The sequence below is a fragment of the Mycolicibacterium fluoranthenivorans genome (genome assembly GCF_011758805.1).
Lineage (GTDB): Bacteria > Actinomycetota > Actinomycetes > Mycobacteriales > Mycobacteriaceae > Mycobacterium > Mycobacterium fluoranthenivorans.
Genome location: NZ_JAANOW010000001.1, coordinates 56870 through 973336, shown reverse-complemented (window position 1 = coordinate 973336; position 916467 = coordinate 56870). Strand labels below are relative to the sequence as shown.

The window sequence follows — 916467 nt, the reverse complement described above, 5'->3', positions numbered from 1 at the left end:
CAGCCGGCGAAGACCCTCGCGATCCAGGCTCAGGCGAGTGGCCTCGGGGGTCGGGAAGACCATCGGGACGTGCTGCACACCGTCGGTGGCGACAGCCAGCGCGTCGGTGGCGACCACACCCGATTCGACCACCACGAAATGCGGCTGTTCCTTGGCGATCACCGCGGCCAGCGCGTCCCGATCGTTCATCTTGACCACCAGGGCACGGTCGGCGACCAGGTGCGCGGGTGCGTCCGCGTACCGATCCACCGCGACCACCGAGGCGCCCAGCCGCTGAAAAGCCAGCGCCAGTTCGCGACTCGTTTCACCCGAGCCGAGCAGCATCACGATGGGTGCCGGGCCGGGAACCGGGGCGTTCTTCGCGTCAGTCATTGCCCACCCAGCCTGCCAGATCGTCAGCCCAACCGGATATCGATGTAGCACCAACGCCAGGATTCACCCGGTTCGGCCGAGCGCATCACGGCATGTCCGGTCTGGTGGAAATGCGCCGAGGCGTGCTGGAGCGGGCTGGAATCACAGCAGCCGACATGACCACAGGTCAGACACATCCGCAGATGCGCCCACGCGTGCTCGCCATCGGCTTCGCATTCCTGGCAACGTCCCGGGGTGACGGGCTCCGGCTCTACGATGCCCACCGCGGCCTGAAGATGCTCACACGAGCGGGAGGCAGTGGCTCCGGCGGCCGCAGGAGTTCCCGCCGCGCGCCGACGTGATCTCTTCAGCATATTGATCAAGGATACGGGCGGGCGAACACGCGCACCGTCCGGCAAGGGGGGTTCGCGGTATGGAAGGCACACTGCTGGCGGTGCTGGCGGCGGCGGTGCTGCTGGCGGGTGTCAGCCGCCGCTTCGACGTGTCGGCCCCGCTGGCCCTGGTGGTGGCCGGGCTGGCGGCCAGCGCCATCCCGGGCTTCGGCTCCGTCGAGCTGGACCCCGAGCTGGTGCTCAACGTCATCCTGCCGCCGTTGTTGTGGTCGGCCGGTTTGGAGAGCAGCTACGTCACCATGCGCCAGCACATCCGGCCGATCGGCTTGCTGGCCGTGGGCCTGCCGCTGGCGACGACGCTGGCCGTCGGGTTCGTCGCGTTCCATACCGTGCCGGAGCTGACCGTCGCCGCGGCGCTGACCTTGGGGGCGATCGTGGCGCCGCCCGACGCGGTGTCGGCGACGGCGGTCGGCCGCCGGCTCGGGCTGCCCCGGCAGATCATGACGCTGCTCGGCGGGGAGAGCCTGCTCAACGACGCCACCGCCCTGACCGCCTACAAGGTGGCGCTGGCGGCGGCGATCGGGGCGTCGGCGACCTGGGGCTCGGGGCTGGCCACGTTCGGGCTGGCGGTGGCCGGCGGACTCGTGGTCGGGCTGGCCGTGGGTTGGGTGATCGCGTTCATCCGGCACCGGCTGGACGACCCGCTGGTGGAGAGCGCCATCGGGCTCATCGCCCCGTTCGTCATCTATCTGCTGGCCGAGGAGATCCACGGCTCCGGTGTGCTGGCGGTCGTGGTCGCCGCCCTCATCCTCGGGCAGCGCTCGACGGAGGCCGGTTACGCCACCCGACTGCAGGATGACGCCGTGTGGAAGGCGCTGCAGCTCATCCTGGAATCGTTCGCCTTCCTGCTGATCGGGCTGCAACTGCCCGAGGTGGTGCACGAGCTCACCGGCATCTCGTTCGTCACGATCGCCGTGTCCTCGGTCTCGGTGCTGGCGACGGTGATCGCGGTGCGCATCGCCTGGGTGTTCGTGTTCGCCTACACGCCGCGGCTGCTGATCAAACGGGTCCGCGAGAACGAACCGCGCCCCGGGCCCGCCGAGGTCTTCGTCCTGGCGTGGGCCGGGATGCGCGGCGTGGTGTCACTGGCCGCGGCGTTCGGTGTGCCGCTCACGACACTCAGCGGGGACCCGTTCCCGGGCCGCCCGCAACTGGTGTTCCTCACGTTCGTGGTGGTGGTCGGCACCCTGCTGCTGCACGGCCTGACCCTGCCCTGGGTGATCCGGCACTTCTGCGTGCGCGGTGATGACGAACAGCAGGACGCCCTCGCCGAGGCCGCCGCACAGGACAAGGCGGCCAGGGCGGCCGCCGAGCGGCTCGACGAACTCCTCGAAGAGCAGCGCGCCGGCGGTAACGCCATGCGCGACGGTGCCGCGGCGGTCCTGCACAAATGGAACACCGCCCGGCGCAACTCGGCCTGGGAGCGATTGGGACGCAGTGAGGAAGAGCTCGGCGAGAGCCCGGCCTCGGCGTTCCGTCGGCTGCGGCTGGAGATGCTGGCCGCCGAACGCGCGACGTTCATCGCCGAGCGCGACGCCGGGAACATCGACGACGAGGTGCTGCGCTCGGTGTTGCGCGGGCTGGACCTGGAAGAGGCGACGCTCAACCGCCGCTGAACTCCTGCATGGCGCCGACGAGCGCGGTGAGCACCCGATGAGCCGCCTCCAGGTCCGCATCGGGCAGGTCGGCCAGGGCACGTGAGTTGAGCTGGGCCAGCGGGGCGAAGAACTTCCGGCCGACGGTCAGGCCGTGCTCGTCGTGGCGCAGGATCACCTTTCGCCGGTCGGCGGGATCGATATCGCGGCGCAGGTGCCCGGAGGCGATCATCCGCTCCACCAGGTAGGTGATGGCCGCACCCGAGGTCCCGAGCAGCTTGCGCAGATCCCCGGCGGTCAGCGGGGTTCCCGCGGATTCGGCCACCATGATGTGCAGGAGCGCCCGAAAGTCATTGGCGCCCAGGTCGTGCTGACTCGCGAAGGAACGGCCGATCTGTTCGGACTCGGCGGTCAGTGCCCGCGCGTCCGCCGCGATCTGGGCTTCCAGATCGGCGCGGTGGCGCTGCGGTGGCATGCGCGGATCATACAGTTGATTAATAGTTAAGTATCTGAAATATTTTGTGTATGTCTGCTCGCCTCTCGTGGGCCCTGGCCCTGATCGTCGTGGTCACCTCCGGTGCCCTGATGGCCCTGCTCGGTGCGGGCGATTCCGCATCGCAGTCACCGGTGTCCGTCCCGGCCGCCGCCGAATCGGCCCGCGCAGACGCACTGCGGGCCGACTTCCCGGGCGGTGATCGCGTTCCGGCGATCATCGTGGTGACGCGCACGGACGGGGCGGTGCTGTCCGCGGCCGATATCACCGCCGCCGGCGCCGGGGCACGCGTCTCCGAGGACGGTAAGGCTGCCGTGGTGGTCGCGCCGCTGCCCGCGGACTTGTCCGGCTTCGCACTCAACGACGCGGTGCGCGACCTGCGCGCCGAGACCGCCAAGCGCTTGCCGCCAGGTCTGCAGGCACAGGTCACCGGCGGCCCCGCGTTCGGCGCCGATATCGCCAATTCCTTTGCCGGAGCCAATATCACGCTCCTGGCCGTGACCGCGACGGTGGTGGCGTTGCTGCTCATCATCACCTACCGCTCGCCGGTGCTGTGGCTGGTACCGCTGCTGGTCATCGCCTTCGCCGACCGGGTGGGCAGCGTCGTGGGGTCGGCGGTGGCCTCGGGCGTGGGGCTCAGCCCGGACGGATCCACCGGCGGTATCACCAGCGTGCTGGTCTTCGGCGCGGGCACCAACTATGCGCTGCTGCTGATCTCGCGCTATCGCGAGGAACTGCACGTACGCGAAGACCACCGCGACGCGCTGCGCGTGGCACTGCGCGCCGCCGCCCCGGCCATCCTGGCCAGTAACGCCACCGTGGTGCTGGCCCTGCTGACCCTGCTGTTCGCGTCGGCGCCGAGCAACCGCAGCCTCGGTGTGCAGTCCGCCGCCGGTTTGGTGGTCGCAGCAGTCTTCGTGCTGCTGGTGCTGCCCCCACTGCTGGGGTTGTGCGGGCGCAAGCTGTTCTGGCCGTTCGTCCCGACGACCGGGTCGCATGCCAAACCGCTTACCGAGAGCGGTATCTGGCACCGCATCGCCGCCGGGGTGGCCCGCCGACCGGCCGTGGTCGCGACGGTGGCCCTGGCCGGCCTGGCCGCCCTGTGCGCCGGGCTGTTCACCACCCCGGTCGGGTTGTCCCAGACCCAGCAGTTCCGGGTGCAGGCCGAATCGGTGGCCGGGTACGACACCCTGGCCGCCCATTTCCCCGGTGGACTGACCGATCCCACCCGCGTCATCGGCCCCAGCGCCTCGGCCGACGCGATCCAGCGCGCCATCGCGGGCACCCCGGGCGTGACGTCGGTCCTCCCTGCGGGACAGTCGAACACGGGGTTGACACAATGGTCGGTGGTGCTCGACGCCGCGCCCGCCTCCTCGAAGGCGTTCACCATCGTTGACGCCCTTCGCGATTCGGTGCACCGCGTGGACGGCGCCGCAGTGGTGGGCGGCTCGGATGCCCAGGCCCGCGACACCGCCGCGGCGGCCCAGCGAGACCGACTGGTGGTGATCCCGGCGATCCTGGCCGTGGTGCTGGCGGTGCTGTTCGTCCTGCTGCGCTCGATGCTGGCGCCGGTGCTCCTGGTGGCGGTGACGGTGCTCAGTGCGTTGGCGGCGCTGGGCCTCGGCGGCTGGGCCAGCGTGCACCTGTTCGGATTCCCCGCGCTGGACAACGGAACCCCGCTGTTCGCCTTCCTGTTCCTGGTGGCGCTGGGTGTGGACTACACCATCTTCCTGGTCACCCGCGCACACGAGGAGACCCCGGCCTTCGGCAACCGGCAGGGCATCGTGCGGGCGGTGTCGGCGACCGGTGCCGTGATCACCAGCGCGGGCATCGTGCTGGCCGCGGTGTTCTGCGTGCTCGGGGTCCTGCCGCTGATCGTGCTGACCCAGCTGGGCATCATCGTCGGCCTGGGCATCCTGCTGGACACGTTCGTGGTGCGCACCGTCATCATCCCGGCGCTGTTCACCCTGATCGGGCCGCGCATCTGGTGGCCGGGACTGCACGCCGACCGATAGCGTGGCGGTATGACGATTGGCGTGTTGTGCGCGATCCCGGACGAGCTGGCCAGTTTCGCCGAACTCATGGGGGACGTCGTGCACACCGAGATGGCGCAGTGGACGTTCGCCGCCGGATCCATCGACGGGCATCGCGTGGTGGCCGCCGAGTCCGGGATGGGCAAGGTGAACGCCGCGACCGCGACCACCCTGTTGATCAACAGGTTCGGCTGCGACGCCGTCATCTTCACCGGTGTCGCAGGCGGACTCAGCCCGGAACTGGCCATCGGCGATATCGTCGTCGCCGAGAAGATCGTGGCCATGGACTCCGGAATCATTGAAGAGGAACAGCTTTCGCTGTATCAGCCCGGACACGTACGGTTCTTCAACCCGACCGACGAACTCGGTTTCAGCGTGGACGAAAACCTGCTGGGCCGGGTGCAGCGCAAACTGTCCTCGGTCCTGCTTCCGTTTCTCGACGCCGAAGCCGGCGGACAAGACCGTGCACCGCTGATCACGTTCGGCACCATCGTGTCCGGCGATGCCTACCTGCACTGCGATGCCACCCGGATGCGCCTGCACCGTGATCTGGGCGGGTCGGCCATCGAGATGGAAGGCGCCGCGGTGGCCCAGGTCTGCGCCGCGTTCGGTGTGCCCTGGCTGGTGATACGCGCCCTGTCGGACCTCGCCGGACACGACCCAGATATCGACTTCACCCTGTACACCACCCAGGTTGCCCACGCTGCGGTGCACATCGTGCACTCCTTGCTGCCGATCCTCGCCTGACGGCCGTCGTCAACGCGCTGATCAAGGACTTTGTGTTCGGCGGGTAACGTCTGGTCATGACCCTCACCGAGGAGCCGAGACTGCCGGTGCACATGCGGCGCAACGGCTTCGACCCAACACCAGAACTGGCCGCCCTCCGGGATTCGGCGGGCGTGCAGTCCGTCACCGGCCCGCTGGGCAACCGGGCTTACCTGATCACCCGGCACGACGACGTCAAGGCCGTCCTCGCTGATCACGAGCACTTCTCCAACAGCCGACCGCCCGGTTTCACCCTGCCCGGGGCACCGGAGGTCTCGGTGGAGGAGCAGGCCAGTGCGCGGGCGGGCAATCTGCTGGCGCAGGATCCGCCGGAGCATCAACGGCTGCGCCGATTCCTCACCCCGGAGTTCACCATCCGCCGGATGAAGCGGCTGGAGCCGCGGATCACCGAGATCGTCGACCAGCGGTTGGACGCGATGGCTGCGGCAGCGGCGCCAGTCGGGGGCGAGCGAAGCGACGGGGGATCAAGCACAGATCTGATCTCCGAATTCGCGCTGCCCATACCGTCGCTGGTGATCTGCGAGCTGCTCGGCGTGCCGTACGAGGACCGCGCCGACTTCCAGGAACGCTCGGGGCGCCAGCTCGACCTGTCGCTGCCGATCGCGCAGCGGATGACGTTGCAGCGCGAAAGCCGCGATTACATGCGGGGGCTGGTACTCACCGCTCGACGCACTCCCGGCGAGGACATCCTCGGCATGCTGATCCGCGAGCACGGCACCGAACTGACCGACGACGAACTGGTCGGCATCGCCGGTCTGCTGTTGCTGGCCGGCCACGAGACCACGTCGAACATGCTGGGGCTGGGCACGCTGGCGTTGCTGCGCCACCCTGACCAACTGGCGTTGATCCGCGACGATCCCGACGCCGTCGCACCCGCCATCGAGGAACTGCTGCGCTGGCTGTCGGTGGTACAGCACGCGATTCCGCGGTTCACCACCGCCGATGTCGAGGTGGCCGGGACAGTGATTCCGGCGGGCAACCTGGTGTTCGCCTCGCTGCCGTCGGGCAATCGGGACCCCGGGTTCGTCGCCGACCCCGATGTTCTCGACGTGCGCCGCGGCGCGCCGGGGCACCTCGCCTTCGGCCACGGCGTGCACCACTGCCTGGGTGCGCCGCTGGCCCGGATGGAGATGCGTATCGCGTTCCCGGCGTTGTTCCGCCGGTTTCCCGGACTGGAGCTGGCCGAGGATTTCGCCGATGTCGAATTCCGGTCGTTCCACTTCATCTACGGACTACGTTCGTTGGCAGTGACGTGGAGGGATGAGAAGGGGTGAGATGACCATGCATATCGATGCCGACCGCGACGCGTGTATCTCCGCGGGCAACTGCGTGATGGTGGCCGAGGCCGTGTTCGACCAGGACGAGGACGGCATCGTGGTGCTGCTCAATGACGAGGTGCCCGCCGGCGAAGAGGATCACGCCCGCGAGGCCGTCAAGCTCTGCCCGGCCGGCGCACTGCGCGAAGCGCCGTAGCTCTGGACAGTCGGTCCATCCTCGGCTCCGGCACGAATCGCACGAGAAGGATTGCACCACTTATTGTTTCGGCCACGGCGCGGTGGCGCAACTCGCCGATGCGTTCGACGAGAGACCGCTGCGGGCCCGACTGCCCGGAATCGAATCCTGGTGCGGGCGTGGAGTTGTGGATAACTTCGGGTCTGTGGATAACTTCCGTGCCGTGTCGGCGGGTCGTTGTAGTGTGAACATATGTTCGACTTGGGTGGCGTGGGGGATGCGGCGCTGATCGAGGCGTTGCGCGCCGCGACCCGGGCTGAGGCAGTGGCCGCGGCGCGGCGGTGGGCGATCATCGCCGCTCTGGTCGACTGGCACTGCAAGGACGAAGACGAAGCGCGGGCGTCTGCGGCGTTGGATGGGTGGGAGTACGCCGCCGCGGAAATATCGGCCGGCTGTGGGTTGTCCCGGGAGAGTGCGGCCGGGCAGATGCGCATCGCCCTCGCGTTGCGGGATCGGCTCCCGAAAGTGGGGGCCCTGCTCGAGCACGGGGAGATCTCGGCCAAAACCGCCGCCGCGATCACCTGGCGGACCCGGCTGGTCACCGATACCGGAGGCGTTGGCGTTGATCGACGCCGCGCTGGCCGGGGTTGCCCCGACGTTGGGGGTGCTCTCGCAGAAGAACACCGAGACCGCCATCGATGTGTGGATCGAGAAATTCGATCCGGTCGCGGTGCACTGCGCCCGCACCGCGGCCCGATCCCGGTGCATCGAGTTCGGGGCCCAGGAGGATCCCGCCGGCACCGTCGCGGTGTGGGGGCGGCTGCTGGCCACCGACGCCGCGGTGCTGCGGGCCCGGCTCACCGCCCTCGCCGCCACAGTCTGCGAGGGTGATCCGCGGACGGTCGGGCAGCGCCGCGCCGACGCCATGGGATTACTGGCCGTCGACCCGAACGCCGAGCGGCTGACGTGTCTGTGTGGGGAGCCCGGCTGCCCGGCCGCCGGGGTGGATCCCCGCTCAGCCGCGGTGACGGTCTACGTACTCACCGAGACAGTGCCGGGTGCGGCAACGGGTGTGGTTCCCGGTAATCCCGCGCCGGGGCCCGAGGATCCGCAACCAGGCCCCGATCCTGAGCCTGAACCCGACACCCCGGCGCGTGATCCCGGCGTGCACGGTGACGGCCTGCAGGGCCTGCGCGGCCCGGCCGCGGTGACCGGCACCCCGGGGGTCATCCCCGGTGGCGGTGTCGTGCCCGCCCCGCTGGTCGCTGAACTCGTCGCCACCGGCGCCCGGGTCACCACCCTCGCCGACACCAACGACCTCACCGCTGAGCCGCGGTACCGGCCCTCGGCGAAGCTGGCGGCCTGGGTCCGCACCCGCGACCTGACCTGTACTTTCCCCGGCTGTCACCGTGGCGCCCAGTACTGCGACCTCGACCACAGCGTGCCGTGGCCGGGTGGGGCCACCCACCCCGGAAATCTCGCCGCGCTGTGCCGTACCCATCACCTACTCAAAACCTTCGCCGGCTGGAGCACCGTCCAGCATCCCGACGGGACACACACCTGGACCAACTCCGCCGGGCATACCTACACCACGGTGCCGCTGACCCGGATCCTGTTCCCCGACAAACCCATTCACACCCCGGCGCCACCACCGACACCAGCCGCCACCGGCAGCGGCGTCGGGGGTCGGGGGCTGGCCATGCCCCGCCGCCGCCGCACCCGCGCCCACACCCACGCCGCCCGGATCAACGCCGAACGCCGCCTCAACCAACACACCCTCGAACAGAACGCGAAACCACCACCGTTCTGAGCGAACTCGTCACTCGATGGCGTCGGGCAGATGGATCACCCCGGAGCGTCCGAGCAGCATGACGCTGACCAACAGCACCCATACCGGGAAGACAAGCATCAGCCAGACGGACGTATCGGCGGCCACCAGAACGACCACCGCCGTGATGTAGGTGGTCCACACCAGCCAGTGGGGCATCACACCCGATTTGAGCCAGATCGTCGCCAACGAGATCATGAACACCGCGGCCATCCGCAGTGCGTAGGTCTTGCCGAGCGCGGTCAGCGCCATGGTGGCAAAGGCCACCACTTCCGCGCGCGCACCCGGATCTGTCACGTCAGTACTGCTGTGCGCCAAGCCGATTCCCACCGAGGTGGTGGCGAACACCATGGCCAGGAACAGCAGGCCCGCGCCCAGGAACACCGTGGAGAAGAACTTGTCCTCCACACCGGCGAACCCGTCACGCACCACCCCGATGAACCAGAGGAACGCGATCCCGGCGAACGGCATCAGCGCCGCCGCCGTTTTGAGGTGACCGCTGCCCGCCACCGTCCACTGGCTGCCGTGCGCACCGCCTTCCGGCACGGTGGTCCACAACAGCACCAAAGAGGCGGTGAACAGCACGGAGAACAGCACACCCGCGGCGGCCGCGGCCCGCGGGGTGGTCAGGCGGTGAAATTGAAGTGGCGTGCTCACCGCGTCATGTTCGCATCCCGCGGTGTGCGCTGCGGGCGAATCTACTTCTGCCGCAGACTCGCGAAATGCCGGGCGATGCCGTGGTGGCCGCAATGGCGGGTCCCGGCGACGGGCGCGGCGGTGCAGCCCGGGCTTCGGCACGCGCGATTCATATGAATCAAATTCAAGTAAGTCATCGATTTCCAGTCTTCACAATTCCATCGGCGGATACGCGTCGGTGGCGTGAATCGTCGATGACCATCAGGCAAGCGAGAAGGGCCGGCGCGGTCTCACCGCGCCGGCCCTCAGAAGCTCTGATTCTCGCTCAGATGAGCGAGACGCCTACCGCCTGCGGGCCTTTCGCGCCCTGCTCGACCTCGAACTGAACGCGAGCGTTCTCCTCGAGCGAGCGGTAACCGTTTCCGGTGATCTCGGAGTAGTGAACGAAAACGTCGGCAGCCCCACCATCGGGAGCGATGAAGCCGAAGCCTTTTTCACTGTTGAACCATTTCACAGTGCCCTGTGCCATTGAACTTACTTCCCTCATTTACAAGCGCGTCAACCAAAATGCGCGCAACTGACGGTAGCACGTCTGCGGGCTAGGGTTGACCCGGCAGCAGCCTGATCATCAAACCGTTGCTCTCGGCGAGCACATTCTCCGCACGGTCGAGCAGTTGGGCCTCGACGAATGCCTTGCGCCCTTCGGCCTCGGTGACCCGTCCGCGGGCGATCAGCGGGGTGTCGATCGGAGTCACCTTGCGGTACTCGACGTGCAGGTAGGCGGTCCGGCTGATCGGCCGGCCGGCCGCGTGGATCACCATGCCGAACACCGAATCGAACAGCAGCGGCAGCACGCCACCGTGCACCGCGTAGTTCCCGCCGACGTGATAGCGGCTGAACTGCACCTCCAATTCGACACCGTCGGGATCGAACTTGGTGACCAGCCACGGCGGCATCAGCAGACTGCCCGCACCGGGCAGACTCGGCATCCGGCTGGCCGGGCCGACGCCCTCATCGGCCTGATACGGCTCCAGCAGCGCGACGAGTGCCTCCACGCGGTCCGCTGCCTCGTCCCAGGTGGCACTGTCGGGGTCCGCCGACACCGCGAGGTCCTGAGCCCGGCGCATCGCGGTGAGGAACCGCGCGAAGCCGGGGCCCGGGTCGGCAGGGGTGAAGACCGGGAAGCCGCCGTGCTGTTCGAAAACCGACTCCGGCCGGTCCCCTGTCACCTCGCGCCAAGCACGTCGCGGCGCACGATCGTCTGTTCCCGGCCCGGGCCGACACCGATGCACGACACGTGCGCGCCGGCCAGCTCCTCCAGCCGCAGCACGTAGTCACGTGCCTTGGCGGGCAGCTCGTCGAACTCGCGCGCGGTGGAGATGTCCTCCCACCAGCCGGGCAGTTCCTCGTAGATCGGCTCGGCGCGGGCGATATCGGCCTGCGTCATCGGCATCTCGTCGGTGCGCTTGCCGTCGACGGTGTAGCCCACGCACACCGGCACCGTCTCCAGGCTGGAGAGCACGTCGAGCTTGGTCAGGAAGTAGTCGGTGATGCCGTTGACCCGCGTCGCGTACCGGGCGATGACGGCATCGAACCAGCCACAGCGACGCGGCCGGCCGGTGGTCACCCCGACCTCACCGCCCGTTTTGGCCAGGTAGGCGCCATGCTCGTCGAACAGTTCGGTGGGGAATGGGCCCGAGCCCACCCGGGTGGTGTAGGCCTTCAGGATGCCGAGCACCGTGGTGATGCGGGTGGGCCCGATACCGGAGCCCACCGCCGCGCCGCCGGCGGTCGGGTTGGACGACGTCACGAACGGATACGTGCCGTGATCGACGTCGAGCAGCGTCCCCTGCGAGCCCTCGAGCAGCACGGTCTCGCCGGCCTCCAGCGCCTGGTTGAGCAGCAGCCGGGCGTCGGCGATGCGGTGCTTGAAGCCCTCGGCCTGCTCCAACAGGTTCTCCACCACTTCGGCCGGGTCCAGCGCCTTGCGGTTGTAGATCTTGACCAGCACCTGGTTCTTGAAGTCCAGGGCGGCCTCGATCTTGTTGGACAGCTGTTCCTCGTCGAGCACATCGGCCACCCGGATGCCGATGCGGGCGATCTTGTCCTGATAGCAGGGACCGATCCCGCGGCCGGTGGTGCCGATCTTCTTGCTGCCCATGTAGCGCTCGGTCACCTTGTCGATGGCGACGTGATACGGCATGAGCAGGTGGGCGTCGGCAGAGATCAGCAGGCCGGACGTGTCGACGCCGCGCTCCTCCAGCCCCGACAGCTCCTTGAGCAGCACCCCTGGGTCCACCACGACACCGTTGCCGATGACGTTGGTGACGCCTGGGGTGAGGATGCCCGAGGGGATGAGGTGCAACGCGAAGTTCTCGCCCGTGGGCAGCACCACGGTGTGACCCGCGTTGTTACCGCCCTGGTAGCGCACAACCCATTGCACGCGTCCACCGAGAAGATCGGTGGCCTTACCTTTGCCCTCGTCACCCCACTGGGCCCCGATGAGCACGATTGCCGGCATGGCATTTCTCCCGCTTAAAGTGATGCAGCCGGTGACCCACCATATCCGAGCGGAGCCACAGGAGCGGCGTTGACCACCACAGACAGCGGCCAAGAGATCAGCGTGCTGCTCTTCGGTGACCGTCGCATCCCCCGCACATTGGCCGACTGTCCTGCGGTGATGATCGTAGAGCCGGCCGATGTCGACGCTGCATTCACGGCGGGCCGACTTGCCGTGGCGGGCTCGGATGCCGACGTCGCGACGGTGCTGAGCAGGCTGCTGCGGGCCGATCGACTCGATATCGAGGTCGCCGTGGTGCCGCCGTTCCGGTCCGGTCGGCGGGCACGCACCGGGCGGGCCCGCCGGGTCCCGCTGATCCGGGACGAGACCGGCGCGGTTCTCGTCGGCGCCGGATACTGGCTGCCGCCGGACGACTCCGCTCGACAGATCGAGGGCGAGGCGGTCGTGGACGACACCGTGCTCTTCGACGGCACGGCCACCGCGGTCCGGATCGAGCCGACCGACGCGCCACCAGGGCTACGGGCCAGCGTGCTCAGCCCGCGTATGCGGGCCCGCCGCTGGGTCGCCGGCCGCGCGGTGCAGCTGGGCACCACCGGAGCCATGGTGGTGCGCGACGGGGTCCAGGTGCCGCGCCCGGTCCGGCGGTCGACGTTCTACCGGCACACGCAGGGGTGGCTGCGGGTGGACTGACACGAGCGCAGCGCGCAGAGGAACCGGGCCGGTAGCTTTCGTGGGGTGAACATCCGGCCCCTGCATCAATCGGTGCGTCCCAGCCCGGTCTTCCTGGCGATCGTTGCGCTCACGGCGGCAGGTGGGGGCCTGGCCTGGTTCTGCCAGGACACCGTGCGCCCGCTCTCGTACGTGGCGGTGTTCATCTTCGTCGTCGCGGGCTGGCTGGTGTCGTTGTGCCTGCACGAGTTCGGCCATGCCTATACCGCGTGGCGGTTCGGCGACCGCGATGTCGAGATCCGCGGCTACCTGACCCTGAACCCGCTGAAGTACTCCAGCCCACTGCTGTCGATCGCGCTGCCCCTGGCGATCATCGCCATCGGCGGGATCGGCCTGCCGGGTGGTGCCGTGTACGTGCGGACGTCCTGGATGACCCCCAGGCAGCGCACGCAGGTCAGCCTGGCCGGTCCGTTGGCCAATGCGGTCCTGGCGGTGCTGCTGCTAGCCGTCACGGCCCTGTTCTTCGACTCCGCCCATGGCGTGTTCTGGTCCGGCGTGGCCTTCCTGGGCTTCCTGCAGGTGACGGCGCTGCTGCTGAATCTGCTTCCGGTCCCCGGCCTGGACGGCTACGGCGCACTGGAACCGCATCTGAGTGCCGACACCCGCCGGGCACTGGAACCGGCCAAGCAGTGGGGATTCATCATCCTGTTCATCCTGCTGATGGTCCCCCAGCTCAACCGGGTGTTCTTCGACGTGGTGTTCTGGTTCGTCGACCTGTCCGGGGTGCCCCAGCAGCTGGTGGCCATCGGCGGACAGCTGACCCGGTTCTGGTCCGCCTGGGTCTGACCCTTGCGACATATGCGAGTTTGCGCATATATTCACGGGCATGGGTGCAGGACATGACCACAGCCACGGCAGCGAGACCCGCGTCAGCCGGATGATCCTCGGCGCGGCGATCCTGTCGGTGTTCTTCGTCGTCGAGCTCGTGACCGCGCTGACGATCAACTCGATCGCCCTGCTCGCCGACGCCGGCCACATGCTCACCGACCTGGTCGCCATGTTCATGGGCCTGACGGCGGTGCTGTTGGCCCGGCGCGGCTCGACCTCCGCCGCGCGCACCTACGGCTGGCATCGCGCCGAGGTCTTCACCGCGGTCGCCAACGCCGTCCTGCTGCTCGGAGTCGCCGGATTCATCCTGTACGAGGCGTTCGAACGGCTCGGCGACGCACCCGAGGTGCCCGGCATGCCGATGATCGTCGTCGCGCTGGTGGGCCTGCTCGCCAACGCGGTGGTCGTGCTGCTACTGCGGTCGCAGTCCGAGGCGAGCCTGGCGGTCAAGGGCGCCTACATGGAGGTCGTCGCAGACACCGTCGGCAGCATCGGTGTGCTGATCGCCGGCATCGTCACCGTCACCACCGCCTGGCCCTACGCCGATGTGGTGGTCGCCGTCCTGGTCGCGCTGTGGGTGCTGCCCCGCGCCTTCGCGCTGGCCCGGGCCGCGCTGCGGATCCTGTCCGAATCGTCACCGCACCACATCGACGTCGATGAACTGCGCACCGCGCTGGCGGCCGTCGACGGGGTCACCGGGGTACACGATCTGCACGTGTGGACGCTGGTGCCGGGCAAGGACATGGCCACCGCACACGTCACCTGCCGCGGCAACTCGGCCCAGGTGCTGGAGGACACCCGCGCGGTGCTGGCCGCCCGTGGGCTGGAGCACGCGACCGTGCAGGTCGAACCGCCCGAGGGCGCGGGCGACTGTGAGCAGTCCACCCACTGCTAGCGGACGAACCAGGCGAACCAGTCGCGGCTGGACGGCCGCAGGTAGTGCCCGGCGTCCACCTTCTCGGCCGGGAACAACTTGTGCCCCGACAGGGAACCGTCGGGCTGTCTCTGGAAGTACGCGCCACTGACCCAGTCCGGGTTGATGTCGAGTTCCATCCCGCGCACCACACCCGCATCGGTCAACAGGTGCCCGAGGGTGCACACCGACAGTGCCGGACCGGCGACGTACACCTCGGCACCCGTGTTGGTGATCCCGAATCCGGAGCGATGAATATAGGCCGTCTGCCCGACCGTCTTGCCCCACTCCCGTGGCCCTCCGGTGGCACAGGACGGGTTGACCTGTCCGTCGTCCACCAAGGGCACCAGGTTCTGCCGGACGCTGGCGACCGTCGGCCCCATCCGCACCTCGCGGTTCCACGCGCCGACATCGGCGGTGCCGTCGGTGTGCAACACCAGGCTGGCATCACCGTCGATCAGTGGCACGACGGTGCGGCCCTCGCTGTAGTAGCCGCCATAGCTGTGGTCGTTCAGCCGGAAACCGGCATTGAACGCCACCGCCGTGCCCGCCCGCTCCGTTGCGGTCAATGCTGCCGACGCCTGCCATGAACCGCCGGGATCGATGGTGCCCGGCCGCAACTGGCCGCGCACCAGGGCCGGATCCATCCGCATCACCCCGGCCACGAACGAGGTGTGCGAGGCGTCCGGACGCAGCGCGGCCACCTGTACCGCGGGGCGCCCACCGACGGCGACGACGGTGCGCCACATCCCCTCACCGGGTAGCGGGGCGCCGCCGGCCAGCGGTGGCAGCGGCGCCGGGGGCAGGGTCGCCGACGTGGCGGCCTGCACCACCCCCTCCGGGGTCGGGATGCCACCCGCGGGCGCACCACCCACCGCGGGCTGGTCCAGCCGATACTGCCAGCGCTCCAGCCAGGTGACCTCATCGCCCAGCCCGTGGTCACGCGCCCATTCGGCGACCTTGGCGACCGGGCTGTCGGCACCCGGGCGGTGCAGGGCCTCGGCGACGACGCCCCCCGCACCGGCACCCACCACCGCAGCGACGCCGAGAACGGCGATCAACGATGTCCGCAGCCTGCCCATTCACTGAGCCTGGCAGCGGTTCCTGGGAACTAGCCGAGACCCAGCTGCGAACGTGCGGCCGGGTCGCAGTCGTCGAGCAGATCGAGGCAGCGCGCGTACTCGGGTGTCTCGCCGATGGCGTCGGCGGCTTTCGCCAGCGCCGCCACACAGCGCAGGAAGCCGCGATTGGGCTCGTGGCTGTAGGGCACCGGCCCGAAACCCTTCCAACCGTTGCGGCGCAACTGGTCCAGGCCGCGGTGGTAACCGGTGCGGGCGTAGGCGTAGGCGGTGATCGCCTTGTCGTCGGCCAGCGCTTCCTCGGCCAGCGCGGCCCAGGCCACCGACGCGCTGGGATGCGCGGCTGCGACGATCGCCGGGTTCTCCCCCGCGTCGAGCTCCTCCTCCGCCTCGACATCACCCGGCAAGAACACCGGGTCCGGCCCAAGCAGATCACCCATGCGTGTCATAAGGCCATTGTGCCGTGCCGACATTTACAGGCAATCGCTAGGCTTGCGCAGTAGCGTCGGCAAGGGAGGACCGCAGCAGGAATGTCGAACCCAACAGGGCCGGACGAAGAGCAGGAATCCGCCAGCCGAACAGGAGAAGAGACACCGGACGGCGACGGGCTCGAGCGTCGGTTCACGGCGCCGTCGGGATTCGACGGCTCCACGCAGATCATCGATGCGGTGCCCGAACCCCCGACCGAGATCTTCTCCGCCGAGGACACCACCGAGCTCATCGCGGCACAGCACAGTGGTGTCACCAAGAACGTTGCACCGCAAGTCATTCCACCGCGAGGCGAGGCAGCCAGGCCGGTCCGGACGCGGCGCAGCTGGGGCTGGGTCATCGCGGTGGTGCTGGTCATCGCGGCCCTGGTGGCCCTGGCGGTGCTGGGCACCGTGCTGCTGACCCGCAAGAGCACTGCCGCGGTGTCACAGGAGCAGCTGGTCCGCACCACGATCGGTAGTTTCGACGGGGCCATCCAGAAGGGTGATCTGGCGACACTGCGCAGCATCACCTGCGGCGCGACCCGCGACAGCTACGCGCAGTACAACGACAAGGCCTGGGCCGAGACGCACGCCAGGGTCGCCGCCGCCAAGCAGTATCCGGTGGTGGCCAGCATCGACCAGGTGATCGTGCACGACGATCACGCCGAGGCCAATGTCACGACCTTCATGGCCTACGCCCCGCAGATCCGCTCCACCCGCAGTTTCGATCTGCAGCTCCGCGACGCCCAGTGGAAGATCTGCCAGAACTCCTAGAGACGACTTCGGCGTGTTTCGCTGCGTGCACCGCAACGAAACACGCCGAAATCGCGAGCGGCTCAGCCCGCGGAGACACTCCGGCCGGCGCTGTGCAGGTCGTTGCACGCCTCGATGACACGCTCGGTCATCGACGCCTCAGCCTTCTTCAGGTAGCTGCGCGGGTCGTAGACCTTCTTGTTGCCGACTTCACCGTCGACCTTGAGCACACCGTCGTAGTTGGTGAACATGTGCCCGACGATCGGCCGGGTGAACGCGTACTGGGTGTCGGTGTCGACGTTCATCTTGACCACGCCGTACTTCAGCGAATCCTCGATCTCGGACTTCAGCGAGCCCGAACCGCCGTGGAAGACGAAGTCGAAAGGCTTGCTGCCGGCGGGCAGGCCGAGCTTGGCCGCGGCCACCTCCTGGCCTTCCTTGAGCACCTCGGGCTTGAGCTTGACGTTGCCCGGCTTGTACACGCCGTGCACGTTGCCGAACGTCGCGGCCAGCAGGTACTTACCGTGCTCGCCGGCGCCGAGCGCCTCGATCGTCTTCTCGAAATCGGCGGCCGTGGTGTAGAGCTTGTCGTTGATCTCGGCCTCGACACCGTCCTCTTCACCACCGACGACGCCGATCTCGACCTCGAGGATGATCTTGGCCGCGGCGGCCAGCTTCAGCAGTTCCTGGCCGATCTGCAGGTTCTCGTCGATCGGCACCGCCGACCCGTCCCACATGTGCGACTGGAACAGCGGGTCCTGGCCCTTGGCCACCCGCTCGGCGGAGATCGCCAGCAGCGGACGCACGTAGGTGTCGAGCTTGTCCTTGGGGCAGTGATCGGTGTGCAGCGCAACGGTGATGTCGTACTTCGCGGCGACGACGTGGGCGAACTCGGCCAGCGCGACGGCGCCGGTCACCATATCCTTGACGCCGAGACCGGAGCCGAATTCTGCTCCGCCCGTGGAGAACTGGATGATGCCGTCGCTGCCCGCGTCGGCGAAGCCCTTGATTGCGGCGTTGATGCTCTCCGAGCCGACACAGTTGATGGCCGGGAAAGCGAAGGAGTGCTCCTTGGCACGGCCCAGCATCTCGGCGTAGACCTCGGGCGTGGCGATGGGCATTTCGATCTTCCTCTCGGCAGTCCGGCTGACCAGGTCAGTATGACAAGAAGCCGGTGGGCCGGCACTGGGGCCCTTCGTTCTCGGGCGAACCCTGACCGAAGCGACCGTCTCGGTTAGCGTTGCGCGGGTGCGCACCCGTCCGGCACTCGCTTTCCTCACCTCGGGTGCCCTGCTGCTGGTGGCCGGATGTGCCCCGCAGCCGGCACCCGCACCGACGTCGACCACCCCGCCGCCCGCCGCTCCGCCTCCGCCGGTGCTGGCCACCACCGTGCCCGCGGGGCAGGCGCAGCTGATCGTCAACGGCCGCGACGTCGGGCCCATCGGCCCGGTGGTCTGCTCGGCCGCCGACGGATTCGCCCGGTACACCATCGGCCAGACCTCGTTCGGGGTGACGGTGGTGATCACCGATGACGACATGCCGTCGGTACGGTCGGTGACCATCGGGGATGCCGGCGGGATCTCGATCGGTTACGCCGCCGACGTCTCCGAGGACGCGCCGCAGGCCTTCCGCCACGGCGACACCCTCACGGTCACCGGGAGCGGCGCCGGCACCGATTCGACGAATCCGGCGCGCGTCGTCCCGACCACCTACCAGCTCGCCGTCGCCTGCCCTTGACGATTTCCCCGGTATCTTGGGGCCTCATGACCACCACCCATCTGGCCCTGATGCCGGATTTCCTCGACCCGCTGAAGCTGATCGAGCAGTTCGGCACCTGGGCCCTGGTGGGCATCCTGGTCGTCGTCTTCATCGAATCCGGCGTGCTGTTCCCCATCCTTCCCGGTGACACGCTGCTGTTCGTGGCGGGCATGCTGGCCGCCGGCACGGCCGCCCAGAGCGCCCAGGTGGACACCAATTTCCAGCTGTGGCAGCTGCTGGTGTTCATCCCGATCGCGGCGATCCTCGGCGGCCAGGTCGGCTATTTCGTCGGCCGCTACCTGGGCACCGCGATGTTCACACCGGATGCCAAGGTGCTCAAGCAGAAATACCTCGATGAGGCCCACGCCTTCTTCGAGCAGCGCGGCCCGTTCGCCATCGTGCTGGCCCGGTTCATCCCGATCGTGCGGACCCTCGCGCCGATCACCGCGGGTGCTGCCAAGATGCGGTACACGGTGTTCACGCTCTACAACATCATCGGCGCGGTGCTCTGGGGCGTCGGCCTGACGCTGCTCGGCTACGGGCTGGGCCAGTTCGAGGTCATCCAGAAACTGCTGGAGCCGATCTTCATCCTGATCGCCGTCGCATCCCTGGCTCCGATGATCTGGGAGTGGTACAAGCGCCGCAAGGCCGCCAAGAACTCCACCGACAGCGTCTGAGCCTGGGCGGCCTGACCCCGCCCCAGAGGCGGGCCGCGGTCATTCCGGTGCCGGTGTCTCGACGGTGAGGGTGTGTGCCGCCTCCATCAACATCCAGCCCGACAACTGCACCGACAGATCGCGTTCGGGGATCTCGGACGCGTTCACCGCCCCCTCGACGAACTGCGCCTCGGCGCCGCCCGCGGTGGGCAGTTCGGCCGCGCGGTCCCAGAACGCACCGAACAACGGCAGCCCGTCGACGGTCTGGCGGTAGTCCCACGCCGACTGCGCGGAGGTGAGCACCACCTCCCGCGCCGTCGCCCGCGCCGCGTCGTCCTGCGGGGTGTCCCCGGGAAGGTCGGTGACCACGAATGCCAGATACCGGGCCAGGATCGCGTTGAACAGCCCGCCGTCGCCACCGCCGGCGCCCTGGATGACGCCGTCGGTGGTCATGTGTTCCCGCACGGCGGCCACCAGCCGGTGCACCCGGGGCGCGTGTTCCGGGTCCTGCGTGCGGGCGGCGAGTTCGGTTTCCAGGCCCAGCACCACGCCCTGGCAGTAGGTGTACTGGGCCCGCACCAACGAGCCGGCCTTGATGCCGTCGAACACCAGATGGGTCTCCGGGTCGATGAGGGTTTCGTCGATCCAGTCCGCCATCTGCTGCGCGCGGCGTTGCCGGTCCTCGTAACGGGCCAGGAAGATGCCGGCCGGGCCGTTGGCCGGCGCGTTGAAGAACTGGTCCTGTTTGCGCCATGGGATGCCGCCGCCGTCCTCGGGAACCCAGGCGTTGAGGAACTGTTCGGACAGTGTCTTGAGCGCGCCTTCCCGGTGGACCCCGGCCAGCCGTCCGGCCCGTTCGAGGGCCAGCGCCAGCCACGCCATATCGTCGTAGTAATCGTTGGTCCACCTGAGGTTGCGCAGGTGATGTCCGCGGATCTGCCGGGTGATCTTCGCGATCCGGACCGGGTCGGGATCGCGCAGCTGGGCGTCGACCAGGCAGTCCAGCAGGTGGGCCTGCCACCAGTAGTGCCAGGTCCCGAAGGATTTCTGCTTGCGGGCCGCGGGCCAGGCCACGACACCGAGCTGGGTGCCCGGCAGACCCCACAGTCGCTTCAGGTGCCGTGTGGCGACGGCGGCTTCGGAACTGGCTGCACGGTTGGCCCACACCTGATCCATGCGTCGATACTGCCCTACTCAGGGCTTACGAGGACCTACCATGCGCCTGTTACGTCGGCATGGGTGCGGATCCATGCGTGCATGGCGATGCCGGCGGCCACCCCGGCGTTGATGCTGCGGGTCGAGCCGAATTGGGCGATCGACACGGTCAGTTCGGCGCCGGCGCTGATCTCCGGGGTGATCCCCGGTCCCTCCTGCCCGAACACCAGCAGGCAATCGCGGGGCAGGACGGTGGTTTCCAGTGGGACCGAGCCCGGCACGTTGTCCACCGCAACGACGCTCAGCCCCGCCCCGCGGGCGAAGTCCAGCAGTTCGGCGGTGCTGTCGTGGTGCTGCAGCCGCTGGTAGCGGTCGGTGACCATGGCCCCGCGCCGGTTCCAGCGACGCCGGCCCACGATGTGCACGGTGTGCACGGCGAAGGCGTTGGCGGTGCGTACGACGGTGCCGATATTGGCATCGCTGCCGAAGTTCTCGATCGCGATGTGCAGCGCGTGTCGGCGTTGGTCGATGTCCGCGATGATCGCCTCACGGGTCCAATACCGGTAGGCGTCGACGACATTGCGGGTATCGCCGTCGCGCAACAACTCCGGGTCATAGCGCGGATCATCCGGCAGCGATCCCGCCCAGGGACCCACGCCGGGCGTCTCGCCCCACTCGGTCGGACCGGGGCCCAGGCTCACGCCGTGGTCCACAGCGCCGCGTGGGTGCCCACCACCGAGACCGTGGGGTAGAGCAGTGCGGCGTTGATCTCACCCTGCGTGCACATCGAGGCGCGGATGGCCACCGCGTCCAGGGAAGCCTCGGGGAGGACCAGCAGCGACGCCCCGTACGCCGAACAGGCATGGGACAGACCGTTTCCCGGCAGGGTCGGACCGGTGAGCACCATGAGCGGGCCGCCGCGTTTGGCCGAGTCGTCGCGGTATCGCTGCGCCGTGCCGTCGATGGACAGCCCGATCAGCATGTAACCGTTACCGGAGAAGGCCGTCGGATCGCCGAGCGCGGACGGCGCGAGTTGGGCGCCGTCGGCACGGAACGCGTCCACGCTGGTGGACTGCAGCACCAGACCCGCCTCGCTGTCCCCGGTGGGCATCAGCCCGACGGGGAAGGCCGCGGGCCAGGCCACCGTGGTCTTCGGGATGCGCTCCTCGGGTGAGTACAGGTACACCCCACGCACCTGACTCTGGTCCCGCAACGGTCCCAGACAGACTGTGCCGCTGAGATGTTCGGGGCCGGCGGTTTGCATGGCGGCAGGCTGCAGGCCGAGGTTGGCCGCGTCGGCGCAACCGCCGATCGCGTTCGACTCGATCGGATGGGCCAACGCACCGTACAGGCCGAGGCGCAGGCTCTCGGGTTTGACGTGCGCTCCGCCGGTCTGGGCCGGCGCGGCGTCGATATCGACGAGCACCCGGTCGGCGTCGAAACGCAGATTGGCCACCGACACGTTCCAGCCCGCAACGGTCAGCGATTCACCGATGCGCGCCTGCTGCGCGCCGTACGGCCCACTCGAGGTGTCACCGCCAGAACACGCCGCGAGCATCAGCACCAGCGCTGCCGCCAACACGGTCCTCATCCGCATTTCAGGTCCGCCCGCGACCCTTACCCACGCGTTTGGTCACGCCGCGCACCAGGCTCCGAGGTACCAGCCGGCTCACCGTGGTCAGCGCCTTGTACTGCACGCCGGGGATGATCACCACCTCGCCCTTGGCCACCGCGGTCAAGCAGTCGCGCACGACGTCGGGCACCTCCAGCCAGAACCATGACGGCGTGCCCGACATCTCGATGCCGGCCCGGTCGTGGAACTCGGTGTGCACGAAGCCCGGGCACAGCGCGTGCACACTCACCCCCGTGCCGCTCAGCCCGTTGGCCAGTCCCTCGGAAAACGCGATGACCCAGGCCTTGGATGCCGAATAGGTGGAGCCGCGGCCCGGCATCAGCCCGGCCACGCTGGCGACGTTGATGACGGTGCCCTGCCCGGCTGCCAGCATGGCGGGCAGCGCGGCGTGGGTCAGCGCCATGACGGCGGTGACATTGACGTCGAGCTGGGACTGCAGCGTGGCGTAGTCCGCTTTCCAGAACTCGCCCGAGGTGCCGAAGCCGGCGTTGTTGACCAGTACCTGCACCCCGGCGGCCAGCCGGTCGCAGACCCGACGGCGGTCGGCCTCGACCGCCAGATCGGCGGGCAGCACCTCGACGGCGACGCCGGCATGATCACGCAGTTCGTCGGCCAGCTGTTCCAGCCGGGTGGCGTCACGGGCCACCAGGACCAGGTCGTAGCCGTCGGCGGCGTAGCGCCGGGCGAAGCCCGCACCGATACCCGAGGTGGGCCCGGTGATCAGCGCTACGGGTGTGGCAGGTCGGGTCACCGCTGGTAGTGCGGCGATTGCCGGCCATTGCGCACCGGGGTGCGCTGGTCGACGTAGCGACTCACATCCGCACGGCTGGGCGGCAGGTCACCACGCCCGGCGGGCAGTTCGGCCGGCCGGGGCAGCAACGGGCGGCTCGGCGAACCGCTGCGGCGAGCGAGGGCGGGCTGACCGGCGTGCACGCCGACGCCGTTGCGGCCGGGCTGAGGAATGGGCGGCAGGACGCGCAGCAGATCGTTGAACTGCCGCACCGTACGCAGGCCTTCGTCCCACTGGGCGCGGCTGCTGCTGATCGGCATGGCCACCAGCGTCCAGTTCTGCTCGTTCCACATGATCTCGGCACAGTCGGGCGCGGTGTGGGCGAACGTCACCATCCGACGGTCGCAGGCACGGCGGGCGGCATCGAGGTTGGTGGAGTACACCATCCTCGGGCCGATCGCGCCGAGCAGCCAGATATCGCTCTCGCGGGGTTCCTTGATGTCCTTGAGCCGCAGATCGACCACGACGTTCGTGCCGATCTTGCGGTGCAGGGCGATCACCGTGGCCACATCGTCGAGATCGAAGATGAACACGGCCTCGCCCCGGATCTGACCGAGCACCACATTGCGGGCGGTGACGTGCTCACCGACGGTGGACATCACGCCACGCTTCCAGCGATCCAGGATTTCGCTGGATTCGTGCTCGTAGTCGAAGCCATGCGACTTCGCCCACGACTTACGCCGCCGGCCCAACCCGCGCCGACGGTCGATATCGACATACAACAACACTGCCGCCCCTGTGAAACAGAGTGCGGAGAGCGTGAACCAGAGAGGGACCATTGGGGCCTAGCCTACTTGCTGGGACCCGGTTGTCTCGAACTCGTTAAGGTCACAACCCGGTTACTTGCACAAACACCGAACCCAATGGCCACTTGTTGCACAGGTGGGGAACGAAACCGTGCAACAAGTGGCCACTGGGCATCAGCAGGGTCAGCCGAGGCTGAGTCCCTCGCCGTCGGCACTCAGGTTGACCGGCACCACGTCGCCGTCGTGCACCTCACCGGCCAGCAGCAGCTTGGCCAGCTGGTCGCCGATGGCCTGCTGGATCAGCCTGCGCAGCGGACGGGCGCCGTAGAGCGGGTCGAACCCGCGCTCGGCCAGCCACTGCTTGGCGGGCAGCGACACCTCGAGGGTGAGCCGGCGCTGCGCCAACCGCTTCTGCAGCTGAGCCAGCTGGATGTCGACGATCGACACCAACTCGTCCGGCCGGAGGCTGTCGAAGACGATCACATCGTCGAGCCGGTTGATGAACTCGGGCTTGAACGCCGAGCGCACCGCCGCCATCACCTGCTCCTCGGTGCCACCGGCGCCGAGATTGCTCGTCAGGATCAGGATCGTGTTGCGGAAGTCGACCGTGCGGCCCTGACCGTCGGTCAGCCGGCCCTCGTCGAGCACGGCGAGCAGCACGTCGAACACGTCCGGATGAGCCTTTTCGACCTCGTCGAACAGCACCACCGAGTACGGCCGGCGACGGACCGCTTCGGTCAGCTGACCGCCCTGGTCGTAGCCGATGTATCCGGGAGGTGCACCGACCAGCCGGGCGACGGAGTGCTTCTCGCCGTACTCACTCATGTCGATGCGGATCATCGCCCGCTCGTCGTCGAACAGGAACTCCGCCAACGCCTTGGCGAGCTCGGTCTTACCGACGCCCGTCGGCCCGAGGAACATGAACGAGCCGGTCGGCCGGTTGGGATCGGCGACCCCGGCGCGAGTCCGGCGCACCGCGTCCGACACCGCCTGCACGGCCTTCGTCTGTCCGACGACCCGCTTGCCCAGCTCGGTTTCCATCCGCAGCAGCTTGGCGGTCTCACCTTCGAGCATCCGCCCCGCCGGGATCCCGGTCCACGCCGACACCACGTCGGCGATGTCATCGGGTCCGACCTCCTCCTTGAGCATCACGTTCTCGCGAGCCTCGGCCACGGGCCGCGCCGCCTCGAGCTTCTTCTCGAGCTCGGGGATCCGGCCGTAGCGCAGCTCGGAGGCCTTGGCGAGATCGCCGTCGCGCTCGGCGCGGTCGGCCTCGCCACGCAACCGGTCCAGCTGTTCGGTGAAGTCGCGGACGATGTCGATGGCGCCCTTCTCGTTCTGCCAGCGGGTCGTCAGCTCGGCGAGCTGTTCCTTCTTATCGGCCAGCTCGGCGCGCAACTTCGCCAACCGGTCGACGGACGCGTCGTCCGTCTCCTTGGCCAGTGCCATCTCCTCGATCTCGAGGCGCCGGACGATGCGCTCCACCTCGTCGACCTCGACGGGGCGGGAGTCGATCTCCATCCGCAGCCGCGACGCGGACTCATCGACCAGGTCGATGGCCTTGTCCGGCAGGAAGCGCGAGGTGATGTAGCGGTCCGACAGCGTGGCCGCGGCGACCAGGGCCGAGTCGGTGATACGGACGCCGTGATGCACCTCGTAGCGATCCTTGAGCCCGCGCAGGATGCCGACGGTGTCCTCCACCGACGGTTCGCCGACGAGCACCTGCTGGAACCGGCGCTCCAGGGCGGCATCCTTCTCGATGTACTTGCGGTACTCGTCGAGCGTGGTCGCGCCGACCAGCCGCAGCTCGCCGCGGGCCAACATGGGCTTGATCATGTTGCCGGCGTCCATCGCCGACTCACCGGTGGCACCGGCGCCGACGATGGTGTGCAACTCGTCGATGAACGTGATGACCTGGCCGGCCGAGTTCTTGATGTCGTCGAGGACGGCCTTGAGCCGTTCCTCGAATTCACCGCGGTACTTGGCACCGGCCACCATCGATCCCAGATCCAGCGAGACGACGGTCTTGTCGCGCAGACTCTCCGGCACGTCGCCGGCGATGATGCGCTGCGCCAGGCCTTCCACGATGGCGGTCTTGCCGACACCGGGTTCACCGATGAGCACCGGGTTGTTCTTGGTGCGCCGGCTCAGCACCTGCACGACCCGGCGAATCTCGTTGTCGCGCCCGATGACCGGGTCGAGCTTGCCCTCGCGGGCGGCCGCGGTCAGGTCGGTGGAGTACTTCTCCAGCGCCTGATACGTGCCCTCGGGGTCGGCACTGGTGACGCGGGCACTGCCGCGCACCTTCACGAACGCCTCACGCAAGGCCTGCGGGGACGCGCCGTGATTGGTGAGCACCTTGGCGACCTCGGACTGGCCGGTGGCCAGGCCGACGAGCAGGTGCTCGGTGGAGACGTATTCGTCGTCCATCTCGGTCGCGAGGTGCTGCGCGGTGGTGATCGCCGAGATCGCCTCCGGTGAAAGCTGCGGTTGCGAGCTGGAACCGCTCGCGCTGGGCAGCCGGCCGATGAGACGCTCGGCCTCGGCGCGGATGGTCGCGGGCTCGACTCCGACCGCTTCGAGCAGCGGCGCGGCGATACCGTCGTTCTGGGTCAGCAGCGCCATCAACAGATGAGCGGGGGTGATCTGCGGGTTGCCTGCGGCGGTGGCCGCCTGCAGCGCCGAGGTCAGTGCCGCCTGGGTCTTCGTGGTCGGATTGAACGAGTCCACGACACCTCTCCTTCTTGGGTGGGACAGCCTTCCAAGGGGCTGCCGAAAATGCTTGTCGCCTTGAACAACGCCGACAATCTTGAGTCTGTTCCGCTCAACTCTAGAGAATTTTGTCGGATTTGTCCGCTGATTCCGGATACCGAATCCACCACATCCCCAATCACGGCATCCGTCATCACGGCATTCGGCCAGGTACCGGTCTAACGTCGGGATATGTCCGGCTACGGTGATTTCGAGTTCGAGCGGAAGTTCGTCGTCCATGAACTGCCCGCCCTCGCCGCCTCGGATCCGAGCCCCGCCCTGATCGTGCAGGCCTATGTGTTCGCCGCCGACGGGTACGCGGTGCGCATCCGGGTCCAGGGTCCGGCCCCCGCCGAGCCGGACCGCACTCCCGGCGAACTGGTGGAGGCGCTGGGCGACGAGTCGATCGGCACCATGACCGCCAAGGGCCCCGCGGCCGGCGGCACCCGCTACGAGGCCGAGCGCGAGCTCGATCCGATGGTCGCGGGACAGATCGTGCGCCGGGCCGCTCATGTGGTCGCCAAGATCCGCTACTCGGTCTGGCTGGGCGAGGACGGCTGGGTGCTCGACCGGTTCCTGGGCACCAACGCCCCACTGGTGCTGGCCGAGGTCGAACGCGGCGGGCCCGTGGTCGACCTGACGATCCCCGAGTTCTGCGCCACCGAGGTGTCCGAGGACGACCGGTTCCGCAACGAGTACCTGGCACACCATCCGTTCAGCGGCTGGGCGGACGCCTACCGGAGCCAGCTCACCCGGCAGGGACCGAGCTTTGTCGACACGTTGGGCCACAACCGATTCGAAGGGACCTGATATGTGGCTGGCCGGCCTTCTCGTTCCTGCACTGATCGGCTCGGCCATCGCGCTGACCGGCTGCACCCGGGAGACGCCGGGTACGGCGATGGCGCCCTCGGGGGTCACCGCGCTGCCCCAATCCGACGAGGACCAGATCACCGACCTGGTCGAGCGCTTCGAGCAGGCCTGGAACGACCGCCGGTTCGGCGCACTGCGCGACCTCATGTGCGCGGAGATGCGCGGTCAGAGCGAGTTCGACGAGGACGCGTTGCAGGAGGCGCGCAGCGGGTCCGGCCTGCTGGACCTTGCGATCACCGAACTGGCGATCACCGGTGACACCGCCGAGGCCGTCATCGAGAACGACGGCGACGACCCCGATGACATCGCGTTCGTGCGTGAGGACGACGAGTGGACGTGGTGTGAGTTCTGAACGTCGCTCACGCCGCCGAGATGCGGGCCCGCACCTCGAACTCCAGATCGATCGCCTCTGCTACGTAGACGTCCTGTGACATCTGGTTCCCGCACATGGTGACCTCGCCACGCGGGCTGATATAGGTCAGGTTCGCCGCGGCTGCGGTCATGGCGGCGATATCGAGCGATCCGGCCCGCGATGCCAGCGCCACGAACAGTGTCAGCGCCTCATAACAGGACTCGCCGATACTGTTCAGCGCGGGCGCGGCCGGCCCGTACCGGCGGTAGTAGTGCGCCGCGAAGTCCATCGACGCGGTGGTGTTGAGGGCTTCGAAATAGCCTGCGGCGGCGAATAATCCGTGGTTGCTGTCGCTACCGCTGGCCATCAGCATGTTCTCCTCGACATGCGGGCTGAGCCTGGGCACCGCGCTGTCGAGTCCGGTCGCGGCGAACTGTCGATTGAACGCGACGCCGTCACCGCCCACCAGTAGTAACAGCACACCGGTGGCCGACGTGAGTTCGACATCGCGGATCGCCGCCGAGAAATCCTGGGTGCCCAGCGGCACGTAGATCTCCGCGACCAACGGCACACCGTTGCCCCTGGCGTGCGAGGCCGCCGCCGCTCCGGTCTGTCGCGGCCAGATGTAGTCGTTGCCGATCACGATCCAGCGGTCGATGCCGTACTCGGCCTTCATCCAGTCCATCGCGGGCAGCAGCTGCCGCGACGGGGTCTCCCCCGTCAGGAACAAGCCGGGGGTGCGTTCACCGCCCTCGTACAGGGGGCCGTACACATAGGGCACCCGACCGGCGGTGACCCTGGCGATCGCCTTGCGCACCGGAGAGATGTGCCAGCCGGTGACCGCGTCGATCGCGCCGTGGTCGATCATCCGGGCGATATCGGCGGCGACGGCGGCCGGGGTGCGACTGCCGTCGACGGGCACCAGGCGGACCTGGCGGCCGAACAGTCCACTGGTGTCGTTGAGATCGCTGATGGCCAGTTCGGCGCACGCCTCGCAGGAGGGCCCGTAGATACCGGCCGACCCGCTGCGCGGGATCACCAGGGCGACGTTGACCGTGGGGGCATCGGATCGGCTCAGCTTCACCGTTGTGTCTCCGTCCACCCGTTGTCCTGGCGTGTCTGGCTATCGTGACGGATCCCGGTTACCTGCGCATTGCGCAACTGTTCGTATCCGGAAAAGTTGCGTCGTGCCCGCGTTCGGCGGTCCTAGAGCGACAGATCGCCGACGCGGGCCAGCGTCTGCAGGAAGTGCACGGCGGCGTCCTCGCCGAGCTCCTCGATGAGCGCACCCTTGACGACGGACTCCTGTTTGGTCAGCCGCCGCACCTTGGTCTTCCCTCTTGCCGAGAGGTAGATCAACACCCGGCGCCGATCGGTCGCATCGACCCGGCGCAGGACGAACCCACCGTCGACGAGCTTGTCCACGATCCGCGTCAGCGTGGGCGGTGGGATCGCCATCGTCGTCGCCATATCGCTCATCGTGAAACCATCGCCGCTGCGCAACGCGCCCAGCACCCGCCAGCCTTCGATACTGCTCACGTCCGCATCCAGCAGACCGCGCAACAACGCATCGGTCCAGCTGCGTTCGGCTCGAAAGAACACTTCCGCAACACTTTCGATGCTGGTGGAGATCTGCACGACGCTCCCGGGGGCTTCGGTGGCAATTGATTTCATCATGAACTATTGCAGATAGAGGGTATCTCAACCGGTGATGCGCCGCAGCCCTAGACGGGCTGCGGCGCTTCACTATTGCGTGCGCCGGCCACCCGCTCGATCACCGCGGCCCCGTACTCGGAGGCCACCCCGAAACAGGCACCGACCAGTGCCGTCACCCCGGCGACCAACGCCGGATGGGACAGACCGACCGACGTGATCCCGTTGCCGGTCGCCGCGATGGTGCCGACCGTCATGGCGAATCCGAACACGATGGCCGGTGTCGCCGATATCCAGCGCAGGCGCGAAACCTGCACCATGGCAAAGCTTCCGATACCGACCGCGATGGACAACCACACCGCACCCGCGGTCCCGCTGACCGCCAGCAGCGTCACCGTGGCGATCACGATGCCGGTCCAGTTACAGGCGACCGACTTGACCAGCCCGGACGGGCCGGACCCGACGAAGAAGAAGGACGCCCAGGCCAGGAACAGCACCCACACGGGGAGATTCCACACCGTCGCCGTCATCAACGTCGACAGCATCCCGAACACGCCGACGCTGATCGACAGCGCCGTGGCTTTCGACATGGTCACGCTGTCTCCCGTTCAGTGGCCGTGGTGGTGGTCATGGCCGTGATCATGGTCATGGTCGTGGTCATGGTCATGGTCATCGTGCGACAGCCGCTGCGCCTCCAGCACCGTCCGCTGCTCGAATGCCTGCGCGTCGAAGAAGTCCTTCTCCGCGGCGAGGCGACAGAAGGCCTCCCCGAACTGCCGGTAATACACTGCGGGATCGCATGTTTCGTCGATTCCCGAATCGTCGATGGCCGCGATCAGATGAGCCTTGAACTCATCCCATTCGAACGCACCCGCCCTGCAGAGATGCACCACGAGCCCGAAAAGCCGCCCCTGCCAAGGCGCATCGAACACCAACTCGCCGTTGGACCGCGGGAGCGCCGCGACACCCTCGGGGTCGTCGAACCCGGCCAGGTCGATCACCGGCGCGCTCATCACGCTGCTCCCGCAGCCGTCACGAGCGCTGTCCCCACCATCGAGTCCCGGCTGATCAGCGGGATCAGTTCGTCGACGGTCAGATCTTCGGTGCCCGCAGGGCGTTGCGGGATCACCAGGTACCGGATCTCGGCACTGCTGTCCCATACGTCGATTGCCACCCCGTCCGGCAGGGTCACCCCGAATTCGGCGAGCACGCTGCGCGGCTCTTTCACCACCCGGGCCCGGTACTGCGGATACTTGAACCACGCCGGCGGGATGCCCAGCAGGGTCCACGGGTAGCACGAGCACAGCGTGCACACGACGACATTGTGCCGCTCCGCGGTGTTCTCCACCGCCACCATGTGTTCGGTCTGCAAGCCGGTGAAGCCCATATCCGCGATCGCCGCGGTGGCATCGTCGAGCAGCCATTGCCGGTACGCCGGGTCGGTCCAGGCCCGGGCCACCACCCTGGCCCCGTTGACCGGGCCCATATCGTTCTCGAACGACGCCACCACGGCGTCGACGGCCTCATGCTCGGCCAAGCCCTTCTCGACCATCAACGACTCCAGCGCGTTGACCCGCGCCTCGACGTCGGACAGTGAAAGCCAATCCATTTCAGTGTTCTCCTTGGTTCAGGCCGGCTCGAGGTAGGTCTCGAACAGGTCGGCGTACAGATCGAATTCCTCGGCGGCTTCCGCACCCCACAACTCCGTGGAGGTGAACCGCACCATGTAGAGCTGGTTGGCCTCGTCGACCTGTCGGTGCGCACTTGCCGCGGGGTCGTGGAACGCGCCGTACTGCTTGACGACGACCCCCTTGGCCTTGGGTAGGTAGCCCGGCAACCGGTTGTGCGTGGCCTCGCGCAGGTTGCGGACCATCACCTCGGCGCCCACCTCGTAGGCGGGCGGCGCCTCCGCGGGCACATCGTGTGGCGTCCCCTTCCACAGCACGTCGATCATCTGTTCGGCGAACGGCGACAACGTGTCCGGCTTCTGCGGGTGCGGCGTCATCGACGGTGCGCCGAGCTCGCGCATCCGGTCGTCGACCTCCTCGTGGGAGATGTAGCCCTTGTCGTTGAGCAGCTTCTCCACGGAGAACAACCAGTGCGCGTAGTACGTCGAATCCAGGTAGTCGCTCCATTTCATGAGCTCGATACCGTGTCGTTGCTCGTCGAGGTTGAACGCACCCTTGGCGATCGCCATCGCGGTGATGGCATGCATCCGGCCCTCGAACGGGTAACGCCAGTCCGGGATGCCGGGTTTGAGGAACTCCGGATCGACGGGGCCGAGGCCCTCGCGACCACCGAGGTCATGTGGACCGTGCATATCGGCACATCTCCCATCATTAGTTCTCGTTCTTAATACTTCCATCTGGAACTATGCTCGCCATCTCCGCAGGTAAGCAAACCGTAAACCCGATGCGTAACAGAGCATTTACAAGAGACCACTTCTCGTTACCTGGAGATTTCCCTCCGTTGATGTCGTGTTGCACCGGTTGACCGGCGGCCCCACATAGGCGTAACTAGTTCATACGCAATATTTGCGTTTTGGAAGTAATTACACAGAACCAGGAGTACTTCAGATGTCCTCAGGCACACCACGGTCCGCAATCGAGCAGGCACCCGCCATCGCCCTACCCGATGCCACCACGGCCGCAACGGCGCTCTGGCTGACCGCCACGACGGCGCTCGCACTGATCGCCTTCTACTTCGTCGGGTTCGACCAGGGTGCGGTATCGGTGTTCGGCGCCGACACCCACGTCCACGAGTTCCTCCACGACGCCCGGCACGTCCTGGGCTTCCCCTGCCACTGAGCGCGCGGACATGAACAAGATCGTCGGCTGCGGGCTGGCTTCCGGGCTCATCGCGGGTCTTGCCACCTTCGCCTACACGAGGTGGCAGATCGCTCCACTGGTCGACCAGGCCGTCGGGTTCGAGGAGGCGCGTTCGCACGCCGAACAGACACTGACCGGTGAGCACGCACATGAGCACGAGGTGTTCACCAGGGTCGTCCAGGAGAACGTCGGAGCGGGCACGGGCATCGTGGCGTACGGCCTGATCGTCGGCGCGCTGTTCGCGGTCGCCTTCTGGATGCTGACCACCTTCCTGGCCCGGCACCGGATCGCCGCCGATCCGCGCTGGGTGTCGATGACACTGGCCGCCGCCGGTTTCGTCGCCGTCACACTCGTCCCGTTCATGGTCTTCCCCGCCAATCCCCCCGGGGTCGGTCACGAGGACTCCGCGGGCGCGCGCACGGCCGGCTATCTGGCAGCCCTGGTGGCGTCGGTGCTGCTGGCCGCGGTGGCGACCGTCGTCGCTGCCAGGCTGATACCGCGGATCGGGCGCTGGTCCTCGGTGATGCTGGCCGGGTGGGGTTATGTGCTGGCGGTCTGCCTGATCACCGCGGCACTGCCGCGGTTCGACGAGGTCCCGACGCCGCTGGTCGACACCTCCGGGGCCGTGGTGTTCCCGGGTTTCCCCGCGGCGCTGCTGGCCGACTTCCGAGCCGACTCGCTCACCGCGGCGGCACTCATGTGGGTGGTGCTCGGCACCGCTTTCTCGATGCTGCTGCATCGCACGTCCGACAGAAAGGTTGCATATGCAGATCGTTGAGTTCACGCCGACCCGGGACCAGTACGTATGGACATTCGGCGGCGCCGAGCCGGCGCTGGAGGTGGCACCGGGCACGGTGCTGCGGCTGTGGACCGAGGATGCCTTCGCGGGCCGGGTCACCTCGCGCGAGGACAAGCCCAGCCAGGTGCTCAATCCCAAGGAGCTCAATCCGCAGACCGGCCCCTTCTATGTGACCGGGGCCGAACCGGGTGACACGCTGGCGCTGCACTTCGTGTCGATCGAACCGGCCAGAGATTGGGCGGCGTCCACCACGATCCCGTTGTTCGGCGCGCTCACGGGCACCGACCGGACCGCCACGCTGCAGGCGCCGCTGCCCGAACTGACGTGGATCTACCAGGTGGATGCGGCTCGCGGCACCGCCACGTTCGTCGCGCACGAGAGCGATTTCACCGTCGACCTGCCGCTGGCCCCGATGCTCGGCACGGTGGGTGTGGCGCCCGCGCTGCGCGAGGTGCGCACCACGCTGGTGCCCGACTACTTCGGCGGGAACATGGACACCCCTGAGCTGCGTGCCGGGACCACCGTCTATCTCGGTGTCAATGTCGAGGGTGCACTGTTCTCGGTCGGTGACGGGCACTACCGCCAGGGCGAGGGCGAGACCTGTGGAACCGCGCTCGAGGGCGCCATGCACGTCACGCTCATCGTGGAGCTCATCAAGGGCGGCGCGCCCGCCTGGCCACGTTTCGAACACGACGACGCCCTGCTGACCGTCGGATCGGCGCGACCGCTGGAGGACGCCTGGCGGTGCAGCCAGGTGGAGATGGTGCGCTGGCTGGCGGACCTGCACGGTATCGGCGAGATCGACGCGTATCAGCTGTGCAGCCAGCTGTGTCTGTCACCGCTGGCCAACGTCGTCGATGTCAACTACAGCGCGGTCACCAAGATCCCGACCGGTCTGTTGCCGGCCGTGAGCCCCTACGGCGGTATGCACCGGCGGCTGCGTGCCGCGGCGGCGACACTGCCGGATCGGTCCGGGTAGTTGGTGGATCAGCGCTCGAGTCGCGCAGGGCGCGACCTCAGATCGAACCTCGGTCGGTCGTCGGTCACCATCGAGAACAACGTGCGCTGCAGATACTTGTAGGCACTCGTGGCGAGCGCCGATGGGGTTTCGAGGACCAACCTGAGCCTGTTCGCCTCGGGCACCGGGGACCCGGTGGGAGGCCGCGAGGGTATGCCGTAGGTCTGTTGCATCGTCGGCGACAGCGTTCTGGCCCACCCGCCCAGCGTGCCGCCGGAGTGGTTCTCACCGGTGTCCACGTGGTGCACCGCGCCCCGGAACCGCAGTGGGGCAAGGGGATAGCCATGTCGCCTCGCCCACTGCACCACCCGCATATGGGACCCGATGATCGTCGCCAGCCGGTCACCGAAGACATCGAGAACCTGCGCTTGACTGAAGGCGACCGACGCATCGGCCGGCACGCCGTACGCGGCGAAGGGCAGGATGTAGGACGAGCCGCATTGGAGATGGAACGCGCGCAGACTGCGGTACACGTTGCGCGCGCGGGAATAGCGCCAGCCGCGCGAGATGTACCACCCCGGCGCGCCGGCATGCGCGGAGGTGAACGCCACGAGATCGCGATGAACGAAATCATCGGCGTCGATGATCATCACGTAATCGGGCGTGAAATCACGGGCGGCGATCAGTCCGATCCCCAGTTTCGTGCCCTTGTCCCACACGACGTCGAGATACGACGTCGCAGCGCCGGGCGCGACCGGTGGCGGAAAATCCACGACGACCGACACGACACGGTCGGGCAGCGGAAAAGACAACGGCACGTTGCCGACGACGATGACGACGTAGTCATCCGACGTCTGCAGCGCAATGGAGTCCAGGGTGTCCTTGAGAAGACGCTCGTTATGCGCGTAGTCCCGCGCAGTGTCCGGATGACGCAGCGAGGTGATGAAAGCCAACAATGCAACCCCCATCGTCCCAAGCCGATGCCCCCGGCTCGGACCCTACAAGACGAATCCGGGGACTGCGACCCCCAGTTTCGGGCGCGGGGCACCAACGGGTTCCAGATCAACCGATCGGACGACACCCGGGTCGGCCGAGGAACCGACCCACCACATCGGTACGGGTCAGTGCGGGTAGTCCCAGAACTGCAGCCAGGTGATACTCGCGAACACCACCAACGTGACGGCGTAGACCCCGAATATCACCACGGTTCCGCGCACGGTGACCGTCCCGCTCCTGCCTTCCACGGGGTCCAGCCAGCGTCGCATCCGCGCGACCGCGAACGGCATCAGCACCCACTGGAGCAGGGACACACTGGCCACCTGGCTGAGCCACATCGCCAGCCAGGGCTCCGCACCGAACCGGTCCAGCACCGGGCCCACGAACCGGGCCAGCAGCATCACCGTCGGGTAGAGCACCATCAGCACGAGCATCGCCGTCTTCCAGCTCGGCGTCATCTCGGTCTCACCGTTCTCGAACCGGACCGTGGTACCCAACGGGGTGGTGTGCGAGAACGTGGAGAAATCGCCGTCCAGCGCCGACCGCAACGACGGCAGCGCGTCCAGGCGCTGCGGTGATTTGAGCCAGCCCGACAGCAGCCTCTCGGTGCGGAACCGGATCAGCGTCATCCACTGCTCCCCCGCGCCGGCCGGGAACACCACGGTGCCCTCATACCCGGAGAACCGTGAGCTCGCCTCCGTCAGATCGCCCTGCGCCGTGATGAAGTCGGTCTCGCGGCCCGCGGACACGCGATGCCGGAACACCGCGATACCCGGCGGGGTGATCTGTCCTTCCACCACCACCAGATCGGAGGAGGCCTGGTGCACACCGCGCAACCGCCCGGCGCGCAGGAGCTCCGCGCGCTGCGCACCGTCCAGCCAGGCATGCAACTGGCCCTCGCCGGCGAAGGTCGCCGAGATCGCCGGTTCCAGGCGCGGGTCGTCATATACCGAAACCACCGCATCGATGAATCCGGGTGCGGTGCGCGCCGCGGCGAGCAGCTCGCCGGCCCAGGTATCGAAGGCCGGCCGGTCGACGGGGCGGTGGAAGATGGTGACAGCGATGGCACTCATGGCATCCTCCCTACGCCGGATTCAACTTCCGGCCCTGCACGTAAACCTGCGCGATCGACGATTCCCGCAGACCCATCAGCAACGCGAAAAGTGTTTGTTCGCACGCCAAATCGGGATCCGCTGAGCGCACCCCGTGGGTCAGCGCCGCGGCCAGCGCCGGGGTCCGGGCCGGGTCGACGACCACGAAGTCGGCCTCCTTGCCGATATCGAAATTGCCGAACCGGCTCTCCATGTCCAGTGCCCTGGCCCCGCCGAGGGTGCCCAGGAACAGCATCTCGGCCGGGTGCAGTGACGTTCCCGCGCTGCCCTCCTCGGAGATGTGCACCTTGAACGCATCGCCCAGCACGCGGGGGATCAGCCATTCGTCGCCGCCGCCGAAATCCGTTCCGGCCGAGAGGTTCACCCCTGCCGCCACGGTACGTCGCCAGGGCATGGTGCCCGACCCGAGGAACAGCTGCGATACCGGGCAGTGCGAGATGGACGTGCCGGTCTCGGCCATCCGGGCCAGCTCCTCGTCGGTGCAGTGCACGCCGTGCGCCAAGATGGTCCGCCGGCCCAACAGGCTCGATCCGCCCACCGCGGATCCCGGCAGGAACTTGCCGTCATAGGTGTCCAGATACGACTTCACCTGGTAGGTCGACTTCGTCACGTCGATCTCTCCGGTACCCGGGCGGTTGTTCTCGTTGAGGTGGGTGTGCACATACACACCCCTGTCGCGGACCGAATCATAGAGTTCGCCAAGGTTTTTCAAGGTCTCGGTGGTGACCGACAGGGAGAACCGCGGCACCACGGCGACGTGCAGCAGGGCCGTGTCCACATCACCGGTGTCGGCGGCGTGCCACTTGTCGATCTCCTCCCGGGTGAGCCGGATGGCGTCGGCCTCCGACGTCAGCAATGGGCCCGCCGATTCCGGGCCGACGGTCTGGATACCGCGACCACTGACGATCCGCAGCCCGCGCCGTCGTGTCTCGGCGAACAGCGCGTCCTGCGCGTGCGGGAACGCCGAGCCGAACACCATGGCCGCCGTCGTACCCGCGGCGATCCGCCGATCGCAGAACTCGACGGCGGCCCGGGTGGCGAAGTCGGGATCGGCGAACCGCGACTCCGACGGGAAGATGCACTGGGTGAGCCATTCCAGTAGCTGCCCGCCGCCGTAGGAGTCTCCGGCGTAGGTCTGCGGGAAGTGGATGTGGGTGTCCACGAAGCCGGGCAGCAGGTACCCGTGCCGGTGATCGTGCACCACCGAGGCCGCGTACTCGGACGGGATATCGGTTCGGCTGCCGCAGAATGCGATCCGGCCGCGGCCGTCGAGTACCAGCGCACCGTCGGGGATCGACGTCAGGGCACCGGGCGCGTCGGTGATCGCTGGGCTGCCCGAGACGTGGAAGATGTGTCCGAAGTGGATTTGACTCACGGTGTCTAGGGGACCACGGCCAACGGCGGATCGCCGGGCAAGTGGGTAAAACCCGTGCCCAGCGGGCCGGCAGGCTTTAATGTCAGCGACACACCAGGGGGCACTCAGCCGAAGGAGCCCGGCTTGGATCTCAACACCGTCACCGAGGTCATCCGGCGACCCACCGAACCTCCCGGCGCACTGTGGCGTCCAGGTGACGCCTGGCTGGCCGGCGGCACGTGGCTGTTCTCCGATCCGCAGCCGAAGCTGCGCCGGCTCATCGATCTGGTCCCGTTGGGCTGGAGCGAACTCGATACGTCGCAGGCCGGGCTGCACATCGGCGCCATGTGCACCATCGGCGGCCTGTACGCGTTCGCCCCACCCGCGCAGTGGCCGGCAGCCCGGCTGATCCCGATCAGTTGCGAGGCCTTTCTGTCCTCGTTCAAGGTCTGGAACGCGGCCACCGTCGGCGGCAACATCTGCATGTCCCTGCCCGCGGGTCCGATGATCACGCTCACCGTGGCACTGGAGGCCGAATACCGCCTCCAGGCCGTCGACGGGACCGAACGCAGTTTTCCCGCAGCCGATTTCGTGACGGGTGACCATCGCAACGTGCTGGCCCCCGGCGAACTGCTGCGCGGTATCGACATTCCCGACCGCGCGCTGCGCAAGCGGGTCGCCTATCGCGTATTCACGCTCACCGCACTGGGCCGCTCCACCGTGTTCCTGGTGGGCACCAAAGGCCGTGACGGCGCGACGCTGATCACCCTCACCGCGGGCACCACTCGCCCGGTTCAACTGGCCTTCGCCGGCGACCCCGACCCGGCGGCGCTGCGGGACCGTATCGACGGACTCCCCGAGGATGTCTGGTTCGACGACGCGAACGGCACCCCCGGCCACCGGCGGCACCTGACCAAGCACTTCGCCGACGAGATCGCCCAGGAGCTGCGCGCATGACCTACACCGTCAACGGCCGATCGTTCGACGCCGCACCGCAACCCGGTCAGTGCCTGCGCACCTTCGTGCGTTCGCTCGGCTGGCACGGGGTGAAAAAGGGTTGCGATGCCGGTGACTGCGGCGCCTGCACGGTGTGGCTGGACGGCAACCCGGTGCACAGTTGTATCACCCCGGCGTTCCGGGCCGACGGTCGTGCGGTCACCACCATCGAAGGGCTGGGCACCCCGGACGATCTACACCCGATGCAGCGCCAGTTCCTCGACGCCCCGGGATTTCAGTGCGGATTCTGCACCGCCGGGATGATCATGACCTCGGCCGCACTCACCGAGGAACAGTGCCAGGATCTGCCCCGCGCGCTGAAGGGGAATCTGTGCCGCTGCACCGGTTACCGGGCCATCGAAGACGCGGTGCACGGGCGGGTGGGAGTCGAGGAGGCCGCACCCGGCGACGCGGTGGGTGCCAGCGTGGGCGCCCCCGCGGGCCGGGACGTGGTGACGGGACGGGCCGAGTTCACCATGGACACCGCCATCGACGGACTGCTGCACCTGAAGGTGCTGCACTCGCCACACGCGCACGCCCGCCTCGTGTCCATCGACACCACCGCCGCGCTGGCGGTACCCGGAGTGCACCGGGTCTACACCTGGAAAGACGTGCCGCGCAAACGGTTCACCACCGCCATCCACACCGATCATCTGGTCGACCCCGATGACACCTACATCCTGGACAACGTGATGCGGTTCGTCGGGCAGCGGGTGGTCGCGGTGCTGGCCGATTCCGTCGCCGCCGCCGAGGAGGGCTGCCGCCGGGTGGCCGTCGAATACGAGGTGCTGCCCGCGGTGTTCGACCCGGAGCAGGCGATGGCGGACGGGGCACCGCAGCTGCACGGCTCCGACGATCCGTTCGTGCGCGACCCGGAGCGCAACGTCCTGCTCGAGCTGCACGGCCAGATCGGCGATGTGGACGCCGGTTTCGCCGAGGCCGACGTGATCCACGAGGCCACCTACTTCTCCCCGCGCGTGGCGCATGTGCACCTGGAGACGCACGGGTCCATCGCCTGGGTCGAGCGCAGCGACGGGGAAGACGTCAGGGGCGAGCGAAGCGACGGGGAAGACCTCAGGGGCGAGCGAAGCGACGGGAAGAACATCAGGGGCGAGCGAAGCGACGGGAAGAACATCAGGCTGGTGGTGCGCACCGCCTCCCAGTCGCCGTCGATCGCGAAGGTGAAACTGTCACACCTGTTCGACCTGCGCCCCGACCAAGTACGGGTGTTCTGCATGCGGGTCGGCGGTGGCTTCGGCGGCAAGCAGGAAGTGATCTCCGAGGATCTGGCCGCGTTGGCCGCGCTCGATACCGGCCGGCCGGTGAGTTTCGAGTACACCCGTGAGGAGGAGTTCACCACCGCCTCCCCCCGGCATCCGATGAAGGTGACGGTGAAACTCGGCGCGAAGGCCGACGGCACCCTGACCGCATTCCAGTTCCGCAACCTGTCCAATACCGGCGCCTACGGCAACCACGGCGGGGAGACGTTGTTCGCCGCGGCCGCCGCCATCGCGTTGTACCGTTGTGCCAACAAGAAATTCGATGCCTACTCGGTGTACACCAACACGGTGCCCAGCGGTGCCCTACGCGGCTACGGTATGACACAGCCGGCGTTCGCCGTGGAGTCCGCGATCCACGAACTGGCCGTGAAGCTGCGCCTCGACCCACTGGAGCTGCGCCGCCGCAACATCGTGCGGCCGGGGGATGCGTTGCTGGCCCTGGACGACCATCCCGACGACGTCGAGTTCACCGAGGACGGCATCGCCGCGTGCATCGACCTGGTGGACGCGGCACTGACCCGCAACGCAGACGGTCCGCCGATGGGCCCGGACTGGCTGGTCGGGGTCGGCACCGCGACATCGCTGCACGAGACCGCCCCGCCCACCGAGCACATCTCGGAGGCCTGGGCCACCTTGGGTGACGACGGCAGCTACCAGATCGCGGTCGGCACCGTCGAATTCGGTGAGGGCACCTCCACCGCGCACGTGCAGATCGCCGCCACCCGGCTGGGCACCACACCGTCGCGCATCCACCTGGTGCAGTCCGATACGGACCGGACCGGCTTCGACACCGGGGCGTTCGCCAGCGCCGGGCTTTTCGTCGCCGGTAACGCGGTGGACCGGGCCGCCCTCGCCCTGCGGGACCGGCTGCGGGGCTTCGCCGCGTCGCATACCGGGGTGCCGGTCGCCGACTGTGTCCTGCTCGACGACGGGGTGGACTGCGCGGGTACCCGGCTGCTCCTGACCGAGATTCTGGCGGCCGGCCGCGAGCGGGGTATCCGGTTCACCGAGGCCCGCAAGGCGTACGGGTCGCCGCGCAGCGTCACGTCCAACACCCACGGGTTCCGCATCGCGGTGCACCGGGTCACCGGGGAGATCCGCATCCTGTACAGCGTGCAGGCCACCGACGCCGGGGTGGTGATCAATCCGGCTCAGGTCCGTGGACAGGTGGAAGGCGGTGTGGCGCAGGGTATCGGCTTCGTGCTGACGGAGAACCACCATGTCGACGCCGACGGTGTGATGACCAATCCGAACCTGCGCAACTACCGCATTCCCACCTATGCCGACGCACCACGCACCGAGGTGCTACTGGTCCCCTCCACCGATTCCGTCGGACCGATGCGGTCCAAGGGGATGGCCGAATGCTGTATCAACCCGGTGGCGCCGGCGCTGGCCAACGCCCTGTACGACGCGACCGGGATACGGTTTCGCGAGCTGCCGTTGACTCCCGAGCGCATCTTCCGGCGGCTCAACGAACCCGTTCCGGTCCCCTGAGCCATGGATGCGAAGAGGAACACCGACATGGCGGCCACCGTCATCATCGGCCAGCGGGTGCGCGCCGGCCAGGAGCGTGAATTCGAAGCGTGGCAACTGGATCTGAACCGGGCGGCCTCGGAGTACCCCGGCTTCCTGGCCGCCGAGGTCAGTCCGCCCACCGCGGTACAACCCGACTGGGTGGTGGTGTACCGGTTCGATTCGGTGGCCCACGTGCAGGCCTGGATCAACAGCGCCACCCGGCAGGACCGCCTCGCCGCGGGTGCGGACTATCTCGACGGCCCCGGCACGCAGCAGGTCATCGGCGGCGGCGCCCGCCGGACCGACCCGCTGGTGACGGTGGTGGTCAGTCACCGGGTGAGCCCGGAGCACGTCGAGGATTTCCTGGCCTGGCAGCAGCGGCTTCGGTTGGCGGAGAGCACGTTCCGCGGGTTCCGCGGCGCCGAACTGTTCCGCCCGGTCGCCGGGGTGCAGGATGAGTGGACAGCGCTGTACCGCTACGAGAACGCCGACGATCTGGATGCCTGGCTGATCTCCCCCGAACGCCGCGCACTCCTCGCCGAGGGCGAGCGGTTCTCCGACTTCCACGCCCGCACCATCGACAACTCATTCGGCAGCTGGTTCGCCTTCGACGAGCACGGCGCACCCGCGGCGCCGCCGTCGGATGTCAAGACCTCCCTGGCCGTCTGGGTCGGCCTCTACCCGACGGTGGTACTGCTGTCGCTGGCGCTGTCGCCGTTGAAGATGCCGTTGTGGTTGGGCATGCTGGTCGGAAATCTGTTGTCCAGCTTCGCCATGAGCTTCATCACCATGCCCTATTACGTCAACCCGCTGCTCAAACACTGGCTGCGTCCGCCACCGGATGCTCCTGTGGCCAAGACGAACTGGCGGGGCATCGGCACCGTGGCCGCGGTCATGGCAGCCACCACCGCGGCGGTATATCTCGGGACCAGGGTGTTCTGGCACCTGCCCTAGCGACCGCCCAGCGGCACCACACCCGCCGCCCCGGCGATCGGCGGTAACGAGGTGATCAGCTTGGGCGTCAGGGATTTCGCGTCGGGTGCGGACCGCGCGAGTCCGTACTTGCGTACCTCGCCGTTGCCGCCGGCCACCAGCAGGTCGGCGCCGTAGACGGTGCTGCTGGTGGCGACGGTGGCGCCCCCTGCCGGAAATGGTGCGAATGACGAGATCTGCTGGTATGTGACGTCGCCCTCGTGGTGGTTGGGGTTGTCCAGGTATATGGCCGGCTGACCGTCGAGCAGCGACCCGCTGGACCACACCACCACCGTGCCCGCACCACCGAGCTGGCTGGTGATGATGCTCTTGGAGCCGCCCTCAGCCCCGGCAACCCAGCCGGTGGACAGCGCGACACCATCTTGGTAGGTCTCGTCGTAGGCCAGGAACTGCGCGGTCATCTTCGGGTCCGACGGCTTGCCCGCGTGTTGCGGGGTGGCCGTGCCATTCGCCTGCGCCCTGGCCGTGGGGGTGTACAGGTCCCATCGGAAGGACTTGATCAGCGGCGGCTCACCGGGACCGGGTGCCGTCACGACGCTCTCCCGGCCCGACCCGGATTCGACCATGCCGGTGGCCAGGGTGACACCGGACTGGGAGCCGGGATAGGGCGTGAAGGCGGAGAACACCTCCGGGGCTTTTCCGATGTCGGGCAGGGTGGACGAGAACACCTTGATCTGCGACTCCATCCCCGGACCCGATCCGACGATGATGTTGTCCGCCAGTGCATTCCCGTCGATATCGGTGGCCGCCACGGACACCCCGCCGGTGAAGTCCGCGTCGAAGGGCGCGAACCGGGCGAGCTCGGTCTTGAACAGTCCGTCCCGAGTGTTGTTGCCGTCGTATGCGACCACCTCGGGCGCCACGCCCTTTCCGGTGCCGGCCACCAGATCCAGGATGCCGTCGCCGTTCACGTCGGCCATCGCCACCGACGGGGTGCCCTCGAAATCGGGGAACGGATAGACGGTCTGCAACACCCTGTCGCCGGCCCCGTTCTCGCCACCGTCCCGGACCTGGATCGAGGCCGGTCTGCCGTGACCGCCGGGAACCGCGACGGCATACGACGAGACCTCCGGGATGACGTTGATGGTGGCCATCAACCCGTTGTCCTCGTGGTTGAGCCGGTGACAGTGGATGACGTAGGTGCCCACGAACTCCAGGAACTCCTGCCGCAGGGTCAGCGTCGCCGGTGTGCTCACGACGTGCATATCGTTGAACACCGGTGCGGGCACATTGACGTTGTCCAGTCCCCACGGCTGCACACCCGTCTTCCCCCGGTTCGGGTCGTCGATCGCCATCACCTGAAAGTCGTTGACGTGGATGTGCATCGGATGCGCATCGTTGTTGAAGTTGGTGATCTTCCACTCCTCCACCGAGTTCAGTCTCGGCTGGATCAGCGGGACGTTCGGGAACCCGGCCGGTTCGAACATGTAGATGACGGCCTTGGGATCGTTGTTGCTGGCCTTGTCGCCACCGATGGTGTCGGTGATCGTCATCGCCCGGTTGACCGCGGGCGTCATCACCGAGGTGTCCACGAATGACGTGTAGGCGTCCAGGTTCTGGCCCGGCGCGAAGACCGTGGTCTGGCCCGGCCCGCTGGTATCCGGGGTGGCGCGGATCAGGGTTTGGGTGGGGAAGACGAAGAATCCGTCGGCGAAGCTCATGTACTTCGGATCCACGGTGAGCGTGCCGAGTACCGCCGGGGTGTGCTCGGTGCCGTTGTTGGTGTACACCACACCGGGCAGTACCAGCGGCTTGGCCTCCGGGTTCGGTGGGAACTCCAGGACGAGGTCGCCCTCCTTGGGCATCGTGACCGCGATGGCGTACCGAGAACCCGGCGGGACGCTCAGCGTGGTGCCGTCGCCGTAGACGGGCCGCTGTACCTGGGTGTAGGGATTGCCGTCCTGCCCGACGATGGTGAACTTCGGATGGTTTCCGGTCGCGGTCTCGGTCAAGCGGACGGTCATGTAGCCGATATCGCTGATATTGGCCACCGCCCAGATCTCGGTCTGGCCAGGTTTGATCTTCAGCTCCGGCTGGAATTGGCCGTTCACCGTGAACTGCACGTCGCGTTCGTTCTCCGGGAGCCGGTCGTTCTCGGGGATCTTCACCGTCGGGCTGTCGAAGCTCATCAGGTTCTGCGGGATGAACTGCGTCTGGCCGCGGTTGTTGTGCGGCGACAGCGGTCCGGCCCACCACGGGGTGAGGTATTGGGCGCCCATGCTGGTGTCGGCGATGTTCACCGGCGCCAGGCTGGGCCGGTAGGTGCCGTCGGCGAGTTGATTGCCCTGCGGCGGCGTGAGCGTGCTGACGAACTGCGGCCAGCTGTAGTTGTTCAGCTGGTGACCCTTACCCTTGCGGTCGAACACATAGTTGTACTGAAACGCCATGTCGCGCACGGGAATGTTGTGCTGGGTGACCAGCGGGAGATTACCGTCCGGACGGCCGATCTCCAGCAGACCGGCCAGACCGAGGTAGGTCTGCTGGGTGGTCATGGTGTGACGGTGACTGTGGTACCAGTACAGCCCGTTGGGCATGTTCTTCGGGACGTCGTAGGTGTAGGTGTTGCCCATCCCCGCGGGGATGCTCAACAGCACGTTGTCGGCATTGCCGGACGGGCTGACGTGCAGGCCGTGGGTGTGCAGATTGAGCGGCGCCTCGGTGAGCGTCGGCGGGTAGATGGGCACCTCACCGCCCTTGGGGGTGAACGCCGGATCGTAGAAGTCCTTGATCGTCAGACCCGCCAGATCGTTGTCGTAATGCACGACCAGCTTCTCGCCGGGGTCCACGCGCAGGGTCGGTGCCGGATAGAGGTTGTCGCCCTTGGTGGAGCCGTCGGAGGCGGTGCCCTTGATCAGGTCGTAGCCGAACACCAGGAAGTTGGTGACCGGCTCGGGGACGGTGTCGAGGTTGACGGTGCCCTGGTGCGCCGACAGCCGCACCTCCAGCACGCCGTCCTTGGACTTGAGCCGGACCGGTTCACGGAAGGGCGCAGGTTTGCCATCCGGCCCGGCGTTCACACCGGCCGCCGGCGCGGGCGCCACCTTCGGCCCAGCGCAGGCGGCGGTCGGTGCCGCGATCAGGGCGATGCTGGCGACTACTGCGGTCAACCGCCGTCGACCGGTGCGAATCTTCACGCGGTCCCCGTTCCCAGGACATCATGTCCACGCGACGGTGGACCGCATCGCAGACTACCGAGTGAGGGCACGCCCAGCCGGTTTTTTACCGGATTGTCAGTTTGCCGCCACCGCAGGTGCCGGTACATGTCACGCGAGCACGCGGCCGTGCCCCGCCAGGTGTTAGGTTCTGCGCTATGTCCGGGAACTTCGGCTCCACCCTCACCGAACTCATCCCGCTGGCCCTGGTGATCGCGCTCTCCCCCCTCACCATCATCCCGGCGGTCCTGGCCCTGCACACCGCGCGGCCGCGCCAGACCGGGTTGGCGTTCCTGCTCGGCTGGATTCTGGGCACCGGTGCGCTGACGGCGATCTTCGTCGAAGTCGCCGATCTGCTGGGCAATCTGGACAAGCCGCCGGCATGGGCGTCCTGGCTGCGGATCGTGGTGGGCGCCCTGCTCATCGTGTTCGGCGGGTATCGGTGGTTCACCCGCAAGCAGTCGGTGCATTCGCCGGGGTGGATGCGCAAGATGGCCGATCTGACCCCCGGCCGGGCCCTGGTGACGGCGATGGTGCTGGCGGTGGTCAACCCCAAGGTGCTGTTCATCTGCGCCGCAGCGGGGTTGGCGATCGGCACCGCCGGTATCGGGACGATGCACGCGTGGATCGCACTGGCCTGCTTCGTCGCGGTCTCGGCCTCCACCGCAGCGATCCCGATCCTGGGCTACGCCGTCTCGGGCGACCGGCTGGCCCAGCCGCTGGAGCGACTGAAGGAGTGGATGGAACGCCAGCACGCCGCCCTGGTGGCCGCCATCCTGCTGGTCATCGGTCTTCTCGTGCTGTACAAGGGGATTCACGCCCTGTAGCGCCCCCGGTGCGACGATAACTAGACTCGTCGCACGTGGGACTCGACGACCGTGACGCGCTGCAGACGTTGCGCGCCGCCGTCGACGCCGACATGGTCGGCCGGCTCTACACCCGCTGGTTCGCCACTGATATGTCGGCGCGTGATCTGTTCCCGCCCGACCTGGCCCACCAGCGCGACAACTTCGCCCACGCGCTGACCTGGCTGCTGTCGGAGCTGATCGCGCAACACGCCGACGAGCCGGTCGCATTTCTGGCCCAGCTCGGGCGCGACCACCGCAAGTACGGCGTCACCGCCGCGCACTACCAGAGCCTGGCCACGGCCTTACTCGGTACGCTGCGCGCCGAATTGCCCGGCAGCTGGGACGCCCGGGTGGCCGAAGCGGCCGCGGATGTCGTGCAACTCCTGACCGGCGTGATGGGCGGCGCCGCCGAGGCAGAACCCGGTCTTCCGTATCACGACGGCACCGTCGTCGACCACATCCGCGTCACCCGGGACGTCTCGATGATCCGGTTGCAGCTCGACCATCCGCTGGACTATCACCCCGGCCAGTACCTGACCGTGCAGGTGCCGCAATGGCCGCGGCGCTGGCGCTACCTGTCACCGTCCATCCCCGCCGATCCCGGCGGGGCCATCGAGTTCCACGTCCGATCGGTCAGCGGCGGCATGGTGAGCACCGCGATCGTCGGCGAAACCAGGCCGGGTGACCGCTGGCGGTTGTCGAATCCGCACGGCGCGCTGCATGTCGACCGCGACGACGGTGACGTGTTGATGGTCGCCGGCAGCACCGGGCTGGCGCCGTTGCGCGCGCTGATCATGGACCTGTGCCGGTACGGGGTGAATCCGCGGGTGCACCTGTTCTTCGGCGGCCGGTTCCCCTGCGATCTCTACGATCTGCGCACCCTGTGGGAGATCGCCTCGACCAATCCGTGGTTGTCCGTCACCCCGGTGTCGGAGTTCGCCACCGACCCGCCATGGGCCGCCGACTACCCGGACGTCCAGCCGCCGCGCGGACTGCACGTTCGCCAGAACGGCCTGCTCCCCGCTGTCGTGACGCGTTACGGCGGCTGGGGCGACCGGCAGATCCTGGTGTGCGGGGGTCCCGGTATGGTCACCGCGACCACGACCGCCCTGATCGCCAAAGGCGCACCCCCCGAACGTATCCAGCACGATCCGCTGCACTGAGAGAGGATGCACCGGTGGCTCAGTCCGATCCGGCGTTCCAGAACGTCACCCTGCACGATCCGTCGTCCGCGCTGACCGCCACCTTCGTGCCGGGTGCGGGCATGATCGGCACCTCACTCGCCGCGGACGGTATCGAATACCTGGGCCAGCGGCGCGGCCTGACCGCCTACGTGGCCGACGGGAAGACGATGGGTATCCCGCTGCTGTACCCGTGGGCGAACCGGTTGAGCGCCAACAGCTATGACGTCGACGGGGCGGTGGTGACACTGACCCCGGGCGCCGGCGGGGTGCGCGCCGACGCGAACGGCCTGCCCATCCACGGTGTGTTGGCCGCCTACCCGGGCTGGCTGGTCACCGCCCGCACCGACAACCGGCTGACGGCCACCCTCGACTACAGCGGTAACCCGCGGCTGCTGGCCGCGTTCCCGTTTCCCCATGTGCTGACCCAGGACATCACCCTGGCCGATCGCACCCTGACCATCGCCACCACGGTCACCCCGACCACCGCGGCACCGGTGCCACTGTGTTTCGGCTACCACCCCTATCTGCAGATCCCGGGGGTACCGCGGGCCGAATGGGTGTTGGAGACCCCTGCGTTACGGCACCTGCCGGTGGACGAGGCCGGCATCCCGACCGGTGCGCAGCAGGAGTGGCCCGCCTCGGCCGAACCTCTCGGGACACGCACCCTCGACGATGGCTTCACCGGGGTGCAAGACGGTGCGGTGTTCGCCCTGTCCGGTGGTGGACGTCGCCTGGAAGTCATCTACGAGCAGGGCTATCCGGCGGCGCAGCTGTTCGCGCCCGCGGGCGACGAGCTGGTGGCCGTCGAACCGATGGCCGCCACCACCGACGCGCTGCGCCGCGGCGACTACGCGGTGGCCGCCGGTGGCCCGGTGACGGCGCGGTTCGCCATCAGGGTCAGCTGACCTCGGCCGCCCAGTCCTGCTCAGCGGCCAGGTGCACCAGCCCGGACGCCACCGCGTAGCGGGGTCCGTGCACCCCGTCGATATGGGCCCGGCCCACCACCACTTCACCGCGCAGCGCCTCGCCGACGGTGCGGATCAGTTCGTCGTCCAGCGCCCCGCCGCCGGCCAACACGAGCACCGCGGGCAACCGGTCGAACACGCGCAGGCAGCGCACGATGTTCGAGGCCACCGTCGCCTCCTTGACCGCCAGCCGCAGGCTGCGCCACTCCTCGGCGGCCAGCGTGCGGGAAAACGGCACCAGACCCGCGCTACCGCGGGTGCACAACCGCCCGATCGCATCCGCGGTGGCCGGGGTGTCCAGGAACACCCGCCGGCCGTCCTCTTCGTGCGCGAGATGCGGTCCCTCGACACGCAGCGCGGGGCTGCGTTTGACGCGTTCGGCCAGTGCCCGCGGGATGGACAGCACCCGGGCCACCGCCGAGGTGATGGTCTCCCCCGCGCCCGCCGCGGTGACCGTACGGTCTGCACCGACCAGATCGACTGTGCCACCGCCGATATCGCAGACGATGACATCGTCGGGCAGCCCCGGCGTGGTCAGGGCGCCCCGCGCGGCCGCCTCGGGTTCTGCGGCCAGTGTGTGCGCGGGCCGGCCGGTCAGCTCGGTCATCGTCTCAGCGGCGTCGGCGACGTGGTCGGCAGCCAACAACGCCACCACGGCACCCCGGGTGTCGGCGACGCCACGCCGCAGCCAGGCCCCGTTGTCGATGGCCGCCAGATCGGTGAAATAGGCGTCGTCGACGGGGACCCCGTCCTCGGCGTGCTTACACGACCGCAACCGCACCCGCACGGCGGTGCCCGGTGGTTCGGTCCGCAACAGCGGGTAGGCCTGTTCGGGTGAGAACCGAACCGTCTCACCCCGCACGACGCAGTCGACGTAATCGTCCTCGCTCGCCGGCGGTTCGGGTGCCCGGGTGCGGCGGGTCACCGCGATGGCGGGCGCATCGGCGAGCTCCCTGGTGAACTCGGCGACCCACGGCAGTTCGTCGGGGCCGATCTGCAGGGCGGCGGCCAGCGCGACGGGATCGGCGAGCAGGCGGTAGGCGCTGCCGTCGGCGACCACCTCGACGGCGACCAGCACATCGGGGTCCAGCAGGTGGGTATCGGCCTCGTCGACCACGGGCACCCGGATCGGGATCCGGTTGGCGATCAGCACCGCGTCGTCCTCGGCGGCGAGCACCCCGGCGATGGTCCACCCGGCGGCCACCGCATCGCAGAGGTGGTGCGCGGCTTCCTCGTAGTCGATCGACGGACCGATCGAGACCACCACCGGATCCGGCGCGACGGGTCCGGTCAGGGCGTGTACCGGCACGTGCCGGCCGACCCCGTAGCCGGTGCCGGCCGGGGTGCTGGCGTCGGGGCGGCGCAGGCTGATCACCGGTGAGCGCGGTGAGGCGGCCGGCGGCAGCGGGGCGGTTGCGGTGTCCACCGGCCGGATCGCCGAGAGCACCACCCGGTCGGCGGCCACCCCGGCGTCCACCTCGATCCGGGTCAGCAGTGCCGCCGCCCCCGCCAGCGAATCTCGGGACCCCTTACGGCCGCGCGTCGGGGCCTGACCGTGTGCGAGGGGTTCGGCGCGACCGGATCCCACCCGGGCCAGCACGATCTCGGTGGTGTGGTTGCCGATATCGATCCCGGCGACAATGCTGACCGGGCCGGTCACCGCAGCAGGCCTCGCCGGGCGTAGACGACGGCGGCCTGCTCGACGAGTGCACCGCAGCGCGTGGCGCCGCGGGTGTGCAGCGACACCCGCAGCGCCTCCAGTTCGGCGGCGGTCGAGCGGTACGGGCGCAGCGCCTCGTAGAGCGCCATCACCTCTTCGCCGTCCATGAGCGCCAATTCGGCTGCGCGCAGGAAGTTCTCGGCGAGCTGGGGATTGCCGTGTTCTTCGGCGACGACGGCCTGATGCGCCAGGGTGGCCGGGTCCATCTGCAGATCCGACAACGTCAACCGTCCCTCGACGGCGGCGGCAACGGTGTACTTGTCGGGGAGTTCGCCGGTCATGCCCGCGTCACCGCCACCGTGACGGGAGCGGCGCCGGGTTCACTGGCCTCGCGCTCCAGGGCGACCAGTGCGACGGCCCGGGCGTGGTACCGCGCCGAGATCGATTCATCGGTGCCTCCGGTGAGAATGGGGACGGGAGCCATGCCCTTGGCGTGCCGGGCGGCGTTGCGGCCGAGTTCGCGGTAGTTGCGCGCGGTGAGCAGCGGGGCCACGCTGAACAGTTCCAGGTTGGCCAGCGGGGCCAGATCACGGCGGTGTATGAGCGCAGTTCCTTTGCCCTGCAAGCCTATTCCGATACCGGAGCCGGACAGTTTGGCGGCCGTCAGGCCGATCAGCCCGACGTCGATGGTGGAGCGGACCTGGACGAAGCGGGGCACGCAGCCCTCCTCCTCCAGCCCGGCGGTGAGCTGCCGGATCGCCTCACCGACGGTCAGCCCGCACAGCGTCAGCCAGACGGTGCGGCCCAGCGCCGGGGAGAGCCCGATACAGACCTCGCGGGGGTTGGCGCCCTGGCGGGCCTCTTCGATCTCGGTGAGCACCAGGTGGCCCTGATGGTCGGCCTGGTCGGCGGTGAGTTCGGCGGTGGTGCGGGCCTGCCGGATATCGTCGATCTCGGCCCGGCGCGCCTCGGTGAGGGTGTATCCCGTTCCGGGACCGCGGTAGTCGTTGGGGTCGGTGACCTTGGACAGCACCCGCATCTGTTCGTCGAAAATGGCTGAGGTCTGCAACTGATCTCCGCGCAACCGTTCGGCGGTCAGGGCCATGATGGCCTCGGCCTCCTCGGTGTAGCCGGTCCGGTGCAACGCGGCCACCACGTCGAACACCGTCAACTGGCGGGCCTCGATGGACGCCGCGGCTTCGGCGACGGCCTTCGGGTCACCGGGCGGCAGGTCGCGGGAGTCGTTGGCGAGGACGGCGGCGGTGACGCGGTCATCGTCGTAGTCGGCCAGGCCGAGATCGCGGTACACCGCCTGCACCGCGGTGGCAGCCCGCCGCCGCACCCGGGCCAGGTGTTCCTGACTGACCGTGCGCAGCCCACCGTCGGCGCCCCAGTCCCGTTGCAGGACAAGGAAGTCGTCCATATCGTCGGCGTTGAAGTTGGACAGCGCGAAGGCGTTGTCGTAGCGCGGGATGGAACCGAAGCCGGAGAAGATGAAATCGGCGCCGCCCAGCAGCACCGGCAGGGTGTGCGCGCTGCGGCGCACATCGGATTCCGAGATCAGATTGTCGTTACCCGCACAGGATTCCAGATCGCGCATCATCACCATGAGGTTCTCGGCAAGCAGCTCCTTCATGCCCTCGGGCACCGAGGACACCACACCGACCCCGTCGATACCGCCGTTCTGCACACCCTGCGAACCCAGAGCCCGCGCCAGTGACACGCAGCGCGACTCGAGATAGAGGATGGAGCACTTCTCGGCCGCGCCCATCAGCACCTCGGCCCCGCCGCCACTGGTGACCCGCATCTTCAGGCCCCGGGAGGCGTAGGCCGAGGTGAGTATCGCCTTGGAGAACGGGGTGTCGTCACCGTCGGTGAAGACCTGTTCGGTGCCGTACAGCGAGATGGTCTCGGCGTAACTGGTCAGGCCGCGCAATCCCAATCGGAGTTCCAGCGCCTCCTCGATGGAGCACTGGGCCATGGCCCCGGGTAACCCGACCTGTGAGCCGATCAGCAGCGCGACCGCATTCGAGGGGGCATCGCCGAGCACCGGCACGGTGGTCTCGACCTCGCGGAAGCCGTAGGCCACCGCGCTGGCCGCGTCCGCGGCGATCAGCAGGGGGTCGTCGAGCTGGTTGGTGACGTGCGCCTGGTTGCTCGGGGTGCGCCGGGCCCGCATCTTGTGCATCGCGACCTGCATCTCGGCCGGGCTGAGCACTGCCACGACGCGCGCGAGCTTGGCCGGCGTGGTGCCGCCGATGAGGCGCACCACCTCGGCGCGGGGCACGTTGATATCGACGGTCATCCGTGCCAGCGTGACCTCGTCGAGCGCCATGGCCTCCTCCGCCACGGACAGGTCGATACCGTACTGCGCGATGAATTCGTCGATCACGTCGAAGGATTCGGCCGGCTTCCCGTCCAGTTCGACGACCCTGCCGGCGCGGACGACCAGCGAGGGCTCGGGGTCGAACGGGCTGTGCATGGCGGCCAGCCCGAGTTCGGGCGCGGTGACGCTGAACCCGTCGAGGTTGACGGGTTTGGCGTCGAGCACACGAAAACGGCCCAGTTGGGGAGAGGATTCGGCCATGTACCAAATCCTGCCCTGACTGGACCGTTTTCGTAAAGGGTTAGTCCATTTATCGGGTTACCCCAACCAAAAGACTGGGTGCGCGAGCGCCTCGGCTATCAGGCCTGATGTCGGCGCCGCGCGGCTGCGGGCTGCCACAGCACCACCGCCGTGCTCGGCTTGCGCACCCGGTCGAGCTCGGCGGACAGCTCGGCGACTCGCGCCTGCAACGCCTCGACCTGGTTGGTCAGCTCGATGATGCGCTTGATCCCGGCCAGGTTGACACCCTCGTCCTGGGACAGCCGCTGGACTTCGCGCAGCAGATCGACATCGTGCTGCGAGTAGCGGCGGCCACCCCCGGAGGTGCGCTGCGGGCTGACCAGACCGAGCCGGTCGTAGGTGCGCAGGGTCTGCGCATGCATACCGGCCAGCTCGGCGGCCACCGAGATGAGGAAGGTGCGAGCATCGTTCTGCTTGCTCATCGGGACTCCATGTTCATCACAGATTCCCCGCCCATCCCGCCCTCGGATCGAACCCGCTGGCGCGTTCGGCCTTGGCATAGGCCTCCAGCGCCTCGGCCGCTTCGCCTTCCAGGCTCGGCGGCACCGCGACCTTCACCGTGACCAACAGGTCGCCGTGGCCACCGGACCGCTTGGGCACGCCACGACCCCGGACCCGCAGGATCCGGCCGTCCGAGGTGCCCTTCGGCACCCGCACGCCCACTTTCCCCTCCAGAGTCGGAATGGAAAGCGTTGCGCCCAGCGCCAACTCGTGGAAGCTCACCGGAACGGTGACCGTCAGATCGTCACCGTCGCGACCGAACACCTTGTCGGGACGCACATGCACGGTGACGTACAGGTCGCCCGACGGTGCGCCGCGCAGCCCCGCCTCACCCTGGCCGGCCAACCGGATCCGCTGGCCGTCCTCGACGCCCGGCGGAATCCGGACGTTGATGGTGCGGGTCCGGGTGGTCACCCCGGTGCCCTTGCACTCGTCGCAGGGGTGCTCGATGATCGAGCCGCTGCCGCGGCACTCGGTGCACGGCTCGGAGAATCCGAACGCGCCCTGGTTGCGGTTGATCACTCCGGCACCGTTGCAGTTCGGGCACACCTTCGGGCTGGTACCCGGACGCGCCCCGCTGCCATGGCAATTCGTGCACGGAGCCGGGCTGGTGAGCCGCAACGGCATCGCCACGCCCTTGGTGGCCTCCATGAACGAGAGCTCGGTTTCGGTTTCCAGGTCGTTGCCCCGCCGGGGCCGGCTCGGCCTGGGCTGCTGTGCGCCCCGGCCGAACAGGCCACCGAAGAGGTCACCGATGTTCGCCCCGCCGGCCTGGCCGGCTTGGTCGAACAGGTCACCCAGATTGAACTCGGCGCCATCAGAACTGAACCCACCGGGGCCGAAATTGCCCGCACCGCCGCCGCCACTGAACCGCCGGCCGAATCCGCCGCTGGCGAAGAGCCGACGGGTCTCGTCGTACTCCTTGCGCTTGGCGTCGTCGGTCAGCACCTCTTTGGCTTCCGAGGCCGCCTTGTAGCGGTCCTCGGCGGCGGTGTCACCGGGGTTACGGTCGGGGTGGTTCTCGGCCAGGATCTTGCGCGCGGCGCGCTTGATCTCGTCCTTGGTGGCGTCGGAGGAGACGCCGAGCTCCTTGTAGAAGTCCTTCTCGACCCATTCACGCTGGGCCATGCGTCACCTCCTTACGGTGCCTAGTCTTCTGATTCTGCGGGTTGTTCGGTGCTGGGCGCGGCATTGCCGACCGTGTCGACCACACCGACCATGGCGTGTCGCACCACCTGGTCTCCAACCTTGTAGCCCTGGCGCATCACGGTGCCCAGCACCGGGTTGGAACCGTCACCCTCGTGCTGCACGGCCTCGTGCAGCGACGGATCGAACGGATCCCCCTCGGCGCCGAACGCCGAAAGCCCAAGGCTCTCAAGAGCGGTCACCAGTTTCTCGGCGACGGACTTGAGCGGCCCGGAATCCAGGTCACCGTGGCTTCTGGCCCGTTCCAGGTCGTCGAGCACGCCCAGCAACTGGGTGAGCACGGCGACCTTGGCACGGTCGGCGGTGACCTGTTGGTCGCGCAGCGCCCGCTTGCGGTAGTTGGCGAACTCGGCGTGGACCCGTTGCAGGTCCGCGGTCAGTTCGGCGACCTTCTCATCGCTTGGCGCGGTGTCCGCGGGAGCCGCCTCCCCAGATCCCTCTGGGGAGGTCGACTCCTGCTCGCGAACTTCACCGGTGACCGGATCGACGCGCCGTTTGTCGGTGATGGTCACCGGCTCGTGCGAATCGCTCTCGCTCACTTGCGCTCCTGATCCTCATCGACGACCTCGGCGTCCACCACGTTGTCGTCCGAGCCGGCCGAACCGGACTCGCCGGACGCCTGCTCGGCCTGGGTGGCCTCGTAGATGGCCTGGCCCAGGGCCTGGCTCTCGGTGCCCAGCTTCTCCATCGCCGACTTGATGGCGGCGATATCGGTGCCGGCCAGCGCCGTCTTAGCCTCGGCGATCGCGGAATCCACCTTGGTCAAGGTGTCCTCGGGGACCTTGGAGCCACCCTCGGCGCTGCGCTGTTCGGCGACGAACTTCTCCGTCTGGTAGACCAGCGACTCGGCCTGGTTGCGGACGTCGGCCTCTTCGCGACGCTGACGATCCTCCTCGGCGTGCGCCTCGGCGTCCTTGATCATCCGGTCGATCTCCTCCTTGGAAAGGCCGGAGCCCTCCTGGATCTTGATCGTGTTCTCCTTACCGGTGCCCTTGTCCTTCGCGGTGACGTGCACGATGCCGTTGGCGTCGATGTCGAAGGTGACCTCGATCTGCGGGACACCACGCGGGGCCGGCGGGATACCGGTCAGCTCGAAGGAGCCCAGCAGCTTGTTGTGCGAAGCGATTTCGCGCTCGCCCTGGAACACCTGGATCTGCACCGACGGCTGATTGTCGTCGGCCGTGGTGAAGGTCTCCGACCGCTTGGTGGGGATGGTGGTGTTGCGCTCGATCAGCTTGGTCATCACGCCACCCTTGGTTTCGATACCGAGGGACAGCGGGGTGACGTCAAGCAGCAGAACGTCTTTCACCTCGCCCTTGAGGACACCGGCCTGCAGGGCAGCACCCACGGCCACGACCTCGTCGGGGTTGACACCCTTGTTGGGTTCCTTGCCGCCGGTCAGTTCCTTGACCAGATCGGTGACGGCGGGCATCCGGGTCGAACCACCCACCAGCACGACGTGGTCGATCTCGGAGACCGAGATGCCGGCGTCCTTGATGACCGACTGGAACGGCTTGCGGGTGCGGTCCAGCAGGTCCTGGGTGATGCGCTGGAACTCCGACCGGGTCAGCTGCTCGTCGAGGAACAGCGGGTTCTTGTCGGCGTCGACGGTGATGTAGGGCAGGTTGATCGAGGTGCTCTGGCTGGAGCTGAGCTCGATCTTTGCCTTCTCGGCCGCTTCCCGCAGCCGCTGCATGGCCATCTTGTCCTTGGTCAGGTCGATGCCGCTGGTGCCCTTGAACTTCTCCACCAGCCATTCGACGATCCGGTCGTCCCAGTCGTCGCCACCGAGGTGGTTGTCGCCGGACGTGGCGCGGACCTCGACGACACCGTCGCCGATTTCCAGCAGCGAGACGTCGAACGTGCCGCCACCGAGGTCGAAGACCAGGATGGTCTGTTCCTTCTCGCCCTTGTCCAGGCCGTAGGCCAGCGCGGCCGCGGTCGGCTCGTTGACGATGCGGAGCACGTTGAGGCCGGCGATCTGGCCGGCTTCCTTGGTGGCCTGGCGCTGAGCGTCGTTGAAGTACGCGGGCACGGTGATGACCGCATCGGCGATGTCCTCGCCGAGGTAGGCCTCCGCGTCACGCTTCAGCTTCTGCAGGATGCGGGCGCTGATCTCCTGCGGCGTGTAGTTCTTACCGTCGATCTCCACGGTCCAGTCGGTGCCGATCTCACGCTTGACCGAACGGATGGTCCGGTCGACGTTGGTGACCGCCTGGTTCTTGGCGGGCTGTCCGACCAGCACCTCGCCGTTGCGCGCGAACGCGACGACCGACGGGGTGGTCCGGGAGCCCTCGGAGTTGGCGACGACGACGGGGTCGCCACCTTCCAGCACTGAGACGACGGAGTTGGTGGTCCCGAGGTCGATACCGACCGCACGAGCCATAGTTGGTTCCTCCTGAATGATTGCTGTTCAATGACACTGTTTCGGATCTGAGCGAACCTCGCTCAAGCCTGCACCTGCGGGCGGCTGCCTGTCAAGCCAGAGTTGAGTCCGATGCACTCAAGTTGTCGATAGGGTCAACGGGGCTCCTCGCCGTTTTGTTCCCGGCCCCGATATCCCGAAGTCGGCCGGCACCTCCGCGCACTCGGCCGTCGCGCCCCTTAAGGTTTCAGACCATGCAGACGACCGTGAAGCGCGCGGCCCGGAGGTTGTCCGCGGCCGCCGCCGTAGCTTTCCTCCCCCTCGCGTTCACCGCCGCGGTGAACCCGGCCATCGGCTACGCCGACTGCGAGGGCGGGCAGTGGTGGGACCCCGTGGCCAACACCTGTCAGGCGCCGCTGGTGCCCAACTGTGAGAACGGTTGGTGGGATCCGGCGGCCAGCACCTGTCGCCCCGCGCTCGCCACCGTGCCGCTGGCGTGCGATGACGGCTGGTGGTGGGATCCGGTGGGCAACGTGTGCCGCCCACCGCTGCTGCCGCCGCAATAGGCGGCCGCACTAGGCAAAGCCCACCCAGCCCGTCGCGCGGCTCCACCGGGTACCGTGCCCGTAATCACCAACCGTCGGTCGCGTTCGACCACGGCTGACCTCGGCGCACCTGGGGAGTTCGATGGCGCAAGACATCTCGAAGCACGTACCGGACGTCGACCCCGACGTCGGTGCGGATATCACCGTGGACCAGCCACAGAACCGGGACGGTCATGAGCGTCGCGCCTTCAAGCTGGCCACCCCCGTCGGCGATCTCGCGGTGATCATCCGCACCCCCCGCAGGCGCCCGCTGGTCCCGAAGCGATTCGACCCGTTCGGTATCGCCGACCGTGCCCTGGACGCCGCGAAGGTGGGGTTCAAACTCGCCACCTGGGGTGAGGAACAGCTGGCCACGATGGTGAAGAACAGGCTGGAGCAACTCGATTCCGCGCCCCGCACCGCACCGTCGGCCGACCCGGATGCGCCGGAGTCCCTGAACACCAAGATGGGCAAATTGCTCGACCGGGCGTTGGATCAGAGCACCGCCGGCAGCCAGGTGGAACTGTTCCACCGGTTGCTGGATCAGCTGGTGGCCGACGAGGCGCGCATCGTCGGCGCGTTGTCCGACGGTTCGGCCTCACCGCTGGTGCACGTCTATTCCCGGTCCCGCAACACCGGCCAGCCGGTGCTGGAGAACGCCTGCTTGATCGGCCGCACGGCCAATGTGGCTTTGCCGAATATGGTCCCGCAATACGTCGGTCATCTGCTATCACTTGGTCTGGTTGAGATCGGCCCGGAGGATCCGGCCAAGAAGGCCGACTACGAGATCCTCATGGCCGAGCCGATGGTGTTGCGGGCCATCAAGGGCGCGTCCCGCGGACCACTCACCGCGCGGGTGGAGAAGCAGACCCTGGGCCTGTCCGGTCTGGGTCGCGGGTTGTGGGAGGCAGCAATGCAACAGGACGGTCCGTGACGTTCCAGCGAGAAGCCCAGGGCGGATCGCCGAGATTGAGCACCAGCGAGCAGCTTGCGGATCGCGTATGAGCACCAGCGAGCAGCTTACGGATCGCGTATGAGCACCAGCGAGACGATTCTCGCAATCCAGACTTGGCGGGAGATCAAGGCCGACTTCAGCGTCAACTGGCTGATCTATCTGTCCATGCCGTTCGTGGCCGCCTTCGTCGGCTGGAGCACGAAGATCGTCGCGCTGGAGATGCTGTACCGGCCGCTCGAGTTCAAGGGCATCGGGCCCTTCGGCTGGCAGGGCATCGTGCCGCGCCGCGCCGGCAAGGTCGGCTCCAAGACCATCGAGCTGCTCACCCAGAATCTGCTCAAACCCGAGGAGATGTTGGAGAAGGTCGACGCCGCCGAGGCCGTCGAGGCACTACGGGAACCGCTGATCCGGGCCGCCGACGAGATCTCCCGGGACATCGCCGAACAGATTCGGCCGGGATTGTGGGACTCCCTGCCCGAGGCGGGCCGCAAAGCGATCCAGTCCCGCATCAACACCACGATCCCCCAGGTCATCGAGAACATGCTCGACGAGATGCGCGCCGACCTGCCGCGTTATATCGATGTGCAGTACCTGGCCATCACGACCCTGGTGAAGAACAAGGACAAACTCAACAAGCTGATGCGTGGGCTCGGCGACGACGCCATGGCCTTCGTCCGGCGCAGCGGCATCTACTTCGGGCTCGTCATCGGTCTGGTGCAGATGGTGGCCTGGGCCTTGTTCCAGAACCCCTGGATTATGCCCGCGTTCGGCTTCGGCGTCGGGTTCATCAGCGACTACATCGCGCTCAACATGCTGTTCCGGCCGGTCAAACCGACAAAGATCCTGGGCTTCATCCCGTTCCAGGGGCTGCTGCACGCCCAACGCGAGACCGTCACCGCGGATTACGCACGAATCCTGTCCGAGGATCTGTTCTCCCCCGAGATCCTCTTCGACGGGGTTCTGCGCGGCCCGGGGTCGGACAAGGTGTTCTCGTTGATCGCCAAGGAGGTCGACGCGGCCATCGACGCCCAGACCGGGATCGCCACCCCGCTGGTGAAGTTCGCGGTGGGCACCGAGCGGTACAACGCACTGAAGAACACGCTGGTGGAGATGGTGCTGCAGCGGCTCCCCGAGACCCTGCAATACGCCCAGGACTACGCCGTCGGCGCCATGGACCTGGAGGGCACCATCATCGACAAGATGGGCCAGCTCTCCAATGAGGAGTACGAGTCCATCCTGCGCCCGGTGTTCAAGGACGACGAGCCGACGATGATCGCCGTCGGCGCTGTCCTGGGTGGTGTCGTCGGCGAGATCCAGGTGCAGCTGATCGAGAATTTCGGCAACGAGCCACCGCATACCGCGCTGTCCGAGCTGACCCGGGTCATCCTGAGGCAGTGACCCGCGCAGCGTCCGCCGAACGGGGTGCTGCCAGCCGGCGCAGGAGCGCGCCGCACACCAGGGCGGCCAGCACCAGCGCCAGACAACCCGCATCGAGGACCGCACCGAGCACCCAGCCGGCCACCGCCGTACCGAGCAGGAATGGGGGTACCCATGCGACCAGCCGAACCCGCGACGGCACCTCGGGGTGGCCGTGGGCCCTGGCCCGCGCGTAGTCCGGATAGAAATCGTTGAACGCCACCGCGAACAGCAGCGCCGCCAGCTGCAGAACCCAGCCGGTCCAGAAGTTGTCCGTGTCGTGCACCGCCGCGTCGCCGATGAAGCCTACGGCCGCGGCAAACCCGAACGCACCGGCCCACACACCGGTGACCACCAGGTGGACCCGCACGAAAAGTGATGTGCCCCAACGCTCGGGGCGCACCTTGTGCCGCGCGTAGACCATCGTGTACGGCCGCCGCAGGACCAGCGTGACGGTCGCGTACAGCGCCAGCAGCGCGTTGGTGATGTCACCGGACCACAATTCCAGCCATGCCTTCGTGCCGCTCGAGGCGTGTAACCCGATGATCGCCAGCACCACGAAGTAGGACACCCCGAGAAACTCGATGACGTGCACCGGGATCCCGCGTTGCCAGCACATCGTCAGGACCAGCACGGACACCGCCAACGCGCCGGACACGGCCACCTCGAACCGGCCCGGCCCGGCCAGCATCGCCATCCACACCCACGGCGCGAGGCCGGAGAACGGCGAATCCAGAAACTGGGCCCACAGGCGGGCACCGTGTCTGGCGCCTTTCATCCCGAGCATTTCGCCGACCCTAGGTCGGCATGCTGTGAAGTTACGCAGATGCGACCAAACGTTCCCGAAGCAGCGACACTCCAGCCGGTAGCCTCGACGTGTGACGGGCAGGGGGATACGAGCAGCGGTGTGCGCGGCCGCGATCGTGGTGACCCTGGGCGGTTGTTCTGACCTGATCCACGGAAAACCCACCGGATCGCCCGACAACAACGGTGTCGAGCCGACGGTGCAGACCCCGCGCCCCAGTCGCAGTACGGCCGCACCATCGAGCCCGTCCGGTCCGGCCCCCACCGCTCCGACGGCCTCCGCCGCACCTCCCGGCGCCGACACCCTCGCCCCGCAGAACGGGTACGTCTTCATCGAGACGAAGTCCGGGTTGACCCGCTGTCAGATCTCCACGTCCGACGTGGGCTGCGAATCCCAGTTCCAGAACGCCCCTGTGGTGGACGGCACCCCCGCCAATGGCGTGCGGCTCACCGCCGACGGCCAGGTCCAGTGGATCCTCGGCAATCTCGGCGATATCCCGACCGTCCCCCTGGACTACAAGACGTATCGGGCGTTGGGCTGGACCATTGCCGCGTCCGCGGACGGGACCCGGTTCACCAACGACGCCACCGGACACGGCATGTTGGTGCGCACCGAGGGCGTGCAGACCTTCTAGACGGGAGACGAACAGATGTCGGTGGCACGACGCGAACGCGCGGCGCTGGTCGCGACGATGCGCGGGACCGGGCCCGACGCCCCCACCCTGTGTGAGGGCTGGAGCACCCGCGATCTGGCCGCGCACCTGGTCGTCCGGGAACGCCGGATCGATGCCGCGCCCGGCATCCTGATACCCGCGTTGGCCGGCTACACCGCCAAGGTGCAGGAGCAGGTGACCGCCGGCAACGACTGGGCCGAACTGATCGACAAGGTGGCCTCAGGTCCGCCGGCCTATTCTCCGTTCGCCGTCCTGGACCCCTTGGTGAACGTCGCCGAGATGTTCATCCACCACGAGGATGTCCGTCGTGCTGGAACAAATTGGGAGCCAAGGGTTCTCGATGACGAAACAGTGAAGGCCCTGACTCGCCAGGTCGCTCAGTTCGCCCGGATGACGCTGTCGAAATCACCGGCGAGGGTCAGTCTTGCCACCCCAGACGGCAAGGTGCTGGCCACCGCCGGCAAGGGCGCCCCGGTGACGGTCACCGGCGAACCGGGCGAGCTGCTGCTGTTCGCCGCGGGACGCGAACCCGCACAGGTGACGTTGCGTGGCGACGACGACGCCGTCGCCGCGCTGCGCGCTGCCCGTCGCGGGCTCTAGTGTTGTTGACATGGGAACAACCGACTTCCGCGTCTTCGTCGAACCGCAACAGGGTGCCACCTACGGTGATCAGCTCGCCGTGGCGCAGGCCGCCGAGAAGTTGGCATTCTCCGCGTTTTTTCGATCGGACCACTACCTGGCCATGAGCGGTGACGGGCTGCCCGGCCCCACCGATTCGTGGGTGACTCTCGGCGGGATCGCCCGCGAGACCTCGACCATCCGGCTGGGCACCATGGTGACCTCGGCCACCTTCCGCCACCCCGGCCCGCTGGCCATCGCCGTTGCCCAGGTCGACGAGATGAGCGGTGGCCGAGTCGAATTGGGGATCGGCGCCGGCTGGTTCGAGGAAGAGCACCAGGCCTACGCCATTCCGTTCCCGCCGCTGGGCGAGCGGTTCGACCGGCTCACCGAACAACTGGAGATCCTCACCGGGTTGTGGGGTACGCCCGCCGGCGAGACCTTCGACTTCACCGGCACGCACTACGCCGTCAAGAATTCGCCCGGGCTGCCCAAGCCCGTGCAGGCGCCGCTGCCGATCATCATCGGCGGCAAGGGACCCAAACGCACCCCGGCGCTGACCGCCCGGTTCGCCACGGAGTTCAACATTCCGTTCGACTCCCTCGAGGCGACCGCGACCCAGTTCGAGCGGGTGGCCGCAGCCGTCGACGCGGCCGGCCGCGCACCCGAGTCGGTGACCTACTCCGCGGCGTTCGTGCTGTGCGCGGGTCGCGATGAGGCCGAGCTGACCCGCCGCGCCGCCGCCATCGGGCGCGAACTGGACGAGATGCGCGGAAACTCCCCGACCGTCGGCACCCCGGCGGAGATCGTGGACAAGCTGGGCGCTTTCACCGCGGCCGGTGTGCAACGCGTTTACCTGCAGGTTCTGGATATGTCAGATCTCGATCACCTGGAGTTCTTCGCATCCGAGGTCATCGGCCAACTCGGTTGACCCAGCAGGATGCCGCACGGCGTGGTTACTATCGGTGCCCGTGACGGACGAGCGTAAGTGGCATGAACGCACGTCCACGCTGGCCGCCGCCAGCCTCGCCGCGTTGACCGCCATCGCGCTGATCGTCTGGGGGGCGTTGTTCGTGTCCCGCCAGTTCAACCAGCCCGAACAGGCGCCGACGGAATTCGTCACCCCCAGCTTCTCCGACGATTCGGGACGGTCGACCTCGGCCGCCACGACCACCACCGAGACGATCACCAGCACCAGCCCGCCGGCCACCACCGATATCAACGATCCGGACGCCACCACGTCGTCGACGACGTCCTCGACCACCACCACGACGACCCGCCGCACGACGAGCCAGTCCCGCGACGACGAGACCACCACGAGCCGCCGCCGGCCTCGATTCAACGAGACCAGGACGCTGTCCCCGTAGCGCGACTACCTGCCCTGCGCGTGGTACTCCGCGACCAGCCCCTCCGCGCTGCGCACCGCCGCCCGGCACGCCCTGGTGGTGAACGGATCGTTGAGCGGATGGTCGGCGCGGCGGCGCCAGCGTTGCGCGGCCGCGAAGGCCGCCCGCGGGCCGTCGTAGGGATCGGCCGATCCCAACCCCAACCGGCTGGCCGCGTCGGTGCCGGACCCGCCGATCAACCGGCGCAGCGACGCCATCTCATCGTCGTTCAACGTGGTTGGCCGGGAACGCAATTGACTCAGCAGCCGGAGTTCCTCGAACGCGTGCGCATCGGCCAGCAGCGGGTCGATATCGGCCAGGATCTGCCTGCTGGCGTAGATCGGGTGGACCTGGACGAACCGCCTCAGGGCCAGCAGTGCGGTATGCGCCTTGAGCAGATCGGAGCGCTGCGCGAACTGCTGGTCGATGACATCGCGCAGGGCGATCAGCCCGCTGCGTTCCAGCAGTTCGTCGGCCAGCGCCACCGAATCGCTGATCCCCGCACGCAGCACCGCGATCGAGATCCGGATCCCGAACATCCCGAACCGGTCGAGCAGGGCGGCCCGGGTCGCGGCGTCCACCGGCAGCGAGCTGTCTTCCCGGACGAACCGGTCCACGCTGAGCATCGCCTTGGTCAGCTCGGCCGGTTCGACGGCCGCCAGCTTCTCCAACGCGACGAACTCGCTCTGCCGCAGGGTGCGTGCCGTGAGCGCCAGCAGCCCCGACACCGGGACGACCGCCTGGCAGATCCCGGTCTTCTCCATCTCGGCGGTGAACCGGGTCGCCACATCCCGGGCCGACAGCATGGCATCGATTCGGCCCGCGCCGATCTCGTCGGCCCTCGACGCCACCCCGATCACACCCAACGCACTGGACGCGCCCGCCTCACCGCCGACCAGTTCACCGATCTGGGTGAGCAGCGCGATATCGGCGGCGTTGAGGGTGCGCAGCAGGAACACCACCGCGTCCACCCGCGGCACACCGTCTTCGGGGATCAGCAGCCGCAACGTACGGGCGGACACGTCGCGCGACAGCGACGAGGTGCCGGGGGTGTCGATGATGGTGGTGTCGATGAGTTCGGCGGCCGGCCACTGCACGTCCAGGTCCTCGATGTCACCTTCGTCCAGGCCGTCGAAGCTGAACGTCAGGCTTCGCCGATCCGGGCGGTCGCCCGGAACCCGCACGATCGGCACGTTCGAGCGCCGGCCGCCGCGGTGGTTGGCCGTGACTTTCGGCGTGGGACCGTGCCGGAACCGGGTGACCAGGCGGGTCGCCTCGGTGGCGTCGGTCGGGGCGATGTCCTCCCCCACCAAGGCGTTGACCAGGGTCGATTTACCCGCCTTGAGGGTGCCGGCCAGAGCGATGCGCATCGGCTCGTTGAGCCGGTTGCCGATCCGCAGCAGTTCGTTGTGCACGTCGGGCCGGTCCCGGTATGCCGGATCGGCCTGATACGCGCGGATGGTGCCGCCCAGAATCGCGCGCACATTGTCACTGGTGCTCATACGGGCGACCAGTTTAAGGGGGTCAGCCAGCCGCGGACAGTTTGTCCGCGTTGTCGATGACCTGCCGCAGGATATTGAGCTCGCGCTCCAGCTCGTTGATGCGGGTGTTGCGCTCGTTCTCTTCCAGCTTGGCCGATGTCAGGGTGGCCTGCAGCGACTCGTTGAGCGAACGCGACGCCTGGTTGGCGATGCCCCGGTAGTGGTCGCGCAGCTGACGCTGGATGGCGCGCAGCCGATCTCGAGACTCCTTGTTGACCACGAACGACACGTCGTCGATGAACCGGCGCATGCTGGTCTTGGCTTCGTTGCGCACCCGCGACATCCGGTTCTCCATATCCTCCTTGTAGGCCTTGCGCCCCAACAGAAGTCCCGCACCCAGCGACAACGGGTTGAACATGCCCAGGCCCGCGAACGAGGTCAGCATGCCGAACATCAACACACCGCCGTAGGACCCGCGCATGCCGGTGACCACCTTATGGCCGGCTTTGATCGGTTTGGCGTCCAACCGCGCAAGTGCCTTGAACTCGCCCAGACTGGCGCCCATCTCACGCGCGCTGACGTGCGGCGCCTCGATGACATCCAGGCCCGCCTCGATGAAGGTGCGGGCCACCTCGGCGGCCAGCGCCTCGGCACGCTGGAAGGCCCAGACGAAGTTGTCGCCCACGGCGGTGGCGATGGCGTTCTCCAGTTCGGCGCCGATCTCGGCCCAGTGCTGGGTGGGGTCACAGCCGTCGATCACACCTTCGGTGTGGGCGGTGATGTGCCGGAACCTGTTCCGCAGATCGTGATCGATATCGGCGGTCAGATCGGCGATCCCGTCGTTGAGCACCTGCTGCCACAACGCGGTCTGCGCCAGCGCGTCCTGGGCTTCCCGCTTGCGCCGTTCGAGGTCGGCGGTGAGCTTCTCGCGGGTGTCGGGGTCGTTGAGCGCTGACAGTTCGGCTTCGGCGACGAGTGCGAGATGATCTGCTGCGGCACGGATCTCGTCGATCACGTGATCGCGGACGCGATCGGTCTCACGGGACAACACCTTGTCGCCGAGGAAGGTGACCAGCGCCGGGAAGTTGGACTCCTCGTTGAGGTCCTTGTCGTTGAGCGTGATGGCATGGCTGCGCAGCACCGAGCTCACCGGAGTGATCGGTGTGCTGAGGCCGGCGCGCTGCAGATGGGCGGCGTTCGCCGCGACGATCTCCCGCCAGTGCGGGTACAGGTCGATCTTGGTGGCCAGAATTGTTGTCAGCGGGCAGATTTCGACGGCCTGCCGGATGAAGGTCAGTTCGGGCTCGGTGAATTCCTGGCTGGTGTCGCTCACCATCAGCAGCGCATCCGCCTCGGGTAGCAGCCCCAGGGTCGCCGACAGGTGCGGTTGCCCGTGGCCACCGACGCCGGGGGTGTCGATGAAGGTCAGACCGTTCTTGAGCATCGGGCTGGGCACCCCGACCTCGACGCGCAACACCTCACGGCCCTGCGCCGCCGGGGTCTGGCGCAGATCGTTGCGCAGCTCCGACATGTCGATATCGACGAATTCCGGTTCGCCGTCGGGGCCGGCGACCGCCAGCCGGGCCGACGCGGTCTCGGCGTAGTGCACCACGGTGGCCAGCACCGTGCTCTCGTCATCGCCGACCCGCGCCACCGGCATGTTCAGCAGTGAGTTGAGCAGCTGGCTCTTGCCCTGCTTGAGCTGGCCGGCGATGACCACCCGGATCTGTGGGTCGGTGATCCTGTCCTTGGCGATGCCGAGTCGCTCCACCAGGTCGGCGCGGTCGTGCGCGCCGGCGATCCGGGAGCTGTGGTCGATGAGTTCGACGATCACTTCGACAGGCCTGGCCGGCCTGCCGGCCGCGACCTTGTGATCCTGCGGTGCTGTCATCTCGTCCTCTCCAGACCATCAAACTCCCATGCGCGCCGATTGGCGGGGACCTTGTGGTCCCCGCCAATCGGGTGTCGATCAGAACGCGTGGAAATCGGTGTGCGGCTCGATGTTCGTGGTGTTGTGCAGGTCGGTATCGGCGTAGGTGTTGATACCGCCGGCCTGGTGCACCGACTCGTCGGTCACCGTGGTGTGCACGGAGCTGTCCTCGTGGACCGAGCTGTCGGCGTGTACCGAGCTGTCGATCGTCGAGTGTCCGCTGACCGTGGTGGTGGTCGTCGTGTGGCTCGAGGTGTCGACCACGCTGGTGTTCCCGCTGCCCAGGTCGTGTCCGACCGTGGTCTGACTGCCGCCGACGGAGGTGGTGTTGGTCGAGCCGTGGCTGTCGTTGATGACGATGCTGCCACCGCTGCCGCCGCTACCGCCGCTGGCGTGCCCGCCGCCCAGGATGCCGCCGCCGGCACTGGCGCCGCCACCGCTGCCGCCGCTGGTGTCGACGTCCTTGATGACGGGCCCGCTGTTGTGCGAGATGACGTCGCCGCCGGCGGTCTGCGAGCTGTCGTGGACCTGGTTGCCGGCCCCGACGATCACCGGCGAGTGGCTTCCGGTGAGCACGTCGTGGACGTTGGTGTTGCCGTCGCCGATGGTGTTGTCGTGGCCGGTGGTGACGGTGCCCTTGTTCTCGCCGTCGACCACCACACCGCCGTGGGTGGCGGTGGTCGTCGTGGTGGTCTTGCTGCCGAACAGGGTGATGTCACCGAAGCCGAGGTTGAACGCGCCCTGCTGGGCGTTGGCACCGGCGTCCTGGTTCGGGCTGAGCACCGGCACGTTGTTGTGGCTGGCGAAATCGGTGCTGTTGTGGCTGGCGAAATCGGTCTGCGGCGCGAATGTCGGCTGCGAGGTGTAGGAGGTCTGCGGCGAGAACGGGGAGGCGAAGTTGTGGTAGCTGGACACCGCGTTCTGCAGCCCGTACACCGGGTCGCCGTTGCCGAGTGCGACGCCGGCCGGTGCCACGCTGGCGGCGACCGACGCGAGCTGGGCGGCGCTGACGTTCGGCAGGCCCGCGTCCCGCATCGCCTGGTCGGGGTCGGCGACGAAGGCGGCCGCGATGTCGGGGCTGCGGAACAGGTCGAGGATGTAGTCGATGATCGTGGTCATGGGAGTGCCTTTCTGGGTGGCGCTTGGGGGTGGCGCTTGGGTTGGTGCTTCTGGTCTGTTTCCGGGTGGTCCGGCGAACTGAAGACAACGTTATGGGCGGCGAGCGACAGCGGAAACGGGGTCGAAACCCCTGCCTTCACAACCCCCATCAGGGGTATAGGGGGTAGGCCCGTTAGGGGGTTAGGGGATCGCGGGGGACGCCCGATCCCGGACACGAAAAAGCCCGCTCCCTTCCAGGTGAGCGGGCTTTTTCGGGCAGGTCAGCCGAAGATGTCGAACCCACCGTCATCGACCGGCAGGTGGTGATCGCTGTCGGTGGCCTGGTCCCAGTGAGTGTCCAGGCCGGTGTCGACGACTGGCACATCGTCGATCGGGTGCGGATCCGCAGCAAAGGTCGGGACGTCGGCGGCGTAGTCATCGGCCACGGTGGGCACACTGTGCTCGAAGGCATCCGGCAGCGAGTTCACCGCCGCGTGCAGATCGTCGGTGACCACCACGGGCAGGTGATCGCTCACGCCACCGAAGTCACCGAAGGAGTCGAAGGCCGCGGTCGCGGCTCCACTGGTCCAGACGTTGCCGCCGTGGTCGAATCCCAGGTCGGTCCCGCCGGTCGGCCCAGGCGAGGACAGCGACTCGCTGACCACCGGGATCAGGTGGTTCACATCGGCGGTGGTGACATCGGTCAGGTGCGCGTCGGCGATGGCCTGATTCGGATCCGCGGCGTAGCGCGCGGCCGCGTCGGGATCCCGCACCAGCGACATGACGAAGTCCAGCAGTTCATTGGCCATCGTGCCACCGTCCTTTCTGTAAGTTTCCTCGATGTTATCGGTGCACGTCGAGGCGCAAATCGGTGTCGAACCCACCGCGACGACGCCCGGGTTAGGGGATGCCCCATTAGGGGTTTCGACACGTTAGGGGGATTGACGCGCACCGGTCTCGGCTACCACTAAGGTGAGGGCGTCACGGCTGTCGACAGGAGATCACATGGGCGACTCGCTCGGGTTGTCGATAGGGACAACCAATCTGGTGGCGGCCCGCGAAGGCCGGCCGCCGGTCGTGCGGCGCGCGGTGCTGACGCTGTTCCCCGACCGCGCACCCGAGGTCGGGCTGCCCTCCGAATACACCGGGGCAAACACCGGGGTGAACCAGCCGGGTCTGGTGCTGGGTGGGTTCGTGGACCGCGTGGGCGATCCCATCCCCCTGGTGGCCTCCGACGGTTCATCACACCCCGGCGACCAGGTGCTCGCCGAGGCGCTGGACGCGATGGCCCATACCGTCGGCGGTGGCCGGCCCATCACCATCGCCGTGCCCGCGCACTGGAGCCCGGCCGCGGTATCCGCCCTGCAGATCGCCCTGCGCGCCAAGCCCGGCCTGTCGTCGGCGACCCTGGTGCCGGATTCGCTCGCGGCCCTGGCCGGCCTGCGCAGCGGCCCCGGTCTGCCCGCCCAGGGTGTTGTTGCCCTGATCGATCTCGGCGGCAGCGGCACCAGCATCACGCTGGCCGACGCGGGCGGGAATCTGGCGCCCATCGGCGCCACCCAGCGCTATCCGGACTTCTCCGGGGACCAGATCGACCAGGCGCTGCTGAACCACGTCCTGGCCGGCATCGCCGAGGCCAACAACACCGACCCGGGCAGCACCGCGGCGGTCGGTTCGCTCGGCAGGCTGCGCGATGAGTGCCGCCGGGCCAAGGAGCGGCTGTCCGCCGAGACCACCGCGGTGGTGCGCGCCGAGTTACCCGGCTACACCTCCGACATCCGGGTCACCCGCGCCGAGCTGGATCAGGTGATCGAAGCCCCGCTGGCCGGCCTGCTCGGTGCCATCGAAGAAGTCTTGCAGCACAACAGAATTCCCGTCTCCAGCGTGTCGGCCATCGCCACTGTCGGTGGGGGCGCGGCGATCCCGCTGGTGACGCAGCGGCTGTCCGAGCGGTTGCAGGCGCCGGTGATCACCACCCCCTACGCCCAGGTCAACACGGCCGTGGGCGCGGCCCTGGTGGCCGGTCTAGCCTCCGAAGCCGCTGCCGCAACGGGTTTGGCGCCGGCGGCAAGCCCGGATGCCGCGCCGACCGGCCTGGCCCCGACCATGGGGTGGGCCGGCGCCGCGCCGCCGACGGCGGCGGCACCGGGATTGGCGTGGTCGGAGGACAACCCGCTTCCGACCGGTGAACCCCTGCCCTATGAGGGCCCGGATTACGACACCGGGTTCAGCAGCGCCCGTCCCGAAGTGGCGTTCACCCCACAGGAGGAGGAACTCCAGGACCAGGCGGCACCCCTGCCCTGGTACAAGCGCCCGCCGCTGCTGTTCGGCGCGGCTGCCGCGGCGGTACTGCTGGCCGGCGGTGGCCTCGCGGTCACCCTGACCGGCACCAGCGGTCCCGGCGGCACGGTGATCGAGACGGCGACGAGTTTCTCCACCCGGCCCGGTGAGAGCACCGCAGCCCCGCTGACGACGGAGACGGTGACGGTCACCGGTTCCGACGGCATCGTCACCACCTCCGAGGTACCGCCGCCGCCCCCGGCGAGCACCACCACCACGACGACGACACCGTCGACCACCAGCTCGACCACGACCACCACCACGACGACCACCACCACCACGACCACCACGACCACCACCACGACGACGACTCCGCCCACCACGACGACGACCACCACCACTCAGCCCCCGACCACCACCACGACGAAACCGCCGACCACCTCGGCCGCGCCACCGACGACGACCAAAGCGCCGGAGCCCGTCACCACGACGGCCGAAGCGGCGGTCACCGTCACCCAGGCGCCGCAGACGACGGTCGTCGTGTCCGGTAGCGAATAGCGCACGCCCGTGGGCGAGCGCAGCGACTGGGGCCATCCGGGTGACCCGCTCGCCACCCTGATCGACACACCGACCGAACCGGCCAAGGTCCTGGTATCCGGGGGTATCGGCACCGGCAAGACCACCCGGATCAACGACGTGCGCACCGCCCTGCGCGGAGCCGGCCGCCCGGTGTTCTCGTCGGTACCCACCGAGTCCGAGATCGGCAGTGCCGCCATCGTCATCGACGACGCCCAGCTGCTCGACGACGCAGACCTGGTCCGGCTCACCGCGCTGGTCGCCCGGCCCGAGCTCACCGTGGTGGTCGCCGCCGAACCGCTGGCACACCGCCCCGCCCTGGGCGGCCTGTTCACCGCCCTGGCCCGGGAGAATCCGGTGCTCACCCTCGGTGTCCTGCCGCCCACTGAATTTGCCGGTGTCCCACACGAATTGGTGCGCACCGTGCAGGCGGCCACCTCCGGTCTGCCGTTTCTGCTGGGCCCGGCAGCCCGGGCCCTCGCGGAGGCCATCGGCACGCCCGACGGGGAATCCGCGGTCACGGTCATCGGTACCGCTACCCGGGTCGCGCTCGTGGAGCGACTGCACCGTCTCGACCGCGCGGTGCTGGACGCCTTGTTGCTCTGCTCCCTGAGCCCCGGATTGGGCGCCGACGATATCGCCGCCGCACTGCGGGTCGACGCCGACAGCGCACAGGATCTGACGGACCGCGCGCGGGCCACCGGGCTCCTCGACGCCGCCCACCGCCGGCCGTTCCTCGGCATCCTGCACCGCGCGGTCGCCGAGATCCTCGGGGCCGCCCGGCATCACGACACCGAGCTCGCCCTGCTCCGATCGCAAAACGAAACCGACTTGCTCTCAGCCGATCTCGCACTCAGGATGGCCGAGCACGGAATGCGGGACGCCCTGCTCGCCGACACGCTGATCACCCTGGCCACGCAGAACCGCACCCAGCCCGCACGCGCGGCCCGGCTGTACCGGGCGGCCGCCGACGCCGGCGCGGGACCGGGCGCGCACAGTGCCGGATTGGCCGACGCCCTGGCGATGACGGGTGACTGCGCGACGGCGGCCCGGTTGGCCGACGGGCTGCTCGGTTCGACAGATCCGGCCGAGCGCGCGGCCGCGGTCCGGATCGCCGCCAGTATCGCCGTCCACGACGGCGCCGCGGGGCAGGCCGCCGATCTGTTCGCCTGGCTGGGGCCCTACCCCGATGCCTTCGTCGGATCGGCCGCGGCGATCGTGGCCATCGGGGCCGGCAATGCCGAGGCGGCCCGCGCCGCACTCGCCGTGCCGGATTCCGGGCCGCCCACCTCGACAGCGCGCGCGGCACGCAACCTGGCCGACGGTCTGCTGCAGACCCTGGAGCAGCCGTTCGCCACCGCGATCGGGCGGTTGAGCCAGTCGATCACCGCCGAACGCACCGATACCGGCGTCGCCCCGGACAGTCCCGCCGCGCTCGTCACGCTGGCCGCCCTGCACGGGGGTGACGCGGTCCGGGCCCGCAGCATCATCGGACGAGCCGTCGGTGCCGACGCGTCCGACGATCACGGCTTCACCGGGCCCCGGCACCGACTGCTGCTGGGCTGGGTGCGCATGCTCGACGGTCAGCTGAGTGCGGCGAGCGCGGATGCCGCGGCGGTGCCGTCCTCGCTGCACCGCCGCGACGCACTGTGGTCGGCGGCGCTGCGCGCGGCGATCGCCCGCCGCGGAGGTGACGGCGGGGCGACGCAGAAGTACTGGTACGCCGCCATGGACGTGCTGGCCGAATACTCGCTCGACATCTATTGCACACTGCCACTCGGGGAACTCTGGGTGGCGGCAGCCCGGCTGCGCCAGGTCGACCGGGTCCAGCACCGTATCGACGAGGCGTTCGCCCTGTTGAGCGCGCTCGGCGACCCGGTGCTCTGGTCGGTGCCACTGCATTGGGCCGGCGTGCACGCCGGGATCCTGGCCAACTCCCCCGAGGCCGTCGCCCCGCACGGTCAGGCGCTGGCCGCTGCGGCCGGGCAGAGTCCGTTCGCCCGCAGCCTGGCCACCGCGGGCCGCACCTGGTTGCGCGTGCTGGCCCATCAGGTCGATCCCGACGAGGTGGCCGTCGCGGCGCGCGGACTCACCCGGTTCGGCCTGACCTGGGATGCCACCCGACTCGCGAGCCAGGCCGCGCTGCACACCCCGGACGGGAAGGTGTCCGGTGCCATGCTGGCGCTGGCCCGCGATCTCAAGTCCGATATCCAGAATGCCGAGACAGCCGAACGGGACGTGCCGAGTGCACCGGCGCGCGCCGCCGCCGAGTCGGCCACGTCGGTGCCGACCTGGGCCCGGTTGTCCGACCGGGAACGTGAGGTCGCCGAGCTGGTGCTGCAGGGGATGCCCTACCGCGATATCGGCAATCAGCTGCTGATCTCCGCCAAGACCGTCGAACACCACGTCGCCCGTATCCGCCGCCGGCTGGGCGCCGAATCACGGTCGGAGATGTTGTCCATGTTGCGGGCGCTGGTGGGCTCGCCGGCCTGAGACGTAACTGTGGTGACCACCACATCTGGCGTTTGCCGGATACCGAGGGCGGCGCCTTTACACAGCCATCGGCCAGTGTCACCAACACTTTTCCGGTACCGGCGGACCCAGGTCGCCGGTACCGGTCACGGAGCTCCGCCGGGTGACAAAGAGTGAGTTAGGTCAGCCTTGCTAGCGGCGCTTCCCAGCCGGATGTAACTATGAGCAGGCATCTAGCCTAAGTTACTGGCGAGTAACACACCTTAAGTTACCAGTGAGTAACTTAAATTACGGGAGGCCCGCGGTGGAAGACAGCCTGGAGCACATGCTCACGACAGGGCGGTTGATCCTTGGTTTGTTGATGACCGCGATCGTCTTGGTGTTCGCCGCCAAGCGCGTGCTGTGGCTGACGAAACTGATCAGCTCGGGCCAGAAGGTCGGCGACGAGCGCGGCCGCAAAGACCATCTGGTCCAGCGCTTCCTCAACCAGAACAAGGAAGTCTTCGCCCAGTCGAAGCTGCTGAAGTGGTCGATCCCCGGTATCGCGCACTTCTTCACCATGTGGGGCTTCTTCGTCCTCGCCTCGGTGTACCTCGAGGCCTACGGCGTCCTGTTCGACCCCGAATTCCACATCCCGATCGTCGGCCGCTGGGCGGTGCTGGGCTTCCTGCAGGACTTCTTCGCCCTCGCCGTGCTGGCCGGCATCATCGTCTTCGCCATCATCCGGGTGACCCGCGAACCCAAGAAGCTCGGTCGCGAATCCCGCTTCTACGGCTCGCACACCGGTGGTGCGTGGGAGATCCTCTTCATGATCTTCCTGGTCATCCTGACCTACGCCATCTTCCGCGGTGCCGCGGTCAACGTGCTCGGCGAGGACTTCCCGTACCAGTTCGGCGCGTTCTTCTCCGACGGCATGGCGGCGCTGCTGGCCCCGCTGGGACACACCGCGAACGCCTGGATCGAGACCATCGCACTGATGGGCCATATCGGCGTCATGCTGGTGTTCCTGCTGATCGTGCTGCACTCCAAGCACCTGCACATCGGCCTGGCCCCGATCAACGTCACCTTCAAGCGCCTGCCCGACGGTCTGGGTCCGCTGCTGCCCATGGAGCACAAGGGCGAATTGATCGACTTCGACGATCCCGCCGAGGACGCCGTGTTCGGTCGCGGCAAGATCGAGGACTTCACCTGGAAGGGCTACCTCGACTTCACCACCTGTACCGAGTGCGGCCGCTGCCAGTCCCAGTGCCCGGCCTGGAACACCGGTAAACCGCTGTCGCCCAAGCTCGTGATCATGAACCTGCGCGACCACATGTTCGCCAAGGCGCCCTACCTGATCGAAGGCAAGCCGATGCCCGAGGCGGGTTCGGTCGATTTCGCCGCGCTGGGCGACAGTCTGCACGGGCACGGTGTGCCCGAGGACGGCTTCGCACGCATCGAGGGCCACGGCCCCGAGCAGGCACTGCGCCCGCTGGTCGGCACCGCCGAACAGGGCGGTGTCATCGATCCCGACGTGCTGTGGTCCTGCACCAACTGCGGTGCCTGCGTCGAGCAGTGCCCGGTCGATATCGAGCACATCGACCACATCGTCGATATGCGCCGCTACCAGGTGATGGTCGAGTCGGAGTTCCCCGGTGAGCTCGGCGTGCTGTTCAAGAACCTGGAGAACAAGGGCAACCCCTGGGGCCAGAACGCCAAGGACCGCACCAACTGGATCGACGAGGTCGACTTCGACGTCCCCGTCTACGGCCAGGACGTGGACTCCTTCGAGGGCTTCGAGTACCTGTTCTGGGTCGGCTGCGCCGGCGCCTACGAGGACCGCGCGAAGAAGACCACCAAGGCCGTCGCCGAACTGCTCGCCACCGCGGGCGTCAAGTACCTGGTGCTCGGCACCGGCGAGACCTGCACCGGCGACTCGGCACGGCGCGCCGGTAACGAATTCCTGTTCCAGCAGCTCGCGGCGCAGAACGTCGAGACCATCAACGAGCTGTTCGAGGGTGTCGAGACGGCCAAGCGCAAGGTCGTGGTGACCTGCCCGCACTGCTACAACACGATCAACCGCGAGTACCCGCAGCTCGGTTCCGACTACACCGTCGTGCACCACACCCAGCTGCTCAACCGCCTGGTCCGGGACAAGAAGCTGATCCCGGTGACCTCGGTCGACCAAGAGGTCACCTACCACGACCCGTGCTTCCTGGGTCGGCACAACAAGGAGTACGAGGCACCGCGTGAGCTGGTCGGTGCCGCCGGCGCGAAGCTCACCGAGATGCCCCGGCACGCCGATCGTGGCCTGTGCTGTGGTGCCGGTGGTGCCCGGATGTGGATGGAAGAGCACATCGGCAAGCGCGTGAACACCGAGCGCACCGAGGAAGCCATCGACACCGGCGCCTCGGCGATCGCCACCGGTTGCCCGTTCTGCCGCGTGATGATGACCGACGGTGTCGACGACGTCGCCGCGTCCCGGGACATCGAAAAGGTCGAGGTGCTCGACGTCGCTCAGCTGCTGCTGAACTCGTTGGACACCAGCATCTACACGCTGCCCGAGAAGGGCACGGCCGCCGCGGCGTCCGCCGCCCGCGCCGAGGCACGAGCCGAGGCCGAGGCGAAGGCCGAAGCCACCGCCGCAGCCGCTGCTCCCGCGGTGGAACAGGCCGAGCCAGAAGCCGCCACCGCATCCGCATCGACCGCGGCCGCCGACGTCAAGCCGGTCACCGGGCTGGGTATGGCCGGTGGGGCCAAACGTCCCGGTGCGAAGAAGGCCGCTCCGGCTGCCGCTGCCGCTGCGCCCGCTGCCGAGGCGGCACCCGCCGCACCGGTCAAGGGTCTGGGTATCGCGGGTGGGGCCAAACGTCCCGGCGCCAAGAAGGCCGCTCCCGCTGCTGCCGCCCCGTCCGCCGAGGCACCCGCTGCCGAAGCCGCAGCTCCCGCTGCCCCGGTGAAGGGTCTGGGTATCGCGGGTGGGGCCAAGCGACCCGGTGCCAAGAAGGCGGCACCTGCGGCCGCACCGGCCGCGGCACCTGAGCCCGTGGCCGAAGCCCCGGCGGCGCCCGCCGAGCCGGCAACGCCGGAGCCCCCGGTCGTCGGTCTCGGTATCGCTGCCGGCGCCCGCCGTCCCGGTGCCAAGAAGGCAGCTCCGGCCGCTGCTCCGGCCGCGCCCGCTGCGGCGGCAGAGCCCGAGCCAGTCGCCGAAGCCCCCGCGGCCCCGTCGTCCAATGGTGCGACCGGCGACGACGACCGCGTGGTGGGCGACGAGGCCCCGGTGAAGGGCCTCGGCATCGCCAAGGGCGCGCGCCGCCCCGGGAAGCGCTAAATCTCAAGCGATTTGTGCACGTTTAGCGGCGGTTACCGCCGCTAAACGTGCACAAATCGCGTCAGACCTGACGTAATTGGAATGGCGTCTGGCTCAGAATGCCGCCCGGGCAGGCGCCATTCGAGTCGGCGGAAACCACCCCGCCCAGTGTTGCCGGATCGACCGATATCGAAATGACGGCCGGCTGGTAACTACCGTCATCGCAAATGAAGCCGTCAGGCTTGGTGACCGAGAAATTCCAGCGGCCGTCCGTCAAGGTCATGGGGCTGGTCCAGCCCTGGTTGCTCGCGACCGAGCCGGTACAGCCGATCACACCGCAGGTGCTGGCGATGGTCCAGACATTCTCGGCGTCGCCGCCCGCGTAAGTCCCGTTGAGCAGGAGCGGGTCGGCCTGCGCCGACGCAGCAAATGCGAGCGCAGCGGCAGCGGTGATCCCGAATGCCGTGCCCATCAAACGTGTCATCGACGTCATAGTGGTTCAGGAACTTAACACCGATCACGCAGAAAACTTCGACCCCGACGTCAAATTGCAACCTTGTCCGGAAAATCGGTTTGCGGGCCCGTGGGAGAATTAGCCGCGTGAGCACCAATCAGCTGTCGTGGCAGAACACCGGCCAGCATCCGCGGCCGCGGACGTTCGCGCAGTCCACCAAACTGCAGGACGTTCTCTACGAGATCCGCGGGCCGATCCACGAACACGCCTCACGACTGGAGGCCGAAGGCCACCGCATCCTCAAGCTCAACATCGGCAACCCGGCCCCGTTCGGTTTCGAGGCACCCGATGTGATCATGCGTGACATGATCCAGGCCCTGCCGAATGCGCAGGGTTACTCCGACTCCAAGGGCATCCCCAGTGCGCGGCGCGCGGTGTTCACCCGCTACGAACTGGTCGACGGCTTCCCGAAGTTCGACGTCGATGACGTCTTCCTGGGCAATGGTGTCTCCGAGCTCATCACCATGACGCTGCAGGCCCTGCTGGACAACGGCGATCAGGTGCTCATCCCCGCGCCGGACTACCCGCTGTGGACGGCGTCCACCTCACTGGCCGGCGGTACCCCGGTGCACTACCTGTGCGACGAGACGCAGGGCTGGAATCCCGATATCGCCGATCTGGAATCCAAGATCACCGACCGCACCAAGGCGATCGTGGTGATCAACCCGAACAACCCGACCGGCGCGGTGTATACCCGCGAAACCCTCACGCAGATCGCCGATCTCGCCCGCAAGCACCAGTTGCTGCTGCTGGCCGACGAGATCTACGACAAGATCCTCTACGACGACGCCAAGCACATCGCGATGGCGTCCGTGGCGCCCGACCTGCTGTGCTTGACGTTCAACGGGCTGTCCAAGGCCTACCGGGTCGCCGGTTACCGGTCGGGCTGGCTCGTCATCACCGGCCCCAAGGAACACGCCACCAGCTTCATCGAGGGCATCAGCCTGCTGGCCAATATGCGCCTGTGCCCGAATGTGCCTGCGCAGCATGCCATTCAGGTTGCCCTCGGCGGACACCAGAGCATCGACGACCTGGTGCTGCCGGGCGGACGCCTGCTGGAACAGCGCGACGTCGCATGGACCAAGCTCAACGAGATCCCCGGGGTGTCCTGCGTCAAACCCCAGGGCGCCCTCTACGCGTTCCCGCGGCTGGATCCCGAGGTCTACGACATCCACGACGACGAGCAGCTGGTCTTGGACCTGCTGCTGCAGGAGAAGATCCTGATCACCCAGGGCACCGGATTCAACTGGCCCACACCGGATCACCTGCGCATCGTCACACTGCCCTGGGCCCGCGACCTGTCCAAGGCCATCGAGCGGCTGGGTAACTTCCTGGTGAGCTACCGCCAGTAGCGGCTCAGCCGGACCGCCTACCCTTGGGCGGGTGACGCACTCGCACGGGCATTCGCACTCACTGGACGGCCCCTCCCCCCTGGGGCCGCTGGCCGCCCGGATCGTGGTCGGCCTGCTGGTGGCCATCGGTATCGCGACCGCCATCGGCGCGGTGTGGCTGTGGCCGACCCAGCAGCGGGTCGATATCCCGCTGCCATTCCAGAACTCGACCGGCGGCGCGGTCACCACCGAAGCCGGCCGCGTGCTGTCCACGCAGATGGCCAACTGCGGCAGCCCGTCCACCGGCGCCGTGCTCACCGGCACCCCGCAGGAGGCCCCCGACGGCGGCGGCCGGTGCGTGCACTCGCTGGTGTCCATCGAGTCCGGACCCAATGCCGGTGCCGACACCCTGCTGGAGTTCAGCCCCGGTCCGGGCCAGCCGCAGCTGGCCGCGGGCGATCACGTACGGCTGAGCCGCCAGGTCGACGACGCCGGCGCCACCACCTATGCCTTCTTCGACTTCGAGCGGACCTGGGCGCTGATCGGCCTGGCCGCGGCGTTCGCCATCGTGGTCGTCGCGGTGGCGCGCTGGCGCGGCCTGCGGGCACTGATCGGCATCGTGGTCGCGTTCGCCGTGCTGGTGGTGTTCCTGCTGCCGGCCCTGCGCGACGGGGCCTCGGCCGTTCCGGTCGCCCTGGTCGCGTCCTCGGCCATCCTGTACGCGGTCATCTATCTGGCCCACGGCGTCAGCCTGCGTACCAGCGCGGCCCTGCTGGGGACCTTGACCGCACTCCTCGTGGCCGCTGTGTTGTCTTGGGGTGCAATCGAACTGGCCCAGTTGACCGGGCTCTCGGAGGACCAGAACAACGAGGTCGCGGCGTATCTGGGACATGTGTCGATCACCGGCCTGCTGCTCGCCGGGTTCGTCATCGGTTCCCTCGGTGTGCTCAATGACGTCACCGTCACCCAGGCGTCGACGGCCTTCGAACTGGCCGAGCACGCGACCTCACGGCGGGCTATCTTCACCGGCGCCATGCGGGTGGGCCGCGATCACATCGCCAGCACCGTCTACACCCTGGTGCTGGCCTACGCCGGCAGCGCGTTGCCCCTGCTGCTGCTGTTCAGCGTGGCCAACCGTTCGCTGGGCGACGTGCTGACCAGTGAGAGCGTGGCCATCGAGATCGCCCGGTCCGCGGTGGGTGGGATCGCGCTGGCGCTGTCGGTGCCGTTGACGACGGGCATCGCGGCGGTGCTGGCGACGCCCGGACCGACGCACCAGAAGCCGAGCGGCTAGACCAGATCGTCGTCGGAGAGTTCCGTCGCCGCCAGCGCCGCGTCCAGGCTGTCATGCCGGAACACCGACGTGACGTGATCGTGTACCACCCGGAAGGCCGAGCCGAAGGTGTCGGCGTCCGCGCCGTCATCGCCGGTGACGGTCTGCTCGGCCACCACCACGCCGTCGTGCACATACAGCCGGCCGACGGTCACCGTATCGCCCAGAGTCTGCGCCCAGTCCCGTAACGCGGTGCGTCCCTGCGCGGCGCCACCGGCATCGCCGAACTCGATGTCATCGCTGCACAACTGATCCAGCGTGTCGAAATCCCGGGCGTTCAGGGCGTCATGCCAGGCGAGGACGGTCGCGATCTCGGAAGTACTCATGCGCCAACTCTAGAACGGCGTGTTGGCCAGCCAGTCATCCCATACGGCGATGTCACCGAGGACTTCGACACCGTCGGTGCGGCGGCGGGTGATGGCCAGCAGCAGGTTCAGTGCGGGACCCCGCACGGCGGCATCACCTTTGGCGTGGGCATGCGACCAGGCCAGGCCGTCTTCGTCGTTGACCACCAGCCACTCCCCCGTCGGGCCCAGCCCGTCGTCGGTGGCGTGCAGGTGTAGTCGCTGCCCCGGGGCGAGCCCGTGTCCGCGTGCCGTGCTCAGCTCGATCCACTCGCTCACGCCGTCCGCGGCCAGTCCGACGGGCAGGGTGAATTCCGCGCCGACGGCGAGGTCCGCATCGGCGCGGTGCACGGTCTGCTCGTGCACGCGACGGCGCACCCACCAGCCGGCCGGGCGCGGCCCCAGGAACGTCCACACCTTCTGCGAACCTACGTGGTCCACGGCATCGAGGACCAGCTGGGCGCCGGCGTTCAACCAGTCGATGGCGGCGTCAACATCCTCGGGGGGTTTACCGTTCGGAACGTCGCGCGGATCGGGCGGTTCGGTCAACCGTTCGCTGATGATCGTTGCGCACCAACGGTTTCCGCGACCCACATGGCGGAACAACTTGTTCAGCGTCCAGCCCGGACAGGTGCCGACGGGTGTCGAGGGATCCGCCTGGCGGATCACCTCGCCGAAGAGTTCGGTCTGCTCGAGCAGCACCGCCCGGAAGTCCACACCTACGACCGTAGCGCGGGACGGGCTTCGCCGAGGGCGATCGGCAGGGTCGACCACCCGCGCAGCACCCGGGTGTCCCGCCGGACGCCGGTCCCGGCCAGCCGTGCGTGGGGATAGCGGGCGAAGAACGTCTGCAGTCCGACCTCACCCTCGGCCCGCGCCAGCGCCGCACCCAGACAGAAGTGCCTGCCCGCGGAGAATGACAGGTGCCGTCCGGCGTTCTCGCGTTCGATGTCGAAGCGGTGCGGATCGGCGAATACCGCGGGGTCGCGGTTGGCGCCGGCCAGGTGGAGGATGATCAGCTCACCGCGCTGCACGGCGGTGCCGGCCAGATCGACGTCGCGGCTGGCGATCCGGGCGCTCATCTGCACCGGCGAATCCAACCGGAGGATCTCCTCGACGGCGGTGGGCCACAGTTCGGGCCGCGCGGCCAGGGTCTCCAGGTGCTCGGGGTGGTCCAGCAGCATCCTGATGCCGTTGCCCAAGAGGTTCACCGTGGTCTCGAAGCCCGCGGCCAGCACCAGCCCGGCCAGTGCCTTCAGCTCGCGTTCGGTCAGCGGTTCACCGGCTGCGCCGCCGTCGGAGGCCGCGATGATCTGGCTCAGCAGATCCTCACCGGGGTTGCGGCGCAGCTTGCGCAGGTGGCCGCCCAGCCAGTTGTCGAACCCGGCGATGCCCTCGTCGACCTGCTGCGATTGCGCCCAGGTCAACCCGATGTCCAAGCTGGGTGCGGCCAATTCGCCGAAGTGCAGAATGTTGGGGCGGTCCGGTTCCGGGACCCCGAGGATGTCGCCGATGACCGCGACGGGCAGCTGTGAGCAGTACCGGTCGACGACATCGATGGTGTCACCGCCGAGTTCGTCGAGCAGTTGATCGGCGCGTTCCTGGACGCGTTCGCGCAGCCGGGCGACGGCTCGGGTGGTGAACACCGAGGAGACGAGCTTGCGCATCCGGGTGTGTTCGGGCGGTTCAATGGACAGCAGTGACGGCGGCTCGATCGGGTGCAGCAGGTCGTTGGAGGTGTGCTCGACGATCCAGCGCAGCGGCTTGGGCAGGTTGCTGCCCAGCGAGCTGACCCGCCAGTCCTCGGACCGCAGCACCTCGTGCGCGACGGCGTGGTCGAAGGTGAGCAGTACCGCGCGGCCCCGGATGACCGGGCCCATCGCGCGCATCTCATCGGCGAAGGCGCCCGGGTCTGCGCGGGCCTGCGGGTCGGCGATCAGCCGACCCTGAGGGTCGCCCCGTCGCGCCGCCACCGCGGAAAGTCCGCGCACCACCCCGTGTAGAGCAAGCCAACGAATTCGTTGCCGCATGGGTGCGAGCTTACGGCTGTCAGCGGGGCGCGCAGAAGATCAGGAAGCAGGGGCCGCTCTTCTTCGGCCCGTCGCCGTGATCGCCCCGGCCACTGCCGTTGCCATTGCCGTTGGCGTTCCCATTGCCGTAGCCGCCCTGGTTGCCCGAGCCGGGGTACCCGCCGTTGGAGCTTCCGGGGTACTGACCCGGGTAGCCGCCGTTGGAGCTTCCGGGGTACTGACCCGGGTAGCCGCCGTTGGAGCTTCCGGGGTACTGGCCGGGATAGCCACCGTTCGCCCCGCCCGGGTATTGATCCGGGTAGTCGTTGTCGGGGTACTGCTGTTTGGGCGGATCCCATGGGGCGCGGAACACCGGGTGCGGCCACTGGAAAACCGGCGCCGGTGCCGGCGGGGGGACGTAGACCGGGACCGGGTCAGGCACCGGTGCCGCGGGTGCCGGTGCCGGTGGGACAGCGGCGGGTTCGGGGGCTGGCGCCGCCGGAGCGGGCGCCTGCTCGACGTAGACCTTGCGTGGTTGCGGGGCTTCCTGCACCACCGGGATCGGGGCCTTGATGGTCTCCGCCGGAGGTGGCGGTGCCGCCGGCTGTACGGGCGCGGCCTCGGGCACCGGTGCGGGCGCGGCCGGCTGTGCGCTGGGCGCGACGGCGTTCTGCGCCGGCGAGGGGCGCTGATCGGCGGTGGGCCGGATGCTCACGGCCAAGGACACGGCAAGCGCCACCACACCGACGACGAAGATCGACGTCAACGCGCTGCCGACCAGGAGGAACGGCTTGCGGTCCTCCTCCACCGGTGCGGGTGTTTCGGCGAACGCTGCGTCGACGTCGCCGGTGAACAGCGGTGCCGCTGCCGACGACATCGCCAGTTGGGTGTCGGCGGAAGCCAGGGCGAATGCCGAGCCGGCGGTGGGGCCGTCGGGATCCTGTGAGTACGCCAGGCCGACGGTGGACGCCTCGAAGGTGGGGGCGTTGGCGGCGGCCAGTGCGGCGCCGCGGGCGAGCGCCAGCTCGGATTCCTCCGGTGCGCTGACCGGGATGTCGACCAGGTGCTCCAGGTGCTCCTTCACCGAGGACACGTCGACGCCGGAGCCGACGACGAACATGCCTTGCGGTGCGGATTCCCGGCCGGCGACGGCGGCGGCCATATCGGCCAGTACGGCCATGGCGTCGGTGCTGTGCAGGCCGCGGCTGAGCACCTTGACCACGGATCCGTCGTCGCCGTTGACGACCGACAGGGTGGCGGTGTCGCGGTCCAGGAACAGCAGCGCGGTCGAGTGGTAACCCACCGCGGCGCCGGCCGCCTGGGCCAGCGCGCTGGCGGCGTGTAATTCGGAGACCAGCATGACGTCGGCGATGCCGTGCGCAGCGAGTGCGTCGCGCAGTGTCGCGGCTTCGGTGTGGTCGGTCCAGGTGACACCGATGTGGGCCAGATGATGCCCACCGGCTTGCGCGCTCTCCTGCGTTCCGAGCACCGCTGCGACCACTTGATCGGCCGCGCTCGGAGTTGCCGGGTCATTCGACGGCGACACTGGGAAGACATCGTGATCGACGGTGGCTCCGTCGGCCTTCGCCCCCTCAACCAGCACCATTCGCACCGTCGTAGGTGTCAATGACACACCTAATACGATGTCCACTTAACCCCTCCAAAGTGTTTGCCGCACTATCCAGGTCGCCGAGCCCGCCCCCTGCGGCACAAAGCGCCGACTAGATAGTTCATCGCCCTCGACAGCGGCGTCGTTACCCACCGACGGCGTTAGCTAGACCACTTAACCGACCCTACTCGGGTGTCGGTCAGAAGGCTCGGCCGTCTCCGATGCACACCATGCCAGCACAGCCTGTGCAGGAGCTATGGCTTGATGAAGTTCTGGTAGGAACGCGAGGGTGTGGGGCCGCGCTGGCCTTGATATTTGGAACCCGCCGCGGCGCTGCCGTAGGGGTGCTCCGCGGGACTGGTCAGCCGCAGCAGGCACAGCTGGCCGATCTTCATGCCGGGCCACAAGGTGATCGGAAGGTTCGCCACATTCGACAGCTCCAGCGTGATGTGGCCGGTGAAGCCGGGGTCGATGAAACCCGCGGTCGAGTGTGTCAGCAAGCCCAGCCGGCCGAGTGACGATTTGCCCTCCAGCCGCCCCGCCAGATCGTCGGGCAGGCTGCAGCGTTCCAGCGTCGCCCCGAGCACGAACTCGCCGGGGTGCAGCACGAACGGCTCGCCCTCCTTGGGTTCGACCAGGGAGGTCAGATCGTCCTGGCGCTGCGCGGGGTCGATATGGGTGTAGCGGGTGTTGTTGAACACCCGGAACAGGTTGTCGAGGCGGACATCGACGCTGGACGGCTGGATCAAGGAGTCGTCGAACGGGTCGATTGCCAGACGCCCGGCGGAGATCTCGGCCCGGATATCACGATCGGAGAGCAGCACGGGACGAGCCTAACCAGACCGCGGTGTTCGCGACGCGCTGCCCGGGGACTGTCTCGTGAAAGTTGTCATCATCTGATGACGGACGTCGGTTGGGGTGCCCGAGGGACGCGGTGCTAATCTTCCTGATCACCGGCCTCGCCGGTACGCCGATGTAGTTCAATGGCAGAACATCAGCTTCCCAAGCTGAATACGCGGGTTCGATTCCCGTCATCGGCTCCACACGAAAAAGCCCTACCTGAGGTCAGCGCCAGGGATCACGCTCAGTGCGGCGGCATCGGCGTGACCTGCGGCGACCACAACGGCGCCGACGAGCGCGAGCCAGCCCACCGTCGGCACGATCAACAGCCACATCGGCGAGGTGCGGCGCAGATAGACCACCACGATCTCGAGGGCCACGATGATCGACACCGCGATGGCCGCGAAGTGGAACCCCGCGCGTTGCGCGGCATACCAGCCCGCGGCAGACACCAGCGTGTGCTCTGACCGGAACCCGACGGTGGTGTTAGGCGGAATGCTGTGCTGATCAGCACGCCCGGCGAGATACCACAAGGAGGCCGCCATGGCGATCAGAAGTACACAGTTGACCATCGCGTAGAACCGAAGCCCCTTGTTGGAAGACGTGTTTGACGATTGAACGATGCTCATCGCGGGACTTTCTTCTCGTTGAGGCGGCCTGCATATCGGAGGGGAATCAATCGATCTGGATTGCGTGGGTGCGCAATCCCGTTCGGCGTACCGATCAGTGACCCCACGGCCACCATCACCAGCGAGAAGCTGAACAGTCCCATGCTCAGGAAGATCAAGGCGTGCAGACCGAGACCCAGCCAGAACGCGATGATCCGCCAGCGCGCATCGAGGACCATGCACACCGCGATCGCCAGTTCGATGACAATCGCGCCCCAGGTGATGGTCAATGTGGTGACGCTGCTGTCGGACAACCACATCCAGATCGGGGCGAGTGGGCCTGCGGCACCGAACATCTTGTCACGAACGAAGTAGTAGAACGCAGATCCGTTCTGCCAGTCCGTGACGCCGATCTTGGCGATCGCACTGTCCGCGTAGAGGTACGCGATCTGTAAGCGCAAGGCCCAGAAGCTCAGATAGGCGACGAGGCGTCCGTTGCGGTCCATGTGACGACGCGGCCGGGCCCATTGCCATCGACGTTCGTCGGCCAAGCACATCGGGGTGATGAGTATCGTCGCGATGAGCGCGATCGAATCACCCCCATCGGGCAGGGTGACCGAGGTGGCGACCGAAAAGGTCAGCCATAGATGCAGAAGGCTGAGATACCTGGGCCGGTAGCCGGTGGCGACGAGCAACAAACCGCCGATGGTCAGCCACCACCGCAATTCGACGAGTCCACTGGGATCCCCGAGACAGAAGATCGATACCGCGGGCTGGGCCGTGCAGAAAGGTCCCGGGACGCCGCCCACAGGTGTGAACAGGGCACCGGCGTCGGTGAAGAGCAATTCGGAGGCGGTGGCCAGCGCCAGCGCACTGCGACCTGCCGCGAACCATGTTGTGCGGTAGTCGAATCTGAGCGCACGGGCGACAGTTGCCCGGACCGCCGGGTTCACGACGCGGACCCCGTATGATCGCCGCAGTCGACGTGAACCACCGCGAGCTTCTTGATCGTGTGGACCTCGTCGGTGAGATGGCGGTAGGACCACTTCACCGTGTCCTCGACGGTGATCGCAGCATCGCCACACACGGTGGGCACCGAACTGTCATTGCCCAGAGCTTGCGGTGGTGTGCGCTGTGCTGCCTCGATGCAGCGCCACCGGTCCAAGTGCTCACAGTTGATCCATCCGTCAGCCCAAACGCGCTTGGCCAGGCTGGCCAATTCCGGGCCCTGCGCGCGCTGGGACCGGGAGAGCCCGAACAGATTGCCCGGCTTACCTTGTGGTGTCAGCAGGAAGCTGACGCCGAGGTGACCGTCGCTCTGAAGGCGATACGCGTCGATCTGGTCGGTTTCGGGTGAGCGGGTGAAGAAGGCGAAGTTCTGTGAAGCGACGGCGTTGACTGCGGCACGAATTGCGGGGATCTGATTGCGGTTCCAGACGATGTTCGACGGCATGGTGGCGGCCAGGCTCGCCAGCCATCCGCCGGCCAGTACGAGTGCGTACACGACGCCGACGACGGTGGTCTGCCGCATGGTGCGGCGACGTCGCAGCGCCGGCCACCGTTGCCGCAATCGCACACCAAGGTTCATGAGCGAAGTGCTGATGCGATTTTCGCGATGGCGTTCTGGCGATCCAGATCGGTGGGCTGGGATTCGAATTGGTAGGTAATGAAGACCGGCACCAGAATCACGGTGGCGGCGACGATCGCTGCGACCGCCACCAGGCCGGCGACGTTGATCGCCAAGGCGGCGGTGACCGTCACCACCGCCGCCGCGGTATTTGCCAGCGCCGCCACGTGCCATGCGGCCACCAATCCGGTGACCTTGAACCACGCAGATCCGGAGTCGGTTGGGGGCGTGGTGGGTGGCGCGGGCGGCGTCGGGCAGGGCGCGCCCTGCGCGGGAGGGGTGGTGAGCCAGCGGTTCGCGGCGACGTCGAAGCGGCGCAAAGCGCTGTCGAGCCGAACCGGATCAGCGGTGTCGAACGCATCGATCAGGGCGGGTCCTGCCGCGCCGTCGATGCTGTCGATGCACCCGGCGATTCGCTCAGCGGCGGTGTGCGCGGGTGCGGCGGTCAGTGTGGTACCCGTGCCGTTCAGGCCGGGATGGTCTCCGACCACGGGTCCGGTGGCGAATGCGAGATACTCGATGACATCCGCGGCGGTATAAGAACGGTGTGCCGTCGGGTTGGCCGGCTCGGGTCCAGCGTGGTCACCATGCGTCGCGGCATAACTGAGTACCGCGCTCACCACCAGAATGCTCAGAATGCGGATCCTCATTGGTCATCGCCGGTGGATCTCGCGGCACGCCCAGCAATGATGACGGCGTACACGCTGATGACCGTGAAGGTCACGAATGCCAGGATTCCGACCAGGATTTCATGGCCGACCGACCATCCGCGCAGGACACCGAGCACCAGAACCGCAGATGCCGCAGCGGAGTTCAGCACGTACAGCGGTGTCAGCCGCCGCGCGGCCCGATGTCCGGCGATCCATGCTGCCTCGCCACGCATCGTGGCCGGGGTACGAATTCCCACCCACTGATTGCGGGGCAGCCGACCGGCGGCGGCCCGTGCCGTGACGGTGGCCATCAGCACCGCCAGGCCGAGGTGCGTGATCACGAGGACGACCGCGACGATCAACATCGCGGAGTGTTCAGGAACCATTCGTTCTCCTGTCGGCGGGCTCATTGCCCGGAATGGTGCAGATGGCGAAATGCCTTACCGGATGCGGAATGCCACCGCTACGGCAATACGACACGTCAACAGCTCCGATGATCGCCCCGTCCGGTCGAACGGATGCACTATCTGCACAATCGGATTTCGCCGCGGTATCGGGCGTGATGAGCATGCACTGGCCGGGTGTCCAGTCGTAGTCAAGACACACTGCCCCGGAGAGCATCTGCGACGACCAGGTGTAGATCAAGTCGGCGTCACCGACACACTGCGACGACTCGCCGACCCTGCCGATCACCCGGAACGTGCTTGCCGATGAACCACAGGCTTGTTCGACCAGTTCCTTCGAGTCACCGACCTGATGGATGGAGGCGCACCCATCCGTGGCAGCAGGGAGATGGGTGAAGTCGGCGCTGGCGTACACGGCGACTGCGGGGCCACGGGTGCCCAGCACGGCACACCCGAGCGCGAGAACTGTGAGCACGACCAGCAGGACAAGCCAACGCGGTGCGCGGTCGGTGCGACTCATGGTGCCAGGCACGGTGGTTTGACGACCTGAGCGGGCTGCGTGACGCTCCCCTTCGGCGGAGGTTGCTGGGGCACGGTCGGCTGCACCGGCGGCGTGGAGGTGGGCACGGAGGTAGGCACCGTCGTCGTCGGGTGCGGGGTCGGCTGAATCACAGTGCTGGGTTGCTGAATCTGGGGCTGTTGACTGACCGGCGGACTGGCTGACTGCGGCGGCGCCGGACGGATCGGTTGGTCGTAATCCGGTGGCTGGGTGCCGTGCGCAGGCTGCTGCTGTTGCGGATAGGACTGCTGCGGGTATTGCGGCGCCTGGCTGTACTCGGGAGGTTGGGCCGCCGGTGAGTTGATATCGACGCCGTAATCGGATTGGCCGGGTGCTGGATACGAGCCACCGTTGTATCCGCCGTTGTAGCCGCCAGGCGGCCCCGGCATTCCGGGCGGCTGGAATTGGCCACCGTTGAACCCGCCGTCACCGCCGGGTCCACCCGTCGGACCCGTCGGATCGGCCGTGGCATCGGGCAACGCCGCCACCCCCGCCAGCTCGCTGTCGTGACGGGTGACGATCACTGCCGCCATCAGAATCGCGAGCACCGCCAACGCCGTCGTCACGCGGCTCAGCCAGCGCACCGACGGACGGCCCCTGCCCACGATTCGCCACCCCCCGATAGCGCCGCCATTGTCATCGCTCACGATCACATATAGTCGATCGACGTGTCAATCGCATAAGGGCTACGCGCCTCCTCGAGAGGCGGTGCTGAATCTTCCTGATCACATGCGTCGCCGGTACGCCGATGTAGTTCAATGGCAGAACATCAGCTTCCCAAGCTGAATACCCGGGTTCGATTCCCGTCATCGGCTCCACACGAAAAAGCCCTGACCCCACGTCCGTGGGATCAGGGCTTTTCCTGTCGGCCTCTATGAACTCAACGCCTCCGGCACCCGGCGCTCCGCGAGCATCGACGCGTAGCCGGACTCCTCGAGCTCGCGGCAATAGTGCTGGTACACCTGCCCGCCACCCATGTAGACCAGGAACGCCTCCGGCTTACCGGGCACGTTCTCGCCGAGGAACCATGCCTTGGCCTTCTTGCCCTCGGTGTACATCACCGTCGCCTTGCCGGTGCGCGCGGTCTCCTCGGCCCACCAGTCCTCGGACTCGAGACTGGCCTCGAAGACGTCCACGTCGTTCTCGCGTGCCCAGCGCAGGGCGCGCTGCAGCCACTGGGCCCCGAGCTGGATCGGCACCACCAGGTTCGAGTACGGGGTCTGCGGCCCCAACGACATGAAGAAGTTGGGGAAGCCGTGCACCCCGATGCCCAGGTGGGAGCGCAACCCGTCCCGTTCCCACCTGTCGCGCAACGTGATTCCTTCCCGACCGACGATGTCGATGTTGGTCAGCGTGCCGGTCATCGCATCGAAGCCGGTGGCGAAGATCAGCACGTCGAGCTCGTACTCGGTATCACCCACACGCACCCCGGTCGGGGTGATCGCCGTGATGGGCGTGGTCGCGGTGTCGACCAGCCGCACATGGTCGAGGTTGAACGCCTCGTAGTAACCATGGCCGGTCGGGACGCGTTTCCCGTTGAACGAGTATGTCTTCGGGCTCAGCAGATCCGCGGTGGCCGGATCTCTCACGATCTCGCGGATCTTGGCTCGGATGAACTCCGAGGCAAGTTCGCTGGCCGCGTGGTTGGTGGCCAGATCGTTGAAGCACTCATTGGCGAAGTGGAACCCGCCCTCGTTCCACTTGCCCTCGAAGATCTCCCGACGCCGTTCGTCGGACACCTCCAGGGCGCTGAACTGCGCGGGCTCCATCGCCACCCCGAAGGGGTGGTTGGCCGCCTTCTCGTAGATCGCGTCGTAGTTGTCGCGCAGCCACGCCATGTCCTCGGCGGTCACCGCGTCGTTCGTCGACTCCACGATGAAGTTCGGCGTGCGCTGAAACACCACGAATTCGCCCACCTGCGGCCCGATCTCGGGCACCAGCTGAATACCCGAGGCGCCGAGTCCGATCAGGCCCACCCGCTTGCCGGCCAGGTCGACACCGTCGCGCGGCCAGTGGGCGGTGTGGTGCTTCTCGCCCGCGAAGCTGTCGATACCGGGGATATCCGGGTAGATCGCCTGCGACAGCACGCCCATCCCGCTGATGAGGTACTTGGCGACCAGCGGGGCACCCCCGTCGACGTACACCGTCCAGGTGTTGGCGGCTTCGTCGTACACCGCCGACTCGACCCGGGTCTCCAGCCGGATATCCCGACGCAGATCGAGACGATCGGCGACGAAGTTGAGGTACGCCAGCACCTCTGCCCCGGCGGGGTACCGCTGAGTCCAGGTCCACTCCTCGCGCACCTCCTTGGAGAACGAGAAGGAGTAGTAGCTGTACTCGCTGTCGGTGCGGACTCCCGGATAGCGGTTGGCCAGCCAGGTACCCCCGACTCCGTCCTGGGCGTCGAGAACGACGGTGTCCAAGCCGATCTCGCGAAGGTGGTGCAGGATCGCGAGACCGGAGAAGCCGGCCCCGATCACGATGGCGTCATGCGTTTCAGTCATGGTCAGGTCCTTCTCAGGCGGTCGCGGGTTGGGTGGCGGTGCGGTGGGCGTTGGCGGCGCGGCGGGTGTGGTACCACTGCGCGATCGTGGCGATGGCGGCATCCGCGGCGGCGAGTTGCCCGGCCTGCAGCGGGAACACGTGTTGCTGGCCGGCCGCCACATCGAAGGTGACATCGACACCCGCGTCCTGCGCGAGTGCGTGCAACCGGGTGGCGTCGGCGTAGAGGGACTCGATATCGGAGGCGGTGATGTACAGCGCGGGGAATCCGGTGAAGTCGGCATACAGCGGATTGACCAGCGGGTCGGTCGGATCGGCCCCACCGGACAGGTAGCGGTCGATGTTGCCCTGCAGCCCTTCTCGGGCGATGAGGAAGTCGGTGTCGTCGTTGGACACCAGCGTCTCCCCGGTGTTCTCCATGTCGAGCCACGGTGACACCGTGATGACCAGTCCGGGAGTCGGCCGGCCGGCCTGTAGCAGGCGCAAGGTCGTGGCGATCGCGATGCTGGCGCCCGCGCTGTCCCCGACGAAGGTGATGTCGGCCGGGTCGGTACCGTCGGCCACGAGCGCCTCGAACACGGCGGTGGCGTCGTCGAGCTGAGCCGGGTACGGATGTTCCGGTGCGCGCCGGAAGTCCGCGACGAACGCGTGGGTGCCGCAGGCGACGGCGATGTGCCCGGCCAGCTTGCGGTGGCTCGCCGAGGAGCCCAGGGCGAACCCTCCACCGTGCAGGAACACCAGCACCTGCGACGGGTCGGCGGTCAGTGGGGTGACGAGAATGCCGGGGACGCCGCCGATCTCGGTCGACTTGTACGTCACGCCTTCGGGTTCGGTGGTGACGCGCTGCCAATCCTCGAACAGCCAGCGCATCAGCCGCAGCGACATGTCGGGGTTGGCGATGAACTCCTCGGTCCACTCGGCGTAGATGCGCCCCAGCGGATCCGTCGGTCGCGCGGTCATAGGAACTCCTGAACTCTCGGTGGCAGCGGCTGTGATCTGCCGCACTGAGGTCAGTGTGGGATTGCGTCACAAGCACATTCGAAAGGTGTCGCAAATTGATGCAGTGCTGTCTCAGCGTGACGCAGCTCACCGCCGCGGCCGACCGCCGCGCCACGCTTGCGGCACCCACTCATAGGAGAAGCCGCCATGAATCGTTTGAACGACAAGGTCGCACTGGTCACCGGATCGTGCCGGGGTATCGGCCACGCCATCGCCGAGGCCTTCGCCCGCGAGGGCGCCACCACCATCGCCACCGGTCGGTCCAAGACCGACGAGTCGTTCGGCCCGCGCCATCCGGATATCCACTACCGCCAGCTCGACGTGTCGCAGGAAGAGGACTGGGCCGCGGTGATCGAGGAGATACTCGACCGCTTCGGTCGCATCGACGTGCTCGCCAACAACGCGGGGATCATCGCCTACCAGGGCTTACACGAGCTGAGCGTGGCCGAATGGGAGCGTGTCATCGCCACCAACCAGACCGGCACCTTCCTGGGCATGCGTTCGGTGATCCCCCACATGGTGAGCCGGCGCAGCGGCTCGATCATCAACGTCTCATCGATCTGGGGTAACGCCGCGGTCGCCGGCGCGCACGCCTATCACGCCACCAAGGGCGCGGTGCGCAACATGTCCAAGAGCGCGGCCATCAGCTACGCCAAAGACAATGTCCGGGTGAACTCGGTGCACCCGGGTTTCATCAAGACACCGCTGACCGATGCGCAGGAAGTGGAGATCAACGAGTTCGTCGTCGCGCAGACGCCGATGGGCCGCGCCGGCCGACCCGAGGAGATCGCCAACGGCGTGGTGTTCCTGGCCTCCGACGAGGCCAGTTTCGTCACCGGCTCGGAACTGGTGATCGACGGCGGCTACCTGGCCCAGTGATTCAGCCGGAGAGGTTGTAGGTCTTGAGCTTTCGATGGATCGTCGCGCGGGAGACGCCGAGCAGCTCGGCCGCCTTGGAGCGGTTGCCGCCGGCCTCCTGCAGGGCCCGGCGGATCGTCTCCATCTCGGTCCGCTCGATCATCGACCAGGAGCGGTGAGCGCGCAGCGAGTCGGGCAGCTGGTCGGCGTGCACCACACCGCGCACCCCGTCGGTCACCAGTTGCGCGACCAGGGTGCGCAGTTCGGCGAGGTTGCCCGGCCAGCCCGCCGCCTCCAGTGCTTGGCGCGCCCCGTCGCTCAGCGCCAGTCGTAGGCCCGGAGCACGTTGTGCGACAAGTGCATTCCACAGCGCCGGGATGTCTGCGGCCCGCTCGCGCAGCGGGGGCACCCACACCATCGCGACACCGAGCCTGGTCGCAGCGGCCTCGGCCTCGGCCTGCGTGGCCGCACTCACCGTCAGCAGTAGCGAACCCCGGCCCGCATACGCATCGGCCAGTGCACGCAGGGCGGACGACGACTGCGAGTCGAGATGCTCCACGCCGCGGACGACCACCCGCGCCGCGCCTGCCACGGCATCGGAGAGATCCTGCAACCAGACCTGATCACCGACGATCTGGCGCTGGGCGGTGTGCAGCACCGTGACGTCGGACTGCGCCGAGCCGGGCCGATACGGACGGCCCAGCGCCAGCGAGGTTTTGCCACTGCCCGGTTCACCGGCGATCAACAGCGCGGTGCGGGCCGCGATGTGCCGGCTGACGTGGTGTGCGGCGGACAGCCACGACTTCGTCTGTCCCACCAGCCCATCCGACGACGGCTTACCGTGCCCGGACATGACACGCGGCGCGGGCCGCAGGGCTGCCACCACCCCGGCGTCGCCGTCGAGCACACGGGCCTCGATCGCCGTGTGCCCGGTGGACAGGTCGGCGGTCACCCGCGAGTCGTGCCGCAGACCCGCGCACAGGTGTCCGATCAGGTCGACATCGGTCTGGGTCAACTCCCCCGCACGTCGGCTGCGCATCGTCAGCCCGTCGGGACCGAACGCCACCACCGGCCCGTCGTGACGTTTCGAGGCGTCCAGGAAGGCCGCGAGCATCGCCCGTGCCCCGGGCTGGGCGACATCGAGTACATGCTGTTGCAGTTGGGCGGCAAGCGAATTCGTCAGTGGTAGCAGCAGGCCGCTGCGCTCGTCGATCTTGGTCGACATCGTCACCGCGGCCAGGAGTTTGCCGGTGATCGGGTGCCACACCGGCGCCCCGGTGCACAACGCGTCGCGGTAGACGTCGGCGAAGTGCTCGGCGCCCTCGATCAGCACGCTCTTGCCCGAGGCGATCGCGGTACCCACGCCGTTGGTACCGACCGCATCCTCGGCCAGCACCGCGCCGCGCACGGTACCGATGCGATCCAGCTGCGTCATCGCCGAAGAGTCCAGGGACCACCGCTGCACGATCCGGCCCTGGGCGTCGGCCAGCAGCAGGCCCATCCCCGACCCGGCCAGGTCCTCCGCGGCGCGGGCCATCGGCGCCTGGAACATCTCCAGGAGATGGTTGTCCAGCAGGTCCTCGTCGACGCGCGGCACATCGCGGACGTTGGCCGGGGCGCCCAGCGCACTCTTAGAACGCAACCACGATTCGAGCAGGTCCGGCGGCACCGCCAGGTCCGGGTCGGAGGCGGTGAGGAATTGCGCGCGCAGTTCTTCCAGCCGCGAACCGCTGGGCCGTATCGACACCGACCACTCCTCAAGTGAGAGCTGAATCACACAGCCTACCGTAGGAGGGCCGGCCCACCGGATCCTGCGACTGTCTCAAAAAGACGCAGTCGTCTCCGGCGTCACCATCCCGTCCTAGCGTCACTGGGCATGACGACGACGCTGGCCACACCCCTCGACACGGCCGTGGTGCACGGCCGACGTATCCCCACCGGCCTGTTCATCGGAGGTGAATGGCGCTCGGCGGACTCGACGTTCGCGGTCGTCGATCCCGCCACCGGCGAGCAGATCGCGACCGTGGCCGACGGCGGCGCGCACGAGGCGATCGCGGCGCTCGATGCGGCGGCCGACGTGCAGGACCGGTGGCGCCATATCGCGCCCCGCGAGCGCGCCGACCTGTTCACCCGGACCCACCGCCTGCTGCTGGCACGGGCCGACGTCTTCGCCGACGTGATGACCGCCGAGAGCGGCAAGCCGCTCACGGAATCCCGCGCGGAGTTCGCGCTCTCCGCAGAGTTCTTCCTCTGGTACACCGAGCAGATCGCGCATCTGCACGGCACCTGGGCACCCGCGTCGCACGGCGGCTACCGCGTGATCACCACACATCAGCCCGTGGGTCCGGCGCTGCTCATCACACCGTGGAACTTCCCCATGCTGATGATCGCGCGCAAGGCGGGCGCAGCGCTGGCCGCCGGCTGCCCGGTAATCGTCAAGTCCGCCAAGGAAACTCCGCTGACGTGTGCGCTGTTCGTCGAAACACTGCGCGAGGCGGGCTTTCCCGCCGGTGTGGTGAACCTCATCCACACCACGGCGTCGGCCCCGGTGTCCGCTGCCCTGATGGCCGACGAGCGACTGCGCAAGATCAGCTTCACCGGATCCACCGGCGTGGGCGCCACCCTGCTGGAGCAGGCCGCACCCGGGATCATCAACACCTCCATGGAACTCGGCGGCGACGGACCGTTCATCGTGCTCGACGACGCCGACGTCGAACTCGCCGCCCAGCAGGCGGTCGTCTGCAAGTTCCGCAACGCGGGTCAGGCCTGTGTGGCGGCCAACCGGATCATCGTGCACAGCGCGGTGGCCGCCGAGTTCACCGCGCGCTTCGTCGAGCTCGCTCGGGCACTGAACGTCGGCAACGGATTCGAGCCCGGCGTGGACGTCGGGCCGATCATCTCGGAGCGCCAGCGTGACACCGTTGTCGAGCTGGTCGAGACACTGCGCGCGACGGGCGCCGAGCTCCTCATCGGTGGCTCCGCACGTCCCGGTCCCGGATTCTTCTTCGAACCCACTGTCTTTCGCGTCACCGGCCGGCCCGCCGAATTGTGCAGCCGCGAGCTGTTCGCTCCCGTCGCCACCATCTACCAGGTCGAGTCGACGGCGGACGCGGTCGCCTTCGCCAACGACACCAGGTACGGCCTGGCCGCCTACGTGTTCACCAAGAACCTCTCGCGAGCGGTCGCCGTCGGTGAGCGCCTGGACTTCGGCATGGTCGGGATCAATCGCGGGATCATGGCCGACCCCGCGGCGGCCTTCGGCGGTGTGAAGGCTTCCGGTCTCGGTCGCGAGGGCGGGCACGACGCCATCTACGACTATCTCGAGGCCAAATACCTCGCCGTCACCGTCGACGAGGAAGAAGGCCTGTCATGACCGCCACCATCGGCTCGCCGTCGCACACCGCCAACCAGCTGGGCCTGGGGTTGCTCCGCCAACCGGCCATGGTGCTGTTCGGGCCGGGCCAGCGCCGGCAGATCGCTCGCGTCGTCAGTGAGATCGCCCAGCGCGTCCTGATCGTCACCGACGCCAGGATGGCAACCAGCGCCGAGTTCGGCGCCGTCGTCGAAACGCTGGTACGGCAGGGTGTTTCGGTGTCCGTGTACGACGGCACCGAACCGGATCTGCCGCGCCGCAACGTCGTCGACATCGCCGAGCGGTTCGGCGGCGACTCGATCCAGGCCATCGTGGGGATCGGCGGCGGGTCGTGCATGGACCTGGCCAAGGTCGCCTCGGTGGTGCTCACCCACGGCGGTGACGTCCGCGACTACTACGGACAGTTCCTGGTACCCGGGCCGGGGATACCGGTCATCACGGTCCCCACCACCGGGGGCACCGGCGCCGAGGTCACCTGCATCTCGGTGGTCTTCGACGAGGATCAGGGCATGAAGGTCGGGGTCGCGAGCCCACACCTGGAGGCCTACGCGGCGATCATCGATCCCGAACTGACGCTCACCTGCCCGCCGGGGTTGACCGCCGCATCGGGCGCGGACGCGCTGTCTCACCTCATCGAGTCGTTCACGGGGCGGGCGAAGAATCCCGACGCCGACCAACTGGCGACCACCCTGTACGCGGGCAAGAACGTGTTGGCCGACGTCTACGCCCGCACCGGGCTCGGACTGCTGAACACGTCACTGCCGGCGGTGGCCGCGGATCCGGCCGATCTCGCCGCGCGGTCCGACACGCTGTTCGGCGCGTACTGCGCGGGCATGGCCATCAACACCGCGGGAACGGCGGGCGCGCATGCCATCCAGTCCCCGATCGGCAACCTGACCCACACCCCACACGGGTTCGGGATCAGCGCGCTGCTGCCGTACGTGATGCGCTACAACCTGCCCGCCCGCATCCCGGAGTTCGCCGAGATCGGCCGTATCCTCGGGGTAGCTGACCCGTCGGATTCCGAAGAGCGGCAGGCACAGTCGGCGATCGAGCGGATCGAAACCATTCTGGAGACACTCGGCGCGCCCCTGGACCTGCGCACGCTCGGCCTCACGCCGCAGGACTTCGACTTCGTCGCCAAGCAGGCGATGCTGGCCACCCGGTTGACCGCCAACAACCCGCGTGAGCTCACCACCGGATCGGTGGTGGCGATCCTGGAGCGTGGCTACGACGGTGACCGGAGTTGGTGGCAGCTGTGAACCGGCCACCCGTGGCGGTCCTCGGGGCGGGCTCCATCGGGGTGTCGTTCGCGATCCTGTTCGCCTGCAGCGGCGTCGACGTCGCCGTCTACGATCCCGTCGCCGCGGCCCTGCCCCGGGCTGCCGCGGACCTGCGGGAGCGGCTCAAGCCACTGGGCATCACCGACCCCGCCGATACCGAGGCGCGGGTTCGGTTCACCTCCGACCTGGACACCGCGCTGCTGGGCGTCGGGTTCGTCCAGGAATGTGCACCCGAACGGCTCGACGTGAAGCAGAAATTGCTGCGCCAAACGGCAATTCGGACCGCCGAGGAGGTGCCGCTGGCCAGCTCGAGTTCGGCGATCGTGGCGAGCCGGCTCGCCGAGGGGCTCGACACCGCCATCGCAGCACGCATCCTGGTCGGCCACCCGGGAAACCCGCCCTACCTGTTGCCCGTCATCGAGGTGGTGCCGTCACCGTCGACCGCCGGGCCCATCACCGAGCGCGCGGTCGCGATGTACCGCGCCGCGGGGTTGCGGCCCGTACTGGTACGCCGCGAGGTCGAGGGTTTTGTGTTCAATCGGCTGCAGGGTGCGCTCCTGCGCGAGGCCTACTGCCTGGTGCGCGACGGGGTGGCGAGCGTGGACGATATCGATGAAGTGGTGCGCAGCGGACTGGGGCGCCGCTGGAGCGTCATCGGCCCGTTCGAGACCGCCGACCTGAACACCCGGGGTGGCATCGAATCGCATGCGGACAAGATGGGGCCGGCCTACCAACGGATGGGGGCCGAGCGCGGGCAGTCCGATCCGTGGACACCCGAGTTGGTCGCCGAGGTCACCGCGCAGCGCAGGGCGCTCCTGGACCTCGACGACTGGGACGAGCGTGTGCGGTGGCGCGATCGGCAGCTGATCCGATTGCGCGAGGCGAGCACGACGGTGTGATGTCCGTCGCCGGGGTCGCCGTTCGACTGGCAGCCCGCCCGCGGCGGTGCCAGGCTGTAAGCAATGTTTGCGCCAAACGACAAAAGCACCGCTAATAGCGACGTAACGCGCCTCACATTGTTTGCTGGACGTATCGGCTGGTACCTGCGCGCACTCGGACTCAACCCACTGGTTCGCGCCGTCGACCGTATCGAGGCCCTGGCGGTTCTCGGCATCGTGGTCACCGCACTCATGGCCATCCCGGTGGCGGTATCGGCAGGCGCCCTCGTTCGCGGTTGGGGTATGCAGACGGCCGAGCAGGAGGCGGACAACCGGCATCCGGTGCAGGCAACGGTCGTCGAGGGCGTCGGCCTGCCGACAGACTTCGAAACGCCGGCATTCGTCGACGCGCAGTGGCACGAGGGCACGCGGACGCGGACCGAGTCCGTGGCCGGCACCGCGACGGTCAGAGTCGGGGACCGCATGACGATCTGGCTCGACCACGACGGCAAGGTGGTCGCCGCGCCGCTGACGCCGGCCGATGCCGAGCTGAACGCGGTCGCCATCGCGGTGACCTTCTGGATCGGCATGGTGTTGTGCAGTGCGCTCGGCAGCCACATGATCCGGCGCGGCCTGGACCGGGCCCGCGACCGCGCCTGGGAACGCGAGATTCGCCTGTTGACGCACAACGACGGTGGTTGGGCCAACAGGCAGGGCTAGAGGTGATGCTCGGGGAATCCTCGCCTCACACCGTCTGCTCTTTCTTGTCGCAGTGGGCTTCGGCCGTCGATGATGCGGTCTCCGTCGGCTTCGGTCCCAGGAGCCTGGCTCGGGAGCAGTCGACGCAGACGGAAGCCAAGACCTTCCTCGGTGCCATCCATGACGATCCGCAGGTGATGCACACCATCGCGGCACCGGCGGACGCGGCTCTCGCGGACGGCACGGGGCCGCCCGATTCAAGGGCGCGCGCGAACTCGGAGAACGAGCATATGGGGACGCCCAGTTCACGGGCTCTGCGCGCGTTGGCCGAGCGCGAGTCGCCGTCGGCGGCGACGACGAGGTCTGGCCGGTTCTTGGTGACCGACGTGACGACCACCAGGCCGTGCTTCTGCGCCATGCCCTCCTGGGTCTTCCGGTCGATCACGACACCGCCGAGTTCGCCCTGTCCGGTGAAGCACACCGACATACCCGGGATGAGATCCATATCGCCGGTGACGGCACGGAAGGGTTCGATCCGGACCATGACCGCGTCGATCTCGACGCCGAGCAGAGCTGCAGCGCGACAGATATCGCCATGTTCGTCATCGGTGACGACGCCATCCTCGACGGCGGCATCGATGAGCCCATTGACGAACTCGCGGTGCGCTCGCGCGATCTCCCACTCGTCGAGACCGAGTTCTTGGGCGAGTGATCGCAGTGCGGCGCGTTCGTCGGCCGTCAATCGCAGATCGGCGATCGCGGTGGCGAGCAATTGCACATACGGGGCAACGTCGGGACTGCTGTGCAGACCGCCGGCGAGCGCCGCCAGATAGGGCGCCGGCGGCAACACGTCGATGTGCCCCTCACGCGCGCATACCCGTACCGGTGTCACCCGCAGCGGCCGGGCGACGGCCGGCCGGCAGGTCTCGAGGTAGCGGTCGCTCGTTGCGAACAGCAGACCCGCTGTCGCGCGCGCGTCGGCGATAGCACGGTGGGCGACCTCCAACACCACACCGTGTTCTGAGCACGCCTGGTCGAGCGTGCAGCCCGTCGCGCGCAATGTGTCGATCGCCGAACCCCAGTCGATGTCGATTCCCGCCGCCGACAGCTGGTTGCCGATCATGCGCATATCGAACCTGACGTTATGGCCCACGATGACCGCGCCGTCCAGCCTCGACGCGATATGGTGCGCCACCTCGGCAAAGGCCGGCGCGCCCCGAAGCATGGCCGCATCGATGCCGTGCAGCCACGTGGGGCCGACGTCTCTCATCGGCTGGATGAGGGTCTCGAACTCGTCGTGAACGCGTCCGTCGCAGTCGAGCGTCACGATGGCGATCTCGACGACTCGATCGGTGTTGTAGACGCCCGTGGTCTCCACGTCGACAACCGCGATGCGGCCGTCGCGACCGATCAGGTGTCCGATACCCGCGTTGGCAGATGGCGCCTGAGCGCGCGTCACACCGGCTTCTGACCCCGTCGTCGCCGCGTGGCCCGTCCACTCGCGGCCATCCCACCACCGCAGATCCGACTCATCCCACGGATCGCGGTACCACCCCGCACCTGCCCCCAATGTTGTGATCCCCCTTCACTCCAAGAAATTCGGGTCAGCATTCACACCCGAGGCCGTCCCCGTCGCGGTCGAGCTTCGACTGGTACTTGTCCGAGCTCGACGGGATGTTGCAGGCGCCGTCCGCCTTCGCCTCCGTGCAGTTCTTGTAGGGAGCGGCCGCGGCGATGGGGGCGAATACCGAGCCGGCCATGGCGATACAGGCAGCGGCGAAGAGAACCCGAACAACCATGAACAGCTCCCCTTTCAATATTGACGCCCATTTAAATGCGGCGCCAGCGTAGCCGAACCCCGACGCCACCGGATCGCCGTTGGGCCAACGTCCGCCGTTCGACGGACACGACACGTCGCGCGGCGTCATCATGTGTTGACACTGCACAGAAGAGAGTCGACTCAGAACGGAGGACTCCCGAAAGCGGCTGACAGCTAGTCGATCTCAGGCAACGACACCCCGGTCGCCAACTCCGCGTACTGCCGCATCAACCGCAGCGCAACGGCCCGGCTCAACCCGGGATCGCGCGCGACGATCCGGTAACCGAAGTAGTCCTCCATGGACATCAGCGTCATGGCGATATCGCGCGCCGGCTGCTGCAGCCGGAACACCTCACCCTTCGCCCCCGCCAGCAGCAGGTCCGTGTACAGGTCGACCTGGCGGTGGTAGATGCCCTGCACATCCCTGCGTTGATCGAGCTCGAATCCGGCGGACAGCACGGCCCGCCAGATCGCCCGCCACTCGGCATCGTCGGGACCGGTGGGCAGACCGGCGGCGATGGTCAGCACCAGCTGCTCGCGCGTGTCACCCGACGGGCTCTGCAGTTTGAGCCGCTCGTCGTAGAACCGGACGTCGGAGCGCAGCGCCAGCTCCGAGAGCAGCTGCGTCATGTCCTTGAAGTAGTAGCGCACCGCATTGGTGGTCAGTCCGAGCTGTTCGGCGACGTCAGCAAGCTTCAGGGTGGCCAGATCATGGCGCTCGATCAGCGCGATCGCCGCATCCATGATGTCGTGACGCCGTTCCACCTGCTTGTTCGGCCGTGCCATGGGACCAATTTTGCCCTTTCTGTTGCGCGGCGCGGCACCCGGGCGCATAGTTCTTTTCCAATCAGGAAAAAAACTCTCGATGAATCGGGCGGAACCAATGCGTGCCAGAGACCTCGGCGTGGTCATCGGGGAACACCCCACCGGACCGAAGAACGCCATCACCGATGTCGCAGGGGTGCGGGTGGGACACACCACCTTGCAGAGCGCAGGCGTCAACACCGGTGTCACGGTGGTCGTCCCCCATGACGGCATCTGGACCGAACCGGTGTTCGCCGGCTCGCATCGCCTCAACGGCAGCGGCGAACTGACCGGCCTGGAATGGATCCGGGAATCCGGTGAACTCACCACGGCGATCGGGCTCACCAACACCCACAGCGTCGGCGTGGTCCGCGATGAGTTGGTGGCAGCGCAGGTGCGCGCCCGGGGTGAGGGCATCTACTGGTCCCTGCCCGTCGTCGGCGAGACCTATGACGGCCTGCTCAACGACATCAACGGCTTCCATGTCCGGCCCGAGCATGCCCGGGCCGCGCTCGAGAATGCCTCCTCCGCCGCGCCGGCCGAGGGCAATGTCGGCGGCGGCACCGGCATGATCTGCCACGGCTTCAAGGGTGGCATCGGCACCTCGTCACGCGTCACCGACACGGTCTCCGGCCAGTACACGATCGGCGTCCTGGTTCAGGCCAATCACGGTCGGCGCGAACGACTCCGGATCAACGGTGTCCCCGTCGGGCAGCTGATCGGACCGGACCGAGTTCCGTTGCCCGACCTGCCGAGACAGTACGAACCGGGCTCTGGCTCCATCATCGTCATCGTCGCCACCGACGCCCCGCTGCTCCCCCATCAGTGCACCCGGCTGGCTCAGCGCAGCGCGCTCGCGGTGAGCCGGATCGGCGGCACCGGCGAGCAGTACAGCGGGGACCTGATGCTGGCCTTCTCCACCGGCAACCGTGGCATCCCCCCGTACGCATGGGACGAGGACGCGTCGACGCCACGTCCCGAGATCCCCCTGCGGATGGTCGCACCGCAGTTGATGACCCGGCTGTTCGATCTGACGATCGAGGCCACCGAGGAGGCCATCGTCAACGCCATGGTCGCCGCCACCACCCTGACCGGCCACCGCGGTTTCACCGCGCACGCCCTGGACCACAACCTGTTGCGCCAGGCCATGCGCACCAATACCTCTGACGCTCAGGAGATCTCATGACCACCACACCGGAGAAGACCGTCCCGGACGGCACGGGCAAGCGCCTCACCGGGCATCTCGGCCCCATCGGAATCGTGTTCATGGTCGTCGCCGCGGCCGCCCCGCTGACCGTGATCGGTGGCAACATGCCACTGGCCATGGGGCTCGGCAACGGCGCCGGTGCACCCATGGGTTTCGTCATCGCGGCCCTGGTGTTGCTGGTCTTCAGCATCGGCTTCGTGACGATGACGCCTCACGTCCCCGAGGCCGGCGCCTTCTTCTCCTATGTCACCGTCGGCCTGGGTGAACGCATGGGCAAAGGTATCGCCGTCGTCGCACTGATCGCCTACACCGCCATCCAGATCGGTATCTACGGGTACATCGGCTGGGCCATCAACGACACGGTGACGCACTACGGCGGACCCGTGATCCCCTGGCCTGTCTATGCTTTCGCGGTCCTGCTGATCGTGGCGGTGCTCGGCTACCGGCATATCGAGCTCAGCGCGAAGGTCCTGGGCGTGGCGCTGGCGTGCGAGATCGGCATCGTCGTGGTGCTCGACGTGGTGATGGTGGCCAAGCCCGGCCCGGCCGGCCTCACCTTCACCTCCTTCGACCCCGCCACCTTCACCCAGGGCACCATCGGCATCGCGATCCTGTTCGCCCTCACCGGTTTCATCGGCTTCGAGGCCACCGCCGTGTTCCGCGACGAAGCGCGCGACCCCGAGCGCACCATTCCGCGGGCCACCTACGCCGCGGTCATCATCATCGGCGCGTTCTACGCGATCACCGTGTGGGCGTTCGTGGTGGCCATCGGGCCCGACCAGGTCGGTGCCGTGGCACAGAAAACCCTCGACGGCGAGGGCAACATGCTGCTGGACACCACCGGTGACATGCTGGGCACCGTCGGCCGCGACATCGTGAACGTGCTCCTGCTGACCAGCCTGTTCGCCTGCGTGCTGTCCTTCCACAACGTGATCGCTCGCTACCAGTTCGTGCTGGCCGGCAAGGGCCTGCTACCCGCCCGACTCGCCCAGGTCCACGACACTCATGCGGCGCCGTCGTTCTCGTCGGTGGTGCAGACGGTGACCGCCGCAGTCATCGTCGGCGTGCTGGCGATTCTGGGCATCGATCCGCTGGTCGGGGTGTTCGGTTCGATGGCGGGCGTCGCCACGGTCGGCATGGTCGTACTGATGCTGACCACCTCGATCGCCGTGCTGGTGTTCTTCCTGCGCAATCGGGACCGGGTGCCAGGGCACCTGTGGACGACACGGATCGCGCCCGCGCTGGCCGTCCTCGGACTGCTCGCCGGCCTGTGGCTGGTGCTCTCGAACTTCACCCTGGTCACGGGCGGCAGCACGACGCTGAGCACGATCCTGGCCGCGATCCCGTTCCTGGGGCTCGTCATCGGTTTTGCTGCCTGGCGGCCGTCACGGTCGATTACCGGCCAGCTGCAATCGCCTAGGAGATCATCGTGAAGACCCCGATCGCCTTGGCGACACCCCTGCTGGCCGTCGGCCTCGCGGCGGGTTTGGTGGCTCTGGCACCCGCCGGCTCGACCGGGTTCGTCAACCGCAATCACGACGAGGGCATCACGACGAACGGGGAAGTAGACCTGCCGTTCTGACGCGCAGGCGCCGGCCGGCAGCTCCTGCAGGTCCGCGCGACGATCGGAATCCAGCGCCTGCCTACTCCACATCTCCCAGCAGCGTCGCCACGAAATTGTCGACGTACGTCGACGATTCCCGGGGCGGCCGCTGGTAGCCACCGCTGACGGCGGGCCGCTCACGCAGAGTGACCTCCGGCTTCTCCACGTCGTGATAGTCGATGGTCGAAAGCAGATGGCTCATCATATTCAGTCGCGCGTGCTTCTTGATATCGGACTCCACCACGAACCACGGGCTCAGCGCGGTGTCGGTGTGCACCATCATCTCGTCCTTGGCGCGCGAGTAGTCCTCCCACCGGTACACCGACTCCATATCCATCGGCGACAGCTTCCATTGGCGCACAGGGTCATTCAAACGCGACCGGAAGCGGCGCAGCTGCTCCTCATCGGACACCGAGAACCAGTACTTGCGTAGCAGGATGCCGTCTTCGATCAGCATCTGCTCGAACCGGGGAGTCTGGTGCAGGAACAGGGCGTGTTCCTCCGGGGTGCAGAAACCCATCACCTTCTCGACGCCCGCACGGTTGTACCAGGACCGGTCGAACAGCACGATCTCGCCTTTGGCGGGCAGCTGCGAAATATAGCGCTGGTAGTACCACTGGCCGCGCTCGCGGTCGCTCGGCGCGGGCAGCGCCTCGATCCGCGCGATACGCGGGCTCATGTATTCGGTGATCCGCTTGATGGTCCCGCCCTTACCCGCGGCGTCACGTCCTTCGAACACCACCACGACGCGCGCCCCGGTGTGTTTCACCCACTCCTGAAGTTTGACGAATTCGGTTTGGAGACGGAATAACTCAGCTTCATACACGCGGTTGGACAGTTTGCCGGCGGAATCGCGCTTCTTGGCCTTCTTCTCCGCCTTGCCCTTCTTCGACTCTTTGGTCATCGACGAATGGTAATCCGTCCTGCCGATCGGCTCGTGTCAGAAACGGCCGACTGCCTTCATATGCATTGCCTATGAGGGCGTTTCCGTGTCAGCCCGGCGCGGGTAGACAGGATGTCAAGCATCCACGCCGAGAAGGGAACAACCATGCGGTTCACGATCATCGCCGTCCCGTTCATCACCGCGGCAGGTATGGCCGCCGCCTCCGTACGGCTCATGGGGTTCGGTCCCGCCGCTCGGCTGAAGGCCGAGCGGACGTGATCACCGGGCACCGACGGTGTGCTGTTCGGCGAGACACTCCGCCTCGGCCGCCCGGCCCCAGCGGCCGGCCAGCGTCGCGCAGGTGATCAGCTGAATCTGGTGAAAGATCATCAACGGCAACACGATCAGGCCCACCGGGTGCCCGGCGAACAGCACCGTCGCCATGGGCAGCCCGGTGGCCAGGCTCTTCTTGGAGCCACAGAAGATCACCACGATGCGGTCGGCCCGGTTGAAGCCCATCAGCCTGGCCGCCCCCGCCGTCACGCCCAGCACCACGGCCAGCAGCAGCACGCACACCCCGACGACGGCCAGCAGGTGGGTCACCGTCATATCGGCCCAGATATGTTCGGTCATCCCCGCACTGAAGGCCGCATACACCACCAGGTACACCGAGCCGCGGTCGACGATCTTGGTCAAGGTGGTGTGCGACAACACCCGATGCAGTTTGGGCCGCAGCAGTTGTCCGGCGACGAACGGCAGCAGAAGCTGGACGACGATCTCCAGGATCGACCGCGCCGACACGGTCGCGTCGCCGGTGGTCTGCATCAGCAGGGTCACCAGCAGCGGGGTCATGAAGATCCCCAGCATGTTCGACGCAGACGCACTGACGACCGCGGCCGCGACATTGCCGCGGGCTATCGAGGTGAACGCGATCGACGACTGCACGGTGGACGGCAGCAGACACAGATAGAGCACGCCGGTGTAGAGGTCATTGGTCAGCACCGAGGGCACCAGCAGTTTGAGCGCCAGACCCAGCAGAGGGAACAGCACATAGGTCGCGGCCAGGACAGTGGTGTGCAGACGCCAGTGCCGCAGACCCTGCAACGCCTCACGCGGCTCCAGCCTGGTCCCGTACAACAGGAACAGCACCGCGATCGCGACCTTGGTGGCCCAGCCGAGTACACCGGCGGCACCACCGCTTGCGGGCAGCAACAGCCCGGTCGCCATGGCGGCGAACAACCCGAGCAGGAATCCATCGATGCGGAGTTTGGCCAGAAGTCTCACCGGTTCACCGTAGAAGCCGGCAGACTCATTGCGAAAGGCGATTAACGAGATAAATCGCAACGAGTATCGTGATGAATGTGTTGGATCCGGAGCAGCTGCGCACCTTCCTGGCCGTCGAACGCGCGGGCGGATTCACCGCCGCCGGCCGCGTACTCGGCCTGCGGCAGTCGACCGTGAGCGGGCACATCGCCCGCCTCGAACAGGCGGTCGGCCGCGAGCTGTTCCGCCGGGACACCCGCAACCTGGCCCTGACCGCCGACGGGGCGGCCATGGTCGGCTTCGCACGCAGCATCCTGGACGCCCAGGCGCAGGCCGACCGGTACTTCTCCGAATCCCGGCTGACCGGGTTCATCCGGCTCGGCGCATCCGACGACCTGGTCACCCGAGACCTACCGGACGTGCTGGTCGAATTCCAGCGCTCCTATCCAGCCGTGGACCTCGAACTCGTCGTCGGACTCAGCGAGAACCTCAAGATCCGGATGGCCGCCGGGGAGTTGGACATGATGGTCGCCAAACGCCTGCCCGGTGAGCAGCACGGCGAACTGCTGTGGCAGGACCGGCTGGTGTGGGCGGGGCGCGCCGGAACGACCGATGTCGGCGACCCGGTCCCCATCGTCACCTATCCCCCGCCGAGCCTGACCCGCCACGTGGCACTGCGAGCCCTGGAACGCGAACACCGCACCTGGCGCATCGCGTGCGTCAGCGACAGCCAGCTGGGTCTGCAGGCTGCCGTGCTGGCCGGACTCGGGATCGTCCCGCATGCCGAAACCCTTCTGCCCCAAGGTCTTCACCGAGTCAATGACGACCGGCTACCACAGCTGGGCGAGCTGGAGTTCGTCCTGGTGTGCCGGCGCAGCACCCTGTCCGAGCCCGAACAGGCCCTGCACGACGCCATCGTCGCGGGCGCCCGCCGGATGCACCAGTGACCCACTCATCTTGACGGGATCCGCACCGTCGAATTAAATGACTGAGGTATCAGTTTGCAATGTGACCGGCGAGCTCCCGGGGAGGGGAGCGTCGACGGTACCGAGGGGGAGCCCCATGGACACCGTCACCACGACCCCGGTTGCCCTCGCGCCGGCCGGGCGGCGCCCGCGCTGGGTCACCCCGGCTCTGGCATTGCTCGTGATCAGTGCCGCGGCGCTGCCGGCCTGGGTCATCAGCCGAACCGGCACCGACGAATGCCACACCGCCGACATTGCCATCACGTATGTCGCCGACAACGGCACGCTGCTCAACCCGTGGCTGATCACCTCGACCGGGCCCAGTCTGGCGACCTATCGAGGATGGTCAGATCAACTTCACGACTACGCCGCGCGACGTGGCGAACCCGAGATCGTCAACGCGCTGCGGCAGATAGCCGACCTGTCCACCCGAGCCGTGACCATCGTCGAACAGGTCCGCCGGCAACCGGCGCCGGACGACATCATCTTCGGCCACATCACCGCCTATGACGACGTCACCCACCAACTCGTCGGTGCCGAACATCCGCTCATCGCACGCTGTGGGTTCTCCCCCGTGTGAGGGGTGAGATCAGAAGACGCGGATCCAGTCGATCAGCATCTCGGCCGGGTAGTTACCCCCGCCGGGCTCACGCCCACCGGAACCGCCGACGGCGACGTTGAACACCGGGGCCAGCGTGTATCCGGGGTCGTTGAACGGCCAGTCGTCCAGCGAATTGGCCGGGACGCTGAAGTAGGGCTCCATCCCGGGCGCGTAGTCCTTCCAGAAATACATGCCGGTGGGTAGCCAGGTCATCCGCCAGGTGTGCCAGCCACTGTCGATCGGGTGCGAGTCGGTGGCGAACGAGGTGCCGTCCAGCCGGGCGTGCACCGTGGTGCCCGAGGGCCAGTCCCGGTTGCCGTACCACTCGACCAGATCCACCTCACCGCCACGCACCGGATCGTCGTTCAGCAGCCAGAACGCGGGCCAGGCGCCGTCGGTCAGGCAGTTCAGCTTGACCCGGGCCTCCCAGGTGGTGCCGATCCCGCCACGCCAGTTGCCGATGATCTTGGCGCCGGCGTAGCGCTCCTGGATGTTGTTGCCCGGTCCACGGGTCGCCCGGATGACGAGGTTGCCCTTACCGTCCTGGAACACGTGCTCCTGGTCGGTGACGTAACGGCCCATGTTGTAGGGCTTGTCCCACTCGACCGGGTTCCTGATGACCTCGCGAGCCGGCACGACGAACCACGCCGCCGGGTCCGGCGGCGCACCGGCCGGACCGTTGAACTCGTCTTGGAACAGGAACGTGGGACCGGCGACCGCGGCAGCCGGTGCAGGCGCACCCGGGGCCGCCGGACCGGGTCCTGGAACGGGTCCCAGATCAGCGGGAAGCGGCTCTGCGTGGGCGGTCTGGGTGGGCAGCACGGCTGCAGCAGCGCCGAGGCCCATCATCATCATCACCTTGCGGCGATCCATCTCAGGCACAGCAGAACCTTAGACGATCCACGTGACCGTGGTCGTTCAACCTCTGTTCGGGTCCTGTTAACTGACCTGCCGATCTTCAGCCCACCTCGGCGTTCTGCGCCTCGTAGAGCCGCTTGTAGAGGCCACCCTGCGCGATCAGCGAACGGTGATCGCCCGACTGGGCGATCCGGCCGTTTTCGAGCACCAGGATCCGGTCGGCGACGGCGGCGATGAAGTCCATATCGTGGCTGATCACCAGGCAGGTACGGGCCCGGGCGTAGCCCCGGATCACACCGGTCAACCGGGCCCGCTGGTCGGCGTCCAGATTCTCGGTCGGCTCGTCCAGCAGGAGCACCTCGGGCCTGCGCAGCAGGCAGCGTGCCAGTGCGATGAGCCGTTTCTGTCCGCCGGAGGGCACCTGGACGTCGATCACCGTGTCGTAGCCGTCGAACATCTTCACCGGGTCGGTGATGACGGAATGGATACCCGCCTGGGTGCAGGCTGCCTCGATCTCGGCATCGCTGGCCTCCGGACGAGCCAGCCGCAGGTTCGCCCGGATGGTGTCCTTGGTGAAGAACGGGAACTGGGCGAGCTTGGACACCTGCTCGCGCAACGAGTCGACGGTGACGGCCGCGATGTCGTGTCCGTCGAGAAGGATGCGTCCGGCTTGTGGATCCAGGAACCGCAGCAGCAGGTTGAACACGGTCGACTTGCCCGAACCGATACCGCCGACCAAGGCGACGGTCTCCCCGTCGGCGACGGTGAACGAGAGTCCGTCCAGCACCGCATGATCGGGCGTATAGCCGAAGGTGACCTCATCGAACACCAGATTGCCCCGTACCGCCCCGAGCGCGGTGGCGCCGGGGATCTCCACCACCGACGGGCGGGTGTCGAGCAGTTCGTAGGTCGAGGTCGCGTTGGGCGCCACAGATTTGTAGGTCGTGTACGCACCCATCACCCGTTGCGCCGCGCCGAACATCGTCGGCACCATGCCCGCGAACACCAGCAGCCCGGCGAAGGTCAACCCGAAGTCGTCGCTGAAACTCACCCCGACGAGCAGCACCACCACCGTGCTGAGCGCGACGAAGATCTGAGAACCGTTGGCAGTGGCCTGCATCCACGCCACCGAGGACGCGCCCGCCTTTGCCGCATTCTCGGAAACCTCGTGAAAGCGCTTGCTGCGCAACGGCTGTGCATTGAACATCTGGATCTCGGAGATACCGCTGACCGTCTGCTCCAGATCCGTGGACATGGCACGGTCGGCGGTCATCTCGTGGTGCACCGCCGACTGGACACGCGCACCCGCGAACCGGAGCGTGAACAGCGCCAACGGGGTGAGCACCAGCGAGGCCACCGTCATCTGCCAGCAGATGATCATCAGGTACGCGATGGCCGACAGCAGCACGAGGCTGTCGATGAGCGGCGGGATGAGACATCCGGTCAACAACCTCTGCACACCCGAGGATTCCGCGGTGACCCGCTGGATCAATTCACCGGTGCGTGAGCGGGCGAAGAAATCCATCGACAGCGTCTGCAGGTGGTCGTGCACCCGCTGCCGAATGTCGACCACCAGGATCTGTTCGACCTTCGCACCCACCCAGCCGTTGACGAAGTACATCAACTGGGTCAGCACCAGCGACACCGCCCAGGTGGCCAACAGCACCGCGAACGGCACCGAACCGGCCACCGAATGCAGCAACCCGTCCTCGCGGGCCACCAGCGGCCCCCGCAGATCCCACACCCCGCTCAGGTTGCCGCCCTGTCCAGCATCGGCGACCACCTGCATCATCGGTCCGAACGCCGCCGCCGAGACGTACGGCAGCGACGAGGCGATGACGCCGATCACCAGGGAGATCACGATGAGTCCCCGCACCGCACGGAGCATGCCCAGGCTGCGCCAGATCAGTCGCGGCGCAGCGGCAATGGATTGGGCCAATGGGTGCCACCTTCTCTCGCAATATCGAGATCAGGATGCGGTATGGCGGCAGCGCCAGCGCGGCGAAACCCGCATTCAGCGGGGATAGACCTCGCTGCCGCTGGGGTAGCCGCCACCGGTGGTGGTGATGTGGACGTGGTCGTAATGTCCGTAGCCACCGCTCTGCGCGCCGCCCGGCGTGTAGTAGACGCCGCGCCAGATGGCGTCCTGGATACCGAACCGGACCGCGTTCTTCAGGACGAAGGACACGATCTCGTTGCCCAGCGCGATCCCGGTGGCGGAACTGGGGTTCGGGATCATGACATCGAGGGCCAGACCGTCCGGATGCCAGCGCAGCGCGTCCGGACGCACGCCGCCGATGCTGTGGATCTCCGGAAACGTCGCGCTGATGGTCCGGGACACCAGGATGGTGCGGACCTGCAGGCCCCGCTCGGGGGCCAGGCCGACGGGCAGCAGCAGTGGCCGGGTGTCCAGTCGCCAGCGCGACGCGGTACCGGTCTGGGCTGCGGCGAAGCTGACCTGGGGTGGCACCGCCGTGGGCGCCGACGAGAAGGCTGCGGGCGCGGCAACGATCTCCAGGCCGTAGGGCACGTCATCGGCGACCGTGACGACGCGCTCGACCACGGGTTCGGCCGCTCGGCCGGCGGCCAATGGCTGCACATCGCCTGCGGCCGCGGCCAGCATCGCCGCTGGTACGAGCGCAGCCAGAGCCAGCGACGACGGCCTGGGGGCACGCCTGCGGGCTAATGCGTGTCGGCTCACCGACTGCACATTACGACCGAGACGGGGCATACGCAGCAACTTCCGATATCTGACCGTGCACTGGTTGTTACAGTTTCGTGATCATAACCGGGCGTGTCGGCGGCGCTCAAATTCAGCGGGAATGCTGTGACGCGGGCAGATGCTGCTGGCAGGAGTCCTCAGTCGAGATGTCGCGGGTGGTGACAGGCCGCGACATGCCCGGATTCGGCCGACGCGGTGTGGTCGACCAGCGCGGGCTCGTCGCTCTCGCACACCCCCGTCGACCACGGGCAACGGGTGTGGAATCGACACCCCCCGGGTGGGTCGATGGGGCTGGGGACATCACCCTCGAGCACCAGCCGTTCCCGGGCGGCGTTGCGCCGCGGATCCGGGACAGGCACCGCCGACAGCAGGGCGGTGGAGTACGGGTGCATCGGGTGGTCGTACAGGTTCGAGGCCCACGCACTCTCCACGACCTTGCCCAGGTACATGACCGCAACCCGGTTCGACACGTGCCGGACGACACCGAGATCGTGCGCGACGAACAGATAGGACAACCCGAACTCGTCCTGCAGGTCTTTGAGCAGGTTGACGATCTGCGCCTGGACCGATACGTCGAGCGCCGAGACGGGTTCGTCGGCGATGATCAGCTTCGGCCGCAGCGCCAGCGCCCGGGCGATCCCGATGCGCTGTCGCTGACCACCGGAGAACTCGTGCGGGAAGCGGTCGGCGTGTTCGGGCCGCAATCCGACCCGGTCCAGCAGGTCACGGACCTTCGTCGTGACGTCCCGCCCGCTGGCCAGGCCGTGCAGCTCCATCGGCGCACCGATGATCTGGCCGACCCGCTTACGCGGATTCAGCGAGGCGTAGGGGTCCTGGAAGATCATCTGCATCTGGCGGCGCACGGCGCGCAGTTCACCGGGGCTCTTGCCCACCAGCTCCTCGCCGGCGAAACGCACCGATCCCGAGGTCGGTGTGGTCAGCTGCATGATCAGCCGGCACAGCGTCGACTTTCCACAACCGGATTCGCCCACCAGCCCGAGGGTCTCCCCCTCGTCCAGGGTCAGGCTGACGCCGTCGACCGCTCGGACCCGCCCGATCTCCCGGTCGATGACGACACCGGATTTGATCGGGAAGTGTTTCACCAGGTCGGTGACCTCCAGGAGGGGACTCATGTGGTCACCGGCTTACGCAGTCCGATTCCGCCGTTCACCACCCGCAGGGTGCGCTTCTGCTCGGCATCGAGCCAGCACCGATCCCGGTGCAGCGGCGGTGGTTCGGCGCATTTGTCGAAGACGTGCGGGCAGCGGGGCGCGAACCGGCAGCCGGGCGGCAGGTCGGTCAACGACGGTGGCGCCCCGGCGATCTGAGCCAGCCGCTCCGGGTTGGGCTGGTCGAGTCTGGGCAGTGACCCCAGCAGGCCCCAGGTGTAGGGATGCTGCGGGTCGTAGAACAGCTCGTCCAGGCTCGCCTCTTCGACGATCTGACCGGCATACATCACCGCCACCCGGTCGGCGACCTCGGCGACCACACCCAGATCGTGGGTGATCAACACGACGGCCAGGCCACGTTCGGAGTTCAGCCGGGCCAACAGCCGCAGGATCTGCGCCTGCACCGTCACGTCGAGGGCGGTGGTCGGTTCGTCGGCGATCAGCACGTCGGGATCCAGCGACAGCGCCATCGCGATCATCACCCGCTGCCGCATGCCGCCGGAGAACTCGTGTGGGTAATCCCGTACGCGCCGTTCGGGATTCGGGATGCCCACCGAGCGCAACAGCTCCACGGCACGGTCCCGCGCCTCCGCCTTGGACACGTCACGGTGCGCCCGGATCATCTCGATCAGCTGATCGCCGACGCGATAGACCGGGTTCAACGAGGTCATCGGGTCCTGGAAGATCATCGCGATCCGCTCACCGCGCACCGCGCGCCAGCCGTTGTCGTCCAGTTCGTTCAGATCGGTGCCGTCGAAGTGCACCGCGCCGCCGATGGTGGCGTTCGGCGCCCGGGTCAGACCGAGCAGAGTCTGTGCGGTCACGCTCTTGCCCGAGCCCGATTCGCCGACGATGGCCAAGATCTCGCCGGCATCGAGCCCGAACGACACCCCGTCCACGGCACGTACCTCCCCGCCGTCGGTGGCGAAACTGACGGTCAGTCCGTCGACTTGCAGCATCATGCCGGTGCCGCCTCTCCGAGCCGGATCCGTGGGTCGAGGAAGGCGTACAGGATGTCGACGATGGTGTTGAACAACACGATGAAGAACGCACCGAACATGGTGACGCCCATCAGCGGCGGCAGGTCCAGACTGCCGATCGCCTGCCCGGCGTACAACCCGACCCCGTTGAGGTTGAACACCGTCTCGGTGAGGATCGCGCCGCCACCGACCACCACCCCGAAATCGAGCCCGAACATCGTCACGATCGGAATCATCGAGTTACGCAACACATGCCGCAACCGCACCTGCCTCTCACCGATTCCCTTGGCCCGCGCGGTGCGGACGTAATCCTCGTTCATCACGTCGAGCATGTTGGCGCGCAGCACCCGGCTGTAGAAGCCCACGTAGAGCACCGCCAGGGTGATCCACGGCAGCACCAGGTGGTATGCCCATTGTGCCGGGTTCTTGGTCAGTGGGACATAACTGCTCGTCGGGAACAACTGGGCCTTGAAACTCAAGTAGTACAACAGGATTGCCGCGAGCCAGAACACCGGCATGGAGATCCCGGTCAATGCCAGGATGGACAGCAGCCGGTCGGTGAACTTCCCCGAGTGCACCGCCGACAGATATCCGAAGACGATCGCCAGGGTCATCCACAGCACCGCCGCACCGATGCACAGTGAGAACGTGGCGGGCAGGCCCTTCCAGATCTGCTCGACGACATTCTGCGAGCTGGCATACGAGGTGAGTTCGCCGGTGAAGATCTGCTTCATCATGGTCAGGTACTGCACCGGAAGTGGTTGATCCAGACCGAGGTCGGCACTCACCCGCGCGATCAGCGCCGGGTCGGCGTTCTTGCCGGCGATGCGCACCGCCGGGTCGGAGTTGGGAATCACGTTGAAGATGACGAAGATCAGCACGGTGATCGCGAACAACACGGCGATCATGCCCAGCACACGGCGCGCGGCGAATCGGAGCATGTCTCAGTGCTCCATCCGGATCTTGGCCCGCGGATCCAGCGCATCGCGCAGGCCGTCACCGAACACGTTCAGCGACAGCACGGTCAGCACGATCATCGCGCCTGGAACGATCGTCAGGTGCGGCGCGGTGTAGATGGTCTGATAGCCATCGGCGATCATCGTGCCCCAGGAGGCGTTCGGCGCCCGCACGCCGGCCCCCAGGAAGGACAGCGCGGATTCCAGCAGCATGTTGTTCGCGATGTTCAGCGTGAAGAACACGATGACGGTGGACACCGTATTGGGCAGCAGTTCGGAGAACATGATCCGCCACGGCCCCATGCCCTGGGAGACCGCGGCTTCGACGAACTCCTTCTCCCGCAGCGCGAGCACCTCGCCACGGATGGGTCGCGCCATATAGGGCACATACACCAGGCCGATGATCAGGACCGGGATCCACAGTGAGTCCCCGGCGATCGTCAGGGAGCCGATCTTCAAGCCACCCAGCGCGAGTGCCGTACCCAGGGCGATACCCAGCAGCAACACCGGGAAGGCCCACACCACATCCATCACCCGGGAGAGCACCGCGTCGATCCAGCCTCGGTAGAAACCGCACAGCAGTCCCACCACCACGGCGAGCACCGTGGTCACCACGGCCGCGGCCACGCCGATGAAGATCGAGGTGCGCCCGCCGTACAGCAGTCGGACCATGACATCGCGGCCGTTCTGATCGGCGCCGAGCAGGTAGCGCCCGCGCAGTCCCGGACCGATCGGCGTGCCGTCGGCCGACACCACGTCGGTCTGGTGACCGTCGACCAGGATCTTGTCGGTGATGTGGTTCTCGTTGGGACTGGTATGGGCGACATGCTCGGACCACAGCGGTGCCGCCAGACACGTCAGCACGATCAGCAGGAACAGCACACCGAATGCGAGCGCCGTCCGGTTGCGGCGCAACCGGATCCACGCCAGATACCAGGGGCTGCGGCCACGGATCTGTTCCGGCGGGACGCCGACGGGTAGAACAGGCTCACCCGGCGCTACGACGTCCCCGACAGGGGCGCCCATCTACTTGAGCGCCAGCGCGGACCAGTCCTGGTTGAACAGGAGATGCGGAATCGTCTTGTCGAAGTCGATGCGCTCCGAGACGAAGGTGGCGAACTCCTCGTTTCCGTAGGGCGCCCACACCGCCTGTTCCATGTACTTGCGGTCCAGCTCGGCATACTGCTTCTTGACCTCGTCGGACATCTGCTGGGTGCGCAGCTCATTGGCCTTCGCATCCAGTTCGGGGATGCTCACCCGGGAGAAGTTGTTGCTGTTGGTCGGCAGGATGCTCGCACCGTTGAGCAGCGGACGGAAGAAGTCGTCCGGATGCGGGAAGTCCTGGAACCAGTCGGCGAATCCGGTGTCGACATCGGGGGTGGACTGGTTGCCGATGGTGGCCCAGTAGACGTCTCCGGCGATCACCTTGAGCGTGGCGTTGAAGCCCAACTGGGTGAGTACGTCGTGGTAGTACTCGCCGATCCGCTTGCGGTCCGGTTCGTCGTCGGTCCACACCGTGATGTCCTTGTCGGCCGGATTCGCCTCGGCGATCAGAGCTTTCGCCTTGTTCAGGTCGGGTCCGGGGTAGAGCTTGTACTCTTCGTAGCCCGGCATCCCCGGCGGCAGGATCTGCTGGGTCGGATGCAAGCGGCCGCCGAACACCCGATTGAGCGCCTCCGGGTCGATCGCATAGTTGATGGCCTGGCGTACCCGGATGTCGTTGAACGGGGCCGTCTTGTTGTTCATCCAGAAGTAGTAGGTGTTGATCGAATCCTCCAACCGGAACCGGTTGCCGAACTTCGACTTCACCTCGGGGAGGCGGTCGGCGTCGGGCGGGTCGACCATGAAGTCGATGGTGTTCTGCTCGACGCCGGTGACCTGGGCCGAGTTGCTCTTGTTCTGGGTGACGGTGATCTTGTCGACCTTCGCGTCGGCCACCTCGGTGGCTCCGGCGTCCTTGACGGTCTTGAAGTTCGGGTTGCGTTCCATGGTGAGCGTCTGCGGCGCTTCGACTTTGGTGATCCGGAACGGCCCGCTGGCCGGCGGCGGGTTGTTGGTGGCGTCCTCGGTCAACGGCGCGCTCGGCGGTACCGGGGCGGCGAACGGCAGCGCCAGGACGTTGTCGAAGGTGCCGTTGGCCTCGGTCAGCGTGATGGTGATATCGCCGGTGGCGTCATCGGTGGTGATACCGCTGATCTTGTCGGCCTTACCCGCCGCATACTCCTCGGCGCCGACGATCGGCTTGTAGAACACCGACCCACCCGAATCCGCCTTGAACAGGCGCTGGATGGCGTAGGCGAAGTCCGAGGCCTTGATGGGGGTACCGTCGGAGTACTTCATATTGGGCCGCAACGTCAATTTGTAGGTTTTACCGTCGGCCGAGACCTCCGGCATCGCCTTGGCCAGCCCGGGAACGACCGTGGTGCCGTCGGTGCCCTTCGCGTGCTTGTAGGTCAGCAGCGGCGTGTAGACGTTGTAGAGCACTTCCCACCCCTCGACGGTGTAGGACAGCTGGGGATCCACGTAGTCGGGGAACGACGTCATCGAGATGTTGATCTCGCCCCCACCCCCGGCGTTCTCCGACGAATCGCCACCGCACGCCGCGACCGCTGACGCGGTCAGCGTGACCACGACGGCCATGGTCCCGAAAATCCGCGCTCTGCGCAGCCTGCTCATCCGCTCCCCCTTGATTGCCTCGGCTGTCCACCCGATGTCCATAAGCTGTACGCCACCCCAACGGGCTGTGGACCATCTTTGAGGAAAACTCGCAGTCGGCAACTCGAGATTTCAGAATGAGGTTCGCGGTACGACGAAAAGCCCACGATGACAGTGACAATCGCGACTGTTTGTCACCCCCCGCGTCCCCGGGGGGTCAGCCGCCCAGCGCGCCCACCGGGATATCGCCGCCTGTCTCATCGGGCGCATCCTCCGGCGGTGCGGACGACGGCGCGCCACCGGACGTCGACCGGCGCCTGAGCACCAGGACAGCCTCCACGGCGAGTACCACCAGAACCGATACGCCGAACACCGGGAAGAGCACTCCCAGGAGCACCGCGGCGACCGAGACGGTGAGTACCGCCTTCTTCGGTGTGGCCGCCCGGGTCGCGGGGCTGGCCGGCCCGGGCACACCGGTACGTCCCGACGGTCGTCGCTTCCACCACATCAGCAGTCCGGTCAGCACACTGGTGAGGACGGCCAGGCAGGCAAGCGTCGCCGTGATCCGGGTCAGCACCCCGAGTTGATTGCCCATGTGCATGGCGATGCCGAAGCTGGTCAGCCGTGACAGTGCGCCGTCTTGAGCCGCGGTGGCGTTGGTGATCGTCTGCCCGGTGAACTGGTTGAGGTACAGGGTGCGCTGTTCGGAGGTCTTCTGCGGCCAGCGGTTCACGACTGTGTAACTGCCATAGACGGTTTCACCGTTCACAGTCGAATCGGCAGGCGGGATGATGGCATAGCCGGGGACCATGTGTTCTTCTTTGGCGATCGTGTCGACATCGGAGAACGACAACGGAGCCGGAGCGGGACCGTCGTGCTGGGAGGCGTACACCGGGTCGTCGGTGGCAGCCCAGGCGATGCGCCGGCCCAGCCGGTCGTAGTCGCCCATCTTCGCGGGTGTCGAGGGCGCGTCGACTGAGGTCGATGGTGCGACGGTGGCCGAAAAGGCGCGCCAGTTCTCACCCCAGTAGCGCGACCAGGTCAGCCCGGACAGGACGTAGCAGATCAGAATGGCTGCGATCACCACGCCGGTGAGGGCGTGCAGGTCTCGCCATCTGATCCGGCCGCCTTTGCGCAGGCGGATCGTCAGCAGTGGTTTCGTGCTCTCGATCGCCCGCGGCCACCACAGATAGATGCCGCTGGCCAACAGCACCAGAATCCAGACTGCGGTGAGCTCCATCCACAGGTTGCCCACGCCGACGGGGATCGTGGCGTCCGGGTAGGCCGCCGAGTCCATCAGATGCCACAAGGACGGCAGCTGGATCTGTGGACCGTCATTGCCGAACATGCGGTGCACGTTGTTGGCGAACCCGACCAGTCCGGACAGTTGGCTGCGCTGACCGAGGTATCGGCCGGTGTGGGGATCGACGAACACCTGGGTCATGTCCGTCTCCCCCGCCGGGTATGCAGGCGCGTCCGGTGCCAGGAAGTCCACCCTCGTCGAGTGGTTCGGCGCATCGGGTGGCGTCACCGCATCGAATGAATACCCCTCTCCCACATGCTGTTTGGCGGTGGCGATCTGCGCGTCCAACGGGACCGTCTCCGGCCCCTGCGCCACCACGAACAGGTGACCGTTGAGCCAGTTGTCCAGGGGTTGGCTGTAGAGGATCACCAGTCCGGACAGCGCCAGGACGACGAGTACCGGTGCGGCGAAGAGTCCGACCCAGAAATGCAGACGCCAGATCCGGCGAAGGACGGCGGCCTCCCCACGGCGCGCCGGAGTCACTGTCGAGGTCATGGCATCCCTTCAGGCTGCGCGCGGGCTGGGCAAGGCTGAAACCGCGCTTTCAGGGCATTTAGTCGGACGGTCTTCCTGAATAGTTCCCATGAGGTTGGCGGGAACATTCGCCGCGGCATCAGCGACTATAGAGACGTGGAATGTGATGTCGCGCGCGAAGCGCTGTCGGCTCGAATCGACGGTGAGCGCGAGCCGGTGCCGTCGGCACGGGTGGACGAGCACCTCGACACGTGCGCCGACTGCCGCGGTTGGCTTCAGCAGGTGACGACGCAGTCGGCTCGCCTTCGGATGCTCGCAGCAGAGCCGCCCCTGGCCGCCGTTTCCCACGAGCCGCACGCGCGGACGCACAGAACGCGCCGGCCGCTGCGGGACTGGCGCAGAACCGCACTGCTGGCGGTGGGCGTGACGCAGGTGGCCGTCGCCGCCGCACAGGGCGTGGGCCTGAACCTCGGCCTGGCCCAACACCACGGCATGGCCGTGTCGGGACATCTGCTCAATGAGTCGACCGCGTGGTCATTGGCGCTCGGTGTCGTGATGATCGTGGCCGCCATCCGTCCGGCCGCAGCAGCCGGGCTGGCCGGGGTGTTGTCGGTGTTCGCGGGCGTGCTGGGCGCGTACGTGGTCATCGACGCGATGGACGGCGCGGTCACCGCGGCCCGGGTGCTCACACATCTGCCCGTCGTGCTGGGCGCCATCCTCGCGGTACTGGTGTGGAGGCGCACCGTGACCCCGGGCCCCGAGCAGCGGGCCGCCGAATCGGAACCCGATATCGTGTTGCCGCACAACGCCTCACGCGGCAGGCGTCGAGGCCATCTGTGGCCCACCGACGGTTCGGCCGCCTGAGCGGGCGTTCAGACGAGCACGGCGAACATCACTGCCATGCCCGCCGCCATCATCGCTTGGGCGGCCAGGCCGACCAGGTGCCGCGCCGATGCAGCCGGATCGGCTCGCCATCGCATCGCGAGCCGGATCGACCACCAGACCGCGGCCACCGTGAATCCGACGGCACACACCCAATTCAGCCCGACGACGAAGGGCGGAGGTCCCTGCATGGCACCGGGGTCGACGCCGGGCATCTCCATGCCGGGCATGCCCGGCATGGAGCCGTGGTGCGCACCTGCGCTTGCCCCCTGATCGAGACCTTCGCTGGGCGCCGGCGACAGATCGCCACTCATCTCGGCGTACATCCACGCCATCGCCAGCATCATCGCGGCGTGATACACATTGACCCCGCGGTGCCCGGCGTGCGCCAAGGCGATCAGGATGAACCACAGTGTCGCGGCCAAGAAGACCAGCATCGGCCCGGTCGTCGGCAATGCCGCGCCGGCCGGCCACGCCATCACGATCATCGCCACGGCCATCAGCACGTGCAGCCCCTGGCTCACCACCTGTGTCCAGGTACGTCGACCTCTCAGCAACGTGTAGAGACACTCTGCTGCACTGATGACGAACAGCGCGGTGACAACCCAGCGCAGAGACACATCGAGGATCACATGCATTGGTCGATGCGCCGGCCGGGAAAGTTCCCGCCGACGAACAGGATCTACGACACACGGTCGTAGACTTGGCCAGATCAGGACATCCCCGCTGGAAGGCCCCACAACGATGACGTCGAGTCAGAGACGATCGCGACCAGGCTGGGTCGCGATGCGTCCTGCCTGGACCCTCACCGTCGGCTTTCTCGGCTGTGTCGCCGCGCTGGCGGGCTACGTGCTGGTCTCCGGCGCGAACACCTACCGCGCCACGGGCGACACCTATCCCGGGCTGCTGACGGCGGTGGCCGAGCCGGTCGGTTTCTTCATGGCCACCTTGGCGGGCGCCGTGACGGTGGGTGGACTGGCCTATGTCGCGCTGACCGCCAGACCGTCCGATGCGGGCGTGATCGACGCGCTCGCCTATCCGGCGCACCTGCTCGTCGAGCGAGCGGCACTGGTGTGGGCCCTGATGGCGGCCGCCATGGTCGTCGTTCAGGCATCCCACAGCGCAGGCGTGCCGGTGGGCGACGTGCTCACCAGTGCCGCCCTCCCCCAGACCATCGTCGCCTCGGAGATGGCGCGGGCGTGGGTGGTGGTGACGCTGATGGCTGCGATTGCCGCTGTGACGGTTCGACTCTCGGTGCGCTGGATCACGCACGTCGTGCTGCTGATCCCGGTGTTGGTCGGAGTCGTCGCGCTGCCGGTCACTGGCAACGCCGGCCAGGGGCCGGACCACGACTACGCGACCAGCACGGCGATTGTCTTCGCTGCGGCGTTCGCCGCCACGGTCGGCCTCAAAGTCGTTGCGGCGGTTACCGGATCATCGGGGATGCCCGCGCGCCGCGCGCTCACCGCGCAGGTGGTCACCGGGGCGATCGCCCTCACCTATGGCGCGGCGTTGTTCGCGATCCTGACCGCGGGCACCAGTCCGGTGGGCACCGCGTACGGCAGGGCGGGGATTGCTGCACTCGCGTTGTGGACGGTGGTCTGGTTCGGCGATGTGCGCGCCTTCCGGCGCCGCACCGCCGAACCGGCGCGATGGATCCCGGGCGCCCTGGCCGTCATCGCGGTGACCGCGCTGTATGCCTCGATGGCTGTTCAGCCCGCCCCACGGTTTCTCACCCACCAGTTCACCACCTGGGATGTGTTCCTCGGATACGCGTTGCCGAAACCGCCGAGCGTGTCAGCAATCCTGTGGAGTTGGCGGTTCGACACATTCCTGGGTACCGCGTCGATTGTGCTGGCCGGGCTGTATCTCGTCGGATGTGTGCGGCTGCGCCGACGCGGCGATCACTGGCCGGCCGGGCGGCTGGCTGCCTGGCTGGCCGGCTGCGCGGTGTTGCTGTTCACCACGAGTTCCGGGGTGAAGGCCTACGGTTCGGCGATGTTCAGCGTGCACATGGCCGAACACATGACCCTGAACATGTTCGTCCCCGTCCTCCTGGTGCTGGGTGGGCCGGTGACGCTGGCCTTGCGGGTCCTGCCTGCTGCCGGTGGTGGCCGGCCACCCGGTCCGCGCGAATGGCTGCTGTGGCTGATTCATTCGAGGTTCACCGCGTTTCTGAGCAACCCGATCACGGCGTTCGTCTTGTTCGTCGCCTCGCTGTATGCGGTGTACTTCACGCCGATCTTCGACACCCTGGTGCGCTACCACTGGGGACACGAGTTCATGAGCGTGCACTTCCTGCTGGTGGGCTATCTGTTCTTCTGGGCCATCATCGGAATCGACCCCGGTCCGCGCCGGTTGCCGTTTCTGGGCCGGCTTGGAATGTTGTTCGCCGTCATGCCGTTTCATGCCTTCTTCGGTATCGCGACCATGAGCATGGCATCGACGATGGGTGGCCAGTTCTACCGACTGGTGGATCTGCCCTGGCTGGCCAGCATCAGTAGCGACCAGCACCTCGGCGGTGCGATCGCCTGGGGATCAAGTGAACTGCCGGTGATCCTGGTGGTGGTGGCCTTGGTCGCGCAGTGGGCACGTCAAGATCGGCGGGCGGCGGCGAGGTCTGACCGGCATGCCGATGCCGACTATGCCGATGACGATTTCGATGCGTACAACGCCATGCTGCACGAGCTGGCGCGCAAGCGGCAGTAGAGCGGTCAGTCCTCACCCGCGGCGGTGCGCTGCCAACCTTGATCGATGCCGCTCAGGCGCCAGTAGGCGACGGCGACGATCCAGGTGAGCAGGAACAGCCCTACGATGACGAAGCCGAAGTTGTTCAGGTCGATGGCACTGATCCAGTCGGTGACCGGCTCACTCCAGCCGAGGTCGTCGTGGATGACGGTGATCAACTCGATGGTGCCGATCAGCAGGGCGACCGCGACCGACAGCCCGGTGACGGTCATGTTGTAGTACACCTTGCGCACGGGATGGGCGAAGGCCCAGTCGTAGGCGACGGTCATGAACAGGCCGTCGGCGGTGTCCATCACACTCATTCCCGCGGCGAACAGGATCGGCAGCGTGAGGACGGCGAACCAGGGCAGACCGGCGGCCGCGCCGGTGCCGGCCAGTGCCAGCAGGGCCACTTCGGTGGCCGTGTCGAATCCCAGGCCGAACAGGAGCCCGACCGGGAACATCTGTATCGGATGCTTGATCCGCTTCATCACCGGTCGCAGGATACGGGCGAGCACCCCGCGGCCGTCGAGGTGACTTTCCAGCTCGGCCTCGTCGAATCGTCCCTGCCGCAACCCGGTGAACACACGCCAGATGCCGATGAGGGCAACAACATTGATGATCCCGATCAGCCACAGGAACAGCCCGGACGCGAGCGTCCCCACGATGCCCAGCGTGTGACGGACGGGCGAGTCGTCGCTGATCAGTTCACCGGCCACCCGAGTCGCCGCGACGACGAGGACCGCCAGGGCCAGCACCATCATCGAGTGCCCCATGGCGAACCAGAAGCCCACCGATTTGGGTTTGGCGCCGTCGGCGGTCAGCTTGCGGGTGGTGTTGTCGATCGCGGCGATGTGATCGGCGTCGAACGCGTGGCGCAGCCCGAAGGTGTACGCGGTCAGGCCGAGACCGACGCCGAAGATCTGCGTGCCGACGTGGTAGTGGTGTGGGGCCACCAGCAGGATGAGTGAGCCGAAGCCGACGATATGCAGGAGCGCGATGGCTCCGGCGAGGGCGCCGAACTCCCACCAGTCGCGTCGGTCCCACGCTCGGATGAGGCGCGTGACTGCGCCGCCCGACGATGCCCCTGAACTGGGAGTCGACATGTGAACCTCCTCGGGGATGCTGCGCCCCTGTGTGGCTGCCGTGAGCGTGCGAGTCTGGCTTCCGCTCGGCTGAAGCAGGGCACTGCCGAGTGGTTACAGTGGCGCGACCGCACCGGAGTTTCACCGGTTTTCGCGTCGTTCACGATGACCGCGCGAGATTAGCAGCACAGCCTGTCAACGGGCTGCCGATCACGCTCGGTTCACTGTGAGAAACACTGCGGGGAAACATGTCCGCGGTCGGGAACTATCGGCACCACCGAACCGACTACTGGTCCAGATCCGCTGGGGATCGGCGTTGAGGGAAGGACGCACGCAATGAGGAGAACCGTCGCCATCACCCCGGCCCGGATGGGTGCCACCTTGGGTGGTGCCGCATTGGTGGCGGCCGCCCTGGTCAATCCCGCTGTGGCGTCTGCACACTCGTTCGTGGTCACCACCGCACCGCATCGCGATGCCGCCACGACGGCACCGGCACAAGTCACGACGACGTGGAATGAGGCGGTGACCAACGTCAAGGAGTCGGTCACCGGCCCCGACAAAGCGACGTGGTCGACCGGGCCGGTCAACGGTTCCGGGGCGGTCTACAGCGTCGCACTGCGCCCATCTCCGCCTCCCGGCGCGTACACCGTCAACTGGGAGGCCACCTCCGACGACGGTGATGAGATCCGCGGTTCGTGGGGCTTCACCGTCAGTCCGAGCTAGTCACCCCCCCCGGTCAAGGCGTTGTCATCGGTTGCAGCGCCGTTCGTGGCGTGAGTTTCGATCGTTCGCGCGGCGACATGCCGCCCCAGATGCCGAATCTCTCACCCACATTCAGCGCGTGCTCCCGGCATTGACGGATGACGGGGCACTGGGCGCACAGGGCTTTGGCGCGAGCTTCGCGAGCGCGGCGGCGCTGACGATCCTCACCCTCACTGCCGAAGAACACCGCCGATTCCAGGCCGCGGCAATGTGCGACCGTCTGCCACTGCCATGCCTCGGCACGCGGTTCCAGGCGCATCGCGGGCCGCAACAATGGGTTGCCACCTCTTGGGCCACCGGCTCGCTTTTCCCTTGTTTCGTATGCCATGCCCATTCGTCGTCACACTTGCCGAAGGAGTTCCGTCGACCGAGGCGAAGTGAGATTGATCCACCGCGGGAACTGAACCCCTGAGAATTTCGACGCGCGATGGGCAGGGAACCGACCCGGCTCTCGGTGCGACCAATCGAACGACCAACTGTGCAGGCAACAAAGGGGGTAGCCCGGGTGTCGGATTCCTACGGAAGTGCCATGGTGCGCGCACTCGCAGCTATCGAGCACCGCGTCCTCGACGATATCTGGATCGGGCGCCGGCGCACGGCGATCCACGTGGCGATGACCGCCATATTGGCAGCGGCCACGGTGGCCTGGTGGGGTGACGCTGCGGGCGAGCACTCGACGCACGGGGCGAACCGGATACCGGCGGTGACGGTGGGGATCTTGGTCTTCGCCGCACTGGCGTCCTTGGCGGCGTTGGCATTTCGCCGCTTCCGGATCTGCTGTACGGCGGCATATGCGTGCGGGTTGGCCGCCGTACTCGGGATCGGCGCGTTCTGGTGGCTTCACACCGGCCGGCCCGGCGCGGCGTTGACCTGGCTGGCCGTCGCCGACGTCATGGCCGTACTGCTGACCGTCGGTTGGGTCGCGGTGGCGACGACGCCTATCGAACGGTCACAACCCGAGATGCGGGCACACCACGCCGGGTGAGGGTAAGGCCGTCACCTTGATCATCCGCCACATCGCACCCCCTGGAGGTCACAAGTCTGCTGAGCCATCGGCGATCTCCCTTGCCCGGCGCGAAGAACGCTTGGTGGCGGCGAAGTTTCGCAACCGCAAGCTGTTCGTGACGACGAAGAATGACGAGAAGGCCATGGCCGCGCCGGAGATCAGCGGATTCAGCAGCCCGGCGGCGGCGATCGGGATGGCCGCGATGTTGTATCCGAAAGCCCAGATCATGTTCACCTTGATGGTGCGCATCGTGGCTGACGCGAGATCGAGGGCCAACGGGATCACCACCAGGTCGTCGCGGACCAGGATGATGTCGGCGGCGCCGATCGCCACGTCGGTGCCGCGGCCGATCGCCATCCCCAGATCGGCGCATGCCAGCGCGGGCCCGTCGTTGATGCCGTCACCCACCATCGCCACGACCCGCCCGCGGTCGCGGAGCTGTTCGATGACATCCACCTTGCCGTCGGGCAGCACGTCGGCGATCACGTCGTCGATACCGACCTGCGCGGCCACCGCGGCGGCCGCGGCGGCGTTGTCGCCGGTCAGGAGCACGGTGCGCAAGCCCCGGGCGTGCAGGGCTGCCACGGCGCGGGCGGCGGAGTCCTTGACTCCGTCGGACACCGCGATCGCACCGCACACGTGCCCGTCGATCTCGACGAAGACGACTGTTTCACCGCGGGCTTCGGCCTGCCTGCGGGCGGCGGCCACCGCGGGCACGGCGCGGCCGGCAGCGATCCAGGACGGCTTGCCCACCCGCACCGACCGGTCGCCCACCCTCCCGCTGACACCGCGGCCGGGCGCAGCGACGAAGTCCTCGACAGCCGGGACGTGCGGGCACGCCGAGGTGATCGCCAGCCCGACGGCATGCTCGGATGCCGATTCGACTCCCGCTGCGTGGGCGAGCAGGTCGTCTGCTTCCCATCCCGGTGCGGCGGTGATGGCGCTGATCGACAAGCGACCGGTGGTCAGCGTGCCGGTCTTGTCGAAAACCACGGTGTCCACCGCCTTGGTGGCCTCCAACGATCGGTGTCCCTTGAGAAAGATGCCCAGCTGAGCGCCCCGCCCCGAGGCCACCATCATCGCGGTCGGGGTGGCCAGCCCCAGTGCGCAGGGGCAGGCGATCACCAGGACGGCGAGCGCGGCGGAGAATGCCTGCGCCGACCCACCGCCGGCCAGCAGCCACCCAGTCGCGGTCAGTGCGGCGATGACGAAAACGACGGGGACGAAAACCGAGGCGATGCGATCTGCCAGCCGCTGGGTGTCGGCCTTCTGCGCCTGGGCCTCTTCCACCAGTCGCACCATCCCGGCGAATCGGGTGTCGGCGCCGACGGCAGCCGCCTCCACGATGAGCCGGCCGTCCAGCACCACGGTGCCGCCGATGACGCTGTCGCCGGCGTCGACGCGGTGCGGCTTGGCTTCGCCCGTCATCGCGCTCATATCGACCGAGGCGGACCCCTCCAGGACCAACCCGTCGGCGGCGATGGTCTGGCCGGGCCGGACCACGAAGCGGTGTTGTTCGGCGAGTTCGTCGGCGGGAATGACCAGCTCTGTCCCGTCCCGCAGCAGAAGGGTGACGTCCTTGGCGCTCAGCGCCGCCAGCGCGCGGAGGGCACCGCCGGCTCTCGATTTGGCGCGGGCCTCGAAATATCGGCCGGCCAGTACGAAGACGGTCACGCCGGCGGCCACCTCGAAGTAGATGGCGTCACTGCCGACGATCGCCTGCCAGATGCCGATGCCCTCGCGGGCGTGCTGGTGGCCGAAGACGGTGTACAGCGACCACGCGGTCGCGGCGGTGATGCCGACCGAGATCAGCGTCTCCATCGTGGCTCCGCCGTGACGGGCCTGCCGCAACGCCACTCGGTGGAACGGCCACGCCGCCCAGATCACCACCGGCATGGCCAGGGCGGTCAGCAGCCATTGCCATCCGGTGAAGCGGGTGCTGGGCACGACGGCGAACATCACCGACAGATCGGCCAGTGGCACGAACAGGACAGCGGCGACGGCCAGCCGGACCATCAGGTAGCGGGCGTGATCGGCGTCGGGATCGTCATCACGTTCGGCGCCGGCGTCGCGCACCCGCGCCTCGTAACCCGCGCGTTCGATGACTCCGCAGAGGTCGGTGGCCTCGGCGTCCCGGTCGGCTTCGATGGTGGCGACTCGAGTGGCGAAGTTCACTGAGGCTCGGACACCGGGCTGCTTGTTCAGCACGGATTCGACGCGGCCCGCGCACGCTGCGCACGACATCCCGGAGATGGTCAGCTGAAGTCGCTGAACTTCGTCGACCACGTCATCTGCCGTCGTCGGTGCTGCGGTCATCGCGAAACCTCACCTCCCTCTCCATCTGCGTGGGCCCTGGCCCCGCTATCAACAGTCGTCCCGACACCGCAAAGAGTTCCCGGCGCCGATGGCTTACGCTCTGGAATCGTGGCGGACTGTGGCGACGATGACCAAGTTACCCAGCTCGCCAAATCTGCCGGGCGGGGTGACCAGGCGGCTCTCAGCCGTTTCGTCGAAGCCACCCAGCGCGACGTCTGGCGCACCGTGGCCTACCTGGCCGACCCTGCCAGCGCTGATGACCTGACGCAGGAGACGTTTCTCCGCGCAATCAAATCACTGCCCCGGTTCAGCGGGCGGTCCACGGCCCGAACCTGGCTGCTGTCCATTGCCCGCCGGGTGGTGGTCGACCAGATCAGGTACAACACCAGCCGCCCGCGCCCGGCCCACGTCGTCGACCTGGATGACGTCCTCGGTGGTCTCGGCGGCGGCAGCCGGATCGAGAACATGGTCGAAATCCGGATCCTGCTCGACGGACTGGAACCGGAACGACGCGAAGCCTTGGTGCTCACCCAGGTACTCGGGATGAGTTACGCCGAGGCCGCAGAAGTCGCCGGCTGCCCGATCGGCACCATCCGGTCCCGCGTGGCGCGCGCCCGCGACGATCTACTGCGCGCCGCTCATCAGGACGACCGCACGGGCTGATTGTCCGCGATACAGAGACGTCTCATGGACATCGAGCAGCATCGCCGGTGACGGTGGTGCTGCAAGAGGGAACCCGGTGGGAATCCGGGACTGTCCCGCAGCGGTGAGCAGGAACGAACGCCGTCATGAGCACTGGTGTGGTACGGCGATGAGTTCCGTTCAGGTGGTACGACGTTCGTCCTGAATGAGGAACAGCGTGGCGCGATCGGTCTCTGACATACCGCCCCAGATTCCGAAATCCTCGCCGCTGTCGAGCGCGAAGCCCGCGCACTCCCACTTCACCGGACACGTCGCGCAGATCTCCTGAGCCAGTGCCAGTCGTCGGCGTCTGGCTTGCGAACGTTCGCCGTCGGGGTGGAAGAACAGGTCGGGGTCGCTGTCCCGACACCGAGCCCGGTTGCGCCAATCGCCGGTTCCCGACGGATCAAGCCCATCGGCGCACTGAGACTTCGACATCCGCCTTCGTGGTGCCGGGTTCGCGACCAGAATTCCGGTACTCACGTGAGGGCGCGCTGCGGATGTCCGCGGTACTCACTGAGCGGGCGGATGAGGGCATTGGACGCGGCCTGCTCCATGATGTGCGCGGTCCACCCGGTGATCCGGCTCATCACGAAGATAGGGGTGAAGCTGGCGATGTCGAAACCCATCAGGTAGTACGCCGGGCCGGTAGGGAAATCCAGATTCGGTTTGATCGCGGTGGCCGCGAACATGTCCTGCTCCAGCCGGTGGTAGATATCCACCCAGCGACGCCCGTCTCGCGCCATCGCGACGCGTTCGAACGCGGCCTTCATGGTCGGCACCCGCGAGTCACCGTTGCGGTAGACCCGGTGCCCGAACCCCATCACCTTCTCTTTGCGGGACAGCTTGTCGTGTAACCACTCCGAAGCCCGCTCGGCTGAGCCGATTTCGAGCATGTCGTGCATGACGGCCTCGTTCGCACCGCCGTGCAGGGAACCCTTGAGAGCACCGATGGCCGCGGTCACGGCGCTGTAGATATCGGACTGCGTCGAGGTGACGACGCGGGCCGCGAAGGTCGACGCGTTGAAGCTGTGCTCGGCGTAGAGCACCATGGACTGCTCGAAGGCCGCCACGATCACCTTGTCGGGCACTTCCCCCAGCGCCATCCGCAGAAAGTTCTGTGAGTAGCTGAGATGACTGTGCGGTGCGATCGGATCCAGGCCGCGCCGGCGGCGCATATCTGCGGCGACGATCGTGGGCAGCGCCGCGAACATCCGAAGGGATTTCTCGTAGTTCGCCGATTCGGAGGCATCGTCTTCCTCGGGGTCCTCGGCGCCCAGGTAGCTGATCGCGGTGCGCACCACGTCCATCGGGTGGCAGGTATCGGGCAGCTTGGCCAGCAGCGACTGCAGGGAGCGGTCGATGCGCCGCGAGGCCCGTTCCCGCTGGGTGAACTGGGCCAGTTCCGCATCGGTCGGCAGCTCCCCGTGCCACAGCAGGTAGGCGACCTGCTCGAAGCTGCAGTGGGTGGCCAGATCTTGGACCGGATATCCGCGGTAGGTCAACGAGTTCGTCTCCGGGACCACCTTGGAGATGGCCGTGGTGTCGACCACGACTCCGGCCAGTCCCTTGTAGATCTGCGGCTTGTCCTCGACAACGCTCATCGCTGCGCCCCCTGAAGGCTGAAGTTGAAGATGTCGGAATCGAATTGGTTGTACTCGGCGTACCGCAGCAGTTCGTAGAGCCGACTGCGGTGTTGCATGTGATCGACCAGCCCGGATTGTGTTCCGGTGCTCTCGATTTCACGGAGTCCGGCCTCGACCGCGTGCATGGCCAGCCGCAGCGTGGTGACCGGGTAGAGGACGGCGTTGTAGCCGATCTCGGCGAGCTGACTCGCCGTGAGCAGCGGCGATTTCCCGAACTCGGTCATATTGGCCAGCAGTGGGGTTGCCACGGCCGCGCGAAACTGCTCGAAATCGGCCGGCGTGTGCAGCGCCTCGGTGAAGATCAGGTCGGCACCGGCATCGGCATAGGCCTTGGCGCGCTCGATCGCTGCGGGGATCCCCTCGATACCCGCGGCGTCGGTGCGGGCGCAGATGACGAAGTGGGGATCGCGGCGGGCGGCCACCGCGGCTCGCAGCCGTTTCACCATCGTCGCGATGTCGACCACGGCCTTGCCGTCGAGATGCCCGCACCGTTTCGGGTTGACCTGATCTTCCAGGTGCAACCCGGCCAGGCCCGCCTCTTCGACCAGCGTGACGGTGCGCGCCACATTCATCGGTTCGCCGAATCCGGTGTCGGCATCGACGAGGGTCGGCAGGTCAGTCGCGGAGGCGATCTGCGCGCCCCGGCCGGTCACCTCGGTCAGCGTGGTCAGCCCGATATCGGGCAGGCCGAGGTCGGCGGAGAGCACCGCGCCGGACACATACACGCCGTCGAAGCCGATATCCGCGACCAGTTTGGCGACCAGCGGCGAGAAGGCACCCGGGAAGCGTTGCAGTCGACCGGAGTTCAGTGCGTCGCGAAACCTCGTGCGTTTGTCGGCCGCCGAGGTGGCCGCGCCCAGAAGGCCGGTCACCGGAAGATCCCGGACGGGATCGTCGGCGCCTTGTCCAGCACCCGCGGGTCGACCCGGACGTTCAGCGCATCCAGCCCGCCGGGTCTGATCGCGGCGACACCGTCGACGAGATCCAGGAAGCGTTGCCGCTCTGCGGATTCCACCACGCCGTCGGCGAGTTCGGTGAATTTGGCGATGTACTGCGCGCGGGCGAACGGGCGGGCGCCCAGCGGATGCGCGTCGGCGACGGCGAGTTCGTCGACGATCGTCTCGCCACTCTTCAACGTCACCACCGCCCTGGCGCCGAACGCCTTCTCGGCGGGGTCATTCGAGTGGTAGCGCCGGGTCCATGCGGGATCCTCGACGGTGCAGATCTTGCTCCACAGCTCGATGGTGTCGGCGCGGTGCGCGCGCTCTGGCGCATAGGACCGCTCGTGATGCCAGGTGCCGTCCTGCAGGGCGACCGCGAAGATGTAGGGCACCGAGTGGTCCAGCGTCTCGCGGGTGGCGTCCGGGTCGAACTTCTGGGGATCACCGGAGCCGGTGCCGATCACCACGTGGGTGTGATGGCTGGTGTGCAGCACGATCGAGGCGATCTGGTCCAGGTCGGCTCCCGAACCGATCAAGCGCTCGCGCAGGCGCCGCGCCAGGTCGATCGGCGCCTGGCTCTGGTATTCGGCGGAGTGTTCCTTGGTGTAGGTGTCCAGGATCGCGCACTTGGGTTCACCCGGTTCCGGAAGCGGCACGTGGTAGGTGCGCTCGGGTCCGCCCAGCAGCCAGGCGATCACGCCGTCCTCGCCCTCCCAGATCGGGGCCGGCGCCCCCTCGCCGCGCATCGCCCGGTCGACCGCCTCGATGGCCACCTTGCCGGCCCATGCCGGCGCGAAGGCCTTCCAGCTGGAGATCGAGCCCTTGCGGGACTGCCGGGTCGCGGTCGTCAGGTGCAGCGCCTGCCCGACGGCCGCATAGATGGTCTCCGGATCCAGACGCAACATGGTGCCGAGCCCGGCGGCGACCGACGGGCCGAGATGGGCGACGTGGTCGATCTTGTGCTCGTGCAGGCAGATTCCCTTGACGAGATCGACCTGAACCTCGTAAGCGGTGACGATGCCACGGATCAGGTCGGACCCGCGGACGCCGAGCTGCTGTGCGACGGCGACCAGGGCCGGGATGTTGTCCCCCGGGTGCGAATACTCGGCGGCCAGGAAGGTGTCATGGAAGTCGAGCTCACGCACCGCCACCCCGTTGGCCCACGCCGCCCACTCGGCCGACACCCGGCCCTCGACGCCGAACACAGCCGCGCCCTTGCGGCACGGGTGGGCCAGGGCCTGGGTCCGGGCCACGGTGACGGGACGGCGAATCACCGATGCCGCTGAGACCGCCGCGTTGTCGATGAGCCGGTTGATCACCATCGCCTCGGTCTCCGGCAGGACTGCGACGGGGTCCGCCGCCACCTCGGCGATCTTCCAGGCGAGGTGCTCGGTGCGGGGGAATTCGTCGGCGCTGCGCCGGGTCCTGACGTCATGTTCACGCATGTTTCGCACGCTACGCAGGGCGCCGAGCCGCGGAAAGTGCCTGTAAGTGCGTAATTTTGTGTCCTTTCCTCACTCATTTTGCGAATGTTGCGAACTCCGTGGGCGGTAGCCTTGACCCGGTGGCGAAGATGTTCGCGGGCGCCCGGCTGAGACGGTTGCGCGACGAGAGGGGCCTGACCCAGGTCGCACTGGCGCGCGCCCTCGGTCTGTCCACCAGTTACGTCAATCAGTTGGAGAACGACCAGCGGCCGATCACCGTCTCCGTACTGCTCGCCCTGGCCGACCGCTTCGATCTCCCCACCCACTACTTCACCGCCGATGCCGACGCCCGGCTGGTGACCGACCTGCGCGAGATCCTCTCCGACGGACCCGCCACGACGGCGCAGATCGAGGAACTCGTGGCGCGCATGCCCGAGGTCGGGCAGACCATGGTCAACCTGCATCGGCGCCTGCACGACGCCACCGCCGAACTCGAATCGGTGCACGGGCGCGCCAATCTGGACAGTCAGTCCGGGGCCCAGCAGCCGATGCCGTTCGAGGAGGTGCGGGACTTCTTCTACGACCGGCGCAACTACATCGACGCACTCGACCGCGCGGCCGAGGAGCTTCGGAGCACCCACCGGCTACGGGTCGGCGGGCTGGACGGCCAGCTGGCCACCCTGCTGGCCGACACGTTCGGGATCACGGTGCTGGTGGACGACGGTGATGCGTTGGGCGCCAACGTCAAGCGGCGCTACCAGCCCGAGGCCAAGGTGCTCCACCTGGCGCGCTGGCTGCTGCCCGGCCAGCGGGCCTTCCAGCTGGCCACCCAACTCGCCCTGCTGCTGCATTCCGAGCTCATCGCCGCGATCGTGGCGACCGACAGCCAACTCAGTGCCGAGGCTCGGGATGTGGCGCATATCGGGCTGGCCAACTATTTCGCCGGCGCTCTCCTGCTGCCGTACCGGGAATTCCTCGGTGCCGCTGAGCAATTACGCTATGACATCGACCAGTTGGCCCGCCGGTTCGAGGTCAGTTTCGAGACCATCTGCCACCGGTTGTCCACCCTTCAGCGACCGGATGCGCGGGGTGTGCCGTTCATCTTCGTCCGTACCGACAGCGCCGGGAACATCTCGAAGCGCCAGTCTGCCACGGCATTCCACTTCTCGCGGGTGGGTGGCAACTGTCCGCTGTGGGTGGTCCACCATGCGTTCTCACGCCCCGGAGAGTTCCTCACCCAGGTGGCACAGATGCCCGACGGGCGCAATTACTTCTGGCTCGCCAAGACATCGGCGTCGACCCCGAGCCGGTATCTCGGTACACCCAAACGCTTCGCCATCGGCCTGGGCTGCGATCTGGCACACGCCGACAAACTCGTCTACTCGGTGGGTATCGATCTCACCGACCCGAATGCCACCGTGCCGATCGGCGCGGGCTGCCGGATCTGCGACCGGTCGGCGTGCCCGCAGCGGGCCTTCCCGTACGTGGGCCGTCCCGTCCAGGTCGATCCGCAGACCAGCAGCAATCTGCCGTATCCGCCGGCGGGCTGACGCTCACGCCAGCATCTGCAGATAGCCTGCAATCCCTCGTGTTACGGCGTCCGCAAGACGTGCGCGCGTGCCCGCGTCCGTCAGCACTGCCGCGTCGTCGGGGTTCCTCATGTTGCCCATCTCGACCAGGATCGCCGGATACTGAGCCAGATTGAGACCGGCGAGATCGGCTCGCCCGTAGAGCCCATCCGTGCCACGGTAGGTCGACGGCTGCATACCGCACGCGACCAACTCGTCGCGCATCGCCTGGGCCAGCCGCCGAGCCGGACCGGCCTGCGCCGCGTTCAGTGGTGGATCCGAGTAGTTCACGTGAAACCCGCGGCCCTGCCGGGGTCCGCCGTCGGCGTGGATGCTGACGATCGCATCGGGGCGAACCGAATTCGCCATGGCCGCACGCTGATCGACGCACGGGCCCAGCGCATCGTCATTGGTCCGGGACAGCGCCGTCCGCACGCCCAGTTGGCTCAGCCCCGCCCGGATCCGCACCACGGTGTCCCAGTTGAAGGTGTGCTCCGGATAACCCGCGTCGGTGGTGGTGCCGGTCGTCTGGCACTCCTTGGTCGCGCCGCGTCCGTCCGTCACCTGCCGGACGATCGAGGAGTCGTTGGCACCGTTGTGCCCGGGATCGAGAAACACGATCCGGCCTGCCACGTTCGAGGCGGCATGTGCCACAGGCATTTCGGAGAGCACCGCCGACGCGGCGCCCAGGACGACGGGGGCGGCCACCGCGTAGCGCAGCAGCTCACGACGGGTGGACAGTCGGGGTGTCGAAGAGGAGCCGCAGCACACCTTTTCACCGTAGAAGCCGCACCACCGGATCAGAACGGATCACAGCACCTCGGCAGGGAATCGATGCGTTCGGGTGACCTGCCGCCCGGCTGACTACCTACTGACCACCCGAGTCCGGGGATGCCTGCGCGGACGCCTTCGCCGCCGCCGATTCTTCGGCAGCCTTGGCGGCCCGGCCTTCCGGGCTGCCCATCGAGTAGCCCGCCGACTTGTTCGACGCCGCGCCGGAATCGCAGTTCAGCGAGACGACCATCTCCTTGGTGGCCGACCCGGAGCTGTTCTCCGGCGCCGCTACCGTCCGCGGTACCGCGTTGACGACGACACAGTCGTCGCGGCCCTGCTCGTCGCCGAAGGTGGTGCCCACGATCACCGTGTACCCGGCACCGCTGAGCGTCGACGATGCGTCACTGTACTTCTGGCCGGTCACGTCGGTACCTGCCGCGGCGGCACTTCCGGTGCTGATCGCCACCACCACACCGGCGGTGACGGCGGCAAGTCCGACGCCCAGGGCGAGCCGTTTCATCAGTGTCCAGCCTTCACCGCGGGTACCGCCATCGTGGTGGCCTCGACATTCGACGGCGCCTCCCACGTGGCCGTCGCGCCCATGTCGGCGGCCTTCACGACCGGGGAGGAGTAGGTCGTGTTGGCGGGTGCATCGCCCGAGCCCGCCAGCATGCTGGCCGAGCCCCCACCGTCGTGCGTGGCGCTGAGCGCCCCGAGCGTGATCATCGCGCCGGCCCCGATTACGCCGAGAACCGCGCGCCGCGAATGCCATGACGTTTGAGTATTCATGGCCCTGATCGTGCTGCCAGGAACCGCAAGCTGGCTGAACCCGACCTGTGACATTGCTGGCGCAATCGTTAATGGCCGGTTACCGCAAGCCGGGCACTTACGGGTAGGTCGGCTGGTTCGGATACTGCGGCGCGTACGGGTAGGTGGTCTGAGTGGTCTCACCCCGGTTGGGCACCTGGATCGGGATCGGCACCGGCAGGAACGGCACCTTGATGTAGCTGGTGGTCATCGCCGGCGTCGTGGTCGTGGTGGTCGTCTCGGTGGTGGTCGTGGTCGGTTCGGTGGTGGTCGTGGTCGGCGGTGTGGTCGTCGTGGTCGGTGGTGTCGTCGTGGTGGTCGTGCTGTGCGTGGTGTACGTCTTGGTCACCGTGACGGTCTGCTCCGGCACCGGGGTCTGGGTCTGCGGCGGCGGGGGCGGCGCCGGGGGCTCCGTGGTCACGGTGAGGACGGGGGGCGGGGCCTCGGTGGCCGGCGGCGCCACCGCAGCGGGCGGCGTTGCGCTCGGCGGCGGGGTGATCGCCCGGGTTGCCGGTGCCGGCGTCGGTGTAGGAGTGGACGTGCCCGAGTTGCCGGTCAGCGCGATCGCCACCCCTCCGAGGGCGACCAGGGTCAGTACGCCCGCACCGGCGAACACCAGGATCGGCAGCCGCTGCCAGGCCCGCGGCGCGTCGTCGTACGTGCCGGGAACATGCTGTGCCACAGCCCGTGTGGTGGTGTCGATCGTGTACGGGTTCTCGGTGCCGTAGGGATTTCCGGTGGCATACGGAATCTCCCCGCCGGCGTAGGAGACCGGTTCACCGGTGGCGTCATCGTCCTGCGACCAGGCCAGCGCGCCGACCGCACCCGCGCTTGCGGGCCCGAGTTCGGTCGGGATGTCCTGGGCGGCTGCGGCAAGTCCCGTCGGCGCGTCGGGTGCCGCCGGCGCCAGCCCGGTGGGTGCGTCCGCGGCGATCGGTGCCAGCCCCGTGCGCAGATCGGATTCGGCCCCGTAGGCGGCGAAGAGCGCGGCGCCGACCGCGGCATCGAGCGCCGGCTGCGGCGTGGTCACCACCGGGATCCTGGTGTGTTCCGAAAGCAGTTGGGTGATCAGCGGAATGCTCGCGCCACCGCCGACGGTCGCCACCGCGGACAGGTCGGAAAAGGTGATCCTGTTGCGCTGCAACAGATTATCCAGGGCCGCCAGCACCTCGGCGAACGGCTCGGCAAGCAGCTCCTCCAGTTCGGCACGGGTGAGACGGACCACCGACCGCTCCCCCGGCAGCGCCACGGGCACCTCGGTGGCGGTGACCGCCGACAGTCTTTCCTTGGCGTGGCGGCATTCCTCGCGCAGCTGCCCAAGCAGTCCGACCGCGGCGGTGGCGGCGGGATCGGTGCCACCGACCGCTGCCAGCACCTTCGTCAGCACCGCCTGGTCGATCAGATCACCGGAGAACTCCGTCACCCGCAGCGTCTCGTCCAACGGCTCGAACGCGGCTCCGGCGTCCACGAGCGTGATACTGGTGCCGCCGCCCCCGAAATCGAGCAACACCACCGGGCCGCCGCCCTGCAGGCCCGGGTTGGTGCGCAGCGACGTCAGCGCGGCCACCGCGTCGGACACCAGCCTCGGCGGAGTGCCACTCGGCGCGAGCACCGGGTTGGTGCGGATGACCGCGCGCAACGTCCGCACCGTCGCCGCGGTCCAGTGCGCGGGAAAGGCGATGGCCGTCTGCGACACCGGGTCCGCCCCGGCGGCAGCGATCATCGCTTCCAGCGCCTCGACCAGGAGGTCGTCCGCGGCGTACGACGACCCGTCGGATGCCACCAGCGGTACCGGGTCGCCCACCCGCTCGACGAACCCGGTGAGCACCAGGCCCTCTTCTGTGGACACGCCGACAGCCGGCGTGCCGTGCGTGGGCAGGGTCAGCACAGCGCGTCGGGTCACAGACTGGCCGCCGACACTCGTCGCGACCAGATTGGTCGTCCCGATCGACAACCCCAAGGGGTCGCTCATATTGAGCACAGCTTAGCCGCCCCACCACCACCCCGACGAACGGACACACCGCGCCGATTCGAACTACGTTCCGGCACTGAACTTTTGGATCAGTTGTGAACCAGCTTTGCCTGCTTCCCCCGCGGCAGCGGGCAGCGGGGAGAGTTTGCGCAATTCGGCCGGCCCGGTGCCGACCCGGGCCGGCACCGAATCGGGCAGCAGGCGCGCACACGGATATTTGACGACGGCGTCGACGAACTTCGTGGCCCGGACCGGCTTCCGACGGACCACAGGTGTGCTGCAATGTCGGGTATGGGTGACACCTTGGGTGAATTCGAAGCGATCAAACAGGTCAAATACCGGTACCTGCGGGCACTGGACACCAAGCACTGGGAGGACTTCGCCGATACCCTCGCCGAGGATGTCAAGGGCGACTACGGGCCATCCCTGGGCAACGAACTGCATTTCACCGACCGCGATGCGCTGGTGAACTTCATGCGCACGTCGCTGGGACCGGAGATCATCACCGAGCACCGGGTGGACCACCCCGAGATCACCCTCGACGGACCCGACGAAGCCTCGGCGACCTGGTACCTGCAGGACCGCGTCATCGCTCCCGACTTCAACTTCATGCTCATCGGTGCGGCGTTCTACCACGACCGATACCGCCGCACACCGGACGGCTGGAAGATCAGCGCGACGTCCTATGACCGCACCTACGACGCCACGATGTCGCTGGAGGGCCTGAAGTTCTCCCTGAAACCCGGTCGTGCGCTGAACATCTGACGGGATATCTGACGGGTTCGCCCGTGCCTATTTCGCGACGGCGATCAGCGCGCCCGGCTGCAGCCACTGCATGATCTTCACCAGGGTGGCGTCGTCGATCGCGACGCAGCCCGCCGTCGCACCCCCGTCGGTGGAGTGCAGGAAGAACGCCCCACCGTTACCGGGCACCCTGGCCTTGTTCACGCCCATCACCACGGCGTGGGCGTACTGCGGAATCTTGAGGTTCTCGGTACCGCTGCTCGGGTCGGTGTCGAACGGACACTGCGCCTTCTTGCACACCTGCATGGTGTTGTAGGTCGGGCTCTTCATATCGCCGTCCCACCAGTGATCCGAACCGACCTGGACGTACTGCAGCCCACCGCCCGGGTTGGGCTGCGTGCCGAAGGCGAAGTCGAGGGTGAATATGCCCATCGGGGTTTTCATTTCGCCGTCGTGGGTCTGCGGTGCCATTCCGTTGGCCCCGATATGCGCCGGGATTCCCACGCCGATCGGCTCCCAGCCCGCCGTCGTGCGCTGCCAGACATCCATTTTCGCCGACGAACCGCCCACGCCGACAACCGAGATGACCTGAGTCGCGGCGCCGACAGAATCGGCGAACCACGGGGTGTCCACCGCGCGGGCCACCGGCGGCACCGACCCCGCACCGCACAGGAGCATCGCCGCACACAGCATCAGCAGTCGGCGCATCCGTCCATCGTCTGCAGCCGGCACCGCGCGGGTCAAGTCAAGGTTTGGACACGGGCGGCATCTGGCCAGGGAGCGCGCTGCGTAGGTTGGAGAAATGATCGGACGGCGGGCTCGCGGACTCCAGCAGATCGGCCAGGGTTTGGGCACCCTGGACCGCGAGATCTTCGAGGCGATCGCCGAATCCCCCAGCCCGTTGCTGGACTCCGTCATGCCCAGGCTGACCTCCGCGGCCGACCATTCCAAACTCTGGATCGGCATCGGCGCCGCGCTGACCGCGGTCGGTACCCCCTCGATGCGGCGCGGGGCCACTCGCGGTCTGATGACATTGGCCGTGACCAGCCTGGTCACCAATCAGGGCGCCAAACGGCTGTGGAAACGGCCGCGGCCGGATCGCACCCCGGTCCCGCTGATCCGCCGGTCCCTGCGCAACCCGACATCGAACTCGCTGCCGTCGGGACATTCGGCCAGCGCAGCCGCGTTCGCCGTGGGTGTCGGTCTGGAAAGCCCCCCGCTGGGTTTCGGGCTGGCCCTGCTCGCCGGGCTCGTCGGGTTGTCCCGGGTGGCGACCGGCGCGCACTACCCCGGTGATGTCTTCGCCGGATTCGGTATCGGCGCGGCCGTGGCGGTGCTCGGTGCCCGTATCGTCCCGCCGATCGTCGAGGCCCCGCCGACGGCCTCGGAACTGCTGCGCCTGGACACCCCGCCGCGCCCCGCCGGCGAAGGCGTCGTGCTGGTCATCAACCCGGCCTCGGGCAGCGGCACCGGCGCCCGGGTCGTCGACGAGGTGAAGGCGCAGCTGCCCCGGGCCGAGATCGTCGAGGTCGGCGAAGGTGACGACATCGCCGACGCGCTACGGGCGGCCGCCGCCCGGGCCGAGGTGCTGGCCGTCGGTGGTGGTGACGGCACCGTGTCGTGCGCGGCCGGCATCGCCGTCGACGCCGGATTACCGCTCGCCGTGTTCCCGGGCGGGACCTTCAACCACTTCGCCAAGGACATCGGCTGTGACACCGTGGCCGCGACGGTGTCCGCGATCCGCAACGGGCACGCCGCGCACGTGGACGTCATTCGCTTCAACGAGGCCGATACCGTGATCAACACCGCCAGCATCGGCGCCTACCCGGCGTTCGTGCGGGTCCGGGAGAAGCTCGAACACCGGATCGGCAAGCCGCTGGCCGGGGCGTACGCGTTGTGGCGCACGCTGCGCAGCGATCAGGCCGTGCGCATCGCGTTCGACAACACGACCCTGCAGACCTCGTTGTTCTTCCTCGGCAATTCGGTGTACGCGCCGTCGGGTTTCGCCCCGTCCCGGCGCAGCCGGATGGACGACGGCCTGATCGATATCCGCATCCTGGAGACCGGACGCCGGTTCGCCCGGGTACGCGTCCTGACCTCCCTCATGCTGGGACGTCTGGTGCGCAGCCCGCTGTACCACGAGCTGCGGGTGCCCGAGTTCAGTTTTGTGGCGGTCGACGGACCGACACCGGTGGCCCATGACGGAGAGGTGGAGAACTCCTGCGAGGAGGCCACGTTCAAGGTGCTGTACCGAGCGCTGCCGGTGTTTCGGCCCCTGGGTCGACAGGCCTGGTGACGGTCCTTCGTCTCAGCACGGGCAAACACCCGAGCACCCACAGATAGCCCAGCGCCCAGCCGGCCAGCACGTCGGAGGGGTTGTGCACGTTGAGCACCACCCGCCCCACCCCGATCCCGATGACGATCACCGCGCCCGCGACGATCACCGGCGTCCGCCGGCGGTGCCCCAACAGCTCCCAGGCCACCACCGTCAGTGCCAGCACGGCGGCCATATCCCCGAGCGCATGCCCGGATGGGAAGGACCAGGACGGCTCATAGGCAAGATCGAAGGACGGGCGGGGCCGGCGCACCGCGTTCTTCAACACGGTGACCAGCAGACCGGATAACTCCACCGACAGCGTCAGGAAAAGCGCCACCCGAAACCGGCGCCGAAGTAGGGCTACGACGATGCAGATTCCGCCCACGACCCGCAACACTCCGGGATGGAACACGTCGCAGAAGATCGTCCAACCCCGCACCCAGCCCCGGTGGTCCAGACCGTAACGGTGCAGCGGATCCAGGATCGCCGCGTCGATAGTTGCCAGCCACTCGGCATGAGTCAGCACCGCGACGAGAACAACGATGAACACGACGGCACTCACGGCCGCCAGCACCGCCGCCCACCTCGTCATGCGTGTCACCAAATCAGTCCTACCACCCACAGCTGGGCGCAGTCTGAGGGCAACGCCACGGTGATACGGGCGAAACATGGCCCCCATAAGTTTGCTGACCATGACACAAGAGCTCACGGACGAGCCGGCCGGCACTTCCGTCGACCCCGACGACCGGCTCACCGCCACCAAGGAAACCCTCGAGGACTACACGCTGCGCTTCGCCCCGCGCAGCTATCGGAAGTGGTCCACCCGGGTGGTCGGCATCTCGGCCCTCGGCGGTATCGCCTACCTGGCCGACTTCGCCATCGGCGCCAATATCGGCATCTCCTACGGCACCACGAACGCGCTGTGGGGCATCTTCATCTTCGCCGTCGTGGTGATGCTGACCGGATTCCCGGTGGCCTACTACTCGGCGCGCTACAACATCGACCTCGACCTGGTCACCCGCGGCAGCGGCTTCGGTTACTACGGGTCGGTCGTCACCAATGTCATCTTCGCGACGTTCACCTTCATCTTCTTCGCCCTCGAGGGCTCGATCATGGCCCAGGGCCTCAAACTCGGGTTGGGCATCCCCCTGTGGCTGGGCTACGCGGCCTCCACGCTCATCATCTTCCCGCTGGTCATCTACGGCATGAAAGTGCTGTCCACACTGCAGGTGTGGACCACCCCACTGTGGTTGATCCTGATGGTGGCGCCGTTCGGCTACCTGGTGATCAGCCACCCGGAATCGGTCGGCCAGTTCTTCGCCTACCAGGGTGAGAACGGGGTCAAGGGCTTCGACATCGGCTCCACGCTGCTGGCCGCGGGCGTCTGTCTGTCACTCATCGCGCAGATCGCCGAGCAGAACGACTACCTGCGGTTCATGCCGCCCAAGACCCCGGAGAACAAGCGCAGCTGGTGGACGTGGATGTTCCTGGCCGGCCCCGGCTGGGTGATCTTCGGCGCCATCAAGCAGATCGTCGGTCTGTTCCTGGCCGTCTACCTGATCGCCAACGTCGCCGGCAGCGCCGGTATCGCCAACCAGCCGGTGCATCAGTTCCTGGAGATCTACCAGAACTTCCTGCCCGGTTGGCTGGCCATGACCCTGGCCGTCGTGCTCGTGGTGATCAGCCAGATCAAGATCAACGTGACCAACGCGTACTCCGGTTCGCTGGCGTGGACGAACTCGTTCACCCGGGTCACCAAGACCTACCCGGGCCGATTGGTGTTCCTCGGTGTCAACCTGCTGATCGCGCTGATCCTGATGGAAGCCAACATGTTCGACTTCCTCAACACGATCCTGGGCTTCTACGCCAACTGCGGTATGGCCTGGGTCGTGGTGGTGGCCAGTGACATCGTGTTCAACAAGTACCTGCTCAAGTTGTCACCGAAGGTGCCCGAGTTCCGGCGCGGCATGCTCTACGCGTTCAACCCGGTCGGTTTCGGCTCGATGCTGATCGCGGCGGGCCTGTCGGTCATCGCGTTCTTCGGCGGACTGGGTGAGGCCATCCGGCCCTACTCGCCGCTGGTGGCGATCGGCCTGGCCCTGGTGCTCCCGCCCCTCTTCGCCATCGCCACCAAGGGCAAGTACTACCTGCGCCGCACCAGCGACGACATCGACCTGCCGATGTTCGACGAGCACGGCAACCCGGCTGACGATCACCTCAAATGCCATGTCTGCCATCATGATTACGAGCGGCCGGATATGCTCACATCGGCGACCGGCAACGGCTTCATCTGCTCGCTGTGCCTGAGCACCGACAAGACCGCAGAGCACGTCCTGCCCGCCCAGTAAACCGCGCGATTTGTGCACGTTTACCGGCGTCGAGCACCGGTAAACGTGCACAAGTCGTCGTAGTGTGGGCCCATGGCCGTCGTTCTTCGAAAGCTGTTCGGCATCGGCAAGCTGCCCGACGATCTGCGCGCGGCGGTGACGGCCGAAGGGATCATCCATCTGGCCGAATACGTCGCGGTGACCCGGCACTTCTCGGGTAAGGTTCCGGGCCTTCGGTCCGCGGGCAGCGTCAGCAGCTACTCCGGATCGCTGGTGTTCACCTCGCAGCGCGTGCTGGCCACTCTGTCCTCGGTACCCAAGCTGGCCGGCCGGGTCATCGATCAACGCTGGGATGCACCACAATCCGGTGCGGTGACCGCCGACATCTCGGAGACCGGACTGCGCATCAACGTCGACGTGGGCCGGGTCGATCCACGCTGCAGCGGACACCTGTCGCTGCACTACAAGGACACGCTGTCGCAGGAGGTGCTGGACCGGTTGCCGCGGCGGACGCTGTCCTACGACGTCCCGCCGGAGTTCGTCTTCCGTGCCGTCGGCGTGCCGTACCACCCGTGACGATCCCCTATGACGCGACGCTGCGAGAGCGCATCCAGCGGAATCTGACCGGGCACCAGCGGCGCAGTGTCACCGATCCGGCCAAGCGGCAGGCCGCGGTCGCGGTCGTGCTGGTCGACTCCGAACTCGGCGAGGACCGTGTCGACCCGGCACCCGTCGACGACTGGATCGCGGGCCGGCCGATGCCCGAGGCCGGTCTGGACGGGCGCATGGTCGACGTGTCCGGCGGCGCCGCCTTCGTGTTGTGCCGGCGCGCCTCCCGGCTCAATTCCCATGCGGCGCAGTGGGCACTGCCGGGCGGGCGGCTGGACCCCGGCGAGACGGCGGTGGACGCCGCACTGCGCGAGACGCATGAGGAGGTCGGCGTCGACCTACCCGGTTCATCGGTGCTCGGCCTGCTCGACGACTACCCCACCCGGTCCGGGTACGTCATCACCCCGGTGGTGCTGTGGGGCGGTGGCCGGCTCGAGTTACGGCCGGCACCCGAGGAAGTGGTCGCCGCCTACCGGGTGGGCCTGCACCAATTGCTGCGCGACGATTCACCGCGGTACATCAGCATCCCGGAAAGCCCCCGGCCGGTGGTGCAGATTCCGCTGGGCAACGACCTCATCCACGCACCGACGGGCGCGGTGTTGCTCCAAGTCCGCTGGTTGTGCCTGCAGGGCAGCTCCGAACGTGTCGACGAGCTCGAGCAACCGGTGTTCGCCTGGAAATGAGACCTACACCGCGCGTCCGCTGCCGGATCTGAGGCACGACACCGACAGCCTGCCCCTGGATCGTCTGCTTCGCCGAAGTGGGCGCGAACTGCACCTGGTCGGGCAGGTCATCGAGCCGCTCAACCGGGAGTGATCTGGGCGACCACGAAGATCCGCCGGAACGGGAAGAACGTGACGCCGTCCGCGCGGACCGGGTAGGCGCCGGCCAGCACCGGGATGATCTCGTTGCGGTACCGCTGCCACGACTCACCGGACAGCCGTGCCTTGACCTGGGTCAGCGCGGTCCCGGTGATCCAGTCCAACACCGGTGTCTCACCGCGTAATTCGTGAACGTAGGTGGTCTCCCAGACGTCCACCGTGCAGCCCGCGTCGCGGAGCAGGCCGGCGTACTCGACCGGCGTGCCGACGACATCGGCCTCCCGCCACGGCATATCCCGCAGCTCCTCGACGAACGGCTGCCGCCGGGCGACCTCGCGGACCGCCTCATGTGAGGGGGCGTCGAAGTTGCCGGGCACCTGGAACGCGAGCCACGATCCCGGTGCCAGCTGACGCACCCACCGCAGCACGATATCGCGGTGTCCCGGCACCCACTGCAGCGCGGCGTTGGACACCACCACGTCGGTATCCGGTTGCGGGGTCCAGTCCTCGATCCCACCGACCTTGGCGTCCAGGCCGCGCTCGCGCGCCTTCGCCACCATCTCCGGCGATGAGTCCCACGCTTCGATCTGCGCGTCCGGCCAGCGCTGGTTCAGGGTCGCGGTGAGATTTCCGGGTCCGCAGCCGAGGTCGGCCACCCGCCTCGGGCTCTCCGCCGCCACCCGCGACAGCAGATCGAAGAACGGGCGGCCGCGGTGATCGGCGAAAGCCAGGTACACGTCGGGATTCCACACATCCCCGATTGTGCCCCTCGATCCCGTGAGTATGTTCTCAGGCGATGGACGAACCGACTTCGGTGCATCAGATCTGGAAGGCCCTCGGGCTGCCCGGCATCTTCGACGTACACACACACTTCATGCCCAAGAACGTCATGGACAAGGTCTGGCAGTACTTCGACGCCGCCGGACCGCTGGTGGGGCGGCCCTGGCCCATCACCTATCGCACCGACGAGCAAGCCCGCCTGCAGACGCTGCGCTCGTTCGGGGTCCTGGCGTTCACCTCGCTGGTGTATCCGCACAAGCCCGCGATGGCGGCGTGGCTGAACCAGTGGGCGGCACAGTTCGCGGCCGACACGCCGGACTGCCTGTCCACGGCGACGTTCTTCCCGGAACCCGGCGCGGCCGACTATGTCGGTGCGGCCCTCGCCGGCGGTGCCCGCGTGTTCAAGGCCCATGTGCAGGTGGGCGGCTATGACCCGACGGATCCGCTGCTCGACGGCGTGTGGGGTGCGCTCGCCGAGACCGGCACCCCGATCGTCATCCACTGCGGGTCCGGGCCACAGCCCGGCGCGCACACCGGTCCCGGCCCGGTCCGTGCCCTACTGCAGCGACACCCGGGGCTGCAGCTCATCGTGGCGCACATGGGCATGGCCGAGTACACCGAATTCCTGGACCTCGCCGAACGTTTCGGGGTGTATCTGGACACCACCATGGCGTTCACCGCCTTCTCGGAGGAGACCATGCCCTTCCCCGCCCGCGAGTACCCGCGACTGCGCGGATGCGGCGACCGGATCCTCTGGGGCAGCGACTTCCCGAACATCCCGTACGGCTACGCCGAGGCGATGACGGCACTGACCCGGCTACCCGGTATCGACGACGACTGGTTGCGCGGGGTCTTCCACGACAATGCCGCCCGCATCTTCGGTCTCCACTGATCCCGCTGCCGCTAGCATCGGGATCGTGACCGAACCATTCCAGGCTCCCCCGGTCCCCCCGATTCCTGTCCCCGATGTCGCCGGCGCCGACGCGACCGCCCGCGGCCTGCCCCGCCGGGTCGACCTGACCTGGCAGCAGCGACTCGTCGTCGACGCCTCCGCGATCGCCGATCTCGGGTTGCGCACCACGATCGCCTCGATCGTCGGCGCGGCCATGCTGCCCCGGCTCGCGGGGGCAGCATGGCACCCGTCGCGTGTAGCCACCGAGGAGCACGCACTGGACTTCTACCTCGATCTGGCCGCGAAACACGATCCGGAACTGTCGTTCCCGGCACCGACCGCGGCGGCGCGGGTGTCCTCGCGCCCGGCCAACCCCGTCGCCACCTGGATGGCGCACGGCGAGGTGCGCAACCTGCGGTTCCAGAGCAGTTTCGAGGCGATCAATCCCGCGCTCCGGGATCAGCGCCGGGGTTACACCCGAAACAACGTGGTGCACGCCCAGCACTGGGTGCACAAGGACGGACCGCACCCGACGCTGTGCGTGATCCACGGTTTCATGGGGTCGCCCTATCTGCTCAACGGGCTGTTCTTCGCACTGCCCTGGTTCTACCGCTCCGGATACGACGTGCTGCTCTACACGTTGCCGTTCCACGGACCCCGTGCCGAAAAGGGCTCGCCCTACAGCGGATACGGGTACTTCGCCGACGGTATGGCCGGATTCGCCGAGGCGATGGCCCAGGCCGTGCACGACTTCCGTTCGGTACTGGACTATCTGGAGCACACCGGGGTCGATCGCATTGCGCTGACCGGCATGTCGCTCGGTGGATACACCTCCGCACTCATCGCCAGTGTCGACGACCGCATCCAGGCGGTCATCCCGAACGTCCCGGTGGTCACCCCGGAAGCGGCGTTCGACGACTGGTTCCCGGCCAACAAGCTGGTGTCGCTGGGCAACCGGATCACCCGCGTCGACAAGGCCAAGTCCGACGCCGCCACCATGTTCCATTCACCACTGAACTACCAACCGCTGATACCCCGGGACCGCCGTCTGATCATCGCCGGACTGGGGGACAGGCTCGCGCCGCCGCAGCAGGCCGAAATCCTGTGGAAGCACTGGGATCGCTGCGCGTTCCACTGGTTCCCGGGTAACCACATCCTGCACGTCAGCCAACCGGACTACCTGCGCCGGATGACGCGTTTCCTGCACCCGTTCATGTTCTGACCTGGGCCTGCAGCGCACCCGCCGGCCAGCTCAGTCTGCCGGCCAGATCCGGGCCGGCCGGGCCATGACCGTCGAGCCGCTGTGCGGCATGGAGATTCAGCGCATCCAGAGCCGGGCGCTGCCGCCCGCCCAGCCGGACCAGCCCCGGCACCGGCGCCGAACCGCCCGGCGCCTCCGCGGTGCGCAGGGCAACGAGCGCCGCGGCGGTATCGGGGCCGAACTCGACGGCGGTCCAGGTCTCCAGCGTGGGATGGGCCCATACCGACGCCAGCACCTCCGGTAGATTCTGCACCGGAATCGCGTACGCAGAGACGAACCCGGCGCCGTCGGACAGTGCCCGCCAGGATTCCCTCGCCTCCCCCGGCACCGGATCCGGCTGGCCGCCTTCGACGGCGGTCACCGTCCAGCCGCTCTCCCGCAGGTGATCGGCCAGGCGGCGGGATACGATCTCGGCGGTGTCATACAGGGGGATTCGCGCCGAACGGGCCTGCAGCGCGGCCAGATTGTCCTGGGCGGCCAGGGTCAGCCCCACCCAGGTCTGCCGCCGGCCGTCGACATCACGGCTGGTGATCCGCACCTTGTCGCAGCGCAGACCGTAGCGATCGGCATAGCCGGCGATCAGCGGCACCGGCAGTTCCTCGACGTCGGAGGCCTCGATCCGCAGCAGAATGGAGGCGCGGTCGACGGGCGCGGCAGCCGGTTGCGGTGTGCGGATCCGACGACCGATGATCGCCCACCGCCGGCCCAGCAGCGTGGTGACGAATTCACCACGCCACCAAGCGAACACGATGACCACCACGGCGACCGCTGCACCGAGCACCCAGCGTGAGGTGACGGTCTGCCACGGGTAGGCCAGCGCGGCCGGAACGATGAAGAGCAGCGCCAGGGTGAGTCGGGCCGTCATGCGGCTGTGTCCTTCCGTCGATGGGCGGTGATCGCGGCCACCACCAGCACAAGCAGCGCGAGCGCGCCGGTGCCGAGGAACGCAACGGTCCGTGGCGTGAGGTCCTTCTGTGCGGGGGCCGGCGGTCCCGCAACGGTTTTCGCCGTGGGTGCCGCACCTCCCGGGCCGGGGACATCCCAGGTCAGTGCCGCCACGGGGTCGATACTGCCCGCGCCCACCAGGTTCGACGGGGATCGGTCGGCGCCGTGGGCGGTCACGGTCAGTCGGCGTATCACCTGTTCAGCGGTCAGCTCGGGGAATCGGGCGCGCACCAGCGCCGCCGCCCCGGACACATAGGCCGCGGCGTAACTCGTGCCGCGCAGCGGCGCCAATTCACCTTTGGCATTGGGCATTCCGTTGGCCAGTCCGCCGTCGGGACCGTTGCTCACCGAGGTGATGTCCTGTCCGGGTGCGGCGATACCGACCCACGGCCCGGCCATGCTGAACGGTGCCGGCGCGCCGGCGCCGGTCAGCGCGCCCACCGACAGCACGTAGGGCTGCCACCAGGACGGGACGGACACCGACGTGACGGCGCCCCAGTTACGCGGGTCGCCTGGTCGGGCGGGGTCCGTCAAGGGGTTTGTCGTACAGGATGTTCCGGTACCGGTGGTGGAGCTGCTGTTACCGGCGGCCGCGACGATGACGGCGTCCTTCTGCACTGCCGCGTAACGCAGGGCCGCGCCGAGAGCGGACTGGTCGACCGTGCTGTCGGCGGGCACACAGGTCACCGCGGAAATGTTGATCACCCGAGCGCCCAGGTCGGCCGCCCGCACCACCGCGCGGGCCAGGGTGGCGATGTCGATGGTGGCCCGGGTGATCGCGGGATCGTCACCCTGTTGCGCCGGTGAGTAGTGCGCGGAGGTCTGGCGGATCGACAACAGGGTGGCGCCGGGCGCGACACCGGAGAATCCGTCGGGACCGGGCTGGCCCGCGATCAACCCGGCGATCACGGTGCCATGACCGTCGCAGTCGGTCAGGCCGCCGGTCGATTCGACGAAGTCGCCGCCCGCTTCGACATTGGGCAGCCGGGGCCCGGGGTGCACGCCGGTGTCGATGACGGCCACCGTCTGCCCGTCACCGCGGCTGTACTTCCAGGCATCGGACAGGTTGAGTGCCAACTGGTTCGGGTTCACCGCGGCGGGATCGCCACCGGGCAGCACACCGGTGGTCACGCAGGGACTGCGCAGGGCCATCGCCTGCACCGGACCCGCGGCACCCGACGGTGGCGCGATCTGATCATCGACCGCCGGCGGGGTGATGGCGCCCGCGGAGGGACTGACCAGCAGCGCCACCGCCCCGATGACGCCGAGTACCGCCGAACCGACACGCAATCCGGTCACCTATTCAGGACCCATGCGAACAGGCCCAGCAGGTAGGCGGCCAGCGGGATCACCGAAGCGTCCACCGCGGCGGCGACGAAGCCGAGCAGGCGCCGGGCCGGCAGCGAGTAGGTATCCGGTGCGGCGATCCGCGGATTGAGCGCCACCAGCACCCAGGCGGCCACCAGGACGGTGAGCACGCCGAGGGCCCACCACGCCGCGGTATAGCGGCCGGTGACCAGCAGGACGACGAGCAGCACGGCGGCCACCAGGAACGAATGGCTCAGCAGCCAGGTCTTGCAGGCGGCCGAATCCCACACTCGGGCACGCAACGCCGTGCCCGCCGCCGCGACGACCACCAGTACCCACGCCCACGGCGACACCGCGGGGCCACCGACCAGGATCACCGATCCGGCCACCGATAGCAGCACCCCGGCCGCCAGGAAGCCGGTCTGATGTGCGTTGGTGACGCGGACCCGGCGCGGCAGATCCTCCAGCACCCGCAACGGCTGAGCCGACGGGGTCGGGTCGCCCGGCGCCGGGATGACGGGGACCGGCAGCCGGGCCCACAATGCCGCCAGTTGCGCGGCCTGCACGGTGACCAGCAGCGCCAACACGATCAAGCCGCAGCCGATCCTGGTATCGGTCAGCTCCCACACGCTGCCCAGCGCGGCGAACAGCAGCACGCCGAAGCCGGTGACCGCGGCCGCGGTGAAGGTCGCGATGGCACGTTCGAACACGACGATGCCGATGATCGACCAGGCGGTCACACCAGCCGCCGCGAGCAGTACCTGCGCGGCGCCGAACTCGCCGGGAACCGCCAGCGCGAACGCGGCGGCCACCGGAACGAGCGCCGTCACCGCCAGTGCGGTACCGAATCCGCGGAACCGGGCCCGGGCCACCAGGGCTGCCAGGACCGTCGCGACGGCGACACCGGCAAGGGTGAACAGCCCGCCGGCATGCCCGGTGCTGACGCGGAAGGTCGCGGCCAGCGCCGTGGCCAGCAGCAGCAGCGCGATCACCGCGGCACCGGCAGCACGCTGAATCTGGGCGGCACCCCAGGCTCGTTCGCGTGCTGCGGAGAAGATGACGGCCGCGTCGGCGATATCCTCGATGATGCGTGGGGCTGCGGGGCCGGCCGGAATCCGCTGCAGGGCCAGCAGGTCGCCGTCGACCACCCCGACGGTGTCCAGGGTCGCATCCAGACTGAACGGCGCTCCGCCGATCGGCGCGAGGCTCAGCCGGGCGGGCGTGCCTTCGCGATCGTCGTCGGCGGGTAGCACGGTGCGCTGTACGGCCGGGATGATCTCGCGCAGCGGCAGCTCGGCCGGCAAAGCCAGTTCGGTGAGCCGGCCGGAGTCAGCCAGCACGGCCACCCGCACGATCGGCATCACAGTGTTGTCGGGCATCGGTTTTCCGTTCTCTGGTCGAAATCTCGGTGGAGCAAGGTGGCGGGAATCTGGTCGCTGCCGGCGGGCGCAGAAAACCATGAGCCCCCCGGCAGGGAAGTGGTCAGCCGGTCCACCGCGGCGGCGATGGCCGAAGTGTGCCCGGGCGTGAAGGTCGACACCCACTCCCCGTCGAACGCCTGCGTGGGGTGGACCAGCAGGCGGCCTGCGGTGCAGTCGACGACGGCGACCCCCACCTCGGTGCTCACCCGGTACCCGTCGCGGTGTTCGCCTGCGACGATCTCGGCATAGGTGCGCGGTCCGGTGAAGACCGCCTCCACCACCGCACGCGACGAAGGCGGAATGGCCAGGTGCGCAACGACTTCGGTGAGTTCGGCGCCGCCGCGCAGCCTCTCGTCGGCTCGCACCCCGGCCCGCATGGGGACGGTGAACTCGTCGAAGTCGGCCGCACGCCGCGCCGGGAGCCCCACCGTCAGTACCGGCACCAGGTCGTGCGGATGCGCGATGTCCATCTCGGTGAACGTCACCAGCCCTGCGCTGCGCAGCGCGACGACGGTTCGCTCGCCTTGGCAGCCCACCACGCCGCGCAGCATGTTGCCCTCAGCGCTGACCACCCTGATCTCAAGCCACTGCCGGGCCCGGCAGCATACTCGGATCCACTGGGCGACAGCGGGGTTGACAGCGCCATCGCCGGACAGCACACCCAGCTCGGTGAGTTCGGCGACACGATCGGCCGCGAACCCGTCCGCCGCCGCCGAATCGCTGTAGGGCGCCGTGATGGCCAGCACCCAGGGGAACGAGCCGGAGCCGGTCCGTTCGGCGAGGTACCAGGCTTGCTCGACGGTCAGCTCGACCGCGTTAGCAGCCATCTATCCCCACTTGGCACCCTCAGCCTGGTCGCGGGCGTTCATCGCGACGGTGTTGGTCTCGTGGGTGCTGGCCATCGCCTGGTAGGCCCGGACCAGCTCGCTCATGCTGGTGTTCCACTGTGCCTGCCACGCCTGGTACGTCATACCGGTGTCGCCCTGCCAGGCGCCGCTCAGCGCCGCCTGCTCGGCGGCGATGTCGGCGCCCACCGCGTTCAGAGCGCCTGCGTAGCCGGCCATCTCGCCGGCGAGCCCCAGCATGGCCGGGTAGTTGTACATGATCTGCGACATGTTGTTCTCCTGGTCGGCTGGTGGGATCAGATAGAGGTGTACGTGGTGGCGGCGGACGCGTCCTGCGCGACGTAGGTACCGGCGGCGTCACCCAGGTTGGCCTGGGCCACATCCAGCAGTGCGTTGACCCGTGCGGCCACCTCGATGAAGCGCGCGTGCGCGGCCTGGAACGCGGCCGAGGACTCGCCCATGTGGAAGGCCTGTGAGGCCTGGGCGGCCTGCTCGGCCTGCGCGATGGTGCTGCGCATCAGCGCGGCCTTGGCGCCGAACGCCGACTCAGAGGCGACGATCTGCGGGATGTGTGCGTCGAGCATGCTCATGGATTTTCCTCTCGGATGTGCTGATCAGATGGAGTCACGGTCTCCGGTGGTGTTCAGTTGCGCTGTCCCCCTTCTGGTTCTGCGGACCAGTTGCCCGGCAGCATCGGATTGACCGGTCCCCCGCCGAACTGGTCGCCGCTCATCTCGGTGAGCCCGGCGGCCGTGGTTCTCTCCACATCACCGTCCGTCTCACCGTCCAGCGTGCCGGTGAAGCCCATCGGCCCGGCCCCGCGGCCGGAGGCACGTACCGCCGGGTCGGATCGGTGTGGGGCGGGTGGGCGCTGTTCGCCTTCGCCGTAGTCCAGGTATTCGTCGGCGTACGCGAAGTCCTTTATCTCGGCTTCCTTCTTGCGGCGGCGCTTGCGCCGTTCCGCTGCCGAGAGCGCCGCCGCAGAGCCCACCGCGGCCGCCGAACCCGAAGCCGGCGCCTTGGCGGCGGACTGGTCGCGGAGCACCGGCGTGAACCATTCGCCCGGGTCACCGCCGCGCACCGCGTAGGCGACGGTGGTCGCCGCGGCCGGTGCCGGCGCTGATGCGCTCGCCGGGGCCGTTCCGGCCGGCGCCCCCGCAGGGGATCCCGTGGGCGTGCTGATGGTCGGGGCCACGCCGGCCACCGGCCAGACGTTGGGTTGGTCGGACCGTTGCGGAGCCGGTGCCGGTGTCGTGTCGACCGGGACATCGGGCTGCGGGAGCAGGGCGAGCAGTCCGAGCATGGCCAGGCCGACGCCGGCCAGCACGGGCAGCAGGAACGGCGCGATCGCCACCCCGATCCAGGTTCCCCACCCCACCGGCTGGAGGATCGCCTGGTAGAGCAGCGCGGCCAGCAGCGGCCCCCACTGCACCAGCGCCCCGGCCGGGTTGGTGAGGAAGTCGAGGATGATCTGCCGGGTGGTCCCTAACGGGTTCTGCAGGAAATCCCAGATCAGATCTCCGCCCGGCAGCGATTTGATGTACTGCTCGAGGTAGCTGACGATCGAGTTCGAACTATCCAGCGCCGTACCGGAATTCACGGCCTGCGCCTGTGCCGCCGATTGGGTGGCCGTCGCGGTGGCCGCACCCGCCTCGCCGATGCCCGGGGCGAGCAGCATCGGTGCCGGCTGCAGTGTCGGCGTGGCCGCCACGGTCGCCGCCGACACCGCCTGATATCCGCTCATCACCGTGGCCGCCTGGATCCACATCCGGACGTAGTCGGCTTCGTTCACCGCGAGGGGAATGGTGTTGAGACCGAAGAAGTTCGTGGCCAGCAGCACGCCGTGCACCACGTGGTTGGCGGCCAGTTCGGCGAGCGTGGGCATGGTGGCCAGCGCGGTGCTGTAGGCGGCCGCCGCAGTCTCGTGCTGCGCCGCCGCGACCGCACTGTCGGCGGCGGCCTGAGCCAGCCACATCAGGTACGGCTGGTGCGCGACGATGTACTGCTCGGCACTGGGCCCCTGCCACGAACCAGCGCCGACGGAGCCCAGCGTGGCACTGAGTTCACCTGCCGCGGATGCATATTCGGCACTGAGAGCCTGCCAGGCCCCCGCGGCGGCGAGCAACGGCCCCGGTCCCGGGCCACTGCTGAGCAGCGCCGAATGGACCTCGGGTGGCAGGGCCATCCAGATGGGGGCGGTCATATCACCCGCGCGCGATCAGGTACGACGAGGCGGCCGCGGCGTCCCCGGCGGCGTAACTCGCCCCCGATTCGGCGACACCGGCACCGGCCCGGCCGAGTTCGGCCACGGCCAGCGCCGCGACCGCACTGTGTTCGGCGCCTGCGGCACTGAACCCTGCGGCGGTCTGCAGCGACACCGGGTCGGCGGCCGGCGGCAGCACGGCGTTGGTCATCGGCGCCGCAGCGGCGTGAGCGGCGGCCAGCCGCGCGGACAGCGCCTCGACCGCGGCGCCCGCGGCGGTCAGTCCTTCGGGAACGACACGCAGGGTCATCAGCTGTATTCCTTTCCGTTCGAAGCGATCCCCGAAACATGTTCGGGGACGAAGGGGTTCACCAGTTGGACATAGGTGGCGACCTCACTGTCACCGAGCAGCATGGCGCGGCCCGGCGGCAGGCGGTGGAAACGGTGACCACGCAGCTTGCCGCCGTCGGCGGGGCTGCCCGAGAGCATCACGGTCGTCGCCTGCAGGTCGTTGAGCCGGCGCAGCAGCGGGGCGGTCATCACCGCGTGCGCCGAGCCGCTGGCCCGCGCGGTGACGATCACGCGCAGTCCCAGATCCCCGGCTTGGGACAACAAGCCGAGCAGCGGGGTCCACGGCCGCTGTCCGACATAGGGTCCGCTGACCGCCGGGCCGTCCGGGATCTGATCGACATCGTCGATGATCAGGTAGTGGGTGTGTCCCTGGTAACGCCAGTTGCGCAGCTCCTGCGGCGGCAACCCGGCCGGAGGTCGCCGCTTGTCGATCAGCGCCGCCAACCCGAGCATCGCCGGGGTGATCCGGTCGATGTTGGGGGTGTACTCGTTATCGGCGAACAGGGGTTCGTCCACCAGTTGCAGACGGCGGTCGATGACGGTGAACGCGACACCATTCCCCGTCGCTCCGCTCGCCCCGGCCCCGTCGGGCGTCGAGTTGTCCCGGATCGTGCGGATCAGATGCCGCAGCAGGGTGGTCTTGCCCGAGCGGGTGTCGCCGAACACCATCATCAGCGGATGCGCGGCGAAATCGATCGCGACCGGTGCCAGGTCCTCTTCGCGCTGACCGATGACCACCTGCTCCGGGCCGACGTACAACGGGCCCAACGCAGTCGGCGGAAGCTGACTGGGCAGCAACCGCACCTCGGGCGCACGCAGCTGCGGGTAGCGGGCATTGATCGCGGGAATGAGGCGCAGATCCGGCTCGGCAAACAGGAAGTGCTCGCCGGCCATGGTGAGCCCGCGGCCCGGCTGGTCGGCCGGTACCCCGTCGGCGGGCCGACGGAGCGCCCCGACCGCCCGCACGTTGCTGTCGTGGGAGTCGCTGAGCTTGAGCTCCAGGCGCAGGCCGAGACCGTCGCGCATGGCCAGCGGGACCTCAAGCCAGTTCGGCGTGGTGATCACCACGTGGATCCCGTAGGCCAGGCCGGCGTTGACCATTTCGGTGACCCTGGCCAACAACGGGTTACGGGTGTTGAACGTGTCGATATTGTCCCGGCTGAACGCGTAGAGGTTGTCGATGACCAGAAAAACCTCACCGTAACCGTCTTCGTAGGTGCCGGGCCGGTTGACCGCGCCGCGCTGTTGTCGTTGCCGCAGCAGTGCTTCCAGCTCGGCGAAGGTGCGCCGGATCCGCTCGGGCTGCAACGGTGTGGCGACCGCACCGACGTGGGCCAGATCGGCCATCGGTGCAAGCTGCCCGCCGCCGTAGTCCAGCACGTAGAAGCTGACCTCACGCGGGGTGTGCAAGGCGGCGGCGGACAGCATGAAGGTCGCCAGTGCGCTCGACTTGCCGGACTTGGGGCCACCGTGGATCAGCATGTTGCCGGCCGCCGAGCCGGCCGCGAACACCAGTGTGTCCCGGCGCATCTCGAACGGCTTGTCGATCTCACCGAGCGGCCACTGGAATCGCTGTTCGGCGAAGCCACTTCCCGCGGCTGCCCCGGTACGGCCCAGCAGTTCGGCCAGCGGAATCGGCTCGTCCAGCGGGGGCAGCCACAGCTGCGGCGCCTTCGGCCCGTAGGCCGCCAGCTGGTCACCGATCGTGGCGATCAGCTTGCGCGGGACCGGCACCTCCTCGGGCTCGCTGGACATGATGACGGTGTCGGGTGCCGGCTCGACCCGTGCCGCGGTGAACAGCTGGGGTGCCGGGGTGGCCGCCACGACGATCGAACGTGCGGTACGCGGCGGATCGTAGATCCCGTCGACGTAGGTGCTGCGGAACTTGATGGGCGTCGCCCCGGGCGCGGGCACCAGGAAGCCCTCGCCCTTGTGCTCGCGGCCCGACTCGATGTGGAACGCGTCCTCGGTGCCGATGATCTGTCGGCTGATCGACGGGCTGGCCACCTTCAGGCCGATGCGATACGAGGTGTTCTTGTCGATGTCCTTGATCCGGCCCACATCCAGCGTCTGCGACGCGAACAGGAGGTGGATCCGAAACGATCGACCCTTGCGGGCCACATAGTCGAACAGGTCGGCGTACTCGGGGTGTTCGGCCAGCATCAGGGTGAACTCGTCGGCCACCACGAACAGCGTCGGGATGGGGGCCAGATCAACGGAGCCCGGCACGCCCGATTTCTGGGCGGCTTCGTACTCGGTCACCGAGTTGAACGCACTGCCCTGGACCCGGCGGCCCGCTTCTTTGAGCAGCTGTTCCCGACGGGCCACCTCGCCGCGCAACGTGTCGGCGAACCGGTCGGCCAGCGAACGCTTCTCGGCCATATTGGAGATGACGGCCACCACCTGCGGGAAGTGCCGGAAGATATCGGCACCCGCCTCACCCTTGAAGTCGGCATAGATGACGATGAGGCGGTCGGCGGGATGAGTGGTCAACAGCGACAACAGGATCGACATCAGGGTCTGCGACTTGCCCGACCCGGTCATACCGATCATCAGGCCGTGGGGACCCATACCGCCCTCGGCCTCGTCCTTGAGATCGAAGACCAGCGGATCACCGGTGGCGGTGACCCCGATGGGCACCCGCAGCTCGTCATCGCGGTCACGCGGCGCCCACAGGCTCGCGATATCGAGCGCGGAGGCGTCCTGGATGCCGAACAGCGTGGTGAATGTTGACGCGCCGGAGCCGGCGGAGCGCGCCTGGTCCGGGTTGGAGTCCCAGCGCGCCAACCGGCGAGCGAGGTGCGTGGCGGCCGCGGCGGAGAGCGCATCGGCGGTGTCGACGAACGGCTGCCAGCCCGCACTGCCCCACCGCAGGATCTTGCCGTCCACCACCTTCAGGATGGGACGGTCCGGATCCGGATACTGTTCACGGTGCGGCTCGGTATCACCGCGGTGCACCAGCGTCACACCGGCCGCGCCGGCGCGGCTGAGCACATCGTCGGGATCGATCTCGGGATCGTCGAGCACGATCAGCAGGTGCTTGCCCGACGGCAGCGCGTCGCCGGTGAAGGCGTCGCGGTCGGCGAGCACGGGCGCGAGCAGGTCACGCAGTTCGGGTGCGCTGGCCGAAAGGTAGCGTGCCGGTCCGACGCCGTCGGTCGCGCCGGCGATATCGCTGTGCGGCAACCACTTCAACCACGACCAGTCCGGCGCCTCCAGATCGGGGGTGGCCAGCGCGACGCCGAGCACCGCGGGGTCGTGCCAGGTGACCGCCTGAGCGACCCACGCCCGCAACGCGTCCCGGACCTCGCCGGGATCCCCGAGCACGGTGATGCGGGAAACCGTGGCCAGGTCGATTCCGGCGGGCACCGCCCGGACGGTGCGGTGCACATCGAGCAGACCCCGCAGCGTGGTGTGCGACACCGGTTCCAGATCGACCTCGTCGACGGCATCCTTGACGCGCAGCGCGACCGACAGCGGCGCGTCGTGCAGTCCGGCCCGCAGCACCAGGAAGTCCGGATCGTGGGGGTCGCGTTCCCACTGTCTGCGGGTGCCCGGAACGGCTGCCAGCAGTTCGGGATCGGGATGCGACCACTCCAGCGCCGCCCGCTGGGACTGCGCCTGGGCGCGCACGTTGTCCCGCACCACCGACAGGTAACGCAGATAGTCGGCGCGCTCGGCGTCGACCTCCTCGGTGCGCAGCTTGTTGTCCGAGCCCCGGTACATCGCGGTGGCGGCAAGCAGCAGCACGAACGGGAAGAACAGGGTCGTCGGTGAGATCAACCGCATCCCGGTGGCGACCAGCGCGACGATCATGCCCACGATGAGGATGACGATCAAATACGGCAGCACGCGGCGCAGCAGCGACGGCGGCACCAGCCGTGGCAACGTGGGCGGCGCCTCGATGGTGATCGCGCCTTTGCGTACCTCCGGGGCGGGGACGCGCCGCCGGGCCTCGAAGATCAAGCGGCTCATCAGTTGTCTCCCTCGCGGGCGGTGTTCACCGCGGCAGGTTTCGGGTCGGCGGGCAGCGCATCGTGGGCGATCAGGGCGTCCGCGCGCGACAGCGTCGGTCCGGCGGCGAACTGGGTGAGCACCGACCACGGGATCGCCACGGGTGGCGGGGTCAGGCTCAGCGCGGCAACAGCTTTGGCGTCACCGGTGGTGTCGATCCCGTAGCGCACCCCGGTATCACCGATCCAGAAGGATGAACCGGCTTGCGGCGCGCCGGCGTCCGAACCCACCGACTGGACGAAGTACCCCTTACCCGGGGGCAGGGCAACCCGGTTGGCGGTGGATCCGTTCCCACCACCGACCAGGTCCACCGTGCGCAGTCCGCTCGGCAGCGGCAGGGCGGCGCCGGCCAGCAGCGTCAGTGAGCTCTCGGTGGCATCGGCCGGCTTGGACCAGGACGCGCATGTCACCGGATCGGCGGCGGTGTCGACCAGGGTGACCTCATCAGAAGGATAGGCGGTCGTGTCGATACCGGTGGCCACCGGCAGCCGCGACACCTCATCGGCGCCCAGTCGCGGGGGCTGTTGCAGGCCGTAGGAGTTGGTGTTGCGCAGCATCGCTGCCAGCACCGGCGAAATCTGTTGCAGGCCATCGGCTTGCACCGCGTAGTAGCGGATGTCGTTGTTCGCCTGGTATGCCGCGAGCACGGCACCGATCGGTGCCTGCACCGGCAGCGGGAAACGGGGCGGGGTTCCGGCGCCGGGCAGCGCCGGCGCCACCAGGGGTGCCGATTCCGGGATGGCGTTGAACAGACCGGGTGCGATCACCCGGGGTGCGGGGATGTCGGTACCCAGACCGAGTGCATCGGTGACGGCCCGGCTGCTCAGGTCAATCGGGCTGCGCCTGCCGTTCCACAGCAGCCACGTGCCGGCATGGACACCGCCGACGTTCTGCACCAGCACGACGTGGTCGGAGGGCAACGCCGTGGCGCGCTCACCCGTCTGGTCGGGTGCGCCGGCCAGCACGGTGACTCCCGGTGCGGGGCCGGCGATTGCGTCACACACGGTCCATTCCCCGTGCCGGGACGTGTTCTGCACCATACGTTCCGGCGCTCCCGGGATGCCGATGAGGTTGCCGCGGGCGAAGCGGTCGATCTCGGCGCTCTTGACCGGGGTCGGGTTATCGGGCTGACCGGCGATCAACCGGGCCGAGGTGAGGTTCAGCGCGGGGTGCACCACGTCGCCGATGCGTACGTACAGCGCGGAGGTGTCGCGGTCGGCGAGGATGGTGGAGCTGCCGGCGTCTCCGCCGGGACGGATCAGCGAGAACACGAAACAGCCGGCCAGGCCGGTGACCACCACGAGCGCACCGACGAGTACCGCGCGGCTCTGACTACGCAGCGGATCCACCAGCATCCTGGTGTCGTGCAGCGCGACGCCGGAGGCGATCCGGCGCATCATGAACCGCCAACCCGACACCTGATGCCGGGTGACGAATCCACGCCGGTGGGCGACCCGGTCGGGGTTCTCGTTCACCGGTGTGCGCGAGGCGAATTCGCGGCGACCGTCATCGTTCTTGTCGGTCATTGTTCGGGCACCGTCAGTCCCAGGCCACGCAGCAGCGGGCCGGCCGAGCGGTTGACGTCGTCGGCGGTGATCGTCATCAGCTCTTCGTCGGTGAAGTCGTCGGAATCGGCGGCCGGGCCGCCCGTTCGCGGCATATGGTCCAATCGGTATTCGCGTTCCTCTTCGGAACGCTCGACAAGGTTTCGCACGAAACGGCCGTTACCGGCGATATCCAGGCTGCGGCGCGCCACACCCTCGGCATCCGGGGTGCTGCTCGCTGCCAGTCGGGCGAAGAGCGCCTCCATCTCGTCATGGGCGGCGGACTCGAAGACACTGTCGCGCTTCTCGGCCATCCGGACGGCCATCTCGACCAGTTCCGGTGCGCTGTAGGACGGGAAGTCGATGCTGCGCGTGAAACGCGAGCGCAGACCCTCGTTGGTGTCCAGGAACCGGTCCAGATCGGCGCGGTAGCCGGCGACGATCACGACCAGCCGGTCGCGGTCGTTCTCCATGCGCGCCAGCAGCGTGTCGATGGCCACCAAGCCGAAGTCGTTCTTGGCGCCGGTGGACACCAGCGCATAGGCCTCGTCCAGGAACAACACCCCGTCCAGGGCGCTGTCGATGATCGCGTTGGTCTTGGCCTCGGTCTCCCCGATGTGTTGACCGATGAGGTCGGCGCGGTGCACTTCGCGCACCGTCTCCTTCTTCAAAAGACCTAGGCCGCAATAGATCTTGGCGACCACGCGGGCGATCGTGGTCTTGCCGGTACCGGGCGGACCGGCGAACACCAGATGATTGGTGCGCTGTGCAACGGCCAGTCCGCGTTCCTGACGCCGGATCGACATGGCCACCGAGCTCTTCAGCCTGGCCACCTGGTATTTGACCTCGTCGAGGCCGATGAACTCGGCCAGCTCGGCTTCGGCCTCGGTGAGCAGGTGCGCCTTGCGTTCCTTGGCACCCGGATCGACGAAATCGCCTTCCCCGGGTTCGGTGTCCGGGTCCCACGGATCGGTGCGGGCGTCGATGCGCGCCGCGGTGGTGGTCGCCAGGCCGAACGACGAATCCAGCAGCGCCTCTTCGGTTCCCGCATGCTCGGGGTTGGCGGCGTACAGCGCGGCCAGCACATCGGCAGCTTCGTCCGCTTCACCTTGGGCCCGTAGCGACAGGCCTTTGACCAGCCCGCCGTCGACGGCAGCCACCGCGACGGGGCCGTCGGGGTTCTCCAGGTGCGAGATGGCCGGCGCGAACATGCCCAGGTTGGCCAGCGCGATGCCCAGGGTCACGCGGGCGGCGTGCGCGTAGTGGTCCTCGAGGTTCGGGGCGTTGACCACCGGGGTGAGCAGCCGCACCACATCGGACCAGCGCCGGGCCCGGTGAAAGATCGCCACCCGGACCCACCGCGCCTGCAGCCAGTGTGGCCGGCGTTCGGCCAGCGCCGCGGCCAGTTGGTCGGCGGCGGCGAACTCGCCCCGGTCGGCAAGGGAGGCCGCGTAGGCCAGCTCGATATCGTCGCGGTCGGCAGCCCGGAACTGGAGATACAGCCCGGTGTCGTAGACGAAACCGAGTGCGCCGGGCTCCAGGGCGATATCGCGCTGAAGGACACCCAGGGTGGCCGCGGTCCGCCAGATGGTCTCGATGACGCGCGGAGCGTCCGGTCCGGTACCCGCTCCGGCAGCGGCCAGACCGACCCAGCCGTCGCACTGGTCCCGGGCGATCCGAGTCAGCTCGGCGAAGCCCGATCGCGCGGCCGCGAGGTCGGCCGGACGCTGCCTGTCGTTGACCGACAACCCCAGCGCGCGACAACAGGTTGCGAACCTGCTTGCGACGTCGCCGTCGACGCGCGCTCTTGCTGCGCTCGGCGTGAGCGTGCCACTGACCGTATCCATATGCCTTCGCGCAGGGGCGCAAAGCCGCCTGCCGTCTCCTTAAGTTTGCCTATGCTAACTCGGCTGAAGTTAGCATTGCATTAACTAACTGTCGAGACGTTCGGGGACGGCTGCGTCAGTGACGCCAGTCACCGGAGCGGGGGCTCGCCGCCCCAGCTGGGCGAATCACTCCGAGTAACGGTCGTCTGCGCATGATTCATGCAGAACTGGATGACTTCGCTGGCAGCGGCGATTCGACGGCGAAAACGACAACCAGCCGACCGGCCTTCTGGCGTAGCACAGCAAATGCGTGTGAGGGCGATGTTCCTCAGATCAGCGGGCGGCCGGTACGGATGCGCCAGTCCAGATCCTTCAGCAGGACGTTGAACGGGAACCGCCGGACGAAACCGGGCGCCGCGTTGTTGACCGTCCGGATCACCTTCATCAACCGGTCGAACCGGCGCTGCCGCTGCTGATCCCAGGGCAGGCGCATCTCGTCCCGGAAGCGCTGTGGCAGGAAGCCGGTGGTGATGAGCCCGGCCCAGTACTCCGCGTACCGCTGCAGCGGACCCGGCAGTCGCACCCCGTGCACACGGGACACCGCGATCGGATACAGGTACTCGCGCACCGCGTCGTCGATGTGCACCTGCTCCAGCGATTCCTCCCAGTACTTGTCGAACGCGGCGCGGTCGGCCGGCCACATCTCCGGGGACACCTGCAGGGTCGTTCCGAGCGTGCTGCCCTCGCGGTAGTGCTGTTCGGCCATCTGCTCGTCCATCTCCCCGACGAACAGCCGGTGTACGTCCACCGCGCCCTTGTACAGGCAGGCCGCCACCCAGAGCTGCAAGTTCTTGTCGAAGGCGTTGTACTGCACCGGGCTCTCCTCGGTCGAGTACACCTGGGCGTGCGCCCGGTTCACCGCGCGCCGGAACGCCGCCTTCTGCTCGTCCGTGCCGCGTCCCGCGACGGCGAGATAGGTGAAAGTGGTACGCGCGCGCTTGATCGGATGCCGGTCGATCCGGCCACTCTCGACCCGGCTCTCCATCACGCCGTAGCCCACTCCGGGCCGCGCCAGCTGCATGATCACGTTGGCAGGACCGGCGAGCAGGGCCACCCCCATCAACCCGTCATCGAAGCCGGCACCCCACTTCGATGCGCGCGTCGAACTCGGTGCGGTCTCGTTGATGGGACGTTCGGCGATCGTCATTGATACCCCTGTCACAAAAGTGAGAACGAATGTTTCCTGATCTTGCCTTTCCGATTGGACAGGTGTCAAGATGGCAGGGTGACGCAGGTCAGGCCGTATCGCGGCGTCGAGGCTCCGCAGCGGATGGCCGACCGGCGCCGCAGATTCATCGACGCCGGGTTGGAACTGCTCGGTGGCGGCACCGAGGAGCTCACGGTCCGCGCCATCTGCCGCCAGTCGGGCGTGGCCACCCGCCACTTCTATGAGGCGTTCGCCGACAAGGACGAGTTCGTCGCGGCGGTGTTCGACTCGGTGGTCGCCGTGATCGCCGCCACCACCCAGGCCGCCGTGGCCTCGGTCCCGTTCGCCGAGCAGAACCGGGCCGGCATCACCAACCTGGTGCGCACCGTCAGCGAGGACACCCGGATGGGCCGGCTGTTGTTCGACCCCCGACTGTCCAACGCCGTGCTGATGCGCAAACGGACGGAACTGGGCGGGGTGTTCGCGGCCCTGGCCGGTCAACACCTGCAAATGGCACTGCAGCGCGACGAGACGCCCCGGATCACTGCCGTGGCGCATTTCGTGGTCGGCGGGGTCAGTCAGGCCATCAACGCGTGGCTCACCGGGTCGATCGCGTTCGGCCAGGAGGAACTCATCGACCAGCTGACCACCTTGCTCGACGGTTTCGTCGACCCCCGGCTGTACTGAGCGAGCCGCCGACTCCCCCGATCGGGGGACACCAGCTTCACCCGGTGTATCCACCGGTCACCCGACAGATCTGACGTGTGATTCCCGGCATTCTTATCTCAACGCAGAAAGCCACTCACACAAGGGATGACGAACATGATCAAGAACCTGAAGGCCGCAGCCCTCGGAGTCTGCACCGCCGCCCTCATCGGCGCCGGAGCCCTCGGCCTGGCCGGCACCGCCGCCGCGGCCACCAGCACCGCCCCGACCGGCCCGGGCTACTCCTACAGCCCCGACACCCACGCCCACCCGGCCCCGACGATGCAGCCCGGCTGGCACGGGCACCACGGCCCCGCCAAGATCGCCGCCCTTCAGGACCGGTAACCGAAAAGCCCGAAGCCCCTTCCCCCTCGCGGCACACGAGGGCGGGAGGGGCTTCGCTTTGTCAGACCGCGGCGCGCGGACGGCGGTCGGCCGCCGTCCGGGGCGCCACCTTTGCCTCGTCCGGATTGAACTCCTTTATCCAGCAGGCGAATTCGAGTGTGATGCCGTCGGGATCCTGAAAATAGAAGGACCGCACGTAGACGCCGGGATGCACCTTCGGCGAGGCCTGCCATTCACTCTCGTCGTGATTGAGCACGGGACCCACGCGGATACCCTTCGCCTTCAGCTTCTCGCGGTACCCGTCGAACTTCTCCGGCGGCACATGGAAGGCCAGGTGGTTCATGGTGGACACGGCGCTGGTGATCTCGCCGAGACCCGGCAGTGCGATCGGCGCCGAGATGCCCGGAACACCGTCCGGCGCATCGGTGAACCAGAAGAACGCCACGCAGTCGCCGTTGCCGGCATCGAAGAAGAAGTGCTGCCCCATACCGCCCGGCAGATCGATCGCCTTGATCAACGGCATGCCGAGCACACCGGAGTAGAAGTCGACGGTGCGCTGCATATCCGAGCACACCAGCGCGACGTGGTTGATGCCGCCGAGCGCGAACTCGGTGTTGGGATTGTCCGGCCTGATCATGATGACGTCCCCTCTGGCGCAGATCCGAATCTGAACCTAACATCAGATTCAGATTCGATCAATGCACGACCCGGACGAGGGGGAACATCGTGACCGCGCGCGTGCAGCTTCCGACGGTCCGGGGCCGCCAGACCGAGGCGGCGATGGACGCGGCCGCACGGAATGTGGTGGCGCGCAAAGGAATCTTGGCCACCACGGTCGCCGATATCGCCGCCGAAGCGGGCCGCTCCACGGCGTCGTTCTACAACTATTACGACTCCAAGGAGGCGATGGTCCGGGACTGGGCCCTGCGGTTCCGCGATGAGGCCCGGCACCGGGTGCGCGCGGCCACCGAGCCCGGTCTGAGCAACGCCGAACGCGCGCATGCCGCGGCCGCCGCGCACTGGAACACCTATCGGCACCGGCTCGCCGAGATCATCAGCGTCTCGCAGCTGGCCATGATCAACGACGACTTCGCGCAGTACTGGGCGGATATCTGCGCACTGCCCATCGCCCTGATCACCGCCATGGTCGAAGACGCTCAGCGCCAGGGTTTCTGCGCAGGTGACGACCCGAAACTGGTGGCGGTGGCTCTGGTGTCGATGCTCAACCAGTTCTGCTACACCCAACTCTCGGGTGACGGCGCGGCCACTGCGGACGACGCCGCCTGCATCACCACGCTGGCCAACATCTTCTACCGGACGATCTACCACAAGGAGAACGTCGCACCATGAGCAAGAGCGCTGCTGCCGGGGTCACCCGCGAATTCGTCGGACTGGACTCACCTACCGCCATCCGGGCCGGCGCCGGCGGTCATCCCTGTCAGGGCCTCTACCATCGCGGCATCGGGCGCAAACCCAAGATCGCGATGATCGCCACGCACTATCAGATCGACTTCTCCGAGCACTATCTGGCCGACTACATGGCCACCCGGGGTATCGGCTTCCTGGGCTGGAACACCCGGTTCCGGGGTTTCGAGAGCAGCTTCCTGCTCGACCACGCCCTGGTCGACATCGGAGTCGGCGTGCGCTGGCTGCGCGAGGTGCAAGGTATCGAAACGGTGATCCTGCTGGGCAATTCCGGTGGCGGATCACTGATGTCGGCCTATCAGGCACAAGCGCTGCACCACCATGTCCGGCCGGCACTCGACGGGATGCGCCCCGCCGCGGGCCTGGCCGACCTGCCCCCCGCCGACGGCTACGTCGCCAGCGCCGCACATCCCGGGCGCCCGGACGTGCTGACCGCGTGGATGGATGCCGCGGTGGTCGACGAGAACGACCCGGTGGCCACCGATCCCGCGCTCGACGTGTTCGAGGCGAGGAACGGTCCGCCTTATTCCGAGGAGTTCGTCGCGCGATACCGTGCGGCGCAGACCGCCCGCAACGAGGCCATCACCGACTGGGCCGAAGCCGAACTCGAACGTATCCGGGCGGCCGGACATTCCGACCGCCCGTTCACGGTGATGCGCACCTGGGCCGATCCCAGGATGGTCGACCCGACACTGGAGCCGACCAAGCGCCAGGCCAATCTGTGCTACGCAGGAACCCCGGTGCACGCCAACCGATCCGCACGCGGGATCGCCGCGGCGTGCACGCTGCGCAACTGGCTCGGTATGTGGAGCCTGCGGCACGCGCAGACCCGCGCCGAACCGCACCTGGCGCTGATCGACTGCCCGGCCCTGGTCATCAACGCCGAACAGGACACCGGCGTGTTCCCGTCCGACGCCCAGCGCATTCATGCCGCACTGGCCTCGACGGACAAGACACTGTGCTCGATCGACACCGATCACTACTTCACCACCCCGGGTGCCCGCAGCGAACAGGCCGATACCATCGCCAAATGGATCGCGAAGCGGTGGAAGTAGTCAAGGTCCTCGCCCATTTCACCCCAGGCGCGAAGGTTCTGGATTTCGTTGCACCGGAATCTGATTGGCTCGATATCCGGTGGTGCGCCGAGGATGACGACGAGACCTTCCACCGCGAACTGCCCGGCGCCGACGTGATCTGGCACGTGCTGCGGCCCCTGTCGGGCCCCGACCTGGAACGGGCTACGCGCGCCAGGCTGATCCACAAGCTGGGCGCCGGCGTGAACACCATCGACGTCGACACCGCCACCCGACGCGGTATCGCGGTGGCGAATATGCCAGGGGCCAACGCGCCGTCGGTCGCCGAGGGCACCCTGCTCCTCATGCTGGCCGCATTGCGCCGGCTGCCGGCGCTGGACCGGGCCACTCGAGAGGGCCGCGGCTGGCCGTCGGATCCCAGTCTGGGTGAGACCGTCCGCGATATCGGCGGCTGCACGGTGGGGCTGGTCGGTTACGGCAACATCGCCAAGCAGGTCGAGCGCATCGTGCTGGCCATGGGCGGCCAGGTGGTGCACACCAGCACCCGCGACGACGGGACGCCCGGCTGGCGCGCACTGCCCGACCTGCTGGCGGCCGCCGATATCGTCTCGTTGCATCTGCCGCTCAACGAACACACCCGTCATCTGATCGGCCCCGACGAGCTGGCGGCGATGAAGCCGGGTGCCGTCCTGGTCAACACGTCACGCGGGCCGATCGTCGACGAGGAGGCCCTGGTCGAGGTGCTGCGATCCGGGCACCTGGCCGCAGCCGGGCTCGACGTGTTCGCCGAGGAACCGGTGCCCGCGGGCGCTGCCCTGCTCACCCTCGACAACGTGGTGGTGACCCCACACGTCACCTGGTACACGGTCGACACCATGCGCAGATATCTGGAGATGGCCGTCGAGAACTGCCGCCGCCTGCGTGACGGCGAACCCCTGGCCCACCTGGTTAACGAAGTGAGATAGCCCCCTGAAGTGGCGCCCGTCACGTCGGGGTACCCTCGTTCCCGACCGACCGGTTAATAGGGAAGGGCACATATGCCTATCGCGATCAATCCTGAGCACAACGACCTGGCCGACTCGGTCCGGTCCCTGGTGGCCAAGGTGGCTCCCGCCGACGTCCTGCACGAGGCACTGGAGACGCCGATCTCCAACCCGCCGAGCTACTGGAAGGCCGCGGCCGAACAGGGCCTGCAGGGGGTACACCTCGCCGAAGAGGTTGGCGGACAAGGCTTCGGCATCCTCGAGCTGGCGATCACCCTGGCCGAGTTCGGCTACGGCGCGGTGCCGGGCCCGTTTGTGCCTTCGGCCATCGCCAGCGCACTGATCTCCGCGAACGACCCGAAGTCCCCGCTGTTGCAGGGCCTGGCCGCCGGTGACACCATCGCCGCCTACGCCATCGACTCCGGACTGACGGCCACCGCCACCGACGACAAGCTCGTCATCCGCGGTGAGGTCCGTGCGGTCCCCGCGGCCGGACAGGCGTCGGTGCTGGTGCTCCCGGTGTCCGGCCTGGGTGAAGCCAGCAGCGTGCAATGGGTTGTCCTGGATGCCGACACCCTGGAGCTCGAGCCGGTGGCCAGCATCGACCCGTTGCGCCCGGTGGCGCATGTCCGGGCCAATGCCGTCGAGGTGGGCCTCGACAAGGTGTTGTCCAACCTCACCCGTACCCATGCCCGTGCGCTCATCGCCACGCTGCTGTCTGCCGAGTGTGTCGGCGTCGCCCGCTGGGCCACCGACACCGCGACCGAGTACGCCAAGATCCGTGAGCAGTTCGGCCGCCCCATCGGCCAGTTCCAGGCCATCAAGCACAAGTGCTCGGGCATGATCGCCGAGACCGAGCGTGCCACCGCCGCGGTGTGGGACGCGTCGCGGGCGCTGGACGAACTCCGCAACGGCGATCCCGATTCCAGGTGGGAGTTCGCCGCCGCCGTCGCGGGCACGCTCGCCCCCGTCGCCTCTCAGCACTGCGCCCAGGAGTGCATCCAGGTGCACGGTGGTATCGGCTTCACCTGGGAGCACGACACCAACATCTTCTACCGTCGCTCGCTGATTCTCGCGGCCAGCTTCGGCCGGGCTGCCGACTACCCGCAGCTTGTCGTCGACACCGCCACCAGCTCCGGGCTGCGCACCCTCAACATCGATCTCGACCCGGACACCGAGAAGCTCCGCGAGGAGATTCGCGCCGAGGTTGCAGCGTTGAAAGCCATTCCGCGCGAAGAGCGTAACGCCGCAATCGCCGAGGGCGGCTGGGTGCAGCCGCATCTGCCCACACCGTGGGGACGCAACGCCGGCCCCGTCGAACAGATCATCACCGCCCAGGAGTTCAGCACCGGGAAGGTCGCCCGCCCCAACATGGGCATCGCGGCCTGGATCATCCCGTCCATCGTGGCCTACGGCACCGACGAACAGCAGCAGCAGTTCCTGTCCCCCACCTTCCGCGGCGAGATGATCTGGTGCCAGCTGTTTTCCGAGCCCGGCGCCGGCTCGGACCTGGCCAGCCTGACCACGAAGGCCACCAAGGTCGACGGCGGCTGGCGGATCACCGGGCAGAAGATCTGGACCACCGGTGCACAGTTCTCCCAGTGGGGCGCGCTACTGGCCCGCACCGACCCGAGTGCCCCGAAGCACAACGGCATCACCTATTTCCTGTTGGACATGAAATCGCCTGGCGTGGAGGTGAAACCGCTGCGCGAGCTGACCGGCGACGCCTTGTTCAACACCGTGTTCATCGACGATGTGTTCGTCCCGGACTCGATGGTGCTCGGCGAGGTCGACCGCGGGTGGGAGGTCAGCCGCAACACCCTGACCAACGAGCGGGTGTCCATCGGCAGCGGCGAACCGCCGTTCCTGGCCAGCCTGGATCAGTTCGTGGCGTTCCTGGCTGAAGGACAGTTCGATCAGATCGAGCAGAATCACGCGGGCAAGCTCATCGCCGAGGGCTACGCCGCCAAGGTGCTCAACTTGCGCTCGACGCTGCTCACCCTGGCCGGTGGCGATCCGATGCCCGCCGCGGCCATCTCCAAACTGTTGTCGATGAAGACCGGGCAGGGTTACGCCGAGTTCGGGGTGTCGTCGTTCGGCACCGACGGCGCCGTCGGCGACAAGCAACAGATCACCGGGAAGTGGGCCGACTATCTGCTGTTCAGCCGGGCGACCACCATCTACGGCGGCACCACCGAGGTCCAGCTGAACATCATCGCCGAACGCCTGCTGGGCCTGCCCCGCGACCCGTAATCGCGTCGCTCAGGGCAGGATCGAGTCGACGTACCCGCCGTCGACCCGCAGCGCCCCTCCGGTGGTGGCCGAGGCCAGCGGCGATGCCAGATAGGTCACCATGTTCGCGATCTCGGCCGGCTCGATGAGCCGCTGCAACAGGGACTGCGGCCGGTACTTGACCATGAACTCGCGCTGCGCCTCCTCCCACGGCAGCGACTTGTCCACCAACTCGTAGACGAAGTCCTCGACCCCGGCGGTGTGCGTCGGTCCGGCGATCACCGAGTTGACGGTCACTCCGGTGCCCGCGGCGTCCTTGGCGAAGCCCCGGGACACCGCCAGCAACGCGGTCTTGGAGACGCCGTAGTGGATCATCTCCTCCGGGATGACGATGGCCGAGTCACTGGCGATCTGGATCGCCCGGCCCCAGCCGCGGTCCGCCATGCCCGGCAGGTAGGCGCGGATGAGCCGCACTGCGGCAAGCACATTGACCTCGAAGTAGGTGCGCCACTGCGCATCGGTGATCTCGCGAGCCGGTACCGCGCCGAAGATGCCGAGATTGTTCACCAGGATGTCGACCTCGGGCAGTTCGGCAAGCAGTTGTGCCGCGCCCTCCTCCGTGCTGACATCGGCGGCCACCCCGAAGGCGGTGCCGCCGAGACCGCGCACGGCTTCGTCGACGCGGGCTGCGGTGCGGCCGTTGACCGCCACCCGCGCCCCGCTGCGGGCCAAACCCTCGGCAATGGCCAAACCGATGCCTTGGGTGGAGCCGGTGACGAGTGCGGTCTTTCCGGAGAGGTCGATGTTCATGACATAGTGTTACCCGCGCGCCCGGTCCTCTATTCCCGAACGGCCATCACCCCCGGTCGGGACCCTCGGGTCGGTCAGTGCGCGCCTTCGCCTCTGCCCACGTGGGCCTCCGCCCGCAGCCGCTCGACCATGTGCGGGTAGTGCAGCTCGAATGCCGGCCGCTCCGAACGGATCCGGGGCAGCTCGGTGAAGTTGTGCCGCGGCGGCGGGCACGAGGTGGCCCACTCCAGCGAGTTGCCGTAACCCCACGGATCGTCCACCGTCACCGGCTCGCCGAACCGCCAGCTCTTGAACACGTTCCAGACGAACGGCAGCGTGGAGATGCCCAGGATGAAGGCACCGATGGTCGAGATGACGTTCAGCGTGGTGAACCCGTCGGTGGGCAGGTAGTCGGCGTAGCGGCGCGGCATGCCCTCGTCACCCAGCCAGTGCTGCACCAGGAAGGTGGTGTGGAAGCCGATGAAGGTCAGCCAGAAGTGCAGCTTGCCCAGGCGCTCGTCGAGCAACCGGCCGGTCATCTTCGGGAACCAGAAGTAGATGCCCGCGTAGGTGGCGAACACGATGGTGCCGAAGAGCGTGTAGTGGAAATGCGCCACCACGAAATAGGAGTCGGTGACGTGGAAGTCCAGTGGCGGGCTGGCCAGCAGCACACCGGACAGGCCCCCCAGGAGGAAGGTCACCATGAAGCCGACCGAGAACAGCATCGGTGTCTCGAAGGTCAACTGCCCCTTCCACATGGTGCCGATCCAGTTGAAGAACTTGATCCCGGTGGGCACCGCGATCAGGAACGTCATGAACGAGAAGAACGGGAGAAGGACCGCACCGGTGGCGTACATGTGATGCGCCCACACCGCCACCGAAAGGGCGCCGATACCGAACGTCGCGTAGACCAGCGTGGTGTAGCCGAAGATCGGTTTGCGGGAGAACACCGGCACCACTTCGCTGATGATCCCGAAGAAGGGCAGCGCGATGACGTACACCTCGGGATGGCCGAAGAACCAGAAAAGGTGCTGGTAGAGCAGCATCCCGCCGTTGGACGGATCGTAGATGTGCGCACCGATGCGGCGGTCGGCGGCCAGGCCGAACAATGCTGCCGTCAGCAACGGGAAGATGACCAGCACCAGGACCGAGGTCACCAGGATGTTCCAGGTGAAGATCGGCATCCGGAACATCGTCATACCCGGGGCACGCATGCAGACCACGGTGGTGATCATGTTGACGGCGCCCAGGATCGTGCCGAGACCGCCGACGGCGATACCCAGGATCCAGAGATCCGAACCTGCACCCGGACTGTGCACGGCATCCGAGAGCGGGGTGTAAGCCGTCCACCCGAAGTCCGCCGCACCACCGGGAGTGATGAAGCCGGCGAGCGCGATCAGCGCACCGAACACGAACAACCAGAAGGACAGCGCATTCAGCCGGGGGAACGCCACATCGGGGGCGCCGATCTGCAGCGGCAGAACAAGATTGGCGAAGCCGAACACGATCGGGGTGGCGTAGAACAGCAGCATCGCCGTGCCGTGCATGGTGAACAGCTGGTTGAACTGCTCATTGGACAGGAACTGCAGCCCCGGCGCCGCCAGTTCGGTGCGGATCAGCAGGGCCATCAGCCCGCCGATCATGAAGAAGATGAAGCAGGCGACGCAGTACATGATGCCGATCAGCTTGTGATCGGTCGTCGTGATCAGCTTGTAGATCAGATTGCCCTTAGGGCCCATGCGAGCGGGAAAGGGTCGGCGTGGTAGGACGTCCGGGACTGAGGGTGCTTCGGCTACCACATTCGTCTCCCCGGCCTTGCGGCGTGATCGGCACTGGACTGTCAGAGCACCTCAACTCTGCGACCTGTCCGCGTCTCGATCTAGGGACTAAAGTCCCGACTGCGCAGCCGACCGGGGGATCTTCAGGGCATCACAGTTCACGCAGCTCGCGTTTGAGGATCTTGCCGGTCGGGTTACGGGGCAGCTCGTCGAGGAAGATCACCTCTCGCGGCACCTTGTAGCGGGCGAGATTCTCCTTGACATACGTCTTGATCGCCTCTTCGTCGACGGACGCACCCTCGGTCTTCACCACGAAAGCACGCAGCCGGTGCCCCCACTCTTTGTCCTCTACGCCCAGGGCGGTGGCCTCGACCACCTCCGGGTGCCCGCTGATGAGGTCCTCGACCTCGGCGGGGAAGACGTTCTCGCCACCGCACACGATCATCTCGTCGTCGCGGCCCGATACGTACAGCAGACCGCCTTCGTCGAAGTATCCGACATCACCGGAGGACAGCATTCCGTCGATGATCTGCTTACCGCCGCCGCCGGTATACCCCTCGAACGGGAAGGTGTTACGCACGAAGATGCGGCCGATCTCGCCCTGCGGAAGCTCAATCCCGTTGTCGTCCAGGATTTTCACTGTGATGCCTTTGACCGGGGGACCCACCGTCGCAGGATTCTTGGACAGGTCCTTGGGCCGGGCGATGGAGGCGAACGCGATCTCGGTGGACCCGTACAGGTTGTAGATCACCGGACCCAGGTCCTTCAATGCCCGGGTGGCCAGCTCCGCACCCAGCTGCGAACCGGATACGAACACGATCCGCAGGCTGGACAGATTGGGCTTCGGCTGGGTTTTCTCCAACTCGTCGAGTATCCGGGACAGCATCACCGGCACGACCACGATCGCGGTCACCTTGTGCTTCTCGATATCGGCGAGCACGGTGGCCGGTTTGAAACGGCGGCGCAGCACCAGGGTGGTGCCCAACATCATCGCGATGGTGGCGTGCAGGAAGCCGAGTGCGTGGAACATCGGGGCCGGCAGCGAGGTCACCTCGCCGGACTTGAAGGGCACGTGTGACAGCACGCCGCCGATCGGCGCGAGCGACGGCGGGGTGCTCCGGTTGGCGCCTTTGGGGGTACCGGTGGTGCCGCTGGTCAGGATGATCACCGAGGAGTGTTTGGTGGCCTTGGGCGCGGGCTGCTTGCTGCTGCGCTTGATGAGATCGGCCAGGGCGTCGTCGGTACTGCCCGACGGCGCGTCCGTGTCCGGGTTGGTGGCCAGGGCGCGCAGCTTGCCCAGTGCGGGTTCGGCCTGCGCCACCGCCGCGGTGTACTCGTCGTCGTAAATGACCAGCTTGGCGCCCTCACGCTCGGACACCTCTTTGATCTGCGGGCCGGAGAACTCGCTGTTGAGCAGGATGATGCGGGCTCCGACCCGGGCCGCGCCGTAGACGCTGATCAGAAACCAGCGGTGGTTGCGGATCAGCAGCGCGACACCGTCGCCGCCTCTGACGCCCATATTGCGCAGGCCGTTGGCCACGGCGTGCGCAGCTTCATCCAGTTCGGCGAAGGTGATCTCGCCGTCGTCGTCGATGATGGCGGGTCGGTCCGGGTAACGCCGCGCGTTGAGGGCCGGGATCATGCCGAACTCTCCCCAGCGGCGGATGTCGGCGAGCATGGCCACGAAGTTCTGCGGCGGCTCGAGCTTGAATGCGCCCGCTTCGAACATCTTGCGGGCGTAGTGCAGCTCCGCCGAGCCGCGGTCGAAGTACTGCTGGGCTTTCGCGGCCACCTGCGCCGGCAGGTCGAAAAGACTGGGCATATGGCCACAATATGTGACACACGTCGCACCCGGGTCGGTAACTACCATGGGGCCATGGCCGAAGCGGTCTCGCTGGAGGTGGGCGGCCGGCAGGTACCGATCAGCAATCCGAGCAAAGTGGTCTTCCCCGACGCAGGGGTCACCAAACGGCAGCTGATCGACTACTACCTCGCCGTCGCCGATGGGGCGCTGCGCGGTGTCGCGGACCGGCCGATGATCCTCAAGCGTTTCGTCAAGGGCATCTCCCAGGAGGCGATCTTCCAGAAACGTGCCCCGGAGAAGCGGCCGGACTGGATCGAGGTCGCCGAGCTCAAGTACGCCTCCGGCACGTCGGCCAAGGAAGCCGTGCTCACCGATGCGGCGGGACTGGTCTGGGCGGTCAACCTCGGTTGCGTCGACCTCAACCCACATCCGGTGCGGGCCGCCGACCTGGACCATCCCGATGAATTGCGGATCGATCTGGATCCGATGCCCGGGGTGGAATGGGAGCAGATCCTCGCCGTGGCACAGGTGGCGCGTGAGGTGCTCGACGATCACGGTCTGACGGCGTGGCCGAAGACCTCGGGTTCGCGCGGATTCCACATCTATGCCCGGATCCACCCGCACTGGCCGTTCAGACAGCTCCGGCTGGCCGCCGAGACGGTGGCCCGGGCGGTCGAGCAGCGCGCGCCGCACCTCGCCACGGCGCGCTGGTGGAAGGAAGAACGCGGTGAGCGCGTCTTCGTGGACTTCAACCAGAACGCCAAGGACCGCACCGTCGCCTCGGCGTACTCGGTGCGGGCCACCCCGGACGCCCGGGTCTCCACTCCGCTGCACTGGGCGGAGGTACCGGGGTGCCGAGCCGAGGCCTTCACCATCGCGACCGTGCCCGCACGGCTGGCCGATATCGGCGATCCGTGGGAGGGCATGGACGACGCGCCGGGCGGGCTGGAGCCACTGCTCGCCCTGGCCCAGAAATTCGGGCCCGCAGAGAAGCGAGCGAAGCCGGCGAAGGCGTCCGGTGGCACGGGCCGGCGAGTGTCACAGATGCCGCTCATCGAGGTCGCCCGCACCAAGACCCGGGATGAGGCGCTGGCCGCATTGGACGTGTGGCGGGCTCGCCACCCCGCGGCCGCCGACCTGCTCGCACCGGTCGACGTGCTGGTCGACGGGATGCGTGGCCCGAGTTCGATCTGGTACCGGGTACGCGTCAATCTGCAGCACGTTCCCGAAGACCAACGCCCGCCACAGGAACCACTGATCGCCGACTATTCGCCCTGGGTCGGTTACACCGGCGGACAATTTCGACGCTGAGACCGGATTGAGGCTACTCAACGGTAAGTTGCCGTCAATTATTGAGGAGTACTCTTAGAGAAGACGAAATCTGTTGTGCTGCAACAGAATAGAAAACTCTCAGCAAAACCTTACCGGCTCATCAGGCGCAGTTCTTAGCAAAGTATTAATGCGTACTCCCAGGTACCTTAAATTCGCCGGATAACTTCGGTGTTAGTTCGAAGCACCGAAGGGAGGCATTACATGACGATCGCATTCAGGTACGGCAATCCGGCGGTCAACTGTGACGGTGCCCAGCTGCGCGCACAGTGCCGCCATCTGGCGACCGTGGCGACGCTCACCGGAGTCATCGACGACGCCAACTTCGACCTACTCACGCATCGGGTCCGGCAGATGGTGCTCACCGAGAAGCCGTTCGTCCTCGATCTCAGTGGCGTGACGGGACTGTCCGCGCGCGGCGTGTCCCTGCTCTACGGACTCGATGACGAGTGCGACCTCGCCGGTGTCGAATGGGCACTGGTGGCCAGCCCGCAGGTGCTCGACATTCTGCGGCTCCTCGACGACGCCTTCCCGATCACCGCATCGGTACCCGAGGCGCTGCATCACTTCGCCGAGGGCACCCTGGCCCGCCGGCGCCTGCTCCCGCTCCTGCACAAGACCGCATAACAAAGAAAGGCGGATCACATGTTGCTCGATGTTCGCTGGTTGACCGCGCTGGTTCGCCGTCACCGCAAGCACGCCCACTAACCGCATCACCAGGAAGCCTGACCGGCGAGTCGCGCGACTCGCTGGTCAGGCTTTTTTCATGTTCAGCCCAGCGCGTTCAGGCCTTGTAATAGACCAGCTGATGCGTGGTCGCCAGCAGATCGCCCGCCCGGCTCCAGATCTGCGCCGATTGATCGAAGTGCCCACCCGAGAACCCCTGGGCACGTGCCGTGGCGAGCAGGTATCCGTCACCCTGCTCGGCCAGTTCAGCCGGACCCGCATGGAAGTACGCGGTGAACGAGATGGTGCCCGCAGGCAGCAGCTGCCCGCGCCGCAGCCAGAGACGCGGATAGAAGATGTCGCACAGCGAGGTGAGTGAGGCGAAATCGATCGGGCGGGCAGGTCGATCGCGAACCCACAACGTCGTCGTCGATGTCGTTGACTCACCGGCACCGGCAGCGGGCAAGGCACCATCGATGAATCGAAGGTCGTAATTCCTGGTCCATGCCACCCCGAACCCGGCGCTCGCGTCCTCGATCGACTCCGGGGCGCCCACGTCCGGGCGGCCGATCTCGGTGTCGGCCCAGGTCTCCCGGCGTACCGCGAACACCGCGGTCGCCGTGGTCTTCACCTCACCGTTCTGACTCAATTCGACGTACCAGTGCTGGTTGGACCGGTTGGTTCGCACGGCCCGTGCCCGAATGTCGAAATCCCCGTCGGCGATCGGCGCCAGATAGTTCACCGTGAGCGCCACCGGAAACCCGTGCACGTCACTCTGGAGCTCGACGGCCCGCAGCAGTGTGGCCGCGGTGATCCCGCCGAACGGGCCCACCATATTCGCCCATTGCGGAACCGTCCGCCCTCGTAACAGGCCGTCGCCCAGGGCTTCCAGGGCGATCCCGTCGTCGAACACCGTCATCGGTGTCACTTTACCCGGGATCCTTTGACAGGCTAATCAGTAGGTCACCGGAAGCGGCGAGCGGGACCGGGGCCGCGATGCCACTGCGGGAAACCCGAACGCTGCCCGTCGGTTGCAAGTATCCGTAAAGCCTGCTGATGCAGCGATTTTCCGGGAATGCCGGGTACTGGAACCCTCTTGATCCTTGCATCATCGGCATCGTGTGAAGGAGCGGAGATGCAGGATTTCCAGAAACGAGTGTGTGCAGTGGTCGGCGGCGGGGCGATCGCCGTCGGCCTGTTGATCGACGTCATCGGCAGCGCAGCGCCGTCCACCATCGTCGCCGGCGGGTCGGGGGATTCCTCGACCACCGGCACCTATTCGTCGCCCGTGGTGCCGGCCATGACGATCAACGCCACCGGGAACATGAAGCTCGGCTCGACCGCGACAGCTGAGATTCCCGCGTCGACGCCGGCCATCTCGCTCGCGGCACCCACCTACAAAGCCACCGCGGCGGCGACCTGCGTCAACAACGGCCAGTGCCCGTGATCACCGCTGAGCGCGGCGCCCACCTTCGGCACCGGAGCGGACCTGCGCCCCAGGTTATTTGAAGCGGCCGGCGAAACCGCGCAGGGGCAGGTCCGCACTGGTGAGCAGCCCCGGTGCAGCGGCGACGACGGACCGGATGGCGTGCAGCGCAGGCATACCGGTGACCGTCATGCCGATCGAGGCGAAGTTGTCGGGGTTCGACAGGTCCACACCCGGTTTCGGGAAGATCATGTGCTTGTTGTAGACACACGGGTCGCCCTTGATCTGAGTAATGTAGCAGCCCTTGATATCCCAACTCGGATCCGTATGCGGGGTCATCTGCCATTCGAGATGCGTCTCGACCCGCGGCACTCCGTCGACCATGCCCTGGTACTTGATGTAGTTGCCGCCCAGGGAACCCTTCGGCAGCACGTACCAGCCCAGGTCGACGTCTTTGGTGCATGCGCCGAGCTCGTAGCTGAACGTGACCTCGTCGAGCTCGAGTCCGAAGCAGTCGGCCATCATCAGCACGCTGTCGGCGAAGACCTCGGTGTACTTGCGCAACTTGTCCGGAATCGACGGATCATCAACGGGCAGACCGTATCCCACCTCGATCCAGGTGTCCTTACTGTGATGGCAGGACACGTCGACGGATTCGATGGTGGTGACGTTCTCGATCTCCGCGACGTCGGCCGAGCAGACCACACCGAGGATCTGGTTCAGACCGGGGTTCATGCCGGTGCCGTAGAACGTGGCACCACCCTTCTCGCACGCCTCGGCGAGTACTTGGCTGACGGGCTTTCCGGACGGGTGCGGGTGGTTGGTATCCCGGTGCCGGCCGGTGATCCAGTCGGCGGTGGTGACGATATCGATCCCCGCCTCCAGGACCTGGACATACAGATCCTCATCGGGGAACACCCCGTGAAAGGTCAGCACATCGGGCTTCGCCGCGATGATCTCGGCGATCGTGCCGGTGGCGATCACCCCGTTCGGCGCTGCGCCCGCGAGTTCACCGGAGTCCCGTCCGACCTTCTCGGGCGAGTAGCAGTGCACGCCGACGAGTTCGAGTTCGGACTGCGCGGCGTACCGCTTGATCATCTCGGAGCCAACGTTGCCGGTGGCCACCTGGAATACCCGGATCGGTGTATTCATATGCCTGTCAACCCTTCTGGTGTGCGAGGTCCGCGGCGCTTCCGCCCCGGCCGTCGGGATAGAACTGCATGGCCCACGTGCGAATCGCCGTGAAACCCTCGTATTCGGAGGTCGACAGCGCCGGCGGATCCGAATAGCGCTGGTGACTCCAGATGTGGATGTCCTGGGCGAACTGACGGATGATCTCCTCGCCGAACGCGACGGCCTTGGCCTCCGCCCTCGGTGAATCCTTGCCGGGCACCCGCCCGATGTAGGCCATGAAGCGCACGTCGGACGTGCGGTCGTCGACGGGCGTGATGGCCGAGATGGTGCGATTGTCGACCATCCCCCAACTCTTGGTCACCGCGATGCCGAGTCCGCCGTTGATGGCCTCCACGCCACTGCGGACATCGTCTATCGACTGTTGCTCGTCACCTTCGAACGTGATGGTGAAGTCCACATACGAGGTGGGCTCGGCAAAATCGTGCCGGGTGAACACCGGCACGATCGGGGTTTGATGCACGTACTTGAAATGTGCGAAGTCGACCCCGTTTTCGAGGACGTACTGCGGGTGCAACTCGAGTGCTTCACGGTGCAGGCGCTGTTGCGGCCAGTAGTCCGCGATGGTGCTGCTGTCCCCGAATGCGGCGAACACATCGGGCACGTCGAAGAAGGGCTCGCGTCCCTCGGTGTCATGCCAGATGTAGATCGACTGATTGAGTTCGGCCACCGGGTAGGTGCGCATACGGCGACCGCGGTTGGGACGTGGTTCGTACGGGATGCAGACGTTGCGGCCTTCGGCGTTCCATTGCCAGCCGTGGAACGGGCACTGGATGACCTCACCGACGACGTGGCCGCCGAAGCCGAGGTGGGCGCCGAGGTGTTCGCAGTACGCGTTCATCACCGTGACCTGGCCCGATTCGGCACGCCAGGCCACCATTTCGGTGCCGAAGTACTTCATCGCATGTACGTCGCCCACACCGATCTGGTCCGACCAGGCAACCTGGAACCAGCCCGTCGGTTTCATGGATAGCGGCGGTTTTGCCATGAGCCCTAGAATCACAGAGGGTTCTATCAAAGTCAACCATCGCGTAGCATTCGCGTGATGACCGAAGCCGCCGAACGCCGCACCAACCGGCGCGGCGCAGCGTCCCGCGAAAGCATGCTGGAGGCAGCGCTGCACGCGTTGGCGTCCGGCGAGCCGGGGTCGGTATCGGGTAATCGGATCGCCAAGGACGCCGGGGCCACCTGGGGCACGGTGAAATACCAATTCGGCGATATCGACGGGCTGTGGGCGGCGGTGCTGCGCTTCACCGCCGAACGGCGCGGCGAACTACCGTCCCGGGCCGCGCCGCACGGCCCGCTCGCCGTGCGCGTCTCGGCCATCCTCGACGTCATGTACGACGGGCTGACCGCGACGGACTCCCGCGCCATCGAGAATCTGCGTGCGGCACTCCCCCGCGACCGCGCCGAACTCGAGCGACTGTTCCCGCAGACCGCGTCGGAATTGGCGTCCTGGCAGCGGACCTGGATCGAAGCCTGCCAGAAGGCTTTTGCCGATCTCGATGTCGACCCGGCCCGGGTGCGGGAGGTGGCGCTGTTCATCCCCGGGGCGATGCGCGGCATCACCTCGGAGCGGCAGCTCGGCAGCTATATCGACCTCGATGAGGCCCGTCGAGGCCTGTCCAACGCGATCGTGGCCTACCTGGAGGCGTCGCGCCTCACCCCAGACCGCAACCCCACTCCGGTTCGGTGCCGAAAACAAAACGGCGGCCGCTGATCTCGACCGGGTTGATCCTCAGATAGCGCTGTTTGATGGTGGCCGTCCACGGCAGCACCTGGGCCCGGTCGGCGGCGGCGATGTCCGCCGCGGTGTCGAGCACCTCGGCCACCCCCTTGACCACCACACTCCAGGCGTGTTCCAGGCCGTGGTCGTCGGCCTCCAATGCCACCCGGTCGTTGAGCACGATCTCGGTGAGCTTGGCGCCCTCCGCGGTCCGGATGATGATCTGGCGCCGCGCGACGACGAAGTTCACCGGGAACACGTCGGGCTGTCCGCCGACACTGGTCGCCAGCCGGCCCAAGGTTACCGAGGACAGCAGATCCCAGCTCTCGTCCGCGCTGAGCACCGTGATGGGCGAGTCGTCCGAAGTCGTCATGGCGGTCACGTTAATGGACGCCGGCCGCCGCCCGATAGCGCTGAAAGTCCCGCAATTGAGGACTTCTGGCCCTGCTGCGCGCCGTGCCGGCGGAGCAGGATCGAGAGATGCCGACGACACTGCTCCCTGTCACCGTCATCGAGGAGGCTGTCCGCCTTGCCTGCCGGGCCCCGTCGTATCACAACAGCCAGCCGTGGCGGTGGGTGGTCCAGTCCGGCACCGTGTCGCTGTTCATCGATCCCGACCACCTGGTCGCCTCCGATGCCGACGGCCGGCAGGCCCTGCTCAGCTGCGGCGTCGCCCTGGATCATTTCCGGGTGGCCATGGCGGCCGCAGGCTATGCCAGCCACGTCGATCGCTATCCCGACCCCGACGACCATCACCGCATCGCGGACATCCGCCTGAGCAGGCTGGCCGAGGTCACCGTCGCTCAGCGCCGGCGGGCCGACGCCATCTTGCACCGGCGCACCGACCGGTTGCCGTTCGCCGCACCGCCGGACTGGGATGCCTTCGAACCGACGTTGCGTACCGCCGTCGACAGCACGGCCAACCCCTCCGGGTGCGCCGTCGACGTGATCGACCCCGCCGACCGGGAGACCCTGGCCGAGGCCTCCCACCTCACCGACGCCCTGCGGCTCTACGATTCCGAATATCACCACGAGATCACCTGGTGGACTTCGCCGTACGAGGTCAACGACGGCATCCCCCACACCTCGCTGGTATCGGCGCAGGAGGCCGACCGCGTCGACGTCGGCCGGACCTTCCCCATCACGCACAATCGGGAACGCCGGCTCGACGTCGGCGAAGATCAGGCACGGCTGCTGGTCATCTCCGCTTCCGACGACACCCGAGAGGGTGTCCTCGCCGCCGGCGAGGCGCTGTCTGCGGTGCTGCTGGATGCCACCATGGCCGGGTTGTCGTCGTGCACGCTGAGCCATCTGACCGAGGTGCCCGCCAGCCGGGACATCGTCGCGGCCTTGGTCCATCGCGCTTCGCCGCAGGTGGTGGTGCGACTGGGCATTGCCCCTCCGCTGGAGGAAGTGCCGCCGCCGACGCCGCGCCGGCCGCTGCACGACGTGCTGCGTGTGGCGATCTGATCAACCCAGCCGCTTCGCTCGCCCCGAAGTACCATTCCCGTCGCTTCGCTCGCCCCGAAGTTTCATTCCCGTCGCTTCGCTCGCCCCGAAGCACCCATGCCGCCACTATGGTGACCACAGGGTCTCTCGCGAAAGGTCTGCCCATGGTCTCTGTATTTCTTGTCGACGACCACGAGGTGGTGCGGCGCGGACTGATCGACCTGCTGGACTCCGACCCCGAGCTCGACGTGATCGGCGAGGCGGGCTCGGTGTCCGAGGCCTTGGCACGTATCCCCGCGTTGCGTCCCGACGTCGCGGTCCTCGACGTCCGTCTGCCGGACGGCAACGGAATCGAACTGTGCCGAGAGCTGTTGTCCCAGCTGCCAGACCTCCGGTGCCTGATGCTCACCTCGTTCACCTCCGACGAGGCGATGCTGGACGCGATCCTGGCCGGCGCGAGCGGCTATGTGGTGAAGGACATCAAGGGGATGGAGCTCGCCCAGGCCATCAAGGAAGTCGGAGCCGGCCGTTCGCTGTTGGACAACCGGGCCGCCGCGGCACTGATGGCCAAGCTGCGCGGCTCGGCCGAACAGGCAGACCCGTTGTCCGGGCTCACCGATCAGGAACGGGTCCTGCTGGACCTGCTGGGCGAAGGGCTGACCAACAAGCAGATCGCGGCCCGAATGTTCTTGGCGGAGAAAACCGTGAAGAACTATGTGTCGCGGCTGCTCGCCAAACTCGGTATGCACCGGCGCACCCAGGCCGCGGTCTTCGTCTCAAAGTTGGATCGCCGGCCCACCCAGGGGCAATAGACTCCTGTCGTGGCCGGACCAGATGAGGGACACCATCGCCCCCTTCGCGAGACGCTGTCGCAGCTGCGGCTGCGCGAACTGCTGAACGAGGTACAGGATCGTGTCGAGCAGATCGTCGAGGGCCGAGATCGCCTGGACGGACTTGTCGACGCGATGCTGGCCGTGACATCCGGTCTGAAACTCGACGCCACCCTCACCACGATCGTGCACACCGCGATCGAACTGATCGACGCCCGCTACGGCGCACTGGGCGTTCGCGGCCACGGGCATGAACTGGTCGAGTTCATCTACGAAGGAATCGACGCCGACGCCAGCCGGCACATCGGAAAGCTGCCACAAGGCCTCGGGGTGCTCGGTGCGCTCATCGACGACCCGCGGCCGATCCGGTTGGACAACATTTGCGATCACCCTGCGTCCGTGGGATTTCCTGCGCACCATCCGCCCATGTCGACGTTTCTCGGGGTGCCGATCCGGATTCGGGACGAAGTGTTCGGAAATCTCTACCTCACAGAGAAGAACTCGGGACAGCCCTTCAGTGAGGACGATGAGGTACTCGCGCAAGCGCTGGCCGCCGCCGCCGGTATCGCCATCGACAATGCCCGGCTGTACGAGCAGTCCCAGCGACGGCAGGCCTGGATCGAGGCGACTCGCGATATCGCCACCGAACTCCTGTCCGGCACCGAACCCGCCGCCGTATTCCAGGTGATCGCCGAGCAGGCCCGCAGGCTCACCGAGTCGACGATCGCGGTCGTCGCGGTGCCCGCCGAGGAGGACGACGAAGACTCCGCGCGTGAGCTCGTCGTGGTCGAGGCCGCGAGCGCCGAACCGTTGGAGATCGCGGCCTTCGCGCCGATCCCGGTCGGTGCGGGAATCGTCGGCGAAGCCTACGCCCGGCGGGCTCCGGTGCGGACCGGCCATCTCGATCTTGCCGGTGCCGGCGGACCGGCGATGGTGCTTCCGCTTCGCACCACCGAAACCGTTGCGGGCGTGGTGATCACCCAGCGCAGCGCCGGGGACGCCCCGTTCAGCGAGGACGATCTGTCGATGGCTGCGGCCTTCACCGACCAGGCTGCGCTGGCCTGGCAGCTGGCCACCACCCAGCGGCGGATGCACGAACTCGACGTGCTCACCGACCGCGACCGTATCGCGCGCGACCTCCACGATCACGTCATCCAGCGGCTGTTCGCCGCGGGCCTGGCGCTGCAGGGCGCCGTTCCCCGTATCCGTCCGGCCGACGCCCAACGGCGCGTCGAGCAGTGCGTGGACGACCTGCAGGAAGTCATCTCCGAGATCCGCACCGCGATCTTCGATCTGCACAGCGGATCCGCCGGAAGCACTCGCCTGCGCCAGCGTATCGACGCCGCCCTGACCCAGTTCGCGACGGCCGGTGTCCGGACCTCGGCGAGCTACAGCGGTCCGCTGTCGGTGATCGAACCGACGATCGCCGACCACGCCGAGGCCGTGGCACGCGAGGCGGTCAGTAACGCGGTGCGGCACGGTCGCGCCACCGAGATCTCGGTCTCGGTGCGCGTCGATGACAATCTCACGATCGAAATCACGGACAACGGAACGGGTTTCAACGGACCGATCACCGAGAGCGGGCTGGCGAATCTGCGGATGCGCGCCGAGGAATGCGGCGGCACATTGTCGTTCGAGGAATCCCCGGGTGGCGGCATCGTCGTCGTGTGGCAGGTCCCGCTGCCCTGAGGCAGCCCGCCCCTCGCCGAACCGACACCCGCGACGCCTCGGGCAAGTCTCTATCCGGCGGCCTCGACGAGCACCGACCGCACGACTCGGTGCAGCTCCTGCCCCACCGTGTCCAGCGGTTGGGTAGTGCGTTCAGCCCGGCACATCGCCACCGCTCCCTCCACCGAGGCCACGATCAGTGTCGCGGTCCCCAACGCCTGGGTAGGTTCGACATCGCGCTCCCGCAACGCGCCGGCCAGGATCGATGTCCAATTCCCGAAGGCGAAGACCGCCGCGTCGCGCGCCACGGATTCCCCGTCCGCCGTTGCCTCAACCGCTACGCCGAGAACCACGCATCCCGCTTGGAAGTCACTGTCCACCAACTTCTTCCGCCACATCCCGAGAAACACATCCAGGCCTTCGGTCGGCCCAGCAGCCATCGCCGGAGCCAGCATGCGTGCGGTGAGGTCGTCGGCCCACCGGACCGCCTCGGCCGCCAGCTGCCCCTTCCCGCCCGGGAAATAGTGGTAGGTGGACCCCAGCGGGGCGCCGGTGTGTTTCGCCAATTCCCGCACGCTGGTGGCGTTCACCCCGCGGCGCCCGATCATGTCCGCCGCGCCCGCCACCATGCGCATCCGTGCATCCACTGCGCTGTCAGCCACGACACTCCTCGCTATAACGGTCGTCATAGCATAGTTCACGCTGCGGTTATCACAGTCGTCATAGAACCCCGGCGCGCCGCAACGCCCGAATAACGCAGCGCCTAACGGCGCCGGCCCAGGCGCTCGGCCGCGGCCCGCACCGCGTCGGTCACGGTGTCGACCACCGGGCTGTCCAGCTTCCAGCACTGCCAGTACAACGGCACATCGAGATGCACCTCGGCGATCCGGACGAACTCCGGTCCGATCAACTGTTCGGGATACATCCCCCAGCCCAGCCCCGCCTGTACCGCCGCCCGGAATCCCTCGGCCGTCGGGATGTAGTGCACCGGCCGACGCACCTCGCGGCGAAACACCTTGCGTATCAGGTTGTCCTGCAGGGCATCATCGCGATTCCAGGCCAGCGACGGAGCCTGGACGGCCGATTTTGCGGTGAATCCGTCGGGCAGGTGCCGGTCGATGTAGGCAGGGGTGGCCACCGGGATATAACGCATGACACCCAGCGGCCGCGTCCGGCAACCGGACACCGGCGCACGCTCGGTGGTGACGGCGCCCATCACCTCACCCTCGCGCAGCAGTCGCGCCGAATGGTCCTGGTCCTCGATCCTGATATCGAACAGAATGCCGGGCAGGCCGGCGAAGACATCGGTGAACCAGGTTGCCATGGAATCCGCGTTCACTGCGATGGCGACCCTGACGTGTTCCTGCGGTCCAGCACCCGTCTCGGCGAGTGCCTCGGCTTCCAGGAGCGCGGTCTGGGCGGCCAGGCGCAGCAAGGGGACGCCCGCCGATGTTGCACGGCAGGGCTTTTCGCGAACCACAAGCACCTGTCCCACCCGCTGTTCAAGGGCTTTGATGCGCTGGCTGACCGCGGAGGGGGTGACGTGCAGGCGGGTGGCCGCAGCATCGAAGCTGCCCAGCTCGATGACCGCCGCATAGGCTGCCAACTGCTGACCGTCCAGCCTCATGCCGCAATGCTAGTGCACAGGCCTTCCGCTAGTCCTTAAGAGCCACAACTGATCCGGAGTCCGATTCGTAGTGCGCCACCCGCGCGATCCAGGTCAGGATGACGTCGGACACCTGGTCCCACGGCGTCGCCCGGATGTGCGTTGTCGAGGTGAACGGCAACCCCACAGCGGTGGCCGTGCCGTTGGCGGTGGGGATATCGATCGTCTCACGCGGTGCTGGGTAATAACCCTCGCGGGTACCGGCGAACAGATCATTGATCCACCCGGTCGCGACCGTCTGCACTGCCGCCACATTCTCCGGCGCCGAGACCCCGGCGATCAGATATTCGGCGGCCTGGATGACGGGGTTGCCACCGTAGAGGCCGTCGATGTGGCGGCCACCGGTCAGCATCACCCCGTTGAACTGGCCCGGGCGGGCGTCTTCGAGTTCGTCGCCGACGGCGCCGAACATGTTCCACACGTATCTCTCCGACGAAATATCCATCACAGGGCGGTAATTGGCGCCGGTGAGGATGGACAGCGCGTGCGGTACCGTGCCGTTCATATCGACCGAGTCCAGCAGCACGATTCCGGTCAAGTCGGCGATCGCACCGTTTTCGGTCATCTCGGCCGCGGCGCCCATCACCAGGCTGCCGCCGGCGGAATGACCGACCAGGGCAAAGCGGGTGGGTAGGACGACATCGTGTCCCGCCGCAGCGGAGGCGCTGGCCGTCAGGGCATCGCGATTGCCGGCGAACAGATCCGCGACCGCCTGTTGCATCGGGGTGCCCGCCAGCCAGGCACCGTCGGACGCGAGGAAGTTCGAGGTGATCGTCGGCGCCACCACGACGCTGTGGGTCCGTTGCGCGAGGGCGGCAGCGGTGTGGCTGTACATCGAACCGACCGCACCGAATCCGTGCTGCAGGTAGATCAGGCGAGCGGGTGGTTCGTCGGTATCTGGGAAATACCAATCGGCGGTCACGGTACGCCCGCCGGCGACCGGGATACGCAGCGTCGACGTCCGCACGGTGACGTGGGCATCGGCAGGGAGCACGGGTGGTCCGGCGAAGAACTGGATGAGTCCCATGACGACGCTGAGGACCGCCGAACCGACAGTATCCAGCGGCGTCGCGCGGCGCGGCGCAGCAGCCTGCGCCAGCACCGTGTCGGCGGCACTCTCGGTGACCGCGGCGGTGCTCGTCGGCACCGTGGCCACCGCCGCGGGTTTCTGCACCACGGCCGCCGCCGCGGCGGCGGGCTTCTGTGGCGTCGGCCGGTCGTCGGGGTGGTCCTCTCGGCTGGCGGTGTCGCGCTGCACCTTGCCCACACTCCGGACCACACTCCGGCGCGCTGCCCTGGCCTTCTTCTTCGCGGTCCCGGAATTCTCGGCTTCCGGGGCCTGTTCGCCATCGTGCCCGGATGCCGCTCCGCGTGTCTCGCCGCCGCCGGCCGGTCGCGGGTGATGCTGTACGCCTTCATCCGACGTGGACGTCGGGCTGTCCTGCTGTCCCGCTGCGGCCGGCTTGTCGTTTCCCGCCGACGGCTCCGATCCGGGGTCGGCCGCGGCCGTGACCGCGCCGGCGAGCAGCGCGACCGTGAGTGCCGTCATCGCCGCCAGGGCGCCGAGCCATCGAATCAACCGGTCACGCATCCGAGCCTCCCGTTCGACACCGCGGCCGCAGCGTAATTAAACAAAGTCGACTATATGTCATTTAATTGTCGAGAGCTGCCCACGCGGCCGGAGTACCCTTTCGGTGTCACGACCAGCACGAAGGGCAGCACGAGTGGGCGAGGAGCCGGTACGCCGCCGCAGGGGCCGCCCCTCCGGCGGCGGGGCGGCCGCCGAAGACCAACGGGAGGCGTTCCTCGACGCGGCGGAGCAACTGTTCGTCAGCCGCGGCTACCGGGCCACCACCATCGAGGTGATCGCACGCGAGGCCGGGTACTCACGGGGCAGCGTGTACCGCCACTTCCCCACCCGGGACAGCCTGGTGGAGGCGCTGATCCAGCGGACCACACGTCGGCACATGCTCGGCATCCTCGACCGCCTGCCCAAGGACGCCAAACCACTCGACGTCATCACCGAGAGCCTGGTGATCGTCGCCAGCGAGCTCAATCGAGATCCCCTGGTGCGCTCGATCTCGGATCAGACGGACGAGCGCACCGTCGCGATGATGCTGGCCAACAACGCCGAACTGCACCGGTTGGTCGAGACATGGATGTCCGCGATGGTCGAAGCCGACGCCGGCGCGACGCTGCGGCCCGGGTTGCGCGCCAAGGACCTCGGCCTGTTCCTCATCGCCACCAGCATGAGCCTGCTGCTCGGCGTCATCCCCGGCTCCGAGGATCCCGCGACGACAAGGCGTTACCTCGACGTCTTCTTCCTGCCCGCCGTCGCGGCGCAGTTCCCGCCGGCATCACCGGTGTTCACCACCGGCGAGACAAGCGAGTGACGAGCCGGCCCGGCACCTTACTGTTGTTACAACGGTAAGTATTTTTGTAATATTGTCGGCATGGAGCACCCCGCGCCGACACCCTTCCTGGTCCAGCGCGGTGACGATCTGGTGCCCAACCCGATCGCCCACGGCGGATGGGGACCGACCCTGGGCGGTCAGGTGGTCGGCGGTCTCCTCGCCCGGGCCATCGAACGCCGCGTCACCGACGCCGAGTTGCTGCCCGCCCGGCTGACGGTCGAGATCCTGCGCAGGGTGGCCTCCGAACCCGTACGGGTCAGCGCCTCGGTGGTCCGGGCCGGCAGCCGTATGCAGTCGGTCGACGCCGCGATGACACAAGGAGGCGAGCTGGTCGCCCGCGCGTCGGCGCTCTATCTGCGCCGGGGCGCGCAGCCCGAGGGTGCGTTCTTCAGCACGGCGGTGACCCTTCCCCCGATCCCGAAGGAGCCCGCGCAGTTCGACGACACGGTGCCCATGTTCATCCGGACCTACGGGCCGACCCCCGATGACGATCGGCACGAATTCCCCTGGCAGCAGGCGGGCCCACGGTACGCCTGGGTACGCGAGATCCGTGACCTCGTCGACGGCGAGGAACTCACGCCGTTCATCCGGGCCGCCCTCGCCGTTGACATCACCAGTTCGATGACCAACTTCAGCACCGACGGTCTGGCGTTCATCAACGCCGACTACACCCTGGCGTTGAGTCGGCTACCCGACGGCCCCTACATCGGGCTGGCGGCGCTGACCCACAGCAGTGCTGACGGTATCGCCAGCGGATCCGCCGCCCTGTTCGACCGCCTCGGGCCGATAGGTACCGGATTGTCGTGTTCCATCGGGAATTTCAACTTCAACCCGAACGGCAACCACACACGTTGAACGCACACCGCTATTGTTCGTGACGTGTCAGACGACCTCTGGGAGAGCGCGACCCGGCATCCGTTCCTGGGTGCGGTGCGCGACGGCTCCATCACCGATGAGGCCTTCGATCGTTGGTTGTGCCAAGACGCCCTGTTCGTCGCCGACCTGCTCACGTTCCAGGCCCGGCTGCTGGCCCGTGCACCCCGCCCGGCCCAGTCGGTGCTCGCCGCGGGCTGTGTCGCGCTGGTGACGGAACTGGACTGGTTCGAGGCACAGGCGCGGCTGCGCGGTATCGCCCTGGACCAGCGACCACTACCCGCCACGCTGGCCTACCGGGAGCTACTGCGGGTCCTCGACGGCGAACCGTTCGACGCGGCGATCACCGCCCTGTGGGCGCTGGAGCGGGTGTACCTGCTCGCCTGGACCCACGCCCGATTGGATACCTCGCGGTTCCGTGAGTTCGTAGAGCATTGGAGCACAACGGAGTTCGCGTCTTACGTCGAAGAACTCGCCGCGTTGGCCACCCCCGACGGCAAGGACGCACTGATCGCCGAGGTGCTGTCCCACGAGGTCGACTTCTGGGAGATGGCCGGGGCATGACACTGTCCGCCCGGCTGTGGTCGGAGAACACCGACGTCACCGCCCAGGTCCTCGACCACCCGTTCGTACGCGGGATCGGCGACGGCTCGCTGCCGCGGGAACTCTTCGCCGGCTACGTCGCGCAGGACGCGTTCTTCCTCGAATCCTTCGCCCGCGCCTACGCTTTCGCGCTGGCGCGCAGTACCGACACCGCCACGCTGCTCACCCTGGCCGACCTGCTGGCAGGGGTCCGCGATGAACTCGGCCTGCACGCGTCCTACGCCGAGTCGTGGGGTATCGACATGTCCGGTGTCGCGCCATGGTCGGCGACCCTGGCCTACACCGAGTTCCTGCTGGCCACCGCCGCCATCCAGGGTCCTGCAGCCGTATACGCAGCGATGACACCGTGCATGCGGCTGTACGCATGGCTGGGACAGTCGCTGGACCCCGACACCGCCGGCCCCTATACCCAGTGGGTGCAGACCTACGCCGATCCCGGGTTCGAAGCGCTGGCCACCCAACTGGAGACGCTGCTCGACGAGCAACATGCCGACACCCCCGCCGTGCACGCCACCTACCGGCGCGCCATGCAGCTGGAGCTGGGATTCTTCGAGGCGGCGTTCACCGCCTAGTCCCGTGCCGGCGGGAACCCGCCGGTGGCCACCGGTCCCCAGCGCGTAGGAGTGATGCGCAGCAGGCACTTTCGCTGATCGACCATCGCCTGCCGGTACTCGTCCCAATCCGGGTGCTCACCGGCGACCGCGCGGAAGTAGTCGACCAGCGCCTCCACCGCCTCGGGCAGATCGATCCGTTCCGCATCACCGTCGACCTGTACGTACGGGCCGTTGAACTCATCGGACAACACCGTGACGCTGGCGCGCGGCGTCCGGCCGATGTTCACCGACTTGGCACGCTGCGGGTAACTCGCGATCACGATGCGTCCCTGCTCGTCCACGCCGCCGGTGACCGGCGAACTCTGCAGCGAGCCGTCCGCCCGGAAGGTGGTCAGCACCATACGGTGCCTCGGCCGCACGAACTCCAGCAGTTCGTCGAGGCTGACATCGTCTGCGGTGGCGTAGGTGCGCGGCATGTCCCAAGTCTATGAGCGGGACGTCTCCGCAGCCTTGTGCGAAGCGGCCTTCAACGCGATCTCGCATGCGAATGGTGACCGCGGGCGCGGCGTTCATGGTCGGGGAGCCAGGTGATCCACGTGCCCGTGCCGACCCTGACACCCTGGCCGACGAAGTTGCGTCACAAACCCGGGAATATCCGCACACCGATCGGTGTTGCGCAGCAGGTGACTGAGCATCCTGAACTGAGCCCCACCGACTGGGTTCGCAGCCAGACCGAGAAGATCCTGGAGACGGGTACCACCGAGGGCATCGAGATCCTCGATCGCCCGATCGTCCTGTTCACCACGACGGGGGCGAAGTCAGGCAAGAAGCGTTATGTCCCGTTGATGCGGGTCGAGGAGAACGGCAAGTACGCCATGGTGGCGTCCAAGGGCGGCGACCCGAACCACCCGTCCTGGTACCACAACGTGCTGGCTCATCCGCAGGTCACCGTGCAGGACGGCGACAAGGTCGTCGAACTCACCGCCCGCGAGATCGAGGGCGACGAACGCGCGCACTGGTGGGAACTGGCTGTCGCGGCCTACCCGCCGTACGCCGAATACCAGACCAAGACGACCCGGCAGATCCCGGTTTTCGTCGTCGAGTAGCCGCGGTGTGTGCCCGCCCGGCGGTATCCGCCGCCGGACGGGCACCCGCAACTCAGGTGAAGGCCCGGCTGTACTGCGGTGGATGCGCCAGCGCGACCCCAGCGTCATGCGCGGCGTCACGAACCCAGTTGGGATTGCGCAGCAGAGCGCGGGCGACGAAGACCGCGTCGGCCTCGCCGCCGGAGATGACGGCCTCGGCCTGGCCGGCCTCGGTGATCAGACCGACGGTCGCGGTGGGGATGTCCGCCTCGGCGCGGACCCGTTTGGCGAACGGAACCTGATAGCCGGGGGCCACCGGTATCTTGGCGTCGGGCACCGCCCCGCCGGTGGACACGTCGATGAGGTCCACTCCCGCATTCTTCAATCCGATGGTGAGCGCCACGGTGTCCGCCACGGTCCAGCCGGGGCGTGGATCGTCGGTATCGCCGGCGAGCCAGTCGGTGGCCGACACCCTGAAGAACAGCGGTAGGTGCTCCGGCCACGCGGCCCGCACCGCCGACGCAACCTCCAGAGCGAATCTCATCCGGTTGTCGAGCGACCCGCCGTAGCCGTCGGTGCGCATATTCGACTGTGGCGACAGGAACTGGTGGATGAGGTAGCCGTGGGCGCCGTGAATCTCGAGCACCCGGAATCCGGCCGCGGCGGCCCGGCGGGCCGCGGCAGCGAAGGACGCCACGATGCTCTCGATGTCGTGGCGGCTGAGTTCCTCCGGGGCAGGGAGACGGCCGAAAGGAATCGGACTGGGGCCCAGCGTCGTCCAGGACTGCGGGTCGCGGCTGTGATCCGGCCAGGGCCGACCGGTGGATCCCTTCCGGCCGGCGTGCACGATCTGGATTCCCGGAACCGCACCGAGCGTGGAGATGAAATCGGTCAGTCGCCGAAATCCCGGCACCTGAGCGTCATTCCACAATCCGAGGTCGTAGATGCTGCTGCGGCCGACGGGGTCCACGGCGGTGGCCTCGACCATCGCCAGGGCCACCCCGCCGATGACCCGCGCACCGAAGTGCTGCAGGTGCCAGTCCGTGGGTGCGCCGGCCTCCGGTCCGTCGACAACGGCGGAGAACTGCATCATCGGCGACATCCACGCCCGATGGGCGAACGTGACCTCGCGCAGGGTCAGCGGGGTGAACAGCGTCGACATCAGCTCAACCCCAGGAACGCGCGTGCCGCCCGAGTCAGCGCGTCCCGGTCGGGACCGTGTTTCACCGCGAACCGTACCGGATCCGCTTCGGCCATATCGAACGGATAGTCGCTGCCGCACACCACCTTGTCCACCCCGGCGATCTTGCAGAGCAGTTCGAGTTGGGGCGCGCCGTGGGTGACCGTGTCGAAATACAGATCGGCGAAGACCTCGGACGGCACTCGCGCGCACCCTCCTCTGGCGTCGGCGCGGGCACGCCAGCCATGGTCCCACCTGCCCAGCAATCCGGGGGCGCAGCCGCCGCCGTGCAGGAAGCAGATGCGCAGCGCGGGAAGCTCATCCTTCACACCGCTCAGGACCAGATTCGCGACCGCGGTGGCGGTTTCGACAGGATTGCCGATGAGATTGGCCAGGTAGTAGTCCGCCCACTCCGGACGCCCGATCTGCATGGGATGGACCAGTACGGCAAGGTCCAAGCGCGCAGCCTCGAAGACGATGTGCCGCAACGCGCCTCGGTGCAGGGACTCGCCCGCGACCACCGGCGGGATGGCCACCCCGACAATGCCCGCGGTATCGCGCAAGACCGTCAACTGGGCGGTGATCTCCTCGGAGGCGCCCAAGCTCACGACACCCAGGCCCAGCAGCTTTCCGTCGGTCCGGGACACGACATCGGCCAGGGCGGTGTTGAAAGCCCGGGCGTAGTCCGCGCCGCCCGGCTCGCCGCTGAGCGGGAACGCGAACGGGGGTGCGGAGAGCACCCGCACCGCAACCCCCGCACGGTCCATGTCCTCAATGATGGCCGCCTCATCGCTCATGGACTCGGTGGCGATGGACAGCGGCAGATCACCGAGAAACAGCTGGCCGTCCCTGTCGTGCATCGGCCCGTACGGCGCGCCGGGTGGCAGCCCGAACAGCGAACGAGGAAGCCAGTGGGCGTGGACGTCGATGACACCGCCCGGCTGAGCAACGGCCGTCATCGGGCGATGTCCAGCGCGGTGTTGTCGCTGTCCAGGTGCTCGACAGTGGTGAAGATCAACTCGGTGTCCCCGATGTTCTCGATGTCGTGGAGCAGGAATTCCCCCGGCCCGAAATGGAAGTGGCGGGTCTCCCCGGCATCGTAGGAGACCTCGCGCACCGTGCCGTCATGGGTGTGCTGGCGGCTGCTACCGGCGTTGATCGCGGTCCAGAAGTAGTCCAGGACATGCCGGTGGGCATGCCAGCGTTCCCCGGGCGCCAGCCGGATCTCCCAGACCCTGACGCGGGAATCCTCGCTCAGCAGCCGGGATCCGACGTTTCCGTCGAAGGCGTGCTCGGCGAACTCGGTCTTGAGCCAGTCCGGCCAGCTCTCGAAATCGGTGGCCACCAGTTCACCCGCGAGCGGCAGATCAGTCAGGTAGTTGTTGTCGGTCATTGTCGAGTTCCTCTCCTCGTGAAGGTGTTCAGTGCCCAGGCCCGTAGAGGCCGAAGCGCAGATCTGGATCCCCTGGCATCCAGGTGTTGTGGAACTGCGATCGCTCACCCATATCCACCACGCGGCGCAGGAGGGCGTCGCTGAGCTGCAGCTGCGCCGGCTCCCACTTGGACAGCGCGGAGGCGATGTCACCCGCGGAGGTCGACAGGGCGTCGGCCAAGGCCCACGCGTCGGCCGCGGCTTTGGCGGTTCCGGCCGCGGCGTGTGGCCGCGACGCACACGCGGCATCGCCGATCAGTGCGGCCCGGCCGAGCGCCATCCGCGTGGACCGCACGTCGGAAAGCACTTGAAGATAGGGCTGTGCGGTCTTCTCGACCACCTCGGCCACGGCGGGGGCCAACTGTGCGGCGGCGGCCTCGCGCAGTTCGGCGACGAAGCGATCCTGAACCTGCCCCGGATGCACGGACACCGACCCGGTGAATCCTCTTTTGTCGATCAGCAACTCACTGAGTTCGGGGCCGGCGGGCACATTGCGATACCAGACGTAGTTCATCAGGCGGTCGGCCTGGTCGAGACTCTCCTCCCCGGGAATCGGGTACATGGTGATGTGCGAGTTCGGGATCACGGTGTAGGTGATCGCATCACCCAGCACATCGCGGCTCTCGGCGGACAGGTTCGCCCATGCGACGGTGCCCCGCCAACCCACATAGCCGGCGTACGTCAGCGTGGCTTCGGGGTCGAAGTATTCGCGGGCCGGGGAGGTGATGCCGTCGGCGAAGACGACGAGGTCCGCTGTTGCGGTTCTGCCGCTGACGAATCGGACGGTCACGGTGTCGGCGTCCTGGCTGAAACCGCAGGCGAATTCGCCGTAGTGGTAGCGCTCGGTGCCGAAATCGGCGAGCAGGGCGCGGTAGAACGTACCCCAGGACGTGTAGGTCCACCGGGCGGGTTCGCGGTGCACGGTGGCTCCGCTGGGATCGAGATACTGCACGTAGGCGGTGGTGGTCTGGAGGTCGGCCAAATTCTGGGTGCTCCGTTCGGCGAACCAGCGCACGGTGTCCGGCTGCAGGACGATTCCGCTGCCGCGACCATCAAGCGGGATCGGGGTGCGCTCGTAGACGTCCACCTGGAAACCCAGGTCGCGCAACAGCAGCGCGGTGGTCAACCCTCCGATCGATCCCCCGACGACGATCGCCGAGGCGGTGGAGTATTCGGTCATGACGCGCTCTTTTCGCTCAGCGGGATGATGTGGTCAGCGGGGCCGTCGACGGGCATGGGCGTACCGCGCGTTTCACGCGCGAAGGCCAGGCCGATCACGGCGATCAGGCCGATCGCCGATACCGATGCCGTGGCGATGCCCAGGTTTCCGTCGAACCAGGATGCGGCGATCACCCCGGCTGTCAGGGGTCCCAGGGCGGTGACGTAGCGACCGACGCTGTTGCACACCGCCAGTGCGGTGGCTCGCACACTGGGCGGGAACAGTTCGGGCCCGTAGATGAAGGTGCCCGATAGCGCGCCGAACAATCCGAAACCCAGAAGCGGCATCGCGATCAACATCTCGGGATAACTGCGTTCGAACGGGAACGACCAGCCGATGGTGACCGCCGAGACCCCGAAACTGATGAGGAAGGCTCTTTTGCGGCCGATGGCGTCGGCGACGAAACCCCATGCGGCGTAACCGATGATGCCGCCCGCGTTGAACAGCATCGCGGCCACCGCGACCCGATGATCGGCCACCGTCCGGGCGAGGCCCTCGGCTGTGGTCATCTGCCTGATGATCTGCGGGTACCACGTCGACACACTCCAGAAGGCGATGAGCGCTCCGGTGGCCAGGGCGGTGCAGACCAGCATGGGATGCAGCAGCGGCGGGCTGAACAGCCGACCCAGCACGAACCGGTCCTGATCGTGGTGGTGGCCGAGCGCCTTTCGCTCCTTGCGTGCTTCCAGGTGCGCGCCGATCTCCGGCGGCTCTGGCACGTAGCGGCGGATGAACCAGACCACCAGGGCGGGGATACCGGCGAGCAGCATCATGGCGCGCCACCCGTGATCGCCCAGTAGTGCGTAGGCCGCGGCCGCCATGAAGAACCCGCCCGCATATCCGGCCATCATCACCCCGCCTGCGCGCGCCCGGAAGCGGTTGCGCCAGGTTTCGGCGATCAGCGCCGCACCCACCGGCGCCTCGACACCTGACCCGAGGCCGGCGATGAACCTCAGCAGGCCCAGCTGCCACCAGGTATCGGCGAAGACCGCCAGGGCACTGAACACCGCATAGGTGAGAATGCCGATCGAGAGCACCCGGGTGCGGCCGAAGTAGTCGGCGAGCATGCCGAACAGGATTCCGCCGGTGGCCCATCCGGCGAGGAACAGCGCGACGGTCATACCTCCGTAGAAGCCGATCGCCGCGCCGTCGACGCCGATACCGCTGTGCGGAAGCAGTTCGGTCATGGCGGGCCCGAGCACCAGGACGTAGAGACTGCCGGCGAAGCCGTCCAGACCCCAGCCCAAGGTGGTCCCTGCCAGCACGAGCCATTGCGTTCGGGTGATGTCGTGGTGCCAACGTCCTGCGGACATGGTGGTGCCTTTCGGGGTATGGGGATGCGGGTCAGTTCAATCGGCGCTGCGGCTGGTCGCCGTACCAGTCGACGTGGTCGGCCGCGGTCCGCACGACGATTGTCTTGATCCAGGAGAAGTCATCGAAAGACTCTGTGCCGGCGTCTTTTCCAGACCCCGACTCTTTGATGCCGCCCCACGGGAGGGAAGGTTCGAGCCGGTGGTGATCGTTGACCCACACCATGCCCGCCTCGATGCGCGCCGCGACGCGGTGAGCACGGCTCACATCGGTGGTCCACACGCCGGCGCCCAGCCCGTACGGGTTGTCGTTGGCCATCCGCACGGCATCGTGCTCGTCGTCGAAGGGGATCACCACGGCCACCGGTCCGAAGATCTCTTCGCGAGCGACCGTCATCTCCATGGTGGCGTCCGACAGCACGGTGGGTGAGAGGAAGAAGCCCTTGTCGAACGGGTCCGGCAGCGCCGGTGCCTGTCCACCGGCGGTCAAGGTCGCGCCGTCGTCCAGACCGGTCTGGATCAGCGCGACGACCTTGTCACGCTGGCGGGCACTGATGAGCGGACCCATCTGCGTGCTCGGCAGCCCCGGATCGCCGAGCCGAATCGCCTGCGCACGCGCGGTGAGCGCCGCGACGAATTCGTCGTAGATGCCGCGCTGCACCAGGAATCGCGATCCGGCGACACAGGATTGACCGGCGGCGACGAAGGCGGCGAACGCCGCACCCTCGGCCGCGACGCTGGGGTCGACATCGTCGAAGAGCAGCACCGGTGTCTTACCGCCGAGTTCGGCGGTGATCCGCGCAAATCGGGACGCGGTCGCGATGGCAGCGGATCGGCCCGCTTCGGTGCCGCCGGTGAGGGTGATCTTGGCGACGTCGGGGTGGTTGGTGAGCCGTCGCCCCGCCTCCCGTGCACCGGTCACGACGTTGACCACACCCTCGGGCAGTCCGGCACGGGTGAGGATGTCGGCAAGTGCGAGGGTGGTCAGTGGGGTCAGTTCGGACGGCTTCACCACCACGGTGTTTCCGTTGGCGAGGGCGGCGGACAGGCTGCGCGCCAGGATGAGCATGGGGTGGTTGAACGGGGTGATGATGCCGCATACGCCGAGCGGCAGCCTCTGCTGATAGGTCAGGTACGGGCCGTCGCCGGGCAGTACGGCCTGGCGTTGGGCGGCCAGAAGACCGGCGTTGTAGCGGAACCATTCCGGAACACGGGACAGCTGGGCACGGGTCTCGGTGATCGGCCGCCCGTTGTTACGTGCCTCGAGGGTGTAGAGCTGCTCACTGGAGTCCTCGATGGCATCGGCGATGCGCAGCAGGAGTTTGGCGCGCTCACTGCGCACCATGTTCGGCCACGGTCCGTCCTCGAACGCCGCCCGCGCTGTCGCGACCGCGGCATCGACGTCGATCTCGCCCTGTTCAGGGATCGTGGTGAGCACTTCGCCGGTGGCCGGGTTGAGAATGTCGCGGAACTGACCGGGCAGCGATGCCGGGGGCGCGGTGGCCGGTGAGACTTGGGTCATGGATATGAGTGTCGTCACATCGGCATTCGCCTTCAATGTCTGAACAGACATACTTGATTGTCTTTTATGTATCCACAGACATACATCTATGCGAGACACTGTTCAGGTGACGGTATCGACGGGCCACGAGCGGCCGGGCGCGGAACTCGTGACGTGGCTGGCCGCCTTGCGCACCCTCAGCGCGCGGGCCGGTGCCGAGACCGACCTGCCCGAGGTGCTCTGCCTGGTCGCGGATACGGCCAGGACGCTGCTGGGCTTCGACTTCTGCGGCGTGCTCGTCCCCGATGCGGCCCGGGAGCGACTGGAGGTACAGGGCTGGAGCGGACTGTCCGAGGAGTACGTCCGACGGGTCAATTCCGACCGACCCATCCGGCTGAACAGCGGCTCACCGTCGACTCGGGCCTTCCACACGGGTGAGCCCGTGGCCATCCGTGATGTGCGGATCGAACCCGAATTCGCGCTCTGGGCCGGCGTGGCACAGGACCAGGGCTACCGGGCCATCGTCGCCGTACCCCTGATCGCCGGCACCGAGGTACTCGGGACGCTCAACGGCTACTACGCCTCGGTACACACCTTCACCCGCTACGAGATCGAACGGTTGATCCTGCTCGCCAACCATGCGGCCATCGCGTTGACCTCGGCACGCCGACTCGACGAGCTACGCGCCTTGACGGGCTCACTGCGCGAACAACGCGACGCTCTCGCGCGTTCGGAACAGATCCACGAGCGGCTGCTGGCGGTCACCTTGCGCTCCGGCGGCATCGGAGGCATCGCCGACGCCCTCAGCGACCTGATCGGCCGGCCCGTGCTCATCGATGACGCCCGCCAGGGCGAGATCGCCCGCTCCTCCGATGGCGTCGACTATCCCACCGCCGCCGTACGTTCCGCGATGTCCGACGGCGAGCCCACCGCGTCCACGGCCACTGTCGCCGAGGCCGTCGACGGTGCGGGTGTTCCCACCGGTTGGCTCGTCGCAAGCGTGCGACTCGGCAGCGAGGTGGCGGCGCGGATCTGGTTTCCCGGAACCCTGGATTCGCTTGACCCCCTGCAGATTCGCGCGGTGGAGCACGCGTCCATCGTGATCTCGGTGGAATTGTTGCGCGTGCAGACAGCAGCGGAAGTGGAGCACCGGGTGCGCGGGGAGTTGCTGACCGATGTGCTGACCGGCAGCGGGCAACTGACACCGCAGTTGGTGGAGCGCGCCCAGCGCCTGGGTCACGACCTCACCGTGGCACATATCGCGATCGTCGCCACCCTCACCGGCTCCGGCGAAGTGGCCACCCGACAGGCGTGGCAGCGTGCGCTGTCGGCGGTCACCGAAGTGGCATCGGGTTATCAGCCGCGTCCACTGGTCGCCATGCACGGTGGAGTGCTGGTCGCGCTGTGGCCCGACGCCACCGGTACCGACGTGCCGCCAGGCGTCATGGTCCACCGAGCGATGGCCCGGGCGGCGCCGGATGTCACCGCGACCATCGCCGTCTCGCCCGCCCAGGCGACCGAATACGGTGACGCGTATCGAATCGCCAAAGGCGCCTTGGAGATCGCCGTTCGGGCCGGCCGCACCGATTCCGTCGTCGGCCTGGAGGATCTCGGTGTCGTCGGATTGCTTCTCCAACTTGATGATCCGGCCAAGCTCTTGGCCTACGCCACCCGGACGCTGGGCCCGTTGCTCGAATACGATGCCGCCCACCGCACCGATCTGGTCTCGACGCTGCACACCCACTTCGTGTGTAAGCAGGACCGCAACGTGACCGCCCAGAGACTCATGATCCACCCGAACACCGTGGCGCAGCGATTGCGGCGCATCGAGCGGTTGTGCGGCGTCGACCTCGGCGATCCGGCCGCCACCGTTCAGTTCTCCTCGGCCCTCATGGTGCTCGACGTCGCCGCGCCTCGATGAGCCGGCGGGTGTTCAGGCCAGCGCGACACCCAACTCCTGGGCGAACACCTTGATCATGTGCTGCACGGCGATCTCGTTGCGTCCGATGATCATGTGGTCGTGCTGGCCGTGCCGAACGCCCTCGCCGCACTGCGGCAACATCGCGAAATCCTCGTCGCGCACCGCGGCGTGCACGCCCTCGTAGACGGTGTCGTAGAGAGCGCGCATATCGTCATCGATCGCCGGGATGCGGCCCATCCAGCTGTGCCGGACCGTACACCGCGTCGGCTCACCCTCGGGCAGCATGTCGATGATCTCCACCCCGACCGGACTGTTGGCCAGGATGAGGTTGGGATACACCCAGTAGATGACCCCCATGTTGGCCGACGGCTCCAGCGCAGCCACCGAATCCTCCGCGAGGTTCTTGATCCAGGTGAACGGGAAGCCGATCCGATGGTGCTTGCCGAACTCGTCGTAGATGGCCGTGTTCGGCAGGGTGTTCTGCCCGATCAGGCTCTCGCCGTGCACGAACGGGAAATGGTAGCCCTCGGCAAACGCCTCCAACGCGCCTTTCCACGACACCTCCGAGGAGAACTCCCGATCGGTGTGGTAGCCATAGCTCTCGTAATTCCATTGCGCCAGTTCAGGTCCCAACGGACCCAGGTGAGCGTCGAGATCGATGGCGGCATCCGCGGTGAGGACCGCCCAGATGAACCCGTACCGTTCCTGCGAGGGGAGTTCGACCAGTCCGTAGTCGGCGTTGTCCATGGTGTCGAACCCGGATTTGCCCGGCACCATGAACAGTTCGCCGGTGTTGCGGTAGGTCCAGGCGTGGTAGGGGCACACGAAACGCGACGCGTTACCCGAACCGCAGGCCGGCATCGCCCCCCGGTGCCGGCAGTAGTTCAGGAAGACATGGGCGAGACCGCTCCGGTCCCGCGTCACCAGCAGCGAGTCGCCAAGCACGGAGCGGACCACGAAGTCGTTGTTCTTCGGGAGCTGGGCCGACGGAACGATCGCCAGCGGCACCCGGCGCAGGATCTGCGACTCCTCGATCTCGGTGATCTTGGGATCGCGGTAGTAGTGCAGCGGCACCTTGAGCACGGCATCGGCCATATCGGTCGTGCCGTCGAGTGCGTGCTGCAGGGCACGCCGGGTCAGGGATTCGTCGGCGCTGCTCGCCGGGCTGAGAACCATAATCTGACCATACATTCATGACTAACTGTACTGTCAAGCTTTGGGCCGGATCCGTGCGACGATCGTCGGATGCGCAGGCACGGCTGGTCCGGTGACATCCCGGTCGACGACGACGAGGCGGTACGCCGCATCATCGAGACGTCGCGCAGCGCCATCGACGCCCGCGGCACCGTGAGCGTGTCGGAGGTGGCCCAAACCCTCGGCGTCACCCGCCAGACGATCTACCGGTACTTCCCCACCCACGAGACGCTGTTGGCCGCGACCGCGGTGTCATCGGTGGCCGGATTTCTCGATCGCCTTGCCGCCCAACTGGGTTCGATCGACGATCCGACCGAGGCCGTCGTCGAAGGGATCGCGTACACCATCGAGCAGTTGCCGCACGACCGCTACCTCGGCCTGGTGCTCCAGCCCGGAAAGGCCAGCGCCTTCACCGCGGGCGTGACGTCCGATATCGCCATCGGTTTCGGACGCTCGATCCTGCAGCGCTTCGGGGTGGATTGGGCGGCAGCCGGCTTCGCCGATGGCGGACTCGACGAGCTGGTCGAGTTCATGCTGCGCATCCTGCAGTCGTTCATCGTCGATCCGGGGCGGCCGGCCCGGCAGGGCCACGCCTTACGTGCATTCCTCAACGACTGGATCGCTCCGGCGGTCGCGGCGCACGCCGGTGTACCGATACCGCATAGTCACCGCCGGTGAACTCCGCACGATCCCAGGTCGACCACCTCGCCATCGGTTCCAGACCGGCGGCCGTGGCGAACCTGTCGTAGTCGGCCAGCGACAACCTGTGCGGGCGTAGCGAGAACCCGGACACGAGCAGTCCACCCGGCGCCAGGTGCCCGGCCAGTCCGGCCACCACCTGCGCCTCGGTGCCCGGTTCCAGGAAGATCATCACGTTTCCCGCCGCGACGATGAGGTCGAACTCTCCGGCCACCCCTGCCTCCGGGGCGGACAGATCAGCCAGGACCCATTCCAGGTGCGGGGCCTTGGCGCGAGCCGTGTCCAGCATCGCCGGGTCGGCATCGACGCCCACGACCGAGAACCCCCGCTCAGCCAACTCGATGGCCACCCGTCCGGTACCGCAACCGGCATCCAGGACTCGGGTGCCACCGTGCTCGCGCAGCACGGATTCGGCCAGGTCGGCCTCCCCGTGGACGCTCTGCCCGCTGGCCGACAGTGTGCGCCAGCGGGCGTCGTAGTCGTCACCCCTCGGCGCGTCCGCGTTCTGCCATCGGGTACCCATGGCAGAAGAAACTACCCGCCGGCCTTCTCGGACTCATACTTGCGCGTCATATGCGTGATGGCGTCGATCTGGGTCTGCGCCAAACCCTCCCGAACCTGACCCGCCCGCGCCGCGGCGTTCAGTGTCGGCTGGGCCTGTCCCTGGAAGTGCGGCATGACCTCCTCGGCGAACAGTTCCGCCGATCGCCTCGTCGCTGCCGGATTCGCCCAGTCGGCGGCCATCTGCAACATCGACCCGAATCCGCCGGACTGATCCCACAGTCGCTGCACCTGGGCGCGGGCCCGCTCCGGGGTGCCGATCACGCCGGCACCCAGATCGTTGATGGTGTCGATCATCTCGTCGATCTTGTCCCCGGGCATGGTCATCTGTGGGAAGGCCGCGACCTTCTGGAAATAGTTAAACCACGATTGGATCCCGTACCGGACGTCGGCGCGGGCCTGCGCGTCGGTCTCGGCGACGTGGAAGGGCCCGACCAGCGTCCAGTTGCCGCGGTCCACGGTGGTCCCGAAGGCAGCGGCGCGTTCCTCGGCGACGTTCCAATGGTGCGCCAGCGCGTCGAACCCCGCCTCGGTGAGCGTGGCCCCGATCGAGAGCAACCCGATCCCGTGTTTGCCGGCCAGCCGGGCACCGGTCGGCGACGCGACCGCTGCCACCGACAGCGGTATCCCGCCGTCGGCGTAGGGCGCCAATTGCAGCTGTGCGTCGAAGAATTCGTGGGTCGGCGTCTTGGCGGTCACAGTTTCCCCGGCCAGTAGCCGCACCATGATGTCGAGGTTGGACTCGAGCAGTTCCCGGGTGTCGGTCGGGGTCAGGCCGATCATCGCCGAGTCCGTCGGCAGCGAACCGGGCCCCACACCACCGATGATGCGACCGTGGGTGAGGTGGTCGAGCAACATCAACCGGTCGGCCGCCCACAGAGGATTGTGATACGACAGCGAGATCACGCCGGTACCGAACCGGATACGCTTGGCGCGCTGGGCGGCGGCGGCGATGAAAACCTCTGGAGAACTGATGATCTCGCTGCCGGCCGAATGATGCTCACCGATCCACACCTCGTCATAGCCCAGCGCGTCGAGGTGCTCGATGAGTTCGAGGTCGCGCTGCAGCGCGAGCGTCGGGTTGATCCCGGCTCGGTGGAACGGGGCGATGAAATAGCCGAAGCGCAAGCGGGTCATACGATCTCCTGGGTGTCGGGGGTGAGCAGGATCTTGCAGTGTTCGTCGGGTAGCGACAGGGCACCGAACGCCTCCGCCGCCGCCGACAGGGGCAGGGTCGCGGTGATCATCGCCGCCACATTCACCGTGCCGTCGGCGATCCACCGCAGCGCCATCTCGAATTCCTCCGGCCGGTAGGCGAAGACGAAGCGCAGTGCGAGTTCTTTGGTCGTGCCGATTGCGGGGACGATGGTGTCGGGCTGGGTGCACACCCCGACCACCACGATCCTGCTATGGGGCAGAGCGGATTCCATGACCGCTGCCAGAACGCCGGGGCGGCCCACACATTCGAAGATCACCGCGTTGGCGCGGACGGGTCCAGCCATCAGCGGCGAGATCGGCAACGCAGGGCCGGCCAGCTGCGACCACCGGGTGTAGGGGCCGTGCTCGGCAGGATCCACCACGACGTCGGCGCCGATCGTCACCGCCAGCGCGCGCCGGGTCGCCGAGAAGTCGGCAGCCACCACCGGTCCGTGCCCGGCCGCCTTGAGCGCGGCGACGACCGCCAGCCCCACCGGACCACAGCCGAGCACCAGCGCCACGTCACCGGGTTCCATCCCCGCGGCCGCGACGGCGTGGACCCCGACCGCCAACGGTTCGGTCACCGCGGCGTGTGCAGCGGGCACACCTTCCGGCACCGCCAGCAGACGGCTCTCCTGCAACACCATCCGCTCCGCAAGCCCTCCGGTCACCGCAGGCGAGAGCCCCAGCAGCTGTGGGCCGCCGGCGGTGTCGAGGAACGGCACCGAGGTGACGAGCGTTCCTGGCGGCAGGATCCGCGAGGTGGCCGGACCGTAGTCGAGGATCTCCGCGACGAACTCGTGGCCCAGCACCATCGGTGGCACCAGATCCGGGGCGGCCGCTTGCGACTCGACCAGGTGGATATCGGAACCGCAGATCCCGCACGCCCGCGGCGCGACCAGCACCTGACCGGGTTCCGCGACCGGATCCTCGACGTTTTCGACCGCCACCGCACCTCGCCGGGCCATCACCGCTCGCATACGTCGAATCTAACCAGCCGGCAGCGCCGGACCCAGTGCACGAAAGAGGACATTCCGCGACCGACGCGCCTGCTTTACTGATGGCGTGACCGGTGCCGCCGGGCTCGGCGCCCGGGACTACGAACGCGTCTTCGCCGTGCTGGAGGCCTGCGAAGACGCCGCCGATCTCGGTCAATTCCGCCATGCTGTGGTCGACGCCGTGCAACACGCCTTCGGTGTCCAAGGCGTCACCTTCTTCACCGGTGACAGCGTGGCCGACGCGTTCCGTGACGCTGCGCCCGCGACCACCGGCGATCCCAGCGGAGAGATTCTCGACGACTATCTGCGGTCCTGGAACACCTCGGACGTGTTCGCCACCCCGGCCGCCCTGCAACGACTGCAGGACACCGGAGGGGTCTGTCTGGACGAGCTGCCGCCACCACCGGAGGCCGCCGCCCGCTACGTCGAACAGTTCCTGCACCGGGCCGGTCTGCAGTCCTGCAATGCCTTCACGTTCTCGATGGGCTCGCACCGGCACGGCCTGGTCGGCCTGTTCGACCCGGATCCCGCCGCCGTCTGCGCACGCGATGCGTCGACCATGCGCCTGTTGTGCCGGCAATTACGCGTGGTGTCCCGCGCGCTGCCCGGATTTCAGCCGAATCCCCTTGCCACACTGACCAACCGGCAGCGCGAGGTGGTCGTTCTACTTTCCCGTGGACTGACCAACGCGCGGATCGCCGCGGAACTCGTACTCACCGAGGACACCGTGAAGAAGTATGTGAGCCGCGCCCTCGACAGCACGGGCTGCCGGTCCCGCACCGAACTGGCGTTACTCGCGGCCCACCGTGAGGACCCGCGCGAGACCAGGCACAATCGCAGATGACATGACCGACACGGAGAGCCTGGACGGCACGGCTTCCGCCGCGAGCGACCTCATCGCCGACCGGCGGCGCCACATGGTGCGTCTCGGGCTGTTCGCGGCCGTACTGGGCGGACTGTTCTGCATCATGGTGTTCGGCCGGGTCGTCGACACCGACGAGATCCGCGCCGCCGTCACCGCCACCGGGCCGGCGGCCCCGCTGACCTACATCGTGCTGTCGGCCGGGCTGGGTGCGATCTTCGTCCCGGGCACCATCCTGGCCGCGGGCAGTGGTCTGTTGTTCGGCCCGGTCGTGGGACTCGGTGTGACGCTCGGCGCCACCGTCGGTACCGCGATGATCAGCACGCTGGTCGGACGGCGGGCCGGTCGCGGCAGCGCACGTGCCCTGCTCGGGGCCGAGCGCGCCGACCGGCTCGATCGACAGATCGAACGGCGCGGATTGTGGGCCGTCGTCGGGCAGCGGTTCATCCCCGGCATGTCCGACGCACTGGCCTCCTACGCGTTCGGCGCGTTCGGAGTTCCGTTGTGGCAGATGGCACTCGGCGCGTTCATCGGATCGGTGCCGCGCGCATTCGTCTACACCTCGCTGGGAGCCGCGCTGGGCAACCAGTCGGCCCCGCTGGCCGTCGCTGCCGCGGTGGTGTGGTGTGTCACCGCCATCGTCGGCACCGTCGCCGCGCACCGCGGCTACCGGAAGTGGCGGCGATCTAGACCGTGAAGGCCACGCGGAACGCCGCCAGTGCAGCCGCACTGTCCGCGGAGTTCCACGCCTCCAAACCGACGGTGCCGGTGAAGCCGATCTCGTGTAGCGCCCTGGCGATCGTCGGGTAGTTGATCTCACCGGTGCCCGGCTCGCAGCGGCCGGGCACGTCGGCCACCTGAATCTCGCCGATGGCCGTACCGCAGCGGCGGATCAGTTCGACCAGGTTCCCCTCGCCGATCTGCGCGTGATAGAGGTCCAGCATCATCTTGACGTTCGGATGACCGAGACCCTCGACCAGCGCGAGGGTGTCCTTGGCCCGAGCCAGTGGCACGCCGGGATGGTCGACGAGGGTGTTGAGATTCTCCACGCAGAACGTCATGCCCGCCTGTGCGCCGAGTTCGCCGATACGCTCCAGAGTGCGCAGGGCGGTCAGCCACATCTCTCCGGTGGCACGCTGCCGCGGCCGCGCCGCCTGGCCGTCCACCAGTTCGGCGGTGTGCAGATTCAGCCGTGTCACCCCGAGCGTCTCGGCGGCTTCGATGCTGAGCTCGGCGGTGCGCACCACGTCATCGGCGGTGGCCGGGTCGATGAGGTCACCGTGCAGGTAGCCGGTCATCGAGGTGAAGGTGGCCCCCGTGGCGGCGAGCGCCTCGAGGTCCTTGTCATGCCAGCTCCAGATCTCCACGGCGAACCCGAGCTCGTGGATGCGCTTGACGCGGTCGATGATCGGCAGATCCCGGAAGACCATCTCCGAGCAGACGGCCAGCTGGAAGGTCATCGGTCACCTTTCGATGTACTAGAACGCTCTAGTCGCGACCAGTAAAGCACGAAGCACTAGAACCTTCTAGTCTCACCTCATGCAGCATCGTCCGACACTGGAGGATGTCGCCCGGCACGCGGGCGTCTCCCGGGCCCTGGTGTCCATCGTCATGCGCGATGCGCCCGGCGCCAGCGCCGAGACACGCGCCCGGGTGCGCCGTTGCGCCGACGAGATCGGTTACCGGCCCGATCCGCGGGCGCGACGGTTACGCCAACTGCGCACCAAACTGCTCGGCGTGACATTCGCTGCGGGACAAGAGTTCCACGCCGAACTCGTCGACGGCGTGTACGCCGCGGCAGACGAACTCGGCTACGAGGTGGTGCTCAGTGGCGTCACCCCACACCATGACGAGCGCCGCGCGGTGCGCGCCCTGCTCGACGACCGGTGTGAGGCCCTGGTGCTCCTGGGGCCGAACCTTCCGGCAGCCGAGTTGGTCACCCTGGCGGCCAGTACCCCGGTGGTCGTCCTGGCCCGAAAGGTGCGGGGTGTGGACGCCGTCCGCAGCGATGACACCGCCGGCGCCGCGATGGCCGTTGCCCATCTGCACAGCCTGGGCCACCGCCGTATCGCCTTTCTCGACGGCGGCCGCGCGCCCGGGGCCGCCGAGCGCCGCCGGGGATACACCCAGGCCATGCGGGCAGCCGGCGCGACCGCCGAGATCCACCAGGGTGGGCTCACCGAACGTGAGGGCGCGGCGGCTGCGACCGCCCTACTCAGCTCCGGTACGCCGCTCCCGTCGGCCATCTTCGCCTTCAACGACCGGTGCGCCCTCGGCGTACTCGACGTACTGGTGCGTGCCCGCGTCCCGGTGCCCCAGCAGATATCGGTCATGGGCTTCGACGACAGCCCCCTGGCCGGCCTGGCACATATCGACCTGAGCACCATCAGGCAGGAGACCCCCCAGCTCACCCGCGCGGCGGTGACACGCCTGGTGGGACGCCTGGACAACGACACCGAGGGCGTCGAGCCGGCCGATATCGTCGTACCCCCGACACTGGTGGTGCGAGGGACCACCGCGGTTCCGGCGTGACCCTGGCGAGTCGAACGGGGATGAATCCTCGCCACCGCATCCGTTCTGGTGCGCGGAGGCCGCCGCGGGCTGCGGCCGGAGAGGGACATCATGCGCATCGTCGTCATCGGCGAGGGACTGACCGGGGCACTCGAGGGCGCCGAGGTCGTCGTCGACGTGTCGAACTCACAGACGTTCGAAGATGCCGCGGCGCGCGAGTTCTTCACCAGGTCGGCCACCAACCTGCTGGCCGACGAACCCGGTGATCTGGCAGGTGTACCTCGCCTCACCCCCGTCGAGCAGATGACCCCCGCCGCCGCGGCCCGGGCCCGGTGATCAGCCCTGGGCCGAGATCGCGCCACCCAGCCACCTTTTGATGAAGTGGCGCAACTCTTCTCGTGACCGTCCCGGCGGATTGGGTGCCACGAAGAACGACAGCATGGTGCGCAGGGTGAACTCCACCAGCTCGTGCAGCGCCGCATCGTCGTATCCGTGGCACGCCCAGTCGACGTCGAATCGGTTGATCATCCGCATACCGAAATCCTGGGCCTCATCGGAGGCCATGCTGCTGGGCCGGGCATTCTCATAGGGCTCGGACAACAGGATCGCCAGATGAGGAGTCCGGGCCACCTCCTCGAGGGTGAACATCACCCCTTCGGTCATGGCTTCGGCCGGGTCGGCGATGCCGCTGACCGTGCCGGCCAACCGGTCCAGGAAGCCGTCCACCGAGGCGATGGCCGCGGCGTGCATCAGCGCCTCGGCCGTCGGGAAATACCGGTACACCGTCTGCCGGATGACGCCGAGCGCGGCCGCGACATCGGCGATGCTGATGCCTTTACCGGTCTCGGCGATCAGCTTCACCGCGGCATCGATGATGCGCGCGGTCGCCTCCTCATCGGTGCGCGGCGGTTCGCCACCCCACCCGCGCCTACGCGCCACGGTCACATCCCTCCGCCGACATGGCCGCAGGATAGCGATTTGTGCACGTTCAGCGGCGAAGGGCGCCGGTGGACGTACACAAATCGCCGATTGACGGGGCGTGCCACACAGTGTCAACATACACATGACGACCGATTTGTATGATTACTGCGAGGTGCTCGATGACGGATCTACAGGTACGCAAGATGCGGTTCGCGTTCGCTGACTACGACGTCCCCTTCTGCTGGAACGACACCAATCCGGCCTTCTCCGCGATGGCCAACGCGGTGTCGTTCCTGGCGATCGCGTTCGAGAAGATGATCGTCAGCACGATGGCCGAGGCCAAACCCCTGCTCACCGATCCGGTGATCGCCGAGGAGGCCGATGCGTTCACCCGGCAGGAGGGCCAGCACTCGATGGCCCATCGCCAGCACGCCCGCGGACTCATCAAGGCCTACCCGGCGCTCAAAGAGACCCTTGATGAGGTGATCGCCGCCTTCGACGACCTCGTCGCGAACACACCGCTGAAGTACCGGCTGGCCTACACCGCCGACTTGGAGGCGACGTTCACCCCGGTGTTCAAACTGATGCTGGACAACGACGCCACCCTGTTCGCCCCGGGCGATGACCGGGTGGCCTCGTTGTTCCTGTGGCACTTCGTCGAGGAGGTCGAGCACCGCAGCTCGGCACTGATCATCTACAACGGCTTGGTGGGCGACCCGTGGTACCGCGCGCGGGTGGCCCCGTCGATCTTCAAGCACGTCATGGACGTGGTGCGGATGGCATGCGACGGGTTCAACCGGCACATCCCGCTGGAGGTACGCAAGGTCGACGCGGTGTCCACCTTCGCCCTGGAGCGCGGCAAGAACGCCCTGCTCCAGCGCATCGGTCGACGTCCCGACTACGGGCCGTTCCAGAGCCCGTTCCCCGATCTGGGCAAGCGGGAGATGCTCGCCGCGCTGGTGGGTATCGTGCGCAGTCAGATTCCCGGCCATGACCCGGCGCACGAGAAGCTCCCGGCGCTGGCCGCCGAGTGGTTCAAGCGCTACGACGAGGGGTATGACGTGACCAAGTGGTACACCTCCGCGAAGGCATCCGCCGATGTCTGATCTGTGCGCGCCCACATTCGCCGGTCTGGCTGCGCGACTTGGCTTTTCCTGCGAGGACATGGGTGGCCTCGTCTCGTTCCGCAACCCGCTGAACCTGGAGAACTGGACCCTTCCGGTGCTGGAGCTCCTCGTGATCGCCGGCGCTGTGCTGTCGCTGGTGTACGCCGTCAACCGGTGGCGTCGCCACAACGACCCGACCAATGTGGTGCTGTGGTTCGGCGCCATCGCCTATCTGCTCATCATCGAGCCGCCGCTGTACTTCCCGGCCCAGTTCGGGATCGGCGCATACGTGGACACGATGTTCGCGCACAACGTGTTCAGCGTCGACTTCCTGTGGGGCCGGCTACCGCTGTACATCGTCGCGATCTATCCGATGATGGCCACCGTCGCCTTCGAGATCGTGCGCATCCTCGGGGTGTTCCAACGGCGCGGTGTACTGATCGGCGCGATCTGCGTGGGCTTCATCCATCACGCGTTCTACGAGATCTTCGATCACCTCGGGCCGCAATTGCGTTGGTGGGAATGGACTCTGGACCATCCGATGAACCAGCCGTTCTTCGACTCGGTACCGTTGCCCAGCGTCGTGGTATTCGCCGCGCTGTGGCCGATGTCGCTGGCCTTCTGCGTGCAGTTGTTCGTGGGCCGCCACGTCGAGGCCGGCACGACCTATACCGGGCCACAGGTGCTGTGGCGCACCGTCGTCGTCGGTGTGCTCGCGTCCATCGGCACCGCGGTGCTGCCTCTGCCTGCGACGGTGGTCGGCAAGATCACCGGCAGTACCGATACCGGTGGGGTGGTCTACGCCCTCGAACTCGTCGCCCTCACGGTCGTCGCGGTACCGGTGCTCGTCGGTCAGTGGCGTTCCCTGCGCGAAACCGGTGCACACCACACCAACCCGCTGATCCTCGGTTATGCCGCGGTGTACCTGGCGGTCATGGCGGTGCTGTGGGCGGCGGCGCTGCCGGCGTACTTCGGCGCCACCGACGGGGTGACAGCAGCCGGGGATCCGATCGGCAGCCTCTGGTACGCGGTGGTGTGCTTCGTCATCGCCGGGCTGTCGATCGCCGCCTGCCGCAGCGTGGCGCCGCGGGCACAGACCACGCCACAGCCCCTATTGGCCGGCGGCTGAGCCGATCACGTTGGTGTGCAGGGTGATCCACGTTTCGCCCGCCGCGGCGGCACGCATCAGGGCGCCGTACTCACCGAAGTAGTCGGCGACAGCACCCAACCAGGGCAGCATGCCCAGGTACCGGAACACGCCCTTCGGGTGGGGCCGCTTCCCGAGTTCGGCACCGATGGCGTTCAGGATGCCCGCCAGGTGCCACACCTTGCGGGGCAGGGACATCGTGGACCAGCCGGGATCCGGGACGGCCGGTTCGGACTCCGCTTGGTCGGAGACCTCCCGTGCGCACAGCACCGCCGCCAGCATCCGCACCCTGGTCGGCGTATCCGTGATGCCGTACTCACGCGCGACGGCGCACAGCACGATGGCCTGATTGGTGAACCCGAGCAGATCCTGGACGGGCAGCCGGTCGGCGACCGCACCGAACACCCCGGGGAACGCGACCAGCACCGTGTCCAGCGCGCCGACGCGGCGAACCCACCACCGGATACGCGCGGCGCGATCCTTCGCCTCCCACGCCTTGGTCCCGGGGATGTCCACGCAGTCCAGCCGGCGCCGTAACCCCAGCGGATCGGCTTCGGCCAGCACATCCAGGATGAGGTCGATCAGGCTCACCGCACGCCCCAGCGCGCTCGTCACGTCGGCATCGGTCAGGTCGGTTCGCGGTATCGGGATCAGGCCCATACCTCCCATCCTGGAGCATTCGGCTCGATATGGTTCCCGCACGGGGGGCTACAGCTTCAGATGGCGTTCCAGGCCCGCGATGACGACGCCGAGATTGAAGTCGAAATCGTCGGCCCCGGGCCTATCCGCGACGACCGCGGACAGCAGGGGGAAATCTTGTGCCGGAAGCTCGTTGAGCGCACGTGCCACTTCCGGTGTCTGATGGTGCAGCCGCGATTCCGCGCTACCCAGCACGTCGTGGGCTGCGGACATCGCGATACCCGCGACGAGGGTCAGGATCCGGCCCGCGTCATCGACGGCGAAGCCGGCTCCGGTCAGCACCACGAGCACCCGCTCGGCCAGCGCCAGACCGGCGGTGCCGCCGATCCCCCGGAGCCGGAAGTTCGTCGCGGTCACCCCGCAGCGCAGTACACCGTCCCGGACGGCAGACGCGTAGGCGCGCAGCACCTCACGCCAGTCGGCATGCGCGGGTAGTTCCACGGTGCGCAGTTCGGTGTCGAAGAGATCGGCGACCACCAGTTCCAGCAGCCCGTCGCGGTCGCCGACGTAGTAGTGCAGTGCGGTGCGGTCCACGCCGAGCGCGTCGGCGACGGCCTGCATCGTGAGTTCGGCCGGGGCGATGCCGCGGGCCGCCTCGACGATCTGCTCGTGGCTGATCCGGCGCGGACGGCCACGGCGCCGCGGCGCGCGATCATCGCTGTCGACCTGCGCTGTCATCCCGCCGAGACTAGCCCTCTTTTCTTTTTCTCACGACCGTGAAAAACTCACCGACATGACCGAGCCGTACCGGGTTGTGCAGTGGACGACGGGCAATGTGGGCAAGAGTTCCGTCGCCGCCATCGCCAGGAATTCCACCTTGGAGTTGATCGGGTGCTACGCCTGGTCGCCGGACAAGGCCGGTAAGGATGTCGGTCAGCTGGCCGGTATCGCCCCCCTCGGGGTGACCGCCACCAATGACGTCGACGCCCTGCTCGCGCTCAAGCCCGACGTGGTGGTCTACAACCCGATGTGGATCGACGTCGATGAACTGGTCCGCATCCTGGAGGCCGGCGTCAACGTCGTCGCGACGGCCTCGTTCATCACCGGCCACAACCAGGGCGAGGGCCGCGACCGCATCGCCGACGCGTGCCGGCGTGGCGGATCCACCATGTTCGGGTCCGGGATCAGCCCCGGCTACGTCAACCAGCTGGCCGTCGTGGCGGCCGGCATCTGCGACCGGGTCGACAAGATCACCGTCAACGAGGCGGCCGACACGACGTTCTACGACTCCCCCGAGACCGAGATGCCCGTCGGCTTCGGCAGGCCCATCGACGACCCTGAGCTGCCGACGATGACCGCGCACGGCACCGGGGTGTTCGGCGAAGCGGTGCGGATGATCGGCGACGCGCTGGGCGTCGAGTTCGACGAGGTGCGCTGCGATGCCGAATATGCGAAGACGACCGCTGACCTGGACCTGGGGTCCTGGACCATTCCGGCCGGGGGCGTAGCCGGGGTGTTCGTCAGCTGGAAGGGCCTGAAAAACGATCCAGCCGGCGGCCAGCGCACCATCGTCGAATTGACCCTGCGCTGGCGCAAGGGCCAGACCCTGGAGCCCGATTGGCAGATCGATCAGGACGGATGGGTCATCGAGGTGGCCGGCCGGCCGACGGTCACCATGAAGGTCGGCTTCCTACCGCCACCGGACTTCGAGGCGACCACGCTGGAGGAGTTCATGGTGCTCGGCCACATCATGACGGCCACACCCCCGCTGAACGCGATCCCGGCCGTCGTCGCGGCGGCACCGGGCATCGTCACCTACAACGACCTGCCGTTGATCCTGCCGCGCGGAGTGGTCCCGACGTGAGTGCGTGAACCGCTGCGCACCGCCGGTGCCTAGTAGTCCCGCAACTTGGCGATCAGCTTGTCCTTGGACAGGTTCGAATAACCGGTCAATCCGAGTTCTTTGGCACGCTTACGCAGCTCGGCAACGGTCCATGCGTCATAGCTCCCGGACCGCCCACCTTTGCGGCCGACGGTGGACGCCCCACGGTTGGCCACTGCGTTGGAGATTCGAGCGGCTTTCTCCTTGGAGTCGCCCTCCTCTCGCAGCTCCTGGTACAGCTCCTCGTTCTTGATCGATGCATTCGGCACCGTACTACCCCCTCGCCCTCGGCAAATCCTGAGCCGTCTTCTCATTCCCGAAGATCCGCCGGTGCAAACATGTGAGCTGGGTTACCCGCCGGATACCCTGGCAACCTCGCGAGAAGCGCAGGCCCCGCCGAGATCGCACCGTCGTCGGCGTTCACCTCGGCCCTGCCGTCACGCCCCTTTCGGGATCATCGCGAGCTGCCTGCTCTGCACGACGACCTGCCCGGCCGCGTCGAGGATGACGTGGTCCTCTTCGAACCAGGTGTCCCCCAGCACGGTGGCGCTGGCCAGCACCCGCATCCAGCCGGGGGCCGGCTGTCGACGCAGATAGGTGGTGAGCTGGACGGTGGGGGCCCAACCCAACATGCCGCGGTTCATCGTGACCGGCGCACTGATATCCCCGGCCATGAGGGCGAAGAGCAATGAGGTGTCGGTGTCGGCCTCGTCATCGGCGAAAGGTCGCAGCCACATCCGGTTGATCGGATCGCCCTGTCGCCCGGACAGGTAGTGCGCCGCGGACGGATCGACGCGCAGATCGCAGCCTCTGGCGACGTGCACGATCTGGCCCATGGGGTGGTCCGCAGTGACGGGGATGGCGTCGGCAGGTGGTGCCGATGCCATCGCGGCGACGGCCAGTGGTTCCTGGTGGCGCGGTGCGGAGACGTCGAGAAGCCCCAGCGTGACCGTCGCCGACACCGCGGTTCGGTCCCGCTGGCGCAGTTCGACGTCGACGACGCAGACCTGACGTCCACGTTTGCGCACGGTGGTGGTGAGCGTGACCGCTCCCGGATCGGGTGCGTGTAGGTAGTTGGCGCTCACGGCAATCGGCTGCAGTGCCACCGCACCGATCGCGCGCCGGGCCGCGGCGGCGCACACCGCCATCATGCAGCCGCCATGGACCTTGGGTCCGATGGTCCAGATGGGGTCCACCGTCGCCCCGAAGTGGCCCTCCCCGAGCACCTCCAAGGCGAGCAGGTCGGTGAACGGCCGGGTACCGGTCATGACTGTCCTTCCACCGCGAGGACGGGCACGGGTTCGGTATCCGGATCCGATGGTCGCGAGGCCCGGGCCGGCCTGCTGCGCACCTTGAGCGGCCACCAGAACCAGCGTCCGAACAACGCCGCAATCGACGGGGTGATCAACGAGCGGACGATGAACGTGTCGAACAGCAGCCCCAACCCGATGGTCGTACCGATCTGCCCGACCGAACGAAGGTCACTGACGATCATCGAGATCATCGTGAACGCGAACACCATTCCCGCCGCGGTCACCACACCACCGGTGGCTCCCATCGCCCGGATCAGGCCGGTCTTGAGACCGGCAGGTATCTCCTCCTTCATCCTGGACACCACCAGCAGGTTGTAGTCGGAACCGACGGCCAGCAACACGATCACCGACATGGCCACCACCAGCCACTGCAGCTCGATCCCCAGGAAGTACTGCCAGATGAGTACCGACAGGCCGAACGAGGACGCCAGCGACAGCACCACCGTCCCGACGATGACGACGGACGCCACCAAAGCGCGGGTGATCAGCAACATGACGGCGAAGATCAAGATGATCGCCGCGATCGCCGCGATCAGCAGGTCGTAGTGCGCGCCCTGTTGAATGTCTTTGTAGGTGGCCGCGGTTCCGCCCAGATAGAACTTCGCGTTCGCCAGCGGAGTGCCTTTGACCGCCTCCTTGGCCGCCTGTAGTTCGGCATCGACGTGGGCGATACCTTCGATGGTGGCCGGGTCGCCGTCGTGAGTGATGATGATGCGGGCAGCCTTACCGTCCGGGGACAGCATCAACGCCATGCCGCGCTGAAAGTCGGGACTGGCAAAGGCTTCCGGCGGAAGGTAGAACATGTCGTCGTTCTTCGCGTCGTCGAAGGTCTGCCCCATCACCGCCACCGTGTCGGTCATCTGCTCCATCTGGGTGATCATCCCGCCGAACGTGCTGTGCATGGTGACCATGAGGTCGCGCACGCTGGTGGACAGGCTGATCATCGGCGGAATCTGGGCGGCGATCTGCGGGGTCAGCGCATCGACCTTGTCCATCTGGTCGGCCAGCGCTTTGGTGTTCTCCGCCAGGGTGTCCACGCTGTCGGTCGCCTCGAATACCGAACGCATCGCCGAACACGCCGGGATGTCGAAGCAGTGCGGCTCCCAGTAGAAGTAGTTACGCAGCGGCCGGAAGAAATCGTCGAAATCTGCTACCCGGTCCCGCAATTCAGCCGTGGTGGCCTGCATGTCGTGCACGGTGCCCACCGAGGTATGGGTGGCATCGGACAGTTGCACGCTCAGATCGTGCAGGCGCGCCATGACGGCGATCATCGCACTGAGATGGTCTGTCATGGTCTGCGTATCGTCCAGACGGGCCTTCAGGAACTGCAGTGTCTCGCGCATCGTCACACCCTGGGCGCTGATCTGGAACGGCACCGACCCGTGTTCCATCGGAGGTCCCAGTGGCCGGGTGATGCTCTGCACGCGAGCAATACCCGGCACCCGGAAGATGTTCTTCGCGATCCGGTCCAGTACCAGCATGTCCCGGGAATTGCGCATGTCGTGGTCGGTTTCGACCATCAGCATGTCGGGATTCATCCGGGCCGCCGAGAAGTGTTTCTCGGCCGCGGCATTGCCGATATTGGACGGCACGTCCGCGGGTACGTAATGCCGGTTGTCGTAGTTGGTCCGGTAACCGGGCAGCGCGAGCACTCCGATCAGCGCGATGGCCGTGGCGGCGGCGAGAATCGGGACCGGCCACCGGACGATCGCGGTGCCCACCCTCCGCCAGCCGCGGGTCTTGGTCGCGCGCTTGGGATCCAGTAGCCCGAACCGGCTGCTCACCGCGAGCACCGCCGGCGCATAGGTCAACGCCATCACCAGGATCACGAGCATGCCCAGTGCGCAGGGGACGGCGAGGGTGTTGAAGTAGTTGAGCCGGGTGAAGTGCAGACAGAGCATGGCGCCCGCAATCGTCAACCCCGATCCCAGGATCACATGGGAGACACCGGAGAACGTCGTGTAGTACGCAGTCTCGCGGTCTTCTCCGGCGTTGCGGGCCTCGTGATACCGGCCGAGCAGAAAGATCCAGTAATCGGTGCCCGCCGCGATGGCCAGCGCGGTGAGGATGCTGACCACGAAGGTCGACAACCCGAGGATGTGTTGCGCGCCGAGCACCGCGATCAGCCCGCGGGCCATGCTCATCTCGGTGAGCACCACCAGCAGGGCGATCAGCGTCGTCGTCACCGAGCGATAGACGACCAACAGCATGATCGCGATGACCAGCAGGGTGATGCCCGTCATCTTCACCATGCTCTTGTCGCCGGCCTCGTTGGTGTCGGCGACCAGTGCGGCCTGGCCGGTCACATAGGCCCGCAACCCCGGCGGCGGGTCGGATTCCTCGACGATGTGGCGCACGGCGTCGACGGATTCCACACCCTGTGCCGACCCCTGGTTGCCTGCGAGGTGCACCTGCACGTAGGCCGCCCTGCCGTCTTCACTCTGCGATCCGGCCGAGGTGATCCGGTCGCCCCAGAAGTCCTGAACATGCTCCACGTGCGCGGTGTCCGCCTGGAGCCGCTGTACCAGTGCGCCGTAATAGCGGTGCGCCTGCTCGGCCAGCGGTTCGTCGCCTTCCAGTACCACCATGAGCACGCTGTCCGAACCGAATTCACCGAACTTCTCGCCGATGTGCTTCATCGCGATCACTGACGGTGCATCCTGCGGGGACAGTGACACGGCGTTATCGGCGCCGACTTTCTCCAGCTGCGGGACAAGGAGATTGGTCGCGGCGGTGACAGCCAGCCAGAGCAGGATGATCGGTATCGACAGGGTCCGGACCAGGCGGGGGTAGCGTCCTGGCGCGCCGTGCCCGTGCGGGTTCATGATCGGCTCGCAAGCATCGCTCATGCCGCCTTCACCAGACAGAACGCGGTGGCGTCGGTTCCGTTGACGGACTGCTGATCTCGCACGTCGCCGTTGACGGTGATCCGGCAGCCCAGCTCCGGGCTGTCGCCCTGGGCGATGATGTTGGCGAAGACGCTCGGTAGCGTGGTCGTCAGGGTGACAGTCCAGGGCAGCGTGCTGAACCGCGCCTCCTGCGACTGCGCATGCTCGTCGACATAGCTGATCATGCCCGCGGTACCCGCGGGTCCGTACACCTCGTAGGTCACGTATTTAGGCACGGTCGAGACGATGTTCTCCGCACGTCCGCCGCCGGTGTCCTGACCGGATCCGAACACACCGTGGAATCGGTTGATGATCACCCCGCCGACGCCGACCACGAGGACGATGACCAGGGGTACCCAGATTCTGGCCAGGGCGCGTACCACTGCGTTCATTGCCATACCCCGTTCGCGACGGCGCACCTACGCGCCTGGTCGGTAACCATGGTGGCTGACCTTACGACAGTAAGGAAACGACTGTAAAGTTAGCGTGAGCCAGCTCATGACCGGCACGGAATTCGGCGTTGCCGACACCGAACCACCGCGCCGCACCGTTGGGTACGATGTCCGCAGGTTCCGGGTGAATCGAAAGCTAACATCTGTAAACTTACGGATGTTATGCTGGCGGCATGTCCCAGTCTGCTCGCCGGCGCAACCAGCGCGGCCACGGCGCACTGCTGCGCGACGAGATTCTGGCCGCCGCGACCCGCGTCATCGACGCCGCGCAGACCGAAGCGGAAGTCTCCCTGCGCGGGATCGCCCGCGAAGCGGGCATCGCGGCCCCGTCGGTCTACGCCCATTTCGCCGACCGCGACGAGGTGCTGATGGCAGTGGCCGAGGCCAGCTGGCGCCAGGTCTGCGACGAGATCACCGAGCTGAGCGCACCGGGCGCAACCCCGCGAGACAAACTCATACTCGGTTGCCAGACGTACGTGTCCTTCGCGCAGCGGTTTCCGCTGCGCTATGCGCTGATGACCCAGTCGGCCGATATTCCGCCGGCCGCGCGCCAGGCCCTCGAGACGGTGACCCGCGGGTTGCTCGCCTGTCGCAGCCGAGCGCCGCAGTCACCACCGAGCAAGACTGCGCACCGGATTGCGGCCTCACTGTCGGTGGCCCTGCATGGAGTGGCCATGCTGCACCGAAGCGACTCGCCGAATCTGTGGCTCAGCGATTTCAGCACCGACGAGATCATCCGGAGCCTCGTCGACGCCGCCATCCTGCGGCTGGAGCATCCGCGCAGCGCAGCGCGAGTGTGAGTCGACCGGTGTGGTCACAGGAAAATCCAAGGCCCGATACATGAAATACGCGGCGCCTGCGCGCAGTTTTGACTGTGGAGGAACGGAGTTCGAAAGTGGAAACCTGGGATGCGATCAGGGCCCGGCGTAACGTGCGCAGCTATCGCCCCGATCCGGTGTCCGACGATGACCTGGACCGGATCGCCGAAGCGGGTTGGCGCTCGCCGTCGGCGCGCAACCAGCAGCACTGGGATTTCGTCATCGTGACCGACCGGGACACACTGCAGGAACTCTCGACGGTGTGGCGCGGCGCCGGGCATATCGCATCGGCGCCGGCCGCGATTGCCCTGGTCGTGCCGGCGCCGCCGGATGAGCGCACCAAACTCATCGATCAGTACGACCTCGGCCAGGCAACCTTGGCGATGACCATCGCCGCCACCGATCTCGGTATCGGTACCGGCCACTCGTCGGTGGGCGATCAGGTCAAGGCTCGCGAGATCCTGGGCGTACCCGAAGACCACCTGGTGTCCTATCTGCTCGGGATCGGATACCCGGCCGACCGGCCGTTCCGGCCCATCGTCAAGCCCGATCGCCGGCCCTTCGGCGAGGTCGTGCACAAGGGGCACTGGTGAGCACGTGCAAGGTCCTGGTCCCGGACGAGATCGGCGTCAAGGTACTCGGCGAATCACCGCATCTTGAGACCGTCCGGTATCAGCCCGGCGCTCCGTGGCCGGAGGCGGGACTGGATGCCGCGGTGGTCGTCGTCGGATACGAGAATGCCCCGGCGGTCGGGGCCCGATTCGTCGACCTGCCCAACCTTCGCCTGGTGCAGACGCTCAACGCCGGCTATGAGCAGTGGGTACCGCTGCTGCCCGACAGTGTCATGTTGTCCAATGGGCGAGGGGCGCACGGGGGTTCGTCGGCCGAATGGGTGGTGGCCGCGCTGCTGGCCATCTTCCGGGATCTGCGCGAGTTCGGCGATCGACAGGACGCCGGGCTCTGGCGGCCTCAGGTCACCGAGACGCTGATCGGTAAACGGGTCGTCATCCTGGGCGCAGGCGATCTCGCGACCAATCTCGCGTCCCGCTTGGCGCCGTTCGAGGCCGAGGTCACCATGGTCGGCCGTCGACCGCGTCCCGGGGTGCACATCATCGACGACCTCGACGATCTGCTCCCGGATGCCGATGTCGTGGTGGCCATGCTGCCCGCCGACAAGTCGACCTACCGCCTGGTCGACGCGCAATTCCTCGGCAAACTGCGAGACGGCGCGGTGGTGGTGAACGCGGGCCGCGGCGGGGCGGTACACACCGACGCGCTTCTGGCCGAACTCAACGCGGGGCGGTTGCGCGCCGCCCTGGACGTCACCGATCCCGAACCGTTGCCCTCGGGGCATCCCTTGTGGAAGGCACCGGGTCTGCTGCTGACACCGCATGTGGCGGGCAGTACCGAGGGTGCGTGGGAACGGGCCTGGGTCGTCGCTCGCACTCAGATCGACATCTATGCCGAGGGCGGCACCCCGCCCAATGTGGTGACATGACGACACAACTCGACGATGCCGAAAGGGGTGGGCCATGCCGACTTTGACGGAGGCGGCCGCGCTGGCCGCCGCGGATCAAGGCCTCGCGGTGGTGTCCACCCTGCGCGCCGACGCCACGATTCAGTCCTCGCTGATCAACGCGGGAGTGCTCCCCCATCCCGCCACCGGGGCGCCGGTGTTGGCGTTCGTCACCTACGGCCCGGTGAAGCTGGCCAATCTGCGCGAGCGGCCACAGATCGCGGTGACTTTCCGGTCCGGTTGGCAGTGGGCCACCGTCGAGGGCCGCGCCGAACTGGCCGGCCCGGCCGATCCGCAACCGTGGTTGACGGATCCCGACCGGTTACGCGTGCTACTGCGCGACATCTTCGCCGCGGCCGGCGGCACCCACGACGACTGGGACACCTACGACCGGGTGATGCGGGAGCAGGGCCGCACCGCGGTGCTCATCGATCCGGTCCGGGTCTACAGCAACGGCTGAGCACTCCTACGTGTAGGCGACCCGCACGCGGTGGATGTGACCTTCGAACGGGAACGGCGCCCGTTCGCGGTAATCGAGCGATACCGGCGAGCCGAGGCAGGTGCCGATGTCCAGGCAGTCGTTGGCGGTGAACAACAGCGGAGCGCTGACCGGGACCTGCCCGGACGCGAGCGACTCCCCATTGACGTCGATCGTGATGTCCAGCGGCCCCGCTGGTCGTTCGACGGCGTAGCGAGTGGTGACGGAGATCGTCGTACGCCCCGCCGGCAGTCGCTCAGCGGACCGGATCTTGGTGCGCGACAAGATGAAGAGGTTGTATTCGTAGCACAGGTAGCCGTCGTCCAGGTAGCAGGTCAGCCCACCGGCGGCGGCACCGAGCGCGTACAGCACACCGCTGGCAGCCTCGGGGATATCGGCCTCGATGACCACGACGTTGTTCTTGTTCCCCAGTGCGGGAGCGCAGAATTCGGGCATCCGGACCATATCCCCGGCGAACTCCCATTCGCGGTACGGGGGTGTGATCCGCAGCTCCGGGTGATAGACGGGCACCCACAGGCCCCCGCCGATGGGCAGCACCGCATTGCGCGCCGCCTCGATGGCGAACATCTCACGCATCTGCATGAGTTTGTCGGGCAGCGAATCAGCGAGGTCGTTCGCCTGCGACCAGTCCTGGTCGAGGTGGTAGAGCTCCCACCGATCGTTGTCCGGGGTCCAGGTGGCGATACCCTCGGGCAGGCCGGGAACCCACGGGAGCCGTGGCCCGCGGGCGCTCGCGAGCCACCCGTCGTGGTAGATCGCCCGGCTGCCCATGACCTCGAAGTACTGGGTCCGTTTGCCACCCGGCGCGGCCCGGTCAGCCAGGGTCCGCGCAAAACTGGCACCCGCCAAGGGCATCTGCGGTTCGCCGTAGACCACCCGGGGCACCTCGATGCCCACCAGCTCGTAGATGGTCGGTACCACATCTGTGCAGTGCAGGAACACCTCGCGTGGCACCGGGTCAGCGGTGATCTTCGCCGGCCAGCGCACCGCCAACGGATTGCGGGTGCCGCCCAGATGTGACGCCAGCAGCTTCATGCCCTTGTACGGAGTACTGCCCGCCCAAGCCCAGCCGGCGTGATACTGGTTGTCCACCAGTGGCGAGCCCAGCACGTCCAGACCGCCCAGCTCCTCCAGGGTATCGATATGCTGGCGCACCGTGGTGGGAATACCGTTCTGCGCCAACAACTCTGCGATGGTGCCGTTCTGACCTTCGCCGGATGATCCGTTATCGCCCCAGATGTACAAGAACAGCGTGTTGTCGCCGTAGCCCAGGTGCTCGAGTTCGTCGGCGATACGCCCCACCTGGACGTCGACGTGTTCGGCGTAGCCGGCGGCGACCTCCATCAGCCGCCGCTGGAACGGCTTCTCGTCCTCGGGGATGTCCTCCCACGCCGTGAGCGTCTCGTCACGTGCGGTCAGTTCACAGTCCTGCGGTATCCAGCCTTTGGCCTTGGCACGCTCGAACACCCGCTCCCGATAGGCATCCCATCCGTCATCGAACTTCCCGGCGTACTTGTCGGCCCACTCCTTCATGATGTGGTGCGGGCCGTGCAGGCAGCCACTGGCCCAGTACATGAAGAACGGCTTGTTCGCGTTGAACGCCTTGTGCCGCCGCAGCCAACCGATGGCGTCATCGGCCAGATCCTCGGACAGGTGATAGCCCTCTTCGGGCGTCTTGGGCGGGGAGACGACCGTGGTGTTGCGCACCAGGTGCGGCTCGTACTGGGAGGCCTCGCCGGCGAGGAAACCGTAGAAGTACTCGAATCCCAGTCCGGTGGGCCAATTCTCGAAGGGTCCGGCGGCGGTGGTCTCCTCGGCGGGGGTGTTGTGCCACTTGCCGAACGCCGACGTCGCGTATCCGTACTGTTTGAGGACTTCGGCCACGGTGGCGCTGGAGCGCGGGATCTTGCCCGCATAGCCGTCCCAGTCGTTGGCCAATTCGGCGATCTGGCCATTGCCGATCTCGTGGTGATTGCGGCCCGTGAGCAGCGACGCACGGGTCGGCGAGCACATCGCCGTGGTATGGAACCGGTTGTAGGTGACACCTTCGCCGCAGATCCGGTCGAGCGTGGCGGTGGTGACCTCACCGCCGAACGTGGTCGGCAGGCCCGGCCCCGCGTCATCGATCAGCACGATGACGATATTCGGCGTGTCCGTGGGCAGGCGCCGCGGAACCTCGCGTTGCGCGTACGTCGACTCCTGCAGGGTGCGGCCTGCGATGCTCGCCGAGGGCACGGGGGCGAACGGGAGCACACCGCCGCCCTGAATCACCGGGGGGATCAACTGGGCGCCGATTTCGTCGGACAACGCTGCTCCTTGTGCACGTGTCGCGCCTGCACCTGTGTGCCTGCCGTACAGCCCACCGTAGTGCCTCATCCGTCCCGGACCACGGCGAAAGCGATCGTGACTCCACCTTACCGTTACCTTAGGTATCTCTTACTTTTCTTAATTTTGGTGTACGGTGAAGCTTCGCAGGTGCCAGCACGGGTGAGCATTCTCCCCCGTGATCAGCGGAAGGAACCGATATGCACGACAGCCGGATCGCCTTGGTCACCGGAGCGTCCCGCGGCATCGGCGCCGAAGTCGCCCGCCAGCTGGCCGAGCCGGACACCCACGTCATCGTCAACTACCGCGAGAAGGTCAAACGGGCGCAGACCGTCGCCGACGATATCCGCGCCCTCGGCGGCCGGGCCTCGACACTGGGCGCCGACATCTCCGACGAGACGGCCGTGGCCGCCATGATCGCCGAGATCGGCGAACGTTTCGGCCGGCTCGACATGCTGGTGCTCAACGCCTCGGGCGGCCTGGAGCAGGGCGCGGACTCCGGTTACGCCATGCGGCTGAATCGCGATGCACAGCGGCGACTGGTCGAGCTGGCGCTCCCTCTCATGCCGACCGGTGCCCGTATCGTCTTCGTCACCAGCCATCAGGCGCACTTCTACCCGCACAAGGCCGTGCCCAAGGGTTACGCCCCGATCGCCTTGAGCAAGCGCGCCGGGGAGACCGCCCTGCACGGGATGAAGCACGAATTCGACCGGCGCGGAATCCATTTCACTGTGGTGTCCGGTGACATGATCGACGGGACCATCATCATCCGGCTGTTGCAGCGTCGCGACCCCGATGCCGTCGATGCTCGCCGCTCCTTCGCCCCACTGCCGACCGTCGAGGAGTTCGCCTCCGCCATCGCCGGTGCGGCACGCTCGCCCTACCACCCGGGCATCGTCTACGTCGGCGGCTCCGACTACCTGGTCGACCGGTCGGCTTAGACGGTCACCTCGAACCCGAGGTCGACATCGCAGGCCGCCTGACCGCCGCGGATCCCCCAGTTCTGCAGGGCACTCTCGCGCAGCACGATCGTCACATGGTCGGCCGGGATACCCAGGCCGCCCAGTCGACTGACGATCTCGCCGAACAACCCCCGCTTGGCCTGGACCGATCTCCCGGCGAAACAGTCGATCGTGACCAGGGTGTAGCGCTGCGGATCGGCCAGCTCCGGCGAGTGGGCGAATCTGTGCGGCGCGTGCACCACCAGCCGTACATGTTTGTCCGCCAACGGAATCCGGAATGCCGCCACCAGGGCGTCATGGACGGCGTCGATGATGGCGATCTCCTCCGCCACGGTGTACTGCCTGCGGACTTCGACCAGTGAGCTGGGCACGACGGCATCCTGGCATATCGAGCGGCCCGACTTCCATCGATTTGTCACGCGGCGGCGGTGCTCGCGTCGATGACGGTGTGGATGAACTGCATCTTGTCCAGCACCGTGGGCGTGAGCACGAACGGGTAGAGGTCCTCCTTGCCCATCGATCGGTTCACCATGTTGAGTCCCCAGGCCAACGGCAACCACATATCGGTGATGGTGCCGAACCCGCTGGGTCCGAGCACGCGCCGGTCATAGGTCGCCCCGGCCGGAGCGAAACCGAACGCCGCGGCCGTATCCAGCGTGTCCCGGATGTGCAGGTAGTGGGCAAACGTCTCGGCCCAGTCCTCGGCAGGATGCATGGTGGCGTACGACGACACGAAGTCCTGCTGCCAGTCGGCGGGCGGACCGTCGTTGTAGTGGCGATCCAGGGCCTGCTGGTAGTCCTCATCCGGGTCGCCGAAGAGCTGCTCGAACTGCTGCGCATACTCCTGGACAGGTGCGATCAGCCGGTAGAAGTAGTAGTGCCCCACCTCGTGCCGGAAATGGCCGAGCAGGGTGCGGTAGGGCTCTTCCATCGCGATGCGCAACTGCTCCCGGTGCACGTCGTCGCCCTCGGCCAGATCGAGGGTGATCACCCCGTTCTCGTGACCGGTGAACACCTTCTCCTGGTCGCTGGACAGCAGGTCGAACGCCAGCCCGTACTCCGGATCGGCATCGCGGCCGACTATCGGCAACCCCAGTTCGCGTAGCTCGACGATCATCCGGCGCTTCGCCTTCTCGGCCAGCGCGAACGCGGCCAGCGCCTTGGTGTCGGCGTCGTGGGGACGAGTCCGGGTCAATGCGCACGACTGGCACAACTGACGCACCGGGGCAACGGGGACCAGCCAATTACATTCGGCGAGATGAAGATTGGCGCACAGATGGTACTCGGTGTCGGCGACCGAACCGGCCTGCTCGGCCAGTTCATCCTCCGCAATCACCAGGAAGGCCATCTGATCCAGCGCGAAACCCAGCCTGCTGTCACAGCTCAGGCACACCGAGTTCTCGAACGACAGCCGCTGCCCGCAATTCGGACAGGTGAAATCCCGCATCGGTCATCCTCTTTGGTCTGTGCAGCAGCCGAGCGGCAAGAGCCACGGTGGCTCTTGCCGCTCGGATGGGGCTGCGGTTATTCGGCGGCCTTCTGCCGCGCCTCGGCGGCACTTTCGGCTGCGCGGGCGGCTTCGGCTTCGGCTTCCTTCTTGGCCACATCGCGCGCGGCCTCCGCCTTGTCCTGCTGGGCTTGGCCCTCTTCACGGAGGTCGTCCCGGTCGGTGACGATGCCGATGACTTCCTTGGCCTTGCCCTTGACGTCCTCGACGATGCCCTTCACGGCCTCTTCGGGTCCACTGTCGCCCATGGTCATTCCTTTCGACGGGAAAATTCGTACCCGGTCAGTACCCCATCGAGACATCCCCCCAAACCTGCAAGTGGTGTGCCCCGTTGCCGTTCAGACGGGGTGACGACGGTCACGACGGGGACGGCACGGCCCGCAACACGAGGGTGGAACGGGCATCGACGACCAGGGGCTGCCCGGCGTCGATCGCCTTGGCGCCGTCCACCTGAACCGAATCCGCGGTGTAGAGCACCGGCTCCCAGCGGGCGGCATATACCGCCGGGGGGACCAGATACTCGATGGGCTCGTGATGCGCGTTGAAGCACAACAGGAACGAATCGTCGGTGATGCGTCGACCGCGCGGGTCCCGATCAGGGATCCCGTTGCCGTTGATGAAGACCGCGACAGACTTGCCGAAACCGCTTTCCCAGTCGTCATCACCCATCTCGTACCCGTCGGGTCGGAACCAGGAGATGTCGGGCACTCCGGCGCTGGCGCGCTGCCGCACGGGCCGCCCGTTGAAGAACCGGCGCCGGCGGAACACCGGATGCTCGGTGCGCAGCGCGGCCACCTGCCGGGTGAACGCGATCAACTCCTCGTCGGCGTTCGCCCAATCGACCCAGGACAACTCGTTGTCCTGGCAGTAGACGTTGTTGTTGCCCTGTTGGGTGCGGCCCAGTTCGTCGCCGTGACAGATCATGGGTACCCCCTGGGACAGCAGCAATGTCGCCAACAGATTGCGCTGCTGGCGACCGCGCAATTCGTTGATCGCGATATCGTCGGTCGGGCCTTCGGCGCCGCAGTTCCACGACCTGTTGTGGCTCTCGCCGTCGTTGTTGTCCTCGCCGTTGGCCTCGTTGTGCTTCTCGTTGTAGGACACCAGGTCTCGCAGCGTGAATCCGTCGTGCGCAACGACGAAATTAATGGAGGCGACCGGCCGCCTGCCGGTGTGCTCGTACAGATCCGCGGACCCGGTCAGCCGGGAGGCGAACTCGTCGAGGGTGGACGGCTCGCCGCGCCAGAAGTCGCGGACCGTATCGCGGTACTTCCCGTTCCATTCGGTCCACTGCGGCGGGAAGTTGCCCACCTGATAGCCGCCCGGCCCGACGTCCCACGGCTCCGCGATGAGCTTGACCTGGCTCACCGTCGGATCCTGCTGCACCAGTTCGAAGAACGTGGCGAGGCGGTCGACGTCATAGAACTCCCTGGCAAGCGTGGAAGCCAGATCGAATCGGAACCCGTCCACCCGCATCTCGGTGACCCAGTACCGCAGCGAGTCCATGATCAACTGCAGCGAGTGCGGATGGCGGACATTGAAGCTGTTTCCGGTGCCGGTGTAGTCCATGTAGTACCGGTTGTCGTCGTCGACGATCTGGTAGTAGGCGGCATTGTCGATACCACGGAAGCTGAGCGTGGGCCCCAGATGGTTGCCCTCGGCGGTGTGGTTGTAGACGACATCGAGGATGACCTCGATATCGGCTTCGTGCAGGGCCCGGACCATGGCCTTGAACTCCTGCACCTGGCCACCGGGATTCGGGTTCGCGCTGTATTTCGCGTCCGGGGCGAAGAACCCGATGGTGTTGTACCCCCAGTAGTTCGACAGTCCCTTGTCGATCAACGTCGAGTCATTCGCGAAGTGGTGCACCGGCATCAGTTCGACGGCGGTCACACCGATGGACTTCAGGTGGTCGATGATGGCCGGGTGCGCGACGCCGGCGTAGGTGCCTCGCAGTTGCGCCGGCACGTCGGGATGGGTCTGTGTCAAGCCTTTGACGTGCGCTTCGTAGATGACGGAGTCGGCATACTCGTGCTCCGGTGAACGGTCCGAACCCCAGTCGAAGAAGGGGTTGATCACCACGGACTTCGGCATGCTGGCCGCGGAGTCATCGTCGTTGCGACTGTCGGGATCGCCGAAGTTGTAGCCGAACAATGACTGGTCCCAATGGAATTGGCCGTCGATCGCCTTGGCGTACGGGTCGAGCAACAGCTTGTTGGGATTGCAGCGCTGACCATTGGCCGGGTCGTACGGCCCGTGGATGCGGTAACCGTAGCGCTGACCGGGCTCGACATTGGGGATCATGCCGTGCCAGACGAAGGCGTCGACCTCGGGCAACACCACCCGCGTCTCGGTGCCGTCGGCATCGAACAGACACAACTCGACCCGCTCGGCGACCTCGGAGAAGATCGAGAAGTTGGTGCCGTAGCCGTCATAGGTGGCGCCCAATGGATACGCTTTGCCCGGCCAGATTTCTACAGCATCGGTGTGCGTCATCACCCGTGCATACCCCAGCACGGTAAACAAGAAACGCGCAGCGCCCAGATGTAACCCGGCCGACACGTACGGTGCGGCCTGGGTCACAATCTGCTGCCGGACAACACCATTGGTCACCCGTGCATCGCCATCCCTGAACTACCCGCAGCCTGCGGAAGACAAACCGGCCGGGCACGAGGAGAATCCGTCACAGGCGATTGTGTGCGCACGTGCCCCCGGCGTAGGGTGGGTGCAGGTTGAGTTCACAGCCGGCTGCGGAACGTCGAAGATGACGGTGCGGAGGCTGCCAACATCCCCTGCCCCACGGTTTCTGGTCCGCCAGCGCCACCGATTGCTCCGCAGGTCGAACACGCTATTCCGACTGATGGAGTCACCATGAGAACCGCATCCACCGCCCGGCAGCTTCCCGTCCCAGGGGGCAGTCTCGCCACCTTCTCCACCTGCTGGCTGCAGACGTCAACCCCGGCGGTGACCGTGCACGGCGAGCTCGACGCGGCCACCTGTCCCGAGTTCATCCGCTACGCATCGGCACTGCTGCCCCGCTGCGCTCACCTGATCCTGGATCTGAGCGCTGTTCAGTTCTTCGGCACCGCCGGGTTCTCCGCCGTGCACACCATCGGCGCGCGCGCTGATGCACAGGGTGTGAGCTGGGCCCTGATCCCGAGCCGGGAGGTCACCCGGCTACTGCGGATCTGCGACCCGGACCCGGTCCTGCCGGTCCACGGAAACGTGGCCGCCGCGCTGGACTGCGTGCAGCGCGGCGCAGCGCGCTTTCCACGGCTGGTCAGTGCCGGGGACTAAGGTCCGACTCCGGCGCCAGGCGCCCGGATGCGCTGATGTGCCGTCATCAAGAGGTGGTCGAACACCTCTCTCGGTGGCAGCCGTTCACCGCCGCCGATGGTCACGAAGTCGGCCATGAGTTGCTCGGCGAGCGCGCGCAGCTTCACATTCGTCTCCTGCGAGCGCCACCTGAGCACATCGAACGCCACCTCGGGCTCGATCCGGTAGACCACCCGCAGAATGCCCTTCACCTGCTCGATCACGGCCCGGTTGTCGGCGATCTCGGCCACCGCGTCGCTGATCAGGGCGTCGCGGGTGGGGGTGACATCGATGTAGTAGCCGTGTGTGCCGACCACGTCCCCGGTGTCGTCCCGCAGCTGTTCACCGATGACCACCACCTCACGGATGGTGTCCTGCACGGTGATGATCCGGTGCCGGGCGCTGAACGGCTTGTGCGTGCGCCGGATGTCGTGCAGCGTGGTGGCCACGTCGTCGTAGTCGTCGGGGTGCTTGTGCTGCAGTATCAACTCGGTGGTCGGGCTGACCGTTCCCGGCTCATAGCCATGGATGCCCTCCACCTCAGCGGACCATTCCCACCGCTCATCGGCGAAGTGGAAGCGATACCAGCCCACCCGCTGCGGAATGCCACCGGCCAGCGCCTGCTCGACCGGCGAGGCGTCGGATCCGCCGTCTTGTCCCTCCACCACGAGAGGAATTTAGCCGATGCCACCGCACGTACCGGAAAAAGCGGGGCGACCACGTTTGGACCGGGTCACGTGTGGGGTACAGGGTCGGCGACCGCGCCATGACAGTGCCGGCCCGCCGGACGGAGGAGACGCCCGTGATCCCGTATATCTGCCCCACCTGCGGTCAGTTCGACATCGACTCGGCCGACTGCGTTTCATGCGTACCACCCGCCGCGACGGCGGGCTGCACCGCCGCCGTGATCTGACCACGGAACTCGCCCGAACCCGCCTCGCCTCTGCCGGCGGGCCACATTCCGTTGGCCTGCAGAACCATTCGCTGTGTCGCGTCGCCTGACGCTGAGCCATCGGGTTTAGCCGGGCCGGTAACTGGGAACTATCAGCCGTCTGCTCGCGCGGACCTGAATGCTCGCCCTGGGAAGGATTCGATGACCGTCATCGCCGATGGCCCCGCCACACCTGCCGCCACCGCGCGCTCACTCGATGTCGGTCTCGACGTCTACCAGCCGCAGGAAGACTCCTATCTGCTCATCGAAGCGATGGCGGCTGTCGCTCCTGCAGAGGGCATGACCGTGGCCGACCTGTGCACGGGCTCGGGAGTGATTGCGCTCGCCGCGGCGAGCGCCGGTGCGTACTCGGTCAGCGCGTTCGACCGTTCACCCGCTGCCGTCGAATGCGCCCGGCTCAATGCACTCGAAGCAGGTGTCGACATCGATGTCTTCGAGGGTGCGTGGACGCATGCGATCTCGACCGGTCCCTACGACCTCGTCGTGTGCAACCCGCCGTATGTACCCGAGCCACCGCAGACCTGTCCAGTCGCCACACCCGGGCCGGCATTGGCGGTCAACGCCGGCCGTGACGGCAGGCAGGTGCTGGACCCGCTGTGCGCCGCGGCACCGGCGTTGCTCCGCCGGCACGGCACCCTGCTCATCGTGCAGTCGGAACTGGCCGATATCTCGCGCACCGTCAACACGCTCACGGCCAACGGGCTACGCAGTTCGGTGGTCGCCCAGAAGCGTGTGCCGTTCGGACCGGTGCTGCGCAGCCGGGCCGGGTGGCTCGAAGAGACCGGTCTGCTGCCGGTGGGTAAACGCGTCGAGACGCTCGCCGTGATCGCTGCGGTCAAACCGTGATCAGCCGCGCGCTGGGCGTTCGGCTGTGTCCGCTGCGCTCGTCGCTAGAATTTGTCGACTACCGGCGTACGCACGAACACCTCGGAGGTGGCGATGACTAGCCAGCCAGACCCGTCAGCGGCCAGCTGCACAGTCGAGGAGAAGCGGATAGGTGACGTGAGTGTGGTCGCGGTGACCGGGACCCTCGACATGCTCACCGCACCGCAACTGGAAGCGGCAATCGCCGCTGCGGCGGCGGCAGCGCCTCAGGCGGTGGTGGTGGACCTGGGTGCGGTGGATTTCCTGGCGTCGGCCGGCATGGGCCTACTGGTGGCCGCGCACGGCGACCTGACACCGACCGTAGCCTTCGCCGTGGTTGCGGACGGACCCGCGACGAGCAGACCCCTCAAACTGGTCGGGATCGCCGACGTCGTCGATGTGTTCGCCACACTTGACGAAGCTCTCAGCGCGCTGACGACATAAAACGGACGACGATCGGGTAGCCAGCAGTCGATATGACAGACCCAGCGCAGTCAGGTGCCCGCTTTACGCGAATCGGCGTAACGGCGGTGCCCGAGCGCGCGGCCGTTGTACGCCAGGAGTTCTCGGACTGGTTGCACCAAGAGTTCAGTGTGGACGCCACGAAAGCGAGCGATATCGTGCTCGCCGTCAACGAGGCCTTGGCCAACGCCGCGGAGTTCGCCTACCTCGACGCCACACCCGGAGTGATGCACCTCGAGGCGGACCACGATCGACGACTGGAGACACTGACCGTGGCGATCTCCGATGAGGGTTCGTGGCGGACCAAGGATCCCAGCATCGCCAATCCTGCTCGCGGACGCGGCATCCCGTTGATGCACGCGCTGGCCGACCGGGCCGATATCGATCCGGATCCAGCCGGGACCCGGGTGCGCTTGCAGTGGGACCACATCGGCGCGTTGATCGGCGGCCGGTCCGATGTCACCGCTGCGGCAGCCGGACCACCTGAACGAAGAACTCGTCGATCTGCCGAACCGCATTCATGAACTGATCGAGATCAACAGGTTTGGTGACATAGGCATTGGCGTGCAGCTTATAGCTGCGCAGGATGTCCTCCTCCGCCGACGACGTGGTGAGCACGACAACCGGGATATGGCAGAGATCGGCGTCCGACTTCACCTTCTCCAGCAGTTGGCGTCCGTCGTACTTGGGCAGGTTGAGGTCGAGCAGGATCAGATCCGGCCGCGGGGCGTCGCCGTACACACCGCGCCGGTAGAGGAAGTCCAGGCCCTCCTCACCGTCGCGCGCGACGTGCAAGGTGTTCTTGATCTTGTTGTGCTCAAAGGCTTCCCGGGTGATCAGCTCGTCTCCCGGGTCGTCTTCGACCAGCAGAATGTCGATTGCTCTGCTCTCGGGCGCGCTCATTCGCGATGTCCTTCCAACACGACGACTTCTGGGATGGGGTTCGGCTCGGTGGCGGGGGTGATGGGCAGGGTGAAGACGAAGCGGGTTCCGCCCGTGTACGAGGTGTCGATCCAGATGAGCCCACCATGGTGTTCGACGATCTTCTTGCACAGAGCGAGCCCGATACCGGTGCCGGAGTAGGCGTCCCGTCCGTGCAACCGCTGGAAGATGACGAAGACCTTGTCCACGAACTCGGCCCCGATCCCGATGCCGTTGTCCGACACCGTGAACACCCAGTAGCCCGCGGTCTCGCCGCTGCCTTCCCGGCACTCGACGTCGACACCGGGAGCGACACCCTCGCGGCGGAACTTGATGGCATTGCCGATCAAGTTCTGCCAGAGCATCGCCAGCAGCGTGGGGTCACCATCCACCAGCGGTAGGGGTTCCGGCGGGCGGATCACCTGCGCGCCCGATTCGTCGACGGCCGCCGCGAGATTCTTCAGCGCCGATTCCAGTGCCGCGTCGAGATCGACCTCGGTATGTGTGGCGTTGAGTCTGCCCACCCGCGAGAACGTGAGCAGGTCGTTGATCAGCACCTGCATGCGTTTGGCGCCGTCCACCGCGAAGGCGATGTACTCGGTACCTCGTTCGTCGAGCTTGTCCCCGTAGCGCTTTTCCAGCAGCTGACAGAAGGAGGCGACCTTGCGCAACGGCTCCTGCAGATCATGGGAGGCCACATAGGCGAACTGCTCGAGCTCGGCATTGGAGCGTCGCAGTTCCTCGGCCTGCTCGTCGAGGGAGTCACGTGCCGCTTGCGACACCGCCAGTTCCTCCACGATCCGCTGCCGCATATCTTCCACGCCGGCGGCAATCGCCCGAATATCACTGGGCCCCTGCGGGATGATGCGCTCACCGAAGTTCCCATCGGTGATCCTGCGGCAGGACGCCGCCAGCCGGCCCAGTGGCCGGGTCACGGCGTTGCGCACCACCACCGCCAGCAGCACCGCCATCACGAAGAAGGCCAACACCATCGCGACCAGGACGCCGTCGCGCCAGTGCCGAACCCAGTTCAGTTCGTCGATCGCCGCGTTGCGCGCCTGTCCGAGGTGAGCGTTCTGGACATCGAAAAGCGTGCGTAAGCCGTCGAATTCGCCCTTGCCCCGCTCCGCGGTGCCGCTGTCGACGACGACGGGTCGCCCCGGAGTGACACTCGCGATGAGCGGCTCCGCGTAGCCGGCCCGCCACTCGAGAGCCGCGCGTTCGATCGCGTCCAGATCCCCGATGAACTCGTCATGGCCGGCCAGCAGGTCTCGAATGACTTGGGCCGATGCCGCCTCATTGCGTTGCCCCTCTTGGTAAGGCGCCAGGAATTGCGCGTCGGCGGCGATCGCGTAGCCCCGCACGGCCGTTTCCTGGTCGCGCAGCGCCGCCTGCAGTTCGTACGCGGCGACTCGGGCGGGCTGGATGTGATCGATGAGCTCGCCGGAGACCTGGTCGGTCCGGCTCATCAGCAACGCCCCGCCGACGGCGCCGGACAGGACCACCACGCCCATCACCGACAGCACCAGGTTCTGCCAGCCCTGGACGGTAAGCCTCACCGCGCCGACCGCTCTACCCGGATCACCGCGATATCGTCGGTGAGGCCGCCGTGCGGCCGCGCGCGCGCATCAGCCTGACTGATGAGGGCGTGGACGAAGTCCGGTCCGGGCAGCGTGGCGACGGAGCGGGCAAGATCGAGCAGTCCGCCTTCACCCAGACGTTCGTCTCCCCGTCCCGCGTGCCCTTCGAAGAGCCCGTCGGTGAGCAACAACAGACCGTGCCCGTCGTCCAGCTGCAGCAGGTTCACCGGCCACTCGGTGGCCCCCAGGCCCAGGGCGGGGCCGGCGGCCGGCTCAAGCCAGTCCACGGTGCCTCCGCCGTGGACCAGCAGGCCGGGATGGCCGGCCCGCACCGCCGAGAAGCGGCCGGTGTCGGGTTCCAGCGCCACACTGAGCAACGTGGCGAAGGTGCCCCGGCCGGGGCGTTCAGTCGTGAGGATCCGGTCCAGCTGGCGCATACGGTCGTTGCCGCGCAGTCCGGCGAACGTCAGCGCCCGCCAGCCGATGCGCAGCGCCACGCCGAGGGCGGCCTCGTCGGGGCCGTGTCCGGCCACGTCACCGATCATGACGTGCACCGTCCTGTCGGGGGTCTGCACGACATCGTAGAAGTCACCGCCGAGCAGGGCCTCCCGCCTGCTCGGCAGCGACTGCGTGACGATGTTGACGCCCGGGTTGTCGTGCAGGAGGGGGGACGGGAGCAGCCCGCGTTCCAGCCGGGCGTTCTCCTGAGCACGCAGCCGGCTGGCATGCAGATCGACGGCGGTGAGTTCGGCCCGTTTGCGCTCGATGGCGTACAGCACGGCCCGGCGCAGCATCTCCGGATCGACACGTCCCTTGACCAGGTAATCTTGCGCGCCCGAGGCCACCGCCGACACCCCGAAGTGCTCGTCGTTGAGTCCGGTCAGCACGATGATCGGGATCGTCGAATCGAGGTCGCCGACGCGTCGCAGCGCGTCGATCCCCTGGGCGTCCGGGAGGTTGAGGTCCAGGAGGACGCAGTCCGGCCGGGCTGCCGAGAGTTTGCTCGCCGCGTCGGCGATGGACTGCGACCAGACGAAGTCGATATCGATCGCGGCATCGGTGATCAGCTCTTCCACCAGCAGCGCGTCGGCGCGGTCGTCCTCGACCAGCAACAACGACAAACGCTGTGAGCCGGGAAGGGCACCGGTTGACGGTACCGGCATGAGCCGTGGGTCCAGTGGCGCGCGCATGGGGAATCACGTCCTTCACGTCAGCACATATGAAGGTCACCCAGGTCGCGCTGACCTTCTGCTTCAGTGACAACAACCGACAATACCCAGTCCCTACGCCGAAGTCGCAACTCGCCGTCATCTTGACCCGGGAGTTTCGCGATTCGCCGACGTCGGGTGCCGGCGATATCGATGCGAGAGATGATGCGAGAGATTCTGCAGGCAGCCGCGCTACGAGGCGTGCGCGCGGACCGAATTCTCGTGGCCGACAACTGGAATACCAGCAGAAGACCGCCCGGGTGATCCCCGTCGTCGAGTTGCGCAGGCGACAGCCGGTTTACCAGCCGCCCTGTCGGGGCATCATCTGTGCACCTGTTGAGGTCATTGATATCGCATTCGGAAGGGGCCGCGCCCGTGACCATTGATGACGACACCTCACACCGGATTGATCTCGGTGCGGGCGCTGGGCTGGCGGTCCCGCCCCAGCAGTTCGACGAATTCGTCTGCACCCGTTGTGTTCTGGTCCATCACCGGCACAATATGGCCGACGAGGATGCCCGGGTGTGTTTCGACTGCTCCTGACAGGAGAGCCGAGACCGAAGTGAGGAGTGCTGATGCGGCCGGCTTCTTCGGACGTTCCCGCGGTGTTGTTCGACGTCGACGGCACGCTGGTGGACTCCAATTACGTCCACGTGCACGCGTGGATTCGCGCCTTCGAGGTCGAGGATCAACCGGTGTCGGCGTGGCGGGTGCACCGCAGTATCGGCATGGATGGCGATGCCTTGCTGCGCACCCTGGCCCGTGGCACCGATGACGCCGTGCGCGAACGACTCAAAGACCATCACAGTCAGTTCTACCGTGAGATGGCTTCCATGTTGACCGTGCTGCCCGGAGCACGCGATCTGCTGCACCGGGTGTCCGACCTGGGCATCCAGGTGGTGCTGGCGACCTCGGCTCCGGAAGACGAACTGATGCTGCTGCGCCGGGTGCTCGACTGCGACGACGTGATCTCGATGGTCACCTCGTCGCGGGACGTCGACATCGCCAAACCGGATCCCGGCATTGTGCACCTGGCTCTGGAGCGTGCCGGTGTCAGCGCGTCCGGTGCGGTGTTCGTCGGTGATTCGACGTGGGATGCCCTGGCGGCACGGCGAGCCGGTGTCGTCACCATCGGGCTGCGCAGCGGCGGGGTGGGAACGTGCGAATTGGATTGTGCCGGCGCGGCGGTCATCTACGACGATCCGCGGGATCTGCTCGACCATCTCGACGAGAGCCCGATCGCGGCCCTGACTGCTCCTGATTCGGCGCCGGCGTCACCCTGAACCGCTAGTCTGCACTCGTGACAGAGACGGGCACCAGCGGATCGTTTCCTGCGCTCCGGCGCGGAACGTGGGCCATCGGGGTCGGATGCCTGCTCATCTCCGCAGCCCTCGGCGCGTACACCGTGTTGGCCGGGCGACCGGATTGCGCCGGACTGTATGTATGCCGCCGGGTTCTCGACCGCACCATTCTGCTCGGTGTGACGTCGATCGCGACGGCGGTCGCAGCCGCGATCCTGGTCGTCATCGCGACGCGTGTCGGCCGACGCAGTGTGTCGGTGGTCCGGGTAGCGCTCATCCTGGGCGCCGGCATATTGGTCGCGGCCTACTGGAAGACCCAATTCAGTTCGTTGCGTGCGGATCTGGCGGCACAGATGGCGCTTACCCCGTCGATGTGGACGGCAAGCTCGGCGTTGTGGTTCGCCGTCGCGGGCTTGGTCTGCGTGGCAGTCGGCACGCAGTCGAAATAACCACGCGGTCGAAATAGCCACGCGGTCGAAGTAACGGAGTGCATGGTGTCTTCGAGGACCAAGGTGTTGATCGTCGGCGGTGGGTTCGGCGGCTTGTTCTGTGCGCGGCGGCTCGGGAAGGTCGACGTCGATGTCGTCCTGCTGGACCGGGCCGCCTGCCACGTGTTCCAACCGCTGCTCTACCAATGCGCCACCGGGACACTCAGCATCGGTCAGATCAGCCGCTCACTGCGCGAAGAACTGGCCCGGCACACCAACGTGACGACACTGCTGGGCGAGGCGATCGACCTCGACACCGACGCCCGGGTACTCACTGCCCGCAGGCCCGACGAGACCACCTTCACCTTGGACTATGACGTGCTCGTCGTCGCGGTGGGCATGCGCCAGGCCTATTTCGGCAACGACGAGTTCGCCCGATGGGCGCCGGGCATGAAGACGCTCGACGACGCCCTGGGCATCCGACGCCGGCTGTTCGGCGCCTTCGAGATGGCCGAGACGCTGCCACCCGGACCCGAGCGCGACAGCTGGCTGACCTTCGCGATCGCCGGCGGAGGCCCCACCGGGGTGGAACTGGCCGGCCAGATCCGTGAGATGGCCACCCGCGCGCTCGCGCACGAGTTCCACAGCATCGAACCCGAGGACGCCCGGGTGCTGTTGTTCGACGGCGGGAGTTGTGTGCTGAGCAGCTTCGCCCCGAGCCTCACCGACAAGGCCACCCTGGCATTGGAGCAGCTGGGCGTCGAACTGCACATGGGTGTGCACGTCACCGACGTCCGGCAGGACGGTGTCACGGTGACGCCCAAGAACGGCGGACCGGCAGAGGACCATCCGGCCCGGACCGTGCTGTGGACGGCGGGTGTCGAGGCGGTGCCCTTCGCCCGCCGGCTCGCCGAGGTCACCGGCGCCCCTGCCGACCGGGCCGGCCGCATCGCGGTCGAACCCGATCTGTCGGTGCCCGGCCATCCAGAGATCTTCGTCATCGGCGATCTCGTGGGTCGCGATCAGCTGCCCGGTGTCGCCGAGAATGCGATGCAGGGCGGACTGCACGCGGCCGCATCGATCCGCCGCGAACTCGCGGGAAAACCGCGCCGCCCCTTCCGCTATCGCGATCTGGGGTCGGCGGCCTATATCAGCCGGGGACATGCACTGCTCCAAGCCGGACCGGTACGCCTGGCCGGGTTCCTCGGCTGGCTGGGATGGGGTTTCATCCACATCGCCTTCCTCACCGGGGTCGAGAACCGGATCAGCACGGTGGCCACCTGGCTCGCCACCATCGCCCGGGCACGCCGCACCGACCGGACGTTCATCCTGGGCGGCACCACCTCTCCCGAACACCCGTACACGTGGCTGAAAACCTTCCACCCCAACATGCTTCCGGTGGCCCAGGCGCCCGTCGACCAACAGCCGTGACCGCTCTTCCGGGTCGACTGGCGCGTCCTGCTTAATGTGAAGGCGAACCGGGTACTCGATTCTCGCCGTTTCTGCCGGCCGGCTGATATGCCGCCGGCAGCCGTACTGAAGAGAATCGAGCCCTATATGACCGTCGTTCAGATCGTTCGTGGTTTTCCTGTTGCCGCCGCTGTCGCGGGCGCCGTGCTGGTCGGCGGCCTGACCGCAGCGTGCGGTTCGGACTCCGGCAGCGGCAATTCCACCTCGACCTCCACGTCGACGACGGAATCCACTCCGGTGACCACGGTGACGACCACCCTGGAGACGACCACCCCCAGTCCCGCGATGACCGAGTCGGGCGCACCCATGGCACCCGGTGCAGGCGCAGGCCCGGGCGGGGCCACCGCAGGTGTACCGGGCGCAGGCGCCGGTGCCGGGCCGGGCGGCGCCACCGCGGGTGTACCGGGTGCCGGAGCCAGCGCGGGCCCCGGCGGCGCCGGTGCATGCGCGGGCCCGGTCTGCGTCAGCACCGGCCCGTAGCCGTTGGTCAGGTCAGACCGATGTACACCGATTTGGTGTTGAAGTAGGCCTCCAGCCCCTTCTTGCCGCGCTCCCCGCCCCAGCCGGACTGCTTGTGACCGCAGATCGGCATGGACGGGTCCGCGGCAAGTGCGGAGTTCACCCAGATCTGGCCGCCACGAAGCGCATTCGCCACGCGGTGGGCTCGACTGAGGTTCTCGGTCCAGATGGCTCCGGCCAGCCCGTAGTGGGTGTCGTTGGCGGCGGCGATCGCCTCCTCCTCGTCGTCGAACGGGATCACCGACCCGACCGGGCCGAAGATCTCCTCTTTGATGAGTCGCATATCGGGTGTGGTGTTGGCGATGATCGTCGCCTCGTAGAAGTAGCCGCGGCGGTCAAGCGGCTTGCCCCCGGTGATCACCTCGGCGCCGCGGGCTACCCCTTCGGTGACGATGTCATGTACTCGTGTGCGCTGCTTCTCGCTGATCAGCGGCCCGAGAACAGACGTGGGGTCCTCGTACCCGCCCATCGGTAGCATCTGCGCGAACGCGGCCAGACCTTCGACGACCTGATGGTAGATCTTGCGCTGGACGTAGATGCGTGACGTGCAGGAGCAGTTCTGTCCCGACCCGGCGAGCAGGCCCATGCCGGCGCCCATGATCGCCTTGTCCAGGTTGGCGTCGTCGAACATGATCAGGGGCGACTTGCCGCCGAGCTCCAGCGTCAGGCGCTTGAGGTTGCCCGCGGAAGCCTTGACGATGAGCCGCCCCACTTCGGTCGACCCGGTGAATGCGATCTTGTCGACGTCGGGGTGGGCGGTGAGTGCTGCGCCGGTGGTCTCGCCGTGCCCGGTGATGACATTGAGAACGCCATCGGGTAGTCCCGCCTCGCGGAAGATCTCTTCCAGCTTCAGCGCCGACAGCGGTGTCTCCTCGGCGGGCTTGAGCACCGCGCTGCATCCAGCCGCCAGCGCCGGCGCGACCTTGAGCATGGCAATGAAGAACGGGCCGTTCCACGGGATGATCAGACCGACGACGCCGACCGGCTCCAGCTGCGTGAAGGTGTGGTACTCCTCGAAATGCCCGAGCAGCCCGTCGGAGACCAGGTTGGCCGACTCACCGTGGATCTTGCCCACCCAGCCGGCGTAGTAGATCAACATCTCGTTGGCCACCTTGATGATCTGCTGTGCGGCTATCGCGTTCATGCCGTTATCGCGCGCCTCGATCTCGGCGAGTTCCTCGGTGCGCCGCTTGATGATCTCGGCGGCGCGGAAGAGCACCTCGGCCCGGTGCGCGGCGGGCAGCCTGCGCCACACCCCGGACTCGAAGGTTTCGCGGGCCCGGGCCACCGCAGCGTCGACCGTCGCCTGGTCAGCATGAGGGACTTCCGCGATCTGTTCCTCGGTTGACGGATTGAAAACCGCAATGGTGTCACTCACTGTCCTTCATCCTTTCGCCGAGCCGCTCCGCGATGAGCGGGCCCGATGGGGCAAGATCACCGAGAGCTTATGCGCGTAAGCATCGCCCGTCCAGAGGCGCCCCGTGAATGCCCTTCGCCGGCGAGGCCGATCTCGGCGGCGGGTTCCGAGCAGCACGTGGCCACGATCTCGGCGATTCGCCGAATATTGTTGCCGAAGAACGCGTTTCGCGACATCGCCGATCCGGACCGGTCGATGCCGACGCACCGGGGGCGCGGCGCGTTTCGGGCCCGCTGACTTTGCCCCTACCGCGTTTCACGATCGATACTCACAAAATGAACGGCCGAAGCGTCTACTCAGTGTGACGACCAAGCAGCCCTTCATCTCGGTGGTCTCCGATCACGGCGCCACCGTGCTACGGGTCTGTCGGGTCATCGTCGGTCCCGTCGACGCCGACGATGCCTGGTCGGAGACCTTTCTGTCCGCGTTGAAGGCTTACCCCGACCTACCGACCGAAGCGAACGTCGAGGCCTGGCTGGTGACCATCGCCCACCGCAAGGCCGTCGACATCATCCGGCACCGGTCACGGCACGCCGTTCCCACCGACGACCTCCCGGACCGACCCATCCCGCCGCCCGACGTCGACGGTCGCTGCGATCTCGCGGACGCGCTGAACCGACTGTCGCCGAAGCAGAAGCAAGCCGTGGCGTACCACTACCTGGCCGGTCTGCCGTACACCGAAGTGGGAGCCATCATCGGCAGCAGCCCCGAGGCCGCACGCCGTTCGGCATCCGACGGTATCGCCGCACTGCGGCGCACCTTCGCGAGCACACCCGCCACACCTGGCACGAAAGGACAGCACACATGAGCGCCGTCGACCGGGAACTCATCCGCAGCCTGACCCGAAGCGTGAACCCCAGCCTCGACCACCTGGCCGCGCTTCAGACACGGCTAAGCGCCGACGCGCAACGCGATGGCGTGCTCGACATCGCCTATCGCATCGTCGACAGCCCCGTCGGGCCGCTGCTGGTCGCGGCCACCGACCGGGGACTGCTCCGGGTCGCGTACGCCAGCGAGGGCCACGACACCGTCCTGCAGCAACTGGCCGACAAGGTCAGTCCGCGGATCCTGCCCGACCACGACCGGCTGGACCCCACCGCACGCGAACTCGACGAGTACTTCACCGGCACACGTCGCACCTTCGACCTGCCGCTGGACTGGCGGCTGTCCGCAGGATTCCGCTGCACCGTGCTGCGCCGGCTGCCCGAGATCGAGTACGGGCACACCGCCAGTTACGCAACCGTCGCTGCGCTCGCCGGCAACCCCAAGGCGGTCCGCGCCGTCGGCACCGCGTGCGCCACCAATCCCCTGCCGGTCGTCCTGCCGTGTCACCGCGTGGTCCGCAGCGACGGCACCATGGGCGGCTATCTCGGGGGTATCGAAGCCAAGCGAGTGCTCCTCGACCTCGAAGCCGCATGAGGACCCGGCGCGCGGCCCACCGCGAGTTGATTAAGTTCTCCTAATTCCAGGTAAGAATATTTAGCTGTACTGATACAAGCGACCGCCCTAGCGTCAGGGGTATGAGCTCGCCCGTCCTCCTCGGCTTCCTGACCACCATGGCGCTCATCGCCGCCATCGGCGCACAGAACGCGTTCGTGCTGCGTCAGGGCATCCGCGGCGAACATGTCGTCCCGGTGATCGCACTGTGCACGGTGTCGGATCTGATCCTCATCGCCGCCGGCATTGCCGGGGTCGGTGCGCTCGTCACCGCCCATCCCGACGCGATGACCGTCGCCAAGCTGGGCGGGGCCGTCTTCCTGATCGGCTACGGTGCGCTGGCTGCACGCCGCGCTTTCCGGCCCGCCGCGCTGAACCCCTCCGAGACGAGCCCGGCGCGGCTGGCCGAGGTGCTCCTCACCTGCGCCGCGCTGACGTGGCTGAACCCGCACGTCTACCTCGACACGGTGGTGCTTCTCGGCTCGATCGCGAACGAACACCGAGACCAGCGTTGGCTTTTCGGTGCAGGCGCGGTTATGGCCAGTGCGCTGTGGTTCACCGGACTGGGGCTGGGTGCCAGGCGGCTGGCCGGGTTGTTCGCCACCCCCCTGACGTGGCGCATCCTGGACGCCATCATCGCGGTCATCATGGTCACCCTGGGCATCTGGATGGCGGCGTCGTAGCCGTCGTCGTTCACGCTTTGTCCAGGCGTGGATACAACACTTCCTGCATGATCAGCTGCAGAGCCGTAGCGACCGGAATCGCCACCAACGCGCCGACGATGCCGAGCAGGGCGCCGCCGAGCAGGACGGCGACGACGGTGATCAATGCCGGGACCTTCACCGCACGGCCGATGATCCTGGGCACCAGGAGATAGTCCTCCAGCAGCCGGAACACGATGAAGAAGGCGACCGTCGCCACGCACACCGGCAGTGACACCGTCAGCGACACGGCTGCGACGACGACGCCGGCTATGGTCGATCCCACGACGGGAACGAGATCGAGGATCGCGACGAAGATCGCCAGTAACAACGGGTAGGGCACGTCGAATATCGCCAGCCAGATGAGCGTCACCACACCGGTGATCACCGAGATCAACACATTTCCCAACACATACGAGCCGACTTTCGCGAAGACCTCGTCACCGATGAGGATGGCCCGCGGCCGCCTGGTGTGCGGCACCAGCCGGTACATGGCGGTTCTCATGCGCGGCATATCGGCGAGGAAGTACAGCGTCAAGATGATGGCGATGAGCGTGTCGGCGAGCACCTCGAATACCGCGGTGCCGGCGCTGACCACCCCGTTGAAGGCTGATCCGTCTGCGCCGTTGATCATATCGGTGATTCGCTGCTGCAAGTGGAATCGGTCGTTGAGCCGTCCGATCGTCGACGAATTGTCCTGCGCCTGCTGAAGGTACAGCGGTGCCTGCCGGATCAGTTCATTGGCCTGTTGCGCCAGCGGCGGAATCGCCGCAGCGACGAAAGCGCCCATCAATGCCAGGAAGACGACAAAGACCAGGCCCGTGGCCAGCGGGCGACGCAGCCCGTGCTTGACAAGCCAGGAGACCAACGGTTCCAGCCCGAGCGCCAGGAAGAACGCGACCCCGATCACCACCAGGATCGAGGACAGCGACGAAAGAACTTGAACGGCACCGTAAGTCACCGCCACTCCGGCGGATGCGGTGAGGCCGATAAAAAAGGGCGACCGTCGGTCGAACCGCCGCCCGGGCGGCCCGAGGGGCCGCTCGGCGGAACGTATCTCGGCGGCCCGCACCTCTGCCTCGGCGACCGGACCTTCCTCGTCGGAATGAGGTTGCGCCACCATGTCGGAATGCGCCTCGTGGGCGCGATCGTGCCCGGTGCCGCTAACGGACGCCACCGGAATTCCGCCTTCGGGCAGTTCCGGCCATGGGAGCGCGCTCCCACACCCGGTGCAGGACCAGAGCAGCCGAAAGCCTTGCGGTGAAATCCTTGTCGACATCATCGGCCAGTTCGATGCCGACCAGATCGAACGTGCCTTCATCGGTGTAGAACTTCACCGCGAACCCACGGGTGTCGCGGACGGTGTCGGCGGAACCGCGCGACCCGAGAACCGTCGAAAACCTGGTGAACACCTCGGTTTTCGTGCCCTTCTTGCCCAGGAAGGCGGCCTTGGTGACCGAGGAGGCGGTGCCATAGGACTCGAAGACGCCGTGTGCCGCCGCGCCGCGTGCGTGCACGACCCGCTCCGGGATCCGCTCGTGATCGAAGTGGGTGATCTTCTCCCGCAGATGGAAATCCTCGAGCAGCGTCGGGCCCCGGGAACCTGCCTTCAGGGAATGATCGGTATCCGGCAGGCGCAGGCCTTGCGCGGTGGTCAGATGGGTACCTGTTTGAGCGCGGGCATCGTCCGCATCGGACACCCGTCCGTTGACAGCGCCGGTGGGTCCGGCATTCGCCGGGGCTTTTTGATCGCGCTTGCGCGGTGGGGGCATGACATCTCCTGAAGGAAACCGGCGTCCTTCACCGTCTCCGTCTGTGAATACCCCGACTCAGAAGTCGCAAACTCGGCACCCAACCCGCGCTGGGTGACTCACCGCGCTTCCCGCGCAACTACAGGTGCGCACAAGGTATTTCACCGACGCCGGGGACCAATGCGCCGGGGGAAGGGCTCCGGTGGTGGATCTAGCGCCCTCGCGCGCCCATCAGACTGGGCAGCAACACACTGTCGACCACCGCGCGGACCGTGTCCTCGGTCGGCGGCCGATCCGATACCAGTGATCGGAACACCAGGTATCCCGGCAACAGATCGAAGATCTCCTCATTGATCGCCGACGCGTCGATCTCTCCCCGCTCGACCGCCGCGGCCAGCACGCCGTCGATGACCATCTTGCGCTGCAGGCCGAACTTCTCCTGCATCGCATCTTGCAGACCCGGGTTGTGCGACATCTCGTTGAGGACAGCGCGCATGGTGCGCATGTGTTCCTTCGACTGCTGGCATGTCGCCCGCCCGATCTCCAACAGATCGCCCCGGAGCGAGCCGGTGCGCGGCGGGATGGCGGTGTCCCGGGTGCCCTGGATGAACGCCGCGAGCACCAGATCGGCCTTGGACGGCCAGCGCCGGTACATGGTGGCCTTACTGGCCTTGGCCTTGGTCGCCACGGCTTCGACGCTCAGGCGGTCGTACCCGTGCTCCTGCAGCAACTCCAGGGTGATGGCCAACAGCTCGGCCTCTCGCTCGTTCCAAGGACAGCTCGAGGCATCGTCCTGGTGATCGGTGACCATCGCGTACGCCCTCCCTTGGAATATCGCGGTCACGCCGCGACGTTGAACCACGTTGACGCAGCTAGAGCAGTAATTTTTGCGTGCGTCAAGCAGTTGCGACAGATCGTACGGTACCGTACCGTTCTGCTTCACGTGGCGATTTCACAACGTGACATCGTGTGATCGCCAGCGGGGGCGGCGAAAGGTCTTGGATTGAGTGGGTTCTCGGTGGCTGCGCTGGCAAAGCGGCAGTGGATCGCGATCGTGTCGATCGTGGTGATCGCTCTGGTCGCGTTCACCGTCACCCGATTGCACGGTGTGTTCGGCTCCGACAACGAGGTGTCCCGGGCCGGATCGGATGCCCTGGAGAACACCGGCTACAACCCCAAGCACGTGTTGTTCGAGGTGTTCGGCTCACCCGGATCCGTGGCCACCATCAACTACCTCGATATTCATGCGCAGCCTCAGCACGTCGACAATGTCCCGCTGCCGTGGTCACAGACGCTGACCACCGACGACCCGACGATGTACGCCGATCTGCGCGCACAAGGTGACGGCGACACCATCGGCTGCCGCATCACCGTCAACGGAATCGTCAAGGACGAAAGGTCCTCGAACAACGTGAACGGCTACATCGCCTGCTTGGACAAGACAGCATGAGCCAGCATCAGACCGAGGTCGGCCCGACCGAAGGGTCCCTGCCGGCCCGGCTGATCCGGACGCTGTCGGTACCGATCCTGTTCATTTGGATCGCCATCGCCGCGGTGTCCAACATCATCGCCCCTCAGCTGGAGGTCGTCGGCGCCGAGCGTTCGGTGGGGCTCAACGCACCCGATGCGCCGGGCATTCTGGCGATGCGGCACATCGGGCAGGTGTTCCACGAATTCGATTCCGACAGTGCGGCAATGATCGTGCTGGAGGGCGACCAGCCGCTGGGTCCCGAGGCGCACAAGTTCTACGACGGCTTGGTCAAGAAACCCCAGGAGGACACCGAGCACGTCGAGCACGTGCAGGACTTCTGGGGTGATCCGCTGACCGCCGGCGGCTCGCAGAGCAAGGACGGCAAGGCCGCCCTGACGCAGGTGTACCTCCGCGGAAACCAGGGCGAGGCCCAGTCGAACGAATCGGTCGACGCGGTGCGCAAGATCGTCGCCGACACACCGCCGCCGCCCGGTATCAAGGCCTATGTGACCGGTGCGTCACCGCTGGTGACCGACAACTTCGAGGTGGGCAGCGAGGGCACCCACGAGGTCACCGCCATCACCTTCCTGGTGATCGGCATCATGCTGCTGTTCGTCTACCGCTCCGTGGTGACGATGGTGATCGTGCTCCTGACGGTGGCCATCGAACTCGCGGCCGCCCGCGGCGTGGTGGCCGTCCTCGCCCACTCCGGTGTCATCGGGCTGTCCACGTACTCGACGAATCTGCTGACGTTGCTGGCGATCGCGGCGGGCACCGACTACGCGATCTTCGTCGTCGGCCGTTATCAGGAGGCCCGCAGTAACGGGCTGGAGCGGATCCCGGCCTACTACGACATGTACCGGGGCACTGTCCATGTCATCGTCGGCTCGGGATTGACGATCGCGGGAGCGGTCGCCTGCATGCAGTTCACCCGCCTGCCGTACTTCCAGACACTCGGTATCCCGGCCGCTCTCGGCGTACTCGTGACCCTGGCCGCCGCGCTGACACTGGGGCCCGCCGTGTTGTTGATCGCCAGCCGGTTCGGATTGTTGGAGCCCAAGGGCCAACTGCGTGCACGCGGATGGCGCCGGATCGGCGCCGCGATCGTGCGCTGGCCGGGTCCGATACTGGTGGTGACCGGCGCGATCGCGCTCATCGGGGTGTTCGCCCTGCCCGGCTATCAGACCAGCTACGACAACCGCCCGTACATCCCCGGTACCGCACCCGGGGTGATCGGGATGGAAGCCGCCGAACGGCATTTCACCGAAGCGCGGATCAACCCCGAGCTGCTGATGATCGAGACCGATCACGATATGCGGAATCCTGCTGACATGTTGATCCTTGAGCGCGCGGCAAAGGCGGTCCTGCACACTCCGGGAATCGCACTGGTGCAGTCCATTACGCGACCGCTCGGCACGCCGATCACCCACAGCTCCATCCCGTTCCAGATCAGTGCGTCCAGCGCCAGCCAGATCATGAACCTGGGCTATCAGAAGGACCGGGCCGATGATCTGCTCAAGCAGGCCAACGAGATCGACAACACCATCGACGTGCTCAAGCAGCAGCTCACCCTGCAGCAGCAGAGCGCGGAGGCCACCCACGAGCAGACCCAGGCGTTCCACGACACCGTGGCAACGGTCAACGATCTGCGCGACAAACTCGCCAATTTCGACGATCAGTTCCGCCCGCTGCGCAATTACTTCTACTGGGAACCGCACTGCTTCGACATTCCCATGTGCTCGGCGTTGCGGTCGGTGTTCGATTCCCTGGACGGAATCTCCGAACTGTCCGACAAGTTCGGCAACATCACCGCAAGTCTGGACAAATTGGACGCGCTTCAGCCGAAGCTGGTCGCGCTGCTGCCGCCCCAGATCGCCATTCAAGAACGCAACCGCGATCTCACCCTGTCGAACTACGCGACCACCGGTGGCACCAATGCCCAGAGCGATGAAGCGCTGAAGAACGCCACCGCGATGGGCCAGGCGTTCGATGACGCCAAGAACGACGATTCGTTCTACCTGCCGCCGGAAGCCTTCGACAACGCCGATTTCAAGCGCGGACTCAAGCTGTTCCTCTCGCCGGACGGCAAGGCCGCCAGGTTCATCGTGACCCATCAGGGCAATCCCGCCACTCCCGAGGCGATCCCGCATATCGACGCCATGAAGGATGCGGTGTTCGACGCGCTCAAGGCCACGCCGATGTCGGATGCCAAGGTCTATGTCGCCGGAATCGGCTCCACCAACAAGGACATTCAAGAAGGGATGAAGTACGACCTGCTGATCTCGGCACTGGCCGCACTGGCACTCATCCTGCTGATCATGATGTTCGTGACCCGCAGCATCGTCGCCGCGATCGTCATCGTCGGCACCGTCGCGGTGTCGTTGGGCGCCTCGGTCGGCTTGTCGGTCTTGTTGTGGCAGTACATCTTAGGGATCCATCTGTATTGGATCGTGGTGCCGCTGGCCATCATCCTGTTGTTGGCGGTGGGTGCCGATTACAACTTGCTGCTGGTGTCGCGGTTCAAGGAGGAGATGCATGCCGGCCTGAACACCGGCATCATCCGGTCCATGGCCGGTACCGGCCGGGTGGTCACGGCCGCGGGTCTGGTGTTCTCGGCGACGATGGCGTCCTTCATCTTCAGCGATCTGGTGATTCTCGGACAGATCGGTACCACCATCGGCCTGGGCCTGTTGTTCGACACGTTGATCGTGCGGTCGTTCATGACGCCGTCGATCGCGGCATTGCTGGGCAAGTGGTTCTGGTGGCCGGTGTCCGTGCGACAGCGTCCGTTGCCGGCACCGTGGCCGGCGCCCGCCCACAAGGAGTCTGAGGAGGTTTCGTCATGAAGTCTGTCGTCACAGCCGTGATCGTCGGTGCAGCACTGGGATTGGCGGCCCCGGCGGCCGCGGACCCGGCGTATGACCGCGATCCCGACACCAACTTCGCCCACGAGTTGCACACCTACGGCATCTACGGGCAGAAGGACTACAACGCCTGGATCGGCAAACTGGTCTGCAAACGCCTCTACAACAACGTCGACCACAACGCCTTCGACTCAGCCAAGTTCATCGGCGCCAACCTCGACCGCCACAACACCACCGAGCAGAACTGGCAGTTCCTGGGCTCGGCACTGAACTACTACTGCCCCGACCAACGCGTCATCCTCGACCAGGTCGCGGCCGCCCAGCACTAGGAAGGAACACCATCATGCACACCACACTTCGCCTCGCCGCCGCCACCGCAGCCCTCGTCGGCGCCCTCGCCACCTCCGGTATCGCGTCAGCAGATGCCACCGACGACTACCCCATCCCCAACCGCATCCTGCGCACCCCGTGCACCGCCGAACAGATCATGGCCGCCGCCCGCGACGTCGAACCCGTCTACTACGAGCGCTACATGATCGACTACAACAACAAACCCGCCGCCGACCAACAAGGCGCCCAAGACCGCATCCACTGGTTCTTCTCCATGGACTACGCAGGACGGCGCCAATACTCCGAAGACACCGCCACCAACGCCTTCTACGAACAGATGTCCTGGCGCTGGCCCAACTGGGCCAAACTGTTCTTCAACAACAAAGGCGTCGCCGCCCACACCACCGACGTCTGCCAGAACTACCCGGCCAACGACATGTCCGTCTGGGACTGGCACTGACGCTCAGCTGTCGCAGAGACCGGCGGCCTTCTCTTCGCTGATGATCCGCTGTAGGGGCTGCCCGAGGTGCGCGGCGAAGTCGGCGGTGGCCCGCATGTTCCAGGCCCCGTCCTCGTAGACCATGAACCGGGAACCGCCGGCACCGTGATTCATCACGCGCACGATGGCCTGGCCGTCGGGCTCCATGCGCAGTCCCTCGACGGACAGACGCGGACCCGGCTTCTTGCACGTGTTGTAGAACTCGACGAAGTCCTCGCGCGTGATCCCCTGGCGCACCTCCTGCGCCATGTGTTCCCAGACTTCGGCGAAGTCGCCCGCGGCGAAGCTGTCGACAATGCCCTGCGCGGACACGGTGGCTGCGCCCAAGGTGACCGCGGCACCTCCCGGCGTTTCGGCGGGGTACGCGGCAAGCTGTGGCGCCTCCGACCTGGAGGTGCCATAGGACGTACCGCAGGCCGCGGATGCCAACGCCACGGCCACGGCTGCACAGGAGGCCAGTAGTGACTTCATCCCGGGCAGGCTAACCGGGATCGGCCGAGAATGTCGGACAAACCGGTGCGAACCGACCATATGGAGGGGGTACGCCGGCATCCGGCCGAGTCGAACGCCGTGGGCGGCGTCGCCGTATCCGAACGGTCAGGCGTGGGCGCCGGTGCTCTGGTATATGACACGGCCCGCAATGTCGACCGCGTGATCGGCAAAGCGTTCGAAGTAGCGGCTGAGCAGCGTGATGTCGACGGCAGCGGCGGTACCGTGCGGCCAGTCGGGGTCAATGACCACGGTGAACAGATGGCGATGCAGGTCGTCCATGGCCTCGTCGTCCAGGGCCAGCTGCGCTGCCTTGCCGGAGTCGTTGTTCAGCACCACGTCTGTGACGTCGTTGCCGATACGGACAGCAATGCGGCCCATATCGGCGACATCGCAGCTGACCTCGTCGGGCACCGCGCGGCGGGGGTGGCGCCGGCGGGCGATCTTGGCCACGTGCAGCGCGAGCACACCCATCCGTTCGGCATCGGCCACATTCTTGAGTGCGCTGAGAACGGCGCGCAGATCCCCGGCGACCGGCGCCTGCAGGGCCAGGATGGTGAACGCATCTGTTTCCACCTGGGCGCACCGGTAGGTGAGCTCTTCGTGCCGGCCGAGCACCTCTTCGGCGACGGTCAGGTCGGCGTTCAGCAGCGCATGGGTGGCGTGTTGCATCGCTCTTCCGCTGAGATCGCACAGACCGGCGATGCCGGTGCCCAGCGCACCGACTTGCTCCCTGAATGCCGACCGCATGAGACTCCCACGTAGGGCCCGATGGTTGTCCATACCCGTCTCGGCATGGGTTCACACCAGCCCGTCGGTCAGGAGGCCTCATTCGCCCTACTCGCCGGCAGCTGCCTGCACACGTCCGCGCGGATACGGCAGATCGATGTCGTGTGCGTCGTAGGCACGGTGAATCTCGCGTCGGAGCCGACGCTGCACCGCCCACTGCGCGTTCGGCCGCGTCTTGATCGTCATCCGCAGCTTCACCAGGTCGGGCGACCATTCCTGCACTCCGAGCATGTTGGGTTCGCCCAGCACCTTCGCTGCGAGTGCCGGATCCTGCAGGGCGGTCTCGGCGGCGTCGAGGGCAACCTGCTCGGCCCGCTCGACGTCGGCGGTCAGGGCGACGGGTACCTCGATACGGGCCACGGCGTACCCCTGGCTCATGTTCCCGACCCGCGCGATCTCGCCGTTGCGGACGTACCAGAGCGTGCCGTCGATATCGCGCACCGTCGTGATGCGCAGACCCACGCTCTGCACCTCACCGGTAGCGTCACCCAGGTCGACGGTGTCGCCCACCCCGTACTGGTCCTCCAACAGCATGAAGACGCCTGAGACGAAATCCCGGACCAGATTCTGCGCACCGAACCCGATGGCCAGCCCGATGACGCCGGCCGATGCGATGAACGGCGCGATATTCACCCCCAGCACGTTGAGTACCGCCAGGCTGAGCCACACCAGCAGCACGATCGAGACGGTCGACTTCAGCACCGAGCCGATCGTCTGCGCCCGCTGAAGTCGGCGCTCGGCAGTCTTGGGGTCCGCCGCGGCGGGCATGCGGCCGCGCAGATTGCCCAGGAGTGTCGGCTTGCCCTGCGGCGGTGTGTCACCCTTGCGATTCTGTCCGCTGGCGCGGTCAATCATCCGGTGTGCCACGTAGCGCAGAAGCAGCGCGACCGCGGTGTACACGACCACGCGCACCGGTACCTCGATGAGCCAGTGTCTGTTGGTATCCGTCCATTCGAAAGCCAGGGCGTGTACATCCATACCTTCGACGGTAACGCGAGATCCGGGCCCGTTGGCAAACCCGCTTCCGCCGCGAAGCGGCACTGGATCATCCTCGACGTTGTGTGACAACGGGTTTGACCACCGCCGTCGACGACTACGGATGCATCGTCGGCGCCATCGAGATCCGGTGTTCCGTGGGCAGGTGCACCGACCTGTTACCCCCGGCCCGCTTGGCGTCGAACATCGCATGGTCCGCGCAATCCAACAGCGCTTCCCACATCCGCGCCGACACCGCTGGCTTGTCCCCGGATGTGGTCATCGTCGTACTGGCCACTCCGACACTGCCGGTGACCGGTACGGCGTCGGTGGCGGAGTAGACGGCCGCGCACACCAGATCAGCTGCCCGCGCCACCGCCGTGGCCGCCAAGACCGCGATGACGACGAACTCCTCTCCGCCCACCCGTGCGACCACGGACTGTGGAGCAGCGGCCAATTGGATCCGGCGCGCACTGCGGACCAGGACCTCGTCGCCGACTCCATGGCCGTGCACCTCGTTGATGTCCTTGAAGCGGTCCAGATCGACAACCATCACCACGATGTGGTCGTCACCACTGCCTTTACGACTCAACAAATTTCGCAGATGCAGCCGCACTCCGCGCCTGTTCAGCAGGCCGGTGAGCGGGTCGATCAACGACTCGTTCGCCTCGTTCTGCAGCGTCCAGATACCGAATTGGATGGCAACCGGGACACAGGCCAGACTGAACCCGACGATGACCTTCACCGCAGCGAGAGCGATATCGCCACCGGTGTCGATCATCACGTTGGCGGCCAGCAGCACCACCGTCCCCATTACCCAGATCGCATGCACCGCTAAGAGTTTCGGACCCTCGAAGAACATCAGATAGAACGACAACAAGGCCAGCAGGGTCGCGGCGAAACCCACCACGGACGCATCCGTGTTGACGATCGCGAGAATCGCCATTCCCACATCCGCGCACACGATGAACACCCGCGAGGTGACCTTGCCCGGCCACGCACCCAGCCACCACCGCAGCGCCCACCCCGCGGCACCGACTGCGACACCCGCCGCCAGAGCGCGCGAGAGCAACGTTCCGGGTCCAGCCGGGGTGAATTGGATGATCGTCGAGACGACCGCGACCATCATCACGCTCGCACCGACCAGCACCTGATTGGCTCGCGTCAACCCCCGCTTGGTGAAGAAGTCGACCTGAGCGTCGTAATCGACTGGGGTACGCCACCACTCGACAATCATGCGCGACAGCAAAGTCCCTCGCGGATCCTCGAAAGGTATCCTCGGTCCCGATGGGGACTCCAGCCCGCTCCGCGCCACGGGGCAAGTCTAGAGCCGGCGAAGGGAAGTTCAGGGCCATTTCAGGGCCATTCGGCGACCAGATCCGACAACGCATTTGCCACCTTCGCCCGCTGACGAATACAGGAAAAAGGCGGGCCGACACGTTTCCGTTGTGGGCCTTGCACTTCTCACACGCGAACGATTTGGAGCAAAGTCCCACGGCAGTTGAGAGCAAATGTGCAAACCCGTCAAATTCCAGCGACGGGTGGCGCGTCGGGGTTACTGAAGACCATTTCGCCGACCGTCAACAGGCGCCGTAGGACGAAGGCGGGCAGGACGGGCGGACATCCTGCCCCCGTGGGTTCGAACTGACTTCGAAAGCACTGTGCAGCCCGTGCTTTGCGGTCCACGAACGCTTTCGGCGGGTGGGCGCGGCGGGCGAGATCCCAGGGCACCGCGGGGTCGCCCGGCCTCGCCCAGTGCCACATCCACACCGGGTACTCCAGCATGCGGACGCCGGTGGCCGCCGCGGCCGTGGCGGCGGCCCGCCCTACTGCTTCATGGTCGGGGTGGCCGTCGCCGCGCCAGGTCGCCGCACACCATGTGCCCGCCGGATTGTTGGCCAGGATGTCGGTCAGCAAGCCGGTCAGGATGCTCTCATGGTCGGCCAGTCGCCCGTCGGGCAAGCCCAGCGAGACCGCGCTCGTGAGGCCGAGCACCCGGATGGCCGCCTCGAGTTCGATGCGGCGTTCATATGCCAGCCGACTTCGCTCCGAGGTGGACGCCCCCGGGTTGGCAGCATCCCCGTCGCTGGCCGAGACCACACGCACCTCGATCCCCCGCGAGGCGAGATATGCCGACGTTGCCCCGAATCCCAGTGTTTCGTCATCGGGATGGGCCCCCACGACGACCAGTGCTCGACAACCGCTGAAGTCCATGGCGGGCAACGGATCCGCCGACGCCCACGCGGCTGTGCCGGTGCCTCCGGTATCCAGCGGAGTGGCGGCAAAGCGCGCACAATTGTCCAACTCGCCGTTCATCTGCGCGGTCGGCACAATCGGCCCAGGTCCGCGAGGTCCCGTTCGGCATGGCTCTGGCGGACGTAGATCACCAGATCGGCCACGCGCTGGGCGTGCAGGTTGTCGTGACAAAGCGGCTCCGGACCCATTGCCCTGCCCGTGCGGGTGATCACCTCCTCCACGGCGTGTTCGATGACGGCGCGGGTGCGCCGGGCAAGCAACCGTGCGGTGTCGGTCCGGTCAAACGGGTCGGCGTCGACCTGGGCTGCCGCCACGGACAGCATGGCGTCGGCACCGGCCAGCGTGGCATCCACGGCGCCCAGGTGCGCCAGCAGGTGCGGATCCTCGGCGCGCTCCACCGCGTATCGATAGAGCGGCCGTGCCACCGCGTGCGCGCCTCCCAGCCAACATGCGGCCACCCCGATCGCGCCGTGCCAGAAGCCGGCACGCTCGAGATACCCGCCTGCTGCGCCCACGTGCACGGCCCGGGTCGCGGTGAACTGCACGGCCCGCGTATCGGTGCTCGCCAAGCCGATATTCGACCAGACCGACGGAAGTGCGGTGACCGTCGGGGCGTCGAGCGCCACGGCGAACAACGCGCGTTGCCCACTCTCGATCTCCGCGGTGACCAACGCATGCGTGCACAGGCTCGCACCTGAGCACCACGGCTTGGTGCCGTCCAGGCGGAAAACGTTGTCAGACACGGCCTTTGCCACGAGCCGAAGAGTGGACGATTCCGCTGCCCATACGCCCCAGAGTTCATGCGGATTCGGCGGCTTCTCGCCCAGCTCGTGCAGAATGGCCGCCGCATCGGTGTGGGCTTCGGCGAGACGCCCCGCGCCGAGATCTTCTTCGGCCAGGTTCATCAGCCGATGCCACCGCTGGGCGGTGGCCCCGGAACCCGGCAACGGCACATCGAGGCGACCAGAGTCCAGCCATCGCCGCACCAGGGCGTGGGTCCCTGATTCCGCCGCCGGTCGATCGACTGTCATCTGTCGCGGCTCAGCTCAGGCAGATTCGTCATGTAGGCGGCGAATCCGGCAGGTGCACGACCCACCGTCCGGGCACTGGTGCACACCGGGTCCTGGGCGGTACGCAGGATACGGATCCAAGGCCGCTGTTCGGCGCGCTTGACCAACTCCACGTCTTCACCGGTCTGTAGCGGGCGCCACCCGCCGATGTCGTGATACACGTCCGCTCGGATGCCCAGTGCCGCACCGTGGACGTGCGGGTGCCCTTCGACGTAGGGATGGCGGTCCTGCCAGGCGTGCAGCCGGGAAGCCGGCAGGTCTCCCGACGGATGGACCATTCCGAGCACGAGGTGGTAGCCGTGCGCCGCGGCGTCGACAAATCGGGACATCCAGCCGGCGGGCACCCGACAGTCGGCGTCGGTGCTCGCCAACCAGATTCGCCGCAGCGGTGCGCCGGCATCGGCCAGCGCGGCACGCACACCGGCGCGACGGGCCGCACCGACGCTGTGCCGGTCCACCACGATCGAGCGGATACCCATCCGCTGCACAATGACGCCGGTGTCGTCCTCGCAATCGTCGAGAACCACGACGATACGACAGGTGAGTTGCGGGAAGAGGCGATGGGCTGCGCGCTGCGAATCCAGTAGCGCAGCCAGACACGTGCCGATGAGCTGTTCCTCGTTATGGGCCGGCACGACGACGATCAGCTCGGACACGGCCTGCGCGGTGGGGGCGCTGCAACGAACAGCAGCGTGGTACCGCGCTGTCTCAACTGTGGTCATCACGTTCCTCTGAAAAGCACCAAGGGGACAGTCCGGTTGGCTGTCCCCTTGGTGCGATAGGCCTACTGCTCGGCTTTTTCGCGCGCCTCGCTGGCGGAAGCGGCCGCGCGGGCACTTTCGGCCTGCGCCTCTTTCTCTGCCGCCTCGCGCTGCGCGTCGGCCTTGTCCTGCTGTGCCTCGCCCTCACGGCGCAGGTCGTCGCGGCCGGTGACGGTGCCCGCGACTTCCTTGACCTTGCCCTTCACACCCTCCACTACGCCTTCCACACCCTCTTGGACACCGTTCTTCTCACCCATGCTGGGCTCCTTCGTCATATCGGAATTTCGGACCAGACCATTGGCTTGAGCCTGCATTGGTGGTATTCCCCGGGTGGGCTGATCGAAACCTGACACCACGCGAGCGGCATCAACCCTGCTGCTCTGCCGTCAGTTTCGTGAGCGTGTCCTCGTAACGGTCCAGCATGTGATCGGTGGTGAGGCGCCGACGCGCATCGGCGGCAACTTCTCGGCGGTCCATTCGAGCGGCCACCTCGACGGCCTGAGCCAGCCGCTCCACCGGCGAGGCATGGTCGGTGACCAGTTGTCCTCCGGACTGCTGCACCACCTCCGGCAGTCCGCCCCGCGCCAGTCCGGCGACCGGCGTGCCACACATCTGAGATTCCGCTGCCACCAAGCAGAATGGTTCATCCCATCGCGGCGTGACGAGCGTGACGACGCTGCGCGCGTAGAGATCGGACAACTCCTGTCCGGCCAGCGTGCCCACATATTCGGCGGTACCGCCGAGCAGAGGGCGCAGGACACCGTCGAACCACTCCGGGTCGCTGAGCGGTCCAGCCAACCGCAGGTGTCGGCCGGTCTGCGCTGCCGCGCGGACCGCGATGTCGGCGCCCTTCTCCGGCGTGAGCCGGCCCACCCAGGCAAGGTCGTCACCACCGAAGCCCTCCGAGAACACCTGGGGATCGACGCCGTTGTGAATCACCTCGGCTTGCACCAACGTGGTCCACTGCCGTCGCAACGCCTCGCTCACCGCGACGAAATGACCCGCGTCGCCTGCCAGCCAGGCCCCCACCTCCATCCACGGAAACGGCGGTGTGTGCAACGTGGTCAGCATCGGCGCATCCAGCGCGGGACTGAGCGCCAGCGGGAGCTGGTGCAGGCTCTGATTCAGCACCACGTCGATAGTTCTGTCGCGCAATACATCTCGCATCACCGCAAGGAACGCCACCTGATCGGACAGGAAACGTGGCTCGGGCATGTTCAGGTCACCGGACGCGATCTCGGACAGTTCCGGGACCGGCGGCATCACGTGCAGATCGTCGGCCAGCGCGGAATCGGTGCCCGCGCGTGCATACAGTTGCACATGGTGTCCGCGGCGGCGTAAGCCTGCCGCCATATCGGCGGCCAGTCGTTCCTGACCGCCGGCGAACGGTTCGCACAACGGATGCCGCGACGGCGCCAAGATCGCTACTCGCATGACCGCTCGTGCTCTGCTGCCGTCGACGGGCGGTCCGGTGGCTCGGCGTACTCGTCGTACACCGATACCGGTTCACCCCACACCTCGATGACGAGATCCGCATCCTGGTAGCGGGCGCGAAGCGGCAGGTCGATGATGTCCGCCACCTGCGCCTGGACCGCGGGGCCGTCCAGGGGTATGTGTTCGGTGGGACGCCGCCAGTTCGCGACGACGATTTCCCCGGTGGGCCGCAGCGCCCGACGGGCCGCGCGCACCGTGGCCAGCAGGTCGGGTCCGTCGAGGAAGTAGCCGATCTCGGAAAGGATGACGACGTCGGCCTCAGCAGCCGGGAAGTCTTGCGGCACTGCGCCCAACACCCAGCGGATGTTCGGGGTGCGGTTTCGGCGGGCCACTTCGAGCGCCTTCGCACTCGCGTCCACGGCGATCACCAGATCGGCGCGTTCGGCCAGCTGCACCGATAATTGCCCAGTGGCACAGCCGATTTCGATGACCCGCGCGTAGTGCGGACGACCGAGACAGGCCAACACCAGTTCCAGGCGTCGGCGCTCGTAGGGTGAATCGTCCAGATGCCAAGGATCGTCGGTGGCACCCTCGGTGAGCATCGCGTCGAAGCGGTTTGCAACTTCGGCAGGCGCGTCCGCCGGTTCGGCGAAGATATCGCTGCGCTCGGCGAGTTCGGGATCCCCTGGGAGCGCGACGATCTCGGCGACGCACCGCGCCGCTGCGAGATCGCCCAGGGCAGGTAGCACGGATTCCTTGGATCTCAGAGCGGTCAGCGACGGCGCCAGGAGGCGGAGTCTGGTCCACTGCACGTTCTCGAAGGAGGTTGAATCATGGGGCCACTGAGGGTATTCCAGCAGTATTGCCGCCTGGCTGCGCGCGGCGGCCAGGGCGGCACGGGCGAGACCGCAACGTACCGGCGAGTCGGCGGCCGCGGCGGGCGCGATGAGGAGGGAGTTCGGATGCAGTACCGAGGTGAGGCGTGCACGCACCAGGTCTTCGACGGCGTCGAGCTCCAGTCCCCGCAGATCCCACGATATCGGCCGGCCACCGGCGACCAAGCGGTTCCCGCCGTCCGAGCCCGGCGGACGCTCGGCGTCGGCGGGACCTGTCATCACATCGATCAGATCCACGACGGGACCGGCGCGACCCCGCCCGAGATCGGTCAGCGTCGCACCCACGGCAGCGCAGCCGTCCAGCACGGGGCTGCCGATCAGCACGATACGGGTGCACACACCGGGGTTCCGACCCATGTCGAGTCGCGCAACGGTATCCCAGCGGGGGTCCAGAAGCCACGGGGCACCCCTGGCCTGCGCCGTCATCGTGAATCGACCAACCGTTGCACCAAAGCTGAGCCCCTTCGCCGACCACCTGATACCGAAGTACCCAGGTCTTGCCCATCGCAATCGATACGGGCGGGAAGGTGCCTCTGTGCCACTACTCAGACGGCTGGATCCACCGCCGCCGCTACGATGAGTCCACTGCCGATAGGCAGAGGAACACTTCGGAGGTAGATGTGCCGCACGACGCAGACCCGGGTGACAGCGCCGGTCCCGCTGCCGTGCCCCACTGCGCCGTCGCCGAAAGTCAGCTCGGCGACGTGCGCGTCCTCACCGTCGCCGGCACGGTCGATGTGCTCACCGCGCCACAGTTGAAGGCGGCGATCGCCGCTGCTGCGGGCAGCGCGCCCACGGCGATCGTGGTGGACCTGACCGCCGTGGAGTTCCTGGCCTCAACCGGCATGGGAGTGCTCGTCGAAGCCCACGGGCAGCTGGCACCGGCCGTGCGATTGGTCGTCGTCGCCGACGGACCCGCCACCAGCCGGCCACTCAAACTGGTCGGGATCGCCAACATCATCGATCTGTTCTCCACGCTCGACGAGGCCGTCGCCGACATCAGCGGGTGACGATGGTCGTCAGACCTTCGGCAGCCGGACCACCTGGACAAAGAACTCGTCGATCTGGCGCACCGCATTGAGGAACTGATCGAGGTCCACGGGCTTGGTGACGTACGCATTGGCGTGCAACTTGTAGCTGCGCAGGATGTCCTCCTCGGCCGCGGACGTGGTGAGCACGACCACCGGGATGTGACGCAGTTCCGGATCGGACTTGATCTGCTCCAGCACCTGGCGCCCGTCATACTTCGGCAGGTTGAGGTCGAGCAGGATCAGATCCGGTGTCGGCGCATCGGCATAGATGCCGCGCCGATACAGGAAGTCCAAGCCCTCTTCGCCGTCGTGAGCCACGTACAGGTTGTTCTTGATCTTGTTGTGCTCGAACGCTTCCCGGGTGATCAGCTCGTCACCTGCGTCGTCCTCGACCAGCAAGATGACGATCGCATTTGCGTCCATGGGCGTGCTCATTCACAGGTTCCTTCCGCCGCCTCTTGTCACAGCGTAGAGACGAATCGTGCACGCGGGTAGGCGGCGGCCGTGTGCAGGACCCACCGCGCTCATTCGACCTGGTCGGGCTCGTTGCGCTCGGCGATCATCGCGAGCCGCCACAGGCACTCCCTGTTACGTGGGGCGACCGCCAGGAGCGCTACGGCGTCGGGCACCCATTTCAGTGGGCCGCCCACGGCGACCTCACTCATCTCCGCCTGGCAGCCACCATCGGCAGTATCACTGAGGTGCAGGGTGATTCGCGCTTCGGCAGCCGGCCGGACCTTGGCCAGCAGAACCAGCTCACGCCCCGGATCGACACTGACCACCACGGTTTCGTCGTCGATCACCGCAGGCCACGTGCCGATGGAGTGCAGGATCCGGGATCCGGTATCCGGCCAGTCGGCGCCAACGGCCCGGATACGGCTGTTACCCACGACCCAGCCCGAGTACGTCCACCCGTCGCACAGCACCGCCCACACGCGTTCGCGGCTTGCGGTGATCTGCCGTGACACGGTCATCGGGCAGCCGACTGATTCGAGGTGGGCACGGGTTACTCCTGTACGGGTCGACGGCGAAAGAACGGCCTCGCCGAGGGCGTAGCGATGTGCGCGAGTACCCGCCTTCCTTGCGGTGCAAACCCCTGCGAGACAGGGACGAATACGGGTGCGCAGCCCGCATGACGCCTCGGTGTTGCCGTCGTTCAGCGGACCCCCGCGTCATTGCTGAGCAACACCTTGAGCGCGCCGGACGAGGCCGCGTCGGAGAAGACGTCGTAAGCCTGCTCGATATCGGACAGGGCGAACCGGTGGGTGACCAGCGACGAGGTGTCGATCTGCTGACTGGCGACCAGCTTGATCAGCGTCGGGGTGGACCGGGTGTCGACGAGCCCGGTGGTCAGGGTCAGGTTCTTGATCCAGAGATCCTCCAGGTGCAGTGTCACCGGTTCGCCGTGTACCCCGATGTTCGCGATGTGTCCCCCTGGGCGGGCCAGCGACACCGCCAGGTCGAAGGTCGCGGGAATGCCCACGGCCTCCATCGTGACATCGGCGCCCACACCGTCGGTGAGACTCGCGATCACCTCCGCCGGGTCCTGGTCGGCATTGTTGACGGTGATGTCGGCGCCGATCTTGCGCGCGATGTCGAGTCGTGCGTCCACGCGATCGATGACGACGATATGGCTGGGACTCAACAGTTTCGCCGCCAGCACGGCCGCCAGCCCGATGGGCCCGGCACCGACGATGGCCACCACGTCCGCCGGTCGCAGCTTTCCGTTCAGAACGCCCACCTCGTAGGCGGTGGGCAGGATGTCGGCCAGCAGGATCATCTGATCGTCGCCGACCTGATCGGGTATCGGATGGGTGGAGTTGTCGGCGAAGGGCACTCTGACGTATTCGGCCTGCGTACCGTCGATGCGGTGGCCGAGGATCCACCCGCCGCCACCAAGGCACTGGCTGTAGGAACCTTCACGGCAGTACCGGCAGACTCCGCATGACGATATACAGGACACCAGTACCCGATCGCCGACGGCTACCCGCTGCACACCCGGACCGATCTCGACCACCGTGCCGACCGCCTCGTGACCGAGCACCCGGCCCGGTGACACGGTGGCGACGTCACCCTTGAGGATGTGTAGGTCGGTACCGCAGATGGTGACCGCGTCGACACGCACCACAGCATCCGTCGGGTGCACAATGGTGGCGTCCGGTACGTCATCCCAGGACTTCTCACCATTGCCGTGGTAGACCAGCGCTTTCATGACAGGCTCCTCACTCGATTACTCTGTGGCACAGGTTCAGTCGACCGTGATGGGCGCTGCCGTACAGCGCCGCATCTCGTCCGGGTGAACTCCAGGGGCCAGTTCGACAAGCTTCAATCCCTGCGCATCGATGTCGAGCACGCCGAGATCGGTGATGATCCGGTTCACGACGCCCGCACCGGTGAGCGGTAAGGTGTTCTCCGCGAGGATTTTTGATGCCCCTTCCCTGGTTCGATGCTCCATCAGGACGATCACCTTCTTCGCACCGTGCACCAGGTCCATCGCGCCGCCCATACCCTTGACGAGCTTTCCGGGCACCACCCAGTTACTCAGATCGCCACGGGCACTGACCTGCATGCCGCCCAGGATCGCGGCATCGATCCTGCCGGATCGGATCATGCCGAAACTCGTCGCCGAGTCGAAGAAGCTGGCGCCGGACAAGGTGGTCACCGTCTCCTTGCCGGCATTGATCAAATCCGGATCCTCGGCACCCTCGTACGGATACGGCCCGAGGCCCAGGATCCCGTTCTCGGACTGCAGGACGATGTGCACATCGCGGGGCACGTACTCGGGGACCAGCGTCGGCAATCCGATCCCGAGATTGACGTAGTCTCCATCGCTGAGTTCCGCGGCGGCCCGTGCCGCCATCTGATGCCGATCCCAGGCCATCAGGCCACCTCACCTTCCGAGTGCCGATCGGCCTCATCTGCAGGCCCGGGCCGGACCGTGCGCCGCTCGATGCCCTTGCCGGCGATCTCGGCAGCGGTCAATGGCAACACGCGATCCACGTAGACACCGGGCAGATGAACGGCATCGGTATCGAGTTCACCGGGTTCCACCAGGATCTCCACTTCGGCTACGGTGACCTTTGCAGCCATGGCGCACAGCGGATTGAAGTTCCGGGCGGCTTTGCGGAACACCAGGTTTCCGTGCCGGTCGCCCTTCCAGGCGTGGATCAAGGCGAAGTCGGGGCGCAGTGCCTCCTCCAGGACGAAGGGCTGCTCGACACCGTCCCAGCTCAATGCCTTCACCGGTTTGGGAGTCGAGGCGACGGCCACCGACCCGTCCGCCGCGTACCGAATGGGCAGGCCACCGTCTGCGATCTGGGTACCCACTCCGCTGCGGGTGTAGAAGGCCGCGATACCCGAGCCCCCGGCGCGCAGCCGCTCGGCCAGCGTGCCCTGGGGATTGAGCTCGATCTCCACCTCCCCCGACAGATACTGCCGCTCCAGTTCCTTGTTCTCCCCGACATAGGAGGCGATCAAACGTCTGATCTGCCGCTTCTCCAGCAACAGCGAATTGCCCACGCCCGCGATACCGCAGTTGTTCGAGACCAAAGTGATGTCCCGACTGCCCAATTCGGCCAGGGCCGCCAGCAACGCCGACGGGATACCGCAGATCCCGAAGCCTCCGGTCGCCAGCATGATCGAGTCCGGGATGTCGGACACCGCCTCGGCGGCGGTCGCAACTTTCTTGTCCATGCGGTCCTTTCAGCGCAGTGTGGCGAGTTGGTCGAGTACGTGTTCGGGCTGGGCCGAGTCGGGAATGGTGGTTAGCAGCACCTCCCCTTCGGGAACCTCGGCAGTGGCGGTCCAGAACTGGTCGGGAATGACGACGATCCCCGGATCCCCTGCCGCGGTCTCGATTCCACCGTCGTGCCACAGCGCCACCGACCAGTCGAAGTGCCCCGCGACGTTGGCAATCGATGTGTAGCCGTCCAGCCGTTCGGCGGTCTTGCAGGGAGTCCCACGCGCGTCGAGCAGTACCAGAGCCACGGTGAGCTCGCCGAGTCGCCCGAGCCATTCGGCGACATACATCGACGCGCTGTCGGCGCGGTCGGGGTCCACGGCGTCGATCGGGCTGCCCGCGATCTGGTGCGCCCACGACAGCCAGGCGGCCGGTGACGGTGTGTACAGAACCAGCCCGCGTCGGGTGGTGTGGGACACCGTGCCCAGCACCTCCAGCAGCGACTCCAGCATCGCCTCGTCGCCGAGCAAGGTGCGCAGCGGGTAGCCCGTCCGGGACCGGGCCCCCATCGCCTCGACGAGTTCGGGGCGAGCCGCCAGGTGAGCGGCCATCAGCCGGCGGACGTCGATCCAGTGACTGTCGGGATCCAACAGTCCGCGGACCTGCCCGAAGTGCCCGGCCGCGAGGGTGGTGTCCGTCCAGGGAATCGGTGCGCCCTGGCGGATGACGGCAGTGGAATAGCCGTCATCGTTGATCAACAAAGGTCGAGGGCGCCCGCTGGGAGGCGCGGCGGCAAGGGTTTTCAGGCTCATGGCGGATCCTTGTGACGTTCGGCTCGGTCGGGGGACGGTGGTGGCGGTCCCGGCGGGAGGGGCCGCCACCACCGGTGTGTCAGGCGAGTTTGCGCGCGGTCTCGCCGTAACGCGCCTCCAGCTCGTCGATGCGCTCCTGAAGTTTGGCGATCTTGACCTCTCGGCGGTCCGGCACCACCACCAGTGGCAGCTCGACCAGCGGGGCCTTCACCCGCTCGGGGCCGTCGATCGTGTACACGGTCGCCGTGATGTCCTCGTTGCCCGGCTCCCAGGTGCCCCACGATCCGTAGTAGGCAAGTTCCTTCGGAGGTTCCGGCTTGACGAACTCCTGGCAGAACTCGGCGAAGGGCTTTCCGCGCTGCAGACGTGCCTGCCGGGCGTCGGAGCGTGCCTGTTCGGTGCGTGCCACGTCGAGCCGGAAGGTCGCCGGGTCGTAGTGCACGGCGAAGATGGTCTCGGCCACCTTCTGGCTGATGCGCCCCAGTTCGGCGTCCCGGATGACCGATTCCGGCGAGCGCTCCAGCGGGTCGCCGTAGCCACCGCCGGCGCCCTGGCTGATCATGTACAGCTCGCCGTCCTTGGCCCGATCGAACTGCAGCCCCATGTGGTAGGTCGAGTACCGGCCGTCCGGGAATGGGCGTTCGTTCATGACCTTCTCGATGGACAGGTCGAACTTCTTGTTGTCCTGCCGGAAGTGTTCGTAGACGTTGGTGCCCTTGACCATGGCCAGCGGGTAGGTGCCGCACCCGTATCCGCCGTACATCCCGTAGATGGAGGAGAACTTGGCACCGGAGGTCACGGTCATGAATCCCCACTCCGGGGAGCCCTCGGCAGCGACGATCATCTCGTAACCCATGCCGCCGGTGAACTTGCCGAAGCCCATGTTGTCGCGGACCAGGCGCTTGGCCACGAGCTGCATGAACGGCACCTCTTCCTCCATCACCTCCTGCTCGGCGGTATCGGCCATGGCGCAGAACAGGGGCGAGACCGCGTCCTCTCCGTCGCGGAAGGGCTTTGCCCCACCGGGCATTCCGTTGAGGTCGGCGCAGAGGTTGCCCACCATGTCGCCGTGCTGGGTGATGCCGCCCCACAGGAAGGTGTTGATCTGGTTGAACCAGTTGGCAACCACATTGCTGTACTTGTGCGGCGTGGAGAACGACATCCGGCTGTAGAGCGCCTGCATCGCCGAGAATCCGCGGAACGAGGCCTGCAGGGACTGCCCCATCGGGGCGTCATAGGACGCGTCCGCCCAGGTGCCCTCGTCCGAGATGATCTCGATGCAGCTCATCGCCGCGGTGCAGCGCGGTAGATCGGGCCACCAGAACGCCAGGATTGCCTGCATCATCATGGATTTCACGGAGCACAGTGGTGAGTTGATGGCACGGTTCATGATTTCCGGCCCGGTGCCACGCAGGTCTACGGTCATCGAGTCGCCTTTGACGGTGATCTTGCACGCGATCTTGATGAGGATGTTCTCTTTGAGCGTGCTGTCCATGAACTGGTCGAACCGGTAGGTGCCATCCGGCAACTCGGAGATACGACGACGGACCTCGGCGTCGACGTCTTCGATGGTGGTCCGAAGTGCTCCCACGAAGGTATCGACACCCACCTCGTCGATCACCTTGTCGATGCGCTCCATGATCTTGCGCACCGCGGTGATCTTCACCTTCAGGTCCGCCAGCTGCAGCTTGGGATCTCGCACCGAATGCTGAAGGAAGGTCAGCAGATCCCGGCGTAGCTCACCACCTTCGACGATCTTGAACGGGCTCATGCGCAGGCCGTCGTCGAACGGCGTCTCTGACCCGGACGGCATACCGCCGGGTTCGCATGCGCCGTTCTCACCTTCGTGGATGGTGGCGGCGACCCACGCGATGATGGTGCCGTCGCGCATGATCGGCATGATCATCGACTGGTCCGTGTTGTGCACATTGCCGTACCTGGCGTCATTGTGGATGAATCCGTCACCCTCGTGGACGCCCACGGTCGGTTCGTCCTTCCAGTACTTCATGATGTACCGGATCGGGTGGTGCAGGATCGCGCTGAAGGCGATGACGCCGTGGCACGAAAGGTACGACACGTCGCCGGCGGCGGTGTAGATGGCCGTGGTGAGGTCGCCCCATTTGGCTCCCGGGGCCGCGCCCTGGGCCTCACACATCTCGTAACCCTCGTCCAGGGCACCGGCGATGCGCTTACGGATGCGTTCCACCTGCAGCCGATCCACGCCGGCGGCAAGCGCCACCTCTTCGTGCGCCGAACGTTCGGAGATGCTGTGGCTGCGCATGATCCCGGCGTCGGGTCCCAGGAACAGCGTGGTTTCGTCCATGAACTTGTCCACCCACTGCTGTTCTTCGTTCGTCAGCGTGGTGGCGGGCCGTTCGTTGACTGTGGTCATGGTCTTTTACTCAACTTTCTCGACGGTTCAGGGTTTCGGTCAGTCCTGCAGGAACCACACGGCGCCTTGGGCCGTGGGCTCGAGCCGCCAACCGGGCTCGACCAGGAATGTGGTGTTCTCGGTGGTGACGATTGCCGGACCGGCGATCACCCGGTCCGGACGAAGCGAATCCTGTTCGTAGACCGGGGTGTCGATCGGATCGTCGATTCCGATGAAGTGCGCCGTGCGACTACCGACCGGGGTCGGGGCGCTCCGCGCGCCACCGTGCTCCAGTGATTCGAAATTGACCACATCGCCGTCGACGAATGACGCCACCCGTACGGTGCTGCATCGGATTCCGGCTTCCGGCGCTGCCGATGAGGCCCCGAAGCGGTGACTGTAGACATCGCCGAAGGTCTTGATGATCTCCAGAACCTCTTTGACACCGTTGATGCGGTGGAGGTCGGTCAGCGCCACCGCTTGCGTCAGCAGCTGGTTGCCATACCGCATGTCGAGCTCGAGCCGGTACCGGACGTCTTCCTCGGAGAACCCCTGGCGGATCAGGTCTTCCCGCCCGGCATCCTCAAGTTCCTGTACCACCGAGTTGAATTCGGTGTAGTTGGCGTAGAGCGAACGCGTGGTGGCGTTGTACATCGTGATGTGCACACCGCGCTCGTGGAAGTGCAGCTGTTTCATATTGCCCGCACCACATGCCGAGAACACCGAGGAGAAGGGCGGCGCCAGAACACGTTTGATACCGGCGTGCCGCGCGACACCGCACGCGTGCAGTGGCCCGTTGCCGCCGTAGGCGAGCATGGTGAAATCCTCGGGAAGATAGCCCCGCACCCGCAGTTCTTTGCCGATACCGATGGCCATCTGCTCGTCGACACCGTCTTTGATCACCCGTGCCACGTCGATCGGATCCATGTCGAGGGGGTCGCACAGATCCTCTTCGATGGCGAACAGCGAGCGCTTCGGATTGAGTTTGATGTAACCGTTGGCATAGTTGTCCGGGTCGAGGTACCCGAGAAGGAGGTCCGCGTCGGTCACGGTGGGACGGAGCCCGCCGCGGTCGTAGCATGCCGGGCCCGGATTGGAACCCGCCGACTTCGGGCCGATCTTGATCGAGTTGTGGATGCGGTCGTAGCTGGCGATGGATCCGCCGCCGGCGCCCAGGGTGTCCAGGTGGACCATCGGAACCGATACCAGCCACCGGTCGATGGTGGGCAGGAAGTCGTAGTGCTTGACGCCTCCCTCGGGCACCAGGCCGATATCGAACGAGGTGCCGCCCATATCGGTGGCGATGACATGACCGATCCCGGTCTCGCTCGAAAGGTGTTCGGCGGCACCCACACCGGCGATCGGGCCGGAATGGATGGTCTGCAGCGCGTCCGTCGAGTTCATCTGGGCCATGCCACCGGAGTTGTGGATGACCAACATCGGCTTGTCGTAACCGAAGTCCCGGAGGTTGGTCGACAACTGTGCCAGCGCGTGGAGCATGATCTCGTGCAGGTAACCATCGATGATGGTCGACGTTGCGCGCACGTACTCGCCCTTGCGGCCGGAGACCTGATGCCCGAGCAGCACCGGGATGGCTCCCAGCTCGTGCGGCGGAAACTCGTCCAGGATGATCTCCTGGATGGCCAGTTCGTGCTCCGGGTTCTCGGTCGAATTGACCGTCGAGACCACGATCGCCTCGGCGCCGGCATCGACGAGTTCGCGGACCACCGTGCGCACGTCGTCGGGGTCGAGCCGGGCGACGATCTTGCCCGCAGAGTTGATGCGTTCCTTGACCGATCGGATCATCGCCCGGGGCACCAGTGGTTCGGGCCGCTCGGCTGCGGGGAGGTTCTGCTGCATCGAATAGTCCAGGCCCTCGCCGTAGCCACGGCCACGCGACAGCGGAATGGTGTCCTCGAACCCATGGGTGACGATGGCCGCCACCTGGGGTCCGTTGCGTTCGATGAGCGCGTTGGTGCCCAACGTGGTGGCATAACGCACCGAGTCCACTTCCGAGAGCACCGTGGAGCGGTCCAGCCCGGCGCGCTTGCACGCGAGGTCGAGTGCATCGTTGAACCCGATCGCCAGATTGTGGTGGGTGGTCAGCGCCTTGGCGTCGACGTAGATGTCGTCCCAGACGAAGAAGCAGTCGGTGAAGGTGCCACCGATGTCGACTGAAATGCGTTTCATGTCAGTAGTTCTCCAGGTTGAGGTTCGTGTCAGTGGTGGTGGGCGGATGCTTTGAGCGCGGCCGTGTACTTCTGCGCGTCTTCGCCGGGGCCGTAGTTGTGGACTGCCTCGGCGTCGACGCCGCGTTCTTCCCATTGCTTTCGGAGCGCTGCGATATCGATCAGGATGTCGACGGCCGGTGGGTGTCCCGGCGGGAGGTACTCGCACTCGATCTGGGTGGCGCATCCGGGGCAGTAATACTCCAGGATCCGGCAGTACGTCGGGTCCGGGCTGAACGTGTACTCGTAACGCTCGGGATCGATGATCGGTTGGTGGATCTCGCGCGGGTCGCGGTCGTAGACCAGGGTGCCCGGCTTGTAGTTCTCGTGTGCCGAACCCATGTCATGGGCGCACACGCGGCATACCCACCGTTCGGTGTCCAGATCGATGACGAGGTATTCGGTCATGGGGACTCGCATCGCAAGTCTCCTTCCTTCTAAACGAATTGGTCTGGGTGAAGCGAGGTCAGTTGTTGTCGGTGAGCAGCAGGTCGCCGGCCGACGTGACACGAAATGTCCAGCCCGGCAATACCCGTGCGGTGAAGAACGGACCTTCGATGATGGCCGCCCCTTCGCCGGTGTGACCCGGGCTCAGTTCATCGAGGACGTATACGGGGATCTCGTCGACCCGGTCTGCCGTGGCGCGGACGGATCGATGGCTGACCGAGGTGGCCGGGCAGGGCTCCACCGAATTGCCCTGTTCCAGTGCGGGATGCGACAACCGCGCAGTGGCGTTCAGCTGCAGGGACACCACGCACCCGGGATAGTCCACCTCGTCGCCCGGCTGATACGGCAAGCGCGAGACCTTGGAGCCGTCCACCGAATCCCGGTCGTCGGCGTTCTCTACGAGCAACGTCCATGAGGTTTCGCAGTCGGTGAGCGAATAGCCTTCCTGGAACATGTCCCGCTCGGCTCGAGCCAGGAGTTCGTCATAGGTCTGGCGGGCCGCCCCCGTGGACGTTCCGGGAACGATGACTTCGTAGGTCTTGCCGATATCGGAGAACGAGATGCCGAACGCGGAGAAGACCGCGGCGGTCCGGGGAATCAGCACGTGCTTCACACCTGCCAGCCGCGCTGCGCCGGCCGCGCTCATCGGTCCCGCGCCACCGAACGCCAGCAGCGTCGTGTCGTCGCGGACCAGGTGGGCGAACGACGTGGACAATGCTTGGAAGTAGGCATGTTCCATCCGGATCAGGGCTTCTTCGAGTGAGATGCCCAGCGGTGCGGCGATCGTCTCGGCGATGACCGCCTTCGACCGACTCGGATCGAGCTTGAAGGTGCCGTTGAGGTAGGTGTCGGGGTCGAGGATGCCGAGCAGCAGGTTGACGTCGGTGATGGTGGCCTGTTTGCCGCCGAAGCCGAAGCAGGCCGGACCGGGCGCGGCACCGACGGACTTCGGGCCCACCCGCAGCGCACCGTCGACCAGTTGGATCACCGACGATCCACCGACACCGGCGGACGTGACATCGCTCATGGGATAGGAGATCTCGACGTCCTCGATGGCGCCCCGATCGGCCACCGCCACCACACCGTCGTCGACGATGCCGACATCGGTGGTGGTGCCGCCGATGTCCATCATCAGGGCGTGCTTGAGGCCGTAGACCTTGGCCAGGGCCGAGGTGCCTTCCAACCCGCCCCGCGGACCCGAGGAGTAGGTCTTGAGCGCGATCGACTTGGCGACCCGCGACGACGCCCCGTCATTGCGGTACACGAGCAGCGGGTTGGCCACCTTGTAGTCCTTGAGCCGGCGCTCGGCGCTGTAGAGGAAGCGCTCCATCGTGGGATGGAGGAACGAGTTGACGACGCACGACCACACCCGCCTGATGTCATTGCGGTCGCCGGCCAGCTCCCAGCTGTAGATCAGTGGCACCGACCCGAGCAGATGGCGCGGGAACTTACGGAGCAAGACGTGCCGGAGCCGCCGCTCCTGCTCGGGGTCACTCCCGGCAATGACGACCCGGGCCGCACCCAAGGTGGTCAACCGGTTGACCTTCTGTACCGCGTCGAACTCGAAGGTCTCGTCGTCGGCGGAGGAATCGAGGCTCAGGAAACGGTCGGCCACCAGACCGGCGAACAGCTTCTCCTCGGCGGCAGTCTGCTGCATCGCGGTCTGCAGATCGGCGATCGTGGTGAGGACACCGATCTTCGGTCCCCGCCGCTCCACCAGGGCATTGGTGCCCTGCGTGGTGGAGTACCGGATGTGCTCGGTCGCGTGCAGCAACCGGGTGATGTCCGCCTCGCCATATAGAGCCTGCGACGCCTTTTCAATACCGGCGAACAGGCATTCCGACAGGTCATGCTGCGTGGTCAGGGTCTTCGTGAAGGTGAACGCACCGCCGTCCCACACGCAGATGTCGGTGAGCGTGCCACCGTTGTCGATGTTGATCAGGGTTTCCATGCCGCTCCGTTCTCAGGATTCACTGCGCATCCGATGTGCTCCGTGACACATCTCTGGCATTAACGTTGCCCACGTCTCACCCCGGTGGCGTGTCCCAAAATGGGACAGCGTGATCGCTTGGATGTGATCTGGCTCTCGTTCACACTGGAGGCCTCGACCCAGACGGACAGGAGTCACCTATGCCCGACAGCGCGGCGCGGATGCTGCGGGTTGCGGCCGCTCGGGCGGATTTCCTGGAGTTCGGTGGCTCCGGGGCGGCCGGTGTCTCCGAACTCGTCGCGGCTTCGTGGGAACGTAGCCAGGCCGCGGGGGTCGACGTGTCGCAGCCGCACAGTGAGTTCACCGACGAGATCGACACCGGGTCGTTGCTCATCCGATCGGCCCGCCCCGTGCTGCAGCAGCTGGAAATCGACACCGTGGACATGCCGATGGTCATCGTGTTGACCGACAACAAGGCCCGCGTGGTGCAACGCATCGACAGTTCGGCCGCCGTCGCCCGACTTCTCGATCGAGTTCACCTTGCGCCCGGTTTCGACTACTCGGAGTCCACCATGGGTACGAACGGGATCGGCACGGTGTTCGAAGCGGGGCAGTCGATCAGCGTCGTCGGCCCGGAACACTTCAGCGAGAACCTGCACATGTTCGCGTGCACCGGCGCTCCGGTGATCGACCCGGTGACCGGACGAGTCGCTGGAGTGCTGGATATCTCCGCGCTGTCACACTCGTGGAGTCCGCTGATGCACACGCTCGCCAAGAGCGCCGCCAAAGACATCGGCCACAATCTCCTCATGGACCGCGGCCAAGCCCAGCGGGCCATCTTCGACACCTATCTCAAGGTGACGGCACGCGCGGAACGCCAAGCCGTGTTCGGGTTCGGCGAGTCAGTGTTCATTGCCAATCCGGTGGCGCAGCAGATGTTCAACGCCGACGAGCAGCGGGTGCTCCGCGAGCATGCGACATTCCTGATGGCAGGTAAGGACCGCGTCACCGATACGGTGGCGCTTCCCGATGGACAGCGCCTCGTGCACATCCGCGGCACTCGGATCCTTGCGGGTTCCGATGTGGCCGGGATCGTGGTGATCGCCGACCTGGTGCTCGCCCATCATTCCGGATCGCCGACCGACTTCAGCGTGCATCAGCTTCCACCGATCGCGATCGCCACACCGCACACGTCGCAGATCATCGACGGCCTGAGCCAGGCACGAGAGTCTCTGGCCGGCGGGACGACTCCAGCCTGGGTTCGGGCCGGAGCCCAGCTGCGCGAAGCGCTTCGACGAACCCAGCCCGCCCTCGTGGTCGGAGAGAGCGGCGTCGGGAAGTTCACGTTGGTGGCCGAGCTCTTCCACTCGGTCTACCCCGCTGGTCGCAGTATCTCCGTGGATGCGACACAGCTCGGTATGGAGGGCCCGCCGTCGGATCTCGCGACCTTGCTGGGTGATTCGGCGGAACCGACCTTGCACATCGTCCGCGACATCGACCAGGCCACCACGGACGGGGTGGAGCGGTTGGCCGCCTACTTCGAGGCTTTGGTGTCGCTCGACGGTCCGGTGTGGATGGTGGCCACCGCGTCGGACGGTTCGTCGACAGCCGATCTGCCGTTTCGCCAGCTACTTCACTACTTCGACATCTCGATCGCCGTGCCACCCCTGCGCTGCCGCACCGACGACCTGCCTGCCCTGACCGCCGCTCTGCTCCGGGGTATCGCCCCCGAACGTCATGTGCGGATGAGCCCGGAAGCGATGCGGCTCCTCTCACGCTATTCGTGGCCGCGCAACATATCCCAGCTGCGGGAGGCGCTGGTGCACGCCGTGCGGCGGCGCCCCGTCGGGGAGATCCAGACCGCCGATGTGCCTGGGTACTGCCAGACGGTCGCCCGGCACACGTTGACCCCCTTGGAGAGTGCCGAGCGAGACGCGATCGTCGCGGCGCTGCGGGAGTCCGCGGGGAACCGGATGGCCGCGGCAACCCATCTGGGTATGGCCCGCTCCAGCCTCTACCGCAAGCTCAAGACCTACGGCATCACCGTATGACGGCAAGAAACTGTCCAAAGATAGGACAGTGCAACAACTCTCTCTCCCGCTAACGTCGGGCGACAGGGGCCGACCGATCGCGCCCCGCCGCACAAACGAGGAGAGCCAGTGACCATGATTCCCGCACCCCGGGTCGGCGTGATCGGCGTTGCGCACAGCCCGTTCGGCAGACTCGAGAACGAAACGGTGGCGAGCCTGGTCGGCTCCGTCACGGTCGGTGCGATCAAGGACGCCGGGATCGAACCCGCCGAGGTCGACGAGGTGTTCGTGTCCCAGTTCAACAGCGGACTGACGCCCTTCGCCTTCCCCTCGTCACTGCCGATCGGTGCCGAGCCCGCGCTGTGGGGAATCCCGATGACCCGGGTGGAGAATGCATGTGCATCGGGTTCAGCCGCTGTCCACCAAGGGATTCGGGCGATTCTGTCCGGACTCGCCGATACCGTGCTGGTGATCGGCGTGGAGAAGATGACTCATGCCGGCGGCGCCCAGGTGGCGAGCGCCCTGCTCGGGGCCGACGCCGAGCTCGCCGGCACCCAGTCGCCGGAGGGATTCGCCGGCGTCTTCGCCGAGGTGGCACGGCAATACCGGGACCGCTACCACGCGCAGGACTGGCTCGGCGACACCCTCGGGCGCATCGCGGCCAAGAATCACCTCAACGGTTGCGCAAATCCGTGGGCGCAACTGCGCAAAGACCTGGGCATCGAGTTCTGTTCGACGGTCTCAGAACGTAATCCAGTGGTCGCCGAACCGCTGCGACGGACCGATTGTTCACTGGTCAGCGACGGTGCGGCAGCTCTCGTCCTCCGCAAGGACCCCGACCACCCGATGGCCACGATCCTGGGTTTCGGGCATGCCAACGACCGACTGGAAAAGAACCAGCGCGATGTGCTCGAATTCGCCGCCGGGCGCAAGGCGGTACATGAGGCACTCATGCGGGCGGGCGCTTCCGTCGACCAGCTGTCTTTTGCCGAGGTCCACGACTGTTTCACCATCGCCGAGTTGATCTGCTACGAGATGCTCGAGCTGACTCCGCGCGGGCAGGGCCGGCGCGCGATCGACGAGGGTTGGGTTTTCCGCGACGGGCGGCTCCCGGTCAATGTGTCCGGCGGCCTCAAGGCCAAAGGCCACCCGGTCGGCGCCACCGGGGTGTCCCAGCATGTGATCGCCGCACTGCAGCTGTCCGGTCGCGCCGGGGACATGCAGCTGCCGGCCCCGGAACTCGGACTCGTGCACAACATGGGCGGATTGGCGGTCGCCAACTACGCCACGGTGCTCGGCGGCTGAGCCGGCAGGCCTGTGCCATCAAACCCGTTCATATCGTCATCGTTCCGGTCGAGCACCTGCGGGCGGTCCACCGACCGTCACCAGGGACGACAGTCCGTTCCTGCGTCGCATCGACGATGACAGCGCCGACAGGCATGCCCCGGTCGCACCGATCGTCAGCCACATCAACGCCTGGTTCAGCACCGAATAGACCCGAAATTCGCCCAAGACCTCGCCGGAAAAGCCGTCGACGAGCACGCCGTCCGGCCCGGAAATCGGACCCGGGACCTCGTGGAAGCCGGGCAACCACACGAAGGCCACCAGCATGACCAAGCCGTAACCGCCGACCGCGACGGCAGCAGCCGGCCAGCTTCCCCACCGACGCGACCACGCCAGGCCGGCTGCCACCGCTACACACGCACCCACCACCGAGATCACGGTGATCGTCAGGAACGCCGAACTTCGGGCACCGATGGTTTCTTCCAGCCCGACGGTCGGCGGATTCGCAGGGTATTTCAGGCCCGGCACCAACGCGATCGCCGTGCACATACCCGCCGCAAGCAGCAGGGCCAGGGCGGTGGGATCGGGGGCGAAGCCGCGCCGGGCGAGCACAGTGCGGAGCACGGTGTGGGCCACCGCGAACAGCACACCCATCGCGACCGCCATCGCGATGATTCCGACGGCGGCACCGAAGTTCTCCTGGACCGACCGGGTGAAAAGCTCGTGGCCGTGCTCGTGATCACCTCCGGCGAGCTGGGCCTGCGCGTGCTCGCGTTCCCCTTCGTAGTCCACGGCCGAATTGATCAACGGCTCGATCATCACGCGGCTGAACGCGAAGCTGACGATGCCGCCGACCACACCGGGCACGAGATACCGCAGCATGGGGGGCAATTCGACGTTCAGTGGCACGGGAACCCCAGCAGGTGTCGCGCGTCGTGCACGAACTCGTGAACGTGGGTGTCCGAACCGAACACGGACACTGCGCCTTGGTCGTAGCCGACGAAGTAGTAGGCGATGAGCGCGAGCAGGGTCAGGACAGCCAGCTGGACCGGTACGGCGAGGCTTGCAGCTGCTGCACGCAGGTCGGCGAGTGGCGCACCGAGGGCGGGGTTGGCATCGTTCATATCAGAAGTCCTCGTAGTTCTAGTGATCGTGATCGTGGTCGTGGGCGATGGCGTGATCATTGGCGTCGGTGAGCAGCGGGGCGGTCAGCAGCTCGTGGCGGTCGACGAGCTTCGCGAGCGTCGCAACCCAGTGGTCGTAGTACTCCCACTGCCCCCGTTCGGGTTCCGGGCTGGCTTCCCACTCCCCGATCGTCGCGATCAGCGTCTGCTGAAACTCACTCCACGGGTAGTGCCGGAACTCCGAGAGCGCGAGGGCCAACCCGAATGCCCGGCGCTGCCATTCGTGGTCGAACTGAGGGGCAGCCTGGTCGGTGGTGCAGGTCTCGTGCAACTTCATGACGCGGGACCCGCCAACGCCACGCCGATCATCGACTCGGTGGTCACCAGATCCATCAGCATCTCGTCGGTGAAATCCTCGGTGCCCTCCGGCCTTTCGGGGATGACGAACCATCGCGAATGGCCACTGGAGTCCCATACCTTGATTTCGGTATCGGCCGGCAGATCGACTCCGACCTCGGCGAGCACCTTGCGCGGCTCCCGCGCGGCCCGCGACCGGAATGTCGGATCCTTGTACCAGTACGGCGGCAACCCGAGCACCGGCCACGGAAAGCATGAGCACAGCGTGCAGATCACCAGGTTGTGCACCCCGGGCGTATTGGCAACGGCCTGCAGGTGCTCACCCTCGGCACCGGCCATACCCTCGGGCAGGTTCAGTTCGGCGACGGCCGCCGGGGTGTCGACGACGATCTTGGCCGCGAATTCCGGATCGGTCCACGCCTTGACGACGATCTTCTTGCCGTTGAGTGGGGTCATCTCCGTCTCGAAGTAGGCGAGCACCTTGTCGACGGTTTGTGGTGTGATGACGCCTTTTTCGATGAGCAGCGCCTCCAAGGCGGTCACCTGTTTGGCGCTGATCTCCTCGCGGTCGGGCGGGTAGGCGAACTGGCCGGTCATGCTTCCTCCTCGATCGGTGCCAAATAGGCTTCGAACAGCTCGGCGTAGAGCTTCAACGGGCCGCCTTCGGCGCGTGGGCCCCAGATTTCGGCCGGGTCGAATTCGACGATGTAGATCGGCATCGGGTCACCGATCCCGTCGCTGGTATGGGTGAAGTAGCCGTAGTCGCCCTCGAAGACCCGTTCCACTACGCCGACCCGCTCACGCAGGTATCCCGGCAGTCGGCTGTGCGCGTCGGCAGGGACGTTGGTGATACGCACCTGCGAGCCGACCGCGAACTTCGGGTGCGCGACGTCGCGGCGCGGGCTGTCGCCGAGGCGGAGATAGGCGATCACCTGATCGTCGATGGCCGGCAGGTCTTCGCCTGCTGGCGGGGTCAGTTCGGCAATCCGGTCGGCGAGTTCCTCTTCGGTGACATAGCCCTTATCGATGAAGAACTGGGTGATGCCGCCCAACCACTTCTCGTAATAGCGGAACTTGAAGTAGTCGAACGGGTTCATCGCCTCTGCGCCGGTGCGCAGGTCGGCCCACGTCCACTCGTCTTTGAACGCGGTGGGTACCTCATCGATCGGGTACTCCGGCAACGCCGATCCGAGATGGTTGGACAACCCCATCATCGCGACATGGATGCCGAAGATCCGTTTCTCCCAGTCCTCCACGAAGACACGCTTCTCCAGCGTCAGCGGCTCGGGCAGGCCTTCAAGGCCACCGAGATAGTGCTGCAGTTTCATCAGGCAGGGCTTCCTTCTGTGGATGGGGTCACAACGGACTTCTTGGTCATGACCGTCGCGAGGTATTCGGAGAAGAAACCGAACGATGCGCCGAGGACACAGGCCACGGCGGCGACCAGGCCGGGGTGCGAGATGGTGGTCACGGTGATGTCATTGCCCCGCCCGGCGACCGTCGACACCGTGGAGGCAAATCCAACGACGACGGCCGGGGTGGTGGCCAGCAGCGGCACCCAGGACGCCTGCACCATCACTGCACTGCCGACGCCCACGGCGACGGCAGTGACCAGCAGGCCGCCGCCCATCAGATGGGCGGCATACAGGCTGGCGGAAGCGATCACCACACCGACGAGATTCGACGAGACCGAACGGACCCAGCCGGCCACGCCGCCGCCGACGAAGAAAAACGACGCCCAGGCCAGGAACACCACCCAGATGGGCACTGTGATGACTTCAGCAGTGAATGCGACTGCCACGCCGCCAAGCACGCCGATGCTCAGCGTCAAGGCTGTTCGAGAATCCATGGCTCACCTTCGGAAATCTGAGGGGATAGCTCGCTTCGGCTTCGGAGCGAGCTAGGCTGAAATCAGCTTTGCGCCAGTGGGTTTCAGCGGTGTTACACATGGATTGCTCCGTCCGTCAGGTCCGGACACGAATCGCGCAATTCCGGACTTGGCACTGTTCTGGGCTCCGCCCCCGTTGCCGTCGTACCCGTCTGCCGCTACGTTGACTGTCACCTCGGCTGGGGGCCAGGAAAGGACATCACCGGGTGTCGGACACGCGCAGCTCAGCGCGGCTATCCGCCGCAGGGCGCCAACCCGCGAAAGCGCGGGGATCCAAGGCGCCCAAGATCGTCGTGTTCGCGTTGTACGACAAGGTGACGCTGCAGGATGTCGCCGCGCCACTCGAAATATTCGCCCGGGCAAATGATTTCGGAGCGCACTACCGGGTGATCTTGGCCTCGCCCACAGGCGAGGCCGTCGACACGACGTCGTTCGTCTCATTGAAGGTCGATATGTCGCTGGCCGAGGTGCCCGACCGGATCGACACACTGATCGTCCCTGGCGGGGTGCCGCCCGACTTCTCATTCACGCCCGGCGAGCACGATATCCCCGAAGAGCAGACGCCGGACGTCGTTGCGGCGGCATTGCAGATGGTGGGTGAACTGGCGCCGCGGGCCCGGCGGGTCGCCTCGGTGTGCACCGGCGCATTCGTGCTGGCCTCGCTCGGTCTACTGGACGGCCGCCGGGCGACCACGCATTGGGCGCACTGCCAGGAGCTGGCGCGTACATATCCCGAGATCGAAGTGGTGCCGGACTCGCTGTTCGTCCAGGACGGGCCGTACATCACCGGGGCAGGAATCAGCGCGGGCATCGACCTCGGCCTGGCCATGGTGGAAAGCGATTACGGTCCCGACGTGGCCCGGCGGGTGGCGCGTTGGATGGTGGTGTTCTTGCAGCGCCCCGGCGGTCAAGCCCAGTTCAGCGTCTGGACCGAGGCTGCGCTGCCGGTCGAGAGTGGACTTCGCGAGATCCTCGACTCGGTGGTTGCCGACCCGGGCGCCGATCATTCGATCGCGGCGATGGCTGAGCGTGCCGCGGTCAGCGAACGACACCTGGTACGCATGTTTCACGATCAGGTCGGCTTGACTCCGGCCCGGTTCGTCGAACAGGCGCGACTCGAGGCGGCGAAAGTGCTACTGGCGACCGGAGATCACGGTCAGGAAGCCGTCGCGCGCCGGGCCGGCTTCGGGTCTGCGGACACCATGCGGCGCGCCTTTCGGCGCGCTCTCGGGGTCTCACCCAGCACATATCGAAGCCGATTCCGTACCACCGGCATCCACCGCTAGCCGACGAAACCTTCCACGCCCTGCGATCCAGGTGCCGCCGGCTCAATGCGCCGGTCCATGGTCGTCGGACTGTTCACACGACTGCGCGGCCGCCCAGTATCGACCCGGCGCCCGGGTCGGTCGCTCGCTTAAGACAAGCCAGGAGTTCCGCGCAGCGGCGCGAACGCAAATTCCGTCAGCCCGGTGGCCGGGTCGATCGCGGCGCGAAACCCGATCTCCGCGGCTGCCCGGGCGGGGTCGGCGACGATATGGCGGACGTCGCCGCTGCGGTAACGCCCCGTCACTTCCGGTCCCGGGCCGCCACGGGCGGCGCACAGCCATTGGGCGACCTCCATGATCGAGACCGGACGGCCCGAGCACACGTTGTACGCCGCGAAGTGCGCGCGTTGCGGTCCGGCGCAGGCGGTGACCGCAGCCACGTTGGCCGCCGCGACATCCGCGACGTGCACGAAATCCCGCATCTGCCCACCGTCCTCGTAGACCGCGGGCACCCGTCCGGCTTCGAGAGCGGACCGGAAGATCGCCGCCACACCCGAGTACGGAGTGTCACGCGGCATGCCCGGCCCGTAGACGTTGTGATAGCGCAACGCGATGACCGTGGAGTCGGTGGCCTCAGCCCACGCCAGTGCATAGTTCTCCTGGGCGGTCTTGCTGGCGGCGTACAGGCTGCGCGGCCGCAGCGGTTGCCCTTCGTCGACCGAACACCACTGGAGGGTCTCTCCACCGGCCGGGCAGCGATGGTCGAACACGCCCGCATCCAAATCGATGGTGGTGCGCGGCAGCGGGTCGACGGCGCCGTGCACCGCACAGCGGTAGCGCCCCTGTCCGTAGACCACCATCGATGACGCCAGCACCAGTCTGCGGCACCCCGCGGCGTACATCTGCGCCAACAGGACGGTGGTCGCGTAATCGTTGTGCGCGCCATAGGCAGGGGCATCGGATGCGTCCACCCCCGCCCCGACGACGGCCGCCTGGTGACACACCACGTCGACACCCTGCAGGACCCGGGCCAATCCGTCTGCATCGCGCACATCGAGCTGCGTGCAGCCCGCCGGCAGCGCCGCGCCGGGACCGTGCGCCGCAGCGAGCATCGCGTCGACGGCGACGACGTCATGCCCGGAGGCGCTCAGCGCCGCGGCGATCCGGCTGCCGATGAATCCCGCCGCCCCCGTGAGAAGCACCCTCATGATGTCGTGAGAATCATTGCGTGCCTTCGTGATCCGCCAGCGGTAAACGCACCTCGAACCGTGCCCCGGTGCCCAGATTGTGTGCGGACAGGGTCCCGCGATGAGCCTGCACCAGACCTGCCGCGATCGCCAGCCCCAGCCCGGATCCGCTGGGCAGCGACGAATCGGCCCGCGGCACACGGCCGTTGGAACCCCGGTAGGCGACATCGAAGACGCGGGCGAGATCGTTCTCGTCGATACCCACACCGGTGTCGTCGACGCGCGCCCAGGCACCGTGCTCGTCGCGGCCCAGTGTCAGTTCGACATGACCTCCTTCGGGTGTGTGCGCAATGGCGTTGGCCACCAGATTCGACAACACGCGCACCAACGCGCGATCACTACCGACCACGCGGACGGGTTCAGGGGGAAGGCTGGCCCGCAACAGCACACCAGCTCGTTCGGCCGCGATCCGGTGGGTGGCCACCACATCGTCGACCACCTCGTCCAGTGCCACGGTGTCGTGGGCGGGCTGTACGGCGCCCGCGTTGATCTTGGACATCTCGAAAAGGTCGTCGACCATATCGGCCAGGCGGATCGACTCCTGCTCGATGTGTTCGGCGTGCCTCCGGATCTCGCCGGGTTCGACCAGTCCGTCCGAGATCGCCTCGGCCACCGCGCGAATACCTGCCAGCGGGGTGCGCAGGTCGTGGCTGACGAAGGCCACCAGCCGCCGGCGCGACTGCTCGGCCGCCCGCTCGGAATCGCGGATCTCTCGTTCCCACACGGTGCGACGGGCTTGGTAGCGGGCCAGCATCACGGCCGCCGGGATCGTGACCACCGACACGATGACCAGCACGACCGCAGTGCGCTCGAAGGTCTCGGTGATCATGAATCCGCTCGCGCCCAGGACACCGGTGAACGTGGCCAAAGTGGGAATGAGGACCAGTGCCACCATGCTCAGCGCCAGTGACCATGACCGCGCGAACCGGATGATCACCGCACCGGCGAGGACCACCGGCACCGAACAGGCCAGCGCCCAACCGATGATCTCCCACACGTCAGCTGACGGCATGACCGCCACCTTCCTGTTCCGGCGCGCCCCAGAGATAGCCCCGCCCCCATACCGTCTGCACGCGGTGCTGGTCACCGAGTTTGGCCCGCAACCTCTTGATGTGCACCGTCACTGTCGACAAGTCACCGAAGTCCCACTGCCACACCAGTTTCAGCAGCTGCTCACGCGAGTACACGGTGCCGGGATGCGAGATCAGGAACGCCAGCAGATCGAATTCGCGGCTGGTGATGCTCACCGGCGCACCATCGACGGTGACCGACCGGGCCGCCGTGGACACCGTCAGACCACCGCTGCGGAAGAGGGCAGGGGCGACTGTGGAGGCGGGTGCGCGCCGAAGCACAGAGCGCACCCGCAGAGCCAGCTCGCGCGGGCTGAACGGTTTGGTGAGGTAGTCGTCGGCCCCGGCTTCAAGGCCGGCGATACGGTCGTCCTCCTCGCCCAGCGCGGTCAACAAGATGATGGGCAGTCCGGAGTCCGCACCGCTGCGCACGCTTCGGCACAACGTGAGGCCGTCAGGGCCGGGCATCATCAGATCGAGCACGGCCAGGTCGACCTGTTGGGTGTCAAGCATCCGCAGTGCCTCTGATCCGTCGCGAGCCACCGAGACCTGGTGACCGTCGCGCTCCAGATACCGCCGGACGACATCGAGTACGACCGGGTCGTCGTCGGCGATCAGCACCCTCGTCACGCCATCGACAGTAGCCGGGTATGAGCGCTACCTGCATGGATGTCACGAAGTCGTCATGATTGGGCCCTTCCCCATGCTGGTCGGCCGGGCCTACCGTCGGGGTATGTCCGGACCGACAGTCACCGTCGTGCTGCCGTGCCTCAACGAGGCCGCATCACTTCCTGCCGTGCTCGCCGCTGTGCCGGTCGGATACCGCTGCCTGGTCGTGGACAACAACAGCACGGACGACACCGCCCTGGTCGCAGCGCAGCACGGCGCCCAGGTCGTCGCCGAACCGCGGCCCGGGTACGGCGCGGCGGTGCACGCCGGCGTGGTCGCGGCCCGCACTCCACTCGTCGCGGTGCTCGACGGCGACGGTTCGCTGGACCCGGCGGCGCTGCCCGCACTGGTGGCCGATATCGCCGCCGGCGCCGACCTCGCGGTGGGGCGGCGCCGGCGGGAGCCGGGTACCCGGTGGCCGTGGCACGCGCGGCTGGGTACGGCAGCGGTGTGCTGGCGACTGCGGACCCGCCACGGTCTTCCGGTGCACGACATCGCCCCGATGCGGGTGGCCCGCCGCGACGCACTACTGGATCTGGGTGTCACCGACCGACGATCCGGGTATCCGCTGGAACTCCTCGTGCGCGCCGCGCAGGCACGCTGGCAGGTGACCGAACGCGATGTCGTCTACCGTTCCCGCACCGGCGGCGTGTCCAAGGTGAGCGGATCGATGCGCGGAAGCATCATTGCGGCGCTGGACTTTTGGCGGGTGATCTCATGAACCGGACACTTCCGGTGGACGTCTTGGTGGTGGCCAAAGCACCGGTACCCGGGCAGGCCAAGACCCGACTGGCCGCCGCCGTCGGCAACGAACTGGCCGCTGATATCGCCGCGGCGGCGCTGCAGGACACGCTCGACACGGTGGCCGCCGCACGGGTGGCCGCCCGCACGGTAGCGCTGACGGGCGATCTGAATCTCGCCCGCAGCGGCCCCGCGATCCGCTCCCAGCTGACGGCGTTCACCGTGATCGCCCAACGAGGGACGGACTTCGCCCACCGGCTGGCCAACGCCCACCTCGATGCGGGTGCCGCCGGCTACCCGGTGCTGCAGATCGGGATGGACACCCCGCAGGTGAGCGCCGAGTTGATCGAGGAATGCGCCGCAGCGCTACTGGAAGCGCCGGCGGTGCTGGGCCCGGCGCAGGACGGCGGCTGGTGGGCGCTGGGGCTGCACGATCCTGCCGCGGCAGGGTGCCTACGTACCGTGCCGATGTCGCGGCCCGACACCGGCGCTGTAACGCTACGCGCACTTGCCGACACCGGACTGGATGTGCGCCTACTCACCACGCTGTCGGACGTGGACAACCTCGCAGACATCGATGCGGTGCGCCGGGAATGCCCGCGCAACAGCAGGTTCGGCACGATCACGGCAAAGGTGGGCCTCTAGTGCTGGGAAATCTCTACGAACTTGCGCTTGCCGGTGAGCGCTGCTGGGTCCGATATAACGATGGCACTGTGCAGCGGCTGCCCGTACACACCTGGCTGGGTGGGCATGGTTCCGATCGGCGGTTCGTGCGCGCGGTCCTGGACCGGTGTACCGGCCCGACGATCGACCTGGGTTGCGGTCCGGGCCGTCTGGTCGCGGGTCTCATCCGGCGCGGGATTCCCGCACTCGGGGTGGACCAGTCAGCCACGGCGGTGGAGTTGGCCCGGGGCCGGGGCGCCCCGGCGTTGCGCCGGGACGTGTTCGACCCCTTGCCGGGTACCGGCCGATGGCAGACGGTGCTGCTGGCGGACGGCAACGTGGGTCTGGGCGGTGATCCGCTGCGGATTCTGTCCCGGGCGGCCGAGCTGTTGTGCCGCGGCGGTATCTGCCTCACCGAGTTCGATTCGGCCCCAGGCGGTATCAGGTACCGGTGGGTGCGCCTCGAGTCGGCGCGGATGATCGGTCCGTGGTTCCGGTGGGCGACGGTGGGGATCGACAGCGCCGCGGGTATCGCCGCCGGCGCGGGCCTGTCGATCACCGCGGAACATCGGATCGGGGACCGTGTGCTGGCGAGCCTGTCGGTGCGATGAACGCGTCTGGATTGCGTGGGACGGCGGTCACCGCCCGCATCGGAATGGCGCTCGGTGTGGCCGTTGCCGTGTGCTTCTGCACCGGTCTGATCAGTCATTTCATCCAGCATCCCCAACCCTGGTTCGGGTGGCCCACCCGGCCGGTCTGGCTGTACCGCGTCACGCAGGGTCTGCATGTGGCCTCCGGGATCGCCGCGATCCCGCTGGTGGTGGTGAAGCTGTGGTCGGTGTGGCCAAAGCTCTTCGATCGCCCGCTGATCGGCGGTGTCACCAAGCAACTGGAGCGACTTTCGATCCTGGTGCTGGTAGGGGCCATGCTGTTCGAACTGTCGACGGGGTTACTCAACATCGCCCAGTGGTATGTGTTCGGGTTCTTCTTCACGACCGCCCACTACGCGGTGGCCTACCTGGCCGCGGGCGCGGTGCTGGTCCATCTGGCGGTGAAGCTGCCGGTGATCCGGCGCGCACTGGGCGAGCCGCTCGACGACGTACGCGCCGGAGGTGCCGTCGGCCCCACCCGCCGAACCGTGTTGCGCGGCACCTGGCTGGCGGTGGGCGTCGCCACAGTGGCGACCGCGGGCCAGGCCGTCCCCCTGTTGCGTCATCTTTCGGTTCTGGCCCCGCGTTCCGGGCAGGGACCGCAGGGTATCCCCGTGAACCGCAGTGCGATTGCGGCGGGTGTGCTGCGCCGGGCCTACGCCCCCGAGTACCGATTGACGGTGGCCAACGGCACCACGGTGCGCACGTTCTCGGTCGCCGAACTCAACGGCTTACCCCAGACCACCCATCGCCTACCGATCGCCTGTGTAGAAGGCTGGAGCGCGGACGCCGCGTGGACCGGAATCGTGTTGGCCGACCTCATCGCCGCGGTCGGCGGCTCACCGGATCACGATGTCAGGATGATCTCTTTGGAGCCGCCCGGTCCGTACTCGCGGACGGTACTGCCCGCTCGTCACGCGAGGGACCGGATGACGCTGATTGCGTTGCGGCTCAACGGTGAGACGTTGCACGCCGATCACGGCTACCCCTGTCGGCTGATCGCCCCGTCACGTCCCGGTGTGCTGCAGACGAAGTGGCTGGACCGCATCGAGGTCCTGCCGTGACCGCGGCGCGCAGCGTGCTGGCGCTGGCCGGTGTCCTGCTCGCCGGCTACGGGGCGATGCTGCTGTGGGACAACTCCCCGATCGTTCTGGTCCGCATCCTGGTGTGGGGGCTGGTCGCGGTGGTCGTCCACGACGCGCTCTTCGCCCCGCTGTGCGTCGCGGTGGGCTTCGCCGGCCGGCGCCTGCTCCCGACGCGCTGGTGGTCCCCCCTCGCCGTGGCGGGTCTGTGCACCGTCGTGCTGGTCGTTCTCGCGGTCCCGGTGTACGACAAGCCCGGCATGCGTCCCGACAACACCACGGTCCTGGACCGCGACTACCACCTCGGTCTGGTGCTCGCGCTGGCCGTGGTGTGGCTGTGCGTGCCCGCATACCTGCTGTTGTCGCGGGTGCTACCAGTTCGTCAGGATCAGATGATTGAGCAACAGGGCGCCGGTGACGTTGAGGGCCAGCCACCACCGGCGTGAACCGGTGGGCAGAAATGCGCATGCGGCCGTGAGCCACACCGTGAACGGCAACCAGATCCGCTCGGTCTCGGCCTTGCTCAGCATGCTCAGATCCGCGCAGACGATGGCCAGCAGCGCCCCGAGGACCACCAGGTGCGCACCGGAGCGGCCCCGCAGCGCCGCGCGGTCGAAGGTGTGGGCGACACCGGCGACCGTCGCCGGCCCCACCGCACACACCACAGCGGCCAGATTCGCCCACGACCAGTACTGGAACGGCCGGTTCGACGCGATACCCTGCCAGTACCTTTGTTGCACCAGCACGTAACCGTCGAACCACCAGAATCCGGCGAGCGCAAACACTCCCGCGACCACGGCCGCGGCCAGCGCCGCGGTGACCAGAACGCGCGCCGCGGTACGCCGATCCGGCGCCGCCAGCAGCACCGCGGCGGCGACCAGCGCGATCAGGCCCAAACCGTAGTTGAGGAACATCCCCCACCCCAGCAGCAGACCTGCGCCTGCGGCCGGGTACACGGCCCGCCGCGAGCGCGTCGCCAGCGCGAGCAGGGCGATGCCCCATGCGGCGACACCGGCGTAGTAGCCGTCGGCGGACACGGCGATCCAAATGGCGGTCGGTGCCACCGCGACGAACGGTGCTGCCGCCCGGGCCACCGTGTCACCGGACAACGTCTTGAGGGTTATCACGATCGCCGCAGCGGCGCTGGACCCGATGAGCAGGCACCACACGGCGGCCCACGCACCACCCCCCAGACCCACCCGATCCAGCCACACGAAGGTGAGCAAGGCACCCGGCGGATGACCGGAGACGTGGGTGATCCACGAGTTCGGCTGGAAATCAAGAATTCTGGAAGCGAAGGTGCGGACGGCCTCCGGGATGTCGGTGATGGTCGGAACCTGACGCAGATACTCGTGCCGCGCGGTGAGCCTGCCCGCGAACCCGCGTTGCCAGCCGTCGACCATGGCCAGCGAAAAAGCCCAGACGCAGGAGGTCGCCCACACCGCCCATGGCACGGCCCGCCAGGGCAGTCGGGCCGACAACGAAGGTCCCCACAGCACCGCTGCCACCGCGATCGCGATCGCCGGCCCCGAGCCCCAGCCGACGTGCGCGTTCCACCAGCCGAAGATCGGCGCGGTCTGGGCGAAGTCGCGGACCTGTTGGGCGGTGCTGTTGATCAGAGGGGTGACGATTCCCAGGTGGAGGTGCGGCACCACGAAGGCGACGACGACCAGTAAGGCCCCCAGACCGGCGGCCACGTAGCCACGGTTCGCACCCTTCACACCGATTCACCCTACGGCGCCGGACGCGCCGAGGTTCTGACAATTGTGTGACGCCGCCGCCCCTCGCGCGCACGCGCGGCTCCCCCAACTTCGGGTCGATGTCTGCTGTGCTTGGGCCGGCGCGCGCGGTAACCGCCACCCCTACGGTGCGGATGGCGCGCGGACCAGATAGAGATACAGGGGTGGATCAACACACACCGACACTGGCGCGCTGGCTTCGCAGCATCTTCACCGGATGGCAGATGCCGACCTCCCATCCGGTCGACAAGGAGGGCGAGGGCGCCGAAAGCCTGATCGGGTTCGTCCTTGCCGCCGCGGTGGTCGGCGCATTGACCGGGCTGGCTGCGGCCAGTTTCAGGATCGCGTTGGCTCAGCTGTCGGAGTGGCGCGCCGCACTCAGCCACTGGGCCCACGGCTCTGGGTGGGGCCTGTTGGTCGTCGTACTCGCCTGCACGGCGGCCGTCACCGCCGCGGCCGCGCTGGTGCGACGGTTGGAGCCACAAGCCGAGGGCAGCGGTATCCCGCACGTCGAGGCCGTCGTCGCCGGGCGGGCGGAGCCAGGACGGTTTCGGATCCTGCCCATCAAGTACCTCGGCGGATTGTTGTCGATGGGCGGTGGTCTGGCACTGGGCCGGGAAGGCCCTTCGGTTCAGATGGGTGGCTCGATCGCCGTCATCGTCGCATCGGTGACACGGCGCCCACTCTCCGATCTTCGGATCCTGGCAGCCGGCGGAGCCGCCGCCGGTTTGGCGACAGCGTTCAACGCCCCGATCGCCGGTGGCGTGTTCGTCCTCGAAGAACTCGTGAAGCGATTCGACCCGCGCACGACCATCGCCACCCTGGTTGCCTCGGCGTCGGGTTTCGGCTCCGCGTACCCATTTGTGCACTCAGGTACCGATTTTCGCATGCCGGCACTGCAAGACCCGCAGTTGAGCAATGCGGGCTGGGTGCTGATCGTCGGCGTCTGCGCCGGCTTACTCGGTGTCCTCTACAACAAGGCACTCATGTTCGGCCTGCACGTCGCCGACACCAGCCGATGGCCGGCCGAAGCCCGTGCCGCCGCAATCGGTGTGGTTGTGGGCGTTCTCGTGTGGTGCGCTCCCGACCTTGCCGGCGGCGGCGACAACCTCACCCAGAACGCCCTCCTAGGGCACGGAGCGGCCTGGGCCGTACTGGGGATCTTGGCGTTGCGCTTCCTTCTCGGCGCCGCGTCGTACGCCGCGGGAACACCGGGTGGCCTGTTCGCTCCGATGCTCGTGCTCGGTGCCTATACCGGACTACTGGTCGGCCTGGCCGCGGAGCATCTCAATCCCCAGACCGCGCCCGAGCCTGCGGCACTTGCTCTGATCGGTATGGCCGCCTTCTTCACCGCGAGCGTCCAGGCGCCGATCACCGGTCTGATCCTCGCCACCGAACTCACCGGCACCACCAACCAGCTGCCGCCGATGCTCGGCGCCTGCGCGAGCGCGCTCCTGGTGGCCGTCGCACTGGGTTCGCGCCCGATCTACGACCTGCTGACCGACCGTGCCGCGGTCTTGGCGGTTGCGCGTGGAAACCCGCCCGGCGCGCACCAACCAGACTGACCGCCGGATCCCACCACACGAAATCCCGACGACACCCACTCACCATTGGTGAACGTGGCGTCACACCTAACCATGTGCCGTCTTCTGCGTGGGCCAGGGGTCCTGCTGCTCATCGGCACCGTCGTGGTGTTGAACAGCGCCCAACACCCGTACCCTCGCGATGACCTTTGCAGCAGCGAAGGGGCTGCAAAGGTGATCGTCGGCGCCGAGCCACCACTCTGTTGCGTGCGCGGCGGACGGTGTCAGTAGCAGGACTCGAGTCGCGCTACCGGAGTCGACCAGGTGAGTGCACACCACGTCACCACCGGTCACGGGTAGATAGCGGTCCAAGACCACAACCTCATAGTCCTGGGCGGCTATACATTCCAAGGCGCTCAGGCCGTCAAAGACCGAGTCCACCGTGATTGCCTGGCGAATCAACCCGGTGACGATCTGCTCAGCCAGGCCTCTGTCGCCGACGGCCACCAACACGTTCACTGTTCCAGGGTCCCGCACACCGCGTTAGGGCGATGTGAGTGCGGCGACGCGAAGAGTCGCGGGTTGGTTGAGTGAAGTTGTTGTCTCACAATCCCTAACGGGCGCCACACACCGGTCATGCTGAACTGACGGCATCTCGCACGGTGGGCGCCGAGGCTGTTCCAGCTTCGATGGTCGGCGGCCAACCGGGTTGCGACAGTCTCCGCCAACATCGTCGCGCGGGCACAACCGTGCTCGGCTCGGCCTCGACCGAGGAAGGCACGAGTGAGCACGGAAAGCATGCAAGGGTATGTCATTCGAAAGCTCGGTGCAGCTGAGCAACGATATGCGCTGCGCAGGCGGAGACTCCTCCGCCTGCCGCCGTTCGCTCGACTCGGAGATCGGCGCCACTCCGCAAGGCGTCGGCGCTATGCGATCAATCTTCCGGCGGTGTCGCCGGAGTACGTCTCGGTGCTCAGAGAACTGCAGGCAATCGGCGTCTCGACACGAACGATCACCATGCCCCCGCCTGTCTTGGAATCAGCGGACAACCTGCTGGACGGACTCACCACTCAGCCCGGGCTACACGGCACCACGCACGTTCCCCCTGGCGAACACGCCCTCGACCCAACCGTATTCAGATGGGGGCTGACGGAGAAGCATCTGGACCTGGCTGAGCACTACATCGGCCTACCGGTTCGCTACCTCGGCGTTGAGATCAAACGGGAAGCACCCGGCGAGAGTAGTCATCAGGCGATCCGGCGCTGGCACATCGATGTCGAAGATCGCCGGATGCTGAAGATGATCATCTACCTGAGCGACGTCGACGACCAGTCCGCACCATTCGAGTACGTCGATTCAGCGTCTACTCAGCGAATCCTTTTCTCCCGCAGAGATGTCCGACGTCCTCTACCGTCGGCGGACACCTTCGAGAACATCATCTTCGAAGAAGAGATCCATCGGGTCACAGGTCCGCGCCTGACGGTGATCTACGCCGACACCAGTCACATCCTGCATCGCGTCAAGACGCCAACGGAGTCGGAGCGGACCTCGGTCACTTTTGTGTATGCGAGCGACACGGCATTTTATGCCTACCCGCACTTCATGCCGCCCCGCAAGGCATTGCAGGAACTTCGCCCCACCTTGAGTTCCCGTCAATTGCGCGCACTGGGAATGGAATAGAGGACCACGGCCAGCTTCTGCAACGACCTGGCCCGAGGTCACTCTCATCACGACGGGCGCTCGGTTGTGCCGCACCGAAAACCCGTTGCGGCACAACCGATCATGCGCTGGCTAGATCACACCGGGGCCGGGCAGTCCGATACCCCATCCCGGCAGGATTCCCAAGCCGGACGCGGGCCCACCCGCGCCACCCAGACCGACCCCAGGCAGCAGGCCTACTCCCCGGGCGCCCAGACCGACCCCGGGCAGGACACCCAAGCCGGACGCCGGCCCACCCGCGCCACCCACACCGATGCCGGGCAGGACACCCAAACCTGATGCAGGTCCGCCGAGTCCGCCGCCGGGCCAGGGCAGAATTCCCGGGCCGGGGAAGCCCGGATCCGCATAGGCAACACCCGCCGAGAGCGCCAGAGGGACGCCGACTCCGATTGCGACAACGCCCGCCGCGGCCAACGTCTTCATGGTGCTGGTGAGATCATGAAACATGCTTGCTTTCCCTTCATTTCAACTGACGGTCGTGTGAATCGTTGAGAATAGGAAGGATTCACACAACAACTATCGTGAAGGCGGCGGCGTTTGACTGTTGTGAGGCGACGGGTGAGCCAGCGGCAGGTGTACGGCCACGTGCAGGCCACCGTCAGGTCGTGCGGCCGCGCGCACGTCGCCACCATGGGCGTGGGTCACCGACCGGACAATCGACAAACCCAGCCCCGAACCGCGCGTGCCGGCGAGTTGGCTGTGCTCGGCCGTGCGGTCCGGTCGCGCCAATCGTCGGAAGGGTTCAAACAGGCTGTTCACCTCCGACGGGGCGACCAATAAGCCGGTGTTCTCAACCGACAGCCGCGCCCACCCCCCTACACGTGCCAGTGTGACCCGCACCCAGCCGCCGCGGGTGTTGTATCGGATGGCGTTGTCCACCAGGTTCTGAACAATGCGCTCCAGCAATGCCGCGTCGCCGGAAACCGAGACGGCAGCCACCTCAGTACCCATTGCGATCGAAGCGCCGATCGCCGCCGACTCGGCGACGCGCACGCTGTGTGCGACGACTTCGGCCAGCTCGACCGGTGCCACATGCTCCAGTCGCTGTTCACTGCTGGCGAGCACCAGCAGGCCATCGATAAGGTGCTCGTGTCGTGAATTGACTTGCAGCAAGGTCGCACCCAGTTGTCTCATCGAGTCCGGCATCTCAGGATCATCGAGTGCGACTTCCAGCAGCGTCCGGTTGATCGCCAACGGTGTCCGCAACTCATGGGACGCGTTGGCCACGAATCGGCGTTGCCCGTCGAATGCCCGGTCCAGCCGTTCCAGCATCGCATCGAACGTATCGGCCAGATCCTTGATCTCGTCGCGCGGCCCGGCCATACCGATCCGCTCGTGCAGGCTGTGATCGGCAACTCGGCGCGCGGTCGCGGTGATGTCCTGCAGCGGTCGTAGGGCGCGTCCGGCGAGCAGCCAACCGACACCACATGCCGCGACTCCGGTGGCCCCCAACGACACCATGGACCACCAGAACATCGACTGCAGAGTGTCCTGACGCTGCTGCTCGGCCTGCTGGGTGATGGCACCGAGCAGGCCGTCGATCACCGGGGTGCGACTGCGTAACCCTCGCTCGGAGAGGAACCGCTGCACCATGTTCACCATCGCGTCGCCAGGACTGTGATCCAGCGACTGCTGCAAAAGCAGGTAGAGGAGCCCGATCAACACTGCTCCGGCGACGAAGAACGCACTGGCGTACCACAGGGTGAGGCGCAGACGGATCGTGGACCTCCGTGCCGATCTCATCGGATGCGGTACCCGACACCGGATTCGGTCTCGATTGCCGCCGGGGCACCCAACTTCCGCCGCACCATCATGATCGTGTATCGGACGACACCGGTGAACGGGTCGATGTTCTCGTCCCACGCCTTCTCCAGCAACTGCTCAGCCGACACCACACCACCGTCTGCGCGCAACAACTCAGCGAGGACCGCGAACTCCTTGCGCGACATCGATATCGGCACACCGTCACGTTCGACCGTCCGTTGGTGCGGATCGAGCCGGATACCAGCACGCTCCAATACCGGCGGCTGAGCGGGGCAGGCACGCCGAGCCAGCGCCTGCACCCGCGCGACCAATTCAGCGAACGCGAACGGTTTCGTCAAGTAGTCATCGGCGCCCAGACCCAGACCGGTGACACGTTCGACCACCGCGGTCGCGGCGGTGAGCATCAGAATGCGCGTCGTGCCGCTGGCCGCGGTCACCGCACTGCACACCGCATCACCTGAGAGCACCGGAAGATCGCGGTCGAGCACAATCACGTCGTATTCATTGACCGTCGCGTGCTCCAACGCGGAGTCGCCATCGTAGACGACATCGACGGCCATCGCCTGACGACGCAAACCCGCCGCGATCGCATCAGCGAGCAGACGCTCATCCTCAACCACCAGAATTCGCACTCCACCATCGTGCCTCGCCGGCCGTTTGGCCGCCGTGAGGCCGCAAGCCCAGCACCGGGAGCTGGTCGACCACGCAAACGGCGACCAAACAGTTGTGTTGCTGGACTGACACCAGGTCGCGTCATGCGGCCCTTCACACCCGAAAGGACACCTTCTGTGGAAAAGCGATCATCGCAGAACCTCGCCCTTGCGGTTGGCAGCCTGGCCGCCGGACTCGCCCTCGCCACCGCCAGCCCAGCCACGGCCCAGCCGCTCGGGGGCGCCCTCATCGAGACCACATGCAGCTACGACCAGCTCCATGCCGCTCTGGCCCACGAAGACCCCGACCTCGCCGCGTTACTCGACGAATACCCGCAAGCCCAAACCCGCCTGCGGGCCTTCCTCGCGCTACCGGTCGACCAACGCCGCCAACGGCTCCAGGCGCAACTCGACCAGAACCCCGACTGGCAAAGCAAACTCAACGAAAAGCAAGGCACCCCAGACGGCCAACAGAAAACCCAGATGCTGCAGGCAGTCGCCGCGACCTGCCACAACTACTGACCTCGACCCACCTGGCCAGCGGTTTCTCGACTGGCAGACCGACTCCCCGCCCCAAGCCCGGGTGACCATTCAGGTGGCGTAGCGATTCACTGCCTGAGCGTTCCGATCGCCAACATGTACCGGAATCGTTCGGCGGCTGGAACTGCCGGGGCGAACGCGACCACCAGATTCTGCGACCAGAACAATCCCCGCGGGCTGGCATAGTTCCCGGCTTGCTGCATTGTTCCGAATGACAAGATGCGCAGTGTATCGGTGACCACTGACTGCGAACACCCCACCGCAGGGCAATCATGAGCCGTGGTGTCCAGTGGCTTCGGCAGGAAAAGACCTCGTCGAACTAATTCCTGCACGGCGACCATCGCGAGGATCGGTTTGGCTTGCTGCTGCGCCACGCCAAGCGCGTCTGACGAGGCATCCCGCGCCGGCAGCTGCGCCGGTTCGGTGGGGTCGGGAACGCGGTGGCTCGAACATGCACTCAAAACGAACGCTGACAACGCCAGCACCGTCCATGCGGTCCTGTTGGCCACCAGCGGTCCCTTCGATCGGGCAATGCCGAGCACATGCGACGCGCGGTTGCGCTTCATATGCACAGTGCAACTGTTGCACAGTACCGCGCCACCGAATACCACGCGCGGTGTTGGACCTTTCGCGCACCGCGTCCGCTGAGTGGATTTGCACCTCGTCGTCTACTTTTCCTGTTGCAGAAGGATTTTCACTCGTGTCCACGGTCGCGGGACTTGGCATGTGCGATCGAGTGATCTACCGGCCCGTATCCCCTTCGGCCCGACGGTGCAGGGCTGACCAGAAAGCTACGGCCATCAGTACTGCGTCGCGGGCAAGAACTTTCACCTGCCACGCTCGGCGTGACACGCGAACTACGCCACCGAGCATGGTCTTTGAAGGCGGGGATCAGAAATCGATATCGGCAGCAGGTTCGCCGCCAGCCGCGGTGAACGCGGTAAGGGCGTCGACAAGACCTTGTCGCTGCCGGGCGGGCATCGCTTCCACCACACGGGCGATCTCCATGCGGCGTCGCATGGTCACCGTCCGGACCGTCTTGCGACCACGAGCGCTCAGCTCCACCACCAATTCACGGCGAGAACTCGGGTGCGGGCGGCGTTCCAACAGCCCGGCGGTCACCAGTCGTTCGACCATCCTGCCGATAGTGGACGGCTGCACGTCGAGCAGTCCCGCCAATGTCGAGAGGTTCGAGGGCCCCCGCATGGACAAGATGACGAGCACGCGGAACTGGGGGATCGTGATCGAGTCGTCGATATCGGCGATCGAACGAGCTGAAATCGCCACGAGCAGACGGGAAGCCGTAATAAGTGCATCCGTGATGGCATCAACCGACGTCTCCGCGGACCCGTCGGCAATCGTTCTACCCTTTGCGTTCACTTCGGCCCCTCCTGAGCGCAACAATACCGGAGGGCCCCACACGCACGACCCCGATACACTCGGCATTCGGCAGTCGATTCCGCGTCCATCGGCCGGATAAAAGCAGTCACTACGGCGTCCGCCTCGTGTCCACATGGGTGATACTCGGCGGCCCACCCGGGTCCAGGTCCACCGATGCAGATGATCGTCGGCGGCATCGGCCCAATGTCCGGAGTTCGCCCTCATGCTCGGCGGCTCGCGGAGCACCGCCACCCCCCTCTCGCGGGACCTACCATTGCATAATGCAACTATTGCATTATGATCAGTTCGACCGAGAGGGGACACGGAGGGTGAAGATCGTCAAACACGTCCGACCACCCTCAGGGCTGAACAGACTGCTCTATCGAGCCCCGATCGCGGCGTACAAGGCACATCTGGGTTGGTTGTTCGGCAACCGCTTCCTGCTGCTGCATCACACCGGTCGCGTCACCGGCAAAGACCGGCAAGTGGTCCTCGAAGTAGTCGAGCACGACCCGCACACCGGCACCTACACCGTCGCCTCGGGGTGGGGCCCGACCGCTGCCTGGTACCGCAATGTCCTCGCCACCCCACAGTCGACCATCGAGGTGAATGGTCGGGTCATCGCCGTGACCGCTGTCCCTTTGAGCGCAGACGAAGGCGCTGAAGTGTTCACCCGCTATGCGGTCCGGCACCGTCTCATCGCCCGACTTCTGTTACCGCGGCTGATGGGGTTCTCGGTGGACGGATCCGCCGGCGATTATCACCAGGTGGGCCAGCGGCTGCCGTTCGTCCGTTTCGTTCCCGAGGGTGCGACGTGATTGTGCGGCGTACCGGCCTGGTCGTGTCGACGCTGGCGACAGTGCTACTAAGCGGATGCGCCGCGACTCCACCGGATCGGCACACCGAGGTCGCGAGGTTGGCCGACGAGATCAGCCACATGCCCGGGGTGAACTCAGTCAGCAGTAAGACCACCAACCTCCCCAACCAAGGGCGGGTGAGCCTCACGATCGATGCCGAGACCGCAGTAGACATCAGTGCGGACGAACTCGGCGCCGTCGTGTCCCGGTATCTGCGCGGCCTGCGTGAAGCCGACTTCACCGGATACCGAACAGAGTTCGACGCCCACGACGGCTGGAACGTGTTCGCGATCGACGGTGGCCGGCTGCCGATCGTCAACGACGAAGAGGTCATCGCCCAAGCCGAGGACTGGGCGCGACTACGACACGACTTCCCCACCGCGACGGTAACCCTGCGCGCCAACATCGCCCACCCCGACGGGCGACAGCCAATCCAGGAGTGGGGCCATTTCCGCACCGGTTCGATCCAGCTCGCCGACGACACCGACTACCGCGACGCCGCCGCGGCAATCACCACGCTGACCAACCGGTATCCCGAATTGGCGTCGTTCACCTGGACCATCAGCACCGGAGTCCGGCATCCCGGCGATATCAAATCCACACACCGTTACCCCACCGAACAGGAACTTGCGCTGTGGGCGCAGATCAACACCGACCAAGCGATTCCACATCAGAGCAAGCTGACCATCGGGGGACGGGTCAAGGCCCCGGTATGGGTGGCGGAGAAAACCGTCTCGCACGATCCCGCCGACGCTGAGGCGCTTGCACGCCGACATCTACCGCTGGTCGCGGCGCTGCCGCAACCAGTCTTGTACACCGCGACCGATCAGATCCAGGGTCATATCAACGGCGACGGCCGGGCTACCGGCCCGTTAGCCGTCACCACCCGCGGGTGCACCGACCGGGACTACCGCGTCTACCAACCGCCGACTACCGAATTGGCACTCATCAACACCTACGAGTCATGCAAGCGCTCCTGAGGCCCGTCGTCATCCTCGCGCTCGCGGCCGTCACCGGCGCGTGCAGCGGCCACCAGCAAGCCGGACCTGCATCCGCCTCTTCCTCGGCACCGCTGAGCGGGTCGACGGCGGTACAACAACTCGGGAGTCCCACACAGGGGCCCGTGTCCGCGTGGGCGGTCATCCACTTCCTCGGTCGACACGGGCAGCCTACGGCCCATCCCTTGGACGTCACCGACCAGACCTGCCACGACCGGCAATGCCAGCAATCGGTGATCACCGACACTGTCCAGGTCACCTCGTTCGCCACCGCCGCAGCTGCCCAAAGCTACGCCCGCCGGCACAGTGTTCGCACCGCGGCCAACATCGTCGTCACGTTCTCGCCAGTGCTCAGTACCATTGAACGGGAACAACTGTGGTCGACAGTTACGGAGGCCGTGCAGTGAGAATGCCGATGCTTGTCGCCGCCGCCCTCCTCGCGCTGACATCCTGCGCAAGCAATCCGGCATCCAGCACCACCCCCGCACCGGAGGCTGGGATGCCACTGAATCGATTGTCCGCCAGGGATGTTGCCGACGCCATCACGCACTCCGGGATGCCGACGCCGAACGCACACGATGTCACGGCCGCGAAGTGCCCACAGCTGCACTGCACCGGCGCCGTCGACTCCGACACGGTATCGATCGTCAAGTTCGCCCAGAGCGGCCCCGCCGAACGCTACGCCGGTAACACCACCAACAGCTACGTCGTCGAGGACATCGTCCTGGTGTTCGCCGAACCCATCAGCCCTGCAGACCGGACCGCCTACGAACACATCGTGGAAAGGGCTGCAGAACGCTAGGCGCAGACCCATCAGCGCGTCCGAATCCCCGACGGCGAGAAAGGTGACCACGTTGAAGATCGCCATCAGCGGGGTCGGCGTGGCGGGACCAACGCTGGCCTACTGGCTGGCGCGGGCAGGCCACGAGCCGACGCTGATCGAGGTGGCGCCGAAGTTGCGCACCGGCGGGTACGTCATCGACTTCTGGGGTCTCGGTTACGAAGTCGCACGCAGGATGGGAATCGAAACAACCATCCAGCAGCTCGGCTACCACGTGCAGTCCTTCCGCTCAGTCACCTCCGACGGCCACACCCGCGCCACCCTGGACACCGCCGGGTTTCACCGCGTCACCAAGGACAAATTCACCAGCCTCCCGCGCGGCGATCTGGCCGCCACCATCTACGCCACCATCGGCGGCGAAGTGGAAACGGTGTTCGGCGACAGCATCACCGCCGTCACCGAGCACGAGGACGGTGTCTGCCTGAGCTTCCTGAACGGACCGACCCGCGAGTTCGATCTGATCGTCGGCGCCGACGGACTGCACTCCAACGTGCGTCGGCTGGTCTTCGGGCGCGACACCAACGTCGAGCACTATCTCGGATGCATGGTCGCCGCCGCCGTCGTCGACGGCTATCAGCCCCGCAACGACCTGGTGTACATGACCTACAGCGCACCGGGACACAGCGTGGGCAGGTTCGCCCTACGCGGTGACCACACCATGCTCCTGTTCATTTTCCGCTCCGGCCGGCCCTTCGTTCCCGATACGCACCACGAGCGTATTGCCCTGTTACAGCGCGAGTTCGGTGGGCTGGGCTGGGAGTGTCCAGACATGATCGACGCTCTCGGCCACGTCGACGACCTCTACTTTGACACCGTCAGCCAGGTTCGTCTCGACCGGTGGTCCCAAGGCCGGACGGTTCTCGTCGGCGACGCCGCGGCGTGCATATCACTGCTCGGCGGCGAGGGCACAGGACTGGCCATGACCGAGGCCTACATTCTTGCCGGAGAACTCGTCACCCACGGCGACTACCGGCATGCTTTCCCGGCATACGAAGCTCGGCTGCGCCGCTTCATCGCACGCAAGCAAGCCAGTGCACGGAGATATCTCTCGGTTTTCGCCACAAAAACCGCACCGGGTATTGCTTTCCGCGACTTCGCCATGCGAGTGATGAACTCAGCTCGAGGGACCGATCGCCTGCTGGCACGCGGCTTCTCAGACGATATGGACCTACCCGAATACCCTATGTAGGTGCCGCGCGGTCCACCGTCGTCGTCGTGGGCAGGCGCGTGTCGCGCCACCACGTTGCCCGTTCCGGGCGGCCAAGGCATGTTGAGGCACGAAGTGCAGGGAGGTGAACCGACGTTTGTACTGGGAGTGTCGCCGTGAACGTAACCGCGGGGGACGTGGTCGTTGATTGCGTGCAGGTTTTAGCTCAAAACTGCCCAGCCGCAGCCGCAATGCCTGCCCTCGACGTAATGTCTACCTGTGCGCGCCGAGCAGATCGCCGAAGAATTCCCCGTCGTCGCAGCCGACTCCAGCGCCCTGGACGCGGTGCGACTGATGGCCGAGCACCGGCTCGCGGGGCTTGTGGTAACCGACGAGAACGGCTGTCCGACGACGATCTTGCCTGCGTCGGAGGTGGTCCGCCTGCTCATACCCGGATACGTCCGCGACGACCCAGCACTGGCGGGAGTGCTCAGCGAGTCGATGGCCGACCGCATCGCCGACAAGCTGAGCGGGAAGTCGGTCGCCGCGGTACTCCCCAACGAACGCCCGGACATGCCGACGGTAAAGGCGGACGACACGATCGTGGAGGTCGCCGCGATCATGGCGCACGAACGCGCTCCGCTGGTCGCGGTGCTCGCGGGCAAGAACCTGATAGGAGTCATCACCGCGTCCCGGCTACTAGAGGTCGCACTGCGATCACTCTGAAGGAACCCTGCCGAAGCGGTGAGCCGCGATGACCACGGTCGCAGTCCTGGTCTTCGTGGTGTCCTACGTGTTGATCGCCACCGAGCGGGTGCCCAAGGTCAAGGCAGCGCTCACCGGTGCCGCCGTCGTAGTGATGCTCGGCATCGTCGGCTCCGAGGACGTGTTCTATTCGCACGACGCCGGCATCGACTGGGATGTCATCTTCCTGCTTCTCGGCATGATGATCATCGTCGGAGTGCTGCGCCAGACCGGTGTATTCGAATATGCGGCGATCTGGGCCACCAAACGCGCCGGCGGGTCCGGGCTACGAGTGATCGTCCTGCTGGTGGTCATCACCGCGGTCGCCTCGGCATTCCTCGACAACGTCACCACCGTGCTGTTGATCGCACCGGTCACCCTGCTGGTATGTGAGCGTCTCGCACTCACACCGGTGCCGTTTCTGATGGCAGAGGTATTCGCCTCCAATATCGGCGGTGCCGCCACCCTGGTGGGCGACCCACCCAACATCATCATCGCCAGCCGAGCCGGACTGTCCTTCAACGACTTTCTGATGCACATGGCTCCCCTGGTGGTCATCGTGCTGGTGGCCTTTGTGCTCGTCCTGCCGATCCTGTTCCGGGGGGCGTTCGCCGTTGATCCGGACCGGGTCGCAGACGTGATGTCGCTCAATGAGCGCGAGGCGATCCGCGACCCACGGCTGCTGACGAAGTGCGGGCTGGTGCTGGCACTGGTATTCATCGCCTTCATCGGCCATTCCGTCATACATATCGCACCCTCAATCGTGGCATTGCTGGGCGCGGGGCTGCTCATTCTGATCTCCGGTGTCGACCGCGAGGACTACCTCGGCAGCGTCGAATGGGAAACCCTGCTGTTCTTCATCGGCCTGTTCGTCCTCGTCGGGGCACTGGTGAGGACCGGCGCGATCGGCGATCTCGCCCGACTGGCCGCCGATGTCACCGGCGGCCATGCGCTCGCCGCGACGATGCTCATCCTGATCGTGTCCGCCGGACTTTCCGGCATCATCGACAACATCCCGTACGTGGCGACAATGAGCCCGGTCGTCGCCGACCTGACCGCCGCCATCACCGATCCTGTTCAGACGCATGCACTTTGGTGGGCACTGGCGGCCGGCGCCGACTTCGGCGGAAACCTCACCGCGGTCGGGGCCAGCGCCAACGTCGTCATGCTCGGTATCGCGGCCCGCGAAGGCCATCCGATCAGCTTCTGGGAGTTCACCCGTAAGGGCGCGATCGTCACCATCCTGACAATCGCGATCGCCGCACCCTACCTGTGGCTGAGGTACTTCGCCTTCCGCTGACGAGTCACCGGCACGGCGGGCCGGCAACCCTTGTCCTATAACGCTACGACGAGTAGCGTAACCCCGCGTGACGCGTAGCTTCCACGTCGGACAACCGTTCGATACGCCGGACATCGACATCACCACGGCGCTGGAGGACGTCAGCATCCCCACCCTGCTGCTGTCGCTGGTGCACATCACGGGCGACCCGTCCTACATCCGCGACTTCACACAGGCCGGACTGTTCCTCAACGAGGTGCAGGGCTTCATGAGCGAGGCGGACAAAGCCCGCGCCCGCGCCGCCGCGCTGCCGGTCATCGCCGACTACCGCGACCGCGGCTGCCCGGTACCCGACCCACTGCCCTCCGAGCTGGTCGAAGAGATGCTCGACTGGGCCGCCTGCGAACCCGTCGACCCGGACAATATGGCGCTGATGCTCGAGGAGCTGGATCTGGAGGGTGCCGACCCCCGGCGTCCGACAGCACTCCAGGTCGCCGACGACTTCAGTGTCATCGTCATCGGCTGCGGAGAGTCCGGTGTGCTGGCGGGCGTGCGGCTCACCCAAGCCGGCATTCCCTTCACCATCGTGGAGAAGAATGCCGGACCCGGCGGAACCTGGTGGGAGAACAGCTATCCCGGCGCGCGTGTCGATGTCGCCAACCACTTCTACTGTTTCAGCTTCGAACCGAGCAATCACTGGGACCACTTCTTCGCCGAACAACCCGAGCTGCGCCAGTACTTCCGCGAGGTGGTGGACCGACACGGCCTGGAGCCGCATATCCGGTGGAACACCGAGGTCCTCTCCGCCACCTGGCAAGACGAGCGCTGGCATGTCACGGTGCGTACCGCCGGCGGCACGCAGACGCTCACCGCCAATGCCGTGATCACCGCTGTCGGCCAGCTCAACCGGCCACAGATCCCCGAGTTTCCCGGGGCGCAGACGTTCGCCGGACCCGCATTCCACTCGGCGAAGTGGGATCACAGCGTCGATGTCACCGGCCAGCGCGTCGCACTGATAGGCGCCGGCGCCAGCGGATTTCAGATCGCCCCGGCCATCGCGGACAAGGTGGCGCATCTGACGGTGTTCCAGCGGACTGCCCAGTGGATGTTCCCCAACCCGATGTATCACGACCGGGTACCCGAGGGCGCCCGCTGGGCCATGCAGCACCTGCCGTTCTACGGCCGGTGGTACCGGTTCCTGCTGCTGTGGCCCGGCGCGGACAAGGGTCTCGACGCCGCCCGAGTCGACCCCGACTACCCAGACCAGGGTAACGCCGTCAGCGAGATCAACGCCCTCGCTCGCATCATGTTCACCGACTGGATCACCACCCAGGTCGGTGACGATCCCGAACTGCTCGCCAAGGTGCTGCCCGACTACCCGGCCACCGGCAAGCGCACCTTGCAGGACAACGGCAGCTGGCTGTCCACCCTCAAGCGCGACAATGTCGATCTGATCCGTACTCCGATCGAACGCATCACGCCGACCGGGATCGTCACCTCCGACGGCGTCGAGCACAAGGTCGATATCATCGTGTACGCCACCGGATTTCGAGCCACCGATGTACTTTTCCCAATGACGGTCACCGGCCGCGACGGTACCGACCTACACGCCCGATGGGGCAGCAGACCGTTCGCCTACCGCGGAATCACGGTGCCCGGCTTTCCCAACTTCTTCATGACCTACGGACCCGGCACGCACCTCGCGCACGGCGGCAGTCTCATCATGAACTCCGAGCTGCAGATGCGCTACATCAACAAGTGCCTCGAGCACCTCATCACTGCGGGTCTGCGATCCATGGAGCCCCTACCCGAACCCACCGCCGCGTGGCATGCCCGGTCCCAGGAGGCGATCCGCAAGACGGTGTGGGCGCACCCGTCGGTCAAGCATTCGTATTTCAAGAACGCCGACGGTGAGATCCACACCGTCAGCCCGTGGCGGCTGTCCGAATATCGTTCCGCCATCGATGAACCCCTCTTCTCCGACTATCAGGAGGCGTGAGTATGCGCGCGGTCGTCGTCGACAGTGCGGGACAGATCAGCGTCGCCGAGCGGCCCGACCCGGTGTTACCCGGCCCCGATGGCGCCATCGTCGAGGTGACCGCCAGCGGCATCTGCGGATCGGACCTGCACTTCCTGGAGGGCCACTACCCCATCGTCGACCCCGTCGCCCTCGGACATGAGGCGGTGGGCATCGTCGTCGAAATCGGCTCGGAGGTAGCCGGATTCGCTGCGGGTGACCGAGTCCTGGTGTCCTCGGTCGCCGGCTGCGGACGCTGCCCCGGCTGCGCGACACACGATCCGATCCGCTGTGTCAGCGGGCCGCAGATCTTCGGCTCGGGAGCGCTCGGTGGTGCGCAGGCCGACCTGCTCGCCGTGCCCGCAGCGGACTTCCAGCTGCTGGCCCTGCCGGACGGTATCGACACCGACCAGGCACTGCTACTCACCGACAACCTGGCCACCGGCTGGGCTGCCGCCAAACGCGCGGACATCCCGATCGGCGGGACAGTCGCGGTGATCGGGCTCGGCGCGGTCGGCATGTGCGCGTTACAGAGTGCCTTCGCTTTGGGCGCTGCCACGATTTTCGCCGTCGACCCGGTGGAGGCCCGCCGCGCCCGCGCGGCGGCACGGGGGGCCGTCCCGGTGTCGCCGCCGTCAGGACAGCCGGTGCGGGAGTTCACCGACGGCCTCGGCGCAGACTCGGTGATCGACGCCGTCGGCACCGACGCCTCGATCAACGATGCGCTCGACACCGTACGTACCGGTGGGACCGTGTCGATTGTGGGCGTGCACGACCTGCAGCCCTACCCACTCCCGGTACTGGCCTGCCTGATCCGCAGCCTGACCATCCGGCTGACCACCGCCCCGGTGCAGCAGACCTGGCCCGAACTGATCCCGCTGCTGCAGGACGGTCGGCTGGATGTCAGCGGAATCTTCACCACCACAATGCCGTTGGACGCCGCGGCAGCCGGATATGCGGCGGCCATGTCACGCTCGGGCGAACACCTGAAGATCCGGCTGCAACCGTAGGTTCACCGGCTCAGTCCGCCGTCTGCTGCACGTGCTCGCGCAGGTTGTCCCGCAGGGTGGCCACCCCGCGCTGCAAGATGCGCAGCTCGTCCAGGGACAGGCCGGTCGCGGCGACCAGATCCATCTCCGCGCCCTGTTCGCGCAGCGCCCGGCCCGCGTCGGTCAGGCTGACGAGCACCTGGCGCTCGTCGCGCGGATCGCGGGTACGGGTGACCAAGCCCACCGATTCGAGTTTCTTCAGGATCGGCGTAAGGGTGTTGGACTCCAGGAACAGCTTGTCGCCCAGCTGCCCGACCGTCTGGTGGTCTTCCTCCCACAGCGCGACGATGGCGATGTACTGGGTGTACGTGACACCGAGTTTGTCCAGGATCGGCTTGTAGGCCCGCCCGTAGGCGAGGTTGGCCGAGTAGACCGCGAAGCACATGAAGTCGGCGAGCTTCGGAACATCCGGTGTCATCGCCCCAGCGTAGCGAAAAATGATCGGATCCGATTTAATCGGATGGGAATGATCTGCCGGAGCCACCCGTTCTGGGTTGTACAACGAACACATCAAACCGAGGGAGCCCCCACATGTCCGTCCTCTACACCGCCCAGACCCACACCACCGGTGGCCGCCAGGGTGAGTCCTACAGCGCCGACGGCAACCTCGACATCCAGCTCACCCCGCCCGGGGCCAACGGCACCGGCACCAACCCCGAGCAGTTGTTCGCCGCAGGCTGGTCCGCCTGCTTCATCAGCGCATTGGGCGTGGCCGCGGCCGCTCAGAAGGTGAAGCTCCCCGCCGACACCGCCGTGGACGCGGAGGTAGACCTGCTCAACACCGACGGCGCATTCTCATTGCAGGCCCGGCTGAACGTCAGCGTGCCCGGTGTGGATCGCGAGATCGCGCAGAAGATCGTGGACGGCGCGCACCAGACCTGCCCGTACTCGAAGGCCACCCGCGGCAACATCCCGGTGACCGTCACCCTGGTCTGATCGCACGGCCAAAGCCCCACCGCCGGCTACTGACGTCCCGTAGCCGGCGGTCGGCTGTTCGGCTCGCCGTCTCTACTCGGCCAGATCCAGCGTCGGCGTCGGCCGGGAGAATCCGCGGGTGACGCCGAGCAACCAGATGAACCCGATCGCCAGCCAGATCAATCCGACGATCAATGCGGTACCGGACAGGCTGGTCCAAAGCCACAGCGTGAGCACGAAACCGATCAGAGGCAGTACCAGGCTACCGAGCAGCTGCGCACCAGCCCGGTGCTTCAGATCGACGAAATAGTGCTTGATCACCGACAGGTTGACCACCGAGAAGGCCACCAGCGCACCGAAACTGACCACCGAGGCCAGTAACGCCAGGTCCACGAACACCGCCGCCAGTGAGATGACTGAGACGAACCCGATCGCGTACACGGGTGTGCTGAAGCGCACCGAGACGTGGCCGAATATCTTGCGCGGCAGGATGCCGTCACGGCCCATCGCGAAGAGAATTCGCGCCACCGACGCCTGCGAAGTGATCGCCGACCCCAGCGCACCGGCAACATAGGCAGCGGTGAAGAAGGAGTTCAGGAACTGCCCACCTGCGGTCGTCATGACCTCCAGGGAGCCGGAGTCGACATCGGCGAATTGGTTGGCCGGGTACACCAGCTGCGAGATGTACGACAGCAAGATGAAGATCAGGCCCGACACCACGGTGGCGATCATGATGGCCCGCGGGACCGTCCGCTTCGGGTCCTTGGCTTCTTCGGAAAGCGTTGACACCGCATCGAAGCCGAGGAAGGACAGGCACAGGATGGCCGCGCCGGCCAGGATCGGGTCGAAGCCGCCGGCCGATCCATCGCCGCGCAAGGGAGCCATCGCGTCGACCGTTCCGGAGTGCGAGATCGCGATGAACGCCATGACGATGAACACCACGATGAAGATCGCCTGGATATCGATGATGAGGAAGTTGGCCCGGTCGACCGACACGATGCCGACGATGTTGAGCACGGTCACGATCACGATGGTGACCAGGACGATCGCCCACGCCGGGATGGCCGGGATGGCGGCGTTGAGATAGATGCCGATGACGAGGTAGTTGAGCATCGGCAGGAACAGATAGTCGAGCAGCAGCGACCAGCCGGCGAGGAAACCGATCGGTGCGCCGAACGACTTCTGCGTGTACGTGTACGCCGATCCGGCCACGGGATACGCCATCGCCATGCGGGCGTACGAACGCGCGGTGAACACCATGGCCGCCAGCGTGACCAGGTAGGCCACCGACAGCCGGCCACCGGTGGTCTCGGTGACGATGCCGTAGGTGGTGAACACCGTCAGCGGCACCATGTACACCAGCCCGAACAGGACCAGCGACGGGAGGCCGAGCACTCGTTTCAGGTTGCCTTCGGTTTCCGCGATCGTCTCAGACATGTTGGTGCCTTTCACTGTTCGGCTGCGTACGCGCGCCGGCCCTGCAGATAGGTGCCGCGTACCCGCAATCCGGGCAGGTCCAGCGCGGCAGTGGTGGTCGGATCGCCGTCCAGCCAGACCAGATCGGCGCTGGCGCCCGGCACGAGGCGGCCCCACGCGTTCTCGGCGAAGGCTTGATACGCCACGGCCGCGGTATAGGACGACAGCGCCCGGTCGATGGGCACGATCTCCTCGGGAATCCAGCCGCCTTCGGGATCACCCTCGGCGGTGCGCCGCGACACCGCAACCGCGATGCCGTCCAGCGGCGCCCCGGAGGACACCGGCCAGTCCGAGCCGAAGGCCAGTGCCGCCCCGGTGTTTTCGAGCGTGTGCATCCGGTACTGCTTATCGGCACGCTCGACACCCAGTCGAGGGATGGTCAGCACCGTCATCAGCGCATCCATCTGCGCCCACAACGGCTGCATGTTGGGAATGACACCGAGCGCGGCGAACCGGTCGATATCCGCGTCATCGATCAGCTGGGCGTGCGCGATGACGGGCCGCCGGTCCCGGGGACCGTTGTGCGCCACCACGTACTCGATGGCGTCGAGCGCCTGGCGCACCGCGGCATCGCCGATCGCGTGGATATGGATCTGGAATCCCAGTTCGTCGACCCGGCGGGCGGCCTCGGCCAGCGAATCGCCTTCCCACAAAGTCATTCCGTGACTACTTCCCGGGTCGCTGCGCTCCTGCCCTCCGTGGCTGTGCAGGCCCGAACAGTACGGCGCCAAAAGCGCCCCGGTCTCGTTCTCCACCACCCCGTCGGCGAAGAATTTCACCGTGTTGGCGGTCAGCAGCGGCGATCCCGCCTGCTGCACCCGATCCCGCGCGGACGCGTATTGCGTTACCTGCGAATCGAAATGACGCGGGTCGGCATAGAACGCCAGATTGAACCGCATCCGCAGCGCGCCCTGCTCGGCGGCGGCAATATAGGTGTCTACGTCGGCCGGCTCCACCCAGGCGTCCTGCACCCAGGTGACACCACGGGCCAGAAAGTAGTCGGCCGCGGTGCCGAGCGCCGCGATGCGCACGGCCTCGTCCCGGGCCGGCATGACATTGCTGACCAGGTCGGTGGCACCCCATTCCCGCAGGGTGCCCAGCACGGACCCGTCCGGACGGTGCGGGATCTCCCCGAGCACCGGATCGTCCATATCCCCGGTGATCCCGGCGCGCAGCAACGCAATGGAGTTCACCCAGAACGTGTGGTAGTCCCACGCCCGCAGCACAACCGGCCGATCCAGTACAGCGGCATCGAGCCAGCGTGCGTCGAACAGACCACCCGGCGCCAGGCTGCCATCATAGGACGCACCGACGATCCATTCCTCGTCCGGATTCTCGGCAGCGAATCTGGCTACCTCCGCGACGATTTCGTCGACCGACCCACACTGACGTACCTGGGGGCCCGCAGCCTCCAGCCCGCCGTACAGGGGGTGCGCGTGCCCGTCCCCGAAGGAGGGCATGAGGAATCCGCCCTCCAGGTCCACGGTCTCGTCCGCCTGCCCTTCGCGGGCCTGCTGCCCCAGCGCCACGATGACGCCGTCGGCGACGAGCAGTGCATCCGAGGTCTGCGCCCCGGTCCAGATTGTTCCGTTGTCAAACAGTGTCGCCACCCGGGGCACTGTACGCCCAGACATCTACGCGCGCTCGGTATTCGGCGAGGGCTGCTGCTGGGTGATGCAGTGAATACCGCCGCCCCGTTCGAACAGTGGTCGGGCGTCCACACCGACCACGGTGCGCCCGGGATACTGTTCGGCCAGGATGGCAGCGGCGTCGGCATCGCGGGGATCGCCGAAGCTGCAGGCGATCACCCCGCCGTTGACCACCAGGTGGTTGATGTAGCTGTAGTCGACGTAGCCTTCGGCGTCGGTGAGGGTATCCGGTGCGGGCATGTCCACGATGTCGAAGCGATCCTCCAGCGCATGTCGAATCTCTTTGCACACCATGGTGTCCGGATGTTCGTCTGCGGTCTGCGTGTGCAGCAGCAACCGCCCCGGTGCGGTGATCGCGGCGACGATGTCGACATGCCCCCTCGTACCGAAGCGCTGCGAGTCACGGGTGAGCCCGCGCGGCAACCACACGACATCGGTCGCGCCGATGGTGCGCGCCAGCTCCGCCTCGACCTGAGCCTTGCCGAGCCCGGGGTTACGTCCGGGGTCGAGTTGCACGGTCTCGGTGACCAACACGGTGCCGTGCCCGTCCACCTGGATACCGCCGCCCTCGTTGACCAACTCCGAGTTGACGATCGGGACACCGGCCAACTCCGCCACGGTCGCGCCGATCTTCTCGTCCCGATCCCAGCGCGCCCAGTCCTGCGCGCCCCACCCGTTGAACACCCAGTTCACCGCGGCCACCGAGCCGTCCTCGGCGTGTACGAAGGTCGGTCCGATATCGCGCATCCACGCGTCGTTCAGCGGTGCTTCGACGATCTCGATCGATTGGGAGACATAGCGTTTGGCCGCAGTCAGCTCGGCCGGATCGACCAGCATGGTGACCGGTTCGAACTCGGCGATGGCGTGTGCGACCGCCGCCCAGGTGGACCTGGCCTCGTGGTGCTCACTTTCGGTGTCACCGAGCGAATACCCCGCCGACGGGAAAGCCATCCATACCCGGTCCTGTGGCGCGGCCTCCGCGGGCATGAGATACGTCATTTGACCACCGCTGTCGCCGCATGCCCCGCACCGTACGGACGCTCGGGGTCGACGGGCGCGGTCAGCGCGCCATAGCTCTCGGGCCGGCGGGTCAACAGGAACGGGAACAGCTCCAGCCAGTCGCGACGCTGGTCCAGGTCGAGATCGGCCACCAGCACGGCCTCCTCGTCACGCGGAGCCGACACCAGCACCCGGCCATAGGGATCCGAGATGAACGACGAACCGTAGAACGACAGCGCGCCCTCGTTCCCGGTGCGGTTGGGCACCACCATGAACAGCCCGCTGTTGATGCCGTTGGCGACGATCACCTGCTGCCACAACGGCTGGGTGTCGAAGGCCGGGAACACCGGCTCGGATCCGATGGCCGTCGGGTAGACGACGATCTCGGCACCACCGAGGGAGTAGCTGCGGGCCACCTCGGGGAACCACTCGTCCCAACAGGTCGGCATGCCCAGCCGCGCGCCGAGGCCCTCGGGCTCGTAGACGGGGTACGCATTCTCTGCCGGCCCGGCCCGGAAGTAGGTGTCCTCGTAGTAACCGGCCGAGATCGGGATGTGCATCTTGCGGGTACGCCCGACCAACTCCCCGGACGGAGACACCAGGATGGCCGTGTTGTAGCCCAGACCGTCTGCGGCAGGGGACTTTTCATAGAGGGAGGCGTGCACGAAGATGCCGTTGGCACGGGCGGCCTCGGCGGCCAGGGCGAAGGTCGGGCCTTCGGTCAGCTCCTCCGCAGCGTCGCCGGGATTCGGGCCGGCCTGCACGTCGGCCGGGTAGCGCAGCAGGGTGATCTCGGGCAGGAACACCACCCGGGCCCCCTCGCCCGCGGCTCGGTCGATGCCGCCCCGCAGCACCCGGGCCAGTTCGGCAGCGTCGTCACGCCAGCGGTGTTGCACGAGCGCGACGCGCAGCGGGTCCCGATCGGAGGCGGTGGTGCGCGACAGCGGAGCGGGCGCGGCTGCGGTCAAGGTAAGCATGTCGATACCCCTAAAACGAATTGATTTCGTTTATTGTGTGATGGACGCCACGACTTCGCAAGTGTTCGGAGAAATTCGCATGGGCCGACCTTCAGTTCCGATCCTGTCCACCGACCGCATCGCACGGGCGGCGATGGACCTGGTCACTGCGACCGGCGGATTCACCATTCCGGACCTGGCCCGCAAGCTGAAGGTCAGCCCGTCCTCGCTGTACAACCACGTCACCGGCCGCGAACAGATCGTCGAACTGCTGCGCGAGATCGCGATGAGCGAGGTCGAGCTCCCCGAACTCGACGGCCCATGGGCCGAGGTGGTCGCCGCGATCATGCGGTCGTATCGACGGAGTTACGCCCGGTACCCGCGATTGATCCCGCTGATGACGGCGTACCCGGTGAGCAGTCCGCACGCGGTCGAAATGTACAACGCGCTCGCCCTGACGCTCACCCGCGCGAGCTTCGGACCCGACGAGACGCTGCACATCATCACCCTCATCGACAATTTCGTCCTCGGCTCCGCACTGGACGCGGCCGCACCCGAAACACCATGGGGCTCAAGTCCGGACGTCGCACCCGAGTTCGCTGCCGCCTTGGCCACCGGTGACCATCGGCCGGGCCGCGCCGACGAGGCCTTCGAGTTCGGGCTGACCGTGCTGCTGCGGGGCATCGGCGGGCCGTAATCTGCCCCAGTGGACAACGATGCGCTGCTGCGGCAACTGCAGGACGACGTGATCATCATCCAGGCGACTGCCCTGGCCGGCGGCCCGGATCTGGAGCGGCAGGTACCCACCTGCCCGGGTTGGACCGTCACCGATCTGCTCGCCCACCTCTGGGTTGTCGAGTCCTGGGTGCGCTCGATCCTGCGTGGCCGGGAGCCGCAATCCACCCCGGAGCCGGGTCCCGCACCCGTCGCCGATTTCATCGACGGCATCCCCGACTTCCTCACCGCCCTGCGCGCCGTGGCGGCCGACGAACCGTGCTGGAATTTCGGGCCGCCGCCCAGGACCGCGGGCTGGTGGATCCGCCGCCAGGCCCATGAGCACGCCATCCATCGCGTCGACCTGGAATCCGCCTTCGGCACCACACCCGTCTTCGACGCGGCGTTCGCCGCCGACGGCGTCGACGAGGTCGTGTCGATGTTCTACCCCCGCCAGGTGCGCATGGAGCGCAGCGGGCCGGTGTCCGAACCCCTGCGGATCGTGGCCGCCGACACGGCAGACACCTGGACCCTCGGCGACGGTGAGCCCGTTACCACCCTGACCGCGGATGCCCAGACGCTCTACCTGGGACTGTGGAAACGCCTCGACCTGCCTGCCGTTGCCCGGATCGACGGCGACGAGGCCGCCGCGCGGCGCACACTCGGGCTGGCGTTGACGCCGTAACCGCCGCCCAGTGTGGGCCCTGTTCACGCGTTTCGACGGGACAGCGTGCACAAGACCCACAATCGGCGTACCAGAGAAGACTTAGCTAGTCTCGCAGCGTGTCGACACATCTGTCCCGGCGCGGTTTCCTGGCGATGACCGCGGGGGTGGCACTGGTGGCCGCGTGCAGCCCCGAGGCCAAACCGGGCACCGTGGCCAAGGACGGGTCGGTGACCGTCAAGCACGCGTTCGGGGAGACCAAGATTCCCGCAGCGCCCACACGGGTGGTCAGCGCGGGCCTCAACGAACAGGACTTCCTGCTGGCGGTGGGTGTGGTGCCGATCGCGGTGACGGACTGGTTCGGCGGGCAGCCGTTCGGGGTCTGGCCCTGGGCCACCGCGAAACTCGGCTCGGCGCAGCCTGCGCTACTGAACCTGGCCAACGGTATCGACACCGACGCCATTGCCGCGCTGAAACCCGACCTGATCGTCGCCACCAACGCCGGGCTGGACAAGGACACCTACGACAAGCTCGCCGGGATCGCGCCGACCGTCGCGCAGTCCGGCCAGGAGGCCTTCTTCGAACCGTGGAAGGACCAGGCCACCACCATCGGGCAGGCGGTCTTCAAGCACGACGAGATGCAGCGGCTCGTCACCGAGGTGGACGACAAGTTCACCACCGCGGGCAAGAACAGCGGGCAGTTCGCCGGGCACACCGCACTCCTTCTGGAGGGCGCGCTCAGTGCCGACCACCTCCTGGTCTGCACCGGATGGCGCAGTGAATTCCTCACCGAACTCGGCTTCTCGGTACCGACGGTGGACTCCCCGGTGCCGCGCGACAAGTTCAAAACCGAGCTCGGCAGCGCCGACGTGTTGATCTGGACCACCGACGGCGACGCCGCCCGGGATGCCCTGCTGACCGAACCGGATATCGCCGCCCGTACGAAACACAACGTGTTCACCGACCCCGAGCTGGCCGCGGCCATCATGTTCTCGTCGCCGTTGTCCCTGCCCCTGGTCGCCGATCGGCTACCGCCGCTGCTGGCGGCGGTGGTGGGCTAGCAACCGGCCCACAGCAATGGCCTGACAAGATATCCGGGTGATCAGCACCGAGGACCGTGAGCCGACCCGTTTCGCGCAGATGGGTTCGGCCTACTATCCGGTCTTCGTCGCGGTGTTCACCGCCCTGGTCATCATCTCCAACGTCACCGCGACCAAGGGCGTGGCGTTCGGGCCGATCCTCACCGACGGTGGCTTCATCGTCTTCCCGCTGACCTATGTGATCGGTGACGTGCTCTCCGAGGTCTACGGATTCAAGGCGGCCCGCAAGGCCATCTTGCTGGGATTCGCGATGAACATCCTCGCGGCCCTCATGTTCTGGGTGACCCTGTACCTCCCGGCAGCCGACTTCTACGAGAACCAGCCGCACCTGGAGAACGTCGTGCACGCCTACACCCAGCTGATCGTCGCCGGCCTGGCCGGCTTCATCGTCGGGCAGACCATCAACGCCTGGGTCGTGGTGGCCATCAAGGAGCGCACCAAGGAGAAGCACCTGTGGGCTCGACTGGTCGGGTCCACCTTCGCCGGTCAGCTCGGCGACACCCTGGTGTTCTGCACCATCGCCGCGGGCGCCATCGGCATCACCACCTTCAAGGATCTCGCCGTCTACACCGCGCTGGGCTGGATCTACAAGACCGCGGTCGAGATCGTGATGCTGCCGATCACCTACCGGGTGATCGCGTACGTCAAACGCCACGAACCGACGTACGCACTGGCTGCCTAAGTCGGCTTTAAGGCTCCTCTGGCAAAGCTCGCAGACCGCGGCGCAATGAACTTACCCGGCGGTAGCGTTGGTAGATGACCGTCACTACGGATTCGCCGGTGCTCAGCACCGTTCGTGAATACGGGGATCAGGCACTGCTCCTCGAGTTCGGCAGCACCGCCGAGGTATTGGCCTGGGCCGCTGCCATCCGCCACGCCGACCTGCTCGGTGTGCTCGACATCGTCCCCGCGTCGCGCACCATCCTGCTCAAGCTGGCCGGGCCGCGTTATGTCGCCCCGACCCGGCAACGGCTGAGCAAGGTGCGCGTCGACCACGAGGCCACCGCACCGCCGGCCGGACCCGATGTGGTGATCGAGGTCGTCTACGACGGTGCCGATCTCGACACGGTGGCCGAGCTGACCGGTTTGAGTCCCGCCCAGGTGATCGCCGCGCACACCGGCAGCCTGTGGCAGGTCGGGTTCGGTGGATTCGCACCGGGTTTCGCCTATCTGGTGGGCGGCGACCCTCGCCTGCACGTGCCACGGCGCTCGGAGCCACGCACCCGGGTCCCCGCCGGCGCGGTGGCCCTGGCCGGCGAGTTCAGCGGTGTCTATCCGCGCGAGACGCCCGGCGGCTGGCAGCTGATCGGGCGCACCGATGCCGTCATGTGGGATATCAACCGCGACCGGCCCGCCCTGCTGGTGCCCGGTATGACCGTGCGATTCGAGGAGGCACGATGAGCGTCACGCTGGAGGTGCTGCGCACCGGGCCGTTGGCTCTGGTGGAGGATCTGGGCCGGCCCGGGCTGGCGCACATGGGCGTCACCCGTTCCGGTGCAGCCGACCGGCGCGCCCACACACTGGCCAACCGACTGGTCGCCAACCCGGGTGAGCACGCCACCGTCGAGGTCACCTTCGGCGGATTCTCGGCCCGGGTGCGCGGCGGGGATGTGGCGATCGCGGTGACCGGAGCGGACACCGATCCGTCGGTCAACGGGAAGCCGTTCGGCACCAACAGCATTCACTACGCCCATGACGGCGAGGTGATATCGCTTGGCGCGCCGCACTCCGGGCTTCGCAGCTATCTGGCGGTGCGCGGCGGCATCGACGTGGCCCCGGTGCTGGGCTCACGCAGTTACGACGTGATGTCCGCGATCGGTCCGGCCCCGCTGCGCGCCGGCGATGTGCTGCCGGTCGGCGAACACACCGCCGAGTTCCCCGAACTGGACCAGGCGCCGGTGGCCTCCATCGAGCCGGACGTTCTGGAGATGCACGTGGTGCCCGGCCCGCGGGACGACTGGTTCGTCGATGCGGACATCCTGGTCCGCACCAACTGGCTCGTCACCAATCGCAGTGACCGCGTCGGCATGCGCCTCGTCGGCATGCCGTTGGAGTACCGCTGGCCCGATCGGCAGCTTCCCAGTGAGGGCGCCACCCGCGGCGCAATCCAGGTACCCCCCAACGGTTTCCCGGTGATTCTGGGGCCCGATCATCCGGTCACCGGCGGCTACCCGGTGATCGGCGTGATCACCGACGACGATCTGGACAAGGTCGGCCAGGCCCGGCCGGGGCAGACCATTCGGTTGCACTGGTCGCACCCGCGCGGCCCGGTGCAGTAGGCGACTGCTCCTGGTAGAACGACAGGTATGGGTGCATACACCGCACGCCTGATCCACACCGCCGATCTCGACGGTGAAACGCGAGCCGACGCCCGCAAGATGGTGCTCGACGCGTTCGCGGGCGACTTCACTGACGCCGACTGGGAGCATGCGCTGGGCGGGATGCACGCGCTCGTCTGGCACCACGGCGCGATCATCGCCCACGGGGCCGTGGTGCAACGCCGGCTGCTGCACCAGGGCCGCGCCCTGCGCTGCGGGTACGTCGAAGCGGTCGCCGTGCGTGCGGATTGGCGCGGACAGGGGCTGGCGGGAGCCGTGCTGGACGCCGTCGAGCAGGTGCTGCGGGGCGCCTACGAGGTCGGTGCGCTCAGTTCCTCAGACGCGGGACGCTCGCTGTACGACGCGCGCGGCTGGGTGAAGTGGCGGGGCGCAACCTCCGCGTTGACCCCGTCGGGTATCACCCCGACCCCCGATGACGACGGAGCCGTCTACGTGTTGCCGTTGACCGCACAACTCGACCCCGACGGGGGTCTGACCTGCGATTGGCGGGACGGCGACATTTGGTGAAACCGTTGCCCACGGATCTCACAGGAGTACTCTGGCGGCAGTGAGCGGAAGTTCACAGCTGGGCTATCGCAGAGAGTGTTCGCGCAACATAGCCTTCCTAACGTGGGTGGCATGCGCAGCCCGCAGCACCTTCGCGATGACGCGACACACCTCGGCAACGGCCGGGTAACCCGCCCGAAACATGAGCTGAATACACAGGTGCCATGACCGAACCTGATTGGGCTCCGCTCACCGGGTTCCGGGTTGCGGTCACCTCGGCTCGGCGTTCCGAGGAGCTGAGCGCACTGCTGACGCGGCGCGGTGCCGACGTCACGAGCGCGGCCGCCATCGCCATGGTCCCGCTTCCCGACGACGACGAACTGCGCACCAACACCGAGGCCCTCATCGCGGCCCCGCCGGATATCGTCATCGCCACCACCGGGATCGGGCTGCGCGGGTGGATCGCCGCCGCCGACGGCTGGGGACTGGCCCGCGAACTGACCTCCGCGCTGTCCAAGGCGCGGATTGTGTCCCGCGGGCCGAAGGCCACCGGGGCGTTACGCGCGGCCGGCCTGCCCGAGGAGTGGTCGCCGGAATCGGAGTCCTCCCGCGAACTGCTGCACTATCTGCTGGAGGGCGGCATCGTCGGCATGCGGATAGCCGTGCAGTTGCACGGTGCCACCGACGAGTGGGATCCGTTCCCGGAATTCCTCGACGAGTTGATGGCCGCCGGCGCCCACGTGGTGCCCATCCGGGTGTACCGCTGGCATCCCGCACCACGCGGTGGCGCCTTTGACCAACTGGTGATGGCCATCGCCGATCAACGATTCGATGCCGTGAGCTTCACCTCCGCCCCCGCCGTCGCGGCCACGTTGATGAGGGCGGCCGAACTCGGTGTGGAGGACTCGTTGCTGCACGCGTTGCGCACCACCGTGCACGCCATGTGCGTCGGCCCCGTGACCGCCCGGCCGCTGGTCCGGCTCGGCGTGCCCACCTCGGCCCCGGAACGGATGCGCCTGGGTGCGCTGGCCCGGCACATCACCGATGAGCTGCCGCTGCTGCAGTCCCGCCGTATCCGGGTGGCCGGACATGTCCTGGAGATCCGGGGCACCTGCGTGATGGTCGACGAGGTGGTCAAGGAGCTCCCGCCGGCGGGTATGGCCACCATCCGCGCGCTTGCGCACCGGCCGGGCGCGGTGGTGTCACGCGCCGACCTGCTGGGCGCCCTGCCCGGCAGTGGCACCGACACCCACGCCGTCGAAACGGCGGTGCTGCGGTTACGAACGGCGCTGGGCGACAAGAACATCGTCGCAACCGTCGTCAAGCGCGGCTATCGGTTGGCCGTGGACGAATTCCCGGTGGGTGCATGATGAGATACGTCTTGGTGGCGCACGGCACCCGTAAGGCCGGCGGGGTGAACATGGTCGGCGAGCTGGCGCAGCGCGTCTCCTCGGTGTTGGACCGTGAGGTGCGCGTGGCGTTCGTCGACGTCCTCGGGCCGACGCCGTGCGAGGTGCTCGATTCGTTGCCCGCACACGAACCGGCCGTCGTGGTGCCGGCGTTCCTGGCCGGTGGCTACCACGTGCGGGTGGACGTGCCCGCCCATGTCGCGGCCAGCGGGCACCAGCGGGTCGTTGTCACCCAGCCGCTGGGGCCATGCCACGGAACGGTGCGGGTCATGGCCGACAGACTCTTCGAATCAGGCTGGCGGCCAGGCGATTCCGTCATCCTGGCGGCCGCGGGCACCTCGGATCGCAGTGCGCAGTCCGATCTGCGTAAGACCGCGGCGATGCTATCGGCCCTGACCGGAGACCGCGTAGAGCTTGCTTTCGCCGCTACCGGGGCCCCCACCGTCGCGGAGGCCGTCCAAGCTGCGCGCCACCGCACGGATGGACGGGTGGCGGTCGCGTCCTATCTGCTGGCCGACGGGCTTTTCCAGGATCGGCTGCGTGCCTCCGGTGCCGATATCGTCGGCGACCCACTCGGCATCCACCCGGGCATGGTCCGGCTGATCGCCGGCAGGTTCCGCCGGGCCGGTGTGGTCGGCCTGCCCACCGCGGCGTAGCCGGCCCAGGTACGGGACCGCAGACACGGACCCCAGCAGCACCGCTCCCCCAAGGGCAACCGCCGCGGCCACCGTCCGCCGGGTGTCGATCAACCCGTCGCACTGTTCGGCGTAGTCGCTGGTCTCGAACTGCGGCCCGCTCAGGATGTTCTGGTCGAAGTTGAGCCGGTCCACCTTGGCGGCAACCTCGAAATCGGGACGGAAGCCGTCCCCGCACGGAATGGGTGCGCCGCTGCGGTCCACCGCCCCAAGTCCGACGGCTGTGGCGAGGGCCAGCAGCGAGCCCAGCACCCCTGCCGCTCCGACCAGCGTCGCTACCGAACGCATCCCCATAACGCCCCCCACTTCAGGATCGATACTAGTCAGTGCCGACGGTTGGCTCGAGTCGGCCGCTTGATGTTCACCTGCACGAAAGGTTGGCGGCAATTACCAGATGGCGCAGCACTTTTCAAATTGAACTCGACGTCCGAGGTTGACATAACGCAACTGGTCGGACGCGTCGCACTCCTCGGCTACTATCTCTGCGATGGCTTCACAATGGGGGCGGCGCAGCTACGGGAGTGGCTGCTCACCGCGTTAGACGACACGGACGGGACGATGACCACCGCGGAACTGCGCGACTACGTGCAGCTCAAGGGCAAGGCTCTGGGCAAAAGCGCGGTGATCGAGTCGGTCTATCGGAATCTCACCGTGTTGGAGCGGCGTGGGGACGTCGTGCGCCGGCCCGGACCGGGCCGGGACGCCCACTGGGCCGCCGCCGCTACACAGCGATCTGCACAAGACCGTCCGGCGTAAGCCGGGTCCGGAACACCGCAACCGACACGTCCGGGTCGTCCAGGCAACTGCCGTCGTCAAAGGCGAAGGCCTGCTTCTTGATTGGCGTCTGCACGCAGGCGCGGCCGGCACGGTCCCCGACGATCCCACGTGACATCACCGCGGCACCGGAGAACGGGTCGATATTGGAGACGGCATGCAGCGACCCGTCGTCCAGGCGGAACAGTGCCACCTGGGTCTGGTCGGGCAACAGCACGCCCACGCCGCGGCACGGCAAAAGCCGGTCGTACGGGCAGGCTTCGACCCACTCCCAGTCACCCTGGGCGTCAACGTCTTTGCGGTCGTCGAGCAAGGTCATGACTTCTCCTGAACTGGCCGCAGGGTGGGCATCCCGATCGGCACCTTGCGGCCCGAGGATTCGGTGAACTCGATCGTGGGATCCACCACATCGGGGGCGTTGACGAACGACACGAAACGCGACAGCTTCTCCGGGTCGTCGAGCACACCTTTCCATTCGCAGGCGTAGCCGGCGACGTGCCGCTCCATGGCCGCCTCGAACTCCGCGGCCAGGCCGAGCGAGTCGTTGCACACCACATCACGGAGGTGATCGAGTCCGCCGTCCATGGCCTCCAGCCACGGCGCGGTGCGCTGTAGCCGATCGGCAGTGCGGATGTAGAACATCAGGAACCGGTCGATGTACCGCACCAGGGTCTCGTCATCGAGGTCACTGGCCAGCAGTTTGGCGTGCCGCGGCGACATACCGCCGTTGCCGCACACGTAGAGGTTCCATCCCTGCTCGGTGGCGATGACCCCGACGTCCTTGCTCTGGGCCTCCGCGCACTCTCGAGCGCAGCCCGACACCGCCATCTTGATCTTGTGCGGTGAACGCAGACCGCGGTAGCGCTTCTCGATCTCGACGGCCATGTTCACCGAATCCTGCTGGCCGTACCGGCACCACGTGCTGCCCACGCAACTCTTCACGGTGCGAAGGGATTTGCCGTAGGCCTGACCCGATTCCATGCCGCCTTCGACCAGGCGCCGCCAGATCTCGGGCAACTGATCGACCCGGGCGCCGAACATGTCGATGCGCTGCCCACCGGTGATCTTGGTGTAGAGGTCGAAATCCCGGGCGATCTCGCCGATCAGGATCAGTTGCTCCGGGGTGATCTCGCCGCCGGGTGACCGCGGCACCACCGAGTAGCTGCCGTTGCGCTGGATATTGGCCAGGAAGTGGTCGTTGGAATCCTGTAGCGAAGCCTGCTCACCGTCGAGCACGTGATCCGAACTGGTGGACGCCAGGATGGACGCGACGGTGGGTTTGCAGATATCGCAACCCTTTCCGGTGCCGAACTTCTCGATGAGGCCGGAGAACGTGCGGATCTCGGTGGCACTGACGATCTCGAACAGCTCGGCACGCGACTGGCCGAAATGCTCGCACAGCGCCTTGGACTGCTCGACCCCCTCGGCCTCCAGCAGCTGCTTGAGCAGCGGCACACATGATCCGCACGAGGTGCCGGCCAGGGTGCACTTCTTCAGGCCGGCGACGTCGTCACAGCCACCGCAGATGGCCTCCTTGAGATCACCTTTGGTGACGTTGTTGCAGGAGCAGATCTGGGCGAGATCGGGCAGCGCCCCGACACCGAGTGCCGGTGCGTCGCCGTCGGTCACCGGGGCGATCAGTGCCAGCGGGTCACCCGGCAGCTCGCTGGCCACCATGGGCCGCAGCACACCGTAGGCCGACGCGTCGCCGACCAGGATGCCGCCGAGCAACGTCTTGGCGTCATCGGAGAGCACCAGTTTGGCGTAGGTCTGCTTGACTGGGTCGTTGACCACGACCTCCAGGCAGTTCGGCGTATGTCCTTGGGCATCACCGAAACTCGCGACGTCGACGCCGAGCAGCTTGAGCTTGGTCGACATGTCCGCGCCGGGGAACTCGGCCTCGCCACCGAGCAGCCGGTCGGCCACCACTTCGGCGGTGGTGTAGCCGGGGGCCACCAGCCCGTAGCAGCGGCCTTCGATGGCAGCCACCTCGCCGATGGCGTAGATGTGCGGATCGCTTGTGACACAGGAAAGGTCGGTGAGCACGCCACCGCGTTGAGCGATGTCCAGGCCGGCGGCGCGGGCCAGTTCGTCCCGCGGGCGCACACCGGCGGCGAAGACCACCACGCCGGCGTCGATGGTGCTGCCGTCGTTGAGTGTGACCCGCATCGAATCGTCGACGGCGGATTTACGGATGGGCCGGTGCCGCTGCGCCGGGGCGATGCTCTCGGTGGCCACCGCGGTGTGCACTTCGATACCGAGGCTTTTGATCATCCGGCTCAGCAGCACACCGCCGGCCTCGTCGAGTTGGTTGGCCATCAAGTGCGGCGACATCTCCAGCACGTGGGTGGTGAGCCCGAACCCACGCAGGGCGTTGGCCGCTTCCAGACCGAGCAGGCCGCCGCCGATGACGACACCCACCGGGGTGCTCGTGGCCAGGGCGGTGTTCGCGCCCGCGCGGATGGCGTCCAGATCATCGAGGGTGCGGTAGACGTGCACCTGCGGCAGGTCGTGTCCGGGCACCGGGGGCACGAAGGCGTACGACCCGGTGGCCAGCACCAGGGCGTCGTATTCCAGCACCTGGCCGTCGGCGGCGGTCACGGTCTTGGCGACCCGGTCGATCTCCCGGGCCGCCAAGCCGAGGTGCAGCACGACGTCGTTGTCGCCTGCATAGTCGTTACCGGACAAGGCCAGCGCGGCCCGGTTCCAGTGCTCGGTGTATCCCGTCAGACCGACGCGGTCGTATGCCGCATCGGCTTCCTCGGACAGGATGGTGACCCGCCAGGAGCCTTCGGTGTCCCGGGATCGCAGGGCTTCGACGAACCGGTGTCCGACCATGCCGTGTCCGACCACGACAACATGCTTGGCTGAGTGCATACCACGACGTTAGGGAGTCGATATTGCCGAAATGTCGCGTCGTGTGAAGCGGCCGTCACGGTGTTCTCACATCGGCCGGGAGGCGGGTGTGAGTGCCCTCCTGTCGATAAGTGACCGGTCGGCTATGATTTCATCGTGCCCCGTCCCGCGAATCCCGAGGTACGCCAGCGCCTGCTCGACGCCGGCCTCGGCTTGGTGCACGCCCGCGGGTTCGCCGCCAGCGGGGTCAAAGACATCACCGACGTCGCCGGCGTGCCGAAAGGCTCCTTCTACGCCTATTTCCCCAGTAAGGAAGAGTTCGGCGCCGCGATCCTGAACCATTACTGGTCCGATATCGAAGCACGGCTGTTGCCGATCCTGGAGTCGAACGGGCCGGCGCGCAAGCGGATCATCCGCTTCTTCCGCGCACTCACCGACGATCACGAGGCCGAAGACTTCCTGCTCGGCTGCCTGGTCGGCAACCTGTCGCTGGAACTGGGCGGGTCCAGCGAGTCGGTCCGCGCCGAACTGCTGCGCATCCTGGACCGCTGGGATGACGCACTCGCGGCGTGCGTGCGTTCCGGGCAGCGTGACGGCGAAGACTTCAGGGCCGACATCAGAACCGATATCGATGCCGGCGAACTGGCCGCCACCCTGATCGAAGCGTGGGAGGGCGCCGCCTTGCGCGGGAAGGTCATCCGCAGCCGCGCCCCCTATCAGCGCTTCGAAGCGGTCACGATCCCCGCCCTCCTCACGCCCTGATCCACCGCGAGTCTGACGCATCACACCTCAGGCACGTTGTTAATAGACGACCGGTCACTTATTATTGTGGGCAGTCACCCACACAAGGACGGTCCAATGAAGCTCACCACATCGGGAGAACCCGCGAACCCCGCCTTGCCGGCCTCCGGGTTCGTCTTCGACGCGAAGCGCGCGGCGCTCGTCATCACCGATCCGCAGATCGATTTCCTCAGCGCCGAGGGGGCGTCCTGGGCGGCGTTCGGGCCCAGCGTCATCGAGAACGACACCGTCGCCCACATCGGTGAACTCCTGCGCGCCGCGAAGTCGGCCGACATCACCGTCGCGGTGTCTCCGCACTACTTCTATCCGACCGACGAACAGTGGACTTTCGGCGATCCGCTCGAACAGTTCATGAGTTCGGTCGGCATGTTCGCACGCCAGGGGGCGTACACCCTCGACGGGTTCACCGGCTCGGGCGCGGACTTCCTGCCCGCATACCACTGCCATATCCACGACGGACGAACCGTGATCACCTCACCACACAAGATCGTCGGCCCGGAATCGAACGACCTCGTCCTTCAGTTGCGCAAACGTGGTGTGAGCCAGGTGATCCTGGCCGGAATGGCCGCCAACCTGTGCGTCGAAGGACACCTGCGCGAACTCATCGAGCAGGGTTTCGAGGTGGCGGTGGTCAAGGATGCCACCGCCGGGCCGCGCCTGCCCGAAGGCGACGGGTACCTGGCGGCACTGGTGAACTTCCGCTTCCTCGCCAGCGCGGTGTGGACCACCGCGCAGGCCATCAAACACCTTCAAGGAGAACAGAAATGAGACTTTTCGAACAACGGATCAAGCTGCGCGACGATGCCGGCGAGATGCCCGCCCTCGGGTTCGGGACCTTGATCTCCGACAGTCGGCGCACCCGCGAGGTGGTCAGAACCGCTGTCGAGATGGGCTTCCGGCACCTCGACGCCGCCGAGCGCTACCGCAACGAAGCCGAGGTGGGTGAGGCGCTCAAAGATGTGTTCGACGCCGGTACCGTCCGGCGCGACGACCTGTTCCTGACCACCAAGCTGTGGAACAACAACCACCGCCCGGAACGGGTCAAACCCGCCCTGCAGGCGAGCCTGCGCCGGCTCGGGGTGGAGGCCGCCGACCTCTACCTGATGCACACCCCGTTCGCATTCCGGCCTGGCGACGACCAGGATCCCCGCGATGATTCCGGTGCCGTCGTGTATGACGACGGTGTCACCCTCGAAGAAACCTGGGCCGCGATGGAGGAGCTGGTCGACGCCGGGCTCACCCGCGCCATCGGTCTGTCCGATATCGACGTCGAGGGCACCCGCAGAATCGTCACCGCGTCCCGGATCAAACCGGCGGTCGTGGAAGTGGAAGCGCACCCCTACCACCCGCAGTGGGAGCTGCATGACTATTGCCGAGCCGAAGACATCGCCCTGCTCGCGTTCGCGCCGCTGGGGCATGCCCTGGAGCCGCGGCTTCTCGATGACCCGGTCATCGTCGCCATCGCGGCCGACGCGGGGAAAACCCCGGCCCAGGTGCTCCTGGCCTGGGGCATCCAGCGCGGCACCGCGGTTCTCACGTCGTCGGTCAGCGTCACGCGGATAGCCGAGAACTTCGACGTCACTGCACTTTCGGAACACGCGATGGACCAGATCAGCCATCACCTGCAGACCCGCCGCCGATTCAACTCGGTTGTCGACGCCGGCGAACCAGGATTCACCGAGGTGCCCGCCGGCAGCTGATGCCGGCGCGCGGCCAGACCGGCGTAGCGTGTCGGTGGAAACGTGATCTGGAGGTCTGAGAATGCCCACGGCAGCGCAATTGATGGTCGAGTGCCTTGAAGCAGAGGGAGTTTCACTGGTTTTCGGGATCCCCGGCGAGGAGAACATCAGATTCGTGCAGGCGCTCGCCGGCTCGTCGACGATCCGTTATGTGCTGACCCGCCACGAGCAGGCCGCCGCATTCATGGCCGAGATGTACGGGCGTGTGACGGGACGACCCGCCGTGGTGTCGAGCACGCTGGGCCCGGGCGCGATCAACATGCAACTCGGGGTGGCCGATGCGACCACCAACAGCACCCCCTTGGTGGCCATCTCGGCACAGGTGGGACGCAACCGCGAGTACAAGGAATCCCACCAGTACGTCGACCTGGTGTCGATGTTCGCGCCCATCACCCGGTGGTCCGACGGGGTGCCCACTCCACTGGCCATCCCCGAGATGTTCCGTAAGGCATTCAAACTCGCCGAAACCGAGCGTCCCGCGGCGGTGTACCTCGCCATCCCGGAGGACATCGACGCCGACGAAGGCGACTACGCGTTACACCCACTGCCACGCAACGTGGTTCGCGCCGAATCCCCCTCCCCCGGCCAGATCGCGCGCGCCGTCGCGGTGCTGAAGGAGGCGAAACGGCCGGTGATCCTGGCCGGCCACGGCGCCGCCCGTGCGGATGCGACGACGGCGCTGGTGCAGCTGTCCGAAGAACTCGGCATCCAGGTGGCCAATACCTTCCACGGCAAGGGTGTGATGCCCGACGATCATCCCAACGGCATGGGCACCCTCGGCTTCATGCGGCACGACTACGTGAACTTCGGCTTCGACGATGCCGACACCATCATCGCCGTCGGCTATGAACTGCAGGAATTCGACCCGGTGCGGATCAACCCGAACGCCGACAAGCGGATCATCCACGTGCACCGGTTTCCGGCCGAGGTGGACGCGCACTACTCCGTCGACGTCGGCATCATGGGCGATATCAGCGCCTCACTCGACGCAATCCGGGAGGCGATGGCCGGGCAACGCTACGACCGGGAGCGCCCCGCGCCCGGCGCTCATCTGCTCGCCGAGGAGATCGCACGCGGCGCCCATGATGCGCGCTACCCGCTGGCCCCGGCCCGGGTGGTGGCCGATACCCGGGCCGCGCTGGGACGCAGCGATATCGTGTTGGTCGACACCGGTGCGGCCAAGATGTGGATGGCCAGGCTCTACCCGACCTATGAGCGCAACACCTGTCTGATCTCCAACGGGCTGTCCACCATGGCGTTCTCCCTGCCCGGCGCCTTAGCCTCGTTCCACCGACTGACCTGGTTGTATAGGGGTGTCGGAATGAGGAAAGTGCCCTCTGGGCTGGGATGATTGGTGTTCTCACGCATCAATCGGTCCAGTTCGGAAAGGCACTTCCGGTGCAAGTTTCGCATAGGTTCGCCTCGGATTCAGCGGTGTTCGACGATGGCAATCTCGTGTCGTGTGCCGGTGTGGTTGCGGTGATGACGTTGGCCGAGCAGACCGGGCTTTCGCGCTTGCTCGGCGAGAAGGTCCACATCAGCGCGCCGCGGATAAAGTCCGGGTCGGCGAACCCGGCACCGAAGCTGGCCACCGTGGTCGCAGGCATGGTTGCCGGTGCGGACTGCATCGATGACGTCGACATCCTGCGCAGCGGCGGGATGAAGTCGCTCTTCGACGGCGTGTACGCACCGTCGACGGTGGGAACGTTGCTGCGGGAGTTCACCTTCGGTCACGCCCGCCAGTTGGAGTCGGTGCTGCGCGAGCACCTGGTGGCGTTGTGCGGCCGGGTCGACCTGCTCCCCAACGCCGCCGAACAACGGGTGTTCATCGACATCGACTCGTTGCTGCGCCCGGTCTACGGCCACGCCAAACAAGGCGCCTCCTACGGGCACACCAAGATCGCCGGCAAGCAGATCCTGCGCAAGGGACTGTCCCCGCTCGCCACCACGATCAGCACCGCGTCCTCGGCTCCGGTGATCGCCGGGATGCGGCTCCGCGCCGGAAAGGCCAACTCGGGCAAGGGTGCCGCACGGATGGTCGCCCAAGCCATCAGCACCGCCCGCGCCGCCGGTGCCAGCGGGAAGATCCTGGTCCGCGGCGACTCGGCCTACGGCAACCGCAAGGTGGTCGCCGCGTGTGTCCGCGCAGGCGCCCAGTTCTCGCTGGTGATGACCCGCAACCCGGCCATCGACCGCGCGTTGGCCGCCATCGACGACGACGCGTGGACACCGGTGTCCTACCCCGGAGCGGTCCAAGATCCCGATACGGGGGCCTGGATCTCCGATGCCGAAGTCGCCGAAATCCCCTACACCGCATTCGCATCCACCCCCGATGCGATCACCGCCCGCCTGGTCGTGCGCCGCGTCAAAGACGCCCGCTACCCCGACGCGCTGTTCCCGGTGTGGCGGTATCACCCGTTCCTGACCAACACCGACCTGCCGGTCACCGAGGCCGACGTCACCCACCGCCAGCACGCGATCATCGAGACCGTGTTCGCCGATCTGATCGACGGAGCGTTGGCGCACATCCCGTCGGGCCGGTTCGGCGCGAACTCCGCCTGGGTGCTGTGCGCGGCGATCGCCCACAACCTGCTGCGCGCCGCCGGAGTCCTCGCCGGAGAACGTCACGGCCGAGCGCGGGGATCGACGCTGCGCCGCCGCATCGTCAACGTGCCAGCCCGACTGGCCCGTCCACAGCGCCGACCAGCCCTGCACCTACCTAGCCGCTGGCCCTGGTCGAAGGCCTGGCTTGCCCTGTGGCGCAGCATCATCGGACACAGCCCACCACAACGCGCGATCCCCTGATCAACTGCCAAACAGGCCCGACCGGAGCACACAGGAAAAGCTGGCCAGACCAGCGGGGCCACCTCATGCCCGCATCCCGAACATCGGCATCAACGAGAAACGACTCCCGTCACCGAGGTCAGTCGGTGGATCGAGGCTTAGGTGTGAAACTCGCCCGGCCGGATGCCAAGGTTCTCGCGGTGATGGGTGACGGCGCCTTCTTGATGAACAGCCAGGAGATCGAAACGGCTGTCCGGGAACAGATTCCGCTTGTCGTGCTGATCTGGGAGGACAACGGCTACGGTCTCATCGAATGGAAGATGGACCTTGAACTCGGCGCGCACTACAACGTCGGTTTCACCAACCCGGACGTCGTGAAGTATGCCGAGAGCTTCGGCGCCAAGGGGTATCGGATCAACGCCGCCGACGAACTGCTGCCGACGCTGCGCACCGCGCTGGCCTCCGACGGCGTATCCATCATCGCCTGCCCGGTCGACTACTCGGAGAACATCAGCCTGACCAACAGGCTCGGGGAGCTCGACGACACGCTGTAGCGGGCCTGGCGCCTGAGCCTGGTTTCCGACGTTCTGGCGGCTCCGACGACGGCCAGGGCACCAAAACGTCGGGATTCACGGACGCCAGCCGCGGGAGAGCAGCGCTGCGCGTGCCTCGTTCACGATCTCGTGGGAGTCGTCCTCTTTGATGACGTGCACGATGTGCCAGTCGAGTCTCGCGAGCGCGCGGGCCGCCCACACATCCTTCGCGTACTGGGCGCGGCTGGTGAGGTGCTGGGCGCCGTCGTATTCGGCCCCTACCTTGAACTCCGTCCACACCATGTCGATCCGGCGGACGTAGCGACGGTCCTCGTAGAGGACGAATTGTGTTGTGGGCTTTGGCAATCCTGCGTCGATGAACAGGAGTCGCAGCCAGCTTTCCCGCGGTGACTCTGCCCCGCCGTCGACCAGCGGTAGCGCTTTGCGAAGCAGTGGTAATCCGCGCGCCCGTGGGTTGCGCCCGGTCAGCGCATAGACGTCATCCATCGCGAACGGGTTGGCGTGCATCAGGGCATCGAGACGGGCGACAGACTTATCTCGCGGCAGACGCCGAGCAAGGTCGAAGGCGGTCCGGGCACGCGTGGTGACGCGCACGCAGTCGATGCAGGTGATCTCGTGAGACGTGATCCGCTCGTTGTGCAGGACCAGGCCGCGCTGCGGGCGGCCGGTGGAAACGACCTCGATATCGGTGTCCGCATCGACCCAACTCGCGCCGTGCCACGCGGAAGCCGCAACACCAGCGATCACCCCGCCCGTGGCCAACGAGGCACCGACAATCCGATCGCGCAGCGTCGGCTCGTGGCGAGCCGGGACGTAGATACCGCGATAAATGGGCCGGTAGCTCGTACGCAGCTGTGACCGGCTGAGATGGCCCTCGGTGACCGCCGCGCTGCCCACGAACGGTATGCGCACATCTGTTCAGACGCACGGGACGCCGCGGCGGCTCCCTGGTGCTGTGGATTCCGACGTTCCGGTCATGGCGCGGGCATTCAGGACACCAGAACGTCGGAAACCAGCTCGCTACTTCCAGCGGGTGAGGATCTCGTTGATCTTCTCGGTCAGCGCCCACTGCAGGAACGGGCCGAAGGTGATCCGGCCGACGCCGATGGCGGTGAGCGCCGCCAGATCGGCATCGGGCTTGACCGTGACACTGACCGGCAGCGGCACGGCCTCGACCAGGGTCGCCAATCCATCGGCGGGTTGCAGGCCGGCCGGGAACAGTGAATCGGCGCCGGCTTGGGCGGCCAGGGTGAGCCGGTCGATACCGCGCTGCACGCGGTCGGAATCAGCGCCTTCCTTCTTGATGAAGATGTCGGTACGGGCGTTGATCACCACGTGCACCCCGGCCGCATCAGCCGCGGCGCGCAGTTCGCCCACGAGCGCCGCATGCTCCTCGGGAGTGCGCAGCCGGTCGCCCTCTTTGTGCACGGTGTCCTCGAGGTTGAACCCCACTGCCCCGACCGACAGCAGTCCGTCGATCAACCGGGCGGGCGACTCGCCATAACCCGACTCGATGTCCACCGACACGGGGACATCGACGGCGGCGGTGATCTGCGCGACGCGGGTCAGCAGATCATCGAAGCTGATCGCTTCGCCATCGGGCTTTCCGAGGGAGTCCGCGACGGGATGGCTGCCCACCGTGAGGGCACTGAAACCTGCGTTGACCACGGTGTTCGCCGACCACGCGTCCCACACCGTGGGGAGCACCCCGGGATTGCCAGGACGGTGCAGCGCCAGCAGCGCAGCGGCTTTCTCCACAAGCACCTGATTCGACAATTGGGTTACCTCTCGTTTCGTAGACGTGATCTGTCTCACTACGGAGTCCGTGTTGTGGCTAACATCAAATGCGTAATGTGAGCCATGACACCCTTCAGTCCAAGGAGGTCACTAGTTTGTCCACTACGACCGAGATTGCCGAACTCCACGAACTCATCGGCGGCCTTCGCCGATGCGTCACATCGCTGGCGGCCCGGCACAGCGACAGCCCCGCGATGCGCCGCATCGTGAACGACGCCGAACGCATGCTCAACGATATCGACCGCCTCGATATCGACGCCGGAGAGCTTGAGACAGATCGCGGCGGACGGACGGTGCACCACCCGCATTCGGTGGAGAAGATCTCCATCCCCGACACCGACTATGACAGTGACTTCTGGCGCGACGTCGACGACGAAGGGCTCGGCGGCACGCGGTAAGCACCGCGCCAGCACACAACAGAAAAAGAGGGAACTCAGTGAGCGCACCGACCTCGGATCGTCAAGGTACCGGCGTCTTCTCACCAACGAGAGCTCAGATTTCACAACGCACCCTGCGCACCGACGCGTGGTGGAAGTCTCCGCTCATCGTGGATCTCGGGTTCGCCGCATTCGTCATCTACGCGACGGTGCGTGCCTTCCTGCAGAGCAATTACTACGTTCCCGCCTATCACTACCTGACACCGTTTTATTCACCGTGCGTCAGTAAGGGCTGCGTGCCGGAAGCAAGCCACTTCTGGCCGCAGTTCCTTCCTGACGTCTGGTGGCTGCCCTACGCCGCGCTGTCGTTGCCGTTCCTGCTGCTGTTCCGGCTGACCTGCTACTACTACCGGGGCGCATACTACCGCTCGGTCTGGCAGTCCCCCACCGCGTGCGCGGTGGCCGAACCGCACGCCAAGTACACCGGTGAGACGCGTCTGCCGCTGATCATCCAGAACACCCACCGGTACTTCTTCTACATCGCCGCGGTCATCTCGGTGATCAACACCTACGACGCGATCATCGCCTTCCATTCGGACAAGACCGCCAGTGGCTTCGGCTTCGGCCTGGGCAACATCATCCTGCTGGTCAACGTCATCATGCTGTGGGTCTACACGATCTCGTGTCACTCGTGCCGGCACGCCGTCGGCGGCAAGCTCAAGCATTTCTCCAAACACCCTGTGCGGTATTGGATGTGGACGCAGGTCAGCAGGCTGAACACCCGGCACAAGATGTACGCCTGGATCACGCTGGGCACCCTCATGCTGACGGACTTCTACATCATGCTGGTGGCCAGTGGCACCATCTCCGATCTCAGATTCATTGGTTAACAGAACAATTCACAACTGTGTTTTTCGATAGATGAGGGTGGTTAATGGTTGAGCTCGAACGGCACCAGTACGACGTGGTCGTCATCGGTGCCGGCGGCGCGGGGTTGCGAGCGGTGATCGAGGCCCGTGAACGGGGCCTACGGGTGGCAGTGGTCACCAAGTCGCTGTTCGGTAAGGCCCACACCGTCATGGCCGAAGGTGGCTGCGCGGCAGCCATGAAGAACGTCAACTCGAAGGACTCCTGGCAGGTGCACTTCGGTGACACCATGCGCGGCGGCAAGTTCCTGAACAACTGGCGGATGGCCGAACTGCACGCGCAGGAGGCACCGGACCGGGTGTGGGAGTTGGAGACCTACGGTGCGCTCTTCGACCGCACCAAGGACGGCAAGATCAGCCAGCGCAACTTCGGCGGTCACACCTACCCCCGACTCGCCCACGTCGGTGACCGCACCGGCCTGGAGATCATCCGCACCCTGCAGCAGAAGATCGTCTCGCTGCAGCAGGAGGACAAGAAGGAACTCGGCGACTACGAGGCCAGGATCAAGGTCTTCCACGAGTGTTCGATCACCGACCTGATCAAAGACGGGGACCGGATCGCCGGAGCGTTCGGGTATTGGCGTGAGAGCGGCAGTTTCATCCTCTTCGAGGCCCCGGCGGTGGTGCTCGCGACCGGCGGCATCGGCAAGTCGTTCAAGGTGTCGTCCAACTCGTGGGAGTACACCGGCGACGGCCACGCCCTCGCGTTGAGGGCGGGCTCCAACCTGATCAACATGGAGTTCATCCAGTTCCACCCCACCGGGATGGTCTGGCCACTCTCGGTGAAGGGCATCCTCGTGACCGAGGGTGTCCGCGGTGACGGCGGGGTGCTGAAGAACTCCGAGGGCAAGCGGTTCATGTTCGACTACATCCCCCCGGTGTTCAAAGGTCAGTACGCAGAGACCGAGGAAGAAGCCGACCAGTGGCTCAAGGACAACGACTCGGCGCGGCGCACCCCTGACCTGCTCCCCCGCGATGAGGTCGCCCGGGCAATCGTCGCCGAGGTCAAGGCGGGTCGCGGTACCCCGCACGGCGGGGTGTACCTCGACATCGCCTCGCGCATGCCCACCGAGGAGATCAAGCGCCGGCTGCCATCGATGTACCACCAGTTCATCGAGCTGGCGGAGGTCGACATCACCAAGGACGAGATGGAGGTCGGCCCGACCTGCCACTACGTGATGGGTGGGATCGAGGTCGATCCCGACACCGGCGGCGCCGCGACTCCGGGACTGTTCGCGGCCGGTGAATGCTCCGGCGGCATGCACGGCTCCAACCGCCTCGGCGGCAACTCGCTGTCGGACCTGCTGGTGTTCGGCCGCCGGGCCGGGCTCGGGGCCGCCGATTATGTGCGGGCCCTGACCGAGCGGCCGACGCCCCCGGAGGCGGCTGTCGAAGAGGCCACCAAGATGGCGTTGGCTCCGTACGCGGCGCACGAGAATCCCGAGAATCCGTACACGCTGCATGCCGAGTTGCAGCAGTCGATGAACGATCTCGTCGGCATCATCCGCAAGAAGGAAGAGATCGAGGAGGCGCTGGTCAAGCTGGACGAGCTGCGGGGCCGCCTGCAGAACGTCGTCGTCGAGGGCGGCCGGATCTACAACCCGGGCTGGCACCTGGCCATCGATATGCGCAACATGCTGCTGGTCAGCGAATGCGTGGCCAAGGCCGCCCTGCAGCGCACCGAGAGCCGCGGCGGGCATACCCGCGACGACTATCCGGCGATGGACGCCAACTGGCGCAACACGCTGCTGGTGTGCAAGACCACGGGTGCCGCGACCGCCGAGGCGATGGTCCCCGGTGTGACGGTCGATCCCGAGCCGCAGGTGCCGATGCGACCGGACCTGCTGGCGACCTTCGAGCTCGCCGAACTCGAGAAGTACTACACCGAGGCCGAATTGACCGAGCACCCCGAACGGAAGGGCTGACCATGGCTTCTTATGACGCGAGTCTGCGGGTCTGGCGCGGCGACGAGGACGGCGGCGAGCTGAAGGACTACACGGTCGAGGTCAATGACGGCGAGGTGGTACTCGACATCATCCACCGCCTGCAGGCCACCCAGGCCGGTGACCTGGCCGTGCGATGGAACTGCAAGGCCGGCAAGTGCGGCTCCTGTTCGGCCGAGATCAACGGGCGCCCGCGGTTGATGTGCATGACCCGGATGTCGACGTTCGGTGAGGACGAGACGGTGACGGTCACGCCGTTGCGTACCTTCCCGGTGATGCGCGACCTGGTCACCGATGTCTCGTTCAACTACACCAAGGCCCGCGAGATCCCGTCGTTCACGCCGCCGAAGGACCTGCAGCCCGGCGATTACCGCATGCAGCAGGAGGATGTGAACCGCAGCCAGGAGTTCCGCAAGTGCATCGAGTGCTTCCTGTGCCAGAACACCTGCCACGTGGTTCGCGATCACGAGGAGAACAAGGAGGCGTTCGCCGGACCGCGGTACCTGATGCGCCAGGCCGAGCTGTCCATGCATCCGCTGGACACCCTGGACCGCCGCGATATGGCTCAGGACGAGAACGGGCTTGGGCTCTGCAACATCACCAAGTGCTGCACCGAGGTGTGCCCAGAGCACATCAAGATCACCGATAACGCGCTGATCCCCATGAAGGAGCGCGTCGCCGACCGCAAGTACGACCCGATCGTGTGGCTGGGGAACAAGCTGTTCCGGCGATAGTCAGCTCGAGGTGAGAATGCCCTTCCCGGCTTTCCCGGGACGGGCATTCTTACCTCTGGGTCACTGGTTCGCGAGATTGGCGATGCGGGCCGGGCCGTGGTTGTTGTGCCAGCCGGGCTTGGCGGTGGGGGCCGGGTGGGCGTACGTGTCAGGGCTGTAGGAGTGGCCCGGGCCGGTCGGGGCGGTGCTGGTGGTGGCCGCAGCGGCGGTGCCGGCCAGGCCGAGGGCTCCGGCGCCGATCAGGGCGGCGGTGCAGATTCCGAGGGCTGCGGCCTTCAGGTTCTTGATCATGTTCGTAATCCTTTGTGTGAGTGGCTTTCTGCGTTGAGATAAGAATGCCCCGGTTTACACGTGGGATATGTCGGGTGACCGGTGGATACACCGGGTGAACTGCGTGTCCCCCGATCGGGGAAAGGGAATCTGCGCGCGCCCGAGTCCACGACGAAATCGACGCCCACAACCGTCGGCACTCGGCGTACGGTTGGTGGAACGACCAGAAAGATGTCCGATCAGCGTCGAAAGGGACACCGATGACACTGGGTGCAACCAAGAGCGTCAACGATATTCGCAACGCCATCCGCGAGCTCAGTACCCGCGCCGAGCTGGCCCGCAAGGAGGGCCGCCCCCGCGACGCGGCCGAGATCGAGCAGCGGATCGCCGTCTACCGCGAGGAGCTCGCGGGGCGGCCCTAAACGCCGAGCTTGCGGAACGTGCTGCGGTGGAACACGATCGGCGGCACGTCGTGCACGGTGATGCCGGTGACCTGCAGAACGACAATCGTGTGGTCACCCGCCAGCACCTGCTGATCGATGGTGCTGCGCAACCACACGCTGGTGCCGTGCACGAACACCGCACCACTCTCGTGTGAGTGGGTGTCCAGGCCTTCGAACCGATCCCCGGTCTTGGCGGCCAAAGTGCGCGCGGCTTGATCGTGCGATTCGCCGAGCAGGCTGAGCCCGAGGGACGGCAGGTCCTTCAGCTTGGGCCACGTCTCGGAGCTGTTCTGCACGCAGAACGCCACCAGGGGTGGATCAAGGGACACCGGAACGAAGGTGCTCGCCGCGAGGCCGACCCGGACACCGTCGACTTCCGCGGCAATCGCGATGACACCGGACGGGAAATGGCCGAAGGCCTCGCGGAGGGAGGCTGGGCTCAGCTCTGTGTCGCTCATAACACTTCCATCTTCACACGTAACGGTGCGCGGCGGCCACATCAGGGTGCGCGCGCAACCTGCTCTTCCACGCATTGCGCCCGTACACAGCGTAAATGCGATCGTTGGCGGGGTCGTCGGTGACCCCGCGGGCCTGTGCTGCCAGGTCGGCGGGCAGCGGCAGGACGGGTATTTGCGCGTCGAGGCGCGGGTTGAAGAAGTAGGCGACTGACAGACGCTCGGCCTCATGGATCCGGACGCGGTGCTCGGTGGCGCGCAGGTAGCCGCCGCTGGCGATCTCCAGCATCTCGCCGATGTTCACGATGAGCGCCCCCGGCAGCGGGTCGACGTCGACGTAGCCATCTGGACCGGTCCCGGTCACGCGCACCTGCAGGCCGGCGCTACCGGCTTCCACGAGCAGCAGGGTCAGCACGCCGGCGTCGCGATGCGCCCCGACACCTTGACTCGACGGTGCGCCACCGGGATACCGGATCACCTTGATCAGCGTGGCCGGCGTATCCGCGAAGGCCGCGTCGAACACGTTCTCCGGATTTCCCAGGGCAACGGCCCAGTGCCGCAAGAGGGTTCGCCCCACCCGCGCCAAGGCCGCATCCCACTCGGCGATGACAGCGGGCAGTTCAGGCAGTCCCGCGGGCCACTGGTTGGGCCCCTGCAGCCGCAGATAGGGCTCGCCCGGGTCAGACATCGGGGTGCGCTCGGGGCCGATGTCGATCTGCTCGCGCCAGTCCACCTGGCCACCAGTGAGCTCACCGCCCAGCCGGGTGTATCCGCGGAAGTGCGGACTGTTGACCATCGCGACCGCATCCTTGGTTGCCTGCGGCAGCGCGAACAGTCGTCTGGCCTGGGTCAGCACCCGGTCGATCAGCTCATCAGGGACGCCATGACCGGTGAGGTAGAAGAAGCCCACCTCGTGCGCCACCTGACCGAGCCGGCGTCGCAGGACGTCCGGATCATCCCGGAGGTCGACGACCGGCAACGCCGTCTGCACAGAAACCACAGGGCCATCTTTCCCGCCGAACGGACGGAGGGCCATGGTCCGGCTCAGGGTGAATGGAACCGCGGAGTCGGTTCACGAGCCAAAGAGGCTGCGCTACTTTTCCTTGGACTCGCCGTAGTAGCTGTACGAGTACGCGTACGCGCCGCTCCCCTTCGACGGGATCATGGTGAACACCGCGCCCAAGAGCGTGGCACCGACGCCGTGCAGAGTTTCGACCGCCTGGGCGAGCTGTTCGCGCTTCGTCTGGCCATACCTGACCATGATCAAGGCACCGTCGGCATTGGCGGCGAGTATGGCCGAGTCTGTGACGGCCAGCAGCGGTGACGAGTCGACGATGACGTAATCGAAATGTGCCCGCAATTCGGCAAGCACCTTCGTCGCGGCCTGGGACGCCAGCAGTTCGCTCGGATTGGGCGGTGTCGTACCCGCGGCCAGGACCGTGAGACCGTCGAACTGTGTCTTCTGCAGCGCTTCTGTCAGCGGTACCGCACCGCTGAGCACGGTGCTGAATCCCACGGGTCCCACAAGGTCGAGATACTTGTGAACCGTGGGCCGGCGCATGTCGCCGTCAACCAGCGCGACGTTGTTGCCGCTCTCCGCCAATGCCAATGCGATGTTGATTGCGGTGGTGGACTTCCCCTCGTTGGGAATCGAGCTGGTGACGACGATGACACGCGGCGGGTTGTCGACCGTGAGAAAGCTCAGATTCGTGCGGAGCTTACGGAACGATTCCGCGATCGCACTGTTGTCCTTGCCGAAAAGGATGGCCGGGTTCTTTCGGCGCTCCTTGTCGAGTTGGATGCCGCCCACCACGCCGACATCGGTGATCTCCTCAAGAACCTCTCGGCTCTTGACGGTGTTGTCCAGGAGGTCGCGGACTATCGCTAGGCCTATTCCGAGCACAAAGCCCGCAACGACACCAAGCAGCAGATTGCGGACCTTCTTCGGAGTTACCGGCGAACTCGGTACAGTTGCGCGCTGCTCGACAACAACACGTGCATCGGGTGTTACCGCACCCTCTGGGGTCTCCAGCTCACGCACCATGGTCACGAATTCGTCAGAAAGTGCATTGGCTATATCCCGCGCGCGCACCGGCGATGGGTCGAGGACATGTACGTCGATCAGCACCGTATCCGTCTTCGCGGTGGCGGAGACCTTTTGTTGCAGCGACGCCGCTGTCATGTCCAGGCCAAGTTTGTCGACAGTGCGCTGCGCGAGCGTCTCACCCATGAGTAACTGCGCGTAAGAGACAACACGCTCTTGCGAAAAACGATTGCCTTGATAGACGTCAGACGCGCTGTTACCGGCCGACGCCGAGACAAAGAGACGAGTTGATGCCTGATACTGCGGAGTGGTCATCAGTGTCACCGCGATGGCAACGACAACAGCAACCAATACCGACGCACAGACTGTAATCCACCTGGTCCGCATCAGCCTCAAGAAGTCTTGCAGCTTCAAAGCCACCCCTTCGGTGTCACTCATCCCTATATTTGCGCCCCACGATCCGACCGGTGACCGCCGGCCAAACTCTATATTGCGGCGATTCCTTTGACAGCGGTGTCACTAGCTAACAACTCCCTATGCATTAGACGCCAACTCATCTCGAGCACTCCGGAACCTGGACGCTCGGAACGACGCTATCGATCAGGGGCTGGATCGGCACCCGCGGTTCGCCCGGCACCGTGGGCTCCGACAGACGGAATACCAGTTCACCAGCCTGTCTCGGAGGGATGGCGACCTGGATCTCAAAAGTCGGATGCCCACGTTCCGTCCCCGTGAAGACCGGTATGCGTTCGCCATTCGAGAACGCGCTCAAGATCTTTGCATCCTTGGTCGCGACGAGGCGCACCGACGTCAACATCGACCCGCTAGGCATGGTGAACGGAATGTTCGGTATCACGCCATTGGCGCCGGCTACGTAATCGGGCAATGGCGCGTCAGGGGCAACACTTTTCAACTTCACCGTGACAGTGGTGTTCCTATGATCCGCTGAGCAGCCGTCCCCGGCGTATTCGATCTCGCGCCGCAAGTAGTAGTCCATCTTGTTGCCGCCGAGATTGTTGATGACGACCGCGGCGTAGGGCGCTGAGTCTGCGGGGACGGCATGGCCCAGAGGTGTCTCTTCGAGCAGTTTCTGCTCGTCTGGCGACGCGCTCCAGGCGGCGATGCGGCCCTCACCGACAGCTTTGCCCAAGGCTTCGAGCAGCTGCCGGGGTGATTCCACGGTTCCCGTCATCTTCTTCACCACTGCGTTCGCAATATCCTGGAGATACTGCTTACGCGCCGTCTGATCGGTGGGAAAGCGTTGGTACGCAATCGACTCAGTCAGCTCAACTACGTTGTCTTTGGTGACCTTCTCACCGTCGGCAAGTGTCACCGGCCCCACCGCGCCAAGGATGTAGCTCAACGCAACAGGGTCAATGGCGATGGCACCATCAGCGTTGATTCCCGACTGTTGCGCCCACATGGATTTCCAGATCTGGGCGGCATACGGAAAATGCGAACTGAGATTGCTGTTGCGGAAATCTGTGCTGGCGTTGGCGAAACCGTACTGTTCGGCGTACTCCGGTCCGAGGTCGAGCGGGGTGAACGGTCCCTTGAGTTCGGTGTTGGGTCCCAGTGCTTCGACGGTGGGCTTGCCGTTCTCGAAATGAAGAATGCCGAACCCACCGAGAATTCCCCCGGTACCACGCGCCTCGGCGTTGGTCTGAAAGCCCATGAAGTAGGTTCGCGGACCATCGGCGCCCATCATCGATGGGGCCAACCGGGCTGCAAGAGCGGTGTTTTCCAGAAGGGAGGTGATCTTTGCCGTTTGGGCTTGAACTTCCGTTCGCGCCCTCCCGAGTACCGACAGATAGGCCGGTTCTGGGATCGCACTCGCCTCAGCTTCCAAACGGCGGGCATCCGCGGAGATCTTGCTGAGTGCAGGCTCGTTCTCCTGGAGAAGGCGCACGTTCAGACGTGAACCTTCGAACAGTTTGTCGGGCGAAATCGCCACGCCGACTTGCGCAGACGGCTTGAGCACCTCACTGGCGAGGCCGAGCACGACACCCGAGATCTGTCGGCCGGTCTCGAATGGACTGCCCAACCACGGAACAGCAGCGGCAATACTCCACGGCAGCGAGTGCGTCGCATCGTTCGCTGCTTGCGCGTGAGTCGCTGCCGAGTCCGCCAATCGCTGGCCCTCTTCGACTCGCCCGTCCGACAGGGCTTCTTTGGCCTGCTGTGCGTTCTCTCGCGCCTGCTCCAGCTCACTTTTGGCCGAGTAGGCCTCGAATCCGAGCCAGCCGAGCAAGGCGACGACGATCACCAGGAGCGCCGCACCCACCACCTTGGTCTGGCGGCGACTCAGCACATCACGAAAGCGTTCGAACCGTGGCGCGCCGTCAGTCTCCACTCGATCTTCATCGTTCGAAGAGTCGCTCAGCGGACATCGCCTTCCCATTCAGGGCTGCGGCCTATCTGACTGCAGCATCAACGGGACGGCTGATGTGTCCCTACTGACCAGTGCGGCGTCTGCGGACTAGCAGCCTCTACCGAACGAGACGGTCAACGTGCCGTACGGCCCGATCTTCGCGCTGGCCCCCAAGAGACACACCTGGAAATTCAGTCCGCCCGTGATCGATTTGTAGATCGGCTTGAGGAAGCCCGGGATCAAGGACAAGGGCGTGAACACCAGCACGGTGGTCTGGGCCGGCGGATTCGGATTCGCGGTACCGATCCACCACAGCTGATTCTGCAACCAGTTGTCTTGAGCAATGTTGTCGATAACCTGGGTCACCGGGGCCAGAGGGGCCGGTGTGGCGATATCGGCCTGGGCGGCAATCGCCGGAGTAAGGGTGGCAGCTGCCGCGACGGCGCAGGTTGCGACTCCCACCTGAAATTTGGTCGTTGCGTTGGAAAAACGTGTCGCGATAGCGGACATTTTCTCATGGCCTTCCGTCAAGGAACTTGAGAAAAGAATCCCAGACCCTGCGCCCCCTGTCAACACGAAAGAGCGCAGGTGAAGGGATGTTTCTACGCCTAAGCAAATTAGCCGGAATGCCACCATCCAAGGCCCGCTATCTCTGGTCAGCGCTGCCCGCGGAGTTGATTTACACCGGACACATAACGGACCAGCATCTCGTCAGAGTCGGTTGCCCGATATCCGGCGGAATACGTTTTCGCCAGGTCCAATACACTATTCCGCGGCCGAGGTGCGACCGGACCTGCAATCGAGGCAAAGTATCGTTCGGCGCTCACTGCGGTCACCCGATCCGGATCATGACCAGCCAGCGCAAACACCCGACGCGCGATACCCGCCCATGAGGTCACCGGCCCGGAGCCCGTCACGTTATACACGCCGTACGGGACGCACGTCTCCAACAGGTGCCGGATGGCACCGGCCAACTCGGAGGCGAAGGTCAACCGCCCGAACTGGTCGTCGACGACCGACGGGTTCACGCCGCACTCAGCGAGACCCAATATGGTGCGGACGAAGTTGGGTCCGTCGCCGATCACCCATGATGTGCGCACGATGTAGTGGCGAGGAACTGTGGTGACGATCTGGTCGCCCGCGGCCTTCGTCTGGCCGTACACGCCCAGCGGAGCAGGCGGATCGTCTTCGCGATAGGCCCGCTCCGTGGTGCCGTCGAATACGTAGTCACTCGAGATGTGGACAAGGGTCAGTCCGTGTGCGGTGGCGATCCGCGCCAATGCGGCCACACCCACGACATTCGTCGCCCAGGCTGCAGCACGCCCGTGGGGTGTCTCTGCCGAGTCGACAGCGGTGTACGCCGCGGCGTTGATAACGGTGTCATACTCCCGCCACCGGAATGCCTGGTCGAAGTCGGCGGCGAGGTCCAACTCGGCCCGATCGGCGAAGTCGACGTACTGGACATCGTCGTACACGTCCCGCAAGGCCCGGCCCAGCTGTCCGTTCGCGCCAAGGACCAACGTCTTGCGTGGCAGCATCGGAACGACATCGGTCAGGCTCGGATGGGCACGGTCTTTAGCTGACAATTCGGCCGTTTCCAACGGGATCGGCCAGGCGATGGCCAGTGTGCCATCTGCGAGGCTTACCGACGTGTAGGTGGCTTCCGGTGAATAGTGGTCGTTGACCAGATAGGTATAGGCGGTGTTCGCCTCGAGGGTTTGAAACGCGTTGCCGACACCACGTGGCACGAACACCGCACGCGAAGAGTCCAGTTCCGTGGTGAACACCGTCCCGAAGGAGGGGCCGGTGCGCAGGTCGACCCACGCACCGAAAACCCGACCGGTAGCCACCGAGACCAGCTTGTCCCAGGGCTCAGCGTGGATACCGCGGGTAGTGCCGACTGCATCGTTGAACGACACATTGTTCTGCACCGGCCCGAAGTCAGGCAGCCCGGCAGCCACCATCTTCTCGCGCTGCCAGTTCTCCTTGAACCATCCGCGGTTGTCGCCGTGCACCGGTAGGTCCCAGACGGTCAGACCGGGAATCGGAGTCGCACTGCAGCGGAGCGCCTTTCCATACTCGGTCACAGTCACTGGCCTAGGCGAGCGTAGAACGCTTCGGTCGCGTCTTTGGCCGGCGCCCACCAGGATTCGTTGTCGCGGTACCACTGGATGGTCGCGGCCAGACCGCTCTCGAAATCCTGGTAATGCGGCCGCCAGCCGAGTTCGGTGCGCAACTTGGTCGAGTCGATGGCATAGCGCAAATCGTGCCCTGCGCGGTCGGTGACATGGTCAAACGCGTCGGCGGGCTGGCCCATCAAGGTCAGGATCATTTCGATGACGGTTTTATTGTCCTTTTCACCGTCGGCACCGATGAGGTACGTCTCACCGACGCGACCCTTTTCCAGGATCGTCAGGACAGCCGATGAGTGATCGTCGGCATGTATCCAGTCCCGCACATTTCGACCTTCGCCGTACAACTTTGGGCGCACGCCGCGCAGAATATTGGTGATCTGGCGGGGAATGAACTTCTCGACGTGTTGATAGGGCCCGTAGTTGTTGGAGCAGTTGGAGATGGTGGCTTCCACCCCGAAAGACCGTACCCAGGCACGCACCAGCAGATCGCTGCCCGCTTTCGTCGACGAGTAGGGCGAGGACGGGTTGTACGGGGTGGTTTCGGTGAATCGTGCCGGGTCGTCGAGTTCAAGGTCGCCGTACACCTCGTCGGTCGAAATATGGTGCAGCCGAACGCTATGCCTGCGCGCCGCTTCCAGGAGCGTGAAGCTGCCGACCAGATTCGTGTGCAGGAATGGGTGTGGATCACTCAAGGAGTTGTCGTTGTGTGACTCCGCGGCGTAGTGGACGACGGCATCGACCGATCCCACCAAGTCGTCGACCAACGCGGCATCCGCGATATCGCCCAGTACAAAGGACACCCGATCCTCCGGCAGGCCCGCCAGCGACTCGCGGTTGCCCGCGTAGGTGAGCTTGTCCAGAACGGTGAGGTGATGGTCGGTGTGTTCGACGGCGTAGTGGACAAAGTTGGACCCGATGAATCCGGCACCCCCGGTGACCAGCAGCCGCGCCATCAGCGCCCCCTGTCCAACAGATCAAGCAGGTAGGTGCCATAGCCGGATTTCACGAAAGCCTGCGCACATGACCGCAATTCGTCGTCGCTGAGGAAACCTTGTCGCCAAGCGATCTCCTCCGGAACCCCGATCTTCAGTCCGGTGCGCCGTTCCATGGTGCGGACGAAGTCGGCGGCATCGGTCATCTGATCGAAGGTCCCGGTATCCAGCCAGGCCGTGCCGCGCGGCAGCACCTGGACCTGCAGCCGGCCCTGTTCCAGGTACATCCGGTTGATATCGGTGATCTCGTATTCACCGCGCGCGCTCGGCTTGAGGGACTTCGCCATCGACACCACGTCGTTGTCGTAGAAGTACAGGCCCGGGACGGCGTAGTTACTCTTCGGTGTTTTAGGCTTCTCCTCGAGCGACACTGCTCTTCCATCTGCATCGAATTCGATGACACCGTATGCATCGGGTTCTGCGACCCAGTAGGCGAAAATCGCACCACCGTCGACATTGCGGAAACGCTGCAATTGGGTACCCAGGCCGGGGCCGTACAGCAGATTGTCGCCCAAGATTAGAGCCACACGTTCAGCCCCGATGAAAGTGGCTCCGATGGTGAACGCTTGTGCCAGTCCGTCCGGTGACGGTTGCCGAGCGTAGGTGATAGACACGCCGAATCGCGAACCATCGCCGAGCAACCGTTCGAAACTGACAGCGTCGCGGGGCGTGGTGATCACCAGGATGTCGCGGATGCCGGCCAGCATGAGCGTCGACAGCGGGTAGTACACCATTGGCTTGTCATAGACCGGGATCAATTGCTTGGACACCCCGAGCGTAATGGGCTGCAGGCGTGTCGCCGAACCCCCTGCCAGGATGATTCCTTTCACGCGGCCATCGTGGCATACGGCTCCCGGCTGTGGACTAACGTTGCGGTCACAGCGGGGATCTGCACGTCCATCTGCAGCAACGGGAACCAGGAGCTTGGTCTGCACGTCCTATTCGTTTGCACTGGAAACATATGTCGATCCCCTACGGCGGAGCGACTGTCGACTGCGCTTAACGCCGAGCTACAGATTCCTGGCTTCACGGCGACCAGTGCCGGCACCCGCGCCGTCATAGGGCATCCGATGCACGCCCAAGCCGCCCGCGTCCTCGAACACCTGGGCGGGGACGCATCCGGTTTTGTGGCACGACATCTGACACCTCTCATCGCCAACAACGCGGACCTGGTGCTCACGATGACGACCACACACCGCAACGGCGTACTAGAACTCGCTCCGCGACAACTGTGCAAGACCTTCACCTTGGGTGAGGCCGCGTTGCTGGCTGCTGAGTACGACCCACTCAGCATTGCCGACCTCGCGACGTTGCGCCCGCGCCTCTCCGGCCGCCCGGTGGCCAGCATTCCCGACCCGATCGGCCAGGACGCGGAGTACTTCACCGCCATCGGGGCCAATATCGCCGAGTTGCTCCCTCCGATCCTCGAATTGTGCCGTCGCTCGGCCGCCCTCCCGAGCGACTAACCGACACATGTGGCTCACCCTCCTGGTGATGGCCGTCGCGGTCAGCCTGGAACCATTCCGCATCGGCATGGCGGCGGTCATGCTGAGCAGGCCGCGCCCGCACCTGCAACTGGCGACATTCCTGGCCGCGGGCTTCGCGATGGGTCTGGCCGTCGGCGTGACGGTGCTGTTCGTCATAGGAAGACGACTTCCTGAGGCACATTTCACTCTGCCCCGCGTGCAGATCGCCATTGGAGCACTTGCAGTGTTAGCAGCGCTCGCGGTCGCTGTGACGCCGGGGACGGCTCGTACACCTCCGGAGTGGCTGACGCGGGCGCTGGAGGGAGAATCCCTTTGGGTGGCCGGAGCTGTCGGGCTCGGGATTGCGCTTCCGTCTGTGGACTACCTAGCCGCTCTTGCCGTCATCATGGCGTCTGGCGCAGGCGCGTCCACTCAACTCGGTGCACTCATCGCGTTCAACGTGGTGGCATTTGCGTTGGTCGAGATTCCGTTGATCGCCTACATGATGGCCCCGGCCAAGACCAGCGCCGCGATGGCGGGGCTGAACGATTGGATCCACGCGCGTCGACGTAACGAAGTCGCAGGCCTGCTGGCGGTGGTGGGTGCAGTGCTGCTCGCGGCCGGGCTATTGGGCATCTGAGCCGACGCGTCGCGGCGAGAAGCCTCTGCCAAGCGCCGCTCTGCGGCCCCGAGAATTTACATCTCGTTTACGATTGTCGGCTCACAGGCAGGTCACGCCGATTGACGCGACGTACCCGCTACATGCCGTGCGTAGCTGCCAGTCCCTGGACGCGGTCGGGGACTAAGCCGACGGACACGCGCCCAATTACATGCGGCAACTGAACAGCCCGTTCAGCTACCCCACAGGCTAGATCCACAGTTACGCCAGGCTCCGTCGCGTCCACATTGCCCACGGTCAGCACAGTGGCGCGTTCACCGCATCAACAATTCGGATCCGATCAGGCAAGAAAGCTGCGGCACAACCAACAACGCAACCGCGTACCTGGACACCCACCCCCACCGGTCGCTTTGCCCGATGAAGGCAAAGCGTGCAGAAGTGCATAAGAAATATGTCGCAATGTAGGCATTCTGGCGAATTACAGTGCGGACTTCCAGGAGCATCCAACCGAGCGCCACTCGGCCGGCATATCGTCATTTCCAGCAAACATGGACAAGATCGAATCGGTCGAATTTAGCCCCAACGCCCCGCGGTGCTCACATCACAATAAGACCCCCCGGCAGCTAGCGACCAAATGCCCCCTACCTGCATCTTTACCGCCGCCCACCGGGTCCCGCGATACAGATTGAGATTTACCTTCAGGAACGTTAATAATTCACTGTGCAAACCTGATGTGGGCCCACTACTATCCTTCTGAACTGCACAAAAGATGGGAGGAGCGCCATGACGGATGCAGAACGCAGCCCCACATTGCACATCGCAACCTTCCAGCAATCCAGCAAATCTTGCGCCCAGCTCTTCATCACTTCTCCAGCGATAGCGGACAAGGACGTTCACTATCGAGCAACCACTCACGAAACATTGCTCCAATTGACGGTGTCGTCAGCGAGATATCGGCCTTAGCGTCGACATACGCAACATCACTCGGAGGACAAATTGTTTGCTGACTTCGAACGGACGGGCAAGTGACGGACGTAGCTGACGCGATTTCGCATGTCCCTGCCGCTGGAAAAACCGCAAGGGTCGCCGTCACGGTTAAGAAACTAGCTTCGGGCGCAATCGATTCACCGCGTACGCGTTGGGAACGCACCAGCGCACCGAGAACGAACCTCTTCCCGACTACCGCCATCGAACCGCGTCAGATCGACAAGACTGCGCCGAGTAGGCCACTCGTCAGCCGTATCCGCGGATACATGGTGGTTCCGGCGATCGATTTCGTGATGATGCTGGTGCCCTTAGTGTGGCGACCACCCCAGATCTATTCGATGATTGCCTTCGCTGTTCTGGGAATCCTGCTTCTCACTGGCGGTACCAAATACACCGCGCCACTACACTTGAGTGTCCTGGACGAACTTCCCACGATCCTCACGCGGTTACTGGCCGCGGCCGCCGTGGTTTCCACGGCGATCCTCTATATGCATCAGAAGATCTCGGTGCTGACCTTCCTCGAGACGGCCGCGCAGGCAATCGCGCTCGTCGTGCTCGGGCGGCTGATCACCACACGACTCATCGCTGCGAGCCGCCGGCGTGGGCTGACCAGACACCACACCGTCCTCATCGGCGGCGGTGCGGCGGCATCCGAACTCGCCAGAACTCTCGCCGAACACCCTGAGTACGGGCTCAAAGTCGAGGGCTTCGTCGATGACTGCGACATCTGCCCGGCCGAGAAATACCTCAAGCGCCTCGGTCGGCTGGCCGACCTGGACATGGCCGTTGTGACATCGGGTGCGGACACGCTCCTGATCGCCGACGGCTCATTCGACGAACGTGCGCTGATGACAGCCGTGAGAACCACGGAATGTCTGTCAGCAGAGTTGCTGATCGTTCCGCGGATGCATCACTTCCACACCCAGACCGGGATGGCCGACCAGATCGGCTCCATTCCCATCATGCGGATCCGCAACCCCAACCTGCAGGGACCGACGCGCGTGATCAAGCGAGTGTTCGACATCGTGGTCTCGACAATTGCGCTGATCGTGCTGATGCCCGTACTGGCCACGGCGGCCATCGCGGTTCGGATCGAGGGCGGACCCGGCGTCATCTTCCGCCAGGTGCGCGTCGGCCGAGACGGAAAGCAGTTCGAATTGCTGAAGTTCCGTTCGATGCGCCCGGCAAATGAAGCAGAGTCACAAACCCGTTGGAATGTGGCCTCAGACAACCGCGTTGGCCCAGTCGGACGGTTCCTGCGCTGCACGTCGATCGACGAGCTACCCCAGCTCTGGAACATCTTCCGCGGGGATATGACCATTGTCGGTCCACGACCGGAACGGCCACATTTCGTCGAGCAGTTCTCCACCGAGGTGGACCGGTACGCCTATCGGCATCGGGTTCAGGTGGGTCTCACCGGCTTCGCCCAAGTCAGTGGCCTCAAAGGCGATACTTCGATCTTTGACCGGGCCCGGTACGACAACTTCTACATCGAGAACTGGTCGCTGTGGCTCGACATCAAAATCATCATCCGCACGTTCCGCGCGGTGGTGTTATACCGAGAGCGGTCCAAGAACTAGGGGCGCGAACCTCTGCACATCGCACCTACGACGCTGCGGATTCCGTGTCCTACCCGCGCCATCCGAGGAAAGGTATCGTCCCTTGGCGAAGGTAATGTTGATCTCCTTCTCAACACTGCCGACGATGCAGAAGTACCTCTACTTTGCAAGCGAGGAACTTGCGGACCGCGGCTTTGAAGTCACCACCGTCGGGTCGACGAAACTGCAAATCCCTTACGTTCCGGGCGAGAACAACCTAGTGGTCCCAACTTCCGCGACGCCTCGGCCCTCCATCCAATCTGCGCGGTTGGCCCGGAAGTCGTTGGACACCGTCATCGGTAGAATCCATGCGACAAAGCCTGACGTCATCCACTTTGTGAACAAGCACGTGTGGAATTACCTGTTGATGCAGCGGCTGCGACTTCGGCGCCTCAATGTCAAGTGGGTCCACACATTTCACGATCCGATTGGGCACGAAGGAGATTCGATTCAACGGGGCGTCATTGCCTATCACAAAGCGGTTCAACGCTCGTTAGATGCCGTGGTCGTACACTCCACAGTGGCTCACACCCAAGTGCTAGAGGTGCTTCGACCGCCGTGCCCAGTCATCATGGCCCCACTCGGAGTCACGCGATGGAAGGAGTACCAAGCCGTCGATTCATCAGAATCCAAGAACGTGCTCGTATTCGGCCGCCTCAATCGGTACAAAGGCTGCGAGATGTACCCCGAGATATTTGATGAGGTGCACCGACTAGACCCCAGCATACGAATCACGGTCGCAGGGCAGCCATCGAATGACCTTCCGAGCGGATTGCTGGAACGAATCGCCCACTGCCCGAACGTCCGTCTGGAGGGCCGCTTCATAGAGGAACACGCCGTCGACCGATTCTTCCGCAAAGCCGCGTTGGTCCTCACCCCCTACACGTCGATGACCCAGTCAGGCGTATTGCTCGATGCTTTCAGTAACTCCCGAACGGTCTTGGCATTCCAGATCGGCGGAATGAAGGAGTTCCTGCCTGCAGATGCGCCGACAGTGAGTTGCTTCGATACTCGCGAATATGCTCGGTCCATAGTCGAGTTCGTGAATGATCCGATTGCTCAGGCACGCGCGGGGCGCAACGCGTGGGAGTTCGGGCGTGCGCGATTTACACCAGCCTCGATGGCAGCCGAACTAGCGCGCACCTACGACAGGGTCTTAGCCGGCACCGGTCAAACCGCGGTCGGCAATGCGTAGTGGTTTGCGCCGACTGAGCTTCGCAAGCCGACATCAGAATGACTCACAACGCGCCTATGCAATTAGCGGCCTGTTCCTAACCCGCCCTACGACGGGTATGGAGCGATACGCCGCCGAGATCACCCAGCGCCTTGATGACCTTGTCGATCCGGTCGTCGAGTCAGTCTATCTGGTCGTTCCAACCGGTACGTTCCATGACTTTGCATTTCGAAATATCCGTGTGATCGAGACTGGTCGACTGATCGGGGGAAACCTCGGAGGCTATCTGTGGGAGCAGATCTGGTTTGCACGATTCCTGCTCTCGCACAAGGCAGATGGCTACCTACCACTGAACTTCGTACCCGTGCTCAAGCCAGATGTCGTCGTCACCATCCACGACGGAAACGCACTGAGCCATCCCGAGTTCTACCCGACGGTGCGGAAGCGTCTTTACCGGGTCTTGGCCTCGGTGCTCCTTCGCGTCGCACGTCGCAGGTCCTCCCGCATACTTACCGTGTCGCACGCTTCACGCGACGAGCTCGTGGACCGGTGCAATTTCAACGCCTCCTACGTCGCCGTGGCTCCCCCTGGGGTCGACCATATTACGGAAGACGCCTCGCGGACCGCGATGAACGTCCCCGAGCCCTTCTACCTCGCGTTGAGTAGCGCGACCTACAACAAGAACTTTGAATGGGTGCTCGAAACCGCGGTAGCCAACCCTAATCAGACATTCCTCATAGCCGGCAAAGGTGACTTCGATGCGATCCTCAAATCTCATGGATACCACGCTCCACCAGCCAACGTACGGCATCTTGGCTACGTATCAGACGAGCAACGCAACTGGCTGTACTCGCGATGTGCAGCGTTCCTCTTCCCTTCGAGGTACGAAGGTTTCGGTCTACCGCCGCTCGAAGCAGCTTGCCTGGGCGCACCAGTGATCGTGTCAGACATACCACCGATGCGAGAGATCTTCGGGGACGGCTTCCGTTACATCAATCCTGATGTGCCGGCGACCGACCTCCAAGCTGTCACGAATTGCCCTGACGTCGGTGCTCTACGTGCAGAATTCAGCTGGACAGCTTCAGCTGTCAAAATCTTGGCGCATCTCCGCAGAACACATGCGGACAAGCGCGGTGCAATCGTGCATGGAAAGCTGTCGAACTGATGATTGTCTACGGCGTAGCAGCACTCCTGTCGATGATCTTGGCTTCGGCACTCAACGTCCGAAGCTGGGACCAGATCGATGTACGACGGCCACTCGTCTACATCCCTCTGCTGCCCTTCCTGGCGGTCGCGGTCCTGCGGTCCGGGGTTGGGAAAGACACGGTCGGCGAGTGGTCCACGTATCCGCGCATATTCGAGTTCGTTGAATCCGGTCATTCCTATTCCGATGTCTTCAGCGTAATTCGCATCGAACCGCTCTACTACGCTTTGAACTGGGCCGTCACATGGTGTGGTGGCGATGCCTTCGTAATCTACGCAATAATGTCGGCGATATTTCTGATCTTCATGTATCGATTCATCATCGAGAAGTCCACGAACGTACCCCTTAGCCTTCTCCTCCTGTTCGCCTCCGACCTCTATATGTTTGCCCTCACGGGGATTCGCCAGGCCGCGGCCTGCGGCATCGCTTTCTACGCGTTGAAGTACGCGCAGAGTCGCCAACCGTCTAAGTATTTCGCATGGATCGCTGTCGCCACTGGCTTCCACTTCACCGCACTGGTCTTTGTCCTGCTGTATTTTTTCACGCGCAGGCGTGTGACGCCTGCAGGAGTGACAATCCTGATTCTCACAGGAATTGCCCTTGCGCTATCACCAGGAATTGTCAGAGAATTCAACTCGATATACTACGGAGCCGTCTACTTTGGCTCAAAATGGGACTATTCCAACTTTAATCTCGTACCCACGCTTATCACCACTTTCGTCGCGCTCGCGGCACTGATTCAGAGCCGAAAAATTGTCGATCGCGACCCTTCAATGCAACTCTTTATAAACATTACGCTAGTTAACTGTTTCCTGATGGCGATCTCATCACTATTGATAACACCGATTCGGCTTTACTATCTCTTTATACCTGCAGCTTTCGTACTGGTGCCTGCGATACTGGAATCTATCCCTTACGGCCGACAGCGTGAACTGGTACGTCCGGCGGTTGGCGCGATACTTATCGCCATCCTGTCACTTCAGATGGTGTACGAAGTATCAATATCCAATGATGCATACGGCACTTGGTCGTATCAATGGGTGTTTGGAAAAGAGACGAATGCTTAGAAAGCACCGTGTCGCAGTGATAATGCCGGAAATATACCACGGCGGTGCGGAGAGTCAATTTCGAATATTAGTTGAGAACCTAGATGCAGAGCGCCATTCGATCACGGTTTTTGTGGAAGGATCCTATGGGCGGAAGATGGATCAATCCGCAGAACAATCTTGGATCAGTAAACAGCAACGCGAAAAACAAGTTCGTTTCATATTCCTCGATAACCTCCGCACCAATGACGGACACATCCGCCGCCTAATATCTGCCGTCCGACTCGGCTTTTACCTGGTGCCTTACCTATTGAGACGCGAATTCGACACCGTAATAGTCTACTCAGCCATAGGGCTTCGACTAACCCCGCTACTGAGGCTATTCAGAGTGTTTGCCGTGTTTAGTGAAAGAAACGCCGCAGTCTACTCCAGGATGGATTTACTACGTAAGCGGGCCTACTTCACTTCTGCGAATGCAATCGTATGCAACTCTCTCGCAGCCAGCCAAAATTTTTCCCGGTACGGCTACAGGCCACTTGTCATAGAGAATGCGGTCGCACCGCCGCCACTTGTGCGCTCGGCGCGAGCACCCCGAGCAGCCGGCCAGATAGTCGTCGTTCCGGGCCGCATCGCGCCGATCAAGAATCAGACTCTCGTCGCCAGGGCCCTGCCGGCACTCGACGGAATCGTGTCCCGGGTGTATTTTGCGGGTGCAGTTGAGGACGTTGAATATCTCCAACAACTGAAAGATCTCGTCGCTTCGACCGGCTGGTGCTCACGCGTCGACATACTGGGATTCGTCCACGACATGGATACCCTATACGCCGACTGTGACCTCGTTGTGTTGCCCTCGCTGGCCGAAGGAATGCCGAATGTGCTGCTCGAGGCCCTCACACGGGAGGTTCCCTGTGTGGCCAGCGACCTAGCAAGCAACCGCGACGTGCTCCGCGATGACCGCCTTCTGTTCAGAGTGGATGATCCCAGCACGTTGGTTAAGTCGATACTTCACCTCGCTCGACTTAACCAAACAGACACCCGACAACTCACCATCGATCAGCGCCAGTACGTCACGACGCGATTCTCCGTGGAGAACCTCATCACCGGGTACGAAAGACTGTTCGCGTTGGCTCGAGGAGGTGGCGGGAATGGCCAATAGACTCACGCGAAAAGTGGGTCTCTACTTCATCGGGAACCTATCGACACGAATACTTGGCGCCGCAATCATCCCCGTATATGCGTTCGCGGTAAGTCCATCCGAACTAGGCCGCTACGATTACATTCTCACGATCGGACAGCTCGCCGCACCGCTCGCCTTTGTTGCGATCTGGGAATCCGCATTGCGTTTCTTGATTATCGAACCGACTTCCGATTCGGTGAAGTCGTCGATGTCAACTATCGTCATATTTTCAATTTCAATTTCGCTTTCATTTACGGTCCTTGCGCTGACAGTCGGTTGGGCTCTGAGCATTAACACTGCCAATCTCATCGGACTCGTGATGATCGCGTTGCTGTATGGGCTCGTGCAAGTATGGCAGTATTTTGCACGCGCGGAACAAGAAACACGCCTGTATGTGGTTTCGGGGATCGCCTCAGCTATCGTCACTTTCGCGCTGGTAATCGGCCTGGTGGTCGCGATGCGCCTCGGCTTTGCCGGTCTTCTGATCGCCTACGTGGCGGGACAGTTCATCACCGTCGCCATCATCGAGTTCCGAATGAGAGTAATTGGCCGAACATCGTTTCAGCACTTCGATCGTCGACTACTCATCGCAATGCTCAGGTATTCGGGACCGCTCGTAGTGAATCTACTAGCGGTCGGCTTGTTGGGTGGATTCGGGAGAATTCTCATATATAACACTATGGGAGATGCTGCCAACGGCGTGTATTCATTCGCGATGAAATTTGCAACAATAGTAGTCAGTCTCGGTACCGTCATTTCGATGTCTGTCATCGAAGAGGGACTCTTGAGGTCGTCCAGCAGCAAGGTTGGCGAGTTTTATTCTCGTGTACTGAACTCCCTGATATCAGCCCTTATTCTGTTCATCACCGCGCTGGTGCCGGTTCTATACCTATTCTTTAGAATGATTCAAGGCACCGAATACTCGAGCGCGAGAGACCTGGTGCCGATCTTGTTGCTATTCGCCGTCTTTAGTGTGCTTGGCACACAATTCGGATCGATATTTATGACCGTAGGAAAGACGGGCGCACTGGGAACATCTACGTTTATCGGTGCCGTGGCTACGGTCGTCGCGTCCATTCTTCTGATAAGGCCGATAGGACTCTCTGGCGTCGCCGCAGCATTACTGATCGGGTCCATGGTGATGATGGTTCTGCGATTCAAACTGTCACGCCGCCAACTCGAGTACTCTGTTTCAGGAGTACGCGCGTTCGGACTATCCGCGGCCTACTTGATCGCAAGTTTTTCCTGCTTTCTTGCGGCACAGTTTGCGGCCCCCTGGGTGACAGCGGCAATGACCGTTGTTATTCCATGCGCGTGTGCCTGGCCGTTTATAAACTCGCTGCGTGCCATCAAGGAGATTCCTGATGAAATCGAAGTTTGACGCCATTCAACATGTGGTGGCAGAGCTCCGGGAGAGTGGGGATGAAGCCGTCAGCGATGTCGGGGTGCTACTTCGAGCGCTGCTGACCCGTCCGCGGCGGCGCCTAGTGCTTTGGATTCGCCTGCAGGAATGGCTCGACGCGACCGGAAAGCACAGCCTGGCGCGCTTGGTTTCGGCTCGGATCTACAGTCGCTATGGGTGCATGATTTCGCCGACGGCGCGCATCGGCCGTGAAATAGCGTTCCCGCACCCGGTTGGGATTGTCATCGGGGATGGTGCGGTGGTCGGAGACAACTGCACCATCTACCAGAACGTCACTCTTGGAAGACAATCACTGGGACCCGGTGGATACCCAACCCTTGGAAGCAGGGTGGTGATTTTCGCCGGCTCGCAGATACTCGGCGAGATCGAGTTAGCAGATGGCGTCACCGTGGGTGCGTTGACCCTCGTAACAAAGAGTTGCTTGACTCCAGGTTCCACTCTCGTCGGAATCCCGGCTCGCGCGCTCGTGGCAAAGAAGACCGAGGCCTAGAGAGTGGAGAAGATGCACCGGAGGGACTTTCTCAAGCGGGTGGCTGGCGGCACCTGTGCGTTAGCTAGCGGAGTCGCCCTCCCGGCTACGATCGGTGGATGTGGGCGTGAGGCACCCGCGAAGGTCGCCGTTGCCACGCCAGCGGGCTTTTCGTGGACCGATCATCCACTGGTCGGGAAGGTCTTTGTCAGTCAGAACAGCGTTTTCTCAACCACATTCGACGCTACAACGAGAAAGTTCGTGGGCGGCGCTACCTACTACGTTGACGTAGAGCGAGGAAGTGACAACAACGCCGGCACAAGCGAGGACAGCGCTTTGCAGTCCATCGCGGCAGCCTGCGATAAGCCTGATGCCGGTACCGTTCGTGTCAAGGGCTACGGCATCGATAAGCCCTACTACCGGGGACGGGGTTTTAACAACAGGACTCAGAGTCGGCCGATAAACATCATCGGATACGGTCCGCTGCTTCCTTATGTGACCACACACGATGTTCTCACCTTCGCACCATGCCCCGGCAAAGCCAATGTCTACCAGACCACGCGTCCGAGTGTCACTGAGTGCATGGACATGGCCGGCGGGGCGCCCGGTACCCGGATGACAAAGACAACCAGTTTGGAAGCGTGCGAGGCCTCACCGGGGTCCTGGTACCAATCGGGCACAGCCCTGTTCGTGCACGCCATCAACAGTCGTAACCTCTCTTCTAACGGCGCATCTCGGATCTGGGCATTGCTCAACGTCCCGAATTTCAAGAGCGTCGGTGATCACACCAGCTATCTGGAGAACCTCGTTCTGTACGGGGGTATCGACTGCGTCAATGCCAGCGGATCGACACCGTCTGGCGGGACGCTGGTGCTGGTCAACGTGGAGACAGGCATGTCGGAAGCGGGTGGAGGGAACAATATTTCAGCACGAGGCGTCGACGCGGTTCTCGCGAGTTGTCGAACAACTCGCTCGGGTGGCGACGGCCACAACTATCACGCGTATAACGGCAAGGTTCCCAATGTCATCGAGATAGATTGTGTTGTCACTGATTGCAATCGCAGCAGAACCGACCAGAATTCGACAGCTCATGATGGGGCGAGAGTAATCCGCGTGGGTGGCACGTACCGCGACGCTGGCGCGGCGAATGTTGCCGATATCAACGGCACGGACGGCGAAGGTACCGAATCCTGGAATCTTGGATGCTCGGCCTTCGGCGCTGGTCCGGGGTACGCCAATTGGCAGTGTGGCAGCATAGATAACGCGGGGGCGGCACCAAAGATGTGGCTAGATTCATGCGACGCAGGTAAGGCCGAATACTCGACTGGAAGTTTCGGCGGAGGGTTGATTTACTCCCACAATTCGTCGCTAGAACGCAATCAGTCAAAAGTCACGCCATACTAGCCGTCACAGCAACAGTAAGTCGATTATCTCCACTAAAGGCGACGGTACATCTTGTACCACTGCGCAAATCTTCGAAGTCCGTCCTCGAGGCGAGTTGACGGTCTGAAATGATAGTCACGCTCCAACTCCGTCACATCGGCGTACGTTTCATAGACATCGCCAATCTGCATTGGAAGCAGGCGGCGCTCCGCCGCATGTTCAATGACGCCCTCCTCGAAGAGCACTCTTTCGAGCGTGCTCACAAACTCAAGAAGCGAGACAGGGTCGCTATTTCCAATGTTGTAAATTCGGGCGCTGACTCCTGAATCTTGGGTTCCAGGACCACCTTCGATAATACTGGCGATCGAAGAAACCACGTCGGCGATATACGTAAAGTCGCGACGTAGATCTCCCATATTATAGATATCTATCGGCTCCCGCTTGACCATCTTTTCGGTAAACTTGAAGTAAGCCATGTCCGGACGGCCCATCGGACCGTAGACTGTAAAGAAGCGCAGCCCGGTAGAAGGAATTCCATACAAGTCTGAATACGCATGCGCCATCACCTCATTGGCTTTTTTTGTTGCGGCGTACAAAGATACCGGCGAGTCTGTCCGGTGATCGAGCGAGTACGGAACAGTGCCACTTCTGCCGTACACTGAAGAAGAGGACGCGTAGATAAGGTGACGCACCGGGTAATGGCGACACGATTCGAGCACATTGAAAAATCCGACGATGTTCGAGTCGATATATGAGCGGGGGCTATCGACTGAGTATCGAACGCCGGCCTGCGCTCCGAGATTAATTACCACCTCAGGTCGATACTGTTCGAAAATCGCATTCAACGCTTCGGCGTCTGCGAGATCAGCTTCTTGAAAATGGAATCTATTCGACGTTACGTCGGCACTCGTGACCATCTGTAATCGCTCGTGCTTGATCGCGACGTCGTAATAATGGTTTAGATTATCCAAACCAACGACATCGTGACCTGTGTGTACTAGTAGACGCTCGCAGAGAAATGCGCCGATGAATCCAGCCGCTCCAGTGACCAAGATCGTGCTCACGAACCGCCCCTGCCTCTACTAGAGTTGAATGCCACAAATTCTCAGGCGAGATATACCACTTGTGGCTCCGCGCGGTAGCCTCCGCACAAAGATAAGCCATCACCGCGCAGACCTCGACTTCACCTGAGTAAACCGCAGAATCTCGCCAAAAGATCAGGCCCGAGAACGATGCACGGCGTTCACGAACAGGCTAGTTGACTTTCGATTCACGCTGTTCGTCGCAACCAGATGCTTCCTGGCCGGTCGCTACTCGCTTCAGGAAGGAACTGTCTGACAATCTCGGGGTGCTTCTCCCACATCCACGAGTTGAAAAAGAGAATCTCGAAAGAATTATTGAAGCTCAAGAACGCGCGCAACATGTACAGTTCATTCCAGCTGCGACCCTCATTGAGCCACGAGTCGATGTACTCAAAGGGGAAATGAATGTCATGGATGTGAATAATCACGCCAGGCTTCAGCCGCGGAAATACCTGGAAGAACAGCCAGTTGACATCACTTCCAGCCTTGCTCACGTGCGTGCTGTCCACGAAGAGGAAGTCCCCCTCGCCGAGAACGTCGAATTCTTCCAGCGGCACGTCTTGAAGGGGTTTTTTGTGCAAGGTTGTCCTTGCGTGATCCTTCTCCTCCAGTAGTCCAAGCAGGCGTTGTGGATACGGCTCGATGAAGGTTAACTCCGCGTCGTGCAGCCCCTTGTCACGTGCATCGAGTGCGACGGCTGACGAGAAGCCGGAACCAACTTCTATGATGCGCTTCGGTTGGAAGGCCCTCAGCATCGAGTAGTACACCGCTCCGTCACTGAGGCAATAAAAACTGTTCCTCGAGCTGTAGCGGTTCCAAGACTTTGAGAAGTCTGCCCATAGCGGCCCGATCGAGGTGGCGAGTTCAATTTGCTTGGCCTCGTTCAACTCATACGAGTTCGCCTCTTCCATGCGGCCACGCTGAGCGCGAGCTCTGTCGGCGTCGGCGGTACCTGTGAGAGGTGAATAGTAGTGACCAGGTGGAACCTTGAGACGCCTGCCCCATAGCTTTGCTGATTGCCGAAGCCGACCGGTTGTGCTCGTTAAGTTCATACCTAGCCTATTGATTCGAGGTCTGTGGAGCATTCGCGGTCACAATATGCATTGTCCCCCACTAATCGTCATAGTACGAGCTGGCACGTTTCGGGTCCAGGGATCGGTCTCACACCTCCAACGCCAGTTGTCCAAAGTTGTAGGACCGCCACGCAATGTCTGGCACTGGCCCTCCTGCGAGAAGAGTTTGCTGAATCGATCGCGGCGAATCGGATGGGCGGCACGCTCGGGCTTTTCTCACATGCTCTTGACTACATGCGCTCTGCCAGCGCTGAACTAGTGCGCGACCGGCTATCTGGTTTCACCACTACATGGCCGTTTCGACGGAATCCTATGGATACGGCTCGCGCCCAAAACCCAGGAGACTCTCGAACCCGTCGAATTCCATAGCAAAGGATCGGAGTGTCACTTGTTGCCACCAGCTCCGTGCACCCAAACTGATGCTGACCGGCAGTCTTGGATCAGGGCTGAAACATGAATGACATCCAATAGACGGGGCTCCGAGCTCACCACAGGGCACCGGACATGCTGCTCAGATAGACTCGACCCGTGCTGCGACGATTGCTAGCGATGCTGGCGGCGTTATTAATGGTCTGCGTCTTTCATCCGGCGACCACTCTCGCAACCGGCACTCTAGAAGCTGCCAACGCTGCACTTTCAGGCTTCGCGGGCCACCACGAGACTTCGCCTGATTTCACTCAGGTACCTGGCAGCAACGAGCAGCGGCTCAGCGGTCGCACCAATCAGTCCCTGTCATCGCATACGCGCTTGGCCAGTGCGTCTATTGCAGCCCCGAAGATCAAGGGCGGCAACATCGTTCCAAAGCCATTGGCAGGGCCTCCCGGACTCTGGGCTGAGTGGGACTGGACGAACTGGATCAAGCCGCAGGTCGACCGCGCAATGGCGCTTGGCCTCAACGCAATCCGCATAATCGGTGCTCCACAGGTCGTGCTCGCGCGTATCAATCCTGATCTGCCCGCCATCCCGCTGGCCACGTACATCGCACGCTGGGAACAACTCGCGACCTACTGCCAGGAAAACGGATTGCGCCTGTACCCGAGCCTGACCGAGAAATGGGCGTACATGTACACCCAGTTCGGCGGCCTCGGCGGTGTCCCTCCATGGAATTTTCGGGATCCGGCCGTGACATCGGTGATTACGGCATCGGCGGCGGCCTTGGCAAAATATCCCAACGTAATCGGCTTCGATATCTTTCAAGAGGGTGGCGGGAGCCATTCTGACGGCCTGACAGTTGATGACGTTCTCGCCCTTTACGCTGCGATTCGACGCGTCGCTCCCAACGTACCTCTCACAACCTCGGACTCAAGCGGTAGCTACCCGACGGCAGAAGCGTTCTGGCAGGACACCGAATCTCTGTCGTATCAGTTGTGGGTCCACCCTGACGGCGCTGATTTTGTCGACGTGCACATCTACCTGGAAGGCGTTGACCCCACTCAGATCGACTCCTTGATTCAACGCACCAAACTCCCGGTGCTCATCGGCGAATACGGTGGTGGTCAGGACATCCCTGCACATGCTCGGATCGCGCGGTATGAGTCAGCACAGCGTCTGCACAACCGCGTCGATATTCTCGGATCCTTCGTGTGGGCGCTGGCAGATCAAGGAACTACGGACGACAAGAGGTTCGGGGTCTTCGACAACACCGGCTTCTCTCAACCCTCGTACCCATCGACAGACGGGGAAACACCCCTTTCAACAACGTCTGGTCAACGGCCAGAACTGGTTGATGCCCTTAGTCATTTCGGGGATTGAAGATCCAGGCCGCTCACGGACCTCAGCTGCGCGGCGTTTCAGGAGCAGGTGGCCGCGCCCGCAGTCATCGTCCCGTTCATCTCACAGGCAAGCCGTTGAGTAGCCTGACCACCATGCCAAACGCGTCCCTCCTGACCCTGCTCCAGGAACGCGCCATCGCGACTCCCGACGCCGAAGCCTTCACCTTCACCGACTATGACGTCGACCCTGCCGGTGTGGCTGAGACGCTGACCTGGGCGCAGGTGCACCGCCGCACGCTCAACGCGGCGCTGGAGTTCGAGCAGTACGGGTCCCCCGGCGACCGGGCGCTGATCATCGCTCCGCAGGGCCTGGACTACATCGTGGCGTTCCTGGGCGCCATGCAGGCCGGTTTCATCGCTGTGCCCCTGTCGGTGCCGGTGCCCGGCTCGCATGATGAGCGGGTCAGCGCCGTGGTCGCCGACACCTCGCCAGCGGTCGTGTTGACCACCTCGGCGGTCGCCCACCTCGCCACGCAGTACGTCGACGACGGTGCCGCGATGATCGCGGTGGTGTCCGTGGACAACCTGGATCTCGACAGGCCCGCCCCCACGAGCTCCGCGCCGGCAAAGGGCCCGGATACCGCCTATCTGCAGTACACCTCGGGGTCGACTCGGTTGCCGGCCGGCGTGATGATCAGCCACCGCAATCTGCAGGCGAACTACGAGCAGTTGATGGCCGACTACTTCGCCCAGCACGGAGGCGTGCTCCCCGACGGCACCAAACTGGTCTCGTGGCTGCCGTTTTACCACGATATGGGCTTGATGCTCGGGATCGCGGGGCCCATCTTCGCCGGTCACGCGGCGGACCTGATGAGCCCGCTGGCGTTCCTGGGCAATCCGATGCGCTGGGTGCAGGCGTTGTCTCGGCCCAGGTACGCGTGGTCGGCCGCCCCTAACTTCGCGTTCGATTTCGCGGCACGGCGCGCCAGCGAGGCCGACCTGTCCGATCTCGACCTCAGCGGGATCCTCGGCATCATCAACGGGGCCGAGAGGATCCATCCGCCCACCCTGGTGAAGTTCAACGAGCGGTTCAGCGCCGTGGGCTTCCGGCCCGAGATGATGGTGCCCTCGTACGGACTTGCCGAGGCAACTGTCTTCGTGGCCAGCGGCAACAGCGGCCGGGTGCCCGAAGCCGTCGAGTTCGCCGCCGAGGATCTGGTCGAGGGCGTCGCGACCCGCAGCCCGGGTGGGTCACCCCTGATGAGGTACGGCATGCCGGTCTCGCCGCTGGTACGGATCGTCGACGCCGACACTTGCCGACCATGTCCGGACGGCACCATCGGCGAGATCTGGACCCACGGCGAGAACGTCTCCGCCGGGTACTGGTGCAAGCCCGAACAGACCGGGTCCGCCTTCGGCGCGACGCTGGCGGATGCGCCGGCGGGTACCCCCGAGACGGGGTGGCTGCGTACCGGCGATCGGGGCTTTATCTCGGAAGGCGATCTGTTCATCGTCGGACGCATCAAGGACATGCTGATCGTGCGGGGCCGCAACTACTACCCCGAAGACATCGAGGCCACCGTTCAGCAGATCACCCGCGGCCGGGTGGCGGCCATCGCGGTGCCCGACGAGCAGACCGAGAAGTTGGTCACCGTGATCGAGCTGAAGAAACTCGACGGTTCCGACGACCTGGCCGTGGTGAAAAACGATGTGACCGCGGCGATTTCACGCGCACACGGACTCCATGTCGCCGATATCGTACTGGTGGCGCCCGGCTCGATCCCGACCACCACCAGCGGCAAGATCCGCCGCGCCGCCTGCATCGAGCAGCACCGTCAAGGGCAGTTCGTGCGACTGGACGTATAGGAGCGGCCGGTTGGTAGTCGATTCCGAAGGCGTAATGTCTAGATTGCCCCGCTGACTGGTGAAGACGCCTCGTCTGTTTACGAGGCAACCCGAGCGATCGATGACGCCAGAGCTCCGCACAGGTGAGCCGCAGATTGCATTCTTCGGTTCAACGAGTTCTGCGATACCGAATTACAGGAAATGTCTTATCAGAACGGCAAACGCGCGGTCGCTTACTCCCCGCCGAGGAAGTGCAGGGCAGCAATCCTTCCAAACCTGACAAGAACCTGCTTGTTCACTGAATGGCGCAAACGTCTGACAAATCTAGTTACGCGGCAAACCTCAGCCGCCCATCTTTCAGAGCAAAGAACCATGATGGAAAGCGCCCGTGACCTGTAGTCACGGGCTCGAAACTCCTCATTTAAGAGCCCGATCTGCGTGGTAGCCTGCAATCCCACTGCCCAGCGATGGTCAGAAGTATTCAACGCCTGCACTAGCAACAGCTGACCACGCGGAGGGTTGCCATGCTTTCAAAGGTCTTGCCAAACGCGATCATTCTCACCGCGATTTCAGCTTCTGTCATGACTTTTGCCGCTCCAGCCGAAGCGAAGGGCGATCCTCTTATCGGCAAGACGTATTCCGAGGCGCAAGGACTGATCTCCAATTGGCATGGCACGTTGGTGGTTGCATCAATAGTTGGCGATGTCCAAGATCGCGACAAGTGCACCGTGGCTAGTTGGCGTAAGACTAAACCTCTCGATGGCAGCGGAAAGCCCAGCGGCCCGTCGTCCTATCTGTTGAACCTGAACTGCAACATGCTGTTGGCTGACTCGGGATCACCTGGCGCCTCCGCAGGGTCCCCAGAAGGTCGAAACCGAAAAGGCATCGAGAAGAAGGCCGCTCACCTCAACAAGGATCAGAGCTGGTGCTATGAGAGCAAGAAACAGTACGACAATTGCGTGAACTTCTGCGCCAAGTATGACGACCTTTGCCACTTCACTCTGAGTTGATCCCGGACCTGGGCATCCGGGCAATCAACCGGCAGCGAGTCCAACATCCCTGTACGACAATGTAAGCGGCTCAGAACCACTTTCGTTGCCACGTCGGGGTTGCTCAGTGCACGTTGTGATCCAACACGTACTGGAACCCGGCCATCAGCTGAGACAGCGGATCGACGCCTCCACTGCCAAAGGCGGCCTCACTCGCCCCCGCCGTGACCACCGCGGGGTCGTAGCCGCGAACAGGATCCACGGTGATGGGAGCGGTCAACGGATTGTCGTTACGCGTATATCCGGCATCCACATAGGGTTTGAGCACCCCGTCGAGCTTGTTCAGCGTGCCCTCGTCCACCCCGATGTACTTGAACGGGAGAACCAGCGGGAGGTGCTGCTCGGGAATCATGTACGTCGTCGTCTTCGCGCCCCGCGAGTTGTACGTGACCGCGACATTCTGGGGCGGCACATTCGACGGATTGGTGAAGGCCACCGCGGTGTGACCGGTGGCCAGGCCGACGATCGCGTTGGTGACGGAGATGATGTTGTCCTGGCGTTGCGGCCAGTCGGCGATGCTGTCGTACGGGGAGATGAATTGGTAGGTGTCGTACTGGCTGTCCACCTCCGGCGGCATGGTGAAGTCCAGCGACGGGACGACGCTGCCGACCGGGAAGTTCTGCCTCAGGAAGCTCTGGCCGAACGGGTTCGTCGTCAGAGGATCACCGAAGGTCGCGAAGGACAACTGATCCGGCGGAGGCGCGGCCGGATCGGTGGCGAGCCGGTTCTTCACCGCGTTGAGCACCATGGCGCCCTCGGACAACCCCATGGCGGTGCCGCTACCACCTGTCTGGATGGCATGGATGAGGTTGCCCTCACCCACGTCGACCGACTCGCCGATGCTCGGGCCGTCAAGTCCCAGCCCCGGGAAACCGTCATCCAACTTTCCGATGCCGGGGAACAGTCGCTCCAGGGTGTGCCCCTGAACCTGACCTGCCGGATATTGGATGTTCATGCGATTCAAGCCGGGGAACCAGTCGGCGCCCGTGCGGCGGATGTACTCGTCATAGGGAATACCGAGGACATGGGCACCACCGAGCGCGTACGCGTTGCCAGGGGTGCCACGCTGAGGTTCCGGGGCAGCAGATCCCGCTCCCGGGGCGGGTACGGGCGCCGGCTCGTCGGCTCCGGCGATACCTGAGGCGCCCGTGGCACTGACCGTCACCAGCACCGTCACCGCGGCGAGAAGTTTCCTCATGCCTGACTGCTCCCCTGCGATTTCGGTCGAGATGGCCACCAGTTCGCCTTGCCGACCAGCGTAGCGATGGCCGGCACGGTGATGGTCCGGACCAGGAATGTGTCCAGCAGGATTCCGGCACCGATGACGAACCCGCCTTGCACCACGGTACCGATGCTGGAGAACAGCAGACCCCACATCGAGGCCGCGAAGATCAGGCCCGCCGCCGTGATCACACCGCCCGTCGATGACAGCGTCCGGATGATGCCGTACCGCGTGCCGTGCGGAGACTCGTCGCGCAGTCGGGACGCGAAGAGCAGGTTGTAGTCCGCCCCCACCGCGACCAACACCACGAAGGCCAACGGTGGCACGGTCCAGTGCAACTGCTGACCGAAGCCGTACTGGAACACCAGCACACCGATACCGAGCGCCGCGAAGAACGAAATCACCACGGACCCCACCAGATACAGCGGTGCGATGACCGAACGGAGCAGCAGCATCAACGTCAGCAGCACCACGATGATGGTGACGGCGATGATGAACCGGATGTCCATTTGGTAGTAGTCGCGGGTGTCGCTCAGCGCGGCCGGGTATCCGCCCATCGAGATCGACGCGTCGGCCAGGCTGGTGTTCGGCTGAGCGCCCTTGGCCGCGTCACTGATCGCGTTGACCTGATCCATCGCCGCGACACTGAACGGATCGAGTTTGGTGAGCACCAGGTAGCGCACCGAGTGCCCGTCCGGCGAGATGAACATCTTGGCGGCGGCCTTGAAGTCCGGCAGCTGCAGCACCTCGGGCGGGATGTTGAATCCCGCCATCGCGGGGCCCGCCGCGTTCTGCTTCATCGACAGCAGGAACGCCGACGCCTGGTCCAGACCGCTGCGCATGAGCTGGATCTGGTCGACCACCTCGTTCACCCCGGTCGCCACCTCACGGCTGCCGGTCGCCGAACGGTCGGCCTGTTGCCGAAGCTTGCCCAAAGTCGCCTGCGCCCCGGCGGGCGAGTCCAGACCCAACGTCTTCATCAGCTTGGTGAGGTTGGTGAAGGCGGTGCCCAGCTGATTCAGCGAGGTATTCAGCGATTGCCTGTCTTGCATCGACTGTAGTTGTCCCGCAAGCTTATTGATCTCATCCAGGGTGCCGTCCTGGCGTGCCTGGGCCAGCCGGGAGAAGTGCGCACGGGTCTCACTGCACGAGGCGTCCAGATCGCAGGTCACATTGCCCTGCAGTGCCGTCAGCACCGGCCCCACCCAGGCGAACATGTCCTTGGCAGCCGTGACGCTGATGCCCATCGAACTGCCGAGCTGGTTGATGCTGTCGACCAGCTTGGCGCCGACTTCGACGTTGCGGACCAGCTTGTCGCCGCCGTTCTGGTCGCGCATCGACGAGAAGGCGTTGACCATCTGCTGGATGGTCCCGGCGATCTGGTTGACCTGACCGCGGACATCGCCGAGGCCGGTCGCCAGGGTGCCCGCCCCCTTCGACAGCCGATTGAGGTCGGTCATGTTCTGGGTGATCATGTCGGCGCCGGTACCCAGTCGATCACCGACCAGTCCGGCTTGGTAGGTGGCCCGGAACTCCTGCGGCACCACGCCGAGCGGCCGGGTGATACCGCTGACCATCGAGATATCGGGCACCTGGGTGATGCGTTCGGCCATCTGCTCCAGGTCCGCGAGGGACTGCGGGGTACGCAGATCGTGCGGCGACCGGACCAAGACATAGGACGGAACCGACTGGTTGAGGTCGAAATGGCGTTCCAGCGCTGCATACCCGACCGAACTCGGGTCCGACGCCTGTACCGCTTTGCGGTCGTCGTAGTTGTACTTCGCCAGACCGACACAGCTGGCCAGCAGCATCAGCACCAGCAGACTGGCCACCAGGTGCAGTCGCGGGCGGCGCACGATGCGAATCCCGGACCGGCGCCACATCCGCGTGGTCAGCTCGCGCCGCGGCGTGACCCAGCCCCGTGGCCCGACGATGGCGAGGATGGCCGGCAGCAGTGTCAGGGCGGCCAGGAAGGCCACCCCGATCCCGATCGCGGAGGACACACCGACCGTGGAGAACACTCCCATCCGGGCGAAACTGATCCCGACGAAGGTGAGTCCGATGGTCGCCGCCGACGCCGTGATCACCTTCCCCACCGAACCCAGGGCATGCCGGACCGCGTCCTCGGAGCTCTCGCCCATTCGCACGTAGTCGTGGTAGCGACTGATCAGGAAGACCGCGTAGTCCGTGCCGGCACCCGCGATGATCGCGCTGAGCAGAATGATGGCCTGGTTGGACACCCCCAGGCCGGTCAGCTGCGACAAGCCGGCCACCAGGGACTGCGCGATCACGAGAGAGATCCCGATACCGGTCAACGGCAGCAGCATGGTGACCGGATTGCGGTACACCACCAGCAGCACCAGGAGCACCAGGACGGCGATCGCGATCTCGATCGGCAGACGGTCGCGCTGCCCCGCGACAGTCAGGTCGGCGACGGTGGCCGCCGGGCCGGTGAGGTGGACCTCCAGCGGGCTTCCCGCGGTGTTCTGTTTGACGATCTCGGCCACCCGGGTGAAGGCGGCATAGGACTGCGGGGTGCCCAACGCACCCGCAAGACCCACCGGCAGGACCCAGGACTTGCCGTCCTTACTCGTCAGGAACGACCGCAGGGCGGGCGTCCCGACGAAATCCTGCAGCATCACCACGTCTTGCTGGTCATCGCGCAGCGCGTCGACCAATTTGCGGTAGGTGGCCTCATGGGCCGGACCGAGCCCACGCTCATCGGTCAGGACCACCAACAGAAGGTCATCGCCGCCGGGCTCGTGGAACGCCTCGGTCATCTGCTTGGCGGCGACGCTGGACGGCGCATCGGCCGGCAGCATGGCCAGCGGGTGTTTCTGAGCCATCTCGTTCAGGCTCGGGAACGTCAGCGGCAGCACCACCGCCAAGGCAACCCACAGGCCGACCACCGCCCAGGGCATTCGCACGACAAAATCAGCTAGTCGGCGCACGTTGCCCCCACCTGTGGTCCTCGTATTCTCTGGCCCCCGAAAATCACTGTCACAAGCTCAAGCCGCGTCGTGCTGTCCGGCCCTGCACGGCAACCTACCCAAAACGGCCCCAATCGCCGCTGTCAGCCACCTGCTCGACCACGGACTTCATCGTGGCGATGTAGCGGGCGACCGACTTCTGGGCGACCGGGTTGTCCGGAAACATCACCGCCATTGCCGTACCGGCCTCGTACCGGAATACGTAGATCGTCAACTGATAGGAGAATCTGCCGTCGGAGTAAATTCCGATATTGTTCGAATAACCCATCTCAGCTGCAGCGATCACCGCGTTCAGCGGAGCTGCGCCACCGTGCAGGAAGTTCGAAACGGGAAAGTTCGGATGCGGGTTCTCCAACCACGGCGCCAATTCCAGTACGCGGTAATACGGAACCCTCGCCAGATTGAGCCCGGAATCGAACGAAGTCTGCGCCGCCCACGCGGCTTCGGCGAAAGTCGTCGCGGCGATCGGGACGGTGATCGGGACCAGGCCAGTGAACCAGCCCTGGGTCATGAAGTTGTCCGATGTGCGGCGGGTGTCCCGCGGGGTGAGCCCGTAGTAGGTCGCCGCACCGGTCAGCTCGTGTTCGACCATGGCGGTGCACGCGTACAGGCCGCCGACGAAACGCGTACCCGCCGCGGTGCACGCCGCTTCGAATCGTGCCGTCTGATCTGCGTCGAGCAACATCTCGCCGACCGCATCGGCTGCTGCTGGAGACCTCGTGCGGCCCGGCGGTCACCGTCGACACGGCGTGCAGCTCGTCGCTGGTGGGATCTCCGAGACCGCGTCGCGCCCCTGGTGCAGGACGTCCCAGTACTGCTCGGGCGCGTTCTCCAGCCGGCTCAACGTCCCGGCACCGCTGCTGGCAGTGGTACCCGACGGCGTCAGCTCGGTGGATGCGGCGACCATCTCCGCTGCGGCACTGACGGTCCGGTTGGCCTTCGACTGGGCGCAGCTCAAGCCCGGCGACAAGGTGCTCATCCACGCCGCCAGCGGCGGCGTGGGTCTGGCCGCGGTCCAGATGGCCCGCCAGCACGGCGCGATCGTGTTCGCCACCGCGAGCAAGTACAAGCGCGCCACGCTGCGGGAGATGGGTGTGGAGTACGTCTACGACTCGCGGACAACGGATTTCGCGGATCAGATCCTCGCGGATACCGACGGCGCGGGTGTGGACGTGGTGCTCAACTCCTTGACCAGTGAGGGCTTCATCGAAGCGACGTTGCGGGCCACGGCCCACGGCGGTCGGTTCGCCGAGATCGCCAAGCGCGATATCTGGCCCGTCGAGCGGATGGCCGAGGTGCGGCCCGATATCAACTACGAGATCGTGGCGCTGGACGTGACGATGATGTCCGACCCCGATCACATCCAGAAGCTGATGGCGGAGGTGTCCGAGGGGTTGGCCACCGGTGTGTGGACCCCGGTGCCCGCCGAGGTCTACCCGCTGACCGAGGCCAGGACCGCGTTCCGCCGGATGCAGCAGGCTCGGCACATCGGCAAGATCGTCGTGCAGATGCCGAAACCGCTTCAGCCGCATGGCGATCGGAGCTACCTGCTCACCGGTGGGCTGGGTGCGCTCGGCTTGCACACGGCGTCCTATCTGGCTCAGCTCGGCGCCGGGGACATCGTGCTGACCAGCCGGCGTACCCCCGACGCGGAGACCCAGCAGGCCATCGACGCCATCACCGAGCGGTTCCACTGCCGGATCCACGTGTTCTCGGCCGACGTCGGGGACGAGGTTTCGGTGGCGGCGCTGTTGGACAAGATCCGCGCCGAACTGCCGCCGCTGGCCGGTATCGCACACCTGGCCGGTGTGCTCGACGATGCGCTGCTCCCGCAGCAGGATCTGGAGCACTTCCGGACGACGTTGGGCCCGAAAGCCTATGGTGCGCACCACCTGCACCGGTTGACCAAGGACGATGACCTCGAGTTCTTCATCGTGTACTCGTCTGCGTCCGCGGTGCTCGGTTCGCCGTCGCAGGCCAACTACGCCACCGCCAACGCGCTGCTCGACGGGCTTGTGGCACAGCGGCGGGCGCAGGGGCTGCCGGCCACCGCCGTCAACTTCGGGCCGTGGGGTCATGGCGGTATGGCCAGCTCGCAGGCCGCCGTCGCCAACCTCAGTGCGCAGGGCATGATGCCGCTGGAGCCGTCGGCGGCGCTGGCCGCCCTCGGCGAGGCGATCCGGCACGGCGCGGCGCAGGTCACTGTGCTGAAGGCGAACTGGCAACGCACAGCGAAGATGCTGGGCGGCATCCGCCCGCCGCTGCTGGATCAGGTGCTGCCCAGCGGTGACGGATCGGTGCAGGGCGACAGCGAGTTGCTGCGGCAACTGCAGGAGCTGCCGGTGGCAGCGCGCGGCGGGTTCATCACCGAATTCCTGCAGCGCGAGGTGCAGGGCTTCCTGCGGCTGGCGCAGCCGCCGGCGGCGTCCAGCAGGTTCCTGGATCTGGGCACCGACTCGCTGATGGCCGTCGAGCTGCGCAACCGGCTGTTCGGTCAGTTCGGTGGCAAGTTCGACATCAGCCCGACGGCGGTGTTCGACTACCCGACCATCGGAGAGTTGGCCGAGCACCTGGTCTCGCAGCTGCCTGATTCGGATGCCCCAGCGGCCCCGGTCACGCCGGAGGCGCCTGCCGAGGAGCCGGCCCCGGCCGCCGCGGACTAGGCCCAGCGCGTCGCTTCCACCTCGAGTGGCAGCGAAGGATGGATCGGCACATCCAGCCCGTCGTAGATCCCGGCGGGCTGGGTGGCCAGCCATTCGATGGCCCCCAGCAGACGGTTGGCCGCCGTGGTGTTGCCGCCGTCGGCCCGGGTGCCACCCGGTACGTCGGCCCGCACGACGATGGTCAACTCCGGATCGCCGTCGATGATCACCCGGTGATCGCCGGCGCCCTGATCGGGAGCCGGCCACTCCGGTGCGACGGACGGATGGATCCGGGTGATGTGTTCGATGACCACCCGCTGCTGTCCGCCGGCCCAGCCGATCACCTTGAGCCGAAACGCTCCCTGGGTGCCCTTCTCGAAGGTGCCCATCACGGTGTCGACATCCTCGGTGAGCGCCAGACGCTGGACGTCCTCGGTGATCTCGTCGATCTCCAGGCCGAGCCCTCGCCCGATCAGGCGGACGTTACCGCCCCACACCATGGTCGGGATGGACGGCAACAGCATCATCGGTGTCTCGTCCATCGGCCCGCCGAAACCGCAGAGCACCTTCACCGAATGCGGCTGGTTGTAGGTGGAGTAGTCGAAGATCTCCTGGCAACGGATGGTCTTGATGCGGGTACACAAACCCGCCGCGAGCACCGCGAGCGCGTCGTTGCCCCAGCCCGGGTCGACGCCACTGACCAGAAGGGACACCCCGCCCGCTTCGGCTGCCGAGGTGAGCCGGGCCACCCACTCCGGTGGCGCCGAGCGCGGGTCGTAGAGCGAGTAAAGCGACGGCGTCACTACATGCGCGCCGGCCTTGAGCGCGCGCTCGATATCGGCGATCGCCTCCTCGGGCCGGATATCGCCGGAGGCCATATAGGCCACCGCGTCGGCCCCGGTCAGGGCGTCGTCGACATCGGTGGTGGCCAGCACGCCGGTGGAGTCCGGAAGTCCGGCAAACGAGGCGGCGTCGCGGCCGGCCTTGTCGGCGGACGAGGTGATGACGCCGGCCAGCTCAAGACCCGGGAAGGCGACCGTCGAGCGGATCGCCGTCGAGCCCATATTGCCCGTTCCCCATACCACCACACGCCTCATGCGCCTCACCTTAGAGGTTTGTTGAGCGCCTCCGTGGCGAGCATCACAGATTGAATGTCATTGCAGGTCAAACGGCAAAAATGAGCGTCGAGAGCCGCCCAATCAACCAGGCGGTTGGTTCGCTGGCGACAATTTGCTCAGAGCCCCTTTGCGATGGGGTTACCGGGCGGTATAGTTCAGGCCAGTTACTGGTGGGTAACTTAGCCCTGAGTACCCAACCGACAGCTTCCATCTCATTGAGGAGAAACCGTGGGCCACTACAAGAGCAACGTCCGTGACCAGGTCTTTACCCTGTTCGACGTACTCGGTCTCGACAAGGCGCTCGGTGCCGGTTCGTTCAGCGATCTGGACGCCGACACCGCCAAGGAGATGATCTCCGAGATGGCGCGCCTGGCCGAGGGCCCGGTCGCCGAATCGTTCGCCGACGGCGATCGCAACCCGCCGGTGTTCGACCCCAAGACTCACACCGTCAAGCTGCCCGAGTCCTTCAAGAAGTCGGTCAAGGTGACCATCGAGGGCGGCTGGAACAAGGTCAGCCTCGACGAGGAACTCGGCGGCGTGCCCGCCCCCAAGGCGCTGCTGTGGGCACTCAACGAGCACATCCTGGGCGCCAACCCGGCCGTGTGGATGTACGCCGGCGGTTCGGCGTTCGCGCAGATCTTCGCGCACAACGGCACCGAAGAGCAGAAGAAGTGGGCCGTCATCGCCGCTGAGCGCGACTGGGGCGCCACCATGGTGCTGACCGAGCCCGACGCGGGCTCCGACGTCGGCGCCGGACGCACCAAGGCCGTCAAGCAGGAGGACGGCTCCTGGCACATCGACGGTGTGAAGCGCTTCATCACCTCCGCCGAGGCCGATGACATGTTCGAGAACATCTTCCACCTGGTCCTGGCCCGCCCCGAGGGCGCCGGCCCCGGCACCAAGGGTCTGTCGCTGTTCTTCGTGCCGAAGTACCACTTCGACTTCGAGACCGGCGAGCTGGGCGAGCGCAACGGCGTCTACGTGACCAACGTCGAGCACAAGATGGGCCTGAAGGTTTCGGCCACCTGTGAGCTGACCTTCGGCCAGCACGACAAGCCCGCCGTCGGCTGGCTCGTCGGCGAGGTGCACAACGGCATCGCGCAGATGTTCGACGTCATCGAACAAGCCCGCATGATGGTCGGCACCAAGGCCATCGCCACCCTGTCGACCGGTTACCTCAACGCTCTGGAGTACGCCAAGGAGCGCGTGCAGGGTGCCGATCTGACCCAGATGACCGACAAGACCGCGCCGCGCGTGACCATCACGCACCACCCGGACGTGCGTCGTTCGCTGATGACCCAGAAGTCCTACGCCGAGGGCATGCGCGCGCTGTACCTGTACACCGCCACCTTCCAGGACGACGAGGTGGCCCAGGCGCTGCACGGTGTGGACGCGGACCTGGCACTGCGGGTCAACGACCTGCTGCTCCCGATCGTCAAGGGTTACGGCTCCGAGCAGGCCTACGCCAAGCTCACCGAGTCGCTGCAGACCTTCGGTGGTTCCGGCTTCCTGCAGGACTACCCGATCGAGCAGTACATCCGCGACGCCAAGATCGACTCGCTCTACGAAGGCACCACCGCCATCCAGGCGCAGGACTTCTTCTTCCGCAAGATCATCCGCGACAAGGGCCAGGCGCTGTCCTACGTGGCCGGCCAGATCGACACGTTCATCAAGAACGAGTCGGGCAACGGTCGCCTGAAGGCCGAGCGTGCGCTGCTGGCCACCGCCCTGGAGGACGTGCAGGGCATGGCCGCCACCCTGACCGGCTACCTGATGGCCGCGCAGGAAGATGCCGCGAGCATCTACAAGGTGGGCCTGGGTTCGGTGCGCTTCCTGCTCTCGGTCGGCGATCTGATGGTCGGCTGGCTGCTGCAGCGTGAGGCCGCCGTCGCCATCGAGCGCCTCGACGCCGGTGCCACCGGCGAGGAGAAGGCCTTCCTCGACGGCAAGGTCGCGGCCGCGTCGTTCTTCGCGAAGAACTTCCTGCCGCTGCTGACCAGCACCCGCACCGTCCTCGACGGTATCGACAACGAGGTCATGGAGCTGTCCGAAGCCTCCTTCTGATCTCTCATAGACCAAGTGCCCCCGGCGATCCCGGGGGCACTTGTCGTTTGGGGCATGCTTCGGTGTGTCGGCGGTTCTGCAGGACAGCGATGCGGGCGGCGCCGTGGTGGGCGTGCCAGCCGGGCGCCATGGTCGGGGCCGGGTGGGCCTTGACCTCGGGGCTGTAGGAGTAGCCGGGGCCGCTCGGGGCCTGCGCGGTGGTGGCCGCGGCGGCGGTGCCGGCCAGGCCGAGAGCGCCTGCGCCGATGATGCCCGCGGTGACGATGCTGAGGCCCAGGTGCTTGATCATTTCGGTAATCCTTTGTGTGGGTTGTTTTCTCCGTTGCGATAACAATGCGCCGCACGGCGCTCAGGATCTGTCGGGTGACCGGTGGATGCACCGGGTGAAGTGGTTGTCCCCCGATCGGGGGAACGGCACGGCGCGTATCGGCAGGATTGACGTCATGCTGCATGCCCGACGCGCCATCCTGCTCGTCTCCCTGGCCGCCACCACCGCGCTGACCGTGGTGCTGGGTGTGACGGATCCCGAGGCGCCGCTGTCCTATCCCTCGCGGTTCCTGATCTGGAATCTGTTCCTGGCGTGGATCCCGATGGTGGCCGCGGTCGCCTTCGCCAGTGTGCGGCGCGGGATCTGGCTGCTGCCGCTGGGCGTGCTGTGGCTGGCATTCCTGCCGAACTCGCCCTATCTGGTGACCGATCTGGTGCACCTGGGTGATGATGTCGAGCTGTGGCGGCACATCCTGCAGTACGGATTCGCGGCGTGGACGGGCATCGTCCTCGGTGTGGTATCGATGCGGCTGGTGCACAATCGCGTCGAGAGGCAGTTCGGCGCGGCCGCCGGGTGGTTTCTGGTCATCGTGTCGGTGGGGTTGTGCGCTGTCGGCGTGGTGATCGGGCGGTTCCAGCGGTGGAACTCGTGGGATCTGGTCACGCGGCCGGACGCGGTGGTGGCAGGGACGCTGGAATGGGTGCGCTCACCGCTGGCGTACGTGCAATCGACGGGCGTGGCAGTGGCGGTCGCTGTGTTCTTCGGCCTGGCCTACCTCACGATCTGGGCGCTGGACGGCCTCGACTCGGACTGATGCACGAGCCAAGAATGTGCCCCCAAGAATGTGCCAAGACGGCGGTCGCAGCATTTCGGGTGACTGAAAGGGAGCTGCCGTGCCACGCACACTCATCACCACCGCCATCGCGGCATTCGCCGTCGCCACTGTGCTGTCACCGGTCGCGCACGCCGACGACGCGGTGAACCTACCGCTGACACCGGATGTGCGCGCCGAGCTGATACAGGCCGGCGCAGTGCTGACCGGGCGGCCGGCGTCGGAATTCACCGGCCTGCGCGAAGGCCAGTCCTACTATGCCGTGGACCCGGAGACCGGAATCCGCTGGGCCGCTGCCGCCTTGCACACCGACGGTACCCATCCCGAGGCAGCGATCCAGCTCCAAGACCAGAACAGCTACATGTCGTTCATGCAGCCGGGTATCCCCGGCGCCACCTGGATCCCGACCGCGATCGGCTTCGGACCGATACCAGCCGGGCAGGCACCGTGCCCGATCCCCGAGAACATCCGTGCGCTGTGGAACTGGCCCGCCGGCAAGTGCTACCGGCCGCGGTCATGAAGCTCCTTGCGGCGTTGTTGCTGGCCGGTTCGGCGGTGACGCTCGCCCCGACCGCGACTGCCGACGCGTCGACACCATGCGACTGGGTGAGCGTCCGAGAAGCAACGGACATCCTCGGACAACCGGTCGCCGCAACACCGCGACAAGCCGGCTGCTGGTACGCGATATCCGGCGAACAACCCGGTCTGGGCATCAGCTCCGAAGTGCTGGCACCGGAGGCAATGCCCGCCGCCGCCGAGCCGGTCTGTATCACCGAACCGATGACCACACCGCCGTCCACGACAGTGATCGCGCGGCTGAACGACAACCGTATCTACCGCGCCACCGCAACCTACCAATCCTGCGACACCGTAACCCGATTCGCGCGTATCGCGATCGACCGATTCTCCTGAGAGCCCGTCATGAACCACTTCACCACTCACACCGTGTGCGTCGCAGCGCTCGCCTCGATCATGCTTGCCGGCTGCACGTCGGAGCCGACTTCGGTTGCGGGCCAAACCAGTAATCGTCCTGCGTCGCCCGTGCAGGCGACCGCACCGGCATCAGCGCCTGTCGCCGCGAAGGGGTCTGAGCGCACTGCCGCCGACGCACCGTGGGATCAGGTCGGGCCGGGCTGGGTGGTGGCCATGTGGAGCCCCGTCACTCCGCATCACCCCGGCACGCCGCCCGTCCCCGGCGAGCCCACCCCGGAGACCGCCACCCAGGTCCTCTACCTTGTCTCCCCCGCCGGGGAGCGCTACCCGATGGCCGAGTTCGGTCCCGCCGAGATTGCCACCCACGTGTCCGACTGGTCCGGCGACGGCAGCCATGTACTGCTGACCCCGGGTTACGGTCAAGACGGACAAGCGATCTCCCTTGATCTGCGTACCGGTGAGCGCACGTCCTTCCCCGTCACCGGAACGGCGCGGTACACGCAACCCAACGGCAGGGCATTCCTGGTGTCGACCAGCTACAACGGTGCCGAGCCGGGGACGCTGACACGTATCGACGCCAGCGGTAATGTGCAGATGTCCTATCCGACAGAGGATCTGGGTGGTGCCGGGCAGTTCAGCGGCGACTACCTCGCGTTCCCCGACGGAACACAGTTGGTGCTCTCCACCGCCAACCTCGGCAACGAGGTCGTGCCCAGGTCGGATAACAGCTTGGTGATCGTCGGCAACGACGGGTCGATCGACCGAACCCTGCCGGTACCGATGTCGAACGCCACCTGCGCACCGGTGAAGTGGTGGACCGACAAGGTGCTGCTTGCCCATTGCGAAATTCAGCGCGGCGGTGGTGAGCAGTTGTGGACCGTGCCCCTGGACGGCCGAAAGCCCACCGCGCTCACAGCGGTCAACACGCACGACGACCAACCGGGGTTCGAGGGCAACTACGGCAACTGGACCGCCTTCAAGACCGCCAACGGCACCTTCCTGCCCACCTCGGGCGCATGCGGCACCAGCTTCGTCTCCAAGCTGACCGCAGATGGGCACACCGAGCGCATTCATATCCCAGGTGTCAGTGCCAGTGTCGGACTGGCCGGCGTCAGCGCTGACAAACTGATGGTGGTGGGCCAAGTCGGTTGTGGTGGCGGCAATTCGCTGGTGTCCTACGACCCCGCCACCAACACGTCGGACGTACTCCTCGGCGCGCCGATCAACGGCGGCGGCGTGGAAGACGTCCGCCTTTACCCGGTCACGCCGTGACCCGGCTCATCACGGCATGGGCCGCGCTTCTTATCGGCGCCATCACCTTCGGTGCCCCCGCCTCGGCGCAGCCGATACGCAGTTGCGCAGACCTGGGCGGGTCCGTCGAGGCCGCTCGAATCTGCCGCATCAAGGCCGAAAGCGACACGTACGCAATCGATATCAGCTATTCGCTGGACTACCCCGACCAGCAGTCGCTGACCGACTACATCACCACGAATAAGGACGATTTCATTGCTTTCGTCGGGTCCATCCCGCGGCGGGACCGCACGTACGACCGCGGCATCACCCCGCATTCGTACGCATCGCGCTCGACGGCGAGCGTCGTGCTCGAGGTGTACGGCGACACCGGCGCCCACCCGGTGACGTCGTTCCACGCGTTCAACTACGACCTCGGCACGCACGCACCGATCACGTTCGGCACCGCATTCACACCAGGCGCCGTCGGCGCGCTCGACCCGATCGTGCAACGCGAGATGGAGAGGCGTTGGGTCGGCTACCTGGACCCGGCACCGCACAACACCCTGGGCGCCAGGGTGTATCAGGACTTCGCGCTCACCGACGACGCGGTGATCTTCTACATCGGCCAAGGCATGTGGCTGCCGGAGGTCGCGGGCCCGCAGCGGGTGTCGATCTCCCGCAGCGAACTGGCATCGGTATTGATCTGAGCGAACCGGTCGCCGTTCTGCTCACAGCAGCGCCGGCGGCGAGATCGGGTCGGCAGGCTGCATTGTCGAGGAATGACAGAGAAGCCACCGCTGTTCAGCAGACAACTACGCGAAGACCTGTACCGCAAGAGAGTTCTCGTACTCGACGGCGCACTCGACGATGACAACGGGACCGTGCTGGTCACCCAGTTCCTGACGCTGGCCGCCGACTCCGGCGACGATATCTGGTTGTGGATCCACTCCCCCGGCGGATCGGTGCCGGCCATGCTGGCCATCCGCGACGTGATGCGGCTGGTCCCCGCGGATGTGGGCACGCTTGCTCTCGGATTGGCGTGCAGCGCCGGGCAATTCCTGTTGTCCGCGGGCACGCCGGGGAAACGCTTCGCGTTGCCGCACGCGCGCATCCTGATGCACCAGGGATCAGCGGGGATCGCCGGGTCGGCGGTCGAGGTGGAAGTCCAGGCCGACGATCTGCGATATACCCGCGACACCGTGCTCGGCCTCATCGCCGCGGACACCGGTCAGGAGATCGACCGGATCTTCACCGACTCGCTGCACGACCGCTGGTTCACCGCCGAGCAGGCGCGGGAGTACGGATTCATCGACCACATCGTCGGCGACTTCACCCAGATAGCGCCGAATCAGAGGCAGCAGTTGGGAATTCACGCATGAGCGAGGCTTGCCGAGGGAATCGACAGATATGAGCACCTACACCATCCCCAACGTGGTCGCCCGTACCAGCGGTGGCGAGCGCATCATGGACGTCTACTCACACCTGCTCAGCGAGCGCATCGTCTACCTCGGCACCGCGATCGACCCGGGCGTCGCGAACGCGCTCATCGCGCAGCTGCTGCACCTGGAGGCCGACAACCCCGAGCAGGAGATCGCGCTCTACATCAATTCCGAAGGCGGCGACCTGTCGGCGATGCTGGCGGTATACGACACCATGCGGTTCATCAAGGCACCGGTGGCGACGACGTGTATCGGTCAGGCCGTCGCCGCCGGGGCGGTACTGCTGGCCGCCGGTGCACCGGGCCGCCGGGCGGTACTGCCACACACCAGAGTGGTGCTGCACCAGCCCGCCGCGCAGGGCCGCGGCACCATTCCCGATCTCATCCTGCAAGCCGACGAGGTGGCGCGGGTGCGCGGCCAGCTGGAAGCCATCCTGGCGCGGCACACCGGGCGCAGCACCGAACAGCTACGGCACGACACCGATCGCGATCGGGTGTTCGACGCCCACGCAGCCGTCGCCTACGGCCTGGCCGACCGCGTCCTGGACCAGCGAAACCCCTAGGCCGCCATCAACATCGGGCCGCGCACAGGCCGGGTGGGGCGACTGAGATCTGCCGAGATGCCACCGAGTAGCCGGACCAGGTCCGTGCGCAACGCCCCGCACACCGCGGCGATCATCTCGCTGGACGGCTCCTTGCGGCCACGTTCGATCTCGGAGAGGTACTGCGGTGACACGCCGGCCCGCGCGGCGACATCGACCAGACGCTGCCCCTGTTCATGGCGGGTTTCGCGGAGCCGACGGCCGAGGACCTCACGCCACAGCGGTTCCGGCGCCTCGCGCTGGGGGTGGATACCGGGATGGATACGGATGACCTCGCCCATCCCCGTATCTTCGCCGCCGGGAGGGCCGGGCGCCTGCCTGTTCGCCATGAGCACAAATGGGCGGGTTCGGGAAGGACACTTGAGGGGCGTCTTCACTACCTTTCGGTATGGCACGCGGCCGGATCTTCACCTCTTGTTCCGGCTCTTTGGATCTGTCACTTCCCGAACCCGTCGTGCAGACGAATGTACGCCCGTGATCAAGATCACACCAGAGGTAATTTCAGTCCGAATCCAGCGACCGGAGCAGCGCCCGGGTACGGGCCCTGACCTCCGGCGATGCATCGAAAAGCACACCCACGTACTCGTCGACACCGGCCGCCTTGAGCTCCTCGACCCGGGCCGTCACGGTCGCCTCGTCCCCGATCAGGGCCGCGTCGGCGGGACCCGCATAACCCTCGCGGTCCAGCATCGCCCGGTACGACGGCAGGTGCCCGTACATCGCGAACTGCTCGGCGGCCCGGGCGCGGGCACCGTCGACGTCATCGGTGACGGCCACCGGCAATCCGGCCACCACGCGCACCGGACGCTCCCCGGCCGCGGCCCGCAACGCCGGACCGACATGACCACCGAGGGTCTTGGGACCCGTCATCCAGGTGATGGTGCCCTCGGTGCGGCGCCCGGCGATCTTCAGCAGTTGTGGGCCCAGCGCGGCGAGGTAGACGTCCGGGCGCGGGGCACCGGCGATCTGCAGGGCGCCACGGGTGGTCACAGTCTCCCCCGGCGCATCCGCGGGCTCGCCGGCCAGCAGCGGCAGCAACCCGTCGAGATACTCATTGAGCCGACGCACCGGCTTGTCCCACGGGATGCCCCACATGCCCTCGGTGACGGCGGCGTGGGTCATGCCCAGTCCCAGGATGAACCGCCCGCCGGCAATCAGGTTCAGGGTCAACGCGCGCTGCGCCATCTGCATCGGGTGCTGATTCTGGATGGGCACCACCCCGGTGCCGACCTCGATCCCGTCGACCTCCCGAAAGGCGACGGCCAGCACGGTGAGAAGGTCAGGCTCGTAAGGCATCTGGGTCATCCAGACCCGCCGGAACCCCTCATCGCGGGCCCGGGCGAGGTATTCCACGGTGGCGTCCACCGGCGAACCGCCGCCACTCAACGACCCGAACAGACTTACCTGCATGCCGCGCTCCTGTTGAATGTCGCACCATGACCACGCAGCAGCCACGGCTGGGAAATTTCGGGCCGAACTGGTTCGCATCGGTGATGGGGACGGGCATCGTTGCGACCGCGGGCGCGACATTACCGATTCATCTACCCGGACTGCGCGGCTTCGCCGAAGTGGTGTGGGTGGTGGCCGCGGCACTGCTGGTGGTACTGCTGGTGGCGGTGACGGTGCAATGGGTGCGCCACCCCACCGTGGCGCGCAGCCACGCGCGCAACCCGCAGATGGCCCATTTCTACGGCGCCGCCCCGATGGCGCTGCTCACCGTCGGCACCGGTGCCATCCTGGTCGGCCGTGACCTGATCGGTGAGCGGCTGGCCGTCGACATCGACTGGGTGCTGTGGACGGCGGGCACCGTGGGTGGGCTGTTCACCGCCATGACCATCCCCTTCATCATGTTCACCCAGATCGATGTGGGTCCCGACGCGGCCTTCGGCGGCTGGCTGATGCCGGTGGTGCCGCCGATGGTGTCGGCCGCCGCGGGTGCCCTGCTGATTCCGCACATGGTGCCGGGCACCGGTCGCACCACCATGCTCTACGGCTGTTACGCGATGTTCGGGCTGTCGCTGATCGCCGCGCTGATCATCATCAGCCTGATCTGGAGCCGACTGATGCACTACGGCACGTCCGGGACGGCGCGGGTGCCCACCTTGTGGATCGTGTTGGGGCCGCTCGGTCAGGGCATCACCGCGGCCGGGCTGCTGGGCACCAACGCCGTGCTGGCCGCCCCCGCCGACGTGGCGGCCGGGATGAGCGTGTTCGCGATCCTGTTCGGCGTTCCGGTGTGGGGCTTCGCGGTGTTGTGGATCTCGCTGGCCACCGCGCTGACCGTGCGCACCCTGCGCCGCGGGATGCCGTTCGCCCTGACCTGGTGGAGCCTGACCTTTCCGGTCGGCACCTTCGTCACCGGCACCACGCAGCTGGCCGTGCACACCGGGCTGCCGGCGTTCGAGGTGGCGGCCGTGGCGGCCTACGTCGGCTTGCTCTGCACCTGGGGCCTGGTGGCGGTGCGGACGGCCCGCGGGAGCCTGGCGGGCAGCCTGTTCGCGCCGGCCGCGCCGGGGCCGATCAGGGCTTCGAAGGAGCCCAAGACCAGCGGGAAATGAAAATGCCCCGTGTTGCCGTCGGGTCGGGGGGTCAGACGGCAACACGGAGCTATCCGGTGTATCGACGCACTTCCGCGCAGCGTTACAGGTATCCGGAAACTTTTTTCGAGATTCTGTCGGGACTGGTCAGGCTTCCAGGATTGCTGTCACGCCCTGGCCACCGGCCGCGCAGATCGAGATGAGGCCGCGCACCGGCTTACCGGTCTCTTTCTTCTTCTCGGCGAGCTGCTTGGCCAACTGGGCGACGATGCGGCCACCCGTGGCGGCGAACGGATGCCCTGCAGCCAGCGACGAGCCGTTGACGTTGAGTTTGGTTCTATCGATGGAGCCCAGTGCCTGATCCAAGCCGAGGCGCTCCTTGCAGTACTCGTCGGATTCCCAGGCGGCCAGGGTCGCCAGCACCACCGACGCGAAGGCCTCGTGGATCTCGTAGAAGTCGAAGTCCTGCAGGGTCAGCCCGTTGCGGGCCAGCAGTCGCGGCACTGCGTAGGTGGGCGCCATCAGCAGGCCGTCGGGGCCGTTGATGTAGTCGACCGCCGCGGTCTCGCCGTCGACGAAGTAGGCCAGCACCGGCAGGTTGCGCTCGGCGGCCCACTCCTCGGTGGACAGCAGGGCGACCGACGCGCCGTCGGTGAGCGGGGTGGAGTTACCGGCGGTCATGGTGGCGTCACCGCCCCGCACGCCGAAGACGGGCTTGAGCTTGGCCAGCTTCTCCGGCGACGACTCGGGCCGCAGGTTGTTGTCCCGGTACAGCCCGAGGAAGCCGGTGACCAGGTCATCGAAGAAGCCGCGGTCATAGGCGGCGGCCATGTTGCGGTGGCTGGCCGCGGCGAGCTCGTCCTGGTCGACGCGCTTGACGCCGAACTGCTTGGCGGTGATGGCGGCATGCTCGCCCATCGACAGGCCGGTGCGTGGCTCACCGTTGGTGGGGATGTCCACCCCGACCGCGGCGGGCAGCTTGCCCACCAGCTTGAGCCGGTCCAGGTTGGACTTGCTGCGACGCAGGCTCAGCAGCACGTGCCGCAGGTTGTCACCGAAGGCGATGGGGGCATCCGAGGTGGTGTCGACGCCACCGGCGATGGCGGAGTCGTACTGGCCCAAGGCGATTCCATTGGCCACCGAGATGGCCGACTGCAGGCCGGTGCCGCAGGCCTGCTGCAGGTCATAGGCCGGGGTATACGGCGACAGGGCGCTGCCCAGCACGCTCTCGCGGACCAGGTTGAAGTCGTGGCTGTGCTTGAGCACCGCACCACCGACCACCATGCCGATGCGTTCACCCTGGAGCCTGAAGCGGTCGATCAGACCGTCCAGCGCGGCGATGAACATGTCCTGGTTGGAGGCGTTGGCGTAAGCGCCGTCCGAGCGGGCGAAGGGGATCCGGTTACCGCCGAGGATCGCGACGCGGCGAGAATTCGTGTTAGCCATATCCCAATGTTACCCGGCGTTCTTACTCTGGAGTAAGTTAGATCCCATGGCTTCCGATTTGTTCACCCAAGTGGTCAACTCCGGGCCCGGATCGTTCCTGGCCAAGCAACTGGGCGTACCCCAGCCCGAAACCCTGCGTCGTTACCGAGCCGGCGAACCGCCGCTCGCCGGCTCACTGCTGATCGGCGGTGAGGGCCGCGTCGTGGAACCGTTGCGCACCGCCCTCGCCGGCGACTACGACGTCGTGTCCAACAACATCGGCGGCCGCTGGGCCGATTCGTTCGGCGGGCTGGTGTTCGACGCCACCGGCATCACCGAACCCGCCGGCCTGAAGGCGCTCTACGAGTTCTTCACCCCGGTGTTGCGCAACCTGGGGCATTCCGGCCGCGTGGTGGTCATCGGCACCACCCCGTCCGAGTCGCCAACCGCGCACGAGCACATCGTGCAGCGGGCCCTGGAAGGCTTCACCCGCTCGCTGGGCAAAGAGGTGCGCCACGGCGCGACGGTGTCGCTGGTCTACCTGGCCGCCGACGCCAAGGCCGGCGCGACGGGCCTGGAGTCCACCCTGCGCTTCATCCTGAGCGGCAAGTCCGCCTACGTCGACGGCCAGGTGTTCCGGGTCGGCGCGGACGACTCGGTGCCGCCCGCCGACTGGGACAAGCCGCTGGCCGGCAAGGTCGCCGTGGTGACCGGCGCGGCCCGCGGTATCGGTGCGACCATCGCCGAGGTGTTCGCCCGTGACGGCGCCGCCGTGGTGGCGGTCGACGTGCCGCAGGCCGAGGAGGCGCTGACGCAGACCGCGAAGAAGGTCGGCGGCACCGCGCTGGCGCTGGATGTCACCTCGGCGGGAGCAGTCGACGCCATCATCGCGCATGTCACCGAACATCACGCCGGCAAGGTGGACGTCCTGGTGAACAACGCCGGCATCACCCGCGACAAGCTGCTGGCCAATATGGACGAGGCTCGTTGGGACGCCGTCATCGCCGTGAATCTCCTTGCGCCGCTGAACCTCACCGAAGGACTGGTCGCCGCGGGTGCGCTCGGCGAGGGTGGCCGGGTGATCGGTCTGTCGTCGATGGCCGGTATCGCCGGGAACCGCGGTCAGACCAACTACGCCACCACCAAGGCCGGCATGATCGGCATCGTGGACGCACTGGCGCCGTCGCTGGCCGAGAAGGGCATCACCATCAACGCGGTGGCGCCCGGATTCATCGAGACCAAGATGACCGAGGCGATCCCGCTGGCCACCCGCGAGGTGGGCCGGCGGCTGAACTCGCTGTTCCAGGGCGGCCAGCCCGTCGACGTCGCCGAGCTGATCGCCTACTTCGCCAGCCCGGCGTCGAATGCGGTGACCGGCAACACGATCCGGGTCTGCGGGCAAGCCCTGCTGGGGGCGTGATGAGCGCTTGCGCGAAGAACCGGAGGCACCGATGAGCGCTTGCGCGAAGAACCGGAGGCACTGATGAGCGAGCAGCCCAACGGCCTGCTGAACATGGCGCGCGCGGTGGCCGGCGCGCTGCCGTTCGTGCCGCGTACCGGCGGATTGCCGGACCGGACGGTGCACGTGTCCGATGTGCGGATCGACGCGGCCAATGTCGCGGCGTACGCGGGGGTGACGGGTCTGAAGTTCGGCGACACCGTGCCGCTGACCTATCCCTTCGCGTTGACCTTCCCGACCGTGATGTCACTGGTCACCGGTTTCGATTTCCCCTTCCCCGCAATGGGTTCGGTGCATGTCGAGAACCGCATCACCCAGTACCGGCCCATCGCGGTCAGCGACACCCTGGACGTGGCGGTGCATGCGGAGAACTTGCGCGAGCACCGCAAGGGCCTGCTCGTCGACATCGTCACCGAGATCAAGATCGGCAACGATGTGGCGTGGCACCAGGTGACCACGTTCCTGCACCAGCAGCGCACCAGCCTGTCCGGTGAGCCGCGTCCCGAACCCGCCAAGCAGCCCAAGCTGCCGCCGCCGAACGCGGTGCTGTCGATCACGCCGGGGCAGATCCGCTCCTACGCCTCGATCGGCGGCGACCACAACCCGATTCACACGAACTCGTTGGGCGCCAAATTGTTCGGCTTCCCGACCGTGATCGCACACGGCATGTACAGCGCCGCGGCGGTGCTGGCCAATATCGAGGGTCAGTTGCCCGACGCGGTTAGCTACACCGTGAAGTTCGGCAAGCCGGTGCTGCTGCCGGCCAAGGCCGGGTTGTGGGTGGACCACGACGCGGACGGCTGGAACCTGGCGCTGCGCCACCTGAAGAAGGGCTACCCGCACCTGACGGCGACGGTAAGGCCGCTCTAGTTCGCAGGCCACGCGTTCAGAAGGTGACCAACACCAGGACGTAGAGAATCGCCACCGACGACGGGTCGAGCAGTCCCTGTCCCAACACCGGGTTCGGCTCATCGTCGATGGCGCGCTGCGCCAGTGCGGCGCGCGTCGCATACCAGCAGGTGGGACACATCTGCCCGAGTACCGCGGCGGGCGCACCGGTGCCATCGATCAAAGTGTCGCCGTCTGCGGCCACCGTCACCGAGTTCGAGTTCAGCGCGTCGAGTTTCTCGCAGATCAGCTTCCGCATCGCCGCGCCGGCACGGGAGAGGTCGGCCATGACCGGCTGGCCCAGCCTGTCCCGTTCGTCCCGGGCCACGCGCAGGAGATACTCCTGCCCACCGGAGAGGTTCGCGCTACGCCCGAGCGGCAGCGCGGTGTTGATCATCGCCAGCATCGACGACTCCCGACGTGCGGCGTGGTACCGCGCGATCTCCGCCACCATCCGCTCGTCGTCCAGCCGACCGGCCTCCGCGTCGAGCAGATGGCGATCCTCGTCCGCGTGGTAGTGCGACGGCGACACCTCGGGTAGCAAGCGCTGCAGCGCTTCACTGTTCCTGTAGTCCGCCAGTACCTCGGGAAACGACATGACCTGCCGGGCAGGCAGGAAGACGCCGGTTTCGAAGGCGTCGCCGGGACGGGACAGAAACCCGTCCAGCCCACGCTTGTTGGCCATGAGACATCCCCCCATGTCACCAGCCCGCCCTCCGATGAGGGCAAGTCATGCAAGGTGTAGTCGGAGATCGAAACCGAAACCGAACGGTGATCTACGGCACAGTGTTACGCGGTGTCGACAGCCTTGTCCGCGGACGGCCGACCCTTCAGGCCGCGCCAGAACAGGTTGATCATCAGCTCGGTGGCGTCCTGCACATCGGCGTCCCCGGTGCTGACGCGGTCGGCGATGGCCTCACCGGCGCCCACCAGCGCGACGGCCATCATGTTGAAATCCGCGTTCGGCTCCGGGTTTCGGGTGCCCGACTGCAGCAGCCGACCGACCAGGTCGATGATCCGCTCGCGGCCCTCACGCACCGTGTGGGCGAACGCCTGCGAACTGGTGGCCTGACTGTAGAGCACGATCCAGGACGACCGATTCTTGTCGATGTAGCCGAGGAAGGCGCCGACAGCGTTGCGCAGCATGTCTTTTGGGCTCAGCGTGAAATCGATGTCACCGCGGACCACCTCGACGAACCGGTTGAGCTCCCGGTCCAGACAGGCGCCGAACAGTTCCTCTTTCGAGCCGTAGTACAGGTAGAGCATCGGCTTGGAGATCTGGGCCTGGCCGGCGATGGCGTCCATCGACGTCTCGTGATAGCCGTTCACCGAGAACATCTGCACAGCGGCGTCGAGCATCTGCTGCTCACGCACGGCGCGCGGCAATCGCTTCGTTCCACCTGCCATCGGACCAGCGTAGGCAATGGTGCGGTCAGGACAGTAATTCGCCTCGCCGCTGCTCCTCCCAGAGCGCCATCCTGGTCCTGGCGGGCTCGCCGACGGCGTCCATCACCAGCGGCACCAGCAACTCGGTCAGCAAAAACCCGGCCGCCATGCTCTGGTAGGTGGTGCCGACCGAGCTCGAGGCGGCCAGCACCACCTCGGCGTCCGGGGCCACCGGGCAGGCCAGGTCATCGGTGATGAGCAGCACGGTGGCACCGGCCCGGTGGACACGGGCGGCCAGTTCAGCGGCGCTGCGCTGATAGCGGTGGAAGTCGAACAGCACGAGCACGTCGGAGCGGTCCAGTTCCAGCAGTGCCCCCAGGTCGCGGCCGGTGGGATCGCCGAGCACGCGGATACCCGGCCGCAGCTGCTCCAGATGCGCCGCCAGATGGGCTGCCAGCAAATGCGAGAACCGGCCGCCGTGGAAGTACACCGTGCGGTCGGTATCGGCGAGCAGCCGGACGGCCGCCTCCACTGCCGCGGCGGGCAACTGCGTCAGCGTCTCGACGGCCCGATCGCTCTGGGCCCGGCCGTGGTGCAGCAACCGGTCCAGCAGACTGCCCGCCGGTGGGGCGTCGGACACCCGGCTGATGGGCCCACTGGACTGGGCCGACAGTTCGGCGCGCAACGCCACCTGCAGGTCGGCGAACCCGTCGTAGCCCAGTGACTGCGCGAACCGCAGCACCGTGGGCGGGCTGACCTCGGCCCGCTGCGCCAGCCTGGCCGCACTGGCCAGCCCCGCGCTCGGGTAGTCGGCCAGCAGGGCGCGACCGACCCTGCGCTCGGCCTTGCTGAGCATCGGCAGCGCCGCGCTGGTCCGTGTCGCCACGGACTGTGGAGGCTGCGGGTCGGCGGTCACGCCTGTCAATCTGCCATGACCGGCACCGTCGTGATCACCTGGTCATGCAGGGAGATGGCATTGACGCTCTCCGGCGGCAGTGGTTGCCAGTCCAGATCGCCGAACCCGGTGGAGCCGACGATCAGTGCGCCGGTCGCCGAGCGGGCCCAGCGCAGTCCGAAGTAGTCCTCCAGGTGCTCGGCGGGCAGATCGGTGACGCTGATCTCGGCGACGTCCTCAGCAGACAGAATGCTGCGGGCGTTGGCGTGCACGGCGATGAGTTGTCCCTCACCGAGCAGCAGGGCGTTGAGGCTGGCGTCCGGATAGTGGGCACGGACATCGGCCACTGCGGCGCGCACCGCCTCGATGAGGTCCGGGGTCCGGCGCCGGTGCGCGCGGATGATGCCGAAGTACTTCTCGCTGTCGGTGGTGCCGTGCAGCGATGCGGCGATACCCGGTTCGAGCAGGGCGTCCAGGGCTTCACCCGGCTTGATCGAACCGTTGTGCGCCATCGCCAGACCGTCGGCCACGAAGGGGTGCGAATTCTCCGGCCGTACCGCCAGACCGCTTGTCGCCCAACGCAGATGCACGATGCTGCCGGTCGAGCGCCAGTCCTGCATATACGCGGGGAAAGCCTGATCGCGCACCGCACTCTGGGCACTGACGTGCACGCGCGGCCCTCCTTCGCCGGCGGCGGCGATACCCCAGCCGTCGCCGTGCACCTGGGTGAGCGCCACGAAGTCCTTCAGGACGTGCGCACCCACCGCCTTCTCGATCGAGATCGGCTCAGCGCAGACCACACCCAGCAAGCGACACATGACTTCCCCCTATCCGAGATTATTTTATGAATATTTCTTCGATACGTGCATCTTAAAGATTCTGAAACATTTATGACATAACGTTTCCGCCGAACCACTACCGAGGGAGGTCGTCGATGACAGCAGACACCGAGCGGGAACTCGTGGATCGGCTGCGCGCCGACAACGTCGCCCTGGTGGCCGGTTCGATGACCGACCTGGCAGGCGTCACCCGGGCCAAGTACGTCCCCGTACACCGGCTGGGCGCCTTCGTCCGTTCCGGCATGGGGGTCTCCCCGTCGTGGAGCGTGTTCTGCGTCGACAGCGGTATCGCCTTCACCCCGGATATCGGCGTCGTCGGTGATCAGCGGCTGCGGATCGACCCCGCCGACCTGCATCTGATCGGCGACGGCATCGCCTGGGCGCCGGCCCGCCTCGGCGATCAGAACGGCGACGCCGCGCCCCTGTGCGCGCGCTCGCTGCTCGGCGCCGCCGAGTCCGCCCTGGCCGGACACGGCCTGACGGCGCTGGTCGGCGCCGAACTGGAATGCACCATGCTCACCGAGGACGGCGGCCATGTCACGGCCGAACCCTGGTCCCCCTACGGCATCCGCACCTCACTGCACCACGCCGCATTCCTGACCGATCTGGCCGCCGACGCCGACCGGGCCGGGCTGGCCTTCGAACAACTGCACACCGAGTACGGCCACGATCAGCTGGAGATGTCGCTGCCACCCGCCGCGCCGGTGGCGGCCGCCGACGCGGTCATCCTGGCCCGCATCGTGATCGGGCGCACCGCGGCCCGGCACGGGATGAAGATCTCCTTCTCACCCGTCCCGTTCTTCGGAGAGGCCGGCAACGGCGCACACCTGCACCTGTCCCTGGCGGACGAGCAGGGTCCGCTGTTCTCCGGCGGCCACGGACCGCACGGGATCCGGCCCGCAGGTGAATCCGCCATCGCCGGTGTGCTGGACACGCTGCCCGATCTGCTGGGCGTGTACGCCGGTTCGGTCCTGTCGGGCACCCGCCTGCAGCCGGGCAACTGGGCGGGTGCGGCACGCTGCTGGGGTCTGGAGAACCGCGAAGCGGCCGTCCGCTTCGTCGCCGCCACCCCGGGAAACCCGCACGGCGCCAACGTCGAACTGAAGATCATCGATCCCAGTGCCAACCCGTATCTCGCCATGCTCGCCTTCCTCGGCAGCGCCCTGCGCGGGATCGACCGGAAACTGCCACTGCCCGACGAAGTCGCCGAGGATCCCGCGGGCACCGTCGAGGCACTGCCCGCCGATCAGGACACCGTGCTGGACATCTTCGAAAGATCAACGGTCGCAGCCGAATTACTCACCCCGGCTGTCATCGACGCCCTGGTCGCCGTTCGCCGCTACGAACAGCGCACCTTCGGCAGCCGGCCGCTGACCGATGCCATCGCAGCGCTGCGACTGGCCTGGAGCTGCTGACCCCAACCACCGCCGAATTCCTGGAGGAATCGCATATGAGCACCGAAACACCCACCGAGACAGACCAACTGCCGCGACGGCGGCTGCCGTTCTGGGTGGCACTGGCCCTGTCCGTCGCCACCGTCGGGCCGACGCTGGCCATGTCCGGTAACGGTCAGGGCCTGATCGCCACCGTCGGCAAGGCCCTGCCGCTGGTCTTCGTCATCGGCCTGATCGGCGTGTCCCTGGTCGGCTACAGCTTCGTCCGGCTGACCCGCCACCTCAACCACGCCGGCTCCGCCTACGCCCTGGTCGGCGGCACCGTGGGGCCACGGGCCGGCTTCTTCTCCGGGTTCGCGATGCTGGGTGCCTACGTGGGCTTCTGCATCGGCACACTGGCCCTGACCGCGGCCTTCACCAACGCCTTCATCGCCCAGCTCCAGGCCGGCAGTGAGCACCCCTACCAGCTGCCCTGGCTGGTGCCCGTGGTGATCGGTGCCGTGATCTCGGTGCTGCTGGCCGGCCGCGACGTCGCCCTGCTGGCCAAGATCCTGCTGGCCATCGAGGGGGTCGGCATCCTGGCGATGGTCGTCCTCGTCGTCGTCATCTTCGCCCGCGGTGGGGCCCCGTCCACCGGGGTGGACTTCAGCGTGTTCTCGTTCTCCGGCAGCGGTGTCTCCGCGTCCGCGGTGATCTCCGGTGTGGTGGCGGCCTTCCTGTCCTGGGCCGGGTTCGAGGCGTGCGCCTCGATGGGTGAGGAGACCGACAACCCCGGCCGCAACATCCCGCGCGCACTCGGCGGCACCCTGATCCTGACCGGAGTGCTGTTCGTCGTCGTGATGTTCGCCCAGGTCATCGGATTCGGTACGGACCAGGCCGGTCTGGCCGCCTTCCAGGGGTCCGGCAACACCCTCGGCGATCTGGGCAGCACCTATATCGGCCAGTGGTTCAGCCTGCTCATCATCTTCACCGCCACCGTCGCCGCATTCGGCTGCCACATGGCCACCGCCGCCACCTCCGGCCGCATGCTCTACGCGTTCGGCCGCGACGGATTCGGCCCGCGCGCCCTGGCCCACATCCATCCGGCCACCGGCGGCCCGCGCCGGGCCACCTGGCTGGTGGTGGGCCTGGCGCTGGTGGTCGACGTGATCTGCGGGGCCGTCGGCTGGCCCGATATGGGCACCGGGAACCCGGCCATCGACACGTACTTCCTGTTCGCGGTCGCGGGTTCGGTGTGCCTGATGGTGTGCTACCTGCTGGTCGAGATCGCCGCGGCATGGTTCGTCGGCGCCCCCAAGTTCCTCTCGGTGCACGGCGGGCACGGCAAGGTGGCCGGCCTGACACTGCCGCTACTGGGCGCGGTGGTGATCGCGGTGGTGTTGTGGTTCAACGTCAAGGACGCCGAAACCTGGACGGCGGCACCGCTGCTCGGCCTGTACTGGTGCCTGGTCGGACTGATCATCGCGCTGGCCGCCTCCGGTATCGCCAAACGGGTCGGTGAGTCGCTGACCGCCGAACTGCAATTGCCGGGTGCGCAGTGACGACGCTGTACCAACGCGACGAGGCCGCCATTGCCGGAATCGAGAAGCTGCGGTTCTTCCCACTGGAGGTGGTGTCCGGGCACGGCAGCACGCTGGTCACCCCGGACGGCCGGGAACTGCTGGACCTGTCGGCCACCTGGACCGCCTCCGGGCTCGGCCACGGGCATCCGGCGGTCGCCGAGGCAGTCAGCAGGGCGGTGCGCACCGCACCCGGTTCCGGTGGATTGTCGGCGGTACACCCGGATTCGGTCGGGCTGGCGGAGGATCTGCTGGCGCTCGTGCCCGGCACCGGTGAGCGCCGCGTCTACCTCGGGCACGCCGGATCCGACGCCAACGACGTCGCCCTGCGGGCGTGCCGGCACGGCACCGGCAGACGCACCGTGCTGGCCTTCGAGCACAGCTACCACGGCGGGGTGGGGGTGGCCATGGGTGTCTCCGGCGTGCACGTCGACGCCGGCGTGGCACCCGACCCGGATGCGGTCTTTCTGCCCTACCCCAACCCTTTCCGGCCGCACGGCCCCGATGACGTGGGAACCTGCCTGGTGCTGGCCGAGCGGCACTTGTCCCAGGGGCAGATCGCCTGCCTGATCGTCGAACCGATCCTGTCCGACGGCGGGCTGGTGGTGCCGCCGGACGGTTTCCTGGCCCGGCTGCACCAGTTGTGCCGGCGGTTCGGTGTCCCGATGATCTGTGACGAGGTGAAGATGGGGCTGGGTAGGCCCGGCACCCTGCACGCCTTCGAGCACGACGGGGTGGTGCCCGATATCGTCACGTTCGGCAAGGTGCTCGGCGGGGGCCTCCCGCTCTCGGCCGCGGTCGGTCCGGCCGATCTGCTGGACCACCCGCCCGCCGCGGCACTGCTGACCACCGCGGGCAATCCGGTCTGCACGGTCGCCGGGCGCGCCGTGCTGGCCACCATCGTCGAGGAGCAGCTCGCCGAGCGCGCCGCGAAAGTCGGCGCGGTGCTTACGGATGCGCTGCGCGCACTGGACACCGACCGGATCGGCGACGTCCGCGGGCGGGGGCTGGCCATCGGGGTGGAACTGGTGGACCCGGCGACCGGGGACCGCGATGCGCGGCTGGCCGCCCAGGTGGTGTACCGGGCGTGGGAACTGGGTGCGGTGGTCTACTACGTCGGCGGCAATGTCCTGGAGGTGACGCCGCCGCTGGTGCTCACCGAGGACGAGGCCCTGCGGGGCGCCGAGATCATCGGAGCGGCCATCGCCGATGCCGCGACGGGTACCGTCGACGCCGAGGAGGTGGCCCGTTATGCCGGCTGGTGACGTCATCGACGTGTTCGATCGCGTGCAGGTGCCCGAGAAACTGGCCGACCATCTCCGCACCGTCGAGCTGGTCGACCACCACGTGCACGGGGTGTTCAACGAACCCGTCGACCGGGCCGGATTCGAAGAGTCCATCAATGAGGGCTCGACCGACCCCATCCCCGGGTTCATGACCCAATTCGATTCTCCGCTGGGCCTTTCCCTGCGGCGCTGGTGTGCGCCACTGCTGGGCCTGGATGCCTTCGCCGATGCCGACACCTACTGGAAGCGACGCACCGAACTCACCCCCGGTGAGCTCGCGGACGTCTTCCTGCCGCCGGCGCGGGTCGCCCGCTGGGTGGTGGACACCGGATTCAAGGGCGATCTCATCTCGACCCCACAACGCCTCACCGAGTTGAGCGGCGCCCCGTGCTCGGAGATCCTGCGCCTGGAACGCCTCGCCGAGGATCTGCTGGAGGCGGGTACCGCAGCCGAGGCGTTCCCGGAGGCGTTCCGCGCGGCACTGACCGCGGCGGCGGCCAATCCGGAGATCGTGGGCACCAAGACGATCGCCGCCTACCGCACCGGATTCGATATCGACTGGTCACGTCCGTCGGATACACAGGTCGTCGAGCATGCCCGCGCGCTGGCCGCCCGGCCGTCCACACGGGTGGACAGCCCCGTGCTGATCGCCTTCGGGGTACACGAGGCCGCCGAACGGCAGCTGCCGATCCAGGTGCACGTGGGGTTCGGCGACCGCGACCTGGATCTGCAGCGCACCGATCCGCTGCTGTTGCTGCCGTTGCTGCGCACCATGGTCCCCGTCCCGGTGCTACTGCTGCACTGTTACCCGTTCCACCGCCAGGCCGGCTATCTGGCCCAGGCCTTCGACCACGTGAATTTCGATGTGGGCCTTGGTATCAACTACCTCGGCGTGCGCTCGACCGCACTGGTGGCCGAGGCCATGGAGACGGCACCGTTCGCGAAGCAGCTGTACTCCTCCGACGCTTTCGGACCACCCGAGCTGCACCTGCTGGGATCGGTGCTGTGGCGCCGCGCGATGGGTCTGGAACTGGGCGGCTGGATCCACCGCGGTGACTGCTCGGTCGAGGACGCGATCCGGATCGTGGACATGATCGGTGTCCACAACGCCCGTCGGGTCTACGGGCTTTGAATCATTCCGGGGCACCGCTTTTCGACGAACTGCGCCGATTCGTCGAACGCGATCAGGCACCGTTCTACAGCCCGGGGCACAAGGGCGGACGCACCATGGACCCGTGGTTCCGTGCGAACATCGCGGCGATCGACCTGAACAACCTGCCCGACCTGGACACCCTGCACTGCCCGGAGGGGCCGATCGCCGACGCCGAACGCCTGATCGCCGACGCGTGGGGGGTGGGCCAGAGCTTCATCATGGTGCAAGGGTCCACCGGCGGGAACATCGCGGTAGCCCTGTCGGCGCTGCGTCCCGACGAACCGGTGCTGGTGCAGCGGAACGCCCACAAGTCGGTGCTGGCCGGGCTGGTCCAGTCCGGTGCCCGGCCGGTGTGGCTGGAACCGCAGTGGGACAGCCGATTCGGTGTGGCACACGGCTTGGACGCCGAGGTGGTGGAACGGGGCCTGACCGACAGCGGCGCGAAGGCCCTGTGGCTGTTGCACCCCACCTACTACGGCACGACCGCCGATATCACCGCCCTGGACGCGTTGTGCCGGCGGTTCGGGGCCACGCTGCTGGTGGACGGCGCGCACTCACCGCACTTCGCGTTCCACGACGATCTCCCACCGGCCGCCGAACGATCCGGTGCCGCGGCCACGGTGCAGTCGGTACACAAGATCCTCTCGGGGTTGAGCCAGGCCGCGGTGTTGCACATCGATCCCGAACGACTGGACCCGGCAACGGTGCGGCGGGCACTTCAGCTGGTACAGACCACCAGCCCACATTTCGCCATCATGGCCTCCATCGATCTGGCCCGCAGCCAGATGGCTTGTCATGGACGCGATCTGCTCACCGAGACGTTGCAGCGGGCGCGGCGGACGGCCCAGCGGCTGGCCGCGATACCCGGACTGCAGGTCCTCCGCGGCTCCGACGCCACCGGCCCGGGCACCGGGTTCTGCCATCTCGACGAGACCAAACTGCTCATCGGCACCGGCGGGTTGGCTGCCGACGCCCGTGAGGTGATGGCACGGCTCAACCGGGTGCACGGTGTACAGCCGGAACTGAGCGGGCCCGGGCACATTCTGTGCATCACCACCATCGGCAACACCGATCGCGATATGGACCGGCTGGTCGACGGTTTCGCCGAGGTCTGCACACATGCCGGCACCCGCGCCGGCGGCAGCGACGCCGGACTGGTCGGCGATCTGCTGGCGCTGCGCGCCGAACCGGTGCTCACCCCCCGCGAGGCGTTCTTCGCCGCCGACGCGACCGTTGCGCTGGCCGACGCGACCGGCCGGGTGGCGGCCGAGGCGATCACCCCGTACCCGCCCGGGATCCCGCTGGTGATGCCGGGCGAGCGGCTGACCGGCGACGCGGTGGCCTTACTGCGCGCGCTGCGGGCGTCGGGCACCCCGATCAGCGCGTCAGACCCGATGCTCGACCACGTCAAAGTGGTGCGCTGAGCCGGCTCAGATCGTGATGACCCCGCGGTACCGGGCGTGGCCCTGTTCCATGGCGGCGTAGGCGTCGGCCGCCTGCTCCAGCGGGTACTGCTGAATCTGGGCCCGGACACCGTGCAGCACAGCGAAGTTCATGGTGTCCTCGACATCGGCCGCGGTCCCGGACGGGTGCCCGGCCACGGTCAGCGCCGGGGTGATGAGGTCCAGCGGGCTGATCGGCAGGGGGTCCGCGGACACCCCGATGACGATCAGCTCGCCGCGCGGATTCAGGCCGCCGACCGTCTGGCCGATGGCGGCGGCGTTGGCCGCGGTGGCCAGCACCACCGCGACACCGCCGAGCGCGCGCAGCGACTCGCTGACATCGCCGGCCGTCGAGTCGACATAGTGGTGCGCGCCGAACCGACGGGCGTCGTCGGCCTTGTCCTGGCCACGCGCGACGGCGATGGTCTCGAAGCCCATGGCCCGCGCGAACTGGATGCCGAGGTGTCCGAGCCCGCCCACCCCAAGCACCGCGACCCGGTCCCCGGCCACCGCATGCGTCGACCGCAGCGCGTGATAGACGGTGACTCCGGCGCAGCTCATCGGCGCCGCGTCGACGAAGGACAACGCCTCCGGAATCCGGGCCAGCGCAGTCGCCGGCGCCGTCACCGACTGGGCATATCCGCCCGGGTACTGCCAGCTGGGCACCTGACCGTTCTCGCAGTGGATGAACTGTCCCTTGCGGCACTGCCCACAGTGATTGCAGTTACCACCGAACCAGCCCACCGCGACGCGCTCACCCACAGCGAAACCTTCGACACCCGAACCGATTTCGGCGATGGTGCCGGCGATCTCGTGCCCTGGGGTCAACGGCCACGACATTCCCGGGAAATGACCCGCGACGAACTCGCGGTCGGTCCCGCACACTCCGCACGCCTGCACGGCGATGCGCACATGCCCCGGCGGCGGCGAGGACGTCGCCACCTCGACGAGCTCGAGTGGCCCCTGGGCCGCGGCGACGTGGACGGCGCGATGTGTGGTCATAGGTGAATCCTGCGACGATGTCGCGCGCCGCGCCAGCGAAACCGGCAAGGTGGTCAGGTCAGCACTTCATCGCGGCGAGACGCCGCAACGACGCGTCCACCGCCGGCACCGCGAGCTGGCCCGCGTTGACCGACTTCTCCAGATGATCGAGGACGGCCGGCACCTCGCCGGTGGTCACCCACAGCGCGATATCCGCCCCGGCCTGCAGCGCGCGCAGGACCGCCTCGGCCACGCCGTACCGGGCGTTGATGGCCGCCATGCTGGACAGGTCGTCGGTGAACACGACGCCGTTGAAACCCGGACCGCCGTAACCGCCCGAGCGCAGCAACGCGTACGCCGGCCCGCTGAGGCTGGCCGGGTCGGTGCCGGTCAGCCCGGGCACCTGCAGGTGCCCGACCATGACCGCGACGCCGGGCAACGTGGTCAGGGTCTGATACGGCACCAGGTCATCCGTCTTCAACGCGTCCAGCGGCGGCGTGGTGACCCCACCGGTGTGCGAGTCGCCGGACCCGTGGCCGTGACCGGGGAAGTGCTTGAGCACCGGCATGACACCACCGTCGTGCAGGCCGCGGGCGTAGGCCCCGGCGTACTCGGTGACCTTGGCCGGATCCGAACCGAACGACCGGTCCCCGATCACCTCGTCGTCGGCCTCCTCGGTGACGTCGACGACGGGAGCGAAATCGACGGTGATGCCGAGGTTGCGTAACGCCTGACCACGCTGCAGCGCGATCTGATACACCTCGTCGGGGGTCTTGGTCGCGGCCAGCACCCGCGGCGAGGGCTGGGCCCCGATCAGGTCGGCGAGCCGCGATACCCGGCCGCCTTCCTCGTCGACGCTGACCGCCAGCGGCAGGGCGGACGCCGCACCGGCGATATCGGCCAACGGCGCACCGAAGATGGATTTGTCGGTCCAGCTGCCGATGAAGATGCCCCCGACGTGATAGTTCGTCACCACGGCCTTGGCGTCCGCGGCGTCGGTCACCCCCACCATCAGCAGCTGGGCCAGCTTCTCCCGGATCGGGAGGCTGGTGACGTCACCGCAGAGCGGAAGCGCGGGAGACGGCGCGGGGGCCAGCGGCATACTCGTCGACGCGGGAGTCACGCTGCTGGTCGCCGGCGACGCCGCCGGTTCGGGTGCGGAGTGCGAACACCCCAGCAGTAGTCCGGACAGCGCTGTCAAGGCACCCAGGGTGCGGGACATCGGCATGTCCACGAACCTTAGTCGCCGTCTCGCATACGTCCGACGGCCAGGACGTGACGATCCGGCCGGGGGTGGTGCGCGACGGTGCGCTGAGATCGTCGTTTCCGCGGTGTCGACGAGCTGTGTGCACCGTCGAGGTGCGCCGTCCTCATATTGTCCCGTGCTAGGTTGGCCGCATGGATCGGTTCGTCGTGCCTGCTGCGGCCAGCATCGTCGTCGGCCTGTTGCTGGGCGCGGCCGCGATCTTCGGTGTGACGCTGATGATCCAGCAGGACACCAAGCCGCCGGTGCAGTCGGGTGACCCGGCGTCATCCGTGCTCAACCGCGTTGAATACGGCGACCGGGCCTAGCACCGGGGCAACCGCCGCACAGGGCCCGTTTCCCGTCGCTCCGCCCCTTTCCCGCCGTTGGCTGTGGCTGGTCGGCATCGTCTCGCTGGCTCTGTGTTTCGCGCAGTCCCCCGGCCGCATCTCGCCCGACACCAAACTCGACCTCACCGCCAACCCGCTGCGCTTCCTGGCCCGCGCCGCCAACCTGTGGAGCAGCGACCTGCCGTTCGGCCAGGCGCAGAACCAGGCCTACGGCTATCTCTTTCCGCACGGCACCTTCTTCCTGCTCGGCGATATCGTCGGGTTGCCGGGCTGGGTCACCCAGCGGTTGTGGTGGGCGTTGCTGCTGACCGTCGGCTTCTGGGGTCTGCTGCGGGTCGCCGAACTCCTCGGCATCGGCAACCCCACCTCCCGGGTGATCGCGGCGACGGCGTTCGCGCTGTCGCCGCGCGTGCTGACCACCCTCGGCGCGATCTCGTCGGAGACGCTGCCGATGATGCTGGCCCCCTGGGTGCTGCTGCCCGTCATCCTGGTGATGCGCGGCGACCCGCGGATCCGGACGCTGGCCGCCCGTTCGGCGGTGGCCGTCGCCCTGATGGGGGCGGTGAACGCCGTCGCCACCCTGACCGGCTGTCTGGCCGCGGTGATCTGGTGGGCCGCGCACCGCCCGAACAAGCAGTGGTGGCGTTTCACGGCGTGGTGGGCCCTGTGCACGGCATTGGCCATCACGTGGTGGGCCGTGGCCCTGGTCCTGCTGGGCCGGATCAGCCCGCCCTTCCTCGACTACATCGAGTCCTCGGGCGTCACCACCAGCTGGCTGTCGCTGACCGAGGTGCTGCGCGGCACCGACAGCTGGACCCCGTACGTCGCGACCACCGCGACCGCCGGTTCGTCTCTGGTCACCGGAACGGTGGCGGTGCTGGCCACCACCCTTATCGCCGCGGCCGGCCTGGCCGGGCTGGCGATGCGCACCATGCCGGCCCGCGGGCGGCTGATCACCATCCTGCTGCTTGGGATCGTCGCGCTGGCCGCCGGCTACTCCGGCGGGCTGGGGTCGCCGATCGCACACCAGGTGCAACTGTTCCTGGATGCCTCGGGCACGCCGCTGCGCAATGTGCACAAGCTCGAACCCCTGATCCGGCTCCCGCTGACGCTGGGGCTCGCGCACCTGCTGGGCCGCGTCCCGATGCCCGGCAGCGCGCCCCGGCAGGTCTGGCTGCCCGCGTGGACGCACCCGGAGAAGGACCGACGGGTGGCGGTGGCGATCGTGGTGCTGGCGGCGCTGGCCGCGGGCACCTCGCTGGCCTGGACCGGTCGGCTCACCCCGCCGGGCAGTTTCACCGCGATACCGCAGTACTGGCATGACACCGCCCGCTGGCTGGACGAGCACAACACCGACCGGGGCCGTGTCCTGGTGGCGCCGGGCGCGCCGTTCGCCACCCAGGTGTGGGGCAACACCCACGACGAACCGCTGCAGGTGCTCGCCGCCTTCCCGTGGGGGGTGCGGGACTCCATCCCGCTGACCCCACCGGAGACCATCCGCGCGCTCGACTCGGTGCAGCGCCTGTTCGCCGCCGGGCGCCCCTCCGCGGGCCTCGCCGACACCCTTGCCCAGCAAGGGATTTCCTATCTGGTGGTGCGCAACGACCTGGACCCCGAGACGTCCCGGTCGGCGCGGCCGCTGCTGGTGCACCGATCCGTGGACAACTCGCCCGGACTGACGAAGGTCGCCACCTTCGGCGATCCGGTCGGGCCCGGTCTGCTGGAGGGATTCGTCGCCGACAGCGGACTGCGGCCCCGGTACCCGGCGGTGGAGATCTACCGGGTGGGCAATCCGGTCACCGGACCGTACCTGGTGGACACCGACACGATGGCACGGGTGGACGGCGGCCCGGAAGCGTTGGTACGCCTGGACGAACGGCGCCGGCTGTTGGGCAGGCAACCGCTGGGGCCGATGTTGCTGACCGCCGATGCCCAGCGCGCCGGGCTGCCCACCCCGCTGGTCACCGTGACCGACACCCCGCTGGCCCGGGAGACCGACTACGGCCGGGTGGACAACCATTCCTCGGCCGTGCGCACCCCCGACGATCCGCGGCACACCTTCAACCGGGTGATGGACTACCCGGCGGGCACCGAACCGGTGTACGGCACGTGGTCGGGCGGGCGGCTCACCGCGTCCAGTTCTGCGTCGGATTCGACTGCCCTGCCCAATGTTTCGCCGTCGACGGGGCCGGCCGCGGCGATCGACGGGGACTCGTCGACCAGCTGGGTGTCCAACGCCCTGCAGACGGCGGTCGGCCAGTGGCTGCAGGTCGACTTCGACCATCCGATCACCAATGCGTCATTGACCATCACCCCCAGTGCCACCGCCGTCGGCGCTCAGGTGCGCCGGATCGAGGTGTCCACCGCGACCGGCACCACCACGCTGCGTTTCGACCAGCCGGGCAAGCCGCTGTCGGTGGCGCTGCCCTACGGCGAGACGCCCTGGATGCGGATCACCGCGGTGGGTACCGATGACGGTTCCCCCGGCGTGCAGTTCGGGATCACCGACTTCTCCGTCACCCAGTACGACGCCTCGGGTTTCGCGCACCCGGTCAATCTGCGCCACACCGTCGACGTACCCGGGCCGCCGGCGGGTGCGGCGGTCGCGCTGTGGGATCTGGGCTCGGAACTGCAGGGCCAACCCGGCTGTGCGCCGGCGCCCGAGGGGGTGCGGTGCGCGGCGGCGATGGCGCTGGCCCCCGAGGAGCCGGTGAACCTGAGCCGCACGCTGACCGTGCCCGCGCAGACCTCCGTCACCGCCACCGTCTGGGTGCGGGCCCGGCAGGGTCCGCGCCTGGCCGACCTGATCGCCGAGCCCGGCGCCGCGCGGGCCACCGGCGACGCCGACCCGATCGACGTGCTGGGCTCGGCCTACGCCGCCGCCGACGGCGATCCGCGGACCGCCTGGACCGCCCCGCAGAACGTGGCGCAGTACAAGACCGCGCCCACCATCACCGTCACCCTGCCCGAACCCGCGGAGGTGGCGGCGCTGATGCTGGCGCCGAGTTCCTCGGAACTGCCCGCCCATCCGACCATGGTGGCCATCGATCTGGGTGACGGTCCGCAGGTGCGGCCGTTGACGGGCACCAAGACCCAGACCGTCGACCTCAAACCCAGGGTGACGAACACCATCACCGTGTCGATCCTGGACTGGCGAGATGTGATCGACCGAAACGCCTTGGGGTTCGATCAGCTCAAGCCGCCCGGTCTGGCCGAGGTGACCGCACTGGACCGGGCGCACCGGCCGATCGCCGCCGCCGACGGCGCCGCGAACCGGCAGCGGACCATCACCCTGGCCTGCGGCCAGGGACCGATCATCGGTGTGGCCGGGCAGTTCGTGCAGACCTCGGTGACCACCACCGTCGGCGCGCTGCTCGACGGTGAACCCGTCGCCGCGCGCCCCTGCCAGGACCGGCCGATCACCTTGCCCGCCGGGCAGCAGGAACTGTTGATCAGCCCGGGACCATCCTTCTTCGTCGACGGTATCCAGCTGGCCACCCCCGCGGCGGGTCGAGTACCCAGCGCGGCAACGACTCCCGTGCAGCGCGGGCAGTGGGGCGCCGATCGCCGCGAGGTCGATCTCGAGGCCGCCGGGCGGGACCGGATCCTGGTGGTGCCCGAGAGCCGCAGTCCGGGCTGGGTGGCTCACGCCGCCGGCGGCGCGGAGCTGCGTCCGGTCACCGTGAACGGCTGGCAGCAGGGCTGGGTGGTCCCCGCGGGCACGTCGGGCCCCATCATGTTGACTTTCCCGTCGAACGCGGCCTACCGGCTCGGCCTGTTCGGCGGGCTGGCCCTGCTGCCGATCCTGGTTCTGCTTGCGCTGCTGCCGATCCGGCGGCCACGTGCCGGCGAACCGGTGCGCACCTGGGCACCCGGTCAGGTACCGACCGGGATCGCCGTGGTGGCGGCCGGCGGCGTGATCAGCGGAATCGCCGGCGCCCTGGTGGTCGCCGCGGCGCTGGCCGTCCGTCATCTGTTACGGCACCGGGCACGCCTGCAGGAGACGGTGACCGTCGGCACCTGCGCCGCCGGCCTGATCGTGGCCGGCGCGGCGCTGTCGCGCTATCCGTGGCGTTCGGTGGACGGGTACGTCGGCCATTCGGCCGGTGTGCAACTGGTGGCGCTGATCGCGGTCGCGATGCTGGCGGCCTCGACGGTCACCTATACGTCGAGCACCAGACGTGGTGTGGCCGAACGGGATACGCAGGCCAGCATCGAGGACTGACGTTCGTCATCGGTGAGCCGGTTGTCCCGGTGTTCGGGCGTACCGGCCAGCACCCCGACCTTGCAGGTACCGCAGAACCCCTGTTTGCACGAGTAGGCGGTGTCGGGACGCACCTTGATCAGGGCCTGCAGCACCGTCTCGTCGGCCGCGACCGGCACCACCTCGCCTGTGCGCGCCAGTTCGATCTCGAAGGCCGTTCCGTCGACCACCGGCGCTGCGCTGAAACGCTCGAAATACAGGTTCTTGGAACCGGTTTCAGCGAACCCGCGCCGGACCGTCTCGATCATCGGCGGCGGCCCGCACACGTAGACCGCACCGCCACGGGGAGCGTGGCGCAGCAGGTCGGCCGCGGTGGGGATGCCGTGCTCGTCATCCAGACGGATGGTGACCCGGGCCGGGTCCCACTGCCAGATCTCGTCGAGGAACGGGATGGTGTCGATGCTGCGCCCGCAGTACACGAAATGCCAGTCGGTGCCCAGCCGTTGCGCGGCGCGCACCATCGGCAGGATCGGGGTGATGCCGATACCGCCGGCCAGGTAGAGCACCCGGGAGTGCGGGATGAACGGGAAGCCGTTGCGCGGCCCCCGGACCGTGACGGTGTCCCCTTCGGTCAGGGCGTGCATCTCCAGTGACCCGCCGCCACCGGTGGGGATCTTGCGCACCGCGATGCGGTAGCCCGAGCGGTCCTGTGGATCGCCGCACAGCGAGTACTGGCGGCGCCGCCCGGACGGGAGGTGCAGATCGAGGTGACAGCCGGGCTGCCAGGCCGGCAGCGCCGCCCCGCCGGGATCCGCGAAAGTCAGTGCCACCACGTCGTTGTCGCTGGCGACCACGGCACGTTTGACGAGCACCAGGGTCATCGGATCGTCGGGGGTGCGCACGGCGCGCTGGTCGGTGTAGCCCTTGCGGGTCACCGGGCGGAGCCAGAACTTGTCCAGCACCGTGGCGACCACGTTGATGGTCCGGTCGTCGATACGCGCTCCGACCGGCGGAACGTGCTTCACTGCGCGGTGGGCCGGGTGGCCGGCGACGACGCCAGGTACGCCACCGCCTGCGCGGTGTTGCCGACGTCGCCCGGGTGGTACCACGGCGAGTAGTACTGCAGGGCACGGATGACCAGATGCCGGATGGGCGGCGTCACCCCGTGGCGGGCGGAACGGAACAGCTTGCGCCACACCACTTTGCGCTGCCGACGGGATAGCGACACGTTCGGGTCGACCCGCATCAGGTAACGGATGCCCTGCCAGATCAGGTACAGCAGAATCGGCGCGACCACCACCTGAGCGCGGGCCCGCCGCACATAACTGCCGTCGAAGTAGTGCAGCACGTCATGGGACACCATCCGGTGCTCGACCTCCTCGGCGCCGTGCCAGCGCAGCAGGTCCAGCACCACCGGGTCGACCGTGGTTTCGTTGAGACGGTCGGCGTTGAGCACCCAGTCGCCGAGGAACGCGAAGATGTGCTCCAGCGCGGCGATCACGGCGAGCCGTTCGACGAGGTAGTTGTGCGCCTCCTCGCCGGTGGTCTGACGCGGCCCGAGCAGGTGGCCGAACACCCAGTTGGCGCGCTCGATCATCGGGGTGGGGTCGATACCGTGCCGGGTGAGGTAGTCGTTGAGGCCGACGTGGGCGTTTGCGTGCATGGACTCCTGGCCCATGAAGCCGATGACGTCCTCGCGCAGCTTCTCGTCCTCGATATGGGGTAGCGCCTCTTTGAGGACGGTGATGAACCATTCCTCACCGGCGGGTAACAGCAGGCTCAGACCGTTGTACAGGTGGGTGGCCACGGGATACCCGTAGACGTAGTGCGCGGGAACGGCGCTCAGATCGAACTGCACCGGACGGGCATGCAGGGCGATCGCCGTACCGTCCGGGGTGTCGGTGTCCAACAGCTCCATCCGCAGAACGGTACCCGCGGTACTAGATAAAGTCGATCCCGAACCGCGGGAGGCCGTGCGCAGCAGCCGGCGCGACGCCTCTCCCGTCGTGTCACACGCGATGAAATCAGCTATTTACGCGGCAGAACCTCGGGAGAAATATGAAACTTATTCACTTTCGGTGGCGAGCCGTTGCTCGCACCGGTCCTCGCCCGGACACCCCGTATTGGTCAGCTTCCCACGGGAACTGACCCGACTCGATGCGCGCAGTGTGGCGTGCCGCTCCGATCAGCCTTTGCAGGTGCCCTGCATCAGCGCGTCTCGAACACCCAGGAGATACCTATGACCACTTCACCGGAAACCGTCGACGCCCCAATCGATGTCGGAGAGGGCGAGGAGGGACTCGCCAAGGGCAGCATCACGCTGTCCGGCGTCCTCTTCGTATCGATCGCGACGATGGCCCCGGGCGCCGGTCTGGCTTACGCGATCATGACCGGATCGCTGTTCTCCGGCGGCGCACTGCCGCTGGCCGTGGTCGGTGCGACCATCGGCTGCGTGCTGGTGGCGGTGGGCATCGCCCAAATGGCCAAGCACATCTCCACCGCCGGCGGTCTCGGCTCATTCGTCGGTCGCGCCTTTCACCCCGCCCTCGGCTTTGTCATCGCGTTCTGCGCTCCGATGTTCTACCTGGCCGCATTGCCCTATCTGGCGCTGGTGTTCGGCAACCTGATCGGTGCCGCCCTCTTCCCCCAGGGCGGCGCGGCCTACAAGGCCACGTGGATCGTCGCCGGACTGGGATGTCTCCTGATCTCGGGTGCGTTCAACTACTTCGGCGCCGCGTTCAGCACCAAGGCCGGCGTGATTCTCGGCTCGTTGGAGATCTTGGTGCTTCTCGGCATGAGTATCCACATGATCATGGCCGCGGGCAGCAACAACTCCCTGTCGGTCTTCACCACCGAGCACGCGAACGTCGAAGGCTTCACCGGCATTTCGGGTGTGATCGCAGCTTCCGTCTACGCCTTCCTGGCGTTCATCGGCTTCGAGGCCGGTGCACCGTTGGCCGCCGAAACCAAGGACCCCAAGCGCAACATCCCCCGCGCCATCGTCTGGTCCGCGGTCATCGTCGGCCTCTTCTACATCGTCGGCAGCTATGCGGCGTCCACGTACTTCGGTGCCGACAAGCTGTTCGACTTCATGACCTTCAACGAAGGCGACGGCTGGATCGGGATCGCCAAGAACCTATGGGGTGCAGGGTGGATCGTCCTGCTGCTGGCCTTGCTCAACAGCTCGGTGGCCTGCGCCAACGGCGCGTCGATGGGCGGAACCCGCCACATCTGGGCCATGGCCCACGCCGGCACCATCCCCAAGGTCTTCGCCAAGACTCATCCCAAGTGGAAGTCACCGGTGTCGGCCATCTATCTCATGTTCGGAATCGGAGCCGTCGCCGCGGTGGTCGGCGGTCTGCTCTGGGGACCTGTCCCCTCCCTGGGACTCTTCGGGACGATCATCGCGGTCATCGCGCTGCCGGTGCACATGCTGGCCGCCCTGTCCTGCCCGGTGTACTACCTGCGGTATCGCCGCAGTGAGTTCAAAGTCGTTGTCCACCTGATCATCCCGGTACTGGGTGTGCTCTTCCTCGTCCCTGGCTTCTTTGTCGGCGCAGGTATCCCCGTCTTCAGCTTCATCGCACCGTTGAGTTGGCCGATCAGCCTGGCCGCGCCGATCTCGCTGGCGGTCTACGTGCTGGCGTTCGCGATCATGGCGTATCTGGTGGTCAAGAAACCCGAAGCGCTCAGCGCCCTTTCCGACCACGGCCACACCGGAGAGGACGGCATCGTCGCGGAGGACTTGGTGCGTGCGCATCCACACACCCGCACCCCCTCGGTGAAACCGGACGTGGCGCTGGAAGCCGGCTGAGCCCGGGGCGGCGCGCAACGCCGGCTACTCGAGGAACGTCTCCAGGTACGCCAGCGCTGCGCGCCGCAACTCGGCAAGCGCCGCCTCGTCACCGTTGGCGTCGGCACGGAACGCGATGTCGAATCCCTTGTCGAGCACCCCGATGAATGTCTGCGCCATCAGGTAGAGGGGGATGTCCGGGGCATCCGCGCGCAACGCGCTGACACCGTTGCACAGGTACGCCGCGACCGCATCGTCGTGGGCCCGGTTCACCTGGACCATCCGGCCGGAGAACTCGGACGAGAACCACAGCACGCGAAATCCCGCTATTCCGGTACCGGTGAGAAGAAAGTCGATGAGGGCGTCGATGCCGGCGGCCGCCGTCGTCCGCCAGTCCGCCCCGGACAGGCTGAACCCCACTTCGTCCCATCGGGCATCGAGATCGACGAGTCCCTGGATCAAGACCTCCTCCAGAAGGGACTCCCGATCATCGAAGAAGTTGTACATCCACCCGACGGAGACTCCGGCGCGGGCTGCCACGGCGGTGGTGGTGATGGTGCTGGGGCCCGAGGCGATCAGTAGATCGTGGGTGGCCGCGAGCACGCGATCCATCTTCTCCTGGCTGCGGGCCTGGAGCGGCTTGCGGGAGGCGCCGGCGTCCTGCGCGATCGGCATCATCAGGTCACGCAGGCGTACCGATGCGCGCGGACGATTGGGAAGCGCCGAGTCGCGTCCGCTGCCCGCGGTATCCAGGTGACGGACAGCTCCGACCATGGTGCTCCGACGCCCCCTTTGGCTTGCGATGCCGCCTCGCGTGCTTGCCGCGCCGACAAGAAATACTAGCCGTATCGCCGCCGCGCGCGCAGCGTGAGCGGCCAACCGTGCCGACCCGTCACGGGTGGGCACGGTTGGCCGCCGGGATCGCGATCACACCGGGATGGTGGCCGGTGTCTCGGCACCGACCGCGTGTCCTCTGGTTTCTGCTGTGGGGCAGAAGGTTTGCCGGCAATCAGGACCTGACGGCCGTGGCGGTGATCTCGATGCGCTGCTCGGGGTGCGCCAATTCGGTGACGCCGACGAGGGTCTGGGTCGGCGCCTCATCACCGAAGGCTTCGGCGATGACTGGGGCGACTTCGAAGAATTCGGTGGAGCTGGTGGCGTAGATCGTGATCGCCACGAGGTTGCCGTAGGTCAGCCCCTCGGCCTCGAGCAACCTCTTGAGGATGTCGAGGATGAAGATGGTCTGCTCTCTCATCGAGCCGATGCCCACCACGACGAATTCGGGATCGCCGCCGGTGAACGGTGCGATACCGGACATGTAGAGCGTGTCGTGCGCCCAGACGTTCTGCGTGAAGCCCAGCTTCTTGAAGACAGTCTGGTCGAGGTAACCGACCTCTGGACTGCTGTAGGAGATGGTCATCAGACGGACTCCGTCACGGGTTCGGGGGTCTCGGCGTTGACCATGTCGGCGTGGAACGAGTTCTGGTAGTCCTGGTCGACGTGGCCGCTGGTTTGGGTGAGCCCTTCGAAGTCGTATTGTCGCCCACCGAGTTCGGGCCGAACCGCGGAGAGCGGATCGAGGAAATCGCTGACGTAGCCCACCGCGAGACCGCCCATTTGGTAGCCCATGACCTTGAGGAGGTCGTCGTCCAGGGTTTTGGCGATTTCCAAAGGGGTGGAGAGGTATTGGTTTTCCTCCTGGCGGACCCAGCCCACGGCGTAGGTGATGTTGATGCCCTGGCGGACCATATCGGAGGTGTTGGGCGCCGCCGAGTGGTAGACCTTGCCGGTGTAGAAGAACACCGACCCCTTGGGCATGACCGCACGAACCTCGTCGGCCTCGGTGTAGTCCGAACCCTGCTTGTCGAACACCTTGTGCGAACCGGGAACCACGCGGGTGGCACCGTTTGCCACCGTGAAGTCCGTCATCGCCCAGATCGTGTTGCACTGCACGTCATAGTCCTCGGGGAACGGGAAGAAGTCCCACGCGAGCTCATCACGATGCAGCGGCTGAGCGGTCTCACCCGGATACACACTGATGATCTGGGTCAGATGCAACTGAAAAGCCGTCGCTTTCTTCAGCATCTCGGCGGCCACCGAGAGCACCAGCGGATGCATCACCAACTCCCGCGATGCCTCCGACCGCGCAATCAGCGCACCCGTCCGACGGGTCAACCGCCCCACGAAGTCGTCCCGACCATTCGGGGTGTCGTCGATGTAGTCGTCGAGTTCCTCGGCGATCTGATCCATCAACTCCGGCGGAACCAGATTGTCGACAATGACGAACCCATCCGCACGCAACGCCGCCGTGATCTGCTCCATCGTCGCGGTATTCGGCAAGTGATACTTCTCGGTCATCTCACGCCCTCCCTTGTCGCGGCGCACCTTCGCCGTCCAAGAAAAGTGGATAAGATTCAGGTTTCGGGAAGATGTACCGACGTTTCAGTCTTCGAAATCCTGGGTTGCCAACGCCGCAGCGCCCCGACAATGAGGTCGCTTCATGCCCGGTGGCGCTACCGCGCGATGGCGGGCTCGGCGGTATCGGTGACCGAGCTGTCCAGCGGCGGCGGGTTGTGCCGGTACTCCCAGCGGCGCAGCGCGTTCCGGCACGGCGACTCGACCAGCGCATAACTGACCGCCGCGATCGCGAACCCGAACACCAGGGTGAGCGCCAGCACCACCGGCATGTGCCCGTTGAAGGGGAACTGCCCGATGACGGGGAACACCATGGCCAGCGCCGCCAGGTGCCAGACGAACAGGCCATAGGACCAGCGGCCCAGGGTGACCATCACCGGACTGCCCAGCAGCCGGTGGGAGGTGTCAGGCCGGTCCAGCACCAGCGGCGCCAGCAGCGCCCCGGCCACCACCGCGCCCATCGTCACCTTCACCACGAACTGGCCCACCGAGCCCGGCGTCAGCCCTTCGGGGCCGGCCAGGGGGGAGGCGGCCACCACGAAGGCCAGCACCGCCAGTGCCGCCATCAGCAGCCGGTTGCGGGCCAGCCGGTGCGGTAGCCCGACAGGGCTGACGGTCAGTTCGGCGAGCAGCATGCCCGCGGCGAACCAGGAGAAGAAGGCCGGCGGCCAGTTCAGCGGATTGACCCCGGCGGGCGGGTGCAGTGGCAGCAGTCCCCAGGCCAGGCTGGCAAGCGCCATGACGGCGATCGTCGGGATCCGGGCCCGCACCGGCAGCCGACGGGCCAGCAGTGCCAGCAACGGCAGCGCCAGATAGAAGCTGACCTCCACCGAGAGGCTCCACATCTGGGTCAGCCCGGCGGTCAGCGTCAGCGGCACATAGATCTGGGTGAGGGTCAGGTTGGCCAGCCACACCGTGAAGTCCGCCTGTGCGTCGGGTAACAACGTGAGCACCACGATGACCGCCACCAGGTAACCCGGCATGATGCGCACCAGCCGGGAGCGCAGATAGTGCCCGGTCGGGGGCCGTCGGCGCAGCCCGCGCGCGGCCGCGGCGTGACCCCGCCACAGCAGGAAACCCGACAGCGCGAAGAACACCGCGACCGCGAGATCGAACCGGCCGAGCAGGCGCCCGCCGACACCGCCGGTGTGCCCGGTCTGGAACGCGACGTGGGTGAGCACCACCCCGATCGCCGCACACGCCCGCATCCCCTCGACGGCGGGCAGGAAACTCCGCGTCCCGCCGGTCTGGGAAGTGCTCACACAGACCAGTGTGCCGGGACCTATCGCGTTGGCATAAACATCGCCCTTACGGTGTGCTGTTAGGGTCAGCTTTCGACCGAAGGGAGCACGGGTTGAACCGCGCAGTGGCCCTGCGAATCGCAGCGTGCGGACTGATGGGGCTCGGTGCTGCCCTGCTCATCGCCGCCTTGCTGTTGTCCACGTACACCAAGGGCAAGATCGCCAAGATCCCACTGGATCTTGAAGCCGACCTGATCAGCGAAGGCACCGGCACCTCGCTGGACCCCGCCTCGCTGTCTCAGCCGGACCATTTCGTCGTCAACAAGAACGTTCCGGTGGCGCTCCAGCAGCAGGAGAGCGTGGAGGCACCGGCCAACGCCGATGTCGTCACCCTGCAGGTCGGCACCTCGTTGCGGCGCACCGACAAACAGCAGGACAACGGCCTGCTGTTGGCCATGGTCGACACCGTGACGCTGAACCGCAAGACCGCGGAGGCGGTGTCCAGTGACACCAACCCCGGCGGCGCCGTGCAGAAACCGCGGACCATCGAAGAGGACAACCCGCCGACCAACATCGCGCTGCCGCACGAGGGCCTGGCCTACCGGTTCCCGTTCGACACCGAGAAGAAGACCTACCCGTTCTTCGATCCGATCGCGCAGAAGCCGTACGACGCGAACTACGACGGCGAAGAGGACATCAACGGGCTGACCACCTACCGGTTCACCCAGAACGTCGGCTACGACGCCGACGGCAAGCTGGCCGAGCCGATCAAGTACGCGTCGCTGTACGACAACGACATCGACAGCACCGTGACCGCCCGCGCCGCGCAGTGGGGCGTGGAGGCCGCCGATCCGTACGACCCCGTCACCATGACCCGCTACTACGCCGCCCAGCGGACGTTCTGGGTGGACCCGGTGAGCGGCACCATCGTCAAGGCCAAGCAGCACGGCTTTCACTACTACGCCCGCGACGCCCTCAAGCCCGAGGTGACGTTCGCCGACTTCACGGTCACCTCCACCGAGGAGACCGTCGAGTCGCAGGTGTCCGCCGCGCGCGACGAGGCCGACCACCTGGCCCTGTGGAGCCGCATCCTGCCCATCACGTTCGCCGGCCTGGGCCTGGTGACGCTGGTCGGTGGTGTGCTGCTGGGTTCGTTCGGGCTGCGCGCCGAATCCGCCCTGATCGATCCGGGACTCGACGGTTCGGATCGCGGGTTCTTCAGCCGCCGAGACGACGAGTCCGGTCCGATGCCGGCGGCCGAGGCGCAGACCGAGAAGATCCCGACCCGGCGTCCGACCGATCTCCCACCGGACCGACCGGTCTGAGCTCGACCCCCTCCCCGGGTCGCTGCGCTCCTGCCCGCCTGAGCTCAGCGATAGCGCCGGCGTACGCGCTGGCGCTGGCGCTTGTGGTGACCGGCCCCCTGCTGGGCCCGGGGTATCTGTTGCTGCGCGACGCGGTGTCCACGCCGCGGTCCTACCTGTCCGACGCAGCCCTGGGCCTCACCGAGGCCGCGCCCCGAGCGCTGCCACAGGACTTCTTCATGGCCGTGACGTCGACGGTCGTGGACGGCGGGGTGGTGGCCAAGGTCCTGCTCGTGGCCGGGCTGTGGCTGGCCGGCTGGGGTTCCGCGCGGCTGGTGTCGGCGGTGCTGCCGGATACCGGGTTGGCGGGTCAATGCGTGGCGGTGACGCTGGCGATCTGGAATCCCTATGTCGCCGAGCGGTTGTTGCAGGGCCATTGGAGCCTGCTGGTCGGCTACGGCTGCCTGCCCTGGGTGGCTGCGGCCATGTTCGGTATCAGGGCGACCGGACGGGGCTGGCCTGCCCTGGTGTTCTGGATCGCGCTGGCGGGATTGACCCCGACGGGACTCATCCTGGCGGCGATCGTGGCGCTGGTGTGCGTGCGCAGCCGGCGCGCCGCGGCGGTGGTGGTGACCGCGGCGGCCGCGGCCGCGCTGCCTTGGCTGACCGCGTCGGTGCTGGCGGGGTCGCTGTCCGGCGTGGCGAGCACCGGTGTGCACGCCTTCGCGGCCCGCGCCGAACCCGGGCTGGGCACGGCGGGCAGCCTGGCCGGCCTCGGCGGGATCTGGAACGCGCAGGCCGTACCCGGTTCGCGGACAAGTCTTTTCGCGGTGGTCGCGACGGTCGTCGTGGTGGCCGTGGTGGTGGTGGGCCTGCCCGCGGCGTTGCGGGTACGCGCGGCACGGCCGTTGCTGGTGCTGGCGGTCGTCGCGGTGGTGCTGCCGGCGCTGCTGGCGACCGGACCCGGTCTGGCGCTGTTGGAGACGGTGGTGCGCACGGTGCCGGGCCTGGGCCTGCTGCGCGACGGGCAGAAGTGGGTGGCACTCGCGCTGCCCGGATATGTGCTGGCGGCGGCCGGGGTGGCCCGGTACGGCCGCGCGGTGGCCGTCGTCAGCGGCGCCGCGCTGATCGCGGTACTGCCCGACTTGGCGTGGGGTGTGGGCGGGCAGATGCGCGCGGTGCACTACCCGGCGGGGTGGGCGACGGTGGCGGCGATGATCAACGCCGATCCCCGTCCGGTGGCGGTACTGCCCGCCGACAGCATGCGGCAGTTCGCCTGGGCCGGGACCGCGCCGGTGCTGGATCCGTTGCCCCGCTGGGTATCTGCCGATGTGCTGTCCAGCGGCGACCTGGTGATCGGCGGACAGACGGTGTCCGGGGAGGGCACCCGCGGCCGCCACGTCACGGCGCTGTTGCTCGACGGCGCCCCCCGGCAGCGCTTGGCCGACGCCGGGGTGGGCTGGGTGGTGGCCGAACCGGGCTCTCCCGCGGTGAATCTGCCGGTCGCCTACCGGGACGGCGATCTCACGCTGTACCGGGTGGGCGGTACGGCCCCGGGAGCGTCGGGGCGGGCGGTCGCGATCGCCGCGCATCTGGTGTGGTTGGGCGTGCTCGTGGCAGCGGGGCTGCTGGCACTGGGCCGGGGCCTACCCGGCCGCCGAAGTAGGACCGGCTACACCACGCCGCTGACGTAGCTGCCGGCGTGTACCGCCTCCAACACCACCCGCATCGCATCGGCACTCTGCTGCCAGGAGAACTCGGTGCTGCGCGCCTGCGCCTTGGCGCCGAGCTCGATGCGCAGCACCGGATCGGTCAACAACCGCGCCATGCTGTCGGCGAGCTCACCCGGGCCGTCGACCAGCAGGCCGGTGACCCCGTCGACGATCGAATCGGTCAGCCCGCCGGAGGACCGGTAGCCGATGGTCGGGACACCGTGCTGGGCGGCCTCGATCACGGCCAGCCCCCAGCCTTCCTTGCGGGAGGGCATCAGGTGTACCCAACTTTGTTGGATCACTTGGTGTTTGATGTCGTCACCGACGTGCCCGTGAAAGGTCACCGCGTCGGCGATCCCGATCCTGGCAGCGTGCGCGACCAGCCGGTCCTCCCACCACCCGCCGCCGACGATATCCAGGTGCAGATCCGGCAGCTGCGGCCGCAATGCCGCGATGGCATCCAGCGCGTCCTCGATCTGCTTGTGCGGCACCAGCCTCGACAACACGGCCACCCGCGGCGTCGCCGAGCGCGGCAGTTCCAGGGTGCATGCCGGCGCCGCGTCAAGTCCGTTGCGCACCACCGCAATCCGGTTCTTGCCCACACCGAGTTCGACGAGTTCCCGGGCGGAGGGCAGCGAGACGGTGACGTACTGATTGCGCCGGTGCAGGTGCGGCGACAACGTCGATTCCACGAACCAGCCGAACCTGCCGGTGCGACGTCCGGCCACCGGCCACTGTTCGCGATGGCAGTGATGTACCAGCACCAGGGAGCGTCGGCCGTACGCGAGCCGGGCCAGGAACGGGATACCGTTCTGGGTGTCGATGACGACGTCGGGCCGAGACCGGCGTAGCGGGCCCAGCCCCAGCCGGGCCAGCACCATGACCACACCGGCCCAGATGTAGACGGAGTACGCGCCGCCGCCCCGGCTGACGGTCACCCCGTCGAGCACTTCGCGGCGCGGCGCGCCCGGATAGCGCGCGGTGCGCAACGTGACGTGGACCCCGTCGGCCGCCAACCGGGTGCCGATGCGCTGCAGGTACGCCTCACTGCCGCCACCCTGCGGATGCCCCGTGTCACGCCAGCACAACAGCAGTACTGAGCGGACGGGGCGGCGTTCGGACATCGTGTCGAGAGTACCGGTGAGTAGGTTGAGCGGGTGCGTCCCTTGGACTCGTTCGCCCGGCGAGCGACACTGCGCCGGTCGGCCGGGTTGCTGGGGGCATTCCGCTTCGAGCAGAGCGATCCGGCCCGCTTCTACGGCGCGCTGGCCGCCGACACGGCCGCCATGGTGGCCGACCTGTGGGCCGGTACCACCTCGTCACCGGTCGCCGGCCGGACGGTGCTCGACGTCGGCGGTGGCCCCGGCTACTTCTCCGCGGCATTCGAGGCAGCCGGACTGACCTATCTCGGGGTGGAACCGGATCCGACGGAAATGCACGCCGGACCTGCGAGTGAGCCCGGCAGCGGAATGTTCGTCCGCGCCTCGGGGCTGGCGCTGCCATTCGCCGATGGCAGCGTCGACATCTGCCTGTCGTCGAACGTGGCCGAGCACGTCCGGCACCCGTGGCGGCTGGGTAACGAGATGCTGCGGGTGACCCGGCCCGGCGGGCTGGTGGTGCTGTCCTACACGGTGTGGCTGGGGCCGTTCGGTGGTCACGAGATGGGGCTGACGCACTACCTGGGTGGGGCCCGCGCGGCGCGGCGGTACACCCGCAGACACGGGCACCGGCCGAAGAACGACTACGGTTCGTCGTTGTTCGCGGTGTCCGCGGCGGACGGATTGCAGTGGGCCCGCTCGACCGGCGCGCTGGTCGCCGCATATCCCCGCTACCACCCGCGATGGGCATGGTGGATGACCAAGGTTCCGGGGTTTCGGGAATTCGCGGTGAGCAATCTGGTGCTGGTGTTGCGGCCCACCTGAGGCCGCCGATGGAACAGGTTCTCGTTTTGCCCAGAACTGGGTAATGTGACGGCCATGACACAGACGGCGTTCAAGACGACATGGGACAAGCTGTTCATCGGTGGTCAGTGGGTTGAACCGTCGACCTCGGAGGTCATCGAGGTTTTCTCCCCCGCGACCGAACAGAAGGTCGGCCAGGTTCCGCTGGCCGCGAAGGCGGACGTGGACGCCGCGTGCGCCGCAGCCCGCAAGGCATTCGACGAGGGCCCGTGGCCGCGGATGTCCCCGAAGGAGCGCGAGGCGGTACTCGCCAAGGCCGTCGAGCTGATCGAGGCCCGCGCCGAGGAGTTCAAGCACCTGCTCATGCTGGAGACCGGCCAGCCGCAGACCATCGTCGACATGATGCAGTACGGCGCCGCCGTCTCGACCCTGCAGTTCTACGCCTCGGCAGCGGACAAGTTCGCCTGGCAGGACATCCGCGACGGGCTCTACGGGCAGACCCTGGTGCTCAAGGAGCCCATCGGTGTCGTCGGCGCCGTGGTGGCCTGGAACGTGCCGTTCTTCCTGGCCGCCAACAAGCTGGGCCCCGCCCTGCTGGCCGGCTGCACCATCGTGCTCAAGCCGGCCGCCGAAACCCCGCTGACCACCAACCTGATGGCCGACGTGTTCGCCGAGGCCGGCCTGCCCGAGGGCGTGCTCTCGGTGGTGCCCGGTGGTGTCGAGACCGGCCGCGCGCTGACCGACAACCCGGCGCTGGACAAGTTCACCTTCACCGGGTCCAGCGCGGTCGGCAAGGAGATCGGCAAGATCGCGGCCGAGAAGCTCAAGCCGTGCACGCTGGAACTGGGCGGCAAGTCCGCGGCGATCATCCTGGAGGACGCCGACCTGGATTCGACGCTGCCGATGCTGATCTTCTCGGGCCTGATGAACTCCGGGCAGGCCTGCGTGGGCCAGACCCGCATCCTGGCCCCGCGATCGCGCTACGACGAGGTGGTCGAGAAGGTGGCCGCCGCGGCGTCCGGAATGGCCGCCGGCACCCCCGATGACCCGGCCGCCATGATCGGCCCGCTGATCAGCGAGAAGCAGCGCGAGCGCGTCGAGGGCTACATCAAGAAGGGCCTCGAGGAGGGTGCGCGCATCGTCACCGGCGGCGGCCGCCCCGAGGGCCTGGACAGCGGCTGGTTCGTGCAGCCGACGGTGTTCGCCGATGTGGACAACTCGATGACCATCGCGCAGGAGGAGATCTTCGGACCCGTTCTCGTGGTGATCCCGTTCGACGACGAGGCCGACGCGGTGCGCATCGCCAACGACTCGGTCTACGGCCTGGCCGGTTCGGTGTACACCACCGACTACGCCAAGGCCGTGGAGATCGCCAAGCAGATCCGCACCGGCACCTACGGGATCAACATGTACGCCTTCGATGCGGGTGCACCGTTCGGTGGGTACAAGAACTCCGGTATCGGCCGCGAGTGCGGGCCGGAGGGCATCTCGGGCTACTGCGAGTCCAAGAGCGTGCTGCTGCCGTTCGGGTACACGCCAGAGTAGAACTCGATATAACCGCGAAAAGGCCTGCGCCGGAGTGATTCCGAGCGTAGGCCTTTTCTGTTGGGCCGCCCCGCCCCGCTAGTGGGGCGGCTCCATCAGTTTGGGCAGCGGGGTGTCCGGTGCCGGCTTCCCGGTGAACAGTCTCGCCGTGGCCGGGACCGGGCCCACCTCATAGGAGCGCACGACCGGGTTGTGCGCCTCGCCGGTCCAGCAGTCGGCCATGATCCGGTTGGCCTGCGCCGAGCTCGCCGAGAAGGTGAGATCGATGTCGACGGTCACGTGGTCGGTGCCCGCGCCGGTGACGCGCGCGGCGATATCGCACGGCGGCGGGCCCGCCATCCCGGGCGGGATGACCGCCGTGACGGCGGGCGCGCGGAAGTACACCGTGGCCACGGTGGTGCCGTCCGGGCCAGGGGCCGTGAGGTAGCCGATCAGATCGAGCTGACCACGGTTGGCCGGCGGCTGCGGAAGGAACGCGGGTACCCCGGGCAGGACAGCCGGCGATGACGCCTTAGTGGTCGTGGCGGACCCGGGTGTTGTTGGTGTCGCGGCGTTCTCATGCGCGCAGGCCGCGACGAGGGCCGCTGTCGCCAGCACCCCCGCCACGGCCTTGGGGATCACCATGGGGTGACTGTAACCGAGCTCTGCGGTCTCGCGAGCAGACCAGGATTCGATGTGTGCCCCATCTTCACCCCACTGACGAACCAGAGAAATCCACACCACATCCTCCGATCTCGAAGGCTCGGTCGACCCGCACAGGGGACCATCATCCACCGTCGATCAGCTGCTCGAGTTCATCGAGCGGCAAAAGCATCAGGTGGCTGAAGATCGTGGCCTTCACCACCGAAAGAACAGCGGACCCTGACTCCGAGTTGATTTCCGCGAAACCTTCGCGCGCTTGCTGCACAGTGACATCAGGCGAATAACCGAGCGCATAAAGGTCCGCACCGAGACGTCCTGAAGCAAGCTCTTGGCGGGCTGACGAAGCCCATGTCCAGATCAAGTACTTCTCCAGAAGCTGGAAGGTGGATAGTTGCGCCGTGTTGTTGTAACGCTTCCCACGGTCATTCACCCGATCGACAATCCACCAATCCCCATCCTGCCGAACATGGTAGGACTCATCTGCGGTGACGAAAGCTGCGTCGCAATCATCACAGTCAAGCGATACAACTGGATCTTGCATTCCTGCCCGTGCCGACCATGTCATCCAGTTCTTGCTCAGCAGCGCAAAATCAACCATCACCCACCCTTTGCTTTCAGATAGCCCGACTCGAGAAGTTCCGTGACGGAGGGGTCGATTCCATCAGGGGCAATAATCCGATATTGCACGCCACCGCCGGGTTGGTTGAACCAGGGCGCGACGTTCGACTGCTCGATACGCCAACCTGGAGGCAGCCTCGCAGGATCCGCCACCACGTACTCAAAGTAGGGCTTAACCGCACTGCCCGGCGGTAGCGCTCTTTCGGCAAACGGGGTGCCTTCGGGGGATAACCACTCTCCTCCTGGATAGCCGAACCGGTCTAATGTTGTGCCCTGGGGAAGCTCAGCGTGGGGAATTATCGTCCCTTCGATGGCGTATGGCTTGCTCGGCAAACTGTCGTCAGGATAAATCAGGCCGCCATCTGCGTCTGTGAATGCCGGGCCCGGTTCGACCGGGTGATATCCGTCGAATAGTGGGGAGTGCGGCGACAACGGCTGAGGCGGAACATCCAGCGGCGAGTGCACTGGATTGCTCACATCAGGTGTCAGATCGCGCGGAACACCGGATCTGAAACGTGGGGTGTGTTGATCAATTCGTCCGGCACACCGTCCGGTAAATCGAGCCCCGCGCGCGCCAGAGCACCCTCACCACCAAACATCAGGGTGGGTGCCGTCATCGCGCCCTCAGCGGATTTCTGTCCCAGGTAGTACGCGGGGTTCGGCGACTTCAGGGCGTCTTTGATCTCGTTCACCGCAGGATTCAGCGGGCCAAAGGGACCACTGAACTGCTCCGCTGTGCCCTTCAGGAGGTCGCGCCAGGATTCCCTCGCCCCAGGTTCACCCGGGCCACCCTGCCCTAGGAGATTCCTGATCTGCTGTTCGGTGCCGAACCACGTGTCAGCGAAGCCATCCCCGAATCCCGGCTCCGGGCCCTTGACATCTGACGGCCGAGGCGCGGGCGGTAAGGGTTGATTGGCCTGTGCCATCAACTCATTGACTCGCGCAACTCATTGACTCGCGCCTCGATCTGATCGGGCGGAACACCGTCATTAGCCATGACCTGACGCAATGCCGCCTTGGCGCGTTCAGCTTCCGCGGGATCCATCGGCGGCCGAGGTTTCGGCGGCCGCAACGGACCGTCACCACCGGCCAACTGTCCAAGCGCCTCGTCGAGTGAATTCGGCTGAGGCGGTGCCGGTTGTGCGGGCGGAGACTGGGCCGCCGTAGGCTGCGGCGCCTTCGCAGCCGGCACCCCAGATGCCGACGAAATCGCCTGCGCCAGTTCTGCGTCAACCGCGACACCCCGGGCAAGCACCACCGTGATCCGCGTCTGCAAGCTGGCAACTTTCGCAGCCACTGCGGCTGCGGCTTCCTCTGTCAGATACGACGTATCGGGCGGAATCACCTCATTGGTGGCTGTGTTTACCTCCACGGCTGGTGCCGCCGCAGCGTCGTTGAGAATGGTCTTGACGTCGGTAGCCAATGACTCGGATTCCTGCTCCGCATGGTCCATCGCCCTGGCAGCCTTGCCAATTCGGTCGGCGGCATCCTCATGGTCACCAGCACTGGCCACCATCGCCTGCTGGGCAGTTGCACCGGCAGCGCCCTCCCACGTCGAGGCACTGGCCAATGACCGGTAGAACTCCGCCGAACGGTTATGCGTCGCAGCCACCGCGTGGGTGGCCGACGCGAGATTTCCGATCTCGGTGGGCCAATCCAGCAGCTCCTGCAGACTTACTCCCACTCGAGGTGCCTACATCGACGACGCAGCGCCGTCGATGTCTGCGGCCCCTCCGGCATCACCTTGCACGTATCGATCGGCGGCCTCCCGATGCGCATCGGCGTGACCTGTGAACACCGCACCAAACTGGGCACGCTCTTCTTCCCATGCCGACAGCATCCCGGCCAGCGCCACGCCAGATGCTGCGCCCAGAGTTACTCCGGCAGCCTTAGTGTGCGCAGCCTCGTGATCAGCCGCGAAGGTAACACCGTGTCCCTCCAACTGACCCGCGGTCATACCCAACTCTTCTGGATCAACCCGTAACGGCTCGCCCACCGACTTCACCCCCTACTTTCACAGCTGGCGTTCATTTTAGGCAGTGCGGTCGCATCCGTCGGACACCAATTCGTGCGTCGGTCTCCTGCGGAAGACCCACCTCTTCCGCGTGCTCCAGCGAGATCGACGTGAGGGTCGTGGGGGCTGAGGAACCAGATCAACAACCCTGCGGTCGATCTCGCTGGAGCACCGCCGGCGGCGTGCCCCTAGAACGCCCCTTCGGGCAGCTCCATCGGCGCCAGCCCCATCGCCTCGATGACCGCCCGGTCCGATGCCAGCCGCGGCAGCACGTGCCCGGCGAAGAAGTCCGCCGCGCCGATCTTGCCGAGGTAGAAATCGCGGTCGCGATCGGTGGCGCTGTCCAGCGCGGCATGGGCGATCTCGGCGTGCTCCAACAGCAACCAGCCGATGAACAGGTCGCCGACGGCGAGCAGGAAGGGCACCGAGGAGAGCCCGACCCGGTAGAGCTCACGCGAATTCTCCTGCGAGCCCATCAGATATCCCGTCATGGCGGTGACCATCGCCGTCACATCCGCCAGCGCCGTCCGCAACAGCGCGCGCCCGTCGGCCACTTCCGGTCTGGCGTTGTCGCGGTCGAGGAACGCCTGGATGCGCCCGACCACATGGGACAGCGCCCCGCCCTGATCGCGGGCGATCTTGCGGAAGAAGAAGTCCTGCGCCTGGATGGCGGTGGTGCCTTCGTAGAGCGAGTCGATCTTGGCATCGCGGATGTACTGCTCGACCGGGTAATCCTGCAGGAAGCCCGAGCCGCCGAAGGTCTGCAGCGATTCGGTCAGGCACTGGTAGGCGCGCTCGGATCCCACCCCCTTGACGATCGGCAGCAGCAGGTCGTTGACCCGCTCGGCCATCGCCTCATCGGCTCCGGACACGATGGCGGCCGCCGCCGGATCCTGGTGCGCGGCGGTGAACAGGTAGAGCGCCCGCAACCCTTCGGCGTAGGACTTCTGCACGAGCAGGGCTCGGCGCACGTCCGGGTGGTGCAGGATGGTCACCCGCGGCGCCGTCTTGTTCGACATCTCGGTCATGTCGGCGCCCTGGATCCGGGTCTTGGCGTACTCCAGCGCGTTCAGATATCCGGTGGACAGGGTGGATATCGCCTTGGTGCCGACCATCATTCGCGCGTACTCGATGATCTTGAACATCTGCGCGATACCGCTGTGGGCATCGCCCACCAGCCAGCCGACCGCCGGTACCCCGTGCTGGCCGAAGGTCAGCTCGCAGGTCGCCGACGCCTTGAGCCCCATCTTGTGTTCCAGCCCGGTGACGAAGACCCCGTTGCGCTGCCCCGGCGCTCCGTCGTCGTCCGGGATGAACTTGGGCACCACGAACAGGGACAACCCCTTGGTCCCGGGCCCGGCACCGTCCGGCCGGGCCAGCACCATATGCAGGATGTTCTCGAACAGGTCGTCGGTGTCACCGTTGGTGATGAACCGCTTGACCCCGTCCAGGTGCCAGGTGCCGTCGGGCTGCTGGGTGGCCTTGGTGCGGCCCGCACCCACATCGGAGCCGGCGTCGGGCTCGGTCAGCACCATGGTCGCGCCCCAGTTCCGCTCGACCGACTGGACGGCCCACTGCCGCTGCTGTTCGTTACCGATTTCGTAGAGGATGCTCGCCAGCACCGGTCCGGCGAGGTACATGAAGGCCGCGGGCTGGGCGCCGAGCGCGAATTCGTTGATGGCCCACGCCAGCATCGCCGGTGCAGGTACCCCGCCGACACTCTCCTCCAAGCCGATCCGGAACCATTCGCCGGACTGCCACGCCCGCAGCGACTTCTTGAACGGCTCGGGAATGCTGACCACATGGGACTCGGGGTCGAAGGTCGGCGGATGACGGTCGGTCTCGGCGAAGGCCTCTGCCAGGGGGCCCTCCGCGAGACGGCCGGCCTCGCCGAGCATCTGCCGGACCGATTCGCCGTCGAGATCACCGAACTGGCCTGTGGCCAAGATCTTTTCGAGTGCGTAGACCTCGAACAGGTTGAACTCGAGATCCCTGACATTGCTGCGGTAGTGCCCCATGAGGCGAGCCTATCGGCCGACGCGGTCAACGCCCTGGGAATCGCCCAGGGTGGTCATCCCGCCGGTCAGTTCCGACGAGCCAACTATGCAAAGCACCATATTCTCTCGATCTGCCGACGGTACCCGCGCGGGTGTTCATCGGTTGTTCATCCACTACCAGGTGTTTTGACGGGATAGCAGATGGCCGACGATGTGTTCCTGGTTTATGCTCGATGCCATAGATAGGAGGCACACGATGTTGCTCATCGAGCTCAACGTCGCCGGCCACCGGTGCACACACCAGGTGGACCAGCCCCGCCGTACCTTGGACCGGGTCCGGGCACGACTCAACCCGCGCACCATGCCGTGGCGTCCGTCGCGGGCGGCCTGACCCGCAAACGCGGGTCCACGCGGCGCGCGATGCTCGTCACCGCGGTCGACGTCCTGCGCGAACGCGGCGCGGCCGGGGTCACCATCGACGAGGTCCTGGCGCGCAGCGGCGCACCGCGCGGTTCGGTCTACTACCACTTCCCCCAGGGCCGCAGCCAGCTGCTCATCGAGGCACTGAACTATGCCGGGGATTCCCTCACCGAGGTCATCGACGCCGCCGCCGACCGCGGCGGCATAGCCCTGGTGCGACAGTTCGTCGCCTTCTGGGAACGCGCCCTGGCGGGCAGTGCGTACACCGCAGGCTGCCCGGTGATGGCGGCAGCCATCAGCTCCACCGAGGATGACTCCGTCCTGGCCACTGCGGCCGGCGAGATCTTCGCGCGGTGGCGCGACGCGCTGAGTCAGACCTTTCGCAGGGACGGTTTCGAGTCCGCCGATGCCGAATCACTGGCCGTCATGTGCATCGCCGCACTGGAGGGCGCGGTGGTGCTGTGCCGGTCTACACGCACCCCCGAACCACTGCACCAGGTCGGTCACCAACTCGAATTCCTGATCAAGTCAAGGGAATTCGTGCGAGTGTACGGAATACCCGGTCGCTAGTAGCCGAGCAGATCGGCAAGTTTCACCAGGACGTCGACAGTCTGCGCGACAGTGCTCAACTTCGAGTCCAGCGTCTGCAGCGCACCGACGACCGCCGCGGTCGCGGAGCCGAGGTTCACCGACGTGTTGGTGGTCACATAGGTCAAGGTGTTCTGGACTATCGTCTGCGCCGCCGTCACCGCAGCCTTGACGTATTTCAGATACGGTGCAACCTTTTTCAGCGTCGCCAACGGGTCAGTGGCCGTGGTGGCAGTCGTCGCCGTCGTGGCGGTGGTGGCCGTGGTCACGCTGGCAGCGGCTGTCGCGGTCTTGGCCACCGCTGTCGTGGCGCTGGCTGCCGCGACCTTCGACGTCGTGGTGGTGGCCACCTTCGCGGTGCTGGCGACGCCGGAGTGCCCACCGCCGAGCTTGCGCGATGCGCCGAGGAGCAGCAGCTCTGCGGGCGCCGGTGGCGGTGTGGCCGGATCGGCCGGGGCGGCTTTCCTGCTCACCTTCGCCGGCTTGATCGCCGCGGCCACCTCGGTCCCGGTCGGCGACTGCACCGTCACCGCACCCACCTTCGGCACGCCACTCGAGGTATCCGAGACATCTTGCCCCGGAGACGATTCTGCGCTCGTCTCCGATGCCGATCCGCTGTCCTTGCCTGACGAGCTGGCCACGGTGGTGCGCTTGCGGGGCTTGCGCGTGGTCGACGAGGCGCTGTCATCCTTGGACGTCGCGCTGTCGTTCTTGACCGCACCGCTGCCGTTGCGCCGTTTCCCGCCGGGGGTCTTGGCGCCGTCGGCCGGTTTGGTGGCCGACGGTCCGGACGCGGCGGATGCCGAGGATGCCGAGGATGCACCCTGGGACGACTCGGTGGAATCCGCGGCAGCGGTGCCGCATCCGAGAGTCACCGCCGCACCGATACCCAGCGCCACGGCCAGACCGCCCACGCGCCCGACGTACCCGGCAGCTTTCATGCTCGTCTCCTTCGCCCTGTGCGCCGGCGCCGATGCGTCGACATTGGCAGCAGCGTAAATTACTTCCCGTCACCGTGCGGAGTTAGCTGAAAAACTCGGGCAAACTTCTTTCCGCCAGACCCCCGCGTCGGCCGGACCGCCGCGATGCCGCTGAAAGCCATTTTCCACCAAGACGTTTCGTCTGCAATACGGTTCAATAGTTCGCTGATCGCGAACCTTCCGCCGCGCCGCACATCGCGGATAGTCGTGTGCCCGGCACACTCCAACGCCGCGATTAGTTGAACCAGCAAAGAGCAATTCAGAAGGCGGAAACACCCTGAAAACACCGGATATCGGTACGCCAGCAACGCCGAGACGGTGATCCGCGGCCGGCGATGCCCAGGACGCAGGCCACGCATCCGATTTCGGCAAATTCCATCACAACTTCTTATCACCTTCTCGTCCAAGGCTTTTCATGAGCACAATGCTCTTGCAAACCGCGTCATCGGAGCACCGCCGTTCGCCAGCACGCGGAACGGGCCGCAGGTATACCGGCGCGAGTCAGCGGCGCAATATGTGCCCCGCCCGCGACGTACGACGGTCACCGCACACGACGTCGGGTTCAGCAAAATGCACCGCCGGCACGAGCGACACCGTCCACCGCTGCGGTCCGGCGGGGACCACGGCGGACGCGCAGCCACCTCGGTGTGCCTCCGGAGTTGCCACAAGTCGCGGCGGGTGTGAGGTCAGTCCACCGGAGCGGCAACCCAACGTGCACAGATGAACTCGCCATTGACCGCCGACTTGGTCAGCGTCCACTCCGAGCGCACCGGCAGTACCGGCGCGCCCCTACCGAGCGTGCACGGCGCATAACTCACGATCATCTCGTCCACCAGCCCGGCCTCGACGAACTGCGCGGCCACCACCCCACCGCCGACGACCCATATGTGGCGATCTCCCGCCGCGGCCGACAGCTGCGGATGCAACTCGGTGACATCGCCGTGGAAGACCCGGACCGGGTGCCCGTCGGCGACGATGCCCGGGCGGCTCGTCAGCACCCAGGACGGCTGTTCGTACATCCAGTCACCTTCCTGGTTGCGCACCAGCCACTCGTAGGTCTGCGACCCCATCACCAGCGCCCCCACCGAAGCGGCGAACGCTTCGTAGCCGAACGGCCCGGCAGCGTCGATGTCCCGGGTGAGCAGCCAGTCCAGGCTGTCGTGGTCGTCGACGATGAATCCATCCAGACTGGACGCGGTGTAGTAGACGGTGGCCATGACCGCGAGTATGGGCCCGCTCACCGACATCTAGACTCCTCGGCAGTGAGCGAATTCGAAGCGCTGTGCGCCAACGACGGTGACCTGGCCGAACTGCGGGCTTCGGTCCGGCGGTTCATCACCTCCGACCGGGCGGCGCACGGCTGGGAACCCCAGATCGACTCGTGGCTGACCAGTTGGGATGCCGGTTTCAGCGAGCGGCTGGCCGACGCCGGCTATGTCGGGCTGACCATCCCATCCGAGTACGGCGGCCACGGGCAGGGCTTCCTGCACCGCTACGTGGTGACCGAGGAACTGCTCGGCCAGGGCGCGCCGGTGGCCGCGCACTGGTTCGCCGACCGGCAGGTGGCGCCGTCGCTGCTGTCCTACGGGTCCGAAGAGCAGCGCCGCCGGCTGTTGCCGCAGATCGCGGCGGGCCGGCTGTATTCGGCGATCGGCATGAGTGAGCACGGCGCCGGATCGGATCTGGCGGCGACCGCCACCCGGGCCACCCGCACCGACGGCGGCTGGGTGCTCAACGGGACGAAGGTGTGGACCAGCGGCGGCCATCGCGCACATGTCGCGATCGTGCTGGCCCGCACCAGTCCGCTGGATCCCGAGCACCGGCACGCCGGTTTCAGCCAGTTCATCGTCGCGCTGGATTCCCCCGGCGTGACGATCAGCCCGATCGTCACGCTGGACGGGCACCACCACTTCAACGAGGTAACCTTCGCGGAGGTGAGGGTCGGCGACGGTGACGTGCTGGGTCAGGTGGGCGACGGCTGGCATCAGGTCACCGCCGAGCTGGGCTTCGAGCGCAGTGGCCCCGAACGGATCCTGTCGACCGCGATCCTGATCTTCGGCGTGATCCGCGCGCTGGGTCCCGATGTCGACGACCGCACCGCGACCGCCGTGGGTGACCTGTTGGGCCGCGCGATGTCGCTCCGTCAGCTGTCGGTGGCGGTGGCGCGCGATCTGGCCGCCGGACGCGATGCGGCCACCCGGGCCGCCCTGGTGAAGGATCTGGGCACCCGCTTCGAGCAGGAGTCGGTGGAACTGTGCGCCGATCTGCTCGAGTCGGTGGACGATCCCGGCGGGCTGCGTGCCGTGCTGGACACGGCGCGGCTGCATTCGCCGATGTTCACGCTGCGCGGCGGGACCAACGAGGTGCTGCGCGGTGTGATCGCCCGCGGTCTGGGGGTGCGCTAGCCATGGATGAGCTCGCTGCGCTGGTCGAGGACATCGGCCGCCGGTCCTATGACGCCAACTTCGGGAAGCGTAGGCTCCCTGAGGTTTTCGATGCCGAACTGTGGCAGAACCTGGACGAGACCGGGTTGAGCCGGCTCACCACCGAGCAGGGCGCCGGCCCGGCCGAATCGGCAGTGGTGCTCGGCGGCCTGGCCCGCTACGCCGCGGCCGTCCCGATCGCCGAAACGGACCTGCTGGCCGGCTGGCTGGCGCAGCAGGCGGGGATCGCGGTGCCCGAGACCGGGCCGCTGACGGTGGCGATCGGCACCGGCGGTACCGCGACCGGCGTGCCCTGGCCGCGTGCGGCGACCGTCGTCGTCGCCGACCGATCGGCGGACGGCCTCTCGGTGGGGCTGGCGGCGGATCCGCAGATCACCGACGGCCACAATCTGGCCGGCGAGCCGCGCGGCACCCTGGCCTACGACACCGTCGGCCTGCAGCGCCTGGACACCGCGATCGGTGACGAACTGGCGCGCCGCGGCGCATGGGCGCGCTGCGTACAGATCGTCGGCGCCTTCGATTCCGCGTTGGAGCTGACCGTCGCGCACACGTCGGAGCGGGTGCAGTTCGGCCGGGCGCTGAGCAAGTTCCAGGCGGTCCAGCATTCCCTTGCCGCCATGGCCGGCGAGATCGAACGCGCCCGCGCAGCGACGGACCTGGCGACGGCAGCGGTCACCGAATACGGTTTCGCGGCGCCGCAGGCCGATTACGCGGTGACCGTGGCGAAGGTGGCCGTCGGGCGGGCCGTCACCCCGGTCACCACCATCGCCCACCAACTGCACGGCGCCATCGGCGTCACCATCGAGCACCAGCTGTGGTCGGCCACCATGCGGGCCCGCAGCTGGAGCGATGAGTTCGGCAGCACCGCCTCCCACGCTCGACGGCTGGGCCGGCTGGCGCTGGACGCCGCCGATCCGTGGGACGTGCTCATCACGTGTCCAACACCTGGCTGACCCGGGCCTCCACATCGCCGAGCCCGGCCAGATCGATGCCGAACCGGCCGGTGAGCTGTTCGAGCACCTCCGCGGCCGATGCCAAGCGGATCTTCTCGGTGCTGCCATCGGTGTGGATGGCCAGGTTCCGGCCGCGCAGATTCCACCGCGCGGTGTCGGTGACCAGGGCGACCGACAACCCGACCACGAAGACCGCCGTCGGATAGGTCGACGAATACCAGGACCCGATGCTCAGATCGACCAGGGGCTGCGTGCGCAGGCTGAACTGGTACAGCGGCAGCCAGTCGCCGTGGATCTGGGTCTGCAGTTGCAGGCCCTCGGGGTGGTCCACCAGCCGGTAGGGCTCATGGCGGGTGCGCTGCACCGGTCCCGCCTCCAACCTGATCGGCGAGGACAGCGTCTGGCCGCCGAAGCCGACGTCGACCAGGAAGCGGCCGTCTTCGCCCGGCACGGTGACGGCCAGCACGTGGTGGGTGACCCCGGTCTTGGGCGCGTCCGGTGGCCGCATCCACACCACCCGCCCCGCCAGACGGTCCACCCCGTACCCGAGGTGCTCCAGCACATAGGCCAGCAACCCGTTGTTCTCGTAGCAGTAGCCCCCGCGGCGGCGGCCGACCAGCTTGGCCGACAGCGCCTCGGCGCTCAGGTCATGCACGGGGATACCCATCAGCGGATCGAGGTTCTCGAACGGGATGGAGCGGTTGTGCGCGGCCACGATGTCCCGCAGGGTGTCCAGGCTGGGACCCAGGGGGTATTCGAGGCCGATTCGTGCGAAGTACGCCTTGTCCATTCCCCGGTCGCTACGCTCTTCCCCGGCAGCGGGAGGTACTCCCTGCCCGCCGGGGCTGTCGACTGTCATTTCTCTATCGTGACGCATGAGTGACCACGGGTGATCCGCACCGCATCTCTTTGACCGCCCGCCCGGGTCCATGCAAAACTGGAACACGTTCTATTTTCCTGGAGGGGCAGATGACCGCTACCGAGATCGACCCCGCGGAGATCACCAAATTCGATCCCGGCCTCACCGAGAAGGTGATGGGGTGGCTGCGGCCGTTCCTCAAGGCGTACCACCGCACCGAGGTGCGCGGCCTGGAGAATTTCCCCCCAGGCGGTGCGCTCGTGGTGTGCAACCACTCCGGTGGCCTGTTCCCCATGGATGTGCCGATTTTCGCCGCCGACTTCTACGAAAAGTTCGGCTACGGCCGCCCCGTCTACACGCTGAGCCACGCCATGTTGATGGTCGGGCCCACCGCCGACTTCTTCAAGAAGACCGGTTTCATCCTCGCCAGTCGCGAGAACGCCGATGAGGCGCTGCGCTCCGGCGGCGTCGTCGTGGTGTTCCCCGGCGGGGACTACGACGTCTACCGCCCCTCCTCCGAGGCGAACAAGATCGACTTCGACGGGCGCCAGGGGTACGTGCGCGCCGCCATCAACGCGGGAGTGCCGATCGTGCCGATGGTCGGGATCGGCGGGCAGGAGACCCAGCTGTACCTGTCCCGGGGCACCTGGTTGGCCAAGGCACTCGGCCCGATCGCCCGGCTGGCCCGCACCAAGGTGGTACCGCTGTCGTTCGGGGTGCCGTTCGGCCTGTCCGCGGTGGTCCCGCTGAACGTGCCGCTGCCGTCCAAGATCGTCATGCAGGTGCTGCCCGCGGTGCACATCGACACGGAGTTCGGCGAGAACCCCGACATCGACGAGGTCGACGCGCACGTCCGCCATGTCATGCAGCGCGCCTTGGACGGACTGGCCGAGGAACGTCGCTTCCCGGTGATCGGCTGACCTGTAGTGGGCCTCCTCGACCCCGTCACCAACACCGTCGGCCTGCTCAGCACCATGGCGCGCGCCGGCGTCATCGCCCCGCTGCGCCCGGACAAGTACCTGCGCATCGCCGCCGCGATGGCCCGGGAGAACATGAGCATCACCTCCGGCTTCGCCGCCGCCGCGCAGCGCTGTCCGGACCGGGTGGGCCTGATCGACGAGGTCGGTGCGCTCACCTGGCGGGAGATCGACCAGCGTGCCGATGCCCTGGCCACGGGGCTGCAGGCCATCGGTTCTCCCGAGGTGATCGGGATCATGGCCCGCAATCACCGCGGGTTCATCGAGTCGCTGATCGCCGCCAACCGGATCGGCGCCGACGTGCTGTTGCTGAACACCTCGTTCGCGGGCCCGGCGATGGCCGAGGTGATCGACCGCGAGACCGAGAACAAGGCCGCGGCCGTCATCTACGACGAGGAGTTCACCGCGACGGTGGACCGTGCGCTGGAGGGCAACCCCGCCATCACGCGCGTCATCGCGTGGACCGACACCGCGGGCGCCGATCTCACGGTCGAGAAGTTGATCCGCGATCACGTCGGCAAGACACCGGTGCGGGCCACCGAGAAGAGCAAGGTCATCCTGCTGACCTCCGGTACGACCGGTAGCCCGAAGGGCGCCAAGCATTCCGGCGGCGGACCCGAGGTGCTCAAGGCGATCCTGGATCGCACGCCCTGGCGCACCGAGGAAACCGTCGTCATCGTCGCGCCGATGTTCCATGCCTGGGGGTTCTCCCAACTGGCTTTCGCGGCATCGATGTCGTGCACCATCGTCACCCGCCGCAAGTTCGACCCGGAAGCCACCCTGGCCCTGGTCGACACCCACCGGGCCACCGGATTGTGTGTGGTGCCGGTGATGTTCGACCGCATCGTCGAACTGCCCGACGAGATCCGCAACCGCTACAGCGGGCGCACCCTGCGGTTCGCCGCCGCATCGGGCTCGCGGATGCGCCCCGACGTCGTCATCAAGTTCATGGATCAGTTCGGTGACGTCATCTACAACAACTACAACGCCACCGAGGCCGGAATGATCGCCACGGCGACACCGGCCGACCTGCGCGCCGCCCCGGATACCGCGGGAAAACCGGCCGAGGGCACCGATATTCGCATCCTGGACGCGGAGCACCATGAGATGCCGACCGGCGAGGTGGGCACGATCTACGTACGCAACTCCACCCAGTTCGACGGGTACACCTCCGGTTCGACGAAGAATTTCCACGACGGCTACATGAACTCCGGCGATATCGGGTACCTGGACCAGGCGGGCCGGCTGTTCGTGGTGGGCCGCGATGACGAGATGATCGTGTCCGGTGGGGAGAACGTGTATCCGATCGAGGTGGAGAAGATCCTGGTCACCCATCCCGACGTCGCCGAAGCGGCGGTGATCGGGGTGGACGACGAGCAGTTCGGGCAACGGCTGGCCGCGTTCGTCGTGCTGACCGGCGACGGGGCCGGTGTCACGGCCGACGAGCTGAAGCAGTACGTGCGGGAGAATCTGGCCAATTACAAGGTGCCGCGTGAGATCACCGTGCTCGACGAGCTGCCGCGCAACAGCACCGGCAAGATCGTGCGTCGTGACCTCCAGGACCGTGTCGGTGGGTAACCGCAGAGCCCTCCGCACCCTGCTCAGCGCCACCGCCGAAACCGTCAACGCCGCCAACGCCTTCCGGCCGCTGACCCGCCGCGGCTACCCGGCGATCGCGGTGTTCGCGTTCGGCTGGCCGACTGCGGAGAACGTGCCACTCGTGGTCGGCGGATCGGCGCTGAGCGCGCTGCGGCATGCGGTGCGCGGCGACTACCGGTCGGCCGGTGGCCGAATCGCCTTGTTGCTCAAGGTGACCTCCTGGCTGGTGCTGGCGGTCGTGCATCGACGCGGCGTGCGGTCCCGGCCGTATTTCGAAGACCCGCTGAATGAGGTGCTGGGACCGGCGTTCCCGTCGGTACCCCCGCGTCCGGGTGGGGTGTTCGCGACCGGCCAGACGCGGCGCCGGTACGTCGAGAAGACCGTCAGCTACGGGCCGTACCGCTCCAACGTCGCCGATATCTGGGTGCGACCGGATCTCCCCCGTGACGGCAAAGCGCCTGTGCTGCTGCAGGTTCCCGGCGGTGCGTGGATGATCGGGATGAACCGGCCGCAGGCCTATCCGTTGATGTCGCAGCTGGCCGACCACGGCTGGATCTGTGTGTCCATCGGCTACCGGATCAGCCCGAAACATGCCTGGCCGGCGCATATCGTCGACGTCAAGCGCGCACTGGCCTGGGTGAAGGACAATATCGCCGAGTACGGCGGTGACCCGAATTCGGTGTACATCACCGGGGGTTCGGCCGGCGGTCACCTCTGCTCGCTGGCCGCACTGACGCCCAACAATCCGGCGTATCAGCCGGGGTTCGAGGATGCCGACACGTCGGTGGCCGGCGCGGTGCCGATCTACGGCCGCTACGACTGGGTCACCGAGAGCTACCCGGACCGGCGTGAGTTCGGGTCGGTGCTGGAGCGGATGATCGTGAAACTGCCGTTCACCGACAATCGGCAGCTGTACCTGGACGCGTCCCCCATCGCCCATGTCCGCCCGGACGCCCCGCCGTTCTTCGTCCTGCACGGCACCCACGACACGCTGATCCCGGTGGAGGAGGCGCGCGAGTTCGTCGAGGCGCTACGCGCGGTGTCCACGGCACCGGTCATCTATGCGGAGATCCCGGCCGCCCAGCACGCCTTCGACATCTTCGGCTCGGCGCGCGGGCACTACACCGCGTCGGCGGTGGAACGTTTCCTGGACTGGGCGCGGGCCACCCGGCCGGAGTGACGGTGTGACCAACCTTGCATGCAACCTTGCATGCAAGGAGCGTAGAGTCGACCTCCATGAGCGAGGGAGACTCCAGCGGACAGCGCGCCTACCAGGCCACCAAGGACCAGATCCTGTCCGGCGCGGTACGCGGCGGACAGCTGCTCAGCGAGGTCGAGGTCGCCGCGTCCCTCGGGGTGAGCAGGACGCCGGTGCACGAGGCCTTCCTCCGGTTGGCCGCCGAGGACCTGCTCGAGCTGCTCCCCCGTCGCGGTGCCGTCGTGGTGCCGGTGCCGCCGCGGGAGGCCACCGATCTGCTGGAGATGCGGCTGGCGCTGGAGTCGGCGGCGGTGCGCAGGCTGTGCCGGCACCCGGACGCCGTCGACGCGCTGTTCACCGAACTGACCGAGTTGATCACCCTGCAGCGCGAGGGCGCCGCGGCCGGCGACGAACACCGGTTCGCCGCCGCCGATGACGCGTTCCACCACCGCATCGTCGACGTCGCGGGCAACGCCATCGGGCAACGCTTCTACGGCTCGCTACGGGACCGGCAGCGCCGGATGATGGCCGCCGCCGTGCGGTCCGACACCGCCCGCGCGGCACGGCTGATCGATGAGCACGCCCTGCTGGCCGACGCGATCGCGCGTCGCGATCTGGCCGATTTCGAGGCGCTGCTGCTGGCACACCTGCAGGCGACCTACGGGGTGGCGCTGTGAAATCCCCACTCCGGCCCTGGGCCGCGGTCGCGTTGGCCGTCTTCTGCATCGGCTGGGGCGGCAATCAGTTCACCCCGCTGCTGATCGCCTATGCGCAGCACTCCGGATACACGCGTGTCGACGTCGACATCCTGCTCGGCGCCTACGTCTTGGGCCTGGTGCCGGGACTGCTGGTGGCCTCCGCCCTGTCCGACCGGCACGGGCGCCGGCCCGTGATGACCGCGGGCCTGGTGAGCTCGGCGCTGGGCAGCATCATCCTGGCGGTCGGCGATGACGCAGGTTTCGCGGCCCTGTTCGGCGGGCGACTGCTCAGTGGCCTGGCCGTGGGTATCGCCATGGCCGTCGGGTCCGCCTGGATTGCCGAATTATCAAGGCCCCCCTATGATTCCGCCCCTGCGGGAACCGGCGCGCGGCGGGCGTCCATCTGGTTGTCGGTCGGGCTCGGGACCGGGCCGCTGTTCGCCGGGGTACTCACCGCGTTCGCGCCGCTACCGCTGGTGCTGACCTACATCGTGCACGCGCTGCTGTGCCTACCCGCGTTGTGGGCGGTGTCCCACCGAGCGGTGGAGACCCGTGATGAGGCACACGACAGTGGGGCGTCGCTGCTGGGCCGGCTGCGGGTGCCCGCCGCGAGCCACCGGCGATTCCTGCATGTCGTGGTGCCCATGGCGCCGTGGATCTTCGGCTCGGCGGCCATCGCCTATGCGATCGTGCCCGCGTTGGTGGCCGACCGGCTCGGTTCCTGGGCGCTGCTGTACACCGCGGGGCTGACAGTGCTCACCCTCGGCTGCGGTGTGGCGGTGCAGCCGATCGCGCGCCGCCTGGACGACCGCTCGAGCGCGCGTGCCGTCGTGGTGTCCATGGTGCTGATGGCCGCCGGCGTGTTCGCCGCGGTGGCCACCGCGATCACCCGGTCCCCGGTCGTCGCACTGTTCGTCGCGATGCTGCTGGGCAGCGCCTACGGAATCGCCATCGTCTCAGGCCTTTTGGAGATTCAGCGGATCGCCGAACCCGACGAGCTGGCCGGGATCTCCGGGGTCTACTACTCGTTGGCCTACGTCGGTTTCCTGCTGCCCGCGGTGCTGGCCGTGCTGGCGCACTACTTCAGCTATCCGGCCATGCTGACCGCGCTCGGTGTGCTGGCGGCGGTGTGCACCCTGCGCTGCGCGACGGGGTGGTCCAAGCACCTCGAGCGTCCTGCCGCCGCAGCGGTGGGCTGATGCCACGACAGCGCGATCACCGAGGCCAGATCAGCACAATCCGGTGTGCCGGCAGATGACCGACGGCACCTGGGGCGCCGGTAATTGCGGCATCTTGGGCGGCGGTGGGAGCCGGGGGTGGAAACCTCCGCGATTGCCGTCGTTACCCCCGCCGCCACCCTGATCGGCGGGAGCGGGTGCGGGCGCAGGCTCCGCCGGCGGAGCCCCCGGTGGTGGCGGCGGTGCCGGCGGCGCGGGCGGCAGCCCGGGTGCAGGCAGCTTGGCGGGCATGATCCAGATCGCGATCGACTGCGGCGTCAGCCCGTAGCCGGCCGGTGCGGCCGTGAGCGCCAACTGGGTGGGCAGCATGTCGGGCCTGATGTGGAAGAACACCCACCCGTCGGCGTCGGCATTCACCGGGGACACCAGGGGCGTCGACGTGAGCACGGTGGGCGTCGCGGTGGGGATGTGTTCGCCGCTGCTGACGTACAGCTGAAAGCCGCCGTTCGGGCCGGTGACGTCGATCGGTGCGGTGACCCCGGTGAGGGAGACCTCGATGCCGACTTCCAGTTCGCTGCTGGTCGGCTGGCGCACCACGGTGAGGTTGTCGGACTTCGGGGTGATCGTGGCGCCCTTGGCCGTCAGCGCCGTCCCCAGCTGGGCCATACCCGGAAGAATCGATACCGCAGCCGGGCCGGTGCTGGCACTGGCGCTGACGGACGACGTCTCGGCCATCGGTGGCGTTGCGGGCCCGTACGAACAACCGGCCAGCACGACGGCCGCCGCGAGGACCGAGGTTGCGGCGCCCAGGTGCGCTGGCCATTCCATGGGTGTCATTCTGACCTATACCGGACGCCTTTGAGCGACTGCCTCAAACCATCGCATTCTCGATGATGGTCAACTCCTCGGAAATCCCTGCGGCACGGCGGATCTCGCGGAAGTCCCGCACCATCGCCTCGGTGACCTCGTGCGGGTCTTCCACTGTCGCGGTGTCCGAGATCACCGAGATGTTGAGCTGGTCCACGTAGCTCCACACCGTGATGTTCAGTCCGCTGGCCGCGGTGAGCGGGCCCACCGAATAGATCTCGGTGACCGTCGCGCCACCGACTTTGCCCTGCTCCCGGGGCCCGGGGACATTCGAGATGTTCAGATTGAGCACCTTGTTCTGGCCGTCCTTGTCCGACAGCCGGCGGAACAGGCTCTCGACGGCGGCGGGCGGCATGTACGACGCCCACCGCGCGACCAGCTCGGGACCGATGAGCTGATTGCTCTCCTTGGCCAGCGCGGCGTCCGCGCTGGCGCGCTTGACCCGTTCCAGCGGATCGGCGAGGTCCACCGGCAGTGCCATCAGCACACCGGTGAACCGGTTGCCCGAGATCCGTTCCGGGGAGAAGTCGAAGCTCATCGGCACCGACGCCAGCAGCGGGTGATCGGCCTTGCCCTCGTAACGCAGCTGCAGTGCGCGCAGCGCTCCCGACGACATGGCCAGCACCATGTCGTTGATGGTGGCGCCCAAAAGTTTTCCGGTGGACTTCACGTCGGCCAGTGCCAGCGTCGCCGTCGCGAAACGGCGTTCCGGGGTGAGCACGTGGTTCATGAAGCTCGGCGGCGGGGTGAAGGGACGGGTCAGCTCGGGCCCGAACTTGCGGCTGCTGCGCCGGACCCGGCCCACCCCGGCGGCGGTGTACTTCACCAGACCCGGCAGCCGGCCGATCTGCCGCAGATGATCGGTGAACGCCGTGCGCACCAGCTCCGCACCCGAGGGCGCCGGATCGGTGGCGTAGGAGTCGCGGTCGCGCTGCGGCCCGTCCTGTAGATCCATCCCCCGGGCGAGCAGATTGGCCGAGGCGACACCGTCGGCCAGCGCATGGTGAATCTTGCCCACCACGGCGATACGCGGGACCGGATTGTCGGCGGTGCCGCCGTCGGCCAGTCCCTCGACGAAGTACATCTCCCACAGCGGACGGCTACGGTCCAGTGGCGTGCTGGCGATCTGCCCGATGGCCTCGTCCAGCTCTCGGCGGCCGCCCGGCGCGGCCACCCGCCACGGCCGCACGTGGTATTCGAGGTCGACATCGCAGTTCTCCCGCCACATCGGGTGGTGGAACTTGAACGGGATGTCGACGAGTTGATACCGGAACGGATCCAGCTTGTGCAGCCGGCTGTGCAGCACGTGGCGAAAATCCTCGACGCCGAACGTGCGGTCACCGAGACCCTCGAGCGCGATCACCGCGATCTTCAAGGTGTGCATGTGCACATTCGGCGCTTCCGAATAGAGCAGGAACGCGTCCCACCCGCTGAGCCTCTTCACCGGCGTTCCTCCCCGTGCGAGGAGTCTATATAACTGCCTTTGCCTGTCTCACCGGAGAGTTTCGGTGAATTTGGTTGAGGAACAAGCCGATTGCGGTGGCCATGGGACCGGTGCGGGCACCGTCGGTCATATCGAAGGCATGCCCGGCGCCGGGTAGCTCGATATAGCCGACCTCGGAGTCGGACACCGCACCGAGTCGTTCCACGAAGCTACGGGCCTGCTCGACCGGAATGACCGAGTCACCGGTGCCGTGGATGACCAGGAACGGCGGGGCATCCCGGTGGATCTGGGCGATCGGCGATGCCTGCCGGAAGACCTCCGGGTGACGGTCGATCTTGCGCTTGACCACGACGCGTTCCAGGAAGTCGACGAAGCGCATCCGCTCCTCGGTGGAGCGATCCTCCCAGTCGTAGCGGCCATAGATTCCGATGACGGCGTCGACCGAGGTGTCCGAACCGTCGGGCAGATCGCCCTGCAACTCGGGGTCGTTCGGGGTCAGGCCCGCGAGGGCGGCCAGATGCCCGCCGGCCGAGCACCCGGCGACGGCGACGAAGTCGCGGTCGCCGCCGAACTTGTCGACGTTGGCCCGCGCCCACGCGATCGCCGCCTTCACGTCGTGCAGGTGCCGGGGCCACCGGTGGTGCGGGGCGACCCGATAGTCGATGGACAGGCACACCCAGCCCTGTTCGGCCAGATGCGACATCAGGGCGTAGCCCTGCAACATCCGACTGCCGTGCACCCAGGCACCGCCCGGGACGAACAGCAGCACCGGCGCGGGCTCGGCCGGCAACTGTTTGGGCCGCCACACATCCATCAGCTGGGTCGGGCTGTCGCCGTAGCGCACCGACGTGCGGTACACATTGCGCCGGTACTGCAGGGTGTTCCACAGCGGTGGCTTCTGCTCCGGGGCCGGCCACTCCACGGCGAGGTCGGCGGCGGGCACCACGGCGCGCAGGGCTTCCGCAGCGATCGCGCTGGTCTGGTCGCGCTCCGCCTTACGGATCTCGGCGCTCCCCGGCGTCATCCACGATTTCGCGGACGAGGAGAAGAAGTCCGGCATATGCCGGAATCCCCACACACTCATCGCGGCGACCGCGCCGAGCGGCTCCAGATGCTTGCCGATCACCGGAAGGGAAGCCGAGGCCACCGTGAGCGCCAGCATGCGGTCGGCCGGGCCGGCGGTCAGCAACCAGCGGGCGCGGCTCCACATATCGGATCCTGGGTATCGGGTGTCCGGGCGTGCCGTCATTTCGCGAGACTACCTCGCGGTAACCACCGCCGACGTGACAACTTGACCAAGTTGTCTACCCTGGGTCCATATTGTGATCTGTGTCACTTCTGCGCCGTTCGATGGGCCGGGTAACTTCGCTGATCATGAGCAAGTCGGCGCTGGCCATCACTGAAGAACACCGGGACCTGGCCGCCGCGGCGGCCGGGCAGCTGCAGCGGTCACACAGCCTCGCGGCCGCGCGTGCCACCCTGCAAAACCCGGGCGGTCACCCGTCGGCCCTCTGGTCGGCCGGTGCGGATCTCGGCTGGAACGGGCTGGCGCTGGCCGAGGAGTACGGCGGGTCGGGGTTCGGGTTGGCCGAGCTGGCCGTCGTGGCAGAAGTGGCCGGCCGCGAGCTCATGCCGGGGCCGTTCCTGCCGACGGTCGCCGCCGCCGTGGCGATCGACCGGTGCGCCCCGGACTCCGTTCGGGCGCAGCTACTTCCCGGACTCGCCGACGGCACTCTGGCCGCCGCGCTCGGGCTCAACATCACGGTGACCCTGGGTGAGGACCACACCTCGACCGCCGAATGGCCCGCGGTGCTCGGCGCACCCGATGCCGACATCCTGGTGCTGGCTGCCGGTGAGGACCTCGTCATCGTGGCGGCCGACGCACCGGGTGTCACCGTCACCGCGCTCGAACCGCTGGACACCACCCGCACGGTGGGCGCGGTGTCGATGCGCGGCGCCCAGATCCCCGCCGACCGGGTGCTGCGCGGCGCGGCGCGGCGCGCCCGCACCGTGTTCCGCATCCTGGCCTCGGCCGAAGCGGTCGGGATCAGCTGGGCGACTCTGGACATGGCCGTCGACTACGCGAAGGTCCGGGAGCAGTTCGGCCGGACCATCGGCACCTTCCAAGCCGTCAAGCACCACGCCGCGAACATGCTCGTCGAGGCCGAGCAGACGACGTCGGCCACCTGGGCAGCCGCCCGCAACGACGACCTGGGCGCGGCCTGGTTCCCGGCCGCGATCGCGGCGTCGCATGCCATCCGCGCCCAGGTGTTCAACGCGCAGAACAATATTCAGCTCCACGGCGGGATCGGGTTCACCTGGGAGCACGATGCGCACCTGTATCTGCGACGGGCTCGCACCATGGCCACCCTGCTCGGTGACGGCGCCGACCCCCTGCTCGACGTCGTGGACGCACAGCGCAGCGGGGCCGCCCGCACCGCGTCGTTCCGCGTACCGGCCGAGGCCGAGCAGTACCGCCCCGCCGCCGCCGAAGCCGCAGCCACCGCCCGTGCCCTGCCCGCCGATCAGCTACGCGACTTCCTGGTCGACTCCGGCTATCTGGTGGCGCACTGGCCCAGACCGTGGGGCCGGGCCGCCGACGTACTCGAACAGCTCGTCATCGAAGAGGAGTTCGGTGCGGCGGGCAGGGGGTCGGCCGGGGGATCGACACCGATCGACATCCCCGACATGGGCATCACCGGATGGGTGACCCTGACCATCGCCCAGGCCGGTACCGCCGAGCAGCGCGCACGCTGGGTGGAGCCGGTGCTGCGCGGTCAGGTGATGTGGTGCCAGCTGTTCTCCGAGCCGGGTGCGGGCTCCGATGCCGCCGCCGTGCGCACCTCGGCCAAGAAGGTGGACGGCGGCTGGCGGATCACGGGTCAGAAGGTGTGGACCAGTCTGGCCCAGCATTGCCAGTGGGGCCTGGCGACGGTGCGCACCGATCCCGACGCACCCAAACACGCGGGTGTCACCATGATGGCCGTCGATATGAAAGCCCCTGGCGTGACGGTCAATCCGTTGCGCGGGCTGACCGGCGACGCGCATTTCAACGAGGTGTTCTTCGACGACGTGTTCGTTCCCGACGCCGATGTGGTGGGCGAGGTGAACAAGGGCTGGCTGGTGGCGCGGGCGACGCTGGGCAACGAACGCATCTCCATCGGTGGGGGTTCGTCGGCGCCGACCGGCTTCACTCTCGATGAGCTGGTCGAATTACTCGACACCGCATCGCCGTTGATCGCGGCGGAGTACGTGCGCGCGGCGGGCGCGGTGATCGCCGAGGCACACACCCTGCCGATGCTGAACCTGCGGCGGGTGAGCCGTGCCATCGCCGGCACCGATCCCGGCCCGGAGGGCAATGTCACCAAACTGCTGCTGGCCGAGCACACTCAGCGGCTGACCGAGCTGGGGATGGCGCTCGCCGGCCCGGCCGCGGTGGTGGGAGGGAAGCCGACGCTGGCGCGCGCGTACCTGGGCAACCGGGCCATGACGATCGCCGGTGGTACGTCGGAGATCACCCGGAACACCATCGCCGAACGCATCCTCGGACTGCCCCGCGATCCGCTGCTGAAGTGAGGTGCAATAGTTCACCCAGCTGAGGTCAACAGCCCTTCACGAATCAGCCGCGAGACCAATACCAGTCGGCTACTCGACTTCACGGTTCCCGAGCGTGCGCAAAACGTGCACACTTTGCGGTGTGTCGGTGTGCAAACACGCACGCTCGCCGCTAGCGGAGGGCGGCGCGGCCCCGGATCCGGCCGAGCACCGCCAGTGCCAACAGCGTCACCAGCAGCAGGATCGCGGTCGACGCGGCCGCCTGCAAGGCCTGGCCGCGATCGGTGAGCCCGAAGATGGTCACGGGCAGGGTTTTCCAGGTCGCCGGGTACACCATCACGGTGGCCCCGAGCTCACCCATGGACAGTGCCACCGCCAGTCCCGCGGCCGCGCCAAGGGCCGGCAGCAACAGCGGCAGCGTCACCCGGAGCAGCACCCGGACCGGACCCGCGCCGAGGGATTCGGCGGCCTGCCGGTAGCACGGGTCCAACCGGTCCAGCGCCGCCGACACCGAGCTGAACGCGAAGGCCAGCACCAGCACGGCGTGAGCCAGGATGACGATCCAGCGGGTGCCGCCCAGCAACAGCGGCCGGGAGTTGAAGGCGATCAGCAGACCGAGCCCGATAGCCACCGAGGGCACCGCGATGGGCAGGTGGAACACCGCATCGGTGAAGCGGCGCAACCATGTCGGACAGTCCCGGGCGGCCAGCGCGGCCCAGGTCCCGAGGAACAGTGCGAACGCGCCGGCGACGAAGGCGGTCTGCAAACTCACCGAAAGGCTGGCCAGGTTCTCTCCGGTGAGCGCAGCGCCGACCCGGCCCAAACCCAGTCCCGAAGGCAGTGCACCCGTCCACGAGCCGGACAGCCCGGCCAGCAGTACGGTGGCCAGTGGTGCGACGAACACGACGAGCACCACCACGCCGAACACGGCCAGTGCGACCGCCCTACTTCGCCGGTTCCACAACAGCATCGTCGCCGTCCCTTCCAGAGGTCATGCGGGCGAAGATCATTCGGTAGGCGAGGTAGAGCCCCAGCGAGAGCACCACCTGCACGGCGGCGATCACCGCGGCGCCCGGCAGGTCGAAGGTGACGATCCCGCGGGTGTAGATGAGCACCGGCAGGGTGGTCACGCCCTTGGCTCCGGTGAACAACACGATGCCGAACTCGTTGAGGGTGAGCAACAGCACCAGGCTGCCACCGGCCATCAAGGCCGGCCACGCCTCTGGCAGCACCACCGAGCGCAGTACCCGCAGCGGGCCGGCACCCAGGCTGGCCGCCACGTCGAGCTGGGCGCGCGGCACCATGGCGAACGCCGCCAGCAATGGTCGTACCACGAACGGGGTGAAGAAGGTGATCTCCGCGGCGATCACGCCGGCCGGGGTGTACAGGACGTTCAGCAGCGGTGCCGGGTCGCCGCTCAGCGCACTGATCGCCGCGTTGACCGCTCCGGCCGTGCCGTAGAGGAAGGTGAAGGCCAGGGTGATCAGGAACGACGGCAACGACAGGACGGTGTCGATGAGCCGGCCGACCAGGCCGGAACCGGGAAACGGCACGAACGCCAGGATGACCGCCAGGAAGGTGCCCAGCACGAGGCAGCCCAGGGTCGAGGTCGCCGCGATGGCGACGGTGCGCCACAACGCATCCCGGAACTGTGCGGAGCCCAGCACCTCGACCCATTTTCCTGGCCGGGTCGACTCGCCGAACACCCGCGCCAGGGGATACACCGCCGCGAACAGCACCACGGCCAACGGCGGCAGCACCCACCAGTGCGCGCGGTGTCGTCGCGGCGCACGGGTGACCCGGGCCGCGTCGAGCAGCACGGCAGTACTCCCGGTCACGAGCCGGCCCGGACGAGCACCCCGGCCGGTTCCGGAATCCGCACGCCCACTTCTGTTCCCGTCTCGAAGTGGACATGTCCGGGTACGTCGATCTCGATGAGCTGGTCGGGCATGCTGGTGAGCGTCAGCACCAGCCGGGTGACCGCACCCCGCCACATTGCCGCATTGACACTGGCGCGCAACGCATCCCGGTCGCCCAGCGATACGATGCGCAGGGCGTGCGGACGGATGCACAGTAGGGCTCGCGCACCCGGCGCCCAGTCGGCCTTGCCGACGGCCGGTTGCGGCGCCTCCGCGCTGACCGTCTTGTGTGAGACCGTCACCAACGCCGACGTACCGATGACGCGACCGACGGTGCACGGAATCAGGTTGGCCCCGCCCAGGAATGCCGCCGTGAAACTGCTCGGTGGCCGCTTCCACAGATTCTCGGCGGTATCCACGTCCATCAGCCGGGCGTTGTTCATCACCACGATGCGGTCGGCCAGCGCCAGTGCCTCCGCCTGATCATGGGTGACGTAGAGCATGGCGGTATCGGGTAACGACTCCTTGAGCTGGCGCAGCTCGGCCAGCATCGACTGGCGCAGTTGGGCATCGAGGGCGGCCAGCGGTTCGTCCAGCAGTAACACCCTGGGGCGGATCGCCAGTGCCCGGGCGATCGCGATGCGCTGCTGCTGCCCCCCGGAGAGCTCACGTGGCAACCGCTTTGCGTAGGCGGCCATGCCGACCATGTCCAGCGCCTCGGCCACCCGGCCGCCGATCTGGTCCCGGGGTACGCGCTGCGCCTTGAGCCCGAAGGCGACATTGTCGGCCACCCGCATGTGCGGGAACAGCGCATACGATTGCAACACCACCCCGATACCGCGCTTGGCCGGCGGCAGATCGGTGATATCGCGCCCATTCAGCCGGACCGCACCGGAGGTCGGCCGGACGAAGCCGGCCAGCGCGCCCAGCGCGGTGGACTTCCCCGACCCGCTCGGCCCCAGCAGCGCCACGGTCTCCCCCGTGCCGACCCGCAGGTTGAAGTCGACCAGCGCGTGGGTGGCCTTGGCACCGCGGCCGTAACTGACTCCCACCCGGTCGAAGACGATGGCCGGGCCGGCCGAGAAGGGATCACCGGATTCCCTGGGCCGTACGCCGGCACGTGCGACCTTGATCTCGGCCATGTCAGTTGCCGGTCGCCTTCTGATACGCGGCGACATCGGCGTCGAGGTCGGCCAGCACCGCGTTCCAATCCGGCACCCAGATCTGGACATCCTTGAGCACGGCGCCCGGCGTGTTCGGGGCGGGCGTTCCGGCGGCGACGGTGCGGATGCTGTCGCGGACCGGGATACCGAGCGCGTCCGGTTCCACGGTCTTCTGGACCTCATCGGAGAGCAGGTAGGCCAGCAGTTTCTTGGCGTCCTCGGCGTGCGGTGCACCCTTGGTGACGCCGGCCACGTACGGCAGCGACACCGTGGTGCGGGTGCCGTTGTGCGCGGGGATGAAGATGGCGAACGTGGACCCGTCGTCCTTGATCGAGCCGAGGTTCATCTGCACATCGCCGTTGGCCACCAACAGTTCTCCGTTGCTCACCTTGGGCTGCAACTTGCCGGTCGACGACGACGGCCCGACGTTGTTGGTCTGCAGCTTGCCGAGGTAGTCCAACGCACCCTGCTTGCCGAGCAGATGCTGCAGAAGGACCAGCACGGCGGTGCCGTCACCGGCCTGTCCTGGCGTCGAGTACTGCAGTTTGCCCTTGAACTCCGGTGCCAGCAGGTCGTCCCAGGTCGCCGGGGCGGGGGTGGCGGCCGGATTGACGATGAAGCTCAACGCGTTGTCGACGATCGGTACGTAGCGGCCCTGCGGGCCGACCTGATCCGCGGCGATACCCGAGGTATCAGCCCCGCTGGGCACCAGCAGCCCTGATTTGTCGGCCTTCTGGATGAACGGCGGCAGCGTCACCAGCAGGTCGGCCTGGGGGTTGGACTGCTCCTTGTCCACCCGGGACACCACCTCCCCGGATCCGGCCTCGACCAGGTTGACCGCGATACCGGTGTCCTTGGTGAACTCGGCGAACCGGCCCTTGTACCAGTTCGCCAGACCATCGGCGCTGTACACCGTGAGGGTGGTGCCGCTGCTGGAGCCGCCGGACCCGGTCCCACCGCAGGCGGCGGTGAGAGTGGTGGCGGCGAGGGCCACCACCACCGCGGTGGCACGAAAGGCGTTGCGCAGAAACATGATTTCCTTCACGGGTCAGGGGTTGGTCAGGAGCAGATCGGCGAAATCGACGACGGAGCCCACCACGTGGGTGGCCCCGGCGGCGCGGAGGTCTTCCTCGCTGTGGGCGCCGGTGAGGGCACCGGCGGCGATGGCGGCACCGGCACGCAGCGCGCTCTCGACGTCGGTACTCGTATCGCCGAGCACGGCGACGTTGTCGACGCTGTCGGCCTGCAACCGCATCAACGCGGTGAGCACCAGGTCGGGGTACGGGCGACTGCGCACGCCGGCGCCCGGCGCCAGCACCAGATCAGCCAGTTGCTGCCAGCCCAGCGCCGCCAGCAGCTTGTCCTGGGTGACCGCGGAGAACCCGGTCGTCAGCGCCACCTTGATCCCGGCCCTGCGCAGTTCGGTGACGGCCTCGGCCGCACCGGCGATGGGTGCGGCGTGACCGTTGTCGATCAGTTCGGCATAGGCACGCTCGAACTCGTCATTGGCACGCCGGGCGCGGTCCTCGGTACCGAACAGGGCGCGAAACACCACGATCTTCGACTGTCCCATGGTGTCCAGGACGTATTGGCGGGCCTGATCGCGTTCGTCGCCGTCGGCGGGCAGTCCCGCTGCGGTGGCAGCGGCCTCGAAGGCGCTGACGACCAGTCCGTCATCGGCGACCGTGGTGCCGGCCATGTCGAGGACGGCGACCTGAATGGGCTTGTCCAGCATATGCTCTCCCTACATTCCGATGAGATCGGCGGTGTGTTCGGCGATGGCGGGCCCCAGCGTCATACCGCGGCCGCCCGGCCCGGTGACCACCCATACGTTGTCCTCGGGCGAGGTCCGGCACACCAGCTGGTGTGGATCGGTGCACTGGCTGTAGACACCGGCCCAGCGCTGCCGGATGGCGGGTAGCGGCCCGCCGAGGAATTCCTCGACCCGCGCCGCCAGGTAGGCATAGGGCTGCGTGCTCACGTCGAAGGCGAACGGTTCGTCGTACTCGTGGGTGTCGCCGATCGTCAGACCGCCGTGCAGGCGTTGTACGCAGAGCAGTTGCATATGCCCGTCGGCGGCGACCGGATCCTGAGGTTCGTTGCGGCGCAGCGCATCCAGTGCCGGTCCGGCGAAGCCTGGGTAGTAGCGGAAGCTGTCGGCATCGGCGATGGCGGTGGTGAGCGCCTCACCCAGCGGCTCGGTCTGCATCATCTGCAGGCGCACCCGGCGGACCGGAAGGTCACCGGCGAGTTCCCGGACCAGGCCTGCGTGCGCGGCACCTGCGCACACCACCACGAGGTCGGCGCCGTGACGTTCGCCTCGGTCGTCGCGCACCGTCAGGCCGTCCACCGATCTGGCCTCCACGCCGGGCAGGAAGGTGTATCGCCCTGTGCCCATCAGGTATTCGCGGATGGCGGGCAGCGCCTGCCTGGATTCGACGACGGCATCCCGCGCGCAGTGCAGTCCTCCCAGGAAGGTGCCGCGCAGCGCCGGATTGAGGGCACGTACCTGCTCGGGGTGCAGCAGGGTGAACCCGCGGTGGTCGGCATCGCCGCGGTCGACGGCCTCGCGGGCCACCGCCACCTCGGCGTCGGTGCGCAGCAGGGTGATCGAGCCGGCCGCCCGGAATCCGATCCCGGGAATCTCGGCGCCGAGCTCTTGCCACAGCTCGCGCGACCGCAGGGCGGCGTCCAGTTCCGCGGTGGAGCGGCCGGACACCCAGACCAGGCCGAAGTTGCGCACCGTGGCACCCCGGGCCTCGGTCTCCCGCTCCAGGTGCACCACGGTGTGCCCGCGTCGTACTGCCTCCACGGCGTGGGCGGTGCCGAGGATGCCGCCACCGATGATCGTCACGCGCATGGTGGTCGACCATGGCCCCTCGCCGCGACCTGCGCCCGACCTGATCATGTTGGGGTGCCGAATACTGAGTGAACAATTGGTATAGACCAAACTGGGGTACTGTTGGGCCATGCGAGTTCTCGACGAAACAACCCTCGAGGAACTGCACACCGTGCTGCGCTCGTTGCGCGGGGTGTGGGACGAGGAGTCTGTCGACGAGCTGGACCATGCCCTACAGTCCGCCGCCAAGGCGATCGAGGACACCGCCGATGACGAGTTGGTGCTCGCCGCCGCCCTGCACGACCTGGGGCACAGTCCGCTCATCGACGCCGGGCCGGAACACGACGCGGTGGCCCGCGCATGGCTGACCCCGCGATTCGGCGAGCGTGTCGGCTGGCTGGCCGGTGCGCATGTGGCCGCCAAGCGCTACCTGGCGGCCACCGATACCGGCTACACGCCGTCCCAGGTGTCGGTGCTGTCGCTGGCGCGCCAGGGCGGGCCCGGTGTCGACCCCGCATTCGTCACGCACCCGTGGTGGCCGGATGCGTTGCGGTTGCGCCGTTATGACGATGCCGCCAAGGATCCCGGCGCCCGGGGTGCGACCATCGAGGATGTGCTGACCGTGGCGCGGCGGGTGCTGCACCGGTGACCTCCCCGCCATCCAGACCGGTGCCCAAACCGTATGTGGTGCGCACCGGGCTGGACGAGATCCTGGAGGCTCTGCACGAGGGCGATGCGGTGCCGCCGGAACGCGAACTGGCGGTGCGGTTCGGGGTGGCCCGCGAAACCGTCCGGCAGGCCCTGCACGAACTCCTGGTCGAGGGCCGTATCGAGCGGCGCGGCCGCGGCACCGTAGTGGCCGCCCCGAAACTGGTGCAACCGTTGTCGCTGCGCTCCTATACCGAAGGCGCCGCCGAGCGTGGCCGCGTTCCCGGGCGCCTGCTGGTGGGCTGGGAGGATATCGAAGCCGGTCCGGAACTCGCCGCGGCGCTCGCGATCGCGCCGGGCAGCACCGTCATGCAACTGGAACGGGTGCTGCTCGCCGACGGACGCCGGATCGGGCTGGAGAGCACCTACCTGGCGGCCGGGCGGTTCGGGGCGTTGCGTACCACCTTCGACCCGACGACGTCGCTCTATGCGGCGATCCGGGCCACCGGTGTGGTCTTCGGGTCGGCCACCGAACGCATCGAGACCGCGTTGGCCGCACCGCGTGAGGCGAGCTTGCTGGACACCACGACGGCCATGCCGATGCTGCTGCTGCACCGCCGCTCCCTCGACACCGACGGGGTACCCATCGAGACGGTGCGCGCGCTCTATCGCGGTGACCGGATCGCTTTCGAGACTTCGTTGTCGTAATACAGAATTGCCGCAATACTGTGCGGGTGCCCAGCCCCGTAGCCGATGTCATGTACCACCCCGATCTGGCCCGCATCGCGCGTTTCATCCCGCGCGGCCTGGTGGGCCCGAAAACTGCCCCGGTGATGCGGTACCTGTCCCGGCGGATGGGGCGCTCCGTCCCGGACGGGGTGGAGGTCCTGACCCTGAGTTCCGGGGTCACGCTGCGCCTGCACCGCCCGCGCGGGGTGGCGAAACCCGGCCCCGCCCTGCTGTGGATGCACGGCGGCGGCTATGTGTTGGGCAGCCCGGCGCAGGACGACAAGTTGTGCCGGCGCTACGCCGGCGAACTGGGCGCGACGGTGGCCGCCGTGCAGTACCGGCTGGCACCACAGAATCCGTACCCCGCCGGCCTCGAAGACTGCTACGCGGCGTTGACGTGGCTGGCGCAGCTGCCCACCGTCGACCCGTCGCGGTTGGCCATCGGCGGTGCCAGCGCCGGCGGCGGGATGGCCGCCGCCTTGGCCCTGCTCGCCCGGGACCGGGGTGAGGTGCCGCTCGCCGCGCAGGTCCTGGTCTACCCGATGCTCGACGACCGGACCGTGGGCCCGGAGTTCGACGATCCGGGGCACCGGCTGTGGACCCAGGGCAGCAACGGATTCGGCTGGCGGGCCTATCTGGGCGGGGCCGATCCCGAGGTGGCGGTCCCCGCGCGCAACCCGGACCTGTCCGGGCTTGCGCCCGCCTGGATCGGCGTCGGCACCCACGACCTGTTTCACGACGAGGACCTGGCCTATGCGCAGCGCCTGCGCGAGGCCGGGGTCCCGGTCGAGGTCGAGGTGGTCGCGGGGGCGTTCCACGGTTTCGATGCCATAGCGCCCAAAACCGCAGTGTCACAAGACTTCATCGGAAGTCAGATTGCGACACTGCGGCGGGCGTTCACCGCTGCGACCTAGGCGCTACTCTCGGACGACGTTGTCCTCGAACACGATCCGGCCGATCAGTTCGTAGCGGCGCGGGTCACGCAGCCGGAAGTAGGTGGCCAGCGCGACCCCGAGCACGAACAGTCCGACCACGATCCACGGCGTCAGCTTGAACAGCAACGTGCCCGACGCCGCACCCGCAGCGGCGTCCTTGTGCTCCCAGAGCAGGTACACCACATACAGCATGCCGATACCGCCGAGCAGCGGCGCGGTGAACGTCTTGAACCAGTGTGCGCTGGACGGGTGGTTCTTGTGGAAGTGGAAGTACGCGATGACCGAGAAGGCGCAGAGCGACTGCACCACCATGATGGCCATGGTGCCGAGGATCGCCAGCAGCGTGTACATGTGCACGTAGGGGTCCATGCCCGCGAAGAAGAAGGCCAGGATGAGCACCAGCGTGATCCCGGTCTGCACGAACGACGCGACATGCGGCGATCCGTGCGTCGGGTGCGTGGCGCCGATGGTCTTCTGCAGACGCAGCGACAGGCCTTCCCGGCCGAGGGCGTACAGATACCGGGACGCGCAGTTGTGGAACGCCATACCGCAGGCGAACGATCCGGTCACCAGCAGGATGTTGAACACCGTGATGGCCCATTCACCGTAGGTGCCGCGCACCGGCCCGAAGAAGATCTCCGACGAGGTGGCGGGATCCTGGGCCAGCTCGACCGATCGCTGCGGACCGGTGCCGGCGATGGCCATCCACGACACGAACACGTAGAAGAGGCCGACGCCGATGACACTGATCATGGTGGCACGCGGGATGATGCGCTTGGGGTCCTTGGATTCCTCGCCGTACATCGCGGTCGACTCGAATCCGACCCACGACCAGAAGGCGAAGAACAGGCCCAGTCCGGCGCTGGCCCCGGCGACCGCCGCCGGCGTGAACGCACCGATCGGATTGAGCGTCTCGGCCACGGCAAACCCTTCGGGTCCACCACCTTTGACCAACACCGCCAGCGCACCCAGGGCCAGCATGACGATCTCGGTCACCAGGAACACCCCGAGCACCTTCGCCGTCAGGTTCACGTCGAAATAGGTGAGGATGCAGTTGAGCGTGAGCATCAGCAGCGCCGGGATCAGCCAGTGCACCTGGATGTGCAACTGCGACGCGAACAGGTTCTGGAAGAAGAACGAGAAGATCCCGATGAGCGACGCCTCGAACACGATGTAGGCCATGGTGATCAGCAGACCGCTGGCCATACCGATGATGCGCCCCAGACCGTGCGAGATGTAGCCGTAGAAGGCACCGGTGGCCGTGATGTGTTTGGCCATGGTCGCGTACCCGATGGCGAACAACCCGAGGACGACGGTCGCGACGATATAGCCGGCCGGGGCATGTGAACCGTTTCCGAATCCGACAGCGATCGGGACATTGCCGACCATCGCGGTGATCGGCGCCGCGGTGGCCACCGCCATGAAGATGACGCCGATGGTGCCCACCGCGTTGCGCTTCAGTCGTTGGACGTCACCAGCGCCGCCAGCTGGTCTTTTAGTAGGTGGTGCGACGTTCTCAGTCATTGATGGACGTACCTTCCACGCGTGAAGAGGGAGGCTCGATGTGGCGCACGCCACATCCGGAACCTCTCGTATATTGGCACTACCAATTGATTGGCGCAAGACCCAATTTGAGCCATTGACATAATTGGTCCTACCGTTTTACGGTGGGCGTCGTCACAGCTTCCCAGTGACGGCAGAGGAGCCGCATGTACGACTACGGCACGTTCTCATTCGCTTCGAAGACCGAGGTGCTCGAGCGCGCGAAGACGTTCTGGAACCCGGACAAGACCCAGTTCTGGACCGACTCGGGTGTCGATCTGGTGATCGACCGTCGCGAGGGGTACTTCCTGTGGGATATGGGTGGGCGCCGGCTCATCGACCTGCATCTCAACGGCGGCACCTACAACCTCGGTCATCGCAATCCCGAAGTGATGCAGGCGATCACAGAAGGCATGACGCATTTCGACGTCGGCAACCACCACTTTCCCTCGGTGGCGCGCACCGCGCTGGCCCAGCGCCTGGTCGAAACCGCACCGGCGTCGATCAAGAAGGTCGCCTTCGGCTCCGGCGGTGGTGAGGCTATCGACATCGCGCTCAAGAGCGCCCGGCACGCCACCCAGCGCCGCAAGATCGTCTCGATCGTGAAGGCCTACCACGGTCACACCGGACTGGCGGTCGCCACCGGCGACGATCGGTTTGCCAAACTCTTCCTGTCCGACAACCCCGACGAGTTCCTCCAGGTGCCGTTCAACGATATCGACGCGATGGAGCGCGTACTGGCCTCCGGAGATATCGCCGCGGTCATCATGGAGACCATTCCGGCCACCTACGGATTCCCGCTTCCCGCACCGGGTTATCTGGAAGCGGTGAAGGCGGCCACCGAGAAACACGGCACGCTCTACATCGCCGACGAGGTGCAGACCGGACTGATGCGTACCGGCGAGCTGTGGGCCATCACCAAGCACGGGATCGAGCCGGACATCATGGTGACCGGCAAGGGCCTGTCGGGTGGCATGTACCCGATCACCGCGGCACTGCTGGGTGACCGGGCCGCACAGTGGCTCGATCAGGACGGTTTCGGACACATCTCGACGTTCGGCGGGGCCGAACTCGGTTGCGTCGCCGCGATCAAGACCCTGGAGATCAGCTGCCGTCCCGAGGTGCGCTCGATGGTGCACTACATCTCCGATCTGTTCGACCACGGGCTACGCCGCATCCAGGCCGGCCAGCCGGACTGGTTCATCGGCATCCGGCAGAACGGCGTGGTGATCGGCCTCGAGTTCGACCACCCCGAAGGCGCCAAGTTCGTCATGCGTGAGCTCTACGAGAACGGGGTGTGGGCCATCTTCTCGACCCTGGATCCCCGTGTACTGCAGTTCAAACCGGGTCTGCTGCTCTCCCGAGAACTGTGTGAGGACGTGCTGGACCGGCTCGACGTCGCCGTGGCCCGGGCCAAAACCGCTGCGCGGGGAAGGAAGAACACATGACCAGCACCGCACAGGCGGGCCACATGCTCGAACGGGCCCGTTGGGCGGCCGCGGCCTATGCCGAGTATGACTCGACAGCCGTGTCGGCGATCGTGCACGCGGTGGCCGAGGCGGCCCACGCCGAAGCCGAACGGTTCGCCGCCGAGGCGGTCGCCGAAACCGGGATGGGCGTGGTGGCCGACAAGGCGACCAAGAACCGGGCGTGCTCGCGGGGCATCGTCGACTACTACCGCGGTGACGACTACGTGACACCGCGCATCGACGCCGCCCGCAAGATCGTCGAACTCCCCCGCCCTGCCGGGGTGGTACTGGCCTTGACGCCGACCACCAATCCCGTTGCCACCGTGTACTTCAAGACGATCCTCGCCCTGATGACCCGCAATGCCGTCGTCCTCGCGCCGCACCCGCGGGCCGCCCGCTGCTCGGCCGACGCGGCCCGGGTGCTCGCGGCGGCGGCGGTCGCCGCGGGCGCACCGGACGGTGTCGTGCAGGTGGTCGACGAGCCGTCGATTCCGCTGGTGCAGGCGTTGATGGCCGATGACCGCACCGATGTCATCGTGGCCACCGGCGGAACGGGCGTGGTCCGCGCGGCATACTCGTCGGGCAACCCGGCGCTGGGCGTCGGGCCCGGCAATGTGCCGGTGTTCGTCGATGCCAGCGCCGACCTGGCCGCGGCCGCCACGCGCATCGTGGACAGCAAGGCCTTCGACAACTCGGTGTTGTGCACCAACGAATCCGTGCTCATCGCAGAGGATTCCATCGCCGACAAGCTGCGCGGGGCCCTCACCAGAGCTGGAGCACACCTCCTCGACGAGGACGGCGCACGGCGGTTGCGGGCCTACATGTTCGCCGACGGCCGGCTCAACACCGAGGTCGTGGGCCGCGACGCCGCGTGGATCGCCGGACAGGCCGGTCTGCGCGTCACCCAGAAGACCAAGGTGCTCATCGCTCCGTTCGGCGATGTGATCGCCGAGGAGATGCTGGCCCATGAGAAACTCTCCCCGGTTCTCGGGATGACCACCGCCGCGGATGCGGCCCGCGGTATCCGCGCGGCCCGGGCCGTGGTGCGGATCGGCGGTGCGGGTCATTCGGCGGCCATCCACAGCGAGAACCCCTCGGTGATCGCCGATTTCGCGGCGCAGGTGCCGGTGCTGCGGGTATCGGTGAACGTCGGTAACAGCACCGGCAGCTCCGGCCTGGACACCAACCTGGCACCGTCGATGACCATCGGCACCGGATTCGTCGGTCGCAGTTCCATCGGCGAGAACCTGGCACCGCAGAACCTGATCAACTGGGCCCGCATCGCCTACAACACCGAAAGCGCGGTGCCGATGGGCGATTTCGGCGGCATCGTGCCGTGGCGGACACCGTCCGGTCCGGTTCCCGCGTACCCGCGGGCCTCCAACGATCGCGGCGCGACCCTGACCCCGCCGCGGCCGGCATACCCCGCACCGGCGCGCTCGACCGACCCGAATCTCGATGCCCTGCGCGCCGAACTGCGCGCCCTGGTCGTCGAAGAACTCGCACAACTGATCAAGAGGTAGATCCGTGGCTGAACTCCGTTCCTTCATCTTCATCGACCGCCTGCAGCCGCAGACGATGTCGTATCTGGGTACCTGGATCAAGGGTGCGCTGCCGCGGGCGAACCAGGCCGCCCAGATCATCGAGGTCGCCCCCGGCCTGGACATCGAGGGCGTCACCGACGTGGCGCTCAAGCATGCCGAGGTCAAGGCCGGAATCCTGGTGGTGGAGCGACAATTCGGCTACCTGGAGTTCCACGGCGAGACGGGTGCGGTGCAGGCCGCCGCCGACGCGGCGCTGGATTCGCTGCTGGAATCTCGACGCGGCGACTCGCACGCCGCGGTGCGGCCGACCATCCTGGCTTCTCGGATCATCTCCAGCATCGACCATCAGCACGCATTCCTGATCAACCGCAACAAGATCGGTTCCATGGTGCTGGCCGGCGAATCCCTGTTCGTGCTCGAAGTGCAGCCCGCGTCCTATGCCATCCTGGCCACCAACGAGGCCGAGAAGGCCGCCGACATCAAGGTCGTCGACTTCCGGATGATCGGTGCGACGGGGCGGGTATACCTCTCCGGTGCCGAGGCCGACGTCCGCCAGGCCGCGGACGCCGCTCGCGATGCCCTGGCCCGAGCGTGAGCATGGACCGCGACGAACTCCGCACGCTGGTGCGGGAGGTGGTGCGCGAAGCAGTCCGGGATGTCGGCATCGGTATCCGGACCACCCCGCCCCCGCCGCCCACGGGTCCCGTTCAGCAGGCCGGCCCGGACCCCACCGGTCCACGCGCGGCCGACGAGCGCCACCGGACCGAGACGGTGCGACTGACCAGCGATGCCGACCTGGACGGCTTCGTGCGGAAACTGCTGCGGCTGTTCGAGAATCCGAAGAACCGGGCCGACATCAAGGCGGGCCGGCTGCGGTTTCGGCTGGGCAACACCACCCAAGCCACCCCCGCAGGTGCGGTGCACCGCGTGGACAGCGGCGCGGTGACCGAACGACACATCGCCGACCTGGCCGGCGGCACGCTGGTCCTCGGCCGCCGGGCCGTGCTCACCCCGCTGGCGCGGGAGAAGGCGCGGATGCTCGGAATCACCATCACGAAGGAGCGCACATGATCGCCCCAGCGACGAAGGAGCGCAATTGATTACAGCGACCGTGACCGGCAATGTCTGGTCGACCCGCCGCGTGGCGGGCATTCCCGCGGGCGCCTTCCTGGAAGTCGAGGTCGACGGAGGCAGCAGCCTGATCGCCTTCGACGTCCTCGGCACCGGCGTGGGCGAGCGGGTCCTGATCGCCCAGGGGTCAGTGGCCTCGAGCTGGTTCACCGGCACGCCGCCCCCGGTGGACGCACTCATCATCGGATCCATCGATACAAATCCCAACAAATAAGGAGAACAACCATGTCCAGCAATGCAATCGGTCTCATCGAAACCAAGGGCTACGTGGCTGCGCTGGCCGCCGCGGACGCCATGGTCAAGGCCGCCAACGTCACCATCACCGATCGTCAGCAGGTCGGTGACGGCCTGGTCGCCGTCATCGTCACCGGCGAGGTGGGTGCGGTGAAGGCCGCCACCGAGGCCGGCGCCGAGACGGCCTCCCAGGTGGGCGAACTGGTCAGCGTGCATGTCATCCCGCGCCCACACAACGAACTCGGCGCGCACTTCGCGGTCGCCGGCAAGTAACCCATGCCGACCGAAGCGCAGGAGCACACGCGGATTCACACCCAGATCCGCGTCTACCTGATGGTGGAGGATCTGCAGCGCCAGTTCGCCGCCTACCTCGGCACCCCGACCCGGGCCCGGGGCTATCCACCCTATGCGGGTGAGCACGCCCTCATCGTGGAGGTGTCCCCCGCGCTGGCGATCGAGCGGGTGATCGATCTGGCGCTGCGCGAGGTACCCGGCATCCAACCGGGAATCCTCTACGTGGAACGGCAATTCGGTGTGCTGGAGATCCATTCGGCCGATCTGGACGAGGTGCGCCGCGCCGGCGAGGCGATCCTCGCGGGCACCGGCAACACGGCGTCCGACCAGCTCCGGCCGCGGGTGCTCTATCACGACATCATCACCGATATCACCGATCAGCACGCGGTCATCCTGAACCGCAACCGGCAGGCGTCGATGATCCTGCCCGGGCAGTCGCTGCTGGTGTACGAGATGACCCCGGCCCTGTTCGCCGCGGTCGCGGCGAACGAGGCCGAACGGGTGGCGCCCGGGCTTACCGTGGTGGATGTGCAGATGATCGGCGCGGCCGGGCGGCTCTACATCGGCGGCAGCACCGCCGACGTGACAGCGGCCCGCGATCAGATCACCTCGGTACTCGCCCGGATCGAGGGACGGGACCACTCGTGATCGCCGACGACCGCGCGGTGGCCGAACAGGCGCGGGCGCACTACGACATCTCCCCCGGCGCGTCACTGCGGCTGCTGAACCTGTCGGAGAACGCCACCTACCTCGTCACCGACGGCGACAGCCGGTCGATCCTGCGGGTGCACCGGCAGGATTATCACCGGCCGCACGAGATCGAGTCGGAGCTGGACTGGCTGGCCGCGCTGAAAGCCGAGGGCGATGTCACGGTACCGACCGTGCTGCCCGCCCGCGACGGACGCCGGGTGGTCACCGTGGACGGCCCCGATCCCGGCGGATCACCCCGTCATGTCGTGCATTTCGGGATGGTCAACGGAGTCGAGCCGGACGAGAACGCGCTGACGCGTGAGGACTTCCACACGCTGGGCAGGATCACCGCCGCGCTGCATGACCACGCCAGGGCCTGGACCCGGCCGGCCGGCTTCGGCCGGTTCTCCTGGGACTGGGAGCACAGCCTCGGTGCCACGCCGCGATGGGGCCGCTGGGAGGACGCCGAGGGGGTCGGTCCGGCCGAACGGGCCCTGCTCGAGCGGGCTCAGACGCTGCTCCGGCACCGGCTCACCGAGTACGGCACCGGGCCCGAGGCCTACGGGCTGATCCACGCCGATCTGCGGCTGGCGAATCTGCTGGTCGACCCGGACGGATCCCAGATCACCGTCATCGACTTCGATGACTGTGGATTCGGCTGGTATTTCTACGATTTCGGCACCGCGGTGTCCTTCATCGAGGACGATCCGGCGCTGCCGGAATGGCAGGACGCCTGGGTGAGCGGCTACCGCACCCGGCGCGAGTTGGCCGCTGCCGACGAGGACATGCTGGCCTCGTTCGTCCTGCTGCGCCGGCTGCTGCTGCTGGCGTGGATGGGCAGCCACAGCCACTCCCGGGAATCCGCCACCAAGGCGATCAGCTATGCCGCCGGCAGCTGCGCGCTGGCCGAGCGGTACCTGACCTCCGATGGCCACACACTGAACTTCTGAAGGGCACCACCATGTTCACATCACTGCAGGGCCGCACCGCGATAGTGACCGGCGGCAGCAAGGGGATCGGCCGCGGGATCGCCGAGACGTTCACACGCGCCGGCGTCGACGTCGTGATCACCGGCCGCAACTCCGACGATCTGGATCGCACGGTGGCCGCGCTGGCCGGTTTGCCCGGTCGGGTGAGCGGGATCAGTGCCGACATCTGCGACCCCGAGGATTCCCGCCGGGCGGTGACCGAGGCGGTCCGCAGGTACGGAGGCGTCGACATCGTCTGCGCCAATGCCGGCATCTTCCCGTCGGGACGGCTGGAGGACCTCACCCCCGACGATATCGAGGCGGTGCTCGCGGTGAATTTCAAAGGCACCGTGTACATCGTGCAGGCCGCGCTGGCCGCGCTGACATCCAGTGGACACGGCCGGGTGGTGATCACCTCGTCGATCACGGGACCGATCACCGGCTACCCGGGCTGGTCGCACTACGGTGCCAGCAAGGCCGCCCAGCTGGGCTTCCTGCGCACCGCCGCCATGGAACTCGCCCCGAAGAAGATCACCGTCAACGCGGTGTTGCCGGGCAACATCGTCACCGACGGGCTCGGCGAAATGGGTCAGGAATACCTCGACCAAATGGCATCCGCCGTGCCCGCCGGCCGGCTCGGTTCGGTGGCCGACATCGGCAACGCAGCACTCTTCTTCGCCACGGACGAGGCCGCCTACATCACGGGACAGTCGCTGGTCGTCGATGGTGGGCAGATTCTGCCCGAATCGCACCTGGCTATCGCCGAACTCTGAGACACCTGCGGTTAGAATTGGCTATACCAATAAGACCGGCGGGATCGCACAGCTGACAAGGGGGCGCGGGTGGCAACTCACAGCGAAGAGTTGCGGCGCCGGATCGTGGCAGACGTGAACGCCGGCACGCCCGGAGCCAAGCTCGGCAGCGAACGGGATCTCGCCGAGCGCTACGGCACCAGCCGGTCCAGCCTGCGCCAGGTGCTCGCGGCGCTGGAGGAAGCGGGTCTGGTGCACCGGGTGATCGGCCGGGCCGGCGGTATCTTCATCAGCCACGGCCAGGTCGAGCGCAATCTCGCCGACGTGGTCGGGGTCCCCGCGTTCCTCGCTCACCAGGGCTACGTCGCCGGCACACGGGTGCTGTCGACGAAGATCGGCGTGCCAGACCACGGCACCCAACACGCACTGAAGCTCGGACCGAACGACTACGTGGTCGAGATCCAGCGGGTACGGCTGGCCGACGGGTCGCCGATCTCGTTGGAGCACGCGCAGTTTCCGGCCGACACCGTTCCCGGACTGCTGGAGCAACCGCTGCGCGGATCGCTCTACGAGATCCTGGAATCCGAATACGGACTGACGGCCGGGCGCGCGGTCGAACGCATCGAAGCCGTGAGCGCGACCAATGACGAGGCCACCCTGCTGGGCATCAAGCCCAAAGCGGCGCTGCTGCTCATCACCCGCGTGACGCACGATCAGAACGGCACTCCCTACGAGTACTCCCGGGATCTGTTCCGCGGGGATCGCACCGCACTGGCCGTCACCGCACAGGGGCGTGGTCTCGCGGGCGCCGACGGTGAACCGGCGTCCATCAGTTTGCAGCGCCAGACCGGCTGACCTCGCTGTTCGGAGAATCCCATTCTCCGATTCGGCCAACGAGGTATTGACCTTTCGGCCGCCACAGTGCTAAGCAGGTGCTCAGCATAGTGGCGCACCTCTGCGCCGTGGCACGACGAGAGGGTCGACGATGACGTTGCAGGCGGTTCTGGACGAGATTCGGACACGCCCCGGGACCGGCGAGGTCATCCCGATCATCGACCCGGTGACCGAGGAGCAGATCACCGAGTTCACCGACTGCGGGGAAGCCGGGGTCGACGAAGCGGTCATCCGCGCCAGGGCGTCCTTCGAGGCCGGGGTCTGGGCCGGGCTGCCCGGCCGTGAACGCGCCAAGATCATGTGGCGGATCGCGGATCTCATCGACGAGCATGCGGCCGAGTTCGCCGAAATCGACTCCGCCAACACCGGAATGATGAAGCTGCAGTCGGAGATGGTGGTACCCACCTGCGCGGAGTTCTTCCGCTACTACGCCGGCTGGTGCTCCAAGATCAACGGCACCGCCTATGACGTGAAGACCACCGGCATCGCCGCCGACAGCTACGTCGACATGCACGCGTACACCCTCAAGGAGCCCTACGGCGTCGTCGGGCTGATCTTCCCGTGGAACGGGCCGATCTTCAACGCCTGCGCGAAGATCGCTCCCGCACTCGCCGCCGGGTGCAGCAGCCTGGTGAAACCCGCTGAGGAGACCCCTCTTTCGGCGCTTCTGCTGGATCGCCTGATCCACGAGGCCGGTGTGCCCGACGGTGTGGTCAACCTCATCACCGGCTATGGACACACCGCGGGCGCGGCGATCAGTGCTCACCCCGATGTCGAGAAAGTGGCCTTCACCGGATCCACCGAGGTCGGCAAGATGATCGTGGCCGCCTCGGCGGGCAACCTCAAGAAGGTGATGCTGGAACTCGGCGGAAAATCACCCGTGCTGATCTTCGACGACGCCGATCTGGACAAGGCCATCTTCGGCGCGGCGATGGGCATCTTCGTGCATTCCGGCCAGGGCTGCGTGTGTGGTTCGCGGATCTTCGTACAACGAGGGGTGTACGAACAGGTCGTCGAAGGCATCGCCGGCGTCGCGAATTTCATGAAGTACGGCGGCCCGAGCGAAGAGGGCGTCATGAGCGGCCCGTTGATCAGCGCCAAACAGCTCAGCCGCGTCCTGGATTTCATCGAGGAGGGCAAGCGTGACGGTGCCGAGGTGGTCACCGGCGGTCACCGACTCGACCGCAAGGGCTACTTCGTCCATCCGACGGTGCTGACCAATGTCGATCCCGGCATGCGCCTCTATCAGCAGGAGATCTTCGGGCCGGTGGTCTCGATCATCCCGTTCGACGAGGAGGACGAGGCCATCGCAATGGCCAACGACACCACCTACGGGCTCGCCGGCACCGTGTGGACCACCAATATCAGCCGCGGTCACCGGCTCGTGAAGCGCCTGCACGCCGGCAGCGTGCAGATCAACTGCCAATTGGTGTTCGACCACGATGTGCCGTTCGGCGGCTACAAGCAGTCCGGCTGGGGCCATGAGTTCGGCAAAGAGGGCCTCGACGGTTACTTGAAGACCAAGTCGGTCTGGGCTGCGCTCTAGTCACGCCGCTCATCCCGGCCGACCACCTGGCCGTCGATGATGGTGGCCGCCACCCACTTTGCATCCAGATCGCACAGGACATCCTCGGGCGGGGCGGCCAACACACACAGATCGCCGGGCGCACCGGGCGCCACCGTCCGGGCCCGGGTGGGCTCGGCCGCGTCGCCGAGGAACAGGGTCAGCGCGGTCCGCGCGTCGATCCGCTCCCGCGCCCCCAGCACGGCGCCCGACGGGGTGACACGGTGCACGGCCGCACGCAGCGCCGCCCACGGGTTGCCGTCGCCGAACGGCATGTCGGTGGAAAGCGCCACCGGCACACCGGCTTCCAGCAGGGATGCCAGTCGCCACAGGTCCTGGTGTTCCGCGGCCGGTACGTCTGCGAGGTACTGATCGCCGCGTTCGGCGACGAAGTTGGGTTGGGTCACCACGGTGACCCCCAGCCCGGCGAGCACGTCGAGCTGATCGTCGGGCACCACCGCCGCGTGCTCGATGCGGTCACCGGGATGCACACCCGCATCGCCCAGCGCGGCGAGGCTGACGACCAGTTGGGCGGCGGTCACACAGTGCAGCGCCACCGGTGCGTCCTCGTCGTGACGGCGCCCGATCCAGGCCGTGAGTTCGCCGAGATCCAGATCCTCGTCGTGCAGGATGCGTTTGCCGGGGGCGAGATGGTGCACGTGCTGACGCAGACCGCCGCGGCGGTGCACCTCAGCCAGCAGCACCATATCGGTGATGTCGAGATCCGGTGTGGCATCGGTGATTCCGGTGACCCCGTACCGGCTGAGGCGCCGGCTGAGAACATCGACGGCGGTATCCCGGCGCTTGAGCGCATCCGACCAGGACCGGTCGGCACTGCGCAGCCGACCGTCGGGGTGATCGGCGAGCCCGACGGCCGCCAGGCCGGCCGAGTTGAGGGTCCACAGCACACCGCTGCGGTGCTGGATCCGGACCGGCACCGACGGGGCCAACGCGTCGAGTCCGTCCCGGTCAAGGGAGCCGGCCACCGCCTCGTGGTAGCCGATGGCACGGATCCAACCGTCATCCCCGACCTCGGCATCGGCCAGCACCTGGGCCAGGTCGTCGCGGTCGTGCACCTCGCCGACGCCGACACGCAGCGAATCTGCCGCAGCGGCAGCCGAATGCACGTGCCCATGGTGATCATGCAGACCGGGGATCACCAGTCCGAGCCCGGCGTCGAGCACCTGTTCCCCGTCGACGGGCTCCAGCGCCGGGGCGACCTCGGCGATCCGGGAGTCCACCCGGATATCGACGACATCGCCATCCAGCAGGGTTGCACGCCGAATCAGCATGACACGGACCACCTTTCCTCGACCAAACGCTGAACTCGGGCGTTATCGGCACCCAACTCCGGTGCGGCGCGGCCAGCCTCCGGTGCTCTCGCACAGCGGTACTCGCCCCCGAGGCCCGCGTAGCGCGCCGCCGTCGCCGCCATCGAGATGTCGATGAGTTCTCCCCCGCCCCGGCTCAGGGATTCGGCCACCGCATCGGCCGCGTGCAGACCGGTCAGCGGGTCGGCGAGGGCGTCACCGACGAAAACCGGCCCGCCGCCGTCATATCCGACCAGCGCCCCGGAGACCGCGGCGTCATCGCCGAATGCCACCCAGTCCGCTGCCGCACCGTTTCCGCCGTGCCCGGTGATCCGCAGCCATACCCGGCCGTCGCGGGGCGCGACGGTGTCGGGGCCCAGCCCGCGCCGCCGGAGCGCGGCCGGCCGCGAGGCCTCGATCACCACATCGGCCACCGCAAGCAGCCGGCGCAATGCCTCGGTGTCATCGAAATCGACCGAATAGGAGAGCTTTCCGCTGTTCATCCAGTCATAGAAGGCAGCCGGTCCGGCACGGGTGCCATCGGGGCGGCGCGGGCTCTCGACCTTGACCACGGTGGCGCCGGCGGCCCTGAGCAGGTGCCCGCACAACGGCCCGGCCCACATCGACGACAGGTCGACGACCAGCAGATCGGCCCACGGCCGGATCCGCGCCGTCCCGGTGCGGTGCAGTCGCGGTGTGGCCGCTGCGGTTTCACCGAGCAGGGCGGCGGGCAGACCGAGCAACCGGGCCCGCGCGACGGTCTCGACGGCGCCGTGCCGCTCGATCCAGGACTGCACCGCCTGCCACGGATCGGTGACGACATCGGCGCCGACCAGTGCGGGCACCGCGTCGATATCGTCGGGGCGGGCCAGGGTGAGTGCGCACCAGCCGTCTGCCCCGCGCAGCAGGCGGGTGGCACCGCCCGCGGAGATCCTGCCCCGGGGCGCCCAGCCCAGCTGCACGGCACGGCCGGTGAGCACCTGGGTGGCATCGACGGTGACGCCGGTGCGCAGCGCGAACCGGTCGGCGATCTGCTGGGCGCGTGCGCAGATCTGCTGCGGAACACCCACCTCGGTCATCCCGCCATCTTGCCCCGGCGCGCCACCGAGGCGCGCCGATTCAGGCGTGCAGGGCGGTGAAACGCCAGTCCAGCACCTGCCGGTCGGGCTCGCCCACCGCGTAGACCAGCGATCTCAGCCCCAGTCGGCCGTCGGGTCCCACCGTCTCGACATGCAGTTCGCTGAAGAGCGTGTCGCCCTCGTGCACGGGGCCCGTGTGGTCGCAGGATTCCCAGCCCAGCACCGTGAGCATGTCGGGCAGCAACCGGGCGGCCTGTGCCAGGGCCAGACCGATGGTGTGCCCGCCGTAGACCAGGCGCTGCCCGCCCGGACGCCAGTCATGATGAGTGGCCGCGATATTGAGCGACAGCCGGGCGAGTTCCGGGGCACTGGACACCACGTCCGCCGTGCTGGACAGGACCGCCCCCACCGCGGGTCGCCCCGAGGTCCGGACTGCGTCCACCTTCCAGCCGGCCGTCGGGTCCGGCGGCACCTGCTGTCCGGCGCCGATCGCGGCCAGATCGTCGGCGTGGCCGGTCTCGGGCGCGTCCGGGGACAGCGGCAACATGGCGCAGCGGTAGAAGTCCAGCACGGACCGGCCGGATTGGTCGACGGTGGTCATCCGCAGCGCCGCGAGCCCGGTGGCGGCGCGACCGGGTTTGGCGGAGTTCTGGCGCAGTCCGACCACCTCGGTCCGGGTGGTGAGGGTGTCCCCGATGACCGGGAAGCGGTAAAAATTCAAGCCCCGGTAGAACAGATTGGCCTTGACCCGCTGGGTCACCAGAGTGGACTGACCGATCGCGATATCGCACACCAGACCGGGGTGGGCCAGTGGGCCGGCGGCCCCGGTCACCGCCCGGCTCAATTCGGCGTCCAGGGGCAGGCGCAGCCGGTCCCCCAGGATGGCCTGATGGGTTGCCGCCGCACCGGAGGTGAGTGTCATCGACGGCGCGGTGTCGAAGACCTGGCCGACCCGCAGATCGTCGAAATACGGGCCACCCGGCGTATGCGCAGTCACGGCCCGCACTCTAGGTCAGGGGTGGGTGGGCTCCCCGGTCACCCGGTGGTCGGCGTGGTTGAGACCCTCCTGCACGAGGCGGCTCAGATGCCCGTCACGCAGCCGGTAGAAGACCCGGCGCCCGTCTTTGCGGGTGTCCACGAGCCGGGCGAAGCGCAGTTTGGCGAGATGCTGGCTGATCGATGTGCGGGACGCTCCGGTCGCGTCCGCCAGTGCCGTCACATCGGCCTCGCCCTGGGCCAACAACCACAACAGGTGCAGTCGGGTGCGATCGGCCAGCATGCCGAAGGTCTCACTGGCGATATCGAGCCGTTCCCGATCGGGTGCGGCCTCATGAACGAGACTGGGCGACTGACCTGGCTTCGGTCCCCGTTCCCCCGAGACCGGCTGCCTGCCCATCGACCGTGTCCTTCCGTGCGATTCGCACCGCGGCCAACGCCGCGAATGTAGCGAGGATAGCGAGAATCGAGGCGGCGGCACCCTGATCGACGGTCGCGCCCACCCATCCGGCCACCGGATAGGTGATCAGGAATCCCGCATGTGACAGCGAGAACTGCGCGGTGAAGACCGCGGCGCGGTCCGCACCGGCGTTGCGTCGCAGCAGCCGGCCCGCCGGTGTGTTGATCATCGACGTCGCCGCACCGAGTAGCACCCACAGCAGGGCCAGGACCGGCCAATCGACAAGGCCGGCCACGAGCACAGCGGCGGTCACACCGAGGCCGGCCGCCGCGAGGCCGGCTCCGGTGAGCATCAACACCCGGTCCGGGTACGCGCCCAGCAATCGTGGGAGCAGCAGCGCCAGCGCCATCGACCCGGCGCCGTAGCAGGCCAACAACAACGCCACCTGGGTGTTGTCACCCCCGAGCAGGTCCCGGACGTAGACCACGGTGTTGACCACCACCAGCGCGGTGGCCGACGCGACCACCACGTTCATCGCGAGAAGACTGCGTAATTCGTTGCTGCGCATCATGATCCGCATCCCTGCCAGCACGCGTACGTACAGCGGCGCGGGCGCCGCCACGGCCGCCGGCGACGGTATCGCGGTGGTCAGCACCAGGGCCATCGACACCAGGAATCCGGCGCCGGTTCCGACGAACAGGCCGTCATAGGCGATCACCGTGAGCAGTGCCGCGGCCAGCAGTGGGCTGAGCAGCGATTCCAGGTCATAGGCCAGCCGGGTCAAGGCCAGACCTCTGGTGTAGTCGCCCTCGTCGGTGAGCACATCGGCGATGACCGACTGGAAGGCCGGCGTGAAGGTGGCAGACGCCACCTGCAATACGAACACCAGCAGGTAGATCTGCCAGACCTGGTGCACCCAGGGCAGCGACAAGGCGACCAGCGCGCGCACGATATCCGCCCCGACGAGCACCGCCTTGCGGGGCAGCCGCGCCGTCATCACCGACATCACCGGCGCCGCAAAAACATACGCGAACATCTTGATGGCCAACGCGGTGCCCAGCACCGTGCCGGCAGCGCCGCCGGCCAGCTCGAAGGCGAGCAACCCGAGCGCGACGGTCAGCAGTCCGGTGCCGGCCAGTGCGGTCACCTGGGCGAGGTAGAGCCGCCGGAAGACGCGATGTCGCAGGACCATGCGACAAGTATGACCTATATGTGCGCAGTTGCGCACATATAGGTAGTCAGGCCGTCGGACCGATCTCGTCGACCAGACCCCACGCCCGCGCGGTGCGCGCGTCGATGGTGCGGCCCGACAACACCAGATAGGCGGTGCGCCAGCGGCCGATCCGCCGGGTGATGCTCACCGTGCCACCGGCGCCGGGGATGAGCCCGAGGGCGAGTTCGGGCAGCCCGAGTACCGCATCCGGGTGGCACCGCACGTGACCGCAGTACGCGGCCATCTCCAGGCCGCTGCCGAGCACCTGACCGTGCACCACGGCACGGCAGCGCGGCCCCAGCCGGCCGGCGAGTTCATCCAGCACCAACGCCGGGCTGTACCTGGTGCGCGCCAGATGTGCACTGGCCGGATCGTCGAAGGTGCCGAACTCGGCCAGGTCACCGCCACTGCAGAACGAGCGGCCGTTGCCCGTCAGCACCACCTCGGTGATGCCGTCGTCGAGCCGGGCCACCTCGAGCGCTTCCAGCAGCGCGGCACGCGCATCGGTGGTGAACGCGTTATGCCGTTGCGGACGGTTGAAACGCACGAACAGGGTGTCCCCGGCGCGTTCGGCCTGCACGGGATCGGGCAGGACCGGCATCTGCACGGGTCCGCGGCCGGCCAACCAGCGGCCGAATTCCGGGCCTGCCTGCAGCGTCGAATACGCCAGCGATTCGGTGATCACTCCCCCGAATGCCGGGGCCGCCGGGTCCAGGGCACGCAGCACGTCATCGCATACCGCGGCGGCCTGCGGCCAGCGCGCGCATCGTTCGGTCAGCTCGGTGACCGCCTGTTCGACCGAGTCGACGGTGATCAGCCGCGGGTCCTCGGAAGAACTCTCGGTGAGCGTGAAGGTCAGATGATCAGCGGGCGCGCCGGTACCGACGAGAATGCCTGCCGGCAGCGCCAGTTCGCTCACGAGTACTTGTTTATCAGCTCCTGCTTGTAGAGCTTGCCGGTGTCGGTGCGCGGCAGTTGCGCCTCGAACGAGATCGACCGCGGGCACTTGTAGTGCGCCAGGTTCTCCCGCAGCCAGGCAAGAAGCTCATGCGCGAACTCCTCGGTGGCGTCATCGGGATCGACGGTCTGCACCACGCCCTTCACGCTCTGGCCCATCTCGGCGTCGGGGATGCCGAACACCGCGGCGTCCATCACTTTCGGATGCGTGACAAGCACGTTCTCGGCTTCCTGCGGGTAGATGTTCACCCCGCCGGAGATGATCATGTGATGCCGCCGGTCGGTGAGGTAGAGGTAACCGTCCTCGTCGAGGTAGCCGATATCGCCGACCGTCTTCCACCCTCGCGAATCACGCGCGGACTTGGTCTTCTCGGCATCGTTGAGGTACTCGAAGTCCTGCCCGCCCTCGAAGAAGATCTCGCCCGCCTCACCGGCCGACAACTCGTTGCCGGATTCATCGAGGATGTGCACGATCCCGGTCATCGCCTTACCGACCGAGCCGGGGTGGGTCAGCCACTCCTCGGCGCTGATCAGCGTGGCACCGATCGCCTCGGAGGAGGCGTAGTACTCGTCGACGATGGGACCCCACCAGTCGATCATCTGCTTCTTGATCTCCACCGGGCACGGTGCCGCCGCGTGCATCACCCGCTGCAGGCTCGAGACGTCATAGGAGCGGCGGACCTGTTCCGGCAGTTTCAGGAAGCGGGTGAACATCACCGGGACGAACTGTCCGTGCGTCACGCCGTGCTTCTGGATGGCATCCAGCGCGCCCTCGGCGTCGAACTTCTCCAGCACCACCGTCGTGATGCCACCGGCCTGCGCCTGCATCGACCACACCGACGGCGCGGTGTGGTACAGGGGCGCCGGGCTCAGGTACACCGCGTCGGGATTCATCCAGATGGACACCAGCGCCGCCATCATTCCGGGCGTCTCCGAAGGCGGCAGATGCGACAGCGCGCGCTTGATGCCCTTCGGTCGGCCGGTGGTGCCCGACGAGTACTGCAGCAGGTCACCGTCCCTCTCGTCGTCGATCGGCGTCTCGGGCTGATCGGCGACGGCCGCCGGGTACTGCGCCCAGCCGTCCAGGTCATCGGCCGTGGTGAGCAGCACGGCGGGCAGGCCGCTGGGCAGGTGCGCGGCCAGATCGGCGCACACGTCGCGCAGCGCAGCGGACCCGACGATGGCCTTGGCCTCGCTGTTGTCGATGATGTAGGCCGCCTCGGCCGCGGTCAGATGAGTGTTGATGGGGACGTAGTACAGCCCCGACCGCCGCGCCGCCCACATGATCGTGTGCATGTGCTCGGTGTTCTCCATGAGGATCGCCACGGCGTCACCCTCGCGGAGCCCGCGGCTGCGGAAGTAGTGGGCGAGCTGGTTCGCCCTGGCCTCCATCTCACCGAAGGTGACGACGGTGCCGGCCGGATACAGGATGACCGCGGGCTTGTCAGGGGTCGCGAGCGCGGTTTCACGGATCTGCATGGGCTGACTCTACGACGCGCCTCTTGACACCCGTCAAGTGGTGGCCGCCACACGTGCCACGACGAGCTTCGCCGGCCCATCCGGGCGGCCGCCGGCTCCGAATGTCGGAGAACAAGGGTTTGGTCTGGGAGGTTCGGTGGAATCCACGCGCAGCCACGTCTGCGACGTAGTCCGTGGCCGGCAGGAGGCCTTGTGACGGACGACGGTTCACTTCGGGTGCTGGTCACCGGAGCGACGGGCTATATCGGCGGGCGGCTCGCGCCGCGACTGCTGGGCGCCGGGCATCGGGTGCGGGTGCTGGTCCGCGACCCGGCCAAGGTCGCCACCGTACCGTGGGCGGCGGATGTCGAGGTCTGCCAGGGCGACCTGATGGACCGGGGCACCCTCGACGCCGCCTGTCGGGACGTCGATGTCATCTACTACCTCGTGCACTCGATGAACAGCGCCGGGGAGTTCATCGAGGCGGAGAGCCGCAGCGCGCGCAATCTCGCCGAAGCGGCCACCCGCGCGGGCGTGGGCCGCATCGTGTATCTCGGCGGCCTGCACGCGGACTCCGACCAGTTGTCGACGCACCTGCGCTCACGTGCCCAGGTGGGGCAGATCCTGATGGACTCCGGCATTCCGACGGTGGTGCTGCAGGCGGGTGTGGTGATCGGTTCCGGCTCAGCGTCTTTCGAGATGATCAGGCACCTCTCCGACCGGTTGCCGGTGATGACCACACCACGCTGGGTGAACAACCACATCCAGCCGATCGCCGTGCGCGATGTGCTGTACTACCTGATCGCGGCGGCGACGGCCGAGCTGCCGAAAAGCCGCACCTACGATATCGGTGGTCCCGATGTGCTGCGCTACGGCGAGATGATGCAGATCTACGCCGAGGTGGCCGGTCTGGCACCGCGACGGATCCTGGTGCTCCCGGTCCTCACACCGAAACTCGCCGGGTTGTGGATCGGCCTGGTGACACCGGTCCCGCGCAGTATCGGTCGCGCCCTCATCGAATCGCTGAGCACGGATGCCGTTGCGGCCGAACACGATATCGACACCATCATCGCACCGCCGCCCGGCGGGCTGACCGGTTACCGGGACGCCGTCACCCTCGCGCTCCGGCTGGCCGACCGGGGCGAGGTGGAAACCACATGGGCGAACGCCTCGGCGAACGGGGCGCCGTCGGACCCGTTGCCGTCCGATCCGTCCTGGGCCGGCGAGGTGGTGTACACCGATGTGCGCAGTATCGACTGCGGCGAACCCGTCGACCTGGTGTGGCACGCCCTCGACGGGGGCCGCACCGAGAATCGCCGGCGGCCGTTCCCGTTCGGTCCGGGACGCCGCCACTGGCGGGTCGAGAAGAAGACCGAACCGCAGTATCTGCGCGTGCTGGCGCACACCCGCGCGCCGGGCAGTATCCGGCTCGAATGGGAGCTCGAACCTCTCGACGCACAGCGCACCCGCGTTCACCAGCGGGCCATCTACACCCCGAAAGGGCTTGCCGGACAGATCTTCTGGTACGCCCTGCTGCCGATACACCGGGCCGGGCTCGCCGGCCTGCTGCGCGGCGTCGCCGCGACCGACCATACGAAGGAGCGCAGATGATCCAGATGCAGCGCACGGTGTACACCCAGGCCGCACCCGATGCGGTGTTCGCCTACCTGGCGGACTTCACCACCACCGAGCAGTGGGATCCGGGTACGGTGCGGACCGTGCGGGTCGCCGGTGACGGGGGTGTCGGCACCCGATACGAGAACACGTCGAAATTCGCCGGCCGGACCAGCGAACTGGTCTACGAGGTGACCGAGGTGACCCCGGGGAAATCCATCCGCCTGCGGGGCGAGAACTCCTCGCTCATCGCGCATGACACCATCACCGTGCGCCCGGACTCCGACGGTTCGCAGGTGACCTACCAGATCGAATTCGCGTTCCAGGGGTTACTTCGCTGGGCCGAGCCGCTGCTCCGGCTGGCCGTCGGGAACCTGATGGACAACGGAGCCCAAGGGCTGCGCCGCGAACTCGCGAAAATCTGAGAGCTACACCAGTCCGACCGCGATGGTGCAGTACTGCCATACCCAGTTCAGGTCGGCATCGCTGTAGTGCGTGGTCGGCAGGTAGTGCATCGGACGGATCCGGCGGTCGTGCCAGAACTCACCCGACGGTGGCGTGGGAGTTGTCGCGGTGAGCCAGATCGCGGTATCGGCGGCCTGCTCGGCGGTGCGCAGCACCGGGCCGGTCAGTCGGCGGAACGCCGGCAGGGACTCGGCGACTCCGGGAGTGTCCGCCCAACCCGGGTGCATCGCCGCCACCATCACCGGCCAGCGCTTCGCGAGCAGCGGCGTCAGGGCGACCTGGACCCGCTTGCTGCGCGCGTATGCCGTCGCGCCGCGGTAGCGACCCTTGCGGTATTCGATGTCGTCCACGGGCAACGGTTGGGTGTACATGCCGCCCGAGGACATCAGCACCACGCGCGGATCGGGCGCGGCGACCAGAGCGGGCAACAGCAGCTCGGTGAGCAGCAGGGGCCCGAGCACATGGGTGGACAGGGACAGTTCGTGCCCGTCAGCCGTGTAGGTGCGCTCCGATGGCATGACACCGGCATTGTGGATCACCGCGTCCAGCCGAGGCTGGCTCGCCGTCAGCTCGGCGGCGAACGCACGCACGTCCGCCAGATCCGACACATCGCAGCGTTGCACCACCAGCTTCGCGCCGGGCAGCCCGGCGCGGATGTCGTCTCGGGCAGCCTCGCCGCGCGCGCGGTCCCGCACCGTCATCAGCACGGTGGCGCCGAGTTCGGCGGCACCGGCCGCAATGGCCTTGCCGATACCGGAGTTCGCGCCGGTGACCAGCACCGTCGCCCCGTCCAACGCGCCCGGATCCAGGGCCGGCCAGAACCGCTCCCGCACGGCGTAGCCCACTCGGGAGTAACCCGCAGCGATCGTGCGGTCGAGCAGGGCGTCGAACAACTTCCCGGGGAAGCTGGCCATCGGGGTGGCTCCTATCGGTCCGTGACGAGCTGAGATTCCTCTCTTGATTCGGAGCCGCCGGCCGTCCGTATCGGCGAGATCGCCGAGCCGTCGACGACGTGCGCGGACGTCGACGCACCGAACGGGGCCCGCAGCGTCGGGAGCAGCTCGCGCCGGTTGACGACGAGACCGGCGATGGCGAGTACGCCGTAGACACCGCAGAGCACCAGACGGCCCGTGGTCGAGGTGATGGGGAACTGCACCAGGAACAGGGCCAGCAGCAGCCAGGCGGTGTGCCGGTGAAAGCGCAGCGACAGGATCAGCGCGATGCCCATCAAGGTCTGGGTCGCGGTGAGCAACACCTCTTCGATCTGGCGGCCGTCCAACACGAGGGCGCTTCCGCCGCCGCCGGCCACGTACGCGATGGGCAGCGAGCCCATCAGCAGCGTCCACTGGTTCACCTTCGACGAGATGAGCGTGGCGATCGCGGCGGTGCCCTTGCCCCGGCTGGCGAAGATGATCGCGATGATGAACTCGGGTGCCTCCGACGCCAGCGGCGCCAACCACTGCACCAAGAGGAACTTGTCGATCCCCAGTTCGGTTCCGGCGCCGATGAGGCTCTCGGCGAACGGTTCGGCACACGCGAGGATGACCGCACCCGCGATCACGAACAGGGCGACGACGGTGCGGCGGCGGGTCCGGGTGGGCAGCGCGCCGATGGCGGCGGCGGTGCCGATCAGATCGGGTTCCTCGACCTCGCCGCGGGTCAGTTTGTAGAGGTAGAAACCGAACCAGGCCAGCAGCGCCACCCCCAGCACCAGGTGGATCCGTCCGGTCGACGGGATGACGAAGGCGATCACACCGGCGATGAGCAGGAACCCGAGCTCCACGCGGTTACCGGGGTCCAGTGCCATCTTCGACGTCTTCTGACCTGTGGTGCGGCGGGCCACCCACAGGGCGACGAGCACGACGACGGGCCACCCGATACCCATCAACAGCCGGTTGGAGCCCGTCATGTTCGCCGCCGCGTACTGGACGTACTCGGGATTGCTGCCGGCGGTGTACGCGTAGTACAGGTCGACCGCGTACTCCGGGAGCACCGCGATCAGCGCCAGCACGGCGATGGCCAGTCCGCCCGACACATCGATCTGTGCCGCTTCGGCGGCCCAGGCCAGCAGGAAACTGGCAGCGACCACCGCGGATCCGTAGATCACCAGCGCCACTATGGGATTCGGATGCAGGCCGGCAACGCGTACCACCAGAGCGGGAATGATGAAGACGAGGGCCAGGGCGAGCGACCGGATGAGGGTCCATCCGTGGGTTCTGGTCATGAGGGCAGTCCTTGCTGTGCGCGCGGTGTCCGGCCCGGACTTCATCGACGGCGACGAAACCTCGGACCGACAGATGTCATGTCGGCCGAAGGTCTCGCTCGCCGGATATGGGATCCGGTGGAGGGCCGGGCGGCTACCGCCGCCAGTGTGTCGACCATCCGCATCGCGCCGGGCCAGCCGGCGGTCAGGAACTACTCCCCTTCGCTGCGGATGACCCTACCCGCCCGGCAACGGCACAGCAACTTAGCGTTGCTACAAATTAATCGTGTCAAATACCCTGAATTTGCTGATCAGAGCCTACGTATCCGATTGTTTGGGTGTTCGAACTCAGCGTTCCTGCCACCCCTAGCAAATGGTGAACAAAAAGACACCGCCCCCGGCCTGGGCCGGGGGCGGTGTCTGTGGCTGCGAAACGGTCAGTCGGACTCGGCCAAGCGCGTCTTCAGCGTGTCGAACTCGTCCAAGATCGCGGTGGGCAGCTTCTCGCCGACGAACTCGAACCACTCCTCGATCAGCGGCAGCTCGGCGCGCCACTCATCGGCGTTCACGGCCAGCGCCTCGTCGACATCGGAGGCCTTCACATCGAGACCCTCGAGGTCCAGATCAGCGGCGGTCGGCACGATACCGATCGGCGTGCTCTTGCCCTCGGCCGTGTGCTCGATACGCTCGATGGCCCACTTGAGCACCCGGCTGTTCTCGCCGAAACCGGGCCACAGGAACCGGCCGTCGTCGCCCCGGCGGAACCAGTTCACGAAGAACACCGCGGGCATCTTGGACTCGTCGGCGTTCTTGCCGATGTTGATCCAATGCTGGAAGTAGTCGCCGACGTTGTAGCCGAGGAACGGCAGCATCGCCATCGGGTCGCGGCGGACGGTGCCGACCTTGCCCTCGGCGGCGGCGGTCTGCTCAGAGCCCAGCGTGGCGCCGATGAACACCCCGTGCTGCCAGTCGCGAGCCTGCGTGATCAGCGGGACAGTGGTCTTGCGACGGCCACCGAACAGGATGGCCGAGATCGGCACGCCCTGCGGGTCGTCCCACTCCGGCGCCAGCGTCGGGCACTGCGAGATCGGGGTGCAGTAGCGCGAGTTCGGGTGCGCCGCCTTGCTTTCCGTCTCACGCAGGATCCAGTCGTGACCCTTCCAGTCGATCAGGTGGTCGGGCTCGCCCTCCAGCCCCTCCCACCACACATCGCCGTCGTCGGTCTTGGCGACGTTGGTGAAGACGGTGTTGCCCGCCGCGATGGTCTTCATCGCGTTCGGGTTGCTGCTCCAGTTGGTGCCGGGTGCGACGCCGAAGAAACCGAATTCGGGGTTGACGGCGTAGAGGCGGCCGTCCTTGCCGAACCGCATCCACGCGATATCGTCACCGACGGTCTCGGCACGCCAGCCCGGGATGGTGGGCTGCAGCATCGCGAGGTTGGTCTTACCGCACGCCGACGGGAACGCCGCGGCGATGAAGTACGCCTTGTTCTCCGGGCTGATCAGCTTGAGGATCAGCATGTGCTCGGCCAGCCAGCCCTCGTCGTGGGCCATCGCCGACGCGATGCGCAGCGAGTAGCACTTCTTGCCCAGCAGCGCGTTACCGCCGTAGCCGGAACCGAAGCTCCAGATCTCCCGGGTCTCCGGGAAGTGGGTGATGTACTTCGTGTCGTTGCAGGGCCAGGGCACGTCCTTCTGACCCGGCTCCAGCGGGGCGCCGATCGAGTGCAGTGCCTTGACGAAGAACCCGTCGTCGCCCATCTTGTCCAGCGCGGCCTGCCCCATCCGGGTCATTGTGCGCATCGAGACCACCACGTACTCCGAGTCGGTGATCTCGACACCGAGCTTGGGATCCTCGGCGTCCAGGGGGCCCATGCAGAACGGGACGACCCACATGGTCCGGCCGCGCATGCTGCCGCGGTACAGATCGGTCATCAGTGACCGCATCTCGGCGGGCGCCATCCAGTTGTTGGTGGGGCCGGCGTCGACCTCGCGCTCGGAACAGATGAACGTGCGGGATTCGACGCGGGCGACGTCGGACGGGTCGGACAGCGCCAGGTAGGAGTTCGGCTGCTTCTCCGGATTGAGCTTCTGGAAGGTACCTACCTCGACCAGCTGCGCGGCGAGACGCTCGTACTCCTCCTCGGAGCCGTCGGCGAAAACCACCCGGTCGGGCTGCGTCAGCTCCGCGACCTCCTGAACCCAGGCCAACAACCCCTGATGTTTGGTCGGTGCAGTGTCGAGACCGGGAATGGTCGCTGAAGTCATCTAATATCTCCTGCGTAGGTTACGCGCCAGTAGCATTGGCGATAACTGGTAGGTCACGATCGTCCCTATGGAGAGGTTAACTCCCGTGACATACGCGTAGTGAATCGGGACAATGTCCGATCACTCACAAGAACGATTCAGAAACCCCAGAACGCCAGAACCGTTCAATACCCGCTGTGCAGCTCCGCACACACCGCCCTCAGCGCGGCGCGCAGCCGAGACAATTCCCGCTGGCCTTCGGCGGCCGATCGCGCGGTGACCACCGCGATATCCCGCAGGTCGGCGTCGATCTCCGCCAGCCGCCGGGAGAGTTCGGCGGCCTGCCGCTCGTCCCAGGCCGCATTTTCACCGGTGAACTGGACTTCTGCAACCAGAACCCGGCCGGCGACCCGCTGCTCGGCCGCTTCCCGCAGCCTCGCGGTGACCTCGGTGACCCAGCGGTCCACCACCGCACGGTCGTGCAGCACGCTGCGGATGCCGACCACCCACACACTGAGCAGCAGTCCGGCCAGCGCGCCGATCACCACACCCGATGCGGCCAGACCGGGTGCCAGGCCCGCGAACAGCCGGCTCACCGCGAACGCGGCGCCCAGTCCGAATCCCGCGCCGAGCAGCATCATCAGCCGCGTCTCCAGCGTCCTGGACCGCAGCCCCGGCACACCGGGATCCGGTAGCGGATCCGGCGCAGGCACCTGGGGAACTGACAGGCCGAGTTCGGCGGCGACATCCGCGAGGTGCTCGGTGATGCCGTCGTCGACCTCCCGCATCACCTCGGCCGACCGCCGGTGCACATAGGACACCAGCCGGTCGGCTCTCCTGCCGTTCCACTCCGCGACGTCCTCGGAGAGCTCGGCGCGCACCGAGGCGCACCGATTCCTGGCGTAATACGCCAACTGCACCCGCGCCTGCTGCACCTGACTCCGCAGGGCGATGTGGCGTTCGGAACGGGCCAGCCGCCGGGACCGCGTCAACTCTTCACGTTCGGCGGCGAGCAATGCCGCGCGGCCGTCCGGCCGCCGCCCGGCGCTCAGCGCGCCGATCCGCCCGGTCAGATGAGTTTCCCACGCACGCAATTCATTTCGGCGATCCACGGTGTCTTCTGCCAGCTTCGCGGCCAACACCTCGACCAGCTCGTCGAGCGCAGGCTCGCCGTCCTGCGGCGCGGCCGCCACGCCGACCCACGGCATCTGCGCATACCGCGGCGATCGGGCGGCGAGCATCTCCCGGTCGGTGGCCAGCACCTGGTGCCAGGCCCGGTGCACATCGATCTTGGTGACGGCACCGATCAGCAGGTCGGTGTTGCGCGCGGCCGTATCCAGTAGCGCTGCGTCCGACTCGGCCAGCGGCGCCACCGCGGATACCGCGAACACGACGGCGACCGGCGCATGGTCGGGAGCCAGGTCGGCGGCTTCGACGAAGGCTCGCCCCGGAACTCTGGCCCGCAGCGCCTCGGCCAGGGCGGACACCCCCGCCAGCCACGGCCCGACCACCGCGACGACATCGCGGCGCGCCACGCCCGGCGGGTCGACACCGGCGGGCACCGTCTCGGGTGCGGTCTCGGGGCTCATGCCCGCTCCGCCAGCCGCAGAGCTCCCCGGGTGAGGGCATGCGCGCACCGGCGGTGCAGGGCGTTCACCGGTCCGCGGCCGTACCGGCTCCACCGCACCGCATCGGCGCCGCCGACGGGTAACCCGTCGGCGCGCAGGACATCGGTCGCGGCCGACATCACCGCGAGCACCACCGCGTCACACGCGAGCAGATCCCACAGCGCGACGTCGCCGGAGTACACCGCCAACGCCCGCAGTTCGGTCAGGGCCGTCTCGATGCGCCCGTACCGGACCGGCGCCGCCGCCGCGGTGAGGGCGGTGAGGACCTCGTCGAGGCCGCTGAGTTCACGGATCAGGCCCGGCAGCGCGGACGGGTCCGCGCCCGCCCGCAGCGCGTGGGTCAGCGCGACGATGCCGAACCGGTCCAGGGTGGCGAGCAGCCGATCCGCGAGGGCGGCATCGACGGTCGACCCGCGGCCGGGTTGGTCGAGGGCCCGCACCTGCAGGGCGCCGACCAGGGAATCGTCCAGCACGGCGGTGGCCAACAGGGCGTTCAGCGGCACCGTCGGACGGCCGGTGCGGCGGCGGATCTCGCCGACCTGCCCAGGCGCCGCCGCGCCGAGCAGATCCATCTTGTTGAGCACCACCAGCGCCGCCCGGCTTGCCGGGTCCTCGGGTTTGACGGTCTCGGCGACCACCAGGACGGTGACATCGCCGGTATCGGGTCCGGGTGGGTTCAGCACGGTCCAACCGGCACCGCCGAGCGCGGCGGCGACCGTGGCGCGTCCGGTCCCCGGTCGGCCGGTGACACGGACCGTGATGGGCCGGGTCAGCCGCCGCAGGATCGGAGCCAGGCGGGCATCGCCGGTCCGTGCGGCGAAAGCCGCCAACTCCTCGGCGAAAATGACCGGCTCCTCACCTCATGCGTCGCACTGACACCAATCCCCACATCAAATGGTGACACTGCGGCGAGGTGGTCGTGAACGGTGTTTTTTCGCACACGGTGTTCCAGGCAACTGTTGGGTATCAATCTGCACCACGATGCGGGTAGATCGGGTGTGATGAGCGACGATGGACCGATGCATGCCCAGCGCGAGGAAGCCGGTCGTGAGCTGCCGGATTCGGGTACCGCGGGCCTGAGCGCAGCGAACGGCGCCCAGGACGGTGTGCCGATCACGCACCATGCCCGGCGGGTCAGCAGCTTCAGGAACCGGCGGTCCACCCTGTCCGGCGGTCAGCAGGAGCTGTGGGAGCGGCGTTGGCCCGAGCTCGGCGCCGAGGCCCGCGACACCACCGGGCGTCCGCTGCCCCGCGACCTCCCGCAGTGGTTCGGCCGTCAGGCCCCGGTGGTCCTGGAGATCGGCTGCGGCACCGGCATCTCGACGCTGGCCATGGCCATCGACGAACCGCACCTGGACGTGGTGGCCGTGGAGGTCTACCGGCGCGGGCTGGCGCAGCTGCTCGGGGCGATCGACCGCACCGCCAAGACGGACCACCCCGTGACGAACATCCGGTTGATCCGCGGTGACGGCCTGGACGTGCTCGAACACTTCTTCGGCACGGCCTCGCTGACCGGCGTACGGGTCTTCTTCCCCGATCCTTGGCCGAAGGCCCGGCACCACAAACGCCGGCTGCTGCAACCCGAGACCGTGGCGCTCATCGCCGACCGCCTGGTGCCCGGCGGAATCCTGCACGCCGCCACCGACCACGCCGGCTACGCCGAGCAGATCGTCGAAGTGGGTGACGCTGAACCACTGCTGCAGCGGGTATCCGCAGACAGCCGGCTGCCGATTTCGGTGCGGCGGCCCGAGACCAAGTACGAAGGAAAGGGCCTGGAGGCCGGGCGCGATATCGCCGAGCTGGTCTGGGCGCGGGTGGAGTGAGCGAATGACAGCTACCGACGAGCAGCCGATGAGCGCGACCTCCGACACCACCGAGGTGCCGGAGCTGGCGGCCCCCGCCGACGAGGCACAGTCGCCGGCGATCAGGAAGGTGCTGCTGGTCTGGGACGCGCCCAACCTGGACATGGGACTGGGCTCGATCCTCGGTGGCCGCCCGACGGCCGCGCACCGGCCGCGCTTCGACGCGCTGGGGCGGTGGCTGCTGCAACGCACCGCCGATATCTCGGCGGTCGCGGCCACCGGCAGCGCCGAGGACGCACCGCTGGGCTCGTTGGAGGCCCACCTCGAGCCGGAAGCCACCGTCTTCACCAATATCGCCCCTGGTAGCGCCGATGTCGTTCGCCCGTGGGTGGAGGCGCTGCGTAACGTGGGCTTTGCGGTCTTCGCGAAGCCCAAAGTCGATGACGACAGCGACGTCGACAGCGACATGCTCGACCACATCGCGCTCCGCCGGGGCGAAGGTCTGGCGGGTCTGGTCGTGGCGTCGGCCGACGGTCAGGCGTTCCGCGCGCCGCTCGAGGAGATCGCGCACGACGGCGTTCCGGTGCAGGTGCTGGGATTTCGCGAACATGCCAGTTGGGCGTTAGCGTCGGATACCTTGGAGTTCGTCGACCTGGAGGACATCGCAGGTGTCTTCCGGGAGCCGTTACCGCGAATCGGCCTTGATTCGCTGCCCGAGCAGGGCGCTTGGCTGCAGCCCTTCCGGCCGCTGTCGGCGCTTCTGACCTCGCGCTTATAGACAACAGAAGCGATAATGCGCGCGCAGCGTGACCAGAACATATTAAGGAGCTGACGTGTTCGCCTGGTGGGGTCGAACGGTGTACCGATTCCGATACATAGTGATCGGTGTCATGGTCGCACTGTGCCTTGGTGGCGGCGTGTTCGGGGCGAGCCTCGGTCAGCATGTCACCCAGAGCGGTTTCTACAACGAGGGCAGCGAGTCGGTGCGAGCGTCGCTGCTCAGCGACGAGGTGTACGGCCGGGACCGCACCAGCCACGTCGTCGCGATCCTGACGCCGCCCGATGACAAGAAGGTCACCGACAAGGACTGGCAGAAGAAGGTCGTCGGTGAGCTGGACCAGGTGGTCAAGGACCATCCCGATCAGATCGTCGGTTGGGTGGGCTGGCTGAAGGCCCCCGACACCACCGATCCGACCGTCAGCCAGATGAAGACGCAGGATCTGCGGCACACCTTCGTCAGCATCCCGCTCAAGGGCGATGACGACGACACCATCCTGAAGAACTACCAGACCGTTCAGCCCGACCTCGAGAAGATCAACGGCGGCGATATCAAACTCGCCGGCCTGAATCCGCTGGCCAGCGAACTGACCGGCACCATCGGCACCGACCAGCAACGAGCCGAGGTCGTCATCATCCCGCTGGTGGCCGTGGTGCTGTTCTTCGTGTTCGGTGGCGCCGTCGCCGCGGCCCTGCCCGCCATCATCGGCGGCCTGACCATCGGTGGTGCGCTGGGCATCCTGCGGTTCACCGCCGAGTTCGGGCCCGTGCACTATTTCGCGCAACCCGTGGTGACGATGATGGGCTTCGGTATCGCCATCGACTACGGGCTGTTCATCGTCAGCCGATTCCGGGAGGAACTGGCCGAAGGCTATGACGTCGAGGCCGCGGTTCGAAGATCGGTGATGACCTCGGGCCGCACGGTCGCGTTCTCCGCGGTGATCATCGTCGCCTCCATCCTGCCGCTGCTGCTCATCCCGCTCGGCTTCCTGAAATCCATCACGTACGCGGTCATCGCGTCGGTGCTGCTGGCCGCGTTGCTGTCGATCAGCGTGCTGCCCGCCGTACTCGGCATCCTCGGCACCAATGTCGACGCCCTCGGCGTGCGCACCCTGCTGCGGGTGCCGTTCCTGGCGAACTGGCCGTTCTCCCGCAAGATCATCGACTGGTTCATCGAGAAGACCCAGAAGACCAAGACCCGCGAAGAGGTCGAGAAGGGCTTCTGGGGCCGGCTGGTCAATATGGTGATGAAGCGGCCCATCGCGTTCGCCGCCCCCATCCTCGTCCTGATGATCCTGCTGGTCATTCCCATCGGGCAGCTCGCGCTGGGTGGCCTCAGCGAGAAGTACCTGCCGCCGGACAACCCGGTGCGTAGTGCCCAGGAACAGTTCGACAAAGAGTTCTCCGGTTTCCGTACCGAACCGCTGACCCTGGTGATCCGTAGCGACAACGGCGAGCCGGTGACCGATCAGCAACTGGCCACGCTGCGGTCCGAGGCCCAGACGGTGTCCGGTTTCTCCGGCACCGACAACCCGTCGAAGATGTGGCAGGAACGCTCGGTGCAGGAGGGCGGGTCCAAGGACCCGTCGGTGCGGGTACTGCAGAACGGTCTGGTGAACAGCGGTGACGCCCCCAAGAAGATCGAGGAACTGCGGGCGCTGACGCCACCTCGCGGCACCACGGTGCTGGTGGGCGGCACGTCCGCGCTGGCACAGGACAGCATCACCACCCTGTTCGACAAACTGCCGCTGATCGCGGTGATCCTGGTGATCACGACGACCATCCTGATGTTCCTGGCGTTCGGTTCGATCGTGCTGCCGATCAAGGCGGCTTTGATGAGCGCCCTGACCCTGGGGTCCACGATGGGCATCCTGACCTGGATGTTCGTCGAGGGCGGCCACGGTTCGGGCTTGTTCAACTACACGCCACAGCCCCTCCTGGCGCCGATGATCGGCCTGATCATCGCGGTCATCTGGGGCCTGTCCACCGACTACGAGGTCTTCCTGGTGTCCCGGATGGTCGAGGCCCGCGAACGCGGCCTGTCCACCGCGGAGGCCATTCGGATCGGCACCGCCACCACCGGCCGGCTCATCACCGGCGCCGCGCTGGTGCTGGCCGTGGTCGTCGCCGCGTTCGCGTTCTCCGATCTGGTGGTGATGAAGTACCTGGCCTTCGGCCTGCTCATCGCGCTGCTGCTGGACGCCACCGTCATCCGGATGTTCCTGGTGCCGGCGATCATGAAGCTGCTGGGCGACGACTGCTGGTGGGCCCCGCAATGGATGAAGCGGGTCCAGCAGCGGATCGGGCTCGGCGAGGTCGAACTGCCCGACGAGCGCAAGCGCCCGACGGTCCGGGATTCCGGCGAGCCCGCAGCCGACCCGGCCGCTCTGGTCGGGGTCGGCGCACCGCTGCCGGCCCTGCCCGCCCACGATCCCACCCATCCGGCCGCACCGCCCGCACCACCGGCGGGCGGACGACCTCCGGTGCGCCCGGCCGGACCGTCGGCCGCGGGCACCACCCGGATTCCGACCACCGCGCCCGCCGCGCCCGAGCCGCCGACGACGCGGTTCGCCGCGCAGCCCGAGTCGCCCGCCACCGTGGCGATCGACGCGGCGCGTAACGCGGTCAACTCCGCCGGTACCCAGGCGCCGGCCGATCGGGCCCGCCGGGGTGAGCCGCGCGACAAGCGAGAGATCGAATCCTGGCTGGGTGATCTTCGCAGCGGCGGGCAGGAGCGAAGCGACCCGGGAAGACAGCTCAGCGGGAATACTTCACCCCCGCCACCGGCGCGCCCGTCGGCACAACCGACGGTCGCGATGGGCGATCCGGGTGGCAACGCACCGACGACCGCCATCCCCGCCCAGCGTGACGCCGACCCGGCCACCGAGAAGTTGGACACCTCCAAGGTGCGCGACAAAGCCGAAACCGGCGACGATGCACCGACCCGTCGCAGTGGCGGGCTCAGCGCCGCCGACCTGCTGCGGCGCGAGGGCAGGCTCTAACCGGACTCGTCCCCGGCCCCAGGATCGGGGTCGGGGTCCGGCCCCGCACCCGATTCGGCGGCCAGCAGGGCTTCCTCGGCGTCCGGATCCGGTGCCAGCAGCACCCGCACCGCGCTGTTGGTGACCGCCAGTGCCGGCACCGCGAGCAGGGCGCCGACGATGCCGGCCAGCACACCGCCCCCGGCGATGGCCAGCACCACGGCCAGGGGATGCAGCGACACCGCGCGACCCATCACGATCGGTTGCAGCACATGCGCTTCCAGCTGCTGTACGGCGATGATGAGGCCCAGCGTGATCAAGGCGTACACCCAGCCCTTGGCGATGAGCGCGACGACGACGGCGATCCCGCCGGTGAGCACCGCACCCACGAGCGGGATGAACGCACCGAGGAACACCAGCGAGGCCAGCGGTAGCGCCAGCGGCACCCCCATGATCGCCAGGCCGGTACCGATACCGATCGCATCGACAAGGGCCACCAGGCAGGTCGCCCGCACGTAGCCGATCAGCGAACGAAACCCGGCCCGCCCGGCGTCCCGGACCCGGTCGCGCACCGTCGTCGGGAAGATCCTGGTGATGAAGGCGAAGATGTCGCGACCGCCGTTGAGCAGGAAGATCAGGGTGAACAGCACCAGCAGGGCACCGGTCACGATCTCGGTGATGGTGCCCGCGGTGGACAGCGCCCCGCTGGTCAGCTTGGCCTGGTTCTCCCGCAGCGCGGTGATGACCGAGTCGCCGGCGTGGTCGATCTGATCCTTGCTCAGATGCGCGGGCCCCTCCACCAGCCAGACCCGCAACCCGTCGATACTGCGCGTCACCTGCTCGACGAGATCCGGTGCGCCACTGATGAATTGACTCACCACGAAGGTCAGGATGCCGCCGACGACGGCGATCGCGCCGAGGATCACCCCCGCCACCGCCGCCCCGCGCGGCACCCGGCGCGTGTGCAGGAGGTCGACCGCAGGCATCAGCAGCGCGGCCATCATGGCCGCCAATGCCACAGGCACGAAGATGAGCTCGAGGTGCGTCATCACCCACAGCGCCGCCATCACCGCCGCACCGATGACCAGCAACCGCCAGGACCAGGCAGCCGCCTTGCGGATCACGGGGCTCACCGACTCGTCGGCGAGCGGATCGGCGGTGAGTACACCAGGGGAGCGGGTCATGCCCGGTAGCGTAACGGCGCGGCGCGCCACGCAGGCGCACGTTTCCGCATGACATCGGCCGTTACCCTGGAGGCGTGTCGCATGACGACGCGCCGATGAGCAGCGACCACCACCAGGCCTCCCCACCCGATGGCCGTCGCCGCGGCAAGTACTGGTGGGTGCGCTGGGCCATCCTCGCAGTCGCCGTCATCGTGCTGACCGTGGAACTGGTCCTGGTCTGGGACCAGCTGGCCAAGGCGTGGAAGAGCCTGCTGTCGGCGAACGGATGGTGGGTGCTGGCGGCCGTCGCCGCGGCGATGGCCTCGATGCACAGTTTCGCCCAGATCCAGCGCACCCTGCTGCGTTCGGCCGGTGTGGAGGTCAGGCAGTGGCGGTCCGAGGCCGCGTTCTATGCGGGTAACGCGCTGTCCACGACCCTGCCCGGCGGCCCGGTGCTGTCGGCCACCTTCGTCTACCGCCAGCAGCGGATCTGGGGCGCGTCACCGATGGTGGCCTCGTGGCAGCTGGTGATGTCCGGGGTGCTTCAGGTGGTCGGCCTGGCACTGCTCGGCCTGGGCGGGGCATTCCTGCTCGGCGCCAGCAAGAACCCGCTGTCCCTGATCTTCACCTTGGGCGGGTTCGTCGCGCTGCTGGTGCTGGCGCAGACCGTCGCAGCCAATCCGCAACAGATCGACGGCATCGGCGTCCGGCTGTTGTCCCGGTTCAACGCGGTGCGGGGCAAACCCCTCGACACCGGATTGGCCGGCTGGCGCAGGATGCTCACACAGCTGGAATCGGTCAGTCTCAGCCGGCGGGCACTGACGAATGCGTTCAGTTGGTCGATGTTCAACTGGATCGCCGATGTCGCCTGCCTGGCGTTCGCCGCGTACGCCGCGGGCGGACACCCGTCGCTGGCCGGGCTGACGGTGGCCTACGCCGCGGCCCGTGCGGTCGGCTCGATCCCGCTGATGCCCGGCGGCCTGCTGGTGGTCGAGGCAGTCCTGGTACCCGGCCTGGTGTCCAGCGGAATGACGCTGGCCCAAGCCATTTCGGCAATGCTGATCTATCGCTTGGCCAGCTGGATCTTCATCTCCACGATCGGCTGGGTGATCTTCTTCTTCATGTTCCGCACCGAGGCGGACCTGGACCCAGACGCCGACCCGCACCGGGAACCCGAGCCGGACGACACTCGCGAAACCGCCACCGAAAGCCAGGACATGACCTTCACCCCCGATCCCGACAACACCCGCAACCCCGACTCATGACAGCTCTGATGCGTTGGGCCGCAGTTCTTTTCAGCACCGTCGTGGTGACGGCCGGCTGCACCGGCAGCACCGGCGAGACCACGCGTTCGGCCACGCCCACCAGCTCCACCTCCCCCGCCCCGGCCGGTGAGCCGGTCGCCACCCCGCTGCTGGCCCGTCCCGTCGCCGCCCCCATCCCGGTGCCGGGCACCGACGGGCGGACCCATCTGGCCTACGAGTTGCTGCTCACCAACGTCCTCAGTCAGGACGTCACCGTCTCGACGGTGACGGTGCAGGGTGGCGGCGCATCACTGCTGTCCCTTTCCGGTGACGCGCTGGCACATTGGACCCGGATACTGGGCGCCGCCGCGAAACCCACCACCACCATCGGCCCCGCGCAGACCGCGGCCGTGTGGATCGATGCCACGGTCGCCCCGGGAAATATCCCGACCCGACTCGACCACACGATCACCGTGGCGCTGAGCCAGCCCGCTCCCCCGTTGCTACCCCCGATCATGACCGAGACGGTGGCCCCGGTGACGGTGCAGACCCGCAAGCCGGTGCAGATCGCGCCTCCGCTGCGTGGACCGAAATGGCTGGACGCCAACGGATGTTGCGAGATGACGCCGCACCGGATGGCCCTCAACCCGCTCGACGGCCAGCTGTGGGCCGCCGAGCGGTTCGCCATCGACTACGTCCAGCTCGACCCCGGCTACCGGCTGCTCAACGGCCCCGCCGGCAAGCTGACCAGTTACCCGTACTTCGGCACCGATATCCACGCCGTCGCCGACGGACCCGTGGTCGCCGTCCTCGACGGCCTGCCCGAACAAGTGCCGGGGCAGACACCGACGGGGCTGCCCCTGGATCAGTACGCCGGTAATCACGTCGTCCAGGATCTCGGCAACGGCAACTATGCGCTGTATGCCCATCTGAAAACCGGGAGCGTGAAAGTCCAACCGGGACAACGGCTCACAAGCGGACAGGTGCTCGGCAGCCTGGGCAACACCGGCAATTCGGATGCACCACACCTGCACTTCCACGTGATGGACTCCCCCGATCCGCTGCGTTCGGACGGGCTGCCGTTCGTGTTCACCTCGTTTCGGCTGGACGCCCAGACCGCGAGCATCGACGTCTTCGACACCCTGATCGCGGGCAAGCCGGCGCCGTTGCGGCCCGGCTCGCACGCCCGTGACGAATCCGAGGTCACCCCATTGGTTTCCGATGTGATGGACTACTCCGGTGAATAAACGCAGCACCGTCCTGGCCGCCGTGACCGCCGATGTGGTGGCCGTCATCGTCTTCTGCGCGATAGGCCGGCGCAGCCACGCCGAGGGGGTGACGCTGGACGGGGTCGCCCAGACGGCGTGGCCGTTCCTCACCGGCACCCTCGTCGGCTGGCTGGCAGCGCGGGGCTGGCAGCGACCCACCGCGATCACCCCGACGGGCCTGATCATCTGGGTGTGCACCGTGGCGATCGGCATGGTGTTGCGCGAGGCCACCGCCGCCGGTACCGCGTTCAGCTTTGTGGTGGTTGCATCCCTGACGACCGCCATCCTGCTACTCGGCTGGCGCGCCGCCGCCAAGGTGGCGTCCCGGTCCTGACCGGCACGGTGGCGTCCGGGTCCACCGGAGCCGAGATGGCGATGGTCAGCGTCGCACGCAGGCCGCCCAACGGACTGTCGGCGAGATCGAGTTCGCCCCCGTGCAGATCGGCCTGCTGGGTGACCAGCGCCAGCCCCAGGCCGGAACCGCCGGGCGCGGCCGTACTGCCGCGGGCGAACCGGCCCAGCACGATGTCCCGTTCGTCGGCCGGCACGCCTGCGCCGTCGTCGTCGACGATGATGTCGATGGTGTGGGACCGGCGATGTCCGGTCAGCACGACATGCTCGGCACCACCGTGGGTCGCCGCGTTGCGCACCAGGTTGTCCACCGCCAGGCGCAGACCGCCGGGCCAGCCCCACACGGTGCCCAGGTCGTCATCCGCCTCCACGGTGATCTCGACCGCGCTGCCGGTGCGCCGGTTCTCCCGCGCCACCCGGTCGAGCAGGTCGGTGACATCGATCGGCTCCCGGTCCTCGACCTGTGCGAGTTGGCCGGAGGCCAGTTGTCCCAGCGCGGTGATGGTGGCCTCGACGCGCAGCTGCGCCCGCAGCAGGTCGGCGACGACCTCGTCGCGCTCCTCGTCGGGCAGGTTGTGGATGCGCAGCGTGTCCAGGTCGGCGCGCATCGCCGTCAGCGGGGTGCGCAGTTCGTGGGCGGCGTTGGCCGCGAAATCCTGGGCGGCCTGAAGGGAATTCGTGGTCGCCTGTTGGGCGGCGGCCAGCCGGCGCAGCATTCCGGCCATCGCATCGGAGAGTTCCTCGGCCTCCCGCGCGCCGGTGACCGCCGGCATCTGTTCGCTGCCACCACCCAGTCGCGTGGTCTGCTCGGTGAGCTTGCGCAGCGGCCGTACCGCCGGGCCGGCCAGCAGCCAGCCCAGCCCGCCCGCGACGATCACGGTGAACACCCCGACCGCGGTGTAGAACGGGATCCTGGCCCGGTTCAGCAGGATGCTGTCGGCCCGGATCCCGATGGACACCAACACATTTCCGGCCTGTTGGGTCATCTTGATGGTGCGCACCCGGTAGTCCACGCCGTTGACCACGACGGTGTCGGTGCCGGGCGACAACGACGGCAACTGGAAGCCGCGTTGGAAGACCACCTGGCCGGTGGACATCGATCGGCCGGTGGTGAGCACGCCACGCTTGGGGTCGGCCAGCTGCTCGGGAAACATGCTCGCCTCGACGATCGAATCCAGCCGCCGGTCCAACTGCGCATCGTCATTGCTGGCCAGCACCACCGAGGTGAGGATGGTGAATCCGGCGACGACGGCGGCCGCGGCGACCGCCGAGGCCAGCGCCACCCGGGTGCGCAGCGATGCGGACCGACCGAAACGGGACAGCCGCACGCGCTACGCCTCCTCCCGCAGGACGTACCCGATCCCGCGGACCGTGTGGATGACCCGAGGATGGCCGTCGCGCTCGAGTTTGCGCCGAAGATAGGACACGAACACGTCGGCGACGTTGGTGTCCACGTCGAAGTCGTATCCCCACACCAGTTCCAGCAGCCGCTGCCGGGAGAGCACCACGCCCGCGTTCTCGGCGAGAACCGCGAGCAGATCGAATTCGCGCTTGGTCAGGTCCGCGCGATCGCCGTCGACGAAGACCAACCGCCGGGCGGTGTCTATGGTCAGTGGACCCACCGACATGGTGTCCGACGGCCGGTCGGAATGACCGGCCCGGCGCAACAGCGCGTGCAGCCGCGCCACCAGCTCACCCAGATCGAATGGTTTGGTCAGGTAGTCATCCGCGCCGGCCTCCAGGCCGGCGATCCGGTTGTTGACGGTGTCCCGCGCCGAGAGCACACAGATCGGGATGTCGTTACCCAGTGCGCGCAACGCCGTGACCACGGCGACCCCGTCGAGTTCGGGCATCTGCACGTCCAGCACGAGCGCGTCATGCGCTTCGGTGGACAACAGGCGCAGCGCCTCCTTGCCGTTGGCCGCGACCCGGACGTCGAACCCCGAATGCCGTAGCCCGCGAGCTACCGACGTTCGTACGTCCGGGTCGTCGTCGACCATGAGCACCATTCGACCGGTGCTCTCCGAGGAGACTGAGTCGAGGGCGCCAGGCACGCTACCTACGGTATGGCAGGCGCCGGTCCGGCGCCGCAGCGGTTCTTGAGATCCACCAGCGGCTGACGGATACCGGTCAGCTCCGCCTTGGTCTGCGGGTTCTGGTCCAGGTACTCGGTCACCTTGGCGCGGACCTGGTCGCGGGGCAGGCCCTCGAGGCTGGTGAAGAACCAGTTCACATCCGGGTGGGTGAAGAGGTACGCGGAGGTCCCCGCGGAGACTCCGGCGGCCACCTGAGCCAGGTCGCCGGCAGTGCAGTTGGGCGGATTGTTGGCGGGATCGTCAGCATGGGCTACCGAGATGGCCGACGAAAAAGCCCCGAACAACATCGCACCGGCGAGTGCGCCGGTGCCTACCGCGCCAGCAACCGCACGCCGCGCAGCACGAGCCGAGAGCAACATGGTCAAGCTCCTTACCGAATTCTGCATGTTCACCTGTGTCGGTAACCGTGTTCGGTGACCGACACCAAGAAGCTAAGCAGAATCCCGAGGGAGTTTCGCGGCTTGCTGACAACGAATCGTCAGAAACCACGAATTCCCAGGTCGCACCGCCGACTCAGCGGGTGCGCACGGGTCGCCCGGGCTACCGGGAAGCGATGGTGGCAGGCCCGGGCAGCGGTCCGGAACCCGATCCACCCGCCGCCGACGGCGCCGTGGCGGCCGGCATGGTGGCCACCGGGGTCCCTGCGGCACCGAGCGACTGTGCCGGAGCCAGGGTTGCCGGCAAACCTCCCGGGGTGGCGGGGGACGTTCCTGGGGAGGCGTTCTGGGCCGCCTGCATCAGGCCCAGCAGCTGCGGCATCGTGATCGGCAGCCGGCACTGGGTGGACAGCGACACCAACGGCTGTTGCAACTGCTGCATATCCTTGCCGGCCTGCGGGTTGGCGTCGAAGTACGTCTTGGTCGCGGCGAGCGACTGGGGCCCGGCAGGCTGTTGCGCGATCGTCGTCAGCGCCTGGTTGGTCTCGGGGTGAGCGTCGAGGTACGTCCCCGTCGAGTTCGCCACCGAGCCGATGGTCTTGGCGATCTGGCTGGCCGCGCACGGATCGGGTGCCGCGGTGGCGGCCGGGGTGAGCAAACCCACCGCCACCCCACCACCGAGCGCACTCACAGCGAACGCTCCGAACAGGGCACGACGTAGGGAGCGCGGGGCTCGGAACGTCATCGTCATGGGTCACTCCTTCACGGTGACGACTGCGATGCCGGTCGCGCAGCGGTGATGACCGGCGTTTTCCGCAGACTTTCGGGCCCCCGACCCGGAAACTCCTCCGCCATGATGCCATTCCCCGCCGACCGCGGGAAATCGGCGCAGCAAACTTTCAGCTGAGGGTGGCGCATACCGGCCCGGCCGGTGCACCGTGACCCGCTCCACACCGTGGGGACACCGGACAGCCCAGTCCCACGTCAGAGCCCGTGCGCAGCCGCACCCGCTGTTCACAGCGGGTCACGAGCGGGTTCAGGGCAGGTCAGGACACAGCGTGCTGCGGTAGGCTCCGGGCTACCAGCGGCGGGGAGAGAGGCGGAGGCTCGCCATCCAGCAGTTCATGTTGCGCTTGAGTAGCGGCCTGCGCAGATATCGCTGGGCGGTGTTTGTCGCATGGCTGCTGCTGCTCGTGCCCTCGGTCTATCTCGCGATGAGCCAGTCGGACAATCTCACCGGCGGCGGTTTCGAGGTGTCCGGATCGCAATCGCTCTACGTCCAGCGCCAGCTCGAAGCGCAGTTCCCCGAACAGGGCGCGTCGCCATTGGCACTGGTCGCGGTGCCGCGGGCGGACGCGTCGTTCGAGGATATGAACGCGGCCGTGGCCGATCTGCAGCGCATCGCCGCCGAGGTGCCCGGGGTGAAGGTCGTCCCGCCTGTCGCCGCCGCCGCCGGCGGCCGGCAACAGCCACCACCCGCCCCGGACCGGCCCTACGTCGTCACCCTGCAGCTGGATTTCAACAACAGCGGCGCCGTCGACATCGCCAAGCAACTACGCACCAAGGTCGGCATCGTCGGGGATCAGGCCGGGCAGACCCAGGATGGCAAGGTCCGGCTGTACGTCATCGGCCAGGGCGCCCTCGGCGCGGCGGCCCAGACCGCCACCAAACACGACATCGCCCAGGCCGAACAGTGGAACCTGCCCGTCGTGCTGATCGTGCTGCTGGCGGTGTTCGGGTCGCTGGCCGCCGCGGCGATGCCCATGTTGCTCGCGGTGTGCACCGTCGTGGTGACGATGGGCGTCGTCTTCTTGCTGTCGATGGTGTCGACCATGTCGGTGTTCGTCACCTCGACGGTGTCCATGTTCGGCATCGCGCTGGCGGTCGACTACTCCCTGTTCATCCTGATGCGGTTCCGGGAAGAGCTGCGCGCCGGCCGCGACCCTGCCCAGGCCACCGATGCCGCGATGGCCACCTCCGGCCTGGCCGTGGTGCTGTCCGGGCTCACCGTCATCGCCTCGGTCACCGGTATCTATCTGATCGGGACCCCGGTACTGCGCTCGATGGCCACCGGCGCGATCCTCACGGTCGCCATCGCGGTGCTCACCTCGACCACCCTGACCCCGGCGGTGCTGGCCACGTTCGGCCGGGCCGCGGCCAAACGGTCGGCGCTGCTGCACTGGTCGCGACGGGCCGACACCACCCAGTCCCGGTTCTGGACCCGGTGGATCGGCTGGGTCATGCACCGGCCCTGGCTGTCGGCGCTGCTGGCGTCGATCCTGCTGCTCGCCATGGCCGCACCGGCCTTCGCGATGTCGCTGGGCAACAGCATGCTGCGCCAGTTCGACCCCAGCCACGAGATCCGCGGCGGCGTCAACGCGGCCGCCGAAGCGCTGGGGCCGGGTGCACTCGGGCCGATCCGGATCCTGGTGACCTTCCCGACGGGCGATGCCGACGCGCCCCAGTCGGCGCCCGTGCTGGACGCCATCCACACCAGGATCACCCAGGCACCCGATGTCGCGACGGTGTCGCCGCCGGTGTTCGGCAAGGACAACCGCAACGCCCTGATGTCGGCGGTGCTGTCGGTGGACCCGGAGGACCTCGGGGCACGCAGGACGGTGGACTGGCTGCGCGCCGAACTGCCGAAGCTGCAGACCGACGGTGTGCGGGTCGATGTCGGCGGCCCCACCGCGTTGATCAAGGACTTCGACGATCAGGTCTCGGCCATGCAGCCGTGGGTCTTCGTGTTCGTCTGCGTGATCGCGTTCGTGATGCTGCTCATCTCGATCCGGTCGGTGTTCCTGGCCCTCAAGGGCGTGCTGATGACGGTGCTGTCGGTGGCCGCGGCGTACGGCAGCCTGGTGATGGTCTTCGAATGGGGCTGGCTGGAGGACCTCGGGTTCGCACCGCTGGCATCGCTGGACAGCACCATCCCGCCGCTGGTGCTGGCGATGACGTTCGGCCTGTCGATGGACTACGAGATCTTCCTGCTGACCCGCATCCGGGAGCGGTTCCTGCAGACCAACAACACCCGCGACGCGGTCGCCTATGGGGTGAGCACCAGTGCGCGCACCATCACCAGCGCGGCGCTGATCATGATCGCGGTGTTCATCGGTTTCGCGTTCGCCGGCATGCCGCTGGTCGCCCAACTCGGTGTCGCGTGCGCGACGGCGATCGCGGTGGACGCCACGGTGGTGCGGTTGGTGCTGGTGCCCGCGTTGATGGCGATGTTCGATCAGTGGAACTGGTGGTTGCCGGCCTGGCTGGACCGCATCCTGCCGTCGGTGGACTTCGAGAAGCCGCTCCCCAAGATCGATATCGGCGACCTGGTCCTCATCCCGGATGACATCTCCGGTCTGGTCGCCCCCGGCGGAGATCTACGCGTGGTGATGAAATCCTCGGCCAGACTCAAAACCCTTGCGCCGCAGTCGATCATCGTCGCCGATCCGTTGGTGTTCAATGGTTGCCGGCCGCGGGTGGCCCAGCTCGCGGGCGCACGCCGGTTCGCCGGCGTCGGTGCCGGTCGTGCCGGCGGCGGCGCCACCGGCGTGACGCAGACCGTCACCAAGCCGGTGCACCCGGTCACGATGTGGCGCGGCCGGCTCGCGGTGGCCCTGGACGCGCTGGAGATCGCCTCGGGCGCCGAGCGCTCGCCCGCGGAGCGGCTCGCCCGCAACGACTTCGCGCCGATGGAGACCACCAACGTCCAGCTGCCCACCGGGGACCGCCTGTTGATACCGACCGGCGCCGAGACGCTGCGTCTCAAGGGCTACCTGATCATGGCCCGCAACAGCGCCAAGGACTACGCGGATTTCGCCGGTATGGCCACATCGATGGACACCGAGACAGCGGCTTCGGTGCTGGCCGGGATGGACCGGTACTACTGTGGACAGCACCCGCGGTCGCAGTGGGTGGCCACTCAGCTGATCAGGCGGCTGGCCGACCCGCGCCCAGAGGACGACCCGGCCGACGCGTTCGCATCGGCCGATACCGATTGGCCCACGGTCCGGCGGATTTGCCTGTCCGTCGCCGTGGCGATGCTCGAGGAGACGAGGTGACGGTGGCCGCGAAGCCCGCGCAGACCTCGGTGCCCACCGGGGACCGTCCGGTGGAATTCTGGCCGACCTCGGCAATCCGCGCGGCCCTGGACAACGACGATCTGTCGGTGTGGCAGCGCATCGCCACCGCGATCAAACGCGATCCGTTCGGCCGGACCGCGCGCCAGGTCGAAGAGGTGCTCGAAACCGCACAGCCCTACGGTGTTTCAGCGGCGCTGGCGGAGGTCCTGGACAAGGCGCGGGCCCACCTGGAGGCCACCGAGCGCGCCGAGGTCACCCACCATGTCCGGCTGCTGTTGGAGCGCTCCGGGCTCAAGCCGCACGAGTTCGCGTCCCGCATCGGCGTGCCCGCCGACGAGTTCACCCGATTTCTCGACGGCACCACCAGCCCGGCGGCGTCGATGATGGTCCGGATGCGCCGGCTCTCGGATCGGTTCGCCAAGCTCCGAGCTCAGCGCGACGCGCAGTAGCGACCGCCTGCGTCGTCAGTGCGCGTTGATCGGCGTCACGTCGGCGACCAGCCACTTGCCGCCCTGCTTGGTCAGCACCACCCGCAGGGCCAGCACCGCGATATCGGTGGGTTTACCCGGTGCGTTCTGGGTGCCTCGCATCACCACCGCCACGCTCGCATCGGACGGGCCGATCGCCTCCACCCCCGCCGAGACGGTCTGCGCCTGGCCCGAGACGTTGCGACTGGTCAGGTCTTTCACGACCGCCGAGAATTCGCTCCGATAGGACTCCGCCCGGTCGGGTGTCATCAAAGCGGTGGCCCGGTCGATCGACGCGTTGGGACTGCTCGGGGTGAACGTGGCCGAGGCCTCGGCCACGCTGCTGGCGATCCCCACCACCTCGGCGCTGTCGTTGTGCAGATTGCGGTCGGGCACCGTCCACCGCGCGTATCCGACGCATACCGCGGCCGCCAAGGTCACGGCCGCGACCGCCGCCACCGCCAACCGCAGCGCCGGGCCGTCGTCATCGGTGCCGAGGGTGACCCCGTCGCGCCGGAACAGCACGGCGTTGACCACCACGCCCTCGACGATCAGCAGGCACAGCACCGAACACACCGACACCCACCACAGGGGCCAGGCCAGTGCGGCGCCGACGTAGAGCAGCGCGACGATCGCCGCGAGCGGGGCGAGGACATCGAAGAACAGCACGCGCAACCGGTTGCTCATCGAATGGTCTCCAGCCGCGAGATCAGCAGCCGGCCGTCCACATCGGAGACCCCGAGCCGCAGGTTCCACCGCACCGTCTGGGGTTTGCCACCGGCATTCTGGCTCACCGAGGTCGCCACCACCAGCACGGTGTCGGTGCGCGACGCCACCGCGGAGAGCTCCGGCTGGTCGGCGGCGGGTTTGTCACCCTCGCCCGGCTGGTGGTGCAGCGTCTCGATGGACACCGACTCGACCTGGCCGACGGTCTGCGCCTTCAGCTTGGCCACGATCTCCTTGAACGGCTCGACGGTCTGGTCGAACTCGACGTTGAGCTGGCCGACGGTGCCGTCGCGCAGCTTCTGCAGGTTGCCTGCCACGGTGTCGGGGTTCATGGTGACCAGCCCGCCGGTCCAGTCCGCCGCGGTCTGCAGTACCCGGGTGCGATAGGCCAGTTCCTCGGCGTCGCGGTGGTGTCCGGACCAGATCATCGCGGCCAGTACGGCGGCCGCCACCGCGATCACGCCGAACACGGCGGAGGCGACGCCGTAGCGGCTGATGGTCGGCGTCGGCTCCGGCGGCTCTTCAGTGAGCTGGTCAGGCATGGCCGTGAGGCTACCTGCCCCGTTGCTGGGGTCATCTTCTGGCAGGATGCGAGAGTGACATCAGATACTTCCCGGGTCGCTCCGCCACTGCCCTGCGCCGAAGCCATTCCATCCGGTATCGACCTCAGCTTCGTCGACCGCGGGGTCCGCCCGCAGGACGACCTGTTCGGTCATGTCAACGGCCGCTGGCTGGCCGACTACGAGATTCCGGCCGACCGGGCCACCGACGGCGCCTTCCGTACCCTGGCCGACCGCGCCGAGGAGCATGTGCGTGACCTCATCACCGAGGCCGCCCAGTCCGGCGGGGCCGGGGACGCGCAACGGATAGGCGACCTGTACGCCAGCTTCATGGACACCGAGACCGTCGACCGGCGCGGGCTGGCACCGTTGCGTGACGAACTCGCCCTGATCGACGCCGCCGCCGATGCCGACGCACTGGCCGCGGTGCTGGCCGGCCTGCAGCGCACCGGCGTGAGCGGTGGCACCGGCGTGTACGTCGACACCGATTCCAAGGACTCGACGCGCTACCTGCTGCACCTGTCCCAGTCCGGGCTGGGCCTGCCCGACGAGTCCTACTACCGCGATCCGCAGCATGCCGCGATCCTGGACGCCTACCCCGCCCATATCGCCCGCATGCTCGAGCTGGTGGATCAGAAGGATCACGCCGACACCGCGGCGCGCATCGTGGCGTTGGAGACCAAACTGGCCGCCGCACACTGGGATGTGGTGAAGCGCCGTGACGCCGACCTCACCTACAACCTGCGTACCTTCGCCGAACTGCCCAGCGAGGCACCGGGATTCGACTGGGCGGGCTGGGTCGGCGCACTGGGGGCCGACCCTGCTCAGGTGGTGGTGCGCCAGCCCGACTTCCTGACCGCGTTCGCCGCGCTGTGGTCGAGCGAGCCGCTGGCCGACTGGAAGGCCTGGCTGAGCTGGCGACTCATCAGTTCGCGTGCCTCGCTTCTGCCCGACGCGCTGGTCGAGGAGAACTTCGACTTCTACGGTCGTACCCTGTCGGGCACCCAGGCCATCCGGGACCGGTGGAAGCGCGGGGTGGCCCTGGTCGAGAACCTGATGGGCGATGCGGTCGGAAAGCTCTACGTGGAGCGCCATTTCCCGCCCGCCGCGAAGGCGCGGATGGACGAGCTGGTCGCCAACCTGCGGGAGGCCTACCGGGTCAGCATCACCAACCTGGACTGGATGACGCCGGAGACCCGGGAGCGCGCCCTGGCCAAGCTGGACAAGTTCACCCCGAAGATCGGCTACCCGGCCCGGTGGCGCGACTATTCGGCGCTGGTGATCGACCGCGGCGACCTGTACGGCAACTATCAGCGCGGCTACGCCGTGGAGTATGACCGGGAGCTGGCCAAGCTGGGCGGTCCGGTGGATCGCGACGAGTGGTTCATGACGCCGCAGACCGTCAACGCCTACTACAACCCCGGGATGAACGAGATCGTCTTCCCGGCTGCCATTCTGCAGCCGCCGTTCTTCGATGCCGAGGCCGACGATGCCGCCAACTACGGCGGGATCGGCGCGGTGATCGGGCATGAGATCGGGCACGGTTTCGACGACCAAGGCGCCAAGTACGACGGTGACGGCAACCTGGTGGACTGGTGGACCGATAGTGATCGCGCCGAATTCGGCGCGCGGACAAAGGCTTTGATCGAGCAGTACGAGGAGTTCACGCCACGTGCGCTGGCCCCGGATCACCATGTGAACGGCGCATTCACCGTCGGGGAGAACATCGGCGACCTGGGCGGTCTGTCCATCGCCCTGCTGGCCTACGAACTGTCCCTCGGCGGCAAAGAAGCTCCGGTGATCGACGGCCTGACCGGCGTGCAGCGGGTGCTGTTCGGCTGGGCACAGGTCTGGCGCACGAAATCCCGTGACGCCGAGGCGATCCGCCGGCTGGCCACCGATCCACACTCGCCGCCGGAGTTCCGCTGCAACGGCGTCATCCGCAATATCGACGCGTTCTACGATGCGTTCGAGGTGACCGACTCCGACGAGCTGTATCTGGAGCCGGCCGCCCGCGTGCGCATCTGGAACTAGATTGCGCGGTTAGAACATCTGCCAGTCGGACGCACCGTCGGGTGCGTTGTAGGTGCCCTTTGAGTTCTTCACCACGACGGCGTCACCGCTGCCGAAGTTGTCGTAGAACCACTGGGCGTTGGCCGCACTGAGGTTGATGCAACCGTGGCTGACATTGCGCTTGCCCTGATCGGCGACCGACCACGGGGCGCTGTGCACGAAGATGCCGCTGTTGTCGATGCGGACCGCGTCCTGCACGTGCAGCTTGTATCCCTCCGCGGAGTTCACCGGCACACCGTAGGTGGAGGAGTCCATGATGATGTCCGGGAACTTCTCCAGCACGTAATAGGTGCCGTTCTTGGTCTCGTGTTTACCGTCGGGCCGGCCCATCGAGACCGGGAACGTCTTCTCCACCTTGCCGTTACGGGTGACGGTCATGGTGTGGGTGGCGTCGTCGACGGTCGCGATGAGCTGTTCGGGCACCCGGAAGCTCGACTTGGTGCCCCCGGCATCGATGTTGACGACGGTGCCTGCCGGCCAGAAGGCCAGCGGCCGCCAGCGCAGCTGGGTGTCGGTGGTCCAGTAGAACCGGCCCGGCACCGGCGGGACCGATGAGATGTGGACCGCGTCCTGGGCCATCTGCCGGTCGGCGATCGGCCGCGCGAAGTTGATGTAGATCGGCTTGGCGGCTCCGGCGATCGCCCCGTTGGTGGGGTTGAACGTCGGCGGCGCGAACACCGGCTGGCCCGTGTACGGAGTCGGGTTCTGCCCGGCGGGGGTGCCCGCGGGAATCACCCCGGGGGGCGCCATCGGGTCGACGGGGGCGGCCAGCGGATCGGCCGGCGGCGGGGCCAGCGGATCGACGGGCGGCGGTGCGGGCGGATCGACCGGGGCCGGCGGGACAGGATTGGCCGGGAACGCGAACGGGTCCGGCGGTGCCGGCGCGGGTGGGGCGTCGACGACGCCGGGGTCGGGTGCGACTTCGGGATCCGCCCAGGCAGACGGGCTGCTCATACAGAATCCTGCGACCACTCCGGTCACCAGGATCGCGCCGGCGAGCTTGCGTCTCGTCTGCTGCGACATGCGTTACCTCCAGTACATTTCTGCAAACCAGTGTGGCATAGCGCCAAGACCCCATTAACCCTGGCGAGGCCGGGCAGACCCCTCATCTCCACCCGGCCGACGCCACTGACCTGGGGTTTAATCGGCAGCCCGGCGTCGGCCGTTACAAAGTGTGATGTTTGCGCAGGTCGGTGGCTACGACCGGACCAGCCGTGCGATGGCCGCCGACGCCTCGGCCAACTTGGCATCCGCCTCGGTGCCGCCCTCGGCCACCGCCTGGGTCACGCAGTGACCCAGATGCTCATCCAGCAAGCCCAGTGCCACCGATTGCAGTGCGCTGTTGACGGCACTGATCTGGGTGAGGATGTCGATGCAGTATTTGTCGTCCTCGATCATCTTGGCGATGCCGCGGACCTGCCCCTCGATCCGGCGCAACCGCTTGGCGTAGTTGTCCTTCTGCGACGAGTAGCCGTGCTCACCGGAGTTCACGTCCGTCATTTCCTCACCCCACCATCTGCTGCATCTGCTGTACCTGCGCCTGGCGTGTGGCCAGAATCGATTTCGCCAGTGTCTGGGCGTCGACGTTGCGCCCACCGGCGATCTCGGTCTGGGCCAGATCGATCACGGCGCGGTGCAGGCCGAGCATCGACTGCAACCACAGTGTGTCGAACTCCTGGCCGTGCAGCGACTCGAGCCGCCCGACCGTGGCGGGGTCGAGCGCGCCGGGTGCCGCGGTGCCCGGCGCCGCGGATGGACTCGCGCCGTCGTTCCACTGCACCAACAGCACCTTGACGGTGTCGCTCTCGCTCTGTTGTCCGGTCGCCACGGTGTTGGCCAGTGCCACCAGGTCGGAGTTCGACGAACGGGTCGGCGCGAGCCGCGCCAATTGGATGGCCTGTTGCTGCAACTGCATCAGATCTGTGCCGAAGGTGGTGTCCTCGGCATTGCTGCCCGCGGGCGCCTCGGTGATCACCGGTGCCGCACTGGTCTGGACGGGCGCCGGGGCGGGCGTTTGACTGGAGCAGGCTCCGACCGACGCGGCCACCGCCACCAGGGCCATCGAGAACAGAGCGCGCACCGCGTCCACTGTACCGGGTACCCCGGCGGGGTATCTGAATACGGTTTGGGCCGGTGGCGGCCCCGAATGCATACTTACGGAATGCCCTCAGACTCCCCCACGCCGGACATCAAACCCCGTAGCCGCGACGTCACCGACGGCCTCGAGAAGACCGCCGCCCGCGGCATGCTCCGCGCGGTGGGCATGGGCGATGACGACTGGGCGAAACCGCAGATCGGCGTGGGTTCGTCGTGGAACGAGATCACGCCGTGCAACATGTCGCTGCAGCGGCTGGCGCAGGCGGTCAAGGGTGGCGTGCACACCGCCGGTGGCTATCCGCTGGAGTTCGGCACCATCTCGGTGTCCGACGGCATCTCGATGGGTCACGAGGGGATGCACTTCTCGCTGGTGTCCCGGGAAGTAATCGCCGACAGCGTCGAGACCGTCGTGCAGGCCGAGCGCCTCGACGGCACCGTGCTGCTGGCCGGCTGCGACAAGTCGATCCCCGGCATGTTGATGGCCGCCGCCCGGCTCGATCTCGCCTCGGTGTTCTTGTACAACGGCTCGATCATGCCGGGCGTCGCCAAGCTGACCGACGGCACCGAGAAGGAAGTCACCATCATCGACGCCTTCGAGGCGGTCGGGGCGTGTGCGCGCGGGTTGATGTCGCGTGCGGATGTGGACATCATCGAACGGGCGATCTGCCCGGGTGAGGGTGCCTGTGGCGGCATGTACACCGCCAACACCATGGCCTCTGCCGCCGAGGCGCTCGGTATGTCCTTGCCCGGCAGCGCTTCTCCGGTGGCCATCGACAAGCGCCGCGACGAGTACGCGCGCCGGTCCGGTGAGGCCGTCGTGGAGCTGCTGCGCCGCGGGATCACCGCCCGCGACATCCTGACCAAAGAGGCCTTCGAGAATGCCATCGCCGTCGTGATGGCATTCGGCGGTTCCACCAACGCCGTGCTGCACCTGCTGGCCATCGCGTGGGAGGCGCAGGTCGAGCTGACGCTCGCGGACTTCACCCGCGTCGGGCAGAAGGTGCCGCACCTGGCCGACGTCAAGCCCTTCGGCCGCCATGTGATGAAGGATGTCGACGAGATCGGCGGTGTCCCCGTCGTGATGAAGGCGCTGCTGGATGCCGGGCTGCTGCACGGTGACTGCCTCACGATCACCGGCCAGACCATGGCCGAGAACCTCGCCCACATCGAGCCGCCGGACCCCGACGGCAAGGTGCTGCGCGCGATGAACAACCCGATCCACCCCACCGGCGGGATCACGATCCTGCACGGCTCATTGGCACCCGAGGGCGCGGTGGTGAAGTCCGCGGGCTTCGACTCCGACGTGTTCGAAGGCACCGCAAGGGTTTTCGAACGGGAGCGCGCAGCACTCGACGCTCTTGAAGACGGCACCATCACCCACGGCGACGTCGTCGTCATCCGCTACGAGGGCCCCAAGGGCGGTCCGGGTATGCGCGAGATGCTCGCCATCACCGGCGCCATCAAGGGTGCGGGCCTGGGCAAGGATGTGCTGCTGATGACCGACGGCCGGTTCTCCGGCGGTACGACGGGCCTGTGTGTCGGGCATATCGCGCCCGAGGCCGTCGACGGTGGACCCATCGCGTTCATCAAGGACGGCGACAAGATCCGCTTGGACGTCGCGAACGGAAAGCTGGACCTGCTCGTCGACGAGGCCGAATTCGAGTCGCGCAAGGTCGGTTTCGAGCCGCTGCCCCCGGTGTACAAGACCGGCGTGCTGGCCAAGTACACCAAGCTGGTCGGCTCCGCTGCCGTCGGCGCAGTGTGTAGCTGAGCCGGCCAGCGAACCGCCATCCGGCGGATCCGGTGGACAGCAAGTCCGAGCACCGGCAGATAACCGCCTGGGTCGGCCAAACCCGCGCTCAGTTCACCGTCGGTGGTGGCGGCGGTGGTTCGAAGGGTTGGTACCACCACCATTGGGCACGTTCCCCGGTCGGTCCGGGGTAGGACGGGACCGACGGTGCCGGTGTGGTGGGTGGGCGGGCCAGCGCTCCGCCCTCGAGTTTTCGGCCCTCGCTGTCGGTGACGACCAGCCGATCCGCCGGCCCGGTGAGCGTGATGCCCCCGCGATGGTGCAGCCGGTGGTGGAACGGGCAGAGCAGCACCAGGTTGGACAGTTCGGTCAGGCCGCCGTCCTCCCAGTGGGTGAGGTGGTGGGCGTGCAACCCTCGGGTGGCGGCGCAGCCCGGTACCACGCAGCAGTGGTCACGGTGCTCCAGCGCACGGCGCAGCCGGCGGCTGATGGTGCGGGTGGTCCGGCCGGCGCCGATCGGCCGGCCGTGGCGTTCGAACCAGACTTCGCAGGTGGCATCACAGAGTAGATATCGCCGCTCATTCTCGGAGAGCACCGGGCCCAGGTGCAGCGCAGCGACCGGCTTGTCGATGTCGAGGTGTACGACCACGGTGGTGTGCTGGCCGTGTGGGCGCCGGGCCACGTCGGTGTCCCAGCCGGCCTCAACCAGGCTCATGAACGCGTCCACGCGCGTCGGGAACGCTTCCTCGGCCCCGGTATCAGCAGGGTCGGCGGGGTGTTCGGCGATCAGCGCGTCATGGTGGGACTGCAGCGCGGCGTCGAACTTCGCGGCCTCCAGCCGCGGTAGCCGGATCCGATAAGTCGTGTACCGCTCCCCGGTGAAGGTTGTGGTGACCTCAGGCCCTGATTCAGGCGGTGTCTCCGGATCGGGTCGCGGTTCCATCGTGATCGCGGTACGCAACTGGCTGACCGTGGCCACCGCAGCGAGTTCGGCGTAATGCGCATCGGAGCCCTCGGCCGCACGTTCGGCGATCACCCCGACCTGATCCAACGACAACCGGCCCTCGCGCAGGGCTTCGGTGCAGCGCGGGAACTCCTGCAGCCGCCGTGCCACCGCCACGACCGTCTCGGCGTTACGCGGGGCGACCCCGGTCTTCCAGGCCACCAGAGCCGACAGGGAACGCACACCGGTCAGGCCACACAACTCCTCGCGCTCCAATTCGGCCACGATCTGCACCAGGCGCCCGTCGATCGCATTGCGCTGCCCGCACAACTCGGCGATCTCGTCGAACAACACCTCCAACCGCTGTCCGGCGGCCAAAGATGTTGCGGTACTGGACATGACACCATCATCGCAGAGGGGTACGACAAGTGAGCGCTACCGGCACCGTCCGTACAGCTCCGGCAGAAAGCCGGCCAGATGGTTCATCTCCTGTGCGCAATGCACCAGCAGGTCACGCGGATCGGGGAGCTGCCGGGCTGCGATCGGACGCAAGGCTCGGTCAGCCAACGCCATCCCGCCGCGCAGCGCCACATGCCTGCCACCCATCCAGAACCGTGAGCGCATCTCCGCACCCTCGGCGGTCGGCCGGACCTGATGTACCAGCCAGCCGATGTCCACCGGAATGTCCGCCGAACCCAGCCGCGCGGTGATGGCCAAACCGGTGTGCCCCAAAACCGACGGATCGACGAACTGTATTGCGCCTCTGGTGAATCCCGATCCGATGTACTCGTGCACGATCGACGTGCGCCCGAGATAGGTCGGGTCATCGCGACCGTCGAGCCAGCGCGCCGAGACATGCGCACGCGGATGCCACAGCTTGTACCGCCGGGCGTCGCAGCCATGCCAGCCGAACCACCACTGCCACATCGGCGGCGTCACACCGGGCATATCGGTGCGCACGGCCACCGTGAAGCCGCCGTCACCGACGGTGCCATAACCGTTCTCGGTCTGCTGATAGCCCTGCTCTGCGAGCCGATCCTCGAAATCGGGTAACACCGGGCCGGCCTGCGGGCCGTGCTCGAGGGCGTGCACCACATGACGGGGTAGCGGCGCCATCTCCGGACGGAAGAAGGACCCGAACTGCGTCTCGGCGTCGTCGCCCCGGTAACCGAGATAGCCCATCTCAGACCCGCCCCATCCAACTGTGGAAACGACCCTGCGGATCATATTGGGCGCGAACGGCATCGAGGCGCGCCATGCTCGCATCGGTGGCGAACCGCGCCGGTCGCTGACCCAGATTCTCGTCCGCCAACTGCACCCCGGTCGCCAGGTGCGCCATCTCCGCCATGTTCGTACGGGCCCAGTCGCCGTATCGAGTGTCGTCGGCCGGGTCGGACCAGGCGGTGTAGAGCGCCAGATAGATCTCGTCCTCCAGGCTGTAGGCCATGTCCTGGCGGGCGGGTGAGGGTCCCCAGTTCAGCCAGAGGAAATGCGAGGGATGCGGCGGCATGGTCTCGATGATCCGGCGGATGCCCGGCAGCAATTCGGTCGCCGGGGCGGACGTCCACATGTTGTCCGTGGCGTAGCGGTGCCCGGACGGGTAGTTGCTCATCACTGCCTCGAACCAGCTGGGCAGATCCGCCGGGGCGAACGGGACGGCGACCAGCGCATCGTCGCGCACCGGGCAGGAATCGAGCAGTGCCAGAGCGGCTTTGGCATCCTCCTCGGTATCGGCGAACACCGGTGAGGCGAGCACAATACCCGGGGCGCGCAGTCCGACGCCGGGGATCTCGGACGAGGTGACGATCTGCAGTTCCACACGCCGGTCCACGTCGGCACTGATAGCCCGCGCCCAGCCGAACACCTCGTCGGCAGTCTCGATCGGGTACACGTAGAGGCTGCTACCGCACACCGGGGGCTTCGGATAGAGCCGCAGATGGAAGGCCGTCACCACCCCGAAGAAGCCGGGACCCGACCCCCTTGCCGCCCAATAGAGTTCGGGATGATGCCGGGCGTCGCAGTACACCTGCTCCCCGTCGGCGGTCACCACCTCCAAGCCCAGTACGCTCTCGCATGCCGGCCCCACCACCCGGCTGTTCCAGCCGTAGCCGCCTTGCAGCAGATACCCGCCGACCGCCACCCCGCGGCAGTGCCCGGCGGGGAAGAACAGGCCCCGCTCGGCGAGCTCGACGGCCAGCACACTGCCACCTTTGCCCGGTCCGACGACGGCCGTCATCGCCGGCACGTCGACCACGCACGAGTCGAGCCGGCTGACGTCGAGCAGCAGACCGCCGTCACGGACATGGTTGGCCGCCCAACTATGCCCACCCGACCGAATACCCACCTTCACGTCGTGGGCGGCCGCGTAGCGCACCGCCGCGACCACATCGGCGACATCGGCCGCCTGCACGATGACGTCCGGAAAGCGCTGCGGCAGGCGCGCATTCCACACCGTCGCCCGGCGGGCGGGCTCATACCCGTCGTCGCCGCGGAAGAAGTGCCGTCCGTCGGGGAGGGCGTTCATGATCACTCCTCAGATTCACAATGCGGCTCATTGCAGTCCACAATGCGGGTCACTATAGTGAGCGGATGCCCGCAGCGGAACAGAATCGCGAAGACGGAATTCAGGTCCTACGACGGGCCGCCGCAGCGCTCGACGAGATCGCGACCGAACCCGGCCGGTTACGTCAGGTGGACCTGGAGAACCGGCTGGGCCTGGCGAAATCCACGGTCCGACGGATCCTGCTGGCCCTCACCGATATCGGTTATGCCGCCGTGGATGAGGCAGGCAGGTTCAGCCTGGGCGACCGCCTCGTCGGCCTCGCCGGATCCGACAGCGCCCACCTCGTCGCCGCTTTCCGTCCCACCCTGCAGCGCATCGCCGACGCCACGGGTGAAACCGTCGATCTCTCGGTGCTGCGCGGACGCGAGATGTGGTTCATCGACCAGATCGAATCGGGTCACCGGCTTCGTGCGGTATCTGCCATCGGCGTGCGCTTTCCGATCGACGGAACCGCCAACGGCAAGGCCGCCAAAGCGGTACTGGAGGGTGCTGCCGCCGAGGTGCAGTTCGATCTGGACGAGCACACCCCGGGCATCTCCGCGGCGGGGATAGCCGGCTGGACGCCCGGCGGGCAGGTCGTGGCGATCTCGGTGCCGGCACCCAGCGACCGGTTCCGGGCCAACCGATCCGTGATCGTCAAGGCGCTGCGGGCAGCCCGCGCACCGTTTCAGCACTGACGCAGCGCTCCTGACGCGGAGCCTCCGGCAACGTTCGCGCCGCAGCTCGCCCGTCCTGCGCCCACCGATTACGGACCCCATTTCTCCTGTAATGTGAGGTCGAGCAGTGGCCCACAACACATATCGAGATGCACGGAAAGAGTCTTCAGTGAACGACGTTCTCGCGCGGTCCGGCATCTTCCAGGGGGTTGCTCCCGATGCTGCCGCCGCCCTGATCGCGCAGTTACAGCAAGTCTCATTCCCCCGCGGGCACGCCGTGTTCGTCGAGGGCGAGCCCGGCGATCGGTTGTACATCATCACCGAGGGCAAGGTGAAGATCGGACGCCGTACGGCGGACGGCCGGGAAAGCCTGATCACGGTGATGGGGCCGGCAGACATGTTCGGTGAGCTCGCCCTGTTCGACCCCGGGCCGCGCACCTCCACGGTGACCACCCTGACCGAGGTGAAGGCCGTCACGATGGACAGGGAAGCCCTGCACGCCTGGGTTATGGGTCGCCCCGAGATCGCCGAGCAATTGCTGCGCGTCCTGGCCCGCCGGCTGCGCCGCACCAACAGCGCGCTCTCCGACCTGATCTTCACCGATGTCCCCGGCCGAGTGGCCAAGCAGCTGCTCGATATCGCCAAGCGGTTCGGCCGGCCGGAGGGCAACGTCCTGCATGTCACCCACGAGCTCACCCAGGAGGAGTTGGCTCAACTCGTCGGCGCATCGCGCGAAACGGTCAACAAGGCCCTCTCGGACTTCGCGCAGCGCGGCTGGATCAAGTTGCAGGGCAAGACGATCCTGATCTACGACTCGGCCCGGTTGGCCCAGCGCGCGAAGTAGCGGGTCAGGTCACGGGGCTAGGTCACGACGGCGACGGCGAAACCGTCCCAGCCCTTGGTGCCCACGGTTTGGATGGCCGCGGCGTCCAACCGGGGATGGCGGCCCATCAAGGCCAACATGTCGCGTACGGCGCGCGCCTGGACATCCGAGGGTTCCGGTTCCAGGACGCGGCCCATCCGGGTGACATTGTCGACGACGATGACCGCGCCCGGTGCGGCGAGCCGGACGGCCCACTCGACGTAGGCGCTGTTGTTCTCCTTGTCGGCGTCGACGAAGAACAGGTCGAACGGACCCTGCAACGTCGGCAGGGTGTCCAGCGCCGCACCGACGATCACCTCGACCCGGTCCGCAACCCCGGCGCGCTCGAAGTTCTTTCGCGCGACCTCGGCGTGCCGCGGATCGAACTCGAGTGTGACGACCCGCCCGTCCGGGCCCACACCGCGGGCCAGACAGATCGTGGAATACCCGGCCAGCGTACCGATTTCGAGCACACGCCCAGCCCCGGCGATCCGCGCCAGTAACTGCAGCAGATGACCGTGCTGCACGGACACCTCGATGGCCGGCATGGACTCCACGGCCGCGGACTCACGCGCCGCGCGCAACGCCTCGTCCTCGGTCTGCAACAACTCACCGAACAAGGCGTCGACCGCCACCGGATCTGCCATCACTGCACCCCTTCTTTCGCATAGAGCACTCGCAGTACATGCTGCACCTCGGGTCCCATCACCACACCGGCCAGCTCACCCATCGTCGTGACGAATTCCCGGCCGTGTGGCGCGCCCTCCGGGCACAGATGGTGGGCGAGCTCGTGTAGCACCACGAGTTCCCGCAGCGCCCAGGTGGTGTGCTGATCCGGAACCGCCATGGTCGCGGTGTCGGCCTCATAGTGCGCGGCCGTCAGTCCCCGTCTGGCCCGGACCGTGACCGGGCCGGCGCCGGGCCACCTCTCCCGGACCGCGGGCAGGGCCAGCACGTCGTCGACGTACCGGCGCACCGAATCGAGGGAGCCGAACCGGCCCTCCGGAGGCAGCGTCAGCGCGGTGCCGAAGAAGTCCACCGAACCGTTGCCGCGCTGGGCGGCACGGTCGAACATCGTGCGGATAAATCCTTCGGCGGCATACACTTTCGCGCGCTGGACATCCCGCGCGGTCACGGCGACGTCATGGCGACAAGGGGGTCCGGGCACCGGGCAACTCCTGGCTGGGCCCCAGCCGGGCCCGCTTCCCGGCGCGGTCACCGGCGCGCCGAGCCGCCGACGAGTAACCCGACGAGGCGCTGCTCGCCCGCCAGGTGCCGCGTGCCGAGGAGCTCTGCCGGTAGAACGATTTCAGTTCGAGATCCTTGTTACGCAAGGCCAGCGCCGTCCCCGGCCGGTCCTGCCGATCGGCTTCACGCTCGGCCTCGGCCTTGGCCTCGGCCAGCCGCTGCCCCACCCGGGCGCCGAAGGCCAGCTGGAAGTTCAGCCGGGCGGTGATGGTCGGTGTCGGCCGGTGCTCGCCCGAGCCGATATAGGCCTCGGATGCCTTGACCATCTGGGTCACCAGGCTGGCGTAGAGCGCATGGGTGGCGTCGATATCCTCGGCGAACCCGTAGGCGTGGACATAGGTCGAGTTGGTGGCGACATCGCATTTCAGATCGTTGGCCAGCCCGATCACCACGAACAGCTGCACGTACGTGCGCAGCCCGCGGGTGCCGGCCGACCCGATGGTGATGGTGCGCTGCTCGGGTAATTGCGCCTTGGTGCGCTGCGCCGAGTGGGCCCGGGCCAGCGCCAGGTCGATCGAGGTCGCCGTGGCCAGGCGCTGCGCGGCCGTCATGAACGCCTCGGCCTCATGCGGATTGTCGGTGCCCTCGGCCTGGCGCAGCAGGGCCGCGATCCGGGCCAGCATCTTGTCGCTCACGTTCGCCAGGTTAACGCTCCAGTCCGACAGCCTATTTCGTGATGAAGGTGTTCAGCGCGTCGGTCAATTGGGGGGATAATGGCGCCTTCTTGGCGTAGTTGGCCACATTGTCGGTCGGGTCGTCGCGCAGCACGTGGTTGACCCCCTTGAGCGCCACCACCGTCAGGGCGGTGTGCTTGAGCGCGCCGATCAGCCCCTGCTCCGCCGGGCAACTGGCCTGGTTGTCGGCGTCCGAGCAGGTCAGCAGCACCGGCGTGGCCGCGGGGATCTTCGCGGCCAGGGCCACCGGATCGATCGAGTCGGCCTCGACCACGGCCTTCACGTTCTTGGCGTTGAGAATCGCCGACAGGCCCTCGGGCAGCGTGTCCGGCGCGGTGCCCTGCGTCCGAGCTTGGGCCACTGCGGCATTCCAGGCCGCCACCACGGCGTCGGCCTGTGCCCTGGTCTTGGCCCCCGAGCTCACCGCGGCGTCGACGTCGGCATGAACCCGGCCGGTGATGATGTCCAGATAGCGGGCCGACAGCGGCTGGAACAGACCCAGCGCGTGGATCTTGGGCGCGTCCGGTGCGGTGTCGGTAGCCAGGTTCATCGCGTGAATGGTGCCCTCGCCCAACGCATATACCGACAGATGCGCCGTGTCGACGCCGGGCCGGGTGGCCAGGAACCTGATCGCCGCGCGGGCCCCGGCGGTGTAGACGGCGCTGCCGACCTCGGCCGGGTGGTCCTTGAACTTGCCCAGACCGGTTTTGCCGGTGCCGACCTTGTCGTAGCGCAGGGTGGCGATGCCATGGTCGGACAGATACTCGGCGAGCTGGCGCATGTTGCCCACCGGGCCGGCCACCGCGTTGTCGCCGTTGCGGTCGGTCTGGCCGCTCTCGGAGATCAGCAGCGCCGCGGGTCCCGGGGTGTTCTGATGGCGGAACGTGCCGTGGATCGTCAGGCCGTCGGCATCGAAGCTGATGTCCTCGTCGACCCAGCCCGTGGGCGGCTGCGGGTTCTTGGCCTCCGACGAGCAGCCGGCGACCACCAACGCCAGCGTGGCCAGCAGCAGCAGGGCCCGTCTCACAGCCTGGTCTCGATCCAGGTGGTCACGTCATCGAGCACCAGTGCGCGCTCGGGTTCGTTGAACACCTCGTGGTAGAGCTCGGGATACACCTTGAGGTTGACGTCCTCCGATGCCACGCACTCCACCAGCCGCTCGCTGCCCGTGACCGGGATCAACTTGTCCTGACCGCCGTGCACCACGAGCAGGGGTGCCGTCAGCGCGGAGGCCCGCTGCGGCATGCTCTCGCCCACGCCGATCAGCGCCTTGGCGATACCGGCGGGCAGGTTGCCGTGATGGACCAGCGGGTCGGCCTCGTAGGCCGCCACCACCTGCGGGTCGCGCGAGACGGCGTCGGCGGGCAGGTTCTCCACCGGCAGCCCGGGCAGCAGACTTCCGACCACCTTGGCCACCACCGTCATCACCGGGGACACCGCTTCCTGGGCGTAGACCGCCGGCCCGGACAGCACCATCGCCGCGTAATCGTCAGGGTGTTCGACGCCGTAGGAGAAGACCACGCCGCCGCCCATGCTGTGGCCGAGCACCACCCGTTTCAGGTCGGGGTGCGCCGCGGTCGCCAAGCCGACGAGATGGTGGAAATCGTCGGTGTACTCCGAGATGTCCTTGAGGTAGACCCGCTTGCCGCCGGACCGGCCGTGCCCGCGCAGATCGAGGGCATAGGTGATCAGCCCTGCCTCGCCGAACCGCTGTGCGACGTGGTCGTAGCGGCGGGCGTGCTCGGCGTAGCCGTGGCAGAGCACGACGATCCCGTTCGCCTCGGTGGACGGCGTCCAGACGTCGTAGACGATGCGGGTGCCTGCGACACCGTCGAAGCTGCGTTCACTGCGGGTAGTCGCCACCCGACGAGCGTAACGGGGATGGCCCACCGCCGGAGGCGCCGAGGTAGCCCCTGTGTCGGTATCGGTGCGTAAGCTCGTCAGCGTGAGCGTCCTCACAGAGACTCCGAAGAAGTTCGACTCCAATGACGCGTTCCTGGCGGACGCGCAACAGTACCGACGCGAGCTGCTGGCGCACTGCTACCGCATGACGGGCTCGGTGCACGACGCCGAGGACCTGGTGCAGGAGACGTTCCTGCGGGCGTGGAAGTCCTACGACGGTTTCGAGGGCAAGTCCTCGGCGCGTACGTGGCTCTACCGCATCGCCACCAACACCTGCCTGACGGCCATCGAGAACAAGCAGCGCCGTCCGCTGCCATCCGGGCTGGGGACCGACAGCTCCGACCCGACCACCGAGATCCTCGAACACCATGAGGTGCCCTGGCTGGAGCCGCTGCCCGACACCGCCGAGGTGGTGGAGTCCAAGGAGTCGGTGCGGTTGGCGTTCGTGGCGGCGCTGCAGCATCTCTCCCCGCGGCAGCGGGCGGTGCTCGTGTTGCGCGATGTATTGCAGTGGCGCGCAGCCGAAGTCGCCGATGCCATCGGCTCCTCGACTGCCGCGGTGAACAGCCTGCTACAGCGGGCGCGCGCCCAGCTCGACGAGGTGGGCCCCAGCGCGGACAACACACTGTCGGCACCGGACTCCCCCGAGGCCCAGGAGCAGCTGGGCCGCTACATCGCGGCGTTCGAGGCCTACGACATCGACAAACTGGTGACGCTGTTCACCCAGGAGGCCATCTGGGAGATGCCTCCGTTCGACACCTGGTATCGCGGCCCGGAGGCCATCGGCATGCTCTCGAAGCACAAGTGTCCGGCCGAATACCCCGGCGATATGCGATTCATCCCCACCACGGCCAACGGCCAGCCCGCGGCGGCGATGTACATGCGCAACCCCCAGACCGATGCGCACGAGGCGTTCCAGCTCCATGTCCTCGACATCACCCCGGCCGGGATCTCCCATGTGGTGGCGTTCATGGAGCCGCGGTTGTTCGCGACGTTCGGGCTGCCCGAACGGCTCTGATTCGGCGGTTATCAGTAGGTGGATCAGTGGGTGCAATCGAGCGTGACGTCGATGCTCTTGCTGATCACGATGGTCGTCTGGTGCTTGTCGCCGTAGGAGCCGGGTCCGCCTGGCGAGGTCCCCCCGGAGTTCAACGACGACGTGGTCATCGCGTTGTGCACCTCGACCACCGTGCAGTCCGGAAGCGGGTTGTCGCCGGCACGATCGACGGTCACCCAGTAGCCCGCGGATTGCAGGTCCGCAATGGTCGAGACGGCGTGGGTGTCGGGTAGCCAGTGCAGCTTGCCCTGTTCATCCACGATGCACCGAAGTGCTCCGCCGTCAGGTGCCGTCGCCGAGTTGCCGATCTGACCCGATCCGCAGTCGGCCCCGACCACCGGCGGCGCGTCGGCGCCGGCCGGTGTCGCCGGTCCGATCAGAACCGCGACCGAGGCCAGTCCGGCTACCACCAGAGGGCCTAAGAGAGAACGATTTTCAGTCACGGCGAACCTTCCCTTGGCAACCCTGGCGAGCCTGCCGCGCGCCAAGGTATTCAGACCAAGTTAGGTTCGGTCGGGCCCGTCCGCCGGAGGCGAACGACACCAGTCACCGGGGCCGAAGGTCCCTCGGCTACGCGAGGGCATCCATCGCCGTCACCGACCGCGGGCCGCAGCCTGTAGCCCCGCGATGTCGAATTTCCCGTGGGTGGCCAGCACCGCCGCCATCAGCCGGTCCTGGGACGCAGCATCGCCTTCGGTGACCAGGTCGTAGTACTCCGTGGGGGTGATCTGCCAGGACAGGCCGTACTTGTCCTTGAGCCACCCGCAGGGCTGCTCCGACCCACCCTCGACCAGCGCCGCCCACAACCGGTCCAGTTCCGCCTGGCCGGCGACCCGCACCTCCAACGACACCGCTTCGGAGAAGGTGAACTGCGGCCCGCCGTTGATCCCGACGAACCGCTGACCGGCGAGCTCGAATTCCACCACGACGGGCACATCCTGCGGGGATGGCGAGTCCGGGTGGGAGGCGATGGTGGTGACGATCCGGCCGTTGCCACCGAACGCGGCGATGTAGTGCGCGGCGGCCTCCTCGGCCTGGCGGTCGAACCAGAGGTTGGGCACGATCTGGGCGTTGATCTGAGTCATGAGGGGTAGACCCGCGCCGGCCCGCGGATTCATCGACACCATCCTGAACGATTCAGTAAAGCTATCGAATACGCAGTTCAATCGCGGTACATACGCAATTTCTAGAACCTGTTCTATGATCGCAATCCATGAAGACCAAGGGCGCCCTGCTGTGGGAACTCAATTCGCCGTTCAAAGTCGATGAGATCGAGCTCGGGGACCCCGTCGCCGACGAAGTCCAGATCCGGATGCACGCCGCCGGCATGTGCCATTCCGACTACCACATCACCACCGGCGCCACCCCGATCGGCCTGCCCGCACTCGGCGGCCACGAGGGCGCGGGTGTGGTCACCAAGGTCGGCAAGAACGTCACCGGGATCGAGGAGGGCGACCACGTCATCCTCGCGTTCATCCCGGCCTGTGGCGTGTGTCCGCCCTGCCTCAAGGGCTTCCGCTCCCTGTGCGACCGCGGCGCCGTCCTGCTCGGCGGCAAGGCGATCGCCGACGGCACCAGCCGTATCCATGCCGGGTCGCATGAGGTGTCGCCGATGAACCTGCTGGGCACCTTCGCGCCCTACATGACGGTGCACAAGGACTCGGTGGTCAAGATCGACAAGGACATCCCGTTCGAGACCGCCGCGATCATGGGTTGCGCGGTGCCGACCGGGTTCGGCTCGGCCACCAATGTGGCCGAGGTGAAGCCGGGCGAGACGGTCATCGTCGTCGGCGTCGGCGGTATCGGGATGAGCGCCCTGCAGGGCGCGGTCATCTCCGGCGCCAAGCACGTCATCGCCATCGACCCGAACGAGTGGAAGCGCGAGCAGGCCATCAAGTTCGGCGCCACCCACGTGTACCCGTCGATGTCCGAGGCGATCATGCCCGTCATCGACACCACCTACGGTCTGATGGCCGACAAGGTCATCATCGCGGTCGGCGAGATGAAGGGCGAGTACATCGAAGAGGCGATGATCCTGACCGCCAAGACCGGCACCTGTGTGGTCACCGGGATGGGATCGATGCTCGACGCCGACGTGAAGCTGAACCTCTTCCTGTTCACCATGTTGCAGAAGACGCTGAAGGGCAACATCTTCGGCGGCGGCAGCAGCCACGTGGAGACCCCGCGGCTGACGGCGCTGTACAAGTCGGGACTGCTGAACATCGACGATATGATCACCCGCACCTACAAGCTGGAAGATATCAACACCGGCTACCAGGACATGTTGGACGGCAACAACATTCGCGGCGTGATCCGGTTCGACGAATCGGACTGGTAACCCTCGCACGCAAAAAGGCCCCCGCTCACGCGGGGGCCTTTCGCTTGCGGGTGACTACTTCGGTGGCATCCGGATGCCGCCGTCGACACGGACCACTTCGGCGTTCATGTAGGAGTTGGTGATCAGCTCGATGATCATCGAGGCCAGTTCCTCCGGCTTGCCCAGGCGATGCGGGAAGAGCACCGACTCGCCGAGCTTGGCCTTGAAGGCTTCCGACGCCTCACCCTCCCCGTAGATCGGGGTGTCGATCAGGCCGGGGGCCACGGTGTTCACGCGGATACCGACGGCCGACAGGTCCCGGGCGACCGGCAGGGTCAGGCCCACGACGCCACCCTTGGACGACGAGTACGCGGCCTGGCCGATCTGCCCGTCGAAGGCTGCGACGCTGGTGAGGTTGACGATGGCGCCACGCTCGCCGGTGTCGGTGAGCTCGTTGCGGCTCATCGCGGTGGCAGCCAGCCGGATGCAGTCGAAGGTGCCGACCAGGTTGATCGCGAGCACCTTCTTGTACGCGTCCAGGTTGTGCGCCGACTCGAACTGACCGTCCTTGCCGATGGTGCGCTGGGCCCAGCCGATACCGGCCGAGTTCACCAGGGCGCGCAGCGGGCCGAGATCGGTGGCCGTGTTCACGGCGTCGATGATCTGGTCGGTGTTGGTGACGTCGACGGTGACGAAGACGCCACCGATCTCGTGCGCGAGTTCCTGGCCGCGTTCGGCGTTCAGGTCCGCGACGACCACCCTGGCGCCCTTGGCGGCCAGCTGACGTGCGGCGGCGGCGCCGATACCCGACGCGCCACCGGTGACGATTGCACTAGCTCCATTGATATCCACGCCCGCAGACTATCCCTATCCACCGGTGGGTAGGGAAGAGACCACCGACTGGCACCTCGAATTCACCTGGGCCGCGTACCGTGCCCGCAGTTTTGCGTAGGCACAGACAGGAGTCACCTTGACCGCCAGCCGCACCGCTGCCGGCAGCACCAATGCTGTCGATGCGCTCCGTTCCGACTACGACCAGACACCGTATGTCTCGAACTCCTTCCCGCAGTCGGCACCCGGGACATTGGCGGCCGTGGCCCACCTGTTCGGCTTGGCGCCGGCGGACGTCGGCACCGCCCGCGTCCTCGAGATCGGCTGCGCCGCTGGAGGCAACATCCTGCCGTTCGCCGCCACCCACCCGGACGCCGAGGTGGTGGGGATCGACCTGTCCGAGGTGCAGATCGCGCAGGGGCAGGCCCGCGTAGCGGCGCTGGGCCTGGAGAACATGCAGTTGATCGCCGGCGATATCGCCCGGCTGGACCTCACAAGCCTGGGGCGGTTCGACTACGTCATCGCCCACGGTGTGTACAGCTGGGTGCCCGATGACGTGGCCGAGGCGCTGCTGGCCATGATCCGGGCGACGCTGTCCGCGGACGGCGTCGCCTACCTCAGCTACAACTGCCACCCGGGCTGGAAGGCCAAGGAGATCGTGCGCGACGCCATGCTGCTGGCCGGCGGTGGCAGCCAGACGCCGGGCGAGAAGGTGCGGCAAGCCCGTGGGATGGCCGATTTCCTGGAGGAGGTGGTGCCGGCCGGTGGCGTGATGGCGAGCATCCTGGCCGAATGGCGGGCCTCCGACGACGGCTTCGGCGATTCCTACCTGCTGCACGACGAGTTGGAGGCCTTCAACACCCCGCGTTACTTCTACGAGGTGCTCGCCCGCACCAGCGCGCACGGGCTGGCGTATCTGGGTGAGGCCCGCCCGGAAGTGATGATCCCGGCCAATCACGGACCCAAGGTGGCCGAATACCTGGCCGCACACTGCGGTGGCGCGCAGGTTCTGGTGGAGCAATACCTGGACTTCGTCACCAACCGCACGTTCCGGCAGTCGTTGTTCGTCCACGCCGAGCGCGCCCAGCAGATCAGCTATGACCCTGACGCCGACCGTTTCCGCCGGCTGCACCTGGCCGCCACGGTCCCGCCCCTCGACGGGCCCACCCGGCTGGACACCTCTCGCCAGGAGTTCCAGCAGGCCGACGGCGCCACCTTGTTCACCAACGCACCGGCCATCAAGGCGGCCCTCGATGCGCTCACCGAACGCTGGCCGTGGACACTGTCCCACGACGAATTGGTGGCGACCGTGCGTGAGCGCCTCGTCGCCGCCGGGGAGCATCCGAGTGCCGATCTGCCCGCCCACATCGACGACCTGACCAGCGTCCTCGTCATGCAGGGTCAGGCCCACTACCGCCTCGATCCGGTACTGCCCGAACCGGCCGGCGAACCGGTGAGAATCGACGAATCGGCAAGGCGGATGGCCGAATTGACCCAACTCGACGAGGACGGGTCGACGTTCAACCCCTGGCATGAGACGGTGCCGCTGGAACCCCTGGACCGCCTCCTGCTCCCGCTGCTCGACGGCAGCCGCGATGACGCTCAACTGGTCGAGGCTCTGCTCACCGCCGGCGCCGGCACCCGGGAGGCCCTCGTCGAGCACGTGCACACGATGCGGCAACGGTTGTCGGAGATGAAGCTGCTGCGCCGGGGCTAACGCCGGTCCAGCAGCGCAACACCGCCGCCGGCGAGCTCACCTGAAAGGTGTGCGGCACGCCCCGTCATCGCCAGCAGCCCGGGCTGAACAGACCCGAGGCGGGCAAGGGCATTCGCGTTGAGCGTGCCGACATCCCAGCGCGCGGCGAACATGTTGCGGGCCAGGGCGATACGCCCCTGGCCGAGATAGGCGATGGTGTGCATCGCGACGTCCCGGACGGTCCACCCCGGACACAGGCTCGGCGCATCCCACTGTTCCGGGGTGAGACTTTCCAACAGATTCGCGAACGTCTCGCGTTCCGCGCAGGCGAGGGCACGGACGGTGGCCACTGCCTCAGTGTGCCTGATCGAGCCTGCGCACCGCGCCGGCCAGCCAACGCCCCACGGCGGCGGCCTGGGCGGCGCTCATCTCGTCGAACAGCACCGCGCGCACCAGTGCGACATGACCGGGTGCGGCGACCGCCAGCGCCTTCCGGCCCGCGGCGGTGATCTGCACCGTGACCACGCGCCGGTCATCGTCGGCACCGGGGCGGGCCACCAGGGCACGGTCGGTCATCCTGCGCAGCTGATGCGACACCCGGCTCTGTTCCCAGCCGAGCCGCTCACCGAGCTCGTTCATCGCGCAGCCGGGTTGTTTCTCGAGGGCGACGAGCACCTCGTAGTCGGCCAGTGACAACCCGCAATCGGCCTGTAACTGCCGATTCATCGCGGCCTGCAGTCGGGCGCTCATGGTCAGGTAGTCACGCCAGATCCGCTGTTCGTCGTCGGTCAGCCACATGGAATACATGACATATCATCTATTTTGTGGTGTCCAGTACCGGCACCTAGGCTGGCATCGAATCGCAAGGAGAACCCGATGAGCAATACCGCAACCATCGACATCCGCCGCGCCGGCGACCGGGCGGCCACGAAGATCTCATGGCTGGACTCCAAGCACTCCTTCTCGTTCAGCGATCATTACGATCCCGCCAACACCCATCACGGGCTACTGCTGGTCAACAACGACGACATCGTCACGCCGGGCGCCGGATTTGAGACCCACCCGCACCGCGATATGGAGATCGTCACCTGGGTGCTGCGCGGCTCATTGGTGCACCAGGACTCGACCGGGCACTCCGGGGTCATCTATCCCGGACTGGCGCAACGAATGTCGGCCGGCCGGGGCATCCTGCATTCCGAGAAGAACGACTCCTGGAAGCTCACGGGCGGCGAAACACATTCCGAGCCTGTGCATTTCGTGCAGATGTGGGTCGTCCCGGACGAGTCCGGTATCACGCCGGGCTATCAGCAAATGGAGATCGACGACGAGTTGTTGCGCGGCAAGCTGATCACCATCGCCTCCGGCATGCCCGAGCATCGCGACGAGACCGCGATCAGCATCCAGAACCGCTTCGCCGCGCTGCACGGTGCCCGCCTGCAACCCGGCGACTCCGTGGAACTGCCCCAGGCGCCCTACCTGCACCTGTTCGTACCCCGCGGTGAAGTGGCCCTCGAGGGCGCGGGCCCGCTGCAGGAGGGCGACGCCGTCCGGCTGACGGCCACCGGCGGCCAGCTGGTGACAGCCACCACCCCAGCCGAGATCCTGGTCTGGGAGATGCATGCGGGTCTGGCCGCGTAACCGACACCTCCTGTGCAGCGCCGCGGTGGTGCTGCTGGCCGGGTGCGCGGCCGGCAGCACCCCGCCACCACCCGCCGCCACGACAGCACCCGCCGCCGCGCCTGCCGGTTTGGTGCCGGTGACCGTCGCCGTCCCCGACGGCCTCGATCACCGGCCGTTCGACACCGCACGACAGGCATTGGTCCCGCCGGGGTGGACGGTATCGGTCTGGGCCAGGGTGCCCAAGGCGCGGCTGGCGGCGTGGGCGCCCGACGGGCGACTGCTGGTCTCGCTGCCCAGCACGGGCCAGGTGGTGTCGGTAGGACCAGGGCGGGTGACCCCGTTGCTGAGCGGTCTCACCCAGCCGCACGGCCTGTCCTTCACCGGCTCCACCCTGCTGGTCGCGGAGAGCGATCGGATCACCACCTACGACTACCGCGACGGCAGCGCCACCGGTCCCCGGCCGATCGCGGCCGGGCTGCCCGACGCACGCAGCCCGGAGCTGCGCGGCGCGTACTCGCACGCCCTCAAGAGCGTCACCGCCGGATCCGATGGCGCAGTGTACTTTTCGATCGGATCGACCGGGAACATCTCGGCACAGGACCGGACGGCCGACCCGCCACGGGCGACCGTCATGCGCGTTCCGCCCGGCGGCGGTCCCGCGACCGTGTTCGCCACCGGGGTTCGCAACGGCACCGGACTGGCCACCGCACCGGACGGATCGATCTGGACGGCCGTCAACAACCGCGACAACATCGCCGACCCCGCCACCGGAGTGGTCCACCCCGACTACGTCGCCGAGAATCCGCCCGAAGCCATCGCCCGACTGACACCGGGCCGCGAACTCGGCTGGCCGTTCTGCCATCCCACCGGCGGCCCCGCCGACGCCCCGTTCATCCGCGACGTCCAGACCAACGCCGACGGCGGCGCGCTCGACTGCGCGTCGCTGCCGCCCGTCGAGCAGACCATCGGCGCACATTCGGCACCGCTGGGCATGAGCTTCACCGAGGGCGTGCTGCCTGCCCCCTACGACTCCGGGGCGTTGCTGGGCGTGCATGGGTCCTGGAACCGGCAACCGCCGCGCGCCCCCGAAGTGTCCTTCCTGCCATGGCGCAACGGGATCCTCGGCCCCGCAGAGACGCTCCTCGGCGGGTTCCAGTCCGCAGACGGATCCCGCTGGGGGCGCCCGGTTTCCGCGGTGGTCGGACCCGATGGCGGGGTCTATGTCACGGATGACCTCGCCGACGCGGTATACCGCCTGGCGCCGCCGGGGCTGCGCTAGCAATTGTCTTGTGGCAGAAGCGTTATGCGGCCGTGACGTAAGTTGACAGTGAGCCGGCTGTGATTATCCTGAGCATCTGACCGAAGTTTGCCAGGAAGGATCGACGTGCTGAGCACAACCCGGTTTCTCCTGCGCTTTGGCGCCGGAATTGCGGTCGTCGCAGTCACCGCGGCGCTTGCCACGGCCATCGGATCCCCGGTCGCCCGAGCGGCAGACGGCCGCGCACTGCTGGCGAACGCGATCGCCACCACCCGGGGTGCGTACCTGGTGTACAACTTCGGCGCCGGCAATCCGGCACCGATGCTCAATGCCGCGGGCAGTTGGTACGAGATGAGCAACGGCGGACACCTGATGATCATCAAGGGCGCCTCGGCGCGGCTCACCCCGCGCCTGCTCGTCGATTCCCATGCCGGCTACCAGTCCCGCTGCGAACGCACACCGGGCGCACGTACCGGCGAAGGACTGCTGCAGTCCGCGGAGATCTACACCCCGATCGCGGCGTGGCACGCGCTGGGCCGGCCGACGATCGCCGTCAATGCCAATTTCTTCGACATCAGGGGGCAGCGCGGCGGCTCGTGGAAGACCACCGGCTGCAGTTCCCCGCTCGGGGCGTACGTCGACAACACAAGCGGGCAGGGCAAGGCCAACGCCGTCGTCACCGGCACCATCGCCTATGCCGGCAAGCAGGGCCTGTCCGGCGGAAACGAGATCTGGACCCCGCTGTCGACGATGATCCTTCCGGTGTCCGGGGCGCCGTTCGTGGTAAACCCCAGGGGTGCAGAGGATTTCGATGCAGCTACCCCGGTCGTCACCGACCTGATGAGCAAGGGCACCCGCTTCGTCGCGGTCAGCGGTCTGGGACTGCTCGCCCCGGGAGATACCGGTCAGATGAACGACCCCGGCCCCTCGGCGGCGCGCACGGCGCTGGCCTATGCGCGCGGCCGCGACGAGATGTACGTGTTCCAGGGCGGCAGCTACACCCCGGACCAGATCCAGGATCTGTTCCGGGGCCTGGGCAGCGATACGGCCATCCTGCTCGACGGTGGCGGATCGTCGGCGATCGTGCTGCGCCGTGATGCCGGTGGCATGTGGGCCGGGGCCGGCGTGCCCAAGGGGTCGTGTGACACCTATCAGGTGCTGTGCGACTCGCGCGAACGCGCGCTACCGGCCTGGCTCGCGTTCAATTGAAAACCGTTCGGCTAAGCGGCTTCTCCGGCCGAACGTGATGGCGCGCCCTCGGAGCTCTTCTTCGTCGTGCCGGAGTCCTTCGACTCCGAAGCGGCCGGCTTCTTCTTCGGGCTGAACGCACGGGTGATATCGCGGACCGCTTTGGTCAATGGGTCGGGCTTCTTGACCGTCGGCTTCGGATTCGCCTGTGCGGCCGGCTTCTCGTTCTTGGCGGTGTCGTCCTTCTTCGAGTCGGCCTTCTTGGCGTCGTCCTCCTTCGAGTCCTCCTTCTTGGAGTCGTCTTTCTTGGAATCGTCCTTCTTCGAGTCATCGGACTTGCTGTCAGCGACCTTGCTGTCGTCGGTCTTGGTGTCAGCAACCTTGGTGTCAGCGGCCGTCGCCGCATGCTTACCGGTGGACTCCGCGGTCTGACCGGTGGCGAGCGTCAAGGTCCGTGCCGCAGCTGACGGTAGCGCGTTGGCCTCGGCCAGCCCGGACGCCGCAGCGGTGGCCGTCTTGGTCAGCTCCTTCGCGAAGCTGCCGCTGGTGATGCTCTTCACCACCTTGACGAGCTCGTTGACGATGTTCGGCGGCGCCGCCGTCGGATGGCCACTGAAGAACTCCTTCTGGAACCCCTTGACCAGGGACTTGATCACGTCGTTGACCGCTTGGCCCGGATTCACGTGCGGGAACGTCATGAAGGGTGTCGGGGTGTCGGCGTCGGTGAGCGTCCTGGTGTACGTGCCGTCGGCATTGCGCACCACGTCGGTGTACCCGAGGTTCACCAGACTTGTCAGTGCCGGCGTCAGGGCGTTGGCGAGCCGGATCGGCAAAGTGCCCAGCGTGCCGAAGCTCACCGCGTTGAGCACATCGCCGGTGAGGTACAGCGGTTCCAACAGCGGCAGCGTCTTCGCCGGCAGCGTGAGATAGAGGTTGAGCGCCAGCGGATTTCCGGCGGTCACGTTACCCACCGCATCGCCGACTTCGTCCCCCACCTGGTTGAGGATGGTGTCGAGCGTCAAGCCGCGAAGGATGTAGGTGGCGCCCACCGTTCCGGCCATCAGGTTGTTGGCCAGCGAGAAGGGATTCGGCCATGCGGCGAAGTCGGAGAACGGCTGGTATTGCGCGGTCGCATCGATCTTGATCGGGACCAGATTCGCCCCGCCGACCGCCAGTCCGGTGTTGAGCAACGGAATTCCGCCGCTGCGCACAGCCCCCGTTTCCGGGGTCAGCAGGTCGATGCCGAGCAGATCCCCCAGCGGGTAGAACCGGGACAACAGACCACCGTTGGCCCGGCCCAGATTGTTCAACAGCACCATCGGCAGAATAGTGAAGCCACCGACCAGCGGATGCTGGCTCGCCTTGGCGCCGCCGGGCTGGAATCCCAACTCGCTCAGGATCTTCGAATACGACGCTCCGGTGGAGAAAGCACCGAGGCCGATACCGGCGACAATAGGGATGCGCACGTCGGTGACGTCGAGTAGTTCCAGCGGCAGGGCGTCGGTCACCGCGTGCAGCAGATTCACCGCCAGCTGCAGCGGTACGCCCAGCGGCCCGAGCACGTCGAGGGCGTCCTTGGCCTGCTTGAAGACGATGTCGAGCAGACCGTCGCCGCTGATATCCAGGTACGGTGTCGAATTGATGGCCTGGGCAACGGCATTGGGGGTACCGGGCGTCCACCCGATATCCAGCCCCAGCATCTTCAGCAGGCCGAAGGTGGGGCCCGGGGTGATGATCTTGACCCCGGCCACATCCGTGTTCGCCAGATCCACGATATTCGACACATCAAGCCCGATGAGACCGAGTAGCGCACTGAGCGAGACGTTGCCGGCCGAGTCGGTGATGTTCAGCAGGTCCAGGACGCCGACCAAGGCGTCCGATACCCCGGGGGGCAGCGCCCCGTCGAGCAGCGACCCGAGATCGATCTTCACCGCACCGAGCACCTGATCGAGCAGGTCCACCGGTATCTGGTTCAGCACATCGCCGATGTTGATGTGCAGCCCGCCGGTCAGGGCCGGCACGCTCACCCTGCCGACCAACGCCTTGGCGAGGGTCGCGTACAGGTCCTGCACCTCGTTGTAGACCGTATTACCCAGGCCGCCAGTGATATCCCGCAGTTCGCCCGGCTTCGGGAACAGGCTTGTCGACGCTGTGAGATGCAGCGGTTGATCGTGTACCAGACGCAACTCCGGACGCGTCTGCACCGGTTGGGGCGCGGCCGCTCCCACCGTCAGGGCGGTGACCGTCGCGGTTGCGGCCCCCACGACCGCGAGCCGCTTGGTCCGCTCCCCCGCCGCGCGATGTTTCCCCGTCATGCTTACGTGCCTCCCCGTAGCCTCCCAGCCGACGCACAGGACGGTAACACCCTGCCGGTGCCCGGATACGGTTTTGCCGAGAACTATCGCGTGCGCCGAAGTCTTGCGCGCGTTGGGTTTTGGTCAGGGTTGACGCATCACGACACGAAGAAGCCGATCTCGCAAAGCAGTGGGGATATGAGTCAGCAGGGCAACTTGAGCCTTGGGGCCCAGCCCTACGACATAGCGTGGCCGGGGCCGCCGCGAGGTCAGCGCGGTGTACACCACATCGGCCACCGTCTCGGGTGCGACCGCGAGCCGCTGCGAGATCGGCACGGACCTGCGCATGCCAGCAACGTGACGGGCATAAAGTTCACGGTATTGCGGCGTCAGGTCGGCCTCCACCTCGGACACCATGGCGTCGGCGGTGCGCCACATGTCGGTGTCGGTCTGCGCCGGCTCGACGAGCACCACCGGTATCCGCCACGGCGCCAACTCCATCCGCAGGGCGTCGGCGGCCGCCTCGAGCGCGAACTTGGACGCCGCGTAGGCACCCGTCAGCGGCGTCGACAGCCGGCCGTTGACGCTCGAAATGAACACCACCCGGCCGTGGGACTCACGCAATCGGGGCAACACCGCCCGAGTGACTGCGAGCTGACCGATCACGTTGACGTCCAACTGCTTTCGCCACCCGTCGGTGGTGACCGTCTCCATCGGACCGGCGACCACGATGCCGGCGTTGTTGACCACGGCGTCCAGCCTCGACGGCAAAGCCGCATCCAGCGCCGCGAGCTGTTCCTCGTCGGTGACGTCGAGCAGTACCCCCGTTATCCGCTCGTGCGCCGCGCCGACGGCGGCCACGTCGGTGCTCGAGCGGACTCCCGCGATCACCTCCCACCCGCGCGTGGCCAACTCTTCGGCGATGGTGCGCCCGATTCCGCGTCCGGCGCCGGTCACAAGTACTGATGGCATGTGGCCAGGTTATCCGGAGTCCTCGGGCCCGAAAAGCGACGATCGCTGGCGACGCCGCGAACGCGTCGTGCGACTACAGCCTCGGTGTGAGATCCAGCGACGTGACCGGCGTCATCTCCGTGATGAGCCACTTCGAGTCCCGGCGTTCCAGCGTCAGCCGATAGGACAGGTAACGCAGCGACGGGATGTTCTTGGTGACCGGGCTGGTGGCCACCGAGTTCGTGTACACCAGCGCGGTGGCCCGGTCCGGCCCGATGCTCTCGATGGCCGCACCGAGCACCTGGGTGCTGTTGGACACCTGGGCCTGCTTGTTCGGCGCCACGATCGCGTCGATGTACTGGCGGTACTGGGCCGCGAAATCGCCGCCCAGATACTTCTGCGCCCGGTCGGGCAGCGATTCCATATCGTCGGGCGTGTAGGTCCACAGCGTGGTGATGGCGCTGGTCGCGGTGCGGGCGACGTCCAATTTGGTGTGCACCAACGCGCGGTCGGACAGGTACTGCTGCGCCGTCGCACCGGCGAACGCGCCGGCCGCCACGAACAGCAGCGCCGCCACCGCCGCGACGATCTTGAGTGCCTTACCCGCCGGCCGGTGCGGCACCAGCACGGGTTCTTCGGCGGGCTCCGTGTCACCGGAATCCGCTGGGGCGGCGTCCGTCTCGGGGACGGACTCCGGGCCGCTCGCCGAAGCTCTACCCGCCTTACCCGTCGGCTGGGCCTGGGCTTCGTCGTCCTCAGACCCGGTGGTCAGATCACCTGAATCAGCCGGCTGATCTTCCACTGGCGCCCTTCCTGAATTGTCGTTGCCAACCAACGGCTTCCGGTCTCGATGGTCTGTTTGCCGTCGGGAGTCTTGCTGGTCGTCAGGGTGGCCACCAGGACGTCGGCGCTGCCGTCGTCGTTCCAGCGCTGCACACCGGCGGCGAGCACCGCACCCGTGGTGGGCTCCAGACGCGCCACCTGGATGACGATCTCGTTCTGCTTCTCGGTGAACGCCTTCACGAATTCGCCGGTGGCCTGCGCCTTGATCCGGTCGGCATAGTCGTTGGCATGGAACGGATCCATGGTCGTGTACACGGTCATGAAGTCCCGCACATACGCCAGTGCGGACGCGTCCCTGACCTCGGTACGGCGATCCGATTCGTGTGCCATCACCATCACCGTGCACAGCCCGATGACGGCGGCCAGCACCACCGCGCAGACGCCACCGACCACCGGCAGACCCCAGCGCCTCGGCGGACTATCCACTGAGACAAAGAGTTCGGGCTCATCCGGGTCGATCTGGCGGCGCGGGCTCATCGGGGACCACCGCCCGGGGTGGGCCGGGTGATCACCGTGAGGTTGCCCACCCGCCACTGTCCGCCGGACTTGACGAAATCCACCTGCACCGTCGCGGTGATGACGCGCAGGGTTTTCGGGTCGGCACCGCGCTGCCCCTGCATGGCCATCAGCATGGTCGCGGTGTCCGTGCCGACCTGTGTGACCGCGCTGTTGACGGTCCAGTACTCATTGGCCACGATCGGCGCCTTGCGCACCGACTCCTGTTGGGCCACCAGCTGCGGGCGATAGCCGTCGGTGGCCAGCGACTGCGCCTTGGCGAAATCGTCGGCCAGGGTCTGCGGGGTATAGCTGAGCAGTTCCTCGACGATCCGGGGGCCCTGCTCCGAGATCTGCGCTCTGGCCTCGTCCACCGCCCGGTCATGCCGGTATACGGCGCCGTAGCCCAGTCCGGCTGCGGCGCAACACAGCAGCACCGTCGCGGCCAGCCCGAGCGCGACCGGCCGGCGCAGATCGCGCGCCGGAGCGTCGACTCGCACCACCTCGGTACGCAGCAGCAGGTCGGCGAACGTGCGCCCGCGCCGATCCCACAGCGGCCACAGCCACCCGACCAGCACCGCGGCCGTGTCGAGCAGATGCGCGATATCGCGGACGATCAACCGGACGCTGCCCGCCGGAGCGCCGGTGCGGGTGAGCACCCGGATGCCGGTGACCGCGCGCCCCAGGGTCCATCCCGTCCATCCCGGTATCAGCCAGCGATTCACCAGCACCGCCAGCGTGACTACCGCCCCCAGTACCGCAAACACCCACCACTGCCAGCTCATCCACGGCGAGATCCAGGCCAGCATCGCCATGATGACCACCACGGCAACCCCGAAGATCACATCGATGGCCAGCGCCCCGGCCCGGCTCCTCCAGGAGGCCACCGGTAAGTCGGGGGTGGCGGTGGTTGCTGCGGTGTCCACGGCATCGTTCACGTCGAGCACCGCCGTCACGTCGTCACCTGGACGAGGTTGGCGATCTTGTACGTGCCGTCGTCACGCTGCATCGTCACCCGCAACCGGTAGCCCTGCTCCTGGTCCGCGGCTTGCGAATTGGTGACCTTCGTCCGCACCGCCACCAGGATGTCGACGGAGCCGTCGTCGTTGTGCCGTTCGACCGCGGCACGCAGGTCCGATACCGCGACCTTCACGTTCGCCGCTTGATACGCCTCCACCATCATGCCGCTGAAGAACCCGGCCTGAGCCCCGAAGTCACCGGTCGAGCACTCGATGATCTTGGCCTGGCTGGCGCCCATCGACGCCGTGTCCGGAGCCTGGGTGGCGGTCACGCAGTCCTTGGCGGCCTGCAGCGCGACGGCGTCATCGCGCCCGATCTGGGCGCTGCGGGCGTTGGCCTGCACCGCCAGGTAGCCGACCACGGACAGCCCGGCGGTCAGCACGAGCAGGCCGGCGGCGATCGCGGCCACCCATCCCGAGCCCAGCCGTTCCGGCCTCGGCTGGTGCGCCGGGGTCACCGGATCGGGCTGTGCCTCGGGAAGTGCCGCTATCGGTTCTTCTGGATCGTGGTCATCAGGGGTGGGGTTCAGCCGGCTGGCGCCAGCATCTCCTTCCATCCGCTATCTCCTGGCTTCATCGAGTTGTTGACGGTGTACTTGACACCGTCTGGACCGACCACCTCACCGCTGGACGGGCTGTACACCGCCGACGGTCCTGCTGCCGGAGTGTAGATGCAGGGGTTGGGTTGCTGTCCACTGCAGCTGACGGTGCCCTGGCCGGGAGGGGTGAGCGGGTCACTGGTCGGGGCGAAAACCTCCGGCGGCGGCAACTGGCTGGCCCCCAGCGGGTTGAGCCCGTTGTTGATCGACGGCGCCGGGATGACCCGGCCCGGCTCGACGGGGTGGGTGCAGCGGGCGCCGGCCGCCGGGCAGTCGACGACCTGGTTGGGGTCGCCGTACCACGGGTTGGTGCCCGCAGGCACATACGGCTCGTTGCTGCGGCACTCGGCCGGGGTGGCTGCACGCTTGCCCGGGAAGTCGGCGCACGGGTAGTTACGCGCGCCGCGCACCGCGTTCGGTGCGTCCTTGGGAATCTTGCAGTACAGGCCCGACGGGATCGGCTGGGTGGTGGTGTCGGCCGGCGACCGCCACTGCGAGGCCGGCAGGAATCCGGTCAGGCACGGCGGCGGAGAGTTGATCCCGAGGGCGAAGTGCAGCAGGCCTTTCGGCGCGAAGATCGTCGCGGTCTGGGCGATGGACGCGCCCTGGGGCAGCACCACCAGCACCTGCTCGACGTTCTTGTTGTACCGCTTGAGCATGTCGATGACGACCTCGAGGTTGGCCAGCGTCTGCGGCAGCGCGTCACGCACATCGCTGAACACCGCGTTGAGCTGATCGGCCGTCGGCGCCGCCTGCTGCAGGCCGCTGCGCAGCGCACCGTCCTGCTCCGCGGTCTGGCTGGTGATGGTGTTCAGGTTGGCCGCCCACCGGGCGATGGCGTCCCCGGAGTTCACTTGGCTGTCGATGATCGGCCCGGAATGCTCGACGATATCGTTCACCGAGGGCAGGTTGTCCTTGAAGTCACCGGCCAGTGCCTGGGTGGAGTCCACCAGCCGTTGCAATGACGGACCCAGTCCGCCAACGGCTTTCGCCGTCTCGTCGAGCAACTGGCCGATCTTCTCCTTGGGCAGCGCGGCAAGGCCCGCCTCGGCGGCGTCCAGCGCGGGACCGACCTCGGCCGGCACCGAGCCCTTGGTGATGGTCTGCCCCGAGCTGAAGTACTTGCCCTCGTCCTTCTCCGACACGATGTCCAGGAACTGCTCACCGACCGCCGATACCGAGTGCACGTTGGCCGACGCGTCGAGCGGGACCTTCTTGTCGTTGTCGATGTCCATGGTGATCCGCGCGCCCTTGGGGGTGGGCTGGACATCGCGCACCTTGCCGATGGTGGTGCCGCGGTAGGTGACGTTGGCCGTCTCGTACAGGCCTGCCGAGTTCGGCAGATCCGCGTAGAGGCGGTACATCCCGATCCCCGCGGCGGTGGGCAGACGCAGGTAGACCAGCGACAGCACCACCAGACCGACGATGGTCAGGGCAGCGAAGACCAGCAGCTGCATCTTGATGAACCTGGTCAGCAACATGTCTCACTCCCCCCTTTCGACCAGCGGACCACCGGGCGCGTTGTGCGGGTTCGGTGTGAATCGGATGTCCGGGATCATGGTCGCCGGATCGCGGCCCCAGGCCTGTTCCAGCGCCCGCAACATGCCTGACACCCCGGTGCCCGACAGCAGGCCGTTGTCCACCGCGGACAGCGTCAGGTCGACGGTGGCGGAGGTGTTGATGTAGTCGCCGCGAATGGCTTTCGGCACGTTCTCGATGTTGAACGGCACCGTCAACAGCAGTTTCAGCGCGCCCACCAGGTACGGCGAGGCCTTCGACAGCTGTTTGAGCGGACGCTGCAGGTTGACCAGGTTGGTGTGCAGGTTCGCGTTGGTGTTGCTCAACGTGTCGTCGGCGGCCGCCGACACCCGGCCCAGGGCCGTCACCGCGTCGGCGAACAGATCACGGGTGTCCGCGAAATGCTGGATCAGCGGCGGGAATTCGGTGAGCACCTGGTCCAGCGTGTCATTGCGGTTGGCGACGACGGCGAGCAGCCGGTTGGTGGAGTCGATGGCGCGGGTGATGTCGGCGCTCTGCTTGTTCATCTCCTGGGTGAAGGTGTCCAGCCGGTTGAGGAACTCCCGGATCTGATCGGCCCGGCCGGTCAGGATGTTGTTGACCTCGTTCTGGATCACCTCGATGTTGGGGATACCACCACCGGTCAGGATTCCCGAGATACTGGCCAGCGTCCGCTCGATGGTCGGATAAGCCGACGAGTTCTTCAGCGGCACGGTGTCACCGTTGCGCAGCGGCGTCGACGACGAATCCGGCGGGCTGTCCAACTCGACGTGCTGCGAACCCAACAGGCTGGTCTGGCCGATCTTGGCCAGCACATTGGACGGCAGCTTCACGCCGGGCTCCAGGTCCACCGTCAGGGTGGGGACCCAGTTCTTCAGCTCGATCGAGCGCACCCGGCCGACGAACACATCGGCCACCCGGACCCGGCTGTTGGCGTTGAGCGCCAGCGTCTCCGGCATCTGGATGTAGATGGTGGAGTGACCGTCCTGCGTTCCCGGTCCACCGGGCAGCGGGACGTTGGCCACACCGCGCCACTGCGAGCAGGAGCTCAGGGCCAGCGCGGCCACCGCCAGCGCGGCGGTGCGCCGACCGGTCGTCTTCCAATCACGGGTGCGCACTAGTTGCCCCCTCCGGCTTCGGCGGGCAGCGGCGGGCCGGCTGGTGCCGGTACGGCGGCCGGGGCCGCCGCGGGCGGCGCCGCGATCGCTCCCAGCGGGTCGCCGGGCAGCACGCCCGGGGCCGGCACCGGCGGTGGGCCCGGCTGCGGGTACCACGGCGGCGGCAACGGGCTGGACTCGTTGTACGCATCCGGCGGGCCGGGGAGGTTGCCACCGGGCGGCACACCGAACGCCGGCGGTGCGGGCGGCGCCACGATATCGGGCCCACCCATCAACTCCGCCAACGAATCCGGGGTCAGCATGTTCTGCGTGAACGGCTGTACCGAAACACCCTGCATACCCGGCGCCACGATCCAGCCCGGCTCGTGGTTGCCGTGCGAGAACAACGTGTCCCGCGACCAGATACCCGGCACCGTGGTGTCCTTGTACCCCGGCGGCGGCTGCAGTCGCGGTTCGGAATAGGCGATCTGTTTGGGCAGCGTAATCGCGGTGCTGGCCATGTTCACCCCGAACGGCAGGAAGTTGAACTTGATGGCGTCCAGGATGGGCGCCAGGTACTGGGCGCACAATTCCGCGGATTCCTGGTAGCCCAACCGGCTACCGGCCTGGATGGTGCTGCAGATGAAGTTCAGCGGGTTCGAGAAGTTCGTGACACCGGGCAGCACCGGGAGGGTCACGACGCCACCCTGGTTCGGCGACACGATGTTCACCACGTTGGACACCAGGTTCGGGTACGCGTGCAGGCCGGTCTCCAGACCGTTACGCGGCTCGGGTTGCAGGATCGTGGTGGTCACATCCGACAGGTTCTTGATGTCGGCGGTGAGCGGTTTGCCGTTCTCGTCCAAGAACTTTCGGGTGGTCGCCAGCACGTTGTTGAGATCCTGTAGCGCGGTGGCGACTTCACGATCGGTGTTGGTGAACGAGTTGGTGAACTGCGCCAGATTGTCGTTCAACGCCACGAACTGCTGGTCGTTCTTGTACAGCGCGTTGACGAAGGTGGCGAGGCTCTTGATCACCGCGACGATGTCACCGCGGCCCTGATGCAGCGCATCGAGTGCTTCGGAGAGGCCCTGAATGGTCTTGTTGAACTGCTCGCCCTTCCCGGCGAACCCGTCGGCGAACGATTCGATGATGTCGCCGAACGGGCCCTTGGGCTGCTCCTTGGAGGGCCCCAGATCGGCCAGGATCCGGGTCACCTGGTCGCGCAGCTCGTCGTACTCCACCGGAATCTGGTTGCGCTCCAACGGGATCGTCGCACCGTCGGCCATCGCCGGCCCACCGGTGTAGGGGGGCGACAGCTGAATCACGCGGGATGCCACCAGGCTGGGGTTGAGCACCGACGCGGACGCGTTCTCCGGAACCTTGTACTTGCTGTTGAAGTGGAAGACGACCTTCATCTTGTCGCCGTCGGTGGTGATCGAGTCGATCTTGCCGACCTGCACACCCATGATGAGGACCTTGTCCCCGGGGTACAACGCGAGCACCTCGGGGAAGTACGCCGTCACCGTGGTGGTGGTCAGCTTCCTGTAGACGTTCCAGCCCACCACGCCGGCGCCGATCGCCACCGCCACCACGAGGGCCGTGAGGATCACCGCCGTCCGGGAGAAGTGCGGCAGCTTGATGTTTCGGATGTTGAAGACGCTCGACATTACGGAGCCACCCCCTGAGATCCGGGCGGAAGGAACGGCGGGTTACCGGGCAGGGGTTCGGTGCCCACCGGGGACAACTGCTGGCCCGGCCCCGGCGGGGGCGGCGGCCCGGGCAGGATCGGTGCGGGCACCGCGCGACCGGGGATGTCGCCGGGGGGCGTGGGCACCCCGGGCGGACCGACGGGCACCTGGCGTGCGCCGGGCGGCCCGGGTGCGATCGGCACCGGTGTGCCGGGCACATCGGGGGACAGCTGGCCCGGGATCGCCGCGGACGGGACACCCGGGTTCGGGCCGATACCGCCCGGATTCGGTGCCGACGTCGCCACATTCGGCGCTCCGTAGTTGGGCCCGTACGGGTTGTCACCGTAGGGACCGACTCCCAGATGCGCGCACGGCAACGGATCACCGGGGCGGGGCAGACCGTCGGCCGGAGGCGTGTACGAGCATGGTGATCCCGGGGGCACCGCGGGTCCGGGATTCTCCGGGGTCCCTTCCAGCGGTGTCGGCGCGGGTGGCGGCGCACCGTTCTCGAAGCGGGTGCCGTTGGGGTCGGGGAACTGGAATGCCGGCAGACCGGAGTTGCGCCAGAACTGCTCGGGGTCGATACCGCGCTTCTTGAACGCCGCGTCGACGAACGGCTGCAGCAGCGTCGGCGGCAGCAGGTTGGCCAGCAGCACCTTGAAGTACGGACCCGACGCCAGCGCCTCGGCCAGCGAGACGACGAACTTGCCGGCCAGGCTGAGTGTGTCGGCCAGGTCGTTGCGGCGCTCACTGAGGATATCGCTGACCGTCTTCAACTGGGTGAGCACGTGGTTGAGGTTCGGGTTCTCATTGATGAACCCGGTGAGCTGCTGCGACACAGTTGAAATCCGCTCCAGCAGCATGCTGACAGCCTGGCGGCGGTCGTTGACCGCGGCCAGCAGCGTCTGCGCGTTGACCAGCAGCGCGTTCACCTGTCCGCTGCGATCCCCGAGGACGGTGGCGATCTTGCCCGCGTTGGACAGCAGCGCCTTGAGCTGCTCGTCGCGCTTGCCCAGCGAGTCGGAGAACTCCTGCACACCCTTGAGCGCGGCGCTCAGGTGCGGCGAGGTCTGATCGACGGTCTCGGAGAGCACGTTCAGCGACTGCTTGACGGCCTTGGTGTCCCAGCCCTGCGAGGCGCGGGTGACATCGAGGAACGCGTCGTAGATCTGGTACGGCGTCTGGGTCTGCTCCACCGGCAGGAACCCGCGCGGTTTCAGGATCTTGTTGCCCCGGGGCTCCACCTGAATGTTCTTGCGGCCCAGGATCGTATCGGTGCGGATCGCGGCGCGGCTCTCCGTACCGATCTGGCGGCCACCGAGGGTGTAGCCGATCTCGACTTTGTCGCCCTTGATGTCCATGCTCGTGACGTCGCCGACGTCGACGCCGGCGATGCGCACCTTGTCCCCGACGCTGAGTCCGCCGGTGTCGTTGAACTGCGCGTAATACGTCGGGACCGCGAACAGCATCGGCACGCTGGTCAAGCTCGAGCCGACCCCGATGACCAGCGCCACCGTGATGACACCCATCACGCCTTTTCGGACCCGGTCCGAACCCTGGATGGTCCTCATTTCGGCGTGCACCTGCCCGACGGCTGGGTGACCACCCGGACGGTGCGGACCGGCCCGCCCGGCTGAGCCCCGTTGAGCTTCAGCGAGATATCGCAGAGGTAGAAGTTGAAGAAGTCACCGTAGAGTCCGCCGGCGCGGCCGATGATCTTCAGCGACGCGGGGATCTGCTGCAGGATGCTGTTCACCTCGTCCTTCTGATCGATCAGCGGCTGTTGTGTGGTCTCCAGGTACCCGAGGGTGTCCCGCAGCAGCGGCCGGTTGTCCGCCAGCAGATCGCCGAGCGAACCGGCGGCGTTGCTGATGTCGGCGACCGACGAGGCGATCGGATCGGCCCGGTTCTTCAGGCCGGTGATCAGCGCCTCGAAGTTCTTCAGGGTGTCGTCGAACTGCGTCTGATGCTTGACGGTGGTCTCGAGCACGGTGTTGAGGTTGGTGATCACCTCACCGATGGCCTGGTCGCGGCTGGCCAGTGCTGAGGTGAGTTCCGCCGTCTGGTCCAGGATGTCGCTGATGGTGCCGCCCTGACCCTGGAAGATCGTGATGAGCGAGTTGGCGATGTTGTTGACCTTGTCCGGGTCCAGCGATTTGAACAGCGGGCGGAAACCGCCGACCAGGGCGTCGAGATCCAATGCCGGCTCGGTGCGCTCGCGCGGGATGGTGCCGCCCGGCGGCAGGATCTTGTCGCTGTCACCGCGGCGCAGCTCCAGGTAGCGATTACCGATCAGATCCAGGTAGCGGATCGCGGCGGTGGACCCCTGGAACAACTGCAGGTCGTTCTGCACCGCGAAGTCGACGCGGACGTGCTGGCCGTCGTCGATCAGGGTGACATCTTTGACCTTGCCGACCTCCACGCCGTAGGCGCGGACGAACTGGCCGCTGCGCAGCCCGCTGACATTGTCGAACACCGCTGAATAGCTGGTGGTCTTGTCGAAGCGGAGCTGGGCGAACACCACGAAGATGATCGCGGTGAAGGCGAGCAGCACCGCCGAGATCGCTCCCAGTTTGAAGATCGTGCCTTTGATACTCATGCGGCTCCCTCGCAGGCTCGGGTCCCGCATGCCGTTTGATCGATCGTTGCGCAAGCGCCACGCACCTGCTGTCTATTCGCTCCGCTCATGGGTTGATCGTGTTCTCCCCCACTTGGCGACCCCAGACGTACTCGGCGGCCAGCGGCTGGCCGAGTTCGAAGTGGTTGTAGGGCGCGATGCTGGCACCGGTGTCCATCACCAGGTACGGCATCGGCCACAGGTCGCGGGTGATCGGCTGCCAGCAACCCGGCCGGCCCTCGGGACCACCATGAGCATTGACCCGCGGGAGATTGTCCGGGTAGACGTAGGGGTTGCCCGCGCCGAGCAGCTCGGTGTTGGTGAGCAGCGAGTAGCCGTTACCACCGAGGGCCGCAGCCAGTTTGGGGGCGACGTCGTGGAAGTTGCGAACGGTGCACAACAATTCGGGGCTGTAGTAGTCCAGCAGCTTGCTGGTGGGCAGCAGGTCCTGCGCACCACGGACCAGATACGGCCCACCACGCTCGAAGATGTCCCCGGCGTTGTTGCCGAACCCGACCGCCGACATCAGCGCCTTGTCGATATTGCCGCGCTCGGCGTTGAGCGTCCTGGCGGTGACCACCGCATGGTTGAGCCCGTCGAACAGATCCGGAGCCGCATCGGCATACACCCCGGACAGATCCGCCAAACCCTTGGTGTCCCTGCGGATCTGCGGCATCCGGGCATTGAGCTCACCCAGGATGTCGTTCCCGTTGACCAGCGACTGGCCGAACTTGTCGCCCAACCCGTCCAGCGCCTGCGCGGCCGCGGTCAACGTCTGGTTCAGCTTCACCGGATCCAGCTGCTGGGCGATCCCCATGATCGTCTCGAACAGCGTGTTGAACTCCGTGGTGGTGCTCGTCGCGTTGATCACCGCACCCGGCTTGAGCTTGTCCGACGACGGATCGGCCGGCGACAGGAACGAGATGTACTTGTTGCCGAACACCGTCGTGGCGCGCAATTCTGCGTCCACATTGGCCGGGATCATGTTCAGATACCGCGGTTCCACATCCAGGAGCAGTTTGGCGCGCGACTCCTCGCCGTCGGTCACCACGCCCGCGGATTTCAGCCGCCCGATCGGCACCCCGTTGAAGGTGACCTTGGAACCCGGGTCCATCGACAACCCGGCCCGCTCGGCCATCACCACCAGGGAGGCCTTCTTGTCGAAATAGCCGCGGAACTGCGCCCAGGTCAGGCCGAGCACGACGGCCACCACGAGCAGCAGCACCAGCCCGGCCAGCTTGTAGGGCGGGGTCTTGGGCTTGTTCACAGATCCAGTGGGTGCGGTCATCTCGCTACACCGTCAGGTTGAAGTTCGGGTCGGTGCCGTACAGGGCCAGTGAGGCCAGCAGCACCACCATCACGATCGCGATGAGCGACGTACGCATCGACCTCCCCACAGCTTCACCGACACCCACCGCACCGCCACTGGCGAAATAGCCGAAGTAGCAGTGGTTGAGCATGATGATGACCGACATGATGATGACCTCCAGGAACGACCACATGACGTCGTCGACCCGCAGGAAGGTGTGGAAGTAGTGGTCGTAGGTGCCCGATGACTGGCCGTAGAACAGCGTCGTGACCGACTGCGCGGACAAGAACGACAACAGGATCGCCATGGCGTAGAGCGGGATGATCACGATCGATCCGGCGATCAGACGGGTCGACACCAGGTACGAGATCGACTTGATGCCCATGACCTCCAGCGCGTCGATCTCCTCGCTGATGCGCATGGCGCCGAGTTCGGCGGTGGCACCCGCACCGACGGTGGCGGCCATGGCCTGGCCGGTGACCACCGGCGCGACGACGCGGATGTTGGCCAGCGCGGCGAAGAATCCGGTGAACGCCTCCACACCGATGTTGCCCAGCGACGCGAAGCCCTGGATGGCGATCAGCGAGCCGGCAGACAGGGTGACGAAACCGATGATGGCCACGGTGCCGCCGATGACCGCCATGGCGCCGGTGCCCATCCCGATCTCGGCGACCAGACGCAGGGCCTCGCGGCGATAGTGCTTGAACGCGTGCGGGATATGCCCGACCGCGTTGACGACGAACCAGGCGACGTGCCCGATGCTGTCCAGGAACCGGCCCGGCGCACCCGCGAACCCGGAGGCTCGACCGAACGCCCGGGGAAACCGGGTCCGAAGAACTGCCGCTGTACTCATGTCGTCGTCCCGAATCGCACGCCGATGGTGGTCAGCACGACGTTGACGGCGAACAGCGCCACCACGCAGAGCACCAGCGTCTCATTGACCGCGGTGCCCACGCCCTTGGAGCCACCGGCCACCGTCAGTCCGCGGTAGCAGCCGACCAGACCGGCGATGAGCCCGAACAGGGTGGCCTTGATGACCGAGATCATCACCTCGGGAAAACCGGTGAGCAGGGTCAGTGTCGAGACGTAGGCGCCGGCGTTGACGTTCTGGATGTACACACCGAAGAAGTAGCCGCCGACCAGGCCGATCGTGATGACCGCGCCGTTGAGCAGGAAGGCCACGAAAGTGGACGCCACCACGCGCGGGGCCACCAGCCGTTCGATCGGATCGATGCCCAGCACCTCCATCGCGTCGATCTCCTCGCGCACCGTGCGCGCACCGAGGTCGGCGCAGATGGCGGTCGAGCCGGCGCCGGCGACCACGAGCACCGTCACCAGTGGTCCCAGCTGGGTGACCGCACCGAGCGCCGCACCCGCGCCGGAGACGTCCGCGGCACCGAACTCGGCCAGCAGGATGTTCAGCGTGAAGATGATGAGCACGGTCAGCGGGATCGAGACCGCAAGGGTCGGAAGGAAGGCCACCCGGATCAGGAACCAGCTCTGGAGGACGAACTCCTTCCATTGGAAGGGCCGGGTCACCAGAGCCTTGCCGGTCAGCACGCACATTTTGAAGAAGCCACCGACCATGGTCAGGGGCTTCTCCAGCTGATCGCGGACGTAGTCGACCAGGCCGTTGCTCGCGGTCACCGTGGTGCACTCCCCCCGAGATCGTCACGGTCCGCACGGAGCGGCATCACGTGTGGCACATACCCTCCCTGCCCATTTCCGGCCCCGTCCCCGAACATGTGATTCCCGTCTCCCTACTCGCGGGGAGTAAGACGGACCACAGGACTGTACCCGATCCGGTACCGGCGGTGTTGGGCAACTGATTTATTCACATCGCAACCGTTAGCAAAGCCATGCCGACTGGTTACCTTACCGAAGTTGCACTAGAAACCGTTGCCGCAGTGGAACTTTCGCCTGCGTCAACGACGGTTTCGGTACCGAACTGCATGCGCAGCTCTGTTTTCAGCACTTTGCCCGACGGATTGCGGGGCAATGCGTCGACGATCTCCAGCGCCTTGGGATGCTTGTAGCGAGCTAACCTCTCGGTGAGAAAATCACCGAGATCCGCCAGGGTCAAGCTTTCGCCGGTCACCGTCCCCAGCGCCACGACCGCGACCGGCACCTCGCCCCACTTGTGATGTGGGCGGCCGATGACCGCGACCTCCGCAATCGCGGGGTGAGCAGCCAAGACGTTCTCCACCTCGGCGCAGTAGATGTTCTCCCCGCCGGAGATGATCATGTCCTTCTTACGATCGACGACCCAGATGTAACCCTCGTCGTCCTGGCGTACCAGGTCGCCCGAGTGGAACCAGCCGCCGGCGAACGACTCAGCGGTGGCCTTCGGGTTGTTCCAGTAGCCGGACATCAGAGTGGGCGCCCGGTAGACGATCTCACCGACCTGGCCGACGGGGACATCGTTCATATCCTCGTCCACGATGCGGGCGGAAACGGTAGGGATCACCCGGCCGACCGAGCCGAGCTTGCGAATGGCGTCCTCACCCAACAACATACAAGTCACGGGAGACATCTCGGTCTGGCCGAACGCTGCCAGGATGCTGGCCCCCGGGAAGGCTTCGGCCATCTCCCTCAGCAACGTGTCCGATGCCGGAGCCGCACCCCAGGACAGGACACGCAGCACCAGGTTCCGTGGCTTGGCGCGCTGGGCGGCGCACACGGCCTGCCACTGCGCGGGCACCAGGAAGATGCCGGTGACCTTCTCCGCCTCGAGCACGTCCAGTAGCGCGCCGGGGTCGAACGCGCCCAGGGGGTAGAGCACCGTCGGGCGGCCGAGCAGCAGGCCGGTGATCATGTTGCCGATCCCCGCGATGTGGAAGAGCGGGACACCGATGAAGCCGATGTCGCTGTTGAGGTCGGCGCCGTTGGTGAACAGGTGGGTCAGCGCCTGCCCGGCGATGTTGGTGTGGGTGAGCACCGCGCCCTTCGGGCGGCCGGTGGTGCCCGAGGTGTACATGATCAGGGCCGGAGAGTCGTTCGGGATATCCACCGGCGCGGGGGCGGCACCCGGCTCACCGATGAGGTCCTCGTAGCTTTCGAGGCCCTCGTCGGCCGCGTCCCCGGCCACGATGACGGCGGCCAGTCTCGCGTCGAGGCCTCGCACGGCCGCAGCGACGGGCGCCAGCACGGGTTCGGTGACGACCACCTTCGCGTCACAGTCACTGACCAGGAACGCGATCTCCGGCGGGGTCATCCGGAAATTCACCGGCACCGCGATGGCCCCCAGTCGGTTGGCGGCCAGGAACGACTCGATGAACTCGGGGCGGTTGAGCATCAGGATGAGCACCCGGTCGCCGAAGCCCACGCCGCGCCGCTGCAGGGCGCCGGCCAGTGCGCTCACCCGCGCATCCAGTTGACGCCACGTGGTGGTCTGGCCGAGGTAGCGCAGTGCGGTCTGTTCCGGCTGCATGAGCGCATGCCGGGACAGCTGGTTGGACCAGTTCTGCTGACGGGCGAGATACGGCTGATCGGTGGGCAGCGGTGCAGCGGTCAACGGGAGCGCCTTTGCAGTCGTGGGGTTGCGCGTTCTTGATATTTGATCAAATCTAGTGTCGTGGCGGTCACACTATGACGAGAATGGCCGCTGAACAAACTCGGACAAACTCGCACCTCCGCGAAAGGCGACCCGCCCGAACTGTGAACGCACCCGCGAAACCCCTCGCGCTCGGCCGTCGCGAACAGCTGTCCGACGAAGTGGCCGCCCACCTGCGGGCGGCCATCATGTCCGGCACCCTGCGGCCGGGCACTTTCGTGCGGCTCGACGAGACCGCCGCCCGGCTCGGCGTCAGCATCACGCCGGTACGCGAGGCCCTGCGCACGCTGCGTGGCGAAGGCATGGTGCAGCTGGAACCGAACCGCGGTCATGTGGTGGCGCCGTTGACCCGCGACGATATCGCCGACATCTTCTGGTTGCAGGCCACCATCGCCACCGAGATCTCCGCATCCGCCGCCACCCGCATCACCGATGCCGAGATCGACGAGCTGTCCCGGCTGACCGACGAGCTGTCCGATGCCGTCACCGCCGGAGACGCCGAGGCGATCGCCGTGGCGGAGTACACGTTTCACCGCGCCTTCAACAGGTCGGCGGGCCGGATCAAGTTGGCCTGGTTCCTGCTGCACGCGACGCGCTACCTGCCGCACCACCTCTACGCCGCCGACCCGACCTGGGGTGCCGGCGCGGTGGTCAACCACCGCGAACTGGTCGAAGCGCTCCGGCGCCGCGATGCCGACGAGGTGGTTCGCCTGACACGCAACCAGTTCTCCGACGGCGCACAGCGGTTGACCAACCGCCTGGACGAACTCGGTCTCTGGACCTGAGTCAGGCGCCCAGTTCTTCGGCGCGCTTCTTGAGGTTGCCCGCCAGATGCTCGAGCGCATCGTTGGCGATCTTCTTCACCATGAGCGACGGCACACCCGGCATCGACACCTCCACGTCCATGTCGACGGTGAGCAGCGCCGTCGCACCCATGTCCACCACCGAGAACAGCTGTTCCTGCTTGGAGAAGATGTCGCCCTGCTGCATCACCGTCTGGATCTGAAACTCGGCGGGGTAGTAGACGGCCTGGATGAAGCTGCTGTCCATACCCTGGATCTTGGTGTCCATCCGCAGCTGGCTGGGCCGGCCGTCCTCATACCGCGCCAGGATCCACAAGCCGGTGATCTCTTCGTTCCACTGTGGATAGGCCTCGAAGTCAGCCACGATCGCCATGATCGCCGCGGCTGGGGCGGTGACCTCTTCGGTCTTGCTCACGATGGGCATCGGGCGATTCTATAAGGCCATGAACCCACCGCTCCGGGTCGCCGTCCTCGACGACTACCAGAACGTCGCCTTGCAGATGACCGACTGGTCACCGGTCACCTCGCGCGCACAGGTGACGGTCTTCGACGATCACCTGGCCGACGAGGATGCGCTGGTGGCCCGGTTGGCGCCGTTCGATGTCGTGTTCGTGATGCGGGAGCGAACGCCGTTGCCACGCAGCGTGCTGCACCGGCTGCCCCGGCTGCGCATGATCGCCTCCACCGGCAACGCGAATGCGTCGATCGATATGGCGGCGGCCGCGGAGCTGGGCATCCACGTCAGTCACACCGGCGGATCGGTGGCCTCGACGGTGGAACTGACCTGGGCGCTCATCCTCGCGGCCGCGCGCAACCTGGTGGCCGAACGGCAGGCGGTCGCCGAGGGCCGCTGGCAGATCGGCGTGGGCCGTGAGCTCGAGGGTCGTGTGCTCGGGGTGCTGGGACTGGGCCGCATCGGGCCACGGGTGGCGCGGATCGGGGCCGCCTTCGGTATGGACGTGGTGGCGTGGAGCACCAACATGACGCCGGAGGACGCGGTCACGGCGGGCGCCCGGCATGTGCCGCGTGACGAGTTCTTCTCGACCGCCGACGTCCTGACGGTGCACCTGAAACTGGGTGACCGGTCCCGCGGACTGGTCGGCGCCGCCGAACTCGCGGCCATGAAGCCGAGCGCCCTGCTGATCAACACGTCCCGCGGTCCCATCGTGGACGAGGCGGCGCTGATCGAGGCGCTGCGCTCGGGGTCGATCGCCGGAGCCGGTCTGGACGTGTACGGCACCGAACCCCTGCCCGCCGGGCATCCGCTGCGGACGATGCCGAACGTCGTTGCCACCCCGCATATCGGCTATGTGGCTGATCGGCCCTACCGGATCTTCTTCTCCGACGGTGTCACCGCCATCGCGGAGTGGCTGTCACACCACGGCGCCCGCGAGTAGGTCTCTGATCTCGGCCGGGATCGGCACCGGTCTTCTGGTGTCGCGGTCGACGTAGACGTGAACCCAGGTTCCGACGGCGGCAAGTGGCGCACCCGCCTCGAACAGCGCGGTGCGGTAGGTGACGCTGCTGGTGCCCAGCCGGGTGACGGCCAGGCCGACCACCAGATCCGCCGGGAATTTGAGCTCGGCGAAGTACCGGCAGCCCGATTCGGCGACCACGCCCAGCCAGGGGGCCGACATCGCGTCGGTGCCGCTGCCCGCGCCGATCCAGGCGTTGATGGCCGTGTCGAACAACTCGTAGTACACCGCGTTGTTGAGGTGGCCGAACATGTCGTTGTCCGTCCAGCGGGTCTGCACCGGCCAGTGCACCGGGAAGTCGGCACTCGTCAGATCCATGACGGCCAGTCTGTCAGGCTGGTGCGATGAGGATTCGTGGTGCGGTTCTGGAGACCATCGGGGCGCCCGCCCCCTACGCCGACTCGCGTCCACTGCGCGTGACCGAACTCGACTTGTCCGATCCCGGCGACGGTGAGCTGTTGGTGCGGATCGAGGCGGCCGGCCTGTGCCACTCCGACCTGTCGGTGGTGGACGGCAATCGGGTGCGTCCGGTGCCGATGCTGCTGGGGCATGAGGCCGCGGGGATTATCGAAAAGGTCGGTGGGACATCCGATCTCACGGTCGGTCAGCGCGTGGTGATGACCTTCCTGCCGCGTTGCGGGCAGTGCAGCGCCTGCGCAACGGACGGGCTGGCACCGTGCCTTCCCGGAAGCGCAGCCAATGCCGCGGGCACCTTGCTCAGCGGGGCCGTGCGGCTCGGCGACGGGGTGCTGCACCATCTCGGGGTGTCCGGTTTCGCCACGCACGCGGTGGTGGATCGACGGTCGGTGGTGCCGGTCGCTCACGACGTCCCCCCGGTCGTGGCGTCGCTGCTCGGGTGCGCGGTGCTCACCGGCGGCGGGGCGGTACTCAACGCGGGTCAGCCGAAGCCGGGCCAGACGGTCGCGGTGGTCGGGATGGGTGGGGTCGGGATGGCCGCCATGCTCACCGCGCTGGCGCATGACGATGTGCGGGTCATCGCGGTGGACCGGCTGCCGGACAAGCTGGTTCGGGCCCACGAGCTGGGTGCGCACGAAGTCTTCACACCCGAACAGGCCGAGACCGTACGGGCCGAGGTGGTGATTGAGGCGGTCGGACATCCGGCGGCGCTGGAGACCGCCATCGGGCTGACCGCACCGGGCGGCAAGACCATCACGGTGGGCCTGCCGCATCCCGATGCCCGCCTCAGCCTGTCGCCGCTGGCTCTGGTGGCGCAGGGCCGCTCACTGATCGGCAGCTACCTGGGCTCGGCGGTGCCCGCCCGTGACATCCCGCGTTTTGTCGACCTGTGGCGGGCTGGGCGGCTGCCGGTGGAGGCCCTGGTGTCCGCGACGGTCTCCCTGGATCAGATCAACGCCGGAATGGACGCGCTGGCCGCCGGCACCGCGGTGCGCCAGATCATCGACTTCGGCCACGGATGAGACGAGTGCGTCGACCCACCTGATACCACGTCGGACAGCAAGGGCAGCACACACGGACCGCCGAGATCGACATTCTGCCGAGAACCACTCGCACTTTGCGACCCAAATGTGCAGTTGGGCGGAAGGGGGGTCAGAACCAGGGGTCGGCCATCTCCAGCGTGGTCCGATCTAGGCTGGCCAGCAGGTCCAGTTGCGGTGCCGTCTTGGGCAATTCGTAGCGGAAGAAGAACGTGGCGGCCTGGCGCTTGCCCGCATAGAAGTCACCGGCCCGGTCTCCTGCCGCCAGGAACTGCTCCAGCCAGACCCAGGCGATCACGATGTGCCCGAACGCTTCCAGATAAATCGCACTGTTGGCCATGGCCGCCTCGATGTCACCGGAGGCGAACAGGCCCGCCGTCACCTCGGTCAGTCGCCGCCATGCGGTGTCGAGCTGCGCACCGAACTCGTGATCGCCGGCCGCTGCCACCGTCGCCGCGATACGCTCACCGAGGGCCGCCATGCCGGCACCGCCGCGCTGAGTCACCTTGCGCCCCAGCAGATCCAGGCTCTGAATTCCGTGCGTCCCCTCATGGATCGGGTTCAGCCGGTTGTCCCGGTAATGCTGTTCGACATCGTATTCGCGGGTATAGCCGTAGCCACCGAGGACCTGGATGGCCAGGTTGTTGGCCTCCACACACCATTGCGAGGGCCAGCTCTTGGCCACCGGGGTGAGGATATCCAGCAGATCGGTCTCCTCGAGATCGACCAGCCGCGCGCAGTACAGCGCCAGGCCCAGCGCGCCCTCGACATAGGATTTCTGCGCCAACAGCATTCGCTTCACGTCGGCGTGCGCGATGATCGGCACCTGCGGGGTGCTCGGATCCTTGACCAATCGGCCCTGCGGTCGCTCCCGGGCGTACTGCAAGGATTTGAGATAGCCGGTGTAGCCCAGCGATACGGCGCCCATCCCCACACCGAGGCGGGCCTCGTTCATCATGTGGAACATGTAGACCAGACCACGGTGCGGCTCACCGACCAGATAGCCCACCGCGCCGTCGAAGTTGAGTACGGTGTTGGTGATCCCACGCTGGCCCATCTTGTGATTGAGCCCGGAGATCGCGACGTTGTTACGGGTCCCGACAGCTCCGTCGGCACCGACCAGGAACTTCGGCACGATGAACAGCGAGATCCCCTTGGTGCCGACCGGCCCACCCGGGATCTTGGCCAGCACCAGGTTGACGATGTTGTCGCTGAGTTCGTGCTCGGCACCCGAGATCCACATCTTGGTGCCGAAGACCCGGTAGCTGCCGTCGGCCTGGGGTTCGGCACGGGTGGTGATATCGGCCAGCGACGACCCGGCCTGGGTCTCCGACAGCGCCATGGTGCCGGTGAAACGGCCGGCCAGCATCGGCTTGACCCATGTCGAAATCTGTTCGGCACTGCCGAATTTGGCGATCAGATTCGCGTTGGCGATGGTCAGCATGAGGTAACCGGAGGTGCTGACATTGGCCGCCGAGATCCATGCGAACCCCGCCTGGGCCACCGTCGCCGGTAACTGCGCGCCACCGAGTTCGGCGTCGAAACCCATGCCCAGCAGATCCGCCCGCGCGAACGCCTGCAGCGCTTCCTTGACCTCGGGGATGACCGTCACGGTGGTGCCGTCGAAGCTGGGTTCGCGGGCATCGCTGAGCTTGTTGTGCGGAGCGAAATAGCGTTCGGCCAGCTGCTCACACAGATCGAGCACACCGTCGAACGTCTCCCGGGAGTGCTCGGCGAATCGGGGCCGGGCGGTCAGCTCCTCCACCCGAAGCCATTCGTAGAGAAGGAAATCCAGGTCGCGTCGGGACAGAATGGTCGACTTCACCGGATCGTGCTCACTCCCCCGTCGACGGGGATCACCGCACCGGTGATATAGCTGCTGGCCCGGCTGGCCAGGAACACCGCGATACCGGCCATATCATCGGGTTGCCCGACCCGGCCCAGCGGCAGCAGCGACCCGACGGCGTCTTCGCCGGCCGACAACAGCGCCTTGGTCATCCGGGACGGGAACAGGCCGGGCGCAATGGCGTTCACCAGAATCTTGGGGGCCAGCTCCCCTGCGAGATGCTTGGTGAGCATGTGCACCGCCGCCTTGCTGGCGCTGTAGGAGAAGTTGTCCCTGCCCTTCTCGGGTACCAGGAAACCGTCGATGCTGCCGGTGTTGATCACCCGAGCCGGATCATCGTCGGTGGCGGCGGCGGTCAGCAGTGGCACGAGCGCGCGGGTCAGCAGGAACACACCCTTGACGTTGACGTCGAAGACCTTGTCAAAACCGGACTCCGGGAAATCCTCGAACGGCGCACCCCAGGCGGCGCCGGCATTGTTGAACAGGACGTGGACGGCGTCCTCTTTGTAGGTCACCGCGTCGGCCAGTGCCCGGACGCCCTCGGCGGTGCCGAGATCGGCGGGGATGCCCTCGACGGCGCCCAATGGGGACAACTCGGCCACCGCGGCGTCGAGCTCGGCCGCTTTGCGGGCCGCGAGGTAGACCTTGGCCGCACCGGCCTGCAGCAGCCCACGCGCGATCATCACGCCGATGCCGCGTCCGCCGCCGGTGACCACCGCGACCTTGCCGTCGAGCCGGAACAGATCACTCATGGCCGGCGCCACCCTCCGTCAATCCCTGGGCTCCCCCCAGGGGTTCCGCGTTGCGCACGGTTTCGTCACGGATCAGGCCGCGCAGCAGCGCGGTGCTGAACTCCACCGCGATCTCCTGTGCGGTACGGCGGCCGTGGGGTCGCAGCCACCGATAAGCGCCCAGTGTCATGCCGATGTAGCCGAGCGCCAGCACGTGCGAATCGCAGTCATAGAACTCACCGCTGGCGATCCCGCGGTCGATCACATCGCGCACATGCTCGTAGACGGTGGCCTCCGCCCTGCGGATGTAGTCCACCTGTTCCTCGGTGAACCACTCGCTGATGTAGGGGCCCTCCTGGAAATAGACGGCCGCCGCCTCCAGGTCATTGGCGATGCCGGTGAGCAACCGCCTGGTGAAGTGGTAGATGGTCTCGCGGGCGGACGCGCTCGGGTCATCGTGCAGCGCGTGCACGGTGAAGTCCGCGGTGGCCTTGTAGATATCCCAGAGGATGAGCGACTTGCTGGCGTAGTAGTGATAGACGGTGGCCTTGTTCAGCCCGACAGCGTCGGCCACGTCATCCATCCGGGTGCCGTGGTACCCGCGGGCGGCGAAGAGTTTGGCGGCGACGGCCAGCAGTTCTTCCCGCCGGGACAACCCGTTGGTGGTGGATGCCCCATTGGACGCCCCGTTCGACTCCGTGGACATGACAACTCACTATCTGCAGACCGGGAACACCGGGAACCAATCAACTGGTTGGCCAGTCTAGGCAATCGGCGGGATACGGTGTCGCACCCCGGCCCAATCGCGTTAGACTTTGCACACGCAATGGCCATGCTGGGGAGGCATCGATGGACCCGAATCCGGATTACGACATCAGCGACGAGGGCGAGTTCTTCTTCAGTTGGCTGGCCTGGGGACTGCGTGGCGTGTACCCGCCGCCCGCGTATCCGCCGGTCTGACGGACTCACAGGAAAGAGGCACCCGCCGCGGCGGGTGCCTCTTTTGCGGTGCGGGCCTGCGATTTGTGCACGTTTACCGGCGGTGGGCGCCGGCAGACGTGCACAAATCACTCACGCCGCGGCAGCCTTGACCGCCTCGCCCACCTCGTCCTTGAGCTTCAGGAACTCCGGTGAGCGGCGCAGCTCCCCGGCCTCGACTCCGGTGCGGGGCAACTCGGAAGGCAGGTCCAGTGCCACCTTGCCGGGGCGCCGAGTCAGCACCACGATCCGCGAACCCAGGAAGGCCGCCTCGTCGGCGCTGTGCGTGACGAACACCGTCGTGCGTCCCGACTCGGCGCTGACCTGCCGGACATCCTCCTGCAGACGCTCCCGGGTCAGTGCGTCCAGCGCGGCGAACGGCTCGTCCAGCAGGAACAGGGGTGTCTCGGCCGCCAGCGCCCGGGCGATCGCCACCCGCTGCTGCTGCCCACCGCTGATCTCCCAGATCTTGCGGTCACCGGTGCCGTCGAGCCCGACCCGTTCCAGAAGTTGTTCGCGCCGCTCGGCGCGCCGCTCCCGCGGCACCTTGGCGTACTTGAGCGCCAGATCGACATTGCCACCGACGGTCCGCCACGGGAACAGCCGCGGCTGCTGGAACACCACCCCCGACGTGACGCCGGGCGTCGGGGACGTCCCGGCCACCTGCACATCGCCCGCACTGGGCGATTCGAAGCCGGCGATCAGCCGCAGCAGGGTGCTCTTCCCGCATCCCGAGGCACCCACCAGAACGAGGAAGGCGCCCGGGTCGACGTCGAGGTTCACCGGCCCCAGCGCGGTGACCGCGCCCGACCCCTTGCCGTACCGGTGCTCGACTCCTCTGATCAGCAGCCGGCCGGACGGGTCACTTCCTGTCGAGGACATCCGGTAACCCCTTGGTGTAGACGGCATTCTGGAAGGTGCTCAGCGGGGCGGCGGCCGGGATCTGCTTCTGCTCGGCGAGGAACTGCGACGCGCTCTCCAGATTGGCCGCGATGTTGCCGGGCTTCCCGTCGGTACCCAGCCACTGATCCGAGGTCAACTCCTGAGGAGTCAGGTACACACCCTGTTTCAGTTGTCCCGCAACATCTTCGGGGCTCAGCCCGATCTCGGCGGCGATCGCCTTGGCCGCCGAGGCGGGATCATCCTTGATGACATCGAGGGCGCGGGCCTCCTGCCGGCGCCACACGTCCACCACATCGGGGTGCGCCGCGGCGAACTCACCGGACACCACCCCGAGGTCCAGTGTGGGCTTGCCGTCCTTGGCCAGCTGGCGGCTGGTGATCAGGTCCTTGCCGGTCTTACGCAGCTGATCGAGCGTGGGCAGCCAGGTGTAGGCGGCCGCGATATCCCCGCGGTCCCACGCCGCCAGGATGGCCTGCGGCTGCAGGTCGATCAGCTGAACATCCGCCGGGCTCAAGCCGTTCTGCGCCAGGGCGGCCAACAGGCTGTAGTGCGCGGTCGAGGCGAACGGCGTGGCGACGCGTTTGCCCCTGAGGTCGGCGATGGTGTTGATGGCGGTGCCGTCGCGGGCCACCAGGGCCTCGTTGTCACCGGCGACGTCGAGCACGAAGGCCACCTGGTACGGAATGTTCAGCGGGGACGACAGTCCGCGAGCCACCGGGCTGGAACCGATGGCACCGAAATCGAGTTCCTTGGCGATGAACGCGGTGTTGATATCGGCACCGGAGTCGAACTTCGTCCACTTGATGTTGTAGTCGGGCAGCGCGGATTCCAGCCACCTGTTGTTCTTGACGATCAGGTCACCGCTCGGAAAGGACTGGTAGGCAAGGCGAATGGTGGGTTTGGACTGGTCCTGCCCGGAGTGGTCCACCGAGCACCCGGCCAGCGTGAGCGCGGCGGCGGCCGTGGCCAACAGTGCCTTCAGTTTCATATCTTTCCTCTCCAGGGAACGGCCCGCCGCTCGGCAGCCCGCAGAATGCCGTCGATGACCAGACCCGAGATCCCGATGGCGAAGATCCCGACCAGCACGACCGGGGTGTTGTTGTAATTGCTTGCGTCCTTGACCAATCCGCCGATCCCGGGGATGCCGTTGAACAGTTCGGCGGCCACCACCGACGAGTAGGCCATCCCGACCGCCAGCCGGATGCCGGTGAACGTCTCGGGCAACGCCGAGGGCACCACCACATCCCGGATCACCTGGGTGCGGGTGGCACCGAGCGCACGGGCCGCCTCTTGCAGCCCGACCGGTGCGGCGACGACCGCCGAGGTGGTGGCCACCGCTGCGGGCGGCAGGGCGGCCAGCGCCAGCAGGGTGATCTTCGGGGCCTCGTCGATACCGAGCCAGATCACCAGCAGAAAGAAGTAGGCCAGCGGCGGAAGTGCCCGCAGAAACGTCAGCCATGGCTCCAGCACGCTGCGCAGCCAGCCGACCGAGCCCATCACCAGACCCAGCAACACACCCACCGCCACGCCGATGACGACACCGGCGAACACCCGGCGCAGCGTCATGTAGAGGTGCTCCCACAGCAGGTAGCCCGCGTAGCCGCGGGTGCCGTCGTGGGTGGTGGAGACATCGACGAAGGCCCGCCACACCGTGCTCGGATACGGCACGAAGGTCTGGTTCCAGATGCCTGCGGCGGCGACGATCTGCCACACCATGAAGAACACCAGGACCGACAGCAGCGGCAACCCTGCGCGGGTCAGGACCGCGCGCCCTCGGCCGGAACCTCCCGCGGGCGCACGCAGCGGGCCGACCGCCTCATCCGGGGTGATCGGGGTGATATCGACAAAGACCGACACGTCGGGCCCAACTTTCTGGTGGACGGCTTTCTGTGAACCGGTGATGTCGGGTACACGCCGCCCCTTTTATACGGGCGGCCGAACGCAGGGTGAAGAGCTCTGCTCACAGCGAGTTTTAAGCCGTTGCGCCCGCGCCACCCACCGCCGGCGAAACCGGCCGGAGACTCTCGTGTCCGGCCAGATGCGACCGTCTCGCTTTTCGTCGGTGACAATGGGGGGAGCACGGTAGGAGGCGACGTTGTCGATAGCGCCCGGTGAGCGGTTCGCCGGTTACACCGTCGTGCGCCTCCTCGGTGCGGGCGGTATGGGCGAGGTCTATCTCGCCGCCCATCCGCGACTCCCGCGCCAGGACGCCATCAAGGTGCTGCGCAAGGACGTCAGCGCCGATGCCGAGTACCAGGCCCGCTTCGAACGGGAGGCCGACTTCGCCGCCGACCTCATGCACCCCAACATCGTCCGCGTGTACGACCGCGGCGAGCACGACGGGCAGCTGTGGATCTCGATGGAGTACGTGGACGGCACCGATGCCGGGCAGCTGCTGCGGGGACAGGGCTCCGGTGGCCTGCCCGCCGATGAGGTGGTGCACATCATCAGCGCCGTCGCCGACGCCCTGGACTACGCACACCAGCGCAAGCTGCTGCACCGCGATATCAAGCCCGCCAACATCCTGCTCACCGATATCGGCGCCGAGTGGCCACGTGTGCTGCTCGCGGATTTCGGGATTGCCCGGCGGATGGGCGATACCAGTCGCCTGACCGCGACCAGCATGACCGTCGGCACCGTCGCCTACGCGGCACCCGAGCAGTTGATGGGTGAACACGTCGACGGCAGGGCCGACCAATACTCGCTGGCGGCAACGGCTTTCGAACTCCTGGCCGGGGCGCCGCCGTACCTGCACGACAATCCGGCCGCGGTCATCAGCCAGCACATCACGGCGCCGCCGCCCCTGATCGCCGGACGCCGGCCCGAGCTCGCGGATCTGGACCCGGTGCTGTCGCGGGCACTCGCGAAATCCCCGGAGGATCGGTTCGGAAGCTGCGCGGAATTCGCCTCGGCTCTGCGCGCCAGCATCGGCGGTCCCGGCGGCCTCACCGTCCCGGCCCAGGCGTACCGCACGCCCAGGCCCCGCCGTCGCCGCACCCGACTGCTGGCACTGGTGGCGGTGCTCGCGACGATCGGCGTCGCGGCGGCCGCCTATCTGCTGGGCGAACGTGAGCCGGTGACACGACACGCCGCACCGGGAGTACCCCAGGTGCCCGTGGTGCTCATCGGCGCCGACTGCGAAACGCTCGGCGCAGCCGGGCAGAGCAGTACCGGCGAGAAGGCCTACTGCGCCCGGCTGCCGAGCACCGGGGACACCATGTGGTCGATCTACTCCGGCACCGTCCCGGTCCCGACGGTCACCCCGGCCGCGACCGATCAGGTGTATCCGCCGGGTATCGAAGAGCAGGTGCGGGTGTGCGTCACCGAAACCGGCCAGGACCGCGCGACCTGCCGGGACAACGTCCGGCGCGGCAATCTGGTGGGTCCGCCATGACCGAGGTGCGTGGCCGGATCTGGCGGTCCGGCAAGCCGGTGGACGGGTTCACGTTCGAGGCGATCTCGGATTGTCTGGCGGCCGAGGACACGCTGGTGTGGGCCGATATCTACAACCCCGACCATGACGATCTGCGCAGGCTGGCCATCGAGCTGGGCTTGAACATCTGGGCGGTGGAGGACGCCACCGCACCGATGGAACGCACCAAGGTCTCGGTCTATCACTCGTACACCTTCTTCACCGTGTACGCGGTGAACACGGTGACTCCCACGGACGACAGCACAGCCACCCTGGTCAAGTGCCGGATCTCGGCATTCGTGCTGCCGCGCGGACTCATCACCGTGCGTCTGCCCGCGGTCGGGCCGGACGGGGCGACACCGTTCGACATCGACCTGGTGTCACAGCGGTTCGACGAACTCGGCGGGCAGGAGCACGGCACCGGCGCCCTGGTGCACGGCCTGCTCGACGTCGTGGTGGACGGCCATTTCGAGGCGGTGCAGGACCTCGACGACGCCATCGAATCCCTCGAAGACGAACTGTTCGACAACGACGGACCGCGGCGAGGCCTGCAGCGGCGCACCTACCGGATGCGCAAGGACCTGGTACAGCTACGCCGGGTGGTGCTGCCCATGCGCGAAGTGGTGAGCACCATCCAGCACCGCCGGCTGGATTCCCGGACGTCGCCCGAGCTGGATCCGCTCTACGCCGACCTGTACGACCACGTGCTGCGCGCCTCGGAGTGGACCGAATCGCTGCGCGACATGGTCACGTCGGTGTTCGAGACCAATCTGTCGCTGCAGGACGCGCGGCTGAACACGGTGATGAAGAAACTCACCGGCTGGGCGGCCATCATCGCGGTGCCCACCGCGATCACCGGCTTCTACGGCCAGAACGTCAATTACCCGGGGATCAACACCACGATCGGATTCGTCGCCAGTTCCACACTGATCGTCGTTCTGGTGATTCTGCTGTACGTATCGTTCAAGAGGCGCGACTGGCTGTGAACATTCGTTCACCGTTGCAGGGGGGCCCGCGCAAACGGGCATTGCGGATGCGAAACTCATGCATGCCAACCAACAGGCCGCATTTCCCAAGAACGGACTTGAGTCGATGATCATCGCGATACCGCGCGAGTCTCTGCCGGGTGAGACACGCGTCGCCGCCACACCGCACACCGTTGGGCAGATCATCAAGCTGGGCTATTCGGTAGTGGTCGAGTCCGGTGCCGGCGCCGCGTCCAGCTTCACCGACGCCGCCTACGTGGAGGCCGGCGCGCAGATCGGCGACCCGTGGGCCGGTGATGTGGTGCTCAAGGTCAACGCCCCCACCGATGACGAGATCGCCGCGCTGCGCGACGGGGCGACCCTGGTCTCGTTCATCTCGCCCGCACTCAAGCCCGAACTGGTCGAGAAGCTGTCCGCGCGCCCGATCACGGTGCTGGCCATGGACGCGGTACCGCGTATCTCGCGGGCCCAGTCACTGGACGTGTTGTCCTCGATGGCCAATATCGCCGGCTACCGCGCCGTGGTCGAGGCCGCCCACGCCTTCGGCCGGTTCTTCACCGGCCAGGTGACCGCCGCGGGCAAGGTGCCGCCGGCCAAGGTGCTGGTGGTCGGCGCCGGGGTCGCCGGACTGGCCGCCATCGGTGCGGCGGGCAGCATGGGTGCGATCGTCCGGGCCACCGACCCGCGGCCCGAGGTGGCCGATCAGGTCCGCTCCCTCGGTGGGGAGTACCTCTACGTCGACCCCGCGGCGGCCGAGGTGTCCGCCACCGGCTACGCCAAGGAGATGGGCGAGGACTACAAGGCCCGGGAGGCGGAGCTCTACGCCGAGCAGAGCAAAGACGTCGACATCATCATCACCACCGCGTTGATCCCGGGACGCCCCGCGCCGCGGATCATCACCGCGGAGATGGTCGCCTCGATGAAGCCGGGCAGCGTGATCGTCGACATGGCCGCGGCCAACGGCGGCAACGTCGAGGGCACGGTCAAGGATCAGGCCATCGTCACCGCCAACGGCGTGACGATCATCGGCTACACCGACCTGGCCGGCCGGCTGCCGGCGACGGCGTCCCAGCTCTACGGCACCAACCTGGTCAACCTGCTCAAGCTGCTCACCCCGGAGAAGGACGGGCGGCTCGTCCTGAACTTCGACGACGTGGTGCAGCGCTCGGTGACCGTGGTGCGCGACGGCGAGACCACCTGGCCCCCGCCCCCGGTGCAGGTCTCGGCGGCACCCGTTGCCGCGGCTGCCGCACCGGTGGAGCCCAAGCCGGTCAAGGAACCGATGCCCACCAGCCGCCGGCTCGGGCTCACGGGTATCGCCGCCGCGGTGCTGTTCGGACTGATCGCCATCTCCCCGGTCGCCCTGCAGGTGCACCTGACGGTGTTCGCGCTGGCCATCGTGATCGGCTATTACGTGATCGGCCACGTGCACCACGCGCTGCACACCCCGCTGATGTCGGTGACCAACGCGATCTCCGGCATCATCGTCGTCGGTGCCCTGCTGCAGATCGGCCACGGTGATCTGCCGATCACCGTCCTGGCCACGATCGCGATCCTGCTGGCCTCCATCAACGTCTTCGGCGGCTTCGCGGTGACGCGTCGCATGCTCGCGATGTTCTCCCGCAGCTAGAACCAGCGCCCTTCATTCGAACCAGTTTCGATGCCCATTTTGACCTGAATGGAACGGATTCCATGTTCACGGTAGAGACTGCCGCCACCTCGGCCTACGTCGTCGCGGCCCTGCTGTTCATCCTGGCCCTGGCCGGGCTGTCCAAGCACGAAACATCCAAGGCGGGCAACACCTTCGGTATGGCCGGCATGGCCGTGGCCCTGATCGCCACCATCGCGCTCGCGCTGGACCGCAAGATCGAGCCCCTCGGCCTCGGGCTCTTGGTCGGTGCGATGGCCATCGGTGCCGCGATCGGCCTGTGGCGCGCCCGCGTCGTCGAGATGACCGGCATGCCCGAGTTGATCGCGCTGCTGCATTCGTTCGTGGGCTTGGCCGCCGTCCTGGTCGGCTGGAACGGCTACCTACACGTCGAAAACGCGCCGGGCGGCGCCGAGGCCGCACACCTGGCGGGCGAAGGCATGCTGGGCATCCACTCCGCCGAGGTGTTCGTCGGCGTCTTCATCGGCGCTGTCACCTTCACCGGATCCATCGTGGCCAACCTGAAACTGTCGGCCCGGATCAAATCCAACCCACTGATGCTGCCGGGCAAGAACGTCCTCAACATCGGGGCGCTGGTGGTGTTCTTCGCGCTGACGGTGTGGTTCGTCATCTCCCCGGCACTGTGGCTGCTGATCGTCGTCACCGTGCTCGCCCTGCTGCTCGGCTGGCACCTGGTGGCCTCCATCGGCGGCGGCGATATGCCCGTCGTCGTGTCGATGCTCAACAGCTACTCCGGCTGGGCCGCCGCGGCATCGGGGTTCCTGCTGTCCAACGACCTGCTGATCATCACCGGCGCCCTCGTCGGCTCCTCCGGTGCCTACCTGTCCTACATCATGTGCAAGGCCATGAACCGGTCGTTCATCTCGGTCATCGCCGGCGGTTTCGGGATCGAGGCCGGCCCGGCCGAAGACAAGGACTACGGCGAACACCGCGAGATCACCGCCGAAGGTGCGGCCGAACTCCTCCGCTCGGCCAGCTCGGTGATCATCACCCCCGGCTACGGCATGGCCGTGGCCCAGGCCCAGTACGGTGTCGCCGACCTGACCCGCAAACTGCGCGAACGCGGGGTCAACGTGCGCTTCGGCATCCACCCCGTCGCGGGCCGGCTGCCCGGGCACATGAACGTGCTGCTGGCCGAGGCGAAGGTGCCCTACGACATCGTGCTGGAGATGGACGAGATCAACGACGACTTCGCCGATACGGCCGTCGTGCTCGTCATCGGCGCCAACGACACCGTCAACCCGGCCGCCGCCGAAGATCCGGGCAGCCCGATCGCCGGTATGCCGGTGCTCAAGGTGTGGAACGCCGAGAACGTCATCGTCTTCAAACGATCCATGGCATCGGGATACGCGGGCGTGCAGAACCCGCTGTTCTTCCGCGAGAACACCCAGATGCTGTTCGGTGACGCGCGCGACCGCGTCAACGACATCCTCGCCGCGCTGTAGCGCGTATCCAGCCGGAGCGCTGTAGGGCCCTGAGGGGTCAGGCTCGCAAACCGTAGGTGAGCAGCGTGGCCAACTCGGCATAGGCCTCGGCGTCGCTCAGGCCCGTCGCCGTGCGGACCTCGCGCTGCTGGATACGGACCATGATCGTCGCGACGAGATCCGCCGCGAACGAGGCGTGCACCTGGCGGTACGCACCGTTGCCGACACCTTCCTCGATCAGTTCGCGCACACGCTGCGCGGCGGCGCGGGTATTGGCTTCATAGACCTCGCGGGCCGGGGCGAACGCGTTGAGATCGGCCATGAACACGTCCGAGGCGACGGCCAGCTCCTCGCCGACGGCGATGAGGTACGCCGCGATGCGTTCGCTGCGGGTCTGCTCCAGGATCGCCTCGATGGCATTGGTCGCACGCTTGAAGAAGTGGATCGTCACCCGCCTGACCAGCTCGTCCTTACTGCCGGCCAGGGTGTAGAGGGTGGACTTCGAGCAGCGCAGTCTCGCCGCGATGTCATCCAGCGTGAGGTGACTGAACCCCTCTGCCAGGAACAGGGCCAGCAGATCGTCGAACAACGCGGTCTGCCGACGTGTCGCGAAACCGTCGTCCGCCAGATCGAACATCACCCAATAGTACTGCAGTGACGCTTTCAGTACTCTCAATGATACTGTTGACTCGACTTCAGTACTGTTTTGGAAAGGCGACCTCCCGTGGCTGTCGACCGCCTGCTGCCCACCGCAGAAGCACATGAGCTCATCGCGCTGACCCGCGATATCGCCGATCGGGTGCTCGACCCCATCGTCGACGCCCACGAGAAGGCCGAGACCTACCCCGAGGGTGTCTTCGCCCAGTTGGGCGCTGCCGGGCTGCTGAGCCTGCCGCAACCAGAGGAGTGGGGCGGTGGCGGCCAACCGTACGAGGTGTATCTGCAGGTGCTCGAGGAGATCGCGGCGCGCTGGGCGGCGATCGGGGTGGCGGTGAGCGTGCACAGCCTGTCCTCGCACGCACTGCTGATGTTCGGCAGCGACGACCAGAAGCGACGCTGGCTGCCCGACATGCTGTCCGGAGCGCAGATCGGCGCCTACAGCCTGTCCGAACCGCAGGCCGGCTCCGATGCCGCGGCCTTGCGGTGTGCGGCCGTCCGCGATGGCGATCACTACGTGCTCAACGGTTCGAAGGCGTGGATCACCCACGGCGGCAAGGCTGATTTCTACACCTTGTTCGCGCGGACCGGCGAGGGTTCCCGCGGGATCTCGTGTTTCCTGGTGCCCGGCGACACCGAAGGCCTGAGCTTCGGCCAACCCGAGGAGAAGATGGGTCTGCACGCGGTGCCGACCACCTCCGCGTACTACGACAACGCGCGCATCGAGGCCGACCGGTTGATCGGCGCCGAAGGACAGGGCCTGCCGATCGCGTTCTCGGCACTGGATTCCGGTCGCCTCGGCATCGCCGCAGTGGCCGTGGGTATCGCCCAGGCCGCACTCGACGAGGCGCTGCGCTACGCGAATGAACGAACTACCTTCGGGCGCAAGATCATCGACCATCAGGGACTGGGATTCCTGCTTGCGGCGATGGCCGCCGAGGTGGTCAGCGCGCGGGCCACCTATCTGGATGCGGCGCGGCGACGCGATCAGGGTCTGCCCTACTCGACACAGGCCAGCGTCGCCAAGCTGATCGCCACCGACGCCGCGATGAAGGTGACCACCGACGCCGTGCAGGTGTTCGGCGGGGTCGGCTACACCCGCGACTTCCGTCCCGAGCGGTACATGCGCGAGGCCAAGATCACCCAGATCTTCGAGGGCACCAACCAGATTCAGCGGCTGGTGATCGCCCGCGGGCTCACGGCCTGACGAAGGCGGGTTCCGGCGGGGAGGTCACCGTGACCGTCGTCCCGCGCCCCGGCGCCGAGTCCACATCCATGTCCCCACCCATCGCATCGACCCGAACGAGCAGCGATCCCAGGCCGATATGGCCGGCGGCCACCCGGTCGGCGACCAGGGACGGATCGAAACCGACGCCGTCGTCGGCAACCGTCAGCACCACCCGGTCGCCGACGCGCGCCAGCCTGATCGTCACCACCGTGGCGTGCGCGTGCTTGCCGACATTGGCCAGCAGTTCCCGGGCGGCCCGGTAGATCAGCGTCTCCGATTCCGGCTTGCCGACCTCCTCCAGATCGGCGATCACCTCGCCTTGCCCACGAGATTCGAACTGCCGCGCCAACTCCCGAACCCCGGCCGTCACACCGAGCTGCGCGAGCACCTGCGGGTGCAGTTCGGTGACGACGGAGCGCAACAGGGCCGCAGTCTGCTGCAGCGCCGAGTGCACCGCGTCCAGCGCGGGATCGGGCAGCCGTTCGCGGATCTCGTCGAGCTCCATCCGGGCGGCCAGCAGGTTCTGCAACGGGCCGTCGTGCAGGTTCTCGGCCACCTCGCGGTGACGCCGCTCGTCGGCAGCCATCGCCTCCGACACCAGTTGCCGGCGCACCTCCAGCAGCGCCTTGACCCGAGCCGAACGACGCGACAGCACAAGGCACAACGCGGTGGTCGCGACCGCCAGCCACATCAGGAAGCCGAAGTGGGTGTACACCATATTGGGCAGGCCGATACGGTCATCGCGCTTGGAGTAGACGATCCACACCGACAAATACGCTGCGGCCGTGAGCGTTCCGATGATGCCGGTCAGCCACGGCCGGTCTTGGAACGCCACCGAGATGGGCAGCAGGAAGAACACCGGCAGCAGCGCCGCGGTGGCACCTCCGGACACCAGGCACAGCACCACGATGACGAGGACGTCGACTCCCGTGGACGCCCAGTCCGCCCAGCGCGGCAGCGGACCCCGCAACGCCACCAGCACCCACACCACGGCGGCGATCGCGTACGTGCCCAGCACCACCGCATAGAGACCGGGCAGCCAGTGGTCGACCTCCCAGATCCACACCAGCACCGCGATCAACGCGATCAGCGGTAATCGCAGCACCGCGGAGACCCGGACCGGTTCGGCCGCGAAGAAGTCGACGATGCGCGCCACGTCAGTCGAGCAGCTTGCGCCGCATCGCCTCCGCCACCGCGGCCGCCCGGTCGCCGACGCCGAGCTTCTCGTAGAGCCGTTGCACGTGGGTCTTGACCGTGGACGGCGCCAGATACAGCTCCTTGGCCATCGCCGGGATGCTCAGCCCACTGGCGATCATGCCGAGCACCTCCCGCTCGCGGGCGGACAGCGTCGGCGCATCGGGCTCGTGGCGGCGCCGGATCTCCCCGGCCAGCGACGCGGCCAGCGCAGGGGCGATCACATCGCGTCCCCGCGCACAGTCCAGCACGGCGCTGACCAACTCGCCGCGGGTCGACTCCTTGGACAGGAAGCCGGCCGCGCCGTCCTGCAACGCCTTGTAGACGATGGCCGATTCGTCGTGGGCCGAGATCAGCAGCACCCGGGTGGGCAGCTGGTCGCGGGTCACCGCGGCCGCCACCTCGGAGCCGTCCATTCCCGGCATCCGGTAATCCAGCAGCGCCACCGCAGGTGTGTGGGTGCGGATGGCCTCCAGTGCGGCCACTCCGTCATCGGCCTCCGCGACCACCTCGATGGATCCGCTGGCCACCAGTGCCCGGACCACCCCGTCGCGAAACATCGGGTGGTCATCACCGACCACCACACGCACCTTCTGTGCCGAGTCCTGCATGCGAGTCAGCTTGTCACAGCTTGCGCCGACCGGGAGAGTCATCGGTATGGATTCCGACGAGCTGCAGTGGTTCGTCGTGCTCGCCGAAACCGAACACGTCACCGACGCGGCGGCCGAGCTCGGCATCAGCCAGCCGACGCTGTCGCGAGCGCTGGCCCGGCTGGAGGCCCAGGTGGGTGCGCCGTTGTTCGACCGGGTCAACCGCAGATTGGCGCTCAACGCCTACGGCCGGATCCTGCTCGAGCATGCCCGCCGCAGCATCGCCGAAATGCGTTCGGCCACCGAACGTATCGCCGCGCTGCGAGACCCGGAGACCGGCCTGGTGCGGCTGGCGTTCCTGCATTCGCAAGCCGGTGGGTTCGTTCCGGAACTGTTGCGGCGGTTCCGGGCCGAGGCACCCCGGGTGCGATTCGAGCTGTTCCAGGGTGCCGCCCACGAGATCGTCGAACGGCTCGCGGACGGACAGGCCGATCTCGCGGTCACCTCTCCGCGGCCGCCGGGCTTCCCGTGGCGCGGCCTCTACGTGGAGCGGCTGTGTCTGGCGGTACCTCGCGAGCACCCCTTCGCCCGACGGACCCGCATCCGGCTCGCCGACGCGGGCGCCGAGCCATTCGTCGGGCTGGCACCGGGATTCGGGCTGCGCCAGCTGACCGACGAACTGTGCGAGGAGGCCGGGATCGACCCGCCGGTGGTCTTCGAGGCCATGGAGATCCCGACGATGGAAGGGCTGGTGGCGGCGGGATTCGGGGTGGCGGTCGTCCCGGTGCCCAGACCGCAGCGCGCCGAACCCGGTGCGGCCTATGTTCCGCTCACCGAGGCGTCCGCCAAACGGCAGATCGGGCTGACCTGGAACGGCTCCCGGGAGGTGCCGCCCGCGGCGGCGCGGCTGATCGATTTCGTCATACAGAATCGTCATGAACTAACCTAAATTCATGCATTGGACACATCGTTTGGGCGGTCCTACCGTCGTCTGAGTGACTTCTGCGACGACCACGGCGACCTGGCGGGGACATGCACGTGGGTCGGCCGAGTACCGCAGGCTGCTGGCCGCGTTGTTCTGCGCGGGCGTCGCCACCTTTGCACAGCTGTATTCGCCGCAGGCCGTGCTGCCGCTGATCGCCGCCGATCTGGGCACCGGTGCCGCGCACGCCGCGCTGACCGTCTCGGCCGCCACCGTCGGCCTGGCGCTCGGCGTGATCCCGTGGTCGGTGCTTGCCGACCGGATCGGCCGGGTTCAGGCGATGACGATTTCCGTCGCCGCGGCAACGGTTCTCGGGCTGCTGGTTCCATTCGCACCGACCGCCGGCCTGCTGCTCGGCGGCCGACTGCTCGAAGGACTGATGCTCGGCGGTGTCCCCGCCGTCGCCATCGCCTACCTGACCGAGGAGATCGCATCCGGTCACGCCGCCCGCGCGGCGGGCACCTACGTGGCGGGTACGACGATCGGGGGCCTGGCCGGCCGGCTGGTCACCGGACCGGTCGCGCAGTACGTCGGCTGGCGCGCCGGCGTACTCACGGTGGCGGTGCTATGCGGCTTGGCGGCAACGGCATTCGTCAAACTTGCGCCGCGCGCACGCGGCTTCATCCCGTCGCGCAGCCGCGATCTGGGCCACAAACTGCTGGCCAATCTGCGCTCACCCCGGCAGCTGGTGCTGTTCGGCCAGGGTTTCCTGCTGATGGGCGGGTTCGTCGCGATGTACAACTTCCTGGGCTTCCGACTGATGGCGGCGCCGTTCCACCTGCCGCAGACGTTGGTCAGTCTGATGTTCCTGGCCTATCTGGCCGGGACCTGGGCTTCGGCACGTGCCGGCGTCGAAGCAGGCCGGCACGGCCGCCGCACCGTACTGCTCGCCTCTACCGCGACGATGATCGCCGGCACCGCGATCACGCTCAGCGACAACATCTTTGCGGTGCTGGCCGGGCTGCTTCTGGCCACGGCCGGATTCTTCGGCGCCCACTCGATCGCCTCGGGCTGGGTGGGGACCGCGGCCGCGGAGGGCAAGGCGCAGGCCTCCTCGCTGTACAACCTCTGCTACTACGCCGGCTCCAGCGTGGTCGGCTGGTTCGGCGGGGTGGCCTTCGACACCGCCGGCTGGCCGGCCGTGGCCGGGACCGTCATCGGGCTGGCGGTCCTGTCCGGTCTACTCGCCGCCGTGACGCTCAGAACAGCGGAACATCCTCGCCGGTGAACTCCTCGCCGAAGGAGGCGGGCGGGGTGCACCCATGCCTGCTTCCACTTGTCTAACCAAGTGGCATATCGTGACGGTCATGGACTTCGCGATGTCTGCCAAGGCGGCTGATTACCACAAGCGGCTCTCCGACTTCATGGTCGAGAACGTGTTCCCGGCCGAGGCGTCGTATCACGCCTATCGCGACCAGATGGGTCCCAAGGACCACACGGTGCCGCCGGTGGTCGAGGAACTCAAGGTCAAGGCCAAGGCGGCCGGGCTGTGGAACCTGTTTCTGCCCGCCGAGTCCGGACTGACCAACCTGGAGTACTCCCCGCTGGCCGAGCTGAGCGGCTGGAGCATGGAGATCGCCCCCGAGGTGCTCAACTGTGCCGCCCCGGACACCGGGAACATGGAGACCCTGCACCTGTTCGCCAACGAGGCGCAGCGCACGCAGTGGCTGGAACCCCTGCTCAACGGTGAGATCCGGTCGGCATTCGCGATGACCGAGCCCGCGGTGGCCTCCAGCGATGCCCGCAATATCGAGACCACCATGCTGCGCGACGGCTCGGACTACGTCATCAACGGTCGCAAGTGGTGGATCACCGGGGCGTCCGATCCGCGCTGCAAGCTGCTCATCGTCATGGGCCGCACCAACCCCGACGCCGCCAGCCACGCGCAGCAGTCGATGATCCTGGTGCCCATAGATACACCTGGGGTCACCGTCCTTCGGTCGTTGCCGGTGTTCGGCTGGCAGGACCAGCACGGGCACTGCGAGATCGTGTTCGACAACGTGCGCGTGCCGGTGGAGAACCTGCTGCACGAGGAAGGCAGCGGGTTCGCGATCGCCCAGGCCCGGCTGGGGCCGGGCCGGATCCATCACTGCATGCGCGCCCTGGGTGCGGCCGAGCGGGCGTTGGCGTTGATGATCGACCGGGTGCAGACCCGCATCGCCTTCGGTAAACCGCTGGCCGAACAGGGCGTGGTGCGCGAGCAGATCGCCAAGTCGCGCAATGAGATCGATCAAGCCCGGCTGCTGTGCGAGAAGGCCGCCTGGACCATCGACCAGCAGGGCAACAAGGCCGCGCACGTGCTGGTCTCCCAGATCAAGTCCGTGGCCCCGCAGGTCGCGTGCAATGTGCTCGACCGCGCCATCCAGGTACACGGCGGCGCCGGGGTGTCCGATGACTTCCCGCTGGCCCGCCTGTACGCCTGGCACCGCGCCATGCGCCTCTTCGACGGTCCCGACGAGGTGCACATCCGCACCATCGCCCGTGCCGAACTCGGCCGGGAGAAATCGGCGTTTGCGGCGGCTGTGACAAAGTAGTCAGCGTGGAACTGTCGGGTGCCTGGAACTTCCGTGACGTCGCCGAGCAGACCGGGATCCGTCCCGGCCTGCTGTACCGCTCCAGCGAATTGAGCCGGCTCGACGACAGCGGTCGTGCCACCCTGTCCGCGCTCGGCATCGCCGATATCGTCGATCTGCGCTCGCACCGTGAGGTGGAGCGCCGCGGCGGGGGCCTGCTGCCCGCCGGCGTGGCCGTGCATCTGCTGCCGTTCCACTTCGACGACGACAGCGAGCAGGACGCACCGCACGAATCGACCTTTCAGCGGGTGATGTCCGAGTCGCCCGCAGACGAGGACGTCGCCGAGTCGGCCAAGCGCTACATGGCCGAGGTCTACGAGGAGTTCCCCGCCCTACCGGGTGCCCAGACCGCGGTGCGGCAGGTCATCGCGATGCTGGCCGACCACAAGCCCGTGCTGGCGCACTGCTTCGCCGGCAAGGACCGCACCGGATTCACCGTGGCGACCGTGCTGGAGGCCGTCGGCATCGACCGCGCGGCCATCCTGACCGACTTCCTGCGCAGCAATGACGCGATCGCCCCGTTGCGCGAGCAGATCCTGGAATCGGTGCGCGCCCGATCGGACTCCTCCGAGGTGATCACCTTCGCCGAGGCCCGGCTGACCGACGAAGTGCTCGGGGTGCGCGAGGAGTACCTGGACGCGGCGTGGCGGGTGCGCGACGAGAAGTACGGCTCACTCGGCGGTTTCCTGGACGTCGCGGAAGTGACTCCCGACCAACTCGACCGACTGCGCGCCGCCCTGCATCAGTGATTTCGGCGCGCTGACGCGCGCTGAGCGCACGCGAGCGCGCCGAAATCACCAGGCAAGCACCGCGACGGCCCAGGCGATGGTGGCCAGCAGTGCCCCGGTGAACTCCACCCCGACCGACAGCGCCACACCTTTGACGGCGTGCACGGTGGACGCCCACGCCCGGCGCTGATCCCGGCGTTTGGCCAACTCGGCCAGATACACCCCTAGGACGAAACCGAGAACCAGGCCCAGCACGGGCACCACGAAGAACCCGATGACACCGAGCACCCCGCCGGCCACCAGGCTCCGGGTGCCGACCTCGGCGGCCCGCATCCGGCGCACCGGCCACGTGTACTTGATCACCTCGGCGGCGACGAAGCACGCCGCGGCGACCCCGAGGGTCACCCAGCCCACGGCGGTCTGCTCGACCAGCGCCCAGACCAGGATCGCGGCGAAGACCAACAGCCCGCCGGGCAGGATCGGTATCACGATGCCGGCCAGGCCGATGGCGATGACCACGGCCACCAGGACGACGCCGAGGGTGCTCACCGCTTCAGGCTACGGAACGAGGACGAGCTTGCCCCGGATCTTGCCGTCGGCCAGCGCCTGCAGACCCGCCGCCCCGTCGGCCAACGGGTAGCTCACCGGTGCGGGCGGGCGCAAGCCCGCCGCCACCAGTTGCGCCAGACCGGCACCCACCTCGGCCTGCGCGCCCGGGGACTGCCGGACGAACTCGCCCCACCCGACGCCGACCACGCTGGCATTGCGCAGCAGCAGCCGGTTCACCTTGACCGTCGGAATACCTTGTCCGGCAGCAAATCCGATGACCAACAGCCGGCCCTCGGGGGCCAGCACCCGGATGGCGTCATCGAACGCATCACCGCCGACCGGGTCCACCACCACATCCACACCGCGGCCGCCGGTCGCCTCCAGTACCGCCTGGCGCCAGCCGTCGGTCAACGGCAGGGCCACGTCGGCACCCACGCCGGACACGAAGTCCAGGGCGTCGGGCCGGTGCACCAACGCCACCACCCGCGCCCCCAACGCCTTGGCGATCTGGATACTCGCCACGCCGATACCGCCGGCCGAACCGAGGACCAACACCGTCTCCCCGGCCCGCAATGCCGCGCGGCGCGCCAGGGCGAAGTACATCGTGTAGTAGTTGCCCAGCAGAGCCGCCGCCGACGCGTCGTCGATGCCCTCGGGAGTCGGCACCACACTCGATGGCGCCACCGCCACCTGCTCCGCGTAACCACCCAGCATGGTGAATGCCGAAACACGCTGCCCAGCAGTAAATCCCGATTCGACAGGAGCCGAACGCACGGTTCCGGCCACCTCCATCCCCGGGGTGAACGGGGGTTCCAACCTCAGCTGGTATTCACCGCGCAACAGCAGCAGGTCCGGGAAGCAGACGCCGGCCGCGCCGACGTCGATGATCACCGCATCCGGGGATACGGGATCGTCGACATCGGTGTAGGCAAGCCCCTCGGTACCGGTCAGGGATTGTGCGACAAGGGCTTTCATCCGAGCTTGAAGCTCGCCGCCTGCGCGGCAGACATATCGGTGATCTCGCCCCACTTGGCCGCGATCTCGTCGACCGAGGGCACCTGGGTGAAGGTGACGCCGTCGTTCTGGAACAGCGCGGTGCGCTGCACTTTGCCACCACCGACGATGAACACCGAATCGGTGTCGGGCAGTTCCTCGGTCATCAGGTAGGCCACCACCGGCGCCACGTACTCGGGGGTCAGCTTCTCGAAGACCTCGGGCGGCAGGATGTCCTGGGTCATCCGGGTGGCCGCGATCGGCGCGACGGCATTGGTCTTGATGTTGTACTTCGCACCCTCCTGCGCCAACGTGTTGATCAGCCCGACCAGGCCGAGCTTGGCGGCACCGTAGTTGGCCTGTCCGAAGTTGCCGAACAGACCGCTGGTGGAGGTGGCCACCACCACCCGGCCGAAGCTCTGCTCGCGGAAATGCGGCCACGCGGCGCGGATCACGTTGTAACCGCCGTACAGATGTACCTTCAGCACGGCGTCCCACTGCTCGAAGGTCATCTTGTGGAAGGTGCCGTCACGCAGGATGCCGGCATTGCTCACCACACCGTCGATCTTGCCGAACTCGTCGATGGCGGTCTTGATGATGTTCTCCGCACCCGCGGACTCGGCGACGCTGTCGTAGTTGGCGACGGCACGACCACCGGCGGCCTTGATCTCCTCGACGACCTGGTCGGCCATGTTGTGTCCGGCACCGGACCCGTCACGGGCACCGCCGAGGTCGTTGACGACGACGCTGGCCCCTTCACGGGCCAGCGTCAGGGCGTATTCACGGCCCAGTCCACCACCGGCACCGGTGACGACGACGACGCGATCCTGCACTCCGGGCATGGGATTCCTCTCCACGGTTTTCTGTCCGGTTGTCGGACGACAACCTTCTGTATACGGAAGTCGGTTCGGCGGCGGTAGACCGGGTCCGCCGACGACGTGTTCCTGCCAACCGCCGATCAATCACCGCCATCGGGATTACCTCGCTGACCTGTGCGTTTCACCCATCAGAGGGCGCGAAAAGCACCTAAGACGGCAGAAGAGAGAAGCACGATCATGACGAACGGCAAGAACATCAGCATCACCGCGATCATCGCCGGCGGGCTGACCGCCGCCATCCTGGGCCTGGCGGCCCCGGCGTCGGCCGATATCACCCACCACGACTGGATCTACGACATCCAGCCGCACGCGTCGGCGCCGCAGGTGGACAACACGGTTCATCAGAGCCACTGACGTACCGACGAAACCGGGGGTATCCGAACGGATGCCCCCGTTTTCGTGCGTCAGAAGATCTTGCGGGCCAGTTTCCATGCCTTCTCGGTGTAGGGCGGATAGATCATCTTGGCCAGGTCCGGCCGGGTCGGCTTGGTCAGCACCGACTTTCGGTGGCTGAACTCCTCGAATCCGAAGCGCCCGTGATAGGCGCCGATGCCCGAGGGCCCGACACCGCCGAACGGCAGCCGCGTGGTGGCGAAGTGGAAGATCAGGTGGTTGACCACCATGCCGCCGGCCGGCACGTCCCGGATCACCCGCTCCCGGGTGTCCTTCGACCCGCTGAACAGATAGGCCGCCAGCGGCTTCGGCCGGGCGTTGACGAAATCGATTGCCTCAGAGAGGTTTTGTACGGTGATGATGGGCAGGATGGGGCCGAAGATCTCGTCGGTCATCAGCGGTTCGTCGAGCGCGGGGTCGAGCACGACGGTCGCGTCGATCTCGAGGGCCTCGGCATCGGATCCGCCGCCGATCACCACCTCACCGGTCGTGACGGCGAGCGCCCCGGCCAGTCGATCGAAGTGGCGCCGGTTCACGATCCGCTTGCCGCCTACAGCGTCGGCTTCGAACGCCGTCACGGCCTGTGTGATCCGGTCGACGAGTTCGTCGCGGATGCTGGCGTCGGCCAGCACGTAATCGGGAGCGATGCAGATCTGGCCGGAGTTGATGAGTTTGGTCCAGGCGATGCGCTTGGCGGCCACCTCGACATCCGCGTCGGCGGCGACGATCACCGGGCTCTTGCCACCGAGTTCCAGCGTCACCGGCGTCAGATGGGCGGCCGCACTCTGGTAGACCTTGCGCCCGATCTCGGTACCGCCGGTGAAGCACAGCTTGTCGAAGCCCTGGTCGATGAGTTCCTGGCTGACCGCACCGTCGCCCTCGACGACCACGACCGCGCGCGGATCCAGATAGCGCGGCACCAGTTCAGCCATCAGCGCCGACGAGGCCGGCGCCAACTCGGACGGTTTGAGCACGACGGCGTTGCCCGCGGCGATCGCGCCCACCGCCGGTCCGAGGGTCAGCGCGAACGGAAAGTTCCAGGCACCGATGACCAACACCGTGCCGAACGGCTCGTATTCGATCCAGCCGCGGCCCGGCAGCTGCGAGATCTCCAGGCGCCGATACTTGCGGCGGGCCCACTTCGCCACGTTTTTGGCGGCGTCACCGGCCTCGGCGGCCACGCTGGCGACATCGGCGAGCCACGCCTCGAACGGCTTGCGGCCGAGGTCCTCGTCGAGGGCGGCGGCGATCGCCAACTCGTTGTCGACCACGAGTCGCTGCAGGGCCAGCAGCTGCTGCTTGCGCCACCGCAGGTCGCGGGTGCGGCCGGTGGCGAAGGCCGCGCGGACATCGGCGACGATCGCCGGGATATCGGGAGCCGCGACCGGGGTGGTCGCTGGGGTCGCATCGGTCGTGGTCACGGGCGCGTCCTTCCGCATGAGATGCCCCGAATACTAACCACTTGGTTGGGCGGCCAGAAGACCCCGCCGCGCCTGTTTACCGGCGGACCGCGGTCACGAAGTAGGAGAACGCGTCATCCCCGGGGGTGTCGGGGCCGCCGGGCAGCGCCCAACGGCCCAGCCTGCGCATCTCGTCGGCCGAGGTGACCGCTGTGCTGTCCCAGCCGTGCTCGGCCAGCCAGACGGCGACATCCGCTCGGTCCGGGTCGTTGTACATCAGCTCACCCACATCGATGCTCTCGCCCATCCCGAATTTCTCCCGGATGGCGTCGAACCGGGCTCGCATCTCCTCGCGACGCTCCTGGGCCTGACGGGGCGCAGTCTCGACGGCGATCCGGCTGCCCGGCGCACTCAGCTCGGTGATCTGGCCGAACAGCCGGTCCTGCGCGTCGGCGGGCAGATACATCAACAGCCCCTCGGCCAGCCACGCGGTCGGCGCGCCGACGTCGAATCCTGCGCGGGTGAGCGCGCCGGGCCAGTCGTGCCGAAGGTCGACCGGCACCTGATGCAGCGTCGCGGACGGTCGGACGCCGTGTTCGGCGAGCACCGCGGCCTTGTATTCGAGCACCTTGGGCTGGTCGATCTCGAAGACGGTGGTGCCTGCCGGCCAGTCCAGCCGATAGGCCCGCGCGTCCAGCCCGGAAGCCAGGATCACGACCTGCCGGACGCCCGCATCGACGGCGGAGGCGAAGAACTCGTCGAAGAATTTCGTCCGCACCGCCTGGTAGCTGCCCATATGGGTGAAGATCGCCGCAGCCTCGGCATCGATCTCGGCCGCCTTGGCGACGAACTCCTTGTCCAGCATGAAGTTCCACACCCCGGCCTCGGTGCCGCCGACCAGAATCTTGGCGTACGGATCACTGATCAGGGGATCATCCCGGTCGGTTTCGGCCGCGCGGGCAGCGGCCACCATGACGGCAGTGGTTCCGACGCTGGTGGCGATGTCCCAGGTGTCGTCGTCGGTGCGCAGAGAACTCATTCCGCCATGCTACCGAACAACTTAGATTAGCTATACGCTAGCGCCGGCGCCAGTTACGTCGGCAGCGACCAGAGCTTGTTAGCCAGCAGCAGTTCGAACTTCTCGATAACACGTTCCAGATCTGCATGCGAGCCGACGTACCCGGCGTAGAAGCCCATCCCCCACATCACGGCGACAAGGAGCTCGACAAGCATCTCCACGTCGGTGTCGGTGGTTAGCTCCCCACTGTCCATCGCCTCGCGGACCGCCCACGAAAGGAACTCCCGCGAACTGGCCAGCGAGTCGTGGGTCTCATGGGCGAGCTCAGGATGACGCTGCGCTTCCAGCACCGAGGTGACCAGGAAGGCGGCCACCGAACGATCCTTGGTATCGGTCTGCATGACCGCCGAGAAGAATGCCGACAGCCTGGCCAGTAGCGTCGACTGGGCCTTGGCTCGCTCGAACCCGGCGCCCACCACCATGGCATTGGTCTGCTCGATCACCTCGCGATAGAGCACCCGCTTGCTCTCGAAGTAGTGATTGATGGCGGGCCTGGTGAGGTCCGAGCGGATGGCGATCGCCTGAAAGGTCGCGGCGTCATAGCCGAGTTCGCTGAACACCTCCCGCGCGGCCTGCAGGATACGCTCTCGGGTGTCTGCTGCTTTGGCCGCAGGCGGGCGACCCGGTCCTCTGCTGGCTATGTGCGGCACAGTCAAATTGTGCCACAGATTACCCACTTCACTACCGCGATCTTCACCTCGGCGTTATCTGCAGCTCGCGTCCAGCAAACGTTTGTTATCGTTGCTCCGGGCGCCGGACCGGCGCAGCCCGGCAATATCCGTGGACAGACCAAACTAAGGTGTCCCACCATGGGGGTTGGCGTGTCGAGGGATTCATATTTCGAAGCCGGTATCGACATCTTGTCCGACCTCGGCTACGGCGGCCTGAAACTGGCGGAGGTATGCCAGCGACTCGGTGTCACGACGGGCTCGTTCTACCACTACTTCACCAGCTGGTCGTCCTACACCCGAGCGCTCGTCGACAACTGGGTGCAGGTGAAGACCACCCAGATCATCGACGCGGCCCGAGCCGAATCCGATCCGCGGCGCAGGATCGGCACGCTGGTCGAGGAGGCGCTCGCCCTGCCGCACGGCGCGGAGGCGGCAATCCGGGTGTGGAGTTCCATCGACCCGACGGTGGGTGAGGTGCAGCGCACCGTCGACCAGCAGCGGTTCGACATCATGAAGGAATCGGCGCTGGAGATCCTCACCAGCGACCGTCAGGCGCATGTGTTCGCGATCGCCGCGGTATATCTGCTGACCGGCTATGAGCAGGCCTCGTTACCCCGCGATTTCGCAGACCTGCGCTGGTTGGCCGACCAACTGCTCGACGGGCTGGACTCCGGGATGTTCGGCACCGTTCCGGACCACTCGTGACCGTCTAACATCGTCGGGCATGCTCACCCCCGGTCTGTGGCTCAGGCTGTGGGGGAGGGTGCATGCTCGCGACCCCGAGTACGACGCCATGCGTCGCGCCGTGCGCGCCGGGCTGATGATGCCGGTGGTCGCCGCCGCCGGGTTCAGCGTCGGTGGCGTGCAGACGCCGCTGTTCGCGATTCTCGGCGCGGTCGCCCTGCTGATCCTCGTCGACTTCCCCGGAAACCGGCCCGCCCGGGCACTGGCCTACGCCGGGCTGGGCGTCAACGGGGCCGTCCTGGTCACCCTGGGCACCGTGATGGCGCCCGTGCCGTGGTTGGCCGTGGCGGTGATGTTCGTGGTGGCGGCGGCGGTGATGTTCGCCGGCGTGCTCAGTGAGATCGTGGCCGCCGGCCAGCGCTCCACCCTGCTCACCTTCGTTCCGGCACTGTGCCTGCCGCCGGGCCCGATTCCGGATCGCCTGCTCGGCTGGGTGATCGCCCTCGCCCTGTGCGTGCCCGCCGCGCTGTTCCTGTTTCCGCCGCGCCATCACAACGAACTTCGGCTGTACGCCGCCCGGGTCTGCGCGACGCTCGCCGACGCGCTGGACCGGGCCGAACCGAGCGCCGAGGACCTCGACGCCGTTCACGATGCGATGGACAAGCTGCGCACCACTTTTCTCGGTGCCGATTTCCGCCCGGTCGGACTGACCGCAGGCAGCCGGGCGCTCGTGCGGGTGATCGACGACCTGCAGTGGCTGTCCGACCTCGTGACGCGATCCCCCGGCACCGCGCTTGCCGAACTGCGGGACCCGATCGTGGCGGTGTTGCGTGAGTCCGCCGCCGTGCTGGAGACCGGCGGCCCGCAACGCGATGCGCATCGCAGCGCGCTGGCCCACGCCTTGGCCGTGCAGCGACTGCTCGCGCAGAGCCGGTACCGCGAGGACATCTGCGAGATCCTTGACGAACCCGATGACGCCGCGGCGCTGGGAATCGGACGAAAGCTGTTGACCCGCAGAACGATATCGGCGTGTGCCGGCGCGACAGGGCGGGTGATCGGACTGGCCGCCGACGCCGACGCCCGCCCGGTGTGGGCGCGAGTGCTGGGCCTGCGACTGCCGGATTCCGGCGCGGCCGCGCGGGTGCTGTCCGAATCCGAGGCGATCGCCAGCATCCCGTCGGGGTTGGTCGCGACACGGGCCGTGGTGGTGCGCAACAGTCTTCGCACCGGATTGGGGCTGGCCCTGGCCGTCGGGGTGACGCATCTGTTCCCCCTGCAGAACGGGCTGTGGGTGGTACTGGGCGCCATGTCGGTGTTGCGCAGCAGTGCCCTGACCACCGGGACCCGCGTCGTACGCGCGGTCGCCGGGACGGTGATCGGGTTCGGGCTCGGCGCGGCCTTCATCGCCCTGATGGGCGTGGACCCGGTGGTGATGTGGCTGGCGCTGCCGCTGGTCGCATTCGGGTCGGCGTTCGTCCCGGAGGTGGCGTCGTTCATCGCCGGACAGGCCGCGTTCACCATGATGGTGGTGATCATCTTCAACCTGATCCACCCGATCGGCTGGCGGGTGGGCCTGATCCGGGTCGAGGACGTGGCGATCGGCGCCCTTGTCGGCGTGGTGGTGTCGCTGCTGTTGTGGCCGCGGGGCGCGGCCGCGGCGGTGACCCGGTCACTGGATGCCGCCCGCGCGGCCGGCACGGCCTATATGAAGGCCGCGGTGCTCCGGGTGACGCGGGGCGCCTCCGAGGAGGCCGACGACCGCATCACCACACTCGGCCACGATGCGCTGTCTGCCGGCAGAACCCTGGACGACACGGTGCGCCACTATCTTTCGGAGAGCGGGGGCTCGACCGACCTGCGCGCGCCGGTGATCAGGTCGGCCAACCGAGCCACCCGGCTGAGGGCCGCGGCCGAGCTGATCGCCGATGTCGTCCCACCGCCCCTGGCGGTCTACCCCCAGGTGCGTGAAGCCCTCGAATCTCATTGCCACGCAGTGTGCGAACGGTTTCGCGGTGTCGAGTCCGTGCACTTCGGTCCGCCGATCAGCGACGATTTCGTGCGGGCCCTGCGCGCCGGCGCCGGTGCGGGCGAACTGGCGATAGCGGCCGCGCTGCCGCTGGTCACCGTCGCCGCCCATCTCGGCGAACTGGAACTGCTCTACCCTGAACCGGTCAGTGATGGGGCCGGAGCGCATTCGGCGGCACCGTCCCGAACCGGCCCGCGTTGAAATCCTCCAGCGCTTCGATCACCTCGGACTTGGAATTCATCACGAACGGCCCGTAATGGAAGACCGGCTCGCGAATCGGCTTGCCGCCCAACAGCAGAACCTCCATCGCCGAGCGGTGGGAGTCCTGGGAGCCAGCCGCGGCCAGCGCGATCCGGTCGCCCGGCCCGAGCACGGCCAGCTGACCCTGCTGGATCGGGTGACTCACCGGCCCCACCGAGCCGCGCCCGGACAATACGTACACCAGGGCGTTGAACCGCCTATCCCATGGCAGGTCAAGCCGCGCGCCCGGGGCAATCGTGGCGTGCGCCAACGTGATCGGGGTATGTGTACCGCCCGGCCCGGTGCGGCCGTCCACCTCACCGGCGATGACGCGGACGAGCGCCCCGCCGTCGGCCGAAGAGAGCAACTGCACCTCACGCCCCTCGATGGCCTGGTACCTGGGCGTGGCGAACTTGTCGGCACGGGGCAGGTTCACCCACAGCTGGATGCCGTGGAACACGCCGCCGCTCTCGACGAGTTCGGCCGGTGGCGTCTCGATGTGCAAGATCCCGGCCCCGGCGGTCATCCATTGAGTGGCACCGTCGGTGATCAATCCACCGCCACCGTGCGAATCCTGATGGGCGAAGCGGCCGTCGATCATGTAGGTGACGGTCTCGAATCCGCGGTGCGGGTGCCAGTCCGTTCCCCTCGGCTCACCGGGCTGGTATTCGATTTCGCCCATCTGATCCATATGGATGAACGGGTCGAGGTCGGCGGCACTTACGCCGGCGAACGCGCGCACGACGGGGAAGCCCTCCCCCTCGAAACCGCGTGGGCCGGTGGTGATCGAACGCACGGGGCGTTCGGTGTCAGCAGGTTCTGGCCCCGCGATGCGGGGCAAGGTCAGCGTGTCGGCTGTGATGGCAGGCATGTCCGGATTAACCGGACCATGGTCCGATTAATTCCCCGCACATTCGCCGCCTACCCCAGGACGGCGCGTGCGGCGGCTCGGGCGTCCGCGGCGCTGGCGGTACCCAATACGGCCTCGGCGGCGTCGCGGCACTGCTGCAAGGTGACCTGCGCGAGTTTGGCGCCCACGCCCTGGACCGCGGCCGAGGCCGCCGACAGTGAGGTCACGCCGAAGCCGGTGAGCACACACGCCAGCAGCGGATCCGCCGCCGCCTCCCCGCACACGCCGACCGGCTTGCCCACCGCGGCACCGGCGTTCACCGCCATGGCGACCAGTGCCAGCACCGCGGGCTGCCACGGATCGGTGAGGGTGGCCAGGTCCGCAGACATCCGGTCGGCGGCCATCGTGTACTGCGCAAGATCATTGGTGCCGATCGACAGAAAGTCGACGTGCTCGAGAATCCGGTCGGCCAGCAGCGCCGCGGCCGGCACCTCGATCATCACGCCCGCCATGAGCCCGTGTGCACGGACCTTGGCCGCAAAGCTCTTCGCCTCGTCGGCGGTCGCGATCATCGGCGCCATCACCCATGGCGGGTTGCCGGATCGCTGCGCCGCGGCGGCAATGCCCGCGAGCTGGCGATCGAGCAGCCCCGGGTTGCCCGTCGCGATCCGGATACCTCGCACCCCCAGCGCGGGGTTGGCCTCATCCGGGTGGCCCGCGAACTTGAGCGGTTTGTCGGAGCCGGCGTCGAGGGTGCGGATCACGACCTTGCCACCGGCGAAGGCCTCGAGTACCTCGGCGTAGATGCTCGCCTGTTCTTCGACCGTTGGTTCGGTGTCGGTGTTGAGGAAGCACATCTCGGTACGGAACAGGCCGACGCCCTCTGCGGGTGTCTGGCGGGCGGCCCGCGCCGCGGCACCGTCCTGGACGTTGGCGAGCACGGCGACGGCGTGGCCGTCCGCCGTCGCGCCCGGCCCGGACCAACCGGCTGCGGTCGCGGCGGCACGCTGCGCCTCGGCCACTTCCGCACGGGCAGCAGCATCATCCGGCGAGACGGTCACCGTGCCGCGGGTGCCGTCGACGAGCACCTTGGCGCCGACGGGCACGTCATCGAGTCCGGTGACGGCGACGACGCACGGGATACCCAGCTGACGGGCGATGATCGCGGTGTGGCTGGTCGGTCCGCCCAGCGTGGTGGCCAGGGCCACCACCAGCGACGGATCCAGGCCCGCGGTATCGGCGGGCGCGAGGTCTTCGGCGCACAGCACCGAGGGCACATCGGGTTGCGGGACCCCCGGCTCGGGCAGGCCCACGAGTTCGGCGATCACCCGATCCCCGATATCGCGCAGATCGGTGACCCGCTCGGCCATCATCCCGCCGATCTGGGTGAACAGCCCGACGAACTGGTCGACGGCGGCGGCCACCGCACGCACGGCCGGGGCGCCCTCGGCGATGCGCTTCTCCGCGGCACCCAGCCAGGCCCGGTCCTGCGCCAGACCGGCGGTCGTCGCGAGCACTTCGGAGGCGGCACCGGTGGCGCGACCGGCCCGCTCCCGCAGCCGTTCGGCCACGGTCGCGGCCGCGGCGGTGAACCTGGCCGATTCCGCCGGGCGCTCGTCCTCGCCCAGCGAATCGGCACCGAGATCGATGACCGGCTTGCGCCCGGGACGGATCACCGGGGCATAGGCCACTCCGGGCACTACGGGGACACCGGTCAGGACGAGGATCCCGGTGTCCGTCACAGATGGGGAACTCATGTGAGCCACGTTACAAGAAATCGTTGACAAGTCAACACAAACAAGCGTAAAACAACACATACCAACATTCGTCACCGGGTTAGCACCCGAAAAACCCACCCGATCCCAGACCTCGAGCACCGAGACCGGAGCCATGTACGCCGAAGAACGTCAGCAAGCGATCGCCTCCCTGGTGATCAGGCAGGGGCGCGCGTCCGTGGCCGAACTTGCGCAGGCCTACGACGTCACCACCGAAACCGTCCGGCGCGATCTCGCCGTCCTGGACAAGGCGGGGCTGGTGCGCCGCGTGCACGGTGGCGCGGTTCCGTCGCGAGCCCTGCACCTGGTCGAGCAGGATGTCGACGAACGCGACACCACCCGCTCCGATCAGAAGGACGCGATCGCCGCGGCCGCCGCCGACTTCTTCCCACTGTCCGGTTCCAGCGTGCTGCTGGACGCCGGTACCACCACCAGCCGGATCGCCGCGGCCATGCCCACCGACCGCGACCTCGTGGTGGTGACGAACTCCATCCCGATCGCCGCCCGACTGTCGGCCGTCCCGTCGGTCACGCTGCAACTGCTCGGCGGACGGGTCCGCGGCCTCACCCAGGCGGCCGTGGGCGACGCCACGCTGCAGGCACTCGATCACCTGCGGGTGGACATCGCCTTCATCGGCACCAACGGCATCAGCGTCCGCCACGGCCTGTCCACCCCCGACCCCGACGAGGCCGCCGTCAAACGCGCCATGGTCCGCAGCGCCAATTACGTTGTGGTGGCCTCGGATTCGTCCAAGATCGGACGCGAGGAGCTGGTGAGCTTCGCACCCCTGTCCAGCGTCGACGCGCTGGTCACCGACACCGAGATCACCGACGCCGACCGCACCGAACTGACCGGTCTCGGCATCGAGATCGTCCTGGCAGGAGCCGCGGCATGATTGTCACCGTCACACCCAATCCGAGCATCGACCGCACGGTCACCCTCGGCACTCCCCTCACCCGGGGGGCGGTGCACCGGATCGGATCGGTCACCAACGAGCCGGGCGGCAAGGGCGTCAACGTGGCCCGCGCCCTCGGACTGGCCGGACTGGACACCATCGCCGTATTACCTGCCTCCGATGCCGATCTCATCCTGGCCGCACTGCGGGCCGCCGGCGTCCCGTTCCGCAACGTGCCGATCCGCGGCCAGGTGCGGACGAACCTGGCCATCACCGAAAGTGACGGCACCACCACCAAACTCAACGAGCCCGGCGCTCCCTTCGAGGCGGCTGCGCTGCAGGAGCTGACACACACCGTGCTGCAGGCCGCCCAAGGTGCCAGCTGGGTGGTGCTGTCGGGCTCGCTTCCCCCGGGCATCCCCGTGCACTGGTACGCCGATATGGTGGCCGCACTGTCGGATTACGACTGCCACGTCGCCGTGGACACCTCGGACGCACCGCTGGCCGCTCTCGCGGCGGGTTTCGGTACCGCCGCCCCCGATGTGATCAAGCCCAACGCCGAGGAGCTCGCCGGCTTGACCGGCCACTCGGCCGCCGAGCTGGAAAGCGCTGCCGCCCAGGGCGATACCGGACCGGTGGTGGCCGCGGCCCGGCAACTGATCGACCGTGGCGCGGCCGCCGTCCTGGTCACCCTGGGAGCGGCCGGAGCCGTGCTCGTGGACGGCGACGGCAGTTGGCTCGCCACACCGCCACCCATCGTCCCGCGCAGCACGGTCGGCGCCGGGGACTCGTCGCTGGCCGGCTATGTGCGTGCCGCACTGGAAGGTGCGCCACCCGCGCAGCGGCTGCAGATGGCCGTCGCCTACGGCAGCGTCGCGGCCGCGCTGCCCGGTTCGGCACTGCCCGCGCCCTCCCAGATCAACACCGAAGCCGTTGCGGTGAGGTCACTCTCGCCGTCCGCCGCCTGATCCCGAACCCCGACAAGAAGGTCACGTCATGTCCCCCACCGATACCGCACAGCCGGTGATCACCACCGACCTGGTGCTGCTCGACACCGATGCCGGCACCAGCAACGAGTCCGTCATCGCCCACATCGCCGCACTGCTCGCCGCCGCGGGCCGCACCGGCGACGCCGACGGCCTGGTGGCCGCCGCCATGGCCCGCGAGGGTCAGTCGGCCACCGGTCTCCCCGGTGGAATCGCCATCCCGCACTGCCGCTCGGCCTTCGTCGACACGCCGACCATCGGGTTCGCCCGGTTGGCGCCGGCCGTGGACTTCGGCGCCCCCGACGGCCCCTCGGATCTGGTCTTCCTCATCGCCGCACCGGAATCCGGTGGTGCCGACCACCTCAAGTTGCTGTCCAGTCTGGCCCGCGCCCTGGTCCGCAAGGAGTTCGTGGAATCGCTGCGGACGGCCAAGACCGCGGGAGAACTCGTGGCACTCGTCGACGGGGTGGTGAACCCGGCCCCCGCCGGCGGTCCCGCCGCCGCCGTTGCGCCCGTCCCCGGCAAGACCACGTCGATCGTGGCGATCACCGCCTGCCCCACCGGTATTGCGCACACCTACATGGCTGCCGACGCCCTCAAGCTGGCCGCAGAACGGGCCGGTGTCACCTTCACCGTCGAGACCCAGGGCTCCTCCGGCAGCACCCCGCTGCCTGCCGACACCATCGCCGGCGCCGACGCCGTCATCTTCGCCACCGATGTCGGCGTCAAGGACAAGCAGCGTTTCGCCGGTAAGCCCGTCATCGCCTCGGGCGTCAAGCGAGCCATCAACGAACCCGACACCATGATCTCCGAAGCCATTGCGGCCGCGACCGATCCGCATGCGGCCCGGGTATCCGGCTCGGTCGAGGAGGCCGGCGCCGCGTCCGCGGCGAACAGCCTGGGCTGGGGCACCCGGTTGCGTCAGATCCTGCTCACCGGCGTGAGCTACATGATCCCGTTCGTCGCCGCCGGCGGCCTGCTGATCGCGCTGGGCTTCCTGTTCGCCGGCTACGACATCGCCAACGCACCCGAGGGGGCCAAAGGGCTGTCCTTCGGCATGAACTCACTGGGTGCGCACATCGCGACCGGAAACTCGCTGGTGAACCTGCCGGCCGGCGGGTTCGTCCAGTACCTCGGCGCGGTGTTGTTCACCCTCGGCGGCCTGGCCTTCATGTTCCTGGTCCCCGCGCTGGCCGGCTACATCAGCTTCGCCATCGCCGACCGGCCGGGTATCGCACCCGGATTCACCGCCGGCGCGGTCGCCGTCTTCGTCGGTGGTGGTTTCATCGGCGGTATCGTCGGCGGCCTGATCGCCGGGTTCGCGGCGCTGTGGATCAGCAAGATCAATGTGCCGCAGGTGTTCCGGGGTCTCATGCCGGTGGTCGTGATCCCGCTGTTCGCCTCGCTGATCGTCGGCCTGCTCATGTTCATGCTGCTCGGCCGCCCGCTGGCCGCGATCACCTCCGGACTGACCAACTGGCTCAACGGACTGACCGGCGCCTCGGTGATCCTGCTCGGGGTGATCCTGGGTCTGATGATGTGCTTCGACCTGGGTGGGCCGGTCAACAAGGCCGCCTACGCCTTCGCCACCGCCGGCCTCAACGTCAGCGATGTCGCGTCCCTGCGCATCATGGCCGCGGTGATGGCCGCCGGCATGGTGCCGCCGCTGGCCATGGCGTTGGCCACCCGGCTGCGGCCCGGGCTGTTCAGTGAGCCCGAACGGGAGAACGGCAACGCCGCGTGGTTCCTCGGTGCCGCGTTCATCTCCGAGGGCGCCATCCCGTTCGCCGCGGCCGACCCGCTGCGCGTCATCCCGTCGATGATGGCCGGCGGTGCCGTCACCGGAGCGCTCATCATGGCCTTCGACGTCACGCTCAAAGCGCCGCACGGTGGCATCTTCGTGTTCTTCGCGATCGGCCACCTGATGTGGTTCCTGGTCGCCCTGGCCGCCGGAACCGTGGTCGCCGCCCTCGCGGTGGTGCTCGCCAAACAGTTCACCAAGACGCCCGTATCCGCCTGATCCGTCCCACCCATCGCACCACCACCGCCAAGAGGAGAACAGCAATGCCCAGCAAGACCGTCGTCGTCGGATCCGCCATCGGCCTGCACGCCCGGCCGGCCGCCATCATCGCCGAAGCCGTCGTCAACGCCGGCGTCCCCGTCACCCTGGCCGTCGACGGTGGCGAGCCGGTGGACGCCGGTTCCGCGCTGATGATCATGACCCTCGGCGCCGGCAACGGCGCCCAGGTGACCGTGGCTTCCGACGACGCCGCCGCGCTGGCCACCGTCGCCGACCTGGTCGCCCAGGACCTCGACGCCTGAGGCGCGCCCGTGCGCGTCACAGAAAGCGCAACTGCCCCCTTCGTCGTCCCCGTAATATTGCTCTGACGTCAGCCTGCGAGACCCATCTGGCAGGCTGACGTTGCGCGAACACGCCGCCAACACGGGGCCTTCGCTTTGCTGCGGTTGTGCCTGCACATCCGCATCCGGGGATTGCAAGGGGAGTGGACAACGTGCGACGTATCGCCGCGCTGCTGGCCGCGTGCGTGTTGTTGGTGGGTACGGCCCCGCCGGCGGGTGCGGTCGAGCCACCGACGATCGATCCGGCGGCGGTACCGCCTGACGAGACCGGGCCCGATCAACCCACCGAGCAGCGGCGGGTGTGTTCGGCCCCGATCACGTTCCCGAACTCGAACTTCACCGACAAGCCGTGGGCCAACGACTATCTACGGATCGCCGACGCCCAGAAGTTCGCCACCGGCGCCGGTATCACCGTCGCCGTCATCGATACCGGGGTCAACGGCTCGCCGCGGGTTCCCGCCGAACCGGGCGGCGATTTCGTCGACAAAGCCGGCAACGGTATGTCGGACTGCGACTCCCACGGCACACTGACGGCCTCGATCATCGCCGGACGGCCCGCGCCCACCGACGGGTTCGTCGGTGTCGCACCCGATGCCCGCATCCTGTCGCTGCGCCAGACCTCGGACAACTTCCAGCCGGTCGGCTCCCGCAACGACCCCAACGATCCGAACAGCACCCAGACCGCCGGCTCCCTGCGCAGCCTGTCCCGGTCGATCGTGCACGCGGCCAATCTCGGCGCCCAGGTGATCAACATCAGCGAGGCGGCCTGCTACAAGGTCACCCGCCCGATCAACGAGTCCGGCCTGGGCGCGGCCATCAACTACGCCGTCAACATCAAAGGTGTCGTCATCGTGGTCGCCGCGGGCAACACCGGTCAGGACTGCACGCAGAATCCGCCGCCCGAGGCCGACCAGCCCAACGACCCCCGCGGCTGGAAACAGGTCCAGACCATCGTGTCGCCCGCCTGGTATTCGCCGTTGGTGCTCACGGTCGGCGGGATCGGCGAGACCGGACAACCGAGCAGCTTCTCGGTCTCCGGTCCCTGGCTGGATGCCGCGGCACCGGCGGAGAACATCATCGCGCTCGGCTACGACGGCAACCCGGTCAACGCGCTGGCCGGTACCGACGGGCCCATCCCGATCGCCGGCACATCCTTCGCCGCCGCATATGTGTCCGGGTTGGCGGCGCTGCTGCGTCAGCGCTTCCCCGAGCTCACCCCGGCGCAGATCATGAACCGGATCACCGCGACCGCCCGCCATCCCGGCGGCGGGGTCGACAACTACGTCGGTGCCGGCGTCATCGACCCGGTGGCCGCACTCACCTGGGATGTCCCGTCCGGCCCGTCTGCCGTGCCGTACCGGGTCAAACAGCTTCCGCCCCCGGTCTACATCGCGCCCCCGGATCGCAGACCCATCACCATCGTGGTGCTCACCGGCACCGCGGTGGCGCTGATCCTCGGGATCGGCGCACTGGCCCGGCGTGCCCTGAGGCGCCGATGAGAGAGTTCTTCGGCCAGTTCGGTTTCCGGTTCACCACCGCCCACCTGCTGTGGGCGGCGGTGCTGATTCCAGCCGTCGTCGTGGTGTCCATCCCGATGAACCTGCTGTGGCTCGGCATCACGCTCGGCGCGCTGATCGCGATCGCCACCACGCTCACCATCCGGGGCCGGCGGCTGACCGGGTGGATCGCGGCACTGTTCTCCTGGCGCCGGCGGCATACCGTCGCGCCACCGGCACCGTCGGAACCCGATGTCGGCGCCACGGTGCTGCCCGGTGACCACGTGGCGGTGCGGTGGGAGGGCGACGCGCTGATCGCGACCATCGAGCTGGTCCCCCGGGCGTTCACCCCAACGGTGCTGGTCTCGGGCGAGGCGTTCACCGACGATGTGGTGGACACCCGGCTGGTGGAGAAACTCATCGCGGCGCACTGCCCCGAACTGGAGGCCGATGTCGTGTCGGCGGGTTACCGCGTCGGCAAGACCGCGCCCGCCAATCTGGTGGCGCTCTACGAGCAGGTGGTCGGGCCGTATCCCGCCCCGGCGAACCGACGGACCTGGATCGTGCTGCGCGCCGACCCCGAACGGACCCGGCGACCGGCCCAACGGCGCGAATCCGGAGTCGCCGGCCTGGCCCGCTACCTGGTCGCCTCGACCACCCGGATCGCCGATCAGTTGGCGGGCAACGGGATCGACGCACGGTGCGGGCGCAGCTTCGACGACTTCGACCGTGCCACCGAGATCAGCTTCGAACGCGAATCCTGGTCCTCCATCAAGGGCCGCAGCACGTTCACCGCCGCATATGTGGCACCGGGCGGCCCGAATGTGTGGTGGTCGGCCCGTGCCGACCACACCATCACCCGGGTGCGTATCCGGCCGGGCAGCGCCCCGACCACGACGGTGCTGCTGACCACGCTGGCCAATCCGACCACGCCGCGCGGTTTCTCGTGCCTGTTCGGCGGGCAGCGGGCCGCACTGCTGGGCAAGAGCCCGGTCTCCGACCGGCATTACGAACTGCCGATCGGCTCGGCCGGTGTGCTGGTGGGTGAGACGGCCGACCGCTACCCGGTCTACATGCCGTTCGACGATGTCGACGTCAGCATCAACCTCGGTGACGCCCGGCTGTTCACCCAGTTCGTGATCCGGTCCGCCGCGGCGGGGGGTGTGGTCACCTTGGGCCCGCAGTTCCGCGAGTTCGCCGGGTTCGTCAACGCCCGCATCGGCAGTGAGGCCAAAGTGACGTGGCCCAATGCCACCACCTACCTGGGGCCGCATCCCGGTGTCGGCCGGGTGGTGTTGCGCAGCAACTTCATCGGAACCCCGCGGCATCGACAGCTACCGATCCGGCTGATCAATCCGCGTGAGGAGAGCCGGTACCAGATGGCGCTGGAGGGGGCGTCGTGACGCCCCAGCGAGAAGCGGAGCGGGATCGCGCATGACAGAGGCGAAGGTCGACACCGCCGCCCTCAAAGGCCTTGCGGGCGCCATGCGAAGCGTCTTCTGGTACCAGCCGGAGGCCCAGGCCATGCCACCCGATCAGCTTCCGCTGGCGGTGGCTGCAGCCGCGAATCTCAACGCCAATGCCGCAGCGCTGCAACAGCATCAGAAGATCGCCGAGGCCGAAGGCCAGCGGCTCAGCGAGATGCTGGATTCGGCCGCCACTGCCTACGACAAGGTCGACGAGCAGTACAAGACCGCCCTCGACGACCCGCAGCGCCACGCGGCGGTCGAGGCCATCACCGTGGCGCCGCCCTCCACGCCGCTGCCGCCCCTGCCGGACGGCCCGGCCGCTCCCGAGGCCCTCGACGGCGGCGGCTACAGCAACATCGAACAGACGCAAGCACTTCTGCTCAGCGGCAACGAGGCCTCCCTGCGGGCGGCCGCCGTGCAATGGGGACTGGCCGCCGCCAGCGCCGAGGGCGCCCGGCCGATGCACGACGCCAACGACTGGGAGGGTGAGGCAGCCGACGCGGCCCACAAACGGCTCAACGACTACGGCGACTGGTGCACCGATCTGGCTGCGGCGTGGCGCCGGCTGGCCGAGGCTGCCACCAAGGTCGCCGATGCCCACGTGACCGCGCTGACCGAGCACACCCCCCTGTACCTCCGGTACCAGGCGGCAAAGGAGGCTCTCGCGCGGTTGCTCGCCGAGGGCGACGCCCGGTCCCAGGTGCAGGCCCAGCACGTCCAGGCCGAGATGACCAAACTGCAGCAGCAATCCGACGAGGTGCGGCAGGACTACGCGGGCCACGCGACCTTCGATCAGGTGAAGGTCCGCGACCCCGGGTTCGCCTCGCGCGGTGGGGGCGGCACCGGTGCGGGCGGTTCCGGTGGCGGCGGCAATACCGGCGGTGGTGGAGGCGCTCCGGGGGCCGGCGGCCAGCCGATGGGAGCCCCGGCGCAGTTCGCCTCGTCCGGTACGCCGCAGGGCACGGATCCGGCATCCGCCGGTCAGTCCCCGTCGGGATCGTCGGGATCCGCTGCCGGCCAATCGGGTTCGGGTGGCAGCCCGTCCGGTAAGGGCGGCGCACCCTCGGGCGGCGGTGCGCCGTCGGGAGGTGGCCTGCCCGGCGGTGGGCTACCCGATGGCGGGCTGCCCGGTCTCGGGCTCGACGATCCGGGTGTGAGCCCCGCCTCCACCGGGGGTGGCGGCGGATCCGGCGCCGGCGCGGGCGGCGGAGGGGGCGCACCGGCGCTGCCCCTGCAACCCAGTGTCGGGGCCGAGACCGTCGGACCCGCGCCCGGCGGCGGCGCCCGAGGCGGCGGCTCGGGCGCGATTCCGGCGTCGGCCATGGGCGGCGGTATGGGTGGCGGCATGGGCGGAATGGGCCACGGTGCGGGTGGCGCATCACCGGGCAAGGAGAAGCGCCGCGATCCCAACACCTCCCCGGACGAGGACCTCTACACCGAGGATCGGCCCTGGACCGAAGGGGTCATCGGCGCCCGCCGGCGCCGCGATATCCCGGACAAGGACCCGAAGTGAGTTTCGAGCCGACCGACGATATGCACCCCCAGGTCGCCGCGGTACTTCGGCAGGCCGGCCGTCTGCAGGATCTGATGGACAGCCAGCTGCAGAAGATGGCGAGCGAATCCTTCACGGCGGCGGACGAATCCGAGACCGTCGAGGTCACCCTGAACGGACACCACCACCTCGTCGACGTCCATCTGTCCGATGGGGTGCTGCGCCTGGGTTCGGACACGGTCTCCCGCCGGCTCAACGAAGCCCTGCACAACGCCACCGAGGTGGCCAGCGAATCCATTGCAGTGGATCAGGATCGGCTCAACGAGGCCATCGCCGACATCACCGGCGATCCGCCGGGTATCCGTTGACCAGCGGTGACATGATGCTGACGTGGGCGACACCGACGACGGTCGCGGTGCGGTACCGATAACGGGACCGTGGTGTGGGTCGTGCGGCCGTACGGAGTTGCCGCCGGATTCCCGCTTCTGCAACAAGTGCGGCGCGCCTGTCACATCGGCACCGACGACGGCCGAGTACAAGCAGGTGACGGTGCTCTTCGCCGATGTCGTTCATTCGATGGACATCGCTGCAGCCGTCGGCGCCGAACGGCTGCGTGAGATCATGGGCAACCTGCTGAACCGCTGCACGGCCATGGTCAGCCGCTACGACGGGTCCCTGAGCCAATTCACCGGCGACGGCATCATGGCGGTCTTCGGCGCGCCGATGGCATTGGAGGATCACGCTGTTCGCGCCTGCCTGGCAGCGTTGGCCATCCAAGAAGAGGCGAAGCGGGTGGCGGCCGAGGCCCGCGATCGCGACGGCATCGATCTGTGGCTGCGGGTCGGACTCAATTCAGGTCAGGTGATCGCCGGTGAGATCGGCTCCGGGTCCAGGTACGCCACGATCGGTGTGCAGGTGGGCATGGCTCAGCGGATGGAGTCGGTGGCACCTCCCGGTGGGGTGATGCTCAGTGCGTCGACCGCGCGACTGGTGGCCGACTCGGCTGACGTGGGTGCAGCCGAGTGGGTGCACATCAAGGGTGCCGCCGAACCGGTGCGCGTCCACCGCCTGCTGAGCATCGGCGAACCGCATCGCGTCGCGGGTGCCGAGTCGGATCTGGTCGGTAGACGGCGGGAGCTGTCGGTCGTCGAAGGCGCACTGCAGCGCGCGATCGACGGGCACGGCGCGATCGTCGGCGTGGTGGGCCCACCCGGTATCGGCAAGAGGCGGCTGGCGCGTGAGGTGGCGGCCACGGCGCGCCGGCGGGGGGCACCCGTGTTCAGCGCCTTCTGCGAGTCGCACGCCGGCCAGGTGCCCTTCCGAGTCGTCACGCAGCTGTTGCGCGCCGCCACCGAGATCGGGGCTCTGGACCCCTCGGTCGCCCGAAATCGAGTGCGCGACCAGATGCCTGGCGCAGACCCCGACGACCTGCTGCTCTTCGATGACCTGCTGGGCATCGCCGATCCGGAGGCAATCCTGCCCCCGATCGACCCCGATGCCCGTCGGCGGCGGTTGAGCGCTTTCGTCGAGGCAGCGATGTTGGCCCGCACGGCCCCGGCGGTCTACGTCGTGGAGGACGCGCACTGGATCGATGAGGTCAGCGAGTCGATGCTGGCCGATTTCCTCACGGTGGTCCCGCAGACGCCCTCACTGGTGCTGATCACCTACCGGCCCGAGTATCACGGAGCGCTGGCCCACATGGCAGATGAGCACACCATAACCCTTGTGCCGCTGAGTGATTCAGACACCGCAACGCTGGTCGCACACCTCCTCGGCGCCGACGCCTCGGTTGAGGGACTGGGCCGCAGAGTCGCCGAAAGAGCCGCCGGCAATCCGTACTTCGCCGAAGAGTTGGTGCGCGACTTGGCCGAACGCGGTGTGCTGCGGGGCGAGCCGGGCGCATACCTGTCGGGGGTGGAGACGGGCGAGGTGACCGTGCCCGCCACGTTGCAGGCGACCATCGCCGCGCGCATCGACCGGCTCACTCCGGCGGCCAAGCGCACGCTGAGCGCGGCAGCGGTGATCGGCTCGCGATTCAGCCTCGACCTGGTCACGTGGTTGGGCGTGGAGCCGGTCGTGGACGAATTGGTGGCGGCCCAACTCATCGACGTCATCCGGGAACCCGAGTATGCGTTCCACCATCCGCTCATTCATTCGGTGGCCTACCAGGCGCAGCTCAGGTCGGACCGCTCAGATCTACACCGTCGGGTGGCTGCCGCGATCGAAGCCCGCGACCCGGATTCGGTCGAGGAGAACGCGGCATCCATCGCAGAACACCGGGAAGCCGCCGGCGATCAGCACGCTGCCTACGGCTGGCACATGCGCGCCGCCATCTGGGCGACCAACCGCGATATCACGGCCGCCCTGTCCAGCTGGGAGCGTGCCCAGACGATCGCCGACGCCCTGCCCGCCGATGACCCGGGCCGGGCAGCCATGCGGATCGCCCCGCGCACGATGCTGTGCGGGACCGGCTGGCGTGCCGGCGCCGACTCCGCCGGCGAGCGCTTCGATCAGTTACGGGAGTTGTGCGCCGCCGCCGGGGACAAGGCGTCACTGAGCATCGCCACGGCAGGCATGGTGGTGAGTTATGCACATCGAGACTGGGTGCGCGAGGCGTCGCAGCTGGCTTCGGAAGCGTGGACCCTCGCCGAGTCGGTAGAAGACGCGACGTTGACGGTGGGGCTGTCGTTTCCGCTCATCTTCGGCAAGATCGAGAGTGGGCAGTGGGGTGACGTCCTGCGGTGGTCGCAGACCGTTATCGATCTGGCAGAAGGGGATTCGTCGAAAGGGAACTTCCTTGTCGGGTCTCCGCTGGCTCTCGCCTGCGCGTCGCGGGGGATGGCCCGGTACTGTCTGGGCCGTCCTGCATGGCGCGCGGACCTGCGCCACAGCCTGCCTCTGGCGCAGCGCTCCGATGCCGCGTCCTACGCGGGAGCGGTCGGCTATGTCTACTTGCTGGGGATACCTTTCGGCGTACTGAAGCCCGATGATGATGCGCTGTACGAGATCGAGGATGCGCTCCGGACTGCCGAGCGCTCCAGCGATGACGTCGTGGTCGGATACATCAGGATGACGTTGAGTGTTGCGCTGATGCATCGCAGCGCAGCAGCACAGCGCGACCGTGGGCGAAAGCTCGCCATCGAGGTCGGCGAGGTGCTGGTGAAACGGCGACGCAACCTCTGCGATCTGCCGATCATCGAGATGTATGTGGCGCGCGAAGGGGCCAGGGGCGGAGACCGGGCGGGCGCGATAGCGATCATGCGCACCGTCTGCGATCACCTGTTCCGCGACGGCGGACTGCTGCTGTGGGGTATCCCTGCGACCGGCGTTCTGGTGGAGTCTCTGCTCGACGATTGCACCGCCGCCGATATGGCCGAAGCCCAGGCCGCGATCGAACGCTTGGCGCGGGCGCCCGCCGACGATGCTCTGGCCGTGCGCGAGATCTGGTTGCTGCGGCTGCAGGCGCTGCTGGCCCGCGCTCAGGGCGACGATGCGCGCTATCACCGATACCGGGATCGGTACCGCGATATGGCCGAAGCGCATGGGTTCGAGGGTCACCTCGGCTGGGTAGCCGATATGGCGTGACGCCTCGGGGTGGATCAGACGACCAGTACGCCGGCGGACTCGACACTGACCCGGACCCGGTCCCCCACCGCGAACGTCTGGCCGCCTCCCACCTGCGCAAGTACCAGCGGCCCCGCTGCCGGGCCATCTCCCAGAGTCACGAAAACCCTTGATATCGCGCCGAGGAACGACACCGACTGCACCGTCGCCGCGCCTGCCGGATCGGCGGTGAGGCGCACCGCCTCAGGCCGCACCAGCGCCGTGCCCGCGCCGGCCACCGACCCGGGCAGCGCGGCCACCGTGCGGTCCCACAGCCGCACCCGGCCGTCGTCCACCTGCGCCGGGATCCGGTTGCTCAGTCCGACGAATTCGGCCACGAACGGGGTGGCGGGCGAGGTGTACAGCTCGACGGGGGCGGCCAGTTGTTCGAGGCGGCCGGCGTTCATCACACCCACCCGGTCGGCGACGGCCAGGGCCTCCTCCTGATCGTGCGTGACGAACAGCGTGGTGATGCCGACTTCCTGCTGGACCTGCCGGATCTCGTCGCGCAACTGCGTGCGCACCTTGGCATCGAGTGCCGACAGCGGCTCGTCGAGCAAGAGCACCCTCGGCCGGATCGCGAGTGCGCGGGCCAGCGCCACCCGCTGCTGCTGACCGCCGGACAACTCTGCGGCATACCGGTCCGACTGTGCCGACAGTCCCACCAGCTCGAGCATGTCCAGCGCACGAGTCTGCCTGTCCCGCTTCGCGACTCCGCGCATCTTCAGCCCGAAGGCTACGTTGTCGCGCACCGTCAGATGCGGAAACAGGCTGTACGCCTGGAACACCATCCCGATATCGCGTTTGTTGGCCGGTGTCCGGCTGATATCGCGTCCGTCGACCCACACGCTGCCCGTGCCGGCCTCGTCGAGACCGGCCAGGATCCGCAGCGCGGTGGTCTTTCCGCAGCCCGACGGTCCCAGGAGTGCCACCAACTCACCGGGCTCCATCCGCAAGGTGAGCCCATCGAGCGCCCGTACGGACCCATAGCGGCGGGTCAGCTCACGCAGTTCCACCGCAACACCGGCGCTCATCCTCGACGCCCCCTTCTGGTCACCATCGAAAGAACAAGCAGCAGAACGAAACCGAACACCAGGGTGGCCAGTGAGGCAGCCACCGACGTCGGCCCGTCGGCCTTGCCGATCGTGACGATCTGCACCGGCAACGTCATATACCCCGACAGCGACGCCACCGTGTACTCGCCGAGCACCACCGCGATCGAGATGAACGCCGCCGCCACGATGCCCGACCAGATATTGGGCACGATGACCCGCGCGATGGTCGTGGTCCAACCCGCCCCCAGTGAGCGGGCCGCCTCGGCGAGGGTCTGCAGATCGATCGCCGCCAGGGCCGCGTCCAGTGCCCGGTAGGCGAACGGCAGCACCAGTACGACGTAGACGAAGGTGAGGGTCAGCGGGGATTCCCCGAGCAGGTAGGTCACCCACAGGTAGACGTTGCGCAGGCCGACGACGACCACCAGCGCGGGAATCGTCAACGGCAACAGACACAGGAACTCGACCGGCCCACGGGCCCACGGTGTGCGCAACCGCACCCAGATCATCGTCGGTACCAACAGCGCGAGCATCGCCACGACCGTCAGCACGGCCAGCAGAAGTGAGGTGAGGATCGCGCCGGTGAGCTCATCGTCGGTGACCAGACTGCGCCACGCCGCCAGGGTGCGCCCGCCGCCACCCAGGTCCCTGGTGGCGAAATCGGCCATCGCATAGAGCGGAACGAGGAAGAACACCCCGAACAGCATCCAAAGTGCGCCGCGCACAGCCCTGTTCACTGCAGCCACCTCGCGGTGCGGCGCACCAGCGCGTTGTAGGCCACCATGACCACCGCGACGACGACGATCATCTCCAGCGCCAGCGCGTAGGCGAACCCGGACTGGCCCAGGACGACTTCACTGGTCAGCGCGGCCCGGATCAACAGCGGCACGATGGGGCTGCCCTGGCTGACCAACGCTGCGGCGGTGGCATAAGCGGCAAAGGCGTTGGCGAACAACAACAGGACCGAACCGAGGAAGGCCGGGGTCAGCAACGGCACCCCGACCTCACGCCAGTACTGCCACGGCCCTGCCCCCAGACTGACGGCCGCCTCACGCCACTGCACCCGTAATCCGTCGAGGGCAGGCAGGAACACGATGACCATCAACGGGATCTGGAAGTAGCAGTACACCAGGATCAGCCCGGGCAGGCCGAAGAGCCAACCCGATCCGGCCAGATCCCAGCCGAACGCCTCTTGGGCCCACACCGTCAGCACACCGTTGAGCCCGATGGTGGCCAGGAACGCGAACGCCAGTGCCACCCCGCCGAACTGGGCCAGCACACTACATAGCGACAGCACCGCCCTGCGCAGCGTCGAGGCGGGCGGACTCCCGACGATCAGCCAGGCCAGCATCGCCCCGAACACCCCACCGATCAGCGCGGTGCTGCCGGACAACACCAGGCTGCGGCCCAGTGCCGCCAGCGGCGCCTCGGTGAACAGCGCCCCGATCCGGGCCAGCGAGAAATGCCCGTCCACGACGACCGCGTTCACCAGAACCGTCCCGGTCGGGATGATCAGGAACACCGCCACCACCGCCAGGAACGGCAGCAGCGGCAACGCCTCTCGGATACGGCGCACCGTCGGGCGCAGAATCAGCCGACTACCTTGGCCCAATTGGCTTTCAGATACTCGGTGGCCTTCTTGTTCTGCTCCACCGACACGAACGTCGCGGCGCCGTCGACCGGCGGCAGCGTGCCGTATACGGCGCGGTCGATGGAGCCCTTGGTCACCATCGAGTCCGCACGCACCGGTCGGGCGCCACCGGCCAGGTACAGGTTCTGCCCCTGGTCGCTGTAGAGGAACTCCTGCCACAGGCGGGCTGCCGCCGGATGCGGCGCATCCTTGTTGATCGCCTGGAAGTAGTAACCGGCGACGGCGGCGTTGTGCGGAATGATCACCTTCCAGCCGGGCACCTTCTTGGATTGCGCGACGTTGAGGTAATCCCAGTCGATCACCACCGGGGTCTGTCCCGAGGCGATGGTGGCCGGGGTCGGATCCACCGGGAGGAAGTTACCCGCCTCCTTCAACTTGCCGAAGAACTCGACACCGGGGGCGATATCGTCCGGCGACCCACCCTGGGACACCGACGCCATCATCACCCCGGAGAACGCGGAACCGGCTTGGGTCGGATCGCCGTTGAGCGCCACCTTGCCCTTCAACTCCGGCTTGAGCAGGTCGTCCACGCCGGCAATGACCCCCACACTGGTGGAATCGAAACCGATGGACATGTAGCCGCCGTAGTCGTTGACCCAGAGCCCCTTCGGATCCTTGAAGTCATCGGAGATCTCGCCGAAGTGCTCCACCTTGTACGGCGCGAACACGTCGGTGTTGGCCAGTGCGACCGACTGCCCCAGGTCGAACACGTCGGGTGCGGTGCTACGGCCCTTCTGCTGCTGGGCGGCGTTGATCTCCTCCTGGCTGTTGGCACCGGGCTGGGCCGAGTTCACCTTGATGCCGTACTTGGCGGTGAAGGCCTCGATGATGGCGCCGTAGTTGGCCCAATCCGGCGGCAGGGCGATGACGTTGAGTTCACCCTCCTTCTTGGCGGCCTCGATCAGGCCGTCCATCCCGCCGAAATCGGCGGCCGAGGTCGCAGTGCTCGCCTTGTTCGCGCTCTGCTCCTCGTTCTTCTGCGGCGGCGCGCAGGACGTGACGAGTGCGACGGTCAGCGCGGCGGTGGCGGTCATCGCGACAAGTCCTGATTTCCTCATGCGCGAACCCTCCGTTGAACAGACTGCCGGCCGGTGACGTGGTGGTGACAACATCTGCGTTCCGCGATGAATCTGCGATGAACGTAGACCGACCCTACCGGCGCTTTCGCCCCCGCGACGGCCCTTCGCCGAAGGCCGCCGCCCACGCCGCGGCGCAGGTCTGTCGGCGTGCCGCTCCGGCCAGAATCGGCGTTTGCGCAGGTCGGCGCATACTATCTGGGGTGTGGCTGAACGCGAGGCCCCAGGGGGAGCAGATTTTCGGGTGGATGAGACCGCCGGTCCGGCCGGTGCCGACGGTGCGCCCGACGCCGACCACCCCAGCTGGGTCGGGCATAACTCCAGCGTGTGGGACGACCCGCGGCTGTATGAACCGGTACCCGCCCCCAGCGACCCCCCGACCGGTCCGTTCGACGCGTTCAACACCGGAACGTGGACCTTCAAACCTCCGCCGGCGCCCTGGTATCGCACCCAGAAGGCGACACTGGCGATTCTTGCGGTGAGTGCCGCGGCCATTGCCATCGTGGTGTCGGTCGTGCTTCTCGTCTTCTCCGGCCCCGGGACCGACGATCCGGTGGATCAGGTGGACACCACCCCGTCGGCCACCCCGACGACCACCTCGGCATCGGTGCTGCCGCCCCCAGCACCCCCACCACCTCCGCCACCGCCTCCTCCCCCGCCGGCACCGGAGCCCGAGCAATCCGGCCCGGCACCGCGCCAGCACAGTGAACCGTCCTCGAAGCCGCGGATCAATGTCACCCGGTCCCCGATGAGTGTGGCGCCGCAACCCCGTACGCGATGACGGTTCCCGCCACCGACCTCTTCGCTGCGGCACCCGTCGCGGTGCTGGCGACCGTCGGGGACGGGGTACCGCACGTGGTGCCGGTGGTCTTCGCCGTCAGCGGCGACACGCTGTACACCGCGGTGGACGCAAAACGTAAGTCCACCCAGCGGTTGCGGCGGCTGGCCAATATCGAGGCCAATCCCGCGGTGAGCCTGCTTGTCGACCATTACGCCGAGGACTGGACCCAACTGTGGTGGGTACGCGCCGACGGCACCGCCGAAATCCATTCCCACGGCGACCAGATGGCGATCGGTTATGCGTTGTTGCGGGCCAAGTATCGGCAATACGAGCGCACCGCACTGGACGGTCCGGTGGTGGCGGTCACCGTCAGCCGATGGTCTTCCTGGCACGCCTGAGCACGGATCTAGATCAGGCCGAGCAACTGCAGGTCGGTGATGTACTTCACGATCACCGGCGCGCTGACATGCGGGATGTCCTTGTCCGCACCGATTTTCGCGTCCTGCACCGCGGCACGGAACACCTCGGTCGGCGCGATCGAACCGTTCAGCGGGGTCTCCGGGTGCTGGTAGTTGTGCAGTAGCGGCAGCAGCGAGGCCTGGCGCTGCTTGTCGGGCAGCCCGCGCAGCGTCGTCTCGAACCGGGACAACCACTCGGCGTAGTCGTCGACGCGTTCGATCTTGTAGCCCGCCTCGACCAGCCAGTCGACGAAGGTGTCCATGCTGATGCCAGCGTCGTACGGATTCATCACGTGATACGTCGCGAACCCGTCCTGAACGTGCGCACCGAGCGTCGAGATGGCCTCGGCGATGAACTCCACCGGCAACCCGTCGTAGTGCGACGCCTGCCTCTTGCCCGCGGCATCGCGTTGGTAGAACGATCCGGGTGCGATCCCGGTGGCCACCAGGCTGAACATCATCCGGGTGAACATGTCGGGCAGGTTCAGCTGTCCGGCGTAGGTGGTATCGGCCAGGATCATGTCGCAGCGGAACACCGACACCGGCAATCCGGCAAGATCGTGCGCCTCGCGCAGCAACACCTCACCGGCCCACTTGCTGGTGCCGTAACCGTTGGCATAGCTGTCGTTGATGGCCCTGGTGGCGCTCATGGTCCGGACATCGGCATCCTCGACGAACGTGCCCGGCTCGATCTGGTCGCCGACGCCGATGGTGGAGACGTAGGCGAACGGCTTGATCTTCGTCGTCAGCGCAATCCGGATCAACTCCGCGGTCCCCAACGCATTGGGGCCGAACAACTCGCTGTAGGGCAGCACGTGATTGACCAGCGCCGCCGGATCGACGATGAAGTCCACCGTATCGGCCAGCCGCTGCCAGGTGGCCTTGTCCAACCCGAGATCGGCCTCACCCTTGTCACCGGCGATCACCTCGAGATGCTCGGCAGCCAGTTCCCGGTAGTGCGCAAGGAGTTTCGGGTCACCCGAGTCGAAGGTCTTGTCCAGCCGAGCCCGCGCCTCCTCATTGCTGCGTGCCCGGACCAGGCAGATCAGCTTCCCGTCGACCAGGTCCATCCGCTCCAGCCACTCCAGGGCCAGATAGCGCCCCAGGAACCCGGTCGCACCGGTCAACAACACCGTGCGAATCTCGCTGCCCGCCTTCGGAAGCGACGGTGCCGCCGCCAACGTCGCGGAATCCAGGAACTTGTCCAACGTGAGCTCACTCGCGGTGACCTCGGCCGCATGCCGGCCGTGCACGGAGGAGAAGGTGGGCCGGCCGGTGCCACCGGCGCGCTGCGTCTCGATATGCGCGGCGATGGTCGCCAGATCCGAGGCCGGACTCACGATCACCGACACCGGCACCTCGACACCGAAGATCTCCTGCAGAAGATTCCCGAATGTCAACGCCGACAATGAATCCCCACCCAGATCGGTGAAGTGCGCATCCGGCGCCACATCCGAGGTCGCCGCACCGAGCAGTGCCGCGGCAGCGCGCACCACCGTCTCGATCACCGGCGCGTCGGCACCGGCAGATCGGAGCTCTCTCAACTCACGAGCCTGCCCGTCGGCGAGCTCGGCGTACAGCTCCTCGAGTGCGGGTCCGTAATGGGCCTTGAGCTTGGGCCAGGCCAGCTTCCGAATCCCGGTCAGCAGACCGTTCTCCACCGTGAACGGCGTGGTCTCCACCAGGAAATCCCGGGGCACCTCGTAGCTCTGCAGCTCCAGCGCCTTGGCGACATCCTGGAACGAGGCGGCGATGTTCCGCTTGAGCTCGTCGTGCGACCAGCGCGCCTGGGCATCCTCGGTGGGTACCACCACGGCCAGCAGATAAGGCTGAGCGCTGTTGCCGTACACGTAGATCTGCCGCACCAGCGGGCTGTTGTTGCTGAACGCGGCTTCGAGTTTGGCCAGGGTGACGAACTCGCCCTGGGCCAGCTTGAGCACGTTGTTGCGCCGGTCCACATAGCGGATCTCGTCCGGCCCGAGTTCGGCGACGATATCGCCGGTCCGGTAGAAACCGTCCTCGTCGAACACGCCCGCGGTGACCTCCGGCCGCTTGTAGTAGCCGGGGAACAGGTTGACCGTCTTGACCAGAAGTTCGCCGCGCGGATACGGCTGATCGGTGTGGTAGTAACCGAGGTCGGGGACGTCGACCAGTTTGTAGTCGATGGTCGGCGGCCGTTGCACCCGTCCGTCGAAGAACACCATGCCGGCCTCGGTGGAGCCGTAACCCTCGCGAAGGTGGATACCGAGGAACGACTCCACCCAGGACTTCAGCGCATCGGTGATCGGGGCGGAGCCGGTCATGGCGTCCACATAGCGCCCGCCGAGCAGGTTGTCCCGCATGTCGGCGAGGACCGAGTCCTCATCGGTGCCGTGCGCGGTGCGGCTCTGGAATTCCTGATAGAGCATCTCCCACACGCGGGGAACGAAGTTCAGCTCGGTGGGCCGGGCCAGTGCCAGGTCCTCCAGGAGGGTGGACAGGTCGGCGCGAGCGGCGAAGTAGCAGGTACCGCCCGCGGCCAGGGTGCTGTACAGGATGCCGCGGCCCATCACGTGGCTCATCGGCATGAAGTTCAGGTTGATCGAGGCGACGCTCGGGCCGAACCACGACTCGCTCGAGCGCTGCCAGAACGACGCGACCTGGCTTTCCAGATACATCGCGCCCTTCGGGGCACCGGTGCTGCCCGAGGTGTAGATCAGCAGGGACAGCGGGTTGAGGTCCGCACCGCTGGGCGCGGGGGCCTGTGCCAGCTCGCGGCCGCGCGCCAGCGCCTCGGACAGGGTTTCGACGACCACGGCTGCCGCGCTCAACGCCTCGACTGCAGCGGCCAGGGCTTCGCGCTGGTCGTCGACCTCCGGGTGGTAGTCGAACACGAGGACGCGCTCGGGTGCGTGGCCGGTGAGCGCGAGCTCGACGGCCTCGTCGACATATCCGATACTGGCAGCGATGACCCGCGGCTCGGTCTCGGCCAGGATGGGCGCCAGCGCGGAAGCGGACGAACTCGACTGCAGCGGAACGGAAACCGCACCGATCTGGCCCAGGGCCGTGTCGATGACGGTGTAGTCGGCACTGGTGAAGCCGAGGATGGCCACCCGGTCACCTGCTGCCACACCGGAGTCGTACAGCGCGGCGGCGGCCGAGCGAACCCGGTTCCACAGCTCCCCGTAGGTGACGGTCTCGAACCGAGGGAGGAGCGCGGCCGTCGTCCGGCCGGTGGCCGGATCGGTGACGAACTCGACGGCGCGCTGCCCGAGGGCCGGCCGGTCGGCGTAGCCCTGCAGGACGGTCTGGACGATCTGCGGGAGTCTGATCCCGGGGGCTTCGGCGGCCTCGGCGACGGTGGCGTCGGGTCGCGCCGCGGCGAACTGCGGATCATTGGCGATCAAGTCGGCGATGCGGCGTTCGAGCCGTTCGTCCTGGGTAGCTGTGGACATCACAAAACCTCTGAAACGTTCGGTATTTAAAGACAAATCAGGAGGGAGCGCATCTTTGGGCTCCACTAGGAATGACGAGCGAGGAGGTCGGCGAATTCCCACTCGCGGCTGTCAATGAGCTGAGAAAAGCCCTACAGCAGGCCGAGCAACTGCAGGTCGGTGATGTACTTCACGATCACCGCGGGGCTGACATGCGGGATGTCCTTGTCAGGACCGATTTTCGCGTCCTGCACGGCAGCGCGGAACACCTCGGTCGGGGCCATGGCACCGTTGACCGGGACGCCGGGCCGCTGGTAGTTGTGCAGTAGCGGCAGCAGCGAGGCCTGGCGCTGCCTGTCGGGCAGGGCCCGCAGGGTGGTTTCGAACCGGTCGAGCCAGTCGGCGTAGTCGTTGACGCGTTCGATCTTGTAGCCGGCTTCGACCAGCCAGTCGACGAAGGTGTCCATGCTGATGCCGTCGTCGTACGGATTCATCACGTGATAGGTCTCGAAGCCCGCGCCGACATGGGCGCCGAGTGTCGAGATGGCCTCCGCGATGAACTCGACCGGCAGCCCGTCGTAGTGGGCACGCTGCCGATTACCCTGCGCATCAAGCTCATTGAACGACTTAGGCGCCACACCCGTGGCCACCAGGCTGAACATCATCCGGGTGAACATGTCGGGCAGGTTCAGCTGTCCGGCGTAGGTGGTATCAGCCAGGATCATGTCACAGCGGAACACCGACACCGGCAATCCGGCAAGATCGTGCGCTTCGCGCAGCAACACCTCACCGGCCCACTTGCTGGTGCCGTAACCGTTGGCATAGCTGTCGTTGATGGCCCTGGTGGCACTGATGGTCCGGACATCGGCATCCTCGACGAACGTGCCCGGCTCGATCTGGTCGCCGACGCCGATGGTGGAGACGTAGGCGAACGGCTTGATCTTCGTCGTCAGCGCAATCCGGATCAGCTCCGCGGTCCCCAACGCATTGGGGCCGAACAACTCGCTGTAGGGCAGCACGTGATTGACCAGCGCCGCCGGATCGACGATGAAGTCCACCGTATCGGCCAGCCGCTGCCAGGTGGCCTTGTCCAACCCGAGATCGGCCTCACCCTTGTCACCGGCGATCACCTCGAGATGCTCGGCAGCCAGTTCCCGGTAGTGCGCAAGGAGTTTCGGGTCACCACTATCGAAAGTCTTGTCCAGCCGAGCCCGCGCCTCCTCATTGCTGCGTGCCCGGACCAGGCAGATCAGCTTCCCGTCGACCAGGTCCATCCGCTCCAGCCACTCCAGGGCCAGATAGCGCCCCAGGAACCCGGTCGCACCGGTCAACAGGACGGTGCGCACCTCACCTTTCGCCTTCGGAAGTGTCGGTGCCGCAGCCAATGTCGCGGCATCGATGAACTTGTCCAGGGTCAGGTCCGCGGCATGGACTTCCTTGGCTCCGGCGCCATGGACCGAGGTGAAGGTGGGCCGGCCGGTACCCCCGGCGCGCTGCGTCTCGATATGCGCGGCGATGGTCGCCAGATCCGAGGCCGGACTCACGATCACCGACACCGGCACCTCGACACCGAAGATCTCCTGCAGAAGATTCCCGAATGTCAACGCCGACAATGAATCCCCACCCAGATCGGTGAAGTGCGCATCCGGCGCCACATCGCTGCTGGCCGCGCCCAGCAGGGCGACCGCGGCGCGGGAGACCGTCTCCAGCACCGGCGCCTCGGCACCGTGCTGGCGCAGGGTCTGCAATTCGTTGGCCTGGCCGTCGGCGAGCTCGGCGTACAACTCCTCCAGTTCGGCGCCGTAGCGCTCCTTGAGCTTGGGCCAGGCCAGCTTCCGGATCCCGGTCAGCAGACCGTTCTCCACCGTGAACGGCGTGGTCTCCACCAGGAAATCCCGCGGGATCTCGTAGCTCTGCAGGTCTGCGGCCCGGGCGGTGTCCTTCAGCGACTGGGCGATGGCCGCCTTGGTCGCGTCGGGGTCGCTGGGCACGACGACGGCCAGCAGGTACGGCCGAGAGCTGTTGCCGTAGATGTAGATCTGCTGCACCAGCGGGCTGGTGGTGAACGCCGCCTCCAGCTTGGAGACGGTGACGAACTCGCCCTGGGCCAGCTTGAGCACGTTGTTGCGCCGGTCCACGTAGCGGACCTCGTCGGGCCCGAGTTCGGCGACGATATCGCCGGTCCGGTAGAAACCGTCCTCGTCGAACATCTGCGCGGTGATCTCGGGGCGCTTGTAGTAACCCGGGAACAGCTGGGTGGATTTGACCAGCAGCTCACCGCGCGGGTGCGGGACGTCGGAGAGCCGGTAGCCCAGTTCGGGGACATCGACCAGTTTGTAGTCCAGCACCGGCGGACGGGTGATCCGGCCGTCGACGAACACCGAGCCCGCCTCGGTGGAGCCGTAACCCTCCAGCAGGTGCTGGTCGAGCAGGCGCTCGACCCAGGCCTTGAGTTCCGGTGAGATGGGTGCCGAACCGGTCAGCGCGCTGACATAGCGCCCGCCGAGCAGGTTCTCGCGCATATCGGCGAGCACCTCATCATCGTCCGCGCCGTGCGCGGTGCGGCTCTGGAATTCCTGGAACAGCATGTCCCAGATACGCGGCACGAAGTTCAGCTGGGTCGGGCGGGTCAGCGCCAGGTCATCCAGGAAGGTCGACAGGTCCGCACGGGCGGCGAAGTTGACGGTGCCACCGGCGGCCAGTGCGCCGTAGAGGATGCCGCGGCCCATCACGTGGCTCATCGGCATGAAGCTCAGCACGATCGAGGGCACCTTGCCCTGACTGTCGTCCCAGTGTGCGTTGGCGGCCGGTCGCCAGATGTTGGCGACTTTGCTCTCCAGGTACATCGCACCCTTGGGCGCTCCGGTGCTGCCCGAGGTGTAGATCAGCAGGGACAGCGGGTCGTCTTCGGAGCCGGTGACACCTTCGATATCGGGCAGACCGGCACCGCGCTCCAGGACGTCGGCGAGCGCCTCGACGCTGACGCCGGAGCCCAGCCGGGCCTGTGCGGCCTCGACGGCCTCACGCTGGTCGTCGATCTCGGGGTGGTAGTCGAAGACCACCAGGTGCGCGGTGTTCGCGCCCGCCACCAGAGCGACGGCGTCATCGAGGTAGTCGATGCTCGTCGCGATCAGGACGGGTTCGGTCTCGGCGACGATCGGCTGCAATGCCGCGACCGACGCGCTGGTCTGCAGCGGCACCGAGACGGCGCCCAGCTGGGTCAGCGCGGTGTCGACGGTGGTGTAGTCGACGCTGGTGAAGCCGAGGATCGCGACCCGATCCCCGATGGCGACTGGATGGTTCTGCCAGGCGTTGGCGATCGCCTGGACCCGGTCCCACAGCTGCCGGTGGGTGATGGTCTCGAACCGCGGCAGTAACGAGGCCACCGTCCGCCCCGTCGCGGGATCGGCAACGAATTCGACGGCGCGCTGGCCCAGCGCGGGCCGGTCGCCGTACCCCTGCAACACGGTCTTGACGACGGCGGGCAGACGCAGGCCGGGCTCGTCGACGGCGGCGATCACCTCGGCGCTGGGCGCCGCGGCGGCGAACTGCGGGTCGGTGTCGTACAGGTGGTCGAGGCGGAGCTCGAAACGCTCATCGCTCATGTCGTTGGTCATGCGGAAACCCCCGATAACTCTTCAGCTCAATGAAATTCTGGTGCCATATGCCGGGCTCTGCGGCCCGGTAACCGAAACAACGTTAGCAAAACTAAAGATATGCCCGGTTCGCGGCGACGACCAGTGTGTTGTGAGCCAGCTAACTGGGCGTCGGAGTCTTGCGGGCTTCCAGCTGTGCTTCGTAGGCACCCTCGTCACGACCCAGCGCGATCGTCGCGGTCGTCATGACCACCACCGCCGCCGTCAGGGCGATGGACTCCCAGCCGTTGGCGTCCAGCTGCTCGCCGAGGATGAAGGCGCCCAGCAGCACGGCCGCCAACGGCTCGATCACGATCATGGTGGGCACCGAGGTCTGCAGTGAGCCGGCGTGGAACGCCGACTGCTGCAGCAGGGTGGCCACCACGCCCAGCGCCACCAGGACATAGGGCACCGGGGTGGCCAGCACCTGGGCGACGCTGTCGCGGGCGAGCAGGTGCGTCAGGACCTTGGTCATCACCGCCACCATGCCGAACAGCACGCCGACCCCGACGGCCAGCAGCACCGCGCGCTGCCAGCCCGGTCTGCGCACCGCGATCACCACGCAGGCGATGACGAGCAGGAAGCTGATCACCACCGCCACGGCGATCTGACGGGCGGGCGCGATGTGCTCGTTCGCCCGTGGATGCGCCAGCAGGATGAACACCGCCAGCGACAGCGTGAGCAGGATGGCCCACAGCCATTCACCGCGGGTCACCCTGCGGTGCGCCAACCGGGCGCTCAGGGGCAGCGCGAACAGCAGTGCCGACACCAGCAGCGGCTGCACCACCAGCAGTGAGCCGTGCGCCAGAGCGAGCGCCTGGAAGACGAATCCGGCCACGGCCGACGCCGTGCCCGCCCACCACAGCGGGCGGCGCAACAGGGTGGCAACCATGACGGTGCTCACCCCGTGCTCCGGGGGAACGTCGAGGGTGGCGCGCTGGCGCACCACGATGCCGACAGCGGCAAAGATCGCGGCGCACAAGGCGAACAACACCACCAGGGCAGGGCCTAGCACGCCCCAACCCTATGGGGTCAGCGGGCCGGGCGCCTAAGACCGCGGTCAGCGGGTCGGTCTGAACCCCAGTTCACCGAGCGCATCCGCTGTCTGCAGATCGTCGTACGCCGCCGAATACCGCTGCGCGAGCGCCAGCGCGATATCCGGGCGCTGCCACAGTTCCCCGGCGCTGGCGGTGGCCAGCCACAAGGTCAGCCCATGCGCCGCGGACGCGCGGTAGCGCAGCCAGATCTCGTCGGCCGACGGGAGTTCCGCCGCAGGCAGCTCGAGCGCCTCGCGGTAGACGGCGAGCAGGTCGCGCTCGTGCGCCCGGCGGTCCTCGGTGGTCACCGCACCCTGCAGGAAGTAGCCGAGGTCGAGCGAGAAGTTGCCGCGACGGGCCACCTGCCAGTCCAGGAAGCCCAGCTCCCCGGTCGGCAGGAGGTAGGTGTTGCCCACGTGCGCGTCCCCGTGCAGCAGCGTCGGTGCCCCGCCGGACGGGCCGGTCAACGTCGCGACGAAGGGCTTCCAGATACCTTCGATGAGATCCTCGATGCTCAGCGCATGCACCGAGGCGGGCGCATCGTCGCCGAGGCGTTCCAGCGCGGCGGGCAGCGGCGCGTACTGCATCCCGTCCCACTCCACGAACGGTTCGAGCCAGTCCAGGCCGGGCCGGGCCAGCCGCTCACCCCAGAACCTTCCGTGCAGGCTGGCCAGCCCGCGCACGCCGGCGGCCGCCTGCTCGACGGTCAGCGGCCGGGTCGCATCGCGTGGGTCGGCGTCACGCGCAGTCAGGTCCTCCATGACCAGGACGAAGTCTTCGGCCACTTCGTCGATGGCCGCGGCGAACACCCTCGGGTGCTCCAGCGGCAGGTCGACGTGCGAGGTGAAAAGTCGCGGCTCGTGCAGCAGCCCGCTGGTGAGTTTGATCAGTTCCCGGTGTTCGGGATCGACCGCCTTGACGAACACCGTGGGAGGCCCGGTAGGTCCGTCCGCGGTGTACGTCAACGCCAGCCGGGCCCGCCGGTTGGTGCCGTCATCGCGCATCGCGACGCTGACCTCGCCGACCACCGCACCGGGAAAGTCGCGGGCCAACGCAGCGGTCATCCAGTCCGCGCGGACCTCATCCCAGGAGCTCGGGACGGTCAGACTCGCCGTCACGGAATGAAGGCCGGCATCGAATCCCAGCCACGGACCGTCGACGTCGGCGACAACGCGGCGTTGGGTAGGTCGATCTCCCACTCCGGGAAGCGCTTGAGCATCTCCTCCAGGGCGATCCGGCCTTCCAGACGCGCAAGTGCGGAGCCGAGACAGAAGTGGGTGCCGACACTGAACGCCAGGTGCTGACGCTGCTCGCGGTGGATGTCGAAGACCTCACCGTCGGGCGGGAACTGGCGGCTGTCGCGGACCGCGGCGCCGATGAGCATCATCATCGAGCTGCCCGCGGGCACGGTCTGGCCGTAGTACTCGACATCGCGGGTGACATAGCGCGCGACGTGTGGCGCGGGCGGCTCGAAGCGCAGCAGCTCCTCGATCGCCTGCGGGATCAGCGCGGGGTTCTCGACGAGCTGACGCCGCTGGTCCGGGTGCTCGGCGAGCACCTTGGCCGCCCAGCCGATGAGCCGGGTGGTCGTCTCGTTACCCGCACCCGCCACCACGTTGATGTAGATGAGCAGTTCTTCGCGGGTGAGGTGGCGGGTCACGCCGTGCTCGTCGGTGAACTCGACGTTGAGCAGGTCGGTCATGATGTCGTCGGACGGGTTGTCCTTGCGCCAGTCGATATAGGTCTCGAAGATCGAGCCGTCGACCAGGCCCTTCTCAGCGGCTTCCATCGGTTTGCCCGCCTCGGTGCGCATCTGGGCGTTGCCGTGGTCGCGGATCATCTCCTGGTCGTCCTCGGGGATACCCAGCAGCGCACTGATCACCCGCATCGGCATGATGGCGCCGAAGTCGGTGATGAAGTCGATCTTGCCGCTGCCGACCAGCGGGTCCAGCGCCTGGGCGCAGTACTCCCGGATCTTGGGTTCCAGCGCGGCGATCTTGCGCGGCGTGAACATCCGGGCCAACAACTTGCGGTGCGTGGTGTGGATCGGCGGATCCTCGAAGATCAAGGCGCCCGAGGGAATCTCGATATTGGCCTTGATGAGCTCGATGATGGCGCCCCGCGCCGAGCTGAACGTCTCGTGGTCGATCAGCGCCTTGTTGACGTCGGCGAACCGGCTCAGCGCGTAGAAGTCGAACTGCTCGTTGTAGTAAAGCGGCGCCTCCTCCCGCAGCCGGGCGAACGCCGGATACGGGTTGGCGTTGAGTTCGACGTTGTACGGGTCGAAGTAGACGTCCTCTTTTGTTGCGTCAACCGTCACTGAACACTCACCTTCTCCGGAGGCTGCCGGGATTACTTACTCGCGTAAGTTACGCGGCTCACCGCCGCGAGGGCAAGCATCAGGTGGAGGCGCGCTGGATCAGATGCGCGACGTTCTCACTGCTGGGCTCTTGGCCGCTGGGATAGCCGAGCTCGGACATCATCGCCGCCACCGACACCTCGACGATGGTCTTGGCATCCAGCCCGACAGAGGTCAGCGGTGGCCCGCTCACCGCGCCCAGCGGGATCGCGTCGACTCCCATCACGGCGAGATCCTGCGGACAGCGCAACCCGGCCTCCCGAATACCGTGCAACACCACCAGCGCGGTCTCATCGCTCTGCGCGCACACCGCCGTCACCCCGGCGCCCACCCAGTCCCGCACCACCGCGGCCGCGTCACTGCCGTCGGCTGCAACGGCGCCGGTGACGATCTCGGGCAGGTCGCGCGCGGCCACCCGCAGTCCGGCCAGCCAGTAGTCGCCCAGCGGGCGCAGCGCCTCGGCCTCGGCGTAGGCGAACGCCAGCCTGCGGTGCCCGCGCGACACCAGATGCGCCACCCGCATCTCCCCGATGCTCAGGTGCAGCGCCCCCATCGCGTGCAACTGCGCGCTACCCAGGTGGATCTGGGGAATACCTGCTGCGGCAACCGCTTCCAGCGCCGCACCGCTGAGCGGGAACACACTGGTGACGGCGATCGGGTTCAGATCGGCGACCGCGTCGACGACATTGCGGCCATCATCGGTCTCGAACTGCAAGGACAGCACGATGCCGTGCCGGCCGAGTTCGGTGGTGAGCCGGCTGCCCACCTCCAGCAGCAGTTCACCCAGCGAGAACCGCGGCACCACGTAGAGCACCACCCCACTGCCGCCGCGGGCGAGGTTGCGCGCCGCGAGGTTGGGCCGGTAGCCGAGCTGGCGGGCCGCGTCGTGCACGGCGGCACGGGTCTGCGCCGAGATGGTCTGGCCCTTGACGTCGTTGAGCACATAGCTGACCGTCGCGGGCGAGACGTTGGCCAGACGGGCGACATCGGCTTTCGTCGGCCGTGCCGACTTTTTGTCCGGAGCCGGGCGTGCCGACTTCGGCTGCGCTGTCATCGGCCCATCATGGCAGGTCACCCGGCGATGGACCGGCCTCCCTGGGCAGCGTCAACACCGTGCCGAGCGACAGCACCGCGGCGACCATCAGATAACCCGCCGGCGCGATCACGCTGCCGACGTTGGCCGTCAGCCACGTCACGGCGTACGGCGTGGTGCCGCCGAACAGTGCCACACACACGTTGTAGCCGACGGAGAAACCGCTGTACCGGACCCGGGTGGCGAACAGTTCGACACCGGCGGTGACCGCCGTCGACACGTACACCGACTCGATCGCGGCCAGCGCGCAGTGCGCCCCGATCGCCGCCACCAGCGAGCCCGAGTTCAGCAGCAGGAACAGCGGATACGCCAGCACGATGAAGCCCGCCGACCCGGCGATCAGCAGCGGGCGTCGCCCGATCCGGTCCGACAATGCGGCCAGCGGCAGGATCAGGATCAACGCCACCAGGCTGGCCAGCGTGATCGACACGAACGACGCCGTCTTGCTGTGGTGCAGCGTTTTGATCAGGTAGCTCGGCAGGAACGTGAACACCACGTAGTAGCCGACGTTGAAGATCAGGAACAGGCCGATCACCGACATGATGGGCCGCCACGACGTGGTGAGCGCTTCGTACAGCGGCCGGCGCGCGATATCGGCGCGCGTGCGCAGGGCGGTGAACTCCGGGGTGTCGTCCAGGCGCAGCCGGATGTACAGGCCGACCAGTCCCAGCGGCGCCGCCAGCAGGAACGGAATGCGCCAGCCGTAACTGTCCATGGCCGCGGCGGGCAACGTCGCCTGGAGGACGGTGACGGTGACGGATCCGAGCAGGAATCCCAGCACCCCGGACCACGCCATGAACGTCACGGTGAGGCCGCGGCGTTCGGGGTCGGCGTACTCGGCCAGGTAGACCGCACCGCCACCGTATTCGCCGCCGGCCGAGAAACCCTGCACGCAGCGCAGGCCGAGCAGCAGTAGCGGGGCGGCCACCCCGATCGAGGTGTAAGTCGGCAGTAGACCGATCAGCAGCGTCGCACCGGACATCACCAGGATGACGACGGCAAGCACCTTCTGCCTGCCGATACGGTCCCCGAGCGGCCCGAAGACCAGTCCCCCCAACGGCCGCATGAAGAACGCCGCGGCGAAGATGGCGAACGTGTTGAGCAGCGCGGCGGTGTCGTCACCGGCCGGAAAGAAGTGCGCGGCGATGAAGGTGGCGAGGAATCCGTAGATGGCGAAGTCGAACCATTCGACGGCATTGCCGATCGAGGCGCCGACGACGGCTCTGCGCACTGCGCTGGACATGCCGACACAGGGTAATCAGGCACCGGCCGCGAGGCGCCGTTTACCGATTAGGCGACACGCTTAACCGCGGGGCTCAATCCCGTTGCCGTGGAACAGACTTCAGGCGGCGTCCGATTTCTCCGCCGAGGAGATCGCCGCCGTCGACCGTCGTGCCGCCACGCCCGTCGAACGGGCACGATGCCGACCCAGTGGATCCGCCACGAGAGACCTCGTTTCGGCCCGGCCACCGGACCTGTGAGCACCCTCTCGGCCGCCGATCCGCCGGCCGGGCACAACCGGAGCATTCTATGAGGCATGGATATGCATCTGATCGACAAGATCGCCGTCGTCTCGGGGGCGAGCAAGGGTATCGGCTTGGCGATCAGCCAGGCGTTCGCCGCCGCCGGCGCCACCGTCATCGCCGGGGCGCGGCACAACTCAGCGGAGCTGGAGGCGCTCGAGGCCGCCGGATCCGCGACCTTCGTCGCCGCGGACCTGGCCACGGCCGACGGCGCCACGGCGCTCGTCGCCGCCGCGGCCGCCCGCGGGGGCATCGACATCCTGGTGAACAACACCGGGGCGGTCGTGCCGCACATGGGTGGCTTCCTCACGCTCACCGACGAGGCCTGGCAGGCCTCGATCGAGGTCAACCTGCTCTCGGCCGTCCGTCTCACCCGCGCGGCGCTGCCTCATCTGCTCAAGAACGGCGGGTCGGTCGTGATGATCGGTTCGGTGAATGCGGTGATGCCCGACTACCCCATCCTCGACTACAGCGCCACCAAGGCGGCGCTGGCCAATCTCGCGAAAGGGTTGTCGGCAGAGTTCGGGCCCCGGGGTGTCCGCGTGAACGTCATCAGCCCCGGCCCGGTGGCGACCCCGCTGTGGCTGGCCGAGGGCGGTGTCGGGGACCAGTTCGGCGGCGGCAGCGGTGCATCCGCGCAGGATGTGCTGCAGTCCGTGGTCGCGAAATCAGCCACCGGGCGTGCCACCACCGCACAAGAGGTCGCCGACCTGGCACTGTTCCTGGCCAGCGACCGGTCCGCCAACATCACCGGCGCCGATGTCCGCATCGACGGCGGCCTGGTCACGACCACCGTCTAGGACGGCGCGCCACCTACCCGGCAAAACCGTTCTCGTGGTGCAGGATTGAGCACATGTACGACCTCGAAGACGCCATCACGTCGCGCCGGTCCAGCCGGCTGTTCCTGCGGGACAAGCCGGTACCGCAGGAGCTGATCGACGAGGCCCTCGAACTCGCCGTGCGGGCCCCGTCGAACTCCAACATCCAGCCTTGGCAGGTGGTCTTCGCCTCCGGCTCGGCCCGGGACCGCCTGGTCGAGGCGTTGCTGGACGAGGCCGAGTCCTCGGCGCCGAAGGTGCCGAAACTGCCGGAGCAATTCGACCACTACCGCCGTGACACCGGCGCGCTCGTGTACGGGGCGATGGGCATCGCCCGGCACGACACCGAAGGGCGCCGGATCGCGGTTCTGCGCAACTGGGAGTTCTTCCGGGCACCGCTGGCCGGCATCGTCTGCATGCACCGCGATCTCGACTTCGTCGACAGCCTCGGGGTGGGCATGTTCCTGCAGACCTTCCTGCTCGCCCTGACCGCGCGCGGGCTGGGCTCCTGTGTGCAGGTGTCGATCGCCGGCTATCCCGAGACCGTGCGCGCCCAACTCGGGATCCCCGAGGAGATGCGCGTGTTGTGCGGACTGGCGATCGGCTATCCGGATCCGGACTTCCCGGCCAATGGGCTGCACATCCCCCGCAATCCGCTGGCCGAGAACATCCGGTTCGTGCAGGACTGAGCTACTCGCCGGCGGCGGCGGACACGGCCTTCTTCGCGTCGGCACGCGTCTTGTACAGGCTGGCCGCCGTGGTGATCACCAGGGTCACGACGATGACGCCGAGGCTGGCCAGTGTCGGGATCTCCGGCACGTGCACCGACTCGCCGCCGTTGATGAACGGCAGTTCGTTCTCGTGCAGCGCGTGCAGCAGCAGCTTCACCCCGATGAAGCCCAGGATGAACGCCAGGCCCTGGGACAGGTAGACCAGCCGCTTGAGCAGATCCCCGAGCAGGAAGTACAGCTGCCGCAGACCCATCAACGCGAACACGTTGGCGGTGAAGACGAGGTACGGCTCGCGGGTCAGACCGTAGATGGCCGGGATGGAATCCAGCGCGAACAGCAGGTCGGTCGTGCCCAGCGCGACGATCACCAGGAACATCGGCGTCATGAGGCGCTTGCCATTGTCCTTCACCCACAGGCTCAGGCCGTCCCATTTGTCGGTGAACTTCAGGTGCCGCTGCGCGAACCGGACCACGCCGTTGTCGGCGTCGTCATCGTGTTCGGTATCGCGGACCAGTTTGATCGCGGTGTACACCAGGAACGCACCGAACAGGTAGAACACCCAGGAGAACTGCTCGATGGCCACGGCGCCGAGAGCGATGAAGATGCCGCGGAAGATCAGCGCCAGGATGATGCCGACCAGCAGCGCCTGCTGCTGGTAGATCCTGGGCACCTTGAAGCTGGCCATGATGATCAAGAAGATGAACAGGTTGTCCACCGACAGGCTGTACTCGGTGAGCCAGCCCGCGAAGAACTCCACGCCGTACTGCTGACCGTGGAAGAACCAGGTCCACAGCCCGAACGCCACCGCCAGGCTGACGTAGATGGTCAGGTAGGTGGCGGTCTCGCGTTTGGACGGTTCGTGCGGGCGCCGCCCGATCACGATCACATCGAAGAGCAGGATCGCGATCGTCACGCTGAGCGTGATGCCCCACTCGAGTGCAGAAACATTCATGGAATACGAGCCTCCGGTCGTCGTTCAACGGCCGAGGTCTCTTCCGCCGCGCCGGATAGGCGCAGCCCGCGGCACCGGTAACCCGACGTTGGATCACGTGATGACGACACCGCAGCGGTAGGAGTACTCCCCTCGCCGTCGATTGTGTCAGACGGGTCGGGCCAGGTCTAATCCCCGGGCCTCGGCACGGTCGACGAGGACCGAAATGGCCGACCCCAAGCCATATCTCGACCATGCCTGCGATCAGACGCGCGCGCCCTCTACTATGAGAGCTTCTGTCCGGCCAGTGCAGTGACGCACTCCGGTCAAGCCCACCCCCTCTGGCCGCGGAGTGCCCTTGCGTCTTGATCGTTACCGCGTGCGCGTCGCCGGCCTGGCAGCGTTGCTCATCGTTGCCACCGGCTTGGGCGTGACACAGAGCTCCCGCATCGTGGCCTGCCAGGACGGCTGCCGCACCCTGGCCGCAGGTCCCGACCTGGCCGCCGCCGAGGCGGCCCCACCGGCGCCGGTGCCCGCGACGGTCCGGGTGCTGCCGCAGCCCGGGGCCCAGGGTGTCCTGCCGGTCGGCCCGGTCCGGGTCACCGCGTTCACCGGGACCCTCACCGACGTGACGATGGTCAACGAGGACGGTACGACCGTGCCGGGTGTGCTGACCCCTGATCACACGGTGTGGAAGCCGGCCGTCCAACTCGGCTACGGCCGGACGTACACCATGACCGTGCGGTCGCAGGGGCCTGGCGGGATGCCGGCCGCGGAGACGTCCAGCTTCACGACGGTGTCGCCGAGCTACCAGACCTCGGTCTACCTGAACACCACCGGGTACGCGTCCCTGAAAGAGGGCGGCACGTACGGTGTCGGCACCGTTGTCGTGGCGCGGTTCGACGAACCGATCACCGACCGGGCACGCGCGGAACGGCAGCTGGTGGTGACGACGTCGCCACCGGTGCAGGGTTCGTGGAACTGGGTGGACGATCAGACGGCGCACTGGCGGCCCGAGCATTACTACGCGCCGGGTACCACCGTCACGGTGGCCGCGAACATCTACGGTGTCCCGCTGGGCGGCGGGGTGTACGGCCAGGACGACGAGAAGGTGTCGTTCAAGATCGGCGACTCTCATGTGTCGATCGCCGATGACAACACCAAGCAGGTCAGCGTGTTCGACAACGGGAAACTGGTGCGCACCATGCCGACCTCCATGGGCCGGGGCGGCACCGAGACCGTCGGCGGGACGACGCTGAGCTTCTGGACACCGCCCGGGGTATACACCGTGCTGGACAAGGCCAATCCGGTGATCATGGACTCCTCGTCCTACGGCCTGCCGGTCAACTCCCGCCTGGGCTACCGCGAGACCATCCCCTGGGCCACCCGGATCAGCGGTGACGGTATCTACCTGCACCAGCTCAACGCCACCGTCTGGGCGCAGGGCAACACCAACACCTCACACGGCTGCCTGAACCTCAACTCCGAGAACGCCGAATGGTTCTTCAACTTCTCGATGCCGGGCGACGTGGTCGAGGTCCGGCACACCGGCGGGCCGCCACAGCAGCTGCTGGCTCAGAACGGCGACTGGAGCGTGCCCTGGGATCAGTGGCGCAAGGGCAGCGCGCTGCCCTGAGGCGTCTCGCCTAGACGGCCCCGGCCCGGGGAGCCGACGTGCTCGTCGCGTAGGGGTCGGTCGTCGTCGTGGACGTGGTGCCGGTCAACTCGGGGAAGTCGGGAACCCAGCCGCCGTCGGTGGTCGTCGTGGTCGACCCGGGGCTGGACTCCCCCGGATTGATATCCGACGTCGACGGTCTGGTGCTGCGGGTGGTCGTCGTGGTCGTCGTGGTGGTGTACGACGTCGACGGGGCGTCGGCGGTGGTGGGTGCCGGCCCGCGGGGCGGTTCCACCGAATCGTGCGCCGTCTGCAGCACCGCGAACACCAGGACGATGATCACGGCGACCGCGCCGGCCCCGGCCGCGTACACCGCCCACGATTCCTCGTACCACGGCGCCTGCGCCGATTCCCCCGTCGCGGCGTCCTCGTCGTCTCCCACAGCCGGTGATCGTAGCCAGCGGCTGTGCCGGCCAGGTGTGTGACTAGCCCTTGACGATGTCCTGCCCCTGCACGGTCACGGCGACCGTCGCCAACGGCTTGGTCGCCGGGCCTTTGAGCACCGCACCCTCCAGGTCGAAGGTGCTGCCGTGGCACGGGCAGACGATCTTCCCGTCGGCGACGGACGAGACCGCGCACCCGGCATGGGTGCACACGGTCGAGAGCCCTTTGAAAACCCCGGCGGTGGGCTGAGTGAGCACCACGTCGTCGACGATGACACCCGACCCGACCGGCACCTGCGACGTCTTGGCCAGCGTGCCCGCAGCCTGACCCGGCGCCGACGTACCCGCCGACGATTCCGTGGCCGGCGGGGCCGCCTTCTGGCCCGAGCCTGAGCAGGCCGCGATCGCCGTGGCTCCCAGACCTATTCCGGCACCGGCCAGCACCTGGCGGCGCCCGACGGCGTTGTCCTGAGTGGTCATGAGCAATCTCCTCGCGTCAGTCGGCAAGTCCGTTGGTCTGGAGGAACCGAGGGGCTGCGGTCAACCAGATGTCGACGAGCGTAAGGAACACGGGGCCACCTATCACCGGAATCACCCCCGGCTACGGAAAACCACCCACCGCATGGCGCTGTACATGAACACGGCCTCACCGCCACCGGCGAAGAGGCGCGCCAGGTGGTACTCCAGCCCGAACGAGGCCAGTGCGGTGGGAAACGCGACGATGAAGGCCGCGTAGTTGACGGCGACGACCACCACATAGCTGGCCAGTTGCGGTCCGACCACCGCGTGCGAGCGGAAGTTCAGCGTCCGGTTCAGCACATAGCTCAGCGCGAAGGCCACCACGTAGCCCAGGGTCAGCGCCACCGGCAGCGGTACACCAAAACCACTGTGCAGCAAGGTCAGAATTGCCAGATCCACCCCGAAGGTGAAGCTGTTGATCAGTGCGAAGCCGAGGAAGGTCGGCGCGATGACACGGTCGAATCCGTACGGCAGGCGGGCGACGACGCGTTCACAGAATCGGTGAAACCGCTCGGCAAGTCGCGCCGGTGCCGACGCCGGCGCCGGTTCGGCGGTCACCGCTCCACGATGGCACCCGGATATGACCGACCCGTTATGCGCCGGCAAACATTCAGCGCTTGCCGGCGCGAGCGGCCAAAAGCTCTGTCCCGGTTTCTTGTTCGGCGAACTGCACGACCCGCCCCGCGACGGCGTAGTCGCAGGCCAGCGCCGACCGGCCGATCAGCACGGGGCCACCACGCAGACCGAACCGGCCGTCCACACCGACGTAACTGCCGGGCGGGATCGGCTCGCTGATGCAGTACAGGGTGGTGGCCGCGCCGGCGTCCTTGTCGTTGGCCAGCGCTCCGGCGACCACCTTGACCCCGCGCTGCACGATCCCCATCAGCGGGCCGCCGGACAGCTGCGGCAGATTCGAGTCCACCCATCCGGGGTGGGTCAACTGGGTGACGACGGGTGACCCCGCGGCCCGCAGCCGTCGGTCCAATTCCAGTCCCCACAGCATGACGGTGAGCTTGGACGCCGCATAGGCGCCCATCACGGTCCACTTGTGGGCGCGCAGGTGCAGATCGTCGAGGTGCAGTGTCGCCGACTTGTGCGCTTCGGACCCCACATTGATGATCTGGTCACGCACACGGTCCAGCAGCAGGTTGGTGAGCGCGAACGGTCCGAGCAGATTGGTCGCGATCGTCGCTTCGAATCCGTCGACGGTGTCCCAGCGTTGCCGGGTCAGCGTGCCCGCGTTGTTGATCAGGATGTCGATCTCGTCGACACCGAGGGTGTCGAGGCGGCCGGGGAAGGCACGCACCGACCCCAGATCGGCCAGGTCGAGTTCGGCCACGACGGTGTCACCGCCCATCTCCAGTGCCCGCTGTGCACCCAGTGCGGTGTTGCGGACGGCCAGGATCACGCGCGCGCCGGCACGGGCCAACGCGGTCGCCGTCGCCAATCCCACCCCATTGGTCGCACCCGTCACGATGATGCGCTTTCCGGTCAGATCGCCGAGCCGTCCCGGCGTCCACTGCGATGTCATAGTGCGAGGCTAACCGCGGATTTTGCCCTCGCAAGCACGGTGCCGACGGGCACCTGTGCTGGTAGCGTTCGCTGAATGTCACGGTGTTCGTGTCCGACGCGGTCAGGTGCCTGATGCGCACTCCTGGACGGTGGCGGCATCGCGGTGATCACTACCAGTGGCTGACCTCGTTCCTGGCCGCCCGCGAACTGCAGACACTGACGTGTCGCGTGGTGGCGTGGAGCATCCTCGCGCTCGGCGCGATCGCCGTACCCGCCACCATCTCCACGCCGCGGCACTCCGTGGCGTACGGGCCGCTGGCGGTGACCGTGGTCATCCTGTCCATCGGCGCGATGGCCGCCATCTGGCTGCGCGCGGAATGGCCGACCTGGCGTCAGTCGGTGTTCTGCGTGACGCTCGGGACGCTGCTGATCGCCGCCGGGTGCCTGATGCTGCCGAATCCGGTGCTCGCCCTTGTGGGTTCGACCGCGTTCGTGGTGACGACCGCGTACACGGTCTTCTTCCATTCTCGCCGGCTCCTGCTGATCATCTGGACGCTCCAGGCGGCCACGCTGGCCACCCTCGCCTGGCGGTTGTTCGTCGAGGATCCCGTCATGGCGGTCTCGTCGGTCGCCTTGGTGATGACCATCAACGTGTCCGTCGCCTCCGCTTGTGAACTGGCGCTCAAGATCGCCGGTTCGGAGATGAACACCGGGGGCATCGAGCCGCTGACCGGTCTGCTGAATCGGCAGACGTTCTACGACCAGGTGGCCACCCTCATCGGTTCGCGCAGCCGGCGCGACGATCGCTACTTCGTGCTCATCGTGGCCAACCTGGACAGCTTCTCGCTGCTGACCGCGATGTCCGGAAAAGCCGGCGGGAACCGCGCTCGTGTGGCGATCGGACAGCGCCTGCGTGAAACCGTCCGGGGTGACGCCGTCATCGGTCACCTCGGCGATTGTGAGTATCTGGTCGCCGATGTCTTCACCCATGCCGACCCCACCCCACTGGCCGACCGCATCCTGAGCACCATCAAATCGGCACCCTTCCAGCTGACCGCGAGCCTCGGGGTGGTCAGCACGCCGCTCCAGCCGCTGGCCAGGCACACGTCGCACGATGTGCTCGACGAACTGGTCACCATCGCGACCAACGCCATGTATGAAGCACGCAAGGCCGGGGGCAATCAGAGCTGCCTGCTCGAATCGCCGAAGCTGGCCACGGTGCGAGACGAGCCGGATGAGGACCACCGGGACATCGGCCGCTCGGCCTAGAAGCCGATCAGCCGCCCCAGCCGCGGGTGCCGTCCCAGCCGCCGCAGAGACCGTTGATGCACCCGCTGCCGAAGCCACCTTGCTGCGGGTTCCAGCCACCGCAGCCGTGCCAGCCGGGCCCGCTGCTGCAGCCTCCACCACCGCCGTGGCCGTCCGGACCGCCGTTACCGTGAGGTTCTGCCACCACTGAGGTCAGCGACCCCACTTCGGGCGCAGCTGCGCTCACGACCGCCGCCGGCGCGGCGAACGCCACCGCGGCGCACGCCACTGTCGCCAGTCGTCTCATTGCACTCATATCGCACACTCCCTCGACTCAGCGAGCGTCGGCGGACAGCGGTTGATTGACTACGATCTGCACCGGCATATGCGGTCCGTCTTGCAGCAGCATGACGGTGGGTGTCGCAATCGCCACCAGCGCGACCACGGACAGCAGGGCCGCCTCGGCGTAACGCTTTATAGTTAGCATGGCTAGATAGTCCCCCTAAGCAAGGCGCCTGACAAGGGACTTGTGAGTGAGGACACGCCCCAGTCGGATTCCCGGCCGCTCGTCACACCGGCGCACTGATTCATACCTGTGCCAACAGCACGAGGCGCCTCACTCATTCCGTCAGCGACGGCGAGACTTCACACCGTCAGTAAACGGGTGCGGAAGAGGTCGAGCACCTGGTCCAGCGCCGCTCGGGTGCGCTGGCCCGGTTCGTCGATGAGATGCTCGGTGAGCACCGAGTGCGGCGTAAGCAGGGCGTCGGGGTTGGCGTCCGCGTCATCGAGTTCCACAGCGACGAAGGCCTCCCCGAGCTGTTCGCGCAGGAAGTCGAACCGCTCGGCCGGCACCATTCGATCCGATTTGAACCGTAGGCCCAGCACCGTCAGCCCGGCCGCACACCGCTGCTTCACCACGGCCAGATCCTGGGGTGAGATGTCGATGGAGTGCTTCTGTCGTGCCGTCAGTGCCACCGGCATCGACGGCTGCGACAACACCGGGGCGAGCAGCACGTCATCGGTCGCCATCGCCAGCGCATAACCACCGGTGAAGCACATTCCGACGGCACCGACGCCGGGCCCGCCGCAGCGCTCGTGCTCGGCGCGGGCCAGGGCACGCAGCCAGCTGATGACCGGCGAGGTCCGGCCGGTCGCCAGGGTCACGAATTCCTTGCTGATACAGGCGGGCACCATCGTCTTGGCGAGGCTGCTGAGCGCGGTGAAGGTGCTCCGGTTGGGATCGAAGCCGGGTTCGCCGAACAGATGTGGAAGCACCGCGGTGCACCCGATATCGGCGACCTTCCTGGCGAAATCGAGCACCTTCGGCGTGATCCCGGGGATCTCGGCGATCACGATCACGGCGGGCCCGCTGCCCTTGCGGAAGATCGACCGCGTGGTGCCGTCGTGGGTGAACTCGGTGTGCTCGAAATCGGCGAGATCATCGTTGGGCACCGCAGTGGTCCTCTCCCGTACCGGACACGAGCAACAGCGGCCACCATACCGTCGTCTCGCCGGACATACCCCTCACATGTAGGGATCGATGATCTCCGCGCGCACCGGTTCGCTCGCCGAACCCACCGGGCGACTGAGCTTCTGCGCGTCGAGCACCATCAGTGCGACATGCAGGGAGGTGCGCGAGTCCCCGTCATCGAGTTCCACGCCCAGTGTCTCGCTGATCGAGGCGAGTCGCTTGTAGAGCGCGGGCCGGCTCATGTGCAGCCGCTGGGCCACCGCCACCTTGTTCCCGGCCAGCCGCAGGTATTCCCGAAGGACCGCGATATTCGACGGGTCATCGGACAGCAGCGCCCTGAGTTCGGTTTCGGCGAAGGCCTGCACCCGATGATCACTGCGCAGCAGGGAGATCAATCCACGCAGCCGGACATCGGCGGCCCGGTAGAACGGCCGCGGCTTCTCCCCCATCGACAGGGCGACCTCGGCGATGTGGGCGGCTTCGGCCAAGCCGTGGATCGCGTCGATGACCCGCTCCACCGGTTCGCCGACCGCCAGCGCCGAGTCGGAAACCCCTTCGACACGCCGTATTTCGCGACGCAGATCGTTGCCCAGCGCGCTCAGCGCCGCGTCCGCGGAACGAGTGACGCCGAGCGACAGCACGAGTCCGATCTCACCGTCGCGCCGGACCGAGAACAGGCCGGTGTGTCCGGAGGCGTTGACGGTGTGCATGACGGTGTCCAGCAGGGAGACGTTGCGCCGTTGCCCGGCAACGGGATCGGCCTGGGCTCGAATGTTCTCGGGCCGCTCCACCCGGACGGTCGCCGGCACGTAGCGGGCCGCCGAACGCAGCCCCAGGGCGTGCGCACGGGCCGCGGCCTCGCGCTCGTCGGTGACCCGGCTGCGCAGCACATCGTCGATCAGGCCCGTCTGGGCCTGATGCTGTAGCCCGGATCGGTCCCGCTCGATCATCCGGTGCAGGGCCAGCGCCACCCCGGCACGTTCCAGCACCATCTGGGTGCGCGCCGCATCGGCGGGCCGGCGGGGCACGATGAGCCGGCCCCACTCTTCGGCGCGCGGCCCCACCGAGGTCGACGCCCAGTGCTCGGTTCCGGCATTGCGCCGGGATCGGCGCTCCCAGTCGTGCAGCAGGTCGGCGGCGTGCCCGCGTGCGGACACCGCCAGCACCCGGTGCGCGAGATCCTCGAGCACCACCGGTTCGTCGAGGATGGCCGCCGCGGCGTCGACGATGCCGCCGACCGAGGCACGCTTCATGCTGAGGTCGGTGAAGGTCTCGTGCACGCGCCGGTCGAAGTCCACCCGGTCGAACTGATCGGTGACGATCATCCGGTGCACCGCCTCGGTCACCTCCACGAAGCGCACCTGGCGGTGCAGCGCCACCAGCGCCACCTCGCACTCTTCGGCGATCGCGCCCGCCTCCGGCGGCAGGCTCGCCCCGCCGAGTTCGACGACTACGGCGAGCACCCCGGCCTCGGCCATACCCGCCAGGTAGCGGCGCGGGTCCGCACGTAATGCGGCACCGGTGGTCAGCACCAGCTCACCGCCCTGCACCAGCGTCGACAGGTCGGCCATATCGCTGACGTGCACCCAGCGGACGGGTTCGTCGAACCGCCGGGAGCTCAGGATCTCGGGCTCGCCGTCTTGCAGCACCGGCAGTCCCAGGACATCGGCCACCGTGATGATCATTTACATAGTGTATCGACGAGGCGCAATCTGTAGACACTTCGTCACGCTCGAGGAGGGCCACCCGGCCGCAGACTGGGTGCAACCTCAACAGAAAGTGAGCACATCGCGATGCAAGCCACGGTTCAGCACTGGCTCAACGGCACGTTCTTCGAAGGCACCTCGGGTGCGACCGCGCCGGTGACGAACCCGGCGACCGGCCAGGTCACCGGCCAGGTCGCGCTCGCCTCGGTGTCCGACGCCCAGGCCGTCATCGACGCCGCCGCCGCGGCGTTCCCGGCCTGGCGGGACGCCTCGCTGGCCAAGCGCACCCAGGTGCTCTTCAACTTCCGCGAGCTGCTCAACGCCCGCAAGGGTGAACTCGCCGAGATCATCACCAGCGAGCACGGCAAGGTCGTCTCCGACGCCCTGGGCGAAGTGTCCCGTGGCCAGGAGGTCGTCGAATTCGCCTGCGGTATCCCGCATCTGCTCAAGGGCGGCTTCACCGAGAACGCCTCGACCAAGGTCGACGTCTACTCGATCCGCCAGGCACTGGGACCGGTGGCCATCATCTCCCCGTTCAACTTCCCGGCCATGGTCCCGATGTGGTTCTTCCCCCTGGCCATCGCCACCGGTAACACCGTCGTGCTCAAGCCGTCGGAGAAGGACCCCTCGGCATCCCTGTGGCTGGCCCAGCTGTGGGCCGAGGCCGGGCTGCCCGACGGCGTGTTCAACGTCCTGCAAGGCGACAAGACCGCCGTCGACGAACTGCTCACCAACCCCAAGATCAAATCGGTGTCCTTCGTGGGCTCCACCCCGATCGCCCAGTACGTCTACGCCACCGGCACCGCCGCGGGCAAACGCGTCCAGGCCCTCGGCGGAGCCAAGAACCACGCCGTCATCCTGCCCGATGCCGACCTCGACCTGGCCGCTGACGCCATGGTCAACGCCGGCTTCGGTTCCGCAGGTGAACGCTGCATGGCCATCTCGGCCGCCGTCGCCGTCGGACCGATCGCCGACGACCTGGTCGCCAAGATCGCCGAACGTACCGTCGGCCTCAAGATCGGCGACGGTACGAAGGATTCCGACATGGGTCCGCTGGTCACCAAGGCCCACCGCGACAAGGTGGCCGCCTACATCGACGCCGGCGAAGCCGACGGCGCCAAGGTCGTCGTCGACGGCCGCACCGTCACCGCTGACGGCGCCGCAGACGGCTTCTGGCTGGGCCCCACCCTGCTCGACAACGTCACCCCCGACATGAGTGTCTACACCGACGAGATCTTCGGCCCCGTGCTGTCGGTGCTGCGCGTCGAGAGCTACGACCAGGCCCTCGAACTCATCAACAGCAACCCCTACGGCAACGGCACCGCCATCTTCACCAACGACGGCGGCGCCGCCCGGCGCTTCCAGAACGAGGTCGAGGTCGGCATGGTCGGCATCAACGTCCCCATCCCCGTGCCCATGGCCTACTACAGCTTCGGCGGCTGGAAGGCCTCGCTGTTCGGCGACAGCCACGCCCACGGCACCGAAGGCGTCAACTTCTTCACCCGCGCCAAGGCCATCACCAGCCGCTGGCTCGATCCGTCGCACGGGGGCATCAACCTCGGCTTCCCCACCAACTAATCGATCGGGCAAGTGAGAAAATCGAAACCATGACTGTCACCGAAGAGACCGCCGCGCTGCCCAATGGGCTGACCGTCGCGGACGCCCGCGCCGAAGCCGCCCGCGCTTACGAGCTGGACCGCAAGCATGTGTTCCACTCCTGGTCGGCCCAGGCCGAGATCGCCCCGATGACGATCACCGCGTCGCAGGGGTCGTACGTGTGGGACGGCGAGGGCAACCGGCTGCTGGACTTCTCCAGTCAGCTGGTGAACACCAACATCGGCCATCAGCACCCGAAAGTCGTTGCCGCCATTGCCGAACAGGCCGCCAAGCTCTGCACGGTCGCGCCGCAGCACGCCAACGCGGCACGCTCGGAGGCGGCCCGGCTGATCGCCGAGCGCACCCCCGGGGAGCTCGACAAGATCTTCTTCACCAACGGTGGAGCCGACGCCGTCGAGCACGCGGTGCGGATGGCCCGGTTGCACACCGGCCGCTACAAGGTGCTGTCCCGGTACCGCGCCTACCACGGCGGTACCGACACCGCGATCAACCTGACCGGCGACCCGCGCCGCTGGCCCAACGACCGCGGTAGCGCCGGGGTGGTGCACTTCAACGGCCCGTTCCTGTACCGGTCGTCGTTCTACGCCGAGACCGAGGAGCAGGAATCCCAGCGCGCGCTGGAGTACCTGGACAAGCTGATCCAGATGGAGGGTCCGTCCACCATCGCCGCGATCATCCTGGAATCGATCCCGGGTACCGCGGGCATCATGATCCCGCCGCCGGGATACATCGCCGGCGTGCGCGAGCTCTGCACCCGCCACGGCATCGTGTTCATCGCCGACGAGGTGATGGCCGGCTTCGGACGCAGCGGAAAGTGGTTCTCCATCAACCACTTCGACGTGGTGCCGGACTTGCTGACGTTCGCCAAGGGAGTCAACTCCGGTTATGTCCCGCTCGGCGGTGTGGCGATCAGCCCGGCCATCTACGAGACGTTCGCGCACCGGCCCTATCCCGGCGGGTTGACCTACTCGGGGCATCCGCTGGCCACCGCCGCGGCCGTGGCGACCATCAACGCGATGGCCGACGAGGGCATGGTCGAGAACGCGGCCCGCATCGGTGCCGAGGTCATCGGACCCGGCCTGGTCGCACTGGCCGACAAGCACCCCAGCATCGGCGAAGTGCGCGGTGCGGGTGTGTTCTGGGCGGTCGAGCTGGTCAAGGACCGCCAGACTCGCGAGCCGCTGGCGCCCTACGGGGGTTCCAGCCCGGCGATGAACGCCGTGATCGCGGCCTGCAAGGCCGGTGGCCTGCTGCCGTTCGCCAACTTCAACCGCATCCACGTCGTGCCGCCGTGCAACGTCTCCGAGGACGAGGCGCGCGAGGGTCTGGCGATCCTGGATTCGGCGCTGGATGTGGCCGACGCCGCACTGTAGTCGGGTCAGCGAAACAGGTACGTCCCCAATTGCTCTCGAGTCTGTTCGGGGATCGGGGTCGGGCCGTCGTCGCCTAGCAGCACCAGCACCGTGTCGCACAGGCCGACACAGTTCTCACCGACGAACAACGCGGTCGACGACACGAACGACGTCCGGCCGATACGCCCGATGCCGAGGCCGGTGTGGATGGTCACCGGCCAGTGCACCTCCGACAGGAAGTGCACCACGTTGGTGGCCGTCACCAGCCGGACAGTGCGCGCCTCGGGCTGATAGATGCCAGGAAAGATGCGCGCGTTGAACTCGGCTCGCGCGCTTTCGTGTAGCGCCTCGAGCGCCAAGTTGTTCAGGTGCCCGTTCGCGTCCATATCCCCGTATCTCGCGATCGCCAGGCCGGTCACGGGGTAGAGCGCCTTGGACAGGCGGGCGGGGTGAGGGCGTGCCACGTCGCCCACCAGGGTTGCGTTGTCGGTGTTCACCCAGGCATTAGAACACCACGCCGTAGGCTGGTGAACGTGCCCGACCTTCACCCCGATATCGCTGTTCTGGCTCCACTGCTCGGCACCTGGGTCGGCCCCGGGGCGGGTGAGTACCCCACCATCGCGCCGTTCACGTATCTGGAGACCGTGACGTTCGGCCATGTCGGCAAGCCGTTCCTGGCCTACTCACAGCGCACCAAGGCAGCCGATGACGGTCGGCCCCTGCACGCGGAATCCGGCTATGTCCGCGTACCCGAGCCGGGCCGGGTGGAGTTACTGCTGGCTCATCCGACCGGCATCGTGGAGGTCCTGGAAGGCACGCTCACCACGCACCCGCTGCGAATCGACGTCACCGCGACGACCATCGGCCGCTCCGCATCGGCCAAAGAGGTGACCGCGCTGGCCCGTTCGTTCCGGTGCGACGGTGACGAATTGACCTACACGGTGCAGATGGGCGCGGTGGGCCAACCACTGCAGCACCATCTGTCGGCGACTCTGCGGAGGCAGTCATGAGCACGACGATGAAACCCGAAGGCCGGATCCGGGTGTCCAGTGACCTGGACGAGATCACCGATCGCGCGCCCGAGGACCACAGCGATATCGATTCCCAAGCGGTGGAACGTATCTGGGACAATGCCAGGTACTGGTACCAGGCGGGCATGCAGCCGGCCATCCAGGTGTGCGTGCGACACCGGGGCAAGGTGGTGCTCAACCGGGCCATCGGCCATGCCTGGGGTAACGGCCCGGCCGATCCCGTTGACGCCGAAAGAGTTCCGGTCCGGACCGATACCCCGTTCTGCGTCTACTCGGCCGCCAAGGCGATCACCGTCACCGTCGCACACATGCTCATCGAGCGGGGCAACTTCGCGCTGGAGGACCGGGTGTGCGACTACCTGCCCGGCTACACCAGCCATGGCAAGGACCGCACCACCATCCGGCACGTCCTGACCCACAGCGCCGGAATCCCGTTCGCCACCGGGCCGAAACCGGATCTGCGGCGGATGGACGACAGTGCGTATGCCCGCGAGATGCTGAGCCAGATGAAGCCCGTCTACCGGCCCGGTCTGGTGCACATCTACCACGGCTTGACGTGGGGCCCGCTGATGCGCGAGATCATCTCGGCGGCCACCGGGCGCAGCATCCGCGACATCCTGCACGACGAAATCCTGGCGCCGCTGCGTTTCAGGTGGACCAATTTCGGTGTGGCCGAACAAGATGTTGCGCTGGTGGCGCCGAGCCACGTGACCGGCAAGCCGCTTCCGGCACCGATCGCCAAGGCTTTCAAGCTCGCGATCGGCGGAACGCCGCAACAGATCATCCCGCTCTCGAACACTCCCGAGTTCCTCACCGGCGTCGTCCCGTCGTCGAACACCGTCTCCACCGCCGACGAACTGTCCCGATTCGCCGAAATCCTGCGCCGCGGCGGCGAACTCGACGGGGTGCGCGTGCTGGCCCCGGAAACACTGCACGGCGCTACCCGACAAGCGCGCCGCCTGCGCCCCGATCTCGCGGTCGGCGGGGCGCCGATGCGCTGGGGTACCGGCTACATGCTCGGGTCCAAGCGATTCGGCCCCTTCGGGCGCGACGCGGCGGGGGCGTTCGGGCACACCGGGCTGACCGATATCGCGGTATGGGCCGACCCCGACCGCGCCCTGTCGGTGGCCGTCGTGAGCAGTGGAAAACCCAGCGGCCACCCCGAAGCCAAACGTTATCCAGCGCTGCTGGACAGCATCAACCGCGAGTTCCCGGTCACGCCTTAGCGGCGGCCCGCACCAGTAGCCGCAGCAACACCTGCCCGATCCCCGCGAGCGGGATCTTCACGAGCGGGAACGACGCCGTGGAGCCGATGGTGTAGTCGATCCGCGTGCCCGTACCCGACGGTGTCAGCCGCACCTCTCCGGTGTAGCCGGGGAACGGCGTGCCCGAGAGCGCCTTGTAGCCGAAGACATGCGGTGCGTCAAAAGTGGTGACCTCCTCGACGATATCCGGCCCCGGCCCGGGGGTCTTGATCTGACGGACGGCGCCCACGCCGTTGGCCTCGGGGGTGCCCGGCCGGCCCAGGCTGACCTTGATGCCCGGCGCCCAGGACTCCATTCCCACGTGGTCGGTGAGGGTGGCCCACACCGTGTCGATGGGTGTGGCGACGGTTGCGCTTGAGGTGACCTGCATGGCCTCATCCTGCCCCAGGGTTCGCGACCCGCATAAGTGACGGCCGTCACGCTTACCTATGGTGAGGTGATGAGCACCGTCGCCGACGCGGACCGGGTCGCCGACCTGGCCCGCCGGGTCATCGCCGAACACGATCCGACTCAGGTCCCGATTCCGGAGTACCTCACTGCCTGCTACGACGCCGGCCTGTCCTGGGTGCACTTCCCGGAGGGCCTCGGCGGCCTCGGGGTGTCGCGCGGGTTGCAGGCCGTCGCCGACGGCATCCTGCAGGGCGCGGGCGGACCGATACCGCTGAGCCTGAATCCCATGGGCTACGGCATGGCCGCGCCCACCATCCGCGAGCATGCGCAGTCCGAGGAACTGAAACGGTCGTGGTTGCGGCCGTTGGCGGCGACCGAGGACATCTGGTGTCAGCTGTTCTCCGAGCCCGGCGCCGGATCCGATCTGGCCGGCCTGGCCACCTCCGCCGTCCTCGACGGTGACGAATGGGTGGTCAACGGCCAGAAGGTATGGACCTCGCTGGCACACCGGGCCAGGTGGGGTCTGCTGCTGGCCCGGTCGAATCCCGATGTGGCCAAACACAAAGGGCTCACCTACTTCGTGCTGGACATGCACGGCCCGGGCGTCGAGACGCGGCCGCTGCGCCAGCTGACGGGCCAGGCCGAGTTCAACGAGGTGTACCTCACCGACGCCCGGATCCCCGATGCCCACCGGCTCGGCGACGTGGGTAACGGCTGGAACGTGGCGATGACGACGCTGATGAACGAGCGCAGCGCCCTCGGCGGCAGCGGCAGCCGGCGCGGCGCGGGCACCATCGCCGACGCCGTCGCGTTGTGGGCGACGCGACCCGATCTGCGCACGCCGGTCCTGCGGGACCAGCTGACCCAGCTGTGGTTGCGCTCCGAAGCGCAGCGGCTGACCGCGCAACGCTCGCGGGCCACCGCGACCTCCGGCGGCCCCGGACCGGAGGGGTCCGTCGGCAAACTGGTGGGCGCCGAGCTGAATCAGCACATCTATTCATGGTGCATGGATCTGCTTGGCGCCGAAGGCATCCTGTACCACGGCTACGGACTGCACGACAGCGACGACCCCGAGGATTGGCGCGGGCCCGTCCAGCAGCGCTTCCTGCGCAGCAAGGCGAACACCATCGAGGGCGGGACGTCCGAGGTGATGCGCAACATCCTGGCCGAACGGATCCTCGGCCTGCCCGGTGATCTGCGGGCCGACGCCGGTATGCCCTGGAAGGAGATCCCCCGTGGCTGAGTTCGAGTTCAGTTCCGAACAAGCTCAATTGCGCTCCGCCGTACGTAAATTCAGTGCCGACAACTTCGGCGAGCAGCCCGCCCGCACCCAGATGGAATCCGAACCGCGGTTCGACCGAAAGGTCTGGCAGCGCCTGGGGTCGGAGTTGGGGGTGCTCGGCCTTTCGGTGCCCGAATCCGACGGCGGAGCCGGCGGCACCCTTGTCGATCAAGCGATCGCGGCGGAGGAACTCGGCGCCGCACTCGCGACCGGTCCGCTCTTCGGCACCGTGTACCTGGCCATCCCCGCACTGGTGGCTGCCCAACCCGGCGCGGCCCGCGACGAACTACTCGGTGCGCTGGTGGAAGGTACCCGCACGGCGGCCTTCGCCGTCGGCGACCGCGCCGGCGCCTTCGATCCCGACGCTGTCACAGTGACCGGGACCGACACCCTGACCGGCCGCATCGACCGGGTGGTCGACGGCGACGCCGACGAACTGCTGGTCGCGGCAACGGGTTCGGAGGGGGTGGCGTTGTATGCCGTGGCCTCCGACGGCGTCCATCGCGAACCGCTGGTCACCCTCGATCTCACTCGGCCGCAGGCCACCATCACCCTCACCGATGCGCCGGCCCGGCTGATCGCGGGACCGGACACCGCACCACGCATCATCACCCACGCCCTGCAGGCCGGGTCGGCGCTGCTGGCCGCCGAGCAGGTCGGCGCCGCGCAGCATCTGCTCGATCTGTCGGTGGAGTACGCCAAATCCCGGTTGCAGTTCGGTAGGCCGATCGGCTCCTTCCAGGCGGTGAAGCACCGGCTCGCGGAAGGTCTCGTCGACCTCGAACATGCCCGCTCGGCCACCTATCACGCGGTGTGGGCGTTGACCGACGGATCCGATGACCCCGCGCTGGCGGTCAGCATCGCCCAGGCCCTGGCGTCGGCGACGCTCGCCCGCATCGCCACCGACACCATCCAGGTGCACGGCGGTATCGGGTTCACCTGGGAACACCAGGCGCACCTGTACTTCAAGCGGGCCGTCACCGACGCCGCGTTGCTCGGCAGTGCCGAAGCGCATCGGAACCGGGTGGCGGAGCTGGTGCTCGATACCGCGGTCGCGGACAAGGCACCCCGGGTCGCGACGGGCTGAAGGGGTTGCCTCGACGGTGAGTGAGGCTAATTTCTAGCTTCCCTAAGCGTCGAGGCCGGCGATCTCGATGCCGGCCGGTTGTCGGACCCCGCGACTAACATCGCACACATGTTCGATGCATTGCTGGAGCGGTCCGCAGCGGCTGAGGCACTGGACCGGATGGCGACGGCCGTGCGCGCGGAGAACGCCGCGGGGGCGCGCCGGCTGGAGGCGATCGCCGATCTCTATGAGATCCGTGCCCCGGGTGCGGACGTGGAGCGACTGAACTGGGCGATCGACGGGTACGCCGGCCTGGCCGCCGAGGTGGCCGTCGGGTTGGGGATCTCCCGATCCCGGGCGGATGCCCAGCTCAGGGTGGCAATCGCGCTCCGCGACCGGTTACCGGCAGTGGCGACGGTGCATCTGTCCGGGGAGGTGGACTACCGGTTGGTCACCACGGTGATCAACCGCACCGACCTGGTCGACGATCCGGCCCGGCTGGCCGTGATCGACGTCCAGATCGCCGCCAAGCTGCTCGAATGGATGCGACTGTCGGGGCCGGTGCAGGAGCAGCGCATCGACGAGGTCATTGCCCGCAGTGATCCTGCAGGAGTCCGCACTCCGGGCCCGGCGCGGGACAAGCGGCGCGTCGATGTGGCGCCCGCCCCGGGCGGGATGTCCGATGTCTGGGCCCGCGTCGAGGCCGCCGCAGGTGCCGCGTTCGACACCCTGCTCGACAGGATGGCCGACAGCGTGTGTGCCGATGACCCGCGCACCAAACACCAACGCCGCTCCGATGCCATCCTCGCGATCGGGCTGGGCACCGCGCTGGCCTGCGAATGCGGCAATGCGGCCTGCCCGGCCGCCGACCCCGGCCGCACCGCCACCGCGGGCCGATTCGTGATCCACGTGATCGCCACTCCGGCCACCCTCACCGCCGACCCGCACGCGCCGGGATACCTGCCCGGGCACGGCGTACTACCCGCCGACCAGGTCACCGCTCTGCTGCGTGCGGGTGCCACGGTCAAGGGCATCCCCATCCCGGCGCCCGAGGCCGAACCCGGCTACCGGCCCTCCACCGCGTTGGCCCAGTTCGTCCGGACCCGCGATCTGACCTGCCGGTTCCCCGGCTGCGCCGTGCGCGCCGAATACTGCGACCTCGACCACACCGTGCCGTGGCCGGGCGGCCCGACGCACCCGTCAAACCTGAAGTGCCTGTGTCGTTTTCATCATCTGCTGAAAACCTTCCACGACGGCTGGACCGACACCCAGTACCCCGACGGCACCGTGGTCTGGCGCACCCCCACCGGCCAGGTGCACACCACCACACCCGAAGGCGCGCACTGGTTCCCCGCCCTGGCCACGCCAACCGGAACACCCGATATCCACACCGCCGCAACCCCGAACCCGCTCCGTGGACTGAAAATGCCCCGACGCAGGCAGACGCGCACCGCCGAACACACCCAACGTCTCACCCATGAACGCGGAACCAACCGCGAGCGCCTCGACCAACGACAGGCCGAACGACGCCTGTTGGCCTGGCAGCTCGAAGACCACCTCTACGAACAAGCCGCACTCGATGACACACCGATCCCGTTCTGAGACCGGCTCAGGCTATCGCGCCGGCGTCCTTGAGCTCCTCGATGCGGTCCCACTCCAGCCCGATTTCCATCAACACCAGTTCGGTGTGCTCGGAGGCCTGCGGGGCACGGGTCGTCTGCAGCGGCTCATGATTGAACTGCACCGGCCCACGCACCACCTTGAACGGTTTCCCGTCCGCACCTTCGACCTCGACGATCATGTCGTTGGCGATCGCCTGCTCGTCGGTACCCAGATCCACCAGGCTCTGGAACGGCGCCCACTGACCTTTCATGGTCTTGAGATGCCGGCGCCAGTACTCGAACGGCTTGCTGCGAATTGCTTCGGCGATGAGTTCCACACCGGCTTCGGCATTCTCGATCAGCGGCAGCACGTCGGAGAATCGCGGATCATCGGCGAGTTCGGCCAAGCCCAGATGCGCGAAGGTGTCGCGGATATAGCCGGTGGGGCTGACGATGCACAGGTTGATGGTGCCGCCGTCAGAGGTCTGGTAGTTGGCCATGAACGGATTCACCGATGCCGTGGTACCCGGCATCAGCGAGCGCATCGTCTCCCCGGTCTCCATGCCCTGGGTGACGCTGGCGCCCGCGGCCCACCACGCGGTACTCAGCAGCGAGACGTCAATCTCCAGGGCCTCCCCGGTGCGTTCCCGGTGAAACAGTGCCGCCGAGATCCCGCCAGCGATGTTCATCCCGCCGATCGAGTCGCCGAAGGCCGGGATACCTTGGGGCAGAGCACCTCCCAGTTCCTCGGGGGTGAGCGCGTGTCCGACCCCGCTGCGGGTCCAGAAGGCGGTGCCGTCGAATCCGCCGGTGTCGCGTTCGGCGCCCTTGTCTCCGTACGCGCTGCCGCGCGCGTAGATGATGTTCGGGTTCGCCGCACGGATGTGCTCGACGTCGAACTTGTTCCGCTGCCGCTGCGCAGGCAGGTAATTGGTCAGGAACACGTCGGCGGTCTTGGCGATCTCGTAGAGCACCTCCTGGCCGCCGGGCGTGGAGACGTCGATGCCGACGCTGCGTTTACCGCGGTTGGGATGTTCGATCAGCGGGTGCCGGTCAGGGTCCAGCGCGAAGCCGCCCATATTCACGAACCCCCGCTGGGTATCGCCCCGAAGCGGATGTTCGATCTTGATGACATCGGCACCCCAGTCCGCCAGGATCGCCCCCGCCGCCGGGACGAAGGTGAACTGCGCGACCTCTAGGACGCGTACACCTTCCATGACCTTGCTCATCCGAGTCCTCTCCGCCCACCTACTGGCGACCGTACCGTATTGACGACGGTAGATGGCCCGGATCCAGGGTCGCTACCGCCCCCGCACCCCGCGGTAGATGCCACGCCGGACGATCCACGGCTGCAGCACCCGCTCGATCGACCACGCGGGGAAGCGGAACGCCTGCCCGGCCGGGGTGAACACCTCCAGGCCGTCACGCTGCACTCCGAGGACCGAGCCCCAGCGGGTCGACGGGGCGCGGTAGTCCCGCGGCCGGCCACCGGCGAGATAGGCCTTGACGTTGCGGGCCACCAGACCGTCGGCCCGGCTGCGCGCCGACGCCCGCAGCGGATCGGTGGCCGCGACGTCGCCGACCGCGAACACCCCCGGATGCCCGGGCACCCGCAATTGCGGTGTCACGCGGACGAATCCCTGCTCGTCGAGCACATCGGCCGGTAGCCACGCCGTGTTGGGGCGAACCTTGCCGATCGCCCAGAGCACCGCGTCCGCGGCGACCGGGGACTGCCCCGTCGACCAGTGCACCGGGTCACCGGTGATGGCGTCGCAGCCGAATCCCACGGGGACCACCGCGCGATGGCCGGAGTGCAACGCCACCCCGGCCGCCCGCAACCGCTTCTCGATCCGGTTCCACACCCGCCAATGATGTTGGGGCAGCGCACGTTCACCGGGGTAGTACAGCGCGACACCGGAAGCCGGCAAGGCCACCGCCAGATTCGCCGCGGCACTCACCGCGGCGGCACCACCACCGATGATTGCGATCGACTCCGCACCGGCCAGCCGGTCGTGCACCGAATGCAGTTCCCGCCCAACATCATCGGCGGTCTGCCAGACCGGTCGCCGCCAGAATCCATTGGTCACACCGGTCGCGATGACCAGCACGTCATAGGGCTCCACCGCGGCCGCACCGACACGATCGACATGCACGGTGCGCGCCGCCAGATCCACGCCCGTGAGCACCCCGTGCACCGTACGCACCCGGTCCAGTCCACGGAACCGGCCGAACTCGATCCAGTAGTCGCGGGCCCAGTCGTCGGGCCGCGCCACCCGCACGCCCAGTTCCTGGCCACTGACCAAGCCCGGTTTCACCGAGATACCCACGACATCGAAGCGCCGGGCCAACCGAATGGCGGTGAGCACCCCGGTGTCGCCGAGCCCGGCGATCACGACACGTTGGCGGTCCATCACCGCACGCTAACGGCTCGCGGCCCGCAACCCGACCATTGACGCCACACCGCCACCGTCGTACGGTCACAGCACGGATCTACTACAGGGGGTAGGAGATGTTCCGTATCAGTAATTGGAGCTTCGCCCAGTGGGGTCTGCTCGTCATCTCGGTGTTCCACCTCACGCAGGCGATCATCGGATTCATCGCCGAACCCAGTTTCGCCACCGGCCCGGGAGCGCCGACCGTGCAGATCCTCGGCATGGACTACAACGGCTGGCACGCGCTCGCCGGCCTTGCCCTGTTCGGGCCCGGTCTGGTGTTCTGCCTGCGCAAGTCCTGGTCGGTGCTGTACCTGCTGGCCGGTGCGGTGGCCGGCGGACTCCCCGGCGTCTGGGCCCTGTTCTCCCATCAGGTCGCCTACGTGTTCACCTTTCCCCACAACATCACCGATGCGGTCGTGCACTTCGTCACCGCGGGGGTGATGGCCGGGGTGGCCGTCATCCAGATCCGGCTCGACGGCGGGCTGCGAAGGTCGCTGGCCGATCTGCGCCGACAGTGACAAATACGCACTTCTGTGTAACGTGAGCGGGTGACCGATGCCTACTACGAACTCGTCGACGACGCCGATCCGGCCGGGGAGCGGTTCCGCGCATCCGACCACGTGATCAGCACCTGGGGCGCCGAGATGCAGAATGCGGCACCGGTGTCGGCGCTGTTGGTCCGGAGCCTGGAGCGCTGCGCGCCCCGCGCCGACGCCCGGCTGTCCAGGGTGGTGGTCGATCTGCTCGGTCCGGTCCCGGTGGCCGGACCACTGTGGCTGCGCGCCGAGGTGAAGCGTGCCGGCACCAAGATCGAACTGGTCGCGGCGAAGATGCTGGCGCCCGGCCCCGACGGCACGCCGCGCCCCGTAGCCGAGGCCCGCGCCTGGCGTTTCCAGGAACACGACACCTCCGGGCTGGTGTTCACCCCGACTACGCCGTTGGTGCCGCGAACGGCGACCTATCCCCGGCCGGTGAACCCCGACCTGGGCCAGACCTATATCGACACTCTGGACTGGCACTGGGTCAACGATGTGCTCAACAGCGTCCCCGCCGAATGCTGGGTGCGGTCCAAGGTCGACCTCGTCAAGGGCGAAGCGGCCAGCCCGCTGCAACGCCTGTTCTGCGTCGCCGATATCGCCAACGGGATGGGGTCTCGGATGGACCTGACCACGTGGACCTTCCTGAACACCGACCTGACGGTGCACATCCACCGGGTGCCCGACGGCGACTGGTTCGGGATCCGCGCCGAAACGAGTTACGGCGCTGACGGTGTCGGCACCTCGGTCGGCACCCTGTTCGACGAATCCGGTCCGATCGCGGCCATCCAACAGGCCCAGCTGGTACGCAGACGCCCGGGCCGCTAGCTGATCGCGTCGATGGCCTTGTAGATCCGCTGTTCGCTCACCGGCCGGGGGGTACCCAGCTGCTGCGCCCACAGACTCACCCGCAGCTCCTCGATCTGCCAGGCGATCTCCCGGATATCGGCCGCCTGCGCGCGGGTGGGCGAAAGGGCTTGGACCAGAGCGTCATACGCGTCCTCGACGGCGTGCACGCGGGCCATCCGCTCGGCGTCCGCGCCCAGGCCGTGCGGCAACCGCTGCAACCGGCGTTCGATGGCGGTGACGTATCGCGTCAGATCGGCCAGCCGGCCGGCCCCGGCATTCGTCACGAATCCCTTGGGCAGCAGCCTGTCCAGTTGTGACCGGATGTCAGCGACCGCTGCCGCCTGGGCCGGACCGGGTTTGTCCGGTAGGGCCACCTGGACCTCATGGAACGCCGTCAGCACCTTCTCCGCCCTGGTGACGATGCCCCGGGTCATGGGGGCCAGCTCCGCGGCCACCCTGGCCTTCAACGCGGTGAAATCGGCAACGGTCCATACCGTCGTACGCGCCAGCGCATCCACCGCCGCATCGGTGCAGTCGTCCAGCAGGTCCGCCAGCGTGCCGTCCGGGTTCGCGCCCAGCGCCAACCGGGTTCGGGTGTCCAGGCCCCGCTCGATGGCCTTCACCGGCGAGGGCACGCTGCACCGCAACAACCGCCGGATGCCGGGGCCCATCGCGGCCTGCTGTTCGGCAGCCGAAGCGAACACCCGCACATCCACCGACTTTCCGCGGTCCACGAAGGCCGGGTAGCCGCGCACGGTGTGCCCGCCGGTGACGCGCTCCACGGTGCGGGGCAGTTCGTCGAGATCGGCGGGCCACACGGTCAGACCGGTGCGCTCCAGGCCACCCGCGACGGCCGCGGTCACCGCCTGCTGAATCGGTGCGGCCAGGTCTTCCTGAAGTGCGCCAAGGTCTTTGCCGCGCGCCACCTCCTTACCGTCGTTGTCCTCGACGGCGAACGTGACCCGCAGATGCGCAGGCACCTTGGTCAGGTCGAAGGCATCGATGGGCACCAGGATTCCGCTGATCCGGCGCAGTTCACGCTGCAGCGCGTCGAGTACCGAACCCGATCCGGGGTCCAGTGTGGGCAGCACTGCGCGGGCGGTGTCGGGGGCGGGCACGAAGTTGCGGCGCAGATCCTTGGGCAGCGACTTGATCAGCGTGGTGATCAGTTCCTCCCGCAATGCCGGTACCTGCCAGGCGAATCCGTCACCGCCGAGGCGGGCCAGCACCTGCACCGGCACATGGACCGTGACGCCGTCGTCGGCCGCCCCCGGCTCGAAGCGGTAGGTCAGGGGCAGCGCCAGATCGTCGGTGCGCCAGGCGTCGGGATGGTCGGCGGAGTCGTCCACCCGCAGCAGTTCCTCGCGGGTGAAGGTGAGCAGATCCGGGGTCAGGTGCCGCTGCTTCTTCCACCACCCGTCGAAATGTCGCGCCGATACCGCCGTGGCCGGCACCCTGGCGTCGTACAGGGCGTAGATCTCGTCATCGGTGACCATCAGGTCACGTCGCCGCGACCGTTCCTCCAGCTCCGCCAGTTCGGCGCGCAGCGCGGCATTGTCGCGGAAGAAGTGGTGCCGGGTCTGCCAATCGCCTTCGACCAGCGCGTGCCGGATGAACAGCTCGCGGGCGACGACGGGGTCGACGGTGCCATAGCCGACCCGCCGCCGCGGCACCAACGGCAATCCGTAGAGGGTGACCCGTTCGTAGGCCATCACCGCGCCGCGCACGGCGTCCCAGTGCGGTTCACTGTAGGTGCGCGCAACCAGATGTGCGCCAACGCGTTCCAGCGTCTCGGGGTCGATACGGGCCGCTGTCCGGCCGAACAGCCTGCTGGTCTCCACCAGATCCGCGACGACGATCCAGCGGGGCGGCTTGCGGGTCAGCACCGAGCCCGGCGCCAGGACGAACTTCGAATTCCGCGCACCCTGGTAATCGCGGGAGTCCCGGCCCTTGGTTTCTTCCCGCAGGCCGATATGCGAGAGCAGTCCCGCCGCCAGCGCAGCATGCACGCCGGCGGGATCGGCGGCTTCGTCGGATTCCTGGACACCGATATCGCGGGCGATACTGCGCAACTGCCCCACCAGGTCCTGCCACTCCCTGATGCGCAGATAGTGCAGGAACTCCTCGCGGCACATCCGGCGGAAAGCGCTGCCCGAACGCTCCTTGCGCTGCTCACGCAGATAGTGCCAAAGATTAAGGTACGACACGAAATCCGAGTGCTCGTCGGCGAACCGGGCGTGCTTCTGCCGGGCCGCCTCCTCCCGGTCGACGGGTCGTTCACGCGGGTCCGGGATGGACAGCGCGGCGGCCAGCACCAGCACCTCGCGCACACAGCCCTCCGCGTCGGCCGCCAGGATCATCCGGCCGATCCGCGGATCCAGCGGCAGCCGCGCCAGCCGCCGCCCGGTGTCGGTCAGCGCGCCCGCGCTGTCGAAGGCGCCGAGTTCCTGCAGCAGACCGACCCCGTCGCGGATACTGCGTGCGTCGGGCGGGTCGAGAAACGGGAACTCTTCGATGTCACCGAGGTCCAGCGCCGACATCTGCAGGATGACCGCGGCGAGGTTGGTCCGCAGGATCTCCGGGTCGGTGTACCGGGGCCGGCCGTCGAAATCCGCTTCCGAGTACAGCCGGATGCAGATACCCGGCGCGGTGCGGCCCGACCGGCCGGCGCGCTGATCCGCCGACGCCTGCGAGATCGGTTCGATGGGCAGTCGCTGAACCTTGGTGCGCCGGCTGTAACGGGAGATCCGGGCGGTACCGGGATCGACGACGTACCGGATCCCCGGCACCGTCAACGACGTCTCGGCGACGTTGGTGGCCAACACGATCCGGCGGCCGCTGCGGCTCGGGGTGAACACCTTCTGCTGATCGGCGGTGGGCAACCGGGCATACAGCGGGAGCACCTCGGTATGCGGTCCGACCGCACCGCGCAATGCTTCTGCGGTGTCCCGGATCTCGCGTTCCCCGGACAGGAACACCAGCACGTCACCCGCCGGTTCGGCGGCCAGTTCGTTGACCGCGTCGACGATGGCCTCGGTCGGATCGCGCAGTTCGGTGCGCACGATCTCGTGATCGGGATCGTCCGGATCGTCGGAGTCATCGGCTGCGACCGGCACTTCCAGCGGCCGGTACCGGATCTCGACCGGATACGTGCGTCCCGACACCTCGACGATGGGCGCACCGCCGAAATGTTCGGCGAATCGGCCCGGATCGATCGTCGCCGAGGTGACGATGACCTTCAAATCCGTTCGGCGGGGCAGTAATTCGCGCAGGTAGCCGAGCAGGAAGTCGATGTTGAGGCTACGTTCGTGGGCCTCGTCGATGATGATCGTGTCGTACCGCAGCAGGCGCCGGTCGCGTTGGATCTCGGCGAGCAGGATGCCGTCGGTCATCAACTTGACCAGCGTCGAATCGTCGGCCTGATCGGTGAAGCGCACGGTGTAGCCGACGGCGCCACCGAGCGGGACGCGCAGTTCGTCGGCGATGCGCTGGGCGACGGTGCGGGCGGCCAGCCGCCGCGGCTGGGTGTGCCCGATGGTGCCACGGATACCGCGGCCGAGTTCCAGACAGATCTTGGGCAGCTGGGTCGTCTTGCCCGAGCCGGTCGCGCCCGCCACCACGACCACTTGATGCGCGGCGATCGCCCTGGCCAGCTCCCCGCGGTGCTCGCTCACCGGCAGGTCGGGGTAGGTGATCTCGGGGACCGCCGCCAGCCGGGTGGCGATGAGTCCTTCGGCGGCGGCGAACTGCGCCACCAGCTTCTCGTCCGGGGCCCCGCGCAGATTCTTCAGTCGCCGGCCCAACCGGGCGGCGTCCCGGAACGTCAGGTCATCGAGGCGCGCGCGCAGCTCGGTGGCGGACGGTTCTTGCACCAGGACAAGCATAGGGTGCACGCTCGAGGGATCGACTCGACGGGAGCGCCTCATGAGCGATCAGCTGTTCGATTACTTCGGCGAGATGTTGCGGGCCTGCCTGGACACCGATCTGAGTTCGTCACCTCAGATCGGTGCCGACAAGTTCGCCAGGTTCCTCACCGACGATGTGCGTCTGCACGTCCTCCAGGGCCGGCTGGCCGCCACCGAATGGGGCCGGGCCGAGGGACGGGGACCGGTACACGTGGCCGCCACCCACATCGTGATCACCGAGCACGGCCTGCTGTACGCGGCCGTCGTCACCCTGCCCCAACCGCGCCATTACCTGGCGGCGCCGCGCGCCCTTCTCGATTGGGTGGCCGATCATGTCGCCGCCAGCCCGCCGCCGTCGGGTTCGGCCGCCGCGGTGGACTGCCGCCTCGACCACGACCTCGCCTCGATCTGGCAGTTCGAGAGCGCTTTGCGCCACCGACTGGATTCCGATCCGGTGCTGCGGGTGCAGCTGGCACCGGCGTTCGCGGCCTGAGGCCTGAGGCCTGCTAGCGCGGCGACCAGTAGGCCAGCATCTCGGCGAACGTCTCGAACGCCGGTGTGGACACCCCGTAGGCGACCTCGAAGTGCACGCTCAGCGGGAATCCGAGATCGGCGACGCCGTCGATGACCCGCTTGTACAGATCGAGCATCAGGGTCCGCTTCTCGGCGGGCTCCAGGCCGGCCAGCGTGGTCACGAACTCCTGTTCGGCGGCCACCGCGGGATTGCCGGGATCCTGGATGAGCCAGGTGATCAGTCCGACCTTGGACTCCATCTTGGGCACGAACCCGAACGACAGCAGGATCTCGGGCCGGTGATCGGTCTGCTCGGCGAACTCGGTCAGGAAGCCCACGATCGCGTCGGAGTACAGCAACTGCGTCATGCCGTAGGTGGCGCCCTGGCCGCATTTGAAGCTGAACCGGCCCTGTTCACCGTCGCGGGTGGGGATCAGGATGGCGCCGCGGTTGGGCACCAGATCGGCATAGATCGACAGCGCGTCGGTGGGTGCGACACCCTCCCCCTCGCCGTCCTTCATGGTGCGCGGCACGCCGACGAAGGCGATCCCGTCGAAACCCGCGCCGCTGAGCTCGGTGAGGCGCTGCCCCAGTGCATCGGGGCCCAGGAAGGACGTCACCTGGGTGCACAACCCGCGCACACCGGGCAGTTCCGGCCGGATCAGCGACCAGTACTCGAGGACGTCCATCTTCGGTTTCATCTCGACGGGACGGTCGTCGTCCTCGTCGATCATGCCGGGGATCATGATGTGGCCGAACCGGCCTGCCAACCCTGTCGCGGCGGCCAGATCGAGCACCTTGTGGGCCTCGTCGACGGCGTACTGCGGGCCGCGCTCCACGTTCGGCGGCACGAGTTCCAGTGCGATGGTCTTCAGAGGTGTGGTCGCTGGCACCCTCATACCCTACGGATCGAGTTGGGGGTCGTGGTAAACCTCCCCCATGGCTGAACGGGTGACCTTTCCCAGCGCAACCGGCCCCATGCTGGCCGGGGTGATCGACCTGCCCGACGGCCCGGTGCGGGGCTGGGGCGTGTTCTCGCACGGTTTCACCCTCGGCAAGGACTCACCCGCGGCAGCCCGGATCTGCAAGCAGCTGGCGTCCGACGGGATCGGGATGTTGCGCTTCGACGCGCTGGGGCTGGGCGGCTCCGAGGGCGACTGGGGCGACGGATCCTTCACCGTCAAGGTCAACGACGTCATCGCGGCGTGCAGGTTCATGGCCGACCGCGGGACTCCGGCGGATATCCTGGCCGGGCACTCCTGGGGCGGCGCGGCGGTCCTGGCCGCGGCCCGCCAGTGCCCGGGGGTGCGCGCCGTGGTGACCGTCGGCGCCCCGATCGATCCGTCGCACGTCGAGCACCAGTACGACGCCTGCCTTGAGCAGGTGTTCGCCGAGGGCAGCGGGCAGTGGATGGTCGGCGGCAAGACCCTGACCCTGAAGCGGGCCTTCGTCGAGGACGTCCGGATGGCCAAACTGCACGACAAGATCAGGGGTCTGAAGCTGCCGCTGCTGATCCTGCATTCCCCGACCGACAACACGGTGGGAATCAAGAACGCCAGCGATATCTTCCGCACCGCCCGGCACCCCCGCAGCTTCGTGTCCCTGGAGGGTTCCGAGCACCTGCTCACCGGCCCGGGTCAGGCGCACCGCGCCGGCCGCATCATCGGCGCGTGGGCCGATGCGTATCTGGGTGACCGTTAGCGCCTACCATCAGCGCACCACGTTGGTGACTTTCGTCCCTGTGGTCTGGCTTCCCCGAAGTCATAGCGTCATTGCACGTAGCAAGCCGCGACGGGCGGCACGGGGACAACAGGGCGGAAGTGCCACCATGACGATTCCCACACTGCCAGACCTCACACCGCCAGATCTCACGCTCGGCGTGATCGGCCGCACCGGCAAGGAGAACGAACACCGGTTGCCGCTGCACCCGGCGCAGCTGGGCCGCATCGACGCCGACCTACGCGACCGGATCTATCTGGAGGACGGTTACGGCGCCGATTTCGGCGTCTCCGATACAGAGCTGTCGGAGTCGGTAGCCGGGGTGCGCTCACGCGCCCAGTTGATCGCCGAGTGCGACGTCATCCTGTTGATCAAGCCGGACGCCGACGATCTCGACGAACTTCGGGGCGGGCAGGTCTTGTGGGGCTGGCCGCACTGCGTGCAGAACGCGACGCTGACTCAGCGTGCCGTCGAACACCGCCAGACGCTCATCGCGTTCGAGTCCATGCAGCACTGGAGCGCCGACGGGTCGTTCACCTTGCATGTCTTTCACAAGAACAACGAGATGGCCGGCTACTGCTCGGTGCTGCACGCGCTTCAGCTCATCGGCTCCACGGGCACCTATGGCCGTCGGCTGCGTGCCGCGGTGATCGGTTTCGGCGCGACCGCGCGGGGTGCGGTGACGGCACTGAGCGCGCACGGCGTCACGGACGTCGACATCCTCACCCACCGCGGTGTCACCGCGGTGGCCTCGCCGATCCACTCCGCCGACATCGTGCAATTCGACGAGCAGGCGACGGGCCCGGGCGGCCGATCGCAGTGCTACGCCCTCATCGACGGCGGGCGGACTCCCCTGGCGGAGTTTCTCGCCGAGCACGATGTCATCGTCAACTGCGTCCTTCAGGACACCGATGCGCCACTGACATTCCTGGTCGAGGACGATCTCGCGGCGTTCCAGCCGGGCAGCGTGATCATCGATGTGTCCTGCGATGAGGCGATGGCCTTCAGTTGGGCGAGGCCCACCTCGTTCGACCACCCGACCTTCACCGTCGGCACCAACATCACGTACTACGCCGTCGACCACAGCCCGTCCTACCTGTGGAATTCCGCCACCTGGGAGATCAGCGAGGCGCTGCTTCCCTACCTGCGATCCGTACTCGCCGGGCCCGAGGGCTGGAACGCCGACCCCACCATCCGCCGCGCGATCGAGATCCAGGACGGAAAGATCCTGAACCCGAACATCACCTCGTTCCAACGCCGGCAGGGGTGAGTACGCGCTAACCGCGTCCGGCGCGGATCATCTCCTCGCGCGGAACCACCTTGACCCGCTCCCGGCCCTGCTGCTCACCGAGGGCGATCTCGTGGGCATCGAGCCGTTCCCATTCCGCCCACGTGGTGTAGTCGACGCCCTTGCCGGAAAGATAGGCCAGGATGGCGTCGGGGTCGCCGACCACGGGTGGCCGCAGGCCCGGTAAGTCGGCCAGCAGACTGCTGACCGTCTCGGCCGCATCGGATTTCGTGTGGCCGATCAGCCCGATCGGGCCGCGCTTGATCCAGCCGGTGACATAGGTGGCGTCCACCACCATCCAGTCCGCGTCGAGTACCCGTCCCGCGTCGTGCGGGACCACCCCGGCGTGGTGGTCGAACGGCAGATCGGCCAGATGGGTGGATTGGTACCCGACGGCGCGATACACGGCCTGCACCGGCCAGTCGGTGAATTCTCCTGTTCCACGGACGGTTCCGTCGCCGATCAGCTCGGTGCGCTCCGTTCGCAGCCCTTCGACGCGGCCCTCGCCGAGCACTGCCACCGGCGCCTGGCAGAGGTGGAGGTGGATGCGGTGGGGCGCCCCGGTGGGCTCTTTGTCCATATAGCGCATCATCGTGTCGACGACCAGCTTCACCGATTTCGTCGAGTTGATCGCCTTCTGACTGGCCTCGTCGATCTCGAAGCCCTCCGGGTGCACGATCACATCCACACTCGGCGAGTGCGACAACTCGCGGAACTCCATGGGCGAGAACTTGATCTGGGCCGGGCCACGCCTGGCGAACACGTGCACGTCGGTGGCCCGGTTGAGCAGCAGACCCTGGTACACGTTGCCCGGGATCTCGGTGCTCAGTTGTTCGTCGGCGGGTTTGGCTAGCATCCGCGCGATATCGAGCGCGACATTGCCCGCGCCCAGCACCGCCACGCTCTGGGCCTCCAGCGGCCAGGAGCGGGGCACGTCCGGGTGACCGTCGTACCACGACACGAAGTCCGCGGCACCGTAACTGCCGGGCAGGTCGATTCCAGGGATGTCCAGTGGACGGTCCCCGCGGGCACCGGTGGAGAAGATCACCGCGTCGTAATGGCGGCGCAGGTCGGCGAGGGTGATATCGCTGCCGTAGTGCACATTGCCGACGAAGCGAATCTCGTCCCGGGACAGCACCCGGCGCAGCGCCTTGATGATCTCCTTGATCCGCGGGTGATCGGGCGCCACGCCGTAGCGCACCAGGCCGTAGGGGGCGGGCAACCGGTCGAACAGGTCGACCCGGGCACCGGGATGTTCGCCGGTCAGGATGTCGGACGCATAGATCCCGGCCGGACCGGCCCCGACCACCGCCACACGGATGTCACGCACTCAGCACCTCACTCAAGTAAGTAAGGCGAGCCTAATTTGATATGTCGGCGCCGCAAGGCCTACGTCGGAGACAATGGCGGGATGAGAATGCCCGCCGCCTTCTTCGGACACGGCAGCCCGATGAACGCGCTCGAGACCAACCGCTACACCCGCGCCTGGCAGCAGTTCGGCCAATCCGCGCCACGGCCACGGGCCATCCTGGTCATCAGCGCGCACTGGTACATCAACGCCACCGCGGTGACGGCGATGCCCCGGCCCCGGACCATCCACGACTTCTACGGTTTCCCGCGCGAACTCTACGACATGCAGTACCCCGCACCGGGTTTGCCGGATCTGGCCGGCGAGATCGCCGATATCGTCGAGCCCACCTGGGTGGGCTCCGACCTCGACAGCTGGGGTATCGACCACGGCACCTGGTCGGTGCTGGTGCACGCCTTCCCCGACGCCGACATCCCCGTCGTCCAGTTGTCGATCAATGCCGAGAAGCCGCTCGACTACCACCTCGACCTCGGGGCCCGACTGGCCCCGCTGCGCGACAGCGGCATCCTCATCGTCGGCAGCGGAAACATCGTGCACAATCTGCGCGCCATGGATCCGGGCACACCTGATTCCGGATTCGATTGGGCCGCACGATTCGACGAGGCCGCCCGAGAGCTGCTCACCGCTTCCCCCGCGGATATGGTGCGACTCACCGAACACCCCGACTACGCCGCAGCCGTGCCCACCCCCGACCATTTCATCCCGTCGCTGTACTTCGCCGGTCTGCTCGCGGCGGCGGAACCGTCCGCCGCCCCCGACATCCTGATCGACGGATATACCTACGGTTCGTTGTCGATGACGTCGTACGCCGCCTGACCGGGATACTGTGTGCGGCGTGGGTGCACGCATGGGTCGCTTGGCGCTGGTCCTGGTCACCCTGTTGACGCTCACCGGATTCGTCGCTCCGGCGGCCCGCGCCGACCTGCAGGCCCGTATCGCCGCGGCCGACAGCTATCTGGCCTCCCGACCGGGTGTGATCGGCTATGTGCTGCGGGACCGCAGCACCGGGCAGAGATACGCCAACGCGGGCGCGGACACCATGATCTGGACTGCCTCCACCATCAAGCTCGCGATGGTGGTCGATCTGCTGACCCGTGAACGCGCCGGGGCGCTGCGGCTTTCCGCCGCGGATCGTCAGCTGATGATCGCCATGCTGCGCGATTCGGACAACGATGCCGCCGATACGCTGTGGTCGCGCTACGGCGGGCCCGACCATCGGGCGTTCAACGCCGACTTCCCGCGGTACGGATTGACCTCCCTGCAGCCCCAACCGGGGTTCAGCGATGTGTTCCCCTATTGGGGCTTTCAGAAGGCCACGGCCAACGACCTCGACCGGCTGATGAATTACGTGCTGTCCCAGATGAATTCCGCCGATGCCGCGGCGATCGCCAGTGAGATGCAGCGGGTCAGTCCGGATCAACAGTGGGGTGTCTGGGGCGCCGGACCGGCGATGGCTCCCGGAAACAAGAACGGCTGGTCCCAGGAACAGGGCGGCTGGGTGATCAACTCCGTGGGATTCGCCGGGGCCGGCGCGCGCTTCACTCTCGCCATCATGAATGCACTCGGCGGCGAGGGCGGCTATGACGACGGCGTCGCGACGACCACCAGGTTGAGCCAGATCCTGCTCAGTTGATGCGCGCCGCCCGGATCGCCGGCGCACTCGACGCCGCCAAGAAGCCGCGCATATCGTCGGGATACCGCACGTCCGGTTCCACCGATTCGGCGAAACGGTAGGGCTGTGCGGCGATCACACCGGCCAATTGCTTTCTGATCCGCGACATCTCGGCCCGTACGGTGACCACCCGGGACCGGTCTCCGTAGAGGTCCTCCGCCAAGTCCGGCGCCGAACGGCCCGAGGGGCAGGTCGCGAGCACGTACAGGATCTCGGCATGACGCTGCGAGATGTCCCGCCGCCACGCCCCGAACTGCCCGGCCACCTCGAGCGTCGGGGCATTCGGATCGCGCAGATCCAGGGTCGCCCGCGTCGACGCCGCTAGGGCGTCATCCTCGCCGACCGGCCGCACCAGCCACCCACCACTCAACGGTTCCAGATCGCAGGACCCCAGCGCGGGAACCCAGGCCCTACCGGGTGTGATGTTGTGCGGCAGCAGGATCCGGTGATGCGGCGGGAGTGCACCGACAGCGGCGACCCAGCCGTCCACATCGACGGCCAGCGCGGGCCCCGCCATCCGGGCCAGGATCGGGGCGGCGACGGCCCGCAACTGGTTCAGCGTGCGGTCATGCGCCTCGCGCAGTTGGGATTCGGCCAGCCGGGATACGAGGTCGACCAACGCGATGGTGGTGGGATGCACCGTTGCCGCCGGCCCCGACACGTCGACGGCACCGATCACCTGACCGGTGCGCGGATCCCGAATCGGGGCTCCGGCGCACGTCCAGGCGTGGTGGCTGCGCAGAAAATGCTCGGCCGAGAAGATCTGCACCGCGCGCCGGGACACCAGCGCGGTGCCGATCGCGTTGGTGCCGACCGCCGCCTCACCCCAGTTGGCGCCCTCGATGAAACCCAGCCGATCCGCTTTCATCAGCACCCGGGGCGCCCCGGAACGCCACAGCACCCGCCCCCGCGCATCCGCGACCACCAGGATGTTGTTCCCGTCGGCCAGCACCGATTCCAGCCCGCGGGCGATGTCGTCGAGTACGGCCATCAGTCCCGAGGACTGCCGCAGCGCATCGAGTCCACTGCGGTCCACGTCCGGCGGGCAGTGATGTTCTGGGTCAATACCCTTACCCAGCAACCTGTTCCAGGATTCTTCGATGACCAGGCGTGGTTTCGCGGGAGACCGCCCACCGGCCATCGTGGCGTCGTACACCTCGGACAACAGCAGCGCGTAACTCCGCGGGTCATCGCCGAGCGCGACCGCGGGTTCGGGTATCGACGAACCGGGCATTGCCTCGATTGTGCTCTCCATCACACCCGCTGTCACGCGCGGGCGCCCGGGCCTCAGCGGTACACCATGCCACCGTCGATGAGACCGGCCTGGCCCGTCATGTAGTCCGCGCCGGGACCTGCGAGATAGGCGACGAAACCCGCCACATCCTCGGGCGTCTCGGGCCGGCCCAGCGCGATCGTGGCGGCGAACTTCTCGAACGTCTCGCCCTCCGCCGCACCGGTCAACTCGGCGAACCTCTTGTCGATCGCCACCCACATATCGGTGCCGACCACACCGGGGCAGTAGGCGTTGACCGTGATGCCGTCGGCGGCGTGCTCCTTCGCCGCGGCCTGGGTCAGCGCCCGCACCGCGAACTTAGTGGCACTGTACGGGCCCAGCATCGCGAACCCCTCGTGTCCCGCAATGGACGACGCATTGATGATCTTGCTGATCTTTCCCTTGTCCCGGTTCCCGAGTTCCTTGAACTTGGCGACCGCGGCCTGGATTCCCCAGAGCACTCCGTCGACGTTGACGGCCCACAGCCGGGCAAGTTCCTGCGGTGTCACCTCCGCCAGCGGTCCCACCAGGGCGATACCGGCGTTGTTCACCATCACGTCGAACCCGCCCAGTGCCGACGCCGCGTGCGCCACGGCGGCGAACACCGCATCGCGGTCCGACACGTCCGCCACGAATGTGGTTGATTTCGAACCGATCTGCGCGATCTCGTCGGCGACGGCGGCGATACCGTCGTGCTGGGTGTCGACGAGCGCGATATCGGCGCCCTGGCGGGCCAACTCCAGGGCGATACCCCGGCCGATTCCGCGCCCCGCGCCGGTCACCAAGGCGACCTTGTCCAGTAGTGGAGCGTCGATGGTGCGTGTCATGTGCTGTGCCTTTCGGTGTGTGGTTGTCGTACCGGTCAGCGGGACGGGTCGACGAGGACCTTCATCTTGGTGCCGGCGTGCAGGGCGTCGAACCCCTCGTCGACCACCTCGTCGATACCGATGGAGGTCACCCATCCGGTGGTGTCGTAGGCGCCCTGGGCCATCAACCCGATCACAGCCTCGAAGTCGGCTGAGGTGTAGCACAGCGATCCCTGGATGCGGGACTCGTTCATCACCAGCCTCAACAGCGGTGTGGTCAAAGGCTTCTCGTAGATCGCCACGCTGACCATCGGCCGTCGGGCACCCACACAGGCCAGTGCGGTTTCCACCGCAGGCGCCACCCCGGCGGCGTCGTAGACGGCGTCGGCGCCGCGGCCCGAGGTGTGCTCGGCGATGAATGCCGGCACATCCACAGCGGTCGGGTCCAGGGTGCGGGCGCCCAGCGCTTCGATGGCCGCCCGCCGGGTGGGTGTCGGCTCGACCACGTAGATGTCCTCAAGACCCTTGCCCCGCAAGGCGAACCACAGCCCGATACCGATCGGTCCGGCACCGAACACCATGGCCGTGCCGTCGGCGGGTGGCTCACCGAGGGTGGCGGCGTGGTAGGCCACCGACATCGGTTCGACCAAAGCGCCCAGTTCCAGGGAGACGTTGTCGGGCAGCTTGTGCAACATATCGGTGGGCACCACGGTGTACTCGGCCATCCCACCGTCGGACATCAGGCCGTGGAACCCGATCTGCGCGCAGATGTTGTAGTTGCCGGCCTGACAGGCGGGGCAGTGTCCGCACCGGTAGATCGGCTCGACCGCCACCCGGTCGCCCTCGGCCCAACCCTCGACCCCCGCGCCGACGGCGGTGATCGTGCCGGCGAACTCGTGTCCCATGACCAGTGGCAGCTGCTGGCCGGTCAGCGGATGGGGTGCGGTGGGGATGAAGATGGGTCCGGCGAAGTATTCGTGCAGGTCGGTCCCGCAGATGCCGTTGAAGCCGACCTGGATCTGGACAGTGCCCGGCCCGGGCTCGGGCCGGGCCACCTCGGTGACGTCGAGCTTGTGGGGTCCGTAGTACACAGCTGCTTTCATGGTGTCCGTTCTATGTGGCCTGGACCACAGTCCGAAAGAGTTGCAAGGGGTTGCACGCCGGCTCCATTGCCCGAGCTGCAACCCCCTGCAACCCTTGTGAGGCCTGCCGGGCCGGGTGTGTGCTGCCTCACATGACCCAGACCGTTGAACGTCCCGCTGCACCGCCCACACCGTCGCCCCAGGAGCGGGTCGACGCCTGGCTCGCAGATTTCGAACATGCCCTGGCCACCCGCGATATCGAGCGCGCCGTCGGCAAGTTCGCCGTCGACAGCTTCTGGCGCGACCTGGTGTCCTTCACCTGGAACCTCAAGACCCTGGAGGGTCGCGACGCCATCGGCGAGATGCTGGAGAACCGCCTGGCCGGCACCGACCCCTCCGGGTTCCGGACCCGCGAGACCCCGACTCAGGACGGGGAGGTGACGACCGCCTTCATCGAGTTCGAGACCGCCGTCGGGCGCGGGGTGGGGCATCTGCGCCTGAAGGGGGATGAAGGCTGGACCCTGCTGACCACGCTGCAGGAGCTCAAGGGCCACGAGGAGCACAAGGGCGTCACCCGCACCCTCGGCGCCGTGCACGGCTCCGACCCCGACACCCGGTCGTGGGCGGAGAAGCGACTCGACGAGGAGCGCACCCTCGGCTACTCCGAGCAGCCGTACGTGGTGGTCGTCGGCGGCGGGCAGGGCGGGATCGCGCTGGGTGCGCGGCTGCGCCAGCTCGGCGTGCCGGCCATCGTCATCGACAAGCACGAGCGGCCCGGCGACCAGTGGCGCAAGCGCTACAAGTCCCTGTGCCTGCACGATCCGGTGTGGTACGACCACCTGCCCTACCTGCCGTTCCCGCAGAACTGGCCGGTGTTCGCACCCAAGGACAAGATCGGCGACTGGCTGGAGTTCTACACCAGGGTGATGGAGGTGCCGTACTGGTCGAAGACGTCGTGTGTGGCAGCCACCTACAACGAGGCGGACCAGCGGTGGACCGTGGAGGTCGACCGCGACGGCGAGAAGGTGACGCTTCACCCGGCACACCTGGTGCTGGCCACCGGAATGTCGGGCAAGCCGAATGTGCCCTCGTTCCCCGGGCAGGACGTCTTCCTCGGCGATCAGCATCACTCCAGTCACCACCCCGGTCCCGACCGTTACGCGGGCAAGCGGGCGGTGGTGATCGGCTCCAACAACTCCGCGCACGATATCTGCAAGGCCCTGTTCGAGAACGGTGCCGATGTCACCATGGTGCAGCGTTCCTCGACACATATCGTGAAATCGGATTCGCTGATGGATCTCGGTCTGGGCGACCTGTACTCGGAGCGGGCGCTGGCCGCGGGAATGACGACGGAGAAGGCCGATCTGACCTTCGCGTCGCTGCCATACCGGATCATGCACGAGTTCCAGATCCCGATCTATGACGCAATCCGCGAGCGGGACAAGGATTTCTACGCGCGACTGGAGGCTGCCGGCTTCGACCTGGACTGGGGTGACGACGGTTCCGGCCTGTTCATGAAGTACCTGCGCCGTGGCTCCGGCTACTACATCGACGTCGGCGCCTGCGATCTGATCGCCGACGGCAGCGTCAAGCTGGCCCACGGCGGCGTATCGCACCTGACGCCTAATTCGGTGGTGCTGTCCGACGGAACGGAGCTACCCGCCGATGTGGTGGTGTACGCCACCGGGTTCGGCTCGATGAACGGCTGGGCCGCCGATCTGATCGGCCAGGAGGTGGCCGACAAGGTCGGCAAGGTGTGGGGCCTGGGTTCGGAGACCACCAAGGATCCCGGACCGTGGGAGGGCGAGCAGCGCAACATGTGGAAGCCGACCCAGCAGGAGAACCTGTGGTTCCACGGCGGGAATCTGCATCAGTCCCGGCACTACTCGCTATATCTGGCGTTACAGCTCAAGGCGCGCCATGCGGGCTTGCCCACGCCGGTGTACGGGCTGCAGGAGGTGCACCACCTGTCCTGAGTCAGCAGCCCCCGTTGACGGTGCGGTCGGGCCTGCCCTGGTCGTCGACAACGATGTCGACCATCCCACCCCGGGACAGGCCCACCCGCACCGTGTGGGCATCGATCCACTGAACGAGGTTCAGCGACATGGCATCCGAGTTCACACAGCCCAGGCTGCTCTCCCGCGACAACAGGCCGCGCCGGGTGTGCAACCGCAGTTCCCACGTCATATCCGGCGCGAAACCTGCTGTGCTCTGGTACACCACCACGTCCGCGCGACCGTCCGGCGAGGGGAAGGCGGACGGGGTGTTCATCGGACTGGCGAACGCGGCCGCGAACCAGCCGATGAACCCCACCGCCGCCGCGGCCAGTGCACACACCGCCACGCCCGCCCACTTCAGCGCTGTACGGCCCAAGCCCAGCCAGCAGGCCAGGGCCAGCAGCAGGAAGCCTGGCACGCCGAACAACATTGGGTGGTAAAGCCACGGTCGCAGCACGAAATACGGGTAGAGCAGGAATCCCCCGACCGCCAGGGTGCACAGCAGCGCACCGACCAGGGTCAGGATCGCCACCGTCGTGGCGCTCGAGCGTTTGGGACGAGCCACCCGGTCAAACTAGTCGATGCCGGGCGTCACGGGTTGATGGTGCGTTCGCCGATCTGGCGGCCCCAGACGTACTCGGCGGCCAGCGGCTGACCGAGCTCGAAGTGGTTGTAGGGCGCGATGCTGGCACCGGTGTCCATCACCAGATACGGCATCGGCCACAGGTCGCGGGTGATCGGCTGCCAGCAACCCGGCCGACCCTCCGGTCCACCCCGCGCATTGACCCGCGGCAGATTGTCCGGGTAGACGTAACCGTTTCCGGCGCCGACCAGTTCGTCGGCCAGCACCAGGGAGTAGCCGTTGCCGCCGAGCATATCGGCGAATTTGGGTGCGACGTCGTGGAAGTTGCGCAACGTACACAACAGCTCGGGGCTGTAGTAGTCCAGCAGCTTGCTCGTCGGCAGCAGGTCCTGCGCACCACGGACCAGATACGGCCCACCACGCTCGAAGATGTCCCCGGCGTTGTTGCCGAACCCGACCGCCGACATCAACGCCTTGTCGATATTGCCGCGCTGCGCGTTCAGCGTCCTGGCGGTGACCACCGCATGGTCGAGCCCGTCGAACAGATCCGGAGCGGCATCGGCATACACCCCGGACAGATCCGCCAAACCCTTGGTGTCCCTGCGGATCTGCGGCATCCGGGCATTGAGCTCACCCAGAATGTCATTACCGTTGACCAGCGACTGACCGAACTTGTCCCCCAACCCATCCAGCGCCTGCGCCGCCGCGGTCAACGTCTGGTTCAACTTCACCGGATCCACCTGCTGGGCGATCCCCATGATCGTCTCGAACAACGTGTTGAACTCCGTGGTGGTGCTCGTCGCGTTGATCACCGCACCCGACTTGAGCTTGTCCGACGACGGATCCGCCGGCGACAGGAACGAGATGTACTTGTTGCCGAACACCGTCGTCGCGCGCAACTGCGCGTCCACATTGGCCGGGATCATGTCCAGGTACCGCGGTTCCACATCCAACACCAACCTGGCCCGTGACCGACCCCCGTCGGTCACCACACCCGCGGATTTCAGCCGCCCGATCGGCACCCCGTTGAAGGTCACCTTCGACCCCGGATCCATCGACAACCCGGCTCGCTCGGCCATCACCACCAGGGCGGCCTTGTCATCGAAATAGCCACGGAACTGCGCCCACGTCAGACCGAAGACCAACACCACGACGGCGAGCAACACCGCGCCGGCGATCCGGTACGGAGGTTCCTTCGCATCGTTGAAAGGACCCTCATCGACGAGCTCCGGACCACCGGTATCGGGTACTGACACCTGTCGATTTCACCATGTCACAACAGTTTTCCGCATATGCGGACAGCTGTGATACTCACCGCCCGGGGCGGCCCGTTGTGACTGCGGTAACAGTTGTAAGGCTAGTGCCAGTCCCAGACGGACATGTCGCCTGCCGGGTAGTTCTGGCAGATGTCGGTGGTGTGGGCGGCGACGCCTTTGTTGTTGAAGAACAGTTTGGCCCAGTTGGGCCAGCGCCAGGACATTTGTTCGTAGAAGGCGTTGGTGGCGGTGTCTTCGGAGTATTGGCGGCGGCCGGCGTAGTCCATGGAGAAGAACCAGTGGATGCGGTCTTGGGCGCCTTGTTGGTCGGCGGCGGGTTTGTTGTTGTAGTCGATCATGTAGCGCTCGTAGTAGACGGGTTCGACGTCGCGGGCGGCGGCCATGATCTGTTCGGCGGTGCACGGGGTGCGCAGGATGCGGTTGGGGATGGGGTAGTCGTCGGTGGCATCGGCGGACGCAATACCGGAAGTGGCGATGCCGGTGGTGATGGCGCCGGCCAGGGCGGCGGCGGCCAGGCCTATCCGGGCGGTGTTCCGAAAGTTGGTGCGCATCATGATGATTTCCCTCCTAGGCGGCGTGGTCGATGTCGCCGCGTTTTTCGGGGCAGTAGTAGTCGACGGCCAGCCCCACGAACTGCCACACCTGCTCGGTGCTGCTGTCGCGGTCCAGCTGATTCCGTACGAACGTCGCCGTCTGCGCCGCATCGGTGTCGACGTTGTTGTACATCCGCTTGCACATGATCTTGCCGATCCAGGCGTTGTAATCCTTCTGCCCGTAGATCCCCACGGTGTGCAGCTGATGGGCGAAGTTGGTGTCGGGATCCCGGTCATACGCCGGGTCGGCACTCGCGACCCCTGCGGTCGCGAAAGCGATTGCCGCACCGGCCATCACCATGGCTACGCGTTTCATGACAGGACCTCCTGGGGGTTCTTCTGGATGGGTGCCGGCCAGTTCTCCGGGACCGGGCGCTGACGCACCCGCTGCGGCCACCAGAACCACTTGCCCAGCAGCGCCGCGATCGCGGGTGTCATGAACGACCGGATGATCAAGGTGTCGAACAACAGGCCCAGGCCGATGGTCGTGCCGACCTGCCCGATCACGGTCAGCTCGCTGACCGCCATCGAGATCATGGTGAAGGCGAACACCAGACCGGCCGAGGTGACCACCGATCCGGTACCGCCCATCGACCGGATGATGCCGGTGTTCAGGCCTGCGTGGATCTCCTCCTTGAATCGGGAGACCAAGAGCAGGTTGTAGTCCGCGCCCACCGCCAACAGGATGATCACCGACATCGCCAGAACCATCCAGTGCAGCGGGGTGCCCAGCAGGTGTTGCCACAACAGCACCGAGAGCCCGAAGGACGCACCGAGTGACACCAGGACCGTACCGACGATCACCGCGGAGGCGACGATCGCGCGGGTGATGATCAGCATGATGATGAAGATCAGGCACAGCGAGGCGATCCCGGCGATGACCAGATCCCAGTTCGCCCCCTCCTGCATGTCCTTGAAGGTGGCGGCGGTACCGGCCAGGTAGATCTTGGAGCCCTCCAGCGGGGTGCCCTTGATGGCCTCCTTGGCGGCCTGCTTGATGGCCTCGATATGCGAGATGCCTTCGGGGCTCATCGGATCGCCGTCATGGCTGATGATGAAGCGCACCGACTTGCCGTCGGGGGAGATGAAGTTCTTCATACCCGTTTTGAATTCGGGATTGTCGAACGTCTCGGGCGGCAGATAGAAGGAGTCGTCGTTGCGGGCCGCGTCGAACGCTTCACCCATCGCCGACGAGTTGTCCTGCATCGCCGACATCTGATCCTGTATGCCCTTCTGGGTCTGATACATGGTCAGCATGTAGGTCTTCATGTTCTTCATCGTGGCGATCATCGACGGCATGAGCGCCACCATCTGCGGCATCAGCGTGTCCAGCCGCTCCATATCGGGCATCAGCTTCTGGATGTCGTCGGTCATGGTGTCGATACCGTCGAGGGTGTCGAAGATCGACCTGATGGCCCAGCACGACGGGATGTCGTAGCAGTGCGGTTCCCAGTACAGGTAATTGCGGATGGGCCGGAAGAAATCGTCGAAATCGGCGATATGGTCCCGCAATTCGGCCACATCGAGGGTCATGGTCTTCATCTTGGTGACCATCGAATGCGTGGTGGCCGCCATCTGGGCCGTGATGTTGGACATCTTGGTCATGTTGTCGATCGTGACCTGCATGTCATCGGCCTGCTTGAGCATGTTGGCCATCATGTCCTGCTGGTACTTCTCGTTCATTTTCTGCGTGGTGCCCTGCATGCTGATCTGGAACGGGATCGAGGTGTGCTCGATCGGGGTTCCCTGCGGCCGGGTGATGGCCTGCACCCGCCCGATACCGGGCGTGCGGAACACCGCCTTGGCGATCTTGTCGATCACCAGGAAGTCCGCCGAGTTACGCAGATCGTGATCGCTCTCGATGAGCAGCAGTTCCGGGTTCATCCGGGCCTGGTTGAAATGCCGATCCGCCGCCGCGTAGCCCTCGGCCGCAGGCAGATTGCCAGGCAGATAGTTTCGGTCGTTGTAGTTGGTCTGGTAGCCGGGCAGTGCGACCAGACCGACGAGACACAGGGCCAGCGTCGCGACCAGGATCGGCCCGGGCCAGCGCACCACCACGGCACCGATCTTGCGCCAGCCGCGGATCCGCGCACTGCGCTTGGGCTCCAACGTCTTTCCGAATCGGGTCGCCACCGAGATGATGGCCGGGCCGAGGGTCAGGGCGCAGAACACCAGGGTGACCATGCCGACGGCCAGCGGGATACCGAGCGATTGGAAGTACGGCAGTTTGGTGAAGTGCAGGCAGAACGTCGCGCCGGCAATCGTCATACCCGAGCCCAAGATCACGTGCGCGGTGCCGTGATACATGTCGTAGTAGGCGGCTTCCCGGTCCAAACCCCGGGTGCGCGCCTCTTGATAGCGGCCGATCAGGAAGATCGCGTAGTCCGTCGCCGCGGCGATGGCCAGCGTCACCAACAGGTTCGTCGCGAACGTCGAGAGCCCGATGATGTCGTAGTAGCCCAGGAACGCCACCGCGCCGCGGGTGGCGGCCAGGCCCAGCACCACCATCACCAAGGTCAGCAGCACCGAGACCACCGATCGATAGATCAGCAGCATCATCACGATGATCACCGCGAACGTCAGCGCCTCGATCACCTTGAGGCTGCGGTCGCTGGCGATCTGCTGATCGGCCGTCATCGCGGCCGGACCGGTGACGTAGACCTTCACCCCGGGTGGCGGCGTCAGGCTGTCCACGGCGCCCTTCACCGCGTCGATGGACTCGTTGGCCAGGGACTCACCCTGGTTACCGGCCGTGTACACCTGCACGTAGGTGGCCTTGCCGTCGGCGCTCTGCGCACCGGCCGCCGTCAGCGGATCGCCCCACATGTCCTGGATGTGCTCGACATGCTTGGTGTCGGCTTCCAGCTTCTTGATCATCTCGTCGTAGAACTTGTGCGCGGCGTCATCGAGCTGGTGATCGCTCTCCAGCACCACCATCGCCGAACTGTTCGACTTGAACTCCTGGAAGTTCTCGCCGACCCGCTTCATCGAGATCACCGACGGCGCGGTCTCGGGGCTCATCGACACCGCTTTCATCTGCCCCACCACTTCGAGCTGCGGGACGATGACATTGAGCAGGGCGACGACCGCCACCCAGCCGATGATGATCGGGACGGCAAGCGTGCGTACCCATTTCGCGATGCCGCGACGGTCGTGGCCGGCGGCTCGCGGGGCCGCCGCGAAGGCGTCGGTGGGCGGCTCGTGCGGAGCACTCGTGTCGTCGTGAGGTGCACTCATGCGGATTTCACCAAGCAGTAGGTATGGGCGCCGACACCGTCGACAGTACGTTCGTCTTTGACTTCGTCGTCGACGGTGATGCGGCAGGAAAGACTGGAGCCGTCACCCTGGCCGGAGATCGTGGGGAAGACCGAGGGCGCGGTGGTGCTCAGCGTCAGCGTCCAGGGCAGCGCGACGTTGTCGGCGCGCTGCGGTTTGGCATCCAGGTCCATGTAGTTGACGTTCGCCGTCGCACCCGGCTCACCCCAGATCTCGTACTTGACCACCTTGGGGTCGAACGGCTCGCTCTCATCGGCGGCACTGTTCTCCGTGGAGACATAGCCCGGGCCGGTCCCGAAGAACGTGCGAACCCGCATCACCGTGAATGACGCGACGGCCACCACCACGACGATGACCAGGGGTATCCACACGCGTTTCAACACGTTCATCGCCCGACTCCGTCCGATCCGTGAACAGCCTCAGTTAGCCTAGCTACTCGACTGGACGAGATTAGCCAATCGGCTAAGTTAGGACAAGACGAACGTCAGACTCTGTGACGGCGGATACTGTCCGTGCAAAGATGCGCAGCAGGTCACACGCCGGATCAGGGACCAGATCCGGGAAAGGAGGCGGTCGGATGGCCAAGCCAGTGGCTCAGCGCGGCTTCGCGCGTGAACGCGTCCTCGACGCCGCCCTCAATCTGTTCGCCGAGCGTGGCGTCAACGGCACCTCGCTGCAGATGATCGCCGACCACCTCGGCGTCAGCAAGGCCGCGATCTACTACCAGTTCCACACCAAAGACGACATCGTGCTGTCGGTGGTCCGCCCGGTGTTCGACGATATGGACCGGCTGGTCCGCATCGCCGAGACCATCTCCAATCCGGACTCCCGCCGCGATGCCACCATCAGCGGTTTCGTCGAGATGGCGATCCGGCACCGGCGCATCGGCACCTTGTTCTACGGCGATCCCGCGGTGCTCGAGCTCGTCCGGGCGCACAAGGAGTTCGAGGATTGCGGTGATCGCCTGCGCGAGCTGCTGATCGGCCCGACCGTCGACGTCGAGACCCGGGTCACGATCGGGATGATCACCGCGGGCATCTTCGGCAGCACCACCGAACCGCACCTGAGCGATATCTCCGACGGCGATCTGCACCGCATCCTGCTCGACCGTGCCCAGCGCCTGCTGGCGGTCGCCGCCCAACCCGGCACCGCCGCTCTGCGCGGGTGAACACGGTGATGCTGCGACGCATGGGCCTTGCCGCGCTGGCCGCCGTCAGCCTCGCGTCCGCGACGCCGGGGGTGGCGCATGCGATGCCCAGTCCGCTGGATGCCCTGGTCTCCTCGGCCGCGCAACGGCTGCAGGTCGCCGACCCTGTCGCCGCGGTCAAATGGATCACCCACGGGGACATCGAGGATCCGGTGCGCGTCCAACAGGTGCTCGACGCCGTCGCCACGACGGCGGGCACCCGCGGGATCGACGCCGACTACGTCCGACGCATCTTCACCGACCAGATCCAGGCCACCGAGGCGGTCGAGTACCGCCGGTTCGCGGAATGGAAACTCGACCCCGCCGCCGCGCCGTCGTCGGCGCCCGACCTGTCCTCGTCCCGGTCCCGCATCGACGCGCTGAACACGACGATCGTCGACGAGCTTGCCGCGCAATGGGATCTGTTGCATTCGCCGGCCTGCGTCCCGGCCCTGCGCGAGGCGGCCGACAACGCGGCCACGGCGTACGGCCTGGACCCGGACTACCGGGACGCGTTGGCTTTCGCGACCCACTCATACTGCGGCTGAGGTCGGCGCGCCTCGCTCACCCCGGCGCTGCTTGGCCACACCGAAAGTGGCCACCGTCCGCACCAGTTGCTCCAGATCTGCCACCCGCCCGACCGGGACGCCCCCGGGCACCAGCCACACCGCGGGACCGCCCCGGGTGAGCTGCAGCTGGGGCACCGGTTCCCGCAGCACGGTGATCCGCGCACCGTCGCGCACGATCTGCGCCTGCAGCGGGGCGCCGTCAGTTCGGATCACGGTGAGCGCAGCGCGGCTCTTGCACACCTCGATGATGCCTGTGCGGTACTGGCCGCCCAGGCCGATCTGGACCATATCGTCGACCAGCGGAACGGTGAGATACACGGTGCCGCTACGGATCTCATCCAGATCAGGTACGCGAAGCAGCCAACGGGTGACAACGGGCATACCTTAATGATAACGATTTTCAGTAATGCCGCGCGCGGGGACCCGTCAGCGGGCGCCCACCTCCGCGGGCAACGGCGGCGGCAGCGGTGTCGTGGACGTCGGTGTCGTAGAAGTCGGCGCCGTGGACGTCACCGTGGTGGTCACCGTCGTCGCGGTGCCACTTGTCGTGGTCCCCTGCGGTTCGTGCACATCGGTGAGCGGCTCATTGCGGATGACCGTGCCGCTGGTGCTCACCTTCAGCCCGTTCGGGGTGACGGTGTAGGTGACGCCGTCGCTCTCGGCGACGTACCCGCCGTTCGAGGCGGTGGCGCTCAGAACCAGCTTGGCGCCGTCGCGCACCCGCACGCCGCGATACTCGTAGCCGCCGCTGGAGGTCTTGCAGATGGCGATGCGCGAACTGGAGGTGCTGCCGAACAGGACCGCGACCGCAGGGGCACTGCACCGGGCCGTGGAGTCGACGTAGCCCTGACTGTCACTGTCCGGAGCGGCGCCGGCCAACCCCGCCGCGGTCGCGAGCAGCGTCAGGCCCGCCGCGGCGGATGCGGCCAGGCGGACAACGGAGAGCGTGGAAGTAGGCATCACCTTCCACCTGACCACGACCCGAGTCCTTGCGCGAGCGTCAACGCCGAGGCAGCACCGAATCGTTAAGTTCCCGCAACACGCTCGCGCTGCGGTACCGCCCTGATCGCGGTGCGGATCGCCAGGTAGATCAGCGAGGACGTGACGGCGAAGAGGGGCCAGCCCATCGCGACACGCGCGATCGCGAGCAACTCGGCCTGATTCGACTCGTATAGGTGGTACTGGACGAAGAACCTGGTCCAGGACACCAGTGCCATCACGACGGTGACGGCGGCGAAGGCCAGCCGCGCCCGCCGGATGGCGCGCCAGCTGTCGTCGCGGCCGGTGACACGCGCCCAGACCACACCGACGAGTGGCCGCCGGATGAGCACCGACACCGTGAAGGCGATGGCCATGCCGAGATACATCCAGATGCCCGGGAGATAGAAGTCCCGGGCCTGGCCGGTGACGAAGGCCAGGCCGGCGCACACCAGGACCCCGGCGAACCCGAACAGCGCGGGACGGGTGGAGGCACGGCGCACCAGTTGCCACACCAGGATCACCACCGCGACGCCGACCGCGGCGGCAACGGCGGGCACCAGGCCGGCAACGGCGGAGGTCGCCGCGAACACGGTGACCGGAAGGGCGGTGTGGATGAGCCCGCGAACTCCCCCCGCATGGGCCAGCAGCGTGGCGGCCGGCGACCGCGTGTCCGTCATGTCCACCGAGGGTACGTGGGCGAGCACCAGGATTTGCTGTCTCGCACGTGAGTGAGTACTCTCTCACCTCGTGACCGTCTCCCGTCGCGATCAACTCATGGCCACCGCGCTGGCACTGTTCGCGGCCAAGGGTTATGCGGCGACGTCGGTGGCCGATATCCAGCAGGCCGCCGGCCTGGCCCCCGGATCCGGTGCCCTGTACAAGCACTTCAGCTCGAAGCGCGCCCTGCTGGAAGCGGCGATCACCAGCCGTATCGAGAAGATCGTGACCGCCCGGGAGGAATACGACTCGGGCGAACCGCAGGGCATGGTGGCCTCGGTCCGGATGGCGGGCCGGCTGATCTGGAGCAACCTGACCGAAAGCGAAGAGTTGCTGCGCGTCATGCTGCGCGAACCCGACGAACTCGGCGACCTCGACGAGAAGACGTGGCAGATCATCACCGACAACGCGTATCAACGTTTCGCCGACGAGCTCACCCGGTTGAACACGTCGGGCCGCACCCGCATCCCCGATCCCGAGGCCGCCGCCGCGGTGGCCATCGCCGCGCTGAGCTATTTCGCCACGCTCCGCGCCCTGACCACCCGCACCCCGGGCAATGTCGACGACGACCGCTATTTCGAAGCCTGGGTCGACCAGACCACCGCCGTGCTGGAACGCCACACCGTCCCCAAGAAACCTTGAGCAGCACTCGAATTCAGGAGCAAGCATGACTTTCTCGCTTCAACTGTCCGATGACGTCGTCGAGGTGCGCGACTGGGTGCACCAGTTCGCCGCCGAAATCGTCCGCCCCGCCGCATCCGAATGGGATGAGCGCGAGGAGACACCGTGGCCCATCATCGCCGAGGCGGCCAAGGTCGGCCTGTACTCCCCCGAGTTCTTCGGGACGCAGGCCGCCGAGCCGAGCGGGCTGGGCTTCCTCACCGTCTTCGAGGAACTGTTCTGGGGTGACGCCGGTATCGCGCTGTCCATCCTGGGCACCGGCCTGGCCGCAGCGGCGTTGGCCGGCAACGGAACTCCCGAGCAGATCGGCCAGTGGCTGCCGGCGATGTTCGGCACCCCGGGCGAACCCCAGCTGGGCGCATTCTGCTCATCCGAGCCCGACGCCGGCTCCGACGTCGGCGCCATCCGCACCCGGGCCCGCTATGACGAGGCCACCCGCGAGTGGGTGCTCAACGGCACCAAGACCTGGGCCACCAACGGCGGGATCGCCAACGTGCACATCGTGGTCGCCTCGGTGTATCCGGAACTGGGATCCCGCGGGCAGGCCACCTTCATCATCCCGCCCGACACCCACGGTCTGGCCCAGGGCCAGAAGTTCAAGAAACACGGTATCCGCGCCTCGCACACCGCCGAGGTCGTCCTCGACAACGTCCGGCTGCCCGAAGACCTGATCCTCGGCGGCCGGGAGAAGTTCGAGGAGCGGGTGGCCCGGGTGAAATCGGGTGCCTCCGCGGGCGGTCAGGCCGCCATGAAGACCTTCGAGCGCACCCGCCCGACCGTCGGTGCGATGGCCGTGGGGGTGGCGCGTGCCGCCTACGAGTACGCGCTCGAGTACGCCAGCCAGCGCGAGCAGTTCGGCCGCAAGATCGGTGAGTTCCAGGCGGTCGCGTTCAAACTGGCGGATATGAAGTGCCGCATCGACGCCGCCCGGCTGCTGGTGTGGCGGGCCGGCTGGATGGCGCGCAACAACCAGAGCTTCGACAGCGCCGAGGGCTCGATGGCCAAGCTGGTGGCCAGCGAGACCGCGGTCTACGTCACCGACGAGGCCATCCAGATCCTCGGCGGCAACGGCTACACCCGTGACTATCCGGTGGAACGCATGCACCGTGACGCGAAGATCTTCACCATCTTCGAAGGCACGAGTGAGATTCAGCGCCTGGTGATCTCGCGCGCCATCACCGGTCTGGCGATCCGGTAGCCCTCACTTCTGGGTGAGCAACACGTACTGGGCAGCCACCAACTGCTGGGTTTCGGGCAGCGCGACACCGTTCGCCTCGATCGCGTACTGGCCGGCCGGTGCCACGCAGTAGAAGCCCTTGGGACGAGCCGCGCAGTGACTCTGCGGCAGCGCCGGAACCTGGTCGGCCGGTTTCGCACCCTGCAACAGCACCTCGTTGTCGAAACCTTTGGTGATGGCCTGCGCCGTCTGCGAATCGCGGGACTGGTAGACATTGGCCTGGCCCATCGCCACCGCCGTGACACCGGTGTCGGCGAACAACTTCTTCGACGCGACGGGGTCGCTCTGGAAGTGCATGGCCGCCCGGGTCGGGTACACGGCATTCTTGGTCGGTTTGACCTCACCGGTGACCAGCACCGTGCGGGCCAGCAGTCCGGTCGGGTCCAGTGGAATCTGGGCCAGTGCCGCCACGTCCGTCGGGGTGAAGCCGTCGATGACCGGGCCCTGCGTGGCGATCGCCTTGGCGATCAGCCCGGTGGCAGCGTCCGGGCCGGCCGAGGTCTGCGTCAACTGGGTGAGCACGAAGGTTCCGTGCGGATTGAACGACCGCACCACGGTCCAGGGGTGATCCGATCCCTGCGGGGTGAAGGGATAGGAGACGGCCGTGGCTTCGGGATGGCCGGGTATCGGCGTGCGGTCCGGCCGGACCCCGCGGATCGGACTGGCTGCGGCGGCATCGGCCATCGCGCCCGCCGCCGCCGCGGCGGCGGCCGGGTCCGGAAACCGCAACACCGCGTTGACCAGAACGGCCTGGTCCGATTTGCGGGCGGACGCGAAGCCGCCGACGAAGCCGTGGCTCTGGGCCGCCTCGGCAATGGCCTCCGGTCCCAGTTGGGCCAACACGGCCGGGGTGTCCATGACGTAGTACGTGCCCAGGTAAGGGTCGATCAACGAGGCGTCGACATCCCACGGCCCGATCACGTACTCGGCCATTCGGCGCGCCTCGGCCGCGGCGCCCGCCTCCACAGATCCGGCCGCGCCCAACACCGGACGCGGTGCACTCAGGTAGTTACCCACGTCGAGCTGGTCGGGACTGATGACGGGCAGCGCCGAAGCCGTCGGTGCCGCAACCGAACTCGACGCTGCCGGACCCTCGTTGGCGTGCGAACATGCGGCCAGCAGTACGACGGTGGCAAGCGTGAGGCCGTGTTTCGTGAGGCGGCGCAACGCATCTGGTGTAGTCATTGCGTCCCGACCCTAGCGGGTCAATCGCCGGTTCGGACGAACTTGTCGGTGAAATCGCCGCCCTTGCACTCACCACCGGTGGACACGTTCTGACCCTTTCCGCTGAGCACGGGGATCGGATCCTGCCCCTCGCCCGGCAACGGGTACTCGGCGGTGATCTTGGTGTGAGTCGTGCCGCCCATCGCGCAGGGCACGGTGCCCTCCTCGTCACGCACCCATGTGCCGTCGGCGAAGACCAGCGTCACCACACCGTCCATGGCGTGGAACATGCTGATGCACCGATCGCCGGTGCGCAGGCAGTGGGTGCGGACCTGCAGGTCCGGCGCTCCGGGCGCGAAACCGCCCGCGGCGTAGACGGTGGACTCGTGGTAGCGCCCGTGTAACCCCGATGCCGGTGACGTCGTCCGCGGCGGCAGGGTCGCCGGGTCGGGCAGCGTGCTGCGCGGGTTCTCACCGGTGCGGGTGAAGGTGACCGTCCGCTTGCCGCTACCACAGTTATTCGCGGTGGATCTGGTGGTCTCCCCGGTCAGGGTGCCGTCGGGCTGCGGGGTGAGGGTGTACACCACCCAGACCTCGGTGGGAACGTCGGGACACTGCACCGACGCGGTGGCCACGGCGACCCAGGCGCCGGCGATCTGGTCGAAGGTCATATCCGAGACGAGCACGATGCCGCTGTCGCCGACATAGGACGCGGTGGCGATGCAGCCGTTCGAGCCGCACCCGGACCGGACGTCGTAGGTGCCCGTCGTGGCTGCCGCCCCCGGAACCGGATTGCCCTCCAGGTCGGTGCCCGGCCCGAAGTCGGCCCGGTACAAGCCGGTGAACCCCGATCCGGACGCCACCTGCGCGGCGGGGGCGGCCGGCGTGGCCGTCGGCTTGCCGTCGCGCGAGGACAACCGCACACCCGCGAAGACGGCACCGGCGACCAGCACCAGGGCGAGCACCGACAGCACCGCCACCAGTGGCTTGGAGATGCCCTTGGATGCCGGTTCCGCAGGTGGCACAGCCGCCGGAGGTTCCGGAGGTGGCGGGGTCGCCGGCAAGGTGGGGTGACTTCGGGGCTCCTCCACCGGCGCCGCGAGCTGGTACTGCAGCGCATGCGCGAACTCGCCGCAGGTGGGGTACCGGCCTTCCCGGGACTTGGCCATCGCCCGGGCCAGCACCGGATCCAGCCCACGCAGTTCCGGCCTGCGCTCACCCAGGGACGGCGCGGGCGCGGTGACGTGTTTGGTGATCACCACCGCGGGATTGCTGTCGGCATACGGCGTGGTGCCGGTGAGTAGGTGAAACGCGGTGCACGCCAACGCATATTGGTCGGTCCGGCCGTCCATCGGTTCGCCGCGCAGCTGCTCGGGTGCCGCATAGGCCACCGTGCCCACCGCCATGTTGGTCGCGGTCAGCTTCGTCGAGTCGTCCATCGGACGGGCGATGCCGAAATCCGCCAGATAGATGCGCGAGGTCTCGGATTCCAGCAAGATGTTGGCCGGCTTGATATCTCGGTGCAGTAGGCCACGCTGATGCGCGTAGTCCAAGGCCGAGGCGACGCCGGCGATGATCGGCAATGCCACGTGGGCGGGCATCCCGTTCGGGTAGTGGTCGCGCAACAACCGGGCCGCATCGGTGCCCGCCACGTAGACCATCGAGATCCAGAGTTGCCCGTCGACCTCACCGCGGTCGTACACGCCGAGGATGTTGGGGTGCGACAGGGTGGACACCAGGTCCGCCTCGCGCCGGAACCGCGGCGCGTACTCCGGATCGGCGGTGAGGGTCGCCGCCAGCACTTTCACCGCATCCTGGCGCGGCAACCTCGGATGGTCCGCGAGGTACACGCTGCCCATGCCGCCCGCGCCGAGCAACCGCCGGATGGTGTATCCGGCGAAAATCTGACCCTCGGTGAGCGACACGGGCAAATCGTATTCGACCCGTCGTAGGAAAGCGTCGGGTCTGTCAGGCAGGCTGGACAGGACATGACCATCACTGCTGCGCTGCTCGAGGACCCCACCGACCTGACCGCCCTGCGGGCGCTGGGTGCCGATCCCGACGAATTGTTCGTCTCCTTCGCCGATTGGGCGCAGCGCTGCGGGACCACGCTCTACCCGGCGCAGGAGGAGGCGCTGATCGAATTGGTCAGCGGCGCCAATGTCGTGCTGGCCACCCCGACCGGGTCCGGGAAGTCGTTGGTGGCCACCGGTGCGCAGTACGCGGCGCTGGCCGGCGGCCGGCGCAGCTATTACACGGCGCCGATCAAAGCCTTGGTCAGTGAGAAGTTCTTCGCACTGTGCGACGTGTTCGGGGCGGCCAATGTCGGCATGCTCACCGGCGACGCGGCCGTCAACGCGGGTGCGCCGATCATCGCGTGCACCGCCGAGATCCTGGCCAATGTCGCGCTGCGTGAGGGCGGTCCGGAAAGCACGGCCACCGACCTCATCGTGATGGACGAGTTCCACTTCTACGGTGACCCCGACCGCGGCTGGGCCTGGCAGGTGCCGCTGCTGGAATTGCCCCGCGCGCAGTTCCTGCTGATGTCAGCCACCCTGGGCGACGTCACCTTCCTCCGCGAAGACCTGACCCGGCGCACCGGCCGGCCCACGGCACTGGTGGCCGGCGCGCAGCGCCCCGTGCCGCTGTTCTACTCCTACGCCACCACACCGATGCACGAGACCATCGGCGACCTGCTGAACACCAAACAGGTGCCCATCTACGTGGTGCACTTCACCCAGGCCTCCGCCCTGGAGCGGGCCCAGGCGCTGATGAGCGTGAACGTCTGCACCAAGGAGGAGAAGGCCGCGATCGCCGAGGCCATCGGCAACTTCCGATTTTCGACGGCGTTCGGCACCACACTGTCCCGGCTGGTGCGCCACGGCATCGGGGTGCACCACGCGGGCATGCTGCCCAAGTACCGGCGGCTGGTCGAACAGCTGGCGCAGGCCGGCCTGCTCAAGATCATCTGCGGCACCGACACGCTCGGCGTCGGCATCAACGTGCCCATCCGGACGGTGGTGTTCACCGCACTGTCGAAGTACGACGGCACCCGCACCCGACTGCTCAAGGCCCGGGAGTTCCATCAGATCGCCGGCCGGGCCGGCCGGGCCGGTTACGACACCGCGGGCACCGTCGTCGTGCAGGCCCCCGACCACGAGGTGGAGAACCTCAAACAGTTCGCCAAAGTGGCCGACGACCCCAAGAAGCGGCGAAAACTGGTGCGCCGCAAGGTACCCGAAGGCATGGTGCCGTGGAGTGAGGCGACCATGACACGGCTGGTCGAAGCCGCACCCGAGCCGTTGACCAGCAATATGCGGGTGTCCACAGCCATGATCCTGGACGTGGTCGACCGGCCCGGGAACCCGTTCGAGTCCATGCGCCGGCTGCTCACCGACAACCACGAACCCCGCAAACGCCAGCTCAAACTCATTCTGGAAGCGGTGGGCATCGCCCGCTCGCTGCTGCAGGCCGGGATCCTGGAACGGCTGCCCGAACCCGAGCCCGACGGCAGAAGGTACCGGTTGACCGTCGACCTACCGCCCGATTTCGCCCTCAACCAACCGCTGTCGACCTTCGCGCTGGCCGCCGTCGACGTGCTCGACACCGAAGCGCAAACCTATGCGCGCGACGTGGTTTCGGTGATCGAGGCCACGTTGGAGGATCCGCGCCAGATCCTGGCCGCGCAGTTGAACAAGGCCCGCGGCGAGGCCGTGGCGCAGATGAAGGCCGACGGCATCGAGTACGACGAGCGTATCGAGTTGCTCGACGAGGTGACCTATCCCAAACCGCTGCAGGAGATGCTCGAGTACACCTTCGGGGTGTACCTGCGCACCAATCCGTGGGCCGCCGACGGGAAACTCGCCCCGAAGTCGATCGTGCGCGAGATGTGGGAGCGGGCGCAGACCTTCCGGGAGTTCGTCAGCGAGTACGGCTTGACCAGGTCGGAGGGAGCGGTGTTGCGCTACCTCTCCGACGCGTTCAAGGCGCTGCGGTCCGGGGTGGCCGCCACCGCACGTACCGAGGAGCTCATCGATATCGTCGAGTGGCTCGGTGAGCTTGTGCGTCAAGTGGATTCGAGCCTGCTCGACGAATGGGAGCAGCTCACCAGCGGAGACCTGCCCGATGCTGCGCCGGTGACCGTGCCGGTGCGTGCGCTGACGGCCAACGAACGTGCGTTCACGGCGATGGTGCGCAACGCGCTGTTCCGGCGGGTCGAGTTGTTCGCGCGCCGGCGCTGGGCAGATCTGGGCGCGCTGGATGCCGGTTCGGGCTGGCCGGCACACCGTTGGGAAGAGGTCGGGGCGGCGTATGCCCGCGAACATGACGACGTGGGCACCGGCGCCGACGCCCGGGGGCCCGCCCTGCTGATCTTCGACCGCCAACCCGAGGTGTGGCGGGTCCGGCAGATCCTCGACGACCCCGCCGGCGATCATGACTGGGGATTCGACATAGAGGTGGACCTGGCCGCGTCGGATGAGGAAGGATTTCCGGTGGTGCGGATGACCGGTGCCGGGCGGCTCGACTGATCGTCACCGGGCAGCACGTGGGGTTCAGATGAGGATTTCCTGGGTATTCCGTTCGTGCTCAGCGCGGGGCACTGGCGCCACCGCGGGTCGGGGACAAAGTGTGGAGCAGTGGTGAAGAATCGGATTGATCATTGGTTGGGCGCCGCGGCAGCGGCGGTGTGCGCGGCGGCGGGCTCACTCGCCGGCGCTGGTCAGGCTGTGGCGGATCCGGCCGACGCGTGTCCGGACGTGCAGGTCGTCTTCGCGCGGGGGACGTTCGAGCCGGCGGGTATCGGCGGTACCGGCAGGGCGTTCGTGGATGCGCTGCGGGCCAAGACCCCGGGCAAGTCGGTGGACGTCTACGCGGTGAACTACCCTGCCTCCCTCGATTTCTCGACGGCGGCCGACGGGGTGATCGACGCCAGCAACAAGGTGAAGGCCACCGCGTCGGCCTGCCCGAACACCTTGATCGTGCTCGGCGGCTTCTCGCAGGGTGCGGCGGTGGCCGCCTACATCACGGCCGACGCCGTGCCGGCGGGCTTCGCCCTGCCCTCGGGTCTGACCGGGCCGATGCCGCCGTCGGTGGCCGATCACGTGGCCGCGGTGGCGCTGTTCGGCAAACCGTCCAGTGGCTTCCTGCAGATGATCTACACCGGCGCGCCACCGATCACCGTCGGCTCCCGGTACGCGGACAAGACCGATGACTTGTGCATCCCGGAAGATCCGGTGTGCTCACCGACCGGTCATGACCAGGGCGCCCACGGTTCGTACGCCGCCCGCGGCCTCACCGACCAGGCGGCCGACTACGTGGTCAGCCGGCTGGGCGGCCGTACCGCGGCCCAGCCCATCGACCAGACCGGCCAGCGTTAAACCAGTTCGCGCAGCGTCTCGATCAGCTTGACCCGGGCGGCGGGCGTCTCGGCGATGGGCACGACGTTGAGTGCCGTCACACCCGCCTCCCGGAACGCGGCGACCCGCTCCTTGACGAATCCCGCTGAGCCGATGAGCGATACGTCGCGTACCAGCTCGTCGGGCACCGCCTTGGCGGCGGCCTCCTTCTCACCGGCCAGGTAGAGCTCCTGGATGCGGTCGGCCTGCGGTCCGTAGCCGTAGCTGGTGGCCAGCGAGTGGTAGAAGTTCTTGCCCTTCGCGCCCATCCCGCCGATATACAGCGCCAGATGGGGTTTGACGAACTCGCGGAGCGGTTCGACGTCATCGCCGATGGCGAGCACCGGCCCGGCGTAGATGTCCAGTTCGCCCAGCGCCGGATCGCGCTTGGCACGCCCGGCCGCCAGCGCCCGGCCCCAGACGTCACCGGCCTTCTCCGGCAGGAAGAAGATGGGCTGCCAGCCTTCGGCGATCTCCGCGGTCAGCTCGACGTTCTTGGGCCCCAGGGCGGCCAGCAGGATCGGGACCCGTTCCCGGACCGGCTCGTTGATCAGCTTGAGCGGTTTGCCCAGTCCGGTGCCGCGGTCCTTGGGCAACGGGATGGTGTAGTGCTCACCGTCGAACTGCAGCCGTTCGCGGCGCCAGACCTGCCGGCAGATCTGCACCACCTCACGAGTCCGGGCGATGGGCGCGTCGTACGGCACCCCGTGGAAGCCCTCGATGACCTGCGGCCCGGAGGCCCCCAGGCCGAGGATGAACCGGCCGTCGGACACGTAATCCAGTCCGGCGGCCGTCATCGCGGTCAGGGTGGGGGTGCGGGTGTAGAGCTGCATGATGCCCGAGGCCAGTTGCACCCGTTCGGTGCTGGCCGCCAGATAGCCCAGTGCGCTCACCGCATCGAACGAGTACGCCTCCGGGACGAACACGATGTCCAAGCCGGCGCGTTCGAGGTCGGCGACCTCGGCCGCGACCTCTTTGAATCCGCCGGCGTAGTTGATACCCAGCCCGATCTTCATGCGCGGTGCTCTCCGAGGGCTTCCCTCTGGATCTGCGGGAACTGGGCGGCCATCGCCTCGGACAACGCCTGCGCCCCGGAGAGCGGTCGGACCATCACCATGAAGTCGTCGATGAGGCCGGCGTCGTTGGTGTGGATGAAGTCGCAACCGGTGATCCGTTTACCGGACACCGTCGCCTCGAAGACCAGCGCGTGATCGTGTCCATCGTTGATCTCGCGGATGTAGCGGAAGTCCTCGAACACCCGCAGCACCCCGCGCAGGATGGCCGCGGTGATCGGTTTGCCCGGATACGGCTTGAAGGCCACCGGGCTGGTGAACACCACATCGTCGGCCAGCTGGGCGGCCATCGCGTCGGGATCGCGGGCTTCGACGGCTTGACGGAAGGGATGCATCCGGCACCTCACATAGTCACATTGTTGAATAGGTGTGGATGACAGTACAGTAGCCGGGTGGCACTACGCGACGCGGTACTGGCCGCCCTGCTCGACGGTGAATCGTCGGGCTACGACCTGGCCAAGTCCTTCCACGCCTCGGTGGCCAACTTCTGGACCGCCACCCCGCAACAGCTGTACCGAGAACTGGATCGGCTGGCCGCAGACGGCCTCATCGAAGCCCGGGTCGTCCAGCAGGAGCGTCGGCCCACCAAGCGGATCTTCTCGCTGACACCGGCCGGGCACGCGGCCATCATGGCGTTCACCGCCGCACCGCCGAAACCCTCGATCTTCCGCAACGAGCTGCTCATCAAAGTCAACGCTCTCGACGGCGGTGACGCCACCGCCGTCCGCGGCCTGGTGGCCGAGCAGCTCACGTGGTCGCAGACCAAACTCGAACGCTACGAACGGATGCGGGTGCGTCTGCTCGCCGGCCGGGATGAGGACGACCATCTCGCCAACGGCACGCGGATCGGCCCGTACCTGACCCTGCTGCGCGGCATCGCCTTCGAAGAGGAGAACATCCGCTGGGCGCAGCGCACGCTGTCGGTACTCGACAGGCGCGCGGCCTCAGAGCCGATACATCTCGCGTGACATCGCCGCCTCTTCGATGACGCGATCCCGCCTGGGCGGGTAGTACCGCCGCCGTCGCACCCCGGGGTCCGGCTGCCCGGACTCGGCGATCCATTCACGCGCCAGCACGTGCCACAACATCATCACCAGCCGGGTCATCACCAGCCGGCGGGCCGGCCCAGGTGTCCCGGCATGAGTTCCGGCACCGATCGATGCAGCCATGACATCTCCTCGTCGTCTCACCTGCCGGAAATCTAACATAAGAAATTGAAGTGCGCACTATGTTATTTCAGTTCACATAAGCATTGAGGAGCACTGCGGTAGGCTTCTCGGCATGTCCCGGCGCAATTACGGTCAGTTCTGCGGTCTCGCCCACGCCCTCGATGTGGTGGGCGAACGCTGGACGCTGCTGATAGTCCGGGAGCTGGCATCCGGGCCGAAGCGGTACACGCAGCTCGCGGAGGCGCTGACCGGTATCGGCACCAGCCTGCTGGCCACCCGGGTCCGGCAGCTCGAGGCCGACGGCGTCGTCACCCGCACGCTCGTCCTCGACCAGCCCACTGCGGCGGTGGCCTACGAACTCACCCCGTCGGGCATCGAGCTCGCGAAGGCCACCGTGCCGCTCGCGCTCTGGGGCGCGCGGCACCAGATGGCCGGCGTCGAGTCCGTCGAGGAGACCTTCCGCGCCGAGTGGGCGCTCGGCTTCCTGGCCGCCGCCGACGACGACGAGATACCCGCCGATTTCGCTGCGGTCTACCAGTTCCACATCGACGGCAGCAGCGCCTGTCTGCACGTCCGGGACGGCCGGCTGCGGGTCAAGGCCGGCGCCGCTCCTGCGGCCGACGTCACCGTCCGGACCACCGCCGCGACGTTCCTCGCGATCGCCGGGCGACACGTCACCTTGGGCGAGGCCATCGCCAGGGGTGATCTGGAGGTCACCGGCGACGCCGACGCGATGGCCCAGCTGACCGGTATCGTCGAGCGGCGCCTGCCGGGCGGTGCGTCCCTGCGTGCCTGACTTCCCCGGCCTGGAACTCACGGACGTTCGGGCGCGTTGGGGGAAACTGTGACTAGCGGAGATTACGACGACGAACTGCGGTCGGAACGGCAGTACGTGGACCGCCTGTATACCCGGCTGGACACCGAGCGCTCGGCGGCCAAACAACGCTACGACGCCGCGCTGCGCGGTGATATCGACGCCCAGGACGGTGCGACGCTGCTGGAACGCGATGTCGGCGTGCGGGCTCTCGCGCGGGAGATGAATCGCCTCGACGTCGCCGACAGCGGGCTGTGCTTCGGACGGCTGGACTCCGAGTCCGGCGAGCGGATGTACATCGGGCGGCTCGGCCTGTTCGATCCGGAGGACGGCTACGAGCCACTGCTGCAGGACTGGCGCGCCCCCGCATCGCGGGCGTTCTACACGGCCACCGCGGCGAACCCGGAGAGTATGCGGCTGCGGCGCCAATTCCGCACGCTCGGAAGGCGATTGGTCAGCTTCACCGACGAGGTGCTGGGCCGCCCCGACGCCGCCACCGGTGGGGACGCCGCGCTGCTGGCGGCGGTCAACGCCCCGCGCGGTGACGGGATGCGGGACATCGTCGCGACCATCCAGGCCGAACAGGACGAGATCATCCGGCTCGACCATCCCGGAGTGCTGGTGATCGAGGGTGGGCCCGGCACCGGAAAGACCGTGGTGGCCCTGCACCGGGTGGCCTATCTGCTCTACACCCGCCGGGAGCAGATCGAGCGGCACGGCGCGCTGGTCGTCGGGCCGAGCCCCGCCTTCCTGGAGCACATCGGCCGGGTGCTGCCCTCCCTCGGCGAGACCGACGTGGTGTTCACCACCACCGGCGACCTGGTGCCCGGTCTGCGGGTCACCGCCGAGGACGCCCCGGCCGTGGCGCGGATCAAGGGCTCGCTGCGCATGCTCGAGGTGCTCGCCGCGGCGGTCGCCGACCGCCAACGCCTGCCCGAGGAGCCGCTGACCATCGAGCTCTCGGATGTCACGGTGCGCATCGACGCGGAGACCGCACAGTGGGCCCGGGAAGAGGCCCGCGGCAGCGGCCATCCGCACAATCAGGCCCGCGCGGTCTTCATCGATATCGTCACCTACGTCCTGACCGAGCGGGCCATCGCCCGTATCGGCCGAGGCTGGCTGTCCCGGTCGGACAAGAACGCCTGGGAGCAGATGCGTACCGACCTGCTCGAGGACCTGGCCGAGAACACCGCGTTCCACGCCGCCATCGACGAACTATGGCCGCTACTGACTCCGGAATCCGTTCTTTCGCAGCTGTATTCGTCCAAGGAGCGGTTGCGCGCCGCGGGTGCCGACGAGGCGCTCTGGCGGGCCGACGGCCAGGCGTGGACGGTGTCGGACGTACCGCTGCTCGACGAACTGGTCGACCTGCTCGGCCGGGACAAGGCCGCCGACCGGGCCGCCGCCCGCGAACGCAAGAAGCAGGAGGCCTACGCCAAGGGCGTCCTGGACCTGATGGTCGCCCGCGAAGAACTGATGGACGATGAGGACCGGTTGCTCGCCCAGGACATCCTGGCGGCCGAGGACCTCGCCGACAGGTTCTCCGAACGCGATACCCGCGATCTCGTCGAACGCGCTGCCGCCGACCGGGATTGGACGTACCGGCATGTGGTGGTCGACGAGGCGCAGGAGCTGTCCGAGATGGACTGGCGGGTGCTCATGCGGCGCTGCCCCGCACGGTCGTTCACCATCGTCGGCGATCTGGCCCAGCGCCGCTCCGAAGCCGGTGCGCGGTCCTGGGATGCGATGCTGGCACCGTACGTCCCGGGCCGGTGGGTGTACCGCTCGCTGTCGGTGAACTACCGGACCCCCGCGGAGATCATGGCCGTCGCGGCAGCCCTGCTCGCGGAGTTCGCACCCGAGGTGACCCCGCCGGAATCGGTGCGGGCATCAGGCTTCGCGCCGTGGGCACGACAGCTCGACGCGGATGAATTACCCTCGGCGATAGCGCAGTTCGTGGCCGAGGAGGACCGCCTGCCCGGCACCTGCGTGGTGATCGGACCACCCGGCGTGCCGGGCACCGTACCCGCATCGCAGACCAAGGGCCTGGAGTACGACGCCGTCCTGGTGGTCGAACCGCAACGGATCCTGGCCGAGGGCGGTGCGCGCGGATCGGCCGACCTCTACGTCGCGCTGACCCGTGCCACCCAGCGTCTCGGCGTGCTGCACACCGGTCCGCTACCGGAGGCTCTGCGCGGGCTGTAGCCCGGTGTCGGTGTGGTCGGCCAGCACCAGGTTGTACAGCGGCGCGCCCCAGGCGTGCAGACCGTCGGTGGCCGGCGCGTAGCCGGTGTGGACGGCGATACCGGCGGCGGACATCGCGTCCTGGTCGGGGACGGCATCGCAGACCGGGTCGCCCACATCGCAGACGCTGACGGTCCGGGCGCCCATCCGCGCCGGCAGCGTCGAGGTGTCCGTCGACGCCAGGAACGAATGCTCTTGTGCGACACCTTTACCCACACCTGGCGCCAGCGCCGCCGAGCCCATGTTGATGGTGGTGTCACCGGGCAGCCGGTCGCCGTCGGCGACCAGCAGGGCGGCCACCACCTGGGGATCGTCGGCGAGGTCGTGCAGGTTGCGATGAATCACCATGGCGCCCTGCGAGTATCCCGCCAGGATCACCTTGGTCGTGGGGCACTGCGCGGTGAAGGCCGTCAGCTGATGGGCGGTGGCATCGGTACCCGCGTGCACGCTGTCCATGAAGTTCATCCACCCGCGTAGGCCACCGTCGGCCGGGACGGGGGCGGCCGGGTACTGCACGGCTTCGGCGGTGAGGGTCCGCCCACTGGCGGCCAGCGCCGAGCGCATCTGCAGATAGGACTGGTAGACCACATCGCCCATCCCGGCGTTGGCGGCGAGGGCGGCACCCTCGCGCTGGCCGGAGCCGGCGGCGCCGATCCAGTGGTAGTCCCCGCACCCGGGGGCTGCCGCGGCCGGGCCTGCGGACAGACCGATGAGACCGGGCGCGAGAAGCGCCCCCGCAACCACTGCTATCACCCGACGAATCACGAATACATGATCGTCACCAGCGGCTGCGCCGTTACGTGAGGTGTGGCACGCCGCCGGTGGCTACGGTGGCCACATGGGATCTGATGCGCTGGTCAGCTGGCTTGCCGACGCCGATCCTGCGCTGCGCTGGCAGGTCGAGCGCGACCTGATGAGAATGCCCGCCGAGGTCTGGCAGGCGACCCGGGCCCGCGTCGCGACCGAGGGCTTCGGTGCGCGACTGCTGGCGGCACAGGACCCGGACGGGCAATGGGCGGGCGGCGCGTTCTTCCCGGCCGATTTCGACACGGGCGAGCGAAGCGACGGGGAGGATGGTGCAGCGGAGCATGCGACCCACGGCCAGCCCTGGACCGCGACGACCTGGTCGCTGAACTCGTTGCGCGAATGGGGGCTCGATCCGGCGGTACTGCGCGGGCGCCGCACGGCTGAACTGCTCGCCGAGCACTGTCGTTGGGAGTATGACGAGCTGCCCTACTGGGGTGGTGAGGTGGACTGCTGCATCAACGCCTGGACCGTCGCCAACGGCGTGTGGCTCGGTGCCGACATCGACGGGATCGTCGCCTGGTTCCTCGAGCACCAACTACCCGACGGCGGGTGGAACTGCGAGTGGGAGGACGGGTCGAGGCGATCGTCGTTCCATTCGACCCTGAACTCGCTCAAGGGACTGCTCGCCTATGAGGTGGCGAAGGGACCCGACGATGCGGTGCGAACGGCGCGGTGGGCCGGGCAGGAATACCTGTTGGCGCGGGGCCTGTTCCGCCGCTTGTCGACGGGGCAGCCGGTCGCCGACTGGGTCGACGCGTTCGGCTACCCGTTCCGCTGGCGCTATGACGTGCTGCGCGCCGCCGACTACTTCCGCGAGGCCGGCACACACGACGGTGTGTCACCCGATCCGCGGATGGCCGACGCGGTGGCGCTCCTCCGCAGCGCTCGCCGGCCGGACGGCACCTGGCTGCAGGCGAGCCCGCTGCCCGGACGGGTGTGGTTCGACGTCGACGCCCCCGCCGGTGCACCCTCGAAATGGCTGACGTTCTTCGGGACCCGGGTGCTCGACTGGTGGGCCGGCCCCGAATCCCGCAGCTAATTAGTGTCTGTGAACGAAATAAGGGGTTTGCTCGGCATCCCGAACTCGACCTGAGTCCGCCCAGGTGCGCGAAGACCGATAGCATTGACCTGTCTGCGCGGTTGACGATGCCGTTACCGCGATCGTCCCACCGATGAAAATGATTCTCGGCGTGGGTAATAGAACAGAGCTATCGACCATGGGGCAATCCCGGGCAACGCCCGGGAACAAATGCCTGTCCGAAGGAGTTGCAGCGACACGTGGCCGACCCGAACCGGATGACCAGCCGGCCGCTTACCGTGCCAAGTTGCCAGCAAATTCACAGTTTCGGGCTGATCTGATGCGCCAGGGACCGCTGGCCGGACGGTATCCGGCCGTGGCCGCCATGGTCACGCTGGCGCTCATCCCCTATCTCGCGCTGTCGGCGGCACTCGACCCGCTGGTGCCGATCATCTCCGCAGATCTGCACATGACCGCGCAGCAGATGAGCCTGTCCGCGGGGCTGGGCAACGCTGCCTATGCCGTGGGCACGGTGCTCGCGGTCCAGTTCGCCCAGCACCTGCCCCAGCGCCGGATGCTGCTCGGCTACGCCGTGCTGCTCGTCGTGGGTTCGGTGCTGGCCGCCTCGGCGCAGAACGCGGGGATGTTCATCGGCGGTCACGTCCTGCAGGGACTGGCCACCAGCATGCTGCTCATCGCGGCCGCGCCGCCGCTCACCATCGGTTTCCCCCGCGACAAGCTGCGCAACACCGCCGTCATCATGAACATGTGCGTGTTCGGGGCCGTCGCACTCGGTCCGTTCGTCGGCGGTGTGCAGGCCGAATCGCAGGCCTGGCGGCCGCTGTTCTGGATCGTCGCCGCGATCGCGTTGACGGCACTCATCCTGGCCGCCCTCACCTTCGACGACGCGCCGCCCGCCGACCCGGACGCACCGCGCGACCTGTGGGCGATCGCCCTGGCCACCGCCGGCTGCACCGCGGCGTTCGTCGGCGCCGCACAACTGACCACCCACGGTTTCGGCGATATGGCCGTGACGGGCCCCATGCTCGGCGGCCTGGCGCTGATCGTCGCGCTGATCGTCTACCAGTTCCGGGCCCGCCGCCCGCTGCTGACCATCCGCACCATGCTCACCAGTTCCATCCCGGTCGCCGGCGTCGGCGTCGCCTTGTTCGCCGCGGCCGCATCGGTGGCCGCCACCGCACTGACCGCCAACGTCTTCCTGCTGAGCTTCAGCCCGGTGCAGGTGGGGCTGATCTATCTGCCCGAGCTGGGCGGCGCGGTGGTGATGGCCGTGGTGTTCGGCATCGTGATCTCCCGGCGTGCGATGCACTACCTGCCGCTGGTCGGGATGGCGCTGCTGGCCGCCGGGATCCTGGTGTTCCGGCTGTCGTTACCGGGCAATCAGCCGCTGGCCCTGCTCGGCTCGGCGCTGACCGGTCTGGCACTGGGGGCCACAGTGGCGCCGGCCTTGTTCGTCGCCGGTTTCTCGCTTCAGTCCAACAGCCTGCAGCGGGTGTTCGCCATCATCGAGTTGCTGCGCGCCGTCGCGGCGTTCATGGTGGCGCCGATCTTCGCCCACTTCGCGGCCACGGCCGCGGACGACCTGGTCACCGGCACCGGTATCGCCCTGTGGATCGGGTTCGGGCTGTCGATCGCCGGCGCTGTCTTCGGTGTCGCCGTCTACGCGCTGAGCGGAGCCCGTCCGCAGACCCCCGACCTGGACCTGTTCTTGGACGGTGAATCACCGGCCTGGTACTCGCCGCCGCTGCTGGCGCGCCTGCGCGGGCTTCCCGCACCGGCGCCGGAAGCCGAACCGGCACCGGCCGCGGCACCACCGCCACCCTCCTTCGCCACCGACTCCCCCGGCCCCGTGGTCATCGCCTACGACGGCACCGAGCGGGCCGCCGCCGCCATCACCGCAGCCGCGGCGGCGCTGCCACCCGGCCGCCAGGCCCTCGTGCTGTGCGTCTGGCAGCCCGTCGACGTCGGATTCACCCCCGCCGACGGCCGCCATCTGGAGGCCGACAAAGCCGCTGAGGTGCGCCGATCCGCCGAGCAGACCGCCGCCTATGGCGCAACGCTGGCCGCCGAGGCAGGATTTGCGGTGTGCAGTAAGGCAGTCGAGGCGTCGCCGACCTGGCACGGCATCGTCGCGACGGCCAAGGAACACCACGCAAGCCTGATCGTGCTCGGACCGCACCGTCGCAACGGATTACTGGGCCACCTGCAGGGCAGCGTCGCGGCGGCGGTCGTCGCGCACACCGATATCCCGGTGCTGATCGTCCCGCAGGCCTCGAGTCTCGTTGCGGTCGGCGACTGAACGGAGTCCCCAGATGAATCGTCGCGACATGATGTTGCTGACCGGTATCGGCGCGCTGACCGCCGCCATGCCCACACCCCTGGCGCAGGCCACCCCTGCCGCTCCCCCGCCCGCCGCGCCACCGGCCGGCGGCTATCTGTTCGCCGACGAGTTCGACGGGCCGGCCGGTTCGGCGCCCGACGCGTCGAAATGGGAAGTGGCGCTGGCCCGCGAGTCGATGGAGGATCCGACGTTCTGGGAGCTGCCCGGCAATGTCGGCCAGTACCGCGATGATCGCCGCAATGTGTTCGTCGACGGCAAGTCCAACCTGGTGTTCCGCGCCGCGAAAGACGGCAACACCTTCTACAGCGGCAAGCTGTTCGGGAAGTGGCGGGGCGGTATCGGGCACAACTGGGAAGCCCGGATCAAGCTGAACTGCCTCACCCCGGGCAGCTGGCCGGCCTGGTACCTGGCCAACAACGACCCCACCATCGGTGGGGAGGTCGACATCATGGAGTGGTACGGCAACGGCAAATGGGCCCCCGGTACCGCGGTGCACGCCAAGCTCAACGGCGGCGAGCACGTCAGCCAGACGATCAGCGTCGACAGTGCCTGGCACACGTGGCGGGTGCAGTGGGATGACGCGGGTATGCGGTTCTGGCGGGACTACACCGACGGTGCCCAGCCGTATTTCAACGTGCCCGCGCATGCGCTACCGGACTGGCAGTTCAATCAGCCTGGCTACCAACTGTTTCCAGTGCTGGATCTGGCGGTGGCCGGGTCCGGCGGTGGCGATCCGGGTGCCGGGACCTATCCGGCCGACATGCTCGTCGATTACGTGCGAGTCTGGTGACTCAGGCTTTTTCGGCTGCCGCCCGGACACGTTCGCGCATGGACGCGACCACTCCGCCGTCGTTGAGGATGTCGGTGCCGGTCAGGTAGCCCGCCCGGTCGCTGGCACAGAAGGCGAACAGTTCGGCCATTTCCTCGGCCTTGCCCCAGCGGGGCACGGCGAAGTCGGCCACCATGGCGCCGGCCCCCGCGTCCGCTTCCAGCTTCCCCATCTCGGTGTCCACCGACCCCGGGGACACCGAGACGATCCGCAGGCCGCGGGTGTTGAAACGCTCGGCCTGCGATGACGTGTACCACTTCACGAAGCCCTTGCTCACCGCGTAGGACATCCCGGAGCGGGCCTCCTCCGGGGCGATCGCGTACGCCGCGCGCATCGCGTCGGCGAAGGCGGGAGCGTCGGTCAGCGCCAGGGGGAACTGCGCTGCCGGAATGAGTTCCTCGGGCATCAGGTAGGCCGCCATCGACGCGACATTGACGATCACCGAGCCCTCACCCGCGATGGCGAAGAAGGCCTCGTTGACGTTGACGGTGCCCAGGGCGTTGGTCCGCATCACGTAGTCGGCGTCGCCCATGCTGGGGCTCACACCCGCGGTGTGGATCACCGAGGCAATCCCACCCAGCCTCGCCGCGGTCTCGAACAACGCCCCCACCGCCGCCGGGTCGGTGACATCGCAGTGCACCGCGGTGGCCGGCACGCCGAGACCGGACAGTTCGGCAATCGCGGTATCGAGCCGGTCTGCCCTGTTGTCGGCCAGCACCACGGTGTGGTCCCGCCCGACGATCTTGGCCGTGGCCCGTCCCATACCGCCCGCGCCACCTGTGATCACCGACACTCCACTCATAGTTAGACCGTATACGTAATTCGCGGGCACGTGTAGACCTCATCGGGGGACGACCACGGGTTCTCAAGGGCTCGGCCGAGTGCCACCCGGGGGCAGGCTGATACCAGGTACACACCTCTGACAAGGAGAACAATCATGAGGATCACGGTGTTCGGGGCGTCCGGGCTCATCGGTTCACAGGTCGTCGAACTGCTCACCGCGGCCGGCCATGACGTGGTGGGCGCATCGTTGCGGACCGGCGCCAACGTGCTGACCGGCGAGGGCCTCGCCGAAGCGTGCCACGGTGCCGACGTCCTCATCGACGTCACCAACTCGCCGTCCTTCGAGGACGAGCCCGTACTGGCGTTCTTCACCGCCTCGTCGACGAATCTGGTTCAGGCGGCCCGAGCCGCCGGCGTCGGGCATTACGTGGCGCTGTCCATCGTGGGCACCGATGGCCTGCCCGACAGCGGCTACCTGCGGGCGAAGGTGGCTCAGGAGCGGATCATCACCGACTCCGGCCTACCGCACACCGTCGTGCGGGCGACGCAATTCCACGAATTCGGCGGCGCGATCACCGATTCCCTGCGTTCCGGTGATGTGATCCATGCTCCGGACGCCCGGATCCAGCCGATCGCGTCGGCCGAGGTCGCCGCCGAACTGGCCCGGGTGGCCCAACAGCCGCCGGTCAACGGCATCGTCAACATCGGTGGGCCGGAGAAGATCGGCTTCGCCGACCTGGTCCGCGCGGTGCTGGCGCAGCGCGGTGAGGACACCCCGGTGGTCATCGATCCGGCGGCGACGTACTTCGGCACGGTCGTCGACGAGGACAGCCTGGTGACCGGGCCTGCAGCGGTGCTCGCCCAGACCCGGTTCACCGATTGGCTGGCCACCCAGTAGCGGTCAGGCCGGGTTTCCGTCCCCCAGCCGCTGCCGCAGGGTCGCCGCGCGGATCGTGAGATGGTGGCGTCCGGCGACGTTGTCCGCCTCGGCCGCCGCGTGCGCGTAAAGATCTGCCGCCGTTGCGTTTTCGCCCGCCCGCTCGTGCAGGTGCGCCGCCGCGGCGGTGTAACGGGGCAGCGCGGGATCCAGCTCGACCAGGGCGGCCAGCCCGGCGTGCGGCCCGTCGGCCTCACCTCACGGCCGGAACACCACCGTGATGCAGAACGGGTGTCCCGCCGGGTCGATCAGTACCCGCCACTTCTCCGGGTTGGGCTGGATCTCGGCCTTGGTGGCCCCCAACGCCAGGATTCGGGTCTCCTCCACGTCGAGGTTGGCGACCGCCAGGTCCAGGTGCAGCTGCTTGGGCATCTGCCCGCCGGGCCAGGTCGGCGGCCGATGGTCCTCGACACGCTCGAAGCTCAACAGGAACCCCGACCCCTCCAGCGCGACGACGTCCGCGGTGGACAGCACCACTTTGAGCCCCAGCACCTCCCGATAGAAATCACCGAGTGCCGCCGGGTCCGGGCAGTCCACCGCCACCGCGCCCAACCGAATGCTCACGACCATCCCCCGTCAGTACGTCAGACCGGGCGCGCACCTGCACGCCCGGTTACCTGACAACAACCTGACAGTAATTGCTCTTCCGGGCCCGCTAACCGCGGTACTTCGCCACCGAGTCGGCGTAGTCGTCGAGCAGGCGCAGCGCCTCATCGCGCGGCAGGCTCGGCAGCAACAGGTTCAGTTGCCCGAAGCCGAGGCGCTCCAAGGCGGACCAGTACTCGGGGTTCAGCGGGATGCCGAACGTGCTCAGCGGCACATCGTGACCGGCGCCGTCGCGCAGCTGCTCGATGCGTCGGGTCAGTCGCTCCACGGGGAGCGGATTGGAGATCCAACCCGCACCGTGCCGGATGACGCGCTTGACGGTGGCATCCGAGTCGCCACCGATGAGGATCGGCGGGTGCGGCGTCTGTACCGGTTTGGGCCGCAGGTAGGACGCGTCGAAGTCCACGTACTTGCCGTGGTATTCGGCGGGCTCAGTGGTCCAGAGCGCCTTGATCGCTTCGATCCGCTCGTCCAGCAGCGCGCCGCGCGTCTTCGGGTCGGTGCCGTGATGGCGTAACTCCTCCAGATTCCACCCGGCGCCGACGCCGAACACGAAGCGGCCGTGGGAGATCAGGTCGATGCTGGCGGCTTCTTTGGCGGCGATGATCGGGTCGCGCTGGATGAGCAGCGCGATACCGGTGACCAGCTGGATGCGGGAGGTGACAGCCGCGGCCGCCGCGAGCGTGACGAACGGGTCCAGGGTCCGGTAGTAGATGGCGGGTAGCTCGCCGCCCAACGGGTACGCCGATTCCCGGCTGGCCGGGATATGCGTGTGTTCGGCGATGGCCAGCGCGTCGAAATCCCGTTCCTCGATGGCCTGGGCCAGCGTGACGGTGTCGATGGTGTCATCGGTCACGAAGGTCGAGATTCCGAACTTCATCGATCAGCGACCGTTACCGAAGGTCGCTGTCACCTGACCGGTGGTGGCACGCTGCTGGTTGTCGTGCACCCACTCGTGATGGGCGATATCGGCCTGCGCGGGCGCAGCCAGTCCGACGACGGCGGCGGCGAACGCGGTGGCGATGACTCCGGTGAATCCAAACTTCTTCATTTCCAATCCCTTTCGTGGGATGCTCGGGTTGCTTCTGGCGTGGATAACGCCCGGCCCGGCCCGGTAATTCCGATGGCAGCAATTGACCGTCGAGTGGCAGTCGCCCTACGTATCCTCAGCGGCATGCACCTGATCGCGCTGGAAGAGCATTTCGCCTGGGATCCCGTCAGCGACGGCAACGAGGTGGCGGGCTGGTTGCGCACACACAATCAGCTCGGCTACGACCGGCTCTACGATCGCGGGCCGTTACGGCTTGAGCAGATGGACGCCGCCGGCATCGACTTCCAGATCCTGTCTCTGTTCGATCCCGGCGTACAGGAGTACACCGACACCGCGCTGGCGGTGGACTACGCGCGCCGGGCCAACGACAATGTGGCCGAGACGGTACGGCAGTACCCCCATCGATTCGGCGCCTTCGCGACGCTGGCCACCCAGAATCCGGATGCCGCAGCCGTCGAGTTGCGCCGCGCAGTCACCGACCTCGGCTTCGCCGGTGCGCTGATCAACGGTCACACCCACGGGCGGTATCTCGACGATCCCGCGTATGAGCCACTGTTCGACGCGGCCGAGAGCTTGGGCGTGCCCATCTACCTGCACCCGACCACACCGCACCCGGCGGTCATGGCCGCCTGGTTCGCCCCGTACACCGATCAGGGTCTGCACCTCGCATCCTGGGGTTTCGCGGTCGAAGCCGGTACGCATGCACTCCGGCTGATTTACTCCGGGCTGTTCGACCGGCATCCGAAACTCCAGATGATCCTGGGCCACCTCGGAGAGATGTTGCCGTTCACCGCCTTCCGCACCGACCGCTACTACGGACTGGGCGGATCAGGCGGCGATCTGGCCAAGCTCCCGTCGCAGTATCTGCGGGACAACTTCTACGTCACCACGAGCGGAAACTTCTCCCCGCCCGCCATGGCCTGCACACTGTCGGTGCTCGGCGCCGATCGGGTGATGTTCTCGGTGGACTATCCGATGGATGACAACGTCGCCGGCGCCGAATTCCTGGCCTCGTATCCGATGAGTGAGGCCGACCGCCGCAAGGTCGGCTACCAGAACGCGCTGCGACTGTTCGGCGACCGGATACCGGATCCGTCCCGGTGATGCGAGGCCATCGGCCGTTCACCCGCGCGAGTTGCCCAGCCTGGTGAGGAGTCGCCGCAGGCTGGTGGCCAGTGAGCTGGGCACGTGGTCGGGATCCATCAGCTCGTTCTCCGCGAGCGGGCTGCCTTCGCCGACAACCGTATCCGCGGTGAACCGGCGCAGCGTCCTGCCCTCGCCGATCAGTGCCTCGGTGGCCTCCAGGAAGGTCGCGCCGTCCTGCAGTGCTGCGTCGAAGTCGCCGGCGGCGACACCCAGATGTTCGCTGATCAGTCGGTTCCGGAAAGCGGTGATCGTCTGCCGGAGGGAGTCATCTGCCGGACCCGACTCGATGGCCACATCGCACTCACTGTCGAAGCCCATCGACCGGTTGTTCAGGTTGGACGAGCCGATGCGCAGCAACCTGTCATCGACGACCAGGATCTTGGAGTGGACATAGATCGGCGCGCCGGCGTCGGTCACCGGCCAATAGACGCCCAGCCGGTGCTGGTTGTCGGCAGCCCAGAGCTCTTCGAGCAGCAGCTTGCGCGCGCTGTCCATCGATTCCTGCTCCAACCGGCTCTCGGACCGGCGGGGCAGCACGATGACGATCTCCGGCCCGTCGGGATCCCGTAGCCGATCGGCGAGCGCATCGGCGAGACGCCGGGAAGCCAGGTACTGATTCTCCAGATAGACGGTCCGCCGGGACGCCGCGATGGCCGCCAGGTTCAGTGCCTCCACCTCGCGTACCTCGTCGCGGTCCGGGAGGTCCGGGATGGTCCGCGCGATACCCACGCCGACATCGGTCGCGTCGGGTTCCAGACCGCGCGGCCACGCCTGGTTCGTCACCTCCAGCCGGTCCAGGGACTGACCGGTGGCCGCCTCCCATCGGTCCCGGGCAAGGTCACCCAGCCCGCTCGCGGCCGCACCGTCGACCGCCGCGGCGATCTCGTGCCGGGGGCCGTAGTCCCGGCGGAACACGCTGTCATCCAAGTGTTCTGAGGTGTCCCAGCGTCCCAGTGTGAGGTCGATACCGCCACAGAAAGCCAGCACGTCGTCGATGACCACGACCTTCTGGTGGTGGACCGCACCGGTCGGATGCCGGCCGTCCACCGCGAATCGGATTCGCCTGCCGCTGAGCCGATTCAGTACCGTCACCGGCGTCAGCCCGTACCAGAGATCGTCGAACACCGGGAGCAGCCGCAGATTGGACTTCAGGACGTGGATCTCCAGGTCGGGCCGCTTCCACATCAGCCAGTAGAGCAGAGCCCCCAACTGATTGGGCCCGGGCAGCGTGGTCTCGCCCTGCTCCATGGTGGTCCTGCCGTCGAAATCCCAGCCGATCAGCATGATCCGATGGCGGGCACGCAGCATCGCGGCCTTGACGTGCCGTAAGTAGTCCGCGCCGTCGACGATGAAGGCGACCTTGCCGGCGTGTTCCACCCGCCAGCACGTCCGGCCCGGCTGGAGCACCAAATCGCCAGACACAGCCGCTGTCTACCACACCGACGCAGCTGGCGCTGGTCTGTGGCAGCGCCTACCCGGCGGCGCCGAGCTGCTTCTCGAAAGCGTGCACGCCGACCTGCTCGGCGGGCAACGCCCGGTCGTACAGCGCGGTGTATCCGGTCGACAGATACAGCGCCACCGCCTCGGGCTGGCGGGGGCCGGTGGTCAGGTACACCCGGCGATAGCCGCGTTCCCGCGCAATGCGCTCCAGCTCGGCCACCACGAGTTTGCCGTAACCGCGACCACGGTGCTCCGACGATGTCCAGATCCGTTTCAGCTCGGCCGTCGAGGCGTCCAGGCGGCGAAAAGCGCCCCCTGCCACCGGTATTCCGCCGGATAACCCCACCACGAGCACGCCGCCCGGCGGCGCGAACTGCTCGGCCGGATAGCTGCGCATATCGGCGTATTCGGTACCGCTCAGATCGCCGTAGCGCGCGCGGTACTCCAGGCCGAGCTCCGCCAACAGGGGTTCCGCCAGCGGGTCGTCCTGCCGCACCATCACGAACTCGACCGTCCCCGCGCACATCCAGGACACGCTACAAGCCGCTCACCGGCCGTTGCCGAAGGTCGACGTCACCTGGCCGGTGCTCGCGTGCTGCTGGATTTCGTGCACCCAGTCGTGGTGGGTGATATCGGCCTGAGCCGGCGCGGCCAACCCGACGAGGGCGGCGGCGAATCCGGTGGCGATGACGCTGGCAAATCCGAACTTCTTCATTTTCATCAGTCCTTCTGCTTGGGGTCCGCTTACCGGTTCGGGGTTCTCCTGGCCGGTCTGACTCTCATAACACGCAGGTCAGTACGGTTAATTCCGTTGGCAGAAATTGGCGCACGGTTGGCAGGATGTGGTACCGGGACGTCGCCGCCAGTCATCTGTCGAGCGCACGTCGGCTAAACACCGTGCAGGTGCACGGAGATACCGGAAGGGCACGGTTCGCTTCGCGGGAATTATCCGAACCGTGATCGACGTTTACCTCAATTGTCACACGGGTATCTCTGGCAACAGCGCCGGGGCGCCGGCGCACCCGTCCACAGAGAAAGAGCCGAATGGGTCATCATCATGAACACCGTCCTCTACTTCAGCGCCACCGGCGCCGTATATGAAACCCGCGCCTACACCCAGGCCGATATCACCCAGCTCATCCACGACCAAGGGCTGCAGTGCCTGACCAGCGCTGACCGCCAGTTCGACTTCTGGTTCAGCCCGACTTCCCGGCGGTGCCAGCGCCGCGTCAATCGCCGGGCCTCCGAACTACTCTTGGCGACCACGTCTTTCACCGCGAAAACGGTTCCGCTGCTGCGTGGCAGCATCGTCGTGGCCACCCATGACGCCGACGGCGACCTGGACGGTCTCAGCTGGGAACAGCTGGATCTGCTGGCCCGCCAGAACCGCACCGTGACCCCCAGGGACGAGCGGATTCTCAACCGGCGGATCATGCGCGACCAGCGCCGCGTCACCCAAGCCGTCCCGGCCTTCCACGCGCCCGCACCGCGAAGCGCGAGCCCGGTCAGATGACCACTCGGTTGCCGGGCGGGAACTCATCGGCCGCGCTCAGCTGACTCATATCGCATTCCCATCCCACTGAGATGTGCTGGCCCTGCGACGCACGTGTCATCGCCGGCCGACACGGGTACGCCGACCACGGTCACCACCAGTGCACAGGAGGAACGCAGTGATGTCCGTGAGCACGTCACCACGGGCCGCCGACCCGGTACCGCCCGTCGACGCCGCGAACCACCGCCAGCGCAATCTCACCTTTCTGGCGGTGGTGCTCGGCATGCTGCTGGCCGCCCTGGACCAGACCATCGTCGCGACGGCGCTCCCGACCGTCGTCGCGGATCTCGGTGGCGCCGGCCACCAGGCCTGGGTGGTCACCAGTTATCTGCTCGCGTCGACGATCGTCACCGCGGTGGTCGGCAAGCTCGGCGACATCTTCGGCCGCAAGAAGGTGTTCCAACTGGCGGTCCTGCTGTTCCTGGCGGGTTCGATCCTGTGCGGCCTGGCCCAGTCGATGGAGATGCTGGTCGCGTCGCGAGCTCTGCAGGGACTCGGGGGTGGCGCCATCACCGTGACGGCGGTCGCGGTGATCGGCGAGGTGATCCCGCTCCGGGAACGCGGCCGCTACCAGGGGGCACTCGGCGCGGTCTTCGGCGTCACCACCGTCATCGGCCCGTTGCTCGGCGGACTGTTCACCGACCACCTCACCTGGCGATGGGCGTTCTGGGTGAATGTGCCGGTGGCCGTCGTGGTGATCGCGATCGCGGCCGTGGCCATCCCGGAGTTGACCCGCACCGCGCGGCCGGTCCTCGACTATGCGGGCATCGTGCTCATCGGCCTCGGCGCCGCCGGGCTGACCCTGGCCACCAGTTGGGGCGGCACCACCTACGCCTGGGGCTCGCCGACCATCCTTGCGCTCTTCGTCGGGTCCGCCACGGCGCTCATCGCCTTCATCGCCGCCGAGCGGCGCGCCGTCGAACCGATCCTGCCCATCCGGTTGTTCGCCAACCCCGTCTTCACCGTCTGTTGTGTGTTGTCGTTCGTCGTGGGCTTCGCGATGCTCGGCGCGTTGACCTTCCTGCCGACCTATATGCAGTTCGTCGACGGCGTCTCGGCCACCGCCTCCGGGTTACGCACCCTGCCCATGGTGGCGGGACTGCTGGTGACATCCCTGGGCAGCGGTGTGATCGTCGGCCGTACCGGGCGCTACAAGATCTTCCCCATCGCGGGCACCGCCATCATGGCACTCGGCTTCGTGCTGCTCTCCCAGATGGATGCCGGTACCTCCACCCTGGTTCAGTCGCTGTACCTGCTGGTGCTGGGTACCGGGATCGGCCTGAGCATGCAGGTGCTGGTCCTGGTCGTGCAAAACACCGTCGACTTCACCGACCTCGGCGTCGCGACCTCCGGGGTCACGTTCTTCCGCACGATCGGCAGCTCATTCGGGGCCGCCATCTTCGGATCGATGTTCTCGAACTTCCTCGACGACCGCCTTCCCGCGGCGATGGCCCGAAGCGGCGCCCCGGCCCAGGCGGCCACCTCACCGCAGGTATTGCACCAGCTGTCCCACGACGTGGCCGCCCCCATCATCGACGCCTACGCCGACTCGCTCAGCCGGGTGTTCCTGTTCGCGGCACCGGTCGCCGTCCTCGGTTTCATCCTGGCGTGGTTCCTCAAGCAGGTTCCGCTGCGCGACACCGCCGCGAGCGGCAGCACCGATATGGGCGAGGGCTTCGGCATGCCGACCACCGAATCTCCGGAGAAGCTGCTCGAAGTCGCGATCGGGCGGCTGCTGCAACGCAGCCACGGCGTCGATCTGGAGGCGCTCGCACGGTCCCCGCGCAGCCGGGTGGATACCGCGGCCCTGTGGGCGCTGATGCAGATCTACCGGCACGCGTCGGTCACCGGGACCGCGGATATCGTCGACATCGCCGAGGAGCGCCGGGTGCCGCGCCAGATCCTGGAGCCCACCTTCGACCGGCTGGTCGCCACCCGGTACGCGACGCGGGTCGCCGACCAGTTCTCACTGACACCCGCCGGCGCCGCCGAGATCAACAAGGCCCGCGACCTCATCTCCAGCTGGATAACCGAATCACTGTCGCAGTCAGAGGATTTCAGCGCCGGTCTCGGCGGTCGGGCGGATCGCATGCAGGTGCAGGGCGCCCTCGACCGGATCGCGCGCGGCGTGCTGCTGGAACGGATCGCGGAGCGCGAGGAACCCCGGCCGCTGAAACTGGGGGCGCCGGCAGGCGAGCCGCCGACCCAGCCGTTCCGGTTCAATCGATCACCGTAGGAAGACACCCCGCGGTTTTCCGCGCCGCCGGAGTGGGTACATGGATCGCCATGAGCACACCAGTCAGCCCGCCGGGACGCGATGATGCACCCGCCACCATCGGGCTCCTCCTGAACTTTGCGGCATTGATCGCGATCACCGGGTCACTCGCGCTTGCGCTCGGCGGACACACCGCCGTGGCGGTGTTGCTCGCCGTCGTCGCTGCCACCGGATTCGTCGCCAGCCTGGTCCTCTTCGCGTTCGACAGCCGCCGCGCCGAGCAACCGGCCGACTGATGCGCTATCGCTGGTCGACCTGACCGTCTGCCACGCGCCACGTCCGGTCCAGCCGCACGTTCTCCAGCATCCGGCGGTCGTGCGTCACCAACAGCAAGGCGCCGTCATAGGTTTCGAGCGCCTGCTCGAGTTGTTCGATGGCGGGTAGGTCCAGATGGTTGGTCGGCTCGTCGAGCACCAGCACATTCACGCCGCGAGCCTGAAGCAGGGCCATCCCGGCTCGGGTGCGCTCGCCGGGTGAGAGCCCGTCGACCGCGCGCTCGACATGGTCGGCACCCAGCCCGAACTTCGCGAGCAGGGTGCGCACGTCGGCGGTCGACCACGACGGCATCTGCTGCTCGAAACGATCGAGAAGCCGCCCCGGGCCGGAGAACTCGGCCCGGGCCTGGTCGATCTCGCCGACGGCGATATTCGCACCGAGAGCGGCCCGGCCGTCATCGGGCTTTCGGCGCCCCAGTAGCAGCCGCAGCAAGGTCGACTTGCCCGCCCCGTTGGGGCCGGTGATTCCGATCCGCTCGCCGGCTGCCACCTGTAATGACACCGGCCCGAGCACGAAGTCGCCTTGGCGGACAACGGCGTTGTCGAGTGTCGCGACGACCGAGCTGGACCGCGGCGCGGCGCCGATGGTGAACTGCAGCGTCCACTCCTTGCGCGGCTCCTCGACTTCTTCGAGGCGGGCGATCCGGCTCTCCATCTGACGCACCTTCTGCGCCTGCTTCTCACTGGACTCGGTTTGCGCACGGCGCCGGTTCTTGTCGTTGTCGGGAGCCTTGCGCATCGCGTTGCGCACGCCCTGACTGGACCACTCCCGTTGGACGCGTGCGCGGGCCACCAGATCGGCCTTCTTATCGGCGAATTCGTCGTACTGCTCGCGCCGGTGCCGCCGCCCCACCTCCCGCTCTTCCAGATAGCTTTCGTAGCCACCGCCGAACACCGTCGTGGTGTTCTGCGCCAGATCGAGTTCCAGAATTCGGGTGACGCTGCGGGCCAGGAACTCTCGGTCATGGCTCACCAACACCACACCGCCGCGCAGGTCCGAGATGAAACGCTCCAGCCGGTCGAGGCCGTCGAGGTCGAGATCGTTGGTCGGCTCGTCGAGCAGCACGATGTCGAATCGCGAGAGCACCAGCGCCGCCAGACCCACCCGGGCCGCCTGTCCGCCCGACAGCGAGGTCATCTCGGTCGACTCCGGCGGCACGGCCTGCGGGTCGAGTCCCAGGTCTGCCAGCACCGCGGGCAGCCTTTCGTCGAGATCTGCCGCACCGGTGGCGAGCCAGTGATCCAGCGCGCGCGAGTAGGTGTCCGCAGCGGTATCCGACTCGGCAAGCGCCGCCGCCGCGGTCTCCATGGCCAGGGTCGCCGCCGCGCAGCCCGTCCGGCGTGCGAGGTAGGCGGCGACGGTCTCACCGGGCACCCGTTCGTGTTCCTGCGGCAGCCATCCGATGAACGCGTCGGCCGGCGCGACGCTGACCGTGCCCTCCAGCGGGGCGAGATCGCCGGCCAGGATGCGCAGCAGCGTGCTCTTGCCGGCACCGTTGGCGCCGACGACACCGATCACCTCGCCCGGCGCCACCGTCACGTCGAGGCCCTCGAAGAGGGTGCGGTGGGCGTAACCGCCCGCCACGTTCGAAGCGACGAGGGTTGCGGTCACAGACCCGCTTTGCTCGCCAGATCGATCGCGTACTGGTTCATGAAGCGGCCCGCTCCGGGGTCGCCCCGCCCGCACGACCCGTCCGATTCGCCGGGACGCTTGATCCACAGGTAGGCATCCGCGTGTGCGCCGGCGGTGGCGGTCGTGGGCGGCGTGCCGAGGGCCCGGCCCGCGGGATTGCACCACGAATCGCTGTCGACCGGTCCGACGCCGTTGCGCGAGGTGTCGATGACGTAGTGCGCGCCGTTGGTCAGTCCGGAGATCGCCTCGCCGTAGCCGATCTCCTCCTCGGTGGTGAAGAAGTTCGCGGTGTTGAGACTGAAGCCGCTGGCCTTGGCCACACCGACGTCGTTGAGCATGGCCGCCATCTTGTCGACGCTGGTCCAGCGGGAATGACCCGCGTCGATGTAGACGGCGGTGGCCGGGTTCCGGGTCAGGGTGTCGACGCCGTACCGGATCAGGTCGAGACGCTCCTGACGCTGATCGGCCGACAGACAGTCGGCCATGGCGAGCGCATCGGGTTCGAGGATGACCGCGGCCGGCCCGGAACCGATGGCCGCCGCGACTCCGTCGATCCAGCCTCGGTAGGCGTCCGCCGAGGAGAACCCGCCGGCAGAGAAGTTGCCGCAGTCGCGGTGCGGGATTCCGTAGAGGGCCAGCACCGGTCTGGTGCCCGCGGCCTGCGCGGCGGCGATGTAGGCCGCGTCGACCGCCGGGGTGGACAACCGGTCCATCCAGTACCCCTGCGGGGTGTTGGCGATGGCGGTCAACTGCGGACTGGGCGGGTCCGCACTCTGCGCCGCCCGCATGGCGGCCGACCCGGGGTTGACATAGAACGGCATTCCCGCCAGCGGGTTGGCATCATCGACCAGGCGGATGGCGGGGGTCTGCACCGGACCGGCGACGAGGCCCACGCCCGCCATGGCCGCCACGGTCAACAACGGAGCGACCCACCGAGCGACCACGCCGGCAGCTGAGGACATCACGCCCAAAAACATAGTGTCGCAACACAATGAGTGCCAATTACAGCGGCCCGCTGCGCCGCTCCGCAACGATGCTGGGGCCGCTGGTCGGCAAATCGTGAGGCGACGCGCCAAAAGCATACATACAGCACCCTTGCCGAGGAGTGACCATGACAGCAACCGCGCGGGGTTCCACAGACTGTTCGCTATGCGCGGCGGACAACCCTCAACTTCAACCTGAGGGTCGACTCGCCCGGTCGCGGCACCCCGTGGCCTCGCAAAACTCCGGCCCGCGTGCCGAATACAAACGGCACCTAGCCCACCGGCGGTGAGATAGAGTGCCCACCGGACCTGCCCCGACTCGAAAAAAGTATGTGAGCACGCACAGTGAAACGCTCCCACCGGCTCGCGGTGATCTTGGTGCTGGCGCTTGGCGTGGTCGGTGCCGACGGCGCGCTCCAGTCCGACCGAGGCGCCGTGCATACCACGGCCGTGTCGGCTCCTGCGCTGGCCGCCAGTACGCAGAGTGCTGAACGAGTTCGGTTGTACAGCAGCAGACCTGTCAGTGCGTGGCGGCGGGAGCAGGGTCAACCGCTGAGCGCGCTGGCAGCGGCATCCGACCGACTGATGGCGACCATCACCCGCGGCGACTTCGCCGGTATGCACGCGGTGTGCCGCGATGTGACCGCCATCAACCAAGGCATCCGCACCTCCCTGCCGACGCCCGATCGTGCCCTCACCGCTGCCCTGCGGCAGCTGACGGTTCACCTCGACGACTTGACCACGCACTGCGCGACCTTGAGCCTGACCTCACCCTTCAGCGAATTCGGTCGGCTGAACGACGATTTCAAAGGCGCCGCACGGTCCTTCGCGGCGGCCAAGTTCCTTCTGAAAGGCACCGAACCGCGCTGATCGCCGACCGGCCTAGCCGGTGGCCATCGCCGCGGTCTCCAGTTCGCGGATCGCCGTGCGCAGCCCGCGCCGCCGCCCGGTAGCAGGATCGACGCCGAAGCTCTCCCGCATACCGGCCCGGATCCGGAATTTCAGTTCGGAGTTCGTCTCCGGCGCGTCGTCGGACGTCGCCCTGAGGAGCTTGTCCGGAAGCGCGAGCTTGACGATGGTCCAGAACGACTGGAAGTACTGGCGCGGAAGCGATCCCGTCGTATACGGCAGATCGTACTTCTCGCACAGCGCCCGCACCCGCTCGCCGATCTCCGCGTAGCGATTGCTGGGCAGGTCGGGGAAGAGATGGTGCTCGATCTGGTAGCACAGGTTCCCGCTCATGAACGCCATCAGTGGACCCGCGCGAAAGTTCGCGGAGCCCAGCAGCTGGCGCAGATACCATTCCGCCGGCGTCTCGGTCTCGAACTCCTGGCGAGTGAATTTCTCTGCGCCGTCGGGAAAGTGCCCGCAGAAGATGACCATATAAGACCAGTAGTTGCGGATCAGGTTCGCCACCGCATTCGCCTTGAGCGTGCTCTTCCAGTTCTTGGCCGACAGTGCAGGAAAGACGAGGTAATCCTTGCCGACCTGTTTACCCACCTTCTTACCGATCACCCGGAGGTCTTTGCGGACCTCGACCCAGGACTTCTCCTTGGCACGCACCTTCGCGGTCTCCAGACCGTGTGCGGCGACGCCCCATTCGAAGAATGTGCCCAGTAGCAGGTTGTACACCGGGTTGCCGATCATCCAGCGTTCCCACCGCTGATCTCGCGTCAGCCGCATGATGCCGTAGCCGATATCGTCGTCGAGACCGACCACATTGGTGTACTTGTGGTGGATGAAGTTGTGCGACTTCTTCCAGTGTTCGGTGGGCGAGGTGGTGTCCCATTCCCACTCGGTCGAATGGATCTCCGGATCGTTCATCCAGTCCCACTGGCCATGGGTGATGTTGTGCCCCAACTCCATATTCTCGATGATCTTCGCCGTCGCCAGCATCGCGATACCGGCCCGGCGGGCCACCTTGTGGTGACTGGCGAACAGCAGGACGCGGGCACCGACGCCCAGACCGCGCTGAAGCTGGATGGCTCGCCGGATGTAACGGGCATCGCGCTCGCCCCGCGACTCTTCGATATCTGATCTGATCGTATCCAGTTCGCGGGCAAGCGCTTCCACATCGGCTGGCGTCAGATGTGCATACCGCTTGATATCGGTGATGGCCATGATTGTTCCCCTTAGACCTTGAGTGTGCAGTTACCGGATGCGGTCGAGACGCAGGTGTTGATCCGATCCCCGGCCCCGTGCTCGACGCCCGAGCGGAAATCGCGCACGTGCCCCTCCTCCAGGGCCAGCACACAGGTCTGACAAATCCCCATCCGGCACCCGAACGGCATCTGGATACCGACCTTCTCACCCGCTTCGAGAAGTGAGGTGGCACCGTCGATCTCGATCGATTTGCCGGATACCGCGAAGGTCACCGTGCCGCCCTCACCGCCTTTGTCGGTCCGCTCGATCGTGAACCGCTCGACATGCAGGGCAGCGTCGAGGCCCACCCGATGAAACGCGTCCTCGACATCGTCGAGCATCTGGGCCGGCCCGCATGCCCACGTCGACCGTGCCCTCCAGTCCGCAACCGCACCATCCAACCTGGTGAAGTCCAGATGCCCGGCCGTCTCGGTGAGCTGAAGGTGCAGCCGGTAACTGGGATGCCGCTTTTCGAGTGCCCGCAGTTCGTCTCGGAAGATGACAGACGCTTCCGACGGGGCGGAGTGCACGTGCACGATATCGGGCTGCTGCCCGCGGACCGACAAGGACCTCAGGATGGCGATCACCGGGGTGATACCGCTGCCCGCGCTGATGAAGAGCAGCTTCTCCGGCGGCGGGTTGGGTAAGGCGAAGTCGCCCTTGGGTTTCGCCAGCCGCACGATGGTTCCCGGCGCGACGCCGTTGACCAGGTGCGACGACAGGAAACCCTCCGGTGTGGCTTTGACGGTGATGGTGATGTGCTTGGCACCGCGCTGCGGTACCGAGGTCAGCGAATAGGACCGCCAGTGCCAGCGGCCGTCGACCCGCAGCCCGATGCCGACGTACTGCCCCGGCTGGTAGTCGGCCGCGAACCCCCAACCCGGTTTGATCGTCACCGTCGCGGTGTCCTCGGTCTCGCGCTGCACATCGACCACCTCGCCGCGCAGCTCGCGTGCCGACCACAGCGGGTTCAGCATTTTCAGGTAGTCATCGGGAAGCAACGGGGTGGTGGCGCGGGCGGTCAACCCGCGCAGTACGTTCACCTTCGGGCTGACAGCCGTCTCGACGTTCTTGGCGGGCCTGATACTCCACCGGGCCAGCCGGCGCATCGCTGTGACCATGCCGGTGTTATTACCCGCGAGTAAGGTAGTTCACACCTCACACCGCCCCGAAATCCGTCCCCGGCGTTCTCAGGTGCGTACCGGGCGCCGGTAGGTGAGTGTGTCGAACTCCCGTCCGTATTCGTCGACGGCAGTCACGTCCATCTCACTGACCAGGACGCCGGGCCGCACGTCGACCCGCAGGAACGCGTAGTTGCGGAACCGCACCCGCGACCAGTTGACCGCCTCGGCCTGCTTGCCACCGGCGGCGTTCCAGACATAGCTGTTCGGCACGCTCAGATCGTCGAGCACATGGCCGCGGTAGCTCTCCAGTTCACCGGGCTGGAAGCCGTATCGCGGGCGGCCGCCGCACCCGACGGTGTAATAGACCGTGCCCTCCGTGGCGGGATAGACCACGGAGTTGTCCAGGGCGACCCTCGTCGGTGCCCCGCCCCGGATCGGGTCGGTGCGCTCGAACACGTGATTGTGACCCTGCAGGACGAGGTCGACCTGGTATCGGTCGAACAGGTCGCACCATGCCGCCCGCAGGCCGCCGTCGCTGGCGTGTGCGTCGGTGGTGGAGTACGCGCAGTGGTGGAAGAAGCAGACGATGAAGTCGATATCCGGGTCGGCTCGGTACGCCGCGAGTGTCCTTGCCGTCCACGTTGTTTGGGCGCCCCCGGAGTATCCGGTGTTGGTGGTGATCTCGTAGCTCACGTCATTGGCGTCCAGCGACAGCACCGCGACGTTGCCGTAGACGAACGAGTACACCGACGGGCAGTTCGCGGGACCGTTGCCGGGAAAGTCCAGCCTGGCGAGATGGCCCCCGTACCCGTGTGTCCCGTACGCCGCCTCCATATCGTGATTGCCGGTGGCGAACATCCACGGCGTCGTCGAGGCGCTGCCTTCGATGGAGCCCAGGTAGACATCCCAGACGAAGGGGTTGAACTTGTCGAAGCCCGCGGGCGGCGTACCGCCAGGGCCGACGAACGCACCCGGCCTCCCCATGCCCGACGGATCGGCGTACGCGATATCGCCGGCCAGCACGTGGAAGTCGGGGCGCGCCGCGATGATCTGGCGCAGCACATTGGCCGTGTGCGGCACGTCCGGGTCGTTGTCGGGCTTGTAGTAGCGGTCGTCGTATTCACCGGCGGCGAGGCCGGGCGGCAGCAGCGGCGTGTCGTCGGTGCCCTGGTCTCCGATCATGGTGAACCGGAACGGGCCGGTGGCCGCCCTGGCGCTCGGCATCGCCGTCGAGGCCGAGCGCACATCGCCGAGGAAGCCGTCGTCGGTGCGCCAGCGGTAGTGGTGCGCCGCCGCGCCGGGCAGACCGTCGATCGGGGCGTGCACATAGAACTGTTCGGCGGCCAGCACGCCGCCGCGGCCATCGGGGATCTGGGTCACCAGATTCCGGATCTCGGCCTGCACCGTCGCGCCCAGGTCGGCCGTCGGGCCGTGGTCCAGGAAAACTCTCGTACCCTTGGGATTTCGGGAGAGCTGCGCGGACAACCGCAGCTGAGTCGAGGCATCCGAGCCGTACCCCACCCGGCGGTTGGCCACCCCCAGCGGCGCGTCGTCCGCGTAGGCGCGAACCCCGAACGGGGATCCGCCCACCGCGGCGATCGCTGCGGCGGCCGCCGCCCCACCGAGGAAGAGGCGGCGGGAGACCAGTCTGCTTCGCAGGTAGTTCAGGTGCCAGTCATGGCGCTCGGCCATGCTCATGGCGGCCGCAATCTCCACCGGGATCCCGGTGTCGGGTACGTCCCTGGCGTCGAGGGGTGAGTTGCGGGCCATTCCACCGATGGTGGCTCAGATCGCGCCGCCATGCGCACCGCACCGGGGAAACCCGGACCGAACTTCCAGCGAACGACCTACTCTGCGTGATGGGTCTCGGCTGCCGGGAAACGAAATAAGCTGCGCGGCAGCGCATTTTGACGAGTATGTAAATTCGAGCCGGCTCAGCCGAACCCGATACCGATGCCGAACTCACCGCCCGGATCGTCATCGTTGTGGTTCGGGCAGCGCACGTCGACGTACACGGTGTCACCGGTCGCCGGCGGCGCACCCGAGTGATCGGGATTGTTCACCGCGACCACCGTGCACGAGGACAGCGGTTTGGTGTCGTAGCCGTTCACCCAGTTGATGTGGACCAGGTAACCCTGGTCTTCGAGGTCGGCGATGACCGCATCGGCCCCCTCCGCGTGCGCGGCGGGGGCGGCGGTCAGCGCCGCAGCGATCAACACCGCCCCGACCAACATCCGCCCGCACCACATCCCTCCACGATCCACCCGATATCGCCGGGGGGCAACAGTGCGATCGAGGTCAGGATCAATCTCCCTGCAAGACACACCGTTTCGCCGTCGCCCGCCCGCGGCGGGCCTGCCCCGACTCGCTGATTCTCCACGCTCCTGCGCTTGCCCCAGGTTCCGGACTTTCCCAGCTGAGGTCCGACGTTGCTGCGCCGGTCCATTGAGAAGCCTTCTCAGCCTTGGCCAACGGGGCCGCTAGGATGGGTGAATTGGCCAAGGGGGGGTTGCTTTTGAGCGCCATTGAGACGGAAGGGCTGACACCCGAGTTCCGCGAACTCGTCCATGCGGCGGCCCGCCAGGAACTGACCAAGTGGGGTATCGATCGATTCAGCATCGTGGCGTTGGCGGATCGCAACGGTCTGCCGGTGGACGAGATCCTCGAGTTCTGGACGGATGAAGCGGCACTCATCATGGATGTGCTCCTGGACGGTGCCGGCCGCGAGGCGGCGCCCCCCGACACCGGTTCCCTTCGCGGCGATCTGTACGCGCTCGCCGTCGGGATGGCCGCGTATCTGGGATCCGATCAAGGCCACCAGATCCAGGGTTCGCACCTGATCGGCGAACCGTTTCTCGATGGCATCGAGATCCGGCGTACGTTGTGGCGGGTCCGCGTGCAGCGGCTCGGCATCGTGTTCGGCCGGGCGCGCGATCGTGGCGAGTTGCGCGACGGTATCGAACCCGCCGTCGTCCTCGAGCTGCTGTTGGCCCCGATCAATATGCGCGCCCTGTTCACCGGCGAACCGATCGATGAGCCGTACTGCCGGGTCGTCGCCGATCTGGTGTGGCACGCGGTGCGTTCCTGACCACCGGTGGTCCGCGGTTGGGCTCAGTGCCTGGTGGCGCGTTAATGTGCTGAGGTCAACCTCAGCGAACGCGCAGATAGAGAAGTTGAGCACAGCCATGACCGCAGCAGCAGATACCTCCGCACTCGAGTCCCGGGTCGGCCATTACTACCAGATGGACGACACGTACCTGGTGGGACGCGAGAAGATACGTGAGTACGCCCGGGCACTCCAGTCGGATCACCCCGCCCACTGGGACGTCGATGCCGCCAAGGCGTTGGGCTACCCGGGCCTGATCGCGCCGCTGACGTTCACCTCCGGCCCTGCCATGGCCTGCAACCAGCGCATGTTCGAGTCGGTGGTCGTCGGCTACGACATGTATCTGCAAACCGAAGAGGTCTTCGAGCAGCACCGCCCGATCGTCGAGGGCGATGAGCTGCAGATCGACATCGAGCTGACCTCGGTGCGCCGGGTGGCCGGCCGCGACCTGATCACCGTCACGAACACGTTCACCGACACCGCCGGCGAGGTGGTGCACACGCTGCACACCACCGTCGTCGGCGTCACCGGCGAGGACGTCGATCCGGCGATCAAGCCCGCCGTGCAGGGCGTGATGATGCACGGCATCAACATGCTCGGCGCCGAGCACCCCGAGGACTACCGCAAGACGGTGCGGCCCGAGGGCGAGATCCGGATCGCCGGAGGCGGCACCACCCGGACGCCCGGGTCACCGTCGTTCGACGAGCTCGCGGTCGGCGACGAGTTGCCGGTGCACCACACTCGGCTGTCCCGCGGCGACCTGGTGAACTACGCCGGCGTCTCCGGCGACGCCAACCCGCTGCACTGGGACGAGAACATCGCCAAGCTGGCCGGCCAGCCCGACGTGATCGCCCACGGCATGCTCACCATGGGATTGGGCGCGTCATTCTTCTCGGCTTGGTCGGGCGACCCCGGCGCGGTGACCCGCTACGCGGTGCGCCTGTCGCAGCCCGCGGTGGTGCCGGCTGCCGGCGGCGCGGACATCGAGTACAGCGGCAAGATCAAGTCGCTGGACCCGCAGACCCGCTCCGGTGTCGTGCTGGTCGGCGCCAAGTCGCAGGGCCGGAAGATCTTCGGCTTGGCGACGCTCAACGTCCGGTTCAGCTGAGGGCAGCCGGCGCGCACACCTTGCCGGCCGGCGCACCCGGAGAGATACTTAGTCCAATTAACGTTTCCTGGGTCCGTGGAAAGAGGAGCACACGGTGAACCTCTGGGGTGATCTCACCATTCTCGACGGGATGCTGGCCCTGTCTCTCGTCGCGTGCGTCTTCGTCTACATCCGCCGGTTGGAGAACCGCACGCCCGCGGCGATGGGCGAACAGGTCGGCGCCCACAAAGCCGTGCTGGCCAAACTGCGCAAGCGCGAAACGCTGTCCCAAGAAGAGTTCGACTACGCCACCGAACTGGTCGACGACGCCCGCTCGCCGCTCGCCTACGCGATACCCGCCGTGCTCTTCAGCTGTGGCTTCTTCTATGTGGTGGGCTGCCTCTACGAGTTGCACGTACACGGCGGCAACCCGTCGTTTCGCACCTTCATCGGCGGTATCCCGATGCTGACCTCGATGAACATCGCTGCTCAGCTGCGCCGGGTGGCCCGGCTGAAGAGGAACCTGCGGGATCTCAACCTGCGGGATGTCGAGGTGGCCGAGCCGGTCTATCGGGACTCCGGGGCCACCTCGGCGACGTCGTCGTCGTCCTCCCAGAGCAGGAGCTGACGGACCGAGGCGCGGGAGCCGTAGGGCCGGAGCATCTGGCTGGCGGGCCGGGGACGCACCTTCAGCGGCCACCAGAACCAGCGACCGAGCAGGGCCGCGATGGCCGGTGTCATGAACGACCGCACGATCAGCGTGTCGAACAACAGCCCGAGGGCGATCGTCGTACCGATCTGGCCGAGGATGCGCAGGTCGGCGAAGACGAACGAGGCCATGGTGGCCGCGAACACCAGCCCGGCCGCCGTCACCACCGCGCCGGATCCGGCCATCGCCCGGATGATGCCGGTGTTCACGCCGGCACCGATCTCCTCCTTGAATCGGGATATCAGGAGCAGGTTGTAATCCGAGCCCACGGCCAACAGCAGGATGACGGCCAGTGCCAGCACGATCCAGAACAAGTCGATGCCGAGGATGTCCTGCCAGATCAGCACGGAGAGGCCGAACGAGGCGCCCAAGGACAGCGCCACGGTACCGACGATGACGATCGCCGCGATGATGCTGCGGGTGATGAACATCATCACCAGAAGGATCAGGCTCAGCGCGGCGATCGCGGCGATCATGAGGTCGTACTTGGCGCCGTCCTGGATGTCCTTGTAGGTGGCCGCGGTACCGGCGAGGTAGATCTTGGAGCCCCCCAGGGGTGTGCCCTTGACCGCGCCCTGGGCGGCATGCCGGATGGCGTCGATATGCGAAATACCTTCGGGCGTAGCGGGATCGCCTTCGTGCGTGATGATCATCCGGGCGGCTTTGCCGTCTGGTGACATGAACAGCTTCATCCCGCGCAGGAATTCGGGATTGCTGAACGCCTCGGGCGGCAGATAGAAGGAATCATCGGTTTTCGACGCGTCGTACGCCTGGCCCAGTGCGGTGGCGTTCTGCAGTGCGGCGGCGGTCTGGTCGTTGATTCCCGAGGTGGTGGCATAGTTCGTCAGCGTGAGATCGCGGTTGGTCTGCTGGCTCTGGATCTGCGGCGGGATCAACGCGAGCAGCTTGGGTTGCAGCGCATCGAGTTTCGCGATACTGCCCGCGACGTTGCTCAACTGATCGGTCAGCGCGTCGATACCGTCCAGCGCGTCGAACACCGACCTGAGGGCGGCGCATGCCGGGATGTCGAAACAGTGCGGCTCCCAATAGAAGTAGTTGCGCAGGGGCCGGAAGAAGTCGTCGAAGTTGGCGATCTTGTCGCGCAGATCGTTGGCGGTCTGCACGGTCTGCGCGAAGGCCTTGGCCTGCTCGTCGGTGACGGCGCCGGACTGTTGTTGCAGCGCGTACTGCTGGCGCAGCACGTCGATCGAATTGTTGATCACGTCAACCTGTTTGAGCAGATCCGCACCGCGCGCCTGCTGGAAGGGCAGGTTGTTGATCTGAGCAGCGCTGCCCGCGCTGATCTGGAACGGGATCGACGTGTGGTCCAGCGGGGTGCCCAGGGGCCGGGTGATCGACTGCACCTGCGCGATACCGTCGGTGTGGAAGATCGCCTTGGCGACCCGCTCCAGCAGGATCATGTCGGTGGAATTGCGCAGATCGTGGTCGGCTTCGATCATCAACAACTCGGGGTTCAACCGCGCCTGCGAGAAGTGTCGTTCCGCCGCGGCGTAGCCGACGTTGGCCGGGGCACCCGCGGGCATATAGGGCCGGGCGTCGTAGCTGGTCTGATAGCGCGGCAGGGCGAGCAGACCGATGAGCGCGATCGCGACCGTCCCCGCCAGTATCGGCCCGGGCCACCGGACGATGGCGGTGCCGATACGCCGCCAGCCCATGGTGCGCATCGGCCGGGCCGGCTCGAACAGACCGAAATGGCGGCCGATGACCAGCAACGCCGGCGCGAGGGTCAGCGCCGCCACCACCGCGACGAGCACGCCGGTGCCGGCCGGGACGCCCAGACTCTGGAAGTACGGGAGCCGGGTGAAGGTCAGGCACAGGACGGCGCCCGCGATGGTCAGACCCGAACCCAGAATGATGTGCGCGGTCCCGTGGTACATCGTGTCGAATGCCGAGACGCGGTCCTGCCCGGCGTATCGCGCTTCGTGGAATCGGCCGAGCAGGAAGATCGCGTAGTCGGTGCCGGCGGCGATCACCAGCAGCGTCAGCAGGTTCGTCGAATACGTCGACAGCTCGATGATGCCCGCGTTCGCGAGCACGGCCACGACGCCGCGGGATGCGGTCAGTTCGATCATCACCGTGAAGATCACGAAGAACACCGTGGTGAGCCGACGGTAGAGCCAGAACAGCATCACCGCGATGACCCCGAGGGTGATCAGCGTGGTCTTCAGCGTGCCGTGGCGGCCCACCTCGAACTGATCGGTGACCAGTGGCGCCGCGCCGGTGACGTAGATTTTCAGGCCCGGCGGCGGCGGGGTGTGGTTGACGATGTCACGTACCGCATCCACGGATTCGTTGGCCAGTGACTCGCCCTGATTGCCGGCGAGGTAGACCTGCACCAGCGCCGCCTTGCCATCGGCGCTCTGCGATCCGGCCGCCGTCAGCGGATCGCCCCAGAAGTTGTCGATGTGTTCGACGTGCTTGGTGTCCTCGGACAACTTCTGCACCAGGCCGTCGTAGTAGTGGTGCGCTTCGGCACCGAGCGGCTGGTCGCCCTCCAGCACGATCATCGCCGAACTGTCGGAGTCGAACTCCTGAAACACCTTGCCGATTTGCTTGCTGGCCTGCAGGGATGGTGCATCGTGCGGGCTCAGCGACACGTTGTGCGATTCGGCCACGGTCTCCAGCTGCGGCACGAAGACGTTCGTGACGACCGCCAGGCCCAGCCAGAAGAAGGCGATCAGCACCGAGAACCGTCGGATGAAGGAGCTCATCCGGATTTGTCCAGGCAGTAGGTGAGGGCGTTCAGGGTGTTCACCGTTCTCTCGTCCTTGACCGCGTCATCGATCTTGATCCGGCAACCGATCGAGTCACTGTCGCCCTGTGCCGTGACGTTGACGAAGACGGCCGGTTGAGTGGTCGTCGTGTCATAGGCCCAGGGCAACGTGACACCATCGGCGCGCTGCGGTTGCGCGTCCACGTCCAGGTAGGTGATGGTGGCGACGGTGCCCGGCGGGCCGAACACCTCGATCACCACGTGTTTGGGGTTGAACGGCACGATGTCGTTGTCCGAGCCGCTGGGGGTGGACGTGACATCCGTCGAGGCGAAGATTCCGTGCAAGCGAAAGACCGTGAAGCCCGCGATGGCGACCACCGCCACCGCGACGAGAAGCATCCAGCGTTTTCCCAGCTTTCGACTGAACGAAACCCGCTGCATCCGTGACCCTTTCGTGAGCGGCGACAGGCGCGGACCGTAGAGGCTTTTAGGACGGCTAATCAACCAGGTTGACGGTACGACAAGAGAGCGGGCATCACAACACCGAGCTGCGACCTACCCGAGCACGCGGGTGCGTCCCGCGATGGCCCGAGGTGGGCGTGTGTGCGCCAGATCGCGTGCTGCGACCCGAGTGGCATTACGGGACAATGACTCTCGGTCGTCCCGGTCGATTGTTCAGGCCAGGCCTGTCGCCGACCTGCGCCGCCGCGAGATCGCGTCGACGCTTGCCGCGAGTAACAGGACCCCGCCGGTCACCAGGAAGTTGATGTAGGACGACTGGTTGAGCAGGCCCAACCCGTTGGCGATGGTGGCCACCACCACCCCGCCGATGACGGCGTCCAGGGCCCGGCCCTTACCGCCGAACAGGCTGGTGCCGCCGATCACGGCCGCGCCGACGGCGTACAACAACACGTTGCCGGCGCCCGACGATGCGGACACCTTGCCGCCGTAGGAGGCGGCGATGATGCCACTGAGCGCTGCCAGCGACGAGCAGACCACGAACACCGACATCCGGATACGGGCGACGTTGATACCGGCCCGGCGCGCCGCTTCGGCGTTCCCGCCCACTGCATAGATGTGCCTACCGTAGGAGGTGCGGTTGAGGACCACGCTCAGCGCGATGAGCAGCGCCCCCACCAGAGGCAGAACATAAGGAATGCCGCGTATCTCGACGTTCGGGTTGACGCTGCGGTTGAGGTTGAGCACGTAGGCCACGCCGAGTGTCACCACGGCCACCCCGATGATGCGCGCGATCACCACACCGATCGGCGGATGGACCAACCCCTGGGTGACCTTGGTACGGTGCCGATACAACTCGAGACCAGTGAAGCCGGCGACGATCAGCAGCGCGAACAGCCATCCCGCGGTGACCGGCATGTTGTCGATGGTGATACCGCGGATGACAGGGTCGTCGACGCGGATCGAGCCGCCTTCCCCGATGAGTTTCAACGTCACGCCCTGCAGGCCGAGAAAGAAGGCCAGCGTCACGACGAACGACGGAATGCCGAGTTTGGCACGCAGCAGGCCGATCGCCAGGCCGATCGCCGCACCGCACAGGACGCCCGCGAGCACCCCGGCCCACCAGGGCCAGCCGCCGTTGACGATCATCAGACCCATCGCGCACGCCGACACGCCTCCTGCCACGCCCGCGGACAGGTCGATATCGCCGAGCAACAGCACGAACACCAGTCCCATGGCGAGCACGCAGATCGAGCCGGCCTGGGTGACGAGGTTGGCCAGGTTCAGTGCCGAGGTGAAACGCTCATTGGCGAGCCAGAACACGGTGAACAACACGATGAGGCCGAGGACGGCGGGCAGCGACCCCATGTCGCCGCCGCGCACGCGCCGCAGATAGCTGCGCACCGCATCGCGGAAGGATTCGTCGGTACGGGCGTCGGCAGCGAAGTCCGCGTCGGCCAGTTTCGGATTGAGCGTGGTCATCGTGTGGTCCTCACATCGACTGTGCGGCGTCGGCCGGTGCCAAGCCGAGGCCGCCTGAGCGGCCCGCCGTGATCAGTTCCACCACCTGGCTGTGGCTGACCTCGGCGGCTTTCACCTCCGCGGCCACCCGACCGAGGTACAGCGCGCATATCCGGTCGGCGACCTCGAACACGTCGTTCAAGTTGTGCGAGATGAACACCACGCCCACACCTTGGTCGGCCAGCCGGCGGACCAGGTCGAGGACCTGCCGGGTCTGCGCCACACCGAGCGCGGCGGTGGGCTCGTCGAGCAGCACCACCTTGGCCTTCCACAGGACGGACTTGGCGATCGCCACCGTTTGACGCTGCCCGCCGGACAGACTGGACACCGGCTGGCGCACGGACTTCACCGTGCGCACCGACAGCGATGAAAGTGCCTCGCGGGCAAGCGCTTCCATCTTCGCTTCGTCAAGTGCACCGTGTCGCTTGAGCTCACGCCCGAGGAACATGTTGGAGACGATGTCGAGGTTGTCGCACAACGCCAGGTCTTGGTAAACCACCTCAACCCCGAGTGCCGACACGTCGTTGGGTCCGTGCACCGTGACCGGGTTGCCCTCGAACACGTAGGTTCCGCTGTCGAGTGGGTAGATCCCGGCGATGGCCTTCACCAGAGTGGACTTGCCCGCGCCGTTGTCTCCGACCAGCGCGGTGACCTCTCCCGGATACACCTGGAAGTCGACGTCGTGCAACACGTGCACGACACCGAAACTCTTGTTGACGCCGCGGAGTTCAAGCAGGGGTGCGTTCGGTACGGACACGATGCCCCTAGAGCCCCGCAGCGTCGCACGCCGCCACGAACTGCCCGGTGCAGACATCGCCCTTGGCCTGGCCACCGTCGTCGAAGACCACCTTGACGGTGTCCTTGGTGATGGCTTTCGGCGTCAACAACACCGACGGCACGTCCCGGTTGCCCTTGTCGTCACGAGATGTGCTGTTGGTCTTGGGTTGTTCGCCTTTGGCCAGCGCGATCGCCGCCTGCGCGAGCGCCCCCGCCTCTTCCTTCGCCGATTTGTACACGGACATGCATTGAGAACCCGCGAGGATGTTCTGCAGGCCTTCGACCGTGGCGTCCTGACCGGTGACCGGCACCTGCCCGGCCCGCCCGTTCTTCTCCAGGATCGAGATCACCGATCCGGCGAGCCCGTCGTTGGCCGCGTACACGCCGTCGACCTTGCCGTCGGCGCCGGTGTACATCTGCTCGAAGATGGTGACGGCCTTGTCGTTGTCCCAATCCGGTACGGCCTGCTCAGCGACCACCTTGATGGTCGGCACCTTGTCCACCACCGAGTGCGCGCCACCGGTGAACAACGTGGCGTTGTTGTCGGTCGGCGATCCGTTGAGGAACACCACGTTCGACTGCTTGCCCGCGAGGCAGTCGACCAGCCCCTGGCCCTGCAGCTCGCCCACCTTGGTGTTGTCGAACGAGACGTACGCATCGGCAGAGCCACCCAGGGTCAGCCGGTCGTAGTCGATCGTCTTGACGCCCTGGCCGGCGGCCTTCTGCTGAATGGACGCGCCGCTGTCGGAGTCCAGGTTGACCAGTGCCAGCACCGTCACGCCGTCGGCGATCATCGCGTCGGCGATGGTCGCCATGTTGTCGGCGGATCCCTCGGCGTTCTGGATGGAGTACGGCACGCCGGCCGCCTTGAACGCGGCCTCCAATGCCGGCCGGTCCTTGGACTCCCAGCGGACCGACGACTTGGTGTCGGGCAGGATCACGCCGATCTTCTGCCCCTTGGCGTCACCTGTGCCGCCGCCACTGCCCCCGTTGTTGCCGCCACACGCGGTGAGCGTCAGGCCTGCCCCGACCACGACGGCGACCATCAGACCGGTGATTCGCTTCATGCAACCGTCCCTCATCACATCCGCCGATACCTCGGCCTTTTGTTGTTTCGGACAACTTATAGCGTGATGTGCATCACGTCCAGCGGTTCGGGTCGCGACTTCAGCGCGCACCCATCAGATGCTCGATGGCCAACTGGTTCAGCCGGACGAATCCGAACCCCTTGGCGCCGAAATAGGAATCGGCATCGAAATCCTCGTACGCCGAGCGGTCGGCCAACAGCTCCTGATACGTCTCGCCGGCGCCCATCGTGGTTCGCCGGAGCTCGTCGACCCGGGCGACCCGGCGCGCCTCGATGACCTCCGGGTCGGCGCGGAAAGCCGCGGCACGTTGTTTCAACAGCAGATACATCCGCATGTTGGCGGCGGCGGACTCCCAGACCCCGCTGCTGTCCTCGGTGCGGCTGGGCTTGTAGTCGAAATGCCGGGGGCCGGTGTAGCTGGGGCCGCCGTCCACGCCGCCGTTCTCCAGGAGGTCGACGAGCGCGAAGGCATTGGCCAGATCTCCGTGGCCGAACACCAGATCCTGGTCGAACTTGATCCCGCGCTGGCCGTTGAGGTCGATGTGGAACAGCTTGCCGGAGTACAGGGCCTGACTGATGCCGTGCACGAAGTTCAGCCCGGCCATCTGCTCGTGGCCGGTCTCCGGGTTAACCCCGACCAGTTGCGGATGGGCCAGCGACTCGATGAAGGCCAATGCATGCCCCACGGTCGGCAGCAGGATGTCGCCGCGCGGCTCATTCGGTTTCGGTTCGATCGCGAAGCGCAGCGCGTACTTCTGATCGAGCACGTACTCGCACAACAGGTCCAGCGCTTCGCGATAGCGTTCGAGCGCGGCCCGGACGTCTTTGGCGCTGTCGTATTCGCTGCCTTCGCGACCGCCCCACATCACGAACGTCTCCGCGCCGAGTTCGGCGGCGAGATCGATATTGCGCAGCACCTTACGCAGCGCGAATCGCCGGACGCCGCGATCATTGCTGGTGAATCCGCCATCCTTGAACACCGGATGGGTGAACAGATTGGTGGTGACCATGGGCACCACCAGCCCGTGGGCCGCCAACGCCGAGGTCAGCCTGGAGATGGCGCGGCGGCGCTGGTCGTCGGCGCTGCCGAACGGGAACAGGTCATCGTCATGGAAAGTGAGGCCGTATGCGCCCAGCTCGGCAAGCCGCTCGACGGCCTCGACCACGTCCAGCGCCGGCCGGGTGGCCACGCCGAACGGGTCGGACGCGACCCAGCCGACCGTCCACAGGCCGAAGGAGAATTTGTCCGAGCGTTTCGGGGCGAGGTCGCCCGTGGCCGCGGCGGTGGATTCGAGGATGGACATCGCATGCTCCTGAAACTGGATTTGTTGCTTGTCCGAACATAAGATGTGGCGTAGACCACTGTCAAGGGAGGATTCTCGAATGGGAGTCGGCACCAACACCGACGATGTGCGGCGCCGCAACCTGTCCGCGGTGCTCACGCTGGTGCACCGTGCCCGCGCACTGACCAGGTCGGAGCTGACCCGCCGAACAGGATTGTCCCGATCCACGGTGAAGGACCTGGTGGAAGAGCTGGTCGGCGCCGGCCTGATCGAGGAGTCGCAGGCCGCACCGGCCAGTCAGGTCGGCAGGCCCAGCCCCATGGTGCGCCCGCAGACCGGCGCCCTCGCCGTCGCGGTGAATCCCGAAACCGATGCCATCACCATCGGTGTGGTGGCCTTGGGTGGCACCGTGCTCGAGGCCACCAGGTACCCGACGAACGGCGTACCCAGTGTGAGCGAGACCGTCACCATCACCGCCGACGCCGTCGCCCGGATCGAGGCCGGGCTGGACCGCCATCAGCGTGTCATCGCGATCGGTGTTGCCGTTCCCGGCCTGGTACACGCCACCAGTTCGGTGGTGCGGATGGCCCCGCATCTCGACTGGCATGACGAGGAACTCGGCCAGATGCTGCGCGCGGCAACGGGATTACCCGTGTTCGCGGCGAACGACGCCAATCTGGGTGCGCTCGCCGAACACATCTTCGGCGGCCATCCCGACGCGCGTCACATGATCTACGTCAACGGCGGCGCCAGCGGAATCGGCGCGGGCTTCGTTGTGGCGGGTGAACTACTGGAAGGTGCCGCGGGCTACGCCGGCGAGCTCGGTCACACCTACGTCGGCGGCGCCGGTCCGTGTCACTGCGGACGCATCGGGTGCCTGGAGACCGAAGTGAGCGAGACGACCACGAAAACCCTGGCGCACCAGGCGCAGTATCTCGGCATCGCACTCGGCAACGCGATCAACCTGCTGAACCCGAACCTCATCGTCCTCGGCGGATTCCTGAGCGCCTTCCCGACGCGGGCCGCGGCGGCCCTCGACACCGCGGTCACCCGCCACTCCATGCGGGTACCGCACGAGCAGGTGCGCATCGTGTCGGCCAACCTCGGCTCGGGCACGTTGATGATCGGAGCCGCCGAAGCGGCCTTCGCGTCATTGCTCGCCGACCCCGCTGCGCACTGTCCCACCAGCGGTGGACGCGCGATCAGATGAGGCCGAGTTTCTCGGCCAGGTCGAGGACGGCTTGTGCCCGGGCCCGGGTGGGGCCGACGCTGCCGTCGTACGGTCCGGCGGGTGCGTCCAGGTCGGCGAGCGTGCGACGGGCCTGGTCGATGTCCAGCGGTGACGGACTGAGCAGCCGGTTGATCGTCTCCGCATGGTCGAGATCCAGACACAGCCGACCAGTCATACCGGCGGCTTTGGCCACGGCGGTCTCCCGAGCGAGGTGGCGCGTCTGGTCACGCAGGGTGGGGCCGTCGATCGGTGCGGGCAGACCCGCAGCCCGACTGGCGATCACCAGCCGGGCGCGCGCATAGGCCAGCACCGTCGGCTCCTCGCTCATGCCGGTGTCGCGGCGAAAGTCGCCGACACCGAACGCAATTCGAGAACATCCGGGGGCCCGCGCGATATCGGAGACCGACTCGATTCCCAGTGCCGACTCCACCAGCGCCACCACCGGTGTGCCGGCCGGCAGCCGCGCGGCGGTCGCGGCGATATCGTCCCCGGATTCGCTCTTGGCCAGCATGACGCCGGACAGCCCACGGGCACCGGCCAGGGCCTCGAGATCGGCCGACCAGTCGGGCGTGCTCACACTGTTGATCCGCACCCACCCCTGCGCCCCGGTGTTGAGCCATTCGACCACCGCCAGGCGACCGGCGGGTCTCTGCGCCGCTGGCAGTCCATCCTCGATATCCAGCACGACCACGTCGGCACCGCCGGCGACCGCGGCGTCATATGCGCGGCCACCGTCCGGAATCCCCGGCTGCAACAGCCAGGACCGGGCCAGCGACCAGTGCGGCTTGCGAACTCGTCCCGTTACCTGTGGTGAAACTGTCACGTGTGGGGCCCTCTCGCTCGGCGACGTCGCATCCATCGTCCAAGCCCCATCTCGTAGGTACCAGATTGCGCACATAAAGTTCACGACACGTTCGCGCACGGCAGCAGGAGGAACCCATGGCGGTGGCCACGGAGGCGATGGTGGTGCAGGCCGAGCGGCGCAGCCTGCACGCCTACATGTTCACGATGCTCGGTCTGGCGGTCCTCGGCTTCGCCGTGTACGCGATCACGCGCGTGTCGGCCACCCAGCTCGACGGGGTGATCTCGTTGATCAACGCGGCGGCCGCCTTCATCGCGGCACGGCTGGCGGTGACCGCGGCACGACCCGCCGATGCCGACAACCCCTACGGTCGTCTGGCGCTGGAGAACCTGTACGCCCTGTTCCGTTCCCTGATGATCCTCGGCGTGGTCATCGTCGGTCTGGTCACCAACGCGGTCAAGGTGATCGACTATCTGGTGACCGGCGAGGGCAGTGAACCGGAGTTCGGTGTCGCGGCGGTGTACACCGCGGTGTGCGTGCTGATCTGCCTGGCGCTCAAGTGGAATCACGAACGGCACAACCGCGCCGTCGGTGGTGCGTCGGCACTGCTGCGGGTCGAGGCGACGGCAGCGAAGATGGAAGCCATCATCAGCGGCGGCATCTGCGCTTCGCTGGTCGTGGTCACGGTGATCCCGGAAGGCACCGTCGTCACGTCGGCCGACTTCAACATCAAGGACATCGCCGACAGCATCATCGTACTGATCCTGTGCGTCCTGCTCATCGGTGAGCCGGTGCGCCAGATCCGGTTGGAGTTCGGGCGGCTGTCCGGCCGTCGCGCCGATCCCGATCTCGATGCCGCGGTGCGGGACGCGGTCAGCGCGGTGGACGCGGCCCATGCCCACGAGCTCGATCACGAGCTGACGCTGGTCGACGCATTGGCCATCAGCCGGGGCAAGACGATCGAGATCGACCTGCGGGTCTCCTATGCGGGCACGATGTCCGTCGCCGAACAGGACGAACTGCGGGCCCACACCTATCAAGAGCTCCGCGACCGCATCGGGCCGCTGCGGCTGACGCTGGTCTTCAGCGACCTACCCATTCACGCCGTACCGACGCTGGATCGGCGACAGGCGTGACCGTAAGACCTGCACGCCGGGTCCGGTCAGGGCGTCGAACGCCACCACCCGACCGCAGAGCGCCAGCATCACCGATGCGCCGGATCCGCTGATCAGATCGCCACCACCCCAGGTCCGGCCGGTGTCCTCATCGCGCAGCGCGATACCACGCAGCCGACGCTGCGGGAAGAAGCCGAATTGCGTCGGGCCCGTGAGGAAATCGATGACGCGGGCCACGTGCTGCGGATCTGGGCGGTGGGCCATCCCCAGGGGGATTCGAATATCGGCACCATGGACCAGCACATCGGTCAGACCCGACAGCGGGCCGGTGACCGGTGGGCTGAGCCGGTGGTCGGCCTCCCGGCGCAACGTGGCGGCGATATCGGCGGCCGAGGCGCGCGCCCGGTGTCTCGCGAGCGCGTCGATGCCGCGATTCATCCCGCCGTGTCGAACCCCACTGGCCAGAAAGCCCCAGAACCCGTCGGTGAAATCGCTGACCAGATGTGCGGCAACGGTTTTGACATCCCAGCCGCCACACAGGCTCGGGGTGGCCAGCTGTTCTAGATCCAGCCCGTCGATCAACGTCGCGATCGCCCGCCGCTCATCGGCCACCGCGACGAAGACCCGTTCGCGTTCGTCCCCGCTGAGGCGCATGACCACAACCTAGCCATCCCGGCGGATCGACTCAATCCGATAAACCAGGGTGATCCACGGGATTCACGAACGCAGGATTGCGTCGCCGTACCAATGGCACAGCAGCAGCGCAACTTCCACGTCCAGCACGTCGGCGGCGATCGGTCGGCCGCGGCGCTCGATTGCTCGCGCCACCCGATACTTCACCGAGTTGAAGTGCAGGTGAAGCTCCCCGGCCGCCGCCGTGAAACTCTGCCCTGCGCGCAAGAACACCCGCAGGGTCTCACGCAGACGCTCGTCGCGCGCATCGGCGGAGGCCAGCGGCCCCAGTACCTCGTGCACCCAGACCCGCGCCTCGGCCAGATTGCCACCGGCCAGACCGGCCAGCATCAGTCCCGGCTCGGCGGCGCTGACGGCCCGGGCAGCACCGGTGCCCGCAGCGGTCAGCACCGCACGCACGAGTTGCGCCTGCCGATGAGAGCGGCGGAACCCGTCCACTCCCGGCAAGGGTTGGCCCGCAGCGAGATTGACCGACGGGTTCGCGGTGTCGGGCGGGGGTATGCCACGGTCGGATTCCAGCGGTATCCACGCCCAACCGGTCAGCCGGTCCGCCGACACGAACAGGGCACGATCCCGTGCACCGACGGCGGCGGCGTATTCGTGGACGTGACGTTCCAAGACGGTGAGCTCGTCCTGCTCGGCGGATTCCTCGCACCACAGCACCAGGGCCAGGTGATGTGCCCGCAGCGGGTAACGCAGCGCCGCGGCGACCGCGTCGACATCGATATCGTCGTCGCCGGCCAAGACACCCCGGATCTCAGCCGCCCGCAGGTGGTTCCGACTCTGTTGCCACCGGTCGTGCTCGTCCTGGTAGATGGTGAGGACCTGCTGACTGATCCAGTCGATATAGCGGAACGTCACGGCGAGGATCTCGTCGAACACATCGAGCCTGCGTTGCGGATCCAGTTCGGCGGCCCGGATCTCCTCGAGCAGGATCTTGAGCACCTCCTGATGGCCGATGCGGTATGCGCGCACCAACGCGTTCGCCGCCACATCCCGCTGTGCAAGCCGCCGCGCATACTCCAGCGCAGCCGTCGGCGCCTCCACATGCTCCACCGGGATGCCGTGGCGGATCGCCGAGAAGACCGTGTCGATATTGGCGGCAACGTTGTCCCGCATCAGTTGCACCAGCTGCGCGTCACCGCGCAGGTCGGCAACCTCCTCCATCAGGACCGCCTGGGTGCGGGCCGTGACCTCATCGAGCTTGGCGACGAGTCGGGTGACCACCGCCGCCGCGGAATCAGCCACCGAATCCCCGGCACCGCGCTCGATCATGCCTGCGACCTTACTTGTCTTCCGAGTACAAAGGGAGGCCGGCAGTTGGTGGTCCGAGTATGTCGTTTTGGGCATGCGAGCCTCCTAGCCTTGTGCTGAGCGGTTCTCATTCCGCAGACACTGAGCGTCTTGGAGCAGCCCATGTCCATCGCAGCGGCAGTCGACGGCCCCGCCACCACGTCACCCGAACCCCATCCGCTGCCGGATCCGGGTGCGCCGGTGCCCACGCTGGCCCTGCCGACGGTGACGCTCCTGGTGGTGGCGTGGACGGCGTTCGCGGCGTCGACGATCGGCTACCTCCACGGCTGGTTCCCTGCCGGGGCCACCATCGCGATCAACGCCGCGGTGACCTTCGTGATGTTCACCGTGAGCCATGACGCCATCCATCACGCGATCAGCAGCACGCGGTGGCTCAACGGGTGCGTCGGGCGGCTGGCGTGGCTGCTGGTGGTCCCGATCATCTCGTTCCCGACGTATGCGTTCCTCCACATCGAGCACCATCGGCACGCCAACGACGACGCGAACGATCCCGATGCCTGGGCCTCGCACTCCCGGTGGTGGCAGATGCCGCTGCGCTGGCCGTTCCCCGAGCTGATGTACTCCGGGTTCATCCTGCGCACGGTGCGCAGCCGACCGAAATCCGAAGTGGCCGAGACCCTGGGGCTGCTCATCCTGTGCCTGTCCGCGCTGGGTGTCGCGATCGTCACCGGCCACTTCTGGACGCTGGCCGTGGTATTCCTGATCCCCCAGCGCATCGGGCTCATCGTCTTGTTGTGGTGGTTCGACTGGCTGCCCCATCACGACCTGGCCGACACGCAGCGCAGCAATCGCTACGGGGCCACGCGTGCCCGGGTGGGCATGGAGTGGCTGTACACCCCGCTGATGCTGTCGCAGAACTACCACCTGGTGCATCATCTGCACCCCTCGGTGCCGTTCTACCGGTATCGAAAGACCTGGCACCGCAATGAGGAGGCGTACCTGGAGCGTGGCGCGGCGATCACCACGGTGTTCGGCCAGCACCTCAACGCAGGCGATTACCGTGAGTGGAAGCTGCTCAACAGCAAGCTCGGCCGGGTGGTGCCGGTCCACATGCCGCCACGGTCGAGCGCGCCCCACGCGGTGCTGCACAACATTCCGGTTGCCTCGGTCGACCCGATCACCGCGGACAGCACCTTGGTGACCTTCGCCGTGCCCGAGGCGCTGCGCGACGAGTTCCGGTTCGAGCCGGGCCAGCACGTCACCGTGCGGACCGATCTCGGCGGGGTGGGTGTCCGGCGCACCTATTCGATCTGTGCACCCGCGACCCGCGCCCAACTACGTATCGCGGTCAAACACATTCCCGGCGGGGCATTTTCGACATTCGTCGCTGAGGAACTCAAGGCCGGGGACGTGCTGGAGGTGATGACCCCCAGCGGCCGGTTCGGCACCGCACCGGAGCCGCTGGCCCGGCGGCACTATGTGGGCCTGGTGGCCGGTAGCGGGATCACACCGGTGCTGTCGATCCTGGAGACGGTGATGCAGATCGAGACCGAAAGTCGGTTCACCCTGATCTACGGCAACCGCACCAGGGAGTCGACCATGTTCCGGCATGATCTGGCCCGGCTGGAGTCCCGCTACGCCGACCGCCTGGAGATCACCCACGTATTGTCCGACGAGCCGCTGCACACCCCCGCGCTGCGTGGGCGGATCGACCGAGACAGGCTGCAATCGCTGCTGAGCACCAGCCTGGCGCCCGACACCGTGGACGAGTGGTTCATCTGTGGACCGATCGGGATGAGCACCGTGGCCCGGGATGTGTTGACCGGCCACGGCGTCGCCGACGGGCGCGTCCACCTGGAGTTGTTCACCGGCTATCCGCAGCAGGCTGCTGCGCATCGTGACCATGCCTCGGCCACAGTGACTTTCACCTTGTCCGGACAGCAGGCGACGGTCGAGCTGACCCCCGGGGACTCGGTCCTGGAAGCCGCGCTGCAAGTCCGCGGTGACGCCCCCTACTCGTGCATGGGTGGCGCCTGCGGCACCTGCCGCGCCAGGCTGTTGCACGGCACCGTGGTGATGGATCAGAACTTCGCGCTCGGGTCCGCCGACCTGGAGGCCGGGTATGTGCTGACGTGTCAGGCGCATCCGACGAGTCCGACGGTGTCGGTCGACTTCGACGCGTGATGCCGACGACCGATCCCGGACTACTGCTCTTCCCACGGCAACAGCACGCACTTGCCCGTCGTGTGCCGGTCTTCGATGAGCCGGTGCGCCTTCGCGGCCTGCGACAGTGGTAGCTGCACTCCGAGCTGGATTCGGAGGCGCCCGGATGCCACATGGTCGGCGAGTTCGGCGAGCGCAGACGTGACTTCGTGCCGGTCGCCGTGCAGATAGGGATAGAGGCTGAAGAATCCCAATGTCTGGTTGCCGAACAACCGTCCAGCAGCGAACTCGGCCTCGAAATCTATGACCGGAGTGGTCTTGTCGGCGCCGCCGTAAGCGCTCAGCCGGCCGAAGGGCGCCAGCGCGGCGACCGCTTGGGTGAACGCGCTTCCGCCGACGTTGACCAGCGCGGCGTCGACGCCGCGACCACCGGTGGCGTCCAGCACCGCTTTGCTCCAGTTGGGTTGCGTGTAGTCGATACATGCGTCAGCGCCCAGTTCGGACACCATCTTTCGCTTCTCCGCCGAGCTGGCCGCGCCGATCACCGGTCGCGCACCCCGGATCTTGGCGAGCTGCAGGGCAATCGAGCCCAAGCCACCCGCCGCGGCGAGGATCAACACCGACTCGCCGGAAGCGAGCCGCACTCCGTCACGAAGCAAGAAGTAGGCGGTGACTCCTTGAACCAGCAATGCGGTGCTCTCTGCGTACCCGAGTCCGGGAGGCAGTGGGCGCACCGCTTCTGCCGCCGCGACGACGTACTGTGCGTATGCGGCCGGCTCCGCTCCGGAGAGGAAGCCGAATACTCGGTCGCCGACCGCTGCGCTTGCGACACCGTCGCCGACGGCCTCGACAACGCCGGCGAACTCCGCCCCCAAAAGGTGAGGCAATGCGGGCTGAAATGGGTAGTTGTTGCGGCGCTGGTCGATGTCGGCGAAGTTGATTCCCGCCGCCTCATTGCGGACCAGCACCTGGCCGGGACCCGCTTGAGGGATGGGGACATCCTCGTAGATCAGGCACTCGGGCGGCCCATAGCGGTGGATCCTGACGGCCTTCATCGTACCGCTGGTCATTGAACTCTCCTCTATCGAAAGCGCGCCGCGGGGACGCTTGACCGAGATTTAGTTGGTATCATCAAACTATAGTCAGAGTAGTTGGTTGGCGCCAACTAACTGTCACGCGGGGGATGAGACACATGCCGACTCAGGAACAACCCACTCAACGCATCCACATCGCAATGGCCAAGCTGGCCCGCTTCCTGACCCGCGCCGAGACGCGCACCACACTGCTGGGCGACTCCGGCCGCGACCTGACACCCATCGACGTCGAGCTACTGCGGACCATCGTTGCCAATGGCCCCATGCGGGCATCGGAGCTCTCCGATTGGCAGGCCGTCGACAAATCCACCATCACCCTGCAGGTTCGTCGGCTCGTACAGCGCGGATTGGTTGCGCGGGAACCGGATCCGACCGATCGCCGGGCGGTGCTGCTCACGGCGACCGCCCAGGGCCTGAGAACGTGTCGGCGGATGGACGCGGCGGGAGTCGAGTTGCTCGAAGCCGTGGTCGGCAAGTGGCCGAAGCGCGATCAGGCCATGTTCGCCACGCTGTTCTGCCGGTTCGTCGACGACCTGAGCGCGGGACCGACGGAGTAGACAGCCTAGGTCCGCGCGACGGGGCCGGCTGCGTCTAGCCACCCGCCGTCAGCCGGGTACGGTGCCGAATCCTTGCATTTCCCTGGTGAACTCGAACGGCTCATCATCGGCGAAGGTATCGGTCGAAAAGTCCCGGTGGGCCATGGCCCCCCAGGCTCGGCGGCGCTGCATGGCCAGGTTTCCGGCGTCGTACAGCGGGAAGACGACGGCCTCCCGGTACAGCTTCGCAAGTGGGAAGCGCTTGTCGAGCGCATTCACCCCGACGATCCTCATACAGTCGAAGACCACGCTCTGCATCAAATCTCCACAGAACGTCTTGTTCATCCCGCTGAGCGCATGCCCCTGGGCGGGATGGCTGTCCAGATAATGCGCCGCCTTCCAACAGAAGTAGCGGGCCGCCTCGATGCGCGCCGCGACCTCGGTGAGCAGGTTGCCGACCGCCTGGTGGTGGATGATCGGGGCAGAACCGCCACCGGTGTAGGTCTTCGCCCACTTGAGCGCGAAGTCGTAGGCACAGCGCGCCACGCCGACCGCGGCAATGCTGGCTATCGGAGCGGACCAGGTGAAGTTGCGGTTGATCAACAGATCACCATCGCCGTGGGCCAAGACGTTCGTCTCGGGCACCACCACGTCACGGAATGTCATGGTGACGTTTTGGCAGGTCCGGTGGGCCAGCTTGTCGATGACTTCGTACTCGATGCCGGCCGTGCCCCTTTCAACGACGAAGACGCTCAGCGCACCTGCGCTGCCCCTGGTGCAGTCCGTGCGCGCGACGCAGACATTGAGGTCGGCGCCCTGGAGGTCCCAACCGCCGGAGTTGCACGGCCAGTGCTTCTCGCCGTTGAGCGTGTATCGCCCTTGCCGGGGATGGTGCCGGGCCAGCAACTGGATGCCCGCTGACGGGCTCGGGTGGTCGAAGTTGGCGGTGCCGCCACGTTCGCTGACCACCCAGCCGGCCAGGAAGGAGCCGTCACGGTCGGAGGCCGCTCGAGTGATCCACCGGTCGCGTTGTTCGTCGCTGCCGTGCCACAGGATCGGCATCAAGGCCAGGCCGTTGACGAGGATCGTCGTCGGAAATCCGGGGTCGACCGCGCAGAGTTCCTCGATCGCGATGAGGAAATCGACATTCGAAGCCCCTCCCCCACCGTATTGGCGGGGTAAGAACATGGTGGTGAAACCTGCCTCGGCGGCGTGCCGATACACCGGGCGCATGGCCAGGAACGCCTCCTGGGGGTCGCCCAACCCGTCCGCGCGCTCCGCCACCGGGCGCAGTACTTCCGTCGCGAACTCCCGCGCCCGGCGTTTGAGCGCGCGCTGTTCGGAGGTCATCGCGAAGTCGATGGGCATGCAGCTGCTCCTTATCGCCGGCGGCTCGACGAACCTGTGGGTAGCCGCCCCGGCCGGGGCCGAGGGTGTCGATGGGTCTGGGGAACGCTCAGCCGCTCGTGAGCCCCAAGGCGCCGCGCAGCCCGTAGTCATTGCTCGCGATGTCTTCCAGCGTCGACCGATCGAGCACCTCGAAGTAGGCCTCCAAGGCATCGGAGAAGACGCTCCGAGCCCCGCACACCCCGGCGACCCGGCAATAGCGGGCAGGGCCGAGGCACTCCACGACGGCGAAGTCCGATTCCATGGTGCGCATCACGTTGCCGACGCTGATCGTGGAGGGGTCGCGGGCCAGTTCGACGCCGCCTGAGCGTCCACGCGTCGTCCGAACCAGCCCCGCCGCCGACAACCGTTGGACCACTTTGTCCAAGTGGTTTCGGGAGATTCGGTGGGCCGCGGCGATCTCAGCGACCGACCCGCGCCTGTCAGGTGCGACGCGCAGATAGAGCAGCACCCGTAATGCGTAGTCGGCGTGGTTGGTGTGCTTCATGTGGCCGCGGCTTCCCTTGACGATTGCACCGTCTTACTGTGCCACGGTCGATCCTCCGCGGCGCGGTTTGCCCGTGGCCGCTCGACGGCGGCGGGCCGACCCACCCTGCCGGGTCCGACGGTGTGGACACCGTCGGACCCGGGCGGTGGTTTCCACCTCAGCCGGCCATGGTGCCGATGCTCTCGTGCTGCTTGCCGAACTTGACGTACTCGTCCTCCATGATCGCGCGCGGGTTGAAGTCGGGATCGGCGATGATGCCGTGCACCCGACGGCGCTGCATGCCCATGTTGCCCCCGTCGTAGATCGGCAGAACCGCTGCCTCGCGCAAGATTTTGCCGAATCCGTTCTTGGTTTCCAGGCTGTTGACGCCGACGATCTGCATGCACTTGTAGACGCAGTCGAACATCAACTCGGTGACCTGGATCTTGTTCATGGCTCCGACCAACTCGGCGTGTTGATCGTGCTTGTCGAGGTAGTCGGCGGCCCGCCAGGAGAACGTGCGGGCCATCTCGATCTTGGCGGCCACGTCGCCGAGCACGTAGCCGACGTTCTGGAACCCGATGATCGGGGCGATCCCGCCGGCGGTGTTGTTCTTGGCCCAGTCGAGCGCCATTTCGTACGCGGCGCGGGCCATGCCGACGGCGGCGATCGCCGCGACCGGACCCGACCATGCGAAGTTGCGGTTGATCACCAGATCGCCGTTCCCCTGCGCGCCCGGCAAGAGGTTGGCGGCCGGGATGCGGGCGTCTTCGAACACGATCTCGGCGTTGGACGCGAGCCGGTGACCGATCTTGTCGAGGTGGCGGAACGTGACCCCCGGGGTATCACGCTCCAGGACCAGTGCCGAGAGTCCTTCGGTGCCACCCCTTTCAGAGTCGGTCCGAACGATCAGTGTCCCGGCGTCGACGCCCCGTTCGTCCCAGCCGGCCGACGACGGCCAGTACTTGCGACCGTTGACGACGTAGTCGTCACCGTCACGGACGGCGGTCAACCCCACGCCCGCGGGCCGTGGTAGCTGGATATCGAAGTTCGCTGTCCCGGAGGGGTTTCCCGGCGGCTCACTGGCGGTCCAACCGCCGAGGTATTCGCCGGTCGGGTCGGACGTGGCGGCCCGAAGGAAGCGCTCCTTCTGTTCGTCGCTGCCGTACCAGGCGATCGGCATGAGTCCCAGTCCGTTGCACAGCACGGTACAGGCGAAACCGGGATCGACGACGCAGATCTCTTCTGCGGCGATGACTAGGTCGACGCATGAAACCCCGCCGCCCCCATACGCCTTCGGCAACATGCACATCGCGATGCCAGCGTGATATGCCTCGACGTAGGCCGGTTTGGTCAGTTGAAAACCCTTCAGCGGATCGGGTTCGGCATCCGCGGCCGCGACCGCGGGCGCCAGTACCTCCTCGGCGAAGGTGCGCACCTCGTATTGCAGCTTTCGCTGGTCGTCGGACATGGTGAAGTTGATCGTCATGGCTACTCCGGTGTGTGTGGGAACGCAGTGCAAAGGTCCGCCGCGCCGTAGAGGCAGACCACCAGAGGTTCCTAAATCGGTATTTCAAATACCGTGTTCTTGCGTTTCCTCGGCGTTGCTGCGGATTACACCTGCCTCACGGCACGTCCCGTTGCCATGTGAGGCGCGTGTAATCCATGAGAAGGAGAGGCCGTCGAAGCAGCGCTGTCAGCCACGCGCCTCGACCATCCAGCACGCCGCGGGGTAGCGCACTTCGCCGTCGACGACGAACTCCGAGTACGCCTCGTGAAGTGCGGCGATTACCTCAGCACGTGTCTGGGTATCGACGGTCCGCAGTGCCCGGCCGACCGATCCCATCTGGGTCAGGTACGGCAACAGGTCGTGTTCCGGCATGGTGCAGGTGACGTCGACCGGGCGAATATCGATGCCGGTCCACCCGCCGGCGCTCAGAACGGATCGGGTCCGATCCGGATCGGCGAAGGCGACCGGCCCAGGGCTCCCCGCGATCACGGGCTTGAGGTCCGGCAGCAGGTGCGCCGACGCACGTTCGGCAGTGGTCATGAACGGGTTGTCCTTCGGATGACGCCAACACACGAACGTGAGTCGGCCACCGGGGCGGGTGGCGCGACGCAGATTTCCGAATGCCGCGATGGGGTCGTCGAAGAACATCACCCCGAAGCGGGACACCAGGACGTCAAAGGTCTGTGCCGGGAAGGAAAACGCTTGTGCGTCACCGATGATGAAGTCCACGGACAACTGCCGCTCACGCGCCCGCGTTCGGGCCAACTCGATCATCGGTTCGGAGATGTCGATTCCGGTGCAGAGGCCCCCCACGCGCTCGGCGAGGGCCAGTGTCGTGGCACCGGTGCCGCAGCCCAGATCCAGGATTCGTGCGCACGGTTCGGCCGCCGCGGCCACGGAGTCGACGATGAGGTCCTCGAAGGGCTTCAGTGTCTGGTCGAGTACGGGCTGCAACGTCACCCACGCTCGGCCGTTGTCGCCGTTCCATGCCTGTAGCTGAGCAGCGTTCACCCGCTCGGTCATCGTCGACTCCCTTGCTCACGAACTGGACTTGACCCACAATTTCAGTTCAAGTCAACTTGAGCGCAAGAGGAGCCCACGAGCGGTGATCGACATCTCCGAAGTCGCGAAGCGCTCGGGCTTGCCGGCCTCGACGCTCCGGTTCTATGAGGAGAAGGGCCTGATCGCCTCCGTCGGTCGCCGGAGCCAACGCCGCCTCTTCGCCCCTGACGTATTCGACAAGCTGGCGCTCATCACGCTCGGTCGGGCTGCCGGCTTCTCCCTCGACGAGATCGCCACGATGCTCACCCCCGGCGGACCACTGCAGCTCAACCGAACGGCTCTCACCGCCCGAGCAGCCGAGATCGACAGCACCATAAGCACACTCACCGCCATCAGCACAGCACTCAAGCACGCCGCGGCCTGCCCGGCCCCGGATCACCTGGAGTGCCCGACCTTCCGCGGCTACCTCGACCTCGCCGCAGGCGGACTACTCAGTGAGTGGGCGCGCAGCAGGCGCCCGAAGTAGAGCCTGGTGTCGCTTGGGTCTGCTCACGGTGGAGTTGGCTCACCGCGCACGTAACCACTGCTGCTGGCGCCGAACGAACTCCGCATCGACGACGGCACCGTGCCCCGGCACGTAAACGGCGCCGGGTCCGCCGATTTCCAGGACCCGGTCCAACGTCAGCGCCCACTGGGTCACATCGGACCCGGATGTCACCGAGGGATCGCCGGACTCCTCGACCAGGTCGCCGCAGAACAGCACTGTCGGGTCGGTAGCGTGCAGCGGCGGCACCCGCACGACCAGGTCATGGTCAGTGTGGCCGATCCCAGGATGCTCAACCTCGACGGTGCGGTCGCCGAGCTCGATCGAGGCCTGCGCACAGAGGTGCTCCGGAATGCGTACCGCCGCGATCACCGCGTCGATATCCGCCTCCGCGGCACCATATTCGAGGGCGTGTGACCGCAGGTAGTCGGTGCGGTGCAACATCGTTTCGGCGACGGCCGGCATGGCGTGAACGGCGGCCTCGGCGAATACCGCGGAGCCGAGGATATGGTCGAAATGGTCATGCGTGAGCACCAGATGGCGTACTCCGCGCTGGTCGAAACGGCGCACATCGGCCTCGATCGAGCGGGCTTCCTCGAACGTGGTTCCGCTGTCGATCAGCAACGCACCGTCGTCGCCCAAGACCAACCCCACGGTGACGTCAAGAAACTGGAGCCGGCAGCGGTAGACGCCCGTCGCGAGCGACTCCCAGTCCTGATTCATAGTGGCTCCAGCCTTCCACGTGATCGACTAACGCATGGCCCGGCCGGCCGAACCCAAGGTCTGCGCGGCCTCGACGACCCGCGCTGCCATCGCGTGTTCGGCCGGTTTGCCCCATGATCTCGGGTCGTAGGCTTTTTTGTTGCCGTAGCCGCCGTCGACCTTGAGCACCTGGTCGTAGCTGCCCATCATGTGCCCGGCGATCGACCGGGTGAACGCGTACTGGGTGTCGGTGTCGATGTTCATCTTGACCACACCGCTGGCAACCGCGGACGCGATGTCCTCGGAGCTCGACCCCGATCCGCCGTGGAAGACGAGGTCGAACGGCTTGGACCGCCCGACTTCCCCGCCGATGACGGTCTGGATCTCCTGCAGAAGTTCCGGGCGCAGCTGGACCGAATCCGGGTGGTAGACACCGTGCACGTTGCCGAACGTCAACGCGGTCAGGTACCTGCCGCGCTCCCCCGCGCCCAACGCCTCGATGGTCGCGCGCGCGTCATCGACGGTGGAGTACAGCTGCTCGTTGATCTCATGGGATATGCCGTCCTCCTCACCGCCGATCACGCCGACCTCGATCTCCAGCAACGTGTTCGCCGCTACCGACGCCTCCAGTAATTCCGCTGCGATACGCAGGTTTTCGTCCAGGGGCACCGCCGATCCGTCCCACATGTGCGACTGATAGAGCGGGTCGAGGCCACGGCTGCGACGCTCGAGCGCATCGGCGAGCAGCGGCCGGACCCAGTCGTCGAGGTGCTCGGCGGGGCAGTGATCGGTGTGCAGGGCCACCGTGACCGGGTAGTGCGAGGCGACCTCGTGCGCGTAGAGCGCGAGGGCCCTGGACCCGGCGAAGCGGCTCTGAACCACGTTGCCGGACAAGTAGAGTGCCGTGCCGAGCGACACCTGGATGATGCCGTCGCTGTCGGCCTCCGCAAAGCCCTGCAACGCAGCGTTGAGCGTCTGGGAGCTGGTCACGTTGATCGCCGGATAGGCGAACCCGCCCTCCTTGGCCCGATCGAGCATCGCCACGTACTGGTCGGGGGTGGCTATCGGCATGGTGGGGGTCCTGTCAAGAGGGCGGGGTTGGGTATCACGCGCAGCCGCACGAATGGCGATGGTGAAACGTCGTCGGCACCCGTATCCGTTGCGGCTCGGCATCGTGCCCTCGTATCCGGCGCAGCAGCAGTTCCACCGCGGTGGCGCCGATCGTCTCGACGTCCTGCGCCGCCGCCGTGAGCTTGGGCTCGAAGAGATCCGACCATTCGAAGTCGTCGTAGCAGACCAGTGCCACGTCGGACGGGATGGACAAGCCGAGGCTGCGCACCGCTTTGAGTGTGCCGATGGTCATGGCGTTGTTCAGGGACACCAGCGCGGTGGGCCGGTCCGCGCGCGACATCAGCTCGCAGACCTCGCGTTCCGCCACGTCCGTGCTGGACTGGCCGTCCACCACCAGATCGGCGTCGACCGTGATACCGCGCTCGGCGAGGGCCGCGGTGTAGCCGTCGAACCGCTCGGTGGTCGACGAGATCCCGGCCAGGCCGCGTACGACGCCGATCCGCCGGTGTCCGAGGTCGAGCAGGTGCTCGGTCAGCGACTGCGCCGAGGAGAAGTTCTCCGGACCGACCTGATCGCAGGCGATGTCGACACAGCGATCGATCAGGACCAGTGGGGTTCCCGTGCGGGTGACCTGCGGGAGGGTGACCCGCTCCGAGCCGGCCGCCGGCGCCACGATCATCCCGTCGACCTGCCGGTCCAGCAGCGAGTCGGTGACACGTCGCTCCGAGTCGACGTCGTCGTGGGAATCTCCGACGATCAGGACGTACCCGGCATCGGAGAGCGCACGTTCCACCGCGTGCACCAGACTCCCGAAGTACGGGTTGGTCAACGCGGAGATCGACAGCCCGACCGTGTGCGTGCGGCCGGCCGCCAGTGCTCGCGCCACCACGTTGCGGCGGTAGCCGGTCTGCTCGATGGCCGCCTCGACGCGCAACCGCGTTGCCGTGTCGACCTTGCGGGTGCCGTTGAGCACGTGCGAGACAGTCGAGGCCGAGACGCCGGCGATACGGGCGACATCGCCCATCGTGGTCACCGGAGACGCACGATTCGGTCGGCGCGACCTGAGGTCGACTCGATCAGTTGGGCGTTGCGTTCGTCGGACCCGAACGCCCAGAACGCCGCGTCCTCCGGGGACTTGCCGTGCGCCTCGTGTCGGCGGACCAGCCGGGCGTGACGAACGTCGGTGTCGGGGGCCAGGAACCAGACCTCGTCGAGGCAGGCTCGCGCCGCGGGCCACGCGTCGCATTCCAGCAGGAGGTAGTTGCCCTCGGTGACGACCAGGGGCACCGTGGGCGGGACCGGAATGGACGAGCCGATCGACTCTTCGAGTTCGCGCCGGAACCGGGGCGCGTACACGATCGCGTCGTCGGCGCGCTGCGCCCGAAGGGCGGCGATCAACCGGGCATACCCGTCGTCGTCGAAGGTGTCGTGCGCACCCTTACGGTCCCGACGGCCCAGGTCGATCAGCACTTCGTTGGCCAGATGAAAACCGTCCATGGGGACCAGCACGGCGGTGTCCGGGCCCAGCGCGGTGACGAGACGTTCGGCGACGGTGGACTTCCCGGCTCCGGGGGCGCCGGTCAGGCCGAGAATGCGGCGCTCGCCCGGAACGACGAGGGCCGTGGCCCACTCGACGAGCTCCTCCAACGTGGCGTCCTGTACGTCTCGCTCGATGGTCACCGTTCTCGCTTTCGAGTCTGCTGGGTGGGGAGTTCGCTCAGCCACGCCCGTGGTCCGATGACCGAACACCGGAGAGCGGCCACCCGAGCCGAGCGATCGATGCGCTCGGCCACGCCGCGCCCGCTCTGGGTCGAGAAGTACGAATATGCACCATGGAAGACATCGCCGGCACCGAGTGTGTCGACCACCACCACCGGTTCCACCGGCACGGACCCGCGCTCGCCGGCGGACCACCACTGCACGGGTTCGCCGCCGTGCGTGGTGACGACGGTGCGAACACCGCTGCGCACCAACGCCGCTGCGGTGGACGCGGGGTCGTCGGCGCCCGGCATCCGGAAGTCGTCCGAGCACACCATGTCCGTCGCGTAGCTGACCAGCTCACCCATCACCGGTTTCCATCGGCCGGCGTCCACGACGAGGGTGACGCCCCGGGCCGCCGCGAATTCCGCGGCAGCCCGGGCGATCAGTGGGTGGTGGCCATCGACGAGCACCACGTCGGCGTCTGCCAGCAGCTCACCCAGGCCTGGCGGTGGTGACGCGTCGGAGGTGACCGCGTCGAGTGAGACCACCGACCGGTCACCCGTCGATTCGACGACCGCCACCGATGACACGGGCACCGCCCGGCTGGTACCGGTCGCCGCGTCGACGACCCGCACGCCGTACGCCGCGAGATCGGCTCGGATCACATCGGCGACGGGATCCTCGCCGAGCGCGGTCACCAGGATCGCGCGGCCGCCCAGCGCCGCGAAGGTGACGGCGGCGTTCGCGGCTGGTCCACCCGCAGCGACGAACTGCGCGGTGGAGGTGATCTTCTGGTTGACCGCAGGGGCTGCTCCGATCCGGTGGATCACGTCGAGGGTCGCCAGTCCGACGAAGACCCCGACCGGCGCCCCCTCAGAGTCCGGCGCGTTCCTCATCGGTGGGCTCCTCTGCACCGGTCATGAGCGCGACCACCTCGGACATCGAGCGCTTCTTCGGATCGACGACGCCGGCACGTTGCCCGAGCCGGTGGATGTGGATGCGGTCGGACACCTCGAACACGTGCGGCATGTCGTGGCTGATGAGCACCACGGGGATACCGCGGTCGCGGATCGACTTGATCAGGTCGATGACCTGTCCGGACTCCCGAACCCCGAGCGCGGCGGTCGGCTCGTCCATGATGATCACCCCGCGGCCGAAGGCCGCCGCGCGCGCCACCGCGACGCCCTGGCGCTGACCCCCGGACAACGTCTCGACGGCCTGGTTCACGGACTTGATGCCGATCTTCAGATCCGCCAGGTGCTGGGATGCCTCCTGACGCATTCTCGGCATGTCCAGGCGACGGAACAGGCTGCCCGCGATGCCCTTTCGCCGGACCTCGCGTCCGAGGTACAGATTCGACGCGATGTCCAGGGCCGGCACCACCGCGAGATCCTGGTACACCGTCTCGATTCCGGCCGCTCTGGCGTCTCGGGTGCTCTTGAACGACACCGGTGTTCCGTTCATCAGGATCTCGCCCGAATCCGGTATCACCGCGCCCGCCAGGGCCTTGATCAAACTGGACTTCCCGGCACCGTTGTCACCGATCACCGCGAGCACCTCGCCCGCGCGCAGCTCGAAGTCGGCGCCGTTGATGGCGGTGACGTTGCCGTACTTCTTGACGAGACGGCGGGCTTCGAGGACGGGTGCGCCTGTCGCCTGAGGGGTCATTGTGATCTCCTGCGCGCGAATTGATCCACTGCCACCGCGACGATCACGAGGATTCCGGTCGCGATGTTCTGGTACAGATTGTCGACGCCGGCCTGGGTGAGACCGTTGCGCAGCACACCGACGATCAACGTGCCCACCAGTGTTCCGCCGACCCCGCCGCGCCCACCGAACAGGCTGGTGCCACCGATGACCACCGCGGTGATCGTCTCGAGGTTGGCGTTCTGGTACGCGTTCGGGTCGGCATTCGGGATGCGGCCCAGGGCCGCCCACGCGGCGATGGCGGCGATCACGCCCGTGGTGAGGTAGACCGAGAACAGCACCCGCCCGGACTTGATTCCGGACAGATTCGACGCCTGCGGGTTACCGCCGACGGCGTAGATGTGTTTCCCCCAAGCGGTTTGGGACAGTGCGTACCCCATGGCGAGGTAGACCAGGAGCATCGCCAGCACGCCGTAGGTGGTGGAGAACGATCCGATCCGGAAGGACGTGCCGAGGAACGTCAACGGTCCCTGCGGCACGCGGTAGGTCTGCGAACCCGCGAGCAGCCGGGTGCCCGCCAGGATCGCGGTGAACGTGCCCAGCGTGACGATGAACGGCGGCAGGCGTAGCACCGTGACGAGCCCGCCGTTGAGCGCCCCGAACACCATGCACACCAATAACGTCGACCCCAGCGCCACGACCGGTCCTGCCGCGCCGGCAGTTTGGGCCATCACGATGGTGCCGAAAACGGCGACCGCGCCGATCGATAGATCGATACCGGAGGTGAGGATGATCAGCGTCTGGCCCACGGCCAGAATGCCGACCACCACGGACTGTTGCAGGATCAGCGAGACGTTCTGCGGGTTGAGGAACGAATCCGAGACCGCGCTGAAGATGATGATCGCGATGACCAGCGCCACCAGCGGACCGAGCAATGGTTCACGCAGGATGCTTGCCGCGTTGAACCGGCTCGATACCGAGGGCTTTGCCGTCGCTGATGCTGTCGCAGGTGCGCCGGTGGTCATGACTCGGCTCAGCCCCAGCAGTTCTTCTCGCCCCAGGCGGTGTCCTTCGACTCGAGTCCGGGAACCGGCTTGTCGGTGACGAGCTGCGAGCCCGTGTCGTTGAAACCGCTCGGCTTGGTGCCGTCCTTGGCGAACTTGACCACGGCGTCGACGCCCTGCTCGGCCATCTTGGCCGGGAATTGCAGCACGGTGGCGCCGATCTTCCCCGACTTCACGTCCGCGATACCCGTGCAGCTGCCGTCAATCGACCCGATGGTGATCTGGCCTGCGCGGTTGGCGGACTGGATCGCCTGGTACGCACCGGCCGCGGCGGGCTCGTTGATGGTGTAGAGCGCGTTGGCGCCCGGGGCGCGCTGCAGGATGTTCTCCATCGCGGTCTGCGCCTTGGTCTGGTCGCCGTTGGTGCTCTCCCGCCCGACGATCTCCGGTGAGTCGTTGGTGATACCGAAGCCTTCGAGGAACCCGTCGTGCCGGAAGGTGTCGACGGTGCCACCCGGGGTGCCATCGAGCATCACGACCTGGGGAGGTGTGTTACCGAGCGCGGCCTTGACCCACTTGCCCTGGCTGACGCCCGCGGCCTTGTTGTCGGTGGCGAAGGTGGCGTCGACGGCGTCCTCGGGATCGGTGGCGGTGTCGAGTGCGATGACCACCACACCGGCGTCGCGCGCCTTCTTGATCGCGTCGAGCACCCCGGTGGAGGAGTTCGGGGTGATCAGGATGCCCTTCACGCCCTGGCCGACCATGTTCTCGATGGCCGCGACCTGACCCTCGTTGTCACCGTCGAACGCACCCGCGAGGGCGATCAGCTGGGCGCCGTCCTTGTCGGCCTGCGCCTTCGCGGCCTCTCGCAGCTTCACGAAGTACGGGTTCGAGTCGGTCTTGGTGATGAGGCCGACCTTGACGCTGCCCGAACTCGATCCGCCGCAACCGGTGAGTCCGAGTACCAGCGAGCCGGCCGTCAGCACCGCTCCTACTGCGAGCGTGCCCTTGTTGCGCTTGTCGAACATGCGGACCCCCTTGTCCTGGATGTGACGCCGATCACGCGACGTTCTTCGGCAGCCTAGGGGTAGGCAAGCGCTTGCGCATGCGCTTTCGCGAATTGGTTCCGGCCGATGTGCGGCCCGGTGAGTTGACCCGGGACGCACCGGTCGGCGCCACTACCAACCTCAGGGCGCGTCGAGCAGCGCGGTTCGCAGCTCGCGACGCGACGCGACGCCGAGCTTGGCAAAGATCTTGCGCAGGTGCCATTCCACGGTGCGTGGGCTGATGAACAGCTGCCCGGCGATCTCGATATTGGTGTAGCCATCGCGCGCCAGGCGCGCGATGTGGTTCTCCTGCGTCGTCAGCTCGGACGTGGTCTCGGTGGCGACACGGGTGTGCACCGTTTCGCCGGTGGCCGTGAGTTCCCGACGTGCCCGGTGGGCGAAGCCCTCCGCGCCCATTCGGGTGAACATGTCATGGGCGATTCGAAGTTGTTCGCGCGCGTCCGCGCGCCGCTTCTCCCGGCGCAGCCATTCACCGTAGATCAGGTGGGTGCGCGCCAGATAGACCTCGGCGGGACTGCGCTCCAGATGCGCGAGAGCCTCGCGGTAAGCCGCGTCGGCGACCGACCCACTTGACGTCAATGCCGTTGAGCGAGCACCTATCCCGTGGGCCGTGGGAGTACCGCTGGCGTTCGTTCGTTCGAGTAGCCGCTCCAGCGCTTCGGCCGCGGCGTCGTCTTCGTTGCACCGCGCCGCGGCCTCGATCAGTTCTGCCAGCAGATAGCCGCACATTCCCAGGTCGTCGAATCGCGCCCCGGATGAGGCTGCGTCAAGTGCCGCACGGTAATTGCCCAGCCCGCTGTGCAGGACGGCCTCCGCGTACAGCGCCACCGAGACGTCATATCCTTCACCGCGGCGTTCCGCTTCCTTGATTGTTGCGTCTACGCCCTCCCGGCAGAGCTGCTCCTGCCCGCGGTACGCGGCAAGGTAGGTGTTGATCAACGGCCGCACCGGAGCGCCGGTCGCGGTGATGATGGCAGCGGACTCCTCGAGGACTGCGGCGGCCTGCTCGAACTTTCCTGCCGTGACACAGATTCCGGCGTAGGTCACCAGGGCCACCGGCAGCATGGTCAACGCCCCGGCGGCGCGCAGCTCCTCGACTTCACGTGCAACGAGGAAGTTGTAGGAATCCTGGTCGAACAGATCCAGGCAGACCCGAGACGTCAGGTCGTGCCAGCGGGCGTCAATCGCCCCGGCCTCGAGCTCACGCCGATACTCACTGATGCCGTCGTGCAGCAAGGTCACCGCAGGTGGGTAGCCACGGGTCAGGCGCACGACGAGGCCGTCCAGGAGCAGGTCGATGGCGCGCGGGGGGCGTGGCGCCGGTGGTGCGCCACGGGCGGCAGCGGCGACGGCCGGCGCCGAATTGTGCTGCTCGGTCGACATCCGGCCGACGAGGATCGAAGCCATCACGGCGCCGAGGTAGGCCTTGCGCGACTCCAGAGGATCAAGCAGCCCGATGCGCTTGGCCGCCGCCAGCAGGAGTGGTGGGGCATCGACGCCGCGGCTCGCCGCGAACGCCATCTTGGCGCGAAGCAATTCGCAACGGGCGACTACGAGTTCATCGTCGGTGGTGTCTTGCGCCGTGGCGACCAACTGAGCCGCCGGATCAGGCATGCCCGCGTCAAGTTTGGCCATGGCGGCATCCAGCGCACGCCTGGCCCGCCCGGGCGGATCCGGCGTCAGGCCGGCGGCGAACTCCAGGAACGACGCAGCCGCGGCGATTCCGCCGCGTGCCCGTGCCCGGTGCGCCAAATGCTCCAGTTCGTCGGCGATCTGCGCGTCCGGTGCATCGGCGGCGTGGGCCCGGTGCCAGGCGCGGTAGTCGTCGGCAGCCGACCCGGCGATGCTCGAAGCCAACGCAGCATGTGCTCGACGTCGAGCGGAGGCCGACGAACTGCGATAGCTCGCTGTGCGGATCAACGGATGGCGAAACCGAACACCGCCTTCCGCGACGATCAGGCCGGCGGCCTCCGCCGCCGCGACCGCCTCCCGGCCGACGCCCAGTCGGTGGGCGGCCGCCCAGAGCCATTCCGGTCGGCCCACCGGCTCGGCAGCAGCCACCAGCAGTAGGAGTCTCGTGTCGGCGGGCAGCCCTTCGATCTGCCGGACGAAGGTGCGCTCGATCTGCGTCTGCGTCGACGTAGCGTTCGGAAGCCCGTAGCCGCCGGCCAAGTCGTCCCGCGTGAGGGCTTTGTGCAGTTCCAACAGCGCGAGCGGGTTCCCAGCGGCCTCGCTGAGCACCGTCTCGCGCACCCGGTCGTTGATCCGACCCGGCACCACGCTGGCCAGCAGGAGCCGGGCCTCGTGGTCGGCCAGACCCCGAAGCACCAGCTCGGGATGACCGGCCAAGGTCTGGTCGGCACCTGAGTCGCGGGTGGCGAACACCATGGCCACCGGGTCGGCCAAGATCCGCCGAGCGACCAAGGCCAACGCCTGCATCGATGCGGAATCCACCCATTGGGCGTCGTCGATGACGCAGAGCACCGGGGCGGCGGCGCCGGCCTCACCCAACAGCGTCAACACCGCGAGCCCGACCAGGAGCCGGTCGGGTGCGACCCCGGCTTTGCGCCCCAAAGCCACCTGCAAAGCGTCGGCCTGCGGTCCGGGCAACCGACCGATCAGTCCCATCACCGGCGTGCACAACTGCTGCACGCCGGCGTACGCGAGCTCCAGTTCCGTCTCGGCGCCGCTGATCTGGAGTACACGGACACCCGACGCGCCCTCGACCAGATTCGCCAGCAACGCGGTCTTGCCGATGCCCGCCTCACCCCGCAACACGACGACGCCGCCTTGACCCCGGCGCGTGGCGGCCAGAAGCTCGGCGAGCGCCTGCTGCTCGCGGTGTCTGCCCACCAGTGCCACGCGGGAATCGTCGCACGACGCGGGCCCAGAGTCGACGTCAGCGAACGCCGGGACGTCGCGAGGCCACCGTTGCCAAGCCGACTCAGGCGTTGGTCTTGTGTAATTTGAGAATTCGTCCGGTGATCGGGTTGGCGATCGCGCGGAGGTAGGCGTGGGCGACTTCCAGAGCCGGCACCGGAGTGAACCCCGGAAAGAAATCGTAGTAGGCCGGAGATTCGGTCAATACGGTCGGGCTGACGCAGTTGATTCGCACACCGCGGGGCAACTCGGAGGCTGCGGCTTGAACAAAGCCCTCCACCAGCCGATTGACCGTTGCCCCGACCGTGCAGGCCGGGGCCACTTCGTCACCAAGCACCCCGGACACCAACGTGAATGACCCGTTGTCGGCGATGAAGGGCAAGCCCGCGCGGACGAGGTTGATTTGACCCATTCCCTTGGCGGCAAAGGATTTCGTCCAATGGTCGTCGGTGGTCTGAGGCAGCGGCGCCGGAAACACGTCACCGGCCGCGTTGGCCACCGCGTCGACCGACCCAAGCTTGGCGAACAAGGCATCGAGGCTGGCCCTATCGCTGAGGTCGGCGCGAAACATCCCAGAGGTGCGACCGACGGTGAGCACCTCGTATCCATGCTCGGCCAGTACTTGTTGGACCGCGCCGCCGAGCGCACCACTTCCCACCACCACAACCTTCATCGGGTCTCAGCCTCTCCTGGTTTGCGTATTCAGTCCGGCATCGCGGCGACGATCTGGTCCTGGGTCAGTGGCAACGTCCGCACCCGCACGCCCAACGCGTCGTACACGGCATTGGCGATGGCGGCGACGGTCGGCCCCTGTGACGTCTCCCCGACCCCGAGACTGGGATTACCGTCGCTGGGCATCAACTCGACGTCCACGTGCGGCACTTCGGAGAAACGCAGGATCGGGTAGCTCTCCCAGTCAACGCTGGTGATCGTCAACCCATCGAAGCGGACTCGTTCCTTGCACGCCCAGCTGGTCGCCTGGATCGCGCCGCCCTCGATCTGATTCCGAGCACCGTCGGGATTGATCACCAACCCGGCGTCGACGGCGATGACGAGCCGGCGCACCCGAACCTCGCTGACCGCTTCGACCTCGGCGATCACCGCACAGTATGCGCTGCTGTTCTTGTACCGGGCGTAGCCGATGCCACGCCCGAACGATTCCGCGGGCGTCCACTGGTCCCAACCGAAACGCCGTGCCGCCGAATCGATCACTGACCGGGCGCGCGAATCCTGCAAGTGGCTCAGGCGGTACTCGAGTGGGTCCCGTCCGGCGGCCTCGGCCAGCTCGTCCATGAACGATTCGATGGCGAAGACATTGACGAACGCGCCCAACGCGCGCATCGCCGAGGTACGCAGCGGCATCGCCAGTATCTGATGGTTGATCACCCGGTGGGCGGGGAAGGCATAGCCGGGTACGGAATTACGGCCGGCCGCGCCGCCGAGCTGGAGTGGGGCCTCGGGTCCTGCGACGATGTCCTGGCCATCCGGGCGGTGGCTGGCCGCGAGCAGCCCGATCGGCGACACGAACCCCGGCCGGGTGTTGTGACTGCTTCCCCAGATCTCGTGCCGCCAATCGAGTACCTCACCGCGTGCATCGACGTCGGCCGCCACGCGCACCACCGATGCCGGACCGAAAGGCGCCCACGTCAGTTCATCGGCGCGCGACCACGCCACCTGGACCGGACGGCCCGGCACGGCCATCGCCATCATCACCGCGTCCATGGCCGCGTCATCGGCACCATTGTGGCCGTAGCAGCCAGGCCCTTTGACGTGGTGCACGGTGATGTGGTGCTGGTCGATACCGAAGGCACGGGCCAGTTCTCGCCCCAGCACGTAGATACCCTGGCTGTGGCTCCACACCTCAAGAGTCGGCTGCTCACCCACCTCGAAACGGGCCACGGCGCACGAGGGTCCCATCGCCGCGTGGGCGAGGTACGGCCGGTGGAACACGGCCTCATGCGACGCGGCGACTTGTCGTGCCGGGTCCGGGGGGACGGTGGCTGCGAACTCGGCGAGCACCGTCGACTCGGCCGGCGCGGAGGTCAGGAACGCCGCGAGGTGGTCCTCATCCGGCAAGGTGGGGCGCTCGACCCAGGTGCTGTTCCCCTGCAGCAGCTCGGCGGCGTGCACCGCGACTTCTTCGCGTTCAGCGATGACGCCGAGCACGTTGCCGTCGCGGACGACGGTGACGACTCCATCCACCTCAGTCACCGAAGTGGCATCGACCTCGCTGAGGGTGGCCCCCCGCGACGGCGGCCGCACCATGCGTGCGTACAGCATCCCGTCAAAAGTCATGTCGTGCACGAACCTGGGTGTGCCGCACAGTAATTCTGGTAGATCGACGCGCGGGACACTCGTACCCACCACCCGATAGGAGCTGAGCTCCTTGGGTTCGAACGCGCCGGTGGCGTCACGGTCCAACAGGGCGTCGTCGGCGAGTTCCCAGTAACTGGTGGACCTGCCGTCGACAGCGGTGATGGTACCGTCGCCGACATCGAGCGCACCGCGTGCCACGTCCAGTCGTTCCGCGGCCACGTCGAGGTAGATCGCTCTGGCTTCGGCGCCCACGACGCGTAGTGCCGCACCGGAGTGCTGCACCGACATACTGGCCGCGGTGTATCCCTCGTCGGGAGACAGCCCGGTCTGGGCATCGAGCATCCGAACACGGGCTACGTCGACATCGAGTTCTTCAGCGACGATCTGGGCCAGCGCGGTCAGTACGCCCTGACCGAGTTCGACCTTGCCCGAACGTACTTCGACCACCCCAGTCGGCAGGATTCGAAGCCACGCCCCCAGTCTCGGGTTGGCCCGCAGCGAGGTGGGCAGCTCGCGGACGTCCGGCGTTGTCATTCCATCGCCTGCGCTGCGCCCCGGAGCTCTTCGGCCGCGGCCAGCACCGCGCGGACGATCCGGTTGTGGGCGCCGCAACGACACAAATTGCGGTCCAGACCGGCTCGCACCTGCTCCTCGGTCGGATGATCGTTGTCCGTGAGCAGCCCGACGGCACCGACCACCATGCCGGAGATGCAATAGCCACACTGTGCCGCCTGAGCCGCGACGAAGGCACGCGCAACCGGATGGGGCCGCTCAGGTGTGCCCAGACCCTCGATCGTCGTGATCGTACGGCCGTCGACCGCCCACATCGGCACACTGCACGAGTAGTCCGGGCGCCCGTCGATGAGTACCAGGCACGCCCCGCACAGGCCCTGCCCACAGCCGAACCGAGTCCCTTTGAGTCCAAGGTGATTTCGCAGCGCATACAGCAGCGGGGTATCGCCGTCGGTGTCGACCTGCCGGCGCACACCATTTACCTCGATCGTGTGCATACGCCGCTACGCCACCGTCGTTCCCATTGCCGATCCGGACAGCCGCTTGTCCAGCGAGGGGAACACCCTGAACGTGTTCGCAGTGATCGCGTTGAACTCGGCATCGCTGAGCGCGGCGGAGGTCAGAAAATCGGCCAGATAGTCCTCGTGCACCGACGGCGGTGACAACGGATAGTCCGTGCCGAACAGGATGTGGTCGGCGGTGGTCAGCTCGAGCAGCGGCCCCAACGAGTGGGCGGCATTCGCCGTGTCGTAATAGAGGCCGGCCAATTGCGAGAGGATATCCTCGGCGGTAACCCCCTGCGGATTCGGTACCCAGGGCAACGGGCCCAATGCCGCAACCCGGGCCCACACCGCCGGCAGCGCGCCACCCCCGTGGGCGAGGATCATCGTCATGTTCGGGTAGCGCTGGAAGACCCGCGAGAACACCGCATCCACCACGGTGCGCGGGGTATCGAACACGAACTCCAGCACGGGGCCGGGTCGGCCACATGCCGTCGACTCGAGTCCCGCAGGAGCCGACGGGTGGACAAAGACGGTCGCACCGCGCCGATCCAGTTCGGCGAACACCGGGTCATAGATCGGATCGCCGAAATAGGTTCCTCCGGTATTGGTGGACATCACGAAACCGTCGGCGCCGAGTTCATCGGCGGCGCGGGTGATCTCGTCGACCGCCCCCCGAGGATCCCCGCAGGGAATGGTCGCGAGAAAGCCCAGCCGGTCCGGCAGCATATCGGCCAGCGCCGCCCCTCGATCATTGATATCCCGTACCCGCTCGAGCGGAGAATCCACCGGCATGGACAACAGCTGCAGTGCTATCCCGTGGGCGTCCATGAACGCCAGCGCTTTCTCGGCCACCCATTCTGGCGCCGGCGGGCCGAGGAAGCGATTGGCCGCCAACCAGGCGTGCTCCTGCTCCCGCCCAGCGGTGCTGAGCACGGGAAAGTTGTGCGAATGCACGTCCACGAAACCGGTCGTCTGCCGCCCGCTCACCATGACTCCGCTCGTCAGTACAGTGCTCATTCGTCCTGCTCGTACGCGGTGAACTCTGCCTCGTTCGGTGGCTTCGCGAACCAGTGACAATCACTGGTCCGCGACCGCGGGGGCTCTGCTGAACTGAGGCGCATGCCAGCCGAGGACACCTTCGACCCGACCGTGACATTCGCGCAGCGGCTTGCGATACGCCTCCACGTCAATGGCGACGACGTCACCGCCGAAGTACAGGCGCGGACCACCCTTCTCGACTGGCTCCGTGAGTCACTCGGCTTGACCGGCGCCAAGAAAGGCTGCAACGAGGGGGCGTGCGGGACGTGCACGGTCCTGGTCAACGGCGATCACATGAACAGCTGTCTCACGCTGGCCGTACAGTGCGACGGCCACTCCGTGGTGACGGTCGAAGGGCTGGCCGCTCCGGGCGAGGACCTGCACCCGGTCCAGCGGGCGTTCGCCGAATGCGATGCCTTCCAGTGCGGATACTGCACGCCGGGTCAGATCCTGTCCGCGGTCGCGTGCATCGCCAACGGGCACGCGAGCGACGAGCACACCGTGCGCGAGTGGATGAGCGGCAACATCTGTCGCTGCTCGTCGTATCCCCAGATCACCGCGGCGGTCCTGGCCGCAGCCGCGACGGGCCGCGACCGGTGAGGGATTTCGGCTATGCCCGCGCGACCGACGTCGCCGCCACCGTGGCCACCCTCGATCACGGCAACGCCACCGTGATCGCCGGTGGTACGGAACTCTTGAATTGGTTGCGGCTGGGCATCTCGGAGGACGACAACGTCCTCGACATCGGTGCCGTCGACGAGTTGCACGGCATCACCCGCCGCGGTGACGAGCTGTTCATCGGCGCCTTGACGACGCTCAACGATCTGGCCGCACACCCAGCAGTCGACAACGGCGCTGCGGCGTTGGCGTCGGCCTGCCGTCAGGCCGCATCCGCGCAAATTCGCAACCGCGCTACCCTGGGCGGCAACGTGCTGCAGCGCACCAGATGTCCCTACTTTCGCGCGGAGGCACCGTTGCCGTGGGCCTGTAACAAACGGGTCCCAGGGAGCGGATGTTCGGCACTGACGGGCCATCACGAGCGACAGGCCATCTTCGGCTGGACCGAGCAGTGCGTGGCCGTCCAACCGTCCGACCCGGCCGTCGCACTGGCTGCGCTCGACGCACAGGTCGATGTGACCGGTCCGGCCGGAACCCGCAGCATCGCGATGACCGAGTTCCATCTGACGCAGGAAGAGGCGGCCGCCCAGGGCGATCCGCTGCGCGAGCACCGTCTGGAGCCGGCCGAACTGATCACCGGCTACCGCCTGACGTTGTGCCCAGAGGAAGGGCAGGCGTATGTCAAAGTTCGCGAACGCGCCTCGTACGAATACGCCATCGTGTCGGCCGCCGCGACGGTCCGTAGCGAGGCCGGCGTCATCCGCGCGGCCCGGGTGGCGCTGGGCTCCGTCGCACAGAAGCCCTGGCGACTGACCGACATCGAGCCCCAACTCGTCGGACTCACCCTGGACCGGGCCGTGCTGATGCCCGTGCTCACCCGGGCCATGGCGGCCGCGAAACCCCTGCCCAACAACGGCTTCAAGATCGTGCTGGCCGCGCGCGCGGCGGTGCGAGCGCTGCTGATCGCCGGCGGTACGCCATGACGTCCACCAAGCTGCCCATCACGAGGTTTCCCCGCGTGGAGGCCACGGCGAAGGTCACCGGCGCAGCCCGATACACCGCCGACCACCACCCCGAGGGGATGCTGTATGCCGTCCTGGTGGGCGCGCCGGTGGCGGCCGGACTGCTACGCGGGGTGGACACCGGCGCCGCGGTGTCCTCGCCTGGTGTCGTCACCGTGCTCACCGCCTCGGACCTGCCGGACTTCCCTCTGCTGTCGGAACCCGCCGGGGTGACCGTCATGCCGTTCACCGACAACGTGATTCGCTACGAGGGGCAGCCGGTCGCGATCGTCATCGCCGAGTCCGTCGAGGCTGCCGAGGCCGCGCGCACCCTGGTGTCGGTCGACTGCGCGCCAGCGGATCCGGTGCTGCTCGGTGCGGGCGCCCGCGAGGCGGCCCCTGGCGAGTTCGGCGGGGAATTCACCAAGGGTGACATGGACGCCGCCTGGGCGGACGCCGTCGTCCGCATCGAGCAGACGTACCTACTGGCGCCCCGGCATCATCACGCCATGGAGACCTCGGGCACCGTCGCGCAGTGGGACGGTGACGACCTGACTCTGTGGGACACCGTGCAGGCCAGTTCCACGGTGCCGCCGGTGATCGCTGCCGCACTCGACCTCGACCCGGGCCGTGTCCGCGTCATCGCCCGCCACATCGGCGGGGGTTTCGGCTCCAAGAGCTACGTCTGGCCGCACGAGATCTTCGCCGCGGCGGCCGCCCGGATCGCCGGCAGACCCGTCAAGCTGCACCTGCGCCGAGCCGACCAGTTCAGCAATGTCGGCTACCAGCCATGGATGGAACAGACGATGCGGTTGGCTGCCGAGGCGTCAGGACGGCTCACCGGCATTCAACACATCGCGGTGAACAACGCCGGAATGGTCGATACCCATGTCGAACCCGCGACGCTGTCGAGCCGGAACCTCTACGCGTCGGACGCGATCCGTACCCGGCAGCTCATCGAACGGGTGAACCTCAATGTGCCGACGCCGATGCGGGCACCGCTCGAAGGTGCGGGCCAGTGGGCGCTGGAGTCCGCGATGAACGAACTGGCCGAAGCCACCGGGGTGGATCCGCTCGATGTGCGGTTGGCCAATTTCGCCGAGGTGTCGCCGACCGACGGTCGCCCCTGGTCGAGCAACCGATTGCGGGAGGCCTACGCAGAAGGCGCGCGCCGATACGGATGGCGAGATCGTCACGAACGGGCGCGCACCGACGGGCCGTGGCTGATCGGGCACGGCATGGCGACCTCCACCATGGGCAGCTTTCGCTTTCCGAGCGCGGCTCGGGTCCGGTTACGCGGCGACGGTTCGGTGGTGGTCGAGGCCAATGTGCCCGATATCGGCACCGGGGCAACAACGATTCTCAGTCAGATCGCCGCCGAGGAGCTCGGCGTTCCGCTCGACCGCATCGAAATGCGCTGGGGTGACACACAGTTGCCGGCCGCGGGGCCGTCCTACGGCTCGGCGACCACGATGAGCGCCGGCAGCGCGGTGGCCGCCGCCGCCCGCGAGGTGGTCAAGCAACTCGCCGACCGCGGCATCGAAGGGATCGACGAGCTGATCGGCGAGGGCCGGTTTGCGACTCCGGGCGGCGTCATGAATCTCGACGGCGAGCACACGCCCTCGGCGCTGCGCACCTGGGGCGCGATCTTCGTAGAAGTGGGGGTCGACCGCGATTTCGGGCTGCTCCGGCTGCGGCGTGCGGTCGGCGTGTACTCAGCGGGACGCATCCTGAACCCGGTGACCGCGCGTGCGCAGATGATCGGCGGCATCATCTGGGGCTGGGGCAAGGCCACGCTGGAGGCAAGCGACCAGGACCGGGTCCACGGGCGCTGGCTGGCCAAGAACCTGTCGAACGTGGCGGTCCCGGTCAACGCCGACATCCCGACCGACATCGACGTGTCGTTCGTCGACGAATACGACAACGCGGCCAGCCTGATCGGTGCGCGCGGCATCGGCGAGCTCGGCGCCACGGGTGTGGACGCGGCGGTGGCCGCCGCGGTCCACGACGCGGTGGGTATCCGGGTCCGCGAGCTGCCGATCCTGCCGTGGAGACTGCTTGGCGCGCTGGAGGGATCGTCATGACCAAGACCTGGTTCATCACCGGTACATCCCGTGGGATGGGCCGCGAGCTGCTTCTTCAGGTATTGAGACGCGGCGATACCGTCGCCGCGACGCTTCGGCGGCCCGAACAGCTCGACGACCTGGTGGCACACTTCGGGGATCGGTTGTGGCGGCGCGCGCTTGACGTCACCGATTCCGACGCCGTCCGCCACGTTGTCGGTGAGGCGTTCGGCGATCTGGGGCGTATCGATGTCATCGTGTCCAACGCTGGATACGGGGTGTCCGGAGCGGCGGAAGATCTCGGGGACGATCACGTCGAAGCGTTGATCGCCACCAATCTCACGGGCTCGATCCAGCTTGCCCGCGCGGCAATACCGCACCTTCGTGCGCAGGGCGGAGGCCTGTTGATGCAGATGTCGAGTATGGGTGGGCTGGTCACCTTTCCGTCTTACTCGGTCTATCACGCCACCAAGTGGGGTATCGAGGGCTTCTACGACGCCCTCGCCTACGAGTTTGAGCCGTTGCGCATCGCCACCACGCTGATCGAACCGGGAGTCGTACGCACCACCTTCTTCGATGCCGCCGAGCGGATTCCGGCGAGTGCGCCCTACCGGGGTGGGCCGGCCGATCAACCACCACCCACAACTGAGGAGATGACCGACAGCCCGGAACTCATCGCCGCAGCAATCATTCGGGCCGCTGATGCGGACCCGCCGCCGCGGCGCCTGGTGCTCGGCTCCGATGCGTGGACTCTGATCACCCAGGGTTTGTCCAGTCGCCTGATCGAGGTCTCGGCGCAGAGGGACAACGCGGTCTCTGCTGACTTCCCGGCAGAATCGGGCCCCCAGTAGCGTTTCGATTCCGGCGATGATCCCATGCTGTGGGAGAGGTTCTCCCCCGTTGTCCCGCACTGACTCGAATCCGTGCACGGATCTGTAGTTTTGGCAAATAATTGATGCGTCCCGCGGACAATCGTGCCAAGATCGCCACTGGGGGCATCTGGTGCAAAGACCAATGGGACGGCCGATCGGAGTTCGCGGATCAGAGACGCGAGAGCGAATAATCGCGGCTGCCCGCGAAGTCTTCGGTGAAGTCGGATACGAAGGCGCGACGACAGGCGAGATCGCACGCCGAGCGAGCGTCACGCGCCCGGCGCTGCGTTGCTACTTCCCATCCAAGCGGGCCGTCTATGACGGAGTACTGGCCGGGGCGAGTGCTGATATCGCTGCGGCGGTCGCGGCCGCCGCACGCGAAACGACACTGCTCGAGCAACTCACCGCGTTCACGGCGATGATCGTCTCCGACCGGCGCCGAGCCACGTTCTTCGCCACCGTGGTCCTGGACTCCTACCGCCACCCCGACTTGAAGAATCGCCACTGCGCACCGCGCGAAGATGCCCTGGAATTCTTGACAGCGGCGGTGGGCGACGCTGTCGAGCGGGGTGAGCTGGCCGACGACACCGACACGGCTGCCGTGGTGGAGATGCTCTACGCGGTGATGGTCGGCGCCAGCCTGCACGGTGGGTTTGCCGACGCGGAGATCGAGGACACCGCGGCGGTCGAGAGGTTGCGCAGACTGTTGTCCGGGGCATTCGGCGGCTGACGGCGGTGCGGCGTTCTCCGGCACGCCGATATGTCGAACATCGGCGCCGCCGAAGTGGCATGCGGGCGAATCGCTTTTCATGCCAATCGGATTCACTCGTCCTTGCGCCGTAGAGGCCGACACCTTCGCTTGCCGGACAGGAAATGACCGCGACGAGGCAGACCGGCTACGCTGCCGTCTCATGGGCACGCGCCGAGGAGTCATCGCCATCGCAGCTGCCACCGGCGCGCTGGTGGTGGTCGGCGGCGCGACACTCGCTGCGCTCCACCTGCAGGCCGACGAGACCCCCGGTTCACCCCTTCCGAGCCAGCCGGCGACCACGGCCTCGCCGTCATCGTCCAGTGGGCTCGCCCCCGGTGCCCTCGCCGAATATGACCAGCAGCTGGTGACCAGCTTGCGCTCCCACGGGCTCAGCATCGCGAACCCGTCCATGACGGCGCGCGATGCACATCTCATCTGCGCACGGCTGCAGCACGGGCAATCCGTGGCGGAGGTGAAGCGGGACTATACGCAGGTGTCACAAGGTGATTCGGCCGTCGCGGATCTGTTCGTCTCGACGGTGATGAAGATCTATCCCAGTTGTCCGTGACCACGGGCGCGCTTGCGCTGTGTGAGAGCCGGCCGAATCGGCTGTTCGATCGCGGTCGAGCCGCGGCCGCCGCCGCGTAGGCGGTCACTTCTGGGCCAGGGCCTCCACGATGGCGGCGCAGAACGCCGGGAGATCGTCGGGCGAACGACTGGAGATCAGGTTTCCGTCGACCACGACCTCGCGGTCCACGACCGAAGCGCCCGCATTCTGCAGATCGATGCGAAGACTCGGGTAGGAGGTCAACGTCCGTCCCTTGGCCACACCCGCGTCGATCAACGTCCACGGGGCATGGCAGATGACGGCGACCGGCTTGCCCGATTCGACGAAGTCATGCACGAAGGTCACCGCCTTGGCATCACTGCGCAGTTTGTCGGCATTGACCGTGCCACCAGGAATCACCAACGCATCGAATTCGGCGGGCGTCACCTCCGCCACCACACGCTCGACCGGAGTCTCCCCTGCCGGCTCCAAGTCATGGCTACGCATACCGATCGAACCACCGTGCAGTGACAGGAGTTCGGTACTGGCCCCGGCGCCGCGCAACGCCTCCCGAGGTTCTTCCAGCTCACGACGCTCGACGCCGTCGGTGGCAAGTATCGCCACCCTCTTGCCCTCCAACCGCGCAATGCTCTCCTCCAGCGCCTGTTCGGCCTGTCCGGCGAAATCAGCCAACTCCGCGATCGACTCGTCGCCTTCCTCAGCGCGCATGGCGAACTCCCCACTGGATTGCGTTCGGATGAGATGGTTGCCTACCCCTGCCTTTCGGTTCCGAAACGCCACCAGGCCGAAAGATACGCGTCGTCCCGCGAGGCAACACGGATAACAGCAGTCACATTGTTAACATCGCGCGGTGTCCGACTCGTCGTGGATGACCAACCAGCCGCGCGTCAGCCCGGTGTCCCGCCGTGACGCGCTGCGCTACGCGGCCGCTGCGACGGCCTTGACCGGACTGGGTGCGGCAGCGGCACGTGCCGGCGCGCCCACGGCGTCGGCCGCCGCACCCACGCTGATCGACTTCGCCATGCGTCAGATTCCGGCCCGCGACATCCTGGCAGCGGGGCACGCCGGGGTGATCAATTACGTCTCGACGTCACGCCCGGGCTCGTCGATGGGTGCCAAGCCGATCACCCTGCCTTACGCGCAGTCGCTGGCCGCCGCCGGGCTGGCGATCGTCAGCAACTATCAATACGGCAAGCCGGGCGGAACCGCACCGTCGGACTTCACCCGGGGTTACGCCGGCGGCGTGGCCGACGCCCGCACCGCATGGCAGCTCCACACCGCCGCCGGTGGCGGCCAGAGCGCACCCATCTTCTTCAGTGTGGACGACGATATCGACCGCGATACCTGGAACAATGTTGCACTGCAATGGTTTCGGGGAATCAATTCGGTACTCGGCGTGCAGCGCACCGGCATCTACGGCGGTATCAGGCCATGCCAGTGGGCCACCACCGACGGCGTCATCGGACGGTCCCGTTCGCCCGGCCACGTCTGGGCGTGGCAAACCCGGTCATGGTCGGGCGGTCAGATCTACCCCGCGGCCGTGCTCTACCAGCGCGTGGTGAGCACCGCATCGAATCCAGGCCCGGTGGTCGGCGGGCTCGAAGTCGATGTCAGCGATGCCCTGGCCCAGGATGTGGGCCAGTGGAACCTGCATCCGTGAGGGCTGAGCCAACAGAAGCCATCGCTCACCCTTCTGCCGCTCGGCCCGCCGATTAAGCTGGGGTGAACGGTGGGCGCAGCGTTGACCCCTGGTTCAGGATCTGGTGGAGGACATTTATGCGCTGGCGGCTGCCGAAATGGGCGATGACGAGCATGGCGACCGTCGGGGTGGCACTGCTCGTGAGCGGTTGCGAGGCGCAGGCCGAGGGTGCGCCTGCCACCGCGGAGAACACTCCGCCGGCGACATTCGCTCCGCAAGCCCCGCCCGGCGAGCCGGCGGCGCCACTGGCCGGACTCGACGCCCGTGTCCGTCAAGCCACCGCCGACGCGGCGAAGTCCGGGGCCGATATCGAGGCAGTCGTACTGGACCGCACCACCGGCCAGACCGTCTCCAACGGGACCAACAGGCCCTTCCCGATCGCGTCCGTGGTGAAACTGTTCATCGCCGACGACCTGCTGTTGCAGGAGGCGCAGGGTAAAACGACACTATCGGCGTCCGACCGCCAGCTGCTCGACCTCATGCTGCGCTCGTCCGACGACGGCGCCGCCCAGACGTTCTGGGACCGTAGCGGGCAAAACGCCGTCATCGCACGCATCAAAGCCCGATACGGGTTGCCGGGCACGACAGCGCCGTACAACGAGCACTGGGACGTCACGCAAAGCACCGCAAACGATCTCGTCCACTACTACGCCATGCTGTTGGACGGCAGCGGCGGGCTGCCACCCGAACAGGCCGGCATCATCATCGGCGACCTCGCGCAATCCACGCCGACGGGAAGTGACGGGTACCCGCAGCGGTTCGGCATACCCGAGGGGCTCTATGCCGAACCGGTCGCGGTAAAACAGGGCTGGTTCTGCTGCTGGAACGGCGCCAACCAGTTGCACGTGTCCACCGGTGCCATCGGACCCGACCGCCGCTATGTGATGGCGATCAGCTCCCTGGATCCCGACGACGCCGCCACCGCCCGCGCGACCATCACGCAGGCCGTCAAGACGATGTTCCCGGGCGGGAAGATCTGAGACGCAGCCGGATTCAGGAGCCGGCTCATTCATCCGTACGCGGCATCGAGGAAACGGCCTCGCACCTCAGGCGTCGGGATCGGACAGGTGTCGTAGCGGCCACCGACGAGGTAGCGTCGCGCGGCGAAAAGTTCATAGAGCCTGTCGCGTACCCGCGCCGGAATCACGCGTCCAGCCAGCGCCAGTCGCCACCAGCCGCCGAGATACGCTGCGACCCGCAGCAGCGCCGCCGAACGGATCTCCACCGCCTCGGTGGGCCGGCCGACGTTGCGGATGTACACCGCCGAATCGATGCCCACCAGTTCCGGATGGCGCGCCGTCACGTCGCGGGCGAAGTCACTGTCCAGGGCTGCGAACCGTAGGGTGCCGCGGCGATCGAATCGCAGGATGGTGCGTACCGCGCTGTTGCAGACGCCGCACACACCGTCGTACAGCAGGACCGGCGCGTCGAGCGAGGGCTGCGCTGCGTTCATCCGGACCTCCCCTCCAGAGAAGCCATACCGTCTCGTCGATCATCGCAAACATTGACCTGGTCTTCTGCGGACTGTTCCCAGGATCACGTCAGCGCCATGCCGGGGATGCGCGCGGATCGCTTCGAGGTCGGCCTCGTCGGACACGCCTTGGAAGTCGTTTCGCGTGGTGGACTTTCGCCTCGTCCGGGCACTGGGGGATCAACCTCAGAATCGCGGGCTCCCTCGACGACGGGGCGCCTTAGGCTGGATAGGTCATTGCTGCGCAACCGGAAGGAGTTTCGAGTTGCCGAGCTCTGACGAGTACGACTCGAACGCCATCGCCCGGGTGAATGCGCGAGCCTGGAATATCGAGGTTGCCAACCATCATTGGGCGACCGTGCCTCTGACCGACGACGAGTTCCGCGACGCGGCGCGCCACGGGTTTCCGGTGTCGTTGACAGGATCTCGGCCGGTGCCCGTCGAGTGGTTCGGTGACCTCACGGGCCGACGGGTGCTGTGCATCGCCTGCGGGGGTGGACAACAGGCGGTGCTGCTCGCCGCGCGCGGCGCTGTCGTCACTTCCTTGGAGAACTCCACCCAGCAACTGCAACACGACCTCGACACCTGCGCCAGGTTCGGTCTGTCGGTGACCGCCGTCATCGGTTCCATGGACGATATGCGTATGTTGCCGGCGTCGGCATTCGACATGGTGGTGCTCGGCATGGGGTCGCAGTTCGTGGCTGACATTCGCCCGGTGTTCGCGCATGTGCGCCGCGTCCTCACCAGCGAGGGCGCCTTCATCGGGGCCTTCATCAACCCGGTCTGCTATGTGTTCGACTGGGCCGCTCAGCTGGCCGGCCGGCTCGAGGTGCGGCACCGGGTGCCGTACTCGGATCTGGCATCGCTGACCGAGGAGGAACGGCTCACCCTCTTCGGACCCGACGCACCACTGGAATTCGGACACAGCCTCGAACAGATCATCGGCGGTCTGTCAGCGGAAGGCCTGCGTATCAACGGATACCTTGAAGAGTTCGACGCGCGCGAACAGGTGGGTAAGTACTTTCCGAGTTATTTCGCGTTGCGCGCTGACTGAGCGGCCGGTGACGGTAGGCCTTGGCCCGAAAGCAGAGCGGTGACCTTGCTGCGCTTGGCGTCCAGGTCGCGCAACTGGCCATCGATATCGCGCAACGTCGCACGGATCACCTCGGCCACCTGCGGGCACATATCCAGGTCGTCACCGTTCATGCACGGCAGCACTTTTCGGATGGTGTCGGCGCTGAACCCCGCATCGATCAGGGCCCTGATCCGTTTGACCGATTCGACGGCCGATTCGGGGTAGTCGCGGTATCCGTTCGAGTGACGATCGGACTGCAGCAGGTGCTGCTCCTCGTAGTAGCGCAGCGACCGGGGCGATACGTCGCAGCGTTGTGCCAGCTCGCCGATCCGCATGGTGCCTGCCTATGTGATGGTGGTCTCACGAAGTTGACCTTGACGTCCATGTGAAGGTTTAGCGTCCACTCTATGACGCATCCACACCTCGTCGCCGACCCCGACATCATCGCGACCGGAACCGGCGCGCCGCTCGTGCTCGCCCACGGTGCGGGAGGCAGCGTCGGCGCCAACTTCGGGCAGGTGATCGAGGCCTTGTCGGACACCCGCACGCTCGTCGGCCTGAACTATCCGGGCTCGGGCGCAACACCCGAGGCCCCAAATACATTGGACGTGAACGTTCTCGCCGATTCGTTGGTGCGGGCGGCCGTGGACGCCGGGTTCGAGAAGTTCCCCCTTCTCGGCTTGTCACTGGGGACGGCCGTTGCGGTGACGGCCGCGGTCCGTCACCCGGATCGGGTGACCGGACTGCTGCTCACCGTCGGATTCGCCCAGCCCGACCAACAGCTCCGGCTCGTCGTCGACACGTGGACCGCGCTGGCGGCGCGTGATGATCGCCGGGCGCTGGCCGGTTATCTGGTGAGTCTGTCGTCCCCTGCGGTGCTCGGCGAGTTCGACCGGCAAGCCGCCGATACCGCCATCGCGGCGACGCTGGAGAACTACCCCGCCGGCGGCGCGGACCAGGCGCGGTTGGCGGCCTCGGTCGACACCGTCGCAGCGTGCCACCAAATCGGCATACCCACAGTGGTTTTCGTCGGCGGCCAGGACCGTATCGTGCTGCCGCAGACGACACGTCAGTTGGCCGAGGCGATACCGGGCGCGACGCTGATCGAGTACGCCACGGCCGGGCACATCTTCACGCCTCCCGAGGCATCCGTCTGGATCGACGACATTCGCGAGTTCCTGCGCGATCACGAGTTGTGAGCGTCTGCCTCAGGTGACGCGCGGCCCGCGCGTGAGTGCACCGGCATTCCAGCACGGACGGGCGTACCCTCCCACCGTGCACGTCGACATGATCACCACCACCGTGGCGCTGGGCTGAGCCGTGAGCACACACCTCGCTGTCCTGGCCACACTCGCGCTGGCCATCCTGTTCAGCCCCGAGACGCTGGTGTTGGGATTGATCGTCGCCAGCGACAAGAAGGTGCCCAGGCAGGCGTCATTCGCCTTCGCGGTCGGCGCCATCGCCGGTATCGCGTTCGCCACCGGCATCGGCGTGGTGATCGCCCACCTGACCGGGGGCGCGTCCGCCGCGCACCACAACTCGTGGCCGGGCTTCCTGGTCCGTGTCATGATCGCCGTCGCCCTGCTGGTGATCGGTATCTACCGGGCGGTCGCCGCGGTGCGGCACAAGCCGATCGCCGACGTGTCCGAACCCGACCACCAGCCGAGCCGGCTGCGGACCCGAGTCACCGAGCGCTTCCCGGCGCTGGCGCGCCAGCTGAACCCGCAAGCCGACCTGCCGGTACGCCAACGGATCACGCGGGCAGCGATGGCTGGGTTCGCCGTCTGCGGGCTGCACCCGAAGGTCTTCCCGATCGCCATCGCCGCCGGGCATCAACTGCTGGAGATCAGCGACCGCTCCGAACGAACCCTGGGCATTGTGGTGTTCGCCGTGATCGCGGTGGTCCCCGCGCTGGCGCCGGCGGTGATCGAGCTGGTCAGCCCAGGCGCGTCCGCGCGCATCAAGGACGGCTACGAGCGGCTCATGAAGGTTCACGGGCGCTGGATCATCGCGGTCCTGCTGCTGGCCGCTGCGGCGTTCGTGGGCCATAACGCGTTCGAGCACCTGCCGAGGAGCTGACGGGGTGCGCCCGGCGGACGCTGATCAGTCGCGGTAGACATACCCGAGCAGTAGCCTGCTCAGTTCGTCGACGAATCTGTCCGCGGGAATCGGCGGCCGATCGACGGTGTAACGGATGGTCAACTGAGTGGCGGTGTGCACCACGAACCATGTCGTGGTATCCAGGTCGTGGCGTCGAAGCCGGTCCTGGTTGGCGAGCAGTTGATGGTAGACGAGGTCACGTGCCCGTTCCAGCAGGACGCCCAGCCTGTCGGCCTCGCCGAATCGGGGTACCTGTTCGACAGCGATTCGTAGCAGATCCGCCTGCGGGGCAAGCGCATCCACCAAAGTAGTCAGTGCCGCTCGGGTGCCGTCTTCGGCTGATCGCCCCGCCATGGTTCGGAAGACCGCCGAAACGTTCACACTGATCTCCTCGGCAAGCCGATCCACGACGGCCGAGGTGATGGCGTCCTTGTCGCTGAAGTACTGATAGAGCGAACCAGGGCTCACACCCGCGGCGCGGGCGATGCGATTGGTAGACGCGCCGTCGTACCCATACGCGATCAAGACGCGAGCGGCAGCCTCGAGAATGCGGTCCACCATCGCGCGCGAGCGCTCCTGCCGGGGCAGTTTGCGCGGGCCAGAGCGTACGACGGACATCCACGAAGTGTGGCACAAGACACGAATTGAAGACGAGCTATCGCTCACGTTTGACTGACACCATGGCCAACGTCATCGCAACGGCAGACGAAGAACTGCACCCGCCCGGCGCCGCAGCGCACTGGCAGGAGAGTTACTACTTCAATTGGGTGGATACCACCGGTGCGGCGTTGGGCTTTGCCCGCCTGGGCTATCGGTTCGCCCAGCGCCAGGCCGACGCAGTCGTCATCACCATGCGCGGGGGCCGACGAGAACTGGTCTACGGTGCCGTCGACCAACCGATCGATGGTGACCCGATGGCCTTCCGCAGTGCCGACGGCCTGACCGTCGGCCGCCTGACCTTGCGCTGCACCGAGCCCCTGCGGCGATGGCGGATCACCCTGGACGGACGAGACGAGATCGATCTGACGTGGACAGCGCTGGCACCAGCGTTCGACTTCGGCCACAACGGCACCGAGGTCATCGCGCACCGGCATTTCGAGCACCCCGGCACGGTGTCCGGCCGGTCGGTGATCCGCGGCCGGGAACACCAGATCCGTGGCTTCGGCACCCGCGATAAATCCTGGGGTCCGCGGGATTGGGGCAATATCGCCGGCTGGGACTGGATCTCGGCGCAGTTCGGCGCCGACCTGGCCTTCACCGTCACCCAGACCACCGTCGACGGCCAACTCGCGCAATCCGGTTTCCTCAGCCGCGCCGGCCGATCATGCGCAGTGGCCGGCTTCGACCTGCGCTACGTCTCCCCGGGGACACACAGTGCCCGGGACGCCGAGATCACGATCGTCGACGACGAGGGGACCTCGATCGAGGTCACCGCACGCGGGATCAGTCAGGTCCCGTTGTTCAAGAGTGGGCTGCTCCTGCGCGAAACACATGCCCGGTTCGAGGCCCGCCTCCAGGACGGTTCGCACCTGCCAGGTGCGGGCGTCCTCGAACACACCTGGCACGCAGGACGGCGCGAGCTGCTCACCAATCTGCCCGCCCTGCTCCCTGTCGTCAAAGACGCTGTCGTTTCGAGGTTCCGGTGATCGTTGCACTCTCCCCCGATACTGATATCGCCGTCGAGAACATCGGCGGCAAGGCAGCAGGCCTGGTTCGGCTCCTGGCTGCAGGGCTACCCGTGCCGGAGGCGTGGTGCATCCCCGCGGACATCTCACTGGACCCGGTCACCCGGACCGCCTGCCTCGACGAGGGCCTCGCGCGCTGGTGGAATGAAGTCGAGACGCTGTTCGGCGGAGCACCCTGGGCGGTACGTAGCTCGGCCGTCGCCGAGGATCTGGCCGACGCCTCCTTCGCCGGGGTGTACGAGACCGTCCTTGGTGTCGATTCCCTGGACGGTCTGCGAGAAGCGGTGCACACCTGCTGGGCATCCTTCGACGACACCCGCGCCCACACCTACCGGGACAACCTAGCAAAGACGAATGCCGACGGAATCGCACTGATCCTGCAACGAATGATCAGCCCGGACACCGCCGGAGTGCTTTTGACCGCAAACCCGTTGCGGCCGTTCGCTGCCGAGATCGTCATCGATGCCGCATGGGGTCTGGGCGAAACGGTGGTATCGGGCCGGACAGACCCGGACAACTTCGTCCTCGACCGCGCCAGCGGTGTCATCCGCAGCCGCGCACTCGGCGCCAAGGCCCTGGAAGCGGTGTGGGACCGCGGCGTGCACGAACGCGATGTCGATCACGCGCGGCGTCGCGAATTCTGTTTGACGACAGCCGAACTACGCACGCTGCACGATCTTGCGACGGTCGTCACCGAGCGCATCGGCCCGCGCCGCGACCTCGAGTGGGCCATCGCGGACGGACGCCCGTTCGTCCTGCAGGATCGGCCGATCACCAACCTCCCGAGCGAAGAGCCCGTCGATGTGTGGTCACGACGTTTCGGGGACGAGTACCTGTCCGACTGCACCCTGCCACTGCCCGAAGATCTGATGCTGCCCTGGATCATCGAGATGAGCATGAAGGAGATGGCCGGCCTGCAGGGACGCCGCGATATGGCCGGGATGGCGCCGGTGCGCCTACACCACGGTTACGCGTACTTCAGCGGTGCGTACTTCGTCGAAGGCCTGCGGATGCTGCCGCGCTCGATGCGGTCCAACGCCGCCGACCAGTGGTTCCCACCGCTGGTGCTGGACCGGGTTCGGGCCGCCGCATGGGATCCGCGGCTGCTGGCCGGGTTCGCCCTGGCCCCGTGGCGCGATCGCCGGCGCAGCGGCCTCAAGAACAACCTTGTTGCACTCGAAAAGCACTGCGCAACAATCGAGAAAGATATCGTCCCGAAACTCGACCAGGACTACGGCACGCTCAGCGAGCACCAGTGGCGCCGCCAGTACGACGAGGTCAACGCGCTCGGCGAGGAACACTTTCGGACCGTGCGCTGGGGCATGACCCTCTACAACAGCTTTCTGCACGGCCTTCTGCAACAGCTGCTGCAACGCTGGTGCGCCGACACCTCGGGCGAGCTCTACCAGAACGTCATCAGCGGACTGGACGACACCAAGACCGCCACCATCAACACCGAGATCACCGGACTCGCCCACACCGCGCTCGACGATGCCGAGCTCACCACCCTGGTGCGCAGCGGCGCGGCCTACGACCATGTCCGCCGCCACACCGCGGACGCGCGGTTCTGGCAAGGCTATGACGACTTCCTGCTGCGACACGGACATAGATCCGACAGCCGCGACATCGCGCGGCCCCGCTGGCGGGAGCAGCCGCACCTGATAATCGAACTCGTTCGGGCGCAGCTTCGCGCCACCGACACCGCCGCCGACCGCCTGCAATCGACTTCGTCGCGACAACGTCGGCATACCGCGGAAGCCGACGCACTGGCCAGGCTCGGCAACGGTCCACTGGCGCAGCTGCGCAAGCCGATGCTGATGCACCTGATGGCATTGGTCCAGGACTACACGCGCTACCGCGAGAACCAGCGCTACCACCTCGACTACCTGCTCACCCACCTGAGATCCCTGGTCCTCGAACAGGCGAAACGTCTTGTTCGCCAGGGTGTACTGCACGACCCCGATGATGTGTTCCTGCTGCGCGGCGAGGAATTCTTCGCCATACTCGACGGCCGCGCGGCACCTGCCGAGCTGGCCGACACCCTCAATGCGCGGCGCGCGGAGTTCGCGCGCAATTCCGCCCGACTGCCGGCGACCTACCTGTACGACGACATCGAAACCGAGGTCGACACCGAACCCTCCGATCAGCACCCGGACCTGCCCGACGGCGCGATCGGCGGGACCGCGTTCTGCCACGGGCGGGCAACCGGACCGGCCCGGGTGGTGCACACCCTGGCCGACCTGGGAAAGGTCGAAGCCGGCGACATCCTGGTTGCCCCCAACATTGACCCCGGGTGGACCAGCGTCTTCCCACTGCTGTCCGGGCTCGTCGTCGAAACCGGCGGCAAGCTCAGCCACGGTGCGATCCTGTCCCGCGAGTACGGCATACCGGCCGTCGGCGGTATCACCGGAGCCACGAAGACCATCGTCGACCGGGCCCAGATCACCGTGGACGGACGCACCGGATCGGTCAGCCTCTGACCCGCGTGTCGGGTCGTGCGGCGGAGCCGTCGGCCCAACAGTTGCACGAGGTTCGCGCTCGGGAAGCGCTCCCACTCATCAGTAGTCGGCGAACACGAAATCATCTGCGGCCGTATGCGCGCGCTTCGCGGCGCTCGGCCCGAATTGGCTCTGCACCGTCTGGCTCGCCACGAGTCGCTGCGCCAGGTGCGTCAGGCCGATCCCAGCCCGGCTTTTCGGGTGCATCAGGCGGATGCGGCGTGGAGTCAGCTGCTTCTGCGCCGCCTCGACGTAGGGGCGCACCAGCCTTTCGTAGGCGGCGAAAGCCTGCGAGTGATCTGCGGTCCGGTTGATCTCGCCGGCAAGGACATACGCCGCGACCAGCGCCAGGGCCGTACCTTTGCCCGTGAACGGCGTCGGGCAGAAGGCGGCATCACCCAGCAGCACGAACCGTCCCTGTGACCACGCCGACGCTTGCACCTGGCTCATCGGCCCGAAGTAGAAATCGTCAACCGCCTCCAAATCCGCAGTGATGCGATCAGCGATCGCGCCCCGGCCCTCAAGGGCTCGGCGTAGCAATGCCTTTCGCATCGTGGGCGTGTCCTCGGTGATGGCGTGGTCACGCCTGAGAAAGGTGACGAGGACCGTGGTTTCGTCCTCGTTGCCCGGCCGCAGGGTGATGAATGTGCCGCCGATGCCGTTCACCGAATGAGCCCACCCGTCATCTTCTTCGCGTCGGGGAATCTTGAAGAACGCCATACAGGCGCCCAAGTAGCGAAAGCTGGTGTGCGCGGCCATCACCCTGTCCCTGGTCGACGAATTCATCCCTTCCGCACAGATGACCAGCTCGAAATCCTCGGTCTCGCCGTTGTCGAAGGTGGCCGCTATGCAGCCGGCCTTCTCTTCCAGCGCGGTGACGAATCTCCCGAAGCTGTACTCACAGTGGTCCTTTGTGGATTCGAAGAGGACCTGAGCGAAATCTCCCCGCAGGATCTCGAAGTCGTTCGTCAGCGTTCCCAGCGCACCCTTGGGCAGAACGGCGATCACCTTGCCGTCGGCATCGAGATACTTCTGGCCGCGTTCCTGAGTGTTCTTGGCTTCGATCTGGTCGGAGAGCGCCATCATCTCGATGACGTGTTGACCCGCGCCCTTGATATCGACGTTCTGACCACCGTCCCGCAGAGCTTTTGCTCTTTCGACGATGACGGTGGCGTAGCCGTACTTGTGCAGCCAGTAGGCGCACGTCGGACCGGCGACGCCACTGCCGCAGATCAGGATCTTCTTCGTCGTGTGCATGCATCCTCGCCTATTTCGGGTTCGTCCTTGCAACGCGTTCCGCGTGCCTTCCACTGTCGGCTCCGCCGGTTGTGCTGCCAACCGACAAATGGACACGTGATATCGAAAAGTCGCCAACTCGGGACTACCCGAGTCGAGAGCGCAGCTACTGACCGCCGCGAAGACCGGCTTGATAGCGACCCGGGGTTTGACCGACGACGGCGGTGAACGCCTCGATGAAACTCGTCGGGTTGGACCACCCACAGGCGATCGCGGTGTCGGTGACGGACCGACCGTTGGTGAGCTCGATCAAGGCGTGGTGGATGCGCAAGATCGTGCGCCAGCGGTGAAAACTCATCCCGAACTCGTCACGGAACAGTCGGCTCAGGGTGCGCCCGCTCGCACCCGCGGTCCGTCCCAGCTCGGTCAGAGTCTCGCTCCGGGCGGGGTCGGCGCGCAGCAGCTCAGTAACGACGCGCAGCCGGTCGTCGCGCGGTTCGGGCAGGTGCAGGGACTGATCGGGGGCCTCGACGAGCTCGTCGATCACCACCGCGCGCAGCCGTTGGTAGGCACCGGAGCTCGCGTCTTGCCGTTCGGTCAGCGTGAGGAGGGCCTCGCGCAGGAGGGGATTCACCGCGAACACGCCGGGGTGTGCCACGAGAGCGCCGCACAGCGGCTCCGGAATGACGACCAACCGGACATCGGTGCGGCCGTAGAAGCGATGCGAGTGCTCGAATCCCGGCGGCGTCCACGTCACCCGGTTGGCCGGCGCGACCCAGGTGCCCCGCTCGGTCGTGGTGGCCAAGACACCGGAGGCCGGATACACCAGTTGGCCATCGCGGTGCGAATGAACGTCGATGTGGAAGCCGTGGGCAAGCCAGCCTGCACCGTGCGATATCTCCGCGGGGCGCGTCGGAGGCGTTGTCACGCTTGGCGACTTTCCAGCATCAGCCGTCACATTACCGGTGGCGTCCCGCTGCGCGGGTTCCACCACGCGTCCGTCGGTCGCGGTAGCACAGTGATGAATTCCGTGCCCGAATGCGAGGTGGGAGTTGTTCGATTGCGCTCGGCATCAACGCCGGTCGCCACGCAGCAGACTGAGCTGGACAGGATCGCGCAACAAAGCCAAAACGCCCTTGGCGATCATAGTGACCGAGTCCAGCTTCAGGATGTCAGTCATTGGCCCTCCGCAATGGCGGCCCGCGAAGACGATCTCGGGATGAACGTCATGACGGGAATGGACCTGGCCTTGGCGCCCGCGACCTCCTCATACTTGGCATAGGGACCCGGTGCGCCTTTGGCACGAGCAAAAAGGCGATCGCGCTCTTCGCCGTAAACCTCCTCAGCGACGAACTGTCCTCTGATCCCCCGGCCATACAGTTCGACGATCGGGTTCGCCTTGACGTTGTGATACCAGGCGGGATTTCGGGCCGAGCCAAAATTGGAGGGGATCAACACGACTCGGCCTTGGTCGGTGAAGTACACCACCGCATTGGTCCGACTGATGCCCGTTCTGGCGCCGACGTGGCTCACAAGTACGGCGGGAAAGGGCCATACGCACGAGACCCTCCCGCCGGTGAGCCGCATCAGCGTCGGGTCGATGCGGGCGCCGAGGTCCCGGACAAACCGCAGGCCCAGCGACGAGACGGCCACCTGGGCGATGACGCGGTGTGCGAACGAATGGCCAAGGCCGACGTCGGGAATCGACATGTGCACCTCCAAGAGTAGTTGACTCTGGACACGTCACTGGGCCCCAGTTCGGTTCAATACCCAGGGAATTCGCAGCCACGTGGTAGCCGACGATCAGCACGGCCGCGCCCAACCCACACAGTTCACCCCCCTCGGGACGACACTTACCCAAACCACCACCCCCGATACCAGCGCGGCGGCCCGACCACGCGAAGTGACCCGACTACTCGGGGAACACCACCAGGGTGGACACTATGACGTGGCCCTTTCTGCAACAGTGTTCAAAGTCGAACTTGGCGTCTCCGATGTCGATCACGGTTACTACGCCGATCACACACTGACCGTGGCCCGCCATCCCAGTGAGACCGATGAGCGGATGGTCGTGCGGTTGTTGGCGTTTGGGCTGCGCGCACACCGGCTCAGCGACGTCGACGGCGAGTTGGCATTCGGGGCGGGCCTGTCCACCCCCGGCGTACCCGACTTGCGGCTCGCGGACTACACGGGCCGCATCCTGGAGTGGATCAACGTCGGCCAGCCCGACGAACGCGCCTTGAGCAAGGCCACCAGCCGGGCCGACCAAGTGCTGCTGTTCCCGTTCGCCGCCGGCGTGGCCACCTGGTGGCGCACCGTGGGGCCCAAAGTGGCGGGGCTGCCGAACCTCTCGGTCCTACAGATACCGCACGCCCCGGTGCAGCAACTGGCCCAGACTGTCGATCGGCGGGTCTCGGCGCAGGTGATGGTGATGGAAGGTCAGGTGACGATGACCGTGGGCGGTGTCGACGTCACCTTCACGCCCCAACCGTTGGAGTGAACGTCTGCGGCCGAGGTGCTCGTCGATACGGCGAGGTCCCCCTATGCGGATCCGGTCGCGCTACTGACGCCGTCGATCGCCCATCGTCGTGCATGGGCTTCGAGCAACTCAGGGTGGTCGGCGGGCGCTGGCCGCTGGTTCCGTGCGTACACCTTCGCCCGTGACGATGCTTGTCGCGACCCGCTACCGCGATCGAAGCAGGCTTGACCATTCAACCGCCTTCCACCCGGATGAGGTCGGCATCGACACCACCGCGGTCGAGATGCGCATGCAGGAATTGGGGTGTGGTGGGCAGGCTCAGGTGCAGATCCGACCGCATGCTGATCTCGACGCGGGCGCGGGTCATCATGAAGTCCAGCACGTGCCCGCCGCGCGTGTGGTCACGGTCGAGGTAGTGCAGATGGTACCCGGCGACGGTGACACCTGGACTGCCGACCAACTGCTGGCGCACAGGTTCGCAAGCCAGCTCACTCGCGAGTACAAGGTCGACGACGACCTCTACTCGGAGGCCGAAAAGTACTTCGGCTCAGCAACATTGGTCGACCTGGTGGGGCTCTATTTACGCACCTGCTCCCTACTCAACGCCTCGCGTCAGCCATACCGTTCAATGTAGTGCTTCGACTTCAAAGTGTCTTACGGCGTCATTCCCTGGCGACATCGCGCGCCGGTTGCCGCGCCCCGGTGAACCGTTCGGCCAGAAGTTGCACGCGTTCGGCGACGTGGTCGTCACGCAGTCGACCGGTGACGCCGAGGGTGACCGTGCCATGCAGGCACGCCCAGAAGACTTCGGTGAGGGTGTCGACGTCCTGCCCGTCGGCGACGCGACCGACCGCCCGATGCAGCGTCGCGAACGCCGCCGTCAGTTGCGGTGGCGTGTCGTCGGCGCCAAAGTGCAGGGCCGTCGCGCGAGTGAACATCGCCTCGTAGAGCGCGGGGTTGTCGCGAGCGAAACCCAGGTAGGCGTACGCGATCCGGACCAGGACAGCCTCGGCAGCGACTTCAGCGTCCGCGGCGGCGGCGAGGACCTCGGAGAGTTCGGCAAAACCGTCGAGGGCCACAGCGTCGGCGATCTGCTCCATGCCGGCAAAGTGCTTGTAGAGCACAGGCTGACTGTATTCGATTTCGGCGGCCAGCCGGCGGGTGGTCACCGCATCCCAGCCCTCGGCCTCGGCCAGTGTGCGCGCCGTACTGACGATGAGTTGGCGCCGAGCGGACTGCTCGCGCTCACGGCGGTCCTTTGTGGCCACGCCAAATGCTATCACCGCTAGCGGGAATAGCAGCGCTAATGCTACGGTTGAGCGAAGGGTTAGCATTGCTAGCACTTTTCCGCAAAGGAGTGAGAAGTGGATGTGGACCTGCTGATTCATGCCGCTGCGCTGGTCACAGTGCTGGCGGCGTTGCTGATGTGGCTACTGCTCTACACCCGGCTCAGCGCACCCCTCAACCGGCAGCTGACGGCGGCCGCCGAAACCGGCGAGGTGTTACCCAACGGGCGTGCGCTGCAGGTGAAATGGGACTCGTTGATCGACGCGCGTGCAGCCCTGCAGGGTATAGCCGTCGCCGCCTCCTGCGTGGTCCTACTCGCCTGATCACCACCCCGTCACAGGCACCACCTATCCCCTCGTCGCCGCGAAGGAGCCCTTCGCCATGTTTCAGCTGAGGATCTACCGCCTGCGGTCTCCAGAGGCTCTTCGGCGCTACGCAGACGTGCACTGGGCCCGGCACCTGGCCACCTTCGCCGTGTTCGGCGTCACCACCTACGGGGTGTGGACCGAACACACCGACAACGCGAACCGCCTGGTGGCCTTGATCGGCTACCAACCGGCCGCGGATCCCGACGAGATCACCCGCCGCGTCATGGCCAGTCCGGAATTCGCCGCCGACATGGCCGGCTTCGACATCACCGACATCCTCGAGGTCCAGACCACACTGCTCGACCCCACAGCCTTCTCCCCCATCCACTAACCGAACCCCAGGAGCATGAACATGTTCATCACCACCGTCGGATACATCCTCGCCGGTATCCTCGCCGCTGCCATCATTTTCATCGGCGCACGCTTCCTCATCGCGCCCCGCACCGCCGCCGCAGGCTACGGCGTGCTACCCGATCTCGACCGACCCGGCGTCCGTGCCTACCTGAGCGTCAAAGGCATCCGCGACATCACCACCGGATTATTCGTCATCATCCTGATGCTCAGCCACGCAACCCATCTCGTCGGCTGGGTCATGCTGGCCGCGACCCTCATCCCCATCGTCGATGCCGCCATCGTGCTGCGCAGCGGCGGAGCGAAGTCCATCGCCTACGGGGTGCACGGCGGCACCGCGGCGGTCATGCTCATCACCACCGCGCTACTGCTCGCCTCTTGAGCCGTATCACGCCACATGCACCACCGATCTTCGCCACCGATGGGCACGCGAGGACCGAGATGAGAACCGATCTGTTCTCCCCGCCAGTGCCGAGAAAGTTACCGTCACCGCTGAGTCGGTCACCCGGCTCCCCCGTGGTCACGATTTCGCTGCTGGCTCACCGGTTTTGATGAACGGACTCACCGCTTTGCAGGTACTGGACAATCTCGAAGGCCTCGCCGGCAGGTGATACCCATAACCGGCGGTGCCGGTGTCTTGGGAGGCTCACCGTGCGGTGCTGTCCCGCCCCGTCGTCTCTGCTGCGGCTAGGCGGGCGTACTCAGAGGGCGAACATCCCGCCACCCGTGCGAACGCAGTGGTGAACGCGGTCGCAGACTGGTAGCCCACCACCTGAGCCACGTGCGCCACGGCTGGGCGCTCGGTCCTCAGCAGGTCTTTGGCCAACGCCACTCGCCATTCCAGGAGGTACTGCATGGGTGTCAATCCCACTGTCCTGGTGAATTTTTGAGCGAAGACTGCGCGCGAGACCGCGGCCACGCCGGCGAGGTGTTCGACGGTCCAGCCCCGTGCGACGTCGGCGTGCATTGCACGCAGCGCTGGGGCAAGCACCGGGTCCGCCAGACCCGCAATCAATCCCTTGCCGCGGCTACCAAGCTCCGGCGCCGCGGGAACCCGTGTGGCTTCGATGACCAGCACCTCGACGAGGCGTTTCAGGATCACGTCGCGACTGGGTCCGTCGGTATCGGCTTCCTCGGCGATCAGTTCGACCAGCCGGGTCAACCTGGCTGCGCCCGGTTGCCCGGCCCTTACGAGGATGACCGGTGGAAGTAATGCGACCAGTAGGGCCGCGCTGGCCGGATCGAAGCGGAAGTACCCGCCGAGCATGCGCATCGTGATCGGCTCAGATGTGTCGCCATGATAGGTCTCCCCCGAGTGGTCGAGCGGTGTGAAGATCGGGGTGGCGTCCGGGCGGCTGCGCATGGTGAACTCCGGTGTCTGCGGGAAGAGCAGGAAGTCACCGCGGCGAAGTTCGATCTCGTCGAGGCCCTCGGGCTCCAGCAGGCACGACCCGTCGAGCATCAGACAGAACGCGGGGTCACCGTAACGAGGCTTTTGGACGCCCCACTGGCCACCACCTGTGATGATCTTGGCCAGGACCGCCTCGGGACGCAGCAGCGACATCAGCTCCTCCATCGGTTCCGTGTCGCCCATGCCGCAGACGCTAGCGTGGACTCCGTTCCACTGCCGACATGCCTATCCGGACGAGTCAGGTCAGGTCGACTGGGCCAGCGCCACGGCATCGGGTCCCGCGGGAAACCTCAGCTGGTCCGATGTGTCGTTGGCGGCCTTGAACACCACGTCCGCGACGTCGCCGGGGGTGGTCACCTCGCCGGGCTGACCAAACGCTTCCATGATGGGTGCCACGAACGGAACGTAGTCCTCGGGGGTTTGGCTCATGCGGCCGGAGCCGTTGCTGGTGAACGCCGTCGACGGTCCGTAACCCGGTTCGACGAGCTTGACCCGCACCCCGAAGAAGCCCAGCTCCAGGGCCAGTGACCCGGAGAACCCCTCGATTGCGGACTTGCTGGCTGTGTATACCGCGGCGAGTGGCATCGCGGCGAGCGTAGTGCTTGAGGTGACGTTGACGATGACGCCGGAACGGCGTGACCGCATCTGCGGGACGACGGCCTGGGTTACAGCCATGGCTCCGAAGGTGTTCGTGTCGAACAACTCTCGTGTGGTGTCCATCGGGGTCGCCTCGAACACGCCGATACCGCCGATGCCTGCGTTGTTGACCAGCACGTCGATCGGCCCGGCGGTCTGGACCGCGTTTGCGATGCTGTCCCGGCTGGTGACGTCGAGCGCAACTATCTTCAGCCGATCCGAACTCGGCAGCACGTCCTGACGTGGTGTCCGCATGGTGGCGACGACGTTCCACCCCTCGTCGAGGAACTTTCGTGCAGTAGCAAGGCCGTAGCCGGAAGAGCAGCCGGTGATGAGTACTGATGTCATGGCTAAAAGCTAATGAGCGCGGGCGGTCCCGAACAACACCGTCCCGTCTTGAATAACTTCGCGATCGTCTTTTGGTGGTCCAGCCGCTATGCGACTGGGGTTGGTGGGTCCCGGTCCACTGTTGGGTGCCGCAGCGCCATTCACGAAGCGCTTCATTTCCTGCACCCGCGCCAAGTGGCGCAGTCGACCAGGTGTTGAGCGACCGCTCTGTGGCGCTTGCTATTTCGGATGAGCGAATGTCTGCGGCGTGCGCTCACGCCAAAGGTCGAACACCTGGGCGCGGGGCAGATTGCGCCAGACGTTGCGCCATTCGTGCGAGTCCCTCGGCGCGCGTCATCGTGCCGACGTAGCCCAAGTCGCGACGAGCGGCGTCGTCGTTGGTGGTGAATTCCCGCCCAATCAACCGCACCATCGTGCGGGTCAGCGGCGGGTCGCCCTTGTCGGTGCGCAGCGCCGCGAAGGTTTCCATGAGTCGTCCGAAGGTGAACGCGACACGGTAAGGCACGGAGCGCAAGCCATCGATCGAGTGACCTTCCAGTTTGGCGAGCCCAGCGATGAATTCGCGGAAGGTGACCAGGTCGCGGTCGTTGATGAAATAGGGGCGCCCGCCGGTGCCACGCTCCAGCGCGCACTGCACCGCCTCGACGACATTGTCGACATGGATGGTGGACACCGGGTATTCGCCGCTGCCGATGAATGCGAATTGACCGGACTCGATGGCGTGCGGAAGCTGCTTGCTGAACGGCCCCCCGGGACCCCAGAGGGCGGGCGGGCGAAGGGCGATCGTGCGGAAGCCGGGGCCGTTGGCGGCCAACACAGCCGCCTCACCCTGCGACTTGCTGGCGATGTAGCCCGAGAAGCTACGCGGGTAGGTGGGCGCTGATTCATCGATATTGCTGGCCGGCGTGCCTCGATCGTCCATGGTTACCGCGGCGGCACTGATGTAGACGAACGTGGCAGCCCCGGCAAGCCGGGCTGCATTCAAAACAGCCTCAGTGCCAGTGACATTCGCGCTGAAGTACGGGGCGCGCGGCCCGGCGAAGCGGAACAGCGCTGCGGCATGAACAACCGCGTCGACCGCGGGCAGCGATAGTTCGTCGGGTTTGTCGAGGTCTCCTGGCACTGGTGTCGCGCCCAAGGCGCGCACCACGTCAGCCGACGACGCCGAGCGCGCGAGGGCGAATACGGTGTGTCCGTCCTGGACGAGCCGTGGGATCAGGTGGGCACCGAGGAATCCGGAGCCGCCGGTTGCGGCAATCTTCATGCTGGTTTCTCACTTTCGTCGGGAGTACAGATGGATTGCACTGCGCGTTCGCGCAGGGTCGTGACGACGATCGGATCTGGCTGCCGCTCCCGCGCCATCACGTAGAGAGTCGACGCGGCGTGCGCCGAGGACCAGATGAGGTCCGCTGCCGCTTCGACGTCCATGGCGAGGTGACCGTCAGCGTCAATGGCCGCGATGCGCTCCACGAGAAGCGCGCGTCCTGCATCGGCGGCGGGAATGGTGGCCCCTTGCAAGACACGGACCACCATCGCGGCGTATAGCCGTGGTCGTTCGGCGGCAAAGCGCACGTAGTTGTCCCAACCCTGCCGTAGCGCCATTACCGGATCAGCGGAGAGGGCTTCTGCCTTCTTGCTCGTGAGGAACTGCGCGAACGCCTCGGTGATCGCGGCGCTGAGAAGGCCGTCCGCACTGCCGAAATGGTGATACAGGGTCGGGGCGGTGACGTCTGCGATCGCGCACACCGAACGCGTCGAGAAACCTGCCTCCCCCTGGTGTTCCAGAACCTGCAACGCCGCGGCCACCAGCAGCGATTTCGTATCCACGATTCGAAATATAGCATCGCTATAGTTCCAGCGCTATAGCGGTGCTATATTTCTTTTTCGCGCGGCGCAGGCGAGGTAGTCAGAAGGGGGTCCTACGGCGCGAGTGGCGCGCAAAAGCACCGGAGAAAGTGACGGTATCTGGTGCCACTGAAAGTGGCGCTGCGCCGCTCCGAAGGCATCGGCGACGGCGTGCGGGTAGGGCTGCACATCGGCTGGCAGGGCGTCAGTGGTCCATGCGAAGGTAGGGCCATGACCACGTTCGTCATCGATGCACGGGTGGCCATCGACCTCGCCACTCACGGTGCGACCATCCCACCGGAGCACAGCCTGACCGCTCCCACGCTGCTGCGCTCTCAAGTCCTCGCCCTGGTGTACGACTCGACGCGCCGCGGCGATATCGACGAACGGGCGGGCCGAAAAATCCTCCACGATGTCCGCGGGCTGCGCATCCGGTTCCTCGGCGACCGATCCCTAGAGGACAGCGCATGGCAGCTAGCCACCAAACTGAACTGGCCCAACGTCCACCAGGCCCAGTACATCGCACTCACTCAACTGCAGGCCGACGCGCTGGTCACCGCAGACGACGACCTCGCCATGGCCGCAAGGGCTTTCGTCAAGACCGCATCCCTCGCCGACATCTTGCGGTCCTAGACCAGGGGTTGATCCCAAGCCCCTCATTTGGCGAGCGACAGTCGGCCGAAGGAATCGCAGTTGGAGGGAACCACAGCATGCCGGCCAACGCTGAGGTTCCGCACCTGGGCCCCAGAACCTGCTGATCTCGTCGGTGCCGGTTCCAGTTGCGCCGTCCGTGGCGAGCAGAAATGCGTTCATCTGGAAACGTTGTTCAGACCCTGGCTAATCGCCAACGTAGTGCACATCGGTTCTACCCGATATGCCGAGTCAGTCATGACGGACCAACGGCGCGGTCACGGGCGGAGGAAGTTCTCGGCGTTCCACAGCATGGCGCATAACAGCCGCATCGCCTACGCCGCGGGTTTCACCGGCCTGGGAGTCGGCTCCACCCGCTTTGCCGCCGAATTCATGCTCGACCATCTCAGCGGCGCATCTACTGCCCGCACGGCACTGAAGATCGTGCGGCGCAAGCCGCTGCCGTTCCCAGCTGAGCCGCTGGCGTCGCTGAGCGTCAACGCGGTGCGATGGTCGCCCGACCACGCCGACCACAATTTCGGAAGGCGCAATGTGCTGCTGCGCAACCCTGGATGCCGTGGGGCTGGGCTTCGACTCCTGACTCACGTGACGGCCGCGCCGACCGCGGATCGACAGCACCCGACATCTCACTGAGCGTGGCGGTGTGGTGTGCCGTTGCAGCTCAACGACGTCGCCAGACGAGCCGGCGCCGTCCGTACCGACCTCACCGACGGCGATCTGATCCCGCTGATGTGCGGGATCGCCTATGCGGCCGTGGCACACCCCGGCCCCCGGCCGCCCGGCGTTACCTCGAGATGCTGCTCACCGGTCTGCGGACCTGACCACCACGTCAGCATGCTCGCTGCGGGCGGCTTCACGTCCTTCGGTGAGCGTCGCGTTGTCCGTGTTGCCGGTGCAGACAAGGCGTCTCGATCTCGCCTGGGAATCCTGGGAGGTCTAGCGTGGGCGGAATGGGTTTGTTCAGTCATGAGGAGTTCCGAGCCCCGGCCGCCGGCGCTGGTGGTGGGGCTGTTGAGCAAGCTCGGGGTGCTCAGGTGAGCGAGTACGAGGTGGACGAACCCGTGGTGGTGGGGCCGGGGTTGCCGCCTGAGGACGGTTCATGCGGTCAGTTCGCTGTGCAGTTTCACGTCTCGACGTCAATGCTGCTCGGGCTGAAACGTATTGCAGATATGCGTGGGGTGAGCGTGCCGGAGGTATGCCGGCAAGTGGTCGGTGTGTTTGTTGCCCAGCAGGAGGGCGAACTGGGTGCATTGCTTGCTGCGGAGGCGGAGGCGGCTGATTACCGGCCGAGTTTGGGACAGGCGTAGCCGCGCCCGCATCAGGGCTGCCGCCTGGATCTGATCCTTGCTCCGATGAGGTCCGGCTACCTCCGAATAGCCCTGGCGCTCAAAGCTCCAGGGCAGGTAGCCACCCAGGCCGACCTTTCACGTCACATGCCCCTCGGTGTCCGCAGCCGGGGCAAAGGGGTGTGTCTCGGTCAGTACGCCTCAAGGTCAATATCGAAGAGCGACACGGGTCCGAGGATCACGCCGTTCTCTTCGACGTAGCGGTCCCACAGCTCGAGCAAGTCGGCCAGTTTGTCGGGCCGGGCGGCGGCCAGGTCGTGGACCTCGCCGGGATCGCGCGAGAGGTCATAGAGCTGCCAGGTGCCTGGGCCGTAGGGCGCGGGCAGATGAAGCGCCTTCCAGTCGCCCTGGCGAATTGCGCGGCGCCCGAACAACTCCCACCCGGTGCCAGTGTCGGCATCATGCACCACGTCCGCCTCGCCGGACAGGTAGGGCACCATCGATCGGCCGCGCATCGGCTCCACCTCCTTGCCCCGATACTCGGTAGCGGGGTGCGCGGCACCGGCGAGCTCCAGCACGGTTGGGGCGATGTCCATAACGGTGGTGAACGCGGTGCCGATCTCCCCCTGCCGGGCAAAGCCCGGCCAGGTGACAAAGCCCACCACCCGGATTCCGCCCTCGGTGGTGAAGGCCTTGTGCAGCCGCGACGGCGCGGTGGCGGCCTGCGCCCAGCGCGGGCCGTACCAGGCGTAGGAGGTGGGGCCGCCAAGGCTGTCCACGCCGTTGTCACAATGCTCTGCGACGAATGCTTCGATTTCGGGGCCGCGCAACGGCATGGCCTCGACGATCGTCCCCTCCGCCCCGTTGTCCGAAAGAAAGACGACGACCGTGTTGTCGAGCTCGCCGGTGCTGCCGAGGTAGTCGATCACCCGCCCGATGTTCCAGTCCATCCTGTCCACCATGGCGGCGTAGACCTCCATCTTGCGGGCGGAAACGGCGCGCTCCTCGTCGGTCATGTCCGCCCATTCGGGGGCGCCGTCGGCGACCACCGGGTGCGGCTCGACGTCGGGTGGGCACAAGCCCAGCCGGGTGAGCGCCGCCAGCCGTTCCTCGCGCAGTGCGTCCGGTCCGGCGTCGTAGCGGCCGTGGTAGGTGGCGATGGTCTCCTGCGGCGCGTGCAGCGGCCAGTGCGGCGCCTGGAAGGGCAGGTAGGCGAAGAAGGGTTGGTGTTCAGTGTCCTGGGGGCGTTCGCGGAGATACCGAAGCAGCGTGTCGGTGTACGCATCCGATGAATAGAAGTCCTCGCCGACCGTGACGAACTGATCGTCTTCGGTGAACATCGTCGGCACGGGAGAGAGCCCGCCGCCACCGCGGGTGCCGTAGTGGCTGGCGCCGGCCGGCAAAAGGGCGAAGGAGCGGTCGAATCCCCTTGCCCACGGCGACCTGTCGATCGTGGCGCCCAGATGCCACTTGCCCGCCATCAGCGTCTGGTAACCGGCGTCGCGCAGCAGTTCCGGCAGCGCCACGACCCGGTCGTTCAGATACCCCTCGTAGCCGGGGGCGCCGCGGAATTCGGGGGCGGCCATCTCGAGCATCGTGCCGATTCCGGCGACGTGGTGATCGGTTCCGGTCAGCAGCATCGCCCTCGTCGGCGAACAGGCCGGAGCGGAATGGAAATCGGTGAGCCTGATGCCCGTGTGGGCCAGACGATCCAGGTTCGGAGTATTGATTTCGCCGCCGAAAGCGCCGATGTCGGAGAATCCGAGGTCGTCGGCCACGATGACCAGGAAGTTGGGACGAGTCACGCTGAAGCATCCTGTCACGGCCCAGCCAAGACCCGCCCCTATTCAGCCCTGGTCCGCATTCGTGGTCGTGAGCCGTGGTTCAGGCGGCTGAGTTCGGCCACTTGGCACGTCGTCCTAGGACGGGTTGCCGACGACGTCCATGGCCCCACCCCGGGGCCCACGGGAAGCATCCCCGTTCGTCAGCCCATACCAATTGCAATGCAGGGAAATCACGACCAAAGAGCTCGACGGCGAACCTCATATGGATATCCGGGTGCTCCACCTGAGCCACCTCGATGAGGAATCGATCTTCATAGTCGATGTGCATTGCCGGGGCAAGCTCGACGCCGTCGTCGACGATCATGTGCGCGATCGAGTTGAGCACTCGACAGGAGACGTTTGCGGGCAGCCCGGTCATCAACAGTTCTGGAAGACCGCGACTGTGTAGTCCCACCGTGTACGCCAACGGTCGCTTGTCACTCTCGACGTATTGAACAGCCCACCCGTGGTCCTGAATTGTCGCGCGCAGGTGGTCCAGGTACTGCTCCGTGGTGCCGTCCGGGTTGTCGCATTTCCAGCACATCGCGGCCCCTTTCGTTGTGGATGCCGCCAGCATGCGCGCACCCTCCGACATGTGTGCGGGGGCTCGGTCCGACGATCGATCAGCCGCGCGGTGTCGTGGTGATGTGTACGTGGTCGAAGTGACCGTATCCCGTCGCCTGGGGCCCGGCCGGCGTGGAATAGACACCCCGCCAGATCACGTCCTGTAACCCGAACGAAGGTCCGTTGGCCAGTACGAACGCGCGGATCTGGTCGCCGAGCGCGATACCTTCCGGGCTCTCCGGGTGGGGAATCATGATGTCGATCGCGAGACCGCGCGGATGCCACGGCTTCGAGTCCGGCCGTACCCCGTCGATGGTCGCGATCTGGGGGAAGTGCGCGCTGATCATTCGGGCAGCAAGGACGGTATTGGGTTGTAGGCCAATCTCATTCGCGACACCCATGGGCAGTGCGGCGGGATCGTCTGGGATGGCAGCCGGGGGCGGCGGAGCCAGGTCGCCCGCCGGCAGGTCTGGCATCGCGACGATCGCGGGATCCTGCGCAGGCGGCGTTTCCGGCGGCAGTGGCGGTGCAACAGCGCTCTCGATCACCGCTTGCTGCTGCGGAGTCAACAGGGCGTACTGTGCTTCCGCTGCGGCGATACGGCGCAGCAGATCCTGCAGTGCGGTTTGCAGGTCCGCGCGTACTGCGGCAGCTCGCTCCGCCGCGGTGCGCGCGTCTGCGGCCGAGCGCTGTGAGACCAAGGCGGCGGCAGCGGCGCGCTCGCGCGTTTCGCGGTAAGCCCTCAGCTGATCGGTGGCGGTGGCTTCCATCGTGTGTTGCAGCGAGAGCCCGTCGATGAGACGTTGCGGCGATGACGCCGTGAGCGCTGCAGTCATTTGACTGTGACCACCGCCCATGTAGGTCATCGCGGCCAGGCGATCGACGGCCATCTGATGCGGCCCCAGCCGGGTGTCCGCTGCCTCCAATGCCGTGAGGTCGGCGCGCTGGCGGTCCTCAGCTGCGGCCTGTTGAGCCTGGGCAGCGTCGGCGTCGCGCTGAGCCGTGGTGACGGCCTCCCGGCTGCGCACCGCCTGCGCAGAAAGCTCATCGAGCTTGGCCAACGCGTCGTCCGCAGGTTCGGCATGCGCGGCGCCCATCGCCGCGGCCGTCACCAGGAGCGCCGATCCGGCGCCGCACATCGCCCGTCGAAGGCGATCGCGAATCCCAGTCATGCGGATTTGTCACGATCCTTCGGTCATGGTGCGGCCTAGCCCGGCTGTCGATGTCCCGGGACAGGCTACGAACTGTGCTCGACGATGTCTAGCTGTCGCGCTGACAGTCTTCTGCAGCGCGCCGAGGGTGGCGGCATTGGTGGCCGCTGTGCGACGCCCTCTCGCGAGACCGATAACGACATCGGATCAGCGAGCAGACCGGACCCGTTGCTGATCCACACCCGATTGAACGCCTTGCCAGGATCCACCGCGACGATCACCGTGGACGGATCAAGCGCAACCTCTAGCACCGACATGAGCAGCCTCCTCCGAACCGGACCTCCTACGAGAATCCGCCCAGTAACTACCTCATGGCCTACCAGCAGAGCGTCGTCGCTCCCTGGTCAGGGACTGACTTCCAAGGTTCATGGAGATCGCGACTTTCCCTTGCGTCCATCCAATGCCCACGCGATTGAGCGTTCGCCGCTACACGTCAGGGCGCAGAATCGTTGTCGGCTTGAGGGATCCGCCCTGGGGGAACTCTTGGCTCCGCAACCTCTTAGCGCCACCAAGGCGAGGCCGTTATGGCGCCGGCCCCGCAGAACACGTTGCCGTCCGGATCGGCCAGCACCATGCACCCGACATCCGGACCGGCAGTGTGCCGGCCCAGTTCCGCGGCGCCCGCAACGATCAGGCGAGCTGCGTCTCGGTCCTTGTCCTGGGAATGCAGAAAGCCGAAGATTCTCACTTTCATGTCCAATCGGACATCGGATCAACCTTCAACTTGAGAATGGAACATCAAACTCGAGAAGCCACACGACGACGTGTGGCTTCTACCGCGCCATGTTCGTGAACCGCGACAAGTGCAGCTGGTGCGCCACAGTGATATTCGCCGTCGGCCCGTTCCGGTGCTTGCCCAGGATCAGATCGGCCTCGCCACCGCGCGGGTCGTCCCGGTCGATCGCATCCGGGCGGTGCAACAGGATGATCATGTCAGCGTCCTGCTCCAGCGATCCCGACTCACGAAGGTCAGACACCTGCGGGCGCTTGTCGGTGCGCTGCTCCGGACCACGGTTGAGCTGGCTGATCGCCACCACGGGTACGTGGAGTTCCTTGGCCATCAGCTTGAGGCTTCGGGAGAAGTCCGAAACTTCCTGCTGGCGTGATTCGTATTTCTTGCCCGAGCTCATCAGCTGCATGTAGTCCACGACGATCAGTCGCAGATCGGCTTTCTTCTTGAGCCGTCGCGCTTTCGCCCGGATCTCCATCATGGTGAGGTTCGGCGAATCGTCGATGTAGAGCGGCGCTTCACTGATCTCACTCATCCGGCGCGCAAGCCGGGTCCAGTCATCGTCGTTCATCCGGCCCGAGCGCATGTCACCGAGCTTGATGTTCGCCTCCGCCGACAGCATGCGCATGACGATCTCGGACTTGCTCATTTCCAGCGAGAAGATGACGCTGGCCATCCGGTGCTTGATGGAGCAGGACCGCATAAAATCTAGTCCAAGCGTGGATTTCCCGACGCCCGGACGCGCCGCCACGATGATCATCTGGCCGCCGTGCAGACCGTTGGTGACCTCGTCGAGATCGATGAATCCAGTGGGCACGCCGTGGGCCATGCCCCCCGCCGAGGCGATGGCGTCGATCTCGTCCATCGTGGGCTGCAGCAGGTCCTCCAGCGGCACGAAGTCCTCGGACTGGTTGCGCTTGTCGGTGACGTCGTAGATCTCGGCCTGGGCGCGGTCGACGATGTCGTGCACATCGGCGCCGTCGGCTCCGGCGTAGCCGTACTGCACGACGCGGGTACCGGCCTCCACCAGCCTGCGCAGCAGCGCCTTCTCGGCCACGATGCCGGCGTAGAAGCCGGCGTTGGCCGCGGTGGGCACGGTGGAGATGAGGGTGTGCAGATACGGGGCGCCACCGATGCGGCGCAGCTGCCCGCGCCGGTCCAGCTCCGCGGCGACGGTCACGGCGTCCGCGGGCTCACCGCGGTCGTAGAGATCGAGGATGACTGTCGCGACGTCTTGGTGCGCGGGCCGATAGAAGTCACCGGGCTGCATGCGCTCCAGCACGTCGGCGATGGCGTCCTTGCTCAGCAACATGCCGCCGAGGACCGCCTGCTCGGCGGCCATGTCCTGCGGGGGCTGACGGCCGAAATCCTCCCTGGGCGGCTCGTCCATACCGTGATGACCGAGGTCGTTCACGACTGCCACTAAGCGTCCCTCCCCCTTCGTTATGTGACCGAACATACGTTCGGCGATAGTCGTCATGACAATAGGACGCGCCCCCGACAAGTCCAGCCAAAGCCAGTCGGGGTTCGGCGCCACTGCCTGGCGACGGGCCAACATTAGACGTTGCTGTGGCCGGTGCAACCGAGCCTGTGGATGAAGGTGTGGATGGCGTGTGGACAGCCTTGGACAACCGTGTTGAGCGGGTGGGGAGAACTTGTGGATTAACTCATCGGTAGCCGAACAACCTGCAGGTCAACGCTACCGCCAAAGTGTCTCAACTTGTGGATGCAAAGTCACCCGGCGTGTCGGCCGTGGTTGCCGGGTCGGGCGTGTTGCATTGCGCCGAAGCGCCGAAGAGGTTAACAGACAGTTTCCGTTGCTGAGGCCATAACTGGAGTTGCGTTCGCTGGAGACACAGCAACGCCCGGGCGGAAGCTCTGAGCTTTCCACCCGGGCGTTGCAGAGGTACGTGAGGAGTACCGAGCCTACTCGGCGACGACGTTGAGCGGGACCGACACGGTCACGCCCGTGTGCAGCCGCACTCCGACCGGGTGCGTCCCGACCGCTTTGATGTGCGCCTTGGGCAGGTCGACGGTGCGCTTGTCCAGGTTCGGGCCGCCGGCCTTCTTGATGGCCGCGACCACGGAGGCCTGGGTCACCGAACCGAACAGCTTGCCGCCCTCGCCGGCGCGGACCGCCAGAGCGACCGGGCCGAGGGCCTCGATGGCCTGCTTGAGCTCGTTGGCGTGCTCGACGCCGCGGATCTCCTTGGTTTCGCGGGCACGACGGATCTCGTCGGCCTGACGCTCGGCGCCACGGGAGGCCACGATGGCCAGCCCGCGCGGGAGCAGGTAGTTACGGCCGTAGCCGTCCTTGACCTCGACGGCGTCGCCGGCGACACCCAGGTGGTCAACTTCTGCGGTGAGAATCAGCTTCATGATGTGGTTTCTCCCTTACCGCGTCGACGAACCGAACGGCAGCAGAGCCACCTCACGGGCGTTCTTCACGGCGACGGCAACGTCGCGCTGGTGCTGGACGCAGTTGCCGGTCACCCGGCGGGCACGGATCTTGCCGCGCTCGCTGATGTAGGTGCGCAGCAGCGCGGTGTCCTTGTAGTTGATGTCCTGCCCCTTGCCCTTCTTGGAGCAGAACACGCACTTGCGGGTCTTGACCGGCTTTTCGGGTGCCGGCCGCCGCTTGGTACTACCGGATTTGGCCATGGGTCTATCTCTTTCTCAAATGTTCGTCTGTGTATGTCAGAAGGGCGGTTCTTCGTCAGCGCCGCTGTAGGAGCCCGCCGCGGGAGCACTGCCCCACGGATCGTCCTTCGGCTCCGCACTGCGCGGCTGACTCGATCCGCCGCCGAATCCACCACCGCCGCCGCCACCGCCACCGCGGCTGGCCTTGTTGACCTTGGCCGTCGCATAGCGCAGCGAGGGGCCGATCTCATCGACCTCGAGCTCGACGACGGTGCGCTTCTCGCCCTCGCGGGTTTCGAAGGACCGCTGCTTGAGCCGGCCGGAGACGATGACCCGCGACCCCCGGGTGAGGCTTTCGGCCACGTTCTCGGCCGCCTCCCGCCAGATGTTGCAGCGGAGGAACAGCGCTTCGCCGTCCTTCCACTCATTCGTCTGACGGTCGAACGTCCGGGGAGTGGACGCCACCGTGAAGTTGGCGACGGCCGCTCCGGACGGCGTGAACCGCAGTTCCGGGTCGGCGGTCAGGTTTCCGATAACGGTGATGACAGTGTCACCAGCCACGAGGTCCTCCTGGGCAGTGGGCAGCCTATGTTGGGCGCGAGCCTACGCAACGCACCCGACATGGGCGGCGTGTATCGGCCTAGTGCTTGTCGGTCCGCATCACCTTGGTCCGCAGCACGGACTCATTCAGGTTGAGCTGGCGGTCCAGCTCGGACACCGTGGCCGGCTCGGCCTTGACGTCGACGACGGCGTAGATGCCCTCGGCGTGCTTGGCGATCTCGTAGGCCAGCCGGCGACGGCCCCAGATGTCGACCTTGTCGACGGAACCGCCATCCTTGCGGATGACGTTCAGGAACGTCTCCAGCGACGGAGCTACGGTGCGCTCGTCGAGAGTGGGGTCAAGAATGACCATGATTTCGTATGGACGCATGAGAAACCCATCACCTCCTATGGTCGTTGCGGCCACGGCGTGTCCGTGGCAGGAGGGTCGCCTGCGTCGGCAACCTGACCAGGCTACAGGCAGGCCGCTGATCTGCGAAATCGCGCGATACCCAGCCCTCGTTCCCGACGTTTTGGTGGCTATCGCGACGCATGAACCGCCGAAACGTCGGAACTCGCGTCAGCGGGCGGCGTCGGCCATCTCGGCATCCGAGGCAGGCTCGGGCCCCACCAGAACCTGGCGCGGTCGCAGCCGCTCGGGCAGCCACTTCGGGAAGGCGTCGGGCGCCCCGTCGAACACTCCGCCCGACGGGTCGTCGATGGTGCCGTGATGGCGCACCAGGTCCAACTCGGGCCGGTAGATCTGGCGGATCACCAACGCGATCAACGCGAACACCGCGATATCGCGCAGCAACACCGTCGCAGTGAACCACTGCTCCGGTAACCCGCGGTTCTGCTCCCCGTAGAGGAACAACATTCGCGGTATCCACACCAGCGCATCGATCGTCATCCACGCCAACAGGATTCGCCGGTGCGGCAGGGCGAGGACGGCCAGCGGCACCAGCCACAGCGAGTACTGCGGGCTCCACACCTTGTTGGTCAGCAGGAAGGCGGCGACCACCAGGAAGGCCAGTTGCGCCACCCGCGGCCGGTGCGGTGCGGTCAGCGCGACGTACGCGATCCCCGCACAACACACGACGAACAAGACCGCTGTCACCGCATTCGTGACCGAGGGCGGCTCCCAGAACCCGAGATCGGGATCGAAGCCACGCCACCCGGTGAACGACTTCACCACGTTGTACAGCGAATCCATGTCGTCACCGCGGCGGGTGTTGAGCCGGAAGAATTCCGACCAGCCGCGTGGGAACAGCAGCAGGACAGGCAGATTCACCACGATCCAGGTAGCCACCGCGGTCAGTGCCGTGGTTCCCGTGGCCCGCCACCGCCCGGTGCGCAGCGCCAGGATCACCAGCGGCACCAGCAGCAGCAACGGGTAGAGCTTGAGCGCCACCCCGACACCGATGAGCACACCGGCCACAGCGGGTTTTCGGCGCGCCCACGCCAGCATCGCGCCGGCCGCACATGCGGCGGCCAATGCGTCGAAGTTGGTGAAGATCTGGAAGATCACCAGCGGTGAGGCCGCGACCAACGCCGCATCCCAGATCCGCCGTCCGGCCAGCAGGGCCGTCGCCCACACCGTCGCCAGCCACGCCAGCCCCAACCCGAACGCGGAGATGTTGAAGAACATCACCACCTCGGCCACCAACGGCAACGAAACCAGCTTCGTCAGAGCCGAATACGTCTTGGCCAGCGTCATGGACAGGTACTGGTAGATGCCCGTCAGCACCGGATATTCCATATAGCGGATCGCCGGGCTGCCGTCGTACTGGACGTTGGGTTTGCCGGTGCTGTCGGTGTCCACCCAACTCGACTTGTACGGAAACTTGCCCTGGTTCAACAGTTCCGCGGTGTAGAGCGGCACGGTGTCGGAGTAGCAGAACTCGTAGTAAGCCCGCTGATTCTGCCAGTTGGCGACACGCTGGGCCGCGGTGCCGGTACTCGTGGACTGCAGGCACGCGGCCTTCGTCGAATAACCCAGCGCTAGGAAGATCACACCGATCACCAGCATCACCCGCAGCGGGGTGAAGAACCGCGTGCGCCCGATCAGCGCGTGCCGCCCCACCGGCCCACCGATGGTGTGCGAAAGCGCCGCACCGATCACATCCGTGCGGCTGGGCAGGTCCCGGTCATGGGCACTGCGCAAATCACGCGCCAGCGGTGCCGGGGAAACCGTCTGTGACTCGTCCGGTTCGGTCACGGTGGCGGCGGCGGGCCGGGCGGCGGCGCCGGCGCATTGGGGTCACCCGGCGGGGGCGGTCCCAGCGGCACCGTGGTCGGCGGACCCCACGGGATGGTCACACCGGGCGCAATCTCCAAGGTCGGCTGGATGACGGTCTCCGACGGCGGGGGCGGCACCGGCGCCACGGGCGGCGGCGGGGGTGCCTGCGGCACGCCGGCGTAGCCACCGATCTCGGTCGGCTTGGGGAAGGTCTCGTTGTCGGTGCCCTTGAGTGCACCGTCCATCGTGGCCTTCCAGATGTCGGACGGCAGCCCGGACCCGTACACCGGTCCGCCCCATTCGTTGACCAGAGGCTTGGTACCCGAGGTGGTGCCCACCCACACCGCCGTCGACAGCGACGGCGTGTATCCGACCATCCAGGCGTCCCGGTTGGCGCCGGTGTCACCGAGCTGATTGGTGCCGGTCTTGGCCGCCGAGGCACGGCCCCCGGCCAGGTTGTGGCCTCTGGACCAGCCGGCGATCGGCTGCATCGCCGCGGTGACGTTGTCGGCCACGGCCTTGTCGATGCGCTGCTCGCCGCTGTTGTCCTGCTGCGAGGCATCGAAGAGGACCTTGCCGTCCGCGTCGACGACCTTCTGGACGAAGTGCGGCTTGTGGTAGACGCCCGAGTCGGCGAGCGTCGCATACGCCGAGGCCATGTCCACCACCCGGCTCTGGTACTGGCCCAGCACGATTCCGTTGTTGGGCGGTCCGCCCTTGCCGTCCTCGCTCAAGGTGTGTTCGACACCGGGGAAGCTCTCGGCGACACCGGCGCGGTGCGCGGCGTCGGCCACGTCCTGCGGCCCGTTCTTGAGCTTGAGCATCAGCCGGTAGTAGCTGGTGTTGAGCGACCGCTTCAACGCCTCGGCGATATTGCAGACCCCGCAACCCTCGCCCTCGACATTGGTGATCTTGATGCCGTTGACCGTCACCGGCGAGCTGTCGATCTGGTAACCCAGGCCGATACCCTGCTGCAGCGCGGCGACCAGAGCGAACACCTTGAACGACGACCCCGTCGGGAGACCGGCCTGGGCGAAATCGAAACCCTGGGCGTCGGAGCCGCCGTAGTAGGCCTTGATGCCGCCGGTCTTCGGGTCGATCGAGACCGCGGCCGCGCGCATATCGGGCATCTGCCCGTCGAGCGTCTTGGTGACGGCGTCCTCGGCCGCCTTCTGCGCGGTCGGGTCGATGGTCGTGGTGACCTGAAGGCCCTCGGTGTTCAGCGTCTGCTCGTTGATGTTGAACAGGTCCAGCAGTTCCTTGGTGACCTGCCGTTCGATCAAGCCGTTGGGACCGGTGGTCTGGTTCGCCGCGCTGGCCTGCTCGGGCGGCACCGTCGGCGGGAACACCTGGGCGGCCCGGTCGGTCTTGGACAGCGCACCGATGTCGACCATGCCGTCGAGCACCCAGTTCCACCGCTCGGCCGCACCCTCGGGATCCACCGCGGGGTCCAGCGTGGAGGGCCGCTGGATCAGCGCCGCCAGAAGGGCGCCCTCGGCGACATCGAGTTGTTCGACGGGTTTGTCGAAATACGCCTTGGCCGCGGCCGAGATGCCGTACGCCCCGCGTCCGAAGTAGATGATGTTGAGGTAGGACTCCAGGACCTGGTCCTTGCCCCATTCCCGCGACATCTTCGTCGAGATGACGAGTTCCTTGGCCTTACGCACCAAACCGCCCACCCCGGAGCGGGCGTCGCCGACCAAGGCGTTCTTGACGTACTGCTGGGTGATGGTCGAACCGCCCTGCAGGTCACCGCCGAAGATGTTGTTCTTGAAGGCGCGCGCGAAGCCCGACAGCGAGAAGCCCGGGTTGCTGTAGAAGTCGCGGTCCTCGGCGGCCATCACCGCATCGCGGACGTGCACCGGGATCTGATTGATGCTGACGTCATTGCGGTTGCCCTCGGGCGGAACGATTCTCGCCAGCTCGCTGCCGTCACTGGCCAGGATCGTCGACACCTGCGCGGTGCGGATGTCACCGGGTTTGGGCACGTCGACGATGAGATAGGCCATCGCGAACGTGACGAACGGCAGGACGAGGAACAGCACCAGCCCGAGATAGACGGCGCGGCGCACCCACTTCCACTGGAAGCGGCCGCGCGTTGCCTTCGGCGGGCCGGGCGGAGGTCCGCCCGCGGGCGGACGGGGGGGTGCCGGCGGCGGTGGTTTGCGCGGCGGTGCGCCGTCCAACGCGGCCTTGACGACATCGATCGGGTCACGCAGGTGCGCCTCGGTGGTGTTGCGCACGGGCGGCAACAGAGTGGTCTGACGGTCATCGGGCGGTACGTTCGCCCGGCGGTGTGCGCCCGGTGCAGCGGTGTGCTCGCGTTCGGCATCACCCGCTGACCTCGTATGGCGCCCTTCGCTATTCACTGGCCGTACGCGCGCCGGAACGCGCCGTTCGAGTGCGGGGCGCCTTGGGGGCCTTCGGCGACCGCGGCGCGCCGAGCACATAGGACTTGACCAGATGGTTCCAACTGCAGGTCCGGCATACCTCCACCACATGTACCGCGAATTCGTCGTAGCGCGTCGCCAACAGCACCAGCTCCTCGGCGGTGCGGGCAGAGCCCGACACCGGACCGAGATGGTCACCGAAGACCCAGGACACCAAGGTGAGCTGCTCCTTGCGGCAGATCGGGCACATCACCGAACTGGGTTTCCCGTGGTACTTGGCGGCACGCAATAAGTAGGGATTGGCGTCGCACACCTCGGTCACCCCGGTACGTCCGGAATACACCTCGGCCAGCAGGGATCGGCGCCGGAGCGCGTAATCCACCACCTGTCGCTGCAATCGCACGCTCACCAGAGTACGTCGGGACCCCGGCAGCGGAGCGAGGACGGCCGCTGAAGAACGCTGTGCGTCGGCGCTGTCGCACCCCCGGCAATACGATCTTCGCCATGGCTGCACGCACACGGGCGAAGGACAGTGACCGTGACGCGACCTGCCGACTTCTGGACAACGCCCTGGCCGACGGGCAGCTCTCCGGGGAGGAGCACCGGCGCCGGGTGCAGACCGCCGTGACGGCCACCACCCTCGGCGAGCTGGAGGCCCTCGTGGCCGATCTGCAGCCGGCCGAGCAGGACCGCCCGCCCGCCCGCACCCGCGCCAAGCGCACCGTGGTGGTGGCCGCCGTCGGTATCACCGCCGCGGTGCTGGTCGTCCTCGCCACGGCGGTCGACTGGGGCGGTGCGGACGCCCCGGCCGCAGACCCTGGTCCGGTCGCACCGGTGCCCGAATCGCCGGTGGCACTCGCGCCGCCGGCGCCGACCGTCGCACCCGACACCGTGCCCCCGGCCGTCATCACCCCGGTGCGCGACCTGCACACCGTCGAAGGCCTGAGTGCGGTCATCGAGGCGATGCGCGCCCGGTTCGGCGACACCATGGGCTACGAACTCGCCATCGGGACCGACCAGGCAACGCTGGCCCGGCCCGACCCGGCCGATGCGCAGTCGAAGGTGGTCTACCCCTACCGCGGCGGCTGGGACGACCCGTCCAAGCGGGCGCGGTCCGATGGCGACGACCTGACCGATCTGGCCGCCTTCGACATTCCGGCCACCGCCGCGGCGCTGGCCGCCGCCCCGGCGACACTGAACATCGCGCCGGCCGACGTGTCGAGCAGCTATCTCGATATCGACCACGTCGCCGCCGAGGGCGGGCTCGAGCTGCTGGTGAGGATCACCACGAAATCCGGCTCCAGCGGTTACCTCTATCTCGATCCGTCCGCGAAGGTGAAACGCCTCGAGAATCCCAGCTGACCTGCAGTCAGAACATAGGAACTTCTACGATCATCGCGTGGCGACACGGCAGAGCGCAGCAACCCGGGCCAAAGACACCGACCGCAACGACACGTGCAAGGTGCTCGACACCGCGCTGTCCGAAGGTCAGCTGTCCATGGAGGAGCACCGCGAGCGCGTCAGCGCGGCCACCAATGCCGCCACCCTCGGCGCGCTGCAGAATCTGGTCAGCGATCTCCAGGTGGGCAATGCCCCGGTCACTCTGCCCAACCTGAAACCGGAACGGAGCCTGGCAGGCACCGCCGCCGGCGGGGGCTGGGGCCTGCGGGTGGCGACGGCCGCCGTGCTGGTGTTGCTGGGCATCGCCATCGGCTGGGGCCTGTACGGCAATTCGTCCTCACCGCTGAGTTTCACCACCGACCCCGGTGCCAAGGCCGACGGCATCCCGGCCACCGTCCTGACCCCGCCCAGGCAATTGCAGTCACTCGGCGGGCTCACCGGCCTGTTCGAGCAGATGCGGCAGAAGTTCGGCGATACCAAGGGCTACAGCATCACCATCTTCGAGGATTACGCCTCGTTGACCCGCCCCGATCCGAAGGAGCCGCGGCGGGCGCTGAACTACTACTACCGCGGCGGTTGGGACGATCCGTCCGAGACCAGCGTGAGTGACGGCGACAGGGTGGTCGACCTGGGTGCCTTCGACATCCCGAAGATGGTGGGGATCATCCGGGGCGCCGCGCAGAGCGTGGGCATCAACCCCACCGAGGTGAAGAGCACCCACGTCAGCATCGAGCCCAACAGCGATATCACCGCCCCGCCCGGCGCCATCGAGATCAGCGTCTACGTCTCACCGAAGTTCGGCAACAGCGGCTATATCGAGCTCAACGGCGACGGCACCATCAAACGCGTCAACTACGCCGGCTGACACCGATACGTCGTGCGGCATATCGGGCTCACGTAGCGCCGAATATATCGGCGCGATACAATTGCGCGACGTGTCGAGTCGACGTGACATTCGTCCGACTTTGACAAGTACGTCCAAGGTTCGCTCTGAGGGGGAGGTGATTCGGTGCTGGAGCTCGCCATTCTCGGACTGCTGCTCGAGTCGCCCATGCACGGCTACGAACTACGCAAACGGCTGACCGGGCTGTTGGGCGCGTTCCGGGCTTTCTCCTACGGCTCCCTCTACCCGGCACTGCGGCGCATGCAGGCCGACGGCCTGATCGTCGAGGACGCGGCACCCGAAGGCACCCTCAAGGTCCGTCGGGCGCGACGCGTCTACCAGCTCACCGAATCGGGCACGCAACGCTTCACCGAGCTGGTCGCCGACACCGGGCCACAGAACTACACCGACGACGGTTTCGGGGTACATCTGGCCTTCTTCAACCGCACCCCGGCCGAAGCCAGAATGCGGATCCTGGAAGGCCGGCGGCGCCAGGTCGAGGAACGTCGCGAGGGCCTGCGGGAAGCCATCGCCCGGGCCAGCAGTTCCTTCGATCGCTACACCAAGCAGCTGCATCAGCTGGGCCTGGAATCCAGTGAGCGCGAAGTGAAATGGCTCAACGAGTTGATCGCAGCCGAACGGGTGGCGCAGGGCCGCCCGGAGTCACAACCCTGATCAGCCCTGCTCAGCATCCAGCACGAAGTTCAGTAAGAGAAGGAGAGCGTTACATGTCTGAGTCGAACGAAGTTCGGGTCGCTATCGTCGGCGTGGGCAACTGCGCGTCCTCACTCGTCCAGGGCGTCCAGTACTACAAGGATGCCGACGAGAACGCCTCAGTCCCCGGCTTGATGCATGTCAAGTTCGGCCAGTACCACGTGCGCGACGTGAAGTTCGTCGCCGCGTTCGACGTCGACGCCAAGAAGGTCGGATTCGACCTCTCGGAGGCCATCTTCGCCTCGGAGAACAACACCATCAAGATCGCCGACGTGCCGCCGACGGATATCGTCGTGCAGCGCGGGCCGACCCTGGACGGCATCGGCAAGTACTACGCCGAGACCATCGAGATCTCCGACACCGAGCCCGTCGACGTGGTGCAGGCACTCAAGGACGCCAAAGTCGACGTGCTGGTGTCCTACCTGCCGGTCGGCTCCGACGAGGCCGACAAGTTCTACGCCCAGTGCGCCATCGACGCCAAAGTGGCGTTCGTCAACGCCCTGCCCGTGTTCATCGCCTCGGATCCGGTGTGGGCCAAGAGGTTCGAAGATGCCGGCGTCCCGATCGTCGGCGACGACATCAAGAGCCAGGTCGGCGCCACCATCACCCACCGCGTGATGGCCAAGCTGTTCGAGGACCGCGGCGTCACCCTGGACCGCACCTACCAGCTCAACGTCGGCGGCAACATGGACTTCAAGAACATGCTCGAGCGCGAGCGCCTGGAATCCAAGAAGGTCTCCAAGACCCAGGCCGTCACGTCGAACCTGACCGGCTCGCTGGCCGGCAAGATCGATGACAAGAACGTGCACATCGGCCCGTCGGACCACGTCGCGTGGCTCGATGACCGCAAGTGGGCCTATGTGCGTCTGGAAGGCCGCGCCTTCGGCGATGTGCCCCTGAACCTGGAGTACAAGCTCGAGGTGTGGGACTCGCCGAACTCCGCCGGCATCATCATCGATGCCGTGCGCGCCGCGAAGATCGCCAAGGACCGCGGTATCGGCGGCCCGATCATCCCGGCCTCGGCCTACCTGATGAAGAGCCCGCCCAAGCAGCTGGCCGACGATGTCGCCCGCACCGAGCTGGAGAACTTCATCCGCGGATAGCCCCAACCGGCGATTTGTGGAGTCGTACCCGTAATGATTGCGGGTATGACTCCACAGATCCCGGATGACGACCTGGCCGACCTCGACGAGTTCGGCCTCTTGCACGAGAACGCCGCACAGATCGGCGCCACCGTGATCCCGCCGGTGACGCGCGTCGACGCCGGCCGGGTCAGCTTCCTCAAATGGGGTACCGAGTCACCCCGGGTGGTGTTCCTGCACGGCGGCGGACAGAATGCGCACACCTGGGACACCGTCATCCTCGGGCTGGAGGTACCGGCCCTGGCCGTCGACCTGCCCGGGCACGGCCGCTCGGCGTGGCGGGCGGACGGTGATTACGGCCCCAAGCTCGGCGCCCAGGCCATCGCGCCGATCCTGCGCGAGCACGCCCCCGACACCCGGCTCGTGGTCGGCATGTCGCTGGGCGGGCTGACGGCGCTGCGTATCGCGGCGACCGAACCCACGCTGGTGCCCGAGCTCGTCCTCGTCGACGTGACACCGTCCGCTCCCGAGCGGCACACCGAGATGACCAAGGCTCAGATGGGCACCGTCGCACTGGTTCAGGAGAACCGGACCTTTCCCACCTTCGAGGCCATCCTGGAGGCCACCGTCGCCGCAGCACCACACCGGGACCGGAACTCGTTGCGGCGCGGGGTATTCCACAACGCCAAACAGCTCGACGACGGCTCCTGGACGTGGCGTTACGACTCGTTCCGCAAGGGCGACGGGTTCAGCGGCCTGTGGGATGACGTACCGGCCATCAGCATGCCCACCACGCTCATCCGAGGTGCCAACTCGTTCTTCGTCAACGACGAGGACGCCGCGACCTTCGCCCGCACCGCCCCGGGCTTCCGGCGCACGCACGTCGTCGACGGCGCGGGACATTCCGTGCAGGGCGATCAGCCCGCGGCCCTGGTCGCACTGCTCAAGGATGTGCTGGGCTGACCCCGAGACGTTTGCCAGGCGTTTACCAGCTGATTGCCAGGTTCACGTAGGTTCGCCACCACCGGCCGCCCAGCCCGCGACCGGAATCCGGGGGAAGGACCTGTGCACCCATGTCGCTCGTACCGCTGAATCTCTTTGTCGCGCACCAGGGTCGGTCGTCGCGCCAGCATGTGACCTGCCGAAATCGGTGCGGGGACGCCTGTTCCAGGCCCGCCCCCAACACCAGTGACAACGCCTACTTCGGCGATATCGTGGCGGCGATGTCGCGGCGGTCGGTGCTGCGCGCGACCGGCGTCGCGGTGCTGGCCGTCGGAGCCGGATCGGCACTCGCCGCCTGTGCCGGCGAAACATCCACCGCACCTTCGTCTTCCACGGCGGCAGCCGGCGAACCGCTGCCCGGGATGCGCTTCGAGAGCGTCGCACCCAATACCGAGGACGCCGTCGTGGTCCCCGACGGCTACCAGCAGCGTGTGGTGATCGCCTGGGGTGACCCGGTCCTGCCGGGCGCGCCGGTGTTCGACATCACGCGCCAGACCGGCGCCGCGCAGCGCGCACAGTTCGGGTTCAACAACGACTTCGCCGCGCTGCTGCCGGTCGAGGGTGTCGCCGGGCATTACCTGCTGGTGAGCAATCACGAATACGTCAGCCCGCAGTTCATGTTCCACGGCTACGACGCCGACGCGCCGACCCGCGAGCAGTTCGACATCGAGACCGGCGCGGTCGGCCTGTCCGTCGTCGAGGTGCAGCGCAGCCCGCAGGGTGGGCTACGCCCCGTCATGGGCCGCTACAACCGCCGCATCACCGCCGACACACCGTTCGCCCTGACCGGGCCCGCGGCCGGATCACCCGCCGTGCGGACCGCCGCGGACCCGGCCGGGCGCACTGTGATCGGTACCTTCGCCAACTGCTCGGGTGGGGTGACCCCGTGGGGCACCGTCCTTTCCGGCGAAGAGAACTTCCACACCTATTTCGGCGCGGCCGAAGGCACGGCACCCGCCGACCCGGCCCGGTACAAGCGCTACGGCGTGCTCACCGAGCCGTCGGAACTCAAGTGGGAGAACTTCGATCCGCGCTTCGACCTGGCCGAGACACCGCAGGAGGTGAACCGGTTCGGCTACGTGATCGAGATCAACCCGTGGGATCCGGCGTCGGTCCCGGTCAAACACTCGGCGCTGGGTCGCTTCAAACACGAGGCGGCCAATGTCTACGTCACCGGCGACGGCACCGTCGTGGTGTACACCGGTGATGACGAGCGCTTCGACTACATGTACAAGTTCGTGTCGGACAAGTTGATCCAGCCCGGTGATTTTGCGCACAACATGACGCTGCTCGACGAGGGCACGCTGTACGTGGCGAAACTGTCCAGCGACATCCCGGCCACCGAGATCGACGGCAGCGGCAAGCTGCCCGCCGCGGGCGCGTTCGCCGGCACCGGGACCTGGATCCCGTTGCTGCACTCCGGGCCCGCCGGTAAGGCCGAGTCCCTGGTCGAAGGCTTCTCGGCGCAGGACGTCGCCGTGTTCACCCGGCTGGCCGCCGACAAGGCCGGCGCCACCAAGATGGACCGCCCGGAGGATTTCGAGGCCAACCCCAAGACCGGCAAGCTCTACGTCGCGCTGACCAACAACGACAAACGCGGCGCCGAGGGCAAGGCCACACCGGATGCGGCCAACCCGCGCAACGAGAACAAGAACGGTCAGATCCTGGAGATCACCGACGACCACGGCGGTACCTCCTTCACCTGGGACCTGCTGCTGGTGTGCGGCGACCCGGCCGCGGCCGACACCTACTTCGGTGGTTTCGACAAGACCAAGGTGAGTCCGATCTCCTGCCCCGACAACGTCGCCTTCGACGGGCACGGCAATCTGTGGATCTCCACCGACGGGAACGCGCTGAAGTCCAACGACGGGCTGTTCGCGGTGGCCCTGGACGGAAACCGACGCGGCGAGACCAAACAGTTCCTGACGGTGCCGATCGGTGCGGAAACCTGCGGACCCGTCGTCACCGACGACCTGATCACCGTCAGCGTGCAGCATCCCGGCGAGGGCGACGATCACAGCCTGGACAACCCGCTGTCGCACTGGCCCGACGGCGGCACCGCGCCGGCCCGGCCGGCGGTGGTCGCGGTATGGCGGGACGGTGGCGCGATCGGGCTGTAGCGCTACCGTTGGTCCCTATGACTCGTATCGGCGTTCAGCTGCAGCCCCAGCACTCCCCCAACTACGGTCATCTCCGCGACGCCCTGCGCCGCTGTGAAGACCTCGGCGTGGACATCGCGTTCAACTGGGATCACTTCTTCCCGCTCTACGGCGATCCCGACGGTGCGCATTACGAATGCTGGACCATGCTGGGGGCCTGGGCCGAGCAGACCTCGCGGATCGAGATCGGCGCGCTGGTCAGCTGTAACTCCTACCGCAATCCCGAGCTGCTCGCCGATATGGCCCGCACCGTCGACAACATCTCCGACGGCCGGTTGATCCTGGGCATCGGGTCGGGCTGGAAGGAGAAGGATTACGACGAGTACGGCTACGAATTCGGCACCGTCGGAAGCAGACTCGACGACCTGGCCGCGGCCATGCCGCGGATCACTTCCCGGCTGGGCAAACTCAACCCGCAGCCGGTGCGCGAGATCCCCATCCTCATCGGCGGTCAAGGTGAACGTAAGACGCTCAAACTGGTCGCCCAGTACGCGCACATCTGGCATGGATTCACCACCGCCGAGACCTACCCGGACAAGGCCGCCGTGCTGGACCGGCATTGCGCCGACGCCGGACGCGACCCGGCCGCCATCGAGCGGTCGGCCGGCGTCGACCGCAGTGGCGACGGCCTGATCGCCAACGCCGAAGCGGTGACCGCACTGGGTGTTTCACTGCTGACAGTCGGGGTGAACGGCCCGGATTACGACCTTTCGGCGGCCGAAGAACTGGTCCGGTGGCGCGACAGCCGCCGGTGACATGCCCAAGCGGTACGGCGTCAACGAACGTGACCAGGTGGTCGCCCACGTCGCGCAGCTGATTCTGACCGGCAAGCTCCGTTCCGGAGACCGGTTGGACCGCAACGAACTTGCCGCTGCGCTGGGGATGAGCCGGGTCCCGGTCCAGGAGGCCGTCGCACAGCTCGAGCACGACGGTGTCGTGGCCACCCGCTATCACCGCGGCGCGTTCATCGCGCGTTTCGACGCGCGCGTGCTGCTGGAGCACTACCACCTGTACGGGGTGCTCAACGGTCTCGTGTCGGCGGGTGCGGCCGCCGAGGCGAGCACCGAGACCATCGGACGGCTCAAGGACCTCGTCGGCGCGCTGCGCAGCGAGAACTTCCACGACATCGCGTGGGAGTACCGGCAGCTGCTGGTCGAGCACCATGCCGGACCGCGGTTACAGGCCGCGATCGGTGCGGCGCAGACCTTCATCCCCCGGGCGTTCTGGGCCGACCACCAACACGTCGGGCCGGTGCTGTTGGCGCACTACGTGGCCGAGACGAACGCCATCGCCGTCGGGGACCCCGATGCCGCGCGCGCCGCGTGTGAGAGGGGCGCGGCCCACATGGGCCGGGTCATGCTCGCCGAGCTGGTGCGCCGCGGCGTCCTCGCACCGCTGATACCGTCCCGCGGCGTGCACCGGGATTCCGAATGAGCCGAACTCGCCGCCTTCCGCCGCGCACCGGTTACGTTGCCACGATGACGTCTGTTCCGAACCGCGTCGGCCGGGCGGTGCTCTGCGTGCTGATCGCCATGATGGCCGGTGCGCTGGCGTTGGCCGCACCCGCGCACGCCGACCAGTGCGCCCCGCCCGGCGTCGACAGTGCCAGTGCCCTCCCGACGAACCTGGCGGCCGCCGCCAAGGGTCCCGACGCCGACAGGTACACCACCGCCGGCGTCGAACCGCTGCAGAGCATCGACATCAAGACGCTGGGACTCGGCGTCCCCGGGGTGCTCACCGTGGGCACCCTGTCCGATGCACCACCGAGCATCTGCATCAACTCCGCCGGCCAGTTCACCGGATTCGACAACGAACTGCTGCGCGCCGTCGCCGACCGGATCGGCCTGAAGATCAACTTCGTCGGCACCGACTTCTCCGGCCTGCTCGCCCAGGTCGCCTCCCGCCGTTTCGACGTCGGGTCGTCCTCGATCACCACCACCGACGCGCGGCGCAAGACCGTCGGCTTCACCAATGGCTATGACTTCGGCTACTTCTCGCTGGTCGTGCCGTCCGGGTCGCCCATCGCCGGGTTCTCGCAACTGGCCAAAGGGCAGCGGATCGGCGTCGTCCAGGGCACCGTGCAGGAAGCCTATGTGGTGGACACCCTGCACCTGGATCCGGTGAAGTTCCCCGATTACAACACCGTCTACGCCAGCCTGAAGACCCGTCAGATCGACGCGTGGGTCGCGCCGTCGCAGCAGGCGGTCGGCACCGTGCAGCCGGGCGATCTGGCCGTCATCGTCGAAAACACCTTCAGCCTGGACAATTTCGTCGCCTGGGCCGTCGCGAAAGAGAACAAGGCGCTCATCGACGCGCTCAACTCGGGGCTGGATGCGGTGATCGCCGACGGCACCTGGGCTCGGCTGTACGCCGACTGGGTGCCCCGCGCGTTGCCGCCGGGTTGGAAGCCGGGCTCGAAAGCCGCTCCGGTGCCGCAACTTCCGGACTTCGCGGCCATCGCGGCCCAACACGCGGGCGCACCCGCCGCGGGCGGCGCCGCGCCCAAATCCACCCTGGCCCAATTGGGTGCGGCGTTCCTGGACTGGGACCTCTACCGGCAAGCCATCCCCGACCTGTTCAAGACCGGGCTGCCGAACACGTTGATCCTCACCGCCGGCGCCGCCGTCATCGGGGTGATCCTCGGTCTGGTGCTGGCCATCGCGGGCATCTCGCGCTCGAGGTGGCTGCGCTGGCCGGCGCGGGTGTACACCGATATCTTCCGCGGCCTGCCCGAGGTGGTGATCATCCTGGTCATCGGGTTGGGTATCGGACCCATCGTGGGCGGCCTGACCGGGAACAACCCCTACCCGCTCGGGATCGCCGCGCTCGGGTTGATGTCGGCGGCCTATGTCGGCGAGATCTTCCGGTCCGGCATCCAGAGCGTGGAGGCCGGACAGTTGGAAGCCTCGCGCGCACTGGGCTTCAGCTACCGCTCGTCGATGCGGCTGGTGGTGGTGCCCCAGGGGGTGCGCCGCGTGCTGCCCGCGCTGGTGAACCAGTTCATCTCGCTGCTGAAGGCGTCCTCGCTGGTGTACTTCCTCGGCCTGGTCGCCAACCAGCGGGAGCTCTTCCAGGTGGGACGTGACCTCAACGCCCAAACCGGTAACCTGTCCCCCCTGGTGGCGGCCGGCTTGTTCTACCTGCTGCTGACCGTCCCGTTGACCCATTTGGTGAACGTCATCGACGAGCGCCTGCGCACCGGCCGCCAGCCGGCCCCGGTGCAAGAGGAGATGATCTGATGGCCGACCCAGGGGCGAGCGAAGCGACGGGGAAAGTTGCGGTTTCCTTGGCAGCCAAGGACATTCACCTCTCGTTCGGGCCGAACAAGGTGCTGCGCGGGGTGGACGTCCAGGTACCCGCCGGCAGCACCGCCGCGATCATCGGGCCGTCGGGCTCGGGGAAATCGACGCTGCTGCGCACCCTGAACCGGCTCTACGAACCCGACCGCGGTGACATCCTGCTCGACGGCCGTTCGGTGCTCAAGGACAACCCCGATGTGCTGCGCCAGCGGATCGGCATGGTGTTCCAGCAATTCAACCTGTTTCCGCACCGCACCGTGCTGGACAACGTGACGCTGGCGCCGCGCAAGCTCAAGGGCATGTCCGTCGAGGCGGCGCGCGAGGTCGGCCTGGCCCAGCTGGACCGGGTTGGTCTGCGGCACAAGGCCGATGTCCGGCCGGCCACGCTGTCCGGTGGCCAGCAGCAGCGGGTTGCCATCGCGCGGGCACTGGCGATGTCGCCACAGGTGATGTTCTTCGACGAAGCGACCTCTGCGCTGGATCCCGAACTGGTCAAGGGCATCCTGGAATTGATCGCCGAACTCGGCTCGGGCGGGATGACCATGGTCATGGTCACCCACGAGATGAGCTTCGCGCGGTCCACCGCCGACACCGTCGTGTTCATGGATCACGGCAAGGTCGTCGAATCCGGTCCGCCGGAGCAGATTTTCGAGGCGGCCGAAACGGAACGGTTACGCCGTTTCCTGTCGCAGGTACTGTGAGGTCCGCGTGACGGGAAACTTCGTCACGGAGCCGACCCGGCAGGAACAGACAGGTTAGACTAGCGAATTATGGTCGAGACCGAACCGCAGGTCGCTGAGCTGGCCGGGGAGCTCCAGCGGGTGCTTTCCAAGCTGTTCTCCGTGCTGCGTCGCGGTGACACCACCAACAAGAGCCAGGCCGGTGACCTCACGCTGGCCCAGCTGTCGATCCTGCTGACTCTGCTGGACTGCGGGCCCATCCGGATGACCGAACTGGCCGCCCATGAGCGCGTCCGCACACCCACCACCACCGTCGCCATCCGCCGCCTGGAAAAGCTCGGGCTGGTCAAGCGTTCCCGCGACCCGTCGGACCTGCGTGCGGTCCTGGTCGAGGTCACCCCGCGCGGCCTCGTCCAGCACCGCGAGGCACTGGAGGCCCGGCGCACGTTCCTGGCCGAGATGTTGGCCAAGCTCAGCGAGGACGACCAGCGCACGCTGGCCGCCGCGCTCGGCTCCCTGGATCGGCTGGGCGATCAACCCCCGACCGAGAAGTCCAACTAGCCCAACCAGTCGAGTACCGCGGCAGCGGTCCAGGACTGCTGCATGCTGCCGAGCGGCTCGCCGGTGAACGGTTCGTAATACTCGGCGAACGTGCCATCGCTGGCCTGGCGCAACCCTTCCCGGCGCAACACCGACGACCGCTCGGCCCAGCCCCGCCGGGCGAAACACCACGAGAACAGCCATGTCATCACCGGCCACACCGGGCCACGCCAGTACTCCCGCGGCCGGAAGTCCCGCGATACCGGCGAGGTGGACGGGATCAGCGAGTACTTCAGGTCCGGATGCCCGCAGAACCGCGGGCCTTCCAGCAGTTTGAGCAGGGCCCGCTCCTTGTCGTGCGGCAGCCCGCCGCACAGCAGCGGGGAGAACTGCGCGACCGTCTCGGTGGCCACCCACTTCTCCGACCTGAGATCGAAATCCCTTGCCGCACCGGATCGTTCATCGGCAGTCTCGATCACACCGGCGCGGAACCGGTCGGCCCAGGCGTACAGGTCGCGGACATCGGCGTGCGGTCGCTTGTAGTCCTCACCGATCTCGGCCAGCACGGTGCAGGCCACCGAGAAGACCGCCGAGACGAAGACGTCCTCGACAGCGAAACTCATCACCTTGGGCAGCAGCTCGTCGTCGTAACGCGCCGACTTCATCTCCTCGAGCAGCCACAGGTAGCGGTCGTACTCCAGATCCGACGGACGCTGTGTCGAGTCGGTGTTGATCTTGTTGTCCTCGCGCTGGTATTCCGGCACGTTGCCCGGAATCACGTTGGCGTACGCACTGTCCCAGCGTGGCGAGTTGTCCATGCCGGATTCCCAGCCATGGTAGAGCGTGACGCGGCCGTGGCCCTGCTGATCGCGGCTCTCGGCCAGCCACCGGTGCCAGCGCACCAGATCGGCCCAGCGCCGGTCCAGGAACGCCTCGGCGACGGCCCGGGTGGAGCGGCCCCTGGTCTTGGCGCGGTCCAGGATCCGCTGCACGGCGATGGCGTGCACCGGCGGCTGGGTGATGCCGGAGGTGTGCCTGGTGCGGGGGGCGTTGGCGGCCAGCGCCGAGGTGGCCCACCGGGCCGGGCCCGGGAAGTAGCCGTCCACCCCGTTGGCGAACACGATGTGCGGGATCATGCCGTTGCGCCACTGTGCGGACAGCAGAGTGTCGAGTTCGACGACGGCCCGCTCGACGCTCAGCGGCGCCAGACCGATCGCGACGAAGGCGGCGTCCCAGCTCCACATGTGCGGGTACAGCAGCGGTGCCGCGGTGGTCATCACGCCGAGGTCATTGCCGCGCAGCAGATAGGCCGCGCGGGCGGCGAGTTGCGTGGGGGCGAAGCTCGGATCGGGGGGCATCGCATCAATCATGCGACGCCGGACGTCATTCTGCAGATTGGCACGTCGCGATCGGTACCCTCGACTGGTGCCGACCGCATTGATCACGGGCGCCGCCGGCGGCATCGGCTCCGCCATCGCCGCCGCGCTCGCCCCCACCCACACCCTGCTGTTGGCCGGCCGGCCCTCGGCCCGGCTCGATGCGCTCGCCGAACGTCTCGGTGCCCCGACCTGGCCGCTGGAGCTCACCGACCCCGACTCGATCGAGGCCGCCACGGAGGTGCTCAGCGAGCTCGACGTGCTGGTCCACAACGCCGGCGTGCTCTACCCGGGGCGGGTCGGGGAATCCTCGGCCGAGCAGTGGCGGGCCAGCTTCGAGGTGAACGTGACCGGTGCGGTGGCGCTCACCCTGGCGCTGCTGCCCCAGCTGCGGGCCGCCCGCGGGCAGGTGGTGTTCATCAATTCCGGTGCCGGCCGCACCGTATCCGCAGGTATGGCGTCCTATTCGGCGAGCAAGTTCGCGCTGCGGGCGTTCGCCGATTCGCTCCGTGCCGACGAACCATCGCTGCGGGTGACCTCGGTGTTCCCGGGCCGCACCGATTCGGAGATGCAGCGCGATCTGGTCGCCTATGAATCGGGCGGGGAGAAGGACTACGACCCGGCGCGGTTCCTGCGCCCGGAAACCGTCGCCGAGATCGTCGCCCATGCCGTGGCCACCCCGGAGGATGGCCACGTGCACGAGATCGTCGTCCGCCCCCGCTGACCTCAGGCCGGGACCATGCCGTGCGGGTCCAGCACGAACTTCTGCGCCACGCCTGAGTCGAACGCGGCATAGCCTTCCGGGGCGTCCTCCAGCCCGATCACGGTCGCGTTCACCGCATCGGCGATATGGGCCTTGTCGTGCAGGATGCTCATCATCAGGCCGCGGTTGTACTTCAGCACCGGGCACTGCCCGGTGTAGAAGCTGTGGCTCTTCGCCCAGCCCAGCCCCAGGCGGACCTTCAGCGTGCCGTGCTTGGCGTCGTCATCCGTCCCGCCCGGATCACCGGTGACGTAGAGGCCCGGGATTCCGAGCGATCCACCGGCCCGGGTGGCGCTCATGATCGAGTTCAGGACCGCCGCGGGTTGCTCCCCGGCCCCGTGGCCGTGCCCGCTGGCCTCGAATCCCACTGCGTCGACGGCACAGTCGACCTCATTGGTGTGCAGGATGTCGGCGATCTGGTCTTCCAGCGTGGCGTCGGCGCTGATGTCGATGGTCTCGCAACCGAATGATTCGGCCTGCTTGAGGCGCTCGGCGTTCAGGTCACCGACGATCACCACGGCCGCACCCAGCAGATGTGCCGAGTACGCCGCGGCCAGACCGACCGGCCCCGCGCCGGCGACGTACACCGTCGACCCCGTGGTGACGCCCGCGGTCTTGGCGCCGTGATAGCCGGTGGGGAAGATGTCCGACAGCATCGTGAGATCGCGGATCTTGGCCAGCGCGGCATCACGGTCGGGGAACTTCAGCAGGTTGAAGTCGGCGAACGGCACCATGACGTAGTCGGCCTGGCCGCCGAGCCAGCCACCCATGTCGACGTAGCCGTAGGCCGAGCCCGCGCGGGCGGGGTTGACGTTCAGGCAGATCCCGGTCTGCCCCTCGCGACAGTTCCGGCAGCGCCCGCAGGCGATGTTGAACGGCACCGAGCAGATGTCCCCGACTTCCAGGAACTGGACGTCCGAACCTTTCTCGACGATCTCGCCGGTGATCTCGTGGCCCAGGGTCTGGCCGATCGGCGCCGTGGTCCGTCCGCGCACCATGTGCTGATCCGACCCGCAGATGTTCGTCGACACGCACTTGAGGATGACGCCGTGGTCGGCCTTGCGGCTCATCCCCATCGCCTCGGCGACCTCGGCGGGCACCTCGAGTTTCGGGTACGGCAGTGTCTCGACGGCCACCTTGCCGGGACCCTTGTAGACGACGATCCGGTTATCACTCATCGCGCACTCCAACCCGGACCGCGATCACCGTATGTCGTTCTCTCAGACGGGATTTCCGCCGACATCGCGCGGTCCTGGAGCCCAGTATCCGCGCGCCGATATGCGAAAAGGCGAATACGTGCTCATCGGCAGCGGAAACTAACCGAACGGTGGGGACCATGCCCCACCGCTCGGGGGTTCCCCTCAGACGACGAGGTTGACCAGCTTGCCCGGCACCACGATGACCTTCTTCGGGGTGGCCCCGTCGAGGAATGCCAGCACCTTCTCGTCGGCCAGCGCCGCGGCCTCCAGGGCCGCCTTGTCCGCATCGGCCGGCACCGTGATCTTGCCGCGCAGCTTGCCGTTCACCTGAACCGGCAGTTCGACGGTGTCGTCCACCAGATAGCGCTCGTCGGCGACCGGGAACGGGCCGTGCGCCAGCGGGGTCTCGTGGCCCAGGCGGCGCCACAGTTCCTCGGCCAGGTGCGGTGCCAGCGGGGCGACCATCAGCACCAGCGGCTCGACCGCCGCGCGGGCCGTCACCCCTTCCTTGGTCAGGTGGTTGGTGTACTCGATGAGCTTGGCCGCGGCGGTGTTGTTCCGCAGTGCCGCATAGTCTTCGGCCACCCCGGCGATGGTCTTGTGCAGGGCGCGAAGCGTGTCGTCGGACAGTGCCTCATGCTCGGCGACCCGTTCGGCGCCGGTGGTCTCGTCGACCACCGCGCGCCACACCCGCTGCAGGAAGCGGTGCGCACCGACGACATCCTTGGTGGCCCAGGGCCGCGACGCCTCCAGTGGTCCCATCGACATCTCGTAGACGCGCAGGGTGTCCGCGCCGTACGCGTCGCAGATCTCATCCGGCGAGACGGAGTTCTTCAGGCTCTTGCCGATCTTGCCGAACTCCTGGTTGACCTGCTGGCCCTCGAACCAGAATTTCCCGTCGCGTTCCACGACTTCGGCGGCGGGCACATAGCTGCCGCGCGCGTCGGTGTAGGCGAAGGCCTGGATGTAGCCCTGGTTGATCAGACGGCGGTAGGGCTCACTCGAGCTGACGTGCCCCAGGTCGAAGAGCACCTTGTGCCAGAACCGTGAGTACAGCAGGTGCAGCACCGCGTGCTCGACGCCGCCGACGTAGAGGTCCACGCCGCCCGGGTCATGCGGGCCGTGGATCTCGGGCCGCGGGCCCATCCAGTAGGCCTCGTTCTCCTTGGCGCACAGCTCGTCCGGGTTCTGCGGGTCGGTGTAGCGCAGCTCGTACCAGGAGCTGCCCGCCCACTGCGGCATGACGTTGGTGTCCCGGGTGTAGGACTGCAGCCCATCGCCCAGATCGAGTTCGACGTGCACCCATTCGGTGGCCTTGCCCAGCGGCGGCGACGGCTCGCTGTCCGCGTCATCCGGGTCGAAGGACACCGGCGCATAGTCCGGGATGTCCGGAAGTTCCACGGGGAGCACAGATTCCGGCAGCGGGTGCGCCCGGCCGTCGGCGTCGTAGACGATCGGGAACGGCTCACCCCAATAGCGCTGGCGGGCGAACAGCCAGTCCCGCAGCTTGAATTCGACGCGCGCGCGGCCGCGGCCGTCGGCCTCCAGCCGGGACACCACCACATCCTTGGCGTCCGCGACGCTCAGCGCGTTGAGGTAGTCGCTGTTGACCAGTTCTCCGTCGCCGGTATACGCCTGCTCCGAAACATCGCCGCCGGCAATGACTTCCACGATCGGCAAACCGAATTCGGTGGCGAACTCCCAGTCCCGCTGGTCGTGACCGGGCACCGCCATGATGGCGCCGGTGCCGTAGCCGGCCAGCACGTAGTCGGCGATGAAGACCGGAACCTGTTGTCCGTTCACCGGATTGGTGGCGTAGGCGCCCAGGAACACCCCGGTCTTCGACTTGTTCTCCTGGCGCTCCAGGTCCGATTTGGCCGCGATGGCCGCGCGGTAGGCCGCCACCGCCTCCGTCGGGGTGGCCGCGCCGTAGGTCCAGCGCTCGTCGACTCCGGCCGGCCAACTGCCCGCCGTCAGCACGTCGACCAGATCGTGTTCGGGGGCCAGCACCAGATACGTCGCGCCGAACAGCGTGTCGGGCCGGGTGGTGAACACCTCGACGTCGCCGGCGTCAGTGCCGAACAACGCGCTGGCGCCCGTGGACCGGCCGATCCAGTTGCGTTGCATGGCCTTGACCTTGTCCGGCCAGTCCAGGTGGTCCAGATCGTCGAGCAGCCGGTCGGAGTAGGCGGTGATCCGCATCATCCACTGCCGCAAGCGTTTCCGGAACACGGGGAAGTTGCCGCGGTCGCTGCGGCCGTCGGAGGTCACCTCTTCGTTGGCCAGCACGGTGCCCAGCCCGGGGCACCAGTTGACCATCGAGTCGGCGCGGTAGACCAGGCGGTGACCGTCGACCAGATCGGCGCGCTCGCCGGCCGACAGCGTCGCCCAGTCCCGGCCGTCGGGCACCGGGCGGGCCCCCGAGGAGTATTCGGCGATCAGTTCGGCGATGGGGCGGGCGCGGTTGAGGGCAGGGTCGAACCAGGCGTTGTAGATCTGCAGAAAGATCCACTGCGTCCACTTGTAGAAGTCCACATCGGTGGTGGAGAAACTGCGCCGGGTGTCGTGGCCCAGACCCAGCCGGCCCAACTGGCGCCGGAAGTTGACGATATTCGCCTCGGTGCGGGTGCGCGGATGCGTGCCGGTCTGTACCGCGTACTGCTCGGCGGGCAGACCGAAGGCGTCGAACCCCAGAGCGTGCAGCACGTTGCGCCCGGTCATCCGGAAGTAGCGCGCGTACACGTCGGTGGCGATATAGCCGAGCGGATGCCCCACATGCAGCCCGTCACCGGACGGGTACGGGAACATGTCCTGGACGAACATCTTGTCCGCGGGCACGGATCCGCCGTCGGCGGGCGCGAGCGAACCGACCGGGTTCGGCACGTTGAACGTGCCGAGCACGTTCCACCGCTCCTGCCAGTCGGCCTCTATCGCACCGGCCAGTTGCGCGTTGTAGCGATGGCTCGGAGCGTCGGCATCAGGGGAGGCGTCGGTGTCCGCCGGGGCGTCTGTCACGCCAAACAGGGTATAAGCGCCGCTCGAGGTGGCTTCGGCCACGGGTTGGTAAAGGTTCCGTTGCAGAGCGGTCAGCACACGGTTGCAGCTCGGTTCCGGCCCTGGTGACCACGCACCGGGCGCGGATACAGTCGGCCCCTGACTTGGGGAACGATCTGGAAGGACCGACGTCAGATGAGGAAAATTGGCGACGGCGGGGCCGTCCATCAGACTTCGCACCGCTGGCGGATTCTGATCGCTGGAACCGCGGCCGGTGTGGCCGGCGTGGTCGGGCTGGCCGGCAATGTCGCCGGTGCCGAGCCCCTGGCCCCACAACCGGCGCTGCCCGCACCCGCCACCGTCACCCAGACGGTCACCGTCACCCCGAACGCGAACCCGCTGGTGCCCGCACAGGCCGCGGGCGTGCCCGCCACCGCCCCCGCAGCCCCCGCCGCGGTTCCACCCGCCGCCGGACTGGCCGCGCCGGCCACGCCGGGCGTCTCGGTGGCCCCGGTCGCGACCGCGACCGCCACCATGGCCCAGCCGGTCACCATCCCGCTGAATCCCGACAACTCGGGCACCATCAAGGATTTCCTCAAGGCCAAGGGCGTCACGCTGGAGCCGCAGAATCCCCGCGATTTCACGGCCCTGCACATCGTGCTGCCGATGCCGACCGGCTGGTCGCAGGTCCCCGACCCGAACGTGCCCGACGCCTTCGCCGTGATCGCCGACCGGGTCGGCGGTGACGGCCTGTACACCTCCAACGCCCAGGTGGTCATCTACAAGCTCGTCGGCGACTTCGACCCCCGCGAAGCCATCCGGCACGGTTTCGTCGACAGCCAGCAGCTCACCGCCTGGCGGCCCACCGACGGCCGCATCTCCGTCATCAACGATGTGCCGACCTCGTGGATCGAGGGCACCTACCGCGAGAACAACATGACGCTCAACACGTCACGGCACAACCTGATCGCGACGGCCGGCCCGGACCGCTACCTGGTGTCGCTCGCGGTGACCACCGGGGCCAGCGTCTCGGTCGCCTCCGGCGAGGCCACCGACGCGATCATCAACGGGTTCAAGGTGCTGCCGCCCGGTGCCGTACCGGCCCCTGCGCCCGCCGCCCCCGCCGCCGCCCTGGCCGTCCCGGGTGCAGCCGCCACACCTGCCGCACCGGTGGCTCCCGCACCGGCGGCACCTGCCGCTCCCGCGGCCACCGGAGCCGTCGCGCCGCTGGCTCTGGGCCTCCCCGGCTGACGGGTCACGCCCGCCTCGTATCCTGGGGGGCATGCTCGTCGCCGCCGTGTTGTGTCTGTGTGCCGCGGCTGCCACCGCTGCCGTCGCCGGCTGGACGCTGAGCCGTCCGCATTCGGACGATCCCGTCCGCCAGATCCTGCGGGCCGTCGCACCCACTCAGTTCGCGGCGGCGGCCATGCTCGCCACCGGTGGTGTGGTGGCACTGGCCAAGCCCGGCACGATGGCGTTCCTCGTACTGATGGTGTGTGTCGTGGGTGCGGTCGGCACGGTCGCCGCCGGATGCTGGCAGAACGCGAAGCTGGTGGCCAGGGCCGAGGCCGCCGAGGAACTCGCCCGGGCACGCTCGGGCGTCGACGGCTCGGCCGGGTGCGCGGGATCGTGCGCCTCCTGCACCCTGTCCTGCAGCTGAGTCAGTTCCGGCTGATATCGATCGGGTGCGTCGCAAGCATCGACAGCGGTAGCGGCTGGCGACGCAGGACCCGGGCCCACAGATCGACCTTCGGCTCGACGTGGATATCCGTCGGCAGCGCCGACAGCACGATCCAGTCGTCCCGTTCGATCTCGCCCTCGAGCTGACCGATCGTCCAGCCGGAGTACCCCGCAAAGATCCGGACTCCCTCGACGACGGGGGCGATCGCATCCGGATCGGCATCCAGGTCCACCATCACCACCCGGCCCTGCACGTGGCGCAGCCCGGGCACCTCGGCCGCGCTCATCCCGGCCCGCAGCGTGGCCAGGCACAGCGCGGAATCCCGCTTCACGGGGCCGCCGATGAACATCGTCTTGGGTTTGAGTGCGAGCTTCGCCCACTGCGGCAGCACGTTGTAGACCGCGGTCTCGCTGGGCCGGTTGAGCACCACCCCGAGCGTGCCGCCCTCGTTGTGCTCGACGATGTAGATGACGCTGCGCCGGAACGTCGGCTCGAGCAGATCCGTCTCGGCCAGCAGCAGCGTTCCGGCGCGCACACGAGGTGCCGTCGGAGCCGTGTAATCCTCCGGATCCTCTGAGTGCGCCACCCGTTCATCATCGCACCAGCGACCGCGCGCGGTGACGAACGAGCACGGCCCGCCGGGATATTTGTAGTGTGGATTCTGGGTGCGGATCGCACGGTCCCGGCCCGGACAGGATCTGACACCACATGACGGACACCCGCCCACCTGACACCGGCTGGCAGGCGATCCGAGGTATGCCAGAATTCCGTCGGCTGCTCGAGTTGCGGGCCACCAGTCAGTTCGGTGACGGGCTGTTCCAGGCGGGACTGGCCGGCGCCATCCTGTTCGGTACCGAACGCGCGGCCACACCGACAGAGATCGCGCTGTCCTTCGCCGTGACGTTCCTGCCGTATTCCTTGCTCGGTCCGTTCGCGGGTCCGCTGCTGGACCGGTGGGATCGCCGGTTGGTGCTGGTCGGCGCGAACGTCGGCCGGTTGGCGATGGTGCTGGTGGTCGGCGCCGCACTGGCGTTCAGTGCCGACGATCTGGTGCTGCTGTCCGGTGCGCTGATCGTCAACGGGTTCACCCGCTTCGTCTCGTCCGGGCTGTCGGCCGCCCTGCCGCACGTGGTACCGCGCGACAAGGTCGTCGCGATGAACTCGGTGGCCACCGCCACCGCCTCGGTGGCCGCCTTCCTCGGCGCCATCTTCATGTTGGCGCCACGCTCGTTGCTCGGCGCCGACGATGTCGGCGCGTCGGCGGTGATCTTCCTGGCCGCGATACCGGTGGCCGGGGCGCTGTTGCTCTCGGTGCGGTTTCCCCCGCACGTCCTCGGCCCCGACGACACTGCCCGCGCGGTACACGGGACGGTGGCCTACGCGGTGTTCACCGGCTGGTTGCACGGGGCCAAAACCGTGGCCGCGGTGCCGACGGTGGCCGCCACGCTCAGCGGCCTGGCCGCGCACCGGATGGCCTTCGGCATCAACACCCTGCTCGTGCTCGTGATCGTGCGCCATGTCGGTGACAGGGACGTCGCCGGTATCGGACTGGGCACCACGGTGGTGTTCGTCGGCGCCGCGGGTATCGGGGCCTTGCTGGCGACCCTCCTGACCCCCGCGGTGGTCGGCCGCTGGGGCCGCTATCGCGCGGCCAACGGCGCGCTGGCACTGGCGGTCGTGGTCCAGTTGTGCGCGGTCACCCTGGCGCTGCCGGTGATGATCGGGTGCGGGTTCATCCTGGGCGCCGCCGGGCAGGTGGTGAAGCTGTGCGCCGACAGCGCCATGCAGATCGACGTCGACGACGCCCTGCGCGGGCATGTGTTCACCGTGCAGGACGCCCTGTTCTGGGTCTCGTTCGTGGTGGCGGTGGCAGCCGCGGCGGCCGTCATCCCCGTCGACGGTCGATCGGCACCGCTGGTGCTGGCCGGCGCCGGGCTCTACCTCGCCGGGCTCGCGCTGCACGCGTGGCTGGGTAGGCGGGTCGGCCCGGCGGAGGACCGCGGCTAGAGTCCACCCCATGGCTGGAGCAGCACCGATCGTCGCCGATCTGCGGGCCGAGAGCGATGTGCTCGACGCACTGGTGGCCGAACTGCCCGCGCAGGGCTGGCACACCCAGACCCCCTCCCCCGGCTGGACCATCGCCCATCAGATCGCGCACCTGTGGTGGACCGACCGGACCTCACTGCAGGCGGTCACCGACGAAGCCGCCTTCACCGAGGTGCTCGCCGAGGCGGCAAAAGATCCGCTCGGCTTCGTCGACGCGGCCGCCGAGCGGTTGGCCACCACCGCCCCGGCCGACCTGCTGGCCGGGTGGCGCGCCGACCGGACCCGGCTGCACGAGGCCTTGCTGAAGGTCGAGGACGGCCGCAAGCTGCCGTGGTTCGGACCGCCGATGAGCGCCGCCTCGATGGCCACCGCCCGGCTGATGGAGACCTGGGCGCACGGGCTCGACGTCGCCGACGCCCTCGGCGTCCGCAGGGAGCCGACGGCACGGCTGCGCTCGATCGCCCACATCGGGGTACGCACCCGTGACTTCGCCTTCAGCGTGCACGGGCTGACCCCGCCAGCTGCCCCGTTTCACGTGAAACTTCAAGCGCCCGACGGGGATTCGTGGTCCTGGGGGCCCGACGACGCCGCCCAGTCGGTGACCGGGTCGGCCGAGGACTTCTGCATGCTGGTCACCCAGCGCCGCGCGCCCGCCGATCTGGACGTGACGGCCGTGGGCGACGAGGCCACCACCTGGCTGACCATCGCCCAGGCATTCGCCGGCCCGCCGGGCGCCGGGCGCGGCTGAGTACGCCTCAGATCTCACTGGCCGAATCCGCCGCCCCATCGCCGTCGCTGTCGGTGAGTTTCACATCCCACTGCCCGTCGGCGTCGCGGTCGGCATAGGCCACCTCGCCGGCGAGCACCCGGTCGGCCAGGCCGTCGGCATCGGTGTCCAGCAGCCGGTCATCGGCCTGTCCGTCGGCGTCGAAGTCGACCAGCGGGCCGCCCGTCTGTTCCACCCCGTCCAGACCGAACCACCGCACCCGCCCGGCCCCGTCGACTGCGACCGCCCATGCGCCCGAACCGTCGTCGGTGAAAAGCGTTGCGGCCGCGCCCACATCGTGGACAGCGTGGTCGGCGAGTCCGTCATGGTCCAGGTCGGCCAGCGCATCGTCGATACCGCCGTCGCCGTCGAGATCCAGGCCGATGCCATCGACTATCCCGTCGCCGTCCACATCGACGACGGGTTCCCCGGTGAACATCGTCGCGCCGCCGTCACCGTCGGCCAGGCAGTAGTCCATACCCTGTCAGACGCATCAGGCCTGCTGCGCGTTCCACCATTCGCGAAGTTCTGCCACCGCTTCGTCGTGCTCGAGGGGGCCGCGGTCCAGCCGCAGTTCCTTGAGGTACTTCCAGGCCTGCCCGACCTGCGGCCCGGCCGGGATGTCGAGGATCCTCATGATCTCGTTGCCGTCCAGATCGGGGCGGACCCGCTGCAGGTCCTCCTTCTCCGCGAGCTCGGCGATCCGCGCCTCGAGATCGTCGTAGTTGGCCTGCAGCCGGGCGGCCCGGCGCTTGTTGCGGGTGGTGCAGTCGGCCCGCACCAGTTTGTGCAACCGGGTCAGCAGCGGGCCCGCATCGGTGACGTACCGGCGTACGGCGGAGTCGGTCCACCGCCCGGTGCCCGTCGAATCCGCGTAGCCGTGGAACCGCAGGTGCAGGTACACCAGCTGGGACACATCGTCGACCATCTGCTTGGAATACTTCAACGCGCGCATGCGCTTTCGGGCCATCTTGGCGCCGACCACCTCGTGATGGTGGAAGCTCACCCCGCCGTCGGACTCGTGCTTGCGGGTGTCGGGCTTGCCGATGTCGTGCAGCAGTGCTGCCCACCGCAGCACCAGGTCGGGCCCGTCGTCCTCGAGGTCGACGGCCTGGCGCAGCACCGTCAGCGAATGCCAGTACACGTCCTTGTGCTGGTGGTGTTCGTCGATGGCCATCCGCATCTGACCGACTTCGGGCAGCACCACATCGCCCAGCCCGGTCTGCACCATCAGGTCCACCCCGGCGACCGGGTCGGCACCGGTCAGCAGCTTGTCCAGTTCGGCGGCCACCCGCTCGGCGGTGATCCGTTCCAGTTGCGGCGCCATGTCCAACAGCGCCTCCAGGACGCGGGGCGCCACCGTGAAGCCGAGCTGGGACACGAACCGTGCGGCCCGCAACATCCGCAGCGGATCGTCGCCGAAGGACACCTGCGGCGCCGACGGCGTGTCCAGCACCTTGGCGCGCAGCGCCGCCAGACCACCGAGCGGGTCGCAGAACTCCGCGGGACCGTCTTCGCCGATCCGCACCGCCATCGCGTTGACGGTGAAGTCGCGGCGCACCAGATCCTCGTCCAGGCTGTCGCCGAAACGCACCTGTGGATTGCGCGTCACCTGGTCATAGCTGTCGGACCGGAAGGTGGTGATCTCCAGCCGATAGCCGTCCTTGCCGACCCCGATCGTGCCGAAGTCGATACCGGTGTCCCAGAGTGCGTCACCCCACCCGCGCAGGAACTTCAGCATCTGCTCCGGGCGGGCGTCGGTGGTGAAGTCCAGATCCGTGTAGTCGCGGCCCAGCAGCGCATCCCGGACACTGCCCCCCACCAGGTACAACTCGTGGCCGGCGGCGGCGAACGTGGCGCCCAGATCAACCAGCAGATGCCGGTATCGGCTCAGCGCCAACCAGGCGCCGGCCAGCAGTTCGGCATCGGCGGCGTCGGGAGTCGCGTCGTTCGGCACGGTCGGTGAGTCTAGTGACCGGGCGCGGGACGCCGATCAAGCGCACGAGGAACGAGAGCGCGCTGAGAAGTCGCGCCGTCGGCCGGGGTCGGCCGATAACGACCCGGCGACAGCCCGGCCACGACCGGGCCAGTGTGGCGGGAAGGGCACGCCGCTGCAGCTACTATCGCTTGGGTGTCGGACGGCGAACAAGCCAAACCGCGACGGCGCCGAGGGCGTCGCCGCGGTCGCCGTGCTGCCGGTCCACCCGCACCCGCCGCCGAGCAGTCCGCTGCGAACGCCGACCAGCCGGCCGCCGAGTTGACACCCACTCCGGCCAAACCAGGCCAGAACCGTCCGCAGCGCCCGCCCCGGCGCGCCCAGGAACGACTGCGCACCGTGCACGAGACATCGGCGGGCGGCCTGGTCATCGACGGTATCGACGGGCCCAAAGAGAGCCAGGTCGCCGCATTGATCGGCCGGATCGACCGGCGTGGCCGGATGCTCTGGTCACTGCCCAAGGGCCATATCGAGATGGGTGAGACCGCCGAACAGACGGCGATCCGCGAAGTCGCCGAGGAGACCGGGATCCAGGGCAGCGTGCTGGCGGCGTTGGGCAGCATCGACTACTGGTTCGTCACCGAGGGGCGCCGGGTGCACAAGACAGTGCACCATTACCTGATGCGATTCCTGGGTGGCGAACTCTCCGACGACGATGTCGAGGTCACCGAGGTCGCGTGGGTTCCGATCGGGGACCTGCCGGCCCGGCTGGCCTACGCCGACGAGCGCCGGCTGGCCGAGGTCGCGGGCGAACTGATCGAGAAGCTGCAATCCGATGGCCCGGCGGCGCTGCCGCCACTACCGCACAGCTCCCCGCGACGACGTCCGCAGACCCATTCGCACACCCGGAACCGTCGCCAGGAAGACTCGTCCGGCCGGCGGGCGAACGGATGCGGAAACGGCCCGTGAGTTCGGTGGCGGTCCGGCGTACCGGGTCGCTTCGCCCCTCACCGCTTCTTCGTTTCCCCGGGTCGCTTCGCTCCTGCCCGCTTGTTCGACTTCCCCGGTCGCTTCGCTCCTGCCCGCCGGTCCACGTCTTCCGCTTCCTCGCTGCCGCAGTACTGCTGATCCTGGTCGCCACCCCCGCCGTCTCGCCGCGCGCGGCCGCCGGTGAGCCGAGTTCCGCGCAGTTCCTGCACCTGCAGATCGACCGTGTCACCCCCGATATCGTCACGACCACCAGCGATGCCGTGGTCACCGTCGCCGGCACCGTGAGCAATGTGGGCGACCGGCCGGTGCGTGACATCGTCGTCCGGCTCGAACACGCCGCCGGCGTCACCGCCGCCCCCGGGCTGCGCAGCAATCTGTCCGGAAACCTGGACCAGTACGAACCCGTCGCCGACTTCATCACCCTGGCGCCCGAGCTGCAGCGTGGTGAGAAGGTCCCGTTCACCCTGAGCTACCCGGTGCGGGCCGGCGGCCAGCCCTCCCTGCACATCGACAAACCGGGCGTGTACCCCGTCCTGGTGAACGTCAACGGCACCCCGGACTACGGCGAGCCGGCCCGGCTCGACGATGCCCGCTTCCTGTTGCCGGTGCTCGGGGTGCCCGCCGATCCGACGGACACCGCCGGCACCGACGGGGCCCCGCCGGTCGGCGCCGTCGTGGCACCGGACACCACCAGACCGGTCGCCACGACGGTGCTGTGGCCGCTGGCCGATCGGCCCAGGCTGGCGGCCGGTATCCCCGGTGGCACCACGCCGGTGCGGTTGGTCGATGACGACCTGGCCACCTCGCTGGCCTCGGGTGGCCGGCTGGACACCCTGCTGACCGCCGCCGATTTCGCCACCAGCCCCGAAGTGGATCCCGACGGCACCGTCCGCACCGCGCTGTGTCTGGCGGTCGATCCGGACCTCCTGGTCACCGTCAATGCGATGACCGCCGGCTACGTGGTCAGCACCACCCCGGACGGCGGGCTGAACGCACCCACCCGGCCGGGCGCGGGCAAGGACGCGGCCGTCGACTGGCTCAACCGGCTCAAAGCGTTGGCACAACGCACCTGCGTGACGCCCACGGTGTACGCGCAGGCCGATGTGGACGCGCTGGCCCGGGTGGGCGACCCCACCCTGAACACGGCCGCGACCACCGGCGCCGCCGACATCGTGGACCAGATCCTCGGTATCAAGTCGGTGCGCGGTGCCGCCCTGCTCGGCGACGGGCCGATGACCGAGCGGACCGTGTCACTGCTGGCGGCGCAAGGCCCGACGGTCGCGATCGCCGCGGCGCCGCTGACCGCGAGCGGCGAGGACACCGTCGCGCTGGACCCGCGCCGCGACGCACCGCAGGTGGTCACCGCGCCGTTCGACCCGATGGTCGGGGCCGCGCTGGCCGGGGCCGGGACAGACCCGCAGACACCGACGTATGTGGACTCGTCGCTCACGATCCCGCTCGCCCATGACTCGCAGGTGGCCCGCCTGCAGGACGCGCTGGGTTCGCTGCTCTGGCGGGGCCTGCGACCGGATATCGAGCCCCGCACCCAGATCGTGATGCCCCCGCTGGCGTGGAATCTGCGGCCCGACGAAGCCCAGGCGGTGTTCACCGCGATCTCCAGCACGCTGCGCGCCGGTCTCGCCGTGCCGCGCCCGCTCCCGGCGCTGATCGACGAAACCCTGGCCGCGGCCCCCTCGGCGGCCGGACGCCCACCCGCCATCGACGGCAATCCGCGGGCCCGGTTCGACGACGACGTCATCTCCGGTATCGGCTCGACCACCACACGGCTCTCGGAGCTCACCGCCGCACTGACCACCGATCAGCAGACCGGCCTGACGGGTCCGCAGTACACCGCGCCGCTGCGCGAGGACATGTTGCGGGCGCTGAGCCAGACCGTACCTCCCGATGCACGCAACGGCCTTGCACAGCAACGGCTTTCGACCGTCCAGCGCACGCTCGCGGATCTGACCGGGGCGGTCACCATCGTGAACCCCGGCGGGTCCTACACGTTGGCCACTGAGCGCAGTCCACTGCCGCTGGCCCTGCGCAACGACCTGCCGGTGCCCATCCGGGTGCGGTTGCACATCGACGCTCCGCCCGGGATGACGGTGACCGACCCCGGCGAGATCGAACTACCTCCCGGCTACCTGCCGCTGCGGGTGCCGATCGAGGTGCACTTCACCCAACGCGTCGCCGTCGACGTCGCCCTGACCACAGTCGACGGGATGCCCCTGGGTGAGCAGGTCCGGTTGTCGGTGCATTCCAACGCCTACGGAAAGGTGCTGTTCTTCATCACCTTGACCGGCGGCGTCATACTCGCACTGCTGGTCGGACGCCGGCTGTGGCACCGGTTCCGCGGTCAGCCCGACCGCGCCGACCTGGTGCCGCCCACCCGTCCGGTGCGGGAACACCGGCCCGACCCGCTGGACACCGCACTGGCCCACGCCCCGGACGACGACACCCGATGAACGCACCGCAACACTTCCCGCGCCGCGCCACGTCGCCCGCTCCCCCGCCGCCGCAGCGCACCGAGCTGTCGGATTCGGCGGTCGTCTCGCGGTCCTGGGGTATGGCGTTCGCCACCCTGATCAGCCGGATCACCGGCTTCTTCCGCATCGTGCTGCTGGCCGCCATCCTCGGCGCCGCGCTGTCCAGTTCGTTCTCCGTGGCCAACCAGCTGCCCAATATGGTGGCCGCGCTGGTGCTGGAGGCGACGTTCACCGCCATCTTCGTCCCGGTGCTGGCCCGCGCCGAACGCGATGACGCCGACGGCGGAACGGCCTTCGTGCGCCGGCTGGTCACCCTGGCCACCACCCTGTTGCTGGTCACCACGATCATCTCGGTGGCCGCCGCACCGCTGCTGGTCGACCTGATGCTGGGCAGCGACCCGCAGGTGAACCGGCCGCTCACCACCGCATTCGCCTACCTGCTGCTGCCCCAGGTCATCTTCTATGGCCTCACCTCGGTGTACATGGCAATCCTGAACACCCGCAACGTGTTCGGGCCGCCCGCCTGGGCGCCGGTGGTCAACAACCTCGTGGCCATCGTGACGCTCGGGGTGTACCTGCTGGTGCCCGGCGAACTGTCGCTGAACCCCGTCGAGATGGGCAACGCCAAGCTGCTGGTGCTGGGCATCGGCACCACGCTCGGTGTCGTCGCGCAGGCCGCGGTGCTGCTGGTGGCCATCCGCCGCGAGCGGATCAGCCTGCGCCCGCTGTGGGGTATCGACGACCGGCTCAAGAAGTTCGGCACGATGGCCGCCGCGATGGTGCTCTATGTGCTGATCAGCCAGATCGGCTTGATCGTCGGCAACCAGATCGCCAGCTCGGCCGCCGCGTCCGGCCCGGCGATCTACAACTACACCTGGCTGGTGCTGCAACTGCCGTTCGGGATGATCGGTGTCACCGTGCTGACGGTGGTGATGCCGCGGCTGTCCCGCAACGCCGCCGCCGAGAACGGCCCTGCGGTGCTCGCCGACCTGTCCCTGGCCACCCGGCTGACCATGATCACGCTGATCCCGATCGTGGCGTTCATGACCGTCGGCGGCCCGGCGATCGGCACGGCACTGTTCGCCTACGGCAACTTCGGCGAGACCGACGCCGGCTATCTCGGCCAGGCGATCACCCTGTCGGCGTTCACGCTGATCCCCTATGCGCTGGTCCTGTTGCAGCTGCGGGTGTTCTACGCGCGGGAGCAGCCGTGGATCCCGATCGTGCTGATCCTGGTGATCACCGCCGTCAAGATCGTGGCCTCGGTGCTGGTCGGGCACCTGGTGCAGGATCCGGAGCTGGTGGCCGGCTACCTCGGGCTGGCCAACGGGCTCGGTTTCCTGGCCGGCGCCACCGTCGGCTATCTGGTGCTGCGGGCCAATCTCGCACCGCTGCTGCCGCCCAGAGCCGGCGGCCTGATCAGCGCGGACGTCGTCCGCACCATCCTGGTCACGATCACCGCCTCTCTGCTCGCCGGGCTCGCCGCGCACGTGGTGGATCGCCTCCTCGGGGTCGAGAAGCTCACCGAACACGGCGGAGCGGCCGGATCGCTGCTTCGGCTGCTCATCCTCGGCGTGATCATGCTGCCGATCATCGCCGGCGTATTGCTCGCGGCCGGGGTGCCCGACGCCCAGGCCGCGCTGCGCGCGGTGCAGCGGCGCCTCGGACGAGTGCCGACCGCGCCACCGGCACCGGGTATCTCCCAGCGCCCGGTACCTCCCGTCAATTACGCTGTTCAGAGCAATTCGTATGCACCTCAGCGCCCCGCCGGGACGGGCACGCGGAAAGGAAACATGGTGGCCGACCAACCCGGCAGCGGGTTCTCTCCCGGCGCTGACTCTCCGTTGGAGACGAGCGCCGGTTCCGGCGCGACCACACGCATCCCCACCGCCGGGGCCGATTCGCGGCCTGCGGTGGCAGATGACCTTCAGCCCGACGTCCCCGCCCGCGAGGCCCTGCCGTTCGATCCGCCACGTGAACCGGCGCTCGAGACCACCTCCCCGCCGGCCGGGGACGACGACGTACACCTCATCCCCGGCGCCACCCTTGCCGGCGGCCGGTACCGGCTGCTGGTCTTCCACGGCGGGCCGCCGCACCTGCAGTTCTGGCATGCCCTGGACACCGCCCTGGACCGCCAGGTCGCGCTGACGTTCATCGATCCCGACGGTCAGCTGCCCGAGAGCCAACTGCAGGACATCCTCAGCCGCACCTCTCGGCTGAGCAAGATCAACTCCCCGGGCATCGCGCAGATCCTGGACGTCGCCCGGACCGGGGCCGGCGGTTTGGTGGTCTCGGAGTGGATCCGCGGCGGCTCCCTGGCCGAGGTCGCCGAGACCACACCCTCACCGATCGGCGGGGCGCGCGCCATTCAGTCACTGGCCGCCGCTGCCGAGGCGGCCCACCGCAGCGGGGTGGCACTGTCGATCGACGATCCCAGCCGGGTCCGGGTGAGCATCGAAGGCGATGTGGCGTTGGCGTTCCCCGCGACGCTGCCCGACGCGACGCCCGAGGACGATATCCGCGGGATCGGCGCGGCGCTGTACGCGCTGCTGGTGAACCGCTGGCCGCTTCCCGAGGCCGGCGTGCACAGCGGGCTGGCCCCCGCCGACGTCGACAGTGCCGGGCAGCCCGTCGAACCGCGCTCGGTGGATCGCGACATCCCGTTCCAGATCTCGGCCGCCGCGGCACGCGCGGTCCAGGAGGGCGGCGGCATCCGCAGCGCCCCCACCCTGCTGAACCTGTTGCAGCAGGCCACCGCCGTCGCCGACCGCACCGACTACATCGCGCCGGTCGCCGGAACCGAACCGCCCGCCAACCCCAGCCCGTTCAGTGCGGTGCGGGCCAACGACCCGGAGTCCCTCGCGCGCCGTCGCAAGGGCCTGATCATCGGGCTCTCCGCGGCCGCCGTGATCGTCGTGATCGCACTCGTCGTACTGGCGTCGGTACTCAAAGGCATCTTCGGGGACGTCGGCGGTTCGCTCGACAAGGGCGACCTGGGGCTCAACGCCCCGAGCAGCACTGCCAACGCCGACGCCGGAAGTACGGTCAAACCGGTGCGCGCCACGGTGTTCTCGCCCGAGGGCGAAGCCGACGCACCGACCCTGGCCGGGTTGGCCATCGACGGCAATCCGGCCACCGTCTGGCCCAGCGACACCTATTCCGACCCCAACCCATTCCCCAATTTCAAGAACGGGGTCGGTCTGATGCTGCAGCTGTCGCAGCCGACGACAATCGGATCCGTCACGGTGAACACCACCGGCACGGGCACCGCCGTCCAGATCCGGGCCGCCCAGTCCGCGAACCCGGCCAAGCTGGAAGACACCACCGTCCTCGCCCCGGCCACCCCGCTGAAGAAGGGGGCCAACACCATCACCGTCGAGAACGCCTCACCGACGTCGTATGTGCTGGTGTGGATCTCCACGCTGGGCACCGTCGACGGGAAGAACCGCACCGACATCTCCGAGATCACCCTCAAAGCCAAGTCCTGACGGTTATCCCCAGCCTGTGCATTCCGGAAGGAGCAGGTCAACGCCTTATCCGGGCATACGCCAGAAGATCTGTCGGGAGGACCACCGCCGCCTCACTAGGGTTCGGCTGTGGGGAGTTTCGGGGGGAAGTCTGGCTGGGAACGCACGGATGCGCAGTTGCTGGCGGCACACGTCGCCGGCGACCGGTTCGCTTTCGAGGAGCTGTTCATCCGGTACCAACGGCCGCTGTACCGACTGGCCCGGTTCACCACCCACAGCCCGGAAGACGCCGGTGACGCCCTGCAGGACGCGATGCTGTCCGCGCACTGCGCAGCGGCGACCTTCCGGCATGGTTCCTCGGTGAGCAGCTGGCTGCACCGCATCGTGCTCAACGCCTGCCTGGACCGGTTGCGTCGGCGCAAAGCCCGCCCCACGACGCCGCTCGAGGACGGTGACGGGCCGGTGCACGACGCCACCGCACAGGTGGACACCGCGATCGTGGTGGCACAGGCGCTGATGCGGCTGCCCGTCGACCAGCGTGCCGCGGTGGTGGCCGTCGACATGCAGGGCTTCTCGGTGGCCGAGACGGCCCGGATGCTGGGTGTCGCGGAGGGCACCGTGAAGAGCCGCTGTGCCCGGGCCCGGGCCAAGCTGGCCCGCGCCCTGGCCGAACCGGCCGAGCGGGCCTTGCCGGTCGCGCCATGATGGAGCGGTGCAGAGTGCTGAACCGGGAGAGGACCGGGTCCGGGCGGAACTGGCCGCGCTGGCGGCCGATCCCGATTCGGCGCCCGAGATACCCGCGCCGGTCAGCGCTCGGGTGCTGACGGCGCTGCGGGCGGCCGGACCGGCTCACACCGACCGCCCCCTGCGCTGGCGCCGGACCGCGCTGTGGTGCGGAGCGGCGGCGGCGCTGTTCGCCATCGGGGTGGGTGCGGCGGCCTTGATCGACACCTCGGCCCCGGCCCGCAGCACCGGACCCACCGCCGAACTGATCACCGTCACCCGCCGCAGCGCCCCGATGCCACTCCCGGATGGCGAGATCCTGGCGCTGCTGACCCGGCCCGCCGATCTCGGTGCCCTGGCGGACCCGCAGCGGTGGTCGGCATGCCTGAGCGGGCTCAGGCGGGACCCGGCCACGCCGGTGCTGGGTGCGACACCGGTCACCGTGGACGGCCGGTCCGCGGTGCTGGTGGTGTTGCGCACCGAAGAATCGGGACCGGTGGACAGCGTGACGGCGGTGGTGCTGGACGCCGGTTGTGGTGCTGCCGACACCCGGCCCCTGGCCGAGAAGACACTGCACCGTCCCTAGGGCGCGGTGCGAGATCACCTCCGGGAACACGGGGGCCTACCCTGATGTTTGAACTCACGCCGGTTTCACACGGCAGAAAGGCTTCGCACCCACGATGTCAAGCTCCTCTGAGATCCATGACGTGATCATCATCGGCTCGGGCCCCGCCGGTTACACGGCCGCGGTGTACACCGCCCGAGCCCAACTCAAGCCCGTGGTGTTCGAAGGTATCCAGTTCGGTGGCGCGCTGATGACCACCACCGAAGTGGAGAACTACCCCGGCTTCCGGGACGGCATCACCGGCCCGAACCTGATGGACGAGATGCGCGAGCAGGCGCTGCGCTTCGGCGCGGACCTGCGCATGGAGGACGTCGACGAGGTCGACCTGTCCGGCCCGATCAAGAAGGTGACGGTCGGCGACGCCACATACCAGGCGCGCGCGGTGATCCTCGCCATGGGCGCAGCGGCCCGCCAGCTCGGTGTCCCCGGTGAGCAGGAGCGCATCGGCCTCGGCGTGAGCACCTGTGCCACCTGTGACGGATTCTTCTTCCGCGACCAGGACATCGCCGTCATCGGCGGCGGGGACTCCGCGATGGAGGAGGCGACGTTCCTCACCCGCTTCGCGCGCAGCGTCACCCTGATCCACCGGCGTTCGGAGTTCCGGGCGTCGAAGATCATGCTGGAGCGCGCGCAGGCCAACGAGAAGATCACCTTCCTCACCAACACCGCGGTGACCGAGATCGAGGGCGAACCGAAGGTGAGTGGAATTCGCCTGCGGGACACGGTAACCGGTGAAGAGTCCAAGCTGGCGGTGACCGGCGTGTTCGTGGCGATCGGCCACGACCCCCGCTCGGATCTGGTGCGCGGCCAGGTGGACCTGGACGACGAGGGTTACGTGAAGGTCATCGGTCGCAGCACCGCGACATCGGTCGACGGTGTCTTCGCGGCGGGCGATCTGGTCGACCACACCTACCGACAGGCCATCACCGCCGCCGGGTCCGGCTGTTCGGCTGCCATCGACACCGAGCGCTGGCTCGCCGAGAACGACTGACCCACAACCGATTCAGCCTTTATCACCCCGATCAGGAGGACGACATGAGCGAAGATTCCGCAACAAGCACCGTCACCGACGCCTCGTTCAGCCAGGACGTGCTGTCCAGCTCCACCCCGGTGCTGGTGGACTTCTGGGCGACCTGGTGCGGGCCGTGCAAGATGGTCGCCCCGGTGCTCGAAGAGATCGCCAAGGAGAAGACCGGCGACCTGCGGGTGGTCAAGCTCGATGTGGACGCCAACCCGGAGACCGCCCGTGACTTCCAGGTGGTGTCGATTCCGACGCTGATCTTGTTCAAGGACGGCCAGCCGGTCAAGCGTATCGTCGGTGCAAAGGGCAAGGCAGCCCTGCTCCGGGAGATCGCGGAGCACGTTTAACAGGTAACGCGCAGGCACTCCCCGTTCCGGGAATTTTCCGGATTCTCGCGCGTATCTGCGACAATGCTGTCAGTCCGTCCAGCAGTCGTCGGCTTGTGCCGGCTGCAGCGTATGTGAAAGGCCAGGTATGTCGATTCTGCGTCGAGGTGACCGTGGAGTGGCGGTCACCGAGATCAGGTCGGCGCTGGCGGCACTGGGCATGATCGACAACCCGGATGCCGACCTGACCACCGGTAGACACGTCGCGCTGGACGTGTTCGACGAGGATCTCGATCACGCCGTCCGCGCCTTCCAGCAGCACCGTGGTCTGCTGGTGGACGGCATGGTCGGTGAGGCCACCTTCCGGGCTCTGAAGGAAGCGTCCTACCAACTGGGCGCCCGTACCCTGGCCCACCAGTTCGGGGCCCCGATGTACGGCGACGACGTCGCGACCTTGCAGGCCCGGCTTCAGGACCTCGGGTTCTACACCGGCCTGGTGGATGGTCATTTCGGCCTGCAGACGCACAACGGCCTGATGTCCTATCAGCGCGAGTACGGACTGTTCCCGGACGGGATCTGTGGCCCGGATACCTTGCGCTCCTTGTACTTTCTGGGCTCCCGTGTCACCGGCGGCTCGTTGCACGCCATCCGCGAGGAGGAGCTGGTCCGGCGCTCGGGCCCGCGGCTGTCCGGAAAGCGGATCATCATCGATCCGGGTCGCGGCGGGGATGACCACGGGCTGATCATGCAGGGCCCAGCGGGTCCGATCAGCGAAGCGGACATCCTGTGGGACTTGGCTACTCGACTCGAGGGCCGAATGACGGCCATCGGTATGGACACCTTCCTGTCCCGGCCGGGGGGCCGCAGCCCGTCGGATGCCGAGCGGGCCGAGACAGCCAACAGCGTGGGCGCGGACCTGATGATCAGCCTGCGTTTCACCAGCCACGTGAGTCCCGCCGCAAGTGGGGTGGCATCGTTCCACTTCGGTAACTCGCATGGCTCGGTGTCCACGATCGGACGCAATCTCGCCGATTTCATCCAGCGGGAAGTGGTGGCACGCACAGGTTTACGTGACTGCCGCACCCACGGCCGCACCTGGGACCTGCTGCGCCTGACCCGAATGCCCACGGTCCAGGTTGATTTGGGTTACATCACCAATCCACACGATCGACAGTTGTTGGCTTCCAGCACGACTCGCGACGCTATCGCCGAAGGAATGCTGGCCGCGGTCAAGCGGCTGTACCTACTCGGCAAGAACGACCGCCCGACCGGTACCTTCACCTTCGCCGAGCTGCTCGCACACGAACTGTCGGTCGAACAGGCCGGCCGCGTTTCACCCAGCTAGCGCTGCACCCGGGTCAGCCGCAGGGCACCGCTCCGACCGGTACCTCCATGCGGGCCGACTCGAGCAGACGTTCCAGCGCCGCTTCGACACCAGCCTTCCAGCCCAATCCCTGCTCGAGTTCGAGCCGCAGCCTCGGCACGTAAGGGTGCGGTGCCACCACCTCGAAACCCGCCTCGGTAAGAAGGTCGGAGTCGATGATGCACTGCTCCGTCGAGCAATCCCCGAGCACCTCGACCACCGGGAGCAGATCCGCCGGCACGGCGGCGGGATCGAGTGTCAACATCGCGGAGGTACGGCCGAAGGCCTCCAGCGCCCTGACCCCCCGTCGCACCAGATCCGCGACCACCGCTGCGATCAATCCGCGAGGCAGTGCGCCGGTGTCATCGGACACGTCCACACCCAATGAGGTGAGCAGCACGGCATCCGGGCTGACCGGGCCGGTGGGGAAACGCCGCGCGCGCGGCACCGCACCCGGCGGAGCATAGAAGGCATACCCCAGACACGCCGAGTCGCTGCGCAGATCTGGTGGCGCGACGTCCTGCTGGCCCGGGGCGGGAGCGCACTCGACCGCGATCTGCCCACACGATCCCCACTCGAGCATCACCATGGAAAGCCAGGCTTCCTTCTCGAATTCGGGATCGGCCAGATGATCGTCGCCACCCAGGGTCGAGGGGTCCACCTCCCAGAACACGCACTGCCGGGCGTGCTTGGGCAGTTGATCGAACGCCTCAAGCCGGAGTGGCGTGATTCGCGATGACACTTCGACCCCCGACTCTCACAAAATCCCGGCAGATGACGCTACGACCGCTTGCGCTGCCCCTCCAGGATAGGAGAGCCCGCCGCGGACGGCCGGGCCAGGCCGGTTTTGGCGTCCGGCAGCACGTTGACGACGAAATACATTGCCGGACATGGCATCTCCCGCGCAGGGCCGGTGGACGCCGGCCGTCCCGCGGTCCAGTGTCACAGTGACGTAATTCGCCTGTGTCCTAGGGTCCACCTCGACAACACCCATTTCGGCCATTTACGACTTGGCGGCGTTCATCAGTTCGACGATCCGCTGCAGATCGTCGACCGACCCGAACTCGACGACGATCTTGCCCTTGCGCTTGCCCAGGCTCACCGTCACTCGCGTGTCGAAGGCCGTGGACAGCTGCTCGGCGACATCCTGAAGCCCCGGCATCTGGATCGGCTTGCGCCGCGGCGAGGACGGCTCCGCCGGACCGTTCCGGTTCGCCAGCGTCACGGCCTCTTCGGTGGCCCGCACCGACAATCCTTCGGCAACGATCCGCGCCGCCAGCTCCTCCTGGCGCTCGGGTCCACCTTCCAGGGCGAGCAGTGCGCGGGCGTGGCCGGCGGACAACACTCCGGCGGCAACTCTGCGCTGCACCGCGATGGGCAGGCGCAGCAGCCTGATCATGTTCGAGATGAGCGGGCGGGACCGTCCGATCCGTACCGCCAGTTCGTCGTGGGTGACGTCGAACTCCTCGAGCAGCTGCTGATATGCGGCCGCCTCTTCCAACGGATTCAACTGGGCCCGGTGGATGTTCTCCAGAAGCGCGTCACGCAACATATCGCCATCAGCGGTCTCGCGGACGATCGCCGGGATGGCGGACAGCCCGGCCTCCTGCGAGGCGCGCCACCGCCGCTCCCCCATCACCAGTTGGTAGCGCGCCCCGTCGCCGGTGCCGGACAACGCCCGCACCACGATCGGCTGCATGACGCCGAACTCTTTGATGGAGTGCACCATCTCGGCGAGTGCTTCCTCGTCGAACACCTGCCGGGGCTGGCGGGGGTTCGGCTCGATCAGCTTCGGATCGATCTCCCGGTACACCGCACCGAACTCCGATACCGCCGCCGGGCCACCCGCTGCTGGAGCGGCAGGGCCGGCCGCGGGGCCACCCATGAGCACATCGGCGGCCGCGCTCCCCAGCTTGCTGCCCAACGGATCTTCATCGGCGGGGCCGGTGGGGATCAACGACGCCAGGCCACGACCCAGACCGCTGCGCTTCTTCGATGGCTGATTCACGCCTGTCCCCTCTGCTGATCGACAACCTGTCCGCGATGGGCGATCTCACGGCTGGCGTCGAGATAGCTCATCGCTCCCCGCGAACCGGGGTCGTAGTCGAGGATCGTCATCCCGTACCCGGGTGCCTCGGATACCTTCACGCTGCGCGGAATGACCGTCTTGAGCACCTTGTCTCCGAAGTGTGCGCGCACATCCTCGGCCACCTGATCTGCCAGTCGGGTCCGCCCGTCGTACATGGTGAGAATGACCGTGGTGACGTCGAGCTCCGGGTTGAGGTGCGACTTCACCATCTCGATATTGCGCAGGAGCTGTCCCACCCCCTCCAGGGCGTAGTACTCGCACTGAATCGGGATCAGCACCTCGGGCGCGGCAACCAGGGCGTTGATGGTCAACAGGCCGAGCGACGGCGGGCAGTCGATGAAGACGTAGTCGAAGCTGTGCTGCTTGAGTTCCATGAGCGCCGTCCGCAGCCGTCCCTCGCGAGCCACCATGCTGACGAGCTCGATCTCGGCGCCCGCCAGGTCGATGGTCGCCGGCACACAGAACAGGCTCTCGTTGTGCGGGCTGCGCTGCAGCGCGTCGTGCAGGGGGATCTCACCGATGAGAACTTCGTAGGACGACGGGGTGCCCTGCCGGTGCTCGATGCCCAGCGCCGTGCTGGCATTGCCCTGCGGATCGAGGTCGATGACCAAGACCTGTAGACCCTGCCGAGCCAGTGCCGCCGCCACGTTCACGGCCGTGGTGGTCTTGCCGACACCGCCCTTCTGGTTGGCGATGGTGAACACCCGCTGGCGTGACGGCTTGGGCAGGCTGCCGCCGCGGTTGTGCAACAGCCGGGTGGCTCGCTCGGCTTCTGCCGCAATCGGGGTGTCCGCGCCCGGGTCCCCGTTCCACGTGCCTGCTCCGTCCGCGGTCCATGTTTCACGTGAAACATCGGGACCGTCTGGTCGCTGAGCCGGTCCCGGCGTCATCGCTTCCTCCTGTTGGATCGCACCGATCGATCCGTCCGCGGGCTTCGCGTTGCCGCGACCACGGTTACGGGTGGATTCAAATAGTCCACGCCACATCTCACCACCCTTACGTCGGTGGCACCAAGCGAGCGCAAGGCCCGCTCGTGATCCACGATTTCCTGCTCGGCCCGCTCCCCCTTGAGGGCGAGCATCCGCCCGCCGACACGCAACAGAGGCATGCTCCACCGAGCCAGCTTGTCCAATGAGGCGACCGCTCGTGACGTCACCGTGTCCAACTCCCCTACCTCATCCCGAACTCCCGGATCCTCCGCGCGGCCGCGAACGACCGTGACTTCCAGACAGAGATCGTCGACGACCTCACGCAAGAATTCGCTTCGACGTAGCAGAGGTTCGACGAGGACCACCCGGACATCCGGGCGTGCTATCGCCAACGGTATACCCGGCAGCCCCGCCCCACTCCCGATGTCGGCCACCCGCTCACCGGGACGCAACAGTTCCGCCACCGCACCACTGTTGAGCAGATGACGATCCCACAACCTGTCGAGTTCAGCCGGTCCGATCAGACCCCACTCGATCCCGGCCCCGGCAAGGATCTCGCCGTAGCGGCGGGCCAGATCGGCACGCTCACCAAAGCACAAGGCCGCCGACTGGGGAGCCGGACTCAGTTCGCCATGTTTCACGTGAAACATCCTCCGGATGACCCAGGCCGACGGCCTTGTTTTTGTATGGCTGGAACTACATCCCTGTAATTCAGGCCGGCAGTACGACGACGCGGCGGGAGGGCTCCGCGCCCTCGCTCTCGCTGCGCACACCGTCGACCGCGGCCACCGCGTCGTGCACGATCTTGCGCTCGAACGGTGTCATCGGCGCGAGCTCTTCGCTCACACCCGAGGCCACCACGCGCCGGGCCACCTTGTCCCCCAGCGCCGCCAGCTCGTCCCGACGACGCCGGCGCCACCGCGCGATATCCAGCATCAGCCGGCTGCGCTCACCGGTCTTCTGGTGCACCGCCAACCGAGTCAGTTCCTGAAGGGCATCGAGCACCTCGCCCTTACGCCCGACCAGTTTGTTGAGGTCGGTACCGCCGTCGATACTGACGATGGCCCGATCGCCCTCGACGTCCAGATCGATATCGCCGTCGAAGTCCAAGAGGTCCAGCAGCTCCTCCAGATAGTCACCGGCGATCTCGCCTTCGGCGACCAGACGGTCTTCGAGATCGTCCGTGGGTTCCGGGGCAGCCGTATCCGCTTCGTCGACCGCATCCTCGGTCCGCTCCGTGGTCTCCGCATCAGTCATGTCGTTCTCTCCTTAATCTGCCGCGTCCGCTTCCGGGGACCTTCACCCCAGTCGCCTGGCCGTCGGCCTGGTCTTCTCCGCCTGGCTTCACCCGCCCGCGCCGCGGTCAGCGGGACTAGCGCTTCGGCTTTCGGTTCGGGCGCGCACCTGGGCGGGGCGTCTTGTTGGCTGTACCGGTGCCGGTGCTCGTGTCCTCCACCTTGCCCGGGGAATCCTCGACGGAATCCGGCACCGCCGAATCCTCGACACCCTCGGATTCGATGAGTTCCTTGGCCGGCCGCTTCGCACGATTGGGCTTCACGCCCGGCGCCGGGGCGTTCGCCGCGCGCCGTGCGATGGCCTCCTGCTTCTTGGCCTCTTCTTCTTGCTCGATCTTCCCGAACACATAGTGCTGCTGACCGAACGTCCAGATGTTGTTCGCGAACCAGTACAGGATGATCGCCAGCGGAAGGAACGGACCACCGACCACCACGCCCAGTGGGAAGACATACAGCGCCAACTTGTTCATCATCGCGGTCTGCGGGTTGGCCGCCGCTTCCGGACTCTGCCGGGCCACCGAGGCGCGGCTGTTGAAGTAGGTCGCGATGCCGGCCAGGATCATGATGGGCACGCCCACCGCGATCACCGAGGCCCGGTTGAATTCGGTGAACGCGTCCAGACCCGTCTTCTGGATCATCGTCGCGCCCAGCGGCGCACCGAACAGATTCGCATCGAGGAAGTGCGCGACATCGGAAGGGCTGAAGACGTAGTTACCGGTGGCCCGGTTCTGCTCCACCGTCAGGTGGATCTGACCGAAGCCGCCCTGGGTCCGGTTGAAGGACCGCAGCACGTGAAACAGCCCGAGGAACACCGGAATCTGCGCCAGCATGGGCAGACAGCCCAGGATCGGATTGAACCCGTGTTCCTTCTGGAGCTTCTGCATCTCCAGGGCCATCTTCTGGCGGTCCTTGCCGTACTTCTTCTGCAGTGCCTTGATCTGCGGCTGCAGCTCCTGCATCTGGCGCGTCGTACGGATCTGGCGGACGAACGGCTTGTACAGAATCGCGCGCAGGCTGAACACCAGGAACATCACCGCAAGTGCCCAGGCGAAGAAATTCGAGGGTCCCAGAATCAGGGCGAACAGCTTGTACCAGACCCACATGATCGCCGACACCGGGTAATAGATGATGTCCAGGCTGAACCAGTTAAACAAGAGAGTCGCTCCTGACGATTACCGCTGACGTTGGCCCCGCGGTGTGGTCACACCGCTCGGGTATCGGATCCCATCCGCCGCGATGCCATGGCCCACATTTGGCCAGCCGCACCACGGCCAACCATCCCCCGCGGATCAGGCCCCATTCGGTCAAGGCATCGACGGCGTACTCACTACAGGTTGGGGTGAAGCGGCATGAGGGCAACCGCAGCGGTGACACCATCGTCCGGTACAGCTGGATGACGAAGATGACGCTTCTGGCTGCCCTTCCCTTCACGACCCGGCTCCGGCCGTGATCCGGGTGTGCTTGAGAGCCACGCGCAGCTCGGATTCGAGCCGCGCGGAAAGGGCGTCTCGGCTGCCGGGCAAGGCGCGAATGACCACCCGGTCCGAGACGTCCAGATCGCCGAGCATGGCGCGCGCCACATGGCGTAGCCGACGGGACACTCGATGGCGTTGCACCGCAGTGCCGACAGATTTCGACACGACGAGACCGATCTTCGGGCCGTCTGTGCGCTCACCGGAATCGCCCGACCCACCGCGCAGAGCATGCACGACGAGATCAGGCTGAACAGCCCTTACTCCTTGACGAACCGTGACACCGAAATCAGTCGACCGTGTCATCCGGTTTCGGGCCGGAAGCACCGCCCTGAGCCCTGATCGAATCAGGCAGTCAGAGAACGGCGACCCTTGCCGCGCCGCGCGGACACGATGGCCCGGCCGGCACGGGTCCGCATGCGCAGACGGAAACCGTGCACACGGGCCCGGCGGCGGTTGTTCGGCTGAAAAGTCCGCTTGCCCTTGGCCACGGCTGTCTCTCCTTGTTACATATGGGACCGCGACCTCACCACCACGAGTGTTTCGTAGCGATGCGATCACGACCACCGTTGGTAAGCTCGTCGATCTCATGTACTAACCGGCGCGGTCCCCGGATACCCGGGTCGCAGCCGTATCACCACGTGCGGGCGACTGCTCGAGGGTACTGACGAGATTTCCCTGGGTCAAACCTGCGCTCGTCATCCTCTGCCACCGCTCCCCCGCCTGTGCGCGTGCTCACTTTCGAATCCCCTGTGAAATCACAAAAGTCACACGCGTCACCAACATTACGGCCCTCGCCAGGTACCTCTCGGCAATGTTGCAGAACGGTTGGCACTCGGAGAGAAAACTGTTAGCTTCTGGCAATGCCGTTTCGATAACGACGCGGCGCCGGACACCAGAGCGAGGACAACCGCCGGCCGAGAGCCCACACGCGACAACGCACGTGACGAGCTCCGACACAGGTTTCCCCGCGTACGAACAAGCCAACAGACGACGCGACAATCAAGGCTGGCCACTCTCCACAGACTGTGGATAACCATGTGGACAGTTTGTCGTCGTCGATCCTGGGCACCGCCCAGGCCAGCCGCAAGGGGGTAAGCGTCGTTGGCCGCGGACCCCGATGCTTCCTTCGGCACGATCTGGAACAACGTCGTCGCCGAACTCACATCGTCACTGACCGCACAGCAGCGCGCCTGGCTCCGGATGGTGCAACCTCTGGTCATCACCGAGGGATTCGCCCTGTTGTCGGTTCCGACGCCCTTCGTCCAGAACGAGATCGAACGGCATCTGCGTGAGCCGATCGTCGCGTCGCTGAGCCGTCAACTCGGTCAGCGGGTCGAGCTGGCCGTGCGGATCTCCACGCCGGAACCCGAGGCCGAGCCGGTGGCGGCACCGTCGCCGACCGACACCGAGGAAGTCGACGACGACCTCGAGGCCCGCACCAGCGCCGAACAGAGCTGGCCGACCTTCTTCAATCGGTCTCAGCCCGCCAATCCCGAACCCGATGATGTCAGCCTGAACCGGCGCTACACCTTCGAGACGTTCGTCATCGGCGCATCCAACCGCTTCGCGCATGCCGCGACGCTCGCGATCGCCGAAGCGCCGGCACGCGCGTACAACCCCCTGTTCATCTGGGGCGAATCCGGCTTGGGCAAGACCCACCTGCTGCACGCCGCGGGTAACTACGCCCAGAAGCTCTTCCCCGGGATGCGGGTCAAGTACGTCTCCACCGAGGAATTCACCAACGACTTCATCAACTCGCTGCGCGACGACCGCAAGGCGTCGTTCAAACGCAGTTATCGCGATATCGACGTGCTGCTGGTCGATGACATCCAGTTCATCGAGGGCAAGGAAGGTATCCAGGAAGAGTTCTTCCACACCTTCAACACGCTGCACAACGCGAACAAGCAGATCGTCATCTCCTCGGATCGGCCGCCCAAGAAGCTCGCCACCCTCGAGGACAGGCTGCGCACCCGGTTCGAATGGGGCCTGATCACCGACGTGCAGCCACCGGAGCTGGAAACCCGGATCGCCATCCTGCGCAAGAAGGCGCAGATGGACCGTCTGGACGTGCCGCCCGACGTGCTCGAGCTGATCGCCAGCCGGATCGAACGCAATATCCGCGAGCTCGAGGGCGCGCTGATCCGGGTCACCGCGTTCGCCTCGCTGAGCAATACCGCGATCGACAAGGCGTTGGCCGAGATCGTGCTGCGCGACCTGATCGCCGATGCCAGCACCGTGCAGATCAGTACCGCGACCATCATGGCCGCCACCGCCGAGTACTTCGAGACCTCTCTCGAGGAGCTCCGTGGGCCCGGCAAGACCCGCGCACTGGCTCAGGCCCGACAGATCGCCATGTATCTGTGCCGCGAACTCACCGACCTGTCGCTGCCCAAGATCGGTGAGGCATTCGGTCGTGACCACACCACTGTGATGTACGCCGAGCGCAAGATCCGCGACGGTATGGCCGAACGACGCGAAATCTTCGACCACGTCAAGGAACTCACCACCCGGATCCGTCAGCGCTCCAAGGGCTGACGCTTCCCTGCCGGCTCCCGATGTGAGCCGAACGTACGAACTTTCACCCGCCTCGCCGTTGCGCGGTGCTCTTTCGTGCACCCATCGCCGGAGAATTTTCCAAAAAACTTCCGTCCCGGCTGCCCCCTTTGTCACAAGAATCGGTGTGGATACCGCTGTGGAGAAGTTGCGCGCAACCGGCCGGACAACCGTCGTTCACTCCACACCGCCGAAGTTATCCACATTCACACCCAGCGTTCGCCTTGTGATTCCACAGCCTGCCCACACCCGCGCGGGCGTCCCGACCAGCACCGCCACAGGGCTATCCCCAACCTGCACAGGCCCTATTACTGTTGCTTGTATATCTACTTAGTTCCTTCTTTAGAAGAAGGCTGTTGGGGACAGAGCATTCCGGCGATCCGTGCGCGCCCCTCCGGAGCCTCGGTCTCGGCGAGCGAATCGCTTTCAACTTCGCGTCGAACGCTCTACGGTGGTGATTCGATAGCCGGCATGGTCGCCGATCACATCGCGACTAGGCTCGGAGCGACACTGCGCATCCGCGCTCTTGTGCTTGTTTGATGCGGTAGATCGAAGGGACGTTATGGACGTGGTGACGACGAGCGTTGGTCTCACCGATTTGAAGTTCCGCCTGGTACGTGAGGATTTTGCCGACGCGGTCGCCTGGGTCGCTCGTAACCTGCCGAGTCGCCCGACCGTCCCGGTGCTGGCCGGCGTGCTGCTCACCGGGTCCGACGACGGGCTGACGATCTCCGGATACGACTACGAGACGTCGGCCGAAATTCGGGTTGCTGCTGAAATCGCTTCTCCGGGAAGCGTTTTGGTATCGGGTCGGCTGCTCTCGGAGATCACCAGGTCGTTACCGGCCAAACCCGTCGACGTCAGCGTGGAAGGCACCCGGGTCGCCCTGAGCTGCGGTAGTGCGCGATTCTCGCTGCCGACCATGGCCGTCGAGGACTACCCGTCGCTGCCCGCTCTGCCCGACGAGACCGGTGTGATCTCGGCTGATCTGTTCGGTCAGGCGATCGGCCAGGTCGCCGTGGCCGCCGGCCGCGACGACACCTTGCCCATGCTCACCGGTATCCGCGTCGAGATCAGCGGGGAGAAGGTTGTGCTGGCCGCAACGGACCGGTTCCGGTTGGCCGTGCGCGAGCTCACGTGGTCGACCTCGGTCGCCGGGGTCGAGGCTGCCGTCCTGGTGCCGGCGAAGACGCTGGCCGACGCCGCCAAGGCCGGCACCGCGGGTACCGAGGTGCACCTGGCGCTCGGTGCCGGCGCGTCCGTCGGTAAGGAAGGCCTGCTGGGAATCCGGTCCAACGGCAAGCGGACCACCACCCGTCTGCTGGATGCGGAATTCCCGAAGTTCCGCCAGCTGCTGCCCACCGAGCACACCGCGGTGGCCACCGTCGGCGTCGCCGAGCTCACCGAGGCGATCAAACGTGTCGCGCTGGTGGCAGATCGTGGGGCGCAGGTGCGGATGGAATTCGACACCGATGTGGTCCGGCTGTCGGCGGGTGCCGACGATGTCGGTAAGGCCGAGGAAGATCTGCCGGTGGAATTCTCCGGCGAGCCGCTGACCATCGCGTTCAACCCCGGTTATCTGACCGACGGGCTGAGCTCGTTGCATTCCGAGCGTGTGACGTTCGGCTTCACGACACCGAGCCGTCCCGCAGTGTTGCGGCCGGCAGGCGAGAATGATGAGACTGTCGGTTCGTCCGGGCCGTTCCCGGCCGGACAGACCGACTACGTCTATCTGTTGATGCCGGTACGTCTTCCTGGCTGACCGGTCCTACCTCGTGTAAAGGGGACATATATGCAGCTCGGGTTGGTCGGCCTGGGGAAGATGGGCTTCAACATGCGGGAGCGCCTGCGTGGAGGGAACCATGAGGTCATCGGTTTCGACCCGAGGCCGGAGGTCACCGACGTTCCCAGCCTGGCAGCACTCGCCGACGCTCTGACCGCGCCGCGGGTCGTGTGGGTCATGGTGCCCTCCGGTGATATCACCCACCAGACCATCGTCGAGCTCGCCGAGCATCTGCAGCCCGGTGACCTGGTGATCGACGGCGGCAACTCGCGCTACACCGAGGATGGTCCGCACGCAAAGCTCTTGGGCGACAAGGGAATTTCCTTTATCGACGCGGGAGTCTCCGGTGGCATCTGGGGATTGACCGAGGGCTACGGATTGATGGTCGGCGGCAGCGACGAGGATGTGGCACGCGCCATGCCGATCTTCGACACCCTGCGTCCCGCCGGTGACGTCGCCGACGGGTTCGTCCATGCCGGCCCGGTCGGAGCAGGACATTTCACCAAGATGGTGCACAACGGTGTGGAGTACGCACTGATGACGGCCTACGCCGAAGGGTACGAGCTGCTCGCGGCGGAACCGTTGGTGAAGGATCCGGCCGCGGTCTACCAGGCCTGGTCGAACGGCACCGTGGTGCGGTCCTGGCTGCAGGAGTTGCTGGCCAAGGCGCTCAAGGAAGATCCCGAGCTGGCCAACATCACCGGCTACACCGATGATTCCGGGGAAGGCCGTTGGACCGTCGAGGAAGCCATTCGGCTGCGGGTGCCGGTACCCGGTATCGCGGCCTCGTTGTTCGCCAGATTCCTTTCCCGGCAAGATGATTCGCCGACGATGAAAGCCGTGGCAGCGCTGCGTAACCAGTTCGGTGGGCATGCCGTCAAACGGATTTCCGAGTCGGGCTGACCCGGGACGACGATTTGTACGTACGTCATGTGGTGTTGACGGATTTCCGTTCGTGGCCGCGGGCCGATCTCGAGCTGGGTCCCGGTCAGACGGTGTTCGTCGCACCCAATGGCTACGGTAAGACGAATCTTGTTGAGGCACTGTGGTACACGGCGACCCTCGGATCACACCGGGTGGCCAGTGACGCCCCGTTGATCCGAGCCGGCGCCGACCGCGCGGTGGTCTCGACGATCGTGGTCAACGAGGGACGCGAACTCGCGGTCGACCTCGAGATCACCTCGGGCCGGGCGAACAAAGCCCGGCTCAACCGCTCGCCGGTGCGCAGTCCCCGTGAGGTGCTCGGCGTGCTGCGGGCGGTGTTGTTCGCACCGGAAGATCTGGCGTTGGTGCGTGGTGACCCGGGCGAACGACGGCGCTACCTCGATGAGGTGGCGACCACCCGGCGGCCGCGGATAGCCGGGGTGCGGGCCGACTACGACAAGGTGGTCCGGCAGCGCACCGCGCTGCTGAAATCCGCCGGAGCGGCCCGGTACCGGGGTGACAGCAGTCTGGTGGACACTCTTGACGTCTGGGATGGTCACTTGGCATCCCATGGCGCACAACTCCTTTCGGCACGGGTCGATCTGGTGAATCAGCTCGGCACGGAAGTGGAGAAGGCCTACCAACTGTTGGCACCGGCGTCGCGGCCGGCCGCGATCCACTACCGCAGCGGCACCGAGGCGGTGGAGGCGGAAGCGTCGTCGGGCACCGTCGACCCGGGCGCCTACGAGGCGGCGCTGCTCGAGGAGTTACGCAGGCGCCGCTCCGCGGAACTGGAACGCGGTGTCTGTCTGGTGGGCCCGCACCGTGACGACCTCGAGTTGCGCCTCGGTGATCAGCCCGCCAAGGGTTTCGCCAGTCACGGCGAGTCGTGGTCGATGGCACTGGGGTTGCGGCTGGCCGCCTACGAACTGTTGCGCATCGACGGCACCGATCCGGTGCTGTTGCTCGACGATGTGTTCGCCGAGCTCGACAGTGCGCGCCGGCAGGCCCTGGCGAAGGTCGCGGCCTCCGCGGAGCAGGTACTGGTGACCGCCGCGGTCCCAGACGACTTGCCCGGGGATTGGGACGCGCGCCGCATCGAGGTGGGTATGCGCGACGATGACACCGGACGGATATCGGAGGTGCTGTCATGACCGATCAGACCCCGCCCTCGGATGCTCCAGAATCGGAGGATCCCAGGGACATGGTGCGGCGGGTGCTCGAGGAAGCCCGCGGTGCCGCGCGTAGTCAAGGCAAGGATGTGGGCCGCGGTAAGACTTCACCTGCCCGGCGCACCGGTCATGCGGGAAAACGACGGAGCTGGTCGGGTCCCGGACCCGATGTCCGCGACCCGCAAGCGTTCGGTGCCGCCACCCGTGACCTGGCCCAGAGCCGTGGCTGGTCGAAACAGGTCGCCGAGGGTTCGGTGCTCGGTCAGTGGACCGTCGTGGTCGGTGCCGATATCGCCGATCACGCCACACCGACCGGATTACGTGATGGTGTCCTGACGGTCGCCGCCGAATCAACGGCCTGGGCCACTCAGTTGCGGATGATGCAGGCGCAGATCCTGGCCAAGATCGCGGCCGCCGTCGGCGACGGCGTGGTGACCTCGATGAGAATCCTGGGTCCGCAGGCTCCGTCCTGGAAGAAGGGTCGCTACCACATCTCCGGCCGCGGACCGCGCGACACGTACGGATAGGTCGGCTGAAAGCCGCCAGAACCTCATAAAGGAGTTTCTCAGGCGTGCGGACGCACCCAAGAGCGCGAAATTCCACAGGCGCCGCGTTTAGGTAGGTGAAAACGCCGCCGCAGAGTCAGTCCAGTGCGGGTCAAACGGTAGACTCGGACGAGATCTGCGGGCGGTAGTCGATACCGCCCCCCGCGAACCCCAAGGAGACGCGTCCAACGTGGCTGCCCAAGATCAATACGGTGCCGAGTCGATCAAGGTCCTCGAGGGCCTGGAAGCGGTCCGTAAGCGCCCCGGCATGTATATCGGATCCACCGGCGAGCGCGGTCTGCACCATCTCGTCTGGGAAGTCGTGGACAACGCCGTCGACGAGGCCATGGCCGGTTTCGCCACCAAGGTGGATGTCCGGATCCTCGAGGACGGCGGCGTCCAGGTCACCGACGACGGCCGCGGTATCCCCGTCGCGATGCACTCCACCGGTATCCCCACCATCGATGTGGTGATGACGGTCCTGCATGCCGGCGGAAAGTTCGAAGAGGGCGCCTACCAGGTATCCGGCGGTCTGCACGGCGTCGGCGTCTCGGTGGTCAACGCCCTGTCCACCCGCCTGGAGGCCGATGTCCGCAAGGACGGCATGGAATGGTTCCAGACCTATGACCGGTCGGTCCCGGGCACCCTGCGCCAGGGCGAGCCGACCAAGAAGACCGGAACCACCATCCGGTTCTGGGCCGACCCGGACATCTTCGAGACCACCACCTATGACTTCGAGACGATCGCCCGCCGCCTGCAGGAGATGGCCTTCCTGAACAAGGGCCTGACCATCGAACTGACCGATGAGCGCGTGACACCCGAACAGATCGTCGACGAGATCGTCAGCGATCACGCGGAGGCCCCGAAGTCCGCCGAGGAGAAAGCGGCCGAGGTCGCCGCACCGCACAAGGTCAAGCACCGGGTGTTCCACTACCCGGGTGGCCTGGTCGATTTCGTCAAGCACATCAACCGCACCAAGACCGCGATCCAGCCCAGCGTCATCGATTTCGAGGGAAAGGGCCCGGGCCACGAGGTCGAGGTCGCGATGCAGTGGAACGCGGGCTACTCAGAGTCGGTGCACACCTTCGCCAACACCATCAACACCCATGAGGGCGGTACCCACGAAGAGGGTTTCCGCGCCGCGCTGACCACCGTGGTGAACAAGTACGCCAAGGAAAAGAAGCTCCTCAAGGACAAGGACCCCAACCTCACCGGCGACGATATCCGTGAGGGTCTGGCCGCGGTCGTCTCGGTGAAGGTGGCCCAGCCCCAGTTCGAGGGTCAGACCAAGACCAAGCTCGGTAACACCGAGGTCAAGTCGTTCGTGCAGAAGATCTGCAACGAGGAGCTCCAGCACTGGTTCGACGCCAACCCGGCGGAAGCCAAAACCGTTGTCAACAAGGCGGTCTCGTCGGCGCAGGCGCGGATGGCGGCCCGCAAGGCGCGGGAACTGGTGCGTCGCAAGAGCGCCACCGATATCGGTGGCCTGCCCGGCAAGCTGGCGGACTGCCGTTCCACCGACCCGAGCAAGTCCGAACTCTATGTGGTGGAGGGTGACTCGGCCGGCGGCTCGGCCAAGAGTGGCCGGGATTCGATGTTCCAGGCCATCCTGCCGTTGCGCGGCAAGATCATCAACGTCGAGAAGGCCCGTATCGACCGGGTGCTCAAGAACACCGAAGTCCAGGCCATCATCACCGCGCTCGGTACCGGTATCCACGATGAGTTCGACATCGCCAAGCTCCGCTATCACAAGATCGTGCTGATGGCCGACGCCGATGTCGACGGCCAGCACATCTCCACGCTGCTGTTGACCCTGCTGTTCCGTTTCATGAAGCCGCTGGTGGAGAACGGGCACATCTTCCTGGCGCAGCCGCCGCTGTACAAGCTGAAATGGCAGCGCTCCGAACCGGAGTTCGCCTATTCGGACCGTGAGCGTGACGGTCTGCTGGAAGCCGGAAAGAAGGCCGGCAAGCGGATCAACGTCGACGATGGTATCCAGCGTTACAAAGGTCTCGGTGAGATGGACGCCAAGGAGCTGTGGGAGACCACCATGGATCCGTCGGTGCGAGTGCTGCGGCAGATCACTCTCGACGACGCTGCCGCTGCCGACGAGTTGTTCTCCATCCTGATGGGCGAGGACGTCGAGGCGCGCCGCAGCTTCATCACCCGTAATGCCAAAGACGTTCGCTTCCTTGACGTTTAACGTCAGAAAAACGCGATAGGAATCAGATGACTGACACCACTCTGCCGCCTGGCGACGACGGCGCAGCGACTGACCGCATCGAACCGGTCGACATCCAGCACGAGATGCAGCGCAGCTACATCGATTACGCGATGAGCGTCATCGTCGGCCGTGCGCTGCCCGAGGTCCGGGACGGCCTCAAGCCCGTGCACCGCCGCGTGCTCTACGCCATGTTCGACTCGGGCTTCCGCCCCGACCGCGGGCACGCCAAGTCCGCCCGCTCGGTTGCCGAGACGATGGGTAACTACCACCCGCACGGCGACTCGTCGATCTACGACACCCTGGTCCGGATGGCCCAGCCGTGGTCGCTGCGTTACCCGCTGGTGGACGGGCAGGGCAACTTCGGTTCGCCGGGTAACGACCCCGCTGCCGCCATGCGTTACACCGAAGCCCGGCTCACCCCGCTGGCCATGGAGATGCTGCGTGAAATCGATGAGGAGACAGTCGATTTCATCCCGAACTACGACGGCCGGGTGCAGGAGCCGACGGTTCTGCCCAGCCGGTTCCCGAACCTGCTGGCGAACGGCTCCGGCGGTATCGCCGTCGGTATGGCGACCAATATCCCCCCGCACAACCTCAACGAGCTCGCCGAGGCGGTGTACTGGTGCCTGGAGAACCACGAGGCCGACGAGGAAGCCACGCTGGCCGCGTGCTGCGAGCGGGTCAAGGGCCCGGACTTCCCCACCCACGGTCTGATCGTCGGTTCACAGGGCATCAACGACACCTACACCACGGGTCGCGGGTCCATCCGCATGCGCGGTGTCGTTGAGATCGAAGAGGATTCGCGCGGCCGGACCTCGATCGTCATCACCGAGCTGCCCTACCAGGTCAACCACGACAACTTCATCACCTCGATCGCCGAGCAGGTCCGCGACGCGAAGCTGACCGGTATCTCCAATATCGAGGACCAGTCCAGTGATCGCGTGGGTCTGCGAATCGTGGTGGAGCTCAAGCGCGATGCCGTCGCCAAGGTGGTGCTGAACAACCTCTACAAGCACACCCAGCTGCAGACCAGTTTCGGTGCCAACATGCTGTCCATCGTCGACGGGGTGCCGCGCACCCTGCGCCTGGACCAGATGATCCGGTACTACGTCGAGCACCAACTCGATGTCATCATCCGGCGCACCCGCTACCGGCTGCGCAAGGCCAATGAGCGCGCCCATATCCTGCGCGGTCTGGTCAAGGCCCTCGATGCGCTCGACGAGGTCATCGCGTTGATCCGGGCGTCGGCCAACGCCGATGTCGCGCGCAGCGGGTTGATGGAGCTGCTCGACGTCGATGAGATCCAGGCCCAGGCCATCCTCGATATGCAGCTGCGCCGGCTGGCCGCCCTGGAACGTCAGCGCATCGTCGACGATCTGGCCAAGATCGAAGCCGAGATCGCCGACCTCGAGGACATCCTGGCCAAGCCGGAGCGCCAGCGCGCGATCGTCCGCGATGAGCTCAAGGAAATCGTCGAGAAGCACGGCGACGAACGTCGCACCCGGATCATCGCCGCCGACGGGGACGTCACCGACGAAGACCTCATCCAGCGTGAGGATGTCGTCGTCACCATCACCGAGACCGGCTATGCCAAGCGCACCAAGACCGACCTCTACCGCAGCCAGAAGCGCGGCGGCAAGGGTGTGCAGGGTGCCGGCCTCAAACAGGACGACATCGTCAACCACTTCTTCGTCTGCTCCACCCATGACTGGATCCTGTTCTTCACCACACAGGGCCGGGTGTACCGGGCTAAGGCGTACGACCTGCCCGAGGCGTCCCGCACCGCGCGCGGCCAGCATGTGGCGAACCTGCTGGCCTTCCAGCCGGAGGAGCGCATCGCCCAGGTCATCCAGATCCAGAGCTACGAGGACGCGCCGTACCTGGTGCTCGCCACTCGTAACGGCCTGGTGAAGAAGTCCAAGCTCGTCGACTTCGACTCGAACCGCTCGGGCGGCATCGTCGCGGTCAACCTGCGCGACGGGGACGAACTGGTCGGGGCCGTGCTCTGCTCGGCCGAAGACGACCTGCTGCTGGTGTCCGCGAACGGGCAGTCCATCCGGTTCTCCGCGACCGACGAGGCGTTGCGGCCGATGGGCCGGGCCACCTCGGGCGTGCAGGGTATGCGGTTCAACGAAGACGACCGGCTGTTGTCGCTCAACGTGGTGCGCGAAGACACGTATCTGCTGGTCGCCACGGCCGGTGGGTATGCCAAGCGCACCGATATCGAGGAGTACACGGTCCAGGGCCGCGGCGGTAAGGGCATCCTGACGATCCAGTACGACCGGCGCCGGGGCAGCCTGGTGGGTGCCTTGATCGTCGACGACGACACCGAGCTGTATGCGATCACGTCGGGCGGCGGTGTCATCCGCACGGCGGCGCGCCAGGTGCGCAAGGCCGGGCGGCAGACCAAGGGCGTGCGCTTGATGAACCTCGGTGAGGGCGACACACTGATTGCCGTTGCACGCAACGCGGAGGGCCCCGAGGAGCCCGAGGACGACGAGACGCCCGATGAGTAGCGTGAATGCTGATTGCCATCGGCCCCCCGGGGCCAGAGCTAAGGAGCACCTCTGGTGACGTCCCCAAAGGAACCGGGTCACTCACGGGCGGGTGAGGGCCCCGGCGGCGCCAACGGCGCGGCCGGCGGACCCTCAGCGACGCCCGACGGTGAGGTGCCCCCGTGGCAGCGCGGCCCGGCGGCCCGGGCCGGTGCGGCCCGCCCGGCCGAGCAGCCGCCCCGCCCCGCTGAGGGCGGCGCCAGACCGGTCCCGCACGCCCCCGGTGTGGACGCCCGGTTGAACCGTTTCATCGCCGGTGGTAATGCCCCGGCTCGCGACACCCCGCAACGTGACGCTCCGCAGCGCGAGACCCCCCAGCGCGAGACAGAGGTGATCCCCGCGCGCGTCGAGGCACCGCGGCCCGAGCCGACCCGGTCGGAGAGCTACGCGAGTGAGCTCCCCGACCTGTCGGGCCCGGCACCGCGTCCGGTACGCACGTCCGCCCCACCGGCGCCGGCGCCCGCGGCCGAGTCCCGGCCTGCTCCGGCGGCCACCCGGGTGCAGGTCGCCAACCGCAAGCAGGGTCCGGTGCGGGCCAGCATGCAGATCCGGCGGATCGACCCGTGGAGCACCCTGAAGGTCTCGCTGGTGCTCTCGGCGGCGCTGTTCTTCGTGTGGATGATCGCCGTGGCGTTCCTCTACCTGGTGCTCGGCGGTATGGGCGTGTGGAGCAAGCTGAACAGCAACGTGGGCGATCTGCTCACCAGCAACAGCGGGACCGGCGGCGAACTCGTCTCCAGCGGAACCATTTTCGGTGGCGCGGCGCTGATCGGCCTGGTGAACATCGTGCTGTTGACGGCAATGGCGACCGCCGGTGCGTTCATCTACAACCTCACCACGGACCTGGTCGGCGGCGTCGAGGTGACCCTCGCCGATCGCGACTGATTCCACCGGTTTGGGAAGACGGGTGCCATTACGGTAATCTCGTCGCTCGGCCGTAGTGCGGTACATACGGGCCTATAGCTCAGGCGGTTAGAGCGCTTCGCTGATAACGAAGAGGTCGGAGGTTCGAGTCCTCCTAGGCCCACGGAAGGGTTACACCTTGAGGCTGGTGGTGGTGCTGGCGGTGATTGCAGCCGCAGCAGTCGTGTGGCGTTCGCGACACGGCGCCGAAGTGTGGCACACCGCCGATCACCCGTAGAGGGGCCTTAGCTCAGTTGGTAGAGCGCTGCCTTTGCAAGGCAGATGTCAGGAGTTCGAATCTCCTAGGCTCCACAACCTCTCTTTCTCGCCGCGCCGTGGATGCGCCGGCCTCCCCTCGACCACCGATCGGATTCGGTTGAGCGCGCGCAATTTTCGTTAAGGTAACCGCCCGATCTCTTACTCCGCGTTTAGTAAACCGGGCATCCTCTCATCAACCCGCCACAGCTCGATGCTGTGAAACGCATAGGGTTCGAACGGTTACCGTGCCGTGTTAAAAATGTGACCTTTGTAGCCCAACGTTACCGAAGTGACATCGCGTCTCGATCCACGTGATGCCATCGGGGAACAAAGGGGAACGACATGACCATTGCGCTTTACCACCAGACGCTGCCGGACTGGGCCAACCGCCGGAACCTCGGACGTGCCGTGGTGCGCACCGGAGACGTGATTGCGACGGTGCTGCGGCCCGTGGTGGTGGCGGTGGCCATCCTGATCGCCGCGATGTGGTGGTCGATGCCGCGCGCCGCGGCCGATCCGGTCACCACCGTCCTCAACGATGTGGGCGTCGGCAACAACGGACCGATCAGTTCAATGATCGCGCAAGTGGGTGAGATGTTCTGCCCGCTGATCGCGCAGGCCGGCACCAACTTCGCCAGTGGCTCCTACAAGTCCAACGGCAACCCGATCGGCGGTGCGATCGCGGGTGGGGTGACCAACGCCGTCATCCAGAACCAGTGCCCGTCATGGATCAACGACATCGCCAATGGGCATCTACCCGGCGTGCTGACGGGTGCGAGCTCGGCACTCAATCCGCTGCAGTCGGTGACCGGTGCGACGACCAATCCCCTACAGGCACTGACCGGTGCGGCGACCAATGCCGCCCCGCTGCAGACCCTCAGCGGGACGGCGGCCGCCATCCCGGGACTCTCGACCGCCGGGATCCCTTCCGTCCCGACGACAGGGCTGCCCGCGTTGACCGGCGCGGCGGGCTGAGCGGCGCTACGGCTTCGGCGCGACCTCGACGCTCGGCGGCAGCGGCGAGGGGTCCGGGCGGGTCGAGCGGCGCACGATCGAGAAGGTCGCGGCTCCGCCCGCCAGCACCACCGCGCCGATCACGATCCACAGCAGCAGCCGACGGCGGCGCGGTTCCTCGAGGGCCTCGTCGCTGCGGAGCTTGCTCCCGAGCCAGGATGCCGACGACGCAGCCGATTTCAGGCCGACGCCGAGGCCACCGACGGTGAGGTCGACAGGGCCCACCACGGAGTACTTCAGGCCACGCGCGAGTCGTTGTCCCGACGTCAGCCGGACATCCGTGTCAGAACTCATGGGCACCTCTTTCGCAGGCGAACGGGAAACGCCTCCAGCCTGCCATCAACGGCGCCGGGGCGGTACGGGATGTGCCCGCACGGGGTGCGGCTGAGGGGCCGTGAAATCGGCCCCGATGAGCGGGTGGCAGACTGCAACCCGTGACGAGCCCCATTCAGACAGCCACCGCGACGCTGCACACCAACCGCGGCGATATCAAGATCGCCCTGTTCGGTAATCACGCCCCCAAGACGGTCGCCAACTTCGTCGGCCTGGCGCAGGGCACCAAGGACTACAGCACCGAGAACGCCTCCGGCGGAACCTCGGGTCCGTTCTACGACGGCGCGGTGTTCCACCGGGTCATCGACGGATTCATGATCCAGGGCGGCGACCCGACCGGCACCGGTCGCGGCGGCCCGGGCTACCGCTTTGCCGACGAGTTCCACCCGGAACTCCAGTTCGACAAGCCCTACCTGCTGGCGATGGCCAACGCGGGGCCGGGCACCAACGGTTCGCAGTTCTTCATCACCGTGGGCCTGACCCCGCACCTGAACCGCAAGCACACCATCTTCGGTGAGGTCGTCGACGAGGAGTCGCAGAAGGTCGTCGACGCCATCGCCACCACGTCCGTCGACCGTAGCGACCGGCCGACCGAGGCCGTCGTGATCGAATCGGTCACCATTTCCTGAACTACGCACGACCAGCGCACGTCCGCAGCACGCGGGCGTGCGCTGTTTTGCGTTATCGGCCGGTGTAGCCGGCGTCGGTGAGGGCGTCGAGCACGTCGAGCGGGCTGGTTCCCAGGTCCCAGCGGGTGAACACGTAGAGCCGGTCGTCGGTGGTGTCGACCTCGAGCAGCCGGACCTTGCGGGCGAGTCTGCGGAATTCGGTGATCCGGACAATGGCGATGTCCTCCCGCCGCAAAATCCGGGTGTGCCACCATCCCCGCACCGCGAGCCCTTCACCGGAGATTGCCAGCTTCGGGCGTGTGACCCACGACATAGTTGCAAACGCCAGCAAACCCACCGCGGCAAAGCCACCGAGAACACGTCCCGGACCGTCTGTGACCACAGTCACAACGGCTACGGCCATCAGTAGACCTGCGAATCCGATCGCGGCGATGGCCGCGGGTGCGGGGCCCCAACTTGTTTGCTGCATGGCGTCAATACCTGGTCTCACCGTGCGGTTTGCAGTTATCCACAGGCGCTATCCCCAATGGGGATGAATAACAACGTTGTGATTGGATGACGCTGCGGTTGCGAGACGGGTAACACTCCGGAGCCAAAATGAATTCATTCCGGCGCGCTGCGGTCTCAGCGCCACCGCATGGTGAGCAACAGACCTGAGATCATGAAGGCAAAGGCGATCGCGTAGTTCCACGGACCGAGGTTCGCCATCCAATTCAGCCAGGTCGGAGCGTTCAGTCCGGTGGCTCCCAGCTGGAACACCAGCAGCCAGAACAGGCCGACGAGCATCAGCCCGACGAACAGCACCACAAACCACACGCTCGACGGCCCGGCCTTCACCTTGACCGGGGTCCGGCTCACCGGGTTGATGGTGAAGTCGTTCTTCTTGCGAACTTTGGACTTGGGCATGGTTACCTTTGGAGACGATGGGTGATGACGGCCGAAAATTCAACCCCGAGCCTAACGCAGCGCCTGCCCGCGTCGAGAATTCTGCGAGGTCGCGTTCGGCCTGGCGATTCGGTGTGCCGGTGGTCTGTCTGCTCGCCGGCCTGCTGCTGGCGACCACCCACGGGGTCTCGGCCGGAGGCGAGATCCGCCGCAGCGACGCCCCGCGGCTGGTCGATCTGGTGCGCGAGGCACAGAGCGGGGTGGATCGGCTCACCGCACAGCGGGACCGACTGGTATCGGCCGTCGACAATCATCATGGCGGCTCCCCCGGTGCCACGGCCGCCCTGCAGGCCATCACCCGGCGGTCCGATCAGCTGGCCGCGCAGGCCGGATTGAATCCGCTGCGTGGGCCCGGACTGGTGGTCACCCTCAACGATGCGCAACGCGACGCCGAGGGCCGCTTCCCCCGGGACGCCGCACCCGACGACCTGGTCGTCCACCAGCAGGACATCGTGGCGGTCCTCAACGCGCTGTGGAGCGCCGGTGCCGAAGGTATCCAGGTGCAGGACCAGCGCATCATCGGCACGTCCGCGCCGCGCTGCGTCGGCAACACCTTGCTGCTGGGCGGGCGCACCTACAGCCCGCCCTATGTCATCAGCGCGATCGGCGACGTGCCCGCCATGCAGGCCGCGCTGACCGCTGCCCCGCTGGTCACGCTGTACAAGCAGTACGCCGTGCGGTTCGGCCTCGGTTACACCGAGGTGCCCGGCTCGGCCGTCGAGCTGACCGGCTACTCCGCGCCGGTCCGGATGAAGTACGCCAAGCCGGCCGGGCCGCTCGGGTATTAACCGCTTTGCGTGCCCAAGTAGCCTGACCGCATGCAGGTTCTGGTCGTCGACAACTACGACAGCTTCGTGTTCAACCTGGTCCAGTACCTGGGCCAACTCGGCGTGCAGGCGCAGGTCTGGCGCAACGACGACGAGCGCCTGGCCGACCCCGGCAGCATCGCCGAGCAGTTCGACGGAATCCTGCTGTCCCCCGGCCCCGGAACCCCGGAGCGGGCCGGCGCGTCCATCCCGCTGGTGCACGCCGCCGCCGAAACCGGCACGCCGCTACTCGGGGTGTGTCTGGGGCACCAGGCCATCGGGGTGGCGTTCGGCGGCACCGTGGACCGGGCCCCGGAACTGCTGCACGGCAAGACGAGCCTGGTACATCATTCCAATGTCGGCGTGCTGCAAGGACTCCCGGATCCCTTTACCGCCACGCGCTACCACTCGCTGACCATCCTGCCGGAGACCAAACCCGATGTCCTGGAGGCCACCGGTCACACGGACAGCGGAGTGATCATGGCGGTCCGGCACACCGAGCTGCCGATCCACGGGGTGCAGTTCCACCCCGAGTCCATCCTCACCGAGGGCGGGCACCGGATGCTGGCCAACTGGCTGGGCTTCTGCGGCGCCGCCCCGGACGAGCAGCTGGTGGCCAAGCTCGAGCAGGAAGTCGCCGACACCGTCCGGAGGGCAGGAGCGTAGCGACCCGGGAAATAGGCTGCGCGGGCAGGAGCGTAGCGACCGGGGAAATAGGCTGCGCGGGCAGGAGCGTAGCGACCCGGGAAGCTACGAGGCGAAGCTCAGGGTGATCGAGTCGCCGTAGCCGACACCGCTACCCGGCGCCGGACTCTGTGTCACCACGGCGTTCGACCGCAGCCCGCTGTTGTCGACGTTGGCACCCTTGATCAGCACACCGGTCCACCCCAGTGCCCGTAGGTTCGGTTCCGCGTCCACCCAGAACTGACCTACCAAGTTCGGCATCGTGAACTGGTTGCCCAGGGACACCTTCAGCGTGACCGGCGCATCCAGCGGCACCACCGTGCCGGCGATCGGATCGGTGGCCACCACCTCCCCGGCCGGGCGCGGGCTGGCCACCGGAGCGGTCAGGATCGCGGTGAAGCCGAGGATCTTCAGGTTGGTCGTCGCGCCGTCGGCGGTCTGATTGGTGACATCGGGCAGGGCTTTGGTCTGCGGGCCGGTGCCCACCACGACGGTGATCTCGTTGGTGATCGCCGACGTCGAGTTCGCCGGCGGCACTGTACTGACCACCCGGTCCTTGAGCTCGGGCACCGAGGACGACGGGGCCTGTTTGAACTTGCCGAAGCCGGCGTCGGTGAGTTTGCGCACCGCGTCGGCGTAGCTGAGGCCGGACACGTCGGGCACCTCACGCTGCTCGGGTCCGGTCGAGACGTTGATGGTGATCTCGTCCCCTGCGCTCACCGAGGTGCTGGCATTCGGGTCGGTACCGATGACGTGATCCGGCGGAACCTTCGAGTCGGGGTTGCGCTGGACGTTGGTCTTGAAGCCGCGGTTCTGCAGTGTCGCGATGGCGTCGGCCGACGCCTGGCCGGCCACATCGGGGACCTGCACGTCGCGGGGCTTGCCGCCGATCGCGTTGATTGCGATGGTGACCACCACGGTCAGCACGGCCAGCACGGCGACGGCGATCAGCCAGCGCCCCACCGATCCCCCGCCCGAGGGCGGGTGGTAGGTGCCGGTGGCCGGGATGTGCTCGGTCGGCAACGCCCGGGCGTGCGGCTGGCTGATGGTCAGGATGTTGGTGCGCTCGGCGTCGGTGAGCACCTTGGGTGCCTCGGGCGCTTCGCCGCTGTGCACGCGGATCAGGTCGGTGCGCATCTCGGCCGCGGTCTGGTAGCGGTTCTCCGGATTCTTGGTGAGCGCCTTGAGCACGACTGCGTCGAGTTCCGGGGAGATGCCGGGGTGGCGCTTGGACGGCGGGTCGGCGTCCTCGCGGACATGCTGATAGGCCACGGCCACCGGCGAGTCACCGATGAAAGGTGGTTCCCCCGTGAGGATTTCGTACAGAACGCAGCCCAGGGAGTACACGTCGGAGCGGGCGTCGACGGGCTCGCCGCGGGCCTGCTCGGGGGACAGATACTGCGCTGTGCCGATCACGGCGGCGGTCTGGGTGACGCTGTTGCCGGTGTCGGCCAGGGCGCGGGCGATGCCGAAGTCCATCACCTTCACAGCGCCGTTCTTGCTGATCATGATGTTCGCGGGCTTGACGTCGCGGTGGATGATGCCGTGTTGATGGCTGAAGTTCAGGGCCTGGCAGGCGTCGGCGATGATCTCGATGGCGCGCTTGGGCTCCATCGGTCCGTCGGTGTGCACGATATCGCGCAGCGTCACCCCGTCGACGTACTCCATCACGATGTAGGGCAGCGGGCCGTTGGGGGTCTCCGCCTCCCCGGTGTCGTATACGGCGACGATGGCCGGGTGGTTCAGCGCGGCGGCATTCTGCGCCTCGCGGCGGAACCGCAGATAGAAACTCGGGTCGCGGGCCAGGTCGGCACGCAGCACCTTGACCGCGACATCCCGGTGCAACCGGACGTCGCGGGCGATGTGGACCTCGGACATCCCACCGAAGCCGAGGATCTCCCCGAGCTCGTAACGGTCCGACAGATGCTGAGGTGGGGTTGTCACGGTGACCCGCTGGGCGGCGCGCCGCTGGCCGGCGGCACGCCGATGACGGTGGTGCTGGTGGAGGTCTCCTGCTGCACCGGGCGGTCCTTCTTGTCCTGTGCGTTGAGCACGATCAGCACCGCGATGATGATGGCCAGCGCACCCAGCACCCCGGCGGCCCACAGCAGTGCGCGCTGACCGGGTGAGAAGGTACGGCGCGGCGGCGGCGTGCGGTGGCTACCCGTCACCGGGCGGGGCCGTGCGGCGGTCGGCGGAGGCCGGTACTCGGCGGCCGCGGCGGCCCGGGCCTGGGTGGTCGACGGGATGGCTGCGGGGGTGGCCCGGCCGATGGTGGGCGCGTGGTTGGGCCGCGGCGGCCGGCGCCCGGCGCGCACCGCGGCCACGGCGTCGGCGAACGGACCGCCCGAGCGGTACCGGTGGTTGGCTTCCTTGGCCAGGGTGATCTCGATGAGCTCGCGCACGTTGGGCGGCAGATCGGCGGGCAGCGGGGCGGGCTGCTCCTTGATGTGTTTCATGGCGACGGTGAGTGCGCCGTCGCCGGTGAACGGCCTTTTGCCGGAAAGGGATTCGTAGCCGACGACACCGAGTGAGTACACGTCGCTGGCGGCGGTGGCGTCGCGGCCCAGAGCCTGCTCCGGCGCGATGTACTGCGCGGTGCCCATCACCATGCCGGTCTGGGTGACCGGGGCTGCGTCGACGGCCTTGGCGATACCGAAGTCGGTCAACTTCACCTGGCCGGTCGGGGTGATCAGGATGTTGCCGGGCTTGACGTCGCGGTGCACCAGGCCCGCGGTGTGCGCGACCTGCAGGGCCCGGCCGGTCTGCTCGAGCATGTCCAGGGCGTGCCGCAGCGACAGCCGCCCGGTGCGTTTGATGACGGAGTTCAGCGGCTCCCCGTTGACCAGTTCCATCACCAGGTACGCGGTGCGGCCTTCGCCGGCCTCGATCTCGGTCTCGCCGTAGTCGTAGACGCTGGCGATGCCGGGGTGGTTGAGCATCGCGACGGTGCGCGCTTCACCGCGGAACCGGTCGACGAACTCGGAGTCCTCGGAGAACTCGGCCTTGAGGACCTTGATCGCCACCTGGCGGCCGAGCCGGGTGTCGAGTCCTTCCCACACCTGGCCCATACCGCCGGTCGCGATCAGACGCTGCAGCCGGTAACGGCCGGACAGCGTCACACCCACCCGGGCCGTCATGATGCCTCCCGCAGAGCAGCGGCGATGGTGGCCCGCCCGATGGGGGCAGCCACCGCACCGCCGGTGGCGGACAATCGGTCTCCCCCATTCTCCACAAGCACGGCGATGGCCACTTTGGGGGCCTGTGCCGGGGCGAATGCGATGTACCACGCGTGCGGCGGGGTGTTGCGGGGATCCGTGCCGTGCTCGGCGGTGCCCGTCTTCGATGCGATCTGCACGCCGGCGATGGCTCCCTTCTGCTGTGTCACCTGCTCGGCGCCGACCATCAGATCAGTAAGTGTAGCCGCGACCTGCGGCGACACAGCCCGCCTCAGCTCCTGCGGGGCAGTGGTGGCGATATTGGAGAGGTCCGGGCCCTTGAGGGCGTCGACCAGGTAGGGCGTCATGGTGACGCCGTCGTTGGCGATGGTGGCGGCCACCATCGCGTTCTGTAGCGGTGTCACCGCGACATCCTTCTGTCCGATGCTGGACATACCCAGCGCGGCGCCATCTTCGATGGGGCCGATGGTCGAATTGGCCACCTGCAGCGGGATCGGGGCCGGGGGTTCATCGAGTCCGAAGGACCGTGCGGTGGCACGCAGTTTGTCGGCCCCGGTGTTGATACCCAATTGCACGAAGGCGGTGTTGCAGGACCGCGCGAACGCTTCCCGCAGCGTGGCCGTCGGGCCGTTGCCGCAGGTCGATCCGCCGTAGTTCTCCAGCGTGGCGGTGCTGTCCGGTAACGGGATGCGCGACGCGGCGGTCAACTGGGTGTCCGGGGTGGAGCCGGCCGCCAACGCGGCCGCGGTGGTGATCACCTTGAACGTCGAACCCGGGGGGTAGGTTTCCGAGATCGCGCGGTTCACCAGTGGGGAATCCGGGTTGTCGCGCAGCCGTTGCCACGCCGCGGACTGCTCGCTGCCGTCGTGGCTGGCCAGCTCGTTGGGGTCGTACGACGGTGCGGACACCATCGCGAGGATCTTGCCGGTGGCGGGCTCGAGTGCCACCACGGACCCCTTGCACGGGCCGTCGCAGCCGCGCTGCATGGCGTCCCATGCGGCCTGCTGTACCTGGGGGTTGATCGTGGTCGACACATTGCCGCCGCGTGGGTCACGGCCGGTGAAGAAGTCGGCCAGGCGCCGTCCGAACAGGCGCTCGTCGGAGCCGTTGAGCACGGTGTCCTCGGCGCGCTCGAGCCCGGTGCTGGAGTACTGCAGCGAGTAGAAGCCGGTGACCGGTGCGTAGGTGAACGGGTTGGGGTACACGCGCAGGAACCGGAACCGGCCGTTGGTGGACACCGAGTAGGCCAGCAGCTGGCCGCCGGCCGAGATCTGGCCGCGCTGACGGGAGTATTCGTCGAGCAGCACCCGCTGGTTGCGGGGGTCGGCGCGGTAGCCGTCGGCAGCGAACACCTGGGTGAAGGTGGCGTTGGCGAGCAGCAGCACGATCAGCGCCATGATCGTGACGGAGAGACGACGCAGAGAGGTGTTCATGCCTTCGCGATCACCTCCGTGCTGGCGGCGGCGATCGGGGTGGGGTTCGGTCCGCGGCTGGCGGTGATCGGCCGCCGGGCGGCATGCGAGATCCGCATCAGGATGGCCAGCAGGATGTAGTTGGCCACCAGAGACGAACCGCCGTAGGACATCCACGGGGTGGTGAGGCCGGTCAGCGGGATCAGTTTGGTCACCCCGCCGACGACGATGAACAGCTGGATGCCCAAGGCGGACGCCAACCCCGCGGCAAGCAATTTGCCGAAGCTGTCACGCACGGCGACCGCGGTCCGCAGGCCCCGGATGATGACGATGGTGTAGAGCATCAGCACGCCGGCAAGGCCCACCAGGCCGAGCTCCTCGCCGATGGCCGCGATGATGAAATCCGTTGAGGCAGCGGGGACTGTGCCCGGCTGGCCGTTGCCGAGGCCGGTGCCGAAGATGCCCCCGGTGGCGAAGCTGAACAGGGATTGCACCATCTGGAACCCGGCGCCGTCGGGGTCGGCGAACGGGTCGATCCAGTTCTGCACCCGAACCCGGACATGACCGAAAAGCTGGTAGGCCACCACGCTTCCCAAGGCGAACAGCACGAGACCGATGAGCACCCAGGACAGCCGGCCGGTCGCCACGTAGACGAGCACCAGGAACGAGGTGTAGAGCAGCAGAGAGGTGCCGAGGTCCTTCTCGAAGACCATCACCCCCACCGAGGCGACCCAGGCCACCAGCAGGGGCGCCAGATCGCGCGGGCGGGGCAGATCCATTCCGAGAACGTGCTTTCCGGCACTGATGAACAGTTCGCGCTTGTCCACGAGTACGGCCGAGAAGAAGATCAGCAGCAGGATCTTGGAGAACTCCGCGGGCTGGATGGAGAAACCGGGGAACTGGATCCAGATCTTCGCGCCGTTCTGCTCGGAGAACCTCGAGGGCAGTAAGGCCGGAATCACAAGCAGCACAAGGCCGGTCAGTCCGCAGAGGTAGCCGTAGCGGGCCAGCACGCGGTGGTCGGGTACCGCGATCACGATCACCGAGAAGGCGACGACGCCGACGAGCGTCCACAGCATCTGCTGGTTGGCCGTCGGGCTGTCCGGGTTCATCGGTGCGGCGGCCAGGTCGAGGCGGTGAATCATGACCAGCCCCAAGCCATTCAGCAGCGCGACCACCGGAAGCAGCAGAGGGTCGGCATAGGGCGCGAATCGGCGGACGGCCAGGTGCGCGCCCGCGAACAGGGCCAGGTAGGCCACGGTGTACTGCAGCAGATCCCAGTTCAGGCCCTGCTCCTGATTGGCCTCCACGATGAGCAGTGCCACCGTGGTGATCACCGCGGCGAAGCCCAACAGCCCCAGTTCGGCGTTGCGCCGGTTGGGCAGCGGCGGCGTGACGGCGACGGGTGACTGGGGCGCGGTGGTCATGACGCCGTCCGGCAGGTGGTGCCCGGCTCCGGCGGTGAGGGAGGCAGGGCCGTGACGGTCGATGCCTGGGTGGGACTGGGACTGGGTGGGAGCGGCGTGGCGGTGGGCTGCGGTGTCGGAGCCGGGGTGGGAACGGGGGTGGATGCGGGTGCCGGTACAGGCGTGCTGCTCGTGGGCGCCACGGGTGTTCCCGAGGTGGTGGGAGCCGGTGCGACTGGCGAAGTGGGGGCAGGACTCGGCGTCGGGGTGGGCTTCGGCGTCGTCTTGGCTGTGGTCGCGGGCGGCGCGCAGATCGGCAGCAGCGAGCTGCGGGCCAGTTCGTTGATCTGGTTGATCGCGTCATCGAGCGTGCCGGCCGGCAATCCCGCGGTGACCTGGGCGCGCTCGGATTCCCGGATATCGTCGACGCCGAGCAGTGCGCAGTCCAGGTTGGTCTTGGACTGGCCGAAACTGATCAGCGACAACTCGTTTCGTTGGTTGAGGCAACCGACCAGAAACGGTTCCTGAAGTGAGAGCCCGAGAAACGAGCCCTGCACGCCGCGCATGATGGAGACGGTGCCGTCCTGCTCACCGACGTAATAGTTGTTGCGGATGATCTCCCGTGCGACCGCCAAGCCGGCCAGCACGATCAGCAACACCACGACTCCCGCGATCACCAGACGCCGCTTGGAGCGGTGTGCTTTTGGGAGTTCCTCCGGTGCGGTCAGTACCCTTTTCGGGGCGGTCCGGCGGGGGTTGAACGCCGATGCCCGTCCCGCCGAGGTGTTCGGCGGGAGGGTGTCGTCGTCCACCCCGGAGACCGCGCCGGCCAGGATCGGCTGGGTTTGGCCGTAGTCGTAGTCGACGACATCGGCCACCACCACGGTGACGTTGTCGGGGCCGCCGCCGCGAAGGGCCAGCTCGATCAGCCGGTCCGCGCTGTCGACCACATCCGGTATCTGCAGGGCCTCGTGGATGGTGTCGTGGCTGACCGGGTCGGACAATCCGTCCGAACAGAGCAGGTAGCGGTCGCCGACTCGGGCCTCGCGCACGATGAGCGTCGGTTCGACCTCATGGCCGGTGAGAGCCCGCATGATCAGTGATCGCTGCGGGTGGCTGTGCGCCTCTTCCGCGGTGATACGGCCCTCGTCCACCAGGGTCTGGACGAATGTGTCGTCCTTGGTGATCTGGCTCAGCTCGCCGTCGCGCAGCAGGTAGCCGCGGGAATCGCCGATGTGCACCAGGCCCAGTCGGCCGCCCGCGAACAGGATCGCGGTGAGCGTGGTGCCCATGCCCTCCAGCTCGGGATCGGCCTCCACATGGGCGGCGATGGCCGAGTTGCCCTCGTGCACCGCATCGTTGAGCTTTTTGAGCAGGTCGCCGCCGGGTTCGTCGTCGTCGAGATGAGCGAGTGCCGCGATCACCAGCTGCGAGGCGACCTCACCGGCGGCGTGGCCGCCCATCCCGTCGGCCAGCGCCAGCAGGCGTGCCCCGGCGTACACCGAATCCTCATTGTTCGCGCGGACCAGGCCGCGGTCGCTGCGTGCTGCGTAACGCAATACAAGTGTCACGGCCGCAACTCGATTACCGTCTTGCCGATTCGTACCGGCGTTCCCATCGGAACCCTTACCGCCGTCGTCACCTTCGCCCTGTCAAGGTATGTACCGTTGGTCGATCCTAGGTCCTCGACGTACCATTCCGAGCCCCGTGGGGACAGCCTGGCATGCCGTGTCGATGCGTAGTCGTCGGTGAGCACCAGGGTGGAGTCGTCCGCCCGGCCGATGAGCACCGGCTGGCTGCCCAGGGTGATGCGGGTGCCCGCCAGCGCGCCCTCCGTGACGATCATGTGCCGGGCGATGTGCAGGCGCTGCCTGTTGGGCAACAGCGAGCCCCGCAGGGCCAGCCCGCGCCGGACCATCACCGCCCCGGTTGGGGCGTAGATATCGGTGCGCAGAATGCGCAGCACCGACCAGATGAACAGCCACAGCAACAGCAGGAAACCGACCCTTGTCAGCTGCAGTACTAGCCCCTGCATCTGACGTCCTTCCCGCCTGGCCTATCGACTTTCGGCACCGTCACGATACTGGGGCGCTCGCGGGCTCGAGGGCCAAGCGGTGCGCCTCTCCCCAGCTCGGGGCGCTCAGTGGACGCGGACGATGATCTCGGAGTGGCCCAGCCGGATCACGTCTCCGTCGGCGAGCTGCCACTCCTGCACCGGCGCATTGTTCACCGTGGTGCCGTTGGTGGAGTTCAGATCCGACAGCAGCGCGATCTGACCGTCCCAGCGGATCTCCAGATGGCGGCGCGACACCCCGGTGTCCGGGAGGCGGAACTGGGCGTCTTGGCCGCGACCGATGACATTGGCGCCCTCACGCAGCTGGTACGTGCGGCCGCTGCCGTCGTCGAGCTGAAGCGTCACGGTGGCGGCGCCGGCGGCGTAACCGCCGTAGGCCCCGGCGGCCGGAGCTGCGGGCTCAGCGCCGTAAACCTGCCCGTAGTCCTGGCCGTAGCCCTGTCCGTATCCGTAGCCCTCCGGTTCGCCGTAGCCGGCGTCGGGGTAGCCCGGGGCGGCCGGCGGTTCGCCGTAGCGGCCGTAGTCGGGTGCCTGCGGGGCCGCGGGCGCGGCGTAGTCCTGGCGGCCGTAATCGGCGCGGCCGTAGCCCTGGTCCGGGTACGGCGGCTGCTCGTAGGACGGTGCCGGCGGAGCGGGCGGACGGCCGTAGCCCTCGTCCGGACGCGGCGGGGCCGGCGGGCGGCCGTAGTCGTACTCGCCGTAGCCCGGCGGCGGCGAGGCCGGCGGCTGCGGATATCCGGGCGGCGGCGGCTGGCGGTAACCCTGATCGGGGTAACCGGCGGGCGGCTGCTGGCCACCCTGCGGGCCGCCATAGCCGGCGGGCGGACGCTGCTCGTAGGACGGCTGGCCCGGCGGGGGCGGGTAACCCTGGTCTGGGTAACCGCCCTGGCGCGGCGGGTAGCCGCCCTGGTCAGGGTAGGCAGCCGGGTCTGGGCGCTCGGCGGCGTGGCCGGCGCGCGGCTCGTCCTGCTGGCGGTAGCGGTCGTCGTACTGGTCGTCGCCGGGCCGCCCCTGTCCCTGGCCGCGGTAGCTCGGGTTGTCGGTCATCGCTGGTACTCCTGGTTGTGCGGTGGACGGGCGGTCGTGCTGTGGTGGGACGGGCGTGCCGGCGGCCGAGTCGGGGTTCACCGCGCCGCGGGCACGAAACTGTCCGGTGTGCAGCGTCGATGAGGCCTCGAATCTGACGACCACATCACCATACGTTTGCCAACCCTGCTCATGAATAAAACCTTGCAGGTGCCGGGCAAAAGTCGTAGACGTCCGTTCCGGATCCGCGCTCACCTTCTGGTAGTCGGTGTCACTGAGCGTAATGATGTAGTCGTTGGGGGCCAAAATGCGGCCGCCGCCGACCGGCTGGGCGTGGGCCTCGGCTTCGCGGCGCAACAGGGCTTCGACCTCCTGCGGAACGATCGATCCGCCGAAGACCCGGGCGAAAGCGTCGCCGACACTCGACTCGAGGCGACGTTCGATACGGTCCGCCAGACCCATCTCACCGCCCCATCTGTTGTCGTCGTGCTGTGCCCCCGCGCATGGAGTGTCGCTCTGGCCACACTGCTCACACGCATGTTATCGGCCAAGTGCGCCGATGCGGGACCAACAGAACTCTGAGAATCACGTCACGCCAGGTCAGGGCGGGTGATCTTGATTCGGATCCAACGGTTTGGGTCCGGTGCCGGTGTGGTGATACGGTTGCGCGGTCAATCCGGGCGAGTGGCGGAATGGCAGACGCGCTGGCTTCAGGTGCCAGTGTCCTTCGGGACGTGGGGGTTCAAGTCCCCCTTCGCCCACAAAGAGGAGTTCAACGAACTCCAGGCGCAAAGGTCACGAACCAGAAATGGGTCGTGACCTTTGTGTTTGTGGTGCACATGCTGCCCGCTCTGAGACGAACCGGGGCGTGGGGACTTCAGATTGCAAATCCCGGTCGGTACAGCGAATCCGCTGACACCGCGCTGACGCGGAGCTCGCCTCCCGGCTGATTGTGTCGCTCGATGGAGATTGCTCCGCCTTGATTCTGTCGGAGGAAAGCTCACGATTAACCCGGGCCGTATGAATGGTCTGCCATCAACGGCAATCGGTTACGTTGGGCCGGAGAGTGCGAAGCCTTGCGCCGCGCAGCTTCCGAGTCGAGTCGAGGGTGTGTATGGCAACGTCACCGGTCGGGGGCGCTGGATTGGGCGGAAGGATCACGCCGCGGGGCAAGCAATCTGATGTCGTGTACTTTGACCCTGGGCAAGATCTCGTAGTGCTAGGCACAGCTGGCACGGGGAAAACAACAATGGCGGTGCTGAGGGCAAAGTACCTCGCTCACCCGATGACCCCGAATCACGGCCCTGTCCTTCTCGTTACTTACAACAACGCGTTAGTACGCTATCTGCGCCATCTCGTTCCCGATGCACTTGGCGATGTAGCGGTCGAGACGTATGCGAAGTTTGCCAGGGGGTACCTAGCCAGCATAGGAAAAATGCCATCAGGTTGGGGAAACATACTAGAGGGCGGCAGGCTCCGCACGACAGTCGCGCGTGCCGTCACAAGTGCGCGGCTTGAGTTCGCCCACAACGCTTTCTTTGACAGGCATACGGGGTTTTTCGTCGATGAGCTTGCCTGGATAGCCGACATGGGGATCGAGGCCCTAGACGATTACCTCAAGGCAGACCGGGTCGGGCGGAAGACGGCGCTCATGCCTGGGCACAGGTCGGCCGTGTGGCGAATTCGAAGTCACTACCTGCAACACCGTGCCGCCGATGGTGTGCCCTATGACTGGCATGATTTGGCGTCAGCAGTACGCGTCGGATTGGGCAATGATCTGAGGCCGAGGAAATACCGGCACATCGTAATTGACGAGGGTCAGGATCTGTCACCGGAAGCTATCCGGTCGCTAGTAGCGGCAGTGCAACCCGGCGGGACTGTGTGCTTTTTTGGCGACTATCACCAGCAAATCTATGGGCAGGGACTGTCTTGGCGCAGATGCGGTTTGCGAGTTGGCTCGGTCGATAGGTTCGCGGACAACTTGCGAAACACTACCCAGATTGCCCGCGTCGCGATCGCGATGAGCACGATGCCGCACATGGCTGCGGCAGGAGTTGACGACCTTGTCGTTCCGGTGGAGCCTGCCGCTGACGGCACTATTCCCACGTTGCTGAAGTGTCGAGACCGGGCAGCCGAGATTTCGGAGGTACAGCGCGTTGCTGTGAATCAATCCGCGGTTGGAACCGTCGGAGTTTTGGCGCGCACGCTGGAGGATGCTTCGCGGGCTGTTGCCGGCGTCCCCGGAATCCGAAGACTGAAGGAGTCTCCGTCGGAGTGGTGGGATCCATCCCCTGGCATCTATTACGGCACATACCATTCCGCGAAGGGACTAGAGTTCGATGTCGTGATCCTGCCGTTTGCGGATAGCGATCGATTGCCCAATCAGGAAGTGGTTAACACCCTCGGTCTGACTGATGCATCAAGCCGCGACGGAAAGTCCCTGTATGTGGCGGTTACCCGCGCGAAGGCTGAATTGCTCGTGACCTACACGAGCGCGCTCTCGCCGCTCCTGCCGCGAGAGCCTGGACTTTGGGCGGAGGTGGCCCAGTGACGAACAGTATTGTGGATACGCTCAATTGGTTGCAGCTAAAACGAGTAGCTCATTTCACTCCATCGAAGAATTTATTTCACATCATTCAAGATGGGCAGATCCGGAGTAGCAAAGACTTAGCGGACCGTGCGTCTGAATACTTTGCTCCCACCGATCTGGAGCGGTTCGACCGGCACCCAGACAAGACGTGTGTCAGCTTCACGTACCCGAACGGGTACTACCTCAGTCGCGCTCGCAAGAAGCCGCAATACTCCCGTTTTCCAGACTGGGTGTGTTTGCTCATTCAGGTTCGTGTGCTTGAGCGTTCGGGAGTCTTGTTCTCCCCTTGCAATGCTGCGACGGGGAGAGGTGCGTACGCGAAGGAGGGGCCTGCGGCGCTGCAGGCTTGTTTCAGCAGTTCGACCCCATCGGGATTCACGCGCGGGCAACGCCACCACCCACGTGCGGCTACCGATCTTCAGGCAGAAGCGCTGATACCAGGTCCTATTCCGTTGTCAGACCTAATCGCGATCGTCGCTCCGTCAGCTGATGCGGCCGGCAATGAGTACGCGCGCCTAGCGATTGGCGGGCTGAATCCAGACGGATTGGACTGGCTGATAGCGCCGGTGATGTTTGATCGGGATGGTTTGTCGGCGAGCCTGCGCTATGGGTCTCCCGCCGTCACGGAAGAACCTTGGTCTCCGCAGGCGGTCGAAAGTTGAAACCAACGATCGCCAACCTAGGAGCGTGCTCACGCGGTGTGTTCCTGGGCGCAGCTGTGGGTGATGCACTTGGGTGGCCACAGGAGCAGAACTCGGGATTTGTTGGGGGGCAGAGTAATCGACAGGTTGACCCAAAGCCCGAATTTCAAGACTGGGTTCGTTACAACGGAGGGCAGTATCGACGATATTTGGACCCGATCTCCGCTGGTGAGTACAGCGATGACACTCAACTGATCCTAGCTGTGGCTCGCGCCCTTCAGACCCCAGACTGGTTCGCTACGTTAACCAGGACCGAGTTGCCTCTCTTCTTGTTGTACCAGCGCGGCGCAGGCGCTTCGACTTTGCGTGCTTGCCGTAGTTGGGCAGCAGGGAGCGCGCCATGGGAAGGCGGCACCTCTGAGAAGTCACAGAAGGCACAGCAGCGGTATTTTTCCGCGGGAGGTAACGGCGTTGCAATGCGAATTGCTCCGCACGCGGTCTCATGCGGAACGCTGGACAGACTCGAACTCGTCGGGCGCGTCATCAAAGATGGAGTTGCTACGCACGGTCATCCTCGGGCGCTGGTCGGAGCAGCTGCGTACGCGGTGGCTCTTCACAAACTCCTAACAATCGATGGGCCTCTTGAATATGGTTCTCTGGCAACAGAGTTGGTTGAAGACACATCCTGGCAAGATGCCGAACTGGCAATGGACGCCCTGCCCGAGGGGTGGGTGAAGGCGGCATCGCAGTTCCAGGCTGACGTACTTGAGTGGTGGCGAACTGCTGTCGACGAAACCCGCGAACTTCTGTCCCTAGCTCAACGAGGTATCGAGTCGGGTGTTCTAGGCAACGATGTTGACGTGCTCAGTGGTCTGGGTTGCTTCGACAAGCGAGTAAACGGAGCAGGCACTAGATCGTGTGTCGGCGCTGTCTACCTAGCCTCGCGGACAGCACCCCGACCGATAAGCGGCCTCGTGGGTGCCGCGTTCCTTCGGAACGCAGACTCCGACACACTGGCATCCATGACGGCGGGACTTTTAGGAGCCTTGCACGGCCCAAAATGGTTGGGGAACATGGGAATTGCGGTCCAAGATCGGCGCTACATCGAGGGAATGGCCGACAGGTGCGTGGATTTGGCGCTGGGGAGTGAACACTATGAGGCAATGCCCCCGCCACTTCGTGACCGCGATCTGGCGGGATTCCGAAATGCACTCGCCAGCCGCGAACCCCAGACCTTTCTCGATGGGCGACAAATCACTTCTAGTAAATCGTTCGCCCTCGAGTCGAAAACGGGTGCGAATGTTCAGCGCTGGGTACTCCAGCTGGATTTGCAGAAGGTCGTGGTCGATATTGTGGACAGCACGATAGTTGGCCGCAATCATGCACGAGGATCAAGTTCCCCGGTTGAGAGTCCGCGAGCCGCTGCTCTGCAGTGGGTCTCTCTTCTGGCACCCGATCTGGACCAAATAGACAGCTTTTACGGATCTGGCGGCCTCGGCCTCGATACTTTCCGGCCGAGTTCCAACGAGTTATACATCGGCAGATTCTTGAGGTTCGTTTTTCTCGCAGGTTACAAGGACGACTCTGGCGCCCATAGGCCTGTACTGCTCAACATTGAAGTCAACGACTTCGATGCCGTGGTTAATCGAGTTGGTGCGGAGGCCGCAGACCACAGTTCGGCCCGAGTCAAAGATCCTGTCGGCAACGATATCTGGATTACCCGGACTCGATGAGAAGGTTCGGGGTGACGTGGAGTCTCTCCCGGCGCGACACAGACGCAAGTTGGCTGAGGTGTTACCTGCTCGAATCGACGGTGAGCGACAAGCGGGGCGGATTGCTCTGCCGTCGGGCACCGAAGCGAGTCCTCGCGGCGAATAATCGTGTTGGCTTACTGAGTGGATTCAGCTTGCACCGTTCTTGCACCGCCAGCGACGAGCGAGATGGGGCCGGTCGAACGGACTGCGTCAGCGCGCAAGTAGCGTGGAGAGATCGTGATGAGCTAGGTGGTGGCCAAGTAGGTCACGAAGCTGGGTGCGGTTGAAGAAGTGCCACGTTTGAGGCGGATTGTAGGCGCTGCGCCGGGATCGGATTTCATTGAGCGTTACTGGGTTGTCGAGCGCTGCGACTTCATCGACGTGTATTGCTACGGCATGACCTGATCCAGCGAAGTACGCGTCGAAATCGGTGGCGGATATCGCCGCCTGGCCCAGATGCCTGGCCTTGATGATTTCGGGCAAGGCGACGTCCACCTTGCGAACGCGACATGTGGCGACAACGGCCCCGACGGGCATGGTTGCGTAGATCGCGATCGGCTGCCCGGCAGAGACCTGTGGGCGAATACGCCGGAGTTCGACGGTTTTTGAGCCGCTGAGGATGTTGTCCACATGCCCTGGCTTGATCGACAGCAGCATCAGGCGTGTGAGTTCCGTGGGATGAGCGCTAACCACGACCGAATGCCTCCCCTACAAGGTCGCTAAACCACATTGCGTTGATCTTGTTTGCCGACACTAGCTGTAGGATCCGACCGGTCTTGCGTTCGATTTCACGAATTCGTTTGAGTGGAATCGGTGCGGGCAGTAGTTCGGTGTCTGTGATGCGGAGCGCGCGCACTGTGCCATTGCTTTTTGCAGAGGCGCGAAGCCGATCAAGGTCATAAACCCCCAGGCGACGATACTTGCGGTAGGCAGCCTCCGGCGCCAAGTCACGGACTTCAACGAGCGAGCTGATCGCAAAGATCTCCCTATTCGGATCAGTTGCGTACCAAAGGATTCGGCCGGGCGAGTTCTCGCCCGACTTCGCTCCTCGAAAGTACACGTGCTCGCGTTGAATGCCGAGGTCAGATTGGCGCTCAAATAGCTGCGGCGGGTAGCCGAATAGATTCGTGGCAAATCCGGGCTTGATCGACAGGATCCAAGTGTCCAGATCGCAGTCGAGTAATCGTAGGGGTCGCAACTGGTGCTCTAGCTGGTATGCGGTAGATGGCGTATATGGATCCTGAATAACTTCATTCAGGGCTCGGAGGGCAGCCTGTTCTGCGCCAGTCAGTGCGGCCAGTATCCGCGACCAGCGTTCGCGGAGCTCGCTCCCGGTCAGCGCTGCCCGGATTGTGACGGCGATCATTCCGCCCGGAAACGGGTGATAGCCGTCTTCAAGAAGTGCCTCGAATAGTGAACTGTCCAGACCCTCGTCGCTTACGACTATCGCCCCGGCGCGCTGGTCAGAGGCAAGCGCACGGAGATGCCCCACAAGCTGGGTGGCGACGCTGCTCTGTAGTGGGCAGTTGTGAATCCTCAAAAGCGAGACCGTCAGCTTGTCAGACTTCGAAGTGGTGCCGATTAGCCCGATCGGTAGCCCGAGTGGGTCCCGTAATAGAAGTCGATGAGAGTGGGGCCTGCGCGCCGCTAGTTGGTTGCACGTAGCCGAGTATTGAGCGCGTCTTTCTCCCCGCGCGGTATTGATGAAATCCTTCAATTCCGAATCGTCCGATCCCGCTTCGGCCAGCGTATAGCCAGTCGATTTCAGTGCTTGGGGCGAATACGACGGTTGATCTTCAAGTTCATCTATTCGGACGACGAGCTCGAACGGGTTCGTGATCGTCACGCCAAGGTCGCGTGCGGCTTCCCCGAGACGCGACTTGGCGTTGCGGTCCTGTGTCACGACGATTTCGATGCCGGCTGCCATTGCATAGGCCACGTGGCGCGCATCGCTTTGGTCTTGTATCGACTCGGGAGGCTTCGGTAACCGCTGTAACAAAAGGCCCACCTTCTCATCGGCAGTCGATGCTGCGACAGGGAGCTGAGGATAGCCTTGCGCGATCTGGATCAACCTTTGACGTTCTTTGTCGTCAGAGTTGCGATTGAGTTCGTTCTTGAGCTCCGGGGTCACAAGCATCTGCAGTCGACCCGAAACTCCTTTAATTGCCTGGGCAACTTGGCTATCGGGATGGCGACCGTGGAGGGCAAGAAAAATGTTGGTGTCTATCACGACTGGGATCGTTGTCTGTGTCCCGCCCTGCCACGTCAAGAGATCGGCATGTCCGAAGTCCAACCACCAGTCTGTTAGCAAGTGTCCGTCCGCGCTGCGGCCCTTACGGTCACCTTGTGCGACGAACCCGAGTCGCGGCCACACGTCGTTGGCAGGGTAGTCCCGCCGACAGCGAGCGGAGATGCCGCGAAGATGTGGGTACTGATGACGCAGTTCATTTACTAGCTTCCGCGCCACGCCCTGCTTGCGCGCGGTCGGCGATACTGCCAGATGTGTTAGTGCGAGTGTTCCACGGGGCGTGCGAAACGCGGCGTATCCGAGGAGTTGGGTGGACTGGTCTTGGTTTGCGTTTAGCGCGGTGTTGTCCAAGATGCAGAGAATCCGCCCTTGAGCGGCGTACTCGTCCCATGCCGCGTATGGAAGCATCCCTAAGGTTCGAGCTTGCGAGTCACCGAGTTTGCGAGCTGCGGTGAGTAGGTCAGTTTCGGGCGGTGGCGCCAGAAACGTTACGTCCGCGTCTTCCACGCCTGCCATAGAAGAGCATCGTATGCCGACTAGGTCTCAGTAGAGCCTCCAAACATGGCGGGATTTGTGATGGCTTCGCCGATAACCAGGACCTACGTCAACTGGCACGGCGATCGTGAACCGCGCACCGTCCGCGCGGTTCGTTCGTCAATGTCGGATCGGGTGGCGGCGGTGCGTGGAAGCGTCCCCATAACGAAGGTTTCGAGACGCTTCACCAGCCGGTTTGCCACCTGGGATTTCAAGATCTCGAAAGCGTGAACCGAAACTGTCCCGTGGCCAGTGGTAGAGATCAAGGCATGCACCGCATGCACCGCATGCTCGGCTACGCTCGGGTCTCGACGAGCGATCAGACGGTTCGCAGCCAGGTGGACGCTCTTCAGAGGGCTGGCTGTGAGCGGATCTGGACGGACACCGCCTCCGGTGCCCGCGCGGATCGACCGGCTCGGCCGATCGCTACCGCATCTGCTGGACCTGTTGGAGCAGATGGCTTCCCAGAATGTCGGGTTGCGCTCGTTAGCGGAATCAAGGCTGAAGCAGCTCTGGAGCAACCTCTGAGCCGTCTGAAGCAGCTCGTCATGTCGGCGATTACCGCCGGGTCCGCGGCATTGGGGCAGGCTGCCGCAACCGACCTCGTTCATCTGGGAAGCCCAGCGCTGCAGACGTTTTGAGTGTAAAAAAGTCCATTGTCGACGATGCGACGCAAACTCACTCAGACTGTAGATCCCCAATCTGCTCATCAAGTCGTCGCACGGCATGCCCGGAGTAGGTCTCGGCCACCTGAATCATCTCCTCGACAACTTTCATCAGCGGTTTCAGCGCAGACCCGTCCACTGTGAACGCGACCTGCTCATAACGACCCTGTAAGCGATGGTTGCGAAGTTCGCGCAATGCATCGGCGTGCTCGGGGGGAGCGTTGTCCAACTCGGTCCACGAATCAATCCACTCCTGCCGTTGCACATGGCTTTTGGTCCGTTGTTGCTGGAGAAGCATTTGAGCTTGGATGGAGAGTTCGGCTGCGGAGAACGCCAGATCGGATGCCACCGCAGGCCGGGTTTCGAGGCACTCCAATGCAGTATCAAAGAACTGTCTTGCTCGGAGAAGTAGCCGAGTCACGCGTTCCTTGTTGTAGCGGAAGTCGAACTTGATGCATTGATGACCGTTCACGACCGCGAAGCAGACGTATCCGCTGTTGGGGCCTACGTCTTCGGGTTCCACACTGTGAACGGCATCAATGTCTGCAGCCGTCACGTCCTCGCCTTCGGCGATGTCACGCGTGAAGCGGACTTGTGCCACGATCTTGGCCTGATCATTGAGACGCACCAAGGGGTGCGGTCGGTCAGGATTTAGCTCGATCACAACCTTTCGGACCTCATCCCGGTCCAGCGCAAGGCCGCGACGGGTGATCTCCGGCTCGACGAACAACTCAAATATCCAGTTGACCAGATTCGTCGAGAAATCGTCGGGCAGCTGCCCGGAAGTCATTGCGACAACCGCCTAGTGGGACCTGCTGCGGCATGCTTGATGGCTCTCACATGGATCACTGTTCCATTCGCCTCCGACGTCGCAGATCTGAGACACGCGGTGTGAGACAAGAAATGAGACAGCTCGACCAGCGACTATGCAGCAGAGGAGCGGCGCGCTGAGCCCTGTCTCGCTTCTCTACAAACAAGACACGGCGCGGCCCTGAGGACATCGGACATCTCGGCTCGGGAAGACCGTGAGTGGTGGTGTCCCGCCCTGCGGTCACGTTGGCAGTATGAGCACGTTGATGTCGGTGGGCCCGGAGATCGGGTACTCGCCTGGCTCAGGGAGGTCGTAATGCACCGTCTGGATGGCTTTCTCCGTGAAAATCTGCAAATGTACGAGGCCGGGGCTGAGGTGCAGTTGCTGCTCTTCGGGAGGTGTGCCGAGGTAGGCGCCGACTGCCAGGGTCCCAGTTGTCAGTTCCAGCTCCCCGTCGAAGGCCCGCTCTCCGAGGCCCACAGAATCTGTTCCGCGATAGACCCGCACACGGACAAGCCGCTCAGTCGTCTCGGATTCGTCCTGACTCATCGTGTAAACGTCGATCGAGTGAATCGTTGACCAGCACCAGATCTCGGTCTTGAAACCATCGGGGACTCCAGGCCGATCGTCTGTGTCGAGATCCTCGATACTGATCGTGCTACCCCACGGGTCCACTTCGACGTCGAGGAGCAGTTCGTTATCACTCGCCATTGTTTCCCTCCATCGGTGCTTCGGTCGGCCCGGGTAGACATACTGGTAGAGGACGTTTCACCGCAGATCAGTGCTCACCATGTCGGCCGCTATCGGCCTTATGGCTTTTTGTGGTTTATTTTGCTCTTTTTCTTCTTCTTCTTGTCGTTGGTCTTCTTTTTGCCTCTAGTGCCCGAATCGCGGTCAGCGCCGTTTTGATTGCTGCCTTGGCGGGCGGTGTTCAGGGCGTTGTTGCGGTGCAGGTTGGCGGTGTCTTGGGCGTGTGTCTGCTGATCGACGCGCTGGTCGCTGGGTGACGATAGGCGTCGTTGCTGGTCGTTGTAGCGCTCCTGTGCGCAGGGCCCGCAGCGGGTTTTGCCGTCGGTGCCCCGGTAGGCGAATTCCTGGGGGTCTCCGCCTTTGAGCCCGTGGCGCTGTGTCAACGCCTGTAGCAGTTTGCGCTCTTTGGCGCTTTCGATCTCGTCTAAGTGGCGGACGCTGGACCGGCCGTTGCGGCTTTCTTGGACCGAGGCCGGCGGTGACTCATCGCGAACCTTGCCCGTCTGGGGCTCGATCTTGCGGGTGTTCAGGCGCCGGTTGGTCGGAATGTTCTTTGGGAATTCGTGGGTGAGCTGTCCTGGGATGGTTTCGAACTTGTGCTGGGTATGACCGGGCATCTCGACCTCGTCATACACTCCGGCCGGGGCCTTGGTCGTGTAACCACAGTCCAGTTTGCATCCTGGATCCAGTGTCTCAGGAACGTAATCCTTCGGCGTCGAGGCAGTGCGTCCGGCATCTGGAAGGTTTGTGCGCAGCGGCGGATTCGGCAGCTCGTGCGGTGGCGCGTTGGCCGCGGCGGGCGTTCCGACACCGGGTGTAGGGGTTACCGCGCCGGCGATGTCGTTGGCGAGCTGCGGTGACGGGGTGGGGGTGACCGGTTTCACCACTGTGGCGTCGCGCAGGGCGCCTTCGGCGAGGTCGTCGCCGAATTTCTGCGCCCCGCGTTCAACGGCGGCGGTCAGACCTTTTTGGATGCTGCGGGCGGGGCTGATGTAGTTGGTGACTTCCAGGAAGTCACCGGTTGCCCCCAGGAGCTGGTTGGTGGGATCGGCGGCCGCGGCTTTCTGCACCAGCCCCGTCGTCCCCGAGAGGACCAGGCCAGCCCCGAGGCCGGAGCCCACTCCGGTCACCACAAGTGCGCCGCCGCCGATGATTTCGGCGGATTCGACCGGGTTGTTCTTGATCCCGGTGACCAGTGCGCTGCCGGCAGCTTGCAGAGCCGCGCCGTTGGCGCCGCTGGTACTGGCGTGAGTGAACGCATCACAGGCCGAGATGCACGGGTCGACATACACCGGCCACACCGTGGCGGCATCGGGGTGGATCACCTGGGCCAGCAGATACAGTCCGGGCCGGATCTGCTGTGTCACAAAAGCACTCGGCACAAGAGTGCCGTGGCTGTCACGCGCCTGCGGTGCGGCGATCGTGGCGATGGTGGTGGCCGCTGGGGTGGCCTGGTTGACGGTGATGGTTCCGTCGGTGTGGGCCAGCATCACCGTGTCGGCCGGGGTGCGCAGGAACATCGGCACTGTGGGCAACGCCTGCCCATCGGCGGTCGCAACCCCCGAAGCTGTCGTAGCGTTCGCGGCAGGCTTGGGGATGCGGGTGATGGTGCGCCCACCCGCGCCTTTGTTTTCGGCGATCACGCTGAAACCGGCGCCGCGATCCGGGTAGACGACCTGGCCGTCCGCGGTGGTCTCGCCGGCCCCCAAACCGGCGGGCAGCACCAGTTGCACGCGACGCCCGTCGGTGGTGGGCAGATCCCAGCCCGCCACCGGATCAGTAGGAATGTTCGCCGAGCGCGCCGCCGCGCTCAGCGCGTCATCCGAGGCCATGGCGGTCCCGGTAAATGCCGAGGACGCGGCAGAGGCGATCGTCTGCGCATCCGCTGGGGACGGCTTCTCAGCGGTGCCGGACTCGGTAGGCGACACAGCAGCGGTGAGCCAGTGCACCCCGCCGGCAGTCAGAGCCACCGTCACGACCAACGCGAAGGCGACCTGCCCCCACCGACCGACACTCCACCACGGCCGGTCTCCCGGCAGAAAATCCCCCACGATCCAGTTCCCCCCACATAGATCACCACCACCCCGTCAGCTACGACGGGCATCTGCAAGGTGTAGTCGGGAACCAACCCCAAAGCCGAACGGTGATCTAGCCCACAGCAACCAATCCCTGCCAATCCGCGGCGCGATCATAGGCGGATACCAACCCAGAAAAGGCAGCCATTACCAGCGGGAACGCGAGATACATTTACCCGACTACGACCTCATAGTCGCGCACGTCAAGCAACATTTCATGCGCTGGGCCGAAGAACCTCGACGGGCCGCCGTAGCCCTCGATTCGAGCAACAACTACAAACCGGCCCGCCAATCGAGACAAGAAGTGAGCCGTCCAAGTTCTTCAGAAACGAGACGACACCGCGGTACCAGAGTTTCCATGCTGTGGCGTCGTGTCAGCCCCTTCGGCGGACGTTCAGGTCGGCGGCGAGTTCGTGGAGCGAGCGAATCTGTACGTCCTGCGGACGGCCAGCTCCGAACAGCTCTACTCCGTCATGCGAGCCTCGGTGCGCGGGTGGCATCCAGGCGTGGTCGAACTCGTCGAGCCCGTCGGGGTGTCCACCGTGTTCAGTTCGTGGGTGCGCCGGTGGGCCGGACGGGCGGTTCAGGCCACGTCTCTTGGCGAAGATCGACCAGATGCATTTCGCATCAGCGGACCTGCCGCGCCAACACCTTGCCGAACTCGATGAGCCGCGACACCTGCTCATGGCCGTGACGGTTCACCGTCTTGCTGAAGTCCAGTTCGTCGGAGAATATGGCGGTCTTCTTCTTCTTCTTCTGTACCGCATTATCGGGAATCGCGATGTAGATCCTGAGTTCGACACTGTGCAGGGACATTCCGTCCGGCTCCGGCCGGTGGTGCACCTCCAGGGAGACATCGTGCACCCAGGACAAGGGAATGATGCGCAGCTCGGACTCGAAGAGCACGACTTCAGAGTCGTCCTCGTCAAGGATGTCATCACCCATCCAAAGGACCAGTCGAAGCCCATCGGTGAGCGTGATCTCCTGGTACAGGGAGTCGCCCCAGTCGCGGCGCTTGATGCTCCTGTGCATAGTGAAGCCGAGCACGGCGTCGAATTCGACCAAACCGTGCAGCGCGCCCAAGGCCATCGCCGGATCGCGTAGGTAGGCAGACGCTGCTTGCTCCAATTCTTGGTGCGGCGCCCAGTCGGCACAGGGCTGTAGAGCGCCGATCAGGCGCTTGACGCCGGCCGTCACGACGTCCAATCTTCCAGCGTCGTCCCACAGCTGCGACCATTCCGTTGCGGGGTCGATCACCCTCTGCAATGCCGCGATCGCGGCGGCGCGCAGCTCGCCCGAAACCTCGAAACGTGATTCTGCCCAAAGGGTTTCCGGTCCGTAAGCGATGGGCTCAGTGGGTGTGTCCGGCAGCAACGCGGCGACGGTTGCGGCCCCCGCGATGACCTGCACACAGTCATCGACCTCGAGGTAGCTGCCACTGTGCGCCTTGGCCAGCGTGCGCTCGATGAAAGCCAGCCGCTCCTCGGGTGCGGTCTGGTCGTAGGCGTTGGCCCAGTCCGCCGCCCCGTCGGAATCGAATACCCCGGTCCCCCATGCGCCCATATCCCGGATCTCCTTGCTCGTCATTCGTCGGGCGTCGTCCCAGCGCAACAAGCGCCGCGCGCTCGCCTGTAGCCGCTCAGCGACGTCGTGTTCGGCCGCGGCAGCACCGGGTTCGCGGTCCTGCCACGCCACACTCGCCTTGGCCAGCCGGTACACCAGATGCGGCGGGATCGGCCGGCCCCGGCCGCGAGCCTCTTCCTGGTAGACCCAGTGCAGTGCGCGATCGACGGCCTCAGCCAGTGCGGCGGCGGCATCCGTGCGGGCCGCACCATCCGCCCGATCCCATCCGTCGATCGCCGACTCCAGGGCATCTCTGCGTCGCTCAGGCACCGTGGCTCGCATGCCGTCGCTGACCCAGACGCTGGGTGGATGGTCGACCACCGGCAACCACATCAGCGGCTGGCGGTCGGTGAAGTAGGCATCGAAGTCCGGCTCGTCAGGATAGCGCCCGGACCCGTCCGGCCAGACCACCTGGAGGAAGTCGACTGCGTTGGTGGCGTTGAAGAACAGCGCAGTGCCGAATTGACTTGCGTACCAGCTCGGGTGGATCGGCATCAGCTTGATCCAGTAGTCCTCCGGCTCGACGTCGCGCAGCCCAATCAGACCGGGGAACCTGTCCCCAGAGCGCAACGGCAGTCCGCTGGCCCGCGCTCGATCTGCGAGCCCATTGAGGATAGACATCATCGCGTCGAGGTCGCCGACACCGTAAACCGCCAACTCGGGCTGGCGGTGCGTATGCCACATCCCCGCAGTGAACACGTACGGCGGCGGATCGTCTGCACTGGTCTGGCCGATTCCGAGGCAGCTGTGGCCGTGACGCTCCACGTCAGCGATGAGCTTGCGGTCGACGTCGTCGTATGAGTCGCGATTCCCGTAATCGACACAGCCGATGCACCTGCAACCAACGTCAGACACACGCCCCCCCGGCGATTGGAACACCCCCACGCTTCGAATCTAGCAACGCCAAGGAGTCTCGGGGCAGCTGGCGGCTTCAGTGAACCTGGCGGACAGCGGATCCCGGCAGGTAAAGATGAGGGGCCCGGTTGGCGCACCGACCACTGTCTCTCCCCTGCAAGTGGCCAGCTGGCCCGGCCGCCGGGGTGAGAAGCGGCCATGCACCCGCACGAGGACTACCGCGACTCGATGTGCCACCTCGTGTGAGATTGATGTAAACGATTTGGTCTCACTGAGGCAGGCGGTTTCCCTGCAGGAGGCCGCCGGATTGACTGGGAACGGACATCGTCGGTCAAGCTATGTGGGCCGCGCGGCGCGCGAGATTGTCCGGCGAACGACCGCTATTCGGGCAGCCACGTCCCCATCATTCATAGGCCGAGCCTGCAAGGGATCCCGACGTTGGCGGGGCCTCTGGCCCCTACTGACGGAGAGGCCTGCGGATGCTGCCGATCGACGCGATGTCGCTCTGGCCGCAGGTGAGCAAAGACTGGGTCGCGACCGAAGAACATCGGAAGCCCGGAAAGTGGTTAATTGCACGCGGATTGGTCGAGGAATGCTTGGCTGTGCCGGACCGGGCGGGAGTCGAAGGCGTGGAGTTCCTGACCATCGCCGCTGACCAACGCCAACGCCACGATCTGACGTTCCTGCAGTCAGCCAGCGCCGGCGATCCGAGGGTCACCGAGGTTCGCGATGTGCTGCACAAGCACCTCGAAACGTTGGTGGATCGAGCGCGCATGTCGGGCGCCGTCAGAGCAGATATCACCGAGGCCGACGTCTTCCTCATGATGTGCGCACCCATCCACATCGTCGAAAACCTCGCAGCCCCACCGCCGCTGCTGTGGCAGCGGTATCTGGCCATCATCTTCGATGGGTTACGCACTGACGGCGCCCATCCGCTGCCGCAACCGGCGCCCGTCGCGCCCTGACCCGACCGCTCTCCCGTCTCTTGAGGAGAGCGGGCGCAGATCCTGTGTAGCGTTCGAGCGCGCTCGAACTCCTAACGTCGCGGGTATGACAACACCGACGCCATCACAGACCTGGATCATCACCGGAGCATCGAAGGGCCTCGGTCGTGCCTTGACCGAGGCCGCCCTTGCCGCGGGAGATCACGTCGTGGCCGCAGTGCGTAACCCCGACAGCGTCGTGGATCTGACGAACAACTATGGCGGCCAAGTCAAATGCGTGGTATTTGACGCTCGAGACACCACTGCGGCCGCGGGCCTCGTCCAGGTGGCGGTCGAGAGCTACGGCAGGTTGGACGTCGTGGTGAACAATGCCGGCCGCGCCATCGTCGGCGCCGCGGAGGAAGTCACCGATACCCAGCTGCGCGACCTGATGGACCTGCACCTGTTCGGTCCCGCCGCCTTGGTGCGCGCGGCGTTGCCATTCATGCGCGCGCAGGGAAGCGGGACGATCGTGCAGATGAGCAGCCAGGGCGGCCGGATGTCCTTCCCGGGAGTCTCGACCTATTCGGCGTCGAAGTTCGCGTTGGAGGGATGGTCAGAGGCCTTGGCCGGCGAGGTCGCGCCGTTCGGAATCCGCGTGATGCTGGTCGAGCCCAGCCGCTTTCGTACTGCCTTCAACGCCGCCGACGTGCTCGACTTCGCCGACACCTCGCAGACCTACCGCGAGATACTGGCCGATGTGCGAGCCGATATGGCTGGTGCAGACGGGAACCAGGAAGGCGACCCCGTCAAGGCCGCGCAGATCATCGTCTCCCTGGCCCACTCCACGGAAGTCCCCCTCCGGCTGCCGCTGGGTGCCGAGGCCGTCGAGCGGCTCACCGCGAGCTACCAACGCGGTCTGGACGGGGTCGACCGGTGGGCCGAGCTGGCGCGCAGCGCCGACTTCGCCGACGCCGCCACCTCGGTCCGTCCGATCTAGGATCGGGTATGTCCACCGACGACCTGATGACCAGGGCCCTCGCCTCACTCGGCGAGATCGACGGCCCGATGTCGGTCGAGGTGATCCATCGGCTCGCTGACACCGGTGATCTCAGCGAGCCGATGACCATCGCCGAAGTCGCCGCTCTGCTCGACGTCTCCGCGCACACCCTGCGCTACTACGAACGCGCCGGCCTGGTCCACGTTGACCGCGACAGCAGCGGGCATCGCAGCTACCGACCCGAGGCAGTGCGCCGACTCGTCTTCCTCACCCGGATGCGGTTGTCCGGCATGGCAATCCGCGATCTGCAGCACTACATCTCGCTCGTCGACGGCGGCGATCAGACCGTACCTGAACGCCTCGACATGCTTCTCGAACATCGCGACACCATCCGCCGCCAGATCCGCGAACTCACCCTCTCCCTCGCCGCCACCGAGTACAAGATCGCCACCTACGGCGGCACCACCGGTGACACCGGCTAACTGCGGGTCGGTCCCTCACCGCGCCCGGCCCAAATCAGGCCGTTGATCGTCGACTCTTGGCTCCACATTCGGCAGACCGGATGAGCGTTCTTGGCGACCGTGGTGAGGAAGGCTGATGAGCGGAACGCCATCACTGTGTGCGAGTTCTCCCACCGATCGGCGTGACCGTGCCTCCGCGATCCGTTGCTCGCTGCAGCGTGGGCCGCGTCGGTGAGATGGCTGGGCTCTGCTCATGAAAGGTTGCCCGATAGCCACCACTCTTACGAGATTGACATTCCAGTCATGTATATGTGAGGGTGCGCCATCGAGGTTGTGCTGGGATCTTCCGCATCTGTGACGGGTGAATATGCGCTGCACAGTATCGGACGAGATCGCCGAGATTGTTGCTGTGGGCTAGATCACCGTTCGGTTTCGGGGTGGGTTCCCGACTACACCTTGCAGAAGCTCGTCGTAGCTGACGGGCCGGGGATCTGAATTTTGGGGGGAATGGTCGTGGGGGATTTTCTGCCGGGTGACCGGTCGGGGTGGAGTATCGGTCGGTGGTGGCAGGTCAGCTTCGCGTTGATCGTCACGGTGGCGCTCACCGTGGGCGGGGTGCACTGGCTTTCTGACCGAGGCCGGCCCGGTGCCGGTGCGGGGTCGGTTTCGCTAGCTCAAGGATTCGCCGATGCCGCGTGGGCCGCCTTCAGTGGATCCACCACCGTCACTGCGACCGATGCGGCGTTGACGGCGGGGCAGCGGTCGGCGGGCTTGCCGACCGACCCTGTTACCGGGTTGACCTCGAACACTGCGGCGGGGCCGGTGCAGGTGGTGCTGCCCGCAGGTTTGGGTGCTGCCCAGCACACCTCCGGTGGGCAGGTGGTCTACCCCGATACCGGTGCCGGGTTCGACATGCTGGCCGAGAACACCGCCACCGGGACCCGCACGGTCGCCCGCATCAACACTCCTGGTGGGGTGCGGATGGTCACCACCTTCGTGCGCACCCCGGCCGATACGGTGATGCTGGCCCACACCAACGGCTACCTGACCATCAACCGGGCCACCCCGACCGCCGAGACCGTCGGCATGTTCGCCCCGGCGGAAACCCGCGACGCCACAGGCCGACTCGTCCCGTCGTCGTACGTGGCGCGTCAACTACGACCCGGCCTGTACCAACTGTCGGAGGTGATCGATCCCCGCCCGGACACCGTGTGGCCGGTCTTCGTCGACCCGCCGCTGCATGTGGGCGGTATGGGTGGGGCACCGCTGCCGACCGGACTTTTCGATTCTTTCACCTCCACGATCAGCAGTGCCGCCAGCGCAGTAGGGGATGCGGTCACCACTGCCGCGTCGGCCACGGTGTCCGGGGCCAAAGCTGTGGGCACGTTCGTGAAGAACAACCCAATGGAAACCGCGATCATCGTCGCCGGTGCCGCGGTCGCGGTCACCGGTGTGGGCGGGCCGGCCGGGGCAGCCGCGATCGCCGCCGCCGTCGCCAATGTGAGTGCCGCCGGTTTGCAGATCGCCTCAGAAGCCATGCCCGACAACCAAGCCCTGGGTGTGGCTTCCACGTTGGCGGACGTCGCGACGATGTTCACCCCGACCGGGGCGGCGAAGAAGATCGCCGAAGAAACGGCCGAAGTTGTCGCTGAACAAGCCCTCAAACACACCGACGACATCATCGATGCGACCAAAGTCGTACCCAACCCGGCTCAGGTCCGCGAGGAGATCGCCGCAGCCGCAGCGGCCGGGAAGCCACCCCTGCCCGGTGTAGGGACTCCGAAAGCACCCAACGCGCCACCAGCGGTGAAGGCGCCCGAAGCTCCGGCGACGCCGTTGGGTGAGCGGGTTCCATGTGCGGGGCAGTCGTTCAGCCCGGACACGCTGGTGCTACTCGCTGATGGATCAAAGCGACCGATCGCGGCCCTACAGGTGGGGGATCGAGTCTGGTCCACCGACCCGGACACCGGACGCACCAGCGGCCAGACGGTGGCCGCGGTGCTGGTCAACCACGACACCGACCTGCTCGACCTCACGCTCACCAACCCCGCCGATGTCACCTCCGTGGTGCACACCACCGCCAAACACCCGTTCTACAGCCCTGTCCGCGCCCAGGCGCAGACGACTGGGTCGACGATCACCGGGTTGGCCAACACCACCACCCAGGCGCCTGCAGACACTGCGGGGTGGGTTGACGCCACCGACCTGCGCCCCGGCGACCAGCTAGCCACCCCGTTCTACGACAGCGTCGTCCACGTCGCCGGCCACACCCAGGTCGCCGGCACAGCCGACATGTGGGACCTCACCATCGAGACCACCCACACCTTCTACATCGCCACCCCCACCGCCAACGTCCTGGTCCACAACTGCCCGACGCCCCCGGCAACGCCCCCCGGACCCGAAACGCCCAGTATCAGTGCAAGTTCGCCTGCCGCTGACACAGCTGGAGTGAGGCCCGGAAACATTCCGCGTAGCGAGCGGGTACCTCCCGCCAGCGCGTCGAAGCGAGATGCGGCCCTCGAAGCGAGCGCGGCTCGTAACGGAGGTAAACCCCAATGCGCCTACTGTGGCAGCACGAGCGCCACCACTCATATCGACCACGTCGTCCCGCGCGCGAAGGGTGGAACTAACGAGCCGCACAATCTCGCGCCAGCATGCATGAAAACCTGCAATCTGCCCAAGAGTGACAAACGGCCGGAGGATTTTCTTCGTGATCTTGACGCGCGGGGGGTGACGCGCTCTGATGCCGATCAGAAGTTTCTCGATGAAGCGATTCGGATACATCAGCAACGCTCGTCGGGTACGCAACAGCGCCTATCGTCGCCAGCCGATCAACGTGCCGACCAAGAGACTCGCGTGCAAACTGTGACGGATCGGCAGCGTCAGTCCGCACAGGAATCCGCGCAGCGGACCAGTGAGCCAAATGCTCGACAAGGGAGCGATTCTGGATCGAGGATTCACGATGGAAGCTCATCGAAAAAGGGGAAGAAGAAGAGCCACAAAAAGAGCAAACCGAACCACCCGAAGCCAAGCGGCAAGTAAATAAGCAGGTTCCGAACAGGAAGGGTGCCGATCCAAGATGGCCCATGAACGTATCGACATCCTCACCGAGGTCGCCGTCGCGGCGACACCTCCGCACGGGGCTCTGTCCATGCTGTTCAAAGTAGATACTGACGACGATCATTCCTGGCCGCCAGCGGATTGGGAGGCGTTGTGGGTGCGACCTGAATCTGACGGCCAAGCGTATCGAATCCTCAGCATTCCCCTTCTTGTCTTCGGGATCGCGGTGGATGACCTCGTTTTGGGCACCTCTGGTCCGGAGGGCAACGTTGTATTCGACCGGAAGGTCGAGTCGGGAGGGCACTCCACCATCCGCATTTTTATTGACCACCAGGCCGAGGAAGACATCCTCAGTTTCCGTATCGCAGCCATCATTGATGAAGTGGAGGCCGCGGGGTGCGTGGTGCGGCGCACGGGATGGGATCTGATCGTCGCCGTCGACATCCCTACCCTCGATGCGTACGAGCACGTGTACGACGACTGCCTGATTCCCCGGGGCGAAGCCGGCGAGCTCACCGTCGAGTCGGCCTGCATGACTTTCGACACCTAGGACAGCAAAACGGTGAATCGTCCTGCCCTTCGTTACCTGCGGACCCTAAGCGACACTTTGCAACGAGAGGATTTCACAGTGCTGACGGGCCACCCCAGTTTGGAAGTCATCGACGCCAACCTGCGCACGGACAAGCTCAGCTACCAGGTCAATCAGATGCTCCACCTGGACCCGCGACGCAGCGAACCCGTACTACCAGAGGGCGTTAAACGCGAACTCGCGGCTCGCATCAGCAGCGAACAATAAGCACCTAATAACACTCAGAGGCGTCACTGGTGGACCCGTTCTTCTTTGAAGGCGAGGATCCCGCATCGGTGCAGGTTTCAGCTGAGCGCGGGTGACCTGTCTGTAGACGCGGTCGTTGAGGCATGGTGATGCCCTACGGCTACTTGTGGACAGGGGTGGCGGAATACCTGTTCAACAGGAACCGCCCTATAGCCCCGTCGTTATATTTGAATCCGCTTCTGCCGCAAGAATATTCGCCGCGCAAAGGATGTAGTAATGGCACGAACACCGCTGCACATGTACGACATGGAGTATGAGATCGATGAGTACCTGGGGTTGATTGCCAGCGGAGAACATGACGTCAACGCCCAGGATGCCGACGGGAAAACGCCCCTGCATTACGCAGCCGAGCAAGGACAGTCTCAGATCGCCTTAGCGCTGCTGGATGCCGGAGCGGATCCCAATCTGCAGGAGAAGATCCACGGCAACTCGGCGTTCGTGCAAGTGGTGTCCTATTGCGATGTGCCCACGATCAAGAAGGCGATCGCGCACGGTGCGGATCCCACCATCGCCAACCATCACGGCGTCCGGCCGATGGACCTGGCTGGTCGCCACCCGGAAGAGGTGATCCCGCTCTTGGATGAGGCAGCCCGCGCATTCCTCGCCAAGGACGGCGACACGGCATAACCCTCGTTCGAGGGTTATGGGTCGGACACGATCGCGAGGAGCTTTTCTGTGGAAGACGTCAGCAAGTTTCTCGTTGGCCGGACCGAGGAATACGCCAACGCCGCTGAAAGACCCACGGGCACAGTGTCGGTGCCCTCAGGTCGGCTGCGGATCATCGATCCGTTCTTCGAAGCCCGCTACGGGTGTGTGTTGTGGGTGCCACCTGGACAGCACCGAGCGTTTATCACCTACATTCACATCGATGATGACCTCGGCTGGTGCCCGGCCTACCTGTCCTTCAGGTTCACCGAGGCCCAGCCGGCCACCGTCGCGTTCGCCGACTTTCTCATCGCCCCACCCATCTCGATGGTCACCGGCGCGGTCAGTGGCAGCGACAACGCCATGATCGCCGTCTACGACGCCGACGCGAAGATCGACCCGAAGGCATTGGTACAGGCTCTGTTCGTCGATCTGGATACCCTCACCCGGACACCGATCGGTGCCACCAACGTCATCACCGACAGCGGCGCTCATGTCGTGGCGTGTCGCACCGGACGCGACGGCGCCTTCCCGATCCTGGCCACCCGCACCGCCGAAGGTGACCTGACCGCCATCCACATCGACTTCTACTGGGTCGACTTCGACCCCGGAGACGACATCTACTAATTCCAACTCCTGTCATCTGCACCGCCCTCTACCACCACACCGGCGGGCTTCCCTCGGCGCACACCAGCTGATCCAGACTGCCCCGCTGCGGTGGAATACGACTCAAACCGGGATGTGACCAGCCGCCACTGGAGACAAGGAGCAACCGAGCTCATGGAACCATTCGAACCATTCGATCTCTTCAAGGGCGACAGCGAAGACGTCGACCACACACTCCTGCTCGACGCAGATGAGTATCTTCCCGTCGAGGACGTCGTGGACGATGCCGGGCACATCGCCAACGGGCATTTCTGGACTGCGGTCGCCCGATACCTGATCAGTCAGCACCAACCAGCGTTAGCCAGCACCATCGAATTCGATCCCGAGGCCGGAACATTCGCCGCCTACGGTGACCGTGACAGCCTCATTGAGCTGCACGCCCTCCCCGCGGTCACCGACCCCGACATCATCGCCACACTCATTGACGCCGCGGGGAACGACCTCTTCACGTAACGGCCGCGCCATATTCGCGAATATGTCTCGATTCTGAAGAACTTGGATGGCTCATTTCTTGTCTCGTTTGGCGTGATCGCGTGTTCGTTGCTGAGTCCTGGCGGATCAGCTGTTGAGTGGGGCGCCCCGATCCGCATGAGACATTGCCCAGTGTGCGGTGTTTGGCCCGTGACCCCGCGGTCTACCTGTCGGGGCTTCTCCGCTTTCAAACACCTTCCTTGGTGAACGGCCACATCGACCATGAGTACGCCGCGTACCGCTTCGCGTTCATTGCTGTGGGCTAGATCACCGTTCGGTTTAGGAGTTGGTTCCCGACTACACCTTGCAGATGCCCGTCGTAGCTGACGGGCGATGTTGATCGATGTAAGGGGAACTGGATCGTGGGTCGTTGGGGATTTTCTGCCGGGATGGATCATCCCGACATGCCGGGGCGGATCGCGTTTCTATTTAGTAAGGATGGTCAATCATGAAATCTCACCCGCGGTCTGCGGTACGTGCCATCAGCACCGCGCTGGTGGTGGTGGTTTTGGTTTCTTGCGGCCAGCCCATTCGGAATGTGTCGTCACCGCCCAGCGACCCTGCCGCGGGCACGTGTCCGGCGGCGACTGCGGACCGCTGGGCCACTGCACCCCCAACGGGGGACGGTCCCGGCGTCCGAGTACCCCAGCCGCCCGCATGGGACTCTGTGCCCGAGCTGATCACCGCCGCTGCACCCATCGTGCTGCGCAACATGAGCCTTCAGCAGGGGAACTACGCGCCAGCGCTCACTGCCGTGGTCGGGGACTCTACGAATCAAAAGACGCCACAACTTCTGCTGGACGGCAGTTACAAGGCCCTCACCAAGAACCACACCAACCCCCAGCTCAAGAGCCAGCAGAACACCGTCGTATGCGGGTACCCCGCCCTCACCCTCAACTACACCGTGGATGCGGCGCCAGGCGGTCCCACTCAAACCGTGACCGCGCTCGTCATTGCCCCCACAGTCGGCGCCAAGCTCTACACCGTGGCCGTCACCAGTGTGACCACCCAACCCAACGACCCGACGTATCAACGTGATTCACAAGCCATGCTGAACGGCACCCAAGTCCTAGCACCCACGTAAACGTTCGGTCTGTCAAAACAACGGTGGCAGCGGCTCGGTGCTGAAACACGGCGCCTGCCTGGGTGAAGTGACCGTGTCTCGCTATGCGCAGGCCTGGCGGCGTGAACTTGGCACCCGCACCACCACTGAACTCGGTGCGCGTCAAAGGCTGTTCCGTGCCCTCAGAGAGGGGATTGACACCGCGACGCCTGCATATCAGGTGTCAGTTGTCCTCGGGCGTGCCTAGCGGTCGAACTTCCCAGCCAAATACTCTGTCCGGCAGGCATTTCGGGCCAGCTTGCCCGACGTCGTGCGCGGGATGACCCCGGCAGCGACCATCCGTATGTCGGCCACGCGCACCTGGTGGTTCCGTGACACCGCGGCACGTATCGCGTCCACGATGGGGCCGGGTTCGGCCCGGCCCGACCCGGCGGCGCGTTCGGCGACGATGACGAGTTCCTCGCTGGCGGTGCCGGGTACCGAGAATGCGGCGACGTAACCGGAGCGGACGGCGGGGGAGGCGGCGCTCACCGTGGTTTCGATATCGGTGGGGTAGTGGTTGCGGCCGTCGACGATGATCATGTCTTTGATCCGGCCGGTGAGGTACAGCTCCCCGTCCAGATAGACACCGAGATCACCTGTGGCAAGCCACAATCCGTTGTCGGGGACATCGTCGGCGTGGCTGTCGTCGCGCAGCCGGGTCTGCAACTTGTTGCCGAACACACGCAGGGTCTCTTCGGCCCGGCCGAAGTAGCCGCGCCCGACATTGTTGCCGTGCAGCCAGATCTCACCGACGGTCCCGTCGGGAAGCTCTTCGCCGTCGGGGCTGGCGATCACCGCCCACTGGTTAGGGATCGGCTGACCACAGGACACGTGGGCCACCGCACCGTCGGCGCCGGCATCGACCACCACGGCACGGCCGGCGTTGAGCTCGGCGCGGTCCAGATAGACCGCCTCGGCTGCCGCGGACGGGGCGATGCTGGCCACCGACAGGGTGGCTTCGGCCATACCGTAGGACGGTTTGATCGCGGTGGCGGGCAGCCCGTAGGGCGCGAATGCCGCGGTGAACTTCTCGATGGAAGACAGCGTCACGGGCTCTGAGCCGTTGAGGAGGGTGACCACGTTGGTGAGGTCCAGGTCGTCACCACTGGGCGGCAGGCCGCGTTCGGCGGCCAAGTCGAAGGCGAAGTTGGGAGCCGCGGCGAAGGTGCGCCCGTGGGCGGACTCGATGCCGAGCGCCTTGATCCAGCGGTAGGGCCGGCGGACGAAGGCCATCGGGTCCATCAGGGTGATGTGCGCGCCGCACAGCGCCGGGAACATGATCATGATCAGTCCCATGTCGTGGTAGAGCGGCAGCCAGCTGACACTGCGCACGCCCATGTCCAGATCGCCGGCCAGAACCATCTGCAGCACGTTGGTACAGACGTTGCGGTGGGTGATCTCCACGCCGGCGGGCGTACGGGTGGATCCCGAGGTGTATTGCAGGTAGGCGACGTCGTCGGTCTCCAGCGGTACCGGCGAGAAGGTCTGGGCGACGGCGTCGGGCACCGCGTCCACGGCGATCATCCGGGGACGTTCGGCGGCGGGCAGGGTACGCAGGAAGTTGCGTACGGCCTCCGACCCGGCGGTGGTGGTCAGCACCACCGTGGGTTTGGCATCGGCGAGCACCGCGGCCAGCCGTTCGGTATGCCCGGCCAGGGCCGGCGCGAACAGCGGCACCGCGATATTGCCGGCATGGATCGCCGCGAAGAACGCCGCCACGTAGTCCACGCCCTGGGGAGCCAGGATGGCGACGCGGTCACCGCGGGTGGTGACCTGCTGCAGCCGGGCGCCGACCGCGCCCACCTTGGCCCACATCCCGTTCCAGCTGAGCTCGATCGCCCGGCCTTCGGTGCCTTGGGTGTAGTCCAGGAACCGGTACGCCGGCGCATCGCCGTAAACCTCGCGATTGCGGTCCAGAAAAGAGGTCAGTGTGATGCCGTCGGGTATGACGATGGTGCCGTCTGGCCGGACGTATTCTTCGATACTCGGCACGGCAGATTCAACGATCTTGTCACTCAACGCTTCCCGACCCATAGCACAAATATAATAGCAGCGCTAACTATTCGGTGAATCGTGGAGTGATGGGAGTTCTCACTCCGGTGCCGTTCTGTGACGTACAGCGCATAGCGATGAAGCGTACCGCCGCCTGCGGCAATGCCCGACGCCGTGCGTGCCGAGCCTATTCGTTTCATGGACATCGCGGCCGCGCATCTGTTGCGGTGCGCCACTCGCGGCAAACCGTTGGGCGCCATGGGCTCTGTGCCCACGCCAGTTCAGCACCGTCGATGGTCGGTAGTCCGCAAACCGAAGACCTTCGGGCGGAGATCGCCTTCTGTGTGATAGCTCACTAGCCTGAACAAAGTTGAAACAACAGCTTGCTCGAAACCACATGGAATGTGGACCGGCGGCTGTACAGCGGCGGCCGGGCATCCCGAGAGTGAGGAAGTTGCCCATGGCGTCGACTCAGAACCGGGCCGGCAACCTTTTTCGGGCTCCCCGCCGCGGGGATACCGTGCTGACGGTGGCGACCCGGTGGTACGACCCTGCGGTCATCGTGGCGACCCTCGACGGCGTCGTCGATGCGGCGAACGTCGACACCGTCGTCGACGTGGTGTTGGACCGGGCCATGCTGTGCTGCTCGTTGATCGTCGACCTACGCGCTGTCACGTACATGTCCATTTCCGGACTTGAGGCGCTGCTTCTCCTGCATGGGCGCTGCGAGATCGCGGACACCAGGTGGACGATCATCCCCTCGGATGCGGTCCAGCGGCTTTTGCATCGATTCGACACCACCGGCGTGGTGCCGACGACGACATGTCTGGAAGACGGGTTCGCCGCCGCAGAACTCCATGTGCCCATCGTGCAGGTGGCGGGACCCGGCGACGAGGGCCGGATCGCCTGAACCGGTCATCGAAAACCGTTGCGGCACGGCGCCGCCCGGCCCTCACAAAGCGTTCTCGGGACCGAACACGGCCCGGACCTTGGGTGTGCGTCCCCAGGACCGGCTCAGTGCGGCGACGACCGCCAGGCCCGAGGCCGGGTTGGTGCCATGAGTGGCGTCTTCTCGGCGCTGGGCGCGCACTCGGCTGGTGTCCTCGACGGCCACCGCTGTGGTACCGAATGCGTTGGCAGGACAGTACTTTCCACCAGTTCCGAAGCGACGGTGGCAGCTGCGGAGATCATCGCCGGACCACCCCGTATCCGGGCGGTGGAAACGGTACCGGTGCGGCGGCGGTATGCTGACCACGTCTGGCTGAGCAAGAGCCGTCCCGATCCTTCGGCGCCCCTGGGTGCGCGGATCGGTGTCAATCGGCCCATCTTGGCAGAGCGGACAGATCGTGAAATCAATCCCCGACGTGGCTACCACGGCACCGGCCTCAGCGCCGATCGGCCGGCACGGTGACGGCCCGCGCGGGTCCGGGGGATGGCTGGTCGAATCCGGCGCCGGCGACTGGGGTGCGGAACGGGCCTATCTCGACGCGACATACGGGACGGCCCTGTCCATCGACGGCCTCGGTCCGGGGAGTTCGGTCCGGCACCGGTACGGCACAGCCAGTGGATTCACGGTGGACGAGGTGAGCCTTCGGCGCGGTGTCCGGCTGGTCGCTCGGCCCGAGACCGGGGTGATGATCGCGCTGGCGGTGGACGGCGCGGTGCAGTTGGGGGACACCGAACTCGGACCCGGCGAGTCGGTCCTGGCGGATGAGCGGCGCGGTTGGTCCGCCACGGCGCGCTCGGGCACCGTCGTGCTGATCATGCTCGAGGCGTGGCTGATTCAGCGGGCAGCGGATGAGCGGGGTGCGGGACTGCTCGCGATGCGCAACCTGCACCCCCGACCGGTGCTGCAGCAGTTGGGCGAAGCCTGGCAGCGCAGCGTGCACTACGTCGTGGAGATGATGGACGCGCGGGCGCCCCGCGCTCTCGTCGATGCCGGCGGCCAGGTACTCGCCGCCGCGGTGCTCGCCTGCTTCGCATCCCCGCCCGCGCCACCCTCACCGGCGGGCGCGCACGTCATGGATCTGCCTACGCCGTTGCGGCGCGCCATGGCCTTCATCGCCGCCGGCGCGCGCGAGGCGATCGGCGTCAACGAGATCGCCGAAGCGGTGCATCTGTCGCCGCGGGCCGTCCAATACCTGTTTCGCAGGCACCTCGACGAAACTCCGACCGAACACCTACGTCGGGTGCGGCTCCAGCGCGCCCATCTGGACCTGCTCGCGGCCGACCGAAGCGGCACCACGGTGTCCGAGGTGGCGCGGCGCTGGGGATTCGGCCATACCGGACGTTTTGCGGTGCTTTACCGGGAGACTTATGGAGTCAGCCCGCATATGACATTGCGTGGTTAGTGAGAAGGTGTGCAGATGACGGAGATGACGGCGCGGTGACGCACAGCTACGACGACGCCCTCAGGACGGCCATGGCGGACCTGGCCGGCACCGCCGAGGACGCCCGCAAGCCGATCGAACGCACTCTGTCCGAACTGACCGAGGCCGCGGTGGCGCTCATCGAGGGCGTGGACTGTGCCGGCGTGCTGTTGATCAAGGACGGTGAATTCTCCTCGCTCGCAGGTACATCGGACGTCGCGAGAGCACTCGACCACGCACAGCGGGATACCGGTGAGGGGCCCTGTGTCGACGCGGCGGAGCGCGATGTCATCGTGCGTTGCAACGATCTGCGCAAAGACGGTCGCTGGCCGCGCTTCAGTGAGGTCGCGATATCGACCGGCGTGCTCAGCGTGATGTCATTCCGGTTGTACACCAAGGGTGTGGACAGCGGTGCGCTGAATCTGTTCGGCTTCGGAACCGGCTCGTTCACCGCCGAACCCGAGGCCCTGGGCGCCATGCTGGCCACGCACGCGGCCATCTCGCTGGTGGCGGCCAACCGGCAGCAGCAGTTCGACTCGGCGCTGGCCAGCCGGGACCTGATCGGGCAGGCCAAGGGCATCATCATGGAACGTTTCGACGTCGACGCGGTCCGGGCCTTCGAGCTGTTGCGCCGGGTGTCGCAGGAGTCCAACACGCCGGTGAAGGTCATCGCGGCCCGGCTGGCCGAGCGCAGTTCGACGGATGACGACGGGTCGGTCGTCGGGTCGGTTTGAGAGTCAGCCGCAGCGGGCAATCCTGATCTGGGCGCACCAATGGGGTGCACCGCATCGACAGGAGTACGACCATGATCGGGACCATCATCAGCGCTCTCGTCGTCGGATTGATCATCGGCGCCCTGGCTCGGCTTGTCATGCCGGGCAAGCAGGACATCGGCATTCTCATGACCATCGGACTCGGCGCCCTCGGCTCGCTCATCGGCAGTTGGGCGACCTACCAACTGGGCTACCACAACGCCAATGGCGGGTGGGAGATCATCCCGTTCGTCGTCGGTATCGCCGTGGCCGCCGGGCTGATCGCGGTGTACCTGGCCGTCCGCGGCCGGTCGCATCACGTCACGCACTGATACTTCCGCGACACCGAAAGCCCCGGCCACGGTCGGGGCTTTCGCATGTCCGGACTTCACCCAAAAACCACCAACCTTTTTCTTGACTAATTCCAGATAAGGGGTGAGACTCGACTGCGTGGGTACGTCAGAGGAATTCCAGCAGATGTTGCGGGACGCCTCTCTGCGCGTCACCCGTCCCCGGGTCGCCGTGCTGGGCGCCGTGCACGGTCATCCGCATGCCGATACCGACACGGTCATCCGTTCGGTGCGGGCGGACCTTCCCGAGGTGTCGCATCAGACGGTGTACGACGCGCTCAATGCGCTGACTGCGGCAGGCCTGGTACGGCGAATCCAGCCTTCGGGTTCGGTGGCTCGCTATGAGTCCCGAGTCGGGGACAACCACCACCATGTGGTGTGCCGAAAGTGCGGCGTGATCGCCGACGTCGACTGTGCGGTCGGCGAGGCGCCGTGTCTGACGGCATCCGACGACCTCGGTTTCGCGATCGATGAGGCCGAAGTCATCTACTGGGGCGTTTGCCCCGATTGTGCTATCGCACAAACTGTTTGATCACCTGTAGTCAGTCCGACAGCCCCGGAAAGGTTTCACATGCCAGAGACATCCCCACCGATCGGTGAAGCCCAGACAGAGCCCGCCGAGAGTGGTTGTCCCATGCTCATCAAGCCGCCCGTCGAGGGCGGCAGCAACCGCGATTGGTGGCCCAACGCGGTCAACCTGAAGATCCTGCAGAAGGATCCCGACGTCATCAACCCGCTGGACCCGGACTTCGACTACAGCGCGGCCGTGCAGACCCTCGATTTCGATCAACTCGCCGCTGACGTCGACGCCGTGATGACCGATTCACAGGACTGGTGGCCCGCGGACTTCGGGCACTACGGACCGTTCTTCATCCGGATGTCCTGGCACGCCGCCGGCACCTACCGGGTCGCGGACGGCCGCGGTGGTGGCGGTAAGGGCATGCAGCGCTTCGCGCCGCTGAACAGCTGGCCCGACAACGTCAGCCTGGACAAGGCCCGCCGTCTGCTGTGGCCGGTGAAGAAGAAGTACGGCAAGAAGCTGTCCTGGTCCGACCTGATCGTGTACGCGGGTAACCGCGCCATGGAGAACATGGGCTTCAAGACCGCGGGCTTCGCGTTCGGCCGCCCCGATTACTGGGAGCCCGAAGAGGACATCTACTGGGGCGCCGAGCACGAGTGGCTGGGCTCCCAGGAGCGCTACGCCGGTTCGGGCAAGGACCGGACCAAGCTGGAGAACCCGTTGGGCGCCAGCCACATGGGGCTGATCTACGTCAACCCCGAAGGCCCCGAGGGCAATCCGGATCCGGTGGCCGCCGCCATCGATATCCGCGAGACCTTCGGCCGGATGGCGATGAACGACGAGGAGACCGCAGCGCTGATCGTCGGTGGTCACACCTTCGGTAAGACCCACGGCGCCACCGAGGTGGAGAACGGCGTGGAGCCCGAAGCCGCGCCGCTGGAGATGCAGGGCCTGGGCTGGGCGAACTCGGGTCTGGGCAACGAGACCGTCAGCAGCGGTCTCGAGGTCACCTGGACCCACACCCCCACCAAGTGGGACAACTCGTTCCTGGAGATCCTCTACGGCAACGAGTGGGAGTTGTTCAAGAGCCCCGCGGGTGCCAACCAGTGGCGGCCCAAGGACGGCGGCTGGGCCAACTCGGTACCGATGGCCCAGGGCAACGGCAAGACTCATCCGGCGATGCTCACCACCGACCTGTCGATGCGGATGGACCCCATCTACGGCGCCATCACCCGGCGTTGGCTGGATCACCCGGAGGAGCTGGCCGACGCGTTCGCCAAGGCCTGGTTCAAGCTTCTGCACCGTGACATGGGGCCGGTCCCGCGCTACCTCGGGCCGCTGGTGCCCAAGGAGACCTGGCTGTGGCAGGACATCGTGCCCGCCGGCCAGAAGATCGGCGATGCCGATGTCGCGACGCTCAAGGCGGCCATCGCCGAGTCGGGTCTGACGGTGCCGCAGCTGGTCTCGACCGCGTGGAAGGCGGCCGCGTCCTACCGGCACAGCGATATGCGTGGTGGCGCCAACGGCGGGCGGATCCGGCTGCAGCCGCAGCTGGGCTGGGAAGCCAACGAGACCGACGAGCTGGTCCCGGTGATCGCCAAGCTGGAGGAGATCCAGGCCTCCGCGGGCGTGCCGGTGTCCTTCGCCGATCTGGTCGTGCTGGCCGGCAACGTGGGTGTCGAAAAGGCTGCCAAGGCAGCCGGATTCGATGTCACCGTGCCGTTCACCTCCGGTCGTGGCGATGCCACCCAGGAACAGACCGACGTCGAGTCGTTCGCCTACCTGGAGCCCAAGGCCGATGGCTTCCGCAACTACGCGGGCAAGGGTCTGCCGCTGCCGTCGGAGTACGTGCTCATCGACCGGGCCAACCAGCTGAACCTGTCCGGTCCGGAGATGACGGTGCTGATCGGCGGCCTGCGGGTGCTGGGCGCCAACTACCAGGGCACCGACCTCGGTGTGCTCACCGACAAGCCGGGGCAGTTGACGACCGACTTCTTCGTGAACCTGCTGGACATGAGCACCAAGTGGACGCCTTCCTCGGCCGAGGACGGCACCTACGTCGGCACCGACCGGGCCACCGGTGCGCCGAAGTGGACCGCCAGCCGCGTCGACCTGCTGTTCGGGTCGAACTCGCAGCTGCGGGCCCTGGTCGAGGTGTACGCCGAGGACGACGCGAAGGAGAAGTTCGTCAAGGACTTCGTCGCCGCGTGGACCAAGGTCGCCAACTCGGATCTGTTCTAACTGCAGCCCCTCGATCCAGGCCGGTCCCTTCGGGGGCCGGCCTGGACCGTTTCACGGCCGAGGCGTGAAGTAGTGGCCCTGTGCCAGATCTTCCATCAGGCCGATTTCGGTCGGCTCCCAGCCCAACGCTTTCCGGGTGTGCACGCTGGAGGCCGCCACATCGAGGGCGAAGAAGGCACCGAGCCAGCCGAAATGGTCGGGCCGTGCCGAGCGCACCGGCAGATCGAGATGGGCGCCGATCGTCTCGGCGATGACCCGGGTGGGGATGCCCTCCTCGGCGACCGCGTGCACGATGCTGCCGGCCGGGATATCGCCCTCGAGCGCCAGCCGGAACGCGCGCGCCGCGTCGAACCGGTGGACCGCCGGCCACCGGTTGGCCCCATCGCCCGGATACGCCGCCACCCCGGTCTCGCGGGCGATGTCGATGAGCCGCGGCACGAAGCCGTGATCACCCTTGCCGTGCACGGTCGGTGGCAGGCGCACGGCGACCACGCGGACCCCGCGTTGCGCGAAGCCGAGTGCGGCCGCTTCGGACTGCCGGGGAATTCCGGGCGATGCCGGATCGGCCTCGGTGATCAGCCCGGCGGACCTCACCACCGCCATCCCCGAGGTGACGACCAACGGGCGGTGCGAGCCGGCCAGCGCCTCGCCGAGGGCCGCTATGGCGGCTTGATCCATCGCGCTCGCCCGTTCGAAGTCGGTGAAATCGTGGTGGAACGCCAGATGCGCGACGGCGTCAGCGCCCTCGGCTGCTGCCCGCAGGCCGGCGAGGTCGGTGAGGTCACCGCGGTGCGGGACGGCGCCCGCGGCGGCGACGGCGGCGGCCGACTCCGGTGATCGGGCCAGACCGGTGACCTCATGACCGGCGCCGACCAGCTCGGCAACGAGCGCCGATCCGACGAAGCCGGATGCTCCGGTGACGAAGATACGCATGGGATCCTCCAAGTGATGTCAGTAGCTGTCATGGGAGTAACGCCGATGACAGTCGCTGTCATTCCCTCGGGCTAGGATCTCTGCGTGAGCCGGTGGCAGCCCAACGCCCGTGGCCGTCTCGAGGAGGCGGCACTCGAGCTCTACGCGTCGCACGGTCTCGACGCGACGACGGTGGCGGAGATCGCCGCACATGCCGGGCTCACCGAGCGCACCTTCTTCCGGTACTTCGCCGACAAGCGCGAGGTGCTGTTCTCCGGGCAGGCGGCGCTGATCGAATCGATGACCGGCGCGGTGGCCGGGATGCCCGCGGGCACCGCGCCCCTCGACGCCGTGGGCGCCGGACTGCATGCGGCGGCGCGCATCATCGGTGGCCGGCGGGACGGTGCCCGTCGCCGGCAGGCGGTGATCGACGCCAATCCCGGTCTGCAGGAACGGGAGCTGAGCAAGCTTGCGACATTGGGCGCCGCCCTGACCGAGGCGCTACGGGGGCGCGGGGTGCCAGAACTGGCGGCACGGGTCACCGCGGAGGCGGGTATCGCGGTGTTCAAGGTGGCATTCGAGCGGTGGATCCGGGCCGAGGAAAGCGAGCTGACGGAGGCCGTCGAGGAGGCTCTCGAGGCGCTGAAGGTGCTGAGCGCGAACGGCTAAAGCCGTTCCCTTACAGCGGGAATCGGCCTAACATCAAGAGGTGTCATTCCCGGTATGGGCCGGCGAATGGGGAGCCGCTCCGCACCGCGCGTACGGGCGGTCGACGTCGCTGAGCAGACGGCAGGCACGGCACTGGAGCCGGCGGTTCTCCGGGGTCGGGGTCAGCATTTCCGCGCCCCGGCTGCGGGAGTTGGTCGCGGGCACCGCCGAAGCGGGCCACGAGGCGACCGATGCGGAAGTGACCGACGTGCGGTTCGCGCTCACCGCCCTCGATATCGAACAACAGCGCCACCAGGCCACGATGCGGCGCGCCCGCGCGAGTGCCGTGCAGGCGGCGATCTTCGTCGCGGTGGCGCTGATAGCGCTCAACGCGATGCTGTGCCTGGCCTACCTGATGCTCAGTGCGGTACCGCATTGACACCGGGGCGCATCGCCGCGCGGATCACCTCGAAGTCGCTCTGCTCTATCGAGAACAACCCGAACCGGAACCGGTAGCCCCAGCGTGCCTTGTCGACGATGAAGTCCAGTCGATCCAGGAGCGCACGGATGGGAGTCTCGGTACACGTCACGAACTCGACCCGGCGTCGCCAGTGCTCGTTGTCGGCCTGGTACGGCGCGTCGTCGGACACCCGACCCAGCGCCGTGAACGCTTGTAGCGGTGCACCTTCGGGGTAATCGGTCTTCGGTGAATAGAAGGCGATCCAGTCATCGCGGGCCAGTCTGCGCAGCCCGTGCGGCTTGCCGTGGTTGGCCTGGGTGAAGCCGCCGGCGACGCCGCGTTCGACGTGACCGCGACTCACGGTGTTGATCCAGTACGTCACGCCCGCAGGGTAGGCGCGGACCCCGACAGGTTCAGTCGTGCTTCTTCTTGCCGAACGGCAGCACGTGGACGATGCCCACCACGATGACGCCGACGACGAGGCCGACGACGGCGGACGCCGCAGTGTTCGTCAGCCAGGCCAGCACGCCGCCGATGCCCTGCACTGCGTGGTGTACGAAGTCTTCGGCGTGATGCACCAGACCGTAGGGCGCATGCCAGCCGAGGTTGTCGGTGCCGGTGAGCAGGATGTGCCCACCCACCCACAGCATGGCGACGGTGCCGATGGTGGACAGCGCGGCCAGCACCTTCGGCATTCCCGAGACCAGCCCGCGGCCGATCTTCTGCGTGAAACGGGATTGCCGTTGCGCCAGGCTGAGCCCCACATCGTCCATCTTGACCAGGACGCCGACGATGCCGTACACGGCGGCGGTGATCACCAGCGCGACGATGACCAGGATGATCAGCCGCGGCACGAACGGCTGATGGGCCACCTCGTTGAGCGCGATCACCATGATCTCGGCGGAGAGGATGAAGTCCGTCCGGATGGCACCGGCCGTCATCGCCTTCTCGTCGACCGCCGCGGCGGATGCCGCCGCGGCGTCAGAGCCGTGCGCGTCGTGATGCAGGAACCGGCCCAGCACCTTCTCGGCGCCCTCGAAACACAGGTAGGTCGCGCCGACCATCAGGATCGGCGTCAGCAGCCACGGTGCGAACTGGCTCAACAGCAGCGCCGCCGGGAGGATGAACACCAACTTGTTGCGCAGTGACCCGATGGCGATGCGTTTGATCATCGGCAGTTCGCGGTCGGCGGTGATGCCGTGGACGTATTGGGGAGTCACCGCGGTGTCGTCGATCACCACGCCCGCGGCCTTGGCCGTCGCCTTGCCCGTGGCCGCGCCGATGTCGTCGATGGACGCGGCCGCCAACCGGGCCAGCGCGGCGACGTCGTCGAGTAGTCCGAACAGCCCGGCGCTCATGCCCGAAGGGTACCCGGTACGCAGGAACCGCTCAGGTCGGCCAATAACAGAGCATCCGCTCTGTTATTGTGGCGCCATGGCCCGCCCGCGCGTGTACGACCCGGACGCCGTGCTCGACGCCGTCGAGACGCTGGCGGTCCAACAGGGTCCGGCGGCCGTGACCGTGCGCGCCGTCGCCACCGCCGCCGGCATCTCGAACGGCGCGCTCTACCACAGCTTCTCGTCGCGGTCGGAACTGCTGGGCCGGGCCTGGCTGCGGGCCGGTAACCGGTTCCTGCAGGTTCAGGACGCCCTCATCGATCAGGCGCCGGACCCGGCGGCCGCCGTGATCGCCGCCGCCGGGGCGCCTGCCGTGCTGGTGGACCGGTACCCGAATTCCGGTCGCCTGGTGCTGACCGTGCGACGCGAGGACATCCTGGATGCCGAGTTGCCCGACGAACTGGCCCGCGAACTGCATCACCTGCAGACCCGGTTGGTCGACACGATGGTGCGACTGGCCGACGGCCTGTGGCACCGTCGTGACCGCGCCGCGGCGGACACCATCACCACCTGCGTCGTCGACCTGCCGACCGCCATCCTGCTCACCCGGGATCGACTGGCCAGCCCGACCGCCCGCCACCACCTGAGCGCGGCCGTACGCGCCGTGCTCGATATCGGACCGCCACCCGTGAAAGGAACCCGACCATGACAGCCACCCTCGAGTACACCGACAAGATCGCCGTGCTCAACCTCGGTGACGACGAGAACCGTTTCACCCCAGACTTTCTCGATACCGTCAACGCGCATCTGGACACCGTGCTCGCGGACGGGGCCGCCGGGCTGCTCACCACCGCGAGTGGGAAGTTCTACACCAACGGGCTGGATCTGGACTGGCTGGCGGCCAACGCCGACCGCACCCCGTGGTACGTCGGACGGGTGCAGGGCCTGCTGGCCCGGATGCTGACCCTGCCCATCCCGACCGCCGCCGCGATCGTCGGGCATGCGTTCGGCGCCGGGGCGATGCTCGCCGTCGCGCACGACTTCCGGGTGATGCGCGCCGACCGCGGCTTCTTCTGTTTCCCCGAGGCCGATATCCGGATCCCGTTCACCGACGGGATGGCGGCGCTCATCCAGGCCAAGCTCACCCCGCAGGCCGCCGTCGCATCGATGACCACCGGCCGGCGATTCGGCGGTGTCGACGCACAGGCCTACGCCATCGTCGACGGCACCGCCGGTGAGGGTGCGGTGGACGGTGCCGCTCTCGACATCCTGCGGCCACTGGCCGGGAAAGACCCCGGCACGCTCGGGGCGATCAAGCAGACCATGTTCGGTGCTGCCGCCGAAGTCCTGCGGGCCGGCCGGTAGCCCGGTCGGCAGGGGGCGCAACGGCATCCCGGTGACGGTGGCCGCCGCCGCCCCCTGGTAAGGATTGATCATGGGAACCAATCAGCGCGCCACGATCGTGATGGCCGATGACGAGATCACCGAGTTCATCGAGCGCAGCCGCACCGCCACCATGGCGACGGTGCTGCCGAACGGCCGGCCCCACCTGGTGGCGATGTGGTACGCCGTCCTCGACGGTGAGATCTGGTTCGAGACCAAGGCCAAATCGCAGAAGGCGGTGAACCTGCGCCGCGATCCGACCATCACCGTGATGATCGAGGACGGGTTGACCTACAACACCTTGCGCGGAGTATCGATCGACGGCACCGCGGAGATCATCGACGATCCCGAGACCAACCTGCGGGTCGGTATCAGTGTGTGGGAGCGCTACACCGGTCCCTACACCGACGAGATGAAACCCTTTGTGGACCAGATGATGAACAACCGGGTCTGCATCCGGGTGGTGGAGTCGCGGCGGCGCAGTTGGGATCACCGCAAGCTGGGACTGCCGGAGATGCCGGTCAGCGGCAGCACCGCCCAGTATCTGGCTAGCGACCCGGCGGCGGGCTGAATCCGCCGCTGGTCACCGCGGTCGCCATGCCGCTGCCGATCGGTCCGCTGCGATCGAACAATGTCGCGGTGCCGGTCGCGACGCCGGCACTGCTGTAGTGGGTCAGCGCGGTGAGACCGATATCAGGCCCGACGGGCAGGCGACTCAGCGTCAAGGTGTAGTCGGCGTTGATGTAGTGCAGCCCGGCCGGCCCGAAATGCGTCAGTGAGCTCACCACGTCGCCGGCCATGGCCGCCCGGGTGAACGGTGTCATGGGTTCGCCGTCGACCACCGGTGCCGTGTTGCGCACCCATGCGTGTTTGGGTCCGGTGTGCTGCCAGGCGGTCAGATCCGAACTCGGTTCCGACCCGGCTCCGTGCGCGACGATCTGCATGGGCCGGGCGTCATCGTGGTCGGGCGGCGGCGCGGCCGGGATGGCGATCTCCGATGTCCAGATATCGGTCGGGGCGGGCTCGCCGCGGCGCAGGAACACGGTGCTGGCCCGCGCCACCATGACGTCACCTTGAAATGCCTGAGCATCAACAACTTTGATGCGCTTACCGGAGCGGACCACCTGGGTGCGCACCGCGACCGGCTCAAGTGCGGCGGGCCGGAAGAGGTCGACGGTGAGCCGGGCCGGCTGCATCTGCGGGTCGCCCGCGTCGCGGTCGAGGACGAATCCGAGCAGACCGCCCAGCACGTTGCCGCTGATGGTCTGACCCCATGGGCCCTGCGCGAGCGGCGTCGGCGCGAACCCGTTCCCGGCAGCCCGAAAGTAGGCCGCGGGCAAGCTCACTCCGGGTTCTTCGCGATGTATTGGGTGACCATCGAGCAGTACGACTCGATGGACAGCCCGTCGGCACGGGTGGCTGCCACCGTCTCGGCGACCAGCCGCGTCCCCAGGCCGCGCCCGCCGAATGCGGGATCGATCTCGGTGTGCGTGAACACCCGCACCCCGTCGCGGTCGTGGAAGTCGACCAGACCGACCTGCCTGCCGTCCAAGGAGATGGTGAACCGGTTATCGCCGGGCGTCACCACGGCTGCGGTGTGTTCAGCGCTCACGGGGTTTGAGCCTAGCTCCGGGCAGCACGGGCGCGGGCAGTCGGGGCAGCGCACCGGCATAGCCCTCGACGGCGCCGAACCGCGCATCCCCGGCCTGCCAGGCCTCGCGGTATTCCACGATGTCCTCGTGGGTGCGGCCGACGAAGTTCCACCACATCACCAGCCGCTCGGGAAACGGCGGACCGCCCAACAGGATCAGCCGTGCGGGTGCGTCCGCGCGGTTGACGATCTGCAGGCGATCGCAGCCGGGGGATTGGTAGGCGAGATCGGCGACCTGCAATTGATCGCCGGCGACCTCGACCTCACCCTGGTCCAGCAGCGCACCGTGTTCGAAGGCCGGGTCGACGTCCAACTCGATGGTCGCCCCGGGGGCCACATCGAGTTGGGCGCCCAGCAGCGCGGTGGCGGTGGACACCGGCGAGCGGCTTACGCCCAGCTCGCCGAGGAACACCCGCAGCGTGGCACCTCCGATGGAGACGGCGGGCGGCGCATAGTGCGCGAAATCGCGGCCGCCGTCGCGGGCCGTGTCGGGCAGCGCCACCCACAACTGGACGCCGTGCAACACGGTGGTGGCCGCGGTCGACACCTCGGAATGGCAGATACCCGCACCGGCGGTCATCAGGTTCAGCTCACCGGGCCGCACCATGGCGTGTACCCCGGCGCTGTCGCGGTGTTCGATCTCACCGCGGAAAAGCCAACTGACGGTCTGCAATCCGGTGTGTGGGTGGGGCGGGACGTCCATTCCGGGACCGCCACGCACGTCCTGGGGACCGTAGTGGTCGGCGAAACACCACGCCCCCACCATGGAGCGTTCCTTTGCGGGCAGCGTGCGCCGCACCGTCATCGCTCGCGGGCCGCCCAGTGGCACCTGGCGAGCGTGTAACACACCGCTGAATCGCGATGCGCCGCAGTCGACTTCATCCGGGTTCGCATCCGCGTTGCTCACGCTGCCACAGTAGCCCCGGCGTACGGCGGGGAGCGGAAGTTTGGGGACGGTACCGGCATGGCGCCTCTCGGCAAGTGGTCGCTCGAGGCGACAGTTCTGATGTGGTACCCGGGGCATGACCGGCACCGTCGGAGTGTTCAACGGGCCGGGGGCCGTGGCTATTCCGCCGGTCGCGCGGTGAGCAGTATCACCGCGGCGGCCACTCCCGCGGGTATCGCCGCAGCGGTAAAATTACCCGCAAGTAACTTAGGGAGACCAGAACCACATGCACGAGCGTGCCAGGGTGACTGCGGCAGGACTGGGCGTGATGGCGGCGCTGTCGGTGGTTTTCCCGGTGGGTACGGCCGCGGCCGACGCCACCATCATGCCGTTCACCAGCACCGTGCGGGCTTGCGATTACACCCCGGCGGAGCGCACGTGGGCCACCGGTTATGCGCGACCGCTGGCGCATGTGCGGACCGAGGGCGACACCCTCGTCGTCGATGTCGAGCTGTTGACCGCACGCCCTGACACCCAGTACTTCGCCCGGGTGTTCCAGATGCCGCGGGCCTCGAACGACTGCGGTGTCGCTCCGGTGTTGCTGCAGACCGACGGGGTCGGCGCGGCGCACGCGACCATTCGCACCGCGGTCAATCCGGGCGCCACCGGAGTCTGGATCTCCGTCGAACGTCCCAGTGCGTATTCGCAGCAGCCTGCCGAGGCGTACACCACGGACTTCATCGCCAAGATCTGAGAGCCGAGAAGGCCACTCCCGCTACCGGCCCCTCGAATGCGGTAGCGGGAGCAGCCGGTCTCAGGCCGACTCGAGGTAGAGCCGGCGTGCCCGGACGGGATAACCGTTGCGTTCGGCCAGCGATCGCAGCTGCCGTAACGCGAAGGTGCGGCCGCGCCCCCCTTCTGGGATGACGATGCCTGCCCACAATCCTTCGGCGCGGGGCAGTTCGCAGGCTTCCCTGGCGCAGGCCCAGCGGCGCGGGCACATCCGGCAGATCGCTTTCGCATCCTCGTCGGCCACCGAGGTCCAACGCTCGGGATCCCGCGTGCACTCGCCGATGGGCAGTCCGTCTGCACTCAATGGGCTCATGGTGATCCTCCTGTCGGCGGCGGGTCTGCCGCATTGCAGACGAATGTAGAACACAAACCGTAGCAATGCAACAGTTTGAGGACAGCGAGGGTGTGCCTTCAGCTGAACTGTTTACGCAGGCAAGCTACGTGAACTGCTTACAACGATGCAATTTCGCAGCTCGGATGCAACGGAAGCAAGGGTGTCATTGCAACAGTTTTGTGGCGAGTTGTAGATGGTGCCGCTGTTGTTTCGCTACTATTGCCGCACCGAGTCGCATCCGGTCCAGGGTTCAGGGAGGTCACGCGCGTGGTCGAACCCGACCTTGGCGAAGACCCTGGAATGGTCCGTGCCGGTGCCGCCGCCGCCGCCCGTCGCCGCGAACTCAATGTCAGTCAGCGCAGCCTCGCGGCCGAGGGGGTCATCAATGCGGGCGCCCTGATCGCCTTCGAGAAGGGCCGCAGCTGGCCGCGGCAGGGCACCCGGGCCAAGCTCGAAGCGATCCTGCAATGGCCGCCCGGCGCCATCGAGCGCCTGCGCCGGGGTGAACCGGCGGAGGCGCGGACCGAGCGTCGAGCGGCCGCGGATGAGATCCCGCTGATCGCACAGGCGGTGACGGCGGCGGCGAACACCTTCGGGTCGACGATCACCGCCCTGCCTGATCCCGAGCACCCGGAGTTCGTCCCGCGCGCGACCGCGATCCTGTCCGATCTGCGTCAGTTGGAGGCGGTCGCCGCCCGGGCCACCCGGATCCAGGTGACACCCGCGCTGATCCGGGCGCTGAGTACCGTGCGCACTCTGATGGACGAGCTCACCCTGCGTGCCGCAGCCGCCCCGGGCGCGACCCTGGGGCAGCGGCTCTATGCCACGCGCAGACGGGCCAACCTCACCATTTCCGAGACCGCCCAGGCCGCCGGTGTGCCCGAGGACGTCGTCACCCGGGTCGAGGCCGAGGAACAGGTGCCCGCCGATGCGTCAGCCGCCGTCGACGAACTCATCGCCCAGATCGACTGGCGCTGAACGGCGAAGCAACCCACAACGCGGTCAGAAGCGTTCCCGGTTCCGGTCGTCGGTGCGGGGGAAGTGGGCGGCCAGCGCCGCGGCGATCTCGACGAACTTTCGCCGGGTCTGCGGTGACATCCCCCTGGTGCCGGGAATCACTCCGCCGGGCCTGATCTGGCTGTCGAAGGGCACCTCGACCACGGCCTGGCCTTGCCCGGCAAACTGCTGGGCCAAGATCGAGCGGGTGCGTTTGTCGGAATGCCCGTCGGAGTCGTTGAGCACCACGACGGTGCGCTGCAGCAGGTTCGTGTGTCCACGACTGGCCAGCCAGTCCATCGTCTGCCCGGCCGCGGCGGCACCGTCCACCCAGGGCGAGGACACCACGATCAGTGCGTCGAGATCGCGGAGCACTTCTTGGGTCACCGGTGTGTCCATGGTGGAACTGCAGTCGACGATCGAGATGGAGAAGTACCGGTCCAACCGTGAGGTCGCCTCCCGGTAGATGGCGGGGTCCAGGATGCGCCGGCGCGCGGGGCTGGCCTCGCCCGCCAGCACGAACAACCCGGCGGCGTTGTTTCCGACCCGGTTGCGGATATCGGCGAACGTATCCAGATGCTGGTCGGACGCCAACTCCCAGTACGAGCCGACCGCGCGCGGATCCACCCGGCTGCCCAGTTTCCCGAAGGCGGTGTCCGCATCGACGGCGACCACCCGGTCGTCAGGCCTCAGCTCCGCGAAAACCGAACCGACACTTGCGGATACGGTCGTCTTGCCGACGCCGCCTTTGCCCATGACCCCGATCTTGTAGTGGCCGCGCAGCACGCCGCGGATGCCCGCCTCGAGCTCGGCCTCCCGGATCTCGTCGGGCGAGGGGCCAAGGTTCACCAGCCCGAAGGTGAGCGTGTGCAGCACGCGGCGCCAGCCGCGGGTGGGTGGCGCCGGCCGGGTGGGAACCAGATCCCTGACCGGGATCCGGTCGGCGTACGACGAAGGAGCGGCCGGGGCGTACCCGGCGGGCGGCGGCCACGGGTGGCCCGGGTGCGGATGGCCGGGACCCGGGGGCGCCGGACGCGATGGCGGTGCAGCGTGTTGCGGCGGCCAGTCGGACCGGGCGGGCGGGTGTTCCGGTCGGGGGTGGCTGGGAACGGGCTCGGGCCGCACGGCGGCGATCGGTCCGGTGTCGTCGCCGGCATCGGACCGGTGATGCTGCGCGGGCGGACGCGACTCGTCGGGTGTGGGCGCCACGAAATCCACCGGCGGGCGGGCGGGCACGGCGGCAGGGGCCGGCGCCGCCGAGCGCGCCGCGGTGGTCGGCGGTTCGTAGTCGGAATCCTCCGGCCCGGTCCAGCCGAGCTCGTGACGCAGCGCGTCGTCACGGTCGCTCACCGTGGTCCTCCTCCTGCGCAGTCACCCGACACGGACGTCAGGTCCCACCAGTATCAACCACTGCCCTCGGCGACCGGATGGGCCGGCACCGGACAGCAAACACATTGGTGCGGAGGTGCGGCGACTGTGCGGTGAAGTCCGGCCTTCGCGTCACTGATCGTCACATCGGCGCCGCCGGTGCGGATGCTATCCGGATAGGCCACTTGTAGTGCATAAATACCGCCCGTCGGCCGACGGAAATTGGTGCGTGAGGTGGCCGGAATCCGCTGTTATGGTCGTTTCCGGAGGCGGATGGACCTGCGATCCGACAGGTACCGGAAATGGGGTTGGCAAAGTGAGATTCGGGCGCGCCGGATCGTCGGCGGGAGCACGGTGAGTGCACGACCGACGCCACCCGGCCCGTCGGGAAAGGACGGCGAGCTCACCGACGCCCTCGTCGAGGCGGTCGGCTCGCACATCCTCGCGGGCGGTCAGTGGTTGCTCGCCGAGATGAAGCGCACCCTCGGTGACGGTGATCCCGATGACGGGCGGGCGTTCGGCGCGGCGGCGGAGGGATTCTGCAGCGCGGACGCGGAACTCGGCGGGGCGGTCGCCGCGGACCACTGGGCGGGGGAGGGTGCGGACGCCTACGCAGACCAGAACGCCCGGCAGCGGCTGCGCGCGGAATCCGTGGCCGACGCCGACCGTGAGGTGCACCGCGTGCTGGCCGGCGAGGCCTACCAGGTGAGCTTTCACCGTAGACAGATCGACGAGCTCTACAACTGGCTCGGTGAGCTGTCGGAATACACCCGATGGCTGGATCTGGTGCCACGCTACGGCGACGCGGCCAAACTGGTGGTCGAGAGCGCGGCGGTGCACACGGCGCTGGCATCTGCGGGGTTCGAGGTCGCCAATATGCACCAGGAGGCCGCAGACAACGCGGACAAGCTGAAGGATCTCGTCGGCCGCTACCAGGCCATCGCCGCCGGCGCGGAACTGCCTGACGGCGGGTTCGGCGGACCCGGCGGTGCCGAGGATCTCGCGGAGTCGACCGGTGTCGACACCGCCGACCCACCGGGACCGCCGGCCGCACTCGCCGGTCTGTTCGGGATGGCGGGCGCGCTGCCCGCGCTGGCCACGGCGTTCACCGCCCCGCTGGCCGCGCTGCTCGCCCCTGCCGGCGGGCTGGTCGCCGCGGCGGTGCAGGCGGCCGCGCAGGGTGTGGCGGCCGGCCCGCGCGAGCGCCAGCCCGAGGACGAGGACGAGAGCGAACCCGACCCGTCTTCGGCGGCCGTTCCGGATGAGCTCACTCACGTCCGTGCAGAAGACAGTGGTCCTGGCACCTCCGACCCGGCTAACGTTGTCACGGACCATACGGCCGTATCGGACGCCGCCACATCACCACCTGGGAGGTAAGAACACGTGTCTGACGATCTGCGCGTCACCACCGCGTGCTTACGTGGCCTGGCCGCCGTCCAGGAGCGAGCCGCCGGTGAACTCGCCGCCGCCACCGCAATGCCCGAGGCAACGCCGCCCGCCGTGCGCGCCACGCACGGTGTGGTCGCCTCCGCGACGTCAGCGGCGCTCGCGGCGGTACAGGCAGCCCGCACGGACGCCGGTACGCGGATGGCGTCGGTGTCGCAGGGTCTCGGTGTCCGGCTCGGCAATTCGGCCGGCCGGTACGACCGCACCGACGACGCGCAGCGGTCGGCTCTGGACCGGCAGATCGCAGGGGGCCGGTGATGACGAGCTTCCACCGCGAGCCCACGCACTACGACGACGTCGTCGCGGTGGAGATCACCATCGACGGGATGCTGGTGATCGCCGACCGGCTCAACCTGGTGGAGTTCCCGACCTCGTTGGGCATCCGGCCCAACATCCCGCAGCCCGAACTCCGGGACCTGGTGTGGGAGCAGGTCGCGCGTGACCTCACCGCGCAGGGCGTGCTCGACGTCTTCGGGGCACCGCACCCCGAGGTGGCGGCGATGACCGACACCCTGGCTCGCCCGGACCGGACCCTGGAGGGCCGGTGGTGGCGTCGCGATGTGGGTGGGAAGATGGTGCGATTCGTGGTGTGTCGCAAAGGGGAGCGTCATGTCATCGCCGCCAGGGACGGGGAAATGCTGGTCTTGCAGCGGGTGGCGCCGCAGGTCGGGCTCGCCGGGATGGTGACCGCTGTGCTCGGCACCGCCGAACCCGCCGACGTGGAACCGATGACCGCGGTCAGCTCGCAGCTCGCCGACGCCCGGACCCCACACCAGCTGGCCCAGTTCGGCATCTCCCCGGCGTCGGCACGCGTGTACGCCCAGGCGACCGCGGAACCCGACAGCTGGGTCGAGATCACGGCGAACGAACGGCACGACGGTGGCACCTACAGTCAGGCCGCCGTCGCCGCCGGCGTGCTGGATTCCACACTCGGCCGGATCGTCTCGATCCCGCGCCGGGTCAACGGCGAGTTGTTCGGCAGCTTCCTGCCCGGCACCCAAGAGAACCTGCAACGCGCCTTGGACGGGCTGGTCGAATTCCTGCCGTCGGGCACCTGGTTCGAACGCACGGTGGACACCGACTACTTCGACGGGGACTGAAGAGAGCATTCGATGGTGGGGACTCCGTCGTACGACGACGATGACTATCCGCATCCCGGGGGGACCGAGGATGGGTTCGACGAGCTGGTCGGGCTGGACTTCGCGGCAGGCGACGCCGAGGCCGTGGACCAGGAGGGATCGGTTTTCGATGCCTTCAGTGTGTTCGACGCCGGACTGCCCGCTCCCGTGGATGACGACGAGGGGCCTGCCGAAGAGGACCTCGACGCGGATGTGGCGGTGTTCTCGGTCACGAACCCGCCGGGCACGGTGACGGTGACGGCGCTGATGGACGGGCGGGTGCAGCGGATCGAGCTGGCCCCCGCCGCCGTGTTGTCGACGGAGGCGCAGCTCGCCGACGAGATCGTCGTGATCGCCGGCCTGGCCACCGCGCAGGCCCGGTCCGCGCAGTTCACCTACATGCTCGAAGGAATGCGGCGGGAAGGCCAGGACGATGTGGTCACCCGGGACTTCTTGAAGCGCGATCTCGACCTGCCCTCCCCGGAGGAGGCCGATGCCGCGCAGGCCCACGTTTTCGCGACCAGGTATGCAGGTGACCATGACTGAACATCTGGCGAGTCTGTTCGGCACCGCGATCGGCATGCTGCCCAGCTCACCCGCCCGGTCCCTGGAACTGTTCACCGAGATCACCGCCGTCGACGAGACCGCCTGCGACGCATGGGTCGGCCGGATCCGGTGCGGGGACACCGACCGGGCCACCCTGTTCCGGGCCTGGTTCTCCCGCGGCAACTTCGGCCAGCTCGCCGGCCGTGCCGAGGTCTCGATGAACAGCCTGGGGGCCCGGATCCCGATCGGCGGGCTGTACGGGGATATCACCTACCCGGTGAACTCGCCACTGGCCATCACGATGGCCTTCGCAGTGCGCGAAGCCGCCGAGGGCAACTATGCCGACGCGATCGAAGCGCTCGACGACGCGCCCGCCGCCGGCGCCGAGTACCTGGTGTCCTGGATCAAGGCGGTCATCTACGGCGCCGCCGAACGCTGGACCGATGTGATCGACCAGGTGCGGGGCGCGGCCGGCTGGCCGGACAAGTTCCTCGGCGCGGCCGCGAGCGTGGCGCACGGTGTGGCGGTGGCCAACCTCGGTCTGTTCACCGAGGCCGAACGCAGACTGACGGAAGCAAATTCGGCGCCGGCCGGTGAGGCGTGCGCGCCGGCGATCGCCTGGTTCCTGGCGATGACCCGGCGCAGCCAGGGCAACGAGGATGCGGCCATCGCGCTGCTGGAATGGCTGCAGGCCACCCACCCGTCCCCGAAAGTGACAGCGGCCCTGCGCGATCCGTCCTACCGGATGGAGACCACCACCGCCGAGAAGATCGCCGCCCGCAAGGACCCGTGGGATCCCGCCAGCGTCGCCGCCGACAACTCCGGCCGCGAACGACTGCTCGCCGAGGCGCAGGCCGAACTCGACCGGCAGATCGGGCTGAGCCGGGTCAAGGAGCAGATCGAGAAGTACCGGGCGGCCACCCAGATGGCCCGGGTCCGGGCCGCACGCGGGATGAAGGTCGCCCAGCAGTCCAAGCACATGATCTTCACCGGACCGCCCGGCACCGGCAAGACCACCATCGCCCGCGTGGTGGCCAACATCCTGGCCGGCCTCGGCGTCATCACCGAACCCAAACTGGTGGAGACCTCCCGCAAGGATTTCGTCGCCGAGTACGAAGGCCAGTCGGCGGTGAAGACGTCGCGGACCATCGACAGGGCCGTCGGCGGGGTGTTGTTCATCGACGAGGCGTACACGCTGGTGCAGGAGCGGGACGGCCGCGCCGACCCGTTCGGTACCGAGGCGCTGGACACGCTGCTGGCCCGGATGGAGAACGACCGCGACCGACTCGTGGTCATCATCGCCGGATACAGCGCCGACATCGACCGACTGCTGGAGACCAACGACGGTCTGCGGTCGCGTTTCTCCACCCGCGTGGAGTTCGATTCCTATGCACCCGAGGAGATCGTCGAGATCGCCAAGGTCATTGCGGGGGCCAATGATTCGCGCCTGGACGAGGAGGCGGCCAAGCGTGTGCTGGAGGCGGCGACCCTGCTGAGCCAGCGGAACCTCAACGGTAAGCCGGCGCTCGACATCGCGGGCAACGGCCGGTACGCCCGCCAGCTCGTCGAGGCGGGCGAGCAGAGCCGGGACATGCGGCTGGCTCGTTCGCTGGACTTCGAGAACCTCGACGTCGACGCGCTCAGCGAGGTCACCGGCGAGGACATGGCGGCCGCGATCGAGGCTGTGCACGCCCGCCTGAATATCGGCGCCTGAGCAGATGGCAGGTTTCCGGCTCACCACCAAGGTCCAGGTCAGCGGATGGCGTTTCCTGCTGCGGCGGGTCGAGCATGCGATCGTCCGGCGCGATACCCGGATGTACGACGACCCGCTGCAGTTCTACAGCCGGGCGGTCAGCGCGGGCATCGTGATTGCGGTGTTGGTGTGCCTCGGCGCGGCGCTGCTGGCGTACTTCAAACCACTCGGTAAGCGCGGCGACGACTCACTTCTGGTGGACCGGACGACCAACCAGCTCTACGTCGTGCTGCCCGGCACCGGAGAGTTGCGGCCCGTCTACAACCTGACGTCGGCCCGCTTGGTGCTGGGTAACTCCAACAATCCTTCGGCGGTGAAATCCGATGAGCTGAACCGGATGTCGAAGGGCCAGCCGATCGGTATCCCGGGCGCGCCGTATGCCACCCCGCTGGGTGCGCCGGCGTCGACGTGGACATTGTGCGACACGGTCACCAAACCCGACAGCGTCGCACCTTCGGTGGAGACGTCGGTGGTCATCATGCCGCCGGTGGTCGACTCCTCGGTCGGGCCGATCCGCCCCAGCCAGGGCGTGCTGGTGTCCTATCAGGACCGCAACTGGCTGGTGACCCAGGACGGCCGGCATTCCATCGACCTGGCCAACCGGGCCGTGACCAGTGCGGTCGGCATCCCGGTCACCGCGCGGCCCACGCCGATCTCCGAGGGTCTGTTCAACGCGCTGCCCAACGCCGGGCCGTGGCAGTTGCCGGAGATCGCCGGCGCGGGCGCGCCCAATACCGTTGGCCTGCCGCCGAATCTGGTGATCGGGTCGGTGTTCAAGACGATCACCGACGCAGGCGAGCAGCAGTATGTGGTGCTTGCCGACGGTGTCGCGAAGGTCAACGGCACGACGGCCGCCGCCCTGCGCGCGTCCAACTCGTTCGGGCTGATCTCGCCGCCGTCGGTGGAGGCCAGCGATGTCGCCAAGATTGCCGAACAGGTTTTCGTGTCACCGTTGCCCGATCAGCCGATGGAGATCCGGCTGCGCCACGACGCCCCGACGCTGTGCTGGTCCTGGCAGCGTGAACCCGGCGACCAGTCGCCGCGCCAGACCGTGTTCAGCGGACGGCATCTGCCGATCCCGGCGGCCCGGATGAACGCGGGCATTCGCCAGATCGCCGGCACCGCAACGGTGTACATCGACGGCGGGCAGTTCATCCGGCTGCAGTCACCGGATCCACGCTATGGCGAGGCGCTCTACTACATCGACCCGCAGGGCATCCGGTACGGCCTGCCGAATCAGGACACCGCCACCGTGCTCGGGCTGACCTCACCGCTGACCGCGCCCTGGCAGGTGGTCAGCCTGCTCGTCGACGGTCCGGTGCTGTCCAAGGAGGCGGCCTTGCTCGAGCACGACACGCTGCCCGCCGACCCTGACCCCCGCAAGGTCGCGGGCACGGCGACCGGCCAGCAGGCGCCCGGCCAGGGCGCCCCCGCGCCGCCGGGTGGGGCCGCACCACTGCCGATGCCCGCGCCGGGTGCGCCGATACGTTAGGAAAGGAGGTGGACGATGACCACCAAGAAGTTCACCCCCACCATCCGGCGGGGCCCCCGGTTGACACCGGGCGAGATCAACGTCACCCCACCGGATGACCTGGGTATCGAGATCCCCCCGTCGGGCCTGCAGAAGGCGCTGCCCTATGTCATGGGTGGCGGCATGCTCGGCATGCTCGCCATCATGGTCTTCACCGGCATCCGGCAGCTGTCGCCCTACATGCTGATGATGCCGCTGATGATGATCATGGGCACAGTCGGCTTCATGGCCGGTGGCGGCCCAGGCGGCAAGAAGGTGCCCGAGATCAATGCGGACCGCAAGGAGTACCTGCGGTATCTGGCCGGGCTGCGGTCTCGGGTCACCACCTCGGCCGCCGCTCAGGTGACGTTCTTCGGTTATCACGCACCGCATCCCGGCGATCTGCTGTCGATGGTCGGCACCAACCGGCAGTGGTCGCGGCCGGCCAATGGCGACTTCTTCGCGGCCACCCGGATCGGCATCGGTGCCGAGCCGGCCGTCGACCGGCTGCTCAAGCCGGCGGTGGGCGGTGAGTTGGCCGGACCCCAGGGTGCGCCACAGCCGCACCTGGAGCCCGTCAGCCACATGTGGCTGATCAAGTTCCTGCGCACCCACGGCCTGATCCACGACTGCCCGAAACTGGTGCAGTTGCGCACCTTCCCGACGATCGCCGTCGGCGGTGAGCCTGAACGTGCGGCCGGTCTGCTGACCGCGATGATCTGCCATCTGGCCGTCTTGCATCCGCCGGACCTGCTGCAGATCCGGGTGCTCACGGATACCCCGGAAGACCCGAACTGGGCCTGGCTGAAGTGGCTGCCGCATGCGCAGCACCAGTCCGACACCGACGTGGCCGGCCCGACCCGGCTGGTGTTCACCCGGCCGGACGGACTGTCCGATCTCACGGCGCGCGGTCCGCACACCGCCGACGCCGCACCGGCCGGCGCCTATGTCGTCGTCATCGACCTCACCGGTGGCCGGGCCGGCTTCCCGGTGGACGGCCGTGCCGGTGTCACGGTGATCACGCTGGGTAATCACCGGGGATCGGCGTACAAACTGAAGGTTAATGCCGACGGATCTGCCGAAGACAAACTGGCCCAACAGGGTTGGCGCCAGGTGGTCCGGGTGGCGGATTCCATGACGCCGGCCCAGGCGGGCCGCATCGCCAGGAAGCTGGCCGGCTGGTCCATCACCGGGACGATCATCGACAAGACCACCCGGGTGCAGAAGAAGGTCGCCACCGAGTGGCACCAGCTGGTCGGTGCGCAGACGGTGGAAGAGGTCACCCCCGCGCGCTGGCGGATGTTCACCGACACCGACCGGGACCGGCTGCGGATTCCGTTCGGGCATGAGCTCAAGACCGGCGACATCATGCACCTGGACATCAAGGAAGGCGCCGAGTTCGGCGCCGGTCCGCACGGAATGCTTATCGGGACAACAGGTTCCGGTAAATCAGAGTTCCTGCGCACCCTGATCCTGTCGCTGGCCGCGACGCATCACCCGGACCAGGTGAATCTGCTGCTCACCGACTTCAAGGGTGGCTCCACCTTCCTCGGCATGGAGAAGCTGCCGCATACCGCGGCGGTGGTCACCAACATGGAGGAGGAGGCCGAGCTGGTCAGCCGGATGGGTGAGGTGCTGACCGGTGAGCTGGACCGCAGGCAGTCCATTCTGCGCCAGGCGGGTATGCAGGTCGGTGCCGCCGGTGCGCTCTCCGGGGTGGCCGAGTACGAGAAGCATCGTGAACGCGGGGCCGATCTGGCTCCGCTGCCGACACTGTTCGTCGTCGTCGACGAGTTCGCCGAGCTTCTGCAGAACCACCCCGATTTCATCGCGCTGTTCGACCGGATCTGCCGCGTCGGCCGGTCGCTGCGGGTGCATCTGCTGCTGGCCACCCAGTCGCTGAACACCGGCGGTGTCCGGATCGACAAGCTCGAGCCCAACCTCACGTACCGGATTGCCTTGCGCACCACCAGTTCCGCGGAATCCAAGGCGGTGATCGGTACGCCGGAGGCGCAGTACATCACCAACAAGGAGAGCGGTGTCGGATTCCTGCGGGTGGGGATGGAGGACCCGGTGAAATTCCACAGTGTCTACACCGGTACCAACTATGTGCCCACCGTGCTCGCGGACGCCGACGACGATGCGCCACGGGCCCAGCCCAAGCGCCAGGTGGTGCGCATTCAGCCCTTCACGGCGGCACCGCTGCTGGACGCGGGGGCGGTGTCATGACCAACGGTATGACCGAACTCGGTGACCAGCGGGTGCTGCGCGAGGTGGTCCTCGAACAGCTGACCACCGGTGAGGTGCGGGCGTACAAGATGTGGCTGCCCCCGCTGGCGGATCCCACCCCGGTCAACGAGCTCGTCGAGCGGGATCACCGGCAGCCGTTGCGTTTCGGGCTCGGGATCATGGACGAGCCGCGCCGGCACCGCCAGGAGGTCTGGGGTATCGATGTGTCCGGAGCCGGCGGCAACATCGCCGTCGGCGGGGCGCCCCAGACCGGGAAGTCCACCTTCCTGCAGACCCTGGTGCTCTCGGCCGCGGCCACGCACACTCCCCGCCAGGTGCAGTTCTACTGCATCGACATGGGTGGTGGCGGTTTGATGTACCTGGAAGGGCTGCCGCATGTCGGCGGGGTCGCCACCCGCGCCGAGCCGGACCGGGTCAACCGGGCCGTGGCGGAGATCAAGGCCGTGCTGCGGCAGCGGGAAGCGACGTTCAAGCAGTACCGGGTGGGTTCCATCGCCGCGTACCGGCAGATGCGGGAGGACCCGAATCACGCGGCGTCGCAGGACCCGTTCGGGGACGTCTTCCTCGTCATCGACGGCTGGCCGGCGTTCGTCGGCGAGTTCCCCGATCTGGAGCCGGTGGTGCAGGACCTGGCCGCCCAGGGCCTGGCGTTCGGGGTGCACACCGTGATTGCCACACCGCGCTGGACCGAGCTGCGCTCCCGGGTCCGGGACTACCTGGGCACCAAGGTGGAGTTCCGGCTCGGCGATGTCAACGAGACGCAGATAGACCGGATGACCAGGGAGATCCCGGCCAACCGGCCGGGCCGGGCGATCTCGTTGGAGAAGCACCACCTGATGATCGGGGTGCCGCGCCTGGACGGTGTGCACAGCGGTGCCGACCTGGTGCCGGCCATCACCGCGGCCGTCGACCACATCGCATCGCTGCACACCGAGGAAGCCCCGCAGGTCAGAGTCCTGCCCAGCCGGATCTACCTGAACGAGATGGACCCCAATCCGCCCGGACCCGATGCCGACTACCGCACGCGGTGGACCATTCCGCTGGGCGTGCGCGAGTCCGACTTGTCGGTGTCCTACACCGATATGCAGCGCACGCCGCATGTGTTGGTCTTCGGTGCGCCCAAGTCCGGCAAGACCCGGATCGCGCATGCGATCGCCCAAGCTATTTGCTTGCGCAACAATCGAGATCAGGTGCGGTTCATGGTCGGTGACTTCCGATCGGGTTTGCTGGATGCGGTTCCCGAGAGTCATCTGCTGTCGGCCGGAGCAATCAATCGCAATGCCGCGACGTTCGACGAGTCGGTGAAGGGGCTGGCGGTTCTGCTCCAGAAGAGGCTCCCGCCGGCGGACCTCACGACCTCCCAATTGCGGTCCCGATCCTGGTGGTCGGGCCCCGATATCGTGCTGCTCATCGACGACTGGCACATGGTGGTGGCGGCCGCGGGCGGCCTGCCTCCGATGGCGCCGTTGTGGCCCCTGCTGCCCGCGGCCGCGGACATCGGCCTGCACCTCGTCGTCACGTGCCAGATGAGTCAGGCGCAGCGGGCCACGATGGACCGGTTCGTCGGGGCGGCCTACGGCGCGGGGACCCCGACGCTGTTCCTCTCCGGCGACAAGACCGAGTTCCCGTCGAGTGCGTTCAAGCTCAAGCGCAGGCCGCCTGGCCAGGCACTTCTCGTCTCTCCGGACGCGAAGGAGGTGATTCAGGCGGCGTATGTCGATCCTCCGGAAGAAGAAGTGTCGGCACCACCCCAAAACCACGGTTAGTATGGATTTCGAGTCGCCTGGCAAAATTGACGGCGACGGGGTAGCAAACGGATCGGGGGGTCCACGATTGAAGCGCCACGGCAGGACTTGCGGTCCCCATCCCAAAGATGTCATCCAGCTCGTTTGGAACCGTTGAGGAGGAACTGCACATGCAACCGATGGAACACTCGCCCGCGGTGCTGGGCATCGGCAGCCAGGTGGTTGCCAACGGGGGACGCGGACTCGCCACCGGAACCACCGCGACCAGTGAGGCTATGGCCCTGCTGCCTGCAGGGGCCGAAGAGGTGTCGGTCCAGGCGGCCCTCGCCTTTGCCAGCGAGGCCGCCCAGGTTGCGGCGCTGAATGCCTACGCCCAGCAGGAACTGGCCCGCGCCGGCGCCGCCTATCTGGAGTCTTCCGGCATCTACACGACGGTGGACGCCGAGGGCGCCGCCACCCTGATGTGACCGGCTCGGCGACCGCCAAGAATTGACGAGAGCGAAGCTGGCAAACAATGTCTGCAGTCCCCGCAATGTTGACGATGTTCTATGAGGCATTGCCACCGGAGATCAACACCGGCCGCCTGATGGCCGGTGCCGGCCCGACGCCGATGCTCCAGGCGGCGGCGGCGTGGGAAACTCTGGCGATCTCGCTGGAGACGCAGGCCGAAGAACTCGCGGCCAGTCTCGCCTCGCTGTCGGGTTCCTGGCAGGGCCAGGCCAGCGAGCAGGCGGTCACCGCGACCACGCCGATGGTGGTGTGGCTGCGCACCGCCGCGCTGCAATCGCAGAAGCGCGCTATGCAGGCCATCGCACAAGCGAATTCGTACGCGCTGGCCATGGCGGTGACGCCGCCGTTGCCCGAGATCGAGATGAACCACGTCACGAATGCGGTGCTCAACGCCACCAACTTCCTCGGCGTGAATGCGGTTCCGATCGGCATCAACGAGGCCGACTACGTCCGGATGTGGGAACAGGCCGCCGCCGTGATGTTCGGGTACCAGGCCGAGACCACGGCCAACACCATCTTCGAACCGATTCTGCCGATGACGCCCATCGTCGTGCCGGGGGTCGGGGAGTCGGCACTGGGCATGGCCTCGGGGCAGCTCGCCGCGACCCTGCCCGGCTCGGCGCTGCGCGAGGCCGCCTTCGCGCACACCACCATGCAGGCGACCGTGGAGTCGGCCGGGCTGACGGCGGGCCGGGGTGCGGCATTTGCGAATCAGGGTGAGCAGCGTGCCCAGGGGGCGGCACAGAAAGCCGATAAGGCTCAGGGCCAGCAGACCCAGCAGATGCTGCAGCAAGGGATGCAACAGGGCCTGCAGATCGCGTCGCAACTGGGCCAGTCGCTGATCCAGGCGCCTCAGCAGATGACACAGGGCGTCACGCAGGGGGCGCAGACGCTGACCCAACCGTTGCAGCAGGTGAGCTCGATCTTCGGTCAGATGGGCGGAAGTGGCGGCCGGCAGTTCGGTCTGATCGGCGCGAGCCCGTTCTCGGAGCACCCGCTGCTGGGCGGCTCGGGTGCGACATCGGGCGCGGGTCTGGTGCGCGCCGCGTCGCTGCCGGGCGCCGGCGGCACGCTGGCCCGGACACCGCTGATGTCCAGTCTGGTCGGGTCGCCGGCTCAGTCGACTCCGGCGCCGACCGGAGCATCCGCCGGGGGAGCCGGTGCCGGTCTGGCGCCGGTGGGTGCCGGATCGGGCGGCGGTGGCCCGATGAACGGCGCCGCTCAGCGCGAGAAGAGCGGTGGCAAGCGGGAGGCGCTCGCCACCCCGTCACCGCTGGCCCATGGTTTCGATGAAGACGACGACGACTGGTGACGACCGATGACCGGCACCGGCAACACCCAAACTTCCCGGCCGAGGGGGCTGGAAGACTCGCCAACACGTGGTGAGGACACAGGAAAAGGAAAGGTAGCTTCACCATGACTTCAGGACAGGGGATGGAAGCCGATCTCTCCGTCATCGCGGGCGAGTCGGCCAACTTCCAGCGCATCGCGGACGAACTCAGGACCGTGATGGCCCACGTCGAGGCCACCGCGGCCGGCCTGCAGCCGGCGTGGGTCGGTGCGTCGGCGACCGCCGCGCAGGCCGCCCTGCTGCGCTTCCACGAGGCCGCCACGCAGCAGAACCGGGAGCTCGACGACATCTCCGAGAACCTGGGCATCGGTGGCACGCAGTACGGCAGCACCGACGAGGACCAGGCCAGCGCCCTCGCCAGCCGGATGATCTAGCACCCGAATCACCTACCACCACCGAAACGGAGAAATCGAATCATGAGCCAACAGACATGGAATTTCGCCGCCATCATGGCCGGCGCCGCCGACATCCACGGCTCCGTGGGTACCACCCAGAGCCTGCTCGAAGAGGGCGAGGCCTCGCTGGGCCGGCTCGCGGCCACCTGGGACGGCGCCGCCCGCGAGGCCTACCAGGCCCTGCAGGTCCGCTGGAACAGCACGGCGGCCGAGCTGAACAACGCGCTGCAGAATCTGGCGCAGACCGTCGACGAAGCCGCCCAGACCATGGCGCAGACCGAAGCCGGCGTCACCGGGATGTTCGCCGGTTAGAACCACAGTGCAGGTGGGGTGGGCGGACTAGCCTGAGGCTTGTCCGCCCACCTCCTGCTTGCACAGTCGCGTATCACCTATGAGAGGTAATCATGTCGGCCGACTATGACCGGCTCTTCCACTCCGCCGGCCCCGCCGACGGTGAGGCCAACAGCGAAATCGACGGTGCGGCACCGGCGGTCACACCGCCACCGATGCCCATCCACGCCTCGGCGCCGCGTGCCACCGAGGTGACTCCGCCGTCGATGCCGGTCGCCCCGACGCAGACCCAGGCGTCGGGCGTCCCTGCCCCGCGTGAGGCGGAGATCACCCAGCAGATCCGGCCGGCCCAACACACCGGTCCGCAGCGCGCCCAGAACGGAATGCTGCGCACCCCGCCGCCCGCCGCCCAGACCTCCGGTGCCCGGCACGAGCAGCAGCGGCCCGCACCGGCCCCGCCGGCCCGTCCCGCGCCTGCGCCGGCACCCAGCCAGGTCTTCGCCGAGGCGCCGGAACCGGTGTGGTCGCAAAGCCAGCCGATCCCGGCCCAGCCCGCGCCGACCTCAGCCGCCAGCATGGGCAATCACCGTGCCATCGACGCACTCTCACACGTCGGTGTCCGCACGGCGGTGAAGATGCCGTCCCAGCGCGGCTGGCGGCACTGGCTGTATGTGTTCAGCCGGATCAACCTCGGGCTCTCGCCCGACGAGATCTACGAGATGGACCTGCACGCGCGAATCCGCCGAAATGCCAGGGACTCCTACCAGATCGGCGTGTTCGGGCTCAAGGGCGGCGTCGGAAAGACCGCTGTCACCGTGGCGCTCGGTTCGGCGCTGAGCCGGGTCCGCGGCGACCGTATCCTGGCCATCGACGCCGACCCCGACGGCGGAAACCTCGCCGACCGGGCGGGCCGGCAGTCCGCGGCCACGATCTCAGATCTGTTGTCCGACCAAGAGTTATCCCGTTACAACGACATCCGGGCGTACACCAGCATGAACGGCGCCAACCTCGAGGTGTTGTCCTCGGAGGAGTACAGCGCCGCCCGGCGCGAGTTCAACGACGACGACTGGAAGGGCGCGGTCGGCATCGTCTCGCGCTATTACAACCTCGTGCTCGCCGACTGTGGCGCCGGGCTGTTCCAGCCGGCCGCGCGCGGTGTGCTGTCCACGGTGTCCGGTCTGGTGATCGTCGCGAGCGCCTCCATCGACGGGGCCCGCCAGGCCGCCGTCACCATGGACTGGTTGCGGCAGAACGGCTATCAAGATCTGCTGGGCCGGTCGTGCGTGGTGATCAACCACGTCACCCCGGGCAAGACCAACATCGACGTGGAAGACCTCGTGCAGCAGTTCGAACGGCATGTCGCACCCGGCCGGGTGATCGTGCTGCCCTGGGACAAGCACATCGCCGCCGGTACCGAGATCCAGCTCGAACTGCTGGGCAGCACCTTCCAGCGCCGGATCGTGGAACTCGCTGCGGCGCTGTCCGACGACTTCGACCGCCTCGAACGTCGTTGACCGCCACCTCAACCGGTGCGGTCGCACCCGCGTCCACGAGCGTGACGCCCGGCCGCCCGGCAACGACCCGAGTCACCATCCTGACCGGACGCCGTCTCACCGACCTGGTGCTGCCGGCCGCCGCCTCGATCGAGACCTACATCGACGAGACGGTGGCCGTACTGGCGGATCTGCTGGATGACACACCGGCCGAGGTGCTGGCGGGGTTCGACTTCAAGGCGCAGGGGGAGTGGGCGTTCGCGCGGCCGGGCGCTCCGCCGCTGAAGGCGACCGAATCGCTCGACGATGCGGGTGTCGTCGACGGATCGCTGCTGACGTTGGTGTCGGTCAGCCGCACCGAGCGCTATCGGCCGCTCGTCGAAGACGTCATCGATGCGATCGCCGTACTCGACGAATCCCCGGTGTTCGACCGCACCGCGCTGAACCGGTTTGTCGGGCTGGCGGTTCCGGTCGTGTCGACCGTCGTGGTCATCACCGCCCTGCTGGCCTGGTCGCAGGCCGGCCACGGCTGGTGGTGGACCGTCGCGCTGGGCGTGCTGGGGCTGGGTCTGCTCGGCGGCAGCATGCTCTCGAAGAGCCGGTTCGGCAATGTCGACATGGCCGAAAGTCTCTTGGTGGCAGCGCTTCCCGCGCTGGCGGGTGCCGTCGCGCTGGCGGTGCCGCTGCCCCGGGATGCCGACGGTCTCGGCGCCCCGCAGATCGCCGCGGCGGCCGGCGTCGTCCTGCTGTATGCCCTGGCCACCCGGGGCGGCCCGCGCCGGCGTGCGGATCTGGCGTCCTTTCTCGCGGTGGCGGCGACGGCCCTCACCGCGGCGGCGATCGCCTACGGGTACGGCGCCCAGGACTGGGTGCCTGCCGGTGCCATCGCCTTCGGCCTCATCGTGGTGACCAATGCGGCCAAGCTGACCGTCGCCGTTGCGCGTATCGCGCTCCCGCCGATCCCGGCGCCGGGGGAGACGGTGGCCAACGACGAACTGCTGGACCCGGTGTCCCACCCCGACGGCGCCGACGAGGAAAGCCCGACGTGGCAGGCGATCATCGCCTCGGTCCCCGAATCGGCCGCGCGCCTCAGCGAGCGCAGTCAGCTCTCCAAGCAGCTTCTCAACGGTTTCCTCACCGCGGGTGCGGTGGTGTTGGCCACCGGCGCGATCGCGGTGGTGGAGCAGGGCCACTTCTTCGTGCACAGCCTGATCGTGGCCGCACTGGTGGCCGCGGTGAGTGGCTTCCGCTCCCGGCTGTACGCCGAACGCTGGTGCGCCTGGGCCCTTCTGGCGGTCACCGTGGCGGTGCCGACCGGGGTGATGATCCGGCTGTGCCTCTGGTACCCGCAGTCGGCCTGGTTGGTGCTGGCCGGCTACACCGTGGTCGCGGTCGTGGCACTGATCATCGTCGGCGCCACCGCCGATGTGCAGCGCGTCTCACCGGTCACCAAACGCATCCTGGAACTGCTCGACGGCGCGGCCATCGCCGCGGTGATCCCGTTGCTGCTGTGGATAGCGGGCGTCTACGACCTGCTGCGCAATCTCCGCTTCTAGACGGCTTTGACCGGGTCGATGCCCAGGTCCTTGTAGGTGACCAGAGCGACGAACGGCACCCCTTTACCGCCGAACAGTTCGGCGGCCACGTCGCCGCGGTCCACCATCGGGATGACACCGGTGACCACGGCGCCGACCTGTTGCACCCGCTCGTACGCCTTCTCCGTCGACCCGCCGGTGCTGATCACGTCGTCGACCAGCAGGACCCGATCACCCTCCTTCAGGCGGGTGCCCTCGATCCACTGCTCACGCCCGCGCTGCTTCTGCTCCTTGCGCACCGAGAACCAGGCCTTACCCGTCACCATCGCAATACCGTGCGCCAACGGGTCCGCCCCCATGGTCAGACCGCCGACGGCGTCGAACTCGATACCGTTCAGCGCCGCCAGATCAGCCACCGCCCGGCTGACGATGGTGAGCCGCTCACCGTCGTCGATGGCGTACTTGCCGTCGATGTAGTCGTGGCTCAGCTGGCCGCTGACCAGCCGGAACGGTTCTTCACGCCGTTCGTGGGCGCGGGTGCGGATCAGGTCGAAGGCCGCCTGCCAGGTGTCCGGTCGCTGCATACCCGGAATCGTATTGCACCGGGCACGCAGCGCTCAGGCCTGCCGGGCCCGATGCGTCAATTCGACTGAGGCCGCGCGCAATTCACCGATGGAGTTGATGGGCTCGGAATAGCCGGCCCGGGTGTAGGCCATGCCCCGCGGAGTGAGCACCCGCAGGTCCAGGCCATAACGGTCGGCGGCGGTGCAGGTCACGGCGGTGGCGTCCGGGTAGCCGCCGAGGGTTTGCGCGATGGCCGTCAGCGCGTCGGCGTGGTCGGCGTTGAGATGGGCGATCGCGCCGGCGGCATGCGGGGACACCGGATCGGGTTCTGCGGCGGCGTAGTCGGCACCGGTGGTGGAATCCATCCGGCCGTAACCCCCGACCCAGCGGACCCGCTGCACCTGCAGCACCCAGAGGGTGAAGTCGCTGTAGTCGATGTAGTACTTCGCGGCGGGCACCGCGTCCAGATGTGCCTGCCGAGCGGCGTCGAGTTCGGCGCCGGTGGGCCGGGTGACCACCCCGGCCAGGGTGATCCGGCCCGACGCCAACGGGTCCTCCGGCGCGTCCGGCGCCACGATCGAGATGCTGGCCCGCTGATCACCGGCCAGGTTGCGGCCGTGCTCGGCCATATTGGACACGCACAACACCGGCGCACCGCCCACCAGGCCGTAGGTGATGAACGACGCCCAGGGGTCGCCGTCGGCGGTGAGGGTGGCCAGGGTGCCGGCATTGGTGGAAGAGGCGATGGTGCGGGCCTCTTCGGCCGCCGACGGCCGGGTGGCGTTGACGACGGGGGTCAGGGCCGGCGGGATGCTCGGGGCATCGCCGGGGTCGCCGTGATCACGCAGGGTAGAGCCAGAGCCAGAGCCAGAGGCGGGGGCGAGCGAAGCGACGGGGGATTGGTCGGGGGCGGGCGAAGCGACGGGGGATTGGTCAGCCACGTCGGCACCATACCCACAAACCTGCGGGGTGTACGAAGATCAGCAGTCGGGTACGGATGGATACGTGGCTTTGGTGAATCTTGCGTTCGACGCGTGGCTGCCTGCGCAGCGCTGGTACTCGGGACGCGGCAGGCAACTGCGCGCGGTGGGGCCGGCGCAGACGGTGCAGTTGACCCACGATCTGGAACTCGCGCTGCTGGACGTCGGCTATACCGACGGCTCGGTCGAGCAGTACCAGGTGCTGGTGCGGTGGCGGGACGCAGATGGCCGAGATGATCCCGCGCTGATCGGCGTCGACGGTGACCGAGCCGGCTATGACGCGATGGCCGATCCCGCCGCGGCAGGCATCCTGCTGAATCTGCTGGGGACGTCCGAGACCGTCGGGCCGGTGACTTTTCGCCTGGAGCCGGGGGCGGTGCTCCCGGCCGACCGGGTGGGCCGCCGGCTGGGTGCCGAACAGTCCAATACCAGCGTGGTGTTCGGTGAGAAGGCCATCCTCAAGGTGTTCCGGCACGTCATCGCCGGGATCAATCCCGATATCGAACTGACCCGCGCCCTGGCCGGCAACCCGCATGTGACGCCGCTCCTGGGCAGCTACGAGCTGGCCGGCGACGGTGAGCCGTACGCGCTGGGAATGCTCACCTCCTTCGCGGCCGGTTCGACCGACGGATGGGACTTGGCCCTGGCCGCCGCCGGAGACTCCTCCGTCGACTTCGACGCCGACTCCTACGCCTTGGGCGAGGCGGTCGGCAGTGTGCACGCGGCCCTGGCCGGCACGCTCGGCACCTCGACCGCGCCGTTCCCCGTCGACACCTGGGTGCGGCGGTTGCGTGGCGTGGCCGCTGCGGTGCCCCAGCTGCATGACTACGTCCCGCGGATCGAGACCCGCTACCGCGCCCTGACCGATGCGCCGAGCACGGTCCAGCGGATCCACGGCGACCTGCATCTGGGCCAGGTGCTGCGCACCCCGAGCACCTGGCTGGTGATCGACTTCGAAGGCGAGCCCGGCCAGCCGCTGGCGGATCGCCGCCGCCCGGACTCGGCACTGCGCGACGTCGCCGGCATGCTGCGGTCCTACGACTACGCGGCACGCGGCACGCGGGCTTGGGTGGACCGCAACTGCGCGGCGTTCTGCGACGGCTACGCGGCCGTCAGTGGCACCGACCCGCGCCACGAGGTGGCAGCGCTGGCGGCCTACGAACTGGACAAGGCGGTGTACGAGGTCGGGTACGAGGCGCGGTACCGCCCGGACTGGTTACCTATCCCGCTGGCCGCCGTCGACAGGATCGTGGCCGGATAGCCGCGCACCCCTCGTCACCGACCCGCAGCGTCCTCGCGGCGGACTCACAGGTTCGCTCACGGTCGGGATGGCTGACTGTTGGGCGTGACCTACCTTCGGGCCAAGGCCGACCTGGCCGTGCTGCTGATCGGCACCGCCGTGCTCTATCTGTGGAATATCACGGTCAACGGGATGGGCAATCAGTTCTATGCTGCGGCCGCGCAGGCCGGGTCGGTGGACTGGGAGGCGTTGTTGTTCGGGTCGTTGGATCCGCGCAATTTCATCACGGTGGACAAGCCGCCGGTGTCGCAGTGGGTGATGGGCCTGTCGGGTCAGTTGTTCGGGTTCAGTAGTGCGAGCATGCTGGTGCCCGAGGCGTTGATGGCGGTCGGCTCGGTGTGGTTGCTCTATGGAGCGGTGCGCCGGATCGGCGGGCGGTGGGCCGGGCTGCTGGCGGGTGCGGGGTTGGCGTTGACGCCGGTGGCGGCGTTGATGTTCCGGTTCAACAATCCCGATGCGGTGATGGTGTTGTTGATGACCGCGGCGGCGTATTGCACGGTGCGGGCTCTGGAACGAAACGGCGCCCGCTGGATGGCGCTGGCCGGGGTGGCGCTGGGTTTCGCGTTCCTGGCCAAGATGCTCGAAGGGCTCATGTCGATGCCGGCGCTGGGGTTGGTCTACCTGATCGCGGCACCGGTGGCATGGCGGTCGCGGCTGCTGCACCTGCTCGGGGCGCTGGGGGCGTTTCTGGTGTCCTCGGGTTGGTACGTGCTGCTGACGCTGGCGTGGCCGGCGTCGTCGCGGCCGTATCTCGCCGGTTCTACCGACAACAACTTCATGAATCTGGTGCTCGGGTACAACGGTCTGGCCCGCGTCCTGGGCAGACACCGCGCGACCAGTTTCGGATCGATCGGAATCCAGGGCGGCGGCGTCGGCAGCTGGGGTGGCCAATCGCAAGGACTGGCAAGGCTTTTCAACGGCGAGTTCGGCTTCGAGATCGGCTGGTTGTTGCCCGGGGCGTTGTTGGCCACCGTGCTGGTGGTGGTGGAACGGGGCCGGGCGCCGCGCACCGACCGGGTGCGGGCGGGCGCCGTGCTGTTCGGCGGCTGGCTGCTGGTGGACGGATTGGTGCTCAGCTTCATGCACGGCACCGCACACGCGTACTACTGCCTGTCGGTGGCTCCCGCCGTGGCCGCGATGTTCGCCCTCGGCGTGCGCCGGATGTGGGAGTGCCGGGGCACCTGGTTAGGCCGGTTGGGCCTGACGGCGCTGCTGGCCGGTACCGCCGGCTGGGGATGGTGGTTGCTGCACCGAAACCCGCACTGGTTGCCGGTGATCCGCTGGGGCATCGTCGTGCTGGCGGTCGCCGGTCTGGCGTGCTGGATTCGCAAGCCGGTGATCGCGCAAGGGGCACTCGTGCTTGCTCTGTGCGCCGCGCTGCTCGGGCCGGCCGCCTACGCCGTGGCGACCGTCGCCAACGCGCACCAGGGCGGCGGGCCGTTGGTCGGCCCACACCGATCTGGTCGGGAAACCGGTATGTGGGGCCGCGACGCGGATACCCCCGCGCTGCAGGCGCTGCTCTCGGCCAGCACCGCGCCGTGGTCGGCGGCCATCGAACGCTCCTCCAGCGCAGCCGGTTTGGAACTCTCGACGCATACGGCGGTGATGGCGATCGGGGGCTTCTCCGGAACAGACCCGGCGCCGACACTCAAGCAGTTCCAAGATGACGTGGCGCGCCACCAGATCGGGTACTACCTCGTCGAGAAGGCGCCCGGGCACGGGCCGTCGCTGAACATGCGCGCCCACGGTGACATCGCGCAGTGGGTGGCGGCGCATTTTCCGGCTCAGCTCATCGGATCGACGACGGTGTTCGACCTGTCAGGCCGATAGCGCCAGCGGCAGCCCGGCCGGCCGGATCACCGAGTCCACCCGGCCGAACCGGGCTTTCGCTTTGGCCTGCACCAGGTTGTGCTGGGAGTCGTCGGCGGCCAGCAGCAACAGCCGATCCGCGGGTTGGTCGTGCAGGATGCGTACCAACGCCGCGGCGTGCCGGTCAGTGGCGACCACACGGCAGCCGTCGGCCAGCAGCGCGCGGGCGGTGCGGTATCCCTCGTCGGTTCCGGCGTCCAGCACGATGACGACTCTGCCTGCGCTGTCACGATTCTCGGTGCTCATGACTCAACTCAACGCCGTGAATCTGGGTGCCCGATATGTGCTGGATATGTCTTACCGCACCAGGCGGCGTAGCAGCGCCGACGCGGTGGCGATGCCGAGCACGGCCGCGACGATCAGGACCGCGATATCGAGCCAGCCGTTGGTGGGCGTGCCGATCAGCAGGCCGCGCAACGCATTCACCTCGTAGCTCAGCGGATTGACCGCGGAGAGCCAGCGCAACCACTGCGGCATCACATCCACCGGGTAGAGCGCGTTGGAGGCGAAGAACAGCGGCATGGTGATGGCCTGGCCGATGCCCATCAGCCGGTCGCGGTGCCGGACCAGACCCGCCAAGGACATGGACAGACAGGCGAAGAACGCCGATCCCAGCACCACCACGACCATCGCGCCGAGGATGCGCAGCGGGTTGACGGTCATGTGCACGCCCAGCAGGTAGGTCAGGAGCACCACGCCGATCACCTGCACCACCGAGCGCACACCGGCGGCGAAGGCCTTCCCGGTGACCAGTGCCGACGGTGGTGCCGGGGTCACCATGAGCTTGGCCAGGATGCCCGCGTCGCGGTCCCAGATGATCTGGATTCCGTAGAAGATCGAGATGAACAGGGCGGACTGGGCGATGATGCCCGGGGCCAGGAAGGCCAGATAGTCGACGTGGCCGGTATCGATGACGCGCAGCCGGCTGAAGGTCTGGCCGAAGATCAGCAGCCACAGCGCCGGCTGCACCAAGCGGGTGAACAACTCGGTGCGGTCGTGGCGCAGCTTCTGCAGTTCGACCAAGGAGAAGGCGCCGATGCGCACGGCCAGTCCGCGCAGTCGGCGCCAGCCCCGCGGCGCCCGGACCAGGGTGAGTGTTTCAGCTGACACGGCGCGCCGTCCGTCGAGCGGCCTGTACCTCACGCAGGCCCGCTTGCGTGGGCTCGTCGAGATCGGATCCCGCGTAGTGCCGGAAGACATCTTCGAGGGTCGCGGTGGGGCTCACCGTGGCCTTCAGTTCCGCCGGGGTGCCGACGGCTTGTAGCCGGCCGTGGTGCATCAGTGCCACCCGGTCGCAGAGCGCATCGGCTTCGCCCATGTAGTGCGTGGTGAGAAGTACCGTCATGCCGAAGTCCGCCTTCATCCGGCCGACCTGCTCCCACACGCTGTCCCGTGCGATGGGGTCCAGGCCCACGGTCGGTTCGTCGAGCAACAGCAGTGACGGCCGGTTCACCAGGGCCTGCGCCAACTCGAGCCGACGGACCATCCCGCCGGAGTAGGTTCCGGCCACGTTGTCGGCGACGTCGGTGAGTTGCATGGCGTCCAGCGCGTCGGCGACCCGCTCGGCCCGTTCGCGGCGCGGCACATCGTAGAGCCGGGCGAACAGCTCCACGTTCTGCCGTCCCGTCAGCGCTGCTTCGATGGAAAGTTGTTGCGGGACATAGCCGATGTTGAAGCGGATGTCCATGGTGTCGCGTCGCGCGTCCAGCCCGAAGATCCGGACGTCGCCCTCCTGCACGGGGGTCAGCGTGGTGAGCACCCGGATCACGGTGGTCTTCCCGGCGCCGTTGGGGCCGAGAAGACCCACCGTCTCGCCGGTGGACACCTGCAGGTCGAGTTCGTGCACGGCGGTGAACTGGCCGTAGCGATGGGTGAGCCGGCGGCATTCGATTGCCGGCGGAGTGGTGGTCATGGCTGCCTTTCCTGGAGTATCCGGGTCAGTTCGGCGAGGACCGTCAAACCTTTTGCGAGTTGGTCGATCTGGGAAGGGTCGAGTTCATCGAGGGCATCGGCCATCGCAGCACGGCGGGCGTGGCGCGAGTCGTCGGCGATGCGTTGCGCCGGCACGGCCAGGCGCAAGCGTCCGACCCTGCGATCGGCGTCGTCCACCTCCCGGATGAGCAGTCCGTCCGCGGCGAGCCGGGAGACTAGGGTGGAGGCGCTGTTGGCGGCCAGGCTGAGTTCGGTGGCGGCTTCCCGCACCGAGATTCCGGGCTTGCGCCCGACCAGACGCAGCAGCTCGGCCTGGGATTGGGTCAGCCCGGACCGGTCGAATCCGCCGCCCCCGGTCGAGCGGCGCAACTGTCTCCGGAATCGCCCCACCACACCGAACAGTTCGGTGACGAGGTCGTCGTAGGCGTCCACCGTGACATATTACCTCTGTTACAGAGGTAATATCGATGTGGCCGAACATCTTGACGCGCTGCCCCATGATGAGGTGGTGCACGAGTACCGGACCCTGTTGGTCGACACCGACGGCGGCGTCGCCGTCATCACGCTGAACCGGCCCGAACGGCGCAACGCCTTCGGTGACGGGATGCGTGCGGAGTTGGCCGACGCCTACCGCCGTTGCGATGCCGACCACACCGTCCGTGCCGTGGTGCTCACCGGTGCACCGCCCGCCTTCTGCGCGGGCGCCGATCTCGGAGCCGGTGACCAGACCTTCGCCGAACCGGGAGCGGGATTCAGCGCCGCCGGGATCGAGGTGCCGGCCTGGAGCCTGGACAAACCGGTGATCGCGGCGGTCAACGGCCACGCCATCGGTCTCGGCCTGACGCTGGCCCTGCAGTGCGATATCCGGATCTTCGCGGCCGACGCCCGCTATGGCGTCGTGCAGGTGCGACGCGGTGTGGTGGGTGACGCGTATGCGCACTGGGTGCTGCCCCGGCTGGTGGGAATCTCAGCGGCCGCGGAAATCCTCTTGACCGGAGCGACTTTCGACGGCAGGCGGGCCGTGGAGCTCGGGCTCGGGAGTACGGCGCTCCCCGCGGCGGAGGTGCTGCCCACGGCAGTGGAGATCGCCCGCGATATCGCCGAGCACACCGCACCCATGTCGGTTGCCGCGAGCAAGCGGCTGCTGTGGGATTCGTTCGGGCTCACGCGCGAGCAGGTGGGTGCCAGGGAGACCGAGATCCACCGGCAGGTGATGGCGCACGAGGACGCGCGAGAGGGCGTGCGCGCGCATCTCGCGGGGCGGGCCCCGCGGTGGACGGGTGCTCCGGTGGATCCGACGCGCTGAGTTCGCTCAGAACGGTGGTGGTGTCGCGTTCTGTTCGAGGGTGTGTTGGTTGAGGCGGCGTTCGGCGTTGATTCGGGCGGTGTGGGTGTGGGCGCGGGTGCGGCGGCGGCGGGGCATGGCCAGCCCCCGATCCCCGACGCCGCTGCCGCTGCCGGCTGGTGTCGGTGGTGGCGCCGGGGTGTGAATGGGTTTGTCGGGGAACAGGATCCGGGTCAGCGGGACCGTGGTGTAGGTATGCCCGGTGGGGTTGGTCCAGGTGTGTGTCCCGTCGGGGTGCTGGACGGTGCTCCAGCCGGCGAAGGTTTTGAGTAGGTGATGGGTGCGGCACAGCGCGGCGAGATTTCCGGGGTGGGTGGCCCCGCCCGGCCACGGCACGCTGTGGTCGAGGTCGCAGTACTGGGCGCCGCGGTGGCAGCCGGGGAAAGTACAGGTCAGGTCGCGGGTGCGGACCCAGGCCGCCAGCTTCGCCGAGGGCCGATACCGCGGCTCAGCGGTGAGATCGTTGGTGTCGGCGAGGGTGGCGACCCGGGCGCCGGTGGCGACGAGCTCAGCGACCAGCGGGGCGGGCACGACACCGCCCCCGGGGATGACCCCCGGGGTGCCGGTCACCGCGGCCGGGGCCCGCAGGCCCTGCAGGTCGTCGCCGTGCACGCCGGGATCCCGTGGGGTGTCGGCTGCCGCGCCGGGGACCGTGTCGGTGAGTACGTAGACCGTCACCGCGGCCGAGCGGGGATCCACCCCGGCGGCCGGGCAGCCGGGCTCCCCACACAGACACGTCAGCCGGTCGGCGGTCGGATCGACGGCCAGTAACCCCATGGCGTCGGCGCGGCGCTGCCCGACCGTCCGCGGATCGGCCTCGCAGACCGTGGCGGCGAGGGCGGTGAGCCGGGCCCGCAGCACCGCGGCGTCGGTGGCCAGCAGCCGCCCCCACACCGCGACGGTGCCGGCGGGATCCTCCTGGGCCCCGAACTCGATACACCGGGACCGGGCTGCGGTGCGGGTGCAGTGCACCGCGACCGGATCGAATTTCTCGATCCACACATCGATGGCGGTCTCGGTGTTCTTCTGCGAGAGCACCCCCAACGTCGGGGCGACCCCGGCCAGGGCGGCGTCGATCAACGCCAACGCCTCGGTATCGGTGACCAGCCGGGTCCGCCAGGTGATCGCGGCCGCGGTTTTGGCCGAGATCTCCCCGTGCTCGAGCAGGGCCCCCACTTTCGGGAGCCGATCCCGCAACGCGAGCGCGATGCGCATCTGCCCGGCCGCGGCCTCCCGGGACAACCCGCAGGCCGCCGATACTTCCGCGGCGGCGTACTCCCACCCATCCAACGCCGCAGACGCCCGCGCTTCGTCTTCGTCCTTGCAGTGCCAGTCGACCAGAGCGGCGATGATCGCCCACCGCTGCGCCGCAGCGACCGCCTCAGCGCGGGTCGCGCAACGCAACGCCTCGATCAGCGCCGCATCCCCCGCACCACCCAAGTCGAACATACATTCGACTATAAGCGGGACCTACGACACGTTCAGACGACCTCGACGCCGGCCGCCCGCAACGCGGCCACCGCCTCGTCGGTGCTCGTCGGGGCCACGCCCGCAGTCAGATCCAGCAGCACGCGGGTGCGGAAACCCTCGGCCGCGGCATCGGCGGCGGTGGCCTTCACGCAATAGTCGGTGGCGATACCTACCACGTCCACGTCGGTCACCCCGCGCTCGCGCAGCCATGACGCCAGGCCGGCCCCGGACGCTTCCGCGCCCTCGAAACCGCTGTACGCCGCGGAATACTCACCCTTGGTGAACACCGCCTCCACCGCCGACGGATCGAACGACGGATGGAACTCGACACCCGGGGTGCCGACGACGCAGTGCCGCGGCCAGGAATCCCGGTAGTCGGGAGTATCAGAGAAATGGGACCCTGGATCGATGTGGTTGTCCTTGGTGGCCACCACATGGTCGTAGTCGTGCGAACCCAGCAGTTCGGTCACCGCGCGGGCGACATCGGCGCCGCCCGCCACGGCCAGGGAACCACCCTCGCAGAAGTCCCGCTGTACGTCGACGACGATCAGAGCCCGCATGCCCAAAGCCTAACCGCCGAACAGCAGGTACAGGCCGGTGAAGGTGTAGCCGACCATCACGAGCATCATCGCGAGTTGGCCGGTCAGCTGATGCCGCTTGGGCAGAACACGCAGTGCGCAGTCGTGTGCGGCGATCACCCCGGCGATATGGCCACCGACCACGAACAGGACCTTCGACGTGGCCAGTACCGACGGATGCAGGGACAGCACGTAATACACGTGCGCATCGTGCGTACCCAACAGCGCGTAGACGGTCTGCTGACCCTTCTCGACCAGATAGGTCAGGTAGTGCGCGAACACATAGCCGATGACGATCGGGATGAGGGAGTGCGCCATCAGCCCCGGCAACTCCCGGCGCCGCTCCCGGCTCACCCCGCCGGTGGCCCGGGCCGCGAGACTGAACGTCAGCGCCACGATCAAGACGAATACCGCAAGCCCGAACGTCTTGAAAAACGTTGGCTGCCACGCACCTGAGGTGTGCGCGTCGACGAACCCGCGCCACGCCGGTGTCGCCGAGAAGCTGTCGAAGGCCGTCGACCCCAGCAGGACGGCGAGCACCGTCACCGTTGCGGGCCGGACCGGCAAGGTCGGGAGGTGGTCGAACGGGTTGCCGACCGCGATGCGCCCATCGGCGTTGCGCCGCACCGGGGAGCACCGTGATGCCACCACGCTGTACACCTCGAACGGGTCGGCGTGTGAGCACCACCGAGTGCCGAAGGCGAAAGTGCCACCCAGGGTGACACCGAGGTAGATCAACAGCCAGATCTTCACGGCCCCAAGCGAACCGGGGTCCGGGCTGGCCAGCTCGAGCCATACGAAGGCGAACAATCCGAAGGCGGCCGGCCAGTAGCCGAATCGCTCGGGATAGGACGAAGCGCGTACCCGGAACAGCCGGGCGACGGTCCGTACCGGTGAGAGCACCCGCCACACCGGTCCGAAAAGGACTGACAGCGCGACCAATCCGACCCACAGCAGCACGTAGAACACCCCGGTCAGGGCATTCGACGAGTTCTGCGGACCGAACGCCGCAGCCACCGCGACCCACCCCGCGAACGCCAGCCCCAGCAGACCGACCGCCGCGCGGGTCACGCTCGAGTCCACCGCCGCCGTCACCCAGTGCGGCAACGGCCGCCCCGGCGTCGCAGGGTCGAAGCGGGGTCTACGCCATGCCAGTGCCACCACCGCGAAGGTGAAGGTGAGGGCCCACGCCGCGCCGATCAGGGCATAGGTCAGCGGGATGGGCAGATCGGCCGAGCCGCCCAGCCCGTGCGCCAGGATCACTGCACCGTGATGGTCGCGACGGTCTTGTCCAGGTGGTGCAGTTCGACATCGACCTTGCCGGGCACGTCCACGGTGAACTGGAACGCCTGACCGTTCTCCGGCTTGATGTCGAAGGTGTGCTCGGGGTTGGAGTGCACGTGCAGCTGGTCGGCGGCGTCACTGTTGATCCGGACGATGATCGGCTGCTTGACCTTGGCCTGCACCTGCTGGTTGGTCGGGGTGACGTTGCCGCCGGCGATGGTGACGTCGATGACGACGCGTTCCGGCGGGGACTGCTGGTCCGTCATCTCGGGCGCGGCGGTCCCGGTGCTCGACGTGGTGCCGGTGTTCTCCGGCGTCGTCGAGCTACCGCAGCCGGCGATCAGGGCGGCGGCGCACACGGCGGCAAGTGTCTTGATGAGAGTCACGCTGAACCATCCTCGTCGGTCGAACCTGCGTTCTCGCTGTCAGAACTGTCCTCGGGGCCGGCCCGCCGATCGCGGACGGCCACCCAGGCGACCACCCCGGCCACCACGACGGCCGGTGCGAACGCGGGCAGTGCCAGCCAGAGCGAATGGTCGGCGAGAACGGTCACGGCTGTCCGACGGGTTCCCGGGTCTCGGTGGTGCTGTGCTGTTCGCGCGAATTGATCCGTCCCGCACCCCAACTCAGCAATGCCACCAGGATCAGCGAGCACACCAGCACCACCAGCGATGCCGCGCTGTACAGCCAGGACGGGACGTCGAGGTTGCGTTCGCGCTGCAGCACCTGGATCTCCTCGGTGAAGTCACGCGAGGTCGAGGCCAGCGCCGGGGTCTCCTCGGCGCCGATACCGGGGTCGGCGGGCAGGAAGATCGGCACGGCGGCCATGGTCCGGCCGTCCTGCACGCGCAGCACCGTCTTCCAGGTGCCCCACACCGGAATGGGGCGCGTGGACCGGTAGTGGCCCGGGCCGACCCGCTCCAGGTGGTCGATGACCAAACCACGCTCGTGGTCGAGCTTGCCCTGCCAGGCCAGGATGGACACCCATTCGGGGTCGGCGCTGATCAGGTTGGCCGGCGTGATCTTGACGTCGGCGTTCGCCAGTCGCTGGCCGGCGTCGCTCGGCACGTCGGTGAGGGTGATCTGCGCGCTGGCATCCTCCGGCACCGTGGTGTTGAGACCGTTGGCGACGGCGCCGGCGATGACCAGCACGGTGGCGGCGACGATCCCGATGCCGACGGGGCGCTGCGGCAGTTTCTGGCCGGTGAGCACGATGGCGAGCAGCGCACCGCACATGCCCATCCCGACGGCCACCGGCACCGAGGTGGCCAGCGCCTCGCCCCACATGCTCTGCGGCCACGGGTTGCGGAAGACGGCGTCGACCCAGAACGACTCCAACCACATGCCCACGGACCCGACGCCCAGACCGGCAACCGCACCGAACAGGATGGGCCGCTTGACAAGTGGCGTGAGCCCGAGGAGTTCCACCACGATGGCCGACCCGAGGTAGAGCGCGAACCAGCTGTGCGGTGCGCCCAGTACGGGTCCGACGACCAGTGCCACCAGGCCGCGGATGAGGAAGGCGAAGGCGATCGCACCGAAGGTGGCGAAGCGGCCGAGGAACAGCCGTGTGACGACCAGGGACATGGCGGCCGCCGCGGCGATGAGCATGGGGTGCAGCACCAACCGGAACTGTTCGACGCCGAAGTCGTATTCGACCGGGAACACCGACAGGCCGATGACCAGGCCGCCGCACGCCAGATACGCCAGGATGCTGCGGCGCTGCTCCGGCGCCTCGGCGCCCCTGGCGATATCGCCCTCCCGGGTGAGCAGCAGCGTGGCCACCAGGGACAGGCCCGCGCCACCGATGAGCATGAGGTGAGTGGGACCCCACAGGGTGACGTCCTGGCCGAAGATCCGATGCCAGATGTCATCCAGGGGGAAGCCGATCAGGGCGTACAGCCCGCAGCCGGCCATCAGGATGCCGCCGACGGGTGCATACCAGGTCCGGGTGATCTTCACCGCGGCCGGCCCAGGCTTGTCGTAGGGCAGGATGATCGACAGGGATCCGGCGATGAAGAGCAGGAACAAGCCGATCAGGATGAAGTAGTGGGCCGGGTTGGCCAGCGGACCGGCGTCGCGGCCCTTGCCGATGTGCAGGCTGACATCCCAGATAAAGCCGAACATGGCGCAGATGATGGTCGAGGTGAACAGCAGCGCGGGCAGGGCCACCCAGCCGGGGCGGTTCATCGTGCGGCCGGTTTTCTCGGCGAGATCGTGCAGCCAGGTGATCCGGCGCTGACGGTGCAGGTAGCCGATCCACAACAGTCCGGCGGTGATGATGGCGGTGGCCACCGACATCCCGATGACCTGGTCCAGCGCCGCACCGCCGCCTTCGGTCCCGGCCGCGGCCACTACAGCAACCTGTTGCGCCATGTCCCACCCCGCTACGTTGAAGAGCGCGATACCTACTCGCCGGTAATGTTGTCAGAAAGCTGTATCCGAAACCAGGGGTACCGGACACGGCGTCGAGCCTAGGCAGTTTGCTGGTGCCGTCGCTAGCCTTGAGCATGATGAAACTCGCGGGCCTGCGGCAGCGCGATGGCGTCACGTGCGGACCGACCGTGGCGGTGGTGGCGGGTGCGCTGCTGGATCCGGGGTACCGCGAAGCGCTGCAGACCCCGCACCTCTTCCACGCCGAACAGGGCCGGGTGCACCGTCTGGTCAACCGGCTCTGGCCGCGCCGGCTGGGGACCACGCCGGTCGGGGTGGCCCGGGCCATCAGCGCGCACAGCCCGGTCCGGTACCGGTGGCGACTGTTCCGCGGCCTGCCGCCCGGTGGCCGGGACACACTGTCCGATGTGCTCTCGGCGGTGCGGGCAGGGCGCCCGGTGGCGGTGCTCGTCGGCCGGTTCCTGCCCCGGCACTGGATCCTCGTCGTCGGCGCGGGCGAGGGTCGGTTGCGTTGCTATGAGCCCAGTTCCGGACAGGTGCGCGAGGTGGCGATCGACACCTTCCGGCGTGGCGGGCTGACCGGGCTCGGCTTCCCGACACCGTTTGCCTTTGTGCTGCCCCGCCGGTGGTGACTCCGCGTCCGCGTTGCGTCTGCTAGCTCGTCAAACTATAGTCTGGACACATGTCCAGTGTGTCTCGCCGCAGTTCAGCGGATTGAGCTGACGTGCGTATCGCCCTGCTTTCGTATCGAAGCAAGACGCACTGCGGTGGCCAAGGTGTGTACGTCCGGCACCTGTCCCGCGGTCTGGTCGAGCTCGGCCACGACGTCGAGGTGTTCTCCGGCCAGCCGTATCCGGAAGGGCTGGATCCGCGCGTCCGGCTGACCAAGGTGCCGAGTCTGGATCTCTACCGCGAACCCGATCCGTTCCGGGTGCCGCGTCCCAGTGAGATCCGGGACGGCATCGATCTGCTGGAGCTGTTCACCATGTGGTCCGCCGGCTTCCCTGAACCCCGCACGTTCTGCATGCGCGTGGCCCGGATCCTGGCCGAACGTCGTGACGAGTTCGACGTCGTGCACGACAACCAGAGCCTGGGCAGCGCCCTGCTGGGGATCGCCAGGGATATCCCGCTGGTCGCGACCGTGCACCATCCGATCACCCGGGACCGGGTGCTGGAGGTGGCCGCCGCCACCTGGTGGCGCAAACCCCTGGTGCGGCGCTGGTACGGATTCGCCGAGATGCAGAAGCGGGTGGCCCGCCGGATCCCCGAACTGCTGACCGTGTCGACGACATCGGGTGCCGATATCGCCGAGGACTTCGGGGTGGCCGACGACCAGCTGCATGTGGTGCCGCTCGGGGTCGACACCGACCTGTTCCGGCCGGCAGACCACCGGGTGCCCGGCCGCATCATCGCGATCGCCAGCGCCGACGTTCCGCTCAAGGGTGTCAGCAATCTGCTGCATGCGGTCTCCAGGCTGCGCGCTCACCACAATCTGGACGTGCAGTTGGTGTCCAAGCTGGAGCCCAACGGACCCACCGAGAAGTTGATCGCCGAACTCGGCATCTCCGATATCGTGCACAGCTCGTCCGGCCTGCCCGACGAGGAGCTGGCCGGCTTGCTGGCCTCGGCTGAGATCGCTTGCATTCCTTCCCTTTACGAGGGATTCTCGCTGCCTGCCGTGGAGGCGATGGCCAGCGGCACGCCCATCGTGGCGAGCCGCGCGGGAGCGCTGCCCGAAGTGCTGGGCGCCGAAGGCGAATGCGCCCGCTTGGTGCCGCCGGGCAATATCGATCGACTGACTGCCGTGCTCGGCGAGCTGTTGGACTCCCCGGCGCAACGCCGCAAGCTCGGCGCGGCCGGACGCCAGCGGGCCCTGGCCGTGTTCAGTTGGGAATCGGTTGCCGCACAGACGGTTTCGGTGTATGAGAAGGCAATCGAGAGGACCACGAGAGGATGACGTCGTGCTGACCGTCGACTATGACCGCCTGGGTGTCGGACCCGGCACCTCGGTGATCGACGTGGGCTGCGGTGCCGGCCGGCACTCGTTCGAGGCTTACCGGCGCGGTGCCGACGTCATCGCCTTCGACCAGAGCGTCGAGGACCTCAACGATGTCGACGCCATCCTGACCGCGATGAAGGAACAGGGCGAGGCTCCGGCCGGGGCACGCGCGGAAGCGGTCAAGGGCGACGCCCTGGATCTGCCCTACGGCGACGGCACCTTCGATGTCGTCATCGCTTCGGAGATCCTGGAGCACGTGCCCGCCGATGACGCGGCGATCGCCGAGCTGGTGCGGGTGCTCAAGCCCGGCGGCAAGCTCGCGGTCACGGTACCGCGCTGGCTGCCGGAGAAGGTGTGCTGGCTGCTGTCGGACGAGTACCACGCCAACGAGGGCGGACACATCCGCATCTATCGCGCCGACGAGCTGCGGGACAAGATCACCTCCCGCGGGTTGACGTTCGTCCACGCCCATCACGCACACGCGCTGCACGCTCCGTTTTGGTGGCTGAAATGCGCCGTCGGCGTGGATAAACCGAAACACCCCGTGGTCACCGCTTATCACAAGCTGCTGGTGTGGGACATGATGAGCCGGCCGTGGCTGACGCGCACCGCCGAGGACGTGCTGAACCCGCTGATCGGCAAGAGTGTGGCGCTCTACTTCGCCAAGCCGGCCGCGTAGGACACCATGCGCCACCACGAGATTCCCGGTGTGTCAGGTGTATTGACGCCGCTGCAGTGCCTGCAGACGGCTCAGTCCATCGCCGACACCCAGGAGTCCGACGGTGCCGTGCCGTGGTCGGTGGGCGGTCACACCGACCCGTGGGATCACGTCGAGAACCTGATGGCGCTGACCGTCGCAGGTCTTCTCGAGCCGGCTCGGGCCGGATTCGACTGGTGCCGCAGCACCCAACGGGCCGACGGGTCGTGGCCGATCCAAACGCGCAACGGTGTCATCGAGGACGCCAACACCGACAGCAACTTCTGCGCCTACATCGCCACCGGAGTCTGGCACCACGTGCTGATCACCGGGGACCGGCGCTTTGCACTGCAGATGTGGCCGACGGTCAGCCGGGCTATCGAGTTGGTGCTCAGCATGCAGCTGCCCGGCGGCCAGATCAGCTGGGCCAGAAGCGATGCCGGGATGATGGACGAGGCCTTGCTGACCGGGTGTGCGAGCATCTACCACAGCATCAGGTGTGCGCTGGCGCTGGCGAACTATCTCGACGAACCGCAGCCCGAATGGGAGGTGGCCGTCGGACAGCTCGGCCATGTGATCGCCGAGCATCCGGATGCGTTCAGTCCGAAGGACACCCACGCGATGGAGTGGTACTACCCGATACTGGGCGGTGCGGTGCGCGGTGCCGCCGCGCGGGCCCGGATCGAGGACCGCTGGGATGACTTCGTGGTCGACGGCCTGGGCATCCGGTGCGTGGACCATCGGCCGTGGGTCACCGGTGCGGAGACCTGCGAGCTGGTGATGGCGCTGGATGCGGTCGGCGACCGGGCGCGGGCACACCAGCAGTTCGCCGCCATGCAGCACCTGCGCGAGACCGACGGCTCCTACTGGACGGGGCTGGTGTTCGCCGACGGCAAGCGCTGGCCCGAGGAGCGCACCACCTGGACCGGCGCGGCGATGATCCTGGCCGCCGATGCGTTGTCCTCGACCAGCCCGGCCAGCGGTATCTTCCGCGGTGCCGGGTTGCCGCGCGGGCTGGAGGACGAGTTCGACTGCGCCTGTGCGGCTTCGGGCCGCTAGGTCCGCCTGTCGAGTCGCACCCGGGCGCCCCGCGCCGGCGCGACGGCCACCCCGCGGGACCGGGACCGTTCACTCGGTGCGGTCGTGGTCACGAGGGTGTGTTCGAGCAACAGCGTGCGCAACACCACCCGCATCTCCATCGTCGCGAATGCGGCGCCGATACAGCGCCGGACCCCACCCCCGTAGGGCATCCACTCACCCGCGTTGGGCGGCCGGCGCAGGAAGCGGTCCGGGTCGAACCGATGCGGATCGGGGAACACCGTCGGGTCCGAGTGCAGCAGTCCGATACCGGCGACGATGGTCTGACCCCGCGGCAGCCGCCATGGGCCGAGCTGCAGCATCGGGCTTTTCACCTGCCGGAACGTCACGTCGATGACGGGCCGGGCCCGCAGTACCTCGAGGATGGTGGCGTCGAGCAGATCCGTTGCGCCCCGGTCCAGCTCGGCGGTGAGCCGGGCCAGCACGCCCGGGTGCCGTTGCAGCCGTTCCGCCGCCCAGGCCAAGGTGGTGGCCGTCGTCTCGTGGCCGGCCGCGAGCATCGTGAGGAGCTCATCGGCGATCTCGGCCCGGGACATCGGGCTGCCGTCTTCGTATCTGCTCTGCAGCAGCGTGGCCAGCACATCGTCGCGATCGGCCAGCGCGGGATCGGCCAGCGCCTTGTCGATCAGCCGGCCCACGATGGTGTCGTACTCGCGGCGGTACCGGTATACCCGGCCCCACGGGCTCCAACGTCCCCAATCCCATTGCGGCACAGGGATGAGTGACAAGGCCGAGCCCAGCCGGATCGCCGGTGGCAGCACCGCGCGCAGCTGCTGCAACTCCTGGCCGTCGGCCCCGAACACGGCCCGCAGGATGACGTTCAACGTGATACGCATCATCGACGGCAGCATCGGGAACTCCTGTGCCACCGGCCAGTTCGCGGCCTCGCGGAGCGTCTCCTGTTCGGCGATCTGCTCGAAGGCCGTCAGCCGGCGGCCGTGGAACGGCGGTGTGAGCAGTTTGCGCCGGGCGAGGTGCCGGTCGCCGGTCAATGCGAACAACGAATGCGGGCCCATCACGCGGCCCAGATTGGCCTCGGTCGTATCGACCACCGCAGGACCGCACCGGAACAGCTCGCGCACCTGGCCGGGATCGCTGAGCACCACCAGGTGACCGAAGATCGGCAGGTCGATCGAGAAAGCCGAGCCGTATCGCGCGCGCAGGATCGCCAGTGCGCGAATCCGGTCGGCGACGCCGAGCGCGCCCTGCACCGCGCGCGGCAGCGGCGGACCGGGAGGCAGGTGCGGGTGTGCGGTCATGGCGCCGCGCACGATAGAGGGCCGAAACGTCGAACGGGTGGACGGCAGGCGTCCGTTCGTCTAGCTCACGCGCTCCAGCAGCCGCAGGGAGCTGGTGACGGAGACCTCGCGGAAGTCACCGGAATCGATTGCGCGACGGTAGATGTGATACGGCGCCTGGCCGCCGTCCTTCGGGTCGGGGAAGACGTCGTGGATCACCAGGCCGCCGCCGGGTGCGACCCATGTGGCCCACCCGTCGTAGTCGCGCTGGGCATGCTCCTCGGTGTGGCCGCCGTCGATGAACAGGAATTGCAACGGCGTTCGCCACACCTGCGCCACGGTCGGGGACTTGCCGACGATCGGGATGACACTGTCCTCAAGGCCGGCCAGGTCCAGGGTGTGCCGCAGCGTGGGCAGGGTGTCGAAACGTCCGGTGACCGGGTCGACCAGGGTGGTGTCGTGATACTCCCAGCCGGGCTGGTGTTCCTCGGAGCCGTGGTGGTGGTCGACGGTGTAGATGACGCCGCCGACCTGGCGGGCGGCGGCCCCGAGCAACACCGTCGACTTGCCGCAGTAGGTGCCGATCTCGACTCCGATGCCACCGCGGAGGTAGTGCACGGCCGCGTCGTACAGGGCCCGGCCCTCATCGGCGGGCATGAAGCCGATGACGGTCTCGGCGAACTCGAAGAGCCGCGCGGCGTCAGGTGGCAGGGCGATGTCGGCTGCACTCATGGCAGCCAACCTACCGTTGCTGGTACCTGGTCGTTGTAGTAGCGTCCAGACACGTGTCCGACGCGGCTGTGGAGTCGACTCGGCGGCGTCTGAGCGCCAAGCAGGCCGATACCGTCGAGCGCCTTGGCAACGCCGCGATCGGACTGCTCAACCGCGAAGGTTTCGCCGCACTGACCGTGCGCCGGGTGGCCGCGGATGCGGGCGTGGGGGCGGCCACCGCCTACACCTACTTCTCCTCGAAGGAACACCTTGTCGCCGAGGTGTTCTGGCGCCGGCTCGCGGCGTCGGCACCCACCGAGCCCGGTGACGGCGACGCGGCGGCCAGGGCGATCGGGGTGCTGCGCCACATCGCGCTGCTGGTGGCCGACGAACCCGAGTTCGCCGGTGCCGTCACCAGTGCCCTACTGGCCCGCGATGCCGATGTCGAGGTGTTGCGCCAGCGCATCGGCCTCGACATCCGGCAGCGGCTGATGGCCGCGCTCGGTCCTGGAACCGATATCGCCGTCATCGAGACGCTGGAGCTGCTCTATTCGGGTGCCCTGGTCCGCGCGGGCATGGGGTACGTCTCCTATGCCGATATCGCGCCGCGCCTGGAGCGTTCGGCGCGGCTGATCCTGGGCTGAAGCCCGAGCCGAGGCCGCTGCGCGCCCCCGAAATGTCCTACCGGAAGCTCTTGCGCCCAATCGGTACCGCAGAGTACCGTGACGCACACGCCATTGGTACACAGAAGTACCAACGTACGGGTCTGGAGTGCGCATGACTGAGACGGCCTTGAAGACTTCGGAGCAGCCCGCTTCCGTCCGTGCGGTGCATCTGCCGCCCGGCCCGCGCGTGGCCCGCTCGCTGCAGGGCATCGCCTTCGCCCTGTTCCGCCGGCCGATGACCGAGATGCTGGTTCGCCGGTACGGCCCCGCGGTCACCATCAGCCTGCCGGTGTTCGGCCAGACCGTGATCGTCGCCGACCCACACCTGGCCAAGCAGCTCTTCACCGCCCACACCGACGACGTCGGCAATATCCAGCCGAATCTCTCCCGGGTGCTCGGGCCCGGCTCGGTGTTCGCGCTGGACCGGGCCGAGCACCGCCGCCGCCGCAAGCTGCTGACCCCGCCGTTCCACGGCAAGAGCATCAAGAACTACGAGCGGATCTTCGAGGAGGAGACGCTGCGCGAGGCCACAGACTGGCCCGTCGGGCAGGAGTTTCCGACGCTCGAGCCGATGATGCGGATCACCTTGAACGCGATCCTGCGGGCGGTGTTCGGGGCCGATGGTGCGCACCTGGACGAATTGCGCCGGATCATCCCGCCATGGGTGACGCTGGGCTCCCGGGTGGCCACGATGCCCAGTCCGAAGCGCGATTACGGGCGGCTGAGTCCGTGGGGGCGGTTGGCCGAGTACCGGCGCCGGTACGACAACGTGGTGGGCCGGCTGATCGACGAGGTGCGCGCGGATCCCGGCCTGGCCGATCGCGACGATGTGCTGGCGTTGCTGCTGCGCAGCACCTACGAGGACGGCACCGCGATGTCACGCCAGGACATCGCCGACGAACTCCTGACGTTGCTGGCCGCCGGACACGAGACCACGGCCTCCACTCTGGCCTGGGTGTTCGAGCGGATCAGCCGGCATCCGCAGGTGCTGGCCCGGCTGGTCGACGAGGCGGACGGCGACGGTAACGAGTACCGGCAGGCCGTCATCCTGGAGACCCAGCGCAACCGCACCGTCATCGACTTCGCGGGTAGACATGTCCATTCGCCGACCTTCGAGATGGGTGAATGGGTTGTCCCGCAAGGTCATTCGATCATGGTCAGCCTCTCGCAGCTGCACCAGCGCGAGTTCGCGGACGCCGACCGATTCGATCCCGAGCGCTTCATGGGGACCCGGCCGCCGCTGGCCTGGGCGGCTTACGGCGGTGGCACCCGCCGCTGCGTCGGCGCCGTGTTCGCGAATGTGGAGATGGACATCGTGCTGCGCACGGTGTTGCGGCACTTCACCCTCACCACGACCACCGCGCCGGGGGAGAAGGTGCACTCACGAGGAGTGGCCTTCACGCCCAAGCGCGGCGGCCGGGTGGTGTTGCGCCCTAAGGCTTAGACCTCGGCCCGCTTGGGCAGCTTCCAGCCCGGTCGCGGGAAGTGGCAGGTGTAGCCCGACGGGTAGCGCACCAGGTAGTCCTGATGCTCCGGTTCGGCCTGCCAGAAGTCGGCCTCGGGCACCACTTCGGTCACCACCTTGCCGGGCCACAGGCCCGAGGCGTCCACATCGGCGATGGTGTCCAGCGCCACCTGCTTCTGCTCATCGTCGACGTAGAAGATCGCCGACCGGTAGCTGCTGCCGATGTCATTGCCCTGCCGGTCCTTCGTGGACGGGTCGTGGATCTGGAAGAAGAACTCCAGCAGCGCCCGGTAGTCGGTCAGCGCCGGGTCGTAGACGATCTCGATCGCCTCGGCGTGGCCGGGGTGGTTGCGGTAGGTCGGGTGGTCGTTTCGGCCGCCCGTGTAGCCGACCCGGGTGGACACGACACCGGGCTGCTTGCGGATCAGGTCCTGCATGCCCCAGAAGCAGCCGCCGGCCAGAATCGCCTTCTTGTTGCTCACTTGTCCTCCTGTGTCGGGAAAAGGGTCCGGAACTCGCCGTACCCCTGCGCCTCGAGGTCGTCGAGGTGGATGAATCTCAGCGAAGCCGAGTTGATGCAGTAGCGCAAGCCTCCGCGGTCGCGGGGCCCGTCGGTGAACAGGTGGCCGAGGTGGCTGTCGGCGGTGGCCGACCGCACTTCGGTTCTGATCATCAGGTGCGAGAAGTCGCGCTTCTCCACCACGTTCGAGCCGTTGATCGGTTTCGTGAAACTGGGCCAGCCGCTACCGCTGTCGAACTTGTCGGTCGAGGCGAACAGTGGCTCGCCCGACACCACATCGACGTAGATACCCGGTTCGTGGTTGTCCCAATACTCACCGGTGAAGGGCCGTTCCGTGCCGTCGCGCTGGGTGACCCGGTACTGCTCCGGGGTCAGGGCGTCCACTGCCCCGGGATTCTTGTTGTACGTCACGTAGTGATAACCACCGTGACGTGCGGTTAGTTCCCGTCGCGGACCCGCGCGACGACGCCGGTGATCTGGTCGGCGACGGCCTGCGGCTGATACAGCATCTGGTTGTGGCCGGTGCCGGGGAGGACCACATTGGTGGTGCCCAGTGCGGCCGCCAGCAGATCGTTGGCGGCGTGTATCTGCGCCTGCGTGTAATTGTCCGGTGTGAGCGCCCACGGGGGCGCGAACTTGTCCGCACTGAGCACGATGGCGGGCACTCGGGGCAGGGGAGGTGCCGCGGCGATCTGCCCGAAGGCGTCATCGGCCAGGATCGCTTCGGGGCTCTGCGGGTCGATCACCCTGCCGTCCCGGTCGAAGGCGGCGTTCTGATCCGGCCGGCCCAGCGCCATCAGGAACTCCGATGTCGGCTCGGAGAACACCATCCCGCCGACCAGTTCGGGGTGGGTGCGGGCCAGCAGATCCAGGATCAGCGCGCCGTAGGAGTGCGCGACGAACACCATGGGCGTCGGAAGATGTGCCGCGGCAATAAGTTTCACGACGTCGTCGACATCGTCGCGGACATGGTGCGGTTGCGGTACCGCCGTGGAGCGGTCGCTGCCGTCCGGGCGGGTGCCGGGTCGATCGTAGGTGCAGATCCGGGTGGTCCTGGCGACCAGCGGCTGCGTGGAGACCGGGGTGAGTCCAGGCTCGGCCTCCTCGATGAGGTCGTACGGGGACGCCCGGACCGGGTCGTCGGGCGCGATGGCGGCGTTCCAGGCCTGCGCGTAACTGCCTTTCCCGGGGATGACGAACACCGTTGGCCCCCCGGATCCCTGACAGTCCAGGAACAGGGAGCGCCCGTCGCCGATAGGCACCAGGCGCGAGGTGTCGGCGGCGGCGGGCGGCCCCGCGCCGACGGCGATGGCGAGCAGTGCGGCGGCCAGGACCGGCCGGATCCACATGCGGTCACCCTAGGGCCGCCTGCGCGGCTTCAGGTGGTTTTCCGCGGTTGCCGACAGGCCCTCGCCGGAATCGGCGGTGCGGGTTCGCAATCTTCGGCCTACAGCGCACTCACAGCGAATCGGTACATTCGATCTATGGCAAAGGCCCTCGCCCTGGTTGTCCTCCTGGTGGCGCTCACCGGATGTGCCGGCGGGTCCCCGGTGCGTGACCACACCGCACCGAATGCGGCCGGAGCCCCGCAGTCCAAACTCTCCGATGCCGGCGGCGGCCCGCCGTTGGCGCCGCCCGGTGAGCCCGCACCGGACGTGAAACGCGACATCATCAAAACGGCGACGGTGACGATGACCGCCGCCGATGTGCCGGCCACGGCCGACAAGGCCGCCGACATCGCGACCGCGGCGGGTGGCCGCGTCGACAACCGGTCCGAGGACGCCGGTTCGGGGACCGGCCGGGCGCACATCTCGCTGGTGCTGCGGGTGCCCGCAGCGAAACTCGATGCGGCGCTGGGTGATATCAAGAAGCTCGGCACGGTGGACAGCATGCAGATCAGCTCCGACGACGTGACCGCGCAGCGGGTCGACCTGGATGCGCGCATCACCGCACTGCAGACCTCGGTGGACCGGCTGCTGGGCATCATGCGCGATGCCAAGGATCCGGAGGCGCTGATCAAGGCCGAGGACGCGCTGTCGCAGCGGCAGGCGGATCTGGACAGCCTGCGTGCGCAGCGTGCCGCACTCGGTGCCCAGATCGACTACAGCACCGTGAACGTGGAGATCCGCGCCGAGCGTGTCGGAGGCCCCGCACCGCAGGAGTACCGCGGTTTCCTCGGGCAGGTGGAACGCGGCTGGGACCTGCTGGTGGCCGCGGTGTCGAATGTCGTGCTGGCCTTCGGACTGATGCTCCCGTGGCTGGCGGCGGCGGCGGTCCTCAGCGCGATCGGATACGGAATCGTGAAGCTGGTGCGCGCCCGTCGTTCGTGAAAATCTCGACAAGAGTCGTTAGAACGTGTTCTAGTTTGAGGTGTGACGAGCAGGCTGTTCACCCGTGCCGAGCTGGCAGAGGCATTCGCGCAATTCGAGCGGACCGTCGCCGGTGCCGCCGAGACGCGGAATTGGGATCCGTGGGTCGACCAGTACACCGAGGACGTCGAGTACATCGAACACGCGGCGGGCACCATGCGTGGCCGCGAACAGGTGCGGCCGTGGATCTGGAAGACCATGGAATCCTTCCCCGGCAGCTATATGACCGCGTTCCCGGCGTTGTGGACCGTGATCGATGAGCCGACCGGCCGGGTGATCTGCGAGCTGGACAACCCGATGCGCGATCCCGGCGACGGCACCATCATCAGCGCCACGAACATCTCGATCGTCACCTACGCCGGCGACGGGCTGTGGCGGCGCCAGGAGGACATCTACAACCCGCTGCGGTTCGTGTCGGCGGCCATGAAGTGGTGCAAGAAGGCCGGGGAGCTGGGCACGCTGCCCGACGAGGCGGCGGCATGGATGCGGGACATGAAGGGTGGGAGATGACGTCCCTGGTGATCGGCGGCAACGGCTACCTGGGTTCGCACGTGGTGCGCGCCCTGGTCGAGGACGGCGAGGAGGTCCGGGTGATGGTGCGCGAGGGCGCCAACACCATCGGGATCGACGACCTGGACGTGACGCGCTTCGTCGGTGACATCTGGGACGACGCCGCCCTGCGCGCGGCGATGACGGGAGTCGATGTCGTCTACTACTGCGTCGTCGACACCCGCGGCTGGCTACGTGACCCGGCGCCGCTGTTCCGGACCAACGTCGAGGGCACGCGCCACGTGCTCGATATCGCGACCGAGCCCGAAATCGCCTCTGGCCTCAAGAAGTTCGTGTTCACCAGCAGCTATGCCACGGTCGGCCGGCGCCGCGGGCGGGTGGCCACCGAAGCCGACGTCATCTCCGAGAAGGGGCTGACGCCCTACGTACGGTCGCGGGTTCAGGCCGAACGGCTGGTGCTGCAGTATGCGCGTGAGCGCGGCCTGCCGGCGGTGGCCATGTGCGTGTCCACCACCTACGGCGGTAGGGACTGGGGCCGGACCCCGCACGGCGAGATCATCGCCGGCGCCGCGTTCGGCAAGCTGCCGTTCGTGATGAGCGGGATCGAGCTCGAGGCCGTCGGGGTCAACGACGCCGCGCGTGCGCTGATCAAGGCCGCCGCCCGGGGCCGGGTCGGCGAGCGCTACCTGATCTCGGAGAAGATGATCAGCAATGCCGAGGTGGCGCGGATCGCCGCGGAAGCCGCCGGAGTGCCCGCCCCGGCCAAGTCGCTGCCGCTGCCGCTGACCTACCTGCTGGCCACCCTGGGCACGGTGAAGGGCAGGCTGAAGGGCACCGACGAGAAACTCTCCCTGGCCTCGCTGCGGCTGATGCGTGCCGAGGCGCCGGTTGACTGCAGCAAGGCCAGACGCGAACTCGACTGGGCGCCAACACCTGTCGAGCAATCCATTCGGGAGGCGGCGCGGTTCTGGGTGGGGCTGCGCGAGGCGCGGCGCAAGAGTAAGGCCGGCTGAACGCCACGCCGGTCGGCGTTCAGTGCGTCCACCGCGGCGCCGCGCCCGGGTTAGCCTCGGGTGGTGACCGACCACGTGGAAGTCGACCTCAGCGGGGCCCCGCAGACCATGCTCGCGACGTTCTACGCCAAGGCCCTCGATGCCGACCTGCCGAATTCGATCTTGCACGACAGGTGGGCCAAACAGATCGTCGACCGCATCGACTACGACTGGTCCCGCACCACCATCACTGCAGCGAATTCCCCTGCGGTGACCACCCGTTCGGCGCACTTCGACCGCTGGACGCGCCAGTTCCTCACCGCGAATCCGCACGCCGTGGTGCTGCATCTGGGATGCGGGCTGGACAGCCGGTTCTTCCGGGTCGGGCCCGGACCTGACGTGCTGTGGTACGACATCGACTATCCCGAGGTGGCTGCGCTGCGGGAGCAGCTCTACCCTGCCGCCGACGGGTATCGGGTGGTTTCCGCCTCGGTGACCGACCCCGGCTGGCTGGCCGATATCCCACGCGACCGCCCGGTGCTGATGCTCGGCGAAGGTCTCACCATGTACCTGACCGAGGCCGACGGCGTGGCGCTGCTGCGGCGGATCGTGGCGCACTTCCCCAGTGGGGAACTGCAATTCGACGCCTTCAGCCGGTTCGGGATCAGGACGCAGTGGAGCAACGCGGTGGTGCGCAGGTCGGGTGCGACGCTGTACTGGGGCATCAACCGGCCCGACGAGATCGTGGCGGCGGTGCCCGGCGTGCGACTGCTGGCGTGGCAGTCCCCGTTCGAAACGGACAGCTTCGGCCAGGTGTCGTGGGCGTTCCGGGTGCTGGGCCGGGCGATGTCGGGGGTCCGGGCGACGAAGTACATGGCGCAGTACCACCGCTACGCGTTTTAGGCCTCGCTCCCGGGGCGCGTCAGCCCTCGGCCTTGGCCTTCAGCCGGGCCAAGGTGACCTTGATGTGTTCGGCATTCGCCGTGTCGCGGTTGCTGACACCGGTGGCCAGGCCGGCAAGCGGCTTGAACCAGCCGGGCCTGCGGTCCCACGTCTGCTCGGTGACCGTGCACCCGCCGTCGGTCGCCGTGATGTCATATCGCCAGTGCGCGATCGGCAGGCCCGTGGACTTCACGTCGAAGGCGAAGGTCCGGCCCGGCTCGGCGGCGGTCACGGTGCACTTGGTGGTCCACTTCTTCGACCCGTTGCGGTTGTGGCCCTTGAATACCGCGCCCGGGGCCGCCGCATTACCGGTGACCCACTCCATGGCGTGCGTCTCCTCGGCCAGCGTCGCCATCGTCTGCAGGTCGGTGATCAGCGCGTATACCGCCTCGGGTGAGGCGGCGATGGTGACGTCGGCGCTCGCAGCGGCCGGTGCGGAGGTTCCCATGCGGTCGATCGTAAACCCGGCGCGTGGCGGGAATCACAGGCCGGTCGCCACACGTTGTCCACCGTATGACCGATCGTCTTGTGCTCGAGCCCGGCCCGGAGCACCCCATCACCATCACACCCACCGGCCGGCGGGTCACGGTGCGGGTCGACGGCGCCGTCGTCGCCGATACCGACGATGCGCTGACCCTGCAGGAGTCGAGCTACCCGGCCGTCCAGTACCTACCGCTGGCCGATGTCGTTCCCGGCGTGCTGACCCGCAGCGACACCTCGACCTACTGCCCGTACAAGGGTGAGGCGGGGTACTACGACGTGGCCGGCGTGCCGGATGCCATCTGGACCTACGAGCAGCCTTACCCGGCGGTGGCCGCGATCGCGGGCCGGGTGGCGTTCTATCCGGACAAGGCCGATATCACCCTGGCCCCCTAACCTGGAGCGGTGCCGACGAGCAGGGTGGCCTTCACCGGTCCCGTCAGCCCGGGCCTGACGCTCTTCCCGTTGCGCCGCGGGCCCGGTGACCCGTGCTTCCGCGTGGTGGACGGTGTGATCTGGCGCGCCAGCCTGATGCCCACCGGTCCGGTGACGGCCCGGATCAGCAGCACCCGCAACGTTGCCGAATGCGAGGCGTGGGGTGCCGGCGCGGACGAGTTCCTGGACGGGCTACCGGACTACCTGGGTGCCGATGACGACGCGTCGGGTTTCGCGCCGACCGAGCCGACGATCGCCGAGGCGCACCGCAGGGTGCCGCATTTGAGGCTGGGCCGAACCGGGCGGGTGCTGGAGGCGCTGATCCCGGCGATCATCGAACAACGGGTGTCGGGCAAGGATGCGTTCCGGGCCTGGCGGCTGTTGGTGACGAAATACGGTGCCCCCGCGCCGGGCCCGGCGCCGTCGGGGATGCGGGTGCCGCCGACGGCCGAGGTGTGGCGGCGCATCCCGTCCTGGGAATTCCACCGCGCCAACGTCGATCCCGGCCGGGCCCGCACCATCGTGGGCTGCGCGCAGCGGGCCGACGCGTTGGAGCGCTGTCGGAGTGAGGCGGGTTTGCGGTCGTTGCCCGGCGTGGGGGAGTGGACCGCCGCCGAGACGATGCAGCGCGCCTTCGGCGACGCCGACGCCGTGTCGGTGGGTGACTATCACCTGTCCAACATGGTGGGTATGACGTTGCTGGGGCACCGCATCGACGACGCGGCCATGCTCGAGCTGCTCGAGCCGATGCGGCCACACCGCCAGCGGGTGGTGCGGCTGCTCGAGGCCAGCGGCCTGGCGCGCAATCCGAGATTCGGTGCGCGCCAGGCCATTCCGAACTTGAAGGCGCTCTAGTTGGA

General features: G+C 67.1%; 882 protein-coding genes, 5 tRNA genes, 13 pseudogenes and 1 riboswitch (2 of these 901 only partly in view). Of the genes and pseudogenes, 422 read left to right on the top strand and 478 right to left on the bottom strand.

The features are described from left to right. Window positions 1-372, bottom strand: the 5' portion of a protein-coding gene (gene purT / locus FHU31_RS04755) for a formate-dependent phosphoribosylglycinamide formyltransferase (RefSeq protein WP_167156336.1). Its footprint begins 858 nt before the window's first position; only the first 372 of its 1230 coding nucleotides appear in the window; it begins with the start codon at window positions 370-372; its stop codon lies beyond the left edge, outside the window. A 23-nt stretch (window positions 373-395) separates the two neighbouring features. Beyond that, window positions 396-722 carry a UBP-type zinc finger domain-containing protein gene (locus FHU31_RS04750; protein WP_409371222.1) on the bottom strand — a complete coding sequence of 109 codons (327 nt, stop codon included), beginning with the start codon at window positions 720-722 and terminating at the stop codon, window positions 396-398. Window positions 723-784: 62 nt separating this feature from the next. On the opposite strand from FHU31_RS04750, the gene FHU31_RS04745 reads away from it, so the two are divergent. Next, complete coding sequence (locus tag FHU31_RS04745) at window positions 785-2380, top strand: Na+/H+ antiporter (RefSeq protein ID WP_167156333.1); 1596 nt, start codon at window positions 785-787, stop codon at window positions 2378-2380. Here the strand turns inward: FHU31_RS04745 and FHU31_RS04740 are convergent. After that, complete coding sequence (locus FHU31_RS04740) at window positions 2367-2834, bottom strand: MarR family winged helix-turn-helix transcriptional regulator (protein WP_167156331.1); 468 nt, start codon at window positions 2832-2834, stop codon at window positions 2367-2369. The genes FHU31_RS04745 and FHU31_RS04740 overlap by 14 nt on opposite strands. A 50-nt stretch (window positions 2835-2884) precedes the next feature. On the opposite strand from FHU31_RS04740, the gene FHU31_RS04735 reads away from it, so the two are divergent. From FHU31_RS04735 to FHU31_RS04715, 6 genes and pseudogenes are all read left to right on the top strand, one after another. Further along, a complete protein-coding gene (locus tag FHU31_RS04735; protein ID WP_167156329.1) occupies window positions 2885-4867 on the top strand; it encodes an MMPL family transporter in 1983 nt (660 codons plus the stop codon). 9 nt (window positions 4868-4876) lie between these two features. Beyond that, on the top strand, window positions 4877-5632 hold the full coding sequence (locus tag FHU31_RS04730; protein ID WP_167156328.1) for a 5'-methylthioadenosine/adenosylhomocysteine nucleosidase: 756 nt from the start codon (window positions 4877-4879) through the stop codon (window positions 5630-5632). A 56-nt stretch (window positions 5633-5688) separates the two neighbouring features. Continuing rightward, complete coding sequence (locus FHU31_RS04725; RefSeq protein WP_167156326.1) at window positions 5689-6945, top strand: cytochrome P450; 1257 nt, start codon at window positions 5689-5691, stop codon at window positions 6943-6945. Window positions 6946-6952: 7 nt separating this feature from the next. After that, window positions 6953-7144, top strand: coding sequence for a ferredoxin (locus FHU31_RS04720; protein WP_167160633.1), 192 nt, complete (start codon window positions 6953-6955; stop codon window positions 7142-7144). A gap of 231 nt (window positions 7145-7375) precedes the next feature. Further along, window positions 7376-7675: pseudogene (locus FHU31_RS31410) on the top strand (DUF222 domain-containing protein); the annotation flags it as partial. Between the two features lie 64 nt (window positions 7676-7739). Further along, the gene (locus FHU31_RS04715) at window positions 7740-8933 is read left to right on the top strand and encodes an HNH endonuclease signature motif containing protein (RefSeq protein WP_234901137.1); all 1194 of its coding nucleotides are present in this window, start codon (window positions 7740-7742) and stop codon (window positions 8931-8933) included. A 9-nt stretch (window positions 8934-8942) separates the two neighbouring features. On the opposite strand, the gene FHU31_RS04710 is transcribed toward FHU31_RS04715, so the two are convergent. The 4 genes from FHU31_RS04710 to FHU31_RS04695 all read right to left on the bottom strand — a co-directional run bounded on the left by FHU31_RS04710 (window position 8943) and on the right by FHU31_RS04695 (window position 12108). Continuing rightward, window positions 8943-9608, bottom strand: coding sequence for a hypothetical protein (locus tag FHU31_RS04710; RefSeq protein WP_167156324.1), 666 nt, complete (start codon window positions 9606-9608; stop codon window positions 8943-8945). A gap of 304 nt (window positions 9609-9912) precedes the next feature. After that, entirely contained in the window at window positions 9913-10116 is a 204-nt protein-coding gene (locus tag FHU31_RS04705) for a cold-shock protein (RefSeq protein ID WP_090358761.1), read from the bottom strand. Window positions 10117-10186: 70 nt separating this feature from the next. Further along, window positions 10187-10816, bottom strand: coding sequence for a PaaI family thioesterase (locus FHU31_RS04700; protein WP_167156322.1), 630 nt, complete (start codon window positions 10814-10816; stop codon window positions 10187-10189). Then, on the bottom strand, window positions 10813-12108 hold the full coding sequence (locus tag FHU31_RS04695; RefSeq protein WP_090358757.1) for an adenylosuccinate synthase: 1296 nt from the start codon (window positions 12106-12108) through the stop codon (window positions 10813-10815). The genes FHU31_RS04700 and FHU31_RS04695 overlap by 4 nt, the downstream gene beginning before the upstream one ends. Window positions 12109-12177: 69 nt before the next feature. Between FHU31_RS04695 and FHU31_RS04690 the strand changes: the two genes are divergently transcribed. From FHU31_RS04690 to FHU31_RS04680, 3 genes are read left to right on the top strand one after another with little or no spacing between them, the layout of a single operon-like run. Next, window positions 12178-12798 (top strand): peptidase M50, encoded by a 621-nt coding sequence (locus FHU31_RS04690; RefSeq protein WP_167156320.1) that lies wholly within the window; start codon window positions 12178-12180, stop codon window positions 12796-12798. Window positions 12799-12843: 45 nt separating this feature from the next. Continuing rightward, entirely contained in the window at window positions 12844-13623 is a 780-nt protein-coding gene (locus tag FHU31_RS04685) for a site-2 protease family protein (protein WP_167156318.1), read from the top strand. A 40-nt stretch (window positions 13624-13663) separates the two neighbouring features. Then, window positions 13664-14560, top strand: coding sequence for a cation diffusion facilitator family transporter (locus FHU31_RS04680; RefSeq protein WP_090358751.1), 897 nt, complete (start codon window positions 13664-13666; stop codon window positions 14558-14560). On the opposite strand, the gene FHU31_RS04675 is transcribed toward FHU31_RS04680, so the two are convergent. Then, complete coding sequence (locus FHU31_RS04675) at window positions 14557-15660, bottom strand: phosphodiester glycosidase family protein (protein WP_167156316.1); 1104 nt, start codon at window positions 15658-15660, stop codon at window positions 14557-14559. The two genes, FHU31_RS04680 and FHU31_RS04675, sit on opposite strands and share 4 nt — an antisense overlap. A 29-nt stretch (window positions 15661-15689) precedes the next feature. After that, window positions 15690-16106, bottom strand: a complete 417-nt coding sequence (locus tag FHU31_RS04670; protein WP_167156314.1) for a DUF3151 domain-containing protein — start codon at window positions 16104-16106, stop codon at window positions 15690-15692. 81 nt (window positions 16107-16187) lie between these two features. On the opposite strand from FHU31_RS04670, the gene FHU31_RS04665 reads away from it, so the two are divergent. Continuing rightward, a complete protein-coding gene (locus tag FHU31_RS04665) occupies window positions 16188-16901 on the top strand; it encodes an Rv0361 family membrane protein (protein WP_167156312.1) in 714 nt (237 codons plus the stop codon). A 62-nt stretch (window positions 16902-16963) separates the two neighbouring features. Here the strand turns inward: FHU31_RS04665 and fbaA (FHU31_RS04660) are convergent, their stop codons facing one another. After that, complete coding sequence (gene fbaA, locus FHU31_RS04660; RefSeq protein WP_167156310.1) at window positions 16964-18001, bottom strand: class II fructose-bisphosphate aldolase; 1038 nt, start codon at window positions 17999-18001, stop codon at window positions 16964-16966. 127 nt (window positions 18002-18128) lie between these two features. Between fbaA (FHU31_RS04660) and FHU31_RS04655 the strand changes: the two genes are divergently transcribed. Both FHU31_RS04655 and FHU31_RS04650 read left to right on the top strand, forming a co-directional pair. Continuing rightward, on the top strand, window positions 18129-18617 hold the full coding sequence (locus tag FHU31_RS04655; protein ID WP_167156308.1) for a lipoprotein LpqH: 489 nt from the start codon (window positions 18129-18131) through the stop codon (window positions 18615-18617). Between the two features lie 26 nt (window positions 18618-18643). After that, on the top strand, window positions 18644-19315 hold the full coding sequence (locus FHU31_RS04650; RefSeq protein ID WP_167156306.1) for a VTT domain-containing protein: 672 nt from the start codon (window positions 18644-18646) through the stop codon (window positions 19313-19315). A gap of 39 nt (window positions 19316-19354) precedes the next feature. On the opposite strand, the gene FHU31_RS04645 is transcribed toward FHU31_RS04650, so the two are convergent. From FHU31_RS04645 to clpB, 6 genes are all read right to left on the bottom strand, one after another. Beyond that, window positions 19355-20470, bottom strand: coding sequence for a glycoside hydrolase family 76 protein (locus FHU31_RS04645; protein ID WP_167156304.1), 1116 nt, complete (start codon window positions 20468-20470; stop codon window positions 19355-19357). A 35-nt stretch (window positions 20471-20505) separates the two neighbouring features. Continuing rightward, window positions 20506-21150 carry a TrmH family RNA methyltransferase gene (locus FHU31_RS04640; RefSeq protein ID WP_090359011.1) on the bottom strand — a complete coding sequence of 215 codons (645 nt, stop codon included), beginning with the start codon at window positions 21148-21150 and terminating at the stop codon, window positions 20506-20508. Then, complete coding sequence (locus FHU31_RS04635) at window positions 21147-22040, bottom strand: hypothetical protein (protein ID WP_409371181.1); 894 nt, start codon at window positions 22038-22040, stop codon at window positions 21147-21149. The genes FHU31_RS04640 and FHU31_RS04635 overlap by 4 nt, the downstream gene beginning before the upstream one ends. 7 nt (window positions 22041-22047) lie before the next feature. Further along, entirely contained in the window at window positions 22048-22833 is a 786-nt protein-coding gene (locus tag FHU31_RS04630; protein WP_167156301.1) for an SDR family NAD(P)-dependent oxidoreductase, read from the bottom strand. Further along, on the bottom strand, window positions 22830-23651 hold the full coding sequence (gene ttfA / locus FHU31_RS04625; protein ID WP_167156299.1) for a trehalose monomycolate transport factor TtfA: 822 nt from the start codon (window positions 23649-23651) through the stop codon (window positions 22830-22832). The genes FHU31_RS04630 and ttfA overlap by 4 nt, the downstream gene beginning before the upstream one ends. Before the next feature lie 150 nt (window positions 23652-23801). After that, on the bottom strand, window positions 23802-26348 hold the full coding sequence (gene clpB, locus FHU31_RS04620; RefSeq protein WP_167156297.1) for an ATP-dependent chaperone ClpB: 2547 nt from the start codon (window positions 26346-26348) through the stop codon (window positions 23802-23804). A gap of 213 nt (window positions 26349-26561) precedes the next feature. Between clpB and FHU31_RS04615 the strand changes: the two genes are divergently transcribed. Then, on the top strand, window positions 26562-27179 hold the full coding sequence (locus FHU31_RS04615) for a CYTH domain-containing protein (protein WP_167156295.1): 618 nt from the start codon (window positions 26562-26564) through the stop codon (window positions 27177-27179). 1 nt (window position 27180) lies between these two features. Beyond that, entirely contained in the window at window positions 27181-27591 is a 411-nt protein-coding gene (locus FHU31_RS04610) for an Rv0361 family membrane protein (RefSeq protein WP_167156293.1), read from the top strand. A gap of 7 nt (window positions 27592-27598) precedes the next feature. Here FHU31_RS04610 and FHU31_RS04605 read toward each other — a convergent pair whose 3' ends face one another. From FHU31_RS04605 to nthB (FHU31_RS04580), 6 genes are all read right to left on the bottom strand, one after another. Then, window positions 27599-28693, bottom strand: coding sequence for a substrate-binding domain-containing protein (locus tag FHU31_RS04605; protein ID WP_263987866.1), 1095 nt, complete (start codon window positions 28691-28693; stop codon window positions 27599-27601). Between the two features lie 104 nt (window positions 28694-28797). Further along, window positions 28798-29265 carry a MarR family winged helix-turn-helix transcriptional regulator gene (locus FHU31_RS04600; RefSeq protein WP_167156291.1) on the bottom strand — a complete coding sequence of 156 codons (468 nt, stop codon included), beginning with the start codon at window positions 29263-29265 and terminating at the stop codon, window positions 28798-28800. Window positions 29266-29315: 50 nt separating this feature from the next. Beyond that, window positions 29316-29834 (bottom strand): DUF1097 domain-containing protein, encoded by a 519-nt coding sequence (locus FHU31_RS04595; RefSeq protein ID WP_167160629.1) that lies wholly within the window; start codon window positions 29832-29834, stop codon window positions 29316-29318. 18 nt (window positions 29835-29852) lie between these two features. Further along, the gene (locus FHU31_RS04590; protein ID WP_167156289.1) at window positions 29853-30257 is read right to left on the bottom strand and encodes a nitrile hydratase accessory protein; all 405 of its coding nucleotides are present in this window, start codon (window positions 30255-30257) and stop codon (window positions 29853-29855) included. Then, complete coding sequence (gene nthA / locus FHU31_RS04585) at window positions 30257-30853, bottom strand: nitrile hydratase subunit alpha (protein ID WP_090358698.1); 597 nt, start codon at window positions 30851-30853, stop codon at window positions 30257-30259. The genes FHU31_RS04590 and nthA (FHU31_RS04585) overlap by 1 nt, the downstream gene beginning before the upstream one ends. Before the next feature lie 18 nt (window positions 30854-30871). Continuing rightward, window positions 30872-31564 (bottom strand): nitrile hydratase subunit beta, encoded by a 693-nt coding sequence (gene nthB, locus FHU31_RS04580; RefSeq protein WP_090358696.1) that lies wholly within the window; start codon window positions 31562-31564, stop codon window positions 30872-30874. Window positions 31565-31820: 256 nt separating this feature from the next. Between nthB (FHU31_RS04580) and FHU31_RS04575 the strand changes: the two genes are divergently transcribed. From FHU31_RS04575 to FHU31_RS04565, 3 genes are read left to right on the top strand one after another with little or no spacing between them, the layout of a single operon-like run. Continuing rightward, complete coding sequence (locus FHU31_RS04575; protein WP_090358694.1) at window positions 31821-32051, top strand: CbtB domain-containing protein; 231 nt, start codon at window positions 31821-31823, stop codon at window positions 32049-32051. A 10-nt stretch (window positions 32052-32061) separates the two neighbouring features. Then, on the top strand, window positions 32062-32850 hold the full coding sequence (locus FHU31_RS04570) for a CbtA family protein (protein ID WP_167156287.1): 789 nt from the start codon (window positions 32062-32064) through the stop codon (window positions 32848-32850). Next, window positions 32837-33850 carry an acetamidase/formamidase family protein gene (locus FHU31_RS04565; protein WP_090358690.1) on the top strand — a complete coding sequence of 338 codons (1014 nt, stop codon included), beginning with the start codon at window positions 32837-32839 and terminating at the stop codon, window positions 33848-33850. Before FHU31_RS04570 ends, FHU31_RS04565 begins: the two co-directional genes overlap by 14 nt. 8 nt (window positions 33851-33858) lie before the next feature. On the opposite strand, the gene FHU31_RS04560 is transcribed toward FHU31_RS04565, so the two are convergent. From FHU31_RS04560 to FHU31_RS04550, 3 genes are all read right to left on the bottom strand, one after another. Next, on the bottom strand, window positions 33859-34797 hold the full coding sequence (locus FHU31_RS04560; RefSeq protein ID WP_167156285.1) for a glycosyltransferase family A protein: 939 nt from the start codon (window positions 34795-34797) through the stop codon (window positions 33859-33861). A 153-nt stretch (window positions 34798-34950) separates the two neighbouring features. Beyond that, a complete protein-coding gene (locus FHU31_RS04555; protein WP_167156282.1) occupies window positions 34951-35898 on the bottom strand; it encodes a putative antibiotic biosynthesis monooxygenase in 948 nt (315 codons plus the stop codon). 10 nt (window positions 35899-35908) lie between these two features. Continuing rightward, window positions 35909-37312, bottom strand: coding sequence for a guanine deaminase (locus tag FHU31_RS04550; RefSeq protein ID WP_167156280.1), 1404 nt, complete (start codon window positions 37310-37312; stop codon window positions 35909-35911). Window positions 37313-37435: 123 nt separating this feature from the next. Here FHU31_RS04550 and FHU31_RS04545 point away from each other — a divergent pair, with 123 nt between their 5' ends. The 3 genes from FHU31_RS04545 to FHU31_RS04535 are packed head-to-tail and all read left to right on the top strand — an operon-like array spanning window position 37436 to window position 42036. Then, window positions 37436-38248, top strand: coding sequence for an FAD binding domain-containing protein (locus FHU31_RS04545; RefSeq protein WP_167156278.1), 813 nt, complete (start codon window positions 37436-37438; stop codon window positions 38246-38248). Next, on the top strand, window positions 38245-41061 hold the full coding sequence (locus FHU31_RS04540; protein ID WP_167156276.1) for a molybdopterin-dependent oxidoreductase: 2817 nt from the start codon (window positions 38245-38247) through the stop codon (window positions 41059-41061). Before FHU31_RS04545 ends, FHU31_RS04540 begins: the two co-directional genes overlap by 4 nt. A 3-nt stretch (window positions 41062-41064) precedes the next feature. Continuing rightward, window positions 41065-42036 carry an antibiotic biosynthesis monooxygenase gene (locus tag FHU31_RS04535; RefSeq protein WP_167156274.1) on the top strand — a complete coding sequence of 324 codons (972 nt, stop codon included), beginning with the start codon at window positions 41065-41067 and terminating at the stop codon, window positions 42034-42036. Here FHU31_RS04535 and FHU31_RS04530 read toward each other — a convergent pair. Next, window positions 42033-45209: a multicopper oxidase domain-containing protein gene (locus tag FHU31_RS04530; RefSeq protein ID WP_263987865.1), complete on the bottom strand. Its 3177-nt coding sequence runs from the start codon at window positions 45207-45209 to the stop codon at window positions 42033-42035. The genes FHU31_RS04535 and FHU31_RS04530 overlap by 4 nt on opposite strands. A gap of 176 nt (window positions 45210-45385) precedes the next feature. On the opposite strand from FHU31_RS04530, the gene FHU31_RS04525 reads away from it, so the two are divergent. The 3 genes from FHU31_RS04525 to FHU31_RS04515 are packed head-to-tail and all read left to right on the top strand — an operon-like array spanning window position 45386 to window position 48164. Then, window positions 45386-46054 carry a GAP family protein gene (locus tag FHU31_RS04525; RefSeq protein ID WP_167156272.1) on the top strand — a complete coding sequence of 223 codons (669 nt, stop codon included), beginning with the start codon at window positions 45386-45388 and terminating at the stop codon, window positions 46052-46054. 35 nt (window positions 46055-46089) lie between these two features. Further along, complete coding sequence (locus tag FHU31_RS04520; protein ID WP_167156271.1) at window positions 46090-47238, top strand: FAD-binding oxidoreductase; 1149 nt, start codon at window positions 46090-46092, stop codon at window positions 47236-47238. A 14-nt stretch (window positions 47239-47252) separates the two neighbouring features. Then, window positions 47253-48164 (top strand): aldose 1-epimerase, encoded by a 912-nt coding sequence (locus FHU31_RS04515; RefSeq protein ID WP_263987864.1) that lies wholly within the window; start codon window positions 47253-47255, stop codon window positions 48162-48164. Here FHU31_RS04515 and FHU31_RS04510 read toward each other — a convergent pair. The 7 genes from FHU31_RS04510 to dnaK form a co-directional block, all read right to left on the bottom strand. Beyond that, entirely contained in the window at window positions 48157-49884 is a 1728-nt protein-coding gene (locus FHU31_RS04510; protein WP_263987863.1) for a diol dehydratase reactivase ATPase-like domain-containing protein, read from the bottom strand. The genes FHU31_RS04515 and FHU31_RS04510 overlap by 8 nt on opposite strands. Continuing rightward, window positions 49881-50225, bottom strand: a complete 345-nt coding sequence (locus FHU31_RS04505) for a diol dehydratase small subunit (RefSeq protein WP_167156269.1) — start codon at window positions 50223-50225, stop codon at window positions 49881-49883. Before FHU31_RS04505 ends, FHU31_RS04510 begins: the two co-directional genes overlap by 4 nt. Further along, window positions 50222-52471: a propanediol/glycerol family dehydratase large subunit gene (locus FHU31_RS04500; RefSeq protein WP_167156267.1), complete on the bottom strand. Its 2250-nt coding sequence runs from the start codon at window positions 52469-52471 to the stop codon at window positions 50222-50224. Before FHU31_RS04500 ends, FHU31_RS04505 begins: the two co-directional genes overlap by 4 nt. A gap of 98 nt (window positions 52472-52569) precedes the next feature. Then, window positions 52570-52932 carry a heat shock protein transcriptional repressor HspR gene (locus FHU31_RS04495; RefSeq protein WP_167156265.1) on the bottom strand — a complete coding sequence of 121 codons (363 nt, stop codon included), beginning with the start codon at window positions 52930-52932 and terminating at the stop codon, window positions 52570-52572. A 16-nt stretch (window positions 52933-52948) separates the two neighbouring features. Continuing rightward, window positions 52949-54139: a molecular chaperone DnaJ gene (dnaJ, locus tag FHU31_RS04490; RefSeq protein WP_167156263.1), complete on the bottom strand. Its 1191-nt coding sequence runs from the start codon at window positions 54137-54139 to the stop codon at window positions 52949-52951. A 20-nt stretch (window positions 54140-54159) separates the two neighbouring features. Further along, a complete protein-coding gene (gene grpE, locus FHU31_RS04485) occupies window positions 54160-54756 on the bottom strand; it encodes a nucleotide exchange factor GrpE (protein WP_167156261.1) in 597 nt (198 codons plus the stop codon). Next, window positions 54753-56603: a molecular chaperone DnaK gene (dnaK, locus tag FHU31_RS04480; protein ID WP_167156259.1), complete on the bottom strand. Its 1851-nt coding sequence runs from the start codon at window positions 56601-56603 to the stop codon at window positions 54753-54755. Before dnaK ends, grpE begins: the two co-directional genes overlap by 4 nt. Before the next feature lie 245 nt (window positions 56604-56848). On the opposite strand from dnaK, the gene FHU31_RS04475 reads away from it, so the two are divergent. The 3 genes from FHU31_RS04475 (at window position 56849) to FHU31_RS04465 (ending at window position 59519) form a co-directional block, all read left to right on the top strand. Beyond that, the gene (locus FHU31_RS04475; RefSeq protein ID WP_167160621.1) at window positions 56849-57148 is read left to right on the top strand and encodes a hypothetical protein; all 300 of its coding nucleotides are present in this window, start codon (window positions 56849-56851) and stop codon (window positions 57146-57148) included. Between the two features lie 121 nt (window positions 57149-57269). Next, window positions 57270-58100 (top strand): Abi-alpha family protein, encoded by an 831-nt coding sequence (locus FHU31_RS04470; RefSeq protein ID WP_167156257.1) that lies wholly within the window; start codon window positions 57270-57272, stop codon window positions 58098-58100. Between the two features lie 99 nt (window positions 58101-58199). After that, window positions 58200-59519: a DUF445 domain-containing protein gene (locus tag FHU31_RS04465; protein WP_167156255.1), complete on the top strand. Its 1320-nt coding sequence runs from the start codon at window positions 58200-58202 to the stop codon at window positions 59517-59519. Here the strand turns inward: FHU31_RS04465 and FHU31_RS04460 are convergent. Further along, window positions 59503-60324 carry a hypothetical protein gene (locus FHU31_RS04460; RefSeq protein ID WP_167156253.1) on the bottom strand — a complete coding sequence of 274 codons (822 nt, stop codon included), beginning with the start codon at window positions 60322-60324 and terminating at the stop codon, window positions 59503-59505. The two genes, FHU31_RS04465 and FHU31_RS04460, sit on opposite strands and share 17 nt — an antisense overlap. A gap of 91 nt (window positions 60325-60415) precedes the next feature. On the opposite strand from FHU31_RS04460, the gene FHU31_RS04455 reads away from it, so the two are divergent. The 4 genes from FHU31_RS04455 to FHU31_RS04440 are packed head-to-tail and all read left to right on the top strand — an operon-like array spanning window position 60416 to window position 63000. Next, window positions 60416-60976 carry a hypothetical protein gene (locus FHU31_RS04455; RefSeq protein WP_167156251.1) on the top strand — a complete coding sequence of 187 codons (561 nt, stop codon included), beginning with the start codon at window positions 60416-60418 and terminating at the stop codon, window positions 60974-60976. Between the two features lie 15 nt (window positions 60977-60991). Further along, window positions 60992-61615: a TIGR03085 family metal-binding protein gene (locus FHU31_RS04450; RefSeq protein WP_167156249.1), complete on the top strand. Its 624-nt coding sequence runs from the start codon at window positions 60992-60994 to the stop codon at window positions 61613-61615. A gap of 10 nt (window positions 61616-61625) precedes the next feature. Beyond that, complete coding sequence (locus FHU31_RS04445) at window positions 61626-62564, top strand: LLM class F420-dependent oxidoreductase (protein ID WP_167156247.1); 939 nt, start codon at window positions 61626-61628, stop codon at window positions 62562-62564. Window positions 62565-62604: 40 nt separating this feature from the next. Then, on the top strand, window positions 62605-63000 hold the full coding sequence (locus FHU31_RS04440) for a hypothetical protein (RefSeq protein ID WP_208410141.1): 396 nt from the start codon (window positions 62605-62607) through the stop codon (window positions 62998-63000). A gap of 5 nt (window positions 63001-63005) precedes the next feature. On the opposite strand, the gene FHU31_RS04435 is transcribed toward FHU31_RS04440, so the two are convergent. The 4 genes from FHU31_RS04435 to FHU31_RS04420 all read right to left on the bottom strand — a co-directional run bounded on the left by FHU31_RS04435 (window position 63006) and on the right by FHU31_RS04420 (window position 68336). After that, entirely contained in the window at window positions 63006-64520 is a 1515-nt protein-coding gene (locus FHU31_RS04435; RefSeq protein ID WP_167156243.1) for a dynamin family protein, read from the bottom strand. Between the two features lie 22 nt (window positions 64521-64542). After that, window positions 64543-66390 (bottom strand): dynamin family protein, encoded by a 1848-nt coding sequence (locus FHU31_RS04430; RefSeq protein ID WP_167156241.1) that lies wholly within the window; start codon window positions 66388-66390, stop codon window positions 64543-64545. Between the two features lie 78 nt (window positions 66391-66468). Continuing rightward, window positions 66469-67548, bottom strand: coding sequence for an IniB N-terminal domain-containing protein (locus FHU31_RS04425; RefSeq protein WP_167156239.1), 1080 nt, complete (start codon window positions 67546-67548; stop codon window positions 66469-66471). 260 nt (window positions 67549-67808) lie between these two features. Further along, window positions 67809-68336, bottom strand: a complete 528-nt coding sequence (locus FHU31_RS04420) for an Rv0340 family IniB-related protein (RefSeq protein WP_167156237.1) — start codon at window positions 68334-68336, stop codon at window positions 67809-67811. Window positions 68337-68532: 196 nt separating this feature from the next. On the opposite strand from FHU31_RS04420, the gene FHU31_RS04415 reads away from it, so the two are divergent. From FHU31_RS04415 to FHU31_RS04405, 3 genes are all read left to right on the top strand, one after another. After that, on the top strand, window positions 68533-70365 hold the full coding sequence (locus FHU31_RS04415) for an Hsp70 family protein (protein WP_167156236.1): 1833 nt from the start codon (window positions 68533-68535) through the stop codon (window positions 70363-70365). Window positions 70366-70374: 9 nt separating this feature from the next. Then, window positions 70375-72876 carry an isoniazid response ATPase/transcriptional regulator IniR gene (gene iniR, locus FHU31_RS04410; RefSeq protein ID WP_167156235.1) on the top strand — a complete coding sequence of 834 codons (2502 nt, stop codon included), beginning with the start codon at window positions 70375-70377 and terminating at the stop codon, window positions 72874-72876. A gap of 304 nt (window positions 72877-73180) precedes the next feature. Beyond that, complete coding sequence (locus FHU31_RS04405; RefSeq protein ID WP_167156233.1) at window positions 73181-76165, top strand: (Fe-S)-binding protein; 2985 nt, start codon at window positions 73181-73183, stop codon at window positions 76163-76165. A gap of 61 nt (window positions 76166-76226) precedes the next feature. On the opposite strand, the gene FHU31_RS04400 is transcribed toward FHU31_RS04405, so the two are convergent. Then, window positions 76227-76628: a hypothetical protein gene (locus tag FHU31_RS04400; RefSeq protein ID WP_234901136.1), complete on the bottom strand. Its 402-nt coding sequence runs from the start codon at window positions 76626-76628 to the stop codon at window positions 76227-76229. A 107-nt stretch (window positions 76629-76735) separates the two neighbouring features. On the opposite strand from FHU31_RS04400, the gene FHU31_RS04395 reads away from it, so the two are divergent. Together FHU31_RS04395 and FHU31_RS04390 are read left to right on the top strand one after the other, a co-directional pair. Then, on the top strand, window positions 76736-78010 hold the full coding sequence (locus tag FHU31_RS04395; RefSeq protein WP_308206723.1) for a pyridoxal phosphate-dependent aminotransferase: 1275 nt from the start codon (window positions 76736-76738) through the stop codon (window positions 78008-78010). Window positions 78011-78041: 31 nt separating this feature from the next. Next, on the top strand, window positions 78042-79283 hold the full coding sequence (locus tag FHU31_RS04390; protein WP_167156228.1) for a YibE/F family protein: 1242 nt from the start codon (window positions 78042-78044) through the stop codon (window positions 79281-79283). Here the strand turns inward: FHU31_RS04390 and FHU31_RS04385 are convergent. From FHU31_RS04385 to dcd, 5 genes are all read right to left on the bottom strand, one after another. Beyond that, on the bottom strand, window positions 79280-79648 hold the full coding sequence (locus FHU31_RS04385) for a nuclear transport factor 2 family protein (RefSeq protein ID WP_167156225.1): 369 nt from the start codon (window positions 79646-79648) through the stop codon (window positions 79280-79282). The genes FHU31_RS04390 and FHU31_RS04385 overlap by 4 nt on opposite strands. A 9-nt stretch (window positions 79649-79657) precedes the next feature. Further along, complete coding sequence (locus FHU31_RS04380; protein WP_167156223.1) at window positions 79658-80383, bottom strand: maleylpyruvate isomerase family mycothiol-dependent enzyme; 726 nt, start codon at window positions 80381-80383, stop codon at window positions 79658-79660. Between the two features lie 2 nt (window positions 80384-80385). Next, window positions 80386-81696 carry a cytochrome P450 gene (locus FHU31_RS04375; protein WP_167156221.1) on the bottom strand — a complete coding sequence of 437 codons (1311 nt, stop codon included), beginning with the start codon at window positions 81694-81696 and terminating at the stop codon, window positions 80386-80388. A gap of 19 nt (window positions 81697-81715) precedes the next feature. After that, the gene (locus FHU31_RS04370; protein ID WP_167156219.1) at window positions 81716-83326 is read right to left on the bottom strand and encodes a DUF7159 family protein; all 1611 of its coding nucleotides are present in this window, start codon (window positions 83324-83326) and stop codon (window positions 81716-81718) included. Window positions 83327-83538: 212 nt separating this feature from the next. Then, window positions 83539-84108, bottom strand: a complete 570-nt coding sequence (gene dcd / locus FHU31_RS04365; RefSeq protein WP_090358604.1) for a dCTP deaminase — start codon at window positions 84106-84108, stop codon at window positions 83539-83541. Between the two features lie 145 nt (window positions 84109-84253). Between dcd and FHU31_RS04360 the strand changes: the two genes are divergently transcribed. Next, window positions 84254-84327, top strand: a tRNA-Gly gene (locus FHU31_RS04360). Window positions 84328-84339: 12 nt separating this feature from the next. Here the strand turns inward: FHU31_RS04360 and FHU31_RS04355 are convergent. The 7 genes from FHU31_RS04355 to FHU31_RS04325 are packed head-to-tail and all read right to left on the bottom strand — an operon-like array spanning window position 84340 to window position 88577. Next, the gene (locus tag FHU31_RS04355; RefSeq protein ID WP_167156216.1) at window positions 84340-84753 is read right to left on the bottom strand and encodes an SdpI family protein; all 414 of its coding nucleotides are present in this window, start codon (window positions 84751-84753) and stop codon (window positions 84340-84342) included. After that, on the bottom strand, window positions 84750-85685 hold the full coding sequence (locus tag FHU31_RS04350; RefSeq protein WP_167156215.1) for a sporulation-delaying protein SdpB family protein: 936 nt from the start codon (window positions 85683-85685) through the stop codon (window positions 84750-84752). The genes FHU31_RS04355 and FHU31_RS04350 overlap by 4 nt, the downstream gene beginning before the upstream one ends. Further along, window positions 85682-86320, bottom strand: coding sequence for an SdpA family antimicrobial peptide system protein (locus tag FHU31_RS04345; RefSeq protein ID WP_167156213.1), 639 nt, complete (start codon window positions 86318-86320; stop codon window positions 85682-85684). Before FHU31_RS04345 ends, FHU31_RS04350 begins: the two co-directional genes overlap by 4 nt. Further along, complete coding sequence (locus FHU31_RS04340) at window positions 86317-87009, bottom strand: sporulation delaying protein family toxin (protein WP_167156211.1); 693 nt, start codon at window positions 87007-87009, stop codon at window positions 86317-86319. Before FHU31_RS04340 ends, FHU31_RS04345 begins: the two co-directional genes overlap by 4 nt. Continuing rightward, the gene (locus FHU31_RS04335) at window positions 87006-87395 is read right to left on the bottom strand and encodes an SdpI family protein (protein WP_167156209.1); all 390 of its coding nucleotides are present in this window, start codon (window positions 87393-87395) and stop codon (window positions 87006-87008) included. The genes FHU31_RS04340 and FHU31_RS04335 overlap by 4 nt, the downstream gene beginning before the upstream one ends. Further along, window positions 87385-87933, bottom strand: coding sequence for a hypothetical protein (locus FHU31_RS04330; protein WP_167156207.1), 549 nt, complete (start codon window positions 87931-87933; stop codon window positions 87385-87387). Before FHU31_RS04330 ends, FHU31_RS04335 begins: the two co-directional genes overlap by 11 nt. Then, window positions 87930-88577, bottom strand: a complete 648-nt coding sequence (locus tag FHU31_RS04325) for a hypothetical protein (RefSeq protein WP_263987862.1) — start codon at window positions 88575-88577, stop codon at window positions 87930-87932. Before FHU31_RS04325 ends, FHU31_RS04330 begins: the two co-directional genes overlap by 4 nt. 139 nt (window positions 88578-88716) lie before the next feature. Here FHU31_RS04325 and FHU31_RS04320 point away from each other — a divergent pair. Next, a tRNA-Gly gene (locus FHU31_RS04320) sits at window positions 88717-88790 on the top strand. A 54-nt stretch (window positions 88791-88844) separates the two neighbouring features. Here FHU31_RS04320 and FHU31_RS04315 read toward each other — a convergent pair. Together FHU31_RS04315 and FHU31_RS04310 are read right to left on the bottom strand one after the other, a co-directional pair. After that, the gene (locus FHU31_RS04315; protein ID WP_167156205.1) at window positions 88845-90476 is read right to left on the bottom strand and encodes a flavin-containing monooxygenase; all 1632 of its coding nucleotides are present in this window, start codon (window positions 90474-90476) and stop codon (window positions 88845-88847) included. Between the two features lie 13 nt (window positions 90477-90489). Continuing rightward, a complete protein-coding gene (locus tag FHU31_RS04310) occupies window positions 90490-91434 on the bottom strand; it encodes an alpha/beta hydrolase (RefSeq protein ID WP_234901135.1) in 945 nt (314 codons plus the stop codon). Window positions 91435-91620: 186 nt separating this feature from the next. Between FHU31_RS04310 and FHU31_RS04305 the strand changes: the two genes are divergently transcribed. Next, a complete protein-coding gene (locus tag FHU31_RS04305; protein WP_167156203.1) occupies window positions 91621-92352 on the top strand; it encodes an SDR family NAD(P)-dependent oxidoreductase in 732 nt (243 codons plus the stop codon). 1 nt (window position 92353) lies between these two features. Here FHU31_RS04305 and FHU31_RS04300 read toward each other — a convergent pair whose 3' ends face one another. Then, window positions 92354-94108, bottom strand: a complete 1755-nt coding sequence (locus FHU31_RS04300) for a sigma-54-dependent Fis family transcriptional regulator (RefSeq protein ID WP_263987861.1) — start codon at window positions 94106-94108, stop codon at window positions 92354-92356. Between the two features lie 99 nt (window positions 94109-94207). Between FHU31_RS04300 and FHU31_RS04295 the strand changes: the two genes are divergently transcribed. The 4 genes from FHU31_RS04295 (at window position 94208) to FHU31_RS04280 (ending at window position 98585) form a co-directional block, all read left to right on the top strand. Beyond that, window positions 94208-95704, top strand: coding sequence for an NAD-dependent succinate-semialdehyde dehydrogenase (locus FHU31_RS04295; protein ID WP_208410138.1), 1497 nt, complete (start codon window positions 94208-94210; stop codon window positions 95702-95704). Continuing rightward, window positions 95701-96966, top strand: coding sequence for an iron-containing alcohol dehydrogenase (locus tag FHU31_RS04290; RefSeq protein WP_167156201.1), 1266 nt, complete (start codon window positions 95701-95703; stop codon window positions 96964-96966). The genes FHU31_RS04295 and FHU31_RS04290 overlap by 4 nt, the downstream gene beginning before the upstream one ends. Further along, a complete protein-coding gene (locus FHU31_RS04285; RefSeq protein WP_263987860.1) occupies window positions 96963-97886 on the top strand; it encodes a 3-hydroxyacyl-CoA dehydrogenase in 924 nt (307 codons plus the stop codon). The genes FHU31_RS04290 and FHU31_RS04285 overlap by 4 nt, the downstream gene beginning before the upstream one ends. 117 nt (window positions 97887-98003) lie before the next feature. Further along, entirely contained in the window at window positions 98004-98585 is a 582-nt protein-coding gene (locus tag FHU31_RS04280) for an Rv1733c family protein (protein WP_167156198.1), read from the top strand. A 25-nt stretch (window positions 98586-98610) separates the two neighbouring features. Here the strand turns inward: FHU31_RS04280 and FHU31_RS04275 are convergent, their stop codons facing one another. The 4 genes and pseudogenes from FHU31_RS04275 to FHU31_RS04265 all read right to left on the bottom strand — a co-directional run bounded on the left by FHU31_RS04275 (window position 98611) and on the right by FHU31_RS04265 (window position 101169). After that, the gene (locus tag FHU31_RS04275; RefSeq protein WP_263987859.1) at window positions 98611-100023 is read right to left on the bottom strand and encodes a 3'-5' exonuclease; all 1413 of its coding nucleotides are present in this window, start codon (window positions 100021-100023) and stop codon (window positions 98611-98613) included. Window positions 100024-100044: 21 nt separating this feature from the next. Continuing rightward, window positions 100045-100134 (bottom strand): annotated as a pseudogene (locus FHU31_RS32150) (DUF2510 domain-containing protein); the annotation flags it as partial. A 34-nt stretch (window positions 100135-100168) separates the two neighbouring features. Next, window positions 100169-100495: an excalibur calcium-binding domain-containing protein gene (locus FHU31_RS32000; protein ID WP_308206720.1), complete on the bottom strand. Its 327-nt coding sequence runs from the start codon at window positions 100493-100495 to the stop codon at window positions 100169-100171. A 62-nt stretch (window positions 100496-100557) separates the two neighbouring features. Continuing rightward, complete coding sequence (locus tag FHU31_RS04265; RefSeq protein ID WP_234901134.1) at window positions 100558-101169, bottom strand: TetR family transcriptional regulator; 612 nt, start codon at window positions 101167-101169, stop codon at window positions 100558-100560. Window positions 101170-101266: 97 nt separating this feature from the next. Between FHU31_RS04265 and FHU31_RS04260 the strand changes: the two genes are divergently transcribed. From FHU31_RS04260 to FHU31_RS04250, 3 genes are read left to right on the top strand one after another with little or no spacing between them, the layout of a single operon-like run. Continuing rightward, window positions 101267-102373 carry a DmpA family aminopeptidase gene (locus FHU31_RS04260; protein WP_167156192.1) on the top strand — a complete coding sequence of 369 codons (1107 nt, stop codon included), beginning with the start codon at window positions 101267-101269 and terminating at the stop codon, window positions 102371-102373. Next, the gene (locus FHU31_RS04255; protein ID WP_167156190.1) at window positions 102370-103827 is read left to right on the top strand and encodes an APC family permease; all 1458 of its coding nucleotides are present in this window, start codon (window positions 102370-102372) and stop codon (window positions 103825-103827) included. Before FHU31_RS04260 ends, FHU31_RS04255 begins: the two co-directional genes overlap by 4 nt. Next, complete coding sequence (locus tag FHU31_RS04250) at window positions 103824-103976, top strand: hypothetical protein (RefSeq protein ID WP_167156188.1); 153 nt, start codon at window positions 103824-103826, stop codon at window positions 103974-103976. Before FHU31_RS04255 ends, FHU31_RS04250 begins: the two co-directional genes overlap by 4 nt. Window positions 103977-104037: 61 nt before the next feature. On the opposite strand, the gene ppk2 is transcribed toward FHU31_RS04250, so the two are convergent. Next, entirely contained in the window at window positions 104038-104901 is an 864-nt protein-coding gene (gene ppk2, locus FHU31_RS04245) for a polyphosphate kinase 2 (protein WP_167156186.1), read from the bottom strand. A gap of 258 nt (window positions 104902-105159) precedes the next feature. Beyond that, a complete protein-coding gene (locus FHU31_RS04240; RefSeq protein ID WP_167156184.1) occupies window positions 105160-106164 on the bottom strand; it encodes a bile acid:sodium symporter family protein in 1005 nt (334 codons plus the stop codon). A 71-nt stretch (window positions 106165-106235) separates the two neighbouring features. Here FHU31_RS04240 and FHU31_RS04235 point away from each other — a divergent pair, with 71 nt between their 5' ends. Next, window positions 106236-107090, top strand: a complete 855-nt coding sequence (locus tag FHU31_RS04235; protein WP_167156182.1) for a LysR substrate-binding domain-containing protein — start codon at window positions 106236-106238, stop codon at window positions 107088-107090. Between the two features lie 115 nt (window positions 107091-107205). After that, window positions 107206-107688, top strand: coding sequence for a hypothetical protein (locus FHU31_RS04230; protein WP_167156180.1), 483 nt, complete (start codon window positions 107206-107208; stop codon window positions 107686-107688). A gap of 9 nt (window positions 107689-107697) precedes the next feature. On the opposite strand, the gene FHU31_RS04225 is transcribed toward FHU31_RS04230, so the two are convergent. The 9 genes from FHU31_RS04225 to FHU31_RS04185 form a co-directional block, all read right to left on the bottom strand. Further along, window positions 107698-108582, bottom strand: coding sequence for a glycoside hydrolase family 16 protein (locus tag FHU31_RS04225; RefSeq protein WP_167160611.1), 885 nt, complete (start codon window positions 108580-108582; stop codon window positions 107698-107700). Window positions 108583-108667: 85 nt separating this feature from the next. Beyond that, complete coding sequence (locus tag FHU31_RS04220; RefSeq protein ID WP_234901133.1) at window positions 108668-110506, bottom strand: ABC transporter ATP-binding protein; 1839 nt, start codon at window positions 110504-110506, stop codon at window positions 108668-108670. A 75-nt stretch (window positions 110507-110581) separates the two neighbouring features. Then, a complete protein-coding gene (locus tag FHU31_RS04215) occupies window positions 110582-111268 on the bottom strand; it encodes a VldE C-terminal domain-containing protein (protein WP_263987857.1) in 687 nt (228 codons plus the stop codon). Window positions 111269-111426: 158 nt separating this feature from the next. Then, a complete protein-coding gene (locus tag FHU31_RS04210; RefSeq protein ID WP_167156176.1) occupies window positions 111427-112422 on the bottom strand; it encodes an ABC transporter ATP-binding protein in 996 nt (331 codons plus the stop codon). Next, complete coding sequence (locus FHU31_RS04205; protein ID WP_167156174.1) at window positions 112419-113420, bottom strand: ABC transporter ATP-binding protein; 1002 nt, start codon at window positions 113418-113420, stop codon at window positions 112419-112421. The genes FHU31_RS04210 and FHU31_RS04205 overlap by 4 nt, the downstream gene beginning before the upstream one ends. Continuing rightward, a complete protein-coding gene (locus FHU31_RS04200; protein WP_167156172.1) occupies window positions 113417-114379 on the bottom strand; it encodes an ABC transporter permease in 963 nt (320 codons plus the stop codon). The genes FHU31_RS04205 and FHU31_RS04200 overlap by 4 nt, the downstream gene beginning before the upstream one ends. A gap of 3 nt (window positions 114380-114382) precedes the next feature. After that, window positions 114383-115420 (bottom strand): ABC transporter permease, encoded by a 1038-nt coding sequence (locus FHU31_RS04195; RefSeq protein ID WP_167156170.1) that lies wholly within the window; start codon window positions 115418-115420, stop codon window positions 114383-114385. Beyond that, window positions 115421-117070, bottom strand: coding sequence for an ABC transporter substrate-binding protein (locus tag FHU31_RS04190; protein WP_167156168.1), 1650 nt, complete (start codon window positions 117068-117070; stop codon window positions 115421-115423). Between the two features lie 196 nt (window positions 117071-117266). Continuing rightward, a complete protein-coding gene (locus FHU31_RS04185; RefSeq protein ID WP_167156166.1) occupies window positions 117267-118847 on the bottom strand; it encodes a PepSY-associated TM helix domain-containing protein in 1581 nt (526 codons plus the stop codon). Between the two features lie 135 nt (window positions 118848-118982). Between FHU31_RS04185 and FHU31_RS04180 the strand changes: the two genes are divergently transcribed. After that, window positions 118983-119690 (top strand): DUF2275 domain-containing protein, encoded by a 708-nt coding sequence (locus FHU31_RS04180; RefSeq protein ID WP_167156164.1) that lies wholly within the window; start codon window positions 118983-118985, stop codon window positions 119688-119690. Window positions 119691-119698: 8 nt separating this feature from the next. Here FHU31_RS04180 and FHU31_RS04175 read toward each other — a convergent pair whose 3' ends face one another. Continuing rightward, the gene (locus FHU31_RS04175; RefSeq protein WP_263987856.1) at window positions 119699-120328 is read right to left on the bottom strand and encodes a DUF5134 domain-containing protein; all 630 of its coding nucleotides are present in this window, start codon (window positions 120326-120328) and stop codon (window positions 119699-119701) included. 124 nt (window positions 120329-120452) lie between these two features. Between FHU31_RS04175 and FHU31_RS04170 the strand changes: the two genes are divergently transcribed. After that, complete coding sequence (locus tag FHU31_RS04170; RefSeq protein ID WP_409371180.1) at window positions 120453-122417, top strand: cytochrome c oxidase assembly protein; 1965 nt, start codon at window positions 120453-120455, stop codon at window positions 122415-122417. Between the two features lie 5 nt (window positions 122418-122422). Here the strand turns inward: FHU31_RS04170 and nicT are convergent, their stop codons facing one another. Beyond that, complete coding sequence (gene nicT / locus FHU31_RS04165) at window positions 122423-123541, bottom strand: Nickel transporter NicT (RefSeq protein ID WP_167156160.1); 1119 nt, start codon at window positions 123539-123541, stop codon at window positions 122423-122425. Between the two features lie 315 nt (window positions 123542-123856). Here nicT and FHU31_RS04160 point away from each other — a divergent pair, with 315 nt between their 5' ends. After that, window positions 123857-124243 (top strand): copper resistance CopC family protein, encoded by a 387-nt coding sequence (locus FHU31_RS04160; protein ID WP_167156158.1) that lies wholly within the window; start codon window positions 123857-123859, stop codon window positions 124241-124243. Window positions 124244-124256: 13 nt separating this feature from the next. On the opposite strand, the gene FHU31_RS04155 is transcribed toward FHU31_RS04160, so the two are convergent. After that, complete coding sequence (locus tag FHU31_RS04155) at window positions 124257-124541, bottom strand: WhiB family transcriptional regulator (protein ID WP_167160605.1); 285 nt, start codon at window positions 124539-124541, stop codon at window positions 124257-124259. 270 nt (window positions 124542-124811) lie between these two features. Between FHU31_RS04155 and FHU31_RS04150 the strand changes: the two genes are divergently transcribed. Beyond that, window positions 124812-125267, top strand: a complete 456-nt coding sequence (locus tag FHU31_RS04150; protein WP_167156156.1) for a hypothetical protein — start codon at window positions 124812-124814, stop codon at window positions 125265-125267. Between the two features lie 48 nt (window positions 125268-125315). Here the strand turns inward: FHU31_RS04150 and FHU31_RS04145 are convergent, their stop codons facing one another. Next, entirely contained in the window at window positions 125316-127604 is a 2289-nt protein-coding gene (locus FHU31_RS04145) for a heavy metal translocating P-type ATPase (RefSeq protein ID WP_167156154.1), read from the bottom strand. 108 nt (window positions 127605-127712) lie between these two features. On the opposite strand from FHU31_RS04145, the gene sigC reads away from it, so the two are divergent. Next, window positions 127713-128267: an RNA polymerase sigma factor SigC gene (gene sigC / locus FHU31_RS04140; protein WP_167156152.1), complete on the top strand. Its 555-nt coding sequence runs from the start codon at window positions 127713-127715 to the stop codon at window positions 128265-128267. Window positions 128268-128286: 19 nt separating this feature from the next. Then, window positions 128287-128526: riboswitch (cobalamin riboswitch) on the top strand. Here the strand turns inward: sigC and FHU31_RS32145 are convergent. The 4 genes and pseudogenes from FHU31_RS32145 to prpD all read right to left on the bottom strand — a co-directional run. Next, window positions 128520-128723: pseudogene (locus tag FHU31_RS32145) on the bottom strand (WhiB family transcriptional regulator); the annotation flags it as partial. Its footprint overlaps the riboswitch before it by 7 nt. A gap of 41 nt (window positions 128724-128764) precedes the next feature. Then, window positions 128765-129889 (bottom strand): bifunctional 2-methylcitrate synthase/citrate synthase, encoded by a 1125-nt coding sequence (locus FHU31_RS04130; protein WP_167156150.1) that lies wholly within the window; start codon window positions 129887-129889, stop codon window positions 128765-128767. Then, a complete protein-coding gene (prpB, locus tag FHU31_RS04125) occupies window positions 129886-130803 on the bottom strand; it encodes a methylisocitrate lyase (protein WP_167156148.1) in 918 nt (305 codons plus the stop codon). The genes FHU31_RS04130 and prpB overlap by 4 nt, the downstream gene beginning before the upstream one ends. After that, window positions 130800-132317, bottom strand: coding sequence for a 2-methylcitrate dehydratase PrpD (gene prpD, locus FHU31_RS04120; RefSeq protein ID WP_208410135.1), 1518 nt, complete (start codon window positions 132315-132317; stop codon window positions 130800-130802). The genes prpB and prpD overlap by 4 nt, the downstream gene beginning before the upstream one ends. A 128-nt stretch (window positions 132318-132445) precedes the next feature. On the opposite strand from prpD, the gene FHU31_RS04115 reads away from it, so the two are divergent. Further along, window positions 132446-133846 (top strand): short-chain fatty acyl-CoA regulator family protein, encoded by a 1401-nt coding sequence (locus tag FHU31_RS04115; RefSeq protein WP_208410405.1) that lies wholly within the window; start codon window positions 132446-132448, stop codon window positions 133844-133846. A 3-nt stretch (window positions 133847-133849) separates the two neighbouring features. Here the strand turns inward: FHU31_RS04115 and FHU31_RS04110 are convergent, their stop codons facing one another. From FHU31_RS04110 to FHU31_RS04090, 5 genes are all read right to left on the bottom strand, one after another. After that, on the bottom strand, window positions 133850-134587 hold the full coding sequence (locus tag FHU31_RS04110) for an Rv3717 family N-acetylmuramoyl-L-alanine amidase (RefSeq protein ID WP_409371184.1): 738 nt from the start codon (window positions 134585-134587) through the stop codon (window positions 133850-133852). A gap of 145 nt (window positions 134588-134732) precedes the next feature. Beyond that, on the bottom strand, window positions 134733-135158 hold the full coding sequence (locus FHU31_RS04105; RefSeq protein ID WP_208410134.1) for a hypothetical protein: 426 nt from the start codon (window positions 135156-135158) through the stop codon (window positions 134733-134735). Beyond that, window positions 135158-135427: a hypothetical protein gene (locus tag FHU31_RS04100; RefSeq protein ID WP_181953092.1), complete on the bottom strand. Its 270-nt coding sequence runs from the start codon at window positions 135425-135427 to the stop codon at window positions 135158-135160. The genes FHU31_RS04105 and FHU31_RS04100 overlap by 1 nt, the downstream gene beginning before the upstream one ends. Window positions 135428-135524: 97 nt before the next feature. Continuing rightward, on the bottom strand, window positions 135525-137417 hold the full coding sequence (locus FHU31_RS04095; RefSeq protein WP_167156142.1) for an Hsp70 family protein: 1893 nt from the start codon (window positions 137415-137417) through the stop codon (window positions 135525-135527). Window positions 137418-137480: 63 nt separating this feature from the next. After that, on the bottom strand, window positions 137481-137687 hold the full coding sequence (locus FHU31_RS04090; RefSeq protein WP_167156140.1) for a hypothetical protein: 207 nt from the start codon (window positions 137685-137687) through the stop codon (window positions 137481-137483). A 12-nt stretch (window positions 137688-137699) separates the two neighbouring features. Here FHU31_RS04090 and FHU31_RS04085 point away from each other — a divergent pair, with 12 nt between their 5' ends. Continuing rightward, on the top strand, window positions 137700-138182 hold the full coding sequence (locus FHU31_RS04085; protein WP_090358514.1) for a nuclear transport factor 2 family protein: 483 nt from the start codon (window positions 137700-137702) through the stop codon (window positions 138180-138182). 27 nt (window positions 138183-138209) lie between these two features. On the opposite strand, the gene FHU31_RS04080 is transcribed toward FHU31_RS04085, so the two are convergent. Then, window positions 138210-138869, bottom strand: a complete 660-nt coding sequence (locus FHU31_RS04080; protein ID WP_167156137.1) for a L,D-transpeptidase family protein — start codon at window positions 138867-138869, stop codon at window positions 138210-138212. Between the two features lie 94 nt (window positions 138870-138963). Between FHU31_RS04080 and FHU31_RS04075 the strand changes: the two genes are divergently transcribed. After that, entirely contained in the window at window positions 138964-140457 is a 1494-nt protein-coding gene (locus FHU31_RS04075; protein WP_167156136.1) for a bifunctional phosphatase PAP2/diacylglycerol kinase family protein, read from the top strand. On the opposite strand, the gene FHU31_RS04070 is transcribed toward FHU31_RS04075, so the two are convergent. Continuing rightward, the gene (locus FHU31_RS04070) at window positions 140399-141070 is read right to left on the bottom strand and encodes a phosphatase PAP2 family protein (protein WP_167156134.1); all 672 of its coding nucleotides are present in this window, start codon (window positions 141068-141070) and stop codon (window positions 140399-140401) included. The two genes, FHU31_RS04075 and FHU31_RS04070, sit on opposite strands and share 59 nt — an antisense overlap. A gap of 100 nt (window positions 141071-141170) precedes the next feature. Here FHU31_RS04070 and FHU31_RS04065 point away from each other — a divergent pair, with 100 nt between their 5' ends. From FHU31_RS04065 to FHU31_RS04055, 3 genes are all read left to right on the top strand, one after another. Beyond that, window positions 141171-142826, top strand: a complete 1656-nt coding sequence (locus FHU31_RS04065; RefSeq protein ID WP_167156132.1) for a purine-cytosine permease family protein — start codon at window positions 141171-141173, stop codon at window positions 142824-142826. A 72-nt stretch (window positions 142827-142898) separates the two neighbouring features. Then, window positions 142899-143381 (top strand): hypothetical protein, encoded by a 483-nt coding sequence (locus tag FHU31_RS04060; protein WP_167156130.1) that lies wholly within the window; start codon window positions 142899-142901, stop codon window positions 143379-143381. Next, a complete protein-coding gene (locus FHU31_RS04055; protein ID WP_167156128.1) occupies window positions 143378-144097 on the top strand; it encodes an NUDIX hydrolase in 720 nt (239 codons plus the stop codon). The genes FHU31_RS04060 and FHU31_RS04055 overlap by 4 nt, the downstream gene beginning before the upstream one ends. Before the next feature lie 119 nt (window positions 144098-144216). Here the strand turns inward: FHU31_RS04055 and FHU31_RS04050 are convergent, their stop codons facing one another. Then, window positions 144217-144987 (bottom strand): trans-aconitate 2-methyltransferase, encoded by a 771-nt coding sequence (locus tag FHU31_RS04050; protein ID WP_167156125.1) that lies wholly within the window; start codon window positions 144985-144987, stop codon window positions 144217-144219. A gap of 44 nt (window positions 144988-145031) precedes the next feature. On the opposite strand from FHU31_RS04050, the gene FHU31_RS04045 reads away from it, so the two are divergent. Then, window positions 145032-145907, top strand: coding sequence for an amidohydrolase family protein (locus tag FHU31_RS04045; RefSeq protein ID WP_167156123.1), 876 nt, complete (start codon window positions 145032-145034; stop codon window positions 145905-145907). 25 nt (window positions 145908-145932) lie between these two features. Continuing rightward, window positions 145933-147129, top strand: a complete 1197-nt coding sequence (locus FHU31_RS04040; RefSeq protein ID WP_167156121.1) for an alpha/beta hydrolase family protein — start codon at window positions 145933-145935, stop codon at window positions 147127-147129. On the opposite strand, the gene eccE (FHU31_RS04035) is transcribed toward FHU31_RS04040, so the two are convergent. The 12 genes from eccE (FHU31_RS04035) to FHU31_RS03980 form a co-directional block, all read right to left on the bottom strand. After that, on the bottom strand, window positions 147119-148033 hold the full coding sequence (gene eccE / locus FHU31_RS04035; RefSeq protein ID WP_167156119.1) for a type VII secretion protein EccE: 915 nt from the start codon (window positions 148031-148033) through the stop codon (window positions 147119-147121). The genes FHU31_RS04040 and eccE (FHU31_RS04035) overlap by 11 nt on opposite strands. Next, a complete protein-coding gene (gene mycP / locus FHU31_RS04030) occupies window positions 148030-149412 on the bottom strand; it encodes a type VII secretion-associated serine protease mycosin (protein WP_409371179.1) in 1383 nt (460 codons plus the stop codon). Before mycP (FHU31_RS04030) ends, eccE (FHU31_RS04035) begins: the two co-directional genes overlap by 4 nt. Then, the gene (eccD, locus tag FHU31_RS04025) at window positions 149409-150800 is read right to left on the bottom strand and encodes a type VII secretion integral membrane protein EccD (protein WP_167156117.1); all 1392 of its coding nucleotides are present in this window, start codon (window positions 150798-150800) and stop codon (window positions 149409-149411) included. The genes mycP (FHU31_RS04030) and eccD (FHU31_RS04025) overlap by 4 nt, the downstream gene beginning before the upstream one ends. Then, entirely contained in the window at window positions 150782-151669 is an 888-nt protein-coding gene (locus FHU31_RS04020; protein WP_167156115.1) for an ESX secretion-associated protein EspG, read from the bottom strand. The genes eccD (FHU31_RS04025) and FHU31_RS04020 overlap by 19 nt, the downstream gene beginning before the upstream one ends. Then, on the bottom strand, window positions 151670-151957 hold the full coding sequence (locus FHU31_RS04015) for a WXG100 family type VII secretion target (RefSeq protein ID WP_090358481.1): 288 nt from the start codon (window positions 151955-151957) through the stop codon (window positions 151670-151672). It lies immediately after the preceding gene. A gap of 26 nt (window positions 151958-151983) precedes the next feature. Further along, entirely contained in the window at window positions 151984-152277 is a 294-nt protein-coding gene (locus FHU31_RS04010) for a type VII secretion protein EsxS (protein WP_167156113.1), read from the bottom strand. A 53-nt stretch (window positions 152278-152330) separates the two neighbouring features. Then, window positions 152331-153890 (bottom strand): PPE family protein, encoded by a 1560-nt coding sequence (locus tag FHU31_RS04005; protein ID WP_167156111.1) that lies wholly within the window; start codon window positions 153888-153890, stop codon window positions 152331-152333. 1 nt (window position 153891) lies between these two features. Then, window positions 153892-154200, bottom strand: coding sequence for a PE family protein (locus FHU31_RS04000; protein WP_090358466.1), 309 nt, complete (start codon window positions 154198-154200; stop codon window positions 153892-153894). After that, window positions 154200-158216, bottom strand: coding sequence for a type VII secretion protein EccCa (gene eccCa / locus FHU31_RS03995; protein WP_167156110.1), 4017 nt, complete (start codon window positions 158214-158216; stop codon window positions 154200-154202). The genes FHU31_RS04000 and eccCa (FHU31_RS03995) overlap by 1 nt, the downstream gene beginning before the upstream one ends. Beyond that, a complete protein-coding gene (eccB, locus tag FHU31_RS03990; RefSeq protein ID WP_167156108.1) occupies window positions 158216-159781 on the bottom strand; it encodes a type VII secretion protein EccB in 1566 nt (521 codons plus the stop codon). Before eccB (FHU31_RS03990) ends, eccCa (FHU31_RS03995) begins: the two co-directional genes overlap by 1 nt. After that, entirely contained in the window at window positions 159778-161646 is a 1869-nt protein-coding gene (gene eccA, locus FHU31_RS03985; protein WP_167156106.1) for a type VII secretion AAA-ATPase EccA, read from the bottom strand. The genes eccB (FHU31_RS03990) and eccA (FHU31_RS03985) overlap by 4 nt, the downstream gene beginning before the upstream one ends. Before the next feature lie 307 nt (window positions 161647-161953). After that, complete coding sequence (locus tag FHU31_RS03980; RefSeq protein ID WP_167156104.1) at window positions 161954-162832, bottom strand: oxygenase MpaB family protein; 879 nt, start codon at window positions 162830-162832, stop codon at window positions 161954-161956. A gap of 123 nt (window positions 162833-162955) precedes the next feature. Here FHU31_RS03980 and FHU31_RS03975 point away from each other — a divergent pair, with 123 nt between their 5' ends. Further along, complete coding sequence (locus tag FHU31_RS03975) at window positions 162956-163519, top strand: TetR/AcrR family transcriptional regulator (protein ID WP_167160597.1); 564 nt, start codon at window positions 162956-162958, stop codon at window positions 163517-163519. Window positions 163520-163654: 135 nt separating this feature from the next. Next, complete coding sequence (locus tag FHU31_RS03970) at window positions 163655-163882, top strand: hypothetical protein (protein WP_167156102.1); 228 nt, start codon at window positions 163655-163657, stop codon at window positions 163880-163882. Between the two features lie 61 nt (window positions 163883-163943). On the opposite strand, the gene FHU31_RS03965 is transcribed toward FHU31_RS03970, so the two are convergent. Further along, window positions 163944-164519 carry a VOC family protein gene (locus FHU31_RS03965; protein WP_167156100.1) on the bottom strand — a complete coding sequence of 192 codons (576 nt, stop codon included), beginning with the start codon at window positions 164517-164519 and terminating at the stop codon, window positions 163944-163946. Window positions 164520-164662: 143 nt separating this feature from the next. Between FHU31_RS03965 and FHU31_RS03960 the strand changes: the two genes are divergently transcribed. The 4 genes from FHU31_RS03960 (at window position 164663) to FHU31_RS03945 (ending at window position 169577) form a co-directional block, all read left to right on the top strand. Beyond that, window positions 164663-165232: a TetR/AcrR family transcriptional regulator gene (locus FHU31_RS03960; protein ID WP_167160595.1), complete on the top strand. Its 570-nt coding sequence runs from the start codon at window positions 164663-164665 to the stop codon at window positions 165230-165232. After that, window positions 165229-166362 (top strand): alpha/beta hydrolase, encoded by a 1134-nt coding sequence (locus FHU31_RS03955; protein WP_167156098.1) that lies wholly within the window; start codon window positions 165229-165231, stop codon window positions 166360-166362. Before FHU31_RS03960 ends, FHU31_RS03955 begins: the two co-directional genes overlap by 4 nt. Continuing rightward, entirely contained in the window at window positions 166338-167306 is a 969-nt protein-coding gene (locus FHU31_RS03950) for a 2-hydroxyacid dehydrogenase (protein WP_167156096.1), read from the top strand. Before FHU31_RS03955 ends, FHU31_RS03950 begins: the two co-directional genes overlap by 25 nt. A 72-nt stretch (window positions 167307-167378) precedes the next feature. Then, a complete protein-coding gene (locus FHU31_RS03945; protein WP_167156094.1) occupies window positions 167379-169577 on the top strand; it encodes an acyl-CoA dehydrogenase family protein in 2199 nt (732 codons plus the stop codon). Window positions 169578-169586: 9 nt separating this feature from the next. On the opposite strand, the gene FHU31_RS03940 is transcribed toward FHU31_RS03945, so the two are convergent. The 3 genes from FHU31_RS03940 to fadD2 form a co-directional block, all read right to left on the bottom strand. Next, window positions 169587-170366 (bottom strand): SDR family NAD(P)-dependent oxidoreductase, encoded by a 780-nt coding sequence (locus tag FHU31_RS03940; RefSeq protein WP_167156092.1) that lies wholly within the window; start codon window positions 170364-170366, stop codon window positions 169587-169589. A gap of 74 nt (window positions 170367-170440) precedes the next feature. Beyond that, complete coding sequence (gene ctaD / locus FHU31_RS03935) at window positions 170441-172144, bottom strand: aa3-type cytochrome oxidase subunit I (protein ID WP_167156090.1); 1704 nt, start codon at window positions 172142-172144, stop codon at window positions 170441-170443. 130 nt (window positions 172145-172274) lie between these two features. Next, window positions 172275-173945 carry a long-chain-fatty-acid--CoA ligase FadD2 gene (gene fadD2, locus FHU31_RS03930; protein ID WP_167156088.1) on the bottom strand — a complete coding sequence of 557 codons (1671 nt, stop codon included), beginning with the start codon at window positions 173943-173945 and terminating at the stop codon, window positions 172275-172277. A gap of 54 nt (window positions 173946-173999) precedes the next feature. On the opposite strand from fadD2, the gene ligD reads away from it, so the two are divergent. Next, window positions 174000-175238 carry a non-homologous end-joining DNA ligase gene (gene ligD / locus FHU31_RS03925; RefSeq protein WP_167156086.1) on the top strand — a complete coding sequence of 413 codons (1239 nt, stop codon included), beginning with the start codon at window positions 174000-174002 and terminating at the stop codon, window positions 175236-175238. A 222-nt stretch (window positions 175239-175460) separates the two neighbouring features. After that, window positions 175461-175883: an STAS domain-containing protein gene (locus FHU31_RS03920; RefSeq protein WP_167156084.1), complete on the top strand. Its 423-nt coding sequence runs from the start codon at window positions 175461-175463 to the stop codon at window positions 175881-175883. Between the two features lie 157 nt (window positions 175884-176040). Here the strand turns inward: FHU31_RS03920 and FHU31_RS03915 are convergent, their stop codons facing one another. After that, window positions 176041-176841: an acyl-CoA thioesterase gene (locus FHU31_RS03915; protein ID WP_167156082.1), complete on the bottom strand. Its 801-nt coding sequence runs from the start codon at window positions 176839-176841 to the stop codon at window positions 176041-176043. 216 nt (window positions 176842-177057) lie between these two features. On the opposite strand from FHU31_RS03915, the gene FHU31_RS03910 reads away from it, so the two are divergent. Continuing rightward, a complete protein-coding gene (locus FHU31_RS03910; RefSeq protein WP_167156080.1) occupies window positions 177058-177369 on the top strand; it encodes a hypothetical protein in 312 nt (103 codons plus the stop codon). Between the two features lie 54 nt (window positions 177370-177423). Here the strand turns inward: FHU31_RS03910 and FHU31_RS03905 are convergent, their stop codons facing one another. After that, window positions 177424-178500 carry an NAD(P)H-dependent amine dehydrogenase family protein gene (locus FHU31_RS03905; protein ID WP_167156078.1) on the bottom strand — a complete coding sequence of 359 codons (1077 nt, stop codon included), beginning with the start codon at window positions 178498-178500 and terminating at the stop codon, window positions 177424-177426. 7 nt (window positions 178501-178507) lie between these two features. Then, entirely contained in the window at window positions 178508-179527 is a 1020-nt protein-coding gene (locus tag FHU31_RS03900; RefSeq protein ID WP_167156076.1) for an aromatic ring-hydroxylating dioxygenase subunit alpha, read from the bottom strand. 57 nt (window positions 179528-179584) lie between these two features. Between FHU31_RS03900 and FHU31_RS03895 the strand changes: the two genes are divergently transcribed. Then, entirely contained in the window at window positions 179585-180259 is a 675-nt protein-coding gene (locus tag FHU31_RS03895; protein WP_167156074.1) for a TetR/AcrR family transcriptional regulator, read from the top strand. On the opposite strand, the gene FHU31_RS03890 is transcribed toward FHU31_RS03895, so the two are convergent. Continuing rightward, a complete protein-coding gene (locus FHU31_RS03890) occupies window positions 180201-180638 on the bottom strand; it encodes a pyridoxamine 5'-phosphate oxidase family protein (protein ID WP_167156072.1) in 438 nt (145 codons plus the stop codon). The genes FHU31_RS03895 and FHU31_RS03890 overlap by 59 nt on opposite strands. 107 nt (window positions 180639-180745) lie before the next feature. Here FHU31_RS03890 and FHU31_RS03885 point away from each other — a divergent pair, with 107 nt between their 5' ends. The 3 genes from FHU31_RS03885 to FHU31_RS03875 all read left to right on the top strand — a co-directional run bounded on the left by FHU31_RS03885 (window position 180746) and on the right by FHU31_RS03875 (window position 184233). Next, window positions 180746-181735, top strand: coding sequence for an Acg family FMN-binding oxidoreductase (locus FHU31_RS03885; protein WP_167156070.1), 990 nt, complete (start codon window positions 180746-180748; stop codon window positions 181733-181735). Between the two features lie 143 nt (window positions 181736-181878). After that, window positions 181879-182526 carry a hypoxia response regulator transcription factor DosR/DevR gene (gene dosR, locus FHU31_RS03880; protein WP_090358425.1) on the top strand — a complete coding sequence of 216 codons (648 nt, stop codon included), beginning with the start codon at window positions 181879-181881 and terminating at the stop codon, window positions 182524-182526. Between the two features lie 9 nt (window positions 182527-182535). After that, window positions 182536-184233: a GAF domain-containing sensor histidine kinase gene (locus tag FHU31_RS03875; RefSeq protein WP_167156068.1), complete on the top strand. Its 1698-nt coding sequence runs from the start codon at window positions 182536-182538 to the stop codon at window positions 184231-184233. Window positions 184234-184283: 50 nt separating this feature from the next. Here the strand turns inward: FHU31_RS03875 and FHU31_RS03870 are convergent, their stop codons facing one another. The 3 genes from FHU31_RS03870 to FHU31_RS03860 all read right to left on the bottom strand — a co-directional run bounded on the left by FHU31_RS03870 (window position 184284) and on the right by FHU31_RS03860 (window position 187469). Next, window positions 184284-184874 (bottom strand): TetR/AcrR family transcriptional regulator, encoded by a 591-nt coding sequence (locus FHU31_RS03870; protein WP_308206719.1) that lies wholly within the window; start codon window positions 184872-184874, stop codon window positions 184284-184286. A gap of 101 nt (window positions 184875-184975) precedes the next feature. Further along, a complete protein-coding gene (locus FHU31_RS03865) occupies window positions 184976-185839 on the bottom strand; it encodes a LysR family transcriptional regulator ArgP (RefSeq protein ID WP_167156067.1) in 864 nt (287 codons plus the stop codon). 28 nt (window positions 185840-185867) lie between these two features. Continuing rightward, window positions 185868-187469, bottom strand: coding sequence for an alpha/beta hydrolase family protein (locus FHU31_RS03860; RefSeq protein WP_167156065.1), 1602 nt, complete (start codon window positions 187467-187469; stop codon window positions 185868-185870). 133 nt (window positions 187470-187602) lie between these two features. Between FHU31_RS03860 and FHU31_RS03855 the strand changes: the two genes are divergently transcribed. From FHU31_RS03855 to FHU31_RS03840, 4 genes are read left to right on the top strand one after another with little or no spacing between them, the layout of a single operon-like run. Continuing rightward, window positions 187603-188271: a TetR/AcrR family transcriptional regulator gene (locus FHU31_RS03855; RefSeq protein WP_167156063.1), complete on the top strand. Its 669-nt coding sequence runs from the start codon at window positions 187603-187605 to the stop codon at window positions 188269-188271. Window positions 188272-188331: 60 nt separating this feature from the next. Continuing rightward, window positions 188332-189147 carry a thioesterase family protein gene (locus FHU31_RS03850; protein ID WP_167156061.1) on the top strand — a complete coding sequence of 272 codons (816 nt, stop codon included), beginning with the start codon at window positions 188332-188334 and terminating at the stop codon, window positions 189145-189147. A gap of 24 nt (window positions 189148-189171) precedes the next feature. Next, window positions 189172-189729, top strand: a complete 558-nt coding sequence (locus FHU31_RS03845) for a TenA family protein (protein WP_167156060.1) — start codon at window positions 189172-189174, stop codon at window positions 189727-189729. Beyond that, the gene (locus FHU31_RS03840; RefSeq protein WP_167156058.1) at window positions 189726-190340 is read left to right on the top strand and encodes a TenA family protein; all 615 of its coding nucleotides are present in this window, start codon (window positions 189726-189728) and stop codon (window positions 190338-190340) included. The genes FHU31_RS03845 and FHU31_RS03840 overlap by 4 nt, the downstream gene beginning before the upstream one ends. On the opposite strand, the gene FHU31_RS03835 is transcribed toward FHU31_RS03840, so the two are convergent. Further along, on the bottom strand, window positions 190337-190798 hold the full coding sequence (locus FHU31_RS03835; RefSeq protein ID WP_167156056.1) for a PPOX class F420-dependent oxidoreductase: 462 nt from the start codon (window positions 190796-190798) through the stop codon (window positions 190337-190339). The two genes, FHU31_RS03840 and FHU31_RS03835, sit on opposite strands and share 4 nt — an antisense overlap. Before the next feature lie 207 nt (window positions 190799-191005). Here FHU31_RS03835 and FHU31_RS03830 point away from each other — a divergent pair, with 207 nt between their 5' ends. After that, complete coding sequence (locus FHU31_RS03830) at window positions 191006-191428, top strand: nitroreductase family deazaflavin-dependent oxidoreductase (protein ID WP_090358975.1); 423 nt, start codon at window positions 191006-191008, stop codon at window positions 191426-191428. A gap of 52 nt (window positions 191429-191480) precedes the next feature. On the opposite strand, the gene FHU31_RS03825 is transcribed toward FHU31_RS03830, so the two are convergent. From FHU31_RS03825 to FHU31_RS03800, 6 genes are read right to left on the bottom strand one after another with little or no spacing between them, the layout of a single operon-like run. Continuing rightward, entirely contained in the window at window positions 191481-192569 is a 1089-nt protein-coding gene (locus FHU31_RS03825; RefSeq protein ID WP_167156054.1) for an NADH:flavin oxidoreductase/NADH oxidase, read from the bottom strand. Continuing rightward, the gene (locus FHU31_RS03820; RefSeq protein WP_167156052.1) at window positions 192569-193546 is read right to left on the bottom strand and encodes an amidohydrolase family protein; all 978 of its coding nucleotides are present in this window, start codon (window positions 193544-193546) and stop codon (window positions 192569-192571) included. Before FHU31_RS03820 ends, FHU31_RS03825 begins: the two co-directional genes overlap by 1 nt. Continuing rightward, window positions 193543-193980, bottom strand: coding sequence for a cupin domain-containing protein (locus FHU31_RS03815; protein ID WP_167156050.1), 438 nt, complete (start codon window positions 193978-193980; stop codon window positions 193543-193545). Before FHU31_RS03815 ends, FHU31_RS03820 begins: the two co-directional genes overlap by 4 nt. A 28-nt stretch (window positions 193981-194008) precedes the next feature. Beyond that, on the bottom strand, window positions 194009-195199 hold the full coding sequence (locus tag FHU31_RS03810) for an FAD binding domain-containing protein (RefSeq protein ID WP_167156049.1): 1191 nt from the start codon (window positions 195197-195199) through the stop codon (window positions 194009-194011). After that, window positions 195196-196551 (bottom strand): MFS transporter, encoded by a 1356-nt coding sequence (locus FHU31_RS03805; protein ID WP_167156047.1) that lies wholly within the window; start codon window positions 196549-196551, stop codon window positions 195196-195198. Before FHU31_RS03805 ends, FHU31_RS03810 begins: the two co-directional genes overlap by 4 nt. A 31-nt stretch (window positions 196552-196582) precedes the next feature. Further along, complete coding sequence (locus tag FHU31_RS03800) at window positions 196583-198070, bottom strand: aldehyde dehydrogenase (protein ID WP_167156045.1); 1488 nt, start codon at window positions 198068-198070, stop codon at window positions 196583-196585. Between the two features lie 106 nt (window positions 198071-198176). Here FHU31_RS03800 and FHU31_RS03795 point away from each other — a divergent pair, with 106 nt between their 5' ends. Then, window positions 198177-199970, top strand: a complete 1794-nt coding sequence (locus FHU31_RS03795; protein WP_308206718.1) for a helix-turn-helix domain-containing protein — start codon at window positions 198177-198179, stop codon at window positions 199968-199970. 12 nt (window positions 199971-199982) lie between these two features. Here the strand turns inward: FHU31_RS03795 and FHU31_RS03790 are convergent, their stop codons facing one another. Beyond that, entirely contained in the window at window positions 199983-201146 is a 1164-nt protein-coding gene (locus tag FHU31_RS03790) for an aromatic ring-hydroxylating oxygenase subunit alpha (RefSeq protein ID WP_167156043.1), read from the bottom strand. A 69-nt stretch (window positions 201147-201215) separates the two neighbouring features. Here FHU31_RS03790 and FHU31_RS03785 point away from each other — a divergent pair, with 69 nt between their 5' ends. Continuing rightward, window positions 201216-201842, top strand: coding sequence for a TetR/AcrR family transcriptional regulator (locus tag FHU31_RS03785; RefSeq protein ID WP_167156041.1), 627 nt, complete (start codon window positions 201216-201218; stop codon window positions 201840-201842). Here FHU31_RS03785 and FHU31_RS03780 read toward each other — a convergent pair. From FHU31_RS03780 to FHU31_RS03770, 3 genes are read right to left on the bottom strand one after another with little or no spacing between them, the layout of a single operon-like run. After that, window positions 201772-202386: a class I SAM-dependent DNA methyltransferase gene (locus tag FHU31_RS03780; RefSeq protein ID WP_167156039.1), complete on the bottom strand. Its 615-nt coding sequence runs from the start codon at window positions 202384-202386 to the stop codon at window positions 201772-201774. The genes FHU31_RS03785 and FHU31_RS03780 overlap by 71 nt on opposite strands. A gap of 11 nt (window positions 202387-202397) precedes the next feature. After that, window positions 202398-203561, bottom strand: a complete 1164-nt coding sequence (locus FHU31_RS03775) for an LLM class flavin-dependent oxidoreductase (RefSeq protein ID WP_167156037.1) — start codon at window positions 203559-203561, stop codon at window positions 202398-202400. Beyond that, window positions 203558-204601, bottom strand: coding sequence for a zinc-binding dehydrogenase (locus tag FHU31_RS03770; RefSeq protein WP_167156034.1), 1044 nt, complete (start codon window positions 204599-204601; stop codon window positions 203558-203560). The genes FHU31_RS03775 and FHU31_RS03770 overlap by 4 nt, the downstream gene beginning before the upstream one ends. Before the next feature lie 85 nt (window positions 204602-204686). Between FHU31_RS03770 and FHU31_RS31995 the strand changes: the two genes are divergently transcribed. Further along, a complete protein-coding gene (locus tag FHU31_RS31995; RefSeq protein WP_167156032.1) occupies window positions 204687-205463 on the top strand; it encodes a response regulator transcription factor in 777 nt (258 codons plus the stop codon). 1 nt (window position 205464) lies between these two features. Beyond that, window positions 205465-206178 carry a TVP38/TMEM64 family protein gene (locus tag FHU31_RS03760; RefSeq protein ID WP_167156030.1) on the top strand — a complete coding sequence of 238 codons (714 nt, stop codon included), beginning with the start codon at window positions 205465-205467 and terminating at the stop codon, window positions 206176-206178. Here FHU31_RS03760 and FHU31_RS03755 read toward each other — a convergent pair. Next, on the bottom strand, window positions 206168-206941 hold the full coding sequence (locus FHU31_RS03755) for a TIM barrel protein (RefSeq protein WP_167156028.1): 774 nt from the start codon (window positions 206939-206941) through the stop codon (window positions 206168-206170). The two genes, FHU31_RS03760 and FHU31_RS03755, sit on opposite strands and share 11 nt — an antisense overlap. Before the next feature lie 79 nt (window positions 206942-207020). Between FHU31_RS03755 and FHU31_RS03750 the strand changes: the two genes are divergently transcribed. Further along, window positions 207021-208013, top strand: coding sequence for a LacI family DNA-binding transcriptional regulator (locus tag FHU31_RS03750; RefSeq protein WP_167156027.1), 993 nt, complete (start codon window positions 207021-207023; stop codon window positions 208011-208013). A gap of 90 nt (window positions 208014-208103) precedes the next feature. Next, the gene (locus FHU31_RS31990) at window positions 208104-208328 is read left to right on the top strand and encodes a hypothetical protein (RefSeq protein ID WP_208410129.1); all 225 of its coding nucleotides are present in this window, start codon (window positions 208104-208106) and stop codon (window positions 208326-208328) included. Here the strand turns inward: FHU31_RS31990 and FHU31_RS03740 are convergent, their stop codons facing one another. Continuing rightward, window positions 208329-208931, bottom strand: coding sequence for a TetR/AcrR family transcriptional regulator (locus FHU31_RS03740; protein ID WP_167156025.1), 603 nt, complete (start codon window positions 208929-208931; stop codon window positions 208329-208331). Between the two features lie 161 nt (window positions 208932-209092). On the opposite strand from FHU31_RS03740, the gene FHU31_RS03735 reads away from it, so the two are divergent. Both FHU31_RS03735 and FHU31_RS03730 read left to right on the top strand, forming a co-directional pair. Continuing rightward, window positions 209093-210019 (top strand): metal-dependent hydrolase, encoded by a 927-nt coding sequence (locus tag FHU31_RS03735; protein ID WP_167156023.1) that lies wholly within the window; start codon window positions 209093-209095, stop codon window positions 210017-210019. Further along, window positions 210012-211148, top strand: coding sequence for a hypothetical protein (locus FHU31_RS03730; RefSeq protein WP_167156022.1), 1137 nt, complete (start codon window positions 210012-210014; stop codon window positions 211146-211148). Before FHU31_RS03735 ends, FHU31_RS03730 begins: the two co-directional genes overlap by 8 nt. On the opposite strand, the gene FHU31_RS03725 is transcribed toward FHU31_RS03730, so the two are convergent. Together FHU31_RS03725 and FHU31_RS03720 are read right to left on the bottom strand one after the other, a co-directional pair. Further along, window positions 211131-211826 (bottom strand): hypothetical protein, encoded by a 696-nt coding sequence (locus tag FHU31_RS03725; RefSeq protein WP_167156020.1) that lies wholly within the window; start codon window positions 211824-211826, stop codon window positions 211131-211133. The genes FHU31_RS03730 and FHU31_RS03725 overlap by 18 nt on opposite strands. A 48-nt stretch (window positions 211827-211874) precedes the next feature. Further along, window positions 211875-212543 (bottom strand): TetR/AcrR family transcriptional regulator, encoded by a 669-nt coding sequence (locus FHU31_RS03720; RefSeq protein ID WP_167156018.1) that lies wholly within the window; start codon window positions 212541-212543, stop codon window positions 211875-211877. 55 nt (window positions 212544-212598) lie between these two features. Between FHU31_RS03720 and FHU31_RS03715 the strand changes: the two genes are divergently transcribed. After that, complete coding sequence (locus FHU31_RS03715; RefSeq protein ID WP_167156016.1) at window positions 212599-213669, top strand: NAD(P)H-dependent amine dehydrogenase family protein; 1071 nt, start codon at window positions 212599-212601, stop codon at window positions 213667-213669. Window positions 213670-213698: 29 nt separating this feature from the next. On the opposite strand, the gene FHU31_RS03710 is transcribed toward FHU31_RS03715, so the two are convergent. The 4 genes from FHU31_RS03710 to FHU31_RS03695 form a co-directional block, all read right to left on the bottom strand. Beyond that, entirely contained in the window at window positions 213699-213956 is a 258-nt protein-coding gene (locus FHU31_RS03710; RefSeq protein WP_090358338.1) for a DUF7218 family protein, read from the bottom strand. A 168-nt stretch (window positions 213957-214124) separates the two neighbouring features. Continuing rightward, the gene (locus FHU31_RS03705; protein WP_167156014.1) at window positions 214125-214955 is read right to left on the bottom strand and encodes a thioesterase family protein; all 831 of its coding nucleotides are present in this window, start codon (window positions 214953-214955) and stop codon (window positions 214125-214127) included. Next, window positions 214952-217825 (bottom strand): MMPL/RND family transporter, encoded by a 2874-nt coding sequence (locus FHU31_RS03700; protein ID WP_167160589.1) that lies wholly within the window; start codon window positions 217823-217825, stop codon window positions 214952-214954. Before FHU31_RS03700 ends, FHU31_RS03705 begins: the two co-directional genes overlap by 4 nt. Before the next feature lie 20 nt (window positions 217826-217845). Beyond that, window positions 217846-218280 carry an MmpS family transport accessory protein gene (locus tag FHU31_RS03695; protein ID WP_234901132.1) on the bottom strand — a complete coding sequence of 145 codons (435 nt, stop codon included), beginning with the start codon at window positions 218278-218280 and terminating at the stop codon, window positions 217846-217848. A 233-nt stretch (window positions 218281-218513) separates the two neighbouring features. On the opposite strand from FHU31_RS03695, the gene FHU31_RS03690 reads away from it, so the two are divergent. The 4 genes from FHU31_RS03690 to FHU31_RS03675 all read left to right on the top strand — a co-directional run bounded on the left by FHU31_RS03690 (window position 218514) and on the right by FHU31_RS03675 (window position 221134). After that, window positions 218514-219140 carry a TetR/AcrR family transcriptional regulator gene (locus FHU31_RS03690; protein WP_234901131.1) on the top strand — a complete coding sequence of 209 codons (627 nt, stop codon included), beginning with the start codon at window positions 218514-218516 and terminating at the stop codon, window positions 219138-219140. A gap of 95 nt (window positions 219141-219235) precedes the next feature. Further along, window positions 219236-219751, top strand: a complete 516-nt coding sequence (locus tag FHU31_RS03685; protein WP_167156012.1) for a nitroreductase family protein — start codon at window positions 219236-219238, stop codon at window positions 219749-219751. Further along, window positions 219748-220656 (top strand): NAD(P)-dependent oxidoreductase, encoded by a 909-nt coding sequence (locus tag FHU31_RS03680; RefSeq protein WP_167156010.1) that lies wholly within the window; start codon window positions 219748-219750, stop codon window positions 220654-220656. The genes FHU31_RS03685 and FHU31_RS03680 overlap by 4 nt, the downstream gene beginning before the upstream one ends. 34 nt (window positions 220657-220690) lie before the next feature. Then, a complete protein-coding gene (locus tag FHU31_RS03675) occupies window positions 220691-221134 on the top strand; it encodes a TIGR03618 family F420-dependent PPOX class oxidoreductase (protein ID WP_167156008.1) in 444 nt (147 codons plus the stop codon). Window positions 221135-221140: 6 nt separating this feature from the next. Here the strand turns inward: FHU31_RS03675 and FHU31_RS03670 are convergent, their stop codons facing one another. Beyond that, window positions 221141-223480, bottom strand: coding sequence for an arylsulfatase (locus FHU31_RS03670; RefSeq protein ID WP_234901130.1), 2340 nt, complete (start codon window positions 223478-223480; stop codon window positions 221141-221143). Between the two features lie 218 nt (window positions 223481-223698). On the opposite strand from FHU31_RS03670, the gene FHU31_RS03665 reads away from it, so the two are divergent. Next, window positions 223699-224439 carry an SDR family oxidoreductase gene (locus FHU31_RS03665; protein ID WP_167156004.1) on the top strand — a complete coding sequence of 247 codons (741 nt, stop codon included), beginning with the start codon at window positions 223699-223701 and terminating at the stop codon, window positions 224437-224439. Here the strand turns inward: FHU31_RS03665 and FHU31_RS03660 are convergent. From FHU31_RS03660 to glgX, 4 genes are all read right to left on the bottom strand, one after another. Then, window positions 224436-224831, bottom strand: coding sequence for a tautomerase family protein (locus FHU31_RS03660; RefSeq protein ID WP_167156002.1), 396 nt, complete (start codon window positions 224829-224831; stop codon window positions 224436-224438). The genes FHU31_RS03665 and FHU31_RS03660 overlap by 4 nt on opposite strands. Window positions 224832-224875: 44 nt before the next feature. Next, on the bottom strand, window positions 224876-225907 hold the full coding sequence (locus tag FHU31_RS03655; protein WP_167156000.1) for a zinc-binding metallopeptidase family protein: 1032 nt from the start codon (window positions 225905-225907) through the stop codon (window positions 224876-224878). A 77-nt stretch (window positions 225908-225984) separates the two neighbouring features. Continuing rightward, the gene (gene mbp1 / locus FHU31_RS03650; RefSeq protein WP_208410125.1) at window positions 225985-226215 is read right to left on the bottom strand and encodes a microaggregate-binding protein 1; all 231 of its coding nucleotides are present in this window, start codon (window positions 226213-226215) and stop codon (window positions 225985-225987) included. Between the two features lie 109 nt (window positions 226216-226324). Then, the gene (gene glgX / locus FHU31_RS03645) at window positions 226325-228463 is read right to left on the bottom strand and encodes a glycogen debranching protein GlgX (RefSeq protein WP_167155996.1); all 2139 of its coding nucleotides are present in this window, start codon (window positions 228461-228463) and stop codon (window positions 226325-226327) included. 375 nt (window positions 228464-228838) lie between these two features. On the opposite strand from glgX, the gene FHU31_RS03640 reads away from it, so the two are divergent. After that, the gene (locus FHU31_RS03640) at window positions 228839-229264 is read left to right on the top strand and encodes an STAS domain-containing protein (RefSeq protein ID WP_167155995.1); all 426 of its coding nucleotides are present in this window, start codon (window positions 228839-228841) and stop codon (window positions 229262-229264) included. On the opposite strand, the gene FHU31_RS03635 is transcribed toward FHU31_RS03640, so the two are convergent. Next, complete coding sequence (locus tag FHU31_RS03635; RefSeq protein ID WP_167155993.1) at window positions 229261-229950, bottom strand: PAS and ANTAR domain-containing protein; 690 nt, start codon at window positions 229948-229950, stop codon at window positions 229261-229263. The two genes, FHU31_RS03640 and FHU31_RS03635, sit on opposite strands and share 4 nt — an antisense overlap. Before the next feature lie 425 nt (window positions 229951-230375). On the opposite strand from FHU31_RS03635, the gene FHU31_RS03630 reads away from it, so the two are divergent. From FHU31_RS03630 to FHU31_RS03620, 3 genes are all read left to right on the top strand, one after another. After that, window positions 230376-231080 (top strand): HemK2/MTQ2 family protein methyltransferase, encoded by a 705-nt coding sequence (locus tag FHU31_RS03630; protein ID WP_167155991.1) that lies wholly within the window; start codon window positions 230376-230378, stop codon window positions 231078-231080. Between the two features lie 93 nt (window positions 231081-231173). Then, a complete protein-coding gene (locus FHU31_RS03625; RefSeq protein ID WP_167155989.1) occupies window positions 231174-231542 on the top strand; it encodes an STAS domain-containing protein in 369 nt (122 codons plus the stop codon). 86 nt (window positions 231543-231628) lie between these two features. Then, a complete protein-coding gene (locus FHU31_RS03620; RefSeq protein WP_308206717.1) occupies window positions 231629-232084 on the top strand; it encodes an ATP-binding protein in 456 nt (151 codons plus the stop codon). Here the strand turns inward: FHU31_RS03620 and FHU31_RS03615 are convergent. From FHU31_RS03615 to FHU31_RS03605, 3 genes are read right to left on the bottom strand one after another with little or no spacing between them, the layout of a single operon-like run. Next, complete coding sequence (locus tag FHU31_RS03615) at window positions 232020-232463, bottom strand: response regulator (protein WP_167155985.1); 444 nt, start codon at window positions 232461-232463, stop codon at window positions 232020-232022. The two genes, FHU31_RS03620 and FHU31_RS03615, sit on opposite strands and share 65 nt — an antisense overlap. Next, on the bottom strand, window positions 232460-234040 hold the full coding sequence (locus FHU31_RS03610) for a sensor histidine kinase (RefSeq protein WP_167155983.1): 1581 nt from the start codon (window positions 234038-234040) through the stop codon (window positions 232460-232462). Before FHU31_RS03610 ends, FHU31_RS03615 begins: the two co-directional genes overlap by 4 nt. Continuing rightward, the gene (locus tag FHU31_RS03605; RefSeq protein ID WP_167155981.1) at window positions 234037-235251 is read right to left on the bottom strand and encodes a PP2C family protein-serine/threonine phosphatase; all 1215 of its coding nucleotides are present in this window, start codon (window positions 235249-235251) and stop codon (window positions 234037-234039) included. The genes FHU31_RS03610 and FHU31_RS03605 overlap by 4 nt, the downstream gene beginning before the upstream one ends. Window positions 235252-235749: 498 nt before the next feature. Between FHU31_RS03605 and FHU31_RS32140 the strand changes: the two genes are divergently transcribed. The 5 genes from FHU31_RS32140 to FHU31_RS03580 all read left to right on the top strand — a co-directional run bounded on the left by FHU31_RS32140 (window position 235750) and on the right by FHU31_RS03580 (window position 238948). Continuing rightward, on the top strand, window positions 235750-235812 hold the full coding sequence (locus FHU31_RS32140; RefSeq protein WP_409371183.1) for a hypothetical protein: 63 nt from the start codon (window positions 235750-235752) through the stop codon (window positions 235810-235812). Between the two features lie 32 nt (window positions 235813-235844). Further along, complete coding sequence (locus tag FHU31_RS03595; RefSeq protein WP_167155977.1) at window positions 235845-236552, top strand: HAD family hydrolase; 708 nt, start codon at window positions 235845-235847, stop codon at window positions 236550-236552. Between the two features lie 17 nt (window positions 236553-236569). Continuing rightward, window positions 236570-237019 (top strand): hypothetical protein, encoded by a 450-nt coding sequence (locus FHU31_RS03590; RefSeq protein WP_167155975.1) that lies wholly within the window; start codon window positions 236570-236572, stop codon window positions 237017-237019. Window positions 237020-237061: 42 nt separating this feature from the next. Then, window positions 237062-238429: an NAD(P)/FAD-dependent oxidoreductase gene (locus FHU31_RS03585; protein WP_167155973.1), complete on the top strand. Its 1368-nt coding sequence runs from the start codon at window positions 237062-237064 to the stop codon at window positions 238427-238429. A 126-nt stretch (window positions 238430-238555) separates the two neighbouring features. After that, the gene (locus tag FHU31_RS03580) at window positions 238556-238948 is read left to right on the top strand and encodes a hypothetical protein (RefSeq protein WP_167155971.1); all 393 of its coding nucleotides are present in this window, start codon (window positions 238556-238558) and stop codon (window positions 238946-238948) included. Window positions 238949-238955: 7 nt separating this feature from the next. Here FHU31_RS03580 and FHU31_RS03575 read toward each other — a convergent pair whose 3' ends face one another. Then, on the bottom strand, window positions 238956-240365 hold the full coding sequence (locus FHU31_RS03575; protein ID WP_167155969.1) for an aldehyde dehydrogenase family protein: 1410 nt from the start codon (window positions 240363-240365) through the stop codon (window positions 238956-238958). A gap of 340 nt (window positions 240366-240705) precedes the next feature. On the opposite strand from FHU31_RS03575, the gene FHU31_RS03570 reads away from it, so the two are divergent. The 3 genes from FHU31_RS03570 to lysE all read left to right on the top strand — a co-directional run bounded on the left by FHU31_RS03570 (window position 240706) and on the right by lysE (window position 242524). After that, window positions 240706-241212, top strand: coding sequence for an RNA polymerase sigma factor (locus FHU31_RS03570; RefSeq protein WP_167155967.1), 507 nt, complete (start codon window positions 240706-240708; stop codon window positions 241210-241212). Then, window positions 241209-241823 carry a methylated-DNA--[protein]-cysteine S-methyltransferase gene (locus FHU31_RS03565; protein WP_167155965.1) on the top strand — a complete coding sequence of 205 codons (615 nt, stop codon included), beginning with the start codon at window positions 241209-241211 and terminating at the stop codon, window positions 241821-241823. Before FHU31_RS03570 ends, FHU31_RS03565 begins: the two co-directional genes overlap by 4 nt. A 101-nt stretch (window positions 241824-241924) precedes the next feature. Beyond that, window positions 241925-242524 (top strand): L-lysine exporter, encoded by a 600-nt coding sequence (gene lysE, locus FHU31_RS03560; protein WP_167155963.1) that lies wholly within the window; start codon window positions 241925-241927, stop codon window positions 242522-242524. A gap of 10 nt (window positions 242525-242534) precedes the next feature. On the opposite strand, the gene FHU31_RS03555 is transcribed toward lysE, so the two are convergent. The 3 genes and pseudogenes from FHU31_RS03555 to FHU31_RS03545 form a co-directional block, all read right to left on the bottom strand. Then, entirely contained in the window at window positions 242535-243665 is a 1131-nt protein-coding gene (locus FHU31_RS03555; RefSeq protein ID WP_167160584.1) for an AI-2E family transporter, read from the bottom strand. A 172-nt stretch (window positions 243666-243837) separates the two neighbouring features. Beyond that, window positions 243838-244314 (bottom strand): annotated as a pseudogene (locus tag FHU31_RS03550) (catalase); the annotation flags it as partial. A gap of 190 nt (window positions 244315-244504) precedes the next feature. Then, the gene (locus FHU31_RS03545) at window positions 244505-245104 is read right to left on the bottom strand and encodes a TetR/AcrR family transcriptional regulator (RefSeq protein WP_167160582.1); all 600 of its coding nucleotides are present in this window, start codon (window positions 245102-245104) and stop codon (window positions 244505-244507) included. A 192-nt stretch (window positions 245105-245296) separates the two neighbouring features. Here FHU31_RS03545 and FHU31_RS03540 point away from each other — a divergent pair, with 192 nt between their 5' ends. The 4 genes and pseudogenes from FHU31_RS03540 to FHU31_RS03525 all read left to right on the top strand — a co-directional run bounded on the left by FHU31_RS03540 (window position 245297) and on the right by FHU31_RS03525 (window position 249418). Then, entirely contained in the window at window positions 245297-245743 is a 447-nt protein-coding gene (locus tag FHU31_RS03540) for an MmpS family transport accessory protein (protein WP_167155961.1), read from the top strand. Beyond that, window positions 245740-248553: pseudogene (locus FHU31_RS03535) on the top strand (MMPL/RND family transporter); the annotation flags it as partial. The gene FHU31_RS03540 and the pseudogene FHU31_RS03535, both read left to right, overlap by 4 nt. Window positions 248554-248606: 53 nt before the next feature. Further along, on the top strand, window positions 248607-248957 hold the full coding sequence (locus FHU31_RS03530; RefSeq protein ID WP_167155958.1) for a DUF732 domain-containing protein: 351 nt from the start codon (window positions 248607-248609) through the stop codon (window positions 248955-248957). A 14-nt stretch (window positions 248958-248971) separates the two neighbouring features. After that, window positions 248972-249418, top strand: a complete 447-nt coding sequence (locus FHU31_RS03525; RefSeq protein WP_167155956.1) for a DUF5078 domain-containing protein — start codon at window positions 248972-248974, stop codon at window positions 249416-249418. A 3-nt stretch (window positions 249419-249421) separates the two neighbouring features. Here the strand turns inward: FHU31_RS03525 and FHU31_RS03520 are convergent, their stop codons facing one another. From FHU31_RS03520 to FHU31_RS03475, 10 genes are all read right to left on the bottom strand, one after another. After that, window positions 249422-249928, bottom strand: coding sequence for a hypothetical protein (locus FHU31_RS03520; RefSeq protein ID WP_167155954.1), 507 nt, complete (start codon window positions 249926-249928; stop codon window positions 249422-249424). Between the two features lie 126 nt (window positions 249929-250054). Further along, window positions 250055-250696, bottom strand: coding sequence for a phosphate signaling complex protein PhoU (gene phoU, locus FHU31_RS03515; RefSeq protein WP_167155952.1), 642 nt, complete (start codon window positions 250694-250696; stop codon window positions 250055-250057). An 87-nt stretch (window positions 250697-250783) separates the two neighbouring features. Further along, window positions 250784-251713 carry a mechanosensitive ion channel family protein gene (locus tag FHU31_RS03510; RefSeq protein WP_167155950.1) on the bottom strand — a complete coding sequence of 310 codons (930 nt, stop codon included), beginning with the start codon at window positions 251711-251713 and terminating at the stop codon, window positions 250784-250786. 115 nt (window positions 251714-251828) lie between these two features. After that, entirely contained in the window at window positions 251829-252947 is a 1119-nt protein-coding gene (locus FHU31_RS03505; RefSeq protein WP_167155948.1) for a GGDEF domain-containing protein, read from the bottom strand. Between the two features lie 287 nt (window positions 252948-253234). Next, complete coding sequence (locus FHU31_RS03500) at window positions 253235-254026, bottom strand: PIG-L deacetylase family protein (protein ID WP_167160580.1); 792 nt, start codon at window positions 254024-254026, stop codon at window positions 253235-253237. Further along, window positions 254023-254997 (bottom strand): acyl-CoA dehydrogenase family protein, encoded by a 975-nt coding sequence (locus FHU31_RS03495; protein WP_167155946.1) that lies wholly within the window; start codon window positions 254995-254997, stop codon window positions 254023-254025. The genes FHU31_RS03500 and FHU31_RS03495 overlap by 4 nt, the downstream gene beginning before the upstream one ends. Further along, a complete protein-coding gene (locus tag FHU31_RS03490; protein WP_167155944.1) occupies window positions 254994-255758 on the bottom strand; it encodes a glycosyltransferase family 2 protein in 765 nt (254 codons plus the stop codon). The genes FHU31_RS03495 and FHU31_RS03490 overlap by 4 nt, the downstream gene beginning before the upstream one ends. A gap of 62 nt (window positions 255759-255820) precedes the next feature. Then, complete coding sequence (mbp1, locus tag FHU31_RS03485; RefSeq protein ID WP_090363875.1) at window positions 255821-256054, bottom strand: microaggregate-binding protein 1; 234 nt, start codon at window positions 256052-256054, stop codon at window positions 255821-255823. A gap of 109 nt (window positions 256055-256163) precedes the next feature. After that, window positions 256164-257231, bottom strand: coding sequence for a glycosyltransferase (locus tag FHU31_RS03480; protein WP_167155942.1), 1068 nt, complete (start codon window positions 257229-257231; stop codon window positions 256164-256166). After that, window positions 257222-258484: a class I SAM-dependent methyltransferase gene (locus tag FHU31_RS03475; RefSeq protein ID WP_167155940.1), complete on the bottom strand. Its 1263-nt coding sequence runs from the start codon at window positions 258482-258484 to the stop codon at window positions 257222-257224. The genes FHU31_RS03480 and FHU31_RS03475 overlap by 10 nt, the downstream gene beginning before the upstream one ends. Before the next feature lie 263 nt (window positions 258485-258747). Here FHU31_RS03475 and FHU31_RS03470 point away from each other — a divergent pair, with 263 nt between their 5' ends. Beyond that, window positions 258748-259137, top strand: coding sequence for an STAS domain-containing protein (locus tag FHU31_RS03470; RefSeq protein WP_167155939.1), 390 nt, complete (start codon window positions 258748-258750; stop codon window positions 259135-259137). Between the two features lie 9 nt (window positions 259138-259146). Here FHU31_RS03470 and FHU31_RS03465 read toward each other — a convergent pair whose 3' ends face one another. From FHU31_RS03465 to FHU31_RS03420, 10 genes are all read right to left on the bottom strand, one after another. Continuing rightward, window positions 259147-259593, bottom strand: a complete 447-nt coding sequence (locus tag FHU31_RS03465; RefSeq protein ID WP_167155936.1) for a response regulator — start codon at window positions 259591-259593, stop codon at window positions 259147-259149. Between the two features lie 89 nt (window positions 259594-259682). Then, the gene (locus FHU31_RS03460) at window positions 259683-260132 is read right to left on the bottom strand and encodes an SRPBCC family protein (RefSeq protein ID WP_167155935.1); all 450 of its coding nucleotides are present in this window, start codon (window positions 260130-260132) and stop codon (window positions 259683-259685) included. 182 nt (window positions 260133-260314) lie between these two features. Further along, complete coding sequence (locus FHU31_RS03455; RefSeq protein WP_167155933.1) at window positions 260315-261370, bottom strand: zinc-dependent alcohol dehydrogenase family protein; 1056 nt, start codon at window positions 261368-261370, stop codon at window positions 260315-260317. Between the two features lie 36 nt (window positions 261371-261406). After that, window positions 261407-262039, bottom strand: coding sequence for a 3-oxoacid CoA-transferase subunit B (locus FHU31_RS03450; protein WP_167155931.1), 633 nt, complete (start codon window positions 262037-262039; stop codon window positions 261407-261409). Then, window positions 262039-262851: a CoA transferase subunit A gene (locus FHU31_RS03445; RefSeq protein WP_167155929.1), complete on the bottom strand. Its 813-nt coding sequence runs from the start codon at window positions 262849-262851 to the stop codon at window positions 262039-262041. Before FHU31_RS03445 ends, FHU31_RS03450 begins: the two co-directional genes overlap by 1 nt. A gap of 9 nt (window positions 262852-262860) precedes the next feature. After that, window positions 262861-263649: a hypothetical protein gene (locus FHU31_RS03440; protein ID WP_167155927.1), complete on the bottom strand. Its 789-nt coding sequence runs from the start codon at window positions 263647-263649 to the stop codon at window positions 262861-262863. A 79-nt stretch (window positions 263650-263728) separates the two neighbouring features. Beyond that, window positions 263729-266041, bottom strand: coding sequence for a hydantoinase B/oxoprolinase family protein (locus FHU31_RS03435; RefSeq protein WP_167155926.1), 2313 nt, complete (start codon window positions 266039-266041; stop codon window positions 263729-263731). A 39-nt stretch (window positions 266042-266080) separates the two neighbouring features. Then, on the bottom strand, window positions 266081-268210 hold the full coding sequence (locus tag FHU31_RS03430) for a hydantoinase/oxoprolinase family protein (protein WP_167155924.1): 2130 nt from the start codon (window positions 268208-268210) through the stop codon (window positions 266081-266083). A 29-nt stretch (window positions 268211-268239) separates the two neighbouring features. After that, the gene (locus FHU31_RS03425; protein ID WP_167155922.1) at window positions 268240-268668 is read right to left on the bottom strand and encodes an acetone carboxylase subunit gamma; all 429 of its coding nucleotides are present in this window, start codon (window positions 268666-268668) and stop codon (window positions 268240-268242) included. A gap of 46 nt (window positions 268669-268714) precedes the next feature. Beyond that, entirely contained in the window at window positions 268715-270646 is a 1932-nt protein-coding gene (locus tag FHU31_RS03420; RefSeq protein ID WP_167155920.1) for a hydantoinase/oxoprolinase family protein, read from the bottom strand. Between the two features lie 179 nt (window positions 270647-270825). Between FHU31_RS03420 and FHU31_RS03415 the strand changes: the two genes are divergently transcribed. Further along, entirely contained in the window at window positions 270826-272676 is a 1851-nt protein-coding gene (locus FHU31_RS03415; RefSeq protein WP_167155919.1) for a sigma-54-dependent Fis family transcriptional regulator, read from the top strand. Between the two features lie 114 nt (window positions 272677-272790). Continuing rightward, the gene (locus FHU31_RS03410) at window positions 272791-273960 is read left to right on the top strand and encodes a thiolase domain-containing protein (protein ID WP_167160579.1); all 1170 of its coding nucleotides are present in this window, start codon (window positions 272791-272793) and stop codon (window positions 273958-273960) included. A 36-nt stretch (window positions 273961-273996) separates the two neighbouring features. On the opposite strand, the gene FHU31_RS03405 is transcribed toward FHU31_RS03410, so the two are convergent. From FHU31_RS03405 to FHU31_RS03380, 6 genes are read right to left on the bottom strand one after another with little or no spacing between them, the layout of a single operon-like run. Then, window positions 273997-274821, bottom strand: coding sequence for a CbtA family protein (locus FHU31_RS03405; protein ID WP_208410124.1), 825 nt, complete (start codon window positions 274819-274821; stop codon window positions 273997-273999). A 17-nt stretch (window positions 274822-274838) separates the two neighbouring features. Beyond that, entirely contained in the window at window positions 274839-275063 is a 225-nt protein-coding gene (locus tag FHU31_RS03400; RefSeq protein WP_167155915.1) for a CbtB domain-containing protein, read from the bottom strand. A 19-nt stretch (window positions 275064-275082) separates the two neighbouring features. After that, window positions 275083-275400: a nitrile hydratase accessory protein gene (locus FHU31_RS03395; protein ID WP_167155913.1), complete on the bottom strand. Its 318-nt coding sequence runs from the start codon at window positions 275398-275400 to the stop codon at window positions 275083-275085. After that, window positions 275397-276017: a nitrile hydratase subunit alpha gene (gene nthA / locus FHU31_RS03390; protein WP_167155912.1), complete on the bottom strand. Its 621-nt coding sequence runs from the start codon at window positions 276015-276017 to the stop codon at window positions 275397-275399. Before nthA (FHU31_RS03390) ends, FHU31_RS03395 begins: the two co-directional genes overlap by 4 nt. Further along, entirely contained in the window at window positions 276014-276748 is a 735-nt protein-coding gene (gene nthB, locus FHU31_RS03385; RefSeq protein WP_167155910.1) for a nitrile hydratase subunit beta, read from the bottom strand. Before nthB (FHU31_RS03385) ends, nthA (FHU31_RS03390) begins: the two co-directional genes overlap by 4 nt. Further along, entirely contained in the window at window positions 276748-277269 is a 522-nt protein-coding gene (locus tag FHU31_RS03380) for a DUF1097 domain-containing protein (protein WP_167155908.1), read from the bottom strand. Before FHU31_RS03380 ends, nthB (FHU31_RS03385) begins: the two co-directional genes overlap by 1 nt. A gap of 326 nt (window positions 277270-277595) precedes the next feature. Between FHU31_RS03380 and FHU31_RS03375 the strand changes: the two genes are divergently transcribed. Further along, window positions 277596-278594, top strand: coding sequence for a GlxA family transcriptional regulator (locus FHU31_RS03375; protein WP_167160577.1), 999 nt, complete (start codon window positions 277596-277598; stop codon window positions 278592-278594). A gap of 128 nt (window positions 278595-278722) precedes the next feature. On the opposite strand, the gene FHU31_RS03370 is transcribed toward FHU31_RS03375, so the two are convergent. From FHU31_RS03370 to FHU31_RS03360, 3 genes are read right to left on the bottom strand one after another with little or no spacing between them, the layout of a single operon-like run. Beyond that, the gene (locus FHU31_RS03370) at window positions 278723-279781 is read right to left on the bottom strand and encodes an NAD-dependent epimerase/dehydratase family protein (protein WP_167155906.1); all 1059 of its coding nucleotides are present in this window, start codon (window positions 279779-279781) and stop codon (window positions 278723-278725) included. A gap of 13 nt (window positions 279782-279794) precedes the next feature. Further along, window positions 279795-280832 (bottom strand): sensor histidine kinase, encoded by a 1038-nt coding sequence (locus FHU31_RS03365; RefSeq protein ID WP_167155904.1) that lies wholly within the window; start codon window positions 280830-280832, stop codon window positions 279795-279797. Then, on the bottom strand, window positions 280819-281520 hold the full coding sequence (locus FHU31_RS03360; RefSeq protein ID WP_167155902.1) for a response regulator transcription factor: 702 nt from the start codon (window positions 281518-281520) through the stop codon (window positions 280819-280821). Before FHU31_RS03360 ends, FHU31_RS03365 begins: the two co-directional genes overlap by 14 nt. A gap of 103 nt (window positions 281521-281623) precedes the next feature. Here FHU31_RS03360 and FHU31_RS03355 point away from each other — a divergent pair, with 103 nt between their 5' ends. From FHU31_RS03355 to FHU31_RS03335, 5 genes are read left to right on the top strand one after another with little or no spacing between them, the layout of a single operon-like run. Further along, window positions 281624-282280 carry a glycosyltransferase family 2 protein gene (locus FHU31_RS03355; RefSeq protein ID WP_167155901.1) on the top strand — a complete coding sequence of 219 codons (657 nt, stop codon included), beginning with the start codon at window positions 281624-281626 and terminating at the stop codon, window positions 282278-282280. Then, entirely contained in the window at window positions 282277-282945 is a 669-nt protein-coding gene (locus tag FHU31_RS03350; protein ID WP_167155899.1) for a TIGR04282 family arsenosugar biosynthesis glycosyltransferase, read from the top strand. The genes FHU31_RS03355 and FHU31_RS03350 overlap by 4 nt, the downstream gene beginning before the upstream one ends. After that, window positions 282945-283574: a methyltransferase domain-containing protein gene (locus FHU31_RS03345; RefSeq protein WP_167155897.1), complete on the top strand. Its 630-nt coding sequence runs from the start codon at window positions 282945-282947 to the stop codon at window positions 283572-283574. Before FHU31_RS03350 ends, FHU31_RS03345 begins: the two co-directional genes overlap by 1 nt. Further along, entirely contained in the window at window positions 283571-284677 is a 1107-nt protein-coding gene (locus FHU31_RS03340) for a molybdopterin-dependent oxidoreductase (protein WP_167155895.1), read from the top strand. Before FHU31_RS03345 ends, FHU31_RS03340 begins: the two co-directional genes overlap by 4 nt. Beyond that, a complete protein-coding gene (locus FHU31_RS03335) occupies window positions 284674-285141 on the top strand; it encodes a hypothetical protein (RefSeq protein WP_167155893.1) in 468 nt (155 codons plus the stop codon). The genes FHU31_RS03340 and FHU31_RS03335 overlap by 4 nt, the downstream gene beginning before the upstream one ends. Here the strand turns inward: FHU31_RS03335 and FHU31_RS03330 are convergent. Continuing rightward, a complete protein-coding gene (locus FHU31_RS03330) occupies window positions 285067-286416 on the bottom strand; it encodes a hypothetical protein (RefSeq protein WP_167155891.1) in 1350 nt (449 codons plus the stop codon). The two genes, FHU31_RS03335 and FHU31_RS03330, sit on opposite strands and share 75 nt — an antisense overlap. A 182-nt stretch (window positions 286417-286598) precedes the next feature. Here FHU31_RS03330 and FHU31_RS03325 point away from each other — a divergent pair, with 182 nt between their 5' ends. Beyond that, window positions 286599-287999, top strand: a complete 1401-nt coding sequence (locus FHU31_RS03325) for a H(+)/Cl(-) exchange transporter ClcA (protein ID WP_263988171.1) — start codon at window positions 286599-286601, stop codon at window positions 287997-287999. A 66-nt stretch (window positions 288000-288065) separates the two neighbouring features. Here FHU31_RS03325 and FHU31_RS03320 read toward each other — a convergent pair whose 3' ends face one another. Further along, complete coding sequence (locus tag FHU31_RS03320) at window positions 288066-288476, bottom strand: response regulator (RefSeq protein WP_167155889.1); 411 nt, start codon at window positions 288474-288476, stop codon at window positions 288066-288068. A gap of 264 nt (window positions 288477-288740) precedes the next feature. Here FHU31_RS03320 and FHU31_RS03315 point away from each other — a divergent pair, with 264 nt between their 5' ends. Next, window positions 288741-289637: a hypothetical protein gene (locus FHU31_RS03315; RefSeq protein WP_167155888.1), complete on the top strand. Its 897-nt coding sequence runs from the start codon at window positions 288741-288743 to the stop codon at window positions 289635-289637. Window positions 289638-289748: 111 nt separating this feature from the next. Here FHU31_RS03315 and FHU31_RS03310 read toward each other — a convergent pair whose 3' ends face one another. The 3 genes from FHU31_RS03310 to FHU31_RS03300 all read right to left on the bottom strand — a co-directional run bounded on the left by FHU31_RS03310 (window position 289749) and on the right by FHU31_RS03300 (window position 292072). After that, entirely contained in the window at window positions 289749-290123 is a 375-nt protein-coding gene (locus FHU31_RS03310) for a hypothetical protein (protein ID WP_234901129.1), read from the bottom strand. Between the two features lie 69 nt (window positions 290124-290192). Then, on the bottom strand, window positions 290193-291419 hold the full coding sequence (locus tag FHU31_RS03305; protein WP_167155885.1) for a sensor histidine kinase: 1227 nt from the start codon (window positions 291417-291419) through the stop codon (window positions 290193-290195). Further along, complete coding sequence (locus FHU31_RS03300) at window positions 291416-292072, bottom strand: response regulator transcription factor (RefSeq protein WP_167155883.1); 657 nt, start codon at window positions 292070-292072, stop codon at window positions 291416-291418. The genes FHU31_RS03305 and FHU31_RS03300 overlap by 4 nt, the downstream gene beginning before the upstream one ends. Window positions 292073-292228: 156 nt before the next feature. Between FHU31_RS03300 and FHU31_RS03295 the strand changes: the two genes are divergently transcribed. Beyond that, the gene (locus FHU31_RS03295) at window positions 292229-292612 is read left to right on the top strand and encodes a hemophore-related protein (RefSeq protein WP_167155881.1); all 384 of its coding nucleotides are present in this window, start codon (window positions 292229-292231) and stop codon (window positions 292610-292612) included. 86 nt (window positions 292613-292698) lie between these two features. Here FHU31_RS03295 and FHU31_RS03290 read toward each other — a convergent pair whose 3' ends face one another. Both FHU31_RS03290 and FHU31_RS03285 read right to left on the bottom strand, forming a co-directional pair. Then, window positions 292699-293196 carry a hypothetical protein gene (locus FHU31_RS03290; RefSeq protein ID WP_167155872.1) on the bottom strand — a complete coding sequence of 166 codons (498 nt, stop codon included), beginning with the start codon at window positions 293194-293196 and terminating at the stop codon, window positions 292699-292701. Window positions 293197-293521: 325 nt separating this feature from the next. Then, window positions 293522-293989, bottom strand: a complete 468-nt coding sequence (locus tag FHU31_RS03285; RefSeq protein WP_263988174.1) for a MarR family winged helix-turn-helix transcriptional regulator — start codon at window positions 293987-293989, stop codon at window positions 293522-293524. 350 nt (window positions 293990-294339) lie between these two features. Between FHU31_RS03285 and FHU31_RS03280 the strand changes: the two genes are divergently transcribed. The 9 genes from FHU31_RS03280 (at window position 294340) to FHU31_RS03240 (ending at window position 302903) form a co-directional block, all read left to right on the top strand. Continuing rightward, window positions 294340-294828, top strand: coding sequence for a nitroreductase family deazaflavin-dependent oxidoreductase (locus FHU31_RS03280; RefSeq protein ID WP_167155867.1), 489 nt, complete (start codon window positions 294340-294342; stop codon window positions 294826-294828). Beyond that, window positions 294825-295847 (top strand): hypothetical protein, encoded by a 1023-nt coding sequence (locus FHU31_RS03275; RefSeq protein WP_167155851.1) that lies wholly within the window; start codon window positions 294825-294827, stop codon window positions 295845-295847. Before FHU31_RS03280 ends, FHU31_RS03275 begins: the two co-directional genes overlap by 4 nt. 203 nt (window positions 295848-296050) lie before the next feature. Next, window positions 296051-296272, top strand: coding sequence for a hypothetical protein (locus tag FHU31_RS03270; protein WP_167155848.1), 222 nt, complete (start codon window positions 296051-296053; stop codon window positions 296270-296272). 2 nt (window positions 296273-296274) lie between these two features. Then, complete coding sequence (locus tag FHU31_RS03265; protein WP_167155846.1) at window positions 296275-296667, top strand: hypothetical protein; 393 nt, start codon at window positions 296275-296277, stop codon at window positions 296665-296667. 52 nt (window positions 296668-296719) lie between these two features. After that, complete coding sequence (locus FHU31_RS03260) at window positions 296720-297895, top strand: FAD-binding domain (protein WP_167160571.1); 1176 nt, start codon at window positions 296720-296722, stop codon at window positions 297893-297895. 237 nt (window positions 297896-298132) lie between these two features. Further along, on the top strand, window positions 298133-298579 hold the full coding sequence (locus FHU31_RS03255) for a CBS domain-containing protein (protein WP_167155843.1): 447 nt from the start codon (window positions 298133-298135) through the stop codon (window positions 298577-298579). Window positions 298580-298607: 28 nt separating this feature from the next. Continuing rightward, window positions 298608-299897 (top strand): ArsB/NhaD family transporter, encoded by a 1290-nt coding sequence (locus tag FHU31_RS03250; protein ID WP_167155839.1) that lies wholly within the window; start codon window positions 298608-298610, stop codon window positions 299895-299897. 67 nt (window positions 299898-299964) lie between these two features. Beyond that, the gene (locus tag FHU31_RS03245) at window positions 299965-301875 is read left to right on the top strand and encodes a flavin-containing monooxygenase (RefSeq protein WP_167155836.1); all 1911 of its coding nucleotides are present in this window, start codon (window positions 299965-299967) and stop codon (window positions 301873-301875) included. Window positions 301876-301877: 2 nt separating this feature from the next. Next, entirely contained in the window at window positions 301878-302903 is a 1026-nt protein-coding gene (locus tag FHU31_RS03240; protein WP_167160569.1) for an alcohol dehydrogenase catalytic domain-containing protein, read from the top strand. A 10-nt stretch (window positions 302904-302913) separates the two neighbouring features. Here the strand turns inward: FHU31_RS03240 and FHU31_RS03235 are convergent, their stop codons facing one another. Then, window positions 302914-303360, bottom strand: a complete 447-nt coding sequence (locus tag FHU31_RS03235; protein ID WP_167155833.1) for a MarR family winged helix-turn-helix transcriptional regulator — start codon at window positions 303358-303360, stop codon at window positions 302914-302916. A gap of 113 nt (window positions 303361-303473) precedes the next feature. Between FHU31_RS03235 and FHU31_RS03230 the strand changes: the two genes are divergently transcribed. After that, window positions 303474-303878, top strand: coding sequence for an organic hydroperoxide resistance protein (locus FHU31_RS03230; protein WP_167155830.1), 405 nt, complete (start codon window positions 303474-303476; stop codon window positions 303876-303878). 72 nt (window positions 303879-303950) lie between these two features. Here the strand turns inward: FHU31_RS03230 and FHU31_RS03225 are convergent, their stop codons facing one another. Genes FHU31_RS03225 through FHU31_RS03210 form a run of 4 tightly spaced genes read right to left on the bottom strand, consistent with a single transcriptional unit; the run spans window position 303951 to window position 308958 of the window. Continuing rightward, window positions 303951-305294 carry an APC family permease gene (locus FHU31_RS03225; protein ID WP_167155827.1) on the bottom strand — a complete coding sequence of 448 codons (1344 nt, stop codon included), beginning with the start codon at window positions 305292-305294 and terminating at the stop codon, window positions 303951-303953. 11 nt (window positions 305295-305305) lie between these two features. Next, entirely contained in the window at window positions 305306-306967 is a 1662-nt protein-coding gene (locus FHU31_RS03220; protein WP_167155824.1) for an amidohydrolase, read from the bottom strand. Beyond that, window positions 306968-307981: an agmatine deiminase family protein gene (locus tag FHU31_RS03215; protein WP_167155822.1), complete on the bottom strand. Its 1014-nt coding sequence runs from the start codon at window positions 307979-307981 to the stop codon at window positions 306968-306970. Beyond that, window positions 307978-308958, bottom strand: a complete 981-nt coding sequence (locus FHU31_RS03210) for a nitrilase-related carbon-nitrogen hydrolase (RefSeq protein ID WP_167155819.1) — start codon at window positions 308956-308958, stop codon at window positions 307978-307980. Before FHU31_RS03210 ends, FHU31_RS03215 begins: the two co-directional genes overlap by 4 nt. Before the next feature lie 79 nt (window positions 308959-309037). Here FHU31_RS03210 and FHU31_RS03205 point away from each other — a divergent pair, with 79 nt between their 5' ends. The 10 genes from FHU31_RS03205 to FHU31_RS31395 all read left to right on the top strand — a co-directional run bounded on the left by FHU31_RS03205 (window position 309038) and on the right by FHU31_RS31395 (window position 317100). Next, a complete protein-coding gene (locus FHU31_RS03205; protein ID WP_167155816.1) occupies window positions 309038-309634 on the top strand; it encodes a TetR/AcrR family transcriptional regulator C-terminal domain-containing protein in 597 nt (198 codons plus the stop codon). Window positions 309635-309643: 9 nt separating this feature from the next. Continuing rightward, a complete protein-coding gene (locus FHU31_RS03200; RefSeq protein ID WP_167155813.1) occupies window positions 309644-310336 on the top strand; it encodes a maleylpyruvate isomerase family mycothiol-dependent enzyme in 693 nt (230 codons plus the stop codon). A 98-nt stretch (window positions 310337-310434) separates the two neighbouring features. Next, the gene (locus FHU31_RS03195; protein ID WP_167155810.1) at window positions 310435-311376 is read left to right on the top strand and encodes an ABC transporter substrate-binding protein; all 942 of its coding nucleotides are present in this window, start codon (window positions 310435-310437) and stop codon (window positions 311374-311376) included. 79 nt (window positions 311377-311455) lie between these two features. Continuing rightward, on the top strand, window positions 311456-312097 hold the full coding sequence (locus FHU31_RS03190) for a queuosine precursor transporter (RefSeq protein WP_167160567.1): 642 nt from the start codon (window positions 311456-311458) through the stop codon (window positions 312095-312097). 74 nt (window positions 312098-312171) lie between these two features. After that, a complete protein-coding gene (locus FHU31_RS03185) occupies window positions 312172-312816 on the top strand; it encodes a 5-oxoprolinase subunit B family protein (RefSeq protein ID WP_167155807.1) in 645 nt (214 codons plus the stop codon). After that, a complete protein-coding gene (locus FHU31_RS03180) occupies window positions 312813-313694 on the top strand; it encodes a 5-oxoprolinase/urea amidolyase family protein (RefSeq protein ID WP_167155804.1) in 882 nt (293 codons plus the stop codon). Before FHU31_RS03185 ends, FHU31_RS03180 begins: the two co-directional genes overlap by 4 nt. A 27-nt stretch (window positions 313695-313721) precedes the next feature. Then, a complete protein-coding gene (locus tag FHU31_RS03175) occupies window positions 313722-314261 on the top strand; it encodes a GNAT family N-acetyltransferase (protein WP_167155801.1) in 540 nt (179 codons plus the stop codon). Window positions 314262-314464: 203 nt separating this feature from the next. Beyond that, window positions 314465-315610, top strand: coding sequence for a uroporphyrinogen-III synthase (locus FHU31_RS03170; RefSeq protein ID WP_167155799.1), 1146 nt, complete (start codon window positions 314465-314467; stop codon window positions 315608-315610). Further along, window positions 315610-316305 carry a sirohydrochlorin chelatase gene (locus FHU31_RS03165; protein WP_167160565.1) on the top strand — a complete coding sequence of 232 codons (696 nt, stop codon included), beginning with the start codon at window positions 315610-315612 and terminating at the stop codon, window positions 316303-316305. Before FHU31_RS03170 ends, FHU31_RS03165 begins: the two co-directional genes overlap by 1 nt. Before the next feature lie 393 nt (window positions 316306-316698). Beyond that, window positions 316699-317100 (top strand): helix-turn-helix domain-containing protein, encoded by a 402-nt coding sequence (locus FHU31_RS31395; RefSeq protein ID WP_234901127.1) that lies wholly within the window; start codon window positions 316699-316701, stop codon window positions 317098-317100. Here the strand turns inward: FHU31_RS31395 and nirD are convergent. Both nirD and nirB read right to left on the bottom strand, forming a co-directional pair. Continuing rightward, on the bottom strand, window positions 317066-317437 hold the full coding sequence (gene nirD, locus FHU31_RS03155) for a nitrite reductase small subunit NirD (protein ID WP_167155797.1): 372 nt from the start codon (window positions 317435-317437) through the stop codon (window positions 317066-317068). The genes FHU31_RS31395 and nirD overlap by 35 nt on opposite strands. Further along, window positions 317434-319995, bottom strand: a complete 2562-nt coding sequence (gene nirB, locus FHU31_RS03150; protein ID WP_167155794.1) for a nitrite reductase large subunit NirB — start codon at window positions 319993-319995, stop codon at window positions 317434-317436. The genes nirD and nirB overlap by 4 nt, the downstream gene beginning before the upstream one ends. A gap of 135 nt (window positions 319996-320130) precedes the next feature. Between nirB and FHU31_RS03145 the strand changes: the two genes are divergently transcribed. From FHU31_RS03145 to FHU31_RS03120, 6 genes and pseudogenes are all read left to right on the top strand, one after another. Beyond that, on the top strand, window positions 320131-320736 hold the full coding sequence (locus tag FHU31_RS03145; RefSeq protein ID WP_167155791.1) for a TetR/AcrR family transcriptional regulator: 606 nt from the start codon (window positions 320131-320133) through the stop codon (window positions 320734-320736). 96 nt (window positions 320737-320832) lie between these two features. Next, window positions 320833-321543, top strand: a complete 711-nt coding sequence (locus FHU31_RS03140) for a cysteine hydrolase family protein (protein WP_167155788.1) — start codon at window positions 320833-320835, stop codon at window positions 321541-321543. After that, window positions 321540-322475 (top strand): aldo/keto reductase, encoded by a 936-nt coding sequence (locus tag FHU31_RS03135; protein ID WP_167155785.1) that lies wholly within the window; start codon window positions 321540-321542, stop codon window positions 322473-322475. The genes FHU31_RS03140 and FHU31_RS03135 overlap by 4 nt, the downstream gene beginning before the upstream one ends. Before the next feature lie 61 nt (window positions 322476-322536). Beyond that, window positions 322537-323793: pseudogene (locus FHU31_RS03130) on the top strand (acetolactate synthase large subunit); the annotation flags it as partial. Between the two features lie 119 nt (window positions 323794-323912). After that, the gene (locus tag FHU31_RS03125) at window positions 323913-325319 is read left to right on the top strand and encodes an IS1380 family transposase (protein ID WP_167155782.1); all 1407 of its coding nucleotides are present in this window, start codon (window positions 323913-323915) and stop codon (window positions 325317-325319) included. Window positions 325320-325453: 134 nt separating this feature from the next. Beyond that, window positions 325454-325852, top strand: a pseudogene (locus tag FHU31_RS03120) (thiamine pyrophosphate-dependent enzyme); the annotation flags it as partial. A gap of 75 nt (window positions 325853-325927) precedes the next feature. On the opposite strand, the gene FHU31_RS03115 reads toward FHU31_RS03120, so the two are convergent. Further along, window positions 325928-326764, bottom strand: a complete 837-nt coding sequence (locus tag FHU31_RS03115; RefSeq protein WP_167155779.1) for a hypothetical protein — start codon at window positions 326762-326764, stop codon at window positions 325928-325930. Window positions 326765-326872: 108 nt separating this feature from the next. After that, window positions 326873-327628: an isocitrate lyase/PEP mutase family protein gene (locus FHU31_RS03110; RefSeq protein ID WP_167155776.1), complete on the bottom strand. Its 756-nt coding sequence runs from the start codon at window positions 327626-327628 to the stop codon at window positions 326873-326875. A gap of 116 nt (window positions 327629-327744) precedes the next feature. Here FHU31_RS03110 and FHU31_RS03105 point away from each other — a divergent pair, with 116 nt between their 5' ends. The 4 genes from FHU31_RS03105 to FHU31_RS03090 are packed head-to-tail and all read left to right on the top strand — an operon-like array spanning window position 327745 to window position 331629. After that, the gene (locus FHU31_RS03105; protein ID WP_167155774.1) at window positions 327745-328047 is read left to right on the top strand and encodes an Rv0250c family protein; all 303 of its coding nucleotides are present in this window, start codon (window positions 327745-327747) and stop codon (window positions 328045-328047) included. Window positions 328048-328085: 38 nt separating this feature from the next. Beyond that, complete coding sequence (locus tag FHU31_RS03100; protein ID WP_167155772.1) at window positions 328086-328916, top strand: succinate dehydrogenase subunit SdhC; 831 nt, start codon at window positions 328086-328088, stop codon at window positions 328914-328916. Window positions 328917-328960: 44 nt separating this feature from the next. Beyond that, complete coding sequence (locus tag FHU31_RS03095; protein WP_167155770.1) at window positions 328961-330877, top strand: fumarate reductase/succinate dehydrogenase flavoprotein subunit; 1917 nt, start codon at window positions 328961-328963, stop codon at window positions 330875-330877. Between the two features lie 2 nt (window positions 330878-330879). Next, window positions 330880-331629 (top strand): succinate dehydrogenase/fumarate reductase iron-sulfur subunit, encoded by a 750-nt coding sequence (locus FHU31_RS03090; RefSeq protein ID WP_090362840.1) that lies wholly within the window; start codon window positions 330880-330882, stop codon window positions 331627-331629. Window positions 331630-331689: 60 nt separating this feature from the next. On the opposite strand, the gene FHU31_RS03085 is transcribed toward FHU31_RS03090, so the two are convergent. Next, complete coding sequence (locus tag FHU31_RS03085; protein ID WP_167155768.1) at window positions 331690-331920, bottom strand: hypothetical protein; 231 nt, start codon at window positions 331918-331920, stop codon at window positions 331690-331692. A 239-nt stretch (window positions 331921-332159) separates the two neighbouring features. On the opposite strand from FHU31_RS03085, the gene FHU31_RS03080 reads away from it, so the two are divergent. Then, window positions 332160-332321 (top strand): hypothetical protein, encoded by a 162-nt coding sequence (locus FHU31_RS03080; protein ID WP_167155766.1) that lies wholly within the window; start codon window positions 332160-332162, stop codon window positions 332319-332321. Here the strand turns inward: FHU31_RS03080 and FHU31_RS03075 are convergent. The 8 genes from FHU31_RS03075 to rfbA all read right to left on the bottom strand — a co-directional run bounded on the left by FHU31_RS03075 (window position 332318) and on the right by rfbA (window position 341169). Then, complete coding sequence (locus FHU31_RS03075) at window positions 332318-332800, bottom strand: flavin reductase family protein (RefSeq protein ID WP_167155764.1); 483 nt, start codon at window positions 332798-332800, stop codon at window positions 332318-332320. The genes FHU31_RS03080 and FHU31_RS03075 overlap by 4 nt on opposite strands. 13 nt (window positions 332801-332813) lie before the next feature. Next, window positions 332814-333833: an isopenicillin N synthase family dioxygenase gene (locus tag FHU31_RS03070; RefSeq protein ID WP_167155762.1), complete on the bottom strand. Its 1020-nt coding sequence runs from the start codon at window positions 333831-333833 to the stop codon at window positions 332814-332816. A 57-nt stretch (window positions 333834-333890) separates the two neighbouring features. Next, complete coding sequence (locus tag FHU31_RS03065) at window positions 333891-335255, bottom strand: tyrosine-protein kinase domain-containing protein (protein ID WP_167160561.1); 1365 nt, start codon at window positions 335253-335255, stop codon at window positions 333891-333893. Window positions 335256-335394: 139 nt separating this feature from the next. Then, window positions 335395-337242 (bottom strand): DUF4012 domain-containing protein, encoded by a 1848-nt coding sequence (locus tag FHU31_RS03060; protein ID WP_167155760.1) that lies wholly within the window; start codon window positions 337240-337242, stop codon window positions 335395-335397. Between the two features lie 78 nt (window positions 337243-337320). Continuing rightward, window positions 337321-337722: a hypothetical protein gene (locus tag FHU31_RS03055; protein WP_167155757.1), complete on the bottom strand. Its 402-nt coding sequence runs from the start codon at window positions 337720-337722 to the stop codon at window positions 337321-337323. Between the two features lie 146 nt (window positions 337723-337868). Then, entirely contained in the window at window positions 337869-339299 is a 1431-nt protein-coding gene (locus tag FHU31_RS03050) for a sugar nucleotide-binding protein (protein WP_263988181.1), read from the bottom strand. Between the two features lie 2 nt (window positions 339300-339301). Next, window positions 339302-340300: a dTDP-glucose 4,6-dehydratase gene (gene rfbB / locus FHU31_RS03045; protein WP_167155753.1), complete on the bottom strand. Its 999-nt coding sequence runs from the start codon at window positions 340298-340300 to the stop codon at window positions 339302-339304. Continuing rightward, window positions 340300-341169: a glucose-1-phosphate thymidylyltransferase RfbA gene (gene rfbA, locus FHU31_RS03040; RefSeq protein WP_167155752.1), complete on the bottom strand. Its 870-nt coding sequence runs from the start codon at window positions 341167-341169 to the stop codon at window positions 340300-340302. Before rfbA ends, rfbB begins: the two co-directional genes overlap by 1 nt. Before the next feature lie 9 nt (window positions 341170-341178). Here rfbA and FHU31_RS03035 point away from each other — a divergent pair, with 9 nt between their 5' ends. The 11 genes and pseudogenes from FHU31_RS03035 (at window position 341179) to FHU31_RS02990 (ending at window position 352906) form a co-directional block, all read left to right on the top strand. Then, complete coding sequence (locus FHU31_RS03035; RefSeq protein WP_308206774.1) at window positions 341179-341805, top strand: arsenate reductase/protein-tyrosine-phosphatase family protein; 627 nt, start codon at window positions 341179-341181, stop codon at window positions 341803-341805. Window positions 341806-341812: 7 nt separating this feature from the next. After that, window positions 341813-342445, top strand: a complete 633-nt coding sequence (locus tag FHU31_RS03030; protein WP_167155750.1) for a GAP family protein — start codon at window positions 341813-341815, stop codon at window positions 342443-342445. A 1004-nt stretch (window positions 342446-343449) separates the two neighbouring features. Next, window positions 343450-344991, top strand: a complete 1542-nt coding sequence (locus FHU31_RS03025) for a sugar transferase (protein ID WP_263988182.1) — start codon at window positions 343450-343452, stop codon at window positions 344989-344991. A gap of 82 nt (window positions 344992-345073) precedes the next feature. Continuing rightward, entirely contained in the window at window positions 345074-346204 is a 1131-nt protein-coding gene (locus FHU31_RS03020) for a glycosyltransferase family 4 protein (protein ID WP_167155747.1), read from the top strand. A 97-nt stretch (window positions 346205-346301) separates the two neighbouring features. After that, window positions 346302-347348, top strand: a complete 1047-nt coding sequence (locus FHU31_RS03015; protein ID WP_167155745.1) for a glycosyltransferase family 4 protein — start codon at window positions 346302-346304, stop codon at window positions 347346-347348. Continuing rightward, window positions 347348-348454: an EpsG family protein gene (locus tag FHU31_RS03010; protein WP_167155741.1), complete on the top strand. Its 1107-nt coding sequence runs from the start codon at window positions 347348-347350 to the stop codon at window positions 348452-348454. The genes FHU31_RS03015 and FHU31_RS03010 overlap by 1 nt, the downstream gene beginning before the upstream one ends. Beyond that, window positions 348447-349589, top strand: a complete 1143-nt coding sequence (locus tag FHU31_RS03005) for a glycosyltransferase family 4 protein (RefSeq protein ID WP_167155738.1) — start codon at window positions 348447-348449, stop codon at window positions 349587-349589. The genes FHU31_RS03010 and FHU31_RS03005 overlap by 8 nt, the downstream gene beginning before the upstream one ends. Then, window positions 349579-350991 (top strand): oligosaccharide flippase family protein, encoded by a 1413-nt coding sequence (locus FHU31_RS03000; protein ID WP_167155735.1) that lies wholly within the window; start codon window positions 349579-349581, stop codon window positions 350989-350991. The genes FHU31_RS03005 and FHU31_RS03000 overlap by 11 nt, the downstream gene beginning before the upstream one ends. Beyond that, a complete protein-coding gene (locus FHU31_RS02995) occupies window positions 350975-351523 on the top strand; it encodes a serine O-acetyltransferase (protein WP_167155732.1) in 549 nt (182 codons plus the stop codon). The genes FHU31_RS03000 and FHU31_RS02995 overlap by 17 nt, the downstream gene beginning before the upstream one ends. Before the next feature lie 12 nt (window positions 351524-351535). After that, window positions 351536-351598, top strand: a pseudogene (locus FHU31_RS32135) (twin-arginine translocation signal domain-containing protein); the annotation flags it as partial. A gap of 165 nt (window positions 351599-351763) precedes the next feature. Beyond that, window positions 351764-352906 (top strand): hypothetical protein, encoded by a 1143-nt coding sequence (locus FHU31_RS02990; protein ID WP_234901126.1) that lies wholly within the window; start codon window positions 351764-351766, stop codon window positions 352904-352906. Between the two features lie 32 nt (window positions 352907-352938). Here the strand turns inward: FHU31_RS02990 and FHU31_RS02985 are convergent, their stop codons facing one another. Beyond that, complete coding sequence (locus tag FHU31_RS02985) at window positions 352939-353949, bottom strand: NAD-dependent epimerase/dehydratase family protein (protein ID WP_167155727.1); 1011 nt, start codon at window positions 353947-353949, stop codon at window positions 352939-352941. Between the two features lie 206 nt (window positions 353950-354155). Next, entirely contained in the window at window positions 354156-354878 is a 723-nt protein-coding gene (locus tag FHU31_RS02980; RefSeq protein WP_167155724.1) for a class I SAM-dependent methyltransferase, read from the bottom strand. A 690-nt stretch (window positions 354879-355568) separates the two neighbouring features. Here FHU31_RS02980 and FHU31_RS02975 point away from each other — a divergent pair. The 3 genes from FHU31_RS02975 to FHU31_RS02965 all read left to right on the top strand — a co-directional run bounded on the left by FHU31_RS02975 (window position 355569) and on the right by FHU31_RS02965 (window position 359607). Then, window positions 355569-356792, top strand: coding sequence for a glycoside hydrolase family 5 protein (locus FHU31_RS02975; RefSeq protein ID WP_167155721.1), 1224 nt, complete (start codon window positions 355569-355571; stop codon window positions 356790-356792). Between the two features lie 113 nt (window positions 356793-356905). After that, window positions 356906-358618, top strand: coding sequence for an AMP-binding protein (locus FHU31_RS02970; RefSeq protein WP_167155717.1), 1713 nt, complete (start codon window positions 356906-356908; stop codon window positions 358616-358618). A 503-nt stretch (window positions 358619-359121) separates the two neighbouring features. Next, window positions 359122-359607: a hypothetical protein gene (locus tag FHU31_RS02965; protein WP_167155714.1), complete on the top strand. Its 486-nt coding sequence runs from the start codon at window positions 359122-359124 to the stop codon at window positions 359605-359607. A gap of 103 nt (window positions 359608-359710) precedes the next feature. Here the strand turns inward: FHU31_RS02965 and pe are convergent, their stop codons facing one another. The 3 genes and pseudogenes from pe to FHU31_RS02950 all read right to left on the bottom strand — a co-directional run. Further along, complete coding sequence (pe, locus tag FHU31_RS02960) at window positions 359711-360844, bottom strand: acyltransferase PE (protein WP_167155712.1); 1134 nt, start codon at window positions 360842-360844, stop codon at window positions 359711-359713. Further along, window positions 360841-363819 carry an MMPL/RND family transporter gene (locus FHU31_RS02955; RefSeq protein ID WP_308206775.1) on the bottom strand — a complete coding sequence of 993 codons (2979 nt, stop codon included), beginning with the start codon at window positions 363817-363819 and terminating at the stop codon, window positions 360841-360843. The genes pe and FHU31_RS02955 overlap by 4 nt, the downstream gene beginning before the upstream one ends. Before the next feature lie 94 nt (window positions 363820-363913). Next, window positions 363914-364546: pseudogene (locus FHU31_RS02950) on the bottom strand (acyltransferase); the annotation flags it as partial. A gap of 133 nt (window positions 364547-364679) precedes the next feature. Here FHU31_RS02950 and FHU31_RS02945 point away from each other — a divergent pair. Next, window positions 364680-366521 (top strand): annotated as a pseudogene (locus FHU31_RS02945) (type I polyketide synthase); the annotation flags it as partial. Here FHU31_RS02945 and FHU31_RS02940 read toward each other — a convergent pair. Further along, window positions 366518-367597 carry an NAD(P)H-dependent amine dehydrogenase family protein gene (locus FHU31_RS02940; RefSeq protein ID WP_167155709.1) on the bottom strand — a complete coding sequence of 360 codons (1080 nt, stop codon included), beginning with the start codon at window positions 367595-367597 and terminating at the stop codon, window positions 366518-366520. The pseudogene FHU31_RS02945 and the gene FHU31_RS02940 sit on opposite strands and share 4 nt — an antisense overlap. Before the next feature lie 249 nt (window positions 367598-367846). Between FHU31_RS02940 and FHU31_RS02935 the strand changes: the two genes are divergently transcribed. Continuing rightward, window positions 367847-369682 carry an acyl-CoA dehydrogenase gene (locus FHU31_RS02935; RefSeq protein WP_167155707.1) on the top strand — a complete coding sequence of 612 codons (1836 nt, stop codon included), beginning with the start codon at window positions 367847-367849 and terminating at the stop codon, window positions 369680-369682. 4 nt (window positions 369683-369686) lie between these two features. Here the strand turns inward: FHU31_RS02935 and FHU31_RS02930 are convergent, their stop codons facing one another. Continuing rightward, window positions 369687-369971: a hypothetical protein gene (locus tag FHU31_RS02930; RefSeq protein WP_234901125.1), complete on the bottom strand. Its 285-nt coding sequence runs from the start codon at window positions 369969-369971 to the stop codon at window positions 369687-369689. Window positions 369972-370125: 154 nt separating this feature from the next. Between FHU31_RS02930 and FHU31_RS02925 the strand changes: the two genes are divergently transcribed. From FHU31_RS02925 to FHU31_RS02895, 7 genes are all read left to right on the top strand, one after another. After that, entirely contained in the window at window positions 370126-370764 is a 639-nt protein-coding gene (locus FHU31_RS02925; RefSeq protein WP_167155704.1) for a DUF1361 domain-containing protein, read from the top strand. Window positions 370765-370843: 79 nt separating this feature from the next. Then, window positions 370844-371302: a hypothetical protein gene (locus tag FHU31_RS02920; protein WP_167155700.1), complete on the top strand. Its 459-nt coding sequence runs from the start codon at window positions 370844-370846 to the stop codon at window positions 371300-371302. Further along, the gene (locus tag FHU31_RS02915) at window positions 371299-371694 is read left to right on the top strand and encodes a hypothetical protein (RefSeq protein ID WP_167155697.1); all 396 of its coding nucleotides are present in this window, start codon (window positions 371299-371301) and stop codon (window positions 371692-371694) included. Before FHU31_RS02920 ends, FHU31_RS02915 begins: the two co-directional genes overlap by 4 nt. 234 nt (window positions 371695-371928) lie before the next feature. Next, complete coding sequence (locus tag FHU31_RS02910) at window positions 371929-372987, top strand: hypothetical protein (RefSeq protein WP_167155693.1); 1059 nt, start codon at window positions 371929-371931, stop codon at window positions 372985-372987. Beyond that, on the top strand, window positions 372984-373655 hold the full coding sequence (locus FHU31_RS02905; RefSeq protein ID WP_167155691.1) for an RsiV family protein: 672 nt from the start codon (window positions 372984-372986) through the stop codon (window positions 373653-373655). The genes FHU31_RS02910 and FHU31_RS02905 overlap by 4 nt, the downstream gene beginning before the upstream one ends. Before the next feature lie 72 nt (window positions 373656-373727). Continuing rightward, window positions 373728-374327, top strand: a complete 600-nt coding sequence (locus FHU31_RS02900; protein WP_167155688.1) for a ClpP family protease — start codon at window positions 373728-373730, stop codon at window positions 374325-374327. A gap of 28 nt (window positions 374328-374355) precedes the next feature. Further along, a complete protein-coding gene (locus FHU31_RS02895) occupies window positions 374356-374949 on the top strand; it encodes a ClpP family protease (RefSeq protein WP_167155686.1) in 594 nt (197 codons plus the stop codon). On the opposite strand, the gene FHU31_RS02890 is transcribed toward FHU31_RS02895, so the two are convergent. Both FHU31_RS02890 and FHU31_RS02885 read right to left on the bottom strand, forming a co-directional pair. Next, window positions 374946-375269 carry a helix-turn-helix domain-containing protein gene (locus FHU31_RS02890; RefSeq protein WP_167155683.1) on the bottom strand — a complete coding sequence of 108 codons (324 nt, stop codon included), beginning with the start codon at window positions 375267-375269 and terminating at the stop codon, window positions 374946-374948. The genes FHU31_RS02895 and FHU31_RS02890 overlap by 4 nt on opposite strands. Window positions 375270-375489: 220 nt before the next feature. Further along, the gene (locus FHU31_RS02885; RefSeq protein ID WP_167155680.1) at window positions 375490-376398 is read right to left on the bottom strand and encodes a TIGR03564 family F420-dependent LLM class oxidoreductase; all 909 of its coding nucleotides are present in this window, start codon (window positions 376396-376398) and stop codon (window positions 375490-375492) included. A gap of 26 nt (window positions 376399-376424) precedes the next feature. Here FHU31_RS02885 and FHU31_RS02880 point away from each other — a divergent pair, with 26 nt between their 5' ends. Beyond that, a complete protein-coding gene (locus FHU31_RS02880) occupies window positions 376425-377546 on the top strand; it encodes a TDT family transporter (RefSeq protein ID WP_167155677.1) in 1122 nt (373 codons plus the stop codon). A gap of 126 nt (window positions 377547-377672) precedes the next feature. Here FHU31_RS02880 and FHU31_RS02875 read toward each other — a convergent pair whose 3' ends face one another. After that, window positions 377673-378971, bottom strand: a complete 1299-nt coding sequence (locus tag FHU31_RS02875; RefSeq protein ID WP_167155674.1) for an acetyl-CoA C-acetyltransferase — start codon at window positions 378969-378971, stop codon at window positions 377673-377675. Between the two features lie 46 nt (window positions 378972-379017). Between FHU31_RS02875 and FHU31_RS02870 the strand changes: the two genes are divergently transcribed. Together FHU31_RS02870 and FHU31_RS02865 are read left to right on the top strand one after the other, a co-directional pair. Continuing rightward, window positions 379018-380370 carry a 3-oxoacyl-ACP reductase gene (locus FHU31_RS02870; protein ID WP_167155671.1) on the top strand — a complete coding sequence of 451 codons (1353 nt, stop codon included), beginning with the start codon at window positions 379018-379020 and terminating at the stop codon, window positions 380368-380370. Window positions 380371-380433: 63 nt separating this feature from the next. Next, window positions 380434-381279 (top strand): MaoC/PaaZ C-terminal domain-containing protein, encoded by an 846-nt coding sequence (locus FHU31_RS02865; protein ID WP_167155668.1) that lies wholly within the window; start codon window positions 380434-380436, stop codon window positions 381277-381279. Between the two features lie 16 nt (window positions 381280-381295). Here FHU31_RS02865 and FHU31_RS02860 read toward each other — a convergent pair whose 3' ends face one another. The 4 genes from FHU31_RS02860 to FHU31_RS02845 all read right to left on the bottom strand — a co-directional run bounded on the left by FHU31_RS02860 (window position 381296) and on the right by FHU31_RS02845 (window position 384396). Next, window positions 381296-381982, bottom strand: coding sequence for a hypothetical protein (locus FHU31_RS02860; protein ID WP_167155665.1), 687 nt, complete (start codon window positions 381980-381982; stop codon window positions 381296-381298). A 104-nt stretch (window positions 381983-382086) separates the two neighbouring features. After that, the gene (locus FHU31_RS02855; RefSeq protein WP_167155662.1) at window positions 382087-382704 is read right to left on the bottom strand and encodes a TetR/AcrR family transcriptional regulator; all 618 of its coding nucleotides are present in this window, start codon (window positions 382702-382704) and stop codon (window positions 382087-382089) included. A 25-nt stretch (window positions 382705-382729) separates the two neighbouring features. Beyond that, window positions 382730-383569 (bottom strand): MurR/RpiR family transcriptional regulator, encoded by an 840-nt coding sequence (locus FHU31_RS02850; RefSeq protein WP_263988183.1) that lies wholly within the window; start codon window positions 383567-383569, stop codon window positions 382730-382732. 35 nt (window positions 383570-383604) lie between these two features. Continuing rightward, complete coding sequence (locus tag FHU31_RS02845) at window positions 383605-384396, bottom strand: class II glutamine amidotransferase (RefSeq protein WP_167155659.1); 792 nt, start codon at window positions 384394-384396, stop codon at window positions 383605-383607. 116 nt (window positions 384397-384512) lie between these two features. Here FHU31_RS02845 and FHU31_RS02840 point away from each other — a divergent pair, with 116 nt between their 5' ends. The 5 genes from FHU31_RS02840 to FHU31_RS02820 are packed head-to-tail and all read left to right on the top strand — an operon-like array spanning window position 384513 to window position 391233. After that, window positions 384513-385832: a type I glutamate--ammonia ligase gene (locus FHU31_RS02840; protein WP_167155656.1), complete on the top strand. Its 1320-nt coding sequence runs from the start codon at window positions 384513-384515 to the stop codon at window positions 385830-385832. A gap of 35 nt (window positions 385833-385867) precedes the next feature. Continuing rightward, window positions 385868-387352: an APC family permease gene (locus FHU31_RS02835; protein WP_167155653.1), complete on the top strand. Its 1485-nt coding sequence runs from the start codon at window positions 385868-385870 to the stop codon at window positions 387350-387352. Then, on the top strand, window positions 387349-388635 hold the full coding sequence (locus FHU31_RS02830) for an aspartate aminotransferase family protein (protein WP_167155650.1): 1287 nt from the start codon (window positions 387349-387351) through the stop codon (window positions 388633-388635). Before FHU31_RS02835 ends, FHU31_RS02830 begins: the two co-directional genes overlap by 4 nt. Then, complete coding sequence (locus FHU31_RS02825; protein ID WP_167155647.1) at window positions 388622-389788, top strand: amidohydrolase family protein; 1167 nt, start codon at window positions 388622-388624, stop codon at window positions 389786-389788. Before FHU31_RS02830 ends, FHU31_RS02825 begins: the two co-directional genes overlap by 14 nt. Then, a complete protein-coding gene (locus FHU31_RS02820) occupies window positions 389785-391233 on the top strand; it encodes an aminotransferase class I/II-fold pyridoxal phosphate-dependent enzyme (protein ID WP_208410120.1) in 1449 nt (482 codons plus the stop codon). The genes FHU31_RS02825 and FHU31_RS02820 overlap by 4 nt, the downstream gene beginning before the upstream one ends. Window positions 391234-391239: 6 nt before the next feature. Here the strand turns inward: FHU31_RS02820 and FHU31_RS02815 are convergent, their stop codons facing one another. Both FHU31_RS02815 and FHU31_RS02810 read right to left on the bottom strand, forming a co-directional pair. After that, complete coding sequence (locus FHU31_RS02815; RefSeq protein WP_167155644.1) at window positions 391240-392253, bottom strand: alcohol dehydrogenase catalytic domain-containing protein; 1014 nt, start codon at window positions 392251-392253, stop codon at window positions 391240-391242. A gap of 58 nt (window positions 392254-392311) precedes the next feature. Continuing rightward, on the bottom strand, window positions 392312-393460 hold the full coding sequence (locus FHU31_RS02810) for a glycoside hydrolase family 3 N-terminal domain-containing protein (protein ID WP_167155641.1): 1149 nt from the start codon (window positions 393458-393460) through the stop codon (window positions 392312-392314). Between the two features lie 170 nt (window positions 393461-393630). Here FHU31_RS02810 and FHU31_RS02805 point away from each other — a divergent pair, with 170 nt between their 5' ends. Next, the gene (locus FHU31_RS02805; protein ID WP_064961435.1) at window positions 393631-393804 is read left to right on the top strand and encodes a DUF2613 domain-containing protein; all 174 of its coding nucleotides are present in this window, start codon (window positions 393631-393633) and stop codon (window positions 393802-393804) included. A 61-nt stretch (window positions 393805-393865) separates the two neighbouring features. Next, window positions 393866-398050: an alpha-(1->3)-arabinofuranosyltransferase gene (locus FHU31_RS02800; protein ID WP_234901262.1), complete on the top strand. Its 4185-nt coding sequence runs from the start codon at window positions 393866-393868 to the stop codon at window positions 398048-398050. Here FHU31_RS02800 and FHU31_RS02795 read toward each other — a convergent pair. Both FHU31_RS02795 and FHU31_RS02790 read right to left on the bottom strand, forming a co-directional pair. Next, window positions 397987-399054, bottom strand: a complete 1068-nt coding sequence (locus FHU31_RS02795) for a PDR/VanB family oxidoreductase (RefSeq protein WP_167155638.1) — start codon at window positions 399052-399054, stop codon at window positions 397987-397989. The genes FHU31_RS02800 and FHU31_RS02795 overlap by 64 nt on opposite strands. Next, window positions 399051-399947, bottom strand: a complete 897-nt coding sequence (locus tag FHU31_RS02790) for a metal-dependent hydrolase (protein ID WP_090362938.1) — start codon at window positions 399945-399947, stop codon at window positions 399051-399053. Before FHU31_RS02790 ends, FHU31_RS02795 begins: the two co-directional genes overlap by 4 nt. Before the next feature lie 321 nt (window positions 399948-400268). Between FHU31_RS02790 and FHU31_RS02785 the strand changes: the two genes are divergently transcribed. Next, window positions 400269-401843: an APC family permease gene (locus FHU31_RS02785; RefSeq protein WP_167155635.1), complete on the top strand. Its 1575-nt coding sequence runs from the start codon at window positions 400269-400271 to the stop codon at window positions 401841-401843. Between the two features lie 24 nt (window positions 401844-401867). On the opposite strand, the gene FHU31_RS02780 is transcribed toward FHU31_RS02785, so the two are convergent. The 4 genes from FHU31_RS02780 to FHU31_RS02765 form a co-directional block, all read right to left on the bottom strand. Beyond that, window positions 401868-402596 carry a TetR/AcrR family transcriptional regulator gene (locus tag FHU31_RS02780; RefSeq protein WP_167155632.1) on the bottom strand — a complete coding sequence of 243 codons (729 nt, stop codon included), beginning with the start codon at window positions 402594-402596 and terminating at the stop codon, window positions 401868-401870. A 235-nt stretch (window positions 402597-402831) separates the two neighbouring features. After that, the gene (locus FHU31_RS02775; RefSeq protein WP_167155629.1) at window positions 402832-403242 is read right to left on the bottom strand and encodes a RidA family protein; all 411 of its coding nucleotides are present in this window, start codon (window positions 403240-403242) and stop codon (window positions 402832-402834) included. Next, the gene (locus tag FHU31_RS02770) at window positions 403242-404180 is read right to left on the bottom strand and encodes a phytanoyl-CoA dioxygenase family protein (protein WP_167155626.1); all 939 of its coding nucleotides are present in this window, start codon (window positions 404178-404180) and stop codon (window positions 403242-403244) included. The genes FHU31_RS02775 and FHU31_RS02770 overlap by 1 nt, the downstream gene beginning before the upstream one ends. A gap of 155 nt (window positions 404181-404335) precedes the next feature. Further along, window positions 404336-405445: an acyltransferase family protein gene (locus FHU31_RS02765; protein ID WP_167160548.1), complete on the bottom strand. Its 1110-nt coding sequence runs from the start codon at window positions 405443-405445 to the stop codon at window positions 404336-404338. A gap of 146 nt (window positions 405446-405591) precedes the next feature. Here FHU31_RS02765 and pgfA point away from each other — a divergent pair, with 146 nt between their 5' ends. Both pgfA and FHU31_RS02755 read left to right on the top strand, forming a co-directional pair. Further along, window positions 405592-406803 carry a cell envelope lipid trafficking protein PgfA gene (gene pgfA, locus FHU31_RS02760; protein ID WP_167155623.1) on the top strand — a complete coding sequence of 404 codons (1212 nt, stop codon included), beginning with the start codon at window positions 405592-405594 and terminating at the stop codon, window positions 406801-406803. Window positions 406804-406853: 50 nt separating this feature from the next. After that, entirely contained in the window at window positions 406854-408476 is a 1623-nt protein-coding gene (locus FHU31_RS02755) for an MmpA family trehalose lipid delivery protein (RefSeq protein WP_263988198.1), read from the top strand. Here the strand turns inward: FHU31_RS02755 and FHU31_RS02750 are convergent. Then, window positions 408455-409618 carry a glycosyltransferase family 4 protein gene (locus FHU31_RS02750; RefSeq protein WP_167155616.1) on the bottom strand — a complete coding sequence of 388 codons (1164 nt, stop codon included), beginning with the start codon at window positions 409616-409618 and terminating at the stop codon, window positions 408455-408457. The two genes, FHU31_RS02755 and FHU31_RS02750, sit on opposite strands and share 22 nt — an antisense overlap. A gap of 33 nt (window positions 409619-409651) precedes the next feature. Between FHU31_RS02750 and FHU31_RS02745 the strand changes: the two genes are divergently transcribed. Further along, on the top strand, window positions 409652-410416 hold the full coding sequence (locus FHU31_RS02745) for a class I SAM-dependent methyltransferase (RefSeq protein WP_167155614.1): 765 nt from the start codon (window positions 409652-409654) through the stop codon (window positions 410414-410416). Between the two features lie 54 nt (window positions 410417-410470). Then, window positions 410471-411940: an aldehyde dehydrogenase gene (locus FHU31_RS02740; protein WP_167155611.1), complete on the top strand. Its 1470-nt coding sequence runs from the start codon at window positions 410471-410473 to the stop codon at window positions 411938-411940. A gap of 78 nt (window positions 411941-412018) precedes the next feature. Here FHU31_RS02740 and FHU31_RS02735 read toward each other — a convergent pair whose 3' ends face one another. From FHU31_RS02735 to FHU31_RS02705, 7 genes and pseudogenes are all read right to left on the bottom strand, one after another. After that, window positions 412019-412564 (bottom strand): hypothetical protein, encoded by a 546-nt coding sequence (locus FHU31_RS02735; RefSeq protein ID WP_167155608.1) that lies wholly within the window; start codon window positions 412562-412564, stop codon window positions 412019-412021. 142 nt (window positions 412565-412706) lie between these two features. Continuing rightward, complete coding sequence (locus tag FHU31_RS31390; protein WP_234901124.1) at window positions 412707-413180, bottom strand: Imm61 family immunity protein; 474 nt, start codon at window positions 413178-413180, stop codon at window positions 412707-412709. After that, window positions 413180-413728, bottom strand: a pseudogene (locus FHU31_RS02725) (TNT domain-containing protein); the annotation flags it as partial. The pseudogene FHU31_RS02725 and the gene FHU31_RS31390, both read right to left, overlap by 1 nt. Continuing rightward, complete coding sequence (locus FHU31_RS02720; RefSeq protein ID WP_167155605.1) at window positions 413686-413892, bottom strand: hypothetical protein; 207 nt, start codon at window positions 413890-413892, stop codon at window positions 413686-413688. The gene FHU31_RS02720 and the pseudogene FHU31_RS02725, both read right to left, overlap by 43 nt. Window positions 413893-414125: 233 nt before the next feature. Beyond that, window positions 414126-414884, bottom strand: a complete 759-nt coding sequence (locus tag FHU31_RS02715; RefSeq protein WP_167155602.1) for a hypothetical protein — start codon at window positions 414882-414884, stop codon at window positions 414126-414128. A gap of 9 nt (window positions 414885-414893) precedes the next feature. Next, window positions 414894-415157 (bottom strand): hypothetical protein, encoded by a 264-nt coding sequence (locus FHU31_RS02710; protein ID WP_167155599.1) that lies wholly within the window; start codon window positions 415155-415157, stop codon window positions 414894-414896. A gap of 245 nt (window positions 415158-415402) precedes the next feature. Next, window positions 415403-417232: an acyl-CoA dehydrogenase gene (locus tag FHU31_RS02705; RefSeq protein WP_167155596.1), complete on the bottom strand. Its 1830-nt coding sequence runs from the start codon at window positions 417230-417232 to the stop codon at window positions 415403-415405. A gap of 235 nt (window positions 417233-417467) precedes the next feature. On the opposite strand from FHU31_RS02705, the gene FHU31_RS31815 reads away from it, so the two are divergent. Both FHU31_RS31815 and FHU31_RS02700 read left to right on the top strand, forming a co-directional pair. Beyond that, complete coding sequence (locus FHU31_RS31815; protein WP_263988185.1) at window positions 417468-417602, top strand: hypothetical protein; 135 nt, start codon at window positions 417468-417470, stop codon at window positions 417600-417602. A 29-nt stretch (window positions 417603-417631) separates the two neighbouring features. Next, window positions 417632-418201 carry a TetR/AcrR family transcriptional regulator gene (locus tag FHU31_RS02700; RefSeq protein ID WP_167160542.1) on the top strand — a complete coding sequence of 190 codons (570 nt, stop codon included), beginning with the start codon at window positions 417632-417634 and terminating at the stop codon, window positions 418199-418201. Here FHU31_RS02700 and FHU31_RS02695 read toward each other — a convergent pair. Together FHU31_RS02695 and FHU31_RS02690 are read right to left on the bottom strand one after the other, a co-directional pair. Then, entirely contained in the window at window positions 418198-419160 is a 963-nt protein-coding gene (locus tag FHU31_RS02695; protein ID WP_167155593.1) for a hypothetical protein, read from the bottom strand. The two genes, FHU31_RS02700 and FHU31_RS02695, sit on opposite strands and share 4 nt — an antisense overlap. 725 nt (window positions 419161-419885) lie before the next feature. After that, on the bottom strand, window positions 419886-420416 hold the full coding sequence (locus tag FHU31_RS02690) for a dihydrofolate reductase family protein (RefSeq protein ID WP_167155590.1): 531 nt from the start codon (window positions 420414-420416) through the stop codon (window positions 419886-419888). 45 nt (window positions 420417-420461) lie between these two features. Between FHU31_RS02690 and FHU31_RS02685 the strand changes: the two genes are divergently transcribed. Further along, window positions 420462-421604 carry an acyl-CoA dehydrogenase family protein gene (locus FHU31_RS02685; RefSeq protein ID WP_167155587.1) on the top strand — a complete coding sequence of 381 codons (1143 nt, stop codon included), beginning with the start codon at window positions 420462-420464 and terminating at the stop codon, window positions 421602-421604. A gap of 2 nt (window positions 421605-421606) precedes the next feature. Continuing rightward, window positions 421607-422596 carry an acyl-CoA dehydrogenase family protein gene (locus FHU31_RS02680; protein WP_167155584.1) on the top strand — a complete coding sequence of 330 codons (990 nt, stop codon included), beginning with the start codon at window positions 421607-421609 and terminating at the stop codon, window positions 422594-422596. On the opposite strand, the gene FHU31_RS02675 is transcribed toward FHU31_RS02680, so the two are convergent. Next, on the bottom strand, window positions 422574-423386 hold the full coding sequence (locus tag FHU31_RS02675; RefSeq protein ID WP_167160541.1) for an arylamine N-acetyltransferase family protein: 813 nt from the start codon (window positions 423384-423386) through the stop codon (window positions 422574-422576). The two genes, FHU31_RS02680 and FHU31_RS02675, sit on opposite strands and share 23 nt — an antisense overlap. A 179-nt stretch (window positions 423387-423565) precedes the next feature. Between FHU31_RS02675 and FHU31_RS02670 the strand changes: the two genes are divergently transcribed. The 5 genes from FHU31_RS02670 to FHU31_RS02650 are packed head-to-tail and all read left to right on the top strand — an operon-like array spanning window position 423566 to window position 429126. Further along, a complete protein-coding gene (locus FHU31_RS02670; RefSeq protein WP_167155581.1) occupies window positions 423566-424375 on the top strand; it encodes a 1-acyl-sn-glycerol-3-phosphate acyltransferase in 810 nt (269 codons plus the stop codon). A gap of 6 nt (window positions 424376-424381) precedes the next feature. Beyond that, the gene (gene fadD12 / locus FHU31_RS02665; protein ID WP_167155578.1) at window positions 424382-426010 is read left to right on the top strand and encodes an acyl-CoA ligase FadD12; all 1629 of its coding nucleotides are present in this window, start codon (window positions 424382-424384) and stop codon (window positions 426008-426010) included. Further along, a complete protein-coding gene (locus tag FHU31_RS02660) occupies window positions 425982-427211 on the top strand; it encodes an alpha/beta hydrolase (protein WP_263988186.1) in 1230 nt (409 codons plus the stop codon). Before fadD12 ends, FHU31_RS02660 begins: the two co-directional genes overlap by 29 nt. Before the next feature lie 56 nt (window positions 427212-427267). Then, window positions 427268-427906, top strand: coding sequence for a GntR family transcriptional regulator (locus FHU31_RS02655; RefSeq protein WP_167155575.1), 639 nt, complete (start codon window positions 427268-427270; stop codon window positions 427904-427906). Continuing rightward, entirely contained in the window at window positions 427903-429126 is a 1224-nt protein-coding gene (locus tag FHU31_RS02650; RefSeq protein WP_167155572.1) for an MFS transporter, read from the top strand. Before FHU31_RS02655 ends, FHU31_RS02650 begins: the two co-directional genes overlap by 4 nt. A 30-nt stretch (window positions 429127-429156) precedes the next feature. Here FHU31_RS02650 and FHU31_RS02645 read toward each other — a convergent pair whose 3' ends face one another. The 3 genes from FHU31_RS02645 to FHU31_RS02635 are packed head-to-tail and all read right to left on the bottom strand — an operon-like array spanning window position 429157 to window position 432665. Beyond that, window positions 429157-429933, bottom strand: coding sequence for a hypothetical protein (locus FHU31_RS02645; RefSeq protein WP_167155569.1), 777 nt, complete (start codon window positions 429931-429933; stop codon window positions 429157-429159). A gap of 43 nt (window positions 429934-429976) precedes the next feature. Continuing rightward, window positions 429977-431416 (bottom strand): WS/DGAT/MGAT family O-acyltransferase, encoded by a 1440-nt coding sequence (locus FHU31_RS02640; RefSeq protein WP_167155566.1) that lies wholly within the window; start codon window positions 431414-431416, stop codon window positions 429977-429979. 25 nt (window positions 431417-431441) lie between these two features. After that, complete coding sequence (locus FHU31_RS02635; protein ID WP_167155563.1) at window positions 431442-432665, bottom strand: alpha/beta hydrolase; 1224 nt, start codon at window positions 432663-432665, stop codon at window positions 431442-431444. Between the two features lie 125 nt (window positions 432666-432790). Between FHU31_RS02635 and FHU31_RS02630 the strand changes: the two genes are divergently transcribed. Next, window positions 432791-434992 (top strand): acyl-CoA dehydrogenase family protein, encoded by a 2202-nt coding sequence (locus FHU31_RS02630; protein WP_167155560.1) that lies wholly within the window; start codon window positions 432791-432793, stop codon window positions 434990-434992. Between the two features lie 151 nt (window positions 434993-435143). On the opposite strand, the gene FHU31_RS02625 is transcribed toward FHU31_RS02630, so the two are convergent. The 6 genes from FHU31_RS02625 to FHU31_RS02600 are packed head-to-tail and all read right to left on the bottom strand — an operon-like array spanning window position 435144 to window position 440853. After that, complete coding sequence (locus FHU31_RS02625) at window positions 435144-435941, bottom strand: ABC transporter permease (protein ID WP_167155556.1); 798 nt, start codon at window positions 435939-435941, stop codon at window positions 435144-435146. Continuing rightward, a complete protein-coding gene (locus FHU31_RS02620; protein ID WP_167155553.1) occupies window positions 435916-436809 on the bottom strand; it encodes a 2-aminoethylphosphonate ABC transporter permease subunit in 894 nt (297 codons plus the stop codon). The genes FHU31_RS02625 and FHU31_RS02620 overlap by 26 nt, the downstream gene beginning before the upstream one ends. Beyond that, window positions 436806-437972, bottom strand: coding sequence for an ABC transporter ATP-binding protein (locus FHU31_RS02615; RefSeq protein WP_167155550.1), 1167 nt, complete (start codon window positions 437970-437972; stop codon window positions 436806-436808). The genes FHU31_RS02620 and FHU31_RS02615 overlap by 4 nt, the downstream gene beginning before the upstream one ends. A 1-nt stretch (window position 437973) precedes the next feature. Next, the gene (locus FHU31_RS02610) at window positions 437974-439026 is read right to left on the bottom strand and encodes a 2-aminoethylphosphonate ABC transporter substrate-binding protein (protein ID WP_167155547.1); all 1053 of its coding nucleotides are present in this window, start codon (window positions 439024-439026) and stop codon (window positions 437974-437976) included. A gap of 15 nt (window positions 439027-439041) precedes the next feature. Continuing rightward, window positions 439042-439728 (bottom strand): phosphonatase-like hydrolase, encoded by a 687-nt coding sequence (locus FHU31_RS02605; RefSeq protein WP_167155544.1) that lies wholly within the window; start codon window positions 439726-439728, stop codon window positions 439042-439044. 9 nt (window positions 439729-439737) lie between these two features. Then, entirely contained in the window at window positions 439738-440853 is a 1116-nt protein-coding gene (locus FHU31_RS02600; RefSeq protein ID WP_167155541.1) for a TIGR03364 family FAD-dependent oxidoreductase, read from the bottom strand. 109 nt (window positions 440854-440962) lie between these two features. On the opposite strand from FHU31_RS02600, the gene FHU31_RS02595 reads away from it, so the two are divergent. Genes FHU31_RS02595 through FHU31_RS02585 form a run of 3 tightly spaced genes read left to right on the top strand, consistent with a single transcriptional unit; the run spans window position 440963 to window position 443123 of the window. Then, a complete protein-coding gene (locus FHU31_RS02595; RefSeq protein WP_167155538.1) occupies window positions 440963-441481 on the top strand; it encodes an HD family phosphohydrolase in 519 nt (172 codons plus the stop codon). 20 nt (window positions 441482-441501) lie between these two features. Next, window positions 441502-442188 carry a GntR family transcriptional regulator gene (locus FHU31_RS02590; protein ID WP_420372079.1) on the top strand — a complete coding sequence of 229 codons (687 nt, stop codon included), beginning with the start codon at window positions 441502-441504 and terminating at the stop codon, window positions 442186-442188. Window positions 442189-442238: 50 nt separating this feature from the next. Next, on the top strand, window positions 442239-443123 hold the full coding sequence (locus FHU31_RS02585) for an alpha/beta hydrolase (protein WP_167160537.1): 885 nt from the start codon (window positions 442239-442241) through the stop codon (window positions 443121-443123). 3 nt (window positions 443124-443126) lie between these two features. Here FHU31_RS02585 and FHU31_RS02580 read toward each other — a convergent pair whose 3' ends face one another. Further along, window positions 443127-444668, bottom strand: a complete 1542-nt coding sequence (locus FHU31_RS02580; protein ID WP_167155532.1) for an APC family permease — start codon at window positions 444666-444668, stop codon at window positions 443127-443129. Between the two features lie 185 nt (window positions 444669-444853). Here FHU31_RS02580 and FHU31_RS02575 point away from each other — a divergent pair, with 185 nt between their 5' ends. The 11 genes from FHU31_RS02575 to FHU31_RS02525 all read left to right on the top strand — a co-directional run bounded on the left by FHU31_RS02575 (window position 444854) and on the right by FHU31_RS02525 (window position 454208). Further along, entirely contained in the window at window positions 444854-446134 is a 1281-nt protein-coding gene (locus tag FHU31_RS02575; RefSeq protein WP_167155529.1) for a class-III pyridoxal-phosphate-dependent aminotransferase, read from the top strand. Beyond that, on the top strand, window positions 446131-447678 hold the full coding sequence (locus tag FHU31_RS02570; protein ID WP_167155526.1) for an aldehyde dehydrogenase family protein: 1548 nt from the start codon (window positions 446131-446133) through the stop codon (window positions 447676-447678). The genes FHU31_RS02575 and FHU31_RS02570 overlap by 4 nt, the downstream gene beginning before the upstream one ends. 4 nt (window positions 447679-447682) lie before the next feature. Beyond that, window positions 447683-448294, top strand: coding sequence for a BMC domain-containing protein (locus tag FHU31_RS02565; RefSeq protein ID WP_167155523.1), 612 nt, complete (start codon window positions 447683-447685; stop codon window positions 448292-448294). Then, complete coding sequence (locus tag FHU31_RS02560) at window positions 448291-448770, top strand: hypothetical protein (protein WP_167155520.1); 480 nt, start codon at window positions 448291-448293, stop codon at window positions 448768-448770. Before FHU31_RS02565 ends, FHU31_RS02560 begins: the two co-directional genes overlap by 4 nt. Window positions 448771-448795: 25 nt before the next feature. Then, window positions 448796-449044: a EutN/CcmL family microcompartment protein gene (locus tag FHU31_RS02555; protein ID WP_167155517.1), complete on the top strand. Its 249-nt coding sequence runs from the start codon at window positions 448796-448798 to the stop codon at window positions 449042-449044. An 11-nt stretch (window positions 449045-449055) separates the two neighbouring features. Continuing rightward, entirely contained in the window at window positions 449056-449337 is a 282-nt protein-coding gene (locus FHU31_RS02550) for a BMC domain-containing protein (protein WP_029106444.1), read from the top strand. Between the two features lie 3 nt (window positions 449338-449340). Further along, complete coding sequence (locus FHU31_RS02545) at window positions 449341-450006, top strand: microcompartment protein (RefSeq protein ID WP_167155514.1); 666 nt, start codon at window positions 449341-449343, stop codon at window positions 450004-450006. Further along, on the top strand, window positions 450003-450998 hold the full coding sequence (locus tag FHU31_RS02540; RefSeq protein ID WP_263988187.1) for a phosphotransferase enzyme family protein: 996 nt from the start codon (window positions 450003-450005) through the stop codon (window positions 450996-450998). Before FHU31_RS02545 ends, FHU31_RS02540 begins: the two co-directional genes overlap by 4 nt. Before the next feature lie 11 nt (window positions 450999-451009). Then, the gene (fabG, locus tag FHU31_RS02535; RefSeq protein WP_167155511.1) at window positions 451010-451789 is read left to right on the top strand and encodes a 3-oxoacyl-ACP reductase FabG; all 780 of its coding nucleotides are present in this window, start codon (window positions 451010-451012) and stop codon (window positions 451787-451789) included. Between the two features lie 69 nt (window positions 451790-451858). Next, a complete protein-coding gene (locus tag FHU31_RS02530; RefSeq protein ID WP_090362992.1) occupies window positions 451859-452623 on the top strand; it encodes a GntR family transcriptional regulator in 765 nt (254 codons plus the stop codon). A gap of 130 nt (window positions 452624-452753) precedes the next feature. Then, complete coding sequence (locus tag FHU31_RS02525) at window positions 452754-454208, top strand: aldehyde dehydrogenase family protein (protein WP_167155508.1); 1455 nt, start codon at window positions 452754-452756, stop codon at window positions 454206-454208. Here FHU31_RS02525 and FHU31_RS02520 read toward each other — a convergent pair. Genes FHU31_RS02520 through fadD4 form a run of 7 tightly spaced genes read right to left on the bottom strand, consistent with a single transcriptional unit; the run spans window position 454205 to window position 461660 of the window. Next, the gene (locus FHU31_RS02520; protein ID WP_167155505.1) at window positions 454205-455518 is read right to left on the bottom strand and encodes an amidohydrolase family protein; all 1314 of its coding nucleotides are present in this window, start codon (window positions 455516-455518) and stop codon (window positions 454205-454207) included. The genes FHU31_RS02525 and FHU31_RS02520 overlap by 4 nt on opposite strands. Then, window positions 455512-456615, bottom strand: coding sequence for a CoA transferase (locus FHU31_RS02515; protein ID WP_167155503.1), 1104 nt, complete (start codon window positions 456613-456615; stop codon window positions 455512-455514). Before FHU31_RS02515 ends, FHU31_RS02520 begins: the two co-directional genes overlap by 7 nt. A gap of 40 nt (window positions 456616-456655) precedes the next feature. Beyond that, entirely contained in the window at window positions 456656-457612 is a 957-nt protein-coding gene (locus FHU31_RS02510) for a MaoC family dehydratase (RefSeq protein ID WP_167155500.1), read from the bottom strand. Between the two features lie 15 nt (window positions 457613-457627). Then, window positions 457628-458011 (bottom strand): ArsR/SmtB family transcription factor, encoded by a 384-nt coding sequence (locus FHU31_RS02505; RefSeq protein WP_090362997.1) that lies wholly within the window; start codon window positions 458009-458011, stop codon window positions 457628-457630. Beyond that, window positions 457944-459203, bottom strand: coding sequence for an MFS transporter (locus FHU31_RS02500; protein ID WP_167155497.1), 1260 nt, complete (start codon window positions 459201-459203; stop codon window positions 457944-457946). Before FHU31_RS02500 ends, FHU31_RS02505 begins: the two co-directional genes overlap by 68 nt. Window positions 459204-459249: 46 nt before the next feature. Beyond that, window positions 459250-460143, bottom strand: a complete 894-nt coding sequence (locus tag FHU31_RS02495) for an enoyl-CoA hydratase/isomerase family protein (RefSeq protein WP_167155494.1) — start codon at window positions 460141-460143, stop codon at window positions 459250-459252. Continuing rightward, window positions 460140-461660 carry a fatty-acid--CoA ligase FadD4 gene (fadD4, locus tag FHU31_RS02490; RefSeq protein ID WP_167155490.1) on the bottom strand — a complete coding sequence of 507 codons (1521 nt, stop codon included), beginning with the start codon at window positions 461658-461660 and terminating at the stop codon, window positions 460140-460142. The genes FHU31_RS02495 and fadD4 overlap by 4 nt, the downstream gene beginning before the upstream one ends. Before the next feature lie 192 nt (window positions 461661-461852). Here fadD4 and FHU31_RS02485 point away from each other — a divergent pair, with 192 nt between their 5' ends. Next, window positions 461853-463250, top strand: coding sequence for a DUF2867 domain-containing protein (locus FHU31_RS02485; protein WP_167155487.1), 1398 nt, complete (start codon window positions 461853-461855; stop codon window positions 463248-463250). After that, the gene (locus tag FHU31_RS02480) at window positions 463247-463678 is read left to right on the top strand and encodes an SRPBCC family protein (protein ID WP_167155484.1); all 432 of its coding nucleotides are present in this window, start codon (window positions 463247-463249) and stop codon (window positions 463676-463678) included. The genes FHU31_RS02485 and FHU31_RS02480 overlap by 4 nt, the downstream gene beginning before the upstream one ends. Window positions 463679-463681: 3 nt before the next feature. On the opposite strand, the gene FHU31_RS02475 is transcribed toward FHU31_RS02480, so the two are convergent. From FHU31_RS02475 to FHU31_RS02455, 5 genes are all read right to left on the bottom strand, one after another. Further along, window positions 463682-464632 (bottom strand): SDR family NAD(P)-dependent oxidoreductase, encoded by a 951-nt coding sequence (locus FHU31_RS02475; RefSeq protein ID WP_167155482.1) that lies wholly within the window; start codon window positions 464630-464632, stop codon window positions 463682-463684. 11 nt (window positions 464633-464643) lie between these two features. Then, complete coding sequence (locus tag FHU31_RS02470; RefSeq protein ID WP_167155479.1) at window positions 464644-465942, bottom strand: calcium:cation antiporter family protein; 1299 nt, start codon at window positions 465940-465942, stop codon at window positions 464644-464646. 416 nt (window positions 465943-466358) lie between these two features. After that, window positions 466359-468188: a phosphoenolpyruvate carboxykinase (GTP) gene (locus tag FHU31_RS02465; protein WP_167155476.1), complete on the bottom strand. Its 1830-nt coding sequence runs from the start codon at window positions 468186-468188 to the stop codon at window positions 466359-466361. A gap of 164 nt (window positions 468189-468352) precedes the next feature. Then, on the bottom strand, window positions 468353-469756 hold the full coding sequence (locus FHU31_RS02460) for a hypothetical protein (RefSeq protein ID WP_167155473.1): 1404 nt from the start codon (window positions 469754-469756) through the stop codon (window positions 468353-468355). Next, a complete protein-coding gene (locus tag FHU31_RS02455) occupies window positions 469753-470625 on the bottom strand; it encodes a hypothetical protein (RefSeq protein WP_167155470.1) in 873 nt (290 codons plus the stop codon). Before FHU31_RS02455 ends, FHU31_RS02460 begins: the two co-directional genes overlap by 4 nt. Window positions 470626-470796: 171 nt before the next feature. On the opposite strand from FHU31_RS02455, the gene trmB reads away from it, so the two are divergent. The 3 genes from trmB to mmpL3 are packed head-to-tail and all read left to right on the top strand — an operon-like array spanning window position 470797 to window position 475376. Next, window positions 470797-471618 carry a tRNA (guanosine(46)-N7)-methyltransferase TrmB gene (gene trmB, locus FHU31_RS02450; protein WP_167155467.1) on the top strand — a complete coding sequence of 274 codons (822 nt, stop codon included), beginning with the start codon at window positions 470797-470799 and terminating at the stop codon, window positions 471616-471618. 28 nt (window positions 471619-471646) lie between these two features. Then, a complete protein-coding gene (locus FHU31_RS02445; protein WP_167160533.1) occupies window positions 471647-472375 on the top strand; it encodes an NYN domain-containing protein in 729 nt (242 codons plus the stop codon). Window positions 472376-472430: 55 nt separating this feature from the next. Beyond that, window positions 472431-475376, top strand: coding sequence for a trehalose monomycolate exporter MmpL3 (gene mmpL3 / locus FHU31_RS02440; RefSeq protein ID WP_167155464.1), 2946 nt, complete (start codon window positions 472431-472433; stop codon window positions 475374-475376). Here mmpL3 and FHU31_RS02435 read toward each other — a convergent pair. Beyond that, on the bottom strand, window positions 475373-476539 hold the full coding sequence (locus tag FHU31_RS02435; RefSeq protein WP_167155461.1) for an AI-2E family transporter: 1167 nt from the start codon (window positions 476537-476539) through the stop codon (window positions 475373-475375). The two genes, mmpL3 and FHU31_RS02435, sit on opposite strands and share 4 nt — an antisense overlap. Before the next feature lie 74 nt (window positions 476540-476613). On the opposite strand from FHU31_RS02435, the gene FHU31_RS02430 reads away from it, so the two are divergent. From FHU31_RS02430 to FHU31_RS02420, 3 genes are read left to right on the top strand one after another with little or no spacing between them, the layout of a single operon-like run. After that, window positions 476614-477783, top strand: coding sequence for a lysylphosphatidylglycerol synthase transmembrane domain-containing protein (locus FHU31_RS02430; protein ID WP_409371260.1), 1170 nt, complete (start codon window positions 476614-476616; stop codon window positions 477781-477783). Beyond that, window positions 477780-479009 carry a M23 family metallopeptidase gene (locus FHU31_RS02425; protein ID WP_234901123.1) on the top strand — a complete coding sequence of 410 codons (1230 nt, stop codon included), beginning with the start codon at window positions 477780-477782 and terminating at the stop codon, window positions 479007-479009. The genes FHU31_RS02430 and FHU31_RS02425 overlap by 4 nt, the downstream gene beginning before the upstream one ends. Then, window positions 479002-479364 (top strand): DUF3054 domain-containing protein, encoded by a 363-nt coding sequence (locus FHU31_RS02420; RefSeq protein WP_167155458.1) that lies wholly within the window; start codon window positions 479002-479004, stop codon window positions 479362-479364. Before FHU31_RS02425 ends, FHU31_RS02420 begins: the two co-directional genes overlap by 8 nt. Here the strand turns inward: FHU31_RS02420 and FHU31_RS02415 are convergent. The 4 genes from FHU31_RS02415 to FHU31_RS02400 form a co-directional block, all read right to left on the bottom strand. Further along, window positions 479279-480709 carry a sensor histidine kinase gene (locus FHU31_RS02415; protein ID WP_167155455.1) on the bottom strand — a complete coding sequence of 477 codons (1431 nt, stop codon included), beginning with the start codon at window positions 480707-480709 and terminating at the stop codon, window positions 479279-479281. The two genes, FHU31_RS02420 and FHU31_RS02415, sit on opposite strands and share 86 nt — an antisense overlap. A gap of 3 nt (window positions 480710-480712) precedes the next feature. Then, window positions 480713-481390 carry a response regulator transcription factor gene (locus FHU31_RS02410; RefSeq protein WP_167160527.1) on the bottom strand — a complete coding sequence of 226 codons (678 nt, stop codon included), beginning with the start codon at window positions 481388-481390 and terminating at the stop codon, window positions 480713-480715. Between the two features lie 50 nt (window positions 481391-481440). Further along, complete coding sequence (locus FHU31_RS02405; protein ID WP_167155453.1) at window positions 481441-481836, bottom strand: heme-binding protein; 396 nt, start codon at window positions 481834-481836, stop codon at window positions 481441-481443. Between the two features lie 181 nt (window positions 481837-482017). Further along, window positions 482018-482605 (bottom strand): hemophore, encoded by a 588-nt coding sequence (locus FHU31_RS02400; RefSeq protein WP_208410117.1) that lies wholly within the window; start codon window positions 482603-482605, stop codon window positions 482018-482020. A gap of 373 nt (window positions 482606-482978) precedes the next feature. Here FHU31_RS02400 and FHU31_RS02395 point away from each other — a divergent pair, with 373 nt between their 5' ends. Beyond that, entirely contained in the window at window positions 482979-485912 is a 2934-nt protein-coding gene (locus FHU31_RS02395) for an MMPL family transporter (protein WP_167155450.1), read from the top strand. Further along, window positions 485909-486382 (top strand): XRE family transcriptional regulator, encoded by a 474-nt coding sequence (locus tag FHU31_RS02390; protein WP_263988190.1) that lies wholly within the window; start codon window positions 485909-485911, stop codon window positions 486380-486382. The genes FHU31_RS02395 and FHU31_RS02390 overlap by 4 nt, the downstream gene beginning before the upstream one ends. 15 nt (window positions 486383-486397) lie before the next feature. Here FHU31_RS02390 and FHU31_RS02385 read toward each other — a convergent pair whose 3' ends face one another. Next, entirely contained in the window at window positions 486398-487087 is a 690-nt protein-coding gene (locus FHU31_RS02385) for a hypothetical protein (RefSeq protein ID WP_167155447.1), read from the bottom strand. Beyond that, window positions 487084-487668: a hypothetical protein gene (locus FHU31_RS02380; protein WP_167155444.1), complete on the bottom strand. Its 585-nt coding sequence runs from the start codon at window positions 487666-487668 to the stop codon at window positions 487084-487086. The genes FHU31_RS02385 and FHU31_RS02380 overlap by 4 nt, the downstream gene beginning before the upstream one ends. A 54-nt stretch (window positions 487669-487722) precedes the next feature. Between FHU31_RS02380 and FHU31_RS02375 the strand changes: the two genes are divergently transcribed. Continuing rightward, the gene (locus tag FHU31_RS02375) at window positions 487723-489720 is read left to right on the top strand and encodes a M13 family metallopeptidase (protein WP_308206777.1); all 1998 of its coding nucleotides are present in this window, start codon (window positions 487723-487725) and stop codon (window positions 489718-489720) included. Between the two features lie 9 nt (window positions 489721-489729). On the opposite strand, the gene FHU31_RS02370 is transcribed toward FHU31_RS02375, so the two are convergent. The 3 genes from FHU31_RS02370 to FHU31_RS02360 all read right to left on the bottom strand — a co-directional run bounded on the left by FHU31_RS02370 (window position 489730) and on the right by FHU31_RS02360 (window position 491839). Then, complete coding sequence (locus FHU31_RS02370) at window positions 489730-490782, bottom strand: L,D-transpeptidase (protein WP_167155441.1); 1053 nt, start codon at window positions 490780-490782, stop codon at window positions 489730-489732. Between the two features lie 174 nt (window positions 490783-490956). After that, window positions 490957-491259: a copper-sensing transcriptional repressor RicR gene (gene ricR, locus FHU31_RS02365; protein WP_167155438.1), complete on the bottom strand. Its 303-nt coding sequence runs from the start codon at window positions 491257-491259 to the stop codon at window positions 490957-490959. A 4-nt stretch (window positions 491260-491263) separates the two neighbouring features. After that, window positions 491264-491839 (bottom strand): DUF305 domain-containing protein, encoded by a 576-nt coding sequence (locus FHU31_RS02360; RefSeq protein ID WP_167155435.1) that lies wholly within the window; start codon window positions 491837-491839, stop codon window positions 491264-491266. 81 nt (window positions 491840-491920) lie between these two features. Here FHU31_RS02360 and ilvD point away from each other — a divergent pair, with 81 nt between their 5' ends. Then, window positions 491921-493627, top strand: a complete 1707-nt coding sequence (ilvD, locus tag FHU31_RS02355) for a dihydroxy-acid dehydratase (protein ID WP_234901121.1) — start codon at window positions 491921-491923, stop codon at window positions 493625-493627. A gap of 88 nt (window positions 493628-493715) precedes the next feature. On the opposite strand, the gene FHU31_RS02350 is transcribed toward ilvD, so the two are convergent. Genes FHU31_RS02350 through FHU31_RS02340 form a run of 3 tightly spaced genes read right to left on the bottom strand, consistent with a single transcriptional unit; the run spans window position 493716 to window position 497073 of the window. After that, complete coding sequence (locus tag FHU31_RS02350) at window positions 493716-494948, bottom strand: HNH endonuclease signature motif containing protein (protein ID WP_167155429.1); 1233 nt, start codon at window positions 494946-494948, stop codon at window positions 493716-493718. Between the two features lie 36 nt (window positions 494949-494984). Beyond that, complete coding sequence (locus FHU31_RS02345; protein ID WP_167155426.1) at window positions 494985-495731, bottom strand: DAPG hydrolase family protein; 747 nt, start codon at window positions 495729-495731, stop codon at window positions 494985-494987. A 1-nt stretch (window position 495732) separates the two neighbouring features. Next, the gene (locus FHU31_RS02340) at window positions 495733-497073 is read right to left on the bottom strand and encodes an FAD-binding oxidoreductase (protein WP_167155424.1); all 1341 of its coding nucleotides are present in this window, start codon (window positions 497071-497073) and stop codon (window positions 495733-495735) included. 65 nt (window positions 497074-497138) lie between these two features. On the opposite strand from FHU31_RS02340, the gene FHU31_RS02335 reads away from it, so the two are divergent. Both FHU31_RS02335 and FHU31_RS02330 read left to right on the top strand, forming a co-directional pair. Continuing rightward, a complete protein-coding gene (locus FHU31_RS02335) occupies window positions 497139-497789 on the top strand; it encodes an IclR family transcriptional regulator (RefSeq protein ID WP_167155421.1) in 651 nt (216 codons plus the stop codon). 148 nt (window positions 497790-497937) lie between these two features. After that, window positions 497938-498612, top strand: a complete 675-nt coding sequence (locus FHU31_RS02330; protein ID WP_090359031.1) for a Crp/Fnr family transcriptional regulator — start codon at window positions 497938-497940, stop codon at window positions 498610-498612. Window positions 498613-498629: 17 nt separating this feature from the next. On the opposite strand, the gene FHU31_RS02325 is transcribed toward FHU31_RS02330, so the two are convergent. From FHU31_RS02325 to FHU31_RS02305, 5 genes are read right to left on the bottom strand one after another with little or no spacing between them, the layout of a single operon-like run. Next, window positions 498630-499277, bottom strand: a complete 648-nt coding sequence (locus tag FHU31_RS02325) for an O-methyltransferase (protein ID WP_167155418.1) — start codon at window positions 499275-499277, stop codon at window positions 498630-498632. After that, window positions 499277-499765 carry a TIGR04338 family metallohydrolase gene (locus FHU31_RS02320; RefSeq protein ID WP_167155415.1) on the bottom strand — a complete coding sequence of 163 codons (489 nt, stop codon included), beginning with the start codon at window positions 499763-499765 and terminating at the stop codon, window positions 499277-499279. Before FHU31_RS02320 ends, FHU31_RS02325 begins: the two co-directional genes overlap by 1 nt. Before the next feature lie 7 nt (window positions 499766-499772). Further along, the gene (locus tag FHU31_RS02315) at window positions 499773-500501 is read right to left on the bottom strand and encodes a DUF2786 domain-containing protein (protein ID WP_167160521.1); all 729 of its coding nucleotides are present in this window, start codon (window positions 500499-500501) and stop codon (window positions 499773-499775) included. A 43-nt stretch (window positions 500502-500544) separates the two neighbouring features. After that, window positions 500545-501579, bottom strand: coding sequence for an alpha/beta hydrolase family protein (locus FHU31_RS02310; RefSeq protein ID WP_167155412.1), 1035 nt, complete (start codon window positions 501577-501579; stop codon window positions 500545-500547). Beyond that, window positions 501576-502415, bottom strand: a complete 840-nt coding sequence (locus tag FHU31_RS02305) for an alpha/beta hydrolase (protein ID WP_167155409.1) — start codon at window positions 502413-502415, stop codon at window positions 501576-501578. The genes FHU31_RS02310 and FHU31_RS02305 overlap by 4 nt, the downstream gene beginning before the upstream one ends. A 52-nt stretch (window positions 502416-502467) precedes the next feature. Between FHU31_RS02305 and FHU31_RS02300 the strand changes: the two genes are divergently transcribed. Continuing rightward, complete coding sequence (locus tag FHU31_RS02300) at window positions 502468-503472, top strand: sigma-70 family RNA polymerase sigma factor (RefSeq protein ID WP_167155406.1); 1005 nt, start codon at window positions 502468-502470, stop codon at window positions 503470-503472. A gap of 23 nt (window positions 503473-503495) precedes the next feature. Here the strand turns inward: FHU31_RS02300 and FHU31_RS02295 are convergent, their stop codons facing one another. Beyond that, window positions 503496-503921 (bottom strand): hypothetical protein, encoded by a 426-nt coding sequence (locus tag FHU31_RS02295; protein WP_167155403.1) that lies wholly within the window; start codon window positions 503919-503921, stop codon window positions 503496-503498. Window positions 503922-504104: 183 nt separating this feature from the next. Next, window positions 504105-504596 (bottom strand): VOC family protein, encoded by a 492-nt coding sequence (locus tag FHU31_RS02290; protein WP_167155400.1) that lies wholly within the window; start codon window positions 504594-504596, stop codon window positions 504105-504107. A gap of 128 nt (window positions 504597-504724) precedes the next feature. Here FHU31_RS02290 and FHU31_RS02285 point away from each other — a divergent pair, with 128 nt between their 5' ends. After that, entirely contained in the window at window positions 504725-505849 is a 1125-nt protein-coding gene (locus tag FHU31_RS02285) for an NDMA-dependent alcohol dehydrogenase (protein ID WP_167155397.1), read from the top strand. Between the two features lie 54 nt (window positions 505850-505903). Here the strand turns inward: FHU31_RS02285 and FHU31_RS02280 are convergent, their stop codons facing one another. Beyond that, window positions 505904-506680 carry an SDR family NAD(P)-dependent oxidoreductase gene (locus tag FHU31_RS02280; protein ID WP_167155394.1) on the bottom strand — a complete coding sequence of 259 codons (777 nt, stop codon included), beginning with the start codon at window positions 506678-506680 and terminating at the stop codon, window positions 505904-505906. 118 nt (window positions 506681-506798) lie between these two features. On the opposite strand from FHU31_RS02280, the gene FHU31_RS02275 reads away from it, so the two are divergent. Beyond that, window positions 506799-508376: a methyltransferase regulatory domain-containing protein gene (locus tag FHU31_RS02275; RefSeq protein ID WP_167155391.1), complete on the top strand. Its 1578-nt coding sequence runs from the start codon at window positions 506799-506801 to the stop codon at window positions 508374-508376. Here FHU31_RS02275 and FHU31_RS32130 read toward each other — a convergent pair. Both FHU31_RS32130 and FHU31_RS02265 read right to left on the bottom strand, forming a co-directional pair. Beyond that, window positions 508373-508705, bottom strand: coding sequence for a maleylpyruvate isomerase family mycothiol-dependent enzyme (locus tag FHU31_RS32130; RefSeq protein ID WP_167155388.1), 333 nt, complete (start codon window positions 508703-508705; stop codon window positions 508373-508375). The genes FHU31_RS02275 and FHU31_RS32130 overlap by 4 nt on opposite strands. 4 nt (window positions 508706-508709) lie before the next feature. Continuing rightward, window positions 508710-509162, bottom strand: a complete 453-nt coding sequence (locus tag FHU31_RS02265) for a MarR family winged helix-turn-helix transcriptional regulator (protein ID WP_167155385.1) — start codon at window positions 509160-509162, stop codon at window positions 508710-508712. Between the two features lie 69 nt (window positions 509163-509231). Between FHU31_RS02265 and FHU31_RS02260 the strand changes: the two genes are divergently transcribed. The 3 genes from FHU31_RS02260 to FHU31_RS02250 all read left to right on the top strand — a co-directional run bounded on the left by FHU31_RS02260 (window position 509232) and on the right by FHU31_RS02250 (window position 512442). Continuing rightward, a complete protein-coding gene (locus tag FHU31_RS02260) occupies window positions 509232-509993 on the top strand; it encodes a pirin family protein (RefSeq protein WP_167155382.1) in 762 nt (253 codons plus the stop codon). Further along, on the top strand, window positions 509974-511254 hold the full coding sequence (locus FHU31_RS02255) for a PQQ-dependent sugar dehydrogenase (protein WP_167155379.1): 1281 nt from the start codon (window positions 509974-509976) through the stop codon (window positions 511252-511254). The genes FHU31_RS02260 and FHU31_RS02255 overlap by 20 nt, the downstream gene beginning before the upstream one ends. 105 nt (window positions 511255-511359) lie before the next feature. Then, the gene (locus FHU31_RS02250; RefSeq protein ID WP_263988191.1) at window positions 511360-512442 is read left to right on the top strand and encodes a phosphodiester glycosidase family protein; all 1083 of its coding nucleotides are present in this window, start codon (window positions 511360-511362) and stop codon (window positions 512440-512442) included. Between the two features lie 11 nt (window positions 512443-512453). On the opposite strand, the gene FHU31_RS02245 is transcribed toward FHU31_RS02250, so the two are convergent. The 15 genes from FHU31_RS02245 to fadD5 all read right to left on the bottom strand — a co-directional run bounded on the left by FHU31_RS02245 (window position 512454) and on the right by fadD5 (window position 530368). Continuing rightward, window positions 512454-514736 carry an alpha/beta hydrolase family protein gene (locus FHU31_RS02245; RefSeq protein ID WP_167155373.1) on the bottom strand — a complete coding sequence of 761 codons (2283 nt, stop codon included), beginning with the start codon at window positions 514734-514736 and terminating at the stop codon, window positions 512454-512456. Between the two features lie 123 nt (window positions 514737-514859). After that, complete coding sequence (locus FHU31_RS02240) at window positions 514860-515687, bottom strand: SDR family oxidoreductase (protein ID WP_167155370.1); 828 nt, start codon at window positions 515685-515687, stop codon at window positions 514860-514862. Between the two features lie 73 nt (window positions 515688-515760). Next, on the bottom strand, window positions 515761-516468 hold the full coding sequence (locus FHU31_RS02235) for a mammalian cell entry protein (RefSeq protein WP_167155367.1): 708 nt from the start codon (window positions 516466-516468) through the stop codon (window positions 515761-515763). Continuing rightward, window positions 516435-516986, bottom strand: coding sequence for an Rv1363c family protein (locus FHU31_RS02230; RefSeq protein ID WP_167155364.1), 552 nt, complete (start codon window positions 516984-516986; stop codon window positions 516435-516437). Before FHU31_RS02230 ends, FHU31_RS02235 begins: the two co-directional genes overlap by 34 nt. Then, a complete protein-coding gene (locus FHU31_RS02225; RefSeq protein ID WP_167155360.1) occupies window positions 516983-517960 on the bottom strand; it encodes an RDD family protein in 978 nt (325 codons plus the stop codon). The genes FHU31_RS02230 and FHU31_RS02225 overlap by 4 nt, the downstream gene beginning before the upstream one ends. Beyond that, the gene (locus FHU31_RS02220; protein WP_167155358.1) at window positions 517957-518580 is read right to left on the bottom strand and encodes an Rv1363c family protein; all 624 of its coding nucleotides are present in this window, start codon (window positions 518578-518580) and stop codon (window positions 517957-517959) included. The genes FHU31_RS02225 and FHU31_RS02220 overlap by 4 nt, the downstream gene beginning before the upstream one ends. Next, a complete protein-coding gene (locus FHU31_RS02215; RefSeq protein WP_167160519.1) occupies window positions 518550-520100 on the bottom strand; it encodes an MCE family protein in 1551 nt (516 codons plus the stop codon). The genes FHU31_RS02220 and FHU31_RS02215 overlap by 31 nt, the downstream gene beginning before the upstream one ends. 6 nt (window positions 520101-520106) lie before the next feature. Continuing rightward, complete coding sequence (locus FHU31_RS02210; protein ID WP_167155355.1) at window positions 520107-521258, bottom strand: virulence factor Mce family protein; 1152 nt, start codon at window positions 521256-521258, stop codon at window positions 520107-520109. Continuing rightward, window positions 521258-522907, bottom strand: coding sequence for a virulence factor Mce family protein (locus FHU31_RS02205; protein WP_167155352.1), 1650 nt, complete (start codon window positions 522905-522907; stop codon window positions 521258-521260). Before FHU31_RS02205 ends, FHU31_RS02210 begins: the two co-directional genes overlap by 1 nt. Next, window positions 522907-524499: an MCE family protein gene (locus tag FHU31_RS02200; RefSeq protein ID WP_167155349.1), complete on the bottom strand. Its 1593-nt coding sequence runs from the start codon at window positions 524497-524499 to the stop codon at window positions 522907-522909. Before FHU31_RS02200 ends, FHU31_RS02205 begins: the two co-directional genes overlap by 1 nt. Further along, the gene (locus FHU31_RS02195) at window positions 524496-525527 is read right to left on the bottom strand and encodes an MCE family protein (protein WP_167155346.1); all 1032 of its coding nucleotides are present in this window, start codon (window positions 525525-525527) and stop codon (window positions 524496-524498) included. Before FHU31_RS02195 ends, FHU31_RS02200 begins: the two co-directional genes overlap by 4 nt. 85 nt (window positions 525528-525612) lie before the next feature. After that, on the bottom strand, window positions 525613-526833 hold the full coding sequence (locus FHU31_RS02190) for an MCE family protein (protein WP_167155342.1): 1221 nt from the start codon (window positions 526831-526833) through the stop codon (window positions 525613-525615). Between the two features lie 4 nt (window positions 526834-526837). Then, the gene (locus FHU31_RS02185) at window positions 526838-527707 is read right to left on the bottom strand and encodes an MlaE family ABC transporter permease (protein WP_167155339.1); all 870 of its coding nucleotides are present in this window, start codon (window positions 527705-527707) and stop codon (window positions 526838-526840) included. Beyond that, window positions 527704-528501 (bottom strand): MlaE family ABC transporter permease, encoded by a 798-nt coding sequence (locus tag FHU31_RS02180; protein ID WP_090359087.1) that lies wholly within the window; start codon window positions 528499-528501, stop codon window positions 527704-527706. Before FHU31_RS02180 ends, FHU31_RS02185 begins: the two co-directional genes overlap by 4 nt. Window positions 528502-528724: 223 nt before the next feature. Continuing rightward, the gene (fadD5, locus tag FHU31_RS02175) at window positions 528725-530368 is read right to left on the bottom strand and encodes a fatty-acid--CoA ligase FadD5 (RefSeq protein ID WP_167155337.1); all 1644 of its coding nucleotides are present in this window, start codon (window positions 530366-530368) and stop codon (window positions 528725-528727) included. Window positions 530369-530511: 143 nt separating this feature from the next. Here fadD5 and FHU31_RS02170 point away from each other — a divergent pair, with 143 nt between their 5' ends. Next, complete coding sequence (locus tag FHU31_RS02170; RefSeq protein WP_263988193.1) at window positions 530512-531192, top strand: GntR family transcriptional regulator; 681 nt, start codon at window positions 530512-530514, stop codon at window positions 531190-531192. Between the two features lies 1 nt (window position 531193). Here the strand turns inward: FHU31_RS02170 and FHU31_RS02165 are convergent, their stop codons facing one another. Beyond that, window positions 531194-531634, bottom strand: a complete 441-nt coding sequence (locus FHU31_RS02165) for an SRPBCC family protein (RefSeq protein WP_167155331.1) — start codon at window positions 531632-531634, stop codon at window positions 531194-531196. 19 nt (window positions 531635-531653) lie between these two features. Here FHU31_RS02165 and FHU31_RS02160 point away from each other — a divergent pair, with 19 nt between their 5' ends. After that, a complete protein-coding gene (locus tag FHU31_RS02160) occupies window positions 531654-532607 on the top strand; it encodes a D-2-hydroxyacid dehydrogenase family protein (RefSeq protein ID WP_167155328.1) in 954 nt (317 codons plus the stop codon). Here the strand turns inward: FHU31_RS02160 and FHU31_RS02155 are convergent. Continuing rightward, on the bottom strand, window positions 532584-533003 hold the full coding sequence (locus FHU31_RS02155) for an acyl-CoA thioesterase (RefSeq protein ID WP_167155325.1): 420 nt from the start codon (window positions 533001-533003) through the stop codon (window positions 532584-532586). The genes FHU31_RS02160 and FHU31_RS02155 overlap by 24 nt on opposite strands. Before the next feature lie 26 nt (window positions 533004-533029). Between FHU31_RS02155 and FHU31_RS02150 the strand changes: the two genes are divergently transcribed. Then, entirely contained in the window at window positions 533030-534124 is a 1095-nt protein-coding gene (locus FHU31_RS02150) for an alcohol dehydrogenase catalytic domain-containing protein (protein ID WP_167155322.1), read from the top strand. A gap of 130 nt (window positions 534125-534254) precedes the next feature. On the opposite strand, the gene FHU31_RS02145 is transcribed toward FHU31_RS02150, so the two are convergent. Genes FHU31_RS02145 through FHU31_RS02135 form a run of 3 tightly spaced genes read right to left on the bottom strand, consistent with a single transcriptional unit; the run spans window position 534255 to window position 537425 of the window. Next, window positions 534255-535967 (bottom strand): acyl-CoA dehydrogenase, encoded by a 1713-nt coding sequence (locus tag FHU31_RS02145; protein WP_167155319.1) that lies wholly within the window; start codon window positions 535965-535967, stop codon window positions 534255-534257. Further along, window positions 535964-536740: an SDR family oxidoreductase gene (locus FHU31_RS02140; RefSeq protein WP_167155316.1), complete on the bottom strand. Its 777-nt coding sequence runs from the start codon at window positions 536738-536740 to the stop codon at window positions 535964-535966. Before FHU31_RS02140 ends, FHU31_RS02145 begins: the two co-directional genes overlap by 4 nt. Then, entirely contained in the window at window positions 536733-537425 is a 693-nt protein-coding gene (locus FHU31_RS02135) for a TetR/AcrR family transcriptional regulator (RefSeq protein WP_167155313.1), read from the bottom strand. Before FHU31_RS02135 ends, FHU31_RS02140 begins: the two co-directional genes overlap by 8 nt. Window positions 537426-537568: 143 nt before the next feature. Here FHU31_RS02135 and FHU31_RS02130 point away from each other — a divergent pair, with 143 nt between their 5' ends. Then, the gene (locus FHU31_RS02130) at window positions 537569-537679 is read left to right on the top strand and encodes a hypothetical protein (RefSeq protein WP_019514171.1); all 111 of its coding nucleotides are present in this window, start codon (window positions 537569-537571) and stop codon (window positions 537677-537679) included. Window positions 537680-537790: 111 nt separating this feature from the next. Here FHU31_RS02130 and FHU31_RS02125 read toward each other — a convergent pair whose 3' ends face one another. The 3 genes from FHU31_RS02125 to FHU31_RS02115 are packed head-to-tail and all read right to left on the bottom strand — an operon-like array spanning window position 537791 to window position 540457. After that, window positions 537791-538579, bottom strand: coding sequence for an ABC transporter ATP-binding protein (locus FHU31_RS02125; protein ID WP_167155310.1), 789 nt, complete (start codon window positions 538577-538579; stop codon window positions 537791-537793). Continuing rightward, a complete protein-coding gene (locus tag FHU31_RS02120) occupies window positions 538560-539588 on the bottom strand; it encodes a taurine ABC transporter substrate-binding protein (protein ID WP_167155307.1) in 1029 nt (342 codons plus the stop codon). The genes FHU31_RS02125 and FHU31_RS02120 overlap by 20 nt, the downstream gene beginning before the upstream one ends. Then, the gene (locus tag FHU31_RS02115) at window positions 539585-540457 is read right to left on the bottom strand and encodes an ABC transporter permease (RefSeq protein WP_167155304.1); all 873 of its coding nucleotides are present in this window, start codon (window positions 540455-540457) and stop codon (window positions 539585-539587) included. The genes FHU31_RS02120 and FHU31_RS02115 overlap by 4 nt, the downstream gene beginning before the upstream one ends. A 238-nt stretch (window positions 540458-540695) precedes the next feature. Here FHU31_RS02115 and FHU31_RS02110 point away from each other — a divergent pair, with 238 nt between their 5' ends. The 4 genes from FHU31_RS02110 to pntB all read left to right on the top strand — a co-directional run bounded on the left by FHU31_RS02110 (window position 540696) and on the right by pntB (window position 546112). After that, window positions 540696-541994 carry a serine/threonine-protein kinase gene (locus FHU31_RS02110; protein ID WP_167155301.1) on the top strand — a complete coding sequence of 433 codons (1299 nt, stop codon included), beginning with the start codon at window positions 540696-540698 and terminating at the stop codon, window positions 541992-541994. Then, entirely contained in the window at window positions 541991-542998 is a 1008-nt protein-coding gene (locus FHU31_RS02105) for a magnesium transporter CorA family protein (RefSeq protein WP_167155299.1), read from the top strand. Before FHU31_RS02110 ends, FHU31_RS02105 begins: the two co-directional genes overlap by 4 nt. Window positions 542999-543104: 106 nt before the next feature. After that, window positions 543105-544628: a Re/Si-specific NAD(P)(+) transhydrogenase subunit alpha gene (locus FHU31_RS02100; RefSeq protein ID WP_167160517.1), complete on the top strand. Its 1524-nt coding sequence runs from the start codon at window positions 543105-543107 to the stop codon at window positions 544626-544628. Between the two features lie 62 nt (window positions 544629-544690). Continuing rightward, window positions 544691-546112 carry a Re/Si-specific NAD(P)(+) transhydrogenase subunit beta gene (gene pntB, locus FHU31_RS02095; RefSeq protein ID WP_167155296.1) on the top strand — a complete coding sequence of 474 codons (1422 nt, stop codon included), beginning with the start codon at window positions 544691-544693 and terminating at the stop codon, window positions 546110-546112. 37 nt (window positions 546113-546149) lie between these two features. Here the strand turns inward: pntB and FHU31_RS02090 are convergent, their stop codons facing one another. Next, window positions 546150-546728: a TetR/AcrR family transcriptional regulator gene (locus FHU31_RS02090; protein ID WP_167155293.1), complete on the bottom strand. Its 579-nt coding sequence runs from the start codon at window positions 546726-546728 to the stop codon at window positions 546150-546152. An 87-nt stretch (window positions 546729-546815) separates the two neighbouring features. On the opposite strand from FHU31_RS02090, the gene FHU31_RS02085 reads away from it, so the two are divergent. Beyond that, window positions 546816-547955 (top strand): acyl-CoA dehydrogenase family protein, encoded by a 1140-nt coding sequence (locus tag FHU31_RS02085; RefSeq protein ID WP_167155290.1) that lies wholly within the window; start codon window positions 546816-546818, stop codon window positions 547953-547955. Here the strand turns inward: FHU31_RS02085 and FHU31_RS02080 are convergent. Beyond that, on the bottom strand, window positions 547945-549132 hold the full coding sequence (locus FHU31_RS02080; protein ID WP_167155287.1) for a sensor histidine kinase: 1188 nt from the start codon (window positions 549130-549132) through the stop codon (window positions 547945-547947). The genes FHU31_RS02085 and FHU31_RS02080 overlap by 11 nt on opposite strands. A gap of 1 nt (window position 549133) precedes the next feature. Next, window positions 549134-549781, bottom strand: a complete 648-nt coding sequence (locus FHU31_RS02075; RefSeq protein ID WP_167155284.1) for a response regulator — start codon at window positions 549779-549781, stop codon at window positions 549134-549136. Window positions 549782-549827: 46 nt separating this feature from the next. Between FHU31_RS02075 and FHU31_RS02070 the strand changes: the two genes are divergently transcribed. The 4 genes from FHU31_RS02070 to FHU31_RS02055 all read left to right on the top strand — a co-directional run bounded on the left by FHU31_RS02070 (window position 549828) and on the right by FHU31_RS02055 (window position 554064). Next, window positions 549828-550709 (top strand): LysR family transcriptional regulator, encoded by an 882-nt coding sequence (locus tag FHU31_RS02070; protein ID WP_167155281.1) that lies wholly within the window; start codon window positions 549828-549830, stop codon window positions 550707-550709. Window positions 550710-550755: 46 nt separating this feature from the next. After that, window positions 550756-551970: an MFS transporter gene (locus FHU31_RS02065; RefSeq protein ID WP_167155278.1), complete on the top strand. Its 1215-nt coding sequence runs from the start codon at window positions 550756-550758 to the stop codon at window positions 551968-551970. Between the two features lie 79 nt (window positions 551971-552049). Beyond that, on the top strand, window positions 552050-553276 hold the full coding sequence (locus FHU31_RS02060) for an acyl-CoA dehydrogenase family protein (protein WP_167155275.1): 1227 nt from the start codon (window positions 552050-552052) through the stop codon (window positions 553274-553276). 5 nt (window positions 553277-553281) lie between these two features. Then, complete coding sequence (locus tag FHU31_RS02055) at window positions 553282-554064, top strand: tyrosine-protein phosphatase (RefSeq protein WP_167155273.1); 783 nt, start codon at window positions 553282-553284, stop codon at window positions 554062-554064. Window positions 554065-554109: 45 nt separating this feature from the next. On the opposite strand, the gene FHU31_RS02050 is transcribed toward FHU31_RS02055, so the two are convergent. Genes FHU31_RS02050 through FHU31_RS02040 form a run of 3 tightly spaced genes read right to left on the bottom strand, consistent with a single transcriptional unit; the run spans window position 554110 to window position 556427 of the window. After that, on the bottom strand, window positions 554110-554592 hold the full coding sequence (locus tag FHU31_RS02050; RefSeq protein WP_167155270.1) for a DUF456 domain-containing protein: 483 nt from the start codon (window positions 554590-554592) through the stop codon (window positions 554110-554112). 9 nt (window positions 554593-554601) lie between these two features. Then, a complete protein-coding gene (locus FHU31_RS02045) occupies window positions 554602-555567 on the bottom strand; it encodes an NADPH:quinone oxidoreductase family protein (protein WP_167155267.1) in 966 nt (321 codons plus the stop codon). Continuing rightward, window positions 555564-556427 (bottom strand): SDR family oxidoreductase, encoded by an 864-nt coding sequence (locus FHU31_RS02040; RefSeq protein WP_167155264.1) that lies wholly within the window; start codon window positions 556425-556427, stop codon window positions 555564-555566. The genes FHU31_RS02045 and FHU31_RS02040 overlap by 4 nt, the downstream gene beginning before the upstream one ends. A gap of 213 nt (window positions 556428-556640) precedes the next feature. Between FHU31_RS02040 and FHU31_RS02035 the strand changes: the two genes are divergently transcribed. Further along, window positions 556641-556817, top strand: a complete 177-nt coding sequence (locus tag FHU31_RS02035) for a hypothetical protein (protein WP_167155261.1) — start codon at window positions 556641-556643, stop codon at window positions 556815-556817. A gap of 50 nt (window positions 556818-556867) precedes the next feature. Here the strand turns inward: FHU31_RS02035 and FHU31_RS02030 are convergent, their stop codons facing one another. The 3 genes from FHU31_RS02030 to FHU31_RS02020 form a co-directional block, all read right to left on the bottom strand. Next, window positions 556868-558277: an aldehyde dehydrogenase family protein gene (locus tag FHU31_RS02030; RefSeq protein ID WP_263988194.1), complete on the bottom strand. Its 1410-nt coding sequence runs from the start codon at window positions 558275-558277 to the stop codon at window positions 556868-556870. A gap of 76 nt (window positions 558278-558353) precedes the next feature. Then, window positions 558354-559295, bottom strand: a complete 942-nt coding sequence (locus FHU31_RS02025) for a class I SAM-dependent methyltransferase (protein WP_167155255.1) — start codon at window positions 559293-559295, stop codon at window positions 558354-558356. A 53-nt stretch (window positions 559296-559348) separates the two neighbouring features. After that, the gene (locus FHU31_RS02020; protein WP_167155252.1) at window positions 559349-559984 is read right to left on the bottom strand and encodes a TetR/AcrR family transcriptional regulator; all 636 of its coding nucleotides are present in this window, start codon (window positions 559982-559984) and stop codon (window positions 559349-559351) included. A 159-nt stretch (window positions 559985-560143) separates the two neighbouring features. On the opposite strand from FHU31_RS02020, the gene FHU31_RS02015 reads away from it, so the two are divergent. After that, the gene (locus FHU31_RS02015; protein WP_167155249.1) at window positions 560144-560710 is read left to right on the top strand and encodes a TetR/AcrR family transcriptional regulator; all 567 of its coding nucleotides are present in this window, start codon (window positions 560144-560146) and stop codon (window positions 560708-560710) included. Between the two features lie 19 nt (window positions 560711-560729). Continuing rightward, the gene (locus FHU31_RS02010) at window positions 560730-562916 is read left to right on the top strand and encodes an FUSC family protein (RefSeq protein WP_167155246.1); all 2187 of its coding nucleotides are present in this window, start codon (window positions 560730-560732) and stop codon (window positions 562914-562916) included. Here the strand turns inward: FHU31_RS02010 and FHU31_RS02005 are convergent. Both FHU31_RS02005 and FHU31_RS02000 read right to left on the bottom strand, forming a co-directional pair. Beyond that, window positions 562861-563826 carry a pirin family protein gene (locus FHU31_RS02005; protein ID WP_167155243.1) on the bottom strand — a complete coding sequence of 322 codons (966 nt, stop codon included), beginning with the start codon at window positions 563824-563826 and terminating at the stop codon, window positions 562861-562863. The genes FHU31_RS02010 and FHU31_RS02005 overlap by 56 nt on opposite strands. 50 nt (window positions 563827-563876) lie before the next feature. After that, on the bottom strand, window positions 563877-565622 hold the full coding sequence (locus FHU31_RS02000; RefSeq protein WP_167155240.1) for a phosphoenolpyruvate--protein phosphotransferase: 1746 nt from the start codon (window positions 565620-565622) through the stop codon (window positions 563877-563879). Between the two features lie 73 nt (window positions 565623-565695). Here FHU31_RS02000 and FHU31_RS01995 point away from each other — a divergent pair, with 73 nt between their 5' ends. From FHU31_RS01995 to FHU31_RS01955, 9 genes are all read left to right on the top strand, one after another. Then, window positions 565696-566475 carry a DeoR/GlpR family DNA-binding transcription regulator gene (locus tag FHU31_RS01995; RefSeq protein WP_090359147.1) on the top strand — a complete coding sequence of 260 codons (780 nt, stop codon included), beginning with the start codon at window positions 565696-565698 and terminating at the stop codon, window positions 566473-566475. Then, entirely contained in the window at window positions 566472-567443 is a 972-nt protein-coding gene (locus FHU31_RS01990) for a 1-phosphofructokinase family hexose kinase (RefSeq protein WP_167155238.1), read from the top strand. Before FHU31_RS01995 ends, FHU31_RS01990 begins: the two co-directional genes overlap by 4 nt. A 28-nt stretch (window positions 567444-567471) precedes the next feature. Beyond that, complete coding sequence (locus FHU31_RS01985; protein WP_167155235.1) at window positions 567472-569481, top strand: PTS fructose transporter subunit IIABC; 2010 nt, start codon at window positions 567472-567474, stop codon at window positions 569479-569481. A 44-nt stretch (window positions 569482-569525) separates the two neighbouring features. Next, window positions 569526-569783 (top strand): HPr family phosphocarrier protein, encoded by a 258-nt coding sequence (locus FHU31_RS01980; protein WP_090359152.1) that lies wholly within the window; start codon window positions 569526-569528, stop codon window positions 569781-569783. 191 nt (window positions 569784-569974) lie between these two features. Beyond that, window positions 569975-571321, top strand: a complete 1347-nt coding sequence (gene mycP, locus FHU31_RS01975; RefSeq protein WP_167155232.1) for a type VII secretion-associated serine protease mycosin — start codon at window positions 569975-569977, stop codon at window positions 571319-571321. Next, window positions 571318-572721, top strand: coding sequence for a type VII secretion protein EccE (eccE, locus tag FHU31_RS01970; protein ID WP_167155229.1), 1404 nt, complete (start codon window positions 571318-571320; stop codon window positions 572719-572721). The genes mycP (FHU31_RS01975) and eccE (FHU31_RS01970) overlap by 4 nt, the downstream gene beginning before the upstream one ends. Before the next feature lie 31 nt (window positions 572722-572752). Then, the gene (locus tag FHU31_RS31805) at window positions 572753-574300 is read left to right on the top strand and encodes a PPE domain-containing protein (protein ID WP_167155226.1); all 1548 of its coding nucleotides are present in this window, start codon (window positions 572753-572755) and stop codon (window positions 574298-574300) included. A 20-nt stretch (window positions 574301-574320) separates the two neighbouring features. Further along, entirely contained in the window at window positions 574321-574647 is a 327-nt protein-coding gene (locus tag FHU31_RS01960) for a YbaB/EbfC family nucleoid-associated protein (protein WP_167160514.1), read from the top strand. A 22-nt stretch (window positions 574648-574669) separates the two neighbouring features. Continuing rightward, a complete protein-coding gene (locus FHU31_RS01955) occupies window positions 574670-577864 on the top strand; it encodes an AAA family ATPase (protein WP_263988195.1) in 3195 nt (1064 codons plus the stop codon). Window positions 577865-577878: 14 nt separating this feature from the next. On the opposite strand, the gene FHU31_RS01950 is transcribed toward FHU31_RS01955, so the two are convergent. The 4 genes from FHU31_RS01950 to FHU31_RS01935 are packed head-to-tail and all read right to left on the bottom strand — an operon-like array spanning window position 577879 to window position 581643. Next, the gene (locus FHU31_RS01950; protein WP_167155223.1) at window positions 577879-578916 is read right to left on the bottom strand and encodes an ABC transporter ATP-binding protein; all 1038 of its coding nucleotides are present in this window, start codon (window positions 578914-578916) and stop codon (window positions 577879-577881) included. Beyond that, window positions 578913-579641, bottom strand: coding sequence for an ABC transporter permease (locus tag FHU31_RS01945; protein ID WP_208410341.1), 729 nt, complete (start codon window positions 579639-579641; stop codon window positions 578913-578915). Before FHU31_RS01945 ends, FHU31_RS01950 begins: the two co-directional genes overlap by 4 nt. 26 nt (window positions 579642-579667) lie before the next feature. Further along, window positions 579668-580510: an ABC transporter permease gene (locus FHU31_RS01940; RefSeq protein ID WP_167155217.1), complete on the bottom strand. Its 843-nt coding sequence runs from the start codon at window positions 580508-580510 to the stop codon at window positions 579668-579670. A gap of 14 nt (window positions 580511-580524) precedes the next feature. Then, window positions 580525-581643 carry an ABC transporter substrate-binding protein gene (locus tag FHU31_RS01935; protein WP_167155213.1) on the bottom strand — a complete coding sequence of 373 codons (1119 nt, stop codon included), beginning with the start codon at window positions 581641-581643 and terminating at the stop codon, window positions 580525-580527. Window positions 581644-581866: 223 nt separating this feature from the next. On the opposite strand from FHU31_RS01935, the gene FHU31_RS01930 reads away from it, so the two are divergent. Then, on the top strand, window positions 581867-582442 hold the full coding sequence (locus FHU31_RS01930; protein WP_167155210.1) for a hypothetical protein: 576 nt from the start codon (window positions 581867-581869) through the stop codon (window positions 582440-582442). Beyond that, window positions 582439-582840: a TIGR03668 family PPOX class F420-dependent oxidoreductase gene (locus tag FHU31_RS01925; RefSeq protein WP_167155207.1), complete on the top strand. Its 402-nt coding sequence runs from the start codon at window positions 582439-582441 to the stop codon at window positions 582838-582840. Before FHU31_RS01930 ends, FHU31_RS01925 begins: the two co-directional genes overlap by 4 nt. An 8-nt stretch (window positions 582841-582848) precedes the next feature. On the opposite strand, the gene car (FHU31_RS01920) is transcribed toward FHU31_RS01925, so the two are convergent. From car (FHU31_RS01920) to FHU31_RS01890, 7 genes are all read right to left on the bottom strand, one after another. Continuing rightward, a complete protein-coding gene (car, locus tag FHU31_RS01920) occupies window positions 582849-586334 on the bottom strand; it encodes a carboxylic acid reductase (protein ID WP_167155204.1) in 3486 nt (1161 codons plus the stop codon). A 131-nt stretch (window positions 586335-586465) separates the two neighbouring features. After that, a complete protein-coding gene (gene car, locus FHU31_RS01915) occupies window positions 586466-589930 on the bottom strand; it encodes a carboxylic acid reductase (protein WP_167155201.1) in 3465 nt (1154 codons plus the stop codon). A 139-nt stretch (window positions 589931-590069) separates the two neighbouring features. Next, window positions 590070-590963 (bottom strand): DMT family transporter, encoded by an 894-nt coding sequence (locus tag FHU31_RS01910; RefSeq protein WP_263988203.1) that lies wholly within the window; start codon window positions 590961-590963, stop codon window positions 590070-590072. Window positions 590964-591008: 45 nt separating this feature from the next. Then, a complete protein-coding gene (locus tag FHU31_RS01905; RefSeq protein WP_167160508.1) occupies window positions 591009-592049 on the bottom strand; it encodes a phosphotransferase in 1041 nt (346 codons plus the stop codon). Window positions 592050-592099: 50 nt separating this feature from the next. Next, window positions 592100-593305 carry a cytochrome P450 gene (locus FHU31_RS01900; RefSeq protein WP_167155198.1) on the bottom strand — a complete coding sequence of 402 codons (1206 nt, stop codon included), beginning with the start codon at window positions 593303-593305 and terminating at the stop codon, window positions 592100-592102. A 79-nt stretch (window positions 593306-593384) separates the two neighbouring features. After that, complete coding sequence (locus tag FHU31_RS01895; protein ID WP_167155195.1) at window positions 593385-594398, bottom strand: LacI family DNA-binding transcriptional regulator; 1014 nt, start codon at window positions 594396-594398, stop codon at window positions 593385-593387. Window positions 594399-594405: 7 nt separating this feature from the next. Then, the gene (locus FHU31_RS01890) at window positions 594406-595680 is read right to left on the bottom strand and encodes an MFS transporter (protein ID WP_167155193.1); all 1275 of its coding nucleotides are present in this window, start codon (window positions 595678-595680) and stop codon (window positions 594406-594408) included. 294 nt (window positions 595681-595974) lie between these two features. Between FHU31_RS01890 and FHU31_RS01885 the strand changes: the two genes are divergently transcribed. Further along, window positions 595975-596760 carry an SDR family oxidoreductase gene (locus tag FHU31_RS01885; protein ID WP_167155190.1) on the top strand — a complete coding sequence of 262 codons (786 nt, stop codon included), beginning with the start codon at window positions 595975-595977 and terminating at the stop codon, window positions 596758-596760. Window positions 596761-596813: 53 nt separating this feature from the next. Continuing rightward, window positions 596814-597467 (top strand): nitroreductase, encoded by a 654-nt coding sequence (locus tag FHU31_RS01880; RefSeq protein WP_167155187.1) that lies wholly within the window; start codon window positions 596814-596816, stop codon window positions 597465-597467. Between the two features lies 1 nt (window position 597468). Here the strand turns inward: FHU31_RS01880 and FHU31_RS01875 are convergent, their stop codons facing one another. After that, complete coding sequence (locus FHU31_RS01875; RefSeq protein WP_167155184.1) at window positions 597469-598461, bottom strand: TerC family protein; 993 nt, start codon at window positions 598459-598461, stop codon at window positions 597469-597471. 358 nt (window positions 598462-598819) lie between these two features. On the opposite strand from FHU31_RS01875, the gene FHU31_RS01870 reads away from it, so the two are divergent. Continuing rightward, the gene (locus FHU31_RS01870; protein ID WP_409371261.1) at window positions 598820-600076 is read left to right on the top strand and encodes a L,D-transpeptidase; all 1257 of its coding nucleotides are present in this window, start codon (window positions 598820-598822) and stop codon (window positions 600074-600076) included. Between the two features lie 10 nt (window positions 600077-600086). Here the strand turns inward: FHU31_RS01870 and FHU31_RS01865 are convergent, their stop codons facing one another. From FHU31_RS01865 to FHU31_RS01850, 5 genes are read right to left on the bottom strand one after another with little or no spacing between them, the layout of a single operon-like run. Then, window positions 600087-600497 (bottom strand): hypothetical protein, encoded by a 411-nt coding sequence (locus tag FHU31_RS01865; protein WP_167155182.1) that lies wholly within the window; start codon window positions 600495-600497, stop codon window positions 600087-600089. Between the two features lie 43 nt (window positions 600498-600540). Then, on the bottom strand, window positions 600541-600978 hold the full coding sequence (locus FHU31_RS01860; RefSeq protein WP_167155179.1) for a Rieske (2Fe-2S) protein: 438 nt from the start codon (window positions 600976-600978) through the stop codon (window positions 600541-600543). 16 nt (window positions 600979-600994) lie between these two features. Beyond that, complete coding sequence (locus tag FHU31_RS32125; protein ID WP_420372084.1) at window positions 600995-601069, bottom strand: hypothetical protein; 75 nt, start codon at window positions 601067-601069, stop codon at window positions 600995-600997. 20 nt (window positions 601070-601089) lie between these two features. Beyond that, window positions 601090-601575, bottom strand: coding sequence for a GtrA family protein (locus tag FHU31_RS01855; protein ID WP_167155176.1), 486 nt, complete (start codon window positions 601573-601575; stop codon window positions 601090-601092). A 52-nt stretch (window positions 601576-601627) separates the two neighbouring features. Beyond that, a complete protein-coding gene (locus FHU31_RS01850) occupies window positions 601628-602548 on the bottom strand; it encodes an SDR family NAD(P)-dependent oxidoreductase (protein ID WP_167155173.1) in 921 nt (306 codons plus the stop codon). 113 nt (window positions 602549-602661) lie between these two features. On the opposite strand from FHU31_RS01850, the gene FHU31_RS01845 reads away from it, so the two are divergent. Next, complete coding sequence (locus tag FHU31_RS01845) at window positions 602662-603798, top strand: GGDEF domain-containing protein (protein ID WP_167155170.1); 1137 nt, start codon at window positions 602662-602664, stop codon at window positions 603796-603798. Window positions 603799-603805: 7 nt separating this feature from the next. Here the strand turns inward: FHU31_RS01845 and FHU31_RS01840 are convergent, their stop codons facing one another. The 4 genes from FHU31_RS01840 to FHU31_RS01825 form a co-directional block, all read right to left on the bottom strand. Beyond that, window positions 603806-604093 carry a hypothetical protein gene (locus tag FHU31_RS01840; RefSeq protein ID WP_167155168.1) on the bottom strand — a complete coding sequence of 96 codons (288 nt, stop codon included), beginning with the start codon at window positions 604091-604093 and terminating at the stop codon, window positions 603806-603808. Window positions 604094-604111: 18 nt separating this feature from the next. Then, the gene (locus FHU31_RS01835; protein ID WP_167155165.1) at window positions 604112-604264 is read right to left on the bottom strand and encodes a hypothetical protein; all 153 of its coding nucleotides are present in this window, start codon (window positions 604262-604264) and stop codon (window positions 604112-604114) included. A 158-nt stretch (window positions 604265-604422) separates the two neighbouring features. Continuing rightward, window positions 604423-605232 carry a dienelactone hydrolase family protein gene (locus FHU31_RS01830; RefSeq protein ID WP_167155162.1) on the bottom strand — a complete coding sequence of 270 codons (810 nt, stop codon included), beginning with the start codon at window positions 605230-605232 and terminating at the stop codon, window positions 604423-604425. A gap of 72 nt (window positions 605233-605304) precedes the next feature. After that, window positions 605305-606936 (bottom strand): PucR family transcriptional regulator, encoded by a 1632-nt coding sequence (locus tag FHU31_RS01825; protein WP_167155159.1) that lies wholly within the window; start codon window positions 606934-606936, stop codon window positions 605305-605307. Window positions 606937-607044: 108 nt separating this feature from the next. Between FHU31_RS01825 and FHU31_RS01820 the strand changes: the two genes are divergently transcribed. Together FHU31_RS01820 and FHU31_RS01815 are read left to right on the top strand one after the other, a co-directional pair. After that, window positions 607045-608535, top strand: coding sequence for a CoA-acylating methylmalonate-semialdehyde dehydrogenase (locus FHU31_RS01820; RefSeq protein ID WP_090359211.1), 1491 nt, complete (start codon window positions 607045-607047; stop codon window positions 608533-608535). A gap of 29 nt (window positions 608536-608564) precedes the next feature. Then, window positions 608565-609947 carry an aspartate aminotransferase family protein gene (locus FHU31_RS01815; protein WP_167155156.1) on the top strand — a complete coding sequence of 461 codons (1383 nt, stop codon included), beginning with the start codon at window positions 608565-608567 and terminating at the stop codon, window positions 609945-609947. Window positions 609948-609952: 5 nt separating this feature from the next. On the opposite strand, the gene FHU31_RS01810 is transcribed toward FHU31_RS01815, so the two are convergent. Then, a complete protein-coding gene (locus FHU31_RS01810; RefSeq protein ID WP_167155154.1) occupies window positions 609953-610423 on the bottom strand; it encodes an acyl-CoA thioesterase in 471 nt (156 codons plus the stop codon). 36 nt (window positions 610424-610459) lie between these two features. On the opposite strand from FHU31_RS01810, the gene FHU31_RS01805 reads away from it, so the two are divergent. Beyond that, entirely contained in the window at window positions 610460-610936 is a 477-nt protein-coding gene (locus FHU31_RS01805; protein ID WP_167155151.1) for a peroxynitrite isomerase, read from the top strand. An 8-nt stretch (window positions 610937-610944) separates the two neighbouring features. Then, window positions 610945-612183: a lipase LipE gene (lipE, locus tag FHU31_RS01800; RefSeq protein WP_208410337.1), complete on the top strand. Its 1239-nt coding sequence runs from the start codon at window positions 610945-610947 to the stop codon at window positions 612181-612183. Here the strand turns inward: lipE and FHU31_RS01795 are convergent. Next, window positions 612173-612592 (bottom strand): SRPBCC family protein, encoded by a 420-nt coding sequence (locus FHU31_RS01795; RefSeq protein WP_167155145.1) that lies wholly within the window; start codon window positions 612590-612592, stop codon window positions 612173-612175. The genes lipE and FHU31_RS01795 overlap by 11 nt on opposite strands. Before the next feature lie 69 nt (window positions 612593-612661). Between FHU31_RS01795 and FHU31_RS01790 the strand changes: the two genes are divergently transcribed. The 3 genes from FHU31_RS01790 (at window position 612662) to FHU31_RS01780 (ending at window position 616562) form a co-directional block, all read left to right on the top strand. Continuing rightward, complete coding sequence (locus FHU31_RS01790; RefSeq protein ID WP_167155142.1) at window positions 612662-613855, top strand: acyl-CoA dehydrogenase family protein; 1194 nt, start codon at window positions 612662-612664, stop codon at window positions 613853-613855. Beyond that, window positions 613848-614981: an acyl-CoA dehydrogenase family protein gene (locus FHU31_RS01785; protein ID WP_167155139.1), complete on the top strand. Its 1134-nt coding sequence runs from the start codon at window positions 613848-613850 to the stop codon at window positions 614979-614981. Before FHU31_RS01790 ends, FHU31_RS01785 begins: the two co-directional genes overlap by 8 nt. A 108-nt stretch (window positions 614982-615089) precedes the next feature. Next, window positions 615090-616562, top strand: coding sequence for an HNH endonuclease signature motif containing protein (locus FHU31_RS01780; protein WP_167155136.1), 1473 nt, complete (start codon window positions 615090-615092; stop codon window positions 616560-616562). A gap of 7 nt (window positions 616563-616569) precedes the next feature. Here the strand turns inward: FHU31_RS01780 and FHU31_RS01775 are convergent, their stop codons facing one another. Continuing rightward, window positions 616570-617790 carry a CaiB/BaiF CoA transferase family protein gene (locus tag FHU31_RS01775; protein WP_234901119.1) on the bottom strand — a complete coding sequence of 407 codons (1221 nt, stop codon included), beginning with the start codon at window positions 617788-617790 and terminating at the stop codon, window positions 616570-616572. A 72-nt stretch (window positions 617791-617862) separates the two neighbouring features. Further along, window positions 617863-618972 (bottom strand): FAD-dependent oxidoreductase, encoded by a 1110-nt coding sequence (locus FHU31_RS01770; RefSeq protein WP_167155133.1) that lies wholly within the window; start codon window positions 618970-618972, stop codon window positions 617863-617865. Between the two features lie 98 nt (window positions 618973-619070). On the opposite strand from FHU31_RS01770, the gene FHU31_RS01765 reads away from it, so the two are divergent. After that, window positions 619071-619514, top strand: a complete 444-nt coding sequence (locus FHU31_RS01765; protein WP_167155130.1) for a DUF4383 domain-containing protein — start codon at window positions 619071-619073, stop codon at window positions 619512-619514. 30 nt (window positions 619515-619544) lie between these two features. Further along, window positions 619545-620360: a thioesterase family protein gene (locus FHU31_RS01760; protein ID WP_167155127.1), complete on the top strand. Its 816-nt coding sequence runs from the start codon at window positions 619545-619547 to the stop codon at window positions 620358-620360. On the opposite strand, the gene hrpA is transcribed toward FHU31_RS01760, so the two are convergent. Continuing rightward, a complete protein-coding gene (gene hrpA, locus FHU31_RS01755; protein ID WP_167155124.1) occupies window positions 620357-624253 on the bottom strand; it encodes an ATP-dependent RNA helicase HrpA in 3897 nt (1298 codons plus the stop codon). The two genes, FHU31_RS01760 and hrpA, sit on opposite strands and share 4 nt — an antisense overlap. A 52-nt stretch (window positions 624254-624305) precedes the next feature. Between hrpA and FHU31_RS01750 the strand changes: the two genes are divergently transcribed. Further along, window positions 624306-624779: a hypothetical protein gene (locus FHU31_RS01750; RefSeq protein WP_167155121.1), complete on the top strand. Its 474-nt coding sequence runs from the start codon at window positions 624306-624308 to the stop codon at window positions 624777-624779. Between the two features lie 13 nt (window positions 624780-624792). Here the strand turns inward: FHU31_RS01750 and FHU31_RS01745 are convergent, their stop codons facing one another. Then, the gene (locus tag FHU31_RS01745) at window positions 624793-625692 is read right to left on the bottom strand and encodes a mycobacterial-type methylenetetrahydrofolate reductase (protein ID WP_263988204.1); all 900 of its coding nucleotides are present in this window, start codon (window positions 625690-625692) and stop codon (window positions 624793-624795) included. 46 nt (window positions 625693-625738) lie between these two features. On the opposite strand from FHU31_RS01745, the gene FHU31_RS01740 reads away from it, so the two are divergent. Both FHU31_RS01740 and FHU31_RS01735 read left to right on the top strand, forming a co-directional pair. Beyond that, window positions 625739-626500, top strand: coding sequence for an alpha/beta hydrolase family protein (locus FHU31_RS01740; RefSeq protein WP_167155116.1), 762 nt, complete (start codon window positions 625739-625741; stop codon window positions 626498-626500). A 127-nt stretch (window positions 626501-626627) separates the two neighbouring features. Beyond that, window positions 626628-627788 (top strand): N(5)-(carboxyethyl)ornithine synthase, encoded by a 1161-nt coding sequence (locus FHU31_RS01735; RefSeq protein ID WP_167155113.1) that lies wholly within the window; start codon window positions 626628-626630, stop codon window positions 627786-627788. Window positions 627789-627795: 7 nt separating this feature from the next. On the opposite strand, the gene FHU31_RS01730 is transcribed toward FHU31_RS01735, so the two are convergent. Continuing rightward, complete coding sequence (locus tag FHU31_RS01730) at window positions 627796-629136, bottom strand: FAD-dependent oxidoreductase (protein WP_167155110.1); 1341 nt, start codon at window positions 629134-629136, stop codon at window positions 627796-627798. Window positions 629137-629223: 87 nt separating this feature from the next. Between FHU31_RS01730 and ygiD the strand changes: the two genes are divergently transcribed. Then, window positions 629224-629991, top strand: a complete 768-nt coding sequence (gene ygiD, locus FHU31_RS01725; RefSeq protein WP_167160503.1) for a 4,5-DOPA-extradiol-dioxygenase — start codon at window positions 629224-629226, stop codon at window positions 629989-629991. Window positions 629992-630022: 31 nt separating this feature from the next. After that, window positions 630023-630808: a serine hydrolase gene (locus FHU31_RS01720; RefSeq protein ID WP_167160501.1), complete on the top strand. Its 786-nt coding sequence runs from the start codon at window positions 630023-630025 to the stop codon at window positions 630806-630808. Here FHU31_RS01720 and FHU31_RS01715 read toward each other — a convergent pair. Genes FHU31_RS01715 through FHU31_RS01705 form a run of 3 tightly spaced genes read right to left on the bottom strand, consistent with a single transcriptional unit; the run spans window position 630801 to window position 634029 of the window. Further along, window positions 630801-632081: a GAF domain-containing protein gene (locus FHU31_RS01715; RefSeq protein ID WP_167155107.1), complete on the bottom strand. Its 1281-nt coding sequence runs from the start codon at window positions 632079-632081 to the stop codon at window positions 630801-630803. The genes FHU31_RS01720 and FHU31_RS01715 overlap by 8 nt on opposite strands. Before the next feature lie 53 nt (window positions 632082-632134). Then, window positions 632135-632947: an acetoin reductase gene (locus tag FHU31_RS01710; RefSeq protein WP_167155104.1), complete on the bottom strand. Its 813-nt coding sequence runs from the start codon at window positions 632945-632947 to the stop codon at window positions 632135-632137. Between the two features lie 35 nt (window positions 632948-632982). Beyond that, entirely contained in the window at window positions 632983-634029 is a 1047-nt protein-coding gene (locus FHU31_RS01705) for a 2,3-butanediol dehydrogenase (RefSeq protein ID WP_167155102.1), read from the bottom strand. A gap of 131 nt (window positions 634030-634160) precedes the next feature. Here FHU31_RS01705 and FHU31_RS01700 point away from each other — a divergent pair, with 131 nt between their 5' ends. Beyond that, a complete protein-coding gene (locus FHU31_RS01700; protein WP_167155099.1) occupies window positions 634161-635984 on the top strand; it encodes a flavin-containing monooxygenase in 1824 nt (607 codons plus the stop codon). Window position 635985: 1 nt separating this feature from the next. Here the strand turns inward: FHU31_RS01700 and FHU31_RS01695 are convergent, their stop codons facing one another. The 6 genes from FHU31_RS01695 to FHU31_RS01670 all read right to left on the bottom strand — a co-directional run bounded on the left by FHU31_RS01695 (window position 635986) and on the right by FHU31_RS01670 (window position 642123). Continuing rightward, window positions 635986-636570, bottom strand: coding sequence for a hypothetical protein (locus tag FHU31_RS01695; protein ID WP_167155096.1), 585 nt, complete (start codon window positions 636568-636570; stop codon window positions 635986-635988). A 26-nt stretch (window positions 636571-636596) separates the two neighbouring features. Beyond that, window positions 636597-637844: an MCE family protein gene (locus FHU31_RS01690; RefSeq protein ID WP_167155093.1), complete on the bottom strand. Its 1248-nt coding sequence runs from the start codon at window positions 637842-637844 to the stop codon at window positions 636597-636599. Between the two features lie 101 nt (window positions 637845-637945). After that, window positions 637946-638416 carry a DUF5078 domain-containing protein gene (locus tag FHU31_RS01685; protein WP_167160500.1) on the bottom strand — a complete coding sequence of 157 codons (471 nt, stop codon included), beginning with the start codon at window positions 638414-638416 and terminating at the stop codon, window positions 637946-637948. A 16-nt stretch (window positions 638417-638432) separates the two neighbouring features. Next, window positions 638433-638774: a DUF732 domain-containing protein gene (locus tag FHU31_RS01680; protein ID WP_167155090.1), complete on the bottom strand. Its 342-nt coding sequence runs from the start codon at window positions 638772-638774 to the stop codon at window positions 638433-638435. Then, entirely contained in the window at window positions 638771-641695 is a 2925-nt protein-coding gene (locus tag FHU31_RS01675; protein ID WP_167155087.1) for an MMPL/RND family transporter, read from the bottom strand. The genes FHU31_RS01680 and FHU31_RS01675 overlap by 4 nt, the downstream gene beginning before the upstream one ends. Then, window positions 641692-642123: an MmpS family transport accessory protein gene (locus tag FHU31_RS01670; RefSeq protein ID WP_090359274.1), complete on the bottom strand. Its 432-nt coding sequence runs from the start codon at window positions 642121-642123 to the stop codon at window positions 641692-641694. The genes FHU31_RS01675 and FHU31_RS01670 overlap by 4 nt, the downstream gene beginning before the upstream one ends. 188 nt (window positions 642124-642311) lie before the next feature. Between FHU31_RS01670 and FHU31_RS01665 the strand changes: the two genes are divergently transcribed. After that, entirely contained in the window at window positions 642312-642902 is a 591-nt protein-coding gene (locus FHU31_RS01665; RefSeq protein WP_090359276.1) for a TetR/AcrR family transcriptional regulator, read from the top strand. 8 nt (window positions 642903-642910) lie between these two features. Then, window positions 642911-643468 carry a chorismate mutase gene (locus FHU31_RS01660; protein WP_167160499.1) on the top strand — a complete coding sequence of 186 codons (558 nt, stop codon included), beginning with the start codon at window positions 642911-642913 and terminating at the stop codon, window positions 643466-643468. Here the strand turns inward: FHU31_RS01660 and FHU31_RS01655 are convergent. The 3 genes from FHU31_RS01655 to FHU31_RS01645 form a co-directional block, all read right to left on the bottom strand. Next, window positions 643454-643870 (bottom strand): hypothetical protein, encoded by a 417-nt coding sequence (locus FHU31_RS01655; RefSeq protein ID WP_167155084.1) that lies wholly within the window; start codon window positions 643868-643870, stop codon window positions 643454-643456. The two genes, FHU31_RS01660 and FHU31_RS01655, sit on opposite strands and share 15 nt — an antisense overlap. A gap of 45 nt (window positions 643871-643915) precedes the next feature. Next, window positions 643916-644449 carry a hypothetical protein gene (locus FHU31_RS01650; protein WP_167155081.1) on the bottom strand — a complete coding sequence of 178 codons (534 nt, stop codon included), beginning with the start codon at window positions 644447-644449 and terminating at the stop codon, window positions 643916-643918. A 65-nt stretch (window positions 644450-644514) separates the two neighbouring features. Further along, window positions 644515-645147: a DUF3159 domain-containing protein gene (locus FHU31_RS01645; RefSeq protein WP_167155078.1), complete on the bottom strand. Its 633-nt coding sequence runs from the start codon at window positions 645145-645147 to the stop codon at window positions 644515-644517. A gap of 97 nt (window positions 645148-645244) precedes the next feature. Between FHU31_RS01645 and FHU31_RS01640 the strand changes: the two genes are divergently transcribed. Both FHU31_RS01640 and FHU31_RS01635 read left to right on the top strand, forming a co-directional pair. After that, a complete protein-coding gene (locus FHU31_RS01640; protein ID WP_167160498.1) occupies window positions 645245-645829 on the top strand; it encodes a TetR/AcrR family transcriptional regulator in 585 nt (194 codons plus the stop codon). A 25-nt stretch (window positions 645830-645854) separates the two neighbouring features. Then, window positions 645855-647066 carry an acyl-CoA dehydrogenase family protein gene (locus FHU31_RS01635; RefSeq protein WP_167155075.1) on the top strand — a complete coding sequence of 404 codons (1212 nt, stop codon included), beginning with the start codon at window positions 645855-645857 and terminating at the stop codon, window positions 647064-647066. Between the two features lie 3 nt (window positions 647067-647069). On the opposite strand, the gene FHU31_RS01630 is transcribed toward FHU31_RS01635, so the two are convergent. Beyond that, window positions 647070-648290 carry a DUF7373 family lipoprotein gene (locus FHU31_RS01630; protein ID WP_167155072.1) on the bottom strand — a complete coding sequence of 407 codons (1221 nt, stop codon included), beginning with the start codon at window positions 648288-648290 and terminating at the stop codon, window positions 647070-647072. A 20-nt stretch (window positions 648291-648310) separates the two neighbouring features. Next, the gene (locus tag FHU31_RS01625; RefSeq protein ID WP_167155068.1) at window positions 648311-650194 is read right to left on the bottom strand and encodes a serine/threonine-protein kinase; all 1884 of its coding nucleotides are present in this window, start codon (window positions 650192-650194) and stop codon (window positions 648311-648313) included. A 63-nt stretch (window positions 650195-650257) separates the two neighbouring features. Between FHU31_RS01625 and FHU31_RS01620 the strand changes: the two genes are divergently transcribed. Both FHU31_RS01620 and FHU31_RS01615 read left to right on the top strand, forming a co-directional pair. Continuing rightward, window positions 650258-652798, top strand: coding sequence for a DEAD/DEAH box helicase (locus FHU31_RS01620; protein WP_208410108.1), 2541 nt, complete (start codon window positions 650258-650260; stop codon window positions 652796-652798). Between the two features lie 156 nt (window positions 652799-652954). Further along, complete coding sequence (locus tag FHU31_RS01615) at window positions 652955-653647, top strand: cutinase family protein (RefSeq protein WP_263988132.1); 693 nt, start codon at window positions 652955-652957, stop codon at window positions 653645-653647. Here the strand turns inward: FHU31_RS01615 and FHU31_RS01610 are convergent. Both FHU31_RS01610 and FHU31_RS01605 read right to left on the bottom strand, forming a co-directional pair. Next, window positions 653644-654681: an LLM class F420-dependent oxidoreductase gene (locus tag FHU31_RS01610; RefSeq protein WP_167155064.1), complete on the bottom strand. Its 1038-nt coding sequence runs from the start codon at window positions 654679-654681 to the stop codon at window positions 653644-653646. The two genes, FHU31_RS01615 and FHU31_RS01610, sit on opposite strands and share 4 nt — an antisense overlap. Next, a complete protein-coding gene (locus FHU31_RS01605; RefSeq protein WP_167155061.1) occupies window positions 654678-655073 on the bottom strand; it encodes a nuclear transport factor 2 family protein in 396 nt (131 codons plus the stop codon). The genes FHU31_RS01610 and FHU31_RS01605 overlap by 4 nt, the downstream gene beginning before the upstream one ends. Before the next feature lie 57 nt (window positions 655074-655130). Between FHU31_RS01605 and FHU31_RS01600 the strand changes: the two genes are divergently transcribed. Then, window positions 655131-655706 (top strand): PadR family transcriptional regulator, encoded by a 576-nt coding sequence (locus FHU31_RS01600; RefSeq protein ID WP_167155058.1) that lies wholly within the window; start codon window positions 655131-655133, stop codon window positions 655704-655706. On the opposite strand, the gene FHU31_RS01595 is transcribed toward FHU31_RS01600, so the two are convergent. Further along, the gene (locus FHU31_RS01595; protein ID WP_167155054.1) at window positions 655683-655907 is read right to left on the bottom strand and encodes a hypothetical protein; all 225 of its coding nucleotides are present in this window, start codon (window positions 655905-655907) and stop codon (window positions 655683-655685) included. The genes FHU31_RS01600 and FHU31_RS01595 overlap by 24 nt on opposite strands. A gap of 112 nt (window positions 655908-656019) precedes the next feature. Between FHU31_RS01595 and FHU31_RS01590 the strand changes: the two genes are divergently transcribed. Further along, entirely contained in the window at window positions 656020-656703 is a 684-nt protein-coding gene (locus FHU31_RS01590) for an HxlR-like winged helix-turn-helix transcriptional regulator (RefSeq protein WP_167155051.1), read from the top strand. A gap of 48 nt (window positions 656704-656751) precedes the next feature. After that, window positions 656752-658926, top strand: a complete 2175-nt coding sequence (gene helR / locus FHU31_RS01585; RefSeq protein ID WP_167155048.1) for an RNA polymerase recycling motor ATPase HelR — start codon at window positions 656752-656754, stop codon at window positions 658924-658926. Here helR and FHU31_RS01580 read toward each other — a convergent pair. Beyond that, window positions 658900-659718, bottom strand: a complete 819-nt coding sequence (locus FHU31_RS01580) for a cutinase family protein (protein ID WP_167155046.1) — start codon at window positions 659716-659718, stop codon at window positions 658900-658902. The genes helR and FHU31_RS01580 overlap by 27 nt on opposite strands. An 85-nt stretch (window positions 659719-659803) precedes the next feature. On the opposite strand from FHU31_RS01580, the gene FHU31_RS01575 reads away from it, so the two are divergent. The 3 genes from FHU31_RS01575 (at window position 659804) to FHU31_RS01565 (ending at window position 663942) form a co-directional block, all read left to right on the top strand. Beyond that, window positions 659804-660811 (top strand): prenyltransferase/squalene oxidase repeat-containing protein, encoded by a 1008-nt coding sequence (locus FHU31_RS01575; protein WP_167155043.1) that lies wholly within the window; start codon window positions 659804-659806, stop codon window positions 660809-660811. Between the two features lie 319 nt (window positions 660812-661130). After that, the gene (locus FHU31_RS01570) at window positions 661131-663110 is read left to right on the top strand and encodes a universal stress protein (protein ID WP_167155040.1); all 1980 of its coding nucleotides are present in this window, start codon (window positions 661131-661133) and stop codon (window positions 663108-663110) included. Between the two features lie 13 nt (window positions 663111-663123). Continuing rightward, the gene (locus FHU31_RS01565; protein ID WP_234901118.1) at window positions 663124-663942 is read left to right on the top strand and encodes a glycoside hydrolase family 16 protein; all 819 of its coding nucleotides are present in this window, start codon (window positions 663124-663126) and stop codon (window positions 663940-663942) included. A 1-nt stretch (window position 663943) separates the two neighbouring features. Here the strand turns inward: FHU31_RS01565 and FHU31_RS01560 are convergent, their stop codons facing one another. Next, window positions 663944-664783: an SDR family oxidoreductase gene (locus FHU31_RS01560; protein WP_167155037.1), complete on the bottom strand. Its 840-nt coding sequence runs from the start codon at window positions 664781-664783 to the stop codon at window positions 663944-663946. A 135-nt stretch (window positions 664784-664918) separates the two neighbouring features. On the opposite strand from FHU31_RS01560, the gene FHU31_RS01555 reads away from it, so the two are divergent. Next, window positions 664919-665662 (top strand): SDR family oxidoreductase, encoded by a 744-nt coding sequence (locus FHU31_RS01555; protein WP_167155034.1) that lies wholly within the window; start codon window positions 664919-664921, stop codon window positions 665660-665662. A gap of 3 nt (window positions 665663-665665) precedes the next feature. Here FHU31_RS01555 and FHU31_RS31375 read toward each other — a convergent pair. The 4 genes and pseudogenes from FHU31_RS31375 to FHU31_RS01535 all read right to left on the bottom strand — a co-directional run. Then, window positions 665666-665899 (bottom strand): annotated as a pseudogene (locus FHU31_RS31375) (RNA polymerase subunit sigma-24); the annotation flags it as partial. Further along, window positions 665900-666271 carry a VOC family protein gene (locus FHU31_RS01545; protein ID WP_167155031.1) on the bottom strand — a complete coding sequence of 124 codons (372 nt, stop codon included), beginning with the start codon at window positions 666269-666271 and terminating at the stop codon, window positions 665900-665902. It lies immediately after the preceding pseudogene. Window positions 666272-666356: 85 nt separating this feature from the next. Beyond that, the gene (locus FHU31_RS01540) at window positions 666357-667187 is read right to left on the bottom strand and encodes an LLM class F420-dependent oxidoreductase (protein WP_167155027.1); all 831 of its coding nucleotides are present in this window, start codon (window positions 667185-667187) and stop codon (window positions 666357-666359) included. A gap of 3 nt (window positions 667188-667190) precedes the next feature. Then, the gene (locus tag FHU31_RS01535) at window positions 667191-667358 is read right to left on the bottom strand and encodes a hypothetical protein (RefSeq protein WP_167155024.1); all 168 of its coding nucleotides are present in this window, start codon (window positions 667356-667358) and stop codon (window positions 667191-667193) included. Window positions 667359-667481: 123 nt separating this feature from the next. On the opposite strand from FHU31_RS01535, the gene FHU31_RS01530 reads away from it, so the two are divergent. Next, the gene (locus tag FHU31_RS01530; protein WP_167155021.1) at window positions 667482-668462 is read left to right on the top strand and encodes an amidohydrolase family protein; all 981 of its coding nucleotides are present in this window, start codon (window positions 667482-667484) and stop codon (window positions 668460-668462) included. Window positions 668463-668480: 18 nt separating this feature from the next. On the opposite strand, the gene FHU31_RS01525 is transcribed toward FHU31_RS01530, so the two are convergent. The 3 genes from FHU31_RS01525 to FHU31_RS01515 are packed head-to-tail and all read right to left on the bottom strand — an operon-like array spanning window position 668481 to window position 670665. After that, complete coding sequence (locus FHU31_RS01525) at window positions 668481-669926, bottom strand: phospholipase D-like domain-containing protein (RefSeq protein WP_167155018.1); 1446 nt, start codon at window positions 669924-669926, stop codon at window positions 668481-668483. 49 nt (window positions 669927-669975) lie between these two features. Beyond that, complete coding sequence (locus FHU31_RS01520) at window positions 669976-670470, bottom strand: GNAT family N-acetyltransferase (protein WP_167155015.1); 495 nt, start codon at window positions 670468-670470, stop codon at window positions 669976-669978. A gap of 21 nt (window positions 670471-670491) precedes the next feature. Then, a complete protein-coding gene (locus tag FHU31_RS01515) occupies window positions 670492-670665 on the bottom strand; it encodes a hypothetical protein (protein WP_167154288.1) in 174 nt (57 codons plus the stop codon). A 336-nt stretch (window positions 670666-671001) separates the two neighbouring features. Between FHU31_RS01515 and FHU31_RS01510 the strand changes: the two genes are divergently transcribed. The 3 genes from FHU31_RS01510 to FHU31_RS01500 all read left to right on the top strand — a co-directional run bounded on the left by FHU31_RS01510 (window position 671002) and on the right by FHU31_RS01500 (window position 674007). Beyond that, window positions 671002-671457 (top strand): hypothetical protein, encoded by a 456-nt coding sequence (locus FHU31_RS01510; RefSeq protein ID WP_167155012.1) that lies wholly within the window; start codon window positions 671002-671004, stop codon window positions 671455-671457. 160 nt (window positions 671458-671617) lie between these two features. Beyond that, the gene (locus FHU31_RS01505) at window positions 671618-673732 is read left to right on the top strand and encodes an MDR family MFS transporter (RefSeq protein WP_167155009.1); all 2115 of its coding nucleotides are present in this window, start codon (window positions 671618-671620) and stop codon (window positions 673730-673732) included. A 50-nt stretch (window positions 673733-673782) separates the two neighbouring features. Continuing rightward, window positions 673783-674007, top strand: a complete 225-nt coding sequence (locus FHU31_RS01500) for a hypothetical protein (RefSeq protein WP_167155006.1) — start codon at window positions 673783-673785, stop codon at window positions 674005-674007. A 4-nt stretch (window positions 674008-674011) separates the two neighbouring features. Here FHU31_RS01500 and FHU31_RS01495 read toward each other — a convergent pair whose 3' ends face one another. Together FHU31_RS01495 and FHU31_RS01490 are read right to left on the bottom strand one after the other, a co-directional pair. After that, window positions 674012-675658 (bottom strand): ABC-F family ATP-binding cassette domain-containing protein, encoded by a 1647-nt coding sequence (locus FHU31_RS01495; RefSeq protein ID WP_167155003.1) that lies wholly within the window; start codon window positions 675656-675658, stop codon window positions 674012-674014. Then, window positions 675655-676641, bottom strand: a complete 987-nt coding sequence (locus FHU31_RS01490; RefSeq protein ID WP_167160491.1) for a glycoside hydrolase family 6 protein — start codon at window positions 676639-676641, stop codon at window positions 675655-675657. Before FHU31_RS01490 ends, FHU31_RS01495 begins: the two co-directional genes overlap by 4 nt. 366 nt (window positions 676642-677007) lie before the next feature. Between FHU31_RS01490 and FHU31_RS01485 the strand changes: the two genes are divergently transcribed. Further along, entirely contained in the window at window positions 677008-677532 is a 525-nt protein-coding gene (locus FHU31_RS01485) for a hypothetical protein (RefSeq protein ID WP_167155000.1), read from the top strand. Between the two features lie 12 nt (window positions 677533-677544). Here FHU31_RS01485 and FHU31_RS01480 read toward each other — a convergent pair whose 3' ends face one another. The 4 genes from FHU31_RS01480 to FHU31_RS01465 form a co-directional block, all read right to left on the bottom strand. Beyond that, a complete protein-coding gene (locus tag FHU31_RS01480) occupies window positions 677545-678783 on the bottom strand; it encodes a fatty acid desaturase family protein (protein WP_167154997.1) in 1239 nt (412 codons plus the stop codon). An 11-nt stretch (window positions 678784-678794) separates the two neighbouring features. Further along, complete coding sequence (locus FHU31_RS01475) at window positions 678795-679925, bottom strand: ferredoxin reductase (protein ID WP_167154995.1); 1131 nt, start codon at window positions 679923-679925, stop codon at window positions 678795-678797. A gap of 69 nt (window positions 679926-679994) precedes the next feature. Further along, window positions 679995-681698, bottom strand: a complete 1704-nt coding sequence (locus tag FHU31_RS01470; RefSeq protein ID WP_167154993.1) for a metallophosphoesterase — start codon at window positions 681696-681698, stop codon at window positions 679995-679997. Window positions 681699-681862: 164 nt separating this feature from the next. Then, the gene (locus tag FHU31_RS01465) at window positions 681863-682162 is read right to left on the bottom strand and encodes a hypothetical protein (protein ID WP_167154991.1); all 300 of its coding nucleotides are present in this window, start codon (window positions 682160-682162) and stop codon (window positions 681863-681865) included. Window positions 682163-682443: 281 nt separating this feature from the next. Here FHU31_RS01465 and FHU31_RS01460 point away from each other — a divergent pair, with 281 nt between their 5' ends. The 3 genes from FHU31_RS01460 (at window position 682444) to FHU31_RS01450 (ending at window position 684749) form a co-directional block, all read left to right on the top strand. Beyond that, the gene (locus FHU31_RS01460) at window positions 682444-683016 is read left to right on the top strand and encodes a TetR/AcrR family transcriptional regulator C-terminal ligand-binding domain-containing protein (protein ID WP_234901117.1); all 573 of its coding nucleotides are present in this window, start codon (window positions 682444-682446) and stop codon (window positions 683014-683016) included. A gap of 97 nt (window positions 683017-683113) precedes the next feature. Further along, on the top strand, window positions 683114-684142 hold the full coding sequence (locus FHU31_RS01455) for a fused (3R)-hydroxyacyl-ACP dehydratase subunits HadA/HadB (RefSeq protein ID WP_167154987.1): 1029 nt from the start codon (window positions 683114-683116) through the stop codon (window positions 684140-684142). A 94-nt stretch (window positions 684143-684236) separates the two neighbouring features. After that, window positions 684237-684749, top strand: coding sequence for a hypothetical protein (locus FHU31_RS01450; protein ID WP_409371253.1), 513 nt, complete (start codon window positions 684237-684239; stop codon window positions 684747-684749). Here the strand turns inward: FHU31_RS01450 and FHU31_RS01445 are convergent. From FHU31_RS01445 to xylA, 6 genes are all read right to left on the bottom strand, one after another. After that, window positions 684689-687562 carry an MMPL/RND family transporter gene (locus FHU31_RS01445; protein ID WP_167154985.1) on the bottom strand — a complete coding sequence of 958 codons (2874 nt, stop codon included), beginning with the start codon at window positions 687560-687562 and terminating at the stop codon, window positions 684689-684691. The two genes, FHU31_RS01450 and FHU31_RS01445, sit on opposite strands and share 61 nt — an antisense overlap. After that, entirely contained in the window at window positions 687559-688005 is a 447-nt protein-coding gene (locus FHU31_RS01440; RefSeq protein WP_090359346.1) for an MmpS family transport accessory protein, read from the bottom strand. The genes FHU31_RS01445 and FHU31_RS01440 overlap by 4 nt, the downstream gene beginning before the upstream one ends. Window positions 688006-688239: 234 nt before the next feature. After that, entirely contained in the window at window positions 688240-689505 is a 1266-nt protein-coding gene (locus FHU31_RS01435; protein WP_167154980.1) for a sugar ABC transporter permease, read from the bottom strand. Between the two features lie 10 nt (window positions 689506-689515). Further along, window positions 689516-690301 (bottom strand): ATP-binding cassette domain-containing protein, encoded by a 786-nt coding sequence (locus FHU31_RS01430; protein WP_263988125.1) that lies wholly within the window; start codon window positions 690299-690301, stop codon window positions 689516-689518. 7 nt (window positions 690302-690308) lie between these two features. After that, window positions 690309-691388: a sugar ABC transporter substrate-binding protein gene (locus FHU31_RS01425; RefSeq protein ID WP_167154975.1), complete on the bottom strand. Its 1080-nt coding sequence runs from the start codon at window positions 691386-691388 to the stop codon at window positions 690309-690311. A 100-nt stretch (window positions 691389-691488) separates the two neighbouring features. Then, window positions 691489-692712, bottom strand: coding sequence for a xylose isomerase (gene xylA / locus FHU31_RS01420; protein ID WP_167154972.1), 1224 nt, complete (start codon window positions 692710-692712; stop codon window positions 691489-691491). A gap of 79 nt (window positions 692713-692791) precedes the next feature. On the opposite strand from xylA, the gene FHU31_RS01415 reads away from it, so the two are divergent. Continuing rightward, the gene (locus FHU31_RS01415) at window positions 692792-693901 is read left to right on the top strand and encodes an ROK family transcriptional regulator (protein ID WP_167154969.1); all 1110 of its coding nucleotides are present in this window, start codon (window positions 692792-692794) and stop codon (window positions 693899-693901) included. Here the strand turns inward: FHU31_RS01415 and FHU31_RS01410 are convergent. Continuing rightward, window positions 693894-694745, bottom strand: coding sequence for an HpcH/HpaI aldolase/citrate lyase family protein (locus FHU31_RS01410; RefSeq protein WP_263988126.1), 852 nt, complete (start codon window positions 694743-694745; stop codon window positions 693894-693896). The two genes, FHU31_RS01415 and FHU31_RS01410, sit on opposite strands and share 8 nt — an antisense overlap. Window positions 694746-694861: 116 nt before the next feature. Here FHU31_RS01410 and FHU31_RS01405 point away from each other — a divergent pair, with 116 nt between their 5' ends. After that, window positions 694862-695860: a cation transporter gene (locus FHU31_RS01405; RefSeq protein ID WP_167154963.1), complete on the top strand. Its 999-nt coding sequence runs from the start codon at window positions 694862-694864 to the stop codon at window positions 695858-695860. On the opposite strand, the gene FHU31_RS01400 is transcribed toward FHU31_RS01405, so the two are convergent. Both FHU31_RS01400 and FHU31_RS01395 read right to left on the bottom strand, forming a co-directional pair. Beyond that, window positions 695816-696493: a maleylpyruvate isomerase family mycothiol-dependent enzyme gene (locus FHU31_RS01400; RefSeq protein WP_167154960.1), complete on the bottom strand. Its 678-nt coding sequence runs from the start codon at window positions 696491-696493 to the stop codon at window positions 695816-695818. The two genes, FHU31_RS01405 and FHU31_RS01400, sit on opposite strands and share 45 nt — an antisense overlap. A gap of 63 nt (window positions 696494-696556) precedes the next feature. Then, the gene (locus FHU31_RS01395) at window positions 696557-697807 is read right to left on the bottom strand and encodes an RsbRD N-terminal domain-containing protein (protein ID WP_167154958.1); all 1251 of its coding nucleotides are present in this window, start codon (window positions 697805-697807) and stop codon (window positions 696557-696559) included. Window positions 697808-697948: 141 nt separating this feature from the next. On the opposite strand from FHU31_RS01395, the gene FHU31_RS01390 reads away from it, so the two are divergent. Then, entirely contained in the window at window positions 697949-699970 is a 2022-nt protein-coding gene (locus tag FHU31_RS01390) for a fatty acid desaturase (protein WP_167154955.1), read from the top strand. Window positions 699971-699990: 20 nt separating this feature from the next. On the opposite strand, the gene FHU31_RS01385 is transcribed toward FHU31_RS01390, so the two are convergent. Further along, the gene (locus FHU31_RS01385; protein WP_167154952.1) at window positions 699991-701019 is read right to left on the bottom strand and encodes a quinone oxidoreductase family protein; all 1029 of its coding nucleotides are present in this window, start codon (window positions 701017-701019) and stop codon (window positions 699991-699993) included. A 122-nt stretch (window positions 701020-701141) separates the two neighbouring features. Here FHU31_RS01385 and FHU31_RS01380 point away from each other — a divergent pair, with 122 nt between their 5' ends. Further along, window positions 701142-701600, top strand: coding sequence for a MarR family winged helix-turn-helix transcriptional regulator (locus tag FHU31_RS01380; RefSeq protein ID WP_167154948.1), 459 nt, complete (start codon window positions 701142-701144; stop codon window positions 701598-701600). 48 nt (window positions 701601-701648) lie between these two features. Here the strand turns inward: FHU31_RS01380 and FHU31_RS01375 are convergent, their stop codons facing one another. The 4 genes from FHU31_RS01375 to FHU31_RS01360 form a co-directional block, all read right to left on the bottom strand. Continuing rightward, window positions 701649-702947: an acyl-CoA dehydrogenase family protein gene (locus FHU31_RS01375; RefSeq protein WP_167154945.1), complete on the bottom strand. Its 1299-nt coding sequence runs from the start codon at window positions 702945-702947 to the stop codon at window positions 701649-701651. An 88-nt stretch (window positions 702948-703035) separates the two neighbouring features. Continuing rightward, on the bottom strand, window positions 703036-703473 hold the full coding sequence (locus tag FHU31_RS01370; RefSeq protein WP_167154942.1) for an RrF2 family transcriptional regulator: 438 nt from the start codon (window positions 703471-703473) through the stop codon (window positions 703036-703038). A 157-nt stretch (window positions 703474-703630) separates the two neighbouring features. Next, window positions 703631-704941, bottom strand: a complete 1311-nt coding sequence (locus tag FHU31_RS01365; RefSeq protein ID WP_167154939.1) for an acyl-CoA dehydrogenase family protein — start codon at window positions 704939-704941, stop codon at window positions 703631-703633. Window positions 704942-705148: 207 nt separating this feature from the next. Continuing rightward, window positions 705149-705985 (bottom strand): class I SAM-dependent methyltransferase, encoded by an 837-nt coding sequence (locus tag FHU31_RS01360; protein WP_167154937.1) that lies wholly within the window; start codon window positions 705983-705985, stop codon window positions 705149-705151. A gap of 82 nt (window positions 705986-706067) precedes the next feature. On the opposite strand from FHU31_RS01360, the gene FHU31_RS01355 reads away from it, so the two are divergent. Then, complete coding sequence (locus FHU31_RS01355; protein WP_167154934.1) at window positions 706068-706490, top strand: helix-turn-helix domain-containing protein; 423 nt, start codon at window positions 706068-706070, stop codon at window positions 706488-706490. A 39-nt stretch (window positions 706491-706529) separates the two neighbouring features. Here FHU31_RS01355 and FHU31_RS01350 read toward each other — a convergent pair whose 3' ends face one another. The 13 genes from FHU31_RS01350 to FHU31_RS01290 form a co-directional block, all read right to left on the bottom strand. Then, window positions 706530-707231: an MBL fold metallo-hydrolase gene (locus FHU31_RS01350; RefSeq protein WP_167154931.1), complete on the bottom strand. Its 702-nt coding sequence runs from the start codon at window positions 707229-707231 to the stop codon at window positions 706530-706532. 27 nt (window positions 707232-707258) lie between these two features. Further along, window positions 707259-708281, bottom strand: a complete 1023-nt coding sequence (gene fbaA, locus FHU31_RS01345) for a class II fructose-bisphosphate aldolase (RefSeq protein WP_167154928.1) — start codon at window positions 708279-708281, stop codon at window positions 707259-707261. A gap of 34 nt (window positions 708282-708315) precedes the next feature. After that, window positions 708316-709305: a LacI family DNA-binding transcriptional regulator gene (locus FHU31_RS01340; RefSeq protein WP_208410330.1), complete on the bottom strand. Its 990-nt coding sequence runs from the start codon at window positions 709303-709305 to the stop codon at window positions 708316-708318. Between the two features lie 5 nt (window positions 709306-709310). Continuing rightward, complete coding sequence (locus FHU31_RS01335; protein WP_167154922.1) at window positions 709311-709961, bottom strand: nucleoside/nucleotide kinase family protein; 651 nt, start codon at window positions 709959-709961, stop codon at window positions 709311-709313. Further along, on the bottom strand, window positions 709958-710878 hold the full coding sequence (locus tag FHU31_RS01330) for a PfkB family carbohydrate kinase (protein ID WP_167154919.1): 921 nt from the start codon (window positions 710876-710878) through the stop codon (window positions 709958-709960). The genes FHU31_RS01335 and FHU31_RS01330 overlap by 4 nt, the downstream gene beginning before the upstream one ends. After that, window positions 710856-711650, bottom strand: coding sequence for an ATP-binding cassette domain-containing protein (locus tag FHU31_RS01325; protein WP_167154916.1), 795 nt, complete (start codon window positions 711648-711650; stop codon window positions 710856-710858). The genes FHU31_RS01330 and FHU31_RS01325 overlap by 23 nt, the downstream gene beginning before the upstream one ends. Then, window positions 711647-712654, bottom strand: coding sequence for an ABC transporter permease (locus tag FHU31_RS01320; protein ID WP_167154913.1), 1008 nt, complete (start codon window positions 712652-712654; stop codon window positions 711647-711649). The genes FHU31_RS01325 and FHU31_RS01320 overlap by 4 nt, the downstream gene beginning before the upstream one ends. Window positions 712655-712662: 8 nt before the next feature. After that, a complete protein-coding gene (locus tag FHU31_RS01315) occupies window positions 712663-713661 on the bottom strand; it encodes a substrate-binding domain-containing protein (protein WP_167154910.1) in 999 nt (332 codons plus the stop codon). 159 nt (window positions 713662-713820) lie between these two features. Beyond that, window positions 713821-716562 carry a helix-turn-helix transcriptional regulator gene (locus tag FHU31_RS01310; protein ID WP_167154907.1) on the bottom strand — a complete coding sequence of 914 codons (2742 nt, stop codon included), beginning with the start codon at window positions 716560-716562 and terminating at the stop codon, window positions 713821-713823. Window positions 716563-716644: 82 nt separating this feature from the next. Then, window positions 716645-717253 (bottom strand): short chain dehydrogenase, encoded by a 609-nt coding sequence (locus FHU31_RS01305; protein WP_167154903.1) that lies wholly within the window; start codon window positions 717251-717253, stop codon window positions 716645-716647. A 29-nt stretch (window positions 717254-717282) separates the two neighbouring features. After that, complete coding sequence (locus FHU31_RS01300) at window positions 717283-719430, bottom strand: xanthine dehydrogenase family protein molybdopterin-binding subunit (protein ID WP_167154900.1); 2148 nt, start codon at window positions 719428-719430, stop codon at window positions 717283-717285. Next, the gene (locus tag FHU31_RS01295) at window positions 719427-719906 is read right to left on the bottom strand and encodes a (2Fe-2S)-binding protein (RefSeq protein ID WP_167154897.1); all 480 of its coding nucleotides are present in this window, start codon (window positions 719904-719906) and stop codon (window positions 719427-719429) included. Before FHU31_RS01295 ends, FHU31_RS01300 begins: the two co-directional genes overlap by 4 nt. Window positions 719907-719912: 6 nt before the next feature. Continuing rightward, entirely contained in the window at window positions 719913-720929 is a 1017-nt protein-coding gene (locus FHU31_RS01290) for an amidohydrolase family protein (protein ID WP_167154894.1), read from the bottom strand. 102 nt (window positions 720930-721031) lie between these two features. On the opposite strand from FHU31_RS01290, the gene FHU31_RS01285 reads away from it, so the two are divergent. From FHU31_RS01285 to FHU31_RS01260, 6 genes are all read left to right on the top strand, one after another. After that, a complete protein-coding gene (locus FHU31_RS01285) occupies window positions 721032-721550 on the top strand; it encodes a (2Fe-2S)-binding protein (RefSeq protein ID WP_167154893.1) in 519 nt (172 codons plus the stop codon). Continuing rightward, a complete protein-coding gene (locus tag FHU31_RS01280) occupies window positions 721547-722551 on the top strand; it encodes an FAD binding domain-containing protein (protein WP_167154890.1) in 1005 nt (334 codons plus the stop codon). The genes FHU31_RS01285 and FHU31_RS01280 overlap by 4 nt, the downstream gene beginning before the upstream one ends. Then, window positions 722548-724653 carry a xanthine dehydrogenase family protein molybdopterin-binding subunit gene (locus tag FHU31_RS01275; RefSeq protein WP_167154887.1) on the top strand — a complete coding sequence of 702 codons (2106 nt, stop codon included), beginning with the start codon at window positions 722548-722550 and terminating at the stop codon, window positions 724651-724653. Before FHU31_RS01280 ends, FHU31_RS01275 begins: the two co-directional genes overlap by 4 nt. Next, window positions 724650-725483, top strand: a complete 834-nt coding sequence (locus FHU31_RS01270; protein ID WP_167154884.1) for an SDR family oxidoreductase — start codon at window positions 724650-724652, stop codon at window positions 725481-725483. Before FHU31_RS01275 ends, FHU31_RS01270 begins: the two co-directional genes overlap by 4 nt. A 163-nt stretch (window positions 725484-725646) precedes the next feature. Then, window positions 725647-726234, top strand: coding sequence for a TetR/AcrR family transcriptional regulator (locus FHU31_RS01265; protein ID WP_167154882.1), 588 nt, complete (start codon window positions 725647-725649; stop codon window positions 726232-726234). Window positions 726235-726415: 181 nt separating this feature from the next. After that, a complete protein-coding gene (locus FHU31_RS01260; RefSeq protein ID WP_167154879.1) occupies window positions 726416-726823 on the top strand; it encodes a DUF732 domain-containing protein in 408 nt (135 codons plus the stop codon). A gap of 84 nt (window positions 726824-726907) precedes the next feature. Here FHU31_RS01260 and FHU31_RS01255 read toward each other — a convergent pair whose 3' ends face one another. Next, window positions 726908-727531 carry a type 1 glutamine amidotransferase domain-containing protein gene (locus FHU31_RS01255; protein WP_167154876.1) on the bottom strand — a complete coding sequence of 208 codons (624 nt, stop codon included), beginning with the start codon at window positions 727529-727531 and terminating at the stop codon, window positions 726908-726910. Between the two features lie 160 nt (window positions 727532-727691). Between FHU31_RS01255 and FHU31_RS01250 the strand changes: the two genes are divergently transcribed. Beyond that, the gene (locus FHU31_RS01250) at window positions 727692-728483 is read left to right on the top strand and encodes a DUF1906 domain-containing protein (RefSeq protein WP_167160487.1); all 792 of its coding nucleotides are present in this window, start codon (window positions 727692-727694) and stop codon (window positions 728481-728483) included. Window positions 728484-728599: 116 nt separating this feature from the next. Further along, window positions 728600-729502, top strand: coding sequence for a serine hydrolase (locus FHU31_RS01245; RefSeq protein ID WP_167154873.1), 903 nt, complete (start codon window positions 728600-728602; stop codon window positions 729500-729502). A gap of 29 nt (window positions 729503-729531) precedes the next feature. On the opposite strand, the gene FHU31_RS01240 is transcribed toward FHU31_RS01245, so the two are convergent. Then, window positions 729532-729975 carry a thiol-disulfide oxidoreductase DCC family protein gene (locus FHU31_RS01240; protein ID WP_167154869.1) on the bottom strand — a complete coding sequence of 148 codons (444 nt, stop codon included), beginning with the start codon at window positions 729973-729975 and terminating at the stop codon, window positions 729532-729534. Window positions 729976-730258: 283 nt separating this feature from the next. On the opposite strand from FHU31_RS01240, the gene FHU31_RS01235 reads away from it, so the two are divergent. Further along, window positions 730259-731047: a class I SAM-dependent methyltransferase gene (locus FHU31_RS01235; protein ID WP_167154866.1), complete on the top strand. Its 789-nt coding sequence runs from the start codon at window positions 730259-730261 to the stop codon at window positions 731045-731047. Here the strand turns inward: FHU31_RS01235 and FHU31_RS01230 are convergent. Then, entirely contained in the window at window positions 731023-731403 is a 381-nt protein-coding gene (locus FHU31_RS01230; RefSeq protein ID WP_167154863.1) for a MerR family transcriptional regulator, read from the bottom strand. The genes FHU31_RS01235 and FHU31_RS01230 overlap by 25 nt on opposite strands. 72 nt (window positions 731404-731475) lie before the next feature. Between FHU31_RS01230 and FHU31_RS01225 the strand changes: the two genes are divergently transcribed. Together FHU31_RS01225 and FHU31_RS01220 are read left to right on the top strand one after the other, a co-directional pair. Next, the gene (locus tag FHU31_RS01225) at window positions 731476-732267 is read left to right on the top strand and encodes an alpha/beta fold hydrolase (protein WP_167154860.1); all 792 of its coding nucleotides are present in this window, start codon (window positions 731476-731478) and stop codon (window positions 732265-732267) included. 121 nt (window positions 732268-732388) lie between these two features. Continuing rightward, window positions 732389-733147 carry a GAP family protein gene (locus FHU31_RS01220; RefSeq protein ID WP_167154857.1) on the top strand — a complete coding sequence of 253 codons (759 nt, stop codon included), beginning with the start codon at window positions 732389-732391 and terminating at the stop codon, window positions 733145-733147. A 24-nt stretch (window positions 733148-733171) separates the two neighbouring features. On the opposite strand, the gene FHU31_RS01215 is transcribed toward FHU31_RS01220, so the two are convergent. Then, window positions 733172-733786 (bottom strand): TetR/AcrR family transcriptional regulator, encoded by a 615-nt coding sequence (locus tag FHU31_RS01215; RefSeq protein WP_167154854.1) that lies wholly within the window; start codon window positions 733784-733786, stop codon window positions 733172-733174. Between the two features lie 62 nt (window positions 733787-733848). Between FHU31_RS01215 and FHU31_RS01210 the strand changes: the two genes are divergently transcribed. Both FHU31_RS01210 and FHU31_RS01205 read left to right on the top strand, forming a co-directional pair. Continuing rightward, window positions 733849-734814 carry a DUF7064 domain-containing protein gene (locus tag FHU31_RS01210; RefSeq protein ID WP_167154851.1) on the top strand — a complete coding sequence of 322 codons (966 nt, stop codon included), beginning with the start codon at window positions 733849-733851 and terminating at the stop codon, window positions 734812-734814. Continuing rightward, window positions 734811-737333, top strand: a complete 2523-nt coding sequence (locus FHU31_RS01205; protein ID WP_167154848.1) for a PEP/pyruvate-binding domain-containing protein — start codon at window positions 734811-734813, stop codon at window positions 737331-737333. The genes FHU31_RS01210 and FHU31_RS01205 overlap by 4 nt, the downstream gene beginning before the upstream one ends. Window positions 737334-737411: 78 nt before the next feature. Here FHU31_RS01205 and FHU31_RS01200 read toward each other — a convergent pair whose 3' ends face one another. The 3 genes from FHU31_RS01200 to FHU31_RS01190 form a co-directional block, all read right to left on the bottom strand. Continuing rightward, window positions 737412-738689, bottom strand: a complete 1278-nt coding sequence (locus FHU31_RS01200; protein ID WP_167154845.1) for an FAD-dependent monooxygenase — start codon at window positions 738687-738689, stop codon at window positions 737412-737414. 64 nt (window positions 738690-738753) lie between these two features. Further along, window positions 738754-739515: an AraC family transcriptional regulator gene (locus tag FHU31_RS01195; protein WP_263988128.1), complete on the bottom strand. Its 762-nt coding sequence runs from the start codon at window positions 739513-739515 to the stop codon at window positions 738754-738756. A 248-nt stretch (window positions 739516-739763) separates the two neighbouring features. Then, window positions 739764-740297 carry a nitroreductase/quinone reductase family protein gene (locus FHU31_RS01190; RefSeq protein WP_167154842.1) on the bottom strand — a complete coding sequence of 178 codons (534 nt, stop codon included), beginning with the start codon at window positions 740295-740297 and terminating at the stop codon, window positions 739764-739766. Window positions 740298-740535: 238 nt separating this feature from the next. On the opposite strand from FHU31_RS01190, the gene FHU31_RS01185 reads away from it, so the two are divergent. Further along, window positions 740536-741087 carry a YaeQ family protein gene (locus FHU31_RS01185; RefSeq protein WP_167154839.1) on the top strand — a complete coding sequence of 184 codons (552 nt, stop codon included), beginning with the start codon at window positions 740536-740538 and terminating at the stop codon, window positions 741085-741087. Window positions 741088-741247: 160 nt separating this feature from the next. Further along, window positions 741248-741700: a hypothetical protein gene (locus tag FHU31_RS32270; RefSeq protein ID WP_457920359.1), complete on the top strand. Its 453-nt coding sequence runs from the start codon at window positions 741248-741250 to the stop codon at window positions 741698-741700. Window positions 741701-741728: 28 nt separating this feature from the next. Here the strand turns inward: FHU31_RS32270 and FHU31_RS01175 are convergent, their stop codons facing one another. After that, the gene (locus tag FHU31_RS01175) at window positions 741729-742334 is read right to left on the bottom strand and encodes a TetR/AcrR family transcriptional regulator (protein WP_167154836.1); all 606 of its coding nucleotides are present in this window, start codon (window positions 742332-742334) and stop codon (window positions 741729-741731) included. A 96-nt stretch (window positions 742335-742430) separates the two neighbouring features. On the opposite strand from FHU31_RS01175, the gene FHU31_RS01170 reads away from it, so the two are divergent. Genes FHU31_RS01170 through FHU31_RS01160 form a run of 3 tightly spaced genes read left to right on the top strand, consistent with a single transcriptional unit; the run spans window position 742431 to window position 743454 of the window. After that, window positions 742431-742676 carry a hypothetical protein gene (locus FHU31_RS01170; protein WP_308206761.1) on the top strand — a complete coding sequence of 82 codons (246 nt, stop codon included), beginning with the start codon at window positions 742431-742433 and terminating at the stop codon, window positions 742674-742676. A gap of 58 nt (window positions 742677-742734) precedes the next feature. Beyond that, window positions 742735-743052, top strand: coding sequence for an NIPSNAP family protein (locus FHU31_RS01165; RefSeq protein WP_167154833.1), 318 nt, complete (start codon window positions 742735-742737; stop codon window positions 743050-743052). Window positions 743053-743073: 21 nt separating this feature from the next. Further along, on the top strand, window positions 743074-743454 hold the full coding sequence (locus FHU31_RS01160; RefSeq protein ID WP_167154831.1) for a DUF4267 domain-containing protein: 381 nt from the start codon (window positions 743074-743076) through the stop codon (window positions 743452-743454). Window positions 743455-743718: 264 nt separating this feature from the next. Here FHU31_RS01160 and FHU31_RS01155 read toward each other — a convergent pair whose 3' ends face one another. The 4 genes from FHU31_RS01155 to FHU31_RS01140 all read right to left on the bottom strand — a co-directional run bounded on the left by FHU31_RS01155 (window position 743719) and on the right by FHU31_RS01140 (window position 747294). Then, on the bottom strand, window positions 743719-744666 hold the full coding sequence (locus tag FHU31_RS01155) for an AraC family transcriptional regulator (protein WP_234901116.1): 948 nt from the start codon (window positions 744664-744666) through the stop codon (window positions 743719-743721). A 60-nt stretch (window positions 744667-744726) separates the two neighbouring features. Continuing rightward, window positions 744727-745467 (bottom strand): SDR family oxidoreductase, encoded by a 741-nt coding sequence (locus FHU31_RS01150; RefSeq protein WP_167154828.1) that lies wholly within the window; start codon window positions 745465-745467, stop codon window positions 744727-744729. Window positions 745468-745720: 253 nt separating this feature from the next. Further along, entirely contained in the window at window positions 745721-746731 is a 1011-nt protein-coding gene (locus tag FHU31_RS01145) for an NAD-dependent epimerase/dehydratase family protein (protein WP_167154825.1), read from the bottom strand. Then, entirely contained in the window at window positions 746728-747294 is a 567-nt protein-coding gene (locus FHU31_RS01140; RefSeq protein ID WP_167154822.1) for a TetR/AcrR family transcriptional regulator, read from the bottom strand. The genes FHU31_RS01145 and FHU31_RS01140 overlap by 4 nt, the downstream gene beginning before the upstream one ends. Before the next feature lie 141 nt (window positions 747295-747435). On the opposite strand from FHU31_RS01140, the gene FHU31_RS01135 reads away from it, so the two are divergent. The 3 genes from FHU31_RS01135 to FHU31_RS01125 all read left to right on the top strand — a co-directional run bounded on the left by FHU31_RS01135 (window position 747436) and on the right by FHU31_RS01125 (window position 749270). After that, the gene (locus tag FHU31_RS01135; RefSeq protein WP_234901115.1) at window positions 747436-747945 is read left to right on the top strand and encodes a type II toxin-antitoxin system VapC family toxin; all 510 of its coding nucleotides are present in this window, start codon (window positions 747436-747438) and stop codon (window positions 747943-747945) included. Window positions 747946-748005: 60 nt separating this feature from the next. After that, window positions 748006-748596, top strand: coding sequence for a hypothetical protein (locus FHU31_RS32120; protein ID WP_167154819.1), 591 nt, complete (start codon window positions 748006-748008; stop codon window positions 748594-748596). Window positions 748597-748997: 401 nt separating this feature from the next. Beyond that, window positions 748998-749270 carry a hypothetical protein gene (locus tag FHU31_RS01125; RefSeq protein WP_227456369.1) on the top strand — a complete coding sequence of 91 codons (273 nt, stop codon included), beginning with the start codon at window positions 748998-749000 and terminating at the stop codon, window positions 749268-749270. A gap of 170 nt (window positions 749271-749440) precedes the next feature. On the opposite strand, the gene FHU31_RS01120 is transcribed toward FHU31_RS01125, so the two are convergent. The 12 genes from FHU31_RS01120 to FHU31_RS01065 form a co-directional block, all read right to left on the bottom strand. Beyond that, window positions 749441-751054, bottom strand: a complete 1614-nt coding sequence (locus FHU31_RS01120) for an arylsulfatase (RefSeq protein WP_167154813.1) — start codon at window positions 751052-751054, stop codon at window positions 749441-749443. Window positions 751055-751133: 79 nt separating this feature from the next. Further along, the gene (locus tag FHU31_RS01115; protein WP_167154811.1) at window positions 751134-751649 is read right to left on the bottom strand and encodes a DUF4262 domain-containing protein; all 516 of its coding nucleotides are present in this window, start codon (window positions 751647-751649) and stop codon (window positions 751134-751136) included. Window positions 751650-751695: 46 nt separating this feature from the next. Then, on the bottom strand, window positions 751696-752808 hold the full coding sequence (locus tag FHU31_RS01110) for a VldE C-terminal domain-containing protein (RefSeq protein WP_167154808.1): 1113 nt from the start codon (window positions 752806-752808) through the stop codon (window positions 751696-751698). A gap of 538 nt (window positions 752809-753346) precedes the next feature. Further along, window positions 753347-753541, bottom strand: coding sequence for a VOC family protein (locus tag FHU31_RS01105; RefSeq protein ID WP_167154805.1), 195 nt, complete (start codon window positions 753539-753541; stop codon window positions 753347-753349). Between the two features lie 79 nt (window positions 753542-753620). After that, window positions 753621-755000, bottom strand: coding sequence for a replicative DNA helicase (gene dnaB / locus FHU31_RS01100; RefSeq protein WP_090359462.1), 1380 nt, complete (start codon window positions 754998-755000; stop codon window positions 753621-753623). Between the two features lie 503 nt (window positions 755001-755503). After that, complete coding sequence (rplI, locus tag FHU31_RS01095) at window positions 755504-755956, bottom strand: 50S ribosomal protein L9 (protein ID WP_167154802.1); 453 nt, start codon at window positions 755954-755956, stop codon at window positions 755504-755506. 15 nt (window positions 755957-755971) lie between these two features. Continuing rightward, window positions 755972-756238 (bottom strand): 30S ribosomal protein S18, encoded by a 267-nt coding sequence (rpsR, locus tag FHU31_RS01090; RefSeq protein WP_090359466.1) that lies wholly within the window; start codon window positions 756236-756238, stop codon window positions 755972-755974. Window positions 756239-756274: 36 nt separating this feature from the next. Next, window positions 756275-756778: a single-stranded DNA-binding protein gene (locus FHU31_RS01085; RefSeq protein WP_090359468.1), complete on the bottom strand. Its 504-nt coding sequence runs from the start codon at window positions 756776-756778 to the stop codon at window positions 756275-756277. 79 nt (window positions 756779-756857) lie between these two features. Next, the gene (gene rpsF, locus FHU31_RS01080) at window positions 756858-757148 is read right to left on the bottom strand and encodes a 30S ribosomal protein S6 (protein ID WP_018603055.1); all 291 of its coding nucleotides are present in this window, start codon (window positions 757146-757148) and stop codon (window positions 756858-756860) included. A gap of 189 nt (window positions 757149-757337) precedes the next feature. Then, window positions 757338-758975 carry a glycosyltransferase family 87 protein gene (locus tag FHU31_RS01075; protein WP_167154799.1) on the bottom strand — a complete coding sequence of 546 codons (1638 nt, stop codon included), beginning with the start codon at window positions 758973-758975 and terminating at the stop codon, window positions 757338-757340. Then, window positions 758972-761365, bottom strand: coding sequence for a transglycosylase domain-containing protein (locus FHU31_RS01070; protein ID WP_263988130.1), 2394 nt, complete (start codon window positions 761363-761365; stop codon window positions 758972-758974). The genes FHU31_RS01075 and FHU31_RS01070 overlap by 4 nt, the downstream gene beginning before the upstream one ends. Further along, window positions 761358-761789 carry a DUF5318 family protein gene (locus tag FHU31_RS01065; RefSeq protein ID WP_090359708.1) on the bottom strand — a complete coding sequence of 144 codons (432 nt, stop codon included), beginning with the start codon at window positions 761787-761789 and terminating at the stop codon, window positions 761358-761360. The genes FHU31_RS01070 and FHU31_RS01065 overlap by 8 nt, the downstream gene beginning before the upstream one ends. Before the next feature lie 101 nt (window positions 761790-761890). Between FHU31_RS01065 and FHU31_RS01060 the strand changes: the two genes are divergently transcribed. The 11 genes from FHU31_RS01060 (at window position 761891) to FHU31_RS01010 (ending at window position 773167) form a co-directional block, all read left to right on the top strand. After that, window positions 761891-762748: a DUF1707 SHOCT-like domain-containing protein gene (locus tag FHU31_RS01060; protein ID WP_167154793.1), complete on the top strand. Its 858-nt coding sequence runs from the start codon at window positions 761891-761893 to the stop codon at window positions 762746-762748. A 37-nt stretch (window positions 762749-762785) separates the two neighbouring features. Continuing rightward, window positions 762786-763652: a DUF1707 SHOCT-like domain-containing protein gene (locus FHU31_RS01055; RefSeq protein ID WP_167154790.1), complete on the top strand. Its 867-nt coding sequence runs from the start codon at window positions 762786-762788 to the stop codon at window positions 763650-763652. A gap of 144 nt (window positions 763653-763796) precedes the next feature. Then, window positions 763797-764345: a PadR family transcriptional regulator gene (locus tag FHU31_RS01050; protein ID WP_090359479.1), complete on the top strand. Its 549-nt coding sequence runs from the start codon at window positions 763797-763799 to the stop codon at window positions 764343-764345. Between the two features lie 53 nt (window positions 764346-764398). Then, entirely contained in the window at window positions 764399-765487 is a 1089-nt protein-coding gene (locus tag FHU31_RS01045) for an inositol-3-phosphate synthase (protein ID WP_167154787.1), read from the top strand. Between the two features lie 45 nt (window positions 765488-765532). Further along, the gene (locus tag FHU31_RS01040; RefSeq protein ID WP_167154784.1) at window positions 765533-766429 is read left to right on the top strand and encodes an Rv0045c family esterase; all 897 of its coding nucleotides are present in this window, start codon (window positions 765533-765535) and stop codon (window positions 766427-766429) included. 110 nt (window positions 766430-766539) lie between these two features. Further along, window positions 766540-768588, top strand: a complete 2049-nt coding sequence (locus FHU31_RS01035) for a PhoX family protein (RefSeq protein WP_167154782.1) — start codon at window positions 766540-766542, stop codon at window positions 768586-768588. A gap of 17 nt (window positions 768589-768605) precedes the next feature. Next, entirely contained in the window at window positions 768606-769382 is a 777-nt protein-coding gene (locus FHU31_RS01030) for an LLM class F420-dependent oxidoreductase (RefSeq protein ID WP_090359487.1), read from the top strand. A 1-nt stretch (window position 769383) separates the two neighbouring features. Beyond that, a complete protein-coding gene (locus FHU31_RS01025; RefSeq protein ID WP_167154779.1) occupies window positions 769384-770061 on the top strand; it encodes a GntR family transcriptional regulator in 678 nt (225 codons plus the stop codon). Window positions 770062-770159: 98 nt separating this feature from the next. Further along, on the top strand, window positions 770160-771866 hold the full coding sequence (locus FHU31_RS01020; protein ID WP_234901233.1) for an ABC transporter substrate-binding protein/permease: 1707 nt from the start codon (window positions 770160-770162) through the stop codon (window positions 771864-771866). Continuing rightward, window positions 771866-772627, top strand: a complete 762-nt coding sequence (locus FHU31_RS01015; RefSeq protein WP_167154773.1) for an amino acid ABC transporter ATP-binding protein — start codon at window positions 771866-771868, stop codon at window positions 772625-772627. Before FHU31_RS01020 ends, FHU31_RS01015 begins: the two co-directional genes overlap by 1 nt. 69 nt (window positions 772628-772696) lie before the next feature. Beyond that, entirely contained in the window at window positions 772697-773167 is a 471-nt protein-coding gene (locus tag FHU31_RS01010; protein ID WP_090359493.1) for a MarR family winged helix-turn-helix transcriptional regulator, read from the top strand. Here the strand turns inward: FHU31_RS01010 and ggh are convergent. Beyond that, window positions 773164-774504 carry a glucosylglycerate hydrolase gene (gene ggh / locus FHU31_RS01005; RefSeq protein WP_090359495.1) on the bottom strand — a complete coding sequence of 447 codons (1341 nt, stop codon included), beginning with the start codon at window positions 774502-774504 and terminating at the stop codon, window positions 773164-773166. The two genes, FHU31_RS01010 and ggh, sit on opposite strands and share 4 nt — an antisense overlap. A 67-nt stretch (window positions 774505-774571) precedes the next feature. Here ggh and FHU31_RS01000 point away from each other — a divergent pair, with 67 nt between their 5' ends. Next, window positions 774572-775246, top strand: a complete 675-nt coding sequence (locus FHU31_RS01000; RefSeq protein WP_167154770.1) for an SDR family oxidoreductase — start codon at window positions 774572-774574, stop codon at window positions 775244-775246. Between the two features lie 2 nt (window positions 775247-775248). On the opposite strand, the gene fdhA is transcribed toward FHU31_RS01000, so the two are convergent. Continuing rightward, on the bottom strand, window positions 775249-776463 hold the full coding sequence (gene fdhA / locus FHU31_RS00995; protein ID WP_090359499.1) for a formaldehyde dehydrogenase, glutathione-independent: 1215 nt from the start codon (window positions 776461-776463) through the stop codon (window positions 775249-775251). Window positions 776464-776646: 183 nt separating this feature from the next. Beyond that, window positions 776647-779499, bottom strand: a complete 2853-nt coding sequence (gene leuS, locus FHU31_RS00990; RefSeq protein ID WP_167154767.1) for a leucine--tRNA ligase — start codon at window positions 779497-779499, stop codon at window positions 776647-776649. Window positions 779500-779673: 174 nt separating this feature from the next. Here leuS and FHU31_RS00985 point away from each other — a divergent pair, with 174 nt between their 5' ends. Together FHU31_RS00985 and FHU31_RS00980 are read left to right on the top strand one after the other, a co-directional pair. Continuing rightward, the gene (locus FHU31_RS00985; RefSeq protein WP_167154764.1) at window positions 779674-780729 is read left to right on the top strand and encodes an LpqN/LpqT family lipoprotein; all 1056 of its coding nucleotides are present in this window, start codon (window positions 779674-779676) and stop codon (window positions 780727-780729) included. Window positions 780730-780760: 31 nt separating this feature from the next. Next, on the top strand, window positions 780761-781138 hold the full coding sequence (locus tag FHU31_RS00980; protein WP_167154760.1) for a hypothetical protein: 378 nt from the start codon (window positions 780761-780763) through the stop codon (window positions 781136-781138). A 1-nt stretch (window position 781139) separates the two neighbouring features. Here FHU31_RS00980 and FHU31_RS00975 read toward each other — a convergent pair whose 3' ends face one another. After that, window positions 781140-781745: a YqgE/AlgH family protein gene (locus tag FHU31_RS00975; RefSeq protein ID WP_090359505.1), complete on the bottom strand. Its 606-nt coding sequence runs from the start codon at window positions 781743-781745 to the stop codon at window positions 781140-781142. A gap of 122 nt (window positions 781746-781867) precedes the next feature. Here FHU31_RS00975 and FHU31_RS00970 point away from each other — a divergent pair, with 122 nt between their 5' ends. Both FHU31_RS00970 and FHU31_RS00965 read left to right on the top strand, forming a co-directional pair. Then, window positions 781868-783166, top strand: coding sequence for an MFS transporter (locus tag FHU31_RS00970; protein WP_167154757.1), 1299 nt, complete (start codon window positions 781868-781870; stop codon window positions 783164-783166). A gap of 10 nt (window positions 783167-783176) precedes the next feature. Continuing rightward, on the top strand, window positions 783177-783953 hold the full coding sequence (locus tag FHU31_RS00965; RefSeq protein WP_167154754.1) for a TIGR03084 family metal-binding protein: 777 nt from the start codon (window positions 783177-783179) through the stop codon (window positions 783951-783953). A gap of 7 nt (window positions 783954-783960) precedes the next feature. Here the strand turns inward: FHU31_RS00965 and FHU31_RS00960 are convergent, their stop codons facing one another. Beyond that, window positions 783961-784449, bottom strand: coding sequence for a pullulanase (locus FHU31_RS00960; protein WP_167154751.1), 489 nt, complete (start codon window positions 784447-784449; stop codon window positions 783961-783963). Between the two features lie 15 nt (window positions 784450-784464). Further along, a complete protein-coding gene (locus FHU31_RS00955) occupies window positions 784465-785928 on the bottom strand; it encodes a CCA tRNA nucleotidyltransferase (protein ID WP_090359513.1) in 1464 nt (487 codons plus the stop codon). A 174-nt stretch (window positions 785929-786102) separates the two neighbouring features. Between FHU31_RS00955 and FHU31_RS00950 the strand changes: the two genes are divergently transcribed. The 8 genes from FHU31_RS00950 (at window position 786103) to FHU31_RS00915 (ending at window position 796893) form a co-directional block, all read left to right on the top strand. Continuing rightward, on the top strand, window positions 786103-786876 hold the full coding sequence (locus tag FHU31_RS00950; protein WP_167154748.1) for an NUDIX hydrolase: 774 nt from the start codon (window positions 786103-786105) through the stop codon (window positions 786874-786876). Window positions 786877-787028: 152 nt separating this feature from the next. Continuing rightward, window positions 787029-789365, top strand: a complete 2337-nt coding sequence (locus tag FHU31_RS00945) for a hypothetical protein (RefSeq protein WP_167160477.1) — start codon at window positions 787029-787031, stop codon at window positions 789363-789365. Next, entirely contained in the window at window positions 789362-792874 is a 3513-nt protein-coding gene (gene murJ / locus FHU31_RS00940; RefSeq protein ID WP_167154745.1) for a murein biosynthesis integral membrane protein MurJ, read from the top strand. Before FHU31_RS00945 ends, murJ begins: the two co-directional genes overlap by 4 nt. Before the next feature lie 108 nt (window positions 792875-792982). Then, window positions 792983-793558, top strand: coding sequence for an RNA polymerase sigma factor SigM (gene sigM, locus FHU31_RS00935; RefSeq protein WP_167154743.1), 576 nt, complete (start codon window positions 792983-792985; stop codon window positions 793556-793558). A gap of 7 nt (window positions 793559-793565) precedes the next feature. Further along, window positions 793566-794162 (top strand): RsmA family anti-sigma factor, encoded by a 597-nt coding sequence (locus tag FHU31_RS00930; RefSeq protein WP_167154740.1) that lies wholly within the window; start codon window positions 793566-793568, stop codon window positions 794160-794162. Window positions 794163-794256: 94 nt separating this feature from the next. Next, window positions 794257-795192 (top strand): thioredoxin-disulfide reductase, encoded by a 936-nt coding sequence (gene trxB / locus FHU31_RS00925; RefSeq protein ID WP_167154737.1) that lies wholly within the window; start codon window positions 794257-794259, stop codon window positions 795190-795192. 44 nt (window positions 795193-795236) lie between these two features. Then, entirely contained in the window at window positions 795237-795569 is a 333-nt protein-coding gene (gene trxA / locus FHU31_RS00920) for a thioredoxin (protein ID WP_167154734.1), read from the top strand. 127 nt (window positions 795570-795696) lie between these two features. Then, the gene (locus tag FHU31_RS00915) at window positions 795697-796893 is read left to right on the top strand and encodes an N-acetylmuramoyl-L-alanine amidase (protein ID WP_090359526.1); all 1197 of its coding nucleotides are present in this window, start codon (window positions 795697-795699) and stop codon (window positions 796891-796893) included. A 13-nt stretch (window positions 796894-796906) separates the two neighbouring features. Here the strand turns inward: FHU31_RS00915 and FHU31_RS00910 are convergent, their stop codons facing one another. The 9 genes from FHU31_RS00910 to rpmH all read right to left on the bottom strand — a co-directional run bounded on the left by FHU31_RS00910 (window position 796907) and on the right by rpmH (window position 803187). Beyond that, entirely contained in the window at window positions 796907-797653 is a 747-nt protein-coding gene (locus tag FHU31_RS00910) for an acetyltransferase (RefSeq protein WP_167154731.1), read from the bottom strand. Window positions 797654-797914: 261 nt separating this feature from the next. Further along, window positions 797915-798919 carry a ParB/RepB/Spo0J family partition protein gene (locus FHU31_RS00905; protein WP_167154729.1) on the bottom strand — a complete coding sequence of 335 codons (1005 nt, stop codon included), beginning with the start codon at window positions 798917-798919 and terminating at the stop codon, window positions 797915-797917. Further along, complete coding sequence (locus FHU31_RS00900) at window positions 798916-799890, bottom strand: ParA family protein (protein WP_167154726.1); 975 nt, start codon at window positions 799888-799890, stop codon at window positions 798916-798918. Before FHU31_RS00900 ends, FHU31_RS00905 begins: the two co-directional genes overlap by 4 nt. Continuing rightward, window positions 799887-800579: a 16S rRNA (guanine(527)-N(7))-methyltransferase RsmG gene (gene rsmG / locus FHU31_RS00895; protein WP_167154723.1), complete on the bottom strand. Its 693-nt coding sequence runs from the start codon at window positions 800577-800579 to the stop codon at window positions 799887-799889. The genes FHU31_RS00900 and rsmG overlap by 4 nt, the downstream gene beginning before the upstream one ends. A 61-nt stretch (window positions 800580-800640) precedes the next feature. Further along, entirely contained in the window at window positions 800641-801186 is a 546-nt protein-coding gene (locus tag FHU31_RS00890; protein WP_090359535.1) for a Jag family protein, read from the bottom strand. Between the two features lie 115 nt (window positions 801187-801301). Next, window positions 801302-802327 carry a membrane protein insertase YidC gene (yidC, locus tag FHU31_RS00885; RefSeq protein WP_234901231.1) on the bottom strand — a complete coding sequence of 342 codons (1026 nt, stop codon included), beginning with the start codon at window positions 802325-802327 and terminating at the stop codon, window positions 801302-801304. Between the two features lie 43 nt (window positions 802328-802370). Beyond that, complete coding sequence (gene yidD / locus FHU31_RS00880) at window positions 802371-802601, bottom strand: membrane protein insertion efficiency factor YidD (protein WP_208410311.1); 231 nt, start codon at window positions 802599-802601, stop codon at window positions 802371-802373. 50 nt (window positions 802602-802651) lie between these two features. Next, complete coding sequence (gene rnpA, locus FHU31_RS00875; RefSeq protein WP_167154718.1) at window positions 802652-803023, bottom strand: ribonuclease P protein component; 372 nt, start codon at window positions 803021-803023, stop codon at window positions 802652-802654. Between the two features lie 20 nt (window positions 803024-803043). Beyond that, window positions 803044-803187, bottom strand: coding sequence for a 50S ribosomal protein L34 (gene rpmH, locus FHU31_RS00870; protein ID WP_073695092.1), 144 nt, complete (start codon window positions 803185-803187; stop codon window positions 803044-803046). A gap of 613 nt (window positions 803188-803800) precedes the next feature. Between rpmH and dnaA the strand changes: the two genes are divergently transcribed. From dnaA to FHU31_RS00815, 11 genes are all read left to right on the top strand, one after another. Next, a complete protein-coding gene (gene dnaA, locus FHU31_RS00865; RefSeq protein WP_167154715.1) occupies window positions 803801-805234 on the top strand; it encodes a chromosomal replication initiator protein DnaA in 1434 nt (477 codons plus the stop codon). A gap of 586 nt (window positions 805235-805820) precedes the next feature. Then, the gene (gene dnaN, locus FHU31_RS00860) at window positions 805821-807014 is read left to right on the top strand and encodes a DNA polymerase III subunit beta (protein WP_263988131.1); all 1194 of its coding nucleotides are present in this window, start codon (window positions 805821-805823) and stop codon (window positions 807012-807014) included. 30 nt (window positions 807015-807044) lie between these two features. Continuing rightward, a complete protein-coding gene (gene gnd / locus FHU31_RS00855; RefSeq protein WP_167154710.1) occupies window positions 807045-807938 on the top strand; it encodes a phosphogluconate dehydrogenase (NAD(+)-dependent, decarboxylating) in 894 nt (297 codons plus the stop codon). 14 nt (window positions 807939-807952) lie between these two features. Continuing rightward, a complete protein-coding gene (recF, locus tag FHU31_RS00850; RefSeq protein ID WP_167154707.1) occupies window positions 807953-809113 on the top strand; it encodes a DNA replication/repair protein RecF in 1161 nt (386 codons plus the stop codon). Beyond that, a complete protein-coding gene (locus FHU31_RS00845) occupies window positions 809110-809658 on the top strand; it encodes a DUF721 family protein (RefSeq protein WP_167154705.1) in 549 nt (182 codons plus the stop codon). The genes recF and FHU31_RS00845 overlap by 4 nt, the downstream gene beginning before the upstream one ends. Window positions 809659-809812: 154 nt before the next feature. After that, window positions 809813-811879 carry a DNA topoisomerase (ATP-hydrolyzing) subunit B gene (gyrB, locus tag FHU31_RS00840; protein ID WP_208410310.1) on the top strand — a complete coding sequence of 689 codons (2067 nt, stop codon included), beginning with the start codon at window positions 809813-809815 and terminating at the stop codon, window positions 811877-811879. A 26-nt stretch (window positions 811880-811905) separates the two neighbouring features. Next, on the top strand, window positions 811906-814416 hold the full coding sequence (gyrA, locus tag FHU31_RS00835; protein WP_167154701.1) for a DNA gyrase subunit A: 2511 nt from the start codon (window positions 811906-811908) through the stop codon (window positions 814414-814416). Between the two features lie 54 nt (window positions 814417-814470). Further along, window positions 814471-815340 carry a DUF3566 domain-containing protein gene (locus FHU31_RS00830; protein WP_167154699.1) on the top strand — a complete coding sequence of 290 codons (870 nt, stop codon included), beginning with the start codon at window positions 814471-814473 and terminating at the stop codon, window positions 815338-815340. Window positions 815341-815408: 68 nt separating this feature from the next. Next, a tRNA-Ile gene (locus FHU31_RS00825) sits at window positions 815409-815482 on the top strand. Between the two features lie 115 nt (window positions 815483-815597). Then, window positions 815598-815670, top strand: a tRNA-Ala gene (locus FHU31_RS00820). 288 nt (window positions 815671-815958) lie between these two features. Further along, on the top strand, window positions 815959-816591 hold the full coding sequence (locus FHU31_RS00815) for a hypothetical protein (protein ID WP_167154697.1): 633 nt from the start codon (window positions 815959-815961) through the stop codon (window positions 816589-816591). Window positions 816592-816597: 6 nt separating this feature from the next. Here the strand turns inward: FHU31_RS00815 and cwsA are convergent, their stop codons facing one another. Beyond that, a complete protein-coding gene (cwsA, locus tag FHU31_RS00810) occupies window positions 816598-816924 on the bottom strand; it encodes a cell wall synthesis protein CwsA (RefSeq protein ID WP_167154695.1) in 327 nt (108 codons plus the stop codon). Between the two features lie 140 nt (window positions 816925-817064). Between cwsA and FHU31_RS00805 the strand changes: the two genes are divergently transcribed. Further along, window positions 817065-817592 carry a peptidylprolyl isomerase gene (locus tag FHU31_RS00805; protein ID WP_090359591.1) on the top strand — a complete coding sequence of 176 codons (528 nt, stop codon included), beginning with the start codon at window positions 817065-817067 and terminating at the stop codon, window positions 817590-817592. Window positions 817593-817644: 52 nt separating this feature from the next. Here the strand turns inward: FHU31_RS00805 and FHU31_RS00800 are convergent, their stop codons facing one another. Beyond that, window positions 817645-818061: a PH domain-containing protein gene (locus FHU31_RS00800; RefSeq protein ID WP_167154693.1), complete on the bottom strand. Its 417-nt coding sequence runs from the start codon at window positions 818059-818061 to the stop codon at window positions 817645-817647. A 155-nt stretch (window positions 818062-818216) separates the two neighbouring features. After that, complete coding sequence (crgA, locus tag FHU31_RS00795) at window positions 818217-818498, bottom strand: cell division protein CrgA (protein WP_090359595.1); 282 nt, start codon at window positions 818496-818498, stop codon at window positions 818217-818219. A gap of 17 nt (window positions 818499-818515) precedes the next feature. Between crgA and FHU31_RS00790 the strand changes: the two genes are divergently transcribed. Then, window positions 818516-819325 (top strand): DUF881 domain-containing protein, encoded by an 810-nt coding sequence (locus tag FHU31_RS00790; RefSeq protein WP_167154689.1) that lies wholly within the window; start codon window positions 818516-818518, stop codon window positions 819323-819325. A 30-nt stretch (window positions 819326-819355) separates the two neighbouring features. Beyond that, window positions 819356-820009 carry an aminodeoxychorismate/anthranilate synthase component II gene (locus FHU31_RS00785; protein WP_167154685.1) on the top strand — a complete coding sequence of 218 codons (654 nt, stop codon included), beginning with the start codon at window positions 819356-819358 and terminating at the stop codon, window positions 820007-820009. 84 nt (window positions 820010-820093) lie between these two features. Here FHU31_RS00785 and pknB read toward each other — a convergent pair whose 3' ends face one another. The 7 genes from pknB to FHU31_RS00750 all read right to left on the bottom strand — a co-directional run bounded on the left by pknB (window position 820094) and on the right by FHU31_RS00750 (window position 829586). Further along, complete coding sequence (pknB, locus tag FHU31_RS00780; protein WP_409371212.1) at window positions 820094-821905, bottom strand: Stk1 family PASTA domain-containing Ser/Thr kinase; 1812 nt, start codon at window positions 821903-821905, stop codon at window positions 820094-820096. Between the two features lie 62 nt (window positions 821906-821967). Beyond that, window positions 821968-823167, bottom strand: coding sequence for a protein kinase domain-containing protein (locus FHU31_RS00775; RefSeq protein WP_090359600.1), 1200 nt, complete (start codon window positions 823165-823167; stop codon window positions 821968-821970). Continuing rightward, a complete protein-coding gene (gene pbpA / locus FHU31_RS00770; RefSeq protein ID WP_167154682.1) occupies window positions 823164-824639 on the bottom strand; it encodes a D,D-transpeptidase PbpA in 1476 nt (491 codons plus the stop codon). The genes FHU31_RS00775 and pbpA overlap by 4 nt, the downstream gene beginning before the upstream one ends. Next, the gene (locus FHU31_RS00765) at window positions 824636-826045 is read right to left on the bottom strand and encodes a peptidoglycan glycosyltransferase RodA (RefSeq protein WP_167154680.1); all 1410 of its coding nucleotides are present in this window, start codon (window positions 826043-826045) and stop codon (window positions 824636-824638) included. The genes pbpA and FHU31_RS00765 overlap by 4 nt, the downstream gene beginning before the upstream one ends. Further along, window positions 826042-827595, bottom strand: a complete 1554-nt coding sequence (locus FHU31_RS00760) for a PP2C family protein-serine/threonine phosphatase (protein ID WP_167154677.1) — start codon at window positions 827593-827595, stop codon at window positions 826042-826044. The genes FHU31_RS00765 and FHU31_RS00760 overlap by 4 nt, the downstream gene beginning before the upstream one ends. After that, window positions 827592-828059, bottom strand: coding sequence for an FHA domain-containing protein FhaB/FipA (locus tag FHU31_RS00755; RefSeq protein ID WP_090359607.1), 468 nt, complete (start codon window positions 828057-828059; stop codon window positions 827592-827594). The genes FHU31_RS00760 and FHU31_RS00755 overlap by 4 nt, the downstream gene beginning before the upstream one ends. A gap of 105 nt (window positions 828060-828164) precedes the next feature. Further along, window positions 828165-829586, bottom strand: a complete 1422-nt coding sequence (locus FHU31_RS00750; protein WP_167154675.1) for an FHA domain-containing protein — start codon at window positions 829584-829586, stop codon at window positions 828165-828167. A gap of 216 nt (window positions 829587-829802) precedes the next feature. Here FHU31_RS00750 and FHU31_RS00745 point away from each other — a divergent pair. From FHU31_RS00745 to FHU31_RS31800, 4 genes are all read left to right on the top strand, one after another. Continuing rightward, window positions 829803-829885: transfer RNA gene (locus FHU31_RS00745), tRNA-Leu, on the top strand. Window positions 829886-830238: 353 nt separating this feature from the next. After that, entirely contained in the window at window positions 830239-831675 is a 1437-nt protein-coding gene (locus FHU31_RS00740; protein ID WP_167154672.1) for a UvrD-helicase domain-containing protein, read from the top strand. Next, the gene (locus FHU31_RS00735; protein ID WP_167154669.1) at window positions 831672-832376 is read left to right on the top strand and encodes a DarT ssDNA thymidine ADP-ribosyltransferase family protein; all 705 of its coding nucleotides are present in this window, start codon (window positions 831672-831674) and stop codon (window positions 832374-832376) included. The genes FHU31_RS00740 and FHU31_RS00735 overlap by 4 nt, the downstream gene beginning before the upstream one ends. Window positions 832377-832414: 38 nt before the next feature. Continuing rightward, window positions 832415-834088, top strand: a complete 1674-nt coding sequence (locus FHU31_RS31800; protein WP_167154666.1) for an ADP-ribosylglycohydrolase family protein — start codon at window positions 832415-832417, stop codon at window positions 834086-834088. Between the two features lie 231 nt (window positions 834089-834319). Here the strand turns inward: FHU31_RS31800 and FHU31_RS00725 are convergent, their stop codons facing one another. The 3 genes and pseudogenes from FHU31_RS00725 to FHU31_RS32115 all read right to left on the bottom strand — a co-directional run. Then, on the bottom strand, window positions 834320-834766 hold the full coding sequence (locus FHU31_RS00725) for an ASCH domain-containing protein (RefSeq protein ID WP_167154644.1): 447 nt from the start codon (window positions 834764-834766) through the stop codon (window positions 834320-834322). A gap of 28 nt (window positions 834767-834794) precedes the next feature. Continuing rightward, window positions 834795-836339: a PIN domain-containing protein gene (locus FHU31_RS00720; RefSeq protein WP_263987936.1), complete on the bottom strand. Its 1545-nt coding sequence runs from the start codon at window positions 836337-836339 to the stop codon at window positions 834795-834797. Window positions 836340-836453: 114 nt separating this feature from the next. Then, window positions 836454-836765: pseudogene (locus tag FHU31_RS32115) on the bottom strand (GNAT family N-acetyltransferase); the annotation flags it as partial. Window positions 836766-837160: 395 nt separating this feature from the next. Between FHU31_RS32115 and FHU31_RS00715 the strand changes: the two are divergent. After that, window positions 837161-837532 (top strand): recombinase family protein, encoded by a 372-nt coding sequence (locus FHU31_RS00715; RefSeq protein WP_337788057.1) that lies wholly within the window; start codon window positions 837161-837163, stop codon window positions 837530-837532. 37 nt (window positions 837533-837569) lie between these two features. Here FHU31_RS00715 and FHU31_RS00710 read toward each other — a convergent pair whose 3' ends face one another. The 4 genes from FHU31_RS00710 to FHU31_RS31985 form a co-directional block, all read right to left on the bottom strand. After that, window positions 837570-838346 (bottom strand): HEPN domain-containing protein, encoded by a 777-nt coding sequence (locus tag FHU31_RS00710; protein ID WP_167154639.1) that lies wholly within the window; start codon window positions 838344-838346, stop codon window positions 837570-837572. 261 nt (window positions 838347-838607) lie between these two features. After that, window positions 838608-839078, bottom strand: coding sequence for a hypothetical protein (locus FHU31_RS00705; protein ID WP_167154636.1), 471 nt, complete (start codon window positions 839076-839078; stop codon window positions 838608-838610). A gap of 98 nt (window positions 839079-839176) precedes the next feature. Then, window positions 839177-841168 (bottom strand): hypothetical protein, encoded by a 1992-nt coding sequence (locus tag FHU31_RS00700; RefSeq protein WP_167154633.1) that lies wholly within the window; start codon window positions 841166-841168, stop codon window positions 839177-839179. A gap of 651 nt (window positions 841169-841819) precedes the next feature. Continuing rightward, the gene (locus tag FHU31_RS31985; protein ID WP_167154630.1) at window positions 841820-843670 is read right to left on the bottom strand and encodes a DUF4262 domain-containing protein; all 1851 of its coding nucleotides are present in this window, start codon (window positions 843668-843670) and stop codon (window positions 841820-841822) included. A gap of 479 nt (window positions 843671-844149) precedes the next feature. Here FHU31_RS31985 and FHU31_RS00690 point away from each other — a divergent pair, with 479 nt between their 5' ends. The 10 genes from FHU31_RS00690 to FHU31_RS00645 all read left to right on the top strand — a co-directional run bounded on the left by FHU31_RS00690 (window position 844150) and on the right by FHU31_RS00645 (window position 852815). Next, on the top strand, window positions 844150-844635 hold the full coding sequence (locus FHU31_RS00690) for an SbtR family transcriptional regulator (RefSeq protein ID WP_234901112.1): 486 nt from the start codon (window positions 844150-844152) through the stop codon (window positions 844633-844635). 85 nt (window positions 844636-844720) lie between these two features. Then, window positions 844721-845593 carry an SDR family NAD(P)-dependent oxidoreductase gene (locus FHU31_RS00685; protein ID WP_167154628.1) on the top strand — a complete coding sequence of 291 codons (873 nt, stop codon included), beginning with the start codon at window positions 844721-844723 and terminating at the stop codon, window positions 845591-845593. 8 nt (window positions 845594-845601) lie between these two features. Continuing rightward, window positions 845602-846075 carry a MerR family transcriptional regulator gene (locus tag FHU31_RS00680; protein WP_167154625.1) on the top strand — a complete coding sequence of 158 codons (474 nt, stop codon included), beginning with the start codon at window positions 845602-845604 and terminating at the stop codon, window positions 846073-846075. Window positions 846076-846567: 492 nt separating this feature from the next. Continuing rightward, a complete protein-coding gene (locus tag FHU31_RS31980; RefSeq protein ID WP_167154624.1) occupies window positions 846568-849096 on the top strand; it encodes a polymorphic toxin-type HINT domain-containing protein in 2529 nt (842 codons plus the stop codon). Window positions 849097-849133: 37 nt separating this feature from the next. After that, entirely contained in the window at window positions 849134-849664 is a 531-nt protein-coding gene (locus FHU31_RS00670) for a DUF4265 domain-containing protein (RefSeq protein WP_234901111.1), read from the top strand. Between the two features lie 78 nt (window positions 849665-849742). Next, a complete protein-coding gene (locus FHU31_RS00665) occupies window positions 849743-849910 on the top strand; it encodes a hypothetical protein (protein ID WP_167154622.1) in 168 nt (55 codons plus the stop codon). Window positions 849911-850165: 255 nt separating this feature from the next. Beyond that, entirely contained in the window at window positions 850166-850576 is a 411-nt protein-coding gene (locus FHU31_RS00660) for an ankyrin repeat domain-containing protein (protein WP_167154619.1), read from the top strand. Window positions 850577-850624: 48 nt separating this feature from the next. Beyond that, on the top strand, window positions 850625-851221 hold the full coding sequence (locus FHU31_RS00655) for a DUF4241 domain-containing protein (protein WP_167154617.1): 597 nt from the start codon (window positions 850625-850627) through the stop codon (window positions 851219-851221). Window positions 851222-851374: 153 nt separating this feature from the next. Next, window positions 851375-851713, top strand: a complete 339-nt coding sequence (locus tag FHU31_RS00650) for an Imm51 family immunity protein (RefSeq protein WP_167154615.1) — start codon at window positions 851375-851377, stop codon at window positions 851711-851713. A gap of 685 nt (window positions 851714-852398) precedes the next feature. Next, a complete protein-coding gene (locus tag FHU31_RS00645; RefSeq protein ID WP_090364694.1) occupies window positions 852399-852815 on the top strand; it encodes a hypothetical protein in 417 nt (138 codons plus the stop codon). 222 nt (window positions 852816-853037) lie between these two features. Here the strand turns inward: FHU31_RS00645 and FHU31_RS00640 are convergent, their stop codons facing one another. Then, window positions 853038-854870 (bottom strand): fatty acyl-AMP ligase, encoded by a 1833-nt coding sequence (locus tag FHU31_RS00640; RefSeq protein ID WP_167154613.1) that lies wholly within the window; start codon window positions 854868-854870, stop codon window positions 853038-853040. A gap of 418 nt (window positions 854871-855288) precedes the next feature. Between FHU31_RS00640 and FHU31_RS00635 the strand changes: the two genes are divergently transcribed. Beyond that, the gene (locus tag FHU31_RS00635; protein WP_167154611.1) at window positions 855289-855738 is read left to right on the top strand and encodes an STAS domain-containing protein; all 450 of its coding nucleotides are present in this window, start codon (window positions 855289-855291) and stop codon (window positions 855736-855738) included. A gap of 42 nt (window positions 855739-855780) precedes the next feature. Here FHU31_RS00635 and FHU31_RS00630 read toward each other — a convergent pair whose 3' ends face one another. Next, window positions 855781-855942 (bottom strand): hypothetical protein, encoded by a 162-nt coding sequence (locus FHU31_RS00630; protein ID WP_167154609.1) that lies wholly within the window; start codon window positions 855940-855942, stop codon window positions 855781-855783. Window positions 855943-856192: 250 nt separating this feature from the next. Between FHU31_RS00630 and FHU31_RS31975 the strand changes: the two genes are divergently transcribed. The 5 genes from FHU31_RS31975 (at window position 856193) to katG (ending at window position 861060) form a co-directional block, all read left to right on the top strand. After that, entirely contained in the window at window positions 856193-857179 is a 987-nt protein-coding gene (locus FHU31_RS31975; protein ID WP_263987893.1) for a helix-turn-helix transcriptional regulator, read from the top strand. Between the two features lie 35 nt (window positions 857180-857214). After that, the gene (locus FHU31_RS00620) at window positions 857215-857931 is read left to right on the top strand and encodes a GAF and ANTAR domain-containing protein (RefSeq protein WP_263987892.1); all 717 of its coding nucleotides are present in this window, start codon (window positions 857215-857217) and stop codon (window positions 857929-857931) included. Between the two features lie 71 nt (window positions 857932-858002). Then, the gene (locus tag FHU31_RS00615) at window positions 858003-858281 is read left to right on the top strand and encodes a GlsB/YeaQ/YmgE family stress response membrane protein (protein ID WP_167154607.1); all 279 of its coding nucleotides are present in this window, start codon (window positions 858003-858005) and stop codon (window positions 858279-858281) included. A gap of 145 nt (window positions 858282-858426) precedes the next feature. Further along, on the top strand, window positions 858427-858831 hold the full coding sequence (locus tag FHU31_RS00610) for a Fur family transcriptional regulator (RefSeq protein WP_181953126.1): 405 nt from the start codon (window positions 858427-858429) through the stop codon (window positions 858829-858831). Between the two features lie 39 nt (window positions 858832-858870). Continuing rightward, a complete protein-coding gene (katG, locus tag FHU31_RS00605) occupies window positions 858871-861060 on the top strand; it encodes a catalase/peroxidase HPI (protein ID WP_167154603.1) in 2190 nt (729 codons plus the stop codon). Window positions 861061-861111: 51 nt separating this feature from the next. On the opposite strand, the gene FHU31_RS00600 is transcribed toward katG, so the two are convergent. Then, a complete protein-coding gene (locus FHU31_RS00600) occupies window positions 861112-861993 on the bottom strand; it encodes an SDR family oxidoreductase (RefSeq protein ID WP_167154600.1) in 882 nt (293 codons plus the stop codon). An 84-nt stretch (window positions 861994-862077) separates the two neighbouring features. On the opposite strand from FHU31_RS00600, the gene FHU31_RS00595 reads away from it, so the two are divergent. Together FHU31_RS00595 and FHU31_RS00590 are read left to right on the top strand one after the other, a co-directional pair. Further along, window positions 862078-862641 carry a TetR family transcriptional regulator gene (locus tag FHU31_RS00595; RefSeq protein ID WP_167154598.1) on the top strand — a complete coding sequence of 188 codons (564 nt, stop codon included), beginning with the start codon at window positions 862078-862080 and terminating at the stop codon, window positions 862639-862641. Between the two features lie 40 nt (window positions 862642-862681). Then, entirely contained in the window at window positions 862682-863059 is a 378-nt protein-coding gene (locus tag FHU31_RS00590; RefSeq protein WP_167154596.1) for a hypothetical protein, read from the top strand. Here FHU31_RS00590 and FHU31_RS00585 read toward each other — a convergent pair. Further along, complete coding sequence (locus FHU31_RS00585) at window positions 863040-863462, bottom strand: EVE domain-containing protein (protein WP_167154593.1); 423 nt, start codon at window positions 863460-863462, stop codon at window positions 863040-863042. The two genes, FHU31_RS00590 and FHU31_RS00585, sit on opposite strands and share 20 nt — an antisense overlap. Before the next feature lie 31 nt (window positions 863463-863493). Then, complete coding sequence (locus FHU31_RS00580; RefSeq protein WP_167154589.1) at window positions 863494-864438, bottom strand: DUF808 domain-containing protein; 945 nt, start codon at window positions 864436-864438, stop codon at window positions 863494-863496. A 76-nt stretch (window positions 864439-864514) separates the two neighbouring features. Here FHU31_RS00580 and FHU31_RS00575 point away from each other — a divergent pair, with 76 nt between their 5' ends. The 3 genes from FHU31_RS00575 (at window position 864515) to FHU31_RS00565 (ending at window position 866371) form a co-directional block, all read left to right on the top strand. Then, window positions 864515-865126, top strand: coding sequence for a TetR/AcrR family transcriptional regulator (locus tag FHU31_RS00575; RefSeq protein ID WP_167154587.1), 612 nt, complete (start codon window positions 864515-864517; stop codon window positions 865124-865126). Beyond that, window positions 865123-865782, top strand: coding sequence for an enoyl-CoA hydratase-related protein (locus tag FHU31_RS00570; protein ID WP_167154585.1), 660 nt, complete (start codon window positions 865123-865125; stop codon window positions 865780-865782). Before FHU31_RS00575 ends, FHU31_RS00570 begins: the two co-directional genes overlap by 4 nt. A 70-nt stretch (window positions 865783-865852) precedes the next feature. After that, window positions 865853-866371 carry a pyridoxamine 5'-phosphate oxidase family protein gene (locus FHU31_RS00565; protein WP_167154582.1) on the top strand — a complete coding sequence of 173 codons (519 nt, stop codon included), beginning with the start codon at window positions 865853-865855 and terminating at the stop codon, window positions 866369-866371. On the opposite strand, the gene FHU31_RS00560 is transcribed toward FHU31_RS00565, so the two are convergent. The 3 genes from FHU31_RS00560 to FHU31_RS00550 are packed head-to-tail and all read right to left on the bottom strand — an operon-like array spanning window position 866349 to window position 868358. After that, a complete protein-coding gene (locus FHU31_RS00560) occupies window positions 866349-867146 on the bottom strand; it encodes an acyl-CoA thioesterase domain-containing protein (RefSeq protein WP_263987891.1) in 798 nt (265 codons plus the stop codon). The two genes, FHU31_RS00565 and FHU31_RS00560, sit on opposite strands and share 23 nt — an antisense overlap. Continuing rightward, window positions 867143-867412 (bottom strand): GNAT family N-acetyltransferase, encoded by a 270-nt coding sequence (locus tag FHU31_RS31340; protein ID WP_167154579.1) that lies wholly within the window; start codon window positions 867410-867412, stop codon window positions 867143-867145. The genes FHU31_RS00560 and FHU31_RS31340 overlap by 4 nt, the downstream gene beginning before the upstream one ends. Then, on the bottom strand, window positions 867402-868358 hold the full coding sequence (locus tag FHU31_RS00550) for a pirin family protein (RefSeq protein WP_167154576.1): 957 nt from the start codon (window positions 868356-868358) through the stop codon (window positions 867402-867404). Before FHU31_RS00550 ends, FHU31_RS31340 begins: the two co-directional genes overlap by 11 nt. Before the next feature lie 283 nt (window positions 868359-868641). Here FHU31_RS00550 and FHU31_RS00545 point away from each other — a divergent pair, with 283 nt between their 5' ends. Further along, window positions 868642-869091, top strand: a complete 450-nt coding sequence (locus tag FHU31_RS00545; RefSeq protein WP_167154574.1) for a hypothetical protein — start codon at window positions 868642-868644, stop codon at window positions 869089-869091. Window positions 869092-869151: 60 nt separating this feature from the next. Here the strand turns inward: FHU31_RS00545 and FHU31_RS00540 are convergent, their stop codons facing one another. Then, entirely contained in the window at window positions 869152-869442 is a 291-nt protein-coding gene (locus FHU31_RS00540; RefSeq protein WP_167154571.1) for a WhiB family transcriptional regulator, read from the bottom strand. Window positions 869443-869763: 321 nt separating this feature from the next. Here FHU31_RS00540 and FHU31_RS00535 point away from each other — a divergent pair, with 321 nt between their 5' ends. Further along, entirely contained in the window at window positions 869764-870441 is a 678-nt protein-coding gene (locus FHU31_RS00535) for a transcriptional regulator (protein WP_167160469.1), read from the top strand. Between the two features lie 24 nt (window positions 870442-870465). Here the strand turns inward: FHU31_RS00535 and FHU31_RS00530 are convergent, their stop codons facing one another. Further along, window positions 870466-871809, bottom strand: a complete 1344-nt coding sequence (locus FHU31_RS00530; protein ID WP_167154569.1) for a MinD/ParA family ATP-binding protein — start codon at window positions 871807-871809, stop codon at window positions 870466-870468. Window positions 871810-872181: 372 nt separating this feature from the next. Between FHU31_RS00530 and FHU31_RS00525 the strand changes: the two genes are divergently transcribed. From FHU31_RS00525 to eccD (FHU31_RS00460), 14 genes are all read left to right on the top strand, one after another. After that, window positions 872182-873204 (top strand): EspA/EspE family type VII secretion system effector, encoded by a 1023-nt coding sequence (locus tag FHU31_RS00525; protein ID WP_167154566.1) that lies wholly within the window; start codon window positions 872182-872184, stop codon window positions 873202-873204. Between the two features lie 6 nt (window positions 873205-873210). Further along, complete coding sequence (locus FHU31_RS00520) at window positions 873211-873531, top strand: type VII secretion target (protein WP_167154563.1); 321 nt, start codon at window positions 873211-873213, stop codon at window positions 873529-873531. Further along, window positions 873531-874373 (top strand): ESX secretion-associated protein EspG, encoded by an 843-nt coding sequence (locus tag FHU31_RS00515; protein WP_167154561.1) that lies wholly within the window; start codon window positions 873531-873533, stop codon window positions 874371-874373. Before FHU31_RS00520 ends, FHU31_RS00515 begins: the two co-directional genes overlap by 1 nt. Window positions 874374-874385: 12 nt before the next feature. Then, a complete protein-coding gene (locus FHU31_RS00510) occupies window positions 874386-874937 on the top strand; it encodes a YbaB/EbfC family DNA-binding protein (protein ID WP_167154559.1) in 552 nt (183 codons plus the stop codon). Next, window positions 874930-876651, top strand: coding sequence for a type VII secretion AAA-ATPase EccA (gene eccA / locus FHU31_RS00505; protein WP_090364768.1), 1722 nt, complete (start codon window positions 874930-874932; stop codon window positions 876649-876651). The genes FHU31_RS00510 and eccA (FHU31_RS00505) overlap by 8 nt, the downstream gene beginning before the upstream one ends. A 4-nt stretch (window positions 876652-876655) precedes the next feature. Next, on the top strand, window positions 876656-878182 hold the full coding sequence (eccB, locus tag FHU31_RS00500) for a type VII secretion protein EccB (protein ID WP_167154557.1): 1527 nt from the start codon (window positions 876656-876658) through the stop codon (window positions 878180-878182). 15 nt (window positions 878183-878197) lie between these two features. Next, a complete protein-coding gene (eccCa, locus tag FHU31_RS00495; RefSeq protein WP_167154555.1) occupies window positions 878198-880429 on the top strand; it encodes a type VII secretion protein EccCa in 2232 nt (743 codons plus the stop codon). An 8-nt stretch (window positions 880430-880437) separates the two neighbouring features. Then, on the top strand, window positions 880438-882216 hold the full coding sequence (eccCb, locus tag FHU31_RS00490; protein WP_167160467.1) for a type VII secretion protein EccCb: 1779 nt from the start codon (window positions 880438-880440) through the stop codon (window positions 882214-882216). Between the two features lie 149 nt (window positions 882217-882365). Then, window positions 882366-882662, top strand: coding sequence for a PE family protein (locus tag FHU31_RS00485; RefSeq protein ID WP_167154551.1), 297 nt, complete (start codon window positions 882366-882368; stop codon window positions 882660-882662). A gap of 47 nt (window positions 882663-882709) precedes the next feature. Then, complete coding sequence (locus FHU31_RS00480; protein WP_234901110.1) at window positions 882710-884017, top strand: PPE family protein; 1308 nt, start codon at window positions 882710-882712, stop codon at window positions 884015-884017. Window positions 884018-884121: 104 nt separating this feature from the next. Further along, window positions 884122-884430 (top strand): WXG100 family type VII secretion target, encoded by a 309-nt coding sequence (locus tag FHU31_RS00475; protein ID WP_234901109.1) that lies wholly within the window; start codon window positions 884122-884124, stop codon window positions 884428-884430. A 42-nt stretch (window positions 884431-884472) separates the two neighbouring features. Beyond that, window positions 884473-884763 (top strand): WXG100 family type VII secretion target, encoded by a 291-nt coding sequence (locus FHU31_RS00470; protein ID WP_090364751.1) that lies wholly within the window; start codon window positions 884473-884475, stop codon window positions 884761-884763. Window positions 884764-884855: 92 nt separating this feature from the next. Further along, window positions 884856-886256 carry a MinD/ParA family ATP-binding protein gene (locus FHU31_RS00465; RefSeq protein WP_167154549.1) on the top strand — a complete coding sequence of 467 codons (1401 nt, stop codon included), beginning with the start codon at window positions 884856-884858 and terminating at the stop codon, window positions 886254-886256. Next, on the top strand, window positions 886253-887791 hold the full coding sequence (gene eccD, locus FHU31_RS00460; protein WP_167154546.1) for a type VII secretion integral membrane protein EccD: 1539 nt from the start codon (window positions 886253-886255) through the stop codon (window positions 887789-887791). Before FHU31_RS00465 ends, eccD (FHU31_RS00460) begins: the two co-directional genes overlap by 4 nt. On the opposite strand, the gene pyrE is transcribed toward eccD (FHU31_RS00460), so the two are convergent. Both pyrE and FHU31_RS00450 read right to left on the bottom strand, forming a co-directional pair. Continuing rightward, window positions 887788-888354, bottom strand: a complete 567-nt coding sequence (gene pyrE, locus FHU31_RS00455) for an orotate phosphoribosyltransferase (protein ID WP_167154544.1) — start codon at window positions 888352-888354, stop codon at window positions 887788-887790. The genes eccD (FHU31_RS00460) and pyrE overlap by 4 nt on opposite strands. 33 nt (window positions 888355-888387) lie before the next feature. Beyond that, window positions 888388-889182, bottom strand: coding sequence for a HugZ family pyridoxamine 5'-phosphate oxidase (locus tag FHU31_RS00450; RefSeq protein WP_167160463.1), 795 nt, complete (start codon window positions 889180-889182; stop codon window positions 888388-888390). Between the two features lie 166 nt (window positions 889183-889348). Between FHU31_RS00450 and FHU31_RS00445 the strand changes: the two genes are divergently transcribed. Beyond that, window positions 889349-890575 carry a maltokinase N-terminal cap-like domain-containing protein gene (locus tag FHU31_RS00445; protein ID WP_263987733.1) on the top strand — a complete coding sequence of 409 codons (1227 nt, stop codon included), beginning with the start codon at window positions 889349-889351 and terminating at the stop codon, window positions 890573-890575. Between the two features lie 84 nt (window positions 890576-890659). Continuing rightward, on the top strand, window positions 890660-892444 hold the full coding sequence (locus FHU31_RS00440; protein WP_337788047.1) for an ArnT family glycosyltransferase: 1785 nt from the start codon (window positions 890660-890662) through the stop codon (window positions 892442-892444). On the opposite strand, the gene FHU31_RS00435 is transcribed toward FHU31_RS00440, so the two are convergent. The 4 genes from FHU31_RS00435 to FHU31_RS00420 are packed head-to-tail and all read right to left on the bottom strand — an operon-like array spanning window position 892433 to window position 894847. Continuing rightward, entirely contained in the window at window positions 892433-892729 is a 297-nt protein-coding gene (locus tag FHU31_RS00435) for an SDR family NAD(P)-dependent oxidoreductase (protein WP_167154539.1), read from the bottom strand. The two genes, FHU31_RS00440 and FHU31_RS00435, sit on opposite strands and share 12 nt — an antisense overlap. A 51-nt stretch (window positions 892730-892780) precedes the next feature. Further along, window positions 892781-893593, bottom strand: coding sequence for an ABC transporter permease (locus FHU31_RS00430; RefSeq protein WP_167154537.1), 813 nt, complete (start codon window positions 893591-893593; stop codon window positions 892781-892783). Beyond that, window positions 893583-894395, bottom strand: a complete 813-nt coding sequence (locus FHU31_RS00425; protein WP_167154535.1) for an ATP-binding cassette domain-containing protein — start codon at window positions 894393-894395, stop codon at window positions 893583-893585. The genes FHU31_RS00430 and FHU31_RS00425 overlap by 11 nt, the downstream gene beginning before the upstream one ends. Next, window positions 894392-894847 carry a MarR family winged helix-turn-helix transcriptional regulator gene (locus FHU31_RS00420; RefSeq protein WP_167154532.1) on the bottom strand — a complete coding sequence of 152 codons (456 nt, stop codon included), beginning with the start codon at window positions 894845-894847 and terminating at the stop codon, window positions 894392-894394. The genes FHU31_RS00425 and FHU31_RS00420 overlap by 4 nt, the downstream gene beginning before the upstream one ends. Before the next feature lie 37 nt (window positions 894848-894884). On the opposite strand from FHU31_RS00420, the gene FHU31_RS00415 reads away from it, so the two are divergent. Then, window positions 894885-895721, top strand: coding sequence for an enoyl-CoA hydratase/isomerase family protein (locus FHU31_RS00415; RefSeq protein ID WP_409371196.1), 837 nt, complete (start codon window positions 894885-894887; stop codon window positions 895719-895721). Window positions 895722-895727: 6 nt separating this feature from the next. Here FHU31_RS00415 and FHU31_RS00410 read toward each other — a convergent pair whose 3' ends face one another. The 6 genes from FHU31_RS00410 to FHU31_RS00385 are packed head-to-tail and all read right to left on the bottom strand — an operon-like array spanning window position 895728 to window position 901468. Further along, on the bottom strand, window positions 895728-897209 hold the full coding sequence (locus FHU31_RS00410; protein WP_167154530.1) for an HNH endonuclease signature motif containing protein: 1482 nt from the start codon (window positions 897207-897209) through the stop codon (window positions 895728-895730). Window positions 897210-897241: 32 nt separating this feature from the next. Beyond that, window positions 897242-897790, bottom strand: coding sequence for an isochorismatase family protein (locus tag FHU31_RS00405; protein ID WP_167154527.1), 549 nt, complete (start codon window positions 897788-897790; stop codon window positions 897242-897244). 9 nt (window positions 897791-897799) lie between these two features. Beyond that, window positions 897800-899071 carry a hypothetical protein gene (locus FHU31_RS00400; protein WP_167154525.1) on the bottom strand — a complete coding sequence of 424 codons (1272 nt, stop codon included), beginning with the start codon at window positions 899069-899071 and terminating at the stop codon, window positions 897800-897802. After that, the gene (locus FHU31_RS00395) at window positions 899068-899478 is read right to left on the bottom strand and encodes a hypothetical protein (protein ID WP_167154521.1); all 411 of its coding nucleotides are present in this window, start codon (window positions 899476-899478) and stop codon (window positions 899068-899070) included. The genes FHU31_RS00400 and FHU31_RS00395 overlap by 4 nt, the downstream gene beginning before the upstream one ends. Continuing rightward, the gene (locus tag FHU31_RS00390) at window positions 899475-899645 is read right to left on the bottom strand and encodes a hypothetical protein (protein ID WP_167154517.1); all 171 of its coding nucleotides are present in this window, start codon (window positions 899643-899645) and stop codon (window positions 899475-899477) included. The genes FHU31_RS00395 and FHU31_RS00390 overlap by 4 nt, the downstream gene beginning before the upstream one ends. After that, complete coding sequence (locus tag FHU31_RS00385; protein WP_167154515.1) at window positions 899642-901468, bottom strand: hypothetical protein; 1827 nt, start codon at window positions 901466-901468, stop codon at window positions 899642-899644. The genes FHU31_RS00390 and FHU31_RS00385 overlap by 4 nt, the downstream gene beginning before the upstream one ends. A 137-nt stretch (window positions 901469-901605) precedes the next feature. Here FHU31_RS00385 and FHU31_RS00380 point away from each other — a divergent pair, with 137 nt between their 5' ends. From FHU31_RS00380 to FHU31_RS00365, 4 genes are all read left to right on the top strand, one after another. Further along, window positions 901606-902118 (top strand): cysteine peptidase family C39 domain-containing protein, encoded by a 513-nt coding sequence (locus FHU31_RS00380; RefSeq protein WP_167154512.1) that lies wholly within the window; start codon window positions 901606-901608, stop codon window positions 902116-902118. Between the two features lie 92 nt (window positions 902119-902210). Beyond that, window positions 902211-903443: an MMP alpha-(1->4)-mannosyltransferase gene (locus FHU31_RS00375; RefSeq protein WP_167154510.1), complete on the top strand. Its 1233-nt coding sequence runs from the start codon at window positions 902211-902213 to the stop codon at window positions 903441-903443. 4 nt (window positions 903444-903447) lie between these two features. Next, window positions 903448-904164: a class I SAM-dependent methyltransferase gene (locus tag FHU31_RS00370; protein ID WP_167154508.1), complete on the top strand. Its 717-nt coding sequence runs from the start codon at window positions 903448-903450 to the stop codon at window positions 904162-904164. 6 nt (window positions 904165-904170) lie between these two features. Then, window positions 904171-905241: an MMP endo-(1,4)-3-O-methyl-alpha-D-mannosidase gene (locus FHU31_RS00365; protein WP_167154505.1), complete on the top strand. Its 1071-nt coding sequence runs from the start codon at window positions 904171-904173 to the stop codon at window positions 905239-905241. Here the strand turns inward: FHU31_RS00365 and FHU31_RS00360 are convergent. Beyond that, a complete protein-coding gene (locus FHU31_RS00360; RefSeq protein ID WP_409371195.1) occupies window positions 905238-906551 on the bottom strand; it encodes a cytochrome P450 in 1314 nt (437 codons plus the stop codon). The two genes, FHU31_RS00365 and FHU31_RS00360, sit on opposite strands and share 4 nt — an antisense overlap. Window positions 906552-906599: 48 nt before the next feature. Then, on the bottom strand, window positions 906600-907250 hold the full coding sequence (locus FHU31_RS00355; RefSeq protein WP_167154500.1) for a class I SAM-dependent methyltransferase: 651 nt from the start codon (window positions 907248-907250) through the stop codon (window positions 906600-906602). A 53-nt stretch (window positions 907251-907303) separates the two neighbouring features. On the opposite strand from FHU31_RS00355, the gene FHU31_RS00350 reads away from it, so the two are divergent. Both FHU31_RS00350 and FHU31_RS00345 read left to right on the top strand, forming a co-directional pair. Beyond that, entirely contained in the window at window positions 907304-907873 is a 570-nt protein-coding gene (locus FHU31_RS00350; RefSeq protein ID WP_167154497.1) for a TetR family transcriptional regulator, read from the top strand. Window positions 907874-908006: 133 nt separating this feature from the next. After that, window positions 908007-909338, top strand: a complete 1332-nt coding sequence (locus FHU31_RS00345; RefSeq protein ID WP_167154495.1) for a cytochrome P450 — start codon at window positions 908007-908009, stop codon at window positions 909336-909338. Here the strand turns inward: FHU31_RS00345 and msrA are convergent. From msrA to FHU31_RS00330, 3 genes are read right to left on the bottom strand one after another with little or no spacing between them, the layout of a single operon-like run. Beyond that, complete coding sequence (gene msrA / locus FHU31_RS00340; protein WP_457920357.1) at window positions 909335-909841, bottom strand: peptide-methionine (S)-S-oxide reductase MsrA; 507 nt, start codon at window positions 909839-909841, stop codon at window positions 909335-909337. The genes FHU31_RS00345 and msrA overlap by 4 nt on opposite strands. After that, a complete protein-coding gene (gene msrB / locus FHU31_RS00335) occupies window positions 909838-910290 on the bottom strand; it encodes a peptide-methionine (R)-S-oxide reductase MsrB (protein WP_167154493.1) in 453 nt (150 codons plus the stop codon). The genes msrA and msrB overlap by 4 nt, the downstream gene beginning before the upstream one ends. A 26-nt stretch (window positions 910291-910316) precedes the next feature. After that, entirely contained in the window at window positions 910317-911228 is a 912-nt protein-coding gene (locus FHU31_RS00330) for an alpha/beta fold hydrolase (protein ID WP_167154490.1), read from the bottom strand. A gap of 168 nt (window positions 911229-911396) precedes the next feature. Between FHU31_RS00330 and FHU31_RS00325 the strand changes: the two genes are divergently transcribed. The 4 genes from FHU31_RS00325 (at window position 911397) to FHU31_RS00310 (ending at window position 914653) form a co-directional block, all read left to right on the top strand. Continuing rightward, window positions 911397-912209 (top strand): DUF4349 domain-containing protein, encoded by an 813-nt coding sequence (locus tag FHU31_RS00325; protein ID WP_409371202.1) that lies wholly within the window; start codon window positions 911397-911399, stop codon window positions 912207-912209. Between the two features lie 42 nt (window positions 912210-912251). Then, window positions 912252-912758, top strand: coding sequence for a nuclear transport factor 2 family protein (locus tag FHU31_RS00320; RefSeq protein WP_167154485.1), 507 nt, complete (start codon window positions 912252-912254; stop codon window positions 912756-912758). Continuing rightward, the gene (locus tag FHU31_RS00315; RefSeq protein WP_167154482.1) at window positions 912755-913771 is read left to right on the top strand and encodes an NAD-dependent epimerase/dehydratase family protein; all 1017 of its coding nucleotides are present in this window, start codon (window positions 912755-912757) and stop codon (window positions 913769-913771) included. The genes FHU31_RS00320 and FHU31_RS00315 overlap by 4 nt, the downstream gene beginning before the upstream one ends. Before the next feature lie 108 nt (window positions 913772-913879). Beyond that, window positions 913880-914653 (top strand): class I SAM-dependent methyltransferase, encoded by a 774-nt coding sequence (locus FHU31_RS00310; RefSeq protein ID WP_167160455.1) that lies wholly within the window; start codon window positions 913880-913882, stop codon window positions 914651-914653. Between the two features lie 19 nt (window positions 914654-914672). Here FHU31_RS00310 and FHU31_RS00305 read toward each other — a convergent pair whose 3' ends face one another. Further along, window positions 914673-915140, bottom strand: coding sequence for an SRPBCC family protein (locus FHU31_RS00305; protein WP_167154479.1), 468 nt, complete (start codon window positions 915138-915140; stop codon window positions 914673-914675). 65 nt (window positions 915141-915205) lie between these two features. On the opposite strand from FHU31_RS00305, the gene FHU31_RS00300 reads away from it, so the two are divergent. Next, window positions 915206-915568: a DUF427 domain-containing protein gene (locus tag FHU31_RS00300; protein ID WP_090362096.1), complete on the top strand. Its 363-nt coding sequence runs from the start codon at window positions 915206-915208 to the stop codon at window positions 915566-915568. Between the two features lie 9 nt (window positions 915569-915577). Beyond that, on the top strand, window positions 915578-916462 hold the full coding sequence (locus FHU31_RS00295; RefSeq protein WP_263987886.1) for a DNA-3-methyladenine glycosylase family protein: 885 nt from the start codon (window positions 915578-915580) through the stop codon (window positions 916460-916462). On the opposite strand, the gene aqpZ is transcribed toward FHU31_RS00295, so the two are convergent. Further along, window positions 916459-916467 carry the 3' portion of an aquaporin Z gene (gene aqpZ, locus FHU31_RS00290; protein WP_167154477.1) on the bottom strand. The gene runs 762 nt beyond the window's last position, so 9 of the gene's 771 nt are visible here — the last part of the coding sequence; the start codon falls outside the window, past its right edge; the stop codon is at window positions 916459-916461. The two genes, FHU31_RS00295 and aqpZ, sit on opposite strands and share 4 nt — an antisense overlap.

Excerpts from the sequence above, each read along its gene's own strand:
- FHU31_RS01025 (WP_167154779.1), top strand. The coding sequence starts at position 769,384 with ATGCCCAAGCGGTACGGCGTCAACGAACGTGACCAGGTGGTCGCCCAC.
- FHU31_RS02780 (WP_167155632.1), bottom strand. The coding sequence starts at position 402,596 with ATGGTCGGAGCTGTCCGTCACCTGGATACCGCGGGCAGCGGACGCGAC.
- FHU31_RS02400 (WP_208410117.1), bottom strand. The coding sequence starts at position 482,605 with ATGACGATGACGTTCCGAGCCCCGCGCTCCCTACGTCGTGCCCTGTTC.
- FHU31_RS01735 (WP_167155113.1), top strand. The coding sequence starts at position 626,628 with ATGACGATTCCCACACTGCCAGACCTCACACCGCCAGATCTCACGCTC.
- FHU31_RS04075 (WP_167156136.1), top strand. The coding sequence starts at position 138,964 with ATGATCGGACGGCGGGCTCGCGGACTCCAGCAGATCGGCCAGGGTTTG.
- FHU31_RS01590 (WP_167155051.1), top strand. The coding sequence starts at position 656,020 with ATGTCCCGGCGCAATTACGGTCAGTTCTGCGGTCTCGCCCACGCCCTC.
- FHU31_RS01705 (WP_167155102.1), bottom strand. The coding sequence starts at position 634,029 with ATGAAAGCAGCTGTGTACTACGGACCCCACAAGCTCGACGTCACCGAG.
- FHU31_RS03220 (WP_167155824.1), bottom strand. The coding sequence starts at position 306,967 with ATGTCTGGGCGTACAGTGCCCCGGGTGGCGACACTGTTTGACAACGGA.
- FHU31_RS04435 (WP_167156243.1), bottom strand. The coding sequence starts at position 64,520 with ATGAGCACCAGTGACAATGTGCGCGCGATTCTGGGCGGCACCATCCGC.
- FHU31_RS03380 (WP_167155908.1), bottom strand. The coding sequence starts at position 277,269 with ATGGATTCTCGAACAGCCTTGACGCTGAGCATCGGCGTGCTTGGCGGC.
- fbaA (WP_167154928.1), bottom strand. The coding sequence starts at position 708,281 with ATGCCGATAGCCACCCCCGACCAGTACGTGGCGATGCTCGATCGGGCC.
- FHU31_RS01350 (WP_167154931.1), bottom strand. The coding sequence starts at position 707,231 with ATGAATCAGGACTGGGAGTCGCTCGCGACGGGCGTCTACCGCTGCCGG.
- FHU31_RS02700 (WP_167160542.1), top strand. The coding sequence starts at position 417,632 with ATGCTCGTCACCGCGGTCGACGTCCTGCGCGAACGCGGCGCGGCCGGG.
- FHU31_RS03545 (WP_167160582.1), bottom strand. The coding sequence starts at position 245,104 with ATGGTCACCGATCACCAGGACGATGCCTCGAGCTGTCCTTGGAACGAG.
- ppk2 (WP_167156186.1), bottom strand. The coding sequence starts at position 104,901 with ATGACCAAAGAGTCGAAGAAGGGCAAGGCGGAGAAGAAGGCCAAGAAG.
- eccB (WP_167156108.1), bottom strand. The coding sequence starts at position 159,781 with ATGACCGACAAGAACGATGACGGTCGCCGCGAATTCGCCTCGCGCACA.
- FHU31_RS01875 (WP_167155184.1), bottom strand. The coding sequence starts at position 598,461 with ATGAATGTTTCTGCACTCGAGTGGGGCATCACGCTCAGCGTGACGATC.
- FHU31_RS04725 (WP_167156326.1), top strand. The coding sequence starts at position 5,689 with ATGACCCTCACCGAGGAGCCGAGACTGCCGGTGCACATGCGGCGCAAC.
- FHU31_RS02040 (WP_167155264.1), bottom strand. The coding sequence starts at position 556,427 with ATGCCCGGAGTGCAGGATCGCGTCGTCGTCGTCACCGGTGCCGGTGGT.
- FHU31_RS00660 (WP_167154619.1), top strand. The coding sequence starts at position 850,166 with ATGGCACGAACACCGCTGCACATGTACGACATGGAGTATGAGATCGAT.
- FHU31_RS04010 (WP_167156113.1), bottom strand. The coding sequence starts at position 152,277 with ATGAGCATGCTCGACGCACACATCCCGCAGATCGTCGCCTCTGAGTCG.
- FHU31_RS00600 (WP_167154600.1), bottom strand. The coding sequence starts at position 861,993 with ATGCGTATCTTCGTCACCGGAGCATCCGGCTTCGTCGGATCGGCGCTC.
- FHU31_RS00985 (WP_167154764.1), top strand. The coding sequence starts at position 779,674 with ATGAGGAAAATTGGCGACGGCGGGGCCGTCCATCAGACTTCGCACCGC.
- FHU31_RS00380 (WP_167154512.1), top strand. The coding sequence starts at position 901,606 with ATGAAACTCGCGGGCCTGCGGCAGCGCGATGGCGTCACGTGCGGACCG.
- FHU31_RS01680 (WP_167155090.1), bottom strand. The coding sequence starts at position 638,774 with ATGAAACGCGTAGCCATGGTGATGGCCGGTGCGGCAATCGCTTTCGCG.
- FHU31_RS00470 (WP_090364751.1), top strand. The coding sequence starts at position 884,473 with ATGAGCCAACAGACATGGAATTTCGCCGCCATCATGGCCGGCGCCGCC.
- FHU31_RS02245 (WP_167155373.1), bottom strand. The coding sequence starts at position 514,736 with ATGACGGGGAAACATCGCGCGGCGGGGGAGCGGACCAAGCGGCTCGCG.
- FHU31_RS02120 (WP_167155307.1), bottom strand. The coding sequence starts at position 539,588 with ATGAAACTGAAGGCACTGTTGGCCACGGCCGCCGCCGCGCTCACGCTG.
- yidC (WP_234901231.1), bottom strand. The coding sequence starts at position 802,327 with ATGTGGGTCTGGTACAAGCTGTTCGCCCTGATTCTGGGACCCTCGAAT.
- FHU31_RS04020 (WP_167156115.1), bottom strand. The coding sequence starts at position 151,669 with ATGGCTGCTAACGCGGTCGAGCTGACCGTCGAGCAAGCCTGGTACCTC.
- eccE (WP_167155229.1), top strand. The coding sequence starts at position 571,318 with ATGAGAGAGTTCTTCGGCCAGTTCGGTTTCCGGTTCACCACCGCCCAC.
- FHU31_RS03135 (WP_167155785.1), top strand. The coding sequence starts at position 321,540 with ATGAGACTTTTCGAACAACGGATCAAGCTGCGCGACGATGCCGGCGAG.
- FHU31_RS03215 (WP_167155822.1), bottom strand. The coding sequence starts at position 307,981 with ATGACGTATCTCATGCCCGCGGAGGCCGCGCCACAGGACCGGGTATGG.
- FHU31_RS00755 (WP_090359607.1), bottom strand. The coding sequence starts at position 828,059 with ATGCAGGGGCTAGTACTGCAGCTGACAAGGGTCGGTTTCCTGCTGTTG.
- FHU31_RS00815 (WP_167154697.1), top strand. The coding sequence starts at position 815,959 with ATGACCATTGCGCTTTACCACCAGACGCTGCCGGACTGGGCCAACCGC.
- FHU31_RS02605 (WP_167155544.1), bottom strand. The coding sequence starts at position 439,728 with ATGCTGGACAAGCCCATTCAGGTCGCCGTCCTCGACATGGCCGGCACC.
- FHU31_RS02500 (WP_167155497.1), bottom strand. The coding sequence starts at position 459,203 with ATGGTCCTGCGACATCGCGTCTTCCGGCGGCTCTACCTCGCCCAGGTG.
- FHU31_RS01650 (WP_167155081.1), bottom strand. The coding sequence starts at position 644,449 with ATGCCTACTTCCACGCTCTCCGTTGTCCGCCTGGCCGCATCCGCCGCG.
- FHU31_RS03435 (WP_167155926.1), bottom strand. The coding sequence starts at position 266,041 with ATGACCACAGTCAACGAACGGCCCGCCACCACGCTGACGAACGAAGAA.
- FHU31_RS02805 (WP_064961435.1), top strand. The coding sequence starts at position 393,631 with ATGGATCGGTTCGTCGTGCCTGCTGCGGCCAGCATCGTCGTCGGCCTG.
- FHU31_RS02875 (WP_167155674.1), bottom strand. The coding sequence starts at position 378,971 with ATGGCTAACACGAATTCTCGCCGCGTCGCGATCCTCGGCGGTAACCGG.
- FHU31_RS03980 (WP_167156104.1), bottom strand. The coding sequence starts at position 162,832 with ATGACGATCGCCGAACGTCCCATCAACGAGACCGCACCGAGTTCGACG.
- FHU31_RS04570 (WP_167156287.1), top strand. The coding sequence starts at position 32,062 with ATGAACAAGATCGTCGGCTGCGGGCTGGCTTCCGGGCTCATCGCGGGT.
- ygiD (WP_167160503.1), top strand. The coding sequence starts at position 629,224 with ATGCCCGCCGCCTTCTTCGGACACGGCAGCCCGATGAACGCGCTCGAG.
- FHU31_RS03920 (WP_167156084.1), top strand. The coding sequence starts at position 175,461 with ATGACGATCGCATTCAGGTACGGCAATCCGGCGGTCAACTGTGACGGT.
- FHU31_RS04310 (WP_234901135.1), bottom strand. The coding sequence starts at position 91,434 with ATGACCGCGCGACCGACGGATCCGCTGGGGCGCATCTACGCCGAGTGG.
- FHU31_RS01990 (WP_167155238.1), top strand. The coding sequence starts at position 566,472 with ATGATTGTCACCGTCACACCCAATCCGAGCATCGACCGCACGGTCACC.
- pyrE (WP_167154544.1), bottom strand. The coding sequence starts at position 888,354 with ATGCAGCGACCGGACACCTGGCAGGCGGCCTTCGACCTGATCCGCACC.
- FHU31_RS02815 (WP_167155644.1), bottom strand. The coding sequence starts at position 392,253 with ATGACCACACATCGCGCCGTCCACGTCGCCGCGGCCCAGGGGCCACTC.
- FHU31_RS01020 (WP_234901233.1), top strand. The coding sequence starts at position 770,160 with ATGATGGCCGGTGCGCTGGCGTTGGCCGCACCCGCGCACGCCGACCAG.
- FHU31_RS02260 (WP_167155382.1), top strand. The coding sequence starts at position 509,232 with ATGAGCAATACCGCAACCATCGACATCCGCCGCGCCGGCGACCGGGCG.
- FHU31_RS01610 (WP_167155064.1), bottom strand. The coding sequence starts at position 654,681 with ATGAAGATCGGGCTGGGTATCAACTACGCCGGCGGATTCAAAGAGGTC.
- FHU31_RS04345 (WP_167156213.1), bottom strand. The coding sequence starts at position 86,320 with ATGAACCTTGGTGTGCGATTGCGGCAACGGTGGCCGGCGCTGCGACGT.
- FHU31_RS00515 (WP_167154561.1), top strand. The coding sequence starts at position 873,531 with ATGACGAGCTTCCACCGCGAGCCCACGCACTACGACGACGTCGTCGCG.
- FHU31_RS01655 (WP_167155084.1), bottom strand. The coding sequence starts at position 643,870 with ATGCCCGTTGTCACCCGTTGGCTGCTTCGCGTACCTGATCTGGATGAG.
- FHU31_RS00345 (WP_167154495.1), top strand. The coding sequence starts at position 908,007 with ATGACTGAGACGGCCTTGAAGACTTCGGAGCAGCCCGCTTCCGTCCGT.
- FHU31_RS01860 (WP_167155179.1), bottom strand. The coding sequence starts at position 600,978 with ATGACCACTCAGGACAACGCCGTCGGGCGCCGCCAGGTGCTGGCCGGT.
- FHU31_RS00510 (WP_167154559.1), top strand. The coding sequence starts at position 874,386 with ATGGTGGGGACTCCGTCGTACGACGACGATGACTATCCGCATCCCGGG.
- rpsR (WP_090359466.1), bottom strand. The coding sequence starts at position 756,238 with ATGGCCAAATCCGGTAGTACCAAGCGGCGGCCGGCACCCGAAAAGCCG.
- FHU31_RS01845 (WP_167155170.1), top strand. The coding sequence starts at position 602,662 with ATGCGCACTCCTGGACGGTGGCGGCATCGCGGTGATCACTACCAGTGG.
- FHU31_RS03225 (WP_167155827.1), bottom strand. The coding sequence starts at position 305,294 with ATGTCTGAGACGATCGCGGAAACCGAAGGCAACCTGAAACGAGTGCTC.
- ligD (WP_167156086.1), top strand. The coding sequence starts at position 174,000 with ATGGCCGAAGCGGTCTCGCTGGAGGTGGGCGGCCGGCAGGTACCGATC.
- prpD (WP_208410135.1), bottom strand. The coding sequence starts at position 132,317 with ATGCGTGAACATGACGTCAGGACCCGGCGCAGCGCCGACGAATTCCCC.
- FHU31_RS03165 (WP_167160565.1), top strand. The coding sequence starts at position 315,610 with ATGAGATACGTCTTGGTGGCGCACGGCACCCGTAAGGCCGGCGGGGTG.
- FHU31_RS01545 (WP_167155031.1), bottom strand. The coding sequence starts at position 666,271 with ATGGTCGTGAGCATTCGGTTGGGCGCGGTGGCGGTGGACTGCCCGGAC.
- FHU31_RS04210 (WP_167156176.1), bottom strand. The coding sequence starts at position 112,422 with ATGAGTCCCCTCCTGGAGGTCACCGACCTGGTGAAACACTTCCCGATC.
- FHU31_RS03910 (WP_167156080.1), top strand. The coding sequence starts at position 177,058 with ATGCAGGATTTCCAGAAACGAGTGTGTGCAGTGGTCGGCGGCGGGGCG.
- FHU31_RS02670 (WP_167155581.1), top strand. The coding sequence starts at position 423,566 with ATGACCGCTACCGAGATCGACCCCGCGGAGATCACCAAATTCGATCCC.
- FHU31_RS00425 (WP_167154535.1), bottom strand. The coding sequence starts at position 894,395 with ATGACCACCACTCCGCCGGCAATCGAATGCCGCCGGCTCACCCATCGC.
- pe (WP_167155712.1), bottom strand. The coding sequence starts at position 360,844 with ATGAGGAAACTTCTCGCCGCGGTGACGGTGCTGGTGACGGTCAGTGCC.
- FHU31_RS02865 (WP_167155668.1), top strand. The coding sequence starts at position 380,434 with ATGAGCGAGCAGCCCAACGGCCTGCTGAACATGGCGCGCGCGGTGGCC.
- FHU31_RS01540 (WP_167155027.1), bottom strand. The coding sequence starts at position 667,187 with ATGAAGTTCGGAATCTCGACCTTCGTGACCGATGACACCATCGACACC.
- FHU31_RS03825 (WP_167156054.1), bottom strand. The coding sequence starts at position 192,569 with ATGTCGACGCTGTTCACCCCGCTGACCCTGCGCGAGGTCACGTTCGCC.
- FHU31_RS01315 (WP_167154910.1), bottom strand. The coding sequence starts at position 713,661 with ATGTTCGACAAGCGCAACAAGGGCACGCTCGCAGTAGGAGCGGTGCTG.
- FHU31_RS03700 (WP_167160589.1), bottom strand. The coding sequence starts at position 217,825 with ATGAACCCGCACGGGCACGGCGCGCCAGGACGCTACCCCCGCCTGGTC.
- FHU31_RS00300 (WP_090362096.1), top strand. The coding sequence starts at position 915,206 with ATGACCGATCGTCTTGTGCTCGAGCCCGGCCCGGAGCACCCCATCACC.
- FHU31_RS01835 (WP_167155165.1), bottom strand. The coding sequence starts at position 604,264 with ATGCTAACTATAAAGCGTTACGCCGAGGCGGCCCTGCTGTCCGTGGTC.
- FHU31_RS02060 (WP_167155275.1), top strand. The coding sequence starts at position 552,050 with ATGGACTTCGCGATGTCTGCCAAGGCGGCTGATTACCACAAGCGGCTC.
- FHU31_RS01530 (WP_167155021.1), top strand. The coding sequence starts at position 667,482 with ATGCACCTGATCGCGCTGGAAGAGCATTTCGCCTGGGATCCCGTCAGC.
- FHU31_RS02340 (WP_167155424.1), bottom strand. The coding sequence starts at position 497,073 with ATGAACGCCCTCCCCGACGGACGGCACTTCTTCCGCGGCGACGACGGG.
- FHU31_RS00575 (WP_167154587.1), top strand. The coding sequence starts at position 864,515 with ATGGCCCGCCCGCGCGTGTACGACCCGGACGCCGTGCTCGACGCCGTC.
- FHU31_RS04315 (WP_167156205.1), bottom strand. The coding sequence starts at position 90,476 with ATGACTGAAACGCATGACGCCATCGTGATCGGGGCCGGCTTCTCCGGT.
- FHU31_RS01660 (WP_167160499.1), top strand. The coding sequence starts at position 642,911 with ATGCTGCGACGCATGGGCCTTGCCGCGCTGGCCGCCGTCAGCCTCGCG.
- FHU31_RS00960 (WP_167154751.1), bottom strand. The coding sequence starts at position 784,449 with ATGGACTACTGCCTGGCCGACGGTGACGGCGGCGCGACGATGTTCACC.
- FHU31_RS03415 (WP_167155919.1), top strand. The coding sequence starts at position 270,826 with ATGCCCGACAGCGCGGCGCGGATGCTGCGGGTTGCGGCCGCTCGGGCG.
- FHU31_RS01905 (WP_167160508.1), bottom strand. The coding sequence starts at position 592,049 with ATGACCGCTGCGTTGGCCCGCGACTTTCCCGGTGCGGTGGTCGGCGAG.
- FHU31_RS31390 (WP_234901124.1), bottom strand. The coding sequence starts at position 413,180 with ATGGTTGATTTTGCGCTGCTGAGCAAGAACTGGATGACATGGTCGGCA.
- FHU31_RS01685 (WP_167160500.1), bottom strand. The coding sequence starts at position 638,416 with ATGCGCACCAACTTTCGGAACACCGCCCGGATAGGCCTGGCCGCCGCC.
- FHU31_RS02520 (WP_167155505.1), bottom strand. The coding sequence starts at position 455,518 with ATGCTGATTCGGCGTGCAACCCTGCTGGATGGCGATGTCGTCGATATC.
- FHU31_RS04445 (WP_167156247.1), top strand. The coding sequence starts at position 61,626 with ATGGGAACAACCGACTTCCGCGTCTTCGTCGAACCGCAACAGGGTGCC.
- FHU31_RS02740 (WP_167155611.1), top strand. The coding sequence starts at position 410,471 with ATGACACAGACGGCGTTCAAGACGACATGGGACAAGCTGTTCATCGGT.
- FHU31_RS03775 (WP_167156037.1), bottom strand. The coding sequence starts at position 203,561 with ATGACCCGCTTGCGCTTCGGCTATTTCATCGCCCCGTTCCACCGAGCC.
- fabG (WP_167155511.1), top strand. The coding sequence starts at position 451,010 with ATGTTCACATCACTGCAGGGCCGCACCGCGATAGTGACCGGCGGCAGC.
- FHU31_RS04420 (WP_167156237.1), bottom strand. The coding sequence starts at position 68,336 with ATGGCCAATGAACTGCTGGACTTCGTCATGTCGCTGGTGCGGGATCCC.
- FHU31_RS03915 (WP_167156082.1), bottom strand. The coding sequence starts at position 176,841 with ATGACGGTGTTCGACGACGGGATCGCCCTGGAAGCCCTGGGCGACGGC.
- FHU31_RS00980 (WP_167154760.1), top strand. The coding sequence starts at position 780,761 with ATGCTCGTCGCCGCCGTGTTGTGTCTGTGTGCCGCGGCTGCCACCGCT.
- FHU31_RS00690 (WP_234901112.1), top strand. The coding sequence starts at position 844,150 with ATGCTGCCGATCGACGCGATGTCGCTCTGGCCGCAGGTGAGCAAAGAC.
- rplI (WP_167154802.1), bottom strand. The coding sequence starts at position 755,956 with ATGAAGCTGATTCTCACCGCAGAAGTTGACCACCTGGGTGTCGCCGGC.
- fdhA (WP_090359499.1), bottom strand. The coding sequence starts at position 776,463 with ATGAGTGATAACCGGATCGTCGTCTACAAGGGTCCCGGCAAGGTGGCC.
- FHU31_RS03430 (WP_167155924.1), bottom strand. The coding sequence starts at position 268,210 with ATGAAACGCATTTCAGTCGACATCGGTGGCACCTTCACCGACTGCTTC.
- FHU31_RS02505 (WP_090362997.1), bottom strand. The coding sequence starts at position 458,011 with ATGGGCAGGCAGCCGGTCTCGGGGGAACGGGGACCGAAGCCAGGTCAG.
- FHU31_RS02970 (WP_167155717.1), top strand. The coding sequence starts at position 356,906 with ATGCCAAACGCGTCCCTCCTGACCCTGCTCCAGGAACGCGCCATCGCG.
- FHU31_RS02035 (WP_167155261.1), top strand. The coding sequence starts at position 556,641 with ATGACGAACGGCAAGAACATCAGCATCACCGCGATCATCGCCGGCGGG.
- FHU31_RS04675 (WP_167156316.1), bottom strand. The coding sequence starts at position 15,660 with ATGGGCAGGCTGCGGACATCGTTGATCGCCGTTCTCGGCGTCGCTGCG.
- FHU31_RS03675 (WP_167156008.1), top strand. The coding sequence starts at position 220,691 with ATGCCGACTTTGACGGAGGCGGCCGCGCTGGCCGCCGCGGATCAAGGC.
- FHU31_RS01710 (WP_167155104.1), bottom strand. The coding sequence starts at position 632,947 with ATGACACGCACCATCGACGCTCCACTACTGGACAAGGTCGCCTTGGTG.
- FHU31_RS01275 (WP_167154887.1), top strand. The coding sequence starts at position 722,548 with ATGACGTCCACCAAGCTGCCCATCACGAGGTTTCCCCGCGTGGAGGCC.
- FHU31_RS03525 (WP_167155956.1), top strand. The coding sequence starts at position 248,972 with ATGCACACCACACTTCGCCTCGCCGCCGCCACCGCAGCCCTCGTCGGC.
- FHU31_RS01360 (WP_167154937.1), bottom strand. The coding sequence starts at position 705,985 with ATGACCGAGCGGGTGAACGCTGCTCAGCTACAGGCATGGAACGGCGAC.
- FHU31_RS02940 (WP_167155709.1), bottom strand. The coding sequence starts at position 367,597 with ATGAGGCGTGTGGTGGTATGGGGAACGGGCAATATGGGCTCGACGGCG.
- FHU31_RS04330 (WP_167156207.1), bottom strand. The coding sequence starts at position 87,933 with ATGAGTCGCACCGACCGCGCACCGCGTTGGCTTGTCCTGCTGGTCGTG.
- FHU31_RS00540 (WP_167154571.1), bottom strand. The coding sequence starts at position 869,442 with ATGAGCCCATTGAGTGCAGACGGACTGCCCATCGGCGAGTGCACGCGG.
- FHU31_RS03070 (WP_167155762.1), bottom strand. The coding sequence starts at position 333,833 with ATGGCCCTCCGTCCGTTCGGCGGGAAAGATGGCCCTGTGGTTTCTGTG.
- FHU31_RS03170 (WP_167155799.1), top strand. The coding sequence starts at position 314,465 with ATGACCGAACCTGATTGGGCTCCGCTCACCGGGTTCCGGGTTGCGGTC.
- FHU31_RS01535 (WP_167155024.1), bottom strand. The coding sequence starts at position 667,358 with ATGAAGAAGTTTGGATTCACCGGAGTCATCGCCACCGCGTTCGCCGCC.
- nthB (WP_167155910.1), bottom strand. The coding sequence starts at position 276,748 with ATGAAACTGCAGCACTATCTCGGTGGCCTTGAAGGCCTGCCCGAGCCG.
- FHU31_RS03425 (WP_167155922.1), bottom strand. The coding sequence starts at position 268,668 with ATGCGAGTCCCCATGACCGAATACCTCGTCATCGATCTGGACACCGAA.
- FHU31_RS00615 (WP_167154607.1), top strand. The coding sequence starts at position 858,003 with ATGATCGGGACCATCATCAGCGCTCTCGTCGTCGGATTGATCATCGGC.
- FHU31_RS02675 (WP_167160541.1), bottom strand. The coding sequence starts at position 423,386 with ATGGACAAGGCGTACTTCGCACGAATCGGCCTCGAATACCCCCTGGGT.
- FHU31_RS04695 (WP_090358757.1), bottom strand. The coding sequence starts at position 12,108 with ATGCCGGCAATCGTGCTCATCGGGGCCCAGTGGGGTGACGAGGGCAAA.
- FHU31_RS04465 (WP_167156255.1), top strand. The coding sequence starts at position 58,200 with ATGAGCACCAGCGAGACGATTCTCGCAATCCAGACTTGGCGGGAGATC.
- FHU31_RS04720 (WP_167160633.1), top strand. The coding sequence starts at position 6,953 with ATGCATATCGATGCCGACCGCGACGCGTGTATCTCCGCGGGCAACTGC.
- FHU31_RS03965 (WP_167156100.1), bottom strand. The coding sequence starts at position 164,519 with ATGATCAGGCCGGACAATCCCAACACCGAGTTCGCGCTCGGCGGCATC.
- FHU31_RS04665 (WP_167156312.1), top strand. The coding sequence starts at position 16,188 with ATGTCGAACCCAACAGGGCCGGACGAAGAGCAGGAATCCGCCAGCCGA.
- FHU31_RS03305 (WP_167155885.1), bottom strand. The coding sequence starts at position 291,419 with ATGAGATCGGCACGGAGGTCCACGATCCGTCTGCGCCTCACCCTGTGG.
- mbp1 (WP_090363875.1), bottom strand. The coding sequence starts at position 256,054 with ATGGGTGAGAAGAACGGTGTCCAAGAGGGTGTGGAAGGCGTAGTGGAG.
- FHU31_RS02775 (WP_167155629.1), bottom strand. The coding sequence starts at position 403,242 with ATGACCATCTCCTACAGCAGTCCAGAGGTCGGTTACCTCGACCAGACT.
- FHU31_RS02460 (WP_167155473.1), bottom strand. The coding sequence starts at position 469,756 with ATGAGCCCCGAGACCGCACCCGAGACGGTGCCCGCCGGTGTCGACCCG.
- FHU31_RS01825 (WP_167155159.1), bottom strand. The coding sequence starts at position 606,936 with ATGATCATCACGGTGGCCGATGTCCTGGGACTGCCGGTGCTGCAAGAC.
- FHU31_RS01595 (WP_167155054.1), bottom strand. The coding sequence starts at position 655,907 with ATGGCTGCATCGATCGGTGCCGGAACTCATGCCGGGACACCTGGGCCG.
- ricR (WP_167155438.1), bottom strand. The coding sequence starts at position 491,259 with ATGACGGACGTGAACTCCGGTGAGCACGGCTACTCGTCGCAGAAGGAC.
- FHU31_RS03080 (WP_167155766.1), top strand. The coding sequence starts at position 332,160 with ATGACACTGGGTGCAACCAAGAGCGTCAACGATATTCGCAACGCCATC.
- FHU31_RS03750 (WP_167156027.1), top strand. The coding sequence starts at position 207,021 with ATGCAGCATCGTCCGACACTGGAGGATGTCGCCCGGCACGCGGGCGTC.
- FHU31_RS04645 (WP_167156304.1), bottom strand. The coding sequence starts at position 20,470 with ATGGATCAGGTGTGGGCCAACCGTGCAGCCAGTTCCGAAGCCGCCGTC.
- FHU31_RS02410 (WP_167160527.1), bottom strand. The coding sequence starts at position 481,390 with ATGGTGCTCATGGTCGACGACGACCCGGACGTACGAACGTCGGTAGCT.
- FHU31_RS04200 (WP_167156172.1), bottom strand. The coding sequence starts at position 114,379 with ATGCTCCGATTCGCCGCGCGCCGTGTGCTGGGCATGATCGCCGTGTTG.
- FHU31_RS00775 (WP_090359600.1), bottom strand. The coding sequence starts at position 823,167 with ATGACGGCCCGGGTGGGTGTGACGCTGTCCGGCCGTTACCGGCTGCAG.
- FHU31_RS02880 (WP_167155677.1), top strand. The coding sequence starts at position 376,425 with ATGACCACGCAGCAGCCACGGCTGGGAAATTTCGGGCCGAACTGGTTC.
- nthA (WP_167155912.1), bottom strand. The coding sequence starts at position 276,017 with ATGACCGGCCAGTTCGCCTACCCGCCCGACCGCGAGGAGATCAGCGCC.
- FHU31_RS04230 (WP_167156180.1), top strand. The coding sequence starts at position 107,206 with ATGGACACCGTCACCACGACCCCGGTTGCCCTCGCGCCGGCCGGGCGG.
- FHU31_RS02140 (WP_167155316.1), bottom strand. The coding sequence starts at position 536,740 with ATGAGTGATCTGTTCCGGCTCGACGGCAAGGTCGCGGTGGTCACCGGC.
- FHU31_RS04540 (WP_167156276.1), top strand. The coding sequence starts at position 38,245 with ATGACCTACACCGTCAACGGCCGATCGTTCGACGCCGCACCGCAACCC.
- lysE (WP_167155963.1), top strand. The coding sequence starts at position 241,925 with ATGAGCTCGCCCGTCCTCCTCGGCTTCCTGACCACCATGGCGCTCATC.
- FHU31_RS02345 (WP_167155426.1), bottom strand. The coding sequence starts at position 495,731 with ATGGGCTATCTCGGTTACCGGGGCGACGACGCCGAGACGCAGTTCGGG.
- FHU31_RS03340 (WP_167155895.1), top strand. The coding sequence starts at position 283,571 with ATGAACGCGTCTGGATTGCGTGGGACGGCGGTCACCGCCCGCATCGGA.
- FHU31_RS04745 (WP_167156333.1), top strand. The coding sequence starts at position 785 with ATGGAAGGCACACTGCTGGCGGTGCTGGCGGCGGCGGTGCTGCTGGCG.
- FHU31_RS03420 (WP_167155920.1), bottom strand. The coding sequence starts at position 270,646 with ATGGAAACCCTGATCAACATCGACAACGGTGGCACGCTCACCGACATC.
- FHU31_RS00710 (WP_167154639.1), bottom strand. The coding sequence starts at position 838,346 with ATGACTTCCGGGCAGCTGCCCGACGATTTCTCGACGAATCTGGTCAAC.
- FHU31_RS00915 (WP_090359526.1), top strand. The coding sequence starts at position 795,697 with ATGTCGATTCTGCGTCGAGGTGACCGTGGAGTGGCGGTCACCGAGATC.
- FHU31_RS01260 (WP_167154879.1), top strand. The coding sequence starts at position 726,416 with ATGGGCACGCGCCGAGGAGTCATCGCCATCGCAGCTGCCACCGGCGCG.
- FHU31_RS01890 (WP_167155193.1), bottom strand. The coding sequence starts at position 595,680 with ATGTCCAGCGCAGTGCGCAGAGCCGTCGTCGGCGCCTCGATCGGCAAT.
- FHU31_RS02135 (WP_167155313.1), bottom strand. The coding sequence starts at position 537,425 with ATGTCCACGGAGTCGAACGGGGCGTCCAATGGGGCATCCACCACCAAC.
- FHU31_RS01575 (WP_167155043.1), top strand. The coding sequence starts at position 659,804 with ATGGGATCTGATGCGCTGGTCAGCTGGCTTGCCGACGCCGATCCTGCG.
- FHU31_RS01980 (WP_090359152.1), top strand. The coding sequence starts at position 569,526 with ATGCCCAGCAAGACCGTCGTCGTCGGATCCGCCATCGGCCTGCACGCC.
- rpsF (WP_018603055.1), bottom strand. The coding sequence starts at position 757,148 with ATGCGTCCATACGAAATCATGGTCATTCTTGACCCCACTCTCGACGAG.
- FHU31_RS03595 (WP_167155977.1), top strand. The coding sequence starts at position 235,845 with ATGCGGCCGGCTTCTTCGGACGTTCCCGCGGTGTTGTTCGACGTCGAC.
- FHU31_RS03835 (WP_167156056.1), bottom strand. The coding sequence starts at position 190,798 with ATGCCGCGCACCTACGCCACCGCAGACGATGTCAGCCTCGACGAACTG.
- FHU31_RS00845 (WP_167154705.1), top strand. The coding sequence starts at position 809,110 with ATGACCGATCAGACCCCGCCCTCGGATGCTCCAGAATCGGAGGATCCC.
- FHU31_RS01715 (WP_167155107.1), bottom strand. The coding sequence starts at position 632,081 with ATGCCCGGTTCGTCGATACCCGAACCCGCGGTCGCGCTCGGCGATGAC.
- FHU31_RS01105 (WP_167154805.1), bottom strand. The coding sequence starts at position 753,541 with ATGAAAGTGAGAATCTTCGGCTTTCTGCATTCCCAGGACAAGGACCGA.
- fadD4 (WP_167155490.1), bottom strand. The coding sequence starts at position 461,660 with ATGCAGATCCGTGAAACCGCGCTCGCGACCCCTGACAAGCCCGCGGTC.
- FHU31_RS03755 (WP_167156028.1), bottom strand. The coding sequence starts at position 206,941 with ATGACCTTCCAGCTGGCCGTCTGCTCGGAGATGGTCTTCCGGGATCTG.
- FHU31_RS01480 (WP_167154997.1), bottom strand. The coding sequence starts at position 678,783 with ATGGCCATCACCGATATCAAGCGGTATGCACATCTGACGCCAGCCGAT.
- FHU31_RS00970 (WP_167154757.1), top strand. The coding sequence starts at position 781,868 with ATGACGGACACCCGCCCACCTGACACCGGCTGGCAGGCGATCCGAGGT.
- FHU31_RS02315 (WP_167160521.1), bottom strand. The coding sequence starts at position 500,501 with ATGCTGGCCCGGATCGCGGCCCTGCTGCGCCAGGCCGAGGGCACCGAC.
- FHU31_RS03500 (WP_167160580.1), bottom strand. The coding sequence starts at position 254,026 with ATGAACGGCGAGTTGGACAATTGTGCGCGCTTTGCCGCCACTCCGCTG.
- FHU31_RS02655 (WP_167155575.1), top strand. The coding sequence starts at position 427,268 with ATGAGCGAGGGAGACTCCAGCGGACAGCGCGCCTACCAGGCCACCAAG.
- FHU31_RS01570 (WP_167155040.1), top strand. The coding sequence starts at position 661,131 with ATGCGCCAGGGACCGCTGGCCGGACGGTATCCGGCCGTGGCCGCCATG.
- FHU31_RS03005 (WP_167155738.1), top strand. The coding sequence starts at position 348,447 with ATGCTTAGAAAGCACCGTGTCGCAGTGATAATGCCGGAAATATACCAC.
- FHU31_RS02190 (WP_167155342.1), bottom strand. The coding sequence starts at position 526,833 with ATGACCGCACCCACTGGATCTGTGAACAAGCCCAAGACCCCGCCCTAC.
- nirD (WP_167155797.1), bottom strand. The coding sequence starts at position 317,437 with ATGACCTTGCTCGACGACCGCAAAGACGTTGACGCCCAGGGTGACTGG.
- FHU31_RS02690 (WP_167155590.1), bottom strand. The coding sequence starts at position 420,416 with ATGGCCACCGTCTACTACACCGCGTCCAGTCTGGATGGATTCATCGTC.
- FHU31_RS01405 (WP_167154963.1), top strand. The coding sequence starts at position 694,862 with ATGGCGGTGGCCACGGAGGCGATGGTGGTGCAGGCCGAGCGGCGCAGC.
- FHU31_RS03055 (WP_167155757.1), bottom strand. The coding sequence starts at position 337,722 with ATGTCCGCTATCGCGACACGTTTTTCCAACGCAACGACCAAATTTCAG.
- FHU31_RS02610 (WP_167155547.1), bottom strand. The coding sequence starts at position 439,026 with ATGTTTCTGCGCAACGCCTTTCGTGCCACCGCGGTGGTGGTGGCCCTC.
- nicT (WP_167156160.1), bottom strand. The coding sequence starts at position 123,541 with ATGTCGACTCCCAGTTCAGGGGCATCGTCGGGCGGCGCAGTCACGCGC.
- FHU31_RS01510 (WP_167155012.1), top strand. The coding sequence starts at position 671,002 with ATGAACACCGTCCTCTACTTCAGCGCCACCGGCGCCGTATATGAAACC.
- FHU31_RS04205 (WP_167156174.1), bottom strand. The coding sequence starts at position 113,420 with ATGATGCTGCAAGTCGACGGACTGACCGTCAGTTTCGCCACCGACGGC.
- FHU31_RS01435 (WP_167154980.1), bottom strand. The coding sequence starts at position 689,505 with ATGACCACGCTCAATCCGAAACTGGCCGACGCGGACTTCGCTGCCGAC.
- phoU (WP_167155952.1), bottom strand. The coding sequence starts at position 250,696 with ATGCGGTCGGCATTCAGGGAGCAAGTCGGTGCGCTGGGCACCGGCATC.
- FHU31_RS03630 (WP_167155991.1), top strand. The coding sequence starts at position 230,376 with ATGACCGTCATCGCCGATGGCCCCGCCACACCTGCCGCCACCGCGCGC.
- FHU31_RS03460 (WP_167155935.1), bottom strand. The coding sequence starts at position 260,132 with ATGACCGTGTCACGGCAGATCACCGCAAGCCGCGAACGCGTGTGGGCG.
- FHU31_RS01995 (WP_090359147.1), top strand. The coding sequence starts at position 565,696 with ATGTACGCCGAAGAACGTCAGCAAGCGATCGCCTCCCTGGTGATCAGG.
- FHU31_RS01215 (WP_167154854.1), bottom strand. The coding sequence starts at position 733,786 with ATGTCCGTCGTACGCTCTGGCCCGCGCAAACTGCCCCGGCAGGAGCGC.
- FHU31_RS02810 (WP_167155641.1), bottom strand. The coding sequence starts at position 393,460 with ATGCCGATGTCCCGCACCCTGGGTGCCTTGACAGCGCTGTCCGGACTA.
- FHU31_RS04405 (WP_167156233.1), top strand. The coding sequence starts at position 73,181 with ATGCTCACGACAGGGCGGTTGATCCTTGGTTTGTTGATGACCGCGATC.
- FHU31_RS01945 (WP_208410341.1), bottom strand. The coding sequence starts at position 579,641 with ATGCTGTTCGGGGTGTTCTTCCTCGTTCCGCTCTATGCGATGGCCGAT.
- FHU31_RS00750 (WP_167154675.1), bottom strand. The coding sequence starts at position 829,586 with ATGGGTCTGGCGGACCGTATCGAACGTCGCCTCGAGTCGAGTGTCGGC.
- FHU31_RS00650 (WP_167154615.1), top strand. The coding sequence starts at position 851,375 with ATGGAACCATTCGAACCATTCGATCTCTTCAAGGGCGACAGCGAAGAC.
- FHU31_RS03705 (WP_167156014.1), bottom strand. The coding sequence starts at position 214,955 with ATGACCGGTACCCGGCCGTTCACCGACCTGCTCGCCTTGGAGGTGCTC.
- eccE (WP_167156119.1), bottom strand. The coding sequence starts at position 148,033 with ATGACGGCCCGACTCACCCTGGCGCTGCTCTTCATCGTTCCGGCCGCG.
- FHU31_RS04060 (WP_167156130.1), top strand. The coding sequence starts at position 142,899 with ATGGCCGTCGTTCTTCGAAAGCTGTTCGGCATCGGCAAGCTGCCCGAC.
- FHU31_RS01030 (WP_090359487.1), top strand. The coding sequence starts at position 768,606 with ATGACTCGTATCGGCGTTCAGCTGCAGCCCCAGCACTCCCCCAACTAC.
- FHU31_RS02525 (WP_167155508.1), top strand. The coding sequence starts at position 452,754 with ATGACGTTGCAGGCGGTTCTGGACGAGATTCGGACACGCCCCGGGACC.
- FHU31_RS02125 (WP_167155310.1), bottom strand. The coding sequence starts at position 538,579 with ATGTCCTCGACAGGAAGTGACCCGTCCGGCCGGCTGCTGATCAGAGGA.
- FHU31_RS02545 (WP_167155514.1), top strand. The coding sequence starts at position 449,341 with ATGCCGACCGAAGCGCAGGAGCACACGCGGATTCACACCCAGATCCGC.
- FHU31_RS03780 (WP_167156039.1), bottom strand. The coding sequence starts at position 202,386 with ATGGGTACCCGATGGCAGAACGCGGACGCGCCGAGGGGTGACGACTAC.
- FHU31_RS01395 (WP_167154958.1), bottom strand. The coding sequence starts at position 697,807 with ATGATCGAGCGCGGTGCCGGGGATTCGGTGGCTGATTCCGCGGCGGCG.
- FHU31_RS00480 (WP_234901110.1), top strand. The coding sequence starts at position 882,710 with ATGTCTGCAGTCCCCGCAATGTTGACGATGTTCTATGAGGCATTGCCA.
- FHU31_RS01815 (WP_167155156.1), top strand. The coding sequence starts at position 608,565 with ATGACTGTCACCGAAGAGACCGCCGCGCTGCCCAATGGGCTGACCGTC.
- FHU31_RS02585 (WP_167160537.1), top strand. The coding sequence starts at position 442,239 with ATGTACCACCCCGATCTGGCCCGCATCGCGCGTTTCATCCCGCGCGGC.
- FHU31_RS01465 (WP_167154991.1), bottom strand. The coding sequence starts at position 682,162 with ATGTTGGTCGGGGCGGTGTTGATCGCTGCGGCGCTGACCGCCGCCCCC.
- FHU31_RS01935 (WP_167155213.1), bottom strand. The coding sequence starts at position 581,643 with ATGAGGAAATCAGGACTTGTCGCGATGACCGCCACCGCCGCGCTGACC.
- ttfA (WP_167156299.1), bottom strand. The coding sequence starts at position 23,651 with ATGGTCCCTCTCTGGTTCACGCTCTCCGCACTCTGTTTCACAGGGGCG.
- rfbB (WP_167155753.1), bottom strand. The coding sequence starts at position 340,300 with ATGGCGCGGCTGCTGGTCACCGGGGGTGCCGGATTCATCGGGTCCAAC.
- FHU31_RS02325 (WP_167155418.1), bottom strand. The coding sequence starts at position 499,277 with ATGGCAGATCCGGTGGCGGTCGACGCCTTGTTCGGTGAGTTGTTGCAG.
- FHU31_RS03865 (WP_167156067.1), bottom strand. The coding sequence starts at position 185,839 with ATGAGGCTGGACGGTCAGCAGTTGGCAGCCTATGCGGCGGTCATCGAG.
- FHU31_RS04170 (WP_409371180.1), top strand. The coding sequence starts at position 120,453 with ATGACGTCGAGTCAGAGACGATCGCGACCAGGCTGGGTCGCGATGCGT.
- lipE (WP_208410337.1), top strand. The coding sequence starts at position 610,945 with ATGAAACCCGAAGGCCGGATCCGGGTGTCCAGTGACCTGGACGAGATC.
- FHU31_RS03905 (WP_167156078.1), bottom strand. The coding sequence starts at position 178,500 with ATGAATACACCGATCCGGGTATTCCAGGTGGCCACCGGCAACGTTGGC.
- FHU31_RS04265 (WP_234901134.1), bottom strand. The coding sequence starts at position 101,169 with ATGGCACGGCCGAACAAGCAGGTGGAACGGCGTCACGACATCATGGAT.
- FHU31_RS02925 (WP_167155704.1), top strand. The coding sequence starts at position 370,126 with ATGCTGCATGCCCGACGCGCCATCCTGCTCGTCTCCCTGGCCGCCACC.
- FHU31_RS04740 (WP_167156331.1), bottom strand. The coding sequence starts at position 2,834 with ATGCCACCGCAGCGCCACCGCGCCGATCTGGAAGCCCAGATCGCGGCG.
- FHU31_RS04670 (WP_167156314.1), bottom strand. The coding sequence starts at position 16,106 with ATGACACGCATGGGTGATCTGCTTGGGCCGGACCCGGTGTTCTTGCCG.
- FHU31_RS02825 (WP_167155647.1), top strand. The coding sequence starts at position 388,622 with ATGCCGGCTGGTGACGTCATCGACGTGTTCGATCGCGTGCAGGTGCCC.
- FHU31_RS01790 (WP_167155142.1), top strand. The coding sequence starts at position 612,662 with ATGAGCACCGTCGCCGACGCGGACCGGGTCGCCGACCTGGCCCGCCGG.
- FHU31_RS03090 (WP_090362840.1), top strand. The coding sequence starts at position 330,880 with ATGGCTTCTTATGACGCGAGTCTGCGGGTCTGGCGCGGCGACGAGGAC.
- FHU31_RS02785 (WP_167155635.1), top strand. The coding sequence starts at position 400,269 with ATGACCACTTCACCGGAAACCGTCGACGCCCCAATCGATGTCGGAGAG.
- FHU31_RS01470 (WP_167154993.1), bottom strand. The coding sequence starts at position 681,698 with ATGGCCCGCAACTCACCCCTCGACGCCAGGGACGTACCCGACACCGGG.
- FHU31_RS03400 (WP_167155915.1), bottom strand. The coding sequence starts at position 275,063 with ATGAACGATGCCAACCCCGCCCTCGGTGCGCCACTCGCCGACCTGCGT.
- FHU31_RS03605 (WP_167155981.1), bottom strand. The coding sequence starts at position 235,251 with ATGCGCGCGCCACTGGACCCACGGCTCATGCCGGTACCGTCAACCGGT.
- dosR (WP_090358425.1), top strand. The coding sequence starts at position 181,879 with ATGGTCTCTGTATTTCTTGTCGACGACCACGAGGTGGTGCGGCGCGGA.
- FHU31_RS04095 (WP_167156142.1), bottom strand. The coding sequence starts at position 137,417 with ATGAGCGACCCCTTGGGGTTGTCGATCGGGACGACCAATCTGGTCGCG.
- FHU31_RS03140 (WP_167155788.1), top strand. The coding sequence starts at position 320,833 with ATGAAGCTCACCACATCGGGAGAACCCGCGAACCCCGCCTTGCCGGCC.
- rsmG (WP_167154723.1), bottom strand. The coding sequence starts at position 800,579 with ATGTTTCACGTGAAACATGGCGAACTGAGTCCGGCTCCCCAGTCGGCG.
- eccA (WP_090364768.1), top strand. The coding sequence starts at position 874,930 with ATGACTGAACATCTGGCGAGTCTGTTCGGCACCGCGATCGGCATGCTG.
- car (WP_167155204.1), bottom strand. The coding sequence starts at position 586,334 with ATGTCCACAGCTACCCAGGACGAACGGCTCGAACGCCGCATCGCCGAC.
- FHU31_RS02580 (WP_167155532.1), bottom strand. The coding sequence starts at position 444,668 with ATGACTGAGAACGTCGCACCACCTACTAAAAGACCAGCTGGCGGCGCT.
- FHU31_RS04730 (WP_167156328.1), top strand. The coding sequence starts at position 4,877 with ATGACGATTGGCGTGTTGTGCGCGATCCCGGACGAGCTGGCCAGTTTC.
- FHU31_RS03720 (WP_167156018.1), bottom strand. The coding sequence starts at position 212,543 with ATGACAGCGCAGGTCGACAGCGATGATCGCGCGCCGCGGCGCCGTGGC.
- nthB (WP_090358696.1), bottom strand. The coding sequence starts at position 31,564 with ATGCACGGTCCACATGACCTCGGTGGTCGCGAGGGCCTCGGCCCCGTC.
- FHU31_RS00965 (WP_167154754.1), top strand. The coding sequence starts at position 783,177 with ATGGCTGGAGCAGCACCGATCGTCGCCGATCTGCGGGCCGAGAGCGAT.
- FHU31_RS03190 (WP_167160567.1), top strand. The coding sequence starts at position 311,456 with ATGGGTTCGGCCTACTATCCGGTCTTCGTCGCGGTGTTCACCGCCCTG.
- FHU31_RS03735 (WP_167156023.1), top strand. The coding sequence starts at position 209,093 with ATGACGGATCTACAGGTACGCAAGATGCGGTTCGCGTTCGCTGACTAC.
- FHU31_RS01850 (WP_167155173.1), bottom strand. The coding sequence starts at position 602,548 with ATGACATCGCAGTGGACGCCGGGACGGCTCGGCGATCTGACCGGAAAG.
- FHU31_RS02335 (WP_167155421.1), top strand. The coding sequence starts at position 497,139 with ATGCCCGCAGCGGAACAGAATCGCGAAGACGGAATTCAGGTCCTACGA.
- FHU31_RS01985 (WP_167155235.1), top strand. The coding sequence starts at position 567,472 with ATGTCCCCCACCGATACCGCACAGCCGGTGATCACCACCGACCTGGTG.
- FHU31_RS04450 (WP_167156249.1), top strand. The coding sequence starts at position 60,992 with ATGTCGGTGGCACGACGCGAACGCGCGGCGCTGGTCGCGACGATGCGC.
- FHU31_RS03185 (WP_167155807.1), top strand. The coding sequence starts at position 312,172 with ATGACCGTCACTACGGATTCGCCGGTGCTCAGCACCGTTCGTGAATAC.
- FHU31_RS02010 (WP_167155246.1), top strand. The coding sequence starts at position 560,730 with ATGCTCACCCCCGGTCTGTGGCTCAGGCTGTGGGGGAGGGTGCATGCT.
- pbpA (WP_167154682.1), bottom strand. The coding sequence starts at position 824,639 with ATGAACACCTCTCTGCGTCGTCTCTCCGTCACGATCATGGCGCTGATC.
- FHU31_RS02995 (WP_167155732.1), top strand. The coding sequence starts at position 350,975 with ATGAAATCGAAGTTTGACGCCATTCAACATGTGGTGGCAGAGCTCCGG.
- FHU31_RS01775 (WP_234901119.1), bottom strand. The coding sequence starts at position 617,790 with ATGAGCAAGGTCATGGAAGGTGTACGCGTCCTAGAGGTCGCGCAGTTC.
- FHU31_RS01770 (WP_167155133.1), bottom strand. The coding sequence starts at position 618,972 with ATGGACCGCCAACGTGTCGTGATCGCCGGGCTCGGCGACACCGGGGTG.
- FHU31_RS00315 (WP_167154482.1), top strand. The coding sequence starts at position 912,755 with ATGACGTCCCTGGTGATCGGCGGCAACGGCTACCTGGGTTCGCACGTG.
- FHU31_RS03365 (WP_167155904.1), bottom strand. The coding sequence starts at position 280,832 with ATGCCGTCAGCTGACGTGTGGGAGATCATCGGTTGGGCGCTGGCCTGT.
- FHU31_RS01265 (WP_167154882.1), top strand. The coding sequence starts at position 725,647 with ATGGGACGGCCGATCGGAGTTCGCGGATCAGAGACGCGAGAGCGAATA.
- FHU31_RS00365 (WP_167154505.1), top strand. The coding sequence starts at position 904,171 with ATGCGCCACCACGAGATTCCCGGTGTGTCAGGTGTATTGACGCCGCTG.
- FHU31_RS00765 (WP_167154680.1), bottom strand. The coding sequence starts at position 826,045 with ATGACCACCGCGCCCCAGTCACCCGTCGCCGTCACGCCGCCGCTGCCC.
- FHU31_RS01165 (WP_167154833.1), top strand. The coding sequence starts at position 742,735 with ATGTTTCAGCTGAGGATCTACCGCCTGCGGTCTCCAGAGGCTCTTCGG.
- FHU31_RS00740 (WP_167154672.1), top strand. The coding sequence starts at position 830,239 with ATGGCAACGTCACCGGTCGGGGGCGCTGGATTGGGCGGAAGGATCACG.
- FHU31_RS01190 (WP_167154842.1), bottom strand. The coding sequence starts at position 740,297 with ATGTCGATTCCCGACGTCGGCCTTGGCCATTCGTTCGCACACCGCGTC.
- FHU31_RS02895 (WP_167155686.1), top strand. The coding sequence starts at position 374,356 with ATGAGCACCTACACCATCCCCAACGTGGTCGCCCGTACCAGCGGTGGC.
- FHU31_RS01295 (WP_167154897.1), bottom strand. The coding sequence starts at position 719,906 with ATGCACACGATCGAGGTAAATGGTGTGCGCCGGCAGGTCGACACCGAC.
- dnaJ (WP_167156263.1), bottom strand. The coding sequence starts at position 54,139 with ATGGCCCAGCGTGAATGGGTCGAGAAGGACTTCTACAAGGAGCTCGGC.
- FHU31_RS00725 (WP_167154644.1), bottom strand. The coding sequence starts at position 834,766 with ATGCTGCTGTCGATCAAGCCAGGGCATGTGGACAACATCCTCAGCGGC.
- FHU31_RS04080 (WP_167156137.1), bottom strand. The coding sequence starts at position 138,869 with ATGCGCCGACTGCTGATGCTGTGTGCGGCGATGCTCCTGTGCGGTGCG.
- FHU31_RS01640 (WP_167160498.1), top strand. The coding sequence starts at position 645,245 with ATGGCCACCGCGCTGGCACTGTTCGCGGCCAAGGGTTATGCGGCGACG.
- FHU31_RS01015 (WP_167154773.1), top strand. The coding sequence starts at position 771,866 with ATGGCCGACCCAGGGGCGAGCGAAGCGACGGGGAAAGTTGCGGTTTCC.
- FHU31_RS01515 (WP_167154288.1), bottom strand. The coding sequence starts at position 670,665 with ATGAAAATGAAGAAGTTCGGATTTGCCAGCGTCATCGCCACCGGATTC.
- FHU31_RS04225 (WP_167160611.1), bottom strand. The coding sequence starts at position 108,582 with ATGGATCGCCGCAAGGTGATGATGATGATGGGCCTCGGCGCTGCTGCA.
- xylA (WP_167154972.1), bottom strand. The coding sequence starts at position 692,712 with ATGTCCATCCTCGAATCCACCGCCGCGGCCACGGGCGACCTCGCCCCG.
- FHU31_RS04615 (WP_167156295.1), top strand. The coding sequence starts at position 26,562 with ATGTCCGGCTACGGTGATTTCGAGTTCGAGCGGAAGTTCGTCGTCCAT.
- FHU31_RS00580 (WP_167154589.1), bottom strand. The coding sequence starts at position 864,438 with ATGAGCGCCGGGCTGTTCGGACTACTCGACGACGTCGCCGCGCTGGCC.
- FHU31_RS03655 (WP_167156000.1), bottom strand. The coding sequence starts at position 225,907 with ATGCGGGATTTCACCTGTCCGAATTGCGGGCAGCGGCTGTCGTTCGAG.
- FHU31_RS02885 (WP_167155680.1), bottom strand. The coding sequence starts at position 376,398 with ATGCAGGTAAGTCTGTTCGGGTCGTTGAGTGGCGGCGGTTCGCCGGTG.
- FHU31_RS02910 (WP_167155693.1), top strand. The coding sequence starts at position 371,929 with ATGTGGAGCCCCGTCACTCCGCATCACCCCGGCACGCCGCCCGTCCCC.
- FHU31_RS01300 (WP_167154900.1), bottom strand. The coding sequence starts at position 719,430 with ATGACAACGCCGGACGTCCGCGAGCTGCCCACCTCGCTGCGGGCCAAC.
- FHU31_RS04680 (WP_090358751.1), top strand. The coding sequence starts at position 13,664 with ATGGGTGCAGGACATGACCACAGCCACGGCAGCGAGACCCGCGTCAGC.
- FHU31_RS01635 (WP_167155075.1), top strand. The coding sequence starts at position 645,855 with ATGACTTTCTCGCTTCAACTGTCCGATGACGTCGTCGAGGTGCGCGAC.
- FHU31_RS04460 (WP_167156253.1), bottom strand. The coding sequence starts at position 60,324 with ATGCTCGGGATGAAAGGCGCCAGACACGGTGCCCGCCTGTGGGCCCAG.
- FHU31_RS02915 (WP_167155697.1), top strand. The coding sequence starts at position 371,299 with ATGAAGCTCCTTGCGGCGTTGTTGCTGGCCGGTTCGGCGGTGACGCTC.
- FHU31_RS00485 (WP_167154551.1), top strand. The coding sequence starts at position 882,366 with ATGCAACCGATGGAACACTCGCCCGCGGTGCTGGGCATCGGCAGCCAG.
- FHU31_RS02350 (WP_167155429.1), bottom strand. The coding sequence starts at position 494,948 with ATGTCCAGTACCGCAACATCTTTGGCCGCCGGACAGCGGTTGGAGGTG.
- FHU31_RS02045 (WP_167155267.1), bottom strand. The coding sequence starts at position 555,567 with ATGAAAGCCCTTGTCGCACAATCCCTGACCGGTACCGAGGGGCTTGCC.
- FHU31_RS02465 (WP_167155476.1), bottom strand. The coding sequence starts at position 468,188 with ATGACTTCAGCGACCATTCCCGGTCTCGACACTGCACCGACCAAACAT.
- FHU31_RS01375 (WP_167154945.1), bottom strand. The coding sequence starts at position 702,947 with ATGCCCATCGACTTCGCGATGACCTCCGAACAGCGCGCGCTCAAACGC.
- FHU31_RS01155 (WP_234901116.1), bottom strand. The coding sequence starts at position 744,666 with ATGGGCGACACGGAACCGATGGAGGAGCTGATGTCGCTGCTGCGTCCC.
- FHU31_RS02445 (WP_167160533.1), top strand. The coding sequence starts at position 471,647 with ATGAGCGCGACCTCCGACACCACCGAGGTGCCGGAGCTGGCGGCCCCC.
- FHU31_RS02705 (WP_167155596.1), bottom strand. The coding sequence starts at position 417,232 with ATGGGGCACTACCGCAGCAATGTCAGGGATCTCGAGTTCAACCTGTTC.
- FHU31_RS01240 (WP_167154869.1), bottom strand. The coding sequence starts at position 729,975 with ATGAACGCAGCGCAGCCCTCGCTCGACGCGCCGGTCCTGCTGTACGAC.
- FHU31_RS00785 (WP_167154685.1), top strand. The coding sequence starts at position 819,356 with ATGCAGGTTCTGGTCGTCGACAACTACGACAGCTTCGTGTTCAACCTG.
- FHU31_RS03955 (WP_167156098.1), top strand. The coding sequence starts at position 165,229 with ATGAGCAAGAGCGCTGCTGCCGGGGTCACCCGCGAATTCGTCGGACTG.
- FHU31_RS02600 (WP_167155541.1), bottom strand. The coding sequence starts at position 440,853 with ATGCGCGTGACGATCATCGGTGGCGGCATCCTCGGCACCGCCCACGCC.
- FHU31_RS01740 (WP_167155116.1), top strand. The coding sequence starts at position 625,739 with ATGGCTGAACGGGTGACCTTTCCCAGCGCAACCGGCCCCATGCTGGCC.
- FHU31_RS01630 (WP_167155072.1), bottom strand. The coding sequence starts at position 648,290 with ATGACTACACCAGATGCGTTGCGCCGCCTCACGAAACACGGCCTCACG.
- FHU31_RS02840 (WP_167155656.1), top strand. The coding sequence starts at position 384,513 with ATGACAGCAGACACCGAGCGGGAACTCGTGGATCGGCTGCGCGCCGAC.
- FHU31_RS03180 (WP_167155804.1), top strand. The coding sequence starts at position 312,813 with ATGAGCGTCACGCTGGAGGTGCTGCGCACCGGGCCGTTGGCTCTGGTG.
- FHU31_RS04340 (WP_167156211.1), bottom strand. The coding sequence starts at position 87,009 with ATGAGGATCCGCATTCTGAGCATTCTGGTGGTGAGCGCGGTACTCAGT.
- FHU31_RS02075 (WP_167155284.1), bottom strand. The coding sequence starts at position 549,781 with ATGCAGGACTCGGCACAGAAGGTGCGTGTGGTGGTCGGTGATGACCAC.
- FHU31_RS01445 (WP_167154985.1), bottom strand. The coding sequence starts at position 687,562 with ATGAGCTCCTTCATCCGACGGTTCTCGGTGCTGATCGCCTTCTTCTGG.
- FHU31_RS01290 (WP_167154894.1), bottom strand. The coding sequence starts at position 720,929 with ATGAGCACTGTACTGACGAGCGGAGTCATGGTGAGCGGGCGGCAGACG.
- FHU31_RS03475 (WP_167155940.1), bottom strand. The coding sequence starts at position 258,484 with ATGGGTCGGAACCCCGGTGTGTGCACCCGTATCGTGCTGATCGGCAGC.
- FHU31_RS04260 (WP_167156192.1), top strand. The coding sequence starts at position 101,267 with ATGCGTGCCAGAGACCTCGGCGTGGTCATCGGGGAACACCCCACCGGA.
- FHU31_RS04100 (WP_181953092.1), bottom strand. The coding sequence starts at position 135,427 with ATGAATACTCAAACGTCATGGCATTCGCGGCGCGCGGTTCTCGGCGTA.
- FHU31_RS02370 (WP_167155441.1), bottom strand. The coding sequence starts at position 490,782 with ATGTCGCAGCAGACGAGACGCAAGCTCGCCGGCGCGATCCTGGTGACC.
- FHU31_RS00705 (WP_167154636.1), bottom strand. The coding sequence starts at position 839,078 with ATGGCGAGTGATAACGAACTGCTCCTCGACGTCGAAGTGGACCCGTGG.
- FHU31_RS01110 (WP_167154808.1), bottom strand. The coding sequence starts at position 752,808 with ATGACTGGGATTCGCGATCGCCTTCGACGGGCGATGTGCGGCGCCGGA.
- FHU31_RS01560 (WP_167155037.1), bottom strand. The coding sequence starts at position 664,783 with ATGAGTGGAGTGTCGGTGATCACAGGTGGCGCGGGCGGTATGGGACGG.
- eccD (WP_167156117.1), bottom strand. The coding sequence starts at position 150,800 with ATGCCCGACAACACTGTGATGCCGATCGTGCGGGTGGCCGTGCTGGCT.
- FHU31_RS00570 (WP_167154585.1), top strand. The coding sequence starts at position 865,123 with ATGACAGCCACCCTCGAGTACACCGACAAGATCGCCGTGCTCAACCTC.
- FHU31_RS03615 (WP_167155985.1), bottom strand. The coding sequence starts at position 232,463 with ATGAGCGCGCCCGAGAGCAGAGCAATCGACATTCTGCTGGTCGAAGAC.
- FHU31_RS03030 (WP_167155750.1), top strand. The coding sequence starts at position 341,813 with ATGTGGCTCACCCTCCTGGTGATGGCCGTCGCGGTCAGCCTGGAACCA.
- FHU31_RS03495 (WP_167155946.1), bottom strand. The coding sequence starts at position 254,997 with ATGACAGTCGATCGACCGGCGGCGGAATCAGGGACCCACGCCCTGGTG.
- FHU31_RS02150 (WP_167155322.1), top strand. The coding sequence starts at position 533,030 with ATGAGGATTCGTGGTGCGGTTCTGGAGACCATCGGGGCGCCCGCCCCC.
- FHU31_RS02240 (WP_167155370.1), bottom strand. The coding sequence starts at position 515,687 with ATGCCATCAGTACTTGTGACCGGCGCCGGACGCGGAATCGGGCGCACC.
- FHU31_RS02625 (WP_167155556.1), bottom strand. The coding sequence starts at position 435,941 with ATGCTGTTGTGGAACCGGCGAAGTAGGGCGGTCGCACTGGCCGTGTTC.
- FHU31_RS02595 (WP_167155538.1), top strand. The coding sequence starts at position 440,963 with ATGCGAGTTCTCGACGAAACAACCCTCGAGGAACTGCACACCGTGCTG.
- FHU31_RS02630 (WP_167155560.1), top strand. The coding sequence starts at position 432,791 with ATGAGCAAGTCGGCGCTGGCCATCACTGAAGAACACCGGGACCTGGCC.
- FHU31_RS03235 (WP_167155833.1), bottom strand. The coding sequence starts at position 303,360 with ATGACACCGGATGTTCCGAAGCTCGCCGACTTCATGTGCTTCGCGGTC.
- FHU31_RS01210 (WP_167154851.1), top strand. The coding sequence starts at position 733,849 with ATGGCCAACGTCATCGCAACGGCAGACGAAGAACTGCACCCGCCCGGC.
- FHU31_RS01115 (WP_167154811.1), bottom strand. The coding sequence starts at position 751,649 with ATGCTGGCGGCATCCACAACGAAAGGGGCCGCGATGTGCTGGAAATGC.
- FHU31_RS04535 (WP_167156274.1), top strand. The coding sequence starts at position 41,065 with ATGGATGCGAAGAGGAACACCGACATGGCGGCCACCGTCATCATCGGC.
- FHU31_RS03890 (WP_167156072.1), bottom strand. The coding sequence starts at position 180,638 with ATGACGACTTCGGACGACTCGCCCATCACGGTGCTCAGCGCGGACGAG.
- FHU31_RS01765 (WP_167155130.1), top strand. The coding sequence starts at position 619,071 with ATGTTCCGTATCAGTAATTGGAGCTTCGCCCAGTGGGGTCTGCTCGTC.
- trxB (WP_167154737.1), top strand. The coding sequence starts at position 794,257 with ATGTCAAGCTCCTCTGAGATCCATGACGTGATCATCATCGGCTCGGGC.
- FHU31_RS03960 (WP_167160595.1), top strand. The coding sequence starts at position 164,663 with ATGGACGCGGCCGCACGGAATGTGGTGGCGCGCAAAGGAATCTTGGCC.
- FHU31_RS01840 (WP_167155168.1), bottom strand. The coding sequence starts at position 604,093 with ATGAGTGCAATGAGACGACTGGCGACAGTGGCGTGCGCCGCGGTGGCG.
- FHU31_RS03060 (WP_167155760.1), bottom strand. The coding sequence starts at position 337,242 with ATGGGAAGGCGATGTCCGCTGAGCGACTCTTCGAACGATGAAGATCGA.
- FHU31_RS02195 (WP_167155346.1), bottom strand. The coding sequence starts at position 525,527 with ATGAGTATCAAAGGCACGATCTTCAAACTGGGAGCGATCTCGGCGGTG.
- FHU31_RS02930 (WP_234901125.1), bottom strand. The coding sequence starts at position 369,971 with ATGATCAAGCACCTGGGCCTCAGCATCGTCACCGCGGGCATCATCGGC.
- FHU31_RS03785 (WP_167156041.1), top strand. The coding sequence starts at position 201,216 with ATGCGCAGGCACGGCTGGTCCGGTGACATCCCGGTCGACGACGACGAG.
- FHU31_RS02015 (WP_167155249.1), top strand. The coding sequence starts at position 560,144 with ATGGGGGTTGGCGTGTCGAGGGATTCATATTTCGAAGCCGGTATCGAC.
- FHU31_RS02285 (WP_167155397.1), top strand. The coding sequence starts at position 504,725 with ATGAAGACCAAGGGCGCCCTGCTGTGGGAACTCAATTCGCCGTTCAAA.
- FHU31_RS04495 (WP_167156265.1), bottom strand. The coding sequence starts at position 52,932 with ATGAGCAAGCAGAACGATGCTCGCACCTTCCTCATCTCGGTGGCCGCC.
- FHU31_RS03450 (WP_167155931.1), bottom strand. The coding sequence starts at position 262,039 with ATGGCCTGGGATCGGCATCAGATGGCGGCACGGGCCGCCGCGGAACTC.
- eccA (WP_167156106.1), bottom strand. The coding sequence starts at position 161,646 with ATGGATACGGTCAGTGGCACGCTCACGCCGAGCGCAGCAAGAGCGCGC.
- FHU31_RS02265 (WP_167155385.1), bottom strand. The coding sequence starts at position 509,162 with ATGTATTCCATGTGGCTGACCGACGACGAACAGCGGATCTGGCGTGAC.
- FHU31_RS03085 (WP_167155768.1), bottom strand. The coding sequence starts at position 331,920 with ATGATCAAGAACCTGAAGGCCGCAGCCCTCGGAATCTGCACCGCCGCC.
- FHU31_RS00535 (WP_167160469.1), top strand. The coding sequence starts at position 869,764 with ATGGTCCGTGCCGGTGCCGCCGCCGCCGCCCGTCGCCGCGAACTCAAT.
- FHU31_RS02000 (WP_167155240.1), bottom strand. The coding sequence starts at position 565,622 with ATGTGTTGTTTTACGCTTGTTTGTGTTGACTTGTCAACGATTTCTTGT.
- FHU31_RS03805 (WP_167156047.1), bottom strand. The coding sequence starts at position 196,551 with ATGTCCGCAGGACGTTGGCACCACGACATCACCCGAACGCAATGGCTC.
- FHU31_RS01950 (WP_167155223.1), bottom strand. The coding sequence starts at position 578,916 with ATGAGCGCCGGTGTTGCGGTGGAACTGCGTGAGCTGACCCGCCGCTAT.
- FHU31_RS31990 (WP_208410129.1), top strand. The coding sequence starts at position 208,104 with ATGCGCATCGTCGTCATCGGCGAGGGACTGACCGGGGCACTCGAGGGC.
- FHU31_RS04400 (WP_234901136.1), bottom strand. The coding sequence starts at position 76,628 with ATGACACGTTTGATGGGCACGGCATTCGGGATCACCGCTGCCGCTGCG.
- fbaA (WP_167156310.1), bottom strand. The coding sequence starts at position 18,001 with ATGCCCATCGCCACGCCCGAGGTCTACGCCGAGATGCTGGGCCGTGCC.
- trxA (WP_167154734.1), top strand. The coding sequence starts at position 795,237 with ATGAGCGAAGATTCCGCAACAAGCACCGTCACCGACGCCTCGTTCAGC.
- FHU31_RS04525 (WP_167156272.1), top strand. The coding sequence starts at position 45,386 with ATGTCCGGGAACTTCGGCTCCACCCTCACCGAACTCATCCCGCTGGCC.
- FHU31_RS03520 (WP_167155954.1), bottom strand. The coding sequence starts at position 249,928 with ATGAAGTCACTACTGGCCTCCTGTGCAGCCGTGGCCGTGGCGTTGGCA.
- FHU31_RS02515 (WP_167155503.1), bottom strand. The coding sequence starts at position 456,615 with ATGACCGAGGTGGGTGTTCCGCAGCAGATCTGCGCACGCGCCCAGCAG.
- FHU31_RS04105 (WP_208410134.1), bottom strand. The coding sequence starts at position 135,158 with ATGAAACGGCTCGCCCTGGGCGTCGGACTTGCCGCCGTCACCGCCGGT.
- FHU31_RS03790 (WP_167156043.1), bottom strand. The coding sequence starts at position 201,146 with ATGGTTCTCAGCCCGGCGAGCAGCGCCGACGAATCCCTGACCCGGCGT.
- FHU31_RS31815 (WP_263988185.1), top strand. The coding sequence starts at position 417,468 with ATGTTGCTCATCGAGCTCAACGTCGCCGGCCACCGGTGCACACACCAG.
- ilvD (WP_234901121.1), top strand. The coding sequence starts at position 491,921 with ATGCCCTCAGACTCCCCCACGCCGGACATCAAACCCCGTAGCCGCGAC.
- FHU31_RS02735 (WP_167155608.1), bottom strand. The coding sequence starts at position 412,564 with ATGGTGATCCCCAAGGCCGTGGCGGGGGTGCTGGCGACAGCGGCCCTC.
- FHU31_RS00410 (WP_167154530.1), bottom strand. The coding sequence starts at position 897,209 with ATGTTCGACTTGGGTGGTGCGGGGGATGCGGCGCTGATCGAGGCGTTG.
- FHU31_RS01160 (WP_167154831.1), top strand. The coding sequence starts at position 743,074 with ATGTTCATCACCACCGTCGGATACATCCTCGCCGGTATCCTCGCCGCT.
- FHU31_RS04415 (WP_167156236.1), top strand. The coding sequence starts at position 68,533 with ATGGGCGACTCGCTCGGGTTGTCGATAGGGACAACCAATCTGGTGGCG.
- dnaK (WP_167156259.1), bottom strand. The coding sequence starts at position 56,603 with ATGGCTCGTGCGGTCGGTATCGACCTCGGGACCACCAACTCCGTCGTC.
- FHU31_RS03730 (WP_167156022.1), top strand. The coding sequence starts at position 210,012 with ATGTCTGATCTGTGCGCGCCCACATTCGCCGGTCTGGCTGCGCGACTT.
- FHU31_RS02425 (WP_234901123.1), top strand. The coding sequence starts at position 477,780 with ATGACAGCTCTGATGCGTTGGGCCGCAGTTCTTTTCAGCACCGTCGTG.
- FHU31_RS01045 (WP_167154787.1), top strand. The coding sequence starts at position 764,399 with ATGTCTGAGTCGAACGAAGTTCGGGTCGCTATCGTCGGCGTGGGCAAC.
- FHU31_RS00305 (WP_167154479.1), bottom strand. The coding sequence starts at position 915,140 with ATGGGAACCTCCGCACCGGCCGCTGCGAGCGCCGACGTCACCATCGCC.
- FHU31_RS02835 (WP_167155653.1), top strand. The coding sequence starts at position 385,868 with ATGAGCACCGAAACACCCACCGAGACAGACCAACTGCCGCGACGGCGG.
- FHU31_RS00640 (WP_167154613.1), bottom strand. The coding sequence starts at position 854,870 with ATGGGTCGGGAAGCGTTGAGTGACAAGATCGTTGAATCTGCCGTGCCG.
- FHU31_RS01895 (WP_167155195.1), bottom strand. The coding sequence starts at position 594,398 with ATGACAGCGCAGCCGAAGTCGGCACGCCCGGCTCCGGACAAAAAGTCG.
- FHU31_RS01620 (WP_208410108.1), top strand. The coding sequence starts at position 650,258 with ATGACCATCACTGCTGCGCTGCTCGAGGACCCCACCGACCTGACCGCC.
- FHU31_RS01720 (WP_167160501.1), top strand. The coding sequence starts at position 630,023 with ATGGGTCGCTTGGCGCTGGTCCTGGTCACCCTGTTGACGCTCACCGGA.
- FHU31_RS03405 (WP_208410124.1), bottom strand. The coding sequence starts at position 274,821 with ATGCTGCGGTATCTCGTGCCCGGTGTGGTCGGCGGCATCGTCAGCTTC.
- FHU31_RS03690 (WP_234901131.1), top strand. The coding sequence starts at position 218,514 with ATGTCCCAGTCTGCTCGCCGGCGCAACCAGCGCGGCCACGGCGCACTG.
- FHU31_RS02845 (WP_167155659.1), bottom strand. The coding sequence starts at position 384,396 with ATGTGTCGCTTGCTGGGTGTGGTCTGCGCTGAGCCGATCTCGATCGAG.
- FHU31_RS02475 (WP_167155482.1), bottom strand. The coding sequence starts at position 464,632 with ATGGCCAGCTTCCCCGGGAAGTTGTTCGACGCCCTGCTCGACCGCACG.
- mbp1 (WP_208410125.1), bottom strand. The coding sequence starts at position 226,215 with ATGGGCGACAGTGGACCCGAAGAGGCCGTGAAGGGCATCGTCGAGGAC.
- FHU31_RS03075 (WP_167155764.1), bottom strand. The coding sequence starts at position 332,800 with ATGAGCGACACAGAGCTGAGCCCAGCCTCCCTCCGCGAGGCCTTCGGC.
- FHU31_RS02200 (WP_167155349.1), bottom strand. The coding sequence starts at position 524,499 with ATGAGGACCATCCAGGGTTCGGACCGGGTCCGAAAAGGCGTGATGGGT.
- FHU31_RS04290 (WP_167156201.1), top strand. The coding sequence starts at position 95,701 with ATGACCGCCACCATCGGCTCGCCGTCGCACACCGCCAACCAGCTGGGC.
- FHU31_RS03820 (WP_167156052.1), bottom strand. The coding sequence starts at position 193,546 with ATGACGGCCGTTGCTCAGCCGGGCGGTGTCATCGACGTCCACGCCCAC.
- FHU31_RS02380 (WP_167155444.1), bottom strand. The coding sequence starts at position 487,668 with ATGCCTGACCAGCTCACTGAAGAGCCGCCGGAGCCGACGCCGACCATC.
- FHU31_RS03510 (WP_167155950.1), bottom strand. The coding sequence starts at position 251,713 with ATGGATGTACACGCCCTGGCTTTCGAATGGACGGATACCAACAGACAC.
- FHU31_RS03975 (WP_167160597.1), top strand. The coding sequence starts at position 162,956 with ATGGCCGACCGGCGCCGCAGATTCATCGACGCCGGGTTGGAACTGCTC.
- FHU31_RS02105 (WP_167155299.1), top strand. The coding sequence starts at position 541,991 with ATGACCGAGGTGCGTGGCCGGATCTGGCGGTCCGGCAAGCCGGTGGAC.
- FHU31_RS02255 (WP_167155379.1), top strand. The coding sequence starts at position 509,974 with ATGCGGGTCTGGCCGCGTAACCGACACCTCCTGTGCAGCGCCGCGGTG.
- FHU31_RS02405 (WP_167155453.1), bottom strand. The coding sequence starts at position 481,836 with ATGTTGCTCTCGGCTCGTGCTGCGCGGCGTGCGGTTGCTGGCGCGGTA.
- gyrA (WP_167154701.1), top strand. The coding sequence starts at position 811,906 with ATGACTGACACCACTCTGCCGCCTGGCGACGACGGCGCAGCGACTGAC.
- FHU31_RS00790 (WP_167154689.1), top strand. The coding sequence starts at position 818,516 with ATGGGTGATGACGGCCGAAAATTCAACCCCGAGCCTAACGCAGCGCCT.
- FHU31_RS01605 (WP_167155061.1), bottom strand. The coding sequence starts at position 655,073 with ATGCATCCCTTCCGTCAAGCCGTCGAAGCCCGCGATCCCGACGCGATG.
- FHU31_RS00610 (WP_181953126.1), top strand. The coding sequence starts at position 858,427 with ATGTTGCGGGACGCCTCTCTGCGCGTCACCCGTCCCCGGGTCGCCGTG.
- FHU31_RS02385 (WP_167155447.1), bottom strand. The coding sequence starts at position 487,087 with ATGAGCAACCGGTTGCGCGTGCTGTTCTTCGATGTCCTCGCCCCGCTC.
- FHU31_RS00680 (WP_167154625.1), top strand. The coding sequence starts at position 845,602 with ATGTCCACCGACGACCTGATGACCAGGGCCCTCGCCTCACTCGGCGAG.
- car (WP_167155201.1), bottom strand. The coding sequence starts at position 589,930 with ATGACCAACGACATGAGCGATGAGCGTTTCGAGCTCCGCCTCGACCAC.
- FHU31_RS01035 (WP_167154782.1), top strand. The coding sequence starts at position 766,540 with ATGTCGCTCGTACCGCTGAATCTCTTTGTCGCGCACCAGGGTCGGTCG.
- FHU31_RS04590 (WP_167156289.1), bottom strand. The coding sequence starts at position 30,257 with ATGAGCGCGCCGGTGATCGACCTGGCCGGGTTCGACGACCCCGAGGGT.
- FHU31_RS02230 (WP_167155364.1), bottom strand. The coding sequence starts at position 516,986 with ATGAGCCCGCGCCGCCAGATCGACCCGGATGAGCCCGAACTCTTTGTC.
- FHU31_RS00355 (WP_167154500.1), bottom strand. The coding sequence starts at position 907,250 with ATGAGTGCAGCCGACATCGCCCTGCCACCTGACGCCGCGCGGCTCTTC.
- FHU31_RS01520 (WP_167155015.1), bottom strand. The coding sequence starts at position 670,470 with ATGTGCGCGGGGACGGTCGAGTTCGTGATGGTGCGGCAGGACGACCCG.
- FHU31_RS01505 (WP_167155009.1), top strand. The coding sequence starts at position 671,618 with ATGTCCGTGAGCACGTCACCACGGGCCGCCGACCCGGTACCGCCCGTC.
- FHU31_RS01415 (WP_167154969.1), top strand. The coding sequence starts at position 692,792 with ATGGGAGTCGGCACCAACACCGACGATGTGCGGCGCCGCAACCTGTCC.
- FHU31_RS03395 (WP_167155913.1), bottom strand. The coding sequence starts at position 275,400 with ATGAAGTTGCACGAGACCTGCACCACCGACCAGGCTGCCCCTCAGTTC.
- FHU31_RS01440 (WP_090359346.1), bottom strand. The coding sequence starts at position 688,005 with ATGCAGCGGGTTTCGTTCAGTCGAAAGCTGGGAAAACGCTGGATGCTT.
- FHU31_RS03625 (WP_167155989.1), top strand. The coding sequence starts at position 231,174 with ATGACTAGCCAGCCAGACCCGTCAGCGGCCAGCTGCACAGTCGAGGAG.
- FHU31_RS01670 (WP_090359274.1), bottom strand. The coding sequence starts at position 642,123 with ATGAACGTGTTGAAACGCGTGTGGATACCCCTGGTCATCGTCGTGGTG.
- FHU31_RS03945 (WP_167156094.1), top strand. The coding sequence starts at position 167,379 with ATGCCTATCGCGATCAATCCTGAGCACAACGACCTGGCCGACTCGGTC.
- FHU31_RS01040 (WP_167154784.1), top strand. The coding sequence starts at position 765,533 with ATGACTCCACAGATCCCGGATGACGACCTGGCCGACCTCGACGAGTTC.
- FHU31_RS04560 (WP_167156285.1), bottom strand. The coding sequence starts at position 34,797 with ATGGGGGTTGCATTGTTGGCTTTCATCACCTCGCTGCGTCATCCGGAC.
- FHU31_RS04470 (WP_167156257.1), top strand. The coding sequence starts at position 57,270 with ATGGCGCAAGACATCTCGAAGCACGTACCGGACGTCGACCCCGACGTC.
- FHU31_RS03530 (WP_167155958.1), top strand. The coding sequence starts at position 248,607 with ATGAAGTCTGTCGTCACAGCCGTGATCGTCGGTGCAGCACTGGGATTG.
- trmB (WP_167155467.1), top strand. The coding sequence starts at position 470,797 with ATGAGCGACGATGGACCGATGCATGCCCAGCGCGAGGAAGCCGGTCGT.
- FHU31_RS03265 (WP_167155846.1), top strand. The coding sequence starts at position 296,275 with ATGCCGATGCTTGTCGCCGCCGCCCTCCTCGCGCTGACATCCTGCGCA.
- FHU31_RS01780 (WP_167155136.1), top strand. The coding sequence starts at position 615,090 with ATGTTCGATGCATTGCTGGAGCGGTCCGCAGCGGCTGAGGCACTGGAC.
- FHU31_RS02710 (WP_167155599.1), bottom strand. The coding sequence starts at position 415,157 with ATGACCGCGGGTCAGTTGGAGGGACACGGTGTTACCTTCGCGGCTGAT.
- FHU31_RS01305 (WP_167154903.1), bottom strand. The coding sequence starts at position 717,253 with ATGAAGGTTGTGGTGGTGGGAAGTGGTGCGCTCGGCGGCGCGGTCCAA.
- FHU31_RS04160 (WP_167156158.1), top strand. The coding sequence starts at position 123,857 with ATGAGGAGAACCGTCGCCATCACCCCGGCCCGGATGGGTGCCACCTTG.
- FHU31_RS00310 (WP_167160455.1), top strand. The coding sequence starts at position 913,880 with ATGCTCGCGACGTTCTACGCCAAGGCCCTCGATGCCGACCTGCCGAAT.
- FHU31_RS00900 (WP_167154726.1), bottom strand. The coding sequence starts at position 799,890 with ATGACGCCGGGACCGGCTCAGCGACCAGACGGTCCCGATGTTTCACGT.
- FHU31_RS02100 (WP_167160517.1), top strand. The coding sequence starts at position 543,105 with ATGATCATCGCGATACCGCGCGAGTCTCTGCCGGGTGAGACACGCGTC.
- FHU31_RS02395 (WP_167155450.1), top strand. The coding sequence starts at position 482,979 with ATGTTGCGCTTGAGTAGCGGCCTGCGCAGATATCGCTGGGCGGTGTTT.
- FHU31_RS00435 (WP_167154539.1), bottom strand. The coding sequence starts at position 892,729 with ATGAGCACCGAGAATCGTGACAGCGCAGGCAGAGTCGTCATCGTGCTG.
- FHU31_RS03000 (WP_167155735.1), top strand. The coding sequence starts at position 349,579 with ATGGCCAATAGACTCACGCGAAAAGTGGGTCTCTACTTCATCGGGAAC.
- FHU31_RS03480 (WP_167155942.1), bottom strand. The coding sequence starts at position 257,231 with ATGCGAGTAGCGATCTTGGCGCCGTCGCGGCATCCGTTGTGCGAACCG.
- FHU31_RS04335 (WP_167156209.1), bottom strand. The coding sequence starts at position 87,395 with ATGGTTCCTGAACACTCCGCGATGTTGATCGTCGCGGTCGTCCTCGTG.
- FHU31_RS00890 (WP_090359535.1), bottom strand. The coding sequence starts at position 801,186 with ATGACTGATGCGGAGACCACGGAGCGGACCGAGGATGCGGTCGACGAA.
- FHU31_RS01400 (WP_167154960.1), bottom strand. The coding sequence starts at position 696,493 with ATGCGCCTCAGCGGGGACGAACGCGAACGGGTCTTCGTCGCGGTGGCC.
- FHU31_RS01225 (WP_167154860.1), top strand. The coding sequence starts at position 731,476 with ATGACGCATCCACACCTCGTCGCCGACCCCGACATCATCGCGACCGGA.
- FHU31_RS01880 (WP_167155187.1), top strand. The coding sequence starts at position 596,814 with ATGTACGACCTCGAAGACGCCATCACGTCGCGCCGGTCCAGCCGGCTG.
- FHU31_RS02290 (WP_167155400.1), bottom strand. The coding sequence starts at position 504,596 with ATGACTCAGATCAACGCCCAGATCGTGCCCAACCTCTGGTTCGACCGC.
- FHU31_RS04065 (WP_167156132.1), top strand. The coding sequence starts at position 141,171 with ATGACACAAGAGCTCACGGACGAGCCGGCCGGCACTTCCGTCGACCCC.
- FHU31_RS01885 (WP_167155190.1), top strand. The coding sequence starts at position 595,975 with ATGGATATGCATCTGATCGACAAGATCGCCGTCGTCTCGGGGGCGAGC.
- FHU31_RS00800 (WP_167154693.1), bottom strand. The coding sequence starts at position 818,061 with ATGCAGCAAACAAGTTGGGGCCCCGCACCCGCGGCCATCGCCGCGATC.
- FHU31_RS03810 (WP_167156049.1), bottom strand. The coding sequence starts at position 195,199 with ATGACCGAATACTCCACCGCCTCGGCGATCGTCGTCGGGGGATCGATC.
- FHU31_RS01795 (WP_167155145.1), bottom strand. The coding sequence starts at position 612,592 with ATGCAGGTCACCTCAAGCGCAACCGTCGCCACACCCATCGACACGGTG.
- FHU31_RS00670 (WP_234901111.1), top strand. The coding sequence starts at position 849,134 with ATGGCCCATGAACGTATCGACATCCTCACCGAGGTCGCCGTCGCGGCG.
- FHU31_RS01500 (WP_167155006.1), top strand. The coding sequence starts at position 673,783 with ATGAGCACACCAGTCAGCCCGCCGGGACGCGATGATGCACCCGCCACC.
- FHU31_RS04190 (WP_167156168.1), bottom strand. The coding sequence starts at position 117,070 with ATGAGCAGGCTGCGCAGAGCGCGGATTTTCGGGACCATGGCCGTCGTG.
- FHU31_RS04235 (WP_167156182.1), top strand. The coding sequence starts at position 106,236 with ATGAATGTGTTGGATCCGGAGCAGCTGCGCACCTTCCTGGCCGTCGAA.
- FHU31_RS04130 (WP_167156150.1), bottom strand. The coding sequence starts at position 129,889 with ATGAGCGTTGTCGAGGACAAGCCGCAGATCTACAAGGGACTGGCCGGA.
- FHU31_RS03860 (WP_167156065.1), bottom strand. The coding sequence starts at position 187,469 with ATGCGTGACCGGTTGATTCGATGGCTCGGCGCCCTGGCGGCGATGACG.
- pntB (WP_167155296.1), top strand. The coding sequence starts at position 544,691 with ATGTTCACGGTAGAGACTGCCGCCACCTCGGCCTACGTCGTCGCGGCC.
- FHU31_RS32000 (WP_308206720.1), bottom strand. The coding sequence starts at position 100,495 with ATGATGACGCCGCGCGACGTGTCGTGTCCGTCGAACGGCGGACGTTGG.
- FHU31_RS01390 (WP_167154955.1), top strand. The coding sequence starts at position 697,949 with ATGTCCATCGCAGCGGCAGTCGACGGCCCCGCCACCACGTCACCCGAA.
- FHU31_RS01010 (WP_090359493.1), top strand. The coding sequence starts at position 772,697 with ATGGTCGAGACCGAACCGCAGGTCGCTGAGCTGGCCGGGGAGCTCCAG.
- FHU31_RS02160 (WP_167155328.1), top strand. The coding sequence starts at position 531,654 with ATGAACCCACCGCTCCGGGTCGCCGTCCTCGACGACTACCAGAACGTC.
- FHU31_RS04045 (WP_167156123.1), top strand. The coding sequence starts at position 145,032 with ATGGACGAACCGACTTCGGTGCATCAGATCTGGAAGGCCCTCGGGCTG.
- eccCa (WP_167156110.1), bottom strand. The coding sequence starts at position 158,216 with ATGAGCCGCTTGATCTTCGAGGCCCGGCGGCGCGTCCCCGCCCCGGAG.
- FHU31_RS02615 (WP_167155550.1), bottom strand. The coding sequence starts at position 437,972 with ATGGCCGAGATCAAGGTCGCACGTGCCGGCGTACGGCCCAGGGAATCC.
- FHU31_RS02480 (WP_167155484.1), top strand. The coding sequence starts at position 463,247 with ATGATCCAGATGCAGCGCACGGTGTACACCCAGGCCGCACCCGATGCG.
- FHU31_RS04500 (WP_167156267.1), bottom strand. The coding sequence starts at position 52,471 with ATGGCCGAATCCTCTCCCCAACTGGGCCGTTTTCGTGTGCTCGACGCC.
- FHU31_RS03850 (WP_167156061.1), top strand. The coding sequence starts at position 188,332 with ATGGAGCACCCCGCGCCGACACCCTTCCTGGTCCAGCGCGGTGACGAT.
- FHU31_RS01320 (WP_167154913.1), bottom strand. The coding sequence starts at position 712,654 with ATGACCACCGGCGCACCTGCGACAGCATCAGCGACGGCAAAGCCCTCG.
- FHU31_RS03695 (WP_234901132.1), bottom strand. The coding sequence starts at position 218,280 with ATGAACGCAGTGGTACGCGCCCTGGCCAGAATCTGGGTACCCCTGGTC.
- FHU31_RS04185 (WP_167156166.1), bottom strand. The coding sequence starts at position 118,847 with ATGACCTCGACAGTGACTCCGGCGCGCCGTGGGGAGGCCGCCGTCCTT.
- FHU31_RS03555 (WP_167160584.1), bottom strand. The coding sequence starts at position 243,665 with ATGGTGGCGCAACCTCATTCCGACGAGGAAGGTCCGGTCGCCGAGGCA.
- FHU31_RS04610 (WP_167156293.1), top strand. The coding sequence starts at position 27,181 with ATGTGGCTGGCCGGCCTTCTCGTTCCTGCACTGATCGGCTCGGCCATC.
- FHU31_RS01820 (WP_090359211.1), top strand. The coding sequence starts at position 607,045 with ATGCAAGCCACGGTTCAGCACTGGCTCAACGGCACGTTCTTCGAAGGC.
- FHU31_RS01555 (WP_167155034.1), top strand. The coding sequence starts at position 664,919 with ATGAGGATCACGGTGTTCGGGGCGTCCGGGCTCATCGGTTCACAGGTC.
- FHU31_RS00685 (WP_167154628.1), top strand. The coding sequence starts at position 844,721 with ATGACAACACCGACGCCATCACAGACCTGGATCATCACCGGAGCATCG.
- FHU31_RS00385 (WP_167154515.1), bottom strand. The coding sequence starts at position 901,468 with ATGGCGCAACAGGTTGCTGTAGTGGCCGCGGCCGGGACCGAAGGCGGC.
- FHU31_RS01060 (WP_167154793.1), top strand. The coding sequence starts at position 761,891 with ATGGCTGCACGCACACGGGCGAAGGACAGTGACCGTGACGCGACCTGC.
- FHU31_RS02765 (WP_167160548.1), bottom strand. The coding sequence starts at position 405,445 with ATGCGGGCGTGTGCGGCGATCGGGGTGGTGCTCACCCACGTCGCGTTC.
- FHU31_RS01270 (WP_167154884.1), top strand. The coding sequence starts at position 724,650 with ATGACCAAGACCTGGTTCATCACCGGTACATCCCGTGGGATGGGCCGC.
- FHU31_RS03210 (WP_167155819.1), bottom strand. The coding sequence starts at position 308,958 with ATGCTTACCTTGACCGCAGCCGCGCCCGCTCCGCTGTCGCGCACCACC.
- FHU31_RS01365 (WP_167154939.1), bottom strand. The coding sequence starts at position 704,941 with ATGACGATCAACTTCACCATGTCCGACGACCAGCGAAAGCTGCAATAC.
- glgX (WP_167155996.1), bottom strand. The coding sequence starts at position 228,463 with ATGACGCACACCGATGCTGTAGAAATCTGGCCGGGCAAAGCGTATCCA.
- gnd (WP_167154710.1), top strand. The coding sequence starts at position 807,045 with ATGCAGCTCGGGTTGGTCGGCCTGGGGAAGATGGGCTTCAACATGCGG.
- nirB (WP_167155794.1), bottom strand. The coding sequence starts at position 319,995 with ATGCACTCAGCCAAGCATGTTGTCGTGGTCGGACACGGCATGGTCGGA.
- FHU31_RS03175 (WP_167155801.1), top strand. The coding sequence starts at position 313,722 with ATGGGTGCATACACCGCACGCCTGATCCACACCGCCGATCTCGACGGT.
- FHU31_RS01565 (WP_234901118.1), top strand. The coding sequence starts at position 663,124 with ATGAATCGTCGCGACATGATGTTGCTGACCGGTATCGGCGCGCTGACC.
- FHU31_RS01675 (WP_167155087.1), bottom strand. The coding sequence starts at position 641,695 with ATGAGTGCACCTCACGACGACACGAGTGCTCCGCACGAGCCGCCCACC.
- FHU31_RS03015 (WP_167155745.1), top strand. The coding sequence starts at position 346,302 with ATGGAGCGATACGCCGCCGAGATCACCCAGCGCCTTGATGACCTTGTC.
- FHU31_RS03490 (WP_167155944.1), bottom strand. The coding sequence starts at position 255,758 with ATGACCACAGTTGAGACAGCGCGGTACCACGCTGCTGTTCGTTGCAGC.
- FHU31_RS03580 (WP_167155971.1), top strand. The coding sequence starts at position 238,556 with ATGACCGTCGTTCAGATCGTTCGTGGTTTTCCTGTTGCCGCCGCTGTC.
- FHU31_RS02005 (WP_167155243.1), bottom strand. The coding sequence starts at position 563,826 with ATGCCTGCCATCACAGCCGACACGCTGACCTTGCCCCGCATCGCGGGG.
- FHU31_RS04635 (WP_409371181.1), bottom strand. The coding sequence starts at position 22,040 with ATGAGGACCGTGTTGGCGGCAGCGCTGGTGCTGATGCTCGCGGCGTGT.
- FHU31_RS03815 (WP_167156050.1), bottom strand. The coding sequence starts at position 193,980 with ATGACCGACAACAACTACCTGACTGATCTGCCGCTCGCGGGTGAACTG.
- FHU31_RS01960 (WP_167160514.1), top strand. The coding sequence starts at position 574,321 with ATGCACCCCCAGGTCGCCGCGGTACTTCGGCAGGCCGGCCGTCTGCAG.
- FHU31_RS00405 (WP_167154527.1), bottom strand. The coding sequence starts at position 897,790 with ATGCGGGCTCTGATCGTCGTCGACGTACAGCGGGACTTCTGCGAGGGT.
- FHU31_RS01385 (WP_167154952.1), bottom strand. The coding sequence starts at position 701,019 with ATGACCAGCGGTACGATGAAGGCCGTCAGGATCCACCGCTATGGGCCG.
- FHU31_RS00635 (WP_167154611.1), top strand. The coding sequence starts at position 855,289 with ATGGCGTCGACTCAGAACCGGGCCGGCAACCTTTTTCGGGCTCCCCGC.
- FHU31_RS04150 (WP_167156156.1), top strand. The coding sequence starts at position 124,812 with ATGGTGCGCGCACTCGCAGCTATCGAGCACCGCGTCCTCGACGATATC.
- FHU31_RS03505 (WP_167155948.1), bottom strand. The coding sequence starts at position 252,947 with ATGATTGTCGAGTGGTGGCGTACCCCAGTCGATTACGACGCTCAGGTC.
- FHU31_RS04005 (WP_167156111.1), bottom strand. The coding sequence starts at position 153,890 with ATGACCGCCCCCATCTGGATGGCCCTGCCACCCGAGGTCCATTCGGCG.
- FHU31_RS03010 (WP_167155741.1), top strand. The coding sequence starts at position 347,348 with ATGATTGTCTACGGCGTAGCAGCACTCCTGTCGATGATCTTGGCTTCG.
- FHU31_RS03970 (WP_167156102.1), top strand. The coding sequence starts at position 163,655 with ATGATCAAGAACCTGAAGGCCGCAGCCCTCGGAGTCTGCACCGCCGCC.
- FHU31_RS04085 (WP_090358514.1), top strand. The coding sequence starts at position 137,700 with ATGTCGGGTATGGGTGACACCTTGGGTGAATTCGAAGCGATCAAACAG.
- FHU31_RS03950 (WP_167156096.1), top strand. The coding sequence starts at position 166,338 with ATGGATCGCGAAGCGGTGGAAGTAGTCAAGGTCCTCGCCCATTTCACC.
- FHU31_RS04600 (WP_167156291.1), bottom strand. The coding sequence starts at position 29,265 with ATGAAATCAATTGCCACCGAAGCCCCCGGGAGCGTCGTGCAGATCTCC.
- FHU31_RS02790 (WP_090362938.1), bottom strand. The coding sequence starts at position 399,947 with ATGGAGCTGTTGGACACCGACACCCCGGACGGTACGGCGATCGCCCTG.
- FHU31_RS02205 (WP_167155352.1), bottom strand. The coding sequence starts at position 522,907 with ATGTCGAGCGTCTTCAACATCCGAAACATCAAGCTGCCGCACTTCTCC.
- FHU31_RS03095 (WP_167155770.1), top strand. The coding sequence starts at position 328,961 with ATGGTTGAGCTCGAACGGCACCAGTACGACGTGGTCGTCATCGGTGCC.
- FHU31_RS03230 (WP_167155830.1), top strand. The coding sequence starts at position 303,474 with ATGTCCGTCCTCTACACCGCCCAGACCCACACCACCGGTGGCCGCCAG.
- FHU31_RS04145 (WP_167156154.1), bottom strand. The coding sequence starts at position 127,604 with ATGACCGCAGCACCGACGACGGCAGATGACGTGGTCGACGAAGTTCAG.
- FHU31_RS01230 (WP_167154863.1), bottom strand. The coding sequence starts at position 731,403 with ATGCGGATCGGCGAGCTGGCACAACGCTGCGACGTATCGCCCCGGTCG.
- FHU31_RS04295 (WP_208410138.1), top strand. The coding sequence starts at position 94,208 with ATGACGACGACGCTGGCCACACCCCTCGACACGGCCGTGGTGCACGGC.
- ggh (WP_090359495.1), bottom strand. The coding sequence starts at position 774,504 with ATGCCCCCCGATCCGAGCTTCGCCCCCACGCAACTCGCCGCCCGCGCG.
- FHU31_RS00465 (WP_167154549.1), top strand. The coding sequence starts at position 884,856 with ATGTCGGCCGACTATGACCGGCTCTTCCACTCCGCCGGCCCCGCCGAC.
- FHU31_RS01340 (WP_208410330.1), bottom strand. The coding sequence starts at position 709,305 with ATGGGCGATGTCGCCCGTATCGCCGGCGTCTCGGCCTCGACTGTCTCG.
- FHU31_RS04735 (WP_167156329.1), top strand. The coding sequence starts at position 2,885 with ATGTCTGCTCGCCTCTCGTGGGCCCTGGCCCTGATCGTCGTGGTCACC.
- FHU31_RS04155 (WP_167160605.1), bottom strand. The coding sequence starts at position 124,541 with ATGCGCCTGGAACCGCGTGCCGAGGCATGGCAGTGGCAGACGGTCGCA.
- FHU31_RS04505 (WP_167156269.1), bottom strand. The coding sequence starts at position 50,225 with ATGACCGGCGAACTCCCCGACAAGTACACCGTTGCCGCCGCCGTCGAG.
- FHU31_RS01925 (WP_167155207.1), top strand. The coding sequence starts at position 582,439 with ATGACGGTTCCCGCCACCGACCTCTTCGCTGCGGCACCCGTCGCGGTG.
- FHU31_RS04015 (WP_090358481.1), bottom strand. The coding sequence starts at position 151,957 with ATGTCGCAGATCATGTACAACTACCCGGCCATGCTGGGGCTCGCCGGC.
- FHU31_RS01330 (WP_167154919.1), bottom strand. The coding sequence starts at position 710,878 with ATGAGGAACGCGCCGGACTCTGAGGGGGCGCCGGTCGGGGTCTTCGTC.
- FHU31_RS03355 (WP_167155901.1), top strand. The coding sequence starts at position 281,624 with ATGTCCGGACCGACAGTCACCGTCGTGCTGCCGTGCCTCAACGAGGCC.
- FHU31_RS03640 (WP_167155995.1), top strand. The coding sequence starts at position 228,839 with ATGAGAACCGCATCCACCGCCCGGCAGCTTCCCGTCCCAGGGGGCAGT.
- FHU31_RS04385 (WP_167156225.1), bottom strand. The coding sequence starts at position 79,648 with ATGAGTACTTCCGAGATCGCGACCGTCCTCGCCTGGCATGACGCCCTG.
- FHU31_RS04195 (WP_167156170.1), bottom strand. The coding sequence starts at position 115,420 with ATGGGCGCCCCTGTCGGGGACGTCGTAGCGCCGGGTGAGCCTGTTCTA.
- FHU31_RS03240 (WP_167160569.1), top strand. The coding sequence starts at position 301,878 with ATGCGCGCGGTCGTCGTCGACAGTGCGGGACAGATCAGCGTCGCCGAG.
- FHU31_RS00330 (WP_167154490.1), bottom strand. The coding sequence starts at position 911,228 with ATGTGGATCCGGCCGGTCCTGGCCGCCGCACTGCTCGCCATCGCCGTC.
- FHU31_RS03410 (WP_167160579.1), top strand. The coding sequence starts at position 272,791 with ATGATTCCCGCACCCCGGGTCGGCGTGATCGGCGTTGCGCACAGCCCG.
- FHU31_RS02185 (WP_167155339.1), bottom strand. The coding sequence starts at position 527,707 with ATGAGTACAGCGGCAGTTCTTCGGACCCGGTTTCCCCGGGCGTTCGGT.
- FHU31_RS03440 (WP_167155927.1), bottom strand. The coding sequence starts at position 263,649 with ATGAGCCTGAAAACCCTTGCCGCCGCGCCTCCCAGCGGGCGCCCTCGA.
- FHU31_RS02645 (WP_167155569.1), bottom strand. The coding sequence starts at position 429,933 with ATGGAATGGCCAGCGCACCTGGGCGCCGCAACCTCGGTCCTCGCGGCG.
- FHU31_RS02570 (WP_167155526.1), top strand. The coding sequence starts at position 446,131 with ATGACCAGCACCGCACAGGCGGGCCACATGCTCGAACGGGCCCGTTGG.
- FHU31_RS04705 (WP_090358761.1), bottom strand. The coding sequence starts at position 10,116 with ATGGCACAGGGCACTGTGAAATGGTTCAACAGTGAAAAAGGCTTCGGC.
- FHU31_RS02860 (WP_167155665.1), bottom strand. The coding sequence starts at position 381,982 with ATGGCCAACAAGCGTGGGCTGGACGGGTTTCTGTCCCGTCCCGGCGAC.
- FHU31_RS01150 (WP_167154828.1), bottom strand. The coding sequence starts at position 745,467 with ATGACATCAGTACTCATCACCGGCTGCTCTTCCGGCTACGGCCTTGCT.
- nthA (WP_090358698.1), bottom strand. The coding sequence starts at position 30,853 with ATGGATTGGCTTTCACTGTCCGACGTCGAGGCGCGGGTCAACGCGCTG.
- FHU31_RS01250 (WP_167160487.1), top strand. The coding sequence starts at position 727,692 with ATGACCAACCAGCCGCGCGTCAGCCCGGTGTCCCGCCGTGACGCGCTG.
- FHU31_RS01255 (WP_167154876.1), bottom strand. The coding sequence starts at position 727,531 with ATGCGCGCTGAGGAAGGCGACGAGTCGATCGCGGAGTTGGCTGATTTC.
- eccCb (WP_167160467.1), top strand. The coding sequence starts at position 880,438 with ATGACCGAACTCGGTGACCAGCGGGTGCTGCGCGAGGTGGTCCTCGAA.
- FHU31_RS03840 (WP_167156058.1), top strand. The coding sequence starts at position 189,726 with ATGACACTGTCCGCCCGGCTGTGGTCGGAGAACACCGACGTCACCGCC.
- FHU31_RS03900 (WP_167156076.1), bottom strand. The coding sequence starts at position 179,527 with ATGGCAAAACCGCCGCTATCCATGAAACCGACGGGCTGGTTCCAGGTT.
- FHU31_RS02130 (WP_019514171.1), top strand. The coding sequence starts at position 537,569 with ATGGACCCGAATCCGGATTACGACATCAGCGACGAGGGCGAGTTCTTC.
- FHU31_RS03665 (WP_167156004.1), top strand. The coding sequence starts at position 223,699 with ATGCACGACAGCCGGATCGCCTTGGTCACCGGAGCGTCCCGCGGCATC.
- FHU31_RS01325 (WP_167154916.1), bottom strand. The coding sequence starts at position 711,650 with ATGACCCCTCAGGCGACAGGCGCACCCGTCCTCGAAGCCCGCCGTCTC.
- FHU31_RS02435 (WP_167155461.1), bottom strand. The coding sequence starts at position 476,539 with ATGACCCGCTCCCCTGGTGTACTCACCGCCGATCCGCTCGCCGACGAG.
- FHU31_RS04595 (WP_167160629.1), bottom strand. The coding sequence starts at position 29,834 with ATGTCGAAAGCCACGGCGCTGTCGATCAGCGTCGGCGTGTTCGGGATG.
- FHU31_RS04430 (WP_167156241.1), bottom strand. The coding sequence starts at position 66,390 with ATGACAGCACCGCAGGATCACAAGGTCGCGGCCGGCAGGCCGGCCAGG.
- FHU31_RS01245 (WP_167154873.1), top strand. The coding sequence starts at position 728,600 with ATGCGCTGGCGGCTGCCGAAATGGGCGATGACGAGCATGGCGACCGTC.
- FHU31_RS02750 (WP_167155616.1), bottom strand. The coding sequence starts at position 409,618 with ATGTCCGAACGCCGCCCCGTCCGCTCAGTACTGCTGTTGTGCTGGCGT.
- FHU31_RS03465 (WP_167155936.1), bottom strand. The coding sequence starts at position 259,593 with ATGAGCACGCCCATGGACGCAAATGCGATCGTCATCTTGCTGGTCGAG.
- FHU31_RS02220 (WP_167155358.1), bottom strand. The coding sequence starts at position 518,580 with ATGGAAGGAGATGCTGGCGCCAGCCGGCTGAACCCCACCCCTGATGAC.
- FHU31_RS04255 (WP_167156190.1), top strand. The coding sequence starts at position 102,370 with ATGACCACCACACCGGAGAAGACCGTCCCGGACGGCACGGGCAAGCGC.
- cwsA (WP_167154695.1), bottom strand. The coding sequence starts at position 816,924 with ATGAGTTCTGACACGGATGTCCGGCTGACGTCGGGACAACGACTCGCG.
- FHU31_RS01380 (WP_167154948.1), top strand. The coding sequence starts at position 701,142 with ATGCCGACTCAGGAACAACCCACTCAACGCATCCACATCGCAATGGCC.
- FHU31_RS03725 (WP_167156020.1), bottom strand. The coding sequence starts at position 211,826 with ATGGGCCTGATCCCGATACCGCGAACCGACCTGACCGATGCCGACGTG.
- FHU31_RS01145 (WP_167154825.1), bottom strand. The coding sequence starts at position 746,731 with ATGAAGATTGCCGCAACCGGCGGCTCCGGATTCCTCGGTGCCCACCTG.
- yidD (WP_208410311.1), bottom strand. The coding sequence starts at position 802,601 with ATGGTGTCACCGCTGCGGTTGCCCTCATGCCGCTTCACCCCAACCTGT.
- FHU31_RS02965 (WP_167155714.1), top strand. The coding sequence starts at position 359,122 with ATGCTTTCAAAGGTCTTGCCAAACGCGATCATTCTCACCGCGATTTCA.
- FHU31_RS02550 (WP_029106444.1), top strand. The coding sequence starts at position 449,056 with ATGTCCAGCAATGCAATCGGTCTCATCGAAACCAAGGGCTACGTGGCT.
- FHU31_RS00565 (WP_167154582.1), top strand. The coding sequence starts at position 865,853 with ATGGGAACCAATCAGCGCGCCACGATCGTGATGGCCGATGACGAGATC.
- FHU31_RS02680 (WP_167155584.1), top strand. The coding sequence starts at position 421,607 with ATGGATGAGCTCGCTGCGCTGGTCGAGGACATCGGCCGCCGGTCCTAT.
- FHU31_RS00715 (WP_337788057.1), top strand. The coding sequence starts at position 837,161 with ATGCACCGCATGCACCGCATGCTCGGCTACGCTCGGGTCTCGACGAGC.
- FHU31_RS02025 (WP_167155255.1), bottom strand. The coding sequence starts at position 559,295 with ATGAGTTCTCTGCGCACCGACGACGACACCTGGGACATCGCCACCAGC.
- FHU31_RS04555 (WP_167156282.1), bottom strand. The coding sequence starts at position 35,898 with ATGAGTGCCATCGCTGTCACCATCTTCCACCGCCCCGTCGACCGGCCG.
- FHU31_RS03940 (WP_167156092.1), bottom strand. The coding sequence starts at position 170,366 with ATGAACATCGACCTCTCCGGAAAGACCGCACTCGTCACCGGCTCCACC.
- FHU31_RS01455 (WP_167154987.1), top strand. The coding sequence starts at position 683,114 with ATGACCGCAGCAGCAGATACCTCCGCACTCGAGTCCCGGGTCGGCCAT.
- FHU31_RS01665 (WP_090359276.1), top strand. The coding sequence starts at position 642,312 with ATGGCCAAGCCAGTGGCTCAGCGCGGCTTCGCGCGTGAACGCGTCCTC.
- FHU31_RS04000 (WP_090358466.1), bottom strand. The coding sequence starts at position 154,200 with ATGACCCTGCGTGTCGTTCCCGAAGGACTGACCGCCGCGGGCGCCGCG.
- FHU31_RS03370 (WP_167155906.1), bottom strand. The coding sequence starts at position 279,781 with ATGAGGGTGCTTCTCACGGGGGCGGCGGGATTCATCGGCAGCCGGATC.
- FHU31_RS04070 (WP_167156134.1), bottom strand. The coding sequence starts at position 141,070 with ATGACGAGGTGGGCGGCGGTGCTGGCGGCCGTGAGTGCCGTCGTGTTC.
- FHU31_RS04305 (WP_167156203.1), top strand. The coding sequence starts at position 91,621 with ATGAATCGTTTGAACGACAAGGTCGCACTGGTCACCGGATCGTGCCGG.
- FHU31_RS03715 (WP_167156016.1), top strand. The coding sequence starts at position 212,599 with ATGACCGAGCCGTACCGGGTTGTGCAGTGGACGACGGGCAATGTGGGC.
- FHU31_RS03760 (WP_167156030.1), top strand. The coding sequence starts at position 205,465 with ATGACCGACACGGAGAGCCTGGACGGCACGGCTTCCGCCGCGAGCGAC.
- FHU31_RS03205 (WP_167155816.1), top strand. The coding sequence starts at position 309,038 with ATGGGCCGACCTTCAGTTCCGATCCTGTCCACCGACCGCATCGCACGG.
- FHU31_RS00475 (WP_234901109.1), top strand. The coding sequence starts at position 884,122 with ATGACTTCAGGACAGGGGATGGAAGCCGATCTCTCCGTCATCGCGGGC.
- FHU31_RS02980 (WP_167155724.1), bottom strand. The coding sequence starts at position 354,878 with ATGGAAGAGGCGAACTCGTATGAGTTGAACGAGGCCAAGCAAATTGAA.
- katG (WP_167154603.1), top strand. The coding sequence starts at position 858,871 with ATGCCAGAGACATCCCCACCGATCGGTGAAGCCCAGACAGAGCCCGCC.
- murJ (WP_167154745.1), top strand. The coding sequence starts at position 789,362 with ATGAACGCACCGCAACACTTCCCGCGCCGCGCCACGTCGCCCGCTCCC.
- FHU31_RS02155 (WP_167155325.1), bottom strand. The coding sequence starts at position 533,003 with ATGGATCTGACGAGTGCCGACTTCCCGGTGCACTGGCCGGTGCAGACC.
- FHU31_RS02635 (WP_167155563.1), bottom strand. The coding sequence starts at position 432,665 with ATGACGGCACGCCCGGACACCCGATACCCAGGATCCGATATGTGGAGC.
- FHU31_RS03350 (WP_167155899.1), top strand. The coding sequence starts at position 282,277 with ATGAACCGGACACTTCCGGTGGACGTCTTGGTGGTGGCCAAAGCACCG.
- FHU31_RS03885 (WP_167156070.1), top strand. The coding sequence starts at position 180,746 with ATGCCGACGACACTGCTCCCTGTCACCGTCATCGAGGAGGCTGTCCGC.
- FHU31_RS01475 (WP_167154995.1), bottom strand. The coding sequence starts at position 679,925 with ATGGTCACAGCGATGCGCCGGCTGGCCCGGTGGAGTATCAGGCCCGCC.
- FHU31_RS03565 (WP_167155965.1), top strand. The coding sequence starts at position 241,209 with ATGAGCGCCGTCGACCGGGAACTCATCCGCAGCCTGACCCGAAGCGTG.
- FHU31_RS02470 (WP_167155479.1), bottom strand. The coding sequence starts at position 465,942 with ATGACCAGAACCCACGGATGGACCCTCATCCGGTCGCTCGCCCTGGCC.
- FHU31_RS03290 (WP_167155872.1), bottom strand. The coding sequence starts at position 293,196 with ATGAAGCGCAACCGCGCGTCGCATGTGCTCGGCATTGCCCGATCGAAG.
- FHU31_RS02165 (WP_167155331.1), bottom strand. The coding sequence starts at position 531,634 with ATGCCCATCGTGAGCAAGACCGAAGAGGTCACCGCCCCAGCCGCGGCG.
- FHU31_RS04650 (WP_167156306.1), top strand. The coding sequence starts at position 18,644 with ATGACCACCACCCATCTGGCCCTGATGCCGGATTTCCTCGACCCGCTG.
- FHU31_RS01700 (WP_167155099.1), top strand. The coding sequence starts at position 634,161 with ATGACCCAGACCGTTGAACGTCCCGCTGCACCGCCCACACCGTCGCCC.
- FHU31_RS04375 (WP_167156221.1), bottom strand. The coding sequence starts at position 81,696 with ATGCGGCAACGAATTCGTTGGCTTGCTCTACACGGGGTGGTGCGCGGA.
- FHU31_RS02870 (WP_167155671.1), top strand. The coding sequence starts at position 379,018 with ATGGCTTCCGATTTGTTCACCCAAGTGGTCAACTCCGGGCCCGGATCG.
- FHU31_RS02900 (WP_167155688.1), top strand. The coding sequence starts at position 373,728 with ATGACAGAGAAGCCACCGCTGTTCAGCAGACAACTACGCGAAGACCTG.
- FHU31_RS04575 (WP_090358694.1), top strand. The coding sequence starts at position 31,821 with ATGTCCTCAGGCACACCACGGTCCGCAATCGAGCAGGCACCCGCCATC.
- FHU31_RS02770 (WP_167155626.1), bottom strand. The coding sequence starts at position 404,180 with ATGACCGAGAAGTATCACTTGCCGAATACCGCGACGATGGAGCAGATC.
- FHU31_RS02695 (WP_167155593.1), bottom strand. The coding sequence starts at position 419,160 with ATGAAAGCTGCCGGGTACGTCGGGCGCGTGGGCGGTCTGGCCGTGGCG.
- FHU31_RS01370 (WP_167154942.1), bottom strand. The coding sequence starts at position 703,473 with ATGAAGCACACCAACCACGCCGACTACGCATTACGGGTGCTGCTCTAT.
- FHU31_RS01645 (WP_167155078.1), bottom strand. The coding sequence starts at position 645,147 with ATGACGGACACGCGGTCGCCGGCCGCCACGCTGCTGGCCCATGCGGGG.
- FHU31_RS02575 (WP_167155529.1), top strand. The coding sequence starts at position 444,854 with ATGTACGACTACGGCACGTTCTCATTCGCTTCGAAGACCGAGGTGCTC.
- pknB (WP_409371212.1), bottom strand. The coding sequence starts at position 821,905 with ATGTCCGAGGTCCACATCGCCCGCGACGTCCGGTTGCACCGGGATGTC.
- FHU31_RS02090 (WP_167155293.1), bottom strand. The coding sequence starts at position 546,728 with ATGTTCGATCTGGCGGACGACGGTTTCGCGACACGTCGGCAGACCGCG.
- FHU31_RS04115 (WP_208410405.1), top strand. The coding sequence starts at position 132,446 with ATGTTCGCGGGCGCCCGGCTGAGACGGTTGCGCGACGAGAGGGGCCTG.
- FHU31_RS01425 (WP_167154975.1), bottom strand. The coding sequence starts at position 691,388 with ATGAAGCGAATCACCGGTCTGATGGTCGCCGTCGTGGTCGGGGCAGGC.
- crgA (WP_090359595.1), bottom strand. The coding sequence starts at position 818,498 with ATGCCCAAGTCCAAAGTTCGCAAGAAGAACGACTTCACCATCAACCCG.
- FHU31_RS03895 (WP_167156074.1), top strand. The coding sequence starts at position 179,585 with ATGACCGAAGCCGCCGAACGCCGCACCAACCGGCGCGGCGCAGCGTCC.
- FHU31_RS02070 (WP_167155281.1), top strand. The coding sequence starts at position 549,828 with ATGGATTCCGACGAGCTGCAGTGGTTCGTCGTGCTCGCCGAAACCGAA.
- FHU31_RS31805 (WP_167155226.1), top strand. The coding sequence starts at position 572,753 with ATGACAGAGGCGAAGGTCGACACCGCCGCCCTCAAAGGCCTTGCGGGC.
- fadD2 (WP_167156088.1), bottom strand. The coding sequence starts at position 173,945 with ATGCCCAGTCTTTTCGACCTGCCGGCGCAGGTGGCCGCGAAAGCCCAG.
- FHU31_RS03770 (WP_167156034.1), bottom strand. The coding sequence starts at position 204,601 with ATGCGAGCGGTGATGGCCCGGCGAGGTGCGGTGGCGGTCGAAAACGTC.
- FHU31_RS03310 (WP_234901129.1), bottom strand. The coding sequence starts at position 290,123 with ATGTTTCATGATCTCACCAGCACCATGAAGACGTTGGCCGCGGCGGGC.
- FHU31_RS03250 (WP_167155839.1), top strand. The coding sequence starts at position 298,608 with ATGACCACGGTCGCAGTCCTGGTCTTCGTGGTGTCCTACGTGTTGATC.
- FHU31_RS03445 (WP_167155929.1), bottom strand. The coding sequence starts at position 262,851 with ATGGACAAGAAAGTTGCGACCGCCGCCGAGGCGGTGTCCGACATCCCG.
- FHU31_RS01490 (WP_167160491.1), bottom strand. The coding sequence starts at position 676,641 with ATGTCCTCAGCTGCCGGCGTGGTCGCTCGGTGGGTCGCTCCGTTGTTG.
- FHU31_RS04355 (WP_167156216.1), bottom strand. The coding sequence starts at position 84,753 with ATGAGCATCGTTCAATCGTCAAACACGTCTTCCAACAAGGGGCTTCGG.
- FHU31_RS02890 (WP_167155683.1), bottom strand. The coding sequence starts at position 375,269 with ATGGGCGAGGTCATCCGTATCCATCCCGGTATCCACCCCCAGCGCGAG.
- eccCa (WP_167154555.1), top strand. The coding sequence starts at position 878,198 with ATGACCACCAAGAAGTTCACCCCCACCATCCGGCGGGGCCCCCGGTTG.
- FHU31_RS03585 (WP_167155973.1), top strand. The coding sequence starts at position 237,062 with ATGGTGTCTTCGAGGACCAAGGTGTTGATCGTCGGCGGTGGGTTCGGC.
- FHU31_RS04425 (WP_167156239.1), bottom strand. The coding sequence starts at position 67,548 with ATGACCACGATCATCGACTACATCCTCGACCTGTTCCGCAGCCCCGAC.
- FHU31_RS03455 (WP_167155933.1), bottom strand. The coding sequence starts at position 261,370 with ATGAAAGCGCTGGTCTACCACGGCAATGGTGAGAAGTCCTGGGATGAC.
- FHU31_RS02855 (WP_167155662.1), bottom strand. The coding sequence starts at position 382,704 with ATGGCAGGTGGAACGAAGCGATTGCCGCGCGCCGTGCGTGAGCAGCAG.
- FHU31_RS01750 (WP_167155121.1), top strand. The coding sequence starts at position 624,306 with ATGAGCGATCAGCTGTTCGATTACTTCGGCGAGATGTTGCGGGCCTGC.
- FHU31_RS03800 (WP_167156045.1), bottom strand. The coding sequence starts at position 198,070 with ATGACCCAAGTCTCACCGGCCACCGCGCCCCCGGCATCGCTGCCCGGT.
- FHU31_RS01285 (WP_167154893.1), top strand. The coding sequence starts at position 721,032 with ATGCCAGCCGAGGACACCTTCGACCCGACCGTGACATTCGCGCAGCGG.
- FHU31_RS04565 (WP_090358690.1), top strand. The coding sequence starts at position 32,837 with ATGCAGATCGTTGAGTTCACGCCGACCCGGGACCAGTACGTATGGACA.
- eccB (WP_167154557.1), top strand. The coding sequence starts at position 876,656 with ATGGCAGGTTTCCGGCTCACCACCAAGGTCCAGGTCAGCGGATGGCGT.